At 61.9% G+C, this 910,272-nt stretch carries 859 protein-coding genes, 8 tRNA genes, 1 other RNA gene, 11 pseudogenes and 2 riboswitches (2 of these 881 running past the window's edge); of the genes and pseudogenes, 384 read left to right on the top strand and 495 right to left on the bottom strand.

Features of this window, described 5'->3' with window-relative positions; all coding sequences use genetic code 11:
• From P0Y65_12320 to P0Y65_12330, 3 genes are all read right to left on the bottom strand, one after another.
• Positions 1 to 503: the 5' portion of an ABC transporter substrate-binding protein gene (locus P0Y65_12320; GenBank protein WEK02992.1), read on the bottom strand. Its footprint begins 361 nt before the window's first position; only the first 503 of its 864 coding nucleotides appear in the window; the start codon lies at positions 501 to 503; its stop codon lies off the left edge, out of view.
• Between the two features lie 343 nt (positions 504 to 846).
• Positions 847 to 2,058 (bottom strand): N-acetylglucosamine-6-phosphate deacetylase, encoded by a 1,212-nt coding sequence (gene nagA / locus P0Y65_12325; GenBank protein WEK02993.1) that lies wholly within the window; start codon positions 2,056 to 2,058, stop codon positions 847 to 849.
• Between the two features lie 223 nt (positions 2,059 to 2,281).
• Positions 2,282 to 2,356, bottom strand: a tRNA-Gln gene (locus P0Y65_12330).
• Positions 2,357 to 2,529: 173 nt separating this feature from the next.
• Here P0Y65_12330 and P0Y65_12335 point away from each other — a divergent pair.
• Positions 2,530 to 2,606: transfer RNA gene (locus P0Y65_12335), tRNA-Pro, on the top strand.
• A gap of 42 nt (positions 2,607 to 2,648) precedes the next feature.
• Here P0Y65_12335 and P0Y65_12340 read toward each other — a convergent pair.
• Complete coding sequence (locus tag P0Y65_12340; GenBank protein WEK02994.1) at positions 2,649 to 3,599, bottom strand: nucleoside hydrolase; 951 nt, start codon at positions 3,597 to 3,599, stop codon at positions 2,649 to 2,651.
• 352 nt (positions 3,600 to 3,951) lie between these two features.
• Here P0Y65_12340 and P0Y65_12345 point away from each other — a divergent pair, with 352 nt between their 5' ends.
• Positions 3,952 to 4,374, top strand: coding sequence for a MarR family transcriptional regulator (locus P0Y65_12345; GenBank protein WEK02995.1), 423 nt, complete (start codon positions 3,952 to 3,954; stop codon positions 4,372 to 4,374).
• A gap of 48 nt (positions 4,375 to 4,422) precedes the next feature.
• On the opposite strand, the gene P0Y65_12350 is transcribed toward P0Y65_12345, so the two are convergent.
• The gene (locus tag P0Y65_12350; GenBank protein WEK02996.1) at positions 4,423 to 5,037 is read right to left on the bottom strand and encodes a biotin transporter BioY; all 615 of its coding nucleotides are present in this window, start codon (positions 5,035 to 5,037) and stop codon (positions 4,423 to 4,425) included.
• Positions 5,038 to 5,129: 92 nt separating this feature from the next.
• Between P0Y65_12350 and P0Y65_12355 the strand changes: the two genes are divergently transcribed.
• Positions 5,130 to 6,038, top strand: a complete 909-nt coding sequence (locus P0Y65_12355) for an MBL fold metallo-hydrolase (GenBank protein WEK02997.1) — start codon at positions 5,130 to 5,132, stop codon at positions 6,036 to 6,038.
• On the opposite strand, the gene P0Y65_12360 is transcribed toward P0Y65_12355, so the two are convergent.
• Together P0Y65_12360 and pdxH are read right to left on the bottom strand one after the other, a co-directional pair.
• Positions 6,028 to 6,843: a DUF1499 domain-containing protein gene (locus tag P0Y65_12360; GenBank protein ID WEK02998.1), complete on the bottom strand. Its 816-nt coding sequence runs from the start codon at positions 6,841 to 6,843 to the stop codon at positions 6,028 to 6,030. The two genes, P0Y65_12355 and P0Y65_12360, sit on opposite strands and share 11 nt — an antisense overlap.
• A gap of 83 nt (positions 6,844 to 6,926) precedes the next feature.
• A complete protein-coding gene (gene pdxH / locus P0Y65_12365; GenBank protein WEK02999.1) occupies positions 6,927 to 7,550 on the bottom strand; it encodes a pyridoxamine 5'-phosphate oxidase in 624 nt (207 codons plus the stop codon).
• Positions 7,551 to 7,656: 106 nt separating this feature from the next.
• Here pdxH and P0Y65_12370 point away from each other — a divergent pair, with 106 nt between their 5' ends.
• A complete protein-coding gene (locus tag P0Y65_12370; protein ID WEK06789.1) occupies positions 7,657 to 8,628 on the top strand; it encodes a J domain-containing protein in 972 nt (323 codons plus the stop codon).
• Here the strand turns inward: P0Y65_12370 and P0Y65_12375 are convergent.
• Positions 8,625 to 9,566, bottom strand: a complete 942-nt coding sequence (locus tag P0Y65_12375) for an L-threonylcarbamoyladenylate synthase (protein WEK03000.1) — start codon at positions 9,564 to 9,566, stop codon at positions 8,625 to 8,627. The two genes, P0Y65_12370 and P0Y65_12375, sit on opposite strands and share 4 nt — an antisense overlap.
• Before the next feature lie 68 nt (positions 9,567 to 9,634).
• On the opposite strand from P0Y65_12375, the gene P0Y65_12380 reads away from it, so the two are divergent.
• The 5 genes from P0Y65_12380 to P0Y65_12400 are packed head-to-tail and all read left to right on the top strand — an operon-like array spanning position 9,635 to position 12,526.
• Positions 9,635 to 10,582, top strand: a complete 948-nt coding sequence (locus tag P0Y65_12380) for a histone deacetylase family protein (GenBank protein WEK03001.1) — start codon at positions 9,635 to 9,637, stop codon at positions 10,580 to 10,582.
• Between the two features lie 9 nt (positions 10,583 to 10,591).
• On the top strand, positions 10,592 to 10,834 hold the full coding sequence (locus P0Y65_12385; protein WEK03002.1) for an exodeoxyribonuclease VII small subunit: 243 nt from the start codon (positions 10,592 to 10,594) through the stop codon (positions 10,832 to 10,834).
• Between the two features lie 5 nt (positions 10,835 to 10,839).
• Complete coding sequence (locus P0Y65_12390) at positions 10,840 to 11,448, top strand: SCO family protein (GenBank protein ID WEK03003.1); 609 nt, start codon at positions 10,840 to 10,842, stop codon at positions 11,446 to 11,448.
• Entirely contained in the window at positions 11,445 to 12,185 is a 741-nt protein-coding gene (locus tag P0Y65_12395; protein WEK03004.1) for a TlyA family RNA methyltransferase, read from the top strand. The genes P0Y65_12390 and P0Y65_12395 overlap by 4 nt, the downstream gene beginning before the upstream one ends.
• 32 nt (positions 12,186 to 12,217) lie before the next feature.
• Positions 12,218 to 12,526: an alkylphosphonate utilization protein gene (locus tag P0Y65_12400; GenBank protein WEK03005.1), complete on the top strand. Its 309-nt coding sequence runs from the start codon at positions 12,218 to 12,220 to the stop codon at positions 12,524 to 12,526.
• A 2-nt stretch (positions 12,527 to 12,528) separates the two neighbouring features.
• Here the strand turns inward: P0Y65_12400 and aroC are convergent, their stop codons facing one another.
• The 5 genes from aroC to P0Y65_12425 are packed head-to-tail and all read right to left on the bottom strand — an operon-like array spanning position 12,529 to position 16,072.
• Positions 12,529 to 13,644 (bottom strand): chorismate synthase, encoded by a 1,116-nt coding sequence (gene aroC / locus P0Y65_12405; protein ID WEK03006.1) that lies wholly within the window; start codon positions 13,642 to 13,644, stop codon positions 12,529 to 12,531.
• 48 nt (positions 13,645 to 13,692) lie between these two features.
• A complete protein-coding gene (locus tag P0Y65_12410) occupies positions 13,693 to 14,103 on the bottom strand; it encodes a type II toxin-antitoxin system VapC family toxin (protein ID WEK03007.1) in 411 nt (136 codons plus the stop codon).
• A complete protein-coding gene (locus P0Y65_12415) occupies positions 14,100 to 14,348 on the bottom strand; it encodes a hypothetical protein (protein WEK03008.1) in 249 nt (82 codons plus the stop codon). The genes P0Y65_12410 and P0Y65_12415 overlap by 4 nt, the downstream gene beginning before the upstream one ends.
• Positions 14,349 to 14,405: 57 nt before the next feature.
• Positions 14,406 to 15,434, bottom strand: a complete 1,029-nt coding sequence (locus P0Y65_12420) for a hypothetical protein (GenBank protein ID WEK03009.1) — start codon at positions 15,432 to 15,434, stop codon at positions 14,406 to 14,408.
• Positions 15,435 to 15,451: 17 nt separating this feature from the next.
• Entirely contained in the window at positions 15,452 to 16,072 is a 621-nt protein-coding gene (locus P0Y65_12425; protein ID WEK03010.1) for a histidine phosphatase family protein, read from the bottom strand.
• 238 nt (positions 16,073 to 16,310) lie between these two features.
• On the opposite strand from P0Y65_12425, the gene P0Y65_12430 reads away from it, so the two are divergent.
• The gene (locus P0Y65_12430) at positions 16,311 to 17,741 is read left to right on the top strand and encodes an FAD-binding oxidoreductase (GenBank protein WEK03011.1); all 1,431 of its coding nucleotides are present in this window, start codon (positions 16,311 to 16,313) and stop codon (positions 17,739 to 17,741) included.
• Between the two features lie 135 nt (positions 17,742 to 17,876).
• The gene (locus P0Y65_12435) at positions 17,877 to 18,434 is read left to right on the top strand and encodes a hemerythrin domain-containing protein (protein ID WEK03012.1); all 558 of its coding nucleotides are present in this window, start codon (positions 17,877 to 17,879) and stop codon (positions 18,432 to 18,434) included.
• A 9-nt stretch (positions 18,435 to 18,443) separates the two neighbouring features.
• On the opposite strand, the gene P0Y65_12440 is transcribed toward P0Y65_12435, so the two are convergent.
• The gene (locus P0Y65_12440; GenBank protein WEK03013.1) at positions 18,444 to 19,169 is read right to left on the bottom strand and encodes an SOS response-associated peptidase; all 726 of its coding nucleotides are present in this window, start codon (positions 19,167 to 19,169) and stop codon (positions 18,444 to 18,446) included.
• A 67-nt stretch (positions 19,170 to 19,236) separates the two neighbouring features.
• Between P0Y65_12440 and P0Y65_12445 the strand changes: the two genes are divergently transcribed.
• From P0Y65_12445 to P0Y65_12465, 5 genes are all read left to right on the top strand, one after another.
• Positions 19,237 to 19,638, top strand: coding sequence for an NUDIX domain-containing protein (locus P0Y65_12445; GenBank protein WEK03014.1), 402 nt, complete (start codon positions 19,237 to 19,239; stop codon positions 19,636 to 19,638).
• 13 nt (positions 19,639 to 19,651) lie between these two features.
• Positions 19,652 to 20,014 carry a TIGR02301 family protein gene (locus tag P0Y65_12450; protein WEK03015.1) on the top strand — a complete coding sequence of 121 codons (363 nt, stop codon included), beginning with the start codon at positions 19,652 to 19,654 and terminating at the stop codon, positions 20,012 to 20,014.
• A 121-nt stretch (positions 20,015 to 20,135) separates the two neighbouring features.
• Complete coding sequence (locus P0Y65_12455) at positions 20,136 to 20,396, top strand: hypothetical protein (protein ID WEK03016.1); 261 nt, start codon at positions 20,136 to 20,138, stop codon at positions 20,394 to 20,396.
• 157 nt (positions 20,397 to 20,553) lie between these two features.
• Positions 20,554 to 20,964, top strand: coding sequence for a DUF1801 domain-containing protein (locus P0Y65_12460; protein ID WEK03017.1), 411 nt, complete (start codon positions 20,554 to 20,556; stop codon positions 20,962 to 20,964).
• A gap of 105 nt (positions 20,965 to 21,069) precedes the next feature.
• Positions 21,070 to 22,083 (top strand): hypothetical protein, encoded by a 1,014-nt coding sequence (locus tag P0Y65_12465; protein WEK03018.1) that lies wholly within the window; start codon positions 21,070 to 21,072, stop codon positions 22,081 to 22,083.
• 215 nt (positions 22,084 to 22,298) lie between these two features.
• Here the strand turns inward: P0Y65_12465 and pcp are convergent, their stop codons facing one another.
• Positions 22,299 to 22,943: a pyroglutamyl-peptidase I gene (gene pcp, locus P0Y65_12470; GenBank protein ID WEK03019.1), complete on the bottom strand. Its 645-nt coding sequence runs from the start codon at positions 22,941 to 22,943 to the stop codon at positions 22,299 to 22,301.
• 3 nt (positions 22,944 to 22,946) lie between these two features.
• Entirely contained in the window at positions 22,947 to 24,275 is a 1,329-nt protein-coding gene (locus P0Y65_12475) for a dihydroorotase (GenBank protein WEK03020.1), read from the bottom strand.
• A 79-nt stretch (positions 24,276 to 24,354) separates the two neighbouring features.
• Between P0Y65_12475 and P0Y65_12480 the strand changes: the two genes are divergently transcribed.
• From P0Y65_12480 to P0Y65_12490, 3 genes are all read left to right on the top strand, one after another.
• Entirely contained in the window at positions 24,355 to 25,182 is an 828-nt protein-coding gene (locus P0Y65_12480; GenBank protein WEK03021.1) for a folate-binding protein, read from the top strand.
• 76 nt (positions 25,183 to 25,258) lie between these two features.
• Positions 25,259 to 25,861, top strand: a complete 603-nt coding sequence (locus P0Y65_12485; GenBank protein WEK03022.1) for an HD family hydrolase — start codon at positions 25,259 to 25,261, stop codon at positions 25,859 to 25,861.
• Positions 25,862 to 26,018: 157 nt separating this feature from the next.
• On the top strand, positions 26,019 to 26,432 hold the full coding sequence (locus P0Y65_12490) for a hypothetical protein (GenBank protein ID WEK03023.1): 414 nt from the start codon (positions 26,019 to 26,021) through the stop codon (positions 26,430 to 26,432).
• Between the two features lie 14 nt (positions 26,433 to 26,446).
• On the opposite strand, the gene P0Y65_12495 is transcribed toward P0Y65_12490, so the two are convergent.
• The 3 genes from P0Y65_12495 to P0Y65_12505 form a co-directional block, all read right to left on the bottom strand.
• Entirely contained in the window at positions 26,447 to 27,334 is an 888-nt protein-coding gene (locus P0Y65_12495; GenBank protein ID WEK03024.1) for a cell wall hydrolase, read from the bottom strand.
• A gap of 328 nt (positions 27,335 to 27,662) precedes the next feature.
• Positions 27,663 to 28,220: a hypothetical protein gene (locus tag P0Y65_12500; protein ID WEK03025.1), complete on the bottom strand. Its 558-nt coding sequence runs from the start codon at positions 28,218 to 28,220 to the stop codon at positions 27,663 to 27,665.
• 68 nt (positions 28,221 to 28,288) lie between these two features.
• Entirely contained in the window at positions 28,289 to 30,553 is a 2,265-nt protein-coding gene (locus P0Y65_12505; GenBank protein ID WEK03026.1) for a PEP-utilizing enzyme, read from the bottom strand.
• 117 nt (positions 30,554 to 30,670) lie between these two features.
• Here P0Y65_12505 and ispH point away from each other — a divergent pair, with 117 nt between their 5' ends.
• Together ispH and rnhA (P0Y65_12515) are read left to right on the top strand one after the other, a co-directional pair.
• A complete protein-coding gene (gene ispH / locus P0Y65_12510; GenBank protein WEK03027.1) occupies positions 30,671 to 31,642 on the top strand; it encodes a 4-hydroxy-3-methylbut-2-enyl diphosphate reductase in 972 nt (323 codons plus the stop codon).
• Positions 31,643 to 31,709: 67 nt separating this feature from the next.
• Positions 31,710 to 32,156, top strand: a complete 447-nt coding sequence (rnhA, locus tag P0Y65_12515) for a ribonuclease HI (protein WEK03028.1) — start codon at positions 31,710 to 31,712, stop codon at positions 32,154 to 32,156.
• On the opposite strand, the gene P0Y65_12520 is transcribed toward rnhA (P0Y65_12515), so the two are convergent.
• The 4 genes from P0Y65_12520 to P0Y65_12535 form a co-directional block, all read right to left on the bottom strand.
• Positions 32,153 to 33,133 carry a DUF808 domain-containing protein gene (locus P0Y65_12520; protein WEK03029.1) on the bottom strand — a complete coding sequence of 327 codons (981 nt, stop codon included), beginning with the start codon at positions 33,131 to 33,133 and terminating at the stop codon, positions 32,153 to 32,155. The genes rnhA (P0Y65_12515) and P0Y65_12520 overlap by 4 nt on opposite strands.
• A gap of 17 nt (positions 33,134 to 33,150) precedes the next feature.
• Positions 33,151 to 35,175 (bottom strand): glycine--tRNA ligase subunit beta, encoded by a 2,025-nt coding sequence (gene glyS, locus P0Y65_12525; protein ID WEK03030.1) that lies wholly within the window; start codon positions 35,173 to 35,175, stop codon positions 33,151 to 33,153.
• Positions 35,176 to 35,240: 65 nt separating this feature from the next.
• Complete coding sequence (locus tag P0Y65_12530; protein ID WEK03031.1) at positions 35,241 to 37,163, bottom strand: DUF2207 domain-containing protein; 1,923 nt, start codon at positions 37,161 to 37,163, stop codon at positions 35,241 to 35,243.
• 2 nt (positions 37,164 to 37,165) lie between these two features.
• On the bottom strand, positions 37,166 to 37,723 hold the full coding sequence (locus tag P0Y65_12535) for a LemA family protein (protein WEK03032.1): 558 nt from the start codon (positions 37,721 to 37,723) through the stop codon (positions 37,166 to 37,168).
• A gap of 185 nt (positions 37,724 to 37,908) precedes the next feature.
• Here P0Y65_12535 and P0Y65_12540 point away from each other — a divergent pair, with 185 nt between their 5' ends.
• Positions 37,909 to 38,628: a hypothetical protein gene (locus P0Y65_12540; GenBank protein WEK03033.1), complete on the top strand. Its 720-nt coding sequence runs from the start codon at positions 37,909 to 37,911 to the stop codon at positions 38,626 to 38,628.
• Between the two features lie 19 nt (positions 38,629 to 38,647).
• Here P0Y65_12540 and P0Y65_12545 read toward each other — a convergent pair whose 3' ends face one another.
• The 4 genes from P0Y65_12545 to P0Y65_12560 form a co-directional block, all read right to left on the bottom strand.
• On the bottom strand, positions 38,648 to 39,550 hold the full coding sequence (locus tag P0Y65_12545; protein WEK06790.1) for a glycine--tRNA ligase subunit alpha: 903 nt from the start codon (positions 39,548 to 39,550) through the stop codon (positions 38,648 to 38,650).
• Between the two features lie 73 nt (positions 39,551 to 39,623).
• Positions 39,624 to 39,848 (bottom strand): hypothetical protein, encoded by a 225-nt coding sequence (locus tag P0Y65_12550; protein WEK03034.1) that lies wholly within the window; start codon positions 39,846 to 39,848, stop codon positions 39,624 to 39,626.
• Entirely contained in the window at positions 39,845 to 40,690 is an 846-nt protein-coding gene (locus P0Y65_12555) for a S49 family peptidase (protein ID WEK03035.1), read from the bottom strand. Before P0Y65_12555 ends, P0Y65_12550 begins: the two co-directional genes overlap by 4 nt.
• Before the next feature lie 48 nt (positions 40,691 to 40,738).
• A complete protein-coding gene (locus tag P0Y65_12560) occupies positions 40,739 to 41,398 on the bottom strand; it encodes a methyltransferase (GenBank protein WEK03036.1) in 660 nt (219 codons plus the stop codon).
• Positions 41,399 to 41,636: 238 nt separating this feature from the next.
• Between P0Y65_12560 and P0Y65_12565 the strand changes: the two genes are divergently transcribed.
• Entirely contained in the window at positions 41,637 to 42,632 is a 996-nt protein-coding gene (locus P0Y65_12565; protein ID WEK06791.1) for a polyprenyl synthetase family protein, read from the top strand.
• Positions 42,633 to 42,634: 2 nt separating this feature from the next.
• Here the strand turns inward: P0Y65_12565 and P0Y65_12570 are convergent, their stop codons facing one another.
• The 3 genes from P0Y65_12570 to P0Y65_12580 all read right to left on the bottom strand — a co-directional run bounded on the left by P0Y65_12570 (position 42,635) and on the right by P0Y65_12580 (position 47,006).
• On the bottom strand, positions 42,635 to 43,510 hold the full coding sequence (locus P0Y65_12570; GenBank protein ID WEK03037.1) for a 4-(cytidine 5'-diphospho)-2-C-methyl-D-erythritol kinase: 876 nt from the start codon (positions 43,508 to 43,510) through the stop codon (positions 42,635 to 42,637).
• Between the two features lie 5 nt (positions 43,511 to 43,515).
• Positions 43,516 to 45,255 (bottom strand): tetratricopeptide repeat protein, encoded by a 1,740-nt coding sequence (locus P0Y65_12575; GenBank protein WEK03038.1) that lies wholly within the window; start codon positions 45,253 to 45,255, stop codon positions 43,516 to 43,518.
• A 104-nt stretch (positions 45,256 to 45,359) separates the two neighbouring features.
• A complete protein-coding gene (locus P0Y65_12580; protein WEK03039.1) occupies positions 45,360 to 47,006 on the bottom strand; it encodes an electron transfer flavoprotein-ubiquinone oxidoreductase in 1,647 nt (548 codons plus the stop codon).
• Positions 47,007 to 47,081: 75 nt separating this feature from the next.
• Here P0Y65_12580 and P0Y65_12585 point away from each other — a divergent pair, with 75 nt between their 5' ends.
• From P0Y65_12585 to moaB, 5 genes are all read left to right on the top strand, one after another.
• Positions 47,082 to 47,894 (top strand): uracil-DNA glycosylase, encoded by an 813-nt coding sequence (locus tag P0Y65_12585; protein ID WEK03040.1) that lies wholly within the window; start codon positions 47,082 to 47,084, stop codon positions 47,892 to 47,894.
• Between the two features lie 47 nt (positions 47,895 to 47,941).
• Positions 47,942 to 48,172, top strand: a complete 231-nt coding sequence (locus tag P0Y65_12590) for a DUF3018 family protein (GenBank protein WEK03041.1) — start codon at positions 47,942 to 47,944, stop codon at positions 48,170 to 48,172.
• A complete protein-coding gene (locus P0Y65_12595) occupies positions 48,162 to 48,485 on the top strand; it encodes a type II toxin-antitoxin system PemK/MazF family toxin (protein ID WEK06792.1) in 324 nt (107 codons plus the stop codon). Before P0Y65_12590 ends, P0Y65_12595 begins: the two co-directional genes overlap by 11 nt.
• Before the next feature lie 109 nt (positions 48,486 to 48,594).
• Positions 48,595 to 49,920 carry an MFS transporter gene (locus P0Y65_12600; protein ID WEK03042.1) on the top strand — a complete coding sequence of 442 codons (1,326 nt, stop codon included), beginning with the start codon at positions 48,595 to 48,597 and terminating at the stop codon, positions 49,918 to 49,920.
• Complete coding sequence (gene moaB, locus P0Y65_12605; GenBank protein WEK03043.1) at positions 49,898 to 50,434, top strand: molybdenum cofactor biosynthesis protein B; 537 nt, start codon at positions 49,898 to 49,900, stop codon at positions 50,432 to 50,434. Before P0Y65_12600 ends, moaB begins: the two co-directional genes overlap by 23 nt.
• Here moaB and P0Y65_12610 read toward each other — a convergent pair.
• Entirely contained in the window at positions 50,431 to 51,618 is a 1,188-nt protein-coding gene (locus P0Y65_12610) for a GGDEF domain-containing protein (protein ID WEK03044.1), read from the bottom strand. The genes moaB and P0Y65_12610 overlap by 4 nt on opposite strands.
• A gap of 148 nt (positions 51,619 to 51,766) precedes the next feature.
• Positions 51,767 to 53,287, bottom strand: a complete 1,521-nt coding sequence (locus tag P0Y65_12615) for an MDR family MFS transporter (GenBank protein ID WEK03045.1) — start codon at positions 53,285 to 53,287, stop codon at positions 51,767 to 51,769.
• Between the two features lie 392 nt (positions 53,288 to 53,679).
• Here P0Y65_12615 and P0Y65_12620 point away from each other — a divergent pair, with 392 nt between their 5' ends.
• Positions 53,680 to 54,828: a PA0069 family radical SAM protein gene (locus P0Y65_12620; protein WEK03046.1), complete on the top strand. Its 1,149-nt coding sequence runs from the start codon at positions 53,680 to 53,682 to the stop codon at positions 54,826 to 54,828.
• Here the strand turns inward: P0Y65_12620 and P0Y65_12625 are convergent.
• Positions 54,825 to 55,502 carry an HAD-IA family hydrolase gene (locus P0Y65_12625; protein ID WEK03047.1) on the bottom strand — a complete coding sequence of 226 codons (678 nt, stop codon included), beginning with the start codon at positions 55,500 to 55,502 and terminating at the stop codon, positions 54,825 to 54,827. The two genes, P0Y65_12620 and P0Y65_12625, sit on opposite strands and share 4 nt — an antisense overlap.
• 86 nt (positions 55,503 to 55,588) lie before the next feature.
• On the opposite strand from P0Y65_12625, the gene P0Y65_12630 reads away from it, so the two are divergent.
• Positions 55,589 to 56,461, top strand: coding sequence for an aminoglycoside phosphotransferase family protein (locus tag P0Y65_12630; GenBank protein WEK03048.1), 873 nt, complete (start codon positions 55,589 to 55,591; stop codon positions 56,459 to 56,461).
• Here the strand turns inward: P0Y65_12630 and P0Y65_12635 are convergent.
• Complete coding sequence (locus P0Y65_12635; GenBank protein WEK03049.1) at positions 56,458 to 57,051, bottom strand: hypothetical protein; 594 nt, start codon at positions 57,049 to 57,051, stop codon at positions 56,458 to 56,460. The two genes, P0Y65_12630 and P0Y65_12635, sit on opposite strands and share 4 nt — an antisense overlap.
• A 177-nt stretch (positions 57,052 to 57,228) precedes the next feature.
• Here P0Y65_12635 and P0Y65_12640 point away from each other — a divergent pair, with 177 nt between their 5' ends.
• The 3 genes from P0Y65_12640 to P0Y65_12650 all read left to right on the top strand — a co-directional run bounded on the left by P0Y65_12640 (position 57,229) and on the right by P0Y65_12650 (position 60,612).
• Positions 57,229 to 57,885 carry a ribonuclease HII gene (locus P0Y65_12640; protein WEK03050.1) on the top strand — a complete coding sequence of 219 codons (657 nt, stop codon included), beginning with the start codon at positions 57,229 to 57,231 and terminating at the stop codon, positions 57,883 to 57,885.
• Positions 57,886 to 57,982: 97 nt separating this feature from the next.
• Positions 57,983 to 59,116 carry a site-specific DNA-methyltransferase gene (locus tag P0Y65_12645; protein WEK03051.1) on the top strand — a complete coding sequence of 378 codons (1,134 nt, stop codon included), beginning with the start codon at positions 57,983 to 57,985 and terminating at the stop codon, positions 59,114 to 59,116.
• A 359-nt stretch (positions 59,117 to 59,475) separates the two neighbouring features.
• Positions 59,476 to 60,612: a GGDEF domain-containing protein gene (locus P0Y65_12650; GenBank protein ID WEK03052.1), complete on the top strand. Its 1,137-nt coding sequence runs from the start codon at positions 59,476 to 59,478 to the stop codon at positions 60,610 to 60,612.
• On the opposite strand, the gene P0Y65_12655 is transcribed toward P0Y65_12650, so the two are convergent.
• Positions 60,609 to 61,886 carry an MFS transporter gene (locus P0Y65_12655; protein ID WEK03053.1) on the bottom strand — a complete coding sequence of 426 codons (1,278 nt, stop codon included), beginning with the start codon at positions 61,884 to 61,886 and terminating at the stop codon, positions 60,609 to 60,611. The genes P0Y65_12650 and P0Y65_12655 overlap by 4 nt on opposite strands.
• Positions 61,887 to 61,960: 74 nt before the next feature.
• Between P0Y65_12655 and P0Y65_12660 the strand changes: the two genes are divergently transcribed.
• Positions 61,961 to 62,518: a TetR/AcrR family transcriptional regulator gene (locus P0Y65_12660; protein WEK03054.1), complete on the top strand. Its 558-nt coding sequence runs from the start codon at positions 61,961 to 61,963 to the stop codon at positions 62,516 to 62,518.
• Here the strand turns inward: P0Y65_12660 and mutY are convergent.
• Entirely contained in the window at positions 62,515 to 63,567 is a 1,053-nt protein-coding gene (mutY, locus tag P0Y65_12665; protein ID WEK03055.1) for an A/G-specific adenine glycosylase, read from the bottom strand. The genes P0Y65_12660 and mutY overlap by 4 nt on opposite strands.
• 86 nt (positions 63,568 to 63,653) lie before the next feature.
• On the opposite strand from mutY, the gene P0Y65_12670 reads away from it, so the two are divergent.
• The 15 genes from P0Y65_12670 to P0Y65_12740 all read left to right on the top strand — a co-directional run bounded on the left by P0Y65_12670 (position 63,654) and on the right by P0Y65_12740 (position 79,998).
• Positions 63,654 to 64,163 (top strand): DciA family protein, encoded by a 510-nt coding sequence (locus P0Y65_12670; GenBank protein WEK03056.1) that lies wholly within the window; start codon positions 63,654 to 63,656, stop codon positions 64,161 to 64,163.
• A 117-nt stretch (positions 64,164 to 64,280) separates the two neighbouring features.
• Positions 64,281 to 65,129 carry a thioredoxin domain-containing protein gene (locus P0Y65_12675; protein ID WEK03057.1) on the top strand — a complete coding sequence of 283 codons (849 nt, stop codon included), beginning with the start codon at positions 64,281 to 64,283 and terminating at the stop codon, positions 65,127 to 65,129.
• A gap of 48 nt (positions 65,130 to 65,177) precedes the next feature.
• The gene (gene smc, locus P0Y65_12680; GenBank protein ID WEK03058.1) at positions 65,178 to 68,633 is read left to right on the top strand and encodes a chromosome segregation protein SMC; all 3,456 of its coding nucleotides are present in this window, start codon (positions 65,178 to 65,180) and stop codon (positions 68,631 to 68,633) included.
• A 274-nt stretch (positions 68,634 to 68,907) separates the two neighbouring features.
• Complete coding sequence (locus P0Y65_12685) at positions 68,908 to 69,336, top strand: DUF2384 domain-containing protein (GenBank protein ID WEK03059.1); 429 nt, start codon at positions 68,908 to 68,910, stop codon at positions 69,334 to 69,336.
• 3 nt (positions 69,337 to 69,339) lie between these two features.
• Positions 69,340 to 70,032 (top strand): RES family NAD+ phosphorylase, encoded by a 693-nt coding sequence (locus P0Y65_12690; GenBank protein WEK03060.1) that lies wholly within the window; start codon positions 69,340 to 69,342, stop codon positions 70,030 to 70,032.
• Between the two features lie 247 nt (positions 70,033 to 70,279).
• Positions 70,280 to 70,669: an AtpZ/AtpI family protein gene (locus P0Y65_12695; GenBank protein WEK03061.1), complete on the top strand. Its 390-nt coding sequence runs from the start codon at positions 70,280 to 70,282 to the stop codon at positions 70,667 to 70,669.
• Positions 70,670 to 70,690: 21 nt separating this feature from the next.
• Entirely contained in the window at positions 70,691 to 71,464 is a 774-nt protein-coding gene (locus P0Y65_12700; protein ID WEK03062.1) for a F0F1 ATP synthase subunit A, read from the top strand.
• A gap of 68 nt (positions 71,465 to 71,532) precedes the next feature.
• Positions 71,533 to 71,760, top strand: coding sequence for a F0F1 ATP synthase subunit C (locus P0Y65_12705; GenBank protein ID WEK03063.1), 228 nt, complete (start codon positions 71,533 to 71,535; stop codon positions 71,758 to 71,760).
• A 104-nt stretch (positions 71,761 to 71,864) separates the two neighbouring features.
• On the top strand, positions 71,865 to 72,524 hold the full coding sequence (locus P0Y65_12710) for an ATP F0F1 synthase subunit B (protein WEK03064.1): 660 nt from the start codon (positions 71,865 to 71,867) through the stop codon (positions 72,522 to 72,524).
• 5 nt (positions 72,525 to 72,529) lie between these two features.
• Complete coding sequence (locus P0Y65_12715; protein WEK03065.1) at positions 72,530 to 73,018, top strand: ATP F0F1 synthase subunit B; 489 nt, start codon at positions 72,530 to 72,532, stop codon at positions 73,016 to 73,018.
• Positions 73,019 to 73,343: 325 nt separating this feature from the next.
• Positions 73,344 to 73,431: riboswitch (glycine riboswitch) on the top strand.
• 155 nt (positions 73,432 to 73,586) lie between these two features.
• Complete coding sequence (gcvT, locus tag P0Y65_12720; protein ID WEK03066.1) at positions 73,587 to 74,753, top strand: glycine cleavage system aminomethyltransferase GcvT; 1,167 nt, start codon at positions 73,587 to 73,589, stop codon at positions 74,751 to 74,753.
• Between the two features lie 10 nt (positions 74,754 to 74,763).
• A complete protein-coding gene (gcvH, locus tag P0Y65_12725; GenBank protein ID WEK03067.1) occupies positions 74,764 to 75,129 on the top strand; it encodes a glycine cleavage system protein GcvH in 366 nt (121 codons plus the stop codon).
• 9 nt (positions 75,130 to 75,138) lie between these two features.
• Positions 75,139 to 76,482 carry an aminomethyl-transferring glycine dehydrogenase subunit GcvPA gene (gene gcvPA / locus P0Y65_12730; GenBank protein WEK03068.1) on the top strand — a complete coding sequence of 448 codons (1,344 nt, stop codon included), beginning with the start codon at positions 75,139 to 75,141 and terminating at the stop codon, positions 76,480 to 76,482.
• The gene (gene gcvPB / locus P0Y65_12735) at positions 76,479 to 78,008 is read left to right on the top strand and encodes an aminomethyl-transferring glycine dehydrogenase subunit GcvPB (GenBank protein ID WEK03069.1); all 1,530 of its coding nucleotides are present in this window, start codon (positions 76,479 to 76,481) and stop codon (positions 78,006 to 78,008) included. The genes gcvPA and gcvPB overlap by 4 nt, the downstream gene beginning before the upstream one ends.
• A gap of 91 nt (positions 78,009 to 78,099) precedes the next feature.
• Positions 78,100 to 79,998, top strand: a complete 1,899-nt coding sequence (locus tag P0Y65_12740; GenBank protein ID WEK03070.1) for a hypothetical protein — start codon at positions 78,100 to 78,102, stop codon at positions 79,996 to 79,998.
• On the opposite strand, the gene P0Y65_12745 is transcribed toward P0Y65_12740, so the two are convergent.
• The 3 genes from P0Y65_12745 to P0Y65_12755 form a co-directional block, all read right to left on the bottom strand.
• The gene (locus P0Y65_12745) at positions 79,995 to 80,582 is read right to left on the bottom strand and encodes a hypothetical protein (protein ID WEK03071.1); all 588 of its coding nucleotides are present in this window, start codon (positions 80,580 to 80,582) and stop codon (positions 79,995 to 79,997) included. The genes P0Y65_12740 and P0Y65_12745 overlap by 4 nt on opposite strands.
• Before the next feature lie 22 nt (positions 80,583 to 80,604).
• A complete protein-coding gene (locus tag P0Y65_12750; protein ID WEK03072.1) occupies positions 80,605 to 81,099 on the bottom strand; it encodes a peroxiredoxin in 495 nt (164 codons plus the stop codon).
• A gap of 117 nt (positions 81,100 to 81,216) precedes the next feature.
• The gene (locus P0Y65_12755) at positions 81,217 to 82,029 is read right to left on the bottom strand and encodes a protein-disulfide reductase DsbD family protein (GenBank protein WEK03073.1); all 813 of its coding nucleotides are present in this window, start codon (positions 82,027 to 82,029) and stop codon (positions 81,217 to 81,219) included.
• Positions 82,030 to 82,149: 120 nt separating this feature from the next.
• Between P0Y65_12755 and P0Y65_12760 the strand changes: the two genes are divergently transcribed.
• Positions 82,150 to 82,725, top strand: a complete 576-nt coding sequence (locus tag P0Y65_12760; protein ID WEK03074.1) for a YqgE/AlgH family protein — start codon at positions 82,150 to 82,152, stop codon at positions 82,723 to 82,725.
• A 9-nt stretch (positions 82,726 to 82,734) separates the two neighbouring features.
• Here the strand turns inward: P0Y65_12760 and P0Y65_12765 are convergent, their stop codons facing one another.
• The 12 genes from P0Y65_12765 to coxB form a co-directional block, all read right to left on the bottom strand.
• Positions 82,735 to 85,614: an EAL domain-containing protein gene (locus P0Y65_12765; GenBank protein WEK03075.1), complete on the bottom strand. Its 2,880-nt coding sequence runs from the start codon at positions 85,612 to 85,614 to the stop codon at positions 82,735 to 82,737.
• A 164-nt stretch (positions 85,615 to 85,778) separates the two neighbouring features.
• Positions 85,779 to 86,390 (bottom strand): GNAT family protein, encoded by a 612-nt coding sequence (locus P0Y65_12770; protein ID WEK03076.1) that lies wholly within the window; start codon positions 86,388 to 86,390, stop codon positions 85,779 to 85,781.
• 15 nt (positions 86,391 to 86,405) lie between these two features.
• A complete protein-coding gene (locus tag P0Y65_12775; GenBank protein WEK03077.1) occupies positions 86,406 to 87,668 on the bottom strand; it encodes a pitrilysin family protein in 1,263 nt (420 codons plus the stop codon).
• Positions 87,669 to 87,690: 22 nt separating this feature from the next.
• Positions 87,691 to 89,085 (bottom strand): threonine synthase, encoded by a 1,395-nt coding sequence (gene thrC / locus P0Y65_12780; protein ID WEK03078.1) that lies wholly within the window; start codon positions 89,083 to 89,085, stop codon positions 87,691 to 87,693.
• A 67-nt stretch (positions 89,086 to 89,152) separates the two neighbouring features.
• Positions 89,153 to 89,911: an SURF1 family protein gene (locus P0Y65_12785; protein ID WEK03079.1), complete on the bottom strand. Its 759-nt coding sequence runs from the start codon at positions 89,909 to 89,911 to the stop codon at positions 89,153 to 89,155.
• Positions 89,908 to 90,261 carry a DUF983 domain-containing protein gene (locus P0Y65_12790; protein ID WEK03080.1) on the bottom strand — a complete coding sequence of 118 codons (354 nt, stop codon included), beginning with the start codon at positions 90,259 to 90,261 and terminating at the stop codon, positions 89,908 to 89,910. The genes P0Y65_12785 and P0Y65_12790 overlap by 4 nt, the downstream gene beginning before the upstream one ends.
• 66 nt (positions 90,262 to 90,327) lie before the next feature.
• Positions 90,328 to 91,164: a cytochrome c oxidase subunit 3 gene (locus P0Y65_12795; protein ID WEK03081.1), complete on the bottom strand. Its 837-nt coding sequence runs from the start codon at positions 91,162 to 91,164 to the stop codon at positions 90,328 to 90,330.
• Between the two features lie 2 nt (positions 91,165 to 91,166).
• Positions 91,167 to 91,733: a cytochrome c oxidase assembly protein gene (locus P0Y65_12800; protein WEK03082.1), complete on the bottom strand. Its 567-nt coding sequence runs from the start codon at positions 91,731 to 91,733 to the stop codon at positions 91,167 to 91,169.
• Positions 91,733 to 91,912 (bottom strand): hypothetical protein, encoded by a 180-nt coding sequence (locus tag P0Y65_12805; protein ID WEK03083.1) that lies wholly within the window; start codon positions 91,910 to 91,912, stop codon positions 91,733 to 91,735. The genes P0Y65_12800 and P0Y65_12805 overlap by 1 nt, the downstream gene beginning before the upstream one ends.
• The gene (locus P0Y65_12810) at positions 91,912 to 92,808 is read right to left on the bottom strand and encodes a heme o synthase (GenBank protein WEK06793.1); all 897 of its coding nucleotides are present in this window, start codon (positions 92,806 to 92,808) and stop codon (positions 91,912 to 91,914) included. Before P0Y65_12810 ends, P0Y65_12805 begins: the two co-directional genes overlap by 1 nt.
• 89 nt (positions 92,809 to 92,897) lie before the next feature.
• Positions 92,898 to 94,598 (bottom strand): cytochrome c oxidase subunit I, encoded by a 1,701-nt coding sequence (gene ctaD / locus P0Y65_12815; GenBank protein ID WEK03084.1) that lies wholly within the window; start codon positions 94,596 to 94,598, stop codon positions 92,898 to 92,900.
• A 23-nt stretch (positions 94,599 to 94,621) separates the two neighbouring features.
• Positions 94,622 to 95,563 (bottom strand): cytochrome c oxidase subunit II, encoded by a 942-nt coding sequence (gene coxB, locus P0Y65_12820; GenBank protein ID WEK03085.1) that lies wholly within the window; start codon positions 95,561 to 95,563, stop codon positions 94,622 to 94,624.
• Between the two features lie 337 nt (positions 95,564 to 95,900).
• On the opposite strand from coxB, the gene P0Y65_12825 reads away from it, so the two are divergent.
• Together P0Y65_12825 and P0Y65_12830 are read left to right on the top strand one after the other, a co-directional pair.
• The gene (locus P0Y65_12825; protein ID WEK06794.1) at positions 95,901 to 96,404 is read left to right on the top strand and encodes an invasion associated locus B family protein; all 504 of its coding nucleotides are present in this window, start codon (positions 95,901 to 95,903) and stop codon (positions 96,402 to 96,404) included.
• A gap of 15 nt (positions 96,405 to 96,419) precedes the next feature.
• Entirely contained in the window at positions 96,420 to 96,665 is a 246-nt protein-coding gene (locus P0Y65_12830) for a PilZ domain-containing protein (GenBank protein WEK03086.1), read from the top strand.
• Between the two features lie 162 nt (positions 96,666 to 96,827).
• Here P0Y65_12830 and P0Y65_12835 read toward each other — a convergent pair whose 3' ends face one another.
• Positions 96,828 to 97,085, bottom strand: coding sequence for a hypothetical protein (locus P0Y65_12835; protein ID WEK03087.1), 258 nt, complete (start codon positions 97,083 to 97,085; stop codon positions 96,828 to 96,830).
• 158 nt (positions 97,086 to 97,243) lie between these two features.
• Here P0Y65_12835 and P0Y65_12840 point away from each other — a divergent pair, with 158 nt between their 5' ends.
• From P0Y65_12840 to P0Y65_12855, 4 genes are all read left to right on the top strand, one after another.
• Positions 97,244 to 98,131, top strand: a complete 888-nt coding sequence (locus tag P0Y65_12840) for a LysR substrate-binding domain-containing protein (protein WEK03088.1) — start codon at positions 97,244 to 97,246, stop codon at positions 98,129 to 98,131.
• 65 nt (positions 98,132 to 98,196) lie between these two features.
• Positions 98,197 to 99,810 carry an exodeoxyribonuclease VII large subunit gene (gene xseA, locus P0Y65_12845; GenBank protein WEK03089.1) on the top strand — a complete coding sequence of 538 codons (1,614 nt, stop codon included), beginning with the start codon at positions 98,197 to 98,199 and terminating at the stop codon, positions 99,808 to 99,810.
• 49 nt (positions 99,811 to 99,859) lie between these two features.
• Entirely contained in the window at positions 99,860 to 100,081 is a 222-nt protein-coding gene (locus P0Y65_12850; GenBank protein ID WEK03090.1) for a DUF2093 domain-containing protein, read from the top strand.
• Entirely contained in the window at positions 100,081 to 101,235 is a 1,155-nt protein-coding gene (locus P0Y65_12855) for a hypothetical protein (protein ID WEK03091.1), read from the top strand. The genes P0Y65_12850 and P0Y65_12855 overlap by 1 nt, the downstream gene beginning before the upstream one ends.
• A 2-nt stretch (positions 101,236 to 101,237) precedes the next feature.
• Here P0Y65_12855 and P0Y65_12860 read toward each other — a convergent pair whose 3' ends face one another.
• Together P0Y65_12860 and P0Y65_12865 are read right to left on the bottom strand one after the other, a co-directional pair.
• Positions 101,238 to 101,480, bottom strand: coding sequence for a DUF4170 domain-containing protein (locus P0Y65_12860; protein ID WEK03092.1), 243 nt, complete (start codon positions 101,478 to 101,480; stop codon positions 101,238 to 101,240).
• Positions 101,473 to 102,336: a 3'(2'),5'-bisphosphate nucleotidase CysQ gene (locus P0Y65_12865; GenBank protein ID WEK03093.1), complete on the bottom strand. Its 864-nt coding sequence runs from the start codon at positions 102,334 to 102,336 to the stop codon at positions 101,473 to 101,475. Before P0Y65_12865 ends, P0Y65_12860 begins: the two co-directional genes overlap by 8 nt.
• A 268-nt stretch (positions 102,337 to 102,604) precedes the next feature.
• Between P0Y65_12865 and P0Y65_12870 the strand changes: the two genes are divergently transcribed.
• Positions 102,605 to 103,120, top strand: coding sequence for a DUF6101 family protein (locus P0Y65_12870; GenBank protein WEK03094.1), 516 nt, complete (start codon positions 102,605 to 102,607; stop codon positions 103,118 to 103,120).
• 270 nt (positions 103,121 to 103,390) lie between these two features.
• On the opposite strand, the gene ubiA is transcribed toward P0Y65_12870, so the two are convergent.
• Entirely contained in the window at positions 103,391 to 104,320 is a 930-nt protein-coding gene (gene ubiA, locus P0Y65_12875) for a 4-hydroxybenzoate octaprenyltransferase (GenBank protein ID WEK03095.1), read from the bottom strand.
• A gap of 231 nt (positions 104,321 to 104,551) precedes the next feature.
• On the opposite strand from ubiA, the gene P0Y65_12880 reads away from it, so the two are divergent.
• The 4 genes from P0Y65_12880 to P0Y65_12895 all read left to right on the top strand — a co-directional run bounded on the left by P0Y65_12880 (position 104,552) and on the right by P0Y65_12895 (position 109,298).
• Complete coding sequence (locus tag P0Y65_12880; GenBank protein ID WEK03096.1) at positions 104,552 to 105,292, top strand: 16S rRNA (uracil(1498)-N(3))-methyltransferase; 741 nt, start codon at positions 104,552 to 104,554, stop codon at positions 105,290 to 105,292.
• Between the two features lie 74 nt (positions 105,293 to 105,366).
• On the top strand, positions 105,367 to 106,737 hold the full coding sequence (locus tag P0Y65_12885; GenBank protein WEK03097.1) for a glutamate--cysteine ligase: 1,371 nt from the start codon (positions 105,367 to 105,369) through the stop codon (positions 106,735 to 106,737).
• Positions 106,738 to 106,999: 262 nt separating this feature from the next.
• Positions 107,000 to 108,283, top strand: coding sequence for a phosphoribosylamine--glycine ligase (gene purD / locus P0Y65_12890; GenBank protein ID WEK03098.1), 1,284 nt, complete (start codon positions 107,000 to 107,002; stop codon positions 108,281 to 108,283).
• 142 nt (positions 108,284 to 108,425) lie between these two features.
• On the top strand, positions 108,426 to 109,298 hold the full coding sequence (locus P0Y65_12895) for a patatin-like phospholipase family protein (protein WEK03099.1): 873 nt from the start codon (positions 108,426 to 108,428) through the stop codon (positions 109,296 to 109,298).
• Here P0Y65_12895 and P0Y65_12900 read toward each other — a convergent pair.
• The 4 genes from P0Y65_12900 to P0Y65_12915 all read right to left on the bottom strand — a co-directional run bounded on the left by P0Y65_12900 (position 109,295) and on the right by P0Y65_12915 (position 112,505).
• Complete coding sequence (locus tag P0Y65_12900; GenBank protein ID WEK03100.1) at positions 109,295 to 109,684, bottom strand: type II toxin-antitoxin system VapC family toxin; 390 nt, start codon at positions 109,682 to 109,684, stop codon at positions 109,295 to 109,297. The genes P0Y65_12895 and P0Y65_12900 overlap by 4 nt on opposite strands.
• Positions 109,681 to 109,926 carry a type II toxin-antitoxin system prevent-host-death family antitoxin gene (locus P0Y65_12905; protein ID WEK03101.1) on the bottom strand — a complete coding sequence of 82 codons (246 nt, stop codon included), beginning with the start codon at positions 109,924 to 109,926 and terminating at the stop codon, positions 109,681 to 109,683. The genes P0Y65_12900 and P0Y65_12905 overlap by 4 nt, the downstream gene beginning before the upstream one ends.
• 106 nt (positions 109,927 to 110,032) lie before the next feature.
• Entirely contained in the window at positions 110,033 to 111,202 is a 1,170-nt protein-coding gene (locus P0Y65_12910) for a trans-2-enoyl-CoA reductase family protein (protein ID WEK03102.1), read from the bottom strand.
• Between the two features lie 103 nt (positions 111,203 to 111,305).
• Positions 111,306 to 112,505, bottom strand: a complete 1,200-nt coding sequence (locus P0Y65_12915; GenBank protein WEK03103.1) for an MFS transporter — start codon at positions 112,503 to 112,505, stop codon at positions 111,306 to 111,308.
• Positions 112,506 to 112,601: 96 nt separating this feature from the next.
• Here P0Y65_12915 and P0Y65_12920 point away from each other — a divergent pair, with 96 nt between their 5' ends.
• Entirely contained in the window at positions 112,602 to 113,159 is a 558-nt protein-coding gene (locus tag P0Y65_12920; protein WEK03104.1) for a TetR family transcriptional regulator, read from the top strand.
• Here P0Y65_12920 and P0Y65_12925 read toward each other — a convergent pair.
• Complete coding sequence (locus tag P0Y65_12925) at positions 113,156 to 113,602, bottom strand: nucleoside deaminase (protein ID WEK03105.1); 447 nt, start codon at positions 113,600 to 113,602, stop codon at positions 113,156 to 113,158. The two genes, P0Y65_12920 and P0Y65_12925, sit on opposite strands and share 4 nt — an antisense overlap.
• A gap of 228 nt (positions 113,603 to 113,830) precedes the next feature.
• Between P0Y65_12925 and mutL the strand changes: the two genes are divergently transcribed.
• The 4 genes from mutL to P0Y65_12945 are packed head-to-tail and all read left to right on the top strand — an operon-like array spanning position 113,831 to position 117,901.
• Positions 113,831 to 115,678, top strand: a complete 1,848-nt coding sequence (gene mutL / locus P0Y65_12930; GenBank protein WEK03106.1) for a DNA mismatch repair endonuclease MutL — start codon at positions 113,831 to 113,833, stop codon at positions 115,676 to 115,678.
• A 7-nt stretch (positions 115,679 to 115,685) separates the two neighbouring features.
• The gene (locus tag P0Y65_12935; protein ID WEK03107.1) at positions 115,686 to 117,284 is read left to right on the top strand and encodes a VOC family protein; all 1,599 of its coding nucleotides are present in this window, start codon (positions 115,686 to 115,688) and stop codon (positions 117,282 to 117,284) included.
• A 17-nt stretch (positions 117,285 to 117,301) separates the two neighbouring features.
• A complete protein-coding gene (locus P0Y65_12940; protein WEK03108.1) occupies positions 117,302 to 117,583 on the top strand; it encodes a type II toxin-antitoxin system RelE/ParE family toxin in 282 nt (93 codons plus the stop codon).
• 12 nt (positions 117,584 to 117,595) lie between these two features.
• The gene (locus P0Y65_12945; protein ID WEK03109.1) at positions 117,596 to 117,901 is read left to right on the top strand and encodes a HigA family addiction module antitoxin; all 306 of its coding nucleotides are present in this window, start codon (positions 117,596 to 117,598) and stop codon (positions 117,899 to 117,901) included.
• A gap of 3 nt (positions 117,902 to 117,904) precedes the next feature.
• Here P0Y65_12945 and edd read toward each other — a convergent pair whose 3' ends face one another.
• The 4 genes from edd to P0Y65_12965 all read right to left on the bottom strand — a co-directional run bounded on the left by edd (position 117,905) and on the right by P0Y65_12965 (position 122,973).
• The gene (gene edd / locus P0Y65_12950; GenBank protein ID WEK03110.1) at positions 117,905 to 119,719 is read right to left on the bottom strand and encodes a phosphogluconate dehydratase; all 1,815 of its coding nucleotides are present in this window, start codon (positions 119,717 to 119,719) and stop codon (positions 117,905 to 117,907) included.
• 124 nt (positions 119,720 to 119,843) lie between these two features.
• A complete protein-coding gene (pgl, locus tag P0Y65_12955; protein WEK03111.1) occupies positions 119,844 to 120,539 on the bottom strand; it encodes a 6-phosphogluconolactonase in 696 nt (231 codons plus the stop codon).
• Positions 120,539 to 122,020, bottom strand: coding sequence for a glucose-6-phosphate dehydrogenase (zwf, locus tag P0Y65_12960; GenBank protein WEK03112.1), 1,482 nt, complete (start codon positions 122,018 to 122,020; stop codon positions 120,539 to 120,541). The genes pgl and zwf overlap by 1 nt, the downstream gene beginning before the upstream one ends.
• An 11-nt stretch (positions 122,021 to 122,031) precedes the next feature.
• Positions 122,032 to 122,973 (bottom strand): BadF/BadG/BcrA/BcrD ATPase family protein, encoded by a 942-nt coding sequence (locus tag P0Y65_12965; GenBank protein ID WEK03113.1) that lies wholly within the window; start codon positions 122,971 to 122,973, stop codon positions 122,032 to 122,034.
• A gap of 203 nt (positions 122,974 to 123,176) precedes the next feature.
• On the opposite strand from P0Y65_12965, the gene cobU reads away from it, so the two are divergent.
• Positions 123,177 to 123,731 (top strand): bifunctional adenosylcobinamide kinase/adenosylcobinamide-phosphate guanylyltransferase, encoded by a 555-nt coding sequence (gene cobU / locus P0Y65_12970; GenBank protein WEK03114.1) that lies wholly within the window; start codon positions 123,177 to 123,179, stop codon positions 123,729 to 123,731.
• Positions 123,732 to 123,886: 155 nt separating this feature from the next.
• On the opposite strand, the gene cbiB is transcribed toward cobU, so the two are convergent.
• The 4 genes from cbiB to cobA are packed head-to-tail and all read right to left on the bottom strand — an operon-like array spanning position 123,887 to position 128,362.
• Positions 123,887 to 124,849, bottom strand: coding sequence for an adenosylcobinamide-phosphate synthase CbiB (cbiB, locus tag P0Y65_12975; GenBank protein WEK03115.1), 963 nt, complete (start codon positions 124,847 to 124,849; stop codon positions 123,887 to 123,889).
• Positions 124,849 to 126,312 carry a cobyric acid synthase gene (locus P0Y65_12980; protein ID WEK03116.1) on the bottom strand — a complete coding sequence of 488 codons (1,464 nt, stop codon included), beginning with the start codon at positions 126,310 to 126,312 and terminating at the stop codon, positions 124,849 to 124,851. The genes cbiB and P0Y65_12980 overlap by 1 nt, the downstream gene beginning before the upstream one ends.
• Before the next feature lie 3 nt (positions 126,313 to 126,315).
• Entirely contained in the window at positions 126,316 to 127,611 is a 1,296-nt protein-coding gene (locus P0Y65_12985; protein WEK03117.1) for a cobyrinate a,c-diamide synthase, read from the bottom strand.
• On the bottom strand, positions 127,598 to 128,362 hold the full coding sequence (gene cobA / locus P0Y65_12990) for a uroporphyrinogen-III C-methyltransferase (protein WEK06795.1): 765 nt from the start codon (positions 128,360 to 128,362) through the stop codon (positions 127,598 to 127,600). Before cobA ends, P0Y65_12985 begins: the two co-directional genes overlap by 14 nt.
• Before the next feature lie 140 nt (positions 128,363 to 128,502).
• Here cobA and P0Y65_12995 point away from each other — a divergent pair, with 140 nt between their 5' ends.
• Positions 128,503 to 129,231 carry a cobalt-precorrin-6A reductase gene (locus P0Y65_12995; protein ID WEK03118.1) on the top strand — a complete coding sequence of 243 codons (729 nt, stop codon included), beginning with the start codon at positions 128,503 to 128,505 and terminating at the stop codon, positions 129,229 to 129,231.
• Here the strand turns inward: P0Y65_12995 and P0Y65_13000 are convergent.
• Complete coding sequence (locus P0Y65_13000; protein ID WEK03119.1) at positions 129,165 to 129,584, bottom strand: cobalamin biosynthesis protein; 420 nt, start codon at positions 129,582 to 129,584, stop codon at positions 129,165 to 129,167. The genes P0Y65_12995 and P0Y65_13000 overlap by 67 nt on opposite strands.
• Before the next feature lie 249 nt (positions 129,585 to 129,833).
• On the opposite strand from P0Y65_13000, the gene P0Y65_13005 reads away from it, so the two are divergent.
• Positions 129,834 to 130,733: a cation diffusion facilitator family transporter gene (locus P0Y65_13005; protein WEK03120.1), complete on the top strand. Its 900-nt coding sequence runs from the start codon at positions 129,834 to 129,836 to the stop codon at positions 130,731 to 130,733.
• A 48-nt stretch (positions 130,734 to 130,781) separates the two neighbouring features.
• Entirely contained in the window at positions 130,782 to 131,255 is a 474-nt protein-coding gene (locus P0Y65_13010) for a hypothetical protein (protein ID WEK03121.1), read from the top strand.
• Here the strand turns inward: P0Y65_13010 and cobO are convergent.
• The 7 genes from cobO to P0Y65_13045 form a co-directional block, all read right to left on the bottom strand.
• Positions 131,252 to 131,893, bottom strand: coding sequence for a cob(I)yrinic acid a,c-diamide adenosyltransferase (gene cobO, locus P0Y65_13015; protein ID WEK03122.1), 642 nt, complete (start codon positions 131,891 to 131,893; stop codon positions 131,252 to 131,254). The genes P0Y65_13010 and cobO overlap by 4 nt on opposite strands.
• A complete protein-coding gene (gene cobN / locus P0Y65_13020) occupies positions 131,890 to 135,591 on the bottom strand; it encodes a cobaltochelatase subunit CobN (GenBank protein ID WEK03123.1) in 3,702 nt (1,233 codons plus the stop codon). The genes cobO and cobN overlap by 4 nt, the downstream gene beginning before the upstream one ends.
• Positions 135,591 to 136,043, bottom strand: coding sequence for a hypothetical protein (locus P0Y65_13025; protein ID WEK03124.1), 453 nt, complete (start codon positions 136,041 to 136,043; stop codon positions 135,591 to 135,593). The genes cobN and P0Y65_13025 overlap by 1 nt, the downstream gene beginning before the upstream one ends.
• A complete protein-coding gene (cobW, locus tag P0Y65_13030) occupies positions 136,043 to 137,098 on the bottom strand; it encodes a cobalamin biosynthesis protein CobW (GenBank protein WEK03125.1) in 1,056 nt (351 codons plus the stop codon). The genes P0Y65_13025 and cobW overlap by 1 nt, the downstream gene beginning before the upstream one ends.
• On the bottom strand, positions 137,095 to 137,853 hold the full coding sequence (locus P0Y65_13035; protein ID WEK03126.1) for a CbtA family protein: 759 nt from the start codon (positions 137,851 to 137,853) through the stop codon (positions 137,095 to 137,097). Before P0Y65_13035 ends, cobW begins: the two co-directional genes overlap by 4 nt.
• Positions 137,854 to 137,878: 25 nt before the next feature.
• A complete protein-coding gene (locus P0Y65_13040; protein WEK03127.1) occupies positions 137,879 to 138,064 on the bottom strand; it encodes a CbtB-domain containing protein in 186 nt (61 codons plus the stop codon).
• 91 nt (positions 138,065 to 138,155) lie between these two features.
• A riboswitch (cobalamin riboswitch) is annotated at positions 138,156 to 138,370 on the bottom strand.
• Between the two features lie 35 nt (positions 138,371 to 138,405).
• On the bottom strand, positions 138,406 to 139,041 hold the full coding sequence (locus P0Y65_13045; GenBank protein WEK03128.1) for a hypothetical protein: 636 nt from the start codon (positions 139,039 to 139,041) through the stop codon (positions 138,406 to 138,408).
• A gap of 98 nt (positions 139,042 to 139,139) precedes the next feature.
• Here P0Y65_13045 and P0Y65_13050 point away from each other — a divergent pair, with 98 nt between their 5' ends.
• On the top strand, positions 139,140 to 139,394 hold the full coding sequence (locus P0Y65_13050) for a DUF2164 domain-containing protein (protein WEK03129.1): 255 nt from the start codon (positions 139,140 to 139,142) through the stop codon (positions 139,392 to 139,394).
• Positions 139,395 to 139,468: 74 nt separating this feature from the next.
• Complete coding sequence (locus P0Y65_13055) at positions 139,469 to 139,825, top strand: DMT family protein (protein ID WEK03130.1); 357 nt, start codon at positions 139,469 to 139,471, stop codon at positions 139,823 to 139,825.
• A gap of 27 nt (positions 139,826 to 139,852) precedes the next feature.
• Here the strand turns inward: P0Y65_13055 and aztD are convergent, their stop codons facing one another.
• Positions 139,853 to 141,037 (bottom strand): zinc metallochaperone AztD, encoded by a 1,185-nt coding sequence (aztD, locus tag P0Y65_13060; protein WEK03131.1) that lies wholly within the window; start codon positions 141,035 to 141,037, stop codon positions 139,853 to 139,855.
• Between the two features lie 110 nt (positions 141,038 to 141,147).
• Positions 141,148 to 142,089, bottom strand: coding sequence for a zinc ABC transporter substrate-binding protein (locus tag P0Y65_13065; GenBank protein ID WEK03132.1), 942 nt, complete (start codon positions 142,087 to 142,089; stop codon positions 141,148 to 141,150).
• Positions 142,090 to 142,195: 106 nt separating this feature from the next.
• Between P0Y65_13065 and znuC the strand changes: the two genes are divergently transcribed.
• Genes znuC through P0Y65_13080 form a run of 3 tightly spaced genes read left to right on the top strand, consistent with a single transcriptional unit; the run spans position 142,196 to position 144,225 of the window.
• Entirely contained in the window at positions 142,196 to 143,011 is an 816-nt protein-coding gene (gene znuC, locus P0Y65_13070) for a zinc ABC transporter ATP-binding protein ZnuC (GenBank protein ID WEK03133.1), read from the top strand.
• Complete coding sequence (locus P0Y65_13075) at positions 143,001 to 143,819, top strand: metal ABC transporter permease (GenBank protein WEK06796.1); 819 nt, start codon at positions 143,001 to 143,003, stop codon at positions 143,817 to 143,819. The genes znuC and P0Y65_13075 overlap by 11 nt, the downstream gene beginning before the upstream one ends.
• Positions 143,809 to 144,225: a Fur family transcriptional regulator gene (locus tag P0Y65_13080; GenBank protein WEK03134.1), complete on the top strand. Its 417-nt coding sequence runs from the start codon at positions 143,809 to 143,811 to the stop codon at positions 144,223 to 144,225. The genes P0Y65_13075 and P0Y65_13080 overlap by 11 nt, the downstream gene beginning before the upstream one ends.
• Before the next feature lie 164 nt (positions 144,226 to 144,389).
• Here the strand turns inward: P0Y65_13080 and rsmD are convergent, their stop codons facing one another.
• From rsmD to P0Y65_13125, 9 genes are all read right to left on the bottom strand, one after another.
• On the bottom strand, positions 144,390 to 144,953 hold the full coding sequence (gene rsmD / locus P0Y65_13085) for a 16S rRNA (guanine(966)-N(2))-methyltransferase RsmD (GenBank protein ID WEK03135.1): 564 nt from the start codon (positions 144,951 to 144,953) through the stop codon (positions 144,390 to 144,392).
• Positions 144,954 to 144,956: 3 nt separating this feature from the next.
• Positions 144,957 to 146,807, bottom strand: coding sequence for a pseudouridine synthase (locus P0Y65_13090; GenBank protein ID WEK03136.1), 1,851 nt, complete (start codon positions 146,805 to 146,807; stop codon positions 144,957 to 144,959).
• Between the two features lie 104 nt (positions 146,808 to 146,911).
• Positions 146,912 to 147,637, bottom strand: a complete 726-nt coding sequence (locus P0Y65_13095) for a hypothetical protein (protein WEK03137.1) — start codon at positions 147,635 to 147,637, stop codon at positions 146,912 to 146,914.
• Between the two features lie 106 nt (positions 147,638 to 147,743).
• A complete protein-coding gene (lspA, locus tag P0Y65_13100) occupies positions 147,744 to 148,337 on the bottom strand; it encodes a signal peptidase II (protein ID WEK03138.1) in 594 nt (197 codons plus the stop codon).
• Positions 148,334 to 151,312: an isoleucine--tRNA ligase gene (gene ileS / locus P0Y65_13105; protein WEK03139.1), complete on the bottom strand. Its 2,979-nt coding sequence runs from the start codon at positions 151,310 to 151,312 to the stop codon at positions 148,334 to 148,336. The genes lspA and ileS overlap by 4 nt, the downstream gene beginning before the upstream one ends.
• A 208-nt stretch (positions 151,313 to 151,520) precedes the next feature.
• Complete coding sequence (locus tag P0Y65_13110) at positions 151,521 to 152,492, bottom strand: bifunctional riboflavin kinase/FAD synthetase (protein WEK03140.1); 972 nt, start codon at positions 152,490 to 152,492, stop codon at positions 151,521 to 151,523.
• A gap of 4 nt (positions 152,493 to 152,496) precedes the next feature.
• Positions 152,497 to 153,363 carry a TIGR01459 family HAD-type hydrolase gene (locus P0Y65_13115; GenBank protein WEK03141.1) on the bottom strand — a complete coding sequence of 289 codons (867 nt, stop codon included), beginning with the start codon at positions 153,361 to 153,363 and terminating at the stop codon, positions 152,497 to 152,499.
• 102 nt (positions 153,364 to 153,465) lie between these two features.
• Positions 153,466 to 154,692, bottom strand: coding sequence for an EAL domain-containing protein (locus P0Y65_13120; GenBank protein ID WEK03142.1), 1,227 nt, complete (start codon positions 154,690 to 154,692; stop codon positions 153,466 to 153,468).
• A gap of 110 nt (positions 154,693 to 154,802) precedes the next feature.
• On the bottom strand, positions 154,803 to 155,984 hold the full coding sequence (locus tag P0Y65_13125; GenBank protein WEK03143.1) for an ROK family transcriptional regulator: 1,182 nt from the start codon (positions 155,982 to 155,984) through the stop codon (positions 154,803 to 154,805).
• Positions 155,985 to 156,183: 199 nt separating this feature from the next.
• On the opposite strand from P0Y65_13125, the gene P0Y65_13130 reads away from it, so the two are divergent.
• Entirely contained in the window at positions 156,184 to 157,611 is a 1,428-nt protein-coding gene (locus P0Y65_13130) for a sigma-54 dependent transcriptional regulator (GenBank protein WEK03144.1), read from the top strand.
• 149 nt (positions 157,612 to 157,760) lie between these two features.
• Here P0Y65_13130 and P0Y65_13135 read toward each other — a convergent pair whose 3' ends face one another.
• Both P0Y65_13135 and P0Y65_13140 read right to left on the bottom strand, forming a co-directional pair.
• Entirely contained in the window at positions 157,761 to 158,672 is a 912-nt protein-coding gene (locus P0Y65_13135) for a DMT family transporter (GenBank protein ID WEK06797.1), read from the bottom strand.
• An 80-nt stretch (positions 158,673 to 158,752) separates the two neighbouring features.
• The gene (locus tag P0Y65_13140; protein WEK03145.1) at positions 158,753 to 158,947 is read right to left on the bottom strand and encodes a hypothetical protein; all 195 of its coding nucleotides are present in this window, start codon (positions 158,945 to 158,947) and stop codon (positions 158,753 to 158,755) included.
• Positions 158,948 to 159,105: 158 nt separating this feature from the next.
• Between P0Y65_13140 and P0Y65_13145 the strand changes: the two genes are divergently transcribed.
• A complete protein-coding gene (locus P0Y65_13145) occupies positions 159,106 to 159,915 on the top strand; it encodes an alpha/beta hydrolase (protein ID WEK03146.1) in 810 nt (269 codons plus the stop codon).
• Between the two features lie 568 nt (positions 159,916 to 160,483).
• Here the strand turns inward: P0Y65_13145 and P0Y65_13150 are convergent.
• Entirely contained in the window at positions 160,484 to 160,846 is a 363-nt protein-coding gene (locus tag P0Y65_13150; GenBank protein WEK03147.1) for a DUF427 domain-containing protein, read from the bottom strand.
• A 184-nt stretch (positions 160,847 to 161,030) separates the two neighbouring features.
• Between P0Y65_13150 and P0Y65_13155 the strand changes: the two genes are divergently transcribed.
• From P0Y65_13155 to P0Y65_13170, 4 genes are all read left to right on the top strand, one after another.
• Complete coding sequence (locus P0Y65_13155; GenBank protein WEK03148.1) at positions 161,031 to 161,321, top strand: co-chaperone GroES; 291 nt, start codon at positions 161,031 to 161,033, stop codon at positions 161,319 to 161,321.
• A gap of 55 nt (positions 161,322 to 161,376) precedes the next feature.
• Positions 161,377 to 163,017, top strand: a complete 1,641-nt coding sequence (gene groL / locus P0Y65_13160; GenBank protein ID WEK03149.1) for a chaperonin GroEL — start codon at positions 161,377 to 161,379, stop codon at positions 163,015 to 163,017.
• A gap of 132 nt (positions 163,018 to 163,149) precedes the next feature.
• The gene (locus P0Y65_13165; GenBank protein ID WEK03150.1) at positions 163,150 to 163,386 is read left to right on the top strand and encodes a BrnA antitoxin family protein; all 237 of its coding nucleotides are present in this window, start codon (positions 163,150 to 163,152) and stop codon (positions 163,384 to 163,386) included.
• 58 nt (positions 163,387 to 163,444) lie between these two features.
• Complete coding sequence (locus tag P0Y65_13170) at positions 163,445 to 164,311, top strand: SEL1-like repeat protein (GenBank protein ID WEK03151.1); 867 nt, start codon at positions 163,445 to 163,447, stop codon at positions 164,309 to 164,311.
• A gap of 3 nt (positions 164,312 to 164,314) precedes the next feature.
• Here the strand turns inward: P0Y65_13170 and P0Y65_13175 are convergent, their stop codons facing one another.
• The 9 genes from P0Y65_13175 to P0Y65_13215 form a co-directional block, all read right to left on the bottom strand.
• Positions 164,315 to 165,067, bottom strand: coding sequence for a TSUP family transporter (locus P0Y65_13175; GenBank protein WEK03152.1), 753 nt, complete (start codon positions 165,065 to 165,067; stop codon positions 164,315 to 164,317).
• Positions 165,068 to 165,075: 8 nt separating this feature from the next.
• On the bottom strand, positions 165,076 to 166,260 hold the full coding sequence (locus tag P0Y65_13180; protein WEK03153.1) for a glycosyltransferase family 2 protein: 1,185 nt from the start codon (positions 166,258 to 166,260) through the stop codon (positions 165,076 to 165,078).
• Positions 166,261 to 166,318: 58 nt separating this feature from the next.
• Positions 166,319 to 166,534, bottom strand: a complete 216-nt coding sequence (locus tag P0Y65_13185) for a hypothetical protein (protein WEK03154.1) — start codon at positions 166,532 to 166,534, stop codon at positions 166,319 to 166,321.
• A gap of 2 nt (positions 166,535 to 166,536) precedes the next feature.
• Positions 166,537 to 167,244: an ATP phosphoribosyltransferase gene (gene hisG / locus P0Y65_13190; protein ID WEK03155.1), complete on the bottom strand. Its 708-nt coding sequence runs from the start codon at positions 167,242 to 167,244 to the stop codon at positions 166,537 to 166,539.
• Positions 167,241 to 168,305, bottom strand: coding sequence for an ATP phosphoribosyltransferase regulatory subunit (locus tag P0Y65_13195; protein ID WEK03156.1), 1,065 nt, complete (start codon positions 168,303 to 168,305; stop codon positions 167,241 to 167,243). Before P0Y65_13195 ends, hisG begins: the two co-directional genes overlap by 4 nt.
• Positions 168,302 to 169,717 carry a histidine--tRNA ligase gene (gene hisS / locus P0Y65_13200; GenBank protein ID WEK03157.1) on the bottom strand — a complete coding sequence of 472 codons (1,416 nt, stop codon included), beginning with the start codon at positions 169,715 to 169,717 and terminating at the stop codon, positions 168,302 to 168,304. Before hisS ends, P0Y65_13195 begins: the two co-directional genes overlap by 4 nt.
• 508 nt (positions 169,718 to 170,225) lie before the next feature.
• Entirely contained in the window at positions 170,226 to 170,486 is a 261-nt protein-coding gene (locus tag P0Y65_13205; protein WEK03158.1) for a hypothetical protein, read from the bottom strand.
• 104 nt (positions 170,487 to 170,590) lie between these two features.
• The gene (locus P0Y65_13210; GenBank protein WEK03159.1) at positions 170,591 to 170,851 is read right to left on the bottom strand and encodes a hypothetical protein; all 261 of its coding nucleotides are present in this window, start codon (positions 170,849 to 170,851) and stop codon (positions 170,591 to 170,593) included.
• Between the two features lie 387 nt (positions 170,852 to 171,238).
• Positions 171,239 to 171,874, bottom strand: a complete 636-nt coding sequence (locus tag P0Y65_13215) for a DNA-3-methyladenine glycosylase I (protein WEK03160.1) — start codon at positions 171,872 to 171,874, stop codon at positions 171,239 to 171,241.
• A 163-nt stretch (positions 171,875 to 172,037) separates the two neighbouring features.
• Here P0Y65_13215 and P0Y65_13220 point away from each other — a divergent pair, with 163 nt between their 5' ends.
• Together P0Y65_13220 and P0Y65_13225 are read left to right on the top strand one after the other, a co-directional pair.
• Positions 172,038 to 172,655, top strand: coding sequence for a L,D-transpeptidase (locus P0Y65_13220; protein ID WEK03161.1), 618 nt, complete (start codon positions 172,038 to 172,040; stop codon positions 172,653 to 172,655).
• 61 nt (positions 172,656 to 172,716) lie between these two features.
• On the top strand, positions 172,717 to 174,741 hold the full coding sequence (locus P0Y65_13225; protein ID WEK03162.1) for a pilus assembly protein TadG-related protein: 2,025 nt from the start codon (positions 172,717 to 172,719) through the stop codon (positions 174,739 to 174,741).
• 12 nt (positions 174,742 to 174,753) lie between these two features.
• Here the strand turns inward: P0Y65_13225 and P0Y65_13230 are convergent.
• Positions 174,754 to 174,830, bottom strand: a tRNA-His gene (locus P0Y65_13230).
• 276 nt (positions 174,831 to 175,106) lie between these two features.
• Between P0Y65_13230 and P0Y65_13235 the strand changes: the two genes are divergently transcribed.
• From P0Y65_13235 to P0Y65_13270, 8 genes are all read left to right on the top strand, one after another.
• On the top strand, positions 175,107 to 177,803 hold the full coding sequence (locus P0Y65_13235; protein ID WEK03163.1) for a histidine kinase dimerization/phospho-acceptor domain-containing protein: 2,697 nt from the start codon (positions 175,107 to 175,109) through the stop codon (positions 177,801 to 177,803).
• A 213-nt stretch (positions 177,804 to 178,016) separates the two neighbouring features.
• On the top strand, positions 178,017 to 179,063 hold the full coding sequence (locus P0Y65_13240; protein ID WEK03164.1) for an extracellular solute-binding protein: 1,047 nt from the start codon (positions 178,017 to 178,019) through the stop codon (positions 179,061 to 179,063).
• Positions 179,064 to 179,198: 135 nt separating this feature from the next.
• A complete protein-coding gene (locus P0Y65_13245; GenBank protein WEK03165.1) occupies positions 179,199 to 180,230 on the top strand; it encodes an extracellular solute-binding protein in 1,032 nt (343 codons plus the stop codon).
• Positions 180,231 to 180,232: 2 nt separating this feature from the next.
• Entirely contained in the window at positions 180,233 to 181,855 is a 1,623-nt protein-coding gene (locus P0Y65_13250) for an iron ABC transporter permease (GenBank protein WEK03166.1), read from the top strand.
• Between the two features lie 80 nt (positions 181,856 to 181,935).
• Positions 181,936 to 183,414 (top strand): ABC transporter substrate-binding protein, encoded by a 1,479-nt coding sequence (locus P0Y65_13255; GenBank protein ID WEK03167.1) that lies wholly within the window; start codon positions 181,936 to 181,938, stop codon positions 183,412 to 183,414.
• Between the two features lie 96 nt (positions 183,415 to 183,510).
• Positions 183,511 to 184,464, top strand: a complete 954-nt coding sequence (locus P0Y65_13260) for an ABC transporter permease (GenBank protein WEK03168.1) — start codon at positions 183,511 to 183,513, stop codon at positions 184,462 to 184,464.
• A complete protein-coding gene (locus P0Y65_13265) occupies positions 184,461 to 185,300 on the top strand; it encodes an ABC transporter permease (protein ID WEK03169.1) in 840 nt (279 codons plus the stop codon). Before P0Y65_13260 ends, P0Y65_13265 begins: the two co-directional genes overlap by 4 nt.
• The gene (locus P0Y65_13270; protein WEK03170.1) at positions 185,287 to 186,843 is read left to right on the top strand and encodes an ABC transporter ATP-binding protein; all 1,557 of its coding nucleotides are present in this window, start codon (positions 185,287 to 185,289) and stop codon (positions 186,841 to 186,843) included. The genes P0Y65_13265 and P0Y65_13270 overlap by 14 nt, the downstream gene beginning before the upstream one ends.
• 60 nt (positions 186,844 to 186,903) lie before the next feature.
• Here P0Y65_13270 and P0Y65_13275 read toward each other — a convergent pair whose 3' ends face one another.
• The 9 genes from P0Y65_13275 to P0Y65_13315 form a co-directional block, all read right to left on the bottom strand.
• Positions 186,904 to 187,866: a tripartite tricarboxylate transporter substrate binding protein gene (locus P0Y65_13275; protein ID WEK06798.1), complete on the bottom strand. Its 963-nt coding sequence runs from the start codon at positions 187,864 to 187,866 to the stop codon at positions 186,904 to 186,906.
• Positions 187,867 to 188,016: 150 nt separating this feature from the next.
• Positions 188,017 to 189,687 (bottom strand): alpha-glucosidase family protein, encoded by a 1,671-nt coding sequence (locus tag P0Y65_13280; protein WEK03171.1) that lies wholly within the window; start codon positions 189,685 to 189,687, stop codon positions 188,017 to 188,019.
• Between the two features lie 58 nt (positions 189,688 to 189,745).
• A complete protein-coding gene (locus P0Y65_13285; protein WEK03172.1) occupies positions 189,746 to 190,402 on the bottom strand; it encodes a UPF0149 family protein in 657 nt (218 codons plus the stop codon).
• 112 nt (positions 190,403 to 190,514) lie between these two features.
• Positions 190,515 to 190,742: a hypothetical protein gene (locus tag P0Y65_13290; protein WEK03173.1), complete on the bottom strand. Its 228-nt coding sequence runs from the start codon at positions 190,740 to 190,742 to the stop codon at positions 190,515 to 190,517.
• Between the two features lie 56 nt (positions 190,743 to 190,798).
• A complete protein-coding gene (locus tag P0Y65_13295; protein WEK03174.1) occupies positions 190,799 to 191,878 on the bottom strand; it encodes an Mrp/NBP35 family ATP-binding protein in 1,080 nt (359 codons plus the stop codon).
• 157 nt (positions 191,879 to 192,035) lie between these two features.
• Positions 192,036 to 192,689 carry a fructose-6-phosphate aldolase gene (gene fsa, locus P0Y65_13300; protein ID WEK03175.1) on the bottom strand — a complete coding sequence of 218 codons (654 nt, stop codon included), beginning with the start codon at positions 192,687 to 192,689 and terminating at the stop codon, positions 192,036 to 192,038.
• A gap of 73 nt (positions 192,690 to 192,762) precedes the next feature.
• On the bottom strand, positions 192,763 to 193,947 hold the full coding sequence (locus P0Y65_13305; GenBank protein ID WEK03176.1) for an aspartate/tyrosine/aromatic aminotransferase: 1,185 nt from the start codon (positions 193,945 to 193,947) through the stop codon (positions 192,763 to 192,765).
• Positions 193,948 to 194,018: 71 nt separating this feature from the next.
• The gene (locus tag P0Y65_13310) at positions 194,019 to 194,948 is read right to left on the bottom strand and encodes an FAD-binding protein (protein WEK03177.1); all 930 of its coding nucleotides are present in this window, start codon (positions 194,946 to 194,948) and stop codon (positions 194,019 to 194,021) included.
• A complete protein-coding gene (locus tag P0Y65_13315) occupies positions 194,948 to 195,706 on the bottom strand; it encodes an electron transfer flavoprotein subunit beta/FixA family protein (protein WEK03178.1) in 759 nt (252 codons plus the stop codon). The genes P0Y65_13310 and P0Y65_13315 overlap by 1 nt, the downstream gene beginning before the upstream one ends.
• Before the next feature lie 414 nt (positions 195,707 to 196,120).
• Here P0Y65_13315 and P0Y65_13320 point away from each other — a divergent pair, with 414 nt between their 5' ends.
• The 3 genes from P0Y65_13320 to P0Y65_13330 are packed head-to-tail and all read left to right on the top strand — an operon-like array spanning position 196,121 to position 198,674.
• Positions 196,121 to 197,290, top strand: a complete 1,170-nt coding sequence (locus tag P0Y65_13320) for a M20 family metallopeptidase (protein ID WEK03179.1) — start codon at positions 196,121 to 196,123, stop codon at positions 197,288 to 197,290.
• A 9-nt stretch (positions 197,291 to 197,299) separates the two neighbouring features.
• Entirely contained in the window at positions 197,300 to 198,397 is a 1,098-nt protein-coding gene (locus P0Y65_13325; GenBank protein WEK03180.1) for an AbrB family transcriptional regulator, read from the top strand.
• 1 nt (position 198,398) lies between these two features.
• Entirely contained in the window at positions 198,399 to 198,674 is a 276-nt protein-coding gene (locus P0Y65_13330; protein WEK03181.1) for a hypothetical protein, read from the top strand.
• Positions 198,675 to 198,742: 68 nt separating this feature from the next.
• Here the strand turns inward: P0Y65_13330 and P0Y65_13335 are convergent, their stop codons facing one another.
• Positions 198,743 to 200,374, bottom strand: a complete 1,632-nt coding sequence (locus P0Y65_13335; GenBank protein WEK03182.1) for an alpha-glucosidase family protein — start codon at positions 200,372 to 200,374, stop codon at positions 198,743 to 198,745.
• 141 nt (positions 200,375 to 200,515) lie between these two features.
• Between P0Y65_13335 and P0Y65_13340 the strand changes: the two genes are divergently transcribed.
• Positions 200,516 to 200,854 carry a cupin domain-containing protein gene (locus tag P0Y65_13340; protein ID WEK03183.1) on the top strand — a complete coding sequence of 113 codons (339 nt, stop codon included), beginning with the start codon at positions 200,516 to 200,518 and terminating at the stop codon, positions 200,852 to 200,854.
• Positions 200,855 to 200,856: 2 nt separating this feature from the next.
• Here P0Y65_13340 and P0Y65_13345 read toward each other — a convergent pair whose 3' ends face one another.
• From P0Y65_13345 to P0Y65_13355, 3 genes are read right to left on the bottom strand one after another with little or no spacing between them, the layout of a single operon-like run.
• Positions 200,857 to 201,225 carry a DUF1801 domain-containing protein gene (locus tag P0Y65_13345; GenBank protein ID WEK03184.1) on the bottom strand — a complete coding sequence of 123 codons (369 nt, stop codon included), beginning with the start codon at positions 201,223 to 201,225 and terminating at the stop codon, positions 200,857 to 200,859.
• Positions 201,222 to 201,545 carry an antibiotic biosynthesis monooxygenase gene (locus tag P0Y65_13350; GenBank protein WEK03185.1) on the bottom strand — a complete coding sequence of 108 codons (324 nt, stop codon included), beginning with the start codon at positions 201,543 to 201,545 and terminating at the stop codon, positions 201,222 to 201,224. Before P0Y65_13350 ends, P0Y65_13345 begins: the two co-directional genes overlap by 4 nt.
• Before the next feature lie 2 nt (positions 201,546 to 201,547).
• Positions 201,548 to 202,480, bottom strand: a complete 933-nt coding sequence (locus P0Y65_13355; protein ID WEK03186.1) for a 2-hydroxyacid dehydrogenase — start codon at positions 202,478 to 202,480, stop codon at positions 201,548 to 201,550.
• 137 nt (positions 202,481 to 202,617) lie between these two features.
• On the opposite strand from P0Y65_13355, the gene P0Y65_13360 reads away from it, so the two are divergent.
• Together P0Y65_13360 and P0Y65_13365 are read left to right on the top strand one after the other, a co-directional pair.
• Positions 202,618 to 204,039, top strand: coding sequence for a circularly permuted type 2 ATP-grasp protein (locus tag P0Y65_13360; protein WEK03187.1), 1,422 nt, complete (start codon positions 202,618 to 202,620; stop codon positions 204,037 to 204,039).
• Positions 204,040 to 204,041: 2 nt separating this feature from the next.
• On the top strand, positions 204,042 to 204,986 hold the full coding sequence (locus P0Y65_13365) for an alpha-E domain-containing protein (protein ID WEK03188.1): 945 nt from the start codon (positions 204,042 to 204,044) through the stop codon (positions 204,984 to 204,986).
• Between the two features lie 186 nt (positions 204,987 to 205,172).
• Here the strand turns inward: P0Y65_13365 and blaOXA are convergent, their stop codons facing one another.
• Positions 205,173 to 205,976: a class D beta-lactamase gene (gene blaOXA, locus P0Y65_13370; protein ID WEK03189.1), complete on the bottom strand. Its 804-nt coding sequence runs from the start codon at positions 205,974 to 205,976 to the stop codon at positions 205,173 to 205,175.
• 54 nt (positions 205,977 to 206,030) lie between these two features.
• On the opposite strand from blaOXA, the gene P0Y65_13375 reads away from it, so the two are divergent.
• The gene (locus P0Y65_13375; protein WEK03190.1) at positions 206,031 to 206,366 is read left to right on the top strand and encodes a metalloregulator ArsR/SmtB family transcription factor; all 336 of its coding nucleotides are present in this window, start codon (positions 206,031 to 206,033) and stop codon (positions 206,364 to 206,366) included.
• The gene (locus P0Y65_13380; GenBank protein WEK03191.1) at positions 206,363 to 206,830 is read left to right on the top strand and encodes an SRPBCC family protein; all 468 of its coding nucleotides are present in this window, start codon (positions 206,363 to 206,365) and stop codon (positions 206,828 to 206,830) included. The genes P0Y65_13375 and P0Y65_13380 overlap by 4 nt, the downstream gene beginning before the upstream one ends.
• Positions 206,831 to 206,837: 7 nt before the next feature.
• On the opposite strand, the gene P0Y65_13385 is transcribed toward P0Y65_13380, so the two are convergent.
• On the bottom strand, positions 206,838 to 207,773 hold the full coding sequence (locus tag P0Y65_13385) for an AEC family transporter (protein ID WEK03192.1): 936 nt from the start codon (positions 207,771 to 207,773) through the stop codon (positions 206,838 to 206,840).
• Positions 207,774 to 207,946: 173 nt separating this feature from the next.
• Between P0Y65_13385 and glpD the strand changes: the two genes are divergently transcribed.
• Together glpD and glpK are read left to right on the top strand one after the other, a co-directional pair.
• On the top strand, positions 207,947 to 209,443 hold the full coding sequence (glpD, locus tag P0Y65_13390; protein WEK03193.1) for a glycerol-3-phosphate dehydrogenase: 1,497 nt from the start codon (positions 207,947 to 207,949) through the stop codon (positions 209,441 to 209,443).
• Positions 209,444 to 209,467: 24 nt separating this feature from the next.
• Entirely contained in the window at positions 209,468 to 210,955 is a 1,488-nt protein-coding gene (gene glpK / locus P0Y65_13395; GenBank protein ID WEK03194.1) for a glycerol kinase GlpK, read from the top strand.
• Between the two features lie 116 nt (positions 210,956 to 211,071).
• Here glpK and P0Y65_13400 read toward each other — a convergent pair whose 3' ends face one another.
• The gene (locus tag P0Y65_13400) at positions 211,072 to 211,578 is read right to left on the bottom strand and encodes a CAP domain-containing protein (protein WEK03195.1); all 507 of its coding nucleotides are present in this window, start codon (positions 211,576 to 211,578) and stop codon (positions 211,072 to 211,074) included.
• 91 nt (positions 211,579 to 211,669) lie between these two features.
• Between P0Y65_13400 and P0Y65_13405 the strand changes: the two genes are divergently transcribed.
• Positions 211,670 to 212,104 (top strand): EamA family transporter, encoded by a 435-nt coding sequence (locus tag P0Y65_13405; GenBank protein ID WEK03196.1) that lies wholly within the window; start codon positions 211,670 to 211,672, stop codon positions 212,102 to 212,104.
• 6 nt (positions 212,105 to 212,110) lie between these two features.
• Here the strand turns inward: P0Y65_13405 and P0Y65_13410 are convergent, their stop codons facing one another.
• On the bottom strand, positions 212,111 to 212,959 hold the full coding sequence (locus P0Y65_13410) for an aminoglycoside phosphotransferase family protein (protein WEK03197.1): 849 nt from the start codon (positions 212,957 to 212,959) through the stop codon (positions 212,111 to 212,113).
• Between the two features lie 215 nt (positions 212,960 to 213,174).
• Here P0Y65_13410 and P0Y65_13415 point away from each other — a divergent pair, with 215 nt between their 5' ends.
• Positions 213,175 to 213,357: a hypothetical protein gene (locus P0Y65_13415; GenBank protein ID WEK03198.1), complete on the top strand. Its 183-nt coding sequence runs from the start codon at positions 213,175 to 213,177 to the stop codon at positions 213,355 to 213,357.
• A gap of 17 nt (positions 213,358 to 213,374) precedes the next feature.
• Here P0Y65_13415 and P0Y65_13420 read toward each other — a convergent pair whose 3' ends face one another.
• Both P0Y65_13420 and uxaC read right to left on the bottom strand, forming a co-directional pair.
• The gene (locus P0Y65_13420; GenBank protein ID WEK03199.1) at positions 213,375 to 213,560 is read right to left on the bottom strand and encodes a 2TM domain-containing protein; all 186 of its coding nucleotides are present in this window, start codon (positions 213,558 to 213,560) and stop codon (positions 213,375 to 213,377) included.
• 195 nt (positions 213,561 to 213,755) lie between these two features.
• A complete protein-coding gene (gene uxaC / locus P0Y65_13425) occupies positions 213,756 to 215,159 on the bottom strand; it encodes a glucuronate isomerase (protein WEK03200.1) in 1,404 nt (467 codons plus the stop codon).
• 215 nt (positions 215,160 to 215,374) lie between these two features.
• On the opposite strand from uxaC, the gene P0Y65_13430 reads away from it, so the two are divergent.
• The 4 genes from P0Y65_13430 (at position 215,375) to P0Y65_13445 (ending at position 219,100) form a co-directional block, all read left to right on the top strand.
• Positions 215,375 to 215,539, top strand: a complete 165-nt coding sequence (locus tag P0Y65_13430; protein WEK03201.1) for a hypothetical protein — start codon at positions 215,375 to 215,377, stop codon at positions 215,537 to 215,539.
• A 53-nt stretch (positions 215,540 to 215,592) separates the two neighbouring features.
• Entirely contained in the window at positions 215,593 to 216,267 is a 675-nt protein-coding gene (locus tag P0Y65_13435) for a response regulator transcription factor (protein ID WEK03202.1), read from the top strand.
• Positions 216,257 to 218,722 carry an extracellular solute-binding protein gene (locus P0Y65_13440; GenBank protein WEK03203.1) on the top strand — a complete coding sequence of 822 codons (2,466 nt, stop codon included), beginning with the start codon at positions 216,257 to 216,259 and terminating at the stop codon, positions 218,720 to 218,722. Before P0Y65_13435 ends, P0Y65_13440 begins: the two co-directional genes overlap by 11 nt.
• A gap of 210 nt (positions 218,723 to 218,932) precedes the next feature.
• Entirely contained in the window at positions 218,933 to 219,100 is a 168-nt protein-coding gene (locus tag P0Y65_13445; GenBank protein WEK03204.1) for a hypothetical protein, read from the top strand.
• A 118-nt stretch (positions 219,101 to 219,218) separates the two neighbouring features.
• Here the strand turns inward: P0Y65_13445 and P0Y65_13450 are convergent, their stop codons facing one another.
• From P0Y65_13450 to P0Y65_13475, 6 genes are all read right to left on the bottom strand, one after another.
• Entirely contained in the window at positions 219,219 to 220,766 is a 1,548-nt protein-coding gene (locus tag P0Y65_13450) for a tripartite tricarboxylate transporter permease (protein ID WEK03205.1), read from the bottom strand.
• A 14-nt stretch (positions 220,767 to 220,780) separates the two neighbouring features.
• Positions 220,781 to 221,266, bottom strand: coding sequence for a tripartite tricarboxylate transporter TctB family protein (locus P0Y65_13455; protein WEK03206.1), 486 nt, complete (start codon positions 221,264 to 221,266; stop codon positions 220,781 to 220,783).
• Positions 221,263 to 222,207 carry a tripartite tricarboxylate transporter substrate binding protein gene (locus tag P0Y65_13460; protein WEK03207.1) on the bottom strand — a complete coding sequence of 315 codons (945 nt, stop codon included), beginning with the start codon at positions 222,205 to 222,207 and terminating at the stop codon, positions 221,263 to 221,265. Before P0Y65_13460 ends, P0Y65_13455 begins: the two co-directional genes overlap by 4 nt.
• 156 nt (positions 222,208 to 222,363) lie before the next feature.
• Positions 222,364 to 224,226: an EAL domain-containing protein gene (locus P0Y65_13465; protein WEK03208.1), complete on the bottom strand. Its 1,863-nt coding sequence runs from the start codon at positions 224,224 to 224,226 to the stop codon at positions 222,364 to 222,366.
• 192 nt (positions 224,227 to 224,418) lie between these two features.
• Complete coding sequence (locus P0Y65_13470; protein ID WEK03209.1) at positions 224,419 to 225,222, bottom strand: glycosyltransferase family 25 protein; 804 nt, start codon at positions 225,220 to 225,222, stop codon at positions 224,419 to 224,421.
• Positions 225,223 to 225,656: 434 nt separating this feature from the next.
• Positions 225,657 to 225,917 (bottom strand): XRE family transcriptional regulator, encoded by a 261-nt coding sequence (locus P0Y65_13475; protein ID WEK06799.1) that lies wholly within the window; start codon positions 225,915 to 225,917, stop codon positions 225,657 to 225,659.
• Positions 225,918 to 225,981: 64 nt separating this feature from the next.
• On the opposite strand from P0Y65_13475, the gene P0Y65_13480 reads away from it, so the two are divergent.
• The 4 genes from P0Y65_13480 (at position 225,982) to P0Y65_13495 (ending at position 229,799) form a co-directional block, all read left to right on the top strand.
• The gene (locus tag P0Y65_13480; GenBank protein ID WEK03210.1) at positions 225,982 to 227,286 is read left to right on the top strand and encodes a UDP-glucose/GDP-mannose dehydrogenase family protein; all 1,305 of its coding nucleotides are present in this window, start codon (positions 225,982 to 225,984) and stop codon (positions 227,284 to 227,286) included.
• Between the two features lie 404 nt (positions 227,287 to 227,690).
• Positions 227,691 to 228,020, top strand: a complete 330-nt coding sequence (locus P0Y65_13485) for a hypothetical protein (GenBank protein ID WEK03211.1) — start codon at positions 227,691 to 227,693, stop codon at positions 228,018 to 228,020.
• Between the two features lie 351 nt (positions 228,021 to 228,371).
• Entirely contained in the window at positions 228,372 to 228,995 is a 624-nt protein-coding gene (locus tag P0Y65_13490; protein WEK03212.1) for a LuxR C-terminal-related transcriptional regulator, read from the top strand.
• Between the two features lie 315 nt (positions 228,996 to 229,310).
• The gene (locus P0Y65_13495) at positions 229,311 to 229,799 is read left to right on the top strand and encodes a DUF3597 domain-containing protein (protein WEK03213.1); all 489 of its coding nucleotides are present in this window, start codon (positions 229,311 to 229,313) and stop codon (positions 229,797 to 229,799) included.
• Positions 229,800 to 230,121: 322 nt separating this feature from the next.
• Here the strand turns inward: P0Y65_13495 and P0Y65_13500 are convergent, their stop codons facing one another.
• The 4 genes from P0Y65_13500 to P0Y65_13515 form a co-directional block, all read right to left on the bottom strand.
• Positions 230,122 to 230,358, bottom strand: coding sequence for a hypothetical protein (locus P0Y65_13500; GenBank protein WEK03214.1), 237 nt, complete (start codon positions 230,356 to 230,358; stop codon positions 230,122 to 230,124).
• Positions 230,359 to 230,666: 308 nt separating this feature from the next.
• Positions 230,667 to 231,134, bottom strand: coding sequence for a MucR family transcriptional regulator (locus P0Y65_13505; GenBank protein ID WEK03215.1), 468 nt, complete (start codon positions 231,132 to 231,134; stop codon positions 230,667 to 230,669).
• A 111-nt stretch (positions 231,135 to 231,245) separates the two neighbouring features.
• Complete coding sequence (locus P0Y65_13510; protein WEK03216.1) at positions 231,246 to 231,482, bottom strand: hypothetical protein; 237 nt, start codon at positions 231,480 to 231,482, stop codon at positions 231,246 to 231,248.
• 95 nt (positions 231,483 to 231,577) lie between these two features.
• Complete coding sequence (locus P0Y65_13515; protein ID WEK03217.1) at positions 231,578 to 231,946, bottom strand: hypothetical protein; 369 nt, start codon at positions 231,944 to 231,946, stop codon at positions 231,578 to 231,580.
• Positions 231,947 to 232,233: 287 nt separating this feature from the next.
• Here P0Y65_13515 and P0Y65_13520 point away from each other — a divergent pair, with 287 nt between their 5' ends.
• From P0Y65_13520 to P0Y65_13530, 3 genes are all read left to right on the top strand, one after another.
• Positions 232,234 to 232,620, top strand: a complete 387-nt coding sequence (locus tag P0Y65_13520) for a hypothetical protein (GenBank protein WEK03218.1) — start codon at positions 232,234 to 232,236, stop codon at positions 232,618 to 232,620.
• Positions 232,621 to 233,433: 813 nt separating this feature from the next.
• Entirely contained in the window at positions 233,434 to 233,679 is a 246-nt protein-coding gene (locus P0Y65_13525) for a hypothetical protein (protein ID WEK03219.1), read from the top strand.
• Between the two features lie 128 nt (positions 233,680 to 233,807).
• Complete coding sequence (locus P0Y65_13530) at positions 233,808 to 234,086, top strand: hypothetical protein (GenBank protein ID WEK03220.1); 279 nt, start codon at positions 233,808 to 233,810, stop codon at positions 234,084 to 234,086.
• 419 nt (positions 234,087 to 234,505) lie between these two features.
• Here the strand turns inward: P0Y65_13530 and P0Y65_13535 are convergent, their stop codons facing one another.
• A complete protein-coding gene (locus P0Y65_13535; GenBank protein WEK03221.1) occupies positions 234,506 to 234,895 on the bottom strand; it encodes a hypothetical protein in 390 nt (129 codons plus the stop codon).
• Between the two features lie 588 nt (positions 234,896 to 235,483).
• Here P0Y65_13535 and P0Y65_13540 point away from each other — a divergent pair.
• The gene (locus tag P0Y65_13540; GenBank protein ID WEK03222.1) at positions 235,484 to 235,708 is read left to right on the top strand and encodes a hypothetical protein; all 225 of its coding nucleotides are present in this window, start codon (positions 235,484 to 235,486) and stop codon (positions 235,706 to 235,708) included.
• Between the two features lie 368 nt (positions 235,709 to 236,076).
• Complete coding sequence (locus P0Y65_13545) at positions 236,077 to 236,880, top strand: outer membrane beta-barrel protein (protein WEK03223.1); 804 nt, start codon at positions 236,077 to 236,079, stop codon at positions 236,878 to 236,880.
• A 166-nt stretch (positions 236,881 to 237,046) separates the two neighbouring features.
• Here the strand turns inward: P0Y65_13545 and P0Y65_13550 are convergent, their stop codons facing one another.
• The 10 genes from P0Y65_13550 to P0Y65_13595 all read right to left on the bottom strand — a co-directional run bounded on the left by P0Y65_13550 (position 237,047) and on the right by P0Y65_13595 (position 249,324).
• A complete protein-coding gene (locus tag P0Y65_13550) occupies positions 237,047 to 237,703 on the bottom strand; it encodes a ferritin-like domain-containing protein (GenBank protein ID WEK03224.1) in 657 nt (218 codons plus the stop codon).
• 230 nt (positions 237,704 to 237,933) lie between these two features.
• Entirely contained in the window at positions 237,934 to 238,362 is a 429-nt protein-coding gene (locus tag P0Y65_13555; protein ID WEK03225.1) for a ferritin-like domain-containing protein, read from the bottom strand.
• Between the two features lie 382 nt (positions 238,363 to 238,744).
• Positions 238,745 to 239,806 (bottom strand): response regulator, encoded by a 1,062-nt coding sequence (locus tag P0Y65_13560; protein ID WEK03226.1) that lies wholly within the window; start codon positions 239,804 to 239,806, stop codon positions 238,745 to 238,747.
• Positions 239,803 to 240,369 carry a chemotaxis protein CheB gene (locus P0Y65_13565; GenBank protein ID WEK03227.1) on the bottom strand — a complete coding sequence of 189 codons (567 nt, stop codon included), beginning with the start codon at positions 240,367 to 240,369 and terminating at the stop codon, positions 239,803 to 239,805. Before P0Y65_13565 ends, P0Y65_13560 begins: the two co-directional genes overlap by 4 nt.
• Positions 240,366 to 241,208 carry a protein-glutamate O-methyltransferase CheR gene (locus tag P0Y65_13570; protein WEK03228.1) on the bottom strand — a complete coding sequence of 281 codons (843 nt, stop codon included), beginning with the start codon at positions 241,206 to 241,208 and terminating at the stop codon, positions 240,366 to 240,368. Before P0Y65_13570 ends, P0Y65_13565 begins: the two co-directional genes overlap by 4 nt.
• Positions 241,205 to 244,633: a response regulator gene (locus P0Y65_13575; protein WEK03229.1), complete on the bottom strand. Its 3,429-nt coding sequence runs from the start codon at positions 244,631 to 244,633 to the stop codon at positions 241,205 to 241,207. Before P0Y65_13575 ends, P0Y65_13570 begins: the two co-directional genes overlap by 4 nt.
• 125 nt (positions 244,634 to 244,758) lie before the next feature.
• On the bottom strand, positions 244,759 to 245,163 hold the full coding sequence (locus P0Y65_13580; protein WEK03230.1) for a BLUF domain-containing protein: 405 nt from the start codon (positions 245,161 to 245,163) through the stop codon (positions 244,759 to 244,761).
• Positions 245,163 to 246,758 (bottom strand): bifunctional diguanylate cyclase/phosphodiesterase, encoded by a 1,596-nt coding sequence (locus P0Y65_13585; protein ID WEK03231.1) that lies wholly within the window; start codon positions 246,756 to 246,758, stop codon positions 245,163 to 245,165. The genes P0Y65_13580 and P0Y65_13585 overlap by 1 nt, the downstream gene beginning before the upstream one ends.
• A 483-nt stretch (positions 246,759 to 247,241) precedes the next feature.
• Positions 247,242 to 248,207 (bottom strand): NAD-dependent epimerase/dehydratase family protein, encoded by a 966-nt coding sequence (locus P0Y65_13590; protein ID WEK03232.1) that lies wholly within the window; start codon positions 248,205 to 248,207, stop codon positions 247,242 to 247,244.
• A 199-nt stretch (positions 248,208 to 248,406) separates the two neighbouring features.
• The gene (locus P0Y65_13595) at positions 248,407 to 249,324 is read right to left on the bottom strand and encodes an esterase (protein ID WEK03233.1); all 918 of its coding nucleotides are present in this window, start codon (positions 249,322 to 249,324) and stop codon (positions 248,407 to 248,409) included.
• 159 nt (positions 249,325 to 249,483) lie between these two features.
• Between P0Y65_13595 and P0Y65_13600 the strand changes: the two genes are divergently transcribed.
• Positions 249,484 to 249,858, top strand: a complete 375-nt coding sequence (locus P0Y65_13600; protein ID WEK03234.1) for a VOC family protein — start codon at positions 249,484 to 249,486, stop codon at positions 249,856 to 249,858.
• Positions 249,859 to 250,183: 325 nt separating this feature from the next.
• The gene (locus P0Y65_13605) at positions 250,184 to 250,528 is read left to right on the top strand and encodes a PRC-barrel domain-containing protein (protein ID WEK03235.1); all 345 of its coding nucleotides are present in this window, start codon (positions 250,184 to 250,186) and stop codon (positions 250,526 to 250,528) included.
• A 580-nt stretch (positions 250,529 to 251,108) separates the two neighbouring features.
• On the opposite strand, the gene P0Y65_13610 is transcribed toward P0Y65_13605, so the two are convergent.
• The 8 genes and pseudogenes from P0Y65_13610 to P0Y65_13645 form a co-directional block, all read right to left on the bottom strand.
• The gene (locus P0Y65_13610) at positions 251,109 to 252,455 is read right to left on the bottom strand and encodes a GGDEF domain-containing protein (protein ID WEK03236.1); all 1,347 of its coding nucleotides are present in this window, start codon (positions 252,453 to 252,455) and stop codon (positions 251,109 to 251,111) included.
• A 4-nt stretch (positions 252,456 to 252,459) separates the two neighbouring features.
• The gene (locus P0Y65_13615; GenBank protein ID WEK03237.1) at positions 252,460 to 253,218 is read right to left on the bottom strand and encodes a transporter substrate-binding domain-containing protein; all 759 of its coding nucleotides are present in this window, start codon (positions 253,216 to 253,218) and stop codon (positions 252,460 to 252,462) included.
• Between the two features lie 210 nt (positions 253,219 to 253,428).
• Positions 253,429 to 253,950: a pilus assembly protein gene (locus tag P0Y65_13620; GenBank protein ID WEK03238.1), complete on the bottom strand. Its 522-nt coding sequence runs from the start codon at positions 253,948 to 253,950 to the stop codon at positions 253,429 to 253,431.
• Positions 253,947 to 254,480: a pilus assembly protein gene (locus tag P0Y65_13625; GenBank protein WEK03239.1), complete on the bottom strand. Its 534-nt coding sequence runs from the start codon at positions 254,478 to 254,480 to the stop codon at positions 253,947 to 253,949. The genes P0Y65_13620 and P0Y65_13625 overlap by 4 nt, the downstream gene beginning before the upstream one ends.
• Positions 254,477 to 255,838 carry a pilus assembly protein gene (locus P0Y65_13630; GenBank protein WEK03240.1) on the bottom strand — a complete coding sequence of 454 codons (1,362 nt, stop codon included), beginning with the start codon at positions 255,836 to 255,838 and terminating at the stop codon, positions 254,477 to 254,479. The genes P0Y65_13625 and P0Y65_13630 overlap by 4 nt, the downstream gene beginning before the upstream one ends.
• A gap of 175 nt (positions 255,839 to 256,013) precedes the next feature.
• Positions 256,014 to 257,453 (bottom strand): annotated as a pseudogene (locus P0Y65_13635) (IS1182 family transposase).
• A gap of 512 nt (positions 257,454 to 257,965) precedes the next feature.
• Complete coding sequence (locus P0Y65_13640; protein WEK03241.1) at positions 257,966 to 259,039, bottom strand: siderophore-interacting protein; 1,074 nt, start codon at positions 259,037 to 259,039, stop codon at positions 257,966 to 257,968.
• A 49-nt stretch (positions 259,040 to 259,088) separates the two neighbouring features.
• Positions 259,089 to 261,161, bottom strand: coding sequence for a TonB-dependent hemoglobin/transferrin/lactoferrin family receptor (locus P0Y65_13645; protein ID WEK03242.1), 2,073 nt, complete (start codon positions 261,159 to 261,161; stop codon positions 259,089 to 259,091).
• A 258-nt stretch (positions 261,162 to 261,419) separates the two neighbouring features.
• On the opposite strand from P0Y65_13645, the gene P0Y65_13650 reads away from it, so the two are divergent.
• Positions 261,420 to 262,304 (top strand): ABC transporter substrate-binding protein, encoded by an 885-nt coding sequence (locus P0Y65_13650; GenBank protein ID WEK03243.1) that lies wholly within the window; start codon positions 261,420 to 261,422, stop codon positions 262,302 to 262,304.
• Between the two features lie 382 nt (positions 262,305 to 262,686).
• Here the strand turns inward: P0Y65_13650 and P0Y65_13655 are convergent, their stop codons facing one another.
• Together P0Y65_13655 and P0Y65_13660 are read right to left on the bottom strand one after the other, a co-directional pair.
• Positions 262,687 to 263,838 (bottom strand): PAS domain-containing sensor histidine kinase, encoded by a 1,152-nt coding sequence (locus P0Y65_13655; protein WEK03244.1) that lies wholly within the window; start codon positions 263,836 to 263,838, stop codon positions 262,687 to 262,689.
• Positions 263,825 to 264,385, bottom strand: a pseudogene (locus P0Y65_13660) (alpha/beta hydrolase). The gene P0Y65_13655 and the pseudogene P0Y65_13660 overlap by 14 nt, the downstream one beginning before the upstream one ends.
• 75 nt (positions 264,386 to 264,460) lie before the next feature.
• Between P0Y65_13660 and P0Y65_13665 the strand changes: the two are divergent.
• Positions 264,461 to 264,637, top strand: coding sequence for a hypothetical protein (locus P0Y65_13665; protein ID WEK06800.1), 177 nt, complete (start codon positions 264,461 to 264,463; stop codon positions 264,635 to 264,637).
• A 191-nt stretch (positions 264,638 to 264,828) separates the two neighbouring features.
• On the opposite strand, the gene P0Y65_13670 is transcribed toward P0Y65_13665, so the two are convergent.
• The 6 genes and pseudogenes from P0Y65_13670 to P0Y65_13695 all read right to left on the bottom strand — a co-directional run bounded on the left by P0Y65_13670 (position 264,829) and on the right by P0Y65_13695 (position 271,339).
• Positions 264,829 to 265,539 (bottom strand): SDR family NAD(P)-dependent oxidoreductase, encoded by a 711-nt coding sequence (locus P0Y65_13670; GenBank protein WEK03245.1) that lies wholly within the window; start codon positions 265,537 to 265,539, stop codon positions 264,829 to 264,831.
• A gap of 694 nt (positions 265,540 to 266,233) precedes the next feature.
• Positions 266,234 to 266,404, bottom strand: a complete 171-nt coding sequence (locus P0Y65_13675; GenBank protein WEK03246.1) for a DUF2256 domain-containing protein — start codon at positions 266,402 to 266,404, stop codon at positions 266,234 to 266,236.
• Positions 266,404 to 267,947, bottom strand: a pseudogene (locus P0Y65_13680) (cryptochrome/photolyase family protein). Before P0Y65_13680 ends, P0Y65_13675 begins: the two are co-directional and overlap by 1 nt.
• 100 nt (positions 267,948 to 268,047) lie before the next feature.
• Complete coding sequence (locus P0Y65_13685; GenBank protein ID WEK06801.1) at positions 268,048 to 268,578, bottom strand: fasciclin domain-containing protein; 531 nt, start codon at positions 268,576 to 268,578, stop codon at positions 268,048 to 268,050.
• Positions 268,579 to 268,788: 210 nt separating this feature from the next.
• Positions 268,789 to 269,850: a sensor histidine kinase gene (locus tag P0Y65_13690; protein ID WEK03247.1), complete on the bottom strand. Its 1,062-nt coding sequence runs from the start codon at positions 269,848 to 269,850 to the stop codon at positions 268,789 to 268,791.
• Entirely contained in the window at positions 269,837 to 271,339 is a 1,503-nt protein-coding gene (locus tag P0Y65_13695; protein ID WEK03248.1) for an ATPase domain-containing protein, read from the bottom strand. The genes P0Y65_13690 and P0Y65_13695 overlap by 14 nt, the downstream gene beginning before the upstream one ends.
• 326 nt (positions 271,340 to 271,665) lie before the next feature.
• On the opposite strand from P0Y65_13695, the gene P0Y65_13700 reads away from it, so the two are divergent.
• Together P0Y65_13700 and P0Y65_13705 are read left to right on the top strand one after the other, a co-directional pair.
• A complete protein-coding gene (locus P0Y65_13700) occupies positions 271,666 to 272,862 on the top strand; it encodes a histidine kinase dimerization/phosphoacceptor domain -containing protein (protein ID WEK06802.1) in 1,197 nt (398 codons plus the stop codon).
• A gap of 155 nt (positions 272,863 to 273,017) precedes the next feature.
• The gene (locus P0Y65_13705) at positions 273,018 to 273,704 is read left to right on the top strand and encodes a LuxR C-terminal-related transcriptional regulator (GenBank protein WEK06803.1); all 687 of its coding nucleotides are present in this window, start codon (positions 273,018 to 273,020) and stop codon (positions 273,702 to 273,704) included.
• Positions 273,705 to 273,852: 148 nt separating this feature from the next.
• Here the strand turns inward: P0Y65_13705 and P0Y65_13710 are convergent, their stop codons facing one another.
• Positions 273,853 to 274,155: a hypothetical protein gene (locus P0Y65_13710; GenBank protein WEK03249.1), complete on the bottom strand. Its 303-nt coding sequence runs from the start codon at positions 274,153 to 274,155 to the stop codon at positions 273,853 to 273,855.
• 39 nt (positions 274,156 to 274,194) lie between these two features.
• The gene (locus P0Y65_13715; protein WEK03250.1) at positions 274,195 to 274,701 is read right to left on the bottom strand and encodes a hypothetical protein; all 507 of its coding nucleotides are present in this window, start codon (positions 274,699 to 274,701) and stop codon (positions 274,195 to 274,197) included.
• A gap of 334 nt (positions 274,702 to 275,035) precedes the next feature.
• On the opposite strand from P0Y65_13715, the gene P0Y65_13720 reads away from it, so the two are divergent.
• The 3 genes from P0Y65_13720 (at position 275,036) to P0Y65_13730 (ending at position 276,926) form a co-directional block, all read left to right on the top strand.
• Complete coding sequence (locus P0Y65_13720; protein ID WEK06804.1) at positions 275,036 to 275,503, top strand: NUDIX hydrolase; 468 nt, start codon at positions 275,036 to 275,038, stop codon at positions 275,501 to 275,503.
• Positions 275,504 to 275,910: 407 nt separating this feature from the next.
• The gene (locus tag P0Y65_13725) at positions 275,911 to 276,069 is read left to right on the top strand and encodes a hypothetical protein (protein ID WEK03251.1); all 159 of its coding nucleotides are present in this window, start codon (positions 275,911 to 275,913) and stop codon (positions 276,067 to 276,069) included.
• Between the two features lie 437 nt (positions 276,070 to 276,506).
• On the top strand, positions 276,507 to 276,926 hold the full coding sequence (locus P0Y65_13730) for a LuxR C-terminal-related transcriptional regulator (protein ID WEK03252.1): 420 nt from the start codon (positions 276,507 to 276,509) through the stop codon (positions 276,924 to 276,926).
• Positions 276,927 to 277,442: 516 nt separating this feature from the next.
• On the opposite strand, the gene P0Y65_13735 is transcribed toward P0Y65_13730, so the two are convergent.
• Positions 277,443 to 277,850: a GFA family protein gene (locus P0Y65_13735; GenBank protein WEK03253.1), complete on the bottom strand. Its 408-nt coding sequence runs from the start codon at positions 277,848 to 277,850 to the stop codon at positions 277,443 to 277,445.
• Positions 277,851 to 278,035: 185 nt separating this feature from the next.
• On the opposite strand from P0Y65_13735, the gene P0Y65_13740 reads away from it, so the two are divergent.
• From P0Y65_13740 to P0Y65_13755, 4 genes are all read left to right on the top strand, one after another.
• Positions 278,036 to 278,281 (top strand): hypothetical protein, encoded by a 246-nt coding sequence (locus tag P0Y65_13740; protein WEK03254.1) that lies wholly within the window; start codon positions 278,036 to 278,038, stop codon positions 278,279 to 278,281.
• Between the two features lie 24 nt (positions 278,282 to 278,305).
• A complete protein-coding gene (locus tag P0Y65_13745; protein WEK03255.1) occupies positions 278,306 to 278,500 on the top strand; it encodes a hypothetical protein in 195 nt (64 codons plus the stop codon).
• Between the two features lie 170 nt (positions 278,501 to 278,670).
• Complete coding sequence (locus P0Y65_13750) at positions 278,671 to 280,860, top strand: EAL domain-containing protein (protein ID WEK03256.1); 2,190 nt, start codon at positions 278,671 to 278,673, stop codon at positions 280,858 to 280,860.
• Positions 280,861 to 280,952: 92 nt separating this feature from the next.
• Positions 280,953 to 281,702, top strand: coding sequence for a GGDEF domain-containing protein (locus tag P0Y65_13755; GenBank protein WEK03257.1), 750 nt, complete (start codon positions 280,953 to 280,955; stop codon positions 281,700 to 281,702).
• A 1,428-nt stretch (positions 281,703 to 283,130) separates the two neighbouring features.
• On the opposite strand, the gene P0Y65_13760 is transcribed toward P0Y65_13755, so the two are convergent.
• The 5 genes from P0Y65_13760 to P0Y65_13780 form a co-directional block, all read right to left on the bottom strand.
• Positions 283,131 to 285,590, bottom strand: a complete 2,460-nt coding sequence (locus P0Y65_13760) for a DUF5906 domain-containing protein (GenBank protein ID WEK03258.1) — start codon at positions 285,588 to 285,590, stop codon at positions 283,131 to 283,133.
• Positions 285,591 to 285,652: 62 nt separating this feature from the next.
• Positions 285,653 to 285,955, bottom strand: coding sequence for a hypothetical protein (locus P0Y65_13765; protein WEK03259.1), 303 nt, complete (start codon positions 285,953 to 285,955; stop codon positions 285,653 to 285,655).
• Positions 285,956 to 286,013: 58 nt separating this feature from the next.
• Positions 286,014 to 286,772, bottom strand: a complete 759-nt coding sequence (locus P0Y65_13770) for a hypothetical protein (GenBank protein ID WEK03260.1) — start codon at positions 286,770 to 286,772, stop codon at positions 286,014 to 286,016.
• A gap of 133 nt (positions 286,773 to 286,905) precedes the next feature.
• Positions 286,906 to 287,463 carry a hypothetical protein gene (locus P0Y65_13775; protein WEK03261.1) on the bottom strand — a complete coding sequence of 186 codons (558 nt, stop codon included), beginning with the start codon at positions 287,461 to 287,463 and terminating at the stop codon, positions 286,906 to 286,908.
• A gap of 26 nt (positions 287,464 to 287,489) precedes the next feature.
• Positions 287,490 to 287,708: an AlpA family phage regulatory protein gene (locus P0Y65_13780; protein WEK06805.1), complete on the bottom strand. Its 219-nt coding sequence runs from the start codon at positions 287,706 to 287,708 to the stop codon at positions 287,490 to 287,492.
• A gap of 365 nt (positions 287,709 to 288,073) precedes the next feature.
• Between P0Y65_13780 and P0Y65_13785 the strand changes: the two genes are divergently transcribed.
• From P0Y65_13785 to P0Y65_13810, 6 genes are all read left to right on the top strand, one after another.
• Complete coding sequence (locus P0Y65_13785) at positions 288,074 to 288,217, top strand: hypothetical protein (GenBank protein ID WEK03262.1); 144 nt, start codon at positions 288,074 to 288,076, stop codon at positions 288,215 to 288,217.
• Positions 288,218 to 288,366: 149 nt separating this feature from the next.
• Entirely contained in the window at positions 288,367 to 288,774 is a 408-nt protein-coding gene (locus P0Y65_13790) for a hypothetical protein (GenBank protein WEK03263.1), read from the top strand.
• Between the two features lies 1 nt (position 288,775).
• Positions 288,776 to 293,842 carry a tape measure protein gene (locus P0Y65_13795; protein WEK03264.1) on the top strand — a complete coding sequence of 1,689 codons (5,067 nt, stop codon included), beginning with the start codon at positions 288,776 to 288,778 and terminating at the stop codon, positions 293,840 to 293,842.
• An 84-nt stretch (positions 293,843 to 293,926) separates the two neighbouring features.
• A complete protein-coding gene (locus tag P0Y65_13800) occupies positions 293,927 to 294,172 on the top strand; it encodes a hypothetical protein (protein ID WEK03265.1) in 246 nt (81 codons plus the stop codon).
• Positions 294,173 to 294,576: 404 nt separating this feature from the next.
• Positions 294,577 to 295,086 carry an Arc family DNA-binding protein gene (locus tag P0Y65_13805; protein ID WEK03266.1) on the top strand — a complete coding sequence of 170 codons (510 nt, stop codon included), beginning with the start codon at positions 294,577 to 294,579 and terminating at the stop codon, positions 295,084 to 295,086.
• Positions 295,083 to 296,315, top strand: a complete 1,233-nt coding sequence (locus P0Y65_13810) for a tyrosine-type recombinase/integrase (protein WEK03267.1) — start codon at positions 295,083 to 295,085, stop codon at positions 296,313 to 296,315. The genes P0Y65_13805 and P0Y65_13810 overlap by 4 nt, the downstream gene beginning before the upstream one ends.
• 165 nt (positions 296,316 to 296,480) lie before the next feature.
• On the opposite strand, the gene P0Y65_13815 is transcribed toward P0Y65_13810, so the two are convergent.
• The 10 genes and pseudogenes from P0Y65_13815 to P0Y65_13860 form a co-directional block, all read right to left on the bottom strand.
• Positions 296,481 to 296,556: transfer RNA gene (locus P0Y65_13815), tRNA-Phe, on the bottom strand.
• 1,070 nt (positions 296,557 to 297,626) lie between these two features.
• Positions 297,627 to 297,812 carry a DNA gyrase inhibitor YacG gene (yacG, locus tag P0Y65_13820; GenBank protein ID WEK03268.1) on the bottom strand — a complete coding sequence of 62 codons (186 nt, stop codon included), beginning with the start codon at positions 297,810 to 297,812 and terminating at the stop codon, positions 297,627 to 297,629.
• Positions 297,812 to 298,444: a Maf-like protein gene (locus tag P0Y65_13825; protein WEK03269.1), complete on the bottom strand. Its 633-nt coding sequence runs from the start codon at positions 298,442 to 298,444 to the stop codon at positions 297,812 to 297,814. Before P0Y65_13825 ends, yacG begins: the two co-directional genes overlap by 1 nt.
• 6 nt (positions 298,445 to 298,450) lie before the next feature.
• Positions 298,451 to 298,669, bottom strand: a complete 219-nt coding sequence (gene infA, locus P0Y65_13830; GenBank protein WEK03270.1) for a translation initiation factor IF-1 — start codon at positions 298,667 to 298,669, stop codon at positions 298,451 to 298,453.
• A 74-nt stretch (positions 298,670 to 298,743) separates the two neighbouring features.
• The gene (locus P0Y65_13835) at positions 298,744 to 299,169 is read right to left on the bottom strand and encodes a hypothetical protein (GenBank protein WEK06806.1); all 426 of its coding nucleotides are present in this window, start codon (positions 299,167 to 299,169) and stop codon (positions 298,744 to 298,746) included.
• 60 nt (positions 299,170 to 299,229) lie between these two features.
• Positions 299,230 to 299,703 (bottom strand): annotated as a pseudogene (locus P0Y65_13840) (UPF0262 family protein).
• Positions 299,704 to 299,711: 8 nt separating this feature from the next.
• Positions 299,712 to 301,007, bottom strand: a complete 1,296-nt coding sequence (gene hisD, locus P0Y65_13845; GenBank protein WEK03271.1) for a histidinol dehydrogenase — start codon at positions 301,005 to 301,007, stop codon at positions 299,712 to 299,714.
• Between the two features lie 9 nt (positions 301,008 to 301,016).
• Complete coding sequence (locus P0Y65_13850) at positions 301,017 to 301,451, bottom strand: DUF2948 family protein (GenBank protein WEK03272.1); 435 nt, start codon at positions 301,449 to 301,451, stop codon at positions 301,017 to 301,019.
• Between the two features lie 556 nt (positions 301,452 to 302,007).
• Complete coding sequence (gene murA, locus P0Y65_13855; protein ID WEK03273.1) at positions 302,008 to 303,300, bottom strand: UDP-N-acetylglucosamine 1-carboxyvinyltransferase; 1,293 nt, start codon at positions 303,298 to 303,300, stop codon at positions 302,008 to 302,010.
• Between the two features lie 158 nt (positions 303,301 to 303,458).
• Complete coding sequence (locus P0Y65_13860) at positions 303,459 to 303,623, bottom strand: hypothetical protein (protein ID WEK03274.1); 165 nt, start codon at positions 303,621 to 303,623, stop codon at positions 303,459 to 303,461.
• A 162-nt stretch (positions 303,624 to 303,785) separates the two neighbouring features.
• Between P0Y65_13860 and P0Y65_13865 the strand changes: the two genes are divergently transcribed.
• Positions 303,786 to 303,860 (top strand) — tRNA-Thr (locus P0Y65_13865).
• A gap of 80 nt (positions 303,861 to 303,940) precedes the next feature.
• Entirely contained in the window at positions 303,941 to 305,713 is a 1,773-nt protein-coding gene (locus P0Y65_13870) for a site-specific integrase (protein ID WEK03275.1), read from the top strand.
• A gap of 23 nt (positions 305,714 to 305,736) precedes the next feature.
• Here P0Y65_13870 and P0Y65_13875 read toward each other — a convergent pair whose 3' ends face one another.
• The 8 genes from P0Y65_13875 to P0Y65_13910 form a co-directional block, all read right to left on the bottom strand.
• A complete protein-coding gene (locus P0Y65_13875; protein WEK03276.1) occupies positions 305,737 to 306,531 on the bottom strand; it encodes a hypothetical protein in 795 nt (264 codons plus the stop codon).
• 43 nt (positions 306,532 to 306,574) lie between these two features.
• Positions 306,575 to 307,858, bottom strand: coding sequence for a PD-(D/E)XK nuclease family protein (locus P0Y65_13880; protein WEK03277.1), 1,284 nt, complete (start codon positions 307,856 to 307,858; stop codon positions 306,575 to 306,577).
• Positions 307,859 to 308,028: 170 nt separating this feature from the next.
• Complete coding sequence (gene rnhA / locus P0Y65_13885; GenBank protein WEK03278.1) at positions 308,029 to 308,544, bottom strand: ribonuclease HI; 516 nt, start codon at positions 308,542 to 308,544, stop codon at positions 308,029 to 308,031.
• 67 nt (positions 308,545 to 308,611) lie between these two features.
• Entirely contained in the window at positions 308,612 to 309,205 is a 594-nt protein-coding gene (locus P0Y65_13890) for a helix-turn-helix transcriptional regulator (protein WEK03279.1), read from the bottom strand.
• The gene (locus P0Y65_13895) at positions 309,205 to 309,702 is read right to left on the bottom strand and encodes a hypothetical protein (protein WEK03280.1); all 498 of its coding nucleotides are present in this window, start codon (positions 309,700 to 309,702) and stop codon (positions 309,205 to 309,207) included. Before P0Y65_13895 ends, P0Y65_13890 begins: the two co-directional genes overlap by 1 nt.
• A 684-nt stretch (positions 309,703 to 310,386) precedes the next feature.
• The gene (locus P0Y65_13900; protein WEK03281.1) at positions 310,387 to 311,418 is read right to left on the bottom strand and encodes a site-specific integrase; all 1,032 of its coding nucleotides are present in this window, start codon (positions 311,416 to 311,418) and stop codon (positions 310,387 to 310,389) included.
• Between the two features lie 2 nt (positions 311,419 to 311,420).
• Positions 311,421 to 311,801 (bottom strand): hypothetical protein, encoded by a 381-nt coding sequence (locus tag P0Y65_13905; protein ID WEK03282.1) that lies wholly within the window; start codon positions 311,799 to 311,801, stop codon positions 311,421 to 311,423.
• Between the two features lie 531 nt (positions 311,802 to 312,332).
• Positions 312,333 to 313,004, bottom strand: coding sequence for a recombinase family protein (locus P0Y65_13910; protein ID WEK03283.1), 672 nt, complete (start codon positions 313,002 to 313,004; stop codon positions 312,333 to 312,335).
• Between the two features lie 174 nt (positions 313,005 to 313,178).
• Between P0Y65_13910 and P0Y65_13915 the strand changes: the two genes are divergently transcribed.
• Entirely contained in the window at positions 313,179 to 313,376 is a 198-nt protein-coding gene (locus P0Y65_13915; protein WEK03284.1) for a hypothetical protein, read from the top strand.
• A 103-nt stretch (positions 313,377 to 313,479) separates the two neighbouring features.
• Here the strand turns inward: P0Y65_13915 and P0Y65_13920 are convergent, their stop codons facing one another.
• From P0Y65_13920 to P0Y65_13985, 14 genes are all read right to left on the bottom strand, one after another.
• Positions 313,480 to 315,111, bottom strand: a complete 1,632-nt coding sequence (locus tag P0Y65_13920) for a hypothetical protein (protein ID WEK03285.1) — start codon at positions 315,109 to 315,111, stop codon at positions 313,480 to 313,482.
• The gene (locus P0Y65_13925) at positions 315,068 to 315,652 is read right to left on the bottom strand and encodes a hypothetical protein (protein WEK03286.1); all 585 of its coding nucleotides are present in this window, start codon (positions 315,650 to 315,652) and stop codon (positions 315,068 to 315,070) included. Before P0Y65_13925 ends, P0Y65_13920 begins: the two co-directional genes overlap by 44 nt.
• Positions 315,653 to 315,917: 265 nt before the next feature.
• Complete coding sequence (locus P0Y65_13930; GenBank protein ID WEK03287.1) at positions 315,918 to 316,814, bottom strand: flagellin; 897 nt, start codon at positions 316,812 to 316,814, stop codon at positions 315,918 to 315,920.
• A complete protein-coding gene (gene flgK / locus P0Y65_13935; protein ID WEK03288.1) occupies positions 316,811 to 318,154 on the bottom strand; it encodes a flagellar hook-associated protein FlgK in 1,344 nt (447 codons plus the stop codon). The genes P0Y65_13930 and flgK overlap by 4 nt, the downstream gene beginning before the upstream one ends.
• Positions 318,155 to 318,165: 11 nt before the next feature.
• Positions 318,166 to 318,600 (bottom strand): flagellar protein FlgN, encoded by a 435-nt coding sequence (locus P0Y65_13940; protein ID WEK03289.1) that lies wholly within the window; start codon positions 318,598 to 318,600, stop codon positions 318,166 to 318,168.
• Positions 318,597 to 318,812 (bottom strand): hypothetical protein, encoded by a 216-nt coding sequence (locus tag P0Y65_13945; protein WEK03290.1) that lies wholly within the window; start codon positions 318,810 to 318,812, stop codon positions 318,597 to 318,599. Before P0Y65_13945 ends, P0Y65_13940 begins: the two co-directional genes overlap by 4 nt.
• On the bottom strand, positions 318,812 to 320,074 hold the full coding sequence (flgE, locus tag P0Y65_13950) for a flagellar hook protein FlgE (GenBank protein ID WEK03291.1): 1,263 nt from the start codon (positions 320,072 to 320,074) through the stop codon (positions 318,812 to 318,814). The genes P0Y65_13945 and flgE overlap by 1 nt, the downstream gene beginning before the upstream one ends.
• Before the next feature lie 10 nt (positions 320,075 to 320,084).
• Complete coding sequence (locus tag P0Y65_13955; protein ID WEK03292.1) at positions 320,085 to 320,357, bottom strand: flagellar hook capping FlgD N-terminal domain-containing protein; 273 nt, start codon at positions 320,355 to 320,357, stop codon at positions 320,085 to 320,087.
• A 103-nt stretch (positions 320,358 to 320,460) separates the two neighbouring features.
• Complete coding sequence (locus tag P0Y65_13960; protein ID WEK03293.1) at positions 320,461 to 320,937, bottom strand: periplasmic heavy metal sensor; 477 nt, start codon at positions 320,935 to 320,937, stop codon at positions 320,461 to 320,463.
• A gap of 21 nt (positions 320,938 to 320,958) precedes the next feature.
• Positions 320,959 to 321,405 carry a hypothetical protein gene (locus P0Y65_13965; GenBank protein ID WEK03294.1) on the bottom strand — a complete coding sequence of 149 codons (447 nt, stop codon included), beginning with the start codon at positions 321,403 to 321,405 and terminating at the stop codon, positions 320,959 to 320,961.
• A 50-nt stretch (positions 321,406 to 321,455) separates the two neighbouring features.
• Positions 321,456 to 321,869, bottom strand: a complete 414-nt coding sequence (locus P0Y65_13970; protein ID WEK03295.1) for a flagellar protein FliS — start codon at positions 321,867 to 321,869, stop codon at positions 321,456 to 321,458.
• The gene (gene fliD, locus P0Y65_13975) at positions 321,866 to 323,569 is read right to left on the bottom strand and encodes a flagellar filament capping protein FliD (protein WEK03296.1); all 1,704 of its coding nucleotides are present in this window, start codon (positions 323,567 to 323,569) and stop codon (positions 321,866 to 321,868) included. Before fliD ends, P0Y65_13970 begins: the two co-directional genes overlap by 4 nt.
• Before the next feature lie 52 nt (positions 323,570 to 323,621).
• Positions 323,622 to 324,788 (bottom strand): flagellin, encoded by a 1,167-nt coding sequence (locus P0Y65_13980; GenBank protein WEK03297.1) that lies wholly within the window; start codon positions 324,786 to 324,788, stop codon positions 323,622 to 323,624.
• Positions 324,789 to 324,913: 125 nt separating this feature from the next.
• The gene (locus P0Y65_13985; protein ID WEK03298.1) at positions 324,914 to 325,558 is read right to left on the bottom strand and encodes an RNA polymerase sigma factor; all 645 of its coding nucleotides are present in this window, start codon (positions 325,556 to 325,558) and stop codon (positions 324,914 to 324,916) included.
• Positions 325,559 to 326,045: 487 nt separating this feature from the next.
• Here P0Y65_13985 and P0Y65_13990 point away from each other — a divergent pair, with 487 nt between their 5' ends.
• From P0Y65_13990 to P0Y65_14010, 5 genes are all read left to right on the top strand, one after another.
• Positions 326,046 to 327,299, top strand: a complete 1,254-nt coding sequence (locus tag P0Y65_13990) for a sugar ABC transporter substrate-binding protein (protein WEK03299.1) — start codon at positions 326,046 to 326,048, stop codon at positions 327,297 to 327,299.
• A 75-nt stretch (positions 327,300 to 327,374) separates the two neighbouring features.
• Positions 327,375 to 328,250 carry a sugar ABC transporter permease gene (locus tag P0Y65_13995; GenBank protein WEK03300.1) on the top strand — a complete coding sequence of 292 codons (876 nt, stop codon included), beginning with the start codon at positions 327,375 to 327,377 and terminating at the stop codon, positions 328,248 to 328,250.
• Positions 328,247 to 329,107, top strand: a complete 861-nt coding sequence (locus P0Y65_14000) for a carbohydrate ABC transporter permease (protein ID WEK03301.1) — start codon at positions 328,247 to 328,249, stop codon at positions 329,105 to 329,107. Before P0Y65_13995 ends, P0Y65_14000 begins: the two co-directional genes overlap by 4 nt.
• Positions 329,108 to 329,118: 11 nt before the next feature.
• Positions 329,119 to 330,168: a LacI family DNA-binding transcriptional regulator gene (locus tag P0Y65_14005; protein WEK03302.1), complete on the top strand. Its 1,050-nt coding sequence runs from the start codon at positions 329,119 to 329,121 to the stop codon at positions 330,166 to 330,168.
• A gap of 11 nt (positions 330,169 to 330,179) precedes the next feature.
• Positions 330,180 to 332,099: a glycoside hydrolase family 127 protein gene (locus P0Y65_14010; protein ID WEK03303.1), complete on the top strand. Its 1,920-nt coding sequence runs from the start codon at positions 330,180 to 330,182 to the stop codon at positions 332,097 to 332,099.
• A gap of 128 nt (positions 332,100 to 332,227) precedes the next feature.
• On the opposite strand, the gene P0Y65_14015 is transcribed toward P0Y65_14010, so the two are convergent.
• Positions 332,228 to 332,617, bottom strand: coding sequence for a PRC-barrel domain-containing protein (locus tag P0Y65_14015; GenBank protein ID WEK03304.1), 390 nt, complete (start codon positions 332,615 to 332,617; stop codon positions 332,228 to 332,230).
• A 174-nt stretch (positions 332,618 to 332,791) separates the two neighbouring features.
• On the opposite strand from P0Y65_14015, the gene P0Y65_14020 reads away from it, so the two are divergent.
• Both P0Y65_14020 and P0Y65_14025 read left to right on the top strand, forming a co-directional pair.
• Entirely contained in the window at positions 332,792 to 333,034 is a 243-nt protein-coding gene (locus P0Y65_14020) for a hypothetical protein (protein WEK03305.1), read from the top strand.
• A gap of 13 nt (positions 333,035 to 333,047) precedes the next feature.
• Positions 333,048 to 333,380 (top strand): hypothetical protein, encoded by a 333-nt coding sequence (locus tag P0Y65_14025; GenBank protein WEK03306.1) that lies wholly within the window; start codon positions 333,048 to 333,050, stop codon positions 333,378 to 333,380.
• Positions 333,381 to 333,430: 50 nt separating this feature from the next.
• Here P0Y65_14025 and P0Y65_14030 read toward each other — a convergent pair whose 3' ends face one another.
• Positions 333,431 to 334,093 (bottom strand): OmpA family protein, encoded by a 663-nt coding sequence (locus P0Y65_14030; GenBank protein ID WEK03307.1) that lies wholly within the window; start codon positions 334,091 to 334,093, stop codon positions 333,431 to 333,433.
• Between the two features lie 451 nt (positions 334,094 to 334,544).
• Between P0Y65_14030 and hemA the strand changes: the two are divergent.
• A pseudogene (hemA, locus tag P0Y65_14035) lies at positions 334,545 to 335,744 on the top strand (5-aminolevulinate synthase).
• Positions 335,745 to 335,922: 178 nt separating this feature from the next.
• Here the strand turns inward: hemA and P0Y65_14040 are convergent.
• The 4 genes from P0Y65_14040 to P0Y65_14055 form a co-directional block, all read right to left on the bottom strand.
• Positions 335,923 to 336,228: a hypothetical protein gene (locus P0Y65_14040; protein ID WEK03308.1), complete on the bottom strand. Its 306-nt coding sequence runs from the start codon at positions 336,226 to 336,228 to the stop codon at positions 335,923 to 335,925.
• Between the two features lie 175 nt (positions 336,229 to 336,403).
• On the bottom strand, positions 336,404 to 337,135 hold the full coding sequence (locus P0Y65_14045) for an SDR family oxidoreductase (protein ID WEK03309.1): 732 nt from the start codon (positions 337,133 to 337,135) through the stop codon (positions 336,404 to 336,406).
• An 82-nt stretch (positions 337,136 to 337,217) separates the two neighbouring features.
• Entirely contained in the window at positions 337,218 to 337,424 is a 207-nt protein-coding gene (locus tag P0Y65_14050; protein WEK03310.1) for a hypothetical protein, read from the bottom strand.
• Between the two features lie 71 nt (positions 337,425 to 337,495).
• Positions 337,496 to 337,711, bottom strand: a complete 216-nt coding sequence (locus P0Y65_14055; GenBank protein ID WEK03311.1) for a cold-shock protein — start codon at positions 337,709 to 337,711, stop codon at positions 337,496 to 337,498.
• A gap of 339 nt (positions 337,712 to 338,050) precedes the next feature.
• On the opposite strand from P0Y65_14055, the gene P0Y65_14060 reads away from it, so the two are divergent.
• Entirely contained in the window at positions 338,051 to 338,854 is an 804-nt protein-coding gene (locus P0Y65_14060; protein ID WEK03312.1) for a peptidoglycan-binding domain 1 protein, read from the top strand.
• Here the strand turns inward: P0Y65_14060 and P0Y65_14065 are convergent.
• The 3 genes from P0Y65_14065 to mscL all read right to left on the bottom strand — a co-directional run bounded on the left by P0Y65_14065 (position 338,851) and on the right by mscL (position 340,795).
• Positions 338,851 to 339,444, bottom strand: coding sequence for a flavin reductase family protein (locus tag P0Y65_14065; GenBank protein ID WEK03313.1), 594 nt, complete (start codon positions 339,442 to 339,444; stop codon positions 338,851 to 338,853). The two genes, P0Y65_14060 and P0Y65_14065, sit on opposite strands and share 4 nt — an antisense overlap.
• A gap of 68 nt (positions 339,445 to 339,512) precedes the next feature.
• Positions 339,513 to 340,133 (bottom strand): LuxR C-terminal-related transcriptional regulator, encoded by a 621-nt coding sequence (locus tag P0Y65_14070; GenBank protein ID WEK03314.1) that lies wholly within the window; start codon positions 340,131 to 340,133, stop codon positions 339,513 to 339,515.
• Between the two features lie 224 nt (positions 340,134 to 340,357).
• The gene (mscL, locus tag P0Y65_14075; GenBank protein WEK03315.1) at positions 340,358 to 340,795 is read right to left on the bottom strand and encodes a large conductance mechanosensitive channel protein MscL; all 438 of its coding nucleotides are present in this window, start codon (positions 340,793 to 340,795) and stop codon (positions 340,358 to 340,360) included.
• A 145-nt stretch (positions 340,796 to 340,940) separates the two neighbouring features.
• On the opposite strand from mscL, the gene P0Y65_14080 reads away from it, so the two are divergent.
• Positions 340,941 to 342,557 (top strand): PAS-domain containing protein, encoded by a 1,617-nt coding sequence (locus P0Y65_14080; GenBank protein ID WEK03316.1) that lies wholly within the window; start codon positions 340,941 to 340,943, stop codon positions 342,555 to 342,557.
• Positions 342,558 to 342,704: 147 nt separating this feature from the next.
• On the opposite strand, the gene P0Y65_14085 is transcribed toward P0Y65_14080, so the two are convergent.
• Together P0Y65_14085 and P0Y65_14090 are read right to left on the bottom strand one after the other, a co-directional pair.
• Complete coding sequence (locus tag P0Y65_14085; protein ID WEK03317.1) at positions 342,705 to 343,376, bottom strand: nucleoside/nucleotide kinase family protein; 672 nt, start codon at positions 343,374 to 343,376, stop codon at positions 342,705 to 342,707.
• Positions 343,373 to 343,663 (bottom strand): DUF6460 domain-containing protein, encoded by a 291-nt coding sequence (locus tag P0Y65_14090; protein WEK03318.1) that lies wholly within the window; start codon positions 343,661 to 343,663, stop codon positions 343,373 to 343,375. Before P0Y65_14090 ends, P0Y65_14085 begins: the two co-directional genes overlap by 4 nt.
• A gap of 213 nt (positions 343,664 to 343,876) precedes the next feature.
• Between P0Y65_14090 and P0Y65_14095 the strand changes: the two genes are divergently transcribed.
• Positions 343,877 to 346,378 carry a ligase-associated DNA damage response DEXH box helicase gene (locus tag P0Y65_14095; GenBank protein WEK03319.1) on the top strand — a complete coding sequence of 834 codons (2,502 nt, stop codon included), beginning with the start codon at positions 343,877 to 343,879 and terminating at the stop codon, positions 346,376 to 346,378.
• Positions 346,379 to 346,403: 25 nt separating this feature from the next.
• Positions 346,404 to 347,066, top strand: coding sequence for a ligase-associated DNA damage response endonuclease PdeM (gene pdeM / locus P0Y65_14100; GenBank protein WEK03320.1), 663 nt, complete (start codon positions 346,404 to 346,406; stop codon positions 347,064 to 347,066).
• 15 nt (positions 347,067 to 347,081) lie between these two features.
• On the opposite strand, the gene P0Y65_14105 is transcribed toward pdeM, so the two are convergent.
• From P0Y65_14105 to P0Y65_14120, 4 genes are all read right to left on the bottom strand, one after another.
• Positions 347,082 to 348,374, bottom strand: coding sequence for a rhodanese-like domain-containing protein (locus P0Y65_14105; protein ID WEK03321.1), 1,293 nt, complete (start codon positions 348,372 to 348,374; stop codon positions 347,082 to 347,084).
• 123 nt (positions 348,375 to 348,497) lie between these two features.
• Positions 348,498 to 349,259, bottom strand: a complete 762-nt coding sequence (locus tag P0Y65_14110) for a TIGR02186 family protein (protein WEK03322.1) — start codon at positions 349,257 to 349,259, stop codon at positions 348,498 to 348,500.
• Positions 349,256 to 350,182: a sulfite exporter TauE/SafE family protein gene (locus P0Y65_14115; GenBank protein ID WEK03323.1), complete on the bottom strand. Its 927-nt coding sequence runs from the start codon at positions 350,180 to 350,182 to the stop codon at positions 349,256 to 349,258. The genes P0Y65_14110 and P0Y65_14115 overlap by 4 nt, the downstream gene beginning before the upstream one ends.
• Before the next feature lie 182 nt (positions 350,183 to 350,364).
• Positions 350,365 to 353,973, bottom strand: a complete 3,609-nt coding sequence (locus tag P0Y65_14120; protein WEK03324.1) for a peptidoglycan-binding protein — start codon at positions 353,971 to 353,973, stop codon at positions 350,365 to 350,367.
• Between the two features lie 212 nt (positions 353,974 to 354,185).
• Here P0Y65_14120 and P0Y65_14125 point away from each other — a divergent pair, with 212 nt between their 5' ends.
• Positions 354,186 to 354,863 carry a response regulator transcription factor gene (locus P0Y65_14125; protein ID WEK03325.1) on the top strand — a complete coding sequence of 226 codons (678 nt, stop codon included), beginning with the start codon at positions 354,186 to 354,188 and terminating at the stop codon, positions 354,861 to 354,863.
• Here P0Y65_14125 and P0Y65_14130 read toward each other — a convergent pair.
• Together P0Y65_14130 and P0Y65_14135 are read right to left on the bottom strand one after the other, a co-directional pair.
• Positions 354,856 to 355,968 carry a quinone-dependent dihydroorotate dehydrogenase gene (locus P0Y65_14130; GenBank protein WEK03326.1) on the bottom strand — a complete coding sequence of 371 codons (1,113 nt, stop codon included), beginning with the start codon at positions 355,966 to 355,968 and terminating at the stop codon, positions 354,856 to 354,858. The genes P0Y65_14125 and P0Y65_14130 overlap by 8 nt on opposite strands.
• Positions 355,965 to 356,321: a DUF952 domain-containing protein gene (locus P0Y65_14135; protein WEK03327.1), complete on the bottom strand. Its 357-nt coding sequence runs from the start codon at positions 356,319 to 356,321 to the stop codon at positions 355,965 to 355,967. Before P0Y65_14135 ends, P0Y65_14130 begins: the two co-directional genes overlap by 4 nt.
• Before the next feature lie 126 nt (positions 356,322 to 356,447).
• Here P0Y65_14135 and P0Y65_14140 point away from each other — a divergent pair, with 126 nt between their 5' ends.
• On the top strand, positions 356,448 to 357,089 hold the full coding sequence (locus P0Y65_14140) for a helix-turn-helix transcriptional regulator (GenBank protein WEK03328.1): 642 nt from the start codon (positions 356,448 to 356,450) through the stop codon (positions 357,087 to 357,089).
• Positions 357,090 to 357,094: 5 nt separating this feature from the next.
• On the opposite strand, the gene P0Y65_14145 is transcribed toward P0Y65_14140, so the two are convergent.
• Together P0Y65_14145 and P0Y65_14150 are read right to left on the bottom strand one after the other, a co-directional pair.
• Positions 357,095 to 357,490 carry a GFA family protein gene (locus P0Y65_14145; GenBank protein WEK03329.1) on the bottom strand — a complete coding sequence of 132 codons (396 nt, stop codon included), beginning with the start codon at positions 357,488 to 357,490 and terminating at the stop codon, positions 357,095 to 357,097.
• A gap of 14 nt (positions 357,491 to 357,504) precedes the next feature.
• Positions 357,505 to 359,148, bottom strand: a complete 1,644-nt coding sequence (locus P0Y65_14150; protein WEK03330.1) for a lysine--tRNA ligase — start codon at positions 359,146 to 359,148, stop codon at positions 357,505 to 357,507.
• A 141-nt stretch (positions 359,149 to 359,289) separates the two neighbouring features.
• On the opposite strand from P0Y65_14150, the gene P0Y65_14155 reads away from it, so the two are divergent.
• Positions 359,290 to 359,703, top strand: a complete 414-nt coding sequence (locus P0Y65_14155) for a tellurite resistance TerB family protein (GenBank protein ID WEK03331.1) — start codon at positions 359,290 to 359,292, stop codon at positions 359,701 to 359,703.
• On the opposite strand, the gene P0Y65_14160 is transcribed toward P0Y65_14155, so the two are convergent.
• The 3 genes from P0Y65_14160 to metZ are packed head-to-tail and all read right to left on the bottom strand — an operon-like array spanning position 359,700 to position 362,170.
• Positions 359,700 to 360,116, bottom strand: coding sequence for a hypothetical protein (locus tag P0Y65_14160; protein ID WEK03332.1), 417 nt, complete (start codon positions 360,114 to 360,116; stop codon positions 359,700 to 359,702). The genes P0Y65_14155 and P0Y65_14160 overlap by 4 nt on opposite strands.
• 18 nt (positions 360,117 to 360,134) lie before the next feature.
• Positions 360,135 to 360,962: a transporter substrate-binding domain-containing protein gene (locus tag P0Y65_14165; protein WEK03333.1), complete on the bottom strand. Its 828-nt coding sequence runs from the start codon at positions 360,960 to 360,962 to the stop codon at positions 360,135 to 360,137.
• The gene (gene metZ / locus P0Y65_14170) at positions 360,962 to 362,170 is read right to left on the bottom strand and encodes an O-succinylhomoserine sulfhydrylase (GenBank protein WEK03334.1); all 1,209 of its coding nucleotides are present in this window, start codon (positions 362,168 to 362,170) and stop codon (positions 360,962 to 360,964) included. Before metZ ends, P0Y65_14165 begins: the two co-directional genes overlap by 1 nt.
• A 209-nt stretch (positions 362,171 to 362,379) precedes the next feature.
• Between metZ and P0Y65_14175 the strand changes: the two genes are divergently transcribed.
• Both P0Y65_14175 and P0Y65_14180 read left to right on the top strand, forming a co-directional pair.
• Positions 362,380 to 363,492 carry a 2'-deoxycytidine 5'-triphosphate deaminase gene (locus P0Y65_14175; GenBank protein ID WEK03335.1) on the top strand — a complete coding sequence of 371 codons (1,113 nt, stop codon included), beginning with the start codon at positions 362,380 to 362,382 and terminating at the stop codon, positions 363,490 to 363,492.
• A gap of 47 nt (positions 363,493 to 363,539) precedes the next feature.
• Positions 363,540 to 363,613: transfer RNA gene (locus P0Y65_14180), tRNA-Gly, on the top strand.
• Here P0Y65_14180 and P0Y65_14185 read toward each other — a convergent pair.
• Positions 363,602 to 363,751 (bottom strand): hypothetical protein, encoded by a 150-nt coding sequence (locus tag P0Y65_14185; protein WEK03336.1) that lies wholly within the window; start codon positions 363,749 to 363,751, stop codon positions 363,602 to 363,604. The genes P0Y65_14180 and P0Y65_14185 overlap by 12 nt on opposite strands.
• Here P0Y65_14185 and P0Y65_14190 point away from each other — a divergent pair.
• On the top strand, positions 363,750 to 365,132 hold the full coding sequence (locus tag P0Y65_14190; protein ID WEK03337.1) for an integrase: 1,383 nt from the start codon (positions 363,750 to 363,752) through the stop codon (positions 365,130 to 365,132). The two genes, P0Y65_14185 and P0Y65_14190, sit on opposite strands and share 2 nt — an antisense overlap.
• A 5-nt stretch (positions 365,133 to 365,137) precedes the next feature.
• Here the strand turns inward: P0Y65_14190 and P0Y65_14195 are convergent, their stop codons facing one another.
• A complete protein-coding gene (locus tag P0Y65_14195; GenBank protein WEK03338.1) occupies positions 365,138 to 365,926 on the bottom strand; it encodes a hypothetical protein in 789 nt (262 codons plus the stop codon).
• 133 nt (positions 365,927 to 366,059) lie between these two features.
• Here P0Y65_14195 and P0Y65_14200 point away from each other — a divergent pair, with 133 nt between their 5' ends.
• The 6 genes from P0Y65_14200 (at position 366,060) to mobF (ending at position 371,506) form a co-directional block, all read left to right on the top strand.
• Positions 366,060 to 366,281, top strand: a complete 222-nt coding sequence (locus P0Y65_14200; GenBank protein ID WEK03339.1) for a hypothetical protein — start codon at positions 366,060 to 366,062, stop codon at positions 366,279 to 366,281.
• Positions 366,282 to 366,416: 135 nt separating this feature from the next.
• Positions 366,417 to 367,172, top strand: coding sequence for a P-loop NTPase (locus P0Y65_14205; protein ID WEK03340.1), 756 nt, complete (start codon positions 366,417 to 366,419; stop codon positions 367,170 to 367,172).
• The gene (locus P0Y65_14210) at positions 367,169 to 367,882 is read left to right on the top strand and encodes a hypothetical protein (GenBank protein ID WEK03341.1); all 714 of its coding nucleotides are present in this window, start codon (positions 367,169 to 367,171) and stop codon (positions 367,880 to 367,882) included. The genes P0Y65_14205 and P0Y65_14210 overlap by 4 nt, the downstream gene beginning before the upstream one ends.
• On the top strand, positions 367,875 to 368,291 hold the full coding sequence (locus P0Y65_14215) for a hypothetical protein (protein ID WEK03342.1): 417 nt from the start codon (positions 367,875 to 367,877) through the stop codon (positions 368,289 to 368,291). The genes P0Y65_14210 and P0Y65_14215 overlap by 8 nt, the downstream gene beginning before the upstream one ends.
• Positions 368,278 to 368,541: a hypothetical protein gene (locus P0Y65_14220; GenBank protein WEK03343.1), complete on the top strand. Its 264-nt coding sequence runs from the start codon at positions 368,278 to 368,280 to the stop codon at positions 368,539 to 368,541. Before P0Y65_14215 ends, P0Y65_14220 begins: the two co-directional genes overlap by 14 nt.
• A 19-nt stretch (positions 368,542 to 368,560) precedes the next feature.
• Positions 368,561 to 371,506 (top strand): MobF family relaxase, encoded by a 2,946-nt coding sequence (gene mobF / locus P0Y65_14225; GenBank protein WEK03344.1) that lies wholly within the window; start codon positions 368,561 to 368,563, stop codon positions 371,504 to 371,506.
• A 571-nt stretch (positions 371,507 to 372,077) separates the two neighbouring features.
• Here mobF and P0Y65_14230 read toward each other — a convergent pair.
• From P0Y65_14230 to P0Y65_14240, 3 genes are all read right to left on the bottom strand, one after another.
• The gene (locus P0Y65_14230; GenBank protein WEK03345.1) at positions 372,078 to 372,800 is read right to left on the bottom strand and encodes a hypothetical protein; all 723 of its coding nucleotides are present in this window, start codon (positions 372,798 to 372,800) and stop codon (positions 372,078 to 372,080) included.
• A 38-nt stretch (positions 372,801 to 372,838) separates the two neighbouring features.
• Entirely contained in the window at positions 372,839 to 374,233 is a 1,395-nt protein-coding gene (locus tag P0Y65_14235; protein ID WEK03346.1) for a nucleotidyl transferase AbiEii/AbiGii toxin family protein, read from the bottom strand.
• A gap of 288 nt (positions 374,234 to 374,521) precedes the next feature.
• Positions 374,522 to 376,627 (bottom strand): AAA family ATPase, encoded by a 2,106-nt coding sequence (locus P0Y65_14240; protein ID WEK03347.1) that lies wholly within the window; start codon positions 376,625 to 376,627, stop codon positions 374,522 to 374,524.
• A gap of 157 nt (positions 376,628 to 376,784) precedes the next feature.
• Here P0Y65_14240 and P0Y65_14245 point away from each other — a divergent pair, with 157 nt between their 5' ends.
• On the top strand, positions 376,785 to 378,002 hold the full coding sequence (locus P0Y65_14245; GenBank protein WEK03348.1) for a hypothetical protein: 1,218 nt from the start codon (positions 376,785 to 376,787) through the stop codon (positions 378,000 to 378,002).
• An 823-nt stretch (positions 378,003 to 378,825) separates the two neighbouring features.
• On the opposite strand, the gene P0Y65_14250 is transcribed toward P0Y65_14245, so the two are convergent.
• From P0Y65_14250 to P0Y65_14305, 12 genes are all read right to left on the bottom strand, one after another.
• On the bottom strand, positions 378,826 to 379,545 hold the full coding sequence (locus tag P0Y65_14250; GenBank protein WEK03349.1) for an LrgB family protein: 720 nt from the start codon (positions 379,543 to 379,545) through the stop codon (positions 378,826 to 378,828).
• Entirely contained in the window at positions 379,542 to 379,949 is a 408-nt protein-coding gene (locus P0Y65_14255) for a CidA/LrgA family protein (protein ID WEK03350.1), read from the bottom strand. Before P0Y65_14255 ends, P0Y65_14250 begins: the two co-directional genes overlap by 4 nt.
• A 16-nt stretch (positions 379,950 to 379,965) precedes the next feature.
• Complete coding sequence (locus P0Y65_14260; protein WEK03351.1) at positions 379,966 to 381,192, bottom strand: amidohydrolase family protein; 1,227 nt, start codon at positions 381,190 to 381,192, stop codon at positions 379,966 to 379,968.
• Between the two features lie 8 nt (positions 381,193 to 381,200).
• Complete coding sequence (locus tag P0Y65_14265) at positions 381,201 to 382,175, bottom strand: ATP-binding cassette domain-containing protein (protein ID WEK03352.1); 975 nt, start codon at positions 382,173 to 382,175, stop codon at positions 381,201 to 381,203.
• Positions 382,165 to 383,157, bottom strand: coding sequence for an ABC transporter ATP-binding protein (locus tag P0Y65_14270; GenBank protein WEK03353.1), 993 nt, complete (start codon positions 383,155 to 383,157; stop codon positions 382,165 to 382,167). The genes P0Y65_14265 and P0Y65_14270 overlap by 11 nt, the downstream gene beginning before the upstream one ends.
• 67 nt (positions 383,158 to 383,224) lie before the next feature.
• On the bottom strand, positions 383,225 to 384,169 hold the full coding sequence (locus P0Y65_14275) for a succinylglutamate desuccinylase/aspartoacylase family protein (protein ID WEK03354.1): 945 nt from the start codon (positions 384,167 to 384,169) through the stop codon (positions 383,225 to 383,227).
• Positions 384,170 to 384,186: 17 nt separating this feature from the next.
• Entirely contained in the window at positions 384,187 to 385,041 is an 855-nt protein-coding gene (locus P0Y65_14280) for an ABC transporter permease (protein ID WEK03355.1), read from the bottom strand.
• A gap of 5 nt (positions 385,042 to 385,046) precedes the next feature.
• Positions 385,047 to 386,027 (bottom strand): ABC transporter permease, encoded by a 981-nt coding sequence (locus P0Y65_14285; protein ID WEK03356.1) that lies wholly within the window; start codon positions 386,025 to 386,027, stop codon positions 385,047 to 385,049.
• Positions 386,028 to 386,072: 45 nt separating this feature from the next.
• Positions 386,073 to 387,245, bottom strand: a complete 1,173-nt coding sequence (locus P0Y65_14290; protein WEK03357.1) for a Xaa-Pro peptidase family protein — start codon at positions 387,243 to 387,245, stop codon at positions 386,073 to 386,075.
• Positions 387,245 to 388,417 carry a Xaa-Pro peptidase family protein gene (locus P0Y65_14295; GenBank protein ID WEK03358.1) on the bottom strand — a complete coding sequence of 391 codons (1,173 nt, stop codon included), beginning with the start codon at positions 388,415 to 388,417 and terminating at the stop codon, positions 387,245 to 387,247. The genes P0Y65_14290 and P0Y65_14295 overlap by 1 nt, the downstream gene beginning before the upstream one ends.
• A gap of 64 nt (positions 388,418 to 388,481) precedes the next feature.
• Positions 388,482 to 390,017, bottom strand: coding sequence for an ABC transporter substrate-binding protein (locus P0Y65_14300; protein ID WEK03359.1), 1,536 nt, complete (start codon positions 390,015 to 390,017; stop codon positions 388,482 to 388,484).
• Between the two features lie 25 nt (positions 390,018 to 390,042).
• A complete protein-coding gene (locus P0Y65_14305) occupies positions 390,043 to 391,047 on the bottom strand; it encodes a GntR family transcriptional regulator (protein ID WEK03360.1) in 1,005 nt (334 codons plus the stop codon).
• A 190-nt stretch (positions 391,048 to 391,237) separates the two neighbouring features.
• Between P0Y65_14305 and P0Y65_14310 the strand changes: the two genes are divergently transcribed.
• Together P0Y65_14310 and P0Y65_14315 are read left to right on the top strand one after the other, a co-directional pair.
• Entirely contained in the window at positions 391,238 to 392,209 is a 972-nt protein-coding gene (locus P0Y65_14310; protein WEK03361.1) for an aldo/keto reductase, read from the top strand.
• Between the two features lie 11 nt (positions 392,210 to 392,220).
• Positions 392,221 to 393,387 carry a hypothetical protein gene (locus P0Y65_14315; protein WEK03362.1) on the top strand — a complete coding sequence of 389 codons (1,167 nt, stop codon included), beginning with the start codon at positions 392,221 to 392,223 and terminating at the stop codon, positions 393,385 to 393,387.
• 696 nt (positions 393,388 to 394,083) lie between these two features.
• Here the strand turns inward: P0Y65_14315 and P0Y65_14320 are convergent.
• The 6 genes from P0Y65_14320 to P0Y65_14345 form a co-directional block, all read right to left on the bottom strand.
• Positions 394,084 to 394,329 carry a hypothetical protein gene (locus tag P0Y65_14320; protein ID WEK03363.1) on the bottom strand — a complete coding sequence of 82 codons (246 nt, stop codon included), beginning with the start codon at positions 394,327 to 394,329 and terminating at the stop codon, positions 394,084 to 394,086.
• Positions 394,330 to 394,378: 49 nt separating this feature from the next.
• Positions 394,379 to 394,606: a hypothetical protein gene (locus P0Y65_14325; protein ID WEK03364.1), complete on the bottom strand. Its 228-nt coding sequence runs from the start codon at positions 394,604 to 394,606 to the stop codon at positions 394,379 to 394,381.
• A 178-nt stretch (positions 394,607 to 394,784) separates the two neighbouring features.
• Complete coding sequence (locus P0Y65_14330) at positions 394,785 to 395,534, bottom strand: glycoside hydrolase family 16 protein (GenBank protein ID WEK03365.1); 750 nt, start codon at positions 395,532 to 395,534, stop codon at positions 394,785 to 394,787.
• Positions 395,535 to 395,647: 113 nt separating this feature from the next.
• Entirely contained in the window at positions 395,648 to 396,913 is a 1,266-nt protein-coding gene (locus tag P0Y65_14335; protein ID WEK03366.1) for a Y-family DNA polymerase, read from the bottom strand.
• Positions 396,910 to 397,356 (bottom strand): translesion error-prone DNA polymerase V autoproteolytic subunit, encoded by a 447-nt coding sequence (gene umuD, locus P0Y65_14340; GenBank protein ID WEK03367.1) that lies wholly within the window; start codon positions 397,354 to 397,356, stop codon positions 396,910 to 396,912. Before umuD ends, P0Y65_14335 begins: the two co-directional genes overlap by 4 nt.
• 95 nt (positions 397,357 to 397,451) lie before the next feature.
• Complete coding sequence (locus tag P0Y65_14345) at positions 397,452 to 397,628, bottom strand: hypothetical protein (protein WEK03368.1); 177 nt, start codon at positions 397,626 to 397,628, stop codon at positions 397,452 to 397,454.
• Positions 397,629 to 397,768: 140 nt separating this feature from the next.
• Between P0Y65_14345 and P0Y65_14350 the strand changes: the two genes are divergently transcribed.
• Positions 397,769 to 398,062: a hypothetical protein gene (locus P0Y65_14350; GenBank protein WEK03369.1), complete on the top strand. Its 294-nt coding sequence runs from the start codon at positions 397,769 to 397,771 to the stop codon at positions 398,060 to 398,062.
• 319 nt (positions 398,063 to 398,381) lie between these two features.
• Here P0Y65_14350 and P0Y65_14355 read toward each other — a convergent pair whose 3' ends face one another.
• Complete coding sequence (locus tag P0Y65_14355) at positions 398,382 to 398,615, bottom strand: hypothetical protein (GenBank protein WEK03370.1); 234 nt, start codon at positions 398,613 to 398,615, stop codon at positions 398,382 to 398,384.
• A 116-nt stretch (positions 398,616 to 398,731) separates the two neighbouring features.
• On the opposite strand from P0Y65_14355, the gene P0Y65_14360 reads away from it, so the two are divergent.
• From P0Y65_14360 to P0Y65_14385, 6 genes are all read left to right on the top strand, one after another.
• On the top strand, positions 398,732 to 399,148 hold the full coding sequence (locus P0Y65_14360; protein WEK03371.1) for an SOS response-associated peptidase family protein: 417 nt from the start codon (positions 398,732 to 398,734) through the stop codon (positions 399,146 to 399,148).
• Positions 399,133 to 401,358 (top strand): AI-2E family transporter, encoded by a 2,226-nt coding sequence (locus tag P0Y65_14365; protein ID WEK03372.1) that lies wholly within the window; start codon positions 399,133 to 399,135, stop codon positions 401,356 to 401,358. Before P0Y65_14360 ends, P0Y65_14365 begins: the two co-directional genes overlap by 16 nt.
• Positions 401,359 to 401,487: 129 nt before the next feature.
• Positions 401,488 to 401,634, top strand: coding sequence for a lmo0937 family membrane protein (locus P0Y65_14370; GenBank protein WEK03373.1), 147 nt, complete (start codon positions 401,488 to 401,490; stop codon positions 401,632 to 401,634).
• 144 nt (positions 401,635 to 401,778) lie between these two features.
• Entirely contained in the window at positions 401,779 to 403,047 is a 1,269-nt protein-coding gene (locus P0Y65_14375) for a DUF2254 domain-containing protein (protein ID WEK03374.1), read from the top strand.
• A 639-nt stretch (positions 403,048 to 403,686) separates the two neighbouring features.
• Positions 403,687 to 404,919: an amidohydrolase family protein gene (locus P0Y65_14380; protein WEK03375.1), complete on the top strand. Its 1,233-nt coding sequence runs from the start codon at positions 403,687 to 403,689 to the stop codon at positions 404,917 to 404,919.
• A gap of 110 nt (positions 404,920 to 405,029) precedes the next feature.
• Entirely contained in the window at positions 405,030 to 405,983 is a 954-nt protein-coding gene (locus P0Y65_14385) for a dihydrodipicolinate synthase family protein (GenBank protein ID WEK03376.1), read from the top strand.
• 61 nt (positions 405,984 to 406,044) lie between these two features.
• On the opposite strand, the gene P0Y65_14390 is transcribed toward P0Y65_14385, so the two are convergent.
• Together P0Y65_14390 and P0Y65_14395 are read right to left on the bottom strand one after the other, a co-directional pair.
• A complete protein-coding gene (locus tag P0Y65_14390; GenBank protein ID WEK03377.1) occupies positions 406,045 to 407,076 on the bottom strand; it encodes an Ldh family oxidoreductase in 1,032 nt (343 codons plus the stop codon).
• A complete protein-coding gene (locus tag P0Y65_14395) occupies positions 407,073 to 408,521 on the bottom strand; it encodes a leucyl aminopeptidase (protein WEK03378.1) in 1,449 nt (482 codons plus the stop codon). Before P0Y65_14395 ends, P0Y65_14390 begins: the two co-directional genes overlap by 4 nt.
• Before the next feature lie 243 nt (positions 408,522 to 408,764).
• Between P0Y65_14395 and P0Y65_14400 the strand changes: the two genes are divergently transcribed.
• The 11 genes from P0Y65_14400 (at position 408,765) to P0Y65_14450 (ending at position 425,010) form a co-directional block, all read left to right on the top strand.
• Positions 408,765 to 409,235, top strand: coding sequence for a GAF domain-containing protein (locus P0Y65_14400; protein WEK03379.1), 471 nt, complete (start codon positions 408,765 to 408,767; stop codon positions 409,233 to 409,235).
• Positions 409,236 to 409,355: 120 nt separating this feature from the next.
• Positions 409,356 to 410,351, top strand: a complete 996-nt coding sequence (locus P0Y65_14405) for a sugar ABC transporter substrate-binding protein (protein WEK03380.1) — start codon at positions 409,356 to 409,358, stop codon at positions 410,349 to 410,351.
• A gap of 71 nt (positions 410,352 to 410,422) precedes the next feature.
• Positions 410,423 to 411,967 carry a sugar ABC transporter ATP-binding protein gene (locus P0Y65_14410; GenBank protein WEK03381.1) on the top strand — a complete coding sequence of 515 codons (1,545 nt, stop codon included), beginning with the start codon at positions 410,423 to 410,425 and terminating at the stop codon, positions 411,965 to 411,967.
• Positions 411,968 to 411,972: 5 nt separating this feature from the next.
• On the top strand, positions 411,973 to 412,947 hold the full coding sequence (locus tag P0Y65_14415; GenBank protein WEK03382.1) for an ABC transporter permease: 975 nt from the start codon (positions 411,973 to 411,975) through the stop codon (positions 412,945 to 412,947).
• Positions 412,948 to 412,959: 12 nt separating this feature from the next.
• Positions 412,960 to 413,700: a GntR family transcriptional regulator gene (locus P0Y65_14420; protein WEK03383.1), complete on the top strand. Its 741-nt coding sequence runs from the start codon at positions 412,960 to 412,962 to the stop codon at positions 413,698 to 413,700.
• On the top strand, positions 413,700 to 414,932 hold the full coding sequence (locus tag P0Y65_14425) for an FAD-dependent oxidoreductase (protein WEK03384.1): 1,233 nt from the start codon (positions 413,700 to 413,702) through the stop codon (positions 414,930 to 414,932). The genes P0Y65_14420 and P0Y65_14425 overlap by 1 nt, the downstream gene beginning before the upstream one ends.
• 188 nt (positions 414,933 to 415,120) lie before the next feature.
• A complete protein-coding gene (locus tag P0Y65_14430; protein WEK03385.1) occupies positions 415,121 to 417,196 on the top strand; it encodes a hydantoinase/oxoprolinase family protein in 2,076 nt (691 codons plus the stop codon).
• Positions 417,197 to 417,199: 3 nt separating this feature from the next.
• Positions 417,200 to 418,852 (top strand): hydantoinase B/oxoprolinase family protein, encoded by a 1,653-nt coding sequence (locus P0Y65_14435; protein WEK03386.1) that lies wholly within the window; start codon positions 417,200 to 417,202, stop codon positions 418,850 to 418,852.
• A 61-nt stretch (positions 418,853 to 418,913) separates the two neighbouring features.
• On the top strand, positions 418,914 to 419,948 hold the full coding sequence (locus tag P0Y65_14440) for a proline racemase family protein (protein ID WEK03387.1): 1,035 nt from the start codon (positions 418,914 to 418,916) through the stop codon (positions 419,946 to 419,948).
• 598 nt (positions 419,949 to 420,546) lie between these two features.
• Positions 420,547 to 422,718: a malate synthase G gene (locus P0Y65_14445; protein ID WEK03388.1), complete on the top strand. Its 2,172-nt coding sequence runs from the start codon at positions 420,547 to 420,549 to the stop codon at positions 422,716 to 422,718.
• 24 nt (positions 422,719 to 422,742) lie between these two features.
• Positions 422,743 to 425,010 (top strand): NADP-dependent malic enzyme, encoded by a 2,268-nt coding sequence (locus tag P0Y65_14450; protein WEK03389.1) that lies wholly within the window; start codon positions 422,743 to 422,745, stop codon positions 425,008 to 425,010.
• On the opposite strand, the gene P0Y65_14455 is transcribed toward P0Y65_14450, so the two are convergent.
• The 3 genes from P0Y65_14455 to P0Y65_14465 all read right to left on the bottom strand — a co-directional run bounded on the left by P0Y65_14455 (position 425,007) and on the right by P0Y65_14465 (position 427,221).
• A complete protein-coding gene (locus P0Y65_14455; GenBank protein WEK03390.1) occupies positions 425,007 to 425,426 on the bottom strand; it encodes a heme-binding protein in 420 nt (139 codons plus the stop codon). The two genes, P0Y65_14450 and P0Y65_14455, sit on opposite strands and share 4 nt — an antisense overlap.
• Before the next feature lie 99 nt (positions 425,427 to 425,525).
• Positions 425,526 to 426,416 (bottom strand): DMT family transporter, encoded by an 891-nt coding sequence (locus tag P0Y65_14460; GenBank protein WEK03391.1) that lies wholly within the window; start codon positions 426,414 to 426,416, stop codon positions 425,526 to 425,528.
• Positions 426,417 to 426,432: 16 nt separating this feature from the next.
• The gene (locus P0Y65_14465) at positions 426,433 to 427,221 is read right to left on the bottom strand and encodes an IclR family transcriptional regulator C-terminal domain-containing protein (protein ID WEK03392.1); all 789 of its coding nucleotides are present in this window, start codon (positions 427,219 to 427,221) and stop codon (positions 426,433 to 426,435) included.
• Positions 427,222 to 427,398: 177 nt separating this feature from the next.
• Between P0Y65_14465 and P0Y65_14470 the strand changes: the two genes are divergently transcribed.
• Positions 427,399 to 428,511, top strand: coding sequence for a LacI family DNA-binding transcriptional regulator (locus P0Y65_14470; GenBank protein ID WEK03393.1), 1,113 nt, complete (start codon positions 427,399 to 427,401; stop codon positions 428,509 to 428,511).
• Positions 428,512 to 428,513: 2 nt separating this feature from the next.
• Here P0Y65_14470 and P0Y65_14475 read toward each other — a convergent pair whose 3' ends face one another.
• The 5 genes from P0Y65_14475 to P0Y65_14495 form a co-directional block, all read right to left on the bottom strand.
• Positions 428,514 to 430,385, bottom strand: coding sequence for an ABC transporter ATP-binding protein (locus P0Y65_14475; GenBank protein ID WEK06807.1), 1,872 nt, complete (start codon positions 430,383 to 430,385; stop codon positions 428,514 to 428,516).
• A gap of 20 nt (positions 430,386 to 430,405) precedes the next feature.
• Positions 430,406 to 431,290: an ABC transporter permease gene (locus tag P0Y65_14480; GenBank protein WEK03394.1), complete on the bottom strand. Its 885-nt coding sequence runs from the start codon at positions 431,288 to 431,290 to the stop codon at positions 430,406 to 430,408.
• Positions 431,291 to 432,226, bottom strand: coding sequence for an ABC transporter permease (locus P0Y65_14485; protein WEK03395.1), 936 nt, complete (start codon positions 432,224 to 432,226; stop codon positions 431,291 to 431,293).
• A gap of 61 nt (positions 432,227 to 432,287) precedes the next feature.
• The gene (locus P0Y65_14490) at positions 432,288 to 434,852 is read right to left on the bottom strand and encodes a hypothetical protein (GenBank protein WEK03396.1); all 2,565 of its coding nucleotides are present in this window, start codon (positions 434,850 to 434,852) and stop codon (positions 432,288 to 432,290) included.
• A gap of 71 nt (positions 434,853 to 434,923) precedes the next feature.
• Positions 434,924 to 436,540 carry an ABC transporter substrate-binding protein gene (locus tag P0Y65_14495; protein ID WEK03397.1) on the bottom strand — a complete coding sequence of 539 codons (1,617 nt, stop codon included), beginning with the start codon at positions 436,538 to 436,540 and terminating at the stop codon, positions 434,924 to 434,926.
• Positions 436,541 to 436,814: 274 nt separating this feature from the next.
• Here P0Y65_14495 and P0Y65_14500 point away from each other — a divergent pair, with 274 nt between their 5' ends.
• On the top strand, positions 436,815 to 439,001 hold the full coding sequence (locus P0Y65_14500; protein WEK03398.1) for a beta-galactosidase: 2,187 nt from the start codon (positions 436,815 to 436,817) through the stop codon (positions 438,999 to 439,001).
• Positions 439,002 to 439,050: 49 nt separating this feature from the next.
• Here the strand turns inward: P0Y65_14500 and P0Y65_14505 are convergent, their stop codons facing one another.
• The 5 genes from P0Y65_14505 to P0Y65_14525 are packed head-to-tail and all read right to left on the bottom strand — an operon-like array spanning position 439,051 to position 445,572.
• Entirely contained in the window at positions 439,051 to 440,658 is a 1,608-nt protein-coding gene (locus P0Y65_14505) for an ABC transporter substrate-binding protein (GenBank protein ID WEK03399.1), read from the bottom strand.
• 26 nt (positions 440,659 to 440,684) lie between these two features.
• Positions 440,685 to 441,797 carry a mandelate racemase/muconate lactonizing enzyme family protein gene (locus P0Y65_14510; GenBank protein WEK03400.1) on the bottom strand — a complete coding sequence of 371 codons (1,113 nt, stop codon included), beginning with the start codon at positions 441,795 to 441,797 and terminating at the stop codon, positions 440,685 to 440,687.
• A gap of 32 nt (positions 441,798 to 441,829) precedes the next feature.
• Positions 441,830 to 443,305 (bottom strand): NAD-dependent succinate-semialdehyde dehydrogenase, encoded by a 1,476-nt coding sequence (locus P0Y65_14515; protein WEK03401.1) that lies wholly within the window; start codon positions 443,303 to 443,305, stop codon positions 441,830 to 441,832.
• Between the two features lie 3 nt (positions 443,306 to 443,308).
• Positions 443,309 to 444,547 (bottom strand): iron-containing alcohol dehydrogenase, encoded by a 1,239-nt coding sequence (locus P0Y65_14520; GenBank protein ID WEK03402.1) that lies wholly within the window; start codon positions 444,545 to 444,547, stop codon positions 443,309 to 443,311.
• A complete protein-coding gene (locus tag P0Y65_14525) occupies positions 444,544 to 445,572 on the bottom strand; it encodes an Ldh family oxidoreductase (protein WEK03403.1) in 1,029 nt (342 codons plus the stop codon). Before P0Y65_14525 ends, P0Y65_14520 begins: the two co-directional genes overlap by 4 nt.
• 93 nt (positions 445,573 to 445,665) lie before the next feature.
• Here P0Y65_14525 and P0Y65_14530 point away from each other — a divergent pair, with 93 nt between their 5' ends.
• The 7 genes from P0Y65_14530 (at position 445,666) to P0Y65_14560 (ending at position 452,328) form a co-directional block, all read left to right on the top strand.
• The gene (locus tag P0Y65_14530) at positions 445,666 to 446,343 is read left to right on the top strand and encodes a GntR family transcriptional regulator (protein WEK03404.1); all 678 of its coding nucleotides are present in this window, start codon (positions 445,666 to 445,668) and stop codon (positions 446,341 to 446,343) included.
• Positions 446,344 to 446,889: 546 nt separating this feature from the next.
• Entirely contained in the window at positions 446,890 to 447,966 is a 1,077-nt protein-coding gene (locus P0Y65_14535; protein WEK03405.1) for an ABC transporter substrate-binding protein, read from the top strand.
• Between the two features lie 61 nt (positions 447,967 to 448,027).
• Positions 448,028 to 448,870: an ABC transporter permease gene (locus P0Y65_14540; GenBank protein ID WEK03406.1), complete on the top strand. Its 843-nt coding sequence runs from the start codon at positions 448,028 to 448,030 to the stop codon at positions 448,868 to 448,870.
• A gap of 2 nt (positions 448,871 to 448,872) precedes the next feature.
• Complete coding sequence (locus P0Y65_14545; protein ID WEK03407.1) at positions 448,873 to 449,646, top strand: ABC transporter permease; 774 nt, start codon at positions 448,873 to 448,875, stop codon at positions 449,644 to 449,646.
• Entirely contained in the window at positions 449,646 to 451,205 is a 1,560-nt protein-coding gene (locus tag P0Y65_14550; protein WEK03408.1) for an FAD-binding protein, read from the top strand. The genes P0Y65_14545 and P0Y65_14550 overlap by 1 nt, the downstream gene beginning before the upstream one ends.
• On the top strand, positions 451,202 to 451,531 hold the full coding sequence (locus P0Y65_14555; protein WEK03409.1) for a ferredoxin family protein: 330 nt from the start codon (positions 451,202 to 451,204) through the stop codon (positions 451,529 to 451,531). Before P0Y65_14550 ends, P0Y65_14555 begins: the two co-directional genes overlap by 4 nt.
• On the top strand, positions 451,531 to 452,328 hold the full coding sequence (locus tag P0Y65_14560) for an ABC transporter ATP-binding protein (protein WEK03410.1): 798 nt from the start codon (positions 451,531 to 451,533) through the stop codon (positions 452,326 to 452,328). Before P0Y65_14555 ends, P0Y65_14560 begins: the two co-directional genes overlap by 1 nt.
• Before the next feature lie 144 nt (positions 452,329 to 452,472).
• Here P0Y65_14560 and P0Y65_14565 read toward each other — a convergent pair whose 3' ends face one another.
• Both P0Y65_14565 and P0Y65_14570 read right to left on the bottom strand, forming a co-directional pair.
• Positions 452,473 to 452,673 carry a hypothetical protein gene (locus P0Y65_14565; protein ID WEK03411.1) on the bottom strand — a complete coding sequence of 67 codons (201 nt, stop codon included), beginning with the start codon at positions 452,671 to 452,673 and terminating at the stop codon, positions 452,473 to 452,475.
• Between the two features lie 136 nt (positions 452,674 to 452,809).
• A pseudogene (locus P0Y65_14570) lies at positions 452,810 to 453,298 on the bottom strand (LysR family transcriptional regulator).
• A gap of 54 nt (positions 453,299 to 453,352) precedes the next feature.
• Here P0Y65_14570 and P0Y65_14575 point away from each other — a divergent pair.
• From P0Y65_14575 to P0Y65_14585, 3 genes are all read left to right on the top strand, one after another.
• On the top strand, positions 453,353 to 454,291 hold the full coding sequence (locus P0Y65_14575; protein WEK03412.1) for an aldo/keto reductase: 939 nt from the start codon (positions 453,353 to 453,355) through the stop codon (positions 454,289 to 454,291).
• A gap of 36 nt (positions 454,292 to 454,327) precedes the next feature.
• Positions 454,328 to 455,320, top strand: coding sequence for an aldo/keto reductase (locus P0Y65_14580; protein WEK03413.1), 993 nt, complete (start codon positions 454,328 to 454,330; stop codon positions 455,318 to 455,320).
• A 62-nt stretch (positions 455,321 to 455,382) separates the two neighbouring features.
• Entirely contained in the window at positions 455,383 to 455,880 is a 498-nt protein-coding gene (locus P0Y65_14585) for a flavodoxin (protein WEK03414.1), read from the top strand.
• Positions 455,881 to 456,145: 265 nt separating this feature from the next.
• On the opposite strand, the gene P0Y65_14590 is transcribed toward P0Y65_14585, so the two are convergent.
• The 3 genes from P0Y65_14590 to P0Y65_14600 form a co-directional block, all read right to left on the bottom strand.
• Positions 456,146 to 456,700: a hypothetical protein gene (locus P0Y65_14590; protein WEK03415.1), complete on the bottom strand. Its 555-nt coding sequence runs from the start codon at positions 456,698 to 456,700 to the stop codon at positions 456,146 to 456,148.
• A 721-nt stretch (positions 456,701 to 457,421) separates the two neighbouring features.
• Complete coding sequence (locus P0Y65_14595) at positions 457,422 to 458,285, bottom strand: hypothetical protein (GenBank protein WEK03416.1); 864 nt, start codon at positions 458,283 to 458,285, stop codon at positions 457,422 to 457,424.
• Positions 458,282 to 459,274: a hypothetical protein gene (locus P0Y65_14600; protein ID WEK03417.1), complete on the bottom strand. Its 993-nt coding sequence runs from the start codon at positions 459,272 to 459,274 to the stop codon at positions 458,282 to 458,284. The genes P0Y65_14595 and P0Y65_14600 overlap by 4 nt, the downstream gene beginning before the upstream one ends.
• A gap of 155 nt (positions 459,275 to 459,429) precedes the next feature.
• Here P0Y65_14600 and P0Y65_14605 point away from each other — a divergent pair, with 155 nt between their 5' ends.
• From P0Y65_14605 to P0Y65_14615, 3 genes are all read left to right on the top strand, one after another.
• Positions 459,430 to 460,347: a hypothetical protein gene (locus P0Y65_14605; protein ID WEK03418.1), complete on the top strand. Its 918-nt coding sequence runs from the start codon at positions 459,430 to 459,432 to the stop codon at positions 460,345 to 460,347.
• Complete coding sequence (locus P0Y65_14610) at positions 460,347 to 460,955, top strand: hypothetical protein (GenBank protein ID WEK03419.1); 609 nt, start codon at positions 460,347 to 460,349, stop codon at positions 460,953 to 460,955. Before P0Y65_14605 ends, P0Y65_14610 begins: the two co-directional genes overlap by 1 nt.
• Before the next feature lie 84 nt (positions 460,956 to 461,039).
• Complete coding sequence (locus tag P0Y65_14615) at positions 461,040 to 461,735, top strand: hypothetical protein (GenBank protein ID WEK03420.1); 696 nt, start codon at positions 461,040 to 461,042, stop codon at positions 461,733 to 461,735.
• A gap of 23 nt (positions 461,736 to 461,758) precedes the next feature.
• Here the strand turns inward: P0Y65_14615 and P0Y65_14620 are convergent, their stop codons facing one another.
• Positions 461,759 to 462,313: a hypothetical protein gene (locus P0Y65_14620; protein ID WEK03421.1), complete on the bottom strand. Its 555-nt coding sequence runs from the start codon at positions 462,311 to 462,313 to the stop codon at positions 461,759 to 461,761.
• Positions 462,314 to 462,318: 5 nt separating this feature from the next.
• A complete protein-coding gene (locus P0Y65_14625; protein WEK03422.1) occupies positions 462,319 to 462,915 on the bottom strand; it encodes a hypothetical protein in 597 nt (198 codons plus the stop codon).
• A gap of 146 nt (positions 462,916 to 463,061) precedes the next feature.
• Here P0Y65_14625 and P0Y65_14630 point away from each other — a divergent pair, with 146 nt between their 5' ends.
• Together P0Y65_14630 and P0Y65_14635 are read left to right on the top strand one after the other, a co-directional pair.
• Positions 463,062 to 463,649, top strand: a complete 588-nt coding sequence (locus P0Y65_14630) for a hypothetical protein (GenBank protein WEK03423.1) — start codon at positions 463,062 to 463,064, stop codon at positions 463,647 to 463,649.
• 36 nt (positions 463,650 to 463,685) lie between these two features.
• Positions 463,686 to 464,150 carry a hypothetical protein gene (locus tag P0Y65_14635; GenBank protein WEK03424.1) on the top strand — a complete coding sequence of 155 codons (465 nt, stop codon included), beginning with the start codon at positions 463,686 to 463,688 and terminating at the stop codon, positions 464,148 to 464,150.
• On the opposite strand, the gene P0Y65_14640 is transcribed toward P0Y65_14635, so the two are convergent.
• From P0Y65_14640 to P0Y65_14650, 3 genes are read right to left on the bottom strand one after another with little or no spacing between them, the layout of a single operon-like run.
• Positions 464,147 to 464,890: an ankyrin repeat domain-containing protein gene (locus P0Y65_14640; GenBank protein ID WEK03425.1), complete on the bottom strand. Its 744-nt coding sequence runs from the start codon at positions 464,888 to 464,890 to the stop codon at positions 464,147 to 464,149. The two genes, P0Y65_14635 and P0Y65_14640, sit on opposite strands and share 4 nt — an antisense overlap.
• Positions 464,891 to 464,895: 5 nt before the next feature.
• Positions 464,896 to 465,633, bottom strand: coding sequence for a hypothetical protein (locus P0Y65_14645; GenBank protein ID WEK03426.1), 738 nt, complete (start codon positions 465,631 to 465,633; stop codon positions 464,896 to 464,898).
• The gene (locus tag P0Y65_14650) at positions 465,630 to 466,010 is read right to left on the bottom strand and encodes a hypothetical protein (protein WEK03427.1); all 381 of its coding nucleotides are present in this window, start codon (positions 466,008 to 466,010) and stop codon (positions 465,630 to 465,632) included. The genes P0Y65_14645 and P0Y65_14650 overlap by 4 nt, the downstream gene beginning before the upstream one ends.
• A gap of 150 nt (positions 466,011 to 466,160) precedes the next feature.
• On the opposite strand from P0Y65_14650, the gene P0Y65_14655 reads away from it, so the two are divergent.
• The 5 genes from P0Y65_14655 (at position 466,161) to P0Y65_14675 (ending at position 470,203) form a co-directional block, all read left to right on the top strand.
• Positions 466,161 to 466,685, top strand: a complete 525-nt coding sequence (locus P0Y65_14655; GenBank protein ID WEK03428.1) for a hypothetical protein — start codon at positions 466,161 to 466,163, stop codon at positions 466,683 to 466,685.
• A gap of 10 nt (positions 466,686 to 466,695) precedes the next feature.
• Positions 466,696 to 467,037 carry a hypothetical protein gene (locus P0Y65_14660; protein WEK03429.1) on the top strand — a complete coding sequence of 114 codons (342 nt, stop codon included), beginning with the start codon at positions 466,696 to 466,698 and terminating at the stop codon, positions 467,035 to 467,037.
• Entirely contained in the window at positions 467,037 to 468,635 is a 1,599-nt protein-coding gene (locus tag P0Y65_14665; GenBank protein ID WEK03430.1) for a hypothetical protein, read from the top strand. The genes P0Y65_14660 and P0Y65_14665 overlap by 1 nt, the downstream gene beginning before the upstream one ends.
• A gap of 144 nt (positions 468,636 to 468,779) precedes the next feature.
• Positions 468,780 to 469,445, top strand: coding sequence for an RNA polymerase sigma factor (locus P0Y65_14670; protein ID WEK03431.1), 666 nt, complete (start codon positions 468,780 to 468,782; stop codon positions 469,443 to 469,445).
• Positions 469,442 to 470,203 (top strand): hypothetical protein, encoded by a 762-nt coding sequence (locus P0Y65_14675; protein WEK03432.1) that lies wholly within the window; start codon positions 469,442 to 469,444, stop codon positions 470,201 to 470,203. The genes P0Y65_14670 and P0Y65_14675 overlap by 4 nt, the downstream gene beginning before the upstream one ends.
• A 9-nt stretch (positions 470,204 to 470,212) precedes the next feature.
• Here the strand turns inward: P0Y65_14675 and P0Y65_14680 are convergent, their stop codons facing one another.
• The 3 genes from P0Y65_14680 to P0Y65_14690 all read right to left on the bottom strand — a co-directional run bounded on the left by P0Y65_14680 (position 470,213) and on the right by P0Y65_14690 (position 472,527).
• The gene (locus P0Y65_14680; protein ID WEK03433.1) at positions 470,213 to 471,142 is read right to left on the bottom strand and encodes a hypothetical protein; all 930 of its coding nucleotides are present in this window, start codon (positions 471,140 to 471,142) and stop codon (positions 470,213 to 470,215) included.
• A gap of 9 nt (positions 471,143 to 471,151) precedes the next feature.
• Positions 471,152 to 471,628 (bottom strand): hypothetical protein, encoded by a 477-nt coding sequence (locus P0Y65_14685; protein ID WEK03434.1) that lies wholly within the window; start codon positions 471,626 to 471,628, stop codon positions 471,152 to 471,154.
• A 116-nt stretch (positions 471,629 to 471,744) separates the two neighbouring features.
• Positions 471,745 to 472,527: a hypothetical protein gene (locus P0Y65_14690; protein WEK03435.1), complete on the bottom strand. Its 783-nt coding sequence runs from the start codon at positions 472,525 to 472,527 to the stop codon at positions 471,745 to 471,747.
• Between the two features lie 147 nt (positions 472,528 to 472,674).
• Between P0Y65_14690 and P0Y65_14695 the strand changes: the two genes are divergently transcribed.
• Together P0Y65_14695 and P0Y65_14700 are read left to right on the top strand one after the other, a co-directional pair.
• On the top strand, positions 472,675 to 473,124 hold the full coding sequence (locus P0Y65_14695; protein ID WEK03436.1) for a hypothetical protein: 450 nt from the start codon (positions 472,675 to 472,677) through the stop codon (positions 473,122 to 473,124).
• 16 nt (positions 473,125 to 473,140) lie between these two features.
• Positions 473,141 to 473,596, top strand: coding sequence for a hypothetical protein (locus P0Y65_14700; protein WEK03437.1), 456 nt, complete (start codon positions 473,141 to 473,143; stop codon positions 473,594 to 473,596).
• Here P0Y65_14700 and P0Y65_14705 read toward each other — a convergent pair.
• From P0Y65_14705 to P0Y65_14715, 3 genes are read right to left on the bottom strand one after another with little or no spacing between them, the layout of a single operon-like run.
• Positions 473,569 to 474,072 (bottom strand): hypothetical protein, encoded by a 504-nt coding sequence (locus tag P0Y65_14705; protein WEK03438.1) that lies wholly within the window; start codon positions 474,070 to 474,072, stop codon positions 473,569 to 473,571. The genes P0Y65_14700 and P0Y65_14705 overlap by 28 nt on opposite strands.
• Positions 474,073 to 474,119: 47 nt before the next feature.
• Positions 474,120 to 474,833, bottom strand: coding sequence for a hypothetical protein (locus P0Y65_14710; GenBank protein WEK03439.1), 714 nt, complete (start codon positions 474,831 to 474,833; stop codon positions 474,120 to 474,122).
• 2 nt (positions 474,834 to 474,835) lie between these two features.
• Positions 474,836 to 475,201: a hypothetical protein gene (locus P0Y65_14715; GenBank protein ID WEK03440.1), complete on the bottom strand. Its 366-nt coding sequence runs from the start codon at positions 475,199 to 475,201 to the stop codon at positions 474,836 to 474,838.
• Between the two features lie 124 nt (positions 475,202 to 475,325).
• Between P0Y65_14715 and P0Y65_14720 the strand changes: the two genes are divergently transcribed.
• From P0Y65_14720 to P0Y65_14740, 5 genes are all read left to right on the top strand, one after another.
• On the top strand, positions 475,326 to 475,880 hold the full coding sequence (locus P0Y65_14720) for a hypothetical protein (GenBank protein ID WEK03441.1): 555 nt from the start codon (positions 475,326 to 475,328) through the stop codon (positions 475,878 to 475,880).
• Positions 475,880 to 476,203: a hypothetical protein gene (locus P0Y65_14725; GenBank protein WEK03442.1), complete on the top strand. Its 324-nt coding sequence runs from the start codon at positions 475,880 to 475,882 to the stop codon at positions 476,201 to 476,203. Before P0Y65_14720 ends, P0Y65_14725 begins: the two co-directional genes overlap by 1 nt.
• 109 nt (positions 476,204 to 476,312) lie before the next feature.
• On the top strand, positions 476,313 to 476,855 hold the full coding sequence (locus P0Y65_14730; protein WEK03443.1) for a hypothetical protein: 543 nt from the start codon (positions 476,313 to 476,315) through the stop codon (positions 476,853 to 476,855).
• Positions 476,856 to 476,922: 67 nt separating this feature from the next.
• Positions 476,923 to 477,453, top strand: a complete 531-nt coding sequence (locus tag P0Y65_14735; GenBank protein ID WEK03444.1) for a hypothetical protein — start codon at positions 476,923 to 476,925, stop codon at positions 477,451 to 477,453.
• A 103-nt stretch (positions 477,454 to 477,556) separates the two neighbouring features.
• Positions 477,557 to 478,618 carry an AI-2E family transporter gene (locus P0Y65_14740; GenBank protein WEK03445.1) on the top strand — a complete coding sequence of 354 codons (1,062 nt, stop codon included), beginning with the start codon at positions 477,557 to 477,559 and terminating at the stop codon, positions 478,616 to 478,618.
• Here the strand turns inward: P0Y65_14740 and P0Y65_14745 are convergent.
• The 7 genes and pseudogenes from P0Y65_14745 to P0Y65_14775 form a co-directional block, all read right to left on the bottom strand.
• A complete protein-coding gene (locus tag P0Y65_14745; GenBank protein WEK03446.1) occupies positions 478,615 to 480,609 on the bottom strand; it encodes a BCCT family transporter in 1,995 nt (664 codons plus the stop codon). The genes P0Y65_14740 and P0Y65_14745 overlap by 4 nt on opposite strands.
• A gap of 432 nt (positions 480,610 to 481,041) precedes the next feature.
• Positions 481,042 to 482,063, bottom strand: a pseudogene (locus P0Y65_14750) (IS110 family transposase).
• A 620-nt stretch (positions 482,064 to 482,683) separates the two neighbouring features.
• Complete coding sequence (locus tag P0Y65_14755; GenBank protein WEK03447.1) at positions 482,684 to 484,117, bottom strand: hypothetical protein; 1,434 nt, start codon at positions 484,115 to 484,117, stop codon at positions 482,684 to 482,686.
• A gap of 11 nt (positions 484,118 to 484,128) precedes the next feature.
• Positions 484,129 to 485,313 (bottom strand): AAA family ATPase, encoded by a 1,185-nt coding sequence (locus P0Y65_14760; GenBank protein WEK03448.1) that lies wholly within the window; start codon positions 485,311 to 485,313, stop codon positions 484,129 to 484,131.
• Positions 485,314 to 485,444: 131 nt separating this feature from the next.
• Entirely contained in the window at positions 485,445 to 485,576 is a 132-nt protein-coding gene (locus P0Y65_14765) for a hypothetical protein (GenBank protein WEK03449.1), read from the bottom strand.
• A gap of 345 nt (positions 485,577 to 485,921) precedes the next feature.
• A complete protein-coding gene (locus P0Y65_14770) occupies positions 485,922 to 486,602 on the bottom strand; it encodes an SDR family oxidoreductase (GenBank protein WEK03450.1) in 681 nt (226 codons plus the stop codon).
• Positions 486,603 to 486,616: 14 nt separating this feature from the next.
• Positions 486,617 to 487,294, bottom strand: coding sequence for an SDR family oxidoreductase (locus P0Y65_14775; GenBank protein WEK03451.1), 678 nt, complete (start codon positions 487,292 to 487,294; stop codon positions 486,617 to 486,619).
• A gap of 206 nt (positions 487,295 to 487,500) precedes the next feature.
• On the opposite strand from P0Y65_14775, the gene P0Y65_14780 reads away from it, so the two are divergent.
• Positions 487,501 to 488,349, top strand: a complete 849-nt coding sequence (locus P0Y65_14780; protein WEK03452.1) for an ABC transporter ATP-binding protein — start codon at positions 487,501 to 487,503, stop codon at positions 488,347 to 488,349.
• Entirely contained in the window at positions 488,346 to 489,116 is a 771-nt protein-coding gene (locus P0Y65_14785; protein ID WEK03453.1) for an ABC transporter permease, read from the top strand. Before P0Y65_14780 ends, P0Y65_14785 begins: the two co-directional genes overlap by 4 nt.
• 65 nt (positions 489,117 to 489,181) lie before the next feature.
• Here the strand turns inward: P0Y65_14785 and P0Y65_14790 are convergent, their stop codons facing one another.
• Positions 489,182 to 490,372 carry a M20 family metallopeptidase gene (locus P0Y65_14790; protein ID WEK03454.1) on the bottom strand — a complete coding sequence of 397 codons (1,191 nt, stop codon included), beginning with the start codon at positions 490,370 to 490,372 and terminating at the stop codon, positions 489,182 to 489,184.
• A 141-nt stretch (positions 490,373 to 490,513) separates the two neighbouring features.
• Between P0Y65_14790 and P0Y65_14795 the strand changes: the two genes are divergently transcribed.
• Positions 490,514 to 491,503, top strand: a complete 990-nt coding sequence (locus tag P0Y65_14795; GenBank protein WEK03455.1) for an ABC transporter substrate-binding protein — start codon at positions 490,514 to 490,516, stop codon at positions 491,501 to 491,503.
• Positions 491,504 to 491,562: 59 nt separating this feature from the next.
• Positions 491,563 to 492,489, top strand: coding sequence for a dihydrodipicolinate synthase family protein (locus P0Y65_14800; GenBank protein WEK03456.1), 927 nt, complete (start codon positions 491,563 to 491,565; stop codon positions 492,487 to 492,489).
• A 62-nt stretch (positions 492,490 to 492,551) separates the two neighbouring features.
• Here P0Y65_14800 and P0Y65_14805 read toward each other — a convergent pair whose 3' ends face one another.
• Both P0Y65_14805 and P0Y65_14810 read right to left on the bottom strand, forming a co-directional pair.
• Entirely contained in the window at positions 492,552 to 493,985 is a 1,434-nt protein-coding gene (locus P0Y65_14805) for an MFS transporter (GenBank protein ID WEK03457.1), read from the bottom strand.
• A gap of 25 nt (positions 493,986 to 494,010) precedes the next feature.
• Positions 494,011 to 494,706: a GntR family transcriptional regulator gene (locus P0Y65_14810; GenBank protein WEK03458.1), complete on the bottom strand. Its 696-nt coding sequence runs from the start codon at positions 494,704 to 494,706 to the stop codon at positions 494,011 to 494,013.
• A 183-nt stretch (positions 494,707 to 494,889) separates the two neighbouring features.
• Between P0Y65_14810 and P0Y65_14815 the strand changes: the two genes are divergently transcribed.
• The 5 genes from P0Y65_14815 (at position 494,890) to P0Y65_14835 (ending at position 499,758) form a co-directional block, all read left to right on the top strand.
• Complete coding sequence (locus tag P0Y65_14815) at positions 494,890 to 495,912, top strand: amidohydrolase (protein WEK03459.1); 1,023 nt, start codon at positions 494,890 to 494,892, stop codon at positions 495,910 to 495,912.
• A gap of 313 nt (positions 495,913 to 496,225) precedes the next feature.
• Positions 496,226 to 497,230, top strand: coding sequence for an ABC transporter substrate-binding protein (locus P0Y65_14820; protein WEK03460.1), 1,005 nt, complete (start codon positions 496,226 to 496,228; stop codon positions 497,228 to 497,230).
• A gap of 79 nt (positions 497,231 to 497,309) precedes the next feature.
• Positions 497,310 to 498,098: an SDR family oxidoreductase gene (locus P0Y65_14825; protein WEK03461.1), complete on the top strand. Its 789-nt coding sequence runs from the start codon at positions 497,310 to 497,312 to the stop codon at positions 498,096 to 498,098.
• A gap of 33 nt (positions 498,099 to 498,131) precedes the next feature.
• Positions 498,132 to 498,950: an ABC transporter ATP-binding protein gene (locus P0Y65_14830; GenBank protein ID WEK03462.1), complete on the top strand. Its 819-nt coding sequence runs from the start codon at positions 498,132 to 498,134 to the stop codon at positions 498,948 to 498,950.
• A gap of 1 nt (position 498,951) precedes the next feature.
• A complete protein-coding gene (locus P0Y65_14835) occupies positions 498,952 to 499,758 on the top strand; it encodes an ABC transporter permease (protein WEK03463.1) in 807 nt (268 codons plus the stop codon).
• A 648-nt stretch (positions 499,759 to 500,406) separates the two neighbouring features.
• Here the strand turns inward: P0Y65_14835 and P0Y65_14840 are convergent.
• Genes P0Y65_14840 through P0Y65_14870 form a run of 7 tightly spaced genes read right to left on the bottom strand, consistent with a single transcriptional unit; the run spans position 500,407 to position 508,301 of the window.
• The gene (locus P0Y65_14840) at positions 500,407 to 502,167 is read right to left on the bottom strand and encodes an ABC transporter ATP-binding protein (protein WEK03464.1); all 1,761 of its coding nucleotides are present in this window, start codon (positions 502,165 to 502,167) and stop codon (positions 500,407 to 500,409) included.
• The gene (locus tag P0Y65_14845) at positions 502,164 to 503,108 is read right to left on the bottom strand and encodes an acetamidase/formamidase family protein (protein ID WEK03465.1); all 945 of its coding nucleotides are present in this window, start codon (positions 503,106 to 503,108) and stop codon (positions 502,164 to 502,166) included. Before P0Y65_14845 ends, P0Y65_14840 begins: the two co-directional genes overlap by 4 nt.
• On the bottom strand, positions 503,098 to 504,714 hold the full coding sequence (locus tag P0Y65_14850) for an ABC transporter substrate-binding protein (protein ID WEK03466.1): 1,617 nt from the start codon (positions 504,712 to 504,714) through the stop codon (positions 503,098 to 503,100). Before P0Y65_14850 ends, P0Y65_14845 begins: the two co-directional genes overlap by 11 nt.
• Before the next feature lie 24 nt (positions 504,715 to 504,738).
• Positions 504,739 to 505,659, bottom strand: coding sequence for an ABC transporter permease (locus tag P0Y65_14855; protein WEK03467.1), 921 nt, complete (start codon positions 505,657 to 505,659; stop codon positions 504,739 to 504,741).
• Positions 505,656 to 506,567 carry an ABC transporter permease gene (locus P0Y65_14860; GenBank protein ID WEK03468.1) on the bottom strand — a complete coding sequence of 304 codons (912 nt, stop codon included), beginning with the start codon at positions 506,565 to 506,567 and terminating at the stop codon, positions 505,656 to 505,658. The genes P0Y65_14855 and P0Y65_14860 overlap by 4 nt, the downstream gene beginning before the upstream one ends.
• Positions 506,548 to 507,147 (bottom strand): ANTAR domain-containing protein, encoded by a 600-nt coding sequence (locus tag P0Y65_14865; GenBank protein ID WEK03469.1) that lies wholly within the window; start codon positions 507,145 to 507,147, stop codon positions 506,548 to 506,550. Before P0Y65_14865 ends, P0Y65_14860 begins: the two co-directional genes overlap by 20 nt.
• Complete coding sequence (locus P0Y65_14870; GenBank protein ID WEK03470.1) at positions 507,144 to 508,301, bottom strand: transporter substrate-binding domain-containing protein; 1,158 nt, start codon at positions 508,299 to 508,301, stop codon at positions 507,144 to 507,146. Before P0Y65_14870 ends, P0Y65_14865 begins: the two co-directional genes overlap by 4 nt.
• Positions 508,302 to 508,736: 435 nt before the next feature.
• Between P0Y65_14870 and P0Y65_14875 the strand changes: the two genes are divergently transcribed.
• From P0Y65_14875 to P0Y65_14900, 6 genes are all read left to right on the top strand, one after another.
• Positions 508,737 to 509,666, top strand: a complete 930-nt coding sequence (locus P0Y65_14875) for a BMP family protein (GenBank protein ID WEK06808.1) — start codon at positions 508,737 to 508,739, stop codon at positions 509,664 to 509,666.
• A 49-nt stretch (positions 509,667 to 509,715) separates the two neighbouring features.
• On the top strand, positions 509,716 to 511,227 hold the full coding sequence (locus P0Y65_14880; protein ID WEK03471.1) for an ABC transporter ATP-binding protein: 1,512 nt from the start codon (positions 509,716 to 509,718) through the stop codon (positions 511,225 to 511,227).
• Positions 511,224 to 512,306, top strand: a complete 1,083-nt coding sequence (locus P0Y65_14885; GenBank protein ID WEK03472.1) for an ABC transporter permease — start codon at positions 511,224 to 511,226, stop codon at positions 512,304 to 512,306. Before P0Y65_14880 ends, P0Y65_14885 begins: the two co-directional genes overlap by 4 nt.
• 2 nt (positions 512,307 to 512,308) lie before the next feature.
• Positions 512,309 to 513,256: an ABC transporter permease gene (locus P0Y65_14890; GenBank protein WEK03473.1), complete on the top strand. Its 948-nt coding sequence runs from the start codon at positions 512,309 to 512,311 to the stop codon at positions 513,254 to 513,256.
• Between the two features lie 14 nt (positions 513,257 to 513,270).
• Entirely contained in the window at positions 513,271 to 514,560 is a 1,290-nt protein-coding gene (locus P0Y65_14895) for an amidohydrolase family protein (protein WEK03474.1), read from the top strand.
• 89 nt (positions 514,561 to 514,649) lie between these two features.
• Positions 514,650 to 515,024 (top strand): hypothetical protein, encoded by a 375-nt coding sequence (locus tag P0Y65_14900; protein ID WEK03475.1) that lies wholly within the window; start codon positions 514,650 to 514,652, stop codon positions 515,022 to 515,024.
• Positions 515,025 to 515,621: 597 nt separating this feature from the next.
• Here the strand turns inward: P0Y65_14900 and P0Y65_14905 are convergent.
• Positions 515,622 to 516,497: a LysR substrate-binding domain-containing protein gene (locus tag P0Y65_14905; protein WEK03476.1), complete on the bottom strand. Its 876-nt coding sequence runs from the start codon at positions 516,495 to 516,497 to the stop codon at positions 515,622 to 515,624.
• 97 nt (positions 516,498 to 516,594) lie between these two features.
• Between P0Y65_14905 and P0Y65_14910 the strand changes: the two genes are divergently transcribed.
• The 3 genes from P0Y65_14910 to P0Y65_14920 all read left to right on the top strand — a co-directional run bounded on the left by P0Y65_14910 (position 516,595) and on the right by P0Y65_14920 (position 518,427).
• Entirely contained in the window at positions 516,595 to 517,002 is a 408-nt protein-coding gene (locus P0Y65_14910; protein WEK03477.1) for a tautomerase family protein, read from the top strand.
• 208 nt (positions 517,003 to 517,210) lie between these two features.
• Positions 517,211 to 517,396: a hypothetical protein gene (locus P0Y65_14915; GenBank protein ID WEK03478.1), complete on the top strand. Its 186-nt coding sequence runs from the start codon at positions 517,211 to 517,213 to the stop codon at positions 517,394 to 517,396.
• Positions 517,397 to 517,404: 8 nt separating this feature from the next.
• Positions 517,405 to 518,427, top strand: a complete 1,023-nt coding sequence (locus tag P0Y65_14920; GenBank protein ID WEK06809.1) for a LuxR family transcriptional regulator — start codon at positions 517,405 to 517,407, stop codon at positions 518,425 to 518,427.
• 130 nt (positions 518,428 to 518,557) lie between these two features.
• On the opposite strand, the gene P0Y65_14925 is transcribed toward P0Y65_14920, so the two are convergent.
• The 3 genes from P0Y65_14925 to P0Y65_14935 all read right to left on the bottom strand — a co-directional run bounded on the left by P0Y65_14925 (position 518,558) and on the right by P0Y65_14935 (position 522,030).
• The gene (locus tag P0Y65_14925; GenBank protein ID WEK03479.1) at positions 518,558 to 519,538 is read right to left on the bottom strand and encodes a PDR/VanB family oxidoreductase; all 981 of its coding nucleotides are present in this window, start codon (positions 519,536 to 519,538) and stop codon (positions 518,558 to 518,560) included.
• A 77-nt stretch (positions 519,539 to 519,615) separates the two neighbouring features.
• Positions 519,616 to 520,947 carry a Rieske 2Fe-2S domain-containing protein gene (locus P0Y65_14930; protein WEK03480.1) on the bottom strand — a complete coding sequence of 444 codons (1,332 nt, stop codon included), beginning with the start codon at positions 520,945 to 520,947 and terminating at the stop codon, positions 519,616 to 519,618.
• 9 nt (positions 520,948 to 520,956) lie between these two features.
• Positions 520,957 to 522,030 (bottom strand): amidohydrolase, encoded by a 1,074-nt coding sequence (locus P0Y65_14935; GenBank protein ID WEK03481.1) that lies wholly within the window; start codon positions 522,028 to 522,030, stop codon positions 520,957 to 520,959.
• Positions 522,031 to 522,281: 251 nt separating this feature from the next.
• Between P0Y65_14935 and P0Y65_14940 the strand changes: the two genes are divergently transcribed.
• A complete protein-coding gene (locus tag P0Y65_14940; protein ID WEK03482.1) occupies positions 522,282 to 522,968 on the top strand; it encodes a GntR family transcriptional regulator in 687 nt (228 codons plus the stop codon).
• On the opposite strand, the gene P0Y65_14945 is transcribed toward P0Y65_14940, so the two are convergent.
• A complete protein-coding gene (locus P0Y65_14945; protein ID WEK03483.1) occupies positions 522,965 to 524,308 on the bottom strand; it encodes an amidohydrolase family protein in 1,344 nt (447 codons plus the stop codon). The two genes, P0Y65_14940 and P0Y65_14945, sit on opposite strands and share 4 nt — an antisense overlap.
• 119 nt (positions 524,309 to 524,427) lie before the next feature.
• Between P0Y65_14945 and P0Y65_14950 the strand changes: the two genes are divergently transcribed.
• Positions 524,428 to 525,042 carry an NIPSNAP family protein gene (locus tag P0Y65_14950; GenBank protein ID WEK03484.1) on the top strand — a complete coding sequence of 205 codons (615 nt, stop codon included), beginning with the start codon at positions 524,428 to 524,430 and terminating at the stop codon, positions 525,040 to 525,042.
• A gap of 1 nt (position 525,043) precedes the next feature.
• Positions 525,044 to 525,511 (top strand): RidA family protein, encoded by a 468-nt coding sequence (locus P0Y65_14955; GenBank protein ID WEK03485.1) that lies wholly within the window; start codon positions 525,044 to 525,046, stop codon positions 525,509 to 525,511.
• Between the two features lie 23 nt (positions 525,512 to 525,534).
• On the opposite strand, the gene P0Y65_14960 is transcribed toward P0Y65_14955, so the two are convergent.
• Together P0Y65_14960 and P0Y65_14965 are read right to left on the bottom strand one after the other, a co-directional pair.
• The gene (locus P0Y65_14960; GenBank protein ID WEK03486.1) at positions 525,535 to 526,281 is read right to left on the bottom strand and encodes an SDR family NAD(P)-dependent oxidoreductase; all 747 of its coding nucleotides are present in this window, start codon (positions 526,279 to 526,281) and stop codon (positions 525,535 to 525,537) included.
• Between the two features lie 164 nt (positions 526,282 to 526,445).
• Positions 526,446 to 528,542: a bifunctional diguanylate cyclase/phosphodiesterase gene (locus P0Y65_14965; protein WEK03487.1), complete on the bottom strand. Its 2,097-nt coding sequence runs from the start codon at positions 528,540 to 528,542 to the stop codon at positions 526,446 to 526,448.
• Between the two features lie 360 nt (positions 528,543 to 528,902).
• Between P0Y65_14965 and P0Y65_14970 the strand changes: the two genes are divergently transcribed.
• The 4 genes from P0Y65_14970 to mce are packed head-to-tail and all read left to right on the top strand — an operon-like array spanning position 528,903 to position 534,980.
• Entirely contained in the window at positions 528,903 to 530,435 is a 1,533-nt protein-coding gene (locus tag P0Y65_14970; protein ID WEK03488.1) for an acyl-CoA carboxylase subunit beta, read from the top strand.
• A gap of 11 nt (positions 530,436 to 530,446) precedes the next feature.
• Positions 530,447 to 532,465 (top strand): acetyl/propionyl/methylcrotonyl-CoA carboxylase subunit alpha, encoded by a 2,019-nt coding sequence (locus P0Y65_14975; protein WEK03489.1) that lies wholly within the window; start codon positions 530,447 to 530,449, stop codon positions 532,463 to 532,465.
• Positions 532,462 to 534,579, top strand: coding sequence for a methylmalonyl-CoA mutase (gene scpA / locus P0Y65_14980; protein ID WEK03490.1), 2,118 nt, complete (start codon positions 532,462 to 532,464; stop codon positions 534,577 to 534,579). Before P0Y65_14975 ends, scpA begins: the two co-directional genes overlap by 4 nt.
• Positions 534,576 to 534,980, top strand: a complete 405-nt coding sequence (mce, locus tag P0Y65_14985) for a methylmalonyl-CoA epimerase (protein WEK03491.1) — start codon at positions 534,576 to 534,578, stop codon at positions 534,978 to 534,980. The genes scpA and mce overlap by 4 nt, the downstream gene beginning before the upstream one ends.
• A 208-nt stretch (positions 534,981 to 535,188) precedes the next feature.
• Here the strand turns inward: mce and P0Y65_14990 are convergent, their stop codons facing one another.
• The 4 genes from P0Y65_14990 to P0Y65_15005 all read right to left on the bottom strand — a co-directional run bounded on the left by P0Y65_14990 (position 535,189) and on the right by P0Y65_15005 (position 538,390).
• Positions 535,189 to 535,776, bottom strand: coding sequence for a hypothetical protein (locus tag P0Y65_14990; GenBank protein WEK03492.1), 588 nt, complete (start codon positions 535,774 to 535,776; stop codon positions 535,189 to 535,191).
• 9 nt (positions 535,777 to 535,785) lie between these two features.
• Positions 535,786 to 536,196, bottom strand: a complete 411-nt coding sequence (locus P0Y65_14995; protein ID WEK03493.1) for a hypothetical protein — start codon at positions 536,194 to 536,196, stop codon at positions 535,786 to 535,788.
• Positions 536,193 to 537,404: a YeeE/YedE family protein gene (locus P0Y65_15000; GenBank protein ID WEK03494.1), complete on the bottom strand. Its 1,212-nt coding sequence runs from the start codon at positions 537,402 to 537,404 to the stop codon at positions 536,193 to 536,195. The genes P0Y65_14995 and P0Y65_15000 overlap by 4 nt, the downstream gene beginning before the upstream one ends.
• 68 nt (positions 537,405 to 537,472) lie before the next feature.
• Positions 537,473 to 538,390: a sulfurtransferase gene (locus P0Y65_15005; GenBank protein WEK03495.1), complete on the bottom strand. Its 918-nt coding sequence runs from the start codon at positions 538,388 to 538,390 to the stop codon at positions 537,473 to 537,475.
• Between the two features lie 211 nt (positions 538,391 to 538,601).
• On the opposite strand from P0Y65_15005, the gene P0Y65_15010 reads away from it, so the two are divergent.
• Together P0Y65_15010 and P0Y65_15015 are read left to right on the top strand one after the other, a co-directional pair.
• Positions 538,602 to 539,012, top strand: coding sequence for a thioredoxin family protein (locus P0Y65_15010; GenBank protein WEK03496.1), 411 nt, complete (start codon positions 538,602 to 538,604; stop codon positions 539,010 to 539,012).
• Between the two features lie 5 nt (positions 539,013 to 539,017).
• Entirely contained in the window at positions 539,018 to 539,740 is a 723-nt protein-coding gene (locus P0Y65_15015) for a cytochrome c biogenesis CcdA family protein (GenBank protein WEK03497.1), read from the top strand.
• A 31-nt stretch (positions 539,741 to 539,771) separates the two neighbouring features.
• Here the strand turns inward: P0Y65_15015 and P0Y65_15020 are convergent, their stop codons facing one another.
• The 5 genes from P0Y65_15020 to P0Y65_15040 form a co-directional block, all read right to left on the bottom strand.
• Positions 539,772 to 540,509: a FadR/GntR family transcriptional regulator gene (locus P0Y65_15020; GenBank protein ID WEK03498.1), complete on the bottom strand. Its 738-nt coding sequence runs from the start codon at positions 540,507 to 540,509 to the stop codon at positions 539,772 to 539,774.
• A gap of 1 nt (position 540,510) precedes the next feature.
• The gene (gene yjfF, locus P0Y65_15025) at positions 540,511 to 541,488 is read right to left on the bottom strand and encodes a sugar ABC transporter permease YjfF (protein WEK03499.1); all 978 of its coding nucleotides are present in this window, start codon (positions 541,486 to 541,488) and stop codon (positions 540,511 to 540,513) included.
• Positions 541,485 to 542,489 carry an ABC transporter permease gene (locus P0Y65_15030; protein WEK03500.1) on the bottom strand — a complete coding sequence of 335 codons (1,005 nt, stop codon included), beginning with the start codon at positions 542,487 to 542,489 and terminating at the stop codon, positions 541,485 to 541,487. The genes yjfF and P0Y65_15030 overlap by 4 nt, the downstream gene beginning before the upstream one ends.
• Positions 542,486 to 544,003: a sugar ABC transporter ATP-binding protein gene (locus P0Y65_15035; GenBank protein ID WEK03501.1), complete on the bottom strand. Its 1,518-nt coding sequence runs from the start codon at positions 544,001 to 544,003 to the stop codon at positions 542,486 to 542,488. Before P0Y65_15035 ends, P0Y65_15030 begins: the two co-directional genes overlap by 4 nt.
• Positions 544,004 to 544,140: 137 nt before the next feature.
• On the bottom strand, positions 544,141 to 545,067 hold the full coding sequence (locus tag P0Y65_15040) for an ABC transporter substrate-binding protein (GenBank protein ID WEK06810.1): 927 nt from the start codon (positions 545,065 to 545,067) through the stop codon (positions 544,141 to 544,143).
• A gap of 257 nt (positions 545,068 to 545,324) precedes the next feature.
• On the opposite strand from P0Y65_15040, the gene P0Y65_15045 reads away from it, so the two are divergent.
• Entirely contained in the window at positions 545,325 to 546,947 is a 1,623-nt protein-coding gene (locus P0Y65_15045; protein WEK03502.1) for an ABC-F family ATP-binding cassette domain-containing protein, read from the top strand.
• A gap of 166 nt (positions 546,948 to 547,113) precedes the next feature.
• Positions 547,114 to 549,015 (top strand): diguanylate cyclase, encoded by a 1,902-nt coding sequence (locus P0Y65_15050; protein WEK03503.1) that lies wholly within the window; start codon positions 547,114 to 547,116, stop codon positions 549,013 to 549,015.
• Positions 549,016 to 549,031: 16 nt separating this feature from the next.
• On the opposite strand, the gene P0Y65_15055 is transcribed toward P0Y65_15050, so the two are convergent.
• From P0Y65_15055 to P0Y65_15080, 6 genes are all read right to left on the bottom strand, one after another.
• Positions 549,032 to 550,003 (bottom strand): siderophore-interacting protein, encoded by a 972-nt coding sequence (locus P0Y65_15055; GenBank protein WEK03504.1) that lies wholly within the window; start codon positions 550,001 to 550,003, stop codon positions 549,032 to 549,034.
• An 11-nt stretch (positions 550,004 to 550,014) separates the two neighbouring features.
• Complete coding sequence (locus tag P0Y65_15060; GenBank protein WEK03505.1) at positions 550,015 to 551,880, bottom strand: glycosyltransferase family 2 protein; 1,866 nt, start codon at positions 551,878 to 551,880, stop codon at positions 550,015 to 550,017.
• 260 nt (positions 551,881 to 552,140) lie between these two features.
• Positions 552,141 to 552,851 (bottom strand): LuxR family transcriptional regulator, encoded by a 711-nt coding sequence (locus P0Y65_15065; protein ID WEK03506.1) that lies wholly within the window; start codon positions 552,849 to 552,851, stop codon positions 552,141 to 552,143.
• Between the two features lie 128 nt (positions 552,852 to 552,979).
• Positions 552,980 to 554,002: an Hsp33 family molecular chaperone gene (locus P0Y65_15070; GenBank protein ID WEK03507.1), complete on the bottom strand. Its 1,023-nt coding sequence runs from the start codon at positions 554,000 to 554,002 to the stop codon at positions 552,980 to 552,982.
• A 115-nt stretch (positions 554,003 to 554,117) separates the two neighbouring features.
• Positions 554,118 to 555,050, bottom strand: a complete 933-nt coding sequence (gene argF, locus P0Y65_15075) for an ornithine carbamoyltransferase (GenBank protein WEK03508.1) — start codon at positions 555,048 to 555,050, stop codon at positions 554,118 to 554,120.
• 117 nt (positions 555,051 to 555,167) lie between these two features.
• Positions 555,168 to 556,373, bottom strand: coding sequence for an aspartate aminotransferase family protein (locus P0Y65_15080; GenBank protein WEK03509.1), 1,206 nt, complete (start codon positions 556,371 to 556,373; stop codon positions 555,168 to 555,170).
• Positions 556,374 to 556,733: 360 nt separating this feature from the next.
• Here P0Y65_15080 and P0Y65_15085 point away from each other — a divergent pair, with 360 nt between their 5' ends.
• Positions 556,734 to 557,306 carry a GcrA family cell cycle regulator gene (locus tag P0Y65_15085; GenBank protein ID WEK06811.1) on the top strand — a complete coding sequence of 191 codons (573 nt, stop codon included), beginning with the start codon at positions 556,734 to 556,736 and terminating at the stop codon, positions 557,304 to 557,306.
• A 133-nt stretch (positions 557,307 to 557,439) separates the two neighbouring features.
• Here P0Y65_15085 and P0Y65_15090 read toward each other — a convergent pair whose 3' ends face one another.
• Both P0Y65_15090 and P0Y65_15095 read right to left on the bottom strand, forming a co-directional pair.
• Positions 557,440 to 557,727: a GIY-YIG nuclease family protein gene (locus tag P0Y65_15090; protein WEK03510.1), complete on the bottom strand. Its 288-nt coding sequence runs from the start codon at positions 557,725 to 557,727 to the stop codon at positions 557,440 to 557,442.
• Between the two features lie 107 nt (positions 557,728 to 557,834).
• Positions 557,835 to 559,118, bottom strand: a complete 1,284-nt coding sequence (locus P0Y65_15095; protein WEK03511.1) for an ATP-binding protein — start codon at positions 559,116 to 559,118, stop codon at positions 557,835 to 557,837.
• 90 nt (positions 559,119 to 559,208) lie between these two features.
• Between P0Y65_15095 and ppk2 the strand changes: the two genes are divergently transcribed.
• From ppk2 to P0Y65_15135, 8 genes are all read left to right on the top strand, one after another.
• Positions 559,209 to 560,066: a polyphosphate kinase 2 gene (gene ppk2, locus P0Y65_15100; GenBank protein ID WEK03512.1), complete on the top strand. Its 858-nt coding sequence runs from the start codon at positions 559,209 to 559,211 to the stop codon at positions 560,064 to 560,066.
• Between the two features lie 81 nt (positions 560,067 to 560,147).
• Entirely contained in the window at positions 560,148 to 560,918 is a 771-nt protein-coding gene (locus P0Y65_15105) for an N-formylglutamate amidohydrolase (GenBank protein ID WEK03513.1), read from the top strand.
• A gap of 101 nt (positions 560,919 to 561,019) precedes the next feature.
• Positions 561,020 to 562,564, top strand: coding sequence for an amino acid permease (locus P0Y65_15110; GenBank protein WEK03514.1), 1,545 nt, complete (start codon positions 561,020 to 561,022; stop codon positions 562,562 to 562,564).
• 64 nt (positions 562,565 to 562,628) lie between these two features.
• Positions 562,629 to 563,990 (top strand): glutamine synthetase family protein, encoded by a 1,362-nt coding sequence (locus P0Y65_15115; protein ID WEK03515.1) that lies wholly within the window; start codon positions 562,629 to 562,631, stop codon positions 563,988 to 563,990.
• A gap of 67 nt (positions 563,991 to 564,057) precedes the next feature.
• Entirely contained in the window at positions 564,058 to 564,462 is a 405-nt protein-coding gene (locus P0Y65_15120; GenBank protein WEK03516.1) for a helix-turn-helix transcriptional regulator, read from the top strand.
• A complete protein-coding gene (locus tag P0Y65_15125; protein WEK03517.1) occupies positions 564,452 to 564,865 on the top strand; it encodes a type II toxin-antitoxin system VapC family toxin in 414 nt (137 codons plus the stop codon). The genes P0Y65_15120 and P0Y65_15125 overlap by 11 nt, the downstream gene beginning before the upstream one ends.
• 9 nt (positions 564,866 to 564,874) lie before the next feature.
• Positions 564,875 to 566,257: an aldehyde dehydrogenase family protein gene (locus tag P0Y65_15130; GenBank protein WEK03518.1), complete on the top strand. Its 1,383-nt coding sequence runs from the start codon at positions 564,875 to 564,877 to the stop codon at positions 566,255 to 566,257.
• Positions 566,258 to 566,400: 143 nt separating this feature from the next.
• Positions 566,401 to 567,555 carry an iron-containing alcohol dehydrogenase gene (locus tag P0Y65_15135; GenBank protein WEK03519.1) on the top strand — a complete coding sequence of 385 codons (1,155 nt, stop codon included), beginning with the start codon at positions 566,401 to 566,403 and terminating at the stop codon, positions 567,553 to 567,555.
• Between the two features lie 186 nt (positions 567,556 to 567,741).
• Here the strand turns inward: P0Y65_15135 and P0Y65_15140 are convergent, their stop codons facing one another.
• Positions 567,742 to 569,214, bottom strand: a complete 1,473-nt coding sequence (locus tag P0Y65_15140; GenBank protein WEK03520.1) for a mannitol dehydrogenase family protein — start codon at positions 569,212 to 569,214, stop codon at positions 567,742 to 567,744.
• A 120-nt stretch (positions 569,215 to 569,334) separates the two neighbouring features.
• Between P0Y65_15140 and P0Y65_15145 the strand changes: the two genes are divergently transcribed.
• Positions 569,335 to 570,249 carry a sugar kinase gene (locus P0Y65_15145; protein ID WEK03521.1) on the top strand — a complete coding sequence of 305 codons (915 nt, stop codon included), beginning with the start codon at positions 569,335 to 569,337 and terminating at the stop codon, positions 570,247 to 570,249.
• A gap of 147 nt (positions 570,250 to 570,396) precedes the next feature.
• Here P0Y65_15145 and P0Y65_15150 read toward each other — a convergent pair whose 3' ends face one another.
• From P0Y65_15150 to P0Y65_15160, 3 genes are read right to left on the bottom strand one after another with little or no spacing between them, the layout of a single operon-like run.
• Entirely contained in the window at positions 570,397 to 570,939 is a 543-nt protein-coding gene (locus P0Y65_15150) for a DUF924 domain-containing protein (protein WEK03522.1), read from the bottom strand.
• Positions 570,940 to 570,956: 17 nt separating this feature from the next.
• Positions 570,957 to 571,958, bottom strand: coding sequence for a zinc-binding alcohol dehydrogenase family protein (locus P0Y65_15155; protein WEK03523.1), 1,002 nt, complete (start codon positions 571,956 to 571,958; stop codon positions 570,957 to 570,959).
• A gap of 60 nt (positions 571,959 to 572,018) precedes the next feature.
• Positions 572,019 to 572,939: a catechol 1,2-dioxygenase gene (locus tag P0Y65_15160; GenBank protein WEK03524.1), complete on the bottom strand. Its 921-nt coding sequence runs from the start codon at positions 572,937 to 572,939 to the stop codon at positions 572,019 to 572,021.
• Positions 572,940 to 573,188: 249 nt separating this feature from the next.
• On the opposite strand from P0Y65_15160, the gene P0Y65_15165 reads away from it, so the two are divergent.
• On the top strand, positions 573,189 to 575,111 hold the full coding sequence (locus tag P0Y65_15165) for a methyl-accepting chemotaxis protein (protein ID WEK03525.1): 1,923 nt from the start codon (positions 573,189 to 573,191) through the stop codon (positions 575,109 to 575,111).
• Positions 575,112 to 575,318: 207 nt separating this feature from the next.
• Here P0Y65_15165 and P0Y65_15170 read toward each other — a convergent pair whose 3' ends face one another.
• The 3 genes from P0Y65_15170 to P0Y65_15180 all read right to left on the bottom strand — a co-directional run bounded on the left by P0Y65_15170 (position 575,319) and on the right by P0Y65_15180 (position 578,589).
• A complete protein-coding gene (locus tag P0Y65_15170) occupies positions 575,319 to 577,115 on the bottom strand; it encodes an ABC transporter ATP-binding protein (protein WEK03526.1) in 1,797 nt (598 codons plus the stop codon).
• A gap of 374 nt (positions 577,116 to 577,489) precedes the next feature.
• The gene (locus P0Y65_15175; GenBank protein ID WEK03527.1) at positions 577,490 to 578,377 is read right to left on the bottom strand and encodes a lipid kinase; all 888 of its coding nucleotides are present in this window, start codon (positions 578,375 to 578,377) and stop codon (positions 577,490 to 577,492) included.
• Positions 578,378 to 578,463: 86 nt separating this feature from the next.
• Positions 578,464 to 578,589, bottom strand: a complete 126-nt coding sequence (locus P0Y65_15180; GenBank protein WEK03528.1) for a hypothetical protein — start codon at positions 578,587 to 578,589, stop codon at positions 578,464 to 578,466.
• Between the two features lie 154 nt (positions 578,590 to 578,743).
• On the opposite strand from P0Y65_15180, the gene P0Y65_15185 reads away from it, so the two are divergent.
• The gene (locus P0Y65_15185) at positions 578,744 to 579,976 is read left to right on the top strand and encodes an aminopeptidase (protein ID WEK03529.1); all 1,233 of its coding nucleotides are present in this window, start codon (positions 578,744 to 578,746) and stop codon (positions 579,974 to 579,976) included.
• A gap of 20 nt (positions 579,977 to 579,996) precedes the next feature.
• Positions 579,997 to 580,443, top strand: a complete 447-nt coding sequence (locus P0Y65_15190; GenBank protein ID WEK03530.1) for a hypothetical protein — start codon at positions 579,997 to 579,999, stop codon at positions 580,441 to 580,443.
• A gap of 135 nt (positions 580,444 to 580,578) precedes the next feature.
• Here P0Y65_15190 and P0Y65_15195 read toward each other — a convergent pair whose 3' ends face one another.
• From P0Y65_15195 to P0Y65_15215, 5 genes are all read right to left on the bottom strand, one after another.
• Positions 580,579 to 581,853: an L-fuconate dehydratase gene (locus P0Y65_15195; GenBank protein ID WEK03531.1), complete on the bottom strand. Its 1,275-nt coding sequence runs from the start codon at positions 581,851 to 581,853 to the stop codon at positions 580,579 to 580,581.
• A 14-nt stretch (positions 581,854 to 581,867) separates the two neighbouring features.
• Entirely contained in the window at positions 581,868 to 582,599 is a 732-nt protein-coding gene (locus P0Y65_15200) for an SDR family oxidoreductase (GenBank protein ID WEK03532.1), read from the bottom strand.
• A 51-nt stretch (positions 582,600 to 582,650) separates the two neighbouring features.
• The gene (locus P0Y65_15205; protein WEK03533.1) at positions 582,651 to 583,595 is read right to left on the bottom strand and encodes an ABC transporter substrate-binding protein; all 945 of its coding nucleotides are present in this window, start codon (positions 583,593 to 583,595) and stop codon (positions 582,651 to 582,653) included.
• Between the two features lie 88 nt (positions 583,596 to 583,683).
• A complete protein-coding gene (locus P0Y65_15210) occupies positions 583,684 to 584,679 on the bottom strand; it encodes an ABC transporter permease (GenBank protein WEK03534.1) in 996 nt (331 codons plus the stop codon).
• A complete protein-coding gene (locus P0Y65_15215; protein WEK03535.1) occupies positions 584,676 to 586,250 on the bottom strand; it encodes a sugar ABC transporter ATP-binding protein in 1,575 nt (524 codons plus the stop codon). The genes P0Y65_15210 and P0Y65_15215 overlap by 4 nt, the downstream gene beginning before the upstream one ends.
• A 204-nt stretch (positions 586,251 to 586,454) precedes the next feature.
• Between P0Y65_15215 and P0Y65_15220 the strand changes: the two genes are divergently transcribed.
• From P0Y65_15220 to P0Y65_15235, 4 genes are all read left to right on the top strand, one after another.
• Positions 586,455 to 587,222 (top strand): IclR family transcriptional regulator, encoded by a 768-nt coding sequence (locus P0Y65_15220; GenBank protein WEK06812.1) that lies wholly within the window; start codon positions 586,455 to 586,457, stop codon positions 587,220 to 587,222.
• Positions 587,223 to 587,241: 19 nt separating this feature from the next.
• On the top strand, positions 587,242 to 588,063 hold the full coding sequence (locus P0Y65_15225; GenBank protein ID WEK06813.1) for an amidohydrolase: 822 nt from the start codon (positions 587,242 to 587,244) through the stop codon (positions 588,061 to 588,063).
• Between the two features lie 63 nt (positions 588,064 to 588,126).
• The gene (locus P0Y65_15230; protein WEK03536.1) at positions 588,127 to 588,957 is read left to right on the top strand and encodes a TIM barrel protein; all 831 of its coding nucleotides are present in this window, start codon (positions 588,127 to 588,129) and stop codon (positions 588,955 to 588,957) included.
• Between the two features lie 52 nt (positions 588,958 to 589,009).
• On the top strand, positions 589,010 to 590,731 hold the full coding sequence (locus P0Y65_15235; GenBank protein WEK03537.1) for a PAS domain S-box protein: 1,722 nt from the start codon (positions 589,010 to 589,012) through the stop codon (positions 590,729 to 590,731).
• 3 nt (positions 590,732 to 590,734) lie between these two features.
• Here the strand turns inward: P0Y65_15235 and P0Y65_15240 are convergent, their stop codons facing one another.
• Together P0Y65_15240 and sthA are read right to left on the bottom strand one after the other, a co-directional pair.
• A complete protein-coding gene (locus tag P0Y65_15240; protein WEK03538.1) occupies positions 590,735 to 592,114 on the bottom strand; it encodes an FAD-containing oxidoreductase in 1,380 nt (459 codons plus the stop codon).
• A 59-nt stretch (positions 592,115 to 592,173) separates the two neighbouring features.
• Positions 592,174 to 593,589: a Si-specific NAD(P)(+) transhydrogenase gene (sthA, locus tag P0Y65_15245; GenBank protein ID WEK03539.1), complete on the bottom strand. Its 1,416-nt coding sequence runs from the start codon at positions 593,587 to 593,589 to the stop codon at positions 592,174 to 592,176.
• Between the two features lie 221 nt (positions 593,590 to 593,810).
• On the opposite strand from sthA, the gene dapD reads away from it, so the two are divergent.
• From dapD to P0Y65_15265, 4 genes are all read left to right on the top strand, one after another.
• Positions 593,811 to 594,653 (top strand): 2,3,4,5-tetrahydropyridine-2,6-dicarboxylate N-succinyltransferase, encoded by an 843-nt coding sequence (dapD, locus tag P0Y65_15250; protein WEK03540.1) that lies wholly within the window; start codon positions 593,811 to 593,813, stop codon positions 594,651 to 594,653.
• Between the two features lies 1 nt (position 594,654).
• A complete protein-coding gene (dapE, locus tag P0Y65_15255) occupies positions 594,655 to 595,803 on the top strand; it encodes a succinyl-diaminopimelate desuccinylase (protein WEK03541.1) in 1,149 nt (382 codons plus the stop codon).
• On the top strand, positions 595,800 to 596,333 hold the full coding sequence (locus tag P0Y65_15260) for a hypothetical protein (protein ID WEK03542.1): 534 nt from the start codon (positions 595,800 to 595,802) through the stop codon (positions 596,331 to 596,333). The genes dapE and P0Y65_15260 overlap by 4 nt, the downstream gene beginning before the upstream one ends.
• 74 nt (positions 596,334 to 596,407) lie before the next feature.
• Positions 596,408 to 596,971, top strand: a complete 564-nt coding sequence (locus tag P0Y65_15265; GenBank protein WEK03543.1) for a hypothetical protein — start codon at positions 596,408 to 596,410, stop codon at positions 596,969 to 596,971.
• Here P0Y65_15265 and truA read toward each other — a convergent pair.
• Genes truA through def form a run of 3 tightly spaced genes read right to left on the bottom strand, consistent with a single transcriptional unit; the run spans position 596,968 to position 599,163 of the window.
• Positions 596,968 to 597,705, bottom strand: coding sequence for a tRNA pseudouridine(38-40) synthase TruA (gene truA, locus P0Y65_15270; GenBank protein WEK03544.1), 738 nt, complete (start codon positions 597,703 to 597,705; stop codon positions 596,968 to 596,970). The genes P0Y65_15265 and truA overlap by 4 nt on opposite strands.
• The gene (gene fmt / locus P0Y65_15275) at positions 597,705 to 598,625 is read right to left on the bottom strand and encodes a methionyl-tRNA formyltransferase (GenBank protein ID WEK03545.1); all 921 of its coding nucleotides are present in this window, start codon (positions 598,623 to 598,625) and stop codon (positions 597,705 to 597,707) included. Before fmt ends, truA begins: the two co-directional genes overlap by 1 nt.
• A 22-nt stretch (positions 598,626 to 598,647) precedes the next feature.
• Positions 598,648 to 599,163, bottom strand: a complete 516-nt coding sequence (gene def, locus P0Y65_15280) for a peptide deformylase (GenBank protein ID WEK03546.1) — start codon at positions 599,161 to 599,163, stop codon at positions 598,648 to 598,650.
• A gap of 124 nt (positions 599,164 to 599,287) precedes the next feature.
• On the opposite strand from def, the gene P0Y65_15285 reads away from it, so the two are divergent.
• Positions 599,288 to 600,703 carry a DNA recombination protein RmuC gene (locus P0Y65_15285; GenBank protein ID WEK03547.1) on the top strand — a complete coding sequence of 472 codons (1,416 nt, stop codon included), beginning with the start codon at positions 599,288 to 599,290 and terminating at the stop codon, positions 600,701 to 600,703.
• Here P0Y65_15285 and P0Y65_15290 read toward each other — a convergent pair.
• Positions 600,700 to 600,906, bottom strand: a complete 207-nt coding sequence (locus tag P0Y65_15290) for a DUF2945 domain-containing protein (protein ID WEK06814.1) — start codon at positions 600,904 to 600,906, stop codon at positions 600,700 to 600,702. The two genes, P0Y65_15285 and P0Y65_15290, sit on opposite strands and share 4 nt — an antisense overlap.
• A gap of 122 nt (positions 600,907 to 601,028) precedes the next feature.
• Here P0Y65_15290 and P0Y65_15295 point away from each other — a divergent pair, with 122 nt between their 5' ends.
• The gene (locus P0Y65_15295; protein WEK03548.1) at positions 601,029 to 601,505 is read left to right on the top strand and encodes a hypothetical protein; all 477 of its coding nucleotides are present in this window, start codon (positions 601,029 to 601,031) and stop codon (positions 601,503 to 601,505) included.
• A 56-nt stretch (positions 601,506 to 601,561) separates the two neighbouring features.
• Here P0Y65_15295 and recR read toward each other — a convergent pair whose 3' ends face one another.
• From recR to P0Y65_15330, 7 genes are all read right to left on the bottom strand, one after another.
• Positions 601,562 to 602,155 carry a recombination mediator RecR gene (gene recR / locus P0Y65_15300; GenBank protein WEK03549.1) on the bottom strand — a complete coding sequence of 198 codons (594 nt, stop codon included), beginning with the start codon at positions 602,153 to 602,155 and terminating at the stop codon, positions 601,562 to 601,564.
• A 68-nt stretch (positions 602,156 to 602,223) separates the two neighbouring features.
• Positions 602,224 to 602,547, bottom strand: a complete 324-nt coding sequence (locus P0Y65_15305; GenBank protein ID WEK03550.1) for a YbaB/EbfC family nucleoid-associated protein — start codon at positions 602,545 to 602,547, stop codon at positions 602,224 to 602,226.
• Complete coding sequence (locus P0Y65_15310; GenBank protein ID WEK03551.1) at positions 602,544 to 604,358, bottom strand: DNA polymerase III subunit gamma/tau; 1,815 nt, start codon at positions 604,356 to 604,358, stop codon at positions 602,544 to 602,546. Before P0Y65_15310 ends, P0Y65_15305 begins: the two co-directional genes overlap by 4 nt.
• 69 nt (positions 604,359 to 604,427) lie before the next feature.
• Positions 604,428 to 604,523, bottom strand: an RNA gene (gene ffs, locus P0Y65_15315) — signal recognition particle sRNA small type.
• A gap of 39 nt (positions 604,524 to 604,562) precedes the next feature.
• Complete coding sequence (locus tag P0Y65_15320) at positions 604,563 to 604,880, bottom strand: type II toxin-antitoxin system PemK/MazF family toxin (protein WEK03552.1); 318 nt, start codon at positions 604,878 to 604,880, stop codon at positions 604,563 to 604,565.
• Positions 604,877 to 605,137, bottom strand: a complete 261-nt coding sequence (locus tag P0Y65_15325) for an AbrB/MazE/SpoVT family DNA-binding domain-containing protein (GenBank protein WEK03553.1) — start codon at positions 605,135 to 605,137, stop codon at positions 604,877 to 604,879. The genes P0Y65_15320 and P0Y65_15325 overlap by 4 nt, the downstream gene beginning before the upstream one ends.
• Positions 605,138 to 605,198: 61 nt before the next feature.
• Complete coding sequence (locus P0Y65_15330) at positions 605,199 to 606,503, bottom strand: phytase (protein ID WEK03554.1); 1,305 nt, start codon at positions 606,501 to 606,503, stop codon at positions 605,199 to 605,201.
• Positions 606,504 to 606,628: 125 nt separating this feature from the next.
• On the opposite strand from P0Y65_15330, the gene P0Y65_15335 reads away from it, so the two are divergent.
• On the top strand, positions 606,629 to 607,489 hold the full coding sequence (locus P0Y65_15335; GenBank protein WEK03555.1) for an LOG family protein: 861 nt from the start codon (positions 606,629 to 606,631) through the stop codon (positions 607,487 to 607,489).
• A 10-nt stretch (positions 607,490 to 607,499) separates the two neighbouring features.
• Here the strand turns inward: P0Y65_15335 and P0Y65_15340 are convergent, their stop codons facing one another.
• Positions 607,500 to 608,330 (bottom strand): prephenate dehydratase, encoded by an 831-nt coding sequence (locus P0Y65_15340; protein ID WEK03556.1) that lies wholly within the window; start codon positions 608,328 to 608,330, stop codon positions 607,500 to 607,502.
• 320 nt (positions 608,331 to 608,650) lie between these two features.
• Between P0Y65_15340 and P0Y65_15345 the strand changes: the two genes are divergently transcribed.
• From P0Y65_15345 to P0Y65_15355, 3 genes are all read left to right on the top strand, one after another.
• Positions 608,651 to 609,478, top strand: a complete 828-nt coding sequence (locus tag P0Y65_15345; GenBank protein ID WEK03557.1) for a c-type cytochrome — start codon at positions 608,651 to 608,653, stop codon at positions 609,476 to 609,478.
• A 71-nt stretch (positions 609,479 to 609,549) separates the two neighbouring features.
• A complete protein-coding gene (locus tag P0Y65_15350; protein ID WEK03558.1) occupies positions 609,550 to 610,488 on the top strand; it encodes a glyoxylate/hydroxypyruvate reductase A in 939 nt (312 codons plus the stop codon).
• 87 nt (positions 610,489 to 610,575) lie between these two features.
• A complete protein-coding gene (locus P0Y65_15355; protein ID WEK03559.1) occupies positions 610,576 to 611,250 on the top strand; it encodes a DedA family protein in 675 nt (224 codons plus the stop codon).
• On the opposite strand, the gene P0Y65_15360 is transcribed toward P0Y65_15355, so the two are convergent.
• Complete coding sequence (locus P0Y65_15360) at positions 611,247 to 612,176, bottom strand: helix-turn-helix domain-containing GNAT family N-acetyltransferase (protein WEK03560.1); 930 nt, start codon at positions 612,174 to 612,176, stop codon at positions 611,247 to 611,249. The genes P0Y65_15355 and P0Y65_15360 overlap by 4 nt on opposite strands.
• A 55-nt stretch (positions 612,177 to 612,231) precedes the next feature.
• Complete coding sequence (locus P0Y65_15365; GenBank protein ID WEK03561.1) at positions 612,232 to 613,581, bottom strand: leucyl aminopeptidase family protein; 1,350 nt, start codon at positions 613,579 to 613,581, stop codon at positions 612,232 to 612,234.
• A gap of 135 nt (positions 613,582 to 613,716) precedes the next feature.
• Here P0Y65_15365 and P0Y65_15370 point away from each other — a divergent pair, with 135 nt between their 5' ends.
• On the top strand, positions 613,717 to 614,487 hold the full coding sequence (locus P0Y65_15370) for a pilus assembly protein TadD (protein WEK03562.1): 771 nt from the start codon (positions 613,717 to 613,719) through the stop codon (positions 614,485 to 614,487).
• 68 nt (positions 614,488 to 614,555) lie between these two features.
• Here P0Y65_15370 and P0Y65_15375 read toward each other — a convergent pair whose 3' ends face one another.
• The 8 genes from P0Y65_15375 to P0Y65_15410 all read right to left on the bottom strand — a co-directional run bounded on the left by P0Y65_15375 (position 614,556) and on the right by P0Y65_15410 (position 622,821).
• The gene (locus P0Y65_15375; GenBank protein WEK03563.1) at positions 614,556 to 615,563 is read right to left on the bottom strand and encodes a type II secretion system F family protein; all 1,008 of its coding nucleotides are present in this window, start codon (positions 615,561 to 615,563) and stop codon (positions 614,556 to 614,558) included.
• 13 nt (positions 615,564 to 615,576) lie between these two features.
• Entirely contained in the window at positions 615,577 to 616,551 is a 975-nt protein-coding gene (locus P0Y65_15380; protein ID WEK03564.1) for a type II secretion system F family protein, read from the bottom strand.
• Positions 616,552 to 618,039 (bottom strand): CpaF family protein, encoded by a 1,488-nt coding sequence (locus P0Y65_15385; protein ID WEK03565.1) that lies wholly within the window; start codon positions 618,037 to 618,039, stop codon positions 616,552 to 616,554.
• A gap of 86 nt (positions 618,040 to 618,125) precedes the next feature.
• Positions 618,126 to 619,397 carry an AAA family ATPase gene (locus tag P0Y65_15390; protein WEK03566.1) on the bottom strand — a complete coding sequence of 424 codons (1,272 nt, stop codon included), beginning with the start codon at positions 619,395 to 619,397 and terminating at the stop codon, positions 618,126 to 618,128.
• Between the two features lie 27 nt (positions 619,398 to 619,424).
• A complete protein-coding gene (locus P0Y65_15395; protein ID WEK03567.1) occupies positions 619,425 to 620,837 on the bottom strand; it encodes a type II and III secretion system protein family protein in 1,413 nt (470 codons plus the stop codon).
• Positions 620,838 to 620,849: 12 nt separating this feature from the next.
• Positions 620,850 to 621,779: a Flp pilus assembly protein CpaB gene (cpaB, locus tag P0Y65_15400; protein WEK03568.1), complete on the bottom strand. Its 930-nt coding sequence runs from the start codon at positions 621,777 to 621,779 to the stop codon at positions 620,850 to 620,852.
• A gap of 212 nt (positions 621,780 to 621,991) precedes the next feature.
• Entirely contained in the window at positions 621,992 to 622,507 is a 516-nt protein-coding gene (locus P0Y65_15405; GenBank protein WEK03569.1) for a prepilin peptidase, read from the bottom strand.
• Positions 622,508 to 622,638: 131 nt separating this feature from the next.
• Positions 622,639 to 622,821, bottom strand: a complete 183-nt coding sequence (locus tag P0Y65_15410; protein WEK03570.1) for a Flp family type IVb pilin — start codon at positions 622,819 to 622,821, stop codon at positions 622,639 to 622,641.
• Positions 622,822 to 623,206: 385 nt separating this feature from the next.
• Here P0Y65_15410 and P0Y65_15415 point away from each other — a divergent pair, with 385 nt between their 5' ends.
• The 4 genes from P0Y65_15415 to P0Y65_15430 all read left to right on the top strand — a co-directional run bounded on the left by P0Y65_15415 (position 623,207) and on the right by P0Y65_15430 (position 625,693).
• Positions 623,207 to 623,668, top strand: coding sequence for a pilus assembly protein N-terminal domain-containing protein (locus P0Y65_15415; protein WEK03571.1), 462 nt, complete (start codon positions 623,207 to 623,209; stop codon positions 623,666 to 623,668).
• A 174-nt stretch (positions 623,669 to 623,842) separates the two neighbouring features.
• Positions 623,843 to 624,367: a pilus assembly protein gene (locus P0Y65_15420; protein ID WEK03572.1), complete on the top strand. Its 525-nt coding sequence runs from the start codon at positions 623,843 to 623,845 to the stop codon at positions 624,365 to 624,367.
• Between the two features lie 35 nt (positions 624,368 to 624,402).
• Complete coding sequence (locus P0Y65_15425; protein ID WEK03573.1) at positions 624,403 to 624,954, top strand: pilus assembly protein; 552 nt, start codon at positions 624,403 to 624,405, stop codon at positions 624,952 to 624,954.
• A 115-nt stretch (positions 624,955 to 625,069) separates the two neighbouring features.
• Positions 625,070 to 625,693, top strand: a complete 624-nt coding sequence (locus P0Y65_15430) for an HAD family phosphatase (protein ID WEK03574.1) — start codon at positions 625,070 to 625,072, stop codon at positions 625,691 to 625,693.
• Positions 625,694 to 625,742: 49 nt separating this feature from the next.
• Here P0Y65_15430 and P0Y65_15435 read toward each other — a convergent pair whose 3' ends face one another.
• From P0Y65_15435 to P0Y65_15510, 16 genes are all read right to left on the bottom strand, one after another.
• On the bottom strand, positions 625,743 to 626,141 hold the full coding sequence (locus P0Y65_15435) for a VOC family protein (protein ID WEK03575.1): 399 nt from the start codon (positions 626,139 to 626,141) through the stop codon (positions 625,743 to 625,745).
• A gap of 90 nt (positions 626,142 to 626,231) precedes the next feature.
• Positions 626,232 to 626,861, bottom strand: a complete 630-nt coding sequence (gene upp, locus P0Y65_15440; protein WEK03576.1) for a uracil phosphoribosyltransferase — start codon at positions 626,859 to 626,861, stop codon at positions 626,232 to 626,234.
• Positions 626,862 to 626,872: 11 nt separating this feature from the next.
• Positions 626,873 to 628,090 (bottom strand): phosphopentomutase, encoded by a 1,218-nt coding sequence (locus P0Y65_15445; protein ID WEK03577.1) that lies wholly within the window; start codon positions 628,088 to 628,090, stop codon positions 626,873 to 626,875.
• An 11-nt stretch (positions 628,091 to 628,101) separates the two neighbouring features.
• Complete coding sequence (gene deoA, locus P0Y65_15450; GenBank protein WEK03578.1) at positions 628,102 to 629,424, bottom strand: thymidine phosphorylase; 1,323 nt, start codon at positions 629,422 to 629,424, stop codon at positions 628,102 to 628,104.
• Entirely contained in the window at positions 629,421 to 629,801 is a 381-nt protein-coding gene (locus P0Y65_15455; GenBank protein ID WEK03579.1) for a DUF5615 family PIN-like protein, read from the bottom strand. Before P0Y65_15455 ends, deoA begins: the two co-directional genes overlap by 4 nt.
• On the bottom strand, positions 629,798 to 630,025 hold the full coding sequence (locus tag P0Y65_15460; GenBank protein WEK03580.1) for a DUF433 domain-containing protein: 228 nt from the start codon (positions 630,023 to 630,025) through the stop codon (positions 629,798 to 629,800). The genes P0Y65_15455 and P0Y65_15460 overlap by 4 nt, the downstream gene beginning before the upstream one ends.
• A gap of 28 nt (positions 630,026 to 630,053) precedes the next feature.
• Entirely contained in the window at positions 630,054 to 632,420 is a 2,367-nt protein-coding gene (locus P0Y65_15465; protein ID WEK03581.1) for an aldehyde dehydrogenase family protein, read from the bottom strand.
• Between the two features lies 1 nt (position 632,421).
• On the bottom strand, positions 632,422 to 633,411 hold the full coding sequence (deoC, locus tag P0Y65_15470; protein WEK03582.1) for a deoxyribose-phosphate aldolase: 990 nt from the start codon (positions 633,409 to 633,411) through the stop codon (positions 632,422 to 632,424).
• Entirely contained in the window at positions 633,408 to 634,202 is a 795-nt protein-coding gene (locus P0Y65_15475; GenBank protein WEK03583.1) for a purine-nucleoside phosphorylase, read from the bottom strand. Before P0Y65_15475 ends, deoC begins: the two co-directional genes overlap by 4 nt.
• An 89-nt stretch (positions 634,203 to 634,291) precedes the next feature.
• On the bottom strand, positions 634,292 to 634,702 hold the full coding sequence (locus tag P0Y65_15480) for a cytidine deaminase (GenBank protein ID WEK03584.1): 411 nt from the start codon (positions 634,700 to 634,702) through the stop codon (positions 634,292 to 634,294).
• 35 nt (positions 634,703 to 634,737) lie between these two features.
• Positions 634,738 to 635,703, bottom strand: a complete 966-nt coding sequence (locus P0Y65_15485) for an ABC transporter permease (GenBank protein ID WEK03585.1) — start codon at positions 635,701 to 635,703, stop codon at positions 634,738 to 634,740.
• A gap of 2 nt (positions 635,704 to 635,705) precedes the next feature.
• On the bottom strand, positions 635,706 to 636,836 hold the full coding sequence (locus P0Y65_15490) for an ABC transporter permease (protein ID WEK03586.1): 1,131 nt from the start codon (positions 636,834 to 636,836) through the stop codon (positions 635,706 to 635,708).
• Complete coding sequence (locus tag P0Y65_15495; GenBank protein ID WEK03587.1) at positions 636,833 to 638,410, bottom strand: ABC transporter ATP-binding protein; 1,578 nt, start codon at positions 638,408 to 638,410, stop codon at positions 636,833 to 636,835. The genes P0Y65_15490 and P0Y65_15495 overlap by 4 nt, the downstream gene beginning before the upstream one ends.
• A gap of 27 nt (positions 638,411 to 638,437) precedes the next feature.
• Positions 638,438 to 639,442: a BMP family ABC transporter substrate-binding protein gene (locus P0Y65_15500; protein ID WEK03588.1), complete on the bottom strand. Its 1,005-nt coding sequence runs from the start codon at positions 639,440 to 639,442 to the stop codon at positions 638,438 to 638,440.
• Between the two features lie 194 nt (positions 639,443 to 639,636).
• Positions 639,637 to 639,759 carry a hypothetical protein gene (locus P0Y65_15505; GenBank protein WEK03589.1) on the bottom strand — a complete coding sequence of 41 codons (123 nt, stop codon included), beginning with the start codon at positions 639,757 to 639,759 and terminating at the stop codon, positions 639,637 to 639,639.
• Between the two features lie 107 nt (positions 639,760 to 639,866).
• A complete protein-coding gene (locus P0Y65_15510; GenBank protein WEK03590.1) occupies positions 639,867 to 640,343 on the bottom strand; it encodes a carbon monoxide dehydrogenase subunit G in 477 nt (158 codons plus the stop codon).
• Positions 640,344 to 640,567: 224 nt separating this feature from the next.
• Here P0Y65_15510 and P0Y65_15515 point away from each other — a divergent pair, with 224 nt between their 5' ends.
• From P0Y65_15515 to P0Y65_15525, 3 genes are read left to right on the top strand one after another with little or no spacing between them, the layout of a single operon-like run.
• On the top strand, positions 640,568 to 641,791 hold the full coding sequence (locus P0Y65_15515) for a cell surface protein (protein ID WEK03591.1): 1,224 nt from the start codon (positions 640,568 to 640,570) through the stop codon (positions 641,789 to 641,791).
• Positions 641,792 to 641,817: 26 nt separating this feature from the next.
• Entirely contained in the window at positions 641,818 to 642,756 is a 939-nt protein-coding gene (locus tag P0Y65_15520; GenBank protein WEK03592.1) for a DUF6384 family protein, read from the top strand.
• Between the two features lie 4 nt (positions 642,757 to 642,760).
• Positions 642,761 to 644,332 (top strand): hypothetical protein, encoded by a 1,572-nt coding sequence (locus tag P0Y65_15525; GenBank protein ID WEK03593.1) that lies wholly within the window; start codon positions 642,761 to 642,763, stop codon positions 644,330 to 644,332.
• Between the two features lie 176 nt (positions 644,333 to 644,508).
• On the opposite strand, the gene P0Y65_15530 is transcribed toward P0Y65_15525, so the two are convergent.
• On the bottom strand, positions 644,509 to 645,258 hold the full coding sequence (locus P0Y65_15530; protein WEK03594.1) for an SDR family NAD(P)-dependent oxidoreductase: 750 nt from the start codon (positions 645,256 to 645,258) through the stop codon (positions 644,509 to 644,511).
• A 127-nt stretch (positions 645,259 to 645,385) separates the two neighbouring features.
• On the opposite strand from P0Y65_15530, the gene P0Y65_15535 reads away from it, so the two are divergent.
• A complete protein-coding gene (locus P0Y65_15535; protein WEK06815.1) occupies positions 645,386 to 645,775 on the top strand; it encodes a helix-turn-helix domain-containing protein in 390 nt (129 codons plus the stop codon).
• Here the strand turns inward: P0Y65_15535 and P0Y65_15540 are convergent.
• The 28 genes from P0Y65_15540 to P0Y65_15675 form a co-directional block, all read right to left on the bottom strand.
• Entirely contained in the window at positions 645,772 to 646,170 is a 399-nt protein-coding gene (locus P0Y65_15540) for a VOC family protein (GenBank protein WEK03595.1), read from the bottom strand. The two genes, P0Y65_15535 and P0Y65_15540, sit on opposite strands and share 4 nt — an antisense overlap.
• 212 nt (positions 646,171 to 646,382) lie before the next feature.
• A complete protein-coding gene (locus P0Y65_15545; protein WEK03596.1) occupies positions 646,383 to 647,141 on the bottom strand; it encodes an ABC transporter ATP-binding protein in 759 nt (252 codons plus the stop codon).
• Complete coding sequence (locus P0Y65_15550) at positions 647,138 to 648,148, bottom strand: iron chelate uptake ABC transporter family permease subunit (protein ID WEK03597.1); 1,011 nt, start codon at positions 648,146 to 648,148, stop codon at positions 647,138 to 647,140. The genes P0Y65_15545 and P0Y65_15550 overlap by 4 nt, the downstream gene beginning before the upstream one ends.
• Complete coding sequence (locus tag P0Y65_15555; protein WEK03598.1) at positions 648,138 to 649,100, bottom strand: ABC transporter permease; 963 nt, start codon at positions 649,098 to 649,100, stop codon at positions 648,138 to 648,140. Before P0Y65_15555 ends, P0Y65_15550 begins: the two co-directional genes overlap by 11 nt.
• Before the next feature lie 76 nt (positions 649,101 to 649,176).
• Positions 649,177 to 650,094 (bottom strand): ABC transporter substrate-binding protein, encoded by a 918-nt coding sequence (locus P0Y65_15560; GenBank protein WEK03599.1) that lies wholly within the window; start codon positions 650,092 to 650,094, stop codon positions 649,177 to 649,179.
• Between the two features lie 159 nt (positions 650,095 to 650,253).
• A complete protein-coding gene (locus tag P0Y65_15565) occupies positions 650,254 to 650,850 on the bottom strand; it encodes an SCO family protein (protein ID WEK03600.1) in 597 nt (198 codons plus the stop codon).
• Complete coding sequence (locus P0Y65_15570; protein ID WEK03601.1) at positions 650,850 to 651,356, bottom strand: copper chaperone PCu(A)C; 507 nt, start codon at positions 651,354 to 651,356, stop codon at positions 650,850 to 650,852. The genes P0Y65_15565 and P0Y65_15570 overlap by 1 nt, the downstream gene beginning before the upstream one ends.
• Before the next feature lie 51 nt (positions 651,357 to 651,407).
• A complete protein-coding gene (locus P0Y65_15575) occupies positions 651,408 to 651,791 on the bottom strand; it encodes a hypothetical protein (GenBank protein ID WEK03602.1) in 384 nt (127 codons plus the stop codon).
• A gap of 79 nt (positions 651,792 to 651,870) precedes the next feature.
• Positions 651,871 to 652,782 carry a LysR family transcriptional regulator gene (locus P0Y65_15580; protein WEK03603.1) on the bottom strand — a complete coding sequence of 304 codons (912 nt, stop codon included), beginning with the start codon at positions 652,780 to 652,782 and terminating at the stop codon, positions 651,871 to 651,873.
• Between the two features lie 32 nt (positions 652,783 to 652,814).
• The gene (locus tag P0Y65_15585) at positions 652,815 to 653,552 is read right to left on the bottom strand and encodes a TSUP family transporter (GenBank protein ID WEK03604.1); all 738 of its coding nucleotides are present in this window, start codon (positions 653,550 to 653,552) and stop codon (positions 652,815 to 652,817) included.
• 84 nt (positions 653,553 to 653,636) lie between these two features.
• The gene (locus P0Y65_15590) at positions 653,637 to 654,935 is read right to left on the bottom strand and encodes a hypothetical protein (GenBank protein ID WEK03605.1); all 1,299 of its coding nucleotides are present in this window, start codon (positions 654,933 to 654,935) and stop codon (positions 653,637 to 653,639) included.
• A gap of 132 nt (positions 654,936 to 655,067) precedes the next feature.
• Entirely contained in the window at positions 655,068 to 656,966 is a 1,899-nt protein-coding gene (locus P0Y65_15595; protein ID WEK03606.1) for an ABC transporter ATP-binding protein, read from the bottom strand.
• Entirely contained in the window at positions 656,963 to 658,822 is a 1,860-nt protein-coding gene (locus P0Y65_15600) for an ABC transporter ATP-binding protein (protein WEK03607.1), read from the bottom strand. The genes P0Y65_15595 and P0Y65_15600 overlap by 4 nt, the downstream gene beginning before the upstream one ends.
• Before the next feature lie 149 nt (positions 658,823 to 658,971).
• The gene (locus P0Y65_15605) at positions 658,972 to 659,949 is read right to left on the bottom strand and encodes a heparan-alpha-glucosaminide N-acetyltransferase (protein WEK03608.1); all 978 of its coding nucleotides are present in this window, start codon (positions 659,947 to 659,949) and stop codon (positions 658,972 to 658,974) included.
• Complete coding sequence (gene recQ, locus P0Y65_15610) at positions 659,946 to 661,772, bottom strand: DNA helicase RecQ (GenBank protein WEK06816.1); 1,827 nt, start codon at positions 661,770 to 661,772, stop codon at positions 659,946 to 659,948. The genes P0Y65_15605 and recQ overlap by 4 nt, the downstream gene beginning before the upstream one ends.
• A gap of 105 nt (positions 661,773 to 661,877) precedes the next feature.
• A complete protein-coding gene (locus tag P0Y65_15615; protein ID WEK03609.1) occupies positions 661,878 to 662,207 on the bottom strand; it encodes a hypothetical protein in 330 nt (109 codons plus the stop codon).
• Positions 662,208 to 662,273: 66 nt separating this feature from the next.
• Positions 662,274 to 662,591 (bottom strand): plasmid stabilization protein, encoded by a 318-nt coding sequence (locus P0Y65_15620; protein ID WEK03610.1) that lies wholly within the window; start codon positions 662,589 to 662,591, stop codon positions 662,274 to 662,276.
• Between the two features lie 226 nt (positions 662,592 to 662,817).
• Positions 662,818 to 663,369, bottom strand: coding sequence for a DNA-3-methyladenine glycosylase (locus P0Y65_15625; GenBank protein ID WEK03611.1), 552 nt, complete (start codon positions 663,367 to 663,369; stop codon positions 662,818 to 662,820).
• A gap of 19 nt (positions 663,370 to 663,388) precedes the next feature.
• On the bottom strand, positions 663,389 to 663,859 hold the full coding sequence (locus P0Y65_15630; protein WEK03612.1) for a GNAT family N-acetyltransferase: 471 nt from the start codon (positions 663,857 to 663,859) through the stop codon (positions 663,389 to 663,391).
• 11 nt (positions 663,860 to 663,870) lie between these two features.
• The gene (locus tag P0Y65_15635) at positions 663,871 to 664,803 is read right to left on the bottom strand and encodes an ABC transporter ATP-binding protein (GenBank protein WEK06817.1); all 933 of its coding nucleotides are present in this window, start codon (positions 664,801 to 664,803) and stop codon (positions 663,871 to 663,873) included.
• 59 nt (positions 664,804 to 664,862) lie between these two features.
• The gene (locus P0Y65_15640; GenBank protein WEK03613.1) at positions 664,863 to 665,828 is read right to left on the bottom strand and encodes an ABC transporter ATP-binding protein; all 966 of its coding nucleotides are present in this window, start codon (positions 665,826 to 665,828) and stop codon (positions 664,863 to 664,865) included.
• Positions 665,818 to 666,705 (bottom strand): ABC transporter permease, encoded by an 888-nt coding sequence (locus tag P0Y65_15645; protein WEK06818.1) that lies wholly within the window; start codon positions 666,703 to 666,705, stop codon positions 665,818 to 665,820. Before P0Y65_15645 ends, P0Y65_15640 begins: the two co-directional genes overlap by 11 nt.
• A gap of 157 nt (positions 666,706 to 666,862) precedes the next feature.
• Positions 666,863 to 667,846: an ABC transporter permease gene (locus P0Y65_15650; GenBank protein ID WEK03614.1), complete on the bottom strand. Its 984-nt coding sequence runs from the start codon at positions 667,844 to 667,846 to the stop codon at positions 666,863 to 666,865.
• A gap of 67 nt (positions 667,847 to 667,913) precedes the next feature.
• Positions 667,914 to 669,584, bottom strand: coding sequence for an ABC transporter substrate-binding protein (locus P0Y65_15655; GenBank protein ID WEK03615.1), 1,671 nt, complete (start codon positions 669,582 to 669,584; stop codon positions 667,914 to 667,916).
• A 97-nt stretch (positions 669,585 to 669,681) separates the two neighbouring features.
• On the bottom strand, positions 669,682 to 670,707 hold the full coding sequence (locus tag P0Y65_15660) for a LacI family DNA-binding transcriptional regulator (GenBank protein WEK03616.1): 1,026 nt from the start codon (positions 670,705 to 670,707) through the stop codon (positions 669,682 to 669,684).
• A gap of 238 nt (positions 670,708 to 670,945) precedes the next feature.
• Complete coding sequence (locus tag P0Y65_15665) at positions 670,946 to 672,004, bottom strand: D-TA family PLP-dependent enzyme (GenBank protein WEK03617.1); 1,059 nt, start codon at positions 672,002 to 672,004, stop codon at positions 670,946 to 670,948.
• Positions 672,001 to 672,774: an SDR family oxidoreductase gene (locus P0Y65_15670; protein WEK03618.1), complete on the bottom strand. Its 774-nt coding sequence runs from the start codon at positions 672,772 to 672,774 to the stop codon at positions 672,001 to 672,003. The genes P0Y65_15665 and P0Y65_15670 overlap by 4 nt, the downstream gene beginning before the upstream one ends.
• The gene (locus P0Y65_15675) at positions 672,771 to 673,157 is read right to left on the bottom strand and encodes a RidA family protein (protein ID WEK03619.1); all 387 of its coding nucleotides are present in this window, start codon (positions 673,155 to 673,157) and stop codon (positions 672,771 to 672,773) included. The genes P0Y65_15670 and P0Y65_15675 overlap by 4 nt, the downstream gene beginning before the upstream one ends.
• Before the next feature lie 193 nt (positions 673,158 to 673,350).
• Here P0Y65_15675 and P0Y65_15680 point away from each other — a divergent pair, with 193 nt between their 5' ends.
• Positions 673,351 to 674,808, top strand: coding sequence for a M81 family metallopeptidase (locus tag P0Y65_15680; protein ID WEK03620.1), 1,458 nt, complete (start codon positions 673,351 to 673,353; stop codon positions 674,806 to 674,808).
• Positions 674,809 to 674,953: 145 nt separating this feature from the next.
• Here P0Y65_15680 and P0Y65_15685 read toward each other — a convergent pair whose 3' ends face one another.
• The 8 genes from P0Y65_15685 to P0Y65_15720 all read right to left on the bottom strand — a co-directional run bounded on the left by P0Y65_15685 (position 674,954) and on the right by P0Y65_15720 (position 683,891).
• Entirely contained in the window at positions 674,954 to 676,966 is a 2,013-nt protein-coding gene (locus P0Y65_15685; protein ID WEK03621.1) for a beta-N-acetylhexosaminidase, read from the bottom strand.
• Between the two features lie 166 nt (positions 676,967 to 677,132).
• The gene (locus tag P0Y65_15690) at positions 677,133 to 677,999 is read right to left on the bottom strand and encodes a MurR/RpiR family transcriptional regulator (protein WEK03622.1); all 867 of its coding nucleotides are present in this window, start codon (positions 677,997 to 677,999) and stop codon (positions 677,133 to 677,135) included.
• A 199-nt stretch (positions 678,000 to 678,198) separates the two neighbouring features.
• A complete protein-coding gene (gene ugpC, locus P0Y65_15695; protein WEK03623.1) occupies positions 678,199 to 679,275 on the bottom strand; it encodes a sn-glycerol-3-phosphate ABC transporter ATP-binding protein UgpC in 1,077 nt (358 codons plus the stop codon).
• Between the two features lie 63 nt (positions 679,276 to 679,338).
• Positions 679,339 to 680,520, bottom strand: a complete 1,182-nt coding sequence (locus P0Y65_15700) for an extracellular solute-binding protein (protein WEK06819.1) — start codon at positions 680,518 to 680,520, stop codon at positions 679,339 to 679,341.
• 127 nt (positions 680,521 to 680,647) lie between these two features.
• Complete coding sequence (locus tag P0Y65_15705) at positions 680,648 to 681,490, bottom strand: carbohydrate ABC transporter permease (protein WEK06820.1); 843 nt, start codon at positions 681,488 to 681,490, stop codon at positions 680,648 to 680,650.
• A gap of 86 nt (positions 681,491 to 681,576) precedes the next feature.
• Positions 681,577 to 682,464: a sugar ABC transporter permease gene (locus P0Y65_15710; GenBank protein WEK03624.1), complete on the bottom strand. Its 888-nt coding sequence runs from the start codon at positions 682,462 to 682,464 to the stop codon at positions 681,577 to 681,579.
• 10 nt (positions 682,465 to 682,474) lie between these two features.
• Positions 682,475 to 683,629 (bottom strand): Gfo/Idh/MocA family oxidoreductase, encoded by a 1,155-nt coding sequence (locus P0Y65_15715; protein WEK03625.1) that lies wholly within the window; start codon positions 683,627 to 683,629, stop codon positions 682,475 to 682,477.
• 118 nt (positions 683,630 to 683,747) lie between these two features.
• Positions 683,748 to 683,891 (bottom strand): hypothetical protein, encoded by a 144-nt coding sequence (locus tag P0Y65_15720; protein ID WEK03626.1) that lies wholly within the window; start codon positions 683,889 to 683,891, stop codon positions 683,748 to 683,750.
• 93 nt (positions 683,892 to 683,984) lie between these two features.
• Between P0Y65_15720 and P0Y65_15725 the strand changes: the two genes are divergently transcribed.
• From P0Y65_15725 to P0Y65_15740, 4 genes are all read left to right on the top strand, one after another.
• Positions 683,985 to 684,464: a hypothetical protein gene (locus tag P0Y65_15725; GenBank protein WEK03627.1), complete on the top strand. Its 480-nt coding sequence runs from the start codon at positions 683,985 to 683,987 to the stop codon at positions 684,462 to 684,464.
• A 199-nt stretch (positions 684,465 to 684,663) separates the two neighbouring features.
• A complete protein-coding gene (locus tag P0Y65_15730; GenBank protein WEK03628.1) occupies positions 684,664 to 685,842 on the top strand; it encodes an MFS transporter in 1,179 nt (392 codons plus the stop codon).
• Positions 685,842 to 687,275: a M81 family metallopeptidase gene (locus P0Y65_15735; protein WEK03629.1), complete on the top strand. Its 1,434-nt coding sequence runs from the start codon at positions 685,842 to 685,844 to the stop codon at positions 687,273 to 687,275. The genes P0Y65_15730 and P0Y65_15735 overlap by 1 nt, the downstream gene beginning before the upstream one ends.
• A gap of 56 nt (positions 687,276 to 687,331) precedes the next feature.
• Positions 687,332 to 688,111, top strand: coding sequence for an SDR family NAD(P)-dependent oxidoreductase (locus P0Y65_15740; GenBank protein ID WEK03630.1), 780 nt, complete (start codon positions 687,332 to 687,334; stop codon positions 688,109 to 688,111).
• 6 nt (positions 688,112 to 688,117) lie between these two features.
• Here P0Y65_15740 and P0Y65_15745 read toward each other — a convergent pair whose 3' ends face one another.
• Positions 688,118 to 688,756, bottom strand: coding sequence for a type VI secretion system-associated protein TagO (locus tag P0Y65_15745; GenBank protein WEK03631.1), 639 nt, complete (start codon positions 688,754 to 688,756; stop codon positions 688,118 to 688,120).
• 425 nt (positions 688,757 to 689,181) lie between these two features.
• On the opposite strand from P0Y65_15745, the gene P0Y65_15750 reads away from it, so the two are divergent.
• The 5 genes from P0Y65_15750 to P0Y65_15770 are packed head-to-tail and all read left to right on the top strand — an operon-like array spanning position 689,182 to position 697,045.
• On the top strand, positions 689,182 to 690,504 hold the full coding sequence (locus tag P0Y65_15750; protein WEK03632.1) for a DUF6212 domain-containing protein: 1,323 nt from the start codon (positions 689,182 to 689,184) through the stop codon (positions 690,502 to 690,504).
• On the top strand, positions 690,501 to 691,595 hold the full coding sequence (locus tag P0Y65_15755) for a hypothetical protein (GenBank protein ID WEK03633.1): 1,095 nt from the start codon (positions 690,501 to 690,503) through the stop codon (positions 691,593 to 691,595). The genes P0Y65_15750 and P0Y65_15755 overlap by 4 nt, the downstream gene beginning before the upstream one ends.
• A gap of 43 nt (positions 691,596 to 691,638) precedes the next feature.
• Positions 691,639 to 692,799: an SGNH/GDSL hydrolase family protein gene (locus P0Y65_15760; protein WEK03634.1), complete on the top strand. Its 1,161-nt coding sequence runs from the start codon at positions 691,639 to 691,641 to the stop codon at positions 692,797 to 692,799.
• On the top strand, positions 692,796 to 694,307 hold the full coding sequence (locus tag P0Y65_15765; protein ID WEK03635.1) for a DUF6212 domain-containing protein: 1,512 nt from the start codon (positions 692,796 to 692,798) through the stop codon (positions 694,305 to 694,307). Before P0Y65_15760 ends, P0Y65_15765 begins: the two co-directional genes overlap by 4 nt.
• On the top strand, positions 694,304 to 697,045 hold the full coding sequence (locus P0Y65_15770) for a glycosyltransferase (GenBank protein WEK03636.1): 2,742 nt from the start codon (positions 694,304 to 694,306) through the stop codon (positions 697,043 to 697,045). The genes P0Y65_15765 and P0Y65_15770 overlap by 4 nt, the downstream gene beginning before the upstream one ends.
• A 7-nt stretch (positions 697,046 to 697,052) precedes the next feature.
• On the opposite strand, the gene P0Y65_15775 is transcribed toward P0Y65_15770, so the two are convergent.
• From P0Y65_15775 to P0Y65_15815, 9 genes are all read right to left on the bottom strand, one after another.
• Positions 697,053 to 698,294 carry a glycosyltransferase family 4 protein gene (locus tag P0Y65_15775; protein WEK03637.1) on the bottom strand — a complete coding sequence of 414 codons (1,242 nt, stop codon included), beginning with the start codon at positions 698,292 to 698,294 and terminating at the stop codon, positions 697,053 to 697,055.
• On the bottom strand, positions 698,291 to 699,898 hold the full coding sequence (locus P0Y65_15780) for a hypothetical protein (protein ID WEK03638.1): 1,608 nt from the start codon (positions 699,896 to 699,898) through the stop codon (positions 698,291 to 698,293). The genes P0Y65_15775 and P0Y65_15780 overlap by 4 nt, the downstream gene beginning before the upstream one ends.
• 4 nt (positions 699,899 to 699,902) lie before the next feature.
• Positions 699,903 to 700,628 carry a hypothetical protein gene (locus tag P0Y65_15785; GenBank protein ID WEK03639.1) on the bottom strand — a complete coding sequence of 242 codons (726 nt, stop codon included), beginning with the start codon at positions 700,626 to 700,628 and terminating at the stop codon, positions 699,903 to 699,905.
• Positions 700,628 to 701,878, bottom strand: coding sequence for a glycosyltransferase family 4 protein (locus tag P0Y65_15790; GenBank protein ID WEK03640.1), 1,251 nt, complete (start codon positions 701,876 to 701,878; stop codon positions 700,628 to 700,630). The genes P0Y65_15785 and P0Y65_15790 overlap by 1 nt, the downstream gene beginning before the upstream one ends.
• Positions 701,878 to 702,714: a class I SAM-dependent methyltransferase gene (locus P0Y65_15795; protein ID WEK03641.1), complete on the bottom strand. Its 837-nt coding sequence runs from the start codon at positions 702,712 to 702,714 to the stop codon at positions 701,878 to 701,880. Before P0Y65_15795 ends, P0Y65_15790 begins: the two co-directional genes overlap by 1 nt.
• Positions 702,711 to 704,876, bottom strand: a complete 2,166-nt coding sequence (locus P0Y65_15800; GenBank protein WEK03642.1) for a glycosyltransferase family 2 protein — start codon at positions 704,874 to 704,876, stop codon at positions 702,711 to 702,713. The genes P0Y65_15795 and P0Y65_15800 overlap by 4 nt, the downstream gene beginning before the upstream one ends.
• Positions 704,877 to 704,948: 72 nt before the next feature.
• Positions 704,949 to 705,608: a calcium-binding protein gene (locus P0Y65_15805; protein WEK03643.1), complete on the bottom strand. Its 660-nt coding sequence runs from the start codon at positions 705,606 to 705,608 to the stop codon at positions 704,949 to 704,951.
• Positions 705,609 to 705,800: 192 nt separating this feature from the next.
• Complete coding sequence (locus P0Y65_15810) at positions 705,801 to 707,129, bottom strand: HlyD family type I secretion periplasmic adaptor subunit (protein ID WEK03644.1); 1,329 nt, start codon at positions 707,127 to 707,129, stop codon at positions 705,801 to 705,803.
• A complete protein-coding gene (locus tag P0Y65_15815) occupies positions 707,126 to 708,856 on the bottom strand; it encodes a type I secretion system permease/ATPase (protein WEK03645.1) in 1,731 nt (576 codons plus the stop codon). Before P0Y65_15815 ends, P0Y65_15810 begins: the two co-directional genes overlap by 4 nt.
• 170 nt (positions 708,857 to 709,026) lie before the next feature.
• Here P0Y65_15815 and P0Y65_15820 point away from each other — a divergent pair, with 170 nt between their 5' ends.
• Positions 709,027 to 710,241, top strand: a complete 1,215-nt coding sequence (locus tag P0Y65_15820; protein WEK03646.1) for a glycosyltransferase — start codon at positions 709,027 to 709,029, stop codon at positions 710,239 to 710,241.
• Here P0Y65_15820 and P0Y65_15825 read toward each other — a convergent pair.
• Complete coding sequence (locus P0Y65_15825) at positions 710,238 to 711,083, bottom strand: acyltransferase (GenBank protein ID WEK03647.1); 846 nt, start codon at positions 711,081 to 711,083, stop codon at positions 710,238 to 710,240. The genes P0Y65_15820 and P0Y65_15825 overlap by 4 nt on opposite strands.
• Positions 711,084 to 711,308: 225 nt before the next feature.
• On the opposite strand from P0Y65_15825, the gene P0Y65_15830 reads away from it, so the two are divergent.
• The 10 genes from P0Y65_15830 (at position 711,309) to P0Y65_15875 (ending at position 719,939) form a co-directional block, all read left to right on the top strand.
• Positions 711,309 to 711,983, top strand: a complete 675-nt coding sequence (locus tag P0Y65_15830) for a response regulator transcription factor (protein WEK03648.1) — start codon at positions 711,309 to 711,311, stop codon at positions 711,981 to 711,983.
• A complete protein-coding gene (locus P0Y65_15835) occupies positions 711,980 to 713,359 on the top strand; it encodes a HAMP domain-containing sensor histidine kinase (GenBank protein ID WEK03649.1) in 1,380 nt (459 codons plus the stop codon). Before P0Y65_15830 ends, P0Y65_15835 begins: the two co-directional genes overlap by 4 nt.
• A gap of 41 nt (positions 713,360 to 713,400) precedes the next feature.
• Complete coding sequence (locus tag P0Y65_15840) at positions 713,401 to 713,829, top strand: helix-turn-helix domain-containing protein (GenBank protein ID WEK03650.1); 429 nt, start codon at positions 713,401 to 713,403, stop codon at positions 713,827 to 713,829.
• Positions 713,830 to 714,084: 255 nt separating this feature from the next.
• Complete coding sequence (locus tag P0Y65_15845) at positions 714,085 to 714,735, top strand: outer membrane beta-barrel protein (GenBank protein WEK03651.1); 651 nt, start codon at positions 714,085 to 714,087, stop codon at positions 714,733 to 714,735.
• Between the two features lie 213 nt (positions 714,736 to 714,948).
• Positions 714,949 to 715,281, top strand: a complete 333-nt coding sequence (locus P0Y65_15850; GenBank protein WEK03652.1) for a response regulator — start codon at positions 714,949 to 714,951, stop codon at positions 715,279 to 715,281.
• Positions 715,282 to 715,418: 137 nt separating this feature from the next.
• Positions 715,419 to 717,314: an HWE histidine kinase domain-containing protein gene (locus tag P0Y65_15855; protein ID WEK03653.1), complete on the top strand. Its 1,896-nt coding sequence runs from the start codon at positions 715,419 to 715,421 to the stop codon at positions 717,312 to 717,314.
• A complete protein-coding gene (locus P0Y65_15860) occupies positions 717,311 to 717,664 on the top strand; it encodes a response regulator (GenBank protein ID WEK03654.1) in 354 nt (117 codons plus the stop codon). The genes P0Y65_15855 and P0Y65_15860 overlap by 4 nt, the downstream gene beginning before the upstream one ends.
• Positions 717,665 to 717,741: 77 nt before the next feature.
• On the top strand, positions 717,742 to 717,969 hold the full coding sequence (locus tag P0Y65_15865; protein ID WEK03655.1) for a hypothetical protein: 228 nt from the start codon (positions 717,742 to 717,744) through the stop codon (positions 717,967 to 717,969).
• A 230-nt stretch (positions 717,970 to 718,199) separates the two neighbouring features.
• Complete coding sequence (locus P0Y65_15870) at positions 718,200 to 718,772, top strand: LuxR C-terminal-related transcriptional regulator (protein ID WEK03656.1); 573 nt, start codon at positions 718,200 to 718,202, stop codon at positions 718,770 to 718,772.
• Between the two features lie 276 nt (positions 718,773 to 719,048).
• Positions 719,049 to 719,939, top strand: coding sequence for an AraC family transcriptional regulator (locus P0Y65_15875; protein ID WEK03657.1), 891 nt, complete (start codon positions 719,049 to 719,051; stop codon positions 719,937 to 719,939).
• Between the two features lie 61 nt (positions 719,940 to 720,000).
• Here P0Y65_15875 and P0Y65_15880 read toward each other — a convergent pair whose 3' ends face one another.
• Positions 720,001 to 722,145 carry a TonB-dependent siderophore receptor gene (locus tag P0Y65_15880; protein ID WEK03658.1) on the bottom strand — a complete coding sequence of 715 codons (2,145 nt, stop codon included), beginning with the start codon at positions 722,143 to 722,145 and terminating at the stop codon, positions 720,001 to 720,003.
• 283 nt (positions 722,146 to 722,428) lie between these two features.
• Here P0Y65_15880 and P0Y65_15885 point away from each other — a divergent pair, with 283 nt between their 5' ends.
• From P0Y65_15885 to P0Y65_15915, 7 genes are all read left to right on the top strand, one after another.
• Positions 722,429 to 723,367: an iron-siderophore ABC transporter substrate-binding protein gene (locus P0Y65_15885; GenBank protein WEK06821.1), complete on the top strand. Its 939-nt coding sequence runs from the start codon at positions 722,429 to 722,431 to the stop codon at positions 723,365 to 723,367.
• Positions 723,368 to 723,435: 68 nt separating this feature from the next.
• Positions 723,436 to 724,401 (top strand): iron ABC transporter permease, encoded by a 966-nt coding sequence (locus P0Y65_15890; protein WEK06822.1) that lies wholly within the window; start codon positions 723,436 to 723,438, stop codon positions 724,399 to 724,401.
• Between the two features lie 2 nt (positions 724,402 to 724,403).
• Positions 724,404 to 725,429: an iron ABC transporter permease gene (locus P0Y65_15895; protein WEK03659.1), complete on the top strand. Its 1,026-nt coding sequence runs from the start codon at positions 724,404 to 724,406 to the stop codon at positions 725,427 to 725,429.
• Entirely contained in the window at positions 725,426 to 726,502 is a 1,077-nt protein-coding gene (locus P0Y65_15900; GenBank protein ID WEK03660.1) for a DUF2218 domain-containing protein, read from the top strand. The genes P0Y65_15895 and P0Y65_15900 overlap by 4 nt, the downstream gene beginning before the upstream one ends.
• 17 nt (positions 726,503 to 726,519) lie before the next feature.
• Entirely contained in the window at positions 726,520 to 727,539 is a 1,020-nt protein-coding gene (gene exbB, locus P0Y65_15905) for a tonB-system energizer ExbB (protein WEK03661.1), read from the top strand.
• Between the two features lie 3 nt (positions 727,540 to 727,542).
• Positions 727,543 to 727,998: a TonB system transport protein ExbD gene (gene exbD / locus P0Y65_15910; GenBank protein WEK03662.1), complete on the top strand. Its 456-nt coding sequence runs from the start codon at positions 727,543 to 727,545 to the stop codon at positions 727,996 to 727,998.
• Positions 727,995 to 728,993 (top strand): energy transducer TonB, encoded by a 999-nt coding sequence (locus P0Y65_15915; protein WEK03663.1) that lies wholly within the window; start codon positions 727,995 to 727,997, stop codon positions 728,991 to 728,993. Before exbD (P0Y65_15910) ends, P0Y65_15915 begins: the two co-directional genes overlap by 4 nt.
• 125 nt (positions 728,994 to 729,118) lie before the next feature.
• Here the strand turns inward: P0Y65_15915 and P0Y65_15920 are convergent, their stop codons facing one another.
• The 4 genes from P0Y65_15920 to P0Y65_15935 form a co-directional block, all read right to left on the bottom strand.
• Complete coding sequence (locus tag P0Y65_15920; protein ID WEK03664.1) at positions 729,119 to 730,021, bottom strand: hypothetical protein; 903 nt, start codon at positions 730,019 to 730,021, stop codon at positions 729,119 to 729,121.
• Between the two features lie 9 nt (positions 730,022 to 730,030).
• Positions 730,031 to 731,344 (bottom strand): HlyD family type I secretion periplasmic adaptor subunit, encoded by a 1,314-nt coding sequence (locus tag P0Y65_15925; protein ID WEK03665.1) that lies wholly within the window; start codon positions 731,342 to 731,344, stop codon positions 730,031 to 730,033.
• Positions 731,341 to 733,050, bottom strand: coding sequence for a type I secretion system permease/ATPase (locus P0Y65_15930; GenBank protein WEK03666.1), 1,710 nt, complete (start codon positions 733,048 to 733,050; stop codon positions 731,341 to 731,343). Before P0Y65_15930 ends, P0Y65_15925 begins: the two co-directional genes overlap by 4 nt.
• Positions 733,051 to 733,116: 66 nt before the next feature.
• Positions 733,117 to 733,410, bottom strand: a complete 294-nt coding sequence (locus tag P0Y65_15935; protein WEK03667.1) for a hypothetical protein — start codon at positions 733,408 to 733,410, stop codon at positions 733,117 to 733,119.
• 305 nt (positions 733,411 to 733,715) lie between these two features.
• Here P0Y65_15935 and P0Y65_15940 point away from each other — a divergent pair, with 305 nt between their 5' ends.
• Positions 733,716 to 734,576, top strand: a complete 861-nt coding sequence (locus P0Y65_15940) for an alpha/beta hydrolase (protein WEK03668.1) — start codon at positions 733,716 to 733,718, stop codon at positions 734,574 to 734,576.
• 53 nt (positions 734,577 to 734,629) lie between these two features.
• Here the strand turns inward: P0Y65_15940 and P0Y65_15945 are convergent, their stop codons facing one another.
• The 5 genes from P0Y65_15945 to P0Y65_15965 all read right to left on the bottom strand — a co-directional run bounded on the left by P0Y65_15945 (position 734,630) and on the right by P0Y65_15965 (position 740,393).
• The gene (locus P0Y65_15945) at positions 734,630 to 736,438 is read right to left on the bottom strand and encodes a YbhB/YbcL family Raf kinase inhibitor-like protein (protein WEK03669.1); all 1,809 of its coding nucleotides are present in this window, start codon (positions 736,436 to 736,438) and stop codon (positions 734,630 to 734,632) included.
• A gap of 305 nt (positions 736,439 to 736,743) precedes the next feature.
• Positions 736,744 to 737,088 (bottom strand): hypothetical protein, encoded by a 345-nt coding sequence (locus P0Y65_15950; GenBank protein WEK03670.1) that lies wholly within the window; start codon positions 737,086 to 737,088, stop codon positions 736,744 to 736,746.
• 208 nt (positions 737,089 to 737,296) lie between these two features.
• A tRNA-Arg gene (locus tag P0Y65_15955) sits at positions 737,297 to 737,373 on the bottom strand.
• A gap of 128 nt (positions 737,374 to 737,501) precedes the next feature.
• Positions 737,502 to 738,932, bottom strand: coding sequence for a HAMP domain-containing sensor histidine kinase (locus P0Y65_15960; protein ID WEK03671.1), 1,431 nt, complete (start codon positions 738,930 to 738,932; stop codon positions 737,502 to 737,504).
• Positions 738,933 to 738,986: 54 nt separating this feature from the next.
• Positions 738,987 to 740,393: an FAD-dependent oxidoreductase gene (locus tag P0Y65_15965; protein WEK03672.1), complete on the bottom strand. Its 1,407-nt coding sequence runs from the start codon at positions 740,391 to 740,393 to the stop codon at positions 738,987 to 738,989.
• A gap of 231 nt (positions 740,394 to 740,624) precedes the next feature.
• Here P0Y65_15965 and rpmH point away from each other — a divergent pair, with 231 nt between their 5' ends.
• The 4 genes from rpmH to yihA all read left to right on the top strand — a co-directional run bounded on the left by rpmH (position 740,625) and on the right by yihA (position 743,728).
• Positions 740,625 to 740,759, top strand: a complete 135-nt coding sequence (rpmH, locus tag P0Y65_15970; protein ID WEK03673.1) for a 50S ribosomal protein L34 — start codon at positions 740,625 to 740,627, stop codon at positions 740,757 to 740,759.
• 14 nt (positions 740,760 to 740,773) lie between these two features.
• Positions 740,774 to 741,175, top strand: coding sequence for a ribonuclease P protein component (gene rnpA / locus P0Y65_15975; GenBank protein WEK03674.1), 402 nt, complete (start codon positions 740,774 to 740,776; stop codon positions 741,173 to 741,175).
• The gene (yidC, locus tag P0Y65_15980; GenBank protein WEK03675.1) at positions 741,175 to 743,013 is read left to right on the top strand and encodes a membrane protein insertase YidC; all 1,839 of its coding nucleotides are present in this window, start codon (positions 741,175 to 741,177) and stop codon (positions 743,011 to 743,013) included. The genes rnpA and yidC overlap by 1 nt, the downstream gene beginning before the upstream one ends.
• Positions 743,014 to 743,083: 70 nt before the next feature.
• Entirely contained in the window at positions 743,084 to 743,728 is a 645-nt protein-coding gene (gene yihA / locus P0Y65_15985) for a ribosome biogenesis GTP-binding protein YihA/YsxC (protein WEK03676.1), read from the top strand.
• Positions 743,729 to 743,932: 204 nt separating this feature from the next.
• Here the strand turns inward: yihA and P0Y65_15990 are convergent, their stop codons facing one another.
• From P0Y65_15990 to P0Y65_16020, 7 genes are all read right to left on the bottom strand, one after another.
• Entirely contained in the window at positions 743,933 to 745,423 is a 1,491-nt protein-coding gene (locus tag P0Y65_15990) for a methyl-accepting chemotaxis protein (GenBank protein WEK03677.1), read from the bottom strand.
• A 92-nt stretch (positions 745,424 to 745,515) separates the two neighbouring features.
• Entirely contained in the window at positions 745,516 to 745,908 is a 393-nt protein-coding gene (locus tag P0Y65_15995) for a DUF1801 domain-containing protein (GenBank protein WEK03678.1), read from the bottom strand.
• A 1-nt stretch (position 745,909) separates the two neighbouring features.
• Entirely contained in the window at positions 745,910 to 746,617 is a 708-nt protein-coding gene (locus P0Y65_16000) for a gamma-glutamyl-gamma-aminobutyrate hydrolase family protein (GenBank protein WEK03679.1), read from the bottom strand.
• A 45-nt stretch (positions 746,618 to 746,662) separates the two neighbouring features.
• Positions 746,663 to 747,148, bottom strand: a complete 486-nt coding sequence (gene msrB, locus P0Y65_16005; protein WEK03680.1) for a peptide-methionine (R)-S-oxide reductase MsrB — start codon at positions 747,146 to 747,148, stop codon at positions 746,663 to 746,665.
• Between the two features lie 259 nt (positions 747,149 to 747,407).
• Entirely contained in the window at positions 747,408 to 747,974 is a 567-nt protein-coding gene (locus P0Y65_16010) for a fasciclin domain-containing protein (protein ID WEK03681.1), read from the bottom strand.
• Positions 747,975 to 748,204: 230 nt separating this feature from the next.
• On the bottom strand, positions 748,205 to 748,909 hold the full coding sequence (locus tag P0Y65_16015; protein WEK03682.1) for an anti-sigma factor: 705 nt from the start codon (positions 748,907 to 748,909) through the stop codon (positions 748,205 to 748,207).
• Complete coding sequence (locus P0Y65_16020) at positions 748,906 to 749,460, bottom strand: sigma-70 family RNA polymerase sigma factor (protein WEK03683.1); 555 nt, start codon at positions 749,458 to 749,460, stop codon at positions 748,906 to 748,908. The genes P0Y65_16015 and P0Y65_16020 overlap by 4 nt, the downstream gene beginning before the upstream one ends.
• 189 nt (positions 749,461 to 749,649) lie before the next feature.
• Here P0Y65_16020 and argB point away from each other — a divergent pair, with 189 nt between their 5' ends.
• Positions 749,650 to 750,552, top strand: coding sequence for an acetylglutamate kinase (argB, locus tag P0Y65_16025; GenBank protein WEK03684.1), 903 nt, complete (start codon positions 749,650 to 749,652; stop codon positions 750,550 to 750,552).
• A gap of 51 nt (positions 750,553 to 750,603) precedes the next feature.
• Here argB and P0Y65_16030 read toward each other — a convergent pair whose 3' ends face one another.
• Entirely contained in the window at positions 750,604 to 752,091 is a 1,488-nt protein-coding gene (locus P0Y65_16030; protein WEK03685.1) for a DHA2 family efflux MFS transporter permease subunit, read from the bottom strand.
• 17 nt (positions 752,092 to 752,108) lie between these two features.
• A complete protein-coding gene (locus tag P0Y65_16035) occupies positions 752,109 to 752,708 on the bottom strand; it encodes a TetR/AcrR family transcriptional regulator (protein ID WEK03686.1) in 600 nt (199 codons plus the stop codon).
• Between the two features lie 307 nt (positions 752,709 to 753,015).
• Here P0Y65_16035 and P0Y65_16040 point away from each other — a divergent pair, with 307 nt between their 5' ends.
• The 4 genes from P0Y65_16040 to P0Y65_16055 all read left to right on the top strand — a co-directional run bounded on the left by P0Y65_16040 (position 753,016) and on the right by P0Y65_16055 (position 757,359).
• Positions 753,016 to 753,177 (top strand): hypothetical protein, encoded by a 162-nt coding sequence (locus P0Y65_16040; protein WEK03687.1) that lies wholly within the window; start codon positions 753,016 to 753,018, stop codon positions 753,175 to 753,177.
• 424 nt (positions 753,178 to 753,601) lie between these two features.
• A complete protein-coding gene (ilvA, locus tag P0Y65_16045; protein WEK03688.1) occupies positions 753,602 to 755,125 on the top strand; it encodes a threonine ammonia-lyase, biosynthetic in 1,524 nt (507 codons plus the stop codon).
• Positions 755,126 to 755,317: 192 nt separating this feature from the next.
• Positions 755,318 to 756,568 (top strand): hypothetical protein, encoded by a 1,251-nt coding sequence (locus P0Y65_16050; GenBank protein WEK03689.1) that lies wholly within the window; start codon positions 755,318 to 755,320, stop codon positions 756,566 to 756,568.
• 101 nt (positions 756,569 to 756,669) lie between these two features.
• On the top strand, positions 756,670 to 757,359 hold the full coding sequence (locus tag P0Y65_16055; GenBank protein ID WEK03690.1) for a pyrimidine 5'-nucleotidase: 690 nt from the start codon (positions 756,670 to 756,672) through the stop codon (positions 757,357 to 757,359).
• A gap of 10 nt (positions 757,360 to 757,369) precedes the next feature.
• Here the strand turns inward: P0Y65_16055 and P0Y65_16060 are convergent, their stop codons facing one another.
• Positions 757,370 to 757,738 carry a VOC family protein gene (locus tag P0Y65_16060; GenBank protein ID WEK03691.1) on the bottom strand — a complete coding sequence of 123 codons (369 nt, stop codon included), beginning with the start codon at positions 757,736 to 757,738 and terminating at the stop codon, positions 757,370 to 757,372.
• 136 nt (positions 757,739 to 757,874) lie between these two features.
• Here P0Y65_16060 and P0Y65_16065 point away from each other — a divergent pair, with 136 nt between their 5' ends.
• Entirely contained in the window at positions 757,875 to 759,752 is a 1,878-nt protein-coding gene (locus tag P0Y65_16065) for an ABC transporter ATP-binding protein (protein WEK03692.1), read from the top strand.
• Here the strand turns inward: P0Y65_16065 and P0Y65_16070 are convergent.
• Positions 759,749 to 760,738, bottom strand: coding sequence for an oxidoreductase (locus P0Y65_16070; GenBank protein ID WEK03693.1), 990 nt, complete (start codon positions 760,736 to 760,738; stop codon positions 759,749 to 759,751). The two genes, P0Y65_16065 and P0Y65_16070, sit on opposite strands and share 4 nt — an antisense overlap.
• 109 nt (positions 760,739 to 760,847) lie before the next feature.
• On the opposite strand from P0Y65_16070, the gene P0Y65_16075 reads away from it, so the two are divergent.
• Both P0Y65_16075 and P0Y65_16080 read left to right on the top strand, forming a co-directional pair.
• On the top strand, positions 760,848 to 761,168 hold the full coding sequence (locus tag P0Y65_16075) for a metalloregulator ArsR/SmtB family transcription factor (protein WEK03694.1): 321 nt from the start codon (positions 760,848 to 760,850) through the stop codon (positions 761,166 to 761,168).
• Between the two features lie 76 nt (positions 761,169 to 761,244).
• Positions 761,245 to 762,306, top strand: coding sequence for a cation diffusion facilitator family transporter (locus tag P0Y65_16080; GenBank protein ID WEK03695.1), 1,062 nt, complete (start codon positions 761,245 to 761,247; stop codon positions 762,304 to 762,306).
• Here the strand turns inward: P0Y65_16080 and P0Y65_16085 are convergent.
• The 5 genes from P0Y65_16085 to P0Y65_16105 form a co-directional block, all read right to left on the bottom strand.
• Positions 762,303 to 763,553 (bottom strand): D-amino acid dehydrogenase, encoded by a 1,251-nt coding sequence (locus P0Y65_16085; GenBank protein WEK03696.1) that lies wholly within the window; start codon positions 763,551 to 763,553, stop codon positions 762,303 to 762,305. The genes P0Y65_16080 and P0Y65_16085 overlap by 4 nt on opposite strands.
• Before the next feature lie 70 nt (positions 763,554 to 763,623).
• Positions 763,624 to 764,352 (bottom strand): ATP-binding cassette domain-containing protein, encoded by a 729-nt coding sequence (locus P0Y65_16090; protein WEK03697.1) that lies wholly within the window; start codon positions 764,350 to 764,352, stop codon positions 763,624 to 763,626.
• Positions 764,349 to 765,365 (bottom strand): ABC transporter permease, encoded by a 1,017-nt coding sequence (locus tag P0Y65_16095; protein WEK03698.1) that lies wholly within the window; start codon positions 765,363 to 765,365, stop codon positions 764,349 to 764,351. Before P0Y65_16095 ends, P0Y65_16090 begins: the two co-directional genes overlap by 4 nt.
• Before the next feature lie 75 nt (positions 765,366 to 765,440).
• Positions 765,441 to 766,397, bottom strand: a complete 957-nt coding sequence (locus P0Y65_16100; protein WEK03699.1) for a substrate-binding domain-containing protein — start codon at positions 766,395 to 766,397, stop codon at positions 765,441 to 765,443.
• 98 nt (positions 766,398 to 766,495) lie between these two features.
• Positions 766,496 to 768,025 carry an aldehyde dehydrogenase family protein gene (locus P0Y65_16105; GenBank protein ID WEK03700.1) on the bottom strand — a complete coding sequence of 510 codons (1,530 nt, stop codon included), beginning with the start codon at positions 768,023 to 768,025 and terminating at the stop codon, positions 766,496 to 766,498.
• Positions 768,026 to 768,156: 131 nt separating this feature from the next.
• On the opposite strand from P0Y65_16105, the gene P0Y65_16110 reads away from it, so the two are divergent.
• Positions 768,157 to 768,840, top strand: coding sequence for a GntR family transcriptional regulator (locus tag P0Y65_16110; GenBank protein ID WEK03701.1), 684 nt, complete (start codon positions 768,157 to 768,159; stop codon positions 768,838 to 768,840).
• Between the two features lie 26 nt (positions 768,841 to 768,866).
• Entirely contained in the window at positions 768,867 to 769,637 is a 771-nt protein-coding gene (locus tag P0Y65_16115; protein ID WEK03702.1) for an SDR family NAD(P)-dependent oxidoreductase, read from the top strand.
• A 16-nt stretch (positions 769,638 to 769,653) separates the two neighbouring features.
• Here P0Y65_16115 and P0Y65_16120 read toward each other — a convergent pair whose 3' ends face one another.
• Positions 769,654 to 770,019, bottom strand: coding sequence for a VanZ family protein (locus P0Y65_16120; GenBank protein ID WEK03703.1), 366 nt, complete (start codon positions 770,017 to 770,019; stop codon positions 769,654 to 769,656).
• Positions 770,020 to 770,475: 456 nt separating this feature from the next.
• Here P0Y65_16120 and P0Y65_16125 point away from each other — a divergent pair, with 456 nt between their 5' ends.
• The 9 genes from P0Y65_16125 to P0Y65_16165 all read left to right on the top strand — a co-directional run bounded on the left by P0Y65_16125 (position 770,476) and on the right by P0Y65_16165 (position 779,569).
• Positions 770,476 to 771,963, top strand: coding sequence for a UbiA family prenyltransferase (locus P0Y65_16125; GenBank protein WEK03704.1), 1,488 nt, complete (start codon positions 770,476 to 770,478; stop codon positions 771,961 to 771,963).
• A 3-nt stretch (positions 771,964 to 771,966) separates the two neighbouring features.
• The gene (locus tag P0Y65_16130; protein WEK03705.1) at positions 771,967 to 773,220 is read left to right on the top strand and encodes a glycosyltransferase family 39 protein; all 1,254 of its coding nucleotides are present in this window, start codon (positions 771,967 to 771,969) and stop codon (positions 773,218 to 773,220) included.
• Positions 773,221 to 773,223: 3 nt separating this feature from the next.
• Positions 773,224 to 773,583, top strand: coding sequence for a hypothetical protein (locus P0Y65_16135; protein WEK03706.1), 360 nt, complete (start codon positions 773,224 to 773,226; stop codon positions 773,581 to 773,583).
• 415 nt (positions 773,584 to 773,998) lie between these two features.
• Positions 773,999 to 775,039, top strand: a complete 1,041-nt coding sequence (locus P0Y65_16140; protein WEK03707.1) for a glycosyltransferase family 61 protein — start codon at positions 773,999 to 774,001, stop codon at positions 775,037 to 775,039.
• Positions 775,040 to 775,161: 122 nt separating this feature from the next.
• On the top strand, positions 775,162 to 775,698 hold the full coding sequence (locus P0Y65_16145) for a serine acetyltransferase (protein WEK03708.1): 537 nt from the start codon (positions 775,162 to 775,164) through the stop codon (positions 775,696 to 775,698).
• Complete coding sequence (locus P0Y65_16150) at positions 775,695 to 777,299, top strand: AMP-binding protein (protein WEK03709.1); 1,605 nt, start codon at positions 775,695 to 775,697, stop codon at positions 777,297 to 777,299. The genes P0Y65_16145 and P0Y65_16150 overlap by 4 nt, the downstream gene beginning before the upstream one ends.
• Before the next feature lie 17 nt (positions 777,300 to 777,316).
• On the top strand, positions 777,317 to 777,565 hold the full coding sequence (locus P0Y65_16155; GenBank protein ID WEK03710.1) for an acyl carrier protein: 249 nt from the start codon (positions 777,317 to 777,319) through the stop codon (positions 777,563 to 777,565).
• Positions 777,546 to 778,775, top strand: coding sequence for a type III PLP-dependent enzyme (locus P0Y65_16160; GenBank protein WEK03711.1), 1,230 nt, complete (start codon positions 777,546 to 777,548; stop codon positions 778,773 to 778,775). Before P0Y65_16155 ends, P0Y65_16160 begins: the two co-directional genes overlap by 20 nt.
• 11 nt (positions 778,776 to 778,786) lie before the next feature.
• Positions 778,787 to 779,569, top strand: coding sequence for a WecB/TagA/CpsF family glycosyltransferase (locus tag P0Y65_16165; GenBank protein WEK03712.1), 783 nt, complete (start codon positions 778,787 to 778,789; stop codon positions 779,567 to 779,569).
• Positions 779,570 to 779,606: 37 nt separating this feature from the next.
• Here the strand turns inward: P0Y65_16165 and P0Y65_16170 are convergent, their stop codons facing one another.
• The 3 genes from P0Y65_16170 to P0Y65_16180 all read right to left on the bottom strand — a co-directional run bounded on the left by P0Y65_16170 (position 779,607) and on the right by P0Y65_16180 (position 788,122).
• The gene (locus tag P0Y65_16170) at positions 779,607 to 785,987 is read right to left on the bottom strand and encodes an SDR family oxidoreductase (GenBank protein ID WEK03713.1); all 6,381 of its coding nucleotides are present in this window, start codon (positions 785,985 to 785,987) and stop codon (positions 779,607 to 779,609) included.
• A 204-nt stretch (positions 785,988 to 786,191) separates the two neighbouring features.
• Positions 786,192 to 787,163 (bottom strand): glycosyltransferase, encoded by a 972-nt coding sequence (locus tag P0Y65_16175; protein WEK03714.1) that lies wholly within the window; start codon positions 787,161 to 787,163, stop codon positions 786,192 to 786,194.
• Entirely contained in the window at positions 787,160 to 788,122 is a 963-nt protein-coding gene (locus tag P0Y65_16180) for a glycosyltransferase family 2 protein (protein WEK03715.1), read from the bottom strand. The genes P0Y65_16175 and P0Y65_16180 overlap by 4 nt, the downstream gene beginning before the upstream one ends.
• Positions 788,123 to 788,255: 133 nt before the next feature.
• Here P0Y65_16180 and P0Y65_16185 point away from each other — a divergent pair, with 133 nt between their 5' ends.
• From P0Y65_16185 to P0Y65_16205, 5 genes are all read left to right on the top strand, one after another.
• Positions 788,256 to 789,200 (top strand): hypothetical protein, encoded by a 945-nt coding sequence (locus tag P0Y65_16185; protein WEK03716.1) that lies wholly within the window; start codon positions 788,256 to 788,258, stop codon positions 789,198 to 789,200.
• Positions 789,201 to 789,327: 127 nt separating this feature from the next.
• On the top strand, positions 789,328 to 790,572 hold the full coding sequence (locus tag P0Y65_16190) for a polysaccharide biosynthesis/export family protein (protein ID WEK03717.1): 1,245 nt from the start codon (positions 789,328 to 789,330) through the stop codon (positions 790,570 to 790,572).
• A gap of 13 nt (positions 790,573 to 790,585) precedes the next feature.
• Positions 790,586 to 792,127 (top strand): hypothetical protein, encoded by a 1,542-nt coding sequence (locus P0Y65_16195; GenBank protein ID WEK03718.1) that lies wholly within the window; start codon positions 790,586 to 790,588, stop codon positions 792,125 to 792,127.
• A 13-nt stretch (positions 792,128 to 792,140) separates the two neighbouring features.
• Positions 792,141 to 792,905: a hypothetical protein gene (locus P0Y65_16200; protein WEK03719.1), complete on the top strand. Its 765-nt coding sequence runs from the start codon at positions 792,141 to 792,143 to the stop codon at positions 792,903 to 792,905.
• A gap of 20 nt (positions 792,906 to 792,925) precedes the next feature.
• Positions 792,926 to 793,786: an AAA family ATPase gene (locus P0Y65_16205; GenBank protein ID WEK03720.1), complete on the top strand. Its 861-nt coding sequence runs from the start codon at positions 792,926 to 792,928 to the stop codon at positions 793,784 to 793,786.
• On the opposite strand, the gene P0Y65_16210 is transcribed toward P0Y65_16205, so the two are convergent.
• Positions 793,783 to 794,604, bottom strand: coding sequence for a glycosyltransferase family 2 protein (locus P0Y65_16210; protein WEK03721.1), 822 nt, complete (start codon positions 794,602 to 794,604; stop codon positions 793,783 to 793,785). The genes P0Y65_16205 and P0Y65_16210 overlap by 4 nt on opposite strands.
• 253 nt (positions 794,605 to 794,857) lie before the next feature.
• On the opposite strand from P0Y65_16210, the gene P0Y65_16215 reads away from it, so the two are divergent.
• Both P0Y65_16215 and P0Y65_16220 read left to right on the top strand, forming a co-directional pair.
• The gene (locus P0Y65_16215; protein WEK03722.1) at positions 794,858 to 799,381 is read left to right on the top strand and encodes an LLM class flavin-dependent oxidoreductase; all 4,524 of its coding nucleotides are present in this window, start codon (positions 794,858 to 794,860) and stop codon (positions 799,379 to 799,381) included.
• 45 nt (positions 799,382 to 799,426) lie between these two features.
• Positions 799,427 to 800,095 (top strand): 4'-phosphopantetheinyl transferase superfamily protein, encoded by a 669-nt coding sequence (locus tag P0Y65_16220; protein WEK03723.1) that lies wholly within the window; start codon positions 799,427 to 799,429, stop codon positions 800,093 to 800,095.
• On the opposite strand, the gene P0Y65_16225 is transcribed toward P0Y65_16220, so the two are convergent.
• Together P0Y65_16225 and P0Y65_16230 are read right to left on the bottom strand one after the other, a co-directional pair.
• Entirely contained in the window at positions 800,092 to 801,441 is a 1,350-nt protein-coding gene (locus P0Y65_16225) for an undecaprenyl-phosphate glucose phosphotransferase (protein ID WEK03724.1), read from the bottom strand. The genes P0Y65_16220 and P0Y65_16225 overlap by 4 nt on opposite strands.
• A gap of 332 nt (positions 801,442 to 801,773) precedes the next feature.
• Positions 801,774 to 802,346, bottom strand: coding sequence for a flavin reductase family protein (locus P0Y65_16230; GenBank protein WEK03725.1), 573 nt, complete (start codon positions 802,344 to 802,346; stop codon positions 801,774 to 801,776).
• Between the two features lie 428 nt (positions 802,347 to 802,774).
• On the opposite strand from P0Y65_16230, the gene P0Y65_16235 reads away from it, so the two are divergent.
• Both P0Y65_16235 and P0Y65_16240 read left to right on the top strand, forming a co-directional pair.
• A complete protein-coding gene (locus P0Y65_16235; protein ID WEK03726.1) occupies positions 802,775 to 804,148 on the top strand; it encodes a hypothetical protein in 1,374 nt (457 codons plus the stop codon).
• A 114-nt stretch (positions 804,149 to 804,262) separates the two neighbouring features.
• A complete protein-coding gene (locus tag P0Y65_16240; protein WEK03727.1) occupies positions 804,263 to 806,131 on the top strand; it encodes a hypothetical protein in 1,869 nt (622 codons plus the stop codon).
• Position 806,132: 1 nt separating this feature from the next.
• Here the strand turns inward: P0Y65_16240 and P0Y65_16245 are convergent, their stop codons facing one another.
• The 4 genes from P0Y65_16245 to P0Y65_16260 form a co-directional block, all read right to left on the bottom strand.
• Complete coding sequence (locus P0Y65_16245; protein ID WEK03728.1) at positions 806,133 to 807,497, bottom strand: oligosaccharide flippase family protein; 1,365 nt, start codon at positions 807,495 to 807,497, stop codon at positions 806,133 to 806,135.
• Positions 807,498 to 807,777: 280 nt separating this feature from the next.
• A complete protein-coding gene (locus tag P0Y65_16250; GenBank protein WEK03729.1) occupies positions 807,778 to 808,587 on the bottom strand; it encodes an SDR family NAD(P)-dependent oxidoreductase in 810 nt (269 codons plus the stop codon).
• Complete coding sequence (locus P0Y65_16255) at positions 808,577 to 810,190, bottom strand: GMC family oxidoreductase (GenBank protein WEK03730.1); 1,614 nt, start codon at positions 810,188 to 810,190, stop codon at positions 808,577 to 808,579. The genes P0Y65_16250 and P0Y65_16255 overlap by 11 nt, the downstream gene beginning before the upstream one ends.
• On the bottom strand, positions 810,180 to 812,264 hold the full coding sequence (locus P0Y65_16260) for an acyltransferase family protein (protein WEK03731.1): 2,085 nt from the start codon (positions 812,262 to 812,264) through the stop codon (positions 810,180 to 810,182). The genes P0Y65_16255 and P0Y65_16260 overlap by 11 nt, the downstream gene beginning before the upstream one ends.
• 299 nt (positions 812,265 to 812,563) lie before the next feature.
• Between P0Y65_16260 and P0Y65_16265 the strand changes: the two genes are divergently transcribed.
• The gene (locus P0Y65_16265) at positions 812,564 to 813,856 is read left to right on the top strand and encodes a glycosyltransferase family 4 protein (GenBank protein WEK03732.1); all 1,293 of its coding nucleotides are present in this window, start codon (positions 812,564 to 812,566) and stop codon (positions 813,854 to 813,856) included.
• Here P0Y65_16265 and rfbA read toward each other — a convergent pair whose 3' ends face one another.
• Genes rfbA through rfbC (P0Y65_16285) form a run of 4 tightly spaced genes read right to left on the bottom strand, consistent with a single transcriptional unit; the run spans position 813,857 to position 817,278 of the window.
• The gene (gene rfbA, locus P0Y65_16270; GenBank protein ID WEK03733.1) at positions 813,857 to 814,726 is read right to left on the bottom strand and encodes a glucose-1-phosphate thymidylyltransferase RfbA; all 870 of its coding nucleotides are present in this window, start codon (positions 814,724 to 814,726) and stop codon (positions 813,857 to 813,859) included. It lies immediately after the preceding gene.
• Positions 814,723 to 815,640 (bottom strand): dTDP-4-dehydrorhamnose reductase, encoded by a 918-nt coding sequence (gene rfbD / locus P0Y65_16275; GenBank protein ID WEK03734.1) that lies wholly within the window; start codon positions 815,638 to 815,640, stop codon positions 814,723 to 814,725. The genes rfbA and rfbD overlap by 4 nt, the downstream gene beginning before the upstream one ends.
• Positions 815,637 to 816,707, bottom strand: a complete 1,071-nt coding sequence (rfbB, locus tag P0Y65_16280; protein WEK03735.1) for a dTDP-glucose 4,6-dehydratase — start codon at positions 816,705 to 816,707, stop codon at positions 815,637 to 815,639. The genes rfbD and rfbB overlap by 4 nt, the downstream gene beginning before the upstream one ends.
• Position 816,708: 1 nt before the next feature.
• Positions 816,709 to 817,278 (bottom strand): dTDP-4-dehydrorhamnose 3,5-epimerase, encoded by a 570-nt coding sequence (gene rfbC / locus P0Y65_16285; protein ID WEK03736.1) that lies wholly within the window; start codon positions 817,276 to 817,278, stop codon positions 816,709 to 816,711.
• 265 nt (positions 817,279 to 817,543) lie between these two features.
• Between rfbC (P0Y65_16285) and P0Y65_16290 the strand changes: the two genes are divergently transcribed.
• Positions 817,544 to 818,818: a glycosyltransferase gene (locus tag P0Y65_16290; GenBank protein ID WEK03737.1), complete on the top strand. Its 1,275-nt coding sequence runs from the start codon at positions 817,544 to 817,546 to the stop codon at positions 818,816 to 818,818.
• Here the strand turns inward: P0Y65_16290 and P0Y65_16295 are convergent, their stop codons facing one another.
• Positions 818,819 to 819,232: a diguanylate cyclase gene (locus P0Y65_16295; GenBank protein WEK03738.1), complete on the bottom strand. Its 414-nt coding sequence runs from the start codon at positions 819,230 to 819,232 to the stop codon at positions 818,819 to 818,821.
• 287 nt (positions 819,233 to 819,519) lie between these two features.
• Between P0Y65_16295 and P0Y65_16300 the strand changes: the two genes are divergently transcribed.
• Positions 819,520 to 820,338 carry a transglutaminase-like cysteine peptidase gene (locus P0Y65_16300; protein ID WEK03739.1) on the top strand — a complete coding sequence of 273 codons (819 nt, stop codon included), beginning with the start codon at positions 819,520 to 819,522 and terminating at the stop codon, positions 820,336 to 820,338.
• 44 nt (positions 820,339 to 820,382) lie between these two features.
• Here P0Y65_16300 and P0Y65_16305 read toward each other — a convergent pair whose 3' ends face one another.
• The 12 genes from P0Y65_16305 to P0Y65_16360 all read right to left on the bottom strand — a co-directional run bounded on the left by P0Y65_16305 (position 820,383) and on the right by P0Y65_16360 (position 839,080).
• Positions 820,383 to 825,920: a DUF5801 repeats-in-toxin domain-containing protein gene (locus P0Y65_16305; protein WEK03740.1), complete on the bottom strand. Its 5,538-nt coding sequence runs from the start codon at positions 825,918 to 825,920 to the stop codon at positions 820,383 to 820,385.
• A 168-nt stretch (positions 825,921 to 826,088) separates the two neighbouring features.
• A complete protein-coding gene (locus tag P0Y65_16310; GenBank protein ID WEK03741.1) occupies positions 826,089 to 826,706 on the bottom strand; it encodes a ribbon-helix-helix domain-containing protein in 618 nt (205 codons plus the stop codon).
• Positions 826,696 to 828,027, bottom strand: coding sequence for an HlyD family type I secretion periplasmic adaptor subunit (locus P0Y65_16315; GenBank protein ID WEK03742.1), 1,332 nt, complete (start codon positions 828,025 to 828,027; stop codon positions 826,696 to 826,698). The genes P0Y65_16310 and P0Y65_16315 overlap by 11 nt, the downstream gene beginning before the upstream one ends.
• Positions 828,024 to 830,165: a type I secretion system permease/ATPase gene (locus P0Y65_16320; protein ID WEK03743.1), complete on the bottom strand. Its 2,142-nt coding sequence runs from the start codon at positions 830,163 to 830,165 to the stop codon at positions 828,024 to 828,026. The genes P0Y65_16315 and P0Y65_16320 overlap by 4 nt, the downstream gene beginning before the upstream one ends.
• Before the next feature lie 111 nt (positions 830,166 to 830,276).
• Entirely contained in the window at positions 830,277 to 831,680 is a 1,404-nt protein-coding gene (locus P0Y65_16325) for a TolC family outer membrane protein (GenBank protein WEK03744.1), read from the bottom strand.
• Positions 831,681 to 831,704: 24 nt separating this feature from the next.
• Positions 831,705 to 832,016 carry a hypothetical protein gene (locus P0Y65_16330; protein ID WEK03745.1) on the bottom strand — a complete coding sequence of 104 codons (312 nt, stop codon included), beginning with the start codon at positions 832,014 to 832,016 and terminating at the stop codon, positions 831,705 to 831,707.
• A 285-nt stretch (positions 832,017 to 832,301) separates the two neighbouring features.
• Entirely contained in the window at positions 832,302 to 833,006 is a 705-nt protein-coding gene (locus P0Y65_16335) for a FadR/GntR family transcriptional regulator (GenBank protein WEK03746.1), read from the bottom strand.
• Entirely contained in the window at positions 832,996 to 834,045 is a 1,050-nt protein-coding gene (locus tag P0Y65_16340; protein ID WEK03747.1) for a four-carbon acid sugar kinase family protein, read from the bottom strand. Before P0Y65_16340 ends, P0Y65_16335 begins: the two co-directional genes overlap by 11 nt.
• Entirely contained in the window at positions 834,038 to 835,651 is a 1,614-nt protein-coding gene (locus P0Y65_16345; GenBank protein WEK03748.1) for an ABC transporter ATP-binding protein, read from the bottom strand. The genes P0Y65_16340 and P0Y65_16345 overlap by 8 nt, the downstream gene beginning before the upstream one ends.
• Positions 835,644 to 836,567: an ABC transporter permease gene (locus tag P0Y65_16350; protein ID WEK03749.1), complete on the bottom strand. Its 924-nt coding sequence runs from the start codon at positions 836,565 to 836,567 to the stop codon at positions 835,644 to 835,646. The genes P0Y65_16345 and P0Y65_16350 overlap by 8 nt, the downstream gene beginning before the upstream one ends.
• A gap of 10 nt (positions 836,568 to 836,577) precedes the next feature.
• A complete protein-coding gene (locus tag P0Y65_16355) occupies positions 836,578 to 837,492 on the bottom strand; it encodes an ABC transporter permease (GenBank protein ID WEK03750.1) in 915 nt (304 codons plus the stop codon).
• An 82-nt stretch (positions 837,493 to 837,574) separates the two neighbouring features.
• Entirely contained in the window at positions 837,575 to 839,080 is a 1,506-nt protein-coding gene (locus P0Y65_16360) for an ABC transporter substrate-binding protein (GenBank protein WEK06823.1), read from the bottom strand.
• Between the two features lie 299 nt (positions 839,081 to 839,379).
• On the opposite strand from P0Y65_16360, the gene P0Y65_16365 reads away from it, so the two are divergent.
• Genes P0Y65_16365 through P0Y65_16395 form a run of 7 tightly spaced genes read left to right on the top strand, consistent with a single transcriptional unit; the run spans position 839,380 to position 846,360 of the window.
• Entirely contained in the window at positions 839,380 to 840,552 is a 1,173-nt protein-coding gene (locus P0Y65_16365) for an exo-alpha-sialidase (GenBank protein WEK03751.1), read from the top strand.
• Positions 840,549 to 841,493, top strand: coding sequence for a 4-hydroxythreonine-4-phosphate dehydrogenase PdxA (pdxA, locus tag P0Y65_16370; protein WEK03752.1), 945 nt, complete (start codon positions 840,549 to 840,551; stop codon positions 841,491 to 841,493). Before P0Y65_16365 ends, pdxA begins: the two co-directional genes overlap by 4 nt.
• A gap of 2 nt (positions 841,494 to 841,495) precedes the next feature.
• The gene (locus P0Y65_16375) at positions 841,496 to 842,425 is read left to right on the top strand and encodes a dihydrodipicolinate synthase family protein (GenBank protein ID WEK03753.1); all 930 of its coding nucleotides are present in this window, start codon (positions 841,496 to 841,498) and stop codon (positions 842,423 to 842,425) included.
• A complete protein-coding gene (locus P0Y65_16380; protein WEK03754.1) occupies positions 842,418 to 843,554 on the top strand; it encodes an iron-containing alcohol dehydrogenase in 1,137 nt (378 codons plus the stop codon). The genes P0Y65_16375 and P0Y65_16380 overlap by 8 nt, the downstream gene beginning before the upstream one ends.
• A gap of 17 nt (positions 843,555 to 843,571) precedes the next feature.
• Positions 843,572 to 844,315, top strand: a complete 744-nt coding sequence (locus tag P0Y65_16385) for a fumarylacetoacetate hydrolase family protein (GenBank protein WEK03755.1) — start codon at positions 843,572 to 843,574, stop codon at positions 844,313 to 844,315.
• 27 nt (positions 844,316 to 844,342) lie between these two features.
• Complete coding sequence (locus tag P0Y65_16390) at positions 844,343 to 845,308, top strand: phosphoglycerate dehydrogenase (protein ID WEK03756.1); 966 nt, start codon at positions 844,343 to 844,345, stop codon at positions 845,306 to 845,308.
• Positions 845,305 to 846,360 (top strand): Ldh family oxidoreductase, encoded by a 1,056-nt coding sequence (locus P0Y65_16395; protein WEK03757.1) that lies wholly within the window; start codon positions 845,305 to 845,307, stop codon positions 846,358 to 846,360. Before P0Y65_16390 ends, P0Y65_16395 begins: the two co-directional genes overlap by 4 nt.
• Positions 846,361 to 846,367: 7 nt before the next feature.
• Here the strand turns inward: P0Y65_16395 and P0Y65_16400 are convergent, their stop codons facing one another.
• The 7 genes from P0Y65_16400 to P0Y65_16430 form a co-directional block, all read right to left on the bottom strand.
• Positions 846,368 to 847,273 carry an energy transducer TonB gene (locus tag P0Y65_16400; GenBank protein ID WEK03758.1) on the bottom strand — a complete coding sequence of 302 codons (906 nt, stop codon included), beginning with the start codon at positions 847,271 to 847,273 and terminating at the stop codon, positions 846,368 to 846,370.
• The gene (exbD, locus tag P0Y65_16405; protein ID WEK03759.1) at positions 847,270 to 847,719 is read right to left on the bottom strand and encodes a TonB system transport protein ExbD; all 450 of its coding nucleotides are present in this window, start codon (positions 847,717 to 847,719) and stop codon (positions 847,270 to 847,272) included. The genes P0Y65_16400 and exbD (P0Y65_16405) overlap by 4 nt, the downstream gene beginning before the upstream one ends.
• Positions 847,719 to 848,534 carry a tonB-system energizer ExbB gene (gene exbB / locus P0Y65_16410; GenBank protein ID WEK03760.1) on the bottom strand — a complete coding sequence of 272 codons (816 nt, stop codon included), beginning with the start codon at positions 848,532 to 848,534 and terminating at the stop codon, positions 847,719 to 847,721. The genes exbD (P0Y65_16405) and exbB (P0Y65_16410) overlap by 1 nt, the downstream gene beginning before the upstream one ends.
• Before the next feature lie 79 nt (positions 848,535 to 848,613).
• Entirely contained in the window at positions 848,614 to 850,806 is a 2,193-nt protein-coding gene (locus P0Y65_16415; GenBank protein WEK03761.1) for a TonB-dependent siderophore receptor, read from the bottom strand.
• Positions 850,807 to 850,871: 65 nt separating this feature from the next.
• Positions 850,872 to 851,747 carry an AraC family transcriptional regulator gene (locus P0Y65_16420; protein ID WEK03762.1) on the bottom strand — a complete coding sequence of 292 codons (876 nt, stop codon included), beginning with the start codon at positions 851,745 to 851,747 and terminating at the stop codon, positions 850,872 to 850,874.
• Between the two features lie 187 nt (positions 851,748 to 851,934).
• The gene (locus P0Y65_16425) at positions 851,935 to 853,209 is read right to left on the bottom strand and encodes an FAD-dependent oxidoreductase (GenBank protein ID WEK03763.1); all 1,275 of its coding nucleotides are present in this window, start codon (positions 853,207 to 853,209) and stop codon (positions 851,935 to 851,937) included.
• Positions 853,197 to 854,123 carry a polysaccharide biosynthesis protein gene (locus P0Y65_16430; protein WEK03764.1) on the bottom strand — a complete coding sequence of 309 codons (927 nt, stop codon included), beginning with the start codon at positions 854,121 to 854,123 and terminating at the stop codon, positions 853,197 to 853,199. The genes P0Y65_16425 and P0Y65_16430 overlap by 13 nt, the downstream gene beginning before the upstream one ends.
• A gap of 467 nt (positions 854,124 to 854,590) precedes the next feature.
• On the opposite strand from P0Y65_16430, the gene P0Y65_16435 reads away from it, so the two are divergent.
• From P0Y65_16435 to P0Y65_16465, 7 genes are all read left to right on the top strand, one after another.
• Positions 854,591 to 855,883 carry an EAL domain-containing protein gene (locus P0Y65_16435; protein ID WEK03765.1) on the top strand — a complete coding sequence of 431 codons (1,293 nt, stop codon included), beginning with the start codon at positions 854,591 to 854,593 and terminating at the stop codon, positions 855,881 to 855,883.
• A 26-nt stretch (positions 855,884 to 855,909) separates the two neighbouring features.
• The gene (locus tag P0Y65_16440) at positions 855,910 to 856,215 is read left to right on the top strand and encodes an alkaline phosphatase family protein (GenBank protein ID WEK06824.1); all 306 of its coding nucleotides are present in this window, start codon (positions 855,910 to 855,912) and stop codon (positions 856,213 to 856,215) included.
• A gap of 83 nt (positions 856,216 to 856,298) precedes the next feature.
• The gene (locus P0Y65_16445) at positions 856,299 to 856,478 is read left to right on the top strand and encodes a hypothetical protein (protein WEK03766.1); all 180 of its coding nucleotides are present in this window, start codon (positions 856,299 to 856,301) and stop codon (positions 856,476 to 856,478) included.
• Positions 856,475 to 857,254 carry an HAD-IIA family hydrolase gene (locus P0Y65_16450; protein ID WEK03767.1) on the top strand — a complete coding sequence of 260 codons (780 nt, stop codon included), beginning with the start codon at positions 856,475 to 856,477 and terminating at the stop codon, positions 857,252 to 857,254. The genes P0Y65_16445 and P0Y65_16450 overlap by 4 nt, the downstream gene beginning before the upstream one ends.
• A gap of 339 nt (positions 857,255 to 857,593) precedes the next feature.
• Positions 857,594 to 858,481 carry an ABC transporter permease subunit gene (locus tag P0Y65_16455; protein WEK03768.1) on the top strand — a complete coding sequence of 296 codons (888 nt, stop codon included), beginning with the start codon at positions 857,594 to 857,596 and terminating at the stop codon, positions 858,479 to 858,481.
• Positions 858,482 to 858,528: 47 nt separating this feature from the next.
• Entirely contained in the window at positions 858,529 to 859,542 is a 1,014-nt protein-coding gene (locus P0Y65_16460; protein ID WEK03769.1) for an ABC transporter substrate-binding protein, read from the top strand.
• Between the two features lie 72 nt (positions 859,543 to 859,614).
• Entirely contained in the window at positions 859,615 to 859,767 is a 153-nt protein-coding gene (locus P0Y65_16465; GenBank protein WEK03770.1) for a hypothetical protein, read from the top strand.
• A 61-nt stretch (positions 859,768 to 859,828) separates the two neighbouring features.
• Here P0Y65_16465 and P0Y65_16470 read toward each other — a convergent pair whose 3' ends face one another.
• The 3 genes from P0Y65_16470 to P0Y65_16480 are packed head-to-tail and all read right to left on the bottom strand — an operon-like array spanning position 859,829 to position 863,288.
• On the bottom strand, positions 859,829 to 860,791 hold the full coding sequence (locus P0Y65_16470; protein WEK03771.1) for an ABC transporter permease: 963 nt from the start codon (positions 860,789 to 860,791) through the stop codon (positions 859,829 to 859,831).
• A 2-nt stretch (positions 860,792 to 860,793) separates the two neighbouring features.
• Positions 860,794 to 862,317: a sugar ABC transporter ATP-binding protein gene (locus tag P0Y65_16475; protein ID WEK03772.1), complete on the bottom strand. Its 1,524-nt coding sequence runs from the start codon at positions 862,315 to 862,317 to the stop codon at positions 860,794 to 860,796.
• A gap of 41 nt (positions 862,318 to 862,358) precedes the next feature.
• Positions 862,359 to 863,288: a substrate-binding domain-containing protein gene (locus tag P0Y65_16480; protein ID WEK03773.1), complete on the bottom strand. Its 930-nt coding sequence runs from the start codon at positions 863,286 to 863,288 to the stop codon at positions 862,359 to 862,361.
• 123 nt (positions 863,289 to 863,411) lie between these two features.
• Between P0Y65_16480 and P0Y65_16485 the strand changes: the two genes are divergently transcribed.
• Complete coding sequence (locus tag P0Y65_16485; protein WEK03774.1) at positions 863,412 to 864,869, top strand: FGGY-family carbohydrate kinase; 1,458 nt, start codon at positions 863,412 to 863,414, stop codon at positions 864,867 to 864,869.
• A gap of 66 nt (positions 864,870 to 864,935) precedes the next feature.
• Here P0Y65_16485 and P0Y65_16490 read toward each other — a convergent pair.
• A pseudogene (locus tag P0Y65_16490) lies at positions 864,936 to 865,407 on the bottom strand (methyltransferase domain-containing protein).
• A gap of 16 nt (positions 865,408 to 865,423) precedes the next feature.
• Here P0Y65_16490 and P0Y65_16495 point away from each other — a divergent pair.
• From P0Y65_16495 to P0Y65_16510, 4 genes and pseudogenes are all read left to right on the top strand, one after another.
• A pseudogene (locus tag P0Y65_16495) lies at positions 865,424 to 865,957 on the top strand (ABC transporter substrate-binding protein).
• A gap of 3 nt (positions 865,958 to 865,960) precedes the next feature.
• A pseudogene (locus P0Y65_16500) lies at positions 865,961 to 866,910 on the top strand (iron ABC transporter permease).
• Positions 866,911 to 867,520: 610 nt separating this feature from the next.
• Positions 867,521 to 868,732, top strand: coding sequence for a sugar transferase (locus P0Y65_16505; GenBank protein ID WEK03775.1), 1,212 nt, complete (start codon positions 867,521 to 867,523; stop codon positions 868,730 to 868,732).
• A 67-nt stretch (positions 868,733 to 868,799) separates the two neighbouring features.
• Positions 868,800 to 870,758 carry a nucleoside-diphosphate sugar epimerase/dehydratase gene (locus P0Y65_16510; protein WEK03776.1) on the top strand — a complete coding sequence of 653 codons (1,959 nt, stop codon included), beginning with the start codon at positions 868,800 to 868,802 and terminating at the stop codon, positions 870,756 to 870,758.
• 116 nt (positions 870,759 to 870,874) lie between these two features.
• On the opposite strand, the gene P0Y65_16515 is transcribed toward P0Y65_16510, so the two are convergent.
• Both P0Y65_16515 and gmd read right to left on the bottom strand, forming a co-directional pair.
• The gene (locus P0Y65_16515; GenBank protein WEK03777.1) at positions 870,875 to 871,807 is read right to left on the bottom strand and encodes a GDP-L-fucose synthase; all 933 of its coding nucleotides are present in this window, start codon (positions 871,805 to 871,807) and stop codon (positions 870,875 to 870,877) included.
• A gap of 1 nt (position 871,808) precedes the next feature.
• Positions 871,809 to 872,876 (bottom strand): GDP-mannose 4,6-dehydratase, encoded by a 1,068-nt coding sequence (gmd, locus tag P0Y65_16520; GenBank protein WEK03778.1) that lies wholly within the window; start codon positions 872,874 to 872,876, stop codon positions 871,809 to 871,811.
• A gap of 313 nt (positions 872,877 to 873,189) precedes the next feature.
• Between gmd and P0Y65_16525 the strand changes: the two genes are divergently transcribed.
• From P0Y65_16525 to P0Y65_16595, 15 genes are all read left to right on the top strand, one after another.
• Positions 873,190 to 874,968 (top strand): ABC transporter ATP-binding protein, encoded by a 1,779-nt coding sequence (locus P0Y65_16525; GenBank protein ID WEK03779.1) that lies wholly within the window; start codon positions 873,190 to 873,192, stop codon positions 874,966 to 874,968.
• A 64-nt stretch (positions 874,969 to 875,032) separates the two neighbouring features.
• On the top strand, positions 875,033 to 875,806 hold the full coding sequence (gene rfbF / locus P0Y65_16530; GenBank protein ID WEK03780.1) for a glucose-1-phosphate cytidylyltransferase: 774 nt from the start codon (positions 875,033 to 875,035) through the stop codon (positions 875,804 to 875,806).
• Positions 875,803 to 876,873: a CDP-glucose 4,6-dehydratase gene (rfbG, locus tag P0Y65_16535; GenBank protein ID WEK03781.1), complete on the top strand. Its 1,071-nt coding sequence runs from the start codon at positions 875,803 to 875,805 to the stop codon at positions 876,871 to 876,873. Before rfbF ends, rfbG begins: the two co-directional genes overlap by 4 nt.
• On the top strand, positions 876,870 to 878,105 hold the full coding sequence (locus P0Y65_16540; GenBank protein ID WEK03782.1) for a class I SAM-dependent methyltransferase: 1,236 nt from the start codon (positions 876,870 to 876,872) through the stop codon (positions 878,103 to 878,105). The genes rfbG and P0Y65_16540 overlap by 4 nt, the downstream gene beginning before the upstream one ends.
• Positions 878,102 to 878,653: a dTDP-4-dehydrorhamnose 3,5-epimerase gene (gene rfbC / locus P0Y65_16545; protein ID WEK03783.1), complete on the top strand. Its 552-nt coding sequence runs from the start codon at positions 878,102 to 878,104 to the stop codon at positions 878,651 to 878,653. Before P0Y65_16540 ends, rfbC (P0Y65_16545) begins: the two co-directional genes overlap by 4 nt.
• A gap of 4 nt (positions 878,654 to 878,657) precedes the next feature.
• A complete protein-coding gene (locus P0Y65_16550) occupies positions 878,658 to 879,149 on the top strand; it encodes an acyltransferase (protein WEK03784.1) in 492 nt (163 codons plus the stop codon).
• Positions 879,146 to 879,943 carry an NAD(P)-dependent oxidoreductase gene (locus P0Y65_16555; GenBank protein ID WEK03785.1) on the top strand — a complete coding sequence of 266 codons (798 nt, stop codon included), beginning with the start codon at positions 879,146 to 879,148 and terminating at the stop codon, positions 879,941 to 879,943. Before P0Y65_16550 ends, P0Y65_16555 begins: the two co-directional genes overlap by 4 nt.
• 11 nt (positions 879,944 to 879,954) lie before the next feature.
• Complete coding sequence (locus tag P0Y65_16560) at positions 879,955 to 880,731, top strand: cephalosporin hydroxylase family protein (GenBank protein ID WEK03786.1); 777 nt, start codon at positions 879,955 to 879,957, stop codon at positions 880,729 to 880,731.
• A 5-nt stretch (positions 880,732 to 880,736) separates the two neighbouring features.
• Complete coding sequence (locus P0Y65_16565) at positions 880,737 to 881,684, top strand: glycosyltransferase family A protein (GenBank protein ID WEK03787.1); 948 nt, start codon at positions 880,737 to 880,739, stop codon at positions 881,682 to 881,684.
• Positions 881,677 to 882,549 carry a glycosyltransferase family 2 protein gene (locus P0Y65_16570; GenBank protein ID WEK03788.1) on the top strand — a complete coding sequence of 291 codons (873 nt, stop codon included), beginning with the start codon at positions 881,677 to 881,679 and terminating at the stop codon, positions 882,547 to 882,549. The genes P0Y65_16565 and P0Y65_16570 overlap by 8 nt, the downstream gene beginning before the upstream one ends.
• Entirely contained in the window at positions 882,546 to 883,505 is a 960-nt protein-coding gene (locus P0Y65_16575; GenBank protein WEK03789.1) for a glycosyltransferase, read from the top strand. Before P0Y65_16570 ends, P0Y65_16575 begins: the two co-directional genes overlap by 4 nt.
• 1 nt (position 883,506) lies before the next feature.
• Positions 883,507 to 884,400 carry an alpha-1,2-fucosyltransferase gene (locus tag P0Y65_16580; protein ID WEK03790.1) on the top strand — a complete coding sequence of 298 codons (894 nt, stop codon included), beginning with the start codon at positions 883,507 to 883,509 and terminating at the stop codon, positions 884,398 to 884,400.
• Positions 884,397 to 885,551 (top strand): glycosyltransferase, encoded by a 1,155-nt coding sequence (locus P0Y65_16585; GenBank protein WEK03791.1) that lies wholly within the window; start codon positions 884,397 to 884,399, stop codon positions 885,549 to 885,551. Before P0Y65_16580 ends, P0Y65_16585 begins: the two co-directional genes overlap by 4 nt.
• Positions 885,548 to 886,432: a glycosyltransferase family 2 protein gene (locus P0Y65_16590; GenBank protein ID WEK03792.1), complete on the top strand. Its 885-nt coding sequence runs from the start codon at positions 885,548 to 885,550 to the stop codon at positions 886,430 to 886,432. The genes P0Y65_16585 and P0Y65_16590 overlap by 4 nt, the downstream gene beginning before the upstream one ends.
• Positions 886,390 to 887,595, top strand: coding sequence for a glycosyltransferase family 4 protein (locus tag P0Y65_16595; protein ID WEK03793.1), 1,206 nt, complete (start codon positions 886,390 to 886,392; stop codon positions 887,593 to 887,595). Before P0Y65_16590 ends, P0Y65_16595 begins: the two co-directional genes overlap by 43 nt.
• A 12-nt stretch (positions 887,596 to 887,607) precedes the next feature.
• On the opposite strand, the gene P0Y65_16600 is transcribed toward P0Y65_16595, so the two are convergent.
• From P0Y65_16600 to P0Y65_16615, 4 genes are all read right to left on the bottom strand, one after another.
• Entirely contained in the window at positions 887,608 to 888,798 is a 1,191-nt protein-coding gene (locus P0Y65_16600; GenBank protein ID WEK03794.1) for a hypothetical protein, read from the bottom strand.
• Between the two features lie 4 nt (positions 888,799 to 888,802).
• The gene (locus tag P0Y65_16605) at positions 888,803 to 889,564 is read right to left on the bottom strand and encodes a hypothetical protein (protein WEK03795.1); all 762 of its coding nucleotides are present in this window, start codon (positions 889,562 to 889,564) and stop codon (positions 888,803 to 888,805) included.
• Between the two features lie 123 nt (positions 889,565 to 889,687).
• Entirely contained in the window at positions 889,688 to 890,422 is a 735-nt protein-coding gene (locus P0Y65_16610) for a hypothetical protein (GenBank protein ID WEK03796.1), read from the bottom strand.
• 158 nt (positions 890,423 to 890,580) lie between these two features.
• Positions 890,581 to 891,543, bottom strand: coding sequence for a tyrosine-type recombinase/integrase (locus tag P0Y65_16615; protein WEK03797.1), 963 nt, complete (start codon positions 891,541 to 891,543; stop codon positions 890,581 to 890,583).
• An 862-nt stretch (positions 891,544 to 892,405) separates the two neighbouring features.
• Here P0Y65_16615 and P0Y65_16620 point away from each other — a divergent pair.
• On the top strand, positions 892,406 to 892,993 hold the full coding sequence (locus tag P0Y65_16620; GenBank protein WEK03798.1) for a hypothetical protein: 588 nt from the start codon (positions 892,406 to 892,408) through the stop codon (positions 892,991 to 892,993).
• Between the two features lie 177 nt (positions 892,994 to 893,170).
• Here P0Y65_16620 and P0Y65_16625 read toward each other — a convergent pair.
• Positions 893,171 to 893,247 (bottom strand) — tRNA-Arg (locus P0Y65_16625).
• Positions 893,248 to 893,531: 284 nt separating this feature from the next.
• On the opposite strand from P0Y65_16625, the pseudogene P0Y65_16630 reads away from it, so the two are divergent.
• Positions 893,532 to 893,981: pseudogene (locus tag P0Y65_16630) on the top strand (lytic transglycosylase domain-containing protein).
• Positions 893,982 to 894,089: 108 nt separating this feature from the next.
• On the opposite strand, the gene P0Y65_16635 reads toward P0Y65_16630, so the two are convergent.
• Complete coding sequence (locus P0Y65_16635) at positions 894,090 to 894,758, bottom strand: hypothetical protein (GenBank protein ID WEK03799.1); 669 nt, start codon at positions 894,756 to 894,758, stop codon at positions 894,090 to 894,092.
• Positions 894,759 to 894,893: 135 nt separating this feature from the next.
• Here P0Y65_16635 and P0Y65_16640 point away from each other — a divergent pair, with 135 nt between their 5' ends.
• Positions 894,894 to 895,523, top strand: a complete 630-nt coding sequence (locus P0Y65_16640) for a PAS domain-containing protein (protein ID WEK03800.1) — start codon at positions 894,894 to 894,896, stop codon at positions 895,521 to 895,523.
• Positions 895,524 to 895,583: 60 nt separating this feature from the next.
• Here the strand turns inward: P0Y65_16640 and P0Y65_16645 are convergent, their stop codons facing one another.
• Complete coding sequence (locus P0Y65_16645) at positions 895,584 to 895,973, bottom strand: response regulator (GenBank protein ID WEK03801.1); 390 nt, start codon at positions 895,971 to 895,973, stop codon at positions 895,584 to 895,586.
• Between the two features lie 212 nt (positions 895,974 to 896,185).
• Here P0Y65_16645 and polA point away from each other — a divergent pair, with 212 nt between their 5' ends.
• Positions 896,186 to 899,107, top strand: coding sequence for a DNA polymerase I (gene polA, locus P0Y65_16650; protein WEK03802.1), 2,922 nt, complete (start codon positions 896,186 to 896,188; stop codon positions 899,105 to 899,107).
• 169 nt (positions 899,108 to 899,276) lie between these two features.
• On the opposite strand, the gene P0Y65_16655 is transcribed toward polA, so the two are convergent.
• Both P0Y65_16655 and P0Y65_16660 read right to left on the bottom strand, forming a co-directional pair.
• Positions 899,277 to 899,867 carry a TIGR02391 family protein gene (locus P0Y65_16655; protein ID WEK03803.1) on the bottom strand — a complete coding sequence of 197 codons (591 nt, stop codon included), beginning with the start codon at positions 899,865 to 899,867 and terminating at the stop codon, positions 899,277 to 899,279.
• Positions 899,851 to 900,516, bottom strand: coding sequence for a DUF5343 domain-containing protein (locus P0Y65_16660; GenBank protein ID WEK03804.1), 666 nt, complete (start codon positions 900,514 to 900,516; stop codon positions 899,851 to 899,853). The genes P0Y65_16655 and P0Y65_16660 overlap by 17 nt, the downstream gene beginning before the upstream one ends.
• A 198-nt stretch (positions 900,517 to 900,714) precedes the next feature.
• On the opposite strand from P0Y65_16660, the gene P0Y65_16665 reads away from it, so the two are divergent.
• The 4 genes from P0Y65_16665 to P0Y65_16680 all read left to right on the top strand — a co-directional run bounded on the left by P0Y65_16665 (position 900,715) and on the right by P0Y65_16680 (position 903,797).
• Positions 900,715 to 901,533 carry a DUF1206 domain-containing protein gene (locus tag P0Y65_16665; protein WEK03805.1) on the top strand — a complete coding sequence of 273 codons (819 nt, stop codon included), beginning with the start codon at positions 900,715 to 900,717 and terminating at the stop codon, positions 901,531 to 901,533.
• Positions 901,534 to 901,959: 426 nt separating this feature from the next.
• A complete protein-coding gene (locus P0Y65_16670; protein ID WEK03806.1) occupies positions 901,960 to 903,114 on the top strand; it encodes a DUF2235 domain-containing protein in 1,155 nt (384 codons plus the stop codon).
• Positions 903,115 to 903,131: 17 nt separating this feature from the next.
• Positions 903,132 to 903,305 (top strand): hypothetical protein, encoded by a 174-nt coding sequence (locus P0Y65_16675; protein ID WEK03807.1) that lies wholly within the window; start codon positions 903,132 to 903,134, stop codon positions 903,303 to 903,305.
• A 3-nt stretch (positions 903,306 to 903,308) separates the two neighbouring features.
• Entirely contained in the window at positions 903,309 to 903,797 is a 489-nt protein-coding gene (locus P0Y65_16680) for a DUF1810 domain-containing protein (GenBank protein WEK03808.1), read from the top strand.
• Here P0Y65_16680 and tsaE read toward each other — a convergent pair.
• From tsaE to P0Y65_16695, 3 genes are all read right to left on the bottom strand, one after another.
• Positions 903,794 to 904,243, bottom strand: coding sequence for a tRNA (adenosine(37)-N6)-threonylcarbamoyltransferase complex ATPase subunit type 1 TsaE (tsaE, locus tag P0Y65_16685; protein ID WEK03809.1), 450 nt, complete (start codon positions 904,241 to 904,243; stop codon positions 903,794 to 903,796). The genes P0Y65_16680 and tsaE overlap by 4 nt on opposite strands.
• A 14-nt stretch (positions 904,244 to 904,257) precedes the next feature.
• Positions 904,258 to 906,648 carry a PAS-domain containing protein gene (locus tag P0Y65_16690; GenBank protein ID WEK03810.1) on the bottom strand — a complete coding sequence of 797 codons (2,391 nt, stop codon included), beginning with the start codon at positions 906,646 to 906,648 and terminating at the stop codon, positions 904,258 to 904,260.
• Between the two features lie 371 nt (positions 906,649 to 907,019).
• Entirely contained in the window at positions 907,020 to 907,640 is a 621-nt protein-coding gene (locus tag P0Y65_16695; protein ID WEK03811.1) for a TetR/AcrR family transcriptional regulator, read from the bottom strand.
• An 81-nt stretch (positions 907,641 to 907,721) separates the two neighbouring features.
• Here P0Y65_16695 and P0Y65_16700 point away from each other — a divergent pair, with 81 nt between their 5' ends.
• On the top strand, positions 907,722 to 908,447 hold the full coding sequence (locus tag P0Y65_16700) for an SDR family oxidoreductase (protein ID WEK03812.1): 726 nt from the start codon (positions 907,722 to 907,724) through the stop codon (positions 908,445 to 908,447).
• A gap of 93 nt (positions 908,448 to 908,540) precedes the next feature.
• On the opposite strand, the gene ahcY is transcribed toward P0Y65_16700, so the two are convergent.
• Together ahcY and P0Y65_16710 are read right to left on the bottom strand one after the other, a co-directional pair.
• On the bottom strand, positions 908,541 to 909,941 hold the full coding sequence (gene ahcY / locus P0Y65_16705) for an adenosylhomocysteinase (protein WEK03813.1): 1,401 nt from the start codon (positions 909,939 to 909,941) through the stop codon (positions 908,541 to 908,543).
• A 96-nt stretch (positions 909,942 to 910,037) separates the two neighbouring features.
• Positions 910,038 to 910,272: the 3' end of a DUF2937 family protein gene (locus P0Y65_16710; GenBank protein ID WEK03814.1), read on the bottom strand. 281 nt of this gene lie beyond the right edge of the window; the window shows 235 of its 516 coding nt (coding positions 282-516); its start codon lies beyond the right edge, outside the window; its stop codon occupies positions 910,038 to 910,040.

The raw sequence follows: 910,272 nt of genomic DNA on the forward strand, positions 1-910,272 counted from the left end.
TTAGTCTGGTAGCCATAGAGCGTATCGTAGTAGGACCATACGAAGAGCGCTGAAACGTCGCCCGGGGCCTTGGCCTCATATTCAGCGATCAGCGCCCGGAAAGCCTCGTTTGACGCCTTGCCGTCATCGCCCTTGCTCAGCGCCAGCGAAGCGCTCTCCACCGAGCGATAGGAATCCTCCAGCGTCACGCTGTCATAGGCAAGAAACGCCCCGAACTTTTCCAGGTCCGCGGCAAAAGGGCCGGCATAGTTGACCATGCCGATGGTCAGATCGATCTCGTCCTGTGCCATCAGCTCGAGATTGGGTGCGGTCATGTCACCATAATCGGTCACGCCCTCGCCCGTCCCGAGATAGGTTGGATACTCGCCCTCATAGGTGATCATGCCGACCTCCTTGAGGCCAAGGGCCGCCAGAATGTCGGCTCCGAAGATCGAGAGCGATGCGATGCGCTCCGGCGCGGTTTCGATTGTCACCTCGGCGCCGCGGTCGTCGGTAACTGTCACGGGGTACTGCTGTGCCAATGTGGCTGTCGATGCTAACAGTGTGCTAGCCAATAGCAGCGAAATACTGACCTTCATCATGCTCTCCAGACTGGTTCCGGTAGACCCGCTAAGCCCCTCCCCCCCTGCCCGCAAGCACGATCATCCCAGCTTTGAGCCGTTCTAAATCATAGTGTGTTTCACGAAAGTCCAACGCTTCGGCCCGCTTCGAGCGAGGACAACATGCCTAGACGCTTCCTGAAACTCAATGTTGAGTAGGTCAAGATTTATGGGCAGCGTGCAGGAGAACCCCAAGGCGGACTGGATGACAGAACTGGGGTGGGAAGCTGACCCGAACCAAACCAACTTAGGCCGGGAAAGAGCGCATTGACGTCGTATCGTGCGCGACTGAAACTCGCCCTTCTGCTTGATAGCGGCAGCTCCCCATTACCCATGTCGACGAGACCATTTGGGCGCCATCCAGTTCAACAAAGCTAGCAATGGCACCCGGCCTTAGGTGACCATAGTTGCTGTCAATCCCGACTGCGCGCGATGAATAGAGAGAGGCCATGCGAAGGGCCTCTTCCCATGGGACGTCCACCTTTTCGTGCATAAAATGAATGGCGTCGATCATGTCGAGGTCGGCACCGGCCAAGGTCCCGTTGGCCAGTCGCAGGTCGCCGTTAGCTCGATATACCGTGCGCCCGTTCAGCTCGAAGCTGGTGAGGTCCGATCCCGTCTGAGACATGGAGTCGCTGACGAGAAATATCCGACCGGGTCCGAGCTTCGCGGCGAATGCAACCCGGATCACCGACGGGTGGACATGGATACCATCAGCAATCAAGCCGGCAAACACATCCCTGGCGCCCAGCGCCGCGCCGACCACGCCTGGTTCGCGGTTTTGAAGCTGGCTCATCGCATTATAAAGGTGGGTAGCCTGGCGCGCACCTGCCTCGAACGCTCGTTCGGTTGTTATCGCGTCGGCGTCCGAATGGCCTATGCTGACGACTATTCCCGCATCGGCCATGATTTTGATCTGGTCTGGGCCAGCGGTTTCAGCGGCGACTGTGACGAGGAGCATAGGCAGCTCCCGCTTTGGGGCCAACACCCTATCCAGATCAGACTGATCCATCGGGCGGATCAACGCCAGATCGTGCGTCCCTTTTCTGGCTATCGCCAGGTGCGGACTTTCCAGATGAAGACTCAGAAAACCGGGCACTTGAGCACGGACGGCGTCGATACCCGCGGCGATCGCCGCTTCATTAACTGCCGCAGTATCGGTGATGAGCGTGGGCAGCAAAGCCGTCGTCCCGAATTGGGCATGGGCTCGGCAGATCGCCTCGATCGCCGCCACATCGGGCTGGTTATTGAAGAGTACCCCTCCCCCACCATTTACCTGCAAATCGACAAAGCCGGGTACAAGATCCCCGGCAAGGTCAATGCGCCTCGCATCCTCCGGTATGGAGCCACGCGCCGCAATCGCCTCGACAATGCCGTCCGGCACCACGAGGGCGGCGGTGTCATGCCAGGTTTCGGAATCGAATATCCGAGGGGCAGTGATCGCGAGCAGATCAACCATCGGGTTGGATCCTTACTCTCAGGTTGGGCTTATCCCTTGAGGGCTCCCGCGGTCATCGATCCGCGGCGCCAATAATAGACAGCGTCGCGACGAAAACAGTGGGAAATGGCAGGCAAGCGACATGCTCCCGATGGGCATGTAACACACCTATGTAATACAACTGGGGATTCTTTCGGAGCCAGACGGCTCAAAAACCAGCATAATCAATGACTTGATAGATTGCTGGCTGGGGTGCCAGGATTCGAACCTGGGAATGTCGGTACCAAAAACCGATGCCTTACCACTTGGCGACACCCCAACGTGGCGCGGTTCCTACACGGTTTGGCAGCGCTTCGCAACACGCCGAAAACAGCCGTAAAAACCCTGTGCTAGACGCTTGTATGCGGAAACAAGCGCAGCTATAACCCGGCCCATCGCGACTGGCCAAGAGCGAATGACGCCCCGGCCGCAAATCCCGTGTCGCCATCCTGACGGAGTATAGCGCAGCCTGGTAGCGCACCTGCTTCGGGAGCAGGGGGTCGAGTGTTCGAATCACTCTACTCCGACCAATCAACCCCGGCGTCTGCGGACGTCGGGGTTTTTGTTTGCGCCTAGGCGGCGACCGTTTCGCGGTAGTGCCTGAGCACCTTGTCTGCATCGACGCCGATGCAGACCGTCTGGGGGCGGCGGTTGGCCCAGTCCGGGTGACCGCCCTTGCGGGTGGAGGGCATCTGGATGGTCTGGCCGCTGGCAATGCCATCGCGGACGACCACGACCGGGCCCTGGCGGGTCTCGAACCACTCGGGGTGCAGCAGATAGGTCACCGCCAGCAGGTCATGGCCGACGACGCCGGCAAGGCCCATGATGTTGAGATAGAAGCGGGCGTAGTGGTCCGACATCTGCTGCAGCAGCGCGCCATTCTGGCCGGCTTCGGCCGCCAGCACCTGAAGATAGGCGGTGTCGAGGATAATGTCGTGGGTGACGTCGAGGCCAACCACCACGATCGGCCAGTCGGCGGCAAACATTTCGTCGGCAGCCACGGCATCGCCGTGTATATTGGCTTCTGCAGCCGGGGTCACATTGCCGCTGCGGCCCTGGTAGCCGAAGGCGCCGCCCATGATGATGACCTGCTTGGTCAGGCCCGCAATCGCAGGATCCTGGCGCAATGCCAGAGCCAGATTGGTCATGCGGCCAACAGCGATGATGGTCACCTCGCCCGGATTGGCGCGGATGGTGTCGATGATGAACTGGCTGGCCGTACCCGCCAGCAGGCCTTCGGTGCCGATTTGCGGAATTTCGATATCGCCCAGGCCGTTGTCGCCATGCACGATGGTCGGCTCTGGCTTGAAGATGCCATCGAGCGTTTCGCCGGCGCCGCGGATGACCGGCGCGCTCAGGCCAAACTGCTGGCGCAGGAACAGGGCGTTGCGGGTGGTGGTGTCGATGCTGGCATTGCCCACCACGGTGGTGATGCCCAGGAGTTCGATGTCCGGCAGCTTGCTCAGGTAAAGCAGCGCCATGGCATCGTCGATGCCGGGGTCGGTGTCAAAAATAACCTTCATGCGTGTCTTACATCCGGCAGCGGGCGCTGCCCTGTCCTTTGCAGATTTTCGGTGAGGCTTTCTAGGCAGTCCTGCGGTTTGCCGCTAGTCCCCCTCTGCCTGTCAAACCCTTGCCGGTGGCGGAAATGCAGCCATGCTTCGGCACGGCTCGGGACTGATTGAAAGCGGGGCATGCTGCGGTGTAGGCCTGCCAGGCTCAGACAAGGGCAGGTGTTTAGCGTCTCCATCTCGACATCTGCTCATTGAGCATATGCTTTTTCTTAACGAATGGAGATTTGTTAACGTGTGTTGCTGCCCCGGCTTTGGCATGATGGGGCCAAATAGATGCGCGTTACGGTGCGCGGAGTAAAACTTGCCTTCCCCCTCGACATCGGCACTGGCCGAATTGCTTGAACTCACCGCGCGCAAGCTGCATTCGCGTGGCCATGTCGCCGGTCTGTTTCCGGCGCAATGGGCGGCCTTGCGCTATTTCTCGCGTGCGCCCGAAGAACTGCGCACCTCAAGCGAACTGGCGCGATTCCAGGGTCTTGCCAATGGTCCGGTGAGCCGCACCGTGCGCACTCTGGTGCAAAAGGGCCTGCTGGCCAAGGCTGCCGAACAGCCCAAAGGACGCGCCGAAAGGCTGGAGCTGACCGTTGAGGGCGAGGCGTTGCTGGATAGCGACCCAACCCATGCGGTGGAAGCCGCCATCGATGGCGTCGCGCCGGGCGATTGCGAAGCGCTGGCGCGGGCGCTCGAAAGTATCGTGGCACAGCTCGAGCCCCGGCAGGACTAACAAAAAGGCCCGCCGAAGCGGGCCTTTTCAATTTATGTCCGGCAGTGCCTAGCGGCGATTGCCGGTCAGGTTCCACAGACCGGTGACGGTCAGGGCGGCCAAAGCCATCTTGAGGATGTCCCAGACGATGAAGGGCTGGATGGCGCCAGCAAAGGCCGAGGCGACCACATTGTTCTGGTCGATCCAGCCAGCCTGGCCGGAGAGCGCCAGCAGGTAGACAAAACCGATCACCAGCAGCAGCGCTTCAGCGCCGATCATGACTGCGAACAGCACCAGTGGCTTGGCCGAGGCGCCGCGATCGGCCGCAAAGCCAACGATGGCGGCGAGCAGCAGGAAGCCAACGAGGAAGCCGCCGGTCGGGCCGACGAGATAGGCAAGGCCGCCACCGGTAGCAAAAACGGGAAGACCGAAGGCGCCTTCGAGCAGGTAGAGCGCGACGGTGGCGACGCCGATACGCGCGCCAAAGGCAGCGGCCAGCGCCACGATGGCAAAGCTCTGCAGGGTCACCGGCACGGGCCAGACCGGCACGCTGATCTTGGCACAGATGGTGATCAGCAGCGTACCGAGCACGACAGTCGCGATGTTGGATGCGAGTTTCGCAGCATCGCCCTTGGGCTGGAACACACCGAGCAGCGTGTTGGGCGTGGTCAAAGTCACGGCCATTTCATACCTTCCATGCTTGTTTGAGCCGGCGTCCATCGCTGGACCGCTCTGTTCTAGTCACGACTTCATATTCTCTCGGCAAAGTGAGCGCAATGGCATCGCCCGCCCCTTCCCTGTCCTTCGACCGCAAATTCGATCCCCGGACAGGCACGCCCGTCGTGGTGGCAGAAGGGATTGCGCGCGTTACGGCGCCCAATGCCAGCGCCTATACTTTCACCGGCACCAACAGTTTCCTGCTTGGCCACGAGCGGCTCGCGGTGATGGATCCGGGCCCCGATGATTCGACCCATCTGGGTGCCCTCAAGCGCGCCATCGGTGGTCGCCCGGTCGATGCGATCATCCTTACCCACACCCATCGCGACCACAGCGCCGCGGCACGGCGACTGGCGGACGATCTGAATGCCCCGCTGTGGTTCGGCGGCCAGCACCGCCTGTCACGGCCGCTGCGCCGCTTCGAACGCAATCCGATCCGCAGGTCCTGCGACTGGAGCCTGGTGCCCGATGTCACGCTGGTCGATGGCCAGCAGATCCAGGCTGGAGACCTCGCGCTCACCGTGCACGCCACACCCGGCCATTGCGCCAACCACCTGGCCTTTTCCACGCCAGACATCCTCCTTAGCGGTGATCATGTCATGGGCTGGAATTCGACGCTGGTGTCGGTACCGGACGGTTCGATGGCGGACTATTTCGCTTCGCTCGACAAGGTCATCGCTCTGCCGCAACGAACCTATGTACCGGCGCATGGCGCCCCGATCGTCGACGGTACGGCCTATGCCCGCGCCTTGCGGGCGCATCGGCTGATGCGCAACGAACAGGTGCTGCGCGCTGTCCGCAGCGGCGCGCGGTCCATCTCGGCCATTGTCGGCAAGATTTATCCCGAACAGCCGCTGCCGGTGCGGCTCGCAGCAGCGATGACGATCAACGCCCATGTCGAATATCTAGAAGGTCTGGGGCAGCTGTCAGTCGCGCGCCCGTTCTGGGGCATGCGGATCACTGCATAGCGTCAACGGCACCAGGGACTTCAGTCTCAACGGCTTCCGGGGGCAGGTTGGCCTCGGGATTGTCACGCAGCAGGGCCGTCACCGAATCGTCGAGCGCCTCGAGGAAGGCCTCGATCCGCAGGCCATTGTCGCCAAAATCGTGCAACGCATGCAGCGAGGCCGAGCGCATGTCCACCGTGGATTGCGTCTGCGTACCGGTGACGCGGATCACCACTTCCTCGCGCCAGCCCGGCAGCGTCATGATCTGCGCATTGATCTGCCCCAGATCTTCCGATTGCCGCAGCATGCGAACATCCCAGCCATTGCCAGCGACGAGCGCGTTGACGAGGTCAAAGGTCGGCAGGAGGCCGAGTGGATAGGTGCGTGTTTCGGCATTGGGAAACTCCGCCGCCATTTCGGTACGCGAGAGCATCTTGGGCGTCGGCATTGCGGCGGTACCGGGCTCGAAGACCAGCGGCATCAACCCGCGATCAGTGGTCGCCATGTCGGTCACCGCCGGATAGCGCAGCATCAGGCTGCCGTACCAAGCATAGGGCAAGAGGCTGAGCGTCGCAAAGAACAGGCCGGCAAAGGCCTTGCTCCAACCCTGGTCGCCAGTTTGCCATAGTCGCCCCAACGCCAGAATGGCGGTGACCAGCGCCAACAGGCCGACAACGCCACCCACGAGGGCTGCGGCCGCGAACAGGTCGCTGGTGATCAGGCGCAGACGATGCAGAACCACGGCGATGATGACCAGAGGCACGGCAATGCTGCCCAGCCGGCGTGCCCAGATGGCTGTCCGCGATGTCCTGATCAATATGCGCAAGTCGGCCTCTTCACCTGACCGGCAAGTCTAGTGGCAAGGTGTTGCGCGAACTTGAAGATTTTCCGCTCGCGCGCAATTTCCCGTTAAGGATAGAGCCGGCTGCTGATCCAGCCATCGCCCTGTCGCGTGAAGCGGACGCGGTCATGCAGGCGATATTGGCCGTCTTTCCAGAATTCGATGCTCTGCGGCACGATGCGGAAGCCGGACCAATGGGGCGGCCGCACGACATCGCCGTCACCAACCCTTTCAGTCAGCTGGGCAACCTGCTGCTCGAGGGTTTCCCGATCAGCGAGCGGGCGCGATTGCCGCGATACGGATGAGGCGATCTGGCTGCCCTTGTGGCGGCTGGCGAAATAGGCATCGGCCTCTTCCGGCGTCACCACTTCCACCGGGCCGCGCACCCGTACCTGCCGGCGCAGCGACTTCCAGTGCATCAGCATGGCCGCCTTGGGCTGGGCGAGAAGCTGTTTGCCCTTCTCGCTTTCGAAATTGGTGAAAAAACAGAAGCCACGCGAATCGCGGGCGTTGAGTAGCACCATGCGCACATCGGGCAGTCCGTCATCATCTACTGTCGCCAGCGACAGGGCATGGGGATCATTGGGCTCGGCCTCCTGGGCCAGGGCGTACCATTCCTCGAACAGGGCAAAAGGATCAAGATCGGTGCGATCGCTGTCGTCAAAAAGGCGTTCTGTGAGGGTTTGCAGCATGATGACTCCGATCCCTTGGTCGGGTGAACTGGACATTGTGCGGGGCCGTGGCCATATAGGACTCGAAACCGGGGCGAAGCAACGCCCGACTCATTGAATGGACCAGATGCGCGATCCCTATACCGTGCTTGGGGTGCCACGTTCAGCGAGCGAGAAGGACATCAAGTCCGCCTATCGCAAACTGGCCAAGAAGTATCACCCCGATCAGAACCCTGATGATCCTTCGGCGCACGGCAAGTTTGCCGAGGCGACCAATGCCTATGACCTGCTGACCGACGCGGAAAAGCGCGGCCAGTTCGATCGCGGCGAGATCGATGCCGATGGCAATCCGAAATATGCCGGCTTCAATCCGGGCGGATTTTCGGGCGGTGCCGGTACGCGCGGCGGCCGCAGCGGTGCCGGTGGCTTCTCGGCCGAAGATATCCTCAAGGAATTCATGAGCGGCTTCGGCGGCCAGCAGCGTGGCGGTGCCGGTCCGGGCGCAGGCGCGCGCGGCTTTGCCGGCGGCAATGGCGGTCAATGGGATCCGTTTGCCGGTACGGCCGCTGGCGGTCCGGGCGGCGGTCGGAGCATGAAGGGCGAAGATATCGTGGTCAATGCCACAGCATCGCTTGAAGAGGCTCACAAGGCCGGCTCGATCCAGGTGCGCATGCCTTCGGGCAAGATGCTGTCGGTCAAGCTGCCGGAGAAGCTCGAAGAGGGCCAGCAAATCCGCCTCAAGGGCCAGGGCTCGCCCGGCCTCGGCGAACCCGGCGATGCGCTCGTCACCGTGCGCTTTGAAAAGTCCAAGCAGTTCCGCCGCGATGGCTCCGACATCCGCACCGACGTGCCGATCACGCTCTATGAAGCGGTGCTCGGCGCCAAGGTGCGCGTGCCCACGCTGGATGGTTCGGTCGAGCTCAACCTGCCGCCTGGCATCGATACCGGCAAGGCACTGCGCCTCAAGGGCAAGGGCCTCTACGGCGACGGCGATCTTTACGCCAATCTCAAGGTGGTGCTACCGCCCGGCGGCGACGCCGATCTTGAGGCGCTGGCCCGCTTCATGCGCGACCAGAAGCCCTACAAGGTCCGTGACTAGGGCCGCGGTGCCGCGGCCCTCTGCAAACGATCATTGATCGCCTCGCCCAGTCCGTAGTCGGGGATCGGTGCGACGGCGATCGTTTTCGTATCCAGCGCATCCAGCTCGTGCAGCATGGAAAAAAGGTTTCGCGCGGCTTCATGCAGGTCAGCTGACGGCGACAGGTTCCGCATTGGGCCTGCAAATTCGGCCGCCCGACCGAAGGCCAGATAGGCCTCGCCAGCCTGCGGCTCGGCATCGAGCCGCATCAGCGCATTGGGTGCATAGTGGCTCGCCAGCATGCCTGGCGCCGCGATGGCGGCGTGCTTTTCGGCGACCTCCACCGTCGCGCCCAGCAGGCGCTCGATCTCCTCGCGCGCCACGGCCCCTGCCCGCAACTGCACCAGCCGCTCGTCCTCGATGCGGATGATGGTCGACTCCACGCCCGCATGACACGGTCCGCCGTCCAGAACGGGCACCTTGCCGGCAAACCCCAGCCGCACCTGATAGGCCGAGGTCGGCGACAGCCGTCCAGACGGATTGGCCGAGGGCGCGGCCAGTGGCCGGCCGACCGCGGCAATCAGCTCCAGTGCAATCGGATGATCGGGAATGCGAATGGCCACGGTATCGAGCCCAGCCGTCGCCACATCGGCCAGTCCATGGCCCGGCTTTTGCGGCAGCACCAGCGTCAGGCTGCCTGGCCACAGCGCCGCAGCCTTGCGGGCAAAAGGCGAAAACTCGGCCACCGTCTCGGCCATGGCGAGATCGGCGCAATGGATGATCAGCGGATTGAAACGCGGCCGCCCCTTGGTCTCGTAGATCGACAGTACCGCATCGGCATCCGTCGCGTCGGCGCCCAGACCATAGACGGTTTCGGTCGGAAAGGCACAGAGCTTGCCGGCACTCAGGATTTCTGCAGCTTCGGCGACAGTCTTGGGATCGACGGCGGTCTGTTTCATCGCGGTTGTTTGACAATGACGCCCTCGCGCGTCAAGACCAAGTGACGAATCATGGAGACTCACCCCGCGTGACAACGCTGCTCGTCAGTCAGCCGAACTTTGCCGACCATGTCACACCGCAGGGACATCCCGAGCGCGCCGATCGCATCCGTGCCGTCGAAGACGTGCTGAGCCAATCCCGCTTCGACAAGCTTGTCCGCCGCGACGCGCCATCGGGCGATCTCACGCTGGCCGAACTCGTGCATGATAGCCAATATCTCGCCCGTTTGCGCGAGGCGCGCCCCGCCGAAGGCATCCGCCAGCTCGACGCCGACACCTACATTTCCGGCAATTCGCTCAACGCGGTCACGCAAGGACTCGGCGGCGCGCTTTCCGCCCTGGACGCCGTCCTGCTCGGCGAAGTGGACAATGCCTTCTGCGCCATCCGGCCGCCTGGCCACCACGCCGAAATCGCGACGCCCATGGGCTTTTGCCTGATCAACACAGTCGCCGTGGTCGCCCGGGAGGCGCAGCGCAAATATGGTGCGGAGCGGATCGCCATCATTGATTTCGACGTACACCACGGCAATGGCACGCAGGATATCTTCAAGGCCGACCCGACGGTGTTCTACGCCTCCAGCCACCAGATGCCGCTCTATCCCGGCACGGGCAATCCTGCCGAAACGGGCGTCGGCAATATTTTCAACGTCGCTCTCGATGAAAACAGCGATGGCGCGGCAATGCGTGACGCCTATCTCACCCGCATCATCCCGGCGCTCCTCAACTTTTCGCCCGATCTGATCCTGCTCTCGGCGGGCTTTGACGCGCATGAGCGCGACCCACTGGCCCAGCTCAACTGGCAGTCGTCGGATTTCTCCTGGCTCACCGGCAAACTGATGGATGCCGCTGACCGGACCTGTGGCAATCGCATTGTGTCGCTGCTCGAAGGTGGCTATGACCTCAAGGGCCTGGCGGGTGGCGCGAGCCATCATGTCGCCATGCTGATGGACGGCGCCGTCGGGCGCCTCGACGAATAGGGGTGCCAAATGGCCGACAATGACGACGTGAAAACTCTGAGCTTCGAAGCCGCTTTGGCCCAGCTCGAAGAGATTGTCGGCAAGCTTGAATCTGGCCGTGCCCCGCTCGCCGAATCCATCGCCATCTATGAGCGCGGCGAGGCTCTCAAGGCGCATTGCGAAACGCTGCTGCGCACCGCCGAAGCCCGTATCGAAAAGATCACGCTGTCCCGCGACGGCAAGCCGACCGGCACCGAGCCGCTGGACGCCTGAGCCAAATGGCCACTGCATCGAAGTCGCTGCGCAACTTCCGCATCGTGTTGTGGGCGCTGGTGGCGGTCGTTGCCATTGGCGCGACCGCGCTCGTCATCTTTCGTCCCCCTGCCCGCCCCCTCGGCGTGACGGGACAGGAGTTTGCGCTCAATTCCACCAAGGGCGGCGCCTTCACACAGGATGATCTCAAGGGCGTGCCGAGCCTGATCTTTTTCGGCTTCACCTTCTGCCCCGACGTCTGTCCGACCACCTTGGCCGAAACCACCGCGATCCGCGCCGAGCTGGGCCTGACACCCGAGCAGCTGCGGATCATCTTCGTGTCGGTCGACCCCGAGCGCGACACGCTGGATATGGTGCGCGACTATGTCGAGGGCTTCGATCCGTCCATCATCGGCCTCGTCGGCCATGACCTGACGCAGACCGAAAATGCCAAAAAGGCTTTCGGCGTGTTTTCGGAAAAGGTCGAGAGCGAGCCAGGCGACCCCTACTACCTGGTCAACCACACGGCGCTTACGTTCCTGATCAATGACGACGGCAGCTTCCAGGGCACGATTGCCTATGAAGAGGCCCATGACACGGCCGTTGCCAAGGTCAAACGCCTGGTCGAAGGATGAGCGAACGTATCCGCCTCGATCTGGCACTGGAGCAGCGCGGCCTTGTACCCAGCCGCGCGAGGGCACGCGACGCCATTCTCCGCGGCACCGTGACCATCAATGGCGCGACCGCTGACAAACCCAACCGCATGGTGGGACGCGACGATGTTTTGGCCCTCAGTGATCCGGCCGCCAACTACGTGTCCCGCGCGGCGCTGAAGCTTGTGGCAGGCCTCGACGCCGGCACGATCGATCCAAGCGGCAAAACCTGCATCGACGTCGGCGCCTCGACAGGTGGCTTCACCCAGGTGCTGATGGAGCGCGGTGCGCGCCGGATCTACGCTGTCGATGTCGGCCATGACCAGTTTCACGACCGCCTCAAGGGTAGCGACCGCGTGGTCAGCATGGAAGGCGTCAACGCCCGCGACCTGACGACAGGCGACATTCCCGAACCAATCGACCTGCTGGTTTCCGACATCAGCTTCGTCTCCGTCACCAAGGTGCTCGATGCGCCGCTGGCGCTATGCACACCTACGGCGGAAGCGGTGATCCTCTTCAAGCCGCAGTTCGAGGTGGGCCGCGAGAATGTCGGCAAGGGCGGTATCGTCAATGACGAGGCGGCCATCGCAACGGCTTTGACAGATGTCATTGCCTATGTCGAAGGGCACGGCTTCAAGCATCGTGTCTCCGTGACCTCGCCCATTGCTGGCGGCGATGGGAATGTGGAGACGGTACTGGTCTTTGGCCGCTCGGCCTGAGTTTTTCAGATAGTGATTTTATTGGAGCCGGCATGACCGACGGCAATGACGACTATGTCTATGATGAAGCTACGGGCGAATGGCGTCCGGGGTCCGAAATAGCCGCTGCCAAAGCACCGGCATCAGCATTGGTCGTGGTGGACGCGGCAGGCACGGCGATAGCCGATGGCGACTCGGTGGTCCTCATCAAGGACCTCAAGGTCAAGGGCGCCGGCCAGACGCTCAAGCAAGGCACCGTCATCAAGTCGATCCGGCTGACCGACAATCCCGAGGAAATCGACTGCCGGCACGACGCCATCAAGGGCCTCGTGCTGCGCACCGAATTCGTCCGCAAGCGCTAGCGCTAGTTGCGGTCAAAGCCGACCGCGCCGTCCCGGCCCGTCTGGCCGCGGTGGCGTAGGGCGTGATCGGCCAGCACAAGCGCCATCATGGCCTCGCCGACCGGCACCGCGCGAATGCCGACGCAGGGGTCGTGGCGACCCTTGGTGACGATGTCGGTATCCTCGTTGCGCGTCGTCACCGTCTGACGCGGCGTGATGATAGAGGACGTTGGCTTCACGGCAAAGCGGCAGACGATTGGATCGCCATTGGAAATGCCGCCGAGGATGCCGCCAGCGTGGTTGTCGAGGAAATAGGGTTTTTCGGCCCCTGCCCGCATCTGGTCTGCATTCTCGACGCCAGTCAGGCTGGCGGACTCGAAACCCGCGCCAATCTCCACGCCTTTGACCGCATTGATGCTCATCATGGCCGAAGCCAGGTCAGCGCTGAGCTTGCCATAGATTGGAGCGCCCCAGCCGGCCGGCACGCCTTCGGCGACCACTTCGATCACCGCGCCCACCGAGTTGCCGTCCTTGCGGATGCCGTCGAGATAGTCGGCCCATAGTTCTGCCGCCTGCGCATCAGCGCAAAAGAAGGGGTTCTGGTCGACCTGATCCCAGTCAAAATTGTCATAGTCGATCTTGTGCAGCCCAACCTGCACGAGACTGGCGCGAATGGTGATGCCGTCAAGCACCTGCCGCGCCACAGCGCCGGCCGCGACTCGCGCAGCGGTTTCTCGCGCAGACGTGCGGCCGCCGCCGCGATAGTCGCGAATGCCGTATTTCTGGTCATAGGTATAGTCGGCGTGGCCCGGCCGATATTTGTCGCGGATATCGGCATAGTCCTTGGAGCGCTGGTCGGTGTTCTCGATCAACAGCGAGATCGGCGTGCCCGTGCTGCGGGGGCCATCCGTACGCTCGTCCTCGAAGACGCCCGAGAGGATTTTCACCTCATCGGCTTCGCGGCGCTGCGTCGTGTATTTGCTCTGGCCTGGCTTGCGACGATCAAGATCGCGCTGGATCAGTTCCGGCGTCAGCGTGACGCCTGGCGGGCAACCATCCACCACGACGCCCAGCGCCGGCCCATGGCTCTCGCCCCAGGTGGTGAAGCGGAAAAGATGTCCGAATGTATTGAACGACATGGCGCGGCCCCGTGGTTAGGGGCTTTCTAGGGAGAGGCAGGCGTCAGGTCAATCGAGCCAGTTCTCGACACGCAGGTTTGGCACGCGGGAGAACTCGCGGATGTTGTCGGTGACGAGGGTGAGATCAAGCGCAAGGGCATGGGCGGCAAGGAAGAGGTCGTTGGGACCGATCACGCTGCCCTGCTGCTCCAGTTGCGCGCGTATTTGGCCGTAGGAGAAATCGGCTGGCATGTCAAAAGGCAGGATTTCCACGCTGGATAGAAGATAGCGCAGCGTCTCCTCAAGTCGTGGCGACGGGCGTTTGGCAAAGCCGAACTGTATTTCGGCAGAGGTGATGATGCTGATGCAAACGCGCTCAGTGCCATAGGCGAGCAAGCGGTCATAAACCTTGCCGCTACCCGGATTGCGCATCAGCGCGGACACTATATTTGTATCCAGCATAGCCTTGATCAGGCTCAAAGCTTGATGTCTCGCAAGGGACCCAGGTCATCGTCTGTGACATCGGGCCATTCTTCTTCCGTAAGAGGCTGCATCGCATCAAGCGCTTCCCGCAAGGTCATCCGCTTCTCACGTTTAGGTCGGATGGTGATGACATCCCCGCTGACTTCGATGGTCACTTCGGCGTCGGCGACGCCAAGCTCCTTGGGGATCTCGACAATCTGTCGATCACCCTCTTTCACGATGCGCGTAATGATCTCGTTCACGGGCGCCTCCATCGGCTGTCGCCCGTAACATAGGCCCAATCTGCGCTGCCAACAACTTTAGCAGTCGTGCTCTTCCAGCAGCGTGTCGTAGTGCACCACTGCAAAGCTGCGGTTCATTTCGGTGATCATCACCGTGCGCGTACCGTCCAGCTCCCAAGTGAAGAGAGACGGTTCGCCGCAATCATCGGCGGGCTCGCCATACAGCTCGGTGGCGACCGCGACAGCCTTGCCCATGCCGAACATGTCGGCGCCGTTGTGAGCGGTGATCGCGACGTAATTGACCTTGGGATTGTTTCCGGCACACGGCGCCACGCTGGCGTCGATATAGTGGAACCCCTCCAGCCCGGCCAGCGCAGGACGCGGATCGGCGTCCCAGGAGGGCAGGATCAAGTCTATGTCGCAATTGCCCTCATTCTTGGCTACGGGCTCACCATAAGCCGTCAGCCAGGTCTTTATGGCATCGAGATCTTCAAGCGGCGGAGCATCGTCGCGCAGCCGCTCGAGATAGGTCGCCAGGTCTGCCTCGTTGAGCAGAAAGTCCTTCGGCGCACTGCTGCGGGCGCAATTGGCGTCCGGCGGATCGCGGCCCTGAATTTCGAGTTGCGCCTCGGGACTTTCGGGGTCAGGCGTCAGCCAGGATACAGTGTAGCCGGCGGCTGGCGAAAAATACGCAATCTTGTCATCGAGGCAGGCGGGATCGGGCGCGCCGAAGGCGCCTGCCAATCCCGTGACGAACTTGCTGCGATCCGCGACATTGTCAAACAGCAGGCGCAGGGTGGCATTGAAATGCCAGTCGGGCCTTGTACCGATGATGACCGACATGACGCCGGGCATGGTCGAGCGCTCCATGACGGCGCCCGTTACCGGGTCAATGGAGGCCAAAGCCGAAAAATGCTGTGCCGTTTCCAGCTTGCTGCCCTGCGTCGGGTCGGCCCTGCGCACCACGTCCAGCACCTGACTGGCCTCGCTCTTGCCCAGAGTACCGTGTTCTCGTTTGAGGAAATCGACATAGTCATCGGCAAATGCGGGCAATGCTGCGGCCATCATTGTCGCCGACATGAAAAATCCGGCAAGCAATCGGTGCATGGGCAATCCTTGAGATATCAAATGTCTTCGGCCCGGAGCATTTCCATTTTGCCGGGCGTGAAATGCATGACGACGTCCTGCGGTGGACTCCAGTTGACGACGTCAACAATGGAGGCGCGCTCTATCAGCACGCGCAAGGTGCGGGCGATGCCGCCATGGGCCACGACCACAGACGGCCCCTTGAGTACGCTCGAGAATTCGGCCAGCCGGGCTTCGACGTCGCGATAGTTTTCGCCATTCTCGGGGCGGAATTCCCAGTAATCGGCGGTACGGCTACCTGGTGCGACGGCCAGATTGGCGGGCAATTCCTCGAAAAGTTCGCCTTCCAGAATGCCGAAGGAAATTTCCATCAGGCGAATGTCGAACTTGGTTTCAGGGAGGTGCACATCGAAGCCGGCGCGGACGCGCTCCATGGTTTCGCGCGTTCTGCCCAGGGGGGAGGCATGCCACTCAAAGGCATTGGGATCGAGGCCGCGCGAGGCGAACAGCGCCGCCAGCGTCCTGCCGTTCTGATTGGCCTGGCCACGCCCCTTGTCGTTGAGCGGAATATCCCTGCGGCCCTGATAGCGGCGCTCGGCATTCCAGGGTGTCTCACCATGCCGAATGAAATAGATTTCCGGCCAAACCAGGCTTGTCATGAGCATGCTCACGCCGCTGACCCGGCGCGTCCTGAAAGTCTTGTGTGATGGGAGAGGTCTAGCCCGCTGCCATGACACCGATAATGAAACCGCTGATACCGTAGCGAATTTTGTTCGCGGCGCCACAGCCAAGTTCGGAAAAGAGCCATGCTCTGATCGCGTTTCTGGCATTGGCTGGAGTCAGCCGGCCTCTTGTGGCACATGCAGGTAACCCTCTGTCGCGCTCCCCGGCTTTGTCATGACCCTTGCTGCCACCGACATCATCTCGCAACTCACCAGCCTGGTTGGTGCCGATGCCATCATCGGCGAAGTCGATCGCATGGGCGCCTATCTCAAGGAACCGCGCAAGCGCTTCCACCAGAGTGCCAGTGCCGTGGTGCTGCCCGCATCGGTGGAACAGGTACAGGCCGTCCTGCGCTGGGCCAATGCGCATGGCGTCGGCATCATCCCGCAGGGTGGCAATACCGGGCTCGTGGGCGCGCAGGTGCCGTTGCGCGGCGACGAGGTGATCCTTAGCCTCGCCAGGCTTGATCGCATCCGCAATGTTGACGTAGCCGCTGGAACGATGACGGCAGAGGCTGGCGTGATCCTTGAAAACGCCCACAAGGCGGCCGAAGCGCAGAATACCATCTTCCCGCTCTGGCTGGCCTCGCAAGGCTCTGCCCGGATAGGGGGCCTGCTCTCCTCCAATGCCGGTGGCGTCAATGTGCTGGCCTATGGCAATGCGCGCGAACTGACCATGGGCGTCGAGGCCGTGCTGGCCGATGGCCGCCTGTATCAGGGGCTCAATTCGCTGAAGAAAGACAATACCGGTTACGATCTCAAGGACCTGCTGGTCGGTGCCGAGGGGACCCTCGGGATCATCACCGCGGCGACGCTGAAAATCTTCCCCAAGCCGGAGGACTACGAGACAGCCCTGGTCAATCTGGCCAGCCCCGAGGCCGCGCTGACCCTGTTCCAGCTGCTGCGCGAGCGGATCGGTGGTCGGCTCAATGCCTTCGAGCTGGTCCCGGCCATCGGCCTCGACATGCAGTTGCGCCATGGCATGCTCGATCGCGACCCCACCCCTGGGCCCTCCCCCTGGTATGGGCTGATCGAGGTGGCGCGCATGGCGGGCGGCGTTCCCGGCACGCTGCAGGCGGCCGTCGAAGCTGCCTTTTCCGACGGGCTCATCGACAATGCGGTGTTTGCCGAATCCCTCGCCGATCGCACGCGCATGTGGGCCTTTCGCGAGCAGATGAGCGAGGTGCAATCGAAGGAAGGCGCCTCCATCAAGCACGATGTGTCGGTGCCCATCGCCGCCGTGCCGCAGTTGATTGCCGAGGGCAGTGCCGCGGCGGGTAAACTCGTCCCGGGCATTCGCGCCGTGCCCTTCGGCCACATGGGCGATGGCAATATCCACTTCAACTTCAGCCAGCCTGCCGGCGCCGACGGCAAGGCCTTCATGGCCGAGGCCGACGAAAAAGTGCACTCGGCCATCTACGAGATCGTGCTGCGCCTTGGCGGTTCGGTCTCGGCCGAGCATGGCATTGGCCAGCTCAAGCGCGAATTGCTGGTGCAGGTGAAAGACCCGGTCGCCCTCGAGATGATGCGGGCGATCAAGTCAGCGCTCGACCCCAAGGGCATTCTCAACCCGGGAAAGATGCTCTTCGAGCCGGACCGCAGGTAAATCAGCGCCGGTGGCGCTGATTTAGGCGAGAAGGCCATGAGGGCTACGCCCGAATGGCGGGGGTAACATGGGCGTAAGTCGGTCACACCGGCGTGCCGTCTTGCGCTGGTCATGCGTCGGGCCCATCTATGGCCCATGCTTGATGATATCGAATTCCTCGACGACGCCACGCGGCCGCCGGTGCAACAGCTCGATGGCCTGACCGAGCGCCAGCGCGCGGCCGGCCACCACTTGCGCCAGATCCATGATCACCTGCGCGACAACATGGTGACGCTGGGCAAGATGATCGCGCGGGCCAATGCCGGCACGGTGACCCGCGAGGAAATCGCGGCCGAGACCGGCAATCTGGCCATGGTCGCCAATTATCGGCGCTTCGGCAATCTCTGTGGCCAGCACTGCCAGATCGTCAACACCCACCACACGATCGAGGATCACCACCTGTTTCCGGTGCTGGCCATGCAGAGCCCCGGCTTCAAGGCCATTGCCGACCGGCTGACGGCCGAGCATGTCGTGGTACACGAGCTGCTCGAGCACCTGGTCGACGCACTCAATGCGCTGGCCACCGAGCCCACGCCAACCCGCTTCGAAAACGCCAAAGAGGTCTATCACGCCCTCGAACGCGTGCTGCTGTCCCATCTCGGCTGGGAAGAAGAGGCCATGGGCGATGCCTTGGGTTATTTCGGCATCATGTAGGGCCTGGGCCTAGAACAGGCTCATCTGCCCGCCCGCAGCCTTTTTCGGCCTGGGCTCAGGCTTGACGGGTTCCGCCCGCTCGATCAGGCCGGGGTCATCGTCACGCGCCGAGTTGACCCGGGTCGAGACCGGATGAAACTTCAGCGCCCCATCTTCCAGCGGCAGGGCCAGTTGCGCCGCCTCCAGCGCCCGCACGTCGCGAACATCGAGCCAGCGGTCGATCTCGTCGCCGCGCAGGATGGCCGGCATGCGGTCGTGCACGTCCGACAATTGCCGGTTGGCCGCGACGGTGATCGTCGCCACGCTGTCGATTTCCTCACCATTCGGCCCCATCCAGCTGGCATAGAGCCCGGCCAGCGCCATGGGCCGGTCGTCTTCCATGGTGATGTAATAGGGCTGCTTGGATTTGTCGGGATTGGTGTGCCACTCGTAATAGCCGCTGGCCGGGATGATGCAGCGACCATGCTTGAGTGCATCGCGGAAGGCCGGCTTTTCGGCCATTGTCTCCACCCGCGCATTGACCAGTAGCGGAAATTCGCGCGGATCCTTGACCCAGCCGGGGACGAGGCCCCAGCGCGCGAAATGCGGCTCGCGCCGGCCATGCGCCTCCCAGATGGCCACGATCGGCTGGGTCGGCGCAATATTGTAGCGCGGCACCATGTCGATGCTCTTGAGCAGCTTGAACAGCTCGACCATCATTTCGGGCGGCAGCGTCGAGGCGTAGCGTCCGCACATCTCGGTAACTCCTGAATCAGCAAGTTAGAGGTAGTCTCTGCATCAGCGAATCGCAAATGAGCCAGATGTGACCGAGCCCCTGCCCAATGCCGCCAGTGTTGCCATCGTCCGCGAGGGCAAGGTGTTGCTGATCAAGCGTGCCCATGCGCCCTATCAGCATCTGTGGACCCTGCCGGGCGGCCGCATCGAGCCGGGCGAAACCATCGAGCAATGCGCCATCCGCGAAATCCAGGAAGAGGTGGCGCTGACCATCCGCAATCCCAGGCCCGTTCTGGTGCAATCGCTGGGCAAGGACGAAACCTTCCGGCTTGCCGTCTTTGCCACGCGCGACTTCTCCGGCCAGATCCGCCCGTCCGACGAGGTCTCGGACCACAAGTGGATGGACCCGTCGGCCCTCATCGCGCTGCGTACCACCAGCCGGCTCGATGACGTGCTCGCGAGGGCCTTCGCAGTGCTGGCCCAAAGCTGATACTGGACCCGGCATGAAGCGCTTCTTCGCCATCCTCACCCTGCTCGTGCTCGGCACCGGCCCCAGCCTTGCTATCGACCCGCTCTACCAGCGGCAGATGGAGCGGCTGGCCGAGATCATGGGCAGCCTCTATTTCCTGCAGCCGCTCTGCCAGGCGGGCACGGAAGACTGGCGCGCGCAGATGGCCGAGCTGATCGAGTCGGACGAGCCCGACGAGGATCGCCGCCAGCGCCTCGCCGGCGCCTTCAATGTCGGCTACACCGCCTATTCGCGCTTCCACCACGCCTGCACGCCCGCCGCGCGCGAAGCGCTGACCCGTCTTCTCACCGAGGCCGAAACCACCGCCCGCGACATCCATACCCGCTTCGCCGAATAGGCTTAACGAGGGTTAAAGCCCCGGTAACAATCGCGAATAAACCGTTAACCTTCGGGTTACTTCCTGCGCGCCTCGCCGGCTCTGCCGTGTTAGTCCCAGAGCCATGACCACGAATAAATCCATGTTTGCGTCCGCTTCCGGGCAGGCCGTCTTCGATCTGGACCAGGGCGAGCGCCAGCTTGCGCTGGAATATCTGGCCGAGGCGTGGAATGTCGCCGAGGACGATGGCGTGCAAAGCGCTTCCCTCGCCCATGCTTCGCTGTTCGCCGCGCTTGCCACCTTCGTCAAGATGCATGGCGACGAGGCCACGGCCGACCTGATGGAACTGCTGCCCGACCGTATCCGCTCCGGCGAATACAATCTGGAGCGGGTTCTCCAATAGGCTCAAGCGTCACAGGAACAGGCTGACCGACCTCCTTCGGTTCCCATGCATGGGGCGGCGGCTGAACAAGCCGCTGCCCTGTTTGTTTATCGGGGTTGGATCAGGTCAATTCCGCTGGCATAGTTCCCCGCACCATATGCCTTGGGAGCCCGCAGCGATGACCAAAGAGGTAAAGCTTTTGTCCGGCGGCAATCCGCAGATTCCCAAGGGCGACGGCAATGGGCCGGTGCAGGACTATATTTCGGCCATGCCCGGCTGGAAGCAGGATCTCGGCCGCCAGCTCGACCAGCTCATCGAAACCACCCTGCCCGGTGTCAAAAAGGCCGTGCGCTGGAACACGCCCTTTTACGGTGTCGGCGACACCTGGTTCCTCGGCTATCACTGCATGACGAAATACATCAAGGTTTCGTTCTTCGACGGGCAATCGCTCGATCCGATCCCGCCCGGCACTTCCAAGCAGAAGAATGTGCGCTACCTCGACATTTACGAAAGTGACCCTATCGACGAGGACCAGTTCACCGCCTGGGTAAGGCAATGCGCAGCGCTCCCGGGTGAGAAGCTGTTCTGACGCCGTCATCAAATCTCCAAAAACTGTCAGCGCTAATGCATTCTAGTGCCAGGAAATATTGCCTCGGCGACATCTTGTTTTGAGATATTGAGAAAAGGGATTGGGATGCGGAAGGCGATTACCGGACTTGTCTTGGCCTTGGTGCTGCTGTTGGGCGGAGCGATCTATGCCTGGGGCCAAGGCGCCTTCTGGCCCTGTGAGCCCGCGGGACGACTGATCCATGGCGGGGTCTGCACCCATCTCATTACCGGCGATATCGGCGGGGTGGCGCCTCTGCCCAATGGCAACCTGCTGGTCTCCCTCGGCGCGCCAGAGGGAGACGACAGCAATGCCATCACACTTGCCGAAATTCCGGCGACCGGCGGCGCAGTCATCAGCGAGACCGTGTTGCGCGCGAACCCCGTCGAGACCCACCCGCTCGATCTGGCCGTCAGCCCCGACGGCGAGCAGGTTGCGGTCGTCCAGGCCTTCAGCGAGGGTCGCACGCAGTACAAGGTGAGCGCGTTCGACCGTCAGGGCGCAGTGCTGGCCGAGGACCTGGGCTGGTTGCCCGGTTACATGGCCTTCGATGCCGGCAATCGCCTGCTGTTCCATCCGGGCGCCCTCCTCGGCGAAGCGGTCAATCCGGGCTATGCCGAGGTCTACGATCTTGCAGTTTCACCCGTCCCCCAGGTCGCCAATTGGGATGAGCTTGGCGCGCTGTTTCAGAAGGGCACGACCCTGGCCTATAGCCCCGACGGCACCGTGTTTGCGCAGGTGCTCGACCATATGGAATCAACATCCTTGGTCGGCCTGCGCGTCGGTACGGTCGGCTTTGAGGCGCAGCCAGGCATCCTGCTTGGCGCCAGCATCCGGGCCGGCTGCAATTACAGCTTTTCCGACCTCGCCTTCAGCCCTGATGGCAAGCGTATCGCGGCGGTCTTCGACTGCCCCGACGATTGGGGTCAGGTGAGCTCGACGATGGAAGTCTGGGACTGGAGCGAGAGGCAGCACCTTCTCACGCTGCCCGTCGTCAACGGCTTTTCCGAGCCCTTCTGGTATGACGACAATGCCATCATCGCCAAGCGCTACAACTACGTCCGCGGCGGCACGGAGCTGTTCCGCATCGCTGTGCGATGAGGTCTCGGCGCTAGTGGAACCGTTCTCTCACAGGCTGGCCCCACGCACGGTGTCACCCCGGCCTTGAGCCGGGGCCCATCTCGATATCTCACCACAGCCGCAAGGTGGTAGTGATCGGCAGATCGACCTTGCGGCAAGACACCGATCTCGTGTTGGGTCCCGGCTCAAGGCCGGGATGACATCCAGTGTGTGGGCCCTCCTGCGAAACACACCGACTAGGCGATCGTCCCCATGCTCCCCACATAGGCATCCGCACCACCCAGGCACACCATGAGCGCGGCTTCCAACCCGCGAGCCATGGTCTCGACTGCCATGGTCGGCATATCGGCAGACGGCCGGCTTTCCGGCATGGCGGGCACATGCACGAAGCCGCCGATCATCGGCCGGTCCTGCCTCTGGATCAGGTTCATCAGGGCATAGAAGGCGGCATTGCAGACGAATGTGCCGGCAGAATAGGACAGGGCAGCCGGCACGCCCGCATCACGCATGGCCGCGACCATGGCCTTGACGGGCAGCGTGCTGAACAACCCGTCCGCGCCACCGGGCACGACCGCAGCCTCTACCGGCTGCGCGCCCGCGTTGTCGGGAATGCGCGCATCGATCCTGTTGATGGCGATGACTTCGGGCGTGATGGCGGCGCGGCCCTCGGCCAGTCCCGTTGCCACCACGATATCGGGCCGCAACAGCCCGATCATGGCCTCCAGCCGCTCGACGCCCTCGCCGAACTCCACCGGCAATTGCGCCACATGCAGCCGGGCTGGGTCGGTCCATTGCGCCGCGACGCGCTGTACCGCCTCCCAGGACGGGTTCAGCGCCGCGCCGGCAAAGGGCTCGAAGCCGGTGAGCAGGATGGTCTTCATGTCTCAGCCCTGTGCGAGGGACTCCAGGAACCGCATCGGCTGACCCTGGTTCGGCGTCACCAGCTCGCCCTGCCACATCACCGTCTTGCCGCGCACCACCGTGCCTACCGGCCAGCCGGTTACCGTCACGCCATCATAGGGCGTCCAGCCAGCGCGCGACTTGATCCAGTCATTGGTGATGGTATGGCGGCGCTTGAGATCGACAATGGTCAGGTCGGCGTCATAGCCCACGGCAATGCGGCCCTTGTTGGCAATGCCGAACAGACGATTGGGACCGTGGCTGGTCATGTCGACGAAGCGCTGCAGGCTCAGCTTCCCACTGTTCACATGGTCCAGCATGGTCGGCACCAGCGTCTGCACGCCCGTCATGCCCGAGTGGCTCTCCGGATAGGGGTGATCTTTCTCTTCGCGCGTATGCGGCGCGTGGTCGGAGCCCAGGATATCGGCCACGCCATTGGCGACGCCCTTCCAGATTCCCTCGCGATGCTCCTTGTCGCGGACGGGCGGGTTCATCTGGGCATAGGTGCCGAGGCGCGTATAGGCCGTCTCGTCCAGCGTCAGGTGGTGCGGCGTGACTTCGACGCTCGCCACGTCCTTGTGGCCGGCGAGGTAGACGATTTCTTCCTTGGTCGAGATGTGCAGCACGTGGATGCGCTTGCCGGTCTTGCGGGCAAGATTGACCAGGCGCGTCGTGCACCGCATCGCCACTTCCGGCGAACGCCAGATGGGGTGGCTCGACGGATCGCCAGGCACACGCAGGTGCTTGCGCTCTTCGAGCATATATTCGTCTTCGGAGTGGAAAGCAGCGCGACGCGAAATGGCGCCAAGGATGGCTTCCACCCCCGCATCGTCCTGCACCAGCAGCGAGCCAGTGGACGAGCCCATGAAGACCTTCACACCCGCGCAGCCCGGCAGCTTTTCCAGCACGGCCAGTTCGCCGACATTTTCATGCGTGCCGCCGATATAGAAGGCGAAGTCGCAATGCATGCGATTGGTGCCCGCCGCGATCTTGGCCTCGAAGGTTTCGCGGGTGGTGGTCAGCGGATTGGTATTGGGCATTTCGAAAACGCCGGTCACCCCGCCCATCACCGCGCCGAGCGAACCGCTCTCGAGATCTTCCTTGTGCGTCAGGCCGGGCTCGCGGAAATGCACCTGCGTGTCGATGACGCCGGGCAGGATATGGAGGCCCTTGCAGTCGACCACTTCGTCAGCACTGCCATCCACAGTGCCCAGCGCCAGGGTGCGACCGTCCTTGACCGCGATGTCGGCCAGGCCTTCGCCATCTTGGTTGACCACGGTCGCGTTCTTGAAAATCACGTCATACTGCGCCATGTCTGCGGTCCCGTCTGTAGCATTTGTAGCTCGAATGTCGTGCAACACTTATGCGACCGGCGCTTCAAGAGGCAAGTCCATGACCATCCATCTGCGTTCCGACCGCGCCGTGTTTCGCTTCTCCGGCCCGGATGCGCACAAGCTGCTCAACGACGTCGTGACGGGTCATGTGCCAGCCACGGAACGCCCTGCCGCCTGGTGGGCGCTGCTGTCGCCGCAGGGCAAGATCCTGGCCGAAGGCACCGCTGGCTGGGCCGAGGATGCGCTCTGGCTCGATGTGCACCAGACCGTGGCCGACGACTTCTTCAAGCGCATGAAAATGTACCGCCTGCGCGCCCAGGTCGTGATCGACGACCTGCGCGACACACATCGTGTCGGTTTTTCGGAAACCGCCCTGCCCGGCGCGATTAGCCATCAGGATCAGCGCGGCAGCGTTACCCTTGGCCAACGCATCATCGCGCCCGTCGAGGCCACGGCCGATTGGGTCGATGACCCTACCCCCTATCGCGCCGCGCGCCTTGGTGCCGGCATTGCGGAACAGGGCGATGACTTCCCCGCCAATGACACATTCGCCCATGACATCGCCCTCGATATCCTCGACGGCGTGGACTTCAAGAAGGGCTGCTATGTTGGCCAGGAAGTCGTCAGCCGCATGAAGCATCGCGGCACCGCCCGCCGCCGCCCGGTGCTGGTCACCGGCGTCGATGCTCCGGTTGGGTCGTCAGTCGCTGCAAACGGTCGCGACGCGGGCACTCTGGGTCAGGTCGTTCACGGCGCATCGGTCGCCGTCCTGCGCCTTGACCGCATTACCGATCCCGCGGCCGTCACGGTGGAAGGCAAGCCGGTTACCGTCACCCTGCCCGCCTGGGCAACCTATGCCTTTGGCGAGGCGCCGGCGGAAGAATAGTCCTGCCGCCGAATTTCACGAATCGAGCCCAACTGCTACGCTCGATGCTAACAGTCTGCTAGCATTTGGGGGCATTATGGCACGTGCGAGTGCACGCGCCTGGCAACGTATGTTGTCGGGGCGCCGGCTCGATATTCTCGATCCATCACCGATGGACGTCGAGCTTTCTGACATCGCCCATGGCCTTGCCCGCGTGGCCCGCTGGAATGGCCAAACCTCTGGGGACTATCCCTTTTCCGTCGCGCAGCATTCCGTGCTCGTGCTCGAAATCTTCCGCGCCCACAATCCGGACGCCGATGCCGCGGCACAAGCGCAGGCCCTGCTGCATGACGCGCCCGAATATGTCATGGGCGACATCATCTCCCCCTTCAAGGCGGCCATGGGCGGCAATTACAAGGAGGTGGAAAATCGTTTGCTGTCAGCGATTTTCCTGCGCTTCTCCCTGCCCCCCGCCATGCCGGCGGCCCTCACCAAACTGGTCAAGAAAGCCGACCGCGAGTCGGCCTTCTTCGAGGCGGTGCACCTGGCTGGATTTGACGATGGCGAAGCGCGCAAACTGTTCGGAGAGCCGAGTTTCCCCGCCTTTGACGTCGATGCCTTCGACCGGTTGATTCGACCCTGGCCTACCCGCGAGGCACACGATCGCTTCGTCGCCGCCTTCGAGGCAATTTCCGTTTAACAACAATAAGTTGGCTTGTATGGATTAACCCTAACAAAGGGTTACTTTTGCGCCTCCGGGGCCGATATGGTTTCTAATCTCTTAATAGATTTCAGCCATTCGGTTCATTACGGGACGCGTCACCATGAACTTGCCGACACGCCATATGTTGCTTGGAATGACTTTGGGTGCCTTCAGCGCCATGACCATCGCCGCCATTGGTCCAGGGGTCGTCATCGAGACCTTTGCCGACGAAGCGCCGACGGTTGGGATCGATCCGTCAAAGCTCGTTCGCTACGAAGGTCGCAAGTATATCGTGGACTATGATGCATCGGTCTCGACCGACCCGATCTCGACATCGCAGGTCAAGAAGATCGAAGGTGGCCGGGTGAGCTATGTGACGATCACCACGACAGAAACCGGCACCTATTCCAGCGATGCCATGTTCTCCAACCATGTGCAGTATCCGGGCATCGACGTGCAGCCGGTCCATAGCCGCAATCACTTCGCCTATTGGACCAATGGCCACTGGTCGGGCTTTGTCACCCGCGCCGCCAATTCCTTCATCTACGCCCGCTCCTGGCGGAACTAAGTGCCGCCAAGCACTTAGCCGAAGAGCCAGCCGCTCTTGAACTTGTAGAAGACGTGCAGGCCGATCTGGGTGACCTTGTTCATGCGCGGCGCCCAGGCCGGACGGACATAGGTCGCGTGGTAATGCGTCGCGTCGCCCACTTCGGTCAGGTAGAGTTCACCGGCCACGATGCGGTTGGAGATATCCTCGGCCTGTGCCCATGATTTCTGGTCATTGATGACCTCGGGAATACCGTCGCAGGCAAAGGAGAACTGGCAGGAATTGCGGCGCTGCTGGTTCTGGTAGACGACACCACAGATAGTGCTGGGATAGCGGTGATCCTTGACGCGGTTGAGTACGACCTGCGCCACTGCAACCTGTCCGCGATAGCTTTCGCCCCGCGCTTCGAAATAGATCGCCGTCGCCAGGCACCAGAGTTCCTTGTCGGAGGCTGCCATGGGCGTTCCCGTCGCAAAGCCACCGGTTACCGGTGCTGTCTCACGCGCATAGGCCAGCTGTTCAGAAGCCAGGGCCGGCAGCGGATTGCTGACCGCCGGCGGCGCAATGCCGGCAATGGCGTCGAGTGCGGCGGCGGTCGAAGGATCGAGCGAGGCCACCGACATGCGCGGGCCAATTTCCACGTCGCCCGTTGCCGGGAAGTCGACCGTTGCAATCTGCGACTGGCCGAGCGCGATGGCATCGTCCCCGCGCAGCGAAGCAATACGCGTGCGGGCTTCCTGGAAGTTGTTTGAGAAGGCGACGAGATCGACTTGCGGGCGGACGCGGTCGGCCTTTTCTGCCCGGTTGGGACCGTTGAAGCTGGCGGTGTCGAACAGATGATCAACCGAGCCGGTGATCACGGGATCGACGCCGAAATAGGAGAGGCTTGCCGTCGAGATCTCGACCGCTGGCAGCGTCGGCAACAGGCCGTCGGCCGGGCCAAAGGCACCGCCGGTCAGGCCAGCGTAAGTCAGTCCACAAAAAATCCCTACAGCCAGAAATCTGGCGAAGGGATGTCGGCGGACCGCTTTAGCCGGACGCAATCGCGCCACGGGCCGTGGGGAATAAGCCATAAACGCTACTCAACGCTACGCAACAAAACTACTGATCGGCGAAAGTGACGCTAAAATGCCGACAGTCGTAATGATGTCTGATTAGGGTTAGCAGCGAGTAAACAAGCATTCGGGCATAGCAATGGGTTAACCATGGCGACCGCCCGGCCGAATTGTGAAGCGCTTATAAGCGGGCTGATCAGCCCTCGCAGGCGCCGACGACCGGGGCCAGTTGCGCGGCAAAATCGCCGAGCTGATAGCGCACCGAAAGTGTGCGGGAATTGATCGGGGTGACGCGCACCGTGAGATTGCTCGCGCCCTCGAGGCCACGCAGAAATGCCAGCGAATCCCGAGTATTATCCAGCAGGATAGCCGTATTGCTGTCATCGACCGGCAGGGTGCGGTTGGTACGGCCACCAAGGTCGAGCTGCCAGGTGATGCCAGTGTCGCTGCCCAGCGCAGAAAGCGTATTGCCGGCAAAGCCAAAGGCCACGCTCAACACATCGGCGCTGCACGAAACTGTGATCGTAGCCGGAGCACGGCCACTGGGGCGGGCGGGAATTGACTGTTCGCTGTCGAACACGACCTGCAGGTCGCCATTGGCAGAAACGGGGTTGGCGAAGGCCGCATCGAAACAGGCGAGGCGTTCTGCATCAGCGGCAATGGACACACATTGCGCGCCCAATTGCTGGGCCATGACGGCTGGTGTCGAAACAGTCAAAATCGGCAGCAGCGCCAGAACCGGCAATAGTCTCACGTCGGTAGTCCTTCCTCACCGGCCGAAGCGGCCGCGTCCCCTTGATATGGGGATCGTCTGCCGGCCATTTAAGCAGAAGCCTGGGCCAGCGTCAGCCTTGCGACCGGGACACGATAGGGTGAGCACGAGACATAGTCGACGCCCAGCCCGGCGAAGAACTTCAGCGACTCCGGATCACCTGCATGCTCGCCGCAAATACCGATCTTGAGATCGGGATTGGCAGCCCTGCCCCGTTCGATGGCAATGGCGATCATTTCGCCGACCCCCTTTTCGTCTATGGTGACGAAGGGGTCACGCTCATAGACGCCTTTGCGCTGATAGGTCGCAAGGAAGGTTGGCGCATCGTCGCGCGAAATGCCGAAAGTGGTCTGGGTCAGGTCATTGGTGCCGAAGGAGAAAAAGTCGACCATATGGGCGATGTCGCCGGCGCGCAGGCAGGCACGCGGTAGCTCGATCATGGTGCCGAAGGAGAATTTTACGCGCTCGCTGCGCAACAGACCCGAATTGGCGGCGATGGCATTGACCCGGTCACGCACCCAGGCCACTTCGCTGGCGGTCGAAACGAAGGGCACCATGACTTCGACGGCCACCGGCTCGGTCTGCGTCTCGCTGGCGGCCCGCACGCCGGCCATCAGGGCCTGCATCTGCATCTGCAGCATTTCCGGATTGGTGATCGCCAGACGCACGCCGCGATGACCCAGCATGGGATTGATCTCGGCAATGCGTTCGAGATGCAGGCGCAGGGCGCGGACCGCGAGACCCAGCGAGGCTGCGGTCTCTTCGATTTCCTCGTCGCTGCGCGGCAGGAACTCATGCAGCGGTGGATCGAACAGGCGCACCGTGACCGGCAGGCCCTGCATGGTTGAGAACAGCGCGGAATAGTCGCCGGTCTGGTAATCGACGAGGCCATTGACCGCGCGGCTGCGATCCTCCTCGTCCTCGCTGAGGATGACGCGGCGCAGCGCGACCATGCGCTCTGGCGAGAAGAACATGTGCTCGGATCGCGCCAGGCCGATGCCCTCGGCGCCAAAGCTGAGCGCCGTCCTTGCCGATTCCACCGTTTCGACATTGGTGCGGACGGAGATCGTGCGACTGGCATCGGACCAGTCGAGCAGCGTGCCGATGGCACCACCGATATGGGGCTGGGCCAGCGGCAGCGTGCCGAGATAGACCGTACCGTCACTGCCGTCGATGGTCAGCCGGTCGCCGGTGCGGAATTCGCGATCGCCGATGCGGCAGACCATTTCGACCGCGTCGACCGAAAGGTTGCGCACACCCGCCACACAGGGCTTGCCGGTAATACGGGCGATCACGCCGGCATGGCTCGACATGCCGCCGCGAGCGGTCAGGATGCCCGTCGCCGCCTTCATGCCCTCGATATCGGCGGGGCCGGTCTCGTTGACCACCAGAATGCAATGCTTGCCGCGGGCCCGCATGCGGGCGGCGTCCTCAGCATTGAAGACCACGATACCACTGGCAGCCCCCGGCGAAACGCCAAGACCCATGGCCAGGGGCGCTGCACCTTCGGTCGATTTCAACCGCGGGTGCAGCAATTGCGCCATGCGCGTCGGGTCGATGCGGGTCACCGCATTATGCGCCGACCAGACCTTGCGCTTGACACGATCGACTGCCGCTTCGAGATCGGCAGCGGCTGAAACCTGCGACGGGCGGGCGGAAAGAAACACCACCTGCCCGCGATTGATCGCCACGGTCACGCACATATGCCGGCCGGATTTGGCATCGACCAGGGCCACCAACGCATCCACCGATTCCGGCAGGTGCGGCAGCGGCATGCCGTCGAGCGGTGCCGGTCCCATGGCGCCCGATGTCGCATTGCGCGTCAGGAATTGCTCCACCTCGCCGTCCGCCACGGCCTGAACCAGAACGATCTGCTTGCCTCGGTCCTCGTCTTGCCGACCGGTCCAGCCCTGTCCGAAACCATAGCTCTCGAAGGCATTCTTGATTGCCTTGGCCAGCGGGCGGTTCGGGTCGACCGAGTCTTCGGGATTGGCAGGCGCGGCAATGCCCAGCTTGGCCGGCGCCAGCCCGCCATTGTGGGTTGCCGCCGAGGTGCGCACGACCAGCGCGGGCGGGCGGCCATTCTTGTCCACAAGCTTGTAAAGACAGGCGATCCAGTGGGTGCGCAGGCGCACATCCTTGTGCACACGCTCGCTCTGCAGAGCCTCCCAGGCGGCACGCGTCAGCGCGATCGTCGGAATGGTGGGGAAACCGGCTTCGCCGACGCGGAAAATCCAGCGCGCCTTGCCGCTCAACAGCTTGATCTGGCTCGCCGACAGGTTCGCCTTCCCCATGGCCGGGGCGGTCGCGAACATTTCCTGCGCCAAACTCACCGTTAAGTCCTTGCCGTAATTGTGATTGCATAATGCCTGCGCGGCATGATCGCTGCAACAAGACTTGACTTGCCGCAATGTGGAAAGCATCTGACTGATATGGAAAAGCGGCCACAACTAGACATTCTGCTCTGCGCCCCCCGCGGTTTTTGCGCGGGCGTTGATCGTGCCATCCAGATCGTGGAGCTGGCGTTGCAAAAATATGGCGCGCCGGTCTATGTGCGCCACGCCATCGTGCATAACAAATATGTCGTCGATGGCCTGCGCGACAAGGGCGCGATCTTTGTCGAAGAGCTGAGCGAGATCCCCGAGACCGACGCGCCCGTCGTCTTCTCGGCCCATGGCGTGCCCAAGTCGGTGCCTGCCGATGCCAAAAGCCGCAACATGTTCTTCCTCGATGCCACCTGCCCGCTGGTCTCCAAGGTTCATGTCGAAGCGCAGCGCCATCATGCCGAGGGCCACGAGATCGTCCTCATCGGCCACAAGGGGCATCCGGAGGTCGTCGGCACTATGGGGCAGTTGCCGCCGGGCTCGATCAGTCTGATCGAAACCGTTGCCGACGCCATGGTGTTCGAGCCCAAGGATGCCCAGACGCTGGCTTTCGTGACGCAGACCACGCTGTCGGTCGATGACACCAAAGAGATCGTTGCAGCGCTGAAGTCGCGCTTTCCGGCGATCAACGGGCCACACAAGGAAGACATCTGCTACGCCACCACCAATCGCCAGGAGGCCATCAAGGCCGTGGCGCCGGAAGTGGATGCGATGATCGTGGTGGGTTCACCCAATTCCTCCAATTCGCTGCGACTCGTCGAAGTCGCCGAACGCTCGGGTTGCAAGGTCGCCATGCTGGTCGACCGCGCCTCCGAGATCGACTGGGCCCGCTTTGAAGGCATCAAGTCGCTCGGCGTTTCGGCCGGTGCCTCTGCCCCGGAAAAGCTTGTCGACGAGGTGATTGAAGCCTTTGCCCAGCGCTATGACATCAAGGTCGAAGCGCGCGTCACCGCCAGGGAAAACATCGCCTTCAACATCCCGCGCGAGCTGCGCACCATGGAAGTTGCGGTCGGCAAGTGAGCGACTTATCCCCCTCGGCCGCCGGCGGCATTAGTATGTCTGCGTCAACGCTGGGCCGGAGCATTCCATGAGCGACAAAGTCATCATCCATACCGACGGCGCCTGTTCGGGCAATCCCGGGCCGGGTGGCTGGGGCGCCATCCTGCAATTTGGGCCCCATACCAAGGAGCTCAAGGGCGGCGAGGCGCTGACCACCAACAACCGCATGGAGCTGACGGCCTCCATCGAGGCGCTCAATGCGCTCACCCGCCCCTGCGAGATCGAGCTTCACACTGACAGTCAATATGTGAAAAACGGCGTGCAGAGCTGGATGCACGGCTGGAAGCGCAATGGCTGGAAGACCGCCGACAAGAAGCCGGTCAAGAATGTCGAGCTGTGGCAGGCGTTGGACGAAGCCGAGAAGCGCCACAATGTGGAATGGCACTGGGTCAAAGGCCATGCCGGGCACGACCTCAACGAGCGCGCTGATGAGCTGGCCCGCGAGGGCATGGCGCCGTTCAAGGGCAAGCGTTAAGCCCGTTTGGGCAGCAAGCCTTTCGCGGCCTTGAGAGCCGGCGCCAAAACGTAGCCGACCACGGGGATCATCACCGCGCCCAAGGCGATGCCGAAGACGAAGTCGACGCCGGCCGTGGCCAGCCAGCCAGTGAAGCCGGCAATGGCCGGTGCGGCGGCCTCTGCCCAGTGGGCGGCGCCTTCAACGACATGCTCGGGCCAGGCTAAGCCGAATTCGTAGAGCCCATGCACGATGATGCTGCCGCCAACCCAGGTCATCGCTGCCGTGCCGACGACGCTCAATATCTGCATGAAGACGGGCATGAAGCCCACAAGGCCACGGCCAAAGGCGCGACCGGCGCCGGTGCGGGCATTGCGCGCCATGAAGACACCGAAATCATCGCCCTTCACGATCAGCGCCACCGCGCCGTAGACGGCAACGGTAATGCCGACGCCAGCGACCGCAAGAATAGCTGCCCGGGTCCAGAAATTCTCGACGTCGATGGCCGAGAGGATGATCGTCATGATCTCGGCGGAGAGAATGAAGTCGGTCTGGATGGCGCCGGCCACCTTCTGGTCTTCGAGATTTTGCGGCGCGACGGAGACCGATTCGAGTCCGGCTTCATGCGCCTCGGCATCATGGGGCCGGAGGGCATGAAATATCTTCTCGGCGCCTTCATAGCAGAGATAGGCGCCACCGATCATCAGCAGTGGCGTGATCAGCCAGGGTGCAAAGAGGCTCAGCAGCAGTGCGGCCGGCAGAAGAAACAGCAGCTTGTTCTTGATCGAGCCCCAGGCGATCTTGCCAACGATGGGCAATTCGCGTTCGGCGGTGAAGCCGGTCACATAGTTCGGGGTGACCGCAGCGTCGTCGATCACTGCACCCGCAGCTTTCACACCGGCCTTGGCCGCCTGACCCGCGACGTCGTCGAGCGAGGCAGCAGCAACCTTGACCAGCCCGGCGACATCGTCGAGCAGGGCGAGAAGACCAACACTCATCGCCCCGCCTCCCCTTCTTAGCCCGCGACCTTAGAGAAATCGGCCACCAGATGCATGGTGTCGCGCAGACGAGCCAGCAGGTTCAGGCGATTAGCGCGGACCGCCGGATCGCTGTCATTCACAAGCACTGCAGTGAAAAACGCATCGACCGGGGCACGTAGGGTCGCGAGCTCGGCCATGGCGCCCTTGTAGTCGTCCTTGGCCACATGGTTGGACACTGCGTCATGAACGGCGTCGACGGCGAAAGCGAGCGCGGTCTCTTCGGGCAGGCGGAGCGAAGCCTGATCGACAGTACCGGCATAGGCCTTGCCGTCCTTCTTCTCCTCGGCCGCCAGGATATTTGCACCGCGCTTGTAACCAGCGAGCAGGTTCTGCCCATCGGTCGATGACAGCAGCGCTGACAGCGCTTCGGCGCGTTGGGTGATCTGCACAATGTCATTGCTGTCTGCCGAAATGACCGCATCGACCAGATCGTGACGGGCGCCGGCGTCGCGCAGCGACACCTTCAGGCGATCATGGAAGAAGGCCAGAAGATCGGCTTCGACCTTGAGCGGGAAGCGCAGGTTGTTTTCCGAAATGATGCGGATCACGCCAAGGGCCGCGCGGCGCAGCGCAAACGGGTCGCGAGAGCCGGTCGGCTTTTCGTCGATCGCCCAGAAGCCGGTCAGCAGGTCCAGCTTGTCGGCCAGGGCTACTGCAATCGACACCGGTTCGGTCGGCACCTTGTCGGTGGGGCCGAGCGGCTTGTAGTGCATTTCGACGGCCGTCGCGATGTCGGCCGGCTCGCCCTGCGCCACGGCATAGTAGCGGCCCATGAGGCCCTGCAGTTCGGGGAATTCACCCACCATCTGCGTGGTGAGATCCGCCTTGGCCAGCATGGCGGCGCGCTTGGCCCGTTCGGGATCGGCGCCGACCAGCGGGGCAATCTCGCCGGCAAGCTTGACCAGCCGCTCGATGCGCGCGAACTGACTGCCGAGCTTGGCGTGGAACACGGTCTCTTCCAGCTTGGGCAGGCCATGCTCCATCGGCAGTGCGAGGTCGGTGTTGTAGAAGAACATGGCGTCGCTGAGACGCGCGCGAATGACACGCTCGTTGCCGGCGGTGATCACCGTGCCGCCATCGCTGGCAATGGTGTTGGACGTGATGATGAAGTTCGGCGCCAGCTTGCCGCTGGCATCGCGCAGGCAGAAGCACTTCTGGTTGGCGCGGATGGTGGCGATGATGACTTCCTCGGGCAGCTCGAGGAAGGCCGGGTCGAACGAGCCCATCATCACGACGGGCCATTCGACAAGACCGGCCACTTCTTCGAGCAGACCTTCATCGCTGATGACGGTCAGGCCCTGCGCAAATGCCAGCTGGTCGGCATCGGTGCGAATAATGTCCTTGCGACGATCGATATCGAGCACGACCTTGGCGCGTTCCAGCGCTTCGACATAGTCGTCGAAGCGGCGCACCTTGATGGCGTCGGGGGCAAGGAAGCGATGGCCGAATGTGGTCTGGCCGGCTTCGACAACGCCCGACGTGAAGGGGATAACCACCGGGTCTTCGTTTTCAGAACCGAAGGTCGCGGTGATGGCACGCAGCGGGCGCACCCAGTTGAAGCTTCCGGTGCCCCAACGCATGGATTTGGCCCAGGCGAAATCGGTCAGAATTTTCGGCAGGATGGCCGACAGCAGCGACACGGCGTCGGCGCCGGGCTTGTCAATCTGGGCGACGTAGAAATCACCCTTCTTGGGATCACTCTCGACCTTGGCCTGATCGAGTGAGGTCAGTCCCGCCGAACGCAGGAAGCCGTCGATGGCGGGCTGCGGCGCGCCGACCTTGGGGCCCTTCTTTTCTTCGCGCGTGTCGGGCGAACGGGCCGGGAGGCCGGTCACGGTCAGCGCCAGGCGGCGCGGCGTCACGAATGCCTTGGCGCCCTCATAGACCAGACCCGCATCGACCAATGCATTGGTGACGGCTTTCTTGAGGTCGTCGGCGGCGCGGCGCTGGAAGCGGGCCGGGATTTCCTCGGAAAAGAGTTCGAGCAGCAATTCGGGCATGGCGGATACCGGTAAGAGATAGGCGCGGTTTGCTTAACTTGGGCAGGCGGCGATGTCTATTGCGATTACCAGCCGCCACCGCCACCCCCTCCGCCACCACCGCCCGAAAAACCGCCCCCACCGCCGCTCGAGCTGAAGCCCGAGGAACTGGCCTGGACCGGCTGCGCCGCGACCATGGCCGCCGTCATGCTGGCCGCTGCGGCGCTCACCGCATTGGTCATGGACGAGGCCGAGCGGGTCGCCGAGCCGGGAGAGCCGCTGCCACGATACCAATAGGGTTGGTAGCTACCCGAAACGCCCTCCACCGCATGACGCGACAGTTCCGCTTCGAAGTGCTCGCTCCAGGGCTTTTCCACGCCCAGGGCAATGGCATAGGGCAGCATGCGCTCGAAGCGGGACACCGTCATCGGCGGCACGCCCGCCATGTTCATCCGCTCCTTTTCGGCCGTCTCGATATACATTTTCAGCCCGTCGATCTGGTCCATCACCTTGCGCCCCTGCAGGGTTGGCGCCCGCATCAGCGCGGCAAAGACGATCGTCACGAGGATGATGGAAATGGCCGCGATGGCGCCGGTGTTGATCTCGACGCTGCTGAAGGTATCGAGCAGTGCGGAGCCCATGTTGAACAGGAAAACGCCGGCCCAGAAGATCAGGAAGAAATTGGAAAACTTGATGCCCTTGCGGAAACTGCTGATGGCGGCGATGGCAACGCCGCCGACGATGCCGATCACCACGGCACCGATCAGCCATTCTGGGGTCAGCACGTCGAGCGCCACCATGCCCGCGAGCAGCAAAATGCCTAGGGCAACCCCCAGCAAGGAGAAGCCGACGTTGTTCCTGAACCAGAGCGTGCGGTTCTCGCTCTGGATGGCGCGGGTAAACTCGCCGCGCTTCCTGGCGATCTGCGGGCCGGAGGTCTTGTCGATGGTCAGCTTGCCCTGGGTCGAGAGATAGTCGAACAGCAATTTTTCGCCCGACGCCAATGCGTCTTCCGGCTGTTTGCCGGTCGCCTCGATTTTGAGCTTGTCGTCGGCATTGTCGATGACGACGAGCCCTTTGACGCCCAGATCGAAAATCGCCGCGGTCAGCGCAGTCCAGCCGGAATTGTCAAAACCCCACTTGTGCACATAGTTCACCAGCGGCGACGAAAAGTCCTTGGGCGGATGAAACAATGGAATGATCGTGCCCCGGGCCGGGTCGCGTCCGACGCGCAACCAGGCCAGGGCATTGTAGGCAATGGCGATCAGCGCGGCGATCAGCGGCAGGATAACCTCGCTGAGATCGCCCAACCGCTGCTGCAGCGCGGCAAGACCGGTCGGAAAGGCAATGACGCCCTTGTTGAACGCCACCGCAATGGTCATCCCCTCTCCCGCCCCCAGCGCCCGGCTGGCGCGAAAGCTGGCGCGCGTATCCGAAATCCGCTTGATGGCGACGGCCTGCTCGGTCGAGCCGACTTCGCCCGTATAGCCGGCGAGGTTGGAAATCACCGCGCCATCAGGCAGGGTCACATTGGCAGAGGCTTGCAGGATCGGGAAAATCCAGTAATTGCCGGTGGCATTCCAGTAGAGCTCGTCGTGATCCTCAAAGCTTCGCGCCATGCGCGTCAGCGTGTAACGAATGACGAAGCGATGGCTGCCGCGACTGATGAATTCATCGGGATTGCCGATCCAGATGCGCTGGAAATTGCCCATGCGCTCGACACGGAATATCTCGTCACGACCGTCGCGTTGTACCGACTGGACATCCAGCTCCGGCCGAACCTTGCCGCCGTCGCTGCCCTGCATGACCACCGGAATGTCGCGATAGATGCCGCGACGGATTTCCACGCCCTCGGCATTGACCTCCAGCGTCTCGGTGACCGTCACCGTCCCGTCGGTCGCGAGCACGACATCGGAGTTGAACTGGCGGATTTCCTCGCGCGCCAGCGCCGGCAGGGCCAGCAGGAGGCCCAGCAGCAGGACAGCAAGCGAACGCAGCACAAGACGCATGGTCAGTTGAACTTGACCTGGGGCACCGCGCGGTCGCTTTCGTTTTCCAGCTCGAAATACTGCGCTGTCTTGAAGCCAAAGGGACCGGCGATGAAGTTGGACGGGACCGATTCCACCATGACATTCATGTTGCGCACCGCGCCGTTGTAATAGCGGCGTGCCATCTGGATTTCCTCTTCGACTCCCTGCAGCGCCGTCTGGAATTCGAGGAAGGTCGTATTGGCCTTGAGATCGGGATAGGCCTCTGCCGTGGCGATCAGCCGGCCCAGGGCCGACGAGAGCCGGCCTTCGGCCGCCGCGCGCTGCTCGGGGGTGCCACTGGCGACGCTGGTGGCCGCAGCGCGGGCATTGGTGACGGCCTCAAGCGTTTCGCGCTCATGGCTCATATAGCCCTTCACGGTTTCCATCAGGTTGGGGATGAGATCGGTGCGGCGCTTGAGCTGCACATCGATGCCCGACCAGCCCTCCTCCACTAGTTGCCGGTTCTTGACCAGGCCATTGTACATGACCACGGCCACGCCGATGACGGCACCGAGCACCAGAATGACAATCCAACCCATGACGTCTCTCCCGCAACATTTGGCGCGGAGAGTGGCACTCGCCCACCAGACTGGCAATGGCGGCCATTTCACTTGCCACGAGATTGTCAGGCCCGGGCTTTATGCCTATGCATGTCTCTGCGGATTGGCTGAAGGGGGCCGGCTGATCCAGAGCGTCGACACGCGCCCTTGGGACGACAGCATCCATGGGCTTCCGCATCTTCCTGCATTCGCTTCGCCTCGTCTTCACCCAGCTCGGCGACGCGCTGCGTGTTTCCGGTCTGCTCTATCTGGTCGCCACCGTGATTTCGTTTGGCACTTTTTTCGTGTTTCCGCCCACCGTCGTCGAAGGGCGCCTTGTGCCTTCCTGGCAGTGGATACCTGCCACCCTTATGGTTGGCATCCTCTACATGTGGATCGCAATTGGCTGGCACCGATTTGTGTTGCGAGACGAAACAACCAACGCTTTGGTGCCGGGCTTTCGCGGCGATCGAATCCTGGCCTATTTCGGCCGCGGCGTGCAGGTCGGACTGCTGATGCTTGTGGGGCTACTGGTCATCATGCTGTTCATTGGCATCAGCGGCGGCAATCCCATCATCATGGTCATCGGATTGCTGGTGGGCCTCAGCATAACCCTGCTCGTCACATACCGCCTCGCACCGCTTTTCCCCGCTGCAGCGCTGGGAGAACCTGGCGGCGTTGGGCAGGCGTGGGCGGCGACCAGAGGGGCAACCTGGGATCTTCTGCTGCTCGCCATCATCTGCGCAGTCGCGACCTTTGTCGTCGATCTACCGCTCGAAATTTTGCGAGGCGATGTCCTGGTCATTGCCTGGTCCACTGTGACCGGCTGGATCAAGCTGATGGTCGGCGTCAGCATCCTCACGGCAATTTATGGCGTCTATGTCGAGAAACGCGACATAGCCTGAGGGTTGCGGCGAGGCGGCGCTATTCGGCGCCGCCGCCTGCCGTCTGCAGCCAGGCTTCGCCGCAGCTCTTGGCCAGTTCGCGGATGCGCAGGATGTAGCTCTGGCGCTCGGTGACCGAGATTACGCCGCGGGCGTCGAGCATGTTGAAGTTGTGCGAGGCCTTGACCACCTGCTCGTAAGCAGGAATCGCCATGGTCTGGCGATTGCCCTCGGCGCCCTTGGCGAGAATGGCCCGGCATTCCTTCTCGGCATCGGCGAAGTGACGGAAGAGGATTTCGGTGTCGGCCGCTTCGAAGTTGTACTTGCTGCTCTCCTGCTCGTTCTGCAGGAAGACGTCTCCATAGGTGACCTTGTCGTCGCCGGTGCCGCCGTTGAAGTTGAGGTCGTAGACGTTCTCGACGCCCTGCACATACATGGCGAGGCGTTCGAGGCCATAGGTGATCTCGCCCGGCACGGGCGAGCATTCAAAGCCGGCCACCTGCTGGAAGTAGGTGAACTGGCTCACTTCCATGCCATCGCACCAGCATTCCCAGCCAAGTCCCCAGGCGCCCAGCGTCGGGCTTTCCCAGTCGTCCTCGACGAAACGGATATCGTGCAGGCCGGCATCGAGCCCGATGGCGGCCAGTGACTTGAGATAGAGTTCCTGAATGTCCGGGGGCGATGGCTTGAGGATCACCTGGAACTGGTAATAGTGCTGCAGGCGATTGGGGTTTTCGCCATAGCGGCCGTCCTTGGGGCGGCGGCTCGGCTGCACATAGGCAGCCTTCCAGGGCTTTGGCCCCAGCGCGCGCAGCGTCGTCGCGGTGTGGAAGGTGCCGGCGCCCATCTGCATGTCATAGGGCTGCAGCACGACACAGCCCTGCTCCGCCCAGAATTGCTGCAGCGTCAGGATCAGACCCTGGAAGGAATTCTTCGGGTCCATATGGGCGGGGCGGTTGGTCATCTGGCAGTCCCTAATATGCGGGACAAACCTCTAGTTTGACCGCCCGGTGCGGTCAACGGCGTTTGTCGTCATCGCCCGGACGGAAGGTGCCGTCTTCGTCGCGCTTGAGGTCGATCACGCCCGGCTGCTGACGGTCGCGAAGGTCGCGCTCACGGCGCAGGCGGCGCTGTTCCTGTTCCTCCGCGTTGAAATGGCCGGTCCAGTCGCGCCAGATTTTTCTGATGCCCCAGAGGATGGCAAGGCCGATGACGGTAAGGAGAATGACACGCCAGATCACAGGCCGAACCTCCCCCAGGTGGCGCGATCTTCAATCGTTGCCGCCACGTCGCTGCTGAGACCTTCGGTCGAGAAACCAAACCGCGGGAGGCTGAAGAGCGGGCGTTTCGCCGCGATGGCTTTGAGTTCGATGTCCTTGCCGTAGCGGGCGGTCAGCGTCTCGTGCAGGTCGCCGATGGCGTCGACCAGACCCAGTTCGACGCCGCGCAGGCCGGTCCACCATTCGCCGGTGAACAGCACCTCGTCATCCGCCTTGAGCTTGCCGACGCGGTGGGCTTTGACGAAATCGATGAAGACCTGATGGATATCGAGTTCGAACTGCTTGATACGTTCCACATCGCCTGCCTTCTCCGGCAGGAAGGGATCCAGCGTCGACTTGTTGTTGCCGGCGGTATGGACCCGGCGTTCAACGCCAAGTTTTTCAAGCGTCCCGACAAAGCCGAAGCCGGCCATGATGACGCCGATCGAGCCGACGATGGAGCTAGGGTCGACGATGATCTCGTCGCCGGCCACGGCGATGAAATAACCGCCCGAAGCCGCCGCATCCTCGACAAAGACCAGCACGCGCTTGTCGTGTTCCGTGGCGAGATCGCGGATGCGCTTGGCGATCAGCCGGCTCTGCACGGGTGAACCACCGGGGGAATTGACCACGATGGCGACGACCGGGGCCGACTTGATGGCAAAGGCGCGTTTCAGCAGCGGGCCGACGGTGGCGATATTGAGCCTGCCCTGACGTTGCTCGGCGGCAATGACGCCCTGCAGACGGACGACGGGGATGATAGTCTTGCCGCGGCCCAGAAGGCGCTGCAGCCAGTTACGCTTCGGGCTGGTCAAATCGGCCATGCTCGATCCTTGTTGCTTTCCGCCAGACTTAGGATGCGGCGCCCGCGATTACCAGACGAGGCGGGCCGTTCCCCGAAAGATTGCATCGAATTCGGGCGCGAAACTCCGCCCTTCGCCATGCAGCACCCGGCTTGCCAGCAGGGTCAGCGGCGCGCGCGAGCCCTTGATGCCACGGATCAGTACCCTGTTGGCCGGCTGGCCGGGGCGCGGCGACAGCGGCAGCACCGTCACGGCGCCGAAGCGCTGCTCGAAACCAGCCAGCAGGGCTGTCAGATTTTCACTGGGAAAGACGAAGATGATCTCGCCACCGGCAGCGGCCGCACTCGCCGCCGTCTTGATCCACACATCGAGTGCCTCGGCCTGCATATGGCGCGACCCAGCCCGGCCGGCATCACCCGCCGGCGTCCCCGCACCATCGGTGAAGAAGGGCGGATTGGCGATGATCACGTCATAGCCATTGTCCAGCATGCCGCCGGCCAACCGATCGGCATGCCTGGCCGTAACATCGGCCTCAATGATCTGCACCTGACTGGCAAGACCGTTCTCGTCGGCATTGACCCGGGCCAGCGCCAACATCTCCGCATTGCGATCCGCCAGCGTCCCCGTCACATCCGCGTTATGTGCCAGCGCCACCAGCGCCGCGGTACCAACGCCACAGCCCATGTCGAGCAGGGTTTTTCGCCCCTCGCCCACCGCCGCACCAAGCAAAACGCTGTCCAGACCCGCGCGAAATCCGTGCTCAGGCTGCGACAGAGTGAGCCGACCGCCCAAAAAGGCGTCGCGCGTAATGGATTGGTGTTTTACAAAGCCCGAAGGCTGGTCTAGGGACATCGCACCCTGAAAGGCCGGTTTTGGCGCGACCATACATGCGCTAATACACCCGGCTCAACCAGATTTGCCGGTGTGGCAATTTAGGACGGAACAAGAGTTGTCAGTTCTGACGCAGATGAAAGAAGCGCCGGCCGCGAATCCGATCGAGCGGCTGCTGGTGGCGACCGAGGCTGACATGGCCAAGGTCAATGCGCTGATTTTGAGCCGCGCCGATTCGCATGTCGAAATGGTGCCGGAGCTGGCGCGCTATCTGATCGAGAGCGGTGGCAAGCGGCTGCGTCCCATGCTGACAGTGGCAGCGGCCCAGCTGTTTGACCAGGGCAATGGCAGCGCGATCAATTTCGCCGCCGCCGTCGAGTTCATGCACAATGCGACGCTCCTGCACGACGATGTCGTGGATGAAAGCGACATGCGCCGCGGCAAGCCGGCGGCCCGCATGGTCTGGGGCAACAAGGCGTCGATTCTCGTCGGCGACTTCCTGCTCGGCCAGGCCTTCATGATGATGGTCGAGACCGGCAATATCGGTGCGCTCGGCGTGCTGTCGGCCGCATCGGCGGTGATGGCAGAGGGCGAAGTGTTCCAGCTCGCCAAGACCGGCGACCTGACGACAACGCCGGAAGACTATGCCGAAGTAATCCGCGCCAAGACGGCCGTGCTGTTCCAGGCGGCCTGTGAAGTGGGCGCCATGTCAGGTGGCGCCGATGATGCCGGCCGCGAGGCGCTGGCGCGCTATGGCCTCGAGCTGGGCAATGCCTTCCAGTTGGTCGACGACGTGCTCGACTATGGCGGCCAGTCCGGCACGTTGGGCAAGAATGTCGGTGACGATCTGCGCGAGGGCAAGATGACCCTGCCCGTCATCCTGGCGCTTTCGGAAGGCAGCGAGGCCGAGAAGGCCGTGGTGACCAAGGCGCTTGGCGACCCTGAAGCGACCACCGAACAGGTGGCCGACGTCGTCGCCATCATGGAACGCCACAAGACGCTGTCACGCACGCTGGACAAGGCCAACGGGCATGCCCGCGCCGCCCAGGCCGCGCTCGAGGTGCTGCCGCCGTCGGCGATGCGCACCCTGCTCGGCGACGTCGTGGAATATAGCGTCAGCCGCGCTTACTAGTTCTAGGGAATGAGCAAGGGCGCTGCCGCGACCCAATGGTCGGGGTGGCTGGCCCGCATGACCTGTGCGGCCTGGTGCGCCTGGCCGCTTGAGCCGAACAGGCCGAAGACCGTGGCGCCCGACCCGGACATGCGCGCCAGGACGCAGCCCTGCGTGACCGCCAGTTCCTCGACGATATCGCCGATGATCGGCACCAGCTTGACCGCCGGTGGCTGCAGGTCATTGCGCGTCTCGGCCAGCCAGATGCCCAGCTGTGCCGGCCTTGTCAGCGGCTGGGGCAGTTCGGGCAGCGGATAATTGTCATGTGCCCGCAGACGCCGGAAGACATCGGCCGTGGCCAGTGGCACCATCGGATTGACCAGCACGATATGGCAGGCCGGAAATTCGGGCAGCGGCGACAGCACCTCGCCGACGCCGCGCGCCACGAGAGGCGCGGAGATGAGGCAGGCCGGCACATCAGCGCCAAGGCCGGCCGCCATGTCAGCCAGTTCGGCCAGCGCAATCGGCTGGTTGGAGAGCGATGCCATGAGGCGCAGTGCGGCCGCCGCATCAGCCGAACCGCCGCCAATGCCCGCAGCAACCGGCAGGTTCTTGACGAGGCGCAGCGTCAGCCCGCCCGCGACCGCATCGGGCCAGCGTTTGCGGAAAGCAGCGACCGCCCGCATGACAAGGTTGGTTTCGCCCGCGCCCAGACCCTTGGCGAAGGGGCCCGAGATGGTCAGCCGGTCCTCTGCGGCCGGCACGGCTTCGAGTTCGTCGGCCAGATCGGCAAAGACCACGAGGCTTTCGAGATCATGATAGCCGTCTTCACGGCGTCGGGTGACGTGCAGCGCAAGGTTGACCTTGGCCGGCGCCAGTTGGACGATCAGCTCGACCATGGGGATTATTCGGTCTCGTTTTCTTCGGTCAGGCCATCGGCGAGCTTGGGTGCCGTGCGTTCCTTCACATTGCCTTCCTCGTCGACCGAGGAGGCAATGTTCCACTGGAAGCGCGCTTCGAGCCTGCGACCGGCCTTCCAGTAGGCATCGCCGAGGTGATCGTTGATCTCGGCATCATTGGGGCGCAGCAGCACGGCCTGTTCCAGCGTGGCCACGGCCTCTTCGATGCGGCCGAGCTTGTAGAAGGCCCAGCCAAGCGAATCGACGATATAGCCATCCTGTGGCTGTGCCTCGACGGCCTTTTCGATCATTTCGAGCGCCGGCTCGAGATGCATGTCCTGGTCGATCCAGCTGTAGCCCAGGTAGTTGAGCACGGCCGGCTGGTCGGGATTGAGTTCGAGGGCCTTGAGGAAATCCTCTTCCGCCTTGGGCCATTCCTTGGCCCGCTCATAGGCAATGCCGCGCACATAGTAGAAGCGCCAGTCGGTCGGGCTGTCGCCGCCGGTCAGATCAAGCGCCTTGGTATAGGCATCGGCCGATTCTAGATATTGCTCGTCATAGCGCAGCAGGTCGCCATAGACCGAGACGGCGTCAAGATCGTCAGGCCGGCTGGTGACGATATTGCCCAGGCGCCGGATGGCCTCGGGGCGATCGCCCTGGGCATCGAGATTGGTGGCGACGCGCACCACGGCGGTCGGCTTCATCGGCGAATTGACTGGCACCGATTCGTAGATACGATTGGCCGCTTCATGCTGGTTGGCGGCATCGAGCAGCTGACCCAGCGCCAACGAGACGACGTCGGCCGATGGATCGAGATAGAGCGCGAGGCGCAGGAAAACCAGCGACAGGTCGAGGCTGCCATCGCGCGACAGGGCCACGCCGATGCCATGATACATCTCGGCTGCGCCCACCTGCACATTGGTCGCGAAAACGCCCGGGCGCTGGCCCTTTTCGATCTGTTCCTTGACCAGGGTGACAATGGGATGGGTCAGGCCCTGGTCTTCGAACTGGGTGATGACGTCCTTGGCTTCGTCAAACTTGCCGGCATTGGCAAGGATGCGGGCATAGACTTCGGCGATGCGGGCGACATAGGGCTCGGTATCGAAGGCCTGACCAGCCAGCTCGATCGCCTTGTCCGTCTCGCCAGCCGCCTCGGCCATCAGGGCACGATGGAAGACGAGGAAATCTTCGAGACCCGTCGAACCGAGCTTGTCGAGCAACGCTTCGGCCTCTTCGGGCTTGTTGTCGCCAACCAGCGCCCATGCCTGCAGGATGCTGGCGGTGATGCCGGTGAACGTATCCTGGCCGATGGCGCCCAGCAGGCGCTCGGCTGCACCATAGCGGCGCTCCTTGAGCGCTTCGGTGGCGACGACGAGTTCGGCCAGTTCGTTCTTGGGATCGAGATCCAGCAGATGCTTGGCTGTCTGCGCTGCCTGGCCGATCTGGCCATCGGCAGCAAAGGCGATGAAGGAGCGCTCGACGATCAGCTGATTTTCCCAATCGGCCTTGGCTGCACTGTCGAAATAGCGCGCGGCTTCATCCGTGCGCAGATCCTGCAACGCCTGCTGGCCCGCCATGTAGGAACCGGTGGGGCTCGCCCGGAACAGTGGCATCAGGTTGAACTGCGCCAGGGGACTGGACTGCGCTGTCTTTACCGACTCTGCATGGACCGGCTGGAGCGCCGTGGCCGACAGCAGGATGGCGACAAAGGCCGGACGGGCAAAACGGTTCAGAAGCGAAATCACGAGGCTCGAAACTCCCATGGGCCAGAAGCCCGTTGTGGCGGCGAAGATTGTCCGTTTTGGGACTGCGCCGCAAGGGCGCGCGCTATAGCGTGAACCAGAGGCGTTTACATTCCGCTATAATTGGGCCCGCTGCCACCCTCGGGCGGCACCCAGGTGATGTTTGCGGCGGGGTCCTTGATGTCGCAGGTCTTGCAATGCACGCAGTTGGCAGCGTGGATGCGGAAGACGGGTGTAACGCCCTCCTCGGCCATCTCGTAGACGCCCGCCGGGCAATAGAGCGGCGCAGGCTCACCATATGTTGGCAGGTTGTCGCGCACCGGCACGGCGGGATCGCTGAGGCGCAGATGGACCGGCTGATCCTCGTCATGCGCCAGATTGGCCAGATAGACGGAGGAAGACCGATCAAAGGTCAGCTTGCCGTCAGGCTTGGCATAGGTTCGCTCCGGCAGAACGCCCCTGGGTTTCAGACCCAGGTAATCCGCCTTGCCGTGCTTGAGCGTTCCCAACAGCGATCGGCCAAGAATGGCCGAAATCCAAAGCTCCGCCCCGGCTGCCAGGGCCCCGATGACCGTGCCAAACCGCGTCCACAGCGGCTTGACGTTGCGCACCCCCTTGAGCTCGGCGCCAATACCAGTCGCCATGACGCGATGGCCGAAATCCTCGATCACATCGTGCTGCCGGCCATTGCCGATCGCTTCGGCAACAGCATCGGCCGCGCCAATACCCGAGAGAATGGCATTGTGGATGGCTTTGAGGCGCGGCGCGTTCATGAAGCCGGCAGCGCAGCCGACCAGGCCACCGCCAGGAAAGGCCAGGGTCGGAATCGACTGCCAGCCGCCAGCCGTCACCGCGCGGGCGCCATAGCTGATGCGCGTCGCGCCTTCGAGCAGCGGCGCGACCGACCTGTGGGTCTTGAAGCGCTGAAACTCGTCGAAGGGCGACAGCGTCGGATTGGCATAATCGAGATAGGTCACCAGCCCGACATAGAGCTTGTTGTCTTCGGCGTGATAGACGAATCCGCCGCCCGAGGTCGCATTGTCGAGCGGATACCCAAGATAGTGGTCGACCCGGCCAGCTGCATGCCGATCGGCAGAAATCTGCCAGACTTCCTTGATGCCCAGACCATATTTCTGCGGCTGCTGCTCCAGCGCATAATCGCCCATCAATTGCTTGGCCAGCGAGCCCCGTGCACCTTCGCCAACCAGCGTATACTTGGCTTCAAGCGCGATACCCTCGGCAAAACCGGACTTGGGATTGCCCTCGGCATCACGTCCCAGATCACCGGTAATGATGCCGCGCACCGGGCCGCCGGGCGATTGCAGAACATCCACCGCCGCGGTCATCGGGAAGATATCGACACCCAGTTCGGCCGCCTGTTCGCCCAGCCATTGCACCAGCCGCCCGAGGCTGACGATCACCGCGCCAGGCGTCTTGAGCTGCGGCGGCATCAGCCAATGCGGTAGGCTGAGGTCGAGCTTATCGGTGATATAGTGATAGGTATCGCGGGTCACGTCCGGCCCCACCGGCGCGCCCTTGAGGCGCCAGTCCGGGATCAGCGCGTCGAGCCCCTTGGGGTCCATCACCGCGCCGGACAGGATATGCCCACCGATCTCGGCAGACTTTTCCACCACGGTCACGGCGATCTCGGGGTGGCGCTGCTTGATGCGAATGGCCGCAGCAAGACCCGATGGCCCTGCGCCGACGATCAAAACGTCGGTCGAAAGGGTTTCGCGCGTACCCGCCTCTGCCATATAGGAATGCCTCAACTATCCTGATGGTGCAGGCGCGGGTGGCCGCGCCAATCGGGCTGTGACATAACAGAGAACATGGCCGAAACGCGACCGCTAAATCACGACGAAATGCTCAGCGTGCTCGACTGGTATCGAGCCGCGGGCGTGGATATTGCCGTGGGCGAAGAGCCGGTCGATCGCTTCGCCCAGCGCCCGCCGCCGCGGGTGGCGCCGCAGGCCATTGCGCAGAACAACCAGCAGGCGGCACAGCCGGTACCGCAGGCCCCCGCCCCGCTTGGCGGCGATCCGGCCGAGGCGCGGAGCCTGGCGGCTTCTGCCAAGACTCTAGAAGAGCTGCAGACCATTCTCGGGACCTATGATGGTTGCGGCCTGAAGTTGCGCGCCACGCAGTTGGTGTTCGCCGATGGCAATCCCGACGCCGAGGTCATGCTGATCGGCGAGGCTCCGGGCGCCGAAGAGGATCGGCAGGGCAAGCCTTTCGTCGGCAAGTCCGGACAATTGCTCGACCGCATGCTGGCCGCCATCGGGCTCGACCGGACCAAGGTCTATATCGCCAATACCGTGCCCTGGCGTCCGCCGGGCAATCGCACGCCGACGCCGGAAGAAATGGCGCTCTGCCTGCCGTTCCTGCATCGCCAGGTCGAACTCGTCGCGCCCAAGCTCGTTATGACGCTGGGCGGTCCGGCCATGCAGACGGTGTTCGAAACCACCAATGGCATCATCAAGATGCGCGGCAAGTGGAGCGACGTCACGATCGGCAAGCATGCGGTGCAAGCCATCCCCACCCTCCACCCGGCCTATCTGCTGCGCAACCCACCCGCCAAACAGCAGGCCTGGCGCGACATGCTCAGCCTCAAGCTCAAGATCGCCGAACTGGGGCTCGATTGAAGGTTTTTGCGCCGGGGCCTATATTGAGGGCCTCAGCGGAGGACCAGATGTCCCGATCTGCCAAGCGAAACACCGAAATCGACGAAGCCGCCATGCGCGCCAAGGGGTTGGTACCCAAGACAATCTGGGTACCCGACGTCGACGCACCGGGCCTTGTTGAAGAATATGCTCGTCAGGTCCGTCTGGTGGCAGAATCAGACGCCCAAGACCCGTCGATCGAAAGCTTCAGCCAAGCTGCACTAGAGGATCTGGATCTGCCTCCCTATGATGAGAGGTAGTCTTGTCAGCGCGGTGTTGCCGGGCGACACGGGCAAGCCTAGACCGGCGATCGTGCTTATGGAAACGGCGCTCATAGCGGTCAGCTCGCGGTTGGTCATCCTGCCGCTCACAAGTACCCTCCAGGAAGCGTCGTTCATTCGCGTCACCATTGAGCCGTCCTTGGCTAATGGCTTGAAGATCACCTCGCAGGCGATGGTGGACCGGCTAACATCGGTCGATCGGCACAAGATAGGCCAGGTTATCGGACAGCTAGAGGACGAAAAGCTCAACGAAGTCCTTGGCTTTGTGCTGCTGATGATGGGTGCGCGGTAATAATCCCACCACTTCTGCCAATTCGGCACTCCCAATCGCGGAACGCCGCGCTATGGTCATCGTTGCGTGATTTGCAACGTTATCCAGATCCAGCACAGCCGAAAGCGTCATGGCCTCAGTTATCAAGATCTACGCCCTGTTCCTGGGCTCCGCATTGCTCATGTTCGGAGGTGGCCTGCAGGGCCTGCTGCTATCGGTGCGCGGCGCCGAAGAAGGCTTTTCCATCTTTGCGCTGGGCCTGATCGGCACGGGTTGGTCGGTCGGCTTTGTCGCCGGGTCGATCGCCGTGCCGATGATCGTGCGCAAGGTGGGCCATATCCGCGCCTTTTCGGTGATGGCCGCCATTGGCACGGTGACCATCCTGCTCAACCTGATGCTGGTCAATGATATCAGCTGGATCCTGCTGCGCGCGCTGTCGGGCTTCTGCTTTGCCGGCGCGGCGATGATTGTCGAGAGCTGGCTCAATGAGGTTGCCGAGAACAAGAGCCGCGGCACGATCTTTTCGATCTATACGACGATCAACATGGCGGCCTCGACGGTGGGCCAGCTGGCCATGTCGGTCACCGGCACGGCCGGCTACATCCCCTTCATCGTCGGCGCCATCAGTTTCATCTGCGCTCTCCTCCCCACAGCCCTGACCTCCAGCCCGCAGCCTCGGCCACTGGCTTCGGCCAAGCTCGACCTTCGCCTCCTCATCCGCACCTCGCCGGTCGCCGCCGCGGCCGCCCTGTGCTGCGGCATGGCCAATGGCGCCTTCGGCACGCTGGCGCCGGTCTATGGCTATGAACAGGGGCTCGATGCCGGCGGCATCGCCTTTCTTTTTGCCATCGCCGCCATTGCAGGCGCCGTGGGGCAGATCCCGCTCGGCCGGCTGTCCGACCGCATCGACCGCCGCATGGTCATGGTGGGCCTCGGGGCGGCCGCTGCCGTCACCGGCGCATTGATCGTCATCATCAATCCCGCTGCCGGCTGGCTGATGTATATTCTATTTGCGCTTTATGGCCTTGCCGCCAATCCGCTCTATCCGATCGCCGTGGCGCATGCGAATGACTTTGCCCGCGACGGCGAGTTCGCACGGGTTGCCGGTGGCATGCTGCTGATCCTGGGCATTGGCCTTGCCATTGGCCCGACCATCGCGTCGCTGCTGATGGGCGCCATCACGCCCGCAGCGCTGTTCATCGTCACCGCCCTGTTCCACGCCATCATCGCCGGCTTTGCCTATTGGCGCATGAGCCAGCGCAAGAGCCTCGATGCCGCCGATCGCGCGCCGTTCCAGCCCATGGGCAATGACAAGCAGGTCACGCCCGAGACCTTGGTACTCGACCCGCGTGCTGATATTGAGAGCCCCGAAATGGGTCATGCCGAAGCGCCTGTCCCCGAAGAACTGATGACGCAAAGCGAGGACAGGCCCAATGTTCAAAACGGAACGGTTTGAAGACCGGGCCTTCAAGCCCCTTTCCATTGCAGTCATCGCCGTATCCGATACGCGTACGCTTGAGACCGATACAGGCGGTGCTTTGCTGAAATCGCTGCTGGAAGCTGATGGCCACGGCTGTCATGAGCGCGTCGTGGTGCGCGATGAGGTCCAACTGGTGCGCGCGGCCGTGCAGGGCTTCGTCGCCGACCCGAATGTCGATGTGATCCTCACCACCGGCGGCACCGGCTTTTCAGGCCGCGACATCACGCCCGAGGCCATCGAGCCGCTGTTCGACAAGCGGATGGAGGGCTTTTCGGTGCTGTTCCACCAGTATTCGGCCACCACTGTGGGCACCAGCTCGATCCAGTCCCGCGCCACGGCGGGCCTTATCGGCACGACCTTCGTCTTCTGTCTGCCCGGCTCGCGCGGCGCCTGCCGCGATGCCTGGGAGGGCATCCTCACCCACCAGCTCGACTACCGGCACAAGCCGTGCAATTTCGTCGAGCTGATGCCACGGCTCGATGAGCGCTAGGCGGCCGAGCTTTCGGCAGCTGGTACGATCCGCAACTCGGGCATATAGGCCTCACCGGCATCGATCATGACTCGGTTGCGCCCGCCGCTCTTGGCGGCATAGAGCGCACGATCGGCGCGAGCGAGGGCATCATGCACCGAGCCTTCGCTTTCGAGCGGAGCGGCAACACCAATGCTCATGGTAATCTGGCGCGGCACGTCGGCCTGGCGCCAGTCACGCGCCGAGAATTCAGCGCGGATCGACTGGCCGAGGGCAGCGCCACTGGCCAGCGGCATGTCTGGCAGGAAGACCACGAACTCCTCGCCGCCAAAGCGCGCCACCACGGCGCTGCCCGGCAAACGCGACGTCAGCAAGTCCGCCAGCCCGCGCAACACCTGATCGCCCGAGGCATGGCCAAAGCTGTCATTGACCTGCTTGAAGCTATCGATGTCGCAGGCCATGACCACGCCGCCGAGCCGCTGCGCCATGGTGAGAGCACCGGCCGCGCGGTCAAAACCGCGACGGTTGAGCAGATTGGTCAGTGGATCCTGCTCGGCGGCGCTGCGATATTGATCCAGCGTCGCAAAAGCCACCGAGCCGAAGCCGGCCAAAGCGAAGGCCACGCTCAGAACGCCGACGCTGACCTGCATGTAATAGGTGTAGGACGAGCCGGCGAAATCGGCGAGGTCGGCGCTAAGACCAACCACCACATTGAAGACGAAGAGTCGCACGACGATGTCGAGCACGACGATGCCGGCAACAGTCACCAGCACGCGGTCCATCGGCGACTTTGCCTGCGGCAACACCATGGCCAGGGGCACGCCTAGGAGGAGCGAGACGGCAATGTCGCTGACTGTCAACTCGAGCGCCAGGTTGTTGAGCCCGACGATGATGCCCGTGATGGCGGCATAGGCGAACAGGCAGAAGATCACGCGGGCGCTGGTCCGGCGCGGGGCGTTGAAATGGCGCAGCAGCGCTTCGCCATAATAGAAAAACGAGACGAGGATCGTAGCATTGCCGAACAGCGCCTGCAGCTGGACCGGCACCGGCAGAAGGGGCGCGATATAGCTGAGCGCGCCAAAGATGAAGGCCAGACCCCAGGCCTTCGCCGTCTCCTGCCCGAGTGTCCCCAGCACAAGAAATACGATGCCGAACAGCGCCATCGAAATGGGCAACAGGAAGGCGAAATTGCTGAAGGTGTCCACGTCTGTCTCCGAACCAGCCGAGGGCTGGACCACGGCAGGCTTAGGCGTGGGTTCTTAACAATTCCTCGCCAGATTAGATCGAGTCTGCGCCCTTCCCCGGCAAAAAGAAACGGCGCCCGAAGGCGCCGTTTTGGGTTGATTTTTGAGCCTAGTGGCCGTGGGCCATGCCCGGTGCCGCATTGGCTGGCTTGCGCACGAAAAAGGCCGCAGCCACAGCAAAAAGCGAGATGATTGCGCCGACAAAGAAGGCTGAACGAATGCCGCTGGCGAGGGCCGGAATCTCCTCGGCGCCGCCAGCAACCATGGTCGCCGTCTGCAGCGTCATCAGCGCGACGAACAGCGCCGTGCCTGCGGCGCCGGCCACCTGCTGCACCGTGCCGATCATCGCGCTACCATGCGAATAGAGTTGCGGCTTCAGCGAACCAAGGCTGGCGGTAAAAAGCGGGGTGAACATCATGGCCAGGCCAATGCTCATCACCACGTGACCGGCTAGCAGCGCCCAGACTGGCGTATCCTGGCCGACCAGCGTCAGGCCCCACATGACGAGGCTGAGCAAAATAGCGCCCGGCACAACCAGCGGGGTCGGGCCGATCTTGTCGAAAAGGCTGCCGACGAAAGGCGCGCAGAGACCCATGATCAGGCCGCCGGGCAGCATGAGCAGGCCGGTCTGCAGCGTGGTCAGGCCGACAACGCTCTGCAGGTAGATCGGCAGCAGGATCATGGCACCGAACATGGAGATCATCAGCACCGCCATCATCACCACCGAGACGGAGAAATTCTTCGAGGTCAGGGTGCGCAGGTCAAGCAGGGCCCGGTTGGTCTTCTGCAGCGACAGCTGGCGGAAGACGAAGAGCGCGATGAAGGCAATGCCGACAAGGATCGGCAGCCAGGTCGGGAACAGAGGCGCGGCGGCGACAACCGCTTCCGTTGCCTCCGGTGCCGGACCATGGCCTGCGCCGCCACCCAGGCTCGACAGGCCGTAAACGAAACCGCCGAAACCGACGATCGAAAGCAGGACCGACACGATGTCGAGCGGTGCCTTGCTTGGCATGCTGACATTCTTGATCAGCGAAACGCCCAGTGCCAGCGCCCCGAGGGCGATGGGCAGGACGAGGATGAACAGCCAGCGCCATTCCAGCACCGACAGCACGAGACCGGAAATGGTCGGACCGATGGCGGGCGCCACCGAGATCACGATGGAGATATTGCCCATGGTCTTGCCGCGCGATTCGGCGGGCACCAGGTTCATTACCGTGGTCATCAGCAGCGGCATCATGATGGCCGTGCCAATGGCCTGCACCACACGGCCTGTGATCAACAATTCGATGCCGGGAGCGGCAGCGCAGATCAGCGTGCCAAGCGTGAAAAAGCTCATCGCCAGCATGAAGACAGGACGGGTGTTGAGGCGCTGCAGCAGATAGCCCGTGATCGGGATGACCACGGCCATGGTCAAAAGGAAGCCGGTCGTCAGCCACTGGGCGGCGCCGGCGGTTACGCCAAGATCGCCCATCAGGTGCGGCACGGCCACGCCCATAATGGTTTCATTGAGAATGACCACGAAGGCCGAAACCAGCAGCAGGGCGATAACCAGGCGATTGCGCGCGGAATGATCTTCCACTGCAGCCATATCGACCGGCATGGCCTCAAAAGTCGTTGCGTCGCTCGTCATGATCTTCCCTCAACATTCAATCGGCAGGCTCGTCATGGCGACGAACCGCAGTCCCGGCTTTCGACAACATTCTTGAGGATTTGTGTGACAGTACGTGACAGCAGGCAGCAGGTCGGAGCCCCAAGCCTCCAGTGCCATCAGCGTCATCGTCCGCGCGCGGCGCGGATCTGGGCGGTGGGTGTGTAGCCCCGGCATGGGCGGGCGTCCACCCACTCTATCGCAATTCTGCGATGCATTTTATTGCCACAACGCCTTCTCATGCCCCGCGTTCATGTCCATATATGGCACAGGTAGATGTTGTTGTTCTTGTTTTGTTCCACTGGAACTGCTACATCCTGACACGCGTTTTATGGTCACGATTCGACCGTTGCGCGTCCGACAGGAGATGCCCCATGGCCCTCTATCAGGCCCCTTCGTTCGAAGCCCTCGAAAAGCTCAGCCGCAGCCGCGACGCCGACCTGGCGCGCCGCGAATTGCTCGATCCCGACCGCATTCGCGGACGTGGTGCGCAGAGCAATATCAGCGGCCGGTTCGAAAAGCAGAAGCGCGAGGGGTTCGATGACGGCTGGGATAATGTCGAACCGCTGTCGATCTTCGAGACGGTCGAACATGTCGAGCGTGCCAAGACGATCATCACCACCAATGACAGCCCCGACATCGGCTTCGAGCGCTCGATCAATGCCTATCGCGGCTGCGAGCATGGCTGTTCTTATTGCTATGCCCGCCCGACGCATGCCTTCCTCGGCCACTCCGCCGGGATCGAATTCGAACGCGACATCTATGTGAAGGTCAACGCCGTCGAAGCGCTGCGTGCTGAAATTGGCGCCAAGAGCTACAGGGTCAAACCCATCGCCATGGGTACCAACACCGACCCCTACCAGCCGGCCGAGCGCAAGCACAGGCTGACGCGCGGCATTCTCGAAGTCATGCTGGAAACGAAGCATCCGGTGATGATCACCACCAAGTCGGCGTTGATCATCCGCGACCTCGATATTCTGACCGAGCTGGCCAGACTGGGTCTGATCAAGGTCGCCATTTCCATGACGTCGATGGATCACAAGCTCAGCCGCAAGATGGAGCCGCGCGCCTCCTCCCCGGCCCGGCGGCTCGAAGCCATTCGCCTGCTCAGTGAAGCTGGCGTGCCGGTGGCGGTGTTTGCCTCGCCGATGATCCCGGCGATCAATGACATGGAGCTCGAGCGCATTCTCGATGCCGCCAAGGCGCAGGGCGCAACCAGTGCCTCGATGATCCTGCTGCGCCTGCCGGGCGAAGTGCGCGACGTGTTCCGCGAATGGCTGCTGCGCCATTTCCCCGACCGGGTGCGCCATGTGCTGTCGCTGGTGCGCGATACACGCGGCGGCAAGGATTACGACAGCCGTTTCGGCACCCGCATGACCGGCGAAGGCCCCTATGCCACCCTGTTGCGCCAGCGTTTCGACAAGGCACGGGAGCGCTATAGCCTCGACGTCAGACTGCCCGGGCTGCGCAACGACCTGTTTGTTGCGCCACGCCTTGAAGACAAGCAGATGAGCCTGTTCTAGGCCCAAGCGATGGTTTTGGCGATCAGCGCCCGCAGCTCGGGATCGGCATAGCTGTCCGCTGACAACACGGCTCCGGCCGCAAGCATGTCTTCATGTCTTAGGCTGGTGCGGATGCCGACCGTCGCGATTCCGGCGGCCGTTGCCGAGGCAATGCCGGTGCGGGAATCCTCGAAGGCGACGGAAGCCGAGGCCTGCGCACCAAGCAGGCGCAAACCTTCGAGATAGGGCAAGGGATGCGGCTTGCCATGCGCGAGTTCGGCGCCGATCACCACCGCCTGGAACCGATGGCGGATGGCCAGCCCATCGAGGATCAGATCCGCATTGGCGCGCGGTGCATTGGTAACCGCCACCATTGGCAGGTTCAGCTGGTCGGCCATGTCGAGCAGTTCGAACAGACCAGGCACGGCGTGGATCGACGTGCGCGCCAGTTCGCGAAACAGCGTTTCCTTGTCGTCCAGCACCTTCATGCCTTCGTCGGGCGGCAAATGCGGCACGAAGCGCGCCGCTATCGCGACATTGGCGAGGCCCTGGATTTCCCGCGCATAGCGCTGCTCGTCAATCACATGCCCATAGGGCGCAAAGGTCTGGTTGAAGGCTTTGAGATGCAGCGGATCGGTATCGGCAAGCGTGCCATCGATATCAAAGAGCAGCGCAGCGCCCGGCTTGAGGATCATGAGGGGTTCCGGACAAAGACAGGCGGGACTAGGAAGAGTGGCGCGAACCGACAGCAAAACCTGGCTCAGGTCAACGGGAGGATGACGTGCCGCAATCGCAATTCGATCTCGATACGCTCAAGGCGATCATCGTCGCCCGTTTCCCCGAGCTGGCCGGGAGTACATTCACGCTGCTGTCCGAAGGCTGGGATAGCGTGGCCGTCGATGTCGATGACAGGCTGATCTTCAAGTTTCCCCGTGATCCGCTCGCCGCCGAGGCGCTGCGGCGCGAATCTTCGATCCTGGGCGTGGTCGGCCCGGCTGTCGCCATGCGCGTCACGGCGCTGGAACTGTTCGAGGCGCCGCAGCTGTTTTCCCGCCACGTCAAGATATCCGGCGAACATCTTCTGGCGGCGCAGTACGAACAGCTTGGCGAGGCCGAGCGGCAACGAATGGGCGAGGAACTGGGCCTGTTCTATGCGCGGCTGCATGCCATTCCACCAGAGGCAGCTGCCGCAGCCGGCGCCCTGCCCGTCGATGCCTTCCTGCCGGCCGACGCCATCCGCAGCCGCATCGCGCCCGTGCTGCCGTCTGCCCTCAAGCCATGGGCCGAGGGGGTTCTCGACCAATGGGCCGCACTAACGCCCGACCCCTATGGCACGACCTATGGCTTTTTCGATGGGCATGGCTGGAACATGGCCTTCGACCATGGGCTGGGCCAGCTCAATGGCGTCTATGATTTTGCCGACTCCGGCATTGGGCCGCTGCACCAGGATTTTCTCTATTCCAGCATGATCTCGCCCGACCTGACCGAGCGGATCATTTCAGCCTATGAAGCGATCACCGGCCGACAGATCGACCGGGCACGCGTCGATCTGTTGACCGCCGTGCATCGCCTTTGGGAACTTGCGGAGGAAGCGCATCTCCCCGAGCATGTCCCGGCGCTGCTTGCCTCAATCGAAGCCTGGGCCACCCGCTAGTATTGCGAGACCTTGCGGGCATTGGCGGCCATGAAGTCGATGGAGGCCATGACGCCGCGCAGCGAGAGGCGGACCGACTTGCTCGCAACGCTGCCGCCCTTGAGCGGCACGGTCAGCGTCACCGCATTGCGCTCCCTCATCCGTTCCAGCAGGGCTTCCACTTTCGCCGGGTCCGCCACATAGAACTGGTTGACGGTGTTGTAGCGGGTTTCAAGATCCGTGCTGAAGTCGAAGCTCTGCGGCGCCTCACCGGCAAAACTCATGACCAGGGGCCGGCTGGTGTCTGCCTCCACTCCGTCTGCCGCAACGGTCACGGCAATATTGAGATCCCCGCTCAGCCGGTTGCGCATGATGGTCAGCTTGTAAGCCGGCAGACTGGCGCTGTTGAGTTCCTGGCTGCCAGTGCTGGCGAAGCAGGAAAACCCATAATAGTCGGTGGCATCCTCATTGATGAGATCGGGACAGGCGGCCAGCCAGTCGCGGTGATATTCGCGCAATTCGCCGGAGGAGTGGTGAAACGGTTCCGCCGCGGCCGGCAGGATCGGCAGTGTGGCCAGGGCCAGAAGGACGGCAAGTCTGGGCATCGTCATCGCATCTCCGGCAAGCTGCCACGCTGGAGACCATAGCAGTCACCGCGGACCAGATCATGTCACGTCGTCAATGAATTGGGCATGAATGATCGGCCATGCAAGGGCGGTTGTGGACGTCCATCGCCTGCTTGCGGGGCTGTGAGTTGACTTGCACCCGCCGAGGATGATGCTGGCGCCATGCTGTTCGATTCGACCACCCAGACCGAGCCTGACTATCGCCATGAGGCCGAACTCAAGGCGCGCGGCGCGCGTGCGGTTGCGGGAGTCGACGAAGCCGGTCGCGGCCCGCTGGCCGGCCCGGTCGTGGTCTCCGCCGTGGTGCTCGACCCATCTGCGATCCCGGCAGGGCTCAATGATTCCAAAAAACTCAGCGAAGAGCAGCGCGAGCTATTGTTCGAACAGGTGATGGCCACGGCACTGGCGGTTTCGGTCGTCGTCGCGCCGCCCTCGATCATTCTCAGCCACAATATTCGCGGCGCGACGCTCTGGGGCATGGCGCGGGCAGCCAACAGCCTGGGCCTCAGGCCTGACCGGGTGCTGATCGACGGCCGCGACGTACCGATGGGCCTGCCCTGCGAGGGCCTCGCCCTGATCGGCGGCGACGGGCGCAGCGTATCGATTGCCGCAGCGTCCATTGTCGCCAAGGTCACGCGTGATCGCATGTGCCGCATCATGGATTGCGACGCGCCGCGTTTCGGTTTTGCGGGGCACAAGGGTTATTCCACAGCCGCCCATATGCGGGCTCTCGTGGAACATGGCCCCTGCCGTCACCACCGCGAGGAATTCGCCCCGGTGCGCGAGGCCTGGGCCAGGATCCGGCTCCAGGTCGCCTGAAATATCAGGTCTTAACCTCCCGATAACCCCTTGCGAACGCTCCATTAACCCTGACGGTCTATAACCGGGTTATTAGTACTGCGTTAGGGTTAAGTGTATGTTGCGTACCGCGCTTACGGCTCCAGAAGCCGCTGCGGAGGAGGCATCCCGCCTCCCGATCGATACCATTCTCGTGGGCGATTGCATCGACCACATGAATGCTTTGCCGGCCGGCTCAGTCGATCTCATTTTTGCCGACCCGCCCTATAATCTGCAACTCGAGCAGGGGCTGACCCGTCCCGACCAAAGCAAGGTCGATGCGGTCAATGACGATTGGGACAAGTTCGACAGCTTTGCCCATTACGACCAGTTCACCCGTGCCTGGCTCAAGGCCGCGCGGCGCGTGCTGAAGCCCGACGGGGCCCTCTGGGTCATCGGCAGCTATCACAATATTTTCCGTGTCGGCACGGCGCTTCAGGATCTCGATTTCTGGATGCTCAATGACGTGATCTGGCGCAAGGCCAATCCGATGCCGAACTTCCGCGGCACGCGCTTCACCAATGCGCATGAAACGCTGATCTGGGCTGCCAGGAGCCAGAAAAGCCGCGTCACCTTCAACTATGAAGCGATGAAGCTGGCCAATGACGATACGCAGATGCGCAGCGACTGGCTGTTCCCCATCTGCACCGGCGCCGAACGCCTCAAGGACGAGGACGACGGCAAGGTGCATCCGACCCAGAAGCCCGAAGCCCTGCTGTTCCGCATCCTCAATGCCACGACCAAGCCGGGCGACATCGTGCTCGACCCGTTCTTCGGCACCGGCACCACCGGCGCCGTTGCCCGCAAGCTCGGTCGCCACTTCATCGGCATCGAGCGCGAGGAGAGCTATATCAATGCCGCCCTCAAGCGCATCTCGGCCATCCGTCCGGGTGTCTTCGAAGCCCTGCAGTCGGTCACGCCCAAGCGCAAAGAGGCCCGCATTCCCTTCGGCTCGCTGATCGAACAGGGCCTTATTGAACCGGGCACGCAACTCTTCGACTTAACGAAACGTTACTCGGCCATGGTTCGTGCAGACGGCTCGCTCGTCTCAGGCACTCATCAGGGCTCCATCCACAAGGTGGGCGCACTGGTTCAGGGGTCTGAGTCATGCAACGGGTGGGTGTTCTGGCATCACGAACAGGATGGTCGCATCGCGGCTATCGACGATCTTCGCACGGGCATCCGTGCAAAACTTGATTTGCTTTCTGCCTGATCCTGACCTCCAATCATTCAGGCTCTTGAACTGGCCACCGGTTTGCCCCGGTGGCCTTTTTGTTTTTAGGTGTGGCCACAAGGATTAAGCAGATCTGGCACCAATGCAGGATGGCGAATCACCAACGCGATCGCAGCAGACGAACGCCATCCCCACTGAAAACAACTTTTCATTTTTGACGTCGTCTCGCTCTATCAATATTGTCGATCCAGCCAGTCTAGACATGGACCGCCTTATTCTTTTCTTGTCTTTGCCATAACCATTACAAACATCACGACACATTTATCGATCCCCTTGGGCCCCGGTTAACTGATGGTCTGGCTATCTGATGGCGGGAACAGGTGCGAGGGGGCCGCGCCATGACTATCGTCGTCGGACTGAATGTCGTCATTGCATTGGTACTGGCGTGTACCGCGGGCATCTGTGCCTGGGCAGGCGTAGTGCTGGGCAAGCGGGCCATGGGCTGGATCGCCCTTTCCCTGCTCTGCGGCAGCGCCCAGACCATCGGGCTGGCCCTTGCATCGGGTACCGAATTCGAGCTTTTTGCGACGGCAGTGCTGGCGCCGGTAGCCTATCTCTGCTGCGCCGAGGGCATCCGTGCGGTTGATCCCAAACCGGCAGGGCGTCCACCTTTCGTCACAAGCCTGGTCCTTGCCCTGGCGCTGGCAAGTGCGCTGGCTGTCACCGCCGAAGCGCCCTTCATGGTCATCTCGTTGCTGAGCAGGCTGGCCGGGTCCATCGCCGCTGCCCAGGCGGCGCTATGGATGATTGCCCAGATGCGGCGCAACTGGATCGATCTCACCATCGTCGGTGGCCTGATCGCCCTTGCCGGCCTGAGCGCGGCGCGTGTTCCGCTGCTGCTGTTCTATCACGGGCCGACCATCACCCTCCTCGAGTTCCGGCAGTCCGGGATCGAGACTTTGCTGCTCGGCGTGTCGGGACTTCTGGTGCCGCCGCTGATCCTGCTGCTGGTGGCGCGTACGGTCGGGGATACGCTGGCCGATTTCCGCGTCAAATCGGAACGCGACAGCCTGACCGGCCTGCTCAATCGCCGAGCTTTCGACAGTGCCATTGGCGGGATGAAGGACGGTGGCTCGCTGATCTTTTGCGATATCGATCACTTCAAGCAGGTCAATGACCGCTTCGGCCATCGATCAGGCGATGATGTCATCTGCGCACTTGCCAATGTCCTGGTGGTGACTGGCTATCCGGCTGGTCGCCTCGGTGGCGAGGAATTCGTGCTCTTTGCGCCCCGATACACTGCGGAGGAGGCCGTGGACCTGGCCGAGATGATCCGCATGCAGATCGAGGAGATGAACCTGCCGGGGCTGCCGTCGAGCTTTCATATCAGCGCCAGTTTCGGCGTCGCTGAAGTTCTGCCCGGCGCGGAACCGGCCTCGCAGTTCGCCCCGGCCGACGAGGCGCTCTACCGGGCCAAGCGCGCCGGACGAAACTGTGTCGCCCAGGCGCTTCCTGAACCATTGGTGGCGGCCTAGGCCTTGTCCATGGCCCTGATGGTTGGGGACAGGAGGCCAAGCAGGCAGATCACGCCGCTGGCCAGCCCCATGACCACGAACAGCCAGCGCACGCCGATTATTTCGCCAAGCGGCGTCGCAATGGCGAGGCCAATGGGCGCCGCCAGGGCCATGATCGTCGTCAGCAGCGACAGCACCCTGCCCTGAAGATGATTGGGCACACGCGTCTGGATCAGCGTCATCAGCGGCGCATTGCCCATGATATAGGTGATGGAGCTGACCGCCCACCAGAAGACCGCGGCCCAGAACAGCTCGCCCGGCACCAGCGCGGTGAAGGCCAGCGTCAGGCTTGAGATACCAAAGCCCAGTACGATCCACAGCACGAGTTTCTTTGGCGCGATGGCCGCGACCAGCAGGCCACCGGCAATCATGCCCGCACCGCTGAAGCCCTCGATCAGCGCCACCTGCGGCGCGGCGCCATGGAAATGTTCCTTGACCAGCAGGGGCACCAGCGTGAAGGCAGGCATGATGACCATGACCACAACGGTCAGCAGGCCATAGATGCGGCGCAGTCCACCATTGTGCCAGACCACCGAGGCGCCCTCGCGGAATTCCTGCCAGATTCCAGGGCGCTGGTCCTTGGCCAGGAACACCTGCGGAATGTGGAAGATCAGCAGCGGCACGATACCGAGCAGCGCCGTGAAGACGTCGATGCTCAGGGCCCAGCCGAGTGGCATGATGGAGATGGCCAGCGCGCCAAGCGGCGCCGCAGCGACAGTCATGATGCCGATCAGGGTCTGGTTCAACCCTGCCGCGCGGGGCAGGAAACTCTGCGGCACCAGCATGGCGGTACTGGCGGCAGAAGCCGGTCCTTGGAAGGCCTGCATGGAACTGCGGATGGCCATCATCACATAGAGATGCCAGAGCTCGACGCTGTCGGTAAGAAAGAGCGCGATCAGCACGCTCATGCAGAGGGCGCTGATGACATCGGCGATGATCATGATGAGGCGCCGGTTGTAGCGATCGGCAAAGGTGCCGCCCAGCGGCCCCAGCAGCGCCTGCGGCAGCAGCGCGACAAGGCCCGCCGTCGCCAGCGCGGAGATGCTGCCGGTCGTGTCGGTGATCCACCAGAGCAAAACGAATTGCGTCAGCGCCGAGCCTATCATCGACGATGCCTGGCCACCAAAGATCAGCCAGTAGCGCAATTGCCAGCCCGGACCGGGGTCGGCATGGACCACGGGCGCGTGGAGAATGTCGTCACTGGATGATAGGGGTGGCAACACGGCGGCAGACATTGCAATTGCTCTTTCAAAGAAACCTACCGTCCGGTATCTTATTTCGAAATTCGAGTCCAGCGCATGAGTTCGCCATGACCAGCAATGCCTATATGCGCAAGAAGCAGCCCGATGCGGTCAAGCGCGCCCTGCTCGATGCAGCGGTCCGCATCGCCACCGAACAAGGCGTTCAGGGCGTGACTGTGCAGGCCGTGGCGACAGCGGCGGGCGTCACCAAAGGCGGGCTGTTTCACCACTTCCCCAACAAGCAGGCGCTGATCGACGGGGTCTATCTCGACCTGATCGAAAAGATGGATGCCGAGATCGACGAGCATATGGCGGACGATCTCGAGGCCAAGGGGCGGTTTACCCGCGCCTATGTCGAGACCATGCTGAGCGGATCCGATTTCGGTGCCAATTCGCCCTGGGTGGCCCTGTCGGTCACCATGCTGGCCGATCCGGGCAACAACCTGGCCTTCCTCGAATGGCTTGACGGCCGGCTCGAGCGTCATCGTGAAACCGATGCCAATCCCACCCTCGAAATCGTCCGCTTCGCCGCCGACGGCGCCTGGTTCACCTATATCGATAAGGCACCCGACCCGGTAAGGCTGGAAGAATTGCGGGACCGGCTGATTGCTATGACGCGCAGTTAGTCCAGCCCTGCTTCAGCCAGCACCTTGCGAAACAGCGTCGGCAGCGCCTCGCCCTTGAGCGCACGCCTCTCGGCCCACCAGCCGCTGTCGAGGCTGTCGCCGGAGACTTCCGCCGACCACACTTCCAGTTCCAGCCGGAAGTGGGTGAAGACATGGACGACCTGGCCACGGTGTTTCCACTCCCCCGTGAGCGGATAGTTGACCGCCGGCAGGGTCGCGGCCCAGTCCGAGCCGGGCACTTCGGTCATGCCACCGAGCAGGCCCTTGGTGGGTCGGCTCTGCAGATAGACATCGCCATCGCGGTCCAGCATCACATAGGCATGGCCCTTGCGTGTCGGACGCTCCGCCTTGATCGGCTTGACCGGATAGATGGTCGGATCACCCGCTTTCGTCGCGACGCAGCCGGGCTGGATCGGACAGAGCATGCAGACGGCCGTGCGCGGCGCGCAGATCGTGGCACCAAGGTCCATCATGGCCTGGGCAAAATCCCCTGCCCGCTTTGGCACCGAGGCCTGCAGCGCCGCCCGCAGCTCATCCTTGGCCTCACGCACCGGTACGGGCAGCGCATAAAATCGCGCTAGCACCCGATCGAGATTGCCGTCGAGCACGGCGATCCGTTCGTCAAAGCAGATCGCAGCAATGGCGGCACTGGTATAGGCGCCAACGCCCGGCAGGGTCTGCAGGCCCTCGGACGTCTCGGGAAACACGCCGCCATGCTGATCGACCACCGCCTGGGCGCAGGCGTGCAGGTTTCGTGCGCGCGCATAATAGCCCAGCCCGGCCCATTCCTTGAGCACGCTATCGAGCGGCGCCGCGGCCAAGTCGAAAACGGTCGGCCACAAGCTGGTAAAGCGCAGGAAGTAGTTCTTCACGGCGGCAACCGTCGTCTGTTGCAACATGACCTCGCTCAGCCAGACCCGATAGGGATCCGGGGTCTTGCCCTTGGCTCGATCCGCCGGCGCGACGCGCCACGGCAGGTCGCGGGCATGGCGATCATACCAGACAAGCACAGCCGGCGCGTCGATGGGAGCGGGATTGGGGAGATGCATGATTACCGGATATAGCCAGCGGCGCCTGGTCCACAAGTGGCGCGTCGCTCTTGTGAACACACACCCAATGGCGTTACTCCCTTGGCATGGCCAAGGACGACCTGCCCGAACAGAAACGCCGCAATCGGACGATGAATATCGCCGATGTGCTGAGTGGTGCGCTCGACCCGGTGCTGAAGAAACGCGGCTTCGCCAGCCGGGACATCATCACCCATTGGGCGGTAATGGCGCCCGAGCCCTATGGCACGGTTGCCATTCCCGACAAGCTGAGCTGGCCGCGCGGCGAGCGCAGCGAAGAGGGGGCCACGCTGGTGCTGCGCTGCATTCCTGGCCACGCGCTGGCCATCGCCCATGACGGTCCCAGGATCGCCGCAGCCGTGAACCGCTATTTCGGCTTCCTGCTGGTCGGCACTGTCCGGCTGTCGCCAGAAGCGTTCACGCCGGGTTCAGGCGACAAGGGCCACAAAGTCGTGCAACCGAGCCCAAGTGTCGTGGCCAAGGTCGGAGCGGCAGTGGATGGCATTGAAGACGAGGGATTGCGGGAGGCGCTACGAACCCTTGGTCATGCCTTGTCCAGCAAGACGGGCAGCAAATAGGCCCGGGACTTGTGCGACAATGCAACCGGAGTGTTCACCGTAGGTTGATGAATGTGCCCACTTGCCCACACAATTACCCCGTGTAGTGTCGCGCACATCAAAACAGGAGCGTTAGCCGTGAAATTTACCCGTCGTGACACCCTTATTCTGGGCACTGCCGCATCGGCTCTGACCCTTTGCGGGGTTGCCAGTGCCAGTGCTGCTGATGGCGACACGATCGATGTTGCCAAGCTGATGGCTCCGGCCGGCGGTTTCGTCGATCACGCCCAGGGCAGCGATGACGCGCCCGTCACCGTGATCGAATATGCATCGCCCACCTGCCCGCATTGCGCGGACTTTTCCAACAATGTGAAACCCGACTTTGTTGCCCAGTATGTCGATACGGGCAAGGTGAAGCTGATCACCCGTCCCTTCGTGCGCAATGTGCTCGACGCTGCCGTGTTCATGCTGGCCGAAGCTTCGGGCCCGACCAACTACCACAATGTGGTCTCGACCTACTTCAAGACGCAGAACACCTGGGCCGCCTCGCAGACCCCGCGCGACGAGATTCTCAACATTGCCAAGCAGCTTGGCTTTACCCAGGAAACCTTCGACGCCGCATTGACGAATCAGGCGCTGTTCACCGGGATGGAAGCCGTGCGCGAACAGGCGCTCAGCGAATTCGGTCTCACGGGCACCCCGACCTTCTATGTCAACGGCAAGACACTCACCGGCGACAAGACCCTCGAGCAGCTCGCAGCTGAAATCGATCCCCTTGTTCCTGCCGATTTCGTGGCCAGCGAGCCCGCCGCCGCAGCGCCAGCTGCCGAGGCACCTGCAGCCGTCGAGCCCGCCACCGAAGCCGCACCCGCTGCAGGTGGCGACGCCACGCCAGCCGACCCGGCCGTCGCTCCGCCCGCAGGTGGCGCTATGGCTCCAGCCGACCCGGCCGGTGACGCAATGGCCCCGGCTACCCCTGCGCAGTAATATCGTCGTCTCCAATCCTCCCTCTCCCCCACACGGGGAGAGGGACCGGTGAAATTCTCCCGCCTCAAGCTGCACGGCTTCAAAAGCTTTTCCGACGAGATGACCCTCGTCATGGAACCGGGCCTCACCGGCATTGTCGGGCCCAATGGCTGCGGGAAATCCAACCTTGTCGAAGCCATGCGCTGGGTGATGGGCGAAAGCTCCTACAAGGCTATGCGCGCCTCGGGCATGGATGACGTGATTTTCTCGGGCTCCGGCAATCGCCCGGCCCGCAATTCGGCCGAAGTCACCCTCGTCCTCGACAATGCCGACCGCACCGCCCCGGCTGCCCTCAACACTTCGGATATCCTCGAGGTCACTCGTCGCATCGAGCGCGAACAGGGTTCGGTCTATCGCGTCAATGGCAAGGAAGTGCGCGCCCGTGACGTGCAGCTGCTGTTTGCCGACGCCTCCACCGGTGCCCATTCGCCCGCCATGGTGCGCCAAGGCCAGATCGGCGAGTTGATCGCCGCCAAGCCGACCGCGCGCCGAGCCCTTCTCGAAGAAGCCGCCGGCATTTCGGGTCTCCATTCCCGCCGCCACGAGGCCGAACTGCGGCTGCGCGCCGCCGAGGCCAATCTCGAACGTGTCGACGACATCATCGCCCAGGTCGAGACCCAGCTCGAAACCCTCAAGCGCCAGGCGCGCCTTGCCACCCGCTATCGCTCGCTTTCCGGCGACATCCGTCGCGCCGAGGCGACGCTGTTCCACATCCGCTGGGTCGCCGCCCGCTTCGCCGAAAAGGAAGCCGAAGCCAGCCAGGCCGTGCTGATCCGCCAGCTGGCCGACGCCACCCATCTCGAATTTGTGGCACAGAAAAAGCTCGAAGCGGGCGAAGCCGCCGTCCAGCCGCTGCGCGACCGCGAGGCGGTGACCGGCGCCGTGCTGCAGCGCTATACAATCCTCGCCGAACAGTTGGCCGAGGAATCCCGCCGCGCCGGCCAACGTCGGGCCGAACTGGAAGACCGCATCCGCCAGCTTGCCGCCGACGGCACGCGCGAACGCGAACTGGTGACCGAGGCGGAAGCAACCCTTGCCGCCTATCTTGACGAGCATACTGTGCTGGCAGAGGAATCCGAGGCCGCGCAGGATGAATTCGACCTTGCACGCAACGAAGCCGACGCAGCGCGCAGTGCCGTGGCGAGTGCCGAAGTCGCGGCCCGCGCTGCCGCCGATACCCTGGCGCAGGTGCGGGCGCGGCGCAGCGAGGCCATGCGCACCGCCCAAGATGCCGCCCAGCGCATCAATCGCCTGACCCAGCAGATGAGCGATGTCGAGGCTGAAGCGCGCGACGTGACCGCAAGGCTCGATGCGGACGAAACGCTGAGCCTCAAGCGCGCGGCCCTCGGCGAAGCGCAGGAAGCCGCCAGCATTGCCGAAGAGAGCGCGCTCGAAGCCGAAGAAGCGGCAACCGTGGCCCAAGAAATGCTCGACGGTGCCCGGCCGCGCCTCGCCGAAATCGACGCAGCGCTCAATCGACTCGAGGCCGAGGCGGCGACCCTGGGCAAGATGCTCAATGTCGGCGCCAGCCTCTGGCCGGCCATTGTCGACGAGCTCAAGGTGGCCCCCGGTTATGAAACCGCGCTGGGCGCCGCTTTGGGCGACGATCTCGACGCCAGCTCCGATGCGGGTGCGCCGATGCATTGGTCGGTACCGGTCGATCACAGCGACGACGCCGCCCTGCCCCAGGCTGCCGAACCGCTTTCCCGCTATGTTACCGGCAGTCCGCTGCTCAAACGCCGGCTCGACCAGATCGGCCTCATCCATGCCGCCGATGGCCCGGGCCTCATGCATGCGCTCAAGCCCGGCCAGCGCCTCGTCACCCTCGACGGCGCCCTCTGGCGCTGGGACGGTTTCATTGCCGCGGCCGATGCACCCAGTGCTGCCGCGCAGCGCCTCGCCCAGCGCAATCGCCTCGCTGATCTCGACGAGGAAATCGCCCGCTCCAAGGGTGAGCGCAATGCGCAAAAGCGCGATGTCGACGCGCTGGCCGCGGCGCTCGAAACCGCAAGGCAGCACGAGCGCCATCGCCGCGATGCCTGGCGCACGGCGCAGCATGCCATCGGTGGTGCCCAGGCCGAGGTCGACACGGCGCAGCGCGCCATCGGCGATCTCACCACGCGCCAGTCGGCGCTCGAAGAAGCCCGCGCGCGCCTCACCACCAGCCTTGCCGAAGCCGATGCCGCCCGCAGCGAAGCCGAAGAGGCTTTGGTCGATGCCGGCACCGAGGACGATGCCGCCGTGCTTGCCGAATCCAGCCAGCTCACGCTGACCACGGCGCGCGACAAGGCCGACCAGGCCCGGTTGCGCTCAAGCAATTTCGAGACCGCTGCGCGCATGCGCTCCAGCCGGCTCGACCAGCTCAGCCGCGATAGCCAGAGCTGGCAGCGCCGCCGCGATGGCGCCATGGCGCAGCTGGCAACGCTCGACGAGCGTAGCGCCGAAGTAGCCGCCCAGCTCGACAGCGTCAACGAAACGCCCGACGGCTTTGCCGCCCGGCGTGCCCAGCTCGAAGACCAGATCGAACAGGCGAAAATCGACCATCAGGCCGCGAGCGACAGCCTTTCCGTCGCCCAGACTTCCTGGCGCGATGCCGATCGGGCCCTCAAGACCGCCAGCGATGCGCTTGCCAATGCGCGCATCGAGCTGACCCGCATTGAGGAACGCGCCAAGGGTTTCATCGCCACGCGCCAGCAGATCGAACGCCAGGTCGAGGAAACGCTCGGCATCCCGGCCAGCAAGACGCTGGAAGCCTCGGGCATTCGCGCCGAGGAGGCCTTACCCGCCGAAAGCGCCACCGAACAGAAGGTCGATCGCCTCAAGGCCGAGCGCGAGCGTCTCGGCGGGGTCAATCTTTCCGCCGAAAAGGAAGCCGTCGAAGTCCAAGAAAAGCTGGACCTGATGGTCAATGACAAGAACGACCTGATCGAGGCTATCGCCAAGCTGCGCACCGGCATCGCCTCGCTCAATCGCGAAGGGCGCCTGCGCCTCAACGAGGCCTTCGGCAAGGTCAACGCGCATTTCCAGGAGCTGTTCACAACGCTTTTTGGCGGCGGCACGGCCGAGCTTAGCTTCGTCGAAAGCGACGATCCGCTCGAAGCAGGCCTCGAAATCATCGCCCGCCCGCCCGGCAAGAAGCCGCAGACCATGACATTGCTCTCGGGCGGCGAACAGGCGCTGACCGCCATGAGCCTGATCTTTGCCGTCTTCCTCACCAATCCGGCGCCGATCTGCGTGCTCGACGAGGTCGATGCACCGCTCGATGACGCCAATGTCGAGCGCTTCTGCAATTTGCTGGATTCCATGCGCCAGCGCACCAATACGCGCTTCATGGTCATCACCCACAATCCGATCACCATGAGCCGCGTCGATCGCCTGTTCGGCGTCACCATGGCCGAACGCGGCGTGTCGCAACTCGTGTCGGTAGACCTCACCACCGCCGAAAGCTTCCGCGAAGCCGGTTAGGCTTCGCTCCGCTCTATCACCTCACCTTCCACACACTCGATGTCATCCCGGCCTTGCGCCGGGACGCATCCCGAGATCGAGCCGCCGCCACAAGGTCGGGGTACTGGGCACAACGACCTTGCGGCTGGACAGGCATCTCAAGATGGCCCCCGGCTCAAGGCCGGGATGACACCGTGGGTGGGGCACGTTGGTGTGTAAGAACCCCAATCTCTTGATTTCTGGACTTTCTCCACCATTTGATATATAAATACTACATCATTTGATGGAACACCTCATGTCCACCCTCGCCCATGCCGAAGCAGATGTTGCCGAACGCCAGGATTTTTCTCGCGATGCGGACCGGGCGCGGCTGTCGAAAGTGGCGCTGAAGGCCTATCGACGGTTGGTGGAACAATGGGGCCTGACCGGGCTACAGGCCGCCGCACTGCTCGATGTCTCGACCAGCACCTGGGAGCGATTGAAGCAGGATGGCAAGGACAAGGCGCTGAGCCAGGACCAGATGACCCGCATTTCGGCGCTGATCGGGGTCTACAAGGGCCTGCATCTGCTCTTTGCCGATGACATGGCCGATCGCTGGCCGGGCCTCGAAAACCGGGGGCCGCTGTTTGCCCGCCAGACGCCGATCGACTCCATGATCCGCGGCGGCATTCCGCAAATGCTCGATGTCCGCCGCTATGTGGATGCCGTGCGCGGGGGACTGTAGCCCTTGCAGCTCCACGGTCTCACCGTTTCGACGGAAGCCTTTCCGCGCACCATTCGCCTCGTCACCACGGCCCGCCTGCGCGCCTCGGTGCTGGCGCCGCTTGTCGACAATGACGAAGAGCTGGCCCTTCTGGGCGAGATCGAGGGTGCAACCTCGGCGCGGCTAATGGCCGAACAGCGCGGCATTTCCGGGCTCGCTGCCAATGAGCTGGTCTATGACGTGCCCCATGCCCGCTTCATCAATGCCAGCTTCGCCTATTCCAGACCGTTGCAGCCCAATCGCTTCAACGGCGCCAATCGCGGCGCCTGGTATGCGGCGCTTGCCGTCGAGACCTGCCTCGCCGAAGTCGGCTATCACCTGACCCGCATGCTCGCCGATGCCGGCGATTTTTCCGCGACGGTCGAATATGCCGAAATGTTCTGCAGCCTCGCCGGCGACTTTCTGGACCTGCGCCCGACGCCCGGCCATCCAGCCCTGGGTGCCGATACGGCCCTTGCTTACCCCGTCGGCAATGCCCTGGCCGATCAGGCTCGCGCCGAAGGGCTCAATGGAATCATTTATCCTTCAGTCCGGCATCAAGGTGGCACCTGCCTTGCTGCATTGCGGCCCGCTGCTGTCCAGTCGGTGCGGCAGGGAGCAGTCTATCGCATGGTGTGGAACGGTCAGCCGGAGCCGAAGGTGGACGGGCCAATCTGAAAAGTGGGTTTCAGTGGCGTCTTACCCCCTACTGCACCCCAGAATCCCCCCGCCTTTGCCTTGACTTGACCACGATTAGTTGTGGACAGCATGCCGCACCCCCATCACGTCGTGAATTTGCGATAATAATCAATGATTTACGCGGCTTAAGGTTATCTTGACACTGCCAGACCCCACCACTATGTTGCGCGCGACTTAAAAGGCGTCCGGGGAATCTCGGAGAAAGCTGGCCGGGGGGAGCGCGCGGATGTCGAAACCGCAAGATACCGAAGGCAGGCCGGATAGCGCCAGGGGAGTGACGCAGGATCTCGCATCCCGTATTGCTTCTGCCAAGCGGGATCGTCTGATCGAGGAGCGCAAAGCCTCGCCGGACAATTCCGAAGCGATGGCCGGTTATGCGCGCGGTATGCGCATTGCCACCGAGTTCATCGCTGCGATCGTCGTAGGGTGCATTCTTGGCTACCTCGTCGATCTTGGCCTGGGGTCCAGCCCCTGGGGTCTGCTCATCGGCATGCTGATGGGCTTTGCTGCTGGAATACTGAATGTTACCCGTGTGGTGACGCAAATGAATGCCGCTTCGCCTCCCCCGACCGGGTCCGATAAGGATAAGGTCGTGGCAGACGAGAATGACAAATGAAGACGCTTAGAGGGCTCCATCTTGGCCGGTACTGACCCGATCCACCAGTTTGTCATTCAGGACATCATCCCGATCTATGCCGGTGGCGACGGCGCTGCCGATCACGGCATGAATTTCTCCTTCACCAACTCGTCGCTCTTCATGGTGCTGACGGTTGCGGCGATCACGACATTTGTCGTGTCGGCGTCGATGAAGAAGTCGCTGGTGCCATCCCGCTTCCAGCTGGCGGGTGAGCTGCTCTATGAATTCGTGGCCAACATGCTGCGCAGTTCGGCGGGCAAGGAAGGCATGAAGTTCTTCCCCTTCGTCTTCTCGCTCTTCACCTTCGTGCTGTTTGCCAACCTGTTTGGCATGATCCCCTATTTCTTCACCGTCACCAGCCACATCATCGTCACCGTGGCGCTGGCCGTGCTCGTGATGGCTGTGGTGATCGGCTATGGCTTCTTCCGCCATGGCTTCAAGTTCCTCAAACTCTTCGTTCCTGCGGGCGTCCCGGCCTATGTGCTGCCCATCGTGGTGCCGATCGAAATCATTTCGTTCCTGTCGCGCCCGATCAGCCTGTCGGTTCGTCTGTTCGGCAATATTCTTGCCGGCCACATCACTCTCAAGGTCTTCGCCGGTTTCGTGGTGAGCCTTGGTACGCTCGGTGCTCTCGGTTGGCTCGGCGCCCTGCTGCCGCTGCTGATGACCGTTGCCCTGACGGCCCTCGAATTCCTCGTCGCAGCAGTGCAGGCCTATGTGTTCGCAGTGCTGACGTCGATGTATCTCAACGACGCGGTTCACCCATCTCACTAAGACGTTGAGTCCACTCCTCGGCGGGTCCCGCCGGAAACAAACGACCTACCCTCGAAAGGACTACAAAAATGGAAGCTGAAGCCGCAAAGTTCATCGGCGCTGGTATCGCAACTCTCGGCATGGCCGGTGCTGCTCTTGGCGTGTCCAACATCTTCTCGAACTTCCTGTCGGGCGCCCTGCGCAACCCGTCGGCTGCTCCGAGCCAGACCGGTAACCTGATTTTCGGTATGGCCATGACCGAAGCTCTGGGCATCTTCTCGTTCCTGGTTGCCCTGATCCTGCTGTTCGTCGCCTAATTCAGGCCGAGGACTGCACGCCTTTCGCAGCCGGGGCCAACCCGGCTGCGCTCTATCGTCCGGCCCTCCTGGCCGGTTGAACGGAATTTACGGGACCGCACCTGATGGTAACGCAAGCCTTCGCGCAAGAAGCTGCCCCGGCGGAGACGCCGACCGAGGAAAACCTCGACCACGCTGTCGACGCTACCCATGGTGAACCCGTCGAGGGTGCCACCGGTCACGACGCGACCGCCGACACCCATGCCACCACCGAAGCCCATGGCGGCGGACATTCCGATGTCTTCCCGCCCTTCGATCCGGCGACATTTCCTTCGCAGCTGCTCTGGCTGGCGCTCAGCTTTGCGGCGCTCTACCTGCTGATGAGCAAGCTGGCCCTGCCCCGCGTCGGCTCGATCCTGGCCGACCGCAAGGCGCGCATCGATGGCGACATCGCTGCTGCCGAGGCTGACCAGAAAAAGACCGATGCTGCCATTGCCGCCTATGAGGCAGCGCTGGCTGAAGCCAAGGCCAAGGCCCAGGGCATTGCTGCCGAGACCAATGCAGCGATCCAGGCTGATCTGACCAGCAAGCGCAAGGCGGTCGAGACCGATCTTGCGACCAAGGTCACTGCAGCCGAAGAGCGCATTGCCGCGACCAAGACGCAGGCCATGACCCAGGTCGATGCCATTGCTGCCGAAACCGCGCAGACCGTCGTCACCCAGTTGATCGGTGACATTCCGACCGACGGCGTCAAGGCCGCCGTGGCCAAGGCCAGCAAGGAGTAAGCGCTATGCCCGAGTTCATGGACAATAGTTTCTGGGCCACCGTCGGCCTCGTGCTCTTCCTGGCCCTCGTCACCTATTTTGGCGTGCCGCGCGTCATCGGCAACATGCTCGACAAGCGCATCAAGCAGATTTCGGACGAGCTCGACGCGGCCAAGAAGCTGCGCGAAGACGCCGCTGCCCTGCTGGTCGAATATGAGCAGAAGCGCGTTGCTGCCGAGAGCGAAGCCGAAAGCATCATCGCCAATGCCAAGGAAGAGGCCGAGCGCCTCACCGCCCACGCCCAGGCCTCTCTGGCTGACCTCGTCGCCCGCCGCACCAAGGCCGTGGAAGACAAGATCGCCCAGGCTGAAGCCCAAGCCATTGCCGAAGTGCGCTCGCGCTCGGCCGATGTCGCCATCGAGGCAGCCCGGATCGTCCTCACCGACGAAATGAGCAAGAAAGGCGGCACCGTCGTCGACAAGGCCATCGCCGACGTCGGCAACCGGCTGAACTGAGTTTTTCTGCGATTGAAGTATCAAAAGCGGGCCGCAAGGCCCGCTTTTTGTTTATGGGCTTTAGTTGGAGCTCAGATACCTCCACACCCACGGTGTCACCCCGGCCTTGAGCCGGGGCCCATCCCGAGATTGGCCCTCAGCCGCAAGGTCTCGTTGAGTCACCTTGCGGGAGCGGATAGTTCTCGAGATGGATCCCGGCTCAAGGCCGGGATGACACCGCGTATGTGTTGGGCGCAGTAGAGAGGCCCGCCCAAAAAACCACCACACTTTCCCTGTGCCCAATTCCGCATCGGCGTTGACCTCCGCCCCAATCTCCACCATGGTGCCGAGGACTGCGGGAGAGACTGGATTTCTTCAGCGCCGAAGGAGCAACCGCCCCGGAAACTCTCAGGCAAACGGACCGCAGTCAGGTCAAAAACTCTGGAAAGCGGATCGGTCATTCCGATCCCACCGAAGGAGCAACCGGCGCTCAGCCGGGAAATCTCTCAGGGCAAGGACAGAGGGGGCACGGAATTCCGCCGCAAGGCGGATAGCGACGTGCCGTCCTGTTCATATCCGGAGAGTTGCCTTGGCCGAAACCTCGCCCCAAGACCTCAAGACCACCCCGCTTTACCAGCGGCATCTCGACGCCAGCGGCCGCATGGTGCCCTTCGGCGGCTATTCGCTCCCGGTGCAATACCCGTCCGGCATCATGACCGAGCACAAATGGACCCGCGAACATGCCGGCCTGTTTGACGTCAGCCACATGGGCCCGAGCTTTCTCGAGCTTACCAATCCGAGCGGCGATGCCGAAGCCGATCACGCCGCCATATCAGCAATCATCGAGCCATTGATCTGCGGCGACATTGCCGGCCTGAAACCCGGCCAGATCCGCTACACGCTGCTGCTCAACAACACCGGTGGCGCCATCGACGACCTGATGGTCGCCCGCTCCCGCACAGCCGGCACGCTCTATATCGTGGTCAATGCCGGCACCAAGGATGGCGACTTCGCCCGCATCGAAGCTGCTGCCGGCGACAGGGCGCGCCTGATCCGCGCCGACGGCGACAACGCCCTGCTGGCCCTCCAGGGTCCCGAGGCCGTTGTCGTGATGACGACGATCGCGCCCGGCGCCGAAGACCTCGGCTTCATGCAATATGCAGTCTTCGATTTTGCCGGCCAACAGATCACCGTCGCCCGCTCCGGCTATACCGGCGAAGACGGTTTCGAGATCCTCGTGCCCAATGTCATCGCCAGCCAATTCTGGGATGCCCTGCTGGCCGATGAACGCGTCAAGCCGATCGGTCTGGGCGCCCGCGACAGTCTTCGCCTTGAGGCTGGTCTCCCCCTCTATGGTCACGACCTCGACGAGAGTGTTTCGCCCATCGAGGCCGGTCTCGGCTTTGCCGTTTCCAAGCGGCGCCGCGAAGCCGCCGATTTCCCGGGTGCGGCCCGCATCCTGCAAGAAGTCGTCGAGCATGCTGCAAGGGTGCGCGTCGGCCTGATCGTCGACGGCGCACCGGCCCGTGAAGGCGCCGAAATCCTCGATGCTTCAGGCACTTCCATCGGCGTCGTCACCAGCGGCGGCTTCGCACCCTCGCTGGGCAAGGCCATCGCCCTCGGCTTCGTCCCGCCAGCCCATGCCGAGGTCGGCAGCCAGCTCCAGGTCTCCGTCCGCGGTCGCCCCCAGCCGGCCGAGGTCGTGCCCACGCCCTTCGTTCCCCATCGTTATTTCCGCAAGCCCAAAGCCAGTTGAGAGGCCAGCCATGACCACCAAGTTCACCCCGGACCACGAATATATCCGCGTCGAGGGTTCGACCGGCATTGTCGGCATCACCCCCTATGCGCAGGAAGCGCTCGGCGACATCGTCTTTGTCGAACTACCCGCCATCGGCAAGGTTCTGAAGAAAGGCGAAGAGGCTGCCGTCGTGGAATCGGTCAAGGCCGCCTCGGAAATCTACGCGCCCGTCTCGGGCACCGTCACCGAAGTCAATGAAGAGCTCACTGGCAATCCGGGCCTCATCAACGCCGACCCGGAAGCCACCGGCTGGATCTACAAGATCGCCATTGCTGACGCCGGCGAAATCGACGGCCTCCTTGATTCCGACGCCTATGCCGAGCTGACCCTCTAAGAGTATTCCATGCGCTATCTCCCCCATTCCGAAGCCGAACGCGCCGAAATGCTTGGCGTCATCGGCGCGGCCAATTTCGACGCCCTGTTCTCAGCCGTGCCTGCCGGGGCGCTGAAAAGCTTCGATCTCGGCCTGCCCGCCCATAGTCCCGAATTCCTCGTCGAAGCGCATATGAAGGCGCTGGCGGGCAAGAACCGCTCGGGCGGTGACGGTCCGTTCTTCGTTGGTGCCGGTGCCTATCGCCACCATGTGCCGGCCACGGTCGATCACCTGATCCAGCGCTCGGAATGGCTCACCGCCTATACGCCCTACCAGCCGGAAATCTCGCAGGGTACTCTGCAGATGCTGTTCGAATTCCAGACCCAGGTGGCCAAGCTCACCGGCATGGATGTGGCCAACGCCTCGCTCTATGACGGCTCGACCGGCACGGCCGAAGCGGTGCTGATGGCGCGGCGCCTGACCAAGCGCAACAAGATCGTGCTGTCGGGCGGCCTGCATCCGCACTACCGCGACGTGGTGAAAGCCTATCTCAAGGACGACGCCGATCTGGAATGCCTGTCGGCTTCGCCCGAAGGCCAGGGCGACATCCTCGATCATATCGACGAAACGACCGCCGCTATCGTCATCCAGACGCCGGACTTTTACGGCCATCTGCGCAACATGAAGGCCGCCGCCGATGCCGCCCATGCCAAGGGCGCGCTGCTGATCGTGGTCATCACCGAAGTGGTGTCGCTCGGCCTGCTCGAAGCGCCCGGTGCGCTCGGCGCCGATATCGTCGTGGCCGAAGGCCAGTCGATCGGCAATGCGCTCAATTTCGGTGGGCCCTATCTGGGTCTCCTTGCCACGCGCAAGGAATTCATCCGCCAGATGCCCGGCCGTATCTGCGGCGAGACCGTGGATGCCGAGGGCCAGCGCGGCTTCGTGCTGACCCTATCCACCCGCGAGCAGCATATCCGCCGCGAAAAGGCGACTTCCAATATCTGCACCAATTCGGGCCTCTGCGCCCTCGCCTTCTCGATCCACATGGCCCTGCTGGGCGAAGCTGGCTTCACCCGCCTTGCCCGTCTCAACCACGCCCAGGCCTGCAAGCTGGCCGATGCGCTGGCGACGGTTTCGGGCGTCGAAGTGCTCAACACGAGCTTCTTCAACGAGATGACCATTCGCACCAGCCAGCCCGCTGCCAGCCTGATCGAACGGCTTGCCAAGCGCGGAATTCTGGCCGGAGTGCCGGTCAGCCGCCTCGAGCCGAGTGATCCGAGCGTCAACAACCTCATCGTCCTGGCCGCAACCGAACTCACCACGGACAGCGATATCTCGGCCCTTGTCGTGGCGCTTTCGGAGGAACTGGCATGAGCATGAACAATCAGGGCCGCCCGACCGGAACGGGCACCGCCGGCTTTGCCTCCACCTCGGGTTCGGCACTTCTGCCGAACGAACCATTGCTGTTCGAGATCGGCGACACCGAGCATTCGGGCGTGGACCTGCCCGACGTCACCATTTCGACCGATCGCCTCGGCGGTTTCGAGCGCAAGACGCCGCTCGATCTGGCCGGTCTCACGGAGCCCGAGGCGATGCGCCACTATGTGCGCCTCTCCCGCCTCAACCACTCGATCGACTCCGGCATGTATCCGCTCGGCTCGTGCACGATGAAGCACAATCCGCGCCTCAACGAGAAAATGGCCCGCCTGCCCGGCTTTTCCGACATCCATCCGTTGCAGCCGGTTTCGACCGTGCAGGGCGCGCTGGAACTGATGGAACAGCTGTCGCACTGGCTGATGACCCTCACCAATACCGCCGCCGTGGCGCTGACGCCCAAGGCGGGCGCGCATGGTGAGTTGCTTGGCATGATGGCGATCAAGGCGGCGCAGGAGCATGCCGGCCAGGGGCACCGCAAGATCGTCCTCGTCCCGGAAAGTGCCCATGGCACCAATCCAGCCACCGCTGCTTTCCTCGGCTATACGGTCAAAGCTGTTCCGGCCCGCGAAGACGGCACGGTCGATGTGCAGGCAGTCAAGGATGCATTGTCGCCTGAAGTCGCGGCCATCATGCTGACCAATCCCAATACCTGTGGTCTGTTTGAACCTCAGGTGATCGAGATTGCCGCGGCCGTGCATGAAGCCGGGGCGTTCTTCTATTGCGATGGCGCCAACTTCAACGCCATCATGGGTGTTGTCCGTCCGGGAGACCTGGGCATCGACGCCATGCATATCAACCTGCACAAGACCTTCTCGACGCCCCACGGCGGCGGCGGTCCGGGTGCCGGTCCGGTGGTGCTTTCGGAGGCCCTCGCGCCCTTCGCGCCAGTGCCATTCGTCCGCAAGGGCCAGAATGGGCTCGAGCTGGTCGAACATGCGACCGGTAAAGTGCTGGGCCGTATCACGGCCTTCCAGGGCCAGATGGGCATGTATGTCCGCGCGCTGACCTATATGCTCAGCCATGGCGGCGATGGCCTCGCCCAGGCGGCGCAGGATGCCGTGCTCAACGCCAATTACATCAAGGCACGGCTGCAGCACATTTTCTCGGTGCCCTTCCCCGACTATCCCACCATGCATGAGGCGCTGTTCGATGACAGCTTCCTCAAGGATAGTGGTGTCACCACGCTGGATTTCGCCAAGGCGCTGATCGACGAGGGTTTCCACCCCATGACCATGTATTTCCCGCTGGTCGTGCATGGCGCCATGCTGATCGAGCCGACGGAAAGCGAGAGCAAGCAGACGCTGGATCGCTTCTGCGACGTGATGGAAGAACTCGCTCAGGATGCAAAGTCCGGCAACAAGAAGCGCTTCACCGCCGCGCCGATGAAGGCCCCGCGCCGCCGGCTCGACGAAACGCGCGCCGCCCGCACCCCCATATTAAAATGGGAACGCCCAGCAGTTTAGCTGGCAGTTGGATAAAATTGCGACGGCCGCCTAAGGGCGGCCGTTATCACTTGCCGCTAGGGCTGATCCATTGGTCGTGGGTCGCATTCAAATGGCAATCGGGGCAACATCGAAACAGTCGAAGATCAGCCAGATCTTTTCGACCCTGTCCCAGGTGCAACAATCGCCCCTGACTTCCTCCGTTGCACAGGGACAGAAGCAGGCTGCCAGCACGCTGACGGCGGTGCGCGGTACTGCGGTCAGCAACGCGCTGACCCATCTCAATGACGCCCTCTCCAGTGCCAAATTCCAGGCCCAGGTTGGCGGCGCTATGGACTTCGAGCCCATCAATGAGACCTACAAGAGCTGGCGCAAGCAGGACGTGTTCCAGGACCGCAGCAAGACCGTCAAGGACCCGATCTACGAGACGCGCGAGAAGTTTCGTACGGAAGACGTTTTCGAGGATCGAGCGATCTTCGAGGATGTTCCCGTCTACGAAATGCAGGACGTCTACGAGACTCGCGATATTACCGAGACGCGTGACGTCTACGAGAAGCGCCCGGTCTACGAGGATCGCGACGTCTATGAGACACGCAACACCTATGGCACCCGCGACGTCTACGAAACCCGTCCGACCTATGAGGATCGCGACGTCTACGAAACGCGCAACACCTATGGCACCCGCGATGTCTATGAAACACGCCCGACATATGAGAACCGCGACATCTACGAGACACGCAATACCTATGGCACGCGCGATGTCTACGAAACGCGTCCGGCCTTTCGCACCGAAGACGTCCGCGAGGCCGTCATCAACGGGGGCAAGGATATCAGCGCCTACATCGGCAATGGCAACAATGGTGTCTTCTCGGGCTCCAGCTTCCATGTCGATGTCGCGGGCAAGGCTCGGGCCACCGTCACCTATACGCAGAATGGCGTCAGCGTCACCCAAGGCGGCGTAACGACAAATTTCAACAAGTCAGCCAACGAGACGTTCGCCCAGGCGCTGGTGCATGGCGTCAACAGCATTGATGGCCTCGATGCCACCATGGTTGGTGGCAAGCTGCATCTCAAGGGCGCCGAAAATTCGGCGGTGACGCTCTCCATGGGGACACGCGGGCTTGGTGACTACCTCGGCGGTCCCGGCCCCCTTGGCGCCCTCGGCCTGGTTGAAGGTACGACACAGCCGGCGAAGACCGGCACTCGGGAGGTGCCGAACGGGACGCAGCAGGTCAAGGTCGGCACCGAGCAATATGTCACCGGAACCGAACAGGTGAAGGTGGGCACCGAGCGGGTGCAGACCGGTACCGAACAGGTCAAGACCGGCGAAGAGCAATATGTCACCGGCACCGAGCAGGTGAAGACCGGAACCGAGCGCATCCAGACCGGCACCGAACAGGTCAAGACGGGTGAGGAGCAGTATGTCACCGGCACCGAACAGGTGAAGACTGGCACCGAGCGGGTCCAGACTGGCGAGGAAGACGTGCTGATTGGCAGCGAGGAGGTCGTTGTCGGATCAGAGCAGGTCGTGGTCGGCCAGCAGCAGGTGCAGGTCGGGACCGAGCAGCGTCAGACCGGAACAGAATCCGTTCTGGTTGGCACGCGCCAGGTGGCCGATGGCACCGAACAGGTCATTGCCGGCTACAAAGATCGCCTCGTGACCGAAAAAGTGCGCACGGGCCAGAAGGACGTCTCAACCGAGAAGACACGGCTGGTCGGCTTTCGCCGGGTGCAGGAAAAGCCTGACGACGATCCGCGCATGACGCTCGACACCCAGCGCGCCATCCGCGATGGCCTGTTGCTGTTGCAGAACGCCGTCGGGCCCAGGGAATTCAGCAAGGGCGTGGCCAATCCCTATGCCAAGGTCGGCGACGCCATCAACATCGACCGCCTGCTGAAAGCCGATAGCAAGAAAGATATCGCCACGGCGCTGATGACTGTTCCGGCCATGCTGGCGCAAATCAAGAAGAGCACGCAGGCCTATCAGCAGGCGACTACCAAGACGACCTAGCCGCGGGTGTCGAAGCCGACCCAGATGGTGATCTCTTCGCCGCCCAGATAGGGTATGGCGACATTTTCCAGCACTTTGACGAATTCAGCCGACCGCGCCGGGGCCACCACAGCGACAGGAATGGTGTGCTTTTCGGAGAAGACGGCCTGACCATCGCGTTCCACGGCAAAGCGGATCGGCGCGTTGACGCTGGTCTGGGTGCCGGCGGGGCCGAGCAGCACGCGGCCGACGACACCCATGTTGACGGTGATCAGACCATTGGACACCACGCAATTGCGGGAGGTTTCGTCGATGACGCCCTGATACTGCAGCGCACGGGCGTCGCCAGTGCGGCCGCCGCCGTAGTAGAACATCGCCTCGCTGCCGGCGCGCACGCGGATGGGCGGGCAGGTCGTGGCAATGGCCGGGAGTGCATTGGTCTGGGCCTGTGCAACGGCCGCCGGTGTGGGCGTGGCGTTCTGCAACTGCTGGTTCTGGGCAGCATTGCCCCCGCCCATCAACCCGCCCATGGAGCAGGCCGCGAGCAGGCTCGCCAGGGCTGAGACTGCCGAGAGGCGAAGCGCGGAAGAAAGCACAAGGTTCATCGAATATCTCCTGACGCGGACACTAGCTTTTGGCGGCTTCGAGCGCCATGAGAATAGCGGGAGCACCACTGACGTTCACGCCGGGCGCATCTTCGACAAAGACGGCCTCGACAATGCCGTCCCGGATGATCATTGCCGAGCGGGCATAGCGCCTACCCATGCCGGAGGCGGAAAAGTCCTTGGCAAGGCCCAGGGCCTCGGCCAGCGCAGCATTGCCATCGGCGATGAAGTCGATCTTCCCCAAAGCATTGGAGCTCTCGGCCCAGGCGCGCATGACATGGTGGTCATTGACCGCAGCACAGACGACGCGGTCGACACCGGCGGCGCGCAGCTTTGTCATATTGGCAAGAAAACCGGGAAGGTGATTGACGTGGCAGGTAGGCGTAAAGGCGCCCGGCACGGCGAAGAAGACCACGGTGCCGGTGCACAGGGCAGCGTCGCTGGTGGTATCGGTCGTGCCTTCAGTGGTGACGAGTTTGATGGCTACGGAGGGAATGGCACTGCCGCGGTCGATCATCGATGGATTTGCCCCATGCTCGGTCGCCGTGGCGAGCCTGCCTCGTCTTGTATCTCAAGGGGATAAGCGGCTTTACCGCCAGCGACAAGACCTAAAGGCCGTTTCCCCTCGTCCCGCTCACCTGTAGACGCCGGACTGCACGGTCCGGGTGACCTCGAACGCGCCCATATCCGTCATGAAAGTGAGCTGGACAGCCTGGTTTTCCAAGTCGGATTTATCGCCTTTTCCCAGGATTGGGATGAGCACTAGGTTTGGTTCCGGGCTTTTTTGCGGCGTGCCGAACAGCGGTTCGCCCGAGGTCGTGGCCGCAATCAGGGAGGCGGGATCGAGGGTCTCGTCGCTGACCTGTACCGCAAGCATGGCTTCGGCGGCACGCAACTGGACCTCGCCGAGCGGCTGAGGCTCGTCCGGCCATGCAATGGGTGCCATGGCCACGGCCTGGCGCAGGCGCAGGCCATTGGGGCGATCGGGCGCGGCATCTGCAAGCGAAAGCGAAAAGCTCGCCTGGGCCGGCAGGCAGATATCGGAACACACGCCCAGCATGGCGCTGATCTCGGCGACAGCCCGGTCGGAATCGACCCTTACTTCCACGGGCAGGATGGTGGGGCCTAGATAGACGTAGTCGAGATAATCCTCGGTGTCCTGGCGCAGCGGATAGGGCCAGAGCACCTTGTGATCCGACACGCCGGTCGAGCCGGTGAAATCGAGTTCCAGCGGCAGGCCGGTGTCGCCCGGCACGCGCCAATAGGTCTTGGTGGTCTCGGGCATGTCGATTTCGAGGCCGAGCAGGGTCGTGCCGTCGGCCTTGACTTGGCCGGTGCTGATCAGTCGCAGCTGCACGCCGGGCGCAATTTCCTGCCATGGCGTTTCGCCCGCAAAAGCAGGGGACAGCATGGTCGCAAAGCAGCAGAGGAGGACCGGAAGACGCATGGCAAAGGCATTAGCGCAGCCAGAGGTTTAGAAAAAGCTGACAGGCCATCAGGCCTTCGTGAAGAGACCCACGATGCCAGTTAACTTGGCATGGGCGCGGACAATCCCTACAGTAAGCCCATGAATTCGCTTGAAGGACAATTCCTGATCGCCATGCCGGACATGGCTGATGAACGCTTTACCGAGAGCGTGATCCTTGTCGTCGGTCATGGCGACGAAGGTGCGATGGGCATTGTGGTCAATCACGAACTGGCCAATCTGCGCTTTGCCGATATCCTCGACGAACTCGACCTGGGCGATCCGGATGCGGTGATCCGTCTGCCCGATTCCATTCGCCAGCGCGTGGTGATGCGCGGCGGCCCGGTGGAGAAGGGGCGCGGTTTCGTGCTGCATTCATCCGACTACCGGAGCGGAAATACCTACAAGGTCACCGACGGCATCTGCCTCACCGCCACGCTCGATATCCTCAAGGCCATGGCTTTCGGCCCGGCCCCGCGCTCAGCGCTGTTTGCGCTTGGCTGCTGCGGCTGGAGCGCGGGGCAGCTTGAGGGCGAGATCGTTGACAATGGCTGGCTGACCGCGCCGTTCAGCCGCGAATTGCTATTCGATACGCCGGTGGACGAGCGCTATGAAGCGGCCCTCGCCAGCCTTCACATCACCCGCGCCACCCTCAGCCCGGATGCCGGCCACGCCTGAGCGTGACCGTTACTTACCCAGCTGCGCGGCGAGCTTCTTGCCAAATTCCGCACCGGTCAGTGCCGCGCCGAAGGCAAAGCCTTGGGCATAGCGGCAGTTAAGCTGACGCAGGCGGTCGATCTCGTCCTGCGTCTCGACGCCTTCGGCGACGACCATCAGATCGAGGTCAAGCGCCAGCTGCACCACGGCCTTGATGATCGGACCCTGGGTATGGGCGATGCCATTGGCGTCGCTGATCTTGACGAAAGCCGCGGGGATCTTGATCGTGTCGAAGGGGAAGCGGTGCAGGTAGCTCAGCGATGAGTGGCCGGTGCCGAAATCATCGAGCGCCAGCCCGAGACCCAGGTTGCGCAGGGCCTGCAGCATATAGGCCGAGTGCTCGGGATTGGTCATCACCTGGCTTTCGGTAATCTCGAGCTTGAGGCGACGCGCCAGATCCTTATCCTGACTGACGAGGTTGCGCATGTCGTTGAGCAGTGTTTCCGTCGCCAGCTGGGTCGGCGAGAGATTGACCGAGATGAAAAAGTCCTCGGGCAGGCCGATGCTGTTCATCCAGTCGCGCGCCTGGGCCGCGGATTGCTCGAAGGCGAGACGGCCGAGCTTTTCGATCTGGCCAGAGCGTTCGGCCAGCGGCACGAATTCATCGGGATTGACCACGCCGCGCGTCGGATGGGTCCAGCGCATCAGCGCCTCGGCACCGACGGTCTGGCCGGTCTGCAGGTCAACCACGGGCTGGAACTGCACATGCAGCTCACCTTGCTTCATGCCGCGTTCGAGATCTTCCTCACTGGCGCGGTTGTAGGCAGCGATGGAGCGGGCCGAGGCGCGATAGGCTTCGATCCGGTCGCCACCGAGGCGCTTGGCGTAATACATGGCCAGCTCGGCATCGCGCAGCACATCGGCGGCAGTCGCCGGGTTGCTGTCATAGATGGTGACGCCGATGGAGGCCGACAGCGTCAGGTCGCGGTCGCCGAAATTGAACGGGGCCTTCAGCGCCTTGCGGATCTGCTCGGCCGTTTCAGCAATCTTGCCGGCGGCCTGTTCAGAAGCGAGGATCACGGCGAACTGGTCGCCGGTCACACGGGCCACGGTATCGAGCGGGCGCATGATGCGGGCGATGCGGCGCGAAATCGCCAGCAGCACCGAATCGGCAGCCGAGTGGCCAATGCGCTCTTCGAGCTCCATGAAGCGGTCGATATCGATCAGGAAGACCGCCGGCTTGGTGCCACCCGGCGTCTTGGCACGCACCAGGGCGCGTTCCAGCCGGTCGAGGAAGAGCATGCGGTTGGGCAGGCCCGTCAGGCTGTCATGCACGGCGTCATGCAGCAGGCGCTCGCGGGCCGCACGGTCCTCCGTCACATCCTGCAGCGTGCCGACGATGCGGTTGACTTGGCCGTCGCCGCCCAGCACCGGCTTCACGCGCATGCGGAAGCTGCGATAGCTGCCATCGTGGCCGGCGATGCGCATGTCGGCTGAAACCTTGCCGCGGCGGAGTTCAACCAGCGTGTCGAAGGCTGTGCGGAAGCGGTCGCGGTCATCGGGATGGACGCGGTCGAGCCAGCGCTTGATGGCGCCGCGCAGCGCGCCGCGCTTTTCGCCGAGGCGCGTGGCCAGTTCGTCGCTGACGGCGACACGATCCCGCTCGATGTTCCAGTCAAAGACGAAATCGCCCGAGCCGGTCAGCGCCAGCGCGCGGCGCTCGACCTCGCTCAGCGTGCCGATCGTCACCTGCCCTTCGGAGAAGGCGTGCTGCACCGCGGTAAAGCCGAGCAGCATGACAATGAGCACCAGCCCGCCACCCACGGCAGGCTGGGCCACGTCGTTGGAGACCTGACCGGACAGCACCATCCAGGAATAGAACAGCCAGGCGATGAGGATGATCCAGGTCGGCACCAGCAGCACGGCACGATCGTAGCCGCGCAGCGCCAGCAGGAGGATCAGGAAGAAGCCCGAGACACCCAGCAGCGCCAGCACGAGCCGCGCAATCGATGCGGCAATGGCCGGCTGGAAGAAGGCGAAGCCGAAAAGGGCGAGAAACAGCGCCGCAAGGCCCAGCGCCAGATGGATGAAGCGCAGGTGCCAGCGATGGAGGTTGAGATAGATGAAGAGGAAGCCGGCGAGTGTCGTCGCTATGCCCGCCTCCGCCGCGGCGCGCAGTGGCTGTATGCCGCCAGCCGGCAGTCCGAGGATGCGGCCGAGCACACCGAAATCGATCAGGAGATAAGCCAGCACGGCCCAGGCGAAGGCCGCGGTCGCGGGGAAGACGCCACGCCCCTTCACAACGAACATGATGGTCAGGAATACCGCCGCAAGCGCCGCCACGCCGAGCACCACGCCGCGGAACAGGGTGAAGGAATTGACGTAGTCGCGGTAGGCATTGGGCTGCCAGAGATAGAGCTCGGGCAGTTCGGCGCCGGCCAGTTCGGCCACAAAGGTCACGGTCGCGCCGGGATCGAGGGTGACCTCGAAAACATCGGCTTCGCTGTCGACGAGGCGAATGGGGCGGATGCCGGCGCTCGGCGTCAATGCATTGAGTCGGTCGTCACCCAGGTCAGGCTGGAAAATGCCGGATCCCGGCAGGCGAAAAAACGGCGCCACGAGCAGGCGCTCGATCTGCTGGTCGCTCTCGTTACGCAGCGCGAACAGAGCGAAATTGGGCGTGGTGCCCTGCTGGCTGGCCAGCACTTCGATACGGCGGATGATGCCGTCTTCGCCCGGTGCGGTCGACAGCTGCACGCGGCCCTCGGGACCGGGCTGTATCTCGATGACATCGCTGAGATTGACGGCGTTGACGTCTTCGGGGACGGAAATGACTTCGAAAGCGGCGGCTGGGGCCAGGGCGCCCAGCGCGAACGCAAGACACATCGCTAGTGCTATGAGGTGACGCATCAGGGGCGAGTATATCCTGCGGTAGGCTTCATTGTGGCAACACTGCCGATACAGTCCCGATGAGCCCATCGGAGATGGCATCCTCTTGGCGGGAGCATGCTTTGGTAGCGGGGATTGTATCGTGCGACAAGGTTAGCGAGATGTTGCCAAATGGCAACAAGGGTTCAGACGAAGCGCCCGCCATAGCGCCCGACCTCGTAGCGCTCCTTGGTCAGCCCGAACAGGACATGGTCCTCCCAGTGGCCATTGATCTGTAGATAACTCTTGGCAAAGCCCTCTTCGACGAAGCCATTTTTCTCCAGTACACGGCGCGACGCCATGTTTCCGGGGAGAAAGGCAGCGTGGATGCGATGCAGATCGAGGGTGTCGAAAACGAAGGGCAGGCTGGCAGAGACCGCCTCGCTCATCATGCCCTTGCCGGCAAATGGCTGGCCCATCCAGTAGCCGAGATTGACGAATTGTGCGGCGCGGCGCCGCACGTTGGAAAGCGTTATTCCACCGACGAGAGTTTCGTTGCCGGCCAGGGTCTGGAAAATGAAGAAGGAATAGTCACTCCCCTCCTCCGCTTCCAGCCGGGCACGCTTGACGCGGGTCGCGAAAACCCGGCGCCCCAGATCCGCTTCGGTCCAGCGCGGCTCGAAGGGCCGGAGGAAATCGCGGCTGGCGCTGCGCAGGGCGTACCATTGCTCGTAGTCAGCCAGCTGCGGCAGCCGCAACAGCAGGCGCGGCCCGCGCAGGGCAATCAGCGGAGCGGGAGATGACCAGGGCCAGAGCATGGCTTGGTGTCGGCCTCAGCGTTTCAGATGTTCGCGAATGGCTTCTACATCAGGAAGATTTTCGATCGGCCCAATACCGGCCAGGGTTGGCGCGCCCTGGGTGAAAATCTGCTCGGCAACATCCTGCACGCGCTGGGCGGTGATGGCATTGATGCGCTCAACCGTCTCCTGCATGGGAATCGGACGACCCCAGAGGATCTGCTGGCGGGCCAATTGCCCGGCGCGGGCCGAGGGGCTTTCAAGCGACATCAGCAGGCCGGCTCTGATCTGGTTGCGGACGCGGATGACCTCGTCCTCGGTGATGCTCTCGGTGGCGCGCTTGAGTTCGTCGAGCACGACCGGCACCAATTCGCCGACCTCATCCTCGCCCGTTGCTGCAGCGACGCCAAAGACGCCGCTGTCGGCAAAGGCCCAGTGGAAGGAATAGACCGAATAGCAGAGGCCGCGCTTTTCGCGCACTTCCTGGAAGAGGCGCGAACTCATGCCGCCACCCAGGATCGAGGCCAGCACCTGCGCGGCATAGAAGCCATCGGCATTATAGGCGCGACCTTCGAAGCCGACGACAATATGGGCCTGTTCGTGATCCGAGATCAGGCGCTCTTCGCCACCCTGATACTCGGCGCGCTGCGGCGCCGGGGCGCCGTTGGGCTTGAGATCGGCAAAGCGCTGCTCGGCCACCTTGACCAGACCGGCATGATCCACATTGCCGGCGGCAGCCATCACCATGTGGTCGCCCACATAGTTGCGGTTCATATATTTGCGGACGGTATCGGCCGTGATGTCGCGCACAGAATCGACCGTGCCCAGAATGGTGCGGCCGATCGGCTGGGTGGGGAAGGCAGCAGCCTGGAACAGGTCGAAGACGTGATCGTCAGGATTGTCACGGGCCGCGCCGATTTCCTGGACGATGACCTGCTTCTCGCGCGTCAGCTCGTCGTCATCGAACAGCGAGTTCTGCAGAATATCGCTGAGGATGTCGGCCGCCAGCACCACGTCCTCCTTGAGCACGCGGGCAAAGTAGCCGGTATGCTCGATGGAGGTCGCGGCATTGAGGTCGCCGCCGACATTTTCGATGGCTTCGGCGATCTCGAGCGCATTGCGCGACGTGGTGCCCTTGAAGGCCATATGCTCGAGCAGATGCGAGATACCGTGCTCGGTCTTGCGTTCGCTGCGTGCCCCGGCCTTCACCCAGACGCCCAGCGAGGCGCTTTCGAGATGCGGCATGTCGTCGGTGAGAACCACCATGCCGTTGTCGAGGGTCGTCGATTTTAAGCTCAAACCAGGCTCCTCCGCCCTTCGATCAGGCAGCGCGCGTACGCGCAGAAATGAAATCTTCGACCGCAGACTGGTCGTTGGCAAGAATGCTTAAACGCTCCTCACGCGAATGAAGATCCGCCAGCCAGGCCGGAAGCGCTGGTTCCACGCCCGTGGCGTCCTTGACCGCAGCCGGGAACTTGGCAGGATGAGCCGTGCCCAGGGTAATCATCGGCGTGGCCCCATGGACCTGATGGCGCGCGACATTGACGCCGACCGCGGTATGCGGATCGAGCAGATAGCCGGCAGCCTTGAGCGTCATGGCGATGGTCGCCGTCGTCTCGGCCTCGCCTGTGGTGCCGGCCGCGAAATCGCGGCGGATAGCGGCAAGGGCATTGTCGGGCAAGGCAAAGCCGCCGGACTGTTTCAGCCCATCCATCATGCGCAGGACAGCCAGGGCGTCGCGCCCTGCCCCTTCGAACAGCAGGCGTTCGAAGTTGGACGAGATCTGGATATCCATGGACGGGCTGATGGTGGGCGCAACACCGTCCATCTCGTAGCGGCCGGTGTCCATGGTGCGGCGCAGGATGTCGTTGGCATTGGTGGCGATCACCAGCCGCTCGATGGGCAGGCCCATCTGCTTGGCGCAGTAGCCGGCAAAGATATCGCCGAAATTGCCCGTCGGCACGGTGAAGCTCACCTTGCGGTGCGGGGACCCGAGCGAAACGGCCGAGGTGAAGTAATAGACGATCTGCGCGACGATACGGCCCCAGTTGATGGAGTTGACGCCCGAGAGGCGCACGCGGTCGCGGAACTTGTGATTATTGAACATGGCCTTGACCAGGTTCTGGCAGTCGTCGAACGTGCCTTCGAGCGCAATATTGTGGACATTGGCATCGAGCACGGTGGTCATCTGCCGGCGCTGTACCGCAGAGGTGCGGCCCTGGGGATGCAGGATGAAGATGTCGGTCGTATCGCGCCCGCGGAACGCCTCGATGGCGGCCGAACCGGTGTCGCCCGAAGTCGCGCCAACGATGGTCGCCTTGAGCCCGCGTTCGGCGAGGATATGATCCATCACCCGGCTCAGGAACTGCATGGCCACGTCCTTGAAGGCCAGCGTGGGCCCATGGAACAGTTCCAGTACGAAGTGATTGGGCTCGATCTCGACCAGCGGCGTCACCGAGGGATGCCGGAACGAAGCATAGGCCTCGTCCAGCATGGTCTTGAGCTGGCTAGGCGCGATCTCGTCGCCGGTGAAGCGGCTGATGACGGCATAGGCAACATCGGCATAGGGCTTGCCGGCGAAGTCTGCGATTTCGGCTGTGGTGAACTGGGGCCAGCTTTGCGGCACGTAAAGACCACCGTCGGAGGCCAGGCCTGCCAGGACCGCGTCAGAGAAACCGAGCACGGGCGCCTGGCCACGCGTAGAGACAAACTGCATTGGGGGATTTGGCCCTTTTAGAACTAGTGCAACCTATTCAACCATGAGTTGAACCGCAACCATTGGCTCATCCCTTGGCATCAGCCCTTTGGCGCATGAACCAGAAGCCCAGCATCACCACGGCCACGATGGCAAAGCCATACCAGGTGTAGGCATAGCCGAGATGGTTGTTGGGAAATTCGACGACCGTCTCGCCGCCCTGGGGCAGTTCACCGGCTGGACCGGCGGGCATGTCGACATAGAAGGGTGCAAAGGGCGCCATGGTCGGATCGACCATTTCGGCAAGGCGGACCGGGTCGCGCACCCATTCGATACGGTTTGACGTATCGGGCGCGGGCGTCATGAAGCCGGCATGTTCGCCGGGCCGCAGCAGGCCGGAGATGGTCACCATACCGTCGTCAGCCGTGCCATCGGTAACGGCGGCTGCCTGAAAGTCCTGGGGGATGAAGCCGCGATTGACGAAAACCGTGCCGCCTGCGGCCAGGGCAAAGGGCGTGACCACCCAGTAGCCGGGGCCCGAGGCTGGGCCATTGGCGTCGGCAAGGCTGGTGAAGACCGTAACCGTCTGGTTATAGCGGAAGCTGCCCGTCAGCGATACGGGTTGGAAGTTGAGAGCGTCCAGATCAAGGCTTGACCAGTCGGCCTGGGGCGGCACCGGAATGGGTGCCGCGCTCAGCCGGCTATCGACGGCGGCAACCAGCGCTTCCTTTTCGGCTAGGCGATGCATCTGCCAGGTGCCGAGCCAGACGCAGGTCACAGCCAGCGCCAGCATCAGGACCACGAAGGTCCAGGTCATGACCGGCCCGAGCCGGCGTTTGTCGGTCATTGGTGCCCCTCATGCGCGTCGTGGCGGTATTGCAAAGCCACCATCACGCCCTTGAAGGGCGGCAAAAGCAGCAGCGACAGGATCAGCGTGGTGGGAATCCAGAGGATCAGATGGACATAGGGCGCCGGATTGAAAACAGCGCCGACGATCAGTGCCAGGACGATCACCAGTGGCGCCACGAGGAAGATGACGAAAATGGCCGGGCCATCGCCGCTATCGGCAAACTTGAAATCGAGACCACAGGCCGAGCAGGACGGCGCCACCTTGAGATAGCCAGCAAACAGCTTTCCCTCGCCGCAGCGCGGGCAGCGACATTTGAGGCCGGTCAGGATGGGCGATGTCACGGACAAGCTGATCTCCAAAGAAATCGGGGCGCAGCTTGCGGCTGCGCCCCGTCGAACCCCAATCGGCCGGGCTTAGTGGTGGATCGCCACGCCCCAGCTGCCCCACACATAGATGGAGGCAAACAGGAACAGCCAGACCACGTCGACGAAATGCCAGTACCAGGCAGCAAATTCGAAGCCGAGGTGACGCTCGGGGGTGAAGTCACCCTTGAGGGCGCGGATCAGGCAGACCAGCAGGAAGACGGTACCGATGAAGACGTGGAAGCCATGCAGGCCCGTCGCCATGAAGAAGGTCGCGCCATACATATTGCCCGAGAAGGCGAACTGGGCCTCGGTATATTCGAGGATCTGCACGCCGGTGAAGACAGCGCCGAGCAGCACGGTGAGGACCAGGCCCCACTTGAGGCCTTCGCGGTCATTCTCGAGCAGCGCATGGTGCGCCCAGGTCACGGTCGTGCCCGAGGTCAGCAGCAGCAGCGTATTGAACAGCGGCAGATGGAAGGGATCGAACAGCTCGACGCCGGTCGGCGGCCAGACGCCACTGGTGGCGGCGACGCGGGCATATTGCTCGACATCGTCGAGGCGGAAGAAACCGTCGAAATAGGCCCAGAAGAAGCCGAAGAAAACCATGACTTCCGAGGCGATGAACAGGATCATGCCATAGCGGTGATGCATCTGCACCACCGGGGTATGGTCAACGCCATTGTTGGCTTCGCGGATCACGTCGCTCCACCAGGCGTACATCACATAGAGCACGCCGACGAGGCCGATGAAGAAAACCCACGGGGTCCAGTGGTGCATCCAGAAGATGCCACCCATGGCCATGATAAGCACCGCGACCGACATGACGAAGGGCCATGGGCTCGGTGGGACCATGTGATAATCATGGTTCTTGGCTAGATCGGCCATGTTCAGCTTCCCTCATTGTCTGAAGCGTAGAAAGTGTAAGAGAGCGTGATCTCTTTGACGGTGTTGAGCTCGGGATTGTCCGCAAGCTCAGGATCGACAAAGAAGACGATCGGCATGTCCACGGTTTCCCCGGGCTGCAGCGTCTGCTCGGTAAAGCAGAAGCATTCGATCTTGTTGAAATAGACGCCGGCCTTTTCTGGCGAGACGTTGAACACGGCCATGCCGGTGATCGGCTTGTCCGAATTGTTGGTCGCGACATAGTTGACCCTGTCGACAGAGCCGATCCTGTCCTTGACCAGCGAGGCTGCCTTGACGTTCCAGGCCAGATCATTGGCCACGTTGGAGTCAAAGCGCACCGTCATCTCGCGGTCGATGACGCCCTTGGGATTATCGCTCGCCTTGCCGGGCGTGCCGCCAAAACCGGTCACCTGGCAGAAGATGTTGTAGAGCGGCACCGAGGCATAGGCGAGGCCAACCATGCCCATGGCAATCCCCAGGCCGAGCACCGCAACGCGCTTGTTGCGGCGGGCCATTTCGGGATTGATGCCTGGATGGTTGAGATCGGTCATCAGAGCGCCCGATCAAACAGCGCCGGACCCATCTTGACGATGGTCAGCGTATAAAAGGTGATCGCAAAGATCGCCAGGGCAATGGCCAGGGCGATCGAGCGGCGCCGACGGACGCGCGCCCGGGCGGCAGCCACTTCCGGCGTTTCGGCTTCGACGTTCTGGATGTTCTGCGCGCTCATCAGCCGAAGGTCCCGAAGCGGGTCAGCAGGTTGTCCGTCATGAAGGCAAAGAACACGATGAACAGGTAACTGAGCGAATAGTTGAACAAAGACCGCGCCGACTTGCGCATGGCGACGTCTTCACGGGTCATCAGCAGGCGCCAGGCGAACCAGCTGAAGGAGACTCCGGTGATGACGGCAACCGTCGTATAGACCCAGCCGGCAAAGCCGAGCACCGTCGGCAGCATGGCGGAGGCGGCAAGGATCAGCGTGTAGACAAAGATCTGCACCTTGGTCGACTGATTACCCTTCACATTGGGCATCATCGGCACGCCGGCCGCGCCATAGTCTGACTGCTTGTAGAGCGCCAGCGCCCAGAAATGCGGCGGGGTCCAGAGGAAGATGATCAGGAACAGGACCACGCTTTCGAGCGAGACCGAACCGGTCACGGCAGCCCAGCCGACAATCGGCGGGAAGGCGCCGGCGGCGCCACCGATGACGATGTTCTGTGGCGTCGAGCGCTTGAGCCACATCGTATAGATGACGACGTAGAAGAAGATGGTGAAGGCCAGCCAGCCAGCCGCGACCCAATTGGTCGCAAGACCCAGCAGCGCCACCGAGAACACCGATAGCACCATGCCAAAGACCAGGGCCTCTTCGCGGCTCATGCGGCCAGAGGGGATGGGGCGGTTCTGCGTACGGCTCATGATGGCGTCAATGTCGCTATCATACCACATGTTGAGCGCCGCCGAGCCGCCCGCGCCGAGGGCGATGCAGGCGACGGCGATGATTGCGACGAAGGGGTTGATCGAGCCTGGCGCGACGACAAGACCGACGAGGCCGGTGAACACCACCAGTTGCATGACGGTGGGCTTCAGCAGCGCGAGGTAGTCCCCCACGCCAGCTTCGCCGGTCATGCCGGAGAGTGATCTGTTGTCGTCGATAAAAGCCACGGGCCTTGCCTTCGTCGGTTAAGTGCCGGGCCGCCGCAGCGGCCCGGATGTCTTTAGTGTGCGTTGGTCGAGTCGATCCGCGGCAGGGTGGTGAACTGGTGGAACGGCGGCGGGCTGGACAGGGTCCATTCCAGGGTCGTTGCACCATCACCCCAGGGGTTGTCACCGGCGGGGCGCTTCTTGCGACCGGCTTCCCAGGTTGCATAGAAGAAGATCAGCATGGCCACGAAGGTGATGTAGTAGCCGATCGAGGAGACGCGGTTGAACAGGCCGAACGCATCCGGATAGTCGATATAGCGGCGCGGCATGCCGGCAAGGCCGAGGAAATGCTGCGGGAAGAAAATCAGGTTCACGCCCACGAACATGACCCAGAAATGCGCCTTGGCCAGGGTCTCGTTGTAGAGGTAGCCGAACATCTTCGGGTACCAGTAGTACCAGCCGGCAAAGATCGAGAACACGGCACCCAGCGACAGCACGTAGTGGAAGTGCGCCACCACATAATAGGTGTCGTGCAGGGCACGGTCAGCACCGGCATTGGCCAGCACCACGCCGGTCACACCGCCGACGGTGAACAGGAAGATGAAGCCAATGGCCCAGAGCATGGGCGACTTGAAGGTGATCGAGCCGCCCCACATGGTGGCGATCCAGCTGAAGATCTTCACGCCCGTGGGCACCGCAATGACCATGGTGGCGGCAACGAAGTAGCGCTGCACGTCGAGGCTCATGCCGGTCGTATACATGTGGTGAGCCCACACGACGAAGCCGACGAAACCGATCGCGACCATGGCATAGGCCATGGCCATGTAGCCAAAGATCGGCTTGCGGCTAAAGGTCGAGACGATGTGGCTGATGATGCCGAAGCCCGGCAAGATCATGATGTAAACTTCAGGGTGACCGAAGAACCAGAACAGATGCTGGAACAGGATCGGGTCACCGCCCTCGGCAGGCTTGAAGAAGGCCGTGCCGAAGTTGCGGTCGGTCAGCAGCATGGTGATGGCGCCAGCCAGAACCGGCAGGGCCAGCAGCAGCAGGAAGGCGGTCACCAGCACCGACCAGGCAAACAGCGGCATCTTGTGCAGCGTCATGCCGGGAGCGCGCATGTTGAAGATCGTGGTGATCAGGTTGATGGCGCCCAGGATCGAGCTCACGCCAGCCACGTGCAGCGACAGGATGGCGAAATCCATGGCTGGACCGGGGTGGCCGGTGGTCGAGAGCGGCGGGTAGATCGTCCAGCCGCCACCAAAGCCGAGCGCGCCCGGGCCGGTACCTTCAAAGAACAGGCTCATCAGCAGCAGGATGAAGGCCGGCGGCAGCAACCAGAAGGCGATGTTGTTGATACGCGGGAAAGCGGTATCGGGCGCGCCGATCATCAGCGGCGCGAAATAGTTGGCAAAGCCGCCCATGGTGGCGGGCATGACCACGAAGAACACCATGATCAGCGCATGCGCCGTGGTGAAGACGTTGTACATGTGCTTGCCGGCGTCGAGCGCTTCGGCACCGGCTGCGTCCATGCCATAGACCATGGCTGCAAGGCCGTGGAAGATCTGGATGCCCGGCTCCTGCAGTTCCATGCGCATGACGCCGGACAGCAGGCCGCCGATGATCCCCGCGACAATCGCGAAGATCAGATACATGATACCGATGTCTTTGTGGTTGGTCGAATAGACCCAACGCTGCCAGCCGGTTGGTTCATGATGCGAAGCGGCGTCGTGGCCGGTCGCGTGGGCTTCGAGGTGGGCGGTAGTGTCAGCCATTTATTATCCCCTGACCCGTGTTCTTACTGCACAGCCGCGAGCGTAGCGTTGCCGGCGTTGTAGTCGCCCGCCTCGTACGCTGCCAGAAAGGCTGCAAATTCTTCTTTTTCGACGACGCGCACGGCGATCGGCATGAAGGCATGATCCTTGCCGCAAAGCTCGGAGCACTGGCCGTAGAAAATGCCGGTTTCGCGCGAATTGAACCAGGTTTCGTTGAGACGGCCGGGCACCGCGTCGATCTTGATGCCGAAGGACGGCACGGCAAAGGCGTGGATCACACCCATTGGGTCAGCCGTCACCTGCAGGCGCACCGTGGTATCGACCGGAACGACGAGCTCATTGTCCACGGCCAGCAGGCGCGGCTGGCTTGGCTTGAGCGAAGGACGGTCGTTGCCGTCGCCGCTGGTCTCGGGCAGCAGCAGCTGGGTGAAGCCCAGGCCCTGATCGACATATTCATAGTCCCAGTACCACTGCTGGCCGGTGGCCTTGATGGTCAGCTCGGGCGCCGGCACTTCGACTTCGCCGAAGGAGAAGATGTTGGAGCCGAGATACTTGCGCTCGCCATCGGGTGTCGTCAGCTGGTCGCTCAGCACGCCAAAGGAGGGGATGGCGATAACGATCAGCGCCACGATCGGCAGCACCGTCCAGATCACTTCAACCATGGTGTTGTGGGTAAAGGCTGCCGGGACAGGATTGCGCTTGGCGTTGTAGCGGATGACGATCCAGACCAGCAGGCCCAGCACCAGCGCGACGATCAGGCTGATCGACCACATCAGGATGCCATCATGGAACGCCGTGATGGAGTCCATGATCGGGGTCACCGAACGCTGCAGGTGGAACTGGCCGGGGAGCGGATGACCGGCGGTGTAACCGCCCGTTTCTTCCTGCGCCGTGGCGAGAACTGGGGCCAGCGCCATTGCGGCTGCCGAAAAGGCCACCATCTTTCTCAAGAATTGCACGGTCACCTGATACCCCCTATCGACGTCAATTGGTGCGACCACACCGGGATTGAGGGGAAAATACAGCGGCATAGCAAACGCCGCCCCGACTCAACCTCGGAGCGAAAAACTCGTGGATTGACCTAAATCATATCGCGAGAGCCGAGTCCATCGCAGCCAGATGGCCGGAATGTGAGCCAGATTGTGGAGCCGCGACAGGCAAATGCCTCATGCTCGCCGCAGTTTACGACCCATATCTCCAGCAAATCCGGGCCTTGGTTGACTTGAACCAAAGCCTGTCGGAAACACTAAAAGCCTAGCGCAGCTGCGTGATTCGTCGGGAGAATTGATACAAGTGAAGTCGATCGTGAAGCGCCGCCTGGCCGGCCTGGGTCTTGCCCTCATCGCAGCAACGGGTGTCACGAGCGCTGCTCAGGCCCAAGGCGTGGTCCGCGGGGAATATGGCGACTGGCAGATGAGTTGCGACACGCCGCCCGGGGCGAGTTTCGAGCAATGCGCCATCATCCAGAACGTGACCGCCGAGGACCAGCCCAATGTGGGCCTCTCCGTCATCGTGCTGCGCACCGCCGACCGCGAGGCACGTCTGCTGCGCGTGCTGGCGCCGCTCGGTGTGCTGCTGCCCAATGGGCTTGGCCTCAATGTCGATGGCGAAGACATGGGGCGTGTTGCCTTCGTGCGTTGCCTGCCCAATGGCTGCGTCGCCGAAGTCGTGCTCGACGACAGCCTGATCGACACTCTGTCACAGGGCGAGAATGCCATCTTCGTCGTATTTAAGACGCCGGAAGAGGGCATTGGCATTCCGGTTTCGCTGAACGGCTTCGAGGAAGGCTTCGCCCAGCTCCCTTAGTAGAAGGAGTCGGAAGTGACCGAAGAACGACGCGCCACCATTCGTCATCGCACGCTCAAGGGCGCTCGCATTGCCAGCAATGAAGGTTTTTCGACCTTTACCTGCATGGTTCGCAACATGTCGGACACCGGGGCCCTGCTTCGACTGCCCAGCATCGTTGGTGTGCCTGATGACTTCGAGCTCGTGATGGACGACGGCCGCACCTTTACCTGCAGCGCGGTACACAAGTCCGCCACCGACATCGGCGTCCGCTTTACCTGACTGAAAAGAAAAAAGCCGGACAGGCGCTCAGCGCGTGTCCGGCAAGTCATCAGGAAACGGGACCGGTGGCAAAACCGGTCCGGGAGAAGGCACGAGCGCTCGTAAAGTGTCCGTACCAACAAGGTGGCACGGGTCTCGTCGACCCGTGCAATTCGTTTGTGATCAGCGGTGTGCGCTGATCGAGCGCGCTGCACTCAGCAGGTGGCCGGCGCGCAGGGGCGAAGCCAGGGCTGCAGCGACGTCGTCGCGCGAAATGCCCAGGTCATTGAGCCGGGTATGATCGAGTTCCAGCAGAGCCGACAACGCCACCCGACGGGCACGTGCGGCGCGAGCCTTTGCAATCCAGCGTGCGAAGGCGACGAAGGGATTTGCGGGCGTGGCGGCCGTGAGTGACCGCTCGCCGGGAAGCGAGAGAGCCATGATAGTCTCCAAAGATGTTGTTGTGCCCTAGAGGGAGGAGCGGGCTGGGTCCGGCGCGGAACTATTGCGCCGATAATCATCAGATAGCGCTCTGGACTTCCATTCGTCCAACAAATAGATTTCATCCCATCAATCAATTTGGGTGATGGAGATTACCCATGAGCGCGCCCCTCGATCTCGATCAGTTGCAGAGCTTTTGCGCCATTGCCGATTGCGGCAGCTTCACCGAGGCAGCGCGGCGGGTGAACAAGACCCAATCGGCCGTGTCCATGCAGATCAAGCGGCTCGAGGAGCGGCTGGGACAGAGTTTGCTGGCACGGGAAGGTCGAAGCGTCACGCTGACGCTGCATGGCGAGGCGCTTTATGCGCGGGCCCGCAAGATGTTGCGCACCAATGCGGAAATCCTCGACCACTTTTCCGAGGGCGACCTGGCCGGTTCGATCCGCTTCGGCGTGCCGGACGATTATGCCGTGCGCCTGCTGCCGGTGATCCTGTCGAGCTTCCAGCGCACCCATCCCAAGATCGCCGTCGACGTCTCCTGCATGGCGTCGGAACACTTGCTGGAGGGCATGCGGTCGGGTCGATATGATCTGATTGTCTTCACCCAGGGGACCGAGCAGAATTACGGCGAGCTGTTCCGCACCGAGAAGATGTTCTGGGTCGCGAGCCATGGTGGTCGCGCCCTGGCCAGCGAGCCGCTGGCGATTGCCTGCGGGCCGCAATATTGCATCTGGCGCAAGGATGCGATGGACGCGCTGGACCGCACCAGCAAGGATTATCGGATCGCCTATACGTCCTCCAATGCCACGGCGATATCGAGCGCCGTGCTGTCGGATCTCGCCATAGGCTTCTTGCCGGAGAGCGCGTTGCAGCCGGGCATGCGGGTGGTCAATGACGAGGTTGGCCTGCCGCGTCTCCCCGACGCGCAGATTGCGCTGATGCGGGCCAGCCATGCCTACGGCGGCATTTACGACGCGCTGGCCAATCATATCGTGCAGTCGATGGGCAATCTTGACCTGCCCCGCCCTGCCGAGGCGGCGGAATAGCCGGGATCACCAGCTTGTTGTCTGGTGATCCTTGACCTGAACCGGGCTTTGTCGCACCAGAGGACATGGCCGAAGCTCTCACCAATGCCGCAGAATTTACCGTCAGCGAGATCGCGCAGGCGGTCAAACGCACCGTGGAAGACGAATTCGGCCATGTGCGGGTGCGGGGCGAAATCTCGGGCTATCGCGGACAGCATAGCTCGGGCCACGCCTATTTCACGCTTAAGGACGATGCGGCGTCGATGGATGCCGTGGTGTGGAAGGGCAATTTCGCTCGGCTGACCTTCAAGCCTGAAGAGGGCATGGAGGTCATTGCCACCGGGCGGCTGACCACCTTCCCGCGCTCCTCCAAGTACCAGATCGTCATCGACAATATCGAGCCGGCCGGCGCCGGCGCCTTGATGGCGTTGCTGGAAGAGCGGCGGCGGAAACTGGCGGCGGAGGGCCTGTTTGCCAAGGAGCGCAAGCGCGCCCTGCCCTATCTGCCGCGGGTGATCGGGGTCGTGACCTCGCCGACCGGCGCCGTGATCCGCGACATCCTCCATCGCCTCAACGATCGATTCCCCTGCCATGTGCTGGTGTGGCCGGTGCGGGTGCAGGGCGATACCTGTGCGCCCGAGGTGGTCAATGCCATCGAGGGCTTTAACGCCTTGCTGCCCAATGGAAATATCCCGCGGCCAGACCTTCTAATAGTGGCGCGTGGTGGCGGGTCGATCGAGGATCTCTGGGGCTTCAACGAGGAAGCCGTGGTGCGCGCCGTAGCGGCCAGCGGCATTCCGGTGATCTCGGCCGTGGGGCACGAGACCGACACCACGCTGATCGACTATGCCTCCGACATGCGGGCGCCGACGCCGACCGCCGCCGCAGAAGCGGCTGTGCCGGTGCGGGCCGAACTCATTGGTTATGTTGACGATTTGGGCTCGCGCCAGCGCCAGGCGACGCGGCGTGTGACGGGCAGTGCGCGCGACCGGTTCCGGGCGGCGGCGGCTGGACTGCCGCGCGCGACAGACCTGGTTTCGACGCAGCGGCAACGGCTCGACCACGCGGCGAGCAACCTGCTCGGGGGCCTGCGCCATTCGGTGCAGGATCGCCGCGTCGCCTTTGCCCGGATCGAGAGCAAGCATGCTGGACGACTTCTTGCCGATCGCTGGAAGGCGGCCTCCGAGCGGCTGACAGGCCTGTCGTTCCGCGGCGAAGCCGGTCTCAACAAGACCGTCGAGCGGGCGCGACTGACCTATGACCCGCGCGCGGCGCGCCTCGGTTCCGCGGCCGGTCGTCTGGTCGAACGCAAGCGGGCGATCTTTGACGCCATCGGTCCGAAACTCTCGCCCAATGCGCTACGGACCGAGCTGCGCCATTCGCAGGGTCAGCTCGCGCCACTGGCATCGCGGCTGCTGGCCGGGATCGCGACCGGGCTTACCGAAAAGCGCTCGGCGCTGACGCAGTCGGGCAAGCTGCTTGTGTCGCTGAGCTACCGGAGCGTGCTGGCGCGCGGCTATGCCGTGGTCAAGGACAGCGAGGGCAATTTGATCCATGGCAAGGCGGGCGTGGCGCCGGGCGATCAGGTTGCGATCGAGTTTGGCGATGGCGCGGTCGGCGCGACGATTGCCGGCAGCCCGCCCATAAAGAAGAAACCACGCCCGCAGACAGGCGACGATAGTCAGGAAAGCCTCTTTTGATCGGGGTGCCGGCCCGCTATATCGGGGCAAAGGTTGAAGGAAGATCGGCATGAACATCTTCGACAAGAGTTTTTCACCCACCGAGGCGACGGTGCGCTATCTCGATGGCGACTATGTCGTGATCAAGCCCGGCACATTCGTGCGCTGCGCCATCACCCAGCGCCCCATTCCGCTCGATGAGCTGTTCTATTGGAGCGTCGACCGGCAGGAGCCCTATGCTGATGCCGTCGCGGCACATACCGCCTTCGAGCGGTTCGGCCGCGGAGCCTGATGGTGGAGGCCGAAGCGTCAGGCCGCCGCCGTTACCTGCTCATTTCCAACGGGCATGGCGAAGATTCCATCGCCGCCAATATCATCCGCCAGCTGCCAGACCATTGCGAGGTGGAAGCCTATCCGATGATCGGCGCGGGCAATGCCTTTGCCGGCGTCTGCCGGATCGTCGGCCCACGCGCCACGCTGGCGTCGGAGGGCTGGCGCAATGTTAAGGGCTCGCTACGCCGTGACGTTGCCACCGGGGGACTGCGCACCGTGCCGCCGGCCCTGCGCTTCCTGCGCCAGGTGCGCGGCAAGTATGACCGCGTGATCGTGGTGGGCGACATGGTGGGGGTGATCGCGAGCTATTTCACCGGCCACCGCAACCTCTTCTATATCGACGTCTACAAGACCGGCTCGGCGCGGCTCTATTCCGGCCCGGAACGCTGGGTGATCAAGCAGGCCTGTGCAACGGTCTTCTGCCGCTCGGAGAGACTGTCGCGCAGCCTCGTCCATATCGGCGTCGATGCGCGCTACGCCGGCAATGTGATGATGGATACCATCCCGCACGGCGAGTATGACGCCGTCTCGCGGCGCCGGTCGGCAAAGGCGGTGACGCTCCTGCCCGGCAGCCGGGCGCTGACAGCCGAGAGCTTTGCGCTGCAGGTGGCGGCCCTGCGCAGGCTGCCCATCGCGGAACGGCCGGATGTGTTCCTCGCCGTCGCGGGAAACGTCAATGTCGAGGAACTGGCCAAAAAGGCCGGCTTGCAGCGGACGCCAATGCTCAGCGCGGAACCGGGCGATCTGGGCGAGTTGTCGGATGGCGAGCTGACCATTCACATGGCGCGCGGCTCGGCCATGGGCAATTTGCTGGCCACGTCGGATGTCGTGCTGTCGCAGGCCGGTACGGCGACGGTGCAGTCGCTGGGGCTGGGCAAGCCCGTCATTACCTTCATCAATCCGCGGGACCGGCGGTCGCGCTTTATCGATGAGCAGATGCTGTTCGGGGATGCCCGGACGGTGGTCCCGCCGGAGGCGGGTGCCGTGGGCGCGGCGCTGCAAAAGCTGCTGTCGGACGATACCGAACGGGCGCGGCTGGGCGAGATCGGCCGCCAACGCATCGGCGGCCCGGGTGCCATTTCGGCTGTCATCGAGGCGCTGGTGGCCTGCTGAAATCAGATCTTGCTGGTTTCAGGGTCCATCAGGCGGTGCAGGTGGACGATGAAATAGCGCGTATGCGCATTGTCCACGGTCATCTGGGCCTTCTGCTTCCACACCGCATAGGCAGCGGCATAATTGGGATAGAGACCGACGATGTCGACCTTGTCGAGATCGGTGAAGGTCACGCCTTCAAGGCTGGACAATTCGCCGCCGATCACGAGGTGAAGGAGTTGCTTGGGCGCGGTTTCGTTAGCCATCGGTCTGGTCCGTCGTTTCTGGGGTGGACAATTCTGCGTCGCCGGTCTCGGGGGCTGGACAGCCATAGACCTTGATCAACGCCGCATGAACGAGGGGTTTTAGGCTCATATCGCTGAGCGCCGCAAGCGCCCCGTGACGCACATCTCGTCTGTTGAAACGGGGGAAGCCGGCGCACACATCGGCGATATCGACGCCACATTCGTCAAGGATCAGCGTCGCGGCAGCAATATCCCAATCCTGGCTGCCGCGGCGGTTGGCCACCGCATCGAGCTTGCCTGTCGCCACCTGGACGAGGCGGTAGGCGAGCGAGGGATAATAGGGACCGCGTGTATAATGGAGCCCTGCCGCCTGCATTTCCTGATGCACGGCGCCGGCAGCGGGAATGATGGGGGCATCGCCGGCGCGGCGGCTGCGCTGGATGGCGCGGCCATTGAGCCGGGCGCCCTCGCCGCGGACTGCGTCATACATTTCATCGCGCACGGGGGCATAGACAACGCCAGCCACCGGCACGCCGTTCTCGACCACCGCCAGCGACACCGTCCAGCTGTCCTCGCCGCGCAGGAAGCCGCGCGTGCCATCGATCGGGTCGACGACGAAGACGCGTTCGCAATCGAGGCGACTGGGATTGTCGGCGGTTTCCTCGCTCAGCCAGCCATAGTCGGGCCGCGCCTGCAGCAGGGCATTGGCGAGATAGCGGTCGACGAGAATGTCGGCTTCGCTGACCGGGGATGAATTCTCCTTGTCCCAGCTCTTGACCGGCCGCTTGAAGAAGCTGCAGGCGATGATGCCCGCTGCCACCGCAGAGGTGCGGAGCAGTTCGAGATCATCGCTATAAGTGGTCGCTGGAACGGGCATTTCCCGGCCTTGTAGGCCGGGCGCCGGGCTTGGGCAAGGGGTGCGCCAAAGGGCGTGATCAAACCCACAAATATGGCAGGGTTAATCGGGTCGCACCGCACGCGGTTAACCGGGTCCTACAGGGTGCAATACCCTGCTAACCCTTCGGGAAAACAACATAAACTTAACCGAACCGATTAAGGTGGCAGGTAAGGGGACGCGCTATGTTGGTCACACGAAAGAGGGCACCAATAACAAGCTCTCGAAGTTGACAGGAAGGCGAATTCAAATGGTTCATGGTGTTGCGATGGAAGGGACGTCTGTCGTACTCGCTTTTGGCCGGCCCACGCTGACAGATCGTCGCTTTGTGGCTGCCAATGACAATGGCCCGCGAGATCCCGTAAAGACCGTAACCGTACGCCGCATGCTCGAGCAGAGCGGCGTGGCCATCAAGGTCAAGGTTCCGGTAACAGAATTCATCGGCGTGGCCGTGGCCACGAGCATTTCCGAGGACGGCGTTTTGACCAGCATGATCGAGCTGGTGCATTCCGACAGCGAGCTGAATTATCGCGTCTTCGAGGAAGAGGGCAATCACAGCGTCGTTGCCGAATGGCAGAACTGGGGCAAGAAGCTTCGCCTGCCGCTGTTCATCAAGGCCGGCGATGGCGCCTATATGCCCTATAGCCAGCAGGTCGATGGCGTCGCCGTGGGCAATACGGCCTCGCGCCGGAAGCTCGTCGCGGAAGCCAATCGCCGCCCCCGCTTCCTCAACCGCCGCCAGCCGGGCAGCCAGCCCGACGCATAAGTTTTACAGTTTGCCTCCAAGCACGTTTGAAGGGTTGACCAGTGGTGCGGTCAGCCCTTTTGACGTTTCAGGTGTTTTGACGAGCTTGGTGCTTCCACAATCACGGTGTCACCCCGGCCTTGAGGCGGGGCCTATCTCGATATGACGCCACAGCCGCAAGGTCGATCGTCCGAACCACCTGGCGGCCGGACACACATCTCGGGATGGGTCCCGGCTCAAGGCCGGGATGACATCGAGTGGGTGGGGCGCCTTGTGGACACCACAACAGGCCTACCAAACCCACTCCGCCAACAGCGCCAGCGACAAGACGATCCCCACATAGTGGTTGCTGTAGAAGCGGGCCCGCGGGTTTTCCGGGCCTGATGCATCGATGGTCATGACCTGCCAGGCAAGGATCGCCGCGGCAACCAGCGACAGCGTGGCGAAAACCAGATTGGCACCGACGAGCAGCGCCGCGGTGAGCCAGAGCAGAAACGCGCCGACATAAAGCACCGCGACCACCGGCTTCACATGCGCCCCAAACAGCCGTGCCGTGGATTTAACACCGATAAGGGCGTCGTCCTCGATATCCTGCAGCGCATAAAGCGTGTCGTAGCCGATGACCCAGAGGATGGTGCCGGCATAGAGCAGCACCGGGGCCCAGCCGAGGCCGCCGGTCTGCGAGGACCAGCCGACCAGCGCGCCATAGGAAAAGGCGAGGCCCAGAAAAGCCTGGGGCCACCAGGTGATGCGCTTCATGAACGGATAGATGGCGACCAGCACCAGCGAGGCGACGCAGGCCCAGACGGTGAAGCGGTTGAACTGGAAAAGGATGACCGAGGCCAGCAGCGCCTGGGCGATCATGAAATAAAGCGCCTCGCGGGCGGTGACCTGGCCCGATGGAATGGGACGCGAGCGCGTGCGAGCAACTTTGTTGTCGATGTCGCGGTCGACGATGTCGTTAAATGTGCAGCCAGCGCCGCGCATCAGGGTTGCGCCGACGAACATCAATATAGCCGCGATCCAGTCGAAGCCGCGCTCCGGCGCGCTGACGGCAGCAAGCCCGAGGCCCCAGATGCAGGGCCAGAACAGCAGCCAGATGCCGATGGGGCGATCCCAACGCGCGAGGCGGGCATAGGGTTTCAGCCAGGCGGGCGCATGGCGATCGACCAGATTGCCTGATTGTGCATCGGCGACAGTGCCGGGAGGGGTATCGGTCATGGAAAGCGTCCTGGAGTTGTGTGCCACGCCCTCGTGGTTCGAGGCTTTGCTGCGCAAAGCACCTCACCATGAGGGCTACTGAGAACTCGATCCAGCAACAGACCTCATGGTGAGGTGCGAGTTCTTCACGAGCCTCGAACCACGAGGGCGTGGCACAATGATTGATCTGCCCGGCTTGCCGCGGACAGTGCTTCAGTCCTAACTGCGGCTTTACCACTGCGCAAGATTGCCATGCCACGTAGCCATTCCACCCTGCCCCGCCTTTATGTCGAGCCTGATCTTGCCGGAGGCCGCCAACTGGCGCTTGGCAAGGAACAGTCACTCTATCTCGCCGCAGTGCTGCGCAAGGCCGTGGGCGACGAGGTGGTGGTGTTCAATGGACGCGATGGGGCGTGGCTGTCGCGGCTCGCCAGCGATTCGAAAAAATCGGTGGTGCTGGACCTCGTCGAACAGATTGCCGGCCAAACGCCGGTGTCGGACCTCTGGTATGGTTTTGCCCCGCTCAAGACCGAGCGGCTGGATTATGTGATCCAGAAGGCTGTGGAAATGGGCGCCGGGACGATCCAGCCGGTGCTGACCCGCTTCACCCAGGTCAGCCGGCTCAAGCATGACAAGCTCGTGGCCAATGCGATCGAGGCGGCAGAGCAATGCGAAGTGCTGAGCGTGCCCACAGTGGAAACGGAAGTCACGCTGGAACGGCTGCTCGATGCCTGGCCGGAGGATCGGGCGCTGGTGTTTGCCGATGAGGGCGCGGCCTCGTCTTCGCCGGTCGAGGCGCTCGGCGCGCTCAAAGGCCGCAAGGTGGGCGTTCTGATCGGACCGGAGGGCGGGTTTTCCGACGAGGAACGCGCAAAGCTGCGCGCCCTGCCCTATGTCGTGCCGATCAGTCTGGGGCCCCGAATCCTGCGGGCTGATACGGCATCGGTCGCGGCGCTGGCAGTTATTCAGGCTATCATCGGTGATTGGCGATAAAACGCGATTGCTTTCGGCTGGTGCAACGCTATGTTCCGCGCCACATTGACCTATCCCCTCCTTGAGGACTGCTTATGGCCGGCGCCGACATCAATTCTCCCCTGATCGACTCGCGAGCCGATCTGATCGAGGCCATGGCGCGTGGCGCCAAGCCCGAGAGCGAGTGGCGCATCGGCACTGAGCACGAGAAACACGTCTTCCACACCAATCCGCTCCGGCCGGTGACCTATGAGGGCCCGCAGGGCATCAAGGCGCTGCTCGATGGCGTCGAGAAGGAAACCGGCTGGCATCCGTTCTACGACGGCGACCACGTGATTGGGTTGCGCAATGACGCGGTCGCTGGCGGGATTTCGCTGGAGCCGGGCGGACAGTTCGAACTGAGCGGCGCGCCGATGGAAGACCTGCATGGCACGGCGGCGGAAATGGCCGAGCATATGCGCGTCGCCAAGAAGGTTGCGGCGCCGCTCGATATCCATTTCCTGGGCCTGGGCGTCACGCCACTGTGGAGCGTGGACCAGATCCCCTCCATGCCGAAGTCGCGCTACGGCATCATGAAGCCCTATATGGAAAAGGTGGGCACGCTGGGGACATCGATGATGTTCCGCAGCTGTACCGTCCAGACCAATCTCGATTTTTCCAGTGAAGCCGACATGGTCAAGAAACTGCGCGTCTCGGTGGCGCTGCAGCCGGTAGCAACGGCGCTGTTTGCCAGCTCGCCCTTCTCGGAAGGCCGCGACAGCGGCTATCTCAGCTTCCGCAGCCATATCTGGCTCAATACCGACAATGACCGCACCGGCATGCTGCCCTTCGCCTTCGACGAGGGCTTCGGTTTCGAGCAATATGCCGATTATGCGCTCGATGTGCCGATGTATTTCGTCATCCGCGATGGCGCCTATGTGAATGTAGCCGGCGAAAGCTTCCGGGCCTTCCTGCGCGGAGAGCTGCCCCAGCTTCCGGGCGAGAAGCCGACGATCAAGGATTGGGAAGATCATCTGTCGACGATTTTCCCTGAAGTCCGGCTCAAGCAGTTCCTTGAAATGCGCGGCGCTGACATGGGCGACGAAAAGTCGGTGACAGCGCTCTCGGCCTTCTGGACGGGGCTGCTCTATGACGAAGTCTCGCTCGAAGCGGCCTATGAGCTGATCGAGCCGTGGTCGAGCGAGGAGCGCGACTATATGCGCCGCGAAGTGCCGCGCCTGGGCCTGATGACGCCGCATGACCGGTCCAATCTCTATGATGTCGCAGCGCAGGCCGTGGGCATTGCCGAGGCCGGCCTCGTGCGTCGTGACCGTCGCAATGCCCAGGGCAAGGACGAGACCATTCACCTTGCGCCGCTGGAAGAGGCCATCCGCCACGCGCAATCTCCGGCCGATCGCTGGCTGGAGAAATTCCGCGGCGAATGGAATGGCGACGTTACCTCGGTGTTCATAGAAGCCGAGATGTAATTCTCGTCCTTTGCATGCACTCACCGAACTAGCCAAAAACGCGGTGTCATCCCGGCCTTGAGCCGGGACCCATCTCGAGATTCCGCCACAGCCGCAAGGTGGCGGCAACGAACAAACCACCTTGCGGCAGACCATGCACCTCAGGATGGGCCCCGGCTCAAGGCCGGGGTGACACCGTGGATGGGGATGCACCACGCCCAACTAATCCTTGCCACCCCTCTCCCCATCGTGCATCACGCCTGCACAAATCTGGAGGCACGGTATGCGGGTTCTGGTCATCGGTTCGGGCGGGCGCGAGCATGCCCTGGCGTGGAAGATCGCGCAGTCGCCGCTCCTGACCAAGCTGTTCATCGCGCCGGGCAATGGCGGCACCGGATCGGTGGCGGACAATGTCGTTATCGACATTACCGACCACAAGGCCGTGGTGGATTTCTGCAAGCTGATGGCGGTGGATTTCGTCGTGGTGGGCCCGGATGCCCAGGTCGTCGCCGGGCTGGGCGATGATGTGCGCGCCGCCGGGATCACCTGTTTCTGCCCGAGCAAGGCCGCGGGACAATTGGAAGGCTCGAAGGGTTTTACCAAGCAGCTCTGCGACGAGATGGATATTCCCACGGCTGCCTATGGGCGCTTCGACAGCGAAGCCAAGGCGCTGGCCTATCTCTACACCCAGAGCGCACCGATCGTGGTCAAGGCCGATGGTCTGGCCGCGGGTAAGGGCGTGACCGTGGCGATGAGCATCGAAGAGGCCGAAGAGGCTGTTATCGACTGCTTCTCCGGCGCTTTTGGCGCCTCCGGTGCATCGGTGGTGATCGAGGACTTCATGGAGGGCGAGGAGGTCAGCCTGTTCGTGCTCTGCGATGGCGAGAACATCCTGCCGCTGACCACGGCGCAGGACCACAAGCGGGTGTTCGACGGCGACCAGGGGCCCAACACGGGTGGTATGGGCGCCTATTCGCCGGCTCCGGTGATGACGCGCGAGGTCTATGACGAGGTGATCGAAAAGATCATCTGGCCGACGGTGCGTGGTCTCAAGGCGCGCAGAACGCCCTATCAGGGGGTGCTTTATGCCGGGCTGATGCTGACGCCGGATGGGCCGAAACTGGTCGAATACAATGCGCGCTTCGGCGATCCGGAGACGCAGGTGCTGGTGATGCGGATGGAAAGCGACCTGCTGCCGCTGCTGCATGCCACGGCGACGGGGTCGCTCAAAGGCCATGACGTCAGCTGGAAAGACCAGTATGCGCTGACGGTTATCCTCGCCACCAATGGCTATCCGGGCGACTATGGCAAGGGCAGCGAGATCCGCGGCATGGATGGCCTCGACAATGATCATCTGACCGTCTTTCATGCGGGAACGCGGCGCGATGGCGACCGTTTACTGGCTGCCGGTGGACGCGTGCTGAATGTGACAGCGTTGGGCGATACCGTGCAGGAGGCACAGACCCGTGCTTATGCAGGCGTGGACGCGATTGACTGGCCAGAAGGCTTCTGCCGCCGCGACATCGGCTGGCGCGAAATCGCCCGACAGCTCCCCAAACCCAGCTGAACCCTTTCTCAATCTGGGTAGCCTAGCCTATCTTCGAACTGTCTTTGACGGTACGCCGCCTCAACGCCCGCCGACACCGCTGCAAATGCGCGGAAGGGCGATCATCGAGCGGATGCGGTCGAGGCGTCAGGAGCGGGTGGAGATGGAAACTCTGTCTGGACCACGGATTGGGGTCGCGCTGGGCGGCGGTTCGGCGCGCGGGCTGACGCATATTCCCTATATCGAGGCGATGGACGAGCTGGGCCTCAAGCCCGCCGTGATCTCGGGCACGTCGATCGGCGCGCTGATCGGGGCCGGCTGGGCGGCCGGGATGACCGGCAAGGAATTGCGCGAGCATAGCTATGAAGTGCTGGGCACGATGCGGATCATCGCCAGCAAGCTCTGGGCAACGCAATTGCGCGGCTTGAGCGGCGTGTTCAAGACCGGCATTCCGATGCAGCTCGACGCGACCCATATCGTGGACGCTTTCACCCCGACGAGCTTTCCGCTGCAGTTCAAGGACCTCAAGATCCCGCTCTATGTGGTGGCGACCGATTTCCAGTCCTGGCACCAGGTGGTGTTCAATTCCGGCCTGCTGCGGCCCGCCATTGCGGGCTCGATCGCCATTCCGAGCCTGTTCAAACCCGTGACCTATGCCAATCACATCCTCGTCGATGGCGGCGTGGTCAATCCGCTGCCGCTCGACCAGGCCGATATCGGCACCGACTTCCTGATCGGCATCGACGTCAACGGCGACCCGTCGCAGGGTCTCACCAAGACCGACCACAAGGCGCTCGACATGTGGTTCGGCTCGGCCCAGATCATGATGCATTCCCTGACGGCGCATATGATGGCCGCCTATCCGCCGGACATGTATATCCGGCCCCATGTCGCCAATTTCGGGGCGATGGAATTCTGGCGCGTACGCGAGATCGTCGAGCGCGGCGACGCGGAAAAAGAGCGCTTCAAGCGCATTCTCGCCGGCAAGATCGAAGCCTATATCGCCGGCAAGGTGCCGGTTAATCCAAGCGTCTAGCTGAAGTACCGGACGGGGTCGCCATAGCGGGATAGCTGGGCGTCGCTTGTGTAGAAGTCCAGCCCCTCGACCTTGGCTTGCGTTACCAGCATGCGATCAAAGGGATTGCGATGGATCAGGGGCAGTTGGCCGATGGCGACAGCGTGTTCTCCGGTAACGTCCAGCTCCCGATAGCCGATATCCAGCCAGCGCCTGCGAAGATCACCGGGATCGACCGTGAAGTCGGAACGGCCCAGGGCGGCCTTGATTGCCACTTCCCAGACATTGACCACGCTGAAACAGGGCACGGTCGTTGCAGCTTCCAGAATCTCAGCTACGCCTAGGGGAAGCCGGTCGCGCTTGGCGCTAGCCCAGAGAAGGATGTGTGTATCGAGAAAGACCCTCATTCCTTGCCGTAGAACATGTCCTCGATCTCCTCCTGACCCATGGTGTCGAAGTCATCGGGGATGTTGAACTGGCCTTCCATGAAACCAATGCGCTGGAATTTTTTCTCTTCCGGCGGATCGATCGGCACCACCTTGGCCATGGGCTTGCCGGCCTTGGCGATGATGAAAATCTCGCCTTGAGCTGCCTTTTCGACAAGGCTGGAGAGGTTCGTATCGGCGTCCTCGATATTGATCGTGTCCATCGTCGGCTCCCGACTGTGTCCCCTAAATCTAGTTTACCGGCGACGCACAAACAAGAATGGCCGCCGGGTCACCGGCGGGCCATCAAAGGCTTGTCAGAAAGGCAGATCAGGCCGGAATGGTCGGATCGAGATCGGCGGAATAGTCCACGCCGCTGAGGCCAAAGCCGAAGAGGCGCAGGAATTCCTCGCGATATTTCGGCAGGTCGGCCAGGTCGGCGAGGTTTTCGGTGGTGAGTTCTTCCCAGCGCTTGGCCAGTTCGGCCTGCATGGTCTCGGACAGTTCCCAATCGTCGACGCGGATGCGGTTCTCGTCATCGGCGGCAATGTCGCCCTGGAGCTTGGCGCGGAACAGGCGGTCGATCTGCTCGATCGGGCCTTCGCCCAAGCCCATTTCGTCCTCGACCTTGATCAGGACAGTGCCATAGAGCGGCACGACGGGAATGGCCGAGCTCGCCTGAGTCACGACGGCCTTGAGCGCCACGACATGGGCGGCATGCTCGCCATGGGTAGCGCGGATGGCGGTTGCCGCGCGATCAAGGTCGCCCTTGGCTTTGCCCAGGGTGCCCTTGTGATAGATCGGCCAGGTCAGTTCGCTGCCGAGATAGGTATAGTTGAGCGAAAGAAACCCGTCGGCCAGCACGCCGGCGTCGGACAGGGCCTTGATCCAGAGTTCCCAATCCTCGCCACCCATGACCTTGACGGTGGCGGCGGCTTCGTCTTCGGTCGCCGGCTCGACCGAGATGGTGGAGACTTCGCCCGTGCCGGTGTTGAGCGTCTTGGAGGTGACTGCTGCGCCATAAGGCTTGATGGCCGAGCGGTAGGTCACGCCGTCCTTGGGATCGGTACGGACCGGCGAAGCGACGGAATAGACCACTAGGTCGACCTGGCCGAGCTTGTCCTTGATGGCAGCAATGGCTTCGGCCTTGGTGGCGTCGGAGAAGGCATCGCCCTCAATGGTCGTGGCGACGCGCCCGGCGGCCTCGGCGCGCTTTTCGAAGGCGCGGTTATTGTACCAGCCGGCGCTGGCGGTCTTGCCTTCGGCGGGCGGGCGCTCGAAGGAGACGCCGACCGTATCGGCATCGCTGCCGAAGGTGGTGACGATGCGCGAGGCAAGGCCATAGCCGGTCGAGCAGCCGAGAACCAGCACACGCTTGCGGTCACTGGGGATGGCGCCCTTGACCACGACATGGTCGATCTGGCGCTGCACATTGGTGGCGCAGCCGACGGGATGGGCCGTGGTGCAGATGAAGCCGCGAATCTTGGGTTCGATGATCATGCCGGTTCTCCGAGCTTAAGCTTTGCCTTCGCATAGCGGGCAGAAGGCCACCCTGCCACAAGAAAATGCAGCAGGGTGGCCTAAGCGGTGAATGTGGCCGGCTTTAGCCCTTGGCCGGCTCGGCCTCGCCTTGGATCGCCTTGCCCTGCATGGCGGAAGCCAGCAGTGCTGCGAGCCCTACCAGTCCCAGTACGATCAGCATGGCATTGCGCAGGCCGAATTCCTCGCCGACGAAGCCAAGCAGCGGCGGGCCGACGAGGAAGGCGACATAGCCCACCATGGCGACGATGCGGACGCGGGCGGCCGGATTGGGACCAGAATCGCCGGCGGCCGAAATGGCGACGGGGAAGCCGAGCGAGGCGCCGAGGCCCCAGAGGATCACCGCCGCACCGGCGAGGATCGGGTTGTGGGCGAAGATGACAAAGCAGAGGCCAATGGCACCAATGACGGCCGATCCGCGAATGACGGCGACGCGGCCGAAGCGGGCGAGGAACCAGCCGCCGGCGAAGCGGCCCAGTGTCATGGCCGAGGCAAAGCCGAGGAAGACCAGCGAGCCCGAAGTGGCGCTGAAGCCATATTCGTCGACCATCAGCAGTGGCAGCCAGTCATTGGCCGCGCCCTCGGCGAGAGCCATGGCAAGTACCACGATGCCGATCAGGATGACGCGCGGATCCTTCCAGACAGCCGGGCCGCGATCAATAGGCGCCCCGCCTCCGACAGCGCGGGCTTCGATGCCAATGCCGAAGGGAATGTCTCGCACAAAGTAAAACAGGCAGGGCACGGCAATGACGGCAATGGCGACCAGATGAAACGCCACCGGGAAGTTGATCGCCGTGGCCAGCATGCCGAGCAGGGCGCCTGCCACCGTGCCGAGGCTGAAGCAACCATGCAGCGTATGCAGCACATGCTGGCCGGAAATGCGCTCGACATCGGCGCCGTCGACGTTGATGGCGATCTCCGACATGCCCATGCCGAGGCCAAAGAGAAACAGGCTAAAGGCCACCAGCCAGGCCGAGGCCAGGACCACACCACCGGCCATCACGGTCAGCGCCAGCATGACGATGAGCATGCTGACCAGTGCAATCGGCCGCGTGCCGAAGCGGCCGACCAGCCAGCCTGAATTGAGAATGCCGGTCATCGAGCCGACGGAGACGCCAAACAGCACGAGGCCCATTTCGCCGATAGAGGCGCCCAGGGCATCGCGAATGGCCGGCGTGCGCGTGACCCAAGAGGCGAGCGCCACGCCGGGCAGGAAGAAGAAAACAAACAGCGCAAAGCGCCGGCGGCTTGTAGCGGAATCCATTGTGGGGCCTTGGGTGGTCGATGCGTACAGGCGTACAGTTATGTGTACATATGTACGCAAACGCGCTAGAAGGGAAGCTGTTGTTGGGGAAATTCTATGAGCGACAGTATGAAAGCCCGACGCCGGCACGATCCGGACCGGCGCGAGCGCATCATCGGCGCGGCGCTGGAGGTGATTGCGCAACATGGCGTGGCTGGCACGACGCATCGCCGCGTGGCGGAAGCGGCCGATGTGCCGCTGGGCTCCATGACCTATCATTTCGACAGTCTCGAAGAGCTGGTCATCGCCGCCTTCACCCGGCTCGACCGGCAGATCTCGGGCTACTACTGGCGCATGCTGGAGGGGGCGAAAAACCGCGACGAGGCCTGCGAGGCCGTGGTCGATATCATCTGCGGCAGCACCTGGACCGATCCCTATATGACGCAGTTGTTCGAACTTTATGCCTTTGCGGCCCGGAAGCCGGAAATCCGCAAAATCCTGTCAGACTGGATGAGCCATAGCCGACAGGCCATGGAACTGCATTTCCCGCCCCATGTCGCGCGGGCGCTCGACGCTGTTATCGAAGGCGCAACGATCCACAACATGGCCAGCGAAGGCCACCTGCCGCGGGAGGAAGTGCGGGCTATGGTCAGGGCGATCGTGGAGATGGGCTAACGCAGCGCCCGGAAGAAATCGCGCAGCTGCGCCTCAGCCCGGCTGGCGCCCAGGCCGGAAATGATTTCAGGCCGGTGGTGGCAGGTGGGCTGATCAAAAAGGCGGATGCCGTTCTCGACAGCGCCGGCCTTGGTGTCTTCGGCAGCGAAATAGACGCGGCGCAGCCGGGCATGGGCAATGGCGCCGGCGCACATGGCGCAGGGTTCGAGCGTGACGTAAAGGTCGCAGCCGTCGAGGCGGCCGGTGCCGCGGGTCTTAAGCGCAGCTCGGATCGCCAGCATTTCGGCATGGGCCGTGGGATCGCCCAAGGCCTTCATGCGATTGCGCTCGGCAGCGAGCACCACATCGCCTTCCATGACCACGGCGGCAACAGGCGCCTCGCCATGGGTGGCGGCCTCGTCGGCGAGGGAAAGGGCAAGGTCCATGGGGGATTGGCGGGTCATGGATGAGACTTAGCGGCAGCGGCGGCGAGGCTCAAGTGTGAGAAAGAGTACCTCCACCTAGCCTCCCCCTGAAAAGGGGGAGGGACAGATCCAGCTTGAGGCACGATCCTGCCACGCCCACCGGCCGGATCCCTCCCCCTATCAGGGGGAGGCTAGGTGGGGGTATCCGACAAAGACTCTCGAAAGCATCGCCGTCTGCCCTATATTACGGCTTCAGGAGAATCGCCCTTGCCCATCCGCCAACTGCCCGAAGATCTGATCAACCGCATCGCCGCCGGCGAGGTGGTGGAGCGGCCTGCCAGTGTGGTCAAGGAACTGGTGGAAAATGCCATCGATGCGGGGGCCAACCGGATCGTGGTCACAACGGCGGCGGGCGGCAAGGGGCTGATCCGGATCGAGGACGACGGGCATGGCATGGACCGTGCCGACCTAGTGCTGTCGGTCGAGCGGCATGCCACCTCCAAACTCAACGAAGACGAGCTCGACGATATCCGAACCCTCGGTTTTCGCGGGGAGGCGCTGGCTTCCATCGGCTCGGTGGCCGAGCTTTCCATTGCCTCGCGCACTGCCACCGCCGAAAGCGGGCTGAAGCTTGAGGTCAAAAGCGGCGTCCGTACCGGCCCGGTGCCGGTGGCGATGAACCGGGGCACCACGGTGGAGGTGAAGAACCTCTTTTCCAATGTGCCGGCGCGACTGAAATTTTTGAAAAGCGATCGGGCCGAAGGCGGCGCCATCACCGATGTGATCAAGCGGCTGGCCATGGCCAATCCGGGCGTGCATTTCATGCTCAATGGCAGCGACCGTTCGCCCAGCAACTGGCCCTCGGTCAGCGGCCACGGTGCGCTCGAAGCGCGGCTGGGTCAGGTGATGGGCGATGACTTCGCGCAGAACGCAGTGCGGCTGGCGACCAGCCGGCATAACGTTGTTGTCGCCGGCATGGCAGGCCTTCCGACCTACACGCGGGCGAACTCTCTCTCGCAATTTTACTTCGTCAACGGCCGTTCGGTGAAGGACAAGGTGCTGGTGGGCGCGGTGCGCGCGGCCTATGCCGACTACACTTTCCGCGACCGCTTTCCCGTGGTGGCGCTTTATATCGCGGTCGATCCGGGCGAGGTGGATGTCAATGTGCATCCGGCCAAGGCCGAGCTGCGCTTTCGCGATGCGGGTGCGGTGCGCGGCGCGGTGATCCGTGCCGTGGGCGAGGCGCTGACGGCGGCGGGGTTCAAGGCCAGCACCAGCGTGGCCGATGATGTGCTGGGGGCGTTCACGGCGCCGGCCTATGAGGTGGGCTCTGCGCCTGAGCTTGCGGCGCCGGCGTCGTCCTATGGCTATGCGCCCGCGCGCAGCTCGGCTTTCGCCGGTTACGACCGCCCCATGAGTACGGGCAGTGCCAATCCCTGGTCGCCCAACTATGAGGCACAAAGCGGGCTGGCGGGGCTGAGCGAGCCGAGTGCCCGGGTCGAGGCGGCAGAGGCGGCCCCAGCGCTGATGGAGTTTCCGCTGGGCACGGCGCGGGCGCAGATGTTTGACAATTTCATCATCGCCCAGAATGGCGAGGGGCTGTTGCTGGTCGATCAGCATGCTGCCCATGAGCGTCTCGTCTATGAGCGGTTCAAGGCGCAACTGGCCTCGGGGCCGGTGGCGAGCCAGGCGCAGCTGATCCCGCTCGTGGTGGAAATGCCGGAGGAGGATTGTGCGCGGCTCGAAGACGCGGCCCCTGAACTCGAGCGTTTCGGGCTCTATCTCGAACGCTTCGGGCCGCGGGCGATTGCCGTGCGCGAGACCCCTGCCCTGCTTGGCAATTCCGATATCGAGGGCCTGGTGCGCGACGTGGCCGATGGCCTCTCCGAATGGGACAGTATTGCGGCGGTCAGCGACCGGATGGAGGCCATCATCGCGCGCATGGCCTGCCACGGCTCGGTGCGATCGGGGCGGCGCTTGCGGGTCGACGAGATGAATGCGCTGTTGCGCGACATGGAGGCGACGCCGCACTCCGGCCAGTGCATCCATGGGCGGCCGACCTATGTCGAGCTCAAGAAAAAAGATATCGAACGGCTGTTTGGCCGGAGCCGATAGGAACAGCATGACCAGCGGAATTCACCACGTCACGCTCATCAGCGGCAATGTGCAGGCCAATGTCGATTTCTATGTCGGCTTCCTCGGGTTGCGGCTGGTCAAGCGGACGGGCGGCTATGAGGATGCGCGGCAGCTGCATCTGTTTTACGGCGACTACAATGCCGAGCCGGGTTCGCTGATCACCTTCCTTGTCTGGGAGGGTGGTGGCCGCGGCCAGGCTGGGGCGGGGCAGGTCAGCGAATTGGCGCTGGCCATTGCGCCCGGTTCGATCGGCTACTGGCTGGAGCGAGCCATCAGGCATCAGGTTCAGGTCGAAGGCAGTTCCCAGGAATTCGGCGAGCCGGTGCTGCGCTTACGCGACCCGGATGGCGTGGTGATCAAGCTGGTGGGCGCCGCCCTGCCCGCACTGGTCATGCCCGAGAGCGACATTCCGTCCGAGCATGCCATTCGCCGCATTCACGGGGTGACGCTGCTGTCGGAGGTGCAGGAGGAAACCGTTGGCTTCCTGCGCCAGTATTTCGGCTTCCGCACCGGCGCCAGCGAGGGCACGACGCAGCGCATGGTGTCCGACATTGGCGACGTGCTCGATATCCGCGATGCCTCGGGTTTCTGGCCCGGCGCGCCGGGCACGGGCACGGCCGACCATGTGGCGGTGCGTGCGACGGATGCGGCGGCCGTCGAAAGTGTGGAACAGGCGCTGCGGCAGCGCAATTCCAGTCTCACGAACCTGCATGACCGGAACTACTTCACCTCGCTCTATGTGCGCGAGCCGGGTGGCGTGTTGATCGAAATGGCCAGCGACGGGCCGGGGTTTATCAAGGACGAGAGTGTCGAGGCTCTGGGTACGACACTGTTCGTGCCGCCCGACGAGCAGGACAAGGCAGAGGACATCAAGGTCATGCTGCCGCAATTCGGCCTGCCGGGCGATGAGCGCGTGGTCTATCGCGACCTGATCTACACGCATCGCTTCTTCACGCCCGAGATGCCCAGTGGTCGCACGCTGCTGCTCATGCATGGGACGGGTGGCGACGAGGCCGATCTGATGCCCTTGGCTCACCGCGCCGATCCGCATGCCACCCTGCTCGGCCTGCGCGGTCGCAGCGTGGAAAGCGGCACGCAGCGCTGGTTCCGCAGCCTGGGCCCGACCCTGTTCGACCAGAAGGACATTGCCTTCGAATCCGGCGCCCTGACCGCCTTCATGGACGAGACACGATCCGCCTATGGCCTAGATTTCGAGCAGACCGTGGCGATCGGCTATTCCAACGGCGCCAATTTCCTCGCCGCCGCCATGCTGCTGCAGCCGGACCTCTTGATCCGCAAGGCGGTCCTGCTGCGGCCGGTGCCGGTCCTGAGCGCGGTGCCCAAGGCCGATCTCAGCGGGCGACAGGTGCTCATTATCGCTGGCGAAAACGACGCCTATCGCAGCAAAAGCGAGGAACTGGCGCAGGTACTGGAGCAGGCCGGTGCAACCGTGCAGTTCGAAGTCGTCTCCGTTACCCATGAGCTCACGCCGCGCGATCCGGAGGTGATAGCGGGGTGGCTGGGGGAGCAGCAGTATCGCAAACTGATACCAAATCTTGACGCCCTAACACGTATCAAGTATTGATACCAAAACGGTGCGGCATGATCGGGTCATTTCGCGGCAAAATTGCTGAACAGGTGGCTCACGGCAAGGTGCCCAAGGGCTTTGCTGCCGATTTGCTGCGACCTGCCCAGCGACGGCTAGCTGCGCTGATGTCTGCGATCGAATTGGCCGATCTGCGTGTGCCACCGGGCAACAGGCTCGAAGCCTTGTCCGGCAACCGCGCCGGTCAGCATTCAATACGCATCAACGATCAGTGGCGTATCTGCTTTCGCTGGGTCGATGGCCGGGCCGAGGATGTCGAGATTGTGGACTATCACTGAAGGAGAATGGCCATGACAGTCCGTATCACCCCGCCCGTTCATCCCGGCGAGTATCTGCGTGAGGAATTGCTTGAGCCCTTGGGTCTGACGCCCTACGCGCTTGCGGGGCGGCTGGGGGTACCCAGAACCCGCATCGAAAGGCTGGTGCGCGAGGAAACCGGCGTCACGCCCGACACAGCCCTGCGGCTGGGCCGGTTTTTCTCCATGACGCCGGAATTCTGGATCAACATGCAGGGGCTTTACGACCTGACGCTGGCCGAAGCGGCGGCGGAAGGAGTGCTTCGGTCCATCGAACCGATTACCCTGCCCGCCGCCTGAGCTTTACTGAAACACGCTCGCGCCCTTGTCGGCGACACCCACCAGGCTGCGGAAGCCGGCGAACAGTTCGCGGCCCATGCCGAAATGCTGGCTGCGGAGGTCTTCCGTTGCAGGCGTGCGGGAGAAGAATTCCTTTTCGTCGCCGAGGAAGGTCAGCGTGCCTTCATTGGCGTCGAGGCGGATCAGATCGCCGTCGCGGATCTTGCTGATCGGGCCCGCGTCAATCGCTTCGGGCGTCATGTGGATGGCGGCGGGCACCTTGCCAGAGGCGCCTGACATGCGGCCGTCGGTGAGCAGCGCCACCTTGAAGCCGCGGTCCTGCATGATGCCCAGCGATGGCGTCAGTTTGTGCAGTTCGGGCATGCCGAGGGCCTTGGGGCCGGAGAAGCGGACCACGGCGATCATGTCGCCGGTCAGCTCGCCCGCCTTGAAGGCGGCCTGCAGCGCATCCTGGCCGTGAAAGACCCGGGCGGGCGCTTCGACGACGCGGTGCTCGGGCTTGACGGCCGAGACCTTGATGACCGAACGGCCGAGATTGCCCGTGAGCAGCTTCAGACCACCGGTCGGCTGGAACGGCGTTTTGGTCGAGGTCAGCACCTTCGGAAGCGCCGATTCCTTGGGCGACTGCTCGAAGGCCAGCTTGTCGTCGAGCAGCTTGGCTTCGACGGTATAGTTGGAGAGGCCATCGCCCCAGACGGTCTTGACGTCTTCGTGCAAATGCCCGGATTCCAGCAGTTCCTGGATCAGGAAGCCCATGCCGCCAGCGGCGTGGAAATGGTTCACGTCGGCGACGCCGTTGGGATAGACACGGGCGAGGAGCGGTGTCGCATCGGAGAGGTCGCTCATGTCGTCCCAGGTCACCTGGAGGCCGGCTGCAGCGCCGATGGCGATCAGATGCATGGTGTGGTTAGTCGATCCGCCCGTCGCGTGGAGGCCGACGAGCCCATTGACGATGGCCTTTTCGTCGATGACATGGCCGACCGGCGTATAGTTATTGCCCAGGGCCGTCAGCGACAGGGCGCGGACGGTGGCTTCGCGGGTCAGCGCGTCGCGCAGCGGCGTGCCGGGATTGACGAAGCTGGCGCCCGGCAGGTGCAGGCCCATGATTTCCATCAGCATCTGGTTGGAATTGGCCGTGCCATAGAAGGTGCAGGTGCCGGCCGAATGATAGGACTTGCTCTCGGCCTCGAGCAGTTCGGCGCGGCCGACCTTGCCCTCCATATAGAGCTGGCGGACTTTCGACTTTTCATCATTGGGAATGCCCGAGGGCATGGGTCCGGCGGGCACGAAGACGGCCGGCAGGTGGCCGAAGGTCAGGGCACCAATCAGCAGGCCCGGGACGATCTTGTCGCAGATGCCAAGATAGACGGCGGCGTCGAACATGTTGTGGCTGAGCGAAATCGCCGTCGCCATGGCGATGACATCGCGGCTGAACAGGGAAAGGTCCATGCCCGGCTGGCCCTGGGTCACGCCATCGCACATGGCCGGCACGCCGCCAGCGACCTGGGCCGTGGCGCCAATCTCGCGGGCGGCTTCCTTGATGATGTCGGGATAGAATTGATAGGGCTGATGGGCGCTGAGCATGTCGTTATAGGACGTCACGATGCCCAGGTTGAGCGTCTTGTTGCCAGCCAGCGCAGCCTTTTCGGCGGGCGAGCAGGCGGCAAAGGCATGGGCAAGGTTGCCGCAGGAGAGGACGGCGCGGTGCACGCCGGCCTCACGGGCGGCGTCGAGACGACCGAGATAATCGCGGCGCGTGTCGCGGCTGCGCTCCGCAATGCGGTCGGTGACATCCTGAATGGCCTGACGAACGGACATGATCATGCTCCTGGTAATGGGCGCATGTTCGCGACGAAGGGAGGGGATACCTCCATCGTGACAAGCGCCCCGTGTGCGGAGCCGCGTAGTGGCCAGAGCAATCGATTGGGGATCGCTGAGGGGACTATGGGCACCAATAGACGGTTACGGCGTGGCCGGATCGCAGGACGGCGCGGATGGGCATGTCCTCGATGGGACCATCACCCAAAGCCGTGTCGAGCACGTCGGCCTTTTCCTCCCCTTCGATGTGAAGGTACAGCCCATCCGCGCGGAGGAGTCGCGGCAGGGTAAAGGTTATGCGCGGCTCGCCCGCGCCAGGCGCGCGGATGGCGAGAGCCGGACCTTCGGAACTCAGCGCTTCATCGAGCGTATCACCGCCGGGGAAAAAGCTCGCCGTATGGCCATCGCTGCCCATGCCCAGGATCACCGCGGCAAAGGTCTCGGGCAGTTCTGCCAAAAGCGCATTGGTTTTCGCAACGCCCGTGGCGTCGGGTTCATCACCGCCCGAATAGAGCGGGAAGAAACGGGCCACGGCAGCCGGGCCCTGCAGCATCTTTTCGTTGACCAGCAAGGCATTGGAGCGATCGTTGGTCTCGTCGACCCAGCGTTCGTCGACCAGGGTCACGATGACCTTTTCCCAGTCGATATCCCTGGTCTTGCCCAGCGACTGGAAGAACTTCCCGGGAGTCGAGCCACCACTGACGGCGATCGCTGCCACGCCACGCTCGGCAATCGCATTGCGGATGCGATCGGCAACGGCCTCGGCCAGTTCCTTGGCGAGGGTCGGCTTGTCAGCAAAGCTGCGGCGTTCGATGTTCACTAGTTGTCGTCCTCATACCAGGTGCGGCCGTCGCGCTCGATCAGCGCGATGGCGCCGCTTGGGCCCCAGGTGCCGGCCACGTAGCTCTGCGGCGGTTCGCTGGAGCGATCCCAGGCCTCACGGATCGGATCGACCCACTTCCAAGCCTCTTCCAATTCGTCGCGGCGCATGAACAGCGCCTGGTTGCCACGGATCACGTCGAGCAGCAGGCGCTCATAGGCTTCCGGCGCGCGTTCACTGAACGTCTGGGCAAAGCTCAGGTTCAACGGCACTTCGCGCAGGCGCATGCCGCCCGGGCCCGGATCCTTGATCATCATCAGGAGCTTGACGCCCTCGTCGGGCTGCAGGCGGATGATCAGCTTGTTGGCGCGCGGCGCGCCTTCGGCGTGATCGAAGATGGAATGGGGGATCGGCTTGAACTGGATGCAGATTTCCGAGACGCGGCTGGCCATGCGCTTGCCGGTGCGGAAATAGAAGGGCACGCCCGACCAGCGCCAGTTCTGCACTTCGGCCTTGAGGGCCACGAAAGTCTCGGTGCGGCTGCCCTTCTTCTCGTCGGGCAGTTCTTCCTGGTAGCCGGCGACCGAGGTCGTTTCCGACTTCACGCCCTTGTACTGGCCGCGCACGGTGTTCCTGGCCACGTCGCCATTGGTGATGGGTTTCAGCGCGCGCAGCACCTTCAGCTTCTCATCGCGCAAAGCGTTGGCGTCGTCGCTGGCGGGCGGTTCCATGGCCACGAGGCAGAGCAGCTGCAGCATGTGGTTCTGGATCATGTCGCGCAGAGCGCCAGATTCGTCGTAATAGCCGCGCGTGCCGGCACCGACGCTTTCGGCCACGGTCAACTGCACGTGGTCGATATGGGCGGAATTCCAGATCGGCTCGAAGAGCGTATTGGCAAAGCGCAGGGCCAGCAGGTTCTGCACCGTCTCTTTGCCGAGATAATGGTCGATGCGATAGACCTGATCTTCCTTGAAGATCTTGGCCACGCCATCGTTGATTTCCATCGACGAGCCAAGGTCATGACCGAGCGGCTTTTCGATCACGACGCGGGCGTCGCGGCGATAGAGTTTCTTCTTCTGCAGATACTCGGCGATGGGCTCGAAGAGATCGGGCGCGACGGCAAGATAGAAGGCGCGGACCACATTGGGGTCATCGCGCAAAGCCTTGCCCAGGTCGCCCGATTCATCGGGCTTGCTGGCATCGACCGGCACATAGCTGAAAATCTTGACGAAGCGCTCGATGACGGCCTCGTCCTGATATTCCTTCTCCACGAACTGGGTGACCGCATCGCGGGCGGCGGTCTGGAATTCGGCATCGCTGAGCTTGGAGCGCGAGGCGCCGATGATGCGGCTCTGCTCGTCGAACTGGCCGTCCTTGAAGCGGTGATAGAGCGCAGGAATGAGCTTGCGCTTGGTCAGGTCACCCGTGGCGCCGAACACCACATAGTCGAAAGGCTGGACGGGAATGATACGGCTGGACACTGGGCTCGTCCTTAGTTTGACGCGAAGTTCTGCTGCGCAAGGATAACGGCCCCGTGCAGCGGTTCGTATTTCGGCAGGGCAACGAAGCTGCCGTATTTTTCTTCGAGAATGGGGAACAGGCGCTGGCCAAAACCACCGACAATGGCCATGACAGATGCGCCGTGGCGCTTGAACCATTGCACATAGGTGTCGATATAGCCCAACTCGATATCGAGCATCTTGAGCGCTACCGGATCCTGCTTTTCGAGATATTCGATGAACAGCGGCATCAGCTTGCCGAATTCGGCCGGCGCGCGGCCGATCAGGGCATCGTCGCAGCCTTCGCTGCCGTCGGTGCTGAAAATCTTGAGATCGAGCGCCGTAGCGAAGGCCCAGGACATGACGGCCTGATTGTCGCCGCCAAGCTGGGCGATGACCGCTTTGGTCAGTGGCGAAGTCTCGACGAGACCGTCTTCGGCCTCGACAGAATAGCGCATCAGCTCACGACCGAGAATGGCGCCACTCATCTGGTCGCCGGTGGGAAAGCCCCAGCCGCCGGCCTGATAGCGCGTACCACCCACAATGGACATTGCGGCCGAGCCGGTGCCGACGATGATGACGCCGCCCTCCTCGCCACCCAGCGCGCCGGCATGGGCGATATCGATATCGTCATAGACCTTCACGCCGGCGAAGGGCCATTTGCGGGCGGTGAATTCGGCGCGGGCGCTATCCATGCGGCCACCGGCCATGCCGAAGCAGGCATAGGTATTGGCGGTCTCGGCATAATCGATCCCAGCCGCAATAAAGGCATCGCGCGTGCCGTCGAGAATGGCCTTGTAGGCGGGCTCGCCATCGTCGATCTGCAGGTTGGAGCGGCCGTTCTTGACCTCGGCCAGCGTTTGCAGATTCTCATCGGCCAGTCGGATGCGGCAATTGGTGCCACCGCCATCAACGCCAAGGTAGTATCTGGTCACGCTCGGATTCTCCGAATTTTTCGACTGACTCTAAGGTCTCGTTTCGGGCCGGACCATAATGCGAAAGTGTCTTAGACGAAAGTAGAATAAGGCACAAAAAGCGCCTGCCAAGAGCCGCATTTGCATGCCAAGGCTGTGCTGGCTGGGCAACCGCTTAGCCGCTGGCGGATTTTGCCTCAAGGCCAAAGGAACGAGGGACGGAAATGACACGACATGTGCTGGTTCTGGGCGGCGCGCGCTCAGGCAAGACGGCCTTTTCCGAGCAATTGGCCATCCGCAGCGGCAGCAAGCCGGCCTATCTGGCGACCGCAGAAGCGCTCGACGCGGAGATGCGCGATCGTGTCGCAAGCCACAAGGCGGGGCGTTCGGCCAATTTCGCCACGATCGAGGAGCCGCTCGACCTGCCCGATGCATTGATCAAGGCATCGAACGAGCACGATGTGATTCTCGTTGATTGCCTGACGCTATGGATCACCAACCTGCTGATGGCCAACGAAGATGTGTCCAAGGCCGTGAGCGAGTTGAGCGCCACGCTGGTGCAGCTCAAGAAGGCCAAGGTGATCCTGGTCAGCAATGAGGTCGGCCTCGGCATCGTGCCGGACAATGCCATGGCCCGCACCTTCCGTGACCTGGCGGGCTCGGCGCATCAGCGGCTGGCGGCGATTTGCGACGATGTGTATTTCGTGGTCGCGGGATTGCCGATGGTGCTCAAGGGCGAGGCGCCGGGGCCAGCCGAGACGCGGATTCATGAGGCCTAGAAAGATCTTAGGCGGATACCCCCACCTGACCTCCCCCTGATAGGGGGAGGGACTGATCCAGCTTGTGGCACCAACTTGCCAACCCACCGGCCAAATCCCTCCCCCTTTTCAGGGGGAGGCTAGGAGGGGGTACCCAACGAAGACTCGCCTTCGCCTCACGCCACCCAAACCAACAACGCCACGACCACGCTCAGGCCCAGCAGCACATTGAGCGTCGCGCGATAAAGCACCAGCGCGCGCAAAATGTCGCTTCCGACAAGGTCCACCTTGCCGGTGCCGAAGCTGGGCAGGTCCACCATCTCCCCATCATAGCTGCGCGGACCGCCCAGCTTGAATCCCAGGGCTCCGGCAAAGCTTGCTTCCGGCCAGCCCGAATTGGGCGACTTGTGCTTGCGGGCATCGCGACGGGCCGTGTCCCAGGCCTTCGAGGGGCTGGCGAAGGGCGTGAAGAAACAGGCCGCGGTGATCAGCACGGCAGTCAATCGCGCCGGGATCCAGTTGACCCAGTCGTCGAGCCTTGCCGCAGCCCAGCCGTAGTCGCGATATTTCTCGTTCATATGACCGATCATGGAATCGGCGGTGTTGATCGCCTTGTAGAGCGCTATGCCGGGCAGGCCGAGCAGGACCAGCCAGAACCAGGGCGCCACCACGCCATCGCTGGTGCTTTCGGCCAGGGTCTCGATGGCGGCGCGGGAAACGCCCGCCTCATCCAGCGCCTGCGGATCGCGGCCAACGATATGGCTCACCGCGTCGCGGCCTTCGGGCAGCGACGAGCGCAGGGCGTGGGCGACCTTTTGGACGGAACGGCCGAGCTCCTTCTGGGCGAGGAAGGTCGTGGCAACAAGGACCTCCAGCACATAGCCGAAGAAGACCAGCCGCAGCAGCTGCTGCATGGAGACGCTGATGACCAGCACCGTCAGCAGCAGGATGGCGAGGGTGACGACGCCGGCCAGCTTGCGCTGTTCGGGCGTGCGCGGGCGCCTGTCGACGGCTTTTTCGAGCCAAGTAATCAGATGGCCGATCCAGATCACCGGGTGGCCGATCACATCCACCAGCTTTTGTGGATAGCCGAGCCAACGTTCGACGAGGAGGGCGAGGGGCGCGATGAAAGCGTGCATCAGTCCAGTCTCACCTCTTTTGCCAGCGCCAGCAGGGCGTCGATATCGAGGTGCTTTTCGAGATGGGCGGCGAGATCGTCAAGCGTCTGTTCCACGCTCGCCTCATAGGCGAGGTCGGGGCTGGCCAGACTGCCCAGCATGGCGCGGCGGAAGCCATCGCTGGCGAAGAGGCCATGCAGATAGGTGCCCATGACGCGGCCATCCTGGCTGACAGCCCCCTCCCCTGCCACGTCGACCATGGCAAAGGGCCGCGCCCGATCCGCACCGACTGTCTCGCCCATATGCATGTGATAGCCGCTGATCGCTTCTCCCGACGCGACATGCTGCGCCTGTTCCACGCGCAATTGCTTGACCGGCGTCAAAGTGGTTTCGAGATCGAGGAGGCCAAGACCTTCGCTCGTGCCGGGCGGACCTTCCACGCCGTGGGGATCGGCAATGGTCCGGCCCAGCATCTGGTAGCCACCGCAAATCCCCAGCACCCTGCCGCCGGCGCGATGGTGCGCAGCGATGTCGATATCCCAGCCATTGGCGCGCAGCGCCGCGAGGTCGGCGCGGGTCGATTTCGAGCCGGGCAGGATCACCCAGTCGGCATGGCGCGGAATGGCGTCGCCGGGTTGGACCATCACCACATTGACATTGGGTTCGGCGCGGAGCGGGTCGAGATCGTCGAAATTCGCAATACGGGGCAGTTGCGTTACGGCAAATGTTAACAGTCTGTTAGCGTCAGAGGCCAGTGTGCGAAGCGCGAGTGAATCCTCTGCTGGCAGCTTTCCGGCCGCTGAAAACCAGGGAATCGGGCCGAGGCAGGGCACGCCGGAGCGCGCGGCGATGAAGCTTTTTCCCGCATCGAAGAGGCTTGGATCGCCCTGGAACTTGTTGACCAGCGTCGCGACAATGCGTTTAGCATCAGTGGTTTGAATGACAGCGAACGTGCCGACCAGGCTGGCGATGACGCCGCCGCGCTCGATATCGCCGACCAGTACCACCGGCACATCTGCCGCCTCGGCAAAGCCGAAATTGGCCAGGTCATTGGCCCGCAGGTTGACCTCGGAGGCCGAGCCGGCACCTTCCACCAGCACTACATCCACATCAGCGGAAATTTCCTCAAACGCTGCAAGCACTTGCGGCATAAATTTTCCCCGCTCGCGCCAATAGTCCCGCGCCGTCATCGAGGCGAGGCGCTTGCCGCGCACCACGACCTGCGATCCGGTCTCGCCCTCGGGCTTGAGCAGGATGGGGTTCATCGCCGTCACGGGATCGCGCCGCGCGGCGCGGGCCTGCAGCGCCTGGGCGCGGCCGATCTCGCCGCCGTCCATGGTGACGGCGGCATTGTTGCTCATGTTCTGCGGCTTGAAGGGGGCGACCGAGATGCCCCGGTTGCTGAGCGCCCGGCAGAGGCCGGCGACGAGCAAGGACTTGCCGACATCGGAGCCAGTTCCCATGAACATCAGTGCCTTAGCCATGCGTTATCCCCGGTCTACCACATGGGCGTATGATCCCATGACACGGCCAATGGCGGCGCCCATGGGGGGCAAGGCCTGGCCCGTGGCATCGGTAGCGGAAAACAGTGGGGGGAGGCGAGATTGTTTGGCGGACGAATAGTGGAATTCATGGCCGTTGAGCTGTGCGGGCCAGGGCAGCGCGCCGGAATGGGCCAGCCGGCGATAGCCAAGGATGCGTTTGGGGCGGTCGATGCGGGTGGTGACAGGAAGAAGACCCGTCATGGCGTGGCTGACGCCATGCTTGTCGACCAACGCGTCACCCAGGACCATGAAGCCACCGCATTCGCCATAGATCAGCGCGTCGCGGTCGCGGGCGGCAGTAAGGCCAGCCTTGAAATTTTGTGCACTGGCAATGGTTTGGCCATGCAGCTCGGGATAGCCACCCGGGAGAAACACGGCGTCAGCACCGGGTGATGGCGCTTCGTCGGCGAGCGGCGAGAAGAAGCTCAGTTCGGCGCCCAGGCTGCGCCAGCCGTCGAGCAGATGCGGATAGAGGAAAGCAAAGGCGTCGTCGCGGGCAATGGCGATGCGCTGGCCGAGCGGCGCGAGCGGCCGGGATGGGGCACCGGTTTCAGGCAAAGGCGCGGCGAGTGCCGCAAGGCGATCGAGGTCGACATACTCGCCGATGGCTTCAGCGGCGGCATCAAGGAAAGTCTCGAAACTCGCCACCTCCCCCGGCAGCACAAGGCCGAGATGGCGTTCGGGGATGACGAGATTGGCGTCGCGCGGGATGGCGCCGAGGCAGGGAATGCCGGTGGCAGCAAGCGCTTCGGTCAGCATGCGCTCGTGCTTCATCGAGGCGACGCGATTGAGGATGACGCCGCCGACGCGCACGCCCGGGCGCCAACTGGCGAAGCCGGCGACCAGCGGGGCAACAGACTGGCTCTGCCGCTCGGCATCGACCACCAGAACCACGGGCAGTTCGAGCAATTCGGCGAGATCGGCCGTGGAGCCGGTATTGTCGGCCGCGCCATCAAACAGACCCATGACGCCTTCGACCAGCAATAGATCGGCGCCGACGGACTGCGTCGCGGCAAGGGATTTCAGCTGCGCCGGGCCCATCGACCAGGGATCGAGATTGACCGCCTCGCGCAAGGCAGCGCGGGCGAGGAAGGCAGGGTCAATATAGTCGGGACCGGTCTTGGCGGGGGCGACGACGGTGCCGCGGCGACGCAGGGCGGCGAGCAGGCCGAGGGTGATGGTAGTTTTGCCCGAGCCGGAGCGCGGGGCCGCAATGACGAGGCCTTTAGCCAAAGACATGCTTTCGGGCCTCCCCGACATACCAATCGAGCGACTGTCGATAGCTGCTGACGGGGCCAAGCACAACGATCGCCGGGGTCGGCACGTCGCCAAGCGCATGCGCCTCTGCAAGCGTGGTTTCGATCACCGATTGCTGCGGGGTGGCGGCATGGGAAACCACGGCGATGCGATCTTGGGGATCACGGCCGGCAGCGAGGAGCTTATCAGCGATAGAGCCGAGATGCTTGACCGCCATGAACATGACGATCACCGGCGCGGCATGGGCAACGGCTGGCCAGTCGATAGCGCCGGGCACAGCACCGGCTTCGTCATGGCCGGTCAGGAAAAGCACGGTCTGATTGGTATCGCGATGGGTGATCGGCACGCCGGCATAGGCGAGGCCACCAAGTCCGGCCGAAATGCCGGGCACGATGCGGAAAGGCACGCCTGCGGTCGCTAACGCCCCCGCCTCCTCGCCACCGCGGCCAAACATGAAGGGATCACCGCCCTTGAGACGCAGCACGCGCTTGCCGCCCAGTGCCAGCTCGATCAGCTGCAGGGAAATATCCGCCTGCCTTGGCGAGGGTTTTCCACCGCGCTTGCCGGCAAAGACGCGCTGCGTGCGCCTTGGAGCCAAGGCCAAGAGGTCCGGCGAGACCAGCGCATCATGCACGATGACATCGGCTTGGCCCAATGCGTGATAGGCCAGCAGGGAGACAAGGCCGGGGCCACCGGGGCCTGCGCCGACGAGCCAGACTTCACCGGGCCGCATAGGCGGGAAGTCGGCGTGGTCGAGCGCGGCGAAATGGCTTTTGCGGCGAGGGCGGCGGATCCAGTCGAACATCAGCGTGACCAGCCTTGAGACATCGGCGCCGAATGGGCACATTGGTGCGGAGGAGAGATACAGAGCAAATGAAGATTCTGATCCTGGGAGGAACAGCCGAAGCGCGGGAATTGGCCAATCGGCTGGTGGGCATGGGCCATGAGGTCATTACCTCCCTGGCCGGCCGGACGCAGGATCCGATATTGCCGCAGGGCGGATTGCGCATGGGCAAGTTCGGCGGCATTCCGGGGCTGGCGGCCTATCTGCGGGCAGCGGGAATCGAGGTGCTGGTCGATGCGACCCATCCCTATGCCGGGCAGATTTCCATCAATGCTGTGGCCGCGGCGCAGGCGATCAACATTGCCCTGATCCGCTTCATGCGACCTGAATGGGAGCAGCAGGTGGGCGACGACTGGGTGACGGTGGAGACAGCGGCCGAGGCGGCGGCGGCCCTGCCCCATAATGCCGATGTGCTGCTGACCACGGGCCATACCGGGCTGCAACATTTTCTGCCGCGCGACGATTGCCAGTTCGTGGTGCGGACGATCGAGGCGCCGGCCACGGAGTTGCCGCGTCATGCCAGCCTGTTGCAGATGCGGCCGCCCTATGGGCTGATCGACGAAATGGCGCTGATGGAGCGCGAAGGGATCACTCATCTGGTGACCAAGAATTCGGGCGGCAAGCAGACCGCGTCCAAGCTCGAGGCGGCGCGGCGGCTGGGGGTCAAAGTGATCATGATCGCGCGGCCCGTCTATGGCCCGGCCAATGAAGTGGCCAGCGTCGATGACGCCATCGCGGCACTCGGACTTGCTGACTGACCAAAGCTTGCGGGATCAAAATCCGGCGCGGCCAGCGCAATGGCGCAGGTGGCGTAGCGGGATTTGCGTTTTCCCAAGCGCAGCGGTCCGGCCGCAGCGGCCACTGCCTCGCAGGTGCCTGGGCGATCGGCCAGTTCGTCATCGGTGAGGAAAAGCAGCGGCAGGTCGAAGGCCGAGGCGGCCTGCGCCAGGGCAAGGCTGTCGCGTTTGCGGATATGGGTGGCGATGGCGGCAATGGGAGATGGTTGAAGACCCGCTTCTGCAAGGCAGGCGCGGATCAGCATGACGATCTCCGGCACCGTTGCGGCGCTGGAACAGCCGAGGCCGATCACGATCGGATCTGGTTGCGTCACGAAATCAAACCCTTGCAGCTTCGGACCTGGTCCCCGATTTGGGTCGACCGCACCGAAATGTTTCTCAGTTCCATCACGGGAACCCTGCGCTGTTTCGTTCTAGGCGTCCCAATCCGCTTGGTCAATCAAGGGCTTGGCTTGAATGGCAGCCAGCTCGGAACGCTTCTGAAAATCATTCGCAAATTCAATGACTTGCGAGATATGTCGGTTCGGCCTATGGCCGTGCTTCAGCTGATCCAGGGGCGAGTCATGGCCATCATTGCAAACAGAACGCTTGCCATTGCGGCGGGCAGCCTTGTCGTTGGCCTCGTCGTGCTGGGGCTCAAGCTTCTGGCCTGGTATGTGACCGGCTCGGTGGCGCTTTACTCGGATGCGCTGGAATCGATCGTCAATGTGGTGACGGCGATCGTGGCGCTGATCGCGGTCAAGCTGGCGCAGCGGCCGGCCGATGCGGCGCTGCAGTATGGCTATCACAAGGCCGAGTATTTTTCGGCGGTCATCGTCGGCGTGATGATCATTGTCGCGGCGATCCTGATCCTGCGCGAGGCCTATATCGGCTTCATGGCGCCCGAAGTGCCGGAATCGCCGACTGTGGGCCTGCTGATCAGCATGGGTGCCACCGTCATCAACGTGGTGTGGGCGCGGGTGCTGATCCGGCAGGGGCGCAAGATGCGCTCGCCGGCGCTGGAAGCCGATGGCAAGCATCTGATGACCGACGTGGTTTCCACCATCGGCGTGCTGGTTGGCCTGGGGCTGGTGATCCTCACCGGCTGGGCGGTGCTCGATCCGATCCTTGCGGGTCTCGTCGCGCTCAATATCCTGTGGTCGGGCTGGGGCGTTATCCGCGACAGTGTCGGCGGGCTGATGGACGTGGCGGTGCCGCCAGAGACCGGCAAGGTGATCCGCGAGGTGATTGCCGCCAATGCCGATGGCGCCATCGAGGCGCATGACATCCGCACGCGACAGGCCGGCAAGATGACCTTTATCGACTTCCATCTGGTGGTGCCCGGGACGATGACCGTGGATGCAGCGCACGAGATTTGCGATTGCCTCGAGGCCAAGCTGAAGGAGGCAGTGGAAGATGTGCAGATCACCATCCATGTCGAGCCCGAGCAGAAAGCCAAGCACTCCGGCATCGTCGTCCTCTAACCGCGAAGTGACTTGCCCCTCGTGCGTGGCGAGGGCAGATTGCGCGCCATGCGTATTTTGATCACTTTGCTTGTCGCCTTTTTTGCCCTCCCCGCCCTCGCCCAGCAGAGCGAGCATTACAGCAATGCCCGCTTCGGTTTTGGCATGGATATCCCCTATGGCTTCGTGCCGCAGGGGGAGAGCGACAATGCCGACGGGGCGCAGTTCGCCCACAAGGGCAAGCCGGTCAACCTCATGGTCTGGGGCGGCAATCTGGCCGGGGATTTCGAAAGCGAGGCGCAGGAAGCGATGAGCTATTCGGTGGATGCGGACTGGAATATCGAGGGCCAGTCGGTGACGCCGCAATGGGCAAATTTCACCGCCATCCAAGGCTTTAGAAAGCTCTACCAGCGCATGGTGTTGCTGTGCGGTGGCACGAGCTATGCCGCTGTGCGGGTCGAATATTCTGTCGCCGAGGCCGGCAAGATGGACAGCGTGATCGAGAACATGGCAGCGTCGCTGCGGGCGGAGAGTTGTTCTTAGAACTCTATTCCCTTCTGCGCCTTCACGCCTGAGCGGAAGTGGTGCTTGATCTCGGTCATTTCGGTGACGAGGTCGGCGATCTCGATCAGCTCGTCCTTGGCATTGCGGCCGGTGACGATGACATGCTTGTCCGCCGGCTTGTTGCGGAGCACCTCCAGCACTTCCTCGAGCGGCAGGTAGTCGTAGCGCAGCACGATGTTGAGCTCGTCGAGCAGGACCATCTGATATGATGGATCGGCAATGAGAACCTTGGCCTGATCCCAGGCTTTGCGGGCGGCGGCGAGGTCGCGCTGGCGGTCGGCGACGTCCCAGGTAAAGCCCTCGCCCATGGCATTGATGGTGACCTGCTCGGGGAACTTGTCGAGTACATCGCGCTCGCCGGTCTCCCAGGCGCCCTTGACGAATTGCACCACGCCGACCCGGAAGCCGTTGCCGATGGCGCGGAAGACCATGCCGAAGGCGGCCGTCGACTTGCCCTTGCCCTTGCCAGTATGGACGATGAGCAGGCCTTTTTCCTCTGTCTTGGTAGCAAGGATTTTCGTGCGTGCGTCCTTCTTCTTCTTCATCTTTTCGGCGTGATAGGCATCGCGCTCGGCTTCGCTCATCAGGTCGGTCTTCTTGGCCGGTCTGTCGGTCATCTGCGGTCCTCGAAATAGGCATGGATGGAGTTTGAGCGCGGGATCCAGAGGCCACGGCGGCGGGCTTCGTCGAACTTTGTCAGCAATTCGGCATAGCCATGGGCATTGGCCGATTTCAGCCAGTCGCGGGTGGCGTCGTCTTCCACGAAGGCCTCGAAGGCGAGGTCGAAGTGGTGAGTTTTGACCGCGCCGGTGGTGGCGGCGAAGGCGAACATGAAATCCACCGTGGCGATGATCTCGAAGGCGCCGCGATAGCCATGGCGCTGCATGCCGGCGAGCCACTTCGGATTGACTACGCGAGAGCGCATCACGTGGGAGATTTCCTCTTCCAGCGTGCGGATTTTGGGATTTTCTGGACGGGAATGGTCGTTGTGATAGGCGGCTGGCGCGCGGCCGGTCAGGGTTTCGGCGGCGGCGGCGAGGCCACCCTCGAACTGGTAGTAATTGTCCGAGTCGAGCAGGTCGTGCTCACGGTTGTCCTGGTTGTGGATGACGGCGTCGATGTCGGAGAGACGTGCGGCGAAGCGGTCGCGCTGCGGCGTGCCGGCACTTTTGGCGCCATAGGCATATTGGCCCCAGTCGAGGGCCTGGGTGGCAAGATCGGCCTTGCTGGACCAGTTGCCGGAATCGATCAGGGCGTTGAGGCCGGCGCCATAGGTGCCGGGCCTGCTGCCGAAAATGCGATGGCCCGCAGCGTGATCATCGGCGCCCTTGGCATCGGCGCGCATGGTGGCGGCGATGGGATTGTCGTCGGCGGGTTCGTCGAGTGCGCCCACGGCGCGGATGGCGCGGTCGAACAGGGCGATCTGGGCGGGGAAGGCGTCGCGGAAAAAGCCCGAGATGCGCAGGGTGACGTCGACGCGCGGGCGGCCGAGCTTTGCCAGCGGGATGATTTCGTAGCCCGAGACGCGCAGCGAGCCGGGATCCCAGACGGGCCTGGCGCCAATCAGCGCCATGGCCTGGGCGATATCGTCGCCACCGGTCCGCATGTTGGCCGTGCCCCAGACGGAGAGGGCCACCGCGCGGAGGTGATGGCCGTGATCCTGCAGGTGACGGAGGACCAGGCTTTCGGCGGATTTTTTGCCGAGTTCCCAGGCGGTTGGCGTGGGGACGGCGCGGCTGTCGACCGAGTAGAAATTACGCCCGGTGGGCAGCACGTCGAGCCGTCCGCGCGAGGGCGCGCCGGAGGGGCCGGGGGCGATGCACTTGCCGTCGAGGCCATGGAGCAGCGCCGCCATTTCGGCGGGGCCGGAGGCGGCCAGGCGTGGGCCGATGACGGTGGTGATGGTGTCGAGGACGGCGATGGTGGCGGTCCAGGATGGATCGGGCGGTGTGCCGGTAACGAGATCAGCGGCGATGGTTTCGAGATGTTCGACCACGTCGCCGATGGTACGGACATTGGCGATCGCGGGACCGGTCCAGGGCTCTCCAAGCTTCGCAGTCAGCGGATCGAAGCCGAGCTTGAGGTCGTCGGCCAAGGCCCGGATGATGGAGTTTTCGCCAGGGCCATCGCCACGCGGCACGCGGGCTAGCGCGACGGTGAGATCGCGGGCAAGCGCACCCTGCGGCGACTGGCCGAAAATGTGCAGGCCATCGCGGATCTGGGCTTCCTTGAGGTCGCAGAGGAAGTTGTCGATCTTGATCAGCGCTTCCATCTCGTCTTCGGGCAGGCCGATATCGCGGTCGAGACGGCTGTCGCGGGTGAAGTCGAGGATGCGGCGCTTGAGGTCGGCGAGACGGCGGCGGTCCATGCCGGAGGCGGCGTAATATTCGTCGAGCAGGGCCTCGAGGTCCTTCAGCGGACCATAGGTTTCGGCGCGGGTCAGCGGGGGCACGAGATGGTCGATGATGACGGCGCCGGTGCGGCGCTTGGCCTGTGTGCCCTCGCCCGGATCATTGACGATGAAGGGATAAAGATGCGGCAGCTGGCCCCAGAGCGCGTCGGGATAGCTGGCCGCGTCCAGAGCCGTCGCCTTGCCGGGCAGCCATTCAAGCGTGCCGTGCTTGCCATTGTGGATCAGGGCATGCGCGCCGAAGTCGTGGCGCAGCCAGAGATAGGCCGCGAGATAGGCATGCGGTGGCACCAGCGCCGGATCGTGATAGCTCAGCGTCTCGTCGAGCTGGTAGCCGCGCGCGGGCTGCAGGAGGATGGCGACATTGCCGAAGATCAGCGCAGGCAGATGGAAAGTGTCTTTGCGGACGAAGGGATCGGTCGCAGCGTCGCCCCAGCGGGCGGTCACCTCGTCGCGGATCTGCTGCGGCAGGGTGGCGAAAAGTGTGCGGTAGCGGGCGAGGGTCAGCTGGGCCGGTGAGGTGCCTCGGGCGGGATCGGCATTGGTTGGGCCGGATTGCAGGGCAGCGATGAGGGCGGCGGAGTCCTGTGGCACGCCCTCGTGGTTCGAGGGGCGCTGCGCGCCCACCTCACCATGAGGGCTACTGAGAGAATAGCCAGCGCCGTCCAGCGCCTGCAGCATGCGCACCGTCGATTCCGGGGCGTCATAGCCAACGCCATTGGCGAGGCGACCGTCGCGGATGGGATAGTTGGCGAGGACCACTGCCACCTTGCGGTCGGCCCGCGGGGTGGCGCGGAGGCGCGACCAGTTCTGGGCCAGGGTGACGGCGCGGTTAATGCCGGAATGGTCGGGGGCGTAGCTGGTGAGCGGGACCTGGCAGCGTTCATGCCAGACGGCGTCGGACTTGTGGCCGACGATCAGGCCGCCTACTCGCCCGTCAACCTCGGGCATGACGAGGAACATCGCCATGTCTTTTGCGCTGAGGCCCTGGCTGTCGGCCTGCCATTGCGCTTCGGACCGACCGGTCTGGATCAGCTGGATGACAGGGCCGTCAGTACCGGCGAAGGGATTGGATTTGGCCTCAAGCCCATCCACGCCGAGGGCGAAACCAGTGAGATTGAGGATGGTGGAGGGCGGGAAGGCGACCAAAGCATTCTGCACGAAACGGATGCAGGGCGCCTCCTTGAGCGAGGAGACGAGCAGCGGGACAGGGTTGAGGCCGCGCGTTTCGAGTTCGGCGATCAGGGTTTCGATCGTCGCCGTGCCAGCGCCTTCGAGCGCGGCGCGGTAGAAAAGAATGGGGATGTTGGCGGCACCGGACTGGTGCAGGGCGCCCAGGTCCGCCTCGTCGGTCATGCCGGTCGCAGGATGCCAGAGGCCGAAGCGGGCGAAGGGTTGGGGTTGCAGGTCGGAAAGAGCCCTCTCATCTGCCAGCGCCTTGAACGCCCGCAGGATCGTGTCGGCATTGTCCGGACCACCCGCGATGAAGAGGCTATGCAGCCTTGTCCAGTCGCCAGGATGCACGGTGGAGCGCGCCTGCAGGATCGGATCTGGATTGGCGTCGCCGGGCAGCAGGGCCAGGGGGATTTTGCGGTTGGCGCAGAGCGCGGTCAGTTCATCGACGCCATACTGGAAATAGGCGGCGCCGCCGATCAGCCGGAGGACGACGAGGCGCGCATGCGCCACGGTCTGTTCCAGCCAAAGATCGACCGAGAGATTATTGGAGAGGCGCAAGGTGTTGGCGAGGCGGAGTTCATCCTCCCCTGCCCGATCGGCGGCGCCCGCCAGCATGGCCAGTTCGCTGTCGGCCGACGAGGCAAAGACCAGCGCTCCGGGGCGCTGGTTGAGGTCGATGGCCTCGCCCTCCTGCTGGATGGCGCCGGCCTGGGCGGAAAGGAGATGCATCAGACCGGTTTCCGGCGCGGCAGGGCGGTGACGGCCATGGCCAGGGCGCCGATGGCGGCAATAACGGCATAGCCATTGAGATTGACGAAGACGTTGCCGAACATGGCGTAGATGATCGGCACGGACGTCGCCGCGCTCGCAAAGGCGCCAATGGCCGGGGCGGCGAAGATGCGGGGCCAGCCGCTGAGGCGCGGCTCGGCGAAATGCCAGGCCAAGGCAGAGATAGCGGCGGCGGGAAGGCCGGTAACCCATCCGACGGTCATGGAGATCAGCAGCAGGGTGAACACCGCCTGGACCATCTCATCGGCGGGGATCGGGCTGCCGGTATTCATGCCCATCATGAGTCCGAAAGCCGCCAACCCGCCGACCAGCGGGCCGAAGAAAATGATGGCGAGAGCGCGGGGAAGGCGGGCTGGTTCGGAGTTCGGCGCAGCGTCGCCTTCCCCGACCATCAGGCAGCGACCTTGGCGCGCTGCAGGCTGGCCCTGATGGCAGCGTGGTCGAGCGGGCTTTCACCGATGACCACAAGCGCGGTTTCGCGGGCTTCGCCTTCTTTCCAGGGGCGGTCGAAATAGGCGGTGACGCGGGGGCCAACGGCCTGGATGGCGAGGCGGGCTGCGGCGCCGGGAATGGCAGCAAAGCCCTTCAAACGCAGCACATCATGATCGCGGATGGTCTGCTCGATGGTGGCGAGCAGGTGGTCCTTGCTCTCCACGCCGGCGATCTTGAGCGAGAAACTGTCGAAGTCATCATGCTCGTGGGTCTCGCCGCCATGCTCCAGTTCGTGGTGGCTGGGACGATTGGCAATGTCGTCCTCGCTGCCCATGCCCAGGCCCAGCAGCGCCGTGATATCGACATGGCCATTGCGGGCATGCAGCACGCCAACGCCGGGGCGGAGTTCGGCGCGGACATTGCGCTCGACATCGGCCAGCGTCGTCGCATCGACCAGATCGGCCTTGTTGATGATAACGAGATCGGCGACCGAAAGCTGGTCTTCGAACAGCTCGCCCAGCGGGGTTTCGTGGTCGAGCATTTCATCCTGGCGGCGCTGGGCGTCGACGGCGGCTTCATCACTGGCGAAGCGGCCTTCAGCCAGTGCCGAGGCATCGGCCACGGTCACCACGCCGTCGATGGTGACCTGGGCCTTGATCTCGGGCCAGTTGAAGGCGCGGATCAGCGGCTGCGGCAGGGCGAGACCGGAGGTCTCGATGACGATGTGATCGAACTTTTCCGGGCGGGCCAGCAGGGCCTGCATGGTGGGAATGAATTCATCAGCCACGGTGCAGCAGATGCAGCCATTAGAGAGCTCGACCATATCCTCTTCGCGGCAGGTCTCGTCGCCACAGCCGGCGAGAATGTCCTTGTCGACGCCGAGATCACCGAATTCGTTGATGATCAGCGCGATGCGCTTGCCCTTGGGAGCATGGGCCAGCAGGTGCCGCACCAGCGTGGTCTTGCCGGCGCCGAGGAAGCCCGTGATGACGGTGGTCGGGATTTTCGTGGTCATGCGGGGGCTCCGTGGGAGATGGTGGTGCTGCGGGTAGCGAGGACATCGCTGAACTTGCCGAACAGGGTGCCGAGCAGCAACCAGAAGACAAAGCTTGTGCCGAGGGTAATGGCGGCAAATTCTGTCGCCAGATGGGCGGGAACGCCGCTCGGCTCGTCAGGCGCAACGGGCGCACCGATGATATGGGGGGCAATCACCAGCGCAGCGGCGACGGCAAAGGCCCAGCCGGCGCGAGTTTTCGCGAGCAGGAGGCAAGCGCCGCCGGTGGCCAGCGCCGTGCCGACCCACCAGATCTGGCGGGCGAAGAGATCGGCCGCCGGCATGCCGGGCAGTTCGGGTGCGAGGCCATAGGCGGGGGCCAGCGAGAAAGTCAGGAAGCCGGCAATACCCCAGAGGAAGCCATTGGCGAAGGTCACCGGGATATTGGCGAACATCGAAACAGCGCCGATGACCAGGGCAAAGCCGGCGGCGGCGAGCACGGTGGCCAGCGTTGTGTAGGCGGTGCGCTCGAAGCCATCCTGTGGCGCCCATTCCTCGGCTTCGACGGCTGCGACGACGTCGTGGCTGTGCTCGGCGGTGCCTTCGGCATGGTCGTGCCCGACGACGGCTGCCTCGCCGTGGCTGTGGCCGCCTTCACCTTCGAAGGTTTCGGCATGGAGGATGATCGGGGTGACGCGGAAATGCTGGATCGCGGCCGTGACCAGGCCAGCACAAAGGGCTGCGAGAAGCGCAGCGGCAAACAGATTGCGGATCATTTTCGTTTGTCCCTGAAGCCCTGCCCTAGTGGCAGGGGAAGCCCATGGCGTGGCGGGTGTCGTGGGCGCCATTGTGCAGGCGGAAATCGCCGGCAAAGCCGGTGCCGACCAAGAGGGTCAGACCCAGCATGAGCGCCAAGACACCAGCGACGAGACGCTGGGAAAGAGACAGGGAATAAAGGCCAGTGGCCGTGGTCGTCGTTGTATTCATTGCAGCACCCTCCGTGCGCGAATAGTGGGCTCCATAGCCCGTTTTGGTGGGTCGAATTTCGAACCGCAAAGTGGGAGCCACTTTTGCTGAAATTCTCCCGTCGGGTGCTGGCAGGTCTCCTGGCTTGCGGGTCTTGGCTGCACCGGACCTTCCCAGCCTGATGGCCAGTGGTGTTCCCGGTGTCGCTCTCCGCTCACAGTTGCGGGGGCAGCCACGGTTTTGCGCCCTGATGGGTACGTCGCACCGTGTTCCCTTTTGATCCCTCAGACACAACGGCCTTCGGAAACCAACACGAGAGCAGAGTTACGCCCTCGTGATCACGCGGTCAATTGCGGCAAGACCTACTCGATGGGATCGAGCGCATAGCCCAGACTGAGACTGGTGACGCGGGTGCCGATTTCTGCCAGCAGAGGATCTTCGGATGAGACCTGGACTTCGCCCACAACAGAGGTGATGTCGATGGCGGTCGGGATTTCGTCCTCGGGCGAGAAACGCAGGGAGACGTAGCAATCGCCGTCAAGCGGACCGGCCAGAGTGCCCGTTTCGAGCAGGGCATAGCCGCCATAATCCCACCAGAAGCCACCGATGTTGAACGGCTCCTCGTTGATGGCCTGTACATCGGCGACGCTCATGCCGAGGCGGATGCCACCGGGGCCGGACTGGCTGGGTGCGAGTTCGACCGCGCTCAGCTTTTCCAGCCGATCCTCGTCGAACCAGGAAAACACCATCTCGCGCTCGGGATCACGAGGATAGACGGTCGTGGCTATATACTGCGTGCCTTCGGGGCCGTCGACGAGGCCGGTCGTCACATTGTCCGCGCCGAAGGTTTCGATGAGCATGTCCTCCGACGAATCGGCACCAAAGGCGCCGGAACAGGAGATGGGCTCAGCCACCGCAGCGGCCGACTTGTCCTTGGCGAGGGCCGGCGTTGCCATCGCGACGGCGCAGGCCGTGCACAGAAAAATGCGAAAAAGCATAGGGGCTTTGTCTCCTCGGGACGCCGATTTTGTCGCAAATCGCCGCGTCCGACAATCTGCGACTCGCCTTATGAACTGCAGCTGAAGGAGCACTGCCCATGAAGCCAATCAAGTTCAGCAAGGAAGAGACCAAGGCGATCGTGGGCGAGATCCAGGATTACTTCCGCAATGAGCTCGACCAGGATATCGGCGCCATACCGGCCGAGATGCTGATGCAATTCTTTGCCGACAAGATGGGCGCCTATTACTACAACCGCGGGCTGTATGACGCGCAGGGCGTGCTCAAGGATCGCATGGACAGCCTGCATGACGATCTCTACGCGCTCGAACAGCGAACCAAGCACCTACGCTAAAATCCGGCTTCTCAGGCGCTGCCGCTGTGGCTAGATAGCGCGCCGGATTTGGCCGGTTCGTTCAGGAGGAAGCCTTGGGCTTCAACTTTGCCACGCTGGCGCCGATCGGCCTGCTGATCGCATCCAATCTGTTCATGACCTTTGCCTGGTATGGCCACCTCAAATTCCCCCAGACAGCGCTGTGGGTCGTGGTGTTCATCAGCTGGGGCATAGCGTTTTTCGAATATTGGCTGGCGGTGCCGGCCAATCGCATCGGACATGCCGTCTATTCAGGCGCCGAACTCAAGACCATCCAGGAGGTGATTTCTCTCTCGGTCTTCGTGCTGTTTGCCGTGTTTTACCTTGGCGAGAAGCTGACGCTGAACCATGGCGTGGGCTTCGGGCTGATCGCTCTCGGGGCTTTCTTCGTCTTCAAGGGCCCGTTCAAGTAGGGCGGCCCGCAGGCCGCCCTCAAGGCATCAGTGCACTGCGCCCGAGCCGCCAACGGCGACAATGTTGAAGGGGGCGCCGTTGACATCCAGCGTGCCCGTCTCGGCAAAGCTTTCCACGTCGATCAGGTGGACCTTACCCTCATTAGGGTCGGTCACCGCCACCAGGTCGCCAGCCACGGCGATGCGCGGGCGCGGCAGGGCCCAGTCGCCGTCCATGGAATAGGGTTCGGTGACGGCGAGCGAGTGCGTGATCTCACCCGCGATCACATCGAGCTGGTTGAGCTTGCCGTCCTCGGTGAAGATGTAGGCGAACTTGGGCTGGGCCGGATCGACGGCGAAATGCATGCGACGCGTCGGCAGATCGACGAGGCGGAAGGCCTTGTCTTCGGCCGGATCGATGATGGCGACCCTGTCGGCCCCATAATTGCCGAGGAAATACTGCATGCCGACGCCGCCGAGGAAAGTGGTGGACTTGCCATCGGGCAGCCCGTCGTAGGTGATCTTTTCGATCCTGGGTTCGCCGGAGCCGGAGGCAATGAGAACGCCGTCGCTGCAGCCGATGATGACCAGATTGCCAGAGGTGGCTTCGCCATGCAGGTCCGGGCAGGCGTGGGTTTCGCCGACCAGATTGCCGGCCTTGTCCAGCACGTTGAGGCCGATGCGCGGCTTCTTTTCGTCATCGGCATTGGCTGATGACACCAGCGTATAGTCGCCCCATGGCACGGCAACGCCATGGTGGGCGGTGCCGCTGTCGACCTGCGTGGTGGCCACTTCGCCACGATGCACCCAGTCATGGGCGCTGAACAGGTCGACCTTGCCCGACCCGTCGTGGAACAGCGCAACCTTGCCGCCATGTTCCACAAAGTGGGCCGGCTTTTCGCCGGCCAGCGTCGCTTCGATCAGCCTGGGTTCGGTGATGGCAATATCGCCGTGGTCGCCATGGTCTTCGAGCGCGATGCCGCTGTCGATGGCGGCAACCTGATTGGCCGAGCCCTGCACGGCGAAGACGGCGCCGTCGGTCGTGTAAAGCGAGGCAGGGCCCGCGAGGGTGAAGGTATCGAGCGTGTCGCCGGTTTCGAGATCGAGCGCGGTGACGGTCGGGGCGGCATGATCGGCAATGAACAGGCGCCAAGCGGTGGCGTGGTCATCGGCGAAGGCGGGGCAAGTGAGGGAGGTGGCAGCGAGAAGCGGCAGCAGGAAACGGGACGGCATAATAGCTCCGATATGTTAGCACGTTACGACTACGGGGAAATGGAGGGCGTGAAGGGTCGGCCCCTCCCCGGTTGGGGAAGAGCTGAATCGTCGGGAGAAGGGGTAGTGGGTTAGCCCAGGCAATCGACCAGACTGCTGGCCAGCCCGCGCAGCAGGGTGGGATAGAGTTCCACGCCTTCCTCCAGCGCCCCGCCTTCGGGATCGAGGACGCCGGACTTCGCCTCCGTCCCTTCGGTGATGGCCTTGATGATCGTGGGTTCGAAGTTGGGTTCGGCGAAGACGCAGGTGGCCCCGAGGGTGGACACTTTCGCCTTGAGTTCGTCGATGCGGGCAGCGCCCGGGGTGACGTCGGGGGTCACCGTGACCGAACCGGCCAGCGTCAGGCCGAAGCGGGCTTCGAAATACTGATAGGCGTCGTGGAAGACCACGAAGGGCCTGTCGGCCACCGGCGCCAGGGTCGCGGTCAGTTCGGTTTCGAGCGCATCGAGCCTCGTGCTTTCAGCCTCGGCATTGGCCTGATAGGCGGCGGCATTGTCCGGATCAGCTTCGGACAGCGTCGTGGCGATCTGGGTCACCATCAGCTTGGCATTTTCCGGATCGAGCCAGAAATGCATGTCGCCTTCGCCCTCTTCATGGGCATGGTCGTGACCCTCGTGGTCATGATCGTGGTCTTCATCGCCATGCGAATGGGCTTCGAAGGCGCCGCCTTCGCGGACGGGAAGAAGCGTGATGCCCGGAGCGTCGGCGAGTTCGACCACCATTGCCTTGCCGGCGAGGGTGTCGAGCGCATCGCCGAGGAAGAGTTCCATGCCGTGGCCGGTCCAGAACACCAAGTCGGCGCTTTCCAGCGCGCCGGCATCAGAGGGGCGCAGGGCATAAGTATGGGGGGAGGCCGAGCCCTTGACGATCAGGGTGGGCTCGCCAACGCCTGCCATGACGGCAGCAACGAGGGAATGCACCGGCTTGATGGAAGCGACGACATTGGGTGCAGCCATGGCGGTCGAGGTCAGTAAGGCCATGGATAGCAGGGAGATGGGGGCGAGCAGTTTCATCGGCAGGGACCTCTTGAAGACGGAGCGTTGTAGCGTGATATGTTATGTTATTACGCTTGAGCGGTGTTATGCTATAACGTATTGAGAGGCGTCAAGAGGGTTGCGCATGAATGCACTTGTACCAAGGGAAACGCTGATCACGCTAAGCAATGCGGGCGTGGCGCGCGGCCGCCGCACGCTGGTGAGCGGGGTCGACCTGACCATTGCGCGCGGCGAGATCGTGACGCTGATCGGCCCCAATGGCTCGGGCAAGAGCACCACGGCCAAGATGGCCACGGGTGTGCTCAAGCCCACGACGGGCACGGTGACGCGCAAACCGGGCCTGCGGATCGGCTATGTGCCGCAAAAGCTCACCATTGACTGGACGCTGCCACTGACCGTCGAACGGCTGATGACGCTGACTGGGCGCTATTCGCCCGCCGAGATCGACGCGGCGCTGGAAGCCGTGGGCGCCAGGCGGCTGCTCAAAGCGGCGGTGCAGGAACTGTCCGGCGGGGAATTCCAGCGCGTGCTGTTTGCCCGGGCGATGATCCGCAAGCCGGATCTGCTGGTGCTGGATGAGCCGGTGCAGGGCGTTGATTTTTCCGGCGAAGTGGCGCTCTACGACCTGGTTCGGCAGATTCGCGATACCACGCAAAGCGGTATCCTGATGATCAGCCACGACCTGCATGTGGTGATGGCCGAAACCGATACGGTGATCTGCCTCAATGGCCATGTCTGCTGCCGCGGTACGCCGTCCATGGTCAAGCGCAGCCCGGAGTATCTCAAGCTTTTCGGTGAGCGCGCCGCCAGCACCCTGGCGATCTATCAGCATCATCATGATCACGAACATCACGACGATGGCTGCGTCACGCCCGAAGGGGCGGCGCACAAGCATGATCATGATCATCACGACCACGCGGGGCATGACCATGTTCGGTGACTATTTCTCCCGCGCGCTGATCGCCGGCGTGGGCCTCGCCGCCGTGGCCGGGCCGCTGGGCTGTTTCGTCGTCTGGCGGCGCATGGCCTATTTCGGCGACACCATGGCGCATTCGGCCCTGCTGGGCGTGGCGCTCTCCATCCTGCTGTCGATTAACATGACGCTGGGCGTCTTTGCCGTGGCGGCGCTCGTTGCCGGGGCGCTGATCGTGCTGCAGAAGCAGGCGACGCTGTCGACCGATGCGCTGCTCGGCATTCTCAGCCATTCGACGCTGGCCGTGGGCTTGGTGCTGGTCGGCTTCATGACCACCGTGCGCATCGACCTGATGGGGTTCCTGTTTGGCGACATTCTCGCGGTATCGGTGGAAGACATTGCCATCATCTATGGCGGCGGCATTGCCATCCTCGCCATCCTCATTCTCGCCTGGCGGCCGCTGCTGGCCTCCACTGTCAGCGCCGAACTGGCCGAGGCCGAGGGGCTGCGACCCGAAGCGAGCCGGCTGGTGCTGATGATCCTGATGGCTTCGGTCATCGCCATTGCCATGAAGCTGGTGGGCGTGCTGCTCATCACCTCGCTGCTGATCATCCCGGCGGCGACGGCGCGCCGGCTGAGTGCGACGCCAGAGAGCATGGCTGCTGTGTCCGCTGTGCTCGGCGCCATTGCCGTGGTGGGCGGCTTGTTCGGATCAAGAACGTGGGATACCGCTTCGGGACCATCGATTGTGGTGATGGCACTGCTTATATTCCTTGTGTCACTGGCAGTACCCGTGGGCAGATTGTTCGGCAGGAGAGAAGTGCATGGCACATAGTCACGACATTCCGAGCGACCTGACGCGCAACCAGGGTCTGGTGCTGGGGGCGCTGAACCATTCCGAGGCGCCGCTCAGCGCCTATGACATTCTCGACAAGCTGCGTGGCGATGGTCTGCGCGCCCCGCTGCAGATCTATCGCGCCCTCGACAAGCTGGTGGAACGCGGCCTGGCGCATCGGCTGGAATCGCTCAATGCCTTCGTCGCCTGTGCCGACGAGCATTGCCACCGCAAGGGGTTGATCGCCTTTGCCATCTGCGAAGGTTGCGGCAAGGTCGATGAATTTGCCGACGCGGTGATCGAGGAGCGGCTTGGAAACTGGGCCAGGCAGACCGGTTTCAAGGTCGAGCGGACGACGATGGAAATTCGTGGTCGGTGTGGAGCTTGTTTGGCGGCTGCCGCTTAGCCACCGCGCCATCCACACCCACGATGTCATCCCGGCCTTGAGCCGGGACCCATCCTGACATGTCGTAAGTTCAACTTATTGTCGCTCGACCACCTTGCGGCCGTGGTCAAATCTCTAGATAGGCCCCGGCTCAAGGCCGGGGTGAAACCGAGTTTGTGAAGCGACTAAGCGTCTTCCCCAAACGTCAGAAAATACACCGCCGCAGCACCATACTCGCGGCGGTCATCCATCGTGAAACCCGCGGGGATCACCACCTCGGCTTCCACGCTTTCCTCGAACACAACAGTCGCGCCCTTGGCCAGCCAGCCGCCGGCGGCAATGCCCACCAGCGCCTGTTCGCCCAGACCCTTGCCATAGGGCGGGTCGAGAAACACCAGATTGAACTGGCCGAAGGTGCCGGGCTTGCCGAGATCGGTGGCGTCGCGACGCAGGAGCTTGGTGACGCCCCCTGCCCCGAAAGCCTCGATATGGTCGCGGATCAGGCCGCGCGCTTCGGCGCCGGTGTCGACGAAGGTGACATTGTTGGCGCCGCGTGACAGGGCTTCGAGGCCCAGCGCGCCGGTGCCGGCGAAGAGGTCGAGCACGCGCACATCATGGAACACCGGACCGAGGCGGCTGGCGAGGATGTTGAACATACTCTCGCGGGCCCGGTCGGACGTCGGACGAATGCTGTCGTCCGACGGCGAGTTGAGCTGCTTGCCGCGGAATTTTCCGGCAACAATGCGCATGGCTTAGCCCCGCGGCTTGCGCGGACCAGACGGGCGACCGGCTCCGCCGGCACCGGGCCGCCCAGCACCACCGCCTGGACGGCCACCCGAAGACGGACGACCGCCGCCACCGGGACGACCGCCGCCGGGCTTGCCACCAAAGCCGCCGGGGCGGGGGCCACGGGCGGGGGCAGCGCCATCGCGCTTGGGCACGGGCTTGCCATCGGCGCGGGTGCGCGGCTTGCCATAGGTCTTAGCCTCGGAGCCGAACTCATCCCGACCGGGGCGGGTCGGACGCTCGCCACGCGAGGGACGCTCAGCGCGCTCGGCAAATGAACGCCCACCCTCGGGACGGAAGCGGGCCGGCTTGTCGGAGAAGTTACGGCCGGGGCGCTTGGCCTCGCCCTTGAAGGCGGCGCCTTCGCCCTTTTCGCTGTCGGGACGGACGCGCGGCGTGAAGGCCGGACGCTCGCCAGCGGCAGCTACGTCGCCACGGCGCGGGCCGCGCGGCGTGCCGGTGAATTCACGCCCCTGGGGCGGACGGGCGCCCTCGGCACGGCCACCACGTGGACGGTCACCGAAATCACGCTCGGGACGCGCACCGGCGGGACGACGATCATCATCGCGACGCGGGCCGCGCGGCTTGTCGCCGAAGGTTTTCTTGTCACCAAAGGGCTTCTTGTCGCCAAAGGACTTCTTGTCACCAAAGCTCTTGCCAGCCGGACGCGGCGCGGCCTTGCCGAAGGTTTTCGCCGACTGGTCGTCGCGATCGGGGCGCTGCACCACGCGGGTATTGCGCTTGGCGACGAATTCTTCGGGCGCGCGACCGTCCTCATCGAAATGAATGTGGCGCGGCGGCGGTGCATATTCGTCGTCGCGGCTTTCCTGCTGCTTTGCCATGGGCTTGCGGCTGTCAAAGCGGCCGGGACGATCCTGGCGCGGCCGTTCGGCGCGCCATTCTTCCTCGGTCTTTTCAGCGCCATCGGTGAAGCGGAAGCGCTGGCGGGCGATCTCGACGGTGTTGGTGCCACGGCCGGTCAGGCGATCGCGGGTCGGCTTGCCGACAAGGGCATTGGCTTCGGCCGGCATGTCGCTGTCGAAATCGACATCGGCGGCTTCGGCGAGCTTCTTGCCGAGCTGGTCGCGCAGCATCTTGGCCTTGATGGTCTCGACGCCACCAACGGGAATGTCGCCGAGCTGGAACGGGCCATAGGAAACGCGGATCAGGCGGTTCACCTCGAGGCCGAGCGCGCCAAGGACATTCTTGACTTCGCGGTTCTTGCCTTCGCGCAGCGCCAGCACCAGCCAGACATTGGCGCCCTGCTCGCGCTCGAGGGTGGCTTCAATGGAACCGTATTTGATGCCATCGATCTCGATGCCGTCCTTGAGCTTGTCCAGCGCCGCCTGGGTCACCGTGCCATGGGCGCGCACGCGATAGCGGCGCAGCCAGCCGGTGGCGGGCAGTTCGAGAACGCGCTTGAGGCCGCCGTCATTGGTCAGCAGCAGCAGCCCTTCGGTGTTGATATCGAGGCGGCCGACGGTGACGACGCGCGGCAGGCCATGGGTTTCGAGGTGCTCGAAGATGGTCTCGCGACCTTCGGGATCCTTCTCTGTGACCACGAGGCCGGCGGGCTTGTGATAGAGCCAGACGCGGGTGCCCTGGCGGGCCGCGAGCGGGGCGCCATCGACCAGTACCTTGTCGCGGCTGGTGACGTTGAAGGCAGGGGTGAGAACCTTCTTGCCGTTGACCACGACGCGGCCCTCGGTGATCCAGACCTCGGCGTCGCGGCGGGAGCAGAGGCCGGAGCGGGCGATGACCTTGGCGAGACGATCGCCGGTTTCGGGCTGGGCAGGCTTTTCGGATTTGTCGCTCATGGCGAGGTCTTTCATGTCATGCGGGACCCAAAACGGGCGGCGCGGAAAAGGCGAAGCGGCCGGATTATCCGGCCGCTTGCAACAGGCTTGTTTGACGGGTCGTTCTAGTTCTGACCGGTTTCGCTCTTGGTCAGGCCGACGCCCTGGGTGTTGCTGATGGCCGTGCCCGAGGACAGGGCCGGCGTGGAGCGGCGGCGCGCATCCTGGATGGCCTTGCGGACCTCTTCGGGGCAGCGGGCGTCGCTGAGCGAGACCACTTCGCCATTGCCAATGGAACAGACCAGTTCGGCATCGCCGACGCGGGTGAAATATTCGGCCGGAGGCAGGTAAAGCGGACGATCGGAATTGGCGACCGACACGTCGAGATTGTTCTTCTGCATGCGGGCGGTCAGCGTGCGGGCTTCTTCCTCGGTCAGCGGACGGCCGGCGACCGAGTTGAGGTCCACGACCTTGGCATTGCGCAGGCGCTGCAGGTCGGCTTCGCTCAGATTTGCCGTGTCGATGCGGACGGTGTCGCTGTTGACCGGCAATTGGGCGGCAGCGGCCTGGGTGGTCGGGGCTGGCAGGGCCTGACCGGAACTGGGCAGAACCAGCGGCGCGCGGGCCTGGGTGAGGTCTTCCTTGGGCGCTTCGCCGGGCACGAGGCCCACGCCACGGGCCGTCGAGGTCATGACTTCGCGCTCGAAGGTGCCAATGTCGGTCAGCGCATTGCCGCCTTCGACAGTGGTACAGGCGGCCAGGGCAAGGGCCATGAAGCCGACCAGTGCCACCGAAGCGGCGCGGCCAAGGGCATTCAGATTTGCCTGCTGCGCGGTCAATCCAATACGCATGAAAGGTCCTTCACGATTTCGGCGGCTTATAACGCACTTTGGCCCGTAAGACCAGATTCAGGCAAGACCATGTTGAGCGCGCGATTTTGCCAGTGAAATGTGCCGCTCAGCTAGTGCTGGCGGGCTTGCGCGCCTTGCCGAGGCCCAGCAGGTCGACGATCAAAAGTATGACACCGAGGGTGATGGCCACGTCGGCGACGTTGAAAATATAGAAGGACCAGCTGCCCCAGTGCAGGTGGAAGAAATCGGCTACGGCGCCATAGATCAGCCGGTCGATGGCATTGGACAGCGCGCCACCGATACAGAAGGCGAGGCCCAGCCGCACCACGGGAGAATCCGCCCGCACCCACCAGGCCGAGAGCGCGACTATGGCCACCAGCATGACCACGCCCAGCGCCCAGACCGGCAGGCTGTCGAAGAGGCCATAGGAAATGCCGGTATTCCAGACCAGCACATAGTCGAAAAAGTCGGTGACGCGAACGACTTCGCCACCGCGCCAACCGGTCATGGAAAAGGGCACGAAGCTCGAAAAGATTTCCACGCAGGGCGCAGCGCCGACGGCGATGCATTCACCGGCGACCTGGAAGGCCTTGTGCGCGCGATCAAGGCCAAAGGCCAGGATCGCCATGGTCAGCGAGACATAGACCGAGGGCTGCAGCCATGCGCGCACGGCGGCAGCCTTGTCAGTGCCCGCCGTCATGCGGGCAGACCCGCCGCAGCGCGCTCGCGCAGGGCCTGGGCGTCGCGCGGGGAGACGTCGGGATAGTCGGGATCGGAACCCACTTCGGGCAGCACTTTCCACGAGCGGGCGCAGCGCTGGCCTTCAGCCTTGGCAAAGACGACCGACACGCCGGGCACTTCGGGCAGGCTGAAACCGCCGACCGGGGCGGCATGGCCATTGGCCAGGGTCAGCGCCGAAGTGATGGCGATTTCGGCGAGGTCCACATCGGCAACGGCTGCGGCCAGTGCCGGATCGGTGATGAAGACCTGCGGAGCCGCTTCCAGCGAGGAGCCGATGACCTTTTCGCGGCGACGGATTTCGAGCTCGCCGGTGATGACGCGGCGCACGGCGCGCACCTTGTCCCACTTGGCGGCCAGCGCGTCATTGAGCCATTCCGACGGCACCTCGGGGAAGAGACGCAGGTGGACCGAGGAGCCGGCTTCCGGATAGCGCTCGAGCCAGACCTCTTCCATGGTGAAGACCAGGATCGGGGCCAGCCAGGCCGTCAGGCAGCTATAGAGCTGGTTGAGGACGGTCAGCGCCGCCCGGCGCTTGATGCTCGAGATCGGGTCGCAATAGAGCGCGTCCTTGCGGATATCGAAGTAGAAGGCGCTCAGCTCGATATTCATGAAATTGCCGAGGAGGCTCACGACCCGCCGATAGTCATATTCCTTGTAGGCCGTGCGGACCTGGCCATCGAGCTGTGCCAGCCGATGCAGCATGAGCTGTTCGAGCTCGGGCATGTCGGCAGGCGCGACCTCGTCCTTGGCGTCGTAATGGGCCAGGTTGCCGAGCAGCCAGCGCAGCGTGTTGCGCAGCTTGCGATAGCTGTCCACGGTGGTCTGGATGATTTCCTTGCCCAGCCGCAGGTCTTCCGAATAGTCGGACGATGCCACCCAGAGGCGCAGGATATCGGCGCCGTATTGCTTGATGATGTCCTGCGGGGCGACGGTGTTGCCCAGCGACTTGCTCATCTTCTTGCCTTCGCCATCCATGGTGAAACCATGGGTCAGCACGCCCTCATAGGGCGCATGGCCATTGGTGGCGCAGCTTTCGAGCAGCGAGGAGTGGAACCAGCCGCGGTGCTGGTCGCTGCCTTCGAGATACATCGAGGCCGGGAACTTCAGATGCGGCCACTTCTGTTTGTTGCGCAGCACGAAAGCGTGGGTCGAGCCGCTATCGAACCAGACGTCAAGCACGTCGCGGACCATCTCGTAGTCATCGGCCTTGTAGTCGGCACCGAGGTAGCGCGCGGCTGCCCCGTCCTTGTACCAGGCGTCGGCGCCTTCTTCCTCGAAGCTCTGGGCGATGCGGTGATTAACCGCCTCGTCCTTGAGGATCTCGGACGTTTGCTTGTGCACGAAGACCGTGATCGGCACGCCCCAGGCGCGCTGGCGGCTCAGCACCCAGTCCGGGCGATCGGCGATCATGGCGCGCAGGCGGTTCTGCCCGGCGGCGGGATAGAATTTGGTGTCATTGATCGCCTTCATCGCTCTGGCACGAAGAGTGTCAGAGCTGAGTAGCTTTGATCCATCTGTGATGCTTGGGCCCGTGATGTCGACCTTATCGGGGCTCAACACCTTGTCCATATAGACGAACCACTGCGGCGTGTTGCGATAGATCACCGGCTTCTTGGAGCGCCAGGAATGGGGATACTGGTGCTTGACGCGGCCACGGGCAAACAGCTTGTTGGCCTCGATCAGCGCCGTGATGACGCGCTGGTTGGCATCGCCCTTCTTGCCATTGTCGTCGATGACGCGAGCGCCGTCGAAGCCGGGCGCGTCCTTGGTATAGAAGCCGTCGTCGCCCACGACATAGGGGATGGCGGAGTCGATACCCTTCTCGCCCAAGAGGCGCGAGGAGTTCATCCAGATTTCAAAGTCGTCGAGGCCGTGGCCGGGCGCGGTATGCACAAAGCCGGTACCGGCGTCATCGGTGACGTGTTCGCCATCGAGCAGCGGCACGGCAAATTCATAGCCGCCGCCAAAGCCCTTGAGTGGATGCGACAGGGTCATGCCGGCCAGATCGGCAGCGCTGACGTCGGCAAGGCGCTTGAGCGTGAGCTTGGCCTTGGTAGCGCTTTCGGCGGCCAGCTTGTCGCCAAAGATCAGCTTTTCTCCGGCCTGCGGGCCGAAGTCGTTCTGCGCGCTCTCGACCTCGTAAAGGCCATAGGCGACCCGGGAGGAGAAGCTGACCGCACGGTTGGCGGGGATGGTCCAGGGCGTGGTGGTCCAGATGACGACGGAGGCGTCGCCATGGGCACCAGCAGCAACCGGGAATTTCACCCAGATGGTGTCGCTCTCATAGTCGGCATATTCGATCTCGGCCTCGGCCAGCGCCGTGCGCTCGACCACCGACCACATGACGGGCTTGGACCCGCGATAGAGCTGACCGGATGTCGCAACCTTCATCAACTCACGGGCGATCTGGGCTTCGGCGTCAAAGCTCATGGTGAGATAGGGATTGTCCCATTCACCGAGCACGCCGAGGCGCTTGAATTCCTCGCGCTGGATATCGACCCAGCTTTCGGCAAAGCTGCGGCATTCCTGGCGGAATTCGACGACCGGAACCTCGTTCTTGTCCTTGCCCCTGGCGCGATACTGTTCCTCGATCTTCCACTCGATAGGCAGGCCGTGGCAGTCCCAGCCCGGCACATAGGCCGAGTTGAAACCGAGCATCTGCATGGAGCGAGACACGAGGTCCTTCAGCGTCTTGTTGAGCGCGTGACCGATATGGATATTGCCATTGGCATAGGGCGGGCCGTCATGCAGCGTGAAATGAGGACGATCCTTGGCCTGCTCGCGCTGCAGGGCATAGAGGTCCATGTCTTCCCAGCGCTTGAGCCAGCCCGGCTCGCGATCGGGCAGGCCCGCGCGCATGGGGAATTCGGTTTCCGGCAAAAACAGCGTGGCCGAGTAATCGGTTTCGGCGGCGCCCGTGGCGGTATCGGTCATGGAAACGGCAATCGGAAAGGGGAATTTGGGCCGCCTTGTAGCAAGGCAGGGCGGATGGGGCAAAGGTTGATTTGATCTCAAGAGGGTACCCCCTCCTAACCTCCCCCTAATAGGGGGAGGGACTGCGCCGGTGATTCTGGATGGATAGCGCCACAAGCTCGATCGGTCCCTCCCACTGTTCAGGGGGAGGATAGGTGGGGTATTCTTGCTAAGCCAAAAACCCCAGCTTCGCATCCAGTTCGCTCAGCGGTTTTGCCTCGGCCAGCGCCGCACGCGCCTTGCGCGAATCCCGGTCCATGGCCGCGATCAGCTCATCGAGACCCGAAAACACTTCCTGACCACGAATATGGGCAATCAGCGCCACGGAAATGGTCTGGCCGTAGATATCCTCGTCGAAATCGAAGAGATGGGTCTCGAAGGGTGGGCGCTGGTTGTTGAACATGGGCTTGCCGAAGGCGGCGACGCCATCGAGCAGGCGGGAGCCGAGCCGCGCGCGGACGGCATAGACGCCCTGGGCCAGCTGGAAATTGGCATGGGTGGTCGTATTTGCCGTCGGATAGCCGAGTTCCCTGCCCCGCTGGTCACCATGTACGACGCATTCGTCGAAGAACCAGTGATAGCCGAGCAGGCGGTTGGCGGCGGTGACGGCGCCTTCGGACAGGGCGGCGCGGATGCGCGAGGAGGAGATCACCTCGTCGCCCTCGTCCATCAGGTCGAGCACTTCGACGGCAAAGCCCATTTCCTCGCCGGCCGCCCTGAGGAAATTGGGCGTGCCCCGGCGCTGGCGGCCAAAGTGGAAGTCGGCGCCGACGATGGCACCGGTGACGCCCAGCGCATCGACCAGAAAGCGATCGACGAAATCCTCGGCTTCGATCTGGGAGAAGGCGCGATCGAAATTGAGCACGGCGATGGCATCGAGTTCCATGGCCTCGGCCAGCCTGGCTTTGGCGTCGCCATCGGTGAGACGGAACATGAAGGGGGCCGGGGCGAAGACGTCGCGCGGATGCGGCTCGAAGGTCAGCAGCACCGCCGGCACATTGGCTTCAAGCGCCCGGGCCTTGAGCCGTTCCAGCACCTTCTGGTGACCGCGATGGAAGCCGTCGAAATTGCCGATGGCGACATAGGCGCCGCGCAGCCGGTCCGGCACGGCATCGAGACTGTCGAGACGCAGGAAGCTCATCGAATCACCAGGAAAGGCGCGGCAGGAAGCCAGCCATATGGGCGCGGCTCGGTGCCACCAGGTCGGCGATGGCCTGAGGATCGGGCTTGCCGAAGGCATCGAGTTCGGCGGCGTGGATCGAGCCCGTGACAAACAGCAGATCAATGCCGAACTGGGCCGCGCCCGTCGCATCGGTGCGCACAGAGTCGCCGATGGCCAGCACGCACGCCTTGTCGAGCGGTCCGCCATGCGCCTCTTCGGCGAGGCGGAAGGCTTCCTCGTAGATCGGCTGATAGGGTTTTCCCGCCATCAGCACCATGCCGCCCATCGCAGCATAGAGATCGCCCAGCGCGCCGCCGCAATAGATGATCTTGTCGCCATGTTCCACCACCCGATCGGGATTGGCGCAGATCATGGGCAGCTTGCGGCTGAGCCAGAACTTGGCACGCTCGCGATACATCTCGGGCGTATCTTCATCGGTGTCGAGATCGGTGACGACGACCACTTCGGCCTCTTCCGGACCGGTGCGACGCACGTCGAGGCCCTCGTAGAGCGCATCGTCCTCGGTGGGCGGGCCAATATGGTGGATGGCCTTACCGCGGTATTTGGCAATCATCGCGCGTGTCGCATCGCCGGAGGAAACGATCGCGTCATAGGACTGACGGTGCACGCCAAGCCGGTCGAGCATTTCGACGATGGGCCCGGAGGGGCGCGGCGCATTGGTGATGAAGACCACCTTGCCACCGGCTTCGCGGAATTTGGTCAAGGCGTCGACGGCGGTCGGAAAGGCATGAACGCCGTTGTGGACTACCCCCCAGACATCGCTCAGCACCGCATCGTAGCGCGACGCCAGATCAGAAAGGCCGGAAATATTGGGTAGTGTGCTGGTCATCGCGATGGTCCGATGCGTTCAGGATGCCGTTCTATGTGGCAGCTTGCCCCTCGGGATCAAGCAGAAACACCCATCAAGCCGTTCGCCATGGCTGCAGGTCTGCTATTCGACCCGGCGCAATTGCGGCATCGGGCGGACGCCATCGACCACCAGATCGGGCCGTGCGGGGCCGGCCTCGGCGATATAGGGGCCCTGGACGAGGACGATGCCATCCTCGAGCAATTCGATGATCTGGCGCTCGTTGACGATGCCGGTGCCGAGCAGCTTGATGTCGAAGCGGGCGATGTAATTGGCGATGTCGGAAGCATGGAAATCGGTGAAGCTGGTCGGCTCCTGCAGGAAGCGCGCCGCATCGATGCGCAGGGAACGCACGCCCTGGGCGGCGATCTCGGCAATGTCGATGCGCAGCGAACGCACATTGGTCAGCGAGAAGCCGGCGCCCTTCTTGGCGATGGCATCGGCAATGGCGCGCTCGCCCGTGGTCAGGCCCTGCCAGTCGGTCTCGCTGATGGTGAAGATCATGCCGGCATTGATGGCGCGATTGGCTTCGAGCGTGACCAGCAGCTGCTCGGAGGCCGACGAATCGCGCAGCGTCGCGCGCGACAGCGGGACGTAGAGCGTCAGCTGCTGGCCGCTGCTGCGGGCGCGGCGGGCAATGGTGATGGCCTCGACGAGGCCCACTTCCTCGATATGGCGCAGCAGATCGTCGCCGCCCTTGAGCGGCGCGAAATCGCTGCGATCGGCCAGCACGCCATCGTCCATGCGCAGGCGCGGCACCAGGTCATAACCCTGCGGCCGGCGCTGAGGCAGCGTGACGACCGGCTGGATGTGATAGACGAGCCGGTCTTCGCTCAGCGCCTGGCGCAAGTATTCGATCGGAATGGTCGGCTCGGCCTCGCGCAACGGCGGCGGCGCGACTGGGATCATGCGCTCGCGGCCAACCGGCTGTTGGGCCGCCTTGCTGCGCTCTTCCATGTCCGAAACGGCTTCGGCGACCTGGCGGATCACTGTGCCGAGCACGGAAATATCGGCTTCGACGCCTTCAAGGCGGGCGCCGGCGTTGACATCGGCCATGGCATTGATGCGCTGGCCAAGCACGGCGCCAGCCTGGGCATCGGTGGCCAGCAGGCGGGAGAGGTCTTCGATGGCTTTTTCGAGCCGGCTCTCGGCCCGCACGCGCAGGCGGCGTTCCATCATCACGACGCAGACGCAGCCAAAAACCACGGCGGCCAGAATGGCTTCAGCGGGGGTGAAGGTCAGCCCAAAATAGGCAACGGCCCCGAAGGCGGCTGCAGCAAAGGCAATGAACGTATAGACCAATGCCTGCACGGGCGATCCTCAAACCCTTCCCCAAGCGCCGGGATTCGGCATTCCCTCTTAGCATTGCACAGGCACGGGCAAAAGCGCGCAACCGGGGCTGTCCCAAGCCAATTTGGCCGTCAGGTGACGAAGAGGTCCCAGGCGCGGGCGAAGAAGCGCCGGAACAGCAGCATCTGCGCCACGCCATTGGCCGCCGCCGAGGCGCCCAGCTTGCCCAGGGCCAGGGCCGGCACCGGACGGGAATAGGGCATCAGGCCGAGATGGTGCTCGACGCGCTCGACCAGCCGGGCCATCACGTCGCGCGGCAGGATGCCGTCGATGACGATGAGTTCGACCTCGATGACGGCGCTGGTGTTGAGCACCGCGACCGCCAGGGCCCGGGCTGCGTCTTCAAGCCAGGCTTCGCCCACCGCGCCCAGGGCCGACCAGTCCCAGCGGGTCGAGCGGCTGTCGGGCAGCTTCAGTCCCGCCGCCTCGCAGCGCCGCTGCAATACGAGCAGCGAGGCAATATCCTGCACCGAGGTCGGCTTGCCGGAAGCATCGGGCACGATGATATCGCCCAGGCTCGCGCCATTGCTGCTGCGGCTTTCCCAAAGGCTGCCGTTGATCAGGATGCCCGAGCCGAGGAAGGCCCCGACATAGAGGCAGGCAAAGCTCGCCGGCCAGGGTCTGGGCAGGGCCAGCCATTCGCTCCAGGAGGCCGCACTGCCGTCGCTGATGCTGCTGGTTTCGAGCCCGGTCAGGCCCTGCAGATGGGCGGTGATGTCGAGACTGCTCCAGCGCGCGATCTGCCGGGCCGAGGCGCCGAGCGCCTCAAGACCCTGCTCGATATTGCGGGAGATACAGACGCCGATACCGATCAGCCTATCCGATTGGCGCTGGGTCAGGCCGGCGCGGATGGTGGCGATCTCGGCGGCGATATCGGCAAAGATCGTATCTGCATCGAGCAGGTCATGGCTGCGACTGATGCTGGCGAGCGTCTGGCCGGTCATCGACAGCAGCATGACCTCCAGGCTGCGCCAGCCGATTTCGACGCCGATCACACAGGCGCCATCGGGATTGATGAACAGCGGGGTGGCCGGCTGGCCGCGCCGGCCGCGCAAGGGTTCGCCGCGCATCACCAGGTCCCGCGATTCCAGTTCGGCCAGGATGCGCGACGTGGTCTGCGGCCCCAGCCCCGAGAGGCGGGCGAGATCGGCATTGGACGAGCCGGGATTGACCGCCACGAGGGTCAGGACGGCCCGCTCGTTGGCGACGCGGACGCCCGACTGAGCAAAGCCCCGGGCACCCGGTTCATTCATGTCGACGGCAAAGTTCCTGTGCATGATCCTAGACTTAACCGGGTATGGCGGATGCGATCAAGCGACAAAGCCGCGGCGCGACGCACGCATTTTGCAAGCGATCGGAACCAATTGTTTACCCTGATGCGAAACAATCACCTCAAGACCGGCAGGACAGGTGTCCACAGCCGGCGTGACGATGTGGCGAAGGGCGAACTGCATGGCGATGCACAATCGAGGCAATGACGAGTCCTTTGGCCGATTGCTGCTGATCGACGCCGATTCGGACGGCGCGCCGCTCCTGGCCGAAGCGCTCGGGCTCAGCCTCGACGGCAGCCTCGGCATTTCCATTGCCACAGGCGGTCGGCAGGCGGCCGAGCGGCTGCGTGACGGCAAGTTCGATATCGTGCTCGCCGATCTCGCGAGCCTGCGCGATCTCAGCGAACGCAGCGACGATGCGATGACCCGCCTGGTGCGCCTGGCCGATGGCGCCCTTGTGGTGGCGCTGTCGGATGGTGCCTCGGTCACTGCGGCGGTCGGGGCGATGCGCGCCGGGGCGCATGATTATGTCACCAAGCCGATCAGCGGCCCGGCCATGGCCACGCGCCTCGGCGAGCTGGCGCAGCGGCATGGCAAGGCGCGCGCGCTCAGCATCGAGCCGCGCCGCAAGGGGTTGAGCGATTTTGCCGGCTTCATTGGCGCCTCGAGCGCCATGCAATTTGTATATGAGCAGATCGGGCGCATCGCCTCGTCCTCGGCGCCGGTCTTCATCACCGGTGAGAGCGGCACGGGCAAGGATGTCTGTGCCGAGGCGCTGCATGCCACGGGACCCCGTGCCAACAAGCGGCTGGTGGCGATCAATTGCGCGGCCATTCCGCGCGACCTGATGGAAAGCGAATTGTTCGGCGTGGCGCGCGGCGCCTTTACCGGCGCGCATGACGACCGCAAGGGTGCTGCCGAACTGGCCGATGGCGGCACGCTGTTCCTCGACGAAATCGGCGAGATGGATCTGTCGCTGCAGAGCAAGCTGCTGCGCTTCCTGCAGACCGGGACGATATCGCGCGTCGGCGAATCGGGAGTGCGGCAGGTCGATGTGCGGGTGATCTGCGCCACCAATCGCAATCCGATGCAGCTGATCTCGGAGAAGAGGTTCCGCGAGGACCTGTTCTATCGCCTGCATGTGCTGCCCATCCACCTGCCGCCGCTGCGCCAGCGGCCGACCGACATCATGGTGCTGGCCCGGCATTTCCTCGACCGCTATTCGAGCGAAGAGCACAAGCCTTTCACCGGCTTTGCGCCCGATGTCGCCAACCTGCTCACCGCCGCCGAGTGGAAGGGCAATGTGCGCCAGCTGCAGAACCTGATGCGCCGCCTCGTCGTCATGCATGACGGCCAGGAAGTGACCATGGATATGCTGCGCACTGCCGATATCGAGCAACACGGGCTGACCGCAGCCGTCGAACCCACTCCGCGGGGCGAACGCAAGCAGGCGGTATTGCCCATGTGGCAGCAGGAGCAGCGCATCATCGAGGATGCCATCGCCAACTTTGGCGGCAATGTTTCGCTGGCCGCCGCAGCGCTCGAAATCAGCCCGTCGACCATTTATCGCAAGCGACAGGGCTGGGCCGACATGGCGGCTGCCAGCTAGGACCAATCGACATTCAGTTCAGGCTGAGCTGAAAATGGCGGTTTTCGAGCACCGGAGCGCAGCGTACGTTTGGGTGCGTGAGCAGCGGAAGCGCAGAAAACTGGCGTTTGCAGGCCAGCATCAGTTGAAGGTCGATTGGTCCTAAGCCATTACTGCGGCGTGCCGGCTTCCTTGGCGCGCCGGCGATCAAGCCCGAGATAGTGCTCGCGCAGGATGATGGCGATGCCCGAGCCGATGATGATCAGGGCACCGGTGATCATGGACAGCGTCGGCACATCGCCGAAGGCCAGAAAGCCGATGGCCAGGGTCAGCAGCAGCGAGACATATTCGAAGGGCGCGATGACCGACATGTCGGCATAGCGATAGCTCGAGGTCATCAGCAATTGGGCAATGCCGCCGGCAATGCCTGCGCCGACCAGCATGGCCGCCTGTTGCGGCGTCGGCCAGATCCAGCCAAAAGGCGCGGCGAGCAGGGCCAGCACGCTGGCGCTGATGAAGAAATAGGTGACGATGGCTTCGGTGCGTTCGGTCGACACCAGCTGACGCACCTGCATCAGGGCAATGGCCGTGAGAAATGCGCCGCAGATGGCGGCTATCGCCCCGATGGTCGCGCCGTCGTTGCCGGCACTGCCGCCGGTAAAGACGGTGAGGCGCGGCCACAGGATGATGAGCACGCCGACCAGTCCGATGCTCACCGCCGTCCAGCGGAAAACGTGGACCTTTTCCTTGAGCAGCACGGCCGAAAGCGCGACGATCAGCAGCGGCGAAGCGTAGCCGATGGCCGTGGCTTCGGGCAGCGGCAGGCGCGTCAGGGCAAAAAACCCGCAGCCCATCGAGGCGACGCCAACCAGTCCGCGCAGCACATGGCCAAAAGGCCGCTGGGTGCGAAAGCCGTCGCTCATCCGGCCCTTCCACAGCAGGAAGAGCATGACGGGGAGCAGCGCAAAGAAGGAACGGAAAAAGACCATCTGCCCGGCGGGCACGGTCTCGGTCGCCTTGAGCAGCGAGGCCATCACCACGAAGAAGGCGACCGACAGCACCTTGAGCGCTATGCCCCGCATCGGGCCGCCCGAATAAGGTGCCGGGCTAACGGCCTGTACTGATGCGGATGTGGTCACGACGGTCTCGCAGGTCGAGCGGGCTACTTGCCGGAGGATTGCTCCAGCTTTTCCTTGGCGATGCGCGCGGTGGCGAAAGCCTTGTGCTCGGGACCGACGGCCGAGCCAGTCTTGACGACATTGCCGGCTGCGTCGTGGAGTTCCCAATGCCAGTTGGCGTTGGGGCCGCTGCCGCCCTTGAGGCGCAGCTTGATCTGAAGCGAGTTTTCTTGGGTCATTTGTGCCTTATGGCGCAGCTTGGCGTGGGGTGGAAGGGAAAACTTTCTGCGAAACGCTCGACCGGGCCCACGGTTCACAATTGTTCAATCAGCACGGTCGGCCGGAACAGTTGGCGCAACCTCCCGTTGCCTTGCCAGAGACAACAAGGAGAATTGTCATGGCTCATTCAACTGCCCTGCATGTGGAAGATACCGGTGGCACAGGCCGTCCAGTCGTGCTCATCCATGGCTGGCCGCTATCCGGCAAGGCCTGGGAAAAGCAGGTCCCTGCCCTGGCGCAGGCCGGCTATCGCGTCATCACCTATGACCGTCGCGGTTTTGGCGCGTCGGGCAAGCCGGCTGACGGCTATGACTATGGCACGCTGGCCAATGACCTGTCGGATCTGATCAAGGATCTCGATCTCGAGAATGTCACCCTGGTCGGCTTCTCCATGGGTGGCGGCGAAGTCGCCAAATATGTCGCCGACCACGCCGAGGAGCGGTTGCATTCGGTCGTTTTCGCCGGCGCCGTGCCGCCCTATTTGATGCAGGGTCCGGATAATCCAGAAGGTCCGCTGACCAAGGAAAAGGCCGGCGAGATGGAAGCAGGCCTCAAGCACGACCGCGCCGCTTTCTTCGACCAGTTCACCAAGGGCTTCTTCTCTGCCAAGGATGTGCTGAAAGTGTCCGAAGAGGACCGGCAGAAAGCCATCGCGCTCTGCCAGCAGTCCGACCAGACCGCGGCGCTGGGCTGCATGAAGTCCTTCGGCACGACCGATTTCCGCGATGACCTGACGAAAGTCACCGTGCCGACGCTAGTCATTCACGGCGATTCCGATGGCGTGGTCCCCTTCGAAGGCTCTGGCAAGCGCACGCACCAGGCCATCGCCGGCAGCCAGCTGGTGGTCGTCCCGGACGCCCCACATGGCTTTAACGTCAGCCACGCCGAGGAATTTAACGCGGCGCTGATCGCGTTTTTGAAGAACTGAATGGTCCGGAGCTTCCGCTAACGCCGGAGCCATCCTCCCCCGCCGGCGGGGGAGGGGACCACGCATGGCGTGGTGGAGGGGGAGCCGCTTGCGCCAAAACTTCAATGGCCAGTTCTTTTGGATATCTTAGCCCGCTGCTCCCCTCTCCACCACGCTTCGCGCGGTTCCCCTCTCCCGTGAACGGGAGAGGAAGCCTTCAGACATTCCAACTCCTGGCGCATTCCCCGCATGCCAGTGGTGGTTTTATTCCAGCCCATTAGCCACTTACCCGACCCGGCAAGATACTTTTCCCCGCCCCTCAATTTCTCCCGCATACTCTCCCCATTCCCGTCAGACACGCGGTGCCGACGCAGCACCGGGCGGGGAGGCTGGAGATGGGGGCGCCCATTTGGCCGGGCTGAAAGTCGGCACCTGGGCTTGCGACAATAGTCCCCGGTGAGTTCCGGACCCGGTGAGAAAACTCCAGACCGTGACGGGCGGCCATTGGCTCGCACTTCACTAGTAGTTTCTGGGCCAATGGCCGCCCGTCATCCGTGAAAACCGCATTGCAGGCGGCGCTTTCGCACGCCTAAACTTCGGAGGTCCGATATTCGATACGGTCGCCCCAGAAAGCGAGATAATCGCGGATGTCCTCGACCAGAGGACAGGGATCGGGGTAATACCAGACCTGGTCCGGGCCATCCGCCGTCAGGGTCTTGATGTTGTAATAGTGCGCCTCACCCTTGTAGGGGCAGGTGGTGCGGGTTTCGGAAAGTTCGAGCACATCCTCGCGTATATCGGCCCGGGGAATATAAATCCGCAGCGGGGCGCCCGGCTCGTCGAGCTCAAGGGCATTGAGCGACGAACCGATCTCGGCATCATCGAACAGCACGTGGACCCGGCCCTTGGCGGGAGTGATCTTGATATCCTTGTCCAGACATTGACGCGTCATGTTGGCCTGCCATCTTCCTGATTCATTGGTCAGCAAGATCAACGCACCAGATAAAATCAGGTTCACCTTCCTTGACTCTGCGGGGCCCCGATCCTTATATCCCCGTCACCCTGTTAGCACTCTATATTGCCGAGTGCTAATGGTGCCAAAATTGCATTCTCGAATGCTGCCATAGGAGCAAAACATGGGCTTTCGTCCTCTGCACGACCGCGTGGTCGTCCGTCGCCTCGACAGCGAAGAAAAGACCAAGGGCGGGATCATCATCCCCGACACCGCCAAGGAAAAGCCGTCTGAAGGCGTGATCGTTTCGGTCGGCCCTGGCGCCCGCGACGATGCCGGCAAGATCAACGCACTCGACGTCAAGGCTGGCGATCGCGTGCTGTTCGGCAAGTGGAGCGGCACCGAAGTCAAGCTCGACGGCGAAGATCTGCTGATCATGAAGGAATCCGACATCATGGGCATCGTCGAGGTCTAAGACCTCCCTGCCCTACTGTCTTTCCCCCACTCACTCTCTTTAAGGAGCGCCCCTCATGGCCGCTAAAGAAGTAAAGTTCTCCACCGACGCACGCGACAAGATGCTGCGCGGCGTTAACATCCTGGCCAATGCGGTCAAGGTGACCCTGGGCCCCAAGGGCCGCAACGTCGTGATCGAAAAGTCGTTCGGTGCTCCGCGCATCACCAAGGACGGCGTGTCGGTTGCCAAGGAAATCGAACTCGAAGACAAGTTCGAAAACCTCGGCGCACAGCTGCTGCGTTCGGTCGCGTCCAAGACCAATGACGTTGCTGGCGACGGCACCACCACCGCAACCGTGCTCGGCCAGGCGATCGTCGTCGAAGGCGTCAAGGCTGTTGCCGCCGGCTTCAACCCGATGGATCTCAAGCGCGGCATCGACCTCGCTGTCGAGGAAGTCGTCAAGTCGCTGCAGGGTTCGGCCAAGAAGATCACCTCTTCTTCGGAAGTCTCGCAGGTCGGCACCATTTCTGCCAACGGCGAAACCTCGATCGGCGAGATGATCGCTGAAGCCATGCAGAAGGTCGGCAACGAGGGTGTCATCACCGTCGAAGAAGCCAAGACTGCAGAAACCGAACTCGACGTCGTCGAAGGCATGCAGTTCGACCGCGGCTACCTGTCGCCCTACTTCGTGACCAATGCCGAGAAGATGACCGCCGTTCTGGAAGATCCCGTGATCCTCCTGCACGAAAAGAAGCTCAGCAACCTCCAGACCATCCTGCCGCTGCTGGAATCGGTCGTTCAGTCGCAGCGCCCGCTGCTGATCATTGCCGAAGACATCGAAGGTGAGGCTCTCGCGACCCTCGTCGTCAACCGTCTGCGCGCCGGCCTCAAGGTCGCTGCCGTCAAGGCTCCTGGCTTCGGTGATCGCCGCAAGGCCATGCTCGAAGACATCGCCATCCTGACCGGTGGCCAGGTCATTTCCGAAGAACTCGGCATCAAGCTCGAGAACGTGACCATCGACATGCTCGGCACTGCCAAGCGCGTTGAAATCACCAAGGAAAACACCACGATCGTTGATGGCGCCGGCACGGCCGAAGACATCCAGGGTCGCGTTGGCCAGATCAAGGCGCAGATCGAAGAAACCACTTCGGACTACGATAAGGAAAAGCTGCAGGAACGCTTGGCCAAGCTCGCCGGTGGCGTTGCAGTGATCAAGGTGGGCGGCTCGACGGAAGTCGAAGTCAAGGAGCGCAAGGACCGCGTCGACGACGCGCTGAACGCCACCCGCGCTGCCGTTGAAGAAGGCATCGTCCCCGGCGGCGGTGTTGCCCTGCTCCGTGCTTCGAACGCCTTGACCGTGACCGGTGCCAATGCCGACCAGGCTGCTGGTATCGCCATCGTCAAGCGCGCTCTCCAGGAGCCCGTGCGCACCATCGCCAATAATGCTGGCGCTGAAGGTTCGGTCGTTGTCGGCAAGATCCTCGAGAACAACTCGGCGACCTTCGGCTACAACGCCGCCACCGGCGAATATGGCGACCTCGTTGCCCTGGGCGTCATCGACCCGGTCAAGGTTGTCCGTCATGCCCTGCAGGACGCAGCTTCGGTTGCATCGCTCCTGATCACCACCGAGGCCCTCATCGTCGAGGCTCCCAAGGACGCAGCACCGGCAATGCCGGGCGGCGGCGGCATGGGCGGCATGGGCGGCATGGACTTCTAGTCCAGCCTCTCCAAGAGCTTCGAGGTTCGCGTCTTCCCAGTCACGAACTTTGCGAGAAAGGCGCAGCGGCAACGCTGCGCCTTTTTCTTATCCCCCTGCCGGAATAGGCTGGCATAGTGGGCAATGGAGGAAATGATGCGACCACCCAGACGCGGTAGTGCCTATGATCAGGCTGAGGCTGCCTTCAAATCGGCAACGAGCAAGCCTGCGGCCCCTGCTCCGGTGAAGTTGGCTAGTCCGCCCGAGGGCAAGGAGTTGGTGTCACTGCGGCTCGACCGTGCCGTGCTGGAGCATTTCCAGGAGGACGGACCGGGCTGGCAGGACCGGATCAATGCTGCGCTGCGCGCCGCGGCAGGGATCGACAGCTAAGCATTTGACAGTGACGGAAAGGCGTTTCATTTTCCGGTGGTTTTATCTGGAGGTGTTTATGTCCAAGCGTTTAGGTCTCGCTCTCGTCTGCCTTCTGGCGCTCAATCTTTCCGCCACCGGCGATGCTTTCGCGCAAAAGACCAAGACCAAGGACACGACCACAACCCAGTCACAGACCAGCCCGCTGGATCCGAACGATCCGGACGATCTCGAAAAAATCCTGGACGAGGCCGACGACGCCTATTTCACCGCCGAGGGCGTCGAGCCCGACTACGAATATGCTTTCGAAATGTACATGCTGGCGGCCGAGGTCGGTGATGCCTATGCGATGAACCGCGTGGCGCTGATGTATGACCGCGGCGAATTCGTCGAACTCGACTACGAAATCGCCTTCGAATGGTATCTGAAGTCGGCCGAAGCAGGCTTGGCGGCGGCACAGAGCAATGTGGGCAGCATGTATAGCGCTGGCGATGGCGTGGGGCGTGACTATGCCGAGGCCATGAAGTGGTTCCGGCTCGCAGCGGACAATGACTATGCCTACGCCAATTACGCCATCGGCGACCTGTTCCTGGCCGGCAATGGTGTCGCCGAGGATGCCGAAGAAGCGACCGCCTGGTACAAGAAGGCGTCTGATGCCGGCGATGCGAATGGCCATTGGGCGCTGTCGCTGCGCTATCTCTATGGTGATGGCGCCAACAAGGACAGCCAGCTCGCCGCCGAGCTCGCCTACAAGGCGCTGACGCAGGGCCTTGAGATCGCGCTTGAGGAAATCCAGGAGATCGGCAGCGCCGATACCTCTCCCAACTACCGCCGGACGCTGCAGCAATTGCTCAAGGATGGCGGCTATTACACCGGCGCCATCGATGGCAGTTTCGGCCCGGCGACGCAGCGTGCGGTCGAGGCGGCATTCAATACGGCCGAATAACGCCTAGCTGAAAAACAGCAGGCGCACGGCCAGCACGATACAGACGACCACAACGACGGGGCGGATGAGTTTTGCCCCGTAGCGGATGCCGGTGCGAGCGCCGATATAGCCGCCGGCGATCTGACCAATGGCCATGGCCACGGCGGCCGGCCAGACGACGGCGCCGGCGGGAATGAAGATCACCAGCGCCGCGAGGTTCGAGGTGAGGTTGAGCACCTTGGTATTGCCCGAGGCGTGGGTGAGCCCCAGACCGAACAGCGTCACGAAGCATATGGTGAAGAAGGAGCCTGTCCCCGGCCCGAAAATGCCGTCGTAAAAGCCGATCACGAAGCCGATGGCTGGCACCAGAAGGCGGAATGGCAGGCGGGCGTGGCGGCTGTCGTCGGAGAGGTTCGGCGCGAAGAGGAAATAGAGCGCGATGGCGATGAGGGCGACGGGGACCGCCATCTGCAGCAGGTTGGTATCTACGCTCCTGACGACAGAGGCGCCGAGCAGGCTGCCGGCGAAGGTCATCGCGATGGCCGGGATCAGGCGCTGCACCGAGACATAGCCGCGGCGCCAGAAGGTTACGGCGGCCATGGTTGTGCCGACGACGCTCTGCAGCTTGTTGGTGGCCAGCGCCGAAACCGGTGGCAGGCCGGCAAAGAGCAAAGCCGGAATACTGATCATACCGCCGCCGCCGGCGATGGCATCAACAAAACCGGCGAGCATGCCGACCGCCGCGAGGGCGAGGAGGACGAGGGGATCCAAGATCATGGAGTGTCTTACTTGCCCGGCGGCGTTTCGGCGATGCGGCGCTCGTAGATGGGAATGTTCATGATGGAGGACATGAAGCCGCTCATCATCATCTGGAAGCCGCCGACGAGGGCCGTCATGGCGAGGATGACGGGACGCAATGTGCTGCTGGGATTGAGCGGGCCGAAATCGCGCACGGCCCATTGGCCGAGGCCCCAGAACAGGGCCACCATGCCGATCAGCATTAAGCCGACGGCGACGATCAGGATGCGCTCGAGGGTCAGCGCTTCCAAAATCCGGTCATAGTGGCCGGACTTGGGGATGAAGCCGTAACGCGAAGCGAAGCGGCGACCGATGACGGCAAAGGAAATCGACTGCAGCCCGACGATGATGCAGAGCGAGGCGACAAGGAAGGTGTGAATGTCGAAGACAACACCACCATAGCGCGCCGGACCCGGCAGCAGGATGGCGCCGACGACCAGGCCGACCCAGAGCAGCGCCATGCCGGGATAAAGGAAGAGCCAGCGTGGAGAAAACAGCAGCAGGAAGCGCAGGTGGCGCCAGCCATCGCGGAACGAGCGCAGATGGGGCGGACGGGAGCGACCGTCCTTGGCGAGCCTGGTTGGCACTTCGCGCAGGTCGAGCTGGGCCAGCGAGGCCTTGACCACCATTTCGGAGGCAAATTCCATGCCCGACGTGCGCAGGTTGAGCCCGAGGATGGCTTCGCGGGAAAAGCCGCGCAGGCCGCAGTGGAAGTCGCGGATCGGGGTATTGAAGAACACCCGACCGACGGTGCTCAGCACCGGATTGCCGATATAACGATGATGCCAGGGCATGGCGCCCGGGGCGATGCCGCCCTTGAAGCGATTGCCCATGACGAGTTCGGCGCCATCGCGCAATTGCTCAATGAAGGCGTCGAGATTGGCGAAGTCATAGCTGTCGTCGGCATCGCCCATGATGATGTAGCGACCCCGGGCGGCCTGGATGCCACCGCCCAGCGCTGCGCCATAGCCACGCTGCGGCACGGGGATGACGCGGGCGCCCAGACCTTCGGCAATGGCCTGCGAGCCGTCAGTCGAACCGTTGTCGGCGATGACGACTTCACCCGAAATGCCCGTGCGCGCGAGGAAGCCCTGCGCCTTGCTGATGCAGCTGGCCAGCGTCTCGGCCTCGTTGAGGCAGGGCATCAATATGGTCAGTTCGACGTCGGCCACTTACAGTCCCCCGGCCCTATGCGCTGCTTGTGCCGTGATTTGTCGCATCTGGCAATTCTCAGTCGCCACCGCCACCACCATCGCCGCCGCCGTCGGAACTGTCGGCGTCGCCGTCACGGGATCGGCTGCCGCCGTCTCCGCTGGTCGCCGGCCCGCCATCGCCACCCGCATCGCCGCGGCGGCGTCTCGACTTGCGATGTTCCTGCCACATCAGGCCGGCGATCATGGCCAGGAAAAGCAGGATCGAGATGGTGTTGAAGTCGATCCGCTCCATGGTCAGAAGCCCGCCTGCGTGTCCAACCGTGCCAGGACCGCATCGAGCTGTGCCTTGCGGCTTTTGGAAAAGCTGGCGGTGCGCGAGACGATGAGGCACGCCTCGCTCTGCAGCATGATGCCATCCTCCAGCACACGCAGGCCATTGGCGGCCAGCGTCGAGCCGGTGGTGGTGATATCGACGACGATATCGGCCACGCCGGAGGCTGGAGCAGCCTCGGTGGCGCCGAGGCTTTCGACGGTGCGGTATTCGGCTATGCCGGCTTTGGCGAAATGCTGGCGGGTGATGGTGATGTATTTGGTGGCGATGCGCATCCAGCGGCCGTGACGGCTGCGGAAGTCTGAGGCGACGTCGGCCAAGTCGTGCATGTGCGTGACGTCAATCCAGGCTTCCGGCACGGCGACGACGCAGTCCGCCTTGCCGAAGCCGAGCTTGCTGGCGATGGAGACCGAGGCCGGACCGCTTTCGCTGGTCTCATGAATCAAGTCGAGGCCGGTGACGCCAAGGTCGATATTGCCGCGGATCAGCTCGCGGGCAATTTCCGAGGCCGGAAAGAAGCGCACGGTGATTTCGGGCATGCCTTCGATGGCGCCGAGATAGGAGCGCGCGCCGCCCGGGCGGGTTATCGTCATGCCCTTGGCGGCAAACCAGTCGCGCGTCAGCTCTTCGAGCCGTCCCTTGGAAGGCACAGCCAAAGTGATACCGCTCATGGGGAAACCTCCTGCTCGAGACGGTCAACCCAGACCGAGCAGCCGGAGGCGGCGATGGGCGCCTTGGCGCCGAGACGTTCGAGAAGGCGATCGTATTGTCCGCCAGAGGCAAGAATCTCGCCGCGCGGCCCGGTCATTTCAAAGACGATGCCGGTGTAATAGTCGAGGCGCGGCGAGAAGCTGGCGTCGAATGTGACGCGAGCCTCGCCCAGGCCATTGAGGTGGCGGCGGATGGCGCGGATCGGCGCACCGAGCATCAGTTTGTGCTGGGCGGCCAGTGCCTCGACGCGCGACAGGGCCTGCAGCACCGGTCCCGAAATGGCGAGATAATCGCGCAGGAGCTTCAGCGTCGATGCCGGTACCTGGGCGGCGTCGAGCGCCTGCTGTTCGAGGTAGCGGTCGGCGATTTCGTCGGGTGTGCGGCCTTCCGAGAGGCTGAGGCCGGAGGCGACCATCTGCTCGGTGACGGTCTCGACCAGTGCGCCGCGGCTCGGCTGCTTTTCGCGCGGCAGGTCGGGCGCGGCTTCGAGCCGGGTCAGCAGGCGGTCGAGCGCTTCGGTGTGGCCGAAGCGATTGCGGATGCGCGGGCGCCAGGCGTCAGGCATGTCGGCCTGTACCAGCAGGGCTTCGAAAAGGCCAACACCGCCGAGGCGGATATCGGGGGCGACGCCATAGATGGAGAGGGCGGCACGGGCGAAGGTCAAAACCTGGTCGAGGGCGACGTCGCCATCCAACTGGGCGAGGAGTTCGATGCCGGCCTGGTCGAATTCAGCGGGGCCGGTTTCGCGCTGGCGAAAGATCGGGCCCATGTAGGAAAAGGCGGCCGGAGAGCCGACGCCATCGGCGATATAGGCGGTGACGATGGGCAGGGTGAAATCGGGACGCAGGCAATATTCTGCGCCCCTGGTATCGGTGGTCAGCAGCAGGCGGCGGCCAAATTCCTCGCCGGCCAGATCGAAATAGGGATCGGCCGAGAGGAGAAGCGGCGGCGTGGCGCGGGTTGCGCCCTGGGCTTCGACCAGCGCATCGAGCTGGGTACGGCGAAGGGCGGGGTTGGTCATTGCTCGCTCAGCAGTTTGGCGACGGCGGCGACGAGGTCTTCACGCTTGATCTCGAACTGGCCAGGCCGGGCGGCCTTCCACTCGGCATTGTCGGTAATGGCTTCGGCGGCCTGCTTGCCGGCGATCAGATCCTTGATCTGCAGGATGCCCTGCTCGCGTTCCTGGCTGCCCTCGATGATGACGATGGGCGAATTGCGCTTGTCGGCATAGGCAACCTGCTTGCCGAAATTCTTGGTATTGCCCAAGAACATTTCGGCGCGGATCCCGGCCTTGCGCAGCTCGGACACCATGGCCTGGTAGCCAGCCATCTGTTCCTTGTCCATGACGAGGACGACGACCGGACCGGCTGGCTCGGTGGCGCCGAGATTGCCAGTAAGCTTGAGCGCATTGGCGAGGCGCGAGACGCCGATGGAAAAGCCAGTGGCTGGCACAGGCTCGCGACGGAAGCGCGAGACGAGGCCGTCATAACGACCACCGCCACCCACCGAACCAAAGACCACATCCTGACCCTTCTCGTTCTGCACTTTGAAGGTCAGTTCGATCTCGAAGACCGGGCCGGTGTAATATTCGAGGCCACGGACGACCGAGGGGTCGATCTTGATGCGGTCGGCGCCATAACCCGCGGCAGTGAACAGCGCCTGCATGGCGTTGAGTTCGGCGGTGCCGGCATTGTCGACGGGCTTGCCGCCAACATAGTCGAGTACCACTGCGCTCTGCTCATCGGATAGGCCCGCGCCCTTGGTAAAATCGCCGCTGTCGTCCTTGCGGCCGGCGCCGAGCAGGAGTTTGACGCCTTGGGGACCGAACTTGTCGAGCTTGTCGATGGCGCGGAGTACGGTGAGCTTCTGCTCATCTGTGGTGACGCCAGCGGCTTCGAGCACGCCGTCGAGCACCTTGCGGTTGTTGACGCGGACGACGTATTTGCCCTCAAGGCCAAGCGCATCCATGACGTCGGCCATCATCATGCACATTTCGGCATCGGCCTCGGGGCCGCCGGCGCCGACAGTGTCGGCGTCGAACTGCATGAACTGGCGGAAACGGCCAGGACCGGGCTTTTCATTGCGGAAGACATAGCCCTGGCGATAGGAGCGATAGGGCTTGGGCAGGGTCTCGAAATTGTCGGCGAAATAGCGGGCGAGCGGCGCCGTCAGGTCGTAGCGCAGGCTCATCCACTGTTCGTCATCGTCCTGCAGGGAGAAGACGCCGGCATTGGGCCTATCGGTGTCGGGCAGGAACTTGCCCAGGGTCTCGGTATATTCAAAGAGCGGGGTTTCGACCGGGTCGAAGCCATAGCGTTGATAGACCGCCTTGATCCTGTCGATCATCTGGCCGACGGCGGCGATTTCGCCGGGCGTGCGGTCCTCGAAGCCGCGCGGCAGGCGCGGGGCGATGAGCTTGGTCTTTTCGGTCATTGAAACGTCCTTGAAAGTCGCGCCGTTCCTAGCGGATCGGGGGGAATGAGACAACAGGCGAGCCGATGCGCCCGTCTGACTTTCGTCAGCGGCTTTCGGCACCATGCTTTTCGCCCGCGTGGTTGGGCGGAACCCGAGACGGCTTTCGCCTCTGGATAATTTAAAAGCGAGACGGAAGCCGTCCCGGGTTGCCGGTTTTTGGCTCAACATCGGTTATCGCGGACTGTGATCCTTGCCACAGCCGGCCGATGCTCGGACCTGCACGCGCCAGCGAAAGCCGTGCCCGGCGCCCTTCACCACTGTTCGCCTGCAGGCCGCCCAAGTGAAGAGGCTGAAAAGAGTATGAGCGCGGAAGTGGGGGCGGGGATAACTCATTGTGATCTTGATCGTAAGTGACTGAGGGTGACGGAAACAAACTCGATGCCAACCTTCCCCCACGAGGGGAGAAGGTTGGCCCTGAGGGCGTTGCGGCTTCACGCCTTCAGGGTCGTCTCGCTATCAACAAGCCTCACGGGCCCAACCGCCACAGAAGCGGCGGCATGGGCGAGTGCCCGTCCTGATCCGGCCAGAAGACAGACCTGGGCGCTGGCGGCAGGCCCATGTCCGCACGCTGGCGGGCAGAGAGACCGGCGGGAATGCGCGGACGGGTCCACCAGGCCGCAATCGCCACGCGGAGGACCGGGAGGAAACCGCGGTGATGGACAGCCTTGGTGACATGGGTGTCGTGGCGCGAAATGGCGCCGCTATCGGTAAATGCATCGATGGACATTGGATGATCCGGTGGCTGCTCGCGCACCGGCCTTCTGGTTCAATGAACTTCAAAAATGCGGAGCCGGCAGGGGAAGAGCGACGTGAACCGCCCTTCCCCGGGGATTACATGCCGGGTCTCCGCAGGGGATCTGGAATGCCCGAATGGCTCGGGATATCGAGCCAGTGCGCTGCTTCGGCAACCGGGGACAGGCCGAGATCGGCTCGCAGGCGTGCGGGCAGTTCGGCGGGCAGTCGCGGCCGATTCCACCATGCGCTGATGGCGGAGCCGATGACGGGCATGAGCCCACGCTGATGCACGGCATCGGCGATGGAGAATTCGAGGCGCAGAACAATGCTGCCCTCACTCAGGGAATTGTAAGACATGACGGTTTCCGGGCGCGCGAAAACGCGAACCGGCCTCTGTTGAGTTGGAACGGAAGATGAGCGGAAACGGGACGCAAACCGGCCCGTGTCAGATCATCGTGGTTTGGATGCTAAGGTTGTCCGAATGGCACGGGGAGTGCCGGGTGACATGACGGCGAGGCTCAGGCCTGGCGGAGATGTCGGTTGGCTTCAACCTGGAAGGTTACGCGCATGATTTTCATGTAGTGCCTCCCTCGGGTTGGCGTTTGTGGACGAGCTAGCAGTAGCTCGCGATTCCGTGATCGGCAACAGGAGATGTGACGTCCTGTCGCGGGCGGGGCGAATTGTGGCGCAAAAGCAACAGTCTAGTCGAACGGGGAGATTCGGCTCAAGTCGCCTGACCGGAGTTTATTTGGGGCGCACCAGGGCGTTGCGTTCGGCCTCGACCTCGTCGCGGCAGAAGCAGCCGAGCATGTGATCGTTGACCAGGCCCATGGCCTGCATGAAGGCATAGCAGGTGGTGGGGCCGACGAAGTTGAAGCCACGCTTGCGCAGGTCCTTGCTCAATCGAACCGACGCCTCGGTCTGGGCAAGCTGGCGCAGACTGTCCCAGCTGAGGTCGGAGGGACGATGCTCGGGGCGGGTTTCGAAGCGCCAGAAATAGGCGGCGAGCGAGCCGAATTCCTTTTGCAGTTCGAGGGCGCGCTTCGCATTGTTGATGGTGGCGTTGATCTTGCCGCGATGGCGGATGATGCCGGCGTCCTGCAACAGGGTTTCGACATCGGCCTCGGTCATGGCGGCGACCCTGGGAATATCGAAGCCATGGAAAACCTGGCGGAAGCGCTCGCGCTTGCGCAGGATGGTGATCCAGGACAGGCCCGACTGGAAGCCCTCGAGGCAGATCTTTTCGAAAAGGCGCGTGTCGGAGGTGACCGGACGGCCCCATTCGCGGTCGTGGTAGTGGCGATAGAGCGCATCGTCGCCCGCCCAAGGGCAGCGCGGCAGACCATCGGCGGGGTTTTCGGGGAGCGACTCAGTGGACATGGGAGGAGACTAGCATTGGCGCGTGCCGGCGGTGACCCGATTTAGACAGCGGTAACCCTCAGCGGCATCAATGGCTTAACCATGCCAATTCACAGGGCGTTGGCCGATCTCTGGCAGAGTTCGCACGGGCCGAGCGGGGCCGGTGACGTGGAGCTGGGTGGACATGAGCGTGATTAAGCTGGCCGGGATGACGGTTGTGGTGGCGCTGTGCGGCGCCTTGCCAACCATGGCGCAGGGGCTGCAGCCGGGCTGGCGGTTTGCACCGCCGCCGGGGGTGACGATCGTCGACAGCCGGCCGGACAATGCGCTGCAATTGCAGGGCAATCCTTATGTCGATCCGGCCTATCTGCGGCAGGTGGTGGCTTACCCGACCAGCGAGCGCAGCGGGACGATCGTGGTCGATACGCGGGCGCATTTTTTGTACTTCGTGCTCGGGGACGGGCGGGCGCTGCGCTATGGCATCGGCGTCGCCAAGTCGGGCTTCGAGTGGAAGGGTACCCACCAGGTGTCGCGCAAGGCGGAATGGCCGAGCTGGACACCGCCGGCGGAGATGTTGCAGCGCCGGCCAGAGCTGCCGCGCTTCATGGAGGGCGGGCCAAACAATCCTCTGGGTGCGCGGGCGCTGTATCTGGGGTCAACGCTCTATCGCATCCATGGCACCAACGAGCCGTGGAGCATCGGGCAGAATGTGTCGTCGGGCTGTATCCGCATGACCAATGCCGATGTCGTAGACCTCTATGGACGCGTAAAACTTCACAGCAAGGTGGTTGTCATTTCCTAAGGATTTTCCAGCACAGTGGCGCTGCCTCTGACAGCGGGGCGCAGAATCTATGGGTGCCTCGTTGAACCTTCGCTTGCTCTCCCTGGTCCGTCGCTTTGGCCGCGACGAAAGCGGTGTCTTTGCCGTGGTGTTCGGCCTGATGGCGATCGTGCTGATCGCGCTGGGCGGGGCAACCGTGGACTATGTGGCGCTGGACCAGGCGCGCAGCCGATCCCAGATCGCCCTCGACGCGGCGGCGCTGGCGTTGCAGCCGGAGAGCCAGCTGACGGGCGCGAACAAGACCGCCATCCAGGCAAAGGCGCAGGCACTGGTGGATGACCGCATCGGCGGCGGCGGCGTGGTGACGATCAACAGCACGACGATCAACACGACCGACGGCTCGCTCTATTTCACCGCGACCATGAAGACGCCGACGATTTTCGTGGCACTGGTCGGGGTCAAGGAAATGTCGGCCTTCATCCAGTCGGAAGCGACGCGCAAGAAGCTGTCGCTGGAAATCGCCTTCGTGCTCGATAATTCGGGGTCGATGGCCTACACGGGCACCGGCACTCTCGGGCTGAAACAGCGCATGCAGTTCCTCAAGGACGCCGCCACCTGCGCGACCAATATCCTGTTCTACAAGGACACGACCACGCCGCTGCTGTTTCCTGACACCTGCGTGCCGGCAACCGGTGCGGTCAAGCTGGACAACGTCAAGATCGGCGTCGTGCCGTTCACGATGTTCGTCAATGTCGGCGCCAGCAATCTGAACGCGACCTGGATCGACAAGGGCACGTCGGTCACCGCCAATGACAATTTCGACGATGGCCGCACCCCACCAGGCAATATCAATCGCACCACCCTGTTCACCGCGACCAAGCAGAGCTGGAAAGGCTGTGTAGAGGCGCGCCCGCATATCAAGACCGGGACGCGGGCCGAGGAATATCTCGACACCGACGACACCGTGCCTCTGGCGGGCAATACGCTGTTCGTACCGATGTTTTCGCCCGATGTGCTCGATGGGTTGCAGGGCAATGACTATATGGACGACACGCCGGCCATATGTGACCGCCCTGCTCCTGCCCAGTGCATTCAGGTGCAGTCGCGCTTTGGCTGCAATTCGTCAAATGGCAGCTGCTCGTCGAGCAATACGGCTGATCCGGTCACTGGTGGCACCAATGCGAGCGGCGTGGTGGATGTGCTGGCGACCAACGGCGCCAACTTCACCAGCTCGACCAAATATCCCAATGGCTATTACGGCGCGCATGCGTCGAGCTGTTCGTGCAGCGCATGGACGAGCTATTCCGACTGGACCCAGACCGGTGGCAGCGGCAACAATCGCACCTTCACGCGCTTCCGCTCCTGCAATGGTGGTGGCTATACGCCCGGTGGCCTGACCAACCGGCAATTGCAGGAACGCATCTGCAAATATTACGGCACGGTCACGACCGTCAGCGATACGCGCGGTCCCAATGCCGACTGCGGTGCTGCGTCGATCACGCCGCTGACGGCCACGCCATCGACGGTGACCACCGCGATCAGCAACATGGTGGCCCTGGGCGGCACGAATATCCACGAGGGCGCGGCATGGGGCTTCCGGGCACTGTCGCCGGGTGCACCCTTCACTGAAGGCGGCCCCTACGACCAGGCGACGTCCAAGGTGATGATCCTGATGACCGACGGCGAGAACACGACCTATAATCTGTCGAATTACTGCAGCCAGGGCATGCGCACGCTCAACAGCAATTGCTACAACTCCGCCTATGGCTATCCGTATAATTCGTTCAACACGGACACTGCGTCGTCCAGTGGCGGCAATATCGAGCGTTTGGGCAGGTTCGGTGCCAACAATGCGAGCCTGGTGACCGAGCTGAACAATCGTACCGTCCAGACCTGTGCCAATGCCAAGGCTGCCGGCATCACGGTCTATACGATCGGCCTGGCAACATCCGAAGCCAGCCAGAGCACGCAGGCGGTTGTGGAAGACATGCTCACGCAATGTGCCAGCACACCGGACAAGGCCCATTTCCCGCAGGAGCCGAGCGAACTCAAGGATGTGTTCCAGCAGATCGCCAATGAACTGACGGCGCTGCGCCTGTCCCGGTAGTCAAAGGGGAAATGGTACCACCTCTCGGGATCGAACCGAGGACCTCTAGATCCACAATCTAGCGCTCTAACCAACTGAGCTAAGGCGGCAAAAGCTTTTTGAGGGAGGGCGAACGCCGCGTCCCGAAAGCGGGCGGAACATAGGTCGAGAATTTCGCGATGACAAGCCGTGATTTTGGCCTGTGGACAGCGACGTGCGCCGGCGGCTCGATTTAACCATCCGGCAGGAAGGTCGCGGCTAGGGTCGGGGTTGTGCTGGACCCATCCGGATGCAGCCTCTATTGATCAAACCTTAAGATTGCCGCAGAAATTGTGCCAATATGGCACGCGTAATGCCTGCATCCGGCCTGGAGAGTATTAGCGTATATGGATGCCGACTGGATCACATCGCCAAGCGCCCGTCGCGTGCTGCAGCACGCCGGGGATTCGCGACCGGCGTGGCTGTGGTCGCAGGATGGGCAGGTTTTGCTGTGGCAAAATGATGCCGCAGAGCTGTTTCTCGCCAAGCTGAAGAAGTCGGGACTGAAGCTGGCGCAGCCGGCCCTGCCGATCAAGGGACAGATTGCCCGCAATATCCGCCTGGGATCGCCGGGCCGGACGAGTCTCGCACGCATCCAGTTCCTTGCGGGCGAAAAGCCGGCCTCGAGCACCTGCGCAACGACACCGCTGCAGTGGCAGGACGGGCAGATGGTGCTGCTGATCGTCGGCGTCGATCCGATCGATGCAGAGATTTTGGCTGCGGCGGCGCAAGAAGGTGACGCGCCGGGCGCGACCGCGAGCGCGGTTGAGGCAGACGATCTGCCGGTAGGGTCTGAAGAGACGGCCGTCGAGCCAGCAGAATTGCCGTACACGGTTGAGGACGACGTCGCCGCTGCTCAGGAAGCGCTGGACGAGCCGGAGCATGTCGAGCCGGAGGCTGAAGTCACTTCGACTGAGGTCGCATCGGACGAGACCGCCTATGCGCAGGAGCTGGAGAACTGGCGCGCCGCCGGCCCGGATGGGACCGCGGAGCTGGAGGTGGTTCCGGAGGCTGCTGTGCCAGACGAAGCGCAGGACGAGGATGTTGAACAGGCTGAGGCTTCCGAGGAAGCGCCCAAGCCGAGCAGGCTGAGCCTGCTGGTCGACCGGCTGGCGGCTGACGAAGGTCTGTTTACGCCGCTGACAGCCGCCGATGATACGCCGCCGGTGACCACAGAATCGATCGAGCCCGAGAGCGATGCCGCCTCCCCTGCCCTGTTCAAGGTGACGGGCCGTGGCTTTGTCGCCGACGATGCCACGACAGAGATGCCGATCGATGAAGTGGCGGACGAGAGCGACGAGGATCTGGCCGACCTTGCGGCGCTGGATGGCGCTGACGACGTCCTGGACGAGGCGGAAACGGAGCCTGAGGCTGGGGTCGACGTCGCGGTTGAAGATGAGACCGCGGTCGATGTGCCCGTGGCTGTCGAGGACGAAACGCCTGACCCGCCGCCCGCTGCCGAGACGGTTGCCGAGGAGCAGCCCGGGCCGATTGCGGATCCCGAGCAGGTGGAACGCGCATCGCGCTACAATTTCGACGAGCTGGCACGCATCCTGACCGATCGCGTGGGCGAACCGGCTGCGACACCCGCGGCGGCCAATGTGATTGCGGCGCCGGCGCGCAGCGGGTCGCTGATCAACCTGGGTGGCGAAACGCTGGTGCTCAACCGGCTGCCGCTGGGCATCCTGGTGTTCCGCGACCAGCAGGTGCTGTTTGCCAACCGCGCCATTACCGAAATGGTCGGCTATGAATCGGTCGAAAGCCTGCGCGCTGCCGGGCTGGGCGCGGTTTTCCCGGCAGCCGGCCCAGAGGGCGAAGGCAGCGCCGGGCCGGTGAATCATCTGGTGCAGCGCGACGGCACCCTGGTGCCGGTGACCGCGCGGCTGCAATCGATCTCTTGGCAGGGCAAGCCGGCGCTGATGCTGTCGGCCAGCACGACCGAGGTGCGGACGGGGCACGAGGCAGCGGTCGCGGCCTTTGCGCGCGCCTTTGCGGAGCAGCGCCAGGACGGTTATTTCGAGACCAATCGGGCTGGCACGATCAGCCTGATCTCGCCCAGGGCGAAGAGCCTGCTCAAGGCCGAGGCTGCGCTTGAGGGCAAGCCGCTTTCGGCCCTGCTGGCAGCGTCTGACCTGGCGGAGCTCCGGGACTTCCTCGAACGACCGGCGCGGTTTGCCGAGACGGCACGCCCGGCACTGACGCTGCGGCCGGCGACGGGCGCAGCAGAGATCATGCTGTTCGCGCAGGGCCAGGCCGGCGTCGTTACCGGCTATTTCGGTCTGGTGAGAGGTCGCGATATCGTGCCGGCACGGGTCAGTGGCCCGAGTGACGCCGACCCGGCACTGCTGTCGCGGATCAGCCGCGGCGTGCGGCGGCCGCTCAATTCGATCATCGGCTTTGCCGACCTGCTGCGTGGCGAAGCACAGGGCAACGAGCGCCTGCAGGGCTATGCACAAGACATTGGCACGGCCGGACAGGAAATTGCCTCGCTGGTCGATGAGCTGGATGACTATGCACGCTTGCGTGACGGGCGCTACCTGCCGCAGCGCGCCAGTATCGAGCTGACGAGCCTGCTCGAAAGCTGCGTGCTGCGTATCCGCCCGCAGGCGAGCAATGCCCGCGTCATCGTTCGCAACGCCATTTCAGAGACGCTGCCACGTGTGACCGCCGACCGCGCTTCACTGGCCCAGGCAGTCTTGAACCTGCTGGCCAGCGCCATCGACCAGACGCCGACCGGCGGCGGAGTGGTGATTTCGGCGCAGCGCGAAGACGATGGCAGCATTGCCGTGCATGTGCGCGACAGCTCCAACAATGCCGTCGACATGGCCGAGCGCTTCGTGGTGTTCCGCGATGGCCTCAGCCGTGACGGTCAGATGATGGTGCCAGTGCGCTCCAGCATCGGGCTGGCCCTCACGCGCTCGCTGCTGGCAGTCAATGCCTTCTCGCTGTCAGTCGATCCGGCTGGCGAACAGGGCATGCTCTTTACAATGATCATTCCAGCGGAACTGGTGGAAGACACTGCAACACCGCAGGCGCGAGAATAATCCCTGATTTCTGCGCTTCTATTTGCCGCAGGCTTTATTCCTGAGTTTTCAACTCAGCTAGACATCTGATTTCGTTCACCTTCGTGACGAAAGATTTGAACCATTCCAGACTACAAGTCCTTGAATTCAATCAACATTATTGACGCAGGTGATCATGCCATCGAAAAAGCTTCCATGACGGGAATTTGAACCCGTCGCAACGGGAGACTTTTCATGACTATGACCACACGACTCGCCCTGACCCTTCTCGGTTCGGTGGCCCTGAGCGGCCTAGCCATGCCAGCCTTTGCCCAGAGTGGCGAAGTCAATATCTACAGCTATCGCGAACAGGCACTGCTACAGCCGCTGATCGATGCCTTCGCCGAGGAAACAGGCATCAAGGCGAATGTCCTCTATGCCGGTGACGGCCTGCTGGAACGCGTTGCGGCCGAAGGCGAGCTGTCGCCGGTCGACGTCGTGCTGACGGTCGATATCGGCAATCTGGTGGGCGCCGAAGAACAGGGCCTGACCCAGCCGATCACCACCGCGGCGCTGGCCGAGCGCGTGCCGGAAGCTTTCCGCGATGAAGACGGCAACTGGACCGCGCTATCGCTGCGCAGCCGCGTGTTCTACGTGTCCAAGGATCGCGTCGACGCGACGGCACTGACCTATGACGACCTGGCCTCGGGAGAATGGGCCGGCCGCATCTGCACCCGCCCGGGCGACCATGCCTATAATATCGGCCTCATTGCACACTATATCGCGGACAATGGCGAAGATGCCGCCCGCGAATGGCTGACCAAGGTGCGCGACAACCTGGCCTACGCCCCCAATGGCAATGACCGTGGCCAGGTCAAGAACATCCTCGACGGCACCTGTGACCTGGCGATCGTCAACACCTATTACATGGGTGCGATGCTCAACAACGAGGCCGAGCCGGAGCAGAAAGACTGGGCCGCTTCGGCGCGCATCGTCTATCCCAATGCAGAGGCCGAAGGCACCCAAGTCAATGTTGCCGGCGGTTTCATCGCCAAGCATGCGCCCAATGCCGACAATGCCAATGCGCTGATCGAATTCCTGCTGTCGGACGAGGCCCAGGCCATCTATGCCGACACCAATTATGAATTCCCGGTGGTTGCCAGCGCACCGATCAACGAGCTGGTCGCCAGCTGGGGGGCGCTCAAGGCTTCGGAAGTATCGCTGACCGAAGTTGCGGCCAACCGCGCTGCCGCCGCCGCGCTGGTTGACGAACTCAAGTTCAACGAAGGCCCGCAGATCTAAGTCCGTATCGCCGTCCTGCCGGGCCGGCGGAGCGATCCGCCGGCCTTTTTCTATCTGCGTCAAAGCTGAGGCACGAAGTCAGCTTGACAGTCTGACCGGCCAGTCCGACAAGGCAGCACGAGGCGGAGAACTTCCATGGCAGTCTGGCGTGGTGTTGGCGTTGTTGCGGTATTGGTGGGTCTTGGTGGACCTGCCCTGGCGCAGGACGGCGTCGTCAATGTCTACACCTATCGCGAGCCCGGGCTGATCCAGCCGCTGCTCGATCGCTTCACCGAGGAAACCGGCATCAAGACCAATGTGCTGTTTGCGGCCGACGGGCTGATCGAGCGCGTGGCGGCCGAAGGCGAACTGTCGCCGGCCGACGTCATCATCACCGTGGATATCGGCAACCTGGCCAATGCCAAGGAATTGGGGATCAGCCAGAACATTTCGGCCGAGGCCCTGGCGCGGGTGCCGGACCAGTATCATGATCCGGATGGGCAATGGGTCGCGCTGTCGCTGCGCGCGCGGGTGTTTTACGCGTCGGTCGACCGGGTCAGCGAGACGGCTCTGACCTATGAAGATATTGCCGGACCGCAATGGCAGGGACGGCTGTGCACGCGCTCGGGGCTGCATGCCTATAATATCGGGCTGATCGCGACGCGCATTGCCCATTGGGGCGTGGACGAGACGCGGGAATGGCTGAGCCATGTGCGCGACAATCTCAACCATGCGCCGACCGGGGCTGATCGCGATCAGGTCAAGCAGATCTTTGACGGCACCTGTGACCTGGCCATCGGCAATACCTATTACATGGGCCTGATGCTGACCAATGACGCCGAGCCCGAGCAGAAGGATTGGGCCGCCTCGGCGCGGATCATTTATCCCGATGCTGATGGCGAGGGGACGCAGGTCAACCTCTCCGGTGCAGTCGTGGCCAAATATGCGCCCAACAAGGACAATGCCGACGCATTGGTGGAATTCCTGCTGTCGGACGAAGCGCAGCATCTCTATGCCAGCGGCAATTACGAGTTTCCGGTGGTAGCGGGCGTCGAGGCGTCCGAGCTGGTGGCGGGCTGGGGTGCGCTGAAGGCTGACCAGACGCCGATGGTCGAGATTGCCAGCCATCGCAAGGAAGCGGCGGCGCTGGTCGACGAGGTCCGGTTCGACGAAGGTCCGCAGAACTGATTGTGGGTCGTGGAACGCGCCTGCCCCTGTTGCCGCTGCTGCTGGTCGGGCTGGCGGGATTGCCGATCCTGTGGCTCGGATGGTCGGCGCTCGCGTCGCTGAGTGGTGGCAGCAATGGGCTGGCGGCGACCATGCTGCCGACGGCGCTGCGCGAGACGGGCACGCTGATGGTGTCGGTGGGGCTGTTGACCGGCACGGTCGGGCTGGTGGCGGCGTGGCTGGTGACGCATTACGAATTTCCGCTGCGGCGGGTGTTCGACTGGGCGCTGGTGGTGCCGCTGGCGGTGCCGACATATCTGGCGGCCTATGCTTATGTGGAGTTTCTGGGGTTTACCGGACCGCTGCAGACCGGACTACGCGCGATCAATGGCGCGACGTCGCTGCGGGACTATTGGTTTCCCGATATTCGCAGTCCCTGGGGGGCGGTGCTGGTGCTCTCCAGCGTGCTCTATCCCTATGTCTATGTCGCGTGCCGCGGGTTTTTTCTGATGCAGTCGGCAAGCCTCAATATTGCGGCGCGGACGCTGGGCGCGGGCGGGATGCGGACGTTCTTCACCGTCACGCTGCCGCTGTCGCGACCGGCACTGGTGGTGGGTGTGACGCTGGCGATGATGGAAGTGGTCAATGACCTGGGGGCGGTGCAGTATTTCGGCATCAATGCCATCACCGCGATCATCTATTCGACATGGATCAACCGCTCGGATTTTGGCGGCGCGGCGCAGCTGGCGGTGACGGTGGTGCTGGTGATCGGACTACTGATCATGGCCGAACAGCGGGCGCGGCGGGATCGGGTGTATCTGGCGAGCCGGGACAATCGCGTGCCGCCGGCGCGGGAGAACCTGACGGGCGGCCGGCGCTGGGCGGCGTTCGGCTTTTGCCTCGTGCTGCTGGCATTCGGGTTTGGCATTCCGGTGGGGCAATTGAGCTATTCGGCGTTCCGGCTGGTGCTGCCGGAGACGATCAGCATGACGATTGCGGCGCTGATTCCCACGGTGACGCTGGCGAGCCTGGGGGCGGTGATTACCGTGGCGATCGGGCTGGTGGCAGCCAAGCTGGCGCGGCGGGGTCGTGTGAGCGGGAGCGCCATTCGGCTGGCGACGCTGGGCTATGCCATTCCGGGGACGGTGCTGGCGCTGGGCCTGTTGCAGCCGCTGGGACAGGCGGACCTCTGGTTCAACCGCATGACCATGGCGCTGATGGACTGGCGGCCGGGGCTGATCCTTTCGGGGTCGATGGCGGCGCTGCTCTATGTCTATGCGATCCGGTTCTTGGCGGTCAGCCATTCGACGCTAGATGCGGCGATGAAAAAGCGGGGCGATTCCATGCTGGATGCCGGACGGGTGCTGGGGGAAAGCGGAGTGGGTCTGCTGTTGAAGGTCGATCTGCCGACGCTGATGCCTGCCATTCTCAGTGCGGCGACGTTGGTTTTCGTGGAGATCGTCAAGGAGTTGCCAGCGACGTTGCTGCTGCGGCCGCTGGGTGTGGATACGCTGGCAACGCTGGTCTATAGCCGCGCCAATGTAGGACTTTTTGCACAGGCAGCGCTGCCGGCGCTGGTGATTGTGCTGGCCGGGCTGATCCCGGTCATTCTTGCTACGCGGCTCGGTGATCGTAGGAAAGTTTAACAGGCGAAACCGGTGCCATGTTAGTCGCAGCGATTATAGTATGCGACGGGGCGCCCGGGGCGCGTTGAGTGGGGAATGGAATGAGCAAATACAAGGCAATCGGGCTGGCACTTGCCCTGACGACGGCGCTGGCCGGTTCGGCCTGGGCACAGCCGACCGAAATCCGCATCGGCGTGACGCTGGAACCACCGGCGCTCGACCCGACCGCCGGCGCAGCCGCCGCCATCGATGAAGTGGTCTACCAGAATATTTTCGAGGGTCTGACCCGGATCGACCAGACCGGCACGGTGCAGCCGGGGCTGGCCGAGAGCTGGACGATTTCCGAGGATGGCCTGACCTATGTGTTCAAGCTGCATGAGGGCGTGACCTTCCATGATGGTTCGGCCTTTGATGCCGAAGACGTCAAGTTCAGCTTCGACCGGATCCAGGCCGAAGACAGCGCCAATGCGCAGAAGGCGCTTTATGCCGGCATTGAAGCGGTGACCGTGGTCGATCCGCTGACCGTCGAGATCAAGCTCAGCGGGCCCGATGGCCTGTTCCTGTTCAACATCGGTCGCGGCGATGCGGTGATCGTGGCGCCCGAGAGCGCCGAGAACAATGCCACCTCGCCGATCGGTACCGGACCCTTTGCCTTTTTGCAGTGGGATAAGGGCAGCCGCGTCGTGCTGGAAGCCTATGGCCCCTATTGGGGCGAGCCGGTGCACCTGACCCGTGCGAGCTATGTGTTCATTGCCGATTCCGCCACCAAGACCAGCGCGCTGCTGGCAGGCGATATCGACGGGGCGAACAATGTGGCAGCGGACACGATCCCGATTTTTGAGGGCAACCCGCAGTACCAGGTGGTGGTCGGCTCGACCGAGGGCGAGACCGTGCTCTCGACCAATAACAAGAAGCCGCCCTTCGACAATCTCAAGGTGCGCCAGGCAATTGCCCATGCGATCGACCGCCAGGCCATCATCGATGGGGCGACGGATGGCTATGGCGTGCCGATCGGCAGCCATTTCGCGCCGCACAATCCCTATTATGTCGACCTGACCAATACCTATCCGCATGACGTGGCAGCGGCCAAGGCGCTGCTGGCCGAGGCCGGCTTTCCGGATGGCTTCAGCACCACGCTGAAGCTGCCGCCGCCGCCCTATGCCCGGATCTCGGGCCAGATCATTGCCAGCCAGCTAGCCGAAGTCGGCATCAAGGTCGAGCTGATCAATGTGGAATGGGCACAATGGCTGCAGGACGTTTTCACCAACAAGGACTATGACCTGTCGCTGGTCAGCCATGTCGAGCCATTCGACATTGGCAGCTATGCCAATCCCGACTACTACTTCGGCTACGACAATCCCACGTTCACGGCGCTGATCGAGACCCTCAATGCCACGACCGACGACGCCAAGCGCAAGGAACTGGCCATCGAGGCCCAGACCATCCTCGCCAAGGATGCCGTCAATGGCTACCTGTTCGAGCTGCCGCAGATCGGCGTCTGGAACGCCAAGCTCGAGGGCTTCTGGAAGGATGCTCCGATCGAGGGCGTGGTGCTGCGCGATATCCGCTGGACCGAGTGATCGCCATCCCATCGCGTGTATAAGGCCCCGCGCTTTCCTCCCTTCCCCCCGTGCGGGACGGAGTGAAGGCGCGGGTCTTTTATATTTGCCGAGCCCATGATCCTTTTTGCCCTCCGACGCTTTGCCGGCTTTGCCGTGACGCTGCTGGCTGCAGCCTTCGTCATTTTCTGGCTGCTCGACCTGCTGCCGGGCGATCCGGCACAATTCATTCTCGGGGTCAATGCGACACCGGACTCGGTGGCGCGGCTGCGGTTGCAGATGGGCCTTGATGCGCCGGGCTATGAGCGGTTCCTCGGCTGGATCTGGGGCATGCTGCAGGGCGACTTCGGCATGAGCTATACCCAGCGGGCACCGGTGGCCGAGCTGATCTGGGGCCGGCTGGGCGTGACGCTGCCGCTGGCGGTGTTTGCGATGGTGATCTCAGTGGTTATCGGGCTGCCGCTCGGCATCCTCGCGGCGCGCAAGCGCGGCAAGGCGCTGGATACGGGTGTAATGGTGCTGGCGCAGACCGGCATCGCCATTCCCAATTTCTGGTTCGGCATGCTGCTGACCCTGGTCTTTGCCGTCAGCCTGCGCTGGTTGCCGCCCGGCGGCTTTACGCCATGGAGCGAAAACCTTGGGCTGGCGCTGCGCGGACTGGTGCTGCCCAGCCTTGCCCTGGCCTTGCCGCAGGCGTCGATCCTCGCCCGCGTGATGCGGACGGCGCTGGTCGATGTGACCGGGCAGGACTATATCCGCACCGCGCGTGCCAAGGGGCTGACCACGGGCGAGGCGGTGTGGCGGCATGGCGTGCGCAATGCGCTGCTGCCGGTGCTGACAATCCTGGGGCTGCAATTTGCCTATCTGGTGGCCGGCACGATCGTGGTCGAAAATGTGTTCTACCTGCCGGGTATCGGCCGGCTGATCTTCACCGCCATTTCCGAGCGGGACCTGGTGCTGGTGCGCGGCGCCACGGTCATCCTGATCTTGGTTGTCACGGCAACCATGCTGGTGACCGACATTGCCTATGCGCTGGTCGATCCGCGCCTGCGGGAGCGGAGCGGATCATGAGACGACTGTTTGCCCATCCAAGCCTTGCCATCGGGCTGATTGCCACCGTGATCTTCGTGGCGCTGGGCGTGCTGTCGCTGGTCTGGACGCCCTTCCCCATCGCGCAGATCGATGTGGCGCGGCGTTTCCTGGCGCCTGGAACAGAGCATTGGCTGGGCACGGATAATCTGGGGCGCGACATGGCCTCGCTGATCATGGCCGGCACCTGGACCAGTTTCCTGGTCGCCGCGATTGCAGTGGTGATCGGCGTCGGTATCGGCGTGCCACTGGGTCTTGCGGCTGCCGCATGGGGCGGACCGGTGGAATGGCTGGTGCTGCGCCTGTCGGATTTCATCTTCGCCTTCCCGGCGGTGATCGTGGCCATCCTGATCACCACGCTGATCGGACCGGGCGCGACCAATGCCATCATCGCCATCGGCATTTTCAACATTCCGGTGTTTGCCCGCGTGGCGCGGGGCGGAGCGCTCAGCATTGCCACGCTGGATTTCGTGGCGGCCGGGCGCTTGGCCGGGCTCAACAATGCCATGATCGCCTGGCGGCACCTGCTTCCCAATATCGTGAGCCTTCTCATCGTTCAGGGCACGATCCAGATGTCGCTGGGGATCCTGGCCGAAGCGGGCCTCTCCTATATCGGGTTGGGCACGCAACCACCGGCGACAAGCCTCGGCTTGATGCTGCGCGATGCGCAGGGGCTGTTCCTGATCCATCCGTGGCTGTCGGTGGTGCCGGGCCTCGCCATCGTGCTGATCGTCATCGCGCTCAACATTGCTGGCGACGGGTTGCGTGATGCGATCGACCCCAGACTGAAGCAGGGAAGTTCCAATGGCCTTGCTTGATGTATCGGGGCTCAGCATTGCCTTTGGCAGCAATGCGGTCGTTTCCGGCCTGAGCTTTGCCATAGAGCGCAGCGAGCGCTTCGGCATCATCGGCGAGAGTGGCTCGGGCAAGACCCTGACGTCGCTGGCCATTGCCGGCCTCCTGCCGGAGGGCGCAAAGGTCAGCGGTTCGATCATGCTGGACGAGACGCCCCTGCCCGCCTCGGAAAAGGCAATGGCGCGGCTGCGCGGCAAACGCATCGGCATGGTGTTCCAGGAGCCGATGACAGCGCTCAACCCGTTGATGCGGGTCAGTGAGCAGATTGCCGAGGCGATTGACCTCAATCTAAGTGGGCCGGCGCGGAGCGTGGTGCCAAACCTTCTTGCCGAGGTCGGCCTCGAGCCGCGGCATGGTCATCGCTTTCCGCATCAATTGTCGGGTGGACAGCGCCAGCGCGTGATGATCGCCATGGCGCTGGCGAGCCAGCCGGACCTGCTGATTGCCGACGAGCCGACCTCGGCGCTCGATCTCATCACCCAGCGCAAGGTGCTCGACCTGATTGCCGAAATCTGCAGCCGGAGGCAGATGGCGCTGCTGTTCATCAGCCATGACCTCAAGGCGGTGGCGCGGCTGTGCACGCGGGTGGCAGTGATGCATCGCGGCAAGCTGGTGGAGACGGGGCCAGCGGCGGAGGTTTTCGCTTCGCCCAAGCAGGCTTATACGCAAAAGCTGGTTGCGGCATCGCGCTTTGACCTGCGGCCGGCAAAGGGACGGCGCCTGGGCGAAACGCTGTTGTCGGTGGAGGGTATCAGCCGCGACTACAAGCAGGGTGGCATGCTGCTGTGGGCAGAAAAGCCGTTGCGGGCGGTCGATGACGTCGGGTTCGAAATCGCGCGGGGCGAATGCCTGGCGCTGGTCGGACCGTCGGGCTGCGGCAAGAGCACGTTGGCGCGGATCGTGGTCGGGTTGGATCGGGCCACGGCAGGCCAGATGCAGCTCGACGGCGTGCGCTATCATGGCTCAGATTTGCCCAAGGGGTTGCGCCGGGATCTGTCGCTGGTCTTCCAGGATCCGTTCGGCAGCTTCAACCCGCGCCTCAGCATTGGCGCCTCGCTGGCGGAGCCGTTGCGGTTGGAAGCTGGACTCGATAGCGCGGCCGTCAAGGCGCGGCTGGTCGAGGCGGTCGAGGCCGTGGGTCTCGATGCGGGCATGCTGGAGCGCTATCCGCATGAATTTTCCGGCGGGCAGCGGCAACGCCTCGCCATTGCGCGGGCGCTGGTGACGCGGCCGAAACTATTGGTGCTGGACGAGCCGGTATCGGCGCTGGATGTGTCGGTGCGCGGGGAAGTGCTGGCGCTGCTGTCGCGGCTGCAGGTGGAGTTTTCGCTGACCTATCTCATCATCAGCCATGACCTCGACATGGTGGCGGCGATGGCCGACCGGGTGCTGGTGATGGAGGCCGGGAAGATCATCGAGGAAGGCCGGCCGGAGCAGATCTTTGCGGCGCCGCAGCAGAAGCTGACGCGCGACCTAATGGCCGCGCGCCTGCCGGATATCGGTTAGACTAGTAGTCGCGTTCTCGAAGCGTAAAACCGGTAGCCACTTTTACTGAGAACGCTCCAGCTATTGTACCGTCACGCCCGCTTCGGCGATCACCGGCGCCCAGCGGGCGACTTCTTCGGCAACGTGGGTGGCGAGCTCCTCGGAGGACGACGCAACGACCACCGCGCCCACTTCGGCGAGGCGCGCCGCCACGGCCGGGTCGCTGACGGCGGCGACGGCGGCCTGGTTGAGCTTGGCGACCACTTCGGGTGGCGTGCCGGCTGGGGCGAAGAGCGCGTTCCAGGTGTTGGTTTCGTAGCCGGGGACGCCAGCTTCATCCATTGTCGGCACATCGGGGAAGCTGGCCGCGCGTTCGAGCGTGGTTACAGCGAGCGGCCGCAGGGTGCCCGCCTTCATGTGTTCGGTGGCCGAGGGCAGATTGTCGAAGATGATCGGCACAGCGCCCGAGAGGGCATCGACAAGGGCCGGGCCCGAGCCCTGATAGGGCACGTGAACCATGTCGGTCCCGGTCATGGACTTGAACAATTCGCCCGAGAGATGCAGCGGCGTGCCATTGCCCGAGGAGGCATAGGCGTGGGTTTCCGGCTCGGCCTTGAGCTTGGCGATCAGTTCCTCGACATTGCTGGCGGGGAAGTCTGGATTGACCAGCAGGACATTGGGCACGGTGACGAGCAGCGAGATGGGCTCGAAATCGGCCGAGGGATCGAAGGGTGGGGTCGCATAGAGCGAGGCACTGAGGGCGTGGGTGGCGATGGTGCCCATGAGAATGGTGTAGCCATCGGGCGGGGCATCGGCGACAGCCGTGGCGCCGAGCACGCCGCCGGCGCCGGCCTGGTTGACCACGAGAACCTGCTGGCCCAGTTGCTGGCTCATGGCCTCGGCAACGACGCGTCCGACGAGATCGGTGGAGCCACCGGCCGCAAAGGGCACGACAAGATTGATCGGCTGGTTGGGGAAATCCTGCGCCTGAACAGGCGCTGCGAGAACAAAAACCCCGGCGATGGCCAGGGCAGTCCATGTCATCTTCATCGTGTGTATCCTCCCAGATAACAGGGAGGGAAGTGATGAATGTGGTTTTGGTTCCATCGGGGCGGGAAGGACAGCTCCACACACTCGATGTCACCCCGGCTCAAGGCCGGGATGACACCGAGAGTTTGGCTGCGCCTTACCTCGTCAAAGCGTGCCGATGTAGGCGCCGAAGGGTTCCAGCAGGAGCTTGCCGCTTGCGGGCGTCGCCGTGACGCCGGGGCAGCCGGCGTCGGTCGGGGTGAGGTCCGACGGCAGGGTGAATTCGGCCTCGGTCTCGCCCATGTTGAAGACGCAGAGCAGGCGCTCGGTGCCGTCGCTGCGGATGAAGGCGAGGACATTGCCTTCGGCGGGGACCAGCTCGATCGTGCCCTTGCCCAGAGCCGGATGAGCGCGGCGGAACTGCAGCACGGCGCGATAGAATTCGAGGACGGAGCCCTCGACATTGTGCTGGGTGTCGACGGCATGGGTCAGGTGTTCGGCGGGAACGGGCAGCCAGGTGCGTTCGGCGGTCGAGAAGGCGCCGTTGCGGACGTGGGTCTGCCAGACCATGGGCGTGCGGCAGCCGTCGCGGCCCTTGAACTCGGGCCAGAACTCGATGCCATAGGGATCGACCAGGTCGGAAAAGGACAACTCGGCTTCCTTGAGGCCCAGTTCCTCGCCCTGATAGAGGCAGACCGAGCCGCGCATGGCAAGGATCAGCGTGGCGGCGAGGCGGGTGAAGGCAGCTTCCTGGCCGTGGCTGGCCCAGCGGCTGACATGGCGGACCACGTCGTGGTTGGAAAAGGCGAGGCAGATCCAGCCATCGGGGGCGCCGGCTTCGGTGGCGGCAATCGACTTGCGGAAATGATCGGCGGAGAATTCGCCGCCCAGATAGTCGAAGGTATAGGCCATGTGCAGGCGGTCATCGCCCGAGGTGTATTGGGCCATGATCTCGAGCTGGTGCTGGCTGTCGCCGATTTCACCGACGGTGGTCTTGCCGGGATATTCGTCCATCAGGGCGCGCAGGCGCTTGAGGAAATCGAGGTTCTCCGGGCGGGACTTGTCGTAGAGGTGCTCCTGGAAATTATAGGGATTCACCGCGGGGGCGGTCGAGGCGTTGAAGTCCTCGGCCTTGACCACGGGGTTGGATTCGAGGCCCGTGGAGTGGAAGTAGAAATTCACCGTATCGAGGCGGAAGCCGTCGACGCCGCGCTCGAGCCAGAAGCGCATGTCGCCGAGCAGGGCGTCCTGCACGTCGGGATTGTGGAAGTTGAGGTCGGGCTGGGAAACGAGGAAATTGTGCAGATAATATTGCATGCGCCGGCTGTCCCACTGCCAGGCGGAGCCGCCGAAGATGGAGAGCCAGTTGTTGGGCGGGGTGCCGTCAGGCTTGGGATCGGCCCAGACATACCAGTCGGCACGGGCATTGGTGCGGTTCTGCCGGCTTTCGGCGAACCAGGCATGCTTGTCAGATGAGTGGGAAATCACCTGATCGATGATGACCTTGAGGCCCAGCGAATGGGCCTTCTGCACGAGGCGATCAAAGTCCTCCAGCGTGCCGAAGCTGGGGTCGATGCCGCGATAGTCGGAGACGTCGTAGCCGAAATCCTTCATCGGCGAGGTAAAGACGGGTGACAGCCAGATGGCGTCGACCCCGAGGTCGGCGACGTAGTCGAGGCGGCTGGTGATGCCGACGAGATCGCCGACGCCATCGCCATTCTGGTCCTGGAAGGAGCGCGGATAGATCTGGTAGATCACCGCGCCGCGCCACCAGTCATTGTCGATTGCGGTCTGGTCGGCCGGTTTCGGCTCGGTCATCAGGGGCGAGGCAGTCATGGCAGCTCCGGACGTTAAGGAAGGAAATGTGTGGCGCCGCCGTGCGGCAGCACTAAGGTCAGCCGGCGCCGTGGCACTTCTTGTATTTGAGGCCGGAGCCGCAGGGGCATGGATCGTTGCGGCCAACGGCGGCGCTGCGGATCGGGGCTTGCGCCGCACTGCGATGGGCCTCGAACAGGGTGACGACGATTTCGGGAATGAGGTGGGGCGCATCCTGCTGCAGCCGGATCATCTCGGGATCGCTGGCGTCTTCCTCGCTGATCGCCGGATCGCTGGCAGCGAGCAGCGACATGATGGCATAGGCGGCTTCCTGGGCGCGGGATTCCTTGCGGCTTTGCAGCAGGCTTTCCCAGGATGGCAGGTCGAGGCTGATGGCAGCCTCGAAGCCGGCGATCCAGACTTCCCACAGCACGCCTTCGTCCTCGTCGAGTTCGTAGAGCGGTTCGTAGCGGCCCTCGGCGAGTTCGGCCGATATCTCGCCAAAGCGCGCCATGACGGCATCGGTCAGCGCGGAGCGGTCGGCGGTCTCGTCGGCGCCTTCGACGCCGGACCAGACCATGGGCAGGAACGCCTCTGGCGAGAAGACCTGCGGGCTGACGGCAATGCCGCAGAGATAGCCATCGAGCTCGCTGAGCATCATGCCGCCTTCGCCCAGATCGGTCAGCAGCCCATCGAGGCGCTGATGATCGGCGGACAGTTCTTCGAAGTCTTCCATGGGGCATTCCACTCGCTGGCAATTGAGCCCTATGCCTGCCCAAGCCGGCAGGCAATTGCAAGGGGTGAGCGCATGTTATGGTCGCCGACCCATCCGGGCTGCCAAGCAGGGGCTAAGCCAGCTTGTTGAACTTGTTCTGCAATTGCGTGAGCTTGGACATGCGGGCCTTCATGTCGGCCTGCGCCTTGCTGCGAACGCCCATTTCAGCGACCTGGACCTGAGTGTTGGTCGTGTTCGAAATGTTGTTGCGCATGGCGGTGTTGATGGTGTTGAGCCGTGAGAGGCCCTCATCCACGATGGCGCGGCGCTTTGTACGTTGGCTCGCGAGCGTGCCGTACATCGATGTTTTCTTGATCACTCCCATGGCTTTGAGCGTGATCGGAAGTGATTAAAATTTTATGATTTGAGGGTGGGATAGCGGGTCAGCATGCTGCGAGCAAGCTGGCGATATGCCTGGGCTTCGCTGCCGTCGGGCTCGGATACGACCGGCGGGCGACCCGCGTCGCTGCCTTCGCGGATCGACATGACCAGCGGGACCGCACCGAGGAAGGGGATGCCGAGGTCGGCGGCGGCCCGTTCGGCGCCACCAGTGCCGAAGATGTCGTAGCGGGTGCCGGTGTCGGGGGCGATGAAGTAACTCATGTTTTCGATGAGGCCGAGGATGGGCACACCGAAGCGCGGCAGCATGTCGATGGCCTTCTTGGCATCGATCAGCGCGAGGTCCTGCGGGGTCGAGACGATGATGACGCCATCGACCTCGGCCTGCTGGAAGAGCGAGATATGGATGTCGCCGGTGCCGGGCGGCAGGTCGATGACGAGGATATCGAGCTGACCCCAATCGGTTTCGCGCAGCAGCTGGCGCAGGGCGGAGGTTGCCATGGGGCCGCGCCAGACCACCGCCTGATCCTTGACCAGCATGGAGCCGATGGACATGGCCTTGAGGCCATAGGCGTCGTGGGGCGTGAAGATGCCGTCGTCGCGAATGGCGGGCTGGCCTTCAAGGCCGAGGAGTTTGGGGATGGACGGGCCGTAGAGGTCGGCGTCCAGTATACCGGTCTTGAAGCCTTCGGCCTGAAGGGCGAGGGCGATGTTGACGGCCGTGGTCGATTTGCCGACGCCGCCCTTGCCGGAACCAACGGCGATGATGTGCTTGATGCCGGGCACGGGAGTTTTGCCGGCCGGGACGGGCTTGCCGTGGGAGAAGGTCGGGCCGGATTTGGGCGGTGCCTTGCCGCCGGTCAGCGACACCATGATCTTGCGGGTGCCGGCGAGGTTTTGTGCGACGGCGGCCGCCTGTTCGCGGGCGGGACCGAAGGCGGCTTCCATGCCCGGAGCGACGGCAATGGCGAAAGCCACGGCGCCGGGGGTGACGATGATATCGGAAAGGCCCGCATAGCCGGCCAAATCACCGCCGCCGGGGATTTCCACGGCGGCAAGAGCGGATTTGATGGCGGCGGCGAGTTCGGTATCGGCCATTCTCGGCTTTCGGATTGCTACGATGGGTCAACGACCACCGTGTCATCCCGGCCCTGAGCCGGGATCCATCCCGGAATGAAACCGCGCACCACCATCTCAGGATGGGCCCCGGCTCAAGGCCGGGGTGACACCGCGTTTGTTGCGACTTCAGAGCAGACTAGAGGATCGACTGGCCGGTGGCGGCCCAATCCTTGAGGAAGCCTTCGATGCCGGCATTGGTCAGCGGATGATCGGCCAGCTTGCGGATGACGGCAGGCGGGATCGTCGCCACATCGGCACCGGCCAGCGCGACCTGGGTCACGTGGTTGGGGGTGCGGATCGAGGCAGCCAGGATTTCGGTGTCGAAAGCATAGTTGTCGTAGATCTGGCGGATGTTTTCGATCAGCTCGACGCCGTCGAGGTTGATGTCATCGAGGCGACCGAGGAAGGGCGAAATGAAGGTTGCGCCAGCCTTGGCAGCCAGCAGTGCCTGGTTGGCCGAGAAGCAGAGCGTGACATTGGTCTTGATGCCGCGATCCTTGAAGGTCTTGGTGGCCTTGAGGCCATTGAGCGTCAGCGGCAGCTTGACCACGACGTTTTCGGCGATCTTGGCGAGGACTTCGCCTTCGGCGATCATGCCGTCATATTCGAGGCTGGCCACCTCGGCCGAAACCGGACCGGGAACGATGTCGCAGATTTCCTTGACGACTTCCTTGAAATCGCGGCCGGACTTGGCGATCAGCGAGGGATTGGTGGTGACGCCATCGAGGAGACCAGCTTCATGGAGCTCCTTGATGTCCTTGATTTCTGCAGTATCGACGAAGAACTTCATGGTTCCCTCCTGAGTGGCTTTTGGGCAAAAGATGTAGCACGGCAAGGCTTTGCCGCAAGGAGATTGATGGCCGCTATTTGATGGCGGCCAGCAGGGCATCGGCCAGATCGCCAATGCGATCTTCCGGTATGCCGGCGACATTGATGCGACTATCGCCGATCATATAGATGCCGTTCTCGGCTTTTAGATGTTCGACGACGGAATTTTCGAGGCCGAGCAGCGAGAACATGCCGCGATGGCTGGCGATGAAGTCGAAATCTTCGGAATTGGACTTCTGGCGGATCGCTTCGCTCAGCTTTTCGCGCAGGCGGATCATGCGATCGCGCATCTCATTGAGTTCGGCCTCCCATTCGGCGCGCAGGTCCTTGTCCTCAAGGATGGTGCGGATGATTTCGGCGCCATGATCGGGTGGCTGGCTATAGGAGCCGCGGATGATGTTGAGCAGCTGCGACTGGGTGACGTCGGCCTGATTGGTGTCGCGGGCGACGATGATGGCGGCGCCGATACGTTCGCGGTATAGGCCGAAATTCTTGGAGCCGGAGAAGGCGACCAGGGCTTCGGGCACGGCAGAGAGGATCTTGCGCGTGCCATAGGCGTCGGGCTCGATGCCATCGCCGAAGCCGAGATAGGCCAGGTCGATGAAGGGCAGCGCGCCCGTGCGCAGCAGGGACTGGGTGACTTCATCCCATTGCTCGGGCGTAAGATTTGCGCCGGTCGGGTTGTGGCAGCAGCCATGCAGCAGCACGACGTCGTCCTTGCCCAGCTTGTCGAGCGCAGCCAGCATGGCGTCGAACTTCACGCCGCGGGTCTCGGTATCGAAATAGGGATACTTTTCGACCTTGAGGCCCGAGTTTTCGGCAATCGGGTAGTGGTTGGGCCAGGTCGGATCGGAGACCCAGACGGTGGCACCGGGGCGGGCGCGATTGACCAGCTGCATCAGCACCCAGAGCGAACCGGTGCCGCCCGGAGCCTGGGCAATGCGGACGCGGGAGCGGTCAACGCTATCGGCCAGGGCGAGATCGAGAACGGCGGCACCGAAACCCTTGTTGCCGGCTATCCCCAGGTAAGTCTTGGTTTTTTCGTTTTCGAGAATGCGCTGCTCGGCCTTGCGGACGGCGGACATGACGGCGGTTACGCCCTTTTCGTCCTTGTAGACGCCGACGCCCAGGTCGATCTTGGTGGAGCGCGGGTCAGCCGCGTATTCGCCCATGAGCGCCAGGATCTTGTCGCCGGGGGCCGTGGAAAGGGTCTCGAACATGATGGGGGTCGTTCCGGTGGGAAGGCGGGGTTGTTATAGGCCGGGGCCAGATTTTTGCAATTGCAAAGCGATCAGCGTTTGACGCCGGTCTTGTCGAGCTCGCTCAGCAATTGTGGAATGATTTCAAAGAGATCACCGATCAGGGCAACATCGGCCAGCTTGACCAGCGGCGCCTCGGGATCGGTATTGATGGCGACGATCTTCTTGGCGCCCTGGATGCCGGCTAGATGCTGCAGCGCGCCGGAAATGCCAATGGCGATATAGAGATCGGGGGCGATGATCTTGCCGGTCTGGCCGACCTGCCAGTCATTGGGGGCGTAGCCCGCGTCGACGGCGGCGCGGGTGGCGCCGATGGCAGCCCCGAGTTTTTTGGCCAGTTGCTCGATGAGCTGGAAGTTCTCGGCCGAGCCGAGGGCGACGCCACCGCCGACGACGATCTGGGCCGTGGCGAGATCGGGCGTGTCGCTTTGCGTGCGATGGGCGGCGATCAGGCGGGCAACAGAAACCACTGACGTATCAATGGTTTCGATCGGGGCAGCATTGCCGGTGGCCGCAGCGCGGAAAGCCGAGGCGCGGATGGTGAGGACGTGCTTGGCCTGGTTGTCGGTGACGGTCTGCAGCGCATTGCCGGCGTAGATGGGACGGGTAAAGCGGTTGGGACCGAGCACTTCGACCACGTCGGTGACGGGCATGATGTCGAGCTTTGCGGCGAGGCGCGGCATGACATCCTTGCCACCAGAACCGGCACTCGCGACCACATAATGATAACGGACTGCTAACGTTGAGAGTAGCGTTTCGAGGCTATCGGCTACAGGCGAGCCAGAGGCTGTCAAAACCCTGCTCACGCCCGCGAGCTGCGCGGCGGCTGCCGCGATCGGGGCAGGATTCTCGGCGACGACCAGAAGGTCGATCGGTCCGAGGGTGCTAACGGCATGCACGACACGTGCCGTGGCGGGAGAGAGCTGGCCGAGATCGTGATCGGCGATAACGAGCACGCTCATCACAGCGCCTCCATCTGCGAGACTTCAGCGGCGATATAGGCGGCGAGTTCCGTGGTCGAGCCCAGGGTCTTGCCGGCCGCGCGTTCGGCGGGCGGGGAGACCTTATCGATGATAAGGCGCGGGGTCAGGTCGACGCCGAATTCGGCGGCGGGGCGGACGGCCAGCGGCTTGGAGCGGGCCTTCATCACCATGGGGAGCGCGGCGTTGCGTGGGGTGTTGAGGCGCAGGTCGGCGGTGACCACGGCGGGGAGCGGGATGGCAATGGTCTCGCGGCCGCTATCGATCTCGCGGGTGACTTCGAGTTCGGCGCCAATGACCTTGATCTCCGAGGCGAAGGTGGCCTGGGGGCGATTGGTCAGGGCCGCCAGCATCTGGCCGGTGTGATTGCTGTCGTCGTCCACGGCCTGCTTGCCGAGGAGGACGATATCGGGGTTTTCCTCTTCGACGACCTTGGCCAGCAGCTTGGCGATGGCAAGGGTTTCGAGGTCGGCATCGGTCTCTACGAGGATGCCGCGATGGGCGCCCATGGCGAGAGCGGTGAGGATGACGTCATTGGCCGTCTTGGGGCCGATGGAGACGATGACGATCTCGTCACCGTGGCCAGCCTCGGAGAGTTGCACGGCGGCTTCCACCGCATGCTTGCAGAATGGGTTCATCGACATGCGAACGCCGGTGGTTTCCACACCAGAGCCATCGGGACGGACCCGGATGCGGACGTTGTGATCAACGACCCGCTTGATGGCGACGAGGATTTTCATGGCAGCACCTCCGGCAATTGGCGGTGTCATGACAAAATCGGCCGAACGGGGCAAGCCGCGCGGAGGGAATTTTGGGCTAGTGGGCTGGAGATTGTTGGAAAAGGCGTGCGGGGCCGCGCTTACTGCGCGGTGGCCCGCCACAGACGCGGTGTCACCCCGGCCTTGAGCCGGGTCCTATCCCGAGATCGCGTCACGGCCGCCGGATGGCAGTGACAACGACCTTACGGCAGAACAGACATCTCGAGATGGGTCCCGGCTCAAGGCCGGGATGACATCGAGTTTGTTGACGCTTCAAGGAAGCTCGATACCATCGCGTTTGTTGACGCTTCAGGGAAGCTCGATACCAAGGAGTGAGGTTGACCTTCCCCCTTGGGACAGCGACACTGACGCGAATAGACTTTTCCGGACCTTCTTATGCCCGTCATCAATCGCATTGCCGAGTTTCACGACGAAATCGCCGCCTGGCGGCAGGATTTCCATGCCAATCCCGAAATCCTTTATGACGTTGTGCGGACGGCGGGGATTGTCGAAAGCAAGCTGGCTGAATTTGGCGTCGACGAGGTGGTGACCGGGATCGGGCGCACGGGCGTGGTGGGCATCATCAATGGCCGGACGAACACCAGCGGCCGCACAATCGGGCTGCGCGCCGACATGGATGCGCTGCCGGTGACGGAAAAGACCGGCAAGAACTATGCCTCAACAGTCGACGGCAAGATGCATGCCTGTGGGCATGACGGGCATACGGCCATGCTGCTGGGCGCGGCGAAATACCTGGCCGAGACGCGCAATTTCGATGGGCGGATCGCGCTGATCTTCCAGCCAGCGGAAGAAGGCGGCGCGGGCGGCAAGGCCATGCTGAGCGACGGGCTGATAGAGAAATTTTCGATCGACGAATTCTACGGCATGCACAATTGGCCGGGCATGCCGGCCGGCGACTTCGGCATCCGGGTCGGCGGCATCATGGCGGCGACCGACCGCTTCTATATCGACATTACCGGTGTTGGCGGGCATGCGGCGCGGCCGCAGACGACGGTGGACCCGGTGGTGGTGGCGGCGAACATGATCGTGGGCCTACAGTCGATCGTGTCGCGCAATGTGGACCCGCTGCAGAGCGCGGTGCTGTCGGTGACCATGGTCGAGGCCGGCGAGGCGGACAATGTGATCTCGCGCACGGCCAAGATCACTGGCACGGTGCGCACCCTCGATCGCGAGGTGCAGGACCTTATCGAGCAGCGGCTGGAAGACTTCGTGCCGCAGTTTGCCAAAAGTTTTGGCGCGGAGGCAGTCTGCCGTTATGCGCGCGGCTATCCGGTAACGGTCAATACGCCGGAGCAGACCGATTTTGCCGCCGCAGTGGCGCGGGATGTCGTGGGGCAGGATCGCGTCGATGCCGATGCGCCGCCGTCGATGGGCGGCGAGGACTTTTCCTTCATGCTGGAAGAGCGGCCGGGCGCCTATATTTTCCTCGGCAATGGGGACAGTTCCGAGCTGCACACGGATACGTATGATTTCAATGACGAGGTCATTCCGGTGGGGGTGACCTATTGGGTGCGGCTGGCGGAAAAGGCTCTTCCTATCGGCTGACCCCAAGTGTTGTCCTTCAAGCCAAATCGAGCCCGGATCGATGAGCTCCTTCCGACCCTGATCACCATTGCCATTGCCGCTCTGGGCGGGGGCATTGCAACCTTGCTTGCCCTGCCGGCTGGGTGGTTGATGGGTGGGGCGCTGGCGGTGACCGGAGCGGCCATGGCCGGGGTCAAGGTCGGGATTCCGGACTGGCTGCGCAATGTGATCTTTGTGCTGATCGGCATGTCGATGGGCGCGAGCGTGGCGCCGGACAGTCTGACGCTGATTGCCAGCTGGCCGATCAGCCTGGCCGGGCTAGTGGTTGAGCTGGTGCTGATCATTTCGCTGACCGGCTGGATGCTGGTCAAAGTGTTCAAGCTCGATGCGGGCACGGCCTATATGAGCTCGTTTCCGGGGCATCTGTCGTTTGTCATGGGCATTGCCGCTTCGGGCGTGGGCGATGCGCGCCAGATCGTCATCATCCAGGTGATCCGCATCCTGATGCTGACGATTGCCGTGCCAATCGGGGCGACGGTACTGCCGATCGAGCATTTTACGCCCCCTGCCCCGACCTCCTATCTCGACATCTGGCAATTGCTGGCCCTGGCGGCGGGATGCGTGGTGGTGGGCGTGATCTTTGTGAAGCTCAAGGTGCCGGCCGGTTTCGTGCTGGGCGCCATGGCGGCGGCAACCGCGGCAAAGCTGGGCGGGCTTTATGTGGAGGCCATTCCGGCGCCTCTAACGCTTGTTGCCTTTGTTCTGACAGGGGCGCTGATCGGCTCGCGCTTTGCCGGGATCACGCGCCAGGAGTTCATGACGGCGGCCAAGGGCGGGTTGATCGCCACGGCGATGACGGTGGGGATCGTGACGCTGGTGACCTGGGTGGTCAGCCTCTTCGTCGACATGCCGTTCGGTCAGATCTGGCTGGGCCTGTCGCCGGGCGCGCTCGAGGGCATGGGTGCCTTGGGCATTGCGCTGGGGTATGATACGGCCTTCATCGCAGCGCATCATGTGATCCGGCTCTTGCTTTTGAGCTTTGCCATTCCCACTGTTGTGGTGTTGATCCGGCGGCGCGAGGCCGCCACAATTGCCAGACAGACTGCGCCGCGGATTCCGGAGAACTGAAATGATCAAGACGATTGCACTGGCCCTGACCGCTACGGCGCTGATGGCTGCGCCTGCAATGGCTGCGGCGGCATGCTCGGGCAGCTTTGCGCTGGACAAGGAATATTACACCGAGGCCCAGATCAACGATTATAACGAAGACCTGCTGCGCAGCCGCGGAGTCGACGTGGTCCGCGCCGAACAGTGGGGCGGTTGCATCCGCGCCTTCGTGCGGACCGCCGATGGCCGCGAAGAGATGCAGTTTTTCGAGCCGCTGAACCTGCGCCGCGTTCAGTAGGCCGTTCTACCGTTTGAATTGAAGCCGGGAGGCGCTGGGGACAGCGCTTCCCGGCTTTGTCTTGTGCGCTATTTGAGCGTGAGCTTCTGCCCGGCCGAGACGGGAATGAAGGCGTAGCCACTGGCAGCGAGCGTCAGGGTCGCAGCATCGAGCGTGGTGTTTTGCGAGACCGGTTCGAGCGTGATGTCCTGGAGTCCGGAGACGGTCAGGGACTGCGGCTCGGCGGAGAGATTGAAGACGCAGAGGAGAGCCTCATTGCCCAAGGTGCGGGTGAAGGCGAGGACGGGCTCGGCGGCCTTGATGAAGGCGATATCGCCGGTCTGCAGGGCTGGGTGGGCTTTGCGCCAGGCGAGGATCGACCGGTAGAAGGCGAGCGTCGACGTGTCGTCTACATTCTGGCTGGCGACATTGAGCTGTGACTGGGCCGGCTTGACCGGAAGCCAGGGGGTGCCGGTGGTAAAGCCATTGGGTGCTTCGCCTGCATCCCAAGGAATGGGCGTGCGGCAGCCGTCGCGGCCTTTGTCCTCGGGCCAGAAGCGGATGCCGCGCGGGTCGGTCAGTTCCTCGAACAGCAGGTCGGTTTCGGGCAGGCCAAGCTCTTCGCCCTGATAGAGGCAGACCGAGCCCTTGAGCGAGAGGACGAGCGCGGCCGACTGGCGGGCGAGGCCGGCGGCACTGGCGCTGTGCTTGAGCCAGCGCGTCATGTGGCGCGGCACGTCGTGGTTGGAAAAGCTCCAGCAGGGCCAGCCGTCGGGGCCGACCTTGAAGAAGGTTTCGATGCGCTCGCGGAAATGGGCGGCGGTGAAATCGTCGCCGAGGAAGTCGAAGCCATAGCACATGTGCAGCGTATCGCCGCCGGAGGTATATTCGGCCATCAACTGAACGGACTTGTGGCTGTCGCCGACTTCGCCGACCGAGGTCGTGCCGGGGAATTCATCGAGCAGGGTGCGGACGCGCTTCAGGAAATCGAGATTTTCCGGCTGGCTCTTGGAGTATTTGTGCTCCTGCATGTCATAGGGATTGACCGCATAGGGGAGATGTTCGTCGCGCTTGTTGGGCGGATTGGAGCGCAGCTTTTTATCGTGGAAATAGTAGTTCACCGTATCGAGGCGGAAGCCGTCGATGCCACGCTCGAGCCAGAAGCGCATGACGTCGAGCACGGCCTGCTGCACGTCCGGATTGTGGAAATTGAGGTCGGGCTGGGAGGCGAGGAAATTGTGCAGGTAATATTGCCCGCGCGTCGGATTCCACTCCCAGGCGCGGCCGCCAAAGACGGCGGGCCAATTGTTGGGCGGCGAGCCATCGGGCAGCGGATCGGCCCAGACATACCAGTCTGACTTGGCATTGGTGCGGTTGAGGCGGCTTTCCTGGAACCAGGGATGGAGATCGGATGTGTGGCTCACGACCTGATCCATGATGACCTTGAGGCCGCGATCATGGGACTGGGCGACGAGGCTGTCGAAATCATGCAGCGAGCCGAAGAGCGGATCGACGTCGCGATAGTCCGAGACGTCATAGCCCATGTCGGCCTGTGGACTGCGGGTGATGGGAGACAGCCAGATGCAGTCGACGCCGAGGCTGGCAATGTGATCGAGCCGGCGGATAATGCCGGGCAGATCGCCAACGCCATCGCCATTGCTGTCCTGAAACGAGCGCGGATAGACCTGATAGATCACTCCGCCGCGCCACCATTCGGTCATGCTGTTCTCCCTAGTTGTCCGTCGAGGCTATCGGAGCGCAACGTAGAAGCAAATCATGGCGTTGCGCAGACAAGGGATGCGCATGTCGAAATGATGCAGGTTGGCTCGTCGGAGGAATGAAACCAGCTACAGGAGGAAGACATGGTGCATATCCTGCGGGCGAGCGACAGGCCGGCGTCCAGGAGCCGGACGGTGCGCTTCGAAGGCGACCAGTATGGCACCGGCATCTCGTTCTTTTCCGTCGACAATGATCCGGGGCAAGGCCCTGCCCTGCATGTCCATCCCTATCCCGAGACCTGGATCGTCAAGTCAGGCCGGGCAGAGATCGTGGCCGGTGACGAGCGTTTTGAAGTCGGGCCAAATGACATCGGCGTGGTGCCCGTCAATGTGCCGCACAAATTCACCAATCTGGGGCCGGAACGGCTGGTGATGTTTTGCGTGCACGCGGCGGGGACCATGGTGCAGACGGACCTGGAATAGGGCTATTTTGCCTTTTTGGCGCGATTGAAGGCTACGGCGCGCTGGACGAGGGCGATCAGGGCCTTCTCGTCCAGCGTGTCACTTTCGAAAATATCGATGGCCTTCCAGACCTTGCCATTGCCGTTGTTGAAGAGGCGATCGGGGTCGTCGAGGCTGGCGCCCCTGGCTAAGGTCAGCTTGACCTTGCCGGCATGGGCATTGCCAACGGCGAGTTGCCCGTCGCATTCCCAGACCGGGCTGCCCTTGTATTTGAAATGCTCGGTGACGCCGGGATCGGCGGCAAGGAAAGCCTTTCGCACCCGGGACAGCATGGGGCCGCGCCAGTCGGCGAGCGCGGCGATATAGGCGTCGATCTGTTCGGACGGGGTCATGGCTGGAGCTCCCGGGCGGCGAGCAAGATGGGATCGACGTCGACGAGGCGCAGGTTGCGCACCATGGCCGCGGTTCCGATCTTGTATTTGACGAAATGCGGCGTCTGGATGTGGGCCTCATAGGCCTCGCGCGAGGCGTAAAGTTCGAGGAGGCGGAGCTGGTGCGGCGCATGCTTGAGGGCTACGGCGTTCAGCATCAGTACGCCCGGCTCCATTGCCAAGGACGTGGTGATTTCTTCCGTCAGCAGGTCCAGGTAGGGACCAAGCTGATCGGGGTCGATCTCCAGTTCGGCAATGCGGGCCAGCCGGGTGTCGGACACGATCACACCACGGCGCTGAGCAGCGGATCGCCGGCGAAGTGGGCGTCGAGGTTTTTGACCAAAAGAGCGCCCATGGCGTCGCGGGTTTCGGGCGTGGCGCTGGCGTGGTGCGGATTGAGCACGACATTGTCGAGGGCGAAGAAGCCCTCGGGCACCTTGGGCTCGTCGAGGAAGACGTCGAGCGCGGCGCCGCCGAGGCCGCCCGATTGCAGGAGGTCGAGCATGGCGGTTTCATCCACCAGCGTGCCGCGGGCGACGTTGACGAGACGGCCATCGGGACCGAGGGCTTCAAGCACCTGGCGACTGACGATGCCTTCCGTCGACTTGCCGCCGGGCGCGACGACCACCATCCAGTCGCTGTCGCGGGCCATGTCCTCGAGGTTGTCGTAATAGATATGGGGCACGTTGGCCTGGCGGTGGCGGCCGTAATAGACCACGCGCATCTTGAGGGCCTGGGCGCGGGCGGCGATTTCCTTGCCGATGCGGCCCAGACCGAGGATGCCCACGGTCTTGCCGGTGAGTTCGGTGGAGAGGCCGAAGCTGCCATTGCCGGCCCATTTGCCGTCGCGCACGAATTTGTCGGCCAGAACGATGCGGCGGCCCAGCGCCAGCATAAGGCCGATGGCGAGGTCAGCGACGGCGTCGTTGAGCACGTCCGGTGTGTTGGTGACGCGGATGTCGCGGGCCTTGGCCGCCTTGGTGTCGATATTGTCGTAGCCGACGCCGAAATTGGCGATGATTTCGAGATTGGGCAGGACGTCCATCAGGGCGGCATCGACGGCACCACCGGCGATGGCGCGGATGCGGCTGCCATTGGCCGCGAGCCAAGCTTTGGGATCAGCCTCTTCGTGCAGCTTGTGGACAGTATAGCGCTCGGCGAGGGATTTCTCGCAGCTGGCCAGCAGCTTGCCGGTCTGGATGATTTCGATGGTCACGGGGATTCTCCTCTTTTGCGGTTAGCTTAGAGGGTGAGGCCATGACTGCAAGCCCTGTCGAAAGGGCATGGACGCAACGCAATAAAAGTGTAGCAATGTGAGGGCGATGGGTAGCCGTATCAGATTTTCGGAGCAGAATGGGCGACGCTAAGCCTTTTGACGAAATGTACAATTCGGACGGGACCGTCCGCGAACCCTATCGTGTGCTGGCCCAGTGGCTGGAGGAGCAGAAGGGCAAGGCGCTGAACCTGATGCAGGCGGACGCCGAGGCCATTTTCCGCAAGCTGGGCATTACCTTTGCTGTCTATGGCTCGGACGAGGGCACCGAAAAGGTCATTCCCTTCGACGTCATTCCCCGCATCATTGCGGCGCAGGAGTGGAAAGAGCTGTCGCGGGGCATCGAGCAGCGCGTCAAGGCGCTCAATGCGTTCCTGCATGACATCTATCACGACCAGAATATCCTCAAGGAAGGGATCGTTCCGAGCGATCTGATCCTCAAGAATGCGGCCTTCTGCCCGCAGATGATGGGGGTCAATCCGGCGCGCAATGTCTATGCCCATATCATCGGCGTCGATATCGTGCGCGTCGGGCCCGACCAGTTCTATGTGCTGGAAGACAATCTGCGCACGCCGTCGGGGGTCAGCTATATGCTGGAAGACCGCGAGGCGATGATGATGCTGGCGCCGGACCTGTTCCAGCGCATCAAGGTGGCGCCGGTCGATACCTATGCGGAAAACCTGCGAGCGACGCTGGAAAGCGTGGCGCCGGAAGGGACCAAGGGCACGCCCAATATCGTCGTGCTGACCCCCGGCATCTTCAACTCGGCCTATTTCGAGCATTCCTTCCTCGCCGACCAGATGGGCGCGACGCTGTGCGAGGGACCGGACCTCTTCGTCGAGGACGGCAAGGTGTTCATGCGGACGACGCTGGGGCCGGAGCGGGTCGATGTGATCTATCGCCGGATCGATGATGCCTATCTCGACCCAAAAGTCTTCCGGCCGGATTCGATGCTGGGCGTGCCGGGGCTGTTCGACGCCTATGCCAAGGGCAATGTGACGCTGGTCAATGCGCCGGGCACGGGCATTGCCGATGACAAGGCGGTCTATACCTATGTGCCGGAGATCGTGCAGTTCTACCTGGGCGAGAAGGCACTGCTGGAGAATGTGCCGACCTATAATTGCACCGACGAAGACCAGCGCGCCTATGTGCTCGACAATATCGCGGACCTGGTGGTCAAGGAAGTGCACGGCTCGGGCGGCTATGGGATGATGGTGGGCCCCACCGCGAGCAAGGCCATGCATCGCGAATTCAAGAAGAAGATCCTGGCGCGGCCGGACAATTACATCGTGCAGCCGACGCTGGCGCTCTCCACCTGCCCAACCTTTGTCAATTCGGGCATTGCGCCAAGGCATGTGGACCTCAGGCCCTATGTGCTGATCGGGGATGAAGTGCGGATCACGCCGGGCGGGCTGACGCGCGTGGCGCTCAAGAAGGGATCGCTGGTGGTGAACTCGTCGCAGGGCGGCGGGACCAAGGATACGTGGGTGCTTGAAGAATGACGATGTTAGGTAGAACCGCCCAGCATCTGTTCTGGCTCTCGCGCTATGTGGAGCGGGCGGAGAATATGGCTCGCCTGCTGGAAGTGGGCTATCGCATGAGCCTGACCAGCCGCCGCGAGGGCGGGGAGAGCGAACACCTGGTCTCGATGATGCAGGCCGCCGAAGTCGACGAGGAATGGGCCAAGAAAGAGCGCGTAGCCGATGTCGAGACGGTGACGCAATTCATGCTGTTCGACGCCAGCAATCCGAGCTCGGTGCATTCCTGCCTGATGGCGGCGCGCAACAATGCGCGTACCGTGCGCACGGCGATTACCAGCGACATGTGGGAAACGCTCAATGGCGCGTGGTTGACCTTTTCCCAGCTCAAGCCGCGTGACGTGCGCGGGGCCAAGCTGCTGGGCGTTCTGGAATGGATCAAGCAGATCAGCCATGAATTCCGCGGCGCCTTCCAGGGCACGCTGCTGCGCGACGATGGCTATGCGTTCCTGCAGGCGGGCGGGCTGATCGAGCGGGCCGACAATACAGCGCGCATCCTCGACATGAAATATTACGTGCTGCTGCCGCAGGCCAAGATGGTGGGCGGGGACCTCGACATCCAGCAATGGACGCTGATCCTGCGCGCGGCCTCGGCGCATCGCAGCTATCGGCATGTCTATCACGAGGGCTACAAGGCGCAGAATATCGCCGACTTTTTGATCCTGCGGCCGGAAATGCCGCGCTCGCTGATCTATTGCGCGCGCTTTATCGAAACGCAGGTGGAGGCGCTGGCCAAGTTCTATGGCGGCGAGAAGGACTGCGACAGTGCCGCCGCGGAGCTGCGCAAGATGGTCGAGGGGACGACGATGGAAACCATCTTCGCCCATGGACTGCATGAATTTTTGACCGAGTTCATCGAGCGCAACAACAGGCTGACCAACAGCCTGTCGGAGAGTTACAACTTCTACTGAGGGGTAAGACCTCTTCAACTTCCGCATACGGGATGTCATCCCGGCCTTGAGCCGGGACCCATCCTGAGATGCCTGCCATTGCCAGGTGGGCTTTTTGATCCACCATCTAGCGGCTTGCGACACGATCTCGGGATGGGCCCCGGCTCAAGGCCGGGGTGACACCGAGTGTGTGGATACGTCTGTTCTTCACTTCTCGGCCCCGATCAATTCCGGCCACTCCGCGAGAAATTCGTCCCGGGCGCGCAGGCCGGCCGAGATGGATTGGCGCTGTTCGTCCTGGATCAGGCGGACGAAGACCAGGGTGTGGTCGTCCTTGCGGGCGAGGCCGACATACCAGCCCCAGCCGCGGGCGCGGTCAAAGCTTCTGTCGGCGTTACGCGGGAAGGCAGACCCTGTCTTGCCGAGCACCTGCCAGCCATCGGCGGTTTCGCGCTGCTGCAGGATGGAGAGGGTGGTTTCGGTGGCGTACCGGGAGACCGGCAGTTGGCCGGCGACGAAGCGCGTCATGAAGGTGAGCTGCTGGCGCGGGGTGAGCTGGAGCGATGAGCTGATCCAGCTGCGCTCGAGGCCATTGTCTTGGCCGGGATCGCCGGAGAAATCGGCATTGCCATAATCAAAGGCGGTGGCGTAGTCGGCCAGCTTCGCGGCGCCGAGTTCGCTGGCGATATATTGCGAGTACCAGACGACGGAATAGTCCATCCAGCGCAGCGGCGTGGTGGTCTGGCGCCAGTCATCGCCGCCCCAGTCGGCGTAGCCTTCCACAAAGGGCAGCGCAGGGTTCTGAGCATCGGTCAGGATGCCGGAATCGAAGCCCATGGCTGCCAGCGGGACCTTGAAGGTCGAGGCGGGCGTGGTGGGTGTGTCGCAACCGGCGCCCTGCTCCACAAGGATCTCGCCGGTGCGGGCGTCGGCGATCAGGGTGCAGAGCGTGGCGGCCTGGGCGGGAATGGCAAAAAACGACAGGGCAAGAACGGCAAAGACGCGACGCATGACAACTCGATAGTTAGCTATTGCACTAAGTAATCCGGTGTGATACTTAGCCTTATGGAACACTATCAAGACTATCTCAATGGCATTTTTCAGGCGCTGGCCGACCCCACCCGCAGGGCGGTGATCGGGCGGCTGGGGCGCGGACCGGCGAGCGTCGGCGATCTGGCGGAACCCTTTGACATGGCCCTGCCCTCGTTCATGAAGCATATCCACATGCTGGAGGAGACGGGGCTGATCCAGACCGAAAAGGTGGGACGGGTGCGAACCTGTTCGATCGACAAGCTGAGGCTGGCGGCGGTGGGCGGCTGGCTCGAGGAACAGCGCGCGATCTGGGAGGGCCGGACCGACCGGCTGGAGCAGTTCGTGACAGAGGCGAGGAAGAGCAAATGACACTGGACCCGGAACGCGATCTCGAAGTGACCCGCGTGATCAAGGCGCCGCGCGACAAGATCTGGGCGGCCTGGACCGATGCCGCCAGCTTCGAGAAATGGTGGATCCCGGCGCCGATGCTGTGCCGGGTGGTGGAGCTCGATGTGCGCCCGGGCGGCGCCATGGTAACGCAGATGAGCGATGGCGAAGGGCAGGCCTTCGTGCCGCATATGGATGCCTGCTACCTCGCGGTTGACGAGGGTCGGCGCATTGTCTTCACCAATGCGCTGACCGGCGGATATCGGCCGGCGGCGCAGCCGTTCATCACCGGCGTAATCACGCTGGAAGATCATGCCGAGGGGACATTCTATCGGGCGCTGGCCATGCACAAGAGCCCCGATGATCGCAAGACGCATGCCGACCTGGGGTTTTATGACGGCTGGGGCACGGTGACGGCGCAATTGGCGGCACTGGTGGAGGGGTAAATCCCTCCTAAAGCGCCAGCAGATAAAGCCAGCCGGAAATGGTCAGGGCCGAGGCCATGGTGGCGATGAGGATGGTGTTGGCGGCGACGCCAGCGCCGCGATTGTAGTAGGTGGCGAAGATATAGACGTTGACGCCGGCCGGCATGGCCGAGAGCAGGATGCCGTAACGGGCGATGTCCATGGGAACATGGAAGACCCAGATCATCAGTACATAGGCGATGGCGGGGTGGATGATCAGCTTGATGAAGGAAGCGACGAGCGCCTGCTGCCAGCTTTCACCCAACTTGAATTCATAAAGCGCGCCGCCGATGCCAAAGAGCGCGGCGGGGACGACGGCCGAGCTCATCATCACGAGGAAAGCCTCGGCAGGTTCGATCAGCTGCAGGCCGGCGAAATAGCCGATCATGCCGGCGGCAATGCCCCAGATCAGCGGATTGGACGCGACACGGCGGACGGCCGTGATGAGCGTCGGGCCGAGTGGCTTGCCGTCGCGCTTGACCAGTTCCATCGTCACCATGCCGATGGTGAGCAGGATCGCGCCATGCAGGCCAATGATGGAAAGCGTGACGGGCAACGCCTCGTTGCCATAGGCGCGGCTGATGATGGGCAGGCCGACGAGCACGGTATTGGTGAAGGTGCCGGAAAAGCCGACCGATACCCCCTCCCCCGGCGTGTTGCCAAAGAAGCGGATGGCCACGACGATGCCGATGACGAAGCAGATGAGCGCGCCGATGTAGAATGGGCCGATAATCGACAGATTAAAGGCCGAGCGTAAATCGGATGTCACAAGGGAGTGGAAGAGCAGGCAGGGCGTGGCGAAATTGTTGACGAAGGCAATGAGGCTCTTGATGCCCTCGGCCGGGAACAGACGGTAGCGAACTGCGCAATAGCCGAGCGCCATCAGCGCGAAAATCGGCGCTATGACATTGAGGATGGCGAGCATGGGCCGGAGCAATCGGGAAGAGAGAGACGCTTTTGCCTAACCCCATGTCGCGCAAGGGTCAATGCGCAACTGGTATGGTAGATGACGCAATTGGCCTCGCCGCAAAACGAAACCATATTCCTTCTCAAGCGAAATCTAATCGCGTATAAACGAAACCTACAATGGAGCAGGTCATGGCGGACAGCGAGAGCGTCGACATCTTTGTCATCGGTGGCGGCATCAATGGCGCGAGCGTGGCGCGCGATGCGGTCGGGCGCGGCTATACGGTCGCGCTGGCGGAGATGAACGACCTCGCGAGCGGTACGTCTTCGGCGGCGACCAAGCTGGTGCATGGCGGGCTGCGCTATCTCGAGCATTATGAATTCCGGCTGGTGCATGAGGCGCTGGCCGAACGCGAAGTGCTGTGGGCGGAAGCGCCGCATATCATCAAGCCACTACGGTTCGTGCTGCCGCATCACAAGGGGTTGCGGCCGGCCTTCATTCTGCGCACGGGCCTCGCCATGTATGACTATATGGGCGGACGCCGGCTGCTGCCGGCGACCAAGACACTGGACCTGACCAAGCACGAAACGGGCAAGCCACTAAAGCCGGGCTACCGGCTGGGGTTCGAATATTCGGACTGCTGGGTGGATGATGCGCGCTTCGTGGTGCTCAACGCCCGCGATGCGGCGGACAAGGGCGCGGCTGTGCATGTGCGCACCAAAGTGACCAGCGTGCGGCGCGATGCTGGCGGCTTTGTCGTCGAACTGGATGGCGAGGGCGGGCGGCAGACGGTGCGGGCCAGGCTCGTGGTCAATGCGGCGGGGCCATGGGTCGACCATGTCATCACCGGCGCCATGGGCAAGAATGGCGCGCACAATGTGCGGCTGGTCAAGGGCAGCCATATCGTGGTGCGCAAGCTCTATGACCACGACCGCTGCTATATTTTCCAGAATGCCGATGGGCGCATCATCTTTGCCATTCCCTATGAGGACGACTTCACGCTGATTGGCACGACCGACCAGGATTATGAGGGCGATCCGAAGGATGTGAAAATCTCCGAGGCGGAGACGGATTACCTGCTGAGTGCGGCGAGCGAGTATTTTGCCAAGCCGGTGACGAAGGATCAGATCCACTGGACCTATTCGGGCGTGCGGCCGCTGTTCGATGATGGCGCCAGCGCCGCGCAGGAAGCGACGCGCGACTATGTGCTGAAGGTCGATGGCGATGTGGCGACGGGCGCGGCGATCAATGTGTTTGGCGGCAAGCTGACCACGTCGCGGCGCCTGGCGGAATCGGTGCTGGAAAAGATCGAGGGCGTGCTGGGCAAGAAGGGCGCGGCATGGACCAAGACCAGCCGGCTGCCGGGCGGCGATTTCGAACCGCTGGCGTTTGACGCGGAAGTGCGGCGGCTGGCCAAGGATTATCCGCAGATGCCGGCGGGTCTCATCAAGCGCCTGCTGCGGCTCTATGGGTCGAAGGCCCGGGTGTTGCTGGGGGATGCCAAGAGCACGGACGACCTGGGGCAGAATTTCGGCTGGGACCTTTATGCGGCCGAGGTGGTTTATCTGGTTGAACAGGAATGGGCGCGCACGGCAGAAGATATCCTGTGGCGGCGCACCAAGCTGGGGCTGCGCGTGGGGCAAGAAGATGCCGCGCGGCTGACGGGGTATCTCAACAGCCGCAAGTAAGACGGCAAGACTGGAGGGGAAGGCATGAGTAAATTCATTCTGGCGATCGACCAGGGCACGACGTCGACACGGGCGATCGTGTTCGACGACAAGCGCGCCATCAGGGGTGTGGGCCAGAAGGAGTTTACGCAGCACTTTCCGCAGGACGGCTGGGTGGAGCATGACCCGGAAGAAATCTGGGACTCGACGGTCTGGTCGATCCGGACAGCGTTGAAGGAGGCCAAGGTTGAGGCTGCGGCCATTGCCGCGATCGGCATTACCAACCAGCGCGAAACGACGCTGATCTGGGACCGAAAGACGGGCAAGGCGATCCACAATGCGATTGTCTGGCAGGATCGGCGGACGGCGAGCTATTGTGCCAAGCTCAAGAAGGCGGGCCACGAAAAGCTGGTCACCAGGAAAACCGGGCTGCTGCTCGACCCGTATTTCTCAGGCACCAAGGTCAAGTGGCTGCTGGACAATGTGAAGGGCGCGCGCAAGCGGGCGGGCAAGGGTGAGCTGGCGTTCGGGACGGTGGATAGCTTCCTGATCTGGCGGCTGACGGGCGGCAAAAGCCATGTGACCGATGCGACCAATGCCGGGCGGACGCTGCTGTTCGATATCGCCAGGAACCAATGGGACAAGGAGATGCTGGCGCTGTTCGACGTGCCGGCGGCCCTGCTGCCGGAGGTCAAGGATTGCGCAGATGATTTCGGGGTGACCGAGGAAAGCCTGTTCGGCGCCGAAATCCCGATCCTCGGCGTGGCGGGGGATCAGCATGCGGCGACGATCGGGCAGGCCTGTTTTGCGCCGGGCATGCTGAAATCGACCTATGGCACGGGGTGTTTTGCGCTGCTCAATACCGGCGCGGACATGGTGCGGAGCAAAAACCGGCTGTTGACGACGATAGCCTATCGGCTGGATGGCAAGACCAGCTATGCGCTTGAAGGCTCGATCTTCATTGCCGGGGCGGCGGTGCAGTGGATCCGCGACGGGCTGAAGCTGGTGAAACATGCCAGCGAGACCGGGCCATTGGCCGAGAGCGCCGACCCGAGCCAGAATGTCTATATGGTGCCAGCCTTTGTCGGGCTGGGTGCGCCTTGGTGGGATGCCGAGGCGCGGGGCGCCATCTATGGGCTGACGCGCAATTCGGGGCCGGCAGAAATCGCCAAGGCGGCGCTGGAGGCGGTTTGTTACCAGACGCGCGACCTGCTCGAAGCCATGCGCCGGGACTGGAAGGATGCCGGCGACACGGTGCTGCGCGTTGATGGCGGCATGGTGGCGAGTGACTGGACGATGCAGTTTCTGGCCGATGTGCTGGATGCGCCGGTGGACCGGCCGGTGATCCTCGAAACCACGGCACTGGGCGCGGCGTGGCTGGCGGGATCGCGGGCGGGCGTGTGGCCGGGCATGGACGAGTTTGCCAAGAGCTGGGCACGCGATGCGCAGTTCAAGCCAAAGATGGACGCCGGCGAGCGCAAGCGGAAGATCAAGGGGTGGGACGCAGCGGTGAAACGTACTCTGACGGCCTGAGGCGAAGACGAGTCTTGGCGGATACCCCCTCCTATCCTCCCCCTGATAGGGGGAGGGACAGATAGCGTTTGGGGCACTTTCTCGGCCACCAATTGGCCGATCATCGCTTTCCTCGCCTAATACACCCGCCAGGCGTCATAGCTTCCGCCGGCGATCATGGCCCAGTAGAGCTTGCCGCTTGGGGCGCGGGTGGCGGCGAGGCCGAATTCGACGAAGCGGGTGCTGAGCAGCGTGTTGCGATGGCCGGAGGAATTCATCCAGCCGCCGATGACGCCTTCGAGATTGGTATAACCCTTGCCGACATTTTCGCCCACCGCGCCGAGATAGCCGGCTTCGGTGACGCGCTGGCGCAGGGTCACGCCCAGGTCGTGACTCATGGTATCCTTTTGGGCCATCAGCCGCGCCTGCGAACGGGCGGCGGCTTCGAGGTTGCTGTTGTAGGTCCATGGCGGGGCGCCATTGGCGCGGCGCACGGCATTGATGGCAATGAGGATTTCGTCGTCGCTCAGGGTCTCGGGGGAACTGGCTGCCGATTTGGGCAGGACGGGGATGGTGGTGGTGCAGGCCGCCAGAAGCGTGGCGGCGCCCATAACGATCAGGCTACGGCGCGTAAGTGATGTCATGAGGCGATTCCGTTCGGCGCGATTGCTATGGTGAGCCAATGGGAGGCTATTGAGTCGGTGCCGGTATGGCGCGGGGAAGGTAGTGAGGCAAATGAAGTTCGTGTGGGATAGCTGGCAATTCTGGGCATTGTTGTCGGCGGGCTTTGCCGCGTTGACCGCCATCTTCGCCAAGGTGGGTATAGAAAACATCAATTCAGACTTCGCAACGCTGATCCGGACCGTGGTGATCCTGCTGGTGCTCGGCGGCATTGTTGCGGCGACCGGCCAATTCCAGCCGCTCGACAGCATCGCCAGCAAAACCTGGCTGTTCCTGATCCTCTCGGGCTTTGCCACCGGCGCGTCATGGCTCGCTTATTTCCGCGCGCTCAAGATCGGCCAGGCAGCGCAGGTGGCACCAGTCGACAAGCTCAGCGTGGTGCTGGTCGCAGTGTTTGGCGTGATGTTCCTCGGCGAAAAGCTCAGCCTGCCCAATTGGCTGGGCGTGGCCATGATCATGGGCGGCGCGGTGCTGGTGGCTTGGCGCTAGGTGAGGCTAGGCCTGGTCGTAAGCACTCAGCAGGTGTGGCAGGCAGGCGAGTTGGGTGGTGATGGGCCGCTCAGCGGCCAAGTCCCAGCAAGCCGAAAGCGCGGCATGGGCGGCGGCCCAGCCGAGGATGCGCTTGCGCGGATAGGCGAGACGCTCGGCGAAGGTATCGGCGCGAGCGGCGATGCGGCGCGGATCGGCCGCGATCTGCAGGCCATTGAGCGGGTTGATGAAGATATTGGCGACTTCGTAGGCCGGATCGCCAAGCAGGCCCTTGGGATCGATGGCCAGCCAGCCGCGGTCGGATGACAGGATATTGTCGTGGTGCAGATCGCCATGCAGCGGGATCTGGGCGCTGGGGCGATCGAAGAGTTTCAGCGCAATGCCGGCGGAGCGGGCATAGAGATCGCGCGCCGTATGCGGCCAGGCGCGAACATCGGTATCGAACAGGGTCTGGAAGCGGTCGCGCAGCGGTTCGAGGCCCTGGGGCGGTTCGGCGCGGGGGCGGTGCAGATTGGCGACGAGGGTCGCGGCGGCGATGGTGGTTTCGTCATCCTTGCCGGCGCGGGCGGGATCGCCCAGCGTGCCGCCGTCGAGCCATTCCATGAAGATGGTGTCGCCATGCATGTCAAAGACCGTGGCAGCGCCCTCCCCGTCATACCAGTTCAGCAGCAGGGAGCCACGGCGTTCTTCGGGCGCAGACTGGGGCTTGAGGATTTTCAGCGCGGCGAAGTTGCGGCCATTCTGCTCGACGCGGAAGATCCAGCTCGTGGCGGTTTCGGCCACGGGCGTCGACTTGGTGAGGGACCAGCGGATCATGGCACGGCTGAGCGCGGTTTCGACGGGCGACTGATTCATGACGTCCATTAGAGCAGAAGCCGCGTGTTGTTTCGACATGTGCCCGCACATGACCGGTAAAGTTGATGAAATGGTGGCAGTAACGAAACAGAAAGCGTGTTGGTTGGGATTATCGAAACCTTAACAACAGGAAGGTCTGGGCCAGCAAGGCTTCGTTACTTTTGCCGATGCAACATGGGCTTAGCGAAACAAGACCCGAAAGGGAGGCGCTTGCCATGACGCATCAGACCTATAGCCGAAACCGCGACGCCACACGCTTTGCGGATATCATTGCCCGCGATGAGCGTAATCCAACGCTGGGCCGGCAGGTGATGAACGGCATTGGCGGATTGCTCGCCCTGCTGGCGCTGGGCGTGCTGATCGTGATGATCGTGCTGTTCAAGTCGCCGTCGCTCTGAAGCGCGTCGCTGTCGTCTCAGGCGCGGGCGCCGAAATACCAGTGCGCCAGTAGCCCAATGCCCCAGCCGAGCAGGACCCAGAGGAACCAATAGGGTTCTCCCGTCCACAGATTGATGATGATGACGACGATCATGGCTGGCACGAAGACCATGGCATGAATGCGGAAGCCCTGCTGCCTATCGGCCAGAGACAGGTTCTTCATGACGTTCTCCCGAATGACCCAAAACAGATGCAATGAAAACGCGGACACGGCATTACGCGCAGACCGTGATCTGCACGTGCTAAAATAGCATTTTTTGCCGGTTTTCCGCCAGTCTTGCCAAATTACTGACAGACCTCAAAACCTGTTCAGACCATCTGTGCGGACAATGCATCCGCACAGCCATTCGGGGCGACGCTAGAGCCGATAGGCGTCCTTGGCGGCCTGGTAGCTCAGGTGCTTTGCCAGGTCGCGGGCGGTGGATTTGGATATCCGGTTTTCGCCGACCCAGCGACCGAGAAAGCCGCAGACCTCACGGCGCCAGACGTCGTGGCGAGCGGGGATGGAGAGCAGCGCGCGGGTGTCGTCGTTGAAGCCGGCGAGATTGTAGAAGCCGGCAGATTCCACCACCTGATCGAGATAGCGGCGAATGCCCTGCGGACTGTCGTGGAACCACCAGGGCGGGCCGATCATCAGCGAGGGCCAGAAGCCGGCCATGGGCGCCAGTTCACGGGCATAGTTGGTTTCGTCGAGGGTGAAGGCGATGAGCCGCAGATTGGGCTCGTTGCCATAGCGGGCGAGGAGCGGCTGCAGGCCATCGACATAGTTGACGCGACTGGGGATATCGGCGCCGAGATCGGCACCGCGCTCGGCGAGCAGGGCTGGATCGGTATTGCGGCGGGCGCCGGCATGGAGCTGCATGACGAGACCGTCTTCGACCGAGAGGCCTGCCATTTCCGTCATCATCTGGGCGCGGAACAGGTCGGCATCCTCTCCGCTATATTGGCCGGTGAGAAGACGATCGAGCAGGGCCTGTTTTTCGATGGGGGCAAGGTCGGCGGTCAGGGCGCTGGGCACGCCGTGATCGGTCGCCACGGCGCCGAAGCGGCGGAAATATTCGCGACGCTGGCGATGAGCATTAAGCAGGCCGTCCCAGCGGGTGATATTTTCGCCGGTCAGCTCGGCGAACTGCTGGATGCGTTCGAGCCAGCCGGCGCGCTCGGGATTGGTGACATCGTCGGGGCGATAAGTGGTGCGGACCCGGCCGAGATAGCCGTCGGTCTCCATGGTCTGGTGGTGGATCAAGGGATCGAGCGCGAATTCGGTGGTGGTGATGACCTCCACCTTCGCCTTGTCGAGCAGGGCGCGCGGCAGGAGTTCGGGTGTCGCCAAGGCTTGGTCGATCGTGTCGTAGATCGCGTCTGCCGTGTCGGGCGAGAGCTCGTCCTTGATGCCGAAGGCCCAGTCGAGGGAATGGTCGATCCAGGTCTTGGACGGGGTGCCGGCAAAGAGATGGTAATTTGCAGCAAACAGGCGCCAAGCCGCCCTGCCCTCGGCGACGGGCTTTCCGTCCTTCCGCGGCACGCCCAGATCGTCATAACTCAGGCCCCGGCTGCGCAGCATGCGAAGGACATAGTGATCGGGGGTCAGAAAGAGCGCTGCCGGGTTGGAGAAACGGCCATTGCCGGCAAACCAGGCCGGATCGGTATGTCCATGCGGGCAGATCAGCGGCAGGTCGCGCACATCGGGATAGAGCTCGCGCGCGATGGACTGGGCCGGCTCGGAGGCGGGGAACAGACGGTCTGGATGCAAATGGGTCATGCAGCGGTTCTGCCATGATCGGGAGCAGAGATCAATCATCTTCCATACAAGATTTGACTGCGTAAAGTTTTATGTAAATTAACCGCGAATCCCGGATGGCGTTCGCCGTTTCATCGGGCAAGGTTAGGCTGTTCCGGCGGGTGAGAATCAGCACAACGCGGCTGCCCAAAACTCTGGCAAAGACCACGATTTTGACCGGTTAAGGGGCTGAGGCGATGACTCATATCGAAACCAGTGAGAGTGCTCGGATCGAAGCGGCGCGGCAGATTGCCCGGCGCGACGGCCATGTACAAAATGCGCAGGTGATGCTGGCAGCGGCGGGCATTGCCGCCTTTGGCATCGTGGCGGTAGCCACGGCGATGCTGACCACGATCCTTTAGACAGCGCTTCGGCAAAACCTTATGGTGCCGCCAGGGAATGAAACCGGCGGCTCATGCGAATACTGCTTGTCGAAGACAATGAAGACCTGGGCGAGGCGCTGGAAAAGCGCCTGCGCAGCGCCGGACATTCGGTGGAATGGGTCAAGGATGGCAATGACGTCGTGCCGGCGGCCGAGGGCGATGATTTCGACGCCCTGGTGCTGGACCTGATGCTGCCCAATCGCGACGGCATCGGCCTTATTGCCGAGTTGCGCCGCCGCAAGTTCAACGCCCCTGTTCTCGTCATCACCGCGCGGTCGGAGATCGATGACAAGGTGAGCCTGCTCGACCTTGGCGCGGACGATTATCTGGTGAAGCCATTCGACCTGCGAGAGCTCGAAGCGCGCCTAAGGGCGCTGATCCGGCGGACGGGCGGGCAGACGACCAGTACCCTAGCCGTGGGTAATCTCGAAATGGACCTAGCCGGGCTCAATGCCAGCGTGGGTGGCAAAATGCTGGAACTGGGGCGGCGGGAATTCCGGCTGCTCGAAATTCTCGTCACCAATGCCGGCAAAGTGGTGCCCAAGGAGCGGCTGATGAACCAGCTGTTCAATTTTGACGAGGCGGTTTCGGTCAATGCGCTGGAGCTGCACATCTCGCGGCTGCGCAAGAAGCTCGAAGCGGCCAATGTCGAGATCGGCACGGTGCGTGGCGTGGGCTATGTCGTGCGTTCGCCCAATGGCGGGTAAGTCGTTTTCCATTCGCCGGCGCATCCTGGCGTTGGCGCTGGCGCTGCTGCTGGTGGCGGCGGCGGTGCTGATCATCTTCATTCGCGACTATTCAGAACGAGCGTCAGACCGCGCGTTCGATCGGCTGCTGGCGGCGTCGGCGCTGACCATTGCCGGCGCAGTGCAGGTGGAAGACGACACCGTGACGGTCGAATTGCCCTTTGCCTCGTTCGGCATGTTTTCGGGGCAGGACCGGGTGTTCTATGCGGTGGAAAATCCTCGCGGCGGGGCGGTGACGGGCTATGAGGACCTGTCGCGCATGCTGCCGGAGATGACGGCGGCGGGACCGGTGTTCCAGGACGCCATCTATCGCGACGAGCTGGTGCGGGTGGCGAGCGTCGGGCGGCTGACCTCCTCGGGCAGCGACACGGATTGGGTGACGATCCATGTGGCGGAAACGCAAACGGAACGCGAGGCGCTGGCCTGGGAGATTCTTTCCAATGCCATTGTGCCGGTGGTGGCGCTGACCGTTCTGGCGATTGCGCTGGTGTGGTTCGGCATCGGGCGGATGTTTTCTCCGCTCTATCAGCTGGAGCAGGAGCTGCGCGGGCGAGCGCCGGATGACCTGTCGCCGCTCGATGTGCCCGTGCCGGTGGAGGTGAGCCATCTGGTGAGCGCACTCAATGGTTTCATGACGCGGCTGGGCAGCGCGGTCGAGCGGGTGACGGGGCTGGTGGCCGAGGCGGCCCATGAGGTGCGCACGCCGCTGGCATCGCTGATGGCGCAGGCCGAAGTCGCGATGGACGAGCAGGACCCGGAAGCTTTGCGCCGGCGCGTTGGGCGCATCCATCAGGGCGCGGCACAGGCGAGCCAATTGGTGACGCAGATGCTGATGGAGGCGACGATCAGCCACCGACTGGAAAACCAGGAGGTGGACACCAGCATTTTCGGCGTGGTGGTGGAGGAGGTGCGGCAGCGGCTCGACCCAGACCTTGAGGGCCGCGTGGTGGTGGGGCTGGCCGATGCCGCGAGCGTGGCACAGATCCGTGGTGACCGCGTGGCCTTGCGCGAAATGGTGCGCAATGTGGTGGACAATGCGCTGGTCTATTCGGAGGGGCCGGTGGAGATCGGCGGGACAGTTGGGGATGGGATGTTGACGCTGACAGTGAGCGACCGGGGGCCGGGCATTGCCGATGCGGAAAAGCCGCTGGTGCTGGAGCGGTTCAGGCGCGGTGCGGGGAGCGCCGCCAAGGTCGGGTCGGGGCTGGGGCTATCCATCGTCAAGCGCGTGGCCGAGGCGCATCGCGGGGCGCTGCGGCTGAGGGATCGCGATGGTGGCGGGCTCACGGTCGAGATCGACCTGCCGCTGGTTGGGCGCAATGCGCGCGTCGAGCAATTGCGCAGGGCGCTGGGATCGCTGTCGGCGCTGGTGATCTGCCTGCTGCTGGTGGACCCGCACGCGGCGCAGGCGGCTTCCACCAACTATCCGGCGCCGGACGGGAGCGTCGACACGGTCTTGTCGATTGCCGGGGTGACGCATACGCCGCTGTTTGCCGAATTCATTGCCGGCTTCCAGGCGATCCACCCGGATGTGGGCGTAGTCTATGAGGAGACGGATTCGCTGCCGCTCTATGATCGCTATCTGGCGGGGGATATAGCGCCGCAACCGGACCTGCTGATCAGTTCTGCCTCGGACCTGATGATCAAGCTGGCCAATGACGGGCATGCCATCGCCTATGACAGCCCGTATCTGAGCGCCCTGCCCGACTGGGCGCATTGGCGCAACGAGGTGTTTGGCTTCACCTTCGAGCCGGCGGTGATCATCTACAACCCGGACCGGATCGCGGCGGATGAAGTGCCACGTACGCATCTGACGCTGGCGGAAATGCTGGAGACGCAGACCGAGCGGTTCCGCGGGGCGATCGCCACTTATGACATTGCGCTGTCGGGCGTGGGCTATCTGCTGGCGTCGCAGGACCAGGTGATCTCGTCCAACTTCTGGCGGCTGGCGGCCGCCTTCGGGCGGGTGAATGCACAGTTCTCGGGGTCGAGCCCGGCTATCCTCAATGGGGTGGCCGATGGGTCGCTGGCGCTGGGCTATAATGTGCTCGGGTCCTATGCCTTCGAGCGCAAGGCGGCGGGAGCCAATATCGAGATCGTGGTGCCCGATGACTATGTGCTGGTGCTGACCCGGGCTATGCTGATCCCGCGCGATGCGCCGCATCCCGATCTGGGGCGTGCCTTTGTCGATTTTGCCCTATCGCCGGAGGGACAGGCGATTGCGGCAGGCTCGACCGGGCTTGGATCGGTGGCCGAGGGCACAGTGGGCGAATGGACCGCAGAATCCATCGCCGCCCGGGGACGCGGGGTAATCCAGCCAATCCCTCTGGGGCCGGCGCTGATGGTTTCGCTGGATCAACAGCGTCGCAAACGGTTCCTCGACAGCTGGGGCGAGATTGTTTCGCCCAAACCCTAGATGCCAGCCATGCTTCTGACGCATGAATAAGACCTTTGTCTTACTCAGGCCGGTCATTTGCAGTGTTTTTTATCACTCCATCAGTATTGCCTGCAGTGAGCGCATGGCTGGAGTGAGTTTTATCCCCTAGCAGATTGGTCGGGTTGGGCCCATCTACCCAGTCATGAAGCGACGAGGCAATTCGGCCTGGTCTTCAGAGGAACTTGGAAAATGAGCACCCCGCGCAAGTCTATCTTCGCGACCCTTGGCACTTTCGTTGAAGTCTTCGGCAGCGCTGCTGCCGTGTCCAACGCCGTCGAGGCTGGCCGTGCTCCAAAGGCCAAGCATCTGAAGAGCCTGGGGATCGATCCTGCGTCCTTCCGTTCGATCGGTCGCTAACTCGGGATCGCGGCGCGCATCCTCCCTCCTGCCCGCTGCGCCCTTGCGCCATCTAACGTAAAAAAGCCCGGATGCCCTTGCGGGGGCATCCGGGCTTTTGCTTGTCTGCGATGAAAATCTAGTCCTCGTCGCTGGCCATCTGGCTGAGCATGGCGCCCTTGCCGCGCAGGCGGAAGTAGAGCGGGACCAGCACGGCAGCCGCCGCCACGACATATAGCGTGATGGCAATGGGCGAGTGGAAGAGGATGGCGAAATCACCCTGGCTGATCGAGAGGGCCCGGCGGAGCTGCTGCTCGGCCATGGGGCCGAGGATCAGGCCGACCACGACGGGCGCGATCGGATAGCCGAAGCGGCGCAGCAGATAGCCCAGGATGCCGAAAGCCAGCAGCAGCAGCAGTTCGAAGGAGAAGGTGATCGGACCGATATGGCCGGACATGGCACCGTTTGCGCCCAGCGTACCCAAGGTCGCAAACACCAGGATGCCACCATAGAGCCAGGGACGCGGGATGGTCAGCAGCTTCACCCAAAGGCCAATCAGGGGCAGGTTGAGAACGATCAGCATGAAGTTGGCGACGAGCAGGCTGGCGATCAGCGCCCAGACGAGGCTGGCATTGTTGGTGAAGAGCAGCGGGCCGGGCTGAAGGCCAAACTGCTGGAAACCGGCCAGCATGATGGCAGCGGTTGCCGTGGTGGGCAGACCCAGCGTCAGCAGCGGCACCAGCGTGCCGGCAGCGGATGCGTTGTTGGCAGCTTCGGGACCGGCAACGCCCTCAATGGCGCCATGGCCGAATTCCTCGGGGCGCTTGGCAAAGGTTTTTTCGGCCGAATAGCTCAGGAAACTCGACACGTCGGCGCCGCCGGCCGGCATGGCGCCGATGGGGAAGCCGATGGCCGTGCCGCGCAGCCACGGGATCCAGCTGCGCTTCCAGTCATCCCTGGTCATCCAGACCGAGCCCTTGACGGCAAGCACTTCCTCTTTGACGAGGTTGCGGTCGGCGGCAATCTTGAGGGTTTCGCCAATGGCGAAAAGCGCGACGGCGAGCGTCGTGACTTCGATGCCGTCAAGCAGATCAGGAATGCCGAAGGAGAGGCGCGCCTGACCGGTCTGCAGGTCGATACCGATGATGCCGAGACCGAGGCCGATGAAGAGTGCGGTGAGGCCCCGCAGGGCGCTATCGCCGAAGGCGGCGGAGACGGTGACGAAAGCCAGCACCATCAGGGCGAAATATTCGGCGGGGCCAAAGGCCAGGGCAAATTTCACCACCCAGGGCGCAACGAAGGCGAGGGCCAGGGTCGCAATCAGGCCGGCAACGAATGAGCCAATGGCAGCGGTGGCCAGAGCGGGACCGCCCCTGCCCTTGCGGGCCATCTTGTTGCCCTCGAGCGCGGTGACGATCGAGGCGGATTCACCGGGCGTATTGAGCAGGATGGAGGTGGTCGAGCCGCCATACATGCCGCCGTAATAGATGCCGGCGAACATGATCAGCGAACCAGCAGGATCAAGCCGATAGGTGACGGGCAGCAAAAGCGCCACGGTCAGCGCCGGGCCAATGCCCGGCAGCACGCCGACGGCGGTGCCAAGGGTCACGCCGACCAGCGCATAGAGAAGGTTCTGCCATTGGAGAGCGGCAAGCAGGCCCTCGGCGAGAAGTCCGAACGTGTCCATTTAGCGGCGTCCGATCAGGGAATGAGGCGTTCAAGCGGGCCCATGGGCAGCGACAGCTGCAGACCCTTGGCGAACATGAACCAAACGATGAAGGCGAAGACGATACCGATCGGGATGGTCTTCCAGAGTGGTCCGCGGCCAAAGGCCATGGCGGTGCAGGCAAAAAGCAGGCCCGTGCCAACCGAGAAACCGGCCCAGCCGATGGTCAGCAGTTGCGCAACGAGGCCACCGATGACCCAGGCGATGGGGATATAATTGTCGTCGTCGCGCTCGGGAAAGCCACGACGGAAGGCCGAGACCACGGTTCCGACGGACAGCGCAAACAGGCCAGCCGCGATGATATAGGGGAAAACGGTCGGCCCGACGCGCGCCTGGATCGGGGGCACGCGCATCTGCGACATCTGCCAGAAGATCACGGCGGCGATCAGGGCGAGAATGGCTGCGATGACAAGCGCCGCCCCATCGGGGCGGCGCGAGAGATTGGGTTCACCCGAGGTCATTGCACCAGGCCGATTTCGCGCAGGATGGCGTCGGTCGCAGCAATGTCTTCAGCGAGCTGGGCGTCGAAATCGGCGCCAGCCAGGTAGGTGTTGACCCAGCCACGCGATTCAAGCGCGGCCTGCCAGGTTGCCGAGTCGACCATCTTTTCGATGTCGGACGAGATGGCAGCCTTCTGCTCTTCGGTGATGCCAGGGGCAGCGGCAACCATGCGCCAGTTCTGCACGGCGACATCGACGCCGGCTTCCTGGAGGGTCGGGGCATCGACGCCCGGCACGCGCTCGGCGGTCGAGACTGCCAGCAGGCGAAGTTCGCCGGCTTCGATCTGCGAAGCGAATTCGGAGTAACCCGAAATGCCAACGGTAACCTGACCGCCGAGCACGGCAGCGAGGGCTTCGCCACCGCCCGAATAGGCGATGTAGTTGACCTGGGTCGGATCGGCACCGACAGCCTTGGTGATGAGGCCGGCCGTGATGTGGTCTGCGCCACCAGCCGAACCGCCGGCCCAGGAAACGGCACCGACGTTTTCGTTGAGCTTGGCCACCAGATCATCGACGGTCTGGATGTCGGAGGAGGCCGGAACGACCAGCGCGACGGCTTCACCGGTGAGGCGGGCGATCGGGGTGACCTGTTCGAGGGTCACGGGCGAAGCATTGGTCAGGATGGCACCAACCATCACATAGCCGCCAACGATGAGGGCGTTGGGATTGGCATTGGACTGGTTGACGAACTGGGCCAGGCCAATCGTGCCACCGGCGCCAGGAACGTTGGTGACCTGCACATTGCCCGAAATGCCTTCGGCCTGCAGGGCTTCCTGCATGGTGCGTGCGGTCTGGTCCCAACCGCCACCAGGAGCAGCAGGGGCCATGATGGAATAATCGGCAGCGAAAGTCGGAACAGCCATTGCGCCAGAAATCAGCGCGGCCAAGAGCAGCTTGTTCATAGGTCCTCCCATGTCAAAATCCGGAACGTCGTTGCGTTCGTGACAGGGACAATAGGTCGCGTCCCTGTCACCGTCCTGTCAGCGGACTATTGTCGTTGACAGGCGCTGGATGGCTCAGGCGAGCTTGCGCCTCACCAAAGGCAAAATCAACGGGCATCAGGCGCTACGGCGCTGATCCTGTTCGAGCGTCATTTCCATCTGCTCGGGATCAAGCCGCTGCGCAAAGAGCGACAGCAGATGCGTGGTATCGGCGACCGAGCCGGGACGGGCAAAGAGATAGCCCTGCCCCATGCCACAACCGAGCTGGCAGAGCGCGCTGGCCTGGGACGCTGTTTCGATGCCTTCGGCGACCAGCTTCATGTCGAGCTTTTTAGCGATGTGGATGATTGAGCCGACCACCACGTCGCTGGCACGATCGCGACTGAGCTTCTCGATGAAGGACTTGTCGATCTTGATGATGTCGACCGGGAAGGTCAGCAGGTGGGTGAGCGAGGCAAAGCCGGTGCCGAAATCATCGAGCGCGACGAGAAGGCCGCGTTGGCGCAAGGCGCTGACCGCCTTGGCCACCATCTGGTCGCCGCCCCCCATATAGACGGCCTCGTTGACCTCGAGCACGATGTGCTTGAGCGGGACATTGGCCTGTTCGAAGGTTTCGATGATGCGGGCTTCAAGATCGCCCCGCTGGAAATCGCCGGTGGTGACATTGATGCCGACATGCTGGAAGGGAATGCCCAGATCGAGCCAGTAGCGGATGTCGCTGGCGATCTGGCTCAGCATCTGGCCGGTGACCTGCCAGGCGATGCGCGGATCGGCGAGAGCGGCATGGAATTCGCTGGCCGAGGCGATGCGGCCATCGGGCATGCGCATGCGCGCCAGGGCCTCGAGACCGACGATCTCGGCAGTGTCGAGCCGGACGATGGGCTGGTAATGGACAATCATGCGCTTTTCGGAAATGGCCTGATCGACATTGCGCACCATGTTGGCGCGTTCCATCATCGAGGTCCGCATGCCCGGCGTAAAGCGGATATAGCCGCCGCGGCGAATTTCCTTGGCATGATAGAGGGCGAAATCGGCATTCTGGCTGAGCGCAGCCTCGTCAACGCCATCGGGACCAAAGAGCGCGCCACCAATGGTGACATGGGGATCGATGGTCTGGTCGCCCATCTGGATCAGGCCGCGCACGGCATTGAGCATGCGGGTGGCGGCATCGCGCAGAGCGAATTCGGAGTCGCAATCGGCAACGATGACGGCAAACTCGTCGCCACCCAGGCGACAGGCGGTGAGCGTGGGATGACAATCGGAGAGGCGCTCGGCCACCGTGCGGATCAGCTGATCACCAAAGACGTGGCCGACGGTGTCATTGACCAGTTTGAGATGATCGATATCGACCAGCAACAGGCCAAAAGGCTCCTTGAGGCGGATGGCGCGGGCGAGAAGCTCGTTGAAACGACCGCGATTGGGCAGACCGGTCAAGGCATCATAGTAGGCCAGGCGGTGATTGCGCTCGCGAGCCTTCTCATGATCGATGGCGATGGCGCAGAGATGCACGCAGGTCTGGACGATGGCGCGTTCGACCTCATCGGGACCGCGGCCGCTGCGATAATAGAAAGCGAAGGTGGCGACGACATTGTTGTCATGGTCGCGAATGGGGCTGGACCAGCAGGCGCGCAGGCCGAGCGGCCCGGCGAGCTGGCGATAGTCCTCCCAGAGCGGATCCGTCTCGATATCGGTGACCATGACCGGTTCGTTTCGAAAGGCCGCCGTGCCGCAGGAGCCCGCCCTGGGACCGGCGAGCAGGCCATCGATGGCGGTGGAGAAGGCCAAGGGCAGCGAGGGCGCTGCCAGGGGGCGCAGTCGGCAGTCGGCATCGACCATCAAAATGGAGCAGATAGCATCGGGCGCCAGCTCCTGGGCCCGTCGACACAACAGATCCGCAACGGCCACCAAAGGCTCGCCGCAGGCAACCGCCTCCAGGACTTCCGTCTGCAGACGCAACAGCAAAGCACTATCAGTAACCATGAATTCCCACCTCGACCCTACGACAACCTTAGCAACGGCCAATGAAGCGGGCGTTTGGGGAATAAGGACTATTATCGGGCGCGGAGATAGGGAGTGTTAACGACAAGTCATCTGTGTAAGTATTTACACTAACACGGGAAAATCTCTAGTATTCACCTTGGGATAGTCGGCGATTTCCTTGACTGTTGCTCATCATTGATCATCGCCGAAAGGGATAACCCGCCGGGACAGCTGGCCGCGCTGGGCGAAGTCATCCTTGACGTTGCGCAGGCCCTTTTTGGCCCAGCGGCGCAACCGCCCCCACTGGCTGGCAACGGGATGGCGCCGGGCAAAGGTGTGTTTGACGCGTTCGTGGGCAATATCGCTGCGCCCCACAGGCGCGGTGCGGGAATTCTCAACGCCGAGCTGGCGGCACAGGGCAGGATCGGTCAGGACACGGGTCAGCGAGGCACCGGGCTGCTCGAAGGGATTGTAGAGGGCGAGATCCAGGTGACGTCGGCGCAATTCGGGATGTCCGATGAGACGGCGCGCTGCCTCGGCTTTTAGGATGTAGCCGGCAGCCCCCATCGGCGTCGATCGGAAGCGGCGCACGGCAATGCCACTCGGCCCAGTCGACTCTACTGGATAGACGCGGGTAGTGGAGCCCGTCGTTTCGATTCTGATGAGGTCGGCATCAATCGAAGCCGCTTCGGCCAGGAAGGCCGGCAGGCTGGAGGCCAGCTCCGCGTCATCCTCAAAAATGAGCCCGGCGGGCTCCCCGGATGCGATCAAGGCACTCCAGGCACGCTCGTGGCTATAGGTGCAGGCAAGCTCATTGAGCCTGAGGAAGAGCTCGTTTTCCAGATTGCAGAAAGCCTGGGCGTCTTCCTCGCCGATGTCCGCGGCGGTCACCGCTTCGATCCGCGTTCCCGACAGGCCCAACGCCTGGAGCTGGCCATCCATAAACTCCCGCCGGTCGGGCCGGCTGGCCAGATTGATGTAGAAAATGGGCAGCACTGGACGAACCTCTCATGATCAGTCGCGTGCTACGACAAGGCTCGCCACGATGCAACCCGGGAGCCGGAGGGGGATGGCGGTTGACGAAGGGTCTGGCGGGTCGCCGAGCCATGCTGCGATGTGCTGACAGCTGAATTGAATTCTGGCAGTCGGCCACCAGATGGCTGTAGTGGCCCGCTGGTTGGAGCGGCATCACCTCCAAAGTATAATGCCTCGGTGACCGCACCGGGATGGTAATGTCGCTGAAGATCAAGACGCCCCGCAGCGCCCAAATATAGCGACTGGTGGAGTGACGTCCGGGACCGGAATCGAACCAGTGACACGCGGATTTTCAATCTGTCTTTGCCCTCTTAAAATCAGGAAAAAAGGCCCGTCATGTGCCATTCTTGTGCCATTGAGGCTTCTGTCTTCGCCGTCGCTAGGTGGGTCGTGGATCACCCGTATACTTCGTCCCACGGATTTACCGCTCCCTTCGTCGGGAGATTGTCGAATGCGTCGTCGACGGCAAACTTATCCCACACGTTACGGGTATTGATGAGTTTGGGGCGCGGCATCCGTCCGTCATCCACCATCTCGTCGAATAGGCTCGCGCTCACGCCGATGTAGGCGGCAGCATCTGAGCGGGACAATCCCCTTGGTGTGAGCGCCTGACTACGAACGGCGCGAGGTTGTGACTTTTTTGGGTCTGGGCTCATCTCGCAGCGCACATCCGTCATTGATCCGGTGCACACTATAGATCCTTTATCAGGAGTACGGCTATTGCGCATAACCATGATCGGTAGTGGATACGTTGGGCTCGTTAGTGGAGCCTGCTTCGCCGATTTCGGCCATGACGTCGTTTGCGTTGACCTGAGTGAGCAGAAGATTGCCGCTCTGAAGGACGGCAATATCCCAATCTTCGAGCCTGGCCTTGATCGCTTAGTCGAGGACAACGCCAAGGCTGGTCGCCTGTCGTTCACCAATGAGCTTGCTCCGGCGGTTGCAGAAGCCGACGCGGTGTTCATCGCTGTAGGAACGCCTTCGCGTCGTGGCGACGGCCACGCAGACCTCTCCTATGTCTATGCTGCGGCTGCTGACATTGCACGGGCCGTTAAAGGATTCACCGTTGTTGTAACCAAGTCCACCGTGCCGGTTGGTACCGGTGATGAGGTTGAGCGGATCATCCGTGAGGTTAATCCCGACGCCGACGTTGTTGTTGTCTCGAACCCAGAGTTCCTGCGCGAAGGTGCTGCCATCGACGATTTTAAGCGTCCGGATCGCATCGTGGTCGGCCTTGAAGACGAGCGGGCGCGGGATGTGATGACCGAAGTCTATCGCCCTCTCTATCTCAACCAAGCGCCGCTGATGTTCACCGGGCGCCGCACCGCCGAGCTGGTTAAGTATGCCGGCAATGCCTTCCTCGCTATGAAAATCACCTTCATTAACGAGATAGCCGACCTCTGCGAACGTGTCGGTGCTAACGTCCAGGAAGTCGCCCGTGGCATTGGCCTCGACCACCGCATCGGCAGCAAGTTCCTAAATGCTGGACCGGGCTATGGCGGCTCTTGCTTCCCCAAGGATACTCTCGCGCTGGTCAAGACCGGTCAGGACTACGATGCGCCGCTGCGGCTCGTCGAAACCACGGTTGAGGTTAATGATCGGCGCAAACAAGCTATGGGTCGGAAGATCATCGCTGCGATGGGCGGCAATGTACGCGGCAAAACCATTGGCATTCTTGGTCTGACGTTCAAACCAAACACCGACGACATGCGCGACGCTCCTGCAATAACAATTATTCAAGCGTTGCAAGACGCCGGCGCGAACATCAAGGCATATGATCCAGTCGGAATGCCGGCAGCAGCCTCTGTTTTGAAGGATGTAGAATTTAGCTTTGACGCTTATCAAGTCGCGCAGGGAGCGGACTGTCTGGTACTCGTTACAGAGTGGAATGCATTTCGATCGTTGGATCTTACACGTATCAAAGACGTTCTGAAGACGCCAATGTTCGTCGATCTCCGAAATGTCTACAGGCCGGAGGAGATGGCGCGGAATGGCTTTTTATACCACCCCGTAGGCATAGCCTGACCGCTTTAAATTGCCCAACTTACCGCACCTTACGTGCCAGCCAAATTAACCAGCCGGCACGTACCGTTATTGTTGTTCTGATGATTTGCCGCTACGTCACCTCAACTGTAGGTACTTATAGGGTGGATAGATTTCATGGCGCAACCGTTAACAATGAAGAGTGGAAACGTATCCCTCTCCGAATATGCTTTGCATGCCTGGACCGCCATGACTGATGCTGGTGTAAACCCAATCGATGGCCTCCTTCAGTTACAGTATGAGATAGAGGGTAGCGGGTCGGCTTACATGGCCGATGAGAAAAGCTACACACTGCGTTTAATCGAGAAGTGGAAAGCCATGTTAAATGCGACCAAGGCTAAGCTACACTGACCTAATGTCTAACTCATTTGATATAGGCCAAGATCATGATGACGGACGAAGAGGCGTGGGATCAGGCACTAACTGATGCAGAAAGAGACCTTGGTGCCTATCCGCGATGCGACGCTGGTAAAAGCGTCATCATCGGTATCTCAGTCTTTATTTGCTGCGTCTTGATTCACTCAATGACTGTGCAAGGGTCTGCGGTCTTAGCTGCGGCCCTGATCGCCGGGAGCGTTGGAGGGGGACACTTCTTGATGTGGGAGTTCAAGCGCTGGGGCTACAGACATCGTCTCCGCACAAACTTCTGGTCCATCCGGATACAAGAGGAAATTCGCGATGACGTGAGCGACGATTCAAAACAGGCTCGTTCGTGATAGCCATAAGTCAGCGTTAATCTGAGACCACATAGCTTGGTAGCGTCGCCTCTGCGGGCCCGACAATAACCACTGTAGGCCAAACTCTGCACGCAAGGAAAAGCAGCCACCTTGACCTCTTTGATATCATTTGGCTTCGGTGGGACCCACCGCTCGGCGGCAGCGTGAATCCTTTGCAAGCGCCAGGCTCCAAGCACGAAAATGGCTGCTGACGAACTGGTTCCGGAGCGCACTTTGCTAGGCCAGACGGAATCGTTGTTATGCGGTCAGCGTCCTAAAACTGCCTGCTGTAAGTCTAAATCTACAATTTTGAAACCTAAACTTACATCTTTACCTGAGCATGGAGGGGAGATGGAAGCCGAACCGCTGCAAATAAGAAGGCGGAGACCTGTTGGTTGGGACATAGCGCGTCTCGAGTTGAGACGTGTTGCCGACGTATCTCCTTTGATGGTTTGGATAACCGAACCCGACGGCTATTGCATCCACTTGAATCAGAACTGGTATGATTATACCGGCCAGCCGCCTGGCGAAGGCGAGGGTGACGGTTGGGTCGAAGCTCTGCACAAGGAAGATCGCGCATTAGCGCTGAACGCGTTCCTTGATGCTACGTCAAGAAAAGTAGCCTACCAAGTCGAGTACAGATTGTGCCGAAAGGTTGGCGGCTTCGAGTGGGTCTTTGCCGTAGGTCATCCGTTTTTTGGGCCGGACGGGAAGCTTGGTGGTTATATCGGTTCTGACACGAACCTCGACGGGATCAAGAGGCGCGATACTGGTGGAAAACGACTGACGCCGAGAGAGCGCGAGGTCGTTCATTGGATAGCTAAAGGTAAGACCTCAATTGAAATCGCCGTCATTCTGAGCATCGCAGCAAGAACAGTCGAACAACACGCCACGGCAGCCATGATCAAGCTGGGGTCTTCCAACAGGGTGCAGACAGCCGTTCTCGCCATAAAGCTCGGCGAGATCGAGCCTTAGCCGATTGGGCAACAGAAATGAATTCGGGTCGTTGCGGTGTCGGCCAGACCCATTCACTGCCGGCTAAAAGGCAGTCAGCGCTACGACCAACCATTGCCAGGTTAAGTCCAACCCCGTATTTTTCACGGGGTGCCCTGCCTACCCCTTTATGATACCCCGTCTCGGGAGGGCCCAGGCCATGCCTAGATAAGTCCGGGCTGCAAAGTGGCCGAGGGGATGATTGGAATTGCCTCGGCCCCCTCACCTCATTTTGGATCTTTCCTGCGGCACGCTGAGTTCTGTTAACCTCAACCAATTCAGAACAGAGATAGACAAATGGGCTTCTTCGACGACATTAAAAACAAAATCTTTGGCAACGGCGAGGAAGAGCTGAAGTCGCAGCAGAACGCGGAAGTTGCTCGCAAGGCAGCTGAGGCTATTGGCCGGGCGGCAGCAGCTAATGTCGCTAATTCTCCTGCCCAGGCATCGGAGACCTCTCCCTTCCCATCCTCTTCCGGAAGTGCTTCCACGGCCACCCAAGTATCAAACGTCATCCCATCATCATCATCGGTCGACGTCGAGGCGGTGATGGATGCCGCAGTGGCAAAATCTGGCCAGGATCTCAATTGGAAGACCTCGATCGTCGACCTGCTCAAAGCTCTTGACCTCGATAGCTCAATCACAGCTCGGAAGAACTTGGCCGACGAGCTCGGCTATACCGGAGACCAGTCGGATTCTGCGACGATGAATATCTGGCTCCATAAGCAGGTCCTGGCAAAGCTGGCTACCAACGGTGGCAAGGTCCCAGAAACTCTCACCGCATGAGCATGTCCTCTAGCCCGCGTCAAACGCGGGCTTTTTCTATCCTCAGGTCGGGGGTGCATGCATCCGGACATAACGCTGGGCGCGTCGTAGCGGGCCGTTAATGGGTCGCGGCTACAATCCCGCTTGTCAGCCTCTGCGGGCCCGGCTGATTATTGCCGGGCTTGTCCCCACCGCAAAAGAAAGCCGCCTGTCATGACCTCTATTGGATCATGCGGCGGCTTGGTCGGAGCCCGGCACGCTACGGGTAGCGTCACACCATATGCACCAGGCTCCGGGCACTTGAATGCCGAGCTGCGACTATGGTTCCGCACGCAAATGCTGATCAGTGCAGCGTGACTTGGATGCGGTCACGGAAAGTGAGCCATTCGGCGACTAGCCTAAGAAGCTTCGGTACCTTCTCAGGAAACTGAGCAGCGATGGCGTCCAGTATTTCGAGCTCTTTGTCGATGAGCAGGACATCCTCATGCGTCGCCGACTGACCTATTGTGGTCAGTTGCCCGTAACGTTTCAGTGTATGGCGGCTTAGAATAATTCGTTGGTCGGCGTCTGCGGCGTTCATGGGGACTAGATGCCCATCTGCTCCCAGCCATGCAATTAACTTTGACGTGCTAGACCTTCTGCAAAATTGACGACTGAACGTCGTGTCCTCTCGGGAATAGGTGGAAGCCCAGCAGGTGTGGTCACTTGCGTGTAGGATGCCCAGCAACCCACCCGCAGAAGCTCAGCGCCTCGTCGCCCCTCTACTGGCCCAAGGCACCCCTTCGTCACCGCAGACCTAGAAGTGATAGATCGGCGCCATTGGTGTGACCTCGGCGTTGCCGCGGACAAGTGGCGGGCCGGACGGGACGTAGTCCGAAGGCACCAGCTTCAAGACTCCTGAGATTCTTCGACCAGCGTCAGCTTCTTTTTTCGTCCACGGGGTTTCGAGGCAGTCGCTTCTCGACCAAGGCCGTTCTGCTTTGCTAATGCCGATCTGTGCGCCGAATAATTTGGCGCGACCATCGGGTAGCTCTCAGGCAGTCCCCACTTCAGACGGTACTCATCGGGCGTCATACCGAGCTTGGACAGATGTCGCCTAAGAGATTTGAACTTCCGCCCATCTTCTAGGCACACGATAAAGTCCGGCGTCACAGACTTGCGAACTGATACGGCAGGTGACGGCAATTCAGGGACAGGCTCCGGCTCCGGCCGGCTGAGCTGAACGAGCGTCTGATGCGTCGACTTAATCAGATTAGTCAGGTCTTCAGGCGCTACGTGATTATTGCTCACATAGGCTGAAACAATCCTGCTGGCTGTCTCTACAAGATCGTCGGAAACGATGTCCGTGTTGTCCAATGCAGTACCCCCGAAAAACCGGGTTAAGAATGATACTTCGGACAGGAGTCGCCAGATGCGGCAGTAGGTTATCCCCACCAGAGATCAAAATGACCTTCGTTTTATATGCCGTCAGTTGAGTTTTGACTTGAGGGTAGCTTGAAAAGCTTTCCACCAAGTCAACAGTTCCAAAATCACCAGAGCACTGGCCGGATGTTCTCGCGCGATGTCCTCCAGATGCGCGATCTCATCGACCACATGCGTCATCTCACTTAACGGGTATTTGCCCGTCCTCTGGATACCTCGGATGTAGGCTGAAAGTGTCCGTCGGGAGAGCTCAATACGTTGGTCGGCTTCGTCTGAAGTCATAGTCGACGCCTAGCGTAGGTCGTTGCCGTAGTCAGATATGTTTGCATTGCGGAGGCAACTAACAATGACGACTCAGCGCCATGACAGTCGACTCGCTAACTGGCTTTAGCGGAGATCGTCCGACCGATCGCCTCCAGCTCCTCGAGCGACAGGTTGCCGTTCTCGATATCTCGGAGCCGCTTGAAGTCTTCGCGGGTCATCGCCTCTGGCAAGCCGTCTCGCTTGTTGTCCGCGATGACGAAGCTGCCCTGCTGAAAAGTGATGCGACGATCGAAATAAAAGCCGCATGCCGCGATGTAGGCACCACGGCCAATGAATAGGTTGTCCGCTGTGGCAATCGTTAGAGACGTAGCGAATGGGTAATCCTTGCCCCAGTCGCGGATCTCATAGTTGGGCTGCTTGATTGTAGAAGACTTCTGGAAAATCTGCCGCCTAGGTTCCGCCGGCTCGACCCAAAGATACACGCCCCGCCATCCGCACCCGTCGCAGCGCATGGCATCCGTGAAATGCCTCTCATGCGGCCCAGGATGCAATCGCACCTGTCGCTCAACGCGCTGCAACAAGCGACGGACATCAACGCGCTTCTTGTGCCGACAGCCAGCGTTTCGACAGATGGCGTATAGTTCATGATCACCCTGTAGGACGCCATCGAGGGTCTGAAATGATTGCGCCATAGTTGACTCGCACCGCTGTTTGTTCTCATTATGTTCTCACGAATGGAACATGCAGTGTCAAGACAGGAGCGATCACGATGACCAGACATTGGATGCCGATGAACGATGATCTCGGCGACATCACCATGGCTTACAATGGCGTGCTGCTTGTGCAAATCTATGACTGGGAAGCGAATGCGCCAGCCAGAGAACTTTGGGTTGTGATGCATTACGCCAGCGGGTTGAGCATGGCTGTCCTGACGGTGGGAGAGGATCGCGCCAAAGACATCACTGCGAACATCGCTGAGCTTCGCGACTGGCCGAAGCTGAACGCGTTTTCATGGGAGGGCGATGCGGGATTTATCGACCTTCTGGCTTCTTTCGCTGGCGAAGCGGAAATGGCTATGGCCACCGATGAGTTTGGCGGCTCAATTCCGTACGGCGCGAATGATGCGTCTATCGAGTTGGCACTTCAGGCGGCTTGATAGGAGCGTAGTTCTACGCGGAAGCGCTCAGGGTTCGGACTGGCTATGAGGAAGTCGATCTGGGGCTTGCGCGCGCGGCGTAATGTCGGCATTCCCGAACTCTGCCTGAATCGCGCAAGCAGCCCAAATCACAATCGCCAGTACCACGCGGTAACTATCCCCAACATTGCATAAGATGCATGCAATCGAGAGGATTGGGATGGTGCTCACTACAAAGCAACGACGTCGGCGTAATGCGACTTTTAAATGGGGAGCGCTATCAGTTTTGGTAGTCCTTTTCGTCGCTCCCAAAGGGGATAAATTCGGATGCCTGACGTGTCATTTCCTTTCTTTACCGCCGTAAACGCGGCCGAACAGGGACTCCGGGTGGCGCCACAAGTTGATGAGCAACCAATGGCGCCCATCGGCATTTAATGCCGGCGCCCGTCTCTAAATACGTGAGCGCCCGATGCCCCAGATTTTCCCTGTCAGGTGATCTGGGGCATTTTTGTTTTGCGATCTGCCCGGCATCCCGAATTCAGCTGTGGACACGGGATGCGCTGGCGTCTTCCCCGAAAGACTGAATTTCAACAGCTCCGCGATAAGTTAGCCTCTGCGGACCCCGGCAGCACCCTCTGCCGGTTTGTCTCTCCCGTGCATGGGGATAGAAGGCCCGACCCTCTCCATCTTCAGCCAGCGACCACGAGCCCAAGGATTAGGCCGCTCAGATCACTGCTTCGTTTGTGGGAATTCTCCAGCAGTATTGCGAAATGTGATGGACCAGGGAGCAACTAATCCTCACTGCCAGCGCTTGCGCTGCTTTGGGAGGCTCAGATGCCCTTATTCTTTTTCGATGTGATCGAGGTCGATGGTAGGATCACCGAGGATATAGTTGGCGTCGATCTCCCCTCTGCCGAGGCCGCGAGGCATCAATCGGATAAGGCCCTAGCGGAGATTACGACCGAAGAGATATATAAAGGCGGGAACTTCAAGCTGCGGATTAGGACGCGAGACGCGAATGGCCTGGAGATCAGCAGTCGCCAGTCAGAAATTTCTTCGAAGCCTTTCAAGGGCGACTAGGTCATGACGAGGATGCTCCCCCATCAAGAAATCAGGCGCTCTGCCTTTGTCTAAGCCAAACATAGCTTACTTAAATGTCACCTCGGCTTTACTCGCCTACAGTGAAGGCCAGTACGAAAGGAGCCGAAATGAAAAGGTCATTCCGTGTAGTGGACCTTCAAGACGACGCTGCCGGCGTAGAGCTTGGTAAGTTCGAAGGTGCCTCGCCTGAGTTAGCCGCTCGCTCAGCCCTCAACCTCGATGTCGTCAGAAGTGGTGCCCGGGCGGATCTCGTCGCCAAGGTCTATTTCGAGAACGTCGACGGAGCGATAAACATGGTCAGAATGTATCGCCGTGTTGAATCAAAACGTGTGCGGTCGAGCAAACCCGCTTTGGAGCCCACACTTCACGACGGTTTGCAACGCTGAGCAGGCTAATGCCCGCGATTGCGTCAATGCCTGGTTCAGGCGCCATTCATCCGCAATAGCTATATTGCACATGTGCTTGCAACCATGCTCGCGCACACCCTGAGTGCCTGCTCGGGAGGACGCCCGTCTCAATTAATTGGGGCGGGCGTCTTGGATTTCTACCGTTTTATTGCCGATATGACAGCAACGAGGGAAACCACGGCGACTGATAGCCGTTACTGCTACGAGGCCACGGGCATGGGGAGCGGCAGGCGCCGAACCGGACGCTCCCCATCGCACCGGAACCTACCCACCACCGCACCATTGATCATTGCCGGCGTCCCATCATTGCCCCCAAAGGCGTCGGTGCGATGCCTCCAAAGCATCGAGCCAAAGGCCGTCATTTTCGTGGCGGCCTTTGGTATGCCCGAAGCAAAGGATTATTGGCGCGTATAGGTAATCGTCTCGCATAGTATAGCGGCCCGGCAACCCTCGATGTCGATCGTGTCGGGTCCGGTCTGGGTTACGGTAGCGGCCGCACTCAACCCGCCGGCCTCAAGTGCACCCTTCCATTCGCTGGGACCTTCAGGCTGAGCCTGCATGACCTGTTTGCCTACAAAGGCGAGATTTTCCTCAGTGGCGGAATCCCCTTTTAGAACATCAAGCGTCCCACACAGGTCTCCCTCTCCGCATAGCGAGAATGTGAAAGTAGTTCCCCACTGATCAACAAATGTGCCGTTTGGATCAAGGGCCGCATCTTGTGCCGTCGCGGAAACCGAAAGTGCGCCACCTAGCATCACGACGGCCAGTGCAACCTGAAGACTTCTCATAGTGCTCCTCCATTTGGATGGACTCGCCACGTTGGCGAGCGATCGGCGTGAACGCGGTGGCGGAGCACTGGTTGCAGCATCAATAAAACCCCGACGATGTCGACCGGCGATCTGCATGCGCACTGCAGCAAATGGCGGAAAATGCCGTTTGTGAAGCCCACATCACAACGTCATTTGATTGCTGATAAAGCCGAGCATCCCTGCGGCATTTTATCGAATTGTTGAACGCATGCTCAGCAAATCGTAGGGCAGTATTCCTCCATGAAGGAAAGAAGATCTGCCGAAAGAATTCCTGTTGATCTCTGGGCCACCGTTGTTTCCGACGATGGGCTAACCCGCATGGCAGTCAACGTGCTCAACCAGACGCGTCAAGGTATCCGAATAGCGCTGGATCCATTGCGTCCCTTACCAGCCTGCTTTTACATTCTGATGCCAGGCAATCTCATGCATCCAGTGCAAGTGATTTGGCGTGATGCTTTAGGCGCGGGCATCCGGTTCATAGATTGAGGCAGTGACTACGGCGAAGTGATGAACGGGGCTTGGAACAACCGGATCGTCAAAATGTTGCGCTCCTCTGAGGAGAGCGCCGTGGCTGAAGAATACCTAGTCACCAAATTAGAAGGCCGTTGGCATATTTGCTCAGCCGATGTGGTCATGGGCCCATATATCTCTCAATTCGCCGCCGAAACTGCCGCTATCCTTGCCGCAAAGCAGGACTTCCGATTTGGCATTGCCGCCCGCGTGAAAGTTGTGACCGGCAGCGCGGTAGTAATCTTCGACAACCAGAGTCCGCCCAGCGGACATCTTCCCTGATCACAAGGTCCTGAGCAGAACCAGTAGCCTTTTCCCCTTGCAAGCGGTGCCCATGTGACATTGCCGCCAAGGCATCCACGGACCCTATCGCCGCTGATGATCAACCGGACCGATGCCTTAAACAGTGCTCAGGATGCCGACTAGCGCACGATGAACGTGACCGATTCTCAAAGCTGTTGAACTGCGTAGGCAGGGTTTGCAAACCTCCAAATCGCTGTCATCGTTCACAATTATTTGGTGCCATAATGGCAACATAGAATTGCCCAATTTGATCGCAGTCAAAACGTGTAGAACTAAATTACGACAACCGACGTAACGTCTTCATACGATCAACGCATTTTGCACAACCCGATCGTCCGGAGATGAGAATGATCCGCCTGACCGCTTTGTTGCTGGCAACTGCCGCAATCTCGACGCCTGCCCTAGCTGCAGACTTTTACGGCAATCAAACTGCCGCCGTTGACATGTACCAGGCCCCGGCCAGTGACTGGACCGGCTTTTACGTCGGTGGTTTTGCAGGCGGCGCCTTCAATCCGTCGTCTGCCGGCGTGATCGAAATCGACGAAGATCTCGATGGTGATTTCAGCGAACCTCTGGCTGGTCCGCTTGCCGCTGCCTTCGGCTCCAACTTCATCGGTTCTCACGACGGTGGTTTTCTGGGCGGTATCGAAGCCGGCTATGATCATCAGATGGGCCAGTTCGTCGTCGGTGGCGTGATCGACATCGGCTATGTCGATTTCCAGGATCGCCAGAGCGGTTTCTCCTCCACTCCCGCTTCCTACACCCAGGTTTCCGAACTTGGTTGGCTCGGCACGATCCGTGCACGTGGCGGTTATCTCGTGACCGAAGATGTTCTGGCTTATGTGCATGGTGGTCTGGCCATCGGTGACACAAGCTTCAGCTTCGAATCGACCAATCCGAATGGCGTGTCGCGCGGCGGCTCGTCCACATCGGTGGGCTTCCAGGTGGGTGCCGGTGTCGAAGCTAAAATCCAGGAGAACTGGTCGGTCGGCGTGGAATACGCTTACACAAATCTCGGCGATACCGATTTCACCACGCGCTTCGCCAATGGTCCGTTCGCCGGCGTCAACCCGGCCGGTGCTGACCTGCGTGGCTCGGATGACATGTTCGACTTCCACACCGTCAAGGCGACGCTGAAATACCGCTTCTAATTCTGGACCTCCAATCTCAGAAACAGAGGGCTCCGCAACGCGGGGCCCTTTTGTTTTTCGCGCGTGAACTCGCGCCACCGGTCCAGAAAAATGCCCCGATCTGCGTCTGATCGGGGCAAGTTGGTCGAAATGGTGAGCGATCTCGTCGCTCTTGATGTCTTCTGGTTTACGCCAGGGACGGTGCCGCCGCGGCCAACACAGCGCGTTTGCTAATGGGCTTGTCGAAGGCGCCGTCCCAACCGAACTTGAGGCCGCTGAGGCGGACCTCGGAGGCGTGGCGGGCCTCGACCGAGTGGATCTGCAGCGCCACTGTCAGCACCTCGCGTGAGCCCATGAGATTACCGGCCTGCCCCTTATAAGCAGCCACGCCCAGATCCTCGAAGGTCTGGCTCAGGGCCAGGAATGTGTCGAAGTTTTCCCAGACGTCGACATACTTGCCACCGGCAGTGAAATCGATACCAGGCGCTGCCACGGCCGCCGAGCCGAGTACGCCCTTGAGCAGTTTCACATGGGCTGTCTCGTGCTGTCCGATGGTACGGAACACACTGCGATATTTCGACGGGATGACCCCGGATTTGTTGCCTTGGTCGTAGAAGGCGGCTCCGAGGCATTCGAGCGTCAGCGCGAAATTGAGCGTATCAACGATCACCTGGGGCATGGACTGACCGAAAGCCTGGTGAGAAGCCAGTGCGAGCACTAGTGGTGCGCTGGTCATGATGCCTGCGGCCCTGGCATATCGGGTGAAGACGTCGCGGCGGCCCTGAACGATGGTATCCGCCAGTTCCGGCTCGATGGCTGAGAGAATGGTGTCTTGCTGTGTCATGATCTTCTCTACTTATGGCAGGGTTGCAGCGGTGACGGGAGTTGCGATGAATGGCGCTGCAGCCTTGAGAACCTTGGGCAGCAGGGCAGCATCGAGCCCCTGATGGTCGACATTGCCGCGTCCGGCGGCCTCGGCGCTGAAGGGCTTGAGAAGATCGGCGATTGCCGCGGCATGGCGGGCCTCGATCGAAACGATCGATCCCGCTGCAATGAGATAGACCGGGTTGGAGATCAGCTGGCCGGCGCCATTGTAGCGGCAACACCCAGATTCTCGAACACGTCGGCCGTGCCCAGCACACTGGAGCGGCTTGAGAAGTCGACTGCGGAGAAATCTACTTCAAGCGCCGGAATTGCATTGCGACCAAGGGCGCCCTTGAGGAAGTCACGGTGGGCGATCTCGTGATGGCGAATTTGGGTCAAGATGCGCTGGTCATTGACCTGCATTTCACCAAATGGGGCTTCGAGAACCTGGGTGTAAAAAGCGGCCTCAAGCTGTTCGAGCGCATAGGCGTAGTTCAGGACGCCGACGTCTCCATCGCCAAGCTCGGCGGCTAGTGCTGCGGAAATACCAAAATTGGGCAGGAGGGAACCAGCAACTGCAATCGTGCCGGCGGCGCCGGTCCATTTAAGCAAGTTGCGTCGTGACAGGCGGGGCGACACGCTCATTATCGAAGTCTTCGTTTGCGGTCTTCTCGAAGCAGCTACGGGTCTGGTTGGATCAAGTTTCCGAATTTATAGACTATATTTTTGTTCTGTGAGTGAACTTTACTTGTCACGATAAGTTTGCGCGTGAGATTAATTCTCGGGTCTGACAACGTCGTTGCTACAGGCGTGAAAGCCGCTGCGGTAGTCAGTCCTTGAACCCTCTCCGGACATTAAAAAGACCGGAGCGCTTTCGCGCTGCCGGGCATTGGGGACATCCGCCTCTGGCTAGATCTCCGGTGCAGACTGACGGGTCTACGGTGTCTTGAATGCTTGGCGCTCTCGGGGGTTCCAAAGGTTGTCAAATTTGCTCACGTCGGCTCCCAAGTCCATAGCATCGTCACGAGATCAGATTGACGAGAGGAGCCTCGATTAAAAGGACAAGTCCGTCCGGCTGCCAGTTCCTGTCCAGCCTTCCGCCTATCCCCTGCAAAGCAGCCCGTTCCAAAGTGGTGCCAAAACCCTCCCGTTGCGGGGTACCACCAGGCTCAAATCCCCGCTCCTCCCATTTCAACTGAAGCGTCTCATCTCGCGTCGACAGGTTGACCGTCAATACGCCGCCCTTTGGAGACAGCGCGCCATATTTGGCCGCATTCGTGGTCAGCTCGTGCAGAAGGAGGGCAAGTGACGTTAACGCCCTCCCCTTCAATGGTACGTCGGACCCAGACACCAGGATTTCGGATCCCATGACCTGATGAGGCGCCAAAATGGCATGGAGTAGGCCCACCACCGTGGTGGCCGTTTCCATTGACTTGCTCGCATCCGTCAAATCTGGAAGTGTCAATTCATGAGCGCGCGCCAAGGAATGCATACGGCCCTGAAGATCGGACACGAGCTCCGCGACGCTGGTCGCGGGCCGAGCACTGAGGGAGATCAGCCCAGAGGTCAGGCTAAAAAGGTTCTTGATGCGGTGGTTGATCTCCCGGATCAGGATATCTTTAGCCTGTGTGGCCTCCCGCAAGGCCTCGGCCTGAGCACTTAGCTCATCGCGCTGCGCTGCAATTTGCTCGCGCTGAAGGTAAAGCTCGCAGAATACGTCGACCTTGCTGCGGATAATGTCTGGCTCTATCGGCTTCTGGATGAAGTCGACTGCTCCCGCTTCGTAGCCCCGGAAGCGCCGCTGTCCGTCAGAAGCCCCCGCAGTGACAAAAATGATCGGTATACGTCTCGTGCGTTCGTTTCCGCGCATCAGCTCGGCTAGCTCGAAGCCGTTCAAGCCGGGCATCTGAACATCGACTAGCGCCAACGCGAAGTCTCTGTCGAGTAATAGCTCCAAAGCCTGATCGCCAGATCTGGCCGTGACGATTTCAAGGTCTTGACGACGCAGCAGGGCTTCCAATGATAGAAGGTTTTCTTCGAGATCATCCACGAGCAGAAGCGGTGTTGGCTTGTTCGTAGTCATGCGATCCCTTCCAGATATTGGGCTATCCCAGTAAGCGACATGGCTTTAGCACTTGGCGACAGCCTCATCGCAGCCTCGGGCATCGCCGAGGCTTGGGCTTGGATAGGGTCCTGTACGATCCCAACGCCACCCGCCTGCATGACGGCTGATAGGCCAATGGCACCGTCGCTATTGGCGCCGGTCAGGATCACGCCGATTAGTCCTGACCCATATGCGTCCGCCGCGCTTTCGAACAGCACATCGATCGAAGGGCGCGAGTACATAACAGGTTCGTCGACGGAGAGGGAAAAGTGCCGGTCTGATTCAACCAGCAGATGATAGTCCGGCGGTGCGAAATAGACGACGCCACCCATTATGGCCTGCTTGTCATCCGCTTCCCGGACCAAGATACGGCACTTCGCCTGAAACAGCTCCGCCATCTCGCTGCGCCTGTCGGGGGGCAAATGGACGACCACGATCACCGGAAGGGCGTATCCGGCCGTCAGCTTTGGCAGGATCGCAGAAAGTGCCTCAACGGCACCAGCGGATGCCCCGATGACTATGGCTTCCGGTCGCGTCGTCATGCGTCCGCCCTCTTTTGATAAATCTTCTCCTCGCGAACGAAGTCAGCGAAACTGGCTCCCCGCGGGGAGAATCTGATGCTTTCCTTCGCCCCGAGGCCGAGGAAACCTTTTCGCGCTAAGGAATCGTCGAAGAGGCCGAGAGCCCTGTTTTGCAGGTCGCGGTCGAAATAGATCATCACGTTCCGGCATGAAATCAGATGCATCTCGGCAAAGACCGCGTCGGTGACTAGGCTGTGGTCCGAAAAAACAACATTGCTACGCAGCGACTTGTCGAACGCCACGCGGCCATAGGCTGCCTGATAGTAGTCCGACAGCGAGGACTTGCCGCCAGATCGCCGGTGGTTCTCCGTGAAAAGTTGTATCCGGTCGAGGGGATAAATCCCGGCTTCTGCCGCTCCGAGCGCGCGGTGATTGATGTCGGTCGCATAGAAAATAGTGCGGTCTTCCAGCCCTTCCTCGCGGAACAGGATGACCATGGAATAGAGTTCCTCGCCCTCGCTGCACCCGGCGATCCAAATCTTAAGCGAAGGATAGGTTCGAAGATGCGGGACGACTTTCTCGCGGATTGCACGAAAGTAGCCCGGGTCCCGGAACATCTCGCTAACCTGAACGGTGAGATAGCCGAGCAACGACGGGAGCATATCCGAGTTGTGCAACAGTGCGTCCTGCAGCGCAGAGATGGTGGGATAGCCTAGCTGGATGCGCGCCTGCCGCAGCCGTCGCTTGATCGATGCCGTGGCATAATTACGGAAGTCGTAGTGGTACTTGAGGAAGAGCGCCTCTAGCAGCAGCCGAATCTCTATGTCCTCGACTTTCTCCGAAGGCAGTGCAGAAGTCATTTGGGCATCCAGACGCGCACTAGGGACAAGAGCTTGTCGACGTCGAGGGGCTTGGCCATGTAGTCGTTGGCTCCGGCTTCTATGCACCGTTGCTGGTCGTCAGGCATGGCCTTGGCCGTCAGCGTGATAATGGGCAGCTTCTTCCATTTCGGATTTTTGCGGATCTCGCGCGCGGCGGTGAGACCGTCCATCACTGGCATCATGACATCCATGAGCACGAGGTCAATGCCGGAAAGTTCGTCGGCGGCCTGCAGCGTATCGAGCGCCTCCTTGCCATTGCGCGCGATCTGCACGATCGCTCCTCTAGGCTCGAGGATGTTTGTGAGGGCATAGACGTTCCTGACATCGTCCTCGACTATGAGGACGCGGCGGCCCTCCAGCAGGGAGTCGCGATGGCGGGCCTTGCGGATCATCCTCTGCTGTTCCTGCGGCAGTTCGGAAACCACCTGATGCAGGAAGAGACTAACCTCGTCGAGCAGCCGCTCGGGCGATTTCGCGCCCTTGATGATGATGGACCGTGAGTATCGACGCAGTCGCTGTTCGTCATCCGCAGACAGGTCCCGCCCAGTATAGACTATGACCGGCGGGAAGGCGTAGGCCGATTCCTGGCTCAGGGTTTCCAGCAGCGAATACCCCGAGGCATCGGGCAGCGTGAGATCGAGGACCATACAGTCAAAGGTTTGGTCTCGCAGCAGCGCCAAGCATTCGGCAGCCGTGCTAGCAGTCACAGTCTGCACATCGGCCGATCCCAGGAGCTTGGCCACAGCGTCGCGCTGGATCGGATCGTCCTCGACCACCAGGATACGATGCATGGTTTGCGAGAGCCGTGCTTCAAGCTTTTGAAGCACACCGACCAGCTGCTCCCGTGTGATCGGCTTGTTGGCGAAGCCGATTGCTCCCAAGGAATGAGCGGACTCCGTGTGATCGCCCGCCGACACGACATGGATCGGGATATGCCTGGTCTGCACGTCATCCTTGAGGCGGTCGAGGACCGCCAGCCCGGACTGGTCGGGAAGACCGACGTCGAGGACGATGGCGCTCGGCATGATGGTTTTCGCCAGCCCAAGAGCCTCTTCGGCAGTCCCGGCGACGATCGACTGGAAGCCCATCTCGCGAGAAAGATCACGAACGATAGAAGCGAAGGTGCTGTCGTCCTCGATGACTAGCAGAATCCGCTTGTCGCCGGTGAGGGAATCGCGATCGTCCGGCACCCGGACCATCGGTCGCGTTGCTGCGGGCGCGACAGGTGCGGCAGGCAAATTCGATGTCGCGGCGACAGGCAGGCCGAGGTCGCGCGGCGCAACCCTGACAGCGTCGTATTCCATCGGAAGGTTCACTGTGAAGACGCTGCCCTTCCCGGGTTCGCTGCGCAGCTCGAAGGTGCCGCCCAGGAGGCGCACCAACTGGCGGGAGATGGAAAGGCCCAGGCCGGTACCGCCGTACTTCCGGCTGATCGTGCCATCCGCCTGGTGAAAGGCTTCGAAGATACTCTGTTGCTGGTCCTTTGCGATGCCGATCCCCGTGTCGCTGACAGCGAAATTAAGCATCCGGTCGCTGCCGGGAGAAATGACCAGCCGGACCTCTCCGGCCTCGGTGAACTTGATAGCGTTCGACAGCAGGTTTTTGAGAACCTGCTCGAGCCGCTGGGGGTCGGTGTCGACACTCGGCGGACCGTCCAGGGAGATTTCCACCGCGAAGTCCAGCTTCTTATCCGCAGCCAGCGGATCGAAAGTCTGTCTAAGACTGTTCGCCAGCCGCTCCACCGACACCGCCTCCGGGCGTATCTCGACATGCCCCGCCTCGATCTTGGAAAGATCGAGGATGTCGTTGATCAGATTTAGTAGGTCGTTGCCGGAGGATTGGATGGTCTTGGCATACTTGACCTGCTCATCTGTCAGGTTGTCCTCCTGATTGTCGGCAAGCAGCTTAGCCAGGATCAGCGATGAGTTTAGAGGCGTGCGCAGTTCGTGGGACATATTAGCCAGGAAGTCCGACTTGTACTGGCTTGCCTGCTCGAGCTCCCGAGCCTTAAGTTCCACTGAGGCATTTACCTTTTCGAGGTCGTCTCGCTGCGTTTCGAGTTGCTGGGCCTGCTCCTCAAGCTGCGCATTGGTCTGTTCGAGCTCGACCTGCTGTTGCTCTAGGCGTACCTGAGATTCTTTGAGTGCACGACTCTGCTCCTCCAGCTCCTCGTTGGATACCCGCAGTTCCTCGCTCTGCGTCTGCAGTTCTTCAGATTGACGCTGCGTTTCCTCGAGTAGGTTCTGCAGTTCGCCACGATAGGTCGCGGAACGTACGGCGATGGCAATCGCTTCGGAGGCGCGTTCGAGCAGGGCCATGACCGGCTCGTCGATCGGACGAAGAAAACCAAGCTCCACGACGGAATTGACGTTTTCGTCGATCTTGCCGGGCAGGATCGCGAGATGGCGCGGTTCGCCGGTGCCCAGAGCCGATCCAAAAGCGAGGTAACCCTGCGGGACGTCGCTGACAACGATCGGGCGGGCGTCGGCGGCAGCCTGACCAAGCAGACCTTCGCGGGGTCCGAAGGTGGCCGGCACCGCCACCCCAGACGGCACCCCGTACAAACCGACGCGCAGGTATCGGTCGCCGTTACTAGCGAACACTGCGCCTGCTACCGCGCCGGTGTAACCGGCCAGGAATTCGAGGACACTGGTGCCCAGTCGCTCCATCGGCTGGTCGCCCATGGTTGCCGCGGCCAGTCCCACCTCGCCCGACTGCAACCATTGCTCCCTGCGCTGGGACAATGTCGTCCGACGCATCAGGAAAGCGATGATGCCTGTGAGAAGAACGCCGAGCATCGCCGACAGCACGGCGCTCCAGACCGCGCGGTCATGTGCGATCTCCATATTGGCCAGGCGCTGCGTGCGGACCCGCCCCTCTTCCAGGGCCATGGCGGTGATCTGCGCGCGGATCGCGTCCATCTCGACTTTGCCGCGGTCGGAATTAACGATGGCCAGTGCGGCATCCAGTTGTCCAGAACGACGAAGATCGATTGTCTCGTTCAACTCCGCCAGCTTGGCATCGATGTTTATCCGCAAAGTGGCGAGCCGCTGGTCCTGTCCTTCGCTGCCCGACGTGCGCTGGCCGATGTCATCCAGTCGCGTCGGAATTTGCTGAACGGCAGAGGTGTAAGGAGCGAGATAGGTTTCGGTACCAGTAAGCAGGAAGCCGCGTTGTCCTGTCTCCGCGTCCTGGACCGTTGAGAACAGCTCGTCCAGCGCCACGATCGCAACGTGCGTTTCGACGATCCTCTGATTGTTCTCCCTCAGCGACTGCACGTTAACGTAAGCGATGAGACCACTGGCTATGAAGAACAGCAGGGCTGTGGTCAGGCCGATGGCGATAGCTGGATCCAATCCAAGAGCCGACCTAGCTGCACTCATTCTTCGGCGTTCGATGTCCATGGTGTTTTCGCCCTGTTGCCGCTCTCGGAATCCGAAGAGTTAAGGATGGCAATAGCAGATCATCTGGAGATGCCGACAGAAATATCTCGTGGCAGGAATGACATGTCCTGCGCGGCTGTTTCGCGCTATTCGTTCAACAGGTCGAGAAGCCTGTCGAACAGCTGCTGGCCATCAAGTGTGCGGGGATCGAAGCCGCTCCTCGCCGCTGCACCGAAGGATGGGTCGTCTCCCAGGCCGACGAAGGCCATGGACCAGTTCCGGAATTGTCTTTCGGGTGCAGGAGAGAAATCCAGCAGATGAACTTCGCCGTGCCGAGTGTCTTGCTGTATGCGCTCAAACGTGCTTTCTATCGCAGCCTGGTCACCTTCTAGCACTTGGGCGAAATGTCCTCTGCTGAACATCAGTGCGCCCGTCACGCCGACGAGATGATTGTTGCGTCTGCTGGCTTGCAGGATGGTATCGACCGCCTGAGCGAGAGTGTCCTCTTGGATCAGGTTACGGCTGTAATAGACCAGTCTGAACTCGGTCATCAGCGTTCCCCGCTGGTTAGTTCGATGCCGGCGGCGAGCAGGTCGGCCATATCTGGCGTCATGGGCCGGCCGGTCAGATAGCCTTGAACCTGCTGGCAACCCTTCTTCTTTACTTGCGACAGCTGGTCCTCCGTCTCGACCCCTTCCGCGATCGTCGCCATCCCCAGGGACTTGCCCAGCGCACAGACCGCCCGGATGATCGCCCGACTGTCTCTGTCTGGAAGGCGGCGCACAAAAGACTGGTCGATCTTGATCTTGTCAAAGGGGAATCTTTGCAGGTAGCTCAACGACGAGTATCCCGTTCCGAAATCGTCCATTGAAAATTTCACCCCCAGAATCTTCAACTGGTGGAAGACGTCCATAATCGCCGCGCTGTTGGCCAGCAGCGCCCCTTCGGTCACCTCGAGGTCCAGCCTGGACGGATCAAGCCGCGCGTTGTTAATTGCAGCAGCGACGGCGGTAACTATGCCCGGGCTGCGGAATTGGACCGGAGACACGTTGACAGAGATTGTGATGTGGCCAGGCCAGTTTGCCGCCTGCAGGCACGCCGTCCTTAAAACCCACTCGCCGATCGGTACGATGAGTCCGAGTTCTTCGGCCAGTGGTATGAAGTCAGCCGGAGAAACCGGACCTGCCTCGCGGTCCCATCGCAGCAGAGCTTCGAACCCCACAAGTTTGTGGCCCTCGATGCGATACTGCGGCTGATAGACGAGCGAAAGTTTACCCAGCGCCAGAGCCTTGCGCAGATCGAACTCAAGAGCGTTGCGGCGCTCTAGGGCGTGCCGCATGCTTGCCGTGAACGGCTGAGCACTGTTTCCGCCCTCCAATCTGGCTTGCTGCAGTGCCAGCCCCGCGTTCCGCAATTCTTCATCAATGTCACCGACGTCGGGCGCCGCGACCATGCCGATGCTGACAGAACAGTGGATCATCCCACCGTCTACCAAATAGGGGCGGCTTAGAAGATCGAGCATATCTAGTGCCACAGCTTCCCCGGCCTCGTCGATCACCATCAGGAATTCACCGTTTCCGAAATGCGCCAAATGTACCCCTGCAGGGTCGATTCGGCTGGCGATCCGGTCGGCAATTCTGCATACAAAGTGGTCGGCAGTTAGCTGGCCTAACTGATCGCGAACCTTACCAAAGGAGTCCACCACGAGCCGTAGAAGCATCTGGGTCGAGCCCGGACTGCGTCGGGAAAGGGCTTCAGCAAAACCATGTCTGTTGTATAGCCCGGTCACAGGCTCACGGAGCGCCGATGCAGAAGAGAGGCGGGACACGTCTGTCCACTCCAGCTGCTTCCATCCATCCACAATTGTCGCATGTAGGAGAAACATCCGACCATCATTCAGATGGAAAACGCCCGATTTTGCCTCAGCTGCACTCTTGAACTGCGAGAGCCCTACTTTCCCAATTCTCCCGAACTTAACAGCCTCGCTGAGCTTAACGGAGAGGCGGTGAGAAACTGCATGCGCGCCGAGAACGGTTGCCTCCGCCGACGCGTTGCAGGTTACGATCACCTCGTCGGGGTCAATACGCGCAACTGCGGTAACGAGGACGGCAGTGTTGGTCGCTGCGCCTTCGTCGTTCCTGTTCATCCTCAGGGGTCCTTCTCATCTAGCAAAAGATGATCTCGACTATCTCGTGCTTTCTGCAGGGCAACGGTCCGACCAAGCCAACGGTTTCCGATGGCTCGCAGAATTGGTCCTGCCTCGGTATTCTCCTGATCTCTGAAGATCGACCTTATTGCCTTGAAAGCCGGCTTCGGGTGGCTCAGGCTCCGCAAGAAGAATGACCAATGAAGTACCGGTCCGCCGCACTAAATTCGTCGCCGCGTACCGCATGCCCATATAGCGTCTCTGGAGCTAGATACGGGCGTAATGCAGTGGCTGCCTCTGGGAAATCGACGTGCAACTGCGAATAGCCGAAATGGGGTCGACAGCGGCCGGCAGCAAGGCGCCACATTCCAGCCGTTCAGTGGGCCTCGACGACTTGCCGAAAGCGGACGGTCCGCTCAATCGGATACGATGGCGATTATGGGGTGGCAGCGGACTGGCGGCATCCATCTGGTGACTAAGTGATCAGCTCGTCGGCACTTTAACCTTGCCTGCAGCGATCAACGCCTGCAGCGATTCATGGACAGCCTCAAGACTTGAGTAGCGCGGGTGGTAGCCAAGACGCTGGCGGCTTTTCTCGATCGAATGGCAACTGCTGCGGATGACGTGACCGCGGGTGTTCTCCCGGGCGTCCTCGGGCAGGTCCATAAGCCATTCCTCAAGCGGTTTGAACGCTAGATTGGGCTCCTTGCCGAACCAGCGATACACCGCTTCGGCATAACCCTTGAGCGTGACCGCCCGATCGGACACGGTATTAAACACCTCGCCGATCGAGGCAGCCCGGTTCTGGATCGCGCAGATGATCCATTGCGCCACGTCGTCGGCGTGGACGTGGTGCACCATTTCCAAACCGGAGTTCGGTAACGCCAACTCGCCGCCGCGAGCGATGAGCGAGAAGGTTTCAGGGTTGGCGTTGCCCTGCGGCGTGATCGGGTTCCAGCCTTCGCCGACGATATGGCCAGGCCGGAATGCGGTAGCCGGGAAGCCATGGACGCGAGCCTGCTGCATCAACCATTCTTCGCTCTCGGCCTTGCCGCGTCCGTAGCTGTCGATCGGGCACACCAGATCGGTCTCGGGCGAGGGCACGGTCGTGAGGCCGCCGTAGACCCAGATCGTGCTGCAGAAGATGTAGTGCTCGACCTTGCCGCGGATCGCCTCGACGGCCTGCTTGGTGCTGGCGAGGTCGAAGGCGATCATGTCCACGACAATGTCGCCATTGAGTTCGGCGATCCTCGCACCGAACGTGCCGACCTTCTCTTCCATGGCGCGGTCGATGGCGACGTTCTCGATGACGTCCCAGGCGTGGTGCGAACGATATGGCTTGGCGCTGCCACGGCTGACATTCACGACCTCATGACCGAGTTCGACGAGGCGCGGGACCAGATAACTGCCGACGTGGCCGCTGCCGCCAATAACGATAATGCGTGACATAGGTAACCTGTATGGTGTGAGGGAGGCCTAAAGTATCAAACGCCGACGCGGAGGCCGTGTCTGCCTTTGGAGGACCGGGGAGACGTGGCGGCAGTGATCGCAATGAGGCGGCATAAGACCGATGGCCCTGGGCGCCTGGATGCCGGCAGCGTTGGGATTAAGACTGGACTAGCCGCTTTGGGCGTCACCGGCAGGTTCATCAAGGTCGGGAAAATGCCGCGAATGGGTTTCGATGAAATAGCTGCATGATCATGTCATCCTTGAAACCCTCAGCGATCAAAAGCGGGATTAGTTCCGAGTTTACCACCGTATAGGGTTTTGGAATCCCCCCACCCGGGAGGGCAGGATCATACCAGCCGCGATCGTGACTGATCAGCAGTTGATTGCCCAGCCCGGCCTCAAGGGCACGCATGATCAGTTTGGCGCTTTCTTCGACGGGCACCGACCCAACATTGTCATATTCTATCCATGCGCCGCGCCCGGCGATCGCCTGGTGCAGTCCGAAGTCTGCTTCCGCATGCGTGTGGATGGACAGGAAGCGGTGGGGCGAGCCACCTTCGGACGCAATGACGTCGAGTTGGTCCATCACCACGCGCCCGCGGATGGTGTGGCTACCGATCAAAGCATCCGTTGCTATGGAAGCCCGCGTCGCGGCACGTAAGATGCGCTCTTCAAGCACGGTCATGCCATCGTCGCCAGCGCTTAGTTTGATCCATCCCGCTTTGACCCCAGTGTCGTCGATGGATGCTTGCAATTCCCCCAGCATCCAATCATAGAGCGCGTCCTCGCTTGCCGTCAGGACCCACGCCGGGATCCAGGGTTCGCGATAATTGCCCGTCGGGACAACGATCGGGAAATTGGTGGCTTGGCTGACAGCTAGGTCGAGGTCGGCACGCCGGCCGACGCCACCGGTTGAGCATTCGACGAGGGCCGTAACCCCCCATGCTTTTATAGTCTCGATCTGCGGCACCATCAGCGCGAGAACGTCGTCGACGTTGGCCTGGGCGTAGCCGGGCTGATCAGGCGTCCTCAAATCCACAAAGACATGCTCGTGCGGCAGGATCATCCCCAGCTGCCCAGCATCGAATTGTCCCAATGTCGTATAGAGCTTGCGCAATCACGTCCTCCACGTGTCAGCCAATCACCAACGTTAACGAGGAACCGTCATTTCGGCCACCACTCTTACGGCGGAAGACCGTTGCATGCGCAACCCTGGCGAGTGGAACTTTGGTCGACTGTGTGGCATGGCGGTCTCCATGCATCTGCGGAGCGAAGAATGTTCACCCATGTCATGATCGGCAGTAACGACCTGGAGCGGGCCCGCAGGTTCTATGACGCGACCTTTCTGGCATTAGGCCGAGGCCCCGGCCAGATGGATGCAGGCGGTAGACTGGTCTATGGGCACAGCGGCAGCAGACTGATGATTACGAAGCCAATCGATGGCAAACCCGCTACCGCTGCTAATGGCGGAACGATCGGCATTCTCGCGACAAGCGCCCAACATGTCTATGCGTGGCATGCTGCGGGAGTTGCAAATGGCGGCAAGTCCATCGAAACGCCTCCGGTCGAACGCCCAAATGGTGCATTTGTCGCTTACCTGCGGGATCCGGACGGCAACAAGTTGTGTGTGAGAACAGCCGCCACCAAGTGAGCCTGCAGAAGGGCCCCCAGTTTGCCGGAAAACGCCCCCCCCCCCCCCCCCCGGCAAAACTTCCCCAATCGCAGGAATGGCAACTTTCAGGCGGGCCAAGATTATGTTCTTAACGTCAGCAATGGGGTCGGGCGAGGCCTTCAGCAGAGCGCCCATTTGAGCCGTTTGAGTTCATCCTTTTGAGTCGTAAAAGAGGACGTAGCCGATTCAATCAGATCGTTCGGTTAGGGCTGCTTGCCCTATGGATCGGTGCGCAGTGTGCCGATGACAGGAACATCGTCCGCTGAGTCGGAGTTAGTTCTCTCCAATGATCAGGAGAGCACTTATGAGGACCTTAGTTTTAGCAGCGGCGTTTTTGGGGTTTTGCGCATCCAGCAGCGCACAGGTGCCACTAGCCCAAGTCGAACTCAAAGATCCTAATGCAAACGTCGCGGTGTTGGGGATCACAGTCGAGCAAGCGATCGGGAGTGATGTCATCGACACCGATGGAACCCCCCTTGGCACGGTCGTACGCGTTCTGGGCGACGATGCTGACTCTCCGATGACACTTGTGCTCAGTGCGAACGGCGGCGAGTTCAACATCGCCCTGAGTGCGACGGAACTTATAAACAACAGGATTGTCGCCAACCGGTCAGGCGAGCCGATCGAGTTTGAGGCGCCGTTTGAATGAAAGCGCTCTAGCATCCGGTGATTAGACGCTCGAACAAGATAGCACCGGCGGCACCGCCGAAATCTCATATGCGTCAAGGGGCGGCACTATGGGGAGCGGCCAGCGCGGGGGTGTCCGCTCCCCACGTCCGTGGCCTCACAGAAATAACGAACAGTGCTTGAAGTAGTTTCCGCAGCGAGACGCCCGCCTCCTTGCGGAGACGGGCGCTGAACGCAGTCTTTGCGCGCACTCACTACATATCACGCTCGCCGATTATGAAGCGGCCAAGTGAATGCTGACTTAATTTTGCCGGCCGAGCATATCCTCAGGTCCCGTTCCGTTCCCCCATCCTGCCTGAAGGCCTTGCGTGCTCTCCATTTCCAAAGGTCCATACACGTAAAGCATGCAGCCACCTGCGCATCGATGTGGACATATCTGCCGAACACCCGTTTTCTATATGGGGCTCATTCCCATGGGCCGTTGGTGTCGTCCGCGTCCCTTGCTAGCGGCACCGTCGGCGACCCCTGATGCTCGATGCGTGCGTCCCCCGACCTACTATCGAGCATTAGGTCGCCGATCCGGCGTCTCGTGTAGACGCGGCTCATTTCACAAGTCGCAACCGTCCTATATCATTGGGCCGATCGCAGCAGACCGAGTTACGACCCTCAGATTTTGCCTTGTATAGCGCCCGGTCCGAAGCCTCGATCAATGCGTTGGAAGACCGTGGACGAACGTCTGCGAGGCTGGCGACACCTATACTGGTCGTAACACTGACCGAGGATCCGTCGCCGCTGGTTGCTATGGTCAGACGTGAAACCTCAACGCGCATACGTTCGGCGAAGATCACTGCCTCCGCTAAATCAGCTCCTGGCATAAGGACAGCGAACTCTTCCCCACCGAAGCGAGCCGGTATGAACGAGTGTGGTTCGCACAGTGTGGTCAGAACGTGCCCAACGGTCTTGAGACAGGCGTCTCCCATCTGATGACCATACTGGTCGTTGATCAGCTTGAAATGATCTAAGTCCAGCAGGAGGAGGGCCAGCCTGCCGGTCGAATGATGTTGCTCGACCAGGTCCGTCAGGGTTGTATCGAAGTGGCGGCGATTGCCGACTTTGGTGAGCGGATCCTGATCTGAGAGCAGAAGCAACATCTCGTTCTTGACGTGCAATTCCTCCGAAACCTGGGCGAACTCGCTGACGGCCAGCTCAATCTGCCGAAGGTCTGAAAACCAGGCTTTCTTGGTTCCCAAACCAGTTCCAGCGCGGTTCTTGATTGCTTCGAGGCGCTGAACCGTAATGTCGATTGGGCGGACAACCTGGGCGCGGAAAAACCAGAACAGCAGCAATGTAGCTACCAGCGGAACACCGAGGATAATCCACCAGGCCTGCCGGATGGCACCGGCTGTGAATTGGATATCGGTTGAAATTTTGTCAGCAACCCGCGCCGTTCCTGTCGAGAGGTTATTTGCTAACCCTTCGGCTAGATCCATGGTCTGCTGGTAGGCGGCAACAGCATCCGCATTAGCGGTCGCGGGGGTCACGAGGCCATCGCCTCCAGCTTCCCGTTCTTCCACTCGAGCCGCGATAATGCGCGAAATCCCGTCGGCCATTTGCGTGGCGCCTTGGGTCAGGACGTTGTCTCCATCTAACGCGAAGCTCTGGGACAATATTCTGACCTGGAGCTGGATCTGCCTTTCCATAACGCTGTCGCGTGCGAGGAACGCCGATCGGGTCAAAGAGACGAGCTTTTCGATTTTCAGCGCGTTTCGGTTTTGGGCGAGCACAGCCGGAATCTGCTGGTCCTGGATGTCAGCCGCATCCGCTTCGATCTTGGTCAGGAAACTGTGTGAGAACAGCGCTACTGCGCCCGTAAACAGGAACACGAAGATCACGAAGATTCGCCCGGCGGCAATCAGCGACAATGGACGAGCAGGCTTCAGAAGCGCCATGGCATCAATCGATGCTGAAAGGGAAATAAGCCGCGTTCAAACGATCATAGGTGCCATCAAGCTTGATATTCTTCAGGGAGCCGTTGATGGCTTCTAAGAGCGCTGAATCACCTTTGTGGACGGCTATGCGAGCGGAGGTCTGAACATAGTCTCCAGTAACGGGGTCACCGATATAGCTGAATGCTGCGCCCTCTGCGCTCTCGAGGAACGACAGCTGCTCTATTGCATCGCCCATCATGAGGTCTGCAGCCCCCGATGCGAGCAACTTGTATGCCGCCGGCTGATCGATGGTGAGAAGGATTTCGCTTTCGGGATAGTACTTCGTCAGGAACTCAGCCTGGATTGTCCCTTCGTTTGTGGCGATGCGTTTACCCCTCAACGCCTTCGGGGTCGTATCCGCAAATTTGGAGGGATCGGCGACGAACGCAGAGTACGACCGATAGTAGGGCTCCGTGAAATCGACGAGTTCAGCCCGTTCATCTGAATAGGCCATGCTCGCAACGATCACGTCGTAGTTGCTTGCCTGCAAGCCACCAATGATATCGGCCCAAGGCACGGCAACAAAGGTGCACTGCCGATCCATGTCGACGCAAAGTGCTTTCGCGATGTCTACGTCGAAACCGGCCAGCTCGCCTTTTTCGTCGACGAAATTAAATGGCGGATAGGCGCCTTCTGTCGCGATCCGAAGCGGCTGTGACATCGCAATCGAGCACATCCCTATCGAAATGCCAAAAATCATCGCGAGCATTTTGAGCTTGGCCATACAGTCCTCCACCGCGGCGCACGATGGGAGGATTAGCAGTGATGCCCTCAAGGAGGCGTAAGGCGGGATGCTTAATTTTATCTATTGGTGTCAGGCGGGTGAACACGCCTGTTATGCGCCCCATCCCGGACGTTTACGGCGCGTTTAGGCAATTCCATAAGCAGACATTTCTGTGAAGCTCACCATGGCAAATTTGGCTTCCTACGCGGGCTATTGGAACGCCACGCGACCTACAAATCGTGGCCGATGGACAGCGCGGTTAGAGTAAATCATTTGGTCCAGTCCAGCGATCGGCAAGAACGAACTGTGGGGGACATAGACCTCGGTTACCAAGACTGAGTCTCCAACGGCAATGTCCGGTATCCCCTCCATCGACAGGGCCGGCACTTCAATTGCCGAATTTCCAACTGACTTGGTCCAATCGCTGGTGAGCTTGCCTTTGATGTTCGAGATACTCGACACCCGGATACGCGCCTCACCTTCGAAATCGACTGTGTGGCCAATGAAGGTCACCATATTCTTCAACTGTGTCTCGGATATTGAGGTTTGCCTGGACAGCATGTCTCCTACCGTGAACGTGCCCTTCTCTGCGGATTGCGCGGTTCTAAACAGATCAAACACTGTGACAGAGGAGATCAGCAGCACCAACATAACCGGAGCTAATAAAGCAAACTCCACGGCTGAAACACCGCGTCGATCAGCCAAAAACGACTTCAACGAGCACAGCATCATGAGGGCTCATTCACAAAGCCGGACTTGGCGACGATGCGGATAGATCCAGTCTCGTCTTTCGAAAGCGCTAGGCCTAATCCTAGCCCTGGAGTGAATGGCTCGACCACAAAGCACGCTCTTACAAACACCGTTTGCGAACGCGATCCAGCATTAAAACGAAGGATCGGGCTGATGCCCGTAAGACGATTGGCGCATCGCGCCAAGTCTGTGGGGTAGTCAGATGGGCTCAGAATTGGCACGAACTCCAGGGTGACGGTTCGCTGACAATCAGCCAGCACCATTGCCTCCGAACACAGCACGGCGCGTACATTGTCTAAAGTCGGGTTTGGGATGTTTCCAATCCGCAGTGATCTCACTGTTTTGTCGAGGGCCCGATCCAGCATTATCGTTTGCACCATCAGCCACCCCGCCTCAATACTGGCGAAAATAAGAGCAAACAGCATCGGAGCCACTAGCGCGAACTCGAGCGCAGCGACCCCGTTGCGGTCCTTTAGGAACTTCCGGCCCAGCTCTCCCGGTGTCCGGATCAATTCGTAAGCCTGATTTTTTGGATTGAAGTAGCGATCGATTGGAAGGCTGAGGCGATATCCAAACTGGAAACGTCGTAATAATGGCTTGTGCTAGAGGCGCAGTTACGAAGGTCATTTTTCATTGTTAGATCGCCCCCGCTATTCGAGAGTTGGAAGCCGATTGTGTAGACAACCACTCCTTTACCTTTTGCTGCCGCACAGACCTTGCTGAGGTACTGCTTCGTTACCGTCCCGGTCTCCTTCACATTGGTGATAGGATCCTGATAATCCTTCCAATTATTAGGGAGACGAGGGGACTTTCCTGGCTCTTTGGCTGTGTATTGCTCGGTGATTGCGCCGTCTGTCATCAGAACAAGCACTTTGAGCGTATTCGGATCGGTGAATGCGGCAGGTCGATTCGAAAATGCGGCAGGCACCATGCCGACAGAGGCAGCCTGTGCCACAAGAGGCTGAGCAGTTGGATCGAGCAACATCAGCCCATAGTTCATAGCTATTGCGCTGCCAGTTCCATCACCCATCCGGTATCCTGAGATGCGAGCAGCCAATAAATCAGCGTCGTTGGAAAAATATGATATCGAGGTCTCCTCGCCAGGGCACCAACCAGGATCCATGCTAGCGTTCAGAGTTGGTTTGTCGGTCGAACTATTCCAACGGGTAAACTCGGGGACCTGACTGCGGCCGTTGAAATTTCTGAAGCCGCTGGCGTAGTCGGTATTGTTGAGGTTGAAGCAGGAGGAGTTTGCATGCTGCCTCGCTCCGCCAAGCCCGTCGAAAACCATGCGCCCAACATTGACTTGTCCCGCGTATGGAACAAGCGTCATGGAGGTGTACGCTTTAGTCTCGTTAGTGAGCATCGTGCGTACAAACGAAGTCGCGGCTGATTTGAGGTTCGTGTATTTGTTGCCTGCCATCGATCCGGATATGTCCAGCATCACGGAGAGTTCGATGTTGCTTTTCTTCTCCAACGCTGTCCCAGCGGCGTTCACAATCAATGTGTTGATGCCTAGAAGCGGCAAAAACGCGGTCTCCATTGTATAGGACGCACTGACCGATACCTCTCTCGAATTGATCGAAGATCGATTGGTAAAGCTAAGCGTAATCTTGTCAGAATAGGGCAAGGTCGCAATGTAGTCGTTTACAGTCTGTTCGATGGACCGCGTCTGTGTGAGAGAAGCTGCGGCAAGGACGGCTCTGTCGACGCCGTCCTGCAGCTCAACCCGATATGCCTCATGCCGTGCAACGTCAGTCGCGCCACCGGCAATGATGATCATAGGCAGGATCGCGACAGCAGTGATGATTGCGACATTCCCGCCAGTGTCGTGGAGGAATCGCTGTAGTAAAGTTGTTAACGGCACCATTCGGGTCCCTGGAAGCCATTCTGGCATCCGCATAACTACTTAGACTTCAATTATTTATGGTTAACCAAATTAGGCGTCGACGTGGTTTTTTTGCTTCCGCTGAGCGCCCGAGGCTGAGTGAGAACTCTGCGCCTGGTCGCGGTCTGATATTGGCGACGGCGCGTGCAAGCTTCTCTCAGCCTCTCATCGCCTTAAGGGTGGAAGCAACGCCAGCGACGGCGATGGCGCGCTTGATGTTATAGGCCAGGATGGTCAGGCTTGCTTCGATGGCTACGTTCTTGAGGCCGCGCGTTCGGAAGTGGGTGGCACCCATCCACCCTTTCATCGTGCCAAAGACGTGTTCAACCGTACAGCGGCGGACCGCCATCGCTTCGGGCATAGCGTCAAAGCGGCGCTCCATCTGGTCGAGCACTGCCTCATGCTCCCATCGTCGGATGCGTTTCTCTTTGCCGGCGGTGCATAGATGACGCGATGGGCAGGCACCACATGCCTTCTGATTGAAGTAGACACCGATGAGCTTGCCGCCCTCCACCCGGGCAAAGCGCTTTTGAAGCTGCTCGCCGGCGGGGCACCGATAGGTGTCGGGCTCGGGCTCATGGACGAACATGGTCTTGCCCCAAAAGCCACGGGCCTCGGCCGGTGACGTATTGGGCTTGGGCACCATCGGGATGATGCCAGCTTCGGCACATGAGCGGATCTGCTCTCCCTCGTAATAGCCACGATCGGCGAGGGCGATCATCCCTGAGCCACCGATCTCGGCCTGGGCGGCCTCGGCCATCTCCAGCAGGTGAGACCGGTCATGGCCACGGTTGGTCACTTCATTGGCGACGACGATATGATGTTTTGTGTCGACTGCAGCCTGAACGTTGTAGCCAACCACACCTCGATGATCGCTCCCGGTCGCCATGGCACGCGCATCAGGATCGGTGAGCGAGAGTTGCCCGTCGGGAGATGCCTCCAACTGCCGGCCGATCTCCTCCAGTTCGCCAAGGCGCCCGCGCAGCGCCGCCAACCGCTCGGTCAGGTGATCGATCCGTGGCGTCGCCGGGCCAGTCTCGGCACTGTCGGCTTCTTCAAGCTCGCCCAGGTAGCGCGCGATGCTCTCTTCGACATGGGCTTTGCGGCGCGCCAGCTTGCCCTTGGTGTAGTTCTTCTGGTGCGTGTTCACCGGCTGCAGGCGTGACCCATCGATGGCAACCATGCCACCACCGACCAGACCAAGGGCGCGACAGATGGCGACAAAGCGCTGGCATTCGATCTGGATGGCATCAGGGTTGTCACGGCGGAAGTCCGCGATGGTCTTGAAGTCCGGCACCAGCTTGCCCATCAACCACATCAGCTCGATATTGCGGCCTGTCTCGCGCTCGAGCTTCCGGCTCGAGGTCAACTGATGCAGGTAGCCATAGACATAGAGCGTGAGCATCGTGCTCGGCGCATAGCCGGGTCTGCCGGTTGCGGCAGGTTGAACACGGGCAAAGCCCAGCTCGGCCAAATCTAGCTCATCGACAAAAGCCTCGATCACGCGAACTGGGTTGTCGGAGGCAACATAGTCTTAGAGACGTGCCAGCAGAAAACTCGCTTGGTCACGATCTGCACCTTCAACGAAATTTCCCATATGGCACCTCCGAAGCAGTGCCCGATCATACCATGATCAGGGGTTTTCACACAGCCTCCGCCCCATTCCTGCCGTTCAGGCCGCACGATTGAGTTCCCAAAAGCTGCCGTAGACTGATCGCCATACGAACGGCACAGGCGGGGTGGGCAACAGTCTGTCCGCTTTTCGCGCCAGTATAATGGAGGCAGCCATTCGTCCCCCCTCAGGTGGAGACTTGAACGTCGACCATCTAGCGCTTAGCTACTGCCAACCGAGCTCGCCAGACCGCCACGCATGCTTTTTTCGCTGCGTTCTCCCACGCCAAGTCGAGCCTTTTCAACTGCAAAACTTCCCGACTATCGATGCCCGGAAACATCTGTCCGGCACAACCGTTGAGGCCTTGAACCCACGCTCAGGGACTCCATCGTTGCCCAAAGGATCCAAAGTCTCCCAACTTGGCTCCACGCTCGCAACTTTGGATGAGAGATATAACCAACATTACTGGTAATCCAAGATGCCCGAGATGTCGCGTGTCAACCCGCCATGACACCCGCCGCACCAATGCGCCAGTAGCCGGCCACCAGTGTCTGCTTGCGATCCAGACCGCGCTCGCCGCGCCAATATTCTCGGACGATCTTGGCCATGCTTGCTTCTCCGGCGAACCAGCCGAAGCCAGTCCTGTCTGATGGCCATTCAGTGTGGCAGACGGCTTCTGACAGACGGTGGTCATTGCCAGGTGCAATGCCGTCACGATAGATCCAGTTGATCTCAAAACCGGGGTGGGCGGGGAGTTCCTGTTGCTCGTTTCGGTCTGCCACCTCGATATGGACAACGCCACGAGCATCGGGCGCGAGGCGAGACAATAGGCGGCTGACGGCCGGAATGCCGGTTTCGTCCGCGCCCATCACATACCATTCGGCCTCCGGGATAGGCCTGCCGAGTGGCCCCATGATCCCAATCTGCATACCCGGCGCGGCCGCTTCTGCCCAGATCGAGCCGGGACCGCCGTCTGCGTGGACAACCATGTCGACATCGAAGGTCCCGCTGGCGCGATCGATCTGCCGGATCGTGTAGACCCGCGACACGGGCTTGCGCGCCTCGTCCGGCCACAATGGCAGGCCATTGGGGCCCTGTTCCGGCCAGACAGGATCGGGAACTTCGGAGGTCGGCAGGAGCATGCGGATATGCATGCCGCCAAAGCTCTCGAAACGCTCCAGATCGTCGGCCGCGAGGCGAACGCGCCGCATGTGGGGCGTAATTGAAACCGCCTCGCGCACGGTCGCCAAGCGGAACTGGCTGAGCTTGGTGTCGCTGAGGTCGCCCTGCCAGATGATGTTCGGCTTGTCCTCCTTGGCATAGAGCTCGACGGCCATGGCCAGGATGACCTTGAGACGCGCCAGACCGTCCGCCGTGGGCGCCTCTGCTTCCAGCCGGAGTTGCCCGGCCGGCATGTGCAGGCGCGCCGTGCCCCAGGGGAATTGATAGAGCTGACCGTCGTCGGCAGCCGTCATCTGCGACTGGAAGCTGAGAAGCCGGTCGGTGATGCGGTCGATATAGGTGGGCAAGTTGTCCAGCTGGAGGCTGGCGCTGCTGCTGAATGAGGTCATGTCTTGGATCCTGAAAAGGAGAACGGGACCCGAGGGTCCCGTTTGAAGCCTAGCCGCCGATCCGGCCGGTCAGGCTGATCTTGAATGTGCGGCCTTTGCCCTGCTCGGTGATCGCCGTACTGGACCAGGAACTCTGCGGATCCGTGTAGGACGTGTTGAACAGGTTATCGACGCCAAGATTGATGTGGGTGTTGTCGTTCACCTGGTAGTCGGCAAAGAGGTTCACGAGGTTGTAGCCGGGATCCTCGACGTCGGCAGCAGCCGGGTTTGAACGCTGCGTGCGCGTGATGCCGCCGACAGCGAGATACTGGGCGCCTACGGTCAACTGGTCGTCGAGGAAGCGAGCGCCGACCGTCGCGGAAAAGCGTTCGAGCGGCGTATTGTCAAGCGCCTGACCATTGTAGATGCCGCCCGTGATCTCAGCCTGGGTCAGCGATCCGGTCAGATTGATGAAACCCGGTCCGAAGTCATAGAGACTTTCAAGTTCGACACCCTGCAGGCGAGCCGGCCCGATGTTATAGGCGCTGCGCGGCGTTCTGGTCAGGTCGACTTCGATATAGTCGTCGATGTTGGTGTGGAACACCGTCAGCTTCGAGCGGAACATGTCGCCGGCCATGAACAGGTCGTCGTATTTCAGGTTGATGCCGGCTTCCCAACTCCGCGCCACTTCGGGCTTGAGACTGAAATTGGGAACATATGCCGTATCGCCATGGGCGCCGGTGCCGCGGAAGATGTTCTGCAGGCCCGGGGCGCGATAGCCTTCCGAATAGGTGCCGAAAACCTGGAAGCCTTCGATCGGGGTGACGCCGACCGTGAGGCGAGGCGCCAGACGGCCGCCGTCGATGGTGACATCGGTGAGCGGCGCGGTCTTGGTCTGGCCGTCCAGGCGATAGCCGTCATAGCGAAGCGCCGCGACGGTTTCGATGAGGTCGTTATACTCGGCCTGCCACTGCAGATAGGCGCCATAGCCATACTGCTCGCCCGAGCCGAAATGCGACGCCTGTTCGACACCGAGACGGTTGAACAGCTGGGAGTCGCCGGTGAGATAGTAGAAGTCGCCACCAACCGTTACCGTATTGTCGATGTCGCCAGTCGGGAAGCGCGACGCATTGTTGGCGTTAAATCCAGTGGTCGCGACATCGTAGTAACGGAACGTGCCAGCCGAGGCGAGCGGGAATACCTGCGTCTGCTCGGCGCGGGTCCGGTTGTGATAGAGGTCAACCGAGAAATCGATCAGATCGTTGTCGACCGGATCGAAGTCATAGGCTAGGCTATAGGTCTGGTTGGTCGTGACGGCATCGAAGCGCGACAGTGTTGCACTCGGCGAGCCGCTCGAGCCGGTGATGATGTCCTCGTAATTCTGCCGGATGACGCTAAGCTTGATCTCGTGCCCTTCCGCCGGGCGGAACGTACCCTTGGCAAAGCCGCTCGTGACGTTCTCGCCCGTCCAAGGCACTGTGGCGCCGTCGCCATCCTGATACTGATCGCGGTCGCGATAGACGAAGTTGCCGATGATATCGGCATTCTCGCCCAGCTTGACGGCACCGGTCGTGCTGGTGGTGACGCCCTTGCCATTGGTTTCATAGCTCAGTTTTTCGCTAACGGCCCAAGTCTCGCCGGGACGGAGGAAGTCGCTGGCATCCTTGGTCTCGAAGGACACCACGCCGCCGATACCGCCCGAGCCATAGGCATTGGACACCGGTCCACGGATGACCGTTGCGGCCTTCAGCAATTCGGGTTCGACGTAGAAGGAGCCTGAGCCGTGGCCGACGCGCCAATAATCCTGGCGGGCACCATCGAGCGTGACGACGACGCGTCCTTCTTGCTGCAGGCCACGAATGTTGATGGCGGTGGCCGGATCGTCGCCATTCATAGTTGCCGCGACACCCGGAACGGCGCGGAACAGTTCGGCCGCCGTATTGGCCTGGATCCGTTCAAGCTCCTCCTGCGTCAGGTGACTGACCGCCGCCATCGCATCGATAGCGGACTGGTCGACCATGGTGGCCGAGATCGTCAGCCGATCCAGCATGGTGACATGACGGTCAGTGGCGGCCGTGGTTGCCTGCTGCGCCATGGCGGCGCTGCCAAGCAGCAGCAGGGCGCCCTGGGCGCAACCGGTCAACAGGATTGCATTGAGGGCATGAGCCCGGAGACAAGAAGGCGAAGCCAATCTGAACCTCTTTTGATTTGGGAATCTGGCTGGCTTTGCGACAGGGCGCATGGCTGGCGGGACGGCACCAAATCACTTTCGTTGGGCCGACAACCCTCCTTATGTAAACATGATTGCGCGAGTCAAGATTATGCCTTAGTCCTGACACGGATTTTACCAAGTCCTGTCCGTCAAAGGAAAATCCGAATGATTTCCGCCCCGAAACGTCTGATGAGCCGTGCTCTGTGCGCTTGCTTGCTGCTGCTCACGACCTTGGTCCTGCCGGTGCAGGCGGAAACTTTGGATGCCAAAGGCCACCCGATAGTCAGCAACGGCGCCGAGCGCATCCTGAGCCTCGGGCCCGATGTGACGGAGATCGTTTACGCCCTAGGCGGCGGTGATCGCGTGATCGCCCGCGATCGGTCGAGCCGCTATCCCGAAGAAGCCGGCGACAAGCCCGATGTCGGATATCGCCGTACCCTCTCGCCCGAGGCCCTGATCGGCCTCTCCCCTGATCTCATCCTTGCGTCGGAAGACATTGGCCCGCCCGAAGCCATCGACGTGCTCGAAGGCCTCTCAACCCCGATGGTCTATGTACCCGAGGACAATTCACCCGAAGGCATAGCCCGCAAAATCGACATCATCGCCGCCGTCCTCGGCGCAGAAGATCAGGCCGTGTCGCTCAAAGCGGAAGTCCTTGGCGACTTCGAAGCAGCCTCTGCGCTCGGCGAAAGCGTGCCGGAGGCAGAACGCAAGAAAGTCGTCTTCTTCCACGGCCTGCTGCGACTGACCGGCGCAGGCGCCAACACCTCGGCCGATGCCATCATCGGCTACGCCGGAGCGATCAATCCGCTCAATGTCTACGATGGCTACAAGGCCGTCTCGGAAGAGAGCCTTCTCGAATACAAGCCGGAGGTCGTCCTGATGCTGAGCGATGGCAAGGGTGGTCCTACAACGGAAGAAGTCTTTGCCGTTCCTGCTCTGGCGCTGACGCCGGCCGGGATAAACAAGTCGCTTATCGTTCTGGATGGTCCATACATGCTCGGCTTTGGCCCAAGAACGGCATCGGCGGTACGGGATCTGGCATTGGCTTTGTACCCTCAACTAGCGCATTGAAGTCTCGAGGCTTTTGGGTTTTCGTCGGCTACCATACTAATCCGAAACTGATGTCACCTCTGCCGAGAGTTCTCGGTTCGCAACCACCCAGTTGTCATATATCAATCGAAATGGCGATGTCCGCTTCCTGAAGCCCGCAAAGGCCGCTCCAAGGACCGAATTGGGGTCGGGACCCGCCGGTCGACAACGCGCCCCATTCCCGCCGTCAAGGCCGTACTATCGATTGCCCAAAAGCTGCCGTCAGCTCGTGGCCATACGAACGGCTTAGACGGGGTGGGTTGCAGACAGGCAGCTTTCGTCAATAATCAGCAGAAAGCTGACTCAATCAAACACAAGCTGTGTGAGCTCACTGGTCAAATTTGTTCAGATGCAGCTGGGTGCATTATTTCGTTAGGATGCGGTCTGTCGCACCAACAGGCATTCGGAAAGTGAAACACGTCTCGTCGTCGTCCGACGTAGCCTTCAACGTGCCGCCATGGGCCTTCGCAATTTCGCTCGCGATAAACAGACCTAGGCCCAGACCCTGCTGCGATGGCCGAACCTTGCCTCGATAGAAGGGCTGGAAAAGTTGCTCCATTGCCGGCGGCGAAATCAGCTCGCCGCCATTGCAGACCATGAGCTCGAACGCGCCGTAGACGATCTTGGCCGTGACAACCACGGCCTTCTCAGGGTCTCCGTGCGTAATTGCGTTGCCGAGAAGATTGGAAAACATCTGACCGATGCGCGCTGGATCGACGTCGACCGGTTTTGGCAAATCGAAATCAATCCGGATCTCGCGCTGGGGATGAGCGGCGGTGATCTCGTTGACAATTTTGGCAAGCACAGGCTCGATACGGGCGCCCTTCGTCAACTCCAGGCCAATGCCGGCTCCAAGCCGTCCCCGGGCGAAGTCGAGCAGGTTGTCGATGAGCCCGCCCATACGAGCCACGCTTTCGCCCATCAACCGTAGCACTCGAACTGACTTAGCGTCGGTGTGCATCTGAGTGAGGATATTCGTTCCTCCGGACAGCCCGGCGAGCGGATTCCGAAGGTCGTGGCCGAGCACTGCGATAAACTGTTCTCGAAGTTCGGCCTCGTTCTTTGACACAAGTTGAAGCGCAGACGCGGCGGTAACTTGGGTCTGCAGACCAGAGTTCAGTTCCCCGAGTTCGCGTTCATGCCGTCGACGTTGAAGGGCGCGGAATACGGTTATGCGGGTAGACACTACCTTGCCCAAGACACGGCGCTCGGCAGCGCTGGCGAGTACGGGCACGATCGCGCCGTCAAGTGTCAGTAGGTCTAGCGCGACTTCCTCGAAGGCACCTTGTATCTGAAGCAACGGAGCGAAATGAGTCTCGTAAAAGATGCTGCCGGCGACGTTCAGAAATTCCCGAAAGCGTTTGCCGATCAGCTGGTCTGGCGTTCGCCCGAGCCATGAGCAAAGCGTGGTGTTGACGCGCACTATCCGCCCATCGCTGCCGAGCGATAGGTAGCCGCAAGGCGCATTTTCAAACAGGTCCTGGAAGTCGTCTTCGGATCGGTCAGATGAACTCATCGATTGCTGCTATGACAGCGTTGGGTGCGCTGAGGTTGGGGCAATGACCGCTGGCATCCAGATAGACGATCTGGCTACCTTCGATGTGGCGGTTGACATATTTGCCTACTTTCTCCGACGCAATAATATCGTCGCGGGTCTGCAAGATGACGGTATCGGTCCGCACCTTGGCCAAGTCGGCGCGATTGTCAGAGGTGAAGGTGGCGCGAGCGAAATGCTTCGCTATCTCCGGATCGGTGCGACAGAAAGAGTTCGTCAACTCCTCGCCAAGTTCCGGGCGATCGGGATTGCCCATAATCGCCGGCGCCATAGACGCGGACCAACCAAGGTGGTTGTCGGACATGGATGCCAACAGTTCCTCGATCTGGGCAGCGCTGAAGCCACCCTCATAGTCTCCGTCGTCGATGTAGCGCGGCGACGGGCTCACCATCACCAGCTTTGAAAACATGCCTGGAGCATCGATAGAAGCCAGAGCGCCAATCATACAGCTCACTGAATGGCCAACGAAGATGGCATCGTGCAAATCCAGCTCCTGACCGATCTCAACGAAGTGGGAGTCGACATGCTGATGGTCTACGCGGACATTCAAGTCGTTTTCACCGATGTCGACATGCCCGGTAGTATGGATGGCATCAAGCTTGCCGCCGCCGTTCGAAATCGGTGGCCGCCGATCAAGATCATCGTTACGTCGGGCCATCGCAAGGTTCATCTGTCGGACATTCCTGCGGAGAGCAGGTTCTTTAGCAAGCCTTATCGGGCCGCCGATATTGCCGCTGCGGCTCGCGAGATGATGAGCTAGGCCTGTCGAATTATCGCTGTCTGGTTTTAGGTCGCAGTTGTGATCAGCGATGTGGCTGATAGCGAGCCGGCTTAAGACTAACGGCTCTTTGCGCCAAGATACCGCAGCGCAGGGCAGTCCACGGCCGTTCTCGACCCTCATGGTAATCTCCCGGGGCCTATCGGAGGATGGTTTGTGAGGATGCAGTAGGCCTACCAAGGCAACGGTTGCCCGGAGTGATTGATCAACAAGCCGTTTTGCTTCGGCTGCACTCCATCGACGACACGTAACAGGCGTTCCGCTGCGGTATCTGGCTCTACGACGCTATGGCCCGACGAGAACGGGGCTGACAAGGTTGACGCTACCGTCCCGGGATGCAGGGTCAGACAGATCGCGTCTGGGCGACTTCGAGCTAGCTCGATTGCGGCGGTGCGTATCAGTTGGTTGAGGGCTGCTTTCGATGCGCGGTAACTGTACCAACCGCCGAGATGGTTGTCGCCGATACTGCCGACCTTGGCCGAAAGTGCTGCGAAGACGGCCTTGCCCTGCCGGGGTAACAGTGGGAGGAAGTGCTTGGCGACAAGGGCCGGACCGATGGCATTGACCGCAAATGCACGGGTCAGCCCTCCGAGATCGAGCTGACGCCAGGTCTTCTCCGGCTGGAAATCGCCAGCGTGCAGGACACCTGTTGCGACGATCACCAGCCTCAGCGGCAGTGCCATTGATGCGACTGTGGACGCTGTGGCCGCAATGGACGCCTCATCAAGGAGATCGAAGCCGTCATTGCGGCGGGACAATCCAGTGACCTGAGAGAACGATGCGGATTTTTCCAGCCCGCGTACTAGCGCCGCCCCGATGCTGCCGCTGGCTCCAACAACTATAGCGTGGCCGCCCGTTATGAATGACTGAAGCTCAATTTTCATCCTGTTCGTGCTCCTGTTGATGCAAACTTGAGGCTATGAATGCTGAATGGCTTGCCCCGGTTCAACAGGGTAGCCATTGCCCGGCCCTGACCAACCTCCCGTCTCGTTGGGACAAAGCGGAACATCAGATCCCAACGGTATGAACCATCGATTTAGTGCAGCGTTCCAGTTTTTCAACGAAGCAAAGGGACCGTCCATGTAGTAATCTCAGCCGCCAGCATCGGAGGCTTCCCCACAGCTTCGTGGCTGGATCGGTATGGCTTCGAAGTGGTGGTCGTGGAAAGGGCGCCACAGTTTCGTAACGGCGGTCAAAACGTCGACCTTCGCGGCGGCGGTCGCGAGGTGCTCGATATGACGGGCCTGGTTGAGGGCCACTGCGGAAAGGAACCGGTGATGAGGTGACCGCCTGGATTGGCGAAGGCGGCAAGATCGTCGCTCAGATCGACCAGGACGATACAGGCAACAACGGTCCGACCGCCGAGATGTAGATCCTTCGCGCCCACCTCGCACGGCTGGTTTACGATCGCAGCAAAGAAAGCTCGGAATTCCGGTTCGGCGACGATCTGACTTTACGTTGTCAGCAGTCCTTAATAGGCGTGGAGCGTAGTCGGTCGGTTCCTGTCAAGTCTCAAGCAAAACATGCAGGCGATGACAACCAGCCTAGGGTCAAATTGAACATATTAAAACAGAGCACTCAGAGTCTTGTCGCCGCTCCAGCTGCAGTTTGCTTCCGTGTTCGGCAGGCTTTGGAGCAATACTTGACCTCGTCCCAGACAGCCGACCACTTCTTGCGCCACACAAACGGGCGGTTGCAGACCACGCAAGTCTTGACCGGTAGGTTGCTCTTTTCGATCCTTTTGGCCATCACAAGCTCCCCTCCCGCATAGCAATAAAATGGGCACTGGCTTGATCGCGCAGGGCCGTCTGTTTGTCCGGCCCCATTTTTTCCCAAGTTGCATAGACGTAATGCATCCGCGCATTCTGAGAAAAGCGATCACGGTGACGGGCGACAAAGTCCCAGTAGAGCGCGTTGAACGGGCAGGCATCCTCACCGATCGCTAGCGCCGGATCGTAGCGGCAGCCGTCGCAGAAATCGCTCATGCGATTAATATAGTTGCCGCTTGCCGCATAGGGTTTAGACGCCATCAGACCGCCATCTGCGTGGAGGGCCATACCGATGGTATTGGGTAGTTCGACCCACTCATAGGCGTCGGCATAAACCGCCAGATACCATTCGTGCACTGCTTTGGGCTGTATTCCAGCAAGTAGTGCGAAATTGCCGTTGATCATAAGCCGCTGGATATGATGAGAATAGGCTTGCTCGATGGTCTGGGCAAAGACCTCTTTCATGCAGGCCATCCCTGTTTCTCCCGACCAGTAGAACCAAGGCAATGGCTCGTTGGCACTAAGCGCATTGCGTTCGGCGTAGCCGGGCATGAAGTGCCAGTAAATGCCCCGGACATATTCTCGCCAGCCGAGGATCTGCCGGATGAAGCCCTCGGCGGCGTTGATCGGAACACGGCCCAATCGATAGGCGTCTTCCGCCTGCTGGCAGACTTCCAGCGGGTAAAGCAATCCAGCATTGATGTACGTGGAAAGAAGGGAATGCTGAAGGTAAGGCTGCCCCAACAACATTGCATCCTGATGATCGCCGAAGCCAGGCAGGACGTGTTCAATGAAATGAGCCAACTCGCGGAGCGCCTGCCGCCGGGTGACGGAAAAGTGGAATGGCTCGAGTTGGCCAAATTGCTGTGGAAGGCGGTTACGCACCATATCCAGCACACTCAGCGTGATGGCGTCCATGCGAAAGCTTAGCCGGGCAGGAGAGCTCAGCCCTTTGACGGGAGGCTTACGATTTTCCTTGTCGAAGTTCCATCGTCCGCCTGTGGGTGTACCATCGGCTTCCAGCAAGATCGCGTATCGGCGCCGCATCTCTCGATAAAAATATTCCATGCGAAGCTCACGCCTGCCGTCTGCCCATTCACCGAATTGGCCGGTCGTACAGAGGAACCGAGTATCGGGCAGGATTTCAAGCGGCACAGGAATGGCCAGTTGAAGCGACTCTATCAGCTCCTTCTGCCGCCATTCGCCGGTTCGGTTACGACCACACGATCGGGCGACAGGTCACCGGTTGCCCGCAGGATCTCAGAATCCAGCGTCTGAGTATTGTCCTGGTCATCGAGCCGCACATACCGGACGGTGAACCCCGCGGAGCGCAAAGCCTCCGCGAAATGGCGCATGGTCGAAAAAAGGAAGGCGATCTTCTTGACGTGGTGATTGACGTTGGTGACCTCGGAGAGAACCTCAATCATCAAGACCACATCGTTCTCGCGATCGGCGTCGGTCAACACAGCCAATCGAGTTGACAGGTGATCTGGCATGACAATGCGCAAAACACGTTCGACCATCGGCTTCAGCTCCGGAATTCGGCATTGTCGAAGCTATGAAATGAAACACCCCGCCTTTGACAGCGGGGTGAACATCAAGCATCGCTGGATTGGCAGTCGACTACATCTTGGGCGTAAGTACTGCGTCGATGACGTGGATGACGCCGTTGGACTGGATAACGTCCGCGATGGTGACGTTGGCGACGGTGCCATTTTCGTCGGTGACGGTAACCTTGCCATCAGCGGCCTTAAGCGTGAGCTTGCAACCGCCAACCGTGTCGACCACATGTTCGCCGCCGTCAGCTTCGACCATCGACACGATGTCGGTCGAGAGCGCCTTGGCCGGGATGACATGGCATGTCAGGATTTTGGTCAGCATGTCCTTGTTTTCGGGCTTAAGCAGATTTTCAACGGTGCCGGCCGGCAGGGCGTCAAAAGCTGCGTTCACGGGCGCAAGGACGGTGAACGGGCCGGGGCCGGAAAGGGTCTCGACGAGACCTGCAGCCTGAACGGCAGCAACGAGCGTAGTGTGATCAGCCGAATTCACGGCGTTCTCGACAATGTTCTTGTCGGCGAACATGGCAGCGCCGCCTACTTCCGGGTTGTCCTGTGCGTAAACAGAAGCGCCTGAAATAGCCGACACCGAGAGCATGGTGGCAAGCGAGAGAGCGCGTAAAGAGAGTTTCATGTCTGTTCCTTCCCATAACGGCCGGATTCCACCGGCTACGGCTACAACTACGGACGGGGAGGCTGTTTGGTTGCGCTCGGCTTATTATTTCGTGTCAGCACTTTAGCGCACGGTGACGGAAGAGTGACAACCATCGTCTAATTGCAGGGTGACCACGAAATTATAGGCCGGATTTCAAGAGCTCATATCTGGTACCACAGAATGGGTAAGCCCTTGCAGAGGACCGGAGAAAGTCAGCCTAAAGCCTTCTTGGGGATAGATTTGCTCAATCGTGCCCAGCCCGCCCAAGGTTGCTCGAACCAGACGAGACCCGAAACCTTTCGCCGTAGGCTCCCTGACTTCAGGTCCGCCGGACTCTTTCCAATAGAAGGAAAATTGCTCGACGCCGCCAGCGTCTTGAAGTTTCCAGGACACGTCTACCTTCCCGCCCAACCCATCCTGTGACAGAGCGCCGTATTTAATGGAGTTGGTCGCGAGCTCATGAATGACAAGCGTGAAGGATAGTGCCGCCTGAGGAGAGAAGCGGACTGCAGGGCCGGAAACTTCGAAGTTCTGGCCATGAACGTTCAATGTCTTGAGGACAAGATCGCGAAAATCTGCTTCTTGAAAGTCGGTGTTGAGCAAGAGATCGTGCGTTCGGGCCAGTGCCGAGAAACGCTCGACGATGCGGGTTTGCAGGTCCTCCAGACTTGAGACTGGCCGTAGCGTTTGCGTGACGATGGATTGCAGCATGGCGATGGTGTTCTTGACCCGGTGCGCCAGCTCCCTCGTCATAACCCGCTGTAGACGGGCATTTCGCTCAAGCTCGTCCAAATGATTTTTCGTGACGAACTGACGCCGGCGTCCGGCGAGCGCCCATTGCACCGCGCTGAACAGCGCAGTGGAGCTCATGGGACGTTCAAGCACCATCACGTTTGCGACTTCGAGCGGGAAAAGCTTATAGACGGCCTCCGTCTGGCCGCTTGATCTTTTCTGCCCTATGAGCAGGATAAAGGGGTAGGACGACCAGGTTGGCTGGGCGTTTACCGCCTCCACAAGATCGCTCCAGTCATCTTGGAAGAGAGCTTCTTCGCTCATCAAGACAGCGCCTAGGTCGTCTCCTAGAGCCTTGACCACGTCGGACAGCGAAGTAACGGACAGTGCGTTGAGCCCTTTCGTCGCCAAAAGGTCAACTAGGCTCTTTGAGTCTTTTGCGAATGGAGCGTAAACGATGACCCGCTTGTCACTCCATGTCATCGGCGCGGCTTTCCATCAGCGGGCCGCGTTCACCGACATATTCCGGTGTCCCTGTCAGCACGCCTCGGAAAGCAACCAACGGGTCGCCGATGCGAATACCATGGCTATCGAACTTGAGCTCCCGAATGGCATCCTCATGGGCGCCACTGCGGTTTTTCATGATTGATATCGCCTTGTGAAGCCGGCCTTGTGCCTCGAAATAGCGGAATAGGAAGACCACGTCCGCGATATAGGAAATGTTGAGCTGTCCGGTATTCATCGTGCCGACAAGACCTGTCTGAGGGTTCACCAACAACGTCATGACGCCCTGTTGGTTCAGATAGGACAAAAGCTCATGGAGTTGCAGCAGCAACTGCTTCTCCTCTGGCATCGCTGCCAGATAGCCATTGAGGCTGTCTATCACCAAAACTTTTACTTGCCGCTCTTCGACTTCCTTGCGAACGAGCCATGCAAATTGGCCGGGCGTGGTCTCCGCCGGGTCCATTTGGACGATCTTAAGGCAGCCCTGTTGGAGTGGGCCATCAGGGTCCTGACCAAGCGATTTAGACCGGGCCAGCATTGTTCCGATGCGCTCGTCGAACTCATACACCGTCGCGTTCTCGCCCCTCTCGCACGCAGCCAGGGCGTAAGAGAGTGCGACCGAGCTTTTCCCCGCTCCAGGGGGACCGGTCAAGATCGAGCACGTGCCACGCAGCGGTCCACCACTCAGCGAAGCGTCGAGCTCGGCGATGCCACTTGAGATGGGGTCGCCAACAAACGGGGTGTGATGGTCTGATGCGATCAATCGCGGATAGACCTTTAGGCCACCCCGCTCTATTTGCACGTCGTGGTATCCAGCCGAAAACTGCACGCCGCGCATCTTCTGAACCTGGATGACACGGCGCGCGGGACCGAACTCTAAGGTTTTTCGCTCCAAGGTAATAACGCCGTGAGCGATCGAATGTAGATGAGCGTCAAGTTGGCCATGTTCGCCAGTCAAATCATCGACCAGAAGTACCGTGATGTTCTGACCAGCAAAATACTGCTTTAGAGATAGAACCTGACGACGGTACCGCAGAGGATCTTGTGAAAGTAGGCGCAATTCCGAGAGGCTGTCGAACACCAGCCGTTTAGGCTTTACCTTTTCGACCATCTTGATGATCAAATCTACGGTGGCACTAAGCTCGATTTCCCATGGGTGAATGATCGTCTGACCGCGACCATCCCCCAGCACGTCTTCGGCTTCCGACAGCTCGAATATGTCGATGCCGTTCAACGTCCAGCCGTGGGAGGCAACGACTGCGCTCAGTTCTTCTCTGGTCTCAGAGAGAGTGATGTAGAGGCATGGTTCGCCTTTGGCGACGCCCTCCATTAGGAATTGAAGGCTCAGGGTGGTCTTGCCAGAACCTGGCGCACCTTCAAGCAGGTAAAGACGCGATGGTGTCAGCCCGCCGTTTAGCACAATGTCGAGACCGTCGTTTCCGGTCGAAATTCTAGGGTCCGAACTCATTCCAAATTCCGTTTTGGCAGACTTGCAGTCGACGTAGCACGCCGACCATTCCAAAGATAATTAGTTCATCCCAGCTGAATCCGGGAGTGGGCTTCCCAAAATCATTTGTTAGCCGGAGGTCGCCGACAGATCCTCCAAGAGTCGTCTGGTTGGCGACGCTCCCTCCGAACCGGGCAAGCACATTCACAATCGCAGAAAGCAGCTTGTTGAGACGCAAGGTGAGCAACTATAGAGGTGATGTCGCCTCTCTTATGGATTGGGAGGGATGATCAGGGTTACCCAACTTGGCGATAGGCATCGAGCGCGCGAGCAGGCGCCTCCTCAATTTGCATGCGACACCTTGGCGATGGGCCGCTGCGGCGGTGTGCTTCGCTGTCGCATTGTTCCTTCGAATGTGGCTCCATGACAGCCTGCCACCCGGGTACCCATTTTTAACCTTCTTTCCGGCAGTTATCCTGACTGCCTTCGTGGGTGGGCTAATACCCGGCGTGTTTGTGGCAGCATGCTCATTTCTGGCATCCTGGTACTATTTCATCCCCCCTTTCGACACTTTCGAGCTCAACCCTCCGACTGGCTTGGCACTCGCCTTCTTCGCCACGGTCATCACCGTGGATTTGCTCGTGATCCACCTCATGTTTAGGTGGGTTGACGAGCTTGATCGTGAAAAGCTGAAATCGGCATCTTTAGCTGCCTCCCGTGACCTGATGTTTCAGGAACTGCAACACCGCGTATCGAACAATCTGACGGTCGTAGCGTCCTTGCTTCGGCTTCAACGCAAAACTGTTACGGATGCCGATGCTCTACGCGCGCTCGATGAGGCCGCAAACCGCCTTGCCCTGATCGCTAAAATCCAACGGCGGCTGCACGATCCGAATGGTCAGCTATTGGCATTCGGCGAATTCGTCCGCGAGATATGCGAGGACCTGTTGGATGCGTCCGGGGTCACCAACGTCGCTATCGATGTAGACGCAGACCAACTCCTTCTTGCGTCAGAAAAAGCGACACCACTCGCCCTTATAATCGCGGAGATAGTCTCCAACAGCATCGAACACGCGTTCGTTGGAAAAGCGTCTGGCGCGATCAAAGTATTGATGCGCCTGGATGGCGACCTTCGAGCAGTAATCACCATTTCTGATGATGGGGTGGGCCTGCCAAGAGGCTTTGACCTAAATCAGACCAAGAGTTTAGGCTTGCTTCGTGGCACGGCGGTTCGCGGACAGCTTGGGGGCGAAATTGACTATGAGCACCGGAGTAGGGGCTACCGCAGAGATTGTGCTTCCTCTCGATTAACGATCGCCCACACTCGTCCGGCTTATCAAAGCCCCGTCATAACGTCACGGGATCAGATCGTTTTCGTCTTCGACACAGCACTTTCCGCGCAAAATCAATTCGTCCGTGCACAAGAGGGACGGAGTGAAGGCGGAACCCATCATCGAACAGATCAACTACTAAAAATCTTCCAAGATTTGCCGTCAGCGCTCCCCATCTCAATGCCTCCTAATAATAATCACACGACGGGGTGAGTTGACTTTATAGTACTGCGGGACAAGCATAAAAACATGTCCGGATATCGATTCGATGATTACTCACGTATCATCTGTACTGCGGCAGAGCGCTCAACTCGAGACGATTGCTCGCTCGGCGTGTCGCTTGACGATTCTAAACAGGCTTGAGCCAGATGCTGGATGTCGTCACAAACTTTATCAGCAATTCCACTAGGTCAAGAAGTCGCTGGGACGTCGAGAGAATTTCCGTGGACCTCGCAATGGCACACGGGTTTCGATCGATAATCGGCTTCCAGTTCGCACCTGGAAACACTTCTCTCATAGACTACATAGATTCCGATCCCAAACGTCGAGAGATATTGCGCGCGCCAGTTCCAGCATTTGTGCTCAAGAAATCCGCCTCGGTAATCTCGCGTCTGGCTCTTCGAGGTCAGGTAGCTGCATTCACCGTGCACGATCTGGGCGACGACAAAACCTACATTGCGGCGGCGGTGCAAACGGACACGGTTTGCGGTGTCATGGTGCCCATGATGGCCAATGGCGAGATCATAGGTGCGGTCAAATTTTGTGGTGAGGCCGTTCCTGCCAGCGAGACGATGATGGATCTGCACCTGGTTGCACACATGCTCTTCTCGGCGATGCAAAAATCTCGCGATTCCGGTTCGAAACCGGTGCTCACTCAAAGAGAAAGTGAAGTGATAAACTTGATGGCGAGGGGTCTGACCTCACCTGAGATCGCCCAGTCTTTGGGTATGTCTGAGCGCACGGTGAACCAGCACGCCGAGAACATTGCGCACAAGTTTGGAACGAAAAACCGCATACACTCTGTGGCGGAGGCCATGCGTTTCGGCGTGATCTGAGCGACAGCTATTAATTGTCAAAGGCTGTCCGACAAAATGAACATCGTGCCAACCTCTAACCAACGTCCGCCTTTGGAGAATAAGTTGGACCCACCCCACGTCTGAATGGGGGTCGAAACCGTCCCGTAAAGATGTTCAGAATGGTTCGCTATAAGACGAAGCGCCCCAGCTCATTTGCAGGAAACGTGCGAAACCGCCGGAAGCCTCCCTGGACGGCGTTGGCGAGAGAGGCAAGATCCTCGATATCACCAGCGTCCACCTTGCAGGAGTCTTCTTCGGTCAGCAGGACGCCCACTGTGAAAGAAACCGCACTGATTGCGACGGGTACCGCAAGCACGTGACGTCCGGTCTGCCCGGTAGAAACGATCACGTCCACTGCATATATGCTGAACTGGTAATCACGCTCCGCTACCAGCAGCCTGCTCGCCGCCATGGTGTAGCTGGGTTCCATGCCCGGTAGCCGATGGTACTGAGACCTGGTCGAAATATCCTATCTCCTCGACCAGTCGCAGAAATGGAGTTTATCCGGATGCATGAGGAACAATGTCGGTACGGCCTCCCCGGACGGTGAGACATCGGCAATCGAGCGGGTGACTGGTTCTGCGCAGCCGGCGGCGTGTCTCGCCACCCCGGCGTATTTCGCGCGCAGATACTCGGTACTTAATCGTAGCTGACCGTATTGATCGATGGACGGAAGAACCACTCCGCCGTCACACTCGATCATGCAGGTGGTCGTGCCGTCGATGTCTTCGCAATATGTCGTGGCAGCGAATTCCCGCTTGTCGTCGCGGAACCTTATCCTGATGTCGTAATCTTCTTTCGTCTCGACGTCGCCTGGGGTATGCAATGCTATGATTTGTGCGACCTGGTGCCCGGGATGGGCCTGCAGATGGTCGTCGGAGTAGTTGCGAACGAAGCAGGACTGTGCCGCCACAGGAATAGGCAGGAGCGCATGAACATCGTTATTGATCGCAGTGTCTTCATCATCTCGGGCCATTGTTGTTGCAGCGGAAGCGTAGCCTGATTTCTGCCATGCCGAACCTCTCTGCGTTGGCCAAAGGCTAAGACTTTTGCGCGGCTAATCCCTTTATGCCACGCCTGATATCAATCAAACCGATGCGATACATGTCGTCCTGCTTTAGGTAAACCATGCAGGTTTCCAACAAGACGCCCGTGCTGACGCGACACGGGCGCTGACCTTGGAGATCCGCACTTTATGTGCTTGGCTGATGTAGCCCTTCCGAATGCTGATGGCGAGTCACCCAGCGTCAAACCTGCATTTGTGGTTGCTACGAATCCGCGGCTCACCCATTCATCTACTCATGGCGAAGATGTTGGGCGACCCCGATGGATCCGAGTGCGGACAGGTAGCTGCGCTACCCTGGCGTCAGGATGCTGACGGCAAGGTACGCCTGCTTCTCGTTACGTCTCGAACCAACGCCAAGTGGATGCTCCCAAAGGGTTGGCCGATGGAGGGCAAAACGGCTGCCGAAGCTGCACTTGTCGAAGCAAACGAAGAGGCGGGCATTGACGGCGAAGTTTCTGAAGCGCCCATCGGTTCGTACAGATACCTCAAGCTCTTCGACGAAGGCAGATCGCTCCCCGCCAAGGCAGTCAATTATCCTGTCGCCGTGACAACCGAGATGAAGAATTGGGATGAAAAGGGCCAGCGATCCCGCCGATGGTTCAGGCCGCGCAGGGCAGCGCAGATGGCATTTGAACCTGACCTGAAAAGATTTCTGGCCAACTTGAGCGACGACACGTTGGTAAAGATCGCACGGCGATACCGCGCGACCTGACACACTGCCCGTGCTGCAAGAGCCTCGACACAGCGACCTCGCCGCTTGGACGTGCAAGTTCGAAGCGGGAGAACTGTATCTCAACGTGTCGGCAGTTGTCCGCTTTTGGGAGGGCTGCGCGATCAGTTAAATGGCCGATATGGGGTCGACACCAGACTGACGTTTCTCGGAGTCAGGAAACCGGCGGCGGAGGGGTGGGGAGGAGACTGGCAGCGAAGCGCCCATCCCGGACGTTCTGCGAACCTTTGCGCAATCCCAAAAGCGGGCAATTAAAACTTCTTCTGGCAGCCGCCTGAGGCTGAACCTACGTCCTGCTTTCAATCGTGGAACAACCTTATGACGGCACGAGAGGGGTTTTTCAGGCTAGCATTCCCCGGAGCACTCTGGGCCTTCCGGCAAGAAATCGAATGAGTGAAGGGCTGGGGCAGGCCATCGAGATCTTCGAGCGCGAAATCCTCGAGCTCGACGAAGTGGTCAGAGTAGTCACGGAATATGGAGAGGTTGTTTCCGCTGTCGTCTCAGATTGGCTGCTGCTGCGGAAACGCGTGCGAACGCGCCTGCACTGACCATTCTCGCGCGGCTCGGTGTTTTCGGCTGGGTGAGATCATATGGTGGCGGGGGGCACGGTACAGGTTGGGTGGCTTTTTTGACGCGGACTGCTCACCGGTCGCTGATGGAATCTCGCAGTCCGCTTCGAGCTAGTTTGACCGTGACCGGATTTCTTCGACGTCCGCCGCAAGGAAGTCCGTGAGAGCATGCACAATCTGGCTGGCCCCCTCCCGGTCGATGAGGAGGTCAAACCTTTGGTCATCTGTGGTGACTACCGTTATGACCGCACGATATGGATCCAAATCCACGACTGTGAGCGCGGCACTGGCCAGTGATGCTGGCAATTCGTCCAAATCGTAGGGGCCAATACCTTCTGTCATCCGCTCGTCCTCAGTTATAGTGACTGACCAACACCGCATTAGCCTTCGGAATGAAATACGACGCAGTGGGTATCATGAAGCGAAATCTCACTGGAAGGCAATTTGAAGTGCTGAAGTTGATCCGGCAGGAATTCACCTCAGAGCAAATTAGCGAGGCTTTGGGCATTAGCCGTCGGACCGCCGAAGTGCACAGACGAGCCATCCACAGCATATTCGGCACGAGAACGCCTAGTGGAGCTATCGTTGAGGGTGTTAGGCAAGGCATAATTTCTACTAACGATGTCAGCTCGCCTATAAGGGCGCTATCCCCCAGAGAAATCGACATCATAGAGCTGGTTGCGGAAGATATGAACGCCGCTCAGGTTGCTCAGGTGCTGGGTCTTGCGGTGAGTACGGTTTACCGGCACTTCGAGCGCATACACGCCGCGACCAATACGAAGAGCCTGCCACTGGCCGTTCTCGTCGCTTTGAAAGCCGGTTACATTCGTTTGTGAGATATCTACACGGACATATCAAATCGGGTTCAGTACGGTTTTGGACCGGTAAGCTGCTGAAAGTCGAACGCGCTGATCTTTGGCGGAAAGTAGGGCACTGTTTAGATTTGAGGTGCACACTTCTAACCGTGACGTAGCGTCACTACAGCAACGTGCCTCCTGTTCCCAACGCCCGCCTTGAGGGTCAAGGCGGGCGTTTCCACGCTAAAATCTTTCAAAGTGCCTTGAGTTTGAGCGGGATTGCCACCGCTCGGGACAGTTGTCCAGACGCGTGAGTGGTTGCTCGCACAAGGCCGGACATGGCACTTACTCACGTTGCAACTGCCTAAAGCAGCACGGCAGCAAAAGCTCAGCGCTAAGCGCGCTGGTGGCAAGGGACACTGTTCGAATAATTCGTTCTTGAGCAGCGAATGTAGCGATAGTGGCACTTTCGAGGGCGAAAGAGTTGCAGGCGTCAACCGCGCGACCGGTGGAGGTGGTAACTTGGAATATCATTCGAGAAGCCGAGCTTCCTTGTCACCTTTCCTCAAGCGCCTCAGGCGGTGGGTCATGGTCGTGAACTGGGATGGTATCGATTTTGGGCAACCATTGTTCGCGCCGAATGGACCAAACTTCGAGCTGAGGCATGATGCCGTTTGGCGCATCGTCTAGCGACCCCAAAAACACCTCGACCATGTCGCTGCCCATAAAGAAGAGTCGTGAACCGCAACTAGGACAAAACTGACGCTTGTCATATGTCGCTAGCATGCCCGTCATACTGAACTTCTCGACACGCCAATGCGCGGTGACCGAAACGACAGAGCCCGTGAGCTTTCGGCAAATTGTGCAATGGCACAAGCCCGATATCTCCGGGTCTCCCTCGACTTCGTAACGTACAGCGCCACAAAGGCATCCGCCCTGCCGAATTCTGGAAACGCTTTCCACCTGATGACTCCTAACGCATTGCTAACGATGTAGCTATGTTGTGGGGACCAAACTGCCTTAAAACTATATTTATTAGTCATCTGTCCACGCGGCGGACGCTCTCCATCGGATACGCGATACAGGTGTCCGTAAGGTAGGGCGACGGTATCTGTCCCTGTGCCGTACTTGTTCCAGCAGAGTCTGGTATGAACGCGGGCGAATACTTCTTAAAACACCGGTCAAGACCCGCAGAATATCTCGCAGTGGTAGGCCAAGATGCTGTTAGTCGCAGCCCGAAAGACGCCACGCTGGAAAGGTGCATGGAGGAGCTGGCTTCCAAGCAGATCGTATTTTCCGGGATATTTCGAGTTTATGAAGACGGCCGACACCCAGTTGAAGTCGAGAGCATTCTAGTTAATGAGATGGTCTGGATAATCGCGCTTCCGCTGTGAGCCTTTTTGAAGAAAAATATTATCATGAAACTAGTTCAGTTGACGGACGCCCTTAGCAGTAGCGCCATTTACATCAATCCAGACCATGTCGTTGCAATAACGAGAGCGGGGAATGACACGGTTATCACCACCACTGCGCTGCGCCAGGACGGCGGCGGGAAAGTGATTTCGGTGCGCGAAAATCTCTCAGACGTAATCAGCAAGCTAACAGAAGCTTAGCCTCTGGGCGGTGTTCGCCAATCTCAATCCAACGCGGTTGCTGATTTCTCACTAAACCGAAGGCGTAGGGTATTTCTCTGCTGTTAATACCTTAGGTAGATAGTCGAGAGTCCATTCCGAAGCTCGCCTGTAGGCGAACAATCTCTCTATGCTATTGTGGGAACTGGAGGATGCCTAAGACCTCTGCTGCTTCAAAAGTCGTGGAAGATGAAACGAACCGCCTAGAGGCGCTCGAGAAATTACAGATCGACAACCGTCCTGAGGCGGAATTTGATCACATTGTTCAGTTCGCCGCGGCGATTTTTGGCGCACCGACGGCTCTGATTTCGCTGGTCGAGGACGAGCGTCAGATTTTTAAAGCTCGTATCGGTCTCGATGAGTCCGAAACAGCGCGTGACGCTTCGTTTTGCGCGCATACAATTCAGTCAGATCAGGTGCTGGTTGTGCCAGACGCCCGCTTGGATGACAGGTTCAGGGACAACCCTCTTGTGACCGGCGAACCGTTTATCCGCTTTTATGCTGGAGCGCCCCTAATCACGGAAAGCGGTCATCGATTAGGCTCGGTCTGCGTTATCGACAAAGATCCGAGGCAGGGACTTTCGTCTGATCAGAAGCGCTGGCTTAGCGGCCTCGCACGTATCGCAATGGACCACTTTGAACGTAAGCGGCTAGATCGCACTCGCAGAGCCGCAATGAGCTTGGCGGGAACCACACCAGATGCCATCATTGCTGCCGATGCCGAGCATCGAATAACGTTCTGGAATGCCGCTGCTGAGAAAATTTTCGAGATACCGCGGGAAGCCGCTGTTGGACGGCGTTTCAGCTCACTACTCACTCCGTCAGACTGGGCACGGTTCAAAAGAGCACTTTCAAAGGCGAGGAGCGCTGGACGATCCGTTGGAGCCGTCCTCAAGGTCGCCGGACAGAAGGGCGGCGGAGGGTCGTTTTCTGCAGAGCTTTCCCTTGCAACATGGAAAGACGAAGATCAGTGGCGCTTTGGCGTAATCCTTCGGGACATCGGCGAACGTGAGGCCGAACAGAATCGTCTTCGCTACCTAACGCACTTCGATCCCCTCACTGATTTGCCAAATCGGACTTACTTCTCGGAACGCATAGAGGAACTACTTTCAACCAGGACCGCTTTTTCGGTTTATAAGATTGGGCTTGATCGCTTCAAACAGGTCAACGGTTCACTTGGGCTCGATGCGGGCGACGCTCTTCTACAGGAGGTAAGCAAGCGAGTACTTGCTGCAAGCGCCTCGACTGGCATTGTAGCTCGATTAGGCTCTGATGAGTTTGGTGTGCTATGGCCCCGCAGCGACGATCTAAATAAGGCTACAGGTTTTAGTGCAAAGCTTCTTGCGGGGCTGATGCCATCGTTCTCGTTAAACGGGGTTTCTGTTCATGTCAGCGCTAGTATAGGCATCGTTTTATCCCCTTCCCATGGCCAGTTCACAAGCGCTGCAGAAGTTCTCAAGGGTGGACTGCTATCTCTTCATAAAGCGAAGGCAGCTGGGGGGCGACGTGCGGAAGTCTACAAGGACCAACTGGGGGACAGTCTCAGCGAGCGGCAGCGCATTGAGGAAGGGCTATGGACAGCGTTCGAACGAGACGAGTTCGAAGTGTACTATCAGCCACAGGTTCGGCTGGACGATGGGAAAATAGTTGGCGCTGAGGCGCTACTTCGATGGCGTCACCCTGACATGGGTTTGCTCTCCCCTGCCACGTTTATTCCAGTTCTCGAGACCAGCGAATTGGCCAGTGCGGTCGGAGAGTGGGTTCTAAATCAAGCTTGCGGTTTTGCCGCTCGGATGGCGCGGCGCGGCCACCCAGTACAAGTCGGGGTCAATCTATTCTCTAGCCAAATGCGCGACGGATTGCTCGATGTCGCCGTAGCGCGAGCTCTAAAAGGCAGTTCACTACCTGCGAAGTTACTTGAGCTTGAAATCACTGAAACGACGGTTGTTGGGCTTGAGGACGCAATGATCGAGCCGCTTCGGCGCATCCGCGAGATGGGTGTGGGCATTGCGTTTGATGACTACGGCACTGGTTACGCCTCGCTCAGCCTTCTCAAGCGGTATCCGCTTTCGCGCCTCAAGGTTGATCGTGAATTTGTCCAGAACATAACCACGGATACAGGCGACGCTGCAATTGTCAGGGCGGTGCTGGCCATGGCCAGAAGCCTGAACCTCAAGGTTATAGCGGAAGGTGCTGAAACTGCTGAACAGGTCGATGTTTTAAAAGATCTTGGTTGCGAAGAAGTCCAGGGCTATTTTTTTGGACGCCCTATGCCTTCGAGAGAGTTCGAGCGACTTCTTCAAGGATTGACCGATGACAAATTATCGTTGAGCGAAACTTAACCACAGCGGCCTTCGTGAACGCTGCGAATGAACTCTTCCAAGTAAGTTGTCGTATACACCGCATCGGCTACTCGATTATTCTGGAGGCGTTGTTGAAAAAACTGGACCTCTCGCCGGTGGGGCTAGGGCGCGTTGTCCTTGGAACTGTTGGCGGAACGCTCTTTTGCATACTTACAGCTCTATTGGTCGATTCCTTTAATTTTTCAGGGATGACTCACCATGAACTGACCCGATCAGTTTTGACGGACATTTTGCTCCCGCTGTTTCTTGCTGGCCCCCTACTTGGGTTCCTTCTTTTCAAGATGCGCCAACTGGCCTTGACCCAACGAGAGCTGTCAGAACTTGCCTCCAAAGACAGCCTCACTGAAATCTACAATCGTGGTGCATTTAAAATGCTCGTTGACGCATATCTTGATCGGGCAGGTCACACCCTCGAACAAGGTGCATTCCTTGTCGTCGATGCCGATCACTTTAAGTCTATCAATGATCGTTTTGGGCATGATCGTGGCGACCAAGCTCTTAGAATTATAGCCGAGACCATTAGTGACCTACTGCGCGGAAGCGATCTGGTTGGACGCATTGGTGGAGAGGAGTTTGCGGTTTTCCTACCGGGAGCCACTACTGATCAGGCAAGTGCGATCGCAGAGCGAATTCGAGATGCAGTGTCAAGCGCACCATTACCCATTGAGGGTGGGGAAACTTATCTGTCAGTCAGCGTAGGCGGCGTCGTCTATAGGCTGCCAGCACGATACGAGGATCTGTTTCGAGCGGCGGACAGAAGCCTTTATGCAGCTAAATCTGCTGGGCGCAATGTGGTGATGATTGGGTCGTTGGCTGCCTGACCTGCGACCGCACTTTTACGGTGGAATTGCCTCAAGTTTGTATTCATCTCGGCATCTATAGTTCAGTTATCACGCTAAAATTGGCGAAGAGCTTTGATGTTGGGACCCACGTGACATAGCTGACCGCAATCGATCCTATTTCTTTAGGAGCTGCCAGTCCGCTGTCGGCCCCACAGGCCCTTGATGCCGTCGGGCTCGGAGGATGTCTGCTCTCGATCGACGATCACCAAAAGCGGACAGGCTGCGGTCGGCCCCGATTAGGCTGGTAGTCGAGCGTGCGGGGAACGACCGCTTTCGGGAAGCCGTTTTTGATCTCGGAAAGACCGAGATGGGGTCGCCAGTTGCTGGGCGGCCACGGGGTCGAAAGCAGCCTGTTGGCCTTGGATATTATCGCATGTTAATGTCCTAAAGCGATGCGCTCGAACCCCGCACACATCATATGCAATTCACTCTGTCATCGATTCTATCGATATGTGTAGCGGTGCCATCCACATAGCCGGCGTTCCTCCTCAATCGTCCGATTTGTTGATCTGGAGATATGGTCCAGTTGCAGCAATATCTTCCCTCTCTTGTGCCTTCGACCAAAGCCCGTCTGGCTCTAGAGCAAACTTTGGCTCGTATCCTACGTTGCTGTGTCGGCATGGGTTTGAGGGAAGCGATGCATGCGAAAAGCGATCTTCCGAACGACAGACCTCACAGTCACTAGATCGTAGCCAAGTCCAGGCAGTCCAAGGCATGCATGCCGGCAACCGACAAAAACCGGCTTGCTCGATGAAGCCATCGGACAGGTCGCTAAGGAATTAGCTCGACGATCTAAGGCGTTTGGAACTGGGCTAAGGTTTGTCTGTTGTGCGGTTCACGTCTCGAAGCGAGGACGGGATGGCTTTGGGTCCCTCTAGCACCGCACAACGGACGCGAGGGGCGCTGAGCCCCGGGTGATGAAAATTTTTTAGGCAGATTTCCCGTGGAACCTACCCCTGCCTGACCAACGCGAGGCCTCGCTGGTCGATCAGCGTATTTCCACTTGGGACACCAAGGACAAAAACCCATCGACTCGGGACAGAAATATCCAATATTTTCAGTATTTTATCTCAACTGTCCTGTGTGTCCTATGTGTCCTAAGTGCAGTGATCCATACACGTCCACGACCTCGCTATATCTACAGTCAACTTGTGGTCTTACGGCCGCAGCCCCAGTTACAGCGAGTTGCGGAACCTACCCGGGACAGTTGGGACATTTGGGCCACTTCAGGCAAACAATTGAATTTTCTGAATTATTTCACATTGCGACTATTAAAAGGACTCAGGACGAATACGCTGATGTCCTAGGTGCAAGTTGGGACACTGGTTCAGGCTGTTCAAATGTCTGCAACTCAAAACGAATAAGAGGCAGCGCTGGCCACCCCTCACCTTTTCCAATCTTCGCATATCAAGCTACGGCGAGGTCGTCTTCCGCCTCGTCTTCAATCTTATCTAGATCCTCACCCCATCCCACCTTCAACCCGAACGTCTCGTCAAAGGATGCTCGGCAAGCTCGCAGATCTGGAATCACGAATAGATACGGCCGGTGTTCCCCAAGGGCGCGGGACCTCATGGTTTGCAAAGCTGGCAGCAGCACCTTCAGCCTCTTTGTGAATTCAACCTCCCCTAAATTGTCGCCCTCGTAGCGTCTGCCCCGCATCCAACCCGCATAGCTGTCCCTGAAATCTTGTTTTGGGATGCGGGTTACACCAGACTCCCATCTGTTTCCAACGCCATCAATCGAACCGCTCTGCAACGTTTCGAACCACCACCGCTCGACGTTCTTCAGGCCTTCCAGCTTCTGCTCGGCCAGTGCCTCGGTATCGGGCACGGCGCGGACCTGGAAATTGCTGATGTCATAATTCATCAGGTAGTCGAGCAGCGCCGCCGGGCCGCCGTTGGCCATTTCCGCGCGCAGAGCCTCGAAATAAGGGTGATCGTTCCGATGCTGGTCAGAGACGTTGAGGACAAAGAAGCGACCCTCGTCTTCGGTGGCCGGCACGACCCAGCGCTCGTTGGAGGAGATGAACAGGCGCAGGACGGACTTCACCGAGAACGCATTTACGCCCTTGGGTTCGATCATGACCTCGCGCGAGGTGATCAGGTACTTGAGTGGACCCTCATCACGCTTGTCGCCTGCCCAGAAGCCTTCCTGGACGTGCAGCAGCAGGCATTTCTCCTGGTGCTGGTTGAACTTGCCAACTAGCTGGTCCTTGTTGGCAATGGTGATGTAGTGCTGGCGAAACAGCTCTCCAACATATTCAAAGACGGTGTCCTTGCCGATGCGCTTCTTGCCCTTGGCGACCACCGCCACGCCTGGCTTGTCTTCCGGCTTTTGGATCATGTGAGCCAGCCATCCCAGCATGTACCGATAGTGGCCCTCGTTGTTTGAACAGAAGACCTCCTTGAGGTGCTTCAGGAACAGCTTGCAGGACTTGGTGCCGTCCGGCTCGACCGAAAAGCCTTGCCAATGGTTGTAGGCCCCATCGACGTCCTGATTGGGCAGGAAGACGATACCATTGGGGTAGGTGCGGCGCTGGGCGTGCTGCAGCCACACCTTGGACACAGGCACCATCACGCCCTCGTCTCTCGGCCGGCGGTCGTTCTCGTAGAATGTGTGAAGATCCGTAGCGGTGCCATAGGCGACCCGATCGTCGTAGGTGAAGTCCATGATCACCGTCTTGCCCGACACGCGCGCCACGGCATGCTTTTTGTTGAGCCGCCGGACCCAGCCTGGCGCTTCCTTGCCGAGGGCGGTCTCAAGCTGCTCTTTTTTCAGCTTCGCCTGAGACCGTGATTCCTTGGTTGGCTTGGCCGGGCCGTTGCCGAGCAAGTCCTCGAACTGGTCCTCTACCTTGCCGCCGATGGGTCCGAGATCGTCGAATTCGTCATCGAGGTCGTCCAGATTGCGCTGCAACCGTTCATCGCGCGCAACGGCGACCAACGAGGCCATGCGGAACGGGCGATTCGACTTGTTCTTGAAGGAGCGCCAGACGCGCTCGCTGTCTTCCAGGTTAAATTTGCTGCTGCGGCGGGAATATTCGCACCACAGATTAAAGGCCTCTAGCCCGCCGCCGAGCTCGTGGTGGATGGCCATGCCGACATTGACCCACCCTGCCCGGTCCTCGAACCAATCCTCGAGCGGAAGATCGGCGAGAACGTCATGCACGGTCTCAATGTCGAGCCCCATGGGCTTCAGGCGCGCAGGATCGACCTCGACCGGCTCCTCATAGCCTGTGACGCGCTGCAACACCGCCGCGGGGAAGACCGTGGTCTTTTCGAAGTCGAATTCGCGCTCCCAGCGATACGGCAGGCCGGTATCGGGATGAATCGAGGGTGGAATCACCGCTTGCGAGCCGGTGCCCAGCAGATGTAGTTCCCAGTCCCACTTTTTCACGTCGCGCTGGCGCACATCGTCCCAGACCATCTGGAAACCTTCACTGTGCGCGAACTTGTGAGACGAGAATGCCTTGTCGGACAAGACGTAGAAGTGACGGCTCTCGCCGCCAGAGCCTGAGATGACCTGCGGCGCCGTCGCCACGTCTAGTTCGGGGAAGACCTCGGCCAGCTTGGCGAACGCCTCACCCTTGAGCTCGTCGCGCCGGATGTCCACGTCGACGATGTGCAAGAACGCGCCGTTTATCACCGACCATTCGCCAGTGCGAACGCCGAGGTTATTGCCCTCGCGATAGGTGGCCTTCAAACGTTCGGCCGATAATACAGGCTTCTCGCTCCAATCGTTTCCGATCGGGCGTTTGCTCTTGGTGTGGAGCCAATGAAGAGCGAAGCCGATCGCGCAATAACGGTCAACATATAGTTGACTATCTTTCAGCGTTCGCTCCGTTTTAATTTCCGTTTTATTTTCCATAGACTTGAATCGTCCTGACCATCCACACTTCGACCAGATAGCGCGCTTCCTTTCGGCAAGCCCTATTTGTTCTGCTTAGGTCGCCCTCGCGCAGCAAACCGATATGCGCTTTGGCGGTACTTTTGGGGGATGTGATCTTTTTCTACCTGGGCATAAACGCCATATGTTCCGTCAGGCCGGTAGTTGGTAATGACGTCGCACCTCAACGCGGCAGTCTTGCCGGCAACTTTTGCCACCTCTTTACGGGCCTCCGCGTCCCTCGTCGCCAGCATCTCCGCCAGCTCCGGTGCATAGCCAGTTTGTTCGATTTCTTGGCGCCTTTTGTCGCGCCACTTTCGCCAAAAAAGCGAGAGGGTATCGGCCACGGAAATGACTCCGATCTGGATGGTCAATTGATATTGGTGGTTGGGCTAGGCTATGTCGTCAGCGGCTGTCGCAACGCGCAACTCGGGAAGTGCTGGAGCCATTAAGCGGCGCATTCGCAATCTTAATTTGCTCAACAAGTTCTGCAGCTAGGGCTAGGACTGCATCGTCATAACCGGGGAAGGCCGACGCGCTAGGGGAGTAAATCCAGCGCGGAGCATATGCCGCATCGGGTGGGAACGCGGCTCCAAGCCGCTTCAGAAAGGCTCCAGCTACCTCGTAGCCCATTCCAATCTCATTGTTTGATCGATGTGTCTCCACAGCCAGAAGTTCGGCAATCGTGCCTTTGAGTTGGTCGATACCCCGTCGGAGCTTTGCATCGACTATGGCCCGACGCGCTCTGAGCCAACGTCGTTCAGCTGTGCTCAGCCTTTCTTTCATCGTCGCTAAACTGCCTTCGCACTCCACGAGCTTTGTTTTGAGAAGACCTTGTGCGATCTTCGCGCTTTTTGCGGACATTTCTGCAGACTTCAGGTCATTGGCTATCTTTTGAAGCTTGATCTGAAGGTCTTCGACGTCGGCGCCATCGTCATCGATTAACGCTGCAGCTTGACGTTCGCTCACAGCGACTAGGATCCGAGCCTTACGCTGTTCCAATATAGCTGGCTGTTGAAGCGCATTGGATGCTTCGGAGAGTTTGAGGCGGATTCGCTGGGCGGTAAGTTCCAAGCCCTCGACGAGACCGTTAATGCGCTGCATCTCTGGACAAGCTTCGGAGAGCTTTTCCTTCAACTGTTCTAGTTCTTGCGAAGCGTCCACCGAAAATCACCATCCTTGTTGCTGCATGACAACTAGGACGGAAACTGGCGCGCTTCACAACGACGAGCGCGGTTCTGACCTCCAATCGGTCAAAACCGCGCCCATTCTTGACACGAGTATGAATCGAGAGTGGCTAAGCCAAATCGGGTAGCGACCTCATGAACTCCTCGATCATTTCATCCATCTCCATATCCATAATCTCTGCCTTCTTTCGTCGCCTCACCAGAGTCTTGTGCCTGTTGTGGACGGTCTCCCAATGGACATTCTTGAATGTGTCACGCTCTGAGTATTTCGAGTTCAACCATGACGTCGCACAAACAGAGGGAGGAGAACCTGCATTGTCGGAAAAGTGCTTGAGCAGTTGCGCATCGTTGTGTGCGGTCCACATCGGATCATCCTTCGATCCGCCCTTGTCGAGGTGGATCTCAGGCATCTCTTCCCAGTCAAACAACTTCTCAAGATGGAAGCTCGCCTCAGTTGCAACTACGCGGATCAACGTGTTTCGAGATACGCCCAGCGACCGAAATACCTGCGCAATACGCAGTAGCTCGAGGTACGCCCCCGTCTCACCACTCGCCTGTTCTTCAGCACTTTTGAGTTCGAGCAGGAGGCCGACAGTTTCACGATTTAGCAGCTTCAATGCCTCGTTTGCCGCCAGCAAATGCAGCTTGTGACTACTCGCAATTGTCATCCGACCCGACATCCTAGCTGTGCAAACTAGACAAGGTTGTTTATCCATTCATGGACGTCCGATTCTCTCCAGAACGTACACGAGCCGCATTTTCTTGGAGCCGGAAAGAGGTCCGATTTTATCCATCGATATATCGTGGCACGCGAAAGTCCTGTTCGAGCCATCACTTCTGGCAGCCTCAAAAGTCGTGTCGTCCCAACCGAACGTGAGGTCTCCTGAACAGTCGGTGCAGCCGAGTTTTCCACCGCAGGCGCAGGTCCAATCTCCACCTTCAAGATCGTTTCGGCAAGCTGCTGCGCAAACCCAACGGTAAATCCGCTACTAGCGCCATCTTGAACCAATTGGTTGATGGCCCATCCCAACAACACAGGGTTTTCCCTTTCAATCATTTTGAGAACGAGATCAGCGGCGCTCTCGCGTCCTGCAGCATTGGCCTCTGCCCAATCGCTCGCTGGCGTCACTTTGTTGCTCGATACAAATTTCATTTCCGCACCTTTCCATGCATCTCGCAGATCTTCGAATCCACGAATGTGTGCAGACTGCACACGCACTTGCAAAATGTCAACACAACTGCATACAATAGCACTCATCAATGTGGAGAACTTGAAAAATGGTACGGTCGGCAGCGCTCAGCGTAAGGGTTGAACCAGCGGTCAAAGAACAACTGGAAAAAGCAGCCAAGAACGATGGGCGGACACTCGCCGCCTACATCGAAAGGATCATCGTCAAGCACTTGGATGAAATGAAAAGCTAGCAAACTCAATCAAGTACTCAATGTTACAGTCAACTTTAAGTTTACTCAATTATCCGATTGTTATCGCAAGACAATTATAGGCACCAAACCCACCGAATCGAGACAAAACGTTCTAACTTCTTCTGGCCTTTGAGGCGAGGAAGTGAACGATGACCGACCAAATTTCTGCGGCTGAATTCCGCGCTCTGACCGAGGATGAGCTTTGCTCGGCCCTCAATAAATACTGCGCTCGTCAGATCGGAGACATACTTGATCTGCGGTTGAAAAAGTCGGCTGCAGGTGACCACCTCGCCGGTGAAGCAGTTGACGATATCGCCCAACTCCTTTTCGACAACACTGGACCGCTAACGCTTGAATTGATCGGACTGAGCTCCGGGCTTTCAATCGAGAAGCTGCAAGCCATGTCGATCGTCGATCGAATGATCGCGCTTCTCCAGACCTTTGAGGTGACATTCGAAAACACATCCGTGGACGACCTGGGCGAACGGGTTCTAGTCCGACTTTTCGGTGCAGGAGCGCAAACTAGCGCCGTGATCGCCGGCTCCGAGAGGCATTGAGATGGCTTCTAAAGACGTCGAACTCCGCATTAAGGCTAGGGACGCAGCCTCAGCCAACGTCAAGAAGATCTCTGACGCGCTGAAGCTGCTGTCCGGCGAAAGTCAGGATGCAGCGAAAGGGTCCAATAAGCTCGCCGGCTCGCTCGGCAGCCTGACGGATGACGTCGCCAAGCTTCAGCGTGGCATGGACCGCATCAAGGCAGTCGGTCAGATCGCCACCCAGTTTGACAAGACTGCGGCCTCCGTTGACCGGCTTGAAACCTCTGTCCGTGGCACTGCTACCGAACTCGCCAAGATCGCCCGCGAGACCGAGCAGGCCACACAGGCGGCAAGCCGCTTCCAGGCTCAACTCGCATCTGAACAGAGCGCGCTGAACGGCAGCAAGTCTGCTCTGGCAGCAGCTCGGAAAGAGCAGGCTGAATACAACAAGCTGATCCGTGACGGCGAGGCTGCGCAGAAGTCGCTCAACGCCATGCGCTCCAATCGGGCCGGCGGCAATGTCGCCACGTCCGGTGTTGGTCGCGAGACCGGTGCGCCAGTATCATCTGCCCGCGCCTCGATGGGTGCGTTCGTCGCCGCCGATCTTGCTGCAAACCGCGCTGCCCAGGCCAAGGTCAACGCCGAGGTCAAGAACCACCAACGCGCAATCGAAGGCTCGACCGCTGCGATCAAGGAACTGCGCCCGCAGGCTTCCGCCGCTGCCGCGCAGCAGGCCAAGCTGGCTGAAGAGACGACCAAGGCATCGACATCGCTCCGCCGGCAGCGTGAGGATCTGGCTGGTCAGCGCACCGAACTGGCCAGCATCGGTGGCGCAGTGCAAACCGCCAGCGGCGCGATGGGCGGCATGGTGGTGTCGCAGGAAGCTGTCGCCAAGTCCGCTGAGCGGATGGCAGCCCAGTTGGCGCAAGCCAAGGCTCAGATCGCCACGCTCTCCGAAGTGAAGGCACCGGTTGCCGGTGGTCAGGACCTCACCGGTACGGCCAAGGAAAATGCTGCGCGCCGCGAAGCTGTGACCCGGCTCCGTGAATTGCGCAAAGAACTGGCTGCGTCACAGGCAGATGCCCAACGGCTAAACCAGGCGATGCGCTCGACGTCGCAGCCGACCGAAGCTATGGGCGCCGCAGTTGGCCGTGCTCAGCAGACGGTCCGCAACCTCAAAACTGAACTCGCCGACCTGACCGGTCGTCTTCGCACCTCCGGCGGCGGCTTCAAGGAATTCGAGCAGCGTGTCCGCGAAATCCAAGGCTCCGCCGCGAAAGCCACGACGGCCAACACTGCTATTGCCGCCAGCGCCGAACGCGCCGGGTCCGGCCAGCGATCCTTGGCTCCGCAGGTCCGCAGCACCGGCAACGCCATGGGCGATGCGGCGAACAAGACCAATACTTTCAACGGTGCTCTGCTCGGCCTTGGTGACGGCACCCGCCAGTCCCTCTCCCTCATGCAGCGCCTGCGCGGCGAAATCCTGTCGCTGGCCGCAGCCTATGCGAGTTTCCAAGGAGCGGTCAGCAGCATTGGCAGTTCACTTGCCGCATACCGACAACTAGAGGCAGCGCAGAGCCGTCTGGGCGTCGTATTCGACCAGGACACGACCCGAGTTAGTCAGGAAATCGACTTCCTTCGCCAAACGGCTGACACTTTAGGTGTGAGCTTCGGCACTCTCGCCGACGAATATGGCAAGTTCGCCGTGGCCGCGGACTCGGCCAACTTCACTGTGGACGAGACCCGCAAGGTCTTCCTCTCCGTCGCTGAAGCCGGACGCGTCAATAAGCTGTCTCAAGATCAGCTCAGCGGCACATTCCTCGCTCTCACCCAGATGATGTCGAAAGGCAAAGTCACGGCCGAAGAGTTGCGAGGACAGTTGGGCGAGCGCTTGACCGGTGCTTTCAACATCTTCGCCGATGCCCTAGGTCTCTCGACTGCCGAGCTGAACAAAATGATGGAGCAAGGAGAGATCCTTGCAGACAGATCCACCATGCTCGCTTTCGCTAACGAGCTAACGGAGCGTTTCGGCCCCCAGCTGGCCGCGGCTTTGGACAGCGTTTCGACCGACATCGGTCGATTTGAAAACGACATCAATCGCGCTCAGCTCACATTGGCCCAAGGTTTCATCCCTGGCCTTCGTTCGGCGCTACAGAGCTTCAACGAGTTCGCTAACAGCAGTGAGGGCCGGCTGTTCTTCACCGAACTAGGGGTTTCAGTCGGAAAGTTCATCTCTGTTCTCGCCGAGGTGCCCAAGCACTTCGAAATGATCAAAGGCGCGATGCAGGCCTTCATTGCAGTCAAGCTGGGAGGCTTTTTGGTCGAAACCGTCCGTCGCGTGGGCGAAGTCCGCATGGCCATGGTGGGGCTGTCGCAGCAGATGGCCTTCGTCGGTCCGCAGATGCAGCAGATAACGATTGGCCAGCGTGTCCTTGGTCAGGGGTTTGCTCAAGTGGTGGGCAAGATCGACACCTACCGAGCTTCGCTGGTGCGCTCGACTGCAATGACCGGTTCGTCACGCGTAGGCACGCTCGCGTTTGCTGCAAGTCTCGGGGTTGTCCGGAGTGCGATGGTAATGACAGCGACAGCTGCTCGAGCACTTTGGGCAGCATTCGGCGGTATCCCTGGACTAATTGCCGCCGGCATCACGTTCGCCGTTGGCGGCTGGTTTACTGGGGTGGACAAGGCCTCTTCGGCGCTGGTTGAACATCAGCGGCAATTGGACCTCGTCAAGAAGGCCTATGCAGATGCAGGCGGTAATCTCGACGACTGGGCGAAAAAGATCAGCGGGATTTTGCCTGTTGCTCTGGCTGAGAAGGATTTTCAGGCGCAGGTCGAGTTGTACGATCGAGGCTTTGACAAGGTCGAATCTCGAGTTGCCGATCTCCGCCTCGTGTTCGATGACTTCCAAAACGGTAGCCAGATCAGTGATGACTATTTTGTCGGGGGACGTCTCGGCGAGATCGAGGGCATGATTGGAGCCGTCGATGAACTTGGTCGGCGGGAAATTACCGTTGAGGAATTCAATCGACGTCTGAATGATCTTCAGCAGGCGACCACTGATGCGGAAATCAGGCAGTTCGCAACCGATCTGCTGGAGGCCGCAAATGCAACGGACGAGAACGGCGATAGCCTCGCTGCTTTCGGCCAGCGCATCGACGCAGCGGCTACCAAGCTGCGACAGGCTCGTGGTGAGATCATCGAAACCACCGAGGCGACCGAAGAGACCAACAAGGTATTCGATCAGACCGCATCCCTCGCCAAGTACACCGAGGCAATCGACATCCTCAAGGGCAAGCTGCCCGAGTTGTCTGCAGAAATGAAGCATCTCGCTGAACTGGCCGAGATCAATTCCGCTGCATTCACGGCGATGAGCGAAGCCGTGAAGATGGGCGACTTCGGCATGATGGCGCAGGCCTTCAGTCTTTGGTCGCAGAACTTCAACGCGATTCAGGCTGGTCAGGTCTCCGGCGCCGTCAACGGCTCACTGGTGGACAAGATTATTGGCGTCGAGAGCGCCGGCAATGCCAATGCCAAAAACCCCAATTCTTCGGCGACCGGCCTTGGACAGTTCATCGAGTCCACCTGGCTCGACATGTTCAAGAAATACTTCCCTGAGATTGCCGCAGGCATGTCCAATGCCGCAATCCTGGAGAAGCGCACCGATCCCACGATCTCACGCGAGATGGTCGATCTGTACGCGCAGGAGAATGCACGTTTCCTGCAGCAGTTCGGTCTGGTCATCAACGATGCCAACCTCTACCTCGCCCACTTCCTTGGTCCGCAGGGCGCGCAGAAGCTCTTGCAGGCCAGCCCCGGCACGCCTGTTTCGCAGATCCTTGAACCCGGGCAGATCAGCGCCAATGGGTCGATCCTCGAAGGCAAGAACGCTGGTCAGGTTATCGCGTGGGCACAGCAGAAGATGGGCATCACGACGCAGGAACTGGCTGTCCGCGAGCGGATGTCCGAACTGGATCAGGAAGCCCTCGACAAGACGCTCGAGCAGAATACCGCCACTCAGGAACGCCTGACGCAGGGTGAGTTCGAGATCGAGCAGCAGAAGCTCATTCAGGCCGGCAAGGAACGGGAAGCCGAAGTCCAAGCTGCGATTGCCGCGGCGCGAGCCGAGAACCCGGCGATCACCGAGGCCGAGATCGAGCAGATCCGGTTGCAGACCGAAGAGCTCTACAATCTGAAGAACGCCGTGGATGAGAAGGCTGCCGCCGAAGAGCGCGTCAACCAGCTCTATCAGCTGCGCCAGCAACTTCTCGAGCAGATGCGCATGGCTCAGGAAATGGGCGACCAGACCCAGGCGCTCAATCTCGAAACCCGGATCGGCGAAGTCAATCTTCAACTGGATGGCGCAATTCAGAAGGCCATCGCCATGTGGCAGGCAGTGGGTGGCCCGGAGGCAGATGCTGCCATCGCCAAGCTTCAGACCCTGGGCATGTCGGTGCAGAACGTCGGCACCAAGATGAGCTTCCTTGGCCTGTCCATGCAGCAGTGGGGCAATCTCGCCGGCAGCTTCGCCGATGGTATCGTGGGCACGCTCGACAGTTTCGCACAGGCAATTGTCAACGGATCCAACGCTGTCGCGGAGCTCGGCAAAGCCTTCCTTCAGTTCGCCGCCGACTTCCTGCGCCAGATCGCGGCGATGATCCTAAAGCAGGTGATGTTCAATATGCTGCAGAGCTTATTCCCGGGCTTGCCTATCGGTCATACAGGGGGCGTTGTGGGCACGAAAGCCATTGGCGGCGGCAATGGTCGCATCGCCAACACTGGCTGGATGCAGCAGGCCCTCACGTACCATACCGGCGGCGTGGCCGGGCTGAAGCCCGATGAGGTCAATGCTACCTTGCGGGTCGGCGAAGAGATCCTGACCGAAGAGGATCCGAGACATCGCAACAACGCCGGCCGCGAGGACCAAGGTGGACCGGCAGGCGCTGGTCAACAGCAGGCACTGAAACAGGTTCTTGTTTTCGATCCTTCTGAAATCAGCGCCGCGATGACCACCAAGCATGGCGAGTCCGCAATCATGACTGTCATCAGGTCCAATCGCAGCACATTACGACAAATCTTGGGGTCGTGATTCAGCCTGCCGAAATAACCTGACCAACACGCCAGCAGTAGTCGTCTGAACCACCGTAACAAGCGAACCATATTTGAGAATGTCATGGACCCAATCACTCTCATATTCGCCTTGGGCGCGCTGATCGCCTCCTACATGATCACCGCGATGTTCATGCCGAAGCCGGAAACTCCAAAACCCTCCGCTTTGGAAGATTTTGACTTCCCTCAAATCGACGATGGTGCCCCGCAGACCGTCATTTTTGGCGATGTCTGGATCTCTGACTGGCAAGTCCTTTGGTATGGCAACATGCGGACTTCCGCCGTCAAAGCTGACCAAGCTAGCAAGTGATCTGCATAAACGCGATCAATTCATATGCAGTTCGCTTTGCGAGATGTTATCTTAAGTATAGGCCGACTTCGCACCCCACAGCCCCAACTATGCTGCGCTTTCAAAGAACGCTCTGAGGACCTTTCGAGAAGCTACCCAACGGCGCTTGCCAACTTGTCGGGCAGCTGGGATCGAACCGTTCTCGAGCATATGGAAACAAGCTCGTTCAGTGATCCCCAAATATTCTGCGATGGCTTTCGCGCCCCATATTAACTCGAGCGACTCTGGTTCAACGGATTGCGCCAATTTTCCACCTTGAGGCCCATCCATGGCCAATAGTCAGATCTAAATATGGCTAATAGCCATACTTGCGTCAAGAGAGGAAATGATGGCTTTTAGCCTTACCCTTCGAGAGGTCAGGTTTAATGCCCAAAGACATCGTTCAGCCGCTGGACAAGTATGTTGTACGTTTCCCAGATGGTTTGAGAGATAAGCTGAAGGCGGCGGCTGCAAAGAACAACCGATCTCTGAACGCCGAGATCGTGTTTCGATTGGGAGGGTCGGACGAGTTTGAGGGCGAGGAACGCTCCGATAGTAATTTCGGGGTGGCTGACGACGGTAGTGAGGGTCTGAGTAGCAAAGCTGTTCAACAAGCGCTCAAACTTGCTACTGACGCCCTTGAACGGACCGTTGCGGATCATCGCAAAACCCTTTCTCAAGAGCGATACATGTTGTCGCAAATCCGACTTATGCGAGCTCTCTTAGATCAAGTTGCGTCTACTGACGGAAACTTGCCACACGAACTTCTCGCGATCATTCGCATGCTCAGTCAAGCCTCTACTGACGCGGATTCTACCGACGAGAGGGTGGCGGCTTTAGTGCAGGAAGCCCTCAATGCTATTGAGCAGATGGATGAGCAGGAAGCACTAAAATGAGCGTACGTAAGCGGACTTGGCTTACCAAAGGCGTACTACATCAGGGCTGGCAGGCAGACTACACCGATGCCAGTGGCAACCGACATCGCAAGCAGTTCAAACTGAAAAAAGATGCCGAGGCGTTTGAGAAGCGCGCGGTGACGGAAGTTACTGATGGAACTCACATCGCTGAGAGCGATGGTATCACCGTTCAAGAAGCTGGAGCTCACTGGATTAAAGCGAAAATCCGCTCCGGCCGAGAACAGGCGACAATTGCCCAATACCAGCAGCACCTCAGCCTCCATATCATTCCCGCAATTGGTCACCTCAAACTTCACGCTTTGACGCCAGTGACCCTCAGCGGATTTGAGGATTTTCTGATCGAAGGCAAGCGCTCACCTGCAATGGTAAAGAAAATCATGGTGAGCCTAGGCAGCATTCTTGCAAACGCTCAAAAGCGAGGCAACGCCAACAGGAATGTTGTGCGAGATATGAGGGGCCTAGGCAATGGAAGCGACGCGCGCGCCGAAAAACGCGCGAAAGCTAGGTTGCGCGTCGGCGTTGACATCCCTACTCCGTCAGAGATTAGAGGCATCCTCGGTGCCCTCCGCGACCACTGGCGCCCGCTTTTTATGACTGCGATCTTCACTGGCTTGCGCGCTTCCGAGCTGCGAGGATTAGCGTGGGAGAACGTAGACTTAAATAGGGCCCGCATACACGTTCGCCAGCGTGCGGACCGATACAATTCCATTGGACGGCCGAAATCTGAGGCGGGTGAGCGATATGTGCCGATCCCACGGCAGCTAGCAAATGTACTGAGCGAGTGGCGTTTGATTTGCCCTGGAAAGAAATCAGGAAATTATAGTGCCAGTGGCGAGCCTGCAAGGGTGCTCGACTTAGTCTTTCCGAACGGCTTAGGAAATGTCGAGAGCCTTGGAAACATCATCAATCGGGGCTTTGGACCAACACAGGTGCGAGCCGGTATCGTCGTTGATACCGGCAAGGTCGATCAGGACGGGATACCGATACCCGGTGCGAAATACAGCGGCATGCATGCGCTGCGCCATTTCCACGCCAGTTGGCTGATCAATCCGGCAAAGTCCGGCGGGCTAGGTTTGTCGCCCAAGGAAGTTCAGGAGCGCCTCGGCCATTCGTCAATCGTCATTACGATGAACACGTACAGCCACCTATTCGAGCGCTTGGACGATGGAAACGAAATGAGTGAGGCTGCGGAAGCGTTACTTCAATAACGTAGCCGCCTCAACGGCATGTGCCTTTTATGTGCCAAGGATTCGCCGGGACCTTCGAGAAATGTCAGGAAATGCAGGGAATTAGCTACGACACATCGACGGCCCAGGATCCTAGCTAATTAAGCCGATCTTCCACGTAAGACTCTGAAAGAATTGAAGAATTTGTGGTGCCCGGGACCGGAATCGAACCAGTGACACGCGGATTTTCAATCCGCTGCTCTACCAACTGAGCTACCCGGGCAGTGGGGCTTTGGGCCCCAGGGCGTCACGCCATGGCGGGCTTATAGGGGATGGGTTTGGGGTGCGCAAGCGGGAAAAGGGCTTGTGGAAAAGGAGTTTGGATTATTCCGCATGCGCAATGCCAATGCCCGCTTTTCCATCGCACAGGAGGTCGTTCGGAACTTTGCCATATTGTCAGCTCGAACAGCATTCGACCACTTAAGGCGCCCCCGCTTTTTTTCAGATGGCGGCGAGAGGCATCGTCCCTAACTGATCTATCTGATGTTGGGCCAAGATCAGCGGCCTGGAGTATTCCGGCGCGGGGATTCCAGCAGCAGGCACTGCCCGACGGCCGGCAGCGGTCTATCCCTCACTATTTGGGCCTAGACAACCTCCTTGGCCCTTAGCCCTTAGCCCTTAGCCCTTAGCCCTTAGCCCTTGCCCTGGGCTCAAGGCCCAGGCCATTGCGCGGCTCGGTTTGCGACAATCAATACGAGATGCCGCGAGATCCCCATGGCATCAGGCCTTGTTTGCCGACAGCATTGCAGCCTGCAGCGAACCGACCCCGGCGCCTCGTGCGTGAGGGTGACATCTCAGGCCCAGTCCGAGATTGCACATTCTCCGCTGCGCATTCGAAAAGCCAGGCTTGCCACACTGCCGACAGCGTCCGGCAACAGGTTCCGAGGTCGCCCGAAAGGCGACTGGTCAGAAGTTGGCTGTGAGGCGAAGTGAACCTTGCCTTGCAAAACATGGGACTTGGGTTGATGTCCAAGCGGCTCCCGCCATAGACGATACCTGGTCATCATCATGGCGGCAGGTAGGGTATGCATGCCAGGCATGAGGTTGCCCATCCTGATGGGGGTATGTAGCGCATGCCGCTTTATCCGCAGGCCAACGCATTGGGCGGTATTCCTTTTGCCAGAGAACAACAGGTAGACCTGCAACGGTGCGTGGGTGAACCACGAAAATGATCGTGGTCGTCGCGATGACGTATTCCGGCGCCTGCCGCTTTCGGAAACACATGCGTCGCTGTGAGGCCCACCTATTGGAATGAAGCCCGCTACTCGGGGCAGATCAATTCGCCGGCTTTGCCTAGTTCTCGTCGTCGCCGTTTGACGTGATATCCCCGTCATCGCGCGGCTCATCATCCCTTGCCGGAATGACGTAGCTGTCGCTCAGCCAGCGGTTGAGGTCGACGTCGGCGCAGCGTTTCGAGCAGAAGGGCTTCCACTCTTCCACCGTCGCGCGACCGCAGATGGGGCATTTGCGTGTCGACATCAGATGCCCGAAGACTGGTTGAGCCAGTTGAAATGCACCGGATAGCCCTCGCCGGCGAGAACCTGGGCGGTCTCCATCAGCGGCAGGCCGACGACGCCGGTATAGGAGCCGGAGAGTTTGACCACAAAGGCACCGGCAATGCCCTGGATGGCATAGCCGCCGGCCTTGTCGCGCCATTCGGCACTCGCCAGATAGGCTTCCATTTCGCGGGTAGAGAGACGCTTGAACCGCAGGCGGGCTTCCACCAGGCGTTGACGCTTGGCACCCGAGGGCGTGAGCACGGTCAGCGCGGTATAGACGCGATGCGAACGACCCGAGAGCAGGCGCAGGCATTCGCTGGCCTCTTCCATGGTCTCGGCCTTGGGCAGGATGCGGCGGCCGACGGCCACGACCGTATCGGCGGCAAGCACCAGCGCACCCTGGCCAAAGCCGGCGGAACGGGCCTTGTGCTGGGCTGTCAGCGCCTTGAGATCGGCGAGGCGGGTCGCGAGCTTGCGCGGGAGTTCACCCTTTTCGGGCGTCTCATCGACATGGGCCGGAACCAGATGTTCGGGCTCGATGCCGATCTGGTTGAGCAGCGCAAGCCGGCGCGGCGAGGCGGAGGCCAGGATCAGATCCGGACGACTGGCCATCTCAGCCTACTTGAAGCGGTAGGTGATACGACCCTTGGTCAGGTCATAGGGCGTCATTTCGCACAGGACCTTGTCGCCAGCCAGAACGCGGATGCGGTTCTTGCGCATGCGGCCTGCCGTATGGGCAATGATCTCGTGCTCGTTTTCCAACTTGACGCGGAACGTCGCATTGGGGAGCAATTCAGTCACCACGCCCGGAAATTCGAGCACTTCTTCCTTCGCCATACTGTCTCCTGATGGACCCATAGGGGCATAGCTTGCCGGCCACGGGTCGGAAAGTGGGTTCTACCTACTGCAATTCAATGTGTTTGTGAACCACTGGAAATCAATGGTTCAAGCCGATCGCGTACGCGCTTGCGCAGGCTGTCGCGCAAGTCGCGATAGGCCCCCAGAACGAGTTCGCGATTGCCTTCCACCAGCGAGGGGTCCGAAACATGCCAATGCTCAACGGCACCAGCCTCGAGTTCCTTGCGGGACACGGCTTCCGGGGCGTCGTCGGAAAGGGTGATGACCAGGTCGAAGCGGTTGGCAACCAGCTCGTCAAGGATATGGGGTGTGTGCACGCTCATATCAATGCCGATCTCTTCCATGACCTCATGCACGAACTGATCAGCCTTGCCGCCATTGACGCCGACCGAGCGGGCGATGATGCGACCGGGGAAGGCCTGGCGGGCGAGAGCCGCGGCGATGGGCGAGCGGACGGAGTTCATCGAGCAGACGAACAATACCGAGGGCAGCTCGCTGGTCGCCTCGTCGATACGGCTGGCATAGGGCTGGACGGCACAGATGAGGGTGAAGAGGCGCCGGGCGGTGTTGAGGTCGATGATGATCTTGTTGGTCAGCCGTGTGCGCAGCAGTTCGGCGGCGTCGTTGTGCATGCCGCGGCGGGCCATGTCGACGGTTTCGATCTGGAAGGGCTGGGCCGAGCGGATGGCCTCGTAATAGGCATCGCGGATGCGGAAATAGTCGCGGATCAGGCGGCGGAACGGGGTGAGCGACAGGTAATGGGCGGCGATGGGCTGGAAGGTTTCCGGATGGCGCACGTCGAGGACGATGAAATTGCCCGTGATCGACATATGCAGGGCGAAGGGTCCGGTGGCGGTGACGCGGGCGGGGCGAAAGCTGTTGTCTTCGAGCAGATCATAGATGGCGATGCGCCACTCGTGCACCTCGTCGGGATTGATCGAGGTGATGGTATTGGGGTCGAGCGTGACGGTGACCAGGCGGTCCTTGTCTTTGGGTTTGGCCTGGCTTTCCATCGTGATGCTCAATGGTTGAGCCTTATCGAAACCGAACGGCCATGGCCGTCGAGACCTTCGACTTCGGCCAGTGTGACCGCTGCCTGGCTGAGCGCGGCGAGCGAGGTCGGATCGCAGCCCAGGATCGAGGTGCGCTTGACGAAATCGAGCACACCGAGGCCCGAGGCGAAGCGGGCCGTGCCGGCGGTGGGCAGGACGTGGTTGGAGCCGCCGACATAGTCGCCAATGGCTTCGGGCGTGTGGTGGCCAAGGAAGATCGCGCCGGCATGGCGGATCGACGGCAGGATGGACTGCGGATCGTCCACGGCCAGCTCGACATGTTCGGAGGCAATGCGATTGGACAGTTCCACGCCTTCGCTGAGCGAGGGCACGGTGATGATGGCGCTGAGCTCGTCCCAGCCTTCGCGGGCATGGGCAGGATTGGGGAGCGTCGCTATCTGGCGATCCACCTCACCGGCCACGGCATCGCCCAGGCCCTTTTCGGTGGTGACGAGAATGGAGCGGGCCCCTGCCCCGTGTTCCGCCTGGGCGATGAGATCGGCGGCAACCCAGGCCGGATTGGCGGAGCCATCGGCGAGGACGAGGACTTCGGAAGGACCGGCGATCATGTCGATGCCGACCTTGCCGAAGACCTGGCGCTTGGCGGCCGCGACATAGGCATTGCCGGGGCCGGTGATCTTGTCGACAGGAGCGATGCTCTTGGTGCCATAGGCGAGCGCGGCGACGGCCTGGGCGCCGCCGATGCGGTAGATTTCGGTAATGCCGGCGATCTTGGCGGCGAGCAGGATGGCGGCTGCAATCTGGCCATCGGGCGTCGGCACGACCATGGCGATGCGCGCGACGCCGGCCACCCTGGCCGGGACGGCATTCATCAGCACCGAGGACGGATAGGAGGCAAGGCCACCGGGAACATAGAGCCCGACGGCATCGACCGGGGTCCAGCGGGTGCCAAGGGTCACACCCAGCGCATCGGTATAGATATGATCTTCCGGCTTCTGCTTTTGGTGATGCGCCTTGATGCGATCATGCGCGGTTTGCAGGGCCGAGCGGACTTCCGGGGTGACGCGGGCGGCGGCCTCGTCGATCTCGTCTTCGGTGATGCGCAGGTCGGCGGCGCTGGCATAGTTTGTGCGATCGAAGCGGTTGGTCAGCTCCAGCACGGCCGCATCGCCGCGCTGACGGACATCGGCAATGATGCCGGCAACGACATCGTTGACGTCCTTGCTGGATTCGCGCTTGCCATCGAGCAATTGCTGGAAGAGCGGGGCGAAATCACTGTCGGCGCTGTCGAGGCGGAGGACCATGCAAAATTCCTAGTCTAGGGCGTGGGCCGGCTTGGCCGTTGCGGCCCAGGCAGCGCCCAGATCGGCGAGGCGCGCCTCGAGGCATTCAACGCCCAGGCGCACCGTGCCACCGCCGGCAAAGCTGAGTTCGACGATGCCGGCCGGGCCGTCGATCGGGGTGAAGGTGATGGCAAGCAGATTGAGCACGCCCTCGGGGGCGGCGGGATCAAAGCCATTGGTGGCAACGGACTGCACGCCATCGAAATGCAGCGCCGCGCGCTTGCGCAGGCCCTTGTCGCGACGCCCCTGCCCCGAGGTCCAGTCAAAGCGGTTCATCAACAGCGCAAAGCGGCGATCACCGCGGGCATAGCCCATGTCGGGGACACGCACGACGGCGTCCTGCACATGGGCGGAAAGGACTTCGAGGTCTTCGGCATCAAGCGCGATGAGCTTGAGATCGGTCATGGTGCGGTCTGTCCCCTGTGAGCGTCATCGCCATGATCTGGTCACGCCCCATTCGATCTACAAGCTTGGGCGCGATGGGGCAATGCGAAGACGTGCGAAAGCGCCGCCTGCAATGCGGTTTTCACGGATGACGGGCGGCCATTGGCCCAGAAACTACTAGTGAAGTGCGAGCCAATGGCCGCCCGTCACGGCCTGGAGTTTCCTCACCGGGTCCGGAACTCACCGGGGACATTATTGCAAGCCCAGGTGCCGACTTTCAGCCCGGCCAAATGGGCGCCCCATCTCCAGCCTCCCCGCCCGGTGCTGCGTCGGCACCGCGTGTATGACGGGAATGGGGAGAGTATGGGGGAGGATTCAGGGGGCGTGGAAAAGTCGGGTGAAAAAAGTCGCAAGCAGCTGAGGGCGCGGGAGTAATTCGGCTTTAGAAACGGGGATTGGGGGCCGCGATGCCAACCTTCTCCCCTTGAGGGAGAAGGTTGGTCCGGTGGCTGGGGAGGGCTCATGGCCTAGCGAACTAAAAACGCCCCACTGGGGCGTTTTTGCCTTTGGCCGTTCGCTAGCCCGCAAGCCGCTCGATCTCGGCGCCGCAGCGGCCCAGCTTTTCCTCGAGGCGTTCGAAGCCGCGGTCGAGGTGGTAGATGCGGTTGACCACGGTTTCGCCCTTGGCGGCGAGGCCGGCGATGACCAGCGAGACCGAAGCGCGCAGATCGGTGGCCATGACCTGGGCGCCCTTGAGCTGGGACTTGCCGTGGATGGTCGCCAACTGCCCATCAACCGAAATCTCGGCGCCGAAGCGGGCGAGTTCGGCGACATGCATGTAGCGGTTTTCGAAGATGGTTTCGCGAATGTGGCTGGTGCCTTCGGACATGGTCATCAGCGCCATGAACTGGGCCTGGAGGTCGGTCGGGAAGCCGGGGAAGGGGTCGGTGTCGACATCGACCGGGGCAATGCCATTGCCGTTGCGCTGGACGCGCAGGCCATTGGCCTCGGTGGTGAGGCTGACGCCGGTCTGCCCCAGGATATCGAGCGCCGACTGCAGGTGTTCCGGCCGCGCGCCCTTGAGCAGGACATTGCCGCCGGTCATGGCGGCGGCCATGGCGAAGGTGCCGGTCTCGATACGGTCGGGGATGACATCGACGGTGGCGCCATGCAGCTTTTCCACGCCCTCGACGGTGAGGGTGCGCGTGCCGATGCCGGTGATTTTTGCACCCATGGCGACGAGGCATTCGGCGACATTGGTGATTTCGGGTTCCTGGGCGGCATTTTCCAGAATGGTGGTGCCACGGGCGAGCGCAGCGGCCATCAGCAATGTGTGGGTGGCGCCGACCGACACTTTCGGGAACTTGATATGGGCGCCGACGAGGCCGCCCTTGGGCGCCTTGGCGACGACATAGCCGTCGTCGATGTCGATCTCGGCCCCCAGTTCCTTGAGGCCATAGAGGAAGAGATCCACGGGGCGCGTGCCGATGGCGCAGCCGCCGGGGAGCGAGACGCGGGCCTCGTGGCAGCGGGCGAGCAGCGGGCCGATGACCCAGAAGCTGGCGCGCATCTTGGAGACCAGTTCATAGGGCGCGGTGGTGTCGACGATATCGGCGGCATGGAAGGTCATGCGCTGGCCGACGCCTTCTTCCTCGCCACGGCGGCGGCCGTGCACGGCGATATCGACACCGTGGTTTTCGAGGATGCGTTCGAGCTGCTTGACGTCGGCGAGGCGCGGCACATTCTGCAGCACCAGCGGCTCGTCGGTGAGCAGCGAAGCGATCATCAAGGGGAGAGCGGCATTCTTGGCACCCGAAATGGTGATTTCACCATTGAGCGCATTGCCACCGATCAAACGGATACGGTCCAATTGTCTTGTCCTATATGGCGGGCGTCAGAGCCCATCTACCTGGAATGGAGGTAGGCCAAGTCCTAGTTGCCACGTAAGCCAGACTCGCCGTCTCGTTCTGAATGCCGGCCCACCAAATCGGCCGCCGGCTGGTCGTCTGATAGTCACCCGAAACTGGTTTACGGTTTATTGACCGTATCACTCCCGGGGGCAGAATTGGGCTCCGGTGCCTGACGCTCCGAATCGGCGCGTGCCTTGGCCTGCCCCTTCCGGCGCTTGAGGTTCTCGCGGAGCTTTACGGCCAATCTTTGCTCGCGCAAAGCGGCCTGTTCGGTTTTGCTCATGTGCGTCGCCTGGGCGCCATCCGGAATCGCATTCTGCTTGCGACGGTTGATAGGCGCTTTTTAGTCTTGCGTCGAGATAATGCCTATGGCAAAGGAGCCCCCGTCGCGCCGGACATGTCCCGCGACGACCACAGCGGTCGCCATTGATGCCCCGCTCCCGATGCTGCCGTAGCTCAGTGGTAGAGCACCCCCTTGGTAAGGGGGAGGCCGACAGTTCAATCCTGTCCGGCAGCACCATTCTATCTCCTTGATAGAAAACAACTTCCTGATTTTGTTGACCTATCTGGCTCCTCCGTTGATACACAGGGGTGACACACATGGTCCTTTCTATGCCGCGCCCGTACAAACACAAAGCCACTGGGGTCTATTGGTATCGCCAGCGCGTTCCTGCCCACGTTATGTCCGTGGCGAAGGGGCAGACCGTCTCGGTCATCGTGAGTGGTACGGTGCTGCGCAGGACGGTCGGGGAGGCGCTAGTGGTCACCCTCGCGACAAAAGAACCTGCCGAAGCGAAGCTCCGGGCTAGTGCGGTGCAGTCCCAGTTCGATGCCATCTGGATTGCTTTTGCCAAGCCTCCAGAGCGTCTTACCCTCAAAGAGATAGTCGCCCTTGCCGGGGAAGCGTTTCGAGGTTTTCAGGCGTTCGAGGATAATCCTGGGGACCCTGAAAAGTGGCGGGACGTGGTCGAGGCCAATGCCGCTGCTTTCAGAGGCGACCCGCTGTACATCGGTTCAGCCAGCGAAAAACGTATGCTCTCTTTCGTTGCCCGCTTCGGCCCATTCGTTGACGCCGTCTTGCGGACGCACCAGAAGCGCGTGGACGGCCACACGTATGGATTGTTGCTGGAACACTTCGGCAAGGCACTGACTGATGCCGCCAACCTACTTCTCAAGAGAGCGGAGGGGGATTTCAGCCCGGATGACCGAGGCAAGAAATACCCTGCCGTGATCCGGAAATCTGCGAACCGGAAGTCGTCGGACCGCGGCCTGACGTTCGACATGCTCATCGACCACAAGCAGAAGACACAGACGCGCAGCGCCCGAACTTTTGCTACCTACCGCAACAAGGTTTCCGACTTCGCCCGCTTCATCGGTCATGACGACGCGCGGCAAGTGACGAAAGATGACGTGCGCAGGTGGCGGGATGACCTTATCGAGCGTGGTCTAGCAAGGAAGACTATCAACGATCAGTACCTCGCCGCTCTGAAATCCGTTTTGGCGCACGGCGTGAAAGAGTTCGACCTAGTAGCAAACGTGGCGGGCACGATCAGAGATGAGAGAAACGACCCGGCACCTAAGGGCTCTAAGGATTACACGGCGGAGCAAGCTCGGACCATTCTTGCCGCGACTTTCAGGGGTGTCCGAAAGGACGTGGCGCTCCCCTATCGTCGTGCCATCTTCTGGGCACCATGGATTTGTGCCTATACCGGGCTTCGGGTCAGCGAGGTCACGCAGTTACAGGGGACCAGCGTATTGTGGGAAGGGGGCATCCCCTATCTGATGATCAGGCCAGAAGATGGGGGAACCAAAGGCGGGAATGCTTGGACGGTGGGCATCCACCAACACCTCATAGACCTTGGATTGCTGGACATGTTCAAGGCCGTGGGGAGCGGTCCAGCATTCTACACTCCCTATCCACCGGGCGAGGACTTATCCAAGGTCCTAAACCATCGGTCCAAGGACGCCGCCGAACGAGTGGCAGAATGGGTGCGCGATGAGGTCGGTATCGTACCTCCCGGCGGGCGACCAAACCATGCTTGGAGGCACGCTTTCACGACTGCATCTCGCGACGTTTCCATGGACAAGGAAACACGCGACTACATGATGGGCAGTCGATCCACCACTGACGCACGTGAGGGTTATGGCGGCTTCACACCAAGAAAAATAACGGCCGAAATCAACAAGCTCCCCCGCATTGACATAGTGGAAACCGACTGGCGACCGTTGGTAGACCGTGTCGCCCCTCTCGCTCTACGCGGCTCTTCGCCAACGAAGCGCATCCGCAAACCACCGAATAGACGCAAAAAGGCCCCGCCAGCGCCCCATAGGGGAAACCAGCGAGGGCCTACCAGGAATTGTGATGCCAAATGAAGGTGCGCCAGCGTGTTGTCAGGCTATTTGCTTGCTGTGCCGAGTGCTTCGTCTTCGAGCTTGCGAACTTTCGACCAAGCCTCCGCAACTCGCTTGCGAACCGCAAGAATGTAATCGACCCGCCAAATGACCCAGAGCGACCAAGTCTCGCCTACCCTATCTCGGGCCGCATTTGCCATTTCGCTCATATCATCTTCGCCATGCTCTGCATCTGGGCCAGAGGTCGAATGGCGGAAAGTGGTGTTCAGCAACATGAGTTCATCACGTAGCGTAGTGGTGAGCCTAATTCCCCGCTGCTCCAAAAGGTAGTCTACAGCGTAACCACGGGTAGAACTCCTCTCAAGAGCTTCGATAAGCTCAAATAGTCTGTCGACGACAGCACTGACTTCCTTGGGCCAAAATTCAAATAGCCGGTGGTAGTTCTCGGTGTCATAGGACTGGAGCAATGACGACAGACGGAATACGGCCGGTCTTATTTTCTCAAGGTGGGCTAGGTATTCCTCCAGTTCCAACGCCACGCCCTTGATATTTGGGATCGCTGAGGCCGAGGACTGACGCCGCGCTTCTCGAAGTTGGATATAAACAGGTCGTCCCACGACTATGGCAGCGACAAGGGCGATAACGGCGGCAACTAGCTCCTGATAATCCTTCACCCACCACAGGGAGACAAGGCGTTCCAACCAAGCTATGGGCGCGTCGTTGCAGAGCCGGTCGAACAAGGCAAAGCAGCCAGACCGCTGATACCAAAACATCACGTACAGCGCGCCCCAAAGGGCGGCAAAGACAGAGATCATTGTCCATAGGGATTTTCTGGTCACTTCGCGTGTTCCCTACAAATTGGGTGTACCATCGAGAAGCGACCTATCGGGTATTCGGAACGACCCCGTATTTCCTAAATTGGGGCAGCAACTCGCCAACCATTTCGAACACGCCTTTGAACTTGACCAGCAGCGCCCTCATAGCCCGGTCGATCTCCTCGGCGTTTTGAATGTCGGCAATGTGAATGTCGTTGCTTCGCAGGAATTTCGAGAACTTTTTGCCTTCGTTGGCAGCACCCTTCTGAAATCCAACCAACTTGGGGTGGTTCTGGGCCGCTGCATCCCGAATGCTGGCGACAAGGGCACTACGGAACTCGAAAGGTGCGGCAGGTCCGACCTCGGCAATCAGTGACAAGCTGCCCGAGCCCGCGTCCATGTCCTCGTTCAGTTGGAACCAGCAGATCAGGGGATATTCTGCCCACCAGCCGTCACAACCCTCCCAGGTTAGTTCTTGGTCAAAGCCATCCACCCACAGTTTCGGTAGGAAACTTGCCTGAAAGTGATTGTGATAGCTGTACACAAACCACTGATCCCCAACCTGAAACTCGTTGTGGTAGGTCAACTGCTCGCCGAAGACACTTTCGACGGCCAGTATGAAATCGGTCCTCGCACCATGCTCCATGATGAAATCGAGTACCTTCCGATGGGAGCGATATAGCTGGCGCGCCAAAGCCTCCATTTCATCCCGTTCGCTGCTCATGCCCGTAGCCTCTCGAATAACTTCCAAATAGTGCCCGACGAACATCGCAACGTCGGTGCGTAGTGTTTCGGAATTTGCCTCCAACACGTCAGGTAGAATTTCGCAAATCGACGCATAAAGGATGGGCACATAACCGTCGTCGGCCGGTTCCTCGTCGTGCAACGTTAAGAAAACGCCCCGAACCTTGAGTATCCCCTCCTGCGGCTCGAAGATCGACTTCACACGCTCGGCGTACTTAGAAAGCTGGCCTTCGTGCTGGGTGCTATTGAACTTATTCTCGATGATGAACGCCCACTTGAGCCGTGGCAGAAGAACGAAAATGTCGATGTTCTGCCATTCACGTCGAACCTCTGCATCCCTTAGGTCCGCTTGTGAAATCTCCAAGGCGCTGGGACTGCCCAAGTGGCTTTGACCGCGCATCGCCTCGCTAAGAAAGGCGCGAAGGAACTTGTCCTCGAGGCCGTGGGTCTCACGGGGGTCCAGTAGCCAAGCCAGAATAGCGGAATGCCGGATTTCCATGCTCTGCATCCGCATGGTCTTGATTGGATTGAACCGGTTTAGGTATGTGCCAAGTCGATGAAGATCCTGATTGTTGACGAAAAGTTCTTCGAGGTCATCGTGCTTCATGTACGACCACAAATGCTTGCTGAAACCGCTGCCAGCTTTGGGCTGATTTGATGCGGGCGGCAAGCATCTCCGATCATACCCGCCAAGCCCTATCATTCGAGGCAACCTGACCGGCAAAGCAGATGACCCCGGAGGCAAGTGCCGGAGCCATCTAATTGTGCATCGAGTAGCTATGCCGCTGCCAAGAACGGGTCCATGCCCTCTCGCGCCAGTGCATCCGCCCGCTCGTTTAGAAGGTTGCCAGCGTGGCCTTTGGTCCAAAGCCATTCGATATCGAGCCCCTGAACCGTCTGGTCCAGCTTCTCCCATAGCTCTCGGTTCTTGACCGGCTTTTTGTCGCTGGTTCGCCAGCCGTTGGCTTTCCATTTCTCCAGCCGCGTGGACATGCCGAGTACGACATATTCGCTGTCGCTGTGGACCTTGATTGGCAATGCTGGGTCGAAACCCTCGCTGGTCGCGAGGAGACCAATTCCGTGGATGGCAGCGGTAAGCTCCATCTGGTTATTGGTGGTGGCAGGGAGACCTCCGCAATGCTCCTGCCGATGGGCTGGATTGCTGCCGTCCCAGTGGATGATGATTGCTCCCCAGCCTCCGGGGCCGGGATTGCCGGAGCAAGCACCGTCCGTGTGGATGGAGTAGTCGGTGTAACTCGGTGGCATAGCAATGCCGTTGTCAGACGCGCTCATGCGGTCTTCTCCTTGGTATGTCGGTTTTGTTTTGGGTTGGTTGTGGGCTTCCGTAATCTACCCACCACTAATCATGGTGATGTAGACGAGACCCGATAGGTGCCAGAATGGCATTACGTTGAGCGATGAGCTTGTCTAGCTGACGACGGCGAATACCCTCGAACTTGCTCACGACCTGCTGGGTCACCCCGATGATCCTTGCCTTCTCGGTCTGTGAGAGGCCGGGGTAGTGATAGACCAGCCAGCAGACTTGCTCCTGTACTGGCATGTCGGGGTTCTTCCGCAGTTCCCGAAAGGCGGCCAGATGGTCCCGTGCGGTTTGCCCTTGGGTGGACAGTTCGGAGAACTCACCTACAGCGTCGTCCCACCGCTCCTCAATCCAAGCACGACCTTCTGGACCGATCACGTCGAACGGCGTGCCACGGTATGAGCGTTGCCGCTTTCCCCATCCGCGCTCTGTCACCCAATCAGCGAGCCGGAGACGGAGATTACGGCTGTGGCCCTCGGAGACAAGAAAACCGAGTTCGACAAGGAGGGCGCGGACCCGCCGAGGACCGACGCCTTTCAGATTGCCGAGTTCGGTCAGGGTGATCCAATCGCCTATGCTGACCCGGAGGACTTCCCCCGTAGCCCTGTCGAGTTGGTCTTGGTGGTACTCCATCAGGCCGCAAGGTTCGTGGTCGGCTTGACCTCGGGGGTAAGCCTTCGGATGACCTCCAGCTTCTCCCTGATCTCCCGCAAAATACGAAGGGGTTCGACCACGTTGTCCGGCACCCAACCATAGTTGCAGAGCCGCTTGAGGTATCGCGCATCGCGGGAGGCGGAGGAGAGGACGGAGCGGAGGTCTGCCCAATCAGGTTCAACTGGACGGTTCCCGGCGGTCTCGGCCTGGCGCAATGGCAATGCCAGCGACAAGGCCATGAAGTGCAGCTCGACATGAGCCACAAGGCGTACAGTGGAAGGAATATGCGGGTCCGCTTTCTTGCCCCCGGCGAGGGCTCTGGCGAGGTCCCTGACGGCGTAGAGGGCGGATTGCTTGAGGTTGTAGGTGGATTGGCTTTCGAGGAGCGCGCGGGCTTCCTCTGGGGCTGGAGGGTTAGGAGAAGGCGGGTCCGTAGTGATGGTGTTGGTGTCGATGGTGCTTTCGCTGGCGACCATGGGTGACCTTTCGATTGTGTTGGGGGTGCTGTCCGGTGGCTCGTAAAAACAGATAGACCGACGCGGACGGCATAGTTTCATAGTGCCCCGGATGCTGCCGGGTCAGTTTGCGGAAACAGACGACCAGCACCCCCGCAAAGGCACTGACCGGCACTGCCCAATGGCAGCGCGTATCGCCCGTTATTGTCATCGCAGACTTATTCCATGCTGCTGCCGTCACGGTGCGCTGGACGGCTCCCCCGACCCAATCCAAGGCCCGAGGGTTTCTTATTCACGATGAGAAAGAACAGACCCCGCCGGGCAAGCCGGTGGCGTCGTGCGGTTTGAGCCGCGAGGGGAAGGGCGGGTGCTGACGGCGCGCGCACGGGGTTTCGCTCGGTGCCCGTGTGGGCTTCGAGAGGGGGCGGTACGGGTGACCCGAGAGGATCATGTCAGCTTGGTTGCGGGGAGCCCCTTACGGAGCCCGGCTATGTCATCGTGGGTTGCGGGCCACGGCCCCAAAAGGCTTTCACGGACGGCATGAGTTGTCCGATGAGCGCAATATGGTGCAGCCCACCACTCCGGTCAATAGGTAAAAATCAGACAAACCATTGAAATATAACGTTCTTTTCTGAATATCCTCTGCATGTCCAAGAGTTTTAGGGCTTTGCGCATGGCGCTGTGACCAACATTGTGACCACGAAGCTATGCCGCCCCTGCCCCGCTCCCCTCCAAGACCCGAAGAACGTCCTCCAAGTCGGTCGGACGGACCTGCATGTAGCGCATGGTGGTGGCAATCGCGTCGTGGCCCATCCACTGCATGACCCGCTTGATATCGACGCCGCCCAATACCAGTCTCGTGCAACACGTGTGGCGCATGGTGTGCGGCGTTAGATCGGCCAGCCCTGTCGTTGCTCGCATAGCGTCCCAGCGAGAGCGCATGGTGTTCTTGTTCAGCCCCGAGAAGGGGCCGTTCAGAGGGCCGTGGGTTATACGACGAGCCTTGACGATCTCACGAGCCCGCTTGGTCAGCGGCACCGTTCGCGGCTTGCCGCTCTTGGTGTGCCAGAAGGTTACGCTGGCGAGGTGCGGGCCGAAGGCGTCCCAGCGCACGGGCAGCATTTCCGAGAAGCACCGCGCCCCCGTGTCCACCAGAAGGATCGTCAGGTCGTGGAGGTCGTCCCAGCCCTGCGCCTTGTGGAAAGCGAGAACGGCCCGCTCCTCGATATCGTCCATGTACCTGAATTTGGTTTGCTCCTCCCGCGTCCACCGGAACTTGGGCACGGCGTCCAAGGCTCCAGCTTCCCAGGCGACGTTCAGCATCTTGGAGAGCGCAGAGCATTTCCGGTTGATGGTTGGCTGGGCCAATCCACTTTCCGCGAGAGTGACCCGGAAGTCGGCAATGTCCGCTGACGTGATTGTGGCAACAGCCTTGTTCCGCCCGAAATGATCCATACACACCTGCCCGTTGCGGATGAGCGTTGTAGCAGCCTTCATGGTTGCCCATTCGGTGCGCGATACGTGGTCGAACAGTTTGCCGAGGAGCGTCAGGTCGCGAGACCCCGTGCCCCGGCTGGTGTTATTGGCTGGCGGGAGCGGTCTGCCTTCCACTACTGCCGCCCTCGCCGCCTTCTCCCACGCCATTGCGGCGCTCTCGGTCTTGAAGGTTGGGCGGAGCCGGATGCCATCAGCAGTGCGAATATCAGCTTGCCAGAGCTTGCCTCGGTGTCTTGCCATGGTCAGACCTCCCCGCCGTTGCCGTAGCTGGACGAGGGCATGATGGGCGTCGGTTCAACGGCATGAGCCAAAGTCCCGAACCATTTGCAGGGCACCGTCTGGGCATCGGACGGAAGCATGGCGGCAAACTCGATGAGCTTGGCGAGCGCGAACCTGTACGGCTCCAAGACCTCGCTATTGTTCAAGGAAGCTGAGCCAATCAAGGCAAAGGCGATTTGGTAGAGGAAGTCGGCAGAGGTCCGCAGCGCGTTCAGCGCATTGGTCTGGCACCGCCCCAGCGCGACCTCGCAAGCGGCCCCCAGGAGCGCATCATCAGCGGCGATTAGGTGGTGCAGACACAGCGCCTCGGCATTAGCGATGGCGTCTATCGAAAGATGTTTCATTGAGGAGGTGCCCCGTCACGAGTGGATTGACGGTTGCCCATTGGGCACACGGTTCAACACCGGGCAACAAGAATGAGGTCACCACATGGAGACCATCGGAGCGGGACGAAAAACACGTCGCGGTATGGTGACTATGCGAGTGAGGCGGGGTGTGGTGTGGGAAAAGGCGGGAGGGAGTGGAGGGTCACCGCATGGTGACGGCGTGGTCAGATTGTCGCACCCTGCCTAAACCGCGACCTGACGACCGGCAGACCCTTGGAGGCTTGGAGATGGGGACGGGAGGAGTGGGACCAGCCTCTGGGGCTCCAATAGCAGACCATATCGGTCATACCTGCGCTGCCAGCGAGACCGCCCATAACCATAAGGTTTATTGAATAGTTATATCGTCCCCCTAGTGGACGGCGTTATGTCCTAGTCGGCGGCCTAATCGCCCTAATCATTTGAGGCGAAACAGGTCGTACACTCCCCACGCTCCCGCCAAAGCCATAGCTGCGATGGTCCCCCAGCCGACGAACGAAACTACCGTGGCGATCATTGTGCGGCTCCATTGTTCGCGCGGTCCACAATGCGCGAGACCTGCTTTGCCGTCCAAGCGCCGCCCCTAGCAGTTGGCACCGTCATTTCATTGAGAAGCGCCGCAATCTGGGAAAGGTTCTTCCCCCCGGCCTGTAGCGGGGCAATCACTTTCAATACGCGCCCATCGTCTTGAGCAGTCTTGATCCGTAGCGCCTCGTTCCGCTTCATGGTCTTGTCTCGCAATCCCCCTAGCTTGGTGCCTCGTGCCTTCGCGGCCTGTAGCGCCGCCTTGGTGCGCTTCGATATGAAATCCCGTTCCTGCTCGGCCAGAGCCGCATAAATATGCAATTGGAACTTGTCGGCGTGGGGCATCTGGGCAACCCGTAGGCGCACCTTGGGGTCCTCCATCAGCCCGGATATGAACGATACCTTGCGGCTAAGTCGGTCGAGCTTTGCTACCAACAATTCAGCGCCGGTCTCGCGAACCAGCCGGAGCGCCTTCTGTAGCTCGGGGCGATCCTCGGTGGCACCAGAGAGCATATCTTGGAATGCCCCGACGACCTCATACGGCACTTCCGAGAACTGGTGGAGGAATATGTCGATATCCCGCTGCTGCGCCTCAAGACCAAGACCGGAGCGGCCCTGTTCATCAGTGCTTACCCGCGTGTAGGTGACGTACTGCCTCATGGTTTGTCATCTGTATCCGTTGTGGCTGACAAGGCTTCTAGTTAGGTACTTGTCTAATGTCAACGTTCGTTGTGGCTGACAAGCCGGGTCCACGCAGAGGTCATCGAGCGAGAGCAAGCCCTTGCAAGAGCTGGCTTTCGTCGCTTATCAAAATGACACCGGAGGAAGTTAAGCATGAGATTTGCGATTGGCTTGGTGATCGGCCTGACGGTCGGCGGCGTCGGCGCGGCGGTTGCCCAGGCTGTTGCTCGGGTGGACACCAACGGGGTGCTTGCCGGGTACACAGTGCAGAAGGGCAGTGAGACCGTCTGTCGTGACCCTATGGTGTGGAACGATTTCCGTGGGCAAGGCAGCTTCATCGTCTGCGAATAGGTCGCAACCGGGACTACGTGGGCGAAACCACCCCACCGGGGGGTATCTGACAGCCACGACTGTCGAGTTCTACCCCACGGATTTTTCTGGCATTTTTTGGGCACTAGTACCAAGCTGGCGGGGTCAGGCGCCTATCAAGCCAAATAAGAACTCCGGGCCACGCTCGATACGGAACCGCTGAAACATAGGCAGCAAAGAGCCAATCAAGGTCACCGAAAGGAGCCAAAAAGGCGGCCTTTGCCTCCAGCGATCGCCCAGCTTCCAACAGAGACTGCCACTCGTATCGCTGGAACGTATAGGTTCGCATTTTGCCCTCTTGTGCATATCGCGCGTCGAAGAACGCATCGTCGGGCAATTCAGGCTCCTCGTGAACAACACGAGTGAAAGCGGGCCACAATGCTTTGCACGTCTGCTTCCAATTCCGGCGCGCTAGGGCAAACACAAATGCCCTCATAAACCATAGGTGCCTTCTCGGATTGTCGTCAAAAACATCATCGTTCGCGAAGAAGGGATGCCCGGTATTCCTTGCCCAACAATCCTCGAAGTCAAAATATGGCGCAGCCGGTGGGAGAATGCCGTCCATCTGTTCATCGCTCGCATACAGTACCAATTGGATGTGGTCTCCAAGAGTGCGATCAACGCTGGGGGGTGCCCAAGAGGTGGTCGCCCAAAATCGTACAAGCAATGATGGTAGCGCGCCTTGGCCCCAGATTTTGGGATGGAGAACGCTCTCTTGCACAAGCGATCGAGCATAGCTGCGTTGATCTTCGTCGCGGATGCGGTCCGTAAGTAAGAGAATTGCCGCACAGTCGGCCACCATATTCCTACGCTGGAACATGATATCTACCTCCGATAACGCGTCATGTTCCACCCACGTGAGGTCCGGGGCGAGGTCTCGCTCCTTTGCCTCCAGCACTAGGTCTTTAGCATGGTCGATAACCTGTTCCGCATAGTCGCGAATGAGTTTGCGCCGCTTCTCGATGTCGGCAAACCTGATCGCGTACACAGCGGTGACGACCGTGAGCGAAAACAACGCGTGGTGGTTCGCGGTTGCGTACCACGGCGCTTTCATAATTTCCGCCATCAGAAAAAGTGACGTGATGCTCGCGAGTTTCGCTGGCCCGCTGAATGACTTGTCGGGTGGGGGAATGGCGGCGGCAAGCAAGTTTGTGAATTCTAGTAACTTGGGGGTGTCGCGGCCGTCCTGTGCGAGATGATTTAGCATCTGCCTGGTACTTTCTGGCGACGTTGGCCACACCCTCCCAGCGGTGCCAATGAACATGCTGATGAGCTTGCCCCGAGCCCAAACCTCGAAGTGATCGGCGGGACACAGTGGATTTTCAATACGGGCAGTGGCGGTGGTCGAAAACAACACCATTGCCTCTTCATCCACCTCGCCATTGGTGACAAACACGGCCGTGTGCCGTTCCCCTTTGCTACGTTTGTGAGGCGGAAACACTGGCACTTCCAATAGCTCGGTAAGCTGCACCAAATGGCCCGCCGCCTCGCTCTTCTTTAGGCGACCACCGGGATGACCTTTCAGTTGGAAACAGTAAAGCCCCCCTTCCGGGCTTCGGGCGATTACGTCTTTGCCGTACTCCAAGGCCGCATGACGTGTATTGTGGAGAATGTTCCAGCCAGCCGAGACCAGCATCTGGACAAAGGCTGGCTGATATCGCCGTTCACCTTGGTTATCCAACCAGTACTCGATCTGCCTCTCGATGAAGGTGGTCATGGTACTTCCGGGCATAGAGAACTTCAAATCGCCGTCGGAGGTTAGTGTCCATGAGGACTTCGCGAAAGGCACCTTCTACGTCTGCCCCGCCAAAAAACTCGGGGGGGCGCCAGTTTCCAAAAGGGTCGAAGCTCCACTCAACCGTTTCCAGCGATTGAAGAAGCAAATCTCCGTCAAACTTTCGACCGCCGCCATCAACGACTTGGCCTGTGCCTTCTGTTGTTTCGTCCAACTTACGGACTAGGAGCTTCACGAACTCCCCGGCCATTTGACTGGCCAGATCGTGTAGCGTTTCGTCAACCTTTTGCAGAGTGAATTTTGCCAACGTGGTCCGGCGGAAGACGAACTCTGCACTCGCCTTGCTCACTTCGCTTATGTCCTCCGTGTGGTCGTGCCGGATCATGTGAGAGCCGGTGCCCTCAAACTGCCGATGCTTGTCGATCTTATTGTACAGCGGAAACGCACGACCAATGAGCGCGTCGATCCTTTGGCGATTGAGCGTCTCTCGACGGTTCACAATCCGGGAGAATGTGGGCAGCATGGCGAAACTCCAACCAAGAACAAGAATACACATTCGCAGGTGGTCGAAATAGCACTCGGCTTGAAGCCGCGAGGCTTGACCAAGGATGCACACCGTTGATACACAGAGGCCATTCGAGAAGTCGATTTAGTCAATAAAATCAATCATCCTTTGCCGTGGCGGCTAAATTCAATCCTGTCCGGCAGCACCAGTTTTCCGATTTTTTGCAGATGGGTTTACGCGCCGTCGCCGGTTTGTGCGGGCGCCCCAGCTTGGTCCGGCGGAATCAGCGCAGGTAGTCGAGGAGCGACAGCGACTGGATCTTGGCGAGGGCGGCGTAGGAGGCCTGGAGCTGGGCTTCGTAACTGGTCAGCTGGGCGGCGATCTCGGTGACGTCGACATCGCGCAGAGAGACGATCTGCTCGCTGTAGAAGGCGGTGAGGTCCTGCTGGTGGGCGACGGCGCGTTCGAGGCCGGCGGCGGCCGTGGAGACGCGTCCCAGGCTGTCGGCGACCCCGTCGACGGCCTGGCCGAGCAGGTCGTAGGCCGCGGTCAGATCGGTGCTGTCGGTGGCGCTGGCCAGTTGGGTGAGGGCGGCGAAGGCCTGGGCGAAGGCCATGTCGCCGGCGGTGACGCCATAGGATATGGCCTGTTGCTCGGACACGCGGGCGGAGAGATGTTCGGCATTGCCAGTATAGTAGCTGGTATCGGCCACCTCCCCCGTCAGGTCCTCGTCAAGGCTCACGGGCGCGGTTTCGGTGGCGGTGCCGGCAAAGAGGTAGCGGTCGCCCAGGCGGGTGTTGAGCAGGCTTGCCAGTTCCTCGATGGCCTGGCTGGCGTTGGCCGCGAGGCTGGCAATGGCGCTGTCGCTGATCCCCGTGCCGGTGACGCCGGCGACCTGGGTACGGGTGCTGGTCAGAAGGTCGTTGATCGATTGGAGGGCAGCATAGATGGCGTCGGTATCGGCCAAGGCGCTGGTGGCACTCGCCTGGTAGCGGGCGGCGCGCTCGGCGGTGACTTCGAGGTCGACCAGCTTGCGCGCATCGGTGCCGAGGCCGCCATAGTCGGTCGACTTGAGGCCCGATGCCTGCTGGAGCTGCATATTGGCCATGCGCGACTGCGTCTGCATCGAGGCATCGAGCATCTGGCGGTTCATGGCAAAGGTGGCGACGCGGTTGATCATGCCGATTGCGCCGCGCTGAGCAGGCTGTCGAACATGGCGTTGAGCGTGGTCAGGATCTGCGCGGCCACGGCATAATATTGCTCCAGCTCGGCCAGCCGTGCGGTTTCCTCGTCGACATTGACGCCGGTGAGCGAACTCATGGCGTCCTGATAGCCGGTGAGAGCGGTGCTGGCATTTTCGGCGCGTGCGGTGGCCGTGGAGGAAGCCGTCGCGGCAAGGCCCAGAATGGTCGAGGCGTAGTCGGCGAAGGAACTGGTCCCGGCGCCGATCTGGCCGGAGGCCGCGAAGGTCCAGTCGCCGGTGATGGCGTCGGAGAGGCTTTGGGCAGTGCCGGCAGGCAGCAGGTCGGGATTGGCGAGGATGTCGGCGGATACGGCGATGCTGGTGGCACCCGAGCCGGTGAGCAGCTCGTCGCCATAGGCCGTGTTGATGCTATTGATCAAGCCGGCTGCCAGGGTATCGAGCATGTCGGCCATGGCCGGGAGCACGCTGTCGCGCTGGTCGAGCAGGGCGCCGATGGTGCCGCCAGTGATCGAAACCGCCTGGCCATTGACGGTGATGGCGCCGAAGACCGTGTCCGCCGTGGCGGCAGCGGCCGGATCATAGGAGAGCAGGTTAAGGCTGTTGCCGACAAGGATGGTGCCCGACCTGGTGCCGACCAGCATGGCGCCTTCGGCATTGACCGAATAGGCAATGTCGAGCTGGCCAGCGACGGTCTGCAGCGCCAGGTTGCGTTGGTCCTCGAGATCGGCCGTGCTTTGGCCGCTGTTTTTGGCCGAAACGATCTGGGTGTTGAGCGCGGCAATGGTTTCGAGCGCCTGGTTGACCGTATCGACGCTGTCGGCGATGCCTGTGTCGGCCTGGCCGCGCAGGGTCTGGATAGCGCTGCCGGTGCTGCGCAGGCTGGAGGTTACGGCGTCGAGCGCGGCGACCAGTTCGGCCTTGGCGGTGGCCGAATTGGGCGAGGCGACAAGATCGCTGGCGGCGGTTTCAAGATCGGCCAGCATTTGCGCCAACGAGGTGCCGGAGCCGTCGCTGCTCGATGTCGAGCCCATCAGGGCCTGCACCTGGCTGGCGAAATCGGCCATGGTGGTGGCATTGCTGGCCTTGCTGGTCGAGGCGACGATGTCGGCCAGCAGGTATTTGTCAACATTGCTGGCAATGGAGGACACCGAGACGCCGGTGCCCAGAGTGCCGGTGAGCGTTGTGACCTGAGTGGAGGTCTTGGCCGAATAGCCGGCGGTATCGGCATTGGCGATATTGAATGCCGCCAGCTGCGTCCGCACCTGGGAGGCGCTGAGCGCACTATAGGCCGTGGAGCGGATGGCGCTGAACGACATGGTCGTGCCCGTCAGGCCAGGCGGCCGCCCTGCGAGGGCTGGCTGTCGGCCTGCAGGCGTCCGGTGTTGGAATAGGGGCCGGGGCGGGTCTCCTGCTGGCGGAGGGCCCGCATGATGGCGTCGACGCGGCGGCGGGTGGACACCAGAGCGCCACGCAACCGGTCGGCATTTTCGGCCATGATGGCGGTGAGGGCCTGGCCGCGCTCGACAAGGCGCTGGCGCAGCTCGAGCGGCGCAGCCGGATCGAGCGGAATTCCCGAACGGACGAGCCGGACGTGATGCTCAAGCTCGCGACCCAGCCGGGTCTTGTCGCGCATCGTACTGGCGAGGGCGGCGGGTGCACCGCTTGCCAGGGCATCATTTTCTTCGGTCACGACGGCGATCAGCTGGTCGACCAGAACCAGCATGGTTTCGACCGGGACAATCCTGGGCATGTCATCGTTCATTTGGGAAACTCCCCATAGGCTACGAGGGCGTGGCGGCGCAGCCGTCCGGTGTCCAGTTTGAGGCGGATTGCCTGCTGCTCGCCGACGAGGCGATCGCGCAGGGCGGTAAGGCGTTGCTGCAGGTCGAGGGCGGCCAGCCGGTCGCCTGAGCCCGGGGCGAGGGCGGCGATCTCGCCCTGCAGGCGCCGGAGCAGATGAAGCTGGTTATCCATCAGCGCACCGCGCTGATCAGCGTATCGAACATGGCATTGGCCGCAGTGATGGCCTGGGCAGCGCTGGAATAGGCTTGCTGCGCCGCCATCATGCGCGAGAATTCCGAATTGGTGTCGGTCGTGCTGGCTTCGAGCTGGCTGCCGAAGATCGTGCCGGCACCATCCTGGCCCGAGAGCTTGAAGGTGGCCGAACCCGATGCATTGTTGGCCGAATACAATCCGCCCGACTGGGCCGTCAGCCCGTTGGTATTGGAGAAGGTGGCGACGGCCACCTTGTAGACGGCGATCTGGGTGCCATTGGAATAGCTGGCGAAGACGGTGCCGTCGTCGCCGATATCGATGCCCGAGAGGCTCCCGTAGCGCATGCCGTCCTGGGTCGAGGTCACGCTGACCGTGGGTGTGGATGCGCTGCTCGAATATTGGCTGAGCCCGCTGGCCGAACCGGCCTCGCCCAGGTTGAGCGTGACGGCGCTGGTGGCAGCGCCCGTGGTCCAGCCAGCAATGGTCAGGGACGGGGTGGCCGGAGAGGTCGAGGCGAGGGTGCCGTCGTCGTTGAAATTGACCGTGATGTCGCTGCTGGTGACCGAGCCGATGGCCTGGGTCGGATCGCTGGACAGCGTGGGATCGCTGAAGGCGATGCTCCAGGTATTTTCTGCCGTCTTGGTCCAGGTCACCGTCGTGGTGGCGGCCGTGCCGAGCGAGTCATAAAGCTCGAGCGAACTGGTGAAGGTTGCGCCGACCTCGGCTTCCGCCGGCAGGTTCGCCGTCATGCTGGATGTGGTGGTGGCCGCTGCAACGGAGGCGATGCCATCGGTGTCGATGGCGCTCAGGCTGCTGGCGCTGGTGCCGCCGATGACGTTGCCGCTGGCATCGGTCTTCCAGCCCTGCAGGTAATAGCCGTTGTTGACGAGGTAGCCTTCAGAATCGACCGTGAACTCGCCGTTGCGGGTGTAGAGCAGGTCGCTGCTATTGCTGTCACCGGCGACCACGAACATGCCATTGCCCGAAATCGCCATGTTGGTGGAGACAGTGGACGTGGTGAGCAGGCCCTGGAGATCCACATTGGAGCGGGCCGAACTGATGACGCCGCCGGTCGAGGTCGTCTTGGTGGCGGTACCGGTGACGAGGCTGGCGAAGCTGGTGTCGCCGGACTTGTAGCCAACGGTCGAGGAGTTGGCGAGGTTGTTGGAAACGGAGGCCAGGGCCGCGCTTTGCGCGTTAAGACCCGAGACGGCCGAGCTGATCGCGGCTGAAAGGCTCATATCCCTGGCCTCAGACCGTGATGTCCAGGGCACTGGTCAGATTGTCCAGCTTGGTGCTGATGGCGCTCAGCGTCTCATTGACCTGCGCCTGCTGGCCATAGTTGGCATAGCTCAGCATCTGGTCGAGCACCTTATCGGTGCTGGTCGGCTCGAGCGGATTCTGGTTCTGCAGCTGTTCAACCAGCAGGGAGAGGAAATCCTCCTGCGAGAAGCTGGTGCTGGACGCGCTCGTCGTGCTGGAAGTGTAGGTTGTTGCCGTCGACGAAACTGCCGAAACGCTCATCTGGTCCTCGCATCGCGCCGGAGGCGCATGGTTCCAATGGCGTTCGTGACGCCGTTATTGTTGGAACGGACCGGATGGAAAAATCAGGCGCAGAAATGCGCGTTCAGCGAGGCGGCGGCATCATGGGACCGCCCGGCGGCGGCGGACCGCCGGGACCACGCGGGCCGAGGAAGACGATCTCGGCAAAGGCAGAGCGTTCGGCAGCGGAGAGGTCGGCCAGGGCGTCGCCAACCAGGCGCCATTGCTCGGTTTCGGCCTGCTTGCGGGCATCGACAAGCCGGAGCAGGAGGTCGGTGACACGGGCCTCGTCATAGGGCTCGGCACGGACGGCCTGGGTCAGCTCCTGGAAGATGCTGACCCGCTCGGAAAAGCCCTGCTGGAGCAAATGATCGACCGCATCGAGCGTGGGTTTGATGGCCTCGAGCGTCTCGGGGGAAAGGCGGCTGGCGGCGACATCGGCCATGACGAAGGGGCGAGGCTCCATCGGTCGCGGATCGCGCCACAGACCGCCGACCCACCAACCCAGCACGAAGATATTAAGACCCAGCGAGACGATCAGGCCAAGGCGCAGCGGTGACATGGGCGGCTTACTCTCCGGGGCCTAGTAGGCGAGATCGCCATAGACCGCCGCGATATAGGTGGATTCGACGTCGTGGGGCGAAGAAAACACGGCCTGCGTGCAGATGCCACCAACAAAGCAGACAACCATGGCTGCCGCAGCATAGGCCGCCGGTCGTGACCAGCTGCGCCGGACCGGCGCCATGACGACGGGCGCGGGTTGGGGTCGCGGAAACTGCAGGACATCGGCAGTGCGGGTTTCGTCGGGCAGGCTGGCAAGGAGCGCGCTGCGCAGGCGGTCGGGAGCCTTGACGGGTTCGGCCAGCAGGCCGGACAAAGCGCCATCGAGCCGCTCGGCCTCTGCCAGCAGGACCTGCGCTTGGCGCGATTGTTCAAGCAAAGCAGAGCCGGCGCGCGCTTCGGCGGCGGGCCAGTTGGAGAGCTTGCACCCGTGGGTATCAAGCGCGTCCTGGAAGTCCTCAAGGGTCACCGTTACCTCTTCTGGGTCCGTCGCAACGAATGACAGTGTAAAGCTGTTCGCTAGCGGATTGAAGTCGTTGCGGCGACAAGATCGTTTGATGGGGCCATGCCGGCGACACCGGCCCAGGCATTGCGCAGTTCGAGAAGTCCAGCAGCGATGCGCACATAGCGCTGTTCGGCATCGGGTTTGCCAAAGGCGCTGTGCAGGGAGATCATGTTGGCCAGATAGGTCTGGCGCAGGGTCTGGGCCATGTCGTCGTCGCCAATGATATTGCTCGAAAGGCCGCGCAGGACCTGGCATGCCTTGTTGATGGCGATATAGGCGTCCTCGATCTTGCGGTCGCGATTGGCAAGGATCGCCTGGCGGATGGAGCGCAGGGCCACATCGTAGAGACGCACCACCGCGACGCGGGGATGGACGGTAGCAGCAGCAGCGCGATAGGCCGCGAAGGCGGCGTTGGACGCAAGAGTCATGAGGAGCTGTTCCAGGTGTCGATAAGGGTCGTCAGATAGTCGAGGGAGGATTCCGCCGTCTCGATTGCCGCCTGGTAGCGGGCATAGAGCGCGGTCAGATTGGTCTGGTAGGTCTCGGCGCGACTGCGGATGTCGTCGGACTTGGCCTGAAGATCGATATTGTAGTCTTCAAGATTGCCGATGACCGTGGCCAGCGTGCCGCTGGCCGTATCGGACGCGCCCTTGGCCGCATTGTAGAGCAATTCGGCGAGGCCGGTCTGGGTGGTGATGGCGATCGACTGGCTGGTGGTGCCGGCATAGACGAAGGTGTAGCCCTCATAGGCCGTGCCGGTCTTGCCGATGATGCGGGTGCCGTTGACGGTAAAGAGGCTGTCGTCGCCCTCTACCCCGGCCGAGACGAGCGCGCCGCTGCTGTCGGTCGTCACGTCTAGAGTGAAGCTGCCGAGGTCGGTGGTCCCGCGCGCCAGCAGCATCAGATTGGTGGTCGAGGCGGTAAACTGGAAGCTGAGCAAATCCTCGATCTCGTCGAGATTGCCGAGGAGCGCTGCATCGAGCACGGTCTCGTCCAGCACCAGCTGATTGGTGCTGTCAAAGCTGAGGCCCAGCAGCGACATGCCGGTGTCGCCAATGCGCGATGAAATGGCTTCGGCCAGCTGGTTGGTGATCGCGCGCAGCGTGCCATCGCCAAAGAGCACCGTGGTTTCGGCATTGCTGGATGTCGGGATCTGCTGCTGGGCGTAGGCGAATTCGCGATAGGCATTGTAGGCATCGACGAGCGCGACGATGGCTTCCTTGACGCTGGCCAGATCGGTGCCGACTTCGAGGGTCAGCGGATCGCTGGCGGATGTCGTTGCATAGACATGCAGGGTCACGCCTTCGATGACGTCGTCGATATCATTGCTGGTGCGCGTGATGGTCAGGCCATCGACCTGCAGGATGGCGGACTGGGCGGCCTGCAGCTGGTTGGCGAAGCTGCCATCCTCGGCGACGATGCCCAGGGTCTGCAGGACGGTGTCGCCGTAATTGTCGGCGGCGGTGATGGGCAGACCGGTTTCCACCGCGGTCAGTACAATGCGATGGTCGGTGCCCGACACCGACAGCAGGCTCGCCTGCACGCCCGAACTCTCGGTCGTGCCATTGATGGCCTCGACGATCTCGCTCAGCGACATGTCGGCAGTAATGGTGATGGAAACCAGGTTCTCGCCGGTACCGAGGCTGATGGTGCCATCGAGCGAAAGGTCGGTCGATTTGGAGGCGATGGCGGAGCCGGCCACTTTATGCGCCTTGGCGACCTGCTCGACCACGATCTCGTGGGAGCCGATCGCCGCGCCGCTCTCGACGGTGGCGGCCAGGGCCGATGAGGTCGAGGTGCCGTCGCTGGCAGTAAGATAGGCGGTGCGGGAGGTGAAGATATTGCTGCTGGCATTGCTGGTGCCGGAGGCGGCGCGCAGGCTGTTGGCTGCTGTCGTGACGTCGCCCAGCAGGGTCTGCATACTCTGGTACGACGCGATCTTGGCCTCGTTGGCCGTGATCTTGAGATCGACGCTATCGGCCTTGGCCAGCTTGGCGTCCACCGCCAGAGTGATCAGGGCGTTCCAGTCGATATCCGAGGTGGACGACGATGATGACGACGCGGTGGTTGCCGTGGTCGAGGAGAGCGAGCTGGAGATGAGCGATGTGGTGCTACTGACGGAAGCCATGGCGTGATCCCGGTGATGCGGGGGTGCGTGCGGCACCCCCGATCGGTTGCGACTACTGCATCAGCTTGAGCAGATCCTGCGGCATCTGGCTGGCCTGTGCGGCGGCAGCGACAGCAGCCTGCGTCTTGACCTTGGCAGCGGCCAACTTGGCCGATTCCGAAGCGACGTCGGTATCGGAAATGGCCGAGCTGGCAGCGCTGAGGTTTTCGATGCTGGTGGCGATGGAGTCCGAGCGGAAGGAGAAGCGCGATTCCAGCGCACCGATATTGGCGCGAGCTTCCGAGACCTGGTCGATGGCCGCGTCGATGGCGGCAATGGCGGCTGCGGCGCCGGTCTGGCTGGAAACGCTCAGCTCGCCGGTGTCCTGACCGCTGGCGGTGGTGGTCGCCATGCCCAGGGTGGCCGCCGTCATGCCCTCGAAGCCATCCAGAGTGATCGTTGCATCGGCGCCTGTATCGGTTGATGTGAGGACCAGGGTGCCCGTGTCGGAAATGCTGGCGGTCACGCCGGTATCGTCGGCAGCGTTGATGGCGGCGGCAATGTCTTCCATCGAAATGGTCTGAGCACCAGTGCTGTCCTCGTCACCCAGGGTGATCGTGGTGCCATTGATGGTGAAGGAGGCCGTTGCTTCGGCGTCCAGCGACAGCGAGGTCGTGCTCGTTCCCGTGAGCACGGCCTCGCTGGCCTCAGCAGTCGTCAGGCCCAAGCCTTCGGCATTGAGCGTGGCGATGGAGACGTTGATGGTGTCGGTGGCGTCGGAGCCGACGACGACGGTGACGCCGGTGCCCGAGAAGGAGCTGGTGCCATCGAGAAGGCTGGCGCCATTGTAGCGGGTCGAGGTGGCAATGCCGTCAACTTCGTCGACCAGCTGCGCGAATTCGGCATCGATATAGACGCGCTCGGAATCGGTGACGGTGCCCGAGGCTGACTGCGATGCCAGCGACTTCATGCGCTGCAGGATGTCGGTGATGTTGGAGGCGCCGCCGTCGGCGGTCTGCAGCACCGAAACGCCATGGGAAGCGTTGGTGGCGGCCTGGGTCAGGGCGGTGACGTCGGAATTGATGCGGGTGGCGATGGCAAGGCCTGCGGCGTCATCGGACGCCTGGGTGATGCGCGAGCCACTGGCCAGCTTGCTCAGCGACGAAGTCTGTTCGGCCGAATTGATGTTGAGGTAGCGGACTGCGGAATTGGCAGCGATATTGGTCGAAATGACGGGCATAATTGCCTCCTGGTTCTGTCCCTTGACGCTCTCCCTGCTGGAGGCGTTGGCGCATGGCGCTCACCGGGTTCAACGGGCCGTTGGGCGAAGTCAGGCGGAGCGGGTGTGCGGCCCGGATTTTATGGTTAATCGTTGGTAAAGGAGGCGCGGATGTCGCCTTCGGCGCCCGAGAGCAGGGCGCGCAATTGCTGGCGACCGCGCTTGAGCAGGGATTCGACCGCCATGACGGTGGTGCCCATGATCTCGGCGATCTCGGCATTGCGCAGGTCGTCGGTGTAGCTCAGGATCAGGGCAATGCGCTGTTGCTCGGGCAGGCGGGCCATGGCGCGGTCGAGGAGGCTGGTGACCTCGCTGCGATGGATGGTTTCCACCGCATCGGGGGCGCCGTCCACGGTTTCGGGAACCTCGTCGATCTGCTCGTTGCGCGGACGCCGGTGCAGGTCGAGGCAACGATTGGTCACCACGCGATAAAGCCAGGTCGAAAAGCGTGCGCGGCCCGGCTGCCAGGAGCCGCGAGTGCTCCAGACCTTGAGCAGCACGTCCTGCGCCACGTCTTCGGCATCCGAAGCGCTGCGCAGGATGCGGAGCGCCAAAGCATAGGCGCGATCGACGTGACGCTCGACCAGCATGCGGAAGGCATCCTGTTCGCCGCGGCCGATGCGCTCGAGCAACAGATCATCGTCGTCGAGCGGGCGCGTGACCGGCGAAAGGTCGTCGGCGCTCACTTGCGCAAGATCCGCGTCTGGGGCGTTTCTGAGAGCCAGGCCCATGTCCGTTCCTCGGTACCTATGCAGTGACAATTGTGGTTCCGAAGAGTTGAACGGGCCACCGGCCAGAATCAGGCGGAGAAAAACGCAGTTATTTCAGTTATTTAGTGGGCAGTTTTTGCCGACGGACCGGCAAAATATACCTAGCATTCTGCAGTGATGGCAGGCTGACATTGCCGTGGTTGGTCGGATCGTTGCTCAATGTTGCTGTGCCAGACAATTTTGTTGCCGAGCGTTTCTGCGAGGTCGCGACGCCTTGGTGGAAGCGGAGGCAGGCGCAGTACGCGGGCACTGCCCCCTCACGCATATTGCGCTTGCATGCGCACGATCCCTGTGTAATTTCTGAATTTGAGAAAACCTTTTCCTGACATCGCTGACCGGCCCCAAATGGTCGGCAGGATCAGCCGGGAAAGTTTTCCGAAGGGCTCGTGGAGGAGCCGAGGGTGGCGGAGGAGGAGATTCCGGCGCCCGATCACAAGGGAGGATTTTCATGACTTTGCCACTTCTGGGCAGGATGGCGCTCGCGCTGTCGCTTTCGACGGCAGTGCTGGGCCCGGTTGCCGCCCATGCCGAAACGCTGAGCATCTGGGCGCGCGCCTCAAGCTCGAATGCCGCGCAGCATATGGTCGATCTGTGGAACGCCAGCCATGACGACAAGCTGGAGCTGACCACCATTCCCGACAACCAGATGGTGACCAAGCTCGCCACCTCGGTGCAATCGGGCGATGTGCCGGACCTGATCTCGTTCGACCTGATCTTCATGCCCGACTTCATGAAGGCGGGATTTTTGACCGACCTGACTGAGACGCTGGGTGCCGACCCGAACCAGGCCAAGGTGGCAAAGGCGTTCCAGGATCTCGCCAGCTATGACGGCAAACTCTATGGCACCGGCTTCACCCCTGACGTGTCGATCCTGCTCTACAACAAGGACCTGTTCGAAGCGGCGGGGCTTGATCCGGAAAAGCCGCCGGTGACGATCGCCGAGCTGCAGGATTACGCGGCCAAGATCCATGCGACCGACCCGGACAATATCTCGGGCTATTATTTCTCGGGCTCGTGCGGCGGCTGCAATATCTTCACCCAGGCGCCGATGATGTGGGGGAGCGGCGCCGTGCTGTTGCCGACCGGTCCGGATACGCCGGTGCTGGACGGGCCGGGCGTGGTGGAAGTCCTCACCATGCTCAAGGATATGTGGGAGGCCGGGATCATTCCCGAAAGCGCCGAAAGCGATACCGGCGCAAATTTCACCGCGACCTTCGAAACGGGCACGGTGGGCATGCAGGGCTCGGGTGGCTTTGCCATTTCCTCGCTCAAGGCCAATCATCCGGAGATGAATTTCGGCATTGCGCCGCTGCCGGGGATCGAGGATGGGCAGCAATCGTCCTTCGTGGGCGGCGATGTCATTGCCATTCCGTCCGGTGCCAGGAATGCCGAGCTGGCGAAGGATTTCATCACCTGGTCGCTGACCGACGAGGCGCAACTCGAGGGCCTCGCCAAGAACCTGATCCTGCCGGTGCGCACGGATCTGGCCGACAATGAATATTTCCAGGCCGAACCACGCTATATCACCACCGCGCAGGCGGTCGGCATCGGCCAGACGCCCTATGCCTTTCACTTCAACGACATGGTCAATGCCGACCAGAGCCCATGGCTGACCATGATCCAGACCGCCGTGTTTGACGGCGATGTGGAAGGGGCCATCGAAGAGGCGCGCGAGGCTTTCCTCGATATCGCGTCCGACTAAGCTTTTCTTTCCTGCCGACTGGGCGGCGGCTCTCCCGCTGCCGCCCTTCCTTTTTCCGCGCCGGGGACCGTCGCCGTGGCCGCCATCCGCAATCGTCATCTGGGGCTGATCTATGTCGCCCCTGCCCTGCTCTTCGTCTCCGCCTTCGTGCTCTATCCGCTGGGGCAGCTGGTCTGGCTGTCGCTGACCGATACGTCGCTGCTGGGTGGCGGCACATGGGTGGGGCTGGAGAATTACGCCGAGGCGCTGGATGACCGCGCCTTCTGGCGGGCGCTGTGGTTCACGGTCAAATATACCGTGGTCATCACGCCGATATTGATGGGGCTGGGCTTTGCCCTGGCGCTGCTGACCAGCCAGAACACGCCGCTGAAACTGTTCACCCGGGCGACGATCTTTTTGCCGGTTGTGATCGGGCTCGGCACATCGAGCCTGCTCTGGTACTGGCTGCTGGACCAGCAGGTGGGGCTGTTCAACAAGATCCTGCTCGACCTCGGCCTCGTCGAAGCCATGCCGGTGTGGTTCACCAAGGCCGATCCGGCGCTGGCGGCGGTGATCGTTTCGGTGACGTGGAAAGTGGTCGGCTTCGGCATGATCCTTTTCGTTGCTGCCATCCAGTCGATCAATTCGGAAGTCATCGAGGCGGCGATCATCGATGGCGCCAGCTATTGGCAGCGGGTGTGGCGGATCATCATTCCGCTCTCGATGCGCACGCTGCTGCTGGCGACGCTGATTTCGGCCATCGGCTCGATGCTGGCCTTCGAGCAGTTCTACATCATGACCGGCGGCAATCCGCGCGGGCAGACCTTCACCTCGGTCTATCTGATCTACCAGAACAGTTTCATCAGCTTCAAACTGGGCTATGGCGCAGCGCTGTCGATCATTCTGACCGCCATCATCCTGGTGTTTTCGGCGCTGCAGGTGTTTCTCAGCAACCGGAGCGCCAGCGAATGAGCGCGATCAGCCAGAAAAGTGCGCCGATGGCGCGGGCCCAGCGCTATCTCGTTGCCGCCATCTGCGTGCTGGTCATCACGCTGATGCTGGGACCGATGGTGCTGAGCTTTTTCGCCTCGATCAAGACACCGGCCGAGGCCTCGGCCAGCCCGCCCAACTACCTGCCGCATAGTCTGAGCGGCGAGAACTACGGCAAGATCCTCGACTATCAGGCCGGGCTTTCCACCTATGCCGGCAACAGCTTCCTCGTAGCCGCCATTGCCATCGTGCTGTGCCTCGTGCTGGCGGTACCGGCGGGCTATGGGCTGGCGCGGTTCAGGCTGCCGTTCAAGGAGTTGATCTTTGTCCTGATGCTGGCGCCGCTGATGATCCCCTATCAGGCGCTGCTGATCCCGATCTATCTCAACTTTTCCAAGATCGGCCTGGCCAATTCCCACCTGGGGCTGGCGATCGTTCATGCCGTGCTGCAACTGCCGTTTTCGATCTATCTGATGCGCAATGCCTTCGAGGCCATTCCGCGCGAAATCGAGGAGGCAGCGCTGATCGATGGGGCAACAAGTTTTCAGGTGCTGCGCCGCATCTTCCTGCCGCTGGTCATGCCGGGCGTGGTGACGGTAATGCTCTTCACCTTCATCAATTCGTGGAACGAGTTTCTGGCGGCGCTGATCTTCATGAACAAGGAAAGCTCGTTCACCGTGCCGATCATGCTGGTGTCGGTGCGCACCGGGCGGCTGGGCGCGGTCGACTGGGGTGCGCTGCAGGCGGGCGTCATCGTCTCTGTACTTCCCTGCATCCTCATCTATGTGCTGTTGCAGAAATATTACGTCTCCGGCTTCCTCAACGGCGCCGTGAAATAGAGCGGCTGGCCATGGACGAGCAGGACACACATGAGCGCTATCCGGAGCGCGCCACGATCAGGGATGTGGCGCGGCTGGCCGACGTCTCCATCGGCACGGCATCCAAGGCGCTCAATGGCACCGGGCGGCTGAAGCAGGAGACACGGGACAAGGTGGTAGCCGCGGCCAATGAACTGGGTTTCCGGCCCAATTCCATGGCGCAGAGCCTGCACCGGGCCAAGTCGATGACGGTGGGGATCCTTTCCACCGACAGTTTCGGCCGCTTCACCTTTCCCATCGTCGAGGCGCTGGAGGAGCGACTGGCCGAGCATGGCATTGCGATCTTCATGTGCAATGCGACGGACGATCCGGCACGCGAGAAGCAGCATCTCGACCAGTTACTGGGAAAGCGCATCGATGGGCTGCTGGTGACGGCGCGACGCATGGACATGCGACCGGCCATTGCCGTGCCGGGCAAGTCGATGCCGGTGATCTATGTGTTCTCGCAGGCCGATGACCCCGATGCGCTATGCCTCATCCCCGATGATTACGGCGGGGCGGTGCTGGGGGTGCAGCATCTGGTCGACATGGGACGCAGGCGGATTGCCCATGTGACGGGGCCGACGCGGTTCGAGGCGGTGAACCTGCGCCAGCAGGGCTATGCCGATGTGCTGAGCAAGGCGGGCCTGCCGGAGATCGCGGGCTATGGGCTCAACGGACAATGGTCCGAGCTTTGGGGCCGGGAGGCGGTGGCCGCGCTGTTTGACGGCAAGACCGAGACGCCCGACGCGCTTTTTTGCGGCAATGACCAGATTGCGCGTGGTGCGGTGGACGGGTTGCGGGAACGCGGGCTCGACGTGCCGGGCGACGTCGCGGTGGTGGGCTTCGACAATTGGGATGTGATGGCGCTGGCGGCGCGGCCGCCGCTCAGCTCCGTCGACATGAATTTGCGCGAGCTGGGCCGGGTGGCCGGCGAGCGCCTGATTTCAATGATGGCCGGGGAGCGCCTGCGTGGCGTCGAACGGCTCGACTGTTCGCTGGTCGTACGGCAATCGTCCGACCCATCCAAGAAGAAGACCTGAGGAGGAATTCCATGAGCCGCTATGCCCCCGTCAATTTTCCGGATGTGACGCTGGAGGGAAAATTCTGGCACGAGAGGCTCGAGACCGTGCTGACGCGCACCATTCCGAGCCAGCATAGAAAGCTCGAGGAATATACGATCCTCGACTCGCTCAAGCTGCCGAACCCGCCACCGCCGCTGCGCTTTCCGCGCCATGCCAATGGTTTTACCGTGCAGGTGTTCTGGGACAGCGATGTGGGCAAATGGATCGAGGCGGCCAGCTATGCCTTGGCGCATCGGCGCGACGCCGATATCGAAGCCAAGATCGAGGCGATCGTCGATGATTTCGAAAAGGCGCAGGCGCCGGATGGCTATCTCAACTGCTGGTATCTCGGCCATGAGCCGGACAAGCGCTGGAGCAATCTGCGCGACAATCACGAAATGTATAATGCCGGGCATATGCTGGAAGGCGCGATTGCCTATTTCCGGGTGACCGGACGACGCCGCTGGCTCGATGTGATGGAGCGTTATCTCGATCATATCTACACGGTGTTCGGCACCGGGCCGGGGCAGAAGCGCGGCTATGATGGGCATGAGGAAATCGAGCTGGCGCTGATCAAGCTCTATTACCTGACCGGCGAGAAGAAGCATCTCGACTTTGCCACCTATCTCATCAACGAGCGCGGTCATCAGGATCCGCATTATTTCGATATCGAAAGGGAGGAGCGCGAAGCCAAGGAGGGCAAGGCGCTCAACCAGCGCTATGTGTTCGGCAATTACGAATATAGCCAGAGCCACCGTCCGGTGCGCGAGCAGGACAAGGTTGTCGGCCATGCCGTGCGCGCCATGTATCTCTATACCGCCATGGCGGACCTTGCCGCCGAGCTCAATGATGCCGGGCTCAAGCGCGCCTGCGAAGTGCTGTGGGACGATGTGATGGAGACCAAGATGTATGTGACGGCGGGCCTTGGCCCCTCGGCGCATAACGAGGGCTTCACCCATGACTTCGACCTGCCCAACCAGACGGCCTATGCCGAGACCTGCGCTTCGGTGGCGCTGATCTTTTGGGCGCAGCGCATGCTGCATCTCGATCTCGACGGCAAATATGCCGATATCCTGGAACTGGCCATGTTCAATGGCGCGCTATCGGGGCTCAGCCGCGACGGCGAGAACTATTTCTATGCCAATCCGCTGGAGAGCGACGGCACGCCGACGCGTTGGGACTGGCACACCTGCCCGTGCTGCACGATGAATGTGAGCCGGCTGGTGGCTTCGGTGGGCGGCTATTTCGTCTCGACGGCGGTCGATGGCGTGGCCTTCCACCTCTATGGCGGCATTGCCACGGAGGTTTTGATCGGCGGGCAGACAGTCGGTCTGCGGGAAGTGTCGACCTATCCGTGGAATGGCGACATCAAGATCCATGTCGATCCGGAAAGCCCGGCGGCCTTTGACGTCAAGCTGCGCATTCCCGGCTGGTCATCGGGCGCGAAAGTGTCGGTCAATGGCGAGGCGGTGGACGTCGCCAAGGCGGTCAATGGATATCTCACCATCAACCGCACCTGGGCCAAGGGCGACGTGGTGGCGCTCGACCTGCAGATGCCGCCGGTGCGGCTCTATGCCAATCCGGGCGTGCTGATGGATGTGGGCCGCGTGGCGCTGAAGCGCGGACCGCTGGTCTATTGCGTGGAAGAGATCGACAATCCAGGCGGTCGCGTGCAGCGGCTGAAGCTGCCGCGAGACTCCGAGCTCAAGGTCGAAACCCGCACCGACCTGTTCGATGGCGTGGTGACGCTCAAAGCGGATGCCACGGCGATCAACGAAAATGAGTGGAAGACTCTCTACCGCACCGCGCCACCCAAGGAAGCGAGCGCGACGCTGACCGCCCTGCCCTATTACCTCTGGGCCAATCGCGGGCAGGGTTCGATGGTGGTCTGGGTGCCGGAGGCGAACTAGGAGCGTTTTTAGCAAAAGTGGATACCGGTTTTGCGCTTCGAAAACGCGACCACCAAAGAGCCAACAAAAAGCCGGCGCCCCTTTCGGGACGCCGGCAATTCTTTCGGCTTCTGCCGAACTTCCGGAGGTTAGATCCAGTAGGGCGCAACGCCGTAATAGTCATAGACGCGGCGGCCGTTTTCGGCGGACCAGAAGTCAGCATCGTCGTCGCGGTATTTCGGCGCGCCCTCGAGCTGGTCCTTGGTGACATCGACGCGGTAACCGCCGAGGCTTTCGTCATAATTGAGCTTGGTCCAGGGCAGCGGATAATGGTCGTGGCCGATGCCGAGGAAGCCGCCGAAGCTCAGCACGGCATAGGAGACCTTGCCGCTGCGCTTTTCGACCAGAATGCGTTCAATAGAGCCGATATGCTCGCCATTGGGATCGTAGACCTTGGTGCCTTCGACCTTGTCGGAGGCGATCAGATCGTGGGTTTCCTTGACGTCGGCGTCGCGGTTGCGAGTATCGTCGTAAGCCATCTTCGAGCTCCTCTTTGCTTTGGATGTGGCAGGTCAACGTGGGCACGGCAAAAGGAGTTCCGAGTTAAACTTGTGTGATCGGGTGGAACCCTTGGAGCCGGATTCGGAACTTGCCGGCCCGACGGCGCATTTGTCTGGCGAGGGTCATTTCGACCCATAGCAAGGAGACGTGCCATGTTGTTTGACAGCCTCCAGGACCGCATGGGCGGGGACGACAAGATCACCCCCATGGGCATTGCCCATAACAGCCTGTTCACCGCCAAGGAAAAGCTCGAACTGCTCAACCAGCTCAAGGCTGATGCAACGGCCGCCGGCGAAGAGGGACGCGAGATCGGCTTTGAGGCCGAAGAGATCGACAACGCCATAGCAGAGGTCCACAGGGCGTGCAGGATGGCGTCGGTACCGAAACCGTGTTGAAGGGAGACTTCTGATGGCAACCGCACCAAAACAGCCTGTGCCGACCGTGGCCAGCGTCGATAACCTGATCGACGAGAATGGCGCGCGTATCGACGTGCCCGATGCTTCGCCGATCAAGGTGGCGGGCGAGCACGAGGAAACCATTGCCGCGACCGGGCCGACCAATTGGTGGCTCTATGGCGTGGTGGGCCTCGCCATCGTCATCGCCGTGCTGTTCCTGATGCAGATGTTCCAGGGCGCACCATCGACCGATGTGCAGCCCGGCACGCCGAGCGCGGAAAGCGTCGTTGCCCCGGCGGCCGATCCGGCGGTGCCGGTGCAGGAACAAGTGGTTCCGGCGAACTGATAAAGAAAAAGGCGGGCCGAAGCCCGCCTTTTGCGTTTCTGCCGAAACGATCAGCCGTTGATCGGCGCGATCTGGATTTCGACGCGGCGGTTCTGGGCGCGGCCGGCTTCGCTCGCGTTGGAGGCGATGGGGCTCGAGGATCCCTTGCCTTCGATATAGAAACGGCGCTGGTCGATGCCCTGGTTGGCCAGGATCGTGGCGACCGAAACGGCGCGGCGCTGGCTGAGCGCTAGGTTGTGGCTGTCGCCGCCGGTCGAGTCGGTGTGGCCGTAGACGTCGACGATGGACTTGTCGAACTTCTTGAGCACGAGCGCGACCGAGACCAGGGTCGAGTTGAAGCTCGGCTGGACGTTGGACTGGTCGGTGGCGAAGGTGATGTTGGACGGCATGTTGAGGATGATGTTCTGGCCGACACGGGTGACGGAAACGCCGGTGCCCTGGAGCTGGGCGCGCAGTTCGGCTTCCTGCTGGTCCATGTAGGAGCCGATGGCCGCGCCGGTCAGGCCGCCGACGCCAGCGCCGATCAACGCGCCGACGCGCGCATCGCCACCAACGGCCGAGCCGATGATGGCGCCAGCCACGGCGCCGCCGCCAGCGCCGAACAGGCCGCCGCCGGCCGTGTTGGAAAGCTGGCTTTCGCCGGTATAGGGATTGGTGGTGCAGGCAGTGAGCGCGAGAGCTGCGGTCATCGCGACCAGGATCTTCGTCATCATGATTGTCCCCCTGAAGGATTCGCTAGTGGCCCTGTGGTGACCATTGAATAAGGCAGGACGGTGGTGAAGCAAAGCGGATGAATAGCAGATGAACAGGCTTTGTCCGCTCCGGTTTTACTGGCCTGACACGACAATGGAGAGGATCCGACTCACGCCCTGTCACGGCGTGCCGATCGCCATCGGCGCCATCGCGTGAGCGGCTCGCGCGATCACGATGCGCGGCGCGGTGCCGATTTTGCCACAAATGATGGCTTTCGCCGCATTGGCAGACAGCCCATTACACTTTAGAATGCCTCGAAAGTTGAGGCTCGGCATCCAATGCCGACAGGGCTTTGCAAGGCTCGGGATGCGCGTCCAATTGACCTATATCAATGCCTGTCGCACCAGCCTAGTTATGGCTTGTTCGCCGCTCCGGCTCTCCGCCTGCGGCCGAGCATAGAAGGACGGTTCGATGGACTATCGCGGTATATTCGAGGATGCAGTGGACACACTGCGGGCAGAAAAGCGCTATCGCGTTTTTGCCGATCTCGAGCGCATCGCCGGCCAGTTCCCCAAGGCCATTTATCGCGACGACGCCGACAATCAGCGTGAAATCACCATCTGGTGCTCCAATGACTATCTGGGCATGGGCCAGCACGCCAAGGTGGTGGGCGCCATGCAGGACACGGCCGGCAAGCTGGGCGTCGGCTCGGGCGGCACGCGCAATATTTCGGGCACCAACCGTCCGCTGGTCGAGCTCGAGCGGTCGCTCGCCGATCTGCACCGCAAGGAAGGTGCGCTGGTCTTTACCTCGGGCTTTGTTTCCAACGAGGCCGCCATCGCCACGATCGCGCGGCTGCTGCCCGATTGCGTGATCTTTTCGGACCAGCTCAACCACGCCTCGATGATCCAGGGCGTGCGCCAGTCGGGCATGGAAAAGAAGATCTTCCGGCACAATGACGTCGCCCATCTGCGCGACCTGCTGGCTGCCGTGGATCGCAAGCGGCCCAAGCTGATCTGCTTTGAATCGGTCTATTCGATGGATGGCGACATCGCTCCCATCAAGGAAATCTGCGACCTGGCCGAGGAATTCGGCGCGCTGACCTATATCGACGAGGTCCACGCCGTGGGCATGTATGGCGAGCGCGGCGGCGGAATTGCCGAACGCGATGGCCTGATGGACCGGATCGACATCATCGAGGGCACGCTGGCCAAGGGTTTCGGCACCATGGGCGGCTATATCACTGCCAACCGCGCCATCGTGGACGCGGTGCGGTCCTATGCGCCCGAATTCATCTTCACCACGTCACTGCCCCCTGCCCTCTGCGCGGCGGCCCGCGCCTCGATCGAGCACCTCAAGGGCTCGAGCCACGAGCGCATGATGCACCAGCGCCAGGCGCGCCTGACCAAGGCGATCCTGGCCGATGCAGGCCTGCCGGTGATGGATACGGATACCCATATCGTGCCGCTGATCGTGGGCGATGCGCGGGCGGTCAAGGCCGCCAGCGACATGCTGCTCGACAAGCATAATATCTACATCCAGCCGATCAACTATCCGACCGTGCCCAAGGGCACCGAACGCCTGCGCATCACGCCGACGCCGCTGCATAGCGACGAAATGATCTTCGCCCTGCGTCATGCGCTGGTCAGCGTCTGGACCAACCTCGGCCTGCAGCGCGAACCGGCCGACGCCAAGATCACGGCGCGCAAGCTGACCTCGGGCGACCTGACGCTGCCGACGATCGGCGGCTAACAAAGATAGTCCCCGGCGCGAGCCGGGGATGCTGCTTTCCTGCCAGCCAGGTCGATGTGACGCGCGGCCGAGCGGAAGGGCCGAAGAAGCGAAGTGGCTATTCGCCGACCGTCAGCAAGGGATCGCGACAGAGGTCGACGACCGGGCGGAACTCCGCCGGGTTGTCCTTGATGGTCACCAGAACTTCGACGGGCTGGCACTGCGCCAGTGAAAGATCGATCCGTCCAGCCTGGCCCGGTGCGATCGGTACGGTGTAGCTGCCGATATTCTGGTCGACGTCGACCGGGAACACATTGATGTTCTCGATGGTATCCTGCGACGTGTTCTGAACCACGATGCTGACTGGTGCTCCCAGTACAGGGGTGCCAATCGCCAAAGTCATCAAAGCCAAAACTACACGCATGTGATCTCCAGAAAAGAGCGAGGTCCACCGATGTGAACCCCGACCAATACTATGTTGTGCGGTGACCAGGTCGGTCAAGCACGGCGGTCTCCGCCGAAGCCTATGGATCACGGCGCACCCTTAACGGATGAGAAGCCCAAAATGTTGCGAAGGGGGCGCTTAGCTCCCCACAGGCTTACACCCTGTCGAAATTGGAGGGCAGCACGATCATGTCGCGGATGGTGACGGCGCGGCGGCGGGTCAGCATGAAGATGATGGCGTCGGCAACGTCCTCGGGCTCGATCAGCCCGCCGCTTTCTCGCGCTGCGCGCAGGTTCTCCTCCGGCCAGTCGGCGAGCAGGGCCGAAACCACGGGACCGGGCGAGATCTGGGCTACGCGTATGCCATGGGGCACCATCTGGCGTCGCATGCCCTGGACAAAACTGGTGATGGCCCATTTCGAGCCGGAATAGACCGGCTCCCACCACGTCGGGAAATGGCCGGCAACCGAGCAGGTCACGATGATGTCGCCGCTCTTGCGCCCGATCATGTGCGGGGACACCGCATGGACATTCTTCATCACCGCATTGACGTTGAGCGTCAGCATGCGGTCGATGGCTTCCGGTGTGGTCTCTATCAGATCACCACCGATATAGCTGCCGGCATTGCAGTGCAGGATGTCGATGCGGCCGGTCTTGGCGAGGATTTCCGGCACCATTTCGCCGCAGCTTTGCGCATCGAGCAGATTGGTAACCCGGGGTATTGCCTGCTCGCCCAGCTCGCTTGCCAGCGCGTCGAGTGCCTCGGCATTCCAGTCCACCATGACCACAGTGGCGCCCTCTGCCAACAGGGCCCTGGTGGTCGCGAGGCCGATGCCCGAGGCTGCACCGGTGACCACGGCAATCTTGTCGTCCAACCTGTTCGGCACGTGTCTCTCTCCCGCGTGTTGTGCGCTTATACCTGCAGGTTTGCAGGCATTTGCGACGCGGTCCAGAGCGATTGCGGTTCCGTCAGACGCTCACGGGGCCGGGCAGGCGCAGGTCGTTCTCGCTGACGATGCGCTGATGCGTCTCGGCGTCGGACTGGATGCGGTATTGCACGGTCTGGCCCTCGAAGGGCAGCAGGGCGACGACCTTGCACGAACCGCTGCGGCGGGTGCTGGCGCGGATATTGCCGATCAGTTCGAGCGCCTGGCCGACCTGGTACTTGTGCGTCATGGAAAGCTCCTTAAGGAAAAAGGCCATTGCAGGTGCAATGGCCTCTTCAAATTCAGCGATGGATGCTGGAACTACTTCAGCAGCGTCAGGTTCACTGCAGATTCCTTGCCGTCGCGGCCGGACTCGAGCTCGTAGGTCACCTTGTCGTTTTCGTAGAGGCCCTTGAGGCCCGAACGCTCGACAGCGGAAATGTGCACGAAGGCATCCTTGCCGCCGGTTTCCGGGGTGATGAAGCCGAAGCCCTTGGTCGAATTGAAGAACTTAACGGTGCCGGTGATAGTGGCCATGATATCTGGTCCTTTTGGCTCGTGTTAGCGAGCGATTTTCCCGTCGGCGACATGCAGACAAGAGATAACGTTCGCAAAACTGATCAGTGAGCCGAGAACCGGAAATTACCGGCAATGGGCAGCCGACTTGGGCTGTAAACGTCCATTATCCTACCCGCCCGGGCCAATATTTGCAAGGAAGCTTATCCCGCAAGGATTCGCCCGACGAGATGCGGCGGGCTGAAACCGCCCGCGCCCGATGCAGTTTGCACGCCATACCAATGGTATTTGACCGGCCTATCGGCGGGGAAGCGGCAGGGCCATTGTCGCGCGACGCGTCGCGGTCGACAGGAGGATCGGGTGGCGATTGATAGCGATGACATCAAAGTCATTGCAGCCCTGGTTGGCCGCTTCGAAAATGGCAGCGAGCCCTATCTGGGTGCAACGGGCGACTTCGATGGGCAAGGCATTTCCTGTGGCGTGCTGCAGTGGAATATAGGACAGGGCTCCCTGCAGCCCATGATCGTCAAGGCCGGTGAAGCTGTCGTGCATGCGACGATGCCGGCTTTTGGCCAGGCCATGTGGGAGGCCTGCACCTCGCCCATCCCACGCGGCCTTGCCATCGTGCGTGGCTGGCAAAGCAACAAGAAGCTTCTTGCCGGACCGCGAGCCGAGTTGAAGGCGCTGATGGGGTCACCGACCCTGCGTCAACTGCAGGACGACCGCATCGCCAGCGTCGCCGAAAAGGCAGACGTTCATGCCCGCGCCTGGGCGGATGCCCGGGGCACTGCCGGCCGGAGCAAGCAGGAGCTGGCGTTCTTTTTCGATCTCGTTACGCAGAACGGGAGTATGAAGGGCCTGTCATTTTCTGATGTGGCGGCGTTCAAGGCAGCTGTGGGGAATGCAAAGGCCGACGATCTCATCTGCGATTGGCTTGCCGGCACCGGCAGTCAGATGTGGGGGCACCAAGATGCGCACAAGAACGCCCAGCTCTGGCGCGATGCAGTCGGCGGCGCCGAACTGGACCTTCTGGTTTTTGCCTATCTGCGATCCCAGAAGTCCGTGCTCAAGGCGCGGGCCGATGTGCTGAATCGAAACGGCACGATCGCGACGCGGCGCGGTCATGTCCACGCGGGCTTTTATGACCTGACCGAGCTGTTCTAGGCCCCCGGCCCTTCGTCCGGGCTGCGGTTGAAAGGCAGAATGTCGCCGATGGCGAGGTAGCGGCCGCCCGAGACGTGGTGGAGCGTGCGCCAGGCGGGGTCGGCGGTTTCGAAATGCCAGCGGCCATTGCTGAAGACGCGGTCGTCGGCCCAGGCGGCTTCGACTTGGCCGATGAAGAGGTCATAGGTGGACTGGTTATGCGGTTCGGGGATGAGCCGGCAGACCATCCAGGCGGCGCAGCCTTGCACGAGGGGCAGGTCATGGCCAGGCATCTCAAACAGTTTGACGCCGGAGCGGGCGAGCTTGTCGGGCATGTCGTGCAGGCTGGTGGTGCCGAGCGCATCGACCACGCTCAACTGTCCGGCGACCGGGATCTGCATGACGAAATGCGTGCTGGCTTCCACCAGTTCACGCGTCCGCGCACCGCTATCGAGCACGACCATCACCTTGGCCGGATCCATGTCGAGCACCGAGGCCCAGGCGGCCGGCATGACATTGTCCACGCCACCCTGGCGGGCCGAGATCAGGATAGTGGGGCCATGGTTGAGCAGGCGATGCGCCCGGGCGAGATCGACGGGGAGGATGGTCATGAAGGGTCCGGCTGATTTGGCGGCCGCCCATCATGACCCGATTTGTCCGGCGATTTCAAATCCTTCGGCTAACCCACCAGCACGATGCGCATCAGGTCGGCGGTGTTGCGGGCGCCCAGCTTTTCCATGACGCGGGCGCGGTGCACTTCGATGGTGCGGGGGGAAATGCCCAGTTCGCGGCCCGCCTCCTTGTTGGACTGGCCGCTGGTGATCAGATGCAGCACCTGCCGTTCGCGCGGAGTGAGCTGGGCAAGACCGCGGATGTCGCTGTTGCGGTGCCCGTTACGCAGGCCCAGCCGCAGGTTGTCGCGCAGCACCATCAGCAGGTGATCGCTGTCGATGGGCTTGGAGATGACGTCGGTGGCACCCAGTTTCATCGCCGCCACGGCACCGGTCAGGTCGGGCACATCGACCATCATGACGACCGGCACCTCGCCGCGTATCGCCCGGATCCGGCGCAGCAGGTTGATGCCGTGGTCCTCGCCGAGATGCATGTTGATGACAAAGGCATCGGGTCGGCGGCGTTCGAGGGCGATCGAAAACTGCTCGGCCGTCGTCGAGAAAGACGTCTGAAAGCCTTCGAGGCGGAAGAGGACGCTCAGCGCCTCGCAGGTGGCAATATCACCATCGACAATGTGGATCAGGCGATCCCGGCTGGAAAAGGAACTATAGTATATCTCGTCGCTCATTTGCCGCTCCCCGTGGCAGAATATTGCTTGATGACAAACCTTTCGCTGAATGTACTCACCACATCGCCCCGCGCGCGTGCAGAGCCATGGCCCAGGTGAAATAGCCACGGTAGTTTGCGATAAGTGTTATCGCCGTCCGATAGGGAAACTACTTAAGATGAACTACCTAGATAATAGGCTTAAATGCCCATTATCTAGGTGTCAATGCGCTTTGCTGGGAGAGATCAGACGCGCGGCGTGGCGCGCAGGGCGTCGCGGATTTCGGTCAGCAGGACTTCTTCCTTGGTCGGGGCCGGCGTGGTTTCCACCGGCTCCTTGGCGGCTTCGCGCTTGAGCGAATTGATGCCCTTGACCACCATGAAAAGCACGAAGGCGATGATGGTGAACTTGACCACGGCGTTGATGAACAGGCCGATATTGAGCGTGGCGACGCCGGCAGCCTTGGCGGCCGCAACGGATGGCACGGCAACCTGGTCGGGGTTGGAAAGCACGACGAACAGGTTCGAGAAGTCGATGCCGCCAATGATCAGGCCGATGATCGGCATGAAGATGTCATCGACGATGGACGAGACGATGGCGCCGAATGCGGCGCCGATGATGACGCCGATCGCCAGGTCGATCATATTGCCCTTGATGGCAAAGTCCCGGAATTCCTTGAACATGATGTAAGCCTCTTGATGGACCCGCGCGACCCGCGGGTGGTTAAGAAAGCCTTACCTGTGAGCCTTTTGCAATGGGCCTAGAGTAGGTCTTGCGTGGCTTTGCCACCGGGCGGATAATTTGCCGAGACCGAAATCAGGACTGTTCATGCCCGCGCCGACCCGTGATGCCGCCATAATGCTGGGGCATGCCATAGACCATGTGCCGCAGGGCATTGCCGTGTTCGACGCCAGCCTGCGCCTCGTCACCTCGAACAGCCGTTACAATCTGATGCTGGCCCTGCCCGAGGCGATGATCAAGCCGGGCACGCAGCTGTTCGACATTGCGCTGCATCTGGGCGACCGCGGCGATCTGGGCACCGGCGATGCGGCGCGACTGGCGATCGAGCGGATAAACCTGCTCACCGCCTCGCCCACGACGGTGACGCAGCGCCTGGGCAATGGCGGGCAGATGCTGGAATTTCACTCCTCGCGCCTGCCCGATGGCGGGCTGGTCATCACCTTTTTCGACGTCACGGCACGGGTGCGGGCGGAAATGGCGCTGGCGCAGGTCAACCAGTCGCTGGAACAGCGCGTCGAGGAGCGCACCGCGGCGCTCAAGCGCGTCAATATCGAACTCGAAAGCGCCCGCGCCAAGGCCGATGCCGCCAATCACGACAAGACGCGCTTTCTCGCCGCTGCCAGCCATGACCTGCTGCAGCCGCTCAATGCCGCCCGGCTCTACACCTCGACGCTGATCGAGCGCGCCAAGTCGACGGGGCTGGGCGACCTGGCCAATTCCATCGAGGCGTCACTGACGGCGGTGGAAGACATCATGGGCGCATTGCTCGATATTTCGCGCATCGACAGCGGCGCGCTCAAGCCCATTCCGGCGCCAGTTGCGGCACGCGACCTGCTCAAGAAGATCGAGGTGGAATTCGGGCCTATGGCGCGCGAGCGCAATATCACGCTCCACACCGTGGCCACCGACGCGACGGTGATGATCGACCGCTCCCTGGTCAGCCGCATCGTGCAGAACCTGGTCAGCAATGCCATCAAATATACCCCACCCGGCGGCAAGGTGCTTGTGGGGCTTCGCCGGCGGGGCAACAGGTTGCGGCTCGACGTGATCGACACCGGTATCGGTTTCAACAAGGACCAACATCGCCTGCTGTTCGTAGAATTCTCGCGGCTCGAGCGTGGCGCGCGCATGGCGCAGGGGCTTGGCCTGGGCCTTTCCATCGTGCAGCGGCTGGTCAATGGGCTGGGGCTGACGCTCGAACTCGACAGCCACGAAGGCCGCGGCTCGCGCTTTTCGCTGTTCCTGCCGGCAACGCGCGGCATTCGCGCCGCGCCCGAGGCCAGCGCCTCGCCGGCCGAAGCCAATTTCGGCATGCAGGGGCTGAAGGTGCTCTGCGTCGACAATGAAGCGGCGATCATCGAAGCCATGGAGGGTCTGCTGCGCCATTGGGGCTGCGACGTGCGTTCTGCGCTGTCGCTGAAACAGATCGACCGCGAGCGCCTGCTCGAAGGCTGGTATCCCGATCTCGTGCTGATGGATTATCACCTCGACCAGACCTCGGGCCTCGATGCCATCGAATGGCTGCGCCACAATATCGGCGGGCACCTGCCAGCAGCGCTGGTGACGGCGGACCGCAGCCCGGCGGTTCGGACGCTTGCGGAAGAACGCGGCATCGCCGTGGTGACGAAACCGGTCAAACCCGCAGCGCTGCGGGCCGCGATCAGCGGGCTGGCCAACCAGAGCCGGGCGCCGGTGAAGAGGTAGAAGCAAGAATACCCCCACCTAACCTCCCCCTGAAAAGGGGGAGGGACTGATCGAGTTCTTGGCACCATATCGCCCCACGCACCGCGCGGTTCCTCCCCCTTTTCAGGGGGAGGCTAGGAGGGGGTACCCAACAAAAACTCTTCGGCACTACCTCTCCACATCCATATCGATCACCAAATCCGCCCGATCCTGCGACTGGCAGACCAGGTCATAATTCGGCAGGTCGTTGCGTTCGATATGCGCCCGGTTGCGCTCTTCGGTGAACAGCCCCTCTTCGCCATGGCGCTTCAGCAGGCGCGCTTTCACCAGGTCCCGCTCCACATTGATGAACACGGCATAGTCGAGCAGCGGCTTGACGCCAGCCCAGGGGCCTTCGGTCAGCAACAGGTAATTGCCCTCGACGATGAGGATTTTTGCCTCGGGCTGGACGGTGAAGGCGTCGTCCACCGTGTCCTCGATCCTGCGCGAATAGCCGGGGCCGGAGACGGGGCCGGTGGAGTGCTTGAGGTGATGGAGGAAACTGACGAAGTCAGCGCCTTCGAAAGTGTGCGGCGCGCCCTTGTAGTCGACCTGGCCCATGGCTTCGAGCTTGGCGTGCTTCATGTGGAAGCCGTCCATGGGGACCAATGCGGCGATGCCGGGATGGGTGGTGTCGAGCGTGGTCACCAATTCGGCGGCGAGGGTCGACTTGCCCGTGCCGGGACCACCGGCAAGGCCGACGGCAATGCGCTGGCCGTGGGCCTTGCTGGCCATGTCGAGAATATGCGGCACGATGCGCGACAGTGCCTGGGCCGGCGTCAGGCGCAGATGCGCGCTCAACGGCGTTTGCTCAGGCGCAGGATCAACCAGATCGGCACGACGATGGCGGCGCCGGTGGCGATATAGATGCCGATGTCGCGGAAGGCGCCGAGGCCATCGCGGAAGGAATGGCAGATCATCTCGACCGCGCCATGCACCAGATCGAGCGCATCGAAGCCGAACATGCGCATGACAATGCCGACCAGCAGCGAGATCACTGCCAGCTTGAGGATGACGCTGAGCGGATGGCCGCCAAAGAAACGCTCCAGCGGGGAACGACGCGGCTCGCTGCGGGGTTGGTCGGTCATCGGCTTGGCTCCGGCCTGTTGTGGTTGCACCTGATCATATAGGGTCCAATGTGGTTTGATGAAGGTGTGACGTATGCTTTTGAGACGAGAGGATACCCCCACCCAGCCTCCCCCTGATAGGGGGAGGGGTCGCACCGGGGATTGGGCACCATCTTGTCACCACCACCAGCCCAGTCCCTCCCCCTATCAGGGGGAGGTTAGGTGGGGGTATCCGTGAAAGACTCCCCCCTTCCCCCCATCATCAGCAATTGGTTCGCCCGAAAGGGCTGGTCGGTGCGGCAGCATCAACTGGATGTCCTCGCGAGCTGGCAGGCGGGCTCGTCGTCTCTGCTGATTGCGCCAACGGGCGCCGGCAAGACGCTGGCCGGCTTTTTGCCGACGCTGGTCGATCTGGCGGATGGCAGTTTCGAAGGGCTGCACACGCTCTATATTTCCCCGCTCAAGGCGCTGGCCGTGGACGTGCAGCGTAATCTTAATGCGCCGATTTTGGAGATGGGTCTCAAGATCAATGCCGAGACGCGGACCGGCGATACGCCGGCTTCGAAGCGCGCGCGGCAGCGCAGCAAGCCGCCGCATGTGCTGCTGACGACGCCCGAGCAGCTGGCGCTGCTGATCAGCCACCCGCACGCCGAGCTGATGTTCGGCTCGCTCAAGCGCATCGTGCTCGATGAATTGCATGCGCTGGTCACTTCCAAGCGCGGCGAGCTGCTGTCGCTGGCGCTGGCGCGTCTTGCCAAACTGGCGCCGAACCTGCAGATCACCGCGCTCAGCGCCACGGTGGCGCGGCCGGACCTGCTGCGCGACTGGATCGCCCAGCCGCTGCCGCAGCGCGAGACGCATCTTCTCACAACGACCGGTGGCGCGCCGCCGGAGCTCGACATTCTCGAAACCGAAGAGCGCCTGCCCTGGGCCGGGCATTCGGCCAATTACGCGCATCGCGATCTCTATGAGACGATCAAGCGGCACAAGACCACGCTGCTCTTCGTCAATACCCGCTCGCAGGCCGAACTGCTGTTTCAAGGCCTCTGGTCCGTCAATGACGACCTGCTGCCGATCGCGCTGCATCATGGCTCGCTCTCAGTCGAGCAGCGGCGCAAGGTCGAGACGGCCATGGTTTCGGGGCAGCTCAAGGCGGTTGTCTGTACCTCCACACTCGACCTCGGCATTGACTGGGGCGATGTCGATCTGGTGGTGCAGGTGGGCGCGCCCAAGGGGTCGTCGCGCATGCTGCAGCGCATCGGCCGCGCCAACCACCGGCTGGACGAGCCGAGCAAGGCGTTGCTGGTGCCGTCCAATCGCTTTGAGGTGCTCGAATGCGAGGCGGCGCTGGAAGCGGTTTCCGAGGGACAGCAGGATAGCGAGGATCCCGTCCTCGGTGGCTATGACGTGCTGGCCCAGCATGTTCTCGGCATGGCCTGTGCCGAGGCCTTCGATGCGATCGAACTCCATGATGAGGTGCGCCGCGCCTGGCCCTATCGCAACCTGCCCTGGGAACAGTTCGAGCGGGTGGTCGATTTCGTTGCCACCGGCGGCTACGCCCTGCGCGCCTATGAGCGCTACGCACGGCTCAAACTTACCGAAGACGGCAAATGGCGCGTCGCCAATGCGCAGGTGGTGCAGCAATATCGGCTCAATATCGGCACGATCATCGAGGAACCGATGGTCAAGGTCCGGTTGATCCGCACGCGCGGGTTGAAGAAGGGCAAGGAAAGCCCGATCGGCGCCGGCGGGCGGGTGCTGGGCGAGATGGAGGAGTATTTCTTCGGCACGCTGCTGCCGGGCGACACTTTCATGTTCGGCGGCGAAATCGTTGCCTTCGAAGGCATGCGCGACAACGAGGCTTTCGTCAGTCGTGCCCAGTCGGAGCGGCCGAAGATCCCGAGCTATATGGGCGGGAAATTTCCACTGTCGACCTACCTTGCCGAGCGGGTACGGCGGATCATGGACAGTCCCGAGGAATGGAACAAGCTGCCCGAGCAGGTCGAGATGTGGCTGCGGCTGCAACGCGACATTTCCGTGCTGCCGCGGCGCGATAGCCTCCTGGTCGAAACCTTTCCGCGCGGCACGCAGAATTATCTCGTCTGCTATCCCTTTGAAGGCCGGCTGGCGCATCAGACGCTGGGCATGCTGCTCACACGGCGACTCGAACGTTCCCGGGCGCGGCCATTGGGCTTTGTTGCCTCCGAATATGCGCTGGCCATCTGGGGGCTGGGCGATCTCTCCGGCCTGATCCGCACCGGGCGGCTGTCACTGGATGAACTCTTTTCAGAGGACATGCTGGGCGACGACCTTGAAGCCTGGCTCGATGAATCGGCGCTGATGAAACGGACCTTCCGCAATTGCGCTGTGATCTCCGGCCTGATCGAGCGGCGGCACCCCGGCAAGGAGAAGACCGGGCGGCAGATCACCATGTCTTCGGACCTGATCTATGACGTGCTCTATCAGCACGAGCCCGACCATATCCTCATCCAGGCGACCCGGCGCGACGCCGCCCGGGGTCTGCTCGATATCGAACGGCTGGGCGATATGCTGCGGCGCATCCGAAGTCATATCGAGCACAAGCCGCTCGAGCGCGTTTCTCCCCTCGCCGTGCCGATCCTGCTCGATATCGGCAAGGAGCCGATTTTCGGGGAAGGCCGCGAATCAGCTATGGCGGATGCTGCCGATGAATTGATGCGGGAAGCGCTAGGCACCGTTGAGTCAGACACTATCTAGAGCCGAGATCACGGAGACGCCGATCTTGCGCTTTGCCGGACAAAATTTTGAACCCCTGCCCTCTGGCGGTCTTTACTGGCATGCGCAACAGACGCTGCTGGTCGCGGACCTGCATTTCGAAAAGATGGCGAGCTTTGCGCGGCGCGGGCAGATGCTGCCGCCCTATGATACGGGCATGACGCTGGCGCGGCTGGAGAGCGACCTGCGGCGCACGGGCGCCAGGCGCCTCGTGTCACTCGGCGACAGTTTTCACCGCGTCGATGCTAGCAGTCTGTTAACGAATTCGGACCGGATGCGGCTCGATGCGGTGACGGATGCGCTCGACTGCATCTGGCTGTCGGGCAATCACGATCCAGCGCCCCACGCCATCGGCGGCACCTGCCTGCCCGAGCTGGAACTAGCCGGGCTGATGTTGACGCATGAACCGAAAAAAGGTGCAGCAGGCGTAGTTTGCGGCCATCTGCATCCGGCCGCACATATCCAGATCGAGGGGCGATCGACCCGCCGCCCCTGCTTCGTGCACGACAATCGCCTGATGATCCTGCCCGCCTATGGCGCGTCCACCGGCTCGATCAACATCCTGTCGCCGGCCTTCGTGGGATTGTTCCACTGGCCAGCGCTCGAAGTCACCATGCTGGGCAAAGACCGGACTTATCCGGTCAGCACCAAGAGGTTGGTGCGGGGATAGCCCCGCACCTTGAAGTTAGACAGCAGGCCGAAATGCGCCGTTCTCCCAGCCTTCGAACTTGCCGGTGAAGAAGTCGATATCGCCATAACCGAGCAGGTTGAGCACGGTAAAGCTGTGCGACAGCTGCAACCCGCCACGGGTGAAGAGCACCACGCGCTTGTCGGGCGTGACGCCAGCGGCGGTATAAAGCGCCTGCAGCTCGTCGACCGACTTCAGCACGCGGTCGCCGTCGAAAGTGTCGTCCCAATAGACGTTTACCGAGCCCGGGATATGCCCGGCCGCATAGTCGGACGGTGAGCGGACATCGAGCACGACGGCCGTCGGATCGGCAGCCAGCGCCTTGACCGCGGCCTCGTCGAGGAAGGCCGGGCCATTGCCCGGGAGCGGCGTGCCTTCGAAGGTGTAGTTGGCCAGGGATACCTGCTGGCCGGCGCGCGGATCGCGGCTCCACTCGTCCCAGCTGGCGTCGTAAAGCACGACGTTTTCATAGCCCTGATTGCGCAGTGCCAGATAGTTGTTGGCCGCCGCAACCCCACTGCCGCAGTAGGACACGACCTCGCGATCCTGGCTGACGCCGGCGGTATCGAGCAGGCGCTGCAGCACGGGCTGGGACTGCAGGGTTGCCGTCTCGGTCAGCAGGCTGGAGGCGGGCAGCGCCTGGGCACCGGGGATGTGGCCATCCTCATAGGCCTCGAGGTTGCGGCCGTCGATGATGATCGCCGAGGTGTCGCCAACCTTGCTGGCAACATAGTCCTTGTCGACGCGGATGTCGTTTTTCTGGGTCAGGGTGAAGGTCGTCGCGGCCACCTGCGGCACGTCGGTGCTGAGATCGCCCTGCCAGGCGCCAATGCCGCCGTCGAGCACGTGGACATTCTCGAAGCCGGCATAGACGAAGGCGACATAGGCGCGGCCGGGGAGAGCGGTGGTGTCATAGATCAGAATGGTGTCGTCATAGGAGAGGCCCGCCTCGCCAAGCAGGCGTTCGAACTCGGCGTCGCTGGCAAATTCATTGCGAATGCCGTCGCTCTCGGAAACGTTGAGCGCCTGCCAAGGCAGATTGATGGCGCCAGCAACATGGCCTTCGGCATAGGCGGCGGGCGAGCGGACGTCGATCAGCTTGGCGCCCTCGGCGACCAGTGCCTCGAATTGGGTCTGGCCGGTGATGATGGAGGCTTCGGCCTGCGCCTGGGCCGTCACCGTCATCAGAGCCAGGCCAGCTGGCGCCATGCCGAGCGCCAGCGCGTTCAGCGAGAGCGCCGCAAATGCATTACGGAACAAGGGTTTGATGGTGGAACGATGTGCGGTCATATCAGCCTCCGAGATTGTACGGCCAATAATCGACTGCTTTAGTAGACATTCACAACGCATGAGATTGCGTATCTTGCCCGTCGGGAAACAATGCTTTCTTCCGGCTCACCAAGCCGTGGAAAATCAGCGCCGGAAAATCACGCCGCCGAGCCAGCCGGTGAACAGCGCCAGCAGCACGCAGACCAGGCCGTAGACCAACGGCTGTTGGGTCGCCGAGAGGGCGAGGAAGCGCTCGAAGCCGATCTTGCGTACGGCAAAACCTTCCGAGCGCCGCGCGATGATGGCGCCGTCCTTGAAGACATAGGTCAGGGCGATATAGGGGCCTGGCGGAGCATTGCTGGGCAGGGTCAGGCGGGCAGAATAGAAATTGTCGGAGAGGAAATTGACGCCATTTTCCTGCACGCCGAACAGGCCATCCTGGGTCATCAGGCGGATCAATTGCTGGCCAAAGACCGCGCCGCGCCACCAGTCCTCGCTGCGCGCTACCAAAGTGTGGGACTCGGGCAGGATGTAGTTGGTGGTCAGGGTGGTGACGTCAGAAATTTCATTGAGCTTGCCGCTCGACAGCACGTGGAAATAGCTCGGGAAGCTCTTAAACTCGACCTGGGCGGTATTGCTCCAGATGCCAAAATTATTGGTCATCTGACGGGCGACGCGGTTCTGCGTCGGACCGAGCACGACGACCACGACATGAAACGGCCCCTCAACCCTTTCGGTCGAGCCGGCATCAGGCACGATGGTGCCGAAAAAGGTCAGGCGCTCGCCATCAAAGCTCGAGGTAATTTCCACATTGTCGTTGGAGACCTGCGACACGAGGCGCGCCGCCTGGGCAGGAGCCAGCATGCTGCAGGCAAAAAACAGGCATGCTGCCAGCCATCTAATCATCGCATGCCCCCCACGACGGCCATGGAGAAGGGGTCGGCAGGGACCAGCACCAGCGAGATGCCGAAACGGATGGCGACGGCGAGGACCAGCAGCGCGAGGAGGCCGCGCAGCTGTTCGCCACGCAGATACTTGCCGGCCGAAGCACCAAATTGCGCGCCGGCCGTGCCGCCCACCATCAGGCAGAAGGCGAGCAGGATATCGACGCTCTGGCTTTGCACAGCATGCAGGATGGTGGTCGCAGCCATCATGGCCACGACCTGGGCCAGCGAGGTGCCGATGACCACATTGCCGGGCACGCGCAGCAGATAGACGAGCGCTGGCACCATGATGAAGCCGCCACCGATGCCAAGCAGCGAACCGACAAAGCCGATGCAGAGGCCGAGAAGCAGCACCGGCAGGACGCTGATATAGAGGCGCGATTTCTTGAACCGCACCCGCATCGGCAGGCCATGGATCCAGTTGTGCTGGTTGGGCAGGCGCTCGCGGATGACGACGCCCTTGCGCTGCTTGAGGATGGCGCGCGTGCTTTCGACCAGCATCAGGGTGCCGACCGAGCCCAAAAGAACGAGGAAGCCCAGGGAGATGACGAGGTCGAGCTGACCGGCATCGCGCAGCAGGGCAAAGGCCGCGACGCCGCCAAAGGCGCCCAGAACGCCCGAGAGCACCAGATACATGGCCAGATGCAGGTCGATGGCGCCGCGCCGGTAATGGGCCAGAGCACCCGAGGTCGAGGCGGCAACGACCTGGCCGGTGACCGACGCCACAGCGACAGGGGCCGGTACGCCGGAAAAAATCAGCAGGGGCGTCAGCAGGAAGCCGCCGCCGACGCCGAAGAGGCCGGACAGAAAGCCGACAGCGCCCCCAATTCCGACCAGGAAGAAGAGGTTCACCGACATTTCAGCGATCGGCAGATAGATCTGCAAGGCCGAACCCGCTCAAGGAAATCACGACGCCACACGACCTTACAGGACCGTGCGTCAACAATAGGTCAAAGCTCCCGCCTTTCGACGGGAGCTTCGTGATGGGATTAGGACTGCCTTTCGGCAGTGTCAAACGACAGTTTTCTGTCAGGCGGTCCGATGGTTATCAGACGGTCCGATGGTAGTCAGACGGGCTGACTGCCGAGGACGGCCAACAGGCGGGGATTGATGGCACCGGATTCAGTCATGCCGGTGCCGCGCTCGAAGGCCTTGATCGCGTCGGCAGTCTTGGGACCGGCCAGGCCATCGGGCGTGCCCACATCAAAGCCGAGCTTGTTGAGCGCCAGTTGCACCTTGGAGACGACGTCGCGCGTGGTGATCACCTGGCCTGGATCGAAAGTCTTGGACCAAGTGCCGAGTGGGGCAAAGTTGGAGGCCAGATCCAGCGCTTCGGGTTTCCAGGTGGCGACTTCGCCAGTGATCGTGCTGACTGCTTCGGCGCTCAGCGACTTGGCCATGTCATCGCGGGCCTGAGCGGCATCCTTATCACCGCTAAGGGCGGCGAGCGAGAACCACTTGTAGGACTGCTCGAAATCCTGATCGACGCCCAGACCGCGGGCATAGAGCATGCCGAGGTTGAACTGGCTGTCGGTCATGCCCTTGGCGGCGGCCTGTTCGAACCATTCGGCGGCGCTTTCGAACTGCTGTTCGCCCAGCAAGCCACCGGCATAGAGCGCTGCGAGGTTGTGCATGGCCATGCGGTTGCCGGCTTCGGCGCCGCGCTGGTACCAGAGGCGGGCAACATCGATGTCCTTTTCGACGCCCTGCCCTGCCTCATAGAGATTGCCGAGGCGGTATTGGGCCGGCACGAAGCCCTGGGCGGCCGAGCGCTCGTACCATTTGGCGGCTTCGGCATAATCCTGGGTGACGGCACGGCCTTCGGTATAGATGGCGCCGATTTCGAACTGGGCGCGGGCATCACCATCGGCGGCGGCCTGGCGCAGCTCGAGCGGGCCCACGCCTTCGGGAGGCAGGTCGAAGGTCTGCGGTGCGCTGGCAACATTTTCCGGAATGCTGCCGGTGACGTCTTCCGGCACGATGACCGGCTTGGCCGCGGCGGCAGGCGTGTTGGCGACGAGCGTGCGCGGCATCGACGTTGCGGCAACGTCCTTGCTAAAGCTCATCTTCTGGTTCGGATTGATCGACCCGGTGGGCGTGGCATCGATCATGTCGATGACGCGCGGATCGGGCCGCACAAGCGAGACGTCGTCGGTGGCCGGCGCCGTGGCGGGTGGTGCCTCCACAGCGGGTGCAGCCGGCGCGACTTCGGGCGCAGACGGGCCCATGCGCTGAATGACGAGGTTGAGCGCCAGCATGGAAACGGCAACCAGTACCGCGGCCAGCAGCAGCGGGCGGCGATGACGGGTGAGGAAGCTCTGCTGGGGCACAGCCTCCTCGATCTCGCCATCGGGACCAAAGGCGGGCGCGACAGCGACAGGCTCGACCTTGGCCGGCTTTTCCTTCTTCTGCTTGACCGGCTTGACCGGCTTGGCCGGTTTTTCGGCCTTGGCCGGCGGCTCAACAGGATCGGTGACATTGCCAGCCGGCGCAGGGGCGGGCTGGTCCGATTTGAAGCGCGACAGGGCGCGGGCGATCACCGAATTGCTGGAGGTCGAGCTGGTGGTTGCCTCCTGCTTGGCGCGCTGGGCGCGGCGGGCGGCAGCCACGAATGTGCTGGTGCTGCTGGCACTGACCGGTGCTTCGACGGCCGGTGCTGCGGCGGGCGCAGGCGTGGCGAAGGGATCGGCGTCGATATCGGCAAAGCTCGACTGCGGGCGCGGCGGCAGCTGGGCGCTCGTCGGATCGTAGGTCTTGGCGGTCGGTGCAGCGATCGGCTCGGAAACCGATGCCGGTGCACGAATGCCGGTCTTGGCTTCGAGGGCGGAACGGACCGGACCATTATCCTTGAAGCCAGGATCGATCAGCGGCGCGTCATCGGACGGATTGGCCGGCATGATGTCGCTTTTCGTCGACGAGCGCGGACCTGAAAGCGCGGCCAGCATGGCGTCGAAACGGTCGCGCTGGTCTTCGGTCTCTTCTTCGGCAAAGGAGGACGGTGGCGCGGGCGGCGGGGTCGGAGCGAGCGGCGCAGGCTCGGCCACAAGCGGGGCCGGTGCTGGGGTCTGGACGACAGGGGCCGGCGCGGGCTTGCTGGACGCAGCATTGTCGGCAGACTTGGCCAGGACGGCTTCCAAACGCGTCAGGCGTTCGGCAGTGTCCTTGCCAGCGGTGTTGAGCAGCGCGGTCATGCGCTTTTCGAACTCGCCCATGCTTTCTTCGCTGACGCCGGCCGGTGCGGCTGGCGATGCCGTCTTGGCTAAGGCATCCGAGGTGCGCTCGGCGACCATGTCGGCGAGGACCTCATAGTCGGGGGCCTTGCCGGCAGATTTGATCAGGCCGGAGATACGATCCTCGATGCTCTTGAGGCTTTCGGGGCCGAACATGGCCACGGGGGCTGGCGCCTTGCGGGTCAGGGCGTCGCTGGTGCGCTCGGCAACCAGGGTCGCCATGGCTTCCATGCCCGCCGGATCGGTCTGGGTATTGGTATAGAGCGTTGCCAGATCATTGAGCTGGGCGCCGGTCTCGTCCATGCGCTCCATCAGCAGCTTGAGCTGGTCTTCCACCTTGCCATTGTCGCCCGGAATGCGGGTGGCAAGAGCTTCGATCTGGTCTTCAATGCGCAGGAAGCGGGGTTCCATCCCCGAGAGGACGGCGTCGCGGAGTGAGGCGATATCCTCCTTGAGGCCGGTAACCTCGCCGCTGGCGGATTCAAAACCACCGATACGGGAGGCGAGCGCATCGACCTTGGCGACGAGCTTGCCCGGTGCGGCTTCGCCGTCCTTCATCACCCTGGTGAAGGCAGCCATTTCAGCGGTAAGGCGCTCGAAATCGGTCGAGGACAGGGCGGTGTTGCGCTCGATGGCGTCGATGCGGTCATAGACATTGCGCACGCTTTCTTCGATGGCGTGCATGGCCGGGGCTAGCGTATCAGGCGCGGCGGCCTTCTTTTCCTCGCGATGGATCTCGCGTTCCATCTGCTGGGCCTGCAGTTCGGCCAGCTTGCCGACGGTGGTCGAGACGTCGTCGAGGCGCTTGTTGAGGGCGGAGAGATCGACCTTGGGGCCGTTCTCGATCATGGCAGCCAGGGCACCGATCTGGGCTTCGAGCCGCTTGACCTGGCCGGTTTCGCCAACGGCACCGGCCAGCAGTTCGACCACATGGGTGAGCTGTTCGACCTGGTTGGCGACCTCGTTGATGCTGCCATTGTTGGCGCGCTGATGCTTGAGTTCGCCCTCGAGGCGTTCGAGGCGGCCAGAGAGGCCGGTGACGAGCGTGGTGAGTTCGCGGAATTCGGGCTGATCGCTGGCGCGACGGCCCAATGCAGCCGCGGGGGCGGACATCTGGCGGCCACGGATCTCGGCAATGGCATTGCTCAGTGCGTCGCGCTCATCGTCATGCTCGTCGCGTTCGCTGAAGCGATCAACGGCGCGTTTGACGGTCTGCAGCGCCTCGCGGCGGCGGACGGAGGGCTCGGGACCAACCACCTGATCGCGCAGGTTGCGTACCCGGCGGGCGATGCCGCTGAAGGCTGGCTCTTCGCGCTCGACGTCGGCGTAGCGCCCTTCGACCTGATCGAGCAGCGCAACGAGTTCGCCGCGCAGGGCCTGCCACTCGCCGGGCTGCGGCTCCTCGGGCAGATCGGACATGTCGGGATTTTGGTAGGCGCGGGCCATTGGCTTGTCCCTGTCACTAAGCGGCGGACCCCTCGCGATTCAACGCGAAGGCATAAGACATACTCTTGGAAAAACATGGTAAAGAACCCGTTAAGTATCGCTGCAATATGCGAGTGATGGCGCGCATTTGGCGCTAATGTGTAGACCAAATGACAGGTCGAACCTGGTCCCGTCTTGCGCTAAAAGGACCGCTCAACGGAGTGCTTGAGACCATGACCCGCCGCCGCATCATCATCGTCGATGACCATCCCCTGTTCCGCGCGGCACTGAAGCAGACGCTGGCCGGCGGCGACGCTGCCATCACAGTCGAAGAGGCAGGCGATCTCAATGGGTTAAGCACTGCGCTCGACGCCGATCGGGATTGCGACCTGGTGCTGCTCGACCTCAATATGCCGGGGGTGCGGGGCTTTTCGGGCCTGCTGCTGCTACGCGCGCAATATCCGGACATTCCCGTAATGATCATCTCGGCCGTCGAGGACAGCGCCGTGGTCCGGCGCGCCTTCGAACTGGGTGCCGCGGGTTATCTTCACAAATCTGTCGGACCGACGGAAATTCGTCGCGCGATCGAGACGGTTTTGTCCGGCGAGGTGTTCGTGCCCGAGGGAACGACGCTGGGCGGAGAGGATGATCAGACCGCGCTGATGCGCCGTCTGTCGACGCTGACGCCGCAGCAGGTGCGCGTGCTGATGATGCTCAGCGACGGCTTGATGAACAAGCAGATCGCCTATGAGCTTTCCATTTCGGAAGCCACGGTCAAGGCGCATGTCTCGGCGATCCTGCAGAAGCTCGATGTCGACAGCCGCACGCAGGCGGTGATCGCCGCCGCGCGCATCGAGGAGGGCGAGTTCGAAGCGCTGTTCTCACTCAACACGGCCGACAAGACTAGCTGACGCGGCCCCTGCCCTCGGCCCAGTCACCCGTTTTGCTGCCGACCAGTTCGGCGATATTGGTCTTGCCGGCCGAGCGGACGGCGGCGACAAGGCCGCGCTTGAGGCGATCGAGCATGTCGAGCCCGCCAAAGACCATGGCCGAATAGAGCTGGATGGCATTCGCGCCGGCTTCGATCTTGGCCAGGGCCGATTGCGGCGAATGAATGCCTCCGACACCAATCATGGGCAGGGTTCCGACGCGCTGGCGCATCTGGGCGAGGCGCTGGGTCGAGAGGTCGAAGAGCGGCTTGCCAGAGAGGCCGCCGGTTTCGTCAGCATTTTCCAGACCGGCCACCACATCGCGGGTGATGGTGGTGTTGGAAACGATGAGACCATCGAGATCGGTGGCGAGGACCACGGCAGCGATGGCGTCGAGCGCTGCTTCGTCGAGATCAGGCGCGATCTTGAGGAAGACCGGAACGCGGGTCTTGGCCTTGGCGCGGTTGGCGAGCACTTCGCCGAGCAGGCAGCGCAGCGCTTCGTCGGCCTGCAGATTACGCAGTCCGGGCGTATTGGGCGAGGAGATGTTGACGGTCAGATAATCGGCCAGATCGGCAAAGCGGGTGACGCCGAGCACGTAATCGGCGACGAAATCCTCGCTGTCCTTGTTGGCGCCGATATTGACGCCCAGCGCCGCGGGAATGCGCTGGCCCTTGAGGCGCTCGAAAGCCGCCTGATGGCCTTCATTGTTGAAGCCCATGCGATTGATGACGCCTTCGGCCTCAAGCACACGGAAGAGACGCGGCTTTGGATTTCCGGCCTGCGGGCGCGGCGTCACCGTACCGATCTCGACCATACCGAAACCCATTTTCGCGAGCGGTTTGGCGACTTCGGCACTCTTGTCAAAGCCGGCCGCCATGCCGATGGGGTTGGACAGGTCGAGCCCACAGAGGGTGGTTCGCAGTTCGGCGCCATCAGGCTGGGTCTGCTCAGGCGCGAGACCAAGGCGCAGTGCGGCGATGGTCGCGCCATGGGCGGTCTCGGCATCCATTTTGAGCAGGGCTTCGCGGGTGAGGCCGGAGAGCGCCGGAATGCGCAGCAGAGGCGAGAAGGCGGAAAAGATCATCGGACAGCCTCGGGCAAGGAGCAGTTGCCATCGGCGCCGACGCTGAGCGGCGCCTCCCAGGCAATGGCTGAAGTGGCGAGCGGGCCACCATAGAGATGGGGGAAAAGCGCACCACCACGCGATGGCTCCCAGACCAGAGCATCGCCCAGATCCGCGGCTCGCACGGCGAGCAGTACCAGTTCACCCTGCCCGGCAAAATGCAGTTTCAGGGTCTCGGCCAGCTGCTCGGCGGTCGAGAAATGCATGTAGCCATCCTTGGCATCAATGGCCATGCCATGGAAATGGGCGGCGGCGCGGGCCGGGGCGAAGACCGCCTCGGTGGCGATCTTGTAGACGAATTCTGCTGTGCTCATGGGCGGAAACTACTCATGGCCCGCAGATGCTGCAAGGTGACAAAGGGTCTTTACAATCGAAGAATTGTGGGCCTACATTCCTAGGAATTAATTCTGGAAGTCAACACACCCGTTGCAGGTGGCTGCATGCTGACCCATCGCGATATCTGGGCAGGGATCGATTCATTGGCCCGGCGACAAGGCATATCCGTGTCGGCCCTCGCCAAGCTGGCCGGGCTCGATGCCACGGCCTTCAACGTCTCCAAACGCGTCGCCAAGGATGGGCGGGAGCGCTGGCCCTCGACCGAGAGCATTTCGAAAATCCTGAGCGCCACCGGCGAAGGCTTTGACGGCTTCATCGAAGGCACGGGGGTCTATCTGCAGTCGGGGGGCCGCTATTCCAATGGCGCCGTGCCGCTCGTCGGACTGGCCCAGGCTGGTAGCGGCGGCTTCTTCGATTCCGCCGGTTTTCCGGCCGGTCAGGGCTGGGATGAAATTGCGCTGCCAGTGCCGGGCGAAGGCGGCATCTATGCGCTCGAAGTGACGGGCGATTCCATGGAGCCGCTTTACCGCGAGGGCGACCGCATCGTTGTCTCGCCCACCGAACAGGTGCGGCGCGGCGATCGTGTCGTGGTCAAGACCGTGGATGGCGAGGTGATGGCCAAGATCCTTCATCGCCAGACCGGCAAGCAGATCGAGCTGCATTCGCTCAACCCGGCCTATCCGCCGCGCATTTTCAACCTCAGCGAGGTCGAATGGGTGGCGCGGATCATCTGGGCGAGCCAGTAGTCCAACTACTTCGCTCCCGGCACTGTGTCATACTGCGGCAGGCCATCAGCGATGTCGTAATAGTCACCCTTGTCGGCGACGAAGATATGCTGGGCGAGCCGCGTTCCCGTGGGCTTGTCGAAGGCGCCGAGATTGATGCCGATCCAGTCGGCCGCGGGCGGATCAAAGAACAGCGGCGTGCCACAAGTGGCGCAGAAGCCGCGCCGCACGTTCTCGGAGGAGAAGTACCAGGTTATCGCCGCGTCGCCGGTGATCTCGACGTCAGCCTTGGCGATGTCGACGCCAGCTTCGAAATGACCGGTGTGTTTCCGGCATTTCGAGCAATGGCAGGCGGAGGCCGAGGGCAATGGGCCGTTGACCGTAAATGTCACCGCTCCGCATGCACATGAGCCGCCGGCCATTGCCTGTCTCCGGATTACTTCAGCATTTTTCCTGCCAGCGCATCGGCGATGAGCTTGCGGGTGTTGTCGATGCCATAGAGAGCAGCAAACGAGCCGAAGCGGGGACCGCGTTCCTGGCCGATCAGCACCTGATAGAGCATCTGGAAAAACTCACCGGACACGCCGGGGCCGCCGGTTGGGCTCTTCTTGCTGTGATCCTGATAGCGCTCGACCGTGCGGGCCACGTCGAGGGCCGCGGTCTGGATGGTCTCGTTATCGGCATCGGGTGGCAGCTCGGCGAAGGCGGCCGACAGTGCCTCGAGCGCAGCACGTTCGACTTCGTCGGGCGCGCGATAGGTCTTCTGCACGAAATCGCGGAAATAGCGCATGGCATAGCCGACCAGCGCATCGAGATGCGGATGGGTCTTGGCCGAAACACCGGGCGCATAGGCCGAAATATAGCCCCACATGACTTCGGGGGTTTCCGGATTGGACGCCGTGGCCAGGTTGAGCAGCAGCGCGAAAGTGACCGGCATGTCGATCCTGGGCACATTGCCGTAGTGGACATGGAAGGCCGGATTTTCCAGACGCGCGGCCGTGTCCTGCCGCTCATAGGCCGCGACGAAATTGGCATATTCGTCCACGGCGCGCGGGATGACATCGAAATGCAGGCGCTTGGCAACGCGGGGCTTCTGGAACATGTAGAGGCCCAGGCTTTCCGTGCCGGCATAGGTCAGCCACTCGTCGATGGTCAGACCATTTCCCTTGGACTTGGAAATCTTCTGGCCCTCGGAATCGAGGAAGAGCTCATAGACATAGTGCTCTGGCGGGGTGCCGCCGAGGATGGCGCAGATCTTGTCGTAGATATGTTGGTTGGTTTGGTGGTCCTTGCCGAACATTTCGAAATCGACGCCCAGCGCCGCCCAGCGCATGCCGAAATCGGGCTTCCACTGCAGCTTCACATGGCCACCGGTGACCGGCACGGTTGTGTCGCGGCCGTCCTCGTCCTCGAAGGTCACGGTGCCGTTCCTGGCATCGACTTCCTTCATCGGCACATAGAGCACGCGGCCGGAAATCGGGGAGATCGGTAGGAAGGGCGAATAGGTCGCCTGGCGTTCGGCACCGAGCGAGGGCAGCATGACACCCATGATGTCGTCGTAGCGTTCGGCCGCGAGGCGCAGGACATGGTCGAAATTGCCCGAGCGGTAGTATTCGGTGGCACTGGCGAATTCGTAGTCGAAGCCGAACGTATCGAGGAAGCGGCGCAGCATGGCGTTGTTGTGGTCGCCAAAGCTCGGATATTCATTGGTCCAGGGATCGGGCACCGCCGTCAGCGGCTTTTGCAGATGCGGTTCCATGGCCTCCTTGGAGGGCACGGTATCCGGGATCTTGCGCATGCCGTCGAGATCGTCCGAAAAGCACAGCAGGCGGGTCGGAATCTGGTCGCGCGTCAGCAGGCGGAAGGCCGTGCGCACCATGGTGGTGCGGGCCACTTCGCCGAAAGTGCCGATATGGGGCAGGCCCGAGGGGCCGTAGCCGGTCTCGAACAGGGCCTCGCCCTTGCCCGATTTTTCCAGCCGCTTGACCAGTTTGCGGGCTTCCTCAAACGGCCATGCACGGGCAGTCTGGGCAGCGTCGAAGAACGCAGGGTCAAGAGGGGGAAGGGAAGCGGACGACAAGGGGCTCAGCCTTTCAAAACGGGGAGAAGGCTGTGTGGCATTCCGGGGGGCCTCGCGTCAACGTTTGTGGGGCGCAATGCTTGCCAATCCGGCAAGGCGGGCCTAGCTATCGATTGTCGACGCCAGCAGCGGAAGAGTTTGATGCCCAACACTGCCCATGACGCCCTGATCCATTTGATGCTCGTCGCTGCGTCCTCCGACAGCGCGATGACGGAAAAGGAACTGGCACGCATCCAGGCTCTGATCGGCCGGCTGCCGGTGTTCGAAGGGTTCGACAAGACGCGATTGACGGTGGTGGCCAATGCCTGCGCCGACAAGCTCAATGGGCCGGGCGGGCTCGACCAGGTGCTGGACGATGCCATTGCCGTGCTGCCGGTCAAACTGCAGGACACGGCCTATGCCTGCGCCGTGGAGATTGCAGCGGTCGATCTTTACCTCGAGCAGGAAGAGCTGCGCTTTCTCGAGATGCTGCGCGACAAGCTGGACCTCGACCGGCTGACCACGGCGGCTATCGAGGCAGCGGCGCGGGCGCGACACCGGCGGATGCCAGCCTAGGCCGCCGTCATCTCGCGCAGCAATCGGTAACGACAGAGCCAATAGGCAAAGCCCCCGATGGCTCCGGCGACGGGCATGTACCAGATTTCCAGCAAGATCCCGGGATCGAACAAGCCACCCGCAAAGATGAAGAATGCGGCCAGGGAGACTACGGCACCTGCAGCAACGTGAGCCAGCCATGACTTCTGGTGGAGGTAATGCAGCACCAGCACGCAGCAGACAAATGGTACCGCGGCCAGAACCAGGACCAGCAGGAAGGCTGGGCCGATGATCTCGAAGATATCAAGGATTGCCTGACCAAAATCGGCAAAGCGCCCTTCGGCCAAGGATATTCCGATGAGCAGAACAAGCGCGCCCAAGGTGGCCGCGAGGACAGCCCCCAGATAGCTCAACAAAATGGCGAGCAGCCGCATGATCATCGCTCTCTCCTTCTAGTAAAAGCCGACCGGGAACCACCGCAGATAGAGTTCGTCCAGCGCGCCGTTCTCCTTGAGGCGTACCAGCGCCCAGTCGATGGCATGGCGCATGGGGTCACGGCCGGCGGGCACGGCGATGGCGAGACCTTCGCCGAACAGCTGCGGGCGGAAATAGGCGTCGCCGGCAAAGCCGCAGCAGTCGAGATTGTCGTTGAGCCAGAAGGAGGCGCGCATGGCATCGCCGAAAAAAGCATCGGCAGATCCGTCGCGCATTGCGGCCAGGGCCTCGATTTCGCTGGGGAAGGCGGCGAACGTCGCGCCTGGGAGATAGCGCGCCATGAAGGCCTCATGTGCGCTGCCGGCGCGGACGGCGATGGTCTGGTCATCGAGACGTGCCGCATCGAATGTGCCGATGTCCTCGGCTCTGGTGACGAAGCGGCCCGGCAGGGCCAGATAGGTGGCGGAAAAATCGAAGGTCGCGCCGGTTTCCTCGCTCATGGCGAGGCCGGCGATCAGGGCATCGCCCTGGCTGTCGTTGAGCGCATTGGCGGCCTGTTCCCAGGGCCAGGCCTGGATAGTGCAGGCGACATTGACCTCGGCGCAGATGCGCTTGGCAAGGTCGACATTGAAGCCGATCAACTCGCTGCTGCTGTCGCGGAAGTTGAAGGGCGGGAAATCAGCGGTGGTGAGGAAGCGGATGGCCGGCACCGCCGTGAGACCGGGCGGCACTTCGCGGGCGCTGGGGTCGAAATGATTGGGAAGGGCCTGGGCAAGAGCCGGACCGGCCAGCAGCGCAAGCGCCAGACTGGCCAGTCCCGCTGTCTTTGCCCAGCGCCGAACCATCAGATCTGGTCCAGCCCGTATAGCAGGTCAGCAATCAGGTCGTCCGCATCTTCCAGGCCAACCGACAGGCGCAGCAGGCCAGGGGTGACGCCGGTTTCGAGGCGCACTTCCTCGGTCAGGCGGGCGTGGGTAGTCGTGCGCGGATGGGTGATCAGCGACTTGGCATCGCCCAGATTGTTGGAGATCAGCACCACGGCGAGGCTGTCGGACAGGGTGAAGGCCGCTTCTTGGCCGCCCTTGAGATCGATGGCGAGCAGGGTCGAGCCACGCGACATCTGCCGCTTGGCGAGGTCATATTGCGGATGGCTGGGGTGATGCGGATAGATGACGCGGTTGATCTTGGGGTGGCTGGCGAGTGCTGCCGCCACCTTCTCGGCGCTGTCGGTCATCTGGCGGATACGCAGGGCGTAGGTCTCGAGGCCCTTGAGCAGGACCCAGGCATTGAAGGCGCTCAACGTGGCGCCGGTCTGGCGCAGGAAGGTGTGGACGTCGCCCTCGATCAGCGCCTTGGAACCAAGCACGATGCCACCCAGCACCCTGCCCTGCCCGTCGATATGCTTGGTGGCCGAATAGGTGACGAGATCGGCGCCGAGCTCAAGCGGCTTCTGGTAGAGCGCGGTCGAGAAGACATTATCGACGATAAGCCTGGCGCCATGGGCATGGGCGATCTCGGCCACGGCCTTGATGTCGACCAGTTCGAGCGTCGGATTGGTCGGCGTCTCGATGAAGACCACCTTGGTATTGGGCTTCATGGCGCGGGCAAAGTTTTCCGGATCGCGGCCATCGACCAGTGTCGATTCCACGCCGAAACGCGGCGCGTAATCCTCCACCACGTAGCGGCAGCCACCGAACAGGGCCTGGGCAGCAACGATGTGGTCGCCGGCACGCACCTGGCTCATCACCGCATTGGTGACGGCGGCCATGCCCGAGGCAAAGGCACGGCCAGCTTCGGCGCCTTCGATCAGCGCCATGCGCTCCTGGAACATGTCGACGGTGGGATTGGCGAAGCGGGAATAATTGTGAGCGCCCGGGATCTTGCCCTGAAACAGCAGTTCAGCATGTTCGGAGCTGGGATAGGAATAGCCCGAATTGAGGAAGATGGCTTCGCTGGTCTCGTTGAAGTCCGTGCGCTTGCCCCCGCCATGTACCATCTGGGTCGCGGGATTGCGCCTGGCAGGATCAAGGAGGGGGTTCTTATCTCGGGACATCGGTCACGCCTTCACAACAAAAAACCGGCACGCATATGGCGGCCGGTTCCAATACGGTCTTTAGCATTTGATTTTCCGGGGACCATAACTGATGGCTCCGTAGTGGCTGCAAGCGACCGGCCAAATCACCACTGGGTTTCGATCTAAGGCCAATTGCCAGCCGGCGTCAATTCCCGCTAGGGAATGCCTGAGGGAAACGGATGGGCAGCATGGACAAGCAACAGACCTGGCCACAGGGCGTGTTTCCGGCGCGGCTGATCGAGATGCTGCATCACCAGGGTTCGATCAGCACCAGCACGCCGTTCGATGCCGATCAGGTGCAGCCGGCCAGCCTCGACCTGCGCCTGGGCCATGTGGCCTATCGTGTCCGTTCGAGTTTCCTGCCCGGTCCAAGCCATTCTGTCGCCGAGCGTATCGAGGCGTTGAAACTGCATGAAATCGATCTGACGCATGGTGCAGTGCTGGAGCGCGGCTGCGTCTATCTGGTGCCGCTGCTCGAAAGCCTTGACCTGCCCGACACGGTCAGCGCCTCGGCCAATCCGAAAAGCTCGACCGGCCGACTCGACGTCTTTACCCGTGTCATCGGCGACCGGGCCCGCGGTTTCGACCAGATGCCCAATGGTTATTCAGGGCCGCTCTATCTCGAAATCAGCCCGCGCACATTCCCCATTCTCGCGCGCACCGGCTCGCGCCTCAGCCAGATGCGGTTCCGCTCGGGGGACAATCGCCTGACCATTGCCGAGCACCAGGCGCTGCATCAAAGCGATACGCTGGTGTTCGACAACAGCGTGCCGGTGGGTGAAGGCGTTGCGCTATCCATCGACCTCAAAGGCGCCGGGCGCGACGGGCTGATCGGTTTCCGCTCGCGGCGGCACACGGCTGTGGTCGATGTCGACAAGAAGGCGGCACTCGACGTGCTCGACTTCTGGGACCCGCTGCACAGCCGTGGCCGCGAAGAGCTGATCCTTGACCCGGACGAGTTCTATATTCTGGTCAGTGACGAGGCGGTGCATGTGCCGCCCAGCCATGCCGCCGAAATGGTGCCTTTCGATCCGCTGGTGGGGGAATTCCGCGTGCATTACGCCGGCTTTTTCGACCCCGGCTTTGGCCATTCATCAGCCGGCGGCACGGGCAGCCGTGCGGTGCTCGAAGTGCGCAGCCGCGAGGTGCCGTTCCTGCTCGGTCACGGCCAGACCATCGGCCGGCTGATCTATGAACGGCTCGCCGAAGCGCCTGACCGGCTCTATGGCTCGGCGCTGGGTTCCAATTACCAGGCGCAGACGCTCAAGCTCTCCAAGCATTTCAGGGACTATGTCGGCTAGGAGCGCCTTGACGCCCCCGCCGATTTCACGCATCTAGTCAGCCGCAAGCGGGTGTAGCTCAATGGTAGAGCAGCAGCTTCCCAAGCTGAACACGAGGGTTCGATTCCCTTCACCCGCTCCATTTCCCCAATTTTGCGATTAACCAAAGCGCTGTTTTTGCAGCGTTTTTTTGTTGCTCCACACCCTTCGTCAGGCGCAAGTCCGAAAAACTGTGATACAAACTGCGATACAAACTGTGATACAAGGCGATCAGCAGCATGGCCCGCAGCGCACACAACGACCTCTATCTAATTAAACGTGGGCAAAGCTGGGTGTATCACCGGCGCGTCCCCACTCTGCTCCTAGAAGCTGATGGTAGAGGTCGCTTCGTTAGGCAAGCCCTGGGAACCAGGGACCTCGCAGTAGCGCGAAAGCAGCGCGACCTGCTCGCTGCCGCTGATGACGAACTTTGGTCATCAATGACCCTACAAACCAACTTGGACGGGTCACGAGCAAAGTACGCCGCCGCTCTCAAGCGCGTACGCGCGCTAGGCTTTGGATACGCTACTGCGGACGAGATTGGACGCTCGGCGACTTGGGAAGAGCTATCCAGCCGCCTGGAATCCATCCTCCCCACCACCACGCCGAAAGAAGTTGAACAGGCGGTTCTTGGAACGATCGAGAAACCACGAGCAACCTTCGAAGATGCATTGCGTATCTATACTGAGGGGCCCGGCAAACAAAAACTGGCTAATAAGAGCAAAGATCAGCTCCGGATATGGAAGAACATCCCCAAACGAGCGATCGCCAGATTTCATGAGGTCGTGGGAGAAAAGGCCCTAGCTGATATCGATCGATCGGATGCCGTGCGGTTTTATCGGTACTGGCTGGGCAGAATTGTCCCAGACGACGATGCGGCGGCAATGCACCCCTCTAGCGGCAACCGCGAAATAGGCGAGTTGAGGAAGCTGTATCGCGAGTATTTCAGCTTCGAGCATAACGAAAAGGACCGCCTCAACCCATTTATGCAGCTGAGCTTTGCAGAGGATGGGAGTGATACTCGCCCGCCTTTTCAGACAAGTTGGCTAGCTGATAAATTCCTGAAACCCGGTCCGCTTTCAGGTCTGAACTCGGAAGCCCGTGGTGTTTTGCTTGCCATGATCGAGACGGGCTGCCGACCATCCGAAATATGCAGCCTCACTAAGAATACGATCGTGCTGGACCACGAAACGCCACACATCGCTATTCGGCCCCGTCGCGCCAACGATCGTAAGAACGCCGACTTTGCCGAGCATGGCCCACGTGAGGTTAAGAGCGCCGCTTCTGTCCGTAGCATTCCTCTAGTCGGCGTATCGTTGGCAGTCTTTCAGAAATTTCCTGACGGCTTTTCAAGATACATGGACAAGGCTGGAACGGCTTCGCAAACTATCAACAGCTACCTGGACGAAAATGGGTTACTACCCACACCCGCTCATACACTTTATAGTGTACGCCATACTTTTGAAGATCGAATGAAGACTGCCAAGATCGACTATGAGGTTCGAATGGGCATCTTTGGTCATTCTGTCTCACGGCCCAGCTACGGCGAGGGTGGAGGCCTCGATTGGCAACAGAGCTTGCTGCACGAGATGGCATTGCCGTTCGACCCGACAATCGTGTGACAGACTTATCGCCGCCTACGTTCAAAGAGTGGAAGATCGCCAGACACCTCAGCCGGCACACCCCCCGCATTTGCAAAATCATTGTCGAGAATTGCGTACATCTGGCCTATTGTCTTGTTATTCACCCACCCAGAATATTCTAAGTAATGATCTATTCTGACCGGAGGCCCTGCAGATTCAAGCGATCGTGCAGTGGTCACTTCGGCGCGCCGCGCCTCTCGCCGCGCATAACGAACCTCCTTAAGCAACCGCCCCCGGATATATCTCTGACACTCAGCGCTATTTCCCTTGAGAAGTTCTTGAAGTGCCTCAATTCCACGATTTTTTGCACCTCTCAACTGCACGTTATTAAGCTCTATCTGGCTCAACCTTCCAGGGTCCAGCATTCCTTTCTTGAACTTAGAGCTAAACCGAAGACTGAATACCTGGAGGCTATGGCTAGCGTTCATCGCGGCTAACGCAGCAAGTACATAGCTGTCGCATTCCATAAATTCGGCAACATCAGGCACCAAAATCGCAAGCTTATCTCTTGAGATCGGCTCAATTGCGCTTCGGAGAACTGGACGCTCGGAGTTCATGGTTTCCTGAAAGACGACTATTTTCCCGATCGTGTTTCGGTGAGCAAACTTGTCTTTAGTGCCTCGGAAGTCGCCTCCGAAAGCGGTCTCCCCTGGCTTAACACAGTCAACGAATTCGGCGACCTCGATTAGCTGCTGGAAGTCTCTATCTCTCCTGAGCTTCAGGGTGTCGTAAGGCTGATAACAAACAAGCGGCGCATCCAAGCCCTGACCCATTCCAAAACTCCCGGCAAACAACGGGAGAGCACTCGAAACTCATTAAAATCTTATCCAATAAAGTCCTGAAACTGGCCGTTTTTTCTGCGCGACAGTCCTTAGCCTCGGCTCATTCAGAAGTCGCAGGTCGTCGATGTCGCCACGCCGTTTCAAACCACGCTCGGTCCATCAGGTAGAGATCTATCTCGATCGACTGGCTTTGGCTGCGCGTCGTGCGGACGACAAAGAACTCCGCCGCCTGCTGCCCATCTTCACCCGGCTGAACTCTGAGCTGGTCGCCGCCGCCGCTGAAGAAGAATTGGTGGAAGCGATCTTGAAACGCCCTCTTCGTCCTGAGCGCACCGTGCCCGAGTGAGGGAGGCACGAACGGCGCCGCGGGCTTTCTTCTCCTGGCAAATGCGGGCCAGTCGGTTCCCACGCACTCCTCAACCGCCACAACCTCCAATTTGTTCATCTGAACCTCAATCCAAAAAAGACAGAAGGATCACTAATGATTTCGACCAAAGGAAAAAGCACCAAGCGGCTCTTTATCATCGTCGGCATGAAGGGCGGCACCGGAAAATCGACGACGGCAGTCTTGCTGGCCTTCATTTTGCGCAGCCTCGGTTTTGAGGTGGCGGTCTATGACGGCGACGCAGCGGTTAGCACCACGTATCTGACTCTTCGCGAAGCTCTTGTGCCCGAAGAAGATCAGAGTCCGGTCCATGGTGCGGTCCGCTACGACATGCGCAATCCTGACGAGGCCAATACGCTCCTGCTCTCCCTCGACGCGGGAACCAACGCCGTGATTCACGACCTGCCCGGCGGCACCATCGGCGACATCGACGAGCTGTTTCGCACTGACTTCTCGGACGGCCTCTCCGAGATCACGGGCTTTGCCGGCTCGCTGGGCTACGAGATCGTCGTTGTTCATCTGATTACCCCGGACCGCGCCAATCCGGCGAGTATGCAGGGCTTCATGAATGGTTTTGGAGCGGAAGCGAAGTACGTCGCTGTTCTCAACCGCGGGCTTTTGCGCAAGGGCGAAACGTTTGACACTTGGCTCAATAGCACCGAACGCACTGACTTCCTCGATCTCAATGGCACCGAAATTGAAATGCCAGCAATTCCTGGGCCGTTGCACAAGTTCGGGCTTGCGGGGTTGATCAACCCCGATAGCCTCGATCGTTACCAGCAGCATTTGCAGAACCTGTTCGTGCGCGAGCTGAACAAGCAGCTCGGGTTGATCCTGGAGATGCTCGAATGAAGTTTCGCGAGTTTTATTCCGCCTGCATGGACTTAGGGTTGACCGATGACGAGGCGTTGGAACAGGTCCGCAAAGCCGGTATCGCGGACCTTGAAACCGACGACCCTTACCTCATCGCATTCTTGACGGAGGGCTTGTTGCTGCGCGCAGGCAAGATCAATCAGAGTGCGGCAGACCGGTTCGAAAATCTTGGTGAGGGCTATGCCGCTAAGGTTGCAGGCCAGGTCCAGCCCTTGCTTAATCAGGCTGCGCGGATTGCCGCGGAAGGAGCACTCCTATCGTCCAAGCACACTGTACGGCGCCTCTGTATCGGCCTCGTGTTTGCTTGTCTCGCTGCAGCTGTGGGGTTCTTGACTGGGGCCCTTTCAGCCAAAGAATTGGAGAATCCGCTCCTGGCTCTGGGGGATAGCAGCGAATTTCATCAGTGGTCTGAGATCATTCGCCTTAATCCTCGGCTGCCGGAGATCGCCGAGATCTGCATGTCTGACACAAAATATCAGGCGACCACCACCACCGGCACCTTTTGCAGGGTGCAAGAATTGTACATCAAGAGGGTAGATCGGGTTGAACCCAACTGGGCGCACTTGCGCCGCTTCCTTTGGGTTGGCTGGGTGGCTTTGGGCGCAACTTTGACGGCTGCGGTTCTGGCTATGCCTAAGGTTGTGCGTTCTATTCTGGTCTTGGTGCGAGGAGGCGACGCCGATGCTTAGGCCGATCGTCTTCGTTCGATATCGCAGCGCTGCGATCGTGTGCGACCTGTTTGAAGGATTTGGGCTTGCGTGTCGTTGTGTCTGCCGCACTTTCGCCAGCTCGGTCTCGCCTCTCTTCACGGAAATATTGGCTCAGCGTGCTTTCACTGATTGGGCGACCGTACTGTTCGAAAGTAGCGGCTACTCTGCTCGCGGTATGCTCGATCAGTTGGCGCTCAATCTCTTCGAAATTGTCCGCAACGAGCGCACGCAGCGATTTCTGACGAGTGGCTTCAACGTTTCGAAGCGCAGCAAGCCTCTTGGCAAGCGTATCTTTGGGTTGCTTTTTTACCACCTTCATCCTGTCTTTGCGTCCGCGCGCCTCGGTAATCACAGCCTATTGCGGTTGATCGAAAATGGCAAAATCTGATCCCCGCATATCGATTGCCCCGAGCCTTAACGCGGTTGCCGAAGCACAAGCGTTGGACTTGGGGATCACCAAAAAGGAGCTGATAGAGGCGGCTCTCAGGTTCTATCTTAAAAACTCAGCCATGACGGCTGAGCTTCGTGAACTCGCCGCCTATCAAGCAAAACAGACCCTGCAGTTAAGTAGCGATCTTCGTGTAATTGCAAAGTACATAGTCGACCGTCATTCCATCGACCTCGACGAAGGAAATTAATTTGTTTACGTGTAGCCCGATGCCATCGATAGATTACTATCTGGATGGGCGTGAGGGCAGCTCACTCAATTACTACGCCGAGGCCAATTCGACCGCAGCCTGGTGGACAAGCAATGACGTAGAAACTGAATATTTCGGCTGCACCGACGGACAAGAGGTGGATGAGGAGACATTTCGCCGCTTATGTTCAGGAGAGTTGCTCGATGGCAGCATGGTCAATCACCACAACCGCGTGCGTCGCCCCGGTTATGATCTTCACTTTGCGCCCCCCAAATCCGTTTCGGTGCTAGCTCTCCTTTCGTCGCCCGAAGACCAAAGAATAATTATCAACGCTCACGACGCTGCAGTGCGTCGTGCTCTCGACTACGTGTTTCACAACTCGCTTTTGCATGCCCGGCGTGGCCATGCTGGCAGAGAGACCGAGACGGCCCGAGCATATGTGGCAGCGATCTTCCGCGAATTGACTTCGCGCGCCGACGACCCTCAACTGCATTCACATTGTGTGGTCCCAAACATCGCAATGCGACAAGACGGGACCGTCGGCGCGTTAAACAATGAGCAGGCCTTAGATTACCAACATCTGATCGGTGCGATGTACCGCGCCGAGCTGGCTCATGGCTTAAAGCGTGCGGGATATAAGTTGGTCCGTCGAAAGCGGCACTTTGAGATCGCAGGCATCCCCACAACGGTTCTTCGAGAGTTTTCCCAGCGTCGCGAAGCGATTGAGGCCGCAGCCCTAAAGGCAGGTATCGATCTCAAGGATCGAGCCGCTATGCAGCGTATTACCCTCGCGACGCGTCCGGACAAGGAGCACAGCGGGAATGACGCAAGGCTTCAGTGGCAGGAAAGGCTGAAGTCATTGTCGTTCGATTTGTCTGATGTTGCGAGGGTTACGCCTTCGGATTGCGTTACCGTTGACTCCAGCTCACTCGCAGACCAGGCCGTGAGTAGCGCATTTGAGAATTCTGCAGTTTTGCAGCGCTCAAAAATGCTGGCGTCGGTTGCCGAAGGCCTTCAGTGCGAACTCAATGCCGACGCCATAGAAGCACTGATTAGCAAGCAGTTGCCATCGCTTGTGGAAGAGATCAGCGCCCGATCACAGTCCAGCGCCGAGAGGGAGTATTCCACCCGCACAAATATCGGAGATGAAAAGTACATCGTTCGGTCGGCAATCGCTGGGATGGGAACGGTTTCTGAGACGAGCGAACAGTTGATTGCCAAGGCTTTGGCTAGCCGGCCATCTCTGTCTCAAGAGCAAATTGACGCCATTCGGCACGGTCTGAATAGTGACCGCGTTTGTCTAGTGGAGGGTTCAGCCGGAGCTGGAAAGTCTTTCGGGCTAAGCGCTGTCGCTGAGGTTGCGAACGCTGGGGGGAAGATTGTGTATGCCCTTGGCCCGTCCTGGTCAGCAACAAAGACAATCGGACGCGACACCGGCACAGACGCAAAAAGAACCCTAACGCTGCAGGGATTTTTGCTCAGGACCGAGTCCGGGAAGATAGAACTTAACGACGATTGCTTCATCATTCTGGACGAAGCGGGCATGGTATCCACAAAAGACATGGCGCGGCTTCTGCGGTTAGTCGATAGCGCAGGAGCTAAACTTGTTTTGTCTGGTGATACAGAACAATTACCGCCGGTTTCGGCGGGGGCACCGTTGGCGATACTTTCTCGCGCTGTTGGTTCCTCAAAAATGCGGCAAATACGTCGTCAGGTGGTGCCTTGGCAGCGTGCTGCGAGCATGCAGTTCGCCAAGGGCCTCACTGCCGACGCCCTCGAAACCTACAATGAACGCGGTCACATCGATTGGGCAGGCAGCCGCGAAGAAGCAATTCAGGCTCTGGCCGACCGCTATATCGCCGACAAACTTTGGGATCAGGCGAACACAATTATGCCTCCCCCTACATGCCTTGTCATTGCAGCGTGGAACGAGGACGTGCTCGAGCTCAATCGGGCGATACGAGAGCGGCTTAGGTGGAGCGACTTCATCTCAGAACGCGAGATCATGATCGGCACGGCTGTCAGAAACCGAGATGAGGGGCGCATGGAGTCAGCAACACTCGCCCTTACGACGGGCGACCGCGTTGTCTTTGGCGAAACAGTTGTCCTGCCGTCGCGGACCATCAACAATGCAGACACGGCCACAATAATTGATGCAACCGCTGACAATCTGCGCGTCAAATTCGATGACGGACAGATCGTGGCGGTCAGTATCGTCAATCTCGTTGGCACTCGCCAGCCCGACGAGCCGAAAGCACCAATGATCAAGCATGCTTTCTGCGTCACGACAAATTTCGCCCAGGGTCTGACTGTTGACCGGGCATATGTCGCAGCCATTCGATCCACGAACCGAGAAAGCATGTACGTGGGCATGACTCGACACCGTCATGCCGTCCAGTTGTTCGTTGACTTGAGCAACTTCCCTGCTCCGAAGCCGCCTAAAGCAAGCTTCCCCAAGTTCTTATCCAAGGAAGCACGTTCGCAGATCAACTCTGCGGCCACGCTGACTGCGCAAAAGAAAAATTTTATGAGCCGATGCGCCGCTCCGGCTAAGAAGCGTAATGCGTGCGACTCTGAAGCGGATTTGATGGATTGGTCGGCACTGACCATCGACGAAGCCAGCGCAGCCCCAAATCCAATGGAGCAATTCATGCAGCGCCGGGAGAGGCAGCGCCTCGCCGATGGTGCAAGAAATTGGACGCCACGCACGGAAGCGGGGGTACCAAGTGGGCTCTATGCTCAGATCAGGAATGACCTACCGCGACCAATTGCCAACACTCTCACTGAAGCGCGAGCGTGGATAAATTTGATCCGTCAAAAAATCAGCACCTATATAGCTCGAGCCGCCGAAATTCTCGCTTCCCGTTACTTGAACAAAATCGGTAAGACGGAAAAGAACACAGCGACAGCAAAGCCAAGCACCACAAAACCTACAACTCCCACAAGTACGGATCCTGAACCTTGACGCGAGCCAATTGATACCGGTTGAACGCACAGAGTCGGAGGCGATCTAGATTTTCACGTGGCTGTCTGGACCCTATATCGCAGTCAATGAACGCTTCGACCTTTTAAGCGTATGCTGTCGATTTGAAGATTTGGGACGTAGATATCGCGCTGCTCGAAATCCTTCGACAGCTGGACCAGGCTATCTATCCCAGCCCACCGTGGGCGAACTCGTCGCCGCGACCGGTGCAATGGACAAAGTCTCCCACCTCGGCCGCCAACGCTGGGATGGTTCGGAGGTCATATCCCGATGCGGATGTCTGCGGGTCGTCAGCTTTCAGAAAATCTTGCCAACAACCGGGCCAGCGGGAATTGGATCGGCAGCGCTCTGGCAGCTACGCGCCCCTTTCGAGACATTCGGGCCGTCCCTGCGATTTCCTGAAAGCTGCCATTCAGCTTGATGCATTCGGGCGTCGGGCCGTGCTGAATTAGGGATCGACATGGCCGAGATCGGCAGTTGGACGTAAGCCAGATATTCCGAACAATCCGAGCGCGGCTGTGGGGCGCACGAAACTAATCCACAGTAACCTTCGCTAGTGAATGCACCCAATCCACACCGTCCCAAGTCGCCTTTCAGCTGCGGCCTTTACGGCCTCGGAGCAGCCGTCAGATACCACTAGGCCAAACGGGCTCATCAAGGGTTCCGGGAACCCATAATCATCAACCTTCCCTACAGGATTACTGCCTGAAAGCGCGTGACGCATGCTAGCCCAAAGGGTCCATGCCAGTTCAATCTCGCCCTCTTGTCCGTCGTAGACGGTGCTCGCGGGCACAGTCTTTGAGATGATCCCCAGTTCTTCAAGAAGCATCGTTGCAACCAAGTGCGCGGCACAATCTGCCAGTTGGATTCCCGCGACCAATCTTGAATCGCAACCGTAGGTGATAACCGCACCAGAAGGCATTTCGGCATTTGTTCGCTTCATTCCTTCGTCCAGATAAATTGCCGAGATGTGAGTGTCTGGTGGAACGTCGACGCTGGATAAGAGCGTGGCAAGATGCGCCGCGAGTATCGCTCGCTCCGCGATAGGGCAAACGGCCAATGCGATCTTGCAGTGACGCAGGATGAGTTGAAGGCGTTGTCGCAATTCCTGGGCGGCCGGATTGTCACGCATCGCCATGTTGCTTTTGAACTCGTCGCGACAAGGATCGAAGCCGCAAGCCAACAGGCCTTGAACGACTTGTTCCTGGACGTCGGCGTCGGAGCACACCGCAGCTAAAACGATGAAGTCTCCACGATCATGGATGCTCTCATCCACGAAAATATTTAGGCCGGAGGCGATTTTGCGTGCCCGCCTCAAAATACGCGATAGCCCACACGAGCACCGCAACGATAGCCGTCGGGGGACTTGTGTTCATTCAGTGTGAGAGACTGGGTCTTTCGGGTGAATACCTTCTGGCAGTACGGGCATTGGACTTTGTATGTTTGTTCAAAACCGCTCCAGCCTCGCAACGCCGTTAACCTCGGAGGTGATGTCCGAATCGACCTTGTCGCGTGGCGAACTCCGTCTTTGAAGGGCCTGCCAAAATACGCTCTGCGCGCCTCCTCGCCGGCCTTTGACAGTTCAATTTCAAACTGGGGCTCGAAAGTCTCGTCGAGGACGGACAGCGCTTCAACATCGGTGTTCACAAAAGTCTTGATGCTGGGTCCGCGCGTCCTGTCCCATGCATAAAAGTATTCCCGCGCCGGCTTTCCTTGTGCCTTCTTGTAGGAAAGGGAATACGGCTCGATTACCCGCTCGACCCCATGGTAGCGGATCTTCATAAGTTTCCTGGTCGCGCCGGCATCCATGATAAGATTGCGGTGTTCTGGGCCGTAGTAAAGCTGCTCTCCCCGCTCGCCGGTGCCAATCTCACCAAACAGCTGCTCGATGGCATCCTTGAACCCTTCGGTCGCGCGGCTGAAATCGAAGCGCGTCGCTTTTGGACACTTGATGTACTTGTCCCAAACGCCGCCGAAAAATGTCATGGGAATGCCAAGCAATATGCTTTTGGCTGCGGCCGGGCTGGCACTGAAAATGGTCTTGTTCAGGAACGTGCGCAGCACCAGTCCGCGGTCTAAGTCGATCGAACGGTCGATGAACGTCGAATAGACCAGATCAAATAGGTCGTGGGAGTGACGGCGTTGGATGAGGCACTTCAGTTTGCTGGCAATTACCTCCTCTAGCGCCATACATGTGATCTCGGCCGAACAAGCTTCTGCGTCCGAGTACGGATGGATAAGTTTGCGGCGGGTAGGAGGCAGATGAAGGCGATCGAAATCGGTCACATCAACTTTGACACTGATAGTGAGGTCGTCTTGTGCGCCGAAAAAGTCGGTAAAGTAGACCCGCCCCTTGTAAGAATGGCGCGTACGATCCACCATCGGACCAAGCTCAAAGGTGTTTCGGTCAATCAGAAATTCCACGCCGCATGCTGCCTGCGCATTGAGACAAGCGTTGTTGATTTCAATTGCCGTCAACTCGGCATCGACTGCATCACTAACAGAGAAGTCCAAGTCGGCCGAGAACCGTGTATCGGGATAGTAGGCTTTGCGCAGGCAATTTCCGCCTTTGAACACTAGGCGAGCACGTAAATACTCATTTTCGTAAATTGATTTTAGAAGCCATCCGAAGACGTAATCGCGTTCGACATTTGGATGATGAATGTCAAACTCAAGTGCCTTGGCCTTTATTTCATTCGGGCTGATCATTCGAAGATCATACTTATTCTTAGGCACCCCTGTCGAGACGTGAGGGCGCGACTTCCACCAAGGAGTATGGAGCGACTTCACGCTGCTTTGCATCAGCGCTTGGCCTTTCGGTGCGCTTCGCGCCCCATTCCAGTCGTTCAGGTAACTGTTGCCCGTTCCCAAAAAGCGGTCATTCGACAGCGGACAAGACCGGTGCCCATGTTAGGGTGGGAGGCGGACTGGCAAGATAGCCTTATCCGGCCGTGGACGGCATCCGCGAGTCGCAGTCTCACTAATTGCCCATTCTTTTTACTGCGCAGGCGCTAACGCGAGCATCCGCTCACACTCCGCCACAACGTACTCTGGGATGCTCTCGAATTTATGTGGGTTGAGCTGCATCACATACTCGTTCTCGATGTGATAAGCCTCGTTGATGAACTTGCGTATCACGTCGTCATCATGGTCGGCATTGATGATCCGAAACAGTTGTATCTTTTCATACCCGACTGTGGTCGCGTGAAACTTGGCCTTAATGGCATCCGCGTTGGTGATTTCGGCTACGAGCGCATCGTAGTCGAAGTCGGGAATGAAAGCCGCCTTGATGCTCGACACTGCGGTGTTCTTTTCCTCGACAGTCATGTCACGAGTGGTGGAACCAGACTGAATGGTCGGCGTCGCCCGACCTTTGAATAGGCTTGCCAGCAGATTGTATTCCAACTCGGTGTCGTCATGCAGTTCGAAGTGGCGCCGTAGGTAAATTGCTTTGCAAATGCTGTCATTGAGGGCAGCGACATTGTCGGCACAGATCTTTGCGAAGGTTTGTATGTCATGCCGTTCGATCGGCACTTCGCTTACGACGCCTGCCCGAGATGAAAGGAAGTTTGCCGAGGGCGAGGCGCCCTGGAAAACCGCACTAGTGCTTTTGATCACGTCGATTGCTGGTTCGATGTCGTGGGTGAGCAAAAGGGTTGTTCGCCCGCGCAAACTGGCCTTGCCACGAAAAAGCTCATGAAGAATGGCGAACTTTTTATTCTTGTCGAATGACGAGATTGGGTCGTCCAATACGACCAAGTCTGGCTTTTCGCTCAGTACTTGGTACATGAAAAGGACCAGCGCAAACGCATTCTTCTCACCGTAGCTAAGGTGTCGCGTGGCGGCTTCGATGTGACTGGCAAGATCCTGGTGAACTAGCTTCATCTTGTAAGATTCGGGCTCTGGCACAATCTCAACGGTGTATTTGTAACCCGCTGATTTCAAAAACCCGTTTATGCTCGACTGGTTCTCGTCGATAGCCTTTTTGATGCGAGCCTTATGTCGATTAATCTTACCTTTCAGGTTGCCGACTTTGGCGATCAGCACGTCGAGTTGCTGATTGATGGGATCGACCGTCTTTCGCGTCTCTTCGGAATCGAGCTTATCCATAAGCTCCAAGTCGATTTTCAAGGGCGTCAGTCTATCGGCCACTTCTTCGACGTCGCGCAAGGAAAAGAATGACATGGAGCGCAGACCTTCAAGCTTTTCGATAAGGGCATCGATGTCCGCCTTAAGACCAGTAAGGAAACTGTGCTCCTGTGCAGTAAGCTCGACCTTCGCTTTTGTAACTTTATCCAGGTTTTCACGGCACTTGTCGCTGAAGTAAGTTCCCAACCTATTGATAATTGCACGCAGGGCGCTGAGGTGGCCAACGGCGGTAGCGTCGTATTCCTTCTCAACTGCAAGAGCCACATCCTTGCTTCCAGCCTCGTCGAGTGGCGAAGCGCAGTATGGGCACGCGTCCCCCAACTGCAAAAACTCATTTCCCTTGATCTGCCAGTTGATCCACTTCGCGGGCTCCTGGCTTTTGATGAAGGTCTCAAACGGCTTAAGCGCAGCCGGAATATTTTCAAGTTTGTTGCCTGAGCCAAAAGCCTTATGGATCTTGCTCGACTTCGGTATGGCGCCACTTTTGCTTGGCTTGCCGAAGGCGTCACGGAGCTCTTTCAGGTCCGAGATAACCTGCCCGATTGCCTCGTTGTCGGAAAACGCCTGCCGGATACCAGCCAGCAGCTCGTCGATCTCGGCCATTTCGGCCAAATATTCAGGCGTCCTAATAAAAACCTCGAAGCTGTTTTTCAAAACTTCGTCTTTTTGAAACACAAATTGCTGGATGTAATCGTCATCGAAAACGAGCGCTGACGTGAGCGCATCCGTGCCTTCGACACGAGGAGAAGGCGCATCAGCTTTCCCTCGCCCCTTGAACTGAGCGAGATTTTCTAGGCTCCCGTCCCCGCGAATTTGACTGACGATGGCGCGCGCAATCGTGCTTTTGCCGATTCCGTTGGGGCCATACTTTATGTTGAGGGCACCCTCCCTCAATCCAATTTCAGCACGGTCTACGCTGTTGCAGTTTGTAATTAGGACGGCGATGTCCGGCATAATGTCCCCCAATTAGACGCGGACGTATTATGCAATCAATTCTAGCGCTGCCTCAAAGATCTAAACCCACTATTCCCAAGAATCTTGTCTGCGTAACATAGGGCCCAAGCGCAAACAGCAGGGGCCCATTGTAGTGGCAAGGTATGGAGAAGATGAGTTGTTGTTCTATTCGAAGGGCGACAGCTTCGGCGCGCGGAGAGTTCAAGAGCAGGCTGTGAAGGACGGCGTTGCTGGCATGTCTGAAAACCAAATCCTCAACAGCTCAATGGAGGATTTGGTCAACTTTATCTACGACAAGTTCATCATCAATGTCCCTGTGCTGGACCTCGAACATGCTGAGGTTTCACAAAATGAAAGCCAGGTGATGGTCCAAAGTTGGCGAACCGAACAGCCGATTGCCATGCCGGGCACAGTCGTCACCTTGGAAGTGCCTTATGAAGGAGACGAGATCCTGTTCTATATCAGGGCTTCAACATGGGGGATGAACCCGCCTCGGGCCCTCATTAGTAAGAGCCATGTCATACTTCGGCAGAGCGGCACCGAACTTAGCGGTGAGCAGGTACAGGCAGCATTCGATCAAACGATCGCCAGCATTGAAGAAAATCTTGCCCGCTTGCGATCTGACTTTGACGAGTTCAATGGCCGGCTAAAAAGCGTGGCACGGGAGCTGATCGAAGCGCGCAAAGTGAAATTGCTTGCAAACCAAAATCTCGTGGCCGGCCTTAATTTCAAGCTTAAGGAACGGCCCGGAGCCGCCAAAGCATATTCTGCCCCGATGCAACGGCGAAAGATTGAGCCTCGGCTCCCAGCCGTGGCGGCGAAGGGGTTCAAACCGGAGCCAGTTCTGCGCGAAGAGGACTATCAGCATATCCTCAAGATTATCCATGACATGACCTTGGTCATAGAGCGGAGCCCATCATCCTTTGCAACCATGGGGGAGGAGGATATCAGGCAGCATTTTCTCGTGCAGCTCAACGGGCAATACGAGGGAAAGGCTACTGGCGAGACCTTCAATGCAGCAGGTAAGACCGACATCCTAGTGCGCGATGAAGGGCGTAATATCTTCATCGCTGAATGCAAATTCTGGCGAGGTGATAAAAGTTATACCGATACTATCGACCAGCTGCTGGGCTATCTCTCCTGGCGCGACACTAAGACCGCGATCGTAATTTTCAACCGCAATAAGGACACGACCAGTGTCCTGGCAAAAATCAGAACGCTCACAGAGGCCCATGCATTATGCAAGACCGGGCCAAAGATCGAGGGCGAGACTAGGTTCCGATATGTATTCGGCCAGCCAAACGACACCAGCCGGGAAACGATCTTGACTGTTATGGTCTTCGACGTTCCGACCACCTCAACCGACGCGGGATAAGCGAGCGGATAATGTCGGACGCCTATTTACAGGGGATCTTGCGCCGGCTGCGGGTTGATACAGGACCCTACTCACCGGTTCGAAACGTGCAAGCAAAGCGATCGCTTTCGCTGCAGTATGCTTCTCCTGACCTATCAGTCATGACCCAGGCAACTTGGCAAAGTTGCCGCCATCCACCTGGTGACCCAGAAACCGGCCAGTATCTTCCAGCACCAAAGCACCCATCGGCACCGCCTCGCGGACAATGGCTCCTTACGGTAATGCAGCGCCAGAAGCAGTCTGACTGCTACCGGCCCCCAATCGGCCAATGGCGTCTGGCGCGATCTCCTGCCTACTCTTGCGGAGCCCGACCGAAAGCTTACAGAACCCTTCCGGCCCAATAGCGGCCAGCAGGGCCCAATCTGGGCGTCTGCAGCTCATCGATTCTTCTCCAGAGCCCTGTACCGTGAGTATCATTCTACTATCGGCCGTTTGTCGCGGTCTTATCGCGCCTTTGCTATTCACACATTACGCACCTTCGGTGCCCAGAAAGAACCACAGAAAACGCTAAGGGATTGATATAGCTCCATACTTGTCCGCCATTTCGGGTGATCTCTGTAGATTTGTGCATCAAGCCGCCGACAGAGCCCCCCTGCCCCAAAAAAGCGCAAGCAAACACCCGAGCCCCATCTCCCGGCTATTATGGCGATAACATTATATTATCGCCATAACCCACCTGTTGCCCGGCGGCACAGGGGTCGACATCAGACAGTCGGCGATAGATGAGAGATGCTTCAGCGTCTCTTACCCGCGAGACCAGTTTGACTTCGACAGGAGATGCCGGTCAGCGCCAGTTCAGCGCCGAAAGCCCCACGACCAATACGCTGGTGAAGGCGCCGTTGAGGGCCATGGCGATGCCGGAGAAGGCGCCGCCGATATCGCTGACCTGCAAGGCCCGGGCCGTGCCTATGCCGTGGGAGGTGAGGCCGACGGCAAAGCCCCGCGCAGCGTAGTTTCTGACGCCCATGGCATTCATCAGCGGCGTCACTACGACGGCACCGGTAATGCCGGTCAGGATGACGAGCACTGCCGCCAGCGAAGGCACGCCGCCCAGCGACTTGGCCAGTTCCATGGCGATGGGCGCGGAAACCGACTTGGGGGCGATGGAGGCCAATACCTCAATGGGCGCGCCGAAAGTCCAGGCGATGGCGACGGCGCTCGCCATCGCCGTCAGCGACCCAGCAATCAGCGCGACCACGATCGGCAGCAGCGACCTGCGCACGGCCGCAAGGTTGCGGAACAGCGGCACGGCCAGCGATACCGTCGCCGGCCCGAGCAGGAAATGCACGAATTGTGCGCCCTCGAAATAAGTCGGGTAGCTGGTCCGCGTCGCCAGCAGCACCAGGATGATCAGCGCGGCGCTGATCAGCACGGCATTGGCAAGGGGGCTATTGCCCAACAGCGCGGCGATCCGCAGCGCGATGGCATAGGCCAAGAGCGTCACCGCCAGCCAGGTCAGCGGCGAAGCCGCAAGATAGACCCAGATCTGCCCGATGCCGGTCATGGTGATGTCCTTGCCAGGAGGCGCTCGGTAGCGAGGAAGGCAAAGACCGTCACCACCAGCGTCAGCAGCGTCGAGGCGATGACGGCGATCAGAAGCTGAAAGCCCCAGGTCCGGATCAGCTCAGCATGCTGCATGATGCCGACGGCCGAGGGCACGAAGAGCAGCGACAGCACGCCCAAAAGGCCATTGGCCACCGACATGATCGCCCGCGCCTCCTGGCGCCGCAACACCAAAAGAACCAGCAGCAAGATCATCCCCAGCACGGGACCGGGCAGCGCCAAGCCGGGCACGGCAAGTCGCAACAGCCCGACCAGTGCCTCACCGGCGAGCTGGCAAAGGATCAGGACCACAAAGCCGGCAACGAGATCGTTGGGCTTGAGGGGAGGTGCAAAGGTGTCGGTCATGCTGGCTTCTTAAGACCTAGATCGCCCGCTTGGCAAACCGTCCATTGGCCATGATGACAGGCATATGCGCGCCGTCGTCCTGCAGCAGTGTGATGTCGCTCAGCGGGTCGCCATCCACCACCAGCAGGTCGGCAAAGGCGCCGGCGGCGATTACGCCGGCCTGGCCCTCGAGCCGGCACAGACGCGCGCCGATCATCGTGGCCGAGCGGATGATCTCGGCCGGGCTCAGCACGTTGGCCAGCAGTTCGAACTCCATGCCATGATACCTGCGGAGTTGGCCCAGGAGGTCCGAACCAAAGGCCATGGGCAGGCCGGCGTCGCGCATCACTTCGAGCGAGCGCAGCCCGCCCGAGCGCACCACGTCGATCTTGGCAAATTCTGCCGCGCCCAGGCCCAGCGCCTCGCCCTCGATATGCAGCGCGTCATAGGCCACCAGCGTCGGCACGGCGATACAGCCCTTTTCGGCCGCCTTGCGGGCGGTTTCGGGCTCGATCAGGTTGCAATGTTCGAGGCTATGCACGCCTAGTTCCACGCAGCGGGCGATCGCCTTGTCAGTATAGACATGGGCGGCGACATAGAGGCCGGCATTGTCCGCCTCTTCCACCATGGCGAGGATTTCGTCGCGCGAATACTGGATGGAATGGATCGGGTCATTGGGCGAGGAGACGCCGCCATTGGCCATCACCTTGATGAAATTTGCGCCCTCCTTGATCATGGTGCGGCAGGCCGCGCGCACATTGTCGATGCCATCGACGATCAGGCCCATCGAGCCCAGGCGGTCAGAGAAAATCCCCGGCCGGTCATCGGTGCGCGGGCGCAGGTCGGCATGGCCGCCGGTGGTGGTCAGTCCCTTGCCGCAGATAACGAGGCGCGGACCATCGATCAGGCCCTCATTGACCGCGCGGACCAGACCATAATCGGCGCCGCCAAGATCGCGCAGCGTGGTGAAGCCACGCTGCAATGCCTCGGCCATCACCCGGGCCGAACGCAGGGCCGCCAGCGAACTGGGGGCGATCATATTGCCCCAGAGGTCGAGCGTTTCGGCCACCACATGAACATGGCAATCGATGAGGCCCGGCATCAGCACCTTGCCTGCAAGGTCGATCACCGTGGCGTCGGCAGGGGCCGCAATGCTGGCCCCGACCTCGGCGATGCGATCACCCGAGACGAGGACATCGAGCCCGTCACGCAGCACGCCAGCTTCGGCGTCGAGAATACGGCCGCCGGTAAAGAGATAGGTCATAGTGTCACTCAGCGGTTATGGCAGGCGACGAGCGCGCCGTCGTCGCGGGCGGTCAGTTCAGGCTCGACCTGCTTGCAGATGTCGGTGGCGAAAGCGCAGCGGGGATTGAACGGGCAGCCCGAAGGCTTGCGCGTGGCGCTGGGGATATCGTCATTGGTGGCCGAAAAACTGTGGCGCTTGCGCGGATCTCGCGAGGGCGCCGAGCGCATCAGCAGCTCGGTATAGGGGTGGCCGGGCGAGGCGAAGATCCTGGTCTTGGGCGCGATCTCGACGATCTTACCGAGATACATCACCGCCACGCGATGACTGATGAATTCCACCACGCCGAGGTCATGGGAAATCGACAGATAGGACACACCCAGGTCGCGCTGCAGGTCACTCAGCAGATTGAGGATTTGCGCCTGCACCGAGACGTCCAGCGCCGAGACTGGCTCGTCGCAGACGATGACGTCGGGGTTCAGCGCAAGCGCGCGGGCAATGCCGATGCGCTGGCGCTGGCCGCCCGAAAACTGGTGGGCGAAATTGTCGGCCTGGTCGGGCCGCAGGCCGACGCGCTGCATCAGCTCGGCGACGCGGTCCTCGCGCTCGGCCTTGGTGCCGATCTTGTGGACGTCGAGCGGCGCACGGATGATGTCCTTCACCCGCTGGCGCGGATTGAGCGAGGAAAAGGGATCCTGGAAGACGATCTGCATGCGCCGGCGATAGCTTTTGAGCGCCGAGCGGTTGAAGCCCTTGATCTCCTGTCCGTCAAAACGCACCTGCCCGCCGGTGGGCTTGACCAGCCCCATCAGCGCGAGACCCGTGGTGGACTTGCCGCAGCCGCTTTCGCCGACCAGGCTCAGCGTCTCGCCGCGATTGAGAGAAAAGCTCACGCCATCGACGGCCTTGACTGCACCCACCTGGCGCTGCAGCACGCCAGCGCGAATGGGGAAATGGACTTCGAGGTTCTCGACGCTCAGCATCGGGGTCGCATCAGGCTGCATTGTCATGCTCCCAGCAGGCGGCCCAATGGCCGGGGCGTTTTTCGGTGAAGGGCGGACGTTCCTCAAGGCAGCGGGCCGAGGCACCGGGACAGCGCGGGGCAAAGGCACAGCCCTTGGGCAGGTCCCAGAGCGGGGGCACGGTGCCAGCGATATCGGCGAGGCGATCGCCCGCCTGGCTGGAGGCGCCCGAGCCGGGCACGGCGCCCATGAGCCCGATCGTATAGGGGTGGAAGGGCCGGTCGAAGAGGTCGTAAATCGAGGCTTCCTCGACCTTGCGGCCGGCATACATGACGATCACCCGGTCGGCGACTTCCGACACCACGCCCAGATCGTGGGTGATGAGGATTTGCGCCGTGCCGAGACGTTTCTGCAGGTCCGAAATCAGCCCCAGGATTTGCGCCTGGATGGTCACGTCCAGAGCCGTCGTCGGCTCGTCGGCGATGATGATCTTGGGGTCGCAGGCCAGTGCCAGCGCGATCATGGCGCGCTGGCGCATGCCACCGGAGAGTTCATGCGGGAACTGGGTGGTACGGCGCTCGGGGTCGGGCATCTGCACCATGCGCAGCACGTCCACGGCGCGCTGGTCGGCTTCCTTGCGGCTGCACTTGCGGTGCTGGCGCACGCTTTCGGCGATCTGCTCGCCGATGCGCAGCACCGGGTTGAGCGCGGTCAGCGGCTCCTGGAAGATCATGGCGATCTTTTCGCCGCGGAAATCCTCCACCTGCCGCTGGTCCATGGCGAGGAAATTCTCGCCATCGATCATGATCTTGCCGCCGGAAATATTGGCGGCATCGGGCAGCAGGCGCAGCAGCGACAGCGCCGTCATCGACTTGCCGCAGCCGCTTTCGCCGACGATGCAGAGCGTTTCCCCGGCCTTCACCTCAAAGCTCATGTCGGAGACAACAGCGAAAGAGCCCTGCGCGCCCCTGATCTCGATCTCGAGATCGGAAACCGCTAGAACCGGCGCTTGGGTACCAGTCATTGTTTCGCTCATCGCCATCGTCTCCGTCTGCCGGGCCGTGAGGGATCAGGCCCGGCGAGGGTTGAAATCAGTCCGTCGCGCCATCGAGATTGCCGACCATGAAGGCATAGTCGCCGCTCTGGACCACGTTGCGGGTGAGGTGCTGCATGATCATGATGCCGTTCTCGAACGGGGTCTTGATCTCTTCGAGCACTTCGAAATTGTAGGGGCTGACCACGCGGCCGAGCAGTTGGCCGCCCTTGATCACTTCGCCATTGGCCGGGCACAGCGGCTCGATGAAGCCACCCTGGCTGGGGCGGATGCCGGCCAGTTCGGTCACGACGATCTGCTTGGGATTGGGCGTCGGCTCGCCAGCGATGGTGCCGGTGGTCTTGAGCATGTTGATGACGCCGTCGACGGTACGCTTGATATAGGGCGTCTGGTCGACAATGCCGCCGCCCAGCTCGATAACGGCAACCGGAATGTTACGGGTGTCGATGGTCACCGACTTGGTGGTGCCGCCGAAGACCGTGCCCTGCTTGTTCTCGACCGGGCGGTAGAGCACCGTCGAGCCAAAGGCGCGGGAAAGCTTTTCGTCGTTCCAGATATAGACATAGTCGACGGTCGGGCGATCGGTGCCCGAATGCAGGTCGATATGGACGTCGATGACGTTGAGATACTGCTCGGTCAGCGCATGGGCGAGCTGCTGGCTATATGTTCCCTTGGGATTGCCCGGGAACTGGCGGTTGAGGTCAACCTTGTCGATCGTGGCAAAGCGCTCGTTGACCGCAAAGGCCGAGGGGTTGGCGACCGGCAGCAGCAGAATGCGGCCCTTGATCGGCTGATCTTTGAGGATGTTGAACAGTTCGAGAATGGCCTGCGAACCGGTGTTCTCATTGCCGTGGATCGAGGCGGAAATGCCGATGGTGGGGCCATCTTCCTCGCCCACCAGCTCGTGGATGAACAGCACCGCATCGCTGCCGTCGGCATTGGTCGTGAACTTGGGCCGAAGCTGGTTGATGGACTTGACCATGAAGATATTCCTTTGAGTTATTTGGCCTTTCCGGCCTTTGCTCCGCCACGGGACAGCTGGCGGGGATCAAGAACGTCCCGCAATCCGTCGCCGAAGAGATTGAAACCGAGCACGGTGACCATGATGGTCGCGCCCGAGATGATGGAGAGCCACGGCGCGTCGCGCATGAAGCGGGTGCCGTAGGAGAGGGTCCAGCCCCAGGTGGGTGCCGGCGGCGGCAGGCCGAAGCCGAGGAAGCTCAGCGCCGATTCCGAGATGATCGCGGTGCCGAGGCCCAGCGAGGCCAGCACGATGATCGGCCCAATGGCATTGGGCAGGATTTCGCGGAAGATGATCCGCATAGGGCTCGCGCCGATGGCGCGAGCTGCCTGCACATAGTTCTGCTCGCGCAGCACCAGGGTGGTCGAGCGGACGACGCGGGCGTATTCGGTCCAGGCCACGACGATGATGGCGAGGGACACATTCATGATGCCCGGGCCAAGCACCGCGACAATGGCCAGCGCCAGAACGATGGCCGGGAAGCCGAGGAAGATGTCGGTGATGCGCATCAGGACGAGATCGACCCAACCGCCGAAATAGCCGGCGACAAGACCAACCGTGGTGCCGATGGCGGCCGAAACGCCGACCGAAATCACGGCGATGGTCAGCGAGATGCGCGCCCCGAACACCAGGCGGGACCAGAGGTCACGACCGAAGTTGTCGGTGCCCAGGATATGTTCGAGGGTCGGGCCCTCGAAGCGGTTGCGCATGTCCATCTGCTCGATGCCATGGGTCGAGACATAGGGGGCAAAGATGGCCAAGAGGATGATGGTCAGCGAGATCAGCGCGCCGATGACCAGTGAGGTATTGGTGAGAGCCTTGGGCAAACGCATGGAGATCACCCGAGACGGATGCGCGGATCGACCGCGGCATAGAGAAGATCGACCACCAGATTCACCAGCGCGAAGACGATGGCGAAGGTCAGCACGATGCCCTGGATAAGCGGCAGGTCGCGCTGGGAAATGGCGGCAATGGTCAGCTGGCCGAGACCCGGCCAGGCGAAGATGGATTCGGTCAGCACCGCGCCGCCGAGCAGCGCACCGAAGCGCAGACCGATGACCGAGAGCACGGGCAGCAGTGCATTGCGCAATGCGTGGCGGATCACCACCCTGCCCTGCCGCAGGCCCTTGGAATAGGCGGTGCGGACAAAGTCCTCGCGCAGCACTTCGAGCATGGAGGCGCGCACCAGACGCGAGATGATGGCGGCCGAATTGGCGGCCAGCGCCAACGCCGGCAGGGCCAGGTGCGTCAGGGAATCCCACAGCACCTGCGGGCGTCCGGTCACCGCGGCCAGCAGCGCCTCGGGCAGCGGCACGCCGCGACCGACGGCGGGCAGCCAGCCCAGCTGCACCGCAAACAGCAGCATCAGCAGCAGGCCCAGCCAATAGACCGGCATGGAAACGCCGATCTGGGCGAATAGCATGGTCAGCGTATCGATCCAGGAGCCCTGGCGGATGGCCGCCACGACGCCCAGGGTCAATCCGATGATGGTGGCAAGGATCAGTGCCACTACGGCCAGCTCGATGGTTGCGCCCAGCCGGCCGAAGATGATTTCGGAAACGGCCTGGTTCTGGAAAATGGAACGCCCCATGTCGCCCCGCAGCAGCGCGGCGAAATAGTCGAACAGGCGGATATACCAGGGGTCGTTCAACCCGAGGCTATTGCGCAGGTTGAGAATGGCCTCGGGCGTCGCGTCCTGGCCGAGCAGCACCGCAGCCGGATCGCCGGGGATGATCAGCAGGAGGCCAAAGGTCACGATGACCATGCCGATGGCCATGGGAATGAGCAGCAGAAGCCGGCGTATGACATAGGACAGCATCGCGTCAGCTCCTTTCCTGGATTGGGGTGTCTCGGCTGAGCTTCATCATGCGAGCACGATGTCCTCGAAATTGCGCGGATAGACCGTGAGGCTTTCCGGCCCGTCCTCGGTCACCAGCACTGTATCGGCGAGGCGGAAGCCCCCGACGCCGGGCACATAGAGGCCGGGCTCGCTGGAGCAGACCATGCCGGGCTTGAGGATCGTCTGGTCGCCTGCTTCCACCCATGGGCTTTCATGGAAGGCAACGCCCATGCCATGGCCGACGCGGTGCTTGACGAAGGGCGTCATGCCCTGGCCATGGAGGTATCCGAGCGCTGCCACGTCGGCGGACGCGCAGGTCTCACCGGCAATCAGCCCAGCCGTGCCGATGCGCTGGCCTTCCTGGGCGATGCGATAATAGGTCTCGTGTTCCTTGCTCGGGGTGCCCAGCACGAAGGTGCGTTCGCTTTCCGAGGCCCGGCCACCGACACGGCAGCCCAGCGAGAGGATGAATATCTCGTTGGGCTCGAGGCGGCGGGCGCTTTCGATGCCGTGCGGAAAGGCCGACTTGACGCCGCCATTGATCAGCCCGCCCGCAAGCGTTGCCACATGCAGCACGTCCTCGTGCTCATTGGCCATGATGTCGAGCGCGTGGCGCACCACATGGCGTTCGAGCTCGATTTCGCTGGGCAAGGGCTTGCCGGCGCGGAAGGCTTCGGTCACGAGCTCGACGCCCGATGCGACCATGGCATCGGACAGCCGCCCCGCCTCGCGGTGGAGCCGCACTTCCTCGGGATATTTGATCTGCCGCATGGTGATGACCATGCCGGTCGGGATGACCCGGGCCTCCGGCCAGGTCGCAGCAAGCTCGGCCGCGCGACCCACCGACATGCCATAGCCATGGCCGATCGTGCCGCGGATCGGACCGAGTGCCCGTGCGAGCGCGTCGAATGGCCGGTCGACGCCGGGGAATTCGAAATAGACCACGCTGTCGGCGGCCACTTTCTGGCTCAGCGCATATTCGCGTTCCAGCTCGGGGATAAGCAGGAAGGCCGATTGCGCCGTCAGCGCCAAGGCGATGGGGCGTTCATTGGGGCGGAAGGCGAAGCCGGTGGTGTAGAGCACGTCATCGGCCGCATCGAGCAGCAGCAGGTCGATCCCTGCCGCTGCCATGCCGGCGCGGATGTCGCGCTGCACCTTTTCGTAAAAATCTGGCCCGAGGCGCTGAACAAAAGCCATTATGCGATGACCACGTCTTCGAGCTTGCGCGGATAGTGGGTCATGCTGTCGGGGCCTTCGGCCGCGATCAGCACGGTGTCGGCAATGCGATAGCCGGCAAAGCCATGCACGAAGATCGCCGGTTCCGACGAGGTGATCATGCCAGGCTCAAGAATAGTCTGGTCGCCGCCTTCCACCCATGGCGCCTCATGGAACATGATGCCCATGCCATGGCCGACGCGATGCAGCAGATAGTCGTCCATGCCGCTGTCGCGGATGAACTTGAGAGCCAGATTGTCGGCCGAGGCGCAGGTATGGCCGGCGATCAGCGCGGCAGTCGCCATGCGCTGGGCCTCATAGGCCACGGCGTAGTGACCCTCCTGTTCCTTGCTTGGCTCGCCGATGAACAGCGTGCGCTCGCTTTCGGCGGCGCGGCCACCGACGCGGCAGCCCAGCGACAGGATGATGCTCTCGCCGCGCTTGACCGGATTGCCGGTCGGCATGCCATGCGGATAGGCCGAACGCGGACCGGAATAGACGAGGCCCGAGGCCAGACCCTGCACCAGCATCTGGTCGTCATGCTCATCGAACATGATCTTCATGGCGTGGCGCGAGACGAAGCTTTCGATCTCGATCTCGGAGGGCAGTTCCTTGCCCGAGCGCATGGCCTCGCGGATCAGCTCGACGCCGGCGACCACCATTTCGTCGGAAATGCGGGACGCCTCGCGATGCATCACCATCTCTTCGGGATATTTGCGCAGCCGCATCTGCTGCACGATGTTGCTGGGCACGACGCGGGCATTGGGGAAAGCGGTAGCAATCTGGGGGATGCGCGCGGCGGAAATGGCGGGGCTGTGGCCCACCGTGCCCTTCATTTCGGGGAAGGCGCGGCCAAGCACGGCAAAGGCCGGGTCGATGCCGGGGAATTCGAAATAGATGATCGGTTCGGCCGCGATATCCTGATGCGCGGCATGGCTCTCTTCGAGCTTGGGCAGCAGCAGCCAGGCGCCGGTTTGCGTGATCGCAAAGACCACCGGACGCTCGGTCGTGTAATGGGAAAAGCCGGTCGTATAGATGACGTCGTCATTGCTATCGAGCAGCAGCATGTCGATGCCGCTGGCAGCCATCCGGGTGCGGATGTCGGCATGGACCTTGGCATAGAAATTCGCGCCCAGGCGCTGGGTAAAACTCATCTCAACATCTCCCCGGAAAAAAATCCGGCCGAAACCATCGACTCCGGCCGGTTAGTCGGTCAGGTCAGTCGGTGAAACCGATCAGGCCGCGCAAGTTGCCGCGCGGGGTCGCCTGGACTTCGACCGGAATGTCCTTGGAATAGAACATCTGGTAGCCCTGGGCCGAGACGATGTAATAGGGCAGCTCTTCAGCCAGGATCGTTGCCGCCTTCTGGTAGGCCTCGATACGGCCGGCCTGGTCGAGCGTCGAGCGGCCGGTTTGGAGCAGTTCATCGACTTCCGGATTGGAATAGCCGCCCCAGTTGGTCGAGCCGCCGGTGGTCAGCTGGGCGAACATCAGGCGATCGGGATCGACGATGTTGAGCCAGCCGAGCAGCGCGATCTGGTGCTTGGACTGCTGTACGTAGTTGGTCGAGAAGCTCGGCCAGTCGCTGATCTGGGCCGTGGCCTTGACGCCGGCGGCCTCGAAAATCGCCTGCATGAATTCGATGCTCTGCACGCGATTGCCGTCTTCGCTGTGGGTGGCCAGTGTCACCGCCAGGTCAGCGCCATCCTTGTCGAGCACGCCGTCGCCATTGCTGTCGGTCCAGCCCAGTTCGTTGAACAGGGCCACGGCGCCTTCGATGTCGAAAGTCGGCTGGCTGATGGCATCGGAATAGGCCCAGGACGAGGGCAGGATGATCGAGTGGGCGACCTGATCGACACCCTGGTAGATGTCGTTGACGATCGTTTCCTGATCGATCAGCATCGAGAAGGCCTGGCGCATCTTGGGGTCGGCCAGCAGCGGATCCTTGGTGTTGAAGTTGATGTAGTTCACACCAAGGCCAGCCACGATGACATTGCCGAAGCGGTCGTCAGCGGCGAGACGCTCGATATCCTGCGGGGCGAGCGGGGACTGGATGACGTCCAGATCGCCGGCTTCGAAAGCCTGCGAGCGTGCCGAGTTGTCACCAATGATGCGGATGGTGACATTGTCCATGGTCGGCGCACCGCGCCAGTAGGCGTCGTTGGCCTCGAGGATGATTTCGGAGCCGCGGTTCCACGACACCAGCTTCATCGGACCGGCGCCAACGGGGTTGAGCGCAATGTCGGTGCCGCCTTCGACAAGGGCCTTGGGCACGATGCCGACGTCAAGATAGCTCAGCAGCGGCGCGTAGGGTGCGTTGAGCGTGAACTTGATGGTCAGCGGATCGACGGCTTCGACGGCGGTGATTGGCGAATAAAGCGCGCGGGCCGGAGCGTTGAAGTCTGGATTGGTCAGCGTCGAATAGGTGAAGACCACGTCTTCGGCGGTCAGCGGGCTGCCGTCAGAAAAAGCGAGGTCGGGGCGCAACTTGAAGATGAAGGTCTGCGGATCAGGATTTTCCCAGCTTTCGGCGAGGTCCGGCACAGGCTCGAGGCTGGGGGTGATATGGACCAGACCTGCATAGATAAGGTCGGCGGTGCGCGATGCGGTCGTGTCGCGAGTGAGGCGCGGATCGAGCGTGCCTGCGTCCACATCGGTCCCCACAACCAATGTATTGTCCTGCGCGAAAGTGGCCTGAGCCGGCATGAAACCCAAGGCGACGAGCGCCGTGGTTGCCAAGAGTAGTTTCTTCATTCCCTGTTCCCTTGCATTGAAGATGCTACGCAGTTCTGCGTTCTACAGCCTGATCTCCCTTGGCCTGCCGAAGCTCGGCGAGGCGCGGCGCCAGGATGATTTCGAGACCGCTCGGATCGAGCGCATGGCGATATTCGAAGCACTGCACATTGGCCGGTGCGAGCTGGGCGACATGGTCAGCGCCCGAGGCGTAGACCACGGCGTCGGAGCTGCCGATGATCTCGGTCAGGTCGGGCGCCGACGACCAGGTGACCCTGATGTCGGAGACATGAGGCGCGAATTCGCGCACGCTGGGCCGCATGATGGCGATGTAGTCCTGGAAGTGGGTAACGGCGGCAACGCGCGCCCGCGAATCCAACCCCGCCAGGTTCTGCCGCGTGCGCTGGCTGGGCAGCATGCGCAGGCCGAGCACATCGGCGCCGGCAACTAGCGAACGCACTTCCGCCTCGCGGTGGCTGAAGGTCACGACGATGTCGGCCGCTTTGCAGAGGCGCAGCTCCGGACCATCGGCGCGGATGGCATCGATGGTCACGAGCTCGATCACATCGCTCGGTCCAACGACGCGCCGCGCCTGCTCGACATAGTCCCTGCCCGGCCCCTCGAAGATGCAGACAAAAGCAATGGTCAGCCCGATGGAAGGGCGGCGCATATGCGCCCTGGCATTGATCATCGAAACCAACGCCATGGGCGAAACGCCAAGCCCCTCGGCCTTGGTGATTATGGATTCGATATCGCCACGCAGCGCATTGATCGGCTGCTGGTCGCCCGCCACCCGGCCCGGGTCGTGCGCCGTGAAGGCCCCCAGCCCTGCCCGCATCTCCACCAGCCCTTCGCCGCGGAGCTGCTGGTAGACCTGGCTGACCGTCATCGGCGCAATGCCGACATCGGCCGCTAGCTGGCGCACCGAGGGGAGCTTTGTCCCATAGGGCATGTCGCTGAAGGCCAGCATGTAACTCAACAGGCCATGCAACTGCGTCCCCACCGGAACGGGAAGCGACTTGTCGATGCTGAAGGCGTCAATGCGGAACATGTGTACTACCGGGTTGATACACCGACCGTAGCGGCAGGAACTTTGGACCGCAAGAGTGCCTGTGAATAATTTGCACACAGTTTGCATTCGCTGAAATTATGTGCAGATTAACTGGAAAACATGCGGCTAGATCCGGACGAGCGTGTACGAACCTGCCTGTTGCAGGACGCAGGCGCATAGAGGTGTACTAATGGACTATATCAATCTGGGCCGGACCGGCCTCAAAATCTCGCGCCTGGCGATGGGCTGCATGACCTTTGGCTCGCCCACATGGGCGCCTTGGGTGCTGGACGAGGAAGCTTCACGCCCGATCATCGACAAGGCCTTGGAACTGGGAATTAATTTCTTCGACATGGCCGACATGTATTCGGCTGGTGCGAGCGAACAAGTGGTCGCAAAGGCGCTGTCCGGAGTGCCGCGTCACAAGCTGGTGTTGGCGACCAAGCTCTATAATCCGATGAGCCAAGACCCCAATGATCGCGGCCTGTCACGTAAGCACATTTTTGAGGCAGTCGACGGCAGCCTCAAGCGCCTTGGTACCGATTATATCGACCTCTATCAGCTGCACCGCTTCGACTATGAGACCCCACTTGAAGAGACGCTCGGCGCGCTCAACGACGTGGTGCGTGCCGGCAAGGTGCGCTATCTGGGCGCCTCGTCCATGCATGCCTGGCAGTTCATGAAGGCACTAGGATTGCAGCGCGCCAATGGCTGGGCACCCTTCGTGTCGATGCAGCCGCACTACAACCTGATCTACCGCGAGGAAGAGCGAGAGATGCTGCCGCTTTGCCTCTCGGAAGGCATTGGCGTCATCCCCTGGAGCCCCCTCGCCCGCGGCCGCCTCGCTGCCCGAGCTAGGAGCGACACGACCCGGTCGCAGACCGACAAGACCGCTGGCGCGCTCTATGACCGTTCGCAGGCGCAGGACGAGGCTGTCATCGCCGCGCTGCGTGCCGTGGCCGAACGCCTTGGCCGCCCGCCGGCCCAAATCGCCTATGCCTGGGTCGCGACGCGTCCCGCCATCACCGCGCCGATCGTGGGCATTTCCAAGCTGCATCAGTTCGATGACGCCGTTGCCGCGCTCGAAGTTCGCCTGACGGCAGAAGACGTCGCCGAGCTCGAAGCGCCCTATCACCCCAAGCCGCTCGCCGGCCACCAGTAGGACATTTGCCCATGAGCATCGGCACGGATCTCGCAGAACTCACCGCCGGCATTGACGCCCTTTACCGCCGCACGCCGCGCAGCGACGGCTTTCTCGACAAGGAAGGCCTGATCCCGGTCGCCATGGCCGAGGTCACGCCGACGCCGCTGGTTGAGTATGCCGATGCAAGGGCGAAGCTCGAAGCTCTTAGGGCACGCCTCCCGGCCGAGGCCGAAAGCGAAATGCGTGCGGACTATGTCGGGGAAATGGTGGATTCGCTTTTGGCGCTGATCACCACTTTCGAAGCCGGCGAGATCAGTTTTGCCGACCGCATCGCCCGCCAAATCCGCGTCGTGGACACGCTGGTGCCAAAGTCTGTGCTGGACGGCTATCGCGATACGATCCGCAAGTCGTTGGATGAACTGGGCTATGCTGGCGGCACTCTCGCCGAGGACTTTTCCCGCTATGAGGTGCAGGCACGCGTGCCGGTCGATCAGGTACTGGCTGTGCTCTCCGACTACATCCGCGAGGCTCGTGACCGAACCGTCGCAGAGATGTTCCGCGCCATGAAGGATGAATGGATGGAGCCCGTCGGCGTCACCCAGGTGCCCTTCTCGGCCTATTGCGACTTCCCCACCCGCAAGGTGCTGCTCAACCTCGACTTTCCCTATACCCGCTTCTCATTAAAACACCTCGCCACCCACGAGGTCTTCCCCGGCCACCTCGTTCACATGAAGCTGCGCGAGGAAATGACCGCCGACGGCCGCATGCCGCTCGATGGCGCACAGGTGGTCACCAGTTCGGCCAGTTCTGCGCTGTTCGAGGGCATTGCCGACAATGGCATGGAATTCCTCGACTGGCTCGATGGCCCCGAGGACGCGTTGGGTGTCGCCCTGCAGCGCCTGCGTAGCGCGCTCCGCTGCAATGCCGCTTGGATGATGCATCAGCAGGGCATGACGGTGGACGAGATCGTTCCCATCATGGTCGCCGAGGGCCTGCAGGATCCGGTCACCGCCCGTTCGCGGCTGGCATTTCTCCACCACAACCTGCGCGCGCCCTTCGTCTACGCCTATTACTGTGGCGAGATGGCCGTACTTGCGGTTTGGAAGACGGTTCCGGTGGAAAGGCGAGCGGAATTCTGGAGCTACATCTATGGCAACATGCACACACCAACGACCCTCGCACGCTATTGGCGCTGATCGGCTCCAAGGATAGCCAGGCCCACCGAAGGCTCAAGGCGTGCTAAAGTCACTAGCGAGGATAATCCGTATGCCGAAATTCCTCCGTCGAGCCGTCGCTTGGGTCGTGGCATCGACATTGCGGGCGAGAGCAACCTCAAAACAAGAGGCGAGCGCATTACTAGAACCTTGCGACAGCGTCGGCGCTGGCTCGTTGCAGGCCGCACCGGCCAGCAACGAGTTGCGTGGTGACGAGGATCTTGAAGAAGTGATCGTCTTGGACGGACTAACACATCTACCGCGACGCTGAGCGAATGCGTCGGCCTATTCGTTCTTCGCGCCCTCATTCTCGTGGTTTGGCAGATTGCGCCTCTGAGGTTAAGCAGTCAGTCCTGTTTACGTTCGCAATATGTTCGATAGGATAGCGGCAGCATCGGGGTGAAGAGCAGACTGTCTGTTATTAGGTAAAAACCCCGAAAAGCGGACGATCCTCAAGTTACCGGACCTCCATCCGTCAATGCAGATCGACATCGCCGCTACTCGATCGAAAGCCATCAAAATTTCTTTCGCGTCATCGTCGTAGCGAGAGCACATGCTAGTCCGCCGGCAATGGCCGCGACGCGGTCGAGGACAAGCTCCATTGCAAGCACTGATCAATCGGGCCAACGTCTGCTGTTTCAAGCCGGAAATGGCCGGGCACGCCGCGAGCGTGCCGGGCTAGTGCTGCACGGCCCTATCGGCGGCGAAGGTAAGGTCGCAGAAACCTTCGGTCTCCTCGCCCAGAACCAGAGTGCCCTGGAGATCCACCACTTCAACGGCCAGGATGTCCCAGCCGCTTCCCGCCGCAATCAGACGACGCACTTCGGCCTTGCCAAAGCTTAACGCCTCAACCGGATCAGGGATTTCAGCCAGGATCGAAACGCCGGTCCAGGTCCTTATCCGCACCAGGTGCCAGCAACTCATCGTCCAATGCGAGCTGGGCGGTGAGACGTTAAATGACATAAATGATCCTTCAAAAAATGATCGGTTCGCCGACCTTGCGAAACAGGGAAACCGTCTGCATCGGCTGGCCATCCTCGGCAACATAAACGCGGGCCCGCAAGTTTTCAGGGTTACCGTCTCGCACAAGCATTTCGCCAAGCAGTAAAGCCGCTGCCTTTTCAGGACTTGCGGCTGTGACCACTTTGGCGGCTCCCTCGATCCTGGTGCCGGACATGTTTATGACGCGATATTGCTGCATGGGCGCACCTAATCGTTATCATAAGACTTCGAAATAAAGTTTGATAACCTTACCGGCTTTCCGGCAGTTACAATACTGGATGATCGAAACCCGAATTAGAAAACATAGTCGTCCTGCCGCCACCAGATGCTGCACCATCCCTAGAAGCATGCGTGGCGAACTCCACACTCCAACGCTCTCAGCCTATCTCCCCTAAGGTCGGCGGGGGTTGGCTAGAATAGATGCGGATGTAATCGATCTGCAGAGTGGCCGGAAATCGGGTATCCTCCGATACATCGCCACCGAGCCAGCCACCGACTGCTAGATTTACCATCACGTAGAATGGATGGTCGAAGACCCATGAGCTCTCTAAGCCAGTGCGGGTAACTTCGAAGTACGGCAGCCCATCGACGCTCCAGGCTATACGGTCCTCAGCCCAGTCGATTGCAAAAACATGAAATCCATCGGTGAATGGCTCGGCGGCGACATGGTCACCACTCAGACCGTTATCCTGAAAGAATTCTGGGCAGTGCACGGTGCCAAATACCCTGTCGGGCTTGGCGCTGACATGTTCCACCACGTCAATTTCGCCGCATGCCGGCCAGGGCGCGTCATCGATATTTGCGCCGAGCAACCAGACCGCCGACCATAGCCCTGCGCCCGCTGGCACCTTCAACCGGGTTTCGAACCGGCCATATTGGAACTGCACCAGACCTTTGCTGGTCAGCCGCGCCGAGGTAAAGCTGTCACCTGTTCGCCGCCCAACCACGCAGAGATTGCCATGGCCATCCAGGAAAGCGTTGTCTGAGCGATCGGTATATGTTTGCAGCTCCCCGTTGCCCCAGCCGTGCCCGCCGATTTCATGGGTCCAGAAAGATGGGGTCGGGACGGAGCCGGCCGTACCATCGAACTCATCTGCCCACACCAGTTCACGTTCGGCCCTCAACATATCACTCCTGTAATAGGGGGATGGTCCTTTCAGAACCCAGATGCGCTAAAATGGATCACCGTCGGCCAATCAAATTTTCAGCGGCAAATCCGCCAGTCTGCAAACCATCCCCCTTATATGCACTCCGGCAACTCCCGCCACCGCGTCGTATACCGCGGTGACCGCATCTCGAATTTCGTCGTAAACGCCGATTTCGCCGCGATCCCCACTGCCGCCGGCACGACTGTCGCACGGCCCCAGCGCCGGTTCGCCTCATCCATCGCTGCCATGACCTTCGCCGCCTTTTCGTGGTTGAGCTGGTCGAACAGCGCCCGTTGCGGGATCGGCGGCGGCACCAGGTCCTGCGTGACGATGCCGGCCTTCGAATAGCGATAGCCCGATTGCCAGAGCTGTTCCACGGCACGGCGCGCCGCCTTGATCAGCGCCAGGCTGTCATTGGTCGCCTCGGGAATGTCCACCGTCATGCTGACATTGCGCTGCGGCTCATCGTCGTCAAACTGGCTGGTGTGCATGAAGACGGTGACGTGGTTGGTGGCAAGACCATGCCGGCGAAGCTTTTCGCCGAGGCGCGTGGCATAGCCGGCAACGGCCTGTTCCATGTCCAGCCGATTGGTCACGCGCTGGCCAAAGCTTCGGGTCACCGCGCAGCCCTTGCGCTGCGGTGCCACACTTTCGAGCGCAATGCAGGGCCGCCCGTTCAGCTCGTGGACGATCCGCTCCCCCACCACGGTCATGATCTGCCGCGCCAGCCTGGGGTCCATGTCGCGCACCTCGCCGGCATAGCGGATGCCCAGCGCCATGAGCTTGGCCTGACCGGCCCGGCCGATCCCCCAGACATCGCCGATCGGAAAGTCCGCCATCACCCGCGCCTGATCGGCGGGATCGCTCAAGTCGAGCACGCCCCCGGGAAGGCTCTTGGCCGCCTTGTTGGCGAGCTTTGCCAGCGTCTTGGTCGGTCCGATGCCGACGCAGGTCGGAATGCCGGTCCATTGCCGCGTGGTGGCGCGCAGGTCGCTGGCCCATGCGGTTCGATCCTTTACCGGCAGGCGCGCCACGTCGATGAAGCTTTCGTCGATCGAATAGATTTCGACGTCGGGCGAGAAGCGGTCATAGATCTGGTTCATGCGCCGGCTCATGTCGCCATAGAGCGCATAATTGCTCGACATGGCCACCACGCCCTCGCGCCGGCAGAGATCGCGGATCTGGAAAAACGGTTGGCCCATCTTGATCCCCAGCGCCTTGGCCTCGGCCGTGCGGGCAACGGCGCAGCCATCATTATTGCTCAGCACGATCAGCGGCCGCTTTTCGAGGCGGCCGTCGAACACGCGCTCGCAGGAGCAATAGAAGGAATTGCCGTCGATCAGCGCCAGGGCGGTCAATTCCGGATCTTCCGGATAGTGTCGGTGACGACGCCCCAGATTGCGATTTCCGTGCCCTCGGCCAGGGTGAAGGGCGGCAGTTTGGCGTTCTCATTGTGCAGCAGCATGACGCCACCGCGGCGGTTGAGACGCTTGAGGGTTGGTTCGCCATCCACCATCACCAGCACGACGTCGCGATGCTTGGGGATCAGCGACCGATCCACGACGACGACGTCGCCAGGGAAAATCTTCACGTCCATCATGCAGTCCCCGACTACCCGCCAGAGATAGGTCGAGATCGGATTCTTGATCAATTCCCGGTTGAGGTCGATCATCTCCTCGATGAAATCGTCCGCCGGGCTGGGAAAGCCGGCATGCACGAATGGTCCGACCAGCGGCACACGGATCTCGATCAGCGTCGAGACGGCGACCGGCATGTTGGAACGGGAGAGAAAAAGATGCATGTCGCCCTCAGTTCAGAGGGACCGACTCATACCACTGAGAACAAAGAAAGAACAAGCGCCCGACCGAACACGTTTGGGGTCAGGCGCGGATTTCCCTAGTCGGGCGACCGAAGGAGGATATTGAGCCAGCTTCGTTTGGCGCTGGCCTCGATGCTGTTCACCGCAGCACCGCGCGCATCCACTTCCATCTGTCGGGTCTTGTAGACGCGACCATCGGCACCCCGGAAGGTCATGGGCGGGATAGGCTTCGTCTGGTCGTCGATCACGGGCATGGGGCACTCCTGGCGCCCATTAACTGCGGCGACTCTCAAAGGTTGCAGCGCCGTGGTCTGCACGACCAGATCGCCATTGCAGGACCGTGACGGAACTTTGAGATGGTCCTCCACGTATTTCCTCCACGAGGAGATCGGCGGTGTCACAATATTATTTCGATATCTGCCAGAACGGCCATGTAGCCAAGGATCAGACGGGCACCAGTCTCGCCAGTGATGCTGAGGCTTATCGTGAGGCTGTGCGGACCCTTGCCGCCATCGCTGCCGAAGAAATCCCCAAGGACGGCAGGCTCGATCTCAGCATTGCGGTCGCTGACCGGGTGCATAGACACCTGTTCACCGCACGCGTCAGCTTCGAACCCGGTACAGCCCTGGCCGAAGCCTATCACGCAGAGGATGAAGCATTGGCGCCGGCGCGCCGTCTGGCGCGATGACTGGATGGGTTTAGGCGCTGCCGTGCCGCGTGCCTACCAGCGCGGGCGCCGGCGGTAGAGGGTCTTGATCAGTGGGACAAAGATCAGCAAGGCACCGATCAGGGTGACACCCATGGCAAACAGGGTGGGGAATTCCGGAAAACTCAACATGACCCGCGCTTAGCCTGATTTGGTTCGGTTTTGGAACCTTCAATCCTGTCGGGCATTCAATCTCATGTAGACCTGTCCGTCTGCACGGAGATCCAGCCAGAGGCGGATGTCCCCAATGCCCGGAAGCGCCACAGCGCTCCGGGCTTTTCCTTTTCCTTTTCCGCCTCGCCTAATGCAGTTTCGCTCTCGCCTGTCCGACCAGCGCGCGCCATTTGCCGACCAGGCGCAGCGCCTGCTCGCTGTCCCGCGACGGGCGCAGGCACTGCCGGCGCTGAAGCTGCGCTTCGATCAGCGCCAGGCTATCGAGCGGCGCGACACCCTCATCGGTCATGCGGGTCCAGGTTGTCAGCGCATATTCCGACAGCGGCTGCATGTCATAGTCCAGTTCGAGCATTTCACTCATTTCCTCCAGGCCTCCTGCCTGCAGAAAAGAGTGCACGCGTAAACATTTGCCGCAATTCACATCATCGGTGATCAGCTGTTAGTGTTAACCGGCGCGCCGGGACCAAGGAGAGCAAGATGTGCGGACGCTTCACCAATGAATTCACCTGGGCCGAACTGCATGCGCTCTATAAGCTCAGCGACGAACTCTTCCCCACCGCCCCGTCCAATCTGCAGCCGCGCTACAATATCGCCCCCACCCAAGACGTCGACTTCGTGGCGTTGGACAAGGCCGGCAATCGCGAGCTGCTGCGTGGCCGCTGGTGGCTCGTGCCCTTCTTCGCCAAGGAGTTGCCGAAGGCCCCCATGTTCAACGCTCGTATCGAGACCGTCGACACATCAGGCGCTTTTTGCAGGGCAGATAGAGCGGTACGCCCTCGGAACTCCGGTCGCAGGGCGGAGTTTCTGTATCCGGGTTACGACGCTCCTAGTTCGGCTCAGTCGTCGACGAATATCAATCCTTTGAGTGTAGGCCGACGATGTCCGACAGAATGAACTTAGGAACCATCCTTCGTCGCCGACCAACGGCGTTTGAGAGCGTCGCGACTTTTGCAATCGTCGCAACCCTGCTGTACCTCGGCGCCGGCATTCTTGTCCCCCTGACACTTGCCATACTTCTAGCCTTCGCGCTCAACCCGGTCGTGTCGATCCTCAACCGCCGGTTGCGCCTGCCCGACCCGGTCGCAGTTATTGTGGCCGTTTCTTTGGCCTTCGTACTGCTCGCAGGTTTTGCGGCGATCGCCAGCTCGCAGATTGCCAGCCTGGCTGCTCAGTTGCCCGGTTATCAGCAGATCGTCATGACCAAGATAGAGGGCCTTCAGGCGCAGTTCGGCAGCTTTGCCTGGCTCGATCAGCTCAATGCCACCATTGCCAATCTGGGCAATTCGATGGGATCGAGCGGAACGAATGGCAACGGGGTAGCACCCATCCCGGTCACCATCTCCAACGAGCTCGGACCGCTGACTTTGCTCACCTCGGTGATGGGCTCGATCATCGGACCCGTCGCGACGATCGCCATTGTCACTGTGTTCCTGATCTTCCTTCTGATGGGACGGGCTGACCTTCAGGACCGCTTTATTCGCCTGGTCAGCGCCGGCAAATACTCGCTGACCAATCTGGCGATCTCGGATGCGAGCAAGCGTGTTGGTCGCTATCTGATCGTGCAGTTGATGGTGAATACGGTCTACGGCACCATTTTTGGCATCGGCCTCTGGCTGATCGGCGTGCCAAGCGCAATGCTTTGGGGCATGCTCATCATCTTGTTCCGATACATCCCTTTCGTGGGCGCGCTGATCATTGCGGTCGTTCCGTTCACCTTGGCGTTTGCGGTCGACCCTGGCTGGAACATGCTGCTGTTGTCCGTGGGTCTGTTCCTCGTCCTCGACCTAACGACAGCCAACGTCATAGAGCCCAGACTTTATGGATCGAGCACGGGTGTGTCGGCGCTTGCAATCCTGCTGTCGGCCATGCTCTGGGCCACCTTGTGGGGACCGGTGGGCCTTATCCTGTCGACGCCTATGACCGTTTGCCTCGTGGTCATTGGCCGCCATCTACCACAGTTCCAATTCCTCGAAACACTACTGGGGAGCGAGCCAGTCCTGGCGCCGGCGGAACGCCTCTACCAGCGCATGCTCAAGGGTGACAGCGAGGATGCCATCGAGATTGGCGAAGGCCATATTGACGAGTTCGGCAAACAGAAGCTGATCGACGAGCTGATGTTGCCGGCGCTTCAAATGGCGAACCTCGAACTGCAGTCCGGTCCCGAGGCGGTTCCACAACGTCGTCAGCTAATGCGGTCGTTTGAAAGTGTGCTCGATGCGATTCTCGCGCCAAGGTGGTCTGATGATGCCAACGTTTTACTGATTGGCGGTCGCAGTGAGATCGATGAAGCCGCAGCCCAGTTGATCGGCAGCTCGCTTGCCGACGCAGGTGTCACCGTGGACGTGCTCCCCCCCGGCGCCATACGCCAAGAAGCGATCGGCCGTCTCGACCTGGCGGAGGTTAAGACCCTGGTGCTGGTATTCATGGGCGATGATCTCCGAGCGCAATGCCGCTACGTTGCCCGTCGCGTTCGGCGCACAGCACCTGACGTGCGTATCCTGGCGCTCATTCTCAACAATCTCATCTCCAACGAAACCGCAGAGACGCTCTACGTTGATTTCGTGGCCCGAGATTTCTCGACAGCCATGGAAATGGTGAAAGGGGATGGCGCCGTGAATACAACCGACACGGCACATTCTCAGGTTAACCCGTTCGCCGGTGGCGGTCGCGGCAGCGACTCGCTCGGGAGGGCTCTCGACGCGCTCGCCGAACTCTTTAAAGTTCCAGCCGCCATCATTAATCTTGTCGATGACCAGCGTCATCTCGACGATGAGGAGGCATCGAAACTGACATTATTGGTTGCCGAGAATAGGCAACCACTGGTGGTACATTCTGACCAACCCAACCCGCTGGTGGGCGACAGTGCTTATCTGCAGACCAACGGTATCGATTTGTACGCCGGCGTGCCACTCGTACTCAAAGACGGGAGTTGCCCAGCTGTGCTCGTTCTTATCGACTATGAACAGCACACGTTCTCGGCTCAGGACACTAAAGCGTTGCTGCTGGCCGCAGACGAGCTAGTGGCGCGGTTCGGTCACGCGCAGAGAAGCGATCTCAACACGGGTCGAGCCCTCGGCGACGTAAGAGACCTGACATCGGCATAGTTGGCTATACCCTGGTGTGCGTTGCATACGGTAATTCAGTGACGGTCGGTATGCGACTACCCATTCACGCTGCTCAGGCGATCTGAGCTTTTCGAGCCTTTGAATGCTCGGCGATAGTTAGGAGACCACATGCTTTGGATCATAGCGATAATACTACTCGCTCTTTGGGCCGTGGGACTGGCATTCAAGGTCGCAGGGGCACTCATCCATCTTTTGCTGGTGATCGCCCTGATCGTGCTTCTGTTTAAATTCATCCAGGGACGACAGGCGCGATAGTCAGCACGGATAGCATCGCCTGATCTGATCGGTCTTGGGGCATCGAAAGCTATCTTACGGCGACCCTCGGCAGACGAACGCCTTCAGTCTTCCGTGACGGAGCCGGCGAATGTTGCCAACCACGGATCAACACAAGGATAAAACATGACCCGCTGGCGATGGCTCCTGCTACAAATTTCCCGCCGGCTTTGGGTACGGGCAACCTTGATCGGTCTCATTGGCGTGGCCGCTGCTATTCTTGCGGCCGTTGTGGAGAAGTATGTTCCTTGGGAGATGCCGGCCAGCATAGATGCAGCGGCGGTCGATGGTCTCCTCAACATCATCGCGACAAGCATGCTGGCGGTGACGACCTTCTCCCTTAGCGTGATGACGTCGGCCTATGGTGCCGCGACCTCCAATGTTACGCCCCGCGCCACCAAGCTCGTTATGGAAGATCGTGTCACCCAAAATGTGCTCTCTACATTCATTGGCACATTCCTCTTCGGCATTGTCGGCATCATCGTGTTGAGGGTCGGAGCCTATGGCGATCGAGGACGGGTCATTCTTTTCGGCGTAACGATCCTTGTGATCGTGCTTATCGTCGTCACCCTGCTGCGTTGGATCGATCATCTGACGAGACTGGGACGGGTCGGAGAAACCACGACCAGAGTTGAAGAGGCCACCCGGGCGGCAATCGAAGAGCGAATTACGTCTCCTTATCTGGGTGGCGTGCCGCTTCCGGACGGCGAAACACGGCCTTCCGAAGGTGCGTCGGTCGTGTTGCCTGACGCGATTGGCTATGTCCAGCACATCGATGTTGCTGCCCTTAATCGCATCGCCGAAGGAATCGAGAGCAAAATAAGGATCGTCCTAAATCCCGGAGCCTTCGTTTACGCGGACACGGTCTTGGCTTGGTTCGATGCAAAGAATGGGCCCGATACCGAACATAAGAAGGCGATCCGGCAGGCATTCACCATTGCCGCGGAACGCAGTTTTGATCAGGATCCGCGCTTCGGATTGGCGGTTATGAGTGAAATCGCTTCGCGCGCATTATCTCCCGCAACTAATGACCCTGGCACCGCCATAGACGTCATCGGGCGAACCACGCGGCTGATGTCGATATGGGCGGATCGACCTGAAAAGGCGGATGATCCTGAATACCTGAGTGTAATGGTGGCGCCACTGTCTGACTCCGACCTGTTTGAGGATGCTTTCATGCTGGTCGCCCGTGACGGTGCGGGGCTCATCGAAGTCCAGATGCGCCTTCAGAAATCGCTCCTAGCCCTGGGCCGCATCGGCGGAAAGGCTTTCCGCATGGCGGCGCGTAGCCAAGCAGAGCTTGCGATGGATCGCGCCCGAAGGGCGCTAACCAACGATTTTGATAGGGCCAAATTGGCGGACTTGGTCGGCCAGGAGTCATCGCAGGACCGATAAAGATGCCATCGGTTCTTCCCATTGCGAGGTCTGCTTTCGGGAACTTCCAATCGAACAACGGACGGCCGGAATGGGGTCGGCACCAGACTGCCGGCATCGGGGTGGTTTCCGGACTGTCTCCTTTCATGCGGAAATGTGCATTTGCAGACACGGCGACTAAGCCGTGACCCAACCGCCCATCGCCTTAGCCTATAGCCGACATAAACGGGTACTTGTGTAACCTTGGCAGCCGCCGCCATAGAAGGTTGGGCGTCCCACGTCGGTTACCAGCGCGCCGCGCAGTCTAATCGTGAATATCGCCGACTGTTCACCGAGCCACCGTTGCGTGATGTTAAACGACTCTGGCTGCGCTAGCGTCCTTCGGGTTCGTGGCCAGGAAATTATCGTCATGCGGCTATCGACACGCCCATGTCGCGAGTTCTCCAGACATTTCTGGAGCGGCTTGAAGCAGATGCAGGCATTCAATGCGTGTATCCTGGCAACCTTGGCCGATTAGTAAAATGCGCCATCCCCTCGCGTCTCCGCTCCTCGAATTTCCGTCGCCGAGGATGTTGTCGACAAATTGGATTCTAGATTAGCTTGTCCCGAGGGTCGTTTTCGCCCTGAAGTTTGAGCAATTTGTCCCGAGTGGAGAGATCGATGACCGAAACACTATTTTACAATGCCCGCGTTCTGGATCCGAACCTCAACGCGCTGTCCGACAAATCGAGCGTCCTGGTGCGTTATGGGCGGATCGTTGCCGTTTCGGCGACGACGATCGAGGCGGATGTTGCTGAAAAGATCGATCTGGGCGGCAAGACGCTGATGCCGGGGCTGATCGACTGCCACGTGCATGTGGTGTCGACCTATCTCGACCTACTCAAGAATGCGATGGAGCCGACGTCGCTGACCGCGTTCCGCGCGGGCCGGATCATGAACCAGATCCTGATGCGCGGCTTTACGACGGCGCGCGATGTCGGCGGCGCCGATATCGGGCTGGTGCTGGCCGAGGAGGAAGGGCTGATCGAAGGGCCGCGGCTGATCCATTGCGGCAAGGGTTTCAGCACGACTGGCGGGCATTGCGATATCCGCGCCCGCACCGATAATCGGCGCGACATCTTTGGCGATCGCCTGGGCTCGATGGGCCGGCTGGTCGATGGCGTGGAGGCCTGTCGCCTGGCCGCGCGCGAGGAGCTGAAGGCCGGGGCCAAATTCATCAAAATCATGGCCAATGGCGGAGTGGCCTCGCCCAATGATCCGATCAACATGCTGCAATATTCGCGCGACGAAATCCGCGCCATCGTCGAGGAAACCGAGAATAACAATACCTATGTGTCGGCCCATCTTTATACCGACCGCGCCATTCGCCGCGCTGTGGAATGCGGTGTGCTGAGCCTTGAGCATTGCAACCTGATTGAAGCCGAAACGGCGGCTATGGCAGCAGAAGCGGGCTGCATCGCCGTGCCGACGCTGGTGGCCTATGAAGGCCTGGCGCTGGAAGGGGAGCGGTTTGGCCTGAGCCCCGATGCTTCCGCCAAGATCGAGACGGTGCGGACCGGAGGTCTGCGCTCGCTGGCCGTGATGCGCGATGCAGGCTTGCCGATGGCGTTTGGCTCGGACCTCCTGGGTCCGCTGCAGAAATATCACACGATGGAATTCGAAATTCTGGGCCGCGTGCTGAGCGCTGCGGACATTATCCGCTCGGCAACGCTGATCGGTGCCAAGCTTTGCAAGCTGGAGGGCGAGATCGGCATCATTTCGCAAGGCGCGCATGCCGACCTGCTGGTGGTCGATGGCAACCCCTATGACGACATCACGCTGCTGGGCGATGACGGGGCGCATATGGCGGCCATCATGCGCAAGGGCCGCTTTATGAAAAACCTTCTGCCATAAGCTAAAACACCAGCGGAAATCATGTCGACAAACAGCATACAAAGATTGTATGGTGAGAAAAATGCTCGGCGGACGGCTGATTTGGCCGTGCCTTCATGGACAAGGATACGATGAACACTGAGATCTTTACCGGGGTGATCCCGGCTCTGATGACGCCCTGCAAAGCCGATCGCAAGCCTGATTTCGATGCGCTGGTGCGCAAGGGCCAGCAGATGATCGCAGCGGGCATGTCGGCCGTGGTCTATTGCGGCTCGATGGGTGACTGGCCGCTGCTGACCGACGCACAGCGCCAGGAAGGCGTGGAGCGCCTGGTGGCGGCGGGGCTGCCGGTGATCGTAGGCACCGGCGCGGTCAATTCCGCCTCGGCCGTGGCGCTGGCTGCCCATGCCCAGAAAGTGGGCGCTGCGGGCCTGATGGTCATTCCCCGCGTGCTGTCGCGTGGCAATTCGCCGACCGCGCAGCGCCATCATTTCGAGGCGGTCCTGGCCGCTGCCCCGGACCTGCCGGCAGTGATCTACAACAGCCCCCATTATGGCTTTGAAACCAAGGCTGACCTGTTCTTTGCGCTGCGCGCCAAGTTCAAGAACCTCGTGGGCTTCAAAGAATTTGGTGGCGCAGCCTCGATGACCTATGCCGCCGAGCACATTACCAGCGGCGACAATGGCGTGATCCTGATGGCGGGTGTCGATACCGGCGTCTATCACGGCTATGTCAAGGCAGGCGCGACCGGCACGATTACCGGCATCGGCAATGCGCTGCCCAAGGAAATCCTGCATCTGGTGGCGCTGTCCAAGGCCGCTGCGACCGGCGATGTCGCGGCACGCGTGCGGGCGCTCGAATTGGGCGAAGCGCTGGCGGTCCTATCGAGCTGGGACGAGGGCACCGACCTCGTGCTCTATTACAAGTATATGCTCGAGCTTCAGGGCGAGGCCGAATACAAGCTGCATTTCAACGCCACTGACGAATTGTCACCCAGCCAGCGTGCCTGGGCCAAGACGCAGTTCGAGCAGTTCAATGCCTGGTATGCAAATTGGAGCCAGCAGCCCGATCCCCACAAGCCGTAAACCGTCCTCCCTCAAGGTTTCGGCCAAGGCCCTCCCCCAGCGGGAGGGCCTTTTGTTTTGGTCAGTCGATGGCTTCAAGGCCCAGATCGAGCAGGCGATCAAGCTGCTGCATTTCTGCGTCGGTCAGAACAATGCCTTGCGCTTGGGCAGTCCGGCGGGCCGCAAAGCGCCGCTGCGAGGGGAGCCGGGCGCCCTGCCCCTCAATGGCTTCGAACAGGATTTCGGCACGAGCGAAGGGGTCGCCGGGCCGGCAGTCAGAGAAGCGCTCGGGCGACATGGCGATGATCAATTCGCCATGGGCGGGGGAGAAGGCCGTCGTGCCCAGGGCGTCGAGGGCGCCGGTGCTGGTGAGATCGCCGATCATGACACCGGCCAGGAGTTCGATCATCGTGCTCATGGCCGAGCCCTTGTAGCCGCCAAAGGGCAGCATGGCGCCGGCAAGGGCCGCGTCGGGCGCGGTGGTGGGCTGGCCTTGATCGTCGATCGCCCAGCCTTGCGGGAGCTGCTTGCCATCACGGCGATAGAGTTCGATCTCGCCACGGGCGGCGACCGATGTGGCAAAGTCAAAGACATAGGGTTCGGCGTGTTGCCGCGGCCAGCCGAAGGCGAAGGGATTGGTGCCAAACAATGGCTTGGTGCCGCCCCAGGGCGCGACGGTGGCATAGCTGGGGCACATGACCATGGCGGCAAGGCCCTGATCTGTGATGGCTTCGACTTCCGGCCAGAGAGCGGAAAAATGCGTGCAATCATTGATGACCATGGCAGCCAGACCCAGTTGCCTTGCCTTTTCGACCAAAAGCGGCAGGCCCAGATCAAAGGCGGGGAGCGAAAAGCCGCTTTGTCCGTCGATGCGGATGATGGCGCTGTCGTCGGCGGCGGCGATTGTGGGGATGGCGTCGCCCCGAACCTTCCCGGCCTTGAACGTGCGCAGCACCCCTTCGATGCGGTAAACGCCATGCGCCTTGCAGGCATCGCGCTCGCCCTTGGCGATGACGGTCGCGACGGCCTGCGCCTGCGCTTTGTTGAGGCCGGCATGCTCAAGGATGGCCTGCACCTTTTCGCAAAGTTGCTCGAAAGAAAGTGTGGTGCTCATGCGTCTTGCTCCGTGCTGGTGAGATAGTCGACCAACGTGCGCAGGCCGAAACCGGTGCCGCCTGAAGGGCTGAGGGGACTACCCTTGGGCGCATAGGCGGGACCGGCAATGTCGATGTGCAGCCAGGGCGTTTGCGGCGCAACGAACTTTTCGAGAAAGGCCGCGGCAATGGAGGCGTGGCCATAGGTGACGCCGGGCCAGTTGAGGAAATCGGCGACGTCGGAGGCCAGCTCGTCGTGGAAACCGGCATCGATCGGCATGGGCCAAGCCAGTTCGCCGGTCTGGGATGCTGAGGCAAGAAGAGCATCCACCGAAGGGCGGTGGTTGCCATAGATGCCGGCATAGCGGGGGCCGAGGCCGATCTGCACGGCATAGGTGAGGGTCGCGACATCGATCAGCTCGCGCGGGGCGAAGCGCTGCTGCAGATAGGTCAGGCAATCGGCAAGCACGAGGCGCCCTTCGCAATCGGTATTGCGGATTTCGACATAGGGGCCGGCCAGACTCTTGACCACATCGCCCGGACGGCTGGCCGAACCGCTGGTCATGTTTTCGGCAAGACCGAGCGCAGCAGCAATTGGGCGGCGAATGCCGAGGCGGGCCATGGCGGCCATGGTTGCGGCGACGGTGGCGGCGCCGGCCATGTCGTTCTTCATCTCCCACATGCCGGCGACAGGTTTGATATGGATTCCGCCGGTATCGAAGGTCATGCCCTTGCCGGCCAGACCAATCGGGGCGCCATCGCCTTCCATGCGCAAAATGACCATGCAGGGCGGGTTGACCGAACCCTGCCCTACCGCAAGGACGAGATTGGCGCCGAGCGCTGCGAGCTGTTGGGCGTCAAGAATCTCGACCGCGATGCCGAGCGGAGTGCAGAGCGCATGGATACGGGCGGCCAGTTCGAGGGGCGGCAGCGTATTGCCGGGCTCGTTGACCAGGTCGCGGACGATATGGACAGTTTGGGCGGCGATCTGCAGGTGTTTGATCTGCTCGACCAAGGCGTCGGAACAATCGATCAGTGCAAGCTGAGTCTGACCCTCGCGCGACGTGCTGCGATATTTGTCGAAGCGATAGGAGCGGGCGAGAAAGCCGTAGACAAATTCGGCAAAGAGATCAGCACTGAGCCAAGTGGAACAGGTGAGGGCCAGGCGGCCGGACAGGTCGAGACATGCGACCGCAAGACGGGCGCCAGCAGCCTGGGCGTCGAAAATCGAGGCGTCAGGCGACAGGCCGGCAAGTAGGAGCCGATCCTCGGCGCGACCGGCAGGGGCCAGCAGATTGGCGACTTGTCCGGTACGGGCTTCGAAACCGTCGGCGGCAAGGGAGCGGGCGAGGCGGTCGCTGTCGGGCAGGTCGGCGACGAAGGGGGCAAGTGTCTCAGGGTTCAGGATTTCTGCGGCCGCGCCACCTGCGCGAGGAGCGGCATTTGCCTCGAAGATTATGTCCATCTTTCCCTCACATACCATGTCGGTACAGCTGATCACGGAAGTATGCACAGTGTCGACATATAAATGTCTTGCATGCTGGATAGGGGCTTAGCCGTGACAGCCGAGTTTGCACAGCAAACGATCACCGCCGTGCGATGTGACGAAAATGACATCACCCTACTTGTCGACACTTTGGATATTAGATAGCATCCTGGATGAAACGAGGTGCCTATCGTGATCAGTGCCGGTCTTATAGATGAGTTCATGGCGAGCGTCCGCCGCCCGGGCGTGACGGCGATCGACCTGATCGGCGGCGTTGGCAAGATGCTGCACGAGACCATCGGCACCCAGCTGCTGACGGCGTCGGTCTATGACATGGACAGCCGTCAATCCAAGCGCGTCTATTCGGAAAATCTCGAGGCCTATCCGCTGGCCGGCCTTAAGCCGATCGAAGACAATAAGTGGACCGAGATCGTGCTCAACCAGCACCGGGTGTTCCACACGCTCAAGATCGAGGAGATCGCGGAAGTCTTTTTCGACTGGCCGCTGATCCAGTCGCTGGGCAACGAGTCCAACGCCAATATTCCGGTCGTGGTCGATGGCAAGGTCATCGGCACGCTCAACCTGTTGAATAAGGCTGGGTACTATACCGCCGAGCGCATCACGCCCGCTGCGGACCTGCTGCCTTACGCCACCATCGCCTTCCAGCATCTGGCCAAGTCGATGAAAGCATAATCGCTTCGTGGGCGTAAAAGCTCACGGAGACGGGGAAACAAAACACGGTGGGCAACGTGCCGCCGTCGTCAGGAGAACCAGCAGCGGAAATTGGGAGCCGCTGGTGTGAAAGGGAAAACTATGAAACTACGTTTTGCATTGCTGACTTCCTTCGCTGTCGCTGGTGTGGCCACCGCCCTGCCAGCCATGGCACAGGATCCGTTCCGCATCGCCTACCTCGCTTCGTCGAGCCAGAATGGCTATAATCAGGCCATCTATGCCGGCATCCAGGAAGCTGCCGCCGCGAAGGGCGTCGAAGTCGAGATTTTCGATGGCGCGTTTGACTCCACCAAGCAGTTCTCGCAGGTCGAGGACGTGGTGGCCGGCGGCCGGTTCGATGCCCTCATCGTGACGCCCAACGATAGCGTTGGCATTGCCCCCGCCCTTGAAGACGCCGCTGCAGCCGGTCTCACGGTTGCCTCGACGCTTTTCCCGATTGGCTCCGACCTGACCAATATGGAGCCGCAGGTTCCCGGCCTTACTACAACCGTTGCCGCCAACCCGGCAATCGGCGCCAAGGCACAGGCTGACGCCGTGGTTGACTATTGCGCCGACAAGGATCCGTGCCGCGTGGCCGTTATCATCGGCCAGCTGATCTATCCGTTCGATAACCTGCGCAACGAAACCTACAAGGAAGTGTTCGCAGAGCACGCCAATATCCAGATCGTTGCGACCGGCGAAGGCAATTACGATCCCGATACGGCCTTGACCGCGATGCAGGACATTCTGCAGGCCAATCCGGAAATCGACGCCGTGCTGTCCAATGCCGACCAGCCGCTGATCGGTGTCGAGATCGCGCTCAACGATTTCGGCTACAATCCGGGCGAGGTCTATATGATCGGTGGCGGTCTCAACCAGATCACGATCGATGCCATCCGCGCCGGCAAGGTTGCTGCAACGCTGGCAGAAGTGCCGCACAGCATGGGCGAGGCAGCGCTCGAAGCGGTGGTCACCACGCTCGAAGGCGGCACCGCACCGACCTGGATCGACCCGTTCGAGCTCAGCACCACTCCGGTCATCGTGACCAAGGAATGGCTCGATGCCAACCCCGACTTCGTCGGTGAATGGCAGGGCTAAGCCCAGCAGACGAGACTGGCGGGGTCGCACGATCCCGCCTACCCTCCACCCTTTAGCGGAGGTCCGTTGCCATGGTAGCGAACGGTACGACAACGGCTGTCCGGCTGACGGGCGTTGAAAAGAGCTTTGGCTCGAGCAAGATCCTGCATGATATCGCGCTCGAATTCCGGGCTGGCGAAGTGCATGCGCTGATCGGGGAAAACGGCGCAGGCAAGTCCAGCGTCGGCAAGATCATCGGCGGCTATTATTCGGCCGATCGCGGCCAGGTGGAGATTGGGGGCACCCCGCTTGATCAATCGACGCCACGCCGCGCGCTGCAGATGGGCGTGGCCATGATCCATCAGGAACTCCAGCTGGTGCCGCAACTGACCGTGGCCGAGAATGTCTTTCTAGGTCTTGAGGCCAATGTTGGGGGCCTGCTCAGCGGGTCGGACAACAAGCGCTTCTCCGTACTGGAAGAACAGTGCCGCTTTGGCCTTGATCCGCGCCGCAAGGCTGGTGACCTGTCGATCGCCGACCGGCAGAAGGTCGAGATCATGCGCGCCATTGCGCGGGATGCGCGCATCATCATCATGGATGAGCCGACCTCGTCGCTGACGGCGGACGAAGCGGACCGGCTGCACCGGGTCATTGCCGACCTGCGGGCGCAGAGCCGCACCATCATCTATGTCACCCATTTTCTCGACCATGTGCTGGCTGCCTGCGATCGCGTGACGATCATGCGGGACGGTCGCGTGGTCCGCACCGGCGAAATTGCCAGCGAAACCAAGCAGAGCCTGGTCGAAGCCATGCTCGGCAAGAGCGCGGAAGTCGCCTATCCCCAATTGCCGGCCCGGCCGGATGCGTCGGTTGCGCCGCGCATCGAAATGGCCGGGATCAGCACGGATGCGGGAATTTCGGACATCAACCTCACCATCCGCCCCGGCGAAGTGGTTGGGCTGGTGGGCCTGGTCGGTTCTGGCCGCAGCGAAGTGGCGCGGGCGCTGTTTGGCGTCGATGCGGCGCTGAGCGGCACGGTATCGCTTGACGGGCAGGTGTTGCGCGGCCTGTCGCCCAAGATCGCCGTGCGCCATGGTATCGCTTTCGTGCCCGAGGACCGGCGCAAGCAGGGTTTGAACCTCGTGCAGCGCACGCGCCCCAATATGAGCCTGCCCCATCTCGACCAGATCAGCCGCTTCGGCTTTCTCGACATGGGCGAAGAGCGCCGTCGCACCAAGGCGATGATCGAGCATTTCGGCATCGTGCCATCAGGCATTGACGGCGAAGTGGCCTATTACTCGGGTGGCAACCAGCAAAAGGTGCTGCTCAGCAAATGGGCCTATGGCAAGCCCAGGGTCGTCATTCTCGACGAACCCAGCCGCGGCGTCGATATTGGCGCGCGCCGCCGCATCCACGATTTCATCGTCGAACTCGCAGCGAGCGGCGTTGCCGTGCTGCTGATTTCCTCCGAGCTCGAGGAAGTGCTGAACCTGTCGCATCGCTCATATCTGATGAGCGAAGGCCGGATCATTGGCGAAGTCGACAGTTCCGATATCAGTGTTGAAGACGTGCTGTTCCGCCTCTTCAACGTCCAGAAGGCGCAGGAGCAATCCGCGCCCCTGCCCGCACAAGGTTGAGACCCATGGCCGAACTTCAAGCAACCGCACCCACGACGCCCAGCCGGGCCAGGTTTTCCGTCGGCGATTTCCTGCGCGAATATGGCATTTTGCTCATCATCGTCGTGCTGATGATCGGCCTGACGCTGATCAGCCCATCCTTCCTCACCTCGCGCAACCTGCTCAACATTCTCAACCAGAGCGCCCCGCTGGCCATTATTGCGGTGGCGCTGACACTGGTGATCATCAGTGGTGGGTTTGACCTGTCGACGGGGGCGATCTTTGGCGTGGCCAGCGTTTCGGCGGCATGGCTGGCGGTCCATGTCGATCCGACGGTGGGCATGATCGCGGGGCCCCTGCTGGGCCTTTTGCTGGGTGTGGTCAATGGGTTGATCATTACGGGGTTCAACGTCCACTCGTTTCTCGCGACCCTTGCCTCAAGCATGGTCTATCGCGGCATAGCGGTGCTGATTACCGGCGGCGCGCTGATCCCGGTGAGGATGGAAGAATTCGCCTGGCTGGGTCGGGGCCGCGTCGGCATGGTCAATATCGCCGTGCTGATCCTTCTGGTCTTTATGGTCGCGGTGATGGTGCTGCTCAACCGGACGACCTTTGGCCGCCGCGTCATCGCCGTGGGTGGCAATGAGGAAGCCGCCATCCTTTCGGGTGTGCGCACAAATCTGGTGCGGATCGCCTGTTTCGGTCTCACCGGTTTTGCCGCCGGTCTTGCCGGCATCATCGCGGTGTCGCGCATTTCGATGGGCCAGCCCCAGGCAGGCGTTGGCATGGAACTGGAAGCCATTGCCGCGGTCATTCTGGGTGGCACCAGCATCTATGGCGGTGCCGGAGCAGTGTGGCGCTCGATCGCCGGCGTGCTGCTGCTGGCGCTGATCGGCAATGGATTTAACATCCTCAACGTCAATCCGTTCTTCAAAGATCTGACGACTGGCGTCATTATCGTGGTTGCGGTTGCACTCAGCGCCGGCAAGAAGCGCAGATAATCGGAGCAGACGATGGCGGGGGGAAAGTTGAAGGCAAAGGGTGAGGCGGTCGGCACGGCAACGACGCGCGTACGGGGGCAAGGTGCCCGCACGGTCTATGAGACGCTGCGCACGGCAATTCTTGACCTGAGCCTCGAGCCGGGCAGTCCGCTCGACGAGGTGACGCTGTCGGAGCGGTTCGACATGTCCCGCACCCCCATCCGCGAGGCGCTGGTGCGCCTGGTGGCCGAGGGGCTGGCCAAAACGCTGCCCAATCGTAACACGGTCGTGGCCACCATCGATTTCGAGCAGTTGCCGGTCTATTTCGAGGCGCTGACGCTGATGTATCGCGTGACGACGCGCTCGGCGGCCGTGCATTGGCGGGCCGAACATATCAGCACCATTCGCGCCTTTGCGGCCAATTATGCCGGGACCGTGAGCGCGCACGATGCTCTGGGCATGATCCAGACCAATCGCGATTTCCACATGGCCATCGCCGAGGCGGGCGGCAATCCCTATTTCACGGGACTGTTCGGACGCCTGCTCGATGAAGGCCGGCGTATCCTGCGGCTATATTACCAATCCTTCGATGACAACCTGCCGCACCGCTATGTCGACGAGCATGAGGAAATGATCCTCGCCATCGAGGCGCGCGATGCAGACCGGGCCGACCAGTTGGCGGCTGCCCATGCGGCGCAGATCGTGCGGCAGATCCAAAGCTACATTGCCCGCGGCACGGTCTCGGGCATATCTCTTGAGTTGGAACGGACCTGATGGTCAAAATTGCAGTCGTGGGCGCCGGCATTGTCGGCGCGACCATTGCCACGCGCCTGATCAATGACGGTCATGCGGTTACGGTCTTTGAGCCCGATATCGATGGCTTCCCCACCTCCTCTGGCAATGCGGCGCTGATCGCGCTGCCCGAGATCGCTCCGATTGCAAGCCCCGGCATCCTGACCGCCGTGCCCAAATGGTTGCTCGATCCGCAGGGGCCGTTGACGCTGCGCTGGACCGATGTGCCCGCACTGCTACCCTGGCTGCTGGTATTTCTGGCTTCGGCCACGCCCTCGCATGGCCGCAAGGTTCGTGCTGCGCTAACCTCCCTGATGCGCACGGCATTGCAGGACCATCAGGCTTTGGGCCAGAGCATCGGACTGACCGACCATCTGCGCCAGACCGGCTATGTTTCGGTGCATGACAGCGAGGCTAGCGTCAGCGCGGCGCTGCAGGAAGCGGCCAGCGTCAAGGCGGCGCTGGGATATGATTACGAGCGCTTGTCGCCCGATGCGGCGCGCAAGCTGGTGCCGCAACTGGAAGGTGCTTTCGCCGGCGCGGTGCATCAGCCGGTCTATTGGTCGGTGAGCAATCCGCATAGCGTGTTGCGGGCCTATCAGGCCTATCTGCGGGCCAAGGCGACGCTCGTGCCGGAGCGGGTTACGCGGCTGTCGCGCGATGACCGGGGCGTCACGGTTCATGCCGGGGCGGGCGAGAGCCTGTTCGACAAGGTCGTGGTGGCGTCGGGCGTCTGGTCGCGGGACCTGGTGCGCAGCCTTGGCGCCAAGGTGCTGCTCGAAAACGAGCGCGGCTATAATACCACATTCACCGATCTGGGCTGGAACCTTGCCATGCCGGTGGGCTTTGCCGATCAGGGTTTTGTCGCCACGCCACTGGTCGATGGCCTGCGCGTGGGCGGCGCGGTGGAATTGGCCAAGCCCGATACCAGCCCCAATTTCGCGCGCGCCAAGGCGATGCGCACCAAGATGCGCCGCTATGTACCGAGCCTCCCCGAGGGCGGCAAGGAATGGATGGGGCGCCGCCCCTCGACGCCCGATTCCCTGCCGGTGATCAGCAGCCTCCCTGACGATCCCCGGGTCATCTACGCCTTCGGCCATGGCCATCTTGGCCTAACGCTGAGCGCGGTGACAGCGCGGCTGGTGTCCGGACTGGCCGGCAGCGCGCCGCATGACCCTGATCTCAACCCCTTCAGCATCAACCGCTTTCAGTAGACTGCGCCGCCAACGACGCCGGGTGCGTCGCCTTGTCCGAATGTTCTGTATTTAGTTTGTCGACAAATTGCTTATTCTCTTGGCAGGTGACTGCATCTGCCGTTATTGTCGACAAATTGGATATTGCCTAACAACCCAGATCTCACCCTCCGCCACGCGCGGAATGGCAGAAAAAGTCGGGATGACTAATGACCAAGCGTGACACAATCAGCCGGATTGCCACCGACGTAGGCGGCACCTTTACGGATCTCGTCTATTTCGAAACCGACAAGGCCACCGGCCAGCAGACGGTGCGGACGGAAAAGTCCGATACGACGCCGCCCAATTTCGAACAGGGCGTGCTCAACGTCATCAAGAAGGCCGAGCTTTCGGTGGCGGAAGCCGACTTTTTTGCCCATGGCACCACCGTGGTCATCAATGCGCTGACCGAGCGCAAGGGCGCCAAGGTGGGTCTCCTGACCACGACAGGCTTCCGCGACGTGTTGGAAATCGCCCGCGGCAACCGCCCCGACTTCTTCAACCTGTCCTATGAAAAGCCGACGCCTTTCGTCGAACGCTATCTGCGCCAGGAAATCGACGGCCGCATGAACTATAGCGGCGAGGAAGTGACCCCGCTCGATCTCAGCGGCCTGCCGGCCATTCTCGATGGCTTCCGCGCCGATGGCGTGCAGGCTGTCGCGGTCTGCCTGATCCATGCCTATGCCAATCCCGCCCATGAAAAAGCCGTGCTGGAGGAAATCCATCGCCTTTGGCCGGAGGTAGCGACCGTCGCGTCGCACCAGATCACCCGCGAATGGCGCGAATATGAGCGCACCAGCACCACCGTGCTCTCGGCCTATGTGCAGCCGACGGCGCAGCGCTATCTCGAGCGGCTGGAAGCGGGTCTGCAGCAGGAAGGCTACAAAGGCCGCCTCTACATCATGCAGTCCAATTGCGGCGTGGATTCGCTGGACTCGACCAAGGCCATTCCGATCACCATGGTGGAATCGGGCCCGGCATCGGGTTTCTGGGGCGCGGCGGAACTGGGCCGCATCATTGGCGAGCCCAATGTGCTGGCGCTCGACATTGGTGGCACGACGGCCAAATGCTCGCTGATCCAGAACGGCCAGGTGTCGATCAAAACCGACTACTGGATCGAGCGTGACCGCAAGAGCGCCGGCTATCCCATTATGGTGCCCGTGGTCGATCTGGTCGAAATCGGCAATGGCGGCGGCTCGATCGCCTGGGTCGACGACTTCGACAAGCTCCATGTCGGCCCCCAATCGGCCGGCGCCATGCCGGGTCCTGCCGCCTATGGCCGTGGCGGCACCAATGCGACCACGACCGACGCCAATCTCGTGCTCGGCCGCATCAATCGCGACTATTTCTGCGGCGGCTCGGTGATCGCCGATATGGCTTCGGTCGATGGCGCGCTGGGCACGCTGGCCGACAAGCTTGGCGTCAGCCAGCAGGAAGCGGCGCGCGGCATCGTGCGCATCGCCAATGCCAATATGGTCAATGCGCTCAAGCTCGTATCGCTCAATCGCGGCCACGATCCGCGTGACTTTACCCTCGTCGTCTTTGGCGGCGGCGGCGCGATGCATGGCGTGGCGCTTGGCCAGGAGCTGGGCGTCAAGAAGGTCGTCGTACCGCGTGGCGCGCCGGTCTTCTCGGCCTGGGGCATGATGATGAGCGACCTGCGTCGCGACTATTTCGTCACCCGCCTGATGGACGGTACCAATCGTGCCGGCCTTGAAGCGCTGGTCAGTGAGATTGCCGGCTTTGCCACCGAACAGTTCGGCAAGGAAGGCGTCACGCCCGATGCAGTCAAGATCCAGCCGCTGGTCAAGATGCGCTATCGCAACCAGGAACATTCGGTGGAAGTGCCGCTAGCCGCCGGTCCGCTCGAAGAAGCCCGCATTGCCGCGCTGATCGAAGAATTCCACGGCGTCTACGAGCGCGAATATACCTATCGCCTCGATGTCGCCGTCGAGATCGTGGGCATCCACATCATCGCCTCGGCCGAAGTGGGCAAGCTCGAAATGGTGGCTCAGCCGCGCACCGGCGCCAACCTCGAAGACGCCATCAAGGGCCGCCGCGAGGTGGATTATGCGACCGAAGGCGTCTGTGAAGCCACGATCTACAATGCTGAAAAGCTCGAACCGGGCATGGTTTTTACCGGCCCTGCCATTATCGAGGATCCCGGCACCACCATCGTCATCCACCCCGGCAACCGGGTCGAGATCGACGATTTCGGCAATACCCAAATCCATCTGCGGAGCTGATCGATGACCGCTTACGATCCCGTCACCTTCGACATTATCCAGAATGGCCTTGAAGCCGTCGCCGACGAAATGTTCGCGGCGCAGCGCAAGACCTCGATGAGCGCCATCATTTATGAAGTGCTCGACCTCGGCACCGGCATCTGCGACGCGCAAGGCGAAATCGCCGCCTCTGGCGCCGGCATTCCCGCATTCGTGGGCGTGCTCGATAAAGCCGTCAAACGCATGATCGAAAAACACCCGGTCGATACCATCAAGCCAGGCGACCTGTTTGCCTCCAACGATCCCTATTGGGGTGGCGTGACCCATCTCAACGACATGATCCTGGCCATGCCGGTTTTTGCCGATGGCAAGATCGTCGCCTGGACGGCCAATATCGCGCACTGGAACGATGTGGGCGGCAATGTGCCCGGCTCGATGTCGTCGGAAGCCACCGAAATCTTTCAGGAAGGCATCCGTATTCCGGCGGTCAAGCTGATCGATGCCGGCGTGCCCAACCAGGCCGTGTTCGATATCCTTTACGTCAATACCCGCCTGCCCGACTTCCTGCGCGGTGACCTGTGGGCCGGCATTGCCGGCGTGCGGATCGGGGAAAAACGCATTCTCGAAATGATCGAGAAATATGGCGCCGACACATTCTCGGCGGCCATTGCCGACTTCATGGATCTCGGTGAACGCCGCGCCCGCGCAGCTCTCGCCACCATCAAGAACGGCATCTATCCGTTCGAGGAAGAGCAGGATACCGGCGACATCCATAAGGTGATCATCGAGATCACCGATGACGCCTTCATCATCGACCTGCGCGACAATCCCGACCAGAAGGGCTCCAGCAATTCGAGCCGCGAAGGCGTCGAGATTTCGGCCCAGCTGGCGTTCAAGGCCTTTACCGATACACAGGCTCCGGGCAATGGCGGTTTCTTCCGTCCGCTGCAGCTGCTGACCCGTCCCGGTTCGGTGTTCCATGTCGTCGAGCCGGGTGCGCTGGGCTATTATTCGGAAGTCGAAATCCGCGTCTTCGACCTCATCCTGCGCTGCCTTGCCCACCACTTCCCCGGCGTGCTGCCGGCGGGCAACTTTGCCTCGATCTGCGGCACGGTGATTGGCGGCAAGCATCCCGATACGGGCCGGCACTATACGATCGTCGAGCCCCAGCTCGGTGGCTGGGGCGCCCAGCAGGGCCGTGACGGCAATAGCGCGATCTTTTCGGGCTTTCACGGCGATACGTTCAACTGCCCGGCCGAAGTGGCCGAGGCCCGCTATGGCCTCAATGTCGACGAGCTGGCGCTCAATACCGACAAGGGTGGCGATGGCGCATGGCGCGGCGGCAAGGGCATTTCGGTGCGCTACCGGGTCCGGGCCGACGACAACTTCCTCAGCGTCGGCTATACCCGTTCTCGCATTCCGCCATGGGGCCAGAATGGCGGCAATGACGGTTCGCCCAACTATGTGGAAGTGCTGCGCCCCGGCAAGGACAGCGAACGCTATTCCTTTGCCACCAATGTGCCGCTCTCCAAGGACGATGTGGTGCATGTGGTGACGGGCGTCGGCGGCGGTTTCGGCAAGCCCGCCGATCGCAGCGAGGCTGCCGTGCGGCGCGACGTCAAGAACGGCTATATTGACGCCGAGACGGCCCAAAGGGTCTATAACGTGAGGATCTGATTGCTAGTGGGGCGCTTCGGGCGCCCCGTTTGCCTGTTTTCGCTTACAAAAGGATGCGGCCATGCGCTGGTCGAAAACCGTCACCCTGGTCGAGGCTCATGCGGAAGGGGAAGTGGGTCGCATCGTTACCGGCGGCGTCATCGACGTGCCCGGCGCAACCATTGCCGACAAGATCCGCCATATCAACGAAGTCGACGACAGCCTGCGCCGCTTTCTGGTGTTTGAGCCGCGCGCGTCGGCGCAGATGAGCACCTGCCTGGTTTTTCCACCGACCCGCCCCGATGCCGATATCGGCTTCATCATCCTCCAGGGTGACAAGGCGCATGCCATGTCGGGCTCAAACTCGATCTGCCTTGTAACCACAGTGCTCGAAACCGGCATGCTGCCGATGACCGAGCCCGAGACCATCGTGCGCATCGACACCGCATCGGGCCTCGTGACGGCGCGGGCCGCTTGCAAGAACGGCAAGGTCGAGCGCGTGACGCTGACCATGAACCCCTCCTATGCCCATGAGCTGGACGCGGTGGTGGATGTGGAAGGCTTTGGCAAGATCAAGGTCGACATTTCCTATGGCGGCATCTTCTATGCCCTGATCGACCCGGCACAGTTCGGGCTCGAAATCGCGCCGCATCTGGCTAAAAAGCTGGTGGAAGCGGGCAGCGCCGTGCATCGCGCAGTCAACAAGCAGCTCGATATCGCTCATCCCGAACTGCCGGGAATGAAGGGCATTTCCTATACGATGTTTGTAAGCCAGAACGCGGCGGGCGAACTCAAGGGCGCAACCATTATGCCGCCCGGCCGCATCGACCGTTCGCCCTGTGGCACCGGCAATTCGGCTCGCCTTGCGGTTGCTGCGGCTCGTGGCCTCGCCAAGCCCGGCGATCGCTTCACGGCGCGCTCGATCATCGATTCAACCTTTGACGTGCACTATGCCAGCGACACAACGGTGGCCGGCCGCCCGGCCGTGCAGCCGATCATTTCGGGCCGCGGCTGGATCCACGGCATCCACCAGCTCGGCGTTGACCCGACAGACCCCTATCCGCATGGTTTTTCGGTATCCGATACCTGGGGCGATGCGTTTGATCTGATGAACTGAGTGCAAGCGCCCGGCTTTCATCATCCTGAGCTCGCTGGAGAGGTTGGAAGGGGTGGCAGGCCGCCTACCCCCTGCTGGATTAGATGTCTGACAAAGGGCGCTGAGGCGATCCTCAGCTCCGCCGGCGACGAAAACACCTTAGTGACCGCTGTCGGGTTCGACTAATGTGGATATTGTTGACCGCAATGGGTCGGCAGGAGACCGGCATCTCCGGGGTGGGTTTCAGACAGTCCGCTTCGGGGGCCGCCAGCCCAACAAGCAGACATCCGGGACTGGCAAACTTGGGGCACAAACGAATGTTGATGGCTTTCAGACTGGTAGCGGACTCTGTATCAGCCGATGTTGGTTTTAACGTAGATCGTTAATTTACGAAGTTTGGCAGCAACGTTCCTAGATAGAGTACGCGTCTACCTCAACTCTCTGCGGCGGCTTCCACACGTCTGAGATTTATAGTGCCGGTCATGTTGAGATGGGCATTCTAGCTTTGCGTCTTCCGGGGCGACCGAATCTTTCCGTATCGTAGAAAATCTGGCCATGACGCATCTGAGGCTCTGACGACAGCTGGTAGCTTTTTTTGGCAACAACCTGGATGTTCATGATGAGCTATCGAAATTTTGGAGCAATTCGCGTCGCCCAACCCGTGGCGACATTTGTAGAGGAAGAAGTCACTCCCGGCCTTGATATAGACGCGGCCGCGTTCTGGACTGCCTATGCGGACATCCTCACCGACCTGGCCCCGTACAACCGTAGCCTTCTGATCAAGCGGGACGATATTCAGGCACAGATCGACGCATGGCACCGGAAACGTAGGGGTCAATTACGCGATACAGCAGCCTATCGCCGTTTCCTTGAGGAGATCGGCTATGTCGTTGCGCAAGGCGAAGACTTCGCCATCACCTCCGACAATGTCGATGCCGAAATCGCCACCATGGCCGGCCCCCAGCTTGTGGTACCAGTCATGAATGCCCGCTTCGCGCTCAACGCTGCCAATGCGCGCTGGGGCAGCCTTTATGATGCGCTCTATGGTACCGACGCCATCGCCAAGGCTGGCGAATTGGCGCCCGGCAAAGGCTATAATGAGAAGCGCGGCGCCGCCGTCATCGCCAAGGCCGCTGCCGTGCTCGACCAGGTCGTGCCGCTGGCTGGTGCGTCTCATACCGATGCGACTGCCTATACCTTAGCCGATGGCGCTTTCCTTGCGACCATCGATGGCAGGACTGTCCCCCTAGCCGACCCCGCGCAATATTGCGGGTGCCGCGATACTGAAGCCGCCACGGCATTCCTTCTGGTCCACAATGGCCTCCACCTCGAACTAGTGATCGATCGCGCGCATCCAATCGGCGCCACCAGCGCCTCGGGGCTGGCCGACGTCGTCATGGAAGCTGCGCTCACCACCATTCAGGACTGCGAAGACTCGGTCGCTGCGGTCGATGCCGAGGACAAAGTCGCGGTCTATCGCAACTGGCTTGGCCTGATGAAGGGTGACCTGGTGGACACGTTCGAAAAGGGCGGCAAGTCCGTCACCCGCCGGCTCAATCCGGATCGCGACTATATCGAGTCCGATGGCAGAACACTCACCCTTCCCGGCCGCAGCCTAATGCTGGTGCGCCATGTTGGTCACCTGATGACCACCGATGCCGTGATTGACGCGGACGGCAACGAAACGCCCGAGGGCATCATGGATGCCATGGTCGCCACCCTCGCCGCCATGCACGACCTCAAGAAGACCGGCGGCCCGCGCAATAGCCGCACCGGCTCAATCTATGTTGTCAAACCAAAAATGCATGGCCCCGAGGAAGTAGCCTTCGCCAATACACTATTCGACCGCGTCGAGGATGCGCTGGGCCTTGCCCGTCATACAATCAAGATCGGCGTGATGGACGAAGAGCGCCGCACCTCTGTCAATCTCAAAGAGGCGATCCGCGCGGTGAAGGGTCGAATTGTCTTTATCAATACCGGCTTTCTCGACCGGACGGGCGATGAAATCCACACGTCCATGAATGCCGCCGCGGTGGTGCCCAAGGACGAGATCAAGTCCTCAATCTGGCTCAATGCCTATGAGGCCAACAATGTAGATGTGGGCCTTGCAGCACATCTCGATGGCAAAGCGCAGATCGGCAAGGGCATGTGGGCCAAGCCCGATGCCATGGCCGAAATGCTGGACGTCAAGGCCGGGCAGATGAAGGCTGGCGCTAGCACGGCCTGGGTGCCCTCGCCCACTGCAGCAGTGCTCCATGCGCTCCACTATCACGACGTCGGTGTGCGCGAACGGCAGGCCGAAATCCGCAAGCGCGAACCGGCGCGGCTCGATGACATCCTCACCCCGCCGTTCCTGGGCGGGCGCAATCTGTCGCCCGAAGAGGTTCGTCGCGAGGTCGATAACAATTGCCAGGGCATCCTCGGCTATGTCGTGCGCTGGATCGACCAGGGCGTCGGCTGTTCCAAGGTGCCCGACATCAACGACATTGCCCTAATGGAAGATCGCGCCACCCTGCGCATCTCCTCCCAGCACCTCGCCAACTGGCTGTTGCATGGCCTCGTCGATCGGCAGACCATTGAAGATAGCCTCAAGCGCATGGCCGCAGCTGTCGACAGGCAGAACGCCCATGACGGCGCTTACGTGCCCATGGCCGACAAGCTCGACCGAAGTCTGGCTTTCGCAACGGCCTCCGCCCTGATCTTCGAAGGGTTGACGCAACCCAATGGCTATACCGAGCCGCTGCTGCACAAGGGGCGGCGCGCCAGGAAGGCCGAACTTGCCCAGGCCTGACATTTCCGAGGAGACCGCCAAAAAATGGCTACTGACAATCAATCAAGCCTGCGCGATGCCGCTCTCCATTTCCACGAGCATCCGAGGCCCGGCAAGCTCGAAATCGTCGCCACCAAGCCGCTCGCCAATACTCGCGATCTGTCGCTGGCCTATTCACCCGGCGTCGCCATTCCCTGCGAGGAAATCGCCGCCGATCCACAGGCGGCCTATAAATATACCTCCAAGGGCAATCTGGTCGCCGTCATCTCCAACGGTACCGCCGTTCTGGGTCTTGGCAATATCGGCGCCTTAGCATCCAAGCCGGTAATGGAAGGCAAGGCGGTCCTGTTCAAGAAGTTCGCCGGCATCGATTCCATCGACCTTGAGGTCAATGAGGAAGATCCCAAGCGCTTCATCGAGATCGTGGCGCCGCTCGAGCCCAGTTTTGGCGGCATCAATCTCGAAGACATCAAGGCGCCGGAATGTTTCGAGATCGAGGAAGCGCTGCGCGAGCGGATGAATATCCCGGTCTTCCACGATGACCAGCATGGCACCGCCATCATCGTCGCGGCCGCCGTCATCAATGCGATGAAGCTCGTCGGCAAGGATATCGCCAAGGTAAAGATCGTGACCTCGGGCGCGGGTGCCGCGGCCATTGCCTGCATGAACATGCTGGTCGCCTTCGGCGCAACCAGGGAAAATATCTGGATCGCCGATAGCAAGGGCCTCGTCACCAAGGCGCGGCACAACAATGTCGATCGCTGGCGCGGTGCCTTCGCGCAGCAAACCGATGCCACCGGGCTGGCTGACGTCATGGCGGGCGCCGACATTTATGTCGGCCTCTCCAAGGCCGGGGCGCTCAAGCCCGAGATGATGAAGGACATGGCGCCCAATCCGCTGATTTTGGCGCTCTCCAATCCCATTCCCGAAATCATGCCCGAGCTTGCCCGCGAAGCCCGTCCCGATGCCATGATCTGCACGGGGCGTTCGGACTATCCCAACCAGGTCAACAACGTCCTCTGTTTCCCCTTTCTGTTCCGCGGCGCGCTCGATTGCGGCGCCACAGTCATCAACGAGGAGATGAAGGCCGCCGCCGCCCACGCCATTGCACAGCTGGCCCATGAGCCCGGCCTCGAAGCCTCCGCACATGGCGTGCCCGCCATTTTTGGGCCGGACTATCTCATCCCCAACCCTTTCGACCAGCGCCTCATCCTGCGCATTGCCCCCGCCGTCGCCAAGGCGGCAATGGTCTCTGGCGTTGCTAAGCGCCCGATCGCAGATTTTGGCGCCTATCGCGACCAGCTCAACCGCTTCGTCTTCCGCTCCGGTCTCGTCATGAAGCCGATGATCGAGCGCGCCCAGGGCCATACCACCCGCATCGCCTTTGCCGACGGTGAGGACGAGCGCGTGCTGCGCGCCGCCCAGGTCCTGCTCGAAGATAAGATCGCCCATCCAATCCTTATCGGCCGCCCCTCGGTCATCGAAAGCCGTCTCGAGCGTTTCGGTCTCACCATCCGGCCGGACAAGGACTTCGAGGTCATCAACCCCGAAGACGATCCGCGCTATCGCGACTATGTCGCCGATTTTCATGAGCTGGTCGGCCGCAAGGGGGTAACGCCAGACACCGCGCGCACCATTGTGCGCACCAATTCGACCGTGATCGGCGCGCTGGGCGTAAGAAGGGGCGAGGCCGATGCCCTGATCTGCGGCCTTCAGGGCCGCTTCATCAAGCATGCCCGCGATATCCAGTCGGTCATCGGCCTGTCAGATACCTCATCGCAACTGTCCGCGCTCTCCATGCTCGTCATGACCCGCGGCGTCTTCTTCCTGGCCGACACCTATGTGAACATCGACCCCAGCGCCGGCGAGATCGTCGAGATCACTTTGCAGGCCCGCGACCACCTCAAGCGATTCAATATCGAGGCCAAGGCCGCTTTGCTGAGCTATTCCAATTTCGGCTCGCGCGATGGCGAGACGTCGATCAAGATGCGCGAAGTCTATGAGAGGCTCAAGGAAGTGGCGCCCGACCTCGTGGTCGATGGCGAAATGCAGGGTGACCTGGCGGTCAATGAAGGCCTGCGCGACCGCTATGTACCCAGTTCGGTCCTGCGTGGCGAAGCCAACCTCCTCATCTTCCCAAATCTGGAGTCGGCAAACCTCTCGATGACTCTTCTCAAGGAACTCAATAATGCGCTCCCGGTCGGCCCGATCCTGATGGGAACGCGACAGCCGGCCCATATTCTGGCGCCATCGGTCACCAGCCGTGGCGTGGTCAACATGGCGGCAATCGCCGCCAGCGAAGCGGCCATTTAATCGCCGCCAAACGCGTCCACCCCCGCCTGCGCAACCACCTGGTCCTGCGCAGGCGTTCCCGAGCTCACCCCAATGGCGCCAACCACAGTGCCATTGCTCAAAACTGGCAAGCCGCCCCCGACGACCATCAGACGCCCGCCAATGGCAGAATTAATGCCATAAGCGGGCGCGCCGGGCTGGCTGGCTGCGCCATATTCGTGAGTGGCCTTTCGAGCAGCGGCGGCGGTGTAGGCCTTGTCGGTGGCAATGGTGATGCTGGTCACTTTGCCACCATCCATCCGCTCGAAGGCGATTAGGTTGCCGCTGTCATCTGCGATGGCGATACACATCGGAACGCCGATATCGTTGGCCTTATCCCTGGCGGCGGCAATGATCGTGCGGGCATCTTCGATATCGAGGCGCGTGGTGGTCAGCATAGGATCTGTCCTTTGGTTGAGGCCTGCCTAGCTAGCGCATTTGACGCCAATGGGTGTGCGGAAACGGCAAGTGTTTTCGCGATACGGAAGTGAACGAGCCTAGCGTTTTGAGAGGACGATCACAGCGCCACCGACCGCGATCAGTGCTGCACCCAAAATGACGCCGGCCGACGGAATCTCACCGAAGAACAACCATCCCAGGATCGCTGCAAACAACAGGGAGGAATAGCTCAGTGGCGCCAACACGCTGACCCTGGCCAAAGAGTAGGCCCGGATGTTGAGGTATTGGCCAAGAATGGCGAATGGTCCAAGAAGCAGCAAAACCAGATTGGCGGGGCCCGGAGACTGCCAGGTCAGAAAAGCCGGTATTGCCAGCAGCAACATGCCGAAAAAATTGGCATGGGCGAGCGTCACCATCGGGCGGTCCGCCGTGGTCAGCACCTTGATGAAAATGCTCTCAACACCCATCAAAAAGGCTCCGAGCACGACAATCAGGGCAGGCAGCAGATAGCTGGGATCGAAAGAGGCAAAAGCGCCGCGCGAAGCCATTATGACCCCTGCCCCGGCCAAACAAACCAGGCCGGCAGCGATTTGCCGTCGGCCAAGCCGATCCCCAAGCGTGACGGCACCGAGCATGACCGCGAACACGACATTCAACAGGCCGATGGCATTGGCGTCCACAATGGGCATGAACATGTTGCCAAAAATCAGGGCCGCACCACCCAACCCGCCAGCGAGCACGCGCGAGGCCTGCTTGAGGCGATGGGTGCTCTGCAGCGATCCCCATGTTTCCTTCCGGACCGCGGCCAGCACCAGAATGGTCAGAAAACCGCCCGCATAGCGCAGGAACATCACCTGAAGGGGCGAAACCGGCTCTGGCGCAAAGCGGCCGGAGGTAAAGATCAGCACGAAGATGAGTGTTGTCGCCAGCGAGAAAAGGCCGGCGGCAAGATTGCGCTGGCCCTGGGTCGAAGCGTCGTTGAGGGCCACTACCAAAGCCCCACCCCTAGCACATGGCAGGCGCCGCGACCCCGCCGATCGAGCGCGTCATTTCTGCCGCGGCATTGGCGACCAATTGGCCCAGTGCGGGCAGACGGTCTCCGACCAGACGGCTCGGCAGTCCCGAAATTGAAAGCGCGCAGACGACATCGGAGTGAAGATCGTAAACCGGGGCGGCGACGCAGCGTAGACCGGGCATATATTCTTCATCATCAACCGCATAGCCACTCGTGCGGATGCGCTCCAGCTGGGTCGCCAGTGCATCCCGGCACGTCAGCGTCTTGGCGGTCACGCGTCGCATGCCATAGCGGGTCAAGAAGGTTGAGACTTCTGCGCCCGAATAGGTTGCCAACACGGATTTGCCCATGCCCGACGCGGTCATTGGTGTACGGCCGCCAACGCGGGATATCGACCGCGTTATCTCCCGGCTCTTGAGCTGGTCAACCAGGACGATTTCACCATTGTCGACGATGCCGAGATTGGCCGTTTCACGGGTCAGGTCGCGCAATCGCCGCAGGAAAGGCTGTGCCGGCGCCACAAAGCTGCGGTCGCGGACGAAGGCGTTACCGATCGAAAACGTATGAAGACCAATGTGCCAGAGATTGTCGCTGGGCAGGAATTGCACGAACTGGCGCTGCTCGAGCGTCGTGAGCAGGCGGTGAACGGTGGTGAGCGACAGTTTGGTCCGTCGCGCCAAGTCGGTCAGACGCAAACCGCCTTCGGCCTCGCTGAGCGTCTCCATGATTAGCATTGCGCGGTCGACCGATTGCACCCGGCCATCAAGTTGTTTGTCCATAACGCCCCCTCCTCAAGGATCGCAAATGGCCTCCAGGTCGCCGGGCTCCCCAACTCGACGACGGCTTGCACCGGCAATTATGGTAGCGCTACCATAGCCCTTGGTCAACCACGTCACATTGGCTATTGTGGTTGAACCGAGACGGCTCACGAGAGTAGCAAAGAAGCGGAAAACGCCATGGTACGAACATCAAGGGGCCGCCCCACCATCGCCGATGTCGCGGCAAGGGCTGGCGTCGGAGCCATTACCGTCTCGCGATATCTTCGACAGCCGGACAAGGTGTCGGAAAGCTTGCGGACGTTGATCGCGGCAGCCGTCAGTGATCTCAACTACGTGCCAGATCTCAACGCACGAGCCCTCGCATCGCGGCGGACGGATGTGGTCAATGTTCTGGTTCCGTCTTTGACGCAGAACATTTTTTCCGACGTCCTGCGCGGTATTTATGACGGGGTTGAAGACAGCGGCCTGCGCATAGAGCTTTCCAATACCCGCTACAACAGCGACACCGAGGAACAGCAGGTGTTTGCCGCACTCCGGCATGGCCCAGCGGCCATCATCGTTTCGGGTACTGAGCAAACGCGTGCGACGCGCAGGATGCTCGACACTGCTGGCTGCCCGGTGATCCAGATCATGGACCTGACCGATGATCCGATCAGCAAAATCATCGGCTTTTCGCATTACCGGGCCGGGTTCGACATGACCCAGCATCTGATAGAATCCGGCTATCGTCGAGTGGCGTTCTTTGCTGGCTGGATGAACTCGCGCTCAAAGCAGCGTATGCAGGGTTACCGTGATGCGCTGGAAGCTGCCGGCCTTTTCGATCCCGGCCTGATCGGCGAGATGGGCAATGAAGACCCGGGCTCTAGCCGCGGATCCATCCGGGACTATCGACAGTTCTCGACGGCTGTGATGGGACGCGAGCTGATGCTCGACATGCTGGACCGACGACCAGACGTCGATGCCGTGTTCTGCAATAATGACGTGCTGTCGATCGGCGCACTCTTTGCGCTGCATTCACGGCAGGTGCGCGTTCCAGACGCTGTTGGTGTGGCCGGTTTCAACGATTTCGACTACATGGAAGCCGCCTATCCGGCTCTCAGCAGCGTGCGCATTCATCGCTGGAAATGCGGGCACGAAGCCATGCTGGCCGTACGACATCAGCTGGAAGGCGGTGACGTCGGGGAGCGGATTGTCGATCTTGGCTTCGATATCATGAAACGCGCCAGCACCGACCGCAAAAAGCTGTTGCCGCCGGCACCGGCAGGCAAGATCGAGCTGAGCCTGGGCTAACCTCATACCTTCCAGTTCTCGGCCCAATCCTGAACTACGTGCCCCGGCGAAACCGTTGTGTAGCTGCGCTTTGGTGGCACAAAGTCTGCCGGACGAATGGGGCTCTTGATTTCGTCGGTTGCGATCTGGCGGAGCTGGTTGCGGCGGGCGGGGTCAGGGATCGGCACGGCCGCAATAAGGCGCTTTGTGTAAGGATGCTGTGGGTTGCCAAAGACTGCGGCGGCCGGCCCCATTTCGACAACCTCTCCCAGATACATCACGGCCACCTTATGGCTCATACGCTCGACCACGGCCATGTCGTGAGAGATAAACAGGTATGACAGGCCAAACTTTTGCTGCAGGTCGAGCAGGAGATTGACGACCTGCGCCTTGATCGAAACGTCAAGACCTGAAACGGACTCGTCGGCCACGATGACCTTTGGTTCAAGCGACAAGGCTCTGGCGACACAGATGCGCTGGCGCTGGCCTCCTGAAAACTGGGCTGGATAGCGATTGGCGACTTGGGGATCAAGGCCCACCTGATCGAGCAGTTCGGCGACCCTCTCGCGAGCTTGCTGGCGCGTACCGAGCTTGTGGGTCAGATAAGGTTCGGCCACCGCATCGCCGACGGGAATGCGTGGATTTAGGCTGGCAAACGGATCTTGGAAGATCATCTGGATATGGCGACGCATGTCGCGCATCCGCTGCTTGTCGAGTGCCATGATGTCGGTGCCAGCGATGGAGATTTCGCCACTTTGCGGCTCGACCAGCCGCATGATGGCCCGGCCGGTGGTGGACTTGCCGCAACCGGACTCTCCGACCAACGAAAGCGTTTCGCCCGGCTGGATGTCGAAGGATACATTTTCAACGGCGTGCACGCGCCCATGGACGGTGCCGAAGAAACTGGCCCCCAGGTCAAAGCGCTTGACGAGATTTTTGACCGAGAGCGCAGGTTGGGCTGCGTGATCCACGGTATCAGGGCGCGGTTCGGCAACCCGCAGGATACCGGTTTTGCGATCGACCACCGGAAAATGCTCAGGCTGCCCATTGCCTTTCATCGAGCCGAGGCGCGGCACCGCGGCGATGAGCGTTTTGGTGTAGGCGCTCTGGGCCGAATTGAAGATGGCTTCGGTTGGCCCCTGCTCCACGACCTGACCGCCGAGCATCACCACGGTGCGATCGGCGATTTCGGCGACGACACCCATGTCGTGGGTGATGAACAAGACACCCATCCCCTCTTCCTGCTGCAATTGTTTGATGAGCTGCAGGATCTGGGCCTGGATGGTGACATCGAGTGCCGTAGTCGGTTCGTCGGCGATCAGCAATTGCGGTTTGCAGGCCAGCGCCATGGCGATCATCACGCGTTGGCGCATACCCCCAGAAAGATTGTGCGGGAGCTCGTTGGCCCTGGACTTGGCTGCAGGTATTCGTACCTTTTCGAGCATGCGTACGGCCTCAGCCTGAGCGGCGGCGCCTTCCATCTGGCCGTGAATGATCAGCGTTTCCGCAATCTGGTCGCCGACGGTTGCCAATGGATTGAGGCTGGTCAGCGCCTCTTGGAAGATCATGCCGATCTGGCGACCGCGCACGGTACGCATCAGTGGTTCGGGAAGAGTCAGCAGTTCGCGTCCACCGAGCTTGACTGATCCGGTGACCCGGCTCTGGGTAGGATCAAGCAGGCGCATGATCGACAGCGCGGTGACGCTCTTGCCTGAGCCGGACTCCCCCACCACGCAAAGCGTTTCGCGCGCCCCAATCTCAAAGGATATGCCTTTGACGATCTCGATCCAGCCGGATTTGGTCTGAAACGATGTCTTGAGATCTGTAACCGCCAGCACGGGTTCGTCCGGTCGAGACGCTCGGTCGGCCAAGGATGCGATGCCAATATCACTCATAATGGGCTCCTTGGGCATCATTACTGCGAGGTGGACGGATCGAGCGCATCGCGCACGGCGTCGCCGACCAGGTTGAAGGCCAGAACGACGAGGGTAATGGCAGCGCCCGCGCCGATGATGGGCCAAGGCGAGCCAAAGATGTTGTTGAGGCCATCCTTGATGATATTGCCCCAGCTCGGATTGGGCGGCTGGGTGCCGATACCCAAGAAGCTCAGCGAGGCCTCGAGGCGAATGGCCGATGCGACCCAAAGCATCATCAGCACCACGATCGGCGCCATGATGTTGGGAATGATATGACGGAAAATGATGACCGGCGTGCGCACGCCCACGGAAATGGCCGCTTCCACATATGGCTCGTGCTTGACCGACAGAGTCTGGGCGCGCGCCACACGGGCAAAGCCCGGCACGAAAGCTATGGTGATGACTATGATGACATTCCAGAAGCCGCCACCGAGCACAGCCGCAATCATGATGGCCAGCAGCAGTTCGGGGAAAGCGAGCAGCAGATCAACCACACGCGAAATAACCCGGTCGACAATGCCGCCGAAATAACCGGCGATGACACCCAGCGTGCTGCCAATAATGGCCGCACAAAAGGGTGAGACCAGCCCGAAGATCAGTGAATTACGTGACCCATAGATCATGCGTGAGAGCACGTCGCGTCCGAACTGATCGGTGCCCAACCAATTCTCCCAGCTCGGTGTTCGATTGATCTTGAGCATGGACTGGGTCAGCGGGTCATAGGGCGCCAGAAGCGGCGCAAAGACGGCGACGATGACCAGGACCAGGATGATTCCAACGGCAAACATAGTACCCGCGCGACCCAGCAGCACGTCGCGTATGCGATGGAAAATGCTGGGTTCGGGAGCGAGTAGATGAGGTGTGGGTTCTGAAAGAATGGTCATCTATTTCATCCTGATGCGCGGATCGACGACGATATAAAGAAGGTCCATCAAGAGGTTGATGACCACGACAAACATGGCAAAGACCACGACGCCGCCCTGGATCACGGCATAGTCGCGTTCGGCGATGGCGCTGATCAGCAGCTTGCCGATACCAGGCCGATTGAAGACCATCTCGATGGCGACCGAGCCCGAAAGCGTTGCCAAGGCGCTTAGGCCGAGGCCAGTGGTCAAAGGCAGCAGCGCATTGCGCAGGCCATGGCGATAGATAACGCGACTTTCCTTGGCGCCCTTGGCCCGGGCGGTGCGCACATAGTCCTTGCTCAACACTTCGAGCAAAGAGGTGCGCGTCAGCCGCCCGATGAAGGCAGCCTTAACGAATGCCAAAGTCAGCGCAGGCAGGAAGACATGGTACATGCGGTCAACAAAACCAGTGCCGCCGCCATTGATAGGAAACCAGCCCAGGTTGAGCGCGAAGGTGATCAGCAGCAGCGCACCGAGATAGAAATCGGGAATGGCGTAGCCCACGAGCGAGAAAACCCGTACGCCGCTGTCGGGGAGCTTGTTACGATTGGTTGCAGCCAAAACCCCCAGCGGCACGCCGACAATCAAGCCCATCAGCATGGCGACGATGGTCAGTTCGATTGTATAGGGGAGATTGTAGAGGATGAGGCCGACCACGTTCTGGTTGCTCATCATCGACGTGCCCAGGTCAAGCGTGAACACGCCCTTGACGAACATGATGAACTGCAACCAGAGCGGGTCGTTGAGCCCCATGCGATCGCGGAACAACGCCAGCTGTTCGGGGGTCGCCATATCGCCAAGCGCCGCAATTGCCGGATCTCCAGGCAGGATGCGCATGGCGATGAACACCAGCAAAAGCACCAGAAATACGGTAGGCACAGCATCCGCCAAGCGGAGCAGCAGATATCTCGCCATTCTTACCTCCCTGCCGAATTGTCGGCGTGGACCGCAGCGTGAACCGTTGCGACCCTTTTTGTCATCGCTGCATCGCCGTGAAATATGGCTCATTGGCCAGATCGGGCTGCAGACCCGGAATAATCGTCGATTGCCCGTCCCGGGTCAGGCTGATGAAATACTGCAAGTGATAATCTGACCGCGTGTAGTCTGCTGGAACTGTCGCCGAGAACCCATCATCATGCGCCGTCATGGGCATGGAGTTCCAGCGCTCGGCCTGATTGACATGCCGGTAATGCAGCACCGGCTGCTCGTCCGCCTTAGCCACGACGAAAATGTCCAGCGGTTCACCGCCGACAAATTCTGACGCGGGCGCTTGCGCAGACGGCTGCGCCCTGGTTGGCCGATGGGAAGCAAGCGCTGCAATGGCATTGATGACCGCTTGGGAAGCCGGAACGGATTCCGTGCCCCCAAAACCACGCAGGGCTTCAAGGTCAAGCAGTTCGGCCTCCATTTCCGGCAGACGGGCCTGCCAAGACCCGCGTAGCCATGATTGAGGGCCATAGGTCATGTCATCGTGGTAGACCCCGCGCGAGACAGCCGCGAGCCGCTGCCAGGCGCCAACTGCGCGGGTGGCGTGGTCGATCATGGGTTCGATCAGCACCGATGCCTTGGCCGCAACGAAGAGTTCGGCCCAGCAGGCGGCCCGGAATTTTTCGGCAAAGTGCCGGGCAATCCCACCCAAAATCTCCACATCTATCAGGATGCGTGTTGGTTCGGACCGACCAGAATCCCGAGCAGCGCGAGCGGCGTCGACTGCAGCCTCGCAGCCCCTTGACATGTCATCGAGCCAGTCGGCAACGTCGAGGGGTGTGTAGCGATGACTGGTTTTGCCAGCGAGCAGCAGTTCGGCGTATTCGCGCGGCGATGCAAAAAGCGCGGAGTCGAAGGTCGGCGCATTGCCGAAGCGGGTCGGCCCTTCCATGTCAAAGCCATAGGCGCGCTTACCCGAACCTTCTACCAAGGCAAGATTGGTATAGACCTCAGGCCAATAATGATTGTTGGAGGCCGAAGGGCCATGTGCAAGCGTGATCAGCGGCAGGACGCGGCTGGCCCAGGAGAGACCCTGCTCACAGGCTTCGGCGACATCGCCACAAGAATGGTCGAGCCAGCGCATCCAGCTCTGGCGTGGCGCCTCGGGATTGTAGAGCAGACGGCCCCAGACCCGATACTGATAGTCGTATTTGCGCCAGTCCTGCCGGGTAGCCAAGCCGTGCTTTTGATAAGTGAAGCGCTGGCCGGCCATGCCAGTGCCCATACGGCCCTTGAAGCTTTGTGGCTCGCACCATTCAACGCCGTCAGAACCGGCAAACATCGAGCTTTTGCCATAGCCTGCGGCAAAGGCCGGGTCGCCCCAAAGCAGCACACGCTGTGTGCCGGCCCAGATGCGGTAGATGACCTTGTAGTCCTTGTCCCTGGTTAGCAGGTCGCCATAGGAATAGCGCAGGAACTTGCGCGAGCCTTCGCTGAGCTGTTCGCGCTCGCTCCTGGCGGTTTCGGGCGGGTATTCTTTGTCGCGAATGGCCGACTGATGGTAGGGCGGGCCCATATGCTCGGCCAGATATTTAGGTGAAGCGGCAACGGGCATTCCCGAGCGGCGGGCGATGTCGATCATTTTGTGATCAAGACCCTTGCCATGCATATCGATCTCGACTGGCCGGCCCGCGGCAGCAACGCCGGCAAAGGCTTCTTCCCAAAATCCATACTCGCCCTCGGCAATGCCGCCTTCGACATGGACACGGAAGGTCAGCCCGGTGATCTCGGGGACGTCCGTCAAAAGGCGCGTAATCGAGTCCCGGCAATAGGGCGCGAGGTTGTCGTCGGTAACGCCGCGCACGGTGTAATTGGCGCGGGGAACGTCGTCGAAATCGTAGCGCTGGGTCCACAGAGCGAGCTGGAATTCCAGTCCCCGACGGGCGCATTCGCGTCCGATGAACTTGAGCATGTCAAGATTGTGCTCGCGTTCCTCGACGCTCAATTCCTTGACGTCGATGGCGTAGCCATCAAGCTTGAGCAGGAAGGGGTAGGGAAAATAGAAGTAGACGTCGGTGATCCAGGGATTGTGATAGGGGTAATTGTACCCCATGCCCAGGGTCAGCGCGAAGCGGTTGAACCGGTTTGACGCCAGCATGGTCAGGTAGTCGCGCCATTGCTGACGGTCATAGTACCAGACCTTGTCTTCCTCTTCGGCGCAGAAGAGGCGTGCCATTGAGCGGATGCGCGCCGTGGGCTGCTCGATCAATGGGAAGGTGCCGGCGAAGAGGTCTTCGCTCGTCGCGGTGCGAACACGGTCGGCGAGCTCGGTGATGGCATAGACCAGGCCACGGAAGTCATGGCCCCATGCGGTGATGCGATCACCCTTGCGCTCCAGCGCCATGGCCTCAGCCACCAGCGGATAGTTGTGCGCGGCAGCATCGAAGGTCAGGATTTCGACGGTGGCGCCAGCCTCCTGGGTCTCGCCGATGTTCACTTTCACATCACGCTGCTCGAGCGCTTGCTTCAATTCGCCTGCTGCCCATGCCACGGCGCCTTCGGCATCGCGGAGGGCCTGGGGTATAATGATCGAGATGGATGGATCAAAGCTCATAAATCAAATGCCTTTGGCCGCAGAACAGGAGGTTCCGGGGCCCTGCCCCGGAACCGCGACATTGGGTCGGCCTAGACGAAGCTGGCCTGCGAAAGCGGCCAGTTGACGTAGCCGGAGACGACCGGGAAACCGAGATCGACCTTGTTGGAACGGACCATCATGAAGCCGTTGTCCGACACCGGCAGGATGACAGCATCGGTCAGCGCCTTGATCTCGATCTGCTGGACGATGGTGATGCGCTTTTCCAGGTCGGGCTCGGCCAGTGCCTCAGCCAGCAGGTCATCGATGCCAGGGATGGTAGTGCCGTAGTGGCTCATATTGGAGCCGCCATTGCCGTCGCCTTTAACCTCGGCCTCTGCCATCAGGTAAGTCACAATCACCTGTGTTGGGACAGGCGGCATGGCTGACGACTGCTGGCTGAGCGTATTAGTGCCGATATTTTGATCGGCATGGAACGCGGTATGGTCCTTGATATTGAGTTCCATGTTGACGTTGATGCGGCGCAACTGGTCCTGGATCATCAGCATGATGGCCGAGAAATCCTCGCGCTGCGACGTATCGTTGGTGAAGCTCAGGCCATCAGGAAAGCCGGCCTCTGCCAGAAGCGCCTTGGCTTTTTCGGGGTCATAATTATAGGCCACTTCAGGTGGGATCGTCTCAGCGGTAAACCCGCCTGGGAATGATGGCGGATTGAGCCCATAGGTACGCTTGGAAATGGGAGCGATCGCGGTGGTGATCTCGTCCCGGTCGATGCCGTAGAACAGCGCCTGGCGGACGCGAATATCGTCGAAGGGCGCCTTGGTGAGATTGAACTGGATGGTGAAGAAGCTGCCGGGACTGACCACGTCAAAGATCAGGTTCGGATCACGCTGCGCCATGGAGTCCGCCCAACCGGGAGCGCGCACGCCTTCAATGATGTGGACGTCGCCCGACAGGATCGCCAAGGTGCGTGCGGTGGTGTCAGCGATATAGAGCAGCTGCAGCTTTGGCGTGACGGCGGGCGTATCCCAATAGTCGGGATTGGCAGCGAGCGTTATGCCCTGGGATGGATCGGTCGCGGTGGTCTCGAGGAAATAGACGCCGGTGCCGATAGGGTCGGTGCCGATGGCCTCCTCGCCTTTTTCCTCAATAGCCTTCTTGCTCATGATGGCGCCGTCATAGTCGCTGAGCACACCGAGCATGAACAGCGGGTCGGGCTGTTCAAGGTTGAAAATGACGGTATAGGGACCATCCGTTTCGACACTGGCAATATTGGTGAACTTAGCGCGCACCCCGCCAACGCGCGGCGCGTCGGTCGCGCGATCAAAGGTGAACTTGACGTCCTCAGACGTCATTTCGCCAAACCCCTTGTGGAACTGCACGCCCTCACGCAGCTGAATGGTCCAGGTTTTGGCATCCTCGGAACTTTCCCAGCTTGTGGCCAGGCGCGGCACCAGGTCGTCCTGTGTCTCCGGGAAGTTCCAGCGCGGCAAATCCACGAGCTTGTCGTAGATGGCGATGATCGCCCAGTTATCGACGCCCTGGATGGACTTGTGCGGATCGATGGTGCGCAGTCCGCGCGCCGCAAAACCGACCCTTAGTATATCGCTGCCCTGCGCAAAGGCCTTGCCCGTCATCACCGATGCCAAGCCCAGTCCGGCCATGGTCGCGGCCGCGCCGCCAATGAAACTTCGTCTAGTGACCTGCATGTTCAACCTCCCTTTGGGTGTCGTTGCTTCTGCGTCCTCCTGCCTTGCAGGCATGTTCGATGAGCGTGCAGACGCCACGTATCGGGTGACGGTAGCGCCAGCAAAAATTGGGGGTCAATGCTGGCGATGTCCCGTTTTCCGCATGGTGGAAGGGTGTCTCTGCGGGCGCGTATCGTCTTCCACATTGCGGAAAGCCTTGCCGCCGGACGCTTCCGCGCTCTCGTGTTTGCGCTAGGGGTGCGGTCACTCGTGCAACCTGATGTGGAGGACATTTATGAGCGCCGAACCGTGGTACAAGACGACCCTGCGTTGGGGGCAGACCAATCTGGTCGAATGCGACCCCGAACGTTACGATGCGCAATGGTGGCGGGAGCATTGGCGCACAACGCGGGTGCAAGGCATCATCGTCAATGCCGGCGGTATCGTTGCCTATTACCCATCCAAGTTTCCGCTGCATCACCGCGCCGAAAAACTGGGAGACCGCGACCTTTATGGCGATATCGTCAAGCTGGCGCGCGAGGATGGCATCCGCGTCATCGCCCGTATGGACTCCAACCGCGTGGCGCAGGACTTCTACGAGGAACATCCCGACTGGATCTGCCGAAAAGCCGATGGCACTCCCTATATGGAAGCGGCCAAATACATTACCTGCATCGGTTCCGATTACTACAGCAAGTATCTGCCGGCGGTGATGGAAGAAATCATCGAACGCAGCCATCCCGATGGCTTCTCGGATAATTCCTGGGCCGGCATGCCCCGGACCCACATCTGCTACTGCGACAACTGCAAGAGCCAGTTCAACGACTATGCCGGCAAGCCACTGCCGGATGGGCACGATTGGAACAACGAGTCCTATCGCGACTGGGTGCGCTGGAACTTCGTTCGGCGCACCGAGCTCTGGAAGCTCAACAATCGAGTAACCCGCGCTGCCGGCGGCGACGACTGCATATGGTCGGGAATGATCGGGGGCGAGACGCTTTACAATTCGGCGCGCTTCATCGACCTGCAGCAAATCCTGCCCGAAGCGGCGATCGTGATGCTCGATCATCAGCGTCGCAATCCCTATGACGGGTTTGAGCAGAACACGGAGGCTGGCAAGCGCCTGCACGAAGTTGCAGGGTGGGACAAGCTGATCCCCGAATCCATGCCGCAATACCAACTTGGCGGACCGGCGTTCCGCCTGGCCTCGATGCCCCCGTCCGAAGTGCGGCTGTGGTCCACCTCGGGCTTTGCCGGTGGCATTCAACCGTGGTGGCATCACATCGGCTCGTCGCACGAAGATCGCCGGCAATACCGCACTGCCGAGCCGATCTTCAAATGGCACGAGGCCAACCAGGATGTGCTGGTCAACCGCAGGCTGACGCCCGACGTGGGCATTGTCTGGTCCCAGCAAAACCAGGACTATTTCGGCCGCGACTTTGGTCGCTTCGCCGCCGGCACCAAGACAATGGCGCCTTATCGCGGAGCAGTCAAAGCCATGGACCGCCACGGCATTCCCTATGTGCCGCTGCATGCGGACGATATTGCCAGCGCGATCGACCGGTTCTCGGTCATCATCCTGCCGAATGTGGGCGGGATGAGCGACGAACAGATCAAGGGGATCGAAACCTTCGTGGCCGCCGGCGGCTCGGTCATCGCAACGGGTGAAACCTCGATCGCCACCCAATATGGCGATCCGCGCGGTGACTTTGCGCTGGCCAGCCTTTTTGGTGTTCATCGTGGGCAGGGAGAAATGGGCGGCGAAGGGCCGCCGGATCAGAATCTGGAAACTCATGCCCGCCACAGCTATCTGCGCCTCTCGCCGGAAAACCGAGGCAGCGTCTACGGATCGCGCGACGCAACAGCACCGGCCCAGACGGGTGAACGCCATGCTGTGCTGGCAGGGCTTGACCAGACAGATACCCTGCCCTTCGGCGGTTTCCTGCCCCTGGTGACTGTCGATGCCGACACGCAGGTGCTGGCGACCTATGTTCCCAACTTTCCGATCTACCCGCCGGAGACGTCGTGGATGCGGGAGCCCTATTCCGATCATGCGGCGATTACCGTTCGGACATCGGCTGCGGGCGGGAAACTGATCTGGTTTGTCGCCGACCTTGACCGGTGCTTTGCGCGGGACGAACAGTTCGAGCACGCCCTGCTGCTTGCCAATGCAGTGAAGTGGTCGCTGGGGAACAAGGCCAAGGTAACGCTCAAAGGCACGCATGGCGTCATTACGGCCGAGCTTTATCAGCAAGGTGATCGTCACGTTCTGCATCTGAACAATCGCCTCCTGCTGTCTCGCACGCCCGGGCGCCAGTATGATCTGGTGCCGATCGGGCCGGTCGAGGTGCGCCTGCGCACCAAGGGGTCGTCGGTGGATCTGCGGGTCGCCGGCAAGACTGTGGCGGCGACCCGCGAGGGCGATGAGCTGGTGTTCACGGTCAATGAAATTCTCGACCATGAAGTGGCCGTGATCAGCTGACTGGAAACGCCAATGAAGGGCGGCGCGCTGGCTGGCGCGCCGCCCTTTTTTATGCGGTCCGCTTCGCCTTGCTGAGCGGCCAATAGGCGTATCCACCCTCGACCGGGAAGCCCAGATCGATGCGCGGATTGCGCGCGATCACATAGCTCAGAGTAATGATGCCCAGGACTGGCAAGTCCGTCAGGAGCTTCTTTTCGATCTCCTTAACGATTGCCGTCCTCTCGTCGAAATCGGGCTCGTCCTGTGCGGTTGCCAGAAGATCATCGATGCCCGGCATGGCAACGCCATAGTGGTTGAAATTGCCCTGCCCCGTGCCATCGGCTTTCACCTCCGCACCAGCAGAGACCTGCTGCAGGAAGACGTTGAGCGGAACCGGGCCATAGCTCGAGGAATTGAGCGGCATGGCATTCTTGTCCTGCCGGTTCTCGGCGTGGAAAGCGGTGTGGTCGATGATATCCAGAGCCAGATTGATGCCGACCGCCCGCAATTGCTCCTGAATCATGAGCATGATTGCGGCATAGTCCTCGCGCTGGCTGGTATAGCACGAGATATCCACGCCGTTGGGGAAGCCAGCCTCGGCAAGCAGCGCCTTGGCCTTTTCCGGATCGTAATTGTACTGCAGTTCAGGGGGCAGCTCGTCCTTGGTGACCGAACCTTCGAATTCGGAGGCGATGATGCCCACCATTGGCTTGGCCAGCGGGCCATAGGCAGCCGCCAGGCCATCATTGTCTATGGCATAGCGAATAGCCTGACGAACGCGGATGTCCTGCAGCGGTTCACGGGTGAGATTGAGGTGCAGCATGTTGAAGCTGCCCGGCACGGTGGCATCGAAAATGGTCTCTGCCAAGCGCTGTTGCATCGACGGAATCCAGCCAGGCGAGCGAACGCCTTCGATCATGTCGACCTGCCCCGAAGCAAAGGCAAGGGTGCGGGCAGTGGTATCGGCAATGAACGACACGATCAGCTTGGGCGTTGCGGGTTGTTCGCCGAAGTGCTCGGGGAAAGCCACCAGCGTTATGCCCGTTGTCTCGTTGACGCTTTCAACCTGATAGGATCCAGTGCCAACCGGGTCGAGATTGAAGCCCTCGCCCTTTTCCTCGAAAGCCTTTTTGCTCAGGATGGACGCCGGCAGGGTCGAAATAACCGAGCCATTAAACAGCGGGTCGGGCCGCTTGAGGGTAAAGACAACGGTATAAGTATCGGGCGCCTCTACGCTTTCGATGTTGTTGAAGTTCACCTTGCCGCCGGTCACAAGGTCGGGATCGAGATGGCGACCAATGGTGAATGCGACATCCTCGGAGGTCATCTCTCCGTAGCCCTTGTGAAACTGCACCCCCTGACGCAGCTTGTACGTCCAGGTCTTTGCGTCTGCCGAGCTTTCCCAGCTTTCGGCTAGGCTGGGTTCAAAATCCTCGGGGCGCACGCCAAACTTGCCGTCGGGGTTGCGCGCAAGGGTGTTGAAGATCTGATAGATCGCCCAATTATCACCACCGGTCAGCCCGGTCTGCTGGGGATTGACGCCCGTGGGCGCCCGCGCGGCCAGGGCGATGGTCAGCACCTCCTCCTGGGCAAAAGCTGCCGGCATATGCATGCCAATACCGGCGGCGGCGCTGGCGGCCCCGGCGTTGATCAGAAATCGTCTTCTCGACAGAGCCATAAGGTTTCTCCTCCCTTGATGTGGCTTTAAGCGGAGACTGGAATGCGTCTCCGGTTCAATTCCTCGGCGTCAAATTGCGCACCCAGACCCGGCGCGGTAGGCAGGTGGAAAAGCCCGTCTCTTGGTTCAGACGGGTTAGTGAAGACACTCCCGGCTCGTTCCCAGCCATCTGCCAGTTCGACTGGCTTATTGAGATGCATGATGGTGGAGAGCACGTGCAGGTTGGCCAGATGGCCCAGGGACGGCTGGGTCTGGTGCGGCACCAGATCGACGCCATGGGCATAGGCAATTGCGGCGCATTGCATGATGCCGGTGATGCCGCCCATCTTGACGATATCGGGCTGCACCATGCGCACACCGGCGTTGATCAGGTCCTTGAGGCCTTGCAGCGTATAGGTCTGCTCACCTGCCGATACGGTGATGTCGAGGCGCTGGGCAACCTCGCCCATGGCCGAGATATGGTAGTGCTGCACCGGCTCCTCAAACCATGTGTAGCCGAGGTCCTCGAGCGCCCGGCCGACCCGCATGGCGCCGCCGACCGAATAGCCATTATTGGCATCAAATCCGAGGACAAAATCGTCGCCCAACGCCTTGCGAACAGCCTTGGCCTTGGCGATGTCGCCGGGAATGTCGACATCGAGCTTGGTCCGGTCGCCATCCCAACGTATCTTGACAGCAGCCGGCTTTTCCTTGGCGACGCGGCGCTCCACGATCTCCACGACCTGATCGACCGTACGCCAGGCATTGCCGCCCACCGAAGCATAGCAGGTGAGGCTCGTCCGCCAGGCACCGCCCAGCAGCTTGTAGATTGGCTGTCCAAACACCTTCCCCTTGATATCCCAAAGGGCGATGTCGAGTGCCGCTAGCGCTCCGGTGGTCGCGCCTTCGGGCCCGAGCTTGATGCATTTGTGGTACAGCGTATCGATCAGCACGGCATGATCGAGCGCGTCCTTGCCGACAAGAAACGGCGCCATTTCGTGCGCGATAATGGTGAGCGAGGCCAGCCCGCCGGCCATGGGCGAAGCTTCACCCATGCCGAACTGACCATCCTCGGTTTCGATCCTCACGAATGCTGAGCGGTTGTTGGGCTTAGCCTCGTCGAAGGCCAACTGAAACGTTTCGACTTTAGTGATCTTCACTGCACGTCCTCCCTCGTGCCGTGACAGCCGGACTACCAGCTCACGGCGATATATTTGGTCTCACAAAACTCCATGATGCCGTGGTGAGCACCTTCGCGGCCCAGACCACTTTGCTTGACGCCACCAAACGGGGCCGCAGGATCGGACACCAGACCTCGGTTCAATCCGACCATGCCCGCCTCGAGCCGTTCGGTTACACGCATGCCGCGCCCGACATCGCGGGTGTAGACATAGGCTATCAGGCCATATTCGGTGTCATTGGCGGCGCTGACCGCGTCATCCTCGCTGGCAAAGGTGGTAATCGCCGCGACAGGGCCGAAGATTTCTTCCCGCGTAATGCTGGCACTGGCGGGAACGTCGGTGATGACGGTGGGTGGAAAATAGAAGCCTGCGCCACCGGTAGCCTTTCCGCCGGCCAGCACCGAGGCACCCTGCCCCACGGCATCGTCGACGAGCCCACCAATCCGATCGACGGCCGCCTGATTGATCAGTGGGCCGCATTGCGTCTTGGCGTCATAGCCAACACCGAGCTTGAGCGCCTCCATGCGCTCGACCAACCCCCTGGAGAAGGCTTCGGCAATGCCCTTTTGTACATAGAAGCGATTGGCAGCCGTGCAGGCTTCGCCGCCATTGCGCATCTTGGCGATCATCGCGCCGTCAAGTGCAGCATCGAGATCGGCGTCGTCAAAGACGATAAAGGGTGCATTGCCACCCAATTCCATCGAGCAGGAAATGATCGTGTCGGCGGCTTCGCGCAGCAGCTTGCGCCCCACTTCGGTCGAGCCGGTGAACGAGAGCTTGCGCACGCGAGGGTCATGCAGCATGGCGCTGACGGTGGCACCGGACCGCGACGTGGTCAGCACATTGACCACGCCGGCAGGCACGCCTGCCTCACGATAGATATCGGCCAAGACGAAGGCCGTGAGCGGGGTTTCCGTCGCCGGCTTGAGCACGACGGTGCAGCCTGCAGCCAAAGCCGGCGCGATCTTGCGGGTTGCCATGGCGGCCGGGAAATTCCACGGCGTCACCAGGACGGCAATGCCGATCGGCTGGTGTTCGACCACGATCTTGTTGGTGCCGCTTGGAGCAGTATAGATATCGCCATTGAGACGCACCGCTTCCTCGGAGAACCAGCGGAAGAATTCGGCGGCGTAGGTGACCTCGCCGCGCGCGTCGCCCAGTGACTTGCCGTTTTCGAGACTGATCAGTTCGGCCAGCATGTCGCGGCGTTCGATCATCAGTTTAAAGCAGCGGCGCAGGATTTCTCCGCGCTCGCGTGGTGCCGCACCAGCCCAGCCGGGCGCGGCCTTTTGGGCGGCCGTGACTGCCGCCATGGCGTCCTCGACGGTCGCATCCGCCACCGCCGTGATGACCTCGCCCGTCGACGGATCGATAACATCAATGCGCTGGCCCGTAGCGCCGGGGCGCCACCGGCCGTCGATCCATAAGTCGGACGGCAACTGGCTGGGGTCGAAGCTCAGACCGGAAAACGATGCGTGCTGGTTCATGGACTAGTCCTGGACTGAATGGCGAAGCGCGGCGCGGTCGCCGCTGTAGGCCGCGTTGACGAGCAGGGCCATGCTCGCGGGGTCGAGCAGGCGCGGATTGTTCTTGACGAGGCGCGTCGCCCCCAAAGCTGCCTCGGCAGTCCAGGCGAGCTTGTCTTCGGTTACGCCCAGATCGCGCAGGGTCGCCGGTATGCCGACAGACGCAAAGAGAGAGACAATGGCCTCGATTGCCGAGGCAGCCTTTCCGGCACAATCGCTGGCGCCGACAAGGCCCATGGCGTCGGCGATCTCAGCCATTTCCTCCCGGGCGTGGCTGGCGTTGAATTCCATGACATAGGGGATCATGACAGCAACGCCCGCGCCATGGGCCGTATGGGTCAGGGCACCTACGGGATATTGTACGGCATGGGCAGCGGCTGTTCCGGCAGCGCCAAAGGCCAGTCCGGCCAGGGTTGCACCCATCATCAGATCATGGCGCGCCGCATGGTTGGCGCCGTCGTCATAGGCAGGCTTCAGGCTGGCTGAGATCAGCCTTATGGCTTCTAGCGCGTAATGATCGGAGAATGCATTCTTGCCGACGAAAACATGCTCGTGGACAGTGGTTTCGTCGACGCTGCGGCGCAAGGTCGTGAAGGCTTCGATCGCATGGGTCAGTGCATCTGCGCCGGAAACTGCCGTCAGGCCCGGAGGGCAGCTATAGGTGAGTTCCGGGTCGCAGATGGCCGTGTGTGGAATGAGATGCGGACTGGCAATGCCGACCTTGACCGCACGATCAGGGTCGGAGACCACGGCGACGGGGGTGACTTCCGAACCCGTGCCGGCCGTGGTGGGGATGGCGATCAGCGGCAGGATCGGCCCTGGAACCTTGAACTCGCCATAATAGTCGGCCGGCGTGCCGCCATGGGTCAGCAGCAGCGCAATGACCTTGGCGGCATCGAGGCAGGAACCGCCCCCGATGCCGATGACCACTTCGGCGCGAAAGGCCCTGCCATGTTCGAGACCATCGAGAATGCTGGCCGCCGGCAGTTCGGCGACAGTGCCCGAATAGACTTCGTTGGTAATGCCAGCCGCCGTCAATCCCTCTATCAGTTCAGCAAACTGCGGATCGGCGGCCAGCCGCTCATCGGTGACGATCAGCGCGCGCTTGCCCAGTTGTGCGACATAGCCAGCAAGGGCGTGGCGCTGTCCCGCGCCGAAAACCAGGTTACGCGGCAGGCGCGAGACGGCAAAGAGAGGGGTCATGACATGGCCTGCTGTGGTTGAAGGGCCGGCGCCTGCGCCATGGCCTGGAGGCGATCCCAAACGGCGTCGGCGATGGGCACGCCGTCTTTGAGGCGCTGTATGCGATTGGCGCGGCCGCGTTCCCCGGGGATGAGCACGGCGTCGAAACCCTGCGCCGGCTCGGCTGAGCGTATGATGTCGAGATAGGCGGAAAGGCCCGCAATGCTGGGACCGTCGATAACAATGAACAGATCGCCCTTGTTGGCCAGATGGGTGGCATCGAGTGTGCCATGCACATCGGTGCCAAGCGCGGCGCCCGATAGCGCACTAACCAGGAGCTCGAACGCCAGGCCCAGTGCATAACCCTTGGCCGCACCAAAAGGCGCTATGGCGCCAGACTTCGCCGCATGGGCGTCCTTCGTGGGATTACCCCGCGCGTCAAGCGCCCAATCGGCCGGGATCGGCACGTTGCGATTGGCGTGATCGTGGATTTCGCCCATCGACACACGGCTGGTGGCAGTGTCCATGACAAAAGGATCGGCCTCCCCGGTCGGCACGCCAATGGCAATTGGATTGGTACCCACCAAAGCTTGCCGCCCGCCCCAGGGATGAACCAGTGCTTCGCTGGTCGACAGCACAATGGCGGCCTGCCCCGATCTGGCGATCCGCTCGGCATACCAGGCGAGCATGCCAATGTGCTGTGCATTGGCGATAGCGGCCATGGCAATGCCGGTCTGCTTGGCACGAGCTTGGATTGCCGTGAGTGCGGCATCGGCCACGACCGGGCCCAGACCATTCCGACCATCAACACGGAGAAACCCACTTCCCTGCCAGGTGTGCTCGCCACTTACCTGCGGATCAGCCAAGTCAGCCGAAATTCTTTCGACCAGGCGCTCAAGGCGGAGCAGGCCATGCGATGGCACGCCGCGCAGATCGGCTTCCAGCCAAAGATCCACTTGCATCCGGGCATGGGGAGCCGGGACCCCGGCCGCGTGGAGTACATATTCCGCTGTCTGACGCAATTCCTCGACAGGAACAGTGGGCACGATATCAAATCCGATCGGATATCTGATTGAGCAAGACAGACTATGGTGCTACCACGTGGGGAGCGTCAATAGCCAATCCGGAACGGCGGAGAAATGGACTCAAGCGACAGCCAGGCGCCAACGCCTCTCAAGCGCCCGACGCGGCTGGGCGACGAGGTTTACAATGCCATCTATGCGCAGTTGATGACGCGCCAGATCGCCCCGGGGGGACGCATCTCGGTCGACCGCCTGGTGCGTACCTTGGGCGTCTCGCAAACGCCGATCCGGGAGGCCCTTTCGCGGCTTGAAGCGCAGGGGTTGGTCGTTAAAGCCCATCTCATCGGCTATAGTGCTGCCAACCAGATGGACAGCGCGCGTCTCGACCAGCTTTATGAACTGCGCCTTCTGCTTGAGCCTTTCGCCGCTGGGCGCGCGGCCTCCTTATTGACCGATGATGGCCGGGCAAATTTGATCAGGCTGGCCGCCGAGATGCAGGCAGGCGATACGGGGCCAGAGGCATACGGACGGTTCGCCCGGCTGGACAGCGAATTTCATGATGTGATTGCCCATGCGAGCGGCAATGAACTTGTGCAGGAAACGCTGGCAAGCCTGCACACCCATGTCCATTTGTTCCGCCTGTTCTACCATGCGAGAGTAACCAGCGACGCGATAGCCGAACATGAAAATATCATTGCCGCGCTGGTCGCCCGTGATGCGCCGGCTGCCGAAGACGCTATGCGAGCTCACATCCAGCGCTCGCGCGACCGCTTCATGAAGGCTTTTGCTTCGTAATGAAGCCCTCATTGCTCGAATAGGTTTGCGCTTTCGCGAACTCGGTCAATGCAATCGAAAGCCAGGAAGCAGCAACAGGTGTAAGTGCTATCGGATGTTTGAGAGCGCCAATCACCCCAAAGTTTGGAGCTATTCGAGAATCAAAACGGTGACTTGAGGCCGCTCCGACTAGGACGTTGAATGGCTGCTTTTGAGGGATCGGCATTGTGGAGGTAAACGGCCGGAATGGGGTCGAACGCGGACCGACCTGCCCTCTCGCCAAGCCCTGGTCTCTTCTTTTAGCTTTGATGTTACCGATCGCTGGTCTCTATTCAGTCATTCGGATCGCTCACTAAATATCGCTGCCAAGTGTCATTTGATTTTTCTGCGGCTCGCCCAGGCGAAAAACAAATTCCACGAACTTGGCTCTCATCCAGGTCTGCATTGCGTTTGCCCGTTTCGGCGCCAGGAGGCCGAATTGACAGGAATGCTGCACACCCTCAATCTCGACCACATTGATAGAGATTAGGTGGAATTGCCTCCACCGCCGATGTGATGGAGATCGAATTGAGCCTGACCACCCTCACCCGCCGTGGGTTCCTGGGCGCTTCCGCCGCCACCCTGGCGCTGGCCACCCTGCCCGGCCGCGCCTTCGCGCAGGAGGCGAAGCCGGAAAAAATCCGCTTCTATGCTAATCCGGCCGATTACGGCCAACCCTATACGACCGGCATTCTGGGCCTCGCGCATACGCTGGGCTATCTCGAAGACGAATTCAAGGCGGACGGCATCGCGCTCGAATTCACCTATCCAGCGGGCAGCGGCCCGGCCGTCAACGAGGCCATCGCCAATGGCCAGGCCGATTTTGGGCGCTATGGCGGCTTCCCCAATATCACGGGCAAGGCACGCGGCTTGCCGACCAAACTGCTAGCCTCAGTGGGCGCGGCCCATTCCTATCTCGTGGTCAACAACAATATCACGGCAAGCAGCGTGGCCGAGCTCAAGGGCCTGCGCGTCGCCATCGGCCGCGGCACGGCGCCCCATCTGGCCTTCGTGCGCGTGCTGGAAGAACATGGCCTGACCGAGGCCGATGTCGAGCTGTTCGATCTCGAGGGTGGCGATGAGCTGACCGCCGTCGCCTCGGGCGCCGTCGATATTGGCTGGGGCGGGTCGGGCTATCTGCAGCTCGTCAACGATGGCAATGTCAAGCTGGTCTATACCAATCGCGACACACTCAATGCCTCGCGCAATTTCGGCGGCTTCCTCGTCACCGAGGACTTTGCCGCCACCTATCCGCAGGCGACGCAGCGCGTGGTCAATGCCTATGTGAAGGCCGCCCATTTCGCCGCTCAGCCCGAGAATTTCGCTGCGGTGCTGGAGGCCTATGCCAAGGCCGGCGAGGATATCGACACGCTGCGCAAGGTCTATGACGGGCTCAGCTTCGCCGAGGAACTCTCGCCCATTATCGATGACTATGTGCGCGCCCAGTACCAAGGCGGCATCGACTATACCAAGGCCAATGAGCTGATCCGCGGCGACGTCGATCTCGATAGCTGGATCGACAGCAGCTTTATCGACAAGGCCATCGCCGATCTCGGTTTTGCCGACACCTGGACAAAGCACAAGGCGGACGGCAGCCCGGCCTGATCCCGCCAGCCTCTCTCACCGGGCCCGGTGAACCCAGACAGCGTCACCGGAAAGGACGTCCATGTCGAGTGAAACCTTGAGCACCAATCCCGCCTATGCGCGGGCCGGCGGCGGCCTGTTCACGCAACCGCACTTTCCGGGCGGTCGTGTGGTGCAGGCCACCCTCCCCTTTCTGCTGCCCCTCGCCATCGCCCTGCTCTGGCTTGGCGCCACGCAGTTTGGCTGGGTGTCCGAGCTGATCCTGCCGCCGCCCAGCCTGGTCTGGTCGAGCGCGGTGGAGCTGTTTTCCAGCGGACAGATCTTTAGTGAAGTCGGCGTCAGCCTCAGCCGCATCGCCTGGGGCCTGTTCATCGGCGGGACACTGGGCGTGGTGCTCGGCATCTTGATGGCCCGATCGCCGACCGTCGAGGCCTATATCGGCCCCACGATCCGCATCATTTGGCTCGTTCCGGCTCTGGGCTGGCTGCCCTTCCTGATGCTGTTTCTCGGCGTCGGCGAGACTCTGAAATTCGTGATGATCGCCAAGACCTGCTTCATGCCGCTGCTGGTCACCAGCTATGAGGGCACGCGGGCCCTGCCGCAGCGCTATCTAGAAGTCGCTAAGGTGCTGGAACTGCCGCGGCTGACCACTTTGTTCAAGGTCATCATCCCGTCCATACTGCCATCGCTGTTTGCCGGGTTACGCCTTGCCCTCAGCAAGGGCTGGCAGGCGCTGGTCGTGGTCGAGCTGATCGCCTCGTCCTCGGGCATCGGCTACCTGATGAACTGGGGCCGCAAGCTATTCTATCTCGACGTGGTCATCGTCACCATGATCGTCATCGGCATTGTCGGCTGGCTCATCGACTTCGCCATGGTGCGGATCGAAAGCCGGCTGACCGCCTGGCAGACACGGTCGCTGAGCTGATCATGGGCACACGCACCGCTTCACGCCCCGATCTGCGCGGCCTTGCGCTCCCGGCTCTGCTTGCGCTTAGCTGGTGGCTGGTCTCGGCCAATGGCTGGGGCAATGGCTATATCTTCATCACCTATGAGCGCATCTGGGCGAGCTTTGCCCTGATGGCCGGCGACGGCTCGCTGCTGCGCGCTTTTTTCGGCACGCTGGGACGCATGGTGGCGGGCTTTGCCATCGGCGCCGGATGCGGGCTCGCCCTGGGCCTGCTGACCGGCCTCAACCAGACCGCCGGCCGCGTCGTCAGCCCGACTTTCCACGCCATCCGCCAGATCGCGGTTTTCGCCTGGATGCCGCTGCTCACCGCCTGGCTGGGCATTGGCGGGCAGACCATCATCGCGCTGGTCGCCCTTGCCGCCTTCTATCCAACGGTCATCAATGTCGAGGCCGGATGCCGCAACGTGCCCGTGCCCTATCTCGAAGTGGGGGGGGCGCTCGAACTCAGCCGCCGCCAGATGATCACCCGCATCATCCTGCCGGCCGCCGCGCCGGCCATCTTTTCAGGCCTCGAACTGGCTTTGGCCACGGCGTGGCTTTCCACCATCGGCGCCGAATATTTCGTCTCGGCCGGCGACGGGCTAGGGATCATCCTCTCCGCCTCGCGCATGCGCGGCTCCATGGATGGGGTGATCATCGGCATTGTCGCCATCGGCCTGGTCGGCTTCGCCATCAACCGCGCGCTCGCCTATTTCTCGCGCCGCGCCTTTTCATGGCGGGCTCCGCAATCGTGATGTCCAGATCAAAGGATAGAGTTGATCTCGTTGCGGACGTGCTGGTCATCGGCGGCGGCCCGGCCGGCTGCTGGGCCGCACTCTCTGCCCTCGAGGCCGGTGCCAAAGTCGTGCTGGCGGAAAAGGGCTATGTCGGCACATCCGGCGCGACGGCGGCGGGCAATTCGTCGATCATCTATACAGCTCCCGCCAGCCAGGGCCGCGCAAAAGCCATCGCGGCACGAGAAAGCCGTGGCCTTGGCCTGGTCGATGGCTCGGCGGTCGATCGCGTGCTTGATGAAGTCTATTTCCAGCTCGATCGCCTGGCCGTGTGGGGCTACGGCTTTCCAACCATTGAGGACGGTTCGTCCTATCGCGGTTCGATGCGCGGCGTGGATTATCTGCGCTTCCTGCGCCAAAAGCTGATCAAGGGCGGCGCCACCATTCTCGATCAGAGCCCGGCAACCGAATTGCTCAGCAGCGACGGCATTGTCTCGGGTGCCCGCGGCGTCCGTCGTATCGATGGCGCGCCCTGGCAGGTGCGGGCGGGCGCCGTGGTCATCGCCTCGGGTGGCTGCGCCTTCCTCAGCGGCGCCATCGGCACGCGGAATCTTACCGGCGATGGCTATCTGATGGCTGCCGAGGTCGGCGCCCGCATGTCGGGCATGGATTTTTCCGGCCAGTATGGCATCTGCCCCGTCGGCGCCTCGGTCACCAAGGGCATTATCTATTACTGGGCGACCTTCAGCGACGAGACTGGCAATGTGATCGCGGCCAAAGGCGACCGGCAGGATATTGTCGCCAGCGGCCTTAGAAACGGCCGTGTCTATGCCATTCTCGACAAGGCCAATGAACGCGTGCAATCCGGCATGCGGGGCCAGGCCAATATCTTCATGCCCTTCGACCGGCAGGGCATTGATCCCTTCACCCAGCGCTTCGAGGTGAGCCTGCTCTATGAGGGCACGGTGCGCGGCACGGGCGGCCTTCTGATCGGAAACGATACGACAACCGACATTCCCGGCCTCTATGCAGCGGGCGATGCCGCCTCGCGCGAGTCCATGGCCGGCGCCACCAGCGGCGGGGGCGGTCCCAATTCGTCCTGGGCCCTCGCGACCGGCGTCTGGGCCGGCGCGGCGGCAACCCGATTTGCGCAGTCGCTGGGGCCAGCCCATGCTACGCGCCTTGTCGCGAGCGTCGCGACGAAAGGCAATGGACGCGGAAGCGACATCGCGGCGGTGCAGGCCGGCATTCAGCGGGAAATCCTGCCGCTGGACCGGAGCTTCTTCCGGACCGGGGCGCAGCTCGACGCTTCCGCCCAGGCGCTCGAAACCAGCTGGGCCGATGCCCTCGCCCATCAGGACGGCACGGATTACCCAAAAGCCCGCGAAACGCTTGCAATGGCGGCCACGGCCCGCTGGATGGTCGCCTCGTCCCGCCAGCGCAGCGAAAGCCGCGGCATTCATCGCCGCACCGATCTGAAGCAGACCGACCCAGCTCAGACCCATCGCATCGCTTCGGGCGGCCTCGACCGGGTCTGGGCGCAACCGCAAGCGGGCACCGAACAGAAGGCTGCGCAATGATCGAGATCGTCAGCGAAAGCCGCTGCATTCAGTGCAATCTCTGCGTCAAGGCCTGCCCGGACAATGTCTTCGACGAGGTCGCAGATGGCGCGCCGGTCATTGCCCGCAAGGGCGATTGCCAGACCTGTTTCCTCTGCGAACTCTATTGCCCGACCGATGCCCTCTTCGTGTCGCCACTGCGCGACCAGGATGATCCACGCGACGAAGCGGCGCTCATCGCCAGCGGCGAAATGGGCAGCTTTGCCCGCGCCATGGGCTGGAAGAATGCCAAGCCCCGCGGCACCCATACCGACCTGACCTACCGCATGTTCGAGGAGCGAGACTGATGGCAGCGCTGGCGACCGCATCACATCCGCAGACCGATGCCGCGCTTGAAGCGCGCAATGTGTCACGCATATTCCAGACCAATGCCGGCCCCTTGCCGGCCCTGCGCGACGTTTCGATCAGCATTGCCCCGGGCGAATTTGTCAGTCTCGTCGGCCCCTCCGGCTGCGGCAAGTCCACGCTACTGCGGCTCATTGCCGGCCTCGATTTTCCCGATGCCGGCAGCGTCCATGTCGATGGCGAATTGGTCACCGGTCCATCGCTGTCGCGCGGAATGCTTTTTCAGGACCACCGCCTACTGCCCTGGCTGACGGTCGGCCAGAATGTGGGCCTGGGCCTGCACAAGTCTAGCCTGAGCCCGGCGCAGAAACGCGAGCGAGTCGCGAGCCTGATCAACCTGGTGGGCCTGGAGGGTTTCGATACCGCCTTTCCCTATCAGCTCTCAGGCGGCATGTCGCAACGGGCGGCCATAGCCCGCAGCCTCGCGCCACGGCCAAAAGCCCTGCTGCTCGACGAGCCGCTCGGCGCGCTGGACAGCCTGACCCGCGCAAGGATGCAGGCCGAATTGCTGCGCATCTGGAAGCATGAGGGCATTACCATGCTGATGGTGACCCATGACGTGGAGGAAGCGGTGTTCCTGTCGGACCGGATCATCGTCATGCATCCGCGACCCGGCCGTATTGCCGATATCGTCACCCTCGACCTACCCAAGCCGCGCAGCCGCGGCGATGCCGAATTCGCCCGCATCAAGGCAGGCATCCTTGCCACCCTGAACGCGGACGAAAATTGTTCGGGTTGAGCCCAACCTGCGACGCTCTTTGCAAAACAGCCAAAGGGCTCAATAGTTGGAGGCCAATTAGCGATACTGCCGTTGGCGTCAATTCAGATTGCTAGATGACCGAAATAGGTCGGAATCCGCTGCCAATTTGCGGCCGCGGTCCAATCACTCGTCGGCTGCCTTCAGGCTTTCCTGATAGTTGAGTAGGTCAGCTGGATCCTCTGACTCCTCAACATCCATCGCGATTTGGAGGTAGCCGTCTATCTCGACTGCCGCACCAGTGAAGATGTGGAAGACCGTCCATTTATCTTGCTGCTCCTCTCGCGTGTCGTACCGAAGACGCACAGGAAGTGGGGCAATTTTCACGAAGCCTCTCCACGAAGTGGTTGCTTGGGCGACGTCAGCCGATTTGTGTTTCCTGAGCATATCACACCCACAGAACCTCGTATCGATTGTGTGGCAACTAATCGCCCCATGGCGACGCCACTGCCACCATGAGCGTATCCGGCCCGATCCGGACCGCGATCATATCCTTCTCGATGCTTTCGCCAAGCCTCACGCCAGCGTCGAAGCGCTCGGCTGCGATGTCGGTGAAGCCGTGGTCAATGAACATCTCGACCTTGACGTCGGGGAAGTCGTTCAGCCCAGCCGCCAGCTTAGGCCACAGCACCGTTTCAGCTGCTCGCTCGCTACAGGTGATCCGAACCAGCCCTGCTGGGCGGTCCCGCAGTTCGCCCATTGCCGAGAGTTCGGTCTCGATCTCTTCGAAGCGGGTTGCAACGGTTGAAAGAAGGCGTTCGCCTGCCTCGGTGGTGGACACGCTGCGCGTCGTCCGGGTCAGCAGCCTGTAGCCCAATCGCTCGTCTAGGGAACGCATTGTCTGGCTGAGGGCCGATGGCGAGACCCCGATCTCCGCGCCGGCCTTGGTGAAGCTGCGAACGCGGGCAATGACGGCGAAAGCTGCCAGGTCGCTGAAATCAGTCCGAGCGATTTTGAAGCACCCCTAACAAGCAGATGAAGATTATAGCGCCTAATATGAAGGGAGGTGCAGGACTATCTTTCCGTCACGACGACAATGTCACCCGAACGGAGAACGAGAATGACGGTCCCGAACATCACATTGAACAACGGCGTTTCGATGCCGACCATCGGCTTCGGTGTTTTCCAGACCCCGCCCGAGGAAACTACCTTGGCCGTTGCTGAGGCTCTGAAGGTTGGCTACCGGCATATCGATACAGCTGCCGCTTACGGAAACGAGCGCGGGGTTGGCGAGGCAATCCGGCAGGCCGGGATCGCACGGGGCGACCTCTTTATCGAGACCAAGATTTGGATCAGTGATTACGGCTACGACGAAACCCTGCACTCCTTCGACAAGAGCGCTGGCAAACTTGGCCTCGATCAGATCGACCTGCTGATCCTGCACCAGGCTCTGCCTACGGCCTTCGACCGCACCATCGCTGCCTATCGTGTCTTGGAGCGGCTGCTTGAGGAGCGGAAGGTGCGCGCGATCGGCATCAGCAACTTCATGCCCGACCACCTGCAGAACCTGCTCTCTGTGGTGAACGTCGTCCCTGCGGTCAACCAGGTCGAGGTCCATCCCTATTTCCAACAGAAGGACGTCCAGGCTGAAAATGCCAAGAACGGCATCCTCACCCAGGCTTGGGCGCCGATCGGCGGCATCACCTTCTACCGTCCTGGCTTCTCGAAGAGCACGCTCGAAGATCCGGTGATCCTCGATATCGGCAAGGCGCACGGGAAGTCTGCGGCACAGGTCATACTCCGCTGGGGTGTGCAGGAAGGCCGCTCGGTCATTCCCAAGTCGGTCAAGGCATCCCGAATTGCAGAGAATTTCGACATCTTCGATTTCGAGCTTGCGCCCGAGCAGATGATCGCCATCGCCGCTCTCGACACCAATGAGCGCGGCGGGCCCAAGCCCGAGGACGTCACGCTGGAGAAGTACGGTCGCGAGATCCCGGAAGCTTGAGATCATGAGCGGGAAACGGACACCAAGGAGGAACGGATGAAGAAGCGAATATTGGGCCGTAGCGGCCTCGAAGTGTCAGCCATAGGCCTGGGATGCATGGGGATGAGCGCCGCGTTCGGCCCGGCGATGGATCGAGGAGAGGCAATCAATCTAATCCGCGCAGCGGTTGATCGGGGCGAGACTTTTTTCGACACCGCGGAGGTCTATGGTCCTTACCAGAGCGAGGAACTGGTCGGCGAAGCACTGAAGCCAGTTCGCGAGCAGGTGGTCATCGCGACGAAGTTCGGTTTCGACATCGAGGGCAGTCAAGGGTTCGCCCGTAGGCCGCTGAGCAAGCCGGAGCACATTCGCAAGGTGGTCGAAGGCTCCCTCAAGCGGCTGCAGACCGACTACATTGACCTATACTATCAGCATAGGGTCGATCCCGACACACCGATGGAAGACGTCGCTGGCGCCATCAAAGACGTGGTCCAGCAGGGCAAGGTTCATCATTTCGGCATGTCCGAAGCCGGCGCCCAATCGATCCGTCGCGCCCATGCCGTCCACCCCGTCACGGCGCTGCAAAGCGAATACTCGCTTTGGTACCGAGAGCCGGAACGCGAGATCCTGCCGGTGTTAGAGGAACTGGGGATTGGTTTCGTGCCATTTGCTCCGCTGGGCAAGGGCTACCTCACCGGCACTGTCAGTCCAGAGAAGGACTTCGGCACCGACGATTTCCGGTCCAAGCAACCACGGTTCTCAGCCGAGAACCGGCAGGCCAACCAAGTCTTCGTCGATGTGCTGAAGAAGACGGCGCAAGCCAAGGGCGCGACACCAGGCCAGGTGGCGTTGGCTTGGCTCCTTGCCCAGAAGCCGTGGATCGTGCCGATCCCCGGAACGACGAAGCTGCATAGGGTCGAGGAAAATCTGGCTGCAGCAGATCTCGTCCTCGATCACGATGACCTGGCAAGGATTGCGTCCGCGTTGCAAGGCGTCGAGATGGCGGGAGATCGATACCCGCCCGAGAACAAGGCTATGGCTGGTCGCTGAGCGCACCTGACCACTACAGAAGTCGGGCGGCATGCGTGCCGTCCGACCACGAGGAGCCGACAATGAAGCTTTCCAGGAGAAACCTCGTCATGGGTGCGCTAGCCATCAGTACGGGAGCATCCTCTGGCGCGCGTGGCCAGAGTGCGAGCGAGACCCTCGTTGCCTACCTAACACGGTCGGGCAATACCCGTGTAATCGCTGGCCAGATCAGCCGTGATCTCGGTGCCGACCTGTTTGAGATCAGGGCTTTTCAGCCATATCCCGCTGATTACGAGGAGATGGTCGCGCAAGCCGAGCGAGAGCGCGTGGAACGTTATGAGCCGCCGCTTGCCGAGTTGGTCAACGACATCGCAGCATATCGCACTGTGTTTTTGGGTTTCCCGATCTGGGGCATGACCGCACCTTCTGTCATGCGGTCCTTCCTCTCGAACCATGACCTGAGGGGCAAACGCATCATTCCCTTCATCACCCATGGTGGCTACGGGGTGGGCAACAGTCTCGACGTCGTAAGAGCTCATGCGCCTGAAGCAGAAGTGTTGGAGGGATTTTCGCTCGAATGAGATCAGGAGCGGCGAACAATTGAAACGGTCAGGGCATGGCTAACTGACGCTGGAGATATATAGAAATTGGAGATGGCGCAGCGTCCGCTTCCAGGCGACGATCGGGCGGCGTCGAACGGTTGAAACGCGGTCGATCGCTGCCGTCATCACGGTGGGAGTGGCACCGGACTAGCAGACTTTGGCGCAAGACGACGACCTGAGACATAAAGTCCAACGCCGAGTTGGAAGGGCCGGATAGTGCAGAGATACACCCTGAAAGTCCTCGTCAATCCATTGGGGCCGTTCGTTCCAGGGCGGCATTGATGGCCTCCGCAAGACATTGAGCCTGATCTTCGTCCACCGGACCAAACAAGCGGCGGCCGTAGCGAATGACAAAGCGCGTGGAAACGAACGGGGCATGCGAGGTATGCCCGGATGGATAGGTTGCGTAGTTGGACTGCCGTTGTTTCCAGGCCTCGGCCTGTTGTCCTGTCCTGCGGGGGAGGTGTTTGGCAGGGCGCAGCGTCCAAGGTGAAAATCGGACATGAATGCCACTCGCATCGATGCGCAAGCGGCGTGGCAGCACCATGGAGAGTTCAAATATCGCGACGACCAAGAACACGGTGGCGAATGGCGGTAGCAGGACGAAGCCAACTATGTCCTCGCGTGCACCTAGGCCCGTGAGTGACCTCGTGATGAGGATGACCAAAATCACCACTATGAAAATGGCAACTATGCCTAATCCCACGGACAGCCCCAACGATCGTGATGCCATTCGTCCCGGGCCTCGGCGGTTCTGCTGCACGATCTCAACCGAAGCTGGCTTCTCGACGACACCCATGCAGTCCAACTCCTCTTCATCGTCCGTTTGAATAGGTGGAGGCATTTGCCTGCAGAGATCTATGCCCGGGGTTGCAGCGCAATCCACAATCGCTTCATATTCCGCTCCCGGTCGAGACGCGTTAGCGCCCACTGTGTCCATGTGACGAGTTGCGTAGGGCCCGACCTTGGTCAGCCGGGCAGATTTCGTCCATCTCAGTCGCAGGCCGGACGTTCGGCACGTGCGGAAAACGGCCTGGGCCCCGGAACAGAAACGGTGTCCTCAGCCGCCAAGGGCTCGGCTGCGACGAGATTGACAACGACGGTGCAATACTCGGTTGCGATCAGATAATGTGGCCCTTGGTACGACACTGAAGCGATGACCTCACCGGTGCCCGCCAGCGCCAATGCACCCGCGTCAAGCACAGCATGCAATTCGGCGGTGCGCTGGCCCCAGGGTGGTAGGGCCGCATGGGCATTGCTTGGAATCATCGAAGCGATGACGAGGCCAGACAAGACCCACAAAGGTCGGCGGCTCGTTCTTGCGTCCAACGAATACCGCATCGTTGATCCTTCCTTTCTTTCATCTTTCAACGATCAGACGAATGTCCAAGAGCTCACCTTGGCGGAACCTCGCGAATTGCTGCGATATTGTCTGCCCAATGACGTCTGCTTTGCGGAATGGTCTCAACCGGTCGAGATGGCTGCCATGGGGTCGGGAGACTGGCGAAAAATCGGGGTTATCAGAGGATGAAACGCTGCAGATAGCTTCTGCGGCCTTCGCGCACCACCACGAAGACTGCGGTTTCGTCATGCGACCACGCGACACTGCCACTGCCATTGCGGCCCGTCTGGAGCGAGCCGACGGGTCTTCCATCGCGACCATCCCAGACTGAGACAATGGTGCTGAAGTCGTCGGGGCGTCTTAGCAAGGCGACATAATGCGAGCTGGGGGAAACGGTCAGCCAACTGCTGGCGGAACGGTGACGCGGTTCGAGTACGGCAACGAGATTGCCACCCAGATCCTGCAGCACCAGACGCCCGTCATCATCTTCCGTGACCACTTTCTGGCCGCTGTCGGTAAATTGCGCGCTGTAATGAAATTCTGGACCGGGTTCGGCCTCGCCCGGAAATGTTCGCGGATAAAGATCATGCTCGGGACCGAGCGTCTCGATCAGGTCGCCATTGACGACATCGATGACCGCAAATGCGTCGTCATTCTCCAGGCAATCAAATCGGCTGGAGCAGCCGACTGCCGCACGCTGGCCATCGGCGGAGAAGACCAGACTGGTCAGGCCATTCTGGATTCGCAACGGGTAGCGTCCCTTTTCCTGCCCAGTCATTGGGTCGAGCCGAATGAGCCCCGGCCGATAGCCATCGACCGTCCGGACCTCGCCAATCAGGCTAACCATGCCGTCTGCACCGGCTGATGACATAGTAGCGTGCGTCAGGGGCGCGAAATCGATCAATTCCACGGTATGGGTACAGCCAGACAGGCCGAGCAGACGATCAAGCGGCCGGCAGGTGCCCAGGGACCACCAGGTCACCCAGCCAAGGCCGGACAGCACAACTAGCATCAGGATTGCCGGGAGCAGGTATTTCTTCATGGCCGGGCCTCCACGCCATAGCGGCGCAATTGCGTCGCGGCCCCGGGCACAACCCCGACCGACGTTGCGACGAAGACAGCTTCGCCGTCGCTCTGCCAGGCGAGCGCCGGCGACAGGTCGGTGTCGATCTCATGCCGGACGAGGAGTGCACCGGTTTCGACATTCCAGATTTGAAGGATGGCGCGCGGCAGGCCCTCGCCGGCAAAGCGGCGCGACAGGGTGGCGAGGCGGGCGCCATCCGGCGACAAAGTCGACTGCAGCCGATTGAAGGGAACGTAATGTTCCGGCAGGTCAAGCATTTGGTCAGCACCAGCCAACTGAATATGGTCGGTTGCATCGATGGTCGCATTGGCTGAGAGGGGTACAGGCCGCGTTCCGCTTATACGGGCACCATCGTCAGAGGCAAAGGCCATGGGGCCGGCCACGATCGCTTGTCCGTCCTGAGTGAAAGCCAGGTCAAAGGCCCGGCCTTCCGAATTGGGCCGGGCGTCGTCGGAGGGGACACTGGCATGCCAGGCGATGGAGCCGTCGCGGTTCAGCAAGGCGAACTGCGTGGGGTAACGGGCGTCACTTCGCTCGGTGGATGACAGTAGATCGCAGACATAGATGGTGTTGCAGGTCACCGCGATCGTATCTCCGTCCGGCGAGAGCTGCATCTGGTCGAGCCGGCCAAAGGAAGGGAAGGACACCCGCTCGACCTCGCGGCCCTCGAGCCAGTCGATGCGGACGATATTGGACGTCACACGATAGTCGCGCGATCCCGGCCTTTCCGAATATTCGCTGCCGAGCACGACCAGATATCCATCGCCATCGCGCGCCAGCGTGCTGCCCAGCGTTGAGACGCCGGCGATGATGCGGCTGCCGGTGCAGCCGCTTAACGACAGCGCCGTGTCGATGAAACCGCATTCGCGCGTGCCCGAATGGGCCAGGGTTGCGAGACCGACCAAGGCTACCGCACCGGTCAACAGGACGATCCACCGCCGCTTCATTGTCTGCTCCGCGCTCCGTGTCGGAAAGTGTTCTCCACCATGAGACGCCTGGCGCAGGCAGGACCTTGGTCAGATAAGGCACGAAGATGTTGGCAGGGCATGGACCAAGGTCCGGCACCTACCAGTCGTCCAATCTTCAAAGATGGAGATTTTTGATGAAGGCTTTTGCAGTTCTGTCATTTGTTGCCGCCGCCACCAGTATGGCCGTGGCGCAGGATCAGGTCCTGGTCGATCCCGATTTCGGCCTGACCTTCGAGATGCCCGATGGTTTCGAGGCGAGAATGGTCGGTCAGACGCCCGAAGGCGCTGTGGTGATCGGCGTGGGCACGAGCAACCCTGCTTTGCCCCCGCTCGAGCCTGGCGGCGATGTCTGCGAGGTCAGCTATCACTATGATCCGGCCTATGGCCGGGGCGACCAGCAGTGGGTCAACAGCCTCTTCGACAATACGGACGCCTACGAGCGCATGGCGGTGGAGGTGGAAGTTCCCGGGACGATCGAGGGTGGCGAGGATTTTACCCATCGCGGCTCCTCCTCGCATCGCGTTCACGGGCAGCATGATCTGGCTGGCGCCTTCAGCGTGACCACCATACCCAGCCCCATGGGTTATGTGATGTTGAACTGCGTCAGTTCGGCCGCAGAGGTCGACTGGTCCGACATCGATCCGGTCATCGCCGGCATCACCGCGCCGGGACAGCCCAGAGATCATCTGATTGCGGCTGGCAGCTGCGATGCCGATACGGATGCGCTGGCCAGGCTGGTTGGCCCCGGTCCGCTCGATGCCACGACGATTGCGACGCTGGATGGCGGGCGTGAGGCGATTGCCGACAGCTGCGGGGGGCTGCATGCCGATGCGCTGATGGACGAGGTCATGGCCGCGGCCGGGCATGACGGCACCTATCGCGACCTGCGCTATGACGCGCTAGCCCAGATTGGTTCGGACCTGCTGACGGACGAGCAGCATGTTGCACTCGATGGCGGGCGCGACCAGATGGTGGTCGGCAATGATGAGGCGACCGGCGATCGCTATGTGAAGTACATGCACTTCATCGTCGGCCTGCGGAGCCTCGACTGATGCGTGCGCTCGCGGCCCTGGCTGCTGTCTCCCTGATGCTGTCGTCCATCTCGGCGCAGGCCGACGCCGTGGCTGATCTGGCCGGCTCGACCTATCGCGGCACGGCGACGGTCGAAGCCGTGTCGCAGCCCGACGGCGTCATGCTTCACCGGGCCAGCGGGAATGCCGAGATCACGCTTTCGCTGGATGAACAGGGCCTCTTGCTGTTTACCGGCGAGGCCATGATTGACGGGCAGAGCGCCATGCGTTTCGACCACGCGCTCAGCGCGCAGAATGATGGTTTCTGGCGGACGGATGACGACGAGGCGGCGATGGAAATTTCACCGCAAGGCGAGATTTCGATGCAGGCCATGAGTAATGGCTTCATCATCACCGCTGCCGGCAACGTGGACGCCGCCAGCCTCCAATTGCATCTGCGCACCAATGGGCATGCGGTGGAGCCCGATTTCGTCTTTGTCTTCGACCTCGTGCCGCAGGATGGGGCGAAGCCGGACCGGGTCGGGAAATGCGACCATGTGGTGTGGCAGCCCCGCAGCATGGCCAATCCCTTCGGCAGCACTATGTCCAGCGTGATGGTCCCCGTCTGCATTCCTGCGCCGAGACATTAGCCCCTCCCATCAAGGCCGCAGTTTTCCCGCGCCTTACCGGCGTGGTGACGACCGGCAGATCCATCCCTTTCAGAAAGTATTGCCATGTCCCGCTTTTCCAAACCGCTGATTGTTCTCGCCTTGGCGATCCTGCCCTTCTTCCTCTTCCTCGGCACGACGGACAGCGTGCGGGTCAATGGCGAACTCGTTTCGGACAACCGCTTCAACCTGGGTGGCCTGGTCATGGCCGTGATCGGGCTGGGCATGGTCTTTGGCATGCTGCGTCCCTCGGCGCCGAGGGACGGGCTGCGCAAGGCACTGGCCGCCTTGGCCGGCCTGCTCTGCCTCGTCCAGGTCGCCAATTCCGTGGACATCATCCGCATCGATCCGCTCGACTGGATCATGCCGGACCGCAACCTGCCCGAACTTCAATATTCGGGCCTGGCCGACAACGACTATATCTATCTGACCGTGAAGACACCCGATACCTATCGCCGCGCGCTGACCCGCGAAAAGGGCGACATGGTCGGCGAAGCGCGGATTCATCAGGCCTATGTCGATCTCTGCCATGGCGGCCGCTATCGGGTCGATCTGACGCGCGCCACGCAGATACCGGACTACTTCGATGCCGCGGAACAGACCGCTATCGAAGAGCGTGCCACCACCATGCTGGGCGCCACGGAGATTGAATGTACGCTCTCGCGTTCCAACCGGCTGATGGGCGCTGGCTCCGACCAGCTCAACCGGAGCATGGACCTCTATGACCGGCTGGAGGCTGAGTATCTGGCGCTGGCTAACTGACGTTATCAGCGCCGGCGTGGCCGCTACCAGGGGCGGCCACCCTGCCCCGCTGGCGACAACTCGATCCGGTCCACGAGCCAGCGGCCGGGGCGGGTCTGGACGAGATGCAGGGTGATCCCGTCGTCGATCGTGGCGACGGCGCCCGCCTTGCTTTTGGTCATGGTGACTTCGGCATCCTGCCGGATTTTAAAGGGCAGAACGCCGGTGATCTCGGCCTGATACAGGACGTCATCGAAGAAGACGGCAAAGTCGAGGGTCTGCTCGGTCATGAATGGCCCATCCAGCGTATGCACGGCCGCCGCACCCACAGTCCCCGGTGAGCGTGGGAACAAGAGCTTTACGCCCTCCCGGCTCATCATGGCCGATTGAAACCCGGTCTTCGCATCGAAGGTGAGGAGATGGGCGGCGGCGAAATAGTCGGATTTCGAATAGGCCGCCACGAAAGCACTAGCCGTTGCCTCCGGATGCGACACATCCATGGCTTCCAGCAGGGTGCGCGGGGCGCCGCTATCGGATTGGGCCATGGCCGGCGTGGTGGCCAGTGTCAGGGAGAGCAGCAGCGCGGACAGTGTTCGCATGGCGCTCACCAGATGTCCCGGTCGATCAGGACGATTGGATCAGCCTCACCATTGAAGGTGGCATCGACGGCAAAATAGGTGATCTCGAACTTGCCCTGTTTGAAGCCCCAGCGGGTCTCGGTATAGGCATCGCCCAGTCCGCGCCACTTGTTGCGCTCCGACATGGTGCGGCTGGACGAGTCATAGCTGGGATTGACCACTTCGCGCAGATAGGGCGTCTCGTAGATCACGATATCCCTGACCGTCTGGTCCTCGCCTTCGCCGTCATAGGCGACATCGAATTTCGGCGACGGAAAAACGATCTCCGACACCGTGCCGTGCTGGTCCGACAGGAGATAGACCGAGGTCACGCTATAGGCGCCGATCTGGCAGGGAAATTCGACGATCAGCGCCTGGCGGGCGGCCGTTTCCTCGCCAACCTGTAGTTCAAAACTGGCCGGTTCCGTTTGCGACGGGTCAAGCTCCATGCAGAGCTCCGGCCGGTTGGCCATGTGATGGTCCAGCGCTTTTGCCACGGCGTCGGCCTGCCAGTAACCCTCCTGGGCGGCACTGGGCAGGGTCAGCAGGGCGGCGCTGGCGGCAAGGATCAGACTGTTGCGCATGACACTCTCCATTTGCGTTCACCAATAGGACGCCCAAGGGCGCGACAACCTTGGCCGCGATAAAGTGCCGGGCCGGACCAAGGTCTCCGCGTGCAGGTTCGTCAGATCAACAGAGAGGCACCGCGCCTCGTTCGAGGAGATCACCCATGTTTCGTCAGACCATTGCCGCCACGGCCCTCTTGACCCTGTTCTCGCTCTCGCCCGCCTTGGCGCAGGAGGCGACGGATTATCTTGGCGTGCCTGGCCCCATCACGGTCGGTGGCACCGAATATGTGCTGGCCTGGTCGTCCAATCCGCAGGCCGGTTATTTCAAGCAGGAATATCTGCCCGAGGGCGCCGACCCGCAGAGCTATGACAGCATGGTCATGGTCGAGTTTCTCGCCACCGACATGCCGCTGAATGCTGTGGTTTCGGCGCAGGTCGACATGGTCAATGCACGCAAGGGGACCGATCCGGTCGCCAATTCGGCCGTCTTCCAGAACGACGAGAGCGGCGAACTCGTGCTCGATTTCCTGCTGTCGGCCAAGGACGAGAATGGCAAATTCATCCTGGAATGGAATGGCTATCGCTATGCGGAGGCCTCTTTCGAGGGCGAGCGCGGTTCGCTCCTCTTTGCCATCAGCGAACGCTCCTATGGCAATGCCGAAGCGGAAGCCTTCCTAGGCGGTCTGCGCGACTTCAAGGCGCAGCGCACGCTGGAGCTCACCCAGGCCGAGATGCCCGAGCTCGAATAGCGCGCCCAATCCACCCCCATCCCAAGAGGACAATCCATGACGACCGGACTTCGCCACGCCGCGGCCCTCGCCGCCCTCATCGCCTGCGCCACCCCAGCCCATGCCGGCTGGGAGACAACGCATTGGGACATGCCGCTGGAAGAGGCGGTAGCCGCGCTCGATGGCGCGGAGAGAAACACGCCCGCCGTCACCGAGATGGTGGTCTATGACGGCGTCACCTATGCACCCCTGCTCAAGCAGGCCCGTGCCGTCGAAGGACTCGATGGCGAGGTGACCTTTCTGTTCGATGCCGATGCGACACTGCAATTCGTGACCTTCAGCCCCAGCGACGCCGTGGAATGCGACCGGCTGGTCGATGCGCTGACCGAGCGTCATGGCGCCACCGATGCGACGGGCTTCGGCTCGACTGCCATCTACAACTGGGTCGAGGGCGAAGACATCATCCGCCTCACCAGTTCCCTCGAGGCCGCCATCTGCAACCTGTCCTACGGCCCGGCCTAGCGCCTGGCCTTGGGGTCGAGGGGAATGCCCTCGGCCTCGAGAAAGGCGATGATCCCATTGCGGGCCGCCAGCGCGCCGGGATGCAGCAGGTCGGGATCGCTGCTGAAAATGGCCGACTGAAAGGTCGCGCCGCCCCGGTCGCTGGCCAGAGGATCGGCCCCGAACTGCAGGAATTGCAGCACATGGTCGAAGTCGTTGATCCGTGCCGCCAGTTGCAGCGGCGTGACGCCATTGCGATCGGCGAAATCCAGCGTCGCGCCATGCTCGAGCAGGAAGCGCACATTGTCCGGCCGCCGCGCCATCAGCGCGTTGAAGATCGGGCTGCGCGCCATCCGGCCATCGGCGGCATCGACATCGCCACCCACCTCGACCAGCAGGCGCAGATAGCTGTCATTCTGATATTGCGCGGCCAGATGCATGGCCGTACCGCCATGCCAGCCCGGTGCAGCCGGATCGGCGCCCAGGCGCAGCAGGGTGCGCAAGGCCGAGCGGCCCTCCCGCATGATTTCCCATTCGGCAAGGCTCATGCCGTCCGTGCCACGGGCATTGGGGTCGGCGCCGGCGCCGACCAGTTCCTCCATGCGGCTGGTGTCGCCGGACAGCATGGCCTCGGCCAGAGCGATGGTCTGCGGATCGGCAAAATACTCTTCTGGATCAACCTGGCGACCGTTGGCGGTCAGCATGCCTACAACGATCACCATGAGCAGGATGGCCAGAAAGATGGTCCCAATCCGCTTCATCCGGGTCAGCTTTCGCCGATCTGCAACACGCCGGCCTGGCCGCGCATATAGATCTCCAGGATCGCGCGATAGGCCGGGTTCTGGTAGTCGCCCTCCGCATCCACATAGACCGAGACGGTCGCCGCACACAGGCCGTCCGCGCCTTCCGCGGTATGCGCGGTGATCGCGCCCTGCGCTTCGTCGCCCGCCAGCTCCACCCAGCGCGACGCCACGGCATCGGCAGCCTGCTGCGCAATGGTGCAATCGGGATAGGCCAGCGCGATCCCCACGCCCTGCTTTTCATGCTGCACGTCGGCGACGATACCGCCGAGATAGGGCGGAATGCCCGAACCCAGCGCATCCACCTGTTCTGCCAGCTTCTTCTTGGTCTCCTCCATGTCACCCGAAGGCGACAGGACGGCCGTGGGGTCGATGCCGGTCATGCCGAAAAGCGGCGAGATGACCACCGCCTGGACAATCTGGCTATCGCCGACCGACTGCTCCAGACCGGCCAGAGCCGTCTGCATAATGGCGTTTTCGCCCAGGCTGGGCTGCGTTGCTGCGGCAAGCATGGCGGATTGTGGATCTTGCGCCTGGACGACATTACTGCCCTTGGCGGCAGCGAATTGCGCCGCGCCGATCATGGTGCGCCATGGGTCCGAGCTGTCGCGGCTGGCTGGATCCATATTTCGGGCCACGCCATTGCCGACAACGCCCGGCGCGCCGGAATTTTCGAAGCCCCGATTTTCCAGCGCCGCGATCATGTCGGTCGCTGCGGCCTCGTCGACAAGGCCTCAGAAGGTGTGCCCATCGGGCGGGCGGCCATAGCCGGTGAAATAGACCAGCTTGTCCAGCGTGGTGGTGCTTTGGCCTCCCATGCGGACTGTTCCGTCGCTGGCAGGCTCTGCAGGGCAAGAATATCGCCGCCCAGAAGCCCGAAGAACGGCCTGGCATCGGGATCATCGCCGGCCAGCCCCTTCACCACCTGCACATCGACGAAATAGGCGATATCGCCATGCTGCTGTATCAGGACGGTTGCTGGCAGATGGTTCAGGCCGTCGCTCAGGGCATCGAGGTTCTGGGCGAGAGCGGTAGCCGATGTGGTCAGCAACAGGCTGGCGGCGATGACGCTGCGGCGCATGGACGTCTCCTTTTCTTGTGTCTGTGGATGTGACGCTGCGAAGCGCATCAACCTTGGTCGGCTCCAGCACATTCTTTGAAAATTTGTCGCGGCGACCAAGGTCCGGCACATGCCCGGCGTCCCATCAATACGAATGAAAGGATCAGGACCATGAAACGACTGCTGCTTTCCCTGCTGCTGGCAACGGCCATGGCGTCTGCCGCCCTCGCCCAGGATGTCGACAGTTTCGATGCGCTGAGCAATGTCGAGATCGAGGCGCAGGCCACCGATCTGCACCCTGCCGCGCTTTACCTGCTGTCCTCGCGCCTGCTGGCCGAGGGCAAGGGGCAGGAAGCGGCGAACTGGATGTATGCCGGCCAGCTCCGCTACCGCTTCCTGATCACCGCCGAGGAAGATGCCGCAAGTGCAGAGGGCCCCCTCTTCGGCGCTCTCAGCGAACAGATTGGCCGACCCGTCAATGAGTATATTGCCGGCGACGTGGACGAATGGCTCGCAGCCATGCACTGGGCGCTGGAATGGGACGCGGCCAATGACAATGGCGTCACCTCCAAAACCGAACATGCCGAGGCCTTGGCCGAGGTCAGGGCGGGCCTTGAAAGCCTGATCGCACAGGTCGAGGACAATCGCGAGACCATTCCCCAGGAACGCGAGGCCAATGGCCTTGAGAATCGGTGAGGCGGCCATCATGCGACTCCTGTCAGCCCTGGTGATTGCCGCCACCCTCGCGGTCAGCACGACCAGCCATGCCGCCGATATCCTTCCGGCCAGCGAAACACTGCTGGTCGGCAAGACCAATATTTTCTGCGTTCAGGCGCCCTGCCCCTGGCGCGGCATAGCCCGAGTGGACAATCAGGCCGGGCCGTCCGGCTTGCTCTGGTCCCAAGAGACCCTGCCCCCGCTCGATGCCGGCCCGGTTGATGCCGCGCGGATCGCCGAGGCCTGGAACGGAAACCAGTGCCTCTCGATCAAGGGCAGCTTGTCGGGTGGCACGCTGCGGGTCGATGAGATCATTGGAGCCTGCCCGTGATGGCCCGCCTGTCCCTCGCCCTCTCGCTCTGCGCGCTGATGGCCTCGCCGGCTCTGGCCGATGATGCCGCGGACTTTACGGACGCGCTGGGACAGGCCGCGACGGGTGTCATCATTGCCGAGGCCTATATGGCGGCCTGCGAGGCGCATTATCCCGAAACCGGTCCGGCGCGGCGCGACGCCTTGGCCGGTTGGGCGCATCGGGTCGATGTCGCCGGCTATCACCGCCTGCTGGAGGCCGCCATGGCGCGGCTACCGGATCTCGAAGCTGAGATGGAGGACAATCGGCAACGCGCGCAGGCGCTGGTGGACGAGGATGTCGCCAAAGACGGCGCGACTTGCGGCGATCTGCGAAGCGCTCTCAGTGACAATGCCATGTTCGATATCGAGCAGCCGATCCGCTACCTGCTGCGCAATGCGGAGGACTTCGGCATCGTCGTCGCCGAAGCAGAAGTCGGCGTCACCAGCGACGAGATCGAGGTGGTGCCGCTCGTCATGCTGTCGGCGCAGCTCGCCAGCAAGATGGATGAGATCGGCTCCAAGGCCGGTGCGCAGGAGGACCGCGACCTGCGCGAGGCGCGGGAAGATCATGCCGAAGCCTGGCTGGCGCAGCGCCCTGCAATCGTGATTTTCGGCCGGGTTACCGACGAAGACTCGCTGCGCGAATGGCGCGGCGACCAGCAGTCGGCATTTCTCGCGACCTGTCAGTCCTTCGCCGATGACGATCACGAGGCCCGCATGGCGCAGGACATTGGCGAGGATCGTATCATCGTGGGTGGCATCCGCTGGCTGCGCGACGATCGCGAAGGCGGCGTCGTGAGCCTCGATGATTGCCGCATCTTCGTGCATGACCCTGCCGAGGCGGAACTAGCCAGCCTCGATGACGAGGCTGCCGGTCTCATGCTGCGGCCGCCGGAATATGGGGAAGCCTTTGCCGGTCCCGAACAGGGCATCCCCATGGGCGACATCGATCGTGTCCTCTACGACGCCGAATTCAATAACCGCATGGATGGCTTCGGCAATGGCTATACCCAGCGCGACGAAGACATTTATGTGCTGCTGCGCGATGGCACGGCCTATCGCCACGAATGGAACTTCGCCTTCACCGATCTCGATGTGGACCTGTCGCGCCTGCGCGAGCCAGATCGCTGGTTCACCTGGCGGGACGATGGGGGCACGGTGACGCTGACGCAAACCGGCGGGCTCGATACCGGCTCGGAGATCGACATTTCCAATGCGCGGCTGCTGATGCCGGCGCCTGCGGGCCTGATGCTCGACCAGACATATTACTATCTCAATGTCGGCATGGGCGGCAGCCGCAGCGATCGCGACTATGCCTTCTCCGGGGATGGCCAGCTGCACTATTCGCGCAGCGGCTTCGTCGCCGGCAATTTCGGGACGTCCTATATCATCGTCGCTGGCGACACCAATGACGAGGACACGCGTGCCGGCTATCGGCTCGATGGCTATACACTGCTGATCGATGGCCCCGACGGAGAGGAGCGCCATTTCCTTGCCCTCATCGAGGGACAGGATCCGCACCGGCCTGAAGAAATCATCATCGACGGGCAGGTTCATTGGCTGCGGGAGGACGATTAATGCGCCGACCAGCCTTCCCAATTCAGTCTTCCGGCCCGCGCATCAGCGCGCCACCAATATCGCGCAAAGGGAGTCGCTGTTTACGTCCAATGACACGAGCGCCTTCCGCCAGTCACAGATTTCCGCCGTGGATAAAGGGCCGCGATGCAATCCATTTTCGCTGAATATCTGTCGATTCAGGCGAATATCTCATTTTTGCCACAACCATTTCGCTTCTCGGACATTATTGCTGGGGGCAATTGGGGAGTGATTGGCAGGGTGCGACTTGTTGACGGGGATATTTCAGAACCGTCCGACACGACCGAACATCTGATAGAACGGGTCAAAGCGGGCGACGCAAGAGCTTTCGAAAGACTGATTTCAGAGCATTATCGCTTCATCTACAAAACGGCATTTCGCTGGCTTGGCCACAAGAGCGATGCCGAAGACGTCACGCAATCGGTCTGCATGAGGCTGGCCAATGCGATCGGTCATTTTGACGGGCGCTCGAAATTCACCTCCTGGCTCTATAGCGTGACGCTTAATGCCGTCCGCGACCTGCAACGCAACCACAAGCGGCAGGGCCGGCATGTCGATGCCGTGGCGGCCGTGGCGTGCGAGGAAATCGCGCCCGACCAGGAAAACCAACTGCGCGTCAACGATATTTGGCGTATAGTGCGCCAATTGCCGGAGAAACAGCGCGACGCTGTGATGCTGGTCTTTGGCGAACAACTCTCTCAAGCAGAAGCAGCCGTGATCATGGGATGCAAGGAAGTGACCGTCTCCTGGCACATCCACAATGCACGCAAGTCATTGAAGGACTTGCTATGAGCGGCGACCGGGACCCTTTCGAACTGATGCCGCGCTTTGTTGATCCGGAGCCGGATCCCGTCACCATGAACGCGACCATTGCTCAAAGTCGTGAGGCTTTTGCCACGCGCAAGGTGCAGCCGCACGCCACCGGCCCGGTGTCGCTGGCCGAGTGGTTGAGCCGATCGGCAAGGTGGCTGGTGCCGGCAGGCGCGATGGCCGTTGCCCTGGTTGCCGTCATTGTGGCCACGCCGAGCCTGACCATGACATCTCCGGACCGTATGGCGAACCAACAGGTTGCCGACAGCCCTGTCGTGATGCCACCGGCCTCGACCAGCCTGTCGCGTGGCGACGAGCAGGTCGCCGACATGCCGGCCGAAGAAATCACCGGCCGCCGCATGGGTATGACCGCGCCGCCGGCTACTCAACAGGCGTCGGCAGAGCCGTTGCCGCAGGTTGTGTCGAGCTTCCAGGGCGATGGCGTCCGGCTCGAGCTGCGCCTCGACGCAGAGGCGCTGGAGATCTACCTGCCCGAGCTGTCCGGGGCGCAGATGGTCGATGCCCAGAGCGTCATGCCCGGCGAAATGGTGGAGATTCTTGCGGCCTTCCTGCAGCCCGATAGAGCGCTGATGGCCATTCAGATCCGAGTGGGCGACCTCCGCTTCTGGCGTATCTACCAGTTGGTCGACCGCACATATCGCCGCGATCCCGAACGCTCGACGCTGGTGTCAGATGCTCCCGACCGGGCCGAGGTGGAACGCCGGCTGGCGGCAGAATAGCCGCTGCGGTCAGCGCAGCGGGCCGTCGTGATCGCCCATCAGGCTGTCGATCAGGCGATGCGGAATGGTCAGGTCCCACCAGAGCGTGTCGACGTCATCGAGCAGCGCCTCCATGGGTTTGAGCAGGCTGGCCGAGGCGAAGACCAGGTGCGGGATAGGCAGGCGCAGATTGAACCGGCCATGCTCGAACCGGCCCGACAGATAAGATTGCGGATTGCGCGCCGCCAGTTTCAGCATGGCATCGCGGAAGCCCGGCGTCAGCAGCTTGTCTGTCGAGGCATTGGCGCTGACCATGGTGTCGAACACGGCATCGAAACCGGGATCGACCGGCTGCCGCCGCATATCATCGCCCGACACTTTCTGGAAAAAATCATCGATGAAGGTCGGCAAGCCTGATTTCGGGAGCAACTCGACGGTCCCCGCAAAGGACTGTGGCACGGCGATCTCGACCTGCATGAGATAGAAGATCTCGTTGCGTTTCTGGTTATGGCGGCGCCGCCAGATGGTGGATTCGTTCAGTCGATAGGCAATGTCGCGATGCTTGCCCTGGCTTTCCCAGGCCGTGAAGCGCTTGCCCTCGCTGCTGAACAGATCGGCAATCCATTTCTCGATATCGACGGCTCCCCAGCCGCTGGCGAACTGGCTCTGCCCCCAGGCTTGCCCGATGGGCTGGGCGACCGATGCCAGCGCAATATCGCGCCAGAGCCGGTTGGACAGTTTCCAGACCATGAAGGCGGCGATGCAGGCCACAATCGGCCAGAGAAAGCTGCCCTGCAGCGGCGCGCGGCCCAGCAGCATGAAGAAGAGACCGCCCGACAGATTGAGGCTGACGGCGAGATTGGTCATGCGGCGCGGCTCTGCCTCGCGCAGCAGAACCAGGATCTCGTCGCGCGCAAGCCCGCTTGCGAGCCTGGCCTGATTGTCATCCGCCTGTGTCATGCGCCTGCCCTATCGCTGGTCCGGCCGGTCGGCAAGATATCGCTCGAGCAGGCCGGTCAGCGGACTATGCAGCAGATTGCCATTGATCCGCGGCGGCGGATCATAGCTGAAGGCGAAATTGTAGCGGCCGTCGCGCTCGACACTCAGGTCAAGGATGGTCCAGACCGCCTTGCCGTCGACCGCCATGGCATCGCGCAGCGCCAGCAATGCCTGCTTGCTCGCTGGGCTCAGCCGAAAATCCAGATCCTCCAGCTCGGCACCCGGCCTGCGCGCCAGCACAGAAGCCTGGCTGCTGGACCGCCGGCCCTCCTCGACCTGGATTTCGTGGTTGATGGCAAGATAGACCCATTCGCGGCCTTCCCATTCGCCGTCCTGCAGATCGGTGATGTCGCCGACCACACTGCGCACGGCCGCATTCTGCAGCGCAATGAGGTCGGGCACCGGCTGGCCCTTGCCGGATTTGGCAAACAGTTTTGCGAACCACATGGTCGTATCATCCCTGATGACTGGAGTGGCTGTCCCGCGAAAACCGGGGCAGCAGTAAAGAACAGGGCGAAGAGCCCCAACAGACGCCGCCGCGTCATGGTCAGCATGGACAGGGCCTAGTCGTATTCGGTTTCAATCCTGTCGGTCGCCGCATGCATGGTCTCCGACAGGGCGGTGACCAATTGGCTGGAGAACGCGACCAATAGAGGGTCATTGAGTTTCTCGACCACCTCGACCAGTTGTGCTTCCGGCACGGTGCTATAGGCCCCGATGCGGAGGAGAAGGTTGTCGCGGCTATAGTCTTCGCGCAGATATTGCGCGCTTTCGACCCATTCTTCGGCTACTTCGGGCCCGGTGATGGGCGCGGCCATGATCGCCATGGCCCGGAAATAGATATCCATTTCGAGGTCGGCCCGCTCGGGAGAGCGCTGTGCCGCGAACAGATCCACTAGCAAAGCGTTCTCGCTGGCCGACGCACTCTCCAGATAGCTCTGTCCTGCTTCGACCAAGGCCTCGGCACCCTCCTCCAGGAACAAGGTCTCCACCTGTTCGCCAACCTCGACGGCGAGATCGGAGCGCTCATAGGCCAATGCAGCCTGTCTGGTGTCCTCCGTCGTGACGCTCTCAAGCGCCTCCAGAGAATCAGCCTCCAGCAGATTGACTGCAAATGCCGCATCCACCGCGTCGTGCCAGCGCTCGATCTGCGCATCGGTGAAACCGAGATCGGTGGTGATGACCGCCTTGAGGTCGTCACCGAGCTTGGTCAGGCCATCCACGACCTCCAGTTGTTCGGCCAATGCCCTGGTCGCCTCCTCGACCGCCGAGGCCATGGGTGACACGAGGATCGCAGCCGCCAGGACCGTCGCCTGCAATGCCTTTTGGTAGAGCCGCCAGATCATCACAATCTCCGAAACTGAATTGGTTCTCAGCCATAGGACGCTGCGGACCGGCGGGACCTTGGTCGGCAAACGCATTTCTGCTGTCGACGCATCCCACCAAGGTCCCAGCGCCGGCCAGCGTCTCATAGATAGAAACGGGAGACAGCGATGGGACGCCTGGCAATGATCGTGGGCCTACTGGCCGTTTCGGCCGGCCCGGTGCTGGCCGATGCGAGCCCGTTTGCCCTGCCCGCACCGCGCATCAGTCCCGGCGATATCCAGCCTGTTCTGCTGGGCCTTACGCTGCCCTCTGCAGGCCAATGGATGGGGATTTTTCTTGGCCTGATCTTTGTCTATTGCGCGCTGTTCCTCGGTTTCTGGATGTATTGGGCGGCGCTGGGCGAAGATCAATATGCCGATCCCGAACTGCGCGCGAAGATGAACCTGGGCGTCTCGGTGACGCCGTTCGGCTCCCGCGTCGCGGTCAGCATCGAACGCCTCGCCGAGCCGGATCGCAGCCGAGCACGCCGGATCATGTTCGGCCTCAATGTCTTCCTGGGCGTCGTGGTGGCAACGGCCACGCTGGTGCTCACCCTCTACACAAATTTCGTCAATTGACCCTCGGGAGCCAGCCATGTCAGCGCGCGTCTTGAAGCCCCTTCTCCTGTCACTCGTGCTACTCGCGGCCGGTGTCGGCGGGTATTTCTACTGGTTCTACGAGGCACCCCGGGCCTCAGGCCCGCTGAGCCAGGCCCTGCTCGAACGGTTCGATCCCGCCGAAAGCCAGCAAGTGGTCAACGACATCCTCGCCGCGCATATGGATGTCGGGGCGCCGGTGGCCGAACAGCGCACGGTGCTGGAAAGCAATGGCTTCGACTGCGCCATCAGCCTGGTAGAGGAAACCGGCGCCCAGCTGCTCACCTGCCGCCGGCCCATCGACGGCCGCCGCTATTGCGACCGCGTCCGCTACGTCGCCTATGAAACCGCTGTCGGCGACATCATCCAGAGCCTTGGCGCCACCACGCATGTCAGCAACCGCGACCGCATGCTCGGGCGCTGTTCCTATACGCCGCCATCGCCCGAAGATTGATGAGCAGCGGTCCTGCGGTGAAAATCGACCATCACAGTGTCGTCCTGCTCAGTCGCGAAATACCAGAGCGGAATGTTGCCCATCAGTCCGCCTGCATAGCGGGCACGGCCAGGCATCAGCAGTGATAGCACGCCATTCATCGGCGCCAGCCACGGATACAGTCTGGGTTCGGCTTGGCTGACCACCAGCGTGGTCTTGCCGGCATCTCTCTGGTGGACCTGCGCCCATGTTGCGGACAGCTCATAGCCCACGCTGCGATAGCGCAACCCCTCGTCGCCCAAGCTCACCGAGCTGTTCCAGAATTCAAGGCAGATCACGATCGCCAGCAGCAATGGCAGGCCGAAGATGAAAAGCGGCCACCAGGCCAGCCCTGCCTGGATGAACGTCGGCGCGGCTACAGCGGCCATGCCCAGGATGAGCAGCGGGAAAAGGAAGCCGATCATCCGGCGCGGCTGCGGCACAAAATAGGTGGTCATGACATCCTCGGTTTGGAATGGCTTGCAAGAGAGCCGGGCGATGACACTCACCGCCCGGGAATGAGATCGGGCGACAATCCGGCGGGTGGCATTTCGGTCAGCAGACCGAGCCTTTCGGTGAGATGGGCGATGGTTCGCGCATCGGCAGTGTGGCCGTAGTCCTCGAGGAATTCCTCGATATTGTCGCGATGGACCTTGTGCATCACCCAGTTGTCGCCGGACGGACTGATCTCCCAGCCCGCATCGAGCCCGCGGGCCCGCGCCATCCAAACTGCATCGGATGCCTCGTCGATCACGATGACATTGGACCGCAAGCCCTCGACATAGGCGATGGTGACCCTGTCACCGCGCGACACCCTGAAATCGACGAGCACGCTCGGGCCCACCAATCCGGCATCGCGATGGATGGCGGCCGTCCACTCGGAGCCATCGTCCTCGACCACGCGCAGATCATATCGGACATTGTGATCCAGCACGCCATTGCGGGTCAGGATGATGGACGAAAAGGGCGTCACCGCTTCGATGGTGGCCAGCCGCTGCGTGCCGGCGGCCCGCAGATAGACCGCGTTGAGATGCGGCATGACCAGGGCCAGCGACAGGCCCGTGATCAGACTGCCGGCGAAGATCCGGCCTGTCAGGCGCTTGCTCTTACCGCGCCAGGTCAGCCAATAGACGAGGCATGGAAAGGCTACAAGCAGGACGCTGGACAGATAGAGATTCCAGCTCAGGAACCCGAGCAGGCCGGACAGCAGGACCTCCATGTTCAGTCGAGGCCCAGGCGCTGCTTCATCAGGTCCGCTTCCTGCTGCCCCAATTGAAACGCCTTCTGGCCGATCCAGCGATTGGCGCTTTCCTCGCCATCGCGACGGAGCCGCTCGTTATATTCGGGCACCAGAGCCTCGATGGCCGCCTGCACCCGGGCCTTTGCCGCAGCATCGAGTTCGATCTCGACTGGTGCGGCCTGACCGGATGTCGTGCTGCCCGAATTCTGGCGATCGCGCTGATATTGGTCATTGGGGAAGAGATAGCCGGGATTGGCGGTCGTGACCGGCGGCACGAAAATATCCTGGGCCATGGCAGTGCCCGGAAGAGCGACGAGGACGAGGATAAGGGCAAGTGGCTTCAGCATGGTCTGTCTCTCCTTGGTTTCAGATGAGACGACCCGTCTGGCCGAAACCTTGGTCGGGTCAGTCACCAAGCTTTGCCGCCTTGGCCACGTCTAACCAGAAACCGTCGAAATGAGAGAGACCGCCATGCGTTTTGCCCTTGCTGCCGCCATCGCCATGTTCAGCCTGCCGGCGCAGGCCGATGTCGTCGACCAGTTCGCATCGGCGCGGCCGCTGTTTGGCACCACGTATCCGGCGGCGATCACCAGCGGCCTCGATGGTGACTGGGTGGAGTTGATGGGCTATGCCCGCAATCTGGGACCGGATGCCGGCCCCGCCCGGCTGCGGTCCTATGCCGAGGACTTCCTCGACATGACCTGCCATTCGGTTCGGTCTAAGGGCAAGGTGCGGGTCGAGAGCATCAGCGACTATCGTTTCACCATGCAATTGTCGCCGGAGGTCGCGGTGGTAACCCACTACGACTGGATCGAGGGCTCGCCGATCACCGTCAACGCCCCGCGGTTCCTGCGCTCCACCCATGCGACGGAGTCTGAAGCAGATTATCGTCCCCGGCAATGGGATGGGCCAGTCACGATCCATAGGCCATCGCAGGATATCCTGGTGATCAACGAACCGGCCGGGACTATGGCCATTTGGGGCCGTTGCCCAGTAGCACCCTATGCAGAAGAAGGGGGAGAGTGATGTGGCGGGGGATCATTGTTCACGGCATACCCCTGATCATAGCCATTGGCGCCGCTTTGCTCCTCCTCCCCTCGATCATGGGCGCTTCGGCCATGCAGGGCGTGGCCGCGTCGCAGGGCTATAATGTCGGCATCGCCGCCCTCTTCCTCTATCCGGCCAGCTATCAGGCCCTGATCATCGCCTGGGGCATCTGCCGCTGGCGCGGATGGTCGCTGCAGCGCATCTTCCTGCAGCTCATCTGGCTCTGCCTGCTGCTGTTCGCCGGCGCCATGAGCTATTCCCTGGTTACCTTGCAAACCTATCTGCAGAACGTGGCGAGCTAGGAATCCCAGGATTGAAGCCGCAAGAGGCTGTTTTGCCGGAATTGCCGATTTCCACCAAGGTCCGTCTCACGGCATGCGTCCTATAGGCAAACACAGATGAGGACCCGACATGCGCTTCGCACTCGCCTTTGCCCTGACCCTTGCCTGCTCTGGCCCGGCTTTGGCCCAGATCGACGACGATTTCGCCATGGCCAACCGCATATTCGGCCAGATCTCGGCGGCCAGTGTCGTCGCTGACATCGACGGCGAATGGCTGCCGCTCAGCACGATCGCAAATCTCGAGGGTGCCGATCCCGATCCTGGCCTGATCACCAGTTATCTCGAGCGCATCTGCGGCAATGACCCGGCGCGCGGCTTCGTTTTCACGGGGATCGACGAGGCCAGTTTCGAAATGGCGGTGCCCAATGCCGGCCATGAGCTGGTCTATCGCCTGGACTGGATGGGCGGCGCCCAGTTCCATCGCAGCTTCGATCCGGCGGCCATGTTCTCGGCATTCGGCTTTGACAGCATGGAAGGTGAGCGCGGCATGGAGATGCGCGCAAGTGCACTCCGCAGCAATACCAACCTGGTCGATTTTTACCGCGTATCGCCGGACCTGCTAGCCATGGCCACGCCGCAACGCGTCGAAATCTACGGCCGTTGCCCAGGCTGATGCGGCCTGACCGCTGACGCTGCGACACCATCCCGACGAGCCCGAGTGCCGACATCTGGAGATTGTGATGAGGCTCAACCGCCTTCTGCTTGCCGTCCTGTTGGCCGCCGCGGCGACACCCCTCGCATACGCACAAAGCGCCGTGGACGAGGCTGTTGAAACGCTGGTCACCTTCGGCGATCTCGACGGAGTGGACGGCCGCTGGATCTGGGCCAACAAAACAGCATTGATCGACCTCACCGCGCCCAGCGGCGACAATCTCAGGGGCAAGATGGAGCAATTCTGCCCTGAGGATCGCTCACCGGTCATGCGCATCGAAACGGTTGATGATGGCTTCGACATCGGCGTTATCGATGCGCCGCCGGGCCTGCACTGGCAGTATCGACGCGACGCTTATGGCTCCTACACGCAGAGCTTGGAGCCGGACACTTTCTATGCGGCACTGGGCTATGGTGCCGATCATCCTCCCAGCGACGCTGTGATCGCCACCAATGAACGCGACAGCGGACCGGTGACGGTGATCCGGTCTGCCGAAAATGTGCTCCTGATCACCCACCGCAACGGCTTCGACATGTTCGTCCGCTGCGACGACAACTGACGCTTGTGCTGCCCCGATAGCTACGTCACAGGTAGCTGAACATCGTTGCCAATCAACGTCAATGAGCGCCGTTCCGCAAACGGCACAAGCTCGAGGAGCCGCAATGTCCAGAGCCGCCATTCACAACGCCAGTTTCATCGCGCTTGTCCTGGCCGTCACTCTTGCGTTTGTTTGGCTGCTCCTCCCTTACTACAGCGCCATATTGTGGGCCGTGATCCTTGCGATCCTCTTCAACCCCTTGCAACGCCGGCTGACGGTCTGGCTCGGCGGTAGGCGCAGCATTGCGGCGGTGCTGAGTGTTCTTGCGGCAATATGCGTAGTCGTGATCCCGGTCAGCCTGGTGGTCGCGTCGCTTTCCGTTGAAGTATCCTCGCTCTACCGCAGTGTCAGAGATAGCGAATTCACCCTCGCCGATGCGCTTACCCAAGCGCAGGCCATGTTGCCCTCCTTTGCGAGGGATCTTCTCAATGACGTTGATCTGGGCAACCTAGGGGAACTCCAGCAGAGCCTGATGTCCGGTCTTTCGTCGGTCGCCCAAGGCGTTGCGACCGGCGCTTTTGGCGTCGGTCAGGGTGCCCTGCATTTCTTAGTCATTCTCGCGATCATGCTCTATCTCCTGTTCTTCCTGTTCAGGGATGGCAGGTCGCTGGCGACCATGATCAGAAACGCCGTGCCGCTCGATCGGGAGCGCACCGACGACATCGCTGCCAAGTTCGTTTCAGTCGTCAAGGCGACTGTGCGCGGCAATGTATTGATCGCGATCATCCAGGGTGGGCTGGGTGGCATCACCTTCTGGCTGCTTGGCCTCGATGCACCGCTGCTCTGGGGTTTCGTGATGGCGGTGCTGTCGCTCCTGCCGGCAGTCGGCGCCATTCTGGTTTGGGCACCCTTTGCCATCTATCTCGGTTTATCCGGCGAAATGACCAAGGCAGTCATACTCCTGCTTGTAGGCGCATTGGTTATCAGCATGATCGACAACCTGCTGCGTCCATTGCTAGTCGGGCGGGAGACACGCTTGCCGGACTATGTCGTGCTGATCTCGACGATCGGCGGACTGTCGCTGTTCGGCATCAATGGCTTCGTGCTCGGCCCGCTGGTCGCCGCCTTGTTCATTGCCGTCTGGTCGCAATTCACCGATGACCGGCTTGCCACATCGGAAAACTAACCACCGCTGGGATGTTCAGGCGCGCCATGAACAAGCTGCACCTCCGGCGATTTGACCAGCGTCAGATAGCGTTCGAACTGTACGAGGACATCAGCGATGATCTGGTCACGCCCCATACCCATGATGTCATAGCCGCGACTGCCGCTCGAGAAGTAGGTGCGCGCCTCGTAGCGCAGTTCCGGCTTGCCGGCTGCCATTGGCGAAAGCATCGCCAGCGGATGACTGGCAAGAGAAACACCATAGACGAAGTCGCGCACACCTTCGGCGGGGGAGCGCAGGGAAACCGTCCCATCCTCAGCTTTATCGATGGTGGTTGGCCGTCCTCGGGCTGTCAGTTCGTCAGCCACTTGCTTCAACGCAGATTGGACCTGGTTATCGATGAACGCCTGGACCTCTGATTGTCGCGGCGCCCGCAGCATCAGACCGAGCCGCCGCTGCCAGGTCACACCGGCCGCAGGCTGCGCCGGCGCAGGGCCCGCAGCGGAGCGGTGCGCCTGTTGCTGGGCGACATCGGCCCGCATGCCGGTCAGCAGGGACCACAGCAGGGCCAGAATGACGATCACGAAAGGAAGCGCGCTGGCGATGGTGACCGATTGCAAGGCTCCCACCCCGCCCGCGAGAAGCAGAACCGCTGCAACGACACCGGCAAAGGCGCACCAGAACACACGCTGCAGCCTCGTGGTCTCAGTTTCCCCGCCTGCGGCGATAGCATCAACCACCAGCGATCCCGAGTCAGCCGAAGTGACAAAGAAGATGGCGACCAGGATGACGGCGAGCGTCGATGTGACCGCCGGGAATGGCAAGTAAGTGAAGAATTCGAAGAGGCCAACCGACAGGTCATTGGCGATGGCTGTCCCCAGCGCGCCTCCGGCCAAGCCCGCATCGATCGAGATTGCCGTGTTGCCGAAGATCGTCATCCAGATGAAGGTGAAGCCGGCGGGAATGAACAGCACGGCGGTAATGAATTCCCGAACGGTGCGGCCGCGCGATATGCGGGCGATGAACATGCCGACAAAGGGCGACCAGGATATCCACCAGGCCCAATAGAACAGGGTCCAGGCATCGATCCAGGGCGTCGGGTTATAGGCGTAGATGTTGAAGGTTCGCAGCACGATGCTGTCGAAATAGAGGCCGAGATTCTGGACGAAATCGCGGAACAATTCTGCGGTCGGGCCGACCAGCAGAACGAACAGCATCAGACAGATGGCAACCAGCAGGTTGATCTCGGAAAGGATGCGCACGCCCTTGTCGAGCCCGCTCACGACCGAGATTGTCGCCAGGCATGTGACCCCTGCTATGATCAGCAACTGAACGACTGGCGAAACCGGCACGCCGAACAGGAAGTTCAGGCCCGAATTGATCTGGTTCACGCCGACGCCCATGGACGTGGCAAGGCCGAAAATGGTGCCGACGATGGCAAAGATATCGACCACATGGCCAATGGGGCCGTTGATGCGCTCCTTCAGCAGCGGATAGAGCCCGGAGCGGATGGTCAGCGGTAGATTGTAGCGATAGCCGAAATAGGCCAGCGAGAGACCCACCACCGCGTAGATCGCCCAGGCATGAATGCCCCAGTGAAGGAAGGTCACGGACATGGCCTCGCGCACAGCAGCCGCCGAACGCGGCTCGGCGGTCGGCGGCTGCATGTAATGGGTCATGGGCTCGCCCACGCCATAGAACATCAAGCCAATGCCCATGCCGGCGGCGAACAGCATCGCGATCCAGGACACGAAGCTGAAGTCGGGTGTTGAATCGTCCGGGCCGAGCTTGAGATTGCCGAAGCGGCTCATGCAGATCAGCAGCATCGCCACCAGTACGATTCCGACAGCCAGTAGATAGAGCCAGCCGAAATTGGTCAAAATGCCGGACTGCAGACTTCCGAAGATTTCCTCAGCCTGCGCAGGGAAGGCAATCCCGATTGCCAAGAATACCGCAATGATGCCCAGCGATCCGAAGAACACCGGACGGTTGATGACGAATGGCTTGATCAAGATTGTCCCCGAGGTCTGGCTGTGCCGGCGGAGTACCCATCCGATCCGGCGTGATGGCTAAGACGCCAGGTTCAACAAAGTTCCGAGACGTGAAACAGACTCGGGAAGGCAGTCCGCTTTTGGCGAACATCGTATTAGGATTGAACGGCAGGAATGGGGTCGTGTATGGACGGCTCTCCGTTGGCAAGGGATTTTCGGAGCTTTGCCGATGCTGGTTGGTGCGGCCGTGTATCCGACCTATAGGTGCGGCTATCATGTGCCGCTGGCCATAATGCCTTTCGCGCGGTTCAGGTCCCGATCGGAAGCTCGCACTCGAAGTGCACGACCCCACTGGGTTTTCCTGATCCGGCGGTATCAACCGGCTTTGTGCATTAGCTCCTGTCCGCCCTTTCCAACCTCGTCAGCGATTGCTCGCCTTGTCTCTTTCTATTCCTATGCGACGGCCGGCTCCCTATAGCGATCACCGCTGGTCATCAGCGCCCAGACCATCCGGGCGGTTTTGTTCGCCAAGGCAACAGCCGCAACCTTCGTCGTTCGCCGTGCCATCAGTTGCACGAGCCACGGCCTCTTGGTTCCGTTCCGCTCGGCAAACCGGATGACCGCCATAGCCCCGACCACCAGCATTTGGCGCAGGTAGCAATTGCCTGCTTTGGAGATGCTGCCGAGCTTCTCCTTGCCGCCGCTGGAGTTCTGCTTAGGCACCAGCCCGATCCAGGCAGAGAGGCAACGCCCCGATCTGAACGCATGCGGATCGGCGACGGTGGCAACAAACGCACTTGCTAGCAGCGGGCCTACACCTGGGATCTCCATCAACCGACGACCAAGCTCGGTCTCACGTGCGCTCGCACGCACACGGCGATCGTTCTCGAGAATCTGTTCCTTCACGACCCGGAGCTGTGCCTCGAGCATGCGCAGGCAGAGCCGAGCGTCAGCCGGCACCCTTGTGTCGTTCTCGTCATTGACGATGAGGAGCAGTTGCTCGACACCATTGCGCCCAATCGGCGCAACGACCCGAACTCCGCCAAGTGAGACCGCAACGCGTTCGATATCTGCGTGCGCTGGCGATTGAGCATCAACCGCACCCGATGCAACATCATTACGCTTTGCTGCTCGGGCGACTTTATTGGCACGAAGCGCATGGTGGGCCTGGTCACTGCCTCACAGATGGCCTCAGCATCGGCGGCATCGTTCTTCTGCCTCTTCAGATATGGCTTCACGTATTGTGCCGGCAGCAGCCGAACATCATGGCCTCGGGCAGTGAGCTCCCTCGCCCAATAATGCGAGGAACTGCAAGCCTCAATCCCCACCAGGCATCGCGGCAGCTTCTCAAAAAACGCTAACACACGCCCACGGGTAAGCTTCCGCCGGACGACAATCTCGCCCGCAGCATCCACGCCGTGCACTTGAAATACTGACTTCGCGATATCCAGACCAATCGTGGTAACGTTGCCCATTATAGCTCTCCTCAGCTCTAGCCCCGCGATCTTACCGCAGGGGGGAGGAGAGCCGTCCATCGCATCATAAGCAGACGAAACCCAGAGCATAGCTATTCCAAGTTACTCCGGTCCTTCGGTCAAATCGGCCAACCGGGGCATCTGCCGAATGAGTGAGTTAGATCGTCTCAATTCGTTCCAGGTCGCCCAACAGGTAACACCACCTCTCCCACATTCAATTGCCGCTCAGAAAGGTTTAGCACGCGATGGCTGTGCTAAAGAAAATGCACGCCTTCTCTCGCGCTTCGCGCGCAATGGAATATGGGACCGATGAGGTGGCGTGACCCCGATAAGAACCGCGGGCGCCTGCGGCGCGGGTCCCTCAGCTGCGCTTATCGAGGGTGGAGACCATATGGCGGTTCTTATCAGCGTCAACCCGTTGGGCTGGTCCACCCGATTGTCACTGCTTGCGCAGTACTTCCCAGACGGAGCCGCTTACGCGGCGCTCTTTCTTCCTTTAGTCCCCGATGGGGTCACGCGAGTGACCCTGCGGATATGTAACGCCGCGGCATCGCCGGGGTTGTTACTTGTCCGTTCACATGCTCGTCCTCGAAGGGCGAGCATGTGAACTTGCAGCACCCCTAACCGTCGAGCTTAGGCAGTTGGTAGACTGTGGGAGCCAACCTTGGCGGCGTCGACAACAACGCAAAAGCCAACCGGGGCAAGACCGCGGCAATGGTCGCCTTGTGGAAGTGCTGGAGGTCGCGGGCGTCTTTCTGACGCAACCAGTACAGACGGGACCTCGTCTCTCCCGAGAGTACGCGGGCGACATTTGGAAGGTGCACGAGCACGTTGTTGACGAGGTGAGACCAGTTCTTCGCCAAGGCGGAGGCGAGCAAGATGTCGGTCACTTCCTGGATTTCTTCGGCAGCTCCCTCGTCGTACTCGAGCACTTTGTGCAACCACGACAGAACCTGCCATACGCCGTTCCTAAGCATCCAATGCACACCAGATCCTCCCACGCTGTGAGCGACGACTGACAATTCCCTCAGATAGCCATGCTGCTCCTCCCCTGAAGCAACTGCAGATCGGATCGCGGTGAGCTCCTCGCCACACTTTGCGCCAACCTGAGCTTGCAGTGAATTCGCATAGCGCTCGACCCCACCGCGAGCGCGCTCTTCGCGAGTAAGCAGCACGACGTCGGCCGACACCATGGATCGCTGCCAAATGTTAGCGATGCGTCTCGAAGTAGTCAGCTTTGGCAAAAGAGAAAGCTCGACGAGTCGCAACGCGCCAGCCCGCTCGCTATCGCGAAGGCACTGTCCGTCGATCGCGAGGATCCGCCCACCGGCGTTGAAATAGAGATCCTGGAAGCCCTGTTGATCCAGAGCTCCAAGCGCCTCGGCGTCAGTGAGCCAGACGTGGTGGAAGCCCTTCTCTTGGTAATAGCTCTCCCGACGCCCAATAACGTGCTGATAGGCGGTGCGAAGCTGGACATCGAGGGCAAGACGAGCGGCCGAGTGAACCGCAGAAACGTCAGGGCGCGTGGAGCGCCGATCTCCGGGCACAGCCAACTGCTCCACTTCGACATGACTGAAGTCTGGGGCCGCCTCCAAGCATTTCGCCAGAATGAGCTTGAGATGGGCGTGCCGCTCCCCCTCCTGTACGCCGCCGTACTTCGCCCAGTTTGCGTGGCTTGTGCCTTGGTCCCGCAAAGGGCAAGCCACATCGCTGGGCACATGAACGAAAAAGGCCGCGTCTGCACAACCGGGATAGTTGTGATGCGCATGAATCTTCAGCGGCTGACCGCACTGAGGGCAAAAATATGAGTTGCTTCCCACGGCGGCTTTCTTCGCTTCTGCGATGCGCAAGGCAGAAAATCCAGCTTGGGACAGCGGGTCCAAGACGACTGAGGTGGGAAGCAACGTCTCGTTGCCGTATTCATCGCGCTCGATCACCGAAGTGATCGAGCGCTCAACCTTGCGACGTGCGTTGAGGCGAGACTGAAGATGCTGGCCAAGTGTGTTGGCCGCTGGCTTGGCCAGAAGCGGGTTTGCCTTTCGGAACTTGCTCATGGTGCCGGTCCTCAGTTGAACCGGGGACGCGACTTGGTCGCGGCCGCCGCATCGAGGGCTTTGTGGAGCTTGCGGAGGCTCCTGATGCGACCTGCCTCATAAGCCTCGAACAGCGCCGCCGCCAGTTCGGGTTCGAGCCCACGCGTCACAACCTCTTTGGCAACGATCTGCGCCATGGCATCTGCGTCTGGCTGCTCAACCCTGATGATCTTGCACCGGTCGCGCAGGGGCGCGGCGATGCGACTGATATCGTTCGCAAGCAGGATCCAGTTGAGATGGCTGAGATCGATTTCAGCCTGAAGAAAGCTATCCATATGGCGCGACGCGCTCGCCTTCGACAGCAAACCGATCAGGGCCTCGGTGGGAGTGTCACTCCCTCCCCGGGATACATCACGCAGCTTGTCCAGCTCATCAACGATGACCAACAGGTTTGCAACGCGGCTATCAGCCAACGCCCTCAGCAGCTCCGACGGCCGTGAGCTGGAAAACACAGAATCGGCGCTGATCAAAGCGGTGGTCGTGGTCAAAGACGAAGCGTCGAGATAGAGCACCGGCAAATTGGCGAGCTTAGCGTAGCGCTCAATCAGATCGGACTTGCCGCACCCAGGCTCGCCCACAATCAGGATCGGGACGGACTGAAGCCAAAAGGCGCCACGCGACATCGCCAGCAATGCGCTTTCCCGCAGCGCCTCGATTGCCGCTGCCAGATGCGGGGCCCGTTCGAACAAGGTCGCAGCGATCTCATCGATTCCATGCCGCGTGCTTGGCCCGCCCAAAGTGAACGTTTCGGCGAGACGGTACTGGAGCTCACGTGCTTCGCGAGCGTGACGCCGCTCATGACTGTCGCCTCCGGTACCGAACCCATGCTTTTCGGGTTCCGCGCAGAGCTGGATGATTGCAGCGTTGTTGGTCCCGTCCCGGTAGAGACGGGGCTTACCGCGCGGGGGTGTCTGAGCCATCACCTCGAACATGAAGATATCGGCCCGCTTGCTCTCATTGGTCGAAACCACCTCGCGCCGGATCGGTCCGGGCGGTCCAAGGTCGCTCTCATCGACTTCTTCGAACTCGTCGTCAGCCTGAACGATGTCGGGCGGATTATCATTTTCCTTGTCATGGGGCGCGAACAGCTTCTCCTCCGGGAACAGTTCAGGATGAATGCGGGTGATCTTGGAATTGGTCTTCTTAGGGTTCGTCATTTCTCGAACTTTCGCAGGACCGCGCTCGCCGCGGCGCCCTGGGCGCACGGTCGGCAGTCGTTGATGTCTGGTGTGTGTGCAGGCGTCCCGGATGGTGGCGTTACCGCTCCCGGGGACCGAGGCACTTCTCGCTAGATCAGCGGAGCCTCAGCGTGGGTGCCGTTCCCGCAAGGCCAATGATGGCTGCGGGAAACAACAGGCATGCCGAAGAACGGGAAATGGTTGCGGCGAATCTTGTCGCGGCGATAGGTAAGGTTAGCCATGGCGGCTTCTCCTGTATGTGCAGGTTGATAGCCGCCTGGTCAGGCCGTCAGTCCGGGTTCCAGCCGGTCTGGCGGCCGCTTTGTTCATGCGGCCAGTCGATGCTCATCGACGCATTAAAGGTGAGTCCTTGCCGCCGTTCTGTCCAGCATGGTATCGACGGCTTGGTTAACGGCAGAGCGGCGCAGTTGTGATACAAACTGTGCTACAAACTGTGATACAGGCACAATCCGATGGGGCTAAAACCCCTTGAAATCCAGTCTTTTTGGATTCCATTCGATTCCCTTCACCCGCTCCAGCTCTTTCCCTTGATGCCTGGCGCCAAACGCTGTTTGTGTGCAGAGCCCTTATAAAGGGACCGGCTCACCGTCGTAGCTCCAATGCAGGCCGCTTTGTGCCTGCGTCGCGGTTTCGATGACTGCGCGCATGCCGGCGACCGATTCCTTTGGCGTCAGGTCGCCTTCAAAATCGCTCATGCGGGTCTTCACACGACCGGGGCGCAGGGAGAGGCAGGTGGCCCCCCAGTCCTTCCAGTCGATCGACAGATTGCGCCACATCTGCACCAGCGCGGCCTTGGAGGCGCGATAGGCGAACTGACGGGGATTTTTGTAGGTGCTGGAAGCAGCAAGAGTTGAGACTGCGGCCAGGATCTTGCGGTCGCCGAGGCGCAGGTTCGGCTCCAGTAGCGCGGCCAGATGCAGCGGGGCGAAGGTATTGGTGAGCAGGACATGCTCCCACTCTTCGGTGGTCATCTCTTCGGGCGATAGCCCCGCAGCACCACCAACACCAGCGTTGAGAATGACGACGTCGAGCGGCCGACCCTTGAGGCGGGTGGCGATGTCGGCGGCGCTGGCATCGTTCATGGCGTCATAGCGAAATTCGCTGACGTCCATGCCGAGATAGGCAAAATCCTTTGGGGCCAGCGGCGTGCGATTGGCCACGATGACCTGCCAGCCGGCGTCGGCATATTGCTTGGCGAATTCGAGGCCAATGCCGCGATTGGCGCCGGTGATAAAGACTGATGGCATGGTTTTTCCTCCGCTCACCAAGGCACGTTGGTGCCGTCATAGCCGATGATACGGCCCGCATCGGCGAGGGTCAGACCCTCCACGACTTTCTTGAGACCGGCGACGCTGGTCTCGACGGTGATGCCGCGATATTGAGTCATCTCCGTTGCCACCATGCCGGGGCGGATCAGCCCGGTGGTAATGCTCTCGGGCGCCCATTCCAGCGCCAGTGCACGCCAAGAAGCGTTAAGGGCGGTCTTGGAGGCGCGATAGGTATATTGCGTCGCCCAGTCGTTGGCGGTGATCGAACTCATCAGGCTCGACATGGCGAGCGCGATCTTGCGCTCGCTGGCCAGGATATTGGGCTTGAGCGCTGTCGCCAGGGCGAAGGGCGCTATGGTGTTGGTGCGGATGACCTTGAGGAAATCCGCCCGGGTTACTTCGGCTGGCTTGGCCTCGAGGTTGATGGCGATGCCCGCATTGGCGATCAGCACATCCACGGGCCGACCGGCGAGGCTGCTCACCAGGGCCGCTATCGAGGCGCTGTCGGTGGCTTCGAGCGGCAAAACTGTGGTGTTGGGGAAACCGGCAAGCTCAGTAGCGGCAGAGACCTCACGGGCCGTGCCGATGACGGACCAGCCGTCATGCGAGAACTGGCGCGCCAGTTCCAGGCCGATGCCGCGATTGGCACCGGAAATCAGAAGAGTTGGCATTGAAATGTGGCCCAAACAGAAATGGCACATCACTGGTATACCGTACGCAAGGACCTATCAAGTGGCTTGCACAAAAATTGTGTCCGATCCAAGTTTGCTCACATAGAGAGCATTTCGGCCTTGGCAAGTTTGGCGTACGCTTGGTATACCTTTGGCATTGGCATGTTCGGAATGCCACCATCAAGCGATAAAGGCAGCCCCTTCCCATGCTCGCTGTTTCGGAGCCGCCAAACGGCACTACCACCGCCTACCAGCCTGACACCTTGCCCAAGACATTGATTGAACTCAATCATGTCGGCGTGACGTTCCCGACCCGCAGCGGCGCCCCGGTCGTCGCGGTGGACGATTTCTCCCTCAAGATCGACCGCGAGGAAATCGTGTCCCTGGTTGGGCCATCGGGCTGTGGCAAGTCGACAGTGCTGCGCATGCTCGCGGGCCTGCTGAAGCCAACGACAGGCGATGTGTGGATCGGTGGCGACCAGCGCCGGCGCGGGTTCTCGGAAGTTGCCATCGTCTTCCAGCGCGCCACCCTGCTGCCGTGGCTGACCATCATGAAAAACGTGCTCTACCCGGTGCGCGTGCTCAACGGCCGCGCCACAGCCGAGGACAAGGCGCGGGCGCAGGAGCTGCTCGAACTCGTCGGCCTGGCCGACATGGCCGAGCGCATGCCCAATGAACTTTCGGGCGGCATGCAGCAACGCGCCGCGATCGCGCGGAGCCTGATCCTCGATCCCAAAATCCTGCTGATGGACGAACCCTTCGGCGCGCTGGATGCCCTGACCCGGGAAGACCTGCAGCTCGACCTGCTCGACATTCATGCCCGGACGCGGAAGACCATCCTGCTCGTTACCCACTCGATCAACGAGGCCGTACTGCTGTCCGATCGCGTGGCCGTCATGTCGGCCCGCCCCGGCCGCATGCAGGATCTCATCACCATCGACGTGCCCAAGCCGCGCAGCCACGAGAGCGCCGCGCTGCCCGCCTTCATCGAATATTCCAAACGCATCCGCGACGACATCTTTGGCCCCCGCGCCCGCCGGAATTCCGCATCATGACCGCCACGCAACGCCGCATCGTCCTGCCGCTCATCACCTTCGCGCTGTTCATTGCGCTCTGGCAGATCATCTGCTGGGGGCTGAAGGTGCCGATCTACCTGATGCCGTCGCCGATCGACATTTTCAACGGCGGCATGCGGCTGGGGCCGGCACTGTTCAGCAATACGGCCGAGACGCTCACCACCATCCTGTTTGGCTTTACCCTGTCCTGCCTGATCGGCATTCCGCTCGGGGTGATCGTGTCGGTCAACCGGCTGACGTCGGAAGCGATCTATCCGCTGATCGTCTTTCTCAATGCCATCCCCATCGTCGCCATTGCGCCGATCCTTGTCGTCATCTTCGGCACCGACATGACGGCACGACTGATCATCGTCACGCTGATTGCCTTCTTCCCCATCATGGTAGCGACAGCGAGCGGCATTCTGGATACGCCCGATGAAATGCTGGATCTGGCACGGGTCGCCGGCGCCTCGCCGCTGACGGAAATCCTGACCGTACGGCTGCCGCACGCGGTTGCCTTCATCTTTGGCGGCTTGCGCATCGGCGTCACGGTTGCCGTGGTGGGCGCCGTGGTGGCGGAGTTCGTCAATGCCAACAAGGGGCTGGGTTTTCTTGTCACCTCGTCGACGGCGCAGTTTGCCATCCCTACGGCCATGGCCTGCGTGGTGATGCTCGCCCTGATCAGCGTACTGCTCTACGAAGGCGTCAATGTCGTGCACCGCACCTTCTTCGGCTGGTCGCTGCGCCAGGATGCCGGCAGCCACTGAGCCACAAGACTGCCAAAGAAAAAGGGGCGACCACTGCGGTCGCCCCTTTTGCATGTCAACGCCGCCTAGTTGCGAACGTTGAGTTCCTGATCGACCAGGGACACCCAATAGGCAGAACCCAGGGTCAGCGCCTCGTCGTTGAAGTCGTAGCCCGGCATATGGTTGTTCTTCCACTTGGTGGGGTCGTCACCATTGCCCATCATGACATTGCAGCCCGGCCGCTTGAGCAGCATGAAGGCGAAATCGTCGCCCGCATTGATCGGCGGATTGTTGCCATCGACATTGTCGGCACCGACCAGTGCGGATGCCGCCGCAACGGCCACGGCGGTTTCCTCGGCAGTATTGATCAGTGCCGGGTAGCCGCGCTGGTAGTCGACATCAGCAGTGCACAGGCTCATGGCCGCGCAGGCATGAGCAATCTCGGTGAAGCGCTTTTCGACCAGGTCACGAACCTCGGGACGGTGCGAGCGGGTCGAGCCCTCGACCACGATCTCGGCCGGCATGACATTGTGGCTCGAACCGGCCTGGATGATACCGATGCTGAGCACGGCCGAGTCGATGGCCGCAATATTGCGCGACACGATGGTCTGCAGGCCAAGGATGAACTGCGCCAGCGCGATGGTGGCGTCGGTTGACTTTTCCGGCGCGCCGCCATGCCCACCCGTACCCTTGAAGGTGACCCGCCAGGTATCGGTGGCTGCCAGTTGCGGGCCGACCTTGGTGACAAACTTGCCGACCGGCAGACCGGGCTTGTTATGCAGCGAATAGACCGAGTCGCAGGGGAATTGCTCGAACAGGCCGTCGTCGATCATGGCTTGAGCACCAGCACCCCCCTCCTCCGCCGGTTGGAAAATGCAATGCACTGTGCCGGCGAAATCTGGATTGTTGTGCATGTAGCGCGCAGCGCCCAGCAGCATGGCCGTATGCCCGTCATGGCCGCAGCCATGCATCTTGCCCGGAATCTTGGAGGCGTGGGCGAAGGTGTTGGTTTCGGTCATATTGAGCGCATCCATATCGGCGCGTAGGCCGAGGGCGCGCTGGCCGGGACGATTGCCCTTGATGGAAGCGACGATGCCAGTCTGGCCAAGGCCGCGGACGAAGGGAATGCCCCATTCGGTGAGCTTGTCGGCCACCACGCCCGAGGTGCGGACCTCTTCGTAGCAGGTCTCGGGGTACATGTGCAGATCGTGCCGGATGGCGATCATCTCTGCCTCATGCGCCTTGAGCGCCGTCATTACCTTTTCAACATCCATCATCAAAACCTTCTAACAGCCCTTCAACAACGCACGAATTTTGGGCAACATGACATAGTGCCCAAAAATCCGCTAGACGATACACCTACGGTATTCTATTGGTATGCCAGTTGCAACGAGAAGGCGACTGGAAGGGAACCGAATATGAATTCGATGGTGAAAGCGGCCTGGCGTCTGGGAGCCCTCGCTCTGGTGTTGCAGGCCGGAACCGCAATTGCGGCAGACGACGTGGCATTCCAGCTGGACTGGACCCCGGGCGGCATTTCCGCCGCCTATTATCTTGGTGCGGAGAAGGGTTGCTTCACCGATCAGGACATCAATGTCACGATTTCGCGGGGCTATGGTGCAGCTGACGCCGTTACCAAAGTCGCGACTGGCGTTGCCGATTTCTCGGTCACCGATCTGGGCGTCATCATTGGCGCGATTGGCGAAACGCAGGCACCGGTCAAGTCGATCATGCCGGTGGTTTCCCTGTCGCCATTGGCCATTGCCGTACTGGACGACAGCCCGATCCAGACCATGAATGACCTCGAAGGGCGCAAGCTGGGCTCATCGGTCGGCAATGCCGCGCTCGAATATGTGCCTTATGGCATGGAACTGGCGGGCGCCGATTATGCCAAGGTCGAAGAGGTGCTGACGGACGGTTCAGCATTGAACGGCCTGCTGCTTGGCCGGCAGATCGACGCCCTGGCCAGCTACATCACGTCCGCCGTGCAGATCCAGTCGCTTGCCGCGCAGAACGGCATGAGCGTCCGCACGGTTTTCTACGGCGACCAGCTCGACATCTACAATGCTTCGGTCTTCACCTCGAACGAGATGATCGCCTCCAATCCGGACTTGGTCAGCCGCTTCAAGAAGGCCGTGCAGTGTTCCTATGAAGCCTCGGTGGCCGACCCCGCTGCCGCGGTGGACGCCATCGTCGCCGGCGTCGAAGGCATGATCCGCGAGACCCAGACGGAGTCGGTGCCTTTTGCCATGGACTTCTCATTCGGCCCCGACAATGCGGTCTTTGCCGCCAACGGCTTCAATTGGGACGCGGATCGCGTGCAGCACAATATCGAGGTCGTCGGCAAGGTGCATGACAAGACCTATGACCTGACCGCGGACGACGTCGTCTATACCCCGGCAGAATAGCCTTTCCTGCCCGGCGACGCCCTTGTGTCGCCGGGCTTTTCTTTTCCAGCGAGTTTCCCATGACCTTGATCACGTCGGAGAGCAAGGGCGTCTTCGTCATTGCCGTCACCCCCTTCAACGAGGATGGCGGCATCGACAGCGCCAGCATCGACAGCGTCACCGACTTCTATTTTGAAAAGGGCGGCGATGGCCTGACCATTCTGGGCATGATGGGCGAAGCACCCAAGCTCACCCAGGCCGAAGCGCTGGCCGTGACCCGGCAGACATTGGCGCGTTCGGGCGACAAGCCCGTCGTCGTGGGCGTCTCCGCGCCAGGCCTGGCCGCCATCGAAGAATTGACCAAGGCCGTCATGGACATGGGCGCTGCGGGCGTCATGGTGGCGCCGCCACCGGCGCTGCGCACCAATGAACAGATCATTACCTATTACCAGCAGGTGGCAGAAACGCTTGGCCCTGACGTGCCGATCGTGCTGCAGGATTTCCCGCTCTCCACTACCGTTCAGATGAGCATTCCGGCGCTGGGCAAGATCATCGAGAGCTGCCCGAGCGTGGTCATGCTCAAGCATGAGGACTGGCCGGGCCTCGCCAAGATCACTGCACTGCGCAAGGCGGAAGCTGAAGGCCGCCGTCGCATTTCCATCCTCTGCGGCAATGGCGGCATTTTCCTGCCGGAGGAAATGCTGCGCGGCGCCGACGGCGCGATGACCGGTTTTGGCTATCCCGAGATGATGGTCGATGTCTGCCGCCTCACATCAGAGGGTAATGCCGACCGCGCCCGGGATCTGTTCGACGCCTACCTGCCGCTGGTGCGCTATGAGCAGCAGCCCGGCGTGGGCCTCGGCGCCCGCAAGCATGTGCTGGCCAAGCGCGGCGCCATCCGGACATCCACGCAGCGCCGTCCCGGCGCCCCCCTGCCCGCCGATGCCATTGCCGAACTCGATATCCTGATTGCCCGCCTCGAAAAGCGCCTCGCCGAACTGGGCTAGACGAAACATCGTCATCCCAGGCCAAGCCGGCTCCGCACTCAGAAGCCGGCCTTTGCTTTGCGCTATTTTGCCTTGGAGTAGCCGTCGAGCGCGCGTGAGGGGAGCATGCTGAGGGCCAACAGGCACACCGCCAGAAGTCCGGAGGCGACAAGCGAAATGGTCCACATCGGGATGCCGGGGTCCACCACACCTTCCGCACGCGTCAGGCCCGACGCCACAGCGACCGCACCCACGGTCGCCACGCCGATCGTACCGCCCATGGCGCGCATAAAACCCAGCACGCCGATGGCCGCGCCCATGCGACTGGAGCCGGCGGCATTCTGGGTGGCGAGGGTGAAAATCGGATAGGCCGAGCCGATGCCCAGACCCAGTGCCACGCTGGCGATCTCCACGCCGACCAGCGTCGGCGACCACGCCAGAACGGCCGTCAGGGCCAGCGCGCCGCAGAGCGCCAAGGCGGCAGCACCGACCACCAGAGGCTTGTAGTGCGGGTTGAGCCGCAGCAGTTGCGGCGGCACATAGGCGCCCGACATGATGCCGCAGAGCAAGCCAAGGATGGCAAAGCCGGCCTGGCTGGCGGAGAGGTCGAAGGCCTGCTGGTAGTAGAGCGGCAGATAGACGGCCATGCCCAGATTGCTGCCCTGGCAGCAGAGCAGGCCGAGCGCGCAGAGCAGGATGGTCCTGTCAGTCAGTATATGCAGCGGCACGAGAGGCGCACTGGCCCGCAGCATGCGCCAGGCAAAGCCGGCCCAGAACAGCAGGGCCAGCGCTGCCAGCAACAGCGGATGCAGCAGGGCTGCAGTTTCCGTGCCTGTCACGGCATTCAGCCAGAGCACGCTGCTCACCGTGCCGCCGATCAGCAGCAGGGCGCCGGGGAAGTCGATGGAGCGCTGGCTGTGACGGTCGGGCTCGGGTTCGAACAGGAGAACGACCGCGATAATCACCAGGATGGCGATCGGGACGTTGATCCAGAAAATAGCGGTCCAATGCACGTAGTCGGACAGGAAGCCACCCGCCACAGGGCCAAAGATGCTGGCCACGGCATAGATGGTGGAAATATAGGCGCTGTAGGCCGCTCGGCGATACATCGGCACCTTGTCGGCGATGACGACGAAGGGCAGCGAGGTCAGCCCACCTGCCCCGATACCCTGGACGACCCGTGCCGCGACCAGCATGGGGAGGCTATTGGCAAGAGCCGAAAGGATGGAGCCAGCAAGAAACAGCCCGACACAGGCGAATAGCGCGACGCGGCGTCCGCGCAGGTCGGCGATGGCACCCAGGATTGGCGAAGCAGCAGTGGCTGAAAGCAGATAGGCCGTGGCAACCCAGGGCAGCAATGCGCCACCGCCCAGATCGGCGGTGATCTTGCCCATGGCCGGACCGACGATGGTCTGCTCCAGCGCGGCCATGAACAGCGCCAGCATGACCGCGCCAATGACGAGCCGCTCCTTTCGCGTGGCAGCTGCAGCCGTCGCGTCGACAGGCGAAGTCGTCATGGCAAAACTCTGAAAAAGGCCGGCCTCAGCTGGGGCGGCGACCGAGAATGAAATCGATGATGGCTTCGCGGACATTGTCGAGATGCTGCGCCATCAGACGCCGCGACAGTTCAGGATGGTCGCCCATGACCGCATTGATCAACCCCTTGTGCTCGCCGGCCCCGACAAGAAGCCGATGCGGCAGACGCGACGTATTGAAGATATGGGTGCGCCGCCGCAGGTCGCGGATCGAGGCGGCAACCATGGGATTGCCGGCGGCGTCGGCAATGCTGGAATGGACCAGATCGTCCACCGCCCAATGCTGGGCGGGTGTAATCCGGGGCAGATGCACCAACTCCTCGATCGCCTCGGCAATCGAATTGGCAATCAGGGGATCGAATTTGCCGGTAGCGCGGGCGGCCGTTTCCACTTCCAGGATGCGACGCATGTCGAGCAGGCTGATGTAACTTTCCACGCTGACATCGGCGACAAACAACATGCGACCGTGTCGGCGGGAGACCAGCGATTCCACTTCCAGCCGGGCCAGTGCCTCACGAACCGGCGTACGGGAGATGGATAGCATCTCGGCCAGCCGACGTTCCTGCAGCACCGCCCCAGCCGGCAAGTGACCGGCCAGCATCAGGTCGAGGATCTGGTTGTAGGCAAATTCGCTGAGGCTCGGCTCGGCAACAGCGGCGACCGGACTTCTATCTAATAGCTCCGGGGAGTCCATAAAGGTCATTTCGCGCCCTCTCGTGTATCGCTGGTAGACCGTTGATATACCTCCTGTCAACGCAGGCAGGCAATAGTTGATTGCACTTGTCATATTTAGTGAGACAACTAGCCCACTGAAGCCTTGACCTTGTCCGTGTGCCGTTGGTATGCCATTGGAACACCTTATGTGGATTTTGGTCTGGAGATGGCAATGGCGATTACACCGTGGCGGGCAACATGCGTGCAGATGGACAGCAAGGTGGCGAGCAACGCCACGAACAAGGCGGAGGCCTGGGCGATCATCGACGCCAATCTGGCCAATGCCATTCCCAAGATCGAAGAGGCTTGCAGCGGAGAAAATCCACCCAAGCTGATCGTGCTGCCAGAGTTTGCCTTCCAGGGCCCGCCGCGCGCGACTCCCGTCAGCGAATGGATCGAGAAGGCCTGCACCACCATTCCCGGACCGATCACCGATCGCCTGGCGGATGTGGCGCGCAAGTTCGGTATCTACATTGCCGGCAATCACTTCGAGGTCGACCCGAAGTGGCCAGATCGCTACTTCAACTCGTCCTTCCTGCTCGACCCCAAGGGCGAAGTGATCTTGCGCTATCGTCGCATCAACACCGCGAGCTGGACCTCCCCGCATGACATCATAGAGGAATATCGCGAGACCTACGGCGAAGACGGCATCTTTCCGGTTGTCGACACCGAGTTGGGGCGCCTCGCCATCTATCCCTGCGGCGAAGTGCTGGTGCCCGAACTTAGCCGCGTACTGATGCTGCGCGGCGCAGAGGTGATCATCCACCCGTCGAACGAGCCGGCCAATGCCCGCGCCAACGCCGCCAAGATCTGCCGGGCCGCCGAGAACATGGTCTATCTGATCAGCGCCAATATTTCCGGCGCCATCGGCTTCTCCGACACCGAACGCGGCGGTCATTCGCAGATCGTCGATTTCAACGGCAATTACCTGGCCTTCGAAGAGGGCGATCAGGAGACGGTGGCCTGCTCGGCGATCATCGACATTGATGCCCTGCAGAAGGCCCGCCGCGACACGAACATGGGCAATGGCCTGATGCGCACCCGTTTCGAGATGTATCGCGAATACTACGCAACGGCCGATCTCTACCCGGCCAACCAGCTGGCAGACAAAGCCTTCGAGACCTATGCCGAACTGACGCCCGTACAGGAAAAGGCACTGGCCAACATGACCAAGGCGGGCGTGCTGCGCGCCTGAGGCTTTCACTACCAACCTATTGGAGCGGAGGCCGAAAGGCCTCCCGCTTTGTTTTTGGCTGTCTGCGCGTGGTCAGCATTTTTGTTAGGCGAGACAGGCAGCCGCAACGCCTGCACTAGAATTTGACGAGACATATCAATTCCTTGCAGACGGATATCACAACCACACCACTGATTCAGATTTCATCCTTTTGCCCACGATTTGATCAGCCAACACGTGATGCCCAATCTCGGCGCAACGCGGTTGACATGTGATATTCCGTTGGCATACCGTCCGAATGCCATACGGAGAAGTGGCGACAACGGGGAACATCATGAGACAGAATTTGACGCGCGCCGTGCTGCCGATCCTGGGATCCGCGCTCATGGCCACCGCCAGCCTGACGCCGGCCTTCGCCCAGGATTTGAAGCCGGTCAGCCTGCGCCTGGCCTGGATCGCAGGCGGCGTGGACGCACCGATCTTTATGGCAGATGCCAAGGGCTATTTCGCTGAAGCCGGCCTCGACGTGGACATCGTTGACGGCAACGGCTCCACCGGCACGATCCAGGCCATCGGCAGCGGCGACTTCGATATTGGCATTGCCGGCCTCGGTGTGCTGGCGCAGGCCCAGCAGCAGACCGGCGCGGACTCCATGATCGTGGTCGCAGGTCTGGTGCAGAAGGACCCGACTTCGATCATCAGCCTCGAAGGCTCGGGCATCACCACGCCCAAGGATATCGAAGGCAAGCGACTGGGCACGGACGCCGGCAATTTCGAGGACGGCATGATCCGCGCCTTCGCAGCCGCCAATGACGTCGACATGGACACTGTGGAAGTCATCATCATCAATGGTGGCGGTGACCGTGTTGCCTTGCTCAATGGCGATGTGGACTTCATCAATGGCTGGGCTAATCCCGACGGCGACAAGGTCGCCGCGATGAAGCCGATCGACCCGCCGCTGCTGTTCGCCGACTATGGCGTCAACATTCTGGGCTCCAGCGTCATCGTCAGCAAGGACTACCTTGCCGAAAATCCCGACGTGGTGCGCGGCTTCCTCGCTGCCCTGCAGAAGGGCGAGGCTGAGGCCAAGGCCAATCCCGAAGAAGCTCTCGCCGTAATGATGGAAGCCCGTCCGGACTCCGACGAGGAGCAGATCGAGCTCGAACTGCGCGTCATGCCGCCCTATGCCCATACCGCTGCGTCCGAGGGCAAGCCTTATGGCTGGATCGCCGAAGCCGACATCCTGCAGACCATTTCGCTGCTCGAGGACTATAGCGAAATGCCGGTGGGCCTGACACCTGCCGATATCTATGACGGCAGTTTCCTGCCCGCCGAATAGTCAATCGTTTCGGGGGCGATGCCGGCAGGCCGGCGTCGCCCTCTGCTTTATCGGGGCCACTGCCCCCACAGGACCATTCATGCATCTCGGACTTAACGACAGGCACGCCCTTGTTCTCGGAGCCAGCCAAGGCCTTGGCCTGGCCAGTGCCCAGGCCCTTCTGGCAGAGGGCGCCCGTGTCACCATCAGTGGCCGGTCGCCAAAGCGGCTCGAAGCCGCGCGCGCCGCATTGCCCGCCGAACAGCAGGAACGCTGCTTCATCGCCGTGGCCGATCTCGCCGACCCCGGTGCAGCGGCAGCCATTTCCAGCACGGCCCAGGAACTCGGCGGCGCCGTCGATATTCTCGTCAACAATACCGGCGGCCCACCGCCCGGTGCGCCCAGCACGATCACGACTGAGGCCATGGCCATCCATTTTGCCGCCATGGTGCAGCCGGTCGTGGCGCTGAGCCTTGACCTTGTGGCGTCGATGCGCGCTCAGGGCTGGGGTCGCATCATCACCATCGCCTCGAGCGGCGTGGTGCAGCCCATCCCGCATCTGCCAATCTCCAACGCGCTGCGCTCGACCCTTGTCGGTTTCATGAAGAGCCTCGCCGGCGAAGTTGCAGTGGACGGCGTCACGGTCAACATGGTGCTGCCCGGACGCATCGCCACCGGACGCACCCAGTCGATCGACACCGCACAGGCCAGCAAATCCGGCAGGGATATTGCCGATATCGCCAAGGCATCCGCCGCCACCATTCCGGCCGGCCGCTATGGCACGCCCGAAGAGTTTGCCGCCGTCGTCGCCTTCCTTGCCAGCGCCCCCGCGAGCTATGTCACCGGCAGCTTGGTGCGCGTGGACGGCGGCGCGATCCGTTCGATCTGATCAGGAGAGGTGGCCGAAGGGCTGCCAGCACCCATGAACGCCATGCCATCCGCCGAAAGCATGCAAAGCACCCCCGAAAAGCACATTTCGATCTCGGGCGTGTCCAAATCCTTCACCACGCGCAGCGGCAAGGTCCAGGCGCTGCAGGAGATCGATCTCACCATCAAGAAGGGTGAATTCGTATCGGTGCTCGGCCCGTCCGGCTGCGGCAAGAGCACGCTGATGATGCTGCTGTCGGGGCTAGATACGGTCACCAAGGGCCGGATCACCGTAGGCAAGAAGGATATTTTCGGACCCAATCCCGATGCCGGCGTGGTGTTCCAGCAGGACGTGCTGCTCGAATGGCGCAGCGCGCTGCAGAACATCCTGATCCAGGCCGAGATCCGCAAGTCGGACATGGGCGAAGCGACAGAGCGTGCCCGGCAGCTGCTCAAGATGGTGTCGCTGCAGGATTTCGAGGGTGCCTATCCCAAGGAGCTCTCGGGCGGCATGCGTCAGCGCGTCTCGATCTGCCGCGCACTGCTGCACAAACCGCCGCTGCTGCTGATGGACGAACCTTTCGGCGCTCTCGATGCCATGACGCGCGACCAGTTGCAGATCGACCTGCTGCGGCTCTGCGCTGAATCGGACATGACGGTCTTTTTCATCACCCATTCGATCGCCGAAGCGATCTTTCTCAGCGACCGCGTGGTGGTGATGTCGCCACGCCCCGGCCGGATCGAGCGCATCATCGATATCGACCTGCCGCGCCCCCGGCGTCTCGCCATGCGCGAGGACAAGAGATTCAACGAATATACGCGTGAACTGACCGATATCTTCAAGGGTCTCGGCGTGTTCCGGGAGGAGTATTGATATGGCTGTTGTCGCTGACGAACCCATCGCGGAAACCCGCCCCAATCCCGCGCTGCGCGCCCTCGGCTGGATCTCGCCCTCGGCCTGGAGCCTGTTGATCATCGTCGTGCTTTGGGAACTGGTGGTCCGCATCGGCAATGTGCCGGAGTTCATGCTGCCTGCCCCCAGCGTCATCGGCCAGGAGTTCATCGACTATGGCCACAGGCTGCTGCCCAATGCCGGCGTGACGCTGTTCGAAGTGCTGCTCGGCTTTGCGCTGTCAGTGCTGATCAGCATCCCGCTGGCCGTGCTCATCGTCTACAACAAGGTGATCGAGCGCACGATCTACCCGCTGATCGTCTCCAGCCAGACCGTGCCCATGGTCGCCGTGGCGCCACTGCTGCTGACTTGGTTCGGCTATGGCATGGCACCCAAGATCGTCATCGTGATCCTCCAGACCTTCTTCCCCATCGTGGTCAATACGGTGATGGGGCTCAATTCGGCGTCGCGCGAGATGATCTATCTGGCCAAGTCGATGGGCGCGTCGAACTGGCAGATCTTCTGGAAGTTTCGCCTTCCCCAGGCCCTACCCTCGATTTTTGCTGGCCTCAAGCTTGCCACCGCCATGTCGGTGATCGGCGCGATCGTCGCCGAATTCGTCGGCGCCAACGCCGGTCTGGGCTATGTGATCCTGGTGGCCGGCGCGAGCTTCAACATCTCCCGGCAGTTTGCGGCGATCATCCTCATCGTCGTCATCGGCATCGCCTTCTTCGCCATACTCGAGCAGATCGAACGCCTCGCCATGCCCTGGCGCCGTATCGCGCGCTGAAGGCGACAGAGCGTGATGTAACCAGGCACGGCGCTCTACAGGGCGCCGTGCTTCCTCAGGTTTCGACCCCAATGCCGCCGGTCTTTTGTCGACCCTATTTCGGCCAATCAAAAGCAGATTTCGACAGCCTGAAAGCTGCCATTAAGTGGTCGCGGATTGGCCTATCAAGTGGACATCACGGTAGCCTAAAACGCTTCGGCCAGTTGCTGGGCGCACATCGGCCAACTCCTCCTGGGCAAAGAAACAGGTTGGCGAGGGCCAGTAGCGGAGCCTTCACAGGTGCTGCTCCTGGCGGGATATACGGCGCACCTGCCTGCATTGAGTCGATGCAGAGACTTCGCGGGCTCTAACGTGGCCACGCCTAGACGCTCCATTTGCGCCTCAGTGCAGCGACGGCTTGTACAAAGCTGCTCTTTGATCGGCCGTCTACTGGAGCTCTATGTTGGCGACGGCAACGGGGTCGAATTGCCTTGCACGCCGGCTCCCCGGTTACCAATAGGCATCCCTGCTATTTTACCACCAGGGTGATCGACGAAAAGAAGGGCGCTTCGTCTCTCACCATCTATGGCGCCTATCCCGCCAGCCCGGAAACTCTTACAAGGTATAGGTTGTCGTGCCACCGCGAAACACGAAGCCAAGCCTCTGCTGCTACTCCAAAACGAGATGACCCGCCCCTATGTCTCGATAGGTGGCCGGTGGTGCTACGTAGGTATGGGCATGTACAACGCCGGCAGTCGTGCCCTCGAGTGGTGCGACAGCTGGGCGTTTGCTTGTAGGGTCTGGGATCGGGACCGCGGCCATTAGTCGTTGGGTGTAGGCGTGCTGAGGATTTTCGAAGATCTGCGCCCGCGTCCCGGATTCAACGAAGCGGCCGCGGTACATAACCGCCACACGGTGGCTGATCTGCTCGACCACCGCCATGTCATGCGAGATGAACAGCAGGGCAATACCGGTTTCGTTCTGGATATCCTGCAGCAGGTCGAGCACCTGCGCCTGCACGGAGACGTCCAAAGCTGAAACGCTTTCGTCGGCGACGATGATCTTCGGCGATAGGGAGAGGGCCCGGGCAATGCAGATGCGCTGGCGCTGTCCGCCGGAGAATTCATGCGGATAGCGCGCTGCGGCCTCTGGTGGCAGGCCGACCCGTTTGAAGAGATATTCGACGCGATCGGTCAAGGCGCTACCGGTCGCAAGGCCATGGATTTTCAGCGGTTCGGCCACCAGGTCCCCGACGCGCATGCGCGGGTCCAGCGAGGCATAAGGATCCTGGAAGATCATCTGGATGTCACGACGGATCGGCTTCATCAGCGCCGGAGTGAGTCCGGCGATGTGATGGCCATTGACCCTGATGTCACCCGTGAAGGGGACAAGGTTCAGCAGGGCCCGGCCCGTCGTCGACTTGCCGCAGCCGCTTTCGCCCACGAGCGCCAGGGTCTCACCGGCGTAAAGGCTGAATGACAGGCCTTCCACGGCGTGGACGCGGCGCTTGTCGCGCTGCAGCCAGCCACCGCCGATAGTATAGCGAACACTGAGATTGTCGACTTCGACCACGGCGCAGCGCGGTTTTACCGGTTCGGTCGCGCGGCGCGGCAGGGTGGTGCCGGCCATGGCGCCGAGGCGCGGCACCGCATCGAGCAGCGTCCGCGTGTATGGTGCGGCAGGCGCGGCAAAGATCTGCCTGACCGGGGCGGCTTCGACCTGCCGACCATCCTTGAGCACAAGGACGGTATCGGCCATTTCGGCGACCACACCCATGTCATGGGTGATCAGGATCACCGCGGTGCCGGTCTCCTGCTGTAGCTCGCGGATCAGTCCAAGGATCTGAGCCTGTACCGTCACGTCCAATGCTGTTGTCGGTTCGTCGGCGATCAATATGTCGGGCTTCTGGCTCAGGGCGATGGCAATCATCACCCTCTGGCGCATGCCACCCGATAGCTCGTGGGGAAATTGGGCCAGTCGGCGCGCGGCCTCGGGGATGCACACCTGGTCGAGCAGCGCCAGGGCGCGGGCTTTTGTATCGGCAGACGACAGACTCGCATGGGCCCCGATGGCTTCGGTCAATTGCCGCCCGATGGTCAGCACCGGATTGAGCGAGGTCATCGGCTCCTGGAAAATCATGCCGATCTCGCGCCCACGAACGCCGCGCAAGCCCTCGGCCGAGAGCGAGAACAGGTCCCTGTCCTTGAACAGGGCAGAGCCGCCTGCTAGGCGCGCCATCGGACGCGGCAGAAGGCCCATCAACGACAGGGCGGTCATCGATTTGCCCGACCCGGATTCGCCGGCAATGCAGAGCGTCTTGCCGCGTTCGAGGCTGAAGCTCAGCCCGTCGACGACCCGACGCGGACCGGTGGGTGTCGCAACCTCGGTGACGAGGTCGCGCACATCCAGCAATGGAGCGGTCGGGTTCACTCGAAGACGATCCTGGGGAAGTAGAAGCTGACGACCCAGTTGGGCATGTCGACGACTTCGGAAATGCGCAGGTCGCCACAGACCGAGCAGAGCATATAGGCCTCGTCGGCGGAAAGGCCGTATAGCTTGCCCAGAAGGTCGATCATGCCCGAAACCGCATCGCGGGCTCCGGTCATCAGGTCCGGCCCGATGCCCGTTGTCACTTCATAGCCCTTGGCATCGAGATGATTGGTCACCGGGCCCGAGGTTGTGAAGCGCGGCATCTTGAGATTTGCCCCCTTCACCAGATCGAACTTGAGTGTGACGTTCATCTGGCTTTCCATGGCCGTGCCGCAGACTTCGCCATCGCCCTGTGCCGCGTGGGTATCTCCCACCGAGAACAGCGCACCATCGACCTCGACGGGCAGATAGAGCACCGTACCAGCCGTCAGGTCGCGGATGTCGAGATTGCCGCCGACGCGCCGTGGCGGCACCACGGAGTGGCGGCCCGGTTCGGCCGGAGCGACGCCGATCTCGCCGCAGAAGGGCTTGAGCGGCACCTTGCCGTTTTTCGAGAAGGCGGCCGGCGACATGGTCGTCTTGTCATAGGACCATAGTGTCAGCGCGGGGTCCTTGAACTGGTCCGCCAGCAGGCCGAAGCCCGGGATATTGGCAGTCCAGCCAAAGCCGGACGGCTCGAAGGCCTCGAAGGTGATCTTGAGGGCATCGCCAGGCTGTGCCCCTTCGATGAAGATGGGGCCGGTGACCGGGTTGACCTTGGTGAAATCCAGCGTTCCCACGTCGGCGGCGGTGCTGCCGGGCTTGAAGTGTCCGGCGGCGCTGTCGAGGCATTCGAAATAGACGGTGGAGCCCGGCGACACCCGCTCGACGGGCGGGATCGAATGATCCCACCCGTGATTGTGGTGGATGGCGTGGATCGTGTAGTCGCAGTTACTGCACATCTTTATCGAACACGTAATCGTAGTTGACGGGAATATGGACCGGGTCGACGAAGATGGCGTCAGGGCCACCCAGGCGCGCCGACTTCATGGTGAAGCGCTGTTCGTTGAACACCGGCACCCAGGGTGCGTCTTCCATGACGGCGGTATAGACGTCGCTCCACATTGCGTAACGCTCTTCGGCGCGGGCGGGATCGGCCAGCGAGTCAGCTGCCGTCGCCTTGGCGTCGAGCTCTTCGTTGCAGTATTTCGACCAGTTCCAGCCACCGTCACCGGCGCCGGCGCAGCCCAGGATCGGACCGTAGAAGTTGGACGGATCGGGGAAGTCCGCGATCCAGGCCATGCCGCCGGACCAGATCATGGGGGCCGTGCCGGCGCCACCGGCCTCGATCACATTGGCCTGGGCCAGTGACAGCAGGTCAGCGGTAATGCCGACGGCGGCGAGATCCTGCTGGATAGCCTGGGCAATGCGCGGATTGGGGTCGACGTTATAGACATAGAGCTCGGTGCTGAAGCCATCGGCGAGGCCAGCTTCGGCCAGCAGCGCCTTGGCGCCCTCGACGTCATAGGCATAGCCCTCATAGCCTTCAGTATAGCCGGGCATGGAAGGCGGCAGCGGCTGGTTGGCGATGACCGCGCGATTGTTGATGATGCGGGTGATGCGATCCTTGTTGATGGCCATGTTGATGGCCTTGCGCACGTCGGGATTGTCGAGCGGGGGCGTCGTCACGTTGAGCGTGATGTAGCCGGTGTGCAGCTGGCCCCCCTCGATGATCATGTCGGCGTAGTCCGGGCTGTCCTTGACCTCGAGGAACTGCGCCGGCGGGATGCCGTCACCCAGGATATCGACCTCGCCATTCTGCAAGCGCAGCAGGGCCACGGTGGGTTCCTGGCCGATCTCGAAGACGATCTCGTCCATCTTGGGGACGCCGGCCTTCCAGTAGTCCGGGTTGCGGGCAAAGACCAGTCGCTGGCCCAGCGTCCACTCGCCCAGCGAGAAGGCGCCAGTGCCCACGGGATGCTTGCCGAAATCGGCGCCGAATTCGTCCACTGCTTCCTTGGGCACGACCGAGGAGAAGTTGAGCGCCACGACATGGAGGAATGTCGCATCCGGGCGCGTCAGCTTGATCTCGACCGTCAGCGGATCGACGACAGTGACGCCCGAGAGGCCGGTCGCCGAGCCATCGGTGGCGGCATCATAGCCCTCGATCGAGGCAAAGAAGCCGGCGCCGGGGCTCTGGGTTGCCGGATCGGTGACGCGGTCGAGCGAATATTTGACGTCTTCCGCCGTCATCTCGCGGCCATTGTGGAATTTGACGCCGGGGCGGAGCTTGAACACATAGGTCAGCCCGTCTTCCGAGATGGTGTAGCTTTCGGCAAGGTCGGTGGTCAGCGTCGCCGTGCCGGGCTCATATTCCATCAGGCTGTCGAACAGCGACTTGATCATCGACCAGTTCTGCCAGTCGTAGCCGATGGCCGGATCAAGGGTGGCGACGTCGTCCTTGTAGGTGACGATCATCGAGCCACCCTGTTTTTCGTCCTGGGCGAAGGCGGGTGAGGCGATTGCCAGTACGGCAAGGGCCACACCGGATAGCAGCAGTTTGCGCATGAATTGTCTCTCCTGTTGAATGTGTCAGCGCAGCTTGATGCGCGGATCGATGAGGGGGGCGACGAGGTCGGCGATGAGATTGCCGATAACGATGGCGCAGGCCGAAATCAGCGTGACGCCCATGATGATGGGAATGTCGACGCGCTGGATGGCCTGCCAGGCCAGCTGGCCGATGCCAGGCCAGCCGAAGACGCTTTCCACCACCACGATGCCGCTCATGAACATGCCGATATCGATGCCGATCATGGCGACGATGGGCAGGATGGCGTTGGGAATGGCGTGGCGGAACAGGATGATGCGACCGCGCAGGCCCTTGGACTGGGCCGTGCGGATATAGTCCTGGCGCAGCACGTCGAGCATGGACGAGCGCATCATGCGGGCATACCAGCCAGCGCCGAGCACACCCAGGGTCAGGGCCGGGAGCACGAGGTGGTGGAAGGTGCCGTAGCCCCCGATGGGGAACCAACCCAGCTGCACGGCAAAGACATAGAGCAGCAGGATGCCGATGACGAATTGCGGTGCCGAGACGCCGACAAAGGACACCACCATCAGCGCATTGTCGAGGAAACCACCACGGCGCACCGCAGCCAGCACGCCCATGGTGAGGCCGATGATCAGCTCGCAGACGATGGCGCCGGCCATCAGCAGCAGGCTGGCGGGGAGCCGCGCGGCCACCAGTTCGGCCACTTCGGTCTTCTGCAGATAGGAGCGGCCGAGATTGCCCTGCAACAGGTTAGAGAGATAGCGCCAGTATTGCTCCCAGAGCGGCAGGTCGAGGCCGAGCTGCGCCCGGATATTGGCGACGGTTTCAGCCGTGGCGCTGCGGCCGGCGATCTGGCGCACCGGATCGGCCGGCAGTAGGTAGAGCAGCACAAAGGTCACAAGGCTGATGCCGAGCAGGATCAGGGCGGACTGGCCGAGGCGGACCGCGACATAACGGATCATGCTGACCTCCCCTGCTGGGTTGGATCAAGGATGTCGCGCAGGGCGTCGCCCAACAGGTTGAAGGCCAGCGACAGCAGCAGGATGGCGGCACCGGGAATGAAGACCAGCCAGGGCGCCGTGGCGAAATAGGTCTGGTTTTCGAAGATGATATTGCCCCAGCTCGGGGTGGGCGGACGTACGCCGATACCGAGGAAGCTAAGCGTGGCCTCGAGCAGGACCGTGGTCGAAATGCCCAGCGTTGCCCAGACAACAATGGTCGAGACCAGATGCGGCAGCACATGCCGCCAGAGGATCAGCCCGGGCCCGGCGCCCAGCGAGCGCTCCGCCTCGATGAATTCGCGCTCGGTGAGCGAGCGCGTCTCGGTATAGAGCACGCGTGCGATCTGTACCCAGTTGACCATGGCAATGACCAGCGCGACGATCCACAGGCTGGGCCGGAAGATGGCCGCCAGCACGATGGCCAGCAACAGGGCCGGAAAGCTCATCATCAGATCGGTGAAGCGCATCAGCACGGCGCCAACCACGCCCCGGAAATAGCCTGCGGTAATTCCGACCAGCGCCCCGATCACCACGGCAATGCCATTGGCCACCACGCCGATCACCAGCGAGGTCTGCGCCCCGACGATAAGGCGGCTGAGGAGGTCACGTCCGAGCAGGTCGGTGCCGAACCAGAACTGGCCATTGGGGGCGAGCGGCGCGCCTTCGAGCGTCAGTCCCTCGAAAAACTGCTCGTTCGGATCGTGTGGGGTCAGCCAGGGGGCAAAAAGCGCGCAGATCACCACCAGCGCGACGATGACAAGGCCGATCGTGGCAAGCGGACGGCGCACGAGGCGTCCCAGCACCGATCTGGCACGGATTGGTCGCGTGGGAACAGCGGCAGGACCGAGGTCAGGAGCGATGACGGACATCGACACCCCGCATGCGGCAGATGACCTGTTCGGCCATGTCTTCAATGGAAAGGCGCGACAGCATGGCGTCGCGGCGCAGCTGCGCATAAGCCAAGTCGGCCGAGATATTGTGCTGCAGCATCAGGCAGGCCGTCGCCTCGGCGAGAACCTGCCGTTTGTCGACCCGGCCCCGCAAGCCCGCCAGCTCGTCGCGCAGCGCCGAGCGTCGTGCGAAGGCTTCAGTAGCGATTACCAGTGCGGAGAAAACCCCGCCGCTGCCGATCGGTTTGAGCAGATGTGCGTCAGCGCCCATGCGCATGGCCCAGGCGAGACGCCCTGGCGCCTCAGAGCCGATCAGGGCAATGGCCGGCATGGGCAGATCGCCAGCGTGCCAGGGAAACTGGCCGTCATGCCCCATGTCGGCATCGTAGAACAGAAGGTCCGACGGAAGCGCCGGAACCGTCAGGTCGGGCCAGCATAGCTCGTGGCTGATGCCCAGCTGGGTCAGCTGGCGCACCAGGGCATCGACCAGCGGATGCGCCCGATGCAGGATCAGCGCGCGTTGGCCGTCGAAACTGGGGGTGGGGACCGGGCGGCTCATTTGACCACCTTGAGGTGAGAGGCCAGGCGACGGCCGGACGCGGTCGATGACCGGGCCAGATAGGGGTCGGGGCGAATGACGCTTGCCGCTCCGGCGACGATCTCGAACCCTTCGGGTGTCGCTCGGGCAATGCGCGGCGTCAGGACCGAATGATTGTTGGTGGCGTCGATTTCGATCTCGCCGATCGGCGCCCTGGAGATGCGCCCGGTCGCAGCAGCCAAGACCTGCTGGCCCTCGTCCGTTCCGGAAGTCGCTATGGCGGCGGCCAGCAGATGCACGGCGGTATAGGCTTGCGCGAAGAAGGCCGAGACATGGGTGACGTCTGGCGCAAAGCGCCGGACCGTATCGAGGAAGCGCCGGTTTTCGGCTGACGGCAGGGACTGGAAGTAGGGCGCTATGGCATATTGCCCGCTGGCCAGAGGGCCGAGCTGTGCCAGCTCGCTTTCGGCCAGGTTGCAGCTCAGCACCGGCCGGTTGGCCTGGCTGAAGGCAGCATCCTCGAGCCCCAAAGCATGATAGGCGGCAAGGAATGCGTGAGAGGAGGGACCGATCAGCGTATTGAGGATGAAAGCCGGTCGCTTGCGTCGGATTTCATCGATGATATGGCCGATGTCCCGGTCGCCGAGCGATATGTAGCGTTCCCCGGCCACCGTGCCGCCGGCGGTCTCCATGGCGTCACGGGCGATGCGATTGGTCTCCCAACCCCAGATGTAGTTGGATCCAACCAGAAAGCCGTCGGCGCCGAAGCGCGGCAGGATATGGGCCAGTAGGGGCAGCACATGCTGGTTCGGGCAGGCGCCCAGATAGACTACCTGTTCGTTGGCCTCGAAGCCTTCGTAGGGGCAGGCATACCAGAGCGTCGTCCGGGTCTTTTCGAGAACCGGGATCACTTCCTTGCGGCTCCATGATGTGGTGCAGCCCAGGATGTGGCGGGTACCCGAATGCGCCACCAGCTCGGATGACATGGGGGCATAGTTTTCGGTGGCTCCGCGCGGGTCGCGCACCTCCGCGGTGAGCGAAAGTCCGTAGTGCTGGGTCGCATTGATCTCTTCGATCGCGGTCAGCGTGCCCAGCAGGCCTTCCCGTCCGATCGCCGCATAGGGGCCGCTTGCTGAAAACAGCACGCCGACCGCAATTGCGTTCCCCAAAGCCATCGTCAGGTCCACCAATGAAAAGGGCCCCACTCAGACCGGCGATGCGCGGTCCAAAGTGGGGCCCAAATGCCCGAAGTCGAAATGTTGTCCGGATAGTGCAGACCCGCGTTGCCGGAGTCAAGGGAACGGCGAAATAATACGCTGTTGATATTAGGCGCCCAATGTTTGGGCATCCGATCATCCTTCGCGGCTTGGTGTCGGTGCCTTCGGCACCCATTCCTTTGCTTCCTGGTGGACCGCCTTGACGCTGACCATCTCCGGTTCATTCCACAGCCAATCCATCCGATGCCCTTGCGCGCGATTGAGCTTTGCTTGCTAGATAGGCAGCGCAGTGCAGTGGGCGTTTTTTGCACAGAACGGGGAAATGAAATGATGGATCGATTGCGGTTTGGACGACGCGCCTTTGTATCGACGCTGGCGCTGGGTACGGCTTTGATGCTCTCGGGCGCAGCCTTTGCACAGGACGTGATCAAGATCGCGGCCGTCTGGACTGTGCCGGTCGAACAGCAATGGGCCAGCCGGCTGCATAATGCGCTGGTGGCCGCGCAGGAGCGCGGCGAGATCGAATATGTTTACTCGGAAAACACCACGGCGACTGACTATGAGCGCGTGATGCGGGAATATGCCGAGCAGGGCGTGGCGCTGATGATCGGCGAGGCCTTTGCCGTCGAGGCGCCGGCACGTGCCGTGTCAGCTGACTATCCCGAGATCAGCTTCCTGATGGGTTCGTCTCTGCCGCCGGTCGAGCCGAACTTCGCCACGTTTGACAATTTCATCCAGGAGCCAAGCTACCTGACGGGCATGATTGCCGGCGCCAAGACCGAATCCGATGTCATCGGCATGGTCGGCGGCTTCGCCATTCCCGAGGTCAACCGCCTGATGAATGCCTTCATGGCTGGCGCCCTGTCGGTCAATCCGGACGCCAAGTTCTCGATCAGCTTCATCAACTCCTGGTATGATCCGCCAAAGGCCAAGGAAGCCGCTTTCGCCATGGTCGATGCTGGCGCCGACATCCTTTATGCCGAGCGTTTCGGTGTCTCCGACGCCGCCAAGGAACGCGGCATTCTGGCGATCGGCAATGTTATCGACACCGCCGCCGACTATCCGGGCACGATCCTTGCCAGCGCGCTGTGGGACGGCACGCCGATGATCGACAAGGCGATCGCCGATGTGAAGGGGGGGAGCTTCACAGCGTCCGATTACGGCATTTATGCCTTCATGGAATATGGCGGTTCGAGCCTTGTGGTCGACGAGGCCCTGGCCGGTGCCGATGTGGTCGCCGCCGCCAAGGCCAAGGAAGCCGAAATTCTCGACGGCAGTTTCAAGGTCGAGATCAACGACGCCGAGCCGTCCTCAACTCTCTGATTTCTGCCGGGCGCCTGCGGGCGCCCGGTCTCGTATGCCTGGAGCCGCCATGACCAGCACAGACACGGTTCTCTCGCTTGAGGGCATCACCAAACGTTTTGGCAGGCTGGTGGCCAATGACCAGCTCGACCTGAGCCTGCAGCGCGGCGAGATCCTCGCCTTGCTGGGCGAGAATGGTGCGGGCAAGACCACGCTGATGAACATCCTCTTCGGCCATTATGTGCAGGACGAGGGCATTGTGCGGGTCGATAGTACGGTGCTGCCGCCCGGCTCACCCGGCGCCGCGCTCGAGGCCGGTATCGGCATGGTACATCAGCATTTCGCGCTGGCCGAAAACCTGTCCGGCCTCGACAATATCCGCCTTGGCACGGAAGGGCTGTTTGCCCTGGGCGGCAAGGCAGCGGCGCGGACGAAGGTCCGGCAGATCATTGCCGAAAGCGGGCTGGAGGTCGATCTTGACCGCCGCGTGGCAAGCCTCACCGTGGGCGAAAAACAGCGGGTGGAAATCCTCAAGGCGCTCTATCGAAATGTCCGGGTGCTGATCCTTGACGAACCCACGGCGGTGCTGACGCCGCAGGAATCCGAGGGCCTGTTCACCGTGCTGCGGCGCTTGGCGGCCAATGGCCTGGGCGTGATTTTTATTTCCCACAAGCTGGGCGAAGTGCTGTCGGTCTCGACGCGTATCCTCGTGCTGCGCGGCGGCAAGAAGGCCGGTGAACTGGTGACGGTCAATGCCGATCGCCGTGCGATTGCCGACCTTATGGTGGGCAAGGCGGTGGCCGAGGTGACGCGCACGGCTGCGAGACCAGCCGAGACGCTGCTGGAGTTTTCCGGCGTGCACCTGCGGCAGGGTTCCACCCGGCAGTCGTTGCGTGATGTCGGTTTCGCGCTGCGGGCCGGGGAGATCGTCGGCCTGGCCGGTGTGTCTGGCAACGGGCAGGGTGGCATTGCCGCGCTCATTTCAGGCCTTGCCGTGCCGGATGCCGGAGCCGTGCTGCTCTATGGCGAACCCGTAACCAGACCCGACCCGCGGGCGCTGGTGGCGGCGGGCGTGGCCCGCATGCCCGAAGATCGCCAGCACGATGGCGTGGTCGGCACCATGAGTGTTGCCGACAATATTGCCATCGAGGAGGTGCGCAGTGGCAGCTTTTCGCGGCTCGGCCTGCTCGACCGCAAGGCCATGCAGGCGCGGGCGACCAGCGCCATTGAAGCCTATGATATCCGCTGCCCCGGTCCGGATGCCGAGGCGCGGCTGCTGTCGGGCGGCAATGTGCAAAAGCTCATCCTGGCGCGGGTGCTGGAGCGCGAACCGCGCGTCATCCTCGCCAACCAGCCGACGCGCGGCCTCGATGTCGGAGCGCAGTCCGAAGTGCATCGCCGTATCATCGCCGCGCGCGATCATGGCGCGGCCGTATTGGTGATTTCAGAGGATCTAGACGAATTGTTTGCCCTGGCCGATCGCTTCCTTGTGGTGCATGCCGGGGAGGTGACCGATGCCGGGCCGTCCGACCGGCTCGATCGCGGTGCCGTGGGCCTTTTGATGGCAGGGCAGGCAGCATGAGCCTTCGCCTCGAAGCCCGCACCGATGCCCCGGTTACGCTCAAGCTCCTGGTTTCGCTCGGCGCCGGCCTCGCCGCACTGCTGCTGGTGGCCATCCCGGTAATGTTCGCCGGCGGCTCGCCCTTCACCGCCTATGGGCTGATCATCCAGGGCGCCTTCGGCTCGATGTTCGCCCTTTCGGAAACGCTCAACCGCGCAACGCCCCTGATCCTCACCGGCCTTGCCGCCGCCGTAGCCTTCCGCGCGCGCCTGTGGAATATCGGCGCCGAGGGGCAACTCTATATCGGCGCGCTGGCGGCGGTGCTGGTGGGCTCGGGCCTGTTGCAGATGCCGTCCATGCTGCTGATCCCCACGGTGATGATTGCTGGCTTCATTGCCGGCGGGCTGATGATGGTGCTGCCGGCCCTGCTCAAGCAGCGCTTCGGCGCAGACGAGGTGGTTATCACTCTCCTGCTCAATTTCGTGGTGCTGCTGTTTATACAGATGCTGGTGGAGGGGCCGCTCAAGGACCCGCTGTCCATGGGCTGGCCGCAATCCGTGCCGCTGCTGGCTGAAGCGAAATTCGACAAGCTGGTGCCGCGCCTGCGCATGCATTGGGGGCTGGTGGTCGGCGTTGCTGCGGCAATCCTGCTCTGGGTTCTGGTGCGCAAGACCGTACTCGGTTTCGAGATCAAGGCAGTGGGCGAAAACCGCGCGGCGGCGCGCTTCGCCGGCATTGCCGTCGATGCGACCATGCTCAAAGTGGCGCTGATCTCGGGTGGCCTCGCGGGGCTGGCCGGCGTCAGCGAGGTGGCCGGCGTCAAGGGTTATCTCTCGGCCGACCTGTCGCCGGGCTTTGGCTATTCGGGCATTGTCGTCGCCATGCTGGCGGGTCTGTCGCCTGTGGGAACGGTGTTTGCGGCGATCTTCGTGGCGGCCGTCTTCGTCGGTGCCGACTCGATGAGCCGGGCCACCGGCATTTCCAACTATCTGGCCGATCTGGTGGTGGCGCTGTCGCTGCTCTGCGTTCTGGTGGGCGGTTTTTTCCTGCGCTTCCGCATCCGCTACGAGCGGACTGCTGCGCCGGTCGCGGGAGCATAGCCATGGATGTGTTGCTCGACATTTTCGGTTCCGCCAACTTCTGGGCCGCCGCTATCCGTATCGCCACGCCGCTGATCTTTGGCGTGCTGGGGGCGCTGATTTGCGAGCGCGCAGGGGTGCTCAATCTTGGCATTGAGGGCATTTTCGTTGCGGGCGCCATGGCCGGTTGGCTAGCGGTTTATCTCGGAGCGGGCCTTTGGGGCGGCGTGCTGGTTGCGCTCCTGACCGGGGCGGTTTTCGGCCTGTTGCATGCGGTGCTGACGGTTATCCTCGGCCTGTCGCAGCATGTGTCGGGCATCGGCATCACGCTGCTGGCCACGAGTCTGAGCTATTTCACCTATCGCACGGCGCTGCCGACGGTGACCTCGCCGCCGCGCATCAATCCTTTCCAGCCGATCAACATTCCCGGCCTCAGCGATCTGCCCTTTGTTGGGCCGGCGCTGTTCCAGCAGACGCCGCTGACCTTTCTGGCGGTGATCCTCGTCGCACTGGTTGCCTTCGTGCTCTATCGCACGCCGCTTGGCCTCGCCATCCGCGCCGTCGGCGATAATCCCGCCTCGGTCGAGGCGCAGGGCCTGTCGGTGCGCGGGCTGCGCATCGGAGCGGTGGTTGCCGGTTCGGCGCTGATGGCGCTGGGCGGGGCCTTCCTCACCATGTCGGCCTTCGACGCCTTCTTCTTCGGCATGGTCAATGGCCGTGGCTGGATCTGCATCGCACTGGTGGTGTTTGCCTCCTGGCAGCCGGGCAAGGCGCTGCTGGGGGCTTTGCTGTTCGGCGCCTTCGACGCCTTCCAGATCCGGCTGCAGGCCGAAATCGGCCAGGTCGTTCCGGGCCAGGTCTTCCTGATGCTGCCCTATCTTCTGTCCATCGTTGCGCTTGTGCTGGTCGCCCGTCGGGCCGACTATCCTCGCGCCCTGCTGCAGCCCTGGTTCAAGGGCCAGCGACACTAACTCCGAGGCTCGTCGTGTTCGATCTGAAACTCACCAATGCCACTCTTCCCGATGGCCATACCGGCGTGGACATCGGCGTCGCCGGCGGGCGCATCACCGCCGTGGAAGCCAATCTGGGTGGTGAGGCGGGCGAGGTGATCGACGCCGGTGGGCAGCTCGTGTCGCCGCCTTTCGTCGATTGCCATTTTCATATGGATGCGACGCTGTCGCTCGGCCTGCCGCGGCTCAATGAAAGCGGCCTGTTGCTCGAAGGCATCCAGATCTGGGGCGAACTCAAGCCACTGCTGACGCAGGAAGCACTGGTGGAGCGGGCGCTGGCCTATTGCGACCTCGCGGTGAGCCAGGGCCTTTTGGCCATCCGCACCCATGTCGATATCTGCGACGACCGGCTGCTCGGCGTCGAGGCGCTGCTGGAAGTGAAGCGCCTCGTGGCGCCCTATATCGACCTGCAACTCGTGGCCTTCCCGCAGGACGGCTATTACCGCTATCCTGGCGCCGTTGAGCTGCTGGACCGGGCGTTGGACATGGGCGTCGACGTGGTTGGTGGCATTCCCCATTTCGAGCGGACCATGGCGGATGGTGCGGCGAGTGTGAAGGCGCTCTGCGAGATTGCAGAAAAGCGCGCCCTGCTCGTTGACCTCCACTGCGACGAGACCGACGATCCGCTGAGCCGCCATATCGAGACGCTGACCTATGAGACCCAGCGCCTGGGTCTTGGCGGCCGCGTGGCCGGATCACATCTGACGTCGATGCATTCGATGGACAATTACTATGTCAGCAAGCTGCTGCCGCTGATGGCCGAAGCAGGCGTCGCGGCCATCGCCAACCCCAATATCAACATCGGCATCCAGGGCCGGCACGACAGCTATCCCAAGCGCCGCGGCATGACGCGCATTCCCGAAATGCTGACCTATGGCATTACCGCCGCCTTCGGACAGGACTGCATGATGGACCCCTGGTATTCGCTGGGCCAGGCCGACATGCTCGAAGTCGCCTCCATGGGCCTTCATGTGGCGCAGATGACCAGCCGCGACGCCATGCGCCAGTGCTTTGCCGCCGTCACCACTGGCCCGGCGGAAATCCTCCACCTTAATGGCTATGGCCTCGAGGTTGGTTGCAGGGCCGACATGGTGTTGCTGCAGGCTGCCGATCCTATCGAGGCGATCCGGCTCAAGGCCACACGGCTGGCCGTGATCAAGGGCGGCAAGGTGATTTCGCGCACCCAGCCGCGCGAAAGCCTGCTGAGCCTCAACGGTCGACCAGAACGGCTCAACCCAGCTATGATTGGTCCCAAGCTCCGATAGCGGGAGTTACCGACCCCATTTCGGCCATCCGTCTTGCGAACTCTGTATCCACAGAGCTGCCACTGATCACAAGTCATGAGGTTGGATTAGTGAATGTAAATACTGCGGAAATTAGAAGACGGCGGATATGGTCGTCCGTCGAAAAAATTGTAGGACGATATATCGTCATCACGGAAGACGGTCGGGAAACCGCCGATCCCGTCATGCAGCCGATGGTCCGTAACTCTGTGATCGCGATGCGGAAATTCTTTTGGGATAATGGCCTGATCACGGTTAGCCCCTTCGATGCCAAAGGCGAGTTCGTGGATGGCGAACTGTTCGAGGCCGATTTTACCGAAGAGGGTCTGGAAATGCTCAGGCGCAAGGCCGAGCGCTGGTCGGACAGCAAGGCGGCCCAGAAGACGCCACCCAATTACAAGCCTCTCGAAAAGATCCTGTCTGAAATCCGCGCCGCAGCAAAATAGACGATTGGCGCAACATGTGCCTTTGTGCGGGCGCGTGGAGTGTCCAAGGCTATAGCAATTTCTCAGTGATAGAGAAGGCGACTGGCCGTTGGATCGGTCGAACTGGCGCTTGGTTCCCACCTGGATGGGCAGGACAGGAAATCGGCTGGGCATTCAGTCGTGATGCCTGGGGCGAAGGATACGCCACCGAGGCGGCAGTCCGTTGTCTGGAATGGGCCTTTGACGCGCTCGGTTGGAATGAGTCGGTTCATATAATTCATCCAGACAACGCCGCGTCGGTCGCGGTCGCCAAAAGGATTGGTGTTGTTCTCCAAGCGTTTATCGATGCCAATGGAAACCTTGTTTACGCCAGCAACAAAGACACTTTCGCGTTAAGGCAAACAGTGGCTGGCTCCAGCTAGGGAGAGCGTCCGTTTAGTAGGCGAGACCGCCTAAAAGCCGCCAGTCTGCCTTCCACCCCAGAGCCTCCGGAATCCTTTCGCCCGGACCTCTCAGTCTGATGCCGAGCCCATTTCGGCCGTTAGCGCCCTCCGTCCGCCATCTCGAAAGCGGACTCTCCTAATCCTCGTCTTCAGCACCGCAGGCCAGATTTCCGGTTCATATCCGAAAGATGTGACTATCCTGATGGACCGCCTCCTTGAGCCATTTGACGAAGTGCTCGGTCTTGGGCCGTCCCGGCCGGGCCAGTTGCACGGCATAGACATGGTCGCTATCGGCGAGCCCGAAGGGCGTGAGCAGGCGACCGGAGGCAACGTCTTCCGCCACCAGGTGCCAAGGCGCGATCGCGCACCCCAGGCCGTTGAGCGCGGCCTCGATGGTCATATGGTAGTGATCGAAGACCAGAGTGCTGCCCATTGCCCCGTCCGTGCCCGTCAGGCGCATCCATTCACGCCAAGCATCCGGACGGGTTCGTGCCTCCAGCCTGGGCAGCATCAGGATGTCGGCGGGCCCGCCCGCAGCCAGCGACGGCGCGACCACCAGCGCCAGCTTTTCGCGGAACAGAAGCGAGCTGTTTTCCGGGAGGCCAGACGCCGGAGGTAAAGCCAAAATCTGAACGTCGAGCTGGCTTTGGTTCTGCCGGGTATCTGTTGCCAGCCGGACGTCATAACGGGGATGGCGCGCGGTGAAGTCAGGAAGGCGTGGAATAAGCCAGCGCATAGCCAGCGTGCTGAGGCAGCCGACATCCAGAATGCCATCATCGGCGCGGCCAATGATGCGCAGCGCATCCTCGATCTGATCAAAGGCAGATGTTATCGCAAAGCCAAAGAGCCGTCCCTCCGCAGTCAATCTGGGACGCCTGCGCGGTCCCTCAAACAGCTTGGCCCCAATATAGGCCTCGAGATGACTGACATGCCGGCTCACTGCCCCATGACTGACCCCAAGCTCAGTGGCAGCCGAAGGCATCTGGCCATGCCGAGCGGCCGCCTCGAAGGCCCGCAGGGCCGCAACAGGGAGGTTCTTGCGATTTTTCATGTGAGCCTTAGTCACGATGAAGCGGCGCACTTGTCAATAAGCCGAGCGCTGGGGCCATGCTAGATCACGCACACCGAAATACCGCGCGAGATCAGCCATGCCGTTTGTCCGAACAGTCGTGCCCACCGGGCTGGATCCATCCCGCAAACTGTTGATCGTGCAAGGAGTCCATGAGGCTCTTGTTGAAGGCATCGGGATGCCGAGCGACGAGCTGTTCAATCTCGTCACGGAGTACCGTGATGGCGAGCTCTTCTACGACAGACGCTTTAATGGCATCGCCCGTTCCGACCAGTTGATCGTCGTCGAGATCACGATGCGAAGGGGCAGGAGCGACGCCATGAAGCGCGCTCTATATGCCGCCATCACTCGAAATCTCGAGGCAACAGCGGCGGTTTCACCCAAAGACGTTTTCATCTTCATGCACGAGAACGACTACTCCGACTGGAGCGTTGGCAATGGCGTCTTCGCGATGGCCATCGCCCAGCAGCGCGGAACCGATTTCTAGACTCTGCTTCTAACGCTCGAGATTCGGGGCTCTAGGGCGGCATCGCGTCCCTTGGCAGCCAGAGCGCTGCACGTAATAGCAGGGCTTCGGCCACGCTTCGCAATCGCCTTCGTCACGGATATCTGTCCTGTCCTCCGCGCGCATGACAGGCAAGCGCGCCTCACCGTGCCAGTGTGCATGGGATGGGGGCGTTGAGCCGGAGGATATCATGGACATGTATAGCCTGGCCGTCACACACATTCACGCCCGGCCACAACCGGCGCAGATGAGCGCTGCAGCCGAAGACCGCTACTACGCCAGCCAGGCCGCCCTGCCGCCTCTGCGCCCCGGCCTGCTCGGATCGATCGCGGCCATGGCCAGCTTGATCCTGTGGTTCGGTACGAGCCTGACATGAGCCACCTCCTGCCACCGTGTGCAAGTCATGCTATGCTGCTACCCGGCATCACCGGAGATCGCGGGATGGACCGAGACGAGGCCGACCGGGCGGCTATCCTGGCAGCGATCCGGGGCGAGACTGAAGCCTGGCTGCAGCGGGACTTCGACGCCATGGCGCGCCACTGGGTGCAGTCGCCGCAGACCAGACGGATGGAATACTTCGCCTCGCTGGGGACGCGGGTAGACCAGGGTTGGGATGCGATCGCCAGACGACTTCTGAAGATCGTGGAGCGCTTCCCGGAAAAGCAGCCGTTCGAGGAACGCGTCAGCTGGGAGAACGTCAACGTCGTCGTCGCCGCTGACATGGCCTGGGTCACCTACGACCAGATCGGCACCGATACTGGCGAGGACTTGAAGCGTCTTCTCAAGATCATGCACCGGGTCGACGGTGTCTGGAAGATCGCGTGCCTGGTTATGATGGAGAGCACCGTCCAACAAGCGAATTGCCCCCTGATCGAGATCGATGCACAGGCGCGCATCCTGTGGACCAACCATCTGGCACGGGAGCGAATGCATGGGCACGACGGCCTGGTTGTCGCCGGCGGCCGGCTGAGGGCCCGGCATCGCGAGCGCGACGCTGCACTTCATGACGCCGTCCGGCTGGCGTTCCAGGAGTTGCAAAGCCAACGTCCGCTGGCCGTTGCACCGAAGCAGACCTGGGCGGTGGCGCTCGGCGAAAACACGAACGGGGTACCCATACATTGCTGGGTTCTGCTGGAGGATGGCAAGGCGCTGGTCTCGTTCGAGGATGCCGATAAGGTCGAGCGCGGAATCGCTGCGGCGCAGGAAGTCTATCGCCTCTCGCCGGCGCAAGTCAGACTTGCTCGCCTGATCCTCGATGGCCACGACCTTGCCGCCGCCGCCGACGTTCTCTCCGTCAGCATCAATACACTGCGCACGCAGCTACAACGCATGTTCGACAAGACGGGTGTGCGCAACCAGGCTGCTTTGGTGCGTTCGCTACTCAGCGCTGATGCTCCGCACAAGTGAAGTCTGCTTCTGGCCACCCGTCGACCCAACCGGACTGTCGCCTCTCCACCCCGCTGCCGCCGATCTCCATCAGACAAAAAAGCCCGGCCTCGAGGGGCCGGGCCAGTTGGGGACGCATCAGGAACTCGCGTCAGATGTCGAGCACCAGCCGCTCCGACTTGGCGCCGGAGCAGCAGATCATGATCAGCTTGTTGGAGTCTTTCTCGCGGGACGACAGGACATTGTCCATGTGATCGCATTCGCCTTCGAGGACCACGGTCTCGCAGGTGCCGCAGACGCCTTCGCGGCAGGAATGGGCGACCGGCACGCCATTGGCCTCCAGCACATCCATGATGCTTTCGCCGGCCTTGACGAAGAATTCCCTGCCCTGGCGCTTCAGCACCACGGTAAAGTCGGTGGTCGGGCGGGCATTGGTGCCGACGAAATGCTCGATATGCACATTGTCTTCGGGCCGCCAGCCGGCCGAGGCCTTGAAGGTCTCGATCATCTTCCTGGGGCCGCAGCAGTAGACATGCGCGGCCTTGGGAATGCCAACTGCCAACTTGAGGAGCGGCATGACCTTGCCCTGCTCCTCGTCGAAATGGAAATGGACCCGGCCAGGAGACAGTGTCTCCAGCGCTTCCAGCTCTTCGACAAAGGCCGCGCCAGCGCGGTTGCGGGCAGCATAGAACAGCTTCCACGGCCGCCCCAGGGCCTCGAGGTGACGGATCATCGAGAGTACGGGCGTGATGCCGATGCCACCGGCGAAGAAGGCGCTCAGTTCGGCGTCATCGACCATGGGGAAGGTATTGTGCGGCGGATCGATCGGCAGCACGTCGCCGACCTTGAGCGTTTCCACCACATAGGCCGAGCCACCCCGGCTCGCCGGATCGCGATTGACCGCGATCGTATAGCGGTCATTGGTCTCGGGCCCATTGGTGAGGGAATAGGAGCGGCTGAGATCGCCGGGCAGTTTCAGATTGATATGCGCGCCGGCCGTGAATGGTGGCAGCGGCGAACCATCGGCGGAGACCAGCTCGACGGCGCGAATGGTATTGGCAACGGCATGGACAGCGGCAACGCGAACGCTCAGCGGGCTGTCGTCGGCCGGGGTATGATGCGCAGCAGGCATGGCGGCGCTCCCGATATCTTCAGATGGAGAGATGACCTCCGGCGCGAATGCGCCGGAAGCCAAGGTCACGTCTTCGCTCATTCGGCCGCGGCCATCTTGGGCTTGTAGCCCTTGACCTCGGCCATCTTCTCTTCATAGCCGTCGAGCCAGTCGGTGCCATAGGGCACGACGATGTCGCCGCCACGCGCATCGCGGGCATATTCAGGGTGATCGACGAAGTCGGGCAGCTTGCCGGTGGCCGCATATTCCTTGGCAGCGTCGAGCATGACACGACGGGTCAGGATAACCATGCGGTCAGAGGCCGCCAGGTGTTCCATCTCGCGATCGACGACATAGCCCATGGATTCCTGGATCATCTGGTCCTGCAGCGGCACGCCGACAACGCCGGTATAGCTGTCGCCATTGCGCTGCCATTCACGGTCGATGCCGTAGTCGTTTTCACGACCCTTGACCGGGCGCCAGCGGCCTTTCCAGTCGGTGGTGGTCGGCAGATATTCCAGCGGGCGAGCCAGGCCTTCGACAGGCGTGCCGTCCTTGTACTTGAAGCCCTTCTTGCCGCCACCCGAAGCGCGACGCAGGTCGATGTTGAAGATCATGGTGGAGGTGTCGTCGATCGGAACCCAGGCATTGGCGGTCACGGCCTGGTCCAGCTCGCCACCCGGATAGGTGACCCAGAAGGGGAAGAGGTAGCTGGCGAAGCGGTGATGCTCGGTGCCTTCGAAGGCGTTGCGCTGTGCCGAATACATGGTGCCATAGTTGGTGACGGTCACATTGATCTTGGGCGCCTTCTCGGTGATCGTGAAGACCTCCGGATCCGACAGGTCGAGCTTTTCGCCGTCGATGCCGCCGACATGCAGGAAGCCCAGGTGCGAGGTGTCGATGTCGCCTTCGAGCGCCTGCATGTAGTTGCAGTCGCGATGGGTCAGGGCGATATTGCGATCGTCGGCCTCACCCATGATGGCTTCGATCTCGGGGAGTTCGGGCGGATTTTCCTGGCGCTCGCCCATATAGGCAAAGACGATGCCGCCGGATTCCTTGACGCGGTAGGCGATGGCCGGCGTGCCGGCTGGGTATTTTGACTTGTCTTCGAGGTTTGGTTGATCGAGGCATTTGCCGGTCACGTCGAACTTCCAGCCATGATAGGCGCAGCGGATGCCACCCAGTTCGTTGCGGCCGAAAAACAGCGAGGCGCAACGATGCGGGCAGCGGTGATCAAAGACACCGACACGGCCTTCGCTATCGCGGAAGGCAACCAGCTTCTCGCCGAGGATCATCAGGCGGACCGGATCGCCATCGGCCTTGAGCTCGGAGCCAAGGCAGACCGGCAGCCAGAACTGACGGAAGAAATTGCCCATCAGCGTGCCCTTGCCGACTTGGCTGAGCTGTTGATTTTCTTCTGCGGTGATCATTGAACTCTCCTAGTGAGCAGAGGGGGCCACGGGCTCAACAGCACCGGGCGGCAGTGGATCGAGGATATTGGCGCGTTCGAGGTTGCTGCGCGTGGCGGCGATATTGGCGCGGGTCTGGGCGGTATCGACCATGGGCGCGTCGCGGAACGTGTCGGGCGGATAGAATTTGGCGGCGCTGTAATAGGGCACGTACATTTCATAGCGGGCGCGCAGCAGCGGGTTGGACAGGCCGGTATCGGTGCGACGGTCGCGGCGCAGGGCCTCGACATCGATCATCGCCGTGACATCCACGCTTTCCTCGGCATCTTCCTGGAAGGCCAGGGTGTTGCCGTGGTGGTCGAGGATATGTGAGCGCCCGCCGGCGATGGTGTTGTCGGGCGAAAAGCCGATCGGGCCGGCGACATTGGCACTGACCAGATAGGTCATGTTCTCGGTGGCGCGGCTGAGCTTGGCGGCTTCCTGCGCATCCGTGCGCTTGGAATTGGTGGGGTGCAGGATGACCTCGGCGCCCTGCATCATCATCATGCGCGCCACTTCGGGGATGACGATCTCGCCACAGGGGATCAGCGCCAGCCGGCCAAGCCGCGTGTCCACGACGGGAAAGACATGGTCCTGTGGGGTCACGGCCAGATAGTCGGTCATGAAATCATGCACCGAGGGGAAGGCGGCGGTGTTGACGCGGCGATAATTGAGAATGATCTCGCCCTGATCGTCGATCAGGAAGGATGAATTGAAGTAGCGGCCTGGCCATTCCGGCGGCGCTTCGAACATGTTGCCGGCAATAAAGATCCCGTGCCGCTTGGCCAGAGCCTGCAGCGGCTCGGTGAGCGGGCCGGGAATGGATGAGCAGGCACGCTCGATCCACTCCTCCACCTTCATATGCAGCGGCGGCCCCTGCATGGCGAATTCAGGGAAGACAACCAGATCCGGCTTCTGCTCGGAGGCGCAGGCCCGTTCGATCAGGCCGATCAGGCGAGCCTGGTTGCGCTTGATCATCTCGGCAGCCGCCGCATTGTCCGGTGCCTGGCTGGCGCGTTCGCTTCTCACCTGGATACTTGTTGCGCGCCACGGCAAAATCGTCATCGGAGCCTCCGGGACCTTGGCGGACTATCTGCACGCCATTGGTATACCATAGGCATAACGTGTCACTTTGGTCTTGCCAACCCCCGTTGGCATGCTCGGTTACAAATTTTGTGCAATGGGCGAAAATGCCTGCCGGAACAGCAGCAGATCACTCAACTGTGCAGAGATCGGCTTGGAATACCGGGTCCATTCCAAAAGTCTTCCACCCGAATGCGTGCCGCGCTAAACAACGGCAAAAGAGAGGTATGCAAATGGGTGAAGTTGCTGAGTCGATCTTGAGCCCCGCAATGCTGCAGGCCGAGCGTCCGAACCTGACCGAACAGGTCTACGAACAGATGATCGACATCCTGATCCGCGGCGAATTGCAGCCGGGCGACGTCATCGTCGAGCGCCGCATGGCCGAGCGCCTCAATGCCTCGCGAACCCCGGTCCGCGAAGCCCTGGGTCGCCTCGAAGCCGAGGGTCTGGTCTACAAGCAGCCAAGCCGCGGCGTCACCGTCAGCCCCTTTTCCACCGAGGCTTTCGTCGAGCTTCTGAACGTTCGCCAATTGCTCGAGGCGGAGGCAGCACGGCTTGCGGCAGGTCGCATTCCGCAGGAGCAGCATGACGCTATCCGCGATGCGCTCAACGCGCTGGGTGGCAAGTCCAATCCCAGCCTTGAGGAAATCTGGACCGTCGATGACATGCTGCATGGCGCTGTGGCGGAAGCTGCCGGCAACCGGCTGCTTGCCAGCATGATCCGCGATCTGCGTCGTCGCACGCATGTGTTCAACGCCTATCGCAATCCGATCACGCCCAAATTCACGGCCGACGAAAACCTGTCATTGCTGAGCGCCATTGCCAGCGGCAACCAGGACGAGGCCCAGGCCGCCATGCGCGAGCATATCGAAAGCGTCAAACTGGCGATCATCGATCGGCTGGCCGGCGCGCGGCGCTAGCCGCGGGGGACGTAGCGCCCCTGCCCTTCGGCGCCGACTGTCTCACCATCCCAAACTCGCTGCCCCCGCACGAAGGTAGCGGCGGGGGTGACAGCAAACTCCATGCCGTCATAGGCGCTCCAGCCCGGCCCACGCGCATTGCGCTTGCTGTCATAGATCATCGCCGCAGGGCTCAGCACGGCAATATCGGCGTCATAACCGGGCGCCAACCTGCCTTTCCTTGACAATCCGAAAAACCGCGCCGGTCTCTCGGCGAGATATTCTGCAGTCAGCACGGCCGCCGCGTCGAAACCGCTGCGTTTGGCGGCAGCGGTGAAAAACCCGGGCAGCAATGCCTCGAGCCCCGGCATGCCGGCGGCCACGTCAAAGATCGATTCCGTCGTCTTGCGCTCGATCTCCCAGGCGCTGTGGTCGGAGGAGACAAAGCTCACATGTCCCTCATCCATGATCTGCCAGAGCTTTTCGACTTCGCCGCCGCGGATCGGCGGATTCACCTTGAGCAGGCCACCCAGCCGGGGCATATCCACATCGGCATCAAAAATCAGGTAATGCGCGCACATTTCCGCAGTCGCCTGCACGCCGCGCTCGCGATAGGCATCGACGAGGCGGAAGCCATCGGCGATGGAAATATGCACGATATGGGCATGGGCCGCGGTTGACGCCGCCAGTTCGAGGAAATTGGCCGTTGCCGTCAGTTCGGCCACCGGCGGGCGGCTGTCGCTATGATCAACCGCCCTCGTCCGGCCAGCCGCCTTGAAGTCTGCCGTGGTCTGGCGGACGATTTCCTGGTCCTCATTGTGCAGCCCGAGCGGCAGGCCGGTGCCTTCCAGTGCCTTGAGCAGGGTCAGCGTCGCTGAATTGCTTATGCGAGGAAAGCGGTCGGGATGGGCCTCGAAGGATGAGATCTTGAAAGCGCAGACGCCGCCCTGGATCAGCTCGCCGATATGGGCTGCATCGGGGGTCGTCGGCACGGTGCCGTAAAGCGCCACGTCGCAAATCGCGTGGGTCTCGATGGCCGCGACCTTGTCGGCGAGCACCGCGCCGGTGGTCACGGGGATCGGATGGTCATAGGGCATGTCGACAATCGTTGTCACGCCGCCCATCACCGCGGCATGGGTCGTCTTACCCATGCCGGGAAAGCCGATCTGGCTGCCGGCATGGGTCTGACCGTCGATGGCGCCGGGCATGATGAGCGCTGATCCATAATCGTCGCTCGCCCGCGCCAGGGGCGCATCGCCGCTGCCCACGGCCAGGATGGTCCCGCCAGATATCGCGAGCCAACCGTTTTCCACAATGCCGGTTGGGGTCACGACGCGGCCACGGATCAGCAGATCATACATTCTGAGGACTCCCGAGCAGGTTGGCCAGGCACCGGTACAAATCATGGTGCAATTGGCATTTCATTGGTGTACCAGTGGAATGCGAACTTGGAAAGCCACTGACCAACCAGGACCATCTGATGATCTACGACCTAACCATCCTGTCCCTGCTGCCCAATACCCTGGGCGCGGTGATGCCGATCCTGCCCGAGACCTACAAGAGCTTTTCGAGCACCGGCACCACGCTGGGTGCCTTCGCCTGCGAGTTCGGCACGCTCAATCGCTTCGCCTTCCTCACCGCCTATGAGGATGTCGCGGCGCTGACGTCAGAGCGCGCCCGCCTGATGGAGACAGAAAATCCCTATGGCATCGGGCAGTATCTGGGCGGCGTGAACAGCACGGCCTTCAAGCCCTTGTCCTTTGCCAAGCCGATCGTTGCGGGTTCCTATGGTCCGTTCTACGAGTTCCGCACCTATAGCCTCGCCCCCAACGGCCTTGCCGAAACGGAAGCTGCCTGGGCCAAGATCATCGATCGCCGTTTCGAAATGTCGCCCCTGCTGACCAATATGGCCTCCGTCGAGGAAGGCCCGCAGAAGATGGTGCACATCTGGCCCTACAAGACCATCGAGGAGCGTATGGCCGCGCGTGGCCAGGCCAGCAAGGAAGGCATCTGGCCGCCGCCGGGCGGTTCGGGTCATCTGACCAATCTGCAGTCCGAGCTTTTCGTCGCCACCAGTTTCTCGGATCTCAAATAGCATGTCGAAGACCGCTGCCCGCCTTGCCGAACTTGGCATCGTCCTGCCGCCGGCACCCCAGCCGATCGGCCTGTTCATTCCGGCCGTCCGGACCGGCAACCTGCTGTTCCTGTCAGGTCTTGCCCCCGCCGCGGCCGGCAGTCCGCCGATCACCGGCAAGGTTGGCGCGGATTTTTCGGCCGAAGAAGCGCAAGGTCATGCCCGCATGGTCGGGCTCAATCTGCTGGCCGTGATGCTGGCCGAACTGGGCGATCTCGACCGCGTCACCCGTGTGGTCAAGGTTCTGGGACTGGTCAACGCCGTCCCCGACTTTACCCGCCATCCCTTCGTCATCGATGGCTGCTCGAGCCTCTTCGCCGAGGTCTTCCCCGACCTCGGCCTCCACGCCCGCACCTCTATGGGGACCGGCTCGCTGCCCAACAACATCCCCGTCGAAATCGAAGCGGTCATCGAGGTGCGCGACGCCTAGCCCGCATTGGCCGGGCGCCTCACTCAATAGGTCGCCCGGCCACCGGACAGGTCAAACACCGCCGCCGTGGTGAAACTGTTCTCCGGGCTGACAAGCCAGCTCACCATATTGGCGATTTCCTCGACTTCGACGAAGCGGCCGCGCGGGATGCGGCTGCGCATATAGTCGACGAATTCGGACTTGAGTTCGCCCAGGATCGCCGTCTTGGCGGCGGCCGGGGTGATGGCATTGATCGAGATGTCATAGGTGGCGCATTCCTTGCCCACCGCCTTGGTCATGCCAATGACGCCGGCCTTGGCCGCGGCGTAAGCGGAAGCATTGGGATTGCCTTCCTTGCCGGCGACCGAGGCGATATTGACGATGCGGCCGTAATTGGCAGCCTTCATGAAGGGCAGAACGGCGCGGTTGACGTAGAAGGCGCCGTTGAGGTCGATGTCGATGACGCGCTGCCATTCATCGATCTCATATTCGTCGAGCGGCGCATTCTTGCCGGCAATGCCGGCGGAATGGACGAGAATGTCGAGGCGCCCCAGTTCGGCATGCACGGTTTTCGCCACCTCGGCCACCGCCCGGTGATCGGTGATATCGACGACATGGCTGGAGGCACCGCTTCCGAGTTCGGCCACCGCCGTCTCGAGCAGGCCTGCATTGACGTCCCAGAGCACAACCCTTGCACCAGACATGGCAAGGCGTCGGGCAATGGCCAGTCCGATACCCTGCGCGCCGCCGGTCACGACGGCGACCTGCCCGTCCAGCTCGATCACATTCATGCAGTCTCTCCCCTCTCGTCATCACATGCGAGACGGCGGTCAGCCGCACGCATCCGGAATCGCCTCCCGCGCTTCCGGTCTCATCAGTATAAGGCCTTGCAACGATGCAGAAGTCCACGCCGAGGCGGCGTGTTCTTCGGTGCTCGCGAGGATGGATTGGGGCGTCAGCTGCGCCAGTCGGCCAGTCGCAGCACAGGCGGCCGGAGGCTGTAGCTTGCCAGCAGATCCAGCAGGATTTCCGGCGAGACCGGCCGTGACAGCAGATAGCCCTGCAAATAGGTGCAACCCATGGCCGTCAGTTCCTGGCGCTGGAATTCGTCCTCGACGCCTTCGGCGGTAATGCTGAGGCCCATGGCCTTGCCCATGTCGACGATGGCCTGAACGATGTGGCGAAGCGACTGATCCTGGGCGAGCTGGCCGATCAGCGAGCGGTCGATCTTGATCTTGTCGATCGTGTAATTGCGCAGATAGCTGATCGAGGCATAGCCGGCACCGAAATCATCGATGGCAATGCGGACGCCGGCGTCGCGCAATTGGCTGAGCGTCTGCTGCACCTGCGGCGAACTCTGCAGTAGCACGCCCTCGGTGATCTCGATTTCCAGCCGGTTGGCCGCGAGGTCGACTTCGGCCAGCAGGTGCAGGATGTCGTCGGCCAGGTCCGGCCGGGTGAACTGCACCGGCGAAACGTTGACGGCAATCCAGGGGAGTTCCGCCTGCTTGGCGAAGAGGCAGGCGCGGCGCAGCACCCACAGGCCCAGCTCCGCGATCAGCCCGCTTTCTTCGGCGAGCGCGATGAAGACATCGGGCGAGAGCAGGCCGCGGACCGGATGCTTCCAGCGCAGCAGCGCCTCGGCCCCGGCAATCGTGCCGCCGGTTGCGTTGAAAATGGGCTGATAGTCGAGATGCAGCGCGTCCTGCAGCAGCGCATCGCGCAGCTCGACCTGCAGTGTCAGGCGCGCCTTGCGGTCGGCGTCCATCGACGGATCGTAGAGCGTATAGCGGTTGCGGCCAGTCGTCTTGGAGACATAGAGCGCCAGGTCGGCCCGGCGTGCCAGTTCGGCCGCGGATGCATTGCTGGCGGATTCGATGGCAAAGCCCATGCTGACAGTGGCGTGGATGGTGCCATTCGACAGCGTCACCGGGTCGGACAGGGCCTGCAGCAGGCGCTGGCAGATCCAGCGCGCGTGGCCGTCGCTGACGATGCCCGGCTGGACGATGGCGAATTCGTCGCCGCCGAGCCGGCCCAAGGTTGCCTCCTCGGGCAGTTCCACCAGCAAGCGTCGACCAACTTCGCGCAGCAATTCGTCGCCTGCCGCGTGGCCATAAGTGTCGTTGACGTCCTTGAAACGATCGAGATCGACGGCGATCAGCAGGACGCGGGTTTCGGCCAGCGTGCGATATTGCAGTGCCTCGCGCAGCTTCTGCTCGAACAGCATGCGATTGGCCGCGCCGGTCAGCGGGTCATGCATGGAGAGGAAGCTGGCGCGCTTCTGGCTGCTCTCAAGGCTGAGCGAAATGCGCCGCAGCCAGGTCAGCAGCAGGAAAATGCCACCGCCGATGACCGCCAGCGACAGCATTCCGGGCAGAGCAATCTGCTGGAAAAGCCTGGCTGCCGGTTCGGGCGCCTGCCATTGCACGAAGGCCACCGTCCGGCCGTCGGCATCCTTGAGCGGCACGCGCGCCGGCGAAGTGGCGCGGTTGACGATCCGGACGCCTGGCAGGCCGAGACGCTGCGAGATGGCCGTCATGGCCTCCTCGTCGAGCAGGACCACGGAAGCAACCAGCAGCGGGTTGACGAGGGAAACCTCGGAACTGAGGAAGCTGGTCAGCGGGCGCACGCTGATTATGGCCACGTCGCCATCCTCCAGCTTGCGCACGCCGTAGCAGCAGAGGGCGGTCTTTTGCCCCTCGCCGCTGGGCAGGGACATGTTGGTGCGCACCTGCTGGCTGAAATCGGCTATGGCCGCCTGATCCGCCGGAAGAAATTCACTTTGCGCCTTGCGGCCCTCGATTCCGGCCTGCAGCACGGAGCGATCGAGATAATAGGCATAGACCCGGTCGTGCTTGAACTCGCGGCTGAGCCATTCGGCCATGGTCTTGGGCACCCAGGCGGCGCTGCCATGGTCGGAATAATAGACGCCATCCTTGCGGTTGGAGGCCGTGCCCTGTTCGAGCTGGATGCGACGGCCGATGTCCTCGATATCGGCGGTGACGGCGACCTTTTGCTCGTTGAGCGCAGCGCCATCCATTTCCCGGGCCATCCAGGATGCACAAAACACCAGGGCGAGAACCACGAGCGCGCCGAAGGCCCATGAAATCCACGCTATATGAAATGATACGCGGTGTTGAACTATCCCAGAGTTCATTAAGCCCACATCCCCCATGCTGCATTTTATAGCGGGACGGATTTGACCGGCCCTTAATATTGCCGGTGCTTTGAAGTCTAGGTGAAGGACACCTTAATATTCACATCGGCTTGCAATGCTTGCTTGGGCACGACTTGATTTTTGCTTTCCCGGGCTCATACCCACCCCGATGGGGCTAATCCACAACAACGCGATTTGGTGGCTTGGGTCGGGCGCGATGCTGGGCTAGCTTCGGGCGACGAGGGGAAGCGCCAGATGCAGAAAATCATTGCCGAACTTGAGCATAAGCGTGCCCAGGCGCGGCTGGGCGGCGGACAACGCCGCATGGATATCCAGCACGGCAAGGGCAAGCTGACGGCGCGCGAACGGCTCGACGTGCTGCTCGATCCCGGTTCTTTCGAAGAATACGACATGTTCGTCACCCATCGCGCCACCGAGTTCGGCATGGATGAGACGATCATTCCCGGCGACGGGGTGGTCACCGGCTGGGGCACGATCGATGGCCGCATCGTTTACGTCTTCTCGCAGGATTTTACTGTCTTTGGCGGCTCGCTTTCTGAGACCCATGCCGAAAAAATCTGCAAGATCATGGATCTCGCCCTGCAAAATGGCGCGCCGGTGATCGGGCTCAACGATTCTGGCGGCGCGCGCATCCAGGAGGGGGTGGCATCGCTGGGCGGTTATGCCGATGTGTTCTGGCGCAATGTCCAGGCCTCGGGCGCCGTGCCGCAGATTTCGGTCATCATGGGCCCCTGTGCCGGCGGAGCAGTCTATTCGCCGGCGATGACGGACTTCATCTACATGGTAAAAGATACGAGCTACATGTTCGTCACCGGGCCGGATGTGGTGAAGACCGTCACCAATGAGACGGTCACCCAGGAAGAGCTGGGCGGCGCCTCGACGCATACCAAAATTTCCTCGGTGGCCGACGCGGCCTTCGACAATGATATCGAGACCCTGCTCGAAGTGCGGCGCCTCTACAGCTTCCTGCCGCTGCGCGCTGGCGAAAAGCCGCCGGTTCGGCCGACGCATGATCCAGTGGACCGGCGCGACGACAGTCTCGACACCATCATTCCCGACAGCGCCAGCACGCCCTATGACATGCGCGAGGTCATCGAAAAGGTGGCCGACGAGGGCGATTTCCTCGAACTGCAGAAGGACCATGCCGGCAATATTCTGACCGGCTTCATCCGCCTCGGCGGCCAGTCGGTGGGTGTCGTCGCCAATCAACCATTGGTGCTGGCGGGCTGCCTCGACATCAATGCCTCAAAGAAAGCCGCGCGCTTCATCCGCTTCTGCGACTCTTTCGAAATCCCCATCCTGACCTTCGTCGACGTGCCCGGCTTCCTGCCCGGCGTGGCGCAGGAATATGGCGGCATCATCAAGCATGGCGCCAAGCTCCTCTTCGCCTATGCCGAAGCCACCGTGCCGCTGGTCACCGTCATCACGCGAAAGGCCTATGGCGGCGCCTATGACGTGATGGCCTCAAAACACATCAAGGCCGACGTCAACTACGCCTGGCCCTCCGCCGAGATCGCCGTCATGGGCGCCAAGGGCGCAACGGAAATCCTCTATCGCTCCGAACTGGCCGACAAGGACAAGATCGCCCAGCGCACGGCGGACTACGAGGCGCGGTTTGCCAATCCGTTCGTCGCGGCAGAGCGCGGTTTCATCGACGACGTGATCATGCCGCATGGGACAAGGCGGCGGGTGATCCGGGCGTTCTCGACCTTGCGGCACAAGAGCCAGAGCGTGCCCAAGAAGAAGCACGACAATATTCCGTTGTGAGGAGAGAGAACGTGATCACCAAACTCCTCATCGCCAATCGCGGCGAGATTGCCTGCCGGGTCATCAAGACCGCCAGGCGCATAGGTATTGCCACCGTCGCCGTCTATTCCGATGCTGATCGCGAGGCGCTGCATGTGCGGATGGCCGACGAGGCGGTGCATATCGGCGCGTCGCCGGCCAAGGACTCCTACCTCCAGATCGAGAAAATCATCGCCGCCTGCCAGCAGACCGGCGCGACGGCGGTGCATCCGGGTTATGGCTTCCTCAGCGAGAATCCCAAGTTTGCCGCGGCGCTGGAACAGGCCGGGATCATTTTCGTCGGCCCGCCGGTGAAAGCCATCGAGGCCATGGGCGACAAGATCACCTCCAAGAAGATCGCGGCGGAAGCCGGCGTCTCCACCGTGCCGGGCCATATGGGGCTGATCAAGGATGCCGACGAGGCCGTGACCATCAGCCAGTCCATCGGCTATCCCGTGATGATCAAGGCCTCGGCCGGCGGCGGCGGCAAGGGCATGCGCATTGCCTGGAGTGACGCCGAGGCGCGCGAGGGGTTCGAGCGCAGCAAATCCGAGGCCGCTTCGAGCTTTGGCGATGATCGCATCTTCATCGAGAAGTTCGTTACCGAACCGCGCCATATCGAGATCCAGCTTATCGGCGATCAACATGGCAATGTGCTGTACTTAAACGAGCGCGAATGCTCGATTCAGCGCCGCAACCAGAAGGTCATCGAGGAGGCGCCCTCGCCTTTCCTCGACGACGCCACGCGCAAGGCAATGGGCGAGCAGTCGGTCGCGCTGGCCAAGGCGGTTGGCTATACCTCGGCCGGCACGGTGGAATTCATCGTCGATGCCGACCGCAATTTCTATTTCCTCGAAATGAATACTCGGCTGCAGGTCGAGCATCCGGTAACCGAATTGATCACCGGGCTGGACCTCGTCGAGCTGATGCTGCGCGTCGCCGATGGCGAGAAACTATCGCTGACGCAGGACGAGGTGCAGCGCAACGGCTGGGCGGTGGAAAGCCGGCTCTATGCCGAGGACCCCTATCGCAACTTCCTGCCCTCTACCGGCCGGTTGACGCGCTACCGGCCGCCAACGGAAGAGGCGGGCGATACCCTCGTTGTGCGCAATGATACCGGCGTCTTCGAGGGTGGCGAAATTTCGACCTTCTACGATCCGATGATCGCAAAACTCTGCACCTGGGCGCCGACGCGGCTCGAAGCGATCGACGCCATGGCGGTAGCGCTGGACCGGTTCGAGGTGGAGGGCGTGGGCAATAACCTCGGCTTCCTCTCCACCGTCATGGACCAAGAGCGGTTCCGCGCGGGGACGCTGACCACCGGCTATATCGCCGAGGAATTCCCTGAGGGTTTTCATGGCGCAGACCTCGCCAAAGGTCACTTCTTCGAAGTCGTCGGCTGTGCCGTGATGATGGCGCTGGTGAACGCCGAGCGGGCCGGACAGGTCTCGGTGACCCGCCTCCCCAATGGGCGCGTCGAAACCTATGGCGAATGGGTCGTCGTGGTTGGTGACCGCCACATCCCCGCCGCGGCACGGCGCGTCGAGCCCGAGGGCTATTGGGAATTGAGCTATCTCGACAGCGCCCCGCTGGTTGACCGCTTCGTCTGGTCGCCGGGCGACAGGCTCGCGCGGATCGAGTGGCACACGGAACAGGTCAGCCATCTCAAGGTCACGCCGACCACATCAGGCTTCCGCATCCGCTATCGCGGTGCCGATCTCAAACTCACCGTTGTCCGTCCGCATATCGCGGCGCTCCTGCCGCTGATGCCGATCAAGACCCCGCCCGACATGAGCCGGTTCCTCCTTTGCCCCATGCCGGGGCAGGTCGTCCGCATCGACGTTGCCGAGGGCGATGTGGTCGAAGACGGGCAGACCCTTGCCATTGTCGAAGCCATGAAGATGGAAAATGTGCTCAAGGCCGAGAAGCGGGCCCGGGTCAGCAAGGTGCATGCGGCGCCCGGGGCGGTGCTGGCCGTCGATGCCGTGATCCTCGAATTCGAGGCGCTGTGATGAGCGAGAGTTTCGCCCATTGGGCCGCCCTGGCGCAGAAGGAACTCAAGGACACGCCGGTGTCCTCGCTCGATCGCGACTATGGCGGCATTCCGGTGCAGCCAGTCTATTTCGGCGCGGGCGCCGAGACGCCGGGCATGGAACCCTTCACCCGTGGCGTGCGGGCCACCATGTATGCCAACCGGCCCTGGACCATCCGCCAATATGCCGGTTTCTCCACGGCGCGGGAGTCCAACGCCTTCTATCGCCAGGCGCTGGAGAAGGGACAGAAGGGCCTCTCGGTCGCCTTCGATCTGGCCACCCATCGCGGCTATGACAGCGACCATCCGCGCGTCACGGGCGATGTCGGCAAGGCGGGCGTCGCCATCGATTCAGTGGAAGACATGAAAGTGCTGTTCGACGGCATTCCGCTCGATCAGATGAGCGTGTCGATGACCATGAATGGCGCGGTGATCCCGGTGCTGGCCATGTTCATCGTCGCGGCCGAGGAACAGGGCGTGCCGCAAGGCAAGCTCGACGGGACCATCCAGAACGACATCCTCAAGGAGTTCATGGTCCGCAATACCTATATCTACCCGCCCGAACCCAGCATGCGGATCGTGGGCGACATCATCGCCCATACCGCCCGCCATATGCCCAAGTTCAACTCGATCTCCATCTCGGGCTATCACATGCATGAGGCCGGGGCGACGGCCGTGCAGGAGCTGGCCTATACCCTTGCCGACGGCATGGAATATGTCCGCGCCGCCCAGGCGCGCGGCCTCGATATCGACGCCTTTGCCGGCCGCCTCAGCTTCTTTTTCGGCATCGGCATGAACTTCTTCCTCGAAGTGTCAAAACTCCGCGCGGCGCGCCAGCTGTGGAGCGAGATCATGACCGGGCTGGGGGCGAAAGACGCGCGCTCGAAAATGCTGCGCACCCATTGCCAGACTTCCGGCGTATCGCTGACCGAGCAGGATCCGCATAACAATATCGTCCGCACGACGATCGAGGCGCTGGCCGCGACCCTGGGTGGCACGCAATCGCTGCACACCAACAGCTTCGACGAAGCCATTGCCCTGCCCACGGAATTTTCCAGCCGCATTGCCCGCAATACGCAGCTGATCCTGCAACACGAAAGCCGCATCACCGATGTGGTCGACCCGCTCGGCGGGTCCTATTATGTCGAGGCGCTGACCCAGCAGCTCGTCGAGGGTGCCAAGGCGCTCATCGGCGAGGCCGAGCTGGCCGGCGGCATGACCCGCGCCGTTCAGTCGGGCCTGCCCAAGCTCGAAATCGAAAAGGCCGCTGCCCTGCGCCAAGCCCGCGTCGATCGCGGCGAGGATGTCATCGTCGGCGTCAATCGCTACCGGCTCGATGTCGAGGAGGCGATCGAAGTGCGCGAGATCGACAATGCAAAGGTCCGCGCCGAGCAGATTGCGCTGCTACAACGTGTCAGGTCCACGCGTGACGAAGACAAATGCCAGTCCATGCTCGCCGCGCTACGCGAATATGCGGCCAAGGACGAGGGGAACCTGCTCGAAGCGGCGATCGAAGCCGCTCGCGCCCGCGCCACGCTGGGCGAAATCTCGGCCGCCATGGAAGACGTGTTCGGCCGGCACGCCGCAGTGACCCGCGTCATCTCCGGCGTCTATGCCGGCGGCTATGGTGACGATCCGGAATTCGCCTCGGTCTCGGCGCATATCGAAAATTTCAAGCGTTCGCGCGGCCGGGCGCCGTCCATTTTCATCGCCAAAATGGGCCAGGACGGACATGATCGCGGCGCCAAAGTCATCGCCTCGGCCTTTGCCGACCTGGGCTTTACCGTCCACATGGGCGACCTGTTCGAAACCGCGCCGGAAGTCGCTGCGCATGTGGATGACCTCAAGGTCGACGCCGTGGGCGTCTCCTCATTGGCCGCCGGCCACAAGACGCTGGTGCCCGAGCTGATCCAGTCGTTGAAAGATCGCGAGCTGGGCGAGGTCACCGTCATTGTCGGCGGCGTCATCCCCGAGCAGGACTATGATTTCCTCTACGAAGCGGGTGTCGCCGGCATTTTCGGGCCCGGCACCAATGTGCTCAGCGCCGCCTTTTCAGTGCTCACCGAAATCGAGGGAAGGCTATCCAACCGATGATCGGCCGGATCAATCACATCGCCATTGCTGTGCCCGACCTCTCCGCCGCCTCGGCGAGATATCGTGACCTGCTCGGCGCTCATGTCAGCCAGCCGCAGCCCCTGCCCGAACATGGCGTCACCGTAGTCTTCATCGACACCGGCAATTCAAAGGTGGAACTGCTGGAGCCGCTGGGCGCAAACTCTCCCATCGCCGCCTTCCTGGACAAGAACGCCTCCGGCGGCATGCATCACATCTGCTTCGAGGTGCCCGATATTCTGGCCGCCGCCGCGACACTCATCCAGGGCGGTGCCCGCGTGCTGGGCGATGGCAAGCCCAAAACCGGCGCCCACGGCAAGCCGGTACTCTTCCTCCACCCCAAGGATTTCGACGGCACGCTGATCGAACTGGAAGAGGTCTAGCCACAAGCCATCCCACAGACTCGATGTCGGGGGCGTCAGCCTTCTCCCCTTGAGGGAGAAGGTGGCTCGGCGCAGCCGAGACGGATGAGGGGTCTCTTCCATGCCTCTGGCAGAGGATGGCGCAGCACCCCTCACCCTGCTTTTCGTCTGAACGACGAAAAGCTGTCCCTCTCCCTCAAGGGGAGAGGGTAGGCACAGAGTTGCCGGTCTAACCCTTTGCCGCAATCACCAGCGAAGACGTCACTTCCAGCGCCCGATCATCCCGTGCCGCCACCACATCCCCTGCCCCGGCATGCCGTGCAATCACCTCGTCCCGCTCGCGGATCAGTGCCTCGATCTCCGGCTGATACTGCGTCAACACCGCAGTCAGCCAGCGGTTAACCAGATAGCTCGGCTTGGCCAGCTGCATGTCGAAGCGCGGCAAAAGGTCAATCGTCGGCGCGGCGTCGAGCCAGGTGTCGCCGACCACCCATCGGTTGACCGTGAACAGCCGGTGCAGCTTGCCATAGGCGTCGACGCCCACCGCAATCAGGTGATGCACCGGGCCCTTGGCGCCATCGGGCCGGACGAAGCAATGATAGTGGCCATGCTCGGTGTCATCGGCCGGCGGCAGGTGGCAATGGTAATACCACTGGCCACCGCTCTCGGGATCAAAAACATCGCCAGGCGGATAGTGTTCCCAGGCGGTGACGGGCGCATCGCGCAGGGTTTCGCGCAGCACATTCTCACCAGACTTGGCAAGAAGCCTTTCGCAATAGGCGGCTTCCTGCGCCGCGCGCTCGCGTTCTGCGTCCATCCCGGTCTCCTATTGCGCCCCTGCCGCACAGGGATTGGAGGGTGCGCCGGCAGCACAGGGATTGGCAACAGGCGCTGGTGCCGCAGCCGGCGCCGCCGCAGGCGCACCTGCCGCACAGGGATTGGCCGGAGCCCCCGCAGCGCAGGGATTGGCAGCGGCCGGAGCCGGCGCCGCAGCCGCAGCCGCACAGGGGCTACCAGCGGCACATGGGTTTGCCGGAGCGCCGGCTGCACAGGGGTTGGCGACCGGTGCAGGGGCACCAGCTGCACATGGGTTACCCGCAGCGCAGGGATTGGCCGAAGCGGCGGCAGCGGGAACCGGCGCGGGCGCGCGGGAGCCGGCCGTCACATGGTCGGCAGCTACGGCGGCCGTGGCGACGAGGGCGGCAGCGCCGAAGAGAAGTGTGTTACGCGCGCTCATTTGGACTTGAACCCATCCATGCCAAAGACCGGGCGCAGAAAGATACCACCCAGGCTACCTACGAAAGCTGCGGCAAACCACAGCCAGCCATGCACGCTGCCCGAGGCAATGCCGGAGAACAGCGCGCCGATATTGCAGCCAAAGCTGAGGCGTGCACCATAGCCCATCAGCACGCCGCCGATGGCTGCCGCCAGCAGCGACAGCAGGGGCAGCGCCGCCTTGGGCGCGAATTTTCCTGCCAGACCCGCCGCGAGAGCCGCGCCAAGGATCAGGCCGAAGTCCATGACCGACGTCGAGTCTTCGAGGACGCTGGCCTGCAGGGCCTGGGCCTGCGCCGGCCAGGTCCAGAATTCCCAGGTCGCCACCGGCACGCCGACGGCCTGGGCGATCTTGGCGCCCCAGAGGCCAAAGCCATAGGTGATCGACCAGGGATGGCCAGCGACCAGGAGGGTCACGATGTTGAGGCCAGCCAGCGCCAAGCCGGCGCCGACCAGCGGCCAGGGACCACGCAGGAAGCGCGTCCAGCCGCGATTGGCAGGAGCCTTGATGGTTTCAAGCCCGCCATGGGCGCGGCGTTCGACAAACACGGTGATCAGCGCCACGGCGGCGAGACCGGCAAAGGTCACGACCAGCGCCAGCGGCACGCCAAGGCTTGCGCCCAGGCTGATCGCCGGCAGCGACGGCTGGGTCAGCCAGAAGGGGAGATGCGCCGTACCGAGCAGGGCGCCGACGATGAAGAAGACCAGCGTCACCAGCATGCGGGCGCTGCCACCACCAACGGTGAACAGCGTGCCCGAGCCGCAACCGCCGCCCAGCTGCATGCCGAGGCCAAACATGGCCGCGCCGAGCAGCACGGAAACGCCCACCGGCGCCGTTGCGCCGGCCAGCGGCTGGCCGAAGGGATTGCCCAGCGTCAGCAGCGGAATGAAGGCCAGCGCCGCGACGCCGATCATCAGCATCTGGGCACGCATGGCGTGACCACGCTTTTCGACGACAAAGCGGCGCCAGCCACCGGTGAAGCCGAAGCTGGCGTGATAGAGCGTCAGCCCCATCAGGCTGCCGATGAGGAAGAGCGCCGCCTGGCGCAGGTCGACCAATTGCCAGATGGCTAAGGTGCCGAGGGCGAGGGCAAGGCTGGCAAACCAGACCGGGCCGCGGTCGAAACGGATGGGCGCCGGGCGCAAGGAGCCCGCAGTCGTATCAGTCATAATGTCCCCAAACAAACGACCTTGCCCGGACAGGGTCCGGGCAAGGCATTCAAACTATTTCAGATCAATCAGTTGGTGACAACCGGGCGGCTCGGGTCCGAGGTCCAGTCGGACATCGAGCCATCATAGAGGCGCACATTGGGCAGGCCTTCGACTTCCGACAGGCCGAACCAGGCGATGGACGCCAGATGACCGGTGTTGCAGAAGGAGATGAAGCCTTCGCTGTCGTTGACGCCGGCATCCCTGGCCAGCTGGGCGATGATGTCGGCGCTGGCAAAGGCCGGCTTTTCGGCATCATAGAACTTGTCGAAGTTGATGTTGACGGCCGACGGGATGTGGCCAAGCGACTGGACCGTATTGGTCTTTTCCTGGCCGATGAACTGGGCCACCGAGCGGGCGTCGATCAGGTTGGTATCATTGGCGATGGCTTCGTTGACTTCGGCCACTTCGGCGCGCAGCTCCGGGCGGAATTCGGCGTCGAATGTCGCGGCAACCGGGGTCACTGCATCGGTCGAGAGCTCGCCATCGGCCTTGGCCCAGGCAGCATAGCCGCCGTCGAGGATCGAGACATTGTCGTGGCCATAGACCTTGAAGGTCCAGTAGACGCGGGTGGCGCCACCAAAATCGGAGGCATTGGCGCCGCCGGTCAGGATGACGACATGGCTGTCATTGCTGACGCCGAGGCCGGACACCAGGGTCTCGATGGCGTCTTCGGTCGGCAGCAGGCCGGGAACATTGTTGACATTGGCGCGCCAGCCCGAGGCGGCATAAGGCGCGGCAACGGCGCCGGGCACGTGGCCGGCGGCATAGAGGTCGCCGGCTTCGGTCGCGTCGCGAATGTCGAGCACGACAAGGCTCGGGTTGCCGAGGTGATCCTTGAGCCAGGCGCTGTCGACCAGCGGCTGCTCGGTCAGGCGTTCGGCATGGGCAGCGCCCGTCAGCAGCAGTGCGGCAGCCATTGCGGCGCCAGCTAGATTGAGACGCATGGGAAACTCCTTTGAACGCCTGAGTAGAATTGGCTGCAATATGTCATGCCTTGCCCGCGCGCGCCGCTTACGCGCTTCCAAAGGCGGGTAAGGGAATGAAAAATCTATCTATTCAGTCGAGATTGTAGCGAAGAATTGTTCCCGACCCCGTCTGGCCGGTTCTGGCGCCAGCGACGATACTGTCGACAAATCAAACAAAAGACCTAGCCCCATGTCCTCCCTGCTCCGCCTCGCCCTCATTGCCCTGCTCGCTTTTTCGCCCGTCGCGCTCCAGGCGCAGGAGACGGCACCGACGCAGGCAGCAGCCGGTGCGGTCGTGACGGATTTCAAGGACGAGGCAGCGCTCAACGCCCTCGCCGCCGAGGGCAAGACGGTCGTCTTTTTCTACGCCGCCTGGTGCCCCAATTGCCGCGCCACCATCACCGAGCTCAACGCCCGCTGGAGCGAGGTGAACCCCGACCTGACGCTGGTTATCGCCGATTACGACAAGGAAACCGCACTCAAGGGCAAGTATGGCGTGACCTATCAGGACACGTTCGTTTTGCTCGACGATGCGGGCGACGGCATCAAGACCTGGAACAGCGGCGGCGTCGACGGCCTGAACTCTAACACCGCCAGCTAAACTCGATGCTCGTCACCATCGGCTTTGCCTTCCTCGCCGGCGTTATCACGGTGCTGTCGCCCTGCGTGCTGCCGCTGCTGCCGGTCATCCTCGGCTCGGCCACACAGGAAGGCCGCGCCCGGCCAATCGGCCTCATCATCGGCTTCGTCGGTTCCTTCACCGCCGCCACGCTGGCGCTGAGCTATCTGGTGCGTTCGCTCGGCGTCTCGCCCGACCTCAATCGCATTCTCGCCGGTTCGGTGCTGATCCTGCTCGGGCTGATCCTTGCCATTCCCTTCCTGCACCGCGGTTTTGAAAACCTCGCGGGCAATCTCGCTAACAAGCTCCCCGTGCCGCAGAACCAATCGGGCTTCGGTGGCGGGCTCGCCATCGGCGCCGGCCTCGGCCTCGCCTGGAGCCCCTGCGTCGGGCCGATCATGGCGTCGGTCATCACCCTGGCGCTCAACCAACAGGTCGATAGCGGCGCCATTGCCGTCACCCTCGCCTTCTCGCTGGGCACGGCCCTGCCCATGGCAGCCATCATGCTCGGTGGCCGGCAGCTGGCGCGACGCCTCAGCTGGTTTCAGTCCAATGCCGGTCGCATCCAGCAGGTTTTGGGTGCCATTCTCGTGCTGACGGGCCTCGCCATTTTCCTCGGCTGGGATCGGCAAATCCAGATCCTGCTGTTGACCTGGTTCCCCGGCTGGGAGCAGGCGCTGATCGGTTGGGAGCCGAAACCAGCACTCTGAAAGGGAGACGACAAGAAGTCGTCCAGCATGCTTACGGCTTGATGGCCAGCATGGTCGCCGCCTCGTCCAGATCGATGACCTGTTCGACTACGCTCCTTGCAGCCGAGGCATCCCGCTCGCCGACGGCGGCCACCAGAGTGGTCAATTTGCCAAGCGTGTCAGCCAGATAGTCCCCTGCCCCTGCGCTTTGGCGCAGCGCCAAAGCCAGCGTCAGTTCCACCACGCCGGTCACGCTGCGCATCAGCACATTGCCCGAGGTTTCCGCCAGGGTTCGATGAATTTCGAGCGCCGCAATACCGTGGTTTTCGAGATCGCCACCGGCGCTATCCATCTGATGCAGCCAGTATTTCATGACGCGGATATTCTCTGCCGTGCGCCGCTGCGCCGCGAGGAACGCCGCCCTTGGCTCGAGCGCCCGGCGCATGTCGAACAGACTCTCGTAGAAATGCCGATCCGGCCTGGCATAGAAATGCCAGGACAGCACCTGCGGATCAAAGAAACTCCAGCGGCTCATCGGCGATACACGGGTCCCGACCTTGGGCCGCGCTTCCACCAAGCCCTTGGCCTCCAAAGTTTTCAAGGCCTCGCGTAGGACGGTCCGCGACACGCCATAGCTCTCCATCATCGCCGCATCGCTGGCCAGAATGGAACCGACCGGAAACTTGCCGGTGACAATGCCCAGCCCGATTTCATTGATGACGAAGTTATGGAAATTCCGTGCAGCCGGTCGCCCGGATAGCGAGCGAATAAGGCTGCCTGCTTCGATCATTCTAGACTTTCTCGGGCTGGTCTTCCCGGGGTGCAGACGCCGCAAAAATGATGCGCTGCAACACGATAAACAAAAACAGCAACACGCCGATCACGATCTTGGTCCACCAGCTCGACAGCGTGCCATCGAAGATGATGTAGGTCTGGACAAGGCCCAGCAGCATGACGCCGACGAAAGTGCCGAGCACGAAGCCATAGCCGCCGGTGAGCAGCGTGCCGCCGATCACCACCGCGCTGATGGCGTCGAGCTCCACGCCCACCGCCGCCAGCGGATAGCCCGCTGATGTATATAGCGAAAAGACGATTCCCGACAGGGCCGCCAAGACGCTCGACAGCATATAGATCTGCACCGTCGTCCGCGCCACCGGCACGCCCATCAGCGAGGCCGAGGTCGGATTGCCGCCCAGGGCATAGACATAGGAGCCGAACCGCGTCCGATGCGCCAAGAGCGCGCCGACGAGGAAGATAAAGACCATCAACAGGCCGATGAAACTCAACCGGCCTCCGCCCGGCAGGCGGATGATCAGGTCGGAGATCAGCCCGTAGAACTCGTGGTTGATCGGCACGGAATCCTGGGTGATGACCGAAGCGCCACCGCGGGCGAGGAACATGCCGGCCAACGTCACGATGAAGCTGGGCACCTGCAGATAGTGGATGGTCAGCCCCATGGCCGCGCCGAACAGGGCGGCGACCCCAAGCGCGATCACGAAGGCGATGAGGGGATGGATGCCGAGCCAGCTGATTAGCACCGCGACGAGCACGCCGGTGAAACCGATCACGGCGCCCACCGACAAGTCGATGCCACCCGAGATGATGACGAAGGTCATGCCCACGGCGGCGATGCCGAGAAAAGCGTTGTCGGTCAGGAAGTTACCGAGCACGCGGGTCGACAGCATGCCGGGAAACTGGAAGACGCTGAGGCCATAGGCGATGATGAAAATGACGGCGGTCGCGGCCAGCGGGCGAAGGGATCGTTTCATTTGGGTTTCGCCTGACGGGGACTGCGCTTGAAAAAGTCGAAGGCGGTGCCGACCAGCGGCGATTGCAGCATGAGGATCAGGATGATCATGCCGGCCTTGACGATAAGGTTGAACTCGGGCCGGAAGCCGGAGACTAGGATGCCGGTGTTCATGGCCTGAATGATCAGCGCGCCAACCACCGCCAAGGGAATCGAGAAGCGCCCGCCAAGCAAGGACGTGCCGCCAATGACGACCGCAAGAATGGCATCGAGCTCGAGCCAGAGCCCGGAATTGTTGGCGTCTGCACCCCGGATGTCGGCAGCAACGACGATGCCGGCGATCGCAGCGCAGAAGCCCGACAGCGCATAGACCAGCATCAGCAGCATGCGGCTATGGATGCCGGCCAGTGAAGCCGCGGCGCGATTGACGCCGATGGCCTGGATGAAAAGTCCAATGGCCGTGCGCTTGACCACCAGCGTCACCAAAAGCATCAGCACCAGCGCGGTGACCGCCGCCATGGGGAAACCAAGGAAGGAGCCGGTGCCGATAAAGATCAGCGCCGGATCGTTGAAAGTGACGATATAACCCTCGGTGATGAGCTGGGCGATGCCGCGGCCGGCCACCATCAGCACCAGCGTGGCGATGATCGGCTGGATATCGAGCACGGCGACGAGAAAGCCATTCCACAAGCCGCAGACCAAGCCGACCGACAGCGCCGCGATGACGGCAATCGGGGTCGGATAGCCCGCAACGACCATGGTCGCGGCCACCGCGCCGCAGACCGCCATGATGGCGCCCACGGATAGATCCACGCCCTTGGTGGCGATGACGCCGGTCATGCCGATTGCGAGGATCGCCACGGGTGCGCCGCGATTGAGCACGTCGATCATCGAGCCGAACAGGCGACCGTCCTGCCAGGTGATGCGGAAGAAATTGGGAAACAGTGCCCAGTTGATCAGCAGCACGGCGGCCAGCGCCAGCAATTGCGGATTGGCCAGGCGTTCGAGATGGAGCCGTTTCATGGCACGGCCTCTTCGGGATTATTGGCGATCGCCTGGACGATGACGCCGGGATTGATGTTGCGGCCGCGCAGTTCGGCGACCATCTGGCGGTCGCGCATCACCACGATGCGCGAGGAATAGGCCACCACTTCGTCGAGCTCGGAAGAGATGACCAGCATGGCCATGCCCTCGTCGCGTAGGCGGTTGATGGTGCGGACGATTTCGGCATGGGCGCCGACATCGATGCCGCGGGTCGGTTCGTCGAGAATAAGAAAGGCCGGGTCGGTGGCCAGCCAGCGCGACAGGATGACCTTCTGCTGGTTGCCGCCGGACAGAAGCTTGACCGGCATGTCAAGCGAGGCGGCGCGGATATCCATGGCCTCGCCGAAGCGGCCAGCGATTTCCAGCTGTTCGTCGCGATTGAGCGCCTTGAACCAGCCGAGCTTGCCCTGCAGGGCAATCACGATGTTCTCGCGCACCGAGAGGTCACCCAATATGCCCTCGGCCTTGCGGTCCTCCGGGCAGAAGCCGAAGCCGTGCTTGATGGCGTCGGTGGTCTTGCGGATGGCGCTGGGCTGGCCATTGACCGCAACCGTGCCCTGATCGGCCGGATCGGCGCCGAACATGATGCGCGCGACTTCGGTACGGCCGGAGCCGAGCAGGCCCGCTACACCGACCACCTCGCCCTTGTGAATGGTCAGGTCGAACGGCTGAACGCTGCGCTTTTTGCCATAGGACCTGAATTGCAGCAGCACCTCGCCCGCCGTCTCGCTGGGCTCCACATCGGTGGCGCCGGAAAAGGCAATGTCCTTGCCCAGCATCAGGCGCACCACGTCGGTGCGGCTCAATGCATCGAGCGGACGCGTGTCGATCAGCTTGCCATTGCGCAGCACGGTGACGCGATCGGAAATGGCGAAGACCTGGTCGAGAAAATGGGTGATGAAGATGATGGCAAGGCCCTGTGCCTTGAGCCCGCGCACCACTTCGAACAGGCGGTCCACTTCGTTGCGGTCAAGGCTTGCCGTCGGCTCGTCGAGAATGAGCACCTTGCCCGAGAGCTGCACGGCGCGGGCGATGGCAACGATCTGCTGCACGGCGACCGAATGAGTGCCGAGTTCGCTGGATGGATCGATGTGCAGGTCATAGCGCGCGAGAATGACCCGCGCCTCGGCCTCCATCTTGCGGAAATCGACAAAGCCCCAGCGCAGCGGCTGGTGGCCGAGGAAGAGGTTCTCGGCGACGGAGCGGTTGGGCAGGAGATTGACCTCCTGATAGACCGTACCGATGCCGAAGGTCTGGGCGTGCAGCGGATTGTCGAGCGAGACCTCTGTGCCATCCACATAGATGCCGCCACCGTCAGGCTGGTAGGCACCCGTCAGGATCTTGATCAGCGTGGATTTTCCGGCCCCGTTCTCGCCGAGCAGGGCATGCACCTCGCCGGCCCGCAGGCCAAAGTCGACATTGTCGAGCGCGACATGATTGCCGAAAATCTTCATGACGCCGCGCGCTTCGAGCACGTATTCGCCATCCGCCATGCCGCCCCTCCCCCTTGTCACCGTAGCCGCACCAAATGCGGTGTCACCCCGAGCTCGACCCGGGGCCCATCTTGAGATCTCAGGATGGGTCCCGGCTCAACGCCGGGATGACACCGTGGTTGTGGTTGGTTCGTCGATCAGTAGCCAAGACCCTTGCGGGTGTCGTATTCGGCCTGCGGGTCGTCGGCGGGCGTATAGAGCTTGGACTCGGTGATGATGAACTTTTCCGGTTCCGTGCCATCGGCAAGATAGGCCGAGAGCGCGTCGAAGGCGGGGCCGGCCATGTTGGGTGTCAGTTCCACCGTAGCATTGGCTTCGCCGGCGACCATGGCCGAGAAGATGTCCGGCACGCCGTCGATCGAGACGACCTTGATGTCGGTGCCAGGCTTGAGGCCCGCATCCTTGATCGCCTGGATGGCGCCGACGGCCATGTCGTCATTGTGGGCATAGACCGCGCAGATGTCGGCGCCGCCGTTTTCGGCCTTGATAAAGCCTTCCATGACTTCCTTGCCCTTGGCACGGGTGAAGTCGCCGGTCTGGCTGCGGGCAATGGTCAGGTTGGCATGGCCGGCAATGGCCTCCTCGAAGCCCTGCTTGCGATTGATGGCCGGGGTCGAACCCACGGTGCCCTGCAGTTCGACGATCTTGCAGTCGGCATCGCCCACTTCGGCAACCAGCCATTCGCCGGCCGTACGGCCTTCGAGCACCTGATCGGAAGCCACCGAGGTCAGGTAGAGATCTTCTGGTGCGTCGACGCCGCGGTCGAGCAGCATCACGGGGATTTCGGCTTCCTTGGCCTCGGTCAGCACGTCTTCCCAGCCGGTGGCGACGACGGGGGCCACCAGGATGGCGTCAACGCCCTGGGCGATGAAGCCACGGATCGCCTTGATCTGGTTTTCCTGCTTCTGCTGGGCATCGGCAAATTTGAGGTCGATGCCGCGTTCCTCGGCCTGCTGCTTGGTCACCGAGGTTTCAGCAGCGCGCCAGCCGGACTCCGAGCCGATCTGGCTGAAGCCGACGGTGAGACCGCTCAGATTGTCCTGTGCAATGGCGACAGACGTCAAAGCGGTAGCGAGGCTTGCCGCGATGGCAAGCTTGGAAATGATGTTCACGATGTCCTCCCATGTGGTCGCCGCGGCGTGTTCACCTGCAGCGATGGGAGGACGCTATTATAAAGTACTATTATATGTAAATAGCGAAAACGCGCTGTGCATAGTCCGGGCTTGGAGCATAGCCGATGTGCCGGATCAGGCCTTGCACAGGCGGCTCATGGATGCTTTACGGGCGCCTCAATACGCTTTGCGTCCAAGGGTTTTACGGCATGATACGTCTCGAGAGCATCGGTAAGCAGAACGGTAAGCAGATCGTCTTCATCGACGCGTCGGCCGTGCTGCAGAAGGGCGAGAAGATCGGCCTCGTGGGTCCCAACGGCGCAGGCAAGACGACTCTCTTCCGCATGATCACCGGCCAGGAACAGCCCGACGAAGGCCAGGTCACCATGGAGCGCGGCGTGTCCATCGGCTATTTCAGCCAGGATGTCGGCGAGATGAGCGGCCGCTCTGTCGTGGCGGAAGTCATGGATGGCGCCGGCCCCGTCTCGGCGCTGATCGCCGAAATGCGGGCGCTCGAAACCGACATGGGCGACCCCGACAAGGCCGATGACATGGACGCTATCATCGAGCGCTATGGCGAGGTGCAGCATCAGTTCGAGGAGCTGGACGGCTATTCTCTCGATGGCCGCGCCCGCGAAGTGCTCGACGGCCTGGGCTTTTCGCAGGAGATGATGGACGGCGATGTCGGCAAGCTCTCCGGCGGCTGGAAGATGCGCGTGGCGCTGGCCCGCATCCTGCTGCTGCGTCCCGATGCCCTTCTGCTCGACGAACCGAGCAACCATCTCGACCTCGAAAGCCTGATCTGGCTGGAAGATTTCCTGCAGAATTATTCCGGCGCGCTCTTCATGACATCGCATGACCGCGAATTCATGAACCGCATCTGCAACAAGATCGTCGAGATCGATGCGGGCTCGCTCACCACCTATTCGGGCAATTACGAATTCTACCAGCAGCAGCGCGCCGTTGCCGAAAAGAACCAGCAGGCGCAGTTCGAGCGCCAGCAGGCCATGCTGGCCAAGGAGCTCGATTTCATCGCCCGCTTCAAGGCGCGTGCATCGCATGCCGCGCAGGTGCAGAGCCGGGTGAAAAAGCTCGACAAGATCGACCGCGTCGAGCCGCCCAAGCGTCGTCAGACCGTCGATTTCGAATTCCGCCCTGCCCCACGTTCGGGCGAAGACGTCGCCCTGCTCAAGGGTGTCTCCAAGGCCTATGGCGCCAGGACCATCTATTCGGATCTGGACTTCCATGTCCGCCGCAAGGAGCGCTGGTGCATCATGGGCGTCAATGGCGCGGGCAAGTCGACCCTGCTGAAGCTCGTGACCGGCACGGCCGATCCTGACCAGGGCACGGTGTCGCGCGGCCCCTCGGTCAAGATGGCCTATTTCGCCCAGCATGCCATGGATGTGCTCGATGGCGACCTGACCGTGTTCCAGCAGCTCGAAAGCTCGTTCCCGCAGGCTGGCCAGGCGCCATTGCGCGCCCTCGCCGGGGCCTTCGGCTTTTCAGGCGACGAGATCGAGAAGAAGTGCCGCGTGCTGTCGGGCGGCGAAAAGGCGCGTCTTGTCATGGCGATGATGCTGTTCGATCCCCCGAATTTCTTGGTGCTTGACGAGCCGACCAACCATCTCGATATCGCCACCAAGGAAATGCTGATCACCGCGCTTAGCGCCTATGAAGGCACCATGCTCTTCGTCAGCCACGACCGTCATTTCCTTGCGGCGCTCAGCAATCGCGTGCTGGAGCTGACGCCGGATGGCGTGCATGTCTATGGCGGCGGCTACACAGAATATGTGGAGTCAACGGGCCAGGAAGCGCCGGGCCTCAGAAGCTGAAGCCTATAAGCACGACTACGTATAAGAGCGAAACGTGGCCCGCTAAACCTCTGTGAGGCAAGCGTTACTGCGATCCGTCGCAAGCATTCCATGGGATTCAGGATTGGCAAACTCTTCGGTGTTATCACCTAGAGGCTATTGCTGACTCCGTATCCCTGGAGGCGTCGTGACTTCACCCTGGCAGATGCTCGCCGGCAACCTTGCCGTCGTTGCGCTTGTGGTGCTCTGCTGGGGGCATGCCCGCTTCTGGCTCCGCGGCGTGCACGGCGTGGCGCGCAGCGCCCTGTTCGGTACCACCATGGGTCTGGGCGCCGTCGCTTCCATGCTGATGGGCGCCGAAATCGGAGCGGGCTATTATATCGACCTGCGCTATTCGCTGGTCGCTGTGTCCGCCTTTTTCGGCGGTCCTCTCTCTGCCTTCATCACCACGACCATCGCCATGGCCTGGCGCATGGAAATGGGCGGCACCGGACAGATGGTCGGTCTCGTCCTGATTGCTCTGGCCACCCTTTTGGGTCTGGGCGCACGCGCCCTGTTCCGGCGCAATGGTCCGTCTGTGTTCGCGGTGTTGTGCCTCAGCGGCGCCGTGACCATGCTGGTCGCCGCGCCGATCTTCCTCGTGTCGCATGAGCACATGGCCCATGCCTTCATCAATTATTTCGCGCCCATGGCCGTGCTGAACCAAGTGGCAACGACGCTGGCCGGGCTCGTCGTGTTACAGGCCCGACGGCTGGCGGCCGAGCGCGACCTGATGGCTGCGGCGATGGCGCAGTCGCCGGATTATTCCTACGTCAAGGACCGGCATGGTCGCTTTGCCGTGGTCAATCGCGCGGTCGCGGGCTTCAACGGCTTTGGCAGCGAGAAGGAGATGATCGGCAAGACCGATTTCGACCTGACCGAGCCCGAGCGCGCCAAATCCCTGTTCGATACCGAGCAGCGCATCATGGCCAAGGGTGTGCCAAAGCTCGATTTCGTCGAGAACCTCGAGGACAATCTGGGGCGGATGCGCTGGTTCACCACCTCCAAGATTCCGCTCAAGAACGAGAGCGGCGAAATGATCGGGCTGGCCGGGGTCACCCGCGACATCACCGATGAGCGCCAGCTGCGGCAGGACCTGATCGACAGCCGAAACATGCTGTCCTTTGCCATGTCCGAAATGTCGGATGGCCTTGCCATGTTCGACAGCGAGGGCCGGATTGAATTCTGCAACGAGCAGTATCGCGCGGCCTTCCCCTATACCGGCGAGCTGCGCCGGGCAGGCACGCATATGCGCGATATCCTCAAGGCCGTCGTCGCCAGTGGCGAGCAGATCAGCGCGCCCAAGAAATCTGCCGAAAAGTGGATCGAGCGCGTGGTCGCCAATCTGCATCGCGAGAGCGAGGAAGAGGTCAATCTGTTCGACGGGCGCTGGCTGCAGGTGCGGACGCGACCAACCAGCGAGGGCAAGACCCTGGTCGTGGTGACCGATGTCACCCGCATCAAGCAGGCCGAAATGGCGCTGCATACCGCCACCGACCAGCTGAAGCATCTGGTGCGCACCGACGGGCTGACTGGCCTGCTCAATCGCCGGGCCTTCGACGCCGCCATGGATGCCGAAATCGCCCGTTCGGCGCGCGCCGGCACGGCGATGAGCCTGCTGTTGATCGATGTCGATCACTTCAAGGCCTATAACGACGAATATGGCCACCCATCGGGCGATGCCAGCCTCAAGCTCGTGGCCGATAACCTGCAGAAATCGCTCAAGCGTTCGGCCGATCTTGCGGTGCGCTATGGCGGCGAGGAGTTTGCCGCCATCCTGCCCGAAACGGACGAGGATGGCGCCTATCTGGTGGCCGAGAGCTTCCGCAAGTCGCTGGCCATGGCGCGCGTACCCCATCGTGGCACCGATCGCGGCATCCTGACCGCCAGCGTGGGCGTTGCTACCTATATGCCGGACAATCTGCATCGCAGCACGGTGGAGCTGATCCAGGTCGCCGACGAAGCGCTCTACAGCGCCAAGGCGGCCGGCCGCGACCGTGTCTATGGCACGCGCGTCCGGGCCAAGCAGGCCAAATACGCCCACGAATAGACCTGCGCGAGCCTGTCTATAGTCCGTGCTGTTCCAGCGTGGCGTGATATTCGTCGATCAGCTCTTCGCGGTCGCGCCCGGATTCCCATCCGGCTTCGATCGTCGCCTTGATGGCGGGGTCGAGCGCGGCCCATTTGGCTTCCCAGTCTTCGCCATTGTGGGTCCAGTAGCCGACCAGCTCATAGCGCTCGGCCGGCAGGCGCAGATCCTGGCGGACAAACTTTCTGATGGAGCGCACCACCTTCTGCTCCCCGGCGACCCAGATATAGCCCGGCGCGGCTGGAAGCGGCACGGCGCGCACCACTTCACCCATGCGGCTGGGCGCCACGCCATTGCCGCTCTTGTGCAGCCAGGTCACCTTGGCGCCGGGATGATGGGGCAATTGCTGCTCATCTTCGGCCCGCCCCACTTCGACAAAGACGCGGGACTCGATATGTCTCGGCGTCTGCTCGAGAATCCGCGCCAGCGCCGGCAGGCCGGTCGCATCGCAGATCAGCAGTTGCCAGCTGGTATCGGCTGGCGGCTTGTAGAGGCCGCGCGGCCGGTTGAGAGTTACCTTGTCGCCCACCTTGCAGCCGACGGCCCAGGTGCAGGCCAGCCCACCCTCGTGAATGACGAAGTCGATGTCGATCTCGACTGGATCGGCGCGAAAGCGACGCACCGTATAGGTCGAGCAGCGGATCGCATCCTGTCCGTCAGGATAGGTCCAGCGCCCCTCCTCGGTGATCACCGGCAGATGCAGCTTGCCGGTTTTCTCATTGGGGAAGAACAGGCGCAGATATTCATCGCCGATGCCCGTGGTGCGGAATTCGCCAAGCCCCTCGCCGCCAAAGGTCAGGCGGAGCATGCCGGGGGTCAGCTGCTGACGCGACAACACGGTTGCTTCGTGGAACATCGGGGGCATTCTCTCTTCGCCGGCCAGACCAGTCGCGGCGCGATGACCGGACGCCGTCCAGTCCCGCCCCACCGGCAGCGTGCTATATATCATGAATTGATTAGTCAAGTTATGAACCGCAGCCATTGCGCGATCAGCCGGACGGTGCCAGCACGTTCGCGAGTCATGCGGACTGGTCCGAGAGGGCGATGCGGCGACTTGAACCAGTAGAATGGCTTGAGCACGAGCTGACACACAGCGCGACAGGTGGCAATGCCGATCAGCAGCCAGTAGACGGGCAGCCAGAGCTGGGCGCGCAGGAGCTGCGTGCGTCCCAGCCGCTGCAGTCCGAGCGCCGTGGTGGCAAAGGCACTGCCATAGCCCATGCCCAGCAGGGCCAGGTAGAAGACGGTCCAGATCGAGCCATCCAGCGTGGCGCCACCCGTGGCAAGACGCAGCAGGACCGTGACGAGGAAGGCGCAATGCAGGACTGGCGCGACGATCATGCCCAGCACCAGCGTCTGGAAGCCGATGAAGGCAGGCAGTCCCATTTCCCTCAGCAAGCCGCCGGGATCGCGATTGTGCACGATGAAGGTCTGCATCCAGCCCTTCATCCAGCGCGTCCGCTGTCCCAGCCATGGCCACAGCCGGGTCGGCGCCGTCTCGCGCGTCGATGACTGCAGCACATCGACCTTGAGCCGCCGCCGCGCCAGCCGCATGCCAAGGTCGGCATCCTCGGTGACATTGAACGCATCCCAGCCGCCGATGTCGCGCAGGCTCGACAGGCGGAAATGATTGGACGTACCACCCAGCGGCATGGGCAGGCGCCAGCGCGCCAGGGCCGGCAACAGCACGGCGAAGAGCCCCGCATATTCGCCAGCAAACTGCCGGGTCAGCCAATTGTCCCCAGCATTGTCGATGATGAGGCGGGCCTGCAGGCAAACCAGTTCCGGATCGTCGCGAAAGCGCGCGGCCGCTTTCCAGAGCTGGTCCGGATCGGGGATGTCTTCGGCATCGAAAACCACGACATGCTCGCCGCGGCAGAGCGGCAGGGCGAAATCGAGGGCCTTGGGCTTGGTGTGGGGCAAGGCATCGGGCACAGGAACCAGCGAAAATTGCGGCTCCCCCAGGCGCTGCCGCACGGCCGCCAGCGTAGCTTCGGACCGCGACTCCACCACGAATTTGATGTCGAGCTGCTCGGGCGGATAGTCGAGCGCCTGCATGGCGGCAAACAGCTGCGGCACCATTTCGGCTTCGTCATGGAGGGGAATGAGTATGGAATAGACCGGCAGTTCCTCGTCCGGCGGACGCTGCAGCCTTCTGCTCGACGGGATGGGCTCGAGCACTGCCGCCAACCGGATCGCGGCCGGGGCCAGCAGCAGGACCACAACCATGGGCAGGAGCAGGAACTGGGCGTGGAACGGCGCCGCCAGGGTTAGGCTGACCAGCAGGGCGACAGCGGCAGCGAAACTCCAGCGCGCGATGGCAGTGAGCTCCAGCTGGGCGGTCGCATAGGGCCAGTGACGCGCCAGGTTTTGCCGCGCGGCATCGATCAGGGCGGGCGCGGCGGCTTCGGTTAGATAGTCCCTCAGCGCCCGCTCCGGCACGAACCACACCAGGCCGGCCAGATGCGGCTTGACCCTTATGGCATTGCGCAGCCGCATCACGCCGAGGAAATCCGGCGCGGCGACCGCCACCTCGCGGTCGAACAGCTGCATGCGGAACAGGCGAACCTCGGCCAGCGCCTCCAGCCGCGTTGGCTCCAGCGCGCCCCGCAGGCCCCGCGGTACCTTGTCGTAAAAGGCATAGCCCGCCCAGCCAGCGGCCCGCTCCATGATCACGCTTGCCCTCAAGCCCAAAGTGGTCGAGCAATAAAGCAGAACGTCGACCTCGCGGATCAGCGCCGCTTCCAGCACAACCAGGGCATGGCTGTCGGCATCCGGGCCGGGATCATTCAATATGGCTTTGACGAGATCGAGTGCATCCGACATGGGACCCGTCTCCTGATCAGGCGGCGGGTCCCCATCGGGGCGGTAAAATCAGGGAGCGCTTCGAGCTTGACGCCGTATATTCGCTCACTGTCCGCAGGTGGTACTCAAATCGATAAAGTATCCATTGGCGTCGTGGGACGCCGTTATTACACACATCCACCGTTTCGCTCCCGAGCTACCGATGATGCGCCTTGCAAGTGCAACGAAATCATAGTGATACAGATTAAGTTCTGATTCAAGATGAATTCGTCAGTCAAGGATCAGACGGTGATCATGCCCAGACGCAGCGCCTCGACTACGGTGTGGACGCGGTTGCTGGTGCCCAGGCGTCGCTGGGCATTCTCGCAATGCTGGTTGATGGTGCGTGGGCTGAGGCCGGTGATCTCGGCAATGTCCGATGCCGTCTTGCCGGCGGCGACCCAGGTCAGCACTTCTGCTTCGCGCTCGCTGATCACCCGCCCTGGTTCGGGCTGGCTGTGCAGGTAGCGCAACTGGCCGTAGGTATAGAGCGAGAGCATATGCAGTTCGAGGACCTGCTGCTCCTTGAGGCCCTTGGGATCGCCCATCAGGGAGACCGCTCCCGCCAGGGCCCCGTCGATGTGGATCGGCACGCAGAGCCCAGACACGAGGCCGTGGGTCGCTGCCAGCTGGATCATCTGGTGCATTTCCGGCTCGGTGACCGGATCATAGGGCGCGTCATCCCAGTCGAAGGGCATGCTCGTATGCAGACACTGGCGGGCGACGGGATCATGGCGCACATAGCCATTGGCGACATATTCGGCGAACCACTCTTCCTTGCCCCCGGAGAGCAGGACCGTGTCCGTTATGTCCAGGTCGCCCGTTGGCACGCCGGCGATGAAGAAGCTGTGAAAGCCATAATCTGCAATGGCTGCCCGGAAAACGCCGAGCATACCACGCAGGTCTTGCTGCTGCTGGATAGCCTTGATTGTCGTCGTAAGATCGGCGTTCAACCCAAGCCCCCGCCAAGTTTTGCCGCCATTACTGTCGGTGTTTGCAACATCGCGCAAGTCACTGGGCGCGCCCTATAACAGGCAAAACGGCCGCCCTTGGGCGACCGCTTGTAATAAATCAGTTGCTGTCAGTGTTTTGCTTCAAATTGATGCGGATTAAAGTGGTAGGCGGTCGAGCAGAATTCACAGACGACTTCGATTTCGCCATCCACGGCCATCTCTTCACGGTCTTCGGCGGTGAAGTTTGTGGCCAGCATATCCTCGATCCGGTCGGCCGAGCAGGAGCAGCGCTCCACCAGGGCGATGGGCGAGAACACCCGCACGCCGGTCTCGTGATAGAGGCGGAACAGCAGGCGTTCCGAGCTCAGGTCGGGATCGGCCAGCTCGAGGTCATCGAGCGTTGCCAGATGCACCTTGGCTTCGTTCCAGCCATCGGCCTCGACGAAATCGGGGTCGGCACTGGCGGGATTGTCGAAATTGCCGTCACCCGGCAGATCGGCCATATGCGAAATACCATGTTCGGGCAGATGCTGGATCAGCACGCCGCCAGCCCGCCAATGGGGACGATGGTCGCCCTTCTGGGTGAACTCGGCCACGGCGATGCGGACCTGGGTCGGGATCTGCTCGGACTGCATGAAATAGGTATGCGCCACCTCTTCGAGCGAGTGACCGTCCAGCGCGACAATGCCCTGATAGCGTTCGGTATGGGCGCCCTGGTCGATGGTCATGGCCAGATGGCCCTTGCCGAGCAGCTGGTGCGGCTTGGTATTGCCCTCTTCGGCAGCCTTGAGCAGCGCATCATGGTCGAAGCGGGCATAGCCGCGCATGCCATCGGGCGCGTCGAAATCGACGACGATCAGGTTCACCGGACCATCGGTCTGGGTCTGCATGATGAACTTGCCCTCGAACTTGAGCGAGGAGCCGATCAGCGCGGCCAGCACCACGGCTTCGCCGAGCAGGCGCGCCACCGGCGCAGGATAATTGTGGCGGCTGAGGATGGTGTCCAGCGCCTCGCCCAGCCGCACGCTGCGGCCACGGGTGTCGAGCTTGTCGAGGGTAAAGGGCACTACGGTGTCGTCGCCGCTTTCCGGCCGGTCGAGCCCCAGGGCATTGATCAGGTTCTCGGTCATGGTCGTACTATCCGTGGTCATTATGGTCACGTGGCTTTCGGTGGGCCGATCCTTCGGGCGCCGGAAAGACCACTGCGTCACTTCCGGTCAGAGGAAGCGACGCAGCAATGGTATCACAGGCAACTGTGTCGATCGCTCAATTCACGTCGACACCGAAGGCCCAGCACAGGATGGCTTTTTGGGCATGGAGGCGGTTTTCGGCCTCGTCAAACACCACCGACTGGGGACCGTCGATCACCTCGTCGGTCACCTCGTCGCCGCGATGGGCGGGCAGGCAGTGCATGAAAAGGGCGTTTTTATCCGCCAGTGCCATCAAATTGGTGTTCACCTGATAGGGTTTCAAGACCCGGCGGCGCTCGGCCGCATCGACGTCGCCCATCGACACCCAGGTGTCGGTGATGACGAGATCGGCGCCTTCTACGGCCTCGCGGGGATCCTCGATGAGCTTCACCCGCGAACCGGCGCGCTTGATGTCCTGCATCAGGTCCTTTTCGGGGCTATACTCGTCCGGCACGGCGATGGTCAGCTCGCAGTCGAATACCTCGGCCGCATTGACCCAGGAGTGCAACACATTGTTGCTGTCGCCAACCCAGGCGACCTTGGCGCCCTTGATATTGCCGCGATGCTCTTCAAAGGTCTGCAGGTCCGCCATGATCTGGCAGGGATGGGCGCGACGCGTCAGGCCGTTGATCACCGGCACGGTAGCGCCCTCGGCCAGTTCCAGCAGGTCCTGATGGCTGAGGATGCGGATCATGATGGCGTCGACATAGCGGCTCATGACCTTGGCCGTATCTTCCAGCGTTTCCTCGCGGCTGAGCTGCATTTCCTGGCCGGACAGCATGATGGTTTCGCCGCCGAGCTGGCGCATGCCGACATCGAAGCTGACGCGGGTACGGGTCGACTGGCGCTCGAAGATCATGGCCAGGACCTTGTCCTTGAGCGGCTGCGGGCGATCGCCTTCCTTGAGGCGCGCCTTGAGCGACGCTGCCGTATCGAGCATGCCGCGCAGTTCGGAATAGTTGAAGTCGTCGATCGAGAGAAAATGTCTGGGGGTGCCGGTCGAGGTCATGGGCCGGGTTCCTTTGTGACGCTATGGATGATGTGTGCGTGATTGATCGGCCGCCGCTCAGGGCGGAGGAAACAGGCCGCGTCGTCGACGCCCGAAATAGCACACCGTCAGATCCATCTAGCCCGCCGCAGGAACCGAGGCATTCTCCGCCTCGATGGCGTCGAAGGCTGCAGCGATCTTTGCCATGGCCAGTTCGATATCGGCCTCGCTGACGATCAGGGGCGGAATGAGCCGCAGCACGTTTTCGCCGGCACCGATGGTCAACAGCTCGTGCTCGTCACGCAGCCTGGCGACGAAATCGCGCACGGGCGGGGTAATCTTGATGCCGGCCAGCAGGCCCTTGCCGCGCATTTCCAGCACATAGTCCGGATATTTCTGCGCCAGCTGCTGCATGTGCCAGGCCAGTTTCTGGCCCATCTGGTTGACCTGATCGATGAAACCGGGCGCCAGGATGCGGTCGAGCACGGCATTGCCGACGGCGGTCGCCAGGGGGTTGCCGCCATAGGTCGAGCCATGCGTGCCGGGCACCATGGACGAAGCCACATCGCCCTTGGCAAGGCAGGCGCCGAGCGGGAAGCCGCCACCGATCGCCTTGGCCACAGCGACGATGTCAGGGGTGATGCCACTCCATTCATAGGCAAAGAAGCGGCCGGTCCGGCCATAGCCGCACTGCACTTCGTCCAGGATCAGCAGCATGTCATTGTCGTCGCAGAGCTTGCGCAGGCCCTGCATGAACTCGGCAGACATGGCGGTGACCCCGCCCTCGCCCTGCACTGGTTCGATGAGGATGGCGCAGGTCTGTGGCGTGATCAGCGATTTGACCGCTTCGAGGTCACCCGGCTTGGTGTGCTTGAAGCCAGGCGCTGCCGGGCCGAAGCCCTCGAGGTAATCCGGATTGCCGCCGGCGGCGATCGTGCCCAGGGTGCGGCCATGGAAGGAGCCGGTGAAGGCGATGATCTCGTAGCGATCGGTCTGGCCCTTGGCCCAGAAATAATGCCGCGCCGTCTTGATGGCGCATTCGATGGCTTCGGCACCGGAATTGGTAAAGAAGACGCTATCGGCAAAGGTCGCGTCGACCAGCCGCTGACCCAGCCGCTCCTGTTCGGGAATGGTGAAGGTATTGGCCGTGTGCCAGACCTTTTCGGCAGCACTCTTGAGCGCCGTCACGATATGGGCGTCGCCATGACCAAGCGCGTTGACGGCCACGCCGGCGTGGAAATCAAGGAATTCGCGGCCATGCTGGTCGTACAGGCGCGTACCCTCGCCCCGCTCGAAAGCGAGTTCGGACCGGGCATAGGTGCCGTAGAGCGCAGACATGGTCATTTCCTTATAATGGGGATCAATTCACTGGGCGACGGAGCGTGACAATAGCGCCACAAAAATCAAAAACGCGCTCTTTGCGCAGCGCGTTTAAGCGTGAGAGTAAGGCCGGTTTTCGCAGATAAGTCAATGATCAGGCGGGCAAGTGGCTGATATGACTCATGACTTCGTTAAGGCAATTTTAACCAGTGAATATTCGGGGAAAATCCACCCCGACTCTTGATCCTGATTCCACCGATGGCGTAATCTCCGGGTCATTGGGAACACGATATCTCGTGTGGCGGACCCACTTAGCATACGACGCCTAGAGTTTGGTGGCTGCCATGGCCATTTGGCAGCGCAATGAAGGATTCTGTTTTGACGATGGTTTCAGGAGCACAACCGGCGGGCTGGACTGATGAGCGCGTCGAGACCCTCAAGAAGCTCTGGATGGAGGGCCTCAGCGCCAGCCAGATCGCGGGCGAACTTGGCGAAGGGGTCACCCGCAATGCCGTTATTGGCAAAGTGCACCGGCTGAAGCTTTCGGCCCGCGCCAAGCCCACCAATTCGGCACCGCGCGCCCGTCCGGCAGCACGGCCTGCGCCGCGCCGTGTCGCCAGCCCATCGGCCGGCATTTCGACCATGTCCAGCGCAGCGGCCAAGCCGCGCCCCACCATGCAGGCATCGCGCCCGCAGTCGATCGGCGCGACGGCTCTGGCGATGGACCCACAGATGGATGCACAGCTCTATGTGGCGCCGATGGCTGCCGAGCTCTTCATTCCGGAAGACAAGCGCCTCAACCTGCTGCAGCTCAACGAGCACACCTGCAAGTGGCCGATCGGCGACCCGCTTAGCAAGGACTTCTACTTCTGCGGTCAGCACAGCCTCGAATCCGGCCCCTACTGCGACTTCCACTCGCGCCGGGCCTATCACCAGGTCGACAAGAAGCGCCGCTAAGCGGTGTGATGACGGATTTGAAAAGGGCGCCGCAAGGCGCCTTTTTTTTCGCTACCGTGAGATCATCGCGTTAGAAGTAGACCTCATGGTGAGGTGCGAGCCCTTGCGAGCCTCGAACCACGAGGGCGTGGCACTATTTCCTGGCTCGGCTCGCTAGCTCCGGAAGCGCCTCGTAATCACCCCGAATTAGCGCCTCTTTCTTGCGGCGCGACCATTTCTTGATCTGCTGCTCGCGCTCGATCGCATCAATGATACGTTCGTAGTGTTCCATGAACACCATCTCGACCGGCGTCCGCGTCGATGTATAGCCCGGATAACTCTTGTTGCTGTGCTCCCATAGTCGCGCCTCGGGGTCCTGCTTCGTCAACCCGACATAGTTGGACCCATCCGAACAGCGCAGCATGTAGACGAATACATCCAAGCTCACCCTCCCTCGTGGTTCGAGGCTCGCCTATGGCTCGCACCTCACCATGAGGGTGCTGGTGTGTGAGGCGACTACGATTGGGAGTTCAGAGCAAGAGCCGCCGCTTACGGCAGAAAAACATCCACGCGCATGCCTTCGCCCGGCTTGCTCCTGATCGCCAACTGGCCGCGATGGCGGTTAACAATGTGCTTGACGATGGCCAGCCCGAGCCCCGTGCCCTTCTTCTTGCGGCTGGCGTCGGCGTCGATGCGATAAAAGCGTTCGGTCAGGCGCGGCACGTGCTCGGGCTCGACGCCGGGACCGTGGTCGATGACCGTCACCTGCTGGGCATAGCCCGGCCGGCTGGATGGAGCGAGACTGATCTCGACGGTCTTGCCGCCGGCGCCATATTTGATGGCATTCTCGACGAGATTTTCGAAAACTTCATAGAGCTGGCCGCGATCACCGATGACGGTGCTGGACCCGTCAAAAAGCGTCATCTGCACGTCGAGCTCGGCCGCCTTGGCCTGGACCATCAGGCCCTCGCGCACTTCACGCAAGAGACCCGCCAGCTCGATCGTGCCGGTTGGGCGCACATGCTGGTGCATTTCGATGCGCGAGAGGCTGAGCATGTCGTCGATCAGCTTGCTCATCCGCTCGGCCTGGCCGCGCATGATCAGCAGGAATTTTTCGCGTGCCGCCACGTCCTTGGCCGCAGGGCCGAGCAGCGTATCGATAAAGCCCATCAGCGAAGCCAAGGGCGTACGCATCTCGTGGCTGGCATTGGCGATGAAATCGCTGCGCAGCGCATCGACGCGCTTGAGTTCGGTCAGGCTCTGGAAGGTCACCAGCAATTGGCGGTCCTCGTCTTCGAGCCAATCCTGGCCCTCGAGCCGCAGGGGCGAGAGCACGACCTTGTCCCAGGTCTCGGAAGGTACGGTCTCGTGCAGCTCGATGCTGCGCACCAGGCCATTGCGCATGGTGTGATCAAAGGCTTCCACCAGTTGCGGATTGCGCAACGAGAAGGTCAGGGGATTGCCGCGCCGCAACGAGGGGAACTGCCGCCCGGCCGCGGCATTGGCATGCAGCACCACGCCGCGCCGATCGAGCACGAGGCAGGGGTCGGCCAGGGCATCAGCCACGGCAAAGACGGCGTCGTCATCGCTGACAGGCTGCGTCTTGACCACTTCAACGGTCCGCGTGACCGTCAATTGCGGCAGCGGCAGGACGGCGACCCCGACAGAGAGAACAAGGAAGCTGACCAGGGCGGCAGTGATGCCGATTTCGCCGATCAGCACCAGCGCCACGAAAACACCGAAAATGCCGGCCAGCAAACCAGCCTGCGCGACGAGACGCGCCAAGGCCACCGCAAGCGGCGACGCAGATTGGCTGAAATGCGGCTCGTCCATGTTTTGTTTCTGTGAATCAGCCAGTTGCGACGCCCCTTGCGCGCAAGGGCGCCTTCATAGCACGGTGAAGATGACAATGGAGCGACACCAGTGACCGACCCTCTCGACGGCTTCGACCTCGACAATCCGCAGCTTCCCAAGGCGATCAAGAAAAATGCCATGACCTCGGGCGGCTATCCTTACGAGGATAAGCTGGATGGGGAAATCTATGAAGCGCATTTGCTGGGCTTGCAGAAGCAATTAGTGCAATTGCAGGCACATCTGCAGGCGAGCGGAGAACGGGTGCTGATCCTGTTCGAGGGGCGCGATGCGGCCGGCAAGGGCGGCACCATCAAGACCTATCTCGAAAATCTCAACCCGCGCTACAACCTCAATGTCGCCCTGCCCAAGCCGAGCGACCGCGAAAGCACGCAATGGTATTTCCAGCGCTATGTCGACTGGCTGCCGGCCGGCGGGGAAACCGTGCTGTTCGACCGCTCCTGGTACAATCGTGCCGGCGTCGAAAAGGTCATGGGTTTCTGCACGCCCGAGCAGACCGAGCATTTCCTCGACGAGGCGCCCGACTTCGAAAAGCGCATCACCAGGGACGGCATCCACTTTTTCAAATTCTACCTGTCGATCGGCCGGGAAATGCAGCTCAAGCGCTTCCATGACCGTCGGCATGATCCGCTCAAGGTCTGGAAGCTGTCGCCCATCGACATCGAGGCGCTGCACAAGTGGGACGCCTATACCGAGGCGCGCGACGTCATGCTGAAGCGCACCGATGTGCCTCATGCGCCCTGGACGGTGATCCGCGCCAATGACAAGCGGCGCGGCCGCATCAACGTCATCCAGACCGTGCTCGATCGCCTCGACTATGCCGGCAAGGACAAGGCCGCCATCGGCGAGATCGACCGCAAGATCACGCTGTCCGCAGAGGACTTCCTCAGGCTGCACAAGACGGCCTGAGGCCCCATTGACACCACCCCTTGGTGTCAAGCTACTGTTACAATTGCGACGATTTCGCGCAGGGGCCGAGTGACAATCAGCGTGAACATCAGCAATCAAAATGCAGTTCTGGTTTCCAATGCACGCGGGTCCTCGCCCTTCGTCATGGTCTGCGACCATGCGAGCAATCGCATTCCGAGCCAGTATGACGGCCTCGGCCTGACGCCCGTCGAACGGCTGAGCCATATCGCCTGGGATCCCGGTGCGCTGTCGGTCAGCCGGGCGCTGTGCGAAATGCTGGATGCACCGCTGGTACAATCGACAGTGTCGCGCATCGTGATTGACTGCAATCGCGACCTCGATGCGCCGGATCTGATCTGGACGCTGTCGGAAAAGACGCGCATCGCCGCCAACGAAAATCTGGGTACCGACGAGCGGCAATACCGGATCGACCATTTCCACCGCCCCTACCACGCTTCCATTGAGACGCTGCTCGAAGCGCGCCGCCATGCCGGCAGGGAGACAATCCTGGTCTGCATGCATTCCTTCACCCCGGTCTATCACGGCGTCGCCCGTCCCTGGCCGATCGGGCTGATCCATGGTGTCGACACCGGCTATACCAGCGCGCTCTACGACGCGCTCAAGGCCGATGACCCGTCGCTCAACGTCGGCTGGAACGAGCCCTATGCAGCGCTCAATGGCGTGACGCTGACCCTCGAAAAGCATGGCGACGGTCGCGGGCTCGACGCCACGATGGTGGAAATCCGCCATGATGAAATTCTCGAACCTGCCGGGGTCCTGTCATGGGCATCTCGGCTGGCCCATTGTCTCGAAACCGCGCGGGTCGCGCGCAAGGGAGCAGTGGCAGTCTAGACGTCCTCCCACCCACAGGTTCCGAGGGCGTTCGTCTACTGGCCTTACCCCGCGGCGGGGCGAAGCCAGATCTTGGGCTTAAAATTCAGGGGGACGTGACTATGGCTGAGACGAGAAAGGTCGGCAGTGTCGCTTACGCGACGCGCGACAAATCCTACTTCGAAAAGCGTGGACTTGAGCGCTATGCAGGCATCTGGAGCCTATGGGCGCTGGGCGTCGGCGCAGTGATCTCCGGCCATTTCTCCGGCTGGAACTTCGGCTTCATGACCGGCGGCTGGGGCGGCATGCTGGTGGCCGGTGGTATCATCGCCATCATGTATCTGGGTCTGGTCTCCTCCATTGCAGAGATGAGCCCGGCCCTGCCCCATACCGGCGCGGCCTATAGCTTTGCCCGCACCTCGATGGGGCCATGGGGCGGATTCGTCACGGGCCTGTTTGAAAACGTCGAATATGTGCTCACCCCGGCGGTGATCTGCACCTTCATCTCGGGCTATTTCGGCTCGATCACCGGGCTCGATACCGCCTGGTATCCACTGCTGTGGGTGGTGTTCTTCGCCATTTTCCTCGCGCTCAACATCTTCGGCGTGGCGCTGAGCTACAAGGTCACGCTGGTGGTGACGCTGATCTCGCTGGCGGGCCTCGCCTTCTTCTGGGTCAGCGCCTTCCCCAATATCGACTTCGGCCGCTGGGCGCTCAATATCGGTGTTGGACCGGATGGCGCCGCTGTGGAACTGCCGGAGGGCAATGGCGAATGGTTCCCCTTCGGCTGGCAAGGCGTGCTGGCGACCCTGCCCTTCGCGGTCTGGCTGTTCCTTGCCATCGAGCAAGTGCCGCTGGCCGCCGAAGAGTCGGTCGATCCGAAACGCGACATGCCACGCGGCATCCTCCTGGGCTTCTGCACCCTCGTGCTTTCAGCCTTCATGATCGTGCTGCTCAATCCGTCCATTCCGGGCGTTGGCAGCTTTGCCCTGGGCGGTTCGCTTGAGCCGGCGCTCGACGGTATCCGTGCCATCTATGGTGATGCGGCCGCGCCGATCTTTGGCGTCGTGGCTTTGATCGGGCTGATCGCCTCGTTCCACACCATCCTTTATGCCCAGGGTCGACAGGTCTATTCGCTGAGCCGCGCGGGCTATTTCCCCTCGGCCCTGTCGGAAACGCATCCGAAATATCGCACACCGCATCTCGCGATGTTTGCCGGCGCCACGCTGGGCCTCGTGGTCATGCTGGCGATCTGGTTCGTCAATGGCGGCGGCGGACCGGGGGAAACCCAACTGGGCGATGACATCATCGGCTCGGTGCTGCTCAACATGGCCGTGTTCGGCGCCATGCTGAGCTATATCATGCAGGCCCTGAGCTTCATCATCCTGCGCCGCACCCAGCCCAATATCGAGCGGCCGTTCCGCTCTCCTGTGGGCATCCCCGGCGCGGTGCTGACCATCATCATCGCCACGGTGACGCTGTTCTACCAGTTGCAGGATCCGAACTTTTACAAGGGCGTGATCTGGGTCGTGCTGTGGTGCGCCGTGGGCGTGGTCTATTTCGCGCTGATCGGCCGCCACAAGCTCATCCTCTCGCCCGAGGAAGAGTTCGCGCTCGAGCATCGCGGCGATGCCGCCGTCGCCGCAGCCGTAGCGCCAAAGGCGTGAATCAAGGGGCCGCGGCGTCATCGCCGCGGCCCTGTTGTTTCAAGGGAACGAGAGGAGAATTCCCATGGGCTACAGCCTTGCCGAGCTCAAAAACGACATTGCCGCCGGCACGATGGATACCGTGCTGGTCGCTTTTCCCGACATGCAGGGCCGCATAATCGGCAAGCGCTTCCAGGCCGAATATTTTCTCGAAGTCGCCAATGACGAAACGCATGGCTGCGACTATCTCCTCGCCGACGATATCGACATGGAGCCGGTGCCCGGCTATGTCGCCGCCAATTGGGGCAAGGGCTATGGCGACTTCGTCATGAAGCCCGATCTCTCGACGCTGATGAAGGCCACCTGGCTCGACGGCACCGCCATCGTGCTGTGCGATCTCAGCGATCACCATCATCACGAGCCGATCCCGCATTCGCCCCGCGCCATCCTGCGCCATCAGATCGAGCGGCTCGCGGCGATGGGCTATACGGCCAATGCCGCGACAGAGCTCGAATTCTACCTCTTCGACGAGGATTACCGGACCATCGCCCAGAAGGGCCATGCGCGTGCCCAGACGGCTGGCGATTACATCCAGGATTACCACATCTTCCAGACAACCAAGGAAGAAGGCGTGATGCGCGCGCTGCGCAAGCATCTGCAGGCTTCGGGCATTCCGGTGGAGTCGTCCAAGGGCGAATGGGGCCCGGGTCAGGAAGAAATCAACGTCAAATATGCCGACGCTTTGACCATGGCCGACCGCCATGTCGTGCTGAAGAACGCCACCAAGGAAATCGCCCATGCCCAGGGCAAGGCGGTGACCTTCATGGCCAAGTGGGACTACACGCTCGCCGGCTCATCGAGCCATATCCACATGTCGCTGGCCGACAGGTCCGGCAAGCCGATGTTTGTCGATGCCAAGGACGAGCGCGGCATGAGCCCGCTGATGAAGCAGTTCATGGCCGGGCAGCTCGCTTATGCCCGCGACATCACCTATTTCCTCGCGCCCTACATAAACAGCTACAAGCGCTTCCAGGCCGGCACCTTCGCGCCCACCAAGGCAATCTGGTCGCCCGACAATCGCACCGCCGGCTTCCGCCTTTGCGGCGAGCATTCCAAATCCATCCGCGTCGAATGCCGCATGGGCGGCGCCGATCTCAATCCCTATCTCGCCCTCGCCGCCCTGATCGCTGCAGGCATCAAGGGCATCGAGAACAAGCTCGATCTCGAACCCGCCTTCGTCGGCGACGCCTATGTCACCAAAAAGCTCCGCGAAATCCCCAAGACCTTGCGCGAGGCGACGGACACTTTGCGCAAGTCGAAGATGCTCAAGGATGCCTTCGGGCAAACTGTCGTGGACCACTATGTCCACACGGCGGAATGGGAGCAGTTTGAGTACGACCGACGGGTTACCGACTGGGAGTTGAAGCGGGGGTTTGAGCGGAGCTGAACCTTGCGCGACACCTGTGGTGATGCTATTTTCGCAACATTATTGTCAATGTTGCGATAAACCCATCATGGTCGACAAGGCTTGGTTTGAAACGCGTATGCTGGAAAAGGGTCTATCGCTCCGAATGGTAGCACACCAGTTGGACGTTGACCCGAGCGCGCTGTCGCGTTCGCTCAACGCCAAGCGAAAACTGAAGCCAGGGGAAATCACCCGCCTGGCGGCAATACTCGGGGCGTCCCCAGCCAGCATTCTGGAACATGTCGATATCGCGGCCAACAAGGGATTTGGAGAAATGCCACAAACCAAGCTTGGCACTCCCATGCCTGTCGACGCAGGCTCAAAGCCGTCGCCTTCCGGCGCTAAGGTACAGCACCCGGCTTTTGGCGCTCTCAAGGGCATGATCACGCTGCTGCCCGATGTGGACTATACCGAGCCGGCCGATCCGGAATGGGGCAAGGTCTATGAGGACTAGGCTCCTGCTGGATACCTGTGCCATGTTCTACACCAGCGAGGGCACATTGGAGGGGCGCGCGCTGGAGGCCCTCAACCTGGCCTTCGAGGCTGAGGAGACCGTCAGTCTGTCGGCCATATCTGCGTGGGAGATCGGCATGCTGGCATCTCGCGGACGATTGCCGACGACGGCACCACCCTTGCGATATTTCAAGGCGTTCGCGGCTTTGCCCGGAATCGCCGTCGAAGCTGCCACGCCCGAAATCCTGCTGGAGTCGTCCTTTTTGCCCCAGCCTATCCATCGCGATCCGGCCGACCGGATCATTGTCGCCACGGCCCGGGCGCTGGACATGACGATCGTCACCAGCGACCGTCGTATTCTCAGCTACGCCACCTTGGGCCATGTCCGCGCCCTTGCCTGCTAGGAGTTTCCCATGACCGAAACGGTCAAGATCATCTCGCCCGTGGACGGCAGCGTCTATGCCGAACGGCCTCTCGCCACCGACGTCGAGATCGAAGCCGCGGTCATCCGCGCCAAGGCTGCGCGTCACGCCTGGCATGAGACGACGGTGCCCGAACGGCAGAAGATCCTGACGCATTTCGTCGATGCACTGCTGTTGATGAATGACGATATCGTGCCCGAACTCGCCTGGCAGATGGGCCGTCCGATCCGCTTCGGCGGCGAAAAGCGCGGTGTCGAGGAGCGGTCGCGTTATATGATCGAACTGGCCACCGAAGCCCTGGCGCCATCCATGCGACCCGAGAAGGACGGCTTTACCCGCTATATCACCCGCGAGGCGCTGGGGACGGTGATGGTCATCGCGCCGTGGAATTATCCCTTCCTCACCGCGGTCAATTCCATCATTCCAGGGCTAGTGGCTGGTAATGCAATCATCCTCAAGCACGCCAGCCAGACACTGCTGGCCGGCGAGCGCTTCGCCCATGCGGCCGAGGTGTCGGGGCTTCCCGCAGGCCTGTTCCAGAATCTCGTGCTTGGCCACGCGGACACCGAAAAGCTCATCGCTTCGGGCCAGATCGACCATGTCAATTTCACCGGCTCGGTCGAGGGTGGCCGCCGCATCGAGAAAGCCGCTGCGGGGACCTTTGCGACGCTCGGCCTCGAACTGGGCGGCAAGGATCCGGCCTATGTCCGCGAGGATGCCGATCTCGACAATGCGGTCGAAAACCTCGTCGATGGCTCGTTCTTCAACTCCGGCCAGTCCTGCTGCGGCGTCGAGCGCATCTATGTGCATGAGAGCGTCTATGGCGCATTCGTCGAGCGCTTCATCGACAATGCCCGCGGCTGGACGCTGGGCAATCCGCTCGATGCAGAAACCATCGTCGGGCCAATGGCGCGCGGCAGTTTTGCCGATCATGTCCGCCAACAGACCGAGGAGGCCCTGCGTGGCGGCGCGACGCGGCATCTCAATTCACGCCATGACCTCGACCAGCCCGGCTCGCCCTATCTCGCGCCGGAGGTGCTGACCAACGTCAACCACCAGATGTCGGTGATGCGTGAGGAAAGCTTTGGGCCGGTCGTCGGCATCATGAAGGTGGCCGATGATGCCGAGGCCATTACCCTGATGAACGACAGCCCCTATGGCCTCACGGCCTCGATCTGGACCGAGGACCTCAACGCGGCGGCCAGGCTGGGCGGACAGGTCGAAACCGGTACGGTGTTTGCCAATCGCTGCGATTATCTCGACCCAGGTCTGGTCTGGACCGGCGTCAAGGGTACCGGCAAGGGCGGCGCTCTCAGCGAGATCGGCTATGCCAATTTGACCCAGCCCAAGTCCTTCCATCTGAAGCGGGTGTAATGTCACGCCCTCGTGGTTCGAGGCGCGCAAGGGCGCGCACCTCACCATGAGGGCTACTTTATGATCGAGTTCCCAGTAGACCTCATGGTGAGGCGGGAGCGCAGCGACCCTCGAACCACGAGGGCGTGGCAAGGAGCGTCGTGATGACCAAAGCCAACTGGAATTATCCCACAGCCATCAAGTTCGGTCCCGGCCGCGTCGCCGAATTGCCCGAGGCGCTGAAGAGCGCGGGCATTGCCAAGCCGCTCCTGGTCACCGACGCTGGCCTCGCCGCGCTGCCGGTGACGCAGAATGTGCTGGCCATGCTGAAGAATGCCGGCATTCCCGTCGGCCTCTTTGCCGATGTAAAACCCAATCCGATCTCGGCCAATGTCGAGGCCGGCATCAAGGTGTTGCGCGAGGGCGGGCATGATGGCGTCATCGCCTTTGGCGGGGGGTCCGGATTGGATGTCGGCAAGGTCATTGCCTTCATGGCCGGCCAGACGCGGCCGATGTGGGATTTCGAGGATATCGGAGACTGGTGGACCCGCGCCGATCCCAAGGGGATTTTCCCCATCATCGCTGTACCCACCACCGCCGGAACCGGCTCGGAAGTCGGCCGCGCCGGGGTCATCACCGACGAGACCACCCACACCAAAAAGGTGATTTTCCACCCGCTGATGATGCCCAAGGTGGTCATCGCCGATCCCGAACTCACCGTCGGCATGCCGCGCTTCATCACCGTCGGCACGGGCATGGATGCATTGGCGCATTGCCTCGAAGCCTATTGCGCGCCGGGCTATCACCCGCTGGCCGATGGCATTGCCGTCGAAGGCATTCGCCTGGTGTTCGAAAACCTGCCCAAGGTTTTTGCCGATCCGCTCGACGTGGAAGCGCGTGGTCACATGATGAGCGCCGCCGCCATGGGCGCCACCGCCTTCCAGAAGGGGCTCGGCGCCATCCATGCGCTCAGCCATCCGGTCGGCGCGCTCTACGACACGCATCACGGCATGACCAATGCGGTGTTCATGCCCTATGTGCTGGCGGTCAATCGCACAGCGATCGAGGCCAAGCTCGCCCGCCTCTCGGCCTATCTCGGGCTGGCGCCCAGCTTCGAGGCTTTCCAGCACGCCGTCATCGGCCTGCGCCTGCGTCTCGAGGTGCCGCACACCCTGGCCGACTTCAAGGTCGACGGATCAAAGCGCGAGCTGATCGGCGACATGGCGATCGTCGATCCCACGGCCGGGGGCAATCCGCTGGAACTGACCAGGGACCGCGCGATGGAGATTTTTGACCGGGCGATGGAGGGGCGGGTGTAGGCAGTTCGCCAAACGCTCGGTCGTCAACCTTCTCCCCTTGAGGGAGAAGGTGGCTCGGCGCAGCCGAGACGGATGAGGGGTTAGCGATCTCCCGGCAACTCTGCGTCGGCGGAGGCAACCCCTCACCCTGCTTTTCTGCTGAACGCAGAAAAGCTGTCCCTCTCCCTCAAGGGGAGAGGGTTGGGCTCAGTGGGTATCCACCACTTCCGCCACCGTCTCCTTCACGCCGATCTCGAACAGGCTGTCGAGATGGGTTGCAACGGTCTCGCCAAAGGCCTGGTTGTCAGCCAGGTCCGTGCCGAACACTTCGGTCAGGGCGGCGAGACCGATATAGAGTTCCTCGGCGTCGTCGATAGTGTCGGCGGCAATCGCCATCGTGCGCATGGCGAGGGGATCGCGCACGTCGATGGTCTCGCCCTTCTCGTCGATGCCAACCACATAACGCATCCAGGCTGCCACCCCGAGTCCGAGGCGCTCGAAGGGCTGACCGGCCGCGAGCCGGTCCCTTATCGTGCCTAGCAAGCGCTGCGGCAGTTTCTGTGACCCGTCCATGGCGATCTGCCAGGTACGATGCTTCAGCGCCGGATTGCGGAAGCGATCGAGCAACTGGTCGCGATAGGCGCCGAGATCGACGCCCGGCATGTCCAGCGTCGGCATGGCCTCCTCGGTCATCAGCCCGTGGATCAGCGCGACGAAATCCTCGTCGCCCATCACATCGGAAATATACTCATAGCCTGCCAGATAGCCGAGATAGGCCATGGTCGAGTGCGAACCGTTGAGCATGCGCAGCTTCATGCGCTCGAAAGGCTCTACATCCTCGACCAGCTGTGCCCCGGCCGTTTCGAAGGGCGGGCGGCCATTGGGGAAATGATCCTCGATAACCCATTGGGTGAAAGGCTCGGTCATGATCGGCCAGGCGTCATCCGCCCCAATCAACCCGGCCACCGTCTCGCGATCGACATCGGTCGTCGAGGGCACGATGCGGTCGACCATGGTGCCGGGGAACGCCACCTCGGCCACATAATCGCCCAGCGCCTCGTCGCGCAGCCCGGCGAACTTCGTCACAATGCGCTTCACCGTCGCGCCATTGCTGGGCAGGTTATCGCAGCTCATCACCGCAAAGGGGGCAATGCCCGCTGCTTTGCGCCGCGCCAGCGCTTCCACCAGCATGCCCGGCGCCGACTTCGGCGCAGCGGGGTTGGCAAGATCATGCACAATGTCAGGATGGCGCTGGTCCAGTTCGCCGGTCGCCGGATCGTGGCAATAGCCTTTTTCCGTAACCGTCAGCGAGACGATGCGGATTTGTGGACTGGCCATCAGCGCCAGGAGCTCCTCGCGCTGGGTGTTGGCGTCCAGCACTTTGAGGATCGAGCCGATAACGCGGGGATGTGTGCCTTCGGCGTCGCGCACCGCCACGGTGTAGAGACCGTCCTGGGGCTCCAGCGCCTCCTTGGTATCGGGCCGGCGCAAGCTTGCGCCCACAATGGCCCAGTCCGGATGGGACTTCAGCAAATCGTCGACATAGACGGCCATATGTGCCCGATGGAAGGCGCCGATGCCCAGATGCACAATGCCCGGGGTGATCTGGTCCCGGTCATAGTCAGGCATGCGAACGCCCTGTGGTGCGTTGGCGAGGGTGGCGGCGCTGAGGCGCGTCATGGCAGTCTCCGGAAAATTTGCGCCACCATAGTGCCTTCCGAACTTGTATGGAAGATAGTGACTTGCGACCAAATCGGCTTTACCGGCATAAGCTTCACCTAGGCAAGGGAGGGCAGCATTTTGGCACAGCAGCGTTTCGTCAGCATCGGGGAATGCATGATCGAGATGAGCGGCGGCGAAGACCGCCAATATCGCCTGGGCTATGCCGGCGATACGCTCAATACCGCCTGGTATATGCGGGCCCTGCTGGGAGCCGATTGGTCGGTCGACTATGTCACGGCGCTGGGCGAAGACCGTTATAGCGACGATATCCTGGCCTTTCTCAAGTCTGCCGATATCGGCACCAGCCATATCAAGACCATCGCCAATCGCCGGCCCGGCCTCTACATGATCCACCAGGACAAGGGCGATCGCCACTTCACCTATTGGCGTGACACGTCGGCGGCCAAGCTGCTTGCCGATGACAAGAAGGCGCTGGCCGAGGCGGTCGAGGGCGCCAGCATGGTCTATTTCTCGGGCATAACCCTGGCCATCCTCGCGCCGCGCGCCCGAGGGCGTCTGCTGGGAGCGGTGGTCAAGGCACGCGACAATGGCGCTCGCGTCGTCTTTGACACCAATATCCGCCCAGCACTGTGGACCAGTCCGCGTGTCATGACCTCAGTGCTCACGGCAGCCGCCTCGCTCTGCGACGTGGTCCTGCCGACCCATGGCGACGAAGCTCCATTGTTCGGCGACAAGACCATCGACGACACGGCCGATCGCTATCTCGAGCTGGGCGTCGAGGAAGTCGTGGTCAAGGATGGTGCCGGTGAAGCGCTGATCGCCACCGCCTCGGAACGCGTCAAGGTCGCACCACAGCCCGGCGCCACTGTGGTCGATGCCACCGGCGCCGGCGACAGCTTCAATGGCGGCTATCTCTCGGCGCGGCTGGCGGGCAAGTCATTGCAGCAAGCCGCCGAAGCCGCACATCGCGTGGCCGGCGTGGTCATCGGTCAAAAGGGCGCGCTGGTCGAGCCGGAGTTGCTCTCGAAGTAAGAGGATACCCCCTCCTATCCTCCCCCTGATAGGGGAGGGACCGCGCAGCGTTTTTGGTTGGAGAGTGCCACAAGCACAATCTGTCCCTCCCCCTATCAGGGGGAGGTTAGGTGGGGGTACCCAACAAAGACTCTCCCGGCAGCACCCTCAAAACATACTGTCGCCCTGCGCCTTCATGTAAGCGATCTCGTCGTCCGTGCTTTCCCGCCCGAGCGCCTTGTTCCTGAACGGAAAGCGGCCGAAGCGCGCGATGCAGTCACGGTGGCCAACCATGAATTTCAGCATATCAGGCCCGAACTGCTCGAAATGCTTCACGCCCTCTTCCTGGATCACCAGGGATTCCGCATGCATATAGGGCATGAAGAGGAACATGCGGCGGTCCATGGGAATGTCCTGGTCGACGCCGACGAACACCGCCTCCTGCGCCAGAGCCGTGGCCATCTTGTCCTGCGCGAAAGCCTCGGGCGAGCCGCGGTGCAATTGGCGGCTGAACTGGTCGAGCACGATGATCTCGGCGAGGCGCCCGTCCGGCGTCTGGCGCCATTCCCAGGCCTCGCAGCGCGCAACCCGTTCCAGCGTTTCGGCAAACTGCGCACGCAACGCATCGTCAAATTCTGCTTTGCCGCCGAACCAGTCGTCCTTGGTGTGTTCGACGAACCAGAAGTTCAAGACATCTTCGGGGCTGCGCATGGAATGCTCCTTCGAGACTAGATGGTGATGATCGCCTTGATCAGCCCGTTCCGCTCCTTCGCCCATCGGGGCAGATTGGCGGGGACGTCGTCAAAGCTGGTGGAATGGGTGGCGAGCTGATCCGTTGGCACCGCGCCATTGCGGATCGACTCCATGACATGGTCGAAATCCGCGCGCGTGGCATTGCGCGAGGCGCGGATGGTCAGCTCGCGGCGGTGGATTTCGGGATCCTCCCAGTTGAGCATGCCCTTGACCACGCCAACCAGGGTCAGCGCGCCGCCATTGCGGCAATAGGCGATGGCCTGGTTCATGGCGGCGATCGAGCCAGTGGCATCAAACACCGCGTCGAAGCCGCTGCCCATGCCCGCCTTGAATTCGGCGCCCTCAAGCTGATGCAGAGCCGCGATGGCAAAGCCGAAGCGATGGGCCGCATCGAGCTTGTCCTCGGCCGCATCGAGAATGGTGACATCAGCCCCGGCAATGCGGGTGAAGAAGGCCACGCCCAGCCCGATCGGGCCGCCACCGACGACCAGTACGCGCGCGCTGGGCCGCAGTTCGGTGCGGCGCACGGCATGGGCGCCGATGGCAAGGAATTCCACCATGGCGGCGTCGCGCAGGCTGAGCCCCTCGGCCCTATAGAGATTGGCTTCGGGCATGACAATCTCCTCGGCCATGCCGCCGTCGCCATGCACGCCGATGACGGTCAGCGTCTCACAGCAATTGGTCTTGCCCTCGCGGCAGGCGGGACAATTGTAGCAGGGCAGATAGGGATTGATGACCACGGCATCGCCATCGGCGAGCGTCGTCGCGCCATTGGCGTCGCGCACCACCCCGCTCAACTCATGGCCCATGATGCGCGGATATTGCAGGAAGGGGTGCTTGCCCTCGAAGATATGATAGTCGGTGCCGCAGATGCCGATATGGCTGATGCCGACGCGGACCCAGCCGGGTTTGAGCACCGGACGGTCGATATCGATCAGCGCCAGTTCACCCGGCGCAGCGCAGGAAATGGCGCGCATGAAAAATCCTCCCGATCTTCACCGGGAGGACTAACACGCGTGCCGGGTCGAGACTATGGCTTACGCCAGAACGATCCTGATGCGATTGCCGAACGGGTCCTGGGTTTCGATACCGCCTTCGACGCCGCTGATCGGTGCACCGGCCGAGGCTAGCCGACCACCGAGGCTTTCGAGTGTTGCGGCGTCGGGCAGGACCACGGTGAACCAGCGCAGGCCCGCGGCACCCGCGGGCGGCAGAGCGGCATTGGGGCCGGACCAGATGTTGAAGGCCAAGGTATGGGGCATGTAGTCGAGCCCGACGTCGCCCATGCCGAAGGAGTGGATCAGCAGGAACCCGGCAAAGCCCAGCACGTCACGATAGAAGTTCATCGCAATGCCGAGGTCATTTACATGCACATGCACATGGCCAATACGCGTGCCTTCGGGCATGCGCGCCGGGATGACCGGGCTCTCGCCCAGTTCGCCCAGCAGGCCATCGAGATCGATCGGATCGCGGCCGGAATGGGCCTTGCCTTCCGTGGTGACGGCATAGGTCTCGCCCTTGTCGGGGTCCCCCAGCGTACCGCGCCAGGGCGTCTCGAAGGTGATCTCGATACCATTTCCGTCGAGGTCCCAGAGATAGATGGCTTCCGACACGAGATGATCGGTGGGCGATATCCGTACATTGCGCTGCAGCGCGCGGACGGCCATTTCGGCCAGGGCCACGCGGGTCGGCACATGCACGGCGACGTGATAGAGGCCGATGGTGCGCGGTACCGATGGGCGCGTGGCGCCGGTTTCGAGGACGATCAGCACCTTGCCACCGGCACCCAGCGACAGCTCATTGCCATTTTCGGCGATCAGCTCGAGGCCGACGACGTCCTGCCAGATGGCAAGGGCCTTGGCCTTTTCGGTGACGGCGATATGCACGGGGCCCAGCGTCGTGGTCAGCGGCAGGATGGGCTTGGACTTCACATTGGTCTGGACGGAAGCGTCAATCATGACGGGCACTCCAAAGGCGTTCAACTGTTGAAGCCAATATAGGGCCAGGCGATTACCTGGGCCATGACCGGCGCGGCGAAGGCATCGTTCGCAAAAGCGAGCGCAATGTCGGCAAGCCATGCAGGCCGCGCATGCCCGGAAGACCGGGCATTTTCACGCTAATTTAAGCAGATTCAGGGATTGGTACTTGCCAGACCCGGACGGCAGAAGCCGATCCGACACTTACTCTGGCATCAGGTATTCCCGTCCATGAATTTCCGCAATATTCCGATCCTGCAGAAGCTGGTTCTTACGGTTCTGCTCATGGGCGTGGTGGCCGCTGCCATCGCGGCCGTGGGCTGGCGCGAACTCAGCGCCATGAGCGCAACCATGAACCGCGTCGGCGCCAAGGAAGTGGCCGCCCGCGAGGCCATGGACCTGCGCATGGATGTCATCGCCATTTCCCGCATGACCTATCAGCTGGTCCTCGACCCGGCGAGCACCGACTTCGTCGCTCAGGCTGACCGCCGCATGACCGAGATGAAGGGGCGCTTCCCGATCATCGAAGCAGCCGCCGATGCAACCGAGCTGGAGCAGCTCGCCGCCGTCAAGCCGGTGATGGATGCCTATTTCGCCAAGATCAACGACATGCTGGCCGTTGCAGCCGTGCAGCCGCTCAACCAGGTCGCGCTCAATGCGTCGCTGAGTGAAGCGCTGGCCGCCCAGCTTACCGTCACCGACACGATCAAGATCTACTCCACCTATTCGGGCGAGCTGATGGCCTCCATGCGGGCCGATGCGGAAGCCTCGGCTTTCAACGCCATGCTGACCCTGGCCATCACTGCGGCCGTCGGTATCATTGCCGGCCTTGCGCTCAGCCTCTTCATTGGTGGCCGCACCATCGTTCGCCCGGTGCGCCAGCTGACGCAGACCATGAGCGAGCTGGCCGACGGCAAGCTCGATGTCGGCATCGACAATGCCGAGGCCCGCGACGAAATCGGCGCCATGGCCCGTGCCGTCGAAGTCTTCCGCCAGAATGCCAAGCGCGTCGCTGCCCTCAGCGCCGAGGAAGCTGCGCGCAATCTTTCCGTCGTCGAACGCGCCGATATGATGGCCCTGCTGCAGTCCGAACTGGGCTCGGTGATGAAGGCGGCCAGCGCCGGCATTTTCACCCAGCGCGTGCCGACCGACTTTTCCGATGACGAACTCAACCAGCTGGCCGACAGCGTCAACGGCCTCGTCGCCACCGTCGACCGTGGCCTGTCGGAAACCGGCACAGTGCTCTCGGCCATTGCCAATACCGACCTGACGCAGCGCGTCACCGGCGACTACCAGGGCGCCTTCGGCGCGCTCAAGAACAATACCAATGCGGTGGCCGAAAAGCTGGCCGACATCGTCAACCAGCTCAAGGATACTTCGCGCACGCTCAAGACGGCGACTGGCGAAATTCTGGCCGGTGCCAATGACCTTTCCGAACGCACCACGCGCCAGGCAGCGACGATCGAGGAAACCTCGGCCGCCATGGAACAGCTGGCGACCACCGTCATGGAAAACGCCAAGCGTGCCCAGGATGCCAATGGCAATGCCGGCAAGGTGACCGTCTCGGCCGAACAGGGCGGCGCCGTGATGGCCCAGGCCAACGAGGCCATGGAGCGCATCACCACTTCCTCGGCCAAGATCTCCAACATCATCGGCCTCATCGACGACATCGCCTTCCAGACCAATCTGCTTGCCCTCAACGCATCGGTGGAAGCCGCCCGCGCGGGCGACGCCGGCAAGGGCTTTGCGGTGGTGGCCGTCGAAGTTCGCCGTCTGGCGCAGTCTGCCGCCTCGGCCTCGGCCGATGTGAAGGTACTGATCGAGCAGTCGGCCAAGGAAGTGCAGGACGGCAGCCGTCTCGTCGGTGAAGCCGCTGATCGCCTCAACCTGATGCTGGACGGCGTCCGCGCCAGCTCGGGTCTGATGGAAGGCATTTCGCGCGACAGCCAGGAACAGTCGACCGGCATCACCGAAGTGTCGATCGCCGTGCGCCAGATGGACGAAATGACCCAGCATAATGCTGCCCTGGTCGAAGAAATGAACGCGGCCATCGAGCAGACCGAAAACCAGGCGACCCAGCTCGATGCGATCGTGGACATCTTCAAGGTCAACGACGGCGGCAATGCCCGCCGCGGCTACGCCCGGGCGGCCTAGAGAAGCATGGATACCCCCGCCTAACCTCCCCCTGAAAAGGGGGAGGGATCCGGCCGGTGAGTTGGGCACCGTCGTGCTTCAAGCTCGATCTGTCCCTCCCCCTATCAGGGGGAGGATAGGAGGGGGTACCCCACCAACAGGGGGAGGATAGGAGGGGGTACCCCACCAAAAACCAAAAGGCCGGGGCTTTCACCCCGGCCTTTTCATTTACGCTACCAACCCCTTGGTCAGCTCCAGCGCCTGGCGTTCGAACAGCCGGCGGTAGATGCCGCCGTTGAGCCGGATCAACGCCTGGTGGTCTCCCTCTTCGACAATCCGGCCCTTGTCGAAGACCAGCAGGCGATCGAGTGCCCGCACCGTCGACAGGCGATGGGCAATGACTAACGTGGTCCGGCCTTCCATCAGGCGCTCCATGGCCTGCTGGATCTGCACTTCGCTCTCGCTGTCGAGGCTCGAGGTCGCCTCATCGAGGATCAGCACCCGCGCGTCGGCGAGGAAAGCCCGGGCGATGGCGACACGCTGGCGCTCGCCACCCGACAACTTGACGCCGCGCTCACCCACCATGGTCTCATAGCCCTTGGGCAGGCCGATGATGAAGTCATGCGCATTGGCCTGCTGCGCCGCCAGCTCGATCTGCTGCCGGCTGGCTTCGGGCCGACCATAGGCGATGTTCTCGGCCAGGGTCCGGTGAAACAGGATCGGCTCCTGCTGCACGATGGCGATCTGGCCGCGCAGGCTCGACTGTTTCACATCGGCGATATTCTGCCCGTCGATGGTGATCGCGCCCTGGTTGACGTCATAGAGGCGCTGGATGAGCTTGACGAAGGTCGTCTTGCCCGAGCCCGAATGACCAACCAGACCCACACGCTCGCCCGGTTTGATCTCGACCGAGAAGTCATTGTAGAGCGGCGTCGGATGGGCACCATAGCGGAAGGTGACATGATCGAAGCGGATCTCGCCCGCCGTGATGGCGATCTTGCCGGCACCCTGCCTGTCGTCGATGCCGAGCGGCGTCTTGTCGAGCAGGACCAGCTCTTCCATGTCGTTGACCGCACGCTGCAGGTTGCGGATATGCATGCCGACATCGCGCAGATAGCCCTGCAGCACGAAGAACATGGCGAGCACAAAGGTGATGTCGCCCGGTGTCGCCAGCCCGCGCTGCCACATGATCAGCCCCGTGCCCAGGATGCCGGCCTGCATGGCCACCATCATGAAGCCCTGGATGGTGCCGCTCAGCGTGCCGCGCTTCCAGGTGCGGCGGGTCCGATGGTCCCACTTGGAGAGGACATGCTTGAGCCGATCCTCCTCGCGGCCCTCCGCCCCGAAAGCCTTGACCACGGAATTGCAGCTGACCGCATCAGCCAACGCGCCGCCCAGCCTCGTATCCCAGGCATTGGCAAGGCTTGCCGCCGGCGAGACATAGCCCATCGAAAGCAGCACGGTGACGCCGATATAGATGATCGAGCCGAGGGCCACGATGAGGCCGATGATCGGCCAATAGGTGCCCAGGATGATGCTGGCGCCGATCAGCATGACCACCGATGGCAGCAGCGCTACCAGCAGCAGGTCATTGAGCGAATCCAGCGCCCACATGCCGCGGGTGATCTTGCGCACGGTCGAGCCGGCAAAGCTGTTGGCATGCCAGTCCGTCGAGAAGCGCTGCACGCGATGGAAGCCGTCGTTCACCACTTCGGCCATCATGCGGATGGTCAGGCGAATGACGCCCTGGAAGATGAACCAGCGCAGCACGACGCTGGCGAGGCCCAGGCCCACCACGATGACAAAGGCGCGGATGGCCTCGGACGCCGCCGAGGTCTCAGCCCCGGCAATGGCATCAACGATCTGGCCGGAAAACACCGGCACCATGACTTCGGCCAGCGTCGACACGACAACCAGGATACAGATAAGGGCAATGATCGCCGGCCGGCTGGCCCAGCGACGGAAAGTAAAGCCGAGCACGTTGCGATAGGCATCGGCGCGGAAATCGAGCTTCTTGCGACTCATAAATCCAGTCCGGTCCCGTTTTCCGGCAACCGGCCCTCAAAGACAGGGAATGAAAGGCACAGCCGGAACGGGAGGCAAACTGATCCCGTCAGATCATCAATCGGGCTGCGAAGGGGAAACCGCTTGTCGCGAACCCGAGGCGGGCCGCGAATGGCAAGGACCTAACGTCGGGTCATGCCATTGGGGAGGGGTGTGATGAATGCTGCCATACAACGCCTCCCTTGGTTTGAAATCTGAAGCGGTGGACGTTTTGTAGCGAAGTGGTTCGCACTTGCCAACCGGGTTTTGTGACGTTGCAGAAAGGTGATGCAAACTGGACACAGGGGCCGCTGCGCGCAACTCTCCCCAACCACGGTGTCACCCCGGCCTTGCCGCTACGCCGGACTGAACACCGTCACCGCACTTGGCCGGATGACAAAGTGCGCCGGGGTCTGGGTCACCAAGTCGCCATCGGTATTGATCGCCATCGGCTCTTTGGTGCGGATATCGAACTCCGTGCTCTTGGCGGTGCGCACCTCGTCCCAGGCGCCGTGCTCGCCGCGCCGAAACGCGCCCAGCATCAGGCCGAATTTCCAGACATTCTTGAGTTCGAGCGAATAGAGGTCGAGATGGCCATCCTCGATCGTCGCATCGGCATGGATCACCGTGCCACCGCCATAATGCACGCCATTGCCCACCGCGATCTGCAGTGTCTTGACCTTTTCCGTGCCGCTGTCGCTGATGATTTCGGCGCGGAAGGGTTTTGCCTTCATCGCCACCTTGATCGCCGCCAGCGCATAGCCCAACTTGCCCCACCGGCGCTTGGCCTCGGGGGTCAGCCCGCGCGCCAGGTCGACCGACAGGCCCATGCTGGCGACATTGAAGAAGGGGTGGCCATTGACCTCGCCGAGATCGACGCGGGACGTATGGCCGGCAATGATGATATCGGCGGCCTTCAGCAGGTCGTCGGGAATGGAGAGGGTCCGCGCCAGGTCATTGGCCGTGCCCATCGGCATGATGCCCATGGGCAGTTCGGTTTCCAGCACGCCCCTGGCAGCCGAATTGATCGTGCCGTCACCACCGCAGACGATCACGAGATCAGCCTCGTGCCGGCGGCGGGCGATATCGGCGGAGACTTCGTCGGGCGAATTGAAGCGCTCGATGACCGCATCGACACCGCCATCGCGCAGACGGTCGATCACCGGCTCGAGCGCTGCCGTGCCGCGGCGGGCGTTGGGATTGACCAGCATGAGGGCGCGGCGGCGGACGGGAAGAGCTGACATGAACGACTGCGTGCTGGGAACGGGCCCTGCACATGACCTGTCCGGCCGCGCGGCGCAAGGGCGCGCCGCATTACCATTTGGTCATATCAGGGCCGTTCGGCCCGATAGACATCCATGCCCCTTGTCGTCCATTGGGCATAGCCGACGGCGAGGATGAAGACGCCGAAATAGGCGCCAATGACGGCGGCGAGGGTGGGAAGATTGGTGATCATCTGGGGCTCCTTGGTGATGAGCCCAAATTGCGCCTTACCCCGCCTTCACCCTTGATTGAGGTCAATTTTCTTCTCGATTTTTGTCGGTAGCGCTCCGCCGCCTTGCCCGCTAGGGTTTGCGCCAACCAGACTCAAACGAGAGGCTTCGCCCCCAATGACCATCGATCCCGTCAAGCTCGACAAGCTCGCCCAGGTTGCCATCAAGGTCGGCCTGCAGTTGGAAGAGGGCCAGGACCTCGTCATCACCGCACCGATGACCTCGGCGCCGCTGGTCCGCCGCATCACCGAGCATGCCTACAAGGCCGGCGCTGGCGTGGTCACGACGATCTATTCGGACGAGGAAGCAACGCTTGCCCGCTATCAGCATGCCAATGACGCGAGCTTCGACAAAGCCGCCGGCTGGCTGTTCTCGGGCATGGCCGAAGCCTACAAGAACAACGCCGCGCGCCTCGCCATCTCGGGCGACAATCCGATGATGTTGTCTGGCCAGGACCCCGAAAAGGTCAGCCGTGCCATGCGCGCCAGCTCCGCTGCTGCCAAGCCAGCCATGCAGCTGATCACCGGCTTTGACATCAACTGGAACATCGTTTCCTACCCGACCGCCGCCTGGGCCAAGCTGGTCTTCCCCCATGACAGCGAGGAAGAAGCGGTTTCCAAGCTCGCCGATGCGATCTTCAAGGCGTCGCGCGTCGATCAGGAAGACCCGATCGCGGCCTGGAAGGAGCATAATGCCAACCTCAAGAAGCGCTGGACCTGGCTTAACGAAAAGGCCTTTGCCTCGCTCAAATACACCGGTCCCGGCACCGACCTGACCGTCGGCCTCGCCGATGGCCACCGCTGGAAGGGTGGCGCGTCGGAAGCCAAGAACGGCATCACCTGCAATCCCAATATCCCGACCGAGGAAGTCTTCACCACGCCGCACAAGCTGCGCGTCGATGGCTATGTTGCCGGCACCAAGCCGCTGAGCCACAACGGCGCATTGATCGAGGACATGCAGGCCCGTTTCGAGGGCGGCAAGCTGGTCGAGTTCAAGGCTTCAAAGAACCAGGCCCTGTTCGACAAGGTGCTCGATACCGACGAGGGCGGCCGTCGCCTCGGCGAGGTAGCGCTGGTGCCGCATAGCTCGCCGATCTCGGCTTCGGGGATCCTGTTCTTCAACACGCTCTACGACGAAAACGCCTCCTGCCATATCGCGCAGGGCCAGTGCTATTCGGACTGTTTCGTCAATGGCAAGGACATGACCCAGGACCAGATCGCGGCCCAGGGCGGCAATAGCTCCAATATCCACATCGACTGGATGATCGGCAGCGACAAGATCGACATCGACGGCGTCAATGCCGATGGCTCGACCGAGCCGGTGATGCGTGGCGGCGAATGGGCCAATTGAACCCAAGGGGGAGAGCAGGCATGAAGCGTCTTGTTGCGATTTGCGGCCTGCTCACCCTCGCCTCGCCTGCCTTGGCGCAGACGGTGGTGGACAGTGATTTCAGCTATGTCGTCACCTTGCCCGATGGCGAGGAAATCGGCGAAAGCTCGACCGCCGTGCCCTATGTGCGGGGCGTCTGCTATTACTGGCATCTCCGCCTCGCCAAGACCAAGGGGCCAATTTCGGTCAGCGAAATTTTCACCGTGCCGGCCGAGCCCGCCAGCTGGGGCGTGGGTGAGGATGCAACGATCGCCGTCTTCGACGACAAGGCTGCTGCGACCTCTCCCCTGTCCCTGACGCCGGAGGATGGCTGGATCGGCCACGGCTGGTGCCTCGCCAAGGGTGACCCCAAGGGCGCGCACAGCATTGAAATCCTCGCCGGTGACACGCTGCTGCACCGCTTCGATTTCACGGTGGATGAGCTTTAGGGGATACCCCCGCCTAGCCTCCCCCTGATAGGGGGAGGGACAGATCGCGTTTAAGACGGCATCTCGCCCTATCCACCGGACGGATTCCTCCCCCTGTCAGGGGGCGGTTAGGTGGGGTATCCGAGCAAGGACTCCTCAACCCCTGAACGTATTCTCCCTGATCGACTCCGGCTTCATCTCAATCGAAAACCCAGGCAGTTTCGGCGGCATATAGGCCGCGTTCCTGATCTCGCACGGCTCCACGAAATGCTCGTGCAGGTGGTCGACATATTCGATCACCCTTCCATCCTTGGTCCCAGAGACCACCAGATAGTCGATCATCGACAGGTGCTGCACATATTCGCACAAGCCCACGCCACCGGCATGCGGCCAGACCGGCAGGCCGAATTTGGCCGCCATGAGCAGCACCGACAGCACCTCGTTGAGCCCACCGATGCGACAGGCATCGATCTGGACGATATCGATCGCGCCATCCTTGATGAACTGCTTGAAGAGGATCCGGTTCTGGCACATTTCGCCGGTCGCCACTTTCACCGGGGCAATCGCCTCTCGGATCGTCCTGTGCCCCGAGACGTCATCTGGGCTGGTCGGCTCCTCGATGAAATAGGGATTGAAGCGGGATAGCTGTTTCACCCAATCCACTGCCTGGTCGACTTCCCAGACCTGATTGGCGTCGATCATCAGATAGCGATCAGGCCCCATGATCTCGCGCACGATTTCGAGGCGCCGAATATCGTCGTCGAGATCGCGACCGACCTTCATCTTGATGTGCTGAAAACCCTGTTCTACCGCTTCTGTGGCCAACCGTGTCAGCTTCTCGTTGCTGTAACCCAGCCAGCCGGCAGAAGTCGTGTAGCACTGATAACCTTCAGCCTTGAGCGTGGTGATACGCTCGGCCTTGCCGGCCTCGGCCTTCCTGAAAATCGCCAACGCCTCCTCGGGCGTGATGGCATCGGTGAGGTAGCGGAAGTCGATAATGGAGACGAGCTGCTCGGGCGTCATGTCGGCCACCAGCTGCCACACCGGTTTTTTGGCCTCTTTTCCAAGAAGATCCCAGACGGCATTGACCACGGCACCGGTCGCCAGATGCATGGCGCCCTTGTCGGGGCCGATCCAGCGCAGCTGGCTGTCGCCGGTCACATGCCGCCAGAAGCGGCCGGGATTTTCCGCGATCCAGCTCAGCTCCAGCCCCAGCACGCGGCTTTCCAGCGCCTTGATCGCTGCGACGACGACTTCATTGCCGCGCCCGATCGTAAAGGTGAGACCATGGCCTTCATGCTCGCCATCGGTCCCCAGGATCACATAGGCGGCCGAATAGTCCGGATCGGGGTTCATCGCGTCCGAACCGTCCAGCGAGGCAGAGGTCGGAAAGCGCAGATCATGCGTTTGGAGGGCAGTAATCTTGGTCATTGCACTCGTCCGGATTAAGCGGTCCAGCCGCCGTCGATGACGTGGATCTGGCCGGTCGTATAAATTGCGCCGGCAAGATAAACCGCCAGGTCTGCCACCTCTTCGGGCCGCGCGATGCGGCCGATCGGCTGGCGGGAGATGAAGGCCTTTTTCGCGCCCTCGAAATCGCCCGTGGCATGCCAGCGTTCATGCAGGCTCGGCGAATCCACCGTGCCGGGGCAGATGGCATTCACGCGGATATTGCTGGTCGTATAGTCGGAAGCGACCGACTTGGTCAGGCCGATGACGGCAGCCTTGGAGATCGAATAGGCGGCGCGATTGGGCACGCCCTTCACCGAGCTGGCGACCGTCGCCATGTTGATGATGGCGCCATCCTTGCGCTCGAGCATCTGCGGCAGCACGGCCTTGATCGTGCGGATCTGCGCCTTGATGTTGAGGTCGAAGGCAAAGTCCATATCCGCGTCGGTCATCTCGAGCACGGTGCCGGAATGAACGACGCCGGCGCAGTTGAAGAGGATGTCGATGCGGCCAATCTCGGACACGGCCGCTTTCACCGCATCCGCCGACAGAACGTCCAGCACGCGCGTGATGACACCCGGCATGCCATCGAGCTCTTTCAGCTTCTCGGCATTGATGTCGGTGGCAATGACTTTGGCGCCCGCCGCTACAAAGGCTTCTACTGAAGCCCGGCCAATGCCCTGCGCGGCGGCGGTGATGAGGATGGTTTTTCCAGTAATGTCGGCCATGAACGGTCCTGTGGTAAAGGGGCCGGGTGTCGCCACCCGGCCCGGGTGGTCTTAGTCGTAGAGAACAGCCGCGATTTCGGGGTCTTCCATGGTCGCGGCGTCGTAATAGTAGAAGCCGGTGTCGATGACGGGCTCGAGCGTTTCGCCCTTGAGCGCCTTGACGGCGGCGGCGACGGTTTCATAGCCGATGCCGACCGGGTTCTGGGTGATGGCACCATTCATGACGCCAGAGGTGATCATGCCCTTCTGGGCGGCGCCGGAATCGAAGCCAATGACGACAATGTCGCTGCCCAGTTCGGTCTTGCCATTGGCAACGCCGATCGCCGAGCCTTCATTGGCGCCGAAAATGCCCTTGAGGTCGGGGTTGGCGAGCAGGATCGACTTGGTGATCTCGGTCGACGCCAGCTGGTCGCCGCCGCCGTATTGGACGCTCACCACTTCGATATTGGGATATTCTTCCTTGATGCGGTTGACGAAGCCGTCGACGCGATCGATGCCGGTGCGGCTGGTCTGGTCGTGGGCCACCACAGCCACCTTGCCTTCGCCGCCGATCAGTTCGGCCATCTTGTCGGCCGCGAGGGCGGCAGCAGCGACGTTGTCGGTAGTCGCCGTGGTCAGCGGGATGTCGCTGTCGACGCCGGAGTCAAAGGCAATGACCGGGATATTGGCGGCCTTGGCCTGTTCGAGCAGCGGCGTTGCGGCCTGACTGTCGAGCGCGGCAAAGCCGATGGCATCCGGGTTACGCGACAGGGCGGCGGCCAGCATATCCATCTGGCGGTCGACCTGGGTTTCGCTTTCCGGACCTTCGAAGGTCACGGTCACACCCAGTTCGGCCGCAGCCTGATCGGCACCGGCCTTCACGGCCTGCCAGAACTGGTGCTGGAAGCCCTTCGAAATCAGGGCGATATCGTAGTTCTCCTGGGCCGAGGCGGCGCCGCTGGCCAGGAGCAGGGACAGCGCGCTGATGGCGCCGAGCAGGTTACGTCGGTTCAACATGGTTCCTCCCATGGGGTTTTGAATGCGCAGTCGATGAGCCATTTCGGCCTTCTTGTTGGCGCCCTCGGGCGCTGGTTTGCTGGACGGCTCAGAGCGAGCGACGCCGCAGAATATCGGCATAGACCGCCAGGATGATGATCGAGCCGGTGACGACCGTCTGCCATTCCTGGGGCACGGAAAGGATGCGCAGGCCATTGGCCAGCACGGAAATGATGAGCGCGCCAATCAACGTGCCGAGCACGGTGCCGCGGCCGCCCGACAGCGAGGTGCCGCCGATGACCACGGCCGCGATGGCGTCGAGTTCATAGCCCTGCCCCAGCGCGGGCTGGGCGGAGTTGAGCCGGCTGGCGATCAGCAGGCCCGCCACGCCGCAGATCGAGCCGGCCACGGCATAGACCGCGATCTTCCAACGATCGACATTGACGCCCGAAAGGCGCACGGCCTCTTCATTGCTGCCCAGCGCAAAGGTGTATCGGCCAAGCGCTGTTTTGCTCAGCACGAAAGCGGCGAGCCCCGCGACGAGGAAAAGGATCAGCACGCCATTGGGCACGGGCACGGCCGGGAAAACCGAGCCGATGGCCGATCCCAGAGCGATCTGGTTGAAGCCGGGCGTGTCGTTGAAATAGATCGGCCGGGTGCCCGAGATCACCAGCGACAGGCCTTTTAGGATCAGCATCATGCCCAGAGTGGCGATGAAGGGCGGCACCTTGAGCTTGGCAATGATGACGCCCGAGATCAGCCCGCAACCGGTGCCGGCGAGGATTGAGGCGGCAATGCCCAGCGGCAGGGGCAGGCCGAGATAGGTCAGGACCACGCCGGTGATGACGGCACAGAAGGTCATCAGCGTTCCCACCGACAGGTCGATGCCGCCTGTGATAATCACCAGCGTTGCGGCAATAGCCAGTACGCCATTGACCGAGGTGGCCTGCAGGATCGCCAGTACATTCTGGGTCTGCATGAAATTGGGCGAGGCCAGCGAAAAGACCACGACCAGCGCGATCAGGCCTGAAAAGGCCAGCAGGCGATGGAGCGTACCGGAAATGCGGACACCGGACTTGGCTTGGGGCGCTGCGATATCGGTCATGCCGACCTCCGTTCGGAATGGGTTTCGGCCACGCTGCTTTGCCGCTGCGTCGCCAGCCGCATGATCTCTTCCTGGCTCGAACCGCCGGGCAGCATGCCGGTCAGCCGACCCTCGCACATCACCGCGATGCGATGACTGAGACGCAGCACTTCGGGCAGTTCCGAGGAAATGACGATGATCGCCCTGCCCTGCTGGGCCAGCGCGTTGAGCAGCTTGTAGATTTCCGCCTTGGCGCCGACGTCGATGCCGCGCGTCGGCTCATCGAAGATCAGGATGTCGCAATCGCGCAGCAGCCATTTGGCGATAACGACCTTCTGCTGGTTGCCGCCGGACAGGAGCCGCGCTTCCTGCAGATCGCTGGGCGTCTTGATGGCCAGCTGGTTGATATAGGTCTTGGCCGTTTCCTGCATGGCGCGATCGTCGATCACGCCAGCGGTGCGGGTGAAACGTGACAGGCTGGCGAGGGCGATATTGTTGCGTACGTCGAGCCCGGTCGCGAGGCCGAAATGCTTGCGGTCTTCCGACAGGTAGCCGATGCCGGCATGGACGGCGTCGCCGGGCGAGGAAATGCCGACGCGCTTGCCATTGACCCAGATTTCGCCGCTGTCGCGCGGATCGGCACCGAAGATGGCGCGGGCGACTTCGGTGCGTCCGGCACCCATCAAGCCGGCCATGCCGAGGATTTCACCCTTGCGCACTGAAAAGCTGACATTGCGGATTTCGCGGCCGCGGTTGAGATTTCGCACTTCAAGTGCCACGGGTTGGGCCGATGTATTGGGAATGACCAGCGCCTCTTCGGTCAGCGTGCGGCCGACCATCATGGAAATGATGGTTTCGATGGGCGTGAAGCCGGCCGGCACCGTACCGACATATTCGCCGTCGCGCATGACGGTGACCCGGTCGGAGATGCGCTTGATCTCGTCCATCTTGTGGGAAATGTAGACCACCCCCACCCCCTCGGCCTTGAGCCGGTTGATGATGGTGAAAAGCTCGGCGATCTCGGCGTCGTTGAGCGCGGCGGTCGGCTCATCCATCACCAGCACACGCGACTGGTAGCTCAGCGCCTTGGCGATCTCGACCATCTGCTGCTTGGCGATGGTCAATGTCTCGACCCGCACCGTTGGATCGAGCTGCAGGTTCATTGAGTCGAAAATGGCTTGGGCGTTGCGATTGAGCGCCCGCTCGTCGAGCAGGAAGCCGCGGCGCGGCTCGCGGCCGATAAAGATGTTCTGCGCCACCGTCAGGTCGCGCATCAGTGCCAGTTCCTGATGGATGATGCCGATGCCCATGTCCTGGGCCTGTCGCGGACTGGCAATCTCGACGGGCTGCCCGTTGAGGCGGACCTCGCCGGCGTCGCGGGTGTAGACCCCGGAAAGGATTTTCATCAGCGTGGACTTGCCGGCGCCATTCTCGCCCATGAGCGCATGGACCTCGCCTGAGCGCAGTTCGAAGCGGGCGCGAGACAAGGCGCGCACACCGGGAAAGGACTTGTCGATATCGATCATTTCCACCAGCGGCGCAGCGCTGACGTCAATGACCGGCGACGAAGCTGTCGTGCCGCTCAGGACCATGCCAAAACTATCCTCCCGTGCATTCTTGCGATGCACATACGAACAATCTATTCATAAATGAAGGAATGGCGCAAGACGTTGTCGTTCCGCCAAAGAGTCACCAATCACAGCCATTGGTGACGCTCGATGCTAACAGTCTGCTAGCCAATTCGGGCAAACGCTGCTCCCCAGCGGAGCGTATGAGACCGGGAGTTTGACGTGGCGATGGATGAAGACGGCGACCGCTATCGCGCCCCGGCGCTGGACAAGGGGCTTGATATTCTCGAGCTTCTGGCAGCGACGGCCGATGGCTTGAGCCAAGCGGAAATCGCCAAGGCGCTCGAGCGCACGCCCAATGAAATCTACCGCATGCTCGACCGCCTGGTGCGGCGCAACTATGTGCGCCGCACCTTGGAAGACCGCTACGAGATCACCCTTAAACTGTTCGAGCTGGCCCATAAAAGACCGCCCATGCATCGCATGGTCAGCCAGGCCATGCCGGTGCTCCGCAGCTTTGCACTCAAGGCTGAACAGGCCGTGCACCTGGTCGTCCAGGACCGCAATATCCTCGTCGTCATCGCCCAGGTCGACGGCCCGGGCTATTGGAATGTCTCGATCCGCGTCGGCTCGCGCCTGAGCCTGGTCAACACCGGCTCAGGCCATGTTTTCCTCGCCTTTGCCACGCCCGAGGAGAGGCTGCTGATGCTCGAGGAACAGGACCTCGGCTCGCCCGAAAAGATGCCGAAAGACCTCGAAGCCCGCCTCGAAAAGGTCCGCGAGCGCGGCTATGAAAACATGCCCAGCGCCCAGGTTTCGAGCGTTTCCAACCTGACGGTCCCGATCTTCGGACCGCTCGGTTCGGTCATCGCGGTCCTCACCTGCCCCTATACCCAGCGGCTGGACAAATCCGATGCGCCGAACATGGACGCGGTGCTCGGCCTGTTGCAGCAGGCAGGCCAGGATATTTCAAACCGGGCGACACCGAAGGAATAAGCGGAGGAATTTCAAAGTGATGCGCATTCTCGACACCCATCTCCACCTCATTTATCCCGACCGCTTCAGCTATCCCTGGCTCTCGGGCGCACCGGCCATCAACAGGTCTTGGAGCGTGGAAGACTATTTCGCCGAAGCCGTGCCGCTGGGCATTGAGGCGGCGCTGCACATGGAAGTGGATGTCGCCGAAAAGGACATGCTGGCCGAGAGCGAATTCGTCCTCACCCTGCCGCGCATCACCGGCGCCATTGCCGCCTGCCGGCCGGAGGGCATGGGCTTCGTCGACCAGATCGAGCGCCTTTCCGAGCACGCCCATATCAAGGGCGTGCGCCGCATCCTGCATGAATCCCCGGACGATCTCAGCCAGTCGGACCTGTTTGTCGAAAACATCCGCCACCTGCCCGATTATGACCTGAGCTTTGACCTCTGCGTGCGGGCCGACCAGTTGCCGGTCGGGCAGATGCTGGTCGAGCGGGCGCCCGATGTCAGCTTCATCCTCGACCATTGCGGCGTTCCGGATGTGCTCGGCGCCGGGCTCGATCCTTGGCGCGACAATATCAGACGCATCAGCAAGTTGCCCAATCTCAACGCCAAGGTTTCCGGAGTCGTCGCCTATGCCGGTCCGGACTGGAGCGTCGAGACGGTTCGCCCTTATGTCGAGCATATCATCGAATGTTTCGGCTGGGATCGCGTGGTCTGGGGCTCGGACCATCCCGTGGTGACGCGCACCGGCTCGCTGACCCGCTGGGTCGAGGCGACGCGCGCGATCATCAGCGGGGCCAGCGATGACGAACAGGCCAGGCTGCTCCACCGCAACGCCGAGCGCATCTACAAGGTGTGACCTTGTAAGGAACCTCGACCCGGCGCACAGTCTTATCCAAGAACAAGAATATGGGATGAGACTATGAGCGTCAGCGCCGATCGTATTGCCGTTTCCACCTGGTCACTGCACCGCCTCCTGGGCATGACCTATCCGCACGACCTGACCACAAACGAAGTCGGGCCGATGCATGAAACCTATGGCGAGGGCGAAGAATCCCTGCTCGGCCTGCCGTCGGTGCTGGCCAATCACGGCTATCACCGGCTGGAGATCGTCTCCTTCCACCTGCGCAGCCGCGACCCGATCTATCTGGCCGAACTCAAGGACCAGCTGCGGATTGCCGAGGTCAAGCTGCAGACGCTTCTCATCGATGCCGGCGATATCAGCGATCCCGAACATGGCGCGCGCGACCAGAAGTGGATTGCCGGCTGGATCGAAGTTGCCAATGAGCTGGGCGCAGAGAATGCGCGCATCATTGCCGGCAAGCAAAAGCCGACCCGCGATGCGCTGGATCGATCGATCAAGGCGCTGACGGCGCTGGCTGACGGCAATTCCGGATCGCCCGTGCGACTGGTCACCGAGAACTGGTTCGACCTGCTGTCGGAGCCGGCGCATGTGCACTATCTGCTCGACAAGCTGGACGGTCGCATCGGGCTGCTCGGCGACTTCGGCAATTGGGGCGGGGCGAACAAATATTCCGACCTGGCCTCGATCTTCAGCCGGGCGGAACTGTGCCACGCCAAGGCCAGTTTCATCGACGGGGATCTCGACGCGGTCGATTATGGCGCCTGCGTCAAGCTGGCCGAGGCGGCGGGCTATACGGGGCCTTACACGCTGATCTTTGACAGCGAAATTCCCGGCGAATGGAACGGCTTGGCGGCAGAGCGGGACTTCATCACCTCGCTTAGGGAATAATGCTTAGGGCACAATAAGCCCATTGTTAACGGGCCTGGCGCAGAGTGGCACCATGTCCGTGACCTCGCTCAAGCCTGTCGCGCCGGCCCTGCCCCGCTTCGAGCGGGTCGACGCCATGCTGGCACGGATCGTCGATACGGCGGCCGTGGGCATGGTGGTGTCGCGCATGAGCGGCCGCATGGTCTATGGCAACCGCGCTTTCACCGCCCTGCTCGGACAGGAGATTGTCGAAGGCGGGACGCACAATATTCTCGATGTGATCCACGCGGATGACCGGGCCATTGCGCGGCTGCAGCTGTTGCGGCTGATGGCGGGGGAAATCGAGGATTATCGCGGCGAGCACAGGTTTCTGCATGTCGATGGCGAGCCGCGCTGGGTGAGCGTGGCGGCGTCGCTGTTGCGCGACGATGCGGATGGCTCGCCCGCCTATCTCATCACGCAGGTGACCAATATCGAATTGCAGAAAAAGGCCGAGGCGGCACTCGCGCATTCAGAGAGCCGGCTGAATTTTGCGCTGGAGAGCGCGCGGCAGGGTGTGTGGGACCACGATATCGTCAATGACACGATGTTCTACTCGCGGCAGTGGCGGGTGATGCGGGGCATTCCGCCGGACGAAGAGGTGGATGGCAGCCAGGAGAAGTGGCTCGAGCGGATTCATCCCGATGACTTGCAGCATGTGCTGGATAATGTCGACAAGCAGGACAGGGGCGATGCCGATCTCGATGCGCTGGAATATCGCGAGCTGCGGCGGGACGGATCCTATGTGTGGATTCTAAGCCGCGGACGACCGGTGGAATGGGATGGTGCGGGCAACCCGACGCGGACGCTGGGAACCGATACCGATATCACGCGGCTCAAACTGGTGGAGCAGGAGCTGGCAGCCCAGAAGGAACGACTGCGGGTGACGCTGGATTCGATCGCGGACGGCATGATTTCGACCGATGAAAGTGGGCATGTGGTGTTCATGAACCCGGCGGCTGAAACGCTGACGGGCTATCGTTCAGCCGAGGCCATGGGGCGGGAGGTGCGCTCGATCTTTATCGTGCGCGACGGGGCGACAGGGGCAGTTCAGCCCTGCCCGGTGGCGATCTGCCTCGGGAGTGACATGCCGGTCCAGCTCGACGACGACATGATCCTCGTGGCGCGGACAGGGGCGGAGCGCGACATCCGCTGCACGGCAGCGCCGGTCAAGACGCCACAGGGCCGGTTGAGCGGGGCAGTGCTGGTATTTCAGGACGTGTCCCAGAGCCGGGCGATGCAGCGCGAACTGGCGCATTCAGCCAGCCATGACAACCTGACCGGACTGCCCAACCGGGCGGCCTTCGACCGGGCGCTCAATGCCGCCGTCGGCACGACGCGGGACGGGCGTACGCATTGCCTGCTCTATATCGATCTCGACCGGTTCAAGCCGGTCAATGATACAGCAGGGCATGCGGCTGGAGATGCGCTGCTCAAGCAGATCGCCCAGACCATCCGCGGCTGCTGCCGCAGCCATGATGTACCGGCGCGCATCGGGGGCGACGAATTTGCCGTGGTGCTGAACGATTGCCCGGGAGACGGCGGGCGCGCTGTGGCCGACAAGATTGTGCGAGCGATCGCGGCGCTGGCATTCCAATGGGCGGGCCGGGACTATCCGATCAGCGCCTCAGTTGGCGTGACGATGATTACCGAGGCGCAGCCGACCCCGCTCGGCTTCATGGGCGAGGCCGATGCCGCCTGCTATGCTGCCAAGGCGCGCGGCCGCGGCATGGCCGTGCATTTTTCCGACCTCTAGGCGCTATTCCAACGGCTTGAGACCGGCCAGCAGGGTCGGGATCAATTCCGTGACCGTGGGGTGGATGTGCACGGTTTCCATCATCATTGTATAGGGCGTGCCCGCGACCATGAGCTGGAGCAGGGAGTGGATGACCTCGTCGCCGCCGATGCCCAGGATGGCCGCTCCCAGGATCTGCTTGCTCTTGGCATCGACCAGGACCTTCATCAGTCCCTGCGTTTCGCCGCGTTCGCGGGCGCGGGCGACCTTGGACATGGGCATGGTGGCGATCAGCGCCTTCTTGCCGGATTTGCGCACCTCATCCTCGCTCATGCCGATGCGGCCAAGGGGCGGGTCGATGAAGAGGCCGTGTACGGGAATGCGCTTGGCGATGGAGCGCTTGCCCTTGTCGATGACATTGTCGGCGACGATTTCGAAATCATTGTAGGAGGTGTGGGTGAAGGCGCCGCGACCGTTGATATCGCCCATGGCCCAGATGCCCTCGACATTGGTGCGCAGGTGGTCGTCGACAGGAATATAGCCGCGCTCATCAGTCTCGACGCCGGCGGCGGCGAGGTTGAGATCGGCGGTGTTGGGCTTGCGACCGAGGGCGACAAGGAAATGGCTGCCCTCGACCGAAGATCGTTTCTGGCCGCGCTGCAGTGACAGCAGGACGCCGGACCCGGCCCTGGCTACCGCCTCGATGGTGGAATTGAAGAGGAAGGTGACGCCTTCGGCTTCGAGGATCTCGCGGATGGCAGCGGAAATATCGGCGTCCTCGCGGGTCGCGGGGCGGTCGCCGCGATCGACCACTGTGACCTTGGAGCCGAAGCGAGCATACATATGGGCAAATTCAAGCCCGATATAGCTGCCGCCGGCGATGATCAGGTGGCTCGGCAGGGTGTCGAGATCCATGATCGAGCTATTGGTGAGGTAGGGCACGCTTTTAATGCCCGGCCAGTCGGGCACTGAAGCGGCGGCGCCGGCATTGATGAAGATCTGGCTGGCGGTGAGGCGGCGACGGCCCACCTTGACCTCTGCGGGCGAAACGAAGCTCGCCGAGCCCTTGATATAGTCCAGCGTCTTGAGACTGCCGAGCCAGTCGGTGAGGCTCTTGACCGAGGCGTTGACCACCTTGTCCTTGCGGGCTTTCACCGCCTTCATGTCGACGGTGACCGGGCCCTTGACCACGACGCCGAAATCGCCGGCCTTGCGGGCAGCCCAGGCGGCGCGGGCGCTGGCCACCAGCGTCTTGGTGGGCGTGCAGCCATCGTTGACGCAAGTGCCGCCCAATTGGCGGCGCTCGATCAGCGCGACCTTGCGGCCGGCATCGGCAAGACGTGCCGCGAGAAAGGGACCGGACTGACCGGCACCGATAATGATGGCATCATACTGATCTGACATGGGGGCCTCCAAGGACCCCAAGCCTATGTGCTTAAAGGACTTAACGCCAGCGTCCGAGCTTATTCTCCGGCCAATTTCACCGTGTTGCGCGGCATGCGGTTCCAGGCGTCGAGGGCGGCGATTTTGTAAGCTTCTGCCAGCGTTGGATAATTGAAGGCGTTTTCGACAAAATAGTCGAGCGTGCCGCCCAGGTTGAGCACGGCCTGACCGATATGGATGAGCTCGGTGGCGCCCTCGCCGACGATATGAACGCCAAGGAGCTTGCGCGTATCGAGGGCAAAGATCATTTTCATCATGCCCGACTGCAGGCCCATGATATGGCCGCGCGAGGTTTCGCGGAAACGGGCGATGCCGGCTTCATAGGCGATGCCCTGGGCGCGGACCTGCTGCTCGGTGAGACCGACGGTGGAGATTTCCGGCACGGCATAGATGCCATAGGGGAAAAATTCGGGCGCTGGCGGCATGGGCGCGCCACAGGCATGCAGCGCGGCGATGCGGCCCTGCTCCATCGACGTGGAGGCGAGCGAGGGCCAGCCGATGACGTCGCCGGCAGCATAGATGTGGCGCACGGAGGTCTGGAAGGTCACGGGATCGACCTTGAGGCGGCCGCGATCGACCGGCGTGATGCCGGCATTTTCGAGCCCGAGATCGGCCGTGGCGCCGGAGCGACCGGCGGCATAAAGCAGCATGTCGGAGCGGAGGCGGCGGCCGTCGGCGAGGATCGAGACGGGCCAGCCCTGCTCGTCGAGCTCGACCTTTTCCACCTTGGCGCCGAGGCGGATGGTCATGCCGCGCTTGCGCAGGTCGTGGGTGAATTCCTCGATGATCTCGCGATCGATGAAATCGAGGATGGTATCCTTGGGCTCGACAATGGTGACGGGCACGTCGAGCGCGGAAAAGATTGTGGCATATTCGATGCCGATGACGCCGGCGCCGACCACGGTCAGGCTGCGCGGCACCCGCGGCTCGGCGACGAGACTGTCGCTGTCGACCACGGAATGGTCGTTGAACGGGATATTGGCCGGACGATAGGGCGCGGTGCCGACGGCAATGACGGCATGATCGAAGCTGAATGTGGTGTCGTCGCCATCAGGGGCGGTGACGGCGATGTGGTTGGCATCGACGAATCTGGCCATGCCGCCGAAGGTACGCACGCCATTGCGGTTGAACTGATGCTCGAGCACTTCGATCTCGTGGTCGAGCGTCATCCGGAGGCGGGCGCCCAAATCCTTGCCTTCGATGTCCTTTTTGACGCGATAGGCGAGGCCATAAAAGCCACGTTCACGCCAGCCGGAGAGGTTGAGCACCGTTTCGCGCAAGGTCTTGCTTGGAATGGTACCGGTATGGACCGAGACTCCGCCAAGGCGCAGGCGGTTTTCTACGACCAGCACCGATTTGCCCAGCTTGGCCGCCTGCACGGCCGCACGGCGTCCGGCGGGGCCGCTACCGATGACGATGATGTTGAAATGTTCCAAGAAAACGTCCTCGCGTTACCGCTTTGCGTGCCCAGATATCTGTCGCGTTCTCGAACCGCAAAACCGATGCCCACTTTGGCCGAGAACGCTCTAGTGGCTGAGTGTGACAATAGCGCTGCAAATGTTGCAATCGCGCAAACGGAAAGGCTGCGTCTTGTAATTGACATGGAACACCCCGCCGCTATGGTCCCGCTCGCAATTTGACTTACAGGAAAACAGCCATGCCCTATGCCGATCTCGCCAAGACCATCGATGACGCCTTCGAGGCGCGTGCCGAGATCAGCATCACTACCAAGGGCGAGGTTCGCGACGCCGTGGAAGAGGCGCTGCGGCTGCTCGATACCGGCGCTGCGCGTGTGGCCGAGAAGGTCGATGGGCAATGGCAGGTCAACCAGTGGCTCAAGAAGGCCGTGCTGCTGAACTTCCGCCTCAATGACAATCGGCTGATCGAGGGCGCGCCGGGTGGTTCGCACTATTGGGACAAGGTGGGCACCAAGTTCGAAGGCTGGAGCGAGAACCAGTTCCGCGAGGCCGGTTTCCGTGCCGTGCCAGGCGCCGTGGTGCGCAGCCCGGCCCATATCGGGCGCAATGTCGTGTTGATGCCCAGCTTCGTCAATGTCGGCGCCTATGTCGACGAGAATACGATGGTCGACACCTGGGCCACGGTCGGCTCCTGCGCGCAGATCGGCAAGAATGTGCATCTGTCGGGCGGCGTCGGCATCGGTGGCGTGCTGGAGCCGCTGCAGGCCGGTCCGACGATCATCGAGGACAATTGCTTTGTCGGCGCGCGCTCGGAAGTGGTCGAAGGCGTGGTGGTGGGCGAAGGCTCGGTGATTTCCATGGGCGTCTTCATCGGCGCCTCGACCAAGATCGTCGATCGCGCGACGGGCGAGATCCATATCGGCAAGGTGCCGCCCTATTCTGTGGTGGTTTCGGGCTCGCTGCCCGGCAAGGCGCTGCCCAATGGCCAGCCCGGCCCGAACCTTTACTGCGCCGTGATCGTCAAGACGGTCGATGCGCAGACGCGCAGCAAGACCGGCATCAACGAGTTGCTGCGGGACTAGCATGAGTGTGGACCCCGTCGACCTGCTCAAGGCGCTGATCGCCTGCCCCTCGGTTACGCCCGAGGAGGCGGGCGCGCTGGACCTGCTGGAGCGGGTGCTGCGCGACAACGGCTTTACCGTCACGCGGCTGCGCTTTGAGGGCGACGGGTCCTATCCGGTGGACAATCTTTTTGCCATTCGCGGTACGGGCGGGCGGCGGCTGCTGTTTGCCGGGCATACGGATGTGGTGCCGCCGGGGGGTCTGGGCACCTGGACCAGTGATCCCTTCGTGGCGCGCGAGGCCGACGGCAGGCTCTATGGGCGCGGCGCGGCCGACATGAAGTCAGGCATTGCAGCATTCGTGGCCGCGGCGTCGGCCATTCCGGCCGAGGTCGGGACGGTGATGCTGGCCATTACCAATGACGAGGAAGCCGACGCGGTCAATGGCACGGCCAAGCTGATGGCCTGGGCGGAAGCGCAGCAGCAGCATTTCGACTTTGCCATTGTGGGCGAGCCGAGTTCGGCGGCCAGCCTTGGCGACAGTATCAAGATCGGGCGGCGCGGGTCGCTGTCGGGGGTGATCACGGTCAGCGGGACGCAGGGCCATGTGGCCTATCCGGATCGGGCCAACAATCCGATGCCGGCGCTGGCGCGGGTGGTGACGGCGCTCGACACGGGAATCGACCAGGGCACGGCGCATTTTCCGGCGAGCAACCTGGAAGTCACCTCAATTGACGTGGGCAATCCGATTTCCAATGTGATCCCAGCGTTAGGCACGATCCGCTTCAATATCCGTTACAATGACCTGTGGACGCCGCAGACGCTGGCGGACTGGGTGCGCGGGCGGATTGGCACGGTGGATGCCAAGGGTGCGGTGATCGATTTCAAGGTGGCCGGCGTGCCGTCGCGCTCCTTCCTGTCGCCGCTGAGCGAGGATGTGGAAACGCTGAGTGCATCAATCGCGGCGGTCACCGGGGCGCGGCCGGACTTCTCGACGGGCGGCGGGACCTCGGATGCGCGCTTCATCGCGCAATATGGGCCGGTGGTGGAATGTGGGCTCGTGGGCCCCAGCATGCACAAGGCGGACGAGCATATTGCCGTGTCGGACCTGACGGGCCTGACCGCCATCTATCGTGATTTCATGACCCGCTTTTTTGGAGCCGGCGCATGAGGATCTGGCGACTGGCGAGCGAAGCCTATGCCGGCTGGCTGATGATCCTGCGGGGCGAGGCGGGCTGGCGGGAGCGGTTTTCGCTCAATGCGGCGGGACTGCTGTCGGGGTTGGTTATTTTCTTTTTCGCCGCATTCCTCGCCATTGCGCTGGGCTCGATCGTGCTGGCCATGCCCGATGTGTTCGGGGTGCTGGACCTGCTGCTGGTGCATGCCATCTGGGTGCTGGCCTTCTGGGCCACGATCAAGGCGACGAAAATGGCGCTCAAGGACGAGGTGGCAACGCTCGACCTGCTGGTTCCCGGCATCTACTTGCTGGTGGGGTATCTCGTCGTCGGATCGGTGCTGAACCTGATCCTGGCGCCGCTGGTGCAATTGCTGACGCTGCTGCTGGCCTGGCCGATCTATCGGTTGGGGCGCATGGCAACGGAATGGAACAAGGGGATCACGGCAGCGTTTGCCGCCGCGACAGTCTTGCTGCTTGTCGCGGTGCCGCAAGCGCTCTACATGCTCAGCAGTGTTCCTGTGTAGTCTTTAGTTGCGTTGTCGAACCGCAAAACCGGTATCCCGTTTTGCCGAAAACGCTCCAGTTTGAGGAAAGCCCTTTGGCCAAGCCGACCACGACCTTCCTCGATGAATTGTCTGGCGCTGCCCGCGGATGTGTTGCCCTGGTGATGGGCCGGCGCGAGGCCGCGTCCTTCTTCGACTTTTCCCAGCGCGGGCTGGTAGGCAGCTTCATTGCCGCCTTGGTAGCCGTGGCACTGGCCGGGTTTGGCCCGATGCTGGCCGGCCTTCCGCTGCCGCAGGGCGCGGCTACACAGTCGATCATCATCAATGCCGTGCTGTTTGCCGCCCAGGCGGTGACGGCGTTTTTCGCCCTGCGCCAGATGGGTCGGCAGGACGGATTTACGCCTTACCTCGTGGCATCAAACTGGGTGACGCTGGCCTCGGCGCTGATGAGCGTGCTGGCGGCCCTGCTGGGGCCGGCGGGGATGGTGGTCATCCTGGTGCTGGCGGTCTTTGCCATCCTGACCTTTGTCAATATCGGCCGCTTTATCGTCACGCTGAAGCCGATGCAGATCGGCCTGCTGTTCCTGTCTCAGGTGGTGGGTGTGTTTGTGGCCTTCGGCGTGATTGCCGTGCTGATGGGGCCGGCCGTCGTCAGCTAGTAGGTGACGTCCGTCAGGTAGAGACCGGCAGAAGGTGCCATGGCGCCGCAGCGCGTGCGGTCGCGGGCGTCGAGCGCGGCGCGGAAATCACGCGGGCTCCATTTGCCCTCCCCCACCATGCGCAGCGAGCCGACCATGGAGCGCACCTGATGGTGCAGGAAGCTGCGGGCGCTGGCATTGACCACGACATGATCGGGCTCGGCGCGGACAGTGAAACGGTCCAGTGTGCGAATGGGCGAGTTGGCCTGGCATTCGGCCGAGCGGAAGGTCGTGAAATCATGGCTGCCCAGGATCAGGCTGGCGGCGTGGTCCATGGCTTGGGCATCAAGCGACTTGGGAATGTGCCAGACATGGTTGCGCTCGATGACCGGCGGGGCGCGGCGGGTCAGGATGCGATATTCGTAATGACGCGCTGTGGCCGAAAAGCGGGCCTCGAAACTTTCGGGGACGGCTTCTGCGGCGATGATGGCAACCGGATCGGGGCGCAGGTGGAAATTCAGCGCCTCGCGGATGCGGAAGGGATCCCAGTCCTTGCCGAGATCGAAATGGGCGACCTGGCCGAGGGCGTGAACGCCGGCATCGGTGCGGCCGGCGGCCTGGGTGGTGACCGTCTCGCCGGACATGCGAGCGATGGCTTCTTCGAGCGCCTGCTGCACTGAAGGGCGATCGGACTGGCGCTGCCAGCCGGAAAAGGGCGTGCCGTCGTATTCGATGGTCAGCTTGTAGCGGGGCATCAGGTGACGGTTGCGGGCAAAGCCCCTGCCCCGCGCAGGAAGGTTGCGGCATCCATGGCGCCCTTGCCTTCGCGCTGCACCTGGATGAGGCGGACAGCGCCCGTTCCACACGCAATGGTCAGGTCGTCGAGCAGCGTGCCGGGGGCGCCGCTGCCCGTGCCGATGGTGGAGCGCAGGACCTTGATACGGGTGGGCTTGCCACCGAGGTCCATTTCGAACCAGGCGCCTGGGAAGGGGGAGAGGCCGCGGATGTGGTTGTGCACCTCTGCGGCCGAGTTGGACCAATCGATGCGGGCTTCGGCCTTCTCGATCTTTTTGGCGTAGATCGCGCCTTGGTCGGGCTGCGGCTTGAAGTCGAGGCTGCCCCGTTCGAGGGCGGCAAGGGCGCGGCCCATCAGATCGGCACCGGTGCGCATCATGGTGTCGTGCAATTCGCCTGATGTCATGTCGGGGGTGATGGGGATCACTTCGCCGACGGCGACGGGACCGGTATCGAGACCCTCGTCCATCTGCATAACCATGACGCCGGTCTGGGCATCGCCGGCCATGACCGAGCGCTGGATGGGGGCCGCGCCGCGCCAGCGTGGCAGGAGCGAACCGTGGAGGTTCAAACAGCCCAGTTCGGGCGCGTCGAGGATCGGCTTGGGCAGGAGGAGGCCATAAGCAACGACCACGGCCAACTCGGCGCCGTGGCTGGCAAAAACGATCTGCTCGGCCTCGCCCTTGAGGGATTTTGGCGTGAAGACCGGAATGCCGAAGGCTTCAGCGGCCAGGTGGACGGGCGACTTGCGCTCTTCCTGACCGCGACCCGCGGGCTTGGGCGCGCGAGTATAGACCGCCACGACCTCATGGCCGGACGAGACGATCTCGGTCAGCGTCGGGACGGAAAAATCGGGCGTGCCCATGAAGATGATACGCATGGGAACTCCACCGATCCGTGCTTTAGCGGGCAGACAGCCTGGCCTGCTTGTCGAATTTCTTGATGACGCGGTCGCGCTTGAGACGGCTCAGATAGTCGATATAGAGCACGCCATCGAGGTGATCGAGTTCATGCTGGATGCAAACAGCGAGCTTGCCCTCGGCGACCTTTTCGACTTCCTGACCGTCGAGATCGGTGTATTTCACCGTGACGTCATTGGGGCGCTCGACCTCGTAATAGAGCTCGGGGATGGAGAGGCACCCTTCTTCGGTGACCTGCATCTGCTCGCCGAAATGGGTGATCTCGGGATTGATCATGACCAGCGGCTCGGGCGTCTCACCTTCGGGGGCCAGGTCCATGACGACGATGCGCTTCATCACGCCGATTTGGGGCGCGGCGAGGCCAATGCCGGGCGCATCATACATGGTATCGAGCATGTCCTTGGCGAGCGTCTTGATCTCGTCATCGACGTCGATGATCGGATCGGCGACGGCGCGCAGGCGGGCATCGGGAATGACGAGAATGGGGCGAACAGCCATGGGCATTGGTCCGGCGAAAAGGGATTTTCCCCTCGATATGGCATTTCCGCCGCTGTGGTCAACTCTTGTGGCCGGGCGCGATGAGAACATTCTGCGAACAGAAGAATCGTGCTAGGGCTTCTCCATGGATACTATGCTGTTCGAAATCGCGGGTTATCCCGTTTCTGTTCTCGTCGCCATCGTCGGCGTGGTGGCGCTTGCGGCCATGCTGGTGGCGGTTGTGACGCTGGTGCAATCGCGGGCTGGGACGGACCGTGCGGAGGCAGCGGGACGGTCGCTGCTGGCCGAGGCGCGGGAGGGCTTTGCCAGCCAGCTTGGTGAACGCGACCGGCGGATTGCCGAGCTCGACCATCAGGTGCGGGTGGAACGCGAGCGCGGCGCCGACCAGGTGGAGCGGCTGCAGGAAAAGAATAGCGAGTTGATGGCGGATGTCTCGGCGGCTCGCGCGAGAATGGCGGAGCAGGCGGTCAATGCACAGGCCAGCGAAGCGCGGCTGCTGGCGGTGCGGCAGGAGATGACCGACCAGTTCAAGGCGCTGGCCGGGGATGTGCTCAAAAAACAGAGCGAGACCTTCACCAAGCAGAACCGCGAGCAGGTGGATACGCTGCTGAAACCCCTGCAGGAAAAGATCGGCGAGTTCCACAAGGGGCTGATCGAGGATCGCTCGGCGATGGGCGAGCGGATCCGGTTACTGCTCGAGAGCAATGTGCAGATCACCACCGAAGCCAACAACCTGACGCGGGCACTGAAAGGCAATTCGCAGACGCAGGGCGCCTGGGGCGAGATGATCCTCTCGACCATTCTCGAACGGAGCGGGCTGCGCGAGGGCGAGCAATATGTGACGCAGCAGAGCCATACCGGCGCCGACGGCTCGCGCTTGCGCACCGATGTCGAAGTGCTGATGCCCAATGACGATAGGCTGGTGATCGACAGCAAGGTCTCGCTGACCGCTTTCGAGGCCTATACCAATAGCGAGGACGATGGGCGCGAGAGCTATCTGGCGGCGCACGTCGTTTCGGTGCGCGGACATATCCGCACGCTGGGCGAGAAGACCTATCAGAAGCATGCAAAGTCGAGTCTCGACTATGTAATGATGTTTGTGCCGATCGAGAGCGCGCTGGCGACGGCGATCCAGGCCGATCCGAAGCTGGTCGAATATGGCATGAGCCAGGGCGTGATGCTGACCACGCCGACGACGTTGATGACGGTGCTGCGGACCGTGCGCAATGTCTGGGACATCGAGAAGCGCCATCGCAATGCCGACGAAATCGCCGAACGCGCTGGGGCGCTTTACGACAAGGTCGCCGGGTTCCTCGCCAGCATGGACAAGCTGGACGGACATCTGGAGAAAGCCCGTTCGAGCTTCGAGGATGCCAAGGGACAGCTCTCAAGCGGGCGCGGCAATGTGGTGCGGCAGGTAGAAATGCTGCGCGATCTGGGGGCGAAGACCAACAAGAGCCTGCCCGCCGGATGGGATGGTGGCGAGGATGATGCGCCGAAACTGCGGCTCGTCGGCGAGGAGCCTGGGGACCTGTCCTAACGCGCCGTCAGCTCGCTGCGACTCTTGAGGACTTTGTCGCCGTCCTCCTGCTCGATGAGATAGGCCGGCTCCTTGCGGTTGGCATCGCGTGTCACTTCGCTGCCCTTGATGGTGCGGGTGACTTTGGTGGTGAAGCGCTCGACGATCTTGCCGTGAGCGGTGTGGGCGCCCCAGCTCCAGGTAACTTTGCTGCCCTTGCGCATGGCCATGCTTGATCTCCATCTGCTGATGGATCAATTGCCGGCGATCACAACCGTTCCCTGCGGTCGAACCAGTTCTGCCCAGGCACGTTGGTCATGACGATCAACCCAGAGGGAGATTCGAAATGGCTCAGCATCACGATCATCACGGCACCATGGTGCCGCAGAACACCAATTTCGATAATGCGGACCAGCCGGGCATTGCCCAGCCCTATACCCAGAGCGAAGTGGAAGAACTGCTCTATGGCGAGGACCGCCCGGCCACGGAACGCCTGGCCCGCCTGCGCGAATTGCGCGACGAGAGCACGATCCGCGAAAGCGGTGACTGGGGCGACCAGGACCCGGCATCCATGCTCGACGAGCTGGATCGCGCCATAGACGAGCTCAGCGCCGTGATTGCCAATGGCGAGGACAATGAGGATTTCGCCGGGCTTGCCACCAATTTCGACAATGACCCGGCAGACCGGCTCGATGCCCTCTCACCGGACGACGACGATGCGCGCTTCGCCATCGAGGGCGATGAAGACGAGGAATCTGACGACGGTCTCGAAGAAGAGAAGTGGGATGGTGGCGCCGAATTCGGCAAGACCGACCTGCACTGATTGGGTGGTCGCGCTTTCGAAGCGCAACACCGGCGACCACTTTTGCTGAAAGCGCTCTAGATCTCGGTGCGGGCCTTGAGTGCCTGGCTGAGTGTGCCTTCGTCGAGATAATCGAGCTCGCCGCCCACGGGGACGCCGTGGGCGAGGCGGGTGACCTTGGTGTCTGAACCAGCCAGGCGATCGGTGATGTAATGCGCCGTCGTCTGGCCTTCGACCGTGGCGTTAACCGCCAGCACCACCTCAGAAAAATCGGAGGAGCGGGCGATAAGGGCGTCGACGGAAAGGTCGTCGGGGCCGACGCCGTCGAGGGGGGAGAGGACGCCGCCGAGGACGTGGTATTTGACCTGCCCCACCCCTGCCCGCTCCAGGGCCCAGAGGTCGGAGACGTCTTCGACGACGATCAGCATGCCGGAATTGCGGCGCGGGTCGGCGCAGATGGAACAGGGGCTTTGCGTATCGATATTGCCGCAGATTTCGCAGGTGCGAACGGCAGTTACGGCGCGGTCGAGCGCGGCGGAAAGGGGCAGCATGAGCTGCTCCTTCTTCTTGACCAGATGCAGCACGGCGCGACGCGCCGAGCGCGGACCAAGCCCTGGCAGGCGCGCCAGGAGCTGGATCAGCTGTTCGATTTCAGGACCGCCAGTGGCCATTTTCGCGTTAACCCAAGGTCGAATTGGTTAGCAGACTGTTCACACTGACGCGCCGCATGCGTGAATCGTCAAAAGGGAAACTTCATGCCGGGCGGGATCGGCAGGCCCGAGGTCACTTCGGCCATGCGGCTCTGCATTTCGGCTTCGGACTTGGCCTTGGCATCGTTATGCGCAGCCAGGATCAGGTCCTCGAGCACTTCGACATCGTCTTCCTTGAAGAGCGACGGGTCGATCTTGAGGCCCTTCATTTCGCCCTTGCCGGAGAGCGAAACCACGACCATGCCGCCGCCCGAGCGGCCTTCGACCACGAGTTCGGCAAGCTCGGCCTGCATGGCCTCCATCTTGCCTTTCATCTCGCTGGCGGCCTTCATCATGCCCATGATGTCTTTCATTCGTCGTCCTCTTCGGGTGGGGGCGGAAGCGCCTCGGCATCGTCAACCACGGCCGCGTCATCGCGCACCTTCACATTGACAAGCTTGGCGCCGGGAAATGTTTCCAGGATGGCTTTGACCAGGGGGTCTTCACCGGCAGCGGCATGGGCCGCGACAACACGCTTTTCGTTCTCCTGACGGATGGTCAGGCCTTCGGGTGGCTTGGTCGAGACCATGACCAGCCAGCGTTCGCCGGTCCAGAGCTGGAGGCGGGCGGAAAGCGTGGCGATCATGCCCGGATCGGCACCATCGCTCAGCGCCACTTCGATACGGCCCTGCTCGAAGGAGATGGGTCGCATGGAGGATTCGAGCGCCAGCTTGACCAGCACGTCGCGCTTGGCCCCCGCGAGAGCAATCAGCTCCTTGTAGGAGCCGACCTTGGAAAAGGCGGGCTGCACTTCGGGCTGCGGCGCCACGACCGGCTGGACATTGGCCTGAGGCTGGGCACTGGCCCAGGGCACATTGGGCTGGGGAGCGACGTCTTCGGTCTCGATGGGACGCGGTGCCTCGATACGCATGGCAGAAGCACCACCGCCGCCATTGCCACCGCCCGAGGGCCCTCGCGAGATGGGCGCGCTGGGCGGCAGGCTCGGCGCCGGGGCCGGCATATTGGCCAGCTTGGCGATGAGGTCATCGGGGCTGGGCAGATCGGCGGCATAGGCGAGGCGGATCAGCGCCATTTCGGCGGCCTGCAGGCCATTGCTGGCGCGCGAGACTTCGTCGTGGCCCTTGAAGAGGATCTGCCAGGCGCGGGTCAATGCGCGCATGGGGAGCTTGGCGGCCAGTTCAGCGCCGCGATTGCGCTCGTCGGGCGTCAGCGAGACGTCGTCGGCCGCAGCGGGCACAACCTTGATGCGGGTCACCAGATGGGTGAAATCGGCAAGGTCGGCGATCAGCGTCTGCGGATCGGCGCCCATGTCATAGAGCGAGCGCATGGTCTCGATTGCCGGGCCGATCTGGCCGCCCATCAGCTCTTCGAAAAGATCGATGATGCGGGCGCGATCGCCGAGGCCCAGCATGGCCTTGACCGTTGCGGCCGTCACCGTGCCATTGCCATGGGCGATGGCCTGATCGAGCAGGGAAAGATTGTCGCGGGCGGAACCTTCGCCGGCGCGAACAATCATGGCCAGCGCTTCGGGCTCGAAACTGATGCCTTCCTGGGCGAGGATGGATTCGAGATAGGCCGACATGATCTCGGGCGTGATGCGGCGCAGGTCAAAGCGCATGCAACGGCTGAGGATCGTCACCGGCACCTTGCGGATTTCGGTGGTGGCGAAGATGAACTTCACATAGGGCGGCGGCTCTTCGAGGGTTTTCAGCAGACCATTGAAGGCAGCCGTCGAGAGCATGTGCACTTCGTCGATGACATAGACTTTGTAGGGCGCCGAGCTGGGCGCGTATTTTACCGAGTCGATGATCTCGCGGATATCGTTGATGCCGGTATTGCTGGCGGCGTCCATTTCGATGACATCGACATGGCGGCCCTCGATGATGGCGCGGCAATGCTCGCCTTCGACCCTGAGATCAAGCGTGGGATGAGGGCCGGTGGCATCTTCATAATTGAAGGCGCGCGCCAGGATGCGGGCTGTGGTGGTCTTGCCGACGCCGCGCACGCCGGTGAAGATGAAGGCGTGATGGATGCGGTTCTGCGCAAAGGCATTGCCCAGCGTCTGCACCATGGCATCCTGGCCGACGAGCGTCGTGAAGTCGCGCGGGCGGTATTTGCGGGCGAGAACGAGATAGGGAGATGTTTGGGAATCAGAACCAGCCATGCCGCTTTCTTACCACATCGGGTGGGAAAGCCTCTGCCTCCATCAAGGTTTTGGCGGGCAAAAGGCTGAAGTAGGAGGCTGGCATCGACCCGTGAAGGTCTCGTTGGGGCTGCTTCCTTCCGGACCTGACCCGGTTGGCGAGGAACACGTCCGCGCCAACCTCCCGAGGGCTATATGCGGATAAATGGCGCGGAGTGCAAGGGGTCAGGGGGCGAAGTAGAGCTTCAGCGCATCGAATGTGTGGCTCAACTCATCGCTGTCAATCACACCGAGACGCCTGACCAACCGACGCTTGTCGAGGGACCTCATCTGCTCGACCACTATGTAACCGTCCTTCCCTGCAAAATGGACCGGCACGTGAAATCGTGCTCGGCGACTGCCGGAAGTGAGCGGAACGATCGTTACGAGAGGAAGTATCCCATTCAATTGATCCGGCGAGACGATCAAAGTCGGCCTGGTCTTCTGGATTTCAGAACCGATGGTCGGATCAAGTTGAGTTAGCCAGACCTCGCCTCGCTTCACCAGACCCACTCTTCATCATCGAAGTCGTTGGGAAAGTCGCCAAGCACAATCTCGTAGTCGCCAGCCGCCATCAGAGCCGCAGCGTCTTCCGCCCAACCTTCCCGTGGATCAATCTTCGCCACCAGTTCAATGACGATACGACCATCCTGCACGCCGATATCGATATCGTCGCCGACTTTGGCACCAATCTCTGTCAGCAGAGGCTTTGGAATGACCACACCAGCAGAATTGCCGAATTTCTTGACCGCACTTTGCATGTAACGGATATAGCATGGCAGTGGCGCCGTTACAACTTTGTTATAACAGCGCCACAACTTCCTACTGCCGCGGATCGAAGCCTTCCGGGGTGACTTCGAGCTTTGGCTCAAAGCTGTCGGCGATGGCTTTCCAGTCGACGAATTTGAAATTGGTCGATGCCACTTCGCCGTCGAGCCCGTTGAGATCGCCTGCATAGCCGTCCTGGGTGATGAAGAGGCCGTTTTCAAAACCGGGCAGGCCGAGCGAGATGACGTCCGCACCATCGCTTTCCTGGACAGCATCCATATCGCCGGAGGCAGAAACGCGGAAGGCGCCGAGCAGGGTCATGCCATCGGTGATGTCGAAAGCGGCGAAGCTGTCGTCATAGGGGGCGTCGGGAGACGGGGCATCGCCATGGGCGCCGCCCTGGCTGGAGGCAATGAGGTATTTTGTGCCGCTGGCCGCATAGTAGATGCTGAGACCTTCGACGTCGCGCGAGATGACGCTGTCAGGATTGTTGAACGGGCTGGCCGACGAGCCGCGCGTGGCATAGGCGAGGACGGGTTCGCCGCCGGTGACGGACACTGTCCAGATGCCGACGTCTTCCTGGCCGGCGTAGATCGTGCCGGTGGTACGGTCGATCACCGTGCCTTCGAACTGCGGGCTGAAATCGAGCAGCGGATCGTCCTCGTTTTCGATCCAGAGGTCCTGGCCGTCGTGGGTGGTGGGGACGCGGAAGTCGTGGTCGAGCGTTGCAGCGACATGACCGTTGGCCGTGGCGGCCAGCTTGAAGATACCGACGGTGGGCTGGTGGCGTTGCGTACCGACGATCCAGGTGGTGCCCGAAGCCTTGTCGTTCCAGGCGGCGAGGCCATAGACGGTGTTCTGGTCATCGACGGGATTGTCTTCGGTCGTGGCGCCGTCATTGGAATAGCGCTGCGGGAAAGCACGGCTTGCCGAAGGGTCGGTGATTTCGCTCAGCGGTTCAGCTACGGCGGGATCGATCCTCCAGGCGCGGATGATATCAAGACCGCGATCAGCGCCGATGATGAGATCGGCCTTGCTGCCGTCGTCGAGGACAAAGCCATAGACGATATCGACATTGTTGATGCGGCCGTCTTCGGCCGGCAGAATGGTCTGGATCAGGGCACCGTCGAGACCATAGACGCGGATACCGCCATTCTTGACGGCGGTGACGACGAGGCTTTTGGCAGCATCGTCGGCGTTGACATAGATGGTCGGGTCATCAGCGTCGGCGTCGGCGTCCTCCTCGGTGAGGATGGGTGTCTGCAGCGTGGGTGCCACATCGGCGACGGTCTGGGCATGGGTAGGCAGCGCAGTGCCGGCGAGCAATGCGGCTACTAGCAGGCTGGTCAATCTGGTCATCGTCATCTCCCTGCGATGTCCGGAATGCTTGCGCGCCGTACACAACACCGTGATGACGGGCTAAACTGCAGCTTTTGCAAACCAGTCGCGCGAGATACAAGGGCGCCAAATCTCTGGAGCCCTTCATGGCCAAACGCCGTCCTACATCCTTGCGCACGTCCGAACAGGACGTCGCGGCGTCCAAGCGGGCGCCTTCGACGCCGCAGACGGAGTCGCCGGCATTTCGGCTGGCTTTTGCCGATGATGACTTCCTGACCTCGGAAGAGGTGCGCGGGGTTCGCTTCCAGCTTGAGTATCTCAAGCCGGAGGTGCGCCTGCGCGAGCAGGGGATCAATTCGACGGTGGTGCTGTTTGGCGGCGCGCGTATTCCGGCGCCGGGCAAGCCCGCCTGGGCGGCCAAGAACGAGACCCAGAAGAAGAACCTCGAGGCGGCGTCGGTCTATTATGACGAGGCGCGGCGCTTTGCGCAGCTGGCTTCGGCGACGTCCAAAGCATTGGACTACAAGGAATTCGTGGTGACGACGGGTGGGGGGCCGGGCGTGATGGAGGCGGGCAATCGTGGAGCAGCCGATGTGGGCGCGCCGACCATCGGGCTCAATATCGTCCTGCCGCACGAACAGGCGCCCAACCATTATGTGACGCCGGAGCTGAGCTTCAACTTCCACTATTTTGCGACGCGCAAGATCCACTTCCTGCTGCGGGCGAAATGCGTGGCGGTGTTCCCGGGCGGGTTCGGCACGCTGGACGAGTTCTTCGAAGCGCTGACGCTGATCCAGACCAAGCGCATGGACAAGATTCCACTGTTGCTGTTTGGCGCGGAATTCTGGAGCAAGGTGATCAATTTCGAAGCGCTGGCAGAAGCCGGCACGATTGCGCCGGACGATACGCATCTGTTCAACCTGGTGGACACGGCCGAAGAGGGCTGGGAAATCGTGCGGGCGTTTTACGACCTGCCCAAAGTGGATGAGGTATTCAAGGGGGACTAAGCCCCCTGCCCTACTTGTTCTCAGCGGCCGGATAGACGCCGAGCACGTGGAAGTGGTCGGTGAAGAAGCCGAGTTCTTCGAAGGCGTGCTGGACGCCGACGTCGGAGGGGTGACCCTCGATATCGGCATAGAACTGGGTGGCGGTGAAATTGCCGCCCACCATGTAGCTCTCGAGCTTGGTCATGTTGACGCCATTGGTGGCAAAGCCGCCCATGGCCTTGTAGAGCGCGGCCGGAACGTTGCGGACGCGGAAGACGAAGGTGGTCTTGACCCTGCCATTGCCGGCGGCAGCTTCCTTTGGCGTGGGCGAGAGAACGAGGAAGCGGGTGGTGTTGTGCGCGGCGTCCTCGATATTGGAGGCCAGCACATTGAGGCCATAGATTTCGGCGGCGAAGCGCGAGGCGATGGCGGCAACGGATTTGTCGGCCTTTTGCGCAATCTCACGGGCCGAGCCGGCAGTGTCGACGGCATTGATGGTGCGGAAACCGTGCTCGGCGATGAACTTGCGGCATTGGCCCAGCGCGACCGAAAGAGACTGGACCGCCTTGATGTCATCGAGTGTTGCGCCGGGGACGGCGAGCAGGTTCATCTCGACGCGCAGGAAGGTCTCGCCGATGATGTGCAGGCCGCTTTCGGGCAGCAGGTGATGGATATCGGTGATGCGGCCATAGAGCGAGTTCTCGACCGGAACCACGGCATAGTCGGCCTTGCCGGTCTGCACCGCATTAATGGTTTCCTCGAAGGTAACGCAGCCCATGGCCTCCTCGCCGGGGAAGACATTGTTCGCGGCGGCATGGCTGAAGGCGCCAGGTTCGCCCTGGAATGCAATCTTCTTGGTCATCGGGACAGGTCCATATCTGGTCGGCGAAAGGCTTTTGAACCGGGTGCGAAAGGGAGTCAATCTAGCCCCCATTGGGCCGCTGCCTCTCAACCATAGGTCTCGTGGCCTTCTCGCCTAAAATCGCTCCACGGTAGCGATTTTCCCCAAGGGGCGGCTCGAAGTGTCACAGAGCGGCTTTGAACGGTTGCGCCGCCATAGGCTTTGCGACTATCTTCCGCGCGCGTCGGACCCTTCCGTTGAGCCGATTTTCCCCAGGGAGAATCAAAAGTTGGGCTGGGTTCGGATATCGTCCACAGGGGATGGACTGGCAGAGAGACCAAATGGATTCGTTCGAGCTTAACAAGATCATGGGCGCCGTGCTGGGCACGCTGCTGTTCGTCATGGGCGCCGGCTTTGTCGCCGAAGCCATCTACCATCCGATCGAAGACCGCGGTCCGGGTTACAACCTGCCGGAACCGGAAGTTGCCGAAGGCGGCGCCGTGGCAGAGGCGGCTCCCGAAGTGCCGCTCGGCGTGCTGCTGGCCAGCGCCAGTGCGGAGCGCGGTCAGGCATCGGCGCGCAAGTGCCAGTCGTGCCACAATTTCGGCGAGGGCGAGCCCAACAAGCAGGGTCCGCATCTTTATGGCGTGGTTGGCCGTGCCGAAGGGTCGATTTCCGACTTCGCCTATTCGGAAGGCATGCTGGCCCACAACGCCGCGGGTGATGTGTGGACTTATGAAAACCTCAACCACTTCCTGACCAAGCCGAGCGATTATACGCCCGGCACCAAGATGAACTTTGCCGGTATCCGCACTGCCGAAGAGCGTGCCGATATCCTGGCCTATCTGCAGACCCTGTCGGGTAGCCCGGTGCCCTTCCCGGCCGCCGAGGAAGCTGCCCCGGCCGAAGAGCCTGTCGATCCGGGCGAAACGCCTGCTGCGGAAGCTGCCGGCACGGCACAGCCCGATGCGACGACGCCGACCGATCCGGCTGCCACCCAGCCCGAGAACGAAGCCGAACCGGCAGCCCCGGCAGTGGTGACCGACACGCCGACGACGACCCAGAGCGAAACGCCGGTGCAAGGCACGCCGACCACCAGCGGCACGCCAGCCAGCACGACCGAGGGCGCTGCACCTGCGGCAACGCCTGCTGCACCCGCCGCTCAGTAAGAGCCAGATGCTGTCTTGAGATTTTGAGCCGCGCCTCCATCGGGCGCGGCTTTTTTCTGCGAGGAAATACCATGCTGCTGCTGCACCTGTCCGATGTCGATGAAGCCAGCTGGGCCGACAAGCTCACCGCGGCGCTTTCGCCCTATCCGGTGGTGCGGAGGGGCGATGATTTCGACCCGGCCGATGTCCGCTATATCTTCGTGTGGAAGCCCAAGGCCGATGCTTTCGACGGGCTGAGCCATCTCAAGGCGGTGCTGTCGCTGGGCGCGGGCGTCGATGCACTGATGAAGCATCCCAAGCTGCCCGATGCGCCGATCGTGCGCTTTGTCGACGAGGACCTCAGCCAGCGCATGAGCGACTATGTGGTGGCCCATGTCACCATGCATCACCGGCTCTATACGCGTTTCCGGGCTGACCAGAAGGCGCGGCGCTGGAGCCAGCTCTATCCGCCTGCAGCCTCGGAGACGACGGTGGGGATCATGGGCATGGGCGTGCTGGGGCAGGATGCCGTCACGCGCCTCAGGCCGCTGGGCTTTGATTTGCGCAGCTGGAGCCGGACACCCAAGACGATTGAGGGCGTGGATGGCTTTGCCGGCGCCGAGCAGTTCGACGCTTTCCTCGCCGGCACCGATATTCTGGTCAATCTTCTGCCGCTGACGCCGGAAACGACCGGGATCCTCAATACGCAGACCTTTGGCAAGCTGCGGCGTGACCGGCTGGATGGCGGTCCGGTGGTGATCAATGCGGCGCGCGGCGGGCATCAGCGGGAAGCCGATATCGTGGCGGCGCTGGCAGACGGCACCCTGGGTGCGGCGAGCCTTGACGTGTTCGAGGTCGAACCCCTGCCCCAGGACAGCCCGCTCTGGGCCATCGAGAACTGCTATATCACCCCGCATATCGCGGCGATTTCCAATGAAAGCCATGGCGTCAGCTATTTCAGCCAGATCATCAAGGGCCATGAAGCGGGCAGACCGCTGATCAATGTCGTGGACCGGGCGCGCGGCTACTGACGGAATATTTTGTTGGCGAACAAGGTGATGACTGTCATGTTCGCCGCCTAGTTTGCATTGACCATTGCTGAACCCATTCAGGACCGGATGACCGAGACCACCGCCCCGCAGAAGCTCAAGCTCTATGACCGTCTCAAGCTGGCCACCAAGCATAGGCTGGCCGAACCGATCCTGGCGCTGCTCTGCTTCCTCGAGGCGATGATCCTGCCGATCTTCCCCGAAATCATGCTGGCGCCGATGATCGTGGCCGACCGCACGCGCGCCTGGCGGCTGGCCGCGATCTGCACGGTGGCGTCGGTGGTGGGTGGTCTGGCCGGCTATGCGATCGGGTTTTTCCTGTTCGATACCGTGGGCAAGGCGATCATCGATTTCTATGGCGCCGGCGACGGGTTCAATTCGCTGAAGCAGAGCTTCAATGACAATGGACCGCTGATGATCATCATCGGCGCCATCTCGCCCATTCCCTACAAGGTGATCACCATCACCAGCGGCGTGGCCGGGCTCGATCTCTTCACCTTCGTCTTCTATGGGCTGATCGGGCGCGGACTGCGCTATTTCGTGCCCTGCGGCCTGTTCTTCTTCTTCGGCAAGGCAGCCAATGAATTCATCGAGAAGCACAAGGCCCTGGCCGGCTGGGGCATGGTGGCAGCGATCGTGCTGGGCTTTGCCATGGCGCCGCTGCTGTTCCCCAAGGCCGACGCCACGATCCCGGCCGTGCTTGAGGCGGAAGATGTGATCACCGACCTGGGCGACGCTGGTTAGAGGTCCAGCACCCAGTATTGGCCGTTGAGGTCGACGCCGAAGGAGTGATGCCGAGCTTCGCTTTCCAGCGTGAAACCGGCACCCTGATAGATGCGTCGGGCTGAGGCGAGGCAATCCTGGGTCCAGAGCCGGACCTGACGGTAGCCTGAAGCCCGGGAGAAGCTCACCGCCTCGTCGACCAGGCGCCGGCCGACACCGCGACCGCGGAAGGTTGGATCGACATAGAGCATGCGCAGTTGCGCCACGCCGGGACGATCTTCGCCAGCGGGCACGATATAGATGGAGCCGGCGACCTCGCCGCCGATCTCGGCGATCCAGAGCGATTTGGGCGGGCTTTGCGGCATGGCTTCGAAATCGGCGTAGAGGCTGGCGATCAGCGTTTCGAATTCGCCATTCCAGCCCTGTTCCACATTATAGAGCACGCCCTGGCGGTGGATCAGCCAACCCAGTTCGCCGACGCGATGCGGACGCAGCACCAGCGTTGCGTCGTCGGGCTCACCCAGCAGGGCCTCGATGCGGCGCATGGCACCGATCAGGTCGCGGCGGCCGGTTTCGTCCAGCGGTTCAAGCAGGCTAATGGCCGCGACCTCGTCGCTCATGGCGTTGAACTTGTGAAAGACGGCATCGCCCTCGGGCGTCAGAGCCAGTGGCGCCGAGCGCCGGTCCGCAGTGCGTGGCAGCACGGCCACCAGCCCCTGCTCGACAAGCCGCAGACCCAATCGGCTCATCTGGCCGCGATCCATGTCGAGACTGTCGGCAATCAGCGAGGCAGACGCGTGTCCCCGCATGCCCAGTTCATAAATGACCCGCGCCTCGGCCAAGGTGTGCGGGCTCTTGTGCATGCCCTCTTCGAGCAGGCCGATAACCTTGGTGTAGAAGCGGTTGAAAGCCCGGATCTGGGCAATGTCGGCGGGGCGAATGGACATGACGCGTCTCGTGGATGACTGTTGATACAGTCATCCACTTGATTGCCATAGTCAACTACTTTGCGTAACGGGACTTGAGCAGGTTGTAGACGGCGCGAATGCCCTGGTCGGTGCCGCCAAAGCTGCGGCCAGCGCGGCCCTCGGGCGCCCAACCATAGATGTCGAGATGGACCCAGGTCGTGGCGGGATTGACGAAACGCCGCAGAAATAGCGCCGCGGTGACCGAACCGGCAAAACCGCCCGAACCGGCATTGTTCACATCGGCGGTCCTGGAGCTCATCATCGCGTCATAGGGTGACCAGAGCGGCATGTGCCAGAGCGGGTCGTCACTGGCCATGCCGCTGGCCACGAGATCGCGGGCCAGGGTTTCGTCACTGGAATAGAGCGGCGGCAATTCGGGGCCAAGGGCAACGCGGGCGGCGCCGGTGAGCGTGGCCATGTCGAGCAGGAGATCGGGCTTTTCCTCGTCAGCCAGCGCCAGGGCATCGGCGAGGATCAGCCGGCCTTCAGCATCGGTATTGCCGATTTCAACAGTCAGGCCCTTGCGAGACTTGAGGATATCGCCGGGGCGGAAGCTCTGGCCGGCAATGGCATTTTCGACGATCGGAATGAGTACGCGCAGGCGCACGTTGAGGCCGGCCGAGACGATGGCATGGGCGAGACCCAGCACATTGGCGGCGCCACCCATGTCCTTTTTCATGATCAGCATGCCCGCTGCTGTCTTGATGTCGAGACCGCCAGTATCGAAGGTCACGCCCTTGCCGACGAGGGTCACTTTAGGATCGCCTTCCCTGCCCCAGCGCAGGTCCACCAAGCGCGGCGCTTCGGCGCTGGCGCGGCCGACGGCGTGGATCATGGGGAAGTTTTCGGCCAGCAGGTCATCACCCGTGATGACGCGGATATCCATGTCGCGGGCTTCGGCAAAGGCCTGGATTTCGGCCTCGAAGGCATCGGGGCCCAGATCATTGGGCGGGGTGTTGATCAGGTCGCGGGCAATGCCTGCTGCCTCGACAAGGCGATCGACTTCTGCCGCATCGGCACCGGAAGGCAATTCAAGGATGGGCGCCTCCACGGCTTGCCGGTAGCGGTCGAAGCGATAGGCGCCGAGACGGAAGCCGATGGCCGCCAGCGTCGGGTCGGCAATGCTGCCCTCAAGACGATAGGTGCCTTTGGGCAGCGCGGCGCTGGCGAGGCCGGTGACCAGTGTCGGGTTGGCTTCAGCAGTGCCGAGGCCGAAGAGATAGCCAGAGACTGTGCCATCCGTCGCGGGCAAGGCCAACAGCTTGCCGCGCTTGCCGGAAAAGCCATTGGCCGTCGCCCAGGCGCGCTGTGACGGGGTCAGCCCCGCCCCTTCCAGACCGTTTTCCGGGACGCAGATGACGTGGAGGACGGCAGTATCGGACATCAGTTGGCTCCTTTGTTGCCTCTGTTCTAGCGAGGCAGGGGGGCCGTCGCAACGGCGCAAAACAGCCCCTTTAACTGGCTGTTAGGGTTAATGATTTATTGCATGGGGAGGAGCCTTTGGCCCAAGGAGTTGCCCATGATCGTCCTTAACCGGATCACCAAGCCCATGCGCGGTATGCTGCTGGCCGGGGTCGCGGCGCTGGCAATTTCGGCCTGTGCGTCCAATCGCGGCAGCATGCCCTCGCCAGACTATACCGGCATGACGGCAGGCCAGAGCCAGCAGACGCTGGGCGAGCTGACGGCGCGCTACAAGTCCAATCCAAAGGATAAGGTGACGGCCATCCACTATGCCGCCGCGCTGCGCGCCGTTGGTCAGAGCCAGCAGGCCGTGTCGGTGCTGGAAATCAGCATGGGCTATTATCCCAAGGACGTCGACATTGCCGTGGCCTTTGCCAAGGCGCTGACGGCCGATGGGCGGCTGGAGCAGTCATTGCAGGTGCTGGACAATGTGATCCGTCCCGAGGCGCCGGACTGGAATGCGCTGCTGGTCAAGGGCGCGACGCTCGATCAGCTCGGCCGCAATGCCGAAGCGCGCGGGCTCTATGCGCAGGCCCAGGTCTATGCGCCAGGCGAAGCTTCGATTGAAGCCAATCTTGGCCTCTCCTATGCGATGACCAATGAATTGCCGGCCGCCGAACAGCACCTGCGCCGCGCCGTGCAGATGCAGGGCGCAACCAGCCAGATCCGGCAGAACCTGGCGCTGGTCGTGGGCCTGCAGGGCCGCTTCGACGAGAGCCGCTCGCTCTATGCCGCCGAACTGCCACCCGAGCAGGTCGAGAGCAACATGGCCTATGTACGCGCGCTGCTGACGCAGCAAAACCGCTGGGACATGATCAAGAACAGCTAATTGTCGTAGCCATCATGAAAAAGGCCCCGCAGTGCGGGGCCTTTTCGTTTGCGGGTCGTTGGTCTGGATCAGCCTGCGGCGCCCATGGCGCCGGCGACGGGGCCGCCGAAGACGCGGATCAGGGCGGGCGAAATGATGACGATGAAGAGCACCGGCAGGAAGAAGAGGATCAGCGGCACGGTGAGCTTGGGCGGCAGGGCGGCGGCCTTCTTTTCGGCCTCCATCATGCGCTGCTCGCGGCCTTCCTCGGCCATGACGCGCAGGGCCTGGCCAACGGAGGTGCCGTAGCGGTCGGCCTGGATCAGCGCGGTCATCACCGATTTCACCCCATCGAGACCAGTGCGGCGGCCGAGATTGTCATAGGCGCGGCCGCGGTCTTCGAGGAAGGCCAGTTCGGCGGTGGTGAGGGTCAGTTCCTCGGCCAGTTCGGCGCTCTGTTGGCCGATTTCGCGCGCCACGCGCTTGAAGGCGTGTTCGATGGACATGCCGGCCTCGACGCAAAGCAGCATCAGATCGAGACAATCTGGCCAGGAACGCTTGATCGACTGCTGGCGCTTGGTGGTGGAATTCTTGAGCAGGACGATGGGCAGATAGGCGCCAACCAGGCCTGCACCGATCGCATATGTCAGGTTGAGGTAGAGCGGCCTGTCGGCCGGCACCATGATGACGAGATAGAGCGCGGCGATGAGGAAGATGCCGATCGGCGTAGCGAGGCGCATGAACAGGAAGGTGGTCAGGTGCCCCTGCCCGCGGAAGCCCGCCATGGCGAGCTTGTCGACCGTGGTCTCGTCCTGAAAGGCCTTCTTGAGGTCGAAGCGCTCGACCGCATTTTTCATATAGGTCTTGGTTTCGCCCTGGCGGCGAATGCCACGGGTTTCGCTGGTCATGGTGCCGCGCAGGCGGGCCATTTCCTCGGCGCGCATTTTCTCGCGCTCCAGCGCAACGCGCTTGATGCGGTCCTTCATCTCGGACTTGACGATGAAGCTGGAGCCGAAGGTGAAGACCACCGCCGCCGCGGCAATGGCGGCGAGGACGGAGATCAGGAATTCGCGGGTGAACAGTGCTGTCAGGCTCATGTGCGATCCCCGATCAATAGTCGAACTTGACCATGCGGCTCATGACGAAGACGCCGGCCGAGAGCATGGCCACACCGATGCCGAGCCAGATCTGGCCGAGGGTGGTGAAAAAGAGCGGGGTCAGATAGGCCGGTGAAACCACCGAGACCAGCGTGCCCACGACGAAGGGCAGCGAGCCGATGATGCCGGCCGAAGCCTTGGCCTCGGAGGACATGGCCTTGATCTTCTGCTTCATCTTCTTGCGGTTGCGCAGCACCTTGGCGAGGTTGCTGAGCGCTTCGGAGAGGTTGCCGCCCGACTGCTGCTGCACGGTGATGACGACGACGAAGAAGTTGACTTCGGGCAGCGGGACACGGTCGAGCAGGACGCCGACGGCCTCGCTCATGCCCATGCCGAAGGCTTGCTGGTCGAGCACGCGGGCGAATTCGGACTTCACCGGCTCCTTGGCATCCTTGGCGACGACGCGGATGGAGTCATTGAGCGGCAGGCCGGTCTTGACGCCGCGCACGATGGCTTCCACCGCATTGGGCAGTTCGTCGAGGAACTTGTCCTGATACTTCTTGCGCTTGCGACCGACCCACCAGCGCGGCAGCAGATAGGCAGCGGCCACGGCAAAGATCGGCGCTAGGTAGATGGGGACCTGCACCAGGGCGAGAATGACAAAGGCCACGACGCCGAAGATGACGCTGTTGCGGATGAAGACGGCCGGCTTGATGGTCATGCCGGCCTGGAACAGCATCTGCGGCAGGGTCACGCGCTTCTTGGCATTGAGCGCGTCGGTCTGCTGTTTGAGCGCGGTCTGGACGCTCTTGCGGCGCTCGTCGCGGTTGCGCGCGGCGTCGACTTCGAGGCGGTTGACGCGAACGTCGCCCTGCAGCGCCTTGCGGCGCTTTTCGGCGCGACCGCCGCCCATGGCATTGGGAACGAGGGCAAAGCCGGCGGCGCCGACGGTAACCATGGCCAGGATGATGAGCAGGATGGTTTGCATTTACGAATCCAGCAACTGGTGCTGTTCGATATTGGACTTTTCGAGCGCCTCGACGAGGTTGGCTTCCTCGTTGAAATAGCGGGCGCGCTCGGCGAACTGCGGCTTGGTGATGCCGGTCGAGCGGTGCTTGCCGAGCAGCATGCCGTTGGCGTCTTCACCCATGATGTCATAGAGGAAGATATCCTGGGTGACGATGACATCGCCTTCCATGCCCAGGATCTCGGTGATGTGGGTGATGCGGCGCGAACCGTCGCGCAGGCGGGCGGCCTGGACCACGACGTCGATGGACGAGGTGATCATCTCGCGGATGGTGCGGCTGGGGAGGCTGTAGCCGCCCATGGTGATCATGGATTCAAGACGGGAGAGGGCTTCGCGCGGCGAGTTGGCGTGCAGCGTGCCCATGGAGCCGTCGTGGCCCGTGTTCATCGCCTGCAGCAGGTCGAAGCTTTCGGGGCCACGGACTTCGCCGACGATGATGCGTTCGGGCCGCATGCGCAGGCAGTTCTTGATGAGATCGCGCATGGTGATCTCGCCTTCGCCCTCGAGGTTGGGCGGGCGGGTTTCGAGGCGCACGACGTGAGGTTGCTGGAGCTGGAGTTCGGCCGAGTCCTCGCAGGTGATGACGCGCTCATCCTTTTCGATGAAGGCGGTGAGGCAGTTGAGCAGCGTGGTCTTGCCCGAACCGGTACCGCCCGAGATCAGCACATTGGCGCGCACGCGGCCGAGGATGCGCAGCACTTCTGCCCCTTCGGGCGAAATGGAATTGTATTTGACCAGCTGCTGGAGGGTCAGCTTGTCCTTTTTGAACTTACGGATGGTGAGTGCTGCGCCATCGATCGCCAGCGGCGGGGCGATGACGTTGACGCGCGAGCCGTCCGGAAGACGGGCGTCGCAGATGGGGGAGCTTTCATCGACGCGGCGGCCGACCTGCGACACAATGCGCTGGCAGACGTTCATCAGATGCGCGTCGTCACGGAAGCGCACATTGGTGAGGCGGACCTTGCCGGCAACTTCGATGTAGCAGCGCTGGGAGCCGTTGACCATGATGTCGGCGATGTCGTCGCGGGCCAGCAGGGGCTCGAGCGGGCCATAGCCGAGCACGTCGTTGCAGATATCCTCAAGCAGGTCTTCCTGCTCGGAGATCGACATGATGATGGACTTGAGCGCGATGATTTCAGCGACGATGTCGCGGATTTCCTCGCGCGCCGCGTCCTGGTCCATGGTCGCGAGCTGGCTGAGATCGATGGAGTCGATCAGCGCATTGAAGATGGCGGACTTGGTCTGGAAATATTCCTTGTCGCGCGCGGCATCGGCCGGGGCACGGACGTCGACGACGTCCTCGTTGGCGCGCATGCGGCTGGCCATGGCGTCGCCATCGCTGGCGCGACGCGATGCCGGCGGCGCGGCGGGCGGCATGGAGGGAACCGGACGCGCGATTTCGCCGACGCCCGGAGTATTGCCGCCAAAGGTCTGCCGCTTGCCAAACATGTCATCCTACTTTCTGGTCGCAAGCTGGCGCGAGACCCATGAAGGGTTTGCAAGCCTGCCCGGTGAGGGCTCGTAACCGAGCGCCCTCAGGCTCGTTTCTTGAACAGGGATGGCAGCTTCATCAGGCTCGATGAGCGGCCGCCTGCGTGGGTGATCTGCCGCCCGGTCACGTGCATGGCGATATTGCGGTAGATGTCGTTGATCTTGTTGTTGGCCGCGACCTCGGCGATCATCTGGCCATTGTTGGCCGCGGTGCCGAAGAGCTGGGCGTCGAAGGGGATCTGGCCGAGCAGCTGGCATTCGACGGAGCTGGCGAATTCGGAGGAACTGATCTCGGGACGGCGCGGCATGCCGACCTTGTTGAGCACGAGGCATGGCGCGCTCTCGGTGGGACGCAGCGCCCGTACCGTATCGGCAATGCTCTTGGCATTGCGCAGGTTGGCCAGGTCCGGCTCGGCGACGATCACCACTTCATCGACGGTGGCGAGGGTCTGGCGGACCCAGGCATTCCAGGCGTGGGGAATGTCGAGCACGACGACGGGCATGGTGCCCTGGCAGAGTTCAAGCACCTGCTCGAATTCACGCTCCTCGAAGTCATAGGTGCGATCGAGGGAAACCGGGGCGGTCAGCAGGTTGATGTGGTTGGCCGCCTTGCTCATCAGGCGGTCCAGCATGGTCTGGTCGACCTTCTGGTTGGCAAGCACCGCATCGGCGAGGCCATGCGGGGGATCCTGATTGAAGTTTAGCCCCGCCGTGCCGAAGGCGAGGTCCATGTCGACGATCAGGCTATCCTGGCGCAGCGCCGTGGCGATGGCCCAGGTGACATTGTGGGCAACGGTCGAACCGCCGGCGCCGCCCTTGGCCGAGACAAAGCCGACGGTGCGGCCGATCGGGGCGGCATTTTCCGAGGCGAAGAGATCGGTGATGGCGGAGACGATCTGCTGGGCGGTGGCCGGCAGGACGATATATTCGGAAATGCCCGAGCGGATCAGGTCGCGATAGAGCAGCACGTCGTTGACATGGCCAAGCACGACGACGCGGGTCGAGGCGTCGCAGACCTCGGCCAGCTTTTCCAGCGCCTGGGGGATTTCTTCGGGGGAAAGCGCGGTCTCGACGATGATCAGATTGGGCGTCGGGTTGGACTTGTAGGTCTCCACGGCCCCGTCGATGCCACCATTGTGCGTGGTCAGCGCCACCTTGGACATGCGGCGGTCATGGATGGCGCTTTCAACCAGCTGGGCCGTCTGGGAATGCTCGCAGAAGGCCTGGATGGTGATGCGCGGAATGAGGCGTGCGCCCTGAGCAATTTCGGCGGCGGGTTCTTCGGCGCGCCTGGGCTCGGATGACAGGAAACTCATGAAACTCTACTCTCCTTGTGCCTGACCTCAGTCGAGCACGAAACCCACGGAACCGCTGATGCTGCCGCGCATGGAACCGGTCTGGCCGACGCCATAAAGGCTTTCCACCCTGCCCAGGAAGATGCCCTCGCCGTCGCTGGCGGGCTGCATGGTGTCGGTCGGCACGGCGATGGTATTGGCCGCGCTGGGTGCCACCAGATAGGGCGTGACCAGGATCACCAGTTCGGTTTCCTGCGTCTGGTAGTCGCGCGAGCGGAACAGGGCACCCAGGATCGGGATGTCGCCGAGGAAGGGGAATTGCTGGATGTCGGTGCTGGAGCGCTCTTCAAGCAGACCGCCGATGGAGAGCGTCGTGCCGCCGGGCAGTTCGACCGAGGTGCTGGCCGAACGCTTGGAGATCGACTGATCGGCCTGCGGCTCGGACACCGAGGTGTCGACCTTGAGGGCAATGGACCCGTTCGACTTGACGGTCGGGGTAAAGGAAAGCTCGACGCCATAGGGCTTGAACAGCACGGTGCGCGTGTTCTCTTCCTCGTCGAACGTATAGTAGGGCAGCTCGCCACCAGCGAGGAACTTGGCTTCCTGACCGGAAATGGCGGTCAGCGTCGGCTGGGCCAGGACACGGAGCGCACCGCGCTCCTCGAGGGCGCGGATGGCCGTGGCAATGGTATTGCCATTGTCGCTGAAGCTGGCGTCGACGCCATCGACCGGGAAATTCGTGGTCAGAAGGCTGTTGGTGAAGCTGAGCAGGTTGGTCGTGCCAACGTTGAAGACGGCGCTGAGGTTGATGCCGAACTGCTTGGCCACCGAACGGCGGACTTCGGAAACGGTGACCTGCAGCATGACCTGCTGGGCGCCCGTCACGTCGAGAATGCTGGCGACATTGTCCGGGCCACCGGCAAACTGCACGGCGACCTGCTGGGCACGATCGAGATCTTCGGCGGTGCGGACACTGCCGGTCAGCACCACGCGATTGAGCGAGCCGCCGCCGAGGGCAACCGATTCAACACGGATATTGGAGCCAGGAATGATGCGGGCCAGCGCCTGTTCGAGCGTGCTGCCGATCTGGGATGGCTGCTCGTTGACCTTGACGTCCAGCATCTGGATGGTCTGGCCGCTGTCATCGAGGAAGAAGATATTGGTCGTGCCGCTGGTGATGCCCTGAACCAGCGCGCGGGTGCGGGTGCGCATGATGGCGGCCGCGACCGAGGGCTGAGAGACGATGACTTCGGCGGCGCCGGCTGGCAGATCGACGAGAACCGTCTTGTTGAGCTCGACCGTGAGGGCGCGCGTCGCGCCATAGGCACCTGGGGAAATGGCCACATGGCTTTCCTGCGCCACGGCGCCCGAGAGCGACGAAGTGGCGAGGAAGCCGGCAAGCAGCAGGGCCGAAAGCGGACCGGTTTTGCGGAAGCGGAGTGTGTTGGCTGGATTGGTCATGATCATCTCCGCTTACATCGGCACTGCGGACGGCTGGGTGGCCGGCGCCGTTTGAGGCGTATAGGTTGGCGCAATGCTGGGCATGACGGTGACGGGCGCATTGACTGCCGCCGGCTGCTGCTCGGCAAGCGCGGTATTGCCAGCCTGCACGGCTTCGGTGCGACCGGCACGGACGATGCGCACCGTCTGGCTGGAGCCTGGACCGTCTGCCACCTGCGGCTTGTTGAAGTCGACGACGGAGCGCAGCGTCAGGCTGAGCGTGCCGACGGTCGACGCATTGACCAGCGTTTCGGCCTGGCCGGGCGTCAGTTCGAGCGTGGCAATGGTGGAATCGGTGAAGGTGGTTGGTGTCGTCGTGGGTGTATTGGGGTCTTCCTGGCCACCCGTGGTGCCCAGTTCGCCCAGGCGCTGCCCGATGGCGAGCACGCGCACATTGGACAAGATGACTTCTGACTGCTGCCCCGCTGCCGTGTTGGAAGTCAGCAGGACATCGACATGATCATTGGGGACGACAAAGCCACCCGAGCTCGATGCCGCCGAAACGCCGACGGAGACGCCGCGCATGCCTTCCGAGAGCACAGCCGAGAGGTAGCCCTGATCGGAGCGGACCAGCTTGGCCTCGCGGATCGGCTCACCGGGAAAGAATTCGAAACGTGCCACGGAGCCGGTCAGGGTTGCCGGTGCATCGGGCATGGCCGAAATGGTTACGTATTCGGGGCGAAGGGCGCCTGCCGGCCAATCCTGCCATTCGACACTTTCAGCGCTCAGGCGCTGTCCGACACCGATCGGCGTGCGGGCGATCAGCACCTGCTCCTTGGCCTCCTGCACCACTTCGGTGGTGACCACCTGTTCGGGCGCGGGGCCGCCCCGCGTAACCAGGAAAGCCGCAAGGCCCCCGGCGACGAGCGCCACTAGCAACAGGATGATACGCGCCGGCTTCATGACTCACTCCGGAAAGTACGCGGGCACACTTTGCCCAGTTCCACCGACGTGGACTGTGCCCGTAAAGGGTCAAAGTTTGGTTAACCGGAGCTTTGCAGGCGAGGTTAACAAGAAGTAAATTTTAAGGATTTTTGCCGGCATGACAGCAAGTAGCCAGGAAATGGCCCGCTGCGCGATGGATTGAGGCGCTCATTACTTGAGCACAACCACGCTCAAGCCACCAGACGCTCAAAGATAGTTGAATTTGCATAGACGATCATGCCGGCGATCGCGAGCGCGATGCCGTAGGGCACGCCGGTCTTGGGATCATGCAGGCGTTCGAGCCAGGCGTGGCGCGCCAGGATCGGCATCAGGGGGAGGTTGCGGAAGGCGAGAATAAGCAGGGTCAGCAGACCACCCAGCAGGCCCGAATAGACCAGATAGTGCAGCCCGCCCTCTCCAAAGCCAAGCCAGAGCGCGGTGGCGGCGGCCAGCTTGGCGTCGCCCCCACCGATCCAGCCGAAGGCAAAGAGGGTGAAGCCGATGGCCAGCGCCAGAGCGCCGGCTCCCAGATGAGAGCCCCATTGTGCGAGCGGCAGTTGCAGGACCAGAGCGACGACGAGGAAGCTGGCGACCAGAAAGAGCACGAGCCTGTTGGAGATGCGCATGGTGAGCAGGTCCGACGAGGCGGCCCAGGCCATGGCAACAGGAAACAACAAGGCGAGTGGGAAGAGGAGGTTGGCGGGCATCTGGCTCTCGGGTCTGGTGCCCGCGCCGATGGGCCGAGGCGATAGGAGAATGGCCCGAACGGACTTAACAATCCGCAAAACGAAAAGGGGGCGCCAGCGCCCCCTTTGGAATTCCAGAAACCCCGTAAAGCTTAGAGCTTGCCGGTGGTCGAGTTGGTCAGCTTGGTGGCAATGCCGTTGAACAGGTTGCCAAGGCTGCCGCCGAGAGCGGTCGCAGCAAGAATGATACCAACAGAGATCAGAGCGGCGATCAGGCCGTATTCGATTGCGGTCGCGCCGGACTCGTCCTTGGCGAAACGTGCGAAGATGTTCATGGGTCAGCTCCTGTTACGTCAGCTTGTGACGTTCATCGTTCGACACGTCATACATCGAACGGTTCGGAAGCTAGATGAGAGTCATTGCAAATGCGTTAATTGACAACAGAGTTCAGCTGTTCGTCATCGCCATTTTTATCATCATAATCAGACGGTTAACAAGGTGTGTCGCATTTTAGACAAACTCGTTGACGCCGCGCATGGAGTATATATAGAGACATCTACTTTCTCTTCATTCACACTGAAGATTAACTTCGATACACGCAGATAGTTCCGGGTATATAAACTTCAACTATTCATAAACCACAAAGCAAAACCGTTTGCCAATTGTAAACCATTCCATCGGAAAATGGCTTATCGCGTATCAGTATCGCCGGACCCCGCCATGCGTTCCATGCTCGCCCTTGTCCTTGCAGCCAGCCTGACCCTGGCGCCCAGCTTCGGCGTGGCTCCCACCCTGGCGCAGGACGCTGCCGGCGCACCGATCAATGTCAATGTGAACATGGCGCGCATCCTGCGCATCAATGCGGCGGCGGCGACGGTGATCGTTGGCAACCCGGGCATTGCCGATGTCACCATACAGGACCCGCAAACGCTGATCCTGACCGGCAAGAGCTTCGGGCAGACCAATCTGATTGTGCTCGATGCACGGGGCGAACCGATCGCCGACACGATGATCGAAGTGGTGCAGATGCAGGCCGGGACGGTCACTGTCTACCAGGGCTCGGCCCGCACGAGCCTGGCCTGTGCGCCGATCTGTCAGTCGGTCATCATGATGGGCGATGACGCGGCCTTCTCGTCGGAAGCGCTGGCCTCGTCGCAACTGGTCCAGTCGCTGGGCAATTGAGCTTAAGACCTGCTTAACCCTTCATGCAGCAGCCAGGGTTTGAGGCGGTTTTCCTAACCGATGATTAGGCGATGGCGGCCTAGCCTGACCGGGTTGCAACAGGTGAGCCTTATGTCGGTCAACCTTATCTCGCTGATCAGACGCAGCGCCAGGCGAAAGCTGGGGCGGGCTTTCGTGCGCGACGAGCGCGGTGCCACCGCGGTCGAGGTTGGCCTCCTGGCCCTGCCCTTTTTCACCATCATCGGAGCGATCCTCGAAACGGCGCTGATCTTCCTGTCCGGACAGATCCTCGACAGCGCCGTACAGGATACCAGTCGCTTCATCCGCACCGGCCAGATGCAGGCGGCAAAATACGACATCGAGCAGTTTCGAACCAACATGTGTGGCAGGCTCTATGGCCTGTTCAAATGCGCCGACCTGCATATCGAAGTACAGGTCCTCAACAGTTTCAATGCGGTGAATATAAAGGCGCCGGTCAATCCTAGCTGCACTAGCACGGACAAGGAAGTGTGCCCGGACTGGAGCCGCACCGAATCCTGGCAACCGGGCCAGGGCTCCAGTGTCATCGCAGTGCAGGTCTATTACCGCTGGCCGATCATGTTGAACTTCGGCGGACTGAGCCTGGCGAACATGCCCAATAATATTCGGATCATGGGCGCTGCCGCCGTGTTCCGCAACGAACCCTTTGCAGGAGGGTGACGTTGCGCAGGCTTATACCCAAGCTGAGACAGTTTTTGAGCGGCAACGCCGGCGCGGCCGCGGTGGAATTTGCATTGATTTTGCCGGCGATGCTGATCCTCTACATAGGTGCCAACGAGGCCAGCGCGCTGATCACCGTCGATCGGCGCGTGCAGTCGGTGTCTGGTACGCTGGGCGACCTGGTGGCGCGCTCGGACACCACCATCAGCTCGGATACGATGAAGGAATATCTGGCCGCCGCTGGGGGGGTGATGACGCCTTTCCCGACCACCGACCTCAAGCAGTATGTCACGCAGGTCAAGGTGGACGCCGACGGCAAGACCGCTCGCGTGGTCTGGGCCAAACAATATATCAACGGCGTGTACAGCACCAATACAGCTCGTCCCGTCAACAGCGTCTACGCGCTCAAGTCGGCTTCCTCGACCACTTCGGCCATGGCAGAAATCGCCAAGGGCAATTATGTGATCGTCGCCGAGGCCACCACCTCCTACCTGCCCTTCTATGGCATCGTCATCAACAAGCCCGTGACGCTCTATCGCGAAAACTTCTTCATGCCGCGGTTCGGCGGCAGTATCAGCACGCCCTAGAGGCGTCAGCGAGGCATTTGTCCGGCGCAAGGCAAGAAGTCGTCCAGCATGCTTGCGTGGGTCACCGCCCCATGCCACAAGCCGCTTATCCCATTCCAAAGACGCGGTAATTCCAATGAGTGACGATACGCTGATCCCCGTTTTCGATCTTGGCGGCGTCTTCGTCGACTGGAACCCGATGTATCTGTTCCGCAAACTCTTCGAAACCGAGGAAGATGCGCAGTGGTTTCACGACACCATCTGCACGGCAGCGTGGAATCTCGAGTTCGACGCCGGCGAAATCTACGCTGAGGGCGTGGCCAAGCTGGTCACCCGCTTCCCCAAATACTGGCGCGAAATCCAGGCCTTTGACCTGCGCTGGAAGGAGACCTTCGGGCCCTTCATCCAAGGCACGATCGACATCCATAACGAGTTGATCGAACAGGATATTCCAACCTTCGCCATCACCAATTTCTCTTGGGAAAAGTGGATGAGCTGCCTGGGTGAATGGCCGTTCCTCGAAAAGTTCGACGGCGTCATCGTCTCGGGCCTTGAGGGCCTGGTAAAGCCGGATCCGCGGCTCTATCGCCTGTTCTGCGAACGGTATTCACTGTCGCCGGAGAGCTGTGTCTTTATCGATGATAATGAGCCCAATATCGTCTCGGCGCGCAAATTTGGCATGAAGGGCATTCACTTCAAGGACCCGGCGCAGACCCGCAAGGAATTGATCGCCCTGGGCCTGCCACTCAAGGCCAAGTAACAAAAACCCCGGAGCGATCCGGGGTTTTTTCTTTCGCGACAGTGGTTTCCTACTGGAAGCGTCCGCCCTTCTGGATGACTTCGATCTTGTAGCCATCCGGATCGGTGGCGAAAAAGAAGCGCGCGACCGGCACATTGCCATTCTTGAAATCGACCAGCTTGCCGACGGTAAAACCCTCGGCCGCGAAGCGCTCGTACTCGGCGTGGAGATTGTCGACGACAACGGCGAGGTGGCCATAGCCATCGCCGAGATCGTAGGGCTCGGTGCGGCCGTGATTGATGGTCAGTTCCAGCTCGAAACCGTCGAGCTCCTTGGCCATGTAAACCAGCGTGAAATCAGCAAATTCCAGGCGATTGACGATCTCAAGCCCAAAGGCGCGGCGATAGAAGTCGACGGAGCGCTCCTCCTCGAGAACGCGGATCATCGAATGCGCAAGCTTGGTGGCCATGGTCAAAATCTCATTGTTTGGAATGGACGAGCGCAGCGAGGACCCCGCGCGTGGCGCGCCCCGTCCGGAGCGCGTCTCGCGCGTGAGGTCCTACTTGGTGCCGTACATGCGGTCGCCGGCGTCGCCGAGGCCGGGGATGATGTAGCCCTTCTCGTTGAGATGGCTGTCGATCGAGGCGGTGAAGACCGGCACATCGGGATGAGCATCGGCAAAGTTCTTGATGCCTTCGGGGGCAGCAAGCAGGCACAGGAAGCGGATGTTGTTGGCGCCGCGTTCCTTGAGCTTTTCGATGGCTGCCGTGGCCGAATTGCCGGTGGCCAGCATGGGATCAACCACGATGATCAGGCGATCTTCGAGGTTGGACGGAGCCTTGAAATAATATTCAACCGGCTCAAGGGTTTCGTGATCGCGATAGATGCCGATATGGGCGACGCGGGCGGCCGGGACGAGATCGAGCATGCCATCGAGCAGGCCATTGCCGGCGCGCAGGATCGAGGCGAAGACCAGCTTCTTGCCCTTGATGGCGGGGCTATCCATCAGCGCCATGGGCGTCTCGATGGGGATCATTTCCAGCTCGAGATCGCGGGTGACCTCGTAGCACATCAGATGCGCGATCTCGCGCAGGAGACGGCGGAAGCCGGCGATGGAGGTCTCCTTGTTGCGCATGATGGTCAGCTTGTGCTGGATCAGCGGGTGATCGATGACGGTTACGTTGCTCATGGGATCATCTTTCACAAAAAGGACTTGCCGTGGCGGCCGGGCGCGAGGCCCAGCCAATGGGCTATGCTCTCCCCTATATCAGCGAAGGTGGGGCGAATGCCAATCTCGCCTTGCGCCAGGCTTGGGGAAAAGACCAGGATCGGCACCTGCTCGCGCGTGTGATCGCTGCCCGGCCAGGTCGGATCATTGCCATGATCGGCGGTGAAGACGAGCAGGTCATCGTGGCGCAGCTTGCTGATCAGTTCGGGAATGCGGGTGTCAAAATATTCGAGCGCCGCGGCATAGCCGGGCACGTCGCGGCGATGGCCGTATTCGCTGTCGAAATCGACGAAATTGGTCATGATGAAGGCATTGTCCGCGGCCATTTCCATGGCGTCCAGCGTCTTGTCGAAAAGCTGAGGCAGGCCGGTCCCCTTGATCTTGTGGGTGACGCCGTGGGCGGCGTAGATGTCCGAGATCTTGCCGATGGCGTAGACCTGATTGCCGGCGGCCTGGTTGCGATCGAGCAGGGTCGGCTCGGGCGGGGAAATGGCGAAATCGCGGCGATTGCCGGTGCGCTTGAAGCTCGATGCACTATCGCCGATAAAGGGTCGGGCGATGACCCGGCCGATCATCAACGGCGCGGTGAGTTCAAAGGCGATCTGACAGATTTCATAGAGGCGATCGAGGCCGAAGGCGGTTTCGTGGGCGGCGATCTGGAAAACGCTATCAATGGAGGTATAGCAGATAGGCTTGTCGGTGCGGATGCTCTCCTCGCCCAGTGCGGCGATGATATCGGTGCCCGACGCATGCTTGTCGCCGAGAATGCCGGGGAGCTTTGCACGCTTGACGAATTCGGCAATCAGGTCTGGCGGAAAGGTCGGCTCGGACTGGGGGAAATAGCCCCAGTCGAAGGGGACGGGCACACCGGCGATCTCCCAATGGCCGGAGGGCGTATCCTTGCCCTTGGAGACTTCGCGGCCGACACCAAAACGACCGCCCTTGGCCGTGAGCGACATATTGGGCGGGACAGTGCTGGTCGAGAGGCCAATAGCGGCGCCCAGACCCATCGCATCGAGGTTGGGGAGGGTCAGTGGGCCAGAGCGGAGGCCCGGGCGATCAGCCTTTCCTGCAGCGGCCCACTCCGCAATGTGACCGACGGTGTTTGAGCCGGTATCGCCATAGAGATTGGCATCGGGCGCGCCGCCGATGCCGACGCTGTCGAGAATGCAGAGTATGGCGCGGGGCATGGCGAGAACCTTCAGACGGTGGGGGCGATCGTGTCGGCGATCAGCGGGAAGTGCGGGGCACTATCGCCCAGCCCGTAGGCAGCCTTGAGGCGTGCCTCGGCATCGGCGGCGCTGGCGTCGTCGCGGGCATGGATGCGGGCAATCGGAGTGCCTGCGTCGACCCTGATGCCGAGACCGACGAGGCGGTCGAAACCGACGGTGTAGTCGATGCTGTCGGTTGGCGTGGTACGGCCGCCGCCGAGGGCAACGACGGCCATGCCGACGCCGCGGGTGTCGATCTCGGTGATGGTCCCCTGCCCCGTGGCAAAGACGTCGCGGATGATGGGGGCGGGCGCGAGATGGCGGTCCATCTGCTCGACGAAATCGGCGGGGCCGCCGAGGGCGCTGACCATTTGCGCAAAACGTTCGGTGGCCTGGCCGCTGTCGAGGGCGTCGTCTACGAGCTTGCGGGCGGCCTTGGCCTCCGGCGCTATGCCGGTCATGGCGGCGACTTCGGAGCAGAGAGCGAGGGTGACTTCGCGCAGGCGAGCGTCCTGATGCTTACCCGTCAGGAAGTCCACGGCATTGCGGACTTCAAGGCCATTGCCGGCGGCGCTGGCCAAGGGCTCGTTCATGTCGGTGATCAGCGCACCGGTCCTGAGACCGGCGCCATTGGCGACTTCGACAAGGCTTTTCGCCAGGTCGCGGGACTTGTCCAGCGTGGGCATGAAGGCGCCGGAGCCCGTCTTGACGTCCAGGATCAGCGCACCGAGGCCGGCTGCGAGCTTCTTGGCGAGGATGGAGGCGGTGATCAGCGAGATGGATTCAACTGTGCCGGTGACGTCGCGGATGGCGTAGAGCGTCTTGTCGGCGGGGGCGAGATCGGCGGTCTGGCCGATGATGGCGCAGCCGATGTCCTTCACTACCTTGCGGAACAGCGCGTTGTCGGGACTGGTCTGGTATCCGGGAATGGCGTCGAACTTGTCGAGCGTGCCGCCGGTATGGCCAAGACCGCGGCCGGAAATCATCGGCACATAGATGCCGATGGCGGCGAGGATCGGCGCCAGCATGAGGCTGACATTGTCGCCGACGCCACCGGTGGAATGCTTATCGGCAACGGGACCGTCGAGATCGGACCAGTCGAGCACGGTGCCGCTATCGCGCATGGCGACCGTCAGCGCCACGCGCTCGGGCATGGTCATGTCCTGGAAATAGACCGCCATGGCAAAGCTGGCGGCCTGGGCATGGGACACCGTGCCTTCGGCAAAGCCGGCAATGAAGCGGGCAATGTCCTCAGATGGCAGGACCTCGCCATTGCGCTTCTTGAGGATGACTTCTTGGGGGAGGAAGGTCACTTTTGGGGTCTTTCAGATACGGGCAAAGGCCTGATCCGGGCGCGATTGCCGGCGATAGTTAGAATGGCACCTGACCGCAACAATGTTTCAAAGGCTTTGATCGTCATCAAAAGACGAGCGACCGTTGCTTCGTCGAAACGATCCTTATCGCGCAGATGTATGACGCTCGGTTTCTCCAGATGAGTCGTGGCCACAATCGCGCTGAAATCCAGATCACGGGTCAGCACGATCGCATCCTCGGCTCTCGCCATCGCAGCAATATCGCTATCAGGTGCCTTGCTTGAGCCTATGCTCGACCAGTGCCGAGCATCATAGCCTGCTTGTTGAAGGGCCAGCACCCACTTCGCCGACATGTTCATGTCGACGATGAATCTCATGCGTCGGTAAGATCAATGACAGTTTCCTGGGCCAACCACGCCCCGTAACGAATGGCTTGAAGGATGTCCTCCCGCTCAAGATAGGGGAATTCTTCCAGAACCTGCTCGATGGTGCTGCCTGCACCAAGCTCACTCAGAACCATGCCGACGGTCACCCGCATGCCGCGAATGATCGGCTTGCCGCCCATGACGGCGGGATCATGCGAAATCCGGTCAAAACCCATGGCCTTGCTCCTTCGCCATCAAGATAGGTCACGCCCCGTAGGGAATCCAGACGTTCTTGATCTGGGTGGCCCTGGACAGGAAATAGTCGCCTTCGAAACGCCGGTCGGACAGGTCGTAGTAGAGGCCGCGGCTCGTCCAGGTCTGCTTGAGATTGGTGATGGAGGCCTTTTCCACCATGGTCGAGGTCTCGGCATCGCCGGCGAACCAGAGGCCATCGACGCCGTCGTGTTCGGCAAGGGTCTTTGCCAGCGTAGCGCTTTCGCCGGTGACGATATTGATGACGCCATTGGGCACGTCGGAGGTTTCGATGACCTGATAGAGATCGGTCAGCGAAAGCGGGGACGTGGCAGAGGGGACCAGCACAATCGTGTTGCCCATGGCCAGCGCCGGACCGATCAGGGCGATCGAGCCGAGCAATGGACGGGATGGCGGGGCGACAATGCCCAGGATGCCAAGCGGCTCGACCATGGCGGCGGCAACGGCGCGGAGCGGCGGATTGTGCACGGCGCCATCGTATTTATCAGCCCAGCCGGCAAAGGCGAAGAGGCGTTCGACGGAGAGTGCGACTTCCTCGGTGCCGTCCATTCCGGTCTGCGCCTTGATACGGGCGGCGAATTCGTCGCGGCGGTAGTCGAGGTTTTCGGCAAGGAAGTAGAGGATTTGCGCGCGAGAATGGGCAGCCGTGGTCGACCAACCGAGCGCAGCGCGGGCGGCTTCGACGGCGTTGCGGATATCCTTGCGGTTGCCCTCGCCGACTTCGCCGATCAGTTTGCCGGACGGGTCGAGGACGGGGCGGGTATAAGCGCTGTCGGGACGAGCCTGCTTGCCACCGACATACATCTTTGCAGTCTGATCGACGTGGCTGGCATCGAGTGGATTGCCGGCCTTTGCCACGGCGGGCCTGGCGGCGGGGGCGGGCTCGAGAGCCTTTTCCCAGGCGGGCTTGAGGTAAGCGCCCATGCCTTCGCGGCCGCCTTCGCGGCCGAAGCCGGATTCCTTGTAGCCGCCGAAGCCGACGGCCGCGTCGAAATTGTTGGTGCCATTGATCCAGACCACGCCGGCCTTGATCTTTGGCGCGATATCGAGGGCGAGGTTGATGTTCTCGCTCCAGATGGTGGCGGCGAGGCCATACTTGGTATTGTTGGCCAAGGCGACCGCCTCTTCGGGGGTGCGGAAGCTCATGGCGACCAATACGGGTCCGAAGATTTCTTCTGCTGCCAGTGTGTTGGCAGGCGAGACATTGGTGACGAGGGCCGGCTTGAGGAAGCAGCCCTTGGCGGGCACAGGGCCTTCGGCCTCATAAACCACGGCACCTTCGGCGATGCCGCGCTTCATCAGGTCCTGGATGCGCTCGACCTGGACCGGGGCGACCAGGGCGCCGATATCGATGGACTTGTCGAGCGGATCGCCGGTGCGCAGGCTTGCCATGCGCGTCTTGAGCTTTTTGATAAAGCGCTCTTCGATGCTCTCCTGCACGAGGAGGCGGGAGCCGGCGCAGCAGACCTGGCCCTGGTTAAACCAGATGGCATCGACAAGGCCTTCGATGGCACTGTCGATGTCGGCGTCTTCGAAGACGATATAGGGCGATTTCCCGCCCAGTTCGAGTGAGAGGCCCTTGCCGGTGCCAGCGGTGGCAGCGCGGATAGCCTTGCCGACTTCGGTCGAGCCGGTGAAGGCGATCTTGTCGATATCTTCATGCGCCACAATGGCCTGGCCGGTTTCGCCGGCGCCGGTGACGATATTGACGACGCCCTTGGGCAGACCCACACGTTCGCAGATCTCGGCAAAGAGCAGCGCGGTCAGCGAGGTGAATTCGGCGGGCTTGAGGATGACCGTATTGCCGGCGGCAAGGGCCGGGGCGATCTTCCAGGCCAGCATCAGCAGCGGGAAATTCCACGGAATGATCTGGCCGCAGACGCCGTAGGGCACATGCTCGGGAAACTCGCGGGCGAGGTGCTGGGCCCAGCCGGCGTGGTGGTAAAAATGGCGTGCTACCAAGGGGATATCGATGTCGCGGCTTTCGCGGATCGGCTTGCCGTTGTCGAGGGTTTCGAGCACGGCGAAGAGGCGGGCGTGTTTCTGCACGGCGCGGGCGATGGCATAGAGATATTTGCCGCGCTCATAGCCACTTAGGGCCGACCATGGACCGAAGGCAGCGCGGGCGGCCTTGACCGCGGCGTTCACGTCCTCGGCTGTGCCGTCGGTGATGTCGGCAAGCTTGTCGCCGGTGGCGGGATTTTCGCTGGCGAAAGTCTTGCCGGGCTTGGAAAATTTGCCGTCGATGAAGTGGCCGAACTTGCGCTCGTGGCTGTCGAGCCAGGCGTAGGCCTGCTCGGGGCCTTCGGGGGCCGGACCGTAGTCAAGTGACTGGAAAATCTGCGTAATCTTGTTCATGTCACACCAGGGGCTGGCGGTAGTCAGCGGCATAGTGGCCAGTCAGGCCATGCTCCAGCTGACGCTCGATATCGGTTAACAGACTGCTAGCACCGAAGCGGAAGAGATGCGGTTGCAACCAGTGGGTGCCCAGCTCTTCCTTCATCAGCGCCATATACTTAACTGCATCACCGGCGGTAGCGATACCGCCAGCAGGTTTGTAACCAATCTCAATGCCGGTTTCCTCGGCGAACCAGCGGATCATGCGGATCATGGTCAGGCTGGTGACGAGGTTGGCGTTGACCTTTTCCTTGCCGGTGGAGGTCTTGATGAAATCGGCGCCAGCCATCATGCAGACCAGCGAGGCCTTGGCGATATTGGTCTGGGTCGCGAGTTCACCCGTGCCCAGGATAGTCTTGATATGGGCATTGCCACAGGCCTTGCGGAAGGCTTTGACTTGGTCGTAAAGCGCTTGCCAATCGCCACGCAGGACCATGCCGCGCTCGATGACGATATCGATCTCCTCGGCGCCATCGGCGACGGAATATTCGATTTCCTTGAGCTTGGTTTCAACCGGGGCGAGACCATGCGGGAAGGCGGTCGAGACAGCGGCGACGGGGATTCCGGTGCCCTTGAGGGCTTCGACGGCGGTATGGACGAAACCGTGATAGACACAGACAGCGCCGGGCAGGATGCGCAGGGTGCCGATATCGAGTTTTTCGAGAATGTCGCTGCGCAGCGGATTGCGCGCCTTGGCGCAAAGGCGGGTGACGCGGCCATCGGTGTCATCGGCATTGAGCGACGTCAGGTCGATCAGCGTGATGGCCTTGAGTAGCCAGGCGAGCTGATAGTCCTTTTTGACGGTGCGGCGCGCGCCGATCGAGCCGGCGCGGCGCTCCAGCGCCGAGCGGTTCATGCGGACACGTTCGACCCAGTCGAGATCGAGCTGAAAGCCGGGATTGCGCTTGTGCGGCGTCTGGGTCTCGTTGTTGTCGACGACTCTCAGGCTCATAGTTCCTCCACCAGCGCGGGTATGAGCTTTTTCAGCTTCTCCGCGCCCTGCACTGCCATGGTCTTGGTGTGCTCATGGCTGATCTTTTCGGTCGACAGGCCGGCGCCCATATTGGTGATGGACGAGCAGGCCCAGACCTTCATCCCGAGGAAACGCCCGAGGATGACTTCTGGTGCCGTGGACATGCCCACGGCATTGGCGCCGAGGCGAATGGCCATCTGGATTTCGGCAACGGTTTCAAAGCTCGGGCCGGAATACCAGAGGTAGATGCCTTCGCCGATGCGGATGTCGAGACGCTCGGCCAGCGCCGATGCCTTGGCACGCAGGTCGGGAGCATAGCAATCGACCATGTTCACAAAGCGGCGGTCGGTGGGCTCGCCAATCAGGGGATTGGCGCCAGCGTAATTGATATGATCGGAGAGCATCATCAGATCGCCCGGACGGAAGCGCTCGTCGAGCGAACCGGCGGAATTGGTCAGGAGAAGTGTCTGAGCGCCCAGATCGGCCATGGCTTCGAGCGCCGGACGCATGGCGGCGGCGTTGCCGTGTTCGTAATAGTGTTCGCGGCCGGTGAGAACGGCGATGCGCTTGCCGCCCATGGTGCCGATCAGCAGATCACGGCCATGGCCGGAGACGCCGCCGCCGGGAAAGCCCTTGAGTTCGGAATAGGGAATGGTGACCTTATCGGTGATCAGTTCGCCAATAGCCGACAGGCCGGAGCCGAGCACGATGGCGGCAGCGATGGGTTCCTTGCCGGCGATCTTCTGAATGGTCTTTGCAGCTTTAGTCATATCAATGTCCAAACTTGCCCCGCTCAGGCGGGTGATAGCTGGCGAAGACATTTCCGGTCTTCTGGCGGTCTTCTGGCGGTTTTCTGCTGCTATTTGGGCAGGTATTCTGGCCCGAAACTGTGTGGCAGCAATTGCTCGAGCGTCTGTACCAACGGGGTTCCCTCGACGCCATGGGAAATCACGGTGACGTCGAGATCAGCGAATTCGCGGATGCGCTGGCGGCAGCCGCCGCAGGGCGTGACCGGGGCGGAGCCTGGACCGGTGACATAAATGCGCTTGATGCGCCGGGCGCCGCCGGCAATCATCGCCGAGATGGCCGAAGCCTCGGCGCAGTTGCCCTGCGGATAGGCAGCGTTTTCGATGTTGGCGCCGGCGTAAATCTTGCCGTCATCGGCGAGGATGGCAGCTCCCACATGGAAGCGCGAATAGGGCGCATAGGCCTTGGCGCGAATGGCTTCGGCGGCCTCAAACAAGGCCTTGTCGTTTCCGGTATCGGTCATGTCAGTTCCTTTGCGCTGAGCTGTTGTAAACCGGCTCAGCGCTCCTTGGTATAGGCGACGCCGCCCGCCTTGGGGCCGACGGCCTTGCCGATGAAGCCCGCCAGCAGGATGACAGTCAGCACATAGGGCAGCGCCTGGATGGCCTGAACGGGGATTTCGACGCCGCCGAGCTGGGCGCCCTGCAGGCGGATCTGCAGCGCATCGAGGAAGCCGAAGAGCAGGCAGGTGAACATGGCCGGGACAGGCTTCCACTTGGCAAAGATCAGTGCGGCAAGCGCGATATAGCCCTTGCCCGCCGTCATGTTGTTGCCGAAGCCGGAGCCTTGGGCGATGGAGAAATAGGCGCCGGCGACGCCACAGAGCAGGCCGGTGATGATGATGGCCTGGTAGCGCTGCTTGACCACCGAAATGCCGGCTGTATCCACCGCCTTGGGATTTTCGCCGACGGCACGCAGGCGCAGGCCGAAGCGGGTGCGGTACAGCACGAAGGCAGTGACCGGCACCATGATGAAGGCGATGTAGACGAGGATATAGTGGCCCGAGATCAGGTCGGCATAGATCTGCCCGAGGATGGGAATGCCCGCCAGCTCATTGGCAAAGGGCAGCGTGATGGGCTCGAAGCGCCCGCCGGGCTGCAGTGGCGGGGTGCGGCCGCCCTGGCTGAACCAGGTCTGGCCAAGAAAGGTCGTCATACCGGCGGCCAGCATGTTGATGGCGACGCCGGCGATGAGCTGGTTGCCCTTGAGCGTAATGGCGGCGGCGCCCTGCAGGAGCGTCGTCGAGAGCGACACCGCCATGCCGGCCAACAGACCAAGCCAGGCGGAACCGGTGATGGCGGCGACGGCGCCAGCGGCGAAGGCTGCCGCCAGCATCTTGCCTTCAAGGCCGATGTCAAAAATGCCGGCGCGTTCGGAATACATGCCGGCAAGACACGCCAGCAGCAGCGGCGTCGAGAGGCGGATGGTCGCGTCGAGGATCGAGAGAATGGCTGCGATATCCACGGTCACGCCTCCGGCTTTGCGGTGGAGACGGCGATGGCTTGCGCCTTCTGCTCGGGCGAGAAGAGCATGAAGGCGCGTTCGAGCGAGGGACGGAACAGGCCTTCCATGGCGCCGGTGAAGAGGATGACGAGGGCCTGGATGACCACGATCATCTCGCGGGTAATGCCGGGGATGACGAACTGCAGTTCCTGCCCACCCTGATAGAGGGCGCCGAAGAGAATGGCGGCCAGCGCAATGCCGACGGGATGATTGCGGCCCATCAGCGCCACGGCAATGCCGACAAAGCCCGCGCCAGCGACGAAATCGAGCACCAGGCGGTTCTGCACGCCGAGCACTTCGTTGATCGCCATCATGCCGGCGAGCGCTCCGGAAATGGCCATGGTGATCATGATCATCCTGGAGTTGGAAATGCCGGCATAGCGCGAGGCGGTCGGATTGGCGCCGAGCACGCGCATGGCATAGCCGAACTTGGTGTGCCAGATCAGGATATAGACGCCGATCAGCGCCAGGACGGCGATGACGATGGACAGGTTTACCGGCGAATAGCCAAAGAAGGAGATGAACTGGCGCAGCTGCGGCAGGCGGCCAGCGACTTCGATCGTGTCCGATTCCGGCGCCATGTTGGTGCGGGTCTTGAGGACGCGATTGAGCAGATAGACCATCAGCGCCGAGGCGATGAAATTGAACATGATGGTGGTGATCACCACATGACTGCCGCGCTTGGCCTGCAGCCAGCCTGGCACGAAGGCCCAGAAGCCGCCGAAGGCAGCCGAGGCCATGACGGCGAGCGGCAGGACCAGCAGCCAGTGGGTCTGATCGAGCGCCAGGGCGACAATGATGGCGCCGAGGCCCGCCACATAGGCCTGGCCGTCACCACCGATGTTGAACAGGCCGGCATGGGCCGCGACCGCCACGGCAAGGCCGGTGAAGATGAAGTTGGTGGCGTAATAGAGCGTGTAACCCAAGCCATCGCCATAGCCGAAGGCACCGTAGATGATGACCTGGATGGCATGGAGCGGGTTCTGGCCGACAAGAAGGACGACAAGGCCCGAGACGAGGAAGGCCAGAAGGAGATTGATGGCGGGAAGAAGGGCAATATCGGCCCAGCGCGGGAGGGGTCTGCGGGCGCTCATTGGGCGTCTTCTTTCTTGCCGATGCCGGCCATCATCAGGCCGAGTTCGCCTTCGGTGGCGGTGGCGGGGTCTGCCTCGCCGACGATGACGCCGTCGAACATGACGAGGATACGATCGGCAAGCGAGCGGATTTCGTCGAGCTCGACCGAGACGAGCAGGATGGCCTTGCCCTCGTCGCGCATCTTGATGATTTCGTTATGGATGAACTCGATGGCGCCGATATCGACGCCGCGGGTCGGCTGGCCGATGACCAGCACGTCCGGATCGCGTTCCATTTCGCGGGCCAGCACGATCTTCTGCTGATTGCCGCCGGAGAAGAGCGAGCTCTTGAGATTGATATTGGCCGGGCGGACGTCGAACAGCTTGATGTGTTCGGCGGCGGCTTTCCTGGCAGCACCAATATCGAGGAAGAAGCCCGCGCCGTAGTCGGGGCGATCCTGATAACCGAGAATGGCGTTTTCCCATTCGGCGAAACTGGTGACGAGGCCCATGCGCTGACGGTCTTCGGGCACATGAGCGAGGCCAGCCTCGCGGGCGCGGGCGGCGCCGTCATCGCCCTTGAGCGAGAGCGCGGTGCCCTTGAGCAGGACGTTGCCCGCCTTCTGGTCGCGCATGCCGGAAATGGATTCGAGCAATTCGCTCTGGCCGTTACCCGAGACGCCGGCAATGCCGACGATTTCGCCGGCGCGAATGGAAAAGCTCACATCCTTGACGCGGGTGATGCCCATGTCGTCGTTGACAACGAGGTTCTGCACTTCGAGCAGGGTCTTGCCCGGATTGGCCGGGGTCTTGTCGACGCGCAGCAGCACACGACGGCCGACCATGAGCTCAGCCAGCTGTTCGGGGCTGGTCTCGGAGGTCTTGACCGTGGTGACCATTTCACCCTGGCGCATGACCGAAACATTGTCGGTGATGGCCATGATCTCGCGCAGCTTGTGGGTGATCAGGATCACCGTCTTGCCCTGCTCGCGCAGGGTGCGCAGGACGCGGAAGAGGTCGTCGGCCTCCCTCGGCGTCAAGACGCCAGTGGGCTCGTCGAGAATGAGGGTTTCGGCGCCGCGGTAGAGGGCCTTGAGGATTTCGACGCGCTGCTGCTGACCGACCGAGATATCTTCCACAATGGCATCGGGATCGACCTCGAGGTCGTATTCAGTTTCGAGACGGTTGAGTTCCTTGCGGGCGCGATCAAGGCTCGGCTTGATGAAGCCGGAGTCTTCGGCGCCCAGAATGATGTTTTCCAGAACCGAGAAATTGTCGACCAGCATGAAATGCTGGTGCACCATGCCGATGCCCAGCGCCAGCGCGTGGCGGCTGTCGGTGATCGACTGTTCGGTACCGTTGACACGGATCGTGCCGCTGTCGGCGGTGTAGAATCCATAGAGGATCGACATCAGCGTGGACTTGCCCGCGCCGTTCTCGCCCACGATGCCGTGGATGGTGCCGCGCGCGACCTTGAGGTCGATATCCTTGTTGGCGTGAACCGCGCCAAACCGCTTGTTGATCTTTTCAAGCTCGATCGCCCAGCCATTGGCCGGGGCGATTGCAGCGGCCGTTTCCGGCCGCTGCGTGTTCATCATGCCATCCTGGCTCATACGCGTCGCTTAAAGCGGGCAGGCAGAGTCGGTGGTGTAGTCGTGGACCTCGATCTCGCCAGCGATGATCTTGGCCTTGTAGTCTTCGGCGGCCGCCGTCATTTCCGGGGTCAGGAGGGCTTCGTTGAACTCGTCGACGGAATAGCCGACGCCGTCTTCGGCGAGGCCGAGGATGGTCACGCCCGGCTTGAAGGTCGCGTCATCGGCGGCTTCGGTCAGGGCGTTCTTGACGGCCACGTCAACGCGCTTGACCATCGAGGTCAGCACGGAACCGGGCTGCATGTAGTTCTGGTTGCTGTCGACGCCGATGGAGAACTTGCCGGAATCCTTGGCGGTCTGCAGCACGCCGATGCCCGAGCCACCAGCGGCGGCGAAGATCACGTCGGCGCCGGCGTCGATAGCGGCCTTGGTCAGCTCGCCTGCGGTAACCGGGTCATTCCAGGCGGCGGGCGTGGTGCCGGTGTAGTTTTCGATCAGGGTGACGTCGGGGTTCGCTGCCTTGGCGCCCTGGGCGTAGCCGCAGTAGAACTTGTGGATCAGCGGAACGTCCATGCCGCCGACGAAGGCAACGGTGCCGGTCTCGGACTTGAGGGCAGCCAGAGCGCCGACAAGGAAGGAACCGGTGTGTTCGTCGAACAGGATCGACTGCACATTGGGAGCCTCAACAACGGTGTCGAGCACGACGAAGTTGGTATCCGGGAATTCGGGAGCAACAGCGGTCAGCGCCGCGGTCCAGGAGAAGCCAGCCATGACGATCGGGTTGGCACCCTGACCGGCAAAGCGGCGGAGGGCCTGCTCGCGCTGGGCGTCGTTCTGCAGTTCGAGATCGACGAAATTGCCGCCGGTCTCTTCCTTCCAGGCCTGGCCGCCATTGTAGGCCGCTTCGTTGAAGGATTTGTCGAACTTGCCGCCGAGGTCATAGATCAGAGCGGGATCAGCGAAGGCGACGCCCGTGAGGATCGCGGAAAATGCGACACCGCCAGCAAGGGCCTTGGTGAGCTTGGTGAAATTCATAGAGTAGTCTCCCTGTATCGCACATGAGCGAGGGCCAAGCGGCCAACGGACAATCTCCGTGCGCTAACAGGGGATAAAATCGTGCAAACGCCCCGTCTGCAAGTGGAAATGTAGGCTATTTTTCCATTTGGTCAAAAATTGGCCAGCCTGCATGACGCTTGGACGGAGAAGTGCCCAGCACCTGGGCAAAACGCTCAGAGACGCGCGACGATGGCTGTGAATATCTGCCCGAAGTCGGCGTCGCCATAGAGCACGGCCAGAATGGCCAGCGAGGCAATGGCGAAGAGGGCAAGCGTGTCGCGAGTCTTGGCGGTCATGGCAGTTTGTTTCAAATTGAGCGGGTTTGGTTGCCCATCTGATAACCCAGGATCGCTTGACCGATTGTGATGCTTTGAAGGCGGATATCGGCGTGGTTACGAAGCGGTTAAGCGCCCTGTTCCAGCGGCGGCAAAGGCGTGACGGCGACGCCCATGGCCGCGGCAAAACGCTCGAAGAAACCATCGATGACCTTCTGGGCCGAATTGCCGATGACGGCCTTGCCCAGCTTCATCACCTGACCTGACCCGCCACCCTGGGCGGAGAAGACGAGAAGTGTTTCGTCGCCGTGGTCCGCGAGGGTAATATCGGCTGCGCCTTCCACCCTGCCGAGCAGGCCACCCTTGCCACGACCGGAGAGGGTGTAGCGTTCGGCGGGGTGAATGTCGGATAGTGTCAGTTCGCCATGGAAGGTGGGATGGATGACGCCGAGGTTGACCTTGATCTCGAGGTCGAGCGCGGTTTCGCCGGACCATTCGATCTTATGGCAACCGGGAATGGCGGCCTTGAGCATGGCGGTGTCATTGAGTGCGGACCAGACCTGGGTGCGGGGCGCGGCGAGGATATAGCGGCCACCGAAATCCATCAGCATTCACCCGCGTACAGACGAGGCGCGGCCGCCGTAATAAGGCCTTGATGACGCTTGAAAGAATTGCCGACCATTGCGTGCTGCCCCGCTCTTTACGTGCGGCTTTTTCGCACCAATATGGTCTAAATAGTTGCGGTGCGACAGGGTTGCAATTGTAACCGTGGGCATGAGCAGCAATCTATAGCGCATTCGGCCCGGGGCGGGCTTACGGGGAGCGAAGAATGACTGACAGTGTCACCACCGCAACGCAGACGCAGGTAGCGCCCGTGGCCATCACGGAAAAGCCGCTGCAGTATCTGGACAAGGCCGTCAACGCCATCCGCGACCTAGGTGTGTGGCCCGAGAGCCAAGGCGAGCAGCCGATCACCGGGCTGCTCAGCCAGATCACCGAACTCGATGAAACCCGCGTGGTGCTGATCGGCCGGACGCTGAGCCAAGCCTCGGCGTTCAACGAGGTGGTGCGCGAGCAGATCGCCGCGATGAAGATCGGCGAGCGCTACGAAGAAATCACCAAGGGTTTTGATTCCATCCGCGACGATGCCAAGGGCATGGTCGACCAGCTCAGTGACAACAAGCTGGACCTGCTGGAACGCGCCAGCAATGTGTGGATGAAGGTTTCCCGTGGCGATATCGCCACGCGCTTCAACAAGATCCGCGACACTTACCTCGCCGTGACCAAGGACACCAAGGATCAGATCGATCGCGAGCACACGATCCTCGAAGCCTATCGCGATTTCCGCGGCGCGCTGAAACAGGCCGAAGTGATGGCGCTCGAAGTGCTGGAGGTCGCCGAAAAGCGCCTGGGCGAGAAGAAGACCATTCTCGAAACCGCTTCGGCTGCAGTGTCGGGCTATGCCGGCACGGTGCCGGCTGACCGGGCGCGGCTCGAAATGGATCGCGACGAGAAGCTGCGTGACATGCAGAACGAGGAAAAGCGCTACCAGATCGCCAAGGACCTCTCGGACAACCTGACCATTTCCTACAATACGAGCGAAGTGGTGATGGCGCGGCTGATGCAGACGACCAATGCCAAGGAACGCGTCTACCAGCAGTCGATCTCGTTCTTTTCGACCAATGAGACCGTGCTGACGGCGCTGTCGGCCTCGTTCACCGGCATGTTTGGTCTGCATGAATCGACCGAGACGCTGAATGCGATGAAGGAGGGGATGAGCAAGTCGCTCGAGACCCTCTCCGAAATTGGCGACAAGGTGCAGGAAGAGGCGGTGCGCGCGGGTTACGGGCCCACGGTGCGCGCCGATGCGGTCAAGAAGCTGGTGGATTCGGTGGTCAACTTCCAGGAGAAGAGCCGCACGATCATTAACGAGATGCGCGTGGCCTCGACCAAGAATTCGGCTGAAATCCGCGATGCCGTGGAAGATGGCAAGCGACGTCTGGCAGCCCTTGCCGCCGACGGCAATGCGTTGCTGCTCGAAACCGGGAAATAGGACAGCAAGGTCGGGTGAGTGCCTCGATGAGCGACGTGACGGCGAAAGCCGCTGCACCCCTGGATGAAGTCATGCTGGCCATGGACGTGGTCGACACGCTGCGCCACCGGCAGGACCTCGCCGTGCGCGAACTTGGCACTGATGCCAAGGAGCGGCAGCTCATCGACAAGCTGCGCGATATCTATCACCAGCAGGGCATCGAGGTTCCCGACCATATCCTCAAGGAAGGCGTGGCGGCGCTGCAGGAGAGCCGCTTCGTCTATGATCCGCCCAAGCCGGGCTTCGGCACCACGCTGGCGCGGCTCTATGTCGGACGGAAACGCTGGGGCAAGCCGGTCGGCGCGGCTGCGGCGGCGCTGGTCGTGGTGTTGGTGGGGTATTTCGGCGTCTACCAGCCCTATCAGCGCGGCCAGGCAGAGGCGGCGCGGATCGAGCTCAGCGAGGGCGTGCCGGCCCAGCTCGATGCGCTCTACCAGACAGTCTTCGACGAAACCAAGGTGCAGCGCGCCGTGATGCAGGCCGAGGCACTGCGCACCCGCGGCAAGGCCTATGCGGCCGAAGGCAATGCCGTGGCGGCCGAACGCGCGGTGACCGATCTGACGGCGCTGCGCGACACCTTGCGCCAGCACTATTCGCTGCGCGTGGTCAGCCGACCCGACGAGCAATCGGGCTTCTGGCGCACGCCGCCGAACAATGTCGACGCGACCAATTTCTATATCGTCGTCGAGGCGATCGACGCCGATGGCAATGCGCTGGAAATGCCAATTCTCAACGAAGAGAACAATACGACGGAAACCGTCAGCACGTGGGGCCTGCGTGTTCCGGAGAGCGTCTATGACAGTATCGCGGCCGACAAGGCCGACGACGGCATCATCCAGGCCAATGAGATCGGCCGGAAGTCCGAGGGTTTCCTCGTCGTGGAATATGGCGTGCCGGTTCTCGGCGGCGCCGTAACGCAGTGGTAGGCAGATGAGCATTCGCGGACCCGAAGCGCTGGCGAGCCTGGACGAGGCGATGCGTGACATCCGTCGCGAGGAAGAGGACATTTCCAAGCGCCTGGCGCGTTCGGCCGAAAAGCTGGGCAAGATTCGCGAGACGGAAGCCGAGTTGTTCCGCCAGTTGGCGCAGTTGAGGCTCGACCCTGCGGTACAGGGCGAGCTCGACGGGCGCATTTCGACGGCCGAGGCCAAGGCGCGCGACATGCTCAAGGCCCACACCAAGGACCTGAGCAAGGCGGAAAAGGATGTCGGTGACATCGACGCAGCGCTGGTGGGACTGACCAGCGATCGCACCGAAGCGCTCAAGGCATTCGAAGGGCATCAGAGCCAGCTCAAGGCGCTGGCGACCAGGCTGGGGCCATCAATCGCGCGTGATCCCGAATTTGTCGGCAAGCGGCAGGCCGCGAGCGAATTGGCGGAAGTGGCGGCGCAGTCGATGCGCAAGACCGAGCAGGCAGAAGCGGACCGCGAGCAGAAGGGCAAGCCCTATCGCGACGATGTGCTGTTCATGTACCTGTGGGAGGCCGGCTATGGCACCGCCAGCTATCGCGCCAACAACCTGATCCGCTTCTTCGACAGCAAGGTGGCGGACCTTGTCGGCTTTGCCAAGGCGCGGCCCAATTTTGCCATGCTCAACGAGATTCCGCTGCGGCTGCGCGAGCATGCCGAGCGGCAGTTCGAGAATGCGCGGAAGGCCGAGGACGAGGTCGACGCGCTCGAAACGCGGGCCATCGATACGGCTGGCGGCAAGCCCATGCGCGAGGCAATGGAAACGACGCAGCAGCGCATCGATGCACTGGACAGTGAGATTGTCGCCACCGAAGACCGGCGCGACGAGGCATCCAAGGCGCTGGGGCAATTGTCGCAGGGCGGCAATCCGGCGTTTCAGGATGCGCTGGGCGAGTTGGCGACGGCACTTGGCCGCGAGGATATCCAGACGCTGCTGGCCGAGGCTCGCCGGACGCGGACGGGGCAGGACGATACGATCGTCGCCCAGATCGACGAAGCGAGGGCCCGGTCCAAGGAAGAAACCAGCGAGACGCGCGAGCTCAACGAGCGGCTCAAGACGCTCGCCGCGCGGCGGCGGGAGCTGGAAGACATCCAGTGGGAATTCAAGAAGCAGCGGTTCGATGATCCGCGCTCGACATTCCGCGACGACAAGCTGGTGGGCGATGTGCTCAACGACTTCCTGCGCGGGGGGATTTCGGCGGCGAGCTATTGGGACCAGTGGCGGCGCAGCCAGAACTGGAGCGCCGGCACCTCGGACTGGGGTGGTGGCGTAGGCCTGCCCAACAATGGCCGGCGGCGCAGCAATTCACCCTGGCCAGAAGGCGGCGGCAGCACGATGAACTGGCCGGATTCGAGCTTTGGCGGCGGCGGCAGTGGCGGCAAATCCAAGCCGCGTTCGGGCGGCTTTGGTGGCGGCTGGGGCGGCGGCTCGAGCGGCGGCTTTTCGCGGCCGCGCACGGGGTCGTCCGGCACGCGTCGCAGCGGTGGCACCGGCGGCGGCGGTGGCGGCTTCAAGACCGGTGGTGGTTTCTGATTTTGCACCCTACTCGATGTCATCCCGGCCTTGAGCCGGGATCCATCTTGAGATGTGTGAGCTGGTGCAAGGTGGTTCGGATGAGCGACCTCGCGGACGCGGCATGAACTCGGGATGGGCCCCGGCTCAAGGCCGGGGTGACACCGTGGGTGTGGCTCATTCGGCGCAAGCCAGCCTCAAGCCGGGTTGATGAAGCCGAAGACGGCCTTGGCATTGCCGGTCTGTTCGGCGAAGCGCTGGCGGTGGACGCGCTGCACCAGCACCTCACCATTCTCGGGCTCGCCGGCCAGCAGTTGCATGGTCTCGGTCAGGTATTCGGCCAGCGGCATGGCATTGGGGTCATTGGCCTGATGCTCGCCCTGCAGGTAGGTCTGCACATAGGGCGGGGCAATTTCGAGCACTTCAATCGCGATGTTGCGTAGCTGATGGCGCAGCGACTGCGTCCAGGAGTGGATGGCGGCCTTAGTGGCGCTATAGGTCGGGGTTTCCGCCTTGGGCACGAAGGCGAGACCCGACGAGACGGTGAGGACGGTCGCCTTGGGCTGGGCCTGAAGGTGCGGCAGGAGGGCTGCGGTCAGACGGATCGGCCCAAGCAGGTTGGTGGCGATGGTGTCCTCGGCGGTTGGCAGGAAGGTGCCGGCCAGGACGTCCTCATTGACCATGATGCCGGCGTTGTGGATCACGGCATCGAGCGCCGGATAGCCAGCGATGACCTTGGCCGCGAGATCGAGAATGCTGGCCGGATCGGTCATGTCGACGGTGAAAGCGGCCATGCCAGGATTGGCAGCAACCACTTCGTCGAGCGCGGACTGGCGGCGGCCAGAGATGATGACCTGATTGCCCTGGGCGTGGAAGGCTTCGGCGAGGCCGCGGCCGATGCCGGAGCCGCCGCCAGTGATGAGGATGGTATTGCCTGTCGTCTGCATGAAAATCTCCTGCGTCTTGTATGGGCAAGACATATGCCCTACACTCTCCAGATGAAAGTAGGCGCTCCATGGAGCGATACATACCCAACGGAGAGTGTCAGTGAATTCGGTCGTTTCCGCGCCAAAGATTTTTGAATGGGACGACAAGCATGGTCCGCGACCAGTGGACCCGGTGCTTGATGTGCTGGTGCGCGATATCATCGGCAAGGTGGCGGACAAGTGGACCATGCTGATCCTCGAGGCGCTGACGGATCACGGCACGCTGCGGTTCAGCGATGTGGGACGCAAGGTCGGCGATATCAGCCAGAAGATGCTGACCAAGACACTGCGACAGATGGAAGAGGACGGGCTGGTGCAGCGCGTGGTGCATCCCGTCATCCCGCCGCATGTCGACTATAGCCTGACCGAGATTGGCAAAACGCTGGGCGCGGCCTTTTGCGATGTCTGGCTATGGGCGGAAAAATACCACAGCCAGATCGAGGCAAGCCGCAAGGCGTTTGCGGCAAAGAAAAATTAGTTTGCGGCAGGCTGGGCCATCAGTTCCCAGACATTGCCTTCGCTGTCTTCGAAATAGGCCGAATAGCCCCATTCGGACTGGGTGCCGTCGGTAATGATGGCGCCGCCGAGCGCGACGACCTTGTGCAGGATATCATCGACATCGGCGGGACTGGTGGCTTGGTGGCTCAGCACGAAACCAGGCGTACCGGCGATCACGACTTCCTTGTTGGCAGTCTGGGCGATCTGTTCACGCGGGAAGAGCACGAAGGAAAAGTCATTAGGGAAGAAGAAGGCGACGTGGTCCTCTCCGGCCGCGATCTGTTCGTCCTCGATGTCGAACAGGTTGCGATAGAAGGTGAAGGCCCGTTCCAGATCGTCGACGCCGATGGTGATGATTGAAATGGACGGCTTCATGGGTGGGCTCCTTATAATGGGCGCACCCTAGACAGGTCGCAGGCGTAGGTCACCCCCATGAAGAAAGAGTACCCCCACCTAACCTCCCCCTGAAAAGGGGGAGGGATTCGGCCAGTGGTTGAGGCAATACCTCGTCAAGAACTCGATCAGTCCCTCCCCCTATGAGGGGGAGGTTAGGAGGGGGTATCCGCTTTCAAGCAAACGGCAATCCTTCACCCGTAATAGACCGAAATCAGCTGGCCGCCGATTTCGTGGACCTTGATGTCCATTTCGTAGATTTCGCCCAGCACCTTGGGGTCGACCAGCTCGCGCACCGTGCCCTTGGCGGCGACCTTGCCGTCTTTCATGGCGACGATGTAGTCGGAATACCAGGAGGCAAAGTTGATGTCGTGCAGGACCAGCACAACGGTCTTGCCCAGCTCGTTGGCGGCGCGGCGCAACAGCTTCATCATGCCCATGGCATGTTTCATGTCGAGATTGTTGAGCGGCTCGTCGAGCAGGACATAGTCGGTGTCCTGGCAGAGCACCATGGCAACGAAGGCGCGCTGGCGCTGGCCACCGGAGAGCTCGTCGAGGAAACGCTCGGCCAGCTCAGTGAGATTGAGGTAGCCGATGGCCTGGTCAATGTGGGTCTTGTCTTCGACGGTCAGCCGGCCTTTGGAATAGGGATAGCGGCCGAAGCTGACAAGGTCGCGCACGGTGAGGCGCGCGGTCATGTGATTGTCCTGGCGCAGGATGGAGAGGCGCTTGGCCAGCACGTCGCTGGGTGCCCTGGTGACGTCGAGGCCATCGATCGTCACTGTGCCCCTATCCATGGACATGAGGCGGCTGACCATGGAGAGGAAGGTCGACTTGCCGGCGCCATTGGGGCCGATGATGGAGGTGATGCCGCCCGCCGGGAGGGTGACGGAGACGCCATCGACCACACAGGAGGAGCCATAATTCTTGGTGACGCCATCGGCGATGATCATCGCGCGGCCCTCCGCAGAACGAGAATGATGAAGACGATGCCGCCGAGGAATTCGATGATGATCGAGAGGGCGGTATCGAAGGCGAAGATACGCTCGAGGACGGTCTGGCCACCAACGAGGCAGGTGATGGCGAGGAGCACGGCGGCGGGCAGGACATAGCGGTGACGGCTGGTGCCGACTAGCGAATGGGCCAGGCTGGCGACAAGCAGGCCGAAGAAGGTGATGGGACCGACCAGCGCCGTCGAGACGGCGACGAGGACGGAGACCAGCATCAGGATGATGACCACTGTGCGCTTGTAGTCGACGCCAAGGTTTATGGCCTGGGCGCGCCCGAGCGAGAGCACGTCATAGGTATGGCCGAGGCGCCAGGCGACGAGGCTGACGACGCCGACAATGATCGAGGAGACCAGCAGCAGCGAAGTGTCGACCGTGGCGAAGCTGGCAAAGAACGTGTCCTGCAGCACGCTGAAGGCATTGGGATCGAGCATGCGCTGCATGAACTGGCTGAGGCTGCGGAACAGGATGCCGAAGACGATGCCGACGAGGACAAGCAGGTGAAGGCTGCGGTCTTCGCCGACGAAGAGCCAGCGGAACAGCAGGCCCGAGAAGGCCACCATGACCAAGACCTCGACGCCGAACTGCATGTTGACATCGAGCGTGCCCAGGGCGCCGACACCGAGGAAGAAGACGATGGAAGTCTGGATCAGCACATAGAGCGCATCGAAGCCCATGATGGAGGGGGTGAGGATGCGGTTGTTGGTGACGGTCTGGAACAGCACGGTGGAGACGGCGACCGAATAGGCGACCAGCGCGAGGGCCAGCAGCTTGCGGCCACGGAAGGGGATAATGAAGCTCCAGCTGCCCTTGGCGCCCAGCGTCATGAAGCAGACCACCGAGATCAGCGCGAGCAGGGCCAGGATGGTCAACGCGAGGACCGGGCGCGACAGGCCGGCGATCTTGCGGATGGATGGCGCCGGCACCAAGGCGACTGCGGGATCAGGCTGCATGGCGGCGCGTCCTCAGCAGGAGATAGAGGAAGATCATGCTGCCGATGACGCCGACCACGACGGAAATCGGGATTTCATAGGGTGCGCGCACAACGCGGCCGAGGATGTCGCAGGCGAGCACGAAGCCGGCCCCCATGACGGCGACCCAGGGCACGGTGCGGCGCATGTTGTCGCCGACCATGAGGCTCACGAGATTGGGCACGATGAGGCCCAGGAAGGGGATGGAGCCAGCGGTGACCAGGACCACGGCGCTGACCAGCGAGACGATGACGAGGCCCATGACCATGACGCGTTGGTAGTTGAGGCCGAGGTTGGTGGTGAAATCCTTGCCCATGCCAGCGACGGTGAAGCGGTCGGCGGCAATATAGGCAAGCACGCCGCAGCCGAGGCCAATCCAGAGCAGTTCATAGCGGCCGCGCAGGATGCCGGAGAAGTCGCCCATGTTCCAGGCGAGCAGGGTGGCGAGCAGCTCCATGCGATAGGCAAAGAAGGTGGTGACGGCGCCGATGATGCCGCCGAGCATGATGCCGACGAGGGGCACCAGCATGACATCGCGCAGCGGCACGGCGCGCAGGATGCGGAGGAACAGGGCGGTGCCGGCCAGGGCAAAACCGGCGGCGATGAGCATCTTGCCCATCAGCGGCCAGCCGGGCACGAAAATGGTGGCGACGAGGAAGCCGAGGCTGGCGGATTCGGTGGTGCCGGCGGTCGAAGGTTCGACGAAGCGATTGCGCACCACCACCTGCATGACGAGGCCGGCAATGGCCATGGACGAGCCGGCGAGGATGATGGCGAGGGTGCGTGGGATGCGGCTGATCAGCAGCACCTGCATGGGGCGGTCTTCGGCGCTGGTCGAGAGCAGCGCCCCGAGCGACACATCGCTGACGCCAACGAACAGGCTGGCGATCGCCAGGATGATCGTCAGCACTATGGCTCCTGCAAGCAGCCGCACGGGCTCACCTCCGCATTAAAGTCAAAAGGCCCGGCGATGATGGATCGCCGGGCCGGGAGTTCTGTTCCAGGAGAGATCAGGCGTTGAGGCCGGCCAGAACCTGGTCGAGCAGCAGCATCAGGCCCGAGTAGCCATGCATGGTGATATAGGCAGGCTGGGCATCGAGATAGACGATGTGGCCTTCCTTGGCAGCGGTGGTCTGGTTGACCAGCTCGTTGTCCAGCAGCGCGGCAGCGGCTTCATTGCCACCGGCGCCGACGCCGGCATCGCGGTCGACGACGAAGAGCCATTCTGGATTGGCTTCAAGGATGAATTCGAAGGAAACGGTGTCACCACCGTGATCGCCGTCTTCGACATTGTCCATGGCGGACGGGATGCCGATTTCATTGTGGATCCAGGAGACGCGGCTTTCCGGGCCATAGACGCCGACATTGCCGGCATTGGTCACGAGCACCAGGGCCGAACCCTTGCCTTCGGCCGCGGCTTTGACTTCGGCGACCTTGGCATCGAGGTTGGCGATCAGCTCAGCGGCTTCAGCCTGCTTGCCGAAGATCTCGCCGTACTGGGTCAGCTTTTCTTCAACGCCGGCGATCAGGGCCGCATTGTCGACCGACATGTCGAGGGTCGGCAGGATTTCCGAAGCGGTGGGGTAAGCGGTGCGCGAGCGCGAGGCGACGATATAGAGATCGGCTTCTGCGGCAGCGATACCTTCGAAGTCGGGCTCCTGAAGCGAGCCAATCTTGAGGGCGTCGGCGGCGACGTCGTCGGCGAGATAGGCGGGAGCATTGGAGCCGGGCACGCCGGCAACCGGAACGCCGAGCGCGGTCAGGTTGTCGAAAGCGGCCCAATCGGACACCAGAACCTTGGACGGAACGCCGGTGATCGTGGTTTCACCCTGATCATGCGTGATGACGGTTTCCTGCGCCATGGCGAGGCTCGTCATGCTGAGGGCACCGGCAAATGCGGCCGCGAGGATGGTGGAGGTGTGCTTCATGAGGCTTCCAATCCAGAGTGATGAAAGGGAGCGTGATCAAAGCTGATGACGCTTGTCTGGTTTGGTAGCGGGGTGACCTGGGTGAGTCAAAAGATAAGTTGACGCAGTCGATCAGATTAAAAGTGCCCGATCCGGATTTAATCGGACCGGGCATGCATCCTAGGATTTACTGAGCAGGTTGCGCAATTTACCCAAAGCTGTGGCGCTGTCTTCGCGATAGGCAATCGTGCCGGAGAACTCGCCCTCCTTGTCGAGCAGGAAGACCGAGGCGGTGTGATCCATGGTGTAGCTGCCGTCGTCCAGCGACACCTTGGCAGCATAGACGGCCCAGGCCCTGGTCGCCTTTTCGGTCTCTTCGGGCGTACCGACAAGACCCGTAACATGGCCGGTCCAGGACACGTAATCCTCCAGCACCGCGGGGGTGTCTCGCTCGGGATCGACGGTCACGAAATAGGCCTTGAGGTCGCTGGCCTCGTCGCCGAGTGCCTCATACCAGGACGCGATTTCGGCCAGCGAAGTCGGGCAGACTTCGGGGCAATGGGTGAAGCCGAAGAAAAGGAGCGACGGATTGCCGTCGAAGCTTTGGCGATTGAAAGGTTCGCCGGTAACCGTGGCCAACTGGTAATCGCCATGGCCGAGACCGGCCGCTTCGGCGGTGCGGGAGGTGGCGCTATAGGCATAAAGCCCGATAGCGCCGACCGCCGCAACGCCCACCAGACCCCACAGGATCATGCGGATGCGCGCAAGATTGGCCATCAATGCGACCCTTCGGCGCCGTGGTCGCCATGATCCATAACTGGTGCGCTATCGGCCGATGGAGACTGGACTGGAAGCGGCACTTCGACGGTGCCGGCCTTTTCAAAGGTCAGCGTGACGGTGACGGTCTCGCCTTCAACGAAGGCCTGGTTGAGGCCCATGAACATGATGTGGAAGCCACCCGGTTCGAGCGTCACGCTTTCGCCGGCAGGAATGACGAGGCCATCGGGCAGCTCGCGCATTTTCATGACGTCGCCTTCCATGGCCATTTCATGGATCTGGGTATCGCCTGCGACATCAGAGGTTGCCGAGACGAGGCGGTCGTCTTCGGTGCCGTTGTTCTTGATGGTGAGGAAGCCGCCGCCGACCGGGGCATTGGGCAGGGTGGCGCGGGTGAAGGGAAGCGAGATGTCGATGTCGCCAAGATGGATGACGCCATTGTGGGCGAAGGCGGGGGTAGCAATGAGAAGAGCGGCCACTACGGCGGCGCGAAGCTGACGGATCATGATGAGATTTCCGGTTCTTTGGGGAATTGGTCTGGGGCCAGAGGCCAGGCGTCAGACCAGAGCCGGAGGGGCGCGTGAACCGGATGGGGGCGCGGATGGCGCGGGCAGGAAGGCAGGCACCACGAGGACAGGCGCTGCGGCCAAAGCGATGCGATCGAGACCGAGCGGCAGGCGATCGAGCGCGGGCAGTGTCAGTTCATGCTTGCCGATGCCGGTAGCCGGGCATTTGGCGACGGTGATGTCGCTGTCCTCGCCCGTGGACAGGCCGGGGGTACAGAGGACCCAGCCGACGGTAGTGGTCGAATAGCCCAGTTCCTCGAAGGCGAGCTGGCTGGCACGCGCCTGATGCAGCGGCATCAGCATGGTCAGCAAATAGATGGCGAGCACGGCCAGGGCCGTCCCGATCTCTTTGCCGATGTTGCGCGTCGTGAGCATGGCGTGTGTTCTAGAAGGCTTTCAGCAAGCGCTCAATGGCCGTGTTTGTCGCGGGTGGAACCACTTTGTTGAAAGCGCGCTAGACGCTGGGCGCGTAGGTTTCGCTGCACAGCGCGATAAAACTCTTCATGGCGGCCGACAGCGGGCTGGTCTTGCGCCGGGCGACAAGCAGCTGGCGCAGAGCCCATGGCTCGCCGAGCGGGGCGCAGACAAGATCGGTGCCGGCGAGGAGATGCAGGCTCGTCGAGCGCAGGAAGCCGATGCCAAAGCCCGCTTCGACCATGCGGACGAGCGCTGGGAAGCTTTCGACGCGCAGGTTTTCGATCAGCGGCTTGCCGGCCTGCTCCGCAGCTTCGCCGAGCAGGCGATTGAGCGAGCCGACCTGATGCACGCCGACCATGGAATGGTCGATGACCTGGGTGAAGGCGATGTTCTTGCGCGGCTCTATGCTGGCGGCGAGCGGGTGATCAGGCGGAGCGAGCACCCAGATGCGGTCATCTTCGAAGGGTTTGATCTCGAAACGGGTGAAATCGTAATTGTCCGAGACAATGGCGATATCCGCCCTGCCCTCGTCGAGCGCCAGCAGCGCCTTGGCGGCGCCCATCTCCTGAATATCGAGACTGATGCCCTCGTGTTTCGCCGCATATTTTGCGAGCAGTTCGGGCAAGCGTCCGGTGAGCGCCGAGCTGGTGCAGGCGAGGCGCAGGCTGCCACGCAGGCCGGCGCCGAAATCGGCCATGACCACGTCGAGATCGGCGATGGCCCGCAGTACGGTGCGGCAACCCTCGGCATAGGCTTCGCCGGCGCTGGTGAGCTTGACGCCTTGCGCCGAGCGATCGAACAGGACCACGCCGAGCCGGCTTTCGAGATCGGAGACGCGCCGGCTGACGGCGGACGAGGCAATGCCCTCGCGCTCGGCTGCGCGGCCGATCGAGCCGGTTTCTGCCAAAAGAAGAATAAGTCGCGCCGTAACGCTGTCGAAAGGTGCCATGTCGTCTCCCGCCGGCACCATACTCATCCGCGTCAGATCAGCAAGGAAATGCCGCGAGCCAAGTAATAAATGCCCACAGCCGTGACGAGAAGACGGGTCCAGGACTTGAAATTGGCATCGGTCAGACGCTGCAGGACCCAGTGACCGGCACTGGTGCCGAGGATGGCGAAGGGCGCGGCAACGGCGACCCAGGCCCATTCGAAACCGGTGAGGATGGCGGTCGACTGCCAGTAGAAGATGATCTTGGCGGTGTGATTGACCACCTGCGCCGCCGCCTTTGTGGCGATGATGGCGCGGCGATCCATCGGGGTGCGGATGAAAAACATGTCGATGGTGGGACCAGCAACACCGACGCCGAGGTTCACGCCGCCGCCGAGAAAGCCGCAGATGAAGGCGTGATGCGGCTTGCTGGCATCGAGCGCCAGCCAGGATTGCGGAATCCAGAGCAGGATTGGCAGGAGCCCGATGACGATACAGACCGTCGCCAGATCAGGCGTGTAGCGCACGACGAAGAGAATGGCGCCAACGGTGAGCAGGCCCGCCGTCATTATGGAGAGCACTTTCCAGTCGATATAGGCGCGCGACATGAAGGCGCGCGAGCTATTGGCGATGAGCTGGATGGCCCCCTGCACGGCGATGGCGGTGCCCACTGGCAAGAGCAGCAGCAGGATGCCCAGGAGGATCAGCCCGCCAGCCATGCCGAAAATGCCTGAGAGCATGGAGTTGAAGAAAACCGCCACGAGCAGTGCGGCGGCGATGGACAGGCTCATCGGGTCATCCTTTTGTCACAGGACCTTCATGCGCCCGGAAAAAACCGGGCGCCATGACGGATGCGGCAAGAGGGGGTGCCGAAGCTATTTCGCGAGATCTGGGAAATAGTCGCGGGCTGTTGGCGCCAGCAGTTCGGGGTCGTCGCCCAGCTTGATGGTCATCAGGTCGCCGATGCAGGCACCCATGACATGAGGCAGACCTTCCAGCCGGAAGACCGCTGCGCCACCGGGGGCAAAGCGAATGGCGAGATAGTCTGACGTCGTTTCGTCGAGGCCGCAGTCCTCTTCGAACTCAGGATCGATGGGCGCGCGCGCCTTGACGAAATCCACGAGGTCCTGATCGGCCTTCCAATAGTAGTTGCCGGGCCAAACCTGAGCGTCGGCGGGATCGACCTCGGCATCCCAGTCCAGACGGCTACTGGTCGGGACCCAGCCGATAAAGACGCCGGCCAGCGGAAAGGTTTCTCCGGTCTTTACGTCGAGATTGTAGCTGTCGGAATGGTTGTAGGGATGGGCGCCACCACAGAAAGTGCTGCCACTTTCGGTCCAGCTGATGACCTCGGGCGAGAGATAGTTGACCTCGATGGTTTCGCTATCGTAATCGCCCAGTGTACCGCGCCCGAAGCCGATCATGCTCTGGGTGGCGCCAAAGGCGGCGTAGACCTGGGACAGGCAATCGAAGGCCGCGGTATTGATGATGGTGTGGCGGATTTCAAGCGCCTGGTTGACCGGGTCCGAAGGCGAGCCGTCGGCTAGTTCCTGCACGCGCGGAAAAGCGAATTTGGTGCGCGGATCGGAGACATAGACGAAGGTCGAACCTTCGATCTCCTGCTCCGGGCTGGCTACGAAGGGCACTTCCTGCTTGGCGAATTCGTAGGGCGCGGTATCGGGATTGAAGCTGCGTTCGCCGTTGCCGATCAGGCTGATCGCACTTTCACGAATGCTGGCCGGGGTGACGTCTTCGTCTTCGGGAAGGGTGCGTTGGCCAATGCGCTCGAGCGCTATGTCGAGCACCTTGCCTGACTTGCCTGTCGGCTCCCAGGTGCCGGTGAGATAGTAGCCGCCGTCGCCGGGCCGGACCGTCCAGATTGCGCCCATGGGCGGGTTCAGCACATTGCCATCGGCATCGGCCTCGCAGGTATCCTCGGTGCAGGGCGCTTCTTCCATCATGAGCACGGGCGTTCCGATACGGCCCATGAAGGTCAGCGGAATGTCGCCGCCCTTGCTTAGGTAGCTGTAGCGGCCGACCATCTTGCCGTCGATCTCGGAGGCGAGCTCGACCACGACCTGGTGGCTGCCAATTGTGCCCTTGTAGGTGATGGCATCCAAGGCGATGACGGGTGTGGTGGTCAGCAAGACGGCGGCAAGGGCAATAAGGCGCATGAAAAGTTCCTAAGTTTGCCAGCAGCTTAGCGAAGTTGAGTGGTTTGCCAAGAAGGAAGAATACCCCCACCTAACCTCCCCCTGAAAAGGGGGAGGTTAGGTGGGGGTACCCAACAAGGACTCGTCTTCGCCCTATGTACTCGCTGCCTTCGCATTGGCCTGGGCTACCAGTTCGTCGGGGATGTCGTCGAAGCTGGCGTAGTTCATGTTGTAGAGGCGGGAGTAGAGGCCGCCGAGTCCCATGAGCTCGTCGTGATTGCCCTCTTCGATCTTTTCGCCGCTCTGCAGGACGATGATGCGATCGGCGCCACGGATGGTGGCGAGGCGATGGGCGATGACGAGGCCGGTGCGGCCTTCGAGGAGGATTTCGAGCGCCTTCTGGATCTGGCGCTCGGTATAGCTGTCGATGTTGGCGGTGGCTTCGTCGAGGACGAGGATTTTCGCGTCGGCAACAAGGGCGCGGGCAAAGCTCAGCAGTTGGCGTTGGCCGAGGGAGAGGTTGGAGCCGCGCTGTTCGAGGCGGCTGTCATAACCGCCTGGCAGGCGGGTGATGAAATCATGCGCGCCGACGGCCTTGGAGGCGGCGATGACGTCCTCGCGGGTGGCCGAGGTCTTGTTGTAGCGGATGTTGTCAAAGACCGTGCCGGTGAAGAGGAAGGGTTCCTGCAGCACCATGGCGACCTGTTCGCCCAGCGACTCCTGGGTGACATTGCGCACGTCATAGCCGCCGACGAGGACCGCGCCCTGCTGGACTTCGTAGAAGCGATGCACGAGCGCCATGGCGCTGGTCTTGCCCGAGCCGGTGGGACCCACGAGCGCGACCGTCTCGCCCGGATTGACGCGGAAGGAGACGTGTTTCAGCACGGGGCGATCCGGGTCGTAGCCGAAGACCACGTCGTTGAAGGCGACCGAACCGTCCATGTCGCCGGTCAGGACCAGGGCGTCGGGCTTGTCGGTAATGGTCACCGGCAGGTCGAGCACTTCGGTGATGCGGCGGCCCGAGGTCATAGCGCGCTGCATGATGGAATATTGCATGGTGAGCGAGCGGATCGGATCGAAGAAGCGCTGGATGTAGAAGAGGAAGGCGACGATGACGCCGACCTGCAGGCTGCCATTGAGCACCAGCGAGCCGCCGACCAGCACGACCGTGGCCATGGAGATGCCGGTGAGGCTGTCGACGATGGGTACCATGACCTGGGCAAATTTCGAGCCGGTCAGCTGGGTGCGCAGGTTATGGTGCGCCTTGTCGTCATAGAGATCGAAATTGACCTTCTGGCGATCGAGGTTCTGCACGGTGCGGACGCCATTGATGCCTTCGGCCATGGCACCATTGGTCAGCGAATTGGTTTCATGCGCGGCCCAGAAGGCGCGCTTGGCCGGCGGCAGCCAGAAGATGCGAACGATAAAGAGCACCGGCATGGTGATGAGCGTCAGAAGGCCCAGCCAGGGATCAAGGCTGAGCAGCACGATGATGATGCCGAAGAGCAGGACGATGTCGCCGACCGAGATCACCGAGGTTTCGAGGAATTCCTGCATGGAATTGACGTCGCCCTGCAGGCGGCTCATCAGGCGACCGACTTCAGTCTTGTCCATGAAGCTCAGCGAGACGCGCTGGAGTTGGGCGAACATGGCGCGCCGCATGTCGAAAAGCACGTTTTCGGCGACGGCGCCGACCTGGCTTTCCTGGATATAGGAGGCGAGAAAATTGAGCAGCACGACCACGGCAAAGGCCAGCATGGCCCAGAGCAGGTTGCTGGCGGTGCCGCCGGGGACCAAGGCGCCATCGATGGCCCAGCCAATGATCAGTGGAATGGCGAGCTGGGTGAAGGTGAAGAGCAGCACGGCGCCGACCGAGAGATAGATCTTGTGGCGATAGGGCTTCACGAAGGCCCAGATGCGGCGCACGGTCTTGGGGTCATAGGCCTTGCCGAAGACCTCTTCCTCGATCTTGTGGCTGCCCACGGAGGCGCGCGGCGGGCGCTGGCCGGGGAAGCTGGCGGTGTCGCGTTCGTCGTCCTCGATCACGCTCATTGGGCGGCCTCCCCGATCTCGATGTCATCCGCGGGGCGGGTCTGCAGGTCAAACAGCGCGCGATAGCGGCCGTTGTGGGCGAGCAGTTCGTCGTGGCTGCCGCGTTCGACGACGCGGCCATCCTCAAGGAAGAGGATGGTATCGGCATGCATGAGCGAAGACAGGCGATGGGCGATGATGATGGTCACCCGGTCCCTGGCGAAGCGGCGCATGGCCGAGCGGATGCGGTGCTCGGTGCCGGCGTCGATGGCGGCGGTTGAATCGTCGAAGACCATCACGGCCGGTTTCATGACCAGGGTGCGGGCGATCGACAGACGCTGGCGCTGGCCGCCGGAAAGGGAGACGCCGCGTTCGCCGACGACGGTGTCATATTCAGCCGGCAGGCCCATGATGTAATTGTGCAGCTGGGCGCTTTCGGCGGCGTTTTCGATCTTGGTTTCCTTGGCCCAGGGATCGCCATAGGCGATGTTGTTCTCGATCGTCGTGGTGAAGAGGAAACTGTCCTGCTGCACCACGGCGACATTGCGCCGGAGGCTTTCGAGCGTCACGTCGCGAACGTCCTGGGCGTCGATCGAGACCTTGCCCGAGGTCACGTCGTAGAAGCGCGAGATGAGGTGGGCGAGGGTCGACTTGCCCGAACCCGGCGCGCCGACGATGCCGATAGTCTGGCCCTTGTGAGCCTCGAAGCTGATGCCATTGAGTGTCGAATGGGTGGCACCGGGATAGGCGAAGTAAACATTCTCGAAGCGCAGCGTGCCTTCGGTGACCTGCATCGGGACGGCGTCCGGCTTGTCCTCGATCTCGACGGCATGGTCGAGGAAGGCATAGAAGCGCTCGCCGCAGGTCTGGGCGCGGGCGAAGGAATTGACCATCAGGCCGAGCTGGCGCACCGGCATCTGCAATATGGTCATGAATGTCAAAAAGCTGGCGAGCGTTCCGACGCTCATCTCGCCAGCGATAACCTTGTTGCCGCCGAACCAGAGCACGAGGCCCATGGCGGCGAAGAAGGAAAAGGTCATCATCGACGTATTGCGGACGCGGACCATGACGCGCTCATGGGCCAATTCGAGCGCCGAGGCCGAGGATTCGTCGAACTTTTCCAGCTCGTGCTTCTGCCCGGAAAAGGCACGGACAACGCGAATGCCGCCGAGGTTTTCTTCCATGACGCGGGTCAACACCGATAGCCGTTCCTGCAGCACCAGCCAGGTCTTGCGCAGGGTGAGCTGGGCGACCGAAGAGCGCCAGGCGACGAAGGGCACAAAGCTCAGCGCCAGCAGACCCAGCAGCACATCGGTGGTCAGCAGCATGATGGCACCGACGCCGATCAGCACCGCCAAGAGGATGGTGCGGACGAAGCCGGTGGAAAAGAACATGCGCAAGCCATCGAGGTCGAGCAGGCCGAGGGTGATCAGATCGCCCGAATGCACGCGGTCGTGATAGGAATAGGAGAGGCGTTGCACCTTGTCGTAAAAGGCAAGGCGCAGTTCATAGCCGACGCGGTGGCCGACGCTTTCGGAAAAGTAGTTCTGCACCAGTGTGAAGAGACCGCGGGCCACCGACAGGCAGAGCAAGGTCATGGCGCTCCAGAACAGGGCGTGTTGCGCTGCGCCATCCTGCGACCCCATGGTCAGACCAGAGGCTTGATCCACCGCCTGGCCGAGCACGCGCGGGATCATCAGCTGCAAGACCGAGGCCAGGATTGTGCCGCCGATGGCAAGACTGGCCTGCCAGGGGTGACGGAAAGAATAGAGCGTGATCCGCGTCAGCGGCCCCAAGCCCTTGCCGGCATGTGCGGCTGCTACGTGAGCTCGTGCATCGCCGCGTGAACGGTCGCGGTTACCCGTGTCCCTGGTCAAGGAAGGAATCCAGACTTCAATATGTGTGTGGGTCCGAGCGGGCAGCAGGTAGGCGGCAGCCGGGAGCGCGGACAAATCAACTCGCGTTGATAATCAACGCCCATTCGCCCTGCCATTCAAGACGGAATCAACGCAAAAAGCGCAAGAAACTATGGCGTGACGTTGAGCTCGGGATAGATCAGCGCCGAACACTGCCGGTTCTGGGCATCAAGCAGGGCCTGTTCATCGGCAGAGACCATGCCGGTCTCGATGGCGCTCCAGAGATCATTGGTCTTCACGCCCTCGAGACCGCATTGGCAATAGGTCACGCACATATCCGCCGAGGTGCCGCCGGCTTCGCAGCTCGACTGGCAGGAGCGCAGGAAATCGGGGTCGCGCATGGCAAGTTGCGGCTGGAGAATTTGCGCGGCCGGATAGACGAGGCCGAGCAGGATCGGCTGGTGCAGCAGATAGATCAGCAGGCTCCAGCGGCCGAGAAAGGCCAAGAGACGCGGCAGCCGGCCAGTCGGGGCGATGGCGGCGAGTTTTGTGGCTAGGCTGGATGCGAGGACCAGGCGCATGGCGATGATGCCGATGAGGACGGCACCGAACCAGGGAAAGACCGGAACGAGATCATTGGTCGGCGGCGGGATCTGCCAGAAGCCAAGCCAAGACCATTGCTTTTCGTTGAACAGGGCGTGGGAGAAAAAGAAGGTCGGCAGGATGAAGGCCAGAGCCGCGATGATCAGCAGCCAGAGCGGGGCGCGGACGAAGGCCAGGCCCAAGAGGCTGAAGAGCGCAATGGCGTGCAGCACGCCGAAATAGACGAAGCTGACCGGGAAAGCGAAATACGTCGCCACGGTGATGATCAGCGCGCCAGCGGCAAGAAAAGCCCAGCGGCGCCAGAAGCTGCGCCAGCGAATCCCATTGCCGTGGCCGAGCACCAGACCGACACCGACGAGGAAGAGGAAGGCCGCCAGGATGGTGCGGGCGATGATAACCCAGTTCTGGTCATAACCGACATCGGCGGCGATGAAGCGGAAATAGCTCAGGTCCCAGCAGAAGTGGTAGGCCACCATGGCGATGATGGCGACACCGCGGGCAATATCGACCACGGCAAAGCGGGGGCGCTTGACCACGTCCGTCATGCGGCCACGTTCCGCACCACGGCGAGGAAATCCTCACCATAGCGATCGAGCTTGGCCTGGCCGACGCCGGGAAGGTTCAGCATGTCATGCGGATGCTTTGGCACCGCCATGGCCATGGCGCGCAGGGTGGCGTCGTGGAAGATGACATAGGGCGGCACGCCCTGGGCCTTGGCGAGGCGTGTGCGTTCCTCGCGCAGGGCTTCGAATAGCGGCTTGGCATGCTCGGGAATATTGGCAGTGCGCTCGAGCGAGCGGCGCACTTCCACCGACTTTTTCGGGCGATCCTTGCGCAGCGTCACCGTACGCTCGCGCTTGAAGACGCCATGCGCGGCTTCGCTCAGGGTCAGCGCGCCATGGTTGGCATGATCGACAACGATCAGGCCCATGGCGGTCAACTGTCGGATGACCGATTGCCAGACTTTGCCGTCGAGGTCATTGCCCTGGCCGAAGACTTTCTGGCGCTGGTGCCCGAAGCGGGTGACCTTTTCGGTCTCCTTGCCCATCAGTACGTCGATGACATGGGCAGCGCCGAAGCGCATGCCGGTACGATAGATGGCGGCGAGCGCCTTGATGGCGGCTTCAGTACCATCCCAACTTTCGACGGGCGAACGACAGGTATCGCAATTGCCGCAATTGCCGGCGTGAGCTTCGCCGAAATGGTTGAGGATGGCCTTGCGGCGGCATTCGGCGGTTTCGCAGACGCCGAGCAGGGCATTGAGCTTGCCGTGTTCGACGCGCTTGATCTCGTCGGGCGCCTGGCCCTCGTCGATCATGCGGCGGCGTTGCACCACATCGGCCATGCCATAGCTCATCCAGGCATCGGCCGGCTGGCCATCGCGACCGGCGCGGCCGGTCTCCTGGTAGTAGGCTTCGATCGAGGCCGGCAGGTCCATGTGGGCGACATAGCGCACGTCGGGCTTGTCGATGCCCATGCCGAAGGCGACGGTCGCCACCATGCAGATGTTTTCCTCCTTGAGGAAAGCATCCTGGTTGCGGCTGCGCAGCTCGGGCGAAAGCCCCGCGTGATAGGGCAGCGCGGGAATGCCCTTGGAGGAGAGCCAATCGGCGGTGTCCTCGACCTTGGCGCGGGACAGGCAATAGACAATGCCCGAGCTGCCCTTGTGCGCGGCGAGGAAGCTCAAAAGCTGATCGCGGGCCTTGTCGCGCTCGACGATGGAATAGGAAATATTGGGGCGGTCAAAACTGGTGGTGAAGACCTTCGCCTGTTCGAGGCCCAGACGTTCGATGATGTCTTCGCGGGTGGTCGGATCGGCCGTGGCGGTCAGCGCGATGCGCGGCACGCCGGGGAAGAGTTCAACGAGATGGATCAGCTCGCGATATTCGGGCCGGAAGTCATGGCCCCACTGGCTCACGCAATGGGCTTCATCGATGGCGAAGAGCGCAATGTCGATGCCCGACAACATGTTGGCAAAGTTGGGCGTCGCCACGCGTTCGGGCGCCACATAGAGCAGATCCAGCTCCCCTGCCCGCAGCTTGCGGCGGACTTCAAAACTTTCTTCGGCGCTCAGCGATGAATTGAGCGCGGCAGCCTCTACGCCGGCCTGTTTCAGCGCCTCGACCTGGTCGCGCATCAGGGCGATCAGTGGCGAGATGACAATGCCTACACCCGGGCGGCAGATTGCCGGGATCTGGTAGCACATGGACTTGCCGGCGCCGGTAGGAAAGAGCACCACGGCATCACCGCCGCCGACGACATGTTCCACCACGTCAGCTTGCTGGCCGCGGAAGGCCTGGTGACCGAAGACATCACGCAGCACGGCATGCGGATCGCGTCGAGCCAGCGCGTCGCGCGGCTGGGCCATCGCGCCGCTGGTGAAGAGGTCCCATGCTGATTCAAGCGTGCTCACGGCACTGCTTGAATCATGAGCCGCGGCGAGCCGCAAGCAACGAAACAGCTTGTGAACCGGTCAGACATATCCAAGCGCCGCAAACTGCTGCTGGAAGAACCAGAAACTGACGGCAGTCAGGACCACAACCACTCCGAAGGCCACCCAGCCGGAAGTGGTCAAATTCTTGTGGTCCGGAGTGCGATACTCCCAGCGATCGCCGGCGAAGAGGAAAACGGCGCCGAAGACGAGGCAAAGCGGCACTAATGTGAAGGGGCGCAGATCGTAAGTGATGTCGAGTTCGCCCGAATAGGCGGCGCGTAGCTGCATCGCGATCGTGAACCAGCCCACGACGAGGCCGATGACGATCGCCAGCAGGCCACCCAGCCGGTAGCGCAAGGAATTGGACATGCGTGTTCCTCAAATGGCTAAAAGCAATCAGAGGAACAAAGCCCTGTCTCGAAAAGCCGTCAAGACCTAGTGCGGAGCGTGGTGCTCGGCATTGCGCTTGCGCGTTGCGGCGGCCCTTTTGGCGGAAGCGGAGCGCTCTGCGGCGGTTCGGCTGGCTGCGGCCTTGCCACCTTTTTCGCCACCCTTGTGAGAGGCTGGATGGCCGGTATCCTTGCCGCGACCAGAGCCGGATTTCTTGCCGCCGCCGTCATCCTTGTTGACAGTGGCCCAAGCGCGCGCCTCGGCTTCCTTGTGCGAAACGCCTTTGTTCTCGTAGCCCTCTTCGATGGCTGCAGCCTTGCGCTTCTGCTTGTCGGTATAGGCGGATTTGTCACCCTGGGGCATCTTTTCCTCCTTGGATCAAGGTGCGCTGCAGAACGGAAAACCGTATCCAAACTTTTCTGCAACGCGCGTGTCGGACGAGACCGGCGCGGGCGGGATAAGGGCTCGGCTGCCATTTCGTTGGCCGGGTCGGGAAACCGGAAAAACCGATCCGTTCCCTATGCCGCCACGTCCGGTTGACGCGCGCCAGTCTCTTCAAAGCCAATCGTTGCGGCAGAGGATGGTTCCGTCACAGATCACGCAGTGGTTTGCTCAGAAACGGCGAGCCGCGACGGACAAAGCGCCACGGGGTATCGACACCCTTGGTGATGCCGATACGCGGGCCCGTCGCCACATCGTGGCTTTGATCGGCCGGGAGCAGTTCGAAAGGCGGCGCATCAAGGGTCAGGCCATTCTGCGCGATGGTGACGCCAAGGGCCTGGCACAGTTTGCCGGGGCCGGAGCAGAGCTGTCGATCGCCGAGACCACCGCGCCGATGCTGCATTTCAGGCAGGCCATGCAGCGGCTCGAGCGCGCGGATCAGCACCGCGCTGCCGGGTTCGCAGACAAAGTTGAGGCACCAGTGAATGCCGTAGATCTTGTAGACATAGGCATGGCCGGACGGGCCGAACATGGCCGCATTGCGCGGGGTCGGACCATTGAAGCTGTGCGACGCCGGATCGGCAGTGTCATAGGCCTCCACCTCGACCAGCGGACCGCCGATGCCGTCAACGAGGAGGGTCACGCCGATCAGATCATGGGCGACTTCAGCGGCGGGGCGGGCGAAGAAGGTGGGGTGCATGCCTGTTGATAGCCAATAATCAGTCGCGCAGCATCCCTGCGTAGATGCCGGGCTTGCTGTTCGGGATTTCCATGGCATCGAGGCGCTTCGTGTAGAATGCCACCGGGCCGGGATCGCCGATGACGGCGTAGCCATAGCCGGCCTCGCGCATGCCCTTCAGCGTGGCGATGAGCAATGCCTCGCCAATGCCTTGCCCGCGCTCGGCTTCATCGACACCGGTCGGACCGAAAAAGCCCTTGGCCGTTGTGTCATGGCAGGCAAAGCCGAGCAGCCTGTGGTCGCGCGTGGCAATCCAGGTGGTGACGGGGTTCTGGGCGAGGCCCTTGCTCGCCTCGCTCACCCATGCCGGGTGGAAATGCCGCCCGACCCAGCCGAGGATGATGTGACCCTCCGGCGCAATGGCGCGGCGCACGGTGATGCCGGCTGCGGCAACCCTGGCTTCGGCATGGAAGATGGGTAGGTCGTAGAGACGGACCAAAAGATCGGACATGTGGCCCTCGCTTAAATGTGGTGGCAGCGGACGGTGTGGTTGCAGCCAATAGCGACCGGATCGGGCATCACCTCCCGGCAGATCGGGGTCACCCGCGGGCAGCGCGAGACGAAGGGACAGCCGCGGCTCTGGGCGGTCCAGAGCGGAATATCGATGGCGCGGCGGCTCTGCGCCGGGGTGATCCTGCGCGCCGGGTTGGGTACGGCCTCGATCAGCAATTGCGTATAGGGATGGCTCGGACGCCCGGTGATCTCCTCGCTGGGCCCCTGCTCCACCAGATGGCCGGCATAGAGCACGGCGGTGTCCTCGGCGAAATAGCGGGCGGTGGCGATGTCGTGGGTGATGTAGAGCGCGGCGAGCTGGCGCTGAAGCTTCATGTCTTCGAGCAGGTTGAGAATGCCCAGGCGCACCGAAACGTCGAGCATGGACGTCGGCTCATCGGCCAGCAGAACCATCGGCTGAACCGAGAGGGCCCTGGCAATGGCGACCCGCTGGCGCTGCCCGCCAGAGAGTTCATGCGGACGGCGCTTGAGATAGTCGGCGGCGGGACGCAGGCCGACACGATCGAGGAGAGCCAGCATCTCCTGCTGCACCGCTTTGCCCCTCAGGTCGGGACGATGAAGGCGCAGGGGGCGTTCGAGATGATAGCCTATGGTCTGAGTGGGATTGAGCGAGCCGAAAGGGTCCTGGAAGACCATCTGCACATCGGCTCGATAGCGATCAAGACGCTTGCCCTGCATGGCAGCGACATCCTCGCCCTCAAAGATAATGGTGCCACCGGTTGGCTTGTAGACACGGGCCAGCATGCGGGCGCAGGTGGATTTGCCTGAACCGGATTCCCCGACCAGAGCCAGAGCGCGGCCGCTGGCGAGAGTGAGCGATACGCCCGAGAGCGCGCGCAGCACGGTCTTGCGGCCAAAGGTTGAGCCAAGGACAAAGTCCATGTCGACATTGTTCATTTCGACAATGGCGCGGGTTGAGCCCGCCTGGGCATCCGGCGGTGCTAGTTCAGCAAGTGACATGCCGCCTCGCTTTGCTGTTCGGGATAAAGGCGGAGGCCCGGCGCCGTTTCGGCACAGACCGGCATGGCATGGGGGCAGCGCGGAAAGAAGCGGCAGCCCTGCGGAAGGGCCCTGAGATCGGGCGGCGAGCCGGCTATGCCCTCGAGGCGCCGGCGCGGCCCGGTCAATGGCGGAAAACTGTTGCCCAAGGCGCGCGTATAGGGGTGCTGGGGATTGGTGAGGATGGCAGACGCAGGCGCCACTTCCACCAGCTCGCCGGAATACATCACGCCGATGCGGTCGCAGAATTCGATCATCAGGCCCAGGTCATGGGTGATGAAGAGCACCGAAAAGCCGAGCCGGGACTTGAGCTCGACGATCTGCTCGATGATGTCGCGCTGCACCACGACATCGAGCGCAGTCGTCGGCTCGTCCATGATGATGAGGCGCGGATTGAGCGCCAGGGCGATGGCGATGCAGATGCGCTGGCGCATGCCGCCGGAGAACTGGTGAGGGAAGTCATCAAGGCGCTGAGGGGGGATGCCGACGAGATCGAAGAGTTCCACCGCGCGAGCCCGGGCAGCCCTGTCACCCAATTTGGGGTTATGCGTCTCGATGACGTCCATGATCTGCTCGGCAACGGGGGTGACCGGATTGAGCGCGTTCATGGCGGATTGAAAAACGAAGCTGACCTCGTTCCAGCGATAGGCTTTGAGCCGGGCCTTGTCGAATTGCAGCACTTCCTCCCCCTTGAAGCGGACGGAGCCGCCCGAGACCAGACCCGGCAGGCGGGTGAGGCGTGCCAGAGCGAAGGCGACGGTGGATTTGCCGCAGCCGCTTTCGCCGGCAAGGCCAAAGGCTTCGCCTTCGTGGATGTCGAAGTTGATGCCATTCACCGCTCGGGCAATGGCGTTTTCGCCGACATAGTCGACGGTGAGGTTGCGGACCTCGAGCAGTTTAGAAGACATCGACGGACCTCCCGCGACGCTTGAGGAAGCGCTTGATGCGGCCACCAATGCGGGCCGCGCGCAATTGCGGACTGGTGATCTCGTCGACGCCGAAATTGATCAGCACGAGGGCAGCGCCCGTCAGCATGATGGCGACGGCGGGCGGCCAGATTTCCCACCAGGCACCGACCTGCAGTGCCTGGGCGCGCTGGGCCCAGTAGAGCATGGTGCCCCAGGTGACAGAGCTGGGGCTGCCCAGGCCGATGAATTCGAGCGCTGCCTCGGCGAGGATGCCGTAGATGGTGGCCAGAACGAAGCCGCCGACGACGAATGAACTCATGTTGGGCAGGATTTCGCGCAGGATGATGCGCCATTTGCGCTCGCCCATCAGTTCGGCGGCGAGCACGAATTCACGCGACTTGATGGCCATGGTCTGGGTGCGAATGGTGCGCGCGGTCCAGCCCCAGCCCGTGACTGCCAGCACGAGGCCGATAATGGTGGGACTGGCTTCCTCGACGAATGACGCAAGCACGATGATCAGCGGCATGGCCGGCAGCACCAGCACGACGTTGACGAAGAAGGTCAGCACCTCGTCAATCTTGCCGCCGAAATAGCCGGCGGAAATGCCGACGCCGAGACCGATCAGGGTTGCCGATATGCCGGCGATGAAACCGACCGTGAGGCTCGTGCGCCCGCCTTCGAGCAATTGACTGAAGACGTCCTTGCCCTGTCTTGTCGTGCCCAGGACATGTTCGAAACCGGGCTGGACATGCGGCTTGCCCGCCCGGCGATAGGGATCGTGCGGGGCCAGGATCGGCGCAAGCGCCGACATGACGATGAAGATGGCCAGAATGACGAGACCGGCCACCGCCTTGCGATTGGTGAGAAAGGTCTGCAGCGCTGACGGCAGGCCCCGCAGGTAGGACGGACGGCGCCGGATGCCCAATTCGGCCATCAGCATGTCCTGGCTCGGCGCCAGACCGACGGGTGGGCTGTTGTTAGCGGGGCCCGGCGGGAAGGCAGCGGTATGGGTGATGTCGCTCATGGCTTTCTCCTCAGTGTCCGCCGGCCCGGCGCAGGCGCGGGTCCAGAACCACGTTGCAGACATCGGAAATCAGATTGGCCACCAGCACGCTGCAGGTGAGCAGGGTGAGCTGGGCCTGGATGAAGGTGTAGTCGCGGGACTCGATGGCATTGAGCGTGAATTTGCCGAGGCCGGGATAGTTGAAGACGACCTCGGCAATAAAGGCGCCGCCAAAGACATAGCCAACAGAGAGGGCCAGCGAGGTGATCTGCGGCAGGATGGCGTTGCGGGCCACATAGCGGTTGCGGATGCGCCGGTCCGACAGGCCCTTGGCCCTAGCCAGCACGACGAAATCCTCGTTGAGCAGGTTGATCATGGTGTTGCGCATGCCCAGATGCCAGGAGCCGAAATTCACCAGCACGATGGAGAGCACGGGCAGCACGGCGTGCCAGGCGATATTGCCGGCGCTGGCCAGGTTCCAGCCGGGCGTCAGGTTGATGTCATGGGCGCGGCCGAGCGGAAAGATCGTCCATTGCATGGTGAAGGCATACCAGAGCAGCAGCGCGACCACGGCGGGGGTGAAAGCATTCATCATCACGTTGATGGGTGTGAAGACGCTGTCGAAAAAGCCGCCGCGGTGCCAGGCCGAATAGATGCCCATCAGGATGCCGATGGCGAAGGAGAGGGCGATGGCCACGCCGACAAGGAAAAGCGTCCAGCCAGCGGCGTAGAACAACAGGTCTGCCGTCGGCTCGGGATAATGGACGGTCGAGATGCCGAAATCGAGATGCAACAGGGCCCAGAGATAGTTGAGGTACTGGTCGAGCAGGGAGCCATCAAGCCCATAGGCTTCGCGCAGCACGTCGAGCTGTTCTGGCCGCAACTTGCCACGCAGGGAGGCAAAGATGCGGGTGGTGGGATCACCCGGCATCAAGCGGGGCAAGAGGAAGTTGAGCGTGATCGCGACCATGAAGGCAGCGAAATAAAAGCCCAGCCGGCGCAGCAGGAAGATCATGGCACTCCCCTGTTGGAGGGGTGGCCGGAACGACAGGGAAACGTCCCGGCCACGATGGTCGGGGAGCTTACTGGGTGACCGGGGTCAGGCTCAGCAGCACCTTGACGCGCTCATGCACGCCGGCCGGATTGTTGGGACGGACCCAGGGATTGTCGGCATCAGGCCAGCCGGTGAAGTTGCGAGTGGAGTATTCGTACCAGGCCGGATTGGAATAGAGCGTGATGACCGGCAGGTTTTCGGCAACTTCGACCATGATCTCGGTGATGGCCTTGTGCTGTTCGGCCTCGTCTGCGGTGGCGCTGATGGCCGCGAGATCTTCCTCGATGGCGGGAATCCGCATCTGGTGCATGGACTGCTCGTTGAGCGTGCCTGGCGTCATCGCATTGGGATTGAACATGGAATAATAGGTGTACCAGGGCGTCGAGGACAGGTTGGTCCACAGGATGTAGACGTCGAAATCGCCAGTGGGCATGTTTTCGAACCAGGCCCCTTCCTCGGGCGTCTCCATCTCGGCATTGACGCCGATATCCTGCAGGTTTTCGGTGATCATCTGGACCGTGTTGACCCAGTCGTCCCAACCGGCCGGCACGGAAATGTCGAAGGCGATCGGGGTACCATCGGGATTGTCGCGCCAGCCATCGCCATCGGCATCAATGAAGCCGGCAGCATCGAGCACGGCCATGGCCGCGTCAGGGTCATAGGCCATCAGATATTCATAGGGCTGGAGCGCCGCCTCATCGAACCAGGACTGATAGAACATGCCCTCGCCGATAGGATATTTGGCGGGCGTGGTCAGGCCGAAAGTGGCGATATCGACGAGGCCCTCACGGTCGATGGCCATGGACATGGCCTTGCGGAATTCGAGATTGTTGAACGGCGCCTTGGTGGTGTTGAGCTGCAGATTGGTGCCGGCATCGGGCGGAAGCCAGTATTTGTTGTGCTCGCTCTGGTTGGCATAGGTCAGGTCGGGATCGACAATGCCGTCCGTGGCCCAATCGAGCTCGCCGTTGGTGATGGCAGCGATGACCTGGAGATTGTCCGAAAGCTGCGGATATTCCACGCAATCGACAAGGTTGGTGTCGTTTTCGCGATAGCTTTCGTTGCGACACAGTTTGAAGGAATTGCGCGAAAAGTCGCGTATTTCGGTGAAGGGACCGGTGCCGACCACGGTTGGATTGGCGTAGTTGCGTGGGTCGTCGACATCTTTCCAGATGTGTTCGGGCAGCGGAAAGATCGAACCGATGTTGAGGTGCGCCAGGGAGTCCGGACGCTGCAGGTTGAATCTGACGGTGTGAGCGTCGAGCTTTTCGACACTGGTGATGATGCCGCTCTTGGATGCTTCTTCGTAAAAGTCGAAGCCGACCGGATAATCGCGATGCGCCTTGGCGTAGTCATAGGTGAAGACCACGTCGTCGGCATCGAAAGGCTCGCCGTCGGACCAGACCACACCTTCGCGCAGGTGATAGGTCACGCTCTTCAGATCTTCTGCGATATCGAAGCTGGTGGCGAGGGCCGGAAAGTCTGCCTCGGGATGCCAGACATTGTAGATCCAGAGCGGCTCATAGGCGAAATCCTGCACGTAGGCCTGCGGGCCCGACAGGTTGTAAGGGTTGTAATTCTCGACATGGGCGTCGGTGTGGACCGGGGCCATGCGCATGATGACTTCTTCCTGCGCGAAGGCGGTCGAAGCGGTTCCCAGCAAGGCGAAAGTCGTCAGAATTGTCAGTCTCTTGATCATTGCATTCCCTCTATGAGATCGATCCCAGAAATTGATTTCAGGCGAGGCAACCGGCGCCGTGATGCGGGCGCCGGGACTGGCGGAGAACCGCCCTTGGCTATCCGGTCCGGCGTTCGCGCTGCGCTGGCGGCGCTGCGGTTGCCCGTTCGACCAGATAGGTCGGCACGATGATCTCGTTTTCCGTCACGGCCTGGCTGCCGAGGATGGCAACGAGCATTTCTGCAGCAGACCGGCCGGCGTCGAACACCGGCTGGCGAATGGTGGTGAGGGCTGGCGTCAGGTGCCGGGCGTGAAAATTGTCGTCGAAACCGACGAGCGTGACATCTTCAGGGACGCGCCGGCCGTGGTGCTTGAGGGCCAGCAGGGCACCGGCGGCGATATCGTCGTCGCCCGCCAGGACTGCGGTGATACCGGGGTGGCTGGCCAGCATGTCGGCGATGGCGGCAAAGCCGAACTTCTCCGAATATTGGCCATGGACGATATGGAGATCGGACAGGGACAGTCCATAGACAGGGAGCGCCGCCTCGATGCCGGCGAGGCGGCTGCGCGTGTCGCGATACTCGAGCTGGCCCGACAGGTAGGCAATGTTGCGGTGGCCCAGATCGAGTACGTGCTGCACGGCCAGCGCGGCGCCTCCCGCGTTGTCGATCAATACCGCGCCGCTCGCTATGGCATTCTCGTTGCTGCCGATCACGACAACTGGAATAGAGGCCTGGCGCAGGATTGCGACGACGTCGCCACGAATGGGATGCTCAAGATAGAGCACGAGGCCGTCGCAGGAGCGATCGACCAACTCGATGATGGCGCGCGATTCTTCCTCCTGGCTGGCAAAGCCGGACGAGACCACGAGCGACTTTCCGGCCTTGCGGCAAGCGGCCTGAATGCCGCCAACCATGTCGGCATAGAAGGGCGTGCCGACATCGACGACAACACTACCGATCATGTTGGAGCGGTTAGAGCGCAAGGCCTGGGCGAGTGTATTGGGCCGATAGCCGAGCTCAGTAATGGCCTGCTGGATGGCGCGGCGCTTCGCGTCGGAGACATAGCCGTTGTCGGCTATGACCCGGGAAACCGTCGAGCGGGAGACGCCCGCGCGCTTCGACACATCGTCGATGGTTGCCATCGTGATCGTTGCTCCCGCCCCTATGGGACCGTTCCCATAGAGTGAGATCGATCCCAGAGCTAAGTCAAGAAGACCACTGGTGGATTTTCGCGGAAATTATAGGCAGTCAAACAGGCTGCACCAACGCTGTGCAAATACCGGACATTGCAGGCAGAAATGACCGCCTGGGCTCGGATCAAGAGTGCATTGGCGACCAAGTGGCCTTGAAGTGGTATTGAATCGCGTGGAAGCGATTTGTTCAGTCGACGCGGCCGCGGGCAGCGACGTCGACGGTTTCGACCACGGCGCCGTTGGAGATCAAACTCACTCGGTCGAAGAGATTGCTGACGACGCAGGCGTGGTTGGGGATGATGCGGAGCTTGTCGCCGATGTTCGGCTTCTCGGTACAATGGGTGAGGTCGATCGTGCCATGCTCTTCACTGAGGCCGGTGATGACGGCTTCGGGATACGCCTCGATCAGACCAAATCCTGTCATACCAAGGGTATCGCTGGTCAAAGCCTTCGAGCCGGCATCGATGATGGCGCGGTTTTCGGTGGGGCGGCTGACGACGGTGGCGAGAACGGTCAGGGCGCAATCGTCGAAAGTGCCAACGCCTTTGGCGACCTGGAAGCGGTCCATGTAGATATAGGTGCCGGGACGATGTTCAGTCGCGACAGTGACTTGGTGGGCCTGCCAGAGATCCGGTGTGCCGCCGTTGGAGATGATGGCGGGCGGCAGGCCGGCATCGGTCAGGGCCAGCCTGGCGGCGGCGAGCCAGGCGGCGTTGATTTCTACTTGTCCGGCAGCAGGATAGGTCATCAGGCCACCGAAATTCAGACCCGGTGAATTGGCGATCTTTTCGGCCAGGGCGACGGCATCGGCGGGGCTCTGGACGCCGCAGCGGCCCATGCCGGTGTCGCATTCCACCAGCACTGTCAGGGGTTTACCCTCGACAAAGGTGCGGGACAGGCCCTGGACGGTCTCGGCACTGTCGGCGGTGACGGTGATGTTGATCCGCTCGTTCAGCGCCTTGAGGCGGGCCAGTTTGGCTGACCCTAAGATATTGTAGGGCAAGAAGATTTCATCGATGCCGGCATCGGCAAAGACTTCGGCTTCGCCGAGTTTCTGAACGGTGATGCCCACGGCGCCGAGTTCGATGGCGCGCTGGGCGAAGCGAGGGAGCTTGTGGGTCTTGATATGGGGGCGCAGCTTTAGATTATGTAAAGTAGCATAGTCCTGCGCGCGCCTGAGATTGGCATCGACACGATCAAGATCGATGAGGACGGCTGGCGTATCAAGGTCGGAAAAATCGGTCATTTGCCCCTCAGGACTTCATCGACGAAACGCAGGTTGCCGGCGGTCAGGCCGGCATCGACCGGCAGCACGGTGCCGGTAATGCCCGAGGCGGCGTCTGAGCAGTAAAACACAGCGGCGTGAGCCACTTCCATGGGCGAAACCATGCGGCCGAGCGGGTAATGCGGCAAGACATTGTCGAGCAGCGTCGGGTCGGCCGCGAGACGATGATCCCAGGCCGGGGTGCGGACCGAGCCGGGCGCAATGACATTGGCGCGCACGCCCTCGCCGCCGCGCTCGACGGCAATGGCCTTGGCATAGGCGACAAGGCCTGCCTTGGCGGCGGAGTAGGCCGGATTTCCGAAGTGCGACAAGGCGTTGACTGAGGAGATGAAGACCAGACTCCCCCTGCCCCGCGCCGCCATGGCGGCCACGATTGGGTCGGTCATGGCATAGGCGCCATTGAGATTGATGGCGAGTTCGCTGGCCCAGACTTGGTCGTCGACCTGACCGAGATGTTCGGCCCGGGTAAAGCCAGCATTGGAGACCACGGCGTCGGGCGTGCCATGCTCGGCAAGCCAGGCCTCGACCGCTTGCCGAGTGGCCTTGGGGTCGGCCTGATCGAACAAAATGGCGCCGGAGAGGGCGAGCCCCTCCAGCAGTTTGGGGTCGCGGTCGGCACCGATAACCTGCGCACCCGCCTCAAGAAAAGCTGCGACCAACGAGCGGCCGATGCCACCGCCGGCGCCGGAGATCAGCACCGTCTTGCCATCGAGGCGGAAGGGCGAGGTCATGCCGGATCCTTATAGGCCACGCATTCGATCTCGACCTTGCAGTCAACCATCATATGGCTCTGAACGGCGGCGCGGGCGGGCGGATTTTCGCCGAAATAGCTCTTGTAGACGGCGTTGAAGCTCCAGAAATCACGCGGATCATCGAGCCAGACGCCACAGCGGACGACATGTTCGAGGCCGTAACCGGCCTCTTCGAGGATGGCGATCAGGTTCTTGATGGTCAGATGGGTCTGTTCGACGATGCCGGCGCCGACAATTTCTCCATCCTTCATGGCGACCTGGCCGGAGACGAAGAGAAACCCGCCGGCTTCGACGGCGCGGGCGAAGGGGAGGTTCTGACCACCAGCACCCGACTTTTCGGCACCGTAGCGTTTGATGGGCATTCTTCGTCCTTTCTGAAAGCCAATTTCGTTGCAAGGCAGTCTAGCGCGTGAATTGGCGGATTTTGCAGGTATTTTTGGCTGCTGAATGTAAATTTCTTACGTGATTGCACCCTTGGGCCTGTGCTAGCCTCACACAGGCCAGCAATTCCAGCATGCTGGACGACTTCTTGCAAACCACGGCGAGTTTTCCACCTTGCGCGTCTTCACCGCTGCCTTTGCTACCGAAACCAATACGTTCTCACCCATTGCCGTCGACAAGCGCGCTTTCGAGGCGTCGCTTTACGCAAAGCCGGGCGAGCATCCGGTGACCCCGACTCTGTGCACCGCGCCGATCACCGTCGGCCGCGAGGTCTGTGCGAAGGAGGGCTGGACGCTGATCGAGGGCAGCGCGAGCTGGGCCGATCCGGCGGGTCTGGTGGCGCGGGCGACCTATGAGGAGATGCGCGACGAGATTTTGGACCAGCTGCGGGCGGCGCTGCCGGTCGATGGCGTGGTGCTGGGGCTGCATGGGGCGATGGTGGCGCAGGGTTATGACGATGCCGAGGGCGATATCCTCAGTCAGGTGCGCGATATCGTCGGGCCGGATGTGCTGGTCTGCGCCGAGCTCGATCCGCATAGTCATCTTACGGCGAAGCGCGCGGCGGCGGCGGACTACTTCGTCTATTTCAAGGAATTTCCGCATACCGATTTCGTTGACCGGGCGCGCGACCTGTGGAGCATTGCCGTCCGGGCGCTGCGCAAGGAGGTCAGGCCGGTGATGTCGGTGTTCGACTGCCGGATGATCGATGTGTTCCCGACCTCCAAGCAGCCGATGCGTGGCTTTGTTGATCGGATGTTCGATCTGGAGAAGAGCACGCCGGGGCTGCTGTCGCTGTCGGTGGTGCATGGCTTCATGGCGGGCGATGTGCCGGAGATGGGCACCAAACTCGTGGCCGTGACCGATGGCCACCCCGAGATGGGTGCGGCGCTGGCGGAGCAGCTGGGGCGCGAGCTTTATGCGATGCGTGGCACCTTCATGGTGGCGCAGGTGGATGAAAAGGTGGCCGTGGAGACGGCGATGGCTGCAACGTCCGGGCCGGTGGTGATTGCCGATGTGTGGGACAATCCCGGTGGCGGCACGGCGGGGGATGCGACGGTGATCCTCAGCGAACTGATCGCGCGGGGCGTGACGGATGTGGCGGTGGGAACGGTGTGGGATCCGATCGCGGTGCAGATCTGCATGGCGGCCGGCGAAGGCGCGCAGATCCAGCTGCGGTTCGGTGCCAAATCGGCGATGCATACGGGTAGTCCCATCGACCGGTATGTCACCGTGAAACGATTGGTGCGTGACGCGGAAATGAAGTTCGGCGAGAGCTTAGCGCCGTTTGGCGATGCGGCGTGGATTTCGTTTGACGGGATCGACGTGATCCTCAACTCGACGCGGGCGCAGAGCTTTGACCCGAGCCTGTTTTCGGTGATGGGGATCGAGCCGACATCGCGGAAAATCCTGCTGATCAAATCGACCAATCATTTCTACGACAGCTTTTCCAAGATTGCGTCGGAGATTGTCTATTGCTCGGCGGGGAAGCCGTACCCGAACCGGCCGGCGGAGACGGATTATCGCAAGGCGAGACGGGATATCTGGCCGATGGTGGAGGTGGATTGGGGGTAGGCGAAGGCGAGTCCCTGTTGGGTACCCCCACCTAGCCTCCCCCTGATAGGGGGAGGGACAGATCCAGTTCTTGGCACCATTTCGCCCCACCCACAGCGCGGTCCTTCCCCCTTTTCAGGGGGAGGTTAGGTGGGGGTATTCTTCCTTACTCGACGGCCCAATTTCCGTACATGATCGGCATGGTGCCGACCAAGGCCTTGAAGCGGTCGTAGCTCTTGCGGTCGGGGAGGGTCCAGCCGGCTTCGGCGATGGCGGAGAGGCGGGGGAAGACGAGGCGGTCGAAGATGGCGCGGTCGGTCATGCTTTCGCTCCAGATGCAGGCCTGGATGCCCAGCAAGTGTTCGAGGCCCTTGTCGGAGAAGCCGGCGCGGGCTTCGAATTCGTAGGTTTCCTGGGGGCCGGACCAGCCGGCCCAGCCGGCGCCGGGTTCGGCCCATTGGGCGCCATTGGCCATGTCGAGATAGTAGCGCTGGCCGGGCGAGACGACGATGTCATAGCCGCGCTCGGCGAGGGCCGCGTTGATTTCGACATTGCGCCAGCCGATGACGAAGGCCTTGTCCTTGTCGACGGCATCGCCATGGGCGGCCTCTTCCCAGCCGCCAGTGATGGCGCCCTTGGACGCGATGTAGTCGTGGACGCGACGGATAAAGGCGGCCTGGATCAGGGCGGTGGGTGAGCCTTCGATTTCGTCGGCACCATGGTGGTTGCCGAGCTGGTTGAACTGGGCCTCGTGCTTCTTGCGCATTTCGGGGCCAGAGAGCTTTTCGATCATGTCGAGCGCGAGCGGCGAACCGGACCAGGCGGCGAGCGGGACTTCGTCGGCGCCGAGGTGGAAGATGCCGGCGGGGAAGAGTTCGAGCATTTCGTCGATGACGGTCTCGACGAATTTGTAGACCGGCTCATGCGCCGGGTTCAGCGAATTGTTGGGGAAGCCCTGGACGGATTGGTATTCGCCGGTCTCGTCGGGATCGCGAAGCTCGGGCACGGCCTGGAGTGCGGCGTAGAAGTGGCCGGGCATGTCGATTTCGGGGATGACCGAGACGGCGAGGCTATCGGCCAGGGCGACGATCTGGCGGATGACATTTTTGGAATAGTAGCCGCCCGTGGGCTGCGGGCCGGAGCCGAGCAGCGGCGGCAGCGCCTTGCCGTGGCCGCGCCAGGCACCCACTTCGGTGAGGGCCGGATAGGCGTCGATCTCGACGCGCCAGGCTTCGTCTTCGCTGAGGTGCCAGTGGAACTTGTTGAGCTTGTTCCAGGCGAGAAGCTTGATGAGGCGCGAGACTTCGGCGCCGGAATAGAACTGGCGGGCGACGTCGAGATGGCAGCCGCGATAGGCAAAGCCCGGTTCGTCGGCAATGGTGCCGCCGGTGGGGAAGACGAAGGTCTGCGGGTGGAGTTTGGCGCCGCGCAGCACCTGGCCGAGCGTCACGAGGCCGTAGAAGAGCCCCTGGCGGGTGGTGGCTTCGACGGTGACGGCATTGTCGGCGAAGTGGATCTCATAGGCTTCGGCGCCGAGGCCGGCTTTTTCGCGGATGGTGACGGGCAGGCCCGCTTCGGAAGCGGGACGGACGATTGCTTCGACGGGGAAGAGATCATCGACCAGACCGGCGAAGGCGGCGGCGGCGCGGCCGGCGAGGTCGCCCTGGGGCTTGAGGTCAAGGCCGGGAGGGGCGATGCGGGCGCCGGTGGTGGCGACGGATTTTGGCCAGGGAATGATCGAGACGGGGACCGGCGCCCTGGCGGGCACGGGGAATTTGGCCGTGCCCTTGAGGAGCGGCGAATTGTGGCCCTTGCCCTTCGTTGGTGCCGTCGCGAGGGAGACGAGCGTGCCGTCTTCAAGGACGACATAGCCGGTATTGGCGCCATCGCTCCAGTGGCGCAGGCCATAGGAGAGGCCGCGGGCCACGGAGGTCCAGGTTTCGCCGGGAGCGAGCACGAAGCCGTCAGGCGGGGCGATAAGCGTGTGGTTGGAGAGGCGCTTTAGCAGCTGGCCGTTTTCGAGGGTGGCATGGGGATCGATGCGGGCGGGACCGGAGAAACCGAGCTGGAAATTGGAGACGGCTTCGTCGCCGGTATTGGTCAGTTCGATGCCATAGCCGAGGGGCTCGCCGTCGGCGGCGGGGGTCCAGGTGGTGACGAGGGAGAAGGTTTTGGTCATGGTCAGCTCGCTGCAGGTTTCGTGCCACGCCCTCGTGGTTCGAGGCTCGTGAAGAACTCGCACCTCACCATGAGGGCTACTTATGATGCGGCGCTTCAGCAGCCCTCATGGTGAGGCGGGAGCGCAGCGACCCTCGAACCACGAGGGCGTGGCGTGGTTTTGCCGATCAATCCCCCAGGGGCTGGGTGTCGTCGCCGTCGCGGTTGACGACGAGCTGGTGCTTGATGCGGCGCATGGCGGTGACGGCGGGGCGACCGATGCGGGCGGCGACGGTCTGGGCCAGGATGTCGACCGTGGCGAGGACGGCGTAGCGGCCCGGCGTGGGGCGCAGGATGTCGGTGTTTTCGTGCCAGTTGACCGGCAGGAGAATGTCGGCCTGGGCGGCGACCTGGGTGCCCGAGCGGGTGACGACCACGCGGGTGTGGCCGTATTCGCCAGCCACGGCCAGGGCCTTGGCGAGCTGGGAATTGTTGCCCGAGAGCGAGAAGGCGACAAAGATGGTGCCGACGGGGGCGGCGGCGGCGCGCATCATCTGGATCTGGTGATCATCGCTGGAGGCGACCTTGACGCCGAGGCGGAAGAGGCGCGTTTCGATCTCGCCGGCCATCATGGACGAGGCGCCGCCCGAGCCGAAGGCCAGGACATTGTCGGCCTGGGCAAGGGCTGTGGCGGCTTTCTCCACGGCCTCGAAGTCGAGATGGGCGAAGGCGTCGTAGATGATGGTCTGGATGCCATTGACGACGCCATTGGCGATGTCATGCACGCTGTCGGGGCCGGCTGTAACGGCGAAATAGCGCTGGCCGACAAAGCGCGACTGGGCGAGGCGGACCTTGAAATCGGCGTAGCTGTCGCAACCGAGGCGCCGGCAGAAGCGGGTGACGGTGGGCGGCGAAACCTCGGCCTGGGCGGCCAGGTCGACGATCGACATTTTCAGCACGCTGTCGACATCGGAAAGAACGATCGCGGTCAGGGCGCGCTCGGAGCGGGTGAATGCGCTGGTTTCGGACTGCAAGAGGCCGACGATGTCGGACATGATCGGCTCCTTGTTTGGGCAGGGTGGTTGTTGCGGTTCGTCTGGGCCATTCGGGCCTAGCCCTCATGGCCTTCTCACTTAAAATCGCTCCACCGGAGCGATTTTCCCTTCGGGACGGTTCGAAGTCTCGGGATGGGCCCCGGCTCGAAGGGCCGGGGTGACATCGCGTGTGTGGTCGGTTCTGCGCGGGATGCGCGGTTCAGTACACCGCCTGCCCGGCCTGGTCGAAGAGATGGACCTGGGTGAGGGAGAAGCCGATTTCGGAGGCTTTGGCTTCGGCCACGTCGGGGTCGCCTTCGAAAAGGCCGATGAAGTTTTCGCCGGCGGGCAGATCGGAATAGAGCACGGTGTGGATGCCCAGATGCTCGACGATGCGCGGGGTGACGGAGAGGGTGAAGTCGCCCTTGCCGAGCTTGAGGTGTTCGGGGCGGATGCCGACGGTGACGGACTGGCCGGCGCCGATCTTTGCCGAACGCGGCAGCGCGAGCGTGCCCAGCTTGCCAAGGTCGACAGTGATCGTGGTGCCATTGGCGGATTTGACCGTGCCATTGATGAAGTTCATCTTGGGCGAGCCGATGAAGCCGGCGACAAAGAGATTGTCGGGCTTGTGGTAGAGTTCGAGGGGCGAGCCGACCTGGGCGATGAGGCCGGCGTCGAGCACGACGATCTTGTCGGCCATGGTCATGGCTTCGACCTGGTCATGGGTCACGTAGATCATGGTGGAGCCGAGGCGCTTGTGCAGCTCCATCAGCTCGATGCGCATCTCGGAGCGGAGCGCGGCGTCGAGGTTGGAAAGCGGCTCGTCGAAGAGGAAAATCTTGGGCTGACGCACGATGGCGCGGCCGATGGCGACGCGCTGGCGCTGGCCGCCCGAAAGCTGGCCGGGGCGATGCTGCAGGCGCGGCTCGAGCTGAAGCACTTTTGCCGCAGCATGGACGCGGGTGTTGACCTCGTCGGAGGACAGCTTTTCAACGCGCAGCGGGAAGGCGATGTTCTCAAAGACGGTCATATGCGGATAGAGCGCATAGGACTGGAACACCATGGCGATGCCGCGCTGGACGGGAGGCAGGTCGTTGACGACCTTGCCGCCGATGGTGATCTCGCCTTCGGTGACATCCTCGAGGCCAGCGATCATGCGCAGCAGGGTGGACTTGCCGCAGCCGGAGGGGCCGACAAAGACCACGAACTCACCCTCGGAAACCTCCAGGTCGATACCCTTGATGATGCGGGCTTCGTTGAAGGATTTTTCGAGGCTCTTCAGGCTGAGCTGCGACATGGGTTCTGCTCCAATGGATTAAGGTCTGCCGCCGCCCACAGGAGGGCGACGGCAGGGAGTGGCTTATTTGTACTGCTCGAGTTCGCCGGCAGCCAGGGTGAGGGCATCGGCGGGTTCGGCGGCGCCGGTCACGACGGACTGGACCATTTCGATCATCACGTTCTGCAGGCCGACATAGTCGGTCAGTAGGGGCTCGGGACCACCGAACTCGATGCCGTCGAGGAAGGGCGCCCAATAGGGCTTCTCGGTCAGCAGTTCGGCAGTCTGTGGCTCAAGTGGACGCAGCGGGGTCAGGCCCTGGGCCATTTCGGCATCCCACTGGCGTTCGCCGGCGGTGATGTACTTTGCCAGGCTGATGGCGGCATCCTCGACGCCGGTGCCCTTGAAGACGGCCAGCGAGTCGGTGATCAAGAGGGTTCCGGGACCCTTGGCATCGGGGCCGAGCGGCAGGGGAGCAACGCCCCAGTTCATGCCGGCTTCGGTGGCCAGATTGGCAGCGTTGGGCGAGGCTTCGATCATGGCAACGCCACCATCGAGCCAGATGGCGCGGACTTCGTTCTGCTCATAGGCGGTCGGGCCTTCTTCGGAGAAGGGCACGATATCCTTGACAGCGGTCAGGGCTGCGAGGACCTGCGGGCTGTCGAAGACGATGTTGCCATCGGCATCGATCACCAGACCGTCATTGGTGTAAACCCAGTGGAGGAACTGGTGCATGGTGTTGTCGAAGGTCTTGGCGACAAGGCCATAGCCGGCAGCATCGGTGTTTTCGGTGATCTGCTTGGCAAAGGCGATCTTTTCTTCCCAGGTGGTGGGGGGGACTTCAGGATCGAGGCCAGCGGCTTCGAAGAGGTCCTTGTTCCAGAACAGGGCCTTGGTGGAGAAGGCAACCGGAACGCCCCACTGGGTGCCGTCGAAGGTGACGGTTTCGGGAACGTAGTTGTAATAGCCGGCCTTTTCCTCGTCGGTCATCGGAATGGGAACGATGAGGTCGTTGAGGGCGAACTGCTTGAGGGTACGTGAGCCAACATAGGCGAGGGACACGGGTGTGCCGGCGGCGGCAAGCGTGGTCACCTTGTCCTGGCACTGGCCCCAGCCCACGACTTCGGGAACGACCTTGAAGCCGGGATTTTCGGCTTCCCATTCGGCGAAGTAGTCGGCGTAGCCAGCGGTCAGTTCGTCACCGCAGTTGATGAAGGAAATTTCCTGCACGTCCTGGGCGAACGTCGCGGGGGTCGCGGCAGCCATGGCCGCCAGCGAGACCGCGAGAAGTCCGATCGATTTGTTCACTTTGTAGTCTCCCTTGTTGCACGCCCTGGGGCGCCTTCCCTCTCGTCCGGGTCCCTCCGGGGGCCCGGGCTAGAACTGAATATTCCTACTGCTTGACGGCGCCGGCGGTGAGGCCCGCGACCAGATAACGCTGCAGGAGAATGATGACGACCATGACCGGCAGGATGCCCACAAAGCTTGCGGCCATCAGCTCGTTCCACTGCACCTCCTGCTTGCCGAAGAAGGCGAACAGGCCAATGGGCAGGGGCATGAATTCGGTCTTGGAATTGAAGGTCAGCGCGAAGATGAACTGCTGCGCATAGGCGCCGATGAAGGTCATGATGGCGACCACGACGATGCCCGGCATGGCGAGCGGCAGGATGACCCGGCGCAGGGTATAGAGCCGGCTTGCGCCATCGACCCAGGCGGCCTCGTCGAGCTCGCGCGGGATGCGCATCATATAGGTGCGCAGCAGCCAGATCGAGCTGGGGATGAGGAAGGCCGCGCCGGGGACGATCATGGCCCAATAGGTGTTGAGCAGGCCAAAGCCGCGCATCAGGCGGAACAGTGGGATCAGCAGGACGGCGCCCGAGAACATGTTGACCGCCAGGAACATGCCGAGCAGCAGACCCGAGGCGGGGAACTGGAAGCGCGCAAAGGCATAGGCGGCGGGAACCACGATGACGACGACGATCAGCGTCACCACGGTGGAGATGAAGAAGGAGTTGAAGATATGCAGGCCCAGCGCCGGGACCGAGGTCCACATGGTGACATAGGCATCGAAGGAACCGTTCTTCGGGATGAAGCTATAGGGCGTCGAGAACAGCTGGCTCAGCGGCTTGAGCGAAACGAGGAAGCCTTCGATGAAGGGGGCGAGCACGAAGAAGAGGAAGAGCGCCATGCCAGCATAGATGCCGATGATCTCGTACCAGCGATAGCGGTCGATCATGGGCTTGGTGGAGCGGACGCGCTTTTTGGGGGTGACGACGGCCGGGCTGTCGACGGCGGCAACCTCGGTGGTGCGGGCGACATCGCTCATTTGGCTTCTCCCTGCGAGAGTTTGCGCACGGCGCGGAAGTAGACGATGCAGAACAGCGAGACGAAGATGCAGATGACCACGGCGCGGGCGGCGCCTTCGCCGTATTTGCGGGAGCCCATGGCGGTCTTGTAGGTGTCGATGATCATCGTGGTGGTGGAGCCGGAAGGGCCGCCATTGGTCAGGATGTAGATGATATCGAAGGAATTGAAGGTGGCAATGAGCGAGAGCAGGCTCATGGTCAACAAGGCGGGCACGAGCAGCGGCAGGGTGATGCGGCGGAAGCGGTACATGCGCCCTGCCCCGTCGGTCCAGGCAGCCTCGTAGAGATCCTTGGGGATCGATTGCATGGCGGCCAGCATGTAGATGGTGACCATGGGCACGCCGATCCACACGTCGGTGACGATGGTGGCCCAGAAGGCGGAGTTGCCCTGCGCCAGGATCGGCCACGGCCGGGAAATGAAGCCGAAATTCTGCAGCAGGCCGGAAATCATGCCGAACTGGCCATTGTACATCCAGCCCCACATGAAGATGCCGATGGCCATGGGGACGATCCAGGGCGGCATGGTGAGGATGCGGAAGACGGTCTGACCGGGAATGGCGGAATTGAGCAGTGTGGCGCCGAGCGTGCCGATGATCATCTTTATCGAGACCGAGAAGAAGGTCCAGATGAAGGTGCGGATGATGACTTCGGTGAAATTGCCGGCGGTGAAGATGCGCTGGTAGTTGGCCCAGCCGACGAAATCATAGGTCGGGCGCAGCGCCGCATTGGTGAAGCTGAGGATGATCGTATCCAGCAGCGGATAGGCGACGATCGTCAGGATGTAGATGAGTGCCGGGGCCAGCAGGGCCAGGGCGAAGATTACGGCGCTACGGCTGCTGGTCATCGGGTTCTCCTCAGCTCGCTCGACCCAGGGCAGCGTCGAATTGCTGCCAGATCGGGGTCATGTCGACGACGGAACGCGTCCGCATCGCCTGATCCATGGTCAGTGCCAGAAGACCGGCCTCGAGCGCATCGATGACCGATACGGGCAGAGGCTCGCCTTCGAGCAGGTGCTTGAGAATGTCTTCGGCCATCTGCTCATCAGCACCATAATGCGCGCTGAGGTCGCTGGCCTGATAAATCTTGTCCACCTGCTTCTCGGCGGTGCGGGAGTCGGTGACCTTGAGGTAGTTGCGGACGAAATCGCCTTCGGCCATGCCCTGCGCGCCCATGACGGCAAAGTGACGGAAGTCGTCGGGGACGTTGAGATTGGTGTGAAAGGTCAGCGCTGCGCCGTTTTCGTACTGCACCATGGCGGTCTGGAAATCGATGATGTCGCCGTCGCTGTCAAAGACCTTGTCGGACCCCTGCCAGCCGCTCGGCTTGCGGTGATAGACTTCCATGTCGTTGATGCCCAGGTTCTGCGGGGCATTGGCCGGCACGAAGGTACGGCGGCCGCCAAAGCTGGACACGAACTGCGGGCGACAGCCCATGACGCCATTATAAAGGTCGAGATCGTGGCAGCACTTTTCCAGCATGAAGCTGCCGGAATAGCGCTCGTAGCGGCGCCAGTCGCGCATGAAGAAGGCGCCGTGATAGGGCGGAATGTGCTCGGAGGCCTCGATGGAGGTGATGTCGCCGAGCAGGCCCTCGGCCTGCGCCTGGCGCAGATCGACATAAAGCGGGGCGTAGCGCAGCACGAGGCCAACCATCAGGTTGTCCGAGCCGTATTGGGCGATCAGCTCGGCGATCGCCATGGTGTCTTCCACCGAGGTGACGACCGGCTTTTCGGTGAAGATCTTGAGGCCACGATCAAGACCGATGCGGATATGCTCGAGATGGAAATGATTGGGTGAACCCACCATCAAGAGGTCGAGCTGACCATTGTCGATCAGGGCATCAAGGGAGTCATAGGACTGACCGACGAAGACGCCATGCTGCTGGGTGTAAGGAAGACCGGCCGGCGCAGGATCGACATAGCCGACAATCTCAAAATCCGGCCGCGCCAGCGAGAACACCCGCGCCAGATATCCAAGACGATGGCCAAGGCCAATTATGCCTACCCGCATAGTCACGTTCCCTGTTTATTATTCGGCCAATCTCTACTGGATTGGTACGGAATTCTGTAAACGATTTTCAAGACTAGGGTCGTTCTGAAAGTGATGTCAACACGAATTCGTCACGTGTTCAATACCAATTTAAACCACCCCATGCATTTGCCCATTGAGGCAGCAATTTGCCGATTTTCTGGGCGAATTTGCTGCCAAAATGCCAGTTTGGGGTGTGGACAAGGTCCAGAGAAAGGGGCAGCATGGCCAGATTGGTATTCATCTGGTCTCCAGTGGGCACTTTCACGCCAATACCAGTCCTGAAAATTTGAAACACGAAATGCGGGACCCGTCCCCGCCTGATTGCGAGCGCCTCATGCCCAGCCCCAATCCCTTTCCCAATGATGCCGACCGCAGCGCCATCTGGACCATGCTGGTGGAGCGCGACATCGCCGCCTTCGTCAATGCCGACTGGAGCCTGGTCGACGGCGATTTCATCAAGGAAGGCTTTCTTGGCATCAATGGCAAGAAATCGGGCAATCCGGACGACTGGGGGATCAGCTTTCCGACGCTCGAAGCCTATCGCGACGACTGGATCCGCCAGGCAAAAGAAAGCCAGAAGCTCGACTATGCCGAGGACGTGCTGGAAGGCATCCACCGCGCGACCAAGCTGACCGAGATCGAGATCAACGGCGACATCGCCATAGCGCACAAGAAGTTCGACGGCGAAATCGCGCTCACGGACGGCGGCAAGGATGTGCTGCACTGGCAGACACTGTATTTCTGTCGCAAGGTGGACGGGGTGTGGAAGCTGACGGGGTTTGCGGGGTATTTGCCGTATTTGATGGCGCGGTGAGTGTGGGCGCGATGCCAACCCTCTCCCCTTGAGGGAGAGGGACAGACCTGACGCGTTCAGCGGAAGGTCAGGATGAGGGGTACTGCGCTCGCCCATGCCAATGCGCTTGTGGAAGCAAACCCCTCATCCGTCTCGGCTGCGCCGAGCCACCTTCTCCCTCAAGGGGAGAAGGTTGACGACTGAGAGTTCAGAGAAACAAATGCTCACCCCTCAACGCCTGACCATGCTGATCTTTTTTCTGCAGCCGATTGCTTTTGGATCGTGGTTGCCACGGATTCCGGATGTGCAGCAGGCGTTGGGACTGGGGCCGGCGGGACTGGCTGTGGCGCTGCTGGGGCTGCCCTGCGGGACCCTGCTGACGTTGCCGTTTGCCGGGCCGCTGGTGGGCAGGATCGGGCCGCGGGTGGCGATCATCCTGGGGCTGGTGCTCTATTCGATCGCGGTGAGCCTGCCGGCCCTCGCGCCCGATCCGATCATGCTCTTTGTGGCGCTGATGCTGACCGGCTCGTCGCTGTCCTTTGTCGAGCTGGGCCTCAATGTGCAGGCCGATGCGGTGGAAAAGGGCGAGGGCAAGCTGATCATGACCACGTCGCACGGCTGCTGGTCGGTGGGCATCATGGTGGGCAGCCTGCTCGGTTCGGGGCTGGCGGCACTGGGCCTTGCGGCGCAATGGGCGATCCCGCTGGTGGCGGTGGTCGTGCTGCCCATCGGGCTGGTGGTGGCCAATATATTGCCGGTTTATACGGCGGAGGCACCGGAGGGAGTGGAACAGCGTTCGGCCTGGGCCTTTCCGAGCTGGCCGCTGCTGGGCATCTGCTTTTTCGTCTTTGGCATCACCATGACCGAGGGCGCCATGGCCGACTGGTCGGCGATCTTCCTGCGCGATGCGCTGGGCGCCGAGGGCGGCATGGTGGGGCTGGGATATGCGGTGTTTGCCGCCATGGTGGCGGCCGGACGGTTCGGCGGCGATACGCTGAAGCGCGCTTTTGGCGCGATCAATACGGCGCGGATCTGCGGCACGCTGGCCGTGCTGGGCGCGGGCGTTCTTTATATTGCGCCGAGCGAAGCGGTGGCGCTGATCGGCTTCGGCATTATCGGCGTCGGCGTTTCGGTTGGCTTCCCGCTGGCGGTCACGGCTGCGGCGGGGCTCGGCGATCGCGCGCCGTCGGCCAATGTGGCGGTGCTGAGCTTTGTCGCCTTGCTTGGTTTCCTGATCGGGCCGCCGGTCATCGGCTTTGTCGCCGAGCATTTCGACATGCGGCTGGGCATTGCCTGCCTCGTGCCTGTTCTCATCGTCAGCCTGCTGCTGACGGGGCGGTTGGTTCCGCGCCGGTCGCAAGCTCACAATCCTGAAGCCGATATTGCTGGAGTCATCTGATGCGTATTGCCGTTGCCGGACTGCATACCGAATGCAGCACCTATAATCCCGTTCTCGCCCGCGAAGCCGATTTCAAGGTGCTGCGCGGACCGACGATGCTGAAGGACGCCTATTTCGATTTCCTGACGCATTTTCCCGCCGAGTTCATCACTGTGCTGCATGCCCGCGCCATCGCCGGCGGGCCGGTGGAGGGCGCGCTTTATGCGAAGTGGAAGGCAGAGGTGCTCGAGGGGATCAAGGCGGCGCTGCCGCTAAACGGGGTGTATCTGGCCATGCATGGCGCGATGTTCGTCGAGGGCCTGCATGATGCCGAGGGCGATTTCATTGCCGCAGTGCGCGAGCTGGTCGGGCCGGATGTGCTGGTCGCAGCGAGCTATGACCTGCATGGCAATGTGAGCCAGAAGATCGTCGATAGTCTCGACATCTTTTCGACCTATCGCACGGCGCCGCATATCGACGTGCCCGATACGATGCGGCGGGCGGTGACCATGCTGGTGCGGGCGCTGCGCACGGGGGAACGCCCGGTGGTCGGCTGGGCACCGGTGCCGGTGCTGCTGCCGGGCGAGCGGACGTCGACGCAGGACGAGCCGGCGCGGACATTTTATACGCAGCTGCAGGCAGTGGAAGATCCGAGCGGGATATGGGATGCGTCGTTCCAGGTGGGCTATGTGTGGGCCGACGAGCCGCGCTCGACCGCCTGCGCCGTGGTGACCGGCACGGACCGGGCGGCGATGGCGGAAGCGGCGCGGCACCTGGCGCAGGGCTATTGGGACATCCGCGAAGGTTTTGTCTTTGGCACCAAGGTCGGCTCCATCGAAGAGACGGTGGACTGGGCGGTGACATCGGGGACGTCGCCGGTGGTGCTGGCGGAGTCCGGGGACAATCCGACGGGCGGCGGCGTCGGTGATCGGGCCGAGGTGCTGGCGGCATTGATCGCGCGGGACGCACAGGGCGTGGTGTTTGCCGGGATTGCCGACAAGGCGGCGACGGACGTGGCCTATGCGGGCGGTGTTGGCGCAAAGGTTTCGCTTGTTATCGGGGCATCGCTTGACCCGTCGAGCAAGAAGGTCGAGGCGGAGGCAGAGGTCGTGTTCCTGCTCGAAGTGGATGACGCCCGTCTGCGCGAGGCGGTGGTGCGGATCGGCGGGATCGAGCTGGTGCTGACGGTGCGGCGGCGGCCGTTCCACAATATCCCGGACTTCACCAGGCTCGGGCTCGATCCCCGTACGGCGAAGATCGTCGTGGTCAAATCGGGATATCTGTCGCCGGACCTTGGGCCGATCGCCAATCCAAGCCTGATGGCGCTGTCGCCGGGGGTGGTGGACCAGTTCGTCGAGCGGCTGGAGCGCAAGCACAAGTCCATTGCGCAATATCCGTTCGACAGGGATTTTGCCTTCGTGCCCGAGGTGAAGTGGAGCAAGCTGGCGGGCTAGAACCAATCCCCGCTCCGATGCGTTGGGCCTGAAAGGCATATGCATCGGAGCGGACGATGGAATTTTCTGGCAAGACGGCATTGGTGACCGGCGCGGGATCGGGGATCGGCAAGGCGGCGGCGCTGCGGCTGGGGGCCGGTGGCGCCAATGTCGTGGTGATCAGCCGAACGCTGGAAGAGGTCGAAGAGACGCGCGACGAGATCATCAAGGCGGGCGGCAAGGCGCTGGCCCTCGATGCCGACGTGTCGGAAGAAGCCGAGATGAAAAAGGTGCTGGAGGCCACGATCGATGCCTATGGGCAGCTCGATATCGTGGTGGCCAATGCCGGGATCAACGGCATGTGGGCGCCGATCGACGACCTGACGCCCGATGAATGGGACCAGACGATTTCGGTCAACCTGCGCGGCACCTATATGACGCTGCATCTGACCGTGCCGCATCTGAAGGCGGCGGGCGGGTCGGTGATCATCGTCTCCTCGATCAATGGCAATCGCACCTTTACCAGCGCGGGCGCCACGGCCTATTCGGCGACCAAGGCGGCGCAGGTGGCGATGGCACAACAACTGTCGCTGGAACTGGGGAAATACAAGATCCGCGTCAATGCGGTGTGCCCGGGGGCGATCGACACCGAGATCGACGAGAATACCGACAAGCGCAATGTCGAGCAGGCGGAAGTACCGGTGGACTTTCCCGAGGGCGATATTCCAATCACCGGCGGCAAGCCGGGCGAGAGCAAGGACGTGGCCGATGTCATCGCCTTCCTGGCGTCGGACGCGGCGCGTCATGTGACTGGAGTGCCGATCTATGTCGACGGCGGGCAGTCGCTGCTGCGGTGAGGTGTCTCAGAGCGAGAGGTCACAGCCTTCGAGGAGACTGCCCAAAGCATTCTTCATGCCGGCCGTATCGAAGAAGGCGGTGACCGGTTCGCGGTCGGCCGGGGTGGTCTGGGCCACGAAGGTGGGATTGGCCACCATTTCGGCCAGCAGGCTGGTCGAGAGGCTTGGGGAATAGGTGGCATCGCCGCTCGACGAGAGCGTCCAGCGCTGGGTCTGGGCCGGCTCGGAGCCGAAGCGGACAACGACGTCCTGGAACTGGTTGTCGGTATTGCCGAGAAAGTGGCCCCAATAGATATAGGCCTGGGCCTGATGGGACTGGCAGCGCGCCACAAAGGTTGCCGGGCCGCGGGGGCGATACTGTTCCTCATCGGCCTGCAGGCGCACGACGATGGTTTCGGAGCCATCGAGGTGATTGATCTCGCTGCGCACGGTCCATTTGCCGGTGCCCGCCGTTTCGGTCGCAGTAGCGGCAATGGGGGCAAAACCGGCCTCGGTGGCCAGGGCATCGAAGCAGTCGAGGCGGCTGAGTTCGCCCGGAATGATGGCGCAATTGGCGAGTTCGCCATCCTCGACGCCGAGGGTTGTCGCTGGTGACGAAGTGATGATGCCAACCAGTATAAGTCCAGCGATCCGACCAAGCATCATCGCACCTCCTATCCCGCAAGCATGCGCCGACAAAGATGTATTTAACGATTACTTAATCTAGCAGTTGAAACCCGGTGGTCCAGCAACAAATGCGGCGCCAGCCGTGTTGCGAACAGGAATTTGACTTCAGGGCACAAGAACCGCTGAAACTGAGCCACGCACGAATACACACGGGCAGCATGCCTGCCACGCCAAGGATGCATAACTCTTAACGCAGCAAACCGCAGCAAACAAACAACAAGTTTCGCAAATTCAAGTACTTACTGCTTTACTCAAATCAACATATCGGCTGGATTGGGTCAATTTATAGCTGAACAGTCATCGTCGATCGCCTGCAGTCGACACAAATGCAAACCATTCTGGCAATAGTTCCAGAAGCGTCGCCACGGAGTGTGTTCACATCTGTTTGATGGGGAGACGCAGAGATGATGCCCGTGGAACGCGACAGCCTCCAGCCCGCCTCGATCGAGGCCAAGCCGGTGCCTCACGTGGTCCACGAAGTGGGAGAGGGTGGCATTCCCTCGATCGTTCCGCTGTGGCCCGCACCGCCCATCCCCCAGCCAGCCAATGACGATGGCTATGGCGACCTCGAACGGCAGCTCGATGAACAGCGCAGGCTGCTGCTCACCTCGGCGCAGCGGCGCGTCGCCGCGCTGCGGCGGCTGACCGGGCTGCGCCGGATCAACGAAGACCTGCAGAATTGTTTCCATGGCTTGGAACGCGTGCTGCCGCCCGATGCGGCGGGGCTGAGCCTCACCTTCCAGGACGAGCCGGGCGTGCCGGACAGCAAGCTGACGCTGGGCTGGTCGAGCAATGGGCTGGCGCAGGTGCTGCCGGTGTCGAGCACCGGAATTTCTGCCTTCGAATTGCGGCTCAGCGATATCCGTGCCGGACATGGCGCGACGCTGCATGTGCATCTGGTGTCGCCCGATGATCACCGGGTGGTGGATCGCTGGACCGTGCCTCTGGAGGATACGAGCGCGGGCTGGACGATGTTCTGCCTGACGGCGCCGATCGTGGGGCCGACGCATGGGCTGGAAGTGCGGCTCGATGTCGAATGCGACGAGGATGTGCATGTGGCGCTATCACTGGGCGCAGGCCAGACCGTGGCTCCGTTCCGGGCGCGCAACCCGGTGCTGCAGGTGGATGCCTCGCCGCGCGGATTGGCGATGCGGGTGTGGTGTGGCGATGCGCATGGCTCGTTCGGGCGGCATGGCAATGCGCTGGTGGCCGACGGTCGCCGTTCGGGCGCCGACGGGCTGGTGGATGTGCCGCTGTCGCCGGGGCTGATCGCGCAGGTGCAGCATGTCGATGCCGAGCCGGCGGTCGGCGATTTCAAGGCGGTGAGCTGGGTGCCCTACCGGGTGGCGGTGGCCTGTCATCCGCCCGCGCATGGCTTCACCCTGGCCTGCCTGCCGCTGCCATCGGGCATGGCGATCCGGGGGATCGGGCTCGATGTGGAAGTGGGCAACCCGAAGTCGAGGACCGTCGAATTTGCCATGGTGGTGGCAAGCGATGCGGAGCGGGCGAAGACCTTGCTTGAGGGAACGGCGACGACGGGGGCGGAGGAGAGTTTTTCCGGCTGGGTAGCGGCCGATTTCGATGCCGGCTCGAGCCTTCTGGTGCAGCAGGCGCGGCCTTTCCCGCGCGGGAGCCGGGTGTATCTGGCGACCCGCATGCTGGTGGCGGGCAACAGGGATTATGCCTGGGCCCGTTTCCGTCGCATTGCGCTCAAGGTTCATCTGTGACCGTCCGCCCCGCCCTTGCCTGCATGGCAGCCTGGGTGGCCATGCTGATCCCCGCCGGGGCCGACGACGTGCTCGTCGGCGTGGGCATCACCAATATTTCCTGGCAGCAGGCGCCGGCGATATCGAGCACGCTCGACGCCATCAGCGAGGCGCGGTTCGAGGCGGTGCGGATCGCCTGGAAGGGTTCCATTGAGCGCAGCCAGATCGCGTTGCGTGACGCTTCGACCAAGGGGCTGGAAACCTTGATCGTGCTGCCGTTGACGGATGGGCCGACCTCGGAGCCAGAGGCGTTGGCGCGGCAGGCATCGGGCGACTTCTTTGCAGTGCATGGCCTGTCGCGGCTCGACCTCACGCGGCTGGAAGCACAGGTCGACGACATGCTCGATTTCGTCGTCGCCGAGGACATTGCCGTGGCGGGGATTGAGCTGGGCAATGAGCTCAACTGGTCGGGCTTCAACGGCGACCTGCCGCTGGCACCGAGCGGTGCGTGGATCGAGGCAATGAGCCAGCTCGATGCACCCACGCAGCAGGCTTTCGCGCGTGGCGTGGATCGCTATGTGGAAGCCATTCGGCTCGTCGAGGCGGCGCTGCGCGCGCGCGACATGGATGTGCCGGTGGTGCTAGGGGCGATGGCCGATATCGATGGCCAGTTCGTGCGGCAAAGCGGCGGCATGCTGGTGGCGCCTGACATCGTCGTCGCCATGCTGGAGGCGCGCGGGGCGTTGGCGCTGACCGATGCCGTGGCGGTGCATCTCTATGCGCCGCTGCGACTTGATGTCGAGACCGACGCGCGGGCCGGGATGCTCGGGCAAGTGCTGGATGATTGCGGCACGCCGGCACTGGGCGGGCAGCCGTGCTGGATCACCGAATATGGCATTGCCCAGTGGCAGGATGCCTGTGACGTCAGTGACGAGGCGCGGCGCGACGCTATTGCGGCGCTCAATCAATATCTGTCGCAGCCGGGCAGCGCCGCGCGCGTGCCGGCGACCTTCTTTTACGACTGGTCCGATAGCGCCCATTTCAGCCTGGTGCGCTGTGGCCGGCTCAGCACGCTGGCACAGGACGTGACCGGCGGGATCAACCCATCATGAAGACTGTTTCACCTCGCAGGCTTTTCAACGGAGATCGTTGCTCATGCGCACATTGAACCTTTCCGTCATCGGCGGCTCCAATACGCTGATGAACCCGGGTTACTTCCCGCAAATGCTGGCCAAGGCCGAGCAACGGGGCACCAATGTCAATGTGATTGCCAACCTGGCCATCGGCGGCACGACCAGCGCTGCCGGGCTCTACCAGCTCAAGACCACTGACGTGCTGGAAAAGAGCGACGTGCTGCTGGTGGCCACGACGATCAATGACAACTGGATCTATGGCAATGAGCGCCGGCCGTTCCGCCACTGGGCCCGGCTCTACGAGGGCATCATCCGCTATGCGCTGATGCGCAATCCAAAGCTGGTGATCTGCTCGGTGATCCTGGGCACCAATAATGGCACCTATCTCGAAGCCGTGCCGTCCATCGAGGCCGGCATCTACTATCTGTCGTCCTGGTATGGCGTTGATGTTATCGACGTCAATCGGCACCTGCTGACCCATTATGGTCGCGCCGTGGTGCAAACCCCCGATTTTTACCTCGACGAGGGGCACTACCAGCGGCCGATCGCCACTTCCATCGTGGCCGAGATCGTGACCGAGCAGGTGCTGGCCGCCGTGGCGCGCGGGCCGCGTACGGCCGCCATGCCGCCGGCGGTGGATGCCAAGAATTTTGCGCATGTCTCGACGATTTCGGCCGGGACGCTGCGCGACATCTCCGGCGTGCCGCTGGTGCCCTACAAGAGCCGGCTGTTCGAGGCCGAGGCGTTCGAGATGGGAACGCGGGAGATGTCATTCCGCATCGAGGGCGGCAAGCTGGCTGGCATCATGTATGCCTGCGAGCCGCGCACCGGGGTGATGAGCGTCACCTATAATGACAAGCCGATCAATGTGGCGACGCAGAAGTCAGGAGTGCAGAGCGGACAATTCTGCTTCCTGACGTCGATGATGCTGGGTGACTTCATCTATGGCGATATTCTCGATGAGGACCAGTCGGGCACCTATCGGATGAAGCTGCATGGCGGCCCGGCGCCTGACGACCTCAAAATCCCGGCGAGCTGCCAGCCCCACCCCGGCGAGGACAGCGGCAGCAGCTTTGCGATCCTGGGGATCATGCATTCGGGCGTGATGCATGACCTCAGCATCAAGGATCTTGCCCAGGCCGAACCGACCGAGAAACTCGAAGCCGAGCGGAGCGCCGCATGAGCAACCTGGCCCTGCTCCCATCGCAGCCTCAAGCCACGCCAGCCGAACCCGCTTTCGATCCCGCAGCGCCTGTATTGATCGCCGTCGATATCAATGACGATGCGCGCCGCCCGCCAAAACACAATTTGCTGGTGCTGGAAGATTTCCAGGCCGGACTACCGGTGTTTTCCGTCGCTGGTGAAAAGCGACCGATCATCCTGCATGCCCCGCCGATGCTGCTGTCGGCGGTTTTGACCAGCCTGCCGACGAGCCCTCTGGTGCGCAAGCTGCTCGCCTGGCTGGAGACGGTGGGCGCTTGGCGCGTGCCGCTGCTCGACTGGCGCCGGGGTACCGAAGTCGCAGCGCTGCGCCAGATTACCGAAGAGCTGGGCCGGCAGGCGCGGCTTGGCATGCAGCGGCAGCGGCAGGTCGCGGCGGAAGTGACGCGCATGCGAGCGATCAATGCCGAATTGCAGCACCATTTTCTCGTGGCTGAAAGCAGCCTGCTGCGCAGCGGCGCCATGCCGCTCGACATTGCCTTCAGCAACGAGCCGATGACCGAGCCCGTACACGTGATGTCGCTAAGTGACGTGGAAGCGGGCGCGGCGCAGATCCTGCCGGTGCAGAGCAATGGCGTCAGCGCAGTGGGCATTCATCTCGCCCAGACCAGCGAAACGGTTTCGGGGAGCCTGGTGGCGCAGCTCACCTCGCTCGAGGACGGCCGCCTCATCGAGCGCTGGAGCATCCGGGCGACGGACCTCGTGCCAGGCTGGAACGTGCTGGCACTCAGCCGCGCCATTTCGGGCCAGAGCCGCACGCTGGAGCTGCGCCTGTCGCGGCTTGCCCCTGACGATCGCCTGCCGCCGATATCGCTGGGTAGCGGCCAGCCGATCCTCAGCTTCCAGATCCGCGATGTCGCCTCGGGCACGCCCATGCTGCGCAACAGCATGGCGCTGCAGGTGTGGCGGGGCCTGCCCGGCGCCGTGCTGCCGGGCTGGTTCAAGGCGCATCAGCCGCGACGGAACAAGGGCCGGCAGGCCGGCTATGTCGATATCCCCCTGCCCCCGGCAGACCTGACGCAGGTGGAGCATGCCAATCCCGAGCAGGTCAGTTTCGACTTCCCCGGCGTGGTGGGACCACTTGGTGAGCGCGCCATCCTCTGCCATGCGCCTGTGCATGGGGTGACGCTGGCGCGGCTGCCAACCCTGGTGCCGCAGGGTGCGATCCGCTTTGCGGCCTCGGCCTTTATCGACAACCAGCAGTCGCGCGACGTCGACTTTGCGCTGATCCTTGCCGCGGACACGGCGCAGGCCCTGGCGCTGGCCGAGGGCACGGCGACGCCTGAGCCGCACGAGGCCTTTTCGGGCTGGACGCAGGTTCACAACCGACAGGTCCGGCGGCTGTCGGCCTTCCGCGAAGACAGTTCAGGCGATGCCCTGTTCTTTGTGGCGACGCGGATGACAAGGCAGGGCGAAAACAGTTTTGCCCGCTCCCGTTTCAAGGATCTCAGCGTGATGGTGCAGGCATGAAGAACGATCTCGTCGACCATCTCGAAGACGCCGCTGCCGATCCGCGCCGCGACCCGGCCGTGGTGGTCATCATCCCGGTGTTCAAGCATTCGGGCCTGCTGGCCGAGGCCGTGGAAGCGGTGCTGGCGCAAAAGGCGCCCTTCCCGATCGCCACGGTGATCGTCGACGATGGCTGCCCCTTCCCCGAGACGGCCGAGATTGGCCAGGCCTATGCCATGGCTCATCCCAATGTGTTTTACGTCCGCAAGCCCAATGGCGGGCTGAGTTCGGCGCGCAATTATGGCATCGATTTTGCGCTGCGCAATTTCCCGGGCTTCGAGGCGATCTATCTGCTCGACGCGGACAATCGCATCACGCCCAATGCGCTGGCGACGCTCTTCGCCTTCCTCAAGGAGCGCGGCGACATCGACTGGGTCTATCCCAATATCGACAAGTTCGGCATTGCCTGGAGCGGCAATTACACCACCGACTATTCCCGCCTGCTGCACCTGACCTTCGACAATATCTGCGAGGCGGGGAGCCTGGTGTCGCGGCGGCTGGTGGCCTCAGGCGTGCGTTTCGACGAGACCATGAAGGCCGGCTTCGAGGATTGGGATTTCTGGCTGCAGGCGATCGGCAAGGGTTTCAGGGGCGCCAACCACCCCTATTTCGGCTTTGAATATCGTCAGCGTGCCGAGAGCATGCTGCGCGATTCCAACCGCACCCGCGAAAACATCCTCTCCTATATCCGGCAGAAGCATAAGGCGCTGTTCGAGACCGACTATCTGCTGGCGGCCGAGCATGACGAGGCGCCGCGCTATGCCCATGTCGGGGTCGGCACCTATCTCGTGGAAGCCTTCACCGATCCGCAGGCGCCGCATCGCGCCGACAAGCTGGATGAATTCGTCCGCCGCTTCTGGGCGGCCCGCAACGAGCCGGACAGTTTCGGCACGCCGCCATTCCTGTTGTGGATGAGCGACCTGCATCGCCAGGCGCTGGCGCGGTTGGGGCTGGTGCACAATATGCTCTGGCTGGGCGAGCGCCTGTCGGAACAGTATAATTTCGTCGCCATCCGCTTCGAGACCTCCAATGCCAAGTTCGAGGTCTCGGTGAAGCCGGTCACGACCGATGCGCCACTCAAGGGCAAGCTGGTCGGCTGGATGACTTCGCAGTCGATCGTCACGGCCTGTGTCGATGACAAATCCGACGACTGGGCGCGCACGCTGCGCAATGGCGTGCCGTCGCCAACGGTGGTGGAGCTGGTGATCAAGGCGCCGTTCAGCCTGGTCGAAACCCAGGGGACGCTGCTGTCGCCGACCAATGCGCTTCTGGCCACGCTCGGCGCCTTGCGCGATTCCGACTATCACACGCAGCGTCAGCCGCAGCGCTGGAACTGGCGCCAGCCCTATCTGCCCAATCGCAGCCGGTACTTTGAACTGTTGCGCCAGGCGCTGAGCGCCGGTGCGATCATGCCGCGCCTGCCCAGCGGGGAAAAGAAGCTGCGCATCGGCATGCTGCTGCCGGTCGCCAGCTTCGGCGGGGTGGAAAAGGTCGCCTTTGCCATGGCGCGGGTGCTGAAAGCGCGCGGCTGCGAGGTGCATCTCTTCGTGCTGGGCAAGCCGATCTACGAGCGGCACAAGGAAAATGACGGGCTGTTTGCCTCGATCAATTTCCTCGCCGCCGATTATCCCATCTGGGGCGGCGCGCATACGTTTGCCGGCCATGAGCTGCTGATGGAAGGCGACCACAATGCCATGGCGCCGGACCTGATGGGCCTGCTGTCGGGGCTCGATGTGGTCATCAACAACCAGGTCGCCTCGGTCAATGCCGTGCTCGGCAGCCTGCGTCGACGCGGCGTCAAGATCATCAACTATATCCATGTGCTTGACCGTACGGCGCAAGGGCGGCATGCCGGCCACCCCTATCTCGCGCTGGCCTTCGAGCATGTCTATGACCGGATCCTGACCTGTTCGGACGAGATGGTGGAATGGCTGCACAGCATGGGCGTGCCGCAGCCCAAGCTGACGCGGATCGACAATGCGCCCAGCTATGCGCTGGCGCCATCCGAACGCGACAAGGTGCTGGAGGCGCGTCGCCAGCCCCAGGAAGAGCGGCCGCTGCGGGCGCTGTTCCTGGGGCGCTTCGACTCGCAGAAGGGCATCGAGCGGCTGCATGCCGTGGTGCGCCACACCAAGCGGCTGGGCGCCGGGATCGACTGGCGCATCGTCGGGCGCGATGTGCTCGACGCCGATGCCGGGATTTCCTGGCAGGCGCGGTTCAAGGAGACCGGCGCGCCCGTGCTGCCGCCGCTCTATGCCGCGGCGGATCTGACCAAGGCTTTCGCCTGGGCCGACGTGGTGCTGCTGCCGTCACGCTGGGAAGGCGCGCCGCTGACCATTCTCGAAGCACAGCGGCTCGGCTGCGTGCCTATCGCCACCGATGTCGGGGCGGTCAACGAGCTGATCGAGCATGGCAAGGATGGGTTGGTCATTCCGCATGAGAATGATGGTGGGGTGATCGACGGCTTTACCCAGTCGCTGATGGCGCTGGCGAAGGACCGTGACGAGTTGACCCGGCTGTCGGACGGCGCGGCGGTGCGGGCGGCGTCGCTGGACTGGGATATCTCGGCCCAGCCGCTTTATGCGGCGCTGGCCGAGTGGTTTCCGGGCAAACTCGACTGGCGGCCGAAGCCGGCGCGCCGGCTGATCAGTATCCGCTCGGATGTGGTGGGGCGTGGGGTCAGGGAACTGGCCGGGTAGTGCCGGCTCAGACGGCCTGGGCAGGGGCCATGCGCCCCTGCAGCAGGGACTGATAGAGCCGGCGGTGCCAATGAGCGATGGTGGCGGCATCGGTTGGCGGCACCACGCCGGCACGCATGCTGGCCCAGAGCGAGGGATCGGCAGCGCGCATGAGGGTTTCGGCGAGTGCCGCGCTGTCGCCGGCGGTGAAGGTCAGGCCATTGCGGCCATGGGCGACCTTTTCGGCCATGCCGCCGATAGCGCTGGCGATGACCGGCAGGCCCTGGCTGAAGGCCTCCTGGATGACCAGTGGCGAATTTTCCCACCAGATTGATGGCACGACGACCCAGTCAGCCCGGCGCATGAGCGCCGGCAGCGTGACGCTATCATAGGCGCCGTGCAGGGTGACGCGGGCGCCGGCTCTGTCGATCAGCGCGGCGATCTTGTTCTGGAAGTCGGCAGGCTGCAGTTCGAGATGGGCGCCGTGAATGTCAAGCGTGCTGCCCTGCCAGTCCGCGTCGGACAGGCTCGCGACGGCTTCGAGCAGGACATCGATCCCCTTGAACGGTGTCATCTGGCCGAAGAAGGCGAAGCGGCCACGCTTTCCGGGGCGACTGTCACGGCGCGTTTGGACCGGAGCCGGCAGCGGCACGGCGTTTTCGATGGTGATGATGCGCGAGGCCGGCACGCCCCACTCCACATAGCGTTGCGCGAGGAAGGCGCTGGGGGCGATGAAGCCGTCGAGCAGCGACAGCATGGCGCGCAGAGCGCGTTCGCGGCGGAGGAAACGGGCTGCGGTGATTTCGGGGAAACAGCTGGCGCAGTCGCTGGCGCTGGACCGCTCGCAGGCCGTGCCGTCGGTCTTCATCATCTGGCCGCGGTTGTGGCAGATGGCGATGAACTCATGCAGCGTCAAAAGGATGGTCGCGTCCGGAAAGCGCTGGCGCAGTCCGAAGAGCGCATCGGCGCCAATGCCGAGGATATGGTGCAGGTGGATGACCTGCGGCTGGAAGGCGGTGAGCTGGGTGAGCAGGTGGTCAAGCTGGCCTGGCTCCCGCTGCAGGAGGGTCAGTCCGTCGAGCCGACCCGTGGCAAAGAGTTCCCCTCCGATACCGGGGTGGGTCGGTGGCGCTGCGGCCAGATGCAAAGCCTCGACACCATCCAGTTCTGCCAGCGCAGTGTGCAGGGTCAGCGCTGCGATTTCGGCACCACCGGGCGATAGCGCGGGATGGCCATGGGAGATGGTGGCAACCCGCATCGCCCCGGTCATGCGCGGTCCGCCCGGATCTTGGCTGCAGCCGCGTCGGCGCGGCGCAGCAGGCTGGCGGATGGATGGGTGGCGCTGCCATTGAGCATGTCGACATCGAGCGCATCGACGCGCTGCAGGCGCTGTTCCAGCGCCGCAAGCCAGGCGCGGGATTTGCTGGTGCGGTCGAGGAAGGTGCCAAGACTGTCAAAAGCATCGAGCAGAGTGTCGCGCGAGGCGAGGCAGCAATCGGCGCCGGGGTGGAGGCGGGCGCGTTCGCGCTGGCTCGATTGGGGGCCGAAGCTGGCGTGGTCGAACTGGTTGGGGACCAGCACGGATGGCCTTATCGGATGGGCGGCGGTGAGAAGCGCCAGCCAATCCATGGCATCGGGCACGATATCGCAGGCGAGCAGGCACAGGCGCTCGGCTTGCGCCGCCAGCACGCCCAGCGCCAGGGCATCGACATGGTCGGCGATGGCCTCGCCAAAGACCAGCGTCACCCTGAGGCCGAAGAAGTCAGAGCGTTGCAGGATGTCGCGCTCGCTGGCGGCCAGTTCCATGGCCGGTGCGGCGATGATGATGGGCGTGTTGCGCGAAAGCGGTTCGGCGGCCAGAGTTGCCAGATGGGTGGCGACGTCATGGGCATCGCCATGGCAACCGATAACCAGAGCGAGCGGCGCGTCGCGGTCCAGGCCTTTCCGATTTCGGCGCAGGATAACTGGGCTGGCCGGCTCGAGCCTGGCCAATACCGGCGCGACGAGCTTTTCCGCCACATCCATCGAAGATGGCAGTTCCGGATCGATGCCGTTGAGCAGGCCGGTGAGCAGGACGCGGGCATTGCCGCGGCGCGGATCGAGCGGCGCGTGCAGATTGCCCGAGGCGGTCACCAGCGTCAGATGGGGATCATCGATGGTGTCGAGGCCCGAGACCAGCGCGGTGAAGCCGCAGTGATCGCCGCTGCCGGCATAAAGCGCGAAGCGCGGTTCCAGGCTGATGCTGGCCAGAACGTCGGCGCGGCGACGGACCAACCAGTCCTGGCTGATCGGCAGAGCCTCGGTTCCCGCCGAGAGCTCTACCTGGCGGACGAGGCCTTCCGGATCGAAGAGCCAGCCGCTGACCAGCATGGCGCCGCCGTCGAGCGCCACGCAATCATCCACGCCCAGCCGGATCGGCAGCGGCGACGTGGCTATACTGTCTGTGCCGTCATAGCGCGACGCTGCCTCGGCCAGAGGCGCGCTGTCGTGCTGCGGGCGGGGCCGCGTGGCGCGCAAGCGGGCGCTGGCCTGCCGCTCGTCGAGCAGCAGGCGCTGTTTATAAAGACCAAGGCCGGTGCCGGCGCTGAGCTGGATGGCGAGCACCGCTTCGGCAAGGATCGGCGCATCGAGTTCGAGCAGGCCGGCAAAGCCGGTGTCGGGACCGACGTCAGGGCGGTCCGACCAGGCGGCGAACCAGCGGGCTTCCACAGCGCGGTCAGCGGTGACGACCAGAATGATCGCCCCCTGCCCCGCCTGCTCTTTCGCCCAGCCGCCGACGAAGAGTTCGGTGGCGCCGAGCTGGCCGATGGACTCGATCAGTCCGACCATGGCCGGGGCAGAGGGGCGGCTGTGGAGCGGGGTGGCACCGGCCATGATGCTATTTGAGGAACATGACGAGGACGGCGCCGGTGACGAAGCCCAGCATGGTGGCCAGCATGATGACCAGCGGCTTGACCTCGCTGCTGCCCACTTTCTGCAAGGTTTTGAGGCTCCGATCGAAGCCACCCAGGGTGACATCAAAGCGCGACAGGAACACTTCCAGCGAGGTGACGCGGGTGGCGAGGTCGGATTGCGCCGATGCCACCTGGCTGACGGCGAGGCCGATCTGCCCCTCCTCTCCCGCCAGGGCATCGATGCGGGTGGTCATCTCGCGCTGGCCGAACTGGGTCTGGCGCTGGGCGGCGATCAGCAGTTCCATGCGCTCCAGCACGCGGGCCAGAGGCACGGCAACGGCGGCCTCGGCGGCGCGTTCGTCGCTGCTGGGAATGCGCAGGGTGATCGCCTCGGCATCGGACGCCACAGCGCGGATCGAAAGACGCTGCAAAAGGTCCGGCAAGTTGTCGTCGACCTGGATGTCGAAGGCGTAGGAGCCGTCGCCGATGCCGTTGCGGCGCAGGTCGACGCGGGCGCGATCGGCCGTTGCCGTGGCGATGACGCGACCATCATAGATGGCCTCGATGGTCAGCCGTTCAGTGGGGCGTTCGGCGTGCCAGGCCCAGCCGAAGACATGGCCGGCATCGATGGCGTCGACGCGCCCCTGCATGCGCTGCAGGACGGGCGTGGTTGCGGTGGTTGGCGTCGGCGCCACTATGGCTTCGCTCATCATGCGACCTCGTAAAGCATGGGACGATTGGCGGCGAAGAGCGCGAGATGCTCGGCGGCGCAGTCGTCGATGGTGCGTTGCTTGGGAATGGCGGCGGCGAGCCTCGTGTGCAGGCCCGGCTCCTCGATGGCGCGGCGCATGACGCGGGCCAGGTCGATGGGATCATTGGGCTGAGCATGGAGGCCCGTGACTTCATGATGGACCATTTCCGCCATGCCGCCAATGCCGCTGGTGATCACCGGGCGGCGATGCTGGAAGGCTTCCTGAATCACCAGAGGGGCATTTTCCCACCAGATCGAGGGTACGATGGCCCAGTGCACCGCTGCCATCAGCGCGGGAATGCGATCGCGGCCATAGGGGCCGATGCGGACAAGATTGCCGCCGAGATCTTCCGACAAGCGGTCAAGTTTTTCTGTGAAGGCGGGGCTTTGATATGGGGCACCACCGTGGACGCGGAGTTCGAAATCGAGGCCGCTGTCGCGCAGGATCTTTGCCGCCTCAAGCAGGCCATCGACGCCCTTGAAGGGGTTGAGATTGCCGAAATAGCCAAATGTCGTGCGGACGCGGTTGAGCAGCGTGGGCGCCTCGGCCACTGCCGGGCGGGCATTGTGCAGCACGGTGATGCGATCGGGCGGCAGGCCCCATTCGACATAGCGGTCGCGCAGGAACTGGCTGGGTGCGATGAAGCGATCCACGGCCTTGAGCAGGGTTTTGAGGTTCCGCTCGCGCAGCAGGAAGCGGTCTGCGCCGATATCAGGGAAACAGGCATTGCAGGCCGAAGGGCTGGCCGTGGTGCAATGCTCGTTGGTGCGGTTGCGCAGCATCAACCCGTCGCGATGGCAGATCGGGTAGTAGTCGTGCAGCGTCAGGACGATCTCGGCCTTGGGCAGGACGCGGCGCGCCACGAACGGCAGTTCAGCGCCGGCCAGCAGCAGGTGGTGCAGATGCACGACGTCGGGACGGTAGTCGGCCAGCAGCCGCGCCATGTCCTGCATGGTGCCATAGCTGTCGGTCTGGCTCATGTAGAAGCGGTCGAAATGGCCCGCCCAGAGCACGACCTCGTCACCCGAAGGGCCTATGGTCTGAAAGCTGGTGCCCGGGCGCTGCTTGCGGTGCAGATCATTGGTGGCGGCCACAAACAGCGCTTCGGCGCCCTGGCGCTTGTAGGCATGGAACAGGTCGTGGGCGAAGATTTCAGTGCCGCCGGGATGGAGCGCGGGATGGTTGTGGGCGAGGACGAGCACGCGCATCAGCTGGCCTTTCCTGGCTTGGTGGCAACCAGAATGTCCTGAAAATGGGCCGCCGGCGTGCCGCGCCAATGGCCGAGACTTGTGGTCTCCACCTGGAGCCCTGCCGCCACCAGCACCTGTTTCAGCCAGTTATCGTCATACGCGACAGCGCCAAAGGATGGCGCCGATGCATCGACATACCAGTCGGGGCCCGTTTCGGTGCGAGCGAAAGGATAGGGCCGGTCGGGGCGCGTCGCCGCCATGGCCACGTCATCCATGATGAAGCTCGTCACCATGAAGCGCCCGCCGGGCGCCAGCACACGCGCTACTTCGCGGGCATAGACTTCCACTTCATTGGGCGGCAAATGCGTCACCACCGAGACCATGAAGGCAAAGTCCACGCTGTTGTCGCCGACCGGCAGGATCAGCGATTCCCCGCGCAGCAGTCCGTTGGGATTGTAGATGTCATGGGCGATGTCGAGGTGGCGGAAGCGGAAGTTGGGATAGGCCGGAGTGATGGCGCGCTGCGACCAGGCAATCCCCTCGCGCACGGGGTCGAGGCCGAGATAGCTGGCTTCGGAGTTGAGATATTGCGTCAGCGGGACGGCGAGACGGCCGAGGCCGCTACCGATATCGAGTACGCGATGCTGGGGCAGCACGCCGCCGATGATCACGAGATGGGCGAGGAATTCGGCACCGATGGCGCGGAAGTCGCCGTCGCCGACAAAGACGCTGTCCGGTTCGGGCGCCGGCAGGAAGCGGTTGTTCTGCACCGAACGGACGAGCCATTCGAGTTCGAGGGCACTGATGGTGGCGGCCTCGCTGGATGCGCGGGTGGGAAAGGCCAGGGCCGTCATGCAACTCTCCTCGGTTGAGCGGCGGGCGTGACGGCCTCGGCCATCAGTTCGGCCATGGCGTCGCTCCAGCGCTGTTCATGCAGCCAGGAATTGTATTGGCTGGCGACGCCCTGCATGTAGTCGCTGCTGCTGGAGATCGAGCGGCGCTCAAGGTGATAAAGCTCGGCCGAGGGGACATAGGCGATCTCGAAGCCCGCCGCGCGGATTTTTAGGCAGAGGTCGCTGTCCTCGTAATCGCCGATGACATAGTCCTCGGTGAAGCCGCCGACTTTTTCGAAAATGTCGCGGCGGGTGACCACGCAGGCGCCGGTGACACCGGGCACGAGGCGTTCCTCGCCGGCAGGGCGATAGTGGCGCGGCATGCCCTTGTAATAGTGGTGGTTGAGCCAGCGGCCCCGATGGTCGCGGTGGAAATAGAGCCCGGCATGCTGGATGGAATCGTCCTCGAACAGCAGCTTCGGACCGACTGCGCCAATGCTGGGATCATTGAGGCGGCGGATCAGTTCGCCGACCCAGCCGTTTTCGGTGGGGATGACGTCGGAGTTGAGCAGGACCAATGCTGCGCCGCGGGCATGGGCGGCACCGCGATTGTTGGCGATGGCATAGCCGCCATTGCGCGGCATGACGGCCAGCGTCATGGGCATGCCATAGACCAGGTGCAGGCCGGTCAGCATGTGTTCCACCACAGCGGCCTGCTCGGGGGAATCGAGTACGAAGATGACTTCGCAGCGATAGGCGATCTGCGGATCGGAGGCGAAGGCCGCGATCTGGAAGGGCAGGAATTCGAGCACCTTGTAGAGCGGAATGATGATGGAGACGAGCGGATCGTCGACCGGGGCGCCGAACTGCCTGATTTCGGCGGCGCCGACGGTTGCCTTGGCCGCATCCTGGAATTCAGTGATGATGGGAGCCAGACAGGTGCTGATGATATGGTCGTTGAGCGCCTGCGGCAGCACCGAGCGCAGCGCCGCAGCGCGGGCGGCAGGCCAGTCAAGCTGCTGCACGGCCGGCGTCAGCAGGTGGCGCACGCCGGACTTGAGCCGCATCAGGAAGCGCGGCTGCAGCAGCGGCCCGGTGACAGCGGGGACAAAACCCAAAAGGCCCGTCGCCGCCGTCGGCTTGCCCTCGGCATTGGCGATCTGGCCGGGAAAGGTGACCGTCACCGCATCGAGGCTGATCGGGGTGTCATTGGGTCCCAGCACATCGAAGCCTTCGATGAAGTCGGACGGGTCGCGATACCAGCCGCTGAACAGCATGCCGCTCTTGCCGGCGAGGGCCAGCTCGATCTGGGCGCCCGGCAGCATGGGGCCGCCATTGACTGCGGCAGGCTTGAGCGGGCAGCGCAGCTGGAATTCCACCGAGGCTGCGCGGGCTGCGGGCGAATGGGCGTTGAGCAAGGCGATGCATTCCTCGCGCAGGCCGGGCTCGCGATGGCCCTGCTTGCGCCACCAGGCCTCGGCCGACGGCGCGGCCGCGCTGCTCCAGCGCCGCAGCAGCATGCCCTTGGTGCCGCGGAGGACAAGAAGCCCCTCGCCAGCCTCGGGCGTGTCGACAAAAAACCGGCGCGTGTTGGCGCGATCGCCCGTCGGTGTGGCGGCAAGCGATTTGAGCTTGAGCGGGATGATGGCGTCGCCATCGACGATATAGCCTGATTTGACCGGCCCGAACTGGCGCGGCACCTGGGTCTCGAAGACCAGGGCCCGGCCGGCGCCGAGCAGCGGCACCACGCGGGCGGCATCGCCCTCCGGAGCGGGCAGCAACCTGCGCAGCGTGGCGATGAAGCCCTTGTCGCGCTGCAGGTGGAAGAGATTTGGCCAGGCGCTGACCAGCGCATTGGCGAGCGACATGCGCCCGGCCGGGGTCAGGCCGTCAAAGATGGTGTCGCTGATCGGCTTGGCAGTTTCGCGACTATAGGCCACGGGCGTCGAGCCCAGCCCGCCGGCGGCCAGCATGAAAGTGGTGTCTTCGTCCGTACGGCGCAGGGCAAAGACGAGACGCGTGCCGCCGTCGGTCTGGGGCACGCGGAGGCCACTGAGGGGCGTGATCACTTCGCCAAAGGAGCCGGTCAGCGTGCTCTGGCCCTCGATGGGGACCGCAGGCGACCAGACAGCGAGCACGACGCGCGCGCTCAGCGAGACGAAACAAGGATCGGGGAATGCCACTGGTTGAGTCTCCGTACCGAAACTGCGCCATGCAATCGACGTGGAAGCGCCCGGAGGCGCTTCCTAGAAGTGTCAGGTAACCGAGAAGTAGGAATCTGGATCGTCCTGGATGTCCGACAGGCTCACGCCGCGCAGCAGAACGGTGTCGCCATTGCCCAGGTTGATCAGGGTGTTGTTGCCCACGGCGATCGCATTGGCAGCAACGTCGGCGGCCGTGGCAATGCCCGAGCCATTGATGTCGCCTTCGATCTGGAGCACGTCTTCACCAGCCTGGAAATCGATGATGACGTCATTGCCGCCACCGCTGCTGAAGACATAGATGTCCTGACCGGCACCGCCGGAAAGGATGTCGCCGCCGGCCCCGCCTTCGAGGATATCGTTGCCGATACCGCCAAGGAGCACGTCGCCGCCGTCACCGCCAGACAGGTAGTCATTGCCCTCGCCTCCGAGGAGAATGTCACTGCCCTTGCCGCCGAACAAAAGGTCGTCGCCAAAGGAGCCGTCCAGCAGGTCGTTACCTGCATCGCCCGACAGATAGTCATTGCCGAGACCGCCGAACAGGGCGTCGTCACCCTGCTCGCCGTAGATGATATCTTCGCCTGCTTCACCGAAGATCGTGTCGTTTCCTGCACCGCCGAAAACGAAATCATTGCCGCCGTGAGCGAGAATGATGTCGTTAAACTTGCTGCCCAAGAGCACGTCGTCGAAGGCACCGCCTTCCAATGTCGCCATAGCCGCTTCTCCTGTATGGGACTCTGTGTCTAGCTTCGGAATGCCAATGCGTAAAAATTAAGCAACATTGGCTATAGCAGGAAAGCTCAAGTATTCGTGATCTGCAATATAATCTTATTTAACGGAAACAATAACTTGGAGGTAATTTGCCGTTAACCAATGCAGTTTTCGCATAGATCGAAAGACTAAAAATTACTCTTCGTGGAACGACCGGGAAATACTGTCGGTTATTGGCGACAGGAAATAGTCTATTGCGCGCCTAGGCTTATTGAGGATCAGCAAGTCTGCCGGCATGCCGGGATAGAGTGCAATGTCCGGCGCGGCGGCGAGAGCGTCCTCCGACACAGTTGCACGCACCACATAGAAGGCCGTGGACGTCCGCTCATCGACGGATTGGTCGGCTGCAATATAGGAAAGGCTGCCATGCAAAGGTGCCGTTTGCCTCATGCTGTAGGAGGGTAGACGCACCTGAACGTCGGCGCCGACCCGCACCGCATCGATGTCGCGCGGGTCGATGCGGGCTTCGATGATGCGTTCATCAGCGTCGGGAATGATGTCCATGATGGGCTGGCCCGAGCCGATAACGGCGCCGGTGGTGGTGACCTGGATATTGGTGACGATGCCCGCGGCGGGTGAGACGATCTCGACACGGCGCAGCACGTCGGCGGCGGCGGTGACGGTTTCGTCGAGCCCGCTGAGCTCGATCCGGGCGGCCTGGATGGCGTCGGCAATATCGCTTTGCCAGGTGGTAACGGCGCGGGAGAGTTCAAGCTCGGCGCCGGCCTCGGACTGTTCGGCACGCGCCCTGGCGCCAGCCAGTTCGCCGGCATCGCCGACGAGGGCGCTGAGCTTGCCCTGCAGGTCGACCAGCTGAGTGCGGGTGGCGAGGCCATCATTGACCAGCGAACCGATGGCGGTGATCTGGCTGTCGATCAGCGCCTGTTGCTCGGCATTGGCCTGCAATTGCGCGGCGGCCGAACCGGCGTCGGCCTGATAGACGGCGACCTGCTTGCGATAGACGTCGAGGCTGCGCAGCTGGGTTTCCCGGCGCTGCTCGAACAGCAGGGTTTCATTGCGCTGGATGTCGCTGGCATAGGGCGTATCGCCACTCAGCAATTCATCGGGGAAGGTAATGGTTGGCGCGTCGATCTGTTCGGCGCGCAGCCGCGCCAGCCGCGCCAAAAGGCCAGTGCGGCGGGACTGCAATTCAAGCAGATTGGCCTGGGCCTGGGTATTTTCGAGGCGCAACAGGGGTTCACCGGCGGCGACGGCCTGGCCCTCGCTGACCAAAAGGTCGCGAAGAATGCCGCCCTCGAGATGGCTGACGGTCTTGCGGCGGGTGTCGACCACCACCGAGCCCGAGGCCACCGAGGCGCTGTCGAGCTGGACGGTATAGCCCCAGACGAGAAAGCCGCCGAAGCCGGCGAGAATGGCGAGGCTTCCGGCAAGCATGTTGTTGCGGAGCGATGGTACCCATTCCCGGGTCTGCCCACCCTCGAAATCCGTCGCTTCAGCGGTCATTTGCGGTTCCCGATCATGGCCACGCGGTCTTCGCCGATCCCGCCACCGATGATGGCGGAGATGGCTGCCGTCGGCCCGAGCTGCCAGCCCTGGTCCTTCTGCAGAAGCAGGAGCTTGTCGACCGACTGCAGGATGGCGGGGCGATGGGCGATGATGATGACGATGGCGCCATCGGCCTTGAGCTGGTCGATGACGCGCAGCAAGGCCTGTTCGCCCTCGGCGTCGAGATTGGCATTGGGCTCGTCCATGACGACGAGCCGTGGCTTGCCATAGACGGCGCGGGCGATGCCAATGCGCTGCTTCTGTCCGCCCGAAAGGGTCAGCCGCATGTCGCCGGTGGTGGTGTCATAGCCGAGCGGCAGCCGGCCGATCATTTCATGCACGCCACTCATGCGGGCCGCCCGGATGACTTCGGCCGGATCGCCTTCGCGCAGGCGCGAGATATTATCGAGGATGGTGCCCTCGATCAGCGACACCGATTGCGGCAGATAGCCGACGGCGGCGCCGAAGGAATTGCGCTCGGAAGTGAAGGCATTGTGCCCGCCGAGGAAAACGCCGCCCGAATTAGGCCGCAGCACGCCGACCAGCAGCCGGGCCAGCGTCGACTTGCCCGTGGCGGAAGGGCCGACGATGCCCAGCGCCTCGCCGGGCGAGAGGCTGAAATCGAGGCCCTTGAGCAGCGCCGTGGAACTGCCGGGCACGGCATAGGTCAGGCGTTCGACGACGAGATCGCCGGTCGGGGTGGGCACCGGATTGGTCTCGCGATCGACCGCCTCGCTGCCCAGCAGCGACTGGATGCGCGACCACGCGGCCGTGGCATTGTTCCACTGCCGCCAGTTTTCGATCATGGAATCGAAGGGCTGCAGCGTGCGGGCCATCAGGATGCTGGCGGCCATCATGGTGCCGGGGGTGATCAGGTGGTCGATGATCAGGATGGCGCCGACGCCGAGCGCTGCGACCTGCATGCCGTAGCGCACGACCTTGGAGGCGGCGGCGATCACCTTGTTGCGGCGCATGCCCATGTCGAACATGTGGTCGGCGTGGTTCTGCGACGACTGCCAGCGGCGGCCGAGATCGCGCATCATGCCCATGGCGTCGATGGCATCGGCCTGGCGCAGGCTGCCGCCGACCGAGGCCGCAACCTCGATCTGGGCCATGTTGGCATCCTTGAGCAGCGAGCGCGAGACGAGGTCGCCGATCAGATTGAGGGAAACGATCAGCACGGCGGAGACCAGCGAAATCAAGCCGTAGATGGGATGAAAGGCGGTCAGCGTCAGCATGAAGATGGGTGACCAGATGGCTTCCATCGGCGCGCCGGCGGCACCGGTGGCGAAGAAGCCGCGCAATTCGGAAAGGTCGCGCAGCGCCTGCGTCGCCCTGGACGAGCCCTCGCCCATCGAGGAGCGCAAGGAGCTTTCGATCAGCGGCAGGTTGAGCTGACGGACGAATTGGGCGCCCAGCGTCAGCATGCCGGTGCTGCGGATATATTCGAGGAAGCCGTAGAGCAGCAGGCCGCCGGCGACGAGGATGGTCAGCATGGTCAGCGTGTCGAGACTGCGGCTGTTGAGCACGCGATCATGCACCTGCAGCATGTAGAGCGGCACCAGCAACTGCAGTGCGTTGAGGAAGGCGCTCAGGATGCCGACATAGAGCAGGCCATGGAAGATCGACCTGCGTGCATGAGCAACCATCGACTGATGGCCGGAGGTATACTTGGGTCGACCCATACGACAGCCCTCGATCGTCACGCCGAACAGCTAAAATCCAATTCAACTTGCTTGGATTTAGCTACCCAATAGCAATGCGCCGAAAGTTATTTGGTAATTCAATATATAGACGTTCCAATTTTATGCATGCGCGGCGGTGCTGATTTGAACGACATGACGAACAACTTGGGATGAGCGATATCCTCTTCGTCCACCGCCATGGTCCGGGGCAGTTCGTGCATCTCGCTGGACATCTGGCAAAGCTCGGCAATCGGGTGACGCTGCTGTGCGAGACCTCGGATGTGGCGATCCCGGGCGTGCGGGTGATCAAGCACCGCTCCATCAATCCCAGCGAGTTCGACGGCACGGCGCCGGCCTATCAGCTGCGGCTCGGGCAAGAGGTCGCCAAGGTGCTAGACGCGCTGCGGCGTGCTGAAGGTGCGCCCGATGTCATCATGGGACATGGCGGTTGGGGGAGCCTGCTGTTTGCCAAGGACATCTTTCCCGACACGCCGCTCGTTGCCTATTGCGAATTCTTCTACAAGGCCAAGGGCGCCGATATCGGCTTTGATCCAGGCGTGCCGACGCGCTTTGCCGATATCGCCAAGCTCAAGGGGCGCAATTTCGCGCAATTGGCGACACTGCCCAGCGTGGATGCTGGCGTCAGCCCCACCCAGTGGCAGCGCAGCCTTTTTCCCAAGGCCGCGCAGGCCAATATCGGCGTGGTGCATGATGGCATCGACCTCGGCTTCTGCCGTCCCGATGCCAATGCCCGGTTCACCCTGCCCAATGGCAAGGTCATCGCTGCGGGCGAACGTGTCGTGACCTATGCCGCGCGCAATCTGGAGCCCTATCGCGGCTTTCCGCAGTTCATGCGCGCGGCGGCGGCGCTGTCGCGCATCGACCCGACGGTAACCTTTCTCGTCGCCGGCAGCGATGGGACGAGCTATGGGCCGGGCCCGGCACAGGGCGGATCGTGGCGCGATGTCATGATGAAAGAAACGGGAATGGATCCAAGCCGCGTGCATTTCCTCGGCACCCTGCCCCACGCCGCGCTGATCAAGCTGTTCCAGGTCTCGGCAGCGCATGTCTACCTGACCTATCCCTTTGTCCTCTCGTGGTCGATGCTCGAGGCCATGGCGTCGGGCGCGCTGATCATCGGGTCGCGCACCGCCCCGGTGGAGGAGTATGTGGAGCACGGACGTTCGGGCCTGCTGGTGCCGTTCTTCGAACGGGATGCGCTGGTCGGCGCCATGCGGCAGGCGCTGGACAATCCGGCCGCCATGGCGCCGCTGCGGCTGGGGGCGCGCAACACGATAGAAAAACGTGCGGGACTGGAGGACAGCTTGCGGCGGCAGGTCACTTCGCTTCGCCAGCTCGTGGGCCGGCGGCAGCTCGCGGTCTAGTCGAAGAAATCCGGTGGCGGCGCCGCCACCGTCTCAGACAGGGCCAGTACGCGGTCCACGGTTTCAGGGCGGCCCGAGGCATAGCGATCCCAGGTCGAGCCAGTGCGAATCAGTTTGGCAGGTGCGCCGCCGATGACGCTGAAGCGTGGGCAGGACCTGGTGACCAGCGAATGCGCCCCCACCACCGAGCCCAGGCCGATGCTGACATTCTTGCCAACCGTGGTGTTGCGACCCAGCCAGACATGGGGTTCGACCAGCACGCTGCCCGGCAGATTGACGCGCTGGCGGCTGGCTATGTCCATGACGGCGTGTTCGTCATGGGTCGAGATGTGGATGCCATTGGCGAACATGGCATCATCACCGATGAAGATGTGGCGCTGGTCGCCGGACAGCACGAAAGTCGCGCCATTCGTGGTGGACTTGGCGCCGACAAAAAGCGCGGCGCCGCTTCCCCAGATCTGGGCGCTCATCTGACCGGAATGGCCGACCTCGGCAATGCCGCCGGTCAGCACGACGGTCTGGTCGGTGCCCATGAGCCGAAGATCACCGCAAAGGGTCAGGTCGCGCCCCAGCACCACAATGGCACCCCGGGTGCGCGGCTTGGTGTGGATGCGCAGTGGCCGCGTCAGCACGGCGCCGGCTTCGAGCACCACGATATTGTTCTCGTCCCATGCGTCTGACTGTAGCGCGAGATTGTCCACCGCACCTGCGGCAATTTCGGCAAAGGAGAACCAGCGCGCATCGGCCAACTGCGGTGCGCTGTAGCCCGGCGTTCCGATCAGGGCGTGGCGATAGAGTGTCCTGGTCGGTTCTATGGCAATCCCGGAAGCGATCGCGGACATCGAGGGCTCCGTCCAGACATGCACCTCCCGACTATAAATTGACCGGACAGCGCCGATAGCCTTCACCGCCCGGATCATTAACGACCGGTTACGATGGCGAGACGCAGGCGACAGGCGGACCGCAGACTGCGCCCGCAAGATTGCCGCAACATTGCCCATTCCCTGCGGCGCGAGCGGCACAGCCATGCGATTGCCAACGGGTCCGGTGCGTGGCATGCAAACCGCATGAGAACCCTGTTGGTAGAAGATGAACCGGAGCTCGCGGCTATGGTCCGGACCGCGCTGGAGCGGCGCGGATTCGTGGTGGATCATGCGGAAACGCTGGAGGTGGCCGAAGAGGCCATCGTGCTCATCGAGCACGACGTGGTGCTGCTCGACCGGCAATTGACCGATGGTGATGGCATCGACCTTCTGGCGCTGATCCGCAAGCGCCGGCCCAGCCTTCCGGTGATCGTCATTTCGGCCATGGGACAGCCGCGCGACCGCGTCCAGGGCCTCGATCTCGGCGCCGACGACTATCTGGCCAAGCCCTTTCTGATCGAGGAGCTGATTGCGCGAATGCGCGCCGTGCTGCGCCGGCCGACGCAGATCCAGGTCGAACCACTGTCCTTTGGCAATGTGCGGTTCGACGTGACCGGGGGCGAGGTCAGCGTCGACGGCAGCCCGCTCGCCGTGCAACGGCGCGAGGGCCTTGCGCTCGAGGCGCTGATGCGGCGAGCGGGTCAAACGGTACGCCGGACCAGCCTCGAAGAGGCGATGTATGGCGCCGATGACGAGATCGCCTCCAACTCGCTCGATGCCATCATCTCCCGCCTGCGCCGGAAACTGGCGGATCGCGGGGCGACATTCGAAATCCATCCGGTCAGGGGCGTGGGCTATCTGCTGCGCGAATTGCCGTGAAGACGACTGGCCCCAAGAGCCTGTCGCGGCTGCTGACGCGGCGCATGCTGATCGTGCAGCTGATGACGCTGACAGCCTGCTCGGTGCTGGTGCTCATTCCGCTGTTCCTGCTGCCGATGCTGGTCGGCGTGCGCAATGTACGACCGCCGGACCCCAAGATCGTGCCCACTATCGTTGAATCGCTCGACTATCAGGCACGAGCGCCGCTCGCGCTGGTGCCCACGCCTGCGCTGCAGCGGATGGGAGCCGACTATCCCGACTTCTGGTTTCTCGTTCAGAGCACTGATGGCCAATCGGTCAGTTTCGGGGTGATGCCGGCCGAGGCGGCAAACCTGCGCCCGGTGCTGTCGCATTTGATCTCGCTCAACGTGATGCTGGAGAGCGACGAGACCAACAGCAACCTGACGGTGCGCACGTTCGAGCTGCCGGGCGGGCCGGTCAAGATCGCCTTTGCCGGCGGACCGACCTGGGGGCTGGGGCACCTCATCCCCATCATCAGCATCGCCATCATGCTGGCGATCTTCCTCTTCCTTGCCCTTTCCAGCATCATTGCCATACCCCGCTTCATCCGCCGTGAACTGATCGGGCTCAATGCGGCTTCGGATGCGGCGGCGACGATCGCTGCCGAACAGCGCGGCATCCGCATTCCCGACAGCGGACTGCCGACGGAAGTGCTCAGACTGGTGCTGGCGGTCAATGCGGCGCTGGAGCGGCTCGACGATGCCAACCAGCGGCGCGAGCGCTTTCTGGCGGATGCGGCCCATGAGCTGCGCACACCGGTTGCGGTGCTGATGGCCCGCATCGAGACGACCGAGCCCTTCGAGGGGCAACAAAAGCTTTTGGCCGATGTGACACGGCTGTCCGGACTGATGAACCACCTGCTCGACCTGCAGCGGCTGACGCTCAGCGAATTGCGCCTGTTCCCGGTCGACCTTGTGGCCATCGCGACCAATGTGGTGGCGGATCTGGCGCCGCTGGCGGTGGCGGCGGGCTATGAGATGGAGCTCGAGGTGCCGGACGCGCCGGTGATGGTCGAGGGCGACGCGGCGAGCCTTGAACGCGCTTTCTCCAATATCGCGCGCAATGCCATAGATCACGGCGGCAACCGGGGGCGCATCGTGCTGCGCGTCGAGACTGACCGCCGCGTCATCGTCAGTGATGACGGGCCCGGCATTCCGATTGGTGAACGCATCCGGATCTTTGAGCCCTTTCACCGCGTCAAGCCGTCGCGCGAGGGGGCGGGGTTGGGCCTGTCGCTGGTCGAGGGCATCGTGCGCCAGCATGGCGCCGCGATCAGTGTGGGCAGTTCTTCGAGCGGCGGCGCCCGGTTCGAGATCCGTTTCCTGCAGGAGACTGGCAATGTTGGCGCAACCTAGGCCCGTTAGGTCTGGGGTCAATGGAAACGGAGATCCCGATCATGAACGACGGGGAAAACACTCACATTGACGCTGCCGGATTGCGCGCACCGGACGTCGAACGGGCCCAGGAATTGCTGGCCCTGACAGGCGAAGCGTGGACCGGCCCGGTCGTTACCAGCCTCAAGGGGCGGACGGCGCGGTTCAATGTCTTGCGGAGCGAGGTTCCGGGCATAGCACAAAAGCAGCTGACGCGGACCTTGCGGCAACTCGAACGCGATGGCTTCGTCGAACGGACCGCTTACTATTCCATCCCACCCAGGGTGGAATATCAACTGACCGACTTGGGTGACGAACTGTTCGAGAGCATGGCGGCGATTGGCAGGCTGGCGGTGACGCGGCACAGCCAGATTGCGGCGGCGCGACAGCGGTTTGACCATGCGCTTTTCGAGAACCGGGCCATTGCGATGCCGGATGTGCAATTGCGCTGAATTTCACGACGGCTGCGGGCGCATGCAAGGCTCGCAGTCCACATGGTTGGCGGTGGCGGCACGACCTCCAAGACGCTGCGCCAACCGATCGACAGGGGTCGCCCACGAGGCGGCCCCTTTCTTTTTGCCTTTATTTCAGTCCCTCGGGGACAAGCAATGTTGCGGCAATCATCGGAGGGCAAAAACATCTGCAACGGCCCGCTTTGCGGCTGCAGCCAATCCGATTATCGGCGGCCTACATTACCAGGAGTTTCCATGTCAAAGAGTGTTTCCACAGCCAGCGTACTGGCCCTTATTCTGGTCGCTGGCGCCAGCTCGGCTGCCATGGCGGCTGACCTGCCGCTCGCCACCGCGCCGATTGCGCCCAGCTACAACAGCCTCGACGTGGCCATCGCTACCGATGACTGGACGGGCTTTTACGTCGGCGCCAGCATTGGCGGCGCCACGACAGATGATTTCGACGAGGCCAACAGCGCCTGGACCGGCGGCGTGCAGGCCGGCTATCTGCAGCAGTTCGGCACATTTGTGGTCGGCGGCGAGCTGTCCGCGTCGCTGTCGGACGATCTCTACTACCAGATCCAGCCTGGTGCGGGCCTGCAGGAAAGCTGGGCTATCGAGGCCAAGGGGCGCGCTGGTGTGGCGCTGGACCAGACGCTGATCTATGGCACGGCCGGCATCGCCTTATCCGAACTTGAAGCGGCCGGCGCCACCACTTCCGAGGCCGAAACCTATGCGGGCGCCGTGTTTGGTGCCGGCATCGAACAGGGCCTGGGCAATGGCTGGAGCCTGCGGGCGGAATATACCCAGACGCGCTACTGGGACGTGGACAGCACCATCGGCGGCATTGCCAGCACCGATGACCTGACCAAGCATGCCATCACCGCCGGCGTGAACTATCGGTTCTGATTTTTCCCGTTGACGACGAGAGGGGACGCCTGACCGGGGCGTCCCCTTTGCTATTGCATTAGGCAAGGTGCAGCCTTGTCCGGCTTGATCAACGACCTCCGTCTCGAGGCGAGACCGGCCCAACGGCCTTGAGGGCAATCAATGCGGGAACAGTTGGGCGCGCTGCGTCGTTGCCTGTCGATCTGGTGTCTTCCGCCAGGCGGGGGACCTGTGATGTCCAAAATACTGATTGTCGAAGATGACGTCGCAATGGCGTCCAGCCTCAAGGCCTTGCTGGAGGCGCGCGGGCACCGGGTCATCGGGCCGGCCATGGATTGCTCGTCGGCACTGGAGCTTTTATGGCGCGAGCCGCCGGACCTGGCCTTTGTCGATACACATCTCGGATCGGAAACCTGCGAGGTGGTGCTGGAAGAATGCGACCAGCAGATGGTGCCCGTCATCATTGCGGCGACCGAAGGAGATGGCCTGCCAGAATTCTGCGGGGTGCGGAGAAGGGTTTTCAAGCCGATGAGTGACAGCGCAGTCGATCGGGCCATGGTCGGATGACCGCATCACGCAATCTGGGCCCTGGATTAAACCTTGATAGTGCGGGCGCTGGGTCTGATGTGCCAGATGCGCTTTCTTCTCCCAGCCCTGCCGAGGTTGCCGACCGTGACGATCCATCAGCAAATCCACGAGACGCCATGACCTCTCCCGGTAGCGGCCTGAGTTTCCTGTCCGGGGGCGGAAACATGGGAGAGTTGATCCGGGCGTTCGACTGGGCATCCACGCCGCTCGGAGCGCCGAGCTCCTGGTCGGAGGGTTTGCGGACGCTGGTTCGGGTCATGCTGGCCTCGCAGCAACCGATGTTCATTGCCTGGGGTCCGGATCGGACCATGCTCTACAATGACGGCTATGCGCCAATGTGCACCAACCGGCACCCCTGGGCCCTGGGTCGGCCGTTTGCCGAGGTGTGGTCGGACATCATCGAGGATGTGGGCCCCATCATGGATGCGGCCTATAACGGCGTGCCGACCTATATGGATGACATCGAATTCCAGATGACCCGGCATGGCCAGGTGGTCGAGACGCATTTCTCCTTTGGCTATACCCCGGTGCATGACGAGCAGGATCAGGTCGTTGGCATGTTCTGCACGGCGCTCGAAATCACGTCCGACGTGCTGCATGGCAAACAGCGCAGCCGCGAACTGGACCGGATGCGGGAGTTGCTGGAGAAGGCGCCGAGCTTCATGGCCGTGCTGATGGGGCCGGACCATGTGTTCGAAATCACCAACTCCGCCTACAAGCAGCTCATCGGGCACCGCGATGTGGTGGGCAAGCCGATCCGCGAGGCCCTGCCCGACATCGAGGGCCAGGGGTTCTACGAGCTTCTCGACAAGGTCTACATGACCGGAGAGCCCTTCGTTGGCCGCGGCATCGAGATCGACCTGCAGCACAAGCCCGGCGGACCTATCGAGAAGGGCTACCTCAATTTCCTGTATCAACCGGTTCGCAACGAGCAGGGCGAGATCGTCGGGGTCTTTGTCGAGGGCAATGACGTCACCGACCTCAAATCCGCGGAACTGGCGCTGCGCGAGAGCGAGATCCGGGTGCGGCTGGCCCTGGCGGCCGCAGAAATGGGTGTCTGGCAGTGCCAGTTCATCGATGGACAGTTCGTCAACCTGCAGGGCGACGACCGGGCGATTTCGCTGCTGGGTGGCAAGCCGGGCGAGACGGCGAGCTTTGACGCCTTCGCCGATCGCATCCATCCCTATGACCGGGTTTTGCTCGAGCCCTCGGCCCGCGCGGCGCTTGACCCCAAGGGCGACGGCATTCTCGATATGGAATATCGGGTGCTGTCCCAGGGCGAGCGGCCGGAGCGCTGGGTCCATGCCCGGGCGCAGGTGCTGCCCTCCTCGATCGGCAAGCGCCTTATCGGCACGGTGCGCGACATCACACCCAAGAAGGAAGCCGAGCTGCGCCAGCAGATCCTCAATGCCGAGTTGCAGCACCGGATGAAGAACAGCCTCGCCATGGTCAATGCCATTGCTGCGCAGACCCTGCGCGGCGACGATATTGCGGACCGGCGTTCGACATTCGTTTCGCGCCTCGAGGCGCTCTCGCATGCCCAGGATATCCTGACCAGCAAGAGCTGGCAGGGGGCGCCGATCCAGTCGGTGGTGGAAAGCGCGCTGACGCCACATCTGTCGGGTGGCGAGCGTTTCGTGCTGGACGGGGTCAATCTCGACTTGTCTGCCAAGCAGGCGCTGTCCATTGCGCTGGCCATCCACGAACTGGCCACAAATGCCGCCAAATATGGTGCGCTGGCTTCGAGCATGGGGCGCGTGCATGTGCATTGGGGCTTCGAGCAGGGTGACACAGGCGAGAGCGAGTTCTGCTTTCGCTGGACCGAAAGCGGAGGACTGCCGGTCAAGCCACCGACCACCAAGGGCTTCGGCTCGCGCTTGATCACTCGCGTGCTGGCGGCCGATTTCGACGGTGAAGTCACTACAGATTACCGTCCGGAGGGTCTGGTTTGCGAATTGCGCGCGCCGGCGTCTGGCATCGTTCAGGCCATATTGGAGGATGGCGCGCCATGACAACCATTCTGGTCGTAGAAGACGAAAGCCTGATCCGCATGGCAATCGTTGATCATCTGGAGGAAAGCGGTTTCGACGTGGTCGAGGCCCGCGATGCCGATCAGGCCCTCAAGCTGCTCGCCGTCCGTGACGATATCCGGATCATCTTCACCGATGTCGACATGCCGGGCAGCATGGATGGCATCAGGCTGGCGCAGGCGGTACGGGACGGCTGGCCGCCGATCCGCATCTATGTCACCTCGGGCCTCTGGCGCCTCAACAGCGATGAACTGCCGGACGAGACAGTGTTCATACCAAAGCCCTACAATGCCGACGAACTGGTCGAACAGTTCCGCGCCATCGCGCACTGAACGCATTGCCGCAACCTAAAGCCGCTGCCCACGTTCGCCCCGTGGGAACTGCAAGACTTTGGGACTTTCGACGATCGATGACACTTTCTGCAGCCGAGCAGGAGCTCGCGCTTTCGCGACAATTGCTCACACGCACCAAGCAGGGTGGTGCACCAGATGTCGGGACCGTGCTGCGGCGCGCCGACCGGGAAATCCGGCGACTTTCGAGCCTCGCTGTCGCCTGGCCGGAGCTTGCCGCGCCGATCGGCGAGCTGATTTCGGAATGGATCGCCCTGCGCGGGCGGACGATGCGCCTGTTGCACTGAGCGGAGACAATGCGTCCGGCCTCGTAAAAAATACCGATAGGCAAATCAATGCATCAACCATGATCCTGCCAATTGTGAATTAGTCGGGAACGGGACGCCTTGTGGTCCGTTGCGCTTCCGACCTATGAGGCGGATCGTGTGGCATGAGGGGGCACATGGATTTATCGTCAAGCGCAGGCGGGCGCCAAGTGGCTGCAGCTAACCATCAGATTCCAATTCTGGAATGCATGTTGGCGGCCTTTGAAGACACGTCATCCTTTATCGCCGTGCTGCGCGGGCCCACGCATGTCTTCGAGCTCGCCAATGCGCAGTATCGCAAACTGATGGGCGACCGTGATTTCATCGGACGCCCGGTGCGCGAAGCGGCCCCTGACGTGGCCGATCAGGGCTTCTTCGAGAAGCTCGACCATGTGCTGCGCACTGGCGAAAGCTATGTAGCGCGCGACATTCCGCTCGTCATCGCCAGGGTCAAGGAACAGCCGCGCGAGGAATTCCGCATCAACCTGCTCTATTCGGCCATCGCCAACCCCGGCGGCGGAAACTACGGCATCTTTGTGGAAGGCAGCGTCATCTCGGGTCCACCCGGCGCCATGGCCGAGGGGCCCCACGAGAGCCTGCTGACACCGCGGGAGCTGGAAGTGCTGCATTGGAGCGCGCAGGGCAAGACGGCCGATGTCACAGGTGCCATCCTGGGCATCGCGACGCGAACGGTGCATCACTACATGAGCCGCATCATCGACAAGCTCGATGCCGACAACCATACCCATGCCGTGGCCGAAGCCTTCCGCCGCAAGATCCTATAGATCTACTTTGGGTTTTTGGAGAAATCGCGCGCTAAGCGAGCTCGACGATTTAGCTCCGTGGCTCGACCAGAGACTGGCAGTCACCCTGGACCGGCTCCTTCCCGTTGCCGTGACAAGCCAAAAGTCGGCTCGTAGCGCCGGATGAACGATCTCGCCAAGCGCATACATGACATTGTTACTCATGTATGATAAGTGCATTGAATTGCGTCCTGTCACCGTGGTGACGATCGGCGCAGTCTTCACCTGTCTTGTGCTTGTCTGTTTGTGAGACTGACAATGAGTTTCATGCCGGAAATGTCCTGGTACACGGAAGGTATTACCGTGCTGGAGCCCGTGCGCTGGCGTCAGTTTGACGGAGCTATGGGTGCCTTCTGGCAGGCGGAAAGCCAGAGCGGGTCGCGCGGCTATTATCTGGCCGACGATCCTCGCATCATGGTCTATTTCAACGACGTGTCGAGCCGCGTGGCAATGTCCAATGATGGCGAAACCGCACAACGCGCTTCCCGGCCAATGGCACGCGCCATTTATATTCCGCCCGGGATGCCCATGTGGACGTCAAGCGAGGCAAGACACCGGTTTACGCATCTCAACCTGCATATTCACAAGGACAGGCTTTTGCGCTTTTTGTCGCCGGCAGTCGGGCGATCGAGTGCCTTGTCGGCCATAGCGCGCCCGGTGGAACTTGCTGAAGGGGGAGCGACGGAAGTGCTGGCCCGGATGATTGTCGAAGAACTGGTGTCCCCGAGAAAGCCCGCGCTTTATGCTGAAAGCCTGATGAGCAGCTTGTTCGTCGGGCTCTTGGATATCCGGCCACCGGAAACCGAGCGAGCGCCTGGACGCCTGACTTCGGCGCAGATGCGAAAACTGAATTCCTACATGGCATCGAGCAGCGCCGGCCGCGTCAGCGTGGCCGATATGGCAGCCAGCGTCGGTCTTTCGGAAAGCTGGTTCGGCAACGTGTTCAAGCACACCACGGGACAGACGCCGCTGCAGTGGCAATTGCAGCGGCGCATCGATACCAGCAAGGCCCTGCTTCAAGAGGCTGATCTGACCGTTGCGGCGATCGCGGCTCGTCTCGGCTTCACCGATCAGGCCCATTTCACCAAGGCATTCCGCCAGACCACCGGCGAAACACCTGCCGCCTGGCGACGCCTGCAGAACAGCTGATCTGAGCATCCAAAACGAAAACCGCCGCCCCGAAGGACGGCGGTCTTTTCATGCGATGATCTTACCAGCTGTGCTTGAGCGTAGCGGTGATGCTGCGACCCGGATTGTAGAAGGTCGCACCGAAAGCAGGTGTCCCGACCTGGGCCACGTGCTTCTGGTCGAACAGATTGCTGACATTGAGCTGGAAGTCGGTGTTCTCGTCCACCGCATAGTTGAATGCGGCATCGATGACGACATTGGCATCCGCCTCGGTGGTGTTCTCATCGCCGAAGTAATAGGCGCCGGTATAGCGCGCACCCAGACCAAAGGTCATCTCGTTGAGCGAGCCGATTTCGGGCAGGGTATAGTCGACCCAGAGCGAGGCCAGGTGATTGGGCACGCGCGCCAGTTGATTGCCCTCGTTGCCCAAGGTGCCGTTCTCGACGATCTCCGACATCAGATAGGCATAGGCTGCCGTGACGGTGACATTCTCCAGCACTTCGGCCTTGGCCTCGAGATCAACGCCGCGTACGCGCACTTCGCCGATCGTTTCGGGAAGCATCGTCAGCGGATTGGTGCGCGTGATGTTGGTCTTGGTAAGGTCAAACACCGACGCCGTGAACAGGCCCGGGAAGGCTTCCGGCTGATACTTGACGCCCACTTCCCACTGCTCGCCACGTTCTGGATCGACGGTAAGGACATCGGAGCCACGCGGTGCGGCCGGCATGGCGGACTCACCATAGCTGACGTAGGTCGAGACTTCCGGCGTCCAGGCGTAGCTGGCACCCAGGCGCTTGGTGAACTCGCTGAAATCGGCCGCCTGGACAGTGGTCGATGCCGCATAGAGGCTCGGATAAGTGGTCTGCTCGATCGATATCCAGTCATTGCGGAGACCACCCGATAGGGTCAGCTGATCGAAGGTGATGTCCTGCTGCAGATAGATGCCGTTGACTTTGGCGGTGGCTAGATTGTCGCCGATCAGGGGCAGGCCGACGGGAGCACCCGTATAGATCGGATTGGTCCAATCGATAGCGGTGGTGTCGCCGTAATAGGACAGGCCGGTCGTCTTGTTGTTGCTATACTCGGTGCCAACAAGGGTCGTGCTGTCGAAAGGACCGAAGCTTGCGTCATACTGCAGGTGGCCATCGATCACGAAATGCTCGCGTGTGCCGCTGGAATCGAGAGCAACGCGATCTGCGACCGTGCCGGCAACCGGCGTGCCGTCGATATAGACATACTTGTAGCCGTTTTCGGTGTCGCTATAGCGCGCCGATCCACCAAAGCTCAGGCCATAACCGAAATCATGGTCGAGCTTTGCCGTCAGCGTGTTGCGCTTGACATAGAGCTCGTTGAAGTCGGGCTCGCCAAAGAAGGTCTTGGGGTCCAGATCCGTGCCATCAGGATGGCTGTTACCAGGGATCGTCTTGCGATAGAGATTGTCATAGACAACCGTCAATTCCGTGGCATCGCTCGGACGCCAGGTCAGGCCCGCCATGACGAAGGATTCGTCATTGGGCGAATAGTCGACCTCGCCATTGCCGACCTGGAACTTGCCGGTCAGACGATAGGACAGCGTGTCATCGACCGTCAGGTTGTCACCGAAATCGCCGCCGATCTCGCCACTACCGAAGGCATTTCCAGACATGTAGACCTCGCCGAAGCGCTCGCTCTTGGGCGTCTTGGTCACATAATTGACCGCGCCGCCCGGATCGCTCATGCCGAAGGCCGAGGAATTGGCACCTTTGAGCACTTCAACGCGCTCATAGGCATAGGGCTCTTCGCGCACGCCCAGGAAACCACGACCGACGGCCATGCCGTCGCGATAGACATTGGCGTCAAGGCCGCGGATCTTGAAATAGTCGAAGCGCTCATCCGCGCCATAGAAGTCGCCGATCACGCCAGAGGTATACTGCAGGACCTCTTCGGTCGTGCTGGCATTGCGGCGCTCAATTTCCTTCGCCGTGATGACGGAAATGGCAGCGGGCGTATTGAGGATATTGGTCGCAATCTTGCCGCCGACGGAGCTCTGTGTGGCAACCACGGTGCTGCGATCGTCGTCGCCCTGCACTTCGCCCGTCACCGTCAGCTCGGGCAGCGCCACGACTGTCGTGCTCTGCGCCAGGGCGACGCCCGGAATGAACCCGGCCAGTGCCGTACAGCCCAGCAGCATTGCCAGCCTTGCCTGTGTGCGGCGTGCCGCCTCGATCTTGCTCACCCGGTTACTCATTCGACCCCAAACTCCCGTGGATGTTTGTCTGCCCGCCCGTCCGGTCGGCCGGCCGTGGCAAACAGGTCCCGTTAACCTGAGAGAAAGGGTCCGGTATTGTAACTTTCCCTGATTTTGTAAGAAACCATGTAAATTTCCCGGTTTTGGGGGTGTTTCCCAGCAAACGGATTGACCTCGCCCCCTAACTAGACATTTTACCTCCACTTTCCTGTCGGAGGTTTTTCCCATGCGCCTGACGTCCATCCTCGTTTCGGCCATCGCCATCTGCGTCACGTTTGCGCCTATGGCCGGCGTGGCGCAGGAGGTCGCGGCGACCTATCCGATGAGTATCGACCATGCCTTTGGCACCACGGTGCTGGAAGCAAAGCCGGAGCGCATTGCCACGGTCGCCTGGGCCAATCACGAAGTGCCGCTGGCACTCGGTGTCGTGCCGGTCGGCTTTGCCCGGGCCAATTTCGGTGATGATGACAATGATGGCCTCCTCCCCTGGGTGAAGGCCAAGCTCGACGAGCTGGGTGCAGAAACCCCGGTCCTGTTCGACGAGGGCGATGGCATCGACTTCGAGGCGGTGGCCGCCACAGATCCGGATGTGATCCTGGCTGCCTATTCCGGCCTCAGCCAGGCCGACTACGACACGCTCAGCCAGATTGCACCGGTCGTCGCCTATGCCGATTACCCCTGGTCGACCGACTGGCGCGACATGATCCGGCTCAATAGTGCGGGCCTTGGCATGGCAAATGAAGGCGATGCGCTGATTGCCGATATTGAAGGTGAGATAAAGGAGGCGGTTGCCGGCTATCCCGAACTCGAAGGCAAGTCGGCGATCTTTGTCACCCACCTCAATCCATTCGACCTCAGCACCATCAATTTTTACACGCCCAATGACACGCGGGTAAAATTCTTTGCCGATCTCGGCCTCACCAATCCGGCGAGCGTCGTCGGGGCGGCGGAACCCGGCAAATTCTCCGGTTCGGTCAGCGCCGAGCAGGTCGACGCCTTCGACGACGTCGATATTGCCGTCACCTATGGTGATGCCGCCCTGGTCGGTGCGCTCAGGCTCAACCCACTTCTCGCCAAGCTGCCCGTGGTAGCCGATGACGCCTTCGTCGTGCTGGGCCGCGATCCGCTGGGCACGGCAGCCAACCCGACGCCGTTGTCGATCTCCTATGTGCTCGACGACTATGTCGCGCTTCTCGCCGCGGCGGCAAAGAAGGCGCAATGATCGCAACGACCACCCCGGCAGGCCTGGCTCCGGCCCGCGCCCACAATGGGCGGCGGGCCGTTTGGCTGATGGCGCTTGCCATCGTCCTGCTACTGCTGTGCTGCCTGTCGGTCGCCATTGGCGCACGCGATGTCGGCTGGCAGGATATTGTCCAGGCCCTGCTGGGACATGACGACACGATCGGCCAGTCCGCCGTGCTGCTGCGCCTGCCGCGCACGGCACTGGCCGTCATGGCCGGCGTGGCACTGGGCCTTGCCGGCGCGGTGATGCAGGGTGTGACCCGCAATCCCCTGGCCGACCCGGGCATCCTGGGCGTCAATACAGGTGCGGCGCTTGCTGTCGTCATCGGCGTTGTCTGGTTCAACATGCAATCCACCAGCGACTTTGTCTGGGCAGCCATTGTCGGCGCGGCCGGCACGGCCTTTTTCGTCTACGCCATCGGCTCGCTCGGTCGCGGCGGCGCCACGCCGCTGAAGCTGGCGCTGGCCGGCGCCGCAACCTCCATTGCGCTCAGCTCGCTTGTCATCGCCGTCGTCCTGCCGCGCAACGACATTGCCGGCGGCATCCGCTCCTGGCAGATCGGCGGCGTTGGCGGCGCCACGCTCGACCGCATCCTGCCCGTGCTGCCCTTTATCCTGATCGGCCTCGCCATCAGCCTGCTGTCGGCCCGCAGGCTCAACTCCCTGGCCCTGGGCGACGAACTCGCTGCCGGCCTGGGCGAGAATGTCGCCTGGACGCGGTTCGTCGCCGCTTTCGGGGCCATCCTGCTCTGCGGCGCCACGACGGCTGCCTGCGGCCCGATCGGCTTTGTCGGGCTCGTCGTGCCGCATTTCTGTCGCCTGCAGTTCGGCAGCAACTATCGCTGGCTGCTGCCCTTCTCCGCCGTGGGTGGCGGCGTGCTGTTGCTGGGCGCCGATATCATCGGCCGCATCATTGCTCGCCCGGCCGAGCTTGATGTCGGCATTCTGACCGCCTTCATCGGGGCGCCCTTCTTTGTCTGGATGGTTCGGCGCCATCGACTGCGAGAGCTCTGAGCATGAGCGCCGCCACCCTTTCCGCCGCCCGCCGGCAAGCTGACCGCCGCCAGCAACGCCTCATTGGCTTGTTGCTCGCCATGCTCGCTCTCGCTTTCGCACTCAGCCTGTCGCTGGGGCAGAGCTTCACGCCGCCCGATCAAGTGGTGCGCATTCTCCTGGGCGAGGACATTGCCGGTGCCAGCTTCACCGTCGTGCAGTTGCGCCTGCCGCGGTCGATCATGTGCATTCTCGCCGGGGTGAGTTTCGGCATTGCCGGCGCGGCCTTCCAGACCATGCTGCGCAATCCGCTGGCTAGCCCGGACATCATCGGCATCAGCTCCGGCGCCAGTGCTGCTGCCGTTTTCGCCCTGGTCGTGCTTGGGCTCAAGGGACCAGCGGTTTCGATCTTTGCGGTGGTCTCGGGCCTGGGCATAGCCATGCTCGTCTACGCCCTCAGCTTCCGCAATGGCGTCGCCGGCACCCGGCTGATCCTCGTCGGCATCGGCGTTTCCGCCATGCTCGAGAGTTTCGTCGCCTATATCCTCACCCAGGCGCCCGAGTGGAACCTGCAGGAGGCCATGCGCTGGCTGACCGGCAGCGTCAATGGTGCCCAGGCCATTCAGGCGCTGCCGCTGCTGGGCACCGTGGTGGTCTGCGGCGGCATGCTGCTGGCATTGCGGCGCAGCATCGAGCTGTTGCGGCTGGGCGACGACACGGCCGGCGCCCTGGGTGTGCCGGTAACGCTGGTACGCGTGCTGGTGATCCTATGCTCGGTCGGCCTCATCGCCACCGCCACTGCCGTCACCGGCCCCATCGCCTTTGTCGCTTTTCTCTCCGGCCCCATTGCCAGTCGCCTGATCGGCCCTGGCCGTTCGGTCCTGCTGCCAGCAGCCTGCGTCGGTGCCCTCCTGGTGCTGCTGGGCGACTATGCCGGGCAATATCTGCTGCCCAGCCGCTATCCGGTCGGCGTCATCACCGGTGCCCTGGGCGCACCCTACCTCATCTACCTCATCATCCGCGTCAATCGCGTTGGAGGCACACTATGACCGAACTGCCGTCGCACCGCCTCACCGGCACCGCCACCTCACCCCAAGCGGCCCATCTCTTCGAGGAACTGGCCAGCCATTTTGTCGAACACGCCCAGGTGCACCGCGCCGGCAACAGGGTGACGCTAACCAACCCGCTTGGCGTGGCCGAAATCACCCACGCCGACGACACGCTGCGCTTCACGCTGAATGGCATTTCGCCCGAAGCACTGCTGATGAGCCGGACCGTTCTGGCCGAACATCTGTTCTATTTCGCTGGCACGGCCCCACTCGATCTCTCATGGTCCGACGCCAGCCTGCCGCAGGCCCTGCCCAACCTGCACATGGCGACACTGGTCTCGGCCAGCATGGTCACGCCTGCCATGCGCCGGCTGGTCTTTGCCTGTGCCGATGTGCGCCCCTTCATCGGCGGCGACATGCATGTGCGATTGCTGGTACCGCCAACCGGACGCACGCCCGTCTGGCCCAAGCCGCGCATTGATGGCCGCATCGACTGGCCGTCGGGCGAGGACGCGTTGCTCTCGCGGGCCTATACGATCCGCTCCGTAGACCCCATCCGCAACGAAGTCGCCATCGACATTTTCCAGCATCCCGAACCCGGCATCGCCACGCCGGGCGCCGACTTTGCCCGCGACGCCCAGCCGGGCACGCTCGTCGGCCTACTGGGGCCCGGCAGCGGACATCTGCCCGTGGCCGAGACCATCTTCCTCGCCGGGGACGAAAGTGCCCTGCCGGCCATCGCCCGCATCATCGAGGAACTCCCTCATACCTCGCGTGTCACCGCGTTGATCGAAGTGCACAACGCGGGTGAAGAGCAGGCACTGCAATCGCAGGGCCAGCTCGACCTGCGCTGGATCCATCGTAACACCTATGCAGCCGAGACACGCTTCAGCGACCTTGTGCTCGCTGCCATCACCCAGCAGCCCGATGACGCCTTCATCTGGGTGGCCTGCGAAAAAGCCGACGTGCGCGCCGTCAAATCCGCCCTTCGCAAAAGCGGGCGAAAGCCTGTGGGCACCTACCTCGCCTGGTACTGGGCCCATAACGCTGCCGACGACAGCAGCGACGACTGATTTCCTGAAAGACCGCCATGAAAACCGCCTCCTTCCTCATCCCGCTCCTCGCCACCTTTGCCCTCGCCTTGCCCGTGACAGCGCAGCAGACAGATGCTCCTGCGCCATCCGCGCCCATCGCGGAGCCTGACGTGGCTGCACCACCAGCAGAGCCTGAAACGCCCGAGACAACTGGCGTCCCAACGCCTCAACCGACTGCCAATGAAACCCCGGCCCCCGCGATCGTGCCGGCGCCGACCGAAACTATCGTTCCGGCACCGGCTCCGGCGGTTGCTCCGCCGACGGCAGAAACCGACCCAGCCGCAGAAGCCGCTGCCGCTGAGGCCGTCGCCGACCACAGCCCCTGGGGCATGTTCATGGCGGCCGATATCGTGGTGAAGACGGTCATGGCCGGGCTTGCGCTGGCCTCGGTCATCACCTGGACAATCTGGCTGGCGAAATCGCTCGAGATCTGGGGCGCCAAGACGCGATTGAAGCGCGCGCTGCGCGTTCTGCAGCAATCGACCTCGCTCGAGGCCGCCGCCGAGGCGCTCAGGCGCCGCAAGGGCGCCGGGATCCGCCTGCTGCAGGCGGCGCAGCAGGAGGTCGCCCGCGCCGAAAAGGTCATCGATTATGCGGACAATTCCGGCCTCAAGGATCGCGTCGCGTCTCGTCTCGGCCGCATCGAACTCGCCGTCAGCCGCAAGCTCAACCGGGGTACCGGGGTGCTGGCCAGCATTGGTTCGGTCTCGCCCTTTGTCGGCCTGTTCGGCACCGTCTGGGGCATCATGAATTCCTTCGTCTCCATCGCTGCCGCCAAGACCAGCAGCCTGGCCGTCGTGGCGCCGGGCATTGCCGAGGCGCTGCTGGCCACCGCGATCGGCCTCGTCGCCGCCATTCCCGCCGTCATCATCTACAATGCCTTTGCCCGCTCGATCTCGGGCTACAAGAACCTTTTGGGCGACGCTTCGGCCGCCATCGAGCGGCTGGTCAGCAGTGACCTCGACCATCGCTATGTGGCGCGCAAGCATCCCCACGCCTTCCAGGCGGCGGAGTAGATCATGGCGGGCGGTATCCGCGAGAACGCCAGCGACGATCTGGCCGAGAGTCACGAAATCAATGTGACGCCTTTCATCGACGTCATGCTGGTCCTGCTCATCATCTTCATGGTGGCAGCGCCACTGGCGACTGTTGACGTCAATGTCGAGCTTCCCGTCTCCACCGCGGCCCAGGCGCCGCGGCCGGACGAGCCGATCTATGTCACACTGAAGCAGGATCTCAGTCTCAACCTCAACGATGACCTCACCACCAGCCAGACACTGGCAGGTGATCTGGACGCGCTGACCGAGACCGACAGGGAAACCCGCATCTTCCTGCGCGCCGACAAGGGCGTGGCCTATGGCGACCTGATGGATCTGATGAACCTGCTCCGCACCGCCGGCTACCTCAAGATCGGGCTGGTCGGACTTGAATCCGTTGCAGGCGCCCCCGGTACCGAAGAGACAGTTGCTCCATGACGGCTACCGACCCCGGTCAGCTCCCGGAAGACACCGGCGCCTCGGGATGGCAGGATATGCTGTTGTGGACCGGCGCCCTGGCGACGGTGCTCGCCGCCATCGGCGGGGGCGTCTATTTTTTGCAGCAGACCGAAGCCTCACCGAGTGCCCCCGGTGTCGTGCCCGAGGCGATCCTGCTCGAAATGGCGCCCCTGCCCAGCACCACGGAAGACGCCGTGGAAGACGTGGCGCCCGAGCAACAGGCCATGCAGGAGCAGGACGAAATCCAGCCCAGCGAGGAGGCGCAAGAAGAAGTCGAACCTCCGCCCGAGCCAGAGCCGGAGCCCGAGCCCGAGCTGGAACCAGAGCCAGAACCAGAACCAGAACCAGAGCCCGTGGTCGAGGAGCCCATTGCCGAGCCACCGCCGCAGGTGGAACCGGAGCCCCTGCCCGACGAGCCGCCGCCAGAAGAGACCCAGCCGGTCGAAGAGCTGAGCGAGGAGCCGCCACCGGTTGAAACCGAAGCAGAGGTGCCGCCAGATCTGTCGCTGCCCATGCCGGTGCAGCAGTCCCAGCGCCTGCTCGAACAGCGTCAGGCCCAACGCCCGACGCCGCGACCGCCCGAGCAGCAGGCGGCACCCCGCACCGCTGCACCACCGCCGACCAACACGCCACCGGCGCAGCAAGCCAATAGCGCGCCTGTTGGCAGCAGTGCGCCGGTATCGCGCGCCACCCTTGAACAGTGGCAATCAAGGGTCATGACCTATCTCAATCGCCGCAAGCAATATCCGCGCGGCGCGCAGTCGCGGGGCGAACAGGGCCGCGTCGTCGTCAGTTTTACCATCGACGCGCGCGGCAATGTGCTGTCTGCCCGCATCTCGAACTCGTCGGGTTTTACCGAGCTGGATCAGGAAGCCGTCAGTCTGGTCAGTCGCTCCTCCCCCCTGCCCGCACCACCTGCCGAAATGGGCCAGGGCCAGACCAGCATGAGCGTACCGATCTCGTTCAGCCTTTGAGGACCAAGGGGGCGCGGAGTCAGACTGCCGGCAATACCATGGGGAGTTCAGGCAGCCGACTGCCGTGCCGGCTCAGACTTGCACTGGGCGGGCTGGGTGGAACCCGGACTGTCCGCTTAGCTGTGTCACAAAAGGCTCAGAGCGTTGAGGCCGTGCCCGCCCTGGTGATCTGATGTATCGACATAGCTCAGTCCCAAGAGGCCAACCGGCCCGTCGACCAGGGACGCCACCGTGCTGGAGGCGGCGGAACTGAGGTCGGGGATCGAGAGACTGTCGCTGGCTCCGTCACTGTAGAAGACTGCGGACAGAAGACCATCGGGGCCATCCATACCCTCATTGCCCAGGAGGGACGATGGCAGGTCGGCCAACGAAGCCAGAGTGTCTCCCAGGATCTCACCCGGCAAAGGCGCGATGCCGGTCAGTATGGAATCGGCCAGTCCCGCCGTGCCGCCGAGGATTTCGGCGACAATGCCGGGAGCGTTGACCTGGGCCAGTATGCTATCGCCGAGGCCCTGAGTTTCGGCCAGCATCGCGCCGATATCGAGCCGCGCCACGATGTCCTGGGCGGACTGAATGATATCGCTGGCGATCGACTGGCTGAAATCGGCAGCAGTTACGCCGGGCTCGGCGCCCTGCATGACCTTGCCGATCGTTCCCGCCATCTGCTGGGAGAGTTCGCTGACCAGATGATCCTGCAATGGGGTGGCATTGGCGTCGGGAAGGGGCGCTGGCCCGGCCGCGAGCGGGACAGGTTGAACAGCCTCAGGCGCAGGTTGCGCGACCGGATCGGCCCCGGCCGCGGTGTCCGTCAGAACAGCAGGAGAGACGGTAATTTGGGCCGCGTCGGCGGGCAGGCCCGTATCGTGCGACGTCTGCGCATCCTGCGTTTCGGGAATCATCGCCTGCGCCAGCATGGTGCCCAGAACCAGACCCCCGGCGGCGGTGCCGATGGCTATGGCGTCGGCGATTGGCGTCTGGGCCGGCTGGCGGACTTCATCCTGGCGCTTTTGCTTCTGCCGTGGGTCCATCGGAATCTCCTATCTCTCGCGGAAGGCGCCGCTGACCTCGTCCAGCAGCGGGCTGGTGAGGTAGTCGATCAGGGTGCGGCCCCTGGTGGGAATGACGACCTGCACCGGCATGCCGGCCGTGAGGTCGATATTGGCATCGGCCAGTTGCCGGGGGTCGAGGGCGATGCGCAGGGCGTAAAAAGATTGGCCGCTGCGCTCGTCGACCACCCGGTCGGCCGAAACCGTCTCGATGGTTCCGCTGAGCGCCGGCCGCGTCGAGGCGGGCACGGCCAGAAGGCGAATGTCGGCCCGTTCGCCGCGCGTGACATCGGTGACATCGGCCAGCCGCATCTGCGCTTCGACCACCATGGGGCCGGCATCGGGGATGATCGACAGCAGTTCCTGGCCCGGCGAGACGACGCCGCCCTCGGTGATGACGGAGAGACCGACCACCGTGCCGCTGGCGGTTGCGGTGACGTCGGTACGCGCCAGAGCATCCTGGGCAGCGGCCAGTTGCGGGGTGAGCGCTGCCAGCGCGGCCTGATTGGCCCTTAGGTCTTCGCTGGCGGCGGACTGACGCTCACGGTCGAGGCCGGCGATCTCGAAATCGGCCTCCGCCATCGCCTTGTTGGCCGTGGCAATATCGGTGCGCAGTACGGAAATCTGCGCGTCGATCTCGTTGATCGCGCGTTCCTGATCGAGCACGCGGCTGCGTTCGATCAGCTGCTGCGCCAGAAGCGCGCGTGCGTCCTCCAGTTCGCCGGTGATGGACACCTTCTGCTGGTCGAGCCCGGCAATCTGCGCCTCTGCCGAAGTGACGCGTTCGTCGAGTTGCGCCTTCTGTTGCAGCAGCACATTTTCGCGCGTTTCGAACTGGCCGGCGCGGGCACCCATAAGGGCGATCTCGTTGTTCATCGCCTGCTGCACGGTGGCGTCCTGGCTGCGGCTCACCAGGTCCTCGGAAAAGACTGGGGCATCCGTCCCCGCCAGTTCGGCCTGCAGGCGTCCCTGGGCGGCGAGCAGCGTGTCGCGCTCGGCGGAGAGGACATCATATTGCGCGCGCGGCTCGGCATCCGAGAGGCGCATCAGCACGGCGCCAGCACGGACACTGTCGCCTTCCTGAACCATCAGCTCTGCGACCACCCCGCCATAGGGATGCTGCACCGCCTTGCGCCCACCTTCGGCCTGCAACACGCCATTGGCCACCACCGCGCCGGACAGCGGCGCCAGAGCGCCCCAGCCCAGCATGACCATGATGAAGACCACGATGGTGATGAAGCCCAGACGGGCCGGCACGCGCGGATTGAGGAACTTGCTGCTAAGGGTTTCGCTCGGGCTCATCATTCTGCCGCCTGCATTTCGGGGACGACATTGTCCTTGATGTGCCGATAGACCTCTTCGGAAGGCGCGAAGACCTCGAGCCGCCCATTGCGGATGAACATCATGCGATCGACCATTTCGAGGACCGTGGTGCGATGGGTGACGAGAACGATGGTGGTGCCTGTGGTCTTGAGCGCCTCGAGCGCATGGCGCAGGCCGGTTTCGCCCGCCGTATCGAGATTGGCATTGGGCTCGTCGAGCACCAGCAGGGCCGGCTTGCCCAAGAGGGCCCGTGCCAGACCCAGGCGCTGGCGCTGGCCCCCGGAAAGGCCGACGCCCTCAGGGCCGAGCTCGGTGTCGTACTGTTTGGGCAGCGCCAGGATCATGTCGTGAATGCCGGCCTTCTTTGCAGCGGTGACCACGTCCTCGATTTCGGCCTCGCCAAACCGCGCAATGTTTTCCCGCACGGTGCCGGCGAAGAGGCCGACATCCTGCGGCAGATAGCCGATCTGTCTGCCAAAGACCGTCGGATCCCAGCTCTTGTAGTTGAGCCCGCCCAGCGCCAGCGTGCCCGCACTGGCCGAAATGGCGCCGATCAGCAGGCGTGCAAGCGTCGACTTGCCGGAGCCACTGGGTCCAACAATGCCGATGGCCTCGCCGGGTTTGATGGCAAAGCTGATGTCGCGCAGGATGGGTTCGGGCCGCGTCGGAATGGCGAAACTCACACGATCGGCGGTGAGGCCATTCTGATCGGCCGGCACGATGGTCCGGTCTTCGCGCCCCGGCACTTCGTCGAGGAGTTTGGACACTTCGCGATAGGCGTTTCGAGCTTCGGTGAACTGTTTCCAGGTCGCGACGCCCTGCTCCACCGGCACCAAAGCGCGCCCCATGATGATGGAAGCGGCGAAAATCGTGGCGGGCTGGATATATTGGCCGATGGCGAGCCACGCCCCTGCCCCCAGCATCAGGGCCTGCAACAGCAGGCGCGCAAAACGGATGCCCGAGGACACCACCGCATTGCGATCACTGGCTGTGCCCTGGCTGGCCAGCATGGTGTCGCGGCTGCGTTGCCAGTGGCCCTCGATGCTTGGCTGCATGCCCATGGCGACGACGACGTCGGAATGGCGCAGGATGTTTTCGCTGAAAGCATAGGCGCGATTGCCCTCGCTCTCGGCAACGCGGAGCGACGGGCGCGTCGTGCGCTCATTGACCAGGGCCAGCAGCAGCAGGACGGCGGCGCCTACAGTCGAGACCGCGCCGAGAACCGGGTGAATGAAAAACAGCAGCAGCAGATAAAGCGGGATCCAGGGCAGATCGAAAGCGAAGTAGATGCCCGGTCCCGTAATGAAGGTGCGAAACTGATCCAGTTGGCGCAGGGTCTGGCTGCCCCTGGAAAAGCCCAGCCGCGCCGACTTGCGCACCAGCGCATCGAATACGCGGCCGGCCAGAGAGCGGTCGAGCCGCATGCCGGCGCGAACCAGCAGCTGCGCGCGCAAGGCGTCGAGCGCGCCCATCGTCAGCAGCGCACAGACCAGGATCAGCGTCAGAAGCACCAGGGTCGTGACGTTTTCCGAAACCAGAACACGGTTATAGATCTGCATCAGATAGAGCGGGGAGCTCAGGTAGAGCAGGTTGATGACGCCGCTGAACACGCCCGCCACCGCAAAATGCGGATATTGGGCGCGAACGGCATTGCTCAGCTCGTTATTCTTGTTGTTATCGGCTGCCATGAGATGTTCCGGATACGGAAAAGGCGGGGTTCCGGAGAACCCCGCCAATCTTTGATGGTTCCTGGCTTAGAGCAGGCCACCCAGCAGACCGCCGCTATCGCTGTCCGAAACCTGCTGGTCGGAGCTGTCGCTCGACGAGCTCGAACCCAGATAGATCGGGGCGCCAAGGCCAACGCTCAGGCCACCAATACCGGTGAAGGACGAAGAGTCGCCGTCATCTTCCGTGCTTGAGGAGTGGAGCACGTCATCGAGGCTGAGTCCAAAGACTGGGCTGGCCGCGACTTCATTGTTGGAGGTGTCCGAATTGTTCGAGACGGAAGCGTTGTCACCACCACCAAGAAGCTGATCAAGAATCGACATGTTATTGTTCCTTCTTACGTTTGCCCGTTCGTCGGGCGGGGAGTTACACCATTGCGGTGTCGCTCATGAGAGACCCGCTGTTGCGGCGTCGGGGAGGACAATGGGTGACGACTCCGCCCGTTCCGGGGCAATTCGGCCCGAAAAAAGTGATCAGCGTCAAAGTGTTGGTTCTGAGCGGGTGACAACGCGCTACACGTTTCCGTGTCTGAAACTGCCCCCTCAGGGCCACATTTGAAACGTGCCCCTAACCTTGGCTGCCGGAACCATCACGCATGCTTCGCGCTAATCCCGCAAAGGAGATGGTCATGGACAATCGCGTAAGGCACCGCCGCATTCAGGTTGGCGGGATCGACACATTTTACCGGGAGGCTGGTGCTGCAGATGCACCGGTCGTGCTGCTGCCGCATGGCTATCCCTGCTCGTCCTATGAATTCCGCAACCTGATGCCACGGCTGGCCGATCACTGGCGGCTCATTGCGCCGGACTACCCAGGCTTTGGCTATAGCGATACGCCCGGGGACTTCGACTATTCCTTCGACGGCTATGCCGAGTGGCTGGAGCATTTCGTCGATGGGTTGCAGCTTGAGCGTTTCGTCATCTACCTGCACGACTTCGGCTCGCCGATCGGCGCGCGTCTGGCGATCAAGCGGCCCGAGAGGATCCTTGCCCAGATCATCCAGAATGGCGACATTCCCTATGAGGACGCGCTCGGGCCCAAATATGCCGATATCGAAAAGTCCTGGTCTCTGCCCGAAGACGAGATGCGCGATGCGCTGCGCGAGGGAGTGACCAAAGACAATTTCCGGGATGAGTTCCTCAACCACGTCCGGCCCGAGCTGGCTGAAACGATCCCGCCCGACCTCTGGCAATTGCACTGGTCATTGATGACGGAGGCGCGCAAGGATGCAGCTGCCAACCTGATCGCCGGGCTCAAGTCCAATCGTGCCTGGTTTGCCGAGCATCGGCGCTATCTGCGCGAGCATCAGCCGCCCACGCTGATCATCTGGGGACCGCAGGATCACTACATGCCGGAAAAATCCGCCCGCGCCTATCTGCGCGACCTGCCTGATGCTGAGCTGCATCTGCTTGATGGCGGGCACTGGCTGCTCGAAACCAATCTGGATGAGGCGACCGCGCTGATCCGCGCGTTTCTCGAACGCTTATGAGCCAGAGGCCCAAAATGAAACGGCGCCCTCAAGGGGCGCCGCTTGCGTTTGGATCAGTTGATCGGCTTTTCCGGGCCGGGGCGCTCATAGGTTCCGACTACCTCGCCCTTGGCGATGACGTGGCCCTCAATGGCCGCAAGGACATCCTCGCGTGTGGCACCGGGATCGACCGGCAGCTGCGAGAGGTCCAGGGCGAAGACCTGGAAGTGGTAATTGTGGGCGGGGTCTTCGAGCGGCGGACGCGGCCCCATGTAGCCGAGCTTGCCGGCGCTATTGGTGCCGTGCTTGGCATTTTCCGGCTTTTGCAACACAGGGTCGGCGGCAAGGCCTTCGCCAACGCCAGTGGCGTCGCCGGGAATGTCGAACAGCACCCAGTGGACGAAGGGTTTCGGTTCGACAGCATCAGGATCATCGGCGATGACAAGGAAGGACTGCGTGCCCTCAGGCGGGGTGCCCCATTCGAGCGCCGGCGAAGCATTGTCGCCTTGAGCCGCATGCTTGAGCGGGACGAGCTCGCCATTGCCAAAGCTGGGCGCCGTCACCTCCAGTATGCCTTCTGTTTCCACCAGATTGATGGCGATGTCGGAGGCAGGCGGCTTCACGGTGACGTCGGGAACATCAGCCGCTTCAGCCGCGGTGCCATTGTCCCCGCCCTCGTGGCTGATGCGGTAGATGATGCCATTGAAGTCATCGGCGAAGAGCAAGGTGCCGTCCGAAGTTTCGGTGATGCCGGCAAGGCGACCGAGGAAGCCGTAATTGCCATCCTCATGCTCGACCAGCAGGCCTTCGGCGAAGTGGTCCCAGGTGGCAGGCTGGCCGTCTTCGAAATCGACGCGGGTGATTTCATAGCCGCTGGGCGGCCGGCGGTTCCAGGAGCCGCGCATAGCGATGAAGGCGTCGCCGCGATATTCTTCCGGGAAGGCAGTCCCGGTATAGAAGGTCATCTGCATCGGCGCGGCGTGGGCGGTGTAACCCAAGGCCGGTTCCTCGCTCTGGGCGGCCCATTGCTCGAGGGTCACGCCCATGGGCGGGTTCATATGCGGATTGAAATTGCCGAAGTCGAAAACATAGGGCCAGCCATATTTCTGGCCCTGCTCGATAAGGTTGAACTCTTCCTTCTGCTCCTCGTCGCCGAGCCAGTCGGTGCCGTGATCGGCCCCATAGAGCGCTCCGCTGGAAGGCTCCCAGCCAAAGCCGATGGTGTTGCGCAGGCCCGAGGCGAAGATGGTGCGCGACTTGCCGTCCAAGCTGGCGCGCAGGATGGTGGCGCTTTCCGGATTGGTTTCCTGGCATTCGTTACAGGTCGAACCGACGGTGATGTAGAGCATGTCGTCGGGGCCAATGGCGAGCGTGCGATTGGCGTGTTGGCCGCCATCGGGCAGGTCATTGATGATCTGCTTCAGCTCGCCAAAGCTGCCATCCTCGTTGACCGGGGCGGTATAGACCTCGTTGACCGTGGCGAGATAGGCCGTGTCGCCGTGAAAGGCGATGCCATGCATGCCGGGACGCGCGGCAACGGTGGTGAAGCTTTCATACTTGCCGTCGCCGTCCTCATCGTCGAGGCGGATGATATCGGCTTCCGTGCGACGGCTGGCATAGACATGGTCGCCATGGGTCGCCAGCATGCGCGTATTGCCGAAGTCGCGGGCGACGACCTCAACGGCAAATCCTTCCGGCACGCGGATCAGGCCGGCCAGTTCGGCATCGTCGCTGACGGTAACGGGCTCAGGTTCGAGGATCGAGCCCTCGACGGTGACGTCGGAATATTCGCCAATAGTGCCCTGCGGCTGTGCCAGGGAGGGCGATGCCAGCAGGAGTGCCGCAGCGGAAATGCCGGCGGCGAGGGAAAGCGTCTTGGTCACGGTCTGGTCCTTCCAAACATGAAAGCAAAAGCCCGGCCTTGCGGCCGGGCCAGGGCGGGAAACCGGAAAACCATCCCCGTTCCCTATGCCGCTGTGTCAGGTTGACATGCGTCACCGCCTCGGGCGGCCAACGGTGCGCTGCCTTTTGCGTTCCACAACACAGATGTAGCGGATGATCGCAACCGATCTGCAACAAGATGGATCAGAGAAGGCTCTTCAGTTGAACACTGCTTGGGATGGGGGCTAAGGCATCGAAATCGCCGATGCGGGCAACATCTCGCAAAACCAGAGCATCATAGATCCGGCTACTCAAAAGGTGCCTTGTGCTCAATGGGCAGACCTGACCGGCTGGCAACGATGCGGTTTTCGATCAATTCTGTAGCCAGAAGTTTGACGGTTACCTCCGTCCCCTCGGCATCCAGAACCAGAGCTGTCGAGGAGTCTGCATCATCGCCCAGCACTCGTATGACCGTCCCCATTTGATTGCCTTCGACATCGTAGACGTCACTTCCGATTGCCTGCTCGACGGTGATGCCCAGTGCCGCTATCGAGGCCCGAGAATTGGCGAGTTCCACCAGCGGCGCGGGTTGCTGCGCCTGAACTGACGCGCAAAACGTCACCAGTGCCATCGCAACGACCAGTACTCTCATCGACCTTCTCCAACTTGGGAGGAGGCTAACTACCAGCTTGGCGTAGCGGTTCCTTTTTTGGCTCAGCATCCAGATTGGGGAAGCGGGGAATCCCGGAGCAACGTCAAGATGGCGGATGATCGAGCCAATGGCCAACCATGAACAATGGATCATCAGAGCGAGCGGAATGCGGTCCGCGCAGTTCTAGAAGTCAACCAATGAGATGGAATGGCGCGCCCGAAGAGATTCGAACTCCTGACCCCCAGATTCGTAGTCTGGTGCTCTATCCAGCTGAGCTACGGGCGCGCATGTCGTTTGGAACGACGGTTCAGGTGGGAGCGGTTCGCTCAACGTCCTGAAGCGGCGCAATCCATATAGGGGTGATCCGGGTTTGGCAAGCGTGGTGGTGACAGTTTTTTGTCAGTCCACAGGTGTCAGGCTTCAACCCTCAGATTTGCCGGCAAAATCAGGTCGAAGCGGGTGCCCCTGGGCTGGTCGACATAGACCAGCCTGCCGCCATGGGCTTCGGTGATCTCGCGGGCGATGGCGAGGCCGAGACCCGTGCCGCCGGCGCGGGCGGAACCCTCGAAGGCGACGAAAAGATTGTCTTTCGCCCTCGGCGGCAGGCCGGGGCCGTTGTCGGCGATGGTGAAGGTGATGGAATCGCCCTCCGCCTGCATGGTGACCGAGACTTCCGGGCTCACCTCGCCGGCCGGAGCCAGCTCGAGGGCTTCGCGGGCATTTTTCAACAGGTTGAGGAAGACGCGGCCGAGCTGGCTGGCGTCGGCCTCGAGCACCAGGTCATCCGGCGTGGTGTCGCTGAAGCGGATGCTGGGGTGCCCCATCAGCCGCGCGTCAAAGGCGGCGTCGTCGATCAGGGCGCGCATAGCGACCGGCGCCATGACCGGCAGGGCCGTGGTCTCTCGGCCATAGTCGAGCACGGACTGGGCAAAGCCGATGGCGCGATCGAGCGTGGTGACGAGGCGTGGCGCGAGGCGCTGTACCTTAGGATCATCGAGGGTCGCCACCTGGTCGGACAGGAGTTGCGCCGAGGTCAGGGTGTTGCGCAGGTCGTGGTTGATCTTGGCGACGGCGAGGCCGAGGTCGGCCAGATGCCGGCGATGGCGCAGCATGGTGAAAAGGTCTGATTCCATGGCCGCGAGCTCGCGCTCGACGATGCCGATCTCGTCGCGACGGGCGGAGGGCGTGATGACGAGGCTGGCGTTTTCCGGCGCCTGGCGGAAGGCGAGGATGTTCTGCGTCAGGCGGCGGACAGGATAGATGAAGAGATAGGAGGCCAGCAGGTACAGCGCCACGGCGGTAATGGCGGCAATGGACAGCGAGACGAAGCCGATCTGGCGCGAATAGGCCAGCATTTCCTGGCGCAGCGGGCGCTCCGACATAAGGATTTCGACGGCGCTTTCGTTGAGGTCGCCTTCGCCAACGATGCGCAGGGTCCGGCCCGGGCCGGCAAACAGCGTATCGAGCGCACCCATGATCAGGCTTGGGAGATCGCGCTGGCGCATGTCGGCAGTGACGACAACATCGGGCGTGATGGGATTGGCCAGTTCGATCAGCTGGCTCTGGCCCTCGCGGCGATAGACGATGGCATTGGCGCCGGCCGAGGTCAGCAGGCGATCGGTCAGGTTGCGCGGCAGGGCCATGACATCGGGCACGGCATCGAGCACGCGGGCCGCCACGACGCCGACGCGCAGGCGGTCATCGAGCCAGCTGGCGCGGTAATTGGCGAGCGAGGGGAGATAGACCACGATTTCGACCAGAAGTATCACCGCCATGATGGTGGCGATGAGCTTGATCGAAAGGCCGGAGAACCGGCCGGGCAGGACGCTGCGTTCGGCTGTCATATCGCCTTATTATAGGGAAAGCAGTGCTTTGCGTAAGCCCCTGTGGGGCACGCTCTAGCCGCGAAATTTCTTGAGAAGCGACAGGGTTTTCGCCTGGGGCTGGGTGGCGGCAAACTGCTCGGCGAGATCGACCAGCGCCGCGGCGAGGCTTGCGGGCGGCAAAGCGAGGTTTTTCAGATCGGGCAGGCGCGGCCCCACAAGCGCCAGAAGGCTGGCCAGCTCCCCTGCCCCGGAACCGACGGCGCCGAAGCTGGCGACAGAGCCCCTGGCATCGACCACGGCCCGGACAACGCCGGTGGCGCTGATGGCCCGGCCGGCATCGGTTTCAGCGAGATTGGCGCGCAAGACGGTCTGGCCAGGGCGCAGTTTTTCATCGCGCGGCAGGAGGCCAAGCTGGGCGAGCGGGGGGCTGGTATTGACGAGGCGGGACACCTGGAAAGGGTCGAGCCGCCCATGGCCCTGGCCGGTCAGGCGATCGAGCAGCAGCTGGGCCTGGCGCAGGCCGAGATGGGGGGCATCCTCGCCGGCGGCGCCGCCAATGGCACTCAGGACCTTGCTGGAGCTCTGCCCCTCGACCCCGAGCAGCAGAGCGCCAGTATCCTTGCGGTCGCGCCTGAGCTTGGCTGCATCGAGCACGCTGGCATCGAGATCGGGCTCATTGCCCATGGCGACGAGAATGTGGGAGACGTCGAGTTTTTCCTCACTGCCGGCGCGGATCAGGGAGACGCCCGTACCCTGGCTGCGTGGCTGGATGGCGGTGACCTCGGCGTCGTCGAGCACCGTCAGGCCCTCCTCGCGCAGATGGCGGAGGAGAACCGCGACCAGTTCGGGATCAAAACCGGGCAGCAGTCCGCCCTGGGGCACCAGCGTCACCATGGAGCCGAGGCGCTGATAGGCCTGGGCCAGTTCGAAGGCCACGGGCGTGCCGCCGATAACCACGAGGTGGCTCAGCTTGCGCAGGTTGTCGGCAATGGTCTCGGGCGTGAAATATTTGACCTGGTCGAGGCCGGGCAGTGCCGGAATGGAAGGGGTGGCGCCGGTCGCAAGGACAAAGTGTCTGGCGCGGACCGTGGTTTCGCCGCAGCGCAGGGTTTTGGGATCGGTGAAGCTCGCCTCGTCCGACAGGAGCGTGATGCCGAGTGCCGTCAGGCGCTCATCGGTGTCGCGCGGGGCAACGGCATCGGCAATGGCTGTGGCGCGCTCGCCAATGCTGCGGAAATTGGGCTTGGGGTCGGCATTGTTCATGCCCAGCGTGCCGGCGGTGCGGATGGCATGGGCGCGGTTGGCGCTGGCGATGAAGGCGGCGCGGCGCAGGGCGCCGGCGGTCGGGTCATTGGCTTCGTCGCGCGGGCGCGGCAGCAGCGTCACCTCAAGACCGCGCTGGCGCGCGAGAATGGCGAGGCGAGTGCCAAGGGCGCCCGCGCCGATGACGCAAAGATCGGGTTTGAGGATTTCTGCCATGACCACCGGCGGTCTATTAGACTATTGGTGGACTTATGGGGTGATCCGCCGTGCAAAACAACGGGGGAAGGGTTGCAAGGAAGGTGCCCATGGCGCGTTGACTTGGGCTCGAGTTTTCCCTATAGACGCCACCAACCCGCACCGTGGGCGCCCAGCGCTCGGCGTGTGTCTGAAATTTCCTGCTTGTGCAGAGCCAAACTAGAGGAACCGTGCCCGGCGCGGTTTGATGTCATGAAGCGTACTTATCAGCCGTCCAAGCTCGTGCGTGCCCGCCGTCACGGTTTCCGTGCCCGCATGGCCACCAAGGACGGCCGTGCGATCATCAACAAGCGCCGTCGCGACGGCCGCAAGAAGCTCACGGCCTAAGGCCACGTGGCCGTATGACGGCCATCGAGCACAGTCCTGACGCCCTGCGTCGGCTGATCAAGCGAAGCCAGTTTCAAAGGGCTGCCCGGGGCAATCGCGCCGGGCGCTCTGCGTTTGGGCTGCAGATGATCGCCGCCGAAGAGGCGCAGCCCGGTATCGGTTTTACCGTGACCAAGAAAACCGGCAATTCTCCAGAGCGCAATCGCATAAAACGTCGTCTTCGGGCGGCTGTGACAGCATGCGCGCGTGACTTTGTGCCCCACCATGACTATGTGCTGGTCGGACGGCGTGAAGCGCTGACAGAACCCTTTACGAAGCTTGTTTCGGACCTGGGCGCGTTGATCACGCGCGTGCACACGCCAAGGTCCCCCGACGAGCGCTCTTCTTCCGGCCGCGGCCCACGGAAACCGAGATAATGGAAAACAATCGCAACATAATCCTGGCCATCGTGCTCAGCATGATCGTGCTGTTCGGCTGGCAGTTCTTCGTTGCCGGGCCGCAGATGGAACGCGCCCAGCAGCAGGCGCAGCTTGCGAATGAACAGGCCGCAGCGGCCGATCCGGGTCTGGCCACGCCAGCAACGCCGGGCGCTCCGGGACAGGCTGCAGCGCCGGCCGCCAATACCGGCACGCAGACCTATGCCAGCCGCGATGAAGCCATTGCCGCCAGCGCCCGCGTCTCGATCGATACGCCGGACCTGTCGGGCTCGATCAACCTGACCGGCGCGCTGATCGATGACCTGCGCCTCAAGCAGTATCGCGAGACGGTGGACGAAACCTCCCCGATCATCACCCTATTGACCCCGGCTGGCGTGCCCAATGCCTATTTCGCCGAAGAAGGCTGGCTGCCGGTTGCCGGCAATTCCATTGCCGTGCCGACCGCACAGACCGTCTGGACCGTCGAGGGCGCCAACACGGCGCTGACCGCTACGACCCCGGTGACGCTGGTCTGGGACAATGGCGCGGGCCTCACTTTCCGCCGCACCATTTCGGTGGACGAGCACTATCTCTTCACCGTCAGCCAGGCGATCGACAACCAGTCGGGCGGCGATGTGGCGCTCTATCCCTATGCGCGCGTCACCCGCCACAACACGCCCCATGTCGCCAATTTCTTCATCCAGCATGAAGGCCCGCATGGCGTGCTGGGCTCGAACAACCTGATTTCCAAGAAATACACCGACCTGCAGCATGACCAGGTCGCGCGCTTTGACAATACGACGGGCTGGCTCGGCTTTTCCGACAAGTATTGGGCAACCGCCGCGCTGCCGCCTGCCGGCACCGGCATCAATGCCCAGTTCACCTGGAAGAATTCGGCTGGCTATGACGACTACCAGACCTCCTATGTCGAGACTGCACCGGTCGTGATCGCCGCTGGCGCCAGTGCCACGCGCGAGAGCTATCTGTTTGCCGGCGCCAAGGAAGAATCGGTCATCACCGCGCTGCAGCAGCAGTATAGCTTTGACCGCTTCGACCTGCTGATCGACTGGGGCTGGCTGTGGTTCATCACCAAGCCGATGTATTTCCTGCTCACCTTCCTTAATGGCATCATCGGCAATTTCGGCCTCGCCGTGCTGGCAGTGACGGTTATCGTCAAGGCGCTGTTCTTCCCGCTGGCCAGCCGCTCCTATGCCTCGATGGCCGCGATGCGCCGCGTGCAGCCGGAAATGAAGTCGATCCAGGAGCGCCTCAAGGAGGATCGTCCGGCCCAGCAGGCCGCGATGATGGAGCTCTACAAGAAGGAAAAGATCAATCCGCTCAGCGGTTGCTGGCCGGTGCTGATCCAGATCCCCGTGTTCTTCGCGCTCTATACCGTCATCTTCATCAGCCTCGACATGCGCCATGCGCCGTTCTTTGGCTGGATCCAGGATCTGGCTGCGCCCGATCCGACCAATATCTTCACGCTGTTCGGCCTGATCCCGTGGAATCCCACGGTGGTTCCGATCATCGGCTCGTTCCTGCACCTGGGCGTGTGGCCGGTGATCATGGGCATCACCATGTGGGTGCAGATGAAGCTCAATCCGCCGCCGCCGGATCCGACCCAGGCGATGATCTTCAACTACATGCCGATCATCTTCACCTTCATGCTGGGCACATTCCCGGCGGGTCTGGTGATCTACTGGGCCTGGAACAATACGCTGTCGGTGACCCAGCAGTGGTTCATCATGAAACGCCACGGCGTGGAGGTGAACCTGATCGGCAATATCCTCGACACCTTCCGCAAGAAGAAGCCGGCGGAAGAAGCAGCCAAGTCCTGATCGCCACACGGCCAGGATCATGTTACAGCCCGCCGGACCATCCGGCGGGCTTATTGTTTGGAGCAGACCCATGAGCGAGATCGACTACCCAACCGACATGATCGAGCGCGGCCGCCTGCTGTTTGCCCGTCCGTTCCTCTTCATCAAGGGCTGCGTGCGCATCGCCGACCTGCCGCCGATGGACAAGGTGGAAATCTCCTTTGCTGGACGCTCCAATGTCGGCAAGTCGAGCCTGATCAACGCGCTCTGCGGCACGTCGAGCCTGGCGCGTACCTCCAATACGCCCGGCCGCACGCAGGAGCTCAATATCTTCGAGAGCCAGAGCGAAGACCTGCGCATCGTCGACATGCCCGGCTATGGCTATGCCAAGGCGCCGGAAGACAAGGTGCGGCAGTGGACCAAGCTGATCCATCAGTATCTGACCGGCCGCTCGACGCTGCGCCGCGTCTATGTGCTGGTCGATGGGCGTCATGGCCCCAAGGACAATGACCTGACCGTCATGAACGAGCTCGACAAGGCCGCCGTCAGCTATCAGGTGGTTCTGACGAAAGCCGACAAGCCGGGCGCGGCCGAATTGCAGAAAGTGATCGCGGCGACGCAGGCGGCCATCCTCAAGCGCCCTGCCGCGCATCCGCATGTGATCCTGACCTCATCGCTCAAGGGCGATGGCCTGAAAGAATTGCGCACAGAAATCGCCATGCTGCTGGAAAGCTGAGACGGCAGACGCGATTGGGGTTGTCTGCACGCTGGTGCCACAACCACGATGTCACCCCGGCCTTGAGCCGGGGCCCATCCCGAGATCACGCCACAGCCGCAAGGTGGTGGCAAACACATCGACCTGGCGGCAAGACATACATCTCAGGATGGGCCCCGGCTCAAGGCCGGGATGACATCGCGTGTGTGGAAGCGGTGGCGCCCTCTACGCAGCCCGGCGAGAATCCGATGGCTTGCGCCCGTCGATATTGAACACCGCGACGATTCCGTCGAGCGACTCGGCCTGATGTTCGGTCTGCTCGATGGCGGCATTGGTCTGTTCCACCAGCGCGGCATTGTGCTGGGTGATCTCGTCGAGCTGCCGCACGGCGACATTGACCTCGTCGATGGCGACGGCCTGTTCGCGGCTGGCCTCGGTGATCTGATTGATCAACGCCGCACTCTGGGTGACCGAGCTGTTGAGCGCGGCAATGCGCTGGCCGATCTGCAGCACGACCTGCGTACCTGACTTGACCTCGCTGGCCGAGACATCGATCAACTGCTTGATATCGGCAGATGCCGAGGCGGCGGATTGCGCCAGGCGACGCACTTCCACGGCCACCACCGCAAAACCCTTGCCGGCATCGCCCGCGCGGGCAGCTTCGACCGAAGCGTTGAGCGCCAGGAGATTGGTCTGGAAGGCGATGTCGTCGATCAGCTTGACGATGTTCGAGATTTTGGCCGAGGAAGTGGAAATCTGCTCCATGGCCCGCGATGCGGTTTCCATGGCGACGCCGCTTTCGACGGCAATGCGCGAGGCTTCGGCGACCGAGCGATTGGCCTCGCCGGCACGGGTGGCATTGGCGCTGACGGTGACCGACAGCTGTTCCACACTGGCCGAGGTTTGCTCAACCATGGCGGCCTGACGGCTGGTGCGCTCGGCCAGGTCGTTGGAGCCAGCCAGAATCTCGCCGGTCGCGGTCTTGAGGCGGCCGGAGGTCTGCTGCAGATTACCCATGACAGCGGCCATGCGTTCGGCAACAGCATTGGTATTGTCGCGCAGGGCGGCAAAGGCGCCGGTGAAATTGCCCGCAACGCGGGCGCTGAGATCAGCCTTGGCCAGCGCGGAGAGGACCTCGCCCGTTCCTGTCAGGCCGTGGTCAAGCGCCTCGAGCAAGACATTCACTTCGGTTGCCAGCTGGCGCAGCTCGACCTGATCATAGTTGTTGTCGATACGGCCGGTCAGCTCGCCGGCCATAACGGCGCGAAGCGTCGTCTGCAGATCATCGGTCAGCCGGTCGGCGGCATGCTGGCGCAGACCGGCCTCGGCGTCGCGCTGGCGTTCGTTTTCCTGCATGGCGGCCTGTTCGACCAGGGCCGTGCGGAAACCTTCGAGAGCTTTGAACATGATCGTCAGCTCGTCGGCAGCCTTCTGGATTGGGATCTGGACATCGGTGTTGCCGGCAGCCAGCTCGGCCGTCAGATCGACCAGCGTCCCAAGCCGGGCGGAGACAACCCTTTGGAACAGGATAAAGACACTGAGACAACCGGCAGCGGCAGAGGCGCCGGCCAGGGCAAGCGGCACCAGCACCGTCATATTGTCCTGCGTGAGAAGCTGGTAAATCGCCCAACCGCCAAACAGGATGACCAGGGCACCGAAGCCGAGAAAGGCAGCGACGAGTTTCTGCGTGATGGAAAAATTGCGGTAGTCAAACATGGCGGGAAATACTGACGCTTCAATAAACGCCCGCACCATGCGCCAGCAGGGTTAATAGATGCTTGATGCGAACCAATCCCGCCCGTGACAGATCAGCGCGTGGTGCAAGCAACCCAGCGGCGCAGGATTTCGGGCAGGACGTCCGACTTTTCCTTGAGATCAGCAGCATCCTTGAATGTCACGACACCGCGGTCGGGCGCAGCCCAGGCGATGATCCGGTCGGGATCCTCGAAGCGGAAGAAATCGTCAGCGCCGGCCTTGGCGCCACGATGCAGGATCAGCTGCAGGCGATCGCCGGGGTGGATGCGCATGGTCAGGCGATCATCACCGAGACCAAAACTGGGGGCATTCCACTTGATGGCTTCGTCGAGCCCGGGCACGGCATCAAGGATCAGGTGGCGCAGCGTCTCGATTTCGGCCTTCCGGCCGTGCTGCAGCCTATCCATGTAGATGTCGACAACAGACAGCTTTTCCGCGACAGCCATCTCAGCGCCCCCTGAAGAACTGGCCTATATATCCTGCAACATCCGAGCTATTTGATGGCGTTGCAACAGAGGCTACGGCCCTATCCACGAGATTGTCGGGGACCTTGCCGCGCCGCAGCTCGGCCAGCGCCAGGGTATAGTCATCGGCAAATTCGGGATGCGGCTGAAAACTCAGCGCCGCGCCATTGCGATAGGCCAGACCCGCGTTGGGCGTGAAGTCCGACGCCAGGATCACTTCGGCCTCCTTGGGCGGGGTGATAACCTGATCCTGATGCGAGCAGGCAACGGCCAAGGCCATTGGCGCCGTGCGCATGAAATCGGGACGAGCTTTGACACCGTAGGTGTGCCGGCCAAGGCCCCAGCCTTTTTCGGATTTGCGCACATCGCCACCCAGGGCATCGGCCATGATCTGGTGGCCGAAGCAGACCCCCAGCATGGGTGTCTTGCGCGCATAGGCGCCACGGATAAAGGCGCGCAGCGGATCGAGCCAGGCATGATCCTCGTACACGCCGGCCGGCGAGCCGGTGATGACGATGGCTTCCACACCTGAGAGATCCGGACAGGGCTCGCCATCGGAAATGGCCAGCGTCTCATAAGAGAAGCCCTGCCCCGTCCGGTCGAACATGGTCTGGAACATCTGGCGATAGGGTCCAAAACGGTCGCGCAGGGGCGCCGGGACATCGCCGGTCTGGATGATGGTGAGTTTCATGAACCCGATATATCGCCGGCCTCCGCAAGGCGGAAGCCGGATTGATCAGGCGGCCATGAATTTCAGCGCGGCGCCGTTGATGCAATAGCGCAGGCCGGTCGGCTCGGGACCATCCTCGAAGACATGGCCCTGATGGCCCCCGCAATTGGAGCAGTGGACTTCGGTGCGGGTCATGAACAGCGAATTGTCCACCGTCGTGCCGAGCGAACCGTCGATGAAGGTATAAAAGCTGGGCCAGCCGGTGCCGCTGTCGAATTTGGTATCGGAGGCAAACAGCGCCTGCTCGCAGCCGGCGCAATGGAAGGTGCCGGTGGCATGCTCGTCGTTGAGCGGGGAGGTGAAAGGGCGTTCGGTGGCCTCGTGGCGCAGCACGTCATAGGCCAGCGGGTCGAGCCTGGCCCTCCACTCGCCATCGCTCAGCTTGAAAGGAAAATCACCCTCGGCAGCCTGCATGGGCGACAGCAGGGCCAGGGCTGAGAGGCCAACAAGGGCAGAACCACCCAGCAGCACATCGCGACGCTTGAGGACCATGTCGATCACCTTTCATGAAGAGCCCGTGCCCCCGGATGCAGGAGAAGCTGCAAAGGGCGGCACGGGCGGAGTTGACAGCCAAAGGTAGTCCTGGGGCAAGGCCCTTCGCCGTCAAGTTATGGTGAGGGCGGAGGCGGCCCTTTTCCCTAACTGTCAGTAGCTACGGAGACGCGCAGTCGAGAGTTTCGGCCGGTTTTTCACCGCAGTTTTAGGCTAATCATCGTCAAAGGCTGGCGCCGGTCGCCCGGCGCCGCGCCGATTACATTGCAGACTTGGGCGTCAGGACGGCGTCGATGACGTGGATGACGCCATTGGACTGGATCACGTCCGCGATGGTGACATTGGCAACAGTGCCGTTTTCGTCGGTCACGGTGACCTTGCCGTCAGCGGCCTTGAGGGTCAGCTTGCAGCCACCAACGGTGTCGACAACGTGCTCGCCGCCGTCTTCTTCGACCATCGAGACGATGTCGGTCGACAGGGCCTTTGCCGGGATGACGTGGCAGGCCAGGATCGTCGACAGCATGTCCTTGTTTTCAGGCTTGAGCAGGTTTTCGACGGTGCCGGCCGGCAGGGCGTCAAAAGCAGCATTGACCGGAGCCAGAACGGTGAAGGGGCCGGGGCCGGAGAGGGTTTCCACGAGGCCCGCAGCCTGAACGGCGGCAACCAGGGTGGTGTGGTCGGCAGAATTTACGGCATTCTCGATGATGTTCTTGTCGGCGAACATGGCAGCGCCACCGACTTCGGGATTGTCCTGGGCGTAGACAGCAGCACCCGAAAATGCGGAAACCGAGAGCATGGCAGCAAGCGTAAGAGCGCGGAAATTCATGGTCGTTCCTTCCTTTTCGTCCCATCGTTATCTGGGATCTGAAGGAAGATACGGAGGTCGACCGGATCCAGTTCTCAGCAGTTTCAGTCTATTTGCACAAATAATCCTGAAACTTTATTGTCAGGAATTCGTAGTGATCGGCAAGTATCAACAGAACAATTCAAAAACAATTCGGCGCGCCGCAGATTTATCTTCTGCGACGCGCCAAAATTTTTCAGACCAGTCTAAAACTAGATCTGCGTTGCGGTACCGCTGGCCACGACAGGACCGGTCGGGGCGCCCGTCGGCGAGCCGCCATCGGGTTCGAGCGAAATGGCGAGGACCGAGCCTTCACCCCAGCCAGCCATGATTTCGGGCGACAAGGTGATGGTGCTGCGGGCATTGACCGGGATCACGCCCATCGAGACCGGCGCATTGCCGCCCTGGATGGCCCAGAGTTCGTAGTCGCTGCCGGGCACGTCATCGCCCGACAGTGCGGTCAGGCGCACATTGCCCTCGCCATCGTAAAGCGCGACGAACTGGACATTGCTGCCCTCGCCCTGAAGCGCGGCCACCAATTGGGTCGCCAGAGCATTGGCATCGGGTGCGGGCTGGAGAAGGTTGAAACCGACTGCAGCAACCGCCACGGCCAGCGCACCGGCGGCAATGGACCGCCACACGAGCAGATTCTCCCAGAAGGACGACTTGGGCTGCTCGCCAAAAACGCGCGTGGCGATCAGTGGATAGAGATGGGCCGGGACCGGGGTCTCGGCGAATTCGTCATTGAGCGCGGAAAAGCGCGAAATCCAGAAGTCGCGCTCGGCGCGCAGGGTCTGGTCATTGTCGATCAGGCTGCCGATGCGCTGGTGCTCGCTGGTGGAGAGCAGGCCGAGCACATATTCGGCCACGAGGGCATTGCGCCCTCCGAAGTCACCGATGTCATCACTCGTGCTCATGCTGTCAGACACTCTTTCAGTTTGATGAGACTCCGGCGCAGCCAGGTCCGCATCGTGTTCAGGGGCACGGTGTAGCGGGTGGCCAGTTCCTCGTAGCTATAGCCATCGAGGTAGGCACCGCGCACCGCGTCGGCACGATCGGGTTCGAGCGTGCCGAGGCATTTCTCGATCTGGCCCTTTTCCTCGCTGTCCTGCGTCGCCCGCTCCGGAGAGGGGGCACCATCAGGCACTTCGAGTGCCACATCGATATCGTCGGAAACCGGGCGTCTGGCCCTCAGGATGTCGAGTGCGTGATTGCGCGCCACGGCAACGAGCCAGCTTATCGGGCTGGTGTTGCCGGCGACGTAGCGATCTGCACGCTGCCAAATCTTGACGTAGACTTCCTGGATAGCCTCTTCGGCTTCCGAACGGTCTTTCAAGATACGCAGGGTTACGCCAAAGAGTTTCGCGCTCGTCCGATCATAGAGCGTGCGGAACGCAGCGCGATCGCGAAGCGCGCAGCGGCCGATGAGGTCGGCAATTTCCCGCGCGGGTGCGGTCTGTGTCGTCATAGGTTGTGGCCTCCCAACCGTGCCAGCACCATCGCCCTTGCCCGGTTCGATGTCTGGCGCAGCTAGAACGCCCCAAAATGACAAATGGATCAATTGGCAAATGCGGCAGAAGCGTCTTTTCCTTTCCGCATTCATGCTCTAGACCCGTTGCGGTCTTTATGCCGCCTTGCCAACAAAATGGGTCCGTTCATGACCGAAGAGACTAGCTCGACCGACCGCTTCAGCCACGACGCCGGTATTCTGGCACAGGCTCTGCCCTATATGCAGCGCTATGAGGGCAAGACCGTCGTGGTGAAATACGGCGGCCATGCCATGGGCGACGCCAAGCTCGGCCAGGCCTTTGCCCGCGATATCGCGCTGCTCAAGCAGAGCAAGGTCAACCCGATCGTGGTGCATGGCGGCGGGCCGCAGATCGCCTTGATGCTGGCAAAGCTGGGGATCGAATCCAAGTTCGAGGGCGGGTTGCGCGTCACCGACCAGCGCACCATGGAAGTGGTCGAAATGGTTCTGGCCGGCTCGATCAACAAGGAAATCGTCGCGCTGATCAATGCCGAGGGCGAATGGGCCATCGGGCTCTGCGGCAAGGACGGCAACATGGTTTTTGCCAAGAAGGCGCAGAAGACCGTCAAGGACCCGACCTCCAATATCGAGAAAGTGCTCGACCTCGGTTTCGTCGGCGAGCCGGTGGAAGTCGATCGCACGCTGCTCGATCTGCTGGCCCGGTCGGAAATGATTCCGGTGATTGCTCCGGTGGCACCCGGCCGCGACGGCAATACCTATAATATCAATGCCGATACGTTTGCTGGCGCCATTGCCGGCTCGCTCGGCGCCAAGCGCCTGCTGTTTTTGACCGACGTGCCCGGTGTGCTCGATCGCAATGGCAAGCTGATCCCGGAACTGTCCGTGCGTGAGGCCAAGGAGCTGATCGCCGACGGGACCATCTCGGGCGGCATGATCCCCAAGGTCGAGACGTGTCTTGAAGCGCTGGACAATGGCGTGGAGGGTGTCGTGATCCTCAACGGCAAACAGCCCCATGTCGTGCTGGTGGAACTGTTCACCGAATTCGGTGCCGGCACGCTGATCGTGCGCTAGCCTGATCGCGCCCCGGAAATTCAAAGGCCGCCCCGTGGGGCGGCCTTTTTGTTATGCCTCGACGGCCACATGCTGTGGCGCGGCATGACCCTGCAGCTTTCTGGGCTTCTTGAAAAAGAAGGCCAGCAGCAGGACCAGGGCGAAGGAAATCACCTGATACCAGAGGGCATGGGCGGCCGAGCCGGCAAAGGCAGCATGGGGCACTGCGCCCGAGGCCATGTCATTGGTGAGGCTGGTGAAGAAGAGTTCGCCCACCAGCGCAACGCCGAGCGCACCACCGACCTGCTGGAAGGCCTGCAGCGAGCCCGAACCGGCGCCCGCATCGCGCGGCGGCACATTGGCCAGCACCAACTGGAACAAGGAGGAAAAGCCGAGGCCCAGCCCGATGCCGGCAATCAGCAGCGGCGGCAGGAAGCTCCAGTGGTCGATGGTGTCGCCAACGCCGGCGATGATGAAATGCAGCCAGCCGATGCCGAAAGTCAGCATGGCGCCAGCGGCAGCGAGGCGGCCGCGCAGGTAGTTGGCGCCGAAACGGCCCGCGATGAAGGAGGCGATCAGCACGCCGACCGAGAAGGGCGTGTTGGTGAGGCCCGATTCAAGCGGGGTAAAGCCGAAACCACCCTGCAGCAGCAGCGAGATGACCATGAACATGCCCGGAATGCCCGAGGCGAAGATGGTCACCACCATGGCGCCGAACATGAAATCCTTGTTGGTCAGGAGATCATAGTTGAGCAGCTGCGGTTTGCCGGCTTTGGCGCGGGCACCCTGATAGAAGAAGAAGGCGACGAGGCCGGCAAGGCCGGCGACGATCATGGCAAAGGCCCAGAGCGGCCAGCCGAAGGCGCGGCCCTCGACGATGGGGAAGACCACCGCGATCAGCGAAATGCCGAACAGGGCAATGCCGGCATAGTCGTTCTTGAGATCGGGGTGACCGGGCACGCGCGGGATCAGATAGAGACCGGCCACGACAGCGGCGATGCCGACCGGGATATTGACGAGGAAGATCGGCTGCCAGTCCATGCCGAAGAGTTGGGCATCGATCAGCAGGCCACCGACGATGGGGCCGCAGACCGAGGCGAGGCCGGCGGAGAGACCGAAGAGCGAAAAGGCCTGACCGCGCTCCTGCGGCGGGAAGGTCACCGTGGCGATGGCGAGCACCTGCGGCGTCATCATGGCGCCAGCCAGGCCCTGCAGGATGCGGGCGGCGATCAGGAATTCGATATTGGGCGCCATGCCGCACAGCGCCGAGGCCACGGTGAAACCGCCGACGCCCCAGAGGAAGAGCGTGGTGCGGCCGAGGATATCGCCGAGGCGACCGAAGGGCAGCAGGCCCAGAGCGAAGGCGAGGATATAGGCAGCGACGACCCATTCGATCTGGGTGTCGCTGGCGCCAAGGCCGGTGCGCATGGAGGGCAGCGCGACATTGACGATGGTGACGTCGATCAGGTTCATGAAATTGGCGATGAGCAGCACCACCAGCGCCACCCAGCGGCGCGGATCGGGCGTGGCAGGCGCCCCGGGATTGTGAGTTGCAGACATGGCGTTTTCCTTGGGGCTCAGGATGTTCGAATAAAGGCGCGCTCGAGTTCGGCGAAGGCCGTGTCGAGCAGTTGCGGGGTTGTGTCGGGGCGGCGCCAGCAATCGGCCAGGGCGCCCGTGGTGATCATGGCGGCGGAATCGGGATCGAGGTCCGGCCGGAACGAGCCATCGGCCAGTCCCAGGCGGAAAATGTCGGCGAACTGGCTGCGCCAGTATTGATGCATGGGCAAGACGATCTCTGCGATGACCGCATCACGCCGTGCCCGTTCGACAAGTTCTGTCAGTATGATGATGAGATCGGGCATGTCGGTCGTGGTTTCGCGGAAATCGGCGAATTCCATGTGCAGTTGCGCCAGCGCCGTCTTGCCCTGGCGCGGATGCCGCAAGGCCTGGGCGCGGAAATCGTGACGGATGCTTTCGGCGACCAGCGCCACCAGCGCCTCCTTGGAGGGCACGTGGTAGTGCAGCGTGGCGATATTGATACCGACACGGGCGGCGATATCACGCGTGCGCAGGCCTTCGAGGCCCTTTTCGACGATGATCGCCCGGGCCGCCATGGCAATGGCTTGGCGACGGTCATCACCGCTTTCGCGTCTGTGGGAGTGGTCGATTGTCATGCTTACCTCGCCGGGACGGCTTCTATACTCCCGCCGAGGTATTCAATCAATCAGATGATTGAGGCAAATTTGTCGTCTGCGCTATCTGTCTCTGGGACACAGATAAATTTCGTTCGCTTAGCGCATGTTATAGCCGAGCCGGTGGGAAATCGGGGACTAGGGAGTGTTACGCGTGTCACCCGCCCGGCCTGTTTCACCGCACTTGCAACGGTCGAAATCCGAGCCTGGCTCAAAAACCACCATAGGCGGGCCATGCCCGCAACAGCGATGTTTGATGCCACTCTCTCGCGACTTACACCATATCAATATGTCTTTCCCCTGCCCCCATTGCGGTCATGTCATCACCAAGGAAGGAAGCTGGTTTCGCGCCCGCGCCCATTATCCCTGCCAGGCCTGCCGCCAGGAGGTGAAGCTGAACTACGCGGACAAGGTGGCGCTGTTTGCCAGGCACGCCGGGACGATCGAGTAGCGATCTCGCCATTTCCGGGCGAGTTTTTTGATGAAGCCACAGCGCTTTATCAAATAGTTTTCCCCGCCCTCCGGGATCTCCCCCATACTCTGCCCATTCCCGTCAGACACGCGGTGCCGACGCAGCACCGGGCGGGGAGGCTGGAGATGGGGGCGCCCATTTGGCCGGGCTGAAAGTCGGCACCTGGGCTTGCGATAATAGTCCCCGGTGAGTTCCGGACCCGGTGAGAAAACTCCAGGCCGTGACGGGCGGCCATTGGCTCGCACTTCACTAGTAGTTTCTGGGCCAATGGCCGCCCGTCATCCGTGAAAACCGCAAGGCGAAGGCCGGGGCGGCGTTTCCGCACGCCGGTCGTTCGGCGCGGCTTCCGAACTTGACAATATCCCGTGCCGGGTCTCCATCAGCCCAAGCTTTGGAGTGCCCCATGCAAGACTATGTTCGCCGCATCCTCACCTCATCGGTCTATGAAGTGGCCGAGCAGACGCCGCTCGAGACGATGAACCTGCTGTCGGCGCGGCTCGGGGCCGATGTGCTGCTGAAGCGCGAGGATCTGCAGCCGGTCTTTTCCTTCAAGATCCGCGGCGCACATAACCGTATTGCCCAATTGACCGAAGAGGAGCGCGCCCGCGGCGTGATCTGCGCCTCGGCGGGCAATCATGCGCAGGGCGTGGCGCTGTCGGCAACGCGCATGGGCATTCGCGCTGTGGTCGTCATGCCGACGACGACGCCGATCATCAAGGTGGGGGCGGTGCGCCGGCTGGGCGGCGAGGTCGTGCTGTTCGGCGACGGTTTCGACGCGGCGCGCGCCCATGCCGCCGAGCTGGCGGAAAAGCATGGCTATGTCGTCGTCCATCCCTTCGATGACCCCGATGTCATTGCCGGTCAGGGCACCGTGGGGCTTGAATTGCTGCGACAACATCCGGGCGAAATCGGCGCCATCTACGTCCCAATCGGCGGCGGCGGACTGGCGGCCGGCATTGCCGCCATGGTCAAATTCCTGCGCCCGGACATTCGCGTCATTGGCGTCGAACCTGAAGAAGCCGCCAGCATGAAGGCGGCGATCGCTGCCGGCCATCCGGTGGCGCTCGACCAGGTGGGGCTGTTTGCCGATGGTGTGGCCGTGCGGCAGGTGGGCGACGAAACCTTCCGGCTGTGCCGCGACCTGCTCGACGATATCGTCACCGTAACGGCCGACGAGATCTGCGCCGCGATCAAGGATATTTTCGATGACATGCGCGCCATTGCCGAGCCGGCCGGCGCGCTGGCCCTGGCCGGGCTGCGGCGTCAGGTCGAGACGGGCGATGCGCCACGCGGGGCGCTGATCGCCATCAATTCGGGCGCCAATGTCAATTTCGACCGGCTGCGCTATGTCGCCGAACGCGCCGAGATCGGCGAGCGGGCCGAGGCATTGCTGAGCGTTGCCATTCCCGAGCGGCCGGGCAGCTACCGCGCCTTCATCCGCCTGCTCGGCCAGCGCTCGATCACCGAGTTCAACTATCGCTACGCCCATGGGGCCACCGCCAAGATCTTCGTCGGCATCAAGCTCAGCCGCGGCGACCAGGAAAAGCAGGAGATCATCTCGCTGCTGGAAAACCACGGCCTTGGCGTCACCGACATGACCGACAATGAAGTGGCCAAGCTGCATGTCCGTCACATGGTGGGCGGGCGCGTCGAGGCGTTGAGCGACGAGGTGGTCTATCGCTTCCAGTTCCCCGAGCGTCCGGGCGCCTTGCTCAAATTCCTCGAAGGGCTCAATGATGAGTGGAACATCTCGCTGTTCCACTATCGCAATCACGGCGCCGACTATGGCCGTGTGCTGGTGGGCGTACAGGTGCCGGCGGCGACGCGTGAGGACTTCATCGCCCATATCGAGGCCATCGGCTTTCCCTATTGGGAGGAGACGGAGAACCCGGCCTATCAACAGTTTCTCGATCACCAAGGTGCGTGACGCGGCAAACGTCACAACTGTGTCGCAGCTGTTATGATGCAATAAACCGACAATAGAGGCAGCTGGCCGCTTTGTGGCCAGAATCTATTGCAATTCAACGCTCAAGGAGCCATCTGCCCAGTGCGGGCGTTGGTTCTACTGTCAAGAAATGCGCCCACCCGACAATCAAACCAAACAATGCCGGAGATGACGATGAGGACCAACCAGACTGCCCGCCTGCTGCTGTTGAGCAGCGTCGCGACTGTCGCCATGATGACCACTGCCAACGCTCTGGAGGCGCAGGCCTTCGTTGATCGTTTCGCCGAGGTCTATGGCCATATCGGTTATGATCTGGAATTTGGTGCGGCAACTCTGGATGGCGATACAGTCACTGTCGATGGCGTGACCGTCGGCTTCACCGGCCCCGAGACTGACGACCTCGAGCCGATGGTCTTCGATACCGAGATCACCTTCGAGGGCGTGACCGACAATGGCGACGGCAGCTATTCCGTCTCCGCGATGACCATCCCCGACATCGACAGCGAATTCGTTGAAGACGACATCACCGGCCATATCACGCTGGGCGACATTCGTGCCGACAACCTCTACCTGCCCGCTGGCGACACGGTTCCGGCCGTGATGACGCTGCAGCTGCTGGAATCGATCAGCACCGGCCCGCTGCTGCTGACCCGCAATGGCGAGGAAGTGCTCTCCGTCGACTCCATGGAAGCAGTTTCCACCTTCAATCCGCAGCAGGGCACGGTCGACCTGGTCGATGTCAGCTCGACGCTCAACATCGCCGGCATTTCGCTCGATCTGTCGACCGTCAGCGAGGAAGACCCCTCTGCTGGCGCCGTGATTGAAGCGCTGGGCCTCACCACCATCAGCGGCGACATCACCCAGGACTTCTCCTGGTCGATGGCCGACGGCAAGATGACGCTGGGCGAATTCCTGTTCGACTTCGCCGATGTCGGCGCGCTCAACATCACCGGCGAATTCACCGGCTTCACCCCGGCCGTGCTCGATCAGCTCTACGCCATGTCGACCAGCATGGGCGAAGAAGGCGAGATGACCGAGGAGCAGTCCCAGGCCCAGATGATGCAGGGCATGGCCATCATGCAGGGCGTCAATATCGTCAACACTGCGGTGCGCTATGACGATGCGGGCCTCGCGCCCAAGCTGCTCGACTTCTTCGCGGCCCAGTCGGGCGGCGATCGTGCTGCCTTCGTCGAAATGCTCAAGGCGCAGCTGCCTGCCATGCTGGCCGGCACGGGAATTCCGGCGCTCAACGACGTCGTGATCCCGCCGGTGGAAGCCTTCCTCGACGATCCGCAGAGCATCGAAGTCAAGGTCGCGCCGCCGTCGCCGACCTCGCTGCTGGTGCTGATGGCTGCCGCTGCCAACCCGGCCGGCCTGATCGACGCGCTTGGCCTCGTCATCGAAGCCAATACGGCTGCCGAGTAATCTGAGCATCGGGAACGGCGCCCTGCGCCGTTCCTGCCCCTGATGGCGCGGAGTTTATCCCCACCTTCATAAATCGGCGCTATAGTGTGCGGATGAACGACATGACGCCGCAGCGCAGCCTGAGCCACATTACCGATTGGGTGTTCGATCTGGACAACACCCTCTATCCGCGCACCTGCAATCTTTTCGCGCAGATCGATATCCGCATCACCAATTACGTGATGGATCTGACCAGGCTCGATTTCGACGCGGCCCGTGTGTTGCAGAAGACCTATTACCGCGATTTCGGCACGACGCTGAACGGGCTGATGCAGCAGCACAAGATCGATCCGGACCACTTCCTCAACACGGTCCATGCCATCGACTATTCACCGGTCGATGCCCATCCCGATCTGGTCGATGCCATCCGCGCCCTGCCCGGCCGCAAGTTCATCCTGACCAATGGCGATGTCAGCCATGCCCGCTCGGTGCTGAAGCGCCTGGGGGGCGACGACATTTTCGAGCATGTGCACGATATCCGCGCCATGACCTATGTGCCCAAGCCGCACAAGGCAGCCTATGACGGGTTCTTCGCCCTGCATGGCATAGACCCGACCCGCGCGGTGATGTTCGACGATCTCGAAAAGAACCTCGTTGTGCCGCACGACATGGGCATGTCGACGGTGCATGTCGTGGCCGGCGAAGATTTTGCCCACGAGCAGATCGATGCCTGGGAGATGGCCCGCGCCACCGGCCCGCATGTGCATCACATCACAGACGATCTGGCGAAGTTCCTGCGCGAACGGCCCTGAGCGGCGCGCCCTACATATTGTTGAGATGCAGGATGTTTCCGTCCGGGTCCTTGAACCAGACCATTTTCATCTCGCCGGCTGAATGGATGCCATCCTTGTAGTCCATGCCCGGATACTGCTCGAAGCTGACGCCCTTGGACCTGAGGTCGGCAACGATGCTTTCCACCTCGTCGTCGACGCCCCAGGCCACTGCATTGGCCTGATTGGTGCCGGCGAAATCGGAGACATAAACGACCAGGGTGGTACGGCCGGTCTGGAAGGTCATGACGTTCGCGTCTTCATGGGTCAGTTTCAGCCCTAGCGTATTGGCATAGAAGTCGCGGGCACGGGCCATGTCGCTGACGGCGACGATGGCGCTGGAATCCTTGTCCTTGAACATTTTCATCTCCTCGCTCTGTCTCAACGCAACGTCAGAGGGCGCTGGGTAGTTCAAAGACGGCCAGCGCCGGGCCGACCCGACTGCATTGCCGCGAATTTAGTTTCCCCGCCCCATCGCCCAGAGCTATCATCACGTCATGACCGATCTCCCCGGGCGCCGTCCCCCGCCCACACCTGACACGCCTCCCACCTTTCGCGAACGCCTCGACAATATCCGCCATCTCGGGCGGCTGGTGGCGCAGATCTGGCGCACCAGCCCCTTCCTGACCGCAGCCAGCATCGGGTTGCGGCTGGTCGCATCGCTGCAGCCGGTTGCCGTGCTCTATGCAGCCAAGCTGATTGTCGACGAAGTCGTCCGATTGAGCGGCATCACCCCGCCCGGCGCCAGCTTTGGCGACTGGTGGGTCAGTGGCGAGCTCAACCATGTGCTGTTGCTGCTGGGCTTCGAGTTCGCGCTGGTGCTGGCCAATGATTTCATCGCCCGCGCCACGGGGCTTGTTGATTCCATTCTCTCCGAGCTCCATGCCAACCAGGTCAGCGTCGAGCTGATGGCGCATGCGGCGCGGCTCGATCTGATGCATTTCGAATCCGCGGAATACCAGGACCGGCTGGAGCGGGCGCGTCGGCAGGCGGCGGGGCGCAATGCCCTGCTCAGCCAGATGTTCGGCCAGGCGCAGGACATCATCACCGTCATCACGCTGGCGGCAGGTCTGTTCTTCTATGCCCCCTGGCTGATCCTGCTGCTGCCGCTGAGTTTCGTGCCCGCCATCTGGGGCGAGACGCGGTTCAATACGCTGGCCTATTTCATGAGCCGCTGGCGCACGCCGGAGCGGCGCGAGCTCGAATATATCCGCTATGTCGGCGCCACGCCCGAGACGGCCAAGGAGATCAAGCTGTTTGGGCTGGGCGAATTCCTCATCGCCCGCTTCAAGACCCTGGCCAATACGATCTATCTCGAAAACCGCAGCCTCTCGACGCAGCGCGCGGCCTGGGGCGCACTGTTCTCGTCGATCTCGTCGCTGACCTATTATGGCGCCTATGGCTTCATCGTCTGGCGCACGATCACCGGCGATTTCACCATCGGCGACCTGGCGTTCCTCTCGGGCTCGTTCCTGCGGCTCAACGGATTGTTCCAGAAGATCCTCCTCGGCTTTACCGCCATTGCCGGCCAGTCGATGTATCTCGATGACCTGTTCTCGTTTTTCGAGATCGAACCGACGATCCTGTCGCCGGTGAAACCGAAACCGTTTCCGTCGCCAATCCGGCAGGGCATAAGTTTCGAAAATGTTGGCTTTCGCTATCCCGATACCGAAGGCTGGGCGATAAGGCATCTGAGCTTTACCCTCCAGGCCGGCGAGACGCTGGCGCTGGTGGGCGAGAATGGCGCGGGCAAGACGACGATCGTCAAGCTGCTGGCGCGGCTCTACGACCCCGACGAGGGGCGTATCACCGTGGATGGCATTGATCTCAAGCAATTGTCGGTCAGCGATATCCACGCCCATATCGGGGTGATTTTCCAGGACTTCATCCGCTACAGTTTCAGTGCCCGCGAGAATATCGGCGTCGGGCTGATCGAGCATCAGGACGACATGGCGCGGATCGGCTCAGCGGCCGAGCGCAGCCTTGCCGATGCGGTGATCGCCAAGCTGCCAGAGGGCTATGACCAGCAATTGGGGCGCCTGTTCAAGAAGGGCCGCGACCTCTCGGGTGGCGAATGGCAGAAGGTCGCCATCGCCCGGGCCTACATGCGCGACGCCGATCTGATCATTCTCGACGAGCCCACAGCGGCGCTCGATGCCAAGGCGGAGGCTGAAGTGTTCAGCCGGTTCAAGAGCCTCGCCTCGGGCAAGACAGCGGTCATCATTTCGCACCGCTTCTCGACCGTGCGCATGGCCGACCGGATCCTGGTGCTGGAGAATGGCGCCATCCTAGAATCCGGCTCGCATGAAGACCTGCTGGCGCTGCGCGGACGTTACGCGGAACTGTTCGAACTGCAGGCGGCGGGCTATCGCTAGGCTGGTTTGACGATCAGCCGTCCCTTGACCTCACCGGCAAGGATGCGCTGCGCCGCCTCGGGCAATTGTTCGAGGCTGATTTCCTCGACCATGCCGGCATAGGCCCCGGCATCGAACAATGTGCCGAGGCGTTGCCAGGCCGCGAGGCGCGGGCCTGCCGGGCGCATGACGCTGTCGATTCCAAACAGACTTATCCCCCGCAGGATGAAGGGGAGTACAGTGGTGTCGAGTTCAACCCCGCCAGCCATGCCGATGCTGGCCACGAGGCCATCGTAATTGACCTGTTTCAGCGCCTTGCTCAGCACCTTGCCACCGACATTGTCGATCACCGCAGCCCAGCGCGAGGCTTCGAGCGGCCGGTCCGGCTGCGCGAGAAACTCCTCGCGATCGACAATGGTCCCGGCGCCGAGAGCGCGGAGGGCGTCGGCATGCTGAGGGCGGCCGGAGAGAGCCGCGATCTGGTAGCCGAGCTTGTGCAGCAGCGCGATGGCGATTGTGCCCACGCCGCCAGCTGCGCCCGTGACCAGCACGTCGCCGCTACCGGGCCGCAGACCGGCTTCTTCGAGCTTGTCCACGGCCAGCATGGCGGTGAGACCAGCCGTACCAATCACCATGGCGTCGCGGGTGGAAAGGCCCTCCGGCAGCGGCACCAGCCAGTCACCACTGACGCGGGCGCGTTCGGCATAGCCGCCCCAATGGGTTTCGCCGACGCGCCAGCCGGTGAGCACGACTTTGTCGCCCGCCGTGAAGCGCGCATCCATGCTGTCGCGAACCGTGCCGGAGAAGTCGATGCCGGCGACATGGGGAAAGTCGCGCACGAGGCCCCCCGTGCCGGTGAGGCAGAGTCCGTCCTTGTAGTTGAGGCCGGCCCAGTCGATGTCGACCGTGACATTGCCATCGGGCAGGTTGGAGTCATCCAGCGTCTGGACGCTGGACGTTACCTTTCCATCAGCCTGTTTTTCCGTCAGCAGGGCGCGGAATGTCATGGTCGACTCCTTATGGTTTTTCGCCAGCTTGGCACGATGCGCTCCCTGGGTCACCCTCTGGCGCGGTGTGGCGAAGCGTCTTACCTATGGGTCAGCAAGCCCTCGAGACATGACCGTGACCACGCCCAACGACGAACAGATCACCGTGATTGCCGAAACCTATCGCCTGCTCGGCGATCCAACGCGGCTGCGCATCCTTCTGGCATGCCTGGCGGGTCCCATCGCCGTTGGCGATATCGCCAAACTCGCCAATGCCTCGCCTTCTTTGGTCAGCCACCATCTGCGTCTCTTGCGCGGGGCACGGCTGGTGCGCGGAACGCGACAGAACAAGCAGGTGTTTTACCAGACAGCCGACGAGCATATCGCCCATATGCTCACCGACATGATCGAGCATGCGATTGAAGAGCACGACGAGACCAGCGACACCTGACCGCAGCCTCGGCGTGAAAATCACCTTGCACAAACATATGAACATGTATTCATATGAAGCAAGTGAGGAGTGAGCCATGACAAGCGGCAGGAATTCGGCAGGAGCGGCGGTGGGGCATGAGCATGCCGGGCACGAGCATGACGACCATGACCACCATGAGCATGAGCCACATGAGCACGACCATGCTGGCCGTGACCACGCGGGACACGATCATTCCGGCCACGATCATGCCGGGCATAGCCATGCGCCGACGGTAAGCGCGGGCAATGAGCGGGTGGTGCTGATCGGCTTCCTGCTGACCGCCGGCTTCATGTTCGCCGAGGTGATTGCCGGCGTGCTGTCGGGCTCACTGGCGCTGATCGCCGATGCCGGACACATGCTGACCGACGCCGCCGCCCTGCTGCTGGCCTGGGCTGCCTTCCGCTTCGGGCGCCGGGCGTCGGATACCAAGCGGACTTTCGGCTATATGCGGCTCGAAGTGGTGGCGGGGCTGATCAATGCCGTGACGCTGTTCATCCTCGTCGGCTGGATCATCCATGAGGCGATCCAGCGCTTCATGACGCCCCACGAGGTGCTGGCCGGCCCGATGTTCGTGGTCGCCGTGCTGGGGCTGGTCATCAACGTGGCCGTGTTCATCGTGCTGTCGCGCGGCGACAAGGAACACGTCAATATCCGCGGCGCCATGGTGCATGTGCTGGGCGACCTGCTCGGGTCGGTTGCGGCCATTGTCGCCGCCATCACCATCTGGCTGACCGGCTGGATGCCGATCGATCCGATCCTCTCGGTGCTGGTGTCGCTGCTGGTGTTGCGCAGCGCCTGGAAACTGTTCCGGGGTTCGCTGCATATCCTGATGGAAGGCACGCCGGGCAATGTGGTGGTGGAAGACCTGAGCCAGGCGCTGGTCGCCAAGGTACCAGGCCTCAAGGCAGTGCGGCATATCCATGTCTGGTCGATCACTTCGGGTAAGCCGGTGGCGACGCTGGAGGTAGTGCTGGACCAGGGTGCAAACGCACCGGCGGTGACGCAGGGAGTCAAGGCGGCGCTGCGTGCCGATTACGCGATCACCCATTCGACCGTGGAGATCGTCTGGGACGAGAAGGCGCCAAATTGCGCCCTCGCCCCCGAGGCCATTCCCTAGTAACGGCCCGGTCCCAGGTCGGCGATGTCGATATCGGGCCGCGTGCCGCTGACGAGGTCCGCCATGATACGCGCCGAGCCGCAGGCCATGGTCCAGCCGAGCGTGCCGTGACCGGAATTGATGAAGAGATTGCCCAGCTTCGAGGCGCCAATGATGGGGGTGCCATCCGGCGTCATCGGCCGCAGGCCGGTCCAGTAACTGGCGCTGATCGTGTCGCCGGCACCGGGGAACAGCTCGTTGACGCAATGGGCCAGGGTATCGCGACGGCGCGGCGGCAGGTGTGTGGTATAGCCCGAGAGCTCGGCCATGCCACCGACGCGGATGCGGTCGCCAAGGCGGGTGACAGCGATTTTGTAGGTCTCGTCAAGCACGGTCGAGACCGGCGCAGCGCCGGCATCCACGATCGGCGCGGTGATGGAGTAACCCTTGACCGGATAGATAGGCAGATCGATCCCCACTTGGCGCGCCAAAATGGGCGAAAAGCTGCCGAGCGCCATTACATAGCGGTCGCCCTTGATCAGGCCGGCGCTAGTCCGGACGCCCCTAACCTGGCCGCCCTCGATATCGAGACCATCAATTGTGGTGCCATAGCGGAAGGTGACGCCCAGTTGGGCCGCGAGGTCGGCGAGACGGTTGGTGAAGATATGACAATCGCCGGTCTCGTCACCGGGCAGACGCAAGCCACCGGCAATATCGGCGGGCGAATTGGCGAGACCCGGTTCGGCGGCAATGCAGCTTGCACGATCCAGCACCTCGTAGCTCACACCATATTGGGTAAGGACCTCGGTGTCCTTGTGGGCGCCATGGACCTGCTTCTGGGTGCGGAACAGTTGCAGCGTACCCTGGGTGCGCTCGTCATACTTGATCCCGGTATCGGCACGCAGGGCGATCATCACGTCGCGGCTATATTCGGCGACACGGACCATGCGGGCCTTGTTGATCGCATAGCGCCCGGCCGTGCAATTGGTCAGCATCTGGAGGATCCAGCGGACCATATAGGGATCGAGATTGGGCTTCAGGATGAGCGGCGGATGCTTCATCATCAGCCATTTGATGGCCTTCTGCGGGATGCCGGGACCGGCCCAGGGCGAGGCATAACCAGGAGAGACTTCACCCGCATTGGCGAAACTGGTTTCGAGCGCCACGCCCGGCTGGCGCTCGATGACTTCCACTTCGTGACCGGCCTTGGCCAGATAGTATGCCGACGTGACCCCAATCACGCCGCCGCCCAGAATAACGACCTTCAACGCTGCCTCCAAATCGGTGACTGCAGTGATGATGGTCCAAATGCATGGCGCTGTCGCCATGCATTTGTGGTCAGGTCAGCACGACATGCTGGGTCAGTTCCTCGATGGTCGTGTCAGCCTTGGCGACGTCGAAGACCTTGGTGCCATGGCTCATGATGACGAAGCGATCGCAGACCTGGTAGGCGTGATAGAGATTGTGCGTCACCAGCACGCTGGACACACCCTCCTCCTTGAGCTTGAGCACCTGATTGAGCAGGGCTTCGGTCTCACGCACCGAGAGGGCCGAGGTTGGCTCGTCCAAAAGCAGAACGCGGCGCTTGAAGAAGACGGCGCGGGCGATGGCAACGGCCTGTTTCTGGCCACCCGAGAGATCGCCGACCAGCTTGTCCGGACTATCGATGCCCGAAATATGCACGGCGCTCTCGAGCACCTGCATGGCGATATCGCGCATCTTCTTGAGGTCGAGAAAGCCGAAGCGGGTGGTGAGCTCGCGACCGAGGAAGATGTTGCGCGAGATGGAGAGGCAGTCGACCAGAGCGGTGTTCTGGTAGATGGTCTCAATCCCCGCCTCGGCGCTGTCGCGGCGATTGGTGAAATCCTGTTTCACGCCATCGACCGAGATATGGCCCGAGCTCGGACGGTGAATACCCGAGAGCATGTTGACCGTGGTCGACTTGCCGGCGCCATTGTCACCGAGCAGACCCACGACCTCGCTGTGGCCAACTTCAAAGCTCAGATCGGTCAGGGCCTTCAGTGGTCCGAAGGTCTTGTTGATATTGTGCAGGGCGAGCAGGCTCATAGGGATGCTCCCCGGCGATCCAAGCCGTGATTGAAGATCGAGGCCACCACGATCAGCGTGGCGATGAACATGTCGAGATAAAAGCCCGGGGCGCGCAGCAGCAGCAGCACGTCGGTGATGGTGAAGATCAGCATGACGCCGAGGAATACGCCCAGGATCGAACCGCGACCACCGCGGAGCGACAGCCCGCCGATGACGCAGGCGGCAATGGCCTGAAGTTCGAGGCCGGCGCCCTGCCCCGGCTGCACCGAGCCGACGCGGGTGGTGGCGAGAATGCCGGCGAAGGCCGCCATGAGACCGGCAATGGAAAAGGCGATCAGCTTGATCCGGCCGGTATTGACGCCGATGGCCGTGGCCGCGGAGCGATTGCCGCCGGTGGCAAAGACGTGATTGCCGAAACGATGGCGATGCATCATGGCCCAGAAGACAAGACACAGGCCGATGAACCAGAGGAAGGCGGCGTTGAAGCCGAATATGGTGCCGCCAAACAGGCCGCCAAAGACCGGATTGGGATCAAAACGGACCTGCACCGCGCCATTGATCAGCAGCACCGCGCCACGCCAGAACAGCAGGCCACCGAGGGTGACGATGAAGCTGGGGAGATTGAAGCGCAGGGTGATGGCGCCGTTGAGCAGACCGATGGCAGCGCCAACCATGAGGCCGATCGGTGCGGCAATGAAGGCATCCACGCCATTGCCGACCAGCATGGCCATGACGATGGCGGTGAGCGTATAGACCGAACCGATGGAGAGATCGAACTCGCCGGCGATCATCAAGACGCCGGCGCCGAGCGCCAGGCAGCCGATGACGGGCACGGAGCGCATCATGATGCCGATATTGGCCGAGGAGAGATAGCGGAAGTCATCGGCGAACAGGATGCCAGCCGTGATGCAGGAGATCTGGACGAGAATGAAGACCAGGAGAATTGCCCCGGCCGGCATTTCCAGCAGAGCATAAAGTCGGTCAGCGAAGGTTCGCCTCGGAACGGCGGCGCGATCGTGGGTCATGGACATGGTCACGGTCAAAAACTCTGGGAATGAATGGAGCTTGGCCGGGTGCCTTTGGGAGACCACCCGGCCAAGGGAACATCAGCGATAGGTGCCGATGAAGGGCTTCACGACGCCGATGCGTTCCTGATTAAGGAAAGCACCCTGGCCGGTATCGACATCGGTCGGGGTCAGGCCGTAGCGCTTGGCCATGGCGATCTGGGCGATCGGATAATACCCCTGCAGGTAGGGCTGCTGGTCCATGGTGGCGAACATCGCGCCACTCTCGACGGCGTTGACGATTTCCACCGCCAGATCGAAGCCGCCGAAGGGCACATCGACACCCGCATCCTTGATGGCACCCGCACCAACGGTGGACGTCACCGAGCCGGTGCCGAAGACGGCCTTGATGTCGGGATTGGCGATCAGGGCCTGGGCCATGATATTCTGGGCTTCGGCAGGATCGAGGCCGGCACGGACCGTCTCGACCGTGATGCCATGTTCGGTCATGGCGCGCTCGATGCCGCCGCCACGGGCCACGGCGAAGCTGGCTTCGGGGATTTCGCGCGGGTTGAAGACGGTATCGCCTTCCTTGAGATCGAAGGCCTCGATCATGCGCTGGCCCAGTTCGTAGCCCGAGGCTTCCTCGTCCATGCCGACATAGGCCTGGCGGCAATTGCCATCGGCGCCTTCAAGGTCGTCATTGTTGAAGCCGATGACCACGACGCCCGCTTCGACCGCGGCGCAAATGCTGTCGTCGAAGGCGTCCGAGGACGAGATGGCGACGGCAATGCCGTCGACGCCGGTGGCCACGGCGGTGTCGATCAGGTCGTTCTGGCGGACCGGGTCATTGTTGGCATATTGCACGTCGAGATCGACGTTGAAGGCGGCCGCGGCGTCCTGCGCGCCCTTGACCACCGGGTTGAAGAACTGAACGCTTGGATCAAGATAGATGATCATGGTGGCCTTCACCGGATCATCCTGCGCAAAGGCGCCGCCCGCAGAAGCGAGCATGGTGCAGCCGGCCAGCAGGCCTGCCGTCAATCTGGTCAGTTTCATTCTAGTCCTCCCTTGGATGAAACGGGCCCTCCTCAGGTCCCGCTTCGCGCGGCATCCTCATACCGCGCGAATTTCGTGTCTCCCGGTTCCGTTACTCCTCAGTGGCTGAACCAGGGCTGCCCGCGTCCGAGGGTCATGTGCAGACCCTTGAACTGGGAATATTCGTCGAAGCCGAAGCGACCGAGTTCGCGGCCGGTGCCGGATTTCTTGTAGCCACCGATGGGCAGTTCAGGCGTGCCGTCGATAACCGAATTGATCCAGCAGCGACCGGCACGGATTTTCCGCGTGGTCTGGATGGCGTTTTCGAGATCGCGCGACCAGACGCTTGCAGAAAGGCCGAAGGGCGTGCCGTTGGCGAGAGCGACAGCCTCCTCGGGCGTGTCAAAGCCGATGGTGGCAAGGACCGGCCCGAAGATTTCCTCCTGCGCGATGCGCATATCGGGCCGGACATTGTCAAAAACGGTCGGAGCGAAGAAATTGCCGTTCGTGGCATCGACCATGTCGCCGCCAATCAGCACTTCGGCGCCCTCGTTGACACCCGCTGCGACATAGCTTGCGACCTTCTCGAGGTGGTTCTGGCTGACCATGGCGCCGTAGCGCGTGCCTTCGCCCAACGGGTCACCAAAGGGTAGTCGCCGGGAAAGGTCGAGCAGGCGTTCGAGCAGGGCCGGACGGATGGAATTCTCGACGATCAGGCGGCTACCGGAAATGCAGCACTGGCCGGCATTGTGATAGACGCCGAAGGCAATACCATCGGCGGCCGCTTCGAGATCGGCATCGGCGAAGACAATCTGCGGGCCCTTGCCGCCCAGTTCGAGGCCAACGCGCTTGACGCTGGCCGCAGCGAGGCCGGCCAGGTGGGTACCGACACGCACCGAGCCAGTAAAGGCCAGAACGTCGACGCGCGGATCCTCGGCCAGCATCTGGCCGGCAGCCGCGCCGTAGCCGGTGATGACGTTGAAGACGCCGGCAGGCAGGCCCGCCTCAAGCGCGAGTTCTGCGAGGCGGATGGTGGTGCCGGAGGTGTATTCGCTCGGCTTGACCACAACGGTGCAGCCGGCGCCCAGCGCCCACGGCACGCGCTCGGAGACGATGATGAAGGGGAAATTCCACGGCGTGATGATACCAACGACGCCGGCCGGCTCGCGCAACACGATACCCAGGCGGTTCTCGCCGATATTGTTATGCGTCGCGCCTTCAAGGCCGCGCGACATGCCGGCGGCATAGGTCCAGAGGTCGGCGCAATAGCCGATCTCGCCCTTGGCCTGGGAGAGCGGCTTGCCTGTCTCGAGGCATTCGATCAGGCCCAGTTCATCGACATGGGCCGAGATTTTTGCCGCGACGGCGTGAAGGATGGTCGAGCGCTCGCCGCCGCTCATTTTTGGCCAGGGGCCGTTGTCGAATGCCTTGCGGGCGGCGGCGATGGCGAGATCGGCATCGGCTGTGCTGCCGGCCGGCCATTCGCCAACCAGCTTGCCGCGATGTCCTGGGCTTTCGCGGGTGACGGTCTCACCCGATTGCGCGTCGACCGATTTGCCGTCGATCAGCATGCGATAGGCGCGTTTACTCGCCAGCCGCGGATCACTAAGGTTCGGCGCAACAAAATTGTCCTGAAAGCGTGACTGCATGTGCAATGCGATAGCGGGCTGAGCCCACCCTCCCCGAAACATCCGGACGGCTTTGACGCGTCCTGTATGGAATTGTATGGTACCGTATGGCGCATTGACATCCCCTGTCAATGGCAGGGGCAAGTTGTAGGATGACCATGGACATGCTGGTGGCTGAGAGCGGCGAAAGCGCTGCCGCCTCGATCGAAAAAGACCTGCGCCGCGCCATTATCGAGCTCGAGCTCAAGCCCGGCACTCGGCTGAGCGAGCAGGACATCGCCAACCGACTCGGCGTGTCGCGGCAGCCGGTGCGCGAGGCGCTCATCCGGCTCGCCAATTCGCGGCTGATCGAAATCCGGCCGCATCGCGGGACGGTGGTGGCGCGGATCTCGGCAAAGGAAATGACCGAGGCGCTGTTCGTCCGGCAGTCGGTGGAGATCGCCGTTGTCGAAAAGGCGGCGCAAAATTTCGACGCCTGGCAGCGCAAGCGGATCAATTCCATTCTCGGCCAGCAGGAAGAGGCAGCGCACCGGCTCGACCACGCCGGCTTCCGCGAGCATGACGAGGCGTTTCACATTGCCATTGCAACGGGCGCCGGCGTGGGCATTGCCTGGATCGCCATTGCCGACATGAAGACCCACATGGACCGCGTCTGCAACATGACTTTACGCGACGAAGCAGACATGTTGCGCCGCATTGGCGAGCATCATGCCATCATGGAAGCCATCGACGCGCGGGATGTGGCGGCAGCGCGGCAAGCCATGAGCAAACATCTCGCCAGCATTCTGGACGACCTGCCTGAGCTGGAAACCCAGCATGCTGCCCTCTTCATCTGAGTCTAACCGACCTGCCGGAGCCTTTCATGACTGACTTCGCCCGCTATCCCAGCCTTGCCGAAACGCCCGTCGTGATTTCCGGCGGCGCCTCGGGCATCGGGGCGAGCCTTGTCCGCAATTTCGCCGCGCAGGGCGCAAAGGTGGGCTTTGTCGACGTGCAGGCAGAACAGGGCCAGGCGCTGGCCGACGAGCTGGTGGCCGCCGGACAGAGCGTTGTGTTCAGTGCTTGCGACATCACCAATACCGAGGCCTATCAGGCTGCCATCAAGGGGTTTGCCGAGCGGCATGGCGATGCGTTGGTGCTGGTCAACAATGCGGCGCATGACCAGCGGCATGAATGGAGCGAGGTGACGCCCGCCTATTGGGACGACCGCATGGCGGTCAATCTCAAGCATGCGTTCTTCGCCATCCAGACCGTGGCGCCGGGGATGATTGCGGCCGGACGAGGGTCGATCATCAATACCGGCTCGATCAGTTGGATGATCATGTCGCCCAAGATCCCGGTCTATGAAACCGCCAAGGCAGCGACGCATGGGCTGACGCGGGCCATGGCGCGCGAGCTGGGCAAGCATGGCATCCGCGTCAATTCGCTGGTGCCGGGTTGGGTGATGACGGAGCGTCAACTGACCCATTGGGTGGATGACCAGGCGCAAAAGCAGATCGATGCGACCCAGGCGCTGGCCGGCCGGGTCTATCCCGACGACGTGGCGCGGATGGCGCTGTTCCTCGCCGCAGAAGACAGCGCCATGATCTCGGCGCAGCAGTTTCTCGTCGATGGCGGCTGGGCAAACACCTGAGTCGCTTAGAACGCGCCTAGCGCGACGTGATCAGCCGGCGCAGATTTGGCAGGACGGTCACCGCGAACCAGCCCAGGCAGAGCCCGATCGAAGCGCCGACCGACTTCCACATGGCGTCGCGGAAACGGCCATGCCGATCGGGGCGAAGCTCCTGCAGGATTTCGAGCCCAAAGGCGCCGGTCAGGACGATCAGCGCCGCGAACCAGATGTGCCTGGGATAAGCGACGGCAAAGAGAAAGCCGACGACCATGAAGGCCATGGCGCGCTCGGCATTGACCGAAACGGGCATATGCGGCCGCAAGCCGATGGGCGACAGCGTCATGACGGCGATGGCCAGCAGACCAAGCCAAGCCAGAATTACGACAGTTGAGTGACGGTTCATAGGCCGCTCATAGCGTTGAACACGCTGGCTGAAAAGGTGGTCCCAGGCACTTTCGCGCGATGTCGGCTGCCGCAGCGAGAGATGCGCATCGGAACCGCGATCAACTCTTGCTGACCTGACAGCAAAACTTCCGCGAGCGACCACAGGACAACAGCTTTCGCGCAGACGCTTGCCTGGCTATCGAAACACCTCAAATTCCCGCAGCCAATGAATACTTTCCGCGATCACGCACGCCGAATCCAAAACCTGATAACTCAGTATTTCCTGGAATTCAGGCGCCTTAAAAACGTTTCATCTTCGCTATTTACTATTAACCCCGAAAGCTGGATCATATTTTGAATTCTGATCTAGATTTCAACTGTTGGATTTCCGCCTGCCGAAGAAGATTGGCTTGCGGGGCCAGCATTGGATGCGCCTGAATTTCAGACATGTCGGAAGCCTCGGGAGACCGGACGAATGGCTCTAGCCAGCGAAATCAGCCCCTTGGCCTCCGTTGAGCAGACTTCCGATACTGTATTGGTCGTCGACCTCGATCACACCCTTTGCAAGACGGATACTCTGCATGAGGCGCTGATTGCCATGGCGCTGAAATCGCCGATCGGCGTGGCAAAGCTGCTGGCCGGCGGAACCGGAGACAAGGCGGCGTTCAAGCGCAGCGTGGCGGACAATGTCCTGTTGGCGCCCGGTTCTCTGGTCTATAACGAGGATGTACTGGACGTCGTGCGCGAGTCGCGGCAGGCAGGTCGACGGACCGCGCTCGTTTCCGCGTCGGATCAGCGGCAGGTCGAAGCCATCGCTGATCATCTGGGTCTATTCGACGACGTGATCGGCACCGGTGGCGAGGCTGGCCGCGACGTCAATCTGGGTGGCAAGGCGAAAGCTGCCGCGCTTACGACGCGCTATGGCAATGGCGGCTTCGACTATATAGGCGACGCCCTAACCGACCTCGAGGTCTGGCAACATGCCCGACGTGCCTATGGCGTCAATCTCGCGTCGCGGACGCGGCGCGCCGCGGCGCAGCGCAAGATTGATGTGATAGATATCGGCGAGGCCGTTGCGCTGCCTGCCCGCATCAAGCCCTATATCCGGGCGATGCGGCCGCATCAGTGGTCCAAGAATGTCCTGCTGTTCCTGCCGCTGCTCGCGTCGCATAATTTCGGCCAGTTTCCGGCCGTGCTGGCGGCCTTTGTCTGCTTCTGCCTGACGGCCTCGGCGGTCTATGTGATCAATGACCTGATCGACATACCGTCCGACCGGGCACACCAGCGCAAGAGGCTTCGCCCCTTCGCCTCAGGTGCGCTTTCAGCCCGGCAGGGACTGATCATGGCGGCAGTCCTGCTGCTGGCCTCTGCTGCGCTCGCGATCGCCTTCACGCCACACTATTTCATCGCCATGCTGGCCGCCTATTTCGCCGCCACATTCGCCTATTCGACATGGCTCAAGCGCAAGCTGCTGGTCGACGTGATCGCCCTGGCCGGGCTTTACACCATCCGCATCATCGCCGGCGGCGTGGCGGCGCAGATCATGCTGTCGCACTGGCTGCTCGCCTTTTCGATGTTCCTGTTCTTCTCGCTGGCGACCATCAAGCGGCAGACCGAACTGATCGCGCATATCCAGCAAGGCAAGGATCGCGCGCCGGGACGCGGTTATTTCAACGATGACCTCTCCGTCATCCGCTCCATGGCCGTGAGCTCCGGCCATGCCGCCATTCTCGTGCTGGCGCTCTATGTCGCCGATCCCGATACCCGCATGCTCTATGCCGCGCCCGAGGTCATCTGGCTGATCTGCCCGCTGATGTTCTACTGGCTCGGCCGCATGGAGGTGATGACCCACCGCGGTCACATGGAGGACGATCCGATCGTCTTTGCCATGCGCGACCGGATCAGCTTGATCGTGGGCGCCCTGGCCGCGGTGATCATGCTTGTTGCCGTCAGGGGTTGGTAGGGAATGGATAGCGTCAGGAACAGCGTGGACGGGCTGATCGAACACAGACATGCAGCCCTCTGGATCATCGTGGTGGCCATGGCGATCCGCATCGCCTGGGTTCTGGTTTTTCCGGTCGAACCCGTGTCCGACAGTGGCGCGTATCAGATCCTGGCGCGCAACATTGTCGACTACGGCAATTACGGCTTCACCCCGCATGATCCTTCGGCCTATTGGGCCGTGGGCACATCGGCCATCGTTGCCGTCACCTATCTGATCTTTGGGGAATCCGATCTTGGAGTCGTCCTCAGCAATCTCCTGGCCAGTTTGATTGCGCTGGTACTGATCTATCAGCTGGGCCTGCGCTATTTCGGTCGGACGGCGGCATTGTTTGCCCTGGGGCTTACGGCCTTCTGGCCAAACCTCATCCTGTTCAACTCGATCCTGTCGAGCGAGCTCTATTTCATCGCCCTCTGCGCGGCGGGACTGCTGTTCTGGGAACGACGCAAGGAGGGTTGGCTCAACCTGCTGGCCTGTGGGTTGATCTGGGGTGCAGCCTGCTATGTCCGGCCTGTCATCATCCTCCTGCCGTTTGCGCTGGTGCTGTCGGCCTGGGGAAGCTGGCGTGAACTGATCCGAGCGGCGGGAAGCGCGGTTATTGTGGTCGTGCTCATCGTGCTGACCGTTTCGCCCTGGACCTACCGGAACTACCAGGCCTTCGGCGAGCCGGTGATGGTGTCGACCAATTTCGGTCCGAATTTCTGGATGGGCAACAATCCCGAGACGACGGGCCGCTACCAGAAGCTGCCCACCTGGACGCATGGCATGGGCGAGATCGAACGGTCGGATCGCCTCGAGGAAGTGGCGGTGTCCTATATCAAGGACGAACCGATCCAGTTCGTCGTGCGGACGCTGTACAAGGTCGGGCTGCTGCACGCCTATGAGACGATCGGCGTTGCCTGGAACGAGAATGCCATCGGGCAAATGCTGGGCGAAACCGGCAAAATGGGCGTCAAGCTGCTGTCGACCGGCTACTGGTATGGATTGCTCGTCCTGTCCTTCATTGCCATCGGCGCGCTGATCCTGAGCCGGCGACTGAGCGGGCTGTTCCATCCCTGCGTGCTGGGCTGGGGCTATTTTACTGCGGTGCATGCCGTCATCGTGGTGGAAGACCGCTACCACATGTCGGCCGTGCCCTTCATCGCGCTGCTTGCCGGGCATGCTTCGTCTCTTCTGGTCGGCCAGGTCATGGCGACCCGCTCCAAGGTGAAAGTCTGAGTTTTGTACCACTGGATATTGATTGGACTTGCCGCCAGCGCAAACGTAGCCCTCAATCTCAGCCTGAAACAGATGAGCCATGCCCTGCGCCTGACGTCGCCAGGCGAGTTTATCCTCAGCGCGTTACTGTCGCCCTGGACCTGGGCGTCGCTGGTCAGCGGACTGGTTCTGGTCGGCGCCTTCATGACAGCGGTCAGGACGTTCTCGCTGAGCCTGACCTATACGGCGGTGACGGCAATAGCGATGGTTGCACTGACGGTGGTCAGTGTCGGGCTCAAACTGGAAACAGTGAGCATCACGCGGGTGGCCGGGCTAGTGTTAATCGTGGCCGGACTGGTGTTATCGGCACGCGGCGCGGCATGACGAATACTTCGCACCACAAGTCTTTGCCCGGCGCATTTACCTTTTGTTAACCAATGTGCTACAGCTTTGCGGGATGGTTCATTCCGCCCCAGTTGGTATTGTGTCGAGACAGTTACCCGCGGTGCCGAAAGGCTGGAAGCTACTTGCCCTGGCGCTTGCGTCCTGGGTTGTAGTCGGCGGAATTCTCGCCCTCGTCTGGGTCGCATTGCGGGCCATTGTTTCCTGACTGACCCCGGTTATAGACAGGCTGCTGCAGGATCAGGATCGCCGCGCGGCGAAAATCTGCGTGATTCAGCCTCCCCATTTACGCTAACGATATTTGAATATTGACGGAACGACTGCGGCCGAACAGTATTCATTCGTGCTTTCGGCATGACTTCGACGCGAAATCCGTAATTCAATGGCGAGTCTCTGAGTGGTTATTTTACCTCCACTGGAAATCCTCCTGACGCATCTGCGCGGTGCCCGCCCAGATTTTTGGGACTTCGCCGAAGAGAGCTGGGAAATGGCACCAGCAGAAGAGCGGATCTTTCCGGCCGCCATTTTCCTGCCCGGTCAGCTCGATCGCATCGAGCAGACCATTTTCGGCGACCTCGGCATGACGCTTAATGCCCTGACCATTTCGGGCACGCAGCAGATCGGCCCCACGATTGCAGCGCGCTTCCGCGATGTGCTGCTGCATGACGGCGTGCTCTACAAAAACTCCGCTGCGTATCACCTGACCCGCCGCAACAGACGTCTGCCGACCATAGGGTCGCCGCCCAGCATCGCCTCGGCCGCCATATACGACAGCTGGATCGGGCTACGCTACTTCGGCAACTGGCTGATGGATGACACCGAGACGTTCCGGCTGGCCGAGACAGTCGGCAATCCCGTGTCGATTTCGAAGTCTCCAGCCGGACACAAGCAGGATTATGAAGATCGACTGACCATGCAGCCGCTGCGCACCCAGTCTGCGCAATTCGACGAGCTCGTGCTGTTCGAGGATCTCGCCAACAACTCGGGCAAAATGGCGCGCGGTGCAGACCGACGGGCAAGGCTGCTGTCCAGCATTCCGGAAACACAGCCCCACCCGGGCGTCTTCCTGCTGCGGGGCCGGTCTGGCGACGCCCGCATCCTGACCAATGAACAAAAGCTTGCCGAGGATCTCGAGGCGCGGCACGGCATTCGCGCGGTGGATACCATGGCGCATTCGGTCGAAAGCCTCATCAAAACCTGCGCTGGAGCCCGCGTCCTGATCGGCGTGGAGGGTAGCCAGCTGGTGCACGCGCTGGCGGTGATGGCCCCGGGAACCACCATGCTGGCCCTGATGCCGCCGGACCGTGTGACGGCGGCGATGAAGTTGATGACCGATCGACTGGGTATGAACTTTGCCATGGTGATCGGACAAGGCACGACAGACGGCTTCGAAATTAACCCAAAAGACATCGAAGCCACCCTCGATTTAATTCCATGACTTCCCATAATAACTTCAAGTCAGTATGGTTTTGAAAGAATAGCATTACTGGTTGTATTTACTTGCCGGCGAAGGGTTCTTCGAACACGCCGCGGACAACAGGCATTGTGCGAAGGCGTGAAATGATGCTGGACGAGGTGCGCAGCGATTATGTTCGCCATGGGAGCTCGATAATTGAGCCAGCCTTCGTTTCACTGTGCATTTTTCGCTACGGGAAATGGGCGGTCAACAGAAGACATCGAATTACGCGCAGGGTCGCCAACCTGTTCTATGGCCTCCTCAAGTTCTTCATCCTCAATGTGACGAAGATCTGGATCCCGCCAACTACGGTGATCGGGAAAGACTTCCACATCATTCATGCGGAAGGATCGCTATCGATCCACCCCGATGCGGTGATCGGCGACCGGGTCGGCGTCATGCACAATGTGACCATCGGCACCAATATGGGACCGGGAGCGCCGATTATTGGCGATGACGTCTTCATCGGCGTCAATTCAACAGTCCTGGGCAGGATCAGGATCGGGGACCGGGTGCGTATCGCCGCCAATACTGCGGTGACCACCAATGTGCCATCGGACTCAGTGGTGATCGGCTCGCCGGCAAAAATCTATCCGCGCCTGTCCCTGCTCAAGCAGCAGCCCAAGACGGAGGCAAAATGAACGCGTCAGCCTTCATACCGCGCGCCGACGCGCCGATCTGGGACCTGCTGTGGGCCAATCTGCCCGAGCGTGCCGACAAGACCTGCCTCATCGATGCGGACCGATCGCTCAGCTATGCCGAAGTGGCGCACGAGGCTGACCGGCTGGCAGCGCGCCTGGCCGCGCTGGGCGTGGTGGCCGGCGACCGGGTGATCGTCCAATTCCGCAAGAGCATCGATGAAGTCGTGGCCATGCATGCCGCGTGGCGGCTGGGCGCGGTGATGGTCAATGTCAATCACCAGTGGACCACGGACCAGTTGATCTATGTGGCCAGCGATTGCCGGGCGCGGGTGGCCGTGGTGGCCGCCGCTTCGGCCAAGGCGCTGCGGGCGGCGGAATTGCCGGCGACGCTGGAGCATGTGATCGCGCGCGGCGGTTTTGCCGTCGAGGATGGTGAGGACCGGTTCTCGATCTGGAATGAAACGATGGCGGCTGCCGGTGATGTTGCGCCGCATCAGGCCGATCCTGGCGCGCTCTGCGCCATCATCTACACATCCGGCTCGACGGGAAAGCCCAAGGGCGTGATGCTGAGCCATCGCAATATCCGCATCGGCGCGCTGTCCGTGACGCAATATTTGGGGCTCGATGAGAGCGACCGGCTGCTGTCGATCCTGCCCTATAGTTTTGATGCCGGGCTCAACCAGCTGACGACCATGCTGCTGGTGGGCGGTACGGTGGTGCATCAGCCGGTGATCTTTGCCGCCGAGATCGTGGCGACGGCCAAGCGGCATGCGGTGACCGGCATCGCCGGTGTGCCGCCGCTATGGTCGATGATCGTGCGCTATCTGGTCGATGCGCCGACCGAGCTGCCGGCGCTGAAGCGGGTGACCAATACGGGCGGCAAGATTTCGCCGGATATCCTGAGCGCCATGCCCGGGGCATTTCCGGGCGCCAGGATTTTCCTGATGTATGGGCTGACAGAGTCCTTCCGCTCGACTTTCCTCGCGCCGGATAAATTCGCGGCCAAGATGGGTTCGATCGGCCAGGCCGTGCCGCATTCGCAGGTCTTTGCCGTGCGCAATGGAATTGGCCGCGCCCAGCCGGGCGAACAGGGCGAGCTTGTGCATGTCGGCCCCCTGATCTCGCTGGGCTATTGGGAGCGTCCGGCTGATACCGCCGCGCGCATCCGCCCCTGCCCCGAGCTTGCCGCCGAAATCGGCGACCAAAATGTCGTCTGGTCGGGCGATCTCGTGGAAGTCGATGCCGATGGGGACCTCTGGTTTGTCGGCCGCATGGACGACATGATCAAGACCATGGGTTTCCGCGTCAGCCCGACCGAGGTCGAGGATGCTGTGGCGCGGACAGGGCTGACGCAGGAAAGCGTCGCCTTTGGCCGGGAAGACGCTGACCGGGGACAGACCATCCACGTCGCCGTCAGCCTGCATGAGGGTGCCGACCCCGAAGCGCTGCGGGCGGCGTTCCGGCAGACCATGCCGAGCTACATGCTGCCATCGAGCGTCTTCCAGTGGCCCGGCATCATGCCCCGCACCGCCAGTGGCAAGCTGGATCGTCCAAGTGTCATCGCTGCCTGTGGCAATGGCGACATCCACGCCATCACGTAATTCCGGAACCAGAGATCATGGCCACCAAGACAGAGTTCACCGCCGACGAGCTTCGCGACTATCTGCAGACAGAGTTGTCGATCGAGCAGGCGCTCGATGATGACACGGAACTGTTTTCCACCGGGCTGCTGGATTCGGTGTCGATGATGAGCGTCATCATGTTCATCGAGCAGCGCAGCGGTGGCGAGGTGCGGCCGGCGGATGTGACGCTGGATAATTTCGACACGATTGGCCGGATTGTCGCCTATGCTGCAACCCTGGACTGATCTCGATCCAATGCTGGCCGATGCTGCGGAGCGCTTCGTCACGCCGAGCTATCTCTATGTGGCGGACCGCATCGAGACGCGGCTGGCCGAGCTCGAGCAAAACTTCGGCAAATGGTTTGCGCTGAGCTATGCGGTCAAGGCCAATCCCAACCCCGCGCTGCTGGGCTGGCTGCGCGGCCGCGTGCCCTATCTCGATGTGTCATCCATCGGCGAGGTGCGCCGTGCGACCTCGGTGGGATGGCCAGCCTCCGAATTGAGCTTTACCGGACCGGCCAAGCGACAGGCAGAGATCGAGGAGGCCATCGCTTTTGGCGTCGGTGAACTCGTGCTGGAAAGCCTCGAAGAGGCGGAAACGGCCAATGATATCGCCAGAAGCCTGGGACGCCGCCAGTCAGTCCTGGTGCGGCTGGCGCCGGACCATGTTCCCAAAGGTTTCGGCGATCACATGGCTGGCCGGCCGAGCCCGTTCGGGATCGACGTGGAAGACGCCGAGCCGGCGCTGCGGCAGATCGCGGCGATGGACCATCTGCATGTCGTAGGGCTGCATATCTATTCGGGCACGCAGTCGTTGAAGCCTGCCGCTGTCATTGAAAACTGGCGCATCTTCCTTGCCGAATTCCGCCGTTTTTCCGAGATGATCGACCTCGTGCCGGAGCGGCTGGTGTTCGGCTCGGGCCTCGGCATTCCGCATCATGCGGGGGACGTGGCGCTGGATACGGCCGAGATTGCCGCCGGCATCGCCGAGGACCTTGAGCAGTTCAAGAAAGATAGTCGCTTTGCCGGCACCGAGCTGGTGCTTGAGCTGGGGCGGCATCTGGTGGGCGAGGCCGGGGTGTTCCTGACCCGCGTGCTGCGGGTCAAGCCGTCGCGCGGCGCACAGGTGGTGCTGTGCGATGGCGGCATGAATGCGCATCTGGCGGCGACCGGTCAGTTCGGCATGGTGCTGCGCCGCAACTATCTGCTGCACCGCGTCGGTGGCGGAAAACAACTCACGAAATACGACATTCACGGACCGCTCTGCACCTCGATCGACCGTCTTGCGGCGGGCGCCGAGCTGCCCGTCCTGACAGCGGGCGATTTGATCGCCATTCATCCAAGCGGGGCCTATGGCCCAACGGCAAGCCCGATGAACTTCATCAGTCATCCCTTGCCGCGTGAACTCTTTGCCGAGGGCGGACAGGTGTCTGATGTCACGCCCTGGCCTGCATAGGAGGAATGCAGATGGGGGGAGAAATTGCAGCAACAGCAACCCTTGAGGTACATCCGGAGCGCACCCGGTTTCTCGGCGTATTCTTTGATTGCCTCGAACAATGGCAGGTCATCGACAAGATGCGCCTGTGCCGATCCGATGATGGATTCAGCTATGTGGTGACACCCAATGTCGATCACATCGTGCGACTGGCGGCGCAGCCGGCCACGCTGACGCAGTATAATCAGGCAAGCCTTTGCCTATGCGACAGCAAGCCGTTGCAGGTTTTGTCGCACACGGTTGGACGACCACTGACGCATGTGACCGGATCGGACCTGACCAAGGCGATCTTTGACAGCCTGCTCGAGGCGGGCGATGTGGTGACGCTGATCGTGGCGCGCGAAGAGATAGCCAGCAAGCTGATGGCGCGCTTTCCGGAGGTCACCTTCCACTGGCATGTGCCGCCCTTCGGCGTGCTCGACAAGCCGGATGCGCTGTGTGCGGCGGTCGATTTCATCGTGGATCACCCGGCGCGCTTCATCTTTATCGCCATCGGCAGTCCGCAGTCGGAAGTGATTGCAGCCAAAACGCGGGCCAGTGGGCAGGCGCATGGTACGGCGCTGTGCGTCGGCGCATCGCTGGAATTCATCACCGGAGACCGGGCGCGGGCGCCGGCCTGGATGAACCGGAGCGGTATGGAATGGCTGCACCGGATCGCGACCGAGCCGCGACGGTTGTGGAAGCGCTATGTCTATTCGGTGCCGCCGCTGCTGCGGCTCTACTGGCTGGAGCTGATGGGACCCAAGGGCCCCTGAGCCATTCCTTCGATGCCTGGACCGATCAAGGCCGCCGTTATTCGGCGGCCTTTCGTTTGTCCACGCCAGTATCGGCCGCGGCCAGCAGGCGACGGATGTGATTGCTCAGCACCCGGACACTGGGGTCGAGGACCATGGAATCATGGTCGCCGGGAACCACCACCACCGACAATGTGTCCACGAGGGGCGTCCAGCCATTGTCTTCGAAGAAGAAATTGCGGCCGGCCATGAGCTTGCGCCCATTGGAGAGGTGATATTCGATCTCGGGCTGCGGGCGGAACAGGGCGACGCTGCCGGCATAGGGGCGGACCTGATAGCGGATGAGGGCGCGGCGGAAGGCGGCTTCGACGGCTTCGTTGTTGAGACGATCGGTACCGCCGGCAACAGCCAGGCCTTCCTGCTTCTGCAGCTTTTCCTGCTGCCAGGCGATGCGGTCGGCAATCCAGCGGGTGAAGAAGCCCGTGCCATCGCGGCGCAGATCCTGCAGCTTCATGGTGACGCGGTCGAACTTGCTGAGGTCGGGCTGGGTCGGCAGCGGCGTATCGAGCATGATCAGTTGGCTGACCTCTTCGCCGGCGGCTTTCAACTGTTGCGCCATTTCATAGGCAACGAGACCACCGCCGGAGAAACCGGCCAGGAGATAGGGGCCTTCGGGGTGGATGGCCCGCATTTCGACGATGCAGCTGGCAGCGGCTTCCTCGAAGGTTTCATGCGGCGGCGTATCGCCATAGATGCCGCGCGCCTGCAGGCCATAGACCGGGCGCTGAGTACCGACCTGACGCGCCAGCTGGCGCAGGTTGAGCACATTGCCGAACATGCCGGCGCAGATGAACAGCGGGGTGGCGCTGGCATCGGCGGGGATATGCATGGCAACGCGATGGGTCAGCGCCACGGCGAGCTGGGCATCGGCTGCCGGCTTGACGTCGAGTTCGTCATTGGCAGCCACCGGCAGGAGCTTGCAGAGCAAGGCAATGGTGGGCGCTTCAAAGAGCGTCGAGATCGGCAGATCGACGCCAAATTCCTTGCGGATGGAGCGGAACAGCCGCACGGCGACCAGCGAATGGCCGCCGATGTCGAAGAAATTGTCGTCAATGCCGATCTGCTCGATGCCGAGCAGTTCGCGCCAGAAGCTGGCAAGGCGCAGTTCGGTGGTCGTCGAGGGCGCGACGAAGCTGCTGTCGAGATCCGTCGAGCGACCGAAATCGAGCCCCGACTTGCGCGGACCCGAAGCCATCAGGTCGGCGCGGCGGATGAGGCCGGGCAGATCCATGGAGCTGACCACGGGCTGGGTGGCGCCGGTGGCAAGGGCGCGCTCGAGGACATCGAGCGCTTCATGCGGCAGGATGCCCTGGCGAACCTGCTTGGCGAGCTGGCGCTGGGCATTGCCGGAAACGGTCTGGTGCCGCTTGGGCGCGGGCATGCGGACGAGACCCTGCGATGCCTCGATGCGGCGGAGCAGGAGCTTTTCGACCACGAGCAGCACTGCGCCTTCAGGGGTGGCCAGCACGATGTCGAAACCGGCAAAACCTTCGCCATAGGCGGTGCTGTCGGCGAGGCGGACCCAGCTGACGATTTCGGCGGGCAGCGGCTGCAGCTGGGTGATGCGGCCATAGGAGGCGGGCGCCCACAGCGTGTTGGAGCCGGTATAGCCGGGCACGATATCCATGGCAAAGCCGGTGGCGATATCAAGCAGGCCTGGATGGGTCTGGTAGCCAGCGGCGAGGTCGGGTTTGAAGCTATCGGCCAGTGCCAGGCGGGCGAAGGCTTCATTGGCGCCGGATTGCTGGGTGCGCAGCACTTTCCAGCGCGGACCGAAGCGCAGGTGATCCTCCTGCGCAGACTTCAGCGCTTCGCCGGGCTGGGCAGCAGCAGTGCGCAGCGTGGTGCGGGCTTGGATCGTCGCGACATCCAGGGTGGCGAGAACCGGTTGAGCCGGCGTGAGATGGGCCAGGGCATTGACGATGACGCCATCGCCGGTCGAGGAGGCGACGGTGACCGAATAGGCGCCGTGGGCATAGCCGAAGCCGAGGCGGACCGAGAGAAGCTGTCCCTCGGGAGCAAACATGGGGCTGCGGAATTCGAGATCGGTGATGGCCATGGCAGGCAGGTCAGCCTCGCGCATGGCCTGGCTGATCAGTTCGACATAGCCAGTGCCGGGCATGAGAGCTTCGCCGGAGGCCAGGCGGTGTTCATTGAACAGCCAGTTGGTCCTGGCGGCGATGTCGGCCTCGAGCCAGACCGTGCCGTCGCCATCCTCGATCCAGCGCTGGAAGAAGGGGCCCTTGGCCGGCTGGAGCGTCCTGGTGGCTTCGTCGCTTTCGACAATGCTGCGGGCAGCCATACCAACCTGGGTCCAGATGCCCCAGTGGACGGCAACAGTCTTGCGGTCAGTACGCGATGCCTGGCTTTCGGCAAAGGCGTTGAGGAAGGCATTGGCGGCGACATAGTCGACCTGGCCGGCAGGCGCGGAATCGCTACTGGTCGAGGAGAAAAGCACCAGGGTTTCGATCGGTTGATCGGCCAAGGCTTCGGCCAGCACCATGGTGCCGACCACCTTGGGCGCGAGCACCAGCTCGGCGGACTCGACCGTCTTGGCGAGCAAAGGCGCATCATCGACCATGCCGGCCGTGTGGAGCACGCCGGTGAGGCTGCCCCACTTCGCCGTGATCTGGTCGAGCGCGTTCTTCACATCGAGCGGATTGGTGACGTCGCCCTGCAGCGCGAGCACTTCGCCGCCAGCCTGTTCCATGGCCTCGATGGCGGAGATGGCGGTGCGGCGGCGGTCAGTGATTGGCAGGACACGGGTGAGCACTGGCCATTGTTCGCGCGTCGGCAGGGCCGTGCGAGCGAGGAGCGCAATGCGGGCTTTTTTGGTGGTCACGAGCTGGGATGCAAAGGTCAGGGCGAGATCGCCGAGACCACCGGTCAGCAGGTAGGTGCCATTGTCGCGGAACAGCGCGGTGCGATCCTGCGGCTCGGTGAGCGGCAAGGCGACATGGGTGCGCGACCAGCGGCGGGCCTTGCGCCAGGCGACAACTTCGGAACCTGCGTCGGCGGAGAGTTCGTCTACAAGCGTTTCGAGCAGGTCGTCCGCGGTGACGGTAGACGCCTTGGACTTGCTGCCACGATTGGCGGCAGCGCGGGTTTCAAGCTCCACGTCGATGAGGCGCAGGGTGGTGCCTTCGAATTCGCGCGGAATGACGAGGGCCGGACCTTCGAGCGTGGCCTTTTCCGGATGCGCCAGGCCTTCGCCATCGACCTGCTGGGCGCCATTGGTGATGGCGGTGATATGCAGCTTTGGCGCGATATTGGCCTCGGACAGCGCCTGCATGAGATGCATCAGGCCCTGGAAGCCATTTTCCTGGATGCGGTTGAAGAAGCTCGAGCCGGGGCGGAAGCTGGCGGTGTGGGTCAGCAGCGGCAGGTAGGCGACGCGGTCGGGGTTGACCTGATCGGCGGCAAGGCCGGCGGCGAGCGCGTCATAGCCGGCGCGGCCATGTTCGGGGCAGACGACATAGGTATCGGCATCGCGGCGCGCGAAGCCATCGCCAGCGGCGATGGTCACGACGCGATGGCCCTGATCGCGCAGGCGTTGCGCTAGGCGTTGCCCGGTATCGGCGTCGTTGAGGAAGACAAGAAAAGTGTGCTTCTCGGCGGTGCCACCGGCGACGATGTCGGGGACGGAGCGGCGCCAGGCCGGGCGATAGCCCCAGGCGGCCATGTCGTCGAGACGCAGCAGCGGGGCTTCGCCCTCGGCTGACGGCTGCTGGCGCTCGATGAAGAATTTGCGATGCTGGAAGGGATAGCTGGGCAAGTGAATACGGCGGCCGGCGGAGACGAGCTTTTCGGCCGGCACCGAGAGGCCGGTGGCCCAGACGCGACCGATGGCGGTCAGGCAATAGATCTGGTCATCGACCTTTTCATCGGGATGCGGCAGGGCGTTGATGACGCGGTTGGCGTCGATATTGCCCTGCGCCTTGGCCAACGAGGACAGGGCGCGCGACGGACCGGTCTCGATATAGATGAGCGATGCATCGCCGCTCAGTTCGGCCAGGCACTGTTCGAAGCGCACTGTGGAACGCAGGTGGCGCGTCCAGTAATCCGGGCTGGTGGCATCGGCGGCAGACAGCGTCTGTCCGGTGACATTGGAGATGATGCGGATGTTGGGCGGGCTGAGGCGGATGCTGGCGAGGAAGGCCCGGAAAGGCGCGAGGATCGGCTCGAGCATCTGCGAATGAGCAGCGACGTCGATGGTGATGCGGCTGGCATCGATCCCTTGGGCCTTGAGGCGTTCGGTAAAGCCATCGAGCGCCTCATCGGGGCCGGAGACAACGCAGAGGCCGGGGGCATTGACCGAGGCCATGTCGAGTTCTGCCGGGAGCAGGTCGCGTAGCTGTGCCTCGCCGACCGGCACCGACAGCATGCCGCCTTTGGGCAGGCTTTCGAAGAGCTCGCCGCGCAGGCGGACGAGGTTGACCGCATCCTTGAAGGTGAAAACACCGGCAAGACAGGCCGCAGAATTTTCGCCCATGGAGTGGCCAACTAGCGCCTTGGGCGTAATGCCGCGCGCCATGAAGAGGCGGCCGAGGGCAACCTCGATGATGAGAATGGCGGGCAGCTGGATCGAGGGGCGCAGCAGGCGGGCAGCGGGCTCGTCGGCTTCGAGCCAGGCGGTGCGCAGTTCGGCAGCGGCCGGGACAGGCAGATAGGCAATGCCTTCATCGACGAGGCGCTGGAAGGCCTTGTCGTTGCGATAGAGATTGCGCGCCATGCCGTGGTGCTGGGCTCCACCGCCGGGGAAGAGGAAAACCGCGCCGGAAGCATTGTCGAGCGCTGTGTGTGCGGACACGCGCTTGAGCTCGGGTGTCAGCAAGGCGTTGCTGGCATCGGCATGGTCGCGCACGGCGAGGGCGGCGCGATGCTCGAAAGCCTCACGGCCATGGAGTAGCGTATGGGCGATGTCGGCAAGCGGGGTATCGGCGTTATCGCGGATGAATTCGCCGAGGCGGACCTGGGCCGCGTCGAGCGCCTTACGGCTCTTGGCCGAGAGCAGCAGCAAGGTCGGTTCGCTGTCGCCCCCGGCGGTCGCGGAGGCCACCTTAGGCGGCTGCTCGATGACGACATGTGCATTGGTGCCGCCGACACCCAGCGAATTGATGCCAGCGCGACGCGGCGCAGCGGTCGCCGCCCAATCGGTCAGCTTGTCGTTGACAACAAAGGGGCTATTGGTGAAATCGATGGCCGGATTGGGCTTTTCAAAACCAAGCGTAGGCGGGATCTTGCCGTGCTTGACGGTCAGCGCAGCCTTGATGAGGCTGACGACGCCGGCGGCCGTATCGAGGTGGCCGATATTGGATTTGACCGAACCGACGCGGCAGAAATTGCGGCGCTGGGTGCCGAGGCGGAAGGCTTCGGTCAGCGCCTGGATTTCGATGGGATCGCCGAGATAGGTGCCGGTGCCGTGGCATTCGACATAGCCGATACTGTCGGGTTCGATGCCGCCGAGGCCCTGGGCCTCGATGATCGCTTCGGCCTGGCCGGTGACGCTGGGGGCGAGATAGCCCGCCTTGCTGGCGCCGTCATTGTTGATGGCGGAAGCCTTGATGACGGCATGGATGGTATCGCCATCGGCGATGGCATCGGAAAGGCGACGCAGTGCGACGACGCCGACACCGCTGCCGAACACCGTGCCGGCAGCGCGATGATCGAAGGCGCGGCAATGGCCATCGGGGGAGAGGATTTCCCCTTCCTGGAAGCTATAGCCGCGGCGATGCGGCTGCTCGATGGTGACGCCACCGGCCAGCGCCATGTCACATTCGCCATTCATCAGGCTCTGGGCGGCGTAATGCACGGCGACCAGCGAGGAGGAGCAGGCGGTCTGCACATTGACGCTGGGGCCGCGCAGGTCGAGGCTGAAGGAGACGCGGGTGGACAAGAAGTCCTTGTCATTGCCGGTGTGGCGCAGCAGGAACATGCCGGTCTGGTCGACCAGTTCGCGGTCGCTGCAAACGTTGAAATAGAAATAGCTGCCCATGCCGCTGGCGGCAAAAACGCCGACGGGGCCCTGCTGGCGGCTGGGCATGCGGGCGGCATCCTCGAGCGCCTCCCAGGCGCATTCGAGGAAGTGGCGATGCTGGGGGTCCATGACCGCGGCTTCCTTGGGGCTGAGGCCAAAGAAGTCGGCGTCGAAAAATTCCATCTCCTGCAGGTCGGAGGTGCGCGGCACGTAATTGGCTTCGTGGATCGGATCGCCGGCCCGCTCGGCTTCGGCCAGTTCCTCGGGCGTCAGCTGGCGGATGGATTCCACACCACCCAACAGGTTGGCCCAGAAGTCCGAGACCGTGTTTGCTCCGGGAACGCGCAGCGCCATGCCGACGATGGCGATGTCACTCGCGGAAATCTCTGAAGCGTCCAACATGCAGATTGCCCTCATTCCCGGCGGCGGGTTTTGAACCCACCGCAGCCCATGAAACAATCCTAGCGCAATCAATACTAGTGATAAACGCCCTCTCAGCAATCGTTACCAGATTGGTTACTTTGCTGAACCTGATGTGTTTTGAGCAAAGGCGAGACACGCAAGATGTATGGCATACATACATCGACATTGGCGCGGCAACAGATGCTATTTGTATTCGATCAGGGTGGATCGGCCCTGCCGCAGGCGGGTCAGATGATATTTGATTACGCCCTGTGCCTCGGGGAACTTGCCGATCGTCGAATAGAGCGCAGCACGCCAGGATGAGGGCGACAATCCGGACCGCCCGGCCTGGCGCAGGATATTGGCTGGATAGGCCAGCAACAACAGGAGCGACCATGGTGTGATCAAGGTCCCGAGGAGCGCGATCGGTGCAATGGCCGACCAGGCCAGCGCTCGGATCACATTGCGCTGCCAGATCCGCTTGGGGGACCCGCGGTGAAGGAAGGCCACTTCGGCAAAGGCGTGGCCGGCCCGCAGGGCGCGGCGCCACCATTGCCGGAACTGCAGGATATTGGCGTCATGCAGTGTCATCTCGGCATCGAGGCGCCAGATGTTCCAGCCGCGCTCGCGCAGACGCAGGCAAAGCTCGGGCTCCTCACCGGCAATCAGGCTGTCGCGAAAACCACCCACAGCGGAAAAGCACTCGGTCCGGATCAGAAAGTCCCCGCCACTCTCGACGATATCGCCCTTGGGCCCATTCCACTCCGCGTCGCACATGGCATTGTAGACGGAGTGTTCGGGATGGCGTTCTCGGCGCCGGCCGCAGACCAGGGCAATTTCGGGCCGCCCATCGAGAAACACACTCGCCGTCTCGATCCAGCGTGGATCGAGGGTACAGTCGCCATCGACGAACTGGACATGGTGCAGGTCGGGATGGCTCTTCAACAGGGCGGCATAGCCGGCATTGCGGGCCCGGGCGGCGGTAAAAGGCAGCGCCTGGTCGAGGTCGATGACAGCGACACCAGCCATTTCGGCCTTGATCTGGCTGCCGTCGGAGGAGCCGGAGTCGACATAGACCGTCCGCGCCGACAGCTCGCCGAGCGAGGCGAGGCAATCGACCAGCCGCTGGCCCTCATTGCGGCCGATGACCACGACACCGACGCTGTCGCTGCTCATTTGCTCGCCCAGGGCGACAGGCTGGCGAGGAAATCGCGCACGAGGAACGGCGGGTCATTGTTGGGCCGGCGCTGCAGCAGCTGACGCAGGTGCCAGATGGATTGACCGGCCATCCAGGCGAGATCAATGGCAAACTTGCCGATGCGCGAATGATGCTTTTCGAAATAGCGATTGCGCGAGTTGAACCAGTAGGCGGGCCGGCGATTGAGGCGCCGCGGCTCCCTGGAGCTGACGCCGGTCGATTGCCCGCACAAATGGACGACGTGACTCTGCGGCACCGTCCAGCACTGCCAGCCGGCATCGGCGGCGCGACGGCAGAAATCCAGTTCCTCGTAATAGAGGAAATAGCCGTCATCCAGTTCGCCGATCTGATCGAGAACCTCGCGACGGACCAGCATGGAGGCGCCGGAGACCCAGTCGGCGCGACTGGGTGACGCGCCGATCGGCAGCACCACGCGCCAGCGGTCGAGCAGGCGCGAAACGGGACCTAACCGCGCCTCGCCTTCGAACTCACCCAGGGCCGAGGGGAAACGGAACGAGCAGGCCTGGGGTGTGCCATCTGGGTCTTCGAGCAGGCTGCCGACGATGCCCGCATCAGCGTGCCGGGCGAGGAATTGCACCAGGTGGCCGATGGCGCCGGGTCGAACCAGAGTGTCCGGATTGAGCAACAGATAGGCACGCGCCTTGTCCCAGCGGGTGTCGGCGGCGTGGATGGCCTGGTTGTTGCCATAGGCAAAACCGCCATTGATGGGCAGGTCGATGCAGGCGATGCGATCGGTCCAGCCATTGTCCGCGATCGCCGACCGGATCAGTTCTCCCGAACCATCGCCGGATACGCCATCGACCACCATGACGCGCGTCGAGGCTGGCAGGAAAGGATCGGCAATGATCGAGGCCAGGCAATCAATCGTCAGGTGGGCAGTTCTGTAGTTCACGATGGCGATCGTCAATTCATGCATTGTCGCCCCACAACAGATAAGAACCAATCTCACCATGAACACTAACAGATCGCAGCTCTGCAATAACGCGCTTTGTGAATCTCGGTAAATTCTGAAACACTGACCCCGACAGACAGTACTTCGGGGAGATGGCGTGCTGCGTAGGATCGCCTTGACTGCAATGATCGGGGGGCTGGCTGGCGTGCTGCTCGGCTGCCGCAAGACGCCGCGCGCCGTGTTGACCGAGGCGGAAGCGCGCGATCTCTATGCGACGCCGCTGACAGCGCCAACCGGACCACAGACCGTCTTTCATCTTGGCCATAGCCTGGTGGGACGGGACATGCCGGTCATGCTCGCGCAATTGGCGGGTGAGGGACATGCCTCGCATTTCCAGATCGGCTGGGGCACATCGCTCAAGGGGCATTGGGACGACGAGGTCAATGGTCTCGTCGAGGAGAATGATCATCCTGCGGCCCGCGGCGCGCCCGGTGCTGTGGACGGCGGGGGCTATGACGCGGTTGTCTTCACCGAAATGGTCGAGATCCGCGATGCGATCCGCTACCACGACAGCGCCGACTATCTGCATCGCTGGGCCAGACGGGCCCGCGCCGCCAATCCCAGCGTGCGGCTGTATTTCTATGAAAGCTGGCCAACCATCGATGACGAGGAAGGCTGGCTCGTCCGTGTCGAGAAAGACCTGGCCCGGCACTGGGAAGCCGAGATCCTGCTTCCGGCAGTGCGCGCCGGCGGAGAGCCTATCTATCTCATTCCCGGCGGGCAGGCCCTTGCCGCGACGGTCAAGGCGGTTATGGCGGCCGGTGGCATCGACGGCGTATCCCGGCTCGAGGATTTCTTCGCAATAGCGGCGGACGGATCGCAAGACACAATCCACCTCAGCGACCTGGGCAATTACGTCATCGCAGTTACTCACTACGCTGTACTTTACCAGACCGACCCGACCGGCCTTCCACATGCGCTGATGAAGGCAGACAACAGTCCCGCGACACCTCCCGGACCACAGCTTGCCGAACTTATCCAGCGGACTGTTTGGGATACTGTTGTCGGTTACGAAAAGACCGGTATCCACAGGCTTGTGTAACAGCAAGGCTACACACACGACTTGAATCCGATCACATTTACCATTGATCTGGACAGTCAATGGACAACGCTCCGGCAGCGGAATAGTGAATTAACATCGGGAGAGCGAGAGCAGGGCAAAAAGAAAAATGCACGCAACTAAGTTGTTTTCTCTGCTGTGCTTTCTTTTTTGCGCGCAGCCAGTTTTTGCCCAGTCGACCTACCGACTCCAGCCCGGAGACGCCGTCGAAATCTGGGTTGCGCAGTCGGCCGACTTGACGCGGAACGTTACGCTCGCCCCTGACGGATGGATTTCCATGCCGCTTGCCGGTGCGATGCAGGCACAGGGCATGACGATCGAGGCGCTGCAGGGCGCGCTGATCGACCGGCTGCAGCCGTTTTTCAAGGAAGACGTGGGGCTCAACGTATCGCTGGTGCCCAGCGAACAGAACCAGCCCAGCATCTTCATTGCTGGCGATGTCGAAGCCCCCGGCCAATATCCATTCCGCCCCGGCATGACTGTGCTGCATGCGGTCAGTGTTGCCGGCGGGCTCTACCGCACCGCGCTCGAAGCCTCCGACCGCGACCGGTCGATGGAAGTCCAGGGGCTGATCGCCAATGGGCAGAAGCGCATGGACGAGCTCAACATCATCATTGCCCGGCTCAATGCGCAGATAGCCGGCCAGGACGAATTCACCGTGCCTGCCGAAGTGAGCGCGGCTGGGGCCGCTGGCTTTGCCGGTCGCGAACAATCGCTGATGACGATGCAGGACAACAATATCCGCGACCAGCAGGCTGCATCCGCCAGGCTGACGACGATCAACCAGGAGTCGATCGCGGCGATCGACGACCAGATCAAGGGCATCACCGAGCGTATCGCCCTGTCACAGGAACGCCTGTCAGCGACCAGCACCCTGGCGGAGCGCGGCGTGGTGCAAGCGAGCCAGGTGCGCGAAATCGAGGTCAATATCGTCGATATGCAAACCTCCATCAGCCAGTTGCGGACCAGCATTGCGACACAGCAGGCCGCGATCATGACCGAGCAAAGCCGGGTCGCCACGCTGGTCCAGCAGTATCATGTTGGGCTCGTCACAGACCTGAGCGCCGCCGAGCGGGAGCGCGAGGCCTTGACCGAAGATCTGGCGAATTATCTGCAGACGCTGTCACTCTATGAGCCATCAGCCGAGAGCCCGACCGTCCTGCGCTACGAAATCATTCGTACCAGCGACAGCGGCGAACTTGATGTCGACGCCACCGAGCGCAGCACGATCCTTGCCGGTGACCTGATCCGCGTCACCATGAGCACGCTCGACGCGGAGCCCGGCACATCGGCTGCGACACCTGTCCCGGACAACACGACCTCGCTGCCGACGGCAGTGAGCGAACCCAGCTAGCAAGGCCCAGACCATGGAGAATGAACTCTTTCTCGTGCGCTACTACTGGAGCCTGCTGCGGCGCCACCCGTTCCGCTGGCTGCTGCCCATGCTGGTGGTGGCGGGCATCGGCGGCTATGTCGTGATGCAGGAGCCACGGGTTTACCTGTCGACCGCGCGCGTGGCTGCACAGTCGCCGGAGACCTCGGGCACGCTGGTCCAGTCGACCGTGACCAACGAGCGCCTGCAGTTTTTCGAGCAGCGCATCTTTGCGCGCGACAATCTGGTGGCGCTGGCGAACACGCTCGAGCTGTTTCCGCAGATGCGCGCCAGCATGACCAATGGCCAGATTGCCGATACCGTTCGCCGGCTGATCACGCTGCAGGTCATGCCGACCAATCCCAATGATCCGTCATCGAACTCGGCGGTCTTGACCATCGGTTTCATGGCCGACACGCCCGAAATGGCCGCCGCTGGTGCCGGCGAGATCGTCAAGATGCTCATCCTCGATAATCGCACGGCGCGTCTCACCGAAGCGACCGACCTGCGGACCTTCCTTGAACAGGAAGTCATCAACCGGCGCGACCAGACGGTGCAGCTTGACGCAGAGTGGAATGCGTTCATCGCCACCAACGAGGCGCTGCTGCCCAGCCGGTTGTCGATCTATTCGACGGAAATGCAGGAACTGCAGGGCGAGATGCAGACCATCCAGACGGCCAGCACGACCCTGGCTGCGGACACCCGTGTTCTCGAAACCCAGCTCTCGGTCGCCAATCGACCGATTGCTGGCACCGAAACACAGCTCGCTGCACTGCGTCAGGAACTGGCAACCAAGCAGATAACCTATTCGGATACGCATCCCGAGATCATCTCGCTGCGTTCGCGCATTGCCGCGCTCGAAAACAGCACCGATGGTTTGGGCGAGACCCCCGCCGATGCGACAGAGCCGGTCGTCACTGCCGTCACCGCCGAAGGCGCCATGCTGGCCGAACGCATCGCTTCGGCGCGGCAACAGGAAGCCGACTATGCGACGCGGCGCGCCGAAATCGAGGAACGGCTCAGCTGGTTGCGCGGCAGGATTGCGCAGATGCCAGGCGTCGAGGCCGATATGTTGACGCTGCAGCGTCGCCACGAAGCCGCCGAGGAAAATCTCGCTGACATGCAGAACCGCCTCGACACGGCGCGGATCGGCGAGCGGCTCGAGACAACCCAGACGCAATCGCAGATCTCGATCATCGACCAGCCCGATGTTCCGACCAATCCCACCAGCAGCACCCGCACGCGCAACATGGCCATGGTGGCGGCGCTGTCCCTGTTTGCCGGCTTCGGCATCCTGATCCTGCTCGACCTGCTCGACCGGACGATCAAGAGCAAGCGCGACCTGAGGGACATCCTCGAGGGTGGCACGCTGGCAGTTATCCCCAGCTGGAAACCGAACAAGGGCAAAACTCCCCGGGCGCGGCTCGCCTCGCTTGCAGGGCTCTTGGCCTTGGGCGCATTGTCGGGATCAACCAGTATCGACACGCCGCATGAACAGTCGGCGGAACGGACGCAGGACGCGGCCAGGCACAGCTGAGCAGGAGATACACATGGAAAGCTTCATCAATGCTCTCGCGCGTGCCCAGGACCCAAGTTGGTCCCAGGTCCAAACGCTGCCAACCACGGATATTCCGCAGCTCAAGATCAGCGAGCGGGTGCTGGCATTGTCACCAGACAAGCTCAAGGCCAATCGCATCGTCAGTTTTGACGGCAGCGACGGCATTACCCGGACCTTCGACGTCTTGCGCAACACTTGCACGCGTGACCTGTCGCCACGCGTGGTCGATCGGCCGATCCTGGGCGTCACCTCGCCGAGCATTGGCTGTGGCGCCTCGACCACGGCGATAAACCTCGCCTTCTCGCTGGCGCGCCAGCAGAAGGGCGCGGTGATGCTGGCCGATCTGACGCCGGCGGGCCAGGGCTGGTGGCGCCAGCTTGGCATTGACCAGATGGATCTGTCACCAAGCGCCCTGCGCGATACGGTGATGACCCTCGAGGTTGGCGACACCTCCTTGCGTGTGGCGAGCCTGCGGCCAGTGGTCGACGGCAAGTCGGGTGACGAGTTGAAGCTGGCCTTGCGCAATTGGGCCGCCGGTGCTCGTCGCGACCTGGGCCCGGTCACCATCGTGCTGGACCTGCCGCCACTGCTCACTGACGATCGCGTCGGTTCTTTCATTTCCGAACTCGACCTGGCTCTTCTCGTGCTGGCCACTGGCAAGTCGACCAAGGCGGAGCTTGAGACCTGCAAGAGCTATCTGCACGACGCGGCAAGCGTTCAGCTGGTGCTCAACAAGGCACGGGATTATGACCTCTAGCCGCGTATTGGCGTTGTACCATGTATGAGCGACATTTCGGGCTGCAGGTCCGGCCCTTCTCCATCCTGCCGGACCCGCATTTCCTCTATCTCGGCCGACATCACCAGATCGCCTATGCCATGCTGGAGTATGGCCTGGTCGGACAGGCCGGCTTTACCGTGATCACGGGCGCGATCGGTTCGGGCAAGACGACGCTGGTGCACAAGCTGGTCCATTCCATTCCCGGCATGCCGGTGACGCTGGGATTGATCTCGACGACCTCCATCGCCTCGGGCACGCTGATGGAATGGATCATGATGGCTTTCCGTCAGCCGTTCGAAGGCCTGTCCTATCCGCGCCTGCATCGTGATTTCGGCGACTTCCTGCTGCGACAGGCAGAAAGCGGACGCCGCGTCGTGCTGGTGATCGACGAGGCGCAGAATCTCAAGGCGGAGCGACTTGAAGAGCTGCGCATGCTGAGCAATCTCAATGTCGATCGCATGCTGCTGCAGCTGGTGCTGGTGGGGCAGCCCGAGCTGCGCCAGATGCTGCGCGAACCCAGCATGCGGCAGCTTGCCCAGCGCGTGTCATCTGATTTTCACCTGCCGCCGCTGGCGCGGACGGATGCCGTGCCCTATTTCGAGCACCGCTTGCGGGTGGCTGGCGGGCGGCCCGGGATTTTCTCCCGACCGGCCATCTACGAGATTTTCGACTATGCCAAGGGCACGCCGCGCTCGCTCAATATCGTGGCGGACAAGTGCCTTGTCTATGGCTTCAGCGATGGCGTAGCCAAGATCGGTCGGCGCATTGTCGGACGGGTGATCGCCGACATCGAGCAATATGGCATCTATAATCCTTCGGACAATCCGGTGGATATGCCAGTGGCGGCGCTGCAGGCCTAGCGGCCGCGCACCCAGGTGCCGCCCGAGCGTGTGGGCAGCTTGGTCATCAGCGCCACCAGCGAATAGAGGCCAAAGCCGATCGGATCGGCGGCAGCGAGCCGCGGCAGGTTGGACTGCGACTTGCCCTCATTGGCAAGCAGGTGCGGGTAGAGACGATCGATCTCCTCGACGCCCCGATCCTGCCGGCGGCGGACGCGGACGAGATTGGCGAAACCTTCGACCATGGGCCAGCTGAAACCGGCCGGGACATTGACGCGCTCGGACGGCGCAAAATGCAGACGCACGAAGGTGTCATCGGAAATGATGGATGGAAATTGCCCCCAACGCTGGCGCCCTGCCCTGTTGACGGCAAAGACGCCACATCCCGGCGCACCATCGACCACGAAAGGCAGCCGGCTCCAGAAGCGGGCGTAAAGGCCCGTCGCCCAGGTGACCGCTGGCGCGATCCGCAGCGTTCCGGTGGCGTAGGTCGGCGATGGCCGATCAAGCGCCTGGGCCAGTTGAGCGAGTAGAGACGGCTCCACCACCACATCGGCGTCAATATAGACGAGCGCATCGCCCCTGCCCTCGGCCTCCCCCAGATTGATGGCGTTGAGCTTGTTGCCTTGGGCAATGTTGAGGACGGTCAATTCCACGCCCCTGTTGCTGGCGGCGCCGACAAAAGAGCGCGCTATGGTCACCGTATCGTCGCGGCAACCATTGGCGGCGACGATCAATTGCCAAGCTGTCGGTTGTTCGAATGTGCTGTCGAGGAGCGCCGCGATACAGCGGCCGAGGAGCGCTGACTCATTGCTGGCGGGCAGGATAACGGTGAGCATGGAAATCCTTTCGGCGCCGAACCGGCTCGCCCACATTGGACTGGCTTGGGCAGGCTCGTCCAGTTCGCTTACAGCAGCAGGGTAAATTGACGCCGACGGTAACTCTATAAGCAAGATTGCAAAAAGACCGCTTGCCGGAAACTGGCACATCCTCTTCAATAGTTTAGAGGCCAGTCCGGGAACGATTATTATGACAATCTCCACATTTGTTATTACTGGCGATGAATTTTTGACTCTGCAATGCGCAGAGATCTTGCTGGAACGCGGACACGCAATCAGTGCGCTGATCTCGAAAGCGCCACGTAACCAGGATTGGGCAGCGGACAAGAATATCCCCGTCTTCAACACTTTGTCCGAACTGCCAGAGCGCTTTTCCGCCGGCTCTTTCGACTGGCTGTTGAGCATTGCCAACCTGTCGATCATTGCCGATGCGACCCTTGCCCTGCCCGGCCAAGGCACGATCAATTTCCATGACGGTCTGCTGCCGCGCTTTTCGGGCCTCAATACACCGAGCTGGTCACTGATCGAGGGGAGCACCGAGCATGGCGTGACCTGGCATGTTGTGGCGGGGGGGATCGACGAAGGTGACATCCTGGCGCAGCAGAGCTTTGCCATAGCACCCGACGAGACGGCACTGACACTCAATGCGAAGTGCCTTGAAGCCGGCATGGCGAGCTTTGTCGAGGTCGTCGGGCAGATTGAGAATGGCGCGCTGCAGGGCCGGACGCAGGATCTGTCGCAGCGGCACTATTATGCCAAGAACCAACGGCCAGATGCCCTGGCGACGCTGGATTTTACCGGATCCGCCGAAGAACTGTCGCGCCTGGTGCGCGCCCTGAGCTTTGGCGAGGGTTATCGCAATCCGCTGGTGACGCCCAAGGTTTTTGCGCTGGGGCGCGTCTTTCCTGTTACCGCACTGACGATCTCGGACATTCGCAGCACCACTACGCCGGGAACGGTGGTTTCGATAACCGAGGGTGGCGTTACGGTCGCCACCGCCGACTTCGATATCAGCCTTGCGACCGGCCCCGCGGCCGATGGCAGCCAGCTGGTGCAGGTGGTCGGATCGGGTGACACGCTGGGCCTGGCGGCGGACGAAAGCATCGCGCTCACCGCCGCATCGCAGAATGCGGTTGCCGGCGAAACGCGCCACCGGACGCGCATTGCCAAGGCGATGAATGTCGAACTGCCGCTGATTGCAGAGAGCGAGGCTGCCGGGCGGACGCAATCGGTTGCGCTCAACCTGCCGACCGGGACAAATACAGAAACCATCGCGGCATTCTTTGCGCGACTGTCGGCGCAGGAAAACCTGTCGCTGGCCTATGCAAATGACCAGTTTGCGGCCCTCGGCCAGAAATTTTCAGATTATTTCTCGGCCAGTGTCCCGCTCAACCTCGTCGCCGCGCCGGATACTTCCGCGGGCGACTACATCGCAATGCTTGGCGCCACGATCGAAAAGCTGCGTCAGGATGGTCCTTATCTGGCCGACCTCGTGGCCCGCCAGCCTGACCTTTCCGAGCCAAAGCTGGATATCGGCATCATGGAGGGCGCGGTGCCGGCCCTGATCGCGAGCACTGCCGTGACCATCGCCGTCGGCACCAATGGCGCCACCTTGGTCTTTGATGACCGGCGGATGTCGGCGACCAATGCGCGGCGCCTCGCCGGATGGCTGCAAACTTTTGCCAGCGCGGCGCAGGACAGTTCGACGACGGCGCTGAAGCTGATGCCGATCCTGGGCGCAGATGAGCTGCAGGAGCTGCTCTACACGCGCAACGACACGGCGCTGGACTATGATCGCACGGCAACCGTGCATTCGCTGATCGAGCAGCAGGTCGATCGCACGCCTGATGCCATTGCCGTCGCACGTGGCAGCCAGGCACTGACCTATCGACAGCTCGACGATGCTGCCAACAAGCTGGCTGCAGCGCTGATCGCGCGCGGCGTTGGCGCGGGCACGCTGGTCGGACTGCACCTGCTGCGCTCGGTCGAAATGGTGATCTCGGTGCTCGGCATCCACAAGGCCGGCGGCGCCTATGTGCCGCTCGACCCCGAATTTCCGGCCGACCGCATCAGCTATATGGTGGAGGACAGCAAGGCGTTGCTGGTGGTGACCGACCGTCGCCATGCCGGCGGGCTGGGGCTTGATAGTGGCAAACTGGTGCTGATCGAGGATGTATTGGCAGGTCCAGCAGGCGAACGCCCGGGCGGGCGGTCTGCGCCTGGCGACCTCGCCTATGTCATCTATACGTCCGGTTCGACCGGGCGTCCCAAGGGGGTGATGGTCGAGCATGGCAATGTCGCCAATTTCTTCGCCGGCATGGACCAGCGCATTGCGGTCAATCCCGAGGGCGACAATGTCTGGCTGGCCGTTACGAGCCTCTCCTTCGACATTTCGGTGCTGGAACTGTGCTGGACGCTGACCCGCGGCTTCAAGGTGGTGCTGCATGTGCATCACGCCGCGGCGGCCAAATCGGAACGCGGCGGGCTGGCCCGACCGGTGGAATTCGGGCTCTACTATTGGGGCAATGACGATGGTGTGGGCCCTGCGAAGTATGAACTGTTGCTGGAAGGCGCCAGGATCGCCGACCAGAACGGCTTTAGCTCGCTGTGGACGCCGGAGCGGCATTTCGGCGCCTTTGGCGGGCCCTATCCCAATCCGGCCGTAACTGGCGCTGCGGTTGCAGCGATTACCAAGAACCTGTCGATCCGCGCTGGCAGCTGCGTGCTGCCGCTGCACCACCCGGCCCGCGTGGCCGAGGAATGGGCGGTGATCGACAATATCACCAATGGCCGCGTGGCCATGGCCTTTGCCTCGGGCTGGATGCCGGAAGATTTCGTGCTGCGGCCCGAGAATGCGCCGCCCAACAACAAGACCGCGATGATCCGCGATATCGACACGGTGCGTCGGCTCTGGCGCGGCGAAAAGATGAAGTTCAGCGCCGGCGGCATGGACGTCGAAGTGGTGACGCAGCCGCGGCCGATCCAGAAGGAATTGCCGATCTGGGTGACTTCGGCGGGCAATCCTGAAACCTTCCGCGAGGCGGCGCGCCAGGGCGCCAATGTGCTGACGCATCTGCTCGGCCAGTCGGTCGACGAGCTGGCCGAAAAGATCCGCGCCTATCGCGAGACGCTGGCCGAACTGGGCCGCGACCCGTCGCAATACAAGGTCACCCTGATGCTGCATACGCTGATGGGCGCTGACCGCGAGGTGGTGCGCGAGCAGGCGCGCCAGCCGATGAAGGACTATCTGCGCAGCGCCACCGCCCTGATCAAGCAATATGCCTGGGCCTTCCCCGCCTTCAAGAAGCCGGCCGGGGCGACGCAGGCGATGGATGTCGACCTGCGCACGCTCAACGAGGAAGAACTCGACGGCATTCTCGAATATGCCTTCCTGCGCTATTTCGAGGACAGCGGGCTGTTCGGCACGGTGGAAGACGGCTGGGCGCGGGTGCAGCAGGTTGCCGGCATCGGCGTCGATGAAGTGGCCTGCCTGATTGATTATGGCATACCCACGCAGCAGGTGCTGGAGGGGCTGACCACGCTCTCCGCGCTGGTCAAGGATGTCGGCGCGGCCGAGATCGAGCAGGGTGAAGAAGGCGGGCTTGCCGCCGAAGTGCAGCAGCACAAGGTGACGCACCTGCAATGCACGCCATCGATGGCGATGATGTTCCTGTCGGCCGACGAGGATAAGGCGGCCCTGGCCGCGGTCAGGCATCTGTTCATCGGCGGCGAAGCGCTCAACGCGTCGCTGGTGCGCCAGATCGGCGAGGCCACGTCGGCCAGTATCGAGAACATGTATGGGCCGACCGAGACCACAATCTGGTCGTCGACGCTCAGCGTGCCGGCCAATGTAGATGGCGTTGTGCCAATCGGCACGCCGATCGCCAATACGCAGCTCTATGTGCTTGATGCCAATCAGCAGCCGGTGCCCATGGGCATTCCGGGCGAGCTGTTCATCGGCGGCGATGGCGTGACGCGCGGCTATTACAACCGGCCGGACCTGACGGAAACCCGATTTTTCGCCGATCCGGCAACGGGCGGGCGCATGTACAAGACAGGCGACCTGGTCAGCGTTGATCCACAGTCGCCGCAGATCAAGTTCATCGGCCGCACCGACTTCCAGGTCAAGGTGCGCGGCTATCGCATCGAGCTGGGTGAAATCGAGACGGCGATCGGGGGCTTTGCCGGCATCAAGGAAAATGTCGTGCTGGCGCGCAAGGATGACGCGAGCGATGTTCGTCTCGTGGCCTATCTGCGGCTCACAGGCGTCGAATTCGACGAGGCTGCCTTGCGGGCGCATCTGTCGGCGACCTTGGCGCCCTATATGGTTCCGAGCCAGTTCGTGGTGATGCAGGCTTTCCCGCTGACGCCCAATGCTAAGGTGGATCGCAACAAGTTGCCGGCACCGAAAGCGCAGGCCTTGCCGGCTCAGCCTGCGGCTGGCAATGACGAGGATACGCCACCGGAAAACGACGCTCAGCGCACCATTGCCGAGGCCTTCAAGCGGACGCTGGGACTGCAGCAGATTGGGCTCTACGACAATTTCTTCGCCCTGGGTGGCCACTCGCTGCTGGCCGTGCATGTGCATCGCGAACTCAAGGGCAGCGTTGCGCCCGATCTCGCGATTACCGACATCTTCCGCTATCCGACGGTGGCGGGCTTGGCTCAACGCATCGCGCAATCAGGGCAGCCCGATGTTCGCCTCACCGGCGCCGCGCAACGCGCCGCCGAGCGGCGCAATGCCATGGCCAATCGCCTGCGGCCAAATGGCGGCTGATCGAGGGGCGACGCCGATGGTGCAGTCTTGACTGAGGAGGCGGGCATGGTCCCGCCTCTGTCACTTGTCCAGGCGATGGCCCAAGCAATTCTCCCCACAGGCGTCGCCGTGGCGATCCGCGATGCGCATGGCGACGTCAGCCAGCTTTTTGCCGAGGAACGAGCAGCGGTGCTCCGCGCCGTGCCGTCACGACAGGCCGAGTTTGCAGCCGGACGACAGGCTGCGCGCCAGGCATTGCTGCACCTGGGTCAGGGGCCAATAGGCCTACCCGTAGCAGAATCGCGCGGGCCAGGCTGGCCGGCGGGCTTTACCGGCAGCATTTCACACTGCCGGGGTGCGGTGATCGCCATTGCGGCGCGGCTCACGCCGGAGCGTGGCCCTGTCGGCATCGACATCGAAGAGGCCACGGCGCTTGAGGTCGATCTGTGGGGCAGCATCTGCACGCCATCTGAGCTGGCCTGGCTGGACGATCAGCCCGATGCGGGGCGCCGGGTGAAGGTGATCTTCTCGATCAAGGAAGCCGTTTACAAGGCGCAATATCCGATCACGCAGACCATGCTCGACTTTCACGATGTCGAGGTTATCGCACTTGAACCCAGCGGATCATTCGAAGTCGCCATCGCCACCGATGCATTGAAAAAGGTCACCGGCCGTTTTCGGGCCAGTGACCAGTTCATTGTTGCTTTTGCCTCAGCCGGAAACGCCGCGCCCTAGAAAGCGGACTTGCGATCGAACATGGCGCCGAAGGTGCGCAGCATGATGCGGATATCGAGCCACAGCGACCAGTGATGCATGTACCAGAGGTCGTGCTCGAGGCGGTCTTCCATGCTGGAGACCGTCGGGGTGGCGCCACGATGACCGTTGATCTGCGCCCAGCCGGTAATGCCCGGCTTGACGTGACGACGGAAGGCGTAGCGGGCGATCAGCTGGTCGTAATGGTCTTCCTGCGACACGGCATGGGGCCTTGGGCCAACCACCGACATATGACCGAAGAGCACGTTCCAGAACTGGGGCAATTCGTCGACGCTGGTGGAGCGGATGAACCTGCCGACCCGGGTAATGCGGGAGTCGTTCTTGATCGCCTGGGTCATGGCGCCCGACGATTCCATCACGGACATGCTGCGGAACTTGAGGATGTCGAAAGGCTTGTTGTTGAAGCCGCGACGCTGCTGGCGAAAGAAGACCGGGCCAGGTGTATCGAGCTTGATGGCTATGGCCGCCAGCAGCATGAGCGGGGCAAAGAAGAATATGGCGATGGAAGCGAAGACGATGTCGAAGCCGCGCTTGATATAACGCTCTGCCAGATTGAGCGGCGCACGCTGCAGCTCGACGATGGTCGTCTCGCCGAAGGTGCTGACCGGCAGCACGGCGAACTGGGACACGAAGGAGTCGAGCATGAAGTGGACGGGCACCGGCAGTGTGCGCAACTGCTTGATCAGACCCTGAAGCGCATCGCGCGACATGCCGTCTGTCATCACATAGATTTCGCTCACATTGTTGGAGATCGACAGGCTGACCCGCGGCAGCAGCTGGTTGAGCTGACCCTGTTCGTCGATATCGAGCACATGAACTGCTTCGAGACCAAAATCGCTGAGTTGGGCCTGGGACGAGGCGGTGTCATGCCCTGCGCCGCGGATCAGCATGACCTTTTTCTTCTGCACGGTGCCGCGCGTGGTGGCGACGCGGATATACTGCGCCCAGGCCAGCCGGCTCAGCACAATGCCACCAGTGGAAGTGGCGGCAAAAAGAGCAATTGCGGCGCGGGAGAACGAGTCCGAGGCACCCAGAAGAAAGACCACCAGCGCCAAGAAAGTCGCCAGGATGAAACTGCTGGCCACGATATAGGCGAGCTGCTTGGAGAAAAAGACCAGGACCGAAGGTTTGTAATAGCCCTTGGCCACCATCAGCAGGACAAAACCGGCGGCGAAGACCAGCCCGATGGCAAGGTACTTCGTTGGCTGGTCCCAGAAGCCAAAGGCGAAATGGTGGTAGCCGATGCCAGAAACGATGGCCGCAACAACGACGATGACCGAGTCGACTGCAGCAACAAGGTAAGACACAACACTCCGTTGCATGGCAACGTGTTTGCGATCTTCGAGATTGCCAATCGATAGAGCGTGCGCTTCAACCATTCTGTGGCCTCGTCTAGATTTCAGCCCATTCTTAACACAGTATTAACACATTTGAAGCAGCCACTAGCAACAGCGTTAATTGAAAACTGTGCCAACATGGTACAATTACCACACTTGCATAAGTTACAACGGCCGCATCGACGCGATCACAAATAAATTACGCAAGTATCGCACGAAGAATCATTGTGGATTCGGGTGTTCATCCACCCCACCCAAATGCGTAGGCTGATATGTTAATTTTACACGAGCCGCACACCAAACTAGATATTATCAGAAAGACCAGACAGGCCATTGTATTCTCCCTGCCAATAAACCAGTGGCCGGGATGAATTACTGCACGATGCATTGAGTACGCGCCCAATCAGAATTGCGTGAGAATAGCGCGGCAGCACTTCTTCGAGATCACACTCAATGACGGCAAGCGCGTCAACAAGCCGTGGAATCTGACTGGCATCGCGTTGCCAGCGCGGATCGACATATCTGTCATTGCCGCTCAGGCCGCGACGGCCAGCGAAGGTATCCGCCACTTCCCGATGTGCGGACGAGAGAATATTGACCGCAAAACGCCCGCTGCGCTGGACGAGTGGCCAGCAGGACGAGGTGCGGTTGATGCTGACCAGGAGGGTGGGCGGGTCCATGGACAGCGAGATGATCGAGGTCGCCGTGAAGCCGGCGGCGTCGTCACCCGCCCGCACCGTGACGACAGCCACGCTCGCGGCAAGATTTCGCATGGAATTCTTGAATGCATCTGCAAGATACATTGGCGCAACAGCATCCTGTATGTCGCCCGGAACTACAATCGCCCCGCTGATCTCCTCGACATCTTCCCGCATTTCCCCACCCCAAAAATCTGTTGCGTAATTCGGACGCTTGAAGCATCTTGAACTGCCAAAATGGACTTGGCAATTCACACATTAGGAAAGTATTAACGCAGCCAGAGATGCCGGAATGCATCGACCGTGGCGGCAAAAACTTGCAACCACGCCAAACCGAAAGCAAAAGTTTTACATGCAACCTTCGGTTACAGCAGTGTTATCGATATTATGATCTGCCGACTTTCCACGCGCAGGATATACACTATCATCGCTTCAGCCGCCCCATGACGTCTGACATGAAGTGAATGACATGACCGAACGGACCAAAAGCGCGGCGCCTCCCATCAATCAAACCCTGGGTAAGAGAGCGCAACACTCTCCATAGATCTGCAATGCCGAACGCCTTCTCCTTCCTCATGCTTGCAGTCTGGCCACTGGTGGTTGCCATGCTTTTCCGCCGCCTGCCATTGGAGCGGGCGTTCATCTGGTCGATCCTTGGCGGCTATCTGATCCTGCCACCCGTGGTGAATTTCGATCCACCGGTCCTGCCGCCATTTGACAAGCATTCGATTCCGGCACTGTCGGCGCTCTTTGCGCTCTGGGCTCGCCAAGGTCAGTTCCCGAGCCTGCTACCGCAGTCGAAACTGGCGCGGCTTTCCCTCGCCGTCTTCATGTTGAGCGGCATCGGGACCGTACTCAGCAATGGTGACGCGCTGATCGATGGCGCAGCCTATCGGCCTGGCATGGGGACCAGCGAGGTTCTCGCCAGCATGCTCAGCCAGCTCTATCTCGTCCTGCCGCTGCTGCTGGCGCAGAACGTGCTCAGGACACCGGCAGCGATGCGCGAGCTGGTTTTTGCACTCGTTGTGGCAGGCCTCGCCTATTCCATCCCCATGCTGATCGAGGTGCGGCTCAGCCCGCAGATCAACATCTGGGTCTACGGGTTCTTCCAGCATTCCTTTGCGCAGATGATCCGCTATGGCGGGTTCCGGCCGATCGTCTTCCTCGAGCACGGATTGTGGGTGGCCTTCCTCGCCTTCATGACCTTTGCCGCTGCCGTATCCATGCTGCGAAACGAGGCCGACAAGAGGGCACGCTACTTCGCTATCGCCCTTTATCTCGCGGCCGTGCTGGTGCTCTGCAAGAGCGCAGGCGCCATCATCTATGCGCTGTGCTTTGCCCCGCTGGCGCTGTTTGCCTCGAGGCGAACGCAGATACGCATTGCGGCAGTGCTTGCCTTCATCGTGATCCTTTATCCCATGCTGCGCGGCGGCGGGCTCATTCCAATCGATGCCATCATGGGTGAAGCCACGTCGATGGACGCGGACCGATCGCAATCGCTTGGCTTCCGGCTGGCGAACGAGGACGTGCTGCTCGCCCGCGCGGCCGAACGCCCGCTGTTCGGCTGGGGCGGCTGGGGGCGCAACCATGTGCATGACCCGGTAACGGGGCGCGTGATGACAGTGACGGACGGCCTCTGGGTGGGCGTCATCGGCGCCAGTGGCTGGCTGGGCTATCTCGGCTTCTTCGGCCTGCTGACGCTGCCGCTGTTCGAACTGGCTGCGAAGACGCGCAAGAAGGCAGTCGAGATCGATCCCTATCTGGCGGTTCTGGCGCTGATACTTGGCGCCAGCCTGGTCGATCTCATTCCCAATGCGACGCTGGTGACCGTCACCTGGATGATCGCCGGCGCCATATTCGGGCACATGCAGTGGAAGGCCTCGCCGTCGGCAGTCGGATCAACCACAGCGCCGGTCCCATCGATTGCCGCGACGCTAAGACCTGCCCCTTGGGCTACGAAACGGAAGCCGGCCGAATAACTTAGGACATTGCGTCGCGTCACAAGCTTTCTACTTGCATTATTGTTGGGTTCAGAGACTCATCGGAGAACTCTGAAATGTTTCCTCTCCACTCGGGCATGGAAAGACAACACAATGCTGAAACTTGCCGCACCTGTCTGTCTTTCGACCTGGCTGTTGCTGATAACGGCAATAGCCACTCCGGCACAGGAGGCGGCACCACTGGCTTCACCCCAGTCCGCCTGCGGCATCGAGAGTATCCTTGCCTATCAGGCCGAGCACCGGATCGAGGGCGTCGCCAGCCGGGCGGCGCCAGGCGACGAGCTGGTCGACCCCAGCGTGGGGATGGGGCTGGCCGGCATCGAGGACTGGACCAGCGAACAGCCTTTCATCGACGTCGCCAAGACGGCGCGGCCATGGACGGGTCACCTGCCCGGACAATGGGGCGGCTGGAGCCATGAAGATCTTGAAACGCATGGCTATCTCGACGAAAATGGCTGGCCGACCAGCATTCCACCCGAGCTGACCTCGGTGGACCTGCTGATGCTGAGCGGTCTGCCGACCGAAGCCACGTCGATCAACGGCCGCTATCGCCTGACCTTCGAAGGCGAGGGCCGGATCGAAGTCAGCTCGATGCTGAAATATTGGGAAACAACGGGCGGCGAACTCTGGTTCGAGGCGTCCACCGGCAATACGATCGTCAGCATCAAGATCTTCGAGACCGACCCCAACAAGACCGGCAACTACATCCGCAACATTTCGGTCGTCAAGGAAGAGAATGTCGCCGCCTTCGATGCCGGCGAGATCTTCAATCCGCTCTGGATCAAGCATGTCCGCGACGCCCGGCTCGTCCGCTTCATGGACTGGATGCAGACCAACCACTCCAAACAGTCGGAATGGGCCGACCGCCCGCTGCCAGGCGACTACACCTATGCCCTGCGTGGCGCGCCGCTTGAGATCATGGTGGAACTGGCCAACGAGATCGGCGCGGACCCGTGGTTCAACATGCCCCATCTGGCGACCGATGAATATCTGACCTGCTTCGCCGAGGCGGTCCACGCCACGCTCCGCCCCGAGCTCAAGGCCCATGTGGAGTTTTCCAACGAGGTCTGGAACTGGATGTTCGACCAGGCCCAATGGGCGGATGAACAGGCGATCGCGCGCTGGGGACAGAAGGACAGGTGGCTGCAATATTATTCGGTGCGCGCAATGGACATGGCCAGGGCCTGGCGCGCGGTCTATGGCGCGGATGCCGATCAGCGGCTGGACATGGTGCTGGCCACCTTCACCGGCTGGCAGGGGATCGAGGCCGACATTGTTGCGCCGACACAATGGATCGCGGAAAACCCGGCCGAGAACAAAAGCGCGGCCGACTATTTCGATTCCTATGCGGTAACCGGCTACTTTGGCTACAGCCTGGGCGATGCCAAGGCGGATCTGGTGCGCGAGTGGATTGCCGACAGCATTGAAGCTGCTGCCACCGAGAGCAAGGCGCAGGGCCTGTCGGGCACGGCCGCCACCGCCTTTGTCGCCGAGCACCGCTTTGACCAGGCGATCGCACTGGCCGCAGAAGAGCTGCGGGATGGCAGCATCACCGGCGACACATCCAGCACGATCGCCGAATATCTGGAAAACACACTGCCCTATCAGGCCAAGATCGCCAGCGACAACGGTCTCGATCTCATCATGTATGAGGGCGGTACCCATGTCGTCGGTATCGGGCTCAACCAGGAGGACGAGGCCCTGGCCGAGTTCTACGTGACGCTCAACTATTCATCCGAGATGGCCGGTCTTTACCGCGAGCTGATGTCGGGCTGGAGGGAAGCCGGAGGCACGGTCTTCACCATTTACGCAGACGTGGCCTCGGCCAGCAAATTCGGCAGCTGGGGCGCCCTGCGTCACCTCAATGACGACAATCCGCGCTGGGATGCCATCGTCGAGTTCAACCAGGCCAATCCCGGCTGGTGGGAAGAGCGTTCGGAGACGAGCTTCATCGGGCAATGATTCACCCGTTGAGATGGGCGAAGGCATAGAGCAGGTCCCAGTGCACGAAGGTGACGATGGCGGTGATCAATAGAGCCACGACCAGATAGGTGGCGTCGTGCAGGGCGTCCCACACCTTGTGCTTGCGGGCCAGCCAGATCAGCGCCAGGTGGCCGACCAGAAAACCGGTCGCCTGGGCCACCAGGGCACCAAACAGTCCGGCCACTTCCGCACCGATAATGAAGGCGAGAGCCTGGACCGTGCCGCGGAAGGCGATGACGAAGAAGAAGCTGCGTGAGTCGCCGGCTGCCAGCGCGCTCCAGTCATAGGTCAGTCCCACGGTCTGGGGCAGGCAGGCGAGAGCCACCAGCACGGCGATGGCCGAAGCCTGGGCATAGCGGGCGTCGTAAAGCAGAGTAACGATGAAGGGCCCGCTGAGCGCAAAGCACAGCAATAGCGCCATCACGCCGCCGGTCAGGCCAAAGCGCATCAGGCGCAGCTTATGCGCGCTTTGCTCGCCGGGATGGGTGAAGTATTCGCGATAGAGCGGCACCAGGATCTTGCTGACCACCGAGGTCGCCAGCACCAGCGGCGCGGCCGCCAGAAACTGGCCGATATTGTAGATACCGAGCATCTCGAGCGACAGATAGGCGCCCAAGATCAGCCGGTCGCCCTGCCCAAGCAGATAGCCGAAGGCCGTGCTGGGCAGGATCCACTTACCGAAGGTCAGGATTTCGCGGGCTGCCGTAACATCAATGCGGAAGCGGCTCGGCTCACCGGGGATCATGATCGTGACCAGCAGCAGCTTGAACGCCGTGCCCAGGATCATGCCGATCACCAGTGACCAGACCGACGGGATCAGAATTGCGGCCACGACCGTGATGAGCATGGTCACGACCTGGCTGATGAGATCCGCCAGTACCACCCGGCCCAGCAGCAGATGACGTCCCGCCGTCTCGAGTCGAATGGGATTGAGACAGGAGATCAACACCGAGAGGCTTGCCGCGGGCAACAGGTAGAGGATCGCCGGCTCGCGGTAGAAAAGGCTCAGCGGCCAGGCGCAGATCAACACGAAGAGGAAGATCGAAATGCCGCGCAGGACCTGGAGCGACCATGCCGTATCAAGGAAATCGCGCTCGTCACCCCGCCTGCTCTGGGCCACGGAAACACCGATGCCAACGTCGGACAGCATCGCGACGCCCACCATCAGCACCGTGATCAGCGACATCAGCCCGAAGGCTTCAGGAAACAACAGGCGGGTCAGGATCAGGTTGGAAGCGAGGCGGATGACCTGCGACAGGATGTGGCCCGAGCCAGCCCAGGCAAAGCCACGCAGCGCGCGCGCAAACAGCCCGTTGCTGCGCAGAACTTGCTGAACTAGGCCCATATTGCGGTTAGCCGGACGCAGTCCATGACCGTGGCGCGTGTGTTGCAGCCTATCGGACTGGCCGGGGCCTCAAAGGCGAAATACAAAGAAAGATACAGGTCCCTGCCCCCTGGCGACACACAATGCGCTTCAATCACTCGTCAATGTCTCCCCCCGGAGCGATATCAACTACGTCTTGACTAGGTTATAGCTGCGAACCGGCAAAACAAATCCGCTGCCTATCATTAATTTGCTGGCATGGCGCAGGAGATGGCCGAAGAAATCCATTGATCGGTGAACACTATGCCGCCTTCGGCTCGGCGGTAAACTGTCCCAATATTCGGGCCGGCGCGGGACGGCGGCGCAGCACGGCGTCGAGCACGCGGCGCTTGGCCGATCGGCTGGGCAGGATTTCCGTGTTGCGTTCAAACTCGGCACCATTGAGCGAGCGATCATTGCGCATTGCCAGGTCGACACCCCATTCTGCGGCAATGTCGGGGTCGAGCCCGTTCGCCAGCCCCATCTGCGTGTTGAGCACGCCGGGCATCCAGGTGCTGACAACAATGTCGGGAAAACGGTCGGCAACGTCGGCCACGAGCGCCTGGGTAAAAATGCGCGCTGCACCCTTGGATACGGAATAGGCGCTGCCTGCAGGCGTCGGGGCCTGCCCGGCAAAGCTGCCGACATTGACGATGCGGCCACGCCCCGAGATCGTCATGGTGTCCAGCACGGCCCTCGAACAGTTGACGACGCCGCCGAGATTGACCGCCAGCGTCTGCATGAAGGTCGTACCGCTCTCCTCCATGAAGTCACGATGTGGATAGACTGCCGCGTTGTTGATCAAAATCGACGGATCGCCGTGCCGCTCGCGTAGCGTGCGGAAGGCCAGTTTGACGGCGTCCTCGTCGGCGACATTCACCACCATCGCCGTGAAGATGGCACTGGCAATGCTATCTTCGGCCTGCCCTAGGGTTGACGGCGAGCGGCCGAAGCCGACCACGGGAATACCCTTGCGACAGAAACTGGCTGCCATGGCGCGTCCCAGTCCCGAACCGGCTCCGGTGATAACCACCAGCGGATCAACCAGGGGGGCAACCCCACTAATGAGCATGCGAGGTTTCCTTGCGAGTGGCCCCGGCAGGATCGGCGCGAAGCTGTCCCGCTATGGCGTCGGCAATCCGCAGCGCATTGGCCGCGATGGTCAGGCTGGGGTTGATGCCCGTCGAGGTCGGCATGAAGGATGCATCGGCCACATAGAGGTTCTTGACCTCATGGGTGCGACAGTTGGCATCCAGAACGCTGGTCTTGGGGTCATTGCCGAAGCGCAGCGTTCCACAGACATGGGCAAAGTTCAGGTTCGGCTGGAAGGTGAGGAAGGTCGATTTCAGACCCTTCAGCTTGCGCTTGATCAGCTTCTGGTATTCGGCGCGGCGCGTGCGCAGTTCAGCGGGAATAAAATATTCGAAGACGATGCGCTCCGGCTTTTCAGGATCAAGCAGCACGCGGTTTTCGGCGTAGGGCAGGTCTTCCATAATGCCGACAAAGACCTTGGCATTGCCGAAAATCCTTGAGGCCAGATAGGCGGGGATGCGCAGCAGCGCCCGCAGGGGACGCAGCTTGCGCAGGGGCGAGCGGTCAAAGACGTTTTTCAGATATTGCACGATCTCGCCGTAGGAACCGTTGACCCCCATGGCCTGGAAGGAGCCATAGCGCTGGCCCTCGCTCGAATAAAAGTCACGCAAGGCGAGGCCACGGGTCGGCGCATCAAAACGCCCACCGCGTTCCGGCCAGACGGCGATCATTTCGGTGAGGTGGAACATCATGTTGCGGCCGACCATATCGCTGCCATTCGCCAGCCCCATCGGCCATTGCTCCGATCGGGAGGCTAGCAGCAGCCTGGGCGAACCAAAGCCGCCCGCGGCCAGCACATAGGCACGGCCGCGCACCGCGATATTCTGTCCGCCCCGCTGTGCTTCAACATGCAACACCTGATCGGCATCAGCCCGCAGGAAGTTGACCTCGCACATGTCGAGAATGGAGGCATTGCCGGTGGCGAGCGCCGGCTCCACCCCGGCCGAACGCCCGTCCATCTTGCACACTCTTGGACATTTGCTGCCGAAGCAGAAGCCACAGCCTGGCAAAGCCTTGACGCCAAGGTGCAACTGATAGGGATGGAGACCCAACCGGCTGAAACTGGCCATCAGGGACTCGTCACCCGCTTCGATTGGGATGGGCGGCAGGATGTCGGCAGGTGGCTCGGAAGAGAGGGTATCGACGCCGCCACGCACGCAATACATCTGCTCGGCTGCGGTAAAATAGGGTTCGAAACTGTCGTAGTCGACCGGCCAGCCACCAGTGGGGTGCTTGTGCTGGCTCGTCTCGTCGATGTCGTGGCGTTCGGGCCGTTCCAGGGTCGCCGCATAGAAGGCGGAGGAGCCGCCAACACCGGCGCCAAGCGGCCCCAGGAAGGTCGATGTCTGTCCATTGATCGTGCCCGTCATCTCGACCGGCCACAGCCCTCGGATCAGGCGGGCATGGGGATCGAGAATATCATAGCTCATGTTCTGCTGTTCGGCGCGGGGGCCAAATGGGCCCTTTTCGAGGAACAGGACCGAGAAGCCCTTTTCGGCCAGGCTTCGACCGATTGTACCGCCGCCTATCCCGGTGCCGATAACGATCACATCCCAGACTTTGGTCGTCACATCATGGAGCATTGGCAACACTCACCTGGGTTGGATTGGCATCAGCCTTGACCAGCGGGACGAAAAGATCGCGGCTGCGGATCGCCGCGGAATTGGTGACGTGGTTGTTGTCGAAATAGCTGGATTGACCATCGTAGAGGACGGAGCAGCTCTGCTCGTTGCAGAAGTAGCTGTCGAGATCGATCCAGGTCACCTTGTGCTCGGCGATGGCCCGCTTGAACGGGACTTCGGAGGCTGACGAGCGTTCGGCCACGGCACCAAGGTCAATGCTGAAGCGATTGGCCTCCTCGGCCACCGCACCGCCATGCGCCAGCTTGCGGGCGACATCGCGGGAATCGTACCAGGGAACCTCGGGCACCTGGCGCAGCACGAAGACATTGTCGAAATGGGCCGACAGAATGTCGAGCGTCTGTGTCACGGCGTTGTCGAAGACCTGGATTTGCGGCTCGGTGCCGGGGATCGGGCCGGGCGACCTGGCCAAAGTAATGGTGTTGACCGCGTCATAGCCGGTGCCCGCGCCCTGCGCGTAATAGGACCAGCGCCCGATCAGCAGGATGGTGTCGATATCGAGCGGTCCGGTCGTCGCCTGCAGGATGCGCTCGTTGGACTGGGTGCATTCCTCGTCCTGATCGCGGGTTGTGGCGCTTTCCTGCTTCTGGATACCAAACAGGGGCGGACAGCCGGCCCGCCAGATCAGGATGCCCGGGACCTGCTGTTCAGCCGCCATGCGTTCGAGGCCTTCCTTGAACGCGCGCGCATGGGAGTCGCCCCAGACCAGGAATTTCGGTGCGCCAGCCGGCCCCAGGGGGCAGAGGTTGATGCCGGCAAAGGGTTCATCGCTCGCCACGGCACAGCGGCTCCAGTCCTGCAGGAAATCCGCCGATGCCTCGATATGGGTGCGCACCTCCGGCTGGAAGCGACTGGGCAGGCCGTCTGTGCGGTAGAGACCAAAACCGATCGCCACGAGGGTAACCGAGGCAGCGACCATGCCGCCAAAAGCAAAGCGCTTGCGGATCTTCAACCCATGCCGGAACGGCAGTTCGACGAAGCGCCAGGAGAGGTAGGCCAGCAGCAGGGAGAGGACCAGCCAGCACAGCATGTCGAGCGGGCCGGTCTGACCATTGCGGTAGTAGGTCCAGAGCGTCACCACCGGCCAGTGCCAGAGGTAGAGCGAATAGGAGATCAGGCCCAGCGAGACGACCGGCTTCCAGGTCAGCAGGCGATTGACGGGATTGGCGTGCCGGCCGTTGAGGATCAGCAGCACCGTGCCCAGGACCGGGGCCAGTACGGCAAAGCCCGGAAAATCGCGGCCCGCCGAAATCAGCGCCACTGTCGCAATGATCAGGCCCAGGCCGATCCAGGACAGTGCGCCATGGACCTTCCATGTCGCGGCGCGCTCATAGCCATAAATGGCCAGCAGCACACCAGCCAGCAGTTCCCAGGCGCGAAAAGGGAAGAGGTAAAAGGCGGACGAGTGATTGATCGGGGTAAAGACCAGATTGGCGAGCAGCGAGGCGGCGCAGATCGCCACGATGGCACCCAGCAGGATGCGTTTCCAGCGCGCCAGCACCAGCAGCAGCACCGGCAGGAAGAAGTAAAACTGCTCCTCGAGCGACAGGGACCAGGTGTGGAGCAGGATCTTGTTGCTGGAGTCGATGTCGAAATAGCCGGCCTGGCTGAAGAAATAGACGTTGGACAGGTAGACTGTCGACGCGATCAGCGACTTGCCGAATTCGCGGAATTCGAAGGGCAGCAGAATGGCCCAGCCGGCCATCGAGACCAGGATGGCCATGACGACATAGGCGGGCGCCAGACGGCGAATGCGGCGAATGAAGAAATCGGGGAGAGAGATCCGGCCGCGTTCGGCAAGCTCGCGCCACAGGATGCCGCCGATGAGGAAGCCGGAGATGACGAAGAAGATGTCGACGCCGACGAAACCGCCCGGCACACCCCAGACGCCAAAATGATAGAGCACCACCGCAACGACCGCCACAGCCCGCAGGCCGTCGATCTCGGGGCGATAGAAGGCGCCGCCGGCGACGTGCCGATCGGCCCGCCCGCGTCCGTCATCCCGCTCCGTCCGCATGAAAGGCGCCATCAAGTGGTCCCCGTGTCTACAAAGACATACGCCCGCTTCTACTTGAGTAGTGACGGACATTGGGACAGTGTCAATCACGCTGCTTTGAAAGCAAAGATGCGGAAGCAGAAAATCAGGATTATTTTAGCAGAATGGTTGACGTGCAACGCTGCCTTGCAACAAACGACTACTGATCTGACGCCAGATAACCAATCCGACACTTTCCAATTGCAGTATATTTCCAGATAGATACGCAATCTCCAAGTCAACGATATCTCGCAGACGCCTATGCAGGGGATGTGCTCGCAATGAAATCCGGCAGCCAGATCGACCACAGCGCCATGCGTGTTCTCGTCGTCACCGAGCATGCTTCAGATCGATTTGGTGGCGAGGCCAGTCTACCGCTGCATATTTTTCGCAAGCTGCGGGCCCGTGGCATCGAAGCGTGGATGATCACCCACGCGCGCACGCGCGACGAGTTGCAGATCGCCATTCCCGACCAGCTCGACCGGGTGCATTTCGTGCCCGACACCTGGATCAACAAGCTGACCTATCGGCTGGGCAAGTTTCTGCCCGCGCAGATCGCCTATTTCAGCACGGGCTATGTCAGCCGGCTGAGCAGCCAGATCACGACGCGGCGGCTTGCCAGGAAGATGGTCGGGGAACAGGGGGTCACCATCGTGCACCAGCCCATTCCGGTATCGCCGCGCGAACCGTCGCTGCTGCATGATCTGGGGGCGCCGATGGTCATGGGCCCGCTCAACGGCGGCATGAGTTTTCCGCCGGGATTCAGCACCGGCAATGGCCGGCTTGGCGCGTTGTCCGGGGTGATCGCGGCGGCCCGCTACGCATCGGGCGCGCTGCATCAGCTGATGCCAGGCAAACTACGGGCCGAGACGCTGCTGGTGGCCAATGAGCGCACGCGCCTGGCCCTACCGCAGGGCTGCCGCGGCAAGGTCATCACCCTGATCGAAAATGGTGTCGACCTCACAGTCTGGTCTCCCCCCGAGCGAACCACGCGGACAGCCGAGCAGGGGCCGGCGCGGTTCGTCTTCATCGGACGTCTGGTGGACTGGAAAGCGGTCAACCTGTTGCTCGAGGCCTTTGCCCGCAGCTTCAATGATGGCTCGGCGTCGCTGACCATTGTCGGCGACGGCCCGATGCGGAATGCCTGGCAGGAACAGGCCCGCGCGCTTGGCCTCGACAAATCCGTGCGCTTCACAGGCTGGCTCAGCCAGAAGCAGGCATCCGCCATTCTGGCCGACAGCGACGTGCTCGTCCTGCCCAGTCTTTACGAGGCAGGTGGTGCGGTCGTACTCGAGGCAATGGCGAGCGGGCTGCCGGTCATTGCCACCAATTGGGGCGGGCCGCGGGATTATCTCGACGAAAGCTGCGGCATCCTGGTGGATCCCAGGGACCACGACAGCTTCATCGCCGGTCTCACGGCTGCGATGCAGCGGCTGGCAGGCGACGCCGCGCTGCGCCAGAGCATGGGTCGCGCGGCGGCCGAGAAAGTATCGAACGGCACGCTCAACTGGGACCGCAAGATCGAACGCCTGCTCGAGATTTACGAGCAGACGGTTCAATCCGCCAAGCGATGATCACTGATTGCCCAGGATCTTCAGCAGATACTGCCCATAGGCATTCTTTTTCATCGCCACACCCAGCTTTTCGAGCTGGCACCCGTCGATGAAACCCATGCGATAAGCGATTTCCTCGGGGCAGGCGATCTTGAAGCCTTGGCGCTTTTCCAGCGTCGCCACGAACTGCGCCGCATCGAGCAGGCTGTCGGGCGTGCCGGTATCGAGCCAGGCATAGCCGCGCCCCATCAGTTCGACCGAGAGCTGCCCTTTGTCGAGATAGGCGCGGTTGACGTCGGTGATTTCGAGCTCGCCGCGCGGTGACGGCTTGAGATTGGCAGCGATGTCGACGACCTGCTCGTCGTAGAAGTAGAGCCCGGTCACCGCCCAGCTGGAGCGCGGCTTCTCCGGCTTTTCCTCGATGCTGAGGGCGCGCATGTCGGCATCGAAATCGACGACACCGTAACGCTCGGGATCGGTCACGTGATAGGCGAAGACAGTGCCGCCCTGGGTGCGATCGACGCCGCGCTTCATGATTTCGGGCAGGCCGTGGCCATAGAAGATATTGTCGCCCAGAACGAGCGCCGAGGGACCGCCAGCTACAAAGGCGGCACCGATGATGAAGGCTTCCGCCAGGCCATTGGGCTGCGGCTGGCTGGCAAAGCTCAGCGACAGGCCCCATTGCGAGCCATCACCCAGGAGGCGCTTGAAGCCTTCGGCCTCGTGCGGCGTGGTGATGATGAGAATGTCCTTGATCCCCGCCAGCATCAGCGTGGTCAGCGGATAATAGACCATCGGCTTGTCATAGACCGGCACGAGTTGCTTGGAGACCGCCAGGGTCATCGGATGCAGCCGTGTGCCGGTGCCGCCGGCCAGAATAATACCCTTCATCGTGATCGCTGCTCCTCCAGGCGATGATCCATGCCTGCAAGCAGGCGTTCAATGGTGTGTCGTGTCGAGGCCTGCCAGCCTGGCATGGTCAAGCCATGGGTGGCTTTGAGCTTGAACGTATCGAGACGGGAGTTGGCCGGTCGCCTGGCTGGCGTCGGATAGTCCGCCGTGCCGATGCGCGTGACATTGGCGCCGGGTCCGCCAAGCGATTTGGCGACGGCGAAAATCTCGATGGCAAAGTCGGCCCAGCTGGCTTCGCCGCTGCCGGCCACGTGAAAGGTACCACGTAGCTTTGCGTCATCCGGACGAGCCAGCAGGTTTTTGGCCACGGCAATGACCGCTGTCGCGAGGTCAAGCGCCGAGGTGGGATTGCCGCGCTGATCGTCAACAACGCGCAGTTCGGAACGCGTTTCGGCCAGGCGCAGCATGGTCTTGAGGAAATTGCCGCCAAAAGGCGAATAGACCCAGGCGGTGCGCAGGATGGCATGATTGTCGGTGGCGGCAGCGATCGCCCTCTCACCGGCCAGTTTGGTCGCACCATAGACACCGAGTGGATTGGTGGCATCGCTCTCGACATAGGGGGTCGGCTTGCTGCCATCAAAAACATAGTCGGTCGAGAGATGCACAATGGGAATGCTCAGGTCCGCCGCCAGCTCGGCAAGCGCTGCAGGTCCCGCGGCATTGACCCGACGCGCCATATCGGCATCGGTCTCCGCCTTGTCGACTGCAGTATAGGCAGCAGCAGAGACGATGACATCGGGCCGCGCCTCGGCGATCTTGAACAGGCCCTCTCGCGGATCGGCAAGGTCGAGTTCGGGTCGACCCATGGCAATGACCGACACGCCCTGCCCGGCACCCGCCTCCCGCAGAGCCGTTGCAACCTGCCCGGTCTTGCCCGAGACCACCAGCCTCATTCGGCGGCCTTTGGCTTGCCGGTGTCGAGCACGCCAAGCCGTTCCCCGGCATAGGCCTGGCGCAACGGCTGCCACCACCAGTCATTGCCCAGATACCAGTCGACGGTGCGGGCGATGCCGGTTTCGAAATTCTCCTGCGCTTTCCAGCCCAGTTCCTGTTCCAGTCTGGTGGCGTCGATGGCATAGCGCGCATCATGGCCCGGCCGATCGGTGACAAACTGGATCAGCTCTTCGCGCGGGCGACCTGCCGGAAGGCGCTGGTCGAGGATGGCGCAGATGCGGCGGACAACGTCGATATTGCGGACTTCGTTACGCCCGCCGACATTATAGGTCTCGCCCACGCGGCCACGCTCTACGATGAGGTCCAGCGCACGGGCATGATCTTCCACATAAAGCCAGTCGCGCACATTGGTGCCTTGGCCATAGACGGGCAGCGCCTTGCCTTCCATGGCGTTGAGAATGGTCAGCGGGATCAGCTTTTCGGGGAAGTGATAGGGCCCGTAATTGTTCGAGCAGTTGGAGACCACCACCGGCAGGCCATAGGTGCGGGCCCAAGCCTTGGCCAGGTGATCCGAAGCGGCCTTGGAGGCCGAATAGGGTGAACTCGGATCATAGGGCGTTTCTTCGGTGAAAAGCCCCGTGTCGCCCAGCGAACCATAGACCTCGTCGGTCGAGACATGGAGGAAACGGAAGCGCTGCTTTTCTGCGCCGCTGAGGCCAGCGTAGTAAGCGCGCGCGGCTTCCAGCATGGTGAAACTGCCGATGACATTGGTCTCTACGAAATCCTTGGCGCCGGTGATCGAGCGGTCGACATGGCTTTCGGCGGCGAGATGCATCACCCGATCGGGCCGAAAACTTGCGAAAGCCTCATTGATGGCGCGGGCGTCGCAGATGTCGGCCTTGAGGAAGCTATGGTTGTTCTTGCCTTCGACGTCGCGCAGCGAGGCGAGATTGCCGGCATAGGTCAGCTTGTCGACCGTGAGCACCTCATAGTGCTTTTCCAGCACCAGATGACGCACCAGGGCCGAGCCAATGAAGCCGGCGCCGCCGGTAACCAGAACCCGCATCTCAGGCTTCCTCGCCAATCGTGAATTTTGTCGACAGTTCGTGCAGCAGCGGCTGGGCCGCGTCCTTGGCCGACAGCAGGGTCGGGTCCGCAATATCGGGCCATGTGACACCGATGGCCGGATCGTCCCAGCGGACACCGCGATCGGCATCCTTGTTGTAATAGGCCGTCACCTTGTAGCTGACGAGACAGTCGGGAACGAGCGTACAAAAGCCGTGCAGGAATCCCGCGGGGATCCAGAGCTGGTTGCCCTGCTCGGCGGTCAGCGTTGCCGAGGTCCACTGGCCATAGGTAGGCGAACCCTGCCGGATGTCGACGGCCACGTCGAAAATCGCACCGACGAGGCACCGCACCAGCTTGCCCTGGGCATGGGGAGCGAGCTGGCAGTGCAGACCGCGCACGGCACCGGCCCGACTACTGAGCGACTGGTTCTCCTGCACGAAGGAGACCTTGGCAATATTGGCCACGAACCAGTCCTGCCGAAATGTCTCGGAAAAGTAGCCGCGCGCATCGGCGTGCCGGTCGGGGACTATTTCTATTGCGCCCTGGAGGCGTGTTTCTCGAAATCTCATGGCACTGATCTCAGAACCGCGTTTGATAATTACAACAATAGTTGACGCAATAGTAATTATTATGTCTTCAGGGTTAATCTCAATATATATTTCAAGGCAACACAATATAGTGTCACATAGTCTCCGCCAAAATCACGATTCTTGCTGCAAATGGCCCCCCGTTCCGCTTTTGCCACAGCAAGACCCATGATAGCACTGCAGGGCGATATATCGACTTGCAAGCCACCAGGCGGCGTCCCGAACCAGATCCTAGCTGGAAACATACATGACCTTCCAGAATCTCCCTGCACGCATTGCCTATGCAACAGGCGAATATCCGAAGGTTTCACATACGTTTATCCAGCGGGAAATCGAAGCTCTCCGCCAGCAGGGACTGTCGGTCGAGACCTTCTCCATTCGGCGCCCTGCCTCGAGCAGCGTCCTCTCGGACCAGCGGACCGAAGAGGAGCAGACCTATTATGTGCTGGAGAACTGCAAAAGACTTGGCATCTTTCTCGGGGCGCATCTACGCAAGCTCGTCCGGTCGCCTGCCGTTTACTTTCAAGTCTTGAGCCTTGCATGGCGGATGCGCTCTCCGGGTCTCAAAGGGTTGCTCTACCAGATCTTCTATTTTGCCGAGAGCGTGCTGCTGGCCGATGAACTCAACCGGCGCGGCATCACCCATCTGCATAATCACTTTGGCGATTCCAGCTGTACCGTCGCCATGCTCGCCAGCGTCCTGTCCGGCGTGCCCTATAGTTTTACCGAACACGGGCCGACGATCTTCTTTGAGGCCGGGAAATGGCGGCTCGACGAAAAGATTGCGCGGGCCCGGTTCGTGGTGGCGATCAGCCACTTCTGCCGCTCGCAGCTCATGCTCTTTTCAGCGCCAGAGCATTGGGACAAGATCGCCATCGTGCACTGTGGCGTCATCCCCGAACGCTACGCCTTTGCGCCAAAGACCAGCGCGAGCAAGCATCTGGTCTATGTGGGCCGGCTGGAGCCGGTGAAGGGCCTGCTCGTCCTGCTGGATGCTGTTGCCAACCTGAGACAACGCCATCCCGACCTGCAGCTCACCATCGTCGGCGACGGCACCTCCCGGCCGGGGATCGAAGCAACAGCCCGCGAACTGGGTCTGGCCGGGATCACCCGATTCGTCGGCTACCGGACATCGGCCGAGGTCGCGGCGCATCTGGCCGACGCCGACCTGCTTGTGCTGCCAAGCTTTGCCGAGGGCGTGCCGGTCGTCCTGATGGAAGCCATGGCCAGCGGACGGCCGGTCATCGCCTCGCGCGTGGCGGGCGTTCAGGAACTGGTGCAGGACGGGATTGCGGGCTTTACCGTGCCGCCGGGCGACGTGACGACCCTGGCACAGCGCATCGAGCAATTGATCACTGATCCCGCGCTCTGCGCGCGCATGGGCCACGCCGGCCGGCAGATTGTCGAGCGCGAGTTCAGCATTGCAGCCGAGGCCAGGCGGCTCGGCGACCTGATGACTGGCCCGGGAACTCCTGCGCCGCTGCGGATTGGAGCGCGCGCGGAGACGGCTAACGCGGGCTGATCAGGCGTAGTCCTTCAGATCGACATAGTCGACGTTGACGGCGATGGGCATGATGCCGTCGTGCGTGATGAAGATCGTGTCCTCGACGGAATCGATGACGCGCTCGCGCACGTCCTTTCCGACCTGCTCGGATGCTCCGCGCAGCAGGATGACAAAGCGATAGCCATCACTGTGGGCGACGAGGTCATCGGCACGAATTGCAGCGCGCAGCGCCTGGGCCAGCAGCGGCAGGACATCATTGGCAGCGCCCGGCACCGCACCGGCGACCATGCGCGACTGGTCCGTCAGGTCGATCAGCAGCAGGGCACCCGGTCCCTGGTCGCGTTCCGCCTCGATCATGGCCATGAAGCGATCCCACTTGAGGGTCCGCGTCCTGGGATCGAAATCCTCGGGCCTGATGGCTTCGGCGGCCATGGGAACCTCGGCCCGACGGTCATCGCCAACCGATCCGTCTCGTCTCATCCAGCCCAACCAGGAGTTTTTCATCTGACCCATCCACTGAGAACTGGGCACACCCTGCGTGACGCCATCTCAGGAGCCGCTAAAACAATTCAGACAATTTGTGCAAAATTTCGAGGACAACAAAGGTCTAGTGAATTCGATAAAATTGCATCGACCAAATGAACTCCAGATAGAGCATGTCGCTTTGGAGAATTTTATAATGCAAACAATAGGTTCATGCCCAACGCATAGAGGCATGAATGAGCCTGAACCTCGCCGCTGCCGTCATCGTTGGCCTAGTCGGAACAGTATTCAATCAGGGCATTTCCAGCCCTGATCTGGAGAGTGCAATCCTGCGCAAGGACACAATTGCCGTGACGCGCAGCGCAGTCAACGCTGTCGAGGTCACCGCGACGCCTGCAATACGTGTCGTCCCTGCCGACTTTGGCGTTTTCCAATCGGTGGCCATCTCGGCCGCTGGCCTGCCGTCCGCTGCCCGCTGGCAGGAGGCGCGGGAGACCGACTATGCCGTGTTCTTCTCGGCTGCATGCGAAACGGCTGGTTTTGAACAGTGCGACAGCGCCTTCGCAACGACATTGCGCGACGTCGCAAACCGGGCATCCGGGCTCGAGCGCGAGTTGCTCGACATGGCCAATCGCAGCGTCAATGGCGCCATGACCTATCGCGACGACCGCCAGGTCTGGGGGACGAGCGATCATTGGGCGACACCGGTCGAAATGGCCGCCCGGGGTGCCGGTGACTGCGAGGACTATGCCATCGCCAAATACTGGCTGCTGCGCAGCCTCGGCGTGGCCGACGAAAACCTGCAGCTGGTCATCCTGCAGGATACGCGTCGTCAAGTCTTCCATGCCGTGCTGGTCGCCCACATGACCACGGGCAGCTATGTGCTCGACAATGTCAGCAACCGGCTGCAGGCCGATAGCGCCTATGGCCAGTATCAGCCGATCATGAGCTTTGCCGGGGCGAAGAATTTCATCCATGGCTTTGAAAGCGGCAGCCGTGCAGTCGCGGCCATGCCGGCGGACCTCGCCACGGTTGCTCCGGGCGTCGGCCCCTAGCAGCGAAAAGGCCCGCTCGAAAGCGGGCCCTTCAACTTGCTCGATCAGATCACCTTGATGGTGAAATCGTGGTCGTCGATCTTGATGTCGATCGGCGTGTCATGCGTGCCATGACCGGAGAGCACAGCGACGTCAGACCAGTGGTCGTTGCCATTGGTGCTGACCTGCAGCACGGCATCGGCGCCCTTCTCCACAACCTGGACAAACCTGTCGACGTCACCTCCGCCGACCTTGTCGCCGTCGAGCAGCGCGCTCAAGTCGATTTCGTCCGATGTGATGTCGAAATCGGCGATGAGGTCGCGGTTCGATGCACCGGTTTCGGCGAAGACGAACGTGTCACTGCCAGCACCGCCGAACAGCGTATCATTGCCCAGACCACCGATGAGAATATCGTCGCCATCGCCGCCGGTGAGGAAGTCGTCGCCGGCACCGCCAAAGAGGGTGTCATTGCCCTCCCCGCCGCTCAGGAAATCATCGCCGGCCTGGCCATAGAGAGTATCATCGTCCCTCCAGCCGAAAACGCTGTCGTCACCCTTGCCGCCATAGATGACATCATCATGCAGCGCGCCGATCAGCATGTCACCGTGCCACCGTGCGGCGGAGTTCGATCCCGTCGCGATGTCGAAGGTCTTGACGTAGGAGGCGCCTGCCGGATCGGTCACGCGAATGGTGAGGTGATGATCGTCACCCTCGGGCATGGCGCTGCCGGTCCGGAAAACGGCGCCGGTCGTCGCATTGACCGAATAGTTGGCGGCGCTTTCCTTTTCCACCAGCGCGTAGGTGAAGCCCTTGGCATGGTCCGGATCCACGGCGACAAGCGTCGCGATCTGCATGCCGCGTCCCGGCAGCGCGTCGTCCGATGGCGCGATCCCCTCCCAGACGATGTCGGTCGGCGCCTTGTTGACCGTCAGGTCGATGACCAGATTGGCCGAAACCCTGTCGCCGTCGCCATCGGTGACCGTATAGGTGAAGGTTTCGCGCGCACCCTTGGGCAGGCCCGAGCCATTCGTGGTCTGCGTGTAGACGTAGCTGCCGTCGACCTGCACCACGAGCTTGCCGTAACGGCCATCAACCTCGAAGCCGTTCCTGGACGTGGTGTCGGTATCGTCCTTCCAGCCGACCAGCTTGGTGATCCTGCCGCTGTCGGCGCCCAGGTCATCATTGTCCAGCAGGTTGCCATTGGCACTGGCCGCGCCCTTGCCGCCGGCCGTCAGCTTCTGGGCAAAGGCCAGCGCATTGCTGTCATTGGCCAGCACAGGCACGTCGTCGATGACATAGATATTGAGGTTGTCGGTCGCCGTGGTGCCGCCGATGCCATTGACGGTGATGTTGAGATTGTCGCTGAAGCCAGCATCGCTGGCGCCGTCGTGGGTGGCGCTGTTGATGGCAGCCTTGAGCGTATAGCTATAGCTGATCGTGCCGGCGCTGGCGCTACCGGCATAGGCTGTGAACCGCAGCACGCCCTCGCCGGTATCGACCAGGCCATTGGTGGTGGCAAAGGCCTGGATCTGGGCAAGTGTAAAACTCGTCGTGCCGATCACCACAGTCCTTATGCCGTCGGTGGCCGAGACGTTGAAGGTACCCATGCCGACATGGGAGCCATCATGCGCCGTGCCGGTCGGCAAGCCTGCCTCCAGGACTCCGAGATCGACGTCGCCGCGGGTCACCACCGCCGCGCTGTCGGCCGCACCCTTGACCGTGATGGTCAGCGCAGCCGAGCTTTCGTCGCCGTCGGCATCCCGCATTGTATAGGCCAGCGTGAAGTCCTGGCTGAAATCGGCACCCAGAGCCTGGGTCTCAGCGCGGCCATTGTCGAGCGTAAAGCTCCACGAGCCGTCGCTGCCCTGGATGAGCGTGCCATATTTGCTGAGTTCGGTGACCTGCGCGGCATTGGCAGCCGCCCAGCCGACAAAGCTTGCCGGGCCATCGGCGCCGACCACGTCGTTGGACAGCACATTGCCCGAAACCAGATTGGCGCCCGCAGCGTCTTCGGTGACGGTATAGCCGGTATCGGCGACGGCCGTCGGAACGTCGTCGGCGATCTCGATATAGATGGCCGTGGCAGCGCTTTCCTTGCCGTCACTGACCGAGACATCGAAGCGGTCGAATTCCACGGCGACCGGATGGTCATTGGTCGGCGACGTCAGCTCATAGCTGTAGCTGATGCGGCCGTCGGACACGCTGGTGATCGTCAATGTGCCGTAGTTGCCAACAATGGTCTTGCCCACCCAGTCGGCGGGGCTGCGCGTTTGCGAGCCCGCACCCGAAATGGTCACGCTGTCGATATCAGTCAGCCCATCGGCGTCGCCGATCACGATCGCGCCCGTGGCGATGTGTCCAGCGCCAGGGTTGGATCCTGTGGCCAGCCCGGACTCGTTGACGACGTCGTTCTCGAAATTGCGGTTGCCCGTATCGATCACCACGCTCGGCGGTGCATTGTCATAGAGCTTGATGGCAAAGCCCGCGAACTGCTGGTCGCCGTCGCCATCGGTTGCGCCGAACTGGAAGTTCAACTGCCCGAAGCCATCGATCCGCTTGAACTGCGTGAAAGTATAGGTGCCGTTGAGGTTCACCGTCAGCTCGTAGACCTTTTCGCCGTCGATATAGCCGGTCAGCGTGCGGTAGTTGTTGCTGTATTCTTCTCGCGCGCCGTCGATCTGCTGATCGTCGATCTTGAGAACCGAATTGGTGGAGATGAACAGGCCCTTGTCGACGGACTGGCCGTCGGCACCAAAGGCCGCGTTGACCAGGCCGGAGACAGACTGGCCCAGCACTTCGATGTCGTTGTTCTCGACGCCCCCGTTGATGAATTCGGGCGTATCGTCGTCGACGGAAAAGCCCAGCTTGCCGCCGGCCGCGTCGCCGTCACCATCGGTGATGATGTAGTTGAAATTGAGCGGCAGGTTGTCCTCATAGACGACATCCTGCCCTTCCGTTGCCGGATCATCCTGGCCAGGATGAGCCAGTGGCGCGCTCATGGTCAGGGTAAACCGGCCGTCCTTGTCGATCGAGAGCTCGAAGACCTCGCGGGTCGACTCGCCCATGGTCATGGTGCCGATGAGCTTGCCGCCCTTGCCGTCCGTGACCCAGGTGGTGGTGACATCGAGGATATGGCCGACGCCATCGCCGTCGATCCAGATAGCCCTCACGGTGCCGTCCTGGCTGGCGGTGATGGACTTCAGTCCATCCGCACCGGCGTCGAAGTTGATCCGGCCGGAAACGGTTGCATCGCCGGCATCATCGCCGGGGCCGCCCGGAATGCCGCGAAACTGCGCATCGTCGTCGAGCGCATTGCTCCTGTTGTCATAACGGACATTGCTGATCGCAGGCGCATCGTCCTCGAAGCGGATCTGGGCGGAAATATCGGCGGAAGCGGATTGAGCGTCATTGTCCCCGTCGGTCGCCGTGACCACGACATGCACGGCATTGGCGACGAGTGAAACCACCTCGTCGGGGCTGCTGGCGTCAGCATGCTGCAGCGAGAGCCACTGCGCGATGGTAACCTTGCCGGTCGTCGCGTCGACATGAATGGCGATCGCGGCATCGCCGAGCATCTCGCCGTCCCAAACGCGGCCAACGACGAGATCGCCTTCGATTACGAGGACGATGGGCTGGCCCGCAGTGGTAAAGAGGCCGCTTTCTCCGTCGAGACCAAGAGACAGGCCGAAGACGAGGGCATTGCTGCTTGCCCGGCCATCGGCGCCGAAGTTGACGTCGACCGACACCAGCGCCTGGGTGCTCTGGGCATAACCGATGGCACCGTCGAAGAAGATCCTGGCCGCGGCAGGCACATCGGCGTCATTGCCCTTGCTGGCCACGTCGCTGAACAGCTGGGAAACTTTCAGGATCGACTTGACCACCTCGACGTCATTGTCGTCACGATCGCCGGTCGGACCGAAACGGTCCCACAGGGCGTTCTGCGGCCAGGCAGATTCGTCATGGGTGATCGTGTTGTCGGCGATCGCTGCAACGCTGATGACGGGAATATCGTCGTCAACGCTGACGGAGAACTGGCCATGGGCCAGGTCGCGGTCTGAATCCCTGGCGGTGAACTGCACCACGAGGTCGATATTGTCTTCATGGCCGCTGCTGCCTTCCGGCGCGGCCGCACGCAGCAGGACCGGGAACAGCCCTTCCTCTCCACCTTCCCCACCCGTCGGGGTGGTCTGGGAGGGATGATCAAGCTGGCCCAGCAACTGGAACTTGTAGCTGCCGGCGCCATCGTCGGAGAGCGAGATGCGGAAAACCCCGTAGGCGCCTTCACCCTCGCCGACCCAGCCGGTGAGGATCGTGCCATCGGGCGACAGAGCGAAGTTGAGTGGCCGACCGCCCGAGGTCAGGCCCCCATTAGCGGCGACAAAGGCGTCGAAATCGGCCTGGGAGAAAAAGACCGAACGGCCCACGCCATCCTGGGCGAAGCTGCCGTCCTCGTTGATACTATCGGCGGCGTCGTAGTTGTCGGCACCCCAGCGGATATTGAGGCTGCCGACATAGGTCGCTTCCCCTGCCTCGTCTTCGCCATTGCCGCCGAGGTCATCGCCTTCGGCATGGTCACCGATGCCACCCGGCAGGCCATCCTCGTCGACAATGGCATTGTCGGGCGGACCGATTTCCGGGCTGTCGTCTTCAAGGCCGATGGTGACGGTGGCGGTCGCCGTGCCGCCGCGGCCGTCATTGGCGGTCACGGTCAGGCCGAGGTTGACCACATCTTCGCCCTGCAGCGGATGATCGACCGGCTGCAGCAGCTGGATCGTTACCGTACCCGTTGGTCCGCCAATCTTGATGTCGAATACCGTGACGTCGCCGGCCTTGCCAATCAGATGATCGGTACCGACACCTTCCCAGGTAATCTCGACGCCATTGGAGGTGAACGGTGCAGTGGGCGCGCCGAAGGTGAAGCTCAATCCATCGCCGTCGGGATCGGATGCACCAAGATCGATCGTATAGCTGGTGCTGTTGGAGAAATCCGAGCCGACGGGATTGGAGTCGGGCAGGCCATCGGACAGGCCTTCTTCGGAGAGGGTGAAACCAAAGGCGCCCTGACCGAAAATGCCGGTGCCGAAGACCGGGCGCCCGTTGGCCGGGAAATATTCCTCGATGGTCTGGTCTTCAAAGCTCAGTTCGGTCGGGGGCAGCAGGTCGCCGATGTCGAAGGCGTCGCCAATGCCGCCGACGGGCACTTCGAAATTGCCACCCGAACCATTGGCAGTGCCGGCTTCGGGGCCGGCCGCGGCTTCGATGCCATTGGCTTCAAACAGCGCAGCGACGGCCTGGGGCGGAATTTCGACCGTACCGATGAAGATGGTCAGCCCCTGGATGGCGCCTTCCGGTACGACGATGATCGAACCGTCGGGCTGGACGAACTCAAGATCCGTGCCATTGACGCGGGGCTGGTCCACGCTGGCGGTCAGCGGCAGGCGGAGGATATTGCCGTCTTCAACCTCGATCACCAGGCGGGTGGGTTCGTCAGCGGCCGTTTCGATCGGGGCGGACACATCGGCCTGCGCGACCAGGACCACCGGAGAATTGAGCGCACCAGTTTCAGCCGAAACCAGTTCTTCGCCGCGAATGCTTTCTACCATGACTATCCCCCAGACCACGCAGAGTGGTTAATTGAGGGTAAACATATATTGGCAGAACAACGCTCACAATTGTTGGCACCAGCTTAAAGCATATCGCGATATGCTGGACTTGTTGTTATTCGTTTAACCTTAACTGCTCTGACATATCTGAATATGCGATCGAACAAGTCAGCTGATAATAAAACCAATCAGGACATTGGCTGGAGCCGGCGGTGGAATGACGATGCGGGCATGGGTGCGCCGCTCGTGATTGTCGACCTGGATTGAGAGGCCGCACTCGATCGCGGTCCCAGGTTCGAGCTCGGCGAACAGGGCCTCAGCCGGACGATCGAGCTTGAGCTGGGCTTTGTCGACCGGGCCGGAGCGCGCCAGGACGGTCCGGATATAGCGCACGAATTCGTCGTTGACCCGCACCAGATGCTTGTTGCGATCGAGGGCAAAGCTGGGCGTCGGCGCCATCTGCATCAGCTTGACCACGGCCATGGGCGCCGAGAGCGGGGCAAGGCGCTCCGCATCGTCGAGCAGGCGCTTGACCACGACGCTGCGCAGCCCGCTCGACAGATTGGTGCCGTCGGCACGCGCCTGGCCCAGCATTTCGCGCACCATGTCGGGCGTCTTGCGGTTCTGCCGCCTGGCCATATGGGCAATGGCATCCCAGAACACGGATTCCAGCCGCAGGGCCTGGCGGCCATCTGGCGTGGACACGGTGCGGAAGATCGGCGTGGACCAGTGTTTTTCGCTGTCCGAGGCCGGCTCGATGCCGAAGGTATCCTGCTCAGCGCTCAATGAGCGCCTCCTGCTGCACCTTGTTGATGGGCTTGAGCAGATATTGGAGGATGGAGTGCTTGCCGGTGATGATGTCGACCGTCGTCACCATGCCCGGCAGGATGGCCAGTTCCTGGCCGCGATAGTCGAGCGTGGTCTTTTCAGCGCGAACGGTCACCAGGTAGTAGGTCTCGCGCGTCTGCTCATCGACGATGGAATTGGCCGAGACATTGTCGACCACGCCTTCGAGCCCGCCATAGACGGAGAAGTCATAGGCAGTGAACTTGATGCGGGCGAGCTGGCCGGGAATGACGAAGGCCACGTCGGACGGCTTGAGCCGCGCTTCGACCAGCAGGAAGTCCGATTTCGGCACGATATCGAGTACGCGGGATCCGGCATTGACCACGGCGCCGATGGTGGTGAGGTCGATGCTGTTGACCACGCCATCGACGGGCGAGCGCAGTTCGGTGCGGGTGACGCGGTCGGTGGCGCCGCGCAATTGCTGGGTGGCACTGGCGAGTTCCGCCCGGCGCAGGGTGAGTTCGGAGAGGGCTTCCTGGCGAAACTGCTGCTCGGCCTGATCCATCTGCAACTGCGCCTCGCGCAGCGCGGCGGTGAGACGAGCGCTGCTCTCGTCGCTGCCGGCGATCTGGCCGGAGAGATCGGCCACTTCGCCCTGCAGGGCCAGAAGATCGGTCTGGGCGGCGAGGCCGCGCGCCGCCATGGGGGCGATCAGGTCGAGACGCTGCTGGGCCACGCCAAGATTGCCCTCAAGGCGCAACTTGTTGGCCGCGACTTCATTGAGTTCGCGCTGGCGCTGCTCGACGCGCTGCGCCAGCACATCCTTGCTGCTGGCAAGGCTCGCGAGCCGTGACTTCAGCAGGTCGACCTCGGCGGCACAGACATCGGGCGCCTGGGCGGCGACCTCGTCGGCACAGACATAGTCAGCCACCGTCAGGCCGAAGCTTTCGACGCGCAGCCGCTCGACCTGGGCCTGCAGCGCCAGGACACGCGCCTCGACTTCGCCGGCAGATGAGGCCGTCGTCGTGTCATCGAGCCGGATCAGCAATTGGCCGGCGGTCACCTGTTCGCCCGAACGGACCAGGATGTCGGTGACAACACCGGCTTCGGCGCTCTGGACCACCTGGATCTTGCCCGAAGGAATGACCTTGCCTTCGGCGCGGCTGATCTGGTCGACCTCGGCCCAATTGGCCCAGAGCAGGAAGGCCAGCAGCACGCCGACGACGAGCAGGATGATATAGCTCCAGGCGCGCGGCGGCTTGTCGAGCGCCAGATGATAGGGCCTGTTCCTGGCCTCGCCCTTGGGCCGGTGGAAGTTCATGCGCTCTCCCCGCGGGCCCGGAGTTGCGCCAGCACCTCGTCCTTGGGGCCGTCGGCGACGAGCCGCCCGTTATCGACCACCATCAGCCGCGTCACCAGCGAGAGCAGGCTATAGCGATGGGTGGCAATCAGCACGGTCTGGTCGGGCATGAGGCTGGCTTCGAGGTGCCGGATCAATTGCCGTTCGGTGGCGAGGTCCATCGAGCTCGAGGGTTCGTCGAGGAACATGATCTTGGGCTCGACGAGCATGGCGCGGGCCAAAGCAATCGCCTGGCGCTGGCCGCCCGAGAGCAGCACACCACGCTCGCCCACCGGCATGTCATAGCCTTGGGGATGGCGCGAGACGAAGTCTTCCACGCCGGCCTTGCGCGCGGCAGCCAGCACGCGCGCCTCGCTGGCCGTGGGGTCGCTCATCATGATGTTGTCGCGTACGGAGCCGTTGAAGATTTCCGGATCCTGCACGACAAGACCCACGGCGCGGCGCAGGTCGTCGGGATGATATTGATCGATGTCGATACCATCGATCGACACTTCGCCTTCGGTGGCGCGGTGGAAATTGACCAGCAGGCGCCCGATCGTCGTCTTGCCCGAACCGATGCGGCCGATGATGCCGATCTTTTCGCCCGGCTTGATCGAGAAGGAGACGCCGTCGAGCACGAAGACCTTGCTGCCCGGATAGGCGAACCGCACCTTGTTGAGCGTGATCCGGCCGGCCTGCACCACGCGCTGCACCACGCCCTGCCCGCGCGGCCGTTCGTCGGGCAGCTTCATGATGGCGTCGACCGTGGCATAGGCCTCCATGGCGGTGCGTGCCCGCAGGAGCGTCGCGGCGATCATGCCGATGGGGGCGATCAGGCGGTTGGACAGCATCATGGCGGCAATGATGGCGCCGGTCGTGACATCGCCCGAGGTAAAGGCATAGGAGCCGCCGACGATGATGCCGACCAGCGAGAGCTGGGACAGGGCCGCCGTGGTGTTGGTGGCGATGGACTGCAGCATGCGCAGCTGGTCCTGGGTATGGGAGGAGGCCAGCACGGCCGCTTCCCAGCGGCGCAGCAATTGCCCCTCGGCGCGCGAGGCTTTGACCGTCTGGGCGCCGGTCAGCGCTTCCACCAGCACGGAATTGCGGGCCGAGGATTCCGCCAGCGCCGATTTGACCGCGCGACCGGAGAGCACGCCGACCACCAGCGTCATGACCAGCGCGATGACGCCAGCGATCAATGGGAAGACCACGAGCCAGCCGACGAGCACGGCAATGATATAGGCGAAGATCCCCAGGAACAGCACGTCGACAAACATGACCAGCGTGCTGGCCGCCACGAACTCGCGCAGCACTTCATATTGCCCGATGCGGCTGACAAAGGCGCCCGTCGAATTGGGCCGCGAGGACATGGGCGTGTTGAGCACGCGATCGAACAGCGCCGAGGAGAGGCGGAAATCGATGGCGCGGCCGACGAATTCGATGACGCCGGCCCGGGCCAGCTTGAGCAGCAGGTCAAAGACCGCCACCAGCGCTATGCCGATGGCCAGCACCCAGAGCGTGGTCTGCGCCGAATTGGGCAACACACGGTCATAGACATTCATGGTGAAGAGCGGAAAGGCGATGGCGAAGATATTGATGAAGGCCGCCGCCAGCAGGACGTAGACGATGCTGACGGCATGGCCTTGCACCGCCGACCAGAACCAGTGCCCGGTCCGGGCAAAGCGATGGCCAGACTGCTCCTGCACATTGTCGAAATTGGGCGAGACCAGCAGCAGGCTCGCCGAGCGGCGGGCATCGAGCTGTTTGGCATCCATGTTGATCTCGCCGCCAAGCAGCGGATCATAGACGCGATACATGCGCCGACCGACCCTCGACAGCACCACCAGCGGCGCGCGATCGCCCGGCAGCAGCATGGCGGGAAAGTCGAAATCCTTGAGCCGCGCCAAGGCTTCCTGCACTGGTCGCGCGGTGATGCCGACCCGACCGAGCGACGCTTGGACCAGCCCCACATCCATCACGCCATTCTGCAGCGGCAGGCCGGCCGTCAGTGTCGCTGGTGAATCGGACTTCCGCCAGGCCCGCGCAATAAAGCGAATGCAGTCAAGGACAGGGTCCTGATGCGTCGGCTCAGCATCGACGGAAGTAACGGCGGACATGATCAGACCGCCGCCCAAGCAATGCACATGGGCATGATCACCATTTGGGTCACAACACTTTGGCTATTAAAGCATAGAGGCAGCCCGGCGGCGATGAATGGCTGCCAGGACTTAGTTGCCGTTTGTCGGCAGGGTTAATGGCTTGAGCGCACGCGGCTCGGACTCCTGCCACGACGGAATGTCGAGAGCGGAGCGCGTTCCGGCGCTGGCGCTCTGGTGCGGCCTGGCGCCCATGAAGCCGAGCAGGTCGCCACCGGAGGCGAGCACGCGATATTCGGCAAACATCACGCTATAGCGGGCCGTCTCGCGCAGGATCTGCACGTTGAAACGGGTGTTCTGCGCGTCGAGCACATCGAGCAGCGAGCGATCGCCGATATTGAACTGATCACGATAGGAGGCCACCAGCTCGGCCGAGGAATTGAGCTGCTGGTCATAGACACGGGCCAGTTCGCCCTGGCTGGCGAGGCGCAGCCAGGATTCGCGAACGGCCTGTTCCACTTCGCGCACGGTCTGGTCGAAGGAGAGCTTGGCTTCGCTTTCGCGGCGCAGTTCTTCCTGCACCTGCGCATCGCGGATGCCGCCATCATAGATGTTCCAGCGCATCGAGAGGCCGACGCGCGCATCGCTGTTCCAGCCGTCGGTGCCCGAGATGTCGTAGCCCGTGCCGACGCGGCCTTCGAGCGACAGTTTCGGGAAGAGCGCGGACTCGGCCTGATCGACGAGGGCCGAGGCCGCATCGATATCGGCGCCGGCCGACAGGGTGCGCGGATTGTTGAGCACGGAATTGGCAATGGCCAGTTCGAGCGACCCGGGAATGGCCGAGGCGGCGCGGGCCGGCGCGCTGACGGCGCCCGGCATGACGCCAACGAAGGTCTTGAACTCGATCTGGGCGGCGGCGAGCTCGACACCGGCTTCGGTCAGGCGGGCGCGGGCCGCAGCCAGGCGTTCGATCGACTGGAAACGATCGGCTTCGGTCAACTGGCCGCTGTCGATGGAACTGGCCACGTCATTGACGATGCCTTCGTGGAAGGCGACGTTCTGGCGGGTCAGTTCGACGATCTGCTGCTGCAGCAGGACCTGATAATAGACGCGGACGATCTGCAGGGCGATGAATTCGCTGCGCTCGAGCACGCGGTAGGAGGCGCTGTCGACGCGCGAGGACTGGCGCGCCACTTCGCTGTCGCGGAAGCCGCCGTCGAACAGATCCCAGGTCGCCGAAAGACCAACCTGCGATGGATAAAGGCCCTCGTCGTCGATGCCCTGGGCACGACGGGTCGGATTGTCCACCAGCTGCACGCCGACCGAAGCGTCGAGATCGACGCGGGGGGCGTAAAGGCCCTGCGCCTGGCGCAGTTCAAAGCCGGTCGCATCGTGATTGGCGATGGCCTGGCCGATTTCGGGATTGCTTTCGAGCGCGATCTGCACCGCCTCGTTGAGACCCATGGCATTGACCATGGCCGGCGTCAGCAGTGCCACGCCCGACAGCAGAACGGCCTTGAGAAGTTTGGTCTTCATTGTTGTTTTCCTGCAGACGCCCGCTTAGCGGAACGACTCGTAACGCTGGTGGAAGCAGTCACATTTCTCGACGGATTCGACGTCCACATTGCCGCCCTTGAGATAGCCGGCCGCCGTGGCACAGGCCCAGCGCGCCTCCATGGCCCAGACGAAGGCCGAGCGGTTGGAAGCGAGCACCTGCGGATCGCTCATGCCGGTCTTGGCGCTTTCGAAATTGGCCCAGACGGTTTGCCTGATGGTCTCGGTCGACTGCGACGCCAGCGCTGAATCGCTGTGGCTGATGCAGATGCCGGCCCGGTAGCCGGTCAAGTCAGCAGCCTGGACTGCGCCAGTCACAACCAAGGTTCCGCACACCATCAACAGGCGCGGCAAGAAATTCGCAGACATTGGTGACAGCCCCCCGGCAGAACGTGCAAATCCTTACGCGCCTGCCTGTTTCCCCACAAGTTCATTCAAGCACCAAATACTTATTAATCAACAAACAGATGCAACAACATCACAGGCATCAACTGCAAGGCAGAGTCCGGGCGACTCCAGGCGCAAGACAAGACGCTGCACGCCAAGTAAAATTGACCCAACTCGTTGAATGATATGAGTAGTTTACCGTCCGGCCGTTTGACGTCAGTGCGCCGTGTCGGTCGAGAACAGGCGGTTGCGCGAGCCGGTAAGATGTTCGCGCATCAGGCGCTGCGCGGTCTCGGCATTGCCGTCGCGGATGGCTTCGAACACCGCAGTATGCTCGACGAAGACATGCTTGAGGCCGCCCTGGGTGCTCTTGAGCGACAATCCGTGCAGGCGCATGCCGACGGCGATATGTTCTTCCAGCGCCTGCATGGCGGTGACGAAGTAGGGATTGAGTGCGGCCTGGGCGATCGACAGGTGGAACATGAAATCGGCATCCGCCCGGTGCGCCTGCCGGTTGGTCGCATCCTGCAGCAGGTTCAATGCCGTCTTGATCTTGCCGAGCGCCTCGGGTGTGCGGCGTTGCGCGGCCATGGCCGCCGCCTCTGGCTCGATGGTCAGGCGGAAATCGTAGCAATGCTGCAGGTCGGAGAGATTTTCCATCTGCCCGAAGCCGAGCGGCTCGCGAATGCCCTGTTCGCGCACGAAGGAACCGGCGCCCCGGCGGGAATAGATCAGGCCCTGGTCGCGCAGGCGCTGCAGGGCGTCGCGGATGATCGGGCGGGAGACCTGGAATTCTGCGGCCAGGGCATGTTCGGTCGGCAGGCGCTCGTCGACGGCATAGGCGCCGGACTTGATGGCGCGCTGGATACGCTCGAAGACAGTTTCTGACAGGCTGCGCCGCCCAGTGGGACTATCCGACATGATGCTGCACTGGGCTCCCGATCGTGCGATAGGCAGCGGTCAGCCGGGTCAGGGCCTCCCGGTCACCAAAGCCACCTGACTTTGTAATCACAGTGTAGCCCCCGGCCCGCGCCAAAGGCAGGCCCGGCTGGGCTTCTCCCACAAGTTCGAGCACCCTGATGCCAAGCTGACCGAGGATGACCTGTGCCGTCGCGCCACCGGAAAAGATCAACAGTGACCCAGGCGCTGGCGACAGGCGTGCGAGAGATTGCCCCAGCGCCATGCCGACGGCCACGCCATCGGCCGGCGCATCGCCCGGCACGGCCTGAATGACCGTCAGCCGACCGGGATACGGCAGCACACCGTCTGGTGCCGTGCCGTTTGGGGCCGGAATATAGACAAGATCGGGATTGCTCTCGCGCAGGTGCTGCAACTGGCGGAGGGTGATCGGATCGGTTGAGCCGATGACGCAATAGACATTGGCCTGGGGCAGCGAGAGGTCGGGAAGAACCGCATCGGGCGCCATCATCTTCGCCAGAGCCTCAGCCAGGCTGCGCGCGCCGATCAACAGGTCGACGTCTTGCGACAAGGCGCGCTCGATATCGGTCTGGTCTTCGATGTCCGGGATCGCGGCGACGTCAGCATGCGCACCCAGCCGCTCGGCAATGGCGATCGGCTCGGCAACACCAAAGCCGCCCAGCCTGCCATCACGCATCCAGCGCCCAAAGGCCGGAATGGCGGGCACGACAAGGCTGCGCTCATGCGGCATGGCATCGAGCTCGGCCGCAATATTGCCCTTGAGGCGGGAGTCCACCTTCTTGAACAGCTGCGTGCCCTCGGGCAATTGCGCCACGGCAAGACGCACCGCCTCGCGCGCCGCATCCGGCGCGATCTCGCGGCTGTCGGTCGAAACGCCGATCACCCGCGCGCCCGTGGCAATCGCCTCGGGCAAGGCGTGAACATCCAGCGCCACCGCCGTCGAAATCCCGCGCATGGCAAAGGGCGCGGCGGCATCAAGCGCTCCGGTCAGATCATCGGCGATGATCGCGCGTTCAGGCATGGGCCGGTGCATTCCTGCGCTGCGCCTGCACGTCTGGATCGGGGTCGAGATTGGCTGCCAGCAGGCGCTGAGTATAGGGATGCTGCGGCGCATCGAAAATCTGCGCCGTCGGCCCACGCTCGACGATCTCGCCCGACTTCATGACGATGACGGTATCGGCAAAGTCGCGCACCACGCCCAGGTCGTGGGCAATGAACAGGAACGAGATGTTCAGCCGCTTGCGCAGGTCGTCGAGCAGCGCGATCACCTGCGCCTGGATCGACACGTCCAATGCTGAAACCGCCTCGTCGCAGATGATCAGTTCCGGCTCGAGCGCCAGGGCCCGGGCAATGGCGATACGCTGGCGCTGGCCACCGGAAAACTGGTGCGGATAGCGGTCGACATGTTCGGGCGACAGGCCCACCTGTTCGAGCAGCTCGATCACCCGCGCCCGGCGCTTGGACTTGTCGCCCATCAGCTTGTGGATGTCCCAGCCTTCGGCGATCAGCGAATAGACCGACATGCGCGGATTGAGCGACTGCGTCGGGTCCTGGAACACCATCTGGATTTCGCGGCGCACGCCAAGCAATTCGCGGGCGCCCATGCTGATCAGGTCCCGCCCCTTCCACAGGGCCTCGCCGCTGTCGGCCTGTTCGAGACGCAGGAGCGTGCGGGCCAGCGTCGACTTGCCCGACCCGCTTTCGCCAACGACCGCCAGGGTCTGCCCGCGCGCCAGGGTCAGCGACACATCCTTGAGCGCGGCAAAGCCGCCATAGGTCTTGTTGAGGCGCTGGGCATGCAGAAGCAGCGGCGCCTGGGGGTCGAGCAGCTTTATCTCGCCCTTGCCAGGCGCAGCATCGATCAGCTTGCGGGTATAGGGATGCTTGGGGTCGTGATAGACGTCGCGCACCGAACCGGTCTCGACGATCTCGCCCTTGTTCATCACCACGACGCGGTCGGCAATCTCGGCGACGACACCCAGGTCATGGGTGATGAGCACGAGGCCCATGCCCGTTTCGGCCTGCAATTCCTTGAGCAGCGCCAGCACTTCGGCCTGAATGGTCACATCGAGCGCCGTGGTCGGCTCGTCGGCGATGAGGATATCGGGCTTGAGCATCAGCGCCATGGCGATCATCAGCCGCTGGCGCTGCCCGCCAGAAAACTGATGCGGATATTTGCGCATCGCCTGCTCTGGGTCCGGCAGGCCAACCCGCTTGATGAGTTCCAGCGCCCGCGCCCGTGCCGCATCGGCCGGTCGGCCATGCGCCGTCATCATCTCGACGATCTGCCAGCCCACCGTATAGACCGGGTTGAGATGGCCCAGCGGGTCCTGGAAGATCATGGCGATCTTCTTGCCGTTGAGCGCGCGGTGATCCTCATAGGAAATCTTGAGCAGGTCCCTGCCCTCATAGAGGATTTCGCCCGAGACGATCTCGGCCGGCGGAATGTCGAGCAGGTTCATCACCGCATTGGCCGAGACCGACTTGCCCGAGCCGCTTTCGCCGAGGATCGCCAGCGTCTCGCCGCGACCGACGGACCAGCTGACATTTTTCACCGCATTGACGGTGCCACGGGCGGTATGGAAATCGACCGAGAGGTTTTTGACGGTCAGCAGGGGCTCAGACATTCTTGGTCTTCCTTGCTTCGAGGCGCCAGCGCTGGGCGGGGTCGAGCGCAATGCGCAGCCAGTTCGACAGAAGGTTCAGCGACAGCGCGGTGATGACGATCATCAGGCCCGGCCAGAAGGCCAGCCACCAGGCGGTGTTGAGATAGGGACGGCCCTGCGCCACCATCAGGCCCCAGGTGATGTCGGGCGGCTGCACGCCGATGCCGAGGAAGCTCAAAGAGCTTTCCGCCAGCATGACGAAGGCGAAGTCGAGTGTGGCAATGGTCACCAGCGTCGGCGCCACCACCGGCAGGATATGGCGGAGGATGATGCGGGCATGGCTTGCGCCCATCACCACTGCCGCCTGCACGAACATGCGCTCGCGCACTTCGAGCACTTCGGCGCGCGTGGTGCGCAGATAGATCGGAATGCGGGTGATGGCCAGCACGAGGATCATGTTGGGGATCGAGGCGCCCAGCACATAGAGCACCACCACCGCAATCAGCAGCGAAGGAAAACTCATGATGACGTCGGCCAGCCGCATGATGACCTGCGACGTCGTCTTGCCGGCATAGCCGGCGATCAGGCCGAGCACGGCGCCGACGGCGGCCGCGGCAAACACGGTACCGGCGGCGATCATGATGGTGGAATGCGCAGCAACCACAAGCCGCGCCAGGATCGGCCGGCCCAGCGAGTCACCGCCCAAAAACAGCGCCCAGCCGCGATCGAAACTGAAGGGCGCAAAATTGCGGCCGCGCAGGTTCTGCTTGCTGGCCAGCTCGCCCAGAAGCGTTGGCCCGAAGATCGCGAAGAGCACGATCAGCACCAGCACCACGGCCGAAATGAAGGCCAGCTTGTCGCGCCACAGCATCGACAGGATCGACGGCCCGCGCGGTTCGACCGGCTTCGTGGGTTGAGAGAGGGACAGGTCAGCCATCTCGCGCCTCCTAGTTCCGGATCCGGGGATCGAGCAGGCCATAGGCGATGTCGATCAGGATGTTCATGATGAAGATGGCGAGTGCGGTGACCATGATGGCGGCCAGCACGACGTTGAAGTCACGCTGCAGGATGGAGTCGATCATCAGCTTGCCGATGCCGGGGAAGCCGAAGATGGTCTCGACGATCACAGCGCCATTGAGCATGGCAGCGGCCTGGTCGCCGATGACGGTGATGACCGGCAGCATGCCGTTGCGCAGGGTGTGGACGAAGATCAGCGGCGTATTCTTGACGCCCTTGGCGCGGGCGGTCTTCACATAGAGCGAGCCGAGCGCCGAGAGCATGGAACCGCGCACCACCTGCACCACGAGGCCAAAGGGGCGGATGAACAGCACGGCAATCGGCAGCACCCAGTGCAGCGGCGTGCCCACGCCCGAGGTCGGCACCCAGCCCAGCCCCAGCGCAAACACCACGATGGCGACGATGGCGATCCAGAAGTCGGGCGCCGAGGCGCCGACCAGCGAGACGATCGAGACGAGGCGGTCGAAGAACCCGCCGACATTGAAGGCGGCCAGCGAGCCCAGCACGATGGCCGAAACCACCACCAGGCCCATGGTGATCAGCGCCAGCGGGAAGGTCCAGGCATAGGCTTCCATGACGATGTCGATGGCGGGCCGCGCCTTGCGCAGGCTTTCGCCGAAATCGAGATGCAACAGGTCCCAGACATAGCGGGCAAACTGTTCGAACAGCGGCAGATCGAGCCCATGCAGGGCGCGGAATTCACTCTTCATCTGCTCGGTCGCGTCGATCGGCAGGAAGAGAACGGCCGGGTCACCCGTCAGGCGCGAGAGGAAGAACACCAGGATCATCAGTCCCAACAGGGAGAGAAGGCTGGCGATGGCGCGCTGTCCGATCATCTTGGTCATGGCGGTCACCCGTTGTGCTTGAAATTGGCGGAGGTGCCGGAGAGACCCCGGCACCTCGCATCTGACCTCTGGGAGGCAGGTCTTACTTGAAGCCGATCTCGCTCAGCTGCAGCTGCTGATTGGTCGCGATGGTCGGCGTGAAGTCGAGGCGTTCGCTGACACGGCTGAGGCCAACCATGTGGAACAGCAGGACGTCGGCGACGATATCCTTCTGGACATAGCTGAAGAGCTCGGACCAGAGGGCGGCGCGTTCGTCACCGGTGGCAGCCGAAGCCTGGGCGATCAGGTCGTCGACCTTGGGATCGTTGACGCCCGACTGGGTGCCCTGGCTGTCATACTTGAAGAACATCGAGAACACCGGGTCGCCACGGCTGTTGTCGTGCTGGCTCAGCACCAGGCGCGTGCCTTCGCTTTCGGGGAACGGCTTGGAGTAATACTGCTCGTGCTCGGCGACTTCGACCATGCGCAGCGTGGCGTTGAAGCCGACATCGACCAGCATCTGGGTCAGGGCTTCGGCCACTTCCGTCACATTGGGGAAGTTTTCGGTGCGGGCGATGATTTCGATCGGCAGGCTGGTATCGACGCCATCGGCTTTGGCCTCTTCAAGCAGCGACTTGGCCAGTTCCGGATCATAGGCCGGCGGCGACAGATCCGGGTTCCAGCCCAGCGTGGTCGGGGGCACCATGGCGACGGCCAGTTCGGTGCCTTCGGGCAGCACGGTGCCGATGAAGGCTTCGCGGTCGATGGCGGCATTCATCGCCTGACGCACGCGCAGGTCGGTGGTCGGCTCGTCCTGGCTGTCGACACGCAGGTAGACGGTTTCCGAGTTCAGGTAGCTGAAGTCGGTGGCCTGGTTGTCGGCCACTTCGGCGGTGATCTGCGGCGCGATATCGGCTTCCCCTGCGGCCACCATGCCTGCACGAACGGCCGGCTCGGAGCGGAACACATAGGTGGCCTTGGTCACTTCGGGCTGATCGCCCCAATAGTCGTCGCGGCGGTCGAGCACGATCTGCTGACCAGCGGTCCATTCGGACATGACATAGGGGCCGGTGCCGATCGGATCCCGCACGAATTCCATCGGCGTCTCGGACGGCACGATGGTGACGAGGCTCATCAGCAGCGGCAGCACCGGCTGGGCCGGCTCGGCCTTGACGTCGAGCGTCAGGTCATCGACCACGGTGAAGGTCAGGGCGGTATCGGCGAAGTAGCGCTTGGACTCGCAGGTGATCTGGTCCGAGAACACGCGATCGAAGGAGTGCTTGACATCTTCGGCGTCGAAATCGGTGCCGTCAGAGAATTTGACGCCATCGCGCAGCTTGAACTGCCAGGTGCCATCGCCCCTGTCTTCCCAGCTGTCGGCCAGGCGGGGCTTGAGGCCCTCGTCGCCGCGCACGTCGAGCTCGGTCAGGGTTTCGCTGATATTCTGCAGGATGACGCGACCAATGTTGGAACGGGTCGCCATGCAGGGCTCGACCAGGTCGAGCTCTTCACTCAGCACCACGGTGATATCGGTGTCGGCAGCCTGCGCAAACACAGGGCCGACAGCCGTCGATGCCAGCAGGGCACCGACAAGAATTGGCTTCAGCAACAATGTAACCTCCCATCGCAGCTTTTCAGGGCTGTGAGCGCCGCTGCGGATGCACTCACGCAAATTTCCTCCGGGACGGCACGCCATCCACGGTTCGAAACTAATCGCAGACACCCTGCAGTTGTCAAATTAAAAATCGAAATCCGCTCTTTCGGTTTGCCAGAACAGATTTATACCATTGGTATTGCTGCGCTTTATGCCAGATCACACTTTGGTAGAATGCAATTTCTGCCAAACATGAACTTGACAACATGTTGTTCAGTGTGAATTTTGACGCCAACAAACAGGAGGGAGAGGACATGACGCCGGAGGAGATCGCAGGCCGGATGAACGGCCAGCTCACGACCGCAGATGACGGTCGGGTCGAGGCATTCCTGCCCTCGCCCATGGTGCAGAATCACGCTGCCTTTCTCGAACATCTCGATGATGGTTCGCTGGCCTGCCTGTGGTTTGGCGGTACGCTCGAGGGCAAGTCCGACATTTCCATCTATGCCTCGACCCTGGCACCCGGTGCTGATGCCTGGAGCCAGGATGTGCGCCTCAGCCATGACCCCGATCGCTCCGAGCAAAACCCGGTGCTCTGGCGCAATGGCAACGGTGTCTTCCAGCTGTTCCACACCGCCCAGCCCTCCGGCAATCAGGACGAATGCCTGCTGCGCGCTCGCGTGATCTCGGTCGAAGGCGGCTCGCTCAAGGATGCCGAGCCCCGCGACCTCGACCTGCCGCTGGGCAGTTTCATCCGCGGCCGTTTCGTGCGCCGGCAGGACGGCGCCTGGATGATGCCGGTGTTCCGCTGCATCTCCCGCCCCGGCCAGCGCTGGAACGGCAGCCACGACACCGCCGCCGTCGCCGTCAGCCATGACGAAGGCGCAACCTGGACCATGTCCGAAGTCCCCGGCTCCATCGGCTCGGTGCACATGACCATCGTGCCGCTCGATGGCACCCACATGGTCGCCTTCTATCGCCGCCGCCAGTCCGATTTCGTTGGCCGTTCGGAGAGCCTCGACGGTGGCGTGACCTGGTCGCCCCCCGAGATGACCGACGTGCCGAACAACAATTCCTCGATCAATGTCATCCGCCTGGCTGACGGGCGCCTTGCCATGGTCTGCAACCCGACGTCGGCCGCGACTTCCGATGATCGTCGCGTCTCGCTCTATGACGAGATCGAAGAAGGCGACGACCGGCCCGATGCCTCGGGCGGCTGCTCGCCGATCTGGGGCGTGCCGCGCGCACCGCTGACCCTCTGCATTTCGACCGACGGCGGCAAGACCTGGCCGCTGCGCCGCATCGTCGACAACAGCACCGGCACCTGCCTCTCCAACAATTCGGAAGACGGGCGCAACAAGGAGCTGTCCTACCCCTATCTGCTGGAAGGCCAGGGCGGCGAACTGCATGTCGCCTACACCTATTTCCGGCGCGCCATCAAACATGTCCGTCTCCCCGCGGGATGGATCGACGGAGAACACTCGTGAGCGACATCATCGGCATTACCATGGGCGACCCGGCTGGCGTCGGCCCGGAGATTTCGGTCAAGGCCGTGGCGGAAATGAGCGCCGACGACCGCGCCCGCACCCGCATCTATGGCAATCGCGAAACCCTCGACAAAGCCCGCGCGGCACTCGGAGTCGATGTCGATCTCGACGGCGTCGTGGTTGACCTGCCGATCGAAGGTGGTCCCCTGCCCTGGGGCAAGCTCGATCCGCGCGGCGGCGATGCCGCTTTCCGCTTCATCGAAAAGGCCGTGCGCGATTCCGAAGCCGGCGAAATCGGCTGCATCGTCACCGCGCCGATCAACAAGGAAGCGCTCAACCTGGCCGGCCACCACTATGATGGCCACACCGGCATGCTGGCCCATCTCACCGGCCAGAAGACGGCCTGGATGCTGCTCGGCTCGGAGCGCCTCAAGGTCATCCACGTCTCGACCCATGTCTCGCTCAAGACCGCCATCGACCGCGCTACGCCCGAGCGGATTCTGGCCACCATCCGCACCGGCAACGAGCATCTCAAGCGCATCGGTTACGAAAACCCGCGCATTGCCGTCGCCGGCATCAATCCGCATTGCGGCGAGAGTGGCCTGTTCGGCACCGAGGACGACGAGCAGATCGTCCCGGCCGTCAAGATGGCGCAGGCCGAGGGCATCAATGTCACCGGCCCGATCTCGGCCGATACGGTCTATCACCGCGCCTATAACGGCGCCTTCGACCTCGTCGTCGCGCAATATCACGACCAGGGTCATATCCCGATAAAGCTCGTGGCCTTCGATACCGCGGTCAACGTCTCGCTCGGCCTGCCTATCGACCGCACCTCGGTCGACCATGGCACCGCTTTCGACATTGCCGGCACCGGCAAGGCCAATCACACCAATATGCAATCCGCCATCGCCTATGCGCGTCGGCTCGTTTCGGGGAAATAGCCATGAATCCCGCTCGCCAACTGCCCGTCTCCGGCGTCTTTTGCGCCTCCGCCACGCCCGTCCTTGAGGATGGCTCGCCCGACCACGCCGCCTTTGCCATCCATGCCAGGGCGCTGATCGAAGAGGGCTGCGATGGCGTCGCCCTGCTCGGCACCACCGGGGAGGCCAATAGCTTCTCGATCCGCCAGCGCCAGGAACTGCTCGAAAAGGTCATCGCTGCCGGCCTCGATCCGCAGCGCCTGCTGCCCGGCACGTCTCAGACCAATGTTCCCGACAGCGTCACCCTCGTGAAACATGCCGTCGAAGCCGGCGTGAAAGCCTGCGTGGTCCTGCCGCCCTTCTATTACAAGGGTGTCAGCGACGAGGGCCTGTTCCGCTTCTATGCCGAGCTGATCGAAGGCGTGAAGAGCAATGACCTGCGCGTCATTCTCTATCACATCCCCCCGATCGCCCAGATCGGCATCTCGCTCGAACTCACCGCGCGCCTGCGCGAGGCCTTCCCCGGCGTCATCGTCGGCGTCAAGGATTCCTCGGGCAAGATCGAGAGCATGGAAGCCTTCGCCAAGGCATTCGACAATTTCTCGGTCCTCGCCGGCGCCGATCCCTTCATGCTGCCGCTGCTGCGCGCCGGTGGTGCAGGCTGCATCACCTCGAGCTCGAACCTTATCGGCAAGCATCTGCGCGTTGTGTTCGACAACTGGTTCGACGCCAGTCAGAACGACAAGGTCGATGCCGCCCAGGCCCGCATCAATGCCTGGCGCGACCTGTCCAACGCCTATGTCCAGCTCCCCACCATCAAGGCCATGCTGGCCAAGCGCCGCAACCATTCCGGCTGGACCCGCGTCCGCCCGCCGCTGGTCGAGCTGACCGCGGCCGAACTCGACGTGGTCTGGGGCCAGATGGCCAAGCTGGAGGCCGAGGACAATGTCTGACGTCACCCTCTCCATGGCCCGCCCGATCACCCTGCTGCAGCCCGCGCGGCTGGAGATCGGGGCCGGCGCGATCAGCAAGCTCGGGGACTGGGCCGCTGCCTACAAACGCATCTTCGTCGTCGCCATGGCACCCACGGTCGGCTTTGTCGACCGCATCGGCCTCAAGGGCGAAGTCACCACCTTCACCGACATCCCGCCCGAGCCGGACCTGCCGGCCTTCGAAACCGTGCTGGCCGCCGCGCGCGCCTTCAAGCCCGACCTGGTGATCGGCCTCGGCGGCGGTTCGGTGATGGATGTCGCCAAGCTCGTCGCCGTGCTGTGGGACAGCGAACAGTCGATCCTCGACGTCGTCGGCGTCGACAAGGTCGCCGGCCGCCGTTCGGCGCTCGCCCAGGTGCCCACCACCTCGGGCACCGGCTCGGAAGCCGGCATCCGCTCGCTGGTCACCAATCCCGAGACGCTGGCCAAGCTCGCCGTCGAAAGCCGGCACATGCTGGCCGATATTGCCGTGCTCGACCCCGAGCTGACCTATTCCGTGCCCTCAGCCGTCACGGCAGCCACCGGCGTGGATGCCCTAGCCCATTGCGTGGAAAGCTTCACCAACATCAAGGCCCATCCGCTGATCGACGGCTATGCCAGCCTGGGCATCGAACTGGTCGGCAAATATCTCGCCCGCGCCGTCAGGGATGGCACCGATACCGAAGCCCGCGCCGGCATGATGCTGGCCTCTTACTACGGCGGTATCTGCCTCGGTCCGGTCAACACCGCCGGCGGCCATGCCCTGGCCTATCCGCTCGGCACGCAGCTGAAACTCCCGCATGGCCTCGCCAATGCGATCATCTTTCCGCATGTCCTGGCCTTTAACGCCTCGGCCCGGCCGGAAAAGACCGCTGCCGTGCTCGCTGCCCTCGGCCTGCCCAATCATGCCGACGAACGCATCGTGCTGGCCAGCGCGCATGACTATTGCAAGTCACTGGGCGTCGACATGAGCCTTCAGAGCCATGGCGCCAAGGAGGACGAACTGTCGCTCTGGGCCGAAGAAGCCTTTGCGATCAAGCGCCTGATCGACAACAATCCGCGCGCGCTGGGTGTGGAAGACATTCTGTCGATCTATAAGAGCGCATTCTGAACGCGAACGGAGCCGACATGACCCATCCCCTGACCGACCTGCTGCTGACGCATCGTGCCAGCGGCGCGCTGATCGACACGCTGCCTGACAACCTCGTGCCAGCCGATGCCGCCACGGCCTATCTGGTGCAGACCGAAACCATCAAGGCCATCGGCCCGGCCGGCGCCTGGAAGGTGCAGCCCTATCCCGAGACCGGCGAACCCTTCACCTCGCCGATCCTCTCCACCACCGTTTTCGAGAATGGCGTCACGCTCAAGCTCAGCGACTATCCCGGCATCGCCATCGAAGGCGAAGTTGCGGTGACCTTCAATCGCGACCTGCCCGGCAAGGATGGGGGCTATACGGCCGACGATGTCCGCGCCGCCATCGGCTCGCTGCATGTCGCCATCGAAATCGTCGCCTCGCGTTTTTTCGACCGTCGAAATAATCCAAGCCTCGTTGGCATCGCCGACCTGCAAAATAGCGGCGCTGTCATCCTCGGGCCAGCCATCCCGGCAGACACCTGGCCGGAACTCTCCAAGAAGTCGTTGAGCATGCTTGTCGACGGCAAGGAGGTGCAGAGCACCCCCGGCAATGGCTCGACCGAGAACACGCTGACCTCGCTCGCCTGGCTCGCCAATCACGCCGCCGCCCGCGGCCTGCCGCTGCAGTCGGGGAATGTCGTCATCACCGGCGCCCGCCTTGGCCCGCTGCCGCTCGATGGCACGAATGTCGTGGTGGACGGTGGCGACCTCGGTTCGGTGTCAGCCACAATTTCCTGATTCCACAGACTCTTGACAGGACTATCCATGACGGTCATCGCCACCACATCGCCCGGCTTTGGCCGTTTTGGACAGGTCCCAGCCAAGCTCGAACAGCTGGGCTGGGAAGTGCTGCGCGGCGTGGATACCAGCCTGCCTGATGGCGGGTTGGGCGATGCCCTGGCCCGCGCCGATTTTCTCATCACCGGACTTATTCCAGTCGATGACAACACTTTAGCCAAGGCCCCAAAGCTCCGCGCCGTGCTCAAGCATGGCGTGGGGACCGACAATATCGACATCGCTGCCTGCACCGCGCGCGGCATTCCCGTGCTCAACACCCCGGCGTCCAATTCCAATGCGGTCGCCGAACTCGCTGTCGCAGCCATGTTTTCCCTCGCCCGCAATGTCCCGGCCGGTCACATGAACATGCTGGAGCACAAATGGGTCCGCATGGTTGGCAGCGAGGTTTCCGGCAAGACGCTGGGCGTGGTCGGCCTCGGCAATATCGGCAAACTGCTCGCCAAAAAGGCCATTGGCCTCGGCATGCGCGTGGTTGCCACCGATCTTTATCCAGATCGCGATTTTGCGACGCTCAATGCTATCAGTCTGTTAGCATTGGACGACCTTCTTTCACAGTCTGACTACGTGTCGCTGCATGTCTTTGGCACCGAAACACTGATCACCGCCGACAAGCTCGCACTGATGAAACCGACGGCCTGCCTGCTCAACCTGGCGCGCGGCGAAGTGGTCGATCTCGACGCGCTAAACCACGCACTCTCCAGCAAAAAACTTGGCGGCGTAGCGCTCGACGCCTTCGTCACCGAGCCACCCGACTGGTCCCATCCTATCTTCAGCCAGCCCCGCGCCGTCTTCACCCCGCACATGGGCGCCGACACCACCGAGTCCGTCGAGCGCACCAGCCTGATGAACATAGCCGATATCGAGACCATGCTGACCGGCGGCCGTCCGTCCCGCATGCTCAACCGCCAAGTCTTTGAAGGGAAAGCAGAATGACCGTTCAGGAACGCTACTCCCCGTCCGAACTGCAGAGTTTTACCCGCCAGTTGTTCGAAGCCGCCGGCGTCGAGGCCGACAAGTCTGCTGCCATTGCCAAGTATCTGGTGGAGGCCGATTTAATGGGCCACACCACGCATGGCCTCGCCCTCGCTGGCTGGTATCTGCAAAGCGTCGCCGATGGTGTGATGACCAAATCCGGCAGCCCGGAGGTCTTATCCGACCGCGGCGCCGCAATCTGCTGGAATGGCAACAGGTTACCCGGCGCCTGGCTCACCTCCCAGGGTGTCGCCTTGGCCTGCGAACGGGCAAAAGAATATGGTACTGCGACAGTCGTCATCGGCAATAGCCACCACATCGGCGCCCTCGCCGCCTATCTGCAGGACGCGACCAGCCAGGGCCTGATGATCAGCATTACCAGCTCCAGCCCATCGGGCGCTCAGGTCGCGCCCTTTGGCGGGCTCAAGGGCCTCTATACGCCCGACCCGGTAGCCCATGGCATCCCGACGTCTAAAGGTCCGATGCTGATCGATATTTCCGCCTCGATCACAACCGTCAATATGAGCCAGCGCCTCACCCGCGAGGGCCGCGTCTTCGAGCATGAGTGGTTGATGGACAAGGCCGGCAACCCGTCCAACGACCCGGCCGTGCTCAAGGACGGCGGCACGCTGTTGCCCACCGGCGGGCTCGACCATGGCCAGAAGGGCTACGGCATGGCGCTCCACGCCGAGGCGCTCACCCAGGGCCTGGCCGGCTATGGCCGCGCCGACGCGCCCAAGGGCACGAGTGCCGCCGTCACGATCGACGTCCGCGACCCGCAAGCCTTTGGCGGCATTGACGATTTTCTCCGCCAGACCGACTGGCTCGCCGAGCAGTGCCGCTCCAACCCACCCCGCCCCGGCGTCGAAGCCGTCCGCCTGCCCGGCGATGCAGCGTTGCGCCGGCGCAGCAAGGCGCTGGAAGACGGCGTGGTGCTTTACGCCGGCATCATCGATGAGCTCAAGGACGTAGCGGCCGGACTGCATGTGCCGATGCCCGAACCGATTGGCTGACAGCGGTTTAGCGTAGCGAGAAACGAATATTTGCCGTCAGTGGCTGACCGGCAATCCCTGCCGGAGGTGCTGGCAAGGGCGAAGCGCGGCGCGCCGTCTCCACGGCCGCCTGATCGAGCGCCGGAAAACCGGATGACCGAGCGATGCCGACCGAGGCGATCTGCCCACTGGCATTGACGGAAAAGCTAATCACCACAACGCCTTCCTCGCCGGCAGCCTGCGAGGCACGGGGATAGACTTTGCGGGAATCAATCCGTGTCAGCGCCTGCTGCTGCCATTGCTGGGGCGAGACCGTGCTGGCCGGCGCAGAAGGTGCCGGTGCATTGGGCTGCGGGCGCGGCTGTGCCGGCGGCTGAGGCCGTGGCTGTTGTTGCGGACGGGGCGTAGGTGGGGTCTCGGCGCGGCGCTGCTGTAGTTGCGGTGACATGGTCATCGGCATGGGCAGGTCGGGCGAGACTTCGGGCTCGGGCTCTGCTTCTTCCGGCTCCGGAATGAGCTCGGGTTCGGGCTCCACCACTTCAGGCGGCGGCGGCTCAACCACCTCGGGCTCGGGTGGCGGCTCGACGACCTTCGGTTCCGGAGGCGGGGGCGGCTCCTCCACCACGGGTTCCGGTTCGGGAACAGGCTCTTCAACGGGTGGCGGTTCGGGTGGCGGCGTCACCTCAGGCGGCGGCTCGACGACCGGTTCCGGCTCAACGACCGGTTCCGGTTCGGGCGGCAGCGGGGCGAGATCGATCAGCATGGCCGGCTCGGCAGCCTGCACCTGTGGTGTTGGCGGCGTGTAGTTGTGCAGCAGCCAGAAAGCTGTGGCGCCACCCCCAGTTACCAGCGCGAGCGCGATGACCCAGCGGCCAATGTCGAGAGCCGTCAGCCGATGCAGATCATGCGCGCCGATGCGTTCTCCGGAACTCATTGCCCGGCAGCGCTGTCCGTCACGGGCGGGGCGGACTCGAGGCCGACAAGGCCGACCTTGAGATAGCCGGCCGAGCGGAGGCCATTGATCAGGCTCATCATGTCGCCATAGGGCACGGTCTGGTCCGCGCGCAGGAAGATGCGTTGCTCGCGATCGCCACCGGTCACATCATCCAGCGCCGCGGCAAGGCCCTCGGCGGTCACAGCGGTGTTGTTGACGTTGAGCGTCAGGTCACTGGCCAGCGTCACATAGACCGGCTCGTCCGGCCGCTCCTGCGGTACGGCATTGGAGCTGGGCAGGTCGACATTGATATCGACCGTCGCCAGGGGCGCGGCGACCATGAAGATGATCAGCAGGACCAGCATGACGTCGATGAAGGGCGTCACATTGATTTCGTGCTGTTCGTCCAGCTCGTCGTCGCCGTTGTCGCGGATGCCGCCGGCCATCAGGCTTGCTCCGGCCCGGCAGGAACGGTGCGGTAGTCAAGATCGCGCGATACCAGACGCTCGATGCCTGCCGCCGTGTCGGCCAGCAGTTGCTTGTAACCGGCGATGGAGCGCGAGAAGAAATTATAGACCACCACGGCTGGAATGGCGGCGACAAGGCCGATGGCCGTGGCCAGAAGGGCCTCGGCGATACCGGGGGCCACCACCGCCAGATTGGTCGTCTGGGCCTGCGAAATGCCGATAAAGGCATTCATGATGCCCCAGACCGTGCCAAACAGGCCGACGAATGGCGCGGTCGAGCCGATGCTGGCGAGAATGCCGGTGCCGACCGAAAGCCGGCGCCCGGCCGCCGCCTGGAGGCGCGCGAGACGCGACGACACGCGTTCCTTGAGGCCATCGCCGCCGGCCCGATCGAGGGCAGCAAAGGACATGCGGACCTCTTCATCGGCCGAGCGCAGCAGCATGGCGCCGGTTCCCCGTCGATCGCCAATGCCGGCCAGCGCTTGGTCGAGCGATTGGGACGACGTCACCACACGCAGCGTGCGCCGCATGCGCGCCTTGGCGCCGGTGATTTCCAGGAATTTGGCGATCAGGATGACCCAGGTGATCAACGAGGCAAAAGCCAACCCGACCATCACGCCCTTCACCACCCAGTCAGCCGCCACAAACATCGCCCAAGGCGACAGATCATGCGGAAGGTTGCCGATTTCAACGCTGGCGCTGGCGGCGGGGAGGTCCTGGGCGAGGGCGACTGCGACCAAGCCGAAAAATGCAGCGGGCACCAAAAGGGTTGAGGCAAGGCGGCGGTTGATCATGGCGAACCCAGTGCTGAAAACAAGCTCCGGCCACACGAGGCGGCCGGAGCGAAACGTTCGAACAGGCGGAAGGTTTAACCTACCACTTCTTGCTCAGGCTGAGCGTAACCGTGCGACCGGCGCCGTAGCCACAGGAGGTCGTGGTCTGGCAGCTTGAAACGTAGGACTCGTCAAAGATGTTCGAGGCGGTAAGGGCGACACCCCAATCGTCCTTCTCGTAGCGAAGGCTGGCATCGAACAAGGTCACGTCCGGAACTTCCGTCGTGTTGGCATTGTCAGCCCAGCTCTCGCCAAGATAACGCACACCGCCGCCTAAAACGAGACCATCGAACTGGCCATCAAAGGCATATTCGACGCCCAGCGAAGCGGTCAGCTTCGGAATCTGAACCGGTGAGTTGCCGATCAGCGTGGTGTCAACGTCATCGACGACTTCTGCGTCGAGCCAGGTCAGACCGCCAAAAACGGAGACCTGGTCGAAATTGACCCGACCTTCAAGCTCAACGCCGACGACGTTCACTTCGCCAATCGCAACCGAGCCCGTCGCCGGAAACGGGAGGGACTGGGCGTAGTTCTCGCGGTCAATGCTGAAGACCGAGGCGGTGAACAGGCCATCGATGAATGTGGGCGCATACTTGATGCCCGCTTCGATCTGGCGGCCTTCTTCGGACGGAAGCAGAGCACCGGTGGCACTGGTCGCGATGGTGGGGCTGAACGAGGTCGCATAGCTAACGTAGGGCGTCAGACCATTGTCAAACTCGTAGCCGAGGCCAACGCGACCGGTAAAGGCTCCCTCGCTGGACGAGGCAGATGTGCCAGCGAAATTGTTGTCATAGTCAATGTTGACGTTGTCATAGCGGCCGTTGACGGTCGCAATAACGCCACCGAGGCGCATCTGATCCTGCACGTAGATGCCAAGTTGCTGCAGGGAAATATCCTGATCCAGATAGGTGCTGATCAGCGGGCTCACTACACCATACTGGGGATCGAGCACGTTGATAGGGGGCACACGGACAGCGCTTGAGAACGTTGAGTCAGAACCCTGGACCGAGCTGAACCGCACATTCTTGTAGTCCAGGCCCGCGAGCAGACTGTGCTCGATCGGTCCGGTCTCGACGGTACCTGAAATCTGGTTGTCGATGTTGAAGGTGAGGATGTCGGTGCTGTGCTGGAAGGCGGCTCGATCCAGCGTATTCGTTCCGCTCACTTCACCATAGGTATAGAGATACTGTTCATCGAGCGAGACGCCGGCGAGGCGAGCGTTCTGCTTGATGGTCCAAGTGCCATCTAGATCATGCTCAAGTTCGTAACCGATCATCGCCTGCTGGCGGTCATAGGAGTCGAAGCTCGGATCGCCATAGTTGAAATCGCGTGGAATGCGAACACCGCCTGCGGCATCCTCAGCGGTCCCCGTATAGGGAAGGAAACCGGTGGACGTGTGATCGAGGTCGCCGGCCTGGTACTGGCCGTAAACCGTCAACGACGTCTGCTCGGTGGGCGCCCACGTCACGCTGCCGAGGACGGAGCCCTTGAGATCTGAGGCGTCATCGGTCTCCCAACCACCGCCGGACAGCTTGCCCGTCAGTCGGTAGGCCAGATCACCGGTCTCGCTGGCATCACCAACGTCAAAGCCAAAGTAAGCATTACCGAAATTGTTGATGCCGGTTTCGGTGTAGCGCAGGCGTTCGCCCGTCGGGCGCTTGCCGATGTAGTTGATGACGCCGCCCACGTTGGCGCCACCATAGAGCGCGGAGGCGGGACCCTTGAGCACTTCGATGCGCTCAAGCAGGAAAGGCTCGATCAGGAAGGAGCCGAAGCCGAACTGGTAGAGCGGCAGGTTGTCCTGAACGATACCAGTCTGGTCTGCCTGGAAACCACGAACGCGCACCCAGTCGAAATCAGCGTCGGTGCCATAGGTTGAAGGCTGGACACCAGCCGTATAACGCAGCGCTTCGTCGGCTTTGGCGCCAGGTATTTTGTCTAGCTGCGCGCGATCGACCACCGACACCGACTGCGGCACTTCCGTGATCGCTACTGCCAGCTTGGAGCCAGCCGTGGTCTGCACGGTGGCATATTCAACGCCCTCTGCATCTGCCTCGACAACAACCTCCCCCAGTGCGATCGGGCTTTGGGCGAAGGCGTGGCCGGTGGCCAGGGCGGTGGTAACCAGGAGCAGGCCGACCAGGCCGCGGCGAGACAGTGCTGTCATTGCGTATTCCCACAAGGACCCGTGGACAGAATTTCGCCACAGGTGTGAACTAAATAAGGTGACCATTTATCTCACCTTAACGTTTCGGGATTGTCGATCCTTACGGTCGCTTGAAGGATTCAACGCCGGTTTTAGAGCGCTCGCTCCCTGGCCTTGAGCCATGCGAGTGGCGTCTGGCCAGTGTATTGCTTGAACACGCGGGTCATATGCGCCTGATCGGCGAACCCGGTCGTGCCAGCAAGATGGCTCAGGCTGCCAGCGCCGGATTCGAGCAATGCCTTGACGCGCTCGATGCGCGCGCGCATCTGCCATTGCAGCGGTGACAGGCCGGTCGACGCCTTGAAGGCTGCCGAGAAATAGGACGAGGACAGGCCGACGTGCTCGGCCAGATCCTGCAGACGGACTGCCTCCAGGCAACGGTCGCCCAGATATTTGCAGGCCATCCGCAGGCGGCGGGGCGATAGCTGTCCTTTGAGCTCAAGCGCCTGCCGCGGCAGTTCGAAGAGTTCGACGCAGATGGCCAGTGCCAGCGATTCCCCATAGGCATCGTGACGCGCGGCCTGCTGGCATTCGCGTGCCAGAAGACCGGACAGGGCCTGGATTACCGGATTATCGAACATCAGTCGCGCCGCATCACCGGGCAGGGCATCAAGCGAGAGGCCGAGCCGGTTACGCAAATGGCCGAGATCAAGATGCAGATCCAGGTGGCAGAGGCGCGCCTGTCGCGGCACGATCGACCAGGTGCGCATGTTGGGCGGGATATAACTCAGCCGGCCCGCCGCCCCATCAGGCACGCGGCCGGGGTCATCGGTGAGAAGGATCGCATCGGCCGGCGTTTCATCGAGAATGACGAACAGCCTGGCATGTGGCGACACATATTCGCCGCCGGCGCCAGCCTCACCCTGCACATCCCAGACATCGGCGAGCATGCCCTGCCAGCTGCGCCAATTCGGGCCGCCGTTGGGTGCGAAACCCTCGATCCGGGATTGCATCTGGGGATGGAACATGGGGCGCGTTCAAGTTGACTTGTTCAGTCACCTTAACACATGGACTGCGCAGGAAAAAGTGACCTGACAACGACAAGGCGCAATAACGTCCGGTTCGAGGGCGCAAGAAAAGGCGCGCAAACCCGCTGGGCCTGCGCGCCTTGTCAACCAACTTGCCTCGAGCGCGTGACGCTCGGTTTGGGCCACCTTACCGCAGGCGACCAGTTGCATTTGGGACTGGCGCCGGGCGTTCGCCGGGCGTTGCCGTGGCCGCCACGTCGGAAGCGGTTTCGCGAACCGAGCCCCACAGGGTCTGCGACAGGTGCATGACCACCGAAAGCGCATGGCTGCGCGAGGGCATGAACCAGGCAAAGAACAGAATACGGATCACCCAGGCGAGGCGCCCGGTGAACTGCATGCCATAAAGTTCAGTGATGCCGCGCTGGCCAGCCAGGCCAGCGGTCTGGCCGAGGCCCTTGAAGCCGAAGCGCTTGACCGGTTTGCCCTTGACGGCGCGGGCGATATTGGCGCCGACGCAATCGCCCTGCGCCATGGCCCAGAGCGCATTGGTCGGGCAAGCCTCGCCGGTCACGGGATGGGCCGCACCAGCCAGATCGCCGGCGACCCAGACGTTGGAACTGCCCCGCACGCGCAGGTCGTCATTGGCCAGGATCTGGCCCGCAGCATTGCGCGGTAGCGCCTCCGTGCCTCTGAGCACCTTGTAACTCACGCCGGCAGCCACAATGGCCATATCGGCCGAGATGGTCTCGCCATTCTCCAAAGCAACATGATCGGCGAGGATCTGAGAGACGCGGGCACCGCGATGAACCTGTACCCCCTGGGCAAGCAGGGAACCTTCTGCCTTGTCGGCCATATGGTTGAAGGCCGGGCGCATCGAGGGCAGCAATTCATCGCTCGACGATACCAGATGGATATTGACCTTGCTGGCACCATCGCGGGCGAAGCGTGCCGCCAGCGCCGACGCCGTCTCGACACCGGCGGGACCGCCGCCCACCACTACAACGCTGCGTGGCCGGGCCGCAGCATCCCGACGATCGAGCTCGCCGATCAGCGCCTGCATGTCCAGCGTATCCTTGACGCACCAGCCGTGTTCCGCCAAGCCCGGGATACGATCGAAGGGATCCACCGAACCGGCCGCGATCACCAGGTGATCATAACGGATTTCGCGCTCGCCATCGGCCCCCTGCACGGTCAGCGCACGACCAGGCAGATCGGCTGAAACAACCTCACCCTGAACGAAATTGTCACCCAGCATGGGCTCCAGCGGGGTCAGCGTGTCGCTCACCGGAAGGTGTCCGGTCAGCACTTCGCCGGTCCAGCCGTGGTAGGTGTGATAGCCCTCGCGCGAGATAAGGGTCACGTCCACCTCGCCGCGGCGCAGGCGGGAGCGGAGCTTGGTCCGCAAAGCCGAAAAGGCATGGAGGCCGGCATAGCCGCCCCCGAGGATGACTATGCGGCGCATGTGACGGCCTCCTGGATTGCGGAGACAGGAGCATGTGCCGGTGCGTCCTTGATCAGCTTGCCGAAGGAGCGGAAGGGCGCCAGGTGGAAGCCGAGATGGCGATATTCGTCGGCCAGCCGCAGGATATGCTCGGCCTGGTCCACCTGGGCGTCGCCCATGCAGAAGTGGCCCTTGTGACCAGCCAGCGCCAGCAGCATGGTTTCGGCAAGGCAAGCATAGGCGAGCTTTGGCGCCAAGGCGATCGACCCACGCAGCTCGAAGCCGGGGATTTCGACCAGCCCACCATCCACGACCAGCACATCGGGACGCTCGGTCAGTAGCCCCTCGTCGGTATTGCGCGGCACGGTGTCGTCGAGCACGATGGCGCCACGTTTGAGGTGTTCGCTGCGCAGCAGAGCGTCAGGCGAGGATGTCAGCAGGACCACGAGATCTGCCTTGGCCACGTCCAGCATGTCTGTGCTGACTGTCGCCTCGACGCCATCCCGGCGAACATCGGCGGCAAGCTTGAGCAGGCGCTGCTCATTGCGCGCGACCAGCATCAGTCGGCCAGGATGCTTGCGAGCGTAAAGCCGGGTGAGGCAAGAACCAACGCTGCCCGTCGCACCGACGATGGCGATAAGCGGGTCGCGACCAAGCGAGCCGGTCAGCGTTTCGATGGCCTGCATCGTCATGGCGGCGGTAAACGCGTTGCCATTGGTGACACCGACGTCGGTGCGCTTGGCAAAGGCCTTGCCGCCGACCGAAGCCGGGGCGGTCAGCGCGCCAAGGCCAACCACCGAGGCGCCGAGGTCGCGCGCCAGATCGACCGCATCGGAAATGCGACCCTGAACCTGGGAGCGCGGCAAGGTCAGCAATTGGGTGGGCGTCAACGGCACGGTAATGATCCGGCCAACGACCTTCTTTGGCAAATCCACCCGGGAAATCTTGCCTGTAACCATGGGCGGCACTGGCAAGTGCTTGAGGGCATTCCGCCAGATGATTTCAGGAACCAGTGAGAAAGGCCGACCGAACAGAATGCCCATATCTGCACGCAGCGTATTTCTCGGGTGCACCAAGAACGCAAACTCTGACTGCATAACAACCCCGCCATGGTTGCGCCGCAACAGGCGACGCCGCGGAGAAGTCTTAACACAACTTTAATAAAAGTTTAACGAAGTATTAATCAGTTCAAAGATTTGGTTAATGGGCGTGACGTGGCACGCTCACCTTGCGCTTGGTCAAAAGCGGAATAACCCGGCAATAAATGCTTAAGCCTTCGCCCGTATGATAATTTCGGGTTTCTCCGTAAAGCCTAGCGTCAGGCCTGCAGCGGATGGCAGCTTCCGTTGCCTCCCTCGCTTGAACATTTTGGGCCTTGCGGTGGGAGGAAAGCAGGGTTTCCATGAACGCAGGCGAGACAGATATCTTCGACCTCAAGGGTCTGACGACCGCGCTGGACGATAAGGCGGATTATTCCCTAAGGCGCGCCCTGGAGGCTGTTCGCGTGCATCTTGGCATGCAGGTGGCCTATGTTTCCGAATTTGTCGGCGATCGCACCTATTTCCGCGAGGTAGACGCGCCTGGCCTCGAGCATGTAGTCAAGCCCGGCGACTCCATGCCGCTCGACTATGTCTATTGCAAGCGCATCCTTGATGGCCAGTTGCCCGAGTTGATGCCTGACGTCCTCGACGTGCCCGATGCCGCCAGCATGGCCTTCACCACCGATATGGGCATACGCGCCCATATGAGCGTGCCGATCACGCTCAAGGACGGCCAGACGCATGGCATGTTCTGCTGCATCAGCACCGAGCCGCAACCTTCGCTCAACCAGCGCGACCTCAAAATGATGCGCGCCGTGGCGGAACTGACTGCCGTGATCATCGGCCGCGAGATCGAAGCCAAGACCGAGCACCGGACCAATCACGAACGGATCCAGAAGGTACTGGGCGACGATGAATTGTCGATCGTCCTGCAGCCTATCTTCCGCATTGCCGACAACCGGCTGCTTGGCTTTGAATGCCTGTCGCGTTTTTCCGGGCCCGAGGATTGGACACCAGACGTCTGGTTCAAGTTGGCGGCAGATGTTGGCCTTGGCACAGAGCTCGAGATGCGCGCCGTCGAAAAGGGCCTGGCGCTTCTCGACCAGTTGCCTTCCGAGCTCTATCTGACGCTCAATGTGTCGCCTGAAACCGTCATCTCGGGCGCGGTGACAAAGGCTATTTCTACCAAACAGGGACGGCGGGTGGTGCTCGAAATCACCGAGCATGCCAGCGTTGAAGACTATTCCGCGTTAGGCACGGCTCTCAACGACATTCGCGCAGGGGGCGTACGACTGGCTGTTGACGATGCTGGCGCGGGTTATGCCAGCCTGCGCCATATCCTGGCGCTGCAGCCCGATATCATCAAACTCGACATCAGCCTCACCCGCAATATCCAGGACGATCTGGCCCGCCACGCCCTGGCTGCTGCGCTGGTGCATTTTGGTCGCGAGACGAAGAGTCAGATTCTGGCGGAAGGCGTCGAAACCGCATCCGAACTCGAAGCGCTGCGCGCACTTGGAGTGGAAACCGCACAGGGCTACTTCCTCGGTCGGCCGATGCCCTATGAGGAGGCGAACCGCTTGGCCGCCAAGATGAAGCTCGCCAGCCGCCCCCGTCCCAAACTGGTTACCCCGGGCACGGCTGTCGCCAGCTAGGACGAGCGAGCGACTCGATCGTCCTTCTGACCTTCGACTGGCTCCGCCACGACCGCGTCACGGTCGATTTGATGCTCAATCTCTTCCGCTTCATGGCCGAGGGCAGCAATTTCCTCGATTCACACTCGATTTTCCCGAGCGAGACCCGCGTCGCCGTTACCTCCACCATGACCGGCGCGCCGCCCGGTGCCCATGGCGTCGTCGCCAACCAGTTCATCCATGCTGCCCCAACGCACTCTTCCGCACCTCGGAATGGGAAGATCTCGAACTGGCCGTCCAGGCAGGGCAATTGCCCGATCGCCGGAAGACGATCTGGGCCACGACGTCTTTAGCCGCGTAATTTACGCCATGCGCACCAGTATTCTCATCGCCATCATGGCGACGGTGATCGGCGCCGCCGTCGGCCCGCGGCCTCGTGCTCTCCGGCACCAGCCTCGTCCTGCTGCCTAGCGAAAGCCGCAACCACTTGACCGCGGCCTGGTGGATGGGCATTCCAGCCGGCGTGGTGATCTTCCTCACCACCCTGGCCATCAGCCTCGTGGGCGACTGGCTGCGCGACATGCTGGACCCCAATCTTGGAGCCAAGGACGAATGAGCGTAACCACACGGCGTCTCGGCTCGATTGACGAACTCAGTTTTTCCGCAGTCCTCTCGGATCTCGACGGCGTCGTTTATCGCGGGGATGAGGCGGTGCCCGGCGCCGTCGAGCGGTTTAATCGCTGGCAGAGCGAGGGCATTCCTTATTGCTTTGTCACCAATAATGCCGAGAAATCCGCCGCTGCCTTTGCCGAAAAGATCGAAAGGCTCGGCATCGCCTGCACTCCTCAACAGGTGGTGACCTCGGGCGATGTCGCGCTCGATTTCGTCCAGGCCAAATATGCGCCGGGCGCTGGCCTCTATGTCATCGGCACGCAGGCCTTCAAGGCACGTGTGGCAGACTGCGGCTTTGTCCTGATGGAAAATGACGCCGCCGCCGTGATCGTCGCTCTCGATCGAGGCTTTGACTATGCGATGATGACCACAGCCCTGCGCAATATTCTCGGTGGCGCGGACCTCATCGGCACCAATCCCGATCTGATCCGTCCGCTCGCCGATGGGTTCGAACCGGGAGCCGGCGCCATCACCGCCTCCATCGCCGCCGCTTCCAGCGCCACGCCGATCTTTATGGGAAAACCCGACCCCACCATCATTCACACCGCCATCGCAAGACTGGGTGTCTGTGCTGCCGACGCGATCATGATCGGCGACAAGCTTGATACTGATATCCTGGCCGGCCAACGCGCCGGGGTTACGTCGATCTTCATGGAAACGGGAGTCCCGTTGGACACGCGGAGCCTAGTGGTTCCGGATTACCTTCTGGCTTCTCTCTGAAGGCAACGCGCTAACCGTTGCTGTCCGGCGTGAACTCTTTGACTGGTTTTCCCAGCACTATGGACGGCCAGAATCTTGTCGATAACGAGATGGCCCGGTCTTCCTGATCAGAGCTAAAACCAGCCTTCGGCGACTGTACCGAGACGTTGTCATCGACGTAACTCACTGCATCTCGGGTGAATGCATAGCCTTCAGGCTGCCGAACGCAGCGCCCTGAGGCTTGACAGCGACACGCTGATTGGGGTCCTCAGAGACCCGATTGCTCGTCCCGGAGTTCGCCTCCAATACAGGACGTCGCCCGGGACCGAATAGTAAGCATGACCACTGGAGCACTCTGACTTGGCCGATACAGGGAACCCGCCGACCAAGGCTGCAGACCCCGCGAGCGCCGCTATTGTCGACAAGCCGGGCATCCAGCGCTCGATGGCCGAAGACGTGGCAGAAGCCATCAGGGATATCAGGAAGCTGGTAAGGTGGCTGCGAGGCGTCAGAGCGGAAAACTGGATCGTCCTTCTGCTGGCGATCGCGCTGGTCTGTAGCTGGGAGTGGATTGCGACCCAGTTTTCGCGGGCCATCATCCCATCCATGGGCGAGACGGCCGACGCCTTTTTCTCCATGCTGCAGGACGATCGTCGCAATTATTTCAATGCCGTCGTCAATACGATCCAGAACTACTATGCCGGGCTGGGACTAGCCATTCTCGTCGGCTGGGGACTGGCCGGCCTGATGGGACTGTCGCCGCTGCTTGGACAAGTGATGAAAGTCGTGCTCGATTTTCTCGGCAACATTCCGATCATCGCCTTCATGCCGCTTTTCGTGGCCCTCCTGGGGCTCGGCGCTGCGGCCAAGATCGTCATCGTCCTGCTGGCGGCAGCGATCGTGATTGCCACTACGGCCCATGCTGCATTTGAAAGTGTGGACCGGGGCGCCGAGGAAGCTGCGCGTGGCCTGGGTGCCAACAGGCTACAGGCCCAGTTCTTCGTGGTCTGGCCGCAAGTGCTGCCGCAAATGATTGCCGGACTGCGCCTTGGAGCGGCCCAGGCGCTGACAGCCTGCATCATCGCAGAGATTTACACTGCAATGACCGGCCTGGGCGGGTTGATCGTCGGCTATGGCGCCTCGTTCAACATGCCCCGCTATTTTGTGGCGGTCCTCACGACCCTGGCCATTGGCGGTGCTACTGCCACCGTGCTGCGTCATCTGGAGCGCCGCTTCGCTGTGCCGTGAGCCGGTCGCCAAAGTCTAACCATACCCTGACAGGAGTTTCCGAGTTGATGATAATCAAGCTTGCAATGGCGGTGGCCACCACAGCTGCAGTGCTGGGCGCTGTGCCGACACAAGCCGAACCCTTCCGCATTATCGTGACCTCTACCGAGGTGCCACTGGTACCCAATTCCGTTCTCCACCTTGCCGAAAGCGAGGGCTATTTCGAGCGCGCCGGGGTCGATGTCGAGCTGGTGCCGGCGGCACAGACGCCCATGGCGGTCACCGCCCTTCTGACCGGTAATGGGGAAATGGCCAATATCTCGACCGAGGCCCTTCTGGGCCTTTACGCGCGGCAGGATTCCAGCCTGGTCGCTGTCGGTTCGACCGACAAGGCAATCCCCTATATCATCGCGGCGCACGATGGGGTGACGTTTGACAGCCTGAGTGCCGGGACCTTTGGCGTTGGCCGGGAGAACAGCCTCGACTACACCCTGTCCCGTCAGGTTCTCAGCAGCCGCGGCACCAGGATCGACGACATGACCTATCTGCCGCTTGGAGACCCGGCCGTGCGGGCCCAAGCGCTCCAACAAGGACGAGTCGACGCCACGACAATGTCCATCGGTGTGTTTCTGGCCATGCCGGAACGGACAGGGCTCAATATCCTCGTCGATGCCGATACTTTCTATCGCGCAGCTCCGATCGTCACGAAGGTCAATGTAGTTTCAAGGGAGGTTCTGGCCAATCGCCGTGCCGATCTGGAAGCCGTGCTCGAAGCATTGACGCTGGCGGCTCGTGACTATGCCGCCGAGCCGCAGCGCTGGGTTGACGCGATGAGCCGCGCTCGCCCCGATGTCGATCCGTCCGCCTTGGCGCAGCTCGCAGAACTTTATGCCGACAGCTGGACCGTAAACGGCGGCCTGCAGCTGCGCGAGGCGACCTTTACCGGATCATGGTACAAGGAAACCGGTGCGCTGGGTGGCGACATCACAATTCCCGTTGGTTTCTGGACCCAATTCGAACCGCTGGATGCCGTGCTGGAAAAGCTTGGTGTGTCCGAGCTCGGGGACGACGTCACCCGCTAGTACGACATCAAACACGGGACAGACATGCGATCATCGTGCCATCGGCACCGTGATGGATCTCGATCTGCCCCTGTGCGTGCAACAGCAGTTGACCGGCGACTTGGCGAACTCGGCGTCGAAGAGGCCAAGAACGCCGGCAGCATGGCCCACGCCCGTGCCGATCTTACGCTGGGCCGCGGAATCGTCGTGGGCGGTGAATTGGTGCGCGACAGTAAGGCTGCGTGAGAAGGCTGAGTGCCAGCGATACACTTCTCCTCTCCCCGTCCATAGGCGGCGAGAGATATGCCTATCGCCGCTTCTGGCCCAGCGAACTCGCTGCAACCGCGATCAGGATCAGGCCACCAACCATGACCTGACGTACATAGCTGTCGACACTCATCTGGGTCAGGCCATTGTCGAGCACGCCAAGAACCAAGACGCCGATGACCGTGGTAAGGATTTTGGGTTCGCCATGCCTGCTCATTGTGGTGCCGAGGAAGACTGCGGCAATGGCATTGAGCATCAGGCCGCTGCCCTGCACGGGATTAGCCGATGCCACACGGCTGGCATACATCAGCCCGCCCGCTGCAGCCGCGAACCCAGTCAAGGCAAAGGCAATCAGGCGTAGGCGCTTGACGGCGATGCCGCCGAGGTGAGCCGCCTCCATATTGCCGCCAATGGCATAGAGCCGACGCCCGAAGGTGGTTTGCTCAAGCAGGATCCAGACGGCCAGCACGACCAGAATGGCGATGATCGACAGATTGGGCAGGCTGACCGCGACGCCACCCCATTCACCCAGCGGAATGCCGCCGCGCGCAAAGCTGCCGAACTCTTCGGGAATGGCGCGGCCCGAAATGGTCTTGCCGCCGCTGACCACGAAAGCGAGACCGGAAAACATGGTCATGGTCGCAAGCGTCGCAATGAAAGGGAGAATACCGATCAGGCTGACCATGGCACCGTTGAAGGCGCCTCCCAGCAACCCGACCAGCAATGCTCCTGCGACAGCGATCCAGATCGGCTGACCTGCCGCCATGAGCAGCGCAGCTGCGATGCCGGCAAGGCTGGCCATCGAGCCAACGCTGAGGTCGAAATCGCCCATCACCATGACGATGGTCATGCCAGCCGCAACTACCATCAGCATCGAAACCTGCTGCGTAATGTTGAGCCAATTGCGTGCGGTAGGGAATGTGCCCGGCAGCATGATCGAAAAGAACAGCACGATGGCAACAAAGCCGATCAGCGTGCCATAGCGACGGATGAAAACTTGCATTGTCAGGCCACCATATTGCCGGAGACCCGGCCATAGCAGAGGTTGATGAGATCGTCTTCTCCAAGCCCGGCAGCGTCAACAAGCGCGTCGAAACAGCCGTCACGCATGACGGCTATCCGATCGCTCATGCCCAGTAATTCGGGGAGGTCGGACGATACGAGAATTATGGCGGTACCCTGCGCCGCCAGATCGCGCAGGATGGCGTAGATGTCGAATTTGGCGCCGATATCGACGCCACGCGTCGGCTCTTCGAGCAACAACAGTCTGGGCCTCTCCGCCAGCGCGCGACCGAAGACAACTTTTTGCTGGTTGCCGCCACTGAGCTCAAAGACCGGCTGGTCGGGGCCAACAGATTTGAGCTGCATGCCCTGCCCGATCCGTGTGGCAAAGGCCCGTTCGCGGCGTGGGGTCAGCCAGATTCCGCCCAAGCTCTGGCGCTTGAGATGAGTCAAGGTAATGTTCTCGAAAATCGGACGGCGCATGATCAACCCCTGTGCACGCCGCTCGCGCGGCACATAGGCAATGCCCGCGGCCCAGGCCGCACCGGGACCACTCGGGGTGTAGGGCTTGCCATCGAGCGTCATGGCTCCGGCGGTAGGACGGATATCGCCAAACAGGGTATGGACCAGTTCGGCCTGCCCAGCGCCAGAGAGGCCGGCAATGCCAAGGATTTCGCCCTGGCGAAGCGTGAAGTCGAGCGGACCAAGGTCGGGCGCTTCAAGCCCGGTGGTCTCGAACGCCAAGCCGTCGCGCGGGACAACCTGCGCCTTGGGATAGGCCTCCTCGACCTTGCGGCCGATCATCATGGCGACGAGATCATCATGGGTGATATCGGCCATCTTGCCGCTATCGATGGACTTGCCATCACGCAGCACGGTAGCCCGGTCGCACAGCGCCATGATCTCATCGAGCCGATGCGACACATAAAGAACCGAACTGCCGCTTGCGCGGATTTCGCGCAGCACGCGAAACAGCCGTTCGCTCTCGTCGCGTGTGAGGGCAGCGGTTGGCTCGTCCATCACATAGAGCCGCGCGTCGTCAAGCAATGCCGCCGAAATGCGTACCAGCATCTGGTCGCCCAGCGACAACTGGCCCAGCGTCAGGCGCGGATCGATGTGGTCAATTCCCAACCGGGTCAACGCGCGCTGCGCTTGGGCATTGAGCACAGCCCAATCGACCAACACACCGGCTCGACGCGGGTAGCGCCGACCCATGAAGATATTCTCGGCCACCGAGAGAGTCGGAACGACGTTGAATTCCTGGTGGATGAAGCGCAGCCCCAGCCGGTAGGCGCTCTTGGTGCTGTCGATCTCCGCCGGGCGGCCATCCACTGTGATCGTTGCGCTATCAGCAGTGACAACGCCTGCCAAGATTTTGATCAGCGTCGACTTACCGGCGCCGTTCTCCCCTATCAAGGCATGGACTTCGCCCGGCGCGATCACGAGATCGGCGCCGCGCAATGCCGGCACGCCAGCATAGGATTTGGCGACGCCTGTCGCGGCGAGAAGCGGTGGCAGAGGGGCCACTTGAGCGCCCTCTTGCCGGTTGGACAAAGCTTGCTGCACGATTACTCGCTGGCATTGGCCTTGGTGACGAGCTTTGTCGGCACGTAGATCACCGACTGCAGGATGTCCTCGCCAGCCAGCACACGCGCCACGGCATCGGCTGTCGCGGCGCCGATGCCGGAAAAGTCTTGAGCGACAGAAGCCTCGAAGTTGCCACCAGCCGCGATGGCCTCGCGCGCCTGCGGATTGGCGTCGATGCCGGTGACAATGATGCCTTCGCCTTCACGGCCGGCCGCTTCGATGGCCTGTAGCGCGCCGAGCGCTGGCTGATCCCAGGCGGCCCAGACGGCTTTGATGCTGCCTTGCTCGGGATTGGCTGCCAGAATGGCTTCCATCTTGGCGCGGCTGTCGGCAATGCCGCCATCGGAGACGTCCGGCGTCACGCGGTCGAGAATGGTGATATCGGCATGGTTGGCGAAGACGGCATCGGCCACGACGCCGCGCACCTGCACCGGCGGGAAGGCATCGAACACGAACATCACCACATTGCCATCGCCACCGATGCGGTCGGCAACATAGGTCGAGGTTTCGGCGGCCATGGCGTAGCCATTGCTGGTCACATTGGTCACCAGCAGTGGATCGGAACCGGCGTCCATGCCGAAAACAGGAATGCCAGCATCCTTGGCAACCTGCAGGCCGGCAGTAACCTGGGAGGGGTCGACATTGATGACGATGGCATCGACGTTCTGCGTCACCATGTCTTCGATGCGGCTGATGACGGCGGCAACGTCACCGGCGGTATCGATGACATTGACGTTCCAGCCCTTTTCCGCGGCGACGCCCTGGAAGGCCTCGACGTAAAATTGCGTGCCGGGTTGCGCCATATAGGGCGTAACTATAGCCACATTGCCTTCGGCACGAGCAGCGCCGAATGAGAATGCCGACATAGCGAGAACGAGGCCGGACACGGCCAGTTTGGTCTTGGACAGCATGGAAAAGCCCTCCCCTTAAAACTTCCGCTGACAAACCATATGTCGGCGGTTGTTTTCCTTATGCTTCAAGGCACTATATGGTGCCCGAGACAATGGGCAAGGGGCAAAGCGAGGGAGCCTGAGGTGAGTTTGAGCCTGATTGGCATTGACGTTGGAACCACTGCCACCAAGGCTACAATGATCGACGGCAGCGGGCGCGAACTGGCGCAGTTTTCCCGCCCGCATGACATGGATCGTTCAACTCCTGGCATGGCAGAGCAATCGTCCGACATGTGGATGGATAGCGTGCTGGCCGCGCTTTCACATTTCGCCAATGTTGCCGATCTGGCTGGGCTTGCCGGCATCGGGCTCACCTCGCAGGTCAATACGCATGTCTTCGTGGGTGCGGACGGCGAAGCGTTGCGCCCTGCGTTGACATGGCAGGATACACGACCCGCCAGTGATGCCCTGGCCCTCGATGCACAGGTGACGACAGCCCAAAAAACCGCCTGGTTTGGCGGCCCGGTACCGATCGACGCCAGCCATGCCCTGGCGCGCATGGCCTTCATCGCCCGCACCGAACCGGACATCTGGCGGCGCGCGCAGCACGTCCTGCTCCCCAAGGACTTTGTGGCCCTGCAATTGACCGGCGTGCTGGCGGCCGACCCCATGGCCGCAGTCGGGCTTGTCGATGGCGAAGGCCGCTATGTTACGCCCCTTCTCGATCTGGTGCCCGGCGCCGCGACGCGCTTGCCCCAACTCTTTCCCTATCACCATATCGTCGGTCACGTGAGGGAGGGCCTGCCCTGCGCCGGCACGCCGGTCATGGTTGGTGCCATGGACGCCTGGGCTGGCATGTTCGGTTGTGGCGTCATCGCTGACGGTGACGCCATGTATCAGTCGGGCACAAGCGAAGTTCCTGGCATAATATCCTCCAAGGTAGTGCCAACACCCGGGGTCATCCTTTTCCCGCCCTATCAGGGGATACGCTTGCATGCCGCACCCACCCAATCGGGCGGCGCGTCGCTGACCTGGCTGTCTACGCTGCTCGGCCGCTCCACATCCGACTTGCTGCAGATGGCCGCCACCACTGAGTCCAGCACGGCCACTCCATTATTTCTTCCTCACCTGGCCGGCGAACGCGCGCCTATCTGGGATGCCACCTCGCGTGGCGTCTTCGCGCGGCTCGATGCCGGCACCGGCCCCGAACAGCTCACTCTGTCAGTTCTTGAAGGCGTAGCCCATTCGGTTCGCTGGGCCTTCGAGGCGCTGCAAGACTCGGCTGGTGTTGCACTCGACACAATCCGCATCGGCGGCGGTGGCGCCCGCTCCGACCTCTGGTGCCAGATCCGAGCCGACGTGCTGGGCGCCAGGCTCGAACGCACCAGTGTAACCGCCACTGCGGCTTTGGGCGCGGCGATCATCGCAGGCGTGGGCAGCGGCGCCTTCCCCTCACTCTCCGACGCCGTGCGAGAGCTTGTGCGCTTTGATCGGCAATTCGACCCCGATACTGCCCGTCATGAACTCTACAATGAGCGGCACGCAAGTTTCCGCATGTTGCATGCCGACCTGCGCGCCTTCAATCAGCGATTTGGACACTGAGACAAGGCATGCGATTTGGTTCGTTCAGGCCCGCCCTTTTTTCGAACAACGGCCGTTCCAGGCAGTTTAATTCGGTTTGGTCACACAGATGGCAAAGCGCTGCTGGACGAGGCGTTCAAGTCCGCGCCAGAAACTCATCTTGCGGGCCTGCGCCCAGTGGATCCTCCAAAGGTTGCGGTCGATGACAGGATCCACAAAACCGACCTTTTCCAGCTCGGCCACCACAGCCGAGGCTGGCATCTGGTCGGCGAAATAAACCTGCGATCGGATCGCCTGCAGCCGGTCGGCCATGCTCGGAGCAAGGTTGGCGTGGTGGGGCTCGATCAAACTGTGCGCGTAGCGCCATGACCCAGCTCCTGTGAGCCATATTGCCGTCCACGATGAGCAGTTTTCCTCCGGGCTTGAGCACTTCGAATCATTCCCGAAATGCTGCAGGAGCATCGACCAGCGTCCAAACCAGATGCCGGTTGGTGATGACATCGTAACTGGCGCGCGGCTCCATGTTGTTTTCGGCATCGCGCATGATGAAGCAGATATCGGCCCACACGCCGGAGCGCCCGGACGTCTTCATGTACCGGGCCGCAGGCCTAGTCGAATGTTGCGGCACCTTTGGTCCGGACAATTTTGGCCTGATGGTCGAGCGCGCTGGTGGACACAACCTGGGTTCAGATTTCCTTCCCGGTTACACAGGCTCCATCAATCCGGAACAGGTCATCGCGTCCGATCCCGACGTGATCGTGGTGACCGGCTCTGACTGGCGCAATTCGGACAATGCCACCGGTTTCGTCAGCGTGGGCCCGGGTGCTGCAGACGATGCCGAAGCCAGCCGCACCGCGCTGGCTGCTGTCGTCGACGCACCGGCCTTTGTCGGGTCGACCGCCGTGGCCAATCAGGATGTTCATGCCATCTGGCATCAGTTCTACACGAGCCCCTATCAGTTCGTGGCGATCGAGGAGATGGCCAAGTGGTTCCATCCCGACCTCTTCGCCGATGTCGATGCTGATGCCACGTTCAAGGAATTCTACGACCGCTTCCTACCCATCGAATACAAGCCAGGCTCGTGGATTTCGCTCAAGGCTGACGAGTAAGTCATGGTCGCCGCTGACATCAGTTCATCCATGGAAGCGGCGGCCCAGGGGCGTGGTGAATACCGCGCCCGCACCCATCGCAAGATTCTGATCCTCGCAGCGCTCACCGCAGCGTCGCTACTTTCTTTTCTTTCGATCTGGCTTGGGGCCCGGCCCGCTATGGGCTCGATCAAGTGGTACTGGCATTGGTCAATCCTGCCGCCGTTTCCGATCAGGTACGGACCGTAGTCTGGGATATCCGCATGCCGGTGGCCGCTATGGCCATTGTCGTTGGCGCAGCCTTGTCCGTCGCTGGCGTCCAGATGCGGACCATCCTCGCCAATCCATTGGCGAGCCCATTTACACTGGGCATTTCCGCGGCCGCGAGCTTTCGGGCGGCCCTGGGCATTGTTACCACGGTGCCACTCCTGCAAGTCGCCGCCGGCCTTATCGTGCCGGTCAACGCCTTCATCATGGCGCTGGTCGCTACGCTCTTTATCCATTTCGTCTCGCAGATGCGCGGCGTCACGGTGCAAACCGTGGTTCTTCTCGGCATCGCGTTGGTTTTCACCTTCAATGCCCTGCTTGCCTTCGTCCAGTATCTGGCCTCCGAACAGGCGCTATCGCAAGTCGTGTTCTGGACCATGGGCAGCCTCACCAAAGCGACATGGCCAAAAATCTGGATCACGCTGACTGTGCTGCTGATCGCGCTGCCCCTGTTCGCCCGCAATGCATGGGCCTTGACGGCCATCCGGCTGGGTGAGGACAAGGCCGCAAGCTTTGGCGTCAACGTGCGCTACATCCGGCTCGAAACCATGCTGATCATCTCCCTGCTGGCGTCGGTCCCGGTGAGCTTTGTCGGCACGATTGGCTTCGTCGGTCTGGTCGGACCGCACATGGCCCGCATGATCCTGGGCGAGGATCAGCGTTTCTTCCTGCCAGGTTCGGTGTTGTCCGGCGCCCTGTTGCTGTCGCCATGCAGGAATCGGGTTTCAGCCAATTGGACGCTACCGAAAGTCTCGGCGCGTCGCGCACCATTGAATAGCCGTGTCAGATGTTGATCCGCCAGGAAAGGCAACTCCTCGATGCTGCTCGCGTGGGCAAGGCTGGCCTCAGGTGACCATGACCTGACCGAGCCCGCCGCATTTGAGCCATGCCAAAATACCAGTCATCGCTGTTTCCCAGCTTCAAAAGATTGCCTGCGCAAGACCATCTCCATCGAATAATCGGAAGCTGCATTCGCGGCCCGTTTGCCAAACCGCTGCGCGGTTTCAAAACCGGTCAAATGCACGCGCAATCCATAGTCTGGATCTGCATGCCAGCAACTCGGGAGCCAATCCGGACGCTGCGCCATTCTGTGATAGCTGGCGTTACTGATCGTTCGCCCATATCTCCTGGCGTTACTGATCGTTCGCCCATATCTCCTGGCGTTATTGGATGTTTGGACGGATGTTGAAGGCAGTTTGAAGAGACAAGGCACCGCCGCGGCTCCATGCTCCCGGGCTCAACACGGCAATCCTGTAAGGTACCTTGCGAGAACACCCCGTCCCAACTATCCGTTGTTTCAACGCGGAGACCAAACAGTTGAGAATAGTCATTACCGGGGCGTCGGGCTCCATTGGACGCCCCCTGGTCAAAGACTTCCTCTCCAGAGGGGCCAAACTGCTCTTGGTCGGCCGTGATCCCGATGCGTTACGGACGCTTTTTCCTGGCTCTGAGTGCTGCAGCTATGACAACCTTGCCGAACACTGCCAAGGCTATGACGGTCTGCTGCACTTGGCCGTTCTGAATAATAACGCATCAGAGAGCGCTGACGCGTTTCTCCGGGCTAATCTAGGTCTGACCCAAACCGTCCTGCTGGCTGCACAAAGCGCCAGCATAGAGCGCTTTGTCTATGCCTCGACCGTGCAGTCTCTCGATGCCCGCAACCAATCTCCCTACGCAACAAGCAAAAGAGCGGCCTCGGAGCTTGTTGCTAAAGCTGAGGGCATTGACACGCGCATCCTGCATTTGGCGGCAGTGGTTGGGGATCGCCTAGCCGGAAAACTCGCCATCCTCGACCGCCTTCCTCCTGTGCTTCGCAAGCCTCTGCTGGAACTTTATGCAGCCATCACGCCTGTAACTGATATCGCAACGGTCGTCGATAAGTGCTGGGAGGCGTTGCTCGACCCAGATTGTCCGGGTCAACAGATTGTCGCTCGCGATCAGTCCCGAAACCCAATCTTTGCCGTAATCAAGCGCTGCATGGATCTTGGCGCTGCGCTTGTCATACTGCTACCCTTGATCTGGCTTCTTGCCATGATCTGGTTTGCCGTTCGCCTGCAGTCGCCAGGCCCGGGCATATTCGCCCAGAAACGGGTCGGACAGAATGGTGAGGTTTTCACCTGCTATAAGTTCCGAACTATGGCCCAAGGTTCCCCAAATGTCGGCACGCACGAAGCGTCGACAACGCTAGTCACGCCGCTCGGCACATTCTTGCGCCGCACTAAGCTCGATGAGTTGCCGCAGGCTTTTAACATCCTTCTCAACCAGATGAGTCTTGTCGGTCCTCGGCCATCTCTTCCCAATCAGCACGCCGTGATTTCTGAACGTCAAAAGCTCAGCGTTCTGTCGATCAAGCCTGGCATCACCGGCATTGCGCAAATCAACCAGGTGGACATGAGCCAGCCTGAACTGTTGGCGAGCTGGGACGAGCAATATGTGAGATTGCGTTCTGTGCGGTTGGATGTGTCCATCCTATTGAAGACATTAATCGGTCGAGGAAACGGTGATCCGATGACCACCCGAGATCAGTAGGCTGCATCGCAAACGCGGCAGTTCGATTCAACTGCTAGCGTTGACCTTTCTACTATGTGGATCATCGATGCCCGTCGTTCCCGGTCGCCTGGCAGTTGTGCTACTGGTACCGAAGTCGATTTCGCCCGCGTTCAGCGCGCTGCAGCAAAGATTTGGCATGACTAAAGTTATTACGATGCTGACGGGCCTTCCGAGGTTCTGGAAACGCGTCATCATCATCGTGTTCGACGCCCTCGCCCTCGCTGCCGCTCTGTGGGCAAGCTTCGCCCTGCGCTATGGCCTGTGGACGCCGCCGGCGACGCTTTACGACTTCCTGCTTATCCTGACCGCGCCGATCGTAGCGATTCCCATATTTGTCCGTTTGGGCCTCTACCGCGCCGTAATCCGCTATCTCCCAGAAAGGGCCCTTTGGACCACATTGCAGGCGACGACGCTGGCAACGCTGTGCTGGATTTTGGTGATCTTTCTCTCTCAGATAACCCTAAGCGTAGTGGTACCCCGATCAGTGCCTATTCTTTATTGGGCGCTCGCCACGATCGCCATTGGCGGCAGCCGGTTCATCGCCAAAAAACTCTTATGGCCCGCCAGCGCCAACCGTGAGCACAACAAGGCCATCGCGATCTATGGCGCCGGAGAGGCCGGAGCCCAACTAGCTAATGCCCTGCGCAGGCAGGGCAACTATCGGATCGTCGCCTTCCTCGACGACAATCGGACACTTCACGGCAGGGACGTGACCAGCATACGAGTGTTTCCGCCCTCTGCTGTCGGCATGCTGACAGAGCAATACGGGCTTGAGGAAGTCATCCTCTCAATTCCAACACTCAACGCGGCTCGACGTCGGGAAATCGTCACCTCGGTTGGTCGCCAAGGTATCAAGATCAGGACTGTCCCCCCGGTCACCGACATCATGGACGGCCGCTATCTGGTCAGCCAGATTCGCGAGATCGACATCGACGAATTGCTCGGACGCTCTTCGGTGCCCCCTGCCCCGCACCTGCTCCAGTCCATGGTTGAGGGAAAGACCATCATGGTCACTGGCGCAGGGGGATCAATCGGCTCGGAACTATGCCGCCTGATCGTCAAGCTTTCACCGAAAAGCCTCATCCTTTTCGAAGCCAATGAGTTTGCGCTCTATAATATTGAACGTGAACTCGGCGCGGTGCCGCCAATGGTCGTGCCGATCCTGGGATCAATCGTTGACCAGCAACGTGTCCAGACGACCATGCAACGCTACGCTCCCGACGTCGTGTTTCACGCTGCTGCACATAAGCATGTGCCCCTGATTGAGGCGAATGCCCTCGAAGGCATGCGCAATAACATCCTTGGAACGAGGAATGTTGTGGACTTGGCCTATCGCCAAGGTGTGTCGACCTTCGTACTGATATCGTCTGACAAGGCTGTCCGCCCGACCAATGTGATGGGGGCGACAAAGCGCTGGGCAGAGCTGATCGTGGCCCAGAAGGCAGCCGAGGCGGCTGAGGCAGGTACGGGACAGCGCTTTACCGCCGTGCGTTTCGGCAATGTTCTTGGATCAAACGGCTCGGTCGTACCGCTTTTCAAGGAGCAGATTGCCAAGGGCGGACCGGTGACGCTCACGGACCCAACAATGACGCGCTATTTCATGTCGATTCACGAAGCGTCCGAACTCATCGTTCAGGCAGGAGCGCTGTCCCAGGGCGGAGACATTTTTTTGCTCGACATGGACAAGCCAATCCTGATCAAGGACCTGGCCGAAAACATGGTTCAATTGGCAGGCCTGACCGTGCGCAGCCCCGAAAACTCGGATGGTGACATCGAGATTTTAGTGACTGGGAAGCGTCCTGGCGAAAAAATGTTCGAGGAGCTATTCTACGACGACAATGCGGTCGAGACGACAGACCACCCCAAGATCCGCCGCTCGCCCAAGGAAAGCCCTGTGCCCATTGACGAAGCATTCGCCCAGCTCATGGAATGGGTGGACGGCCAAGACGAGCAGAAGGCGCGGCAGTGCCTCTTTGGACTTATCGAAGAGCGCCCGCCGGTATGAGAATTCCACTTTCAATGCAACACTGAAATGACCCTCAGTCCTTATTCCGTCGCGTTTTCGAACCGCGAAGTGGCAGCACGCTTTCGTTTTGGTGCGGCGCTGCGGCATGGCATCAATCAGGCCTGCTGCTGCAAGAACCATTCGTAGGTGTCTACGATACCCCGCTCCAGTTGGATGTTCGGCGACCATCCCAGAGCACGAATGGCGCCGGCGTCCATCAATTTGCGCGGTGTGCCGTCCGGTTTCGACAGGTCACGGACAATCTCGCCTCTGTAACCGACGACGGACGACACTAAGTGTGCCAAATCGAGGATAGAAATGTCCTCGCCAGAACCAACGTTGACATGCTCGTGGCCGGAATAGGACTTGAGCAGGAAGACCAGCGCGTCGGCGCAATCATCAGCATGAAGAAATTCACGTCGCGGCGTTCCCGTTCCCCAGATCGTCACGGTGTCGTCTCCGCGCACCTTTGCCTCATGTGTCTTGCGGATGAGTGCGGGCAGAACGTGACTGGTATCGAGGTCGAAATTATCGCCGACACCGTAGAGATTGGTCGGCATTGCCGAGATATAGTCCCGGCCATATTGCTTGCGATACGCTTGCGCCAGCTTGATGCCGGCGATTTTGGCGATGGCATACCACTCGTTGGTGGGCTCCAGCGGACCGGTGAGCAGGCTACTTTCCTCGATCGGCTGAGGTGCAAGCTTGGGATAGATGCAACTCGAGCCGAGGAACAGCATACGATCTACGCCGCTTTCATGGGCCGCCTGCGTGACATTGGCCTCAATGATCAGATTGTCGTAGAGAAATTCTGCCGGCAGCGTGTCATTGGCCAGGATGCCGCCCACCTTGGCGGCCGCCATGACGATCGCATCGGGACGGGTTTCACTGAGAAAAATCTCCACTTGCGACTGCCGCTTGAGATCGACACGATCGCGACCAGCCACAATGACCTGGCACGCCTCCGAGGCGAGGCGCCGCACCACAGCGCTACCTACCATTCCGCGATGCCCGGCCACCCAAACGGTCTTCCCAGCCAGATCATACATGTCAGGCCTCCTTCATCACCATCGAACTCTGCATGACCTGAAGGTCGGCCTGCACCATTTCCGCGGCAAGTTCCTTGACGGTGATGGAGGGGTTCCAGCCCAGTTGCTGCCTGGCTTTGCTTGCGTCGCCAAGAAGAAGCTCAACCTCGGTCGGTCGAAAATAGCGCGGATCGACGGCGACACGAATATCACCGGTGGCACAATCGATGCCGCGCTCCTCCAACCCGCTGCCCTGCCAGTCGAGGGCGATCCCTGCTTCCTCGAAGCTCCACGTAACGAAGTCGCGAACCGGAGTCGTCACGCCCGTCGCCAAGACATAGTCGTCGGCCGTCTCCTGCTGCAGCATCCTCCACATGCCTTCCACGTATTCGCGGGCGTGCCCCCAGTCGCGCTTGGCATCGAGATTGCCAAGATAAAGGCATTGCTGCTTGCCCAGTTTGATGGCCGCAACGGCGCGGGTAATCTTGCGTGTCACGAAAGTCTCTCCGCGTAAGGGGCTTTCGTGGTTGAAGAGGATGCCATTGGACGCATGCATCCCATAGGCTTCACGATAGTTCACGACGATCCAAAAGGCATAGAGCTTGGCCGCGGCATAAGGTGATCTGGGATAGAACGGCGTCGTTTCCCTCTGCGGCGTCTCTTGGACGAGGCCGTAGAGCTCGGAAGTTGAGGCCTGATAAAAGCGCGAAGTCTTTTCGAGCCCGAGAATGCGCATGGCTTCGAGCAGCCGCAGAGTGCCAATGCCATCCGCATTGGCCGTATATTCGGGGGTCTCGAAGGAGACTTGGACATGGCTTTGCGCGGCGAGGTTATAGATTTCATCCGGCCGCGTTTCCTGCATGACGCGGATGAGATTGGTCGAATCCGTCATGTCGCCATAGTGCAGAATCAGCTTGGGATTCACATCATGCGGGTCCTGATAAATATCCTCGATCCGGCCGGTATTGAACGACGACGAACGCCGCTTCAAGCCGTGAACCTCATAGCCCTTGTCCAACAGCAGACGCGCGAGATACGCACCATCCTGCCCTGTGACACCGGTGATCAATGCGACTTTAGGATTTGGCATGGCAATGGGCTTTCCGGCAGCGCTTCAGGCGTAATTGGTTCTTTGACTGCCTCCATTTAGCGGAACCGGCCGGAAAAGGAAGATCGCCCCGCGTAATTGGTGGCGATACTGGTTTGCCGAGCGTCGAGGAACCATCCGCCGCCGAAATGGAGATTCATTCTCCGATGAGACCGTAACCCGAAGAGAACTTGCCTGCCAATGAACTCGCTTGAACACAGTTCATCCGCATGGGTGACCGCGGCAATCGTTGCATGCGCAAAACCATGCTGGTATCCCTGCGCCACCCTGCCGACGAGCCGAGAATATGTAATTCATGCTACTGCACTATGTCTTGGGTCTTTGGAAGCACCTCTCGCGTCGCCGGCGAGTTCAGTTTTATGCCCTCATCGTTCTGATGATTCTCGCCTCGGTCGCCGAAGTAGCCTCGATCGGCCTGATCGTTCCCTTCCTCGGCGCCCTCACTGCGCCGGACCAAATCCTGTCCAATTCGACACTCAGGGCAGTAGCAGACAGGTGGTCCATCACGACGTCATCCGACCTCGTTCTACTGATGGGTGTTGCCTTTTGCGGCGCTGCACTTGTGGCGGGGGCCATCCGGCTTTTGCTGCTATATGCTACCACCAAGTTTTCGTTTGCCCTCGGCGCCGACCTGAGCCTCGAAGTTTATAGACGCACTCTGTACCAGCCCTACTCGGTGCATCTGGAACGCAACAGTAGCGAAGTCATCAACGGCATAATCGTCAAGACCGCAACCATTATCAGCAGTGTGCTTGTGCCGCTCCTGACCATCATAACATCTGCTGTTTTGCTTGTCGGAATACTCGCGGCACTTCTTGCTATCGACCCCATTATTGCGGTCAGCTCGATTATGGTCGTCGGCCTGCTCTATTGGATTGTCCTTCGCATAACCCGAGAAAGCATGCGGCGCGATAGTGAGATCATAGCAAGGGAGTCGTCCAAGGTCGTACAGGCATTGCAGGAGGGGTTGGGGGGAATTCGGGACGTTCTGCTGGATAGCACTCAGGAATTGTGCAGCAGAATCTACCAGGCTTCCGACCGGCCGCTCCGCCTCGCTCAAGGACGCCAGATCATCGCAACGGGCAGTCCGCGATTTCTCATCGAGGCTTTCGGCATGGTTGTGATAGCCATTCTGGCTGTCTGGATTACCCAGCGTAGCAACGGCGGTGAGGCCGCCGTCCCTCTGCTCGGTGCGCTGGCGCTCGGTGCGCAACGCCTGCTACCGATCGTTCAACAGGGATATTCGTCTTTGTCCACGATCCGAGGCGCAGAAGCATCCTTAAGAGACATGATGGCGTTGCTTGGTCAGACAATTGACACGGGCGCAACAGTGCCCGCTGCACGACTTCCCTTCAACAGAACAATGGTCCTTCGCGAAATCGACTTCACCTATGGACGAGGCGGCCCGCAAGTTTTGCGCAAACTCAATCTGACCATACCAAGAGGCAGTCGGATAGGCATATTTGGGCAGACTGGCGGGGGTAAGAGCACCCTCCTCGATATAATGATGGGTCTCTTGCGCCCAACATCGGGGCAGCTCGTTGTGGATGACACCCCTATCGACCAGACCAACCAGCGCGGCTGGCAGCTTCATATCGCGCATGTCCCGCAAAGCATCTATCTGTCTGATAACAGCATTACCGAAAATATTGCCTTTGGTGTGAGCAGGGACAAGATCGACATCAAGCGGGTTCTCGACGCAGCGCGCCGGGCGCAGATGCACGACGTGATAACTTCATGGCCCGAACAATATGACACATTTGTCGGAGAACGTGGTGTCCGACTATCCGGTGGCCAACGGCAACGCATCGGCGTTGCCCGGGCGCTTTACAAGCAGGCCGACGTCATCATACTGGATGAAGCGACCAGTGCGCTGGATGACGAAACTGAGCGCAATCTCATGGATTCCATAGAAGGTCTCGGCGAAGATATTACTTTGATAATAGTTGCTCACCGCCTTAGCACCCTTCGAAATTGCCATTTTGTTGCAGAAGTTATGGCGGGCGGCATCAAGGAATTTGGATCCTATGAAGACATCATAGCGCCGCGCCTCCAACTACAGTCACTTCCCTAGTTGGCAAGCACTGTTTTCGAATCAGTAGGGCGTTGGTGAAGGTTACAGAAATGAGTATCGACAGATGAAGGCAGTCATCCTTGCGGGCGGATTGGGCACCCGGATATCGGAAGAAACAAACACCAAGCCCAAGCCTATGGTCGAGATTGGCGGTAAACCAATTCTGTGGCACATCATGAAGACGTATGGCAGTCATGGGATTAATGACTTTGTCGTCTGCTGCGGATACAAGGGCTATGTAATCAAGGAGTACTTTGCAAACTACTTCCTCCACATGTCCGACGTGACCTTCGACATGCGTAACAACCAGATGGAAGTGCATCACAAATATGCTGAGCCCTGGAAGGTGACGCTGGTTGATACCGGCGACGAGACCATGACCGGCGGACGACTTCGCCGTGTCAAAAGTTATCTCGAGCGGGAAGACGACTTCTGCTTCACTTACGGTGACGGGGTTGCCGACCTAGACGTTACGGCTCAGGTTGCGTTTCATCGCGCACATGGGAAGCTCGCCACGGTTACGGCCGTGCAACCACCGGGACGCTATGGTGCTCTTGATGTCCGCGGCACTTCGGTGAGTGGCTTTATTGAAAAGCCCCAGGGCGATGGCGGCTGGATCAATGGAGGCTATTTCGTCCTGTCACCCAAGGTAATCGACGAGATTGACGGAGATGCGTCATCCTGGGAGGGCGAACCGCTCAAGCGCTTGGCAAAGCGAGGTGAGTTTCAAGCTTATCATCACGCCGGCTTCTGGCAGCCAATGGACACACTGCGCGACAAGAACATGCTCGAAGAGCTCTGGCGCTCAGGCAACGCGCCTTGGAAGGTGTGGGCTTGAACAATTCGGGCGATAGCTTTGCCGCCCTTGCCGGCAAACGGGTCTTTCTGACGGGTCACACCGGCTTCAAGGGCGCCTGGCTGACGATGCTCTTGCATCGCCTCGGATGCGAAGTGCACGGCTACGCGCTGCCCCCGGAAAGCGATCCCAATCTGTTTTCGCTGGCCTCTGTTCAGGACTACCTTGCCGGCGAAACGATCGCCGACATTCGCGACCGGAGAGCGCTGACCCACGCGATGCAGGCGGCGCGCCCCGATCTGGTTCTCCATCTGGCTGCTCAGGCCTTTGTTCGGCGCAGCTATGCCGAACCTGCCGACACCTGGGACATAAACGTCACGGGTACATCCAACGTGCTCGATGCTGCGCGCAGCACTTCCGACCTCTCGGCAATCGTGGTGGTCACCACCGACAAATGCTATGAGAACAAGAACTGGGACTGGGGCTATCGCGAGACCGACACCCTGGGCGGCCACGATCCATATAGCGCCAGCAAGGCGGCCGCTGAACTGACGGTCCAGAGCTATCGTCGGAGTTTTTTCTCAGCTGGAAAGACCTTGCTCGCAAGTGCACGGGCAGGCAATGTCATCGGCGGGGGCGACTGGAGCGAGGACCGTCTCATCGCCGACGCAGCACGGGCGGTGGCAGCACGGAATCCTCTGCTTATTCGCAATCCCACTGCCACCCGGCCTTGGCAGCACGTGCTCGATTGCCTGGGCGGCTATCTGACGCTGTCCTGTGCCTTGCTTGAAGGCAACTCGGCTGCGGCGACTGCGTTCAACTTTGGTCCGCTCGAATCTGGCAATCTCAGTGTCCAGAACGTGCTTGGCAAGCTTCAGATGAATTGGCCGGGCCTTATATGGTCAACAATGCAGACCGATGGCGCTCGGCACGAGGCACAATTGCTCTATCTCGACTCTGCGAAGGCACGCAATCAACTCGGCTGGCGGCCGCGCTGGACAGTGGATACGGCTTTGGAGAAGACCGCTGGCTGGTATCGCGAGATTGCCGCCAACCCGACCCATGCAATGGCCGCTACGCGCCAACAGATCGAAGATTTCCTGTCATGATCCAGGCTGAATGCCGCGCCTGCGGCGCGCCCCTTAAGCGAGTTGTTTGCGATCTTGGCCTTTCGCCGATTTCAAACGCCTTCATCACTGCTGAGCGTGCCGCGGAAGGGGAGATGTTCTACCCCCTAAAGGCCTGTGTCTGCGAAGCCTGCTGGCTGGTCCAGCTAGAATCGAGTCCCTCTTCAAGCGCTCACTTCCATGAAGACTACGTCTATTTTTCATCCTTTTCCACCGGATGGGTGAACCATGCTCGTAGCTATGTCGAGGACATGACCCGTCGATTTGTCCTGTCCAGCGCGAGTCGCGTTATGGAGATTGCCAGCAATGACGGCTATCTGCTGCAATTCTTTGTTAAGGCTGGCATACCCGCCCTGGGCATCGAGCCCACTGCCAATACGGCAGCCGCCGCCCGCCTCAAGGGCGTGGAGACCGAGGAACGCTTCTTTGGCGCTGACACGGCTTCGGAACTTGCCGCCCGCGGCTGGACGGTGGACCTTCTGCTTGGCAACAATGTCCTCGCCCATGTGCCCGACATCAATGACTTCATCGGCGGCGTGCCGAAAGTCCTCAAATCAGAGGGTATCGCGACATTCGAGTTCCCGCATCTCTTGAGCATGCTCGCGCAGAACCAGTTCGATACCATCTATCACGAGCACTACAGCTACCTGTCGCTCACGGCACTGCTGCCGATCCTGGCCCGCGCGGGGCTGAGAGTTTTCGACGTCGAAACCCTCTCCACCCATGGGGGTAGCCTGCGCCTCTATCTGTGTCACGACGCCGCCGGCCATATGGCGACACCTGCCGTTGCAGCGCTCCTCGCGCTGGAAACCGAACAGGATCTTGCCGCGCCGGAACGCTATGATGCGTTCGCGCAGGGCGTGGTCGAGACGAAGCGCGCGCTCCTGGCCTTCCTGCTCGAGGCCCAGGCGAACAACAAAAGTGTTGCTGCCTATGGAGCCGCCGCCAAGGGCAACACATTGCTCAACTATTGTGGCGTTCGACCGGATATGGTCGCCTTCGTGGCTGACAAGAATCCGACAAAGCAGGGACGCCTGCTGCCCGGTTCGCGCATTCCGGTGCTTTCCCCGCAAGCCATTGCAGAACACCAGCCTGATTACCTGCTGATCTTGCCTTGGAACATCAAGGATGAGGTCATGGCAGAGATGGATCATATCCGCAGCTGGGGCGGTCAATTCGTGGTGCCCATTCCCACCCTGACGGTGGTGCCTTGATTTTCAGGGAAACGCCGCTCGCCGGTGCCTATGTGCTGGATATCGAGCCACGCGCCGATGCGCGGGGATTTTTCGCGCGCACGGTCGATCGGGATGAGTTCGCCAGGTACGGACTGGACGCAAATTTCGTGCAGCAGAGCGTTTCCTGGAATCCACACCTAGGGACCCTGCGCGGACTGCACTATCAGGCCGCGCCCCACGAAGAAGACAAGCTGGTTCGCGTGACCCGTGGCGCGATCTTTGATGTCATTGTCGATCTGAGAACGAAGTCTACTACGCACGGACACTGGTACGGAGTCGAATTGACAGCACTCAATCACCGTCAGCTCTACATCCCGAAAGGCTTCGCACACGGCTTTCAGACGCTGCAGTCCGATACCGAAGTTTTCTACGAAATGACTGTTCCGTTCCATCCCGACGCTCCGCGTGGCGTCCGATGGGATGATCCTGACTTGGGGATTGTTTGGCCTTACTCTATTGGCGCAGGCGACACGCGTATGTCTTATTCAGATCTGCAGCATCCCTTGCTTAAAGAACTTGCGAGTTGATGACTTGGTTCTGAAAATCCACCCAACTGCCAATATTTCAGGATTGGCCGATATTGAGGATTCGACGCGAGGAACGCTCATATCCATCGGGCAAGATTGCGTGATTGATAGCTTCGTAAAAATCAAGCCGGCGGGGGGGCACGGCGATGTTACAATAGGTCAGAGAAGCGTCATCAATTCTGGGTGCGTGCTTTATACCGGCCACGGTATATCCATTGGAAACTCAGTCCTTGTGGCCGCGAACTGCACCTTTGCGCCTGTAAATCACAACTACGCGTCGCGCTCCATTTTGATCAGCGAGCAAGGCTTTTTGCCTAGCAAGGGTGGCATCGTCATAGAGGACGATGTTTGGATCGGTGCAAACTGCGTCCTGTTGGACGGCGCGCACATCAAGCGGGGCGCAGTAGTCGGCGCAGGCTCGGTAGTGCGTGGGATCCTTGATGCTTACGGGATATACGTCGGAAATCCGCTACGGAAAGTTGCGGAGCGAATATGATCTTCACAGTCTTGGGATCGTCCGGCTTTATCGGCGGCGCTCTGACCAGCCGACTCCGTCAACACGGCCATATTGTACGTACGCCAGCGCGGAATGAGTTTCCCTCAACCGACGACAACCTTGGCCATGTCATCTATTGCATAGGTTTGACGGCTGACTTTCGAAGGCTTCCGTTCGAAACTGTGAACGCCCATGTCTCCGTGCTTGCCAGTTATTTGAAGCGGTGCGAGTTCGAATCGTTTCTTTATCTATCGTCTACCCGCGTTTACGTCGGGTCGGCGCTGGCCCGCGAAGATCAGTCGCTATCTGTCAACCCGGGCGATGCCTCGGACATTTACAACCTTTCAAAACTTATGGGCGAGGCTCTTGTGTTCGCTCAGCACAACCGGACATCGCGCATAGCCAGACTTTCAAACGTCGTGGGGATCGACCTGAATTCAGAGAACTTCCTGATTGACGTGTGTCGGCAAGCCCTCTCGGGAAAAATCAGTATCCGGACCTCATTGGCATCCATGAAGGACTACATTCATGTGAATGACGTGGTGAATTACCTGGTGAAGATCAGCACCGACGGCCAATCGGGCACCTACAATGTCGCGTTTGGGAAAAACATCACACACGGGCAAATCGTAGAGCGTCTTCAAATCCTCACCCGGTGCTCGGTGGAGGTTGCAAGCTCAGCACCTACTGTCCAATATCCGGTCATAGACGTGGAAAAGCTAAGAAATGACTTTGGACCTTGTGAGCATAACATACTGGATAGCATTCCAGAAATCCTAAGCGCGCTATCATAGAGGAAATGAAAATGGACCCCCAAGAGCAATTCCGATCGGAGCGCGAGACGCGTATCAGGGCCATGGCTGGCGAAACAAAGTTGCGTGATTTGTCGCGCCAGTGGACGCAGGAATCTGTCGCTCAGCAATATGTATATAATTTTGACTGGCTGGGTCGTCCTATCATCCAGTATCCCCAGGACATGGTTGCATTTCAGGAGATCGTTTGGAAAACGAAACCTGACCTCATCATTGAGACTGGAATCGCCCACGGCGGATCACTCGTGTTGAGCGCCTCGTTGCTGGCCATGCTCGACTATGCAGATGCTGCCACGCAAGGAACAGTTTTGGATCCCGCTAAGCCGAAGAGAAAAGTTCTCGGGATAGACATCGATATCAGGGAGCACAATCGAAAGGCAATTTTGGAGCACCCTTTCGCTGCACGTATCGACATGATTCAGGGATCATCGATCGATCCAAAAACTGTCGCTCAAGTCCACGATTATGCGAGAGGGGCTAATTCGGTGCTGGTTTGCCTGGATTCGAACCATACCGAAGAGCATGTACTGGAAGAATTGCAGGCTTACGCTCCATTAACAAGTGTCGGTAGCTATTGCATCGTTTTCGACACTTTTGTTGAAGACTTAGCTGCCGGCAGCTTTCCAAACCGTCCATGGGAAGTCGGAAACAACCCCAAGACCGCCGTTTGGAAGTATCTGGAGACAAACAAAGAATTTACGATCGACAAAACCATTCACGACAAACTGCTGACTACGGCAGCACCCGACGGCTTCCTTCTTCGTGGTTAGTGACAGTGAGCGCTAGCGAAAAATCCGATGCTAACCAGCCATTGGTAAGCATCGGAATTCCGACCTATAATCGGCCAGAATTACTGGAGCGCACCCTAAGCAGGATTACAAGGCAGACATACAAAAATATCGAAGTAATAATTTCTGACAACGCTTCGCCGGACCCAAGAGTTCAAGAAGTAATAGATAAATACAAATCAGTCGACAAAAGAGTGAAGTCTAAGAGGCAATCAAGCATTGTCACTCCCTACCGGAATTTTATTGCAGTTCTTCAAGAGTCCTGCGGCGAGTACTTCATGTGGGCTGCAGATGACGACGCCATAGAAGGCTGGTTTGTCCAGAGGTGCGTGGACAAGTTCCTTAGTCACCCCGAATTGGCGTTCGTCACATTTGAAGCGAATTATTTCGAGCAGAATTTTCTGAGTTTCGATTTCTTTTCGGAGGGTAGTGCCTTCCGAGAAACTGGTTCTCAGACAATTTACGAACGCGCGGGCACAATAATTCGATACGGCTTCGGCAATCTTGTCTACGGTATGTATAGGCGCGATGCCTTAGTCCGAGACCGTCAAGTTATGTGGGAGCGCACACGACTAAGCTCCGCCAACGAACTACCATTGCTTTTGCTTGCCTGTCAGAGAGGCGAGTTTTTAGTTATGGAGACAGTAGGCTTACATAAGAGCGTTCCCAGATCGGTCTACGAATATGCCGTCTGGGAGAATACCGGCGGATGGGCCCCGGATGGGCCACGCCTGCATCCCAAGTCGTTTTTCGCTTCGGCGAAATATCACCTACTGTCCTACGTGGATGTCAGCTCGGCAGTGAACTTGTTGGAAATTACTGCTGCCGAGAAACTCGCTTTAAAACTGCGCGCCGCCGCTCGGTTTGCCTCCCATTTCGCCTGCGTGATTATCGGCTACAAGCCTAGGCTGCCTAGGACGCCACCGCATGACTAAGCCGTCTCTTCTCATCGGCGTTCCAGTATACCAGGCAGATGCCTATCTCGAAGAGGCGATCAACAGCCTTGTCGTTCAAAGTTTTCACAACTGGGAAATGGTGATCGCGGACAACGCGTCAACCGATCGCACCTCCGACATAGCCAAAGCATTTGCCAACCGCGACCAACGCATCCGCTATGTGCGTCATGAGCGCAACGTTGGGGCGGCCGCCAACTTCCTATTCTTGGCGGGAATGGCAACGCACCCCTATTTCATGTGGGCTGCTGCCGATGACCGGTGGAGCCCTGACTATATCGAACGCTGCATGACGGTGCTCAAAGACCATCCGGCGATAGGCTTTGCTAGCGGCAGGTTGGTCAATACCGCACCGGATGGCACGGCCCTGCGCGATTTCGGTTACTTCGAAGGCTTGGAGACAGTTTCGCCGCGCGATCGCCTCAGCCACTTTCTCGCGGCGCGAGAAGTCGATGGCAAGGCCAACATCATCTACTCGATATATCGCACCCCCCTGATACAGGCAGTCTGCGCCGATGCGCAGATCATGACCGGTTGGGGTGCAGATATGGGGTTGGTGGCAGCGGCACTTAGCCGGGCCCCCTATCGTCAGGCCGAACAGGCAATTCTCTACAAGGGCGTTGCCTCGACCGAGGACATTGAGACGGCCCGCAATCTCGCACAGGGACGGTATGAAAGTGTCGATTTCGCCGGAAACTTTCCGCTTCGCCAGTTTCCGTCTTACCTGAGGGCCCTGCTCCGCGGCATGCCGTCGGCGGATCTGATCCTTTTGGTGACCCGGATCATGCTCGCCCGCTTGCCGCACGTTGTCCGGTGGCGCCTGATGCGACTCTTGCGCCGGCCATGACCACTGTTTCTGTCATTGTCCCCGTCTACAATGGCGCCGCAACGTTGGCGGCGTGCATCGGCTCGCTGCTCGACCAGGATCAGACCGATGTCGAGATCATTGTCATCGATGATGGATCGACGGACTGTTCGTCGGAGATCGTTTCCGGCTTTTCTGACCCGCGCCTGCGACTCTTTTATCAACCCAATGCTGGTCTGGCGGCGACGCTTAGTCGGGGCATCGACCTGGCATGCGGTCGCTATGTCGCCCGGCTCGATGCCGACGATATCGCCCTGCCCGGCCGCCTGCGCAAGCAAGTCAGCTTTCTCGACGCCCATCCAGAAATTACTCTGCTGGGCACTTGGGCGCAGATCTATGAAGGCGACAGGCCCTCCCAGCGTTTTCACCGCCACGCGCCATCGAGCGATGCCTTGCGGCTGGAACTGCTGCTCGACAATCCTTTCGTGCATTCCTCCGTGATGCTGCGAGCCGACGTTCTCCGTCAATCTGGTGGCTACCGAACCGGACGAGGCAAGGGATTCCCGGAAGATTTCGAACTCTGGTCGCGCCTCGCCGAGCACCATGGCGTGGCCAACCTGCCGGAGGTCCTCACCCTCTATCGGGAACTGCCTGGCAGCATCACCCGGGCCGTTGGCAGCGCGCTAGCCGACCAGGTTGTCGCCCAGTCCGGCGACAATCTGTACAGGACGCTGGCCGGCAGGTATGACAAAGACGCGTGTCGCGCCTTTGCCGCGCTCTATCACGGACGGCGCCCAAGCCGAAGCCTGTTGCCCGATAGACAGGCCACGGAACTGTGGCAGCACGCGGTATCCCGAGTGGGCGGCAACGTATCTGGCTGGTCGGTCGATTTCGCGACGAGCCGCCACCGTATGGACCAGAGACTGAAGACCCAGATGCGCCTGCGCCTGTTACCGGCGCCATTGATCGGTTTGCTCAAATCGATCAAACCGAGATGACATGACCGAGGAACGCCTGTTGCAAAGCTTGGACAATACTTTCGCCGTTGCCCTTTCGGGTGGGCTTGGCAACCAGATGTTCCAATATGCGCTGGGCCGCAGCCTGGCATTACGGCGTGGAGCGCAGTTGGTCCTCGATACGCGACCACTTGACCAGGACAGTCAACGCAGTTTTGCCTTGGCCGACTTTGCGCTGGAGGCCCGGCCTGCCAATGCGAAGCAGATTGCCGCACTTCCTAGGCCCCGCCATCGCCGGCTGCGGCGGCTACCGCAATGGCCCGGGTCAGTGCGCTATGTCGCAGAGCCTGGCTTTGCCTTTGCTGCCAGAATTCTTCAAACGGCTGCCCCCGCCTATCTCGACGGGTTTTGGCAAAGCGAGAAGTATTTCGGTGACAAGGCGGAGGCGGTTCGTGCCGATTTCCAGCTTCGGCAGCCCCTGCATCCCAATCGCCAGGCAATCGCCGAGCTCATCGACAACTCCCAGGCAGTCTCGGTCCACGTCCGGCGCGGCGACTATGTCACCAATGCGACCGCCAACTCCTACCATGGCACCTGCGAGCCGGATTGGTATCGACGCGCCAGAGCCATCATCGAACAGCATTGTGCTGGGGCACGCTATTTCGTTTTCAGCGACGATCCAGCCTGGGCGCAAGCCAATCTGGCCATGCCCGCCTCGACCTGCTTCGTGCGGCCCAGCAACGACGGCCGGGACCATGAAGATCTACACCTGATGGCGCGCTGCCGGCACCATATCGTTGCCAACAGCTCGTTCAGCTGGTGGGGCGCCTGGCTCAACCCGGCTGCCGACAAGCAGGTGGTGGCACCGGCACAATGGTTTCGCGATGCAACGATCGACACGCGCGACCTGCTGCCCAGCCAATGGTTGCGGCTATGAGGGTACTTGTCACCACCCCGACCTTTCCGCCTCACAACAGCGGGCTGGGCAATGCTGCCCTCCAACAGGCGCTGGGTCTGCAAAGGCGCGGCGTAGATGTGGTCGTAGCCACTGGTGGCGACCGGCGAGCGAAAGAAACGATCGAAGGCATCGCCGTCGAGCGCTTCGCCGTTTCCGGCGCAGAGAGCCTTCTGCATCCCATCAGGGGCGACGTGACTGGATATTTGGCATTTCTCGAAGGCTCCGCCTTCGACGTCCTCCTGCTCAACGCTTGGCAGAATTGGGCCACCGACCTAGCAATGCGGATCGCGCCCCAAATCTCGGGCCGAAAATTCCTCTATAGCCACGGCCTTTCGACCAATGTCTTCTTTCCCGCGCAGCCAGTGCGCTCCACCCTACGCTTTTTGGCATGGCGGCGCTATTGGTGGGAACTCGCGCGAAAATCCAGCCTGCTTGACGGCGTCATCGCGCTTGCCGAAACCGGAACCGACAGCCGCTTTGATGATGTGAAAGTGGTGAGGCGATCGGGTACGCCGGTACATATAATCGCCAATTCAGCTTCGAACGGCCTGCAGGACAGGCAGCTGCCGCACAAATCGGAACGCCGCCAGATCATAGCAGTGGGCTCCTACACTTGGCTCAAGGGCTTCGATTTCGTACTGCGAGCCTATGCCGCTTCCGCAGCGCGCGGGCGATATCCTTTGGTGCTTTACGGCCAGCATCACACGCGGTTCACCACTAAACTGCGCCACTTGGCACGAAGGCTGGATATTTCCGACGCCGACCTCGTGTTTAATGAGGGCTTTTCAGGCCAGCAGCTGGCTGCCGAATACAGCCGTGCGGTCCTGGTCATCTCCGGCTCGAGGACGGAGTGCCAGCCGCTTGTGCTGATTGACGCCATGGCGACGGGCACGCCATTCGTCGCGCGGCCTACAGGCTGCATTGCGGACATGCCAGGCGGCGTCGTGGCGTCCTCCCCGAGTGAAGCAGCTCGGCAGATCGACCGCATCCTCGCCGACGATAGTGTCTGGTCTGGCTATAGCGCCATGAGCATCGATGCTGCTGCAACCACATACGATGCTGAGCGCAACGCCGATCTTCTCTTGCACCTGTTGCGAGCACCACCTTCCGGTCCGGGCAAACCGGCATGACCGATCCCAGCGCGCCGCTCGTAACCATCGCCATGCCCGTATTCAACGGAGGTCTTTACGTCGCTGCCGCGGTCCGCTCCATCGTTGCGCAATCCTTTGCCGATTGGGAATTGCTGATCATTGACGATGGATCGACCGACGGCGCGCTCGGTCGGCTTTCGGAACTGGCCGACTACCGGATCCGCCTAATCCGCGATGGGCGGAATCTCGGCTTGGCCGCCCGCCTAAATCAAGCAATCGAGCAGGCAAGGGGCCGGTATTTCGCCCGCATGGATCATGACGATGTGGCTCATCCAGAACGGCTACATCATCAACTGCTCTATATGGAAGGAAATCCAGCGGTCGATCTGCTGGGCACCAAATGTGTCGCCATCTCCGAAGACTATGAAATCCTGGGAGAATTCCCATTCAGCGCAACGCATGCGGAGATTTGTCGCCGGCCATGGTTGGGCTTTTACCTTGCCCACCCCACCTGGCTGGGGCGCACCGACTGGTTCCGCCGGCATCGCTATGCCCAGCCTGCGCCCTTTCGTTGCGAGGACCAGGAACTGTTGTTGCGTGCCCATGCCAACAGCACCTATCACGCGCTTGCAACGCCGCTCCTGGCCTACCGCGTGCGAAACCGCGTTGAACTGCGCAGTCTTTTGCGGACCCGCATGACGCTATCCGGCGTGCAATGCCATTATTTCTGGGGGCGCGGCCAGATCCTCGCCGCCGCAACAGCAGTCGCGGCAGCTCTCGCCCGTATGGCCAAGGATGTTCTGCTTCCCCCCACAGGCGACCGGCGTGCAGAAGTCGCGACGGAACTTCCCGCTGAGGAGCATGTCTGGTGGACCAAATGGTTGACAAAAATGAAACAATCGGCACGGCCAGCTGGATGAACGGCCATGCAGTGACCGCCCGAATCGAACGGGGCCAGGCCAGCAAGCTGACCATTGCCCTTATCGGAAACCAAGCCTTTGGGCTGATGAACTTCCGCGGAGCATTGATCCGGCGGCTGGTTGGTCAGGGGCACACGGTAGTGGCGCTGGTTCCGGACTACACACCTGCCACCAGGGCTACCATTCGTGACATGGGCGCAATTCCGTTGGACCACGGCATCAGCCGCACAGGGTTGAACCCATGGATCGACGGCCGCGCAATCTGGAAGCTCCGCGCCACGCTCAAACAGATCGCGCCGGATTTAGTCTTGGCTTACACGGTCAAGCCCGTCGTCTATGGAATATTCGCAGCCAGGCTGGCGGGAGTAAAACGGCGATACGCCCTGATCGAGGGTCTCGGCCATGCCTTCATCCATGCTGGCACGATCAAGCAAAGACTCCTGCAGGGCTTCGTCTCCGCACTCTACGGGTTTGCGCTGCATCTCACTGATCGGACGCTGTTCCTCAACGCCGACGACCGCGCCGAGTTTTCCCGGCGTGGCCTGGTGCCGGAAGAGCGCTCACAAGTTGTGGGGACAATCGGCGTCGCTCTCGACGAATGGTCCGTGGCGCCGCCTGTTGTCGAGCCAATAACCTTCCTGTTCATCGGTCGTCTGCTTTACGAAAAAGGCGTGGCAGAATTCGCGGCAGCGGCAGAGATGATACGCGCCGATTTTCCATCGGCGCGGTTCGCAATGGTGGGTGATCTCGACAGCAATCCCAGCAGCCTGCAGCGTGAAACCCTCGAGGACTGGGTGTCCAGGGGGTTAGTCGAATGGCCTGGGCATACGGATGTAAGGCCGTGGATCGCCCACGCCAGCGTCTTCGTCCTACCATCCTATCGAGAGGGTTTTCCGCGAGCAACGCAGGAGGCCATGGCAATGGGCCGCCCCGTAATTACCACCGACGTGGCGGGCTGTCGGGAAACGGTCCTTGACCGCGTCAACGGCTTCTTGATTCCACCGCGCGATGTCCATGCACTGGCGAAGGCTATGCGTCACTTCCTTGATGAGCCCGCCTTGATCGCTAGTATGGGCGCAAAGAGCCGTGACCTGGCCGAGAAGCATTTTGACGTGGACATGGCAACTAACCGACTGCTCGATGCGATCGACGTGCCTCGCTGAGCGAGACGACCATCACACTCCCGCGAGGGGCGGCAATCCACCCATCAGCATGAATAATATCGGCATAGCCACCGCGACCGGAACCACGACAAACCGACCAATCCAGCTTTCCGACAGTCCGAGCGTAAGCAGGAAGATCATCGGCATCATGTACCGTGGCTGCACGAATGTCCCGTATGATATGCCCAGCAGGCTAACCATGATCGTTAAGGCAAGGCAGCCTTTTGCAACGTTGCTTGAGAAAATGTTCTTCACGCCCCAGATTAACCCGGCCAAGAGAATGATCCCGAACTGCCAATAGCCAATGCCAAGCAGATAGAGTCCGCCTTGGACATCGACGACTTGGGGGCGCAGGCCCAGGTTGACAGCATTCCCGACAAGGCGGCTTCCATATGCGATTATGTCGCCAAGGGCCGAAAATTTGTCGCCTGCGATCTCGGCGCCGATTTCCACGTTTCGCTGCAGCGTTCGGTCTACGCCTGCTAACTCCGTGATCGGAAATGCGATGAGAAGCATTATGAGAAACAGTGTGGCAATCATCCCGCCGGAAACGAAGGCAAAGCGACGGCAGATTAGAACCACGGCCACCATGCCGAGTATGAGGGCGAAGCCATCCCTAAACCAGAAGGATAGGAATATCGATAGACCGGCGAGATACCACCGTCCTCCCACCAGCGCCAAGAGATTGACCGAGGTCAGAAAGATCAGCGGAATTTCCTTGTTGGGATAAGGAAGGCAACTGATGATGTAGAAATTGGTCGACACCATTGTCAGAGCCACTAGCCAGATCCGACCGCTATATTGAGATCCGGCGACCCGGTGCAGCGTGGCATTGAACAGAACAGCCGAAAGCGCAAGCAATGTGATATTGGCGACCAGTGCGTACGCTTTGCCGAATAAAATGATCGGATAATAGACCAGCACCGTTCCAAGGAAGGTGCTGATATTGGGGATGTGGCTCCAGTTCGATCTCCAGGCGAGATGAACCGAGCGCTCGAGGCTAATAGCATCGGGAACGGTAAATCCGGAAAAGCCGAGTGCTGAAAGATGGCCTGAGCCCGTCGTCAACCAGAAGGCGGCCAAACCCGCTAGGCCAAAAACGATCAATGCAATGAAGAATGAGGCGGTAGCGGAAAGCCTTAGCCCAGACCGCGCCGAAAGGGGCACTTCCTCTGACGCCAGAACTGCGGCTCCGATAGTCATCCGCTTATGTCCGCCTAGCGCGCGTTAACCGTATGCCGTCCAGCGTAAAAGCGACAAAGAGCACTGCTAGCAGTCCACCGATCCAAGCCACGATTGGAAACCGCAACCAGCGCGAACTTGAGATTTCTTCCGGTTCCTCCGCCATAGTGACAAGTTCCAAGGGCCCGCGGCCAAGTTCGGCCAAGCTTCGCGCATCCTCTTCGAGAATACTGGACGCATTGATGAGGGCGGAAATCGCAGTGGCATCCGCAGCGGCTGTCGTCGGTCTGGACGCCGACGTCTGCTCTGCAAAGGCCGCGAGATAACCCGTCAGGATCATTCTGCGCGCGTCGATATCAGATAGCTGCCGTTCAATGTCCCGGTCGAATTCATCGACTGCAGTCTCTATGATCTGGATCGTAGCGTTGAGGAGTTTCAAGCTGTCCACATCGGCGCGACTCTCGACAATAATCCGCACCGTTCGATTGGGCGTTTCAATCCCGGCAGGAATTTCTTCCAACAAAGTCACAAAAGCCCGGTTGTCTATCTCCGACGCCGCAGCCGCAGAATGAACCGCTCTCGAAATAGTGCCCGCTTCGATTGAGAGTTCGGGCACACTGATCACGGCCTGCACCCTGCGCGTATACTCAACGTCGCTGATATTTTGAAACGCCCAGAACCCGACCGTTCCTGCCACCACACTAGGAATGAAGAGGAGCAGGATCCAACTACCTCGTATCACTCTGATGATGTCGAGGATGTCATATGGCTGGTCATGTTTCGACACGCACTATCCGCCCGAGAATCACAAATCAAAGCTCTATTTTAATAGTCCCTAGGATCGTGGTAATCCCCAACGTAACCCTTTTGCCTAGGTGATCTTTCATCGCAATCCAGCACTTTACTGCACCTAAATCTTGGTCGCCCGACATCCGTAGTCCAAATACTCAGTGTTACCGGTCGAAAATTCGTAGTCAACATGAAAACCCAGCATCTCGATCAGCCTCCGAAATGTCGCGGCATCATCCGTAATGTCATAGTGCCCATTTAGGTACATCGGGGGATGCGTCAGGTCATTCCACAGCAGTAATGTGCAGCCTGAAGCCGCATATGCCGCGATGTTAGAGAGAATAAAAGCCCAATGTGGGCTATGGTCAATGCAGTTTCGAACAAGAATGGCGCCATCAATCTTGCCAACAAGTTCGGGGATGAAAATTTCCGCGCCTTGGCTATAGGCGCGATCAATATTGGCAAAGCCGCTCATACCCAGATTAGTTGTTTGCCAATTGATGATGGCATCATAGAGCGGCTCGATGACTGATCGTGAAGCGGCCACATCCCACAAAGAGAGCAGGCTGGCAAGACAGGGACCTACGTCGAGCGCTGCTTTGCCAGCAAGGTGAACGGCGAATTGGCGATAATCAGTTTCACTGCCGCCGAAAAACTCACGAACGAACATCTCGTCGCCAAAACCACGGGACATGTAGCACTCCGGACGCTTCGGACGTCCAATGGCCTCCATGAAGTTTTCCTGTTGCTTCATATACTCAATAGCGTGGTGCAACTCGAATTTCTGAGCATCGTCCCACTTTAGCCTCGGATCATGCCCCAAGATTTTGGCAACCTGCGCTGCCCGATCTGCCATCCAAGCTTTCAACATCACCCTCCGAAATCATATCGTTGCAACTTAGAGAAGCTTTTAGATCTTGCAAGCGAACGGATGTTTGCAGGAACACTTCGTCAAAACGACGCAAGCTAGCCACAACCGCCACCGTGTTCATAAGCAGCTATCACAGCCGCGCATTAGCTACCCCACACATTGATATCCACATTCTCCACATATCGCGCCACCACGTTCATCGAGCGCCAGCCGCCTGCCCGCATGATTGGCAGCAGTTGGACGCCGTTGAGCGTCAGTTGCTGGGCCGCGCCGACGCGCAGTGAGTGACCGGATATTCCGAACACCTCCTCCGCCGTGAACCCGGCCCTCACCGCCAGCTTCTTGAGGATTCTGGTCAAGGCAATAGGGTTCATGAAGCGGTCGATGGCGAACTTGCCATAGACCGGGCGGAATAGTGGGCCGCCTTCGATCTGGGCGGCTTCGACCCAATCCGTCAGCGACTCCAACGCACCGGCCGTCAGGTGCGCGATGCGCCCTGCCCCTTCAGGATCGTTCTTGGCGCGGCGGATCAGCAGGCTGGCCGTGCCGAAGTGGTTGGGTTCGATATCCTCGAAGTGCAAAGCCACCAGTTCGCCACGGCGGCAAAGCGTGTCGAATCCAACTGAGACCAGCGCACGGTCGCGCAGGCCGGAAAGGTCGTCGGTCGTTGCCGCCAATAGGCGATCGCGTAGCGCGGCGGTGACGCCGAGTGCCTGGCTGGGACGCTGAGGTTTCAGCCGTCGAGCGCGTCGGATGGCGAGATCGACATCGACGTCATAGGTTGGGTCACGCAGGCGAAGCAGATAGTGGATCTTGCGGATGCCGGCGAGTTTGCGCTTCAGGGTGGAAGGCTTGAGGCGCTCGGTTTCGGCGGTGATATAGGCGGCGACGGTCGACGACGCGGCGGGCAGGTATTTGAGGCCCCTGTCCTTGCACCAGGTTTCAAAGCTGCCGAAGTCGGAGCGATAGCTGAGCAAGGTGTGCGGCGAGTAGCTGCCGTCAAGACGATCGAGGCATTTGCGCCAATCGGCAAGGTCGGGCCTGCCGCCCAGCAGGAAGCCGGCCGGGCGCTGATGGCGGTGCGCCATCGGCGTGTGATGTTTCACTGGTGCCTCCTGTCAGCGCAGGGAGGCAGGCGAAATTGAAGCGTCCTTCAAAGCAGCTTCAAGGCCGCTTGAAACCAGACTAAAGAAGGGATCAACCATATCGTGTCCTGTTCGTTCAGGAGTGGATGTGGCCAGGTCGCTGCCGCAGCACCACCTGCGGTGGCGATCGCCCTTTCGAGACATGATCGCCCGGACTCGGCAGCTTTCATCCCGAAAGCTTGATCAAAAACATAATCCAAATGTGCGCGGGTTCAATAACGTTCGCGAGGATTTCTGCGGCTTCGACGCAGGCCCAGCGACGTCCGCCGAATTTCAGCTAATCCCGCGAAATCCCACCTAATCCCAGCAAAAGTCTTCGCTGGTTGAAAGTCCAATAACGCTTCTACCTACTCAATGTCGTGATGAAACCTAGATCGCCGCTCGTGTTTTATTTGGTTGTTCCGGCCCGAAACAAAGTTTGCGCGGCGCAGCCTTGGACGAACCGCGTTATTGATTACTCTGCTGGGACTTGGACGCCTCGCAAACCTCCTGGCGCTCGTCCTGACCGTCAAATTTTTGCTTCAGGCCGGCGGCGAGGGGTGCCATATTATTTTACCGGATGACGCCGGAGGCGAAAAACGCGTGGATCATAGGCGCCGCTGTGGTGGCGCCCCCGAGCTACTTACTCGACTTACTCGACGTATTCATCGACAGCCTGAGTCGGCAACTTGCGATCAGCGCGGCTTCGCGCGCTCTCATCAGTGCAAGGAAACTGAGTTTCGTCAACAATCCGGAGAGTGAGGACGCCTGGCGTCACACAGGCCATTGACTTGCCGCCCGGCAACCGCCTGTTCGCAGTGGACTTACTGGGCCCGAGCTGGCCATGGCCGATCCGGCAGAGATCGGCAACAATCCGGATACTTTGGCTGCCCATCCTGATCGCGACATGGTTGCAGTGGTATCAAACACCCAGGATGCGAACCTGCTGCAACTGGTCGACTATGCCAATGGCGCCTTTGCCGGTGTCGTCGGTTTCGATCTGGCCGAACTGGATGTGATCGGGTCAAGCGATACGCCCCAGCCGAGGCGTGACAGCGACCAATGGCATCCGTATGGCAACGTCGTCGCGGTCAACGTCAAAACGCAGAAGCGTGTCGTCTTTTACAGCGTGTCTGACGCTCTTGAACTCTCGCCCTGGGGCGAACCGGTCGAGGTCGGCGCCGATCCTTTTGTCGGCCGTTTAAGCGCCTGCAGAATGGCCAGTGGCAGTATGGATCGATACGGCCCGGCGAAAACCTTGCCGAAATGCGATCTGGACCGTCCTGCGCCTTCTGTCATGTTGCCGCGGCAGAGCAGGACGACTTCTTCACCCGGTCGATGCTGGACAGGTTCGTGCAGGCCAACACGATTTCACAGACCTATCGCGGGCTGCCCGGCCGAAGACCAATGCGAACGCGAAACTTATCGCTGATCAACACCAAGCATCGCCAGTTATACAACGGCTGCACGAGTGAGCTCCTTGGAGAACCACTGCTGCGTTTCTGAGCAGCATTTGTGCAATCAGCATAGCAGGGGCGCGCCAAGATCGTCACGTCAGGGACACCCGCTTCTGGGAAGCAGATGTAACCTATCGAACAATTGAAAATATTGGCGCACCCGACACGATTCGAACGTGTGGCCTCTGCCTTCGGAGGGCAGCGCTCTATCCAGCTGAGCTACGGGTGCATCCGTGACGCGGGGAAGGATCCCGGCTGAACGGGCGCAACGTAACCAAAGCGGGCGATCTGCGCAACGGGGGTTTTGCGTTGTGGGGCCCGCGTCATCAATTTGCCATCAGTCTGCCGTGATTGGAGCCTATCGCGCCTCGGGCGAAATTGCGCTAGAGTGGGTATATGGCTCAGACGACGACACTTTTCAGCAGCATCAGGCCCCTTGGCGCCATGGTTCTCGTGGCAATTGCGGTTTCCGGCTGCTCGATGAGTGCCTTCAAGCCCGCCCCCGGGGGCGGTGCCACCGCGGCGCTGGCCTCGTTTGCCATGCCGACGCCAGCCGGTCATGTGCCCAAGGCAGCGGCGGTGCCCGAAGCGCCGTCGGCCATGGGCTATGCCGATGGTTCGCTCGATCCGCTGATCGTCCATTATTCCCATGAATATGGCGTGCCGGAATCGCTGGTGCGCCGGGTCATCGAGCGCGAGAGCGGCTATAATCCGGCGGCGCGCAATGGGCCCTATTACGGGCTGATGCAGATCAGCCATGCCACCGCGACCGGCCAGGGCTACCGCGGCTCGCCCTCGGGCCTGCTTGATGCCGAAACCAACCTGCGCTTTGCCGTGCGCTACCTCGCCGGTGCCTATGTGACGGCTGGCGGCAATGCCGACCAGGCGGTGCGCTTTTATGCCCGCGGCTATTACTACGACGCCAAGCGCGCGGGCCTCCTGGTCCAGGCCGGCCTGCGCTAGAGCTTTTTCAGCAAAAGTGGCTGCCACTTTTGCGGCTCGAAAATGCGACAATACAAACACTAGGAGCTGTTTCGCCGTTACGGTGAAATGCTCTAGCCGCGCAGCTTTTCAGGCTTTCTTGGTGGCAAACCAGATGGTGTGGCGCGCGCCGCCACGCTTGCCATTGGCCCGCACATTGACCTCGTCCACCGCAAGACCGGCCTGCTTGAGGCGCCGAGTGAACTGGGCATCGGGCGCCGAGGACCAGACGGCGAGATGCCCGCCCGGCGCCAGCGCCGCCTTGGCAATGGCCAGGCCGCGCGCCGAATAGAGCCGGTCATTGGCGGGGCGCGACAGGCCATCGGGACCATTGTCGACATCGAGCAGGATGGCATCGAAACGCCCACGCTCGATCGCCGTGCCGACATCGCCCTGGTGCAGGGTGACGCGGCTGTCGTCGAGGCTGGTGCCATGGATGGATGCCAGCGGTCCGCGCGCCCAGGCGATGACCTCGGGCACCAGTTCGGCGACGATGATCTGACTGGTTGCGGCAAAACTGGTCAGCGCCGCGCGCAGCGTAAAACCCATGCCCAGGCCACCGATCAATATGCGCGGCTGCGGCCGGCCAGCGAGGCGTTCTGCCGATAGCGTCGCCAGGGCTTCTTCCGACCCGCTCAAGCGGCTGTTCATCAGTTCCGTCGTGCCGGCCATGATGGAAAATTCGCTGCCGCGCTGCATCAACTGCAGCGTGTCGCCCCCCGGCACCTGAGCGCGGTCCAGCTTTATCCATGGCAGCATCGGGGGTCTCGCTCGTGCGTTGAAGTCTCAAGGAAATACAAATTCAAATCTTTGGTGTCTCGACAAAAATTCGGGTTCCGAACGGAACCGAAGATCAGCGTGGTCGTTGATACCTATCCATGTGAGGAGGCGTTCGTGGTTCCACAAGCAGCGAAACGCCTGATCAGCGCTGAGCGAACTATTCACTGGGACGCGCAGCGCGCCGAGTTGCGATCAGTCGCCGAAAAATCCCCCCTGATGGTCTGGATGACCGAGCCGGATGGCTATTGCATCTACATGAGCCAGAACTGGTACGATTTCACCGGTCAGGAACCGGGCGAAGCCGAAGGCGACGGCTGGGCCAATGCCCTGCACCGGGACGATCGGCAGCAGGCGCTGGACGTCTTCCTCAATGCCACGGCGCGCGGCGTCATGTATCACACCGAATATCGCCTGTGCCGACACGACGAGGAATACCGCTGGGTGATCGCGGTCGGCCATCCGTTCTTTGACGCCGATGGCACTCTGGGCGGCTATGTCGGCACCGATGCCAGCGCGGAAGTGCTGGTGCGCAGCCGCAAATCGGACAATGTGCTGACGCCGCGCGAGCGGCAAGTGGTGCAATGGGTTGCCGGCGGCAAGACCTCGCTCGAAATATCCATCATCATCGGCATAGCGGCGCGAACGGTGGAGCAGCATGTGCAGGCCGCCATGGTCAAGCTGGGCGCCACCAATCGCGTGCAACTGGCCGTGGAAGCTGCCAAGCGCGGCGAGATCGAAATCTAGCCTCCGGCCCGCTTCGAACCACCCCATCTCCCGAATTGCAGGAACATGCTTCTGTTCAGGTCAGCTCGCCTGCGGCGCTGCGGACAGGATCAGCTCGAGCTGGGTTGCCAGTTCGGTCTGCTGATAGGGCTTGGGCAGGCGCGGCAGGTCGACCTGTTCGCCCGAGGGCAGGTCGGCATAGCCGGTGGCCAGAAGGATGGGCAGGCCGGGCCGCAGGGCGCGAGCCTTGCCGGCCAGTTCCACGCCATTCATGCCGGGCATGGCATAGTCGGTGACAATGGCGTCGACATCGGGATTGGCAGCCAGGATCTCGAGCGCCTGCTTGCCGGAAAAAGCTTCCAGCGCGACGTGGCCGAGGTCTTCGATCATGTCGATCGTATTCATGCTGATCAGCGCGTCGTCATCCACCACAAGGATGGTCGAACGGGCAGTTTTTGCATCAGCGGTCATGACTTAGGCCTTCGTGGTCGATTGGATGCCCCCCGCCAAGTCTATGGCGTGCCGGAAGCAATTTGGGAAGGGGCGATGCCGGGCAGATGTTCTACAGTAGGTCATAAACATGGCCCAATTACATCCGGGAGGTTGGACCTCAGGCCACGCGCACCCTTTTGGCCCGCGCCAGATTGCCCTAAAGTCGCAGCTCTTCAGAATGGAATCGGTTCATGCATCTGCTGCTCGTCGACGGCTCGGGCTATATCTTCCGCGCCTTCCATGCCCTGCCCCCGCTCAACCGCAAGTCGGACGGCCTGCCCGTCAATTGCGTGCAGGGCTTTACCAACATGCTGTGGAAGCTGATGGACGACCTCAAGGCCGAGGACGAGCCGACCCATATGGCCGTCATCTTCGACGCCAAGGGCAAGACATTTCGCGATGATTTCTATCCCGATTACAAAGCCCAGCGCCCGCCGGCGCCCGAAGAGCTGGTGCCGCAGTTTCCGCTGACGCGCTCGGCCACCCGCGCCTTCAACATTCCCTCCATCGAGATGGAGGGCTGGGAGGCCGATGACATCATCGCCACCTATGCCTGCAAGGCGCGTGACGCTGGCATGAAGGTGACCATTGTCTCCTCCGACAAGGACCTGATGCAGCTGGTCGAACCGAACGGCTCGATCCGCCTGCTCGACACCATTCCCCGCCCCGGCCAGCCGCCCCTGCGCTGGATCGGCATGGACGAGGTGTTCACCAAATTCGGCGTGACGCCCGACAAGGTAATCGACGTTCAGGCGCTGTGCGGCGATACCGTCGACAACGTCCCAGGCGTGCCAGGCATTGGCGTCAAGACTGCGGCCGAGCTGATCAATACCTATGGCGATCTCGAAACCCTGCTCGAACGCGCTACCGAGATCAAGCAGAATGCCCGCCGCGAAAAGCTGATCGCCAATGCCGAGCTGGCGCGCATTTCCAAGCGCCTCGTGACGCTTAGCAAGGAAGTGCCCGTCGAGCTCGATCTCGATGCCCTGGCGCGCCAGCCGATCGAGGCGAGCCTGCTGTTCCCCTTCCTCAAGGCGATGGAATTTGCCACCATCACCAAGCGCCTCGCCGGCTTGCTCGACGCCAATCCAGACGATTGGGCACCCGATCCGGAGCTGGCCGCCGCTGGCAGCACTGCCGGTCCGATCGGCTTCAACAACGAGGCCCGCGCCGAAGCCCGAGCCGCGCGCAACGAGGCCTCCGGCAAGGCCGAGGCGCCGCTGATCCTTCATGCCGCGGCCGAACACGAACGCATCAAGGCCATTCCCTTCCAGCCGGAAGCCTATGAGATCATCCGCGATGCCACCCAGCTGCAGCGCTGGCTCGATGCCATCGAGATGACCGGCTATGTGGCGACCGACGCCGAAACCACCGGCCTCGACAACCAGACCGCCGATCTCGTCGGGCTCTCCTTCTCCATCGCCCCCGGCACCGGCGCCTATCTGCCGCTCGGCCACACGACGGGCGCCGGCGACCTGCTCGGCGGCGGGCTGGTCGACGGCCAAATGGATATCCGGCAGGCGCTCGACATGGTTCGTCCCATGTTCGCCTCCAAGGCGATCCTCAAGATCTTCCACAATGCGAAATACGACCTGGGCCTCCTCGCCCGCTATGACATTGCGGTCAATGCGATCGATGACACCCTGCTGCTGAGCTATTCGCTCGATGGCCCGCAATACAATACCCTCGGCGATCTGGCCGATCACTGGCTGGGCGTGCCCGGCACCTCGATCAAGGAGCTGATCGGTACCGGCAAGTCGCAGATCACCTTTGCCGAGGTCGAGCTCGACAAGGCGGCGCGCTATGCATCTGAGGACAGCGACATGACGATCCGCCTCTGGCAGATCCTCAAGCCCCGCCTTGCCGCCGAAAACATGACCACGGTCTATGAAACCCTCGAGCGCCCGCTGGCGCCTGTGCTGGGCCGGATGGAGGGCCGCGGCATCCATGTCGACCGGCAGATCCTCGCGCGCCTCTCGGGCGATTTCGCCCAGCGCGCCGCGGCGCTCGAAGCCGAGGCCTATGAGCTGGCCGGCTCCAATTTCAATCTCGGCTCACCCAAGCAGCTCGGCGAAATCCTGTTTGATCGCATGGGGCTTGAAGGCGGCACCAAGACCAAGACCGGCGCCTGGTCGACCGGCGCCGATGTCCTGGAAGACCTCGCGCTCAAGGGCGTGCCGCTGGCGCGCACCATTGTCGACTGGCGCCAGCTGACCAAGCTGATGGGCACCTATACCAATGCCCTGCCCGAATATATCAACCAGCGCACCGGCCGCGTGCACACGACCTATTCGCAGCATTCGGTTCTCACGGGGCGCCTCAGCTCCAACGATCCGAACCTGCAGAACATTCCGGTTCGCACCGCCGACGGCCGCAAGATCCGCACCGCCTTTGTCGCCGCACCGGGCAAGGTGCTGATTTCAGCCGACTATAGCCAGATCGAGCTGCGCGTCCTCGCCCATATCGCCGATATCCAGGCGCTCAAGGACGCTTTCGAGGAAGGTCTCGACATTCACGCCATGACAGCCAGCGAAATGTTCGGCGTGCCGGTCGAAGGCATGCCCAGCGAAGTCCGCCGCCGCGCCAAGGCGATCAATTTCGGCATCATCTACGGCATTTCCGCCTTCGGCCTCGCCAATCAGCTGGGCATCGAGCGCGGCGTCGCCGGCGACTATATCAAGACCTATTTCGAGCGCTTCCCGGGCATCAAGGACTATATGGACAGCCAGCGGAAGCGGGTGAAGGCCGACGGCTTCGTCACGACGATCTTTGGCCGCAAGATCAATTTCCCCAATGCCAATTCCAGCCACGCCGCCGAACGCAGCTTTGTCGAACGCGCGAGCATCAACGCCCCCATCCAGGGCTCTGCCGCCGACATCATCCGCCGCGCCATGATCCGCATGGAAGGCGAATTGTCCCGCGCCGGCGTCGAAGCCGACATGCTGCTGCAGGTGCATGACGAGTTGATCTTCGAAGTGCCGGAAGGCACGGAAGAGGCGGCGATTCCGGCGATCCGCAAGGTGATGGAAAGCGCGGCAGAACCGGCGGTGCGGTTGTCAGTGCCGATCCAAGTGGATGCCCATGCGGCGAAGAACTGGGACGAAGCGCACTGATCGCCGTGCCGCAGGCAAAATCGCTCCGGTAGAGCGATTTTAGGTGATCAGGCCCGGAGAGCCATGCTCGCAGGGCCCGGATTTACAGCGGGCAGGATGGTTTCCTGCAGCGACGGTCTCAAATTCCGTCCTAAAAGCGTGCGCTCTCATAGTGAAATACCAGCTATCGCTAAGCGTTAGAGGTATCTTGCCCAATATTAGTTATCGCGCCTGCCTCGCGGCCATTTCTTGGACGTTGCGGGGCTGCCATCCTAGCTTTTCGCAAGAGATGTTGCACAAACAACAGAAGATCCAATGCTGTCTCTGGTTCATCCACCCAATTAAACTCGTGAGCGCAAGGGTTGCGGATACCCTGAACCGCACCTGCAAACATTCGATGGTATCCGAGTTGCTCATCCATTTCGGATTGATTCCGCCGATTTGACCAAGCTAGCTGCGGGCTCTTGGGGCTAAAAACTTGGTCCATTCGCGTGGTGCCGGACGCGAAATTGTCCACTCTGACTTGAAGGAACTTCTCCAGCGCCTTGAACGCCTCTTGGATCGCAAGAGAGAAGTGTCCGGAAACAAACAAGTCTCTAGATACCTCCACTAGTTCAGGCTCGACAATAAGAACTGTATAAAGTCTCTGAGGGTCTACCTCCTCCTCCGGAGCGGCGAGCGCCAGCATTCGTGGAGCAGGCAAGGCCAAAGTTGACTGGGAGGCACCCACCTCCAAAAGAAACTCGCGAAAACGCCTAACGCCCTCAAGAAAGTCGTGCATTACCCAAATGCTTCCTCATCGAGCTAAAAATGGCTTCGATTTGGTCAGTGCTAGCGTCGGCGCTAATATGTATCTGGAGATTCAGATTCACGGGAAAAGCGCCCTGAAACTGGCTATGATTTTTCTGATCCACCTGACTCTCGGATTTTAAGGACAGATTCTCGGTGCTTACTTTCGAAGCGGGAACTGCTTTTCGTGGCTTGGCTTGGGTGGATGATGCTGGTCGGGCGGGCGCTTCACCAGGTTCCGGACTAGCAATTAGGAAATATGATGCAGCCTTGTTTCGTGCTGACCCTTCGCCCAACCCTTGGCGTTGAAACCAGTCCACAGCCTTAGCACGTTCACTTGGATCGGGCGCGACGGTCCGAAGGCTATCCCCGTAGCACCTGTCTAGTATCTCCGAAACTGCCTCAGAGTATGAGTCTTGCATGCGCCATTTATGAGCAAGATCCGTGGCCTTGTTGTCCTCAGACAGTATTCCAATGCGCTTTAGTTCTGAAACATACTGACGTGCTGCAGCCTGCTGCACACCCAATTCAACACCCAGCAGATCATCCGACACAGTTGCTCTCGGCGTTTTATTTAGTAGGTTTCTCACGCCCCACCACACAGTAGTTGGCACCTGTGGAAACGAACTAATATCAGCCATTGTCGAATCTCAGCTCCGATCTTTTGCGATATAGCAACGAATATTCCTGTTATGTTCCGCCGTCAACTATGCCGTGACTTCTCCACAGTCACCCACATTCTCATACTCACTGAAAGCGATTGACCAGGGTGCTGTCAGGCCAAAGGGGAACCCCGCCGCTCCCTCCCCATTCCCCTCCGGTCCCCACCGGAGCTCCCCATGTCCAACCACTTCGAAACCCTTGCCCGTCTCGGCTATGCCGCGCGGGGCGTGGTCTATCTGCTGCTCGGCGGCCTCGCGCTCGTCTCCGCCATCTGGGGTGGAACTGCGGCCGATGGGTCGTCCGATGCGCTTTCGACCCTGCTCGGCCTGCCCTTCGGGCGGGTGCTGCTGGGGCTGGTGGCCCTTGGCCTTGTCGGGCATATCCTGTGGCGGCTGGCGCAGGGGCTGCTCAATGCGGACAATGTCGATGACAATGCCCAGGGCTATGCCGGGCGGATCGGCTCGGTGGTCAGCGCCGGGGCCAATGTCTTTCTGGCCCTGTCGGCTGCGCGCATGGCGGTGGTGGGCGGCGGCTCGGGCGGAGAAGGCGGGGAGCAGGGGGCTTCGGCCCTGTTGCTGGCGCAGCCCTTTGGCGCCGTGCTTCTCGGGTTTGCTGCCGTCGGCGTCATCGCGGCCGGGCTTGTGCAGGTGTGGAAGGGCGTGACGCGCGATTATCGCAAGCGGCTGGCGATCCCCTCGGCACAGTCGAGGCTGCTCGATCCGGTCTGCCGCTTCGGGCTTGCCGCGCGCGGCGCGCTGATCGTCCTCATCGGCCTTTTCGTGTTCTATGCCGCCATCAGCGTCTCGCCCGAACAGGCCGGCGGCATCAGCGATGCACTCGACTATGTGCATGCCCTGCCCTTCGGGCCCTACCTTTATGGCCTCGCCGCACTCGGCCTTGTTGCCTTTGGCGCCTATAGCGTGGTGCAGGGCCTTTACCGCCGCATGGATGCGCCGGGGCTGGGCGACATCAAACGCGCCGTGCCCGGGGTTTGAATTATCTTTCACCTCAACGGTTTGAGTGCATTTTTAGAGAGAGTTTTCCCCACCCCTCAAACCCTACTGTACAATCCTGTCAGCCTCTTCACATGGGCGGCCTGCAGGCGAACAGTGGTGAAGGGCGCCGGGCACGGCTTTCGCTGGCGCGTGCAGGTCCGAGCATCGGCCGGCTGTGGCAAGGATCACAGTCCGCGATAACCGATGTTGAGCCAAAAACCGGCATCCCGAGGCGGCCTCCGTCTCGTTATTCAATTATCCAGAGGCGAAAGCCGTCTCGGGATCCGCCCTTTGGGGCGCAAAGAATTGTGAAAACCGTGTTTCAGGCGGCGCTTTGGTACGCCTGAGCATCGGGAAGCGCCCCTATTTCCCCGCTCGTCATCGACTTCTATAGTTCGGCTGCATCATGGCTGGGGAGAGAGGGACATGAAGCGACTGGCGATCTTTTGCGATGGCACCTGGAACCGCATGGCGGCGGACGAGCCGACCAATGTGCTGCTGGCGGCGCAGGCGGTGCTGTCCACCGGGGCCAAAAAGGTGCCGCAGGTGGTGCATTACAACGAGGGCGTGGGCACCTCCTTTGTGGTCAATGAATGGGTCGAAACGCGGCTGGCCGGCGCCTTTGGCTGGAGTCTGTTCGACAAGGTCGCGGATGCCTATCGCTTCCTGATCTTCAACTACGAGCCGGGTGACGAGATCTTCATCTTCGGCTTTTCGCGCGGCGCCTTCACCGCCCGTTCACTGGGCGGGCTGCTGCGCAAATGCGGCATCATTCCGCGGGCCAGCGGCCGCGACATCAAGAAGGCCTTCGATTTCTACCAGCTCAAGGCCGTGGCGCCGGACGACGATCAAGCGCAGCAGTTCCGCATGACCTATTCGCCCCAGACGCTGGCCAAGGACGAGGATCGCGCCTGGCGGGTGGCGCATGGGGCCGATCCGGCCCAGGTGGCGGCGACGCCCCTGCTCGACATCCGCTATATCGGCGTCTGGGACACGGTCGAGGCGCTGGGCCTGCCCAAGCATCTCCATCTCAGCAATCTGACCGGCAGGATCGGCGCCTATGAATTCCACGATGCGCGGCTCTCGAGCACGGTGCATTCGGCGCGCCATGCCGTGGCCACCGACGAGATGCGGCGCAGTTTCGAGCCGACGCTATGGGACAACCTGCCCCTGCTCAATGGCGCCACGGGCAAGCTCTACGAGCAGATGTGGTTTCCCGGCAATCACGGCTCGGTGGGTGGCGGCGGGTCCATCCGGGGCCTGTCAGACAATGCGCTGCTGTGGATTCTCGAAGGCGCGCAAAAGCAGGGACTGGCTTTTGATCCGGCGCTGATCACTCTGGCGCAAGGCCGCATCGACAATGCCGCCCCGCTCAGCAATGTCACCAAGGAGGCGGGGCCCCTCGACTGGATCTATCGCAAGGCACCCCGTCCCGCCCCGGCGCCGGGCGACGTCCTGGCACCGGCCACCATTGCGCGCATGCAGACCGACGACGCCTATCGGCCGGAGCCGCTCAAGGCATGGTGGCCGGGCCAGCCGATCACAATCGGCAACCGCCGGCGCTCTGGCCCGTTGCCGTGATGGAAGGAGTGCCTGACATGCAACAACAGTCCAATAGCCAGAACCCGCTGCCGCGCGACAAACGCTTCACCGGCCCACGTCGCGAACGGTTCAGCTCGCTCACCGAGGCAAGGCGCGACGCCGAATTGCCGGCCGGGGAATTTGAGGAAGAGCACGACGGGCAGGACCGCCCCGAGCGGCGGGACCACTAGGCCATGCAACAGCCCGGCTTTGCCCAGACCAGCAATACGCTGTCGCCGCGTCGCAGTTTTGGCGGCGGCAGCTTTATCGCCAAATTCCTCGAGGCGCAGAACCAGGTCTATCCGCAGGTGCTGGGCGAATTGCGCGCCGGGCAGAAGCGGAGCCACTGGATGTGGTTTGTCTTTCCGCAGATCGCGGGACTGGGCCGCACCGCCACCGCGCGGCATTTCGCCATCGACAGTCTCGATCAGGCCGAGGCCTATCTGGCCCATCCAATCCTGGCCACACGGCTGCGCGAATGCACGCAGGCCGTCTTGCTGCATGGACCGGGCGGCGTGGCCCCGCGCAGCCTGTCGCAGATCTTCGGCTATCCCGATGATCTCAAATTCCACTCATCGATGACGCTGTTTCACCGCGCCGATCCGGATGACGAGGTCTTTATCCGCGCCCTGCGCGCCTTCTTCCGCAGCCGGGAAGATCAGGCGACGGTGGATCTGCTCTAGCGGGAAATGCTGACCAGGCGCCCCTCGCCGCCGGGCGGAATGGACAGCGCCACCTTCAGCGTCGCTGCAGCGACGATTTCCGGCGAACGCTCGGCCCATTCGACCAGCACCACGGCGTCGGGATTGTCGAGCAGGCCGAGTTCATCGACCTCGCGCGGATCGCCCAGCCGGTAAAGATCGGCATGTAGAACCGGCCCCTTGGGCGTGTCATAGGGCTGCACCAGGGCAAAGGTCGGCGACGGCACATCGAGCTTTTCATCACCCGCAAGGACCCGAATGATGGCGCGGGCCAGGGCCGTTTTCCCCGCCCCCAGATCTCCGTCCAGAATGACCAGATCACCCGGCCGCAATGCCGCAGCCAGTTCTGCCCCCAGGGCAGTGGTTGCGGCATCGTCGGGCAGAAAGCTGTCCAGACGCGAAGGGATATGCGAAAAATCGGTGCCCAATTTTCGCCCCTCGCTTACTCGGCAACGCCAGCCATGGCGCTATCGAGCGGGAGGTTCACAACGATGCGGCTGCCGCGCGGTTCGCGCTTTTCGGCGATGATCGTGCCGCCGTGCAAATTGACGAAAGTCTTGACGATGGCGAGGCCGAGGCCCGCGCCGCGCTGGCGGCCGGAGGGCGTGTCGATGCGGGTCTGGATGGCCGCGCGCATTTCGTCGGTGACGCCCGGGCCTTCGTCCTCGATTACAAACAGCATGCGGTCGGCGCGATGCGCCACCGAGAGGCGGATTTCCCCACCGGGCGGGGAGAAGCGAGCGGCGTTGGAGAGCAGATTGTAAAGCACCTGCACGATGCGCGTGCCATCGGCGATGAAGGGCGGCAGACCGCGTTCGATGTCGACCACGAGATTGATCGGCTTTTCGCCCGAGATTTCCGGAAAGGTGGCCGAGAGTCCGGCCTTGGCCTTGTCGATCAGCTGGACCACATCGAGATGCTCGGGCCGCAGTTCGGCAATGCCGGCATCGACCGAGGCGAGGTCGAGGATATTGTCGATCAACACGCCCAGCGTCACCGAGGAGGCGCGGATATAGTCGATATAGGCCTGCTGCCGCTCACTCAGCACGCCGCCCTCGTTGGCCAGCAGGTCGGCAAAGCCGATGATGTTGGTCAGCGGTGAGCGCAGCTCGTAGGAGACATTTTCGACGAAGGCATCCTTGAGCAGGTCGGCGGCGACCAGCGCATCGTTGCGCTCCTTGAGCACTTTCGAATAGCTCGCGCTTTCCGTGACATCGAGGAAGGTCATCATGGTCTGCCCGTCGGGCAGGCGGGTGATGGCATAATCCAGCAGCCGGCCATCGGAGCGGTTCAGCCGGCCGGTCTGGTCGGAGCGGGTCGGGTTGAGGTCTATGATGCCGCGTTTGAGATCCCGCCAGATGCTGGCGCCGTCCTCGGGAATGGCGCGGCCCGAGGCCTCGGCGATCTGGTCGATATGGGGGTTCTTGCCCAGCTCGTTGGTCGGCAGCTTCCACAGCGCCGAGAGGCGCGGATTGGATAGGGTCAGCCGCCCATTGGTGCCAAACACCGCCACCGCTTCCGAGAGCGCGTTGATGGTTTCGCGCTGCACATTGGAGAAGGACTTGTTGGTCGATTCCAGCTGCAGGCGCTCGGTCAGGTCCTCGAAGACATAGATGACGCCCCCCTGCGGGCCGGCAGGCGCCGAGATCACCTTTATGGTGCGACCGTCGGGAAGATGCCAGGGCTCGTCCTCGTGCGGCGTCTTGCGGTTATAGCTTTCAAGGTGCTTGCTGCGCCAGGTCTGGTAGTCGACCACATTGGGCAGCATGCTTTCGGTGCGCAGCTTGTCGAGAATGGCGCGCTCATCGAGACCAGGCACAAGGAAGACCCGGCTCAGGCCCCAGAGCGCGGCGTAGGCCTCGTTGAACTGGACCAGTTCACGCTTGGCATTGAAAATGGCGATCGGCGTGGTCAGCGCGGCAATGATGCCGCCGACATGACCGAGCCCTGCCGCCACCTGCTGACTGCCGTCCTCGGCAGCGGCCGGACGCAGATAGCCGGCGCGACCGCCATTGATGGTGAATTCAACGACTTCAAAGGCACCCAGACCCGGCCAGGCGACGGGCATGGTGCCACCCTGGTCCCCATTGCAGGCAGCCAGGTGCTGGCGCAGCTGGTTGGTGTCGAGCAATTCGGGTGGCGCGGCCTCGGTGCCGTTCTTGCCCGCGGCCTTGGCCAGTTGCAGATAGGCGGCGTTGGCATAGACGAGGCGGTCGGACTTGTCGCGGGCAAAGGCGGGCTGCGACAGGGCCGAAAGCACGGTGCGCACGGAGCTGAGATCACCGGTCGCAGCTGCGGCAACCAGCGTCGGCTCGGCGCCGGGCTGCAAGAAGGCCGGGCGCAGGCGGAGGGCCGCGCCGCCACCAATGACCCAGCCATTGGCGCGGATCAGGCGACCGTCGAGCGTCGTGACGCTGTCGGCAAAGCCATGGCCATGGACCCGCAGATCTTCCAGATGGCGCGCTAGCTTTTCGGCGTCATTGGCATTGAGCCAGGACGCAAAGTTGAGGACGCTTTCAGGACGGCGGCCGATGGGCAGGACCGATGCGGCCTGCCCGAGAAGGCGATGCCCGCCTTCGGTGCTTTCGGTCCAGAGCACCGTGACTTCGCGTGGCCCGGACAGCAGGGCTTCATACTCATCGACCAGGGCGCGCAAGCCGGAAATTTGGTCGCCGGCGCGGCGCTGCTCGAGCTGGCTATTGCTGCGCATGGTGCGCATCAGGGCCAGGGCAAGAATGGCGAAGGCGCCTGCGCCGACGGCAATGGCAAGAGGCGCGGCACCCAGAAAGGCCGCAGGATTGGTGTCCTGAGCGAGGGCGGGGACCGCCGTCATCAGGGTAAGAGGGGCCGCGACAAGCAGTGCGAATCCCCAATGCTTCCGGAAGTGATCCGGCGCCATAGCAGCCCTCTAGGTCAATTGTCGTTGCCAGTCGGTTCCCCAAACGAACCGATACACTTGCACTCAAAAGAAGAGGCCAAACGCAGAATCAGAATTGACTCCGGCCATCTCCGACGCGGTGACTGTCCCCCAGTAACCGAATCATCCTGACCATAGCGGCAGCGAGAATCGCCTAAAAGAGTCTTAATGGGTGTGCATTATGGGCAAAGCACGGATATCGGGGATTGACCGTGAACGAAGCAGCAACCTTCCGAACCGGCGCTGATACCCGTTCGGTGGCGCAATTGTAGGCAAAACTGCCCCTATCATACAGAACCATCGAACGGCACGAAGACGCCGGCCGTGCCCATGGTCACGCGATGGCGCGCCGACGCCTCGGTGTCGCCATAGCGATCGATTGCCCATGACAGCGCCAGTACAAGTTCGAAGACCTCTTCGGCAGTAGCCCCGGCGACGGCCAGCGCTGCCTCTTGGGCCGCTGTCAGAAGCCGTCGGGTCTCCTCGATCATCGGTCTGTTGGCATCGTTCAGGGACGCCGATGGCTCAGCATGGGCTGAGGCAAGGCAATGGGGAAGGTCGTGCCAGATGTGCAGGCGCCAGGCCAATCCAACCAGCCACTCGGCAAGCGCCTGACCAGGCGTGAGGGTTTGAGAGAGCGCCTGCCCATGCTGCAGCGCATCGTCGAAGCTCGATTGAATGACAGCGACGAGCAGGTCGTCGCGCGTGGGAAAGTTCCGGTAGAGCGTGGCATTGCCGACACCGGCCAGCACGGCAATGCCGTCGAGAGGCGCCAGCACGCCCTCGGCCTCGAAGATTTGTCGGGCGGCGGCCAGAATGGCCTGACGGTTGAGCATCGCATCAGCCCGGAGCCCACGCGTCTTTGGCGCGGTTTTTACAGGCTGCCCTTCTGCGGACGAAATTGTCATTCCCCCTCCTTGCTTAAGTGGGGACTGCCCCCATATAAAATCAATTCGGGGAAGATCCCCACTTATATATAGAGAGTTCAAATGCTAAAGTCACTCGAAGGGCGGACGGTTTTGATCACAGGGGCCAATGGCGGTCTCGGCGAACAGTTCGTGATGCAGGCACTGGAGCGTGGGGCCCGCAAGATCTATGCGGCGGCACGCAAGCCGCGTGACTGGGATGACAGCCGCGTTCAACCACTGACACTCGACCTCATGGACGCGCAGGCGGCGATCGACGCTGCACAGCGCGCCGATGACGTCGACCTGCTGGTCAACAACGCCGCCATCGCGCCCGCCGGCGACTCCATGTCGGGTCCTGAAGAGGAGCTGCGGCGCATTTTCGAGACCAATTTTTTTGGCACATTGCGGGTCGCCAATGCCTTTGCGCCCGTCCTGGCAGCACATGGCGGCGGCACCATCCTCAACGTGTTGTCGGCGGCCGCCTGGATTGGGTTATCGACAGGATATTCTGTCTCCAAGGCCGCGATGTGGTCGGCGACCAATGGCCTGCGTTTCCAACTGCAGGCGCAGAAGACCCAAGTTATCGGCCTTCTGGTCGGGATGGTCGATACGCCGATGTCGTCGCGCTGGGATGTGCCGAAGGTGAGCCCGGCCAGTGTCGTGGCGCAGGCCTATGATGGTGTGGTCGATGGCGCGATGGAAATCCTCGCCGATGAACAGACACGTGGCCTAAAAACCATGCTGAGCCTCAAGGGCGAGGAGCTTTATCCCATGCTCCACCAGCAGCTGGCCTCCTTCAAGGCCTGACAACCAAACGGTCGTCGGCCGCTGGCAATCCATAAAAAAGGCCCGACATAGGTCGGGCCTTTTGTTGTTGCGCGTCTTGTCGCCGTATCCGGGTCAGTAGCGGTATTCGCCTGACTTGAACGGGCCTTCGACGGTCACGCCGATATAGTCGGCCTGGTCCTTGGTCAGCTTGGTGAGCTTGGCGCCCAGCTTGGCCAGATGCAGTTCGGCGACTTTTTCGTCGAGATGCTTGGGCAGGACATGCACCTTCTTTTCAAGCTGTTCGCCATTGATCCAGAGTTCGATCTGGGCCAGGGTCTGGTTGGCAAACGAGGCAGACATGACAAAGCTCGGGTGGCCGGTGGCATTGCCCAGGTTCACCAGGCGCCCTTCGGAGAGCAGGATCAGGCGCTTGCCATCGGGCTTTTCGACCAGGTCGACCTGCGGCTTCACATTGGTCCACTTGAAGTTGCGCAGGCCGAGCACGTCGATCTCGTTGTCGAAGTGGCCGATATTGCAGACGATGGCCATGTCCTTGAGCTTGCGCATGTCGTCGACCATCAGCACGTCGCGGTTGCCGGTGGCGGTGACGACGATGTCGGCGCGCTCGGCAGCCTCTTCGAGGGTTACGACCTCAAAGCCTTCCATGGCGGCCTGCAGCGCGCAGATCGGATCGACTTCGGTGACCAGCACGCGGGCGCCGGCGCCACGCAGCGATTCCGCCGAACCCTTGCCGACGTCGCCATAGCCGCAGACGATGGCGACCTTGCCGGCCAGCATGACGTCGGTGCCGCGACGGATGGCGTCGACCAGCGATTCACGGGTGCCGTACTTGTTGTCGAACTTGGACTTGGTGACCGAGTCATTGACGTTGATGGCGGGGAAAGGCAGTTCGCCCTTGGCGTGCAGCTGGTAGAGGCGCATCACGCCCGTGGTGGTCTCTTCGGAGACGCCGCGGATGGCGTCGCGGATCTTGCTGAAGAAGCCCGGGGACTTGGCGAGGCGGCGCTTGATGGTGGCGAAGAAGATTTCCTCTTCCTCATTGCCGGGCTTGTCGAGAATGGAGATGTCCTTCTCGGCCTTGGCGCCGGTCAGGATATACATGGTGGCATCGCCGCCATCGTCGAGGATCATGTTCGGGGTCGTGCCCGGCCAGTCCATCATGCGGTCGGTGAAGTCCCAGTATTCTTCCAGCGTCTCGCCCTTATGGGCAAAGACCGGGATGCCGGCGGCAGCGATGGCCGCGGCAGCATGATCCTGGGTCGAGAAGATGTTGCAGCTGACCCAGCGCACTTCGGCGCCGAGCGCGACGAGCGTCTCGATCAGCACGGCGGTCTGGATGGTCATGTGCAGCGAGCCGGCAATGCGGGCGCCCTTGAGCGGCTGGGCCGCGGCATACTCGGCCCGAATGGACATCAACCCGGGCATTTCGATTTCGGCGATGTCGAGTTCCTTGCGGCCGAAGGCTGCGAGGGAAATGTCCTTGACCGCAAAGTCGTTGGCAGTGGTCGTCATGCTGAGGCTCCGGAGCGCACAGGAAAAGGTTGGCTCTGCTATACGCAAGGCCAGCCCGCTTATCAACTCGGGACATAAAGAAATGCTTATATCTATCTAGCGATAGGCCGCGTACCGCCGCTTGCGGATCTGCTTGATCGGCAAAGCGCAGAAGCGCCAGAGGCCGGACATGACCAGATAGCCCAGGATCAGCCCGACGCCGGCATAGAGGATGCCTTCCATCGTGACGGGCACGGCCGGCTTGTAGTTTTCGAGGGTCCGGCGGCCGATGTCGCTGTCGAGATAGGCTGGCAGGGACTGCAGGCGCTCCACCGGATCGGCATTCTGGATC

Origin of the sequence: Candidatus Devosia phytovorans (genome assembly GCA_029202405.1) — a bacterium.
GTDB lineage: Bacteria > Pseudomonadota > Alphaproteobacteria > Rhizobiales > Devosiaceae > Devosia > Devosia phytovorans.

What these genes read in the sequence shown, in the direction of transcription:
- P0Y65_16160 (WEK03711.1), top strand. Translation starts at nt 777,546, where the DNA reads ATGCTGCAACCCTGGACTGATCTCGATCCAATGCTGGCCGATGCTGCG.
- P0Y65_16100 (WEK03699.1), bottom strand. Translation starts at nt 766,397, where the DNA reads ATGAAACTGACCAGATTGACGGCAGGCCTGCTGGCCGGCTGCACCATG.
- P0Y65_15185 (WEK03529.1), top strand. Translation starts at nt 578,744, where the DNA reads ATGACCATCGATCCCGTCAAGCTCGACAAGCTCGCCCAGGTTGCCATC.
- P0Y65_13090 (WEK03136.1), bottom strand. Translation starts at nt 146,807, where the DNA reads ATGAGCGACAAATCCGAAAAGCCTGCCCAGCCCGAAACCGGCGATCGT.
- P0Y65_13675 (WEK03246.1), bottom strand. Translation starts at nt 266,404, where the DNA reads ATGGCCAAAAGGATCGAAAAGAGCAACCTACCGGTCAAGACTTGCGTG.
- P0Y65_14735 (WEK03444.1), top strand. Translation starts at nt 476,923, where the DNA reads ATGAGGCTCAACCGCCTTCTGCTTGCCGTCCTGTTGGCCGCCGCGGCG.
- P0Y65_15030 (WEK03500.1), bottom strand. Translation starts at nt 542,489, where the DNA reads ATGAAACGGCTCCATCTCGAACGCCTGGCCAATCCGCAATTGCTGGCG.
- P0Y65_12430 (WEK03011.1), top strand. Translation starts at nt 16,311, where the DNA reads ATGACCCTTGCTGCCACCGACATCATCTCGCAACTCACCAGCCTGGTT.
- P0Y65_13980 (WEK03297.1), bottom strand. Translation starts at nt 324,788, where the DNA reads ATGCCCGTCATTTCGACCAATATCGCTGCCAATTCCGCAGTCCGCTAC.
- P0Y65_15920 (WEK03664.1), bottom strand. Translation starts at nt 730,021, where the DNA reads ATGGACCCACGGCAGAAGCAAAAGCGCCAGGATGAAGTCCGCCAGCCG.
- P0Y65_16575 (WEK03789.1), top strand. Translation starts at nt 882,546, where the DNA reads ATGACCACTGTTTCTGTCATTGTCCCCGTCTACAATGGCGCCGCAACG.
- P0Y65_13280 (WEK03171.1), bottom strand. Translation starts at nt 189,687, where the DNA reads ATGACTGCCTCGCCCCTGATGACCGAGCCGAAACCGGCCGACCAGACC.
- P0Y65_14650 (WEK03427.1), bottom strand. Translation starts at nt 466,010, where the DNA reads ATGCGCCGCAGCGTCATCGCCGCCAGCCTGTTGCTGACCACATCGGCT.
- P0Y65_14055 (WEK03311.1), bottom strand. Translation starts at nt 337,711, where the DNA reads ATGGCCACTATCACCGGCACCGTTAAGTTCTTCAATTCGACCAAGGGC.
- P0Y65_14945 (WEK03483.1), bottom strand. Translation starts at nt 524,308, where the DNA reads ATGTATGATCTGCTGATCCGTGGCCGCGTCGTGACCCCAACCGGCATT.
- P0Y65_12395 (WEK03004.1), top strand. Translation starts at nt 11,445, where the DNA reads ATGAGCGAACGTATCCGCCTCGATCTGGCACTGGAGCAGCGCGGCCTT.
- cbiB (WEK03115.1), bottom strand. Translation starts at nt 124,849, where the DNA reads ATGCACGCTTTCATCGCGCCCCTCGCCCTCCTCGTCGAACGTTGGCTC.
- P0Y65_15495 (WEK03587.1), bottom strand. Translation starts at nt 638,410, where the DNA reads ATGAACACGCAGCGGCCGGAAACGGCCGCTGCAATCGCCCCGGCCAAT.
- P0Y65_16380 (WEK03754.1), top strand. Translation starts at nt 842,418, where the DNA reads ATGTCTGACGTCACCCTCTCCATGGCCCGCCCGATCACCCTGCTGCAG.
- P0Y65_14220 (WEK03343.1), top strand. Translation starts at nt 368,278, where the DNA reads ATGGCAAAATCTGATCCCCGCATATCGATTGCCCCGAGCCTTAACGCG.
- P0Y65_12545 (WEK06790.1), bottom strand. Translation starts at nt 39,550, where the DNA reads ATGGACCCGAAGAATTCCTTCCAGGGTCTGATCCTGACGCTGCAGCAA.
- P0Y65_14040 (WEK03308.1), bottom strand. Translation starts at nt 336,228, where the DNA reads ATGCGTGTAGTTTTGGCTTTGATGACTTTGGCGATTGGCACCCCTGTA.
- P0Y65_13740 (WEK03254.1), top strand. Translation starts at nt 278,036, where the DNA reads ATGAACGCGGGCGAATACTTCTTAAAACACCGGTCAAGACCCGCAGAA.
- P0Y65_14140 (WEK03328.1), top strand. Translation starts at nt 356,448, where the DNA reads ATGCTGACCCATCGCGATATCTGGGCAGGGATCGATTCATTGGCCCGG.
- P0Y65_13095 (WEK03137.1), bottom strand. Translation starts at nt 147,637, where the DNA reads ATGCGTATTGGATTGACCGCGCAGCAGGCAAATCTGAATGCCCTTGGC.
- P0Y65_14680 (WEK03433.1), bottom strand. Translation starts at nt 471,142, where the DNA reads ATGACACAGGCGGATGACAATCAGGCCAGGCTCGCAAGCGGGCTTGCG.
- P0Y65_13275 (WEK06798.1), bottom strand. Translation starts at nt 187,866, where the DNA reads ATGACATGGACTGCCCTGGCCATCGCCGGGGTTTTTGTTCTCGCAGCG.
- P0Y65_13440 (WEK03203.1), top strand. Translation starts at nt 216,257, where the DNA reads ATGGCGGGTAAGTCGTTTTCCATTCGCCGGCGCATCCTGGCGTTGGCG.
- P0Y65_14560 (WEK03410.1), top strand. Translation starts at nt 451,531, where the DNA reads ATGGCAGCGCTGGCGACCGCATCACATCCGCAGACCGATGCCGCGCTT.
- P0Y65_14195 (WEK03338.1), bottom strand. Translation starts at nt 365,926, where the DNA reads ATGGGTCAGGGCTTGGATGCGCCGCTTGTTTGTTATCAGCCTTACGAC.
- P0Y65_13655 (WEK03244.1), bottom strand. Translation starts at nt 263,838, where the DNA reads ATGAGTTCATCTGACCGATCCGAAGACGACTTCCAGGACCTGTTTGAA.
- gcvPB (WEK03069.1), top strand. Translation starts at nt 76,479, where the DNA reads ATGAGCATGAACAATCAGGGCCGCCCGACCGGAACGGGCACCGCCGGC.
- P0Y65_13330 (WEK03181.1), top strand. Translation starts at nt 198,399, where the DNA reads ATGATCAAGACGATTGCACTGGCCCTGACCGCTACGGCGCTGATGGCT.
- P0Y65_14010 (WEK03303.1), top strand. Translation starts at nt 330,180, where the DNA reads ATGAGCCGCTATGCCCCCGTCAATTTTCCGGATGTGACGCTGGAGGGA.
- P0Y65_13340 (WEK03183.1), top strand. Translation starts at nt 200,516, where the DNA reads ATGGTGCATATCCTGCGGGCGAGCGACAGGCCGGCGTCCAGGAGCCGG.
- recR (WEK03549.1), bottom strand. Translation starts at nt 602,155, where the DNA reads ATGGCCACTGGCGGTCCTGAAATCGAACAGCTGATCCAGCTCCTGGCG.
- P0Y65_14670 (WEK03431.1), top strand. Translation starts at nt 468,780, where the DNA reads ATGCAATCCATTTTCGCTGAATATCTGTCGATTCAGGCGAATATCTCA.
- mobF (WEK03344.1), top strand. Translation starts at nt 368,561, where the DNA reads ATGCCATCGATAGATTACTATCTGGATGGGCGTGAGGGCAGCTCACTC.
- P0Y65_15000 (WEK03494.1), bottom strand. Translation starts at nt 537,404, where the DNA reads ATGACTGATACGACTGCGGGCTCCTTGCGCCCGGCGCCCATCCGTTTC.
- P0Y65_14105 (WEK03321.1), bottom strand. Translation starts at nt 348,374, where the DNA reads ATGACCGCACATCGTTCCACCATCAAACCCTTGTTCCGTAATGCATTT.
- P0Y65_12920 (WEK03104.1), top strand. Translation starts at nt 112,602, where the DNA reads ATGAGCGACAGTATGAAAGCCCGACGCCGGCACGATCCGGACCGGCGC.
- P0Y65_13335 (WEK03182.1), bottom strand. Translation starts at nt 200,374, where the DNA reads ATGACCGAATGGTGGCGCGGCGGAGTGATCTATCAGGTCTATCCGCGC.
- P0Y65_14455 (WEK03390.1), bottom strand. Translation starts at nt 425,426, where the DNA reads ATGCTGACCACCACGCGCCTCGATATCGAAGATGCCCGCACGATCATT.
- glpK (WEK03194.1), top strand. Translation starts at nt 209,468, where the DNA reads ATGAGTAAATTCATTCTGGCGATCGACCAGGGCACGACGTCGACACGG.
- P0Y65_13035 (WEK03126.1), bottom strand. Translation starts at nt 137,853, where the DNA reads ATGATCCGCAATCTGTTTGCCGCTGCGCTTCTCGCAGCCCTTTGTGCT.
- P0Y65_13485 (WEK03211.1), top strand. Translation starts at nt 227,691, where the DNA reads ATGATGACGGACGAAGAGGCGTGGGATCAGGCACTAACTGATGCAGAA.
- P0Y65_14250 (WEK03349.1), bottom strand. Translation starts at nt 379,545, where the DNA reads ATGACCGGCATCGGGCAGATCTGGGTCTATCTTGCGGCTTCGCCGCTG.
- P0Y65_16170 (WEK03713.1), bottom strand. Translation starts at nt 785,987, where the DNA reads ATGTTGGACGCTTCAGAGATTTCCGCGAGTGACATCGCCATCGTCGGC.
- argB (WEK03684.1), top strand. Translation starts at nt 749,650, where the DNA reads ATGACCGAAGAGACTAGCTCGACCGACCGCTTCAGCCACGACGCCGGT.
- P0Y65_14450 (WEK03389.1), top strand. Translation starts at nt 422,743, where the DNA reads ATGGCTACTGACAATCAATCAAGCCTGCGCGATGCCGCTCTCCATTTC.
- P0Y65_15220 (WEK06812.1), top strand. Translation starts at nt 586,455, where the DNA reads ATGGATGAAGACGGCGACCGCTATCGCGCCCCGGCGCTGGACAAGGGG.
- P0Y65_14495 (WEK03397.1), bottom strand. Translation starts at nt 436,540, where the DNA reads ATGCAGGTCACTAGACGAAGTTTCATTGGCGGCGCGGCCGCGACCATG.
- P0Y65_13525 (WEK03219.1), top strand. Translation starts at nt 233,434, where the DNA reads ATGCCCTTATTCTTTTTCGATGTGATCGAGGTCGATGGTAGGATCACC.
- P0Y65_15035 (WEK03501.1), bottom strand. Translation starts at nt 544,003, where the DNA reads ATGGCGGATGGCGAATACGTGCTCGAAGCGCGCGGCGTCATGAAGATT.
- P0Y65_15310 (WEK03551.1), bottom strand. Translation starts at nt 604,358, where the DNA reads ATGGCTGGTTCTGATTCCCAAACATCTCCCTATCTCGTTCTCGCCCGC.
- P0Y65_13130 (WEK03144.1), top strand. Translation starts at nt 156,184, where the DNA reads ATGGCGATGCACAATCGAGGCAATGACGAGTCCTTTGGCCGATTGCTG.
- dapE (WEK03541.1), top strand. Translation starts at nt 594,655, where the DNA reads ATGAGTGTGGACCCCGTCGACCTGCTCAAGGCGCTGATCGCCTGCCCC.
- P0Y65_12915 (WEK03103.1), bottom strand. Translation starts at nt 112,505, where the DNA reads ATGGATTCCGCTACAAGCCGCCGGCGCTTTGCGCTGTTTGTTTTCTTC.
- P0Y65_14300 (WEK03359.1), bottom strand. Translation starts at nt 390,017, where the DNA reads ATGAAGAAACTACTCTTGGCAACCACGGCGCTCGTCGCCTTGGGTTTC.
- P0Y65_13760 (WEK03258.1), bottom strand. Translation starts at nt 285,590, where the DNA reads ATGGAAAATAAAACGGAAATTAAAACGGAGCGAACGCTGAAAGATAGT.
- P0Y65_12530 (WEK03031.1), bottom strand. Translation starts at nt 37,163, where the DNA reads ATGCGTCTTGTGCTGCGTTCGCTTGCTGTCCTGCTGCTGGGCCTCCTG.
- P0Y65_14990 (WEK03492.1), bottom strand. Translation starts at nt 535,776, where the DNA reads ATGGACGCAGAACGCGAGCGCGCGGCGCAGGAAGCCGCCTATTGCGAA.
- P0Y65_15775 (WEK03637.1), bottom strand. Translation starts at nt 698,294, where the DNA reads ATGACCGGGGCGATGCGGGTTGCCACCATCTCCCATGGCCATCCCGCG.
- P0Y65_16335 (WEK03746.1), bottom strand. Translation starts at nt 833,006, where the DNA reads ATGTCGGATAGTCCCACTGGGCGGCGCAGCCTGTCAGAAACTGTCTTC.
- P0Y65_13690 (WEK03247.1), bottom strand. Translation starts at nt 269,850, where the DNA reads ATGACATGGAGTGACAAGCGGGTCATCGTTTACGCTCCATTCGCAAAA.
- P0Y65_14620 (WEK03421.1), bottom strand. Translation starts at nt 462,313, where the DNA reads ATGCGAACACTGTCCGCGCTGCTGCTCTCCCTGACACTGGCCACCACG.
- P0Y65_12570 (WEK03037.1), bottom strand. Translation starts at nt 43,510, where the DNA reads ATGGTCGAGCTGATCGTCCAACTGGCGCCGGCCAAGGTCAACCTTGCG.
- P0Y65_14905 (WEK03476.1), bottom strand. Translation starts at nt 516,497, where the DNA reads ATGAAAAATCGCAAGAACCTCCCTGTTGCGGCCCTGCGGGCCTTCGAG.
- P0Y65_14890 (WEK03473.1), top strand. Translation starts at nt 512,309, where the DNA reads ATGGATGTGTTGCTCGACATTTTCGGTTCCGCCAACTTCTGGGCCGCC.
- P0Y65_13895 (WEK03280.1), bottom strand. Translation starts at nt 309,702, where the DNA reads ATGGTCGCCAGCGAAAGCACCATCGACACCAACACCATCACTACGGAC.
- P0Y65_13285 (WEK03172.1), bottom strand. Translation starts at nt 190,402, where the DNA reads ATGGAAGACTTCGAAGAACTGTCCGCCGATCATCAGCGCCTCGATGGG.
- P0Y65_12600 (WEK03042.1), top strand. Translation starts at nt 48,595, where the DNA reads ATGGCCTCAGTTATCAAGATCTACGCCCTGTTCCTGGGCTCCGCATTG.
- thrC (WEK03078.1), bottom strand. Translation starts at nt 89,085, where the DNA reads ATGCAGTTTGTCTCTACGCGTGGCCAGGCGCCCGTGCTCGGTTTCTCT.
- P0Y65_12640 (WEK03050.1), top strand. Translation starts at nt 57,229, where the DNA reads ATGCTGTTCGATTCGACCACCCAGACCGAGCCTGACTATCGCCATGAG.
- umuD (WEK03367.1), bottom strand. Translation starts at nt 397,356, where the DNA reads ATGCATCTTTTTCTCTCCCGTTCCAACATGCCGGTCGCCGTCTCGACG.
- P0Y65_12615 (WEK03045.1), bottom strand. Translation starts at nt 53,287, where the DNA reads ATGACGAGCGACGCAACGACTTTTGAGGCCATGCCGGTCGATATGGCT.
- P0Y65_15690 (WEK03622.1), bottom strand. Translation starts at nt 677,999, where the DNA reads ATGTCCGACATCGTCGGCCTCTTGCAGTCCGAAACCAGCGCATTCACC.
- P0Y65_16165 (WEK03712.1), top strand. Translation starts at nt 778,787, where the DNA reads ATGGGGGGAGAAATTGCAGCAACAGCAACCCTTGAGGTACATCCGGAG.
- yidC (WEK03675.1), top strand. Translation starts at nt 741,175, where the DNA reads ATGGAAAACAATCGCAACATAATCCTGGCCATCGTGCTCAGCATGATC.
- P0Y65_12870 (WEK03094.1), top strand. Translation starts at nt 102,605, where the DNA reads ATGGTTCATGGTGTTGCGATGGAAGGGACGTCTGTCGTACTCGCTTTT.
- fsa (WEK03175.1), bottom strand. Translation starts at nt 192,689, where the DNA reads ATGAAGTTCTTCGTCGATACTGCAGAAATCAAGGACATCAAGGAGCTC.
- P0Y65_16395 (WEK03757.1), top strand. Translation starts at nt 845,305, where the DNA reads ATGACCGTTCAGGAACGCTACTCCCCGTCCGAACTGCAGAGTTTTACC.
- P0Y65_14835 (WEK03463.1), top strand. Translation starts at nt 498,952, where the DNA reads ATGGCTGTTGTCGCTGACGAACCCATCGCGGAAACCCGCCCCAATCCC.
- exbD (WEK03759.1), bottom strand. Translation starts at nt 847,719, where the DNA reads ATGGCCGGCGGCATCCGCGACAACGGCGACGACGAGCTGGACGAACAG.
- P0Y65_12705 (WEK03063.1), top strand. Translation starts at nt 71,533, where the DNA reads ATGGAAGCTGAAGCCGCAAAGTTCATCGGCGCTGGTATCGCAACTCTC.
- P0Y65_12650 (WEK03052.1), top strand. Translation starts at nt 59,476, where the DNA reads ATGACTATCGTCGTCGGACTGAATGTCGTCATTGCATTGGTACTGGCG.
- metZ (WEK03334.1), bottom strand. Translation starts at nt 362,170, where the DNA reads ATGTCCCGAGATAAGAACCCCCTCCTTGATCCTGCCAGGCGCAATCCC.
- P0Y65_13420 (WEK03199.1), bottom strand. Translation starts at nt 213,560, where the DNA reads ATGAAGAACCTGTCTCTGGCCGATAGGCAGCAGGGCTTCCGCATTCAT.
- P0Y65_13110 (WEK03140.1), bottom strand. Translation starts at nt 152,492, where the DNA reads ATGAGCTTCCTGCGTCTCGACAGTCTCGATGCCGTGCCGGACCGGCTG.
- P0Y65_13710 (WEK03249.1), bottom strand. Translation starts at nt 274,155, where the DNA reads ATGGAACCCAGCTACACCATGGCGGCGAGCAGGCTGCTGGTAGCGGAG.
- P0Y65_13010 (WEK03121.1), top strand. Translation starts at nt 130,782, where the DNA reads ATGCGTATTTTGATCACTTTGCTTGTCGCCTTTTTTGCCCTCCCCGCC.
- P0Y65_13465 (WEK03208.1), bottom strand. Translation starts at nt 224,226, where the DNA reads ATGGTTACTGATAGTGCTTTGCTGTTGCGTCTGCAGACGGAAGTCCTG.
- P0Y65_15935 (WEK03667.1), bottom strand. Translation starts at nt 733,410, where the DNA reads ATGTCGATTCTTGATCAGCTTCTTGGTGGTGGTGACAACGCTTCCGTC.
- P0Y65_16105 (WEK03700.1), bottom strand. Translation starts at nt 768,025, where the DNA reads ATGCAGTCACGCTTTCAGGACAATTTTGTTGCGCCGAACCTTAGTGAT.
- P0Y65_16540 (WEK03782.1), top strand. Translation starts at nt 876,870, where the DNA reads ATGATCCAGGCTGAATGCCGCGCCTGCGGCGCGCCCCTTAAGCGAGTT.
- P0Y65_14200 (WEK03339.1), top strand. Translation starts at nt 366,060, where the DNA reads ATGTCGCCACGCCGTTTCAAACCACGCTCGGTCCATCAGGTAGAGATC.
- deoC (WEK03582.1), bottom strand. Translation starts at nt 633,411, where the DNA reads ATGAGCCTGAGAGTCGTCGACAACAACGAGACCCAGACGCCGCACAAG.
- P0Y65_12800 (WEK03082.1), bottom strand. Translation starts at nt 91,733, where the DNA reads ATGACCGATCTCAACCATCCAGGCATCAATCCCGAAATGGCCCGCCGC.
- P0Y65_14715 (WEK03440.1), bottom strand. Translation starts at nt 475,201, where the DNA reads ATGCTGAAGCCACTTGCCCTTATCCTCGTCCTCGTCGCTCTTCCGGGC.
- exbB (WEK03661.1), top strand. Translation starts at nt 726,520, where the DNA reads ATGAAAACCGCCTCCTTCCTCATCCCGCTCCTCGCCACCTTTGCCCTC.
- P0Y65_12355 (WEK02997.1), top strand. Translation starts at nt 5,130, where the DNA reads ATGGCATCGCCCGCCCCTTCCCTGTCCTTCGACCGCAAATTCGATCCC.
- P0Y65_15650 (WEK03614.1), bottom strand. Translation starts at nt 667,846, where the DNA reads ATGATCTTCCTGCTGCGCCGGCTGGGCTTTTATTTCGCTGCCTTCATG.
- P0Y65_15160 (WEK03524.1), bottom strand. Translation starts at nt 572,939, where the DNA reads ATGATTGACGCTTCCGTCCAGACCAATGTGAAGTCCAAGCCCATCCTG.
- P0Y65_12740 (WEK03070.1), top strand. Translation starts at nt 78,100, where the DNA reads ATGGCAATCGGGGCAACATCGAAACAGTCGAAGATCAGCCAGATCTTT.
- P0Y65_15995 (WEK03678.1), bottom strand. Translation starts at nt 745,908, where the DNA reads ATGGCTGTCGCGGAAAAGCTGTCTGTTGTCGACATCTACATGGATAGG.
- P0Y65_13495 (WEK03213.1), top strand. Translation starts at nt 229,311, where the DNA reads ATGGGCTTCTTCGACGACATTAAAAACAAAATCTTTGGCAACGGCGAG.
- P0Y65_15715 (WEK03625.1), bottom strand. Translation starts at nt 683,629, where the DNA reads ATGCGGGTAGGCATAATTGGCCTTGGCCATCGTCTTGGATATCTGGCG.
- P0Y65_14360 (WEK03371.1), top strand. Translation starts at nt 398,732, where the DNA reads ATGTGCGGACGCTTCACCAATGAATTCACCTGGGCCGAACTGCATGCG.
- P0Y65_13920 (WEK03285.1), bottom strand. Translation starts at nt 315,111, where the DNA reads ATGACCACCTTCATCGAGAGGCAGATCGAGTACTGGTTGGATAACCAA.
- cobN (WEK03123.1), bottom strand. Translation starts at nt 135,591, where the DNA reads ATGCATCTCCTTTCCGCCCAGGCCGGCGCCATCCAGCAGGAGGGCGAG.
- P0Y65_15230 (WEK03536.1), top strand. Translation starts at nt 588,127, where the DNA reads ATGAGCGTCAGCGCCGATCGTATTGCCGTTTCCACCTGGTCACTGCAC.
- P0Y65_14425 (WEK03384.1), top strand. Translation starts at nt 413,700, where the DNA reads ATGGTCAAAATTGCAGTCGTGGGCGCCGGCATTGTCGGCGCGACCATT.
- P0Y65_13500 (WEK03214.1), bottom strand. Translation starts at nt 230,358, where the DNA reads ATGAACGCCGCAGACGCCGACCAACGAATTATTCTAAGCCGCCATACA.
- P0Y65_12585 (WEK03040.1), top strand. Translation starts at nt 47,082, where the DNA reads ATGGCCGAAACGCGACCGCTAAATCACGACGAAATGCTCAGCGTGCTC.
- P0Y65_14995 (WEK03493.1), bottom strand. Translation starts at nt 536,196, where the DNA reads ATGAGCGCGCGTAACACACTTCTCTTCGGCGCTGCCGCCCTCGTCGCC.
- P0Y65_14615 (WEK03420.1), top strand. Translation starts at nt 461,040, where the DNA reads ATGTCCCGCTTTTCCAAACCGCTGATTGTTCTCGCCTTGGCGATCCTG.
- P0Y65_12455 (WEK03016.1), top strand. Translation starts at nt 20,136, where the DNA reads ATGTTTGCGTCCGCTTCCGGGCAGGCCGTCTTCGATCTGGACCAGGGC.
- P0Y65_14130 (WEK03326.1), bottom strand. Translation starts at nt 355,968, where the DNA reads ATGATCTTTTCCGCCTTCTCGCCTCTGCTGCGCATTCCGGCGCTCTCC.
- P0Y65_15085 (WEK06811.1), top strand. Translation starts at nt 556,734, where the DNA reads ATGGTTTCAGGAGCACAACCGGCGGGCTGGACTGATGAGCGCGTCGAG.
- P0Y65_14790 (WEK03454.1), bottom strand. Translation starts at nt 490,372, where the DNA reads ATGATGGATGTTGAAAAGGTAATGACGGCGCTCAAGGCGCATGAGGCA.
- P0Y65_16200 (WEK03719.1), top strand. Translation starts at nt 792,141, where the DNA reads ATGGAAAGCTTCATCAATGCTCTCGCGCGTGCCCAGGACCCAAGTTGG.
- P0Y65_14830 (WEK03462.1), top strand. Translation starts at nt 498,132, where the DNA reads ATGAACGCCATGCCATCCGCCGAAAGCATGCAAAGCACCCCCGAAAAG.
- P0Y65_15200 (WEK03532.1), bottom strand. Translation starts at nt 582,599, where the DNA reads ATGGCCGACATTACTGGAAAAACCATCCTCATCACCGCCGCCGCGCAG.
- P0Y65_13270 (WEK03170.1), top strand. Translation starts at nt 185,287, where the DNA reads ATGGCCTTGCTTGATGTATCGGGGCTCAGCATTGCCTTTGGCAGCAAT.
- P0Y65_14710 (WEK03439.1), bottom strand. Translation starts at nt 474,833, where the DNA reads ATGGAGGTCCTGCTGTCCGGCCTGCTCGGGTTCCTGAGCTGGAATCTC.
- P0Y65_16425 (WEK03763.1), bottom strand. Translation starts at nt 853,209, where the DNA reads ATGCGCCGCATAGTCATCCTCGGGGGCGGCTATGCCGGCCTCCATGCC.
- P0Y65_14050 (WEK03310.1), bottom strand. Translation starts at nt 337,424, where the DNA reads ATGACGCACAAGTACCAGGTCGGCCAGGCGCTCGAACTGATCGGCAAT.
- P0Y65_13125 (WEK03143.1), bottom strand. Translation starts at nt 155,984, where the DNA reads ATGAATGAACCGGGTGCCCGGGGCTTTGCTCAGTCGGGCGTCCGCGTC.
- P0Y65_16525 (WEK03779.1), top strand. Translation starts at nt 873,190, where the DNA reads ATGCTACTGCACTATGTCTTGGGTCTTTGGAAGCACCTCTCGCGTCGC.
- P0Y65_16660 (WEK03804.1), bottom strand. Translation starts at nt 900,516, where the DNA reads ATGGCTGATATTAGTTCGTTTCCACAGGTGCCAACTACTGTGTGGTGG.
- P0Y65_12655 (WEK03053.1), bottom strand. Translation starts at nt 61,886, where the DNA reads ATGTCTGCCGCCGTGTTGCCACCCCTATCATCCAGTGACGACATTCTC.
- P0Y65_15325 (WEK03553.1), bottom strand. Translation starts at nt 605,137, where the DNA reads ATGCAAAGTGCGGTCAAGAAATTCGGCAATTCTGCTGGTGTGGTCATT.
- P0Y65_12520 (WEK03029.1), bottom strand. Translation starts at nt 33,133, where the DNA reads ATGAGTGTTGGTCTTCTCGCCCTGCTCGACGATGTCGCCGGGCTGGTC.
- P0Y65_15380 (WEK03564.1), bottom strand. Translation starts at nt 616,551, where the DNA reads ATGCAAACCATCCTGCTCATCATCCTGGCCATGGTTACCGTCGGCGCC.
- P0Y65_16180 (WEK03715.1), bottom strand. Translation starts at nt 788,122, where the DNA reads ATGCATGAATTGACGATCGCCATCGTGAACTACAGAACTGCCCACCTG.
- P0Y65_14665 (WEK03430.1), top strand. Translation starts at nt 467,037, where the DNA reads ATGGCCCGCCTGTCCCTCGCCCTCTCGCTCTGCGCGCTGATGGCCTCG.
- P0Y65_15475 (WEK03583.1), bottom strand. Translation starts at nt 634,202, where the DNA reads ATGACTAAAGCTGCAAAGACCATTCAGAAGATCGCCGGCAAGGAACCC.
- P0Y65_14530 (WEK03404.1), top strand. Translation starts at nt 445,666, where the DNA reads ATGGACTCAAGCGACAGCCAGGCGCCAACGCCTCTCAAGCGCCCGACG.
- P0Y65_13565 (WEK03227.1), bottom strand. Translation starts at nt 240,369, where the DNA reads ATGACGACGCGACCGGAAGCCATAGTCATCGGGGCATCCGCTGGTGCC.
- P0Y65_12850 (WEK03090.1), top strand. Translation starts at nt 99,860, where the DNA reads ATGAACATCTTCGACAAGAGTTTTTCACCCACCGAGGCGACGGTGCGC.
- P0Y65_13610 (WEK03236.1), bottom strand. Translation starts at nt 252,455, where the DNA reads ATGGCGCTTCTGAAGCCTGCTCGTCCATTGTCGCTGATTGCCGCCGGG.
- P0Y65_15295 (WEK03548.1), top strand. Translation starts at nt 601,029, where the DNA reads ATGGCTCAGCATCACGATCATCACGGCACCATGGTGCCGCAGAACACC.
- P0Y65_13415 (WEK03198.1), top strand. Translation starts at nt 213,175, where the DNA reads ATGACGCATCAGACCTATAGCCGAAACCGCGACGCCACACGCTTTGCG.
- fmt (WEK03545.1), bottom strand. Translation starts at nt 598,625, where the DNA reads ATGCGTATCATCTTCATGGGCACGCCCGATTTTTCCGTCCCGACGCTG.
- P0Y65_16635 (WEK03799.1), bottom strand. Translation starts at nt 894,758, where the DNA reads ATGCTGCCATGGATAAAGCTGGACCGCGCTCAGGTGCCGGGGGGCGAC.
- P0Y65_12370 (WEK06789.1), top strand. Translation starts at nt 7,657, where the DNA reads ATGCGCGATCCCTATACCGTGCTTGGGGTGCCACGTTCAGCGAGCGAG.
- P0Y65_15815 (WEK03645.1), bottom strand. Translation starts at nt 708,856, where the DNA reads ATGGGTCGACCCAAGTATACCTCCGGCCATCAGTCGATGGTTGCTCAT.
- P0Y65_12945 (WEK03109.1), top strand. Translation starts at nt 117,596, where the DNA reads ATGACAGTCCGTATCACCCCGCCCGTTCATCCCGGCGAGTATCTGCGT.
- P0Y65_15170 (WEK03526.1), bottom strand. Translation starts at nt 577,115, where the DNA reads ATGAGTCGCAAGAAGCTCGATTTCCGCGCCGATGCCTATCGCAACGTG.
- P0Y65_12645 (WEK03051.1), top strand. Translation starts at nt 57,983, where the DNA reads ATGTTGCGTACCGCGCTTACGGCTCCAGAAGCCGCTGCGGAGGAGGCA.
- P0Y65_13490 (WEK03212.1), top strand. Translation starts at nt 228,372, where the DNA reads ATGGAAGCCGAACCGCTGCAAATAAGAAGGCGGAGACCTGTTGGTTGG.
- truA (WEK03544.1), bottom strand. Translation starts at nt 597,705, where the DNA reads ATGCCCCGCTACAAGCTGACCATCGAATACGACGGCACGCCCTTTTCC.
- P0Y65_15060 (WEK03505.1), bottom strand. Translation starts at nt 551,880, where the DNA reads ATGTCGGATGCACTCGATCTCGTCAAAGCCATATTGAATGATCCCGGC.
- P0Y65_15205 (WEK03533.1), bottom strand. Translation starts at nt 583,595, where the DNA reads ATGTTGAACCGACGTAACCTGCTCGGCGCCATCAGCGCGCTGTCCCTG.
- P0Y65_16010 (WEK03681.1), bottom strand. Translation starts at nt 747,974, where the DNA reads ATGAATTTCCGCGCTCTTACGCTTGCTGCCATGCTCTCGGTTTCCGCA.
- P0Y65_13075 (WEK06796.1), top strand. Translation starts at nt 143,001, where the DNA reads ATGTTCGGTGACTATTTCTCCCGCGCGCTGATCGCCGGCGTGGGCCTC.
- P0Y65_13220 (WEK03161.1), top strand. Translation starts at nt 172,038, where the DNA reads ATGAGCGTGATTAAGCTGGCCGGGATGACGGTTGTGGTGGCGCTGTGC.
- glpD (WEK03193.1), top strand. Translation starts at nt 207,947, where the DNA reads ATGGCGGACAGCGAGAGCGTCGACATCTTTGTCATCGGTGGCGGCATC.
- P0Y65_16675 (WEK03807.1), top strand. Translation starts at nt 903,132, where the DNA reads ATGCAACAACAGTCCAATAGCCAGAACCCGCTGCCGCGCGACAAACGC.
- P0Y65_12770 (WEK03076.1), bottom strand. Translation starts at nt 86,390, where the DNA reads ATGCTCTGGCCCTGGTCATCTCCCGCTCCGCTGATTGCCCTGCGCGGG.
- P0Y65_13620 (WEK03238.1), bottom strand. Translation starts at nt 253,950, where the DNA reads ATGATGCTGTGCTCGTTGAAGTCGTTTTTGGCTGATCGACGCGGTGTT.
- P0Y65_16065 (WEK03692.1), top strand. Translation starts at nt 757,875, where the DNA reads ATGACCGATCTCCCCGGGCGCCGTCCCCCGCCCACACCTGACACGCCT.
- P0Y65_14850 (WEK03466.1), bottom strand. Translation starts at nt 504,714, where the DNA reads ATGCGCAAACTGCTGCTATCCGGTGTGGCCCTTGCCGTACTGGCAATC.
- P0Y65_15515 (WEK03591.1), top strand. Translation starts at nt 640,568, where the DNA reads ATGACTGACAGTGTCACCACCGCAACGCAGACGCAGGTAGCGCCCGTG.
- P0Y65_15165 (WEK03525.1), top strand. Translation starts at nt 573,189, where the DNA reads ATGAATTTCCGCAATATTCCGATCCTGCAGAAGCTGGTTCTTACGGTT.
- P0Y65_13615 (WEK03237.1), bottom strand. Translation starts at nt 253,218, where the DNA reads ATGGCCAAGCTCAAAATGCTCGCGATGATTTTTGGCATTTCGATAGGG.
- P0Y65_15765 (WEK03635.1), top strand. Translation starts at nt 692,796, where the DNA reads ATGAGCAACCTGGCCCTGCTCCCATCGCAGCCTCAAGCCACGCCAGCC.
- P0Y65_15195 (WEK03531.1), bottom strand. Translation starts at nt 581,853, where the DNA reads ATGACCAAGATTACTGCCCTCCAAACGCATGATCTGCGCTTTCCGACC.
- P0Y65_12895 (WEK03099.1), top strand. Translation starts at nt 108,426, where the DNA reads ATGGAAACTCTGTCTGGACCACGGATTGGGGTCGCGCTGGGCGGCGGT.
- P0Y65_15965 (WEK03672.1), bottom strand. Translation starts at nt 740,393, where the DNA reads ATGGCAGAAATCCTCAAACCCGATCTTTGCGTCATCGGCGCGGGCGCC.
- P0Y65_14610 (WEK03419.1), top strand. Translation starts at nt 460,347, where the DNA reads ATGCGTGCGCTCGCGGCCCTGGCTGCTGTCTCCCTGATGCTGTCGTCC.
- P0Y65_16255 (WEK03730.1), bottom strand. Translation starts at nt 810,190, where the DNA reads ATGCTCCATGATGTGACGACCAAAGTCTGGGATGTGATCGTTATCGGC.
- lspA (WEK03138.1), bottom strand. Translation starts at nt 148,337, where the DNA reads ATGACGGCGGGCACTGACAAGGCTGCCGCCGTGCGCGCATGGCTGCAG.
- P0Y65_14800 (WEK03456.1), top strand. Translation starts at nt 491,563, where the DNA reads ATGACCTTGATCACGTCGGAGAGCAAGGGCGTCTTCGTCATTGCCGTC.
- P0Y65_13320 (WEK03179.1), top strand. Translation starts at nt 196,121, where the DNA reads ATGCCCGTCATCAATCGCATTGCCGAGTTTCACGACGAAATCGCCGCC.
- P0Y65_15045 (WEK03502.1), top strand. Translation starts at nt 545,325, where the DNA reads ATGATACGTCTCGAGAGCATCGGTAAGCAGAACGGTAAGCAGATCGTC.
- P0Y65_15580 (WEK03603.1), bottom strand. Translation starts at nt 652,782, where the DNA reads ATGGCACCTTTCGACAGCGTTACGGCGCGACTTATTCTTCTTTTGGCA.
- exbB (WEK03760.1), bottom strand. Translation starts at nt 848,534, where the DNA reads ATGATCAACCGCCGCCTTGCCTCAACCCTTTTGGTGCCCGCTGCATTT.
- P0Y65_14935 (WEK03481.1), bottom strand. Translation starts at nt 522,030, where the DNA reads ATGACGATTTTGCCGTGGCGCGCAACAAGTATCCAGGTGAGAAGCGAA.
- P0Y65_16020 (WEK03683.1), bottom strand. Translation starts at nt 749,460, where the DNA reads ATGACGACACAGACCGCACCCGCGCGGGAAATTGCCGACCTCATCGGC.
- P0Y65_13040 (WEK03127.1), bottom strand. Translation starts at nt 138,064, where the DNA reads ATGAATACAACGACGACCACGGCCACTGGCCTTTATTCCCTGTCTCTT.
- mutY (WEK03055.1), bottom strand. Translation starts at nt 63,567, where the DNA reads ATGCATCTCCCCAATCCCGCTCCCATCGACGCGCCGGCTGTGCTTGTC.
- P0Y65_12350 (WEK02996.1), bottom strand. Translation starts at nt 5,037, where the DNA reads ATGGCCGTGACTTTGACCACGCCCAACACGCTGCTCGGTGTGTTCCAG.
- P0Y65_14080 (WEK03316.1), top strand. Translation starts at nt 340,941, where the DNA reads ATGCCCGCGCCGACCCGTGATGCCGCCATAATGCTGGGGCATGCCATA.
- P0Y65_13170 (WEK03151.1), top strand. Translation starts at nt 163,445, where the DNA reads ATGTCCAAGCGTTTAGGTCTCGCTCTCGTCTGCCTTCTGGCGCTCAAT.
- P0Y65_16555 (WEK03785.1), top strand. Translation starts at nt 879,146, where the DNA reads ATGATCTTCACAGTCTTGGGATCGTCCGGCTTTATCGGCGGCGCTCTG.
- P0Y65_16590 (WEK03792.1), top strand. Translation starts at nt 885,548, where the DNA reads ATGACCGATCCCAGCGCGCCGCTCGTAACCATCGCCATGCCCGTATTC.
- P0Y65_14325 (WEK03364.1), bottom strand. Translation starts at nt 394,606, where the DNA reads ATGCAGCAATATCGCGTCATAAACATGTCCGGCACCAGGATCGAGGGA.
- P0Y65_13825 (WEK03269.1), bottom strand. Translation starts at nt 298,444, where the DNA reads ATGGCCAGTCGTCCGGATCTGATCCTGGCCTCCGCCTCGCCGCGCCGG.
- P0Y65_16670 (WEK03806.1), top strand. Translation starts at nt 901,960, where the DNA reads ATGAAGCGACTGGCGATCTTTTGCGATGGCACCTGGAACCGCATGGCG.
- P0Y65_13910 (WEK03283.1), bottom strand. Translation starts at nt 313,004, where the DNA reads ATGAGGCAGTACGTCACCTACACGCGGGTAAGCACTGATGAACAGGGC.
- P0Y65_12375 (WEK03000.1), bottom strand. Translation starts at nt 9,566, where the DNA reads ATGAAACAGACCGCCGTCGATCCCAAGACTGTCGCCGAAGCTGCAGAA.
- P0Y65_13265 (WEK03169.1), top strand. Translation starts at nt 184,461, where the DNA reads ATGAGACGACTGTTTGCCCATCCAAGCCTTGCCATCGGGCTGATTGCC.
- P0Y65_14970 (WEK03488.1), top strand. Translation starts at nt 528,903, where the DNA reads ATGCAGAAAATCATTGCCGAACTTGAGCATAAGCGTGCCCAGGCGCGG.
- P0Y65_14740 (WEK03445.1), top strand. Translation starts at nt 477,557, where the DNA reads ATGTCCAGAGCCGCCATTCACAACGCCAGTTTCATCGCGCTTGTCCTG.
- P0Y65_14585 (WEK03414.1), top strand. Translation starts at nt 455,383, where the DNA reads ATGAAGCTTTCCAGGAGAAACCTCGTCATGGGTGCGCTAGCCATCAGT.
- P0Y65_14690 (WEK03435.1), bottom strand. Translation starts at nt 472,527, where the DNA reads ATGATCTGGCGGCTCTACCAAAAGGCATTGCAGGCGACGGTCCTGGCG.
- fliD (WEK03296.1), bottom strand. Translation starts at nt 323,569, where the DNA reads ATGGCTTCCGTCAGTAGCACCACATCGCTCATCTCCAGCTCGCTCTCC.
- P0Y65_15810 (WEK03644.1), bottom strand. Translation starts at nt 707,129, where the DNA reads ATGACCGCTGAAGCGACGGATTTCGAGGGTGGGCAGACCCGGGAATGG.
- P0Y65_14275 (WEK03354.1), bottom strand. Translation starts at nt 384,169, where the DNA reads ATGGTCAAGTCCATCAACCAGCTTCGGCCCAAGTTCACGACCAATGCC.
- ilvA (WEK03688.1), top strand. Translation starts at nt 753,602, where the DNA reads ATGCAAGACTATGTTCGCCGCATCCTCACCTCATCGGTCTATGAAGTG.
- P0Y65_13795 (WEK03264.1), top strand. Translation starts at nt 288,776, where the DNA reads ATGGCTTCTAAAGACGTCGAACTCCGCATTAAGGCTAGGGACGCAGCC.
- P0Y65_14370 (WEK03373.1), top strand. Translation starts at nt 401,488, where the DNA reads ATGCTTTGGATCATAGCGATAATACTACTCGCTCTTTGGGCCGTGGGA.
- ispH (WEK03027.1), top strand. Translation starts at nt 30,671, where the DNA reads ATGGAAAAGCGGCCACAACTAGACATTCTGCTCTGCGCCCCCCGCGGT.
- P0Y65_15620 (WEK03610.1), bottom strand. Translation starts at nt 662,591, where the DNA reads ATGCCCCAGGGTGACAAATCCGCCTATACCGACAAGCAGAAGCGCAAG.
- P0Y65_16510 (WEK03776.1), top strand. Translation starts at nt 868,800, where the DNA reads ATGCCCGTCGTTCCCGGTCGCCTGGCAGTTGTGCTACTGGTACCGAAG.
- P0Y65_13955 (WEK03292.1), bottom strand. Translation starts at nt 320,357, where the DNA reads ATGAGCGTTTCGGCAGTTTCGTCGACGGCAACAACCTACACTTCCAGC.
- P0Y65_14950 (WEK03484.1), top strand. Translation starts at nt 524,428, where the DNA reads ATGATCTACGACCTAACCATCCTGTCCCTGCTGCCCAATACCCTGGGC.
- P0Y65_13805 (WEK03266.1), top strand. Translation starts at nt 294,577, where the DNA reads ATGCCCAAAGACATCGTTCAGCCGCTGGACAAGTATGTTGTACGTTTC.
- P0Y65_15005 (WEK03495.1), bottom strand. Translation starts at nt 538,390, where the DNA reads ATGCGTCTCAATCTAGCTGGCGCCGCAATGGCTGCCGCACTGCTGCTG.
- P0Y65_12660 (WEK03054.1), top strand. Translation starts at nt 61,961, where the DNA reads ATGACCAGCAATGCCTATATGCGCAAGAAGCAGCCCGATGCGGTCAAG.
- P0Y65_14385 (WEK03376.1), top strand. Translation starts at nt 405,030, where the DNA reads ATGAACACTGAGATCTTTACCGGGGTGATCCCGGCTCTGATGACGCCC.
- P0Y65_13850 (WEK03272.1), bottom strand. Translation starts at nt 301,451, where the DNA reads ATGACCGATCTCAAGCTCATCGCGCTTGATGCCGAAGACCTCGAAGTC.
- P0Y65_14810 (WEK03458.1), bottom strand. Translation starts at nt 494,706, where the DNA reads ATGACCTTTATGGACTCCCCGGAGCTATTAGATAGAAGTCCGGTCGCC.
- P0Y65_13750 (WEK03256.1), top strand. Translation starts at nt 278,671, where the DNA reads ATGCCTAAGACCTCTGCTGCTTCAAAAGTCGTGGAAGATGAAACGAAC.
- yjfF (WEK03499.1), bottom strand. Translation starts at nt 541,488, where the DNA reads ATGAAACGATCCCTTCGCCCGCTGGCCGCGACCGCCGTCATTTTCATC.
- P0Y65_12810 (WEK06793.1), bottom strand. Translation starts at nt 92,808, where the DNA reads ATGACCGGCGAAGCTGGCGTGGGGGACTACCTCGCGCTGCTGAAGCCC.
- P0Y65_15585 (WEK03604.1), bottom strand. Translation starts at nt 653,552, where the DNA reads ATGAGCCTGTCCATCGCCGCCGCACTGCTCGTGGCGGTTTTCTTCAAC.
- P0Y65_14210 (WEK03341.1), top strand. Translation starts at nt 367,169, where the DNA reads ATGAAGTTTCGCGAGTTTTATTCCGCCTGCATGGACTTAGGGTTGACC.
- P0Y65_14475 (WEK06807.1), bottom strand. Translation starts at nt 430,385, where the DNA reads ATGAGTGATATTGGCATCGCATCCTTGGCCGACCGAGCGTCTCGACCG.
- P0Y65_12465 (WEK03018.1), top strand. Translation starts at nt 21,070, where the DNA reads ATGCGGAAGGCGATTACCGGACTTGTCTTGGCCTTGGTGCTGCTGTTG.
- P0Y65_15365 (WEK03561.1), bottom strand. Translation starts at nt 613,581, where the DNA reads ATGTCCGATACTGCCGTCCTCCACGTCATCTGCGTCCCGGAAAACGGT.
- P0Y65_15940 (WEK03668.1), top strand. Translation starts at nt 733,716, where the DNA reads ATGGACAATCGCGTAAGGCACCGCCGCATTCAGGTTGGCGGGATCGAC.
- P0Y65_12760 (WEK03074.1), top strand. Translation starts at nt 82,150, where the DNA reads ATGAATTCGCTTGAAGGACAATTCCTGATCGCCATGCCGGACATGGCT.
- P0Y65_16480 (WEK03773.1), bottom strand. Translation starts at nt 863,288, where the DNA reads ATGCTGTCCAAGACCAAACTGGCCGTGTCCGGCCTCGTTCTCGCTATG.
- P0Y65_14965 (WEK03487.1), bottom strand. Translation starts at nt 528,542, where the DNA reads ATGGCCCGGGAAATGGATGGCGCTGCGCTCAACGAGCAAAAGGTCGCC.
- P0Y65_13410 (WEK03197.1), bottom strand. Translation starts at nt 212,959, where the DNA reads ATGAATCAGTCGCCCGTCGAAACCGCGCTCAGCCGTGCCATGATCCGC.
- P0Y65_13580 (WEK03230.1), bottom strand. Translation starts at nt 245,163, where the DNA reads ATGACCGAGTTCAGACTGGTCTATTACAGCCGTAACCTGATCCAAGAG.
- P0Y65_13890 (WEK03279.1), bottom strand. Translation starts at nt 309,205, where the DNA reads ATGGAGTACCACCAAGACCAACTCGACAGGGCTACGGGGGAAGTCCTC.
- P0Y65_12805 (WEK03083.1), bottom strand. Translation starts at nt 91,912, where the DNA reads ATGAGCGCGCAGAACATCCAGAACGTCGAAGCCGAAACGCCGGAAGTG.
- P0Y65_15725 (WEK03627.1), top strand. Translation starts at nt 683,985, where the DNA reads ATGCCCAGCCCCAATCCCTTTCCCAATGATGCCGACCGCAGCGCCATC.
- P0Y65_14305 (WEK03360.1), bottom strand. Translation starts at nt 391,047, where the DNA reads ATGTTCCGCATTGACGCCTTCAGCATCGACAAGTCGCTTCCCGTTCCG.
- P0Y65_15615 (WEK03609.1), bottom strand. Translation starts at nt 662,207, where the DNA reads ATGTCCAATTCCTTGCGCTACCGGCTGGGTGGCCTGCTGGCGATCGTC.
- P0Y65_15640 (WEK03613.1), bottom strand. Translation starts at nt 665,828, where the DNA reads ATGTCTTCTAAACTGCTCGAGGTCCGCAACCTCACCGTCGACTATGTC.
- P0Y65_16155 (WEK03710.1), top strand. Translation starts at nt 777,317, where the DNA reads ATGGCCACCAAGACAGAGTTCACCGCCGACGAGCTTCGCGACTATCTG.
- nagA (WEK02993.1), bottom strand. Translation starts at nt 2,058, where the DNA reads ATGGTTGATCTGCTCGCGATCACTGCCCCTCGGATATTCGATTCCGAA.
- P0Y65_12785 (WEK03079.1), bottom strand. Translation starts at nt 89,911, where the DNA reads ATGACCGACAAACGCCGGCTCGGGCCGGTCATGACCTGGACCTTCGTG.
- P0Y65_16190 (WEK03717.1), top strand. Translation starts at nt 789,328, where the DNA reads ATGCACGCAACTAAGTTGTTTTCTCTGCTGTGCTTTCTTTTTTGCGCG.
- P0Y65_14500 (WEK03398.1), top strand. Translation starts at nt 436,815, where the DNA reads ATGAGCGCCGAACCGTGGTACAAGACGACCCTGCGTTGGGGGCAGACC.
- P0Y65_16350 (WEK03749.1), bottom strand. Translation starts at nt 836,567, where the DNA reads ATGGCTGACCTGTCCCTCTCTCAACCCACGAAGCCGGTCGAACCGCGC.
- P0Y65_15630 (WEK03612.1), bottom strand. Translation starts at nt 663,859, where the DNA reads ATGTCCGATCTTTTGGTCCGTCTCTACGACCTACCCATCTTCCATGCC.
- P0Y65_15700 (WEK06819.1), bottom strand. Translation starts at nt 680,520, where the DNA reads ATGGCTGCCGCGACCCCCGCGACGTTCGCCCAGGACGTGCAGGAAATT.
- P0Y65_14265 (WEK03352.1), bottom strand. Translation starts at nt 382,175, where the DNA reads ATGCAGCCTGATGCGACCCCGATGCTGAGCGTCGAGAACCTCGAAGTC.
- P0Y65_12995 (WEK03118.1), top strand. Translation starts at nt 128,503, where the DNA reads ATGAAGATTCTGATCCTGGGAGGAACAGCCGAAGCGCGGGAATTGGCC.
- P0Y65_13785 (WEK03262.1), top strand. Translation starts at nt 288,074, where the DNA reads ATGGTACGGTCGGCAGCGCTCAGCGTAAGGGTTGAACCAGCGGTCAAA.
- P0Y65_14725 (WEK03442.1), top strand. Translation starts at nt 475,880, where the DNA reads ATGTGGCGGGGGATCATTGTTCACGGCATACCCCTGATCATAGCCATT.
- P0Y65_13730 (WEK03252.1), top strand. Translation starts at nt 276,507, where the DNA reads ATGAAGCGAAATCTCACTGGAAGGCAATTTGAAGTGCTGAAGTTGATC.
- P0Y65_15820 (WEK03646.1), top strand. Translation starts at nt 709,027, where the DNA reads ATGAGCGATATCCTCTTCGTCCACCGCCATGGTCCGGGGCAGTTCGTG.
- P0Y65_14595 (WEK03416.1), bottom strand. Translation starts at nt 458,285, where the DNA reads ATGAAGAAATACCTGCTCCCGGCAATCCTGATGCTAGTTGTGCTGTCC.
- P0Y65_15390 (WEK03566.1), bottom strand. Translation starts at nt 619,397, where the DNA reads ATGAGTTTCCTGTCATCCGAGCCCAGGCGCGCCGAAGAACCCGCCGCC.
- P0Y65_13150 (WEK03147.1), bottom strand. Translation starts at nt 160,846, where the DNA reads ATGACGCGTCAATGTCTGGACAAGGATATCAAGATCACTCCCGCCAAG.
- P0Y65_16235 (WEK03726.1), top strand. Translation starts at nt 802,775, where the DNA reads ATGCTTTTCCGCCGCCTGCCATTGGAGCGGGCGTTCATCTGGTCGATC.
- P0Y65_15895 (WEK03659.1), top strand. Translation starts at nt 724,404, where the DNA reads ATGAGCGCCGCCACCCTTTCCGCCGCCCGCCGGCAAGCTGACCGCCGC.
- P0Y65_14865 (WEK03469.1), bottom strand. Translation starts at nt 507,147, where the DNA reads ATGAGCCGCCCGGTCCCCACCCCCAGTTTCGACGGCCAACGCGCGCTG.
- P0Y65_12435 (WEK03012.1), top strand. Translation starts at nt 17,877, where the DNA reads ATGCTTGATGATATCGAATTCCTCGACGACGCCACGCGGCCGCCGGTG.
- P0Y65_16035 (WEK03686.1), bottom strand. Translation starts at nt 752,708, where the DNA reads ATGACAATCGACCACTCCCACAGACGCGAAAGCGGTGATGACCGTCGC.
- P0Y65_14675 (WEK03432.1), top strand. Translation starts at nt 469,442, where the DNA reads ATGAGCGGCGACCGGGACCCTTTCGAACTGATGCCGCGCTTTGTTGAT.
- P0Y65_14695 (WEK03436.1), top strand. Translation starts at nt 472,675, where the DNA reads ATGGGACGCCTGGCAATGATCGTGGGCCTACTGGCCGTTTCGGCCGGC.
- P0Y65_12685 (WEK03059.1), top strand. Translation starts at nt 68,908, where the DNA reads ATGTCCACCCTCGCCCATGCCGAAGCAGATGTTGCCGAACGCCAGGAT.
- P0Y65_16075 (WEK03694.1), top strand. Translation starts at nt 760,848, where the DNA reads ATGACCGTGACCACGCCCAACGACGAACAGATCACCGTGATTGCCGAA.
- P0Y65_15510 (WEK03590.1), bottom strand. Translation starts at nt 640,343, where the DNA reads ATGGATTTCGGTGGCCGCTATATCCTCGCCGCGCCCCGCACCCAGGTC.
- P0Y65_16385 (WEK03755.1), top strand. Translation starts at nt 843,572, where the DNA reads ATGACCCATCCCCTGACCGACCTGCTGCTGACGCATCGTGCCAGCGGC.
- P0Y65_14600 (WEK03417.1), bottom strand. Translation starts at nt 459,274, where the DNA reads ATGAAGCGGCGGTGGATCGTCCTGTTGACCGGTGCGGTAGCCTTGGTC.
- P0Y65_12480 (WEK03021.1), top strand. Translation starts at nt 24,355, where the DNA reads ATGACCATCCATCTGCGTTCCGACCGCGCCGTGTTTCGCTTCTCCGGC.
- P0Y65_15705 (WEK06820.1), bottom strand. Translation starts at nt 681,490, where the DNA reads ATGATCGACCGCTATCGCTGGTACGAGATCATCGGCATCTATGCTGGC.
- P0Y65_13585 (WEK03231.1), bottom strand. Translation starts at nt 246,758, where the DNA reads ATGAACAGGAACGACGAAGGCGCAGCGACCAACACTGCCGTCCTCGTT.
- P0Y65_12505 (WEK03026.1), bottom strand. Translation starts at nt 30,553, where the DNA reads ATGTTCGCGACCGCCCCGGCCATGGGGAAGGCGAACCTGTCGGCGAGC.
- P0Y65_13630 (WEK03240.1), bottom strand. Translation starts at nt 255,838, where the DNA reads ATGGTGCCGTTAACAACTTTACTACAGCGATTCCTCCACGACACTGGC.
- P0Y65_14540 (WEK03406.1), top strand. Translation starts at nt 448,028, where the DNA reads ATGTCGAGTGAAACCTTGAGCACCAATCCCGCCTATGCGCGGGCCGGC.
- P0Y65_16600 (WEK03794.1), bottom strand. Translation starts at nt 888,798, where the DNA reads ATGACTATCGGAGCCGCAGTTCTGGCGTCAGAGGAAGTGCCCCTTTCG.
- P0Y65_13460 (WEK03207.1), bottom strand. Translation starts at nt 222,207, where the DNA reads ATGAACAAGCTGCTCTTGGCCGCGCTGATTTCTGGCGCAATGGCTGTT.
- P0Y65_13385 (WEK03192.1), bottom strand. Translation starts at nt 207,773, where the DNA reads ATGCTCGCCATCCTCAATGTCATAGCGCCGATTTTCGCGCTGATGGCG.
- P0Y65_15520 (WEK03592.1), top strand. Translation starts at nt 641,818, where the DNA reads ATGAGCGACGTGACGGCGAAAGCCGCTGCACCCCTGGATGAAGTCATG.
- hisD (WEK03271.1), bottom strand. Translation starts at nt 301,007, where the DNA reads ATGGTCCTCCGCCTCGACAGCGCCGACAGTGATTTCGCCCCGCTCTTC.
- P0Y65_16060 (WEK03691.1), bottom strand. Translation starts at nt 757,738, where the DNA reads ATGTTCAAGGACAAGGATTCCAGCGCCATCGTCGCCGTCAGCGACATG.
- P0Y65_14005 (WEK03302.1), top strand. Translation starts at nt 329,119, where the DNA reads ATGGACGAGCAGGACACACATGAGCGCTATCCGGAGCGCGCCACGATC.
- P0Y65_13925 (WEK03286.1), bottom strand. Translation starts at nt 315,652, where the DNA reads ATGCTGCCCACATTCTCCCGGATTGTGAACCGTCGAGAGACGCTCAAT.
- P0Y65_16040 (WEK03687.1), top strand. Translation starts at nt 753,016, where the DNA reads ATGTCTTTCCCCTGCCCCCATTGCGGTCATGTCATCACCAAGGAAGGA.
- blaOXA (WEK03189.1), bottom strand. Translation starts at nt 205,976, where the DNA reads ATGCGTCGCGTCTTTGCCGTTCTTGCCCTGTCGTTTTTTGCCATTCCC.
- P0Y65_16400 (WEK03758.1), bottom strand. Translation starts at nt 847,273, where the DNA reads ATGAGTTCCGGAGAACGCATCGGCGCGCATGATCTGCATCGGCTGACG.
- P0Y65_12795 (WEK03081.1), bottom strand. Translation starts at nt 91,164, where the DNA reads ATGGCCGATCTAGCCAAGAACCATGATTATCACATGGTCCCACCGAGC.
- P0Y65_12860 (WEK03092.1), bottom strand. Translation starts at nt 101,480, where the DNA reads ATGGCTAACGAAACCGCGCCCAAGCAACTCCTTCACCTCGTGATCGGC.
- P0Y65_14720 (WEK03441.1), top strand. Translation starts at nt 475,326, where the DNA reads ATGCGTTTTGCCCTTGCTGCCGCCATCGCCATGTTCAGCCTGCCGGCG.
- P0Y65_13665 (WEK06800.1), top strand. Translation starts at nt 264,461, where the DNA reads ATGGATGGCATCAAGCTTGCCGCCGCCGTTCGAAATCGGTGGCCGCCG.
- P0Y65_13260 (WEK03168.1), top strand. Translation starts at nt 183,511, where the DNA reads ATGATCCTTTTTGCCCTCCGACGCTTTGCCGGCTTTGCCGTGACGCTG.
- P0Y65_15410 (WEK03570.1), bottom strand. Translation starts at nt 622,821, where the DNA reads ATGAACATCTTCGCACGTTTCGCCAAGGACGAGTCCGGCGCGACCGCA.
- P0Y65_14730 (WEK03443.1), top strand. Translation starts at nt 476,313, where the DNA reads ATGCGCTTCGCACTCGCCTTTGCCCTGACCCTTGCCTGCTCTGGCCCG.
- P0Y65_16265 (WEK03732.1), top strand. Translation starts at nt 812,564, where the DNA reads ATGAAATCCGGCAGCCAGATCGACCACAGCGCCATGCGTGTTCTCGTC.
- P0Y65_16090 (WEK03697.1), bottom strand. Translation starts at nt 764,352, where the DNA reads ATGAGCCTGCTCGCCCTGCACAATATCAACAAGACCTTCGGACCACTG.
- P0Y65_14270 (WEK03353.1), bottom strand. Translation starts at nt 383,157, where the DNA reads ATGACTGGTACCCAAGCGCCGGTTCTAGCGGTTTCCGATCTCGAGATC.
- P0Y65_16305 (WEK03740.1), bottom strand. Translation starts at nt 825,920, where the DNA reads ATGGTAGAAAGCATTCGCGGCGAAGAACTGGTTTCGGCTGAAACTGGT.
- P0Y65_13430 (WEK03201.1), top strand. Translation starts at nt 215,375, where the DNA reads ATGACTCATATCGAAACCAGTGAGAGTGCTCGGATCGAAGCGGCGCGG.
- def (WEK03546.1), bottom strand. Translation starts at nt 599,163, where the DNA reads ATGGCTGTTCGCCCCATTCTCGTCATTCCCGATGCCCGCCTGCGCGCC.
- P0Y65_16030 (WEK03685.1), bottom strand. Translation starts at nt 752,091, where the DNA reads ATGTCTGCAACTCACAATCCCGGGGCGCCTGCCACGCCCGATCCGCGC.
- P0Y65_12985 (WEK03117.1), bottom strand. Translation starts at nt 127,611, where the DNA reads ATGTCTTTGGCTAAAGGCCTCGTCATTGCGGCCCCGCGCTCCGGCTCG.
- dapD (WEK03540.1), top strand. Translation starts at nt 593,811, where the DNA reads ATGCCCTATGCCGATCTCGCCAAGACCATCGATGACGCCTTCGAGGCG.
- P0Y65_12535 (WEK03032.1), bottom strand. Translation starts at nt 37,723, where the DNA reads ATGGGTTGGATTGTCATTCTGGTGCTCGGTGCCGTCATCGGCGTGGCC.
- P0Y65_15345 (WEK03557.1), top strand. Translation starts at nt 608,651, where the DNA reads ATGGATTCGTTCGAGCTTAACAAGATCATGGGCGCCGTGCTGGGCACG.
- P0Y65_14375 (WEK03374.1), top strand. Translation starts at nt 401,779, where the DNA reads ATGACCCGCTGGCGATGGCTCCTGCTACAAATTTCCCGCCGGCTTTGG.
- P0Y65_16580 (WEK03790.1), top strand. Translation starts at nt 883,507, where the DNA reads ATGACCGAGGAACGCCTGTTGCAAAGCTTGGACAATACTTTCGCCGTT.
- P0Y65_15135 (WEK03519.1), top strand. Translation starts at nt 566,401, where the DNA reads ATGACCAAAGCCAACTGGAATTATCCCACAGCCATCAAGTTCGGTCCC.
- P0Y65_16115 (WEK03702.1), top strand. Translation starts at nt 768,867, where the DNA reads ATGACTGACTTCGCCCGCTATCCCAGCCTTGCCGAAACGCCCGTCGTG.
- P0Y65_13450 (WEK03205.1), bottom strand. Translation starts at nt 220,766, where the DNA reads ATGGACACGTTCGGACTTCTCGCCGAGGGCCTGCTTGCCGCTCTCCAA.
- P0Y65_14635 (WEK03424.1), top strand. Translation starts at nt 463,686, where the DNA reads ATGACGACCGGACTTCGCCACGCCGCGGCCCTCGCCGCCCTCATCGCC.
- P0Y65_15925 (WEK03665.1), bottom strand. Translation starts at nt 731,344, where the DNA reads ATGATGAGCCCGAGCGAAACCCTTAGCAGCAAGTTCCTCAATCCGCGC.
- P0Y65_14505 (WEK03399.1), bottom strand. Translation starts at nt 440,658, where the DNA reads ATGGCTCTGTCGAGAAGACGATTTCTGATCAACGCCGGGGCCGCCAGC.
- P0Y65_14420 (WEK03383.1), top strand. Translation starts at nt 412,960, where the DNA reads ATGGCGGGGGGAAAGTTGAAGGCAAAGGGTGAGGCGGTCGGCACGGCA.
- P0Y65_15545 (WEK03596.1), bottom strand. Translation starts at nt 647,141, where the DNA reads ATGATCATCGCCGATGGCGTCACCAAGAATTATGGCTCCTCCTGTGTG.
- P0Y65_12390 (WEK03003.1), top strand. Translation starts at nt 10,840, where the DNA reads ATGGCCACTGCATCGAAGTCGCTGCGCAACTTCCGCATCGTGTTGTGG.
- P0Y65_12900 (WEK03100.1), bottom strand. Translation starts at nt 109,684, where the DNA reads ATGAGGGTCTTTCTCGATACACACATCCTTCTCTGGGCTAGCGCCAAG.
- P0Y65_15915 (WEK03663.1), top strand. Translation starts at nt 727,995, where the DNA reads ATGACGGCTACCGACCCCGGTCAGCTCCCGGAAGACACCGGCGCCTCG.
- P0Y65_16695 (WEK03811.1), bottom strand. Translation starts at nt 907,640, where the DNA reads ATGACAATTTCGTCCGCAGAAGGGCAGCCTGTAAAAACCGCGCCAAAG.
- P0Y65_12710 (WEK03064.1), top strand. Translation starts at nt 71,865, where the DNA reads ATGGTAACGCAAGCCTTCGCGCAAGAAGCTGCCCCGGCGGAGACGCCG.
- P0Y65_16325 (WEK03744.1), bottom strand. Translation starts at nt 831,680, where the DNA reads ATGAAGACCAAACTTCTCAAGGCCGTTCTGCTGTCGGGCGTGGCACTG.
- P0Y65_16340 (WEK03747.1), bottom strand. Translation starts at nt 834,045, where the DNA reads ATGCCTGAACGCGCGATCATCGCCGATGATCTGACCGGAGCGCTTGAT.
- P0Y65_14215 (WEK03342.1), top strand. Translation starts at nt 367,875, where the DNA reads ATGCTTAGGCCGATCGTCTTCGTTCGATATCGCAGCGCTGCGATCGTG.
- P0Y65_12460 (WEK03017.1), top strand. Translation starts at nt 20,554, where the DNA reads ATGACCAAAGAGGTAAAGCTTTTGTCCGGCGGCAATCCGCAGATTCCC.
- P0Y65_15465 (WEK03581.1), bottom strand. Translation starts at nt 632,420, where the DNA reads ATGAACAAGATTACGCAGATTTTCCAGTCACTTGACTACGGTCCGGCC.
- P0Y65_16130 (WEK03705.1), top strand. Translation starts at nt 771,967, where the DNA reads ATGGATAGCGTCAGGAACAGCGTGGACGGGCTGATCGAACACAGACAT.
- P0Y65_13045 (WEK03128.1), bottom strand. Translation starts at nt 139,041, where the DNA reads ATGCTTTTTCGCATTTTTCTGTGCACGGCCTGCGCCGTCGCGATGGCA.
- P0Y65_13725 (WEK03251.1), top strand. Translation starts at nt 275,911, where the DNA reads ATGAGTGAAGGGCTGGGGCAGGCCATCGAGATCTTCGAGCGCGAAATC.
- P0Y65_13960 (WEK03293.1), bottom strand. Translation starts at nt 320,937, where the DNA reads ATGTCACCGCTGCGCCTTGGCCTGATCGTCTCGCTGGGTCTTAATATC.
- P0Y65_15840 (WEK03650.1), top strand. Translation starts at nt 713,401, where the DNA reads ATGAACGACGGGGAAAACACTCACATTGACGCTGCCGGATTGCGCGCA.
- P0Y65_14785 (WEK03453.1), top strand. Translation starts at nt 488,346, where the DNA reads ATGACCGCCACGCAACGCCGCATCGTCCTGCCGCTCATCACCTTCGCG.
- P0Y65_15990 (WEK03677.1), bottom strand. Translation starts at nt 745,423, where the DNA reads ATGTTTGACTACCGCAATTTTTCCATCACGCAGAAACTCGTCGCTGCC.
- P0Y65_12940 (WEK03108.1), top strand. Translation starts at nt 117,302, where the DNA reads ATGATCGGGTCATTTCGCGGCAAAATTGCTGAACAGGTGGCTCACGGC.
- P0Y65_12340 (WEK02994.1), bottom strand. Translation starts at nt 3,599, where the DNA reads ATGAAGGTTATTTTTGACACCGACCCCGGCATCGACGATGCCATGGCG.
- P0Y65_16080 (WEK03695.1), top strand. Translation starts at nt 761,245, where the DNA reads ATGACAAGCGGCAGGAATTCGGCAGGAGCGGCGGTGGGGCATGAGCAT.
- P0Y65_14755 (WEK03447.1), bottom strand. Translation starts at nt 484,117, where the DNA reads ATGAGCAAGTTCCGAAAGGCAAACCCGCTTCTGGCCAAGCCAGCGGCC.
- P0Y65_14960 (WEK03486.1), bottom strand. Translation starts at nt 526,281, where the DNA reads ATGAATGTGATCGAGCTGGACGGGCAGGTCGCCGTCGTGACCGGCGGC.
- P0Y65_15710 (WEK03624.1), bottom strand. Translation starts at nt 682,464, where the DNA reads ATGACCAGCAGCCGTAGCGCCGTAATCTTCGCCCTGGCCCTGCTGGCC.
- cobO (WEK03122.1), bottom strand. Translation starts at nt 131,893, where the DNA reads ATGACCGACAGACCGGCCAAGAAGACCGACCTGATGAGCGAAGCCGAG.
- P0Y65_14025 (WEK03306.1), top strand. Translation starts at nt 333,048, where the DNA reads ATGGCAACCGCACCAAAACAGCCTGTGCCGACCGTGGCCAGCGTCGAT.
- P0Y65_14760 (WEK03448.1), bottom strand. Translation starts at nt 485,313, where the DNA reads ATGACGAACCCTAAGAAGACCAATTCCAAGATCACCCGCATTCATCCT.
- P0Y65_13405 (WEK03196.1), top strand. Translation starts at nt 211,670, where the DNA reads ATGAAGTTCGTGTGGGATAGCTGGCAATTCTGGGCATTGTTGTCGGCG.
- P0Y65_14770 (WEK03450.1), bottom strand. Translation starts at nt 486,602, where the DNA reads ATGCCATCAGTCTTTATCACCGGCGCCAATCGCGGCATTGGCCTCGAA.
- P0Y65_13720 (WEK06804.1), top strand. Translation starts at nt 275,036, where the DNA reads ATGTTGGGCGACCCCGATGGATCCGAGTGCGGACAGGTAGCTGCGCTA.
- P0Y65_14910 (WEK03477.1), top strand. Translation starts at nt 516,595, where the DNA reads ATGCCGTTTGTCCGAACAGTCGTGCCCACCGGGCTGGATCCATCCCGC.
- P0Y65_13940 (WEK03289.1), bottom strand. Translation starts at nt 318,600, where the DNA reads ATGAACGATGACATGCCCAGGATTGTCCCGGTCGAAACCATGCTGGTT.
- P0Y65_14000 (WEK03301.1), top strand. Translation starts at nt 328,247, where the DNA reads ATGAGCGCGATCAGCCAGAAAAGTGCGCCGATGGCGCGGGCCCAGCGC.
- flgE (WEK03291.1), bottom strand. Translation starts at nt 320,074, where the DNA reads ATGAGCCTTTCAGCCGCGATCAGCTCGGCCGTCTCGGGTCTTAACGCG.
- P0Y65_13025 (WEK03124.1), bottom strand. Translation starts at nt 136,043, where the DNA reads ATGGTCGGGGAAGGCGACGCTGCGCCGAACTCCGAACCAGCCCGCCTT.
- P0Y65_13695 (WEK03248.1), bottom strand. Translation starts at nt 271,339, where the DNA reads ATGAGTTCGGACCCTAGAATTTCGACCGGAAACGACGGTCTCGACATT.
- P0Y65_14465 (WEK03392.1), bottom strand. Translation starts at nt 427,221, where the DNA reads ATGGACAAACAACTTGATGGCCGGGTGCAATCGGTCGACCGCGCAATG.
- P0Y65_16365 (WEK03751.1), top strand. Translation starts at nt 839,380, where the DNA reads ATGACGCCGGAGGAGATCGCAGGCCGGATGAACGGCCAGCTCACGACC.
- P0Y65_16655 (WEK03803.1), bottom strand. Translation starts at nt 899,867, where the DNA reads ATGCACGACTTTCTTGAGGGCGTTAGGCGTTTTCGCGAGTTTCTTTTG.
- P0Y65_14160 (WEK03332.1), bottom strand. Translation starts at nt 360,116, where the DNA reads ATGCGGCTGCTCGCCATTTTGTTGAGCTATCTGGGGGCTGTCCTCGCG.
- P0Y65_16315 (WEK03742.1), bottom strand. Translation starts at nt 828,027, where the DNA reads ATGAACTTCCACCGGCCCAAGGGCGAGGCCAGGAACAGGCCCTATCAT.
- P0Y65_14155 (WEK03331.1), top strand. Translation starts at nt 359,290, where the DNA reads ATGCCCAACACTGCCCATGACGCCCTGATCCATTTGATGCTCGTCGCT.
- P0Y65_15635 (WEK06817.1), bottom strand. Translation starts at nt 664,803, where the DNA reads ATGGACTTTGTCCTTGGCTCAACCTTTGGCCGCAAGACCGTGCTGCGC.
- P0Y65_14445 (WEK03388.1), top strand. Translation starts at nt 420,547, where the DNA reads ATGAGCTATCGAAATTTTGGAGCAATTCGCGTCGCCCAACCCGTGGCG.
- P0Y65_15930 (WEK03666.1), bottom strand. Translation starts at nt 733,050, where the DNA reads ATGGCAGCCGATAACAACAAGAATAACGAGCTGAGCAATGCCGTTCGC.
- P0Y65_15480 (WEK03584.1), bottom strand. Translation starts at nt 634,702, where the DNA reads ATGACCGATACCGGAAACGACAAGGCCTTGTTTGAGGCCGCCGAAGCC.
- P0Y65_13140 (WEK03145.1), bottom strand. Translation starts at nt 158,947, where the DNA reads ATGACCCAAGAAAACTCGCTTCAGATCAAGCTGCGCCTCAAGGGCGGC.
- P0Y65_14605 (WEK03418.1), top strand. Translation starts at nt 459,430, where the DNA reads ATGAAGGCTTTTGCAGTTCTGTCATTTGTTGCCGCCGCCACCAGTATG.
- P0Y65_14655 (WEK03428.1), top strand. Translation starts at nt 466,161, where the DNA reads ATGAAACGACTGCTGCTTTCCCTGCTGCTGGCAACGGCCATGGCGTCT.
- cpaB (WEK03568.1), bottom strand. Translation starts at nt 621,779, where the DNA reads ATGAAGCCGGCGCGTATCATCCTGTTGCTAGTGGCGCTCGTCGCCGGG.
- P0Y65_15335 (WEK03555.1), top strand. Translation starts at nt 606,629, where the DNA reads ATGGCCAAACGCCGTCCTACATCCTTGCGCACGTCCGAACAGGACGTC.
- P0Y65_15240 (WEK03538.1), bottom strand. Translation starts at nt 592,114, where the DNA reads ATGTCAGATCAGTATGATGCCATCATTATCGGTGCCGGTCAGTCCGGT.
- P0Y65_14775 (WEK03451.1), bottom strand. Translation starts at nt 487,294, where the DNA reads ATGCCAACTCTTCTGATTTCCGGTGCCAATCGCGGCATCGGCCTGGAA.
- P0Y65_16390 (WEK03756.1), top strand. Translation starts at nt 844,343, where the DNA reads ATGACGGTCATCGCCACCACATCGCCCGGCTTTGGCCGTTTTGGACAG.
- P0Y65_16300 (WEK03739.1), top strand. Translation starts at nt 819,520, where the DNA reads ATGAGCCTGAACCTCGCCGCTGCCGTCATCGTTGGCCTAGTCGGAACA.
- P0Y65_15180 (WEK03528.1), bottom strand. Translation starts at nt 578,589, where the DNA reads ATGATCACCAATCTTCCCACCCTCGCCGCCGTCATTGGCGCCTATTTC.
- P0Y65_13870 (WEK03275.1), top strand. Translation starts at nt 303,941, where the DNA reads ATGGTCCTTTCTATGCCGCGCCCGTACAAACACAAAGCCACTGGGGTC.
- yihA (WEK03676.1), top strand. Translation starts at nt 743,084, where the DNA reads ATGAGCGAGATCGACTACCCAACCGACATGATCGAGCGCGGCCGCCTG.
- P0Y65_14430 (WEK03385.1), top strand. Translation starts at nt 415,121, where the DNA reads ATGACCAAGCGTGACACAATCAGCCGGATTGCCACCGACGTAGGCGGC.
- P0Y65_16435 (WEK03765.1), top strand. Translation starts at nt 854,591, where the DNA reads ATGAACGCAGGCGAGACAGATATCTTCGACCTCAAGGGTCTGACGACC.
- P0Y65_12835 (WEK03087.1), bottom strand. Translation starts at nt 97,085, where the DNA reads ATGGCTCTCTCGCTTCCCGGCGAGCGGTCACTCACGGCCGCCACGCCC.
- P0Y65_14320 (WEK03363.1), bottom strand. Translation starts at nt 394,329, where the DNA reads ATGAGTTGCTGGCACCTGGTGCGGATAAGGACCTGGACCGGCGTTTCG.
- P0Y65_14780 (WEK03452.1), top strand. Translation starts at nt 487,501, where the DNA reads ATGCTCGCTGTTTCGGAGCCGCCAAACGGCACTACCACCGCCTACCAG.
- P0Y65_12905 (WEK03101.1), bottom strand. Translation starts at nt 109,926, where the DNA reads ATGGACACGATCAATATCGAGGACGCCGATACGAACCTCTCCAGCCTT.
- P0Y65_14855 (WEK03467.1), bottom strand. Translation starts at nt 505,659, where the DNA reads ATGATCCGTTATGTCGCGGTCCGCCTCGGCCAGTCCGCCCTGATCCTG.
- P0Y65_13155 (WEK03148.1), top strand. Translation starts at nt 161,031, where the DNA reads ATGGGCTTTCGTCCTCTGCACGACCGCGTGGTCGTCCGTCGCCTCGAC.
- P0Y65_15150 (WEK03522.1), bottom strand. Translation starts at nt 570,939, where the DNA reads ATGCGCAGCCCCGAAGATGTCTTGAACTTCTGGTTCGTCGAACACACC.
- P0Y65_15395 (WEK03567.1), bottom strand. Translation starts at nt 620,837, where the DNA reads ATGACCAATCCAGCCAACACACTCCGCTTCCGCAAAACCGGTCCGCTT.
- P0Y65_14915 (WEK03478.1), top strand. Translation starts at nt 517,211, where the DNA reads ATGGACATGTATAGCCTGGCCGTCACACACATTCACGCCCGGCCACAA.
- P0Y65_16230 (WEK03725.1), bottom strand. Translation starts at nt 802,346, where the DNA reads ATGCGGGAAGATGTCGAGGAGATCAGCGGGGCGATTGTAGTTCCGGGC.
- P0Y65_13600 (WEK03234.1), top strand. Translation starts at nt 249,484, where the DNA reads ATGTTCACCCATGTCATGATCGGCAGTAACGACCTGGAGCGGGCCCGC.
- P0Y65_12980 (WEK03116.1), bottom strand. Translation starts at nt 126,312, where the DNA reads ATGGCTAAGGCACTGATGTTCATGGGAACTGGCTCCGATGTCGGCAAG.
- hisS (WEK03157.1), bottom strand. Translation starts at nt 169,717, where the DNA reads ATGACCGAAAAGACCAAGCTCATCGCCCCGCGCCTGCCGCGCGGCTTC.
- P0Y65_14825 (WEK03461.1), top strand. Translation starts at nt 497,310, where the DNA reads ATGCATCTCGGACTTAACGACAGGCACGCCCTTGTTCTCGGAGCCAGC.
- P0Y65_13195 (WEK03156.1), bottom strand. Translation starts at nt 168,305, where the DNA reads ATGACCAACCCCGCCCTTCGCCGTACCCAGCTCGATGCGCTGGTCGAA.
- P0Y65_14435 (WEK03386.1), top strand. Translation starts at nt 417,200, where the DNA reads ATGACCGCTTACGATCCCGTCACCTTCGACATTATCCAGAATGGCCTT.
- P0Y65_15795 (WEK03641.1), bottom strand. Translation starts at nt 702,714, where the DNA reads ATGACGGCCCTGGCCTTTCCCACCCGCGCATCCAGCGAGGCCGCCACC.
- P0Y65_13745 (WEK03255.1), top strand. Translation starts at nt 278,306, where the DNA reads ATGAAACTAGTTCAGTTGACGGACGCCCTTAGCAGTAGCGCCATTTAC.
- P0Y65_15860 (WEK03654.1), top strand. Translation starts at nt 717,311, where the DNA reads ATGACAACCATTCTGGTCGTAGAAGACGAAAGCCTGATCCGCATGGCA.
- P0Y65_12755 (WEK03073.1), bottom strand. Translation starts at nt 82,029, where the DNA reads ATGCGTCTTCCGGTCCTCCTCTGCTGCTTTGCGACCATGCTGTCCCCT.
- P0Y65_15175 (WEK03527.1), bottom strand. Translation starts at nt 578,377, where the DNA reads ATGTCAGCTCTTCCCGTCCGCCGCCGCGCCCTCATGCTGGTCAATCCC.
- P0Y65_16120 (WEK03703.1), bottom strand. Translation starts at nt 770,019, where the DNA reads ATGAACCGTCACTCAACTGTCGTAATTCTGGCTTGGCTTGGTCTGCTG.
- P0Y65_13255 (WEK03167.1), top strand. Translation starts at nt 181,936, where the DNA reads ATGAGCAAATACAAGGCAATCGGGCTGGCACTTGCCCTGACGACGGCG.
- P0Y65_15560 (WEK03599.1), bottom strand. Translation starts at nt 650,094, where the DNA reads ATGAAGCACACCTCCACCATCCTCGCGGCCGCATTTGCCGGTGCCCTC.
- P0Y65_15140 (WEK03520.1), bottom strand. Translation starts at nt 569,214, where the DNA reads ATGACGCGCCTCAGCGCCGCCACCCTCGCCAACGCACCACAGGGCGTT.
- rfbB (WEK03735.1), bottom strand. Translation starts at nt 816,707, where the DNA reads ATGCGGGTTCTGGTTACCGGCGGCGCCGGCTTCATTGGCTCGGCCCTG.
- rsmD (WEK03135.1), bottom strand. Translation starts at nt 144,953, where the DNA reads ATGCGCATTGTTGCCGGAAAATTCCGCGGCAAGCAGCTCAACTCGCCG.
- P0Y65_14395 (WEK03378.1), bottom strand. Translation starts at nt 408,521, where the DNA reads ATGGACATAATCTTCGAGGCAAATGCCGCTCCTCGCGCAGGTGGCGCG.
- P0Y65_15830 (WEK03648.1), top strand. Translation starts at nt 711,309, where the DNA reads ATGAGAACCCTGTTGGTAGAAGATGAACCGGAGCTCGCGGCTATGGTC.
- P0Y65_14205 (WEK03340.1), top strand. Translation starts at nt 366,417, where the DNA reads ATGATTTCGACCAAAGGAAAAAGCACCAAGCGGCTCTTTATCATCGTC.
- P0Y65_15805 (WEK03643.1), bottom strand. Translation starts at nt 705,608, where the DNA reads ATGGCGACATTGGAAGGCGGTGCCTTCGACGACGTGCTCTTGGGCAGC.
- P0Y65_16570 (WEK03788.1), top strand. Translation starts at nt 881,677, where the DNA reads ATGACTAAGCCGTCTCTTCTCATCGGCGTTCCAGTATACCAGGCAGAT.
- cobU (WEK03114.1), top strand. Translation starts at nt 123,177, where the DNA reads ATGACACGACATGTGCTGGTTCTGGGCGGCGCGCGCTCAGGCAAGACG.
- P0Y65_15330 (WEK03554.1), bottom strand. Translation starts at nt 606,503, where the DNA reads ATGACCAGATTGACCAGCCTGCTAGTAGCCGCATTGCTCGCCGGCACT.
- P0Y65_13715 (WEK03250.1), bottom strand. Translation starts at nt 274,701, where the DNA reads ATGGCCCGAGATGATGAAGACACTGCGATCAATAACGATGTTCATGCG.
- P0Y65_12750 (WEK03072.1), bottom strand. Translation starts at nt 81,099, where the DNA reads ATGATCGACCGCGGCAGTGCCATTCCCTCCGTAGCCATCAAACTCGTC.
- P0Y65_15110 (WEK03514.1), top strand. Translation starts at nt 561,020, where the DNA reads ATGGCTGAGACGAGAAAGGTCGGCAGTGTCGCTTACGCGACGCGCGAC.
- P0Y65_15570 (WEK03601.1), bottom strand. Translation starts at nt 651,356, where the DNA reads ATGATCCGTCAGCTTCGCGCCGCCGTAGTGGCCGCTCTTCTCATTGCT.
- P0Y65_15865 (WEK03655.1), top strand. Translation starts at nt 717,742, where the DNA reads ATGACACTTTCTGCAGCCGAGCAGGAGCTCGCGCTTTCGCGACAATTG.
- P0Y65_13775 (WEK03261.1), bottom strand. Translation starts at nt 287,463, where the DNA reads ATGACAATTGCGAGTAGTCACAAGCTGCATTTGCTGGCGGCAAACGAG.
- P0Y65_14480 (WEK03394.1), bottom strand. Translation starts at nt 431,290, where the DNA reads ATGACCATTCTTTCAGAACCCACACCTCATCTACTCGCTCCCGAACCC.
- P0Y65_14815 (WEK03459.1), top strand. Translation starts at nt 494,890, where the DNA reads ATGGCGATTACACCGTGGCGGGCAACATGCGTGCAGATGGACAGCAAG.
- P0Y65_13790 (WEK03263.1), top strand. Translation starts at nt 288,367, where the DNA reads ATGACCGACCAAATTTCTGCGGCTGAATTCCGCGCTCTGACCGAGGAT.
- P0Y65_16220 (WEK03723.1), top strand. Translation starts at nt 799,427, where the DNA reads ATGGTCCCGCCTCTGTCACTTGTCCAGGCGATGGCCCAAGCAATTCTC.
- ileS (WEK03139.1), bottom strand. Translation starts at nt 151,312, where the DNA reads ATGACCGATACCGCCACGGGCGCCGCCGAAACCGATTACTCGGCCACG.
- P0Y65_15735 (WEK03629.1), top strand. Translation starts at nt 685,842, where the DNA reads ATGCGTATTGCCGTTGCCGGACTGCATACCGAATGCAGCACCTATAAT.
- P0Y65_16250 (WEK03729.1), bottom strand. Translation starts at nt 808,587, where the DNA reads ATGCTCATTAGTGGGGTTGCCCCCCTGGTTGATCCGCTGGTGGTTATC.
- P0Y65_15455 (WEK03579.1), bottom strand. Translation starts at nt 629,801, where the DNA reads ATGAGATTCATCGTCGACATGAACATGTCGGCGAAGTGGGTGCTGGCC.
- P0Y65_12715 (WEK03065.1), top strand. Translation starts at nt 72,530, where the DNA reads ATGCCCGAGTTCATGGACAATAGTTTCTGGGCCACCGTCGGCCTCGTG.
- P0Y65_15385 (WEK03565.1), bottom strand. Translation starts at nt 618,039, where the DNA reads ATGTTTGGCAAGCGGCAGACCTTTGGCGGCAATACTCCGGGCGTCGGC.
- gcvH (WEK03067.1), top strand. Translation starts at nt 74,764, where the DNA reads ATGACCACCAAGTTCACCCCGGACCACGAATATATCCGCGTCGAGGGT.
- P0Y65_16420 (WEK03762.1), bottom strand. Translation starts at nt 851,747, where the DNA reads ATGTTCCATCCCCAGATGCAATCCCGGATCGAGGGTTTCGCACCCAAC.
- P0Y65_14930 (WEK03480.1), bottom strand. Translation starts at nt 520,947, where the DNA reads ATGATCACCGCAGAAGAAAATCAACAGCTCAGCCAAGTCGGCAAGGGC.
- P0Y65_16210 (WEK03721.1), bottom strand. Translation starts at nt 794,604, where the DNA reads ATGCTCACCGTTATCCTGCCCGCCAGCAATGAGTCAGCGCTCCTCGGC.
- P0Y65_14405 (WEK03380.1), top strand. Translation starts at nt 409,356, where the DNA reads ATGAAACTACGTTTTGCATTGCTGACTTCCTTCGCTGTCGCTGGTGTG.
- P0Y65_15900 (WEK03660.1), top strand. Translation starts at nt 725,426, where the DNA reads ATGACCGAACTGCCGTCGCACCGCCTCACCGGCACCGCCACCTCACCC.
- P0Y65_13380 (WEK03191.1), top strand. Translation starts at nt 206,363, where the DNA reads ATGACACTGGACCCGGAACGCGATCTCGAAGTGACCCGCGTGATCAAG.
- P0Y65_15525 (WEK03593.1), top strand. Translation starts at nt 642,761, where the DNA reads ATGAGCATTCGCGGACCCGAAGCGCTGGCGAGCCTGGACGAGGCGATG.
- P0Y65_14545 (WEK03407.1), top strand. Translation starts at nt 448,873, where the DNA reads ATGGGCACACGCACCGCTTCACGCCCCGATCTGCGCGGCCTTGCGCTC.
- ugpC (WEK03623.1), bottom strand. Translation starts at nt 679,275, where the DNA reads ATGTCGCAGCTCAGCCTGAAGAGCCTCGAAAAATCCTTCAACGAAGCC.
- P0Y65_14630 (WEK03423.1), top strand. Translation starts at nt 463,062, where the DNA reads ATGTTTCGTCAGACCATTGCCGCCACGGCCCTCTTGACCCTGTTCTCG.
- P0Y65_16205 (WEK03720.1), top strand. Translation starts at nt 792,926, where the DNA reads ATGTATGAGCGACATTTCGGGCTGCAGGTCCGGCCCTTCTCCATCCTG.
- P0Y65_15430 (WEK03574.1), top strand. Translation starts at nt 625,070, where the DNA reads ATGAGTGACGATACGCTGATCCCCGTTTTCGATCTTGGCGGCGTCTTC.
- P0Y65_16015 (WEK03682.1), bottom strand. Translation starts at nt 748,909, where the DNA reads ATGAGCACGAGTGATGACATCGGTGACTTCGGAGGGCGCAATGCCCTC.
- P0Y65_15130 (WEK03518.1), top strand. Translation starts at nt 564,875, where the DNA reads ATGACCGAAACGGTCAAGATCATCTCGCCCGTGGACGGCAGCGTCTAT.
- P0Y65_14700 (WEK03437.1), top strand. Translation starts at nt 473,141, where the DNA reads ATGTCAGCGCGCGTCTTGAAGCCCCTTCTCCTGTCACTCGTGCTACTC.
- P0Y65_16195 (WEK03718.1), top strand. Translation starts at nt 790,586, where the DNA reads ATGGAGAATGAACTCTTTCTCGTGCGCTACTACTGGAGCCTGCTGCGG.
- P0Y65_16700 (WEK03812.1), top strand. Translation starts at nt 907,722, where the DNA reads ATGCTAAAGTCACTCGAAGGGCGGACGGTTTTGATCACAGGGGCCAAT.
- P0Y65_16290 (WEK03737.1), top strand. Translation starts at nt 817,544, where the DNA reads ATGACCTTCCAGAATCTCCCTGCACGCATTGCCTATGCAACAGGCGAA.
- P0Y65_12765 (WEK03075.1), bottom strand. Translation starts at nt 85,614, where the DNA reads ATGCGTCACCTCATAGCACTAGCGATGTGTCTTGCGTTCGCGCTGGGC.
- P0Y65_13345 (WEK03184.1), bottom strand. Translation starts at nt 201,225, where the DNA reads ATGACCCCGTCCGAACAGATCGACGCCTATATCGCCGCGCTCGCCGAC.
- P0Y65_15350 (WEK03558.1), top strand. Translation starts at nt 609,550, where the DNA reads ATGCTGCTGCTGCACCTGTCCGATGTCGATGAAGCCAGCTGGGCCGAC.
- P0Y65_16070 (WEK03693.1), bottom strand. Translation starts at nt 760,738, where the DNA reads ATGACATTCCGCGCCCTGCTGACGGAAAAACAGGCTGATGGAAAGGTA.
- P0Y65_13510 (WEK03216.1), bottom strand. Translation starts at nt 231,482, where the DNA reads ATGACTTCAGACGAAGCCGACCAACGTATTGAGCTCTCCCGACGGACA.
- P0Y65_14290 (WEK03357.1), bottom strand. Translation starts at nt 387,245, where the DNA reads ATGGCTTTTGTTCAGCGCCTCGGGCCAGATTTTTACGAAAAGGTGCAG.
- P0Y65_13310 (WEK03177.1), bottom strand. Translation starts at nt 194,948, where the DNA reads ATGAGCGTGCTCGTTATCGCCGATCACGATCTCGGCCAGCTCTCTCCC.
- P0Y65_14625 (WEK03422.1), bottom strand. Translation starts at nt 462,915, where the DNA reads ATGCGCAACAGTCTGATCCTTGCCGCCAGCGCCGCCCTGCTGACCCTG.
- P0Y65_14185 (WEK03336.1), bottom strand. Translation starts at nt 363,751, where the DNA reads ATGCTGCTGATCGCCTTGTATCACAGTTTGTATCGCAGTTTGTATCAC.
- rnpA (WEK03674.1), top strand. Translation starts at nt 740,774, where the DNA reads ATGACGGCCATCGAGCACAGTCCTGACGCCCTGCGTCGGCTGATCAAG.
- P0Y65_12745 (WEK03071.1), bottom strand. Translation starts at nt 80,582, where the DNA reads ATGAACCTTGTGCTTTCTTCCGCGCTTCGCCTCTCGGCAGTCTCAGCC.
- P0Y65_14135 (WEK03327.1), bottom strand. Translation starts at nt 356,321, where the DNA reads ATGAGCACAGCAGAATTCGTCTACAAGATCGCCACCGAGGCGGTCTTC.
- P0Y65_15850 (WEK03652.1), top strand. Translation starts at nt 714,949, where the DNA reads ATGTCCAAAATACTGATTGTCGAAGATGACGTCGCAATGGCGTCCAGC.
- P0Y65_13145 (WEK03146.1), top strand. Translation starts at nt 159,106, where the DNA reads ATGGCTCATTCAACTGCCCTGCATGTGGAAGATACCGGTGGCACAGGC.
- P0Y65_13930 (WEK03287.1), bottom strand. Translation starts at nt 316,814, where the DNA reads ATGATCAACCGCGTCGCCACCTTTGCCATGAACCGCCAGATGCTCGAT.
- P0Y65_13550 (WEK03224.1), bottom strand. Translation starts at nt 237,703, where the DNA reads ATGACACAGCAAGACACCATTCTCTCAGCCATCGAGCCGGAACTGGCG.
- ahcY (WEK03813.1), bottom strand. Translation starts at nt 909,941, where the DNA reads ATGACGACCACTGCCAACGACTTTGCGGTCAAGGACATTTCCCTCGCA.
- argF (WEK03508.1), bottom strand. Translation starts at nt 555,050, where the DNA reads ATGACCTCGACCGGCACCCCCAGACATTTTCTCTCGATCGACGACTTC.
- P0Y65_12855 (WEK03091.1), top strand. Translation starts at nt 100,081, where the DNA reads ATGGTGGAGGCCGAAGCGTCAGGCCGCCGCCGTTACCTGCTCATTTCC.
- P0Y65_12840 (WEK03088.1), top strand. Translation starts at nt 97,244, where the DNA reads ATGAGCGCGCCCCTCGATCTCGATCAGTTGCAGAGCTTTTGCGCCATT.
- P0Y65_15665 (WEK03617.1), bottom strand. Translation starts at nt 672,004, where the DNA reads ATGACCGATTTTTCCGACCTTGATACGCCAGCCGTCCTCATCGATCTT.
- P0Y65_14870 (WEK03470.1), bottom strand. Translation starts at nt 508,301, where the DNA reads ATGGCTTTGGGGAACGCAATTGCGGTCGGCGTGCTGTTTTCAGCAAGC.
- ubiA (WEK03095.1), bottom strand. Translation starts at nt 104,320, where the DNA reads ATGACCGATACCCCTCCCGGCACTGTCGCCGATGCACAATCAGGCAAT.
- P0Y65_16515 (WEK03777.1), bottom strand. Translation starts at nt 871,807, where the DNA reads ATGTATGATCTGGCTGGGAAGACCGTTTGGGTGGCCGGGCATCGCGGA.
- P0Y65_13435 (WEK03202.1), top strand. Translation starts at nt 215,593, where the DNA reads ATGCGAATACTGCTTGTCGAAGACAATGAAGACCTGGGCGAGGCGCTG.
- ctaD (WEK03084.1), bottom strand. Translation starts at nt 94,598, where the DNA reads ATGGCTGACACTACCGCCCACCTCGAAGCCCACGCGACCGGCCACGAC.
- P0Y65_16050 (WEK03689.1), top strand. Translation starts at nt 755,318, where the DNA reads ATGAGGACCAACCAGACTGCCCGCCTGCTGCTGTTGAGCAGCGTCGCG.
- P0Y65_14580 (WEK03413.1), top strand. Translation starts at nt 454,328, where the DNA reads ATGAAGAAGCGAATATTGGGCCGTAGCGGCCTCGAAGTGTCAGCCATA.
- P0Y65_13295 (WEK03174.1), bottom strand. Translation starts at nt 191,878, where the DNA reads ATGGCCGATACCGAACTCGCCGCCGCCATCAAATCCGCTCTTGCCGCC.
- P0Y65_15660 (WEK03616.1), bottom strand. Translation starts at nt 670,707, where the DNA reads ATGGCAACCATCGACGATGTGTCGAAGCGCGCGGGCGTCTCCCGCTCG.
- P0Y65_16150 (WEK03709.1), top strand. Translation starts at nt 775,695, where the DNA reads ATGAACGCGTCAGCCTTCATACCGCGCGCCGACGCGCCGATCTGGGAC.
- P0Y65_15950 (WEK03670.1), bottom strand. Translation starts at nt 737,088, where the DNA reads ATGAGAGTACTGGTCGTTGCGATGGCACTGGTGACGTTTTGCGCGTCA.
- P0Y65_15125 (WEK03517.1), top strand. Translation starts at nt 564,452, where the DNA reads ATGAGGACTAGGCTCCTGCTGGATACCTGTGCCATGTTCTACACCAGC.
- P0Y65_15595 (WEK03606.1), bottom strand. Translation starts at nt 656,966, where the DNA reads ATGAGCGTGATCGAGGACGACGAACGCGACACCGCCAGCTTCCCCGGC.
- P0Y65_13985 (WEK03298.1), bottom strand. Translation starts at nt 325,558, where the DNA reads ATGGGCCTGGCTCTCAGAAACGCCCCAGACGCGGATCTTGCGCAAGTG.
- P0Y65_14125 (WEK03325.1), top strand. Translation starts at nt 354,186, where the DNA reads ATGACCCGCCGCCGCATCATCATCGTCGATGACCATCCCCTGTTCCGC.
- P0Y65_15015 (WEK03497.1), top strand. Translation starts at nt 539,018, where the DNA reads ATGCTCGTCACCATCGGCTTTGCCTTCCTCGCCGGCGTTATCACGGTG.
- P0Y65_12385 (WEK03002.1), top strand. Translation starts at nt 10,592, where the DNA reads ATGGCCGACAATGACGACGTGAAAACTCTGAGCTTCGAAGCCGCTTTG.
- P0Y65_14795 (WEK03455.1), top strand. Translation starts at nt 490,514, where the DNA reads ATGAATTCGATGGTGAAAGCGGCCTGGCGTCTGGGAGCCCTCGCTCTG.
- P0Y65_14240 (WEK03347.1), bottom strand. Translation starts at nt 376,627, where the DNA reads ATGCCGGACATCGCCGTCCTAATTACAAACTGCAACAGCGTAGACCGT.
- P0Y65_15490 (WEK03586.1), bottom strand. Translation starts at nt 636,836, where the DNA reads ATGAGCGCCCGCAGACCCCTCCCGCGCTGGGCCGATATTGCCCTTCTT.
- P0Y65_15880 (WEK03658.1), bottom strand. Translation starts at nt 722,145, where the DNA reads ATGAGTAACCGGGTGAGCAAGATCGAGGCGGCACGCCGCACACAGGCA.
- P0Y65_14885 (WEK03472.1), top strand. Translation starts at nt 511,224, where the DNA reads ATGAGCCTTCGCCTCGAAGCCCGCACCGATGCCCCGGTTACGCTCAAG.
- P0Y65_16470 (WEK03771.1), bottom strand. Translation starts at nt 860,791, where the DNA reads ATGCAAGTTTTCATCCGTCGCTATGGCACGCTGATCGGCTTTGTTGCC.
- P0Y65_13545 (WEK03223.1), top strand. Translation starts at nt 236,077, where the DNA reads ATGATCCGCCTGACCGCTTTGTTGCTGGCAACTGCCGCAATCTCGACG.
- P0Y65_13445 (WEK03204.1), top strand. Translation starts at nt 218,933, where the DNA reads ATGAGCACCCCGCGCAAGTCTATCTTCGCGACCCTTGGCACTTTCGTT.
- P0Y65_14765 (WEK03449.1), bottom strand. Translation starts at nt 485,576, where the DNA reads ATGGCTAACCTTACCTATCGCCGCGACAAGATTCGCCGCAACCATTTC.
- P0Y65_16375 (WEK03753.1), top strand. Translation starts at nt 841,496, where the DNA reads ATGAATCCCGCTCGCCAACTGCCCGTCTCCGGCGTCTTTTGCGCCTCC.
- P0Y65_13475 (WEK06799.1), bottom strand. Translation starts at nt 225,917, where the DNA reads ATGAGCCCAGACCCAAAAAAGTCACAACCTCGCGCCGTTCGTAGTCAG.
- P0Y65_14295 (WEK03358.1), bottom strand. Translation starts at nt 388,417, where the DNA reads ATGAGTTTTACCCAGCGCCTGGGCGCGAATTTCTATGCCAAGGTCCAT.
- P0Y65_15720 (WEK03626.1), bottom strand. Translation starts at nt 683,891, where the DNA reads ATGAATACCAATCTGGCCATGCTGCCCCTTTCTCTGGACCTTGTCCAC.
- P0Y65_15120 (WEK03516.1), top strand. Translation starts at nt 564,058, where the DNA reads ATGGTCGACAAGGCTTGGTTTGAAACGCGTATGCTGGAAAAGGGTCTA.
- P0Y65_13905 (WEK03282.1), bottom strand. Translation starts at nt 311,801, where the DNA reads ATGAAACATCTTTCGATAGACGCCATCGCTAATGCCGAGGCGCTGTGT.
- P0Y65_14925 (WEK03479.1), bottom strand. Translation starts at nt 519,538, where the DNA reads ATGCCTGCTGCGCATCATACCCCGGCCGACGACAGCCCGCTGAGCGTT.
- P0Y65_14590 (WEK03415.1), bottom strand. Translation starts at nt 456,700, where the DNA reads ATGGGTGTCGTCGAGAAGCCAGCTTCGGTTGAGATCGTGCAGCAGAAC.
- P0Y65_16000 (WEK03679.1), bottom strand. Translation starts at nt 746,617, where the DNA reads ATGAAACTCACCATCATCCAGACCGGCGATGTCCCGGCGCCCCTGCGC.
- P0Y65_13115 (WEK03141.1), bottom strand. Translation starts at nt 153,363, where the DNA reads ATGACCAGCACACTACCCAATATTTCCGGCCTTTCTGATCTGGCGTCG.
- pcp (WEK03019.1), bottom strand. Translation starts at nt 22,943, where the DNA reads ATGAAGACCATCCTGCTCACCGGCTTCGAGCCCTTTGCCGGCGCGGCG.
- P0Y65_16690 (WEK03810.1), bottom strand. Translation starts at nt 906,648, where the DNA reads ATGACGGCGGTCCCCGCCCTCGCTCAGGACACCAATCCTGCGGCCTTT.
- rfbF (WEK03780.1), top strand. Translation starts at nt 875,033, where the DNA reads ATGAAGGCAGTCATCCTTGCGGGCGGATTGGGCACCCGGATATCGGAA.
- P0Y65_14355 (WEK03370.1), bottom strand. Translation starts at nt 398,615, where the DNA reads ATGAGTGAAATGCTCGAACTGGACTATGACATGCAGCCGCTGTCGGAA.
- P0Y65_15435 (WEK03575.1), bottom strand. Translation starts at nt 626,141, where the DNA reads ATGGCCACCAAGCTTGCGCATTCGATGATCCGCGTTCTCGAGGAGGAG.
- P0Y65_13360 (WEK03187.1), top strand. Translation starts at nt 202,618, where the DNA reads ATGGGCGACGCTAAGCCTTTTGACGAAATGTACAATTCGGACGGGACC.
- P0Y65_15760 (WEK03634.1), top strand. Translation starts at nt 691,639, where the DNA reads ATGCGCACATTGAACCTTTCCGTCATCGGCGGCTCCAATACGCTGATG.
- P0Y65_14485 (WEK03395.1), bottom strand. Translation starts at nt 432,226, where the DNA reads ATGGCGAGATATCTGCTGCTCCGCTTGGCGGATGCTGTGCCTACCGTA.
- P0Y65_15770 (WEK03636.1), top strand. Translation starts at nt 694,304, where the DNA reads ATGAAGAACGATCTCGTCGACCATCTCGAAGACGCCGCTGCCGATCCG.
- P0Y65_15670 (WEK03618.1), bottom strand. Translation starts at nt 672,774, where the DNA reads ATGACCTCGCCCTTCCGCCTCGATGGCAAGACGGTGCTGATCTCCGGC.
- P0Y65_15605 (WEK03608.1), bottom strand. Translation starts at nt 659,949, where the DNA reads ATGACGGACGTGGTCAAGCGCCCCCGCTTTGCCGTGGTCGATATTGCC.
- P0Y65_13530 (WEK03220.1), top strand. Translation starts at nt 233,808, where the DNA reads ATGAAAAGGTCATTCCGTGTAGTGGACCTTCAAGACGACGCTGCCGGC.
- P0Y65_14820 (WEK03460.1), top strand. Translation starts at nt 496,226, where the DNA reads ATGAGACAGAATTTGACGCGCGCCGTGCTGCCGATCCTGGGATCCGCG.
- rfbC (WEK03736.1), bottom strand. Translation starts at nt 817,278, where the DNA reads ATGAGATTTCGAGAAACACGCCTCCAGGGCGCAATAGAAATAGTCCCC.
- znuC (WEK03133.1), top strand. Translation starts at nt 142,196, where the DNA reads ATGAATGCACTTGTACCAAGGGAAACGCTGATCACGCTAAGCAATGCG.
- P0Y65_15575 (WEK03602.1), bottom strand. Translation starts at nt 651,791, where the DNA reads ATGCTCACGACGCGCAACATCGGCAAAGAGATCGGGACGGCCCTGGCC.
- P0Y65_15540 (WEK03595.1), bottom strand. Translation starts at nt 646,170, where the DNA reads ATGAAGCCGTCCATTTCAATCATCACCATCGGCGTCGACGATCTGGAA.
- hisG (WEK03155.1), bottom strand. Translation starts at nt 167,244, where the DNA reads ATGAGCGGTATCACTTTGGCTGTGCCTTCCAAGGGACGGCTCGAAGAG.
- P0Y65_14550 (WEK03408.1), top strand. Translation starts at nt 449,646, where the DNA reads ATGTCCAGATCAAAGGATAGAGTTGATCTCGTTGCGGACGTGCTGGTC.
- P0Y65_15740 (WEK03630.1), top strand. Translation starts at nt 687,332, where the DNA reads ATGGAATTTTCTGGCAAGACGGCATTGGTGACCGGCGCGGGATCGGGG.
- P0Y65_13650 (WEK03243.1), top strand. Translation starts at nt 261,420, where the DNA reads ATGAGCCGTGCTCTGTGCGCTTGCTTGCTGCTGCTCACGACCTTGGTC.
- mscL (WEK03315.1), bottom strand. Translation starts at nt 340,795, where the DNA reads ATGTTCAAGGAATTCCGGGACTTTGCCATCAAGGGCAATATGATCGAC.
- P0Y65_14165 (WEK03333.1), bottom strand. Translation starts at nt 360,962, where the DNA reads ATGGTTCGGCGCTGGGCAAAGACAGCGGGACTGGCCAGTCTGGCGCTT.
- recQ (WEK06816.1), bottom strand. Translation starts at nt 661,772, where the DNA reads ATGGCCCAGCCGCGCGACGCGCTGGCTCGACGCGATCCGCATGCCGTG.
- P0Y65_15225 (WEK06813.1), top strand. Translation starts at nt 587,242, where the DNA reads ATGCGCATTCTCGACACCCATCTCCACCTCATTTATCCCGACCGCTTC.
- P0Y65_12625 (WEK03047.1), bottom strand. Translation starts at nt 55,502, where the DNA reads ATGATCCTCAAGCCGGGCGCTGCGCTGCTCTTTGATATCGATGGCACG.
- upp (WEK03576.1), bottom strand. Translation starts at nt 626,861, where the DNA reads ATGAGCAACGTAACCGTCATCGATCACCCGCTGATCCAGCACAAGCTG.
- P0Y65_16240 (WEK03727.1), top strand. Translation starts at nt 804,263, where the DNA reads ATGCTGAAACTTGCCGCACCTGTCTGTCTTTCGACCTGGCTGTTGCTG.
- rnhA (WEK03278.1), bottom strand. Translation starts at nt 308,544, where the DNA reads ATGAGCGCGTCTGACAACGGCATTGCTATGCCACCGAGTTACACCGAC.
- P0Y65_13575 (WEK03229.1), bottom strand. Translation starts at nt 244,633, where the DNA reads ATGGACATCGAACGCCGAAGAATGAGTGCAGCTAGGTCGGCTCTTGGA.
- P0Y65_15780 (WEK03638.1), bottom strand. Translation starts at nt 699,898, where the DNA reads ATGGCCGGTGCCACCCCGCTCCACAGCCGCCCCTCTGCCCCGGCCATG.
- P0Y65_15625 (WEK03611.1), bottom strand. Translation starts at nt 663,369, where the DNA reads ATGCACCCCACCTTCTTCGCCCGCCCCGCCGCTGAAGTCGCCCATGAT.
- P0Y65_15745 (WEK03631.1), bottom strand. Translation starts at nt 688,756, where the DNA reads ATGATGCTTGGTCGGATCGCTGGACTTATACTGGTTGGCATCATCACT.
- P0Y65_13900 (WEK03281.1), bottom strand. Translation starts at nt 311,418, where the DNA reads ATGGCAAGACACCGAGGCAAGCTCTGGCAAGCTGATATTCGCACTGCT.
- P0Y65_14640 (WEK03425.1), bottom strand. Translation starts at nt 464,890, where the DNA reads ATGAAGCGGATTGGGACCATCTTTCTGGCCATCCTGCTCATGGTGATC.
- P0Y65_16110 (WEK03701.1), top strand. Translation starts at nt 768,157, where the DNA reads ATGACCATGGACATGCTGGTGGCTGAGAGCGGCGAAAGCGCTGCCGCC.
- P0Y65_15375 (WEK03563.1), bottom strand. Translation starts at nt 615,563, where the DNA reads ATGAGCCTGACAGCACTGTTCACCCGCGAATTCCTGATCTCCGTCCTC.
- P0Y65_12565 (WEK06791.1), top strand. Translation starts at nt 41,637, where the DNA reads ATGAAAGAAGCGCCGGCCGCGAATCCGATCGAGCGGCTGCTGGTGGCG.
- P0Y65_14845 (WEK03465.1), bottom strand. Translation starts at nt 503,108, where the DNA reads ATGTGCAGTAACTGCGACTACACGATCCACGCCATCCACCACAATCAC.
- P0Y65_16245 (WEK03728.1), bottom strand. Translation starts at nt 807,497, where the DNA reads ATGGGCCTAGTTCAGCAAGTTCTGCGCAGCAACGGGCTGTTTGCGCGC.
- P0Y65_14860 (WEK03468.1), bottom strand. Translation starts at nt 506,567, where the DNA reads ATGTCCGTCATCGCTCCTGACCTCGGTCCTGCCGCTGTTCCCACGCGA.
- P0Y65_13080 (WEK03134.1), top strand. Translation starts at nt 143,809, where the DNA reads ATGGCACATAGTCACGACATTCCGAGCGACCTGACGCGCAACCAGGGT.
- P0Y65_14065 (WEK03313.1), bottom strand. Translation starts at nt 339,444, where the DNA reads ATGACCATCCTCCCCGTCGATCTCGCCCGGGCGCATCGCCTGCTCAAC.
- purD (WEK03098.1), top strand. Translation starts at nt 107,000, where the DNA reads ATGCGGGTTCTGGTCATCGGTTCGGGCGGGCGCGAGCATGCCCTGGCG.
- P0Y65_13185 (WEK03154.1), bottom strand. Translation starts at nt 166,534, where the DNA reads ATGGAGCGGATCGACTTCAACACCATCTCGATCCTGCTTTTCCTGGCC.
- P0Y65_15340 (WEK03556.1), bottom strand. Translation starts at nt 608,330, where the DNA reads ATGACCAAGAAGATTGCATTCCAGGGCGAACCTGGCGCCTTCAGCCAT.
- P0Y65_13210 (WEK03159.1), bottom strand. Translation starts at nt 170,851, where the DNA reads ATGTCTTACAATTCCCTGAGTGAGGGCAGCATTGTTCTGCGCCTCGAA.
- P0Y65_15290 (WEK06814.1), bottom strand. Translation starts at nt 600,906, where the DNA reads ATGCGCAAGGGCAGCAAAGTTACCTGGAGCTGGGGCGCCCACACCGCT.
- P0Y65_15070 (WEK03507.1), bottom strand. Translation starts at nt 554,002, where the DNA reads ATGACCACGGATAGTACGACCATGACCGAGAACCTGATCAATGCCCTG.
- exbD (WEK03662.1), top strand. Translation starts at nt 727,543, where the DNA reads ATGGCGGGCGGTATCCGCGAGAACGCCAGCGACGATCTGGCCGAGAGT.
- P0Y65_16145 (WEK03708.1), top strand. Translation starts at nt 775,162, where the DNA reads ATGATGCTGGACGAGGTGCGCAGCGATTATGTTCGCCATGGGAGCTCG.
- moaB (WEK03043.1), top strand. Translation starts at nt 49,898, where the DNA reads ATGTTCAAAACGGAACGGTTTGAAGACCGGGCCTTCAAGCCCCTTTCC.
- P0Y65_14805 (WEK03457.1), bottom strand. Translation starts at nt 493,985, where the DNA reads ATGACGACTTCGCCTGTCGACGCGACGGCTGCAGCTGCCACGCGAAAG.
- P0Y65_13165 (WEK03150.1), top strand. Translation starts at nt 163,150, where the DNA reads ATGATGCGACCACCCAGACGCGGTAGTGCCTATGATCAGGCTGAGGCT.
- P0Y65_13535 (WEK03221.1), bottom strand. Translation starts at nt 234,895, where the DNA reads ATGAGAAGTCTTCAGGTTGCACTGGCCGTCGTGATGCTAGGTGGCGCA.
- P0Y65_16415 (WEK03761.1), bottom strand. Translation starts at nt 850,806, where the DNA reads ATGGTCACCTTATTTAGTTCACACCTGTGGCGAAATTCTGTCCACGGG.
- aroC (WEK03006.1), bottom strand. Translation starts at nt 13,644, where the DNA reads ATGTCGTTCAATACATTCGGACATCTTTTCCGCTTCACCACCTGGGGC.
- pdxH (WEK02999.1), bottom strand. Translation starts at nt 7,550, where the DNA reads ATGCTGCAAACCCTCACAGAACGCCTTTTTGACGACAGCGATCGCACC.
- groL (WEK03149.1), top strand. Translation starts at nt 161,377, where the DNA reads ATGGCCGCTAAAGAAGTAAAGTTCTCCACCGACGCACGCGACAAGATG.
- P0Y65_15500 (WEK03588.1), bottom strand. Translation starts at nt 639,442, where the DNA reads ATGAATTTCACCAAGCTCACCAAGGCCCTTGCTGGCGGTGTCGCATTT.
- P0Y65_16125 (WEK03704.1), top strand. Translation starts at nt 770,476, where the DNA reads ATGGCTCTAGCCAGCGAAATCAGCCCCTTGGCCTCCGTTGAGCAGACT.
- flgK (WEK03288.1), bottom strand. Translation starts at nt 318,154, where the DNA reads ATGTCGTTCAGCGCCATCCGCTCCACGGCCTATAGTGCGCTCAGCGCC.
- P0Y65_16260 (WEK03731.1), bottom strand. Translation starts at nt 812,264, where the DNA reads ATGCGGACGGAGCGGGATGACGGACGCGGGCGGGCCGATCGGCACGTC.
- P0Y65_12865 (WEK03093.1), bottom strand. Translation starts at nt 102,336, where the DNA reads ATGCCCGTTCCAGCGACCACTTATAGCGATGATCTCGAACTGCTCCGC.
- P0Y65_14070 (WEK03314.1), bottom strand. Translation starts at nt 340,133, where the DNA reads ATGAGCGACGAGATATACTATAGTTCCTTTTCCAGCCGGGATCGCCTG.
- P0Y65_12475 (WEK03020.1), bottom strand. Translation starts at nt 24,275, where the DNA reads ATGGCGCAGTATGACGTGATTTTCAAGAACGCGACCGTGGTCAACCAA.
- P0Y65_12910 (WEK03102.1), bottom strand. Translation starts at nt 111,202, where the DNA reads ATGATCATCGAACCCAAGATTCGCGGCTTCATCTGCACCACGGCCCAT.
- P0Y65_16645 (WEK03801.1), bottom strand. Translation starts at nt 895,973, where the DNA reads ATGACCGCTGATGCAAAAACTGCCCGTTCGACCATCCTTGTGGTGGAT.
- P0Y65_16610 (WEK03796.1), bottom strand. Translation starts at nt 890,422, where the DNA reads ATGGCAGATCGGGCAGCGCAGGTTGCCAAAATCTTGGGGCATGATCCG.
- P0Y65_14440 (WEK03387.1), top strand. Translation starts at nt 418,914, where the DNA reads ATGCGCTGGTCGAAAACCGTCACCCTGGTCGAGGCTCATGCGGAAGGG.
- P0Y65_13605 (WEK03235.1), top strand. Translation starts at nt 250,184, where the DNA reads ATGAGGACCTTAGTTTTAGCAGCGGCGTTTTTGGGGTTTTGCGCATCC.
- P0Y65_15565 (WEK03600.1), bottom strand. Translation starts at nt 650,850, where the DNA reads ATGGCCAATCTTGCGCGCATCCGCATGATCCTGTGGGGTCTGGTGGGC.
- P0Y65_16595 (WEK03793.1), top strand. Translation starts at nt 886,390, where the DNA reads ATGGTTGACAAAAATGAAACAATCGGCACGGCCAGCTGGATGAACGGC.
- P0Y65_12580 (WEK03039.1), bottom strand. Translation starts at nt 47,006, where the DNA reads ATGGCAGAGGCGGGTACGCGCGAAACCCTTTCGACCGACGTTTTGATC.
- P0Y65_12885 (WEK03097.1), top strand. Translation starts at nt 105,367, where the DNA reads ATGGCCGGCGCCGACATCAATTCTCCCCTGATCGACTCGCGAGCCGAT.
- P0Y65_15155 (WEK03523.1), bottom strand. Translation starts at nt 571,958, where the DNA reads ATGCGCGCCATTTCCTGCGCTGCGCCGGGTGAACTGGCGCTGATCGAT.
- P0Y65_13240 (WEK03164.1), top strand. Translation starts at nt 178,017, where the DNA reads ATGACTATGACCACACGACTCGCCCTGACCCTTCTCGGTTCGGTGGCC.
- P0Y65_14260 (WEK03351.1), bottom strand. Translation starts at nt 381,192, where the DNA reads ATGACCTATCTCTTTACCGGCGGCCGTATTCTCGACGCCGAAGCTGGC.
- P0Y65_15825 (WEK03647.1), bottom strand. Translation starts at nt 711,083, where the DNA reads ATGTCCGCGATCGCTTCCGGGATTGCCATAGAACCGACCAGGACACTC.
- P0Y65_13455 (WEK03206.1), bottom strand. Translation starts at nt 221,266, where the DNA reads ATGACCTCGGGTGAACCCAATCTCTCGCGCCGCCCCGATGGGGCGGCG.
- P0Y65_13705 (WEK06803.1), top strand. Translation starts at nt 273,018, where the DNA reads ATGCTGGATGTCGTCACAAACTTTATCAGCAATTCCACTAGGTCAAGA.
- P0Y65_14555 (WEK03409.1), top strand. Translation starts at nt 451,202, where the DNA reads ATGATCGAGATCGTCAGCGAAAGCCGCTGCATTCAGTGCAATCTCTGC.
- P0Y65_15675 (WEK03619.1), bottom strand. Translation starts at nt 673,157, where the DNA reads ATGCCCATCAAACGCTACGGTGCCGAAAAGTCGGGTGCTGGTGGTCAG.
- P0Y65_15885 (WEK06821.1), top strand. Translation starts at nt 722,429, where the DNA reads ATGGCCGGCGTGGCGCAGGAGGTCGCGGCGACCTATCCGATGAGTATC.
- P0Y65_16460 (WEK03769.1), top strand. Translation starts at nt 858,529, where the DNA reads ATGATAATCAAGCTTGCAATGGCGGTGGCCACCACAGCTGCAGTGCTG.
- P0Y65_12485 (WEK03022.1), top strand. Translation starts at nt 25,259, where the DNA reads ATGGCACGTGCGAGTGCACGCGCCTGGCAACGTATGTTGTCGGGGCGC.
- P0Y65_13305 (WEK03176.1), bottom strand. Translation starts at nt 193,947, where the DNA reads ATGTTCGAGACCCTTTCCACGGCCCCCGGCGACAAGATCCTGGCGCTC.
- P0Y65_12420 (WEK03009.1), bottom strand. Translation starts at nt 15,434, where the DNA reads ATGCACCGATTGCTTGCCGGATTTTTCATGTCGGCGACAATGATGGCC.
- P0Y65_14120 (WEK03324.1), bottom strand. Translation starts at nt 353,973, where the DNA reads ATGGCCCGCGCCTACCAAAATCCCGACATGTCCGATCTGCCCGAGGAG.
- P0Y65_14315 (WEK03362.1), top strand. Translation starts at nt 392,221, where the DNA reads ATGAGCATCGGCACGGATCTCGCAGAACTCACCGCCGGCATTGACGCC.
- P0Y65_13005 (WEK03120.1), top strand. Translation starts at nt 129,834, where the DNA reads ATGGCCATCATTGCAAACAGAACGCTTGCCATTGCGGCGGGCAGCCTT.
- P0Y65_15095 (WEK03511.1), bottom strand. Translation starts at nt 559,118, where the DNA reads ATGGACGAGCCGCATTTCAGCCAATCTGCGTCGCCGCTTGCGGTGGCC.
- rnhA (WEK03028.1), top strand. Translation starts at nt 31,710, where the DNA reads ATGAGCGACAAAGTCATCATCCATACCGACGGCGCCTGTTCGGGCAAT.
- P0Y65_16665 (WEK03805.1), top strand. Translation starts at nt 900,715, where the DNA reads ATGTCCAACCACTTCGAAACCCTTGCCCGTCTCGGCTATGCCGCGCGG.
- P0Y65_13175 (WEK03152.1), bottom strand. Translation starts at nt 165,067, where the DNA reads ATGATCTTGGATCCCCTCGTCCTCCTCGCCCTCGCGGCGGTCGGCATG.
- P0Y65_13375 (WEK03190.1), top strand. Translation starts at nt 206,031, where the DNA reads ATGGAACACTATCAAGACTATCTCAATGGCATTTTTCAGGCGCTGGCC.
- P0Y65_13810 (WEK03267.1), top strand. Translation starts at nt 295,083, where the DNA reads ATGAGCGTACGTAAGCGGACTTGGCTTACCAAAGGCGTACTACATCAG.
- P0Y65_15960 (WEK03671.1), bottom strand. Translation starts at nt 738,932, where the DNA reads ATGACAGCCGAACGCAGCGTCCTGCCCGGCCGGTTCTCCGGCCTTTCG.
- edd (WEK03110.1), bottom strand. Translation starts at nt 119,719, where the DNA reads ATGTCCGTTCGTCAGGCCATTCAGGATGTCACCGACCGCATTGCGGAG.
- P0Y65_15530 (WEK03594.1), bottom strand. Translation starts at nt 645,258, where the DNA reads ATGCAGACGACAGGCAATACCATCCTCATCACTGGCGGCGGCTCCGGC.
- rfbA (WEK03733.1), bottom strand. Translation starts at nt 814,726, where the DNA reads ATGAAGGGTATTATTCTGGCCGGCGGCACCGGCACACGGCTGCATCCG.
- P0Y65_15550 (WEK03597.1), bottom strand. Translation starts at nt 648,148, where the DNA reads ATGCAGCCTGATCCCGCAGTCGCCTTGGTGCCGGCGCCATCCATCCGC.
- P0Y65_15010 (WEK03496.1), top strand. Translation starts at nt 538,602, where the DNA reads ATGTCCTCCCTGCTCCGCCTCGCCCTCATTGCCCTGCTCGCTTTTTCG.
- P0Y65_14875 (WEK06808.1), top strand. Translation starts at nt 508,737, where the DNA reads ATGCTCTCGGGCGCAGCCTTTGCACAGGACGTGATCAAGATCGCGGCC.
- P0Y65_14400 (WEK03379.1), top strand. Translation starts at nt 408,765, where the DNA reads ATGGCGAGCGTCCGCCGCCCGGGCGTGACGGCGATCGACCTGATCGGC.
- P0Y65_13365 (WEK03188.1), top strand. Translation starts at nt 204,042, where the DNA reads ATGTTAGGTAGAACCGCCCAGCATCTGTTCTGGCTCTCGCGCTATGTG.
- P0Y65_12595 (WEK06792.1), top strand. Translation starts at nt 48,162, where the DNA reads ATGAGAGGTAGTCTTGTCAGCGCGGTGTTGCCGGGCGACACGGGCAAG.
- msrB (WEK03680.1), bottom strand. Translation starts at nt 747,148, where the DNA reads ATGGTCCTCAAGCGTCGCGATGTGCTGCTGGGTGGTTCTGCCCTTGTT.
- P0Y65_13315 (WEK03178.1), bottom strand. Translation starts at nt 195,706, where the DNA reads ATGAAAATCCTCGTCGCCATCAAGCGGGTCGTTGATCACAACGTCCGC.
- P0Y65_15785 (WEK03639.1), bottom strand. Translation starts at nt 700,628, where the DNA reads ATGAGCGAAGCCATAGTGGCGCCGACGCCAACCACCGCAACCACGCCC.
- P0Y65_13800 (WEK03265.1), top strand. Translation starts at nt 293,927, where the DNA reads ATGGACCCAATCACTCTCATATTCGCCTTGGGCGCGCTGATCGCCTCC.
- P0Y65_12555 (WEK03035.1), bottom strand. Translation starts at nt 40,690, where the DNA reads ATGGCCGATTTGACCAGCCCGAAGCGTAACTGGCTGCAGCGCCTTCTG.
- P0Y65_13970 (WEK03295.1), bottom strand. Translation starts at nt 321,869, where the DNA reads ATGACTCTTGCGTCCAACGCCGCCTTCGCGGCCTATCGCGCTGCTGCT.
- P0Y65_12880 (WEK03096.1), top strand. Translation starts at nt 104,552, where the DNA reads ATGCCACGTAGCCATTCCACCCTGCCCCGCCTTTATGTCGAGCCTGAT.
- P0Y65_14345 (WEK03368.1), bottom strand. Translation starts at nt 397,628, where the DNA reads ATGCCCGTGATCGACGACCAGACGAAGCCTATCCCGCCCATGACCTTC.
- P0Y65_12425 (WEK03010.1), bottom strand. Translation starts at nt 16,072, where the DNA reads ATGACAAGCCTGGTTTGGCCGGAAATCTATTTCATTCGGCATGGTGAG.
- P0Y65_15890 (WEK06822.1), top strand. Translation starts at nt 723,436, where the DNA reads ATGGCGCTTGCCATCGTCCTGCTACTGCTGTGCTGCCTGTCGGTCGCC.
- P0Y65_14190 (WEK03337.1), top strand. Translation starts at nt 363,750, where the DNA reads ATGGCCCGCAGCGCACACAACGACCTCTATCTAATTAAACGTGGGCAA.
- P0Y65_13245 (WEK03165.1), top strand. Translation starts at nt 179,199, where the DNA reads ATGGCAGTCTGGCGTGGTGTTGGCGTTGTTGCGGTATTGGTGGGTCTT.
- P0Y65_15845 (WEK03651.1), top strand. Translation starts at nt 714,085, where the DNA reads ATGTCAAAGAGTGTTTCCACAGCCAGCGTACTGGCCCTTATTCTGGTC.
- P0Y65_16095 (WEK03698.1), bottom strand. Translation starts at nt 765,365, where the DNA reads ATGTCCATGACCCACGATCGCGCCGCCGTTCCGAGGCGAACCTTCGCT.
- P0Y65_16055 (WEK03690.1), top strand. Translation starts at nt 756,670, where the DNA reads ATGACGCCGCAGCGCAGCCTGAGCCACATTACCGATTGGGTGTTCGAT.
- P0Y65_15285 (WEK03547.1), top strand. Translation starts at nt 599,288, where the DNA reads ATGGATACTATGCTGTTCGAAATCGCGGGTTATCCCGTTTCTGTTCTC.
- polA (WEK03802.1), top strand. Translation starts at nt 896,186, where the DNA reads ATGCATCTGCTGCTCGTCGACGGCTCGGGCTATATCTTCCGCGCCTTC.
- P0Y65_15305 (WEK03550.1), bottom strand. Translation starts at nt 602,547, where the DNA reads ATGAAAGACATCATGGGCATGATGAAGGCCGCCAGCGAGATGAAAGGC.
- P0Y65_14255 (WEK03350.1), bottom strand. Translation starts at nt 379,949, where the DNA reads ATGACCGACACCTTTGCACCTCCCCTCAAGCCCAACGATCTCGTTGCC.
- P0Y65_15655 (WEK03615.1), bottom strand. Translation starts at nt 669,584, where the DNA reads ATGATCAAGAGACTGACAATTCTGACGACTTTCGCCTTGCTGGGAACC.
- P0Y65_13205 (WEK03158.1), bottom strand. Translation starts at nt 170,486, where the DNA reads ATGTCCATCGATGCATTTACCGATAGCGGCGCCATTTCGCGCCACGAC.
- P0Y65_14235 (WEK03346.1), bottom strand. Translation starts at nt 374,233, where the DNA reads ATGATCAGCCCGAATGAAATAAAGGCCAAGGCACTTGAGTTTGACATT.
- P0Y65_13685 (WEK06801.1), bottom strand. Translation starts at nt 268,578, where the DNA reads ATGCTCTCGGTGTCGGCTATTTCAGGCGCTTCTGTTTACGCACAGGAC.
- P0Y65_14145 (WEK03329.1), bottom strand. Translation starts at nt 357,490, where the DNA reads ATGGCCGGCGGCTCATGTGCATGCGGAGCGGTGACATTTACGGTCAAC.
- P0Y65_14175 (WEK03335.1), top strand. Translation starts at nt 362,380, where the DNA reads ATGGACAAGCAACAGACCTGGCCACAGGGCGTGTTTCCGGCGCGGCTG.
- P0Y65_12670 (WEK03056.1), top strand. Translation starts at nt 63,654, where the DNA reads ATGGCCAAGGACGACCTGCCCGAACAGAAACGCCGCAATCGGACGATG.
- P0Y65_15355 (WEK03559.1), top strand. Translation starts at nt 610,576, where the DNA reads ATGACCGAGACCACCGCCCCGCAGAAGCTCAAGCTCTATGACCGTCTC.
- P0Y65_13640 (WEK03241.1), bottom strand. Translation starts at nt 259,039, where the DNA reads ATGACCTCATTCAGCAGCAGCGCCAGCCTCCAGCTGGACAACTTGCCC.
- yacG (WEK03268.1), bottom strand. Translation starts at nt 297,812, where the DNA reads ATGTCGACACGCAAATGCCCCATCTGCGGTCGCGCGACGGTGGAAGAG.
- P0Y65_15190 (WEK03530.1), top strand. Translation starts at nt 579,997, where the DNA reads ATGAAGCGTCTTGTTGCGATTTGCGGCCTGCTCACCCTCGCCTCGCCT.
- P0Y65_12635 (WEK03049.1), bottom strand. Translation starts at nt 57,051, where the DNA reads ATGACGATGCCCAGACTTGCCGTCCTTCTGGCCCTGGCCACACTGCCG.
- P0Y65_16585 (WEK03791.1), top strand. Translation starts at nt 884,397, where the DNA reads ATGAGGGTACTTGTCACCACCCCGACCTTTCCGCCTCACAACAGCGGG.
- P0Y65_16345 (WEK03748.1), bottom strand. Translation starts at nt 835,651, where the DNA reads ATGTCTGAGCCCCTGCTGACCGTCAAAAACCTCTCGGTCGATTTCCAT.
- P0Y65_14015 (WEK03304.1), bottom strand. Translation starts at nt 332,617, where the DNA reads ATGGCTTACGACGATACTCGCAACCGCGACGCCGACGTCAAGGAAACC.
- P0Y65_13990 (WEK03299.1), top strand. Translation starts at nt 326,046, where the DNA reads ATGACTTTGCCACTTCTGGGCAGGATGGCGCTCGCGCTGTCGCTTTCG.
- P0Y65_12490 (WEK03023.1), top strand. Translation starts at nt 26,019, where the DNA reads ATGACTTTGGGTGCCTTCAGCGCCATGACCATCGCCGCCATTGGTCCA.
- P0Y65_15360 (WEK03560.1), bottom strand. Translation starts at nt 612,176, where the DNA reads ATGTCCATTCGCCCCGCCGACATTGCCCAGATCCGGGCTTTCAACCGC.
- P0Y65_14365 (WEK03372.1), top strand. Translation starts at nt 399,133, where the DNA reads ATGTCCGACAGAATGAACTTAGGAACCATCCTTCGTCGCCGACCAACG.
- P0Y65_13235 (WEK03163.1), top strand. Translation starts at nt 175,107, where the DNA reads ATGGATGCCGACTGGATCACATCGCCAAGCGCCCGTCGCGTGCTGCAG.
- P0Y65_15460 (WEK03580.1), bottom strand. Translation starts at nt 630,025, where the DNA reads ATGGGTTTTGACCGGATTTCGCATGATCCCGCCGTCATGGGCGGCAAG.
- P0Y65_14090 (WEK03318.1), bottom strand. Translation starts at nt 343,663, where the DNA reads ATGACCGACCAACCCCGCAGCGAGCCGCGTCGTTCCCCGCTGGAGCGT.
- P0Y65_12540 (WEK03033.1), top strand. Translation starts at nt 37,909, where the DNA reads ATGGGCTTCCGCATCTTCCTGCATTCGCTTCGCCTCGTCTTCACCCAG.
- cobA (WEK06795.1), bottom strand. Translation starts at nt 128,362, where the DNA reads ATGCGGCCCGGTGAAGTCTGGCTCGTCGGCGCAGGCCCCGGTGGCCCC.
- P0Y65_14330 (WEK03365.1), bottom strand. Translation starts at nt 395,534, where the DNA reads ATGTTGAGGGCCGAACGTGAACTGGTGTGGGCAGATGAGTTCGATGGT.
- P0Y65_15055 (WEK03504.1), bottom strand. Translation starts at nt 550,003, where the DNA reads ATGATATATAGCACGCTGCCGGTGGGGCGGGACTGGACGGCGTCCGGT.
- P0Y65_15505 (WEK03589.1), bottom strand. Translation starts at nt 639,759, where the DNA reads ATGACCGCCAAGACTCGCGACACGCTTGCCCTCTTCGCCATTGCCTCG.
- P0Y65_13915 (WEK03284.1), top strand. Translation starts at nt 313,179, where the DNA reads ATGAGATTTGCGATTGGCTTGGTGATCGGCCTGACGGTCGGCGGCGTC.
- P0Y65_13520 (WEK03218.1), top strand. Translation starts at nt 232,234, where the DNA reads ATGACCAGACATTGGATGCCGATGAACGATGATCTCGGCGACATCACC.
- P0Y65_12695 (WEK03061.1), top strand. Translation starts at nt 70,280, where the DNA reads ATGTCGAAACCGCAAGATACCGAAGGCAGGCCGGATAGCGCCAGGGGA.
- aztD (WEK03131.1), bottom strand. Translation starts at nt 141,037, where the DNA reads ATGCCGTCCCGTTTCCTGCTGCCGCTTCTCGCTGCCACCTCCCTCACT.
- P0Y65_14955 (WEK03485.1), top strand. Translation starts at nt 525,044, where the DNA reads ATGTCGAAGACCGCTGCCCGCCTTGCCGAACTTGGCATCGTCCTGCCG.
- P0Y65_12620 (WEK03046.1), top strand. Translation starts at nt 53,680, where the DNA reads ATGGCCCTCTATCAGGCCCCTTCGTTCGAAGCCCTCGAAAAGCTCAGC.
- P0Y65_13560 (WEK03226.1), bottom strand. Translation starts at nt 239,806, where the DNA reads ATGACTACGAACAAGCCAACACCGCTTCTGCTCGTGGATGATCTCGAA.
- mce (WEK03491.1), top strand. Translation starts at nt 534,576, where the DNA reads ATGATCGGCCGGATCAATCACATCGCCATTGCTGTGCCCGACCTCTCC.
- P0Y65_14520 (WEK03402.1), bottom strand. Translation starts at nt 444,547, where the DNA reads ATGACCCCTCTCTTTGCCGTCTCGCGCCTGCCGCGTAACCTGGTTTTC.
- P0Y65_15750 (WEK03632.1), top strand. Translation starts at nt 689,182, where the DNA reads ATGATGCCCGTGGAACGCGACAGCCTCCAGCCCGCCTCGATCGAGGCC.
- P0Y65_12590 (WEK03041.1), top strand. Translation starts at nt 47,942, where the DNA reads ATGTCCCGATCTGCCAAGCGAAACACCGAAATCGACGAAGCCGCCATG.
- P0Y65_15260 (WEK03542.1), top strand. Translation starts at nt 595,800, where the DNA reads ATGAGGATCTGGCGACTGGCGAGCGAAGCCTATGCCGGCTGGCTGATG.
- P0Y65_15210 (WEK03534.1), bottom strand. Translation starts at nt 584,679, where the DNA reads ATGACCGATATCGCAGCGCCCCAAGCCAAGTCCGGTGTCCGCATTTCC.
- P0Y65_15405 (WEK03569.1), bottom strand. Translation starts at nt 622,507, where the DNA reads ATGCCCGCCAACCTCCTCTTCCCACTCGCCTTGTTGTTTCCTGTTGCC.
- P0Y65_14685 (WEK03434.1), bottom strand. Translation starts at nt 471,628, where the DNA reads ATGTGGTTCGCAAAACTGTTTGCCAAATCCGGCAAGGGCCAGCCGGTG.
- P0Y65_15685 (WEK03621.1), bottom strand. Translation starts at nt 676,966, where the DNA reads ATGACCAAAACCTTCTCCCTCGTCACCACCTGGACCCCCGCCGCCGAC.
- P0Y65_15445 (WEK03577.1), bottom strand. Translation starts at nt 628,090, where the DNA reads ATGCCCCGCGCCATACTCTGCATTCTCGACAGCGTCGGCATCGGCGGC.
- P0Y65_15215 (WEK03535.1), bottom strand. Translation starts at nt 586,250, where the DNA reads ATGGTCCTGAGCGGCACGACAGCTTCGTCGCCGGTCATTGACGTCAGC.
- P0Y65_15855 (WEK03653.1), top strand. Translation starts at nt 715,419, where the DNA reads ATGACCTCTCCCGGTAGCGGCCTGAGTTTCCTGTCCGGGGGCGGAAAC.
- P0Y65_12450 (WEK03015.1), top strand. Translation starts at nt 19,652, where the DNA reads ATGAAGCGCTTCTTCGCCATCCTCACCCTGCTCGTGCTCGGCACCGGC.
- P0Y65_12440 (WEK03013.1), bottom strand. Translation starts at nt 19,169, where the DNA reads ATGTGCGGACGCTACGCCTCGACGCTGCCGCCCGAAATGATGGTCGAG.
- P0Y65_14660 (WEK03429.1), top strand. Translation starts at nt 466,696, where the DNA reads ATGCGACTCCTGTCAGCCCTGGTGATTGCCGCCACCCTCGCGGTCAGC.
- P0Y65_13400 (WEK03195.1), bottom strand. Translation starts at nt 211,578, where the DNA reads ATGACATCACTTACGCGCCGTAGCCTGATCGTTATGGGCGCCGCCACG.
- P0Y65_14030 (WEK03307.1), bottom strand. Translation starts at nt 334,093, where the DNA reads ATGATGACGAAGATCCTGGTCGCGATGACCGCAGCTCTCGCGCTCACT.
- P0Y65_14415 (WEK03382.1), top strand. Translation starts at nt 411,973, where the DNA reads ATGGCCGAACTTCAAGCAACCGCACCCACGACGCCCAGCCGGGCCAGG.
- P0Y65_14285 (WEK03356.1), bottom strand. Translation starts at nt 386,027, where the DNA reads ATGCTGTCCTATGTCATACGCCGGCTTCTGCTGCTCATTCCCATGGCC.
- P0Y65_14380 (WEK03375.1), top strand. Translation starts at nt 403,687, where the DNA reads ATGACCGAAACACTATTTTACAATGCCCGCGTTCTGGATCCGAACCTC.
- P0Y65_15115 (WEK03515.1), top strand. Translation starts at nt 562,629, where the DNA reads ATGGGCTACAGCCTTGCCGAGCTCAAAAACGACATTGCCGCCGGCACG.
- rfbD (WEK03734.1), bottom strand. Translation starts at nt 815,640, where the DNA reads ATGAGGCTGGTGGTCTCGGGCAAGACCGGGCAGGTTGCAACGGCTCTG.
- P0Y65_13590 (WEK03232.1), bottom strand. Translation starts at nt 248,207, where the DNA reads ATGTCACGCATTATCGTTATTGGCGGCAGCGGCCACGTCGGCAGTTAT.
- P0Y65_14645 (WEK03426.1), bottom strand. Translation starts at nt 465,633, where the DNA reads ATGATCGCGGCGCTGGAAAATCGGGGCTTCGAAAATTCCGGCGCGCCG.
- cobW (WEK03125.1), bottom strand. Translation starts at nt 137,098, where the DNA reads ATGACCACGAAAATCCCGACCACCGTCATCACGGGCTTCCTCGGCGCC.
- P0Y65_12935 (WEK03107.1), top strand. Translation starts at nt 115,686, where the DNA reads ATGACCAGCGGAATTCACCACGTCACGCTCATCAGCGGCAATGTGCAG.
- P0Y65_15415 (WEK03571.1), top strand. Translation starts at nt 623,207, where the DNA reads ATGCGTTCCATGCTCGCCCTTGTCCTTGCAGCCAGCCTGACCCTGGCG.
- P0Y65_16320 (WEK03743.1), bottom strand. Translation starts at nt 830,165, where the DNA reads ATGTCCGCCGTTACTTCCGTCGATGCTGAGCCGACGCATCAGGACCCT.
- P0Y65_14705 (WEK03438.1), bottom strand. Translation starts at nt 474,072, where the DNA reads ATGACCACCTATTTTGTGCCGCAGCCGCGCCGGATGATCGGCTTCCTT.
- P0Y65_13880 (WEK03277.1), bottom strand. Translation starts at nt 307,858, where the DNA reads ATGAAGCACGATGACCTCGAAGAACTTTTCGTCAACAATCAGGATCTT.
- P0Y65_13065 (WEK03132.1), bottom strand. Translation starts at nt 142,089, where the DNA reads ATGAAACTGCTCGCCCCCATCTCCCTGCTATCCATGGCCTTACTGACC.
- P0Y65_16620 (WEK03798.1), top strand. Translation starts at nt 892,406, where the DNA reads ATGGCCGATCCGGCAGAGATCGGCAACAATCCGGATACTTTGGCTGCC.
- P0Y65_14310 (WEK03361.1), top strand. Translation starts at nt 391,238, where the DNA reads ATGGACTATATCAATCTGGGCCGGACCGGCCTCAAAATCTCGCGCCTG.
- P0Y65_15590 (WEK03605.1), bottom strand. Translation starts at nt 654,935, where the DNA reads ATGCGCCTTATTGCCCTTGCCGCCGTCTTGCTGACCACCACACCCGTC.
- P0Y65_14490 (WEK03396.1), bottom strand. Translation starts at nt 434,852, where the DNA reads ATGAGCTTTGATCCATCCATCTCGATCATTATACCCCAGGCCCTCCGC.
- P0Y65_16295 (WEK03738.1), bottom strand. Translation starts at nt 819,232, where the DNA reads ATGGCCGCCGAAGCCATCAGGCCCGAGGATTTCGATCCCAGGACGCGG.
- P0Y65_15235 (WEK03537.1), top strand. Translation starts at nt 589,010, where the DNA reads ATGTCCGTGACCTCGCTCAAGCCTGTCGCGCCGGCCCTGCCCCGCTTC.
- P0Y65_15790 (WEK03640.1), bottom strand. Translation starts at nt 701,878, where the DNA reads ATGCGCGTGCTCGTCCTCGCCCACAACCATCCCGCGCTCCATCCCGGC.
- P0Y65_13860 (WEK03274.1), bottom strand. Translation starts at nt 303,623, where the DNA reads ATGAGCAAAACCGAACAGGCCGCTTTGCGCGAGCAAAGATTGGCCGTA.
- P0Y65_16450 (WEK03767.1), top strand. Translation starts at nt 856,475, where the DNA reads ATGAGCGTAACCACACGGCGTCTCGGCTCGATTGACGAACTCAGTTTT.
- P0Y65_13215 (WEK03160.1), bottom strand. Translation starts at nt 171,874, where the DNA reads ATGTCCACTGAGTCGCTCCCCGAAAACCCCGCCGATGGTCTGCCGCGC.
- P0Y65_13135 (WEK06797.1), bottom strand. Translation starts at nt 158,672, where the DNA reads ATGCGGGGCATAGCGCTCAAGGTGCTGTCGGTCGCCTTCTTCGTGGTG.
- P0Y65_14390 (WEK03377.1), bottom strand. Translation starts at nt 407,076, where the DNA reads ATGAGCACCACACTTTCTTTCGAGCAACTTTGCGAAAAGGTGCAGGCC.
- P0Y65_13670 (WEK03245.1), bottom strand. Translation starts at nt 265,539, where the DNA reads ATGAAAATTGAGCTTCAGTCATTCATAACGGGCGGCCACGCTATAGTT.
- P0Y65_14880 (WEK03471.1), top strand. Translation starts at nt 509,716, where the DNA reads ATGACCAGCACAGACACGGTTCTCTCGCTTGAGGGCATCACCAAACGT.
- P0Y65_15020 (WEK03498.1), bottom strand. Translation starts at nt 540,509, where the DNA reads ATGATCGAAGCAGGCAGCCTTATTCGCTCGCTATCCGGGCGACCGGCT.
- P0Y65_14470 (WEK03393.1), top strand. Translation starts at nt 427,399, where the DNA reads ATGGTACGAACATCAAGGGGCCGCCCCACCATCGCCGATGTCGCGGCA.
- P0Y65_14020 (WEK03305.1), top strand. Translation starts at nt 332,792, where the DNA reads ATGTTGTTTGACAGCCTCCAGGACCGCATGGGCGGGGACGACAAGATC.
- P0Y65_12400 (WEK03005.1), top strand. Translation starts at nt 12,218, where the DNA reads ATGACCGACGGCAATGACGACTATGTCTATGATGAAGCTACGGGCGAA.
- glyS (WEK03030.1), bottom strand. Translation starts at nt 35,175, where the DNA reads ATGCCCGAATTGCTGCTCGAACTCTTTTCCGAGGAAATCCCGGCCCGC.
- P0Y65_14940 (WEK03482.1), top strand. Translation starts at nt 522,282, where the DNA reads ATGGGTGAAGTTGCTGAGTCGATCTTGAGCCCCGCAATGCTGCAGGCC.
- rpmH (WEK03673.1), top strand. Translation starts at nt 740,625, where the DNA reads ATGAAGCGTACTTATCAGCCGTCCAAGCTCGTGCGTGCCCGCCGTCAC.
- P0Y65_16560 (WEK03786.1), top strand. Translation starts at nt 879,955, where the DNA reads ATGGACCCCCAAGAGCAATTCCGATCGGAGCGCGAGACGCGTATCAGG.
- P0Y65_13570 (WEK03228.1), bottom strand. Translation starts at nt 241,208, where the DNA reads ATGACTTCTGCACTGCCTTCGGAGAAAGTCGAGGACATAGAGATTCGG.
- P0Y65_13290 (WEK03173.1), bottom strand. Translation starts at nt 190,742, where the DNA reads ATGTACGGCACGCTCGCGAGCCAACGTACAAAGCGCCGCGCCATCGTG.
- P0Y65_16175 (WEK03714.1), bottom strand. Translation starts at nt 787,163, where the DNA reads ATGAGCAGCGACAGCGTCGGTGTCGTGGTCATCGGCCGCAATGAGGGC.
- P0Y65_14110 (WEK03322.1), bottom strand. Translation starts at nt 349,259, where the DNA reads ATGATTAGATGGCTGGCAGCATGCCTGTTTTTTGCCTGCAGCATGCTG.
- P0Y65_16355 (WEK03750.1), bottom strand. Translation starts at nt 837,492, where the DNA reads ATGACCAAGATGATCGGACAGCGCGCCATCGCCAGCCTTCTCTCCCTG.
- P0Y65_15370 (WEK03562.1), top strand. Translation starts at nt 613,717, where the DNA reads ATGATCGTCCTTAACCGGATCACCAAGCCCATGCGCGGTATGCTGCTG.
- xseA (WEK03089.1), top strand. Translation starts at nt 98,197, where the DNA reads ATGGCCGAAGCTCTCACCAATGCCGCAGAATTTACCGTCAGCGAGATC.
- P0Y65_15080 (WEK03509.1), bottom strand. Translation starts at nt 556,373, where the DNA reads ATGACCATGTCTGCGCTCTACGGCACCTATGCCCGGTCCGAACTCGCT.
- P0Y65_12925 (WEK03105.1), bottom strand. Translation starts at nt 113,602, where the DNA reads ATGACCCGCCAATCCCCCATGGACCTTGCCCTTTCCCTCGCCGACGAG.
- P0Y65_13945 (WEK03290.1), bottom strand. Translation starts at nt 318,812, where the DNA reads ATGGATAACCAGCTTCATCTGCTCCGGCGCCTGCAGGGCGAGATCGCC.
- uxaC (WEK03200.1), bottom strand. Translation starts at nt 215,159, where the DNA reads ATGACCCATTTGCATCCAGACCGTCTGTTCCCCGCCTCCGAGCCGGCC.
- gmd (WEK03778.1), bottom strand. Translation starts at nt 872,876, where the DNA reads ATGCCAAATCCTAAAGTCGCATTGATCACCGGTGTCACAGGGCAGGAT.
- P0Y65_14515 (WEK03401.1), bottom strand. Translation starts at nt 443,305, where the DNA reads ATGAACCAGCACGCATCGTTTTCCGGTCTGAGCTTCGACCCCAGCCAG.
- P0Y65_14280 (WEK03355.1), bottom strand. Translation starts at nt 385,041, where the DNA reads ATGCGTTTGCCCAAGGCTCTCACCAATACCTCACTGGTCATCGGCGCG.
- P0Y65_16680 (WEK03808.1), top strand. Translation starts at nt 903,309, where the DNA reads ATGCAACAGCCCGGCTTTGCCCAGACCAGCAATACGCTGTCGCCGCGT.
- P0Y65_15875 (WEK03657.1), top strand. Translation starts at nt 719,049, where the DNA reads ATGAGTTTCATGCCGGAAATGTCCTGGTACACGGAAGGTATTACCGTG.
- gcvPA (WEK03068.1), top strand. Translation starts at nt 75,139, where the DNA reads ATGCGCTATCTCCCCCATTCCGAAGCCGAACGCGCCGAAATGCTTGGC.
- infA (WEK03270.1), bottom strand. Translation starts at nt 298,669, where the DNA reads ATGGCGAAGGAAGAAGTGCTCGAATTTCCGGGCGTGGTGACTGAATTG.
- P0Y65_14410 (WEK03381.1), top strand. Translation starts at nt 410,423, where the DNA reads ATGGTAGCGAACGGTACGACAACGGCTGTCCGGCTGACGGGCGTTGAA.
- P0Y65_15730 (WEK03628.1), top strand. Translation starts at nt 684,664, where the DNA reads ATGCTCACCCCTCAACGCCTGACCATGCTGATCTTTTTTCTGCAGCCG.
- P0Y65_13050 (WEK03129.1), top strand. Translation starts at nt 139,140, where the DNA reads ATGAAGCCAATCAAGTTCAGCAAGGAAGAGACCAAGGCGATCGTGGGC.